The organism is Pseudonocardia sp. HH130629-09, from assembly GCF_001294645.1.
In the GTDB taxonomy this organism is placed as follows: Bacteria; Actinomycetota; Actinomycetes; order Mycobacteriales; family Pseudonocardiaceae; genus Pseudonocardia.
This window is the reverse complement of the sequence record NZ_CP011868.1, coordinates 2,401,083-3,321,701: the sequence shown is the minus strand read 5'-3', so window position 1 is coordinate 3,321,701 and position 920,619 is coordinate 2,401,083. Positions and strand designations below refer to the sequence as shown.

The 920,619-nt window shown below is 74.0% G+C and carries 814 protein-coding genes, 2 tRNA genes, 3 rRNA genes, 1 other RNA gene, 51 pseudogenes, 1 riboswitch and 1 other annotated feature (2 of these 873 running past the window's edge); of the genes and pseudogenes, 494 read left to right on the top strand and 377 right to left on the bottom strand.

What is annotated here, in order from left to right:
* The 8 genes from XF36_RS15245 to XF36_RS15215 all read right to left on the bottom strand — a co-directional run.
* Positions 1-219, bottom strand: the beginning of a protein-coding gene (locus XF36_RS15245; protein ID WP_060712495.1) for a hypothetical protein. It extends 471 nt beyond the left edge of the window; only the first 219 of its 690 coding nucleotides appear in the window; its start codon is at positions 217-219; its stop codon lies beyond the left edge, outside the window.
* Positions 219-767: a DUF6286 domain-containing protein gene (locus XF36_RS15240; protein ID WP_060712494.1), complete on the bottom strand. Its 549-nt coding sequence runs from the start codon at positions 765-767 to the stop codon at positions 219-221. The genes XF36_RS15245 and XF36_RS15240 overlap by 1 nt, the downstream gene beginning before the upstream one ends.
* 56 nt (positions 768-823) lie before the next feature.
* Complete coding sequence (locus tag XF36_RS15235) at positions 824-1,252, bottom strand: hypothetical protein (RefSeq protein ID WP_060712493.1); 429 nt, start codon at positions 1,250-1,252, stop codon at positions 824-826.
* The gene (locus XF36_RS31615; RefSeq protein ID WP_020622970.1) at positions 1,249-1,425 is read right to left on the bottom strand and encodes a hypothetical protein; all 177 of its coding nucleotides are present in this window, start codon (positions 1,423-1,425) and stop codon (positions 1,249-1,251) included. Before XF36_RS31615 ends, XF36_RS15235 begins: the two co-directional genes overlap by 4 nt.
* A complete protein-coding gene (locus XF36_RS15230) occupies positions 1,422-1,769 on the bottom strand; it encodes a hypothetical protein (protein ID WP_060712492.1) in 348 nt (115 codons plus the stop codon). The genes XF36_RS31615 and XF36_RS15230 overlap by 4 nt, the downstream gene beginning before the upstream one ends.
* Before the next feature lie 18 nt (positions 1,770-1,787).
* Positions 1,788-2,081: a hypothetical protein gene (locus tag XF36_RS15225; protein ID WP_064485611.1), complete on the bottom strand. Its 294-nt coding sequence runs from the start codon at positions 2,079-2,081 to the stop codon at positions 1,788-1,790.
* Between the two features lie 2 nt (positions 2,082-2,083).
* Positions 2,084-2,566, bottom strand: coding sequence for an Asp23/Gls24 family envelope stress response protein (locus XF36_RS15220; protein ID WP_060712491.1), 483 nt, complete (start codon positions 2,564-2,566; stop codon positions 2,084-2,086).
* Positions 2,567-2,664: 98 nt separating this feature from the next.
* Positions 2,665-3,387, bottom strand: coding sequence for a dihydrofolate reductase family protein (locus tag XF36_RS15215; protein WP_238588895.1), 723 nt, complete (start codon positions 3,385-3,387; stop codon positions 2,665-2,667).
* A 130-nt stretch (positions 3,388-3,517) separates the two neighbouring features.
* Between XF36_RS15215 and XF36_RS15210 the strand changes: the two genes are divergently transcribed.
* The 4 genes from XF36_RS15210 to XF36_RS15195 are packed head-to-tail and all read left to right on the top strand — an operon-like array spanning position 3,518 to position 7,804.
* Complete coding sequence (locus XF36_RS15210) at positions 3,518-4,573, top strand: FecCD family ABC transporter permease (RefSeq protein ID WP_082375845.1); 1,056 nt, start codon at positions 3,518-3,520, stop codon at positions 4,571-4,573.
* Positions 4,570-5,676, top strand: a complete 1,107-nt coding sequence (locus XF36_RS15205) for a FecCD family ABC transporter permease (protein WP_238588894.1) — start codon at positions 4,570-4,572, stop codon at positions 5,674-5,676. Before XF36_RS15210 ends, XF36_RS15205 begins: the two co-directional genes overlap by 4 nt.
* On the top strand, positions 5,673-6,569 hold the full coding sequence (locus XF36_RS15200; protein WP_082375440.1) for an ABC transporter ATP-binding protein: 897 nt from the start codon (positions 5,673-5,675) through the stop codon (positions 6,567-6,569). The genes XF36_RS15205 and XF36_RS15200 overlap by 4 nt, the downstream gene beginning before the upstream one ends.
* An 8-nt stretch (positions 6,570-6,577) precedes the next feature.
* Positions 6,578-7,804 carry a trans-sulfuration enzyme family protein gene (locus XF36_RS15195; RefSeq protein ID WP_238588893.1) on the top strand — a complete coding sequence of 409 codons (1,227 nt, stop codon included), beginning with the start codon at positions 6,578-6,580 and terminating at the stop codon, positions 7,802-7,804.
* Here the strand turns inward: XF36_RS15195 and XF36_RS15190 are convergent.
* Positions 7,794-8,939 (bottom strand): acyl-CoA dehydrogenase family protein, encoded by a 1,146-nt coding sequence (locus XF36_RS15190; protein ID WP_060712489.1) that lies wholly within the window; start codon positions 8,937-8,939, stop codon positions 7,794-7,796. The two genes, XF36_RS15195 and XF36_RS15190, sit on opposite strands and share 11 nt — an antisense overlap.
* An 84-nt stretch (positions 8,940-9,023) precedes the next feature.
* Between XF36_RS15190 and XF36_RS15185 the strand changes: the two genes are divergently transcribed.
* The 6 genes from XF36_RS15185 (at position 9,024) to XF36_RS15160 (ending at position 15,725) form a co-directional block, all read left to right on the top strand.
* Positions 9,024-10,124: an alpha/beta fold hydrolase gene (locus tag XF36_RS15185; protein WP_064485437.1), complete on the top strand. Its 1,101-nt coding sequence runs from the start codon at positions 9,024-9,026 to the stop codon at positions 10,122-10,124.
* Positions 10,125-10,463: 339 nt separating this feature from the next.
* A complete protein-coding gene (locus XF36_RS15180) occupies positions 10,464-11,126 on the top strand; it encodes a FadR/GntR family transcriptional regulator (RefSeq protein WP_060712488.1) in 663 nt (220 codons plus the stop codon).
* Complete coding sequence (locus tag XF36_RS15175; RefSeq protein ID WP_060712487.1) at positions 11,123-11,887, top strand: creatininase family protein; 765 nt, start codon at positions 11,123-11,125, stop codon at positions 11,885-11,887. Before XF36_RS15180 ends, XF36_RS15175 begins: the two co-directional genes overlap by 4 nt.
* 257 nt (positions 11,888-12,144) lie before the next feature.
* Positions 12,145-13,164 (top strand): alpha/beta hydrolase family esterase, encoded by a 1,020-nt coding sequence (locus tag XF36_RS15170; protein WP_238588892.1) that lies wholly within the window; start codon positions 12,145-12,147, stop codon positions 13,162-13,164.
* A gap of 50 nt (positions 13,165-13,214) precedes the next feature.
* Positions 13,215-14,696, top strand: coding sequence for an AbgT family transporter (locus tag XF36_RS15165; RefSeq protein WP_082375844.1), 1,482 nt, complete (start codon positions 13,215-13,217; stop codon positions 14,694-14,696).
* Between the two features lie 24 nt (positions 14,697-14,720).
* Positions 14,721-15,725: an aldo/keto reductase gene (locus XF36_RS15160; protein WP_238588891.1), complete on the top strand. Its 1,005-nt coding sequence runs from the start codon at positions 14,721-14,723 to the stop codon at positions 15,723-15,725.
* A gap of 6 nt (positions 15,726-15,731) precedes the next feature.
* Here the strand turns inward: XF36_RS15160 and XF36_RS15155 are convergent, their stop codons facing one another.
* Positions 15,732-16,436 carry a dienelactone hydrolase family protein gene (locus XF36_RS15155; protein ID WP_060712483.1) on the bottom strand — a complete coding sequence of 235 codons (705 nt, stop codon included), beginning with the start codon at positions 16,434-16,436 and terminating at the stop codon, positions 15,732-15,734.
* 121 nt (positions 16,437-16,557) lie between these two features.
* On the opposite strand from XF36_RS15155, the gene XF36_RS15150 reads away from it, so the two are divergent.
* Positions 16,558-17,922, top strand: coding sequence for an FAD-binding oxidoreductase (locus XF36_RS15150; protein ID WP_060712482.1), 1,365 nt, complete (start codon positions 16,558-16,560; stop codon positions 17,920-17,922).
* Positions 17,923-17,959: 37 nt separating this feature from the next.
* Positions 17,960-19,237, top strand: coding sequence for an SAM-dependent methyltransferase (locus XF36_RS15145; RefSeq protein ID WP_060712481.1), 1,278 nt, complete (start codon positions 17,960-17,962; stop codon positions 19,235-19,237).
* Positions 19,238-19,246: 9 nt separating this feature from the next.
* Here XF36_RS15145 and XF36_RS15140 read toward each other — a convergent pair whose 3' ends face one another.
* Together XF36_RS15140 and XF36_RS15135 are read right to left on the bottom strand one after the other, a co-directional pair.
* Complete coding sequence (locus XF36_RS15140; protein ID WP_060712480.1) at positions 19,247-20,104, bottom strand: fructosamine kinase family protein; 858 nt, start codon at positions 20,102-20,104, stop codon at positions 19,247-19,249.
* Positions 20,101-20,559 carry a low molecular weight protein-tyrosine-phosphatase gene (locus XF36_RS15135; RefSeq protein WP_020622580.1) on the bottom strand — a complete coding sequence of 153 codons (459 nt, stop codon included), beginning with the start codon at positions 20,557-20,559 and terminating at the stop codon, positions 20,101-20,103. The genes XF36_RS15140 and XF36_RS15135 overlap by 4 nt, the downstream gene beginning before the upstream one ends.
* A gap of 109 nt (positions 20,560-20,668) precedes the next feature.
* Between XF36_RS15135 and cobC the strand changes: the two genes are divergently transcribed.
* The 5 genes from cobC to XF36_RS32470 all read left to right on the top strand — a co-directional run bounded on the left by cobC (position 20,669) and on the right by XF36_RS32470 (position 25,177).
* Positions 20,669-21,760, top strand: a complete 1,092-nt coding sequence (cobC, locus tag XF36_RS15130; RefSeq protein ID WP_060712479.1) for an Rv2231c family pyridoxal phosphate-dependent protein CobC — start codon at positions 20,669-20,671, stop codon at positions 21,758-21,760.
* Positions 21,761-21,816: 56 nt separating this feature from the next.
* A complete protein-coding gene (locus XF36_RS15125) occupies positions 21,817-22,944 on the top strand; it encodes a Nif3-like dinuclear metal center hexameric protein (RefSeq protein ID WP_238589336.1) in 1,128 nt (375 codons plus the stop codon).
* Entirely contained in the window at positions 22,941-23,666 is a 726-nt protein-coding gene (locus XF36_RS15120; RefSeq protein ID WP_060712477.1) for a zinc ribbon domain-containing protein, read from the top strand. Before XF36_RS15125 ends, XF36_RS15120 begins: the two co-directional genes overlap by 4 nt.
* Positions 23,667-23,668: 2 nt before the next feature.
* Positions 23,669-24,811: a bifunctional RNase H/acid phosphatase gene (locus XF36_RS15115; protein ID WP_202968577.1), complete on the top strand. Its 1,143-nt coding sequence runs from the start codon at positions 23,669-23,671 to the stop codon at positions 24,809-24,811.
* A 198-nt stretch (positions 24,812-25,009) separates the two neighbouring features.
* Positions 25,010-25,177, top strand: a complete 168-nt coding sequence (locus XF36_RS32470; RefSeq protein WP_020622575.1) for a hypothetical protein — start codon at positions 25,010-25,012, stop codon at positions 25,175-25,177.
* Positions 25,178-25,239: 62 nt separating this feature from the next.
* Here the strand turns inward: XF36_RS32470 and XF36_RS15110 are convergent.
* A pseudogene (locus XF36_RS15110) lies at positions 25,240-26,288 on the bottom strand (SLC13 family permease).
* 187 nt (positions 26,289-26,475) lie between these two features.
* On the opposite strand from XF36_RS15110, the gene XF36_RS15105 reads away from it, so the two are divergent.
* The 9 genes and pseudogenes from XF36_RS15105 (at position 26,476) to XF36_RS15075 (ending at position 32,159) form a co-directional block, all read left to right on the top strand.
* Positions 26,476-27,936, top strand: a complete 1,461-nt coding sequence (locus tag XF36_RS15105; protein ID WP_060712475.1) for a protein adenylyltransferase SelO — start codon at positions 26,476-26,478, stop codon at positions 27,934-27,936.
* A gap of 166 nt (positions 27,937-28,102) precedes the next feature.
* Positions 28,103-28,501: RNase P RNA component class A (gene rnpB, locus XF36_RS15100), an RNA gene on the top strand.
* 16 nt (positions 28,502-28,517) lie between these two features.
* Complete coding sequence (locus tag XF36_RS35645) at positions 28,518-29,267, top strand: DUF3291 domain-containing protein (protein WP_082375437.1); 750 nt, start codon at positions 28,518-28,520, stop codon at positions 29,265-29,267.
* Positions 29,264-29,632 carry an O-methyltransferase gene (locus XF36_RS15095; protein ID WP_060712474.1) on the top strand — a complete coding sequence of 123 codons (369 nt, stop codon included), beginning with the start codon at positions 29,264-29,266 and terminating at the stop codon, positions 29,630-29,632. Before XF36_RS35645 ends, XF36_RS15095 begins: the two co-directional genes overlap by 4 nt.
* Positions 29,629-30,027 (top strand): hypothetical protein, encoded by a 399-nt coding sequence (locus XF36_RS33330; protein WP_060712473.1) that lies wholly within the window; start codon positions 29,629-29,631, stop codon positions 30,025-30,027. The genes XF36_RS15095 and XF36_RS33330 overlap by 4 nt, the downstream gene beginning before the upstream one ends.
* A pseudogene (locus XF36_RS35640) lies at positions 30,024-30,254 on the top strand (SIP domain-containing protein); the annotation flags it as partial. The gene XF36_RS33330 and the pseudogene XF36_RS35640, both read left to right, overlap by 4 nt.
* 236 nt (positions 30,255-30,490) lie before the next feature.
* On the top strand, positions 30,491-31,084 hold the full coding sequence (locus XF36_RS15085) for a DinB family protein (RefSeq protein ID WP_060712472.1): 594 nt from the start codon (positions 30,491-30,493) through the stop codon (positions 31,082-31,084).
* A gap of 20 nt (positions 31,085-31,104) precedes the next feature.
* A complete protein-coding gene (locus XF36_RS15080) occupies positions 31,105-31,392 on the top strand; it encodes a DUF1905 domain-containing protein (RefSeq protein WP_060712471.1) in 288 nt (95 codons plus the stop codon).
* Between the two features lie 62 nt (positions 31,393-31,454).
* Positions 31,455-32,159 carry a hypothetical protein gene (locus XF36_RS15075; protein ID WP_145981374.1) on the top strand — a complete coding sequence of 235 codons (705 nt, stop codon included), beginning with the start codon at positions 31,455-31,457 and terminating at the stop codon, positions 32,157-32,159.
* 12 nt (positions 32,160-32,171) lie between these two features.
* Here the strand turns inward: XF36_RS15075 and XF36_RS15070 are convergent, their stop codons facing one another.
* On the bottom strand, positions 32,172-32,585 hold the full coding sequence (locus tag XF36_RS15070) for a VOC family protein (protein ID WP_060712469.1): 414 nt from the start codon (positions 32,583-32,585) through the stop codon (positions 32,172-32,174).
* Positions 32,586-32,671: 86 nt separating this feature from the next.
* On the opposite strand from XF36_RS15070, the gene XF36_RS15065 reads away from it, so the two are divergent.
* The 3 genes from XF36_RS15065 (at position 32,672) to XF36_RS15055 (ending at position 34,665) form a co-directional block, all read left to right on the top strand.
* Entirely contained in the window at positions 32,672-33,589 is a 918-nt protein-coding gene (locus tag XF36_RS15065; protein ID WP_060712468.1) for a LysR family transcriptional regulator, read from the top strand.
* 51 nt (positions 33,590-33,640) lie between these two features.
* Entirely contained in the window at positions 33,641-34,114 is a 474-nt protein-coding gene (locus XF36_RS15060) for a hypothetical protein (RefSeq protein ID WP_060712467.1), read from the top strand.
* 62 nt (positions 34,115-34,176) lie between these two features.
* Complete coding sequence (locus tag XF36_RS15055; protein ID WP_414706193.1) at positions 34,177-34,665, top strand: hypothetical protein; 489 nt, start codon at positions 34,177-34,179, stop codon at positions 34,663-34,665.
* On the opposite strand, the gene secD (XF36_RS15050) is transcribed toward XF36_RS15055, so the two are convergent.
* Together secD (XF36_RS15050) and XF36_RS15045 are read right to left on the bottom strand one after the other, a co-directional pair.
* Positions 34,596-36,980 (bottom strand): protein translocase subunit SecD, encoded by a 2,385-nt coding sequence (secD, locus tag XF36_RS15050; protein ID WP_238588890.1) that lies wholly within the window; start codon positions 36,978-36,980, stop codon positions 34,596-34,598. The two genes, XF36_RS15055 and secD (XF36_RS15050), sit on opposite strands and share 70 nt — an antisense overlap.
* Positions 36,981-37,073: 93 nt before the next feature.
* On the bottom strand, positions 37,074-37,442 hold the full coding sequence (locus tag XF36_RS15045) for a hypothetical protein (protein ID WP_145981373.1): 369 nt from the start codon (positions 37,440-37,442) through the stop codon (positions 37,074-37,076).
* Positions 37,443-37,714: 272 nt separating this feature from the next.
* On the opposite strand from XF36_RS15045, the gene htpG reads away from it, so the two are divergent.
* From htpG to XF36_RS33320, 3 genes are all read left to right on the top strand, one after another.
* The gene (gene htpG, locus XF36_RS15040; protein WP_060714719.1) at positions 37,715-39,544 is read left to right on the top strand and encodes a molecular chaperone HtpG; all 1,830 of its coding nucleotides are present in this window, start codon (positions 37,715-37,717) and stop codon (positions 39,542-39,544) included.
* An 81-nt stretch (positions 39,545-39,625) separates the two neighbouring features.
* The gene (locus XF36_RS33325; protein ID WP_060712465.1) at positions 39,626-39,934 is read left to right on the top strand and encodes a hypothetical protein; all 309 of its coding nucleotides are present in this window, start codon (positions 39,626-39,628) and stop codon (positions 39,932-39,934) included.
* Positions 39,912-40,922: an ABC transporter substrate-binding protein gene (locus XF36_RS33320; RefSeq protein ID WP_060712464.1), complete on the top strand. Its 1,011-nt coding sequence runs from the start codon at positions 39,912-39,914 to the stop codon at positions 40,920-40,922. The genes XF36_RS33325 and XF36_RS33320 overlap by 23 nt, the downstream gene beginning before the upstream one ends.
* Here XF36_RS33320 and XF36_RS15025 read toward each other — a convergent pair.
* Both XF36_RS15025 and XF36_RS15020 read right to left on the bottom strand, forming a co-directional pair.
* On the bottom strand, positions 40,919-41,539 hold the full coding sequence (locus tag XF36_RS15025; protein WP_060712463.1) for a TetR/AcrR family transcriptional regulator: 621 nt from the start codon (positions 41,537-41,539) through the stop codon (positions 40,919-40,921). The two genes, XF36_RS33320 and XF36_RS15025, sit on opposite strands and share 4 nt — an antisense overlap.
* Before the next feature lie 22 nt (positions 41,540-41,561).
* Positions 41,562-42,665: a cytochrome P450 gene (locus XF36_RS15020; protein ID WP_060712462.1), complete on the bottom strand. Its 1,104-nt coding sequence runs from the start codon at positions 42,663-42,665 to the stop codon at positions 41,562-41,564.
* Positions 42,666-42,845: 180 nt separating this feature from the next.
* On the opposite strand from XF36_RS15020, the gene XF36_RS15015 reads away from it, so the two are divergent.
* From XF36_RS15015 to XF36_RS15000, 4 genes are all read left to right on the top strand, one after another.
* Positions 42,846-44,546: an L-lactate permease gene (locus tag XF36_RS15015; RefSeq protein WP_060712461.1), complete on the top strand. Its 1,701-nt coding sequence runs from the start codon at positions 42,846-42,848 to the stop codon at positions 44,544-44,546.
* Between the two features lie 35 nt (positions 44,547-44,581).
* Positions 44,582-45,130, top strand: a complete 549-nt coding sequence (locus tag XF36_RS15010; RefSeq protein ID WP_060712460.1) for a GNAT family N-acetyltransferase — start codon at positions 44,582-44,584, stop codon at positions 45,128-45,130.
* Positions 45,131-45,237: 107 nt separating this feature from the next.
* A complete protein-coding gene (locus XF36_RS15005; protein ID WP_060712459.1) occupies positions 45,238-45,912 on the top strand; it encodes an HAD family hydrolase in 675 nt (224 codons plus the stop codon).
* Positions 45,913-45,974: 62 nt separating this feature from the next.
* Positions 45,975-47,318 (top strand): MFS transporter, encoded by a 1,344-nt coding sequence (locus tag XF36_RS15000; protein ID WP_060712458.1) that lies wholly within the window; start codon positions 45,975-45,977, stop codon positions 47,316-47,318.
* A 24-nt stretch (positions 47,319-47,342) separates the two neighbouring features.
* On the opposite strand, the gene XF36_RS14995 is transcribed toward XF36_RS15000, so the two are convergent.
* The 4 genes from XF36_RS14995 to XF36_RS14980 form a co-directional block, all read right to left on the bottom strand.
* Positions 47,343-47,900 (bottom strand): NAD(P)H-dependent oxidoreductase, encoded by a 558-nt coding sequence (locus tag XF36_RS14995; RefSeq protein ID WP_238588889.1) that lies wholly within the window; start codon positions 47,898-47,900, stop codon positions 47,343-47,345.
* Entirely contained in the window at positions 47,897-48,436 is a 540-nt protein-coding gene (locus tag XF36_RS14990) for a flavin reductase family protein (protein ID WP_060712457.1), read from the bottom strand. Before XF36_RS14990 ends, XF36_RS14995 begins: the two co-directional genes overlap by 4 nt.
* A gap of 254 nt (positions 48,437-48,690) precedes the next feature.
* Positions 48,691-49,839: a sigma-70 family RNA polymerase sigma factor gene (locus XF36_RS14985; RefSeq protein WP_238588888.1), complete on the bottom strand. Its 1,149-nt coding sequence runs from the start codon at positions 49,837-49,839 to the stop codon at positions 48,691-48,693.
* A gap of 203 nt (positions 49,840-50,042) precedes the next feature.
* Positions 50,043-51,401, bottom strand: a complete 1,359-nt coding sequence (locus tag XF36_RS14980; RefSeq protein ID WP_082375433.1) for an alpha/beta fold hydrolase — start codon at positions 51,399-51,401, stop codon at positions 50,043-50,045.
* 262 nt (positions 51,402-51,663) lie between these two features.
* On the opposite strand from XF36_RS14980, the gene XF36_RS14975 reads away from it, so the two are divergent.
* From XF36_RS14975 to XF36_RS14965, 3 genes are all read left to right on the top strand, one after another.
* Positions 51,664-53,454 carry a PHA/PHB synthase family protein gene (locus tag XF36_RS14975; protein ID WP_060712455.1) on the top strand — a complete coding sequence of 597 codons (1,791 nt, stop codon included), beginning with the start codon at positions 51,664-51,666 and terminating at the stop codon, positions 53,452-53,454.
* 218 nt (positions 53,455-53,672) lie between these two features.
* On the top strand, positions 53,673-54,164 hold the full coding sequence (locus XF36_RS14970; protein WP_238588887.1) for a helix-turn-helix domain-containing protein: 492 nt from the start codon (positions 53,673-53,675) through the stop codon (positions 54,162-54,164).
* Between the two features lie 111 nt (positions 54,165-54,275).
* Positions 54,276-54,635 (top strand): hypothetical protein, encoded by a 360-nt coding sequence (locus XF36_RS14965; RefSeq protein ID WP_060712454.1) that lies wholly within the window; start codon positions 54,276-54,278, stop codon positions 54,633-54,635.
* 141 nt (positions 54,636-54,776) lie between these two features.
* Here the strand turns inward: XF36_RS14965 and XF36_RS14960 are convergent, their stop codons facing one another.
* The 3 genes from XF36_RS14960 to XF36_RS14950 form a co-directional block, all read right to left on the bottom strand.
* The gene (locus tag XF36_RS14960) at positions 54,777-55,061 is read right to left on the bottom strand and encodes a YggT family protein (RefSeq protein WP_060712453.1); all 285 of its coding nucleotides are present in this window, start codon (positions 55,059-55,061) and stop codon (positions 54,777-54,779) included.
* A 100-nt stretch (positions 55,062-55,161) separates the two neighbouring features.
* Positions 55,162-55,635: a D-aminoacyl-tRNA deacylase gene (dtd, locus tag XF36_RS14955; protein ID WP_060712452.1), complete on the bottom strand. Its 474-nt coding sequence runs from the start codon at positions 55,633-55,635 to the stop codon at positions 55,162-55,164.
* Positions 55,632-57,221, bottom strand: a complete 1,590-nt coding sequence (locus XF36_RS14950; RefSeq protein WP_145981372.1) for a DUF7059 domain-containing protein — start codon at positions 57,219-57,221, stop codon at positions 55,632-55,634. The genes dtd and XF36_RS14950 overlap by 4 nt, the downstream gene beginning before the upstream one ends.
* A 10-nt stretch (positions 57,222-57,231) precedes the next feature.
* Between XF36_RS14950 and XF36_RS14945 the strand changes: the two genes are divergently transcribed.
* The 3 genes from XF36_RS14945 to XF36_RS14935 are packed head-to-tail and all read left to right on the top strand — an operon-like array spanning position 57,232 to position 59,459.
* Positions 57,232-57,837: an HhH-GPD-type base excision DNA repair protein gene (locus XF36_RS14945; protein WP_020622894.1), complete on the top strand. Its 606-nt coding sequence runs from the start codon at positions 57,232-57,234 to the stop codon at positions 57,835-57,837.
* A gap of 27 nt (positions 57,838-57,864) precedes the next feature.
* Positions 57,865-58,272, top strand: a complete 408-nt coding sequence (locus tag XF36_RS14940) for an ArsR/SmtB family transcription factor (protein WP_020622893.1) — start codon at positions 57,865-57,867, stop codon at positions 58,270-58,272.
* Positions 58,269-59,459: an AMP nucleosidase gene (locus tag XF36_RS14935; RefSeq protein ID WP_020622892.1), complete on the top strand. Its 1,191-nt coding sequence runs from the start codon at positions 58,269-58,271 to the stop codon at positions 59,457-59,459. The genes XF36_RS14940 and XF36_RS14935 overlap by 4 nt, the downstream gene beginning before the upstream one ends.
* Positions 59,460-59,498: 39 nt before the next feature.
* Here XF36_RS14935 and XF36_RS14930 read toward each other — a convergent pair whose 3' ends face one another.
* A complete protein-coding gene (locus tag XF36_RS14930; protein WP_060714716.1) occupies positions 59,499-61,250 on the bottom strand; it encodes a GNAT family N-acetyltransferase in 1,752 nt (583 codons plus the stop codon).
* Between the two features lie 40 nt (positions 61,251-61,290).
* On the opposite strand from XF36_RS14930, the gene XF36_RS14925 reads away from it, so the two are divergent.
* The 3 genes from XF36_RS14925 to XF36_RS14915 are packed head-to-tail and all read left to right on the top strand — an operon-like array spanning position 61,291 to position 62,859.
* Positions 61,291-62,187: an alpha/beta fold hydrolase gene (locus XF36_RS14925; protein ID WP_064485434.1), complete on the top strand. Its 897-nt coding sequence runs from the start codon at positions 61,291-61,293 to the stop codon at positions 62,185-62,187.
* Positions 62,188-62,227: 40 nt separating this feature from the next.
* The gene (locus XF36_RS14920; RefSeq protein ID WP_238588886.1) at positions 62,228-62,578 is read left to right on the top strand and encodes a DUF3099 domain-containing protein; all 351 of its coding nucleotides are present in this window, start codon (positions 62,228-62,230) and stop codon (positions 62,576-62,578) included.
* A 26-nt stretch (positions 62,579-62,604) separates the two neighbouring features.
* A complete protein-coding gene (locus tag XF36_RS14915; protein WP_043279309.1) occupies positions 62,605-62,859 on the top strand; it encodes a DUF3039 domain-containing protein in 255 nt (84 codons plus the stop codon).
* Between the two features lie 62 nt (positions 62,860-62,921).
* On the opposite strand, the gene XF36_RS14910 is transcribed toward XF36_RS14915, so the two are convergent.
* Together XF36_RS14910 and XF36_RS14905 are read right to left on the bottom strand one after the other, a co-directional pair.
* Positions 62,922-63,479 (bottom strand): GNAT family N-acetyltransferase, encoded by a 558-nt coding sequence (locus tag XF36_RS14910; RefSeq protein WP_145981371.1) that lies wholly within the window; start codon positions 63,477-63,479, stop codon positions 62,922-62,924.
* A 63-nt stretch (positions 63,480-63,542) separates the two neighbouring features.
* Entirely contained in the window at positions 63,543-64,388 is an 846-nt protein-coding gene (locus XF36_RS14905) for an alpha/beta fold hydrolase (protein ID WP_060712448.1), read from the bottom strand.
* Positions 64,389-64,524: 136 nt separating this feature from the next.
* On the opposite strand from XF36_RS14905, the pseudogene XF36_RS30470 reads away from it, so the two are divergent.
* Positions 64,525-65,034 (top strand): annotated as a pseudogene (locus XF36_RS30470) (leucine zipper domain-containing protein); the annotation flags it as partial.
* Positions 65,035-65,111: 77 nt separating this feature from the next.
* On the opposite strand, the gene XF36_RS14900 reads toward XF36_RS30470, so the two are convergent.
* Positions 65,112-66,323 carry an IS256 family transposase gene (locus XF36_RS14900; protein ID WP_238589343.1) on the bottom strand — a complete coding sequence of 404 codons (1,212 nt, stop codon included), beginning with the start codon at positions 66,321-66,323 and terminating at the stop codon, positions 65,112-65,114.
* Between the two features lie 196 nt (positions 66,324-66,519).
* Here XF36_RS14900 and istA (XF36_RS14895) point away from each other — a divergent pair.
* From istA (XF36_RS14895) to XF36_RS14885, 3 genes and pseudogenes are all read left to right on the top strand, one after another.
* Positions 66,520-67,779 (top strand): annotated as a pseudogene (istA, locus tag XF36_RS14895) (IS21 family transposase).
* The gene (gene istB / locus XF36_RS14890) at positions 67,776-68,627 is read left to right on the top strand and encodes an IS21-like element helper ATPase IstB (protein WP_060713594.1); all 852 of its coding nucleotides are present in this window, start codon (positions 67,776-67,778) and stop codon (positions 68,625-68,627) included. The pseudogene istA (XF36_RS14895) and the gene istB (XF36_RS14890) overlap by 4 nt, the downstream one beginning before the upstream one ends.
* 70 nt (positions 68,628-68,697) lie before the next feature.
* Positions 68,698-69,186: pseudogene (locus XF36_RS14885) on the top strand (DDE-type integrase/transposase/recombinase); the annotation flags it as partial.
* A 63-nt stretch (positions 69,187-69,249) separates the two neighbouring features.
* Here the strand turns inward: XF36_RS14885 and XF36_RS34870 are convergent.
* Positions 69,250-71,088, bottom strand: a complete 1,839-nt coding sequence (locus tag XF36_RS34870) for an alpha/beta hydrolase (protein ID WP_145981370.1) — start codon at positions 71,086-71,088, stop codon at positions 69,250-69,252.
* Between the two features lie 114 nt (positions 71,089-71,202).
* On the opposite strand from XF36_RS34870, the gene XF36_RS14875 reads away from it, so the two are divergent.
* Both XF36_RS14875 and XF36_RS14870 read left to right on the top strand, forming a co-directional pair.
* On the top strand, positions 71,203-71,868 hold the full coding sequence (locus XF36_RS14875) for a class I SAM-dependent methyltransferase (protein ID WP_238588885.1): 666 nt from the start codon (positions 71,203-71,205) through the stop codon (positions 71,866-71,868).
* Between the two features lie 168 nt (positions 71,869-72,036).
* A complete protein-coding gene (locus tag XF36_RS14870) occupies positions 72,037-73,764 on the top strand; it encodes a DEAD/DEAH box helicase (protein WP_060712445.1) in 1,728 nt (575 codons plus the stop codon).
* 362 nt (positions 73,765-74,126) lie between these two features.
* Here the strand turns inward: XF36_RS14870 and XF36_RS14865 are convergent, their stop codons facing one another.
* On the bottom strand, positions 74,127-74,990 hold the full coding sequence (locus XF36_RS14865; RefSeq protein WP_168169595.1) for an EamA family transporter: 864 nt from the start codon (positions 74,988-74,990) through the stop codon (positions 74,127-74,129).
* Between the two features lie 362 nt (positions 74,991-75,352).
* On the opposite strand from XF36_RS14865, the gene XF36_RS14860 reads away from it, so the two are divergent.
* On the top strand, positions 75,353-75,538 hold the full coding sequence (locus tag XF36_RS14860; protein ID WP_020623547.1) for a DUF7455 domain-containing protein: 186 nt from the start codon (positions 75,353-75,355) through the stop codon (positions 75,536-75,538).
* 107 nt (positions 75,539-75,645) lie between these two features.
* Here XF36_RS14860 and XF36_RS14855 read toward each other — a convergent pair whose 3' ends face one another.
* A complete protein-coding gene (locus tag XF36_RS14855; protein WP_082375430.1) occupies positions 75,646-77,352 on the bottom strand; it encodes a choline dehydrogenase in 1,707 nt (568 codons plus the stop codon).
* 118 nt (positions 77,353-77,470) lie between these two features.
* Here XF36_RS14855 and XF36_RS14850 point away from each other — a divergent pair, with 118 nt between their 5' ends.
* Complete coding sequence (locus XF36_RS14850; protein WP_060712443.1) at positions 77,471-77,854, top strand: hypothetical protein; 384 nt, start codon at positions 77,471-77,473, stop codon at positions 77,852-77,854.
* A gap of 52 nt (positions 77,855-77,906) precedes the next feature.
* Here XF36_RS14850 and XF36_RS14845 read toward each other — a convergent pair whose 3' ends face one another.
* The gene (locus XF36_RS14845; protein WP_060712442.1) at positions 77,907-78,629 is read right to left on the bottom strand and encodes a hypothetical protein; all 723 of its coding nucleotides are present in this window, start codon (positions 78,627-78,629) and stop codon (positions 77,907-77,909) included.
* A 333-nt stretch (positions 78,630-78,962) separates the two neighbouring features.
* Between XF36_RS14845 and XF36_RS14840 the strand changes: the two genes are divergently transcribed.
* From XF36_RS14840 to XF36_RS14810, 7 genes and pseudogenes are all read left to right on the top strand, one after another.
* Positions 78,963-79,988: an ABC transporter substrate-binding protein gene (locus tag XF36_RS14840; protein WP_060714713.1), complete on the top strand. Its 1,026-nt coding sequence runs from the start codon at positions 78,963-78,965 to the stop codon at positions 79,986-79,988.
* Positions 79,985-80,752, top strand: coding sequence for an ABC transporter permease (locus XF36_RS14835; RefSeq protein ID WP_082375429.1), 768 nt, complete (start codon positions 79,985-79,987; stop codon positions 80,750-80,752). The genes XF36_RS14840 and XF36_RS14835 overlap by 4 nt, the downstream gene beginning before the upstream one ends.
* The gene (locus XF36_RS14830; protein WP_060712441.1) at positions 80,749-81,477 is read left to right on the top strand and encodes an ABC transporter ATP-binding protein; all 729 of its coding nucleotides are present in this window, start codon (positions 80,749-80,751) and stop codon (positions 81,475-81,477) included. The genes XF36_RS14835 and XF36_RS14830 overlap by 4 nt, the downstream gene beginning before the upstream one ends.
* A 203-nt stretch (positions 81,478-81,680) precedes the next feature.
* Entirely contained in the window at positions 81,681-82,829 is a 1,149-nt protein-coding gene (locus XF36_RS14825) for a sugar ABC transporter substrate-binding protein (protein ID WP_060712440.1), read from the top strand.
* 74 nt (positions 82,830-82,903) lie between these two features.
* The gene (locus XF36_RS14820) at positions 82,904-83,677 is read left to right on the top strand and encodes an ATP-binding cassette domain-containing protein (protein ID WP_020626774.1); all 774 of its coding nucleotides are present in this window, start codon (positions 82,904-82,906) and stop codon (positions 83,675-83,677) included.
* Positions 83,677-85,180 (top strand): annotated as a pseudogene (locus tag XF36_RS14815) (sugar ABC transporter permease). The gene XF36_RS14820 and the pseudogene XF36_RS14815 overlap by 1 nt, the downstream one beginning before the upstream one ends.
* 1 nt (position 85,181) lies before the next feature.
* Positions 85,182-86,354, top strand: coding sequence for an ROK family protein (locus XF36_RS14810; RefSeq protein WP_060714712.1), 1,173 nt, complete (start codon positions 85,182-85,184; stop codon positions 86,352-86,354).
* Between the two features lie 43 nt (positions 86,355-86,397).
* On the opposite strand, the gene XF36_RS14805 is transcribed toward XF36_RS14810, so the two are convergent.
* Entirely contained in the window at positions 86,398-87,060 is a 663-nt protein-coding gene (locus XF36_RS14805) for a haloacid dehalogenase type II (RefSeq protein ID WP_060714711.1), read from the bottom strand.
* 18 nt (positions 87,061-87,078) lie between these two features.
* Between XF36_RS14805 and XF36_RS14800 the strand changes: the two genes are divergently transcribed.
* Entirely contained in the window at positions 87,079-87,834 is a 756-nt protein-coding gene (locus XF36_RS14800; protein WP_064485432.1) for a cobalt-precorrin-6A reductase, read from the top strand.
* Here the strand turns inward: XF36_RS14800 and XF36_RS14795 are convergent, their stop codons facing one another.
* Entirely contained in the window at positions 87,835-88,605 is a 771-nt protein-coding gene (locus XF36_RS14795) for an SDR family NAD(P)-dependent oxidoreductase (RefSeq protein WP_238588884.1), read from the bottom strand.
* Positions 88,606-88,657: 52 nt separating this feature from the next.
* Here XF36_RS14795 and XF36_RS14790 point away from each other — a divergent pair, with 52 nt between their 5' ends.
* Complete coding sequence (locus XF36_RS14790) at positions 88,658-89,287, top strand: TetR family transcriptional regulator (protein WP_060712439.1); 630 nt, start codon at positions 88,658-88,660, stop codon at positions 89,285-89,287.
* 129 nt (positions 89,288-89,416) lie between these two features.
* On the opposite strand, the gene XF36_RS14785 is transcribed toward XF36_RS14790, so the two are convergent.
* Complete coding sequence (locus tag XF36_RS14785) at positions 89,417-90,433, bottom strand: alcohol dehydrogenase catalytic domain-containing protein (protein ID WP_060712438.1); 1,017 nt, start codon at positions 90,431-90,433, stop codon at positions 89,417-89,419.
* A gap of 80 nt (positions 90,434-90,513) precedes the next feature.
* Between XF36_RS14785 and XF36_RS35635 the strand changes: the two are divergent.
* The 3 genes and pseudogenes from XF36_RS35635 to XF36_RS14775 all read left to right on the top strand — a co-directional run.
* Positions 90,514-90,732 (top strand): annotated as a pseudogene (locus tag XF36_RS35635) (haloacid dehalogenase); the annotation flags it as partial.
* Positions 90,733-90,799: 67 nt separating this feature from the next.
* Positions 90,800-91,165 (top strand): HAD-IA family hydrolase, encoded by a 366-nt coding sequence (locus XF36_RS34865; protein WP_202968402.1) that lies wholly within the window; start codon positions 90,800-90,802, stop codon positions 91,163-91,165.
* A 97-nt stretch (positions 91,166-91,262) separates the two neighbouring features.
* A complete protein-coding gene (locus tag XF36_RS14775; protein ID WP_060710862.1) occupies positions 91,263-92,696 on the top strand; it encodes an IS1380 family transposase in 1,434 nt (477 codons plus the stop codon).
* 147 nt (positions 92,697-92,843) lie between these two features.
* Here the strand turns inward: XF36_RS14775 and XF36_RS14770 are convergent, their stop codons facing one another.
* From XF36_RS14770 to XF36_RS14750, 5 genes are all read right to left on the bottom strand, one after another.
* Positions 92,844-93,299: a GNAT family N-acetyltransferase gene (locus XF36_RS14770; RefSeq protein WP_060712437.1), complete on the bottom strand. Its 456-nt coding sequence runs from the start codon at positions 93,297-93,299 to the stop codon at positions 92,844-92,846.
* A gap of 58 nt (positions 93,300-93,357) precedes the next feature.
* Positions 93,358-94,914, bottom strand: a complete 1,557-nt coding sequence (locus XF36_RS14765; protein ID WP_060712436.1) for a precorrin-2 C(20)-methyltransferase — start codon at positions 94,912-94,914, stop codon at positions 93,358-93,360.
* A gap of 89 nt (positions 94,915-95,003) precedes the next feature.
* The gene (locus XF36_RS14760; protein WP_060714708.1) at positions 95,004-95,645 is read right to left on the bottom strand and encodes a precorrin-8X methylmutase; all 642 of its coding nucleotides are present in this window, start codon (positions 95,643-95,645) and stop codon (positions 95,004-95,006) included.
* Entirely contained in the window at positions 95,642-96,841 is a 1,200-nt protein-coding gene (locus XF36_RS14755) for a hypothetical protein (protein WP_060714707.1), read from the bottom strand. Before XF36_RS14755 ends, XF36_RS14760 begins: the two co-directional genes overlap by 4 nt.
* A 75-nt stretch (positions 96,842-96,916) precedes the next feature.
* Positions 96,917-97,897 (bottom strand): C40 family peptidase, encoded by a 981-nt coding sequence (locus tag XF36_RS14750; RefSeq protein ID WP_060712435.1) that lies wholly within the window; start codon positions 97,895-97,897, stop codon positions 96,917-96,919.
* A gap of 193 nt (positions 97,898-98,090) precedes the next feature.
* Here XF36_RS14750 and hisD (XF36_RS14745) point away from each other — a divergent pair, with 193 nt between their 5' ends.
* The 6 genes from hisD (XF36_RS14745) to XF36_RS14725 are packed head-to-tail and all read left to right on the top strand — an operon-like array spanning position 98,091 to position 103,268.
* Positions 98,091-99,410 carry a histidinol dehydrogenase gene (gene hisD, locus XF36_RS14745; protein ID WP_060712434.1) on the top strand — a complete coding sequence of 440 codons (1,320 nt, stop codon included), beginning with the start codon at positions 98,091-98,093 and terminating at the stop codon, positions 99,408-99,410.
* A gap of 12 nt (positions 99,411-99,422) precedes the next feature.
* Complete coding sequence (locus XF36_RS34860) at positions 99,423-100,232, top strand: ABC transporter substrate-binding protein (protein ID WP_060712433.1); 810 nt, start codon at positions 99,423-99,425, stop codon at positions 100,230-100,232.
* The gene (locus tag XF36_RS34855) at positions 100,118-100,756 is read left to right on the top strand and encodes an extracellular solute-binding protein (RefSeq protein ID WP_145981369.1); all 639 of its coding nucleotides are present in this window, start codon (positions 100,118-100,120) and stop codon (positions 100,754-100,756) included. Before XF36_RS34860 ends, XF36_RS34855 begins: the two co-directional genes overlap by 115 nt.
* A 53-nt stretch (positions 100,757-100,809) precedes the next feature.
* The gene (locus tag XF36_RS14735; protein WP_060712432.1) at positions 100,810-101,676 is read left to right on the top strand and encodes a carbohydrate ABC transporter permease; all 867 of its coding nucleotides are present in this window, start codon (positions 100,810-100,812) and stop codon (positions 101,674-101,676) included.
* A complete protein-coding gene (locus XF36_RS14730) occupies positions 101,673-102,572 on the top strand; it encodes a carbohydrate ABC transporter permease (protein ID WP_060712431.1) in 900 nt (299 codons plus the stop codon). Before XF36_RS14735 ends, XF36_RS14730 begins: the two co-directional genes overlap by 4 nt.
* Before the next feature lie 3 nt (positions 102,573-102,575).
* On the top strand, positions 102,576-103,268 hold the full coding sequence (locus XF36_RS14725; protein ID WP_060712430.1) for an alpha/beta fold hydrolase: 693 nt from the start codon (positions 102,576-102,578) through the stop codon (positions 103,266-103,268).
* Between the two features lie 345 nt (positions 103,269-103,613).
* Here XF36_RS14725 and XF36_RS14720 read toward each other — a convergent pair whose 3' ends face one another.
* From XF36_RS14720 to hisD (XF36_RS14710), 3 genes are read right to left on the bottom strand one after another with little or no spacing between them, the layout of a single operon-like run.
* Positions 103,614-104,342: an HpcH/HpaI aldolase family protein gene (locus XF36_RS14720; RefSeq protein WP_060712429.1), complete on the bottom strand. Its 729-nt coding sequence runs from the start codon at positions 104,340-104,342 to the stop codon at positions 103,614-103,616.
* On the bottom strand, positions 104,339-105,100 hold the full coding sequence (locus XF36_RS14715) for an SDR family NAD(P)-dependent oxidoreductase (RefSeq protein ID WP_060712428.1): 762 nt from the start codon (positions 105,098-105,100) through the stop codon (positions 104,339-104,341). The genes XF36_RS14720 and XF36_RS14715 overlap by 4 nt, the downstream gene beginning before the upstream one ends.
* On the bottom strand, positions 105,097-106,422 hold the full coding sequence (hisD, locus tag XF36_RS14710; RefSeq protein WP_060712427.1) for a histidinol dehydrogenase: 1,326 nt from the start codon (positions 106,420-106,422) through the stop codon (positions 105,097-105,099). The genes XF36_RS14715 and hisD (XF36_RS14710) overlap by 4 nt, the downstream gene beginning before the upstream one ends.
* A 124-nt stretch (positions 106,423-106,546) precedes the next feature.
* Between hisD (XF36_RS14710) and XF36_RS14705 the strand changes: the two genes are divergently transcribed.
* The 5 genes from XF36_RS14705 (at position 106,547) to XF36_RS14685 (ending at position 111,826) form a co-directional block, all read left to right on the top strand.
* Positions 106,547-107,542 (top strand): LacI family DNA-binding transcriptional regulator, encoded by a 996-nt coding sequence (locus tag XF36_RS14705; protein ID WP_060712426.1) that lies wholly within the window; start codon positions 106,547-106,549, stop codon positions 107,540-107,542.
* A 95-nt stretch (positions 107,543-107,637) separates the two neighbouring features.
* Complete coding sequence (locus XF36_RS14700; protein WP_060712425.1) at positions 107,638-108,633, top strand: ester cyclase; 996 nt, start codon at positions 107,638-107,640, stop codon at positions 108,631-108,633.
* Between the two features lie 13 nt (positions 108,634-108,646).
* Complete coding sequence (locus tag XF36_RS14695; protein WP_060712424.1) at positions 108,647-109,813, top strand: cupin domain-containing protein; 1,167 nt, start codon at positions 108,647-108,649, stop codon at positions 109,811-109,813.
* 82 nt (positions 109,814-109,895) lie between these two features.
* The gene (locus tag XF36_RS14690) at positions 109,896-110,783 is read left to right on the top strand and encodes a nitrilase-related carbon-nitrogen hydrolase (RefSeq protein WP_202968401.1); all 888 of its coding nucleotides are present in this window, start codon (positions 109,896-109,898) and stop codon (positions 110,781-110,783) included.
* Positions 110,771-111,826, top strand: coding sequence for an ABC transporter ATP-binding protein (locus tag XF36_RS14685; protein ID WP_060712423.1), 1,056 nt, complete (start codon positions 110,771-110,773; stop codon positions 111,824-111,826). The genes XF36_RS14690 and XF36_RS14685 overlap by 13 nt, the downstream gene beginning before the upstream one ends.
* A 28-nt stretch (positions 111,827-111,854) precedes the next feature.
* Here the strand turns inward: XF36_RS14685 and XF36_RS14680 are convergent, their stop codons facing one another.
* Together XF36_RS14680 and speB are read right to left on the bottom strand one after the other, a co-directional pair.
* Entirely contained in the window at positions 111,855-113,306 is a 1,452-nt protein-coding gene (locus XF36_RS14680) for a sodium:solute symporter (protein ID WP_060712422.1), read from the bottom strand.
* Between the two features lie 6 nt (positions 113,307-113,312).
* Positions 113,313-114,254 carry an agmatinase gene (gene speB / locus XF36_RS14675; RefSeq protein WP_193393971.1) on the bottom strand — a complete coding sequence of 314 codons (942 nt, stop codon included), beginning with the start codon at positions 114,252-114,254 and terminating at the stop codon, positions 113,313-113,315.
* A 103-nt stretch (positions 114,255-114,357) separates the two neighbouring features.
* Between speB and XF36_RS14670 the strand changes: the two genes are divergently transcribed.
* Together XF36_RS14670 and cobN are read left to right on the top strand one after the other, a co-directional pair.
* On the top strand, positions 114,358-115,950 hold the full coding sequence (locus tag XF36_RS14670) for a PucR family transcriptional regulator (RefSeq protein WP_060712420.1): 1,593 nt from the start codon (positions 114,358-114,360) through the stop codon (positions 115,948-115,950).
* Positions 115,951-116,103: 153 nt separating this feature from the next.
* Positions 116,104-116,177: riboswitch (cobalamin riboswitch) on the top strand.
* Positions 116,178-116,267: 90 nt separating this feature from the next.
* Positions 116,268-119,912, top strand: a complete 3,645-nt coding sequence (gene cobN, locus XF36_RS14665) for a cobaltochelatase subunit CobN (RefSeq protein ID WP_060712419.1) — start codon at positions 116,268-116,270, stop codon at positions 119,910-119,912.
* Positions 119,913-119,980: 68 nt separating this feature from the next.
* Here cobN and XF36_RS14660 read toward each other — a convergent pair whose 3' ends face one another.
* The 3 genes from XF36_RS14660 to XF36_RS14650 all read right to left on the bottom strand — a co-directional run bounded on the left by XF36_RS14660 (position 119,981) and on the right by XF36_RS14650 (position 123,807).
* Positions 119,981-120,964: a DUF4073 domain-containing protein gene (locus XF36_RS14660; RefSeq protein ID WP_060712418.1), complete on the bottom strand. Its 984-nt coding sequence runs from the start codon at positions 120,962-120,964 to the stop codon at positions 119,981-119,983.
* Positions 120,965-121,070: 106 nt separating this feature from the next.
* Positions 121,071-121,793, bottom strand: coding sequence for a hypothetical protein (locus XF36_RS14655; protein ID WP_060712417.1), 723 nt, complete (start codon positions 121,791-121,793; stop codon positions 121,071-121,073).
* 457 nt (positions 121,794-122,250) lie between these two features.
* Positions 122,251-123,807, bottom strand: coding sequence for an acetolactate synthase large subunit (locus tag XF36_RS14650; RefSeq protein WP_060712416.1), 1,557 nt, complete (start codon positions 123,805-123,807; stop codon positions 122,251-122,253).
* A gap of 117 nt (positions 123,808-123,924) precedes the next feature.
* Between XF36_RS14650 and XF36_RS14645 the strand changes: the two genes are divergently transcribed.
* Genes XF36_RS14645 through XF36_RS14635 form a run of 3 tightly spaced genes read left to right on the top strand, consistent with a single transcriptional unit; the run spans position 123,925 to position 126,836 of the window.
* On the top strand, positions 123,925-125,097 hold the full coding sequence (locus XF36_RS14645) for an MFS transporter (protein ID WP_060712415.1): 1,173 nt from the start codon (positions 123,925-123,927) through the stop codon (positions 125,095-125,097).
* Positions 125,098-125,156: 59 nt separating this feature from the next.
* Positions 125,157-126,413, top strand: a complete 1,257-nt coding sequence (locus XF36_RS14640) for an IS256 family transposase (RefSeq protein ID WP_060711586.1) — start codon at positions 125,157-125,159, stop codon at positions 126,411-126,413.
* Between the two features lie 48 nt (positions 126,414-126,461).
* A complete protein-coding gene (locus XF36_RS14635) occupies positions 126,462-126,836 on the top strand; it encodes a hypothetical protein (protein ID WP_060712414.1) in 375 nt (124 codons plus the stop codon).
* Positions 126,837-126,847: 11 nt separating this feature from the next.
* On the opposite strand, the gene XF36_RS14630 is transcribed toward XF36_RS14635, so the two are convergent.
* The 3 genes from XF36_RS14630 to XF36_RS14620 form a co-directional block, all read right to left on the bottom strand.
* The gene (locus XF36_RS14630; protein ID WP_060712413.1) at positions 126,848-128,176 is read right to left on the bottom strand and encodes an MFS transporter; all 1,329 of its coding nucleotides are present in this window, start codon (positions 128,174-128,176) and stop codon (positions 126,848-126,850) included.
* An 87-nt stretch (positions 128,177-128,263) separates the two neighbouring features.
* Positions 128,264-129,478, bottom strand: a complete 1,215-nt coding sequence (locus XF36_RS14625; protein WP_060712412.1) for an MFS transporter — start codon at positions 129,476-129,478, stop codon at positions 128,264-128,266.
* A 78-nt stretch (positions 129,479-129,556) separates the two neighbouring features.
* A complete protein-coding gene (locus XF36_RS14620; RefSeq protein WP_060712411.1) occupies positions 129,557-130,567 on the bottom strand; it encodes a glycosyltransferase family 2 protein in 1,011 nt (336 codons plus the stop codon).
* A 248-nt stretch (positions 130,568-130,815) separates the two neighbouring features.
* Between XF36_RS14620 and XF36_RS14615 the strand changes: the two genes are divergently transcribed.
* On the top strand, positions 130,816-131,706 hold the full coding sequence (locus XF36_RS14615; RefSeq protein ID WP_060712410.1) for an ATP-grasp fold amidoligase family protein: 891 nt from the start codon (positions 130,816-130,818) through the stop codon (positions 131,704-131,706).
* Positions 131,707-131,991: 285 nt separating this feature from the next.
* Here the strand turns inward: XF36_RS14615 and XF36_RS14610 are convergent, their stop codons facing one another.
* Entirely contained in the window at positions 131,992-133,422 is a 1,431-nt protein-coding gene (locus XF36_RS14610) for a lipopolysaccharide biosynthesis protein (RefSeq protein ID WP_145981367.1), read from the bottom strand.
* A gap of 309 nt (positions 133,423-133,731) precedes the next feature.
* Here XF36_RS14610 and XF36_RS14605 point away from each other — a divergent pair, with 309 nt between their 5' ends.
* On the top strand, positions 133,732-134,877 hold the full coding sequence (locus XF36_RS14605) for an FAD-dependent monooxygenase (RefSeq protein WP_060712408.1): 1,146 nt from the start codon (positions 133,732-133,734) through the stop codon (positions 134,875-134,877).
* 134 nt (positions 134,878-135,011) lie between these two features.
* On the top strand, positions 135,012-136,265 hold the full coding sequence (locus XF36_RS14600) for an FAD-dependent monooxygenase (protein ID WP_060712407.1): 1,254 nt from the start codon (positions 135,012-135,014) through the stop codon (positions 136,263-136,265).
* Between the two features lie 22 nt (positions 136,266-136,287).
* Here the strand turns inward: XF36_RS14600 and XF36_RS14595 are convergent.
* A pseudogene (locus XF36_RS14595) lies at positions 136,288-137,717 on the bottom strand (APC family permease).
* Positions 137,718-137,977: 260 nt separating this feature from the next.
* Here XF36_RS14595 and XF36_RS14590 point away from each other — a divergent pair.
* From XF36_RS14590 to XF36_RS14580, 3 genes are all read left to right on the top strand, one after another.
* The gene (locus tag XF36_RS14590) at positions 137,978-138,889 is read left to right on the top strand and encodes a hypothetical protein (RefSeq protein ID WP_060712406.1); all 912 of its coding nucleotides are present in this window, start codon (positions 137,978-137,980) and stop codon (positions 138,887-138,889) included.
* A 51-nt stretch (positions 138,890-138,940) separates the two neighbouring features.
* The gene (locus XF36_RS14585; RefSeq protein ID WP_060714705.1) at positions 138,941-139,864 is read left to right on the top strand and encodes a cation diffusion facilitator family transporter; all 924 of its coding nucleotides are present in this window, start codon (positions 138,941-138,943) and stop codon (positions 139,862-139,864) included.
* 185 nt (positions 139,865-140,049) lie between these two features.
* Positions 140,050-141,222, top strand: a complete 1,173-nt coding sequence (locus XF36_RS14580) for an NADH:flavin oxidoreductase/NADH oxidase (protein ID WP_060714704.1) — start codon at positions 140,050-140,052, stop codon at positions 141,220-141,222.
* Between the two features lie 46 nt (positions 141,223-141,268).
* Here the strand turns inward: XF36_RS14580 and XF36_RS14575 are convergent, their stop codons facing one another.
* Entirely contained in the window at positions 141,269-144,715 is a 3,447-nt protein-coding gene (locus XF36_RS14575; RefSeq protein ID WP_202968400.1) for an ABC transporter ATP-binding protein, read from the bottom strand.
* A gap of 274 nt (positions 144,716-144,989) precedes the next feature.
* Here XF36_RS14575 and XF36_RS33310 point away from each other — a divergent pair, with 274 nt between their 5' ends.
* Positions 144,990-145,559, top strand: a complete 570-nt coding sequence (locus tag XF36_RS33310) for a CHRD domain-containing protein (protein ID WP_060712404.1) — start codon at positions 144,990-144,992, stop codon at positions 145,557-145,559.
* A gap of 8 nt (positions 145,560-145,567) precedes the next feature.
* On the opposite strand, the gene XF36_RS14565 is transcribed toward XF36_RS33310, so the two are convergent.
* On the bottom strand, positions 145,568-145,771 hold the full coding sequence (locus XF36_RS14565) for a hypothetical protein (RefSeq protein WP_145981366.1): 204 nt from the start codon (positions 145,769-145,771) through the stop codon (positions 145,568-145,570).
* 13 nt (positions 145,772-145,784) lie between these two features.
* Here XF36_RS14565 and XF36_RS14560 point away from each other — a divergent pair, with 13 nt between their 5' ends.
* On the top strand, positions 145,785-146,639 hold the full coding sequence (locus tag XF36_RS14560) for an alpha/beta fold hydrolase (protein ID WP_060712402.1): 855 nt from the start codon (positions 145,785-145,787) through the stop codon (positions 146,637-146,639).
* A 68-nt stretch (positions 146,640-146,707) separates the two neighbouring features.
* Here XF36_RS14560 and XF36_RS14555 read toward each other — a convergent pair whose 3' ends face one another.
* Positions 146,708-148,138 carry an RNA polymerase sigma factor gene (locus XF36_RS14555; RefSeq protein ID WP_060712401.1) on the bottom strand — a complete coding sequence of 477 codons (1,431 nt, stop codon included), beginning with the start codon at positions 148,136-148,138 and terminating at the stop codon, positions 146,708-146,710.
* 248 nt (positions 148,139-148,386) lie between these two features.
* Between XF36_RS14555 and XF36_RS14550 the strand changes: the two genes are divergently transcribed.
* Positions 148,387-149,217, top strand: coding sequence for an inositol monophosphatase family protein (locus tag XF36_RS14550; RefSeq protein ID WP_060714703.1), 831 nt, complete (start codon positions 148,387-148,389; stop codon positions 149,215-149,217).
* A gap of 18 nt (positions 149,218-149,235) precedes the next feature.
* On the opposite strand, the gene cei is transcribed toward XF36_RS14550, so the two are convergent.
* Together cei and XF36_RS14540 are read right to left on the bottom strand one after the other, a co-directional pair.
* Entirely contained in the window at positions 149,236-149,865 is a 630-nt protein-coding gene (gene cei, locus XF36_RS14545; RefSeq protein WP_060712400.1) for an envelope integrity protein Cei, read from the bottom strand.
* Entirely contained in the window at positions 149,865-150,950 is a 1,086-nt protein-coding gene (locus XF36_RS14540) for a phosphotransferase family protein (RefSeq protein WP_060712399.1), read from the bottom strand. The genes cei and XF36_RS14540 overlap by 1 nt, the downstream gene beginning before the upstream one ends.
* A 314-nt stretch (positions 150,951-151,264) precedes the next feature.
* Between XF36_RS14540 and XF36_RS14535 the strand changes: the two genes are divergently transcribed.
* Positions 151,265-151,567, top strand: a complete 303-nt coding sequence (locus tag XF36_RS14535) for a DUF4193 domain-containing protein (protein ID WP_020626973.1) — start codon at positions 151,265-151,267, stop codon at positions 151,565-151,567.
* A 115-nt stretch (positions 151,568-151,682) separates the two neighbouring features.
* Here XF36_RS14535 and XF36_RS14530 read toward each other — a convergent pair whose 3' ends face one another.
* Positions 151,683-152,195: a DUF3093 domain-containing protein gene (locus XF36_RS14530; RefSeq protein WP_193393970.1), complete on the bottom strand. Its 513-nt coding sequence runs from the start codon at positions 152,193-152,195 to the stop codon at positions 151,683-151,685.
* A gap of 25 nt (positions 152,196-152,220) precedes the next feature.
* Between XF36_RS14530 and dut the strand changes: the two genes are divergently transcribed.
* From dut to XF36_RS14510, 4 genes are all read left to right on the top strand, one after another.
* The gene (gene dut / locus XF36_RS14525; protein ID WP_020623551.1) at positions 152,221-152,736 is read left to right on the top strand and encodes a dUTP diphosphatase; all 516 of its coding nucleotides are present in this window, start codon (positions 152,221-152,223) and stop codon (positions 152,734-152,736) included.
* Positions 152,737-152,760: 24 nt separating this feature from the next.
* The gene (locus tag XF36_RS14520; protein WP_168169520.1) at positions 152,761-156,273 is read left to right on the top strand and encodes a DUF3710 domain-containing protein; all 3,513 of its coding nucleotides are present in this window, start codon (positions 152,761-152,763) and stop codon (positions 156,271-156,273) included.
* A 249-nt stretch (positions 156,274-156,522) separates the two neighbouring features.
* Positions 156,523-156,900 (top strand): OB-fold nucleic acid binding domain-containing protein, encoded by a 378-nt coding sequence (locus XF36_RS14515; RefSeq protein WP_060712396.1) that lies wholly within the window; start codon positions 156,523-156,525, stop codon positions 156,898-156,900.
* A gap of 48 nt (positions 156,901-156,948) precedes the next feature.
* The gene (locus XF36_RS14510) at positions 156,949-157,716 is read left to right on the top strand and encodes a DUF3159 domain-containing protein (protein ID WP_060712395.1); all 768 of its coding nucleotides are present in this window, start codon (positions 156,949-156,951) and stop codon (positions 157,714-157,716) included.
* Positions 157,717-157,778: 62 nt separating this feature from the next.
* Here XF36_RS14510 and XF36_RS14505 read toward each other — a convergent pair whose 3' ends face one another.
* Together XF36_RS14505 and XF36_RS14500 are read right to left on the bottom strand one after the other, a co-directional pair.
* Entirely contained in the window at positions 157,779-158,432 is a 654-nt protein-coding gene (locus XF36_RS14505) for a potassium channel family protein (RefSeq protein WP_020622834.1), read from the bottom strand.
* The gene (locus XF36_RS14500; RefSeq protein WP_020622835.1) at positions 158,432-159,094 is read right to left on the bottom strand and encodes a potassium channel family protein; all 663 of its coding nucleotides are present in this window, start codon (positions 159,092-159,094) and stop codon (positions 158,432-158,434) included. Before XF36_RS14500 ends, XF36_RS14505 begins: the two co-directional genes overlap by 1 nt.
* A 141-nt stretch (positions 159,095-159,235) precedes the next feature.
* On the opposite strand from XF36_RS14500, the gene XF36_RS14495 reads away from it, so the two are divergent.
* From XF36_RS14495 to XF36_RS14480, 4 genes are all read left to right on the top strand, one after another.
* Positions 159,236-161,317 (top strand): APC family permease, encoded by a 2,082-nt coding sequence (locus XF36_RS14495; RefSeq protein WP_060712394.1) that lies wholly within the window; start codon positions 159,236-159,238, stop codon positions 161,315-161,317.
* 32 nt (positions 161,318-161,349) lie between these two features.
* Positions 161,350-162,522, top strand: coding sequence for a class I SAM-dependent RNA methyltransferase (locus tag XF36_RS14490; RefSeq protein ID WP_060714702.1), 1,173 nt, complete (start codon positions 161,350-161,352; stop codon positions 162,520-162,522).
* Positions 162,519-163,229 carry a metallophosphoesterase gene (locus tag XF36_RS14485; RefSeq protein ID WP_060712393.1) on the top strand — a complete coding sequence of 237 codons (711 nt, stop codon included), beginning with the start codon at positions 162,519-162,521 and terminating at the stop codon, positions 163,227-163,229. The genes XF36_RS14490 and XF36_RS14485 overlap by 4 nt, the downstream gene beginning before the upstream one ends.
* A gap of 72 nt (positions 163,230-163,301) precedes the next feature.
* Positions 163,302-163,375: transfer RNA gene (locus XF36_RS14480), tRNA-Leu, on the top strand.
* A gap of 293 nt (positions 163,376-163,668) precedes the next feature.
* Here the strand turns inward: XF36_RS14480 and XF36_RS14470 are convergent.
* Positions 163,669-164,718 carry an aldo/keto reductase gene (locus XF36_RS14470; RefSeq protein WP_060712391.1) on the bottom strand — a complete coding sequence of 350 codons (1,050 nt, stop codon included), beginning with the start codon at positions 164,716-164,718 and terminating at the stop codon, positions 163,669-163,671.
* Positions 164,719-164,872: 154 nt separating this feature from the next.
* Between XF36_RS14470 and XF36_RS14465 the strand changes: the two genes are divergently transcribed.
* From XF36_RS14465 to XF36_RS14455, 3 genes are all read left to right on the top strand, one after another.
* Positions 164,873-165,412, top strand: coding sequence for a TetR/AcrR family transcriptional regulator (locus tag XF36_RS14465; RefSeq protein ID WP_238588883.1), 540 nt, complete (start codon positions 164,873-164,875; stop codon positions 165,410-165,412).
* 442 nt (positions 165,413-165,854) lie between these two features.
* Positions 165,855-166,487, top strand: a complete 633-nt coding sequence (locus XF36_RS14460; protein ID WP_060712389.1) for an ANTAR domain-containing response regulator — start codon at positions 165,855-165,857, stop codon at positions 166,485-166,487.
* A 355-nt stretch (positions 166,488-166,842) separates the two neighbouring features.
* On the top strand, positions 166,843-168,171 hold the full coding sequence (locus XF36_RS14455) for an ABC transporter substrate-binding protein (protein WP_060712388.1): 1,329 nt from the start codon (positions 166,843-166,845) through the stop codon (positions 168,169-168,171).
* A gap of 222 nt (positions 168,172-168,393) precedes the next feature.
* Here the strand turns inward: XF36_RS14455 and XF36_RS14450 are convergent, their stop codons facing one another.
* The 5 genes from XF36_RS14450 to XF36_RS14430 all read right to left on the bottom strand — a co-directional run bounded on the left by XF36_RS14450 (position 168,394) and on the right by XF36_RS14430 (position 173,185).
* The gene (locus tag XF36_RS14450) at positions 168,394-169,209 is read right to left on the bottom strand and encodes an ABC transporter ATP-binding protein (RefSeq protein ID WP_060712387.1); all 816 of its coding nucleotides are present in this window, start codon (positions 169,207-169,209) and stop codon (positions 168,394-168,396) included.
* Positions 169,206-170,201, bottom strand: a complete 996-nt coding sequence (locus XF36_RS14445) for an ABC transporter ATP-binding protein (RefSeq protein ID WP_060712386.1) — start codon at positions 170,199-170,201, stop codon at positions 169,206-169,208. The genes XF36_RS14450 and XF36_RS14445 overlap by 4 nt, the downstream gene beginning before the upstream one ends.
* Positions 170,191-171,186: a branched-chain amino acid ABC transporter permease gene (locus tag XF36_RS14440; RefSeq protein ID WP_060712385.1), complete on the bottom strand. Its 996-nt coding sequence runs from the start codon at positions 171,184-171,186 to the stop codon at positions 170,191-170,193. Before XF36_RS14440 ends, XF36_RS14445 begins: the two co-directional genes overlap by 11 nt.
* Positions 171,187-171,196: 10 nt before the next feature.
* Positions 171,197-172,546, bottom strand: coding sequence for a branched-chain amino acid ABC transporter permease (locus tag XF36_RS14435; protein ID WP_060714701.1), 1,350 nt, complete (start codon positions 172,544-172,546; stop codon positions 171,197-171,199).
* Between the two features lie 210 nt (positions 172,547-172,756).
* Positions 172,757-173,185 carry a PaaI family thioesterase gene (locus tag XF36_RS14430; RefSeq protein ID WP_060712384.1) on the bottom strand — a complete coding sequence of 143 codons (429 nt, stop codon included), beginning with the start codon at positions 173,183-173,185 and terminating at the stop codon, positions 172,757-172,759.
* 151 nt (positions 173,186-173,336) lie between these two features.
* Here XF36_RS14430 and XF36_RS14425 point away from each other — a divergent pair, with 151 nt between their 5' ends.
* Positions 173,337-173,942, top strand: a complete 606-nt coding sequence (locus tag XF36_RS14425; protein ID WP_060712383.1) for a carbonic anhydrase — start codon at positions 173,337-173,339, stop codon at positions 173,940-173,942.
* Positions 173,943-173,963: 21 nt separating this feature from the next.
* Here the strand turns inward: XF36_RS14425 and XF36_RS14420 are convergent, their stop codons facing one another.
* Complete coding sequence (locus tag XF36_RS14420; RefSeq protein WP_060714700.1) at positions 173,964-174,812, bottom strand: class I SAM-dependent methyltransferase; 849 nt, start codon at positions 174,810-174,812, stop codon at positions 173,964-173,966.
* Positions 174,813-175,112: 300 nt separating this feature from the next.
* Here XF36_RS14420 and rpsA point away from each other — a divergent pair, with 300 nt between their 5' ends.
* The 5 genes from rpsA to XF36_RS14395 all read left to right on the top strand — a co-directional run bounded on the left by rpsA (position 175,113) and on the right by XF36_RS14395 (position 180,638).
* The gene (rpsA, locus tag XF36_RS14415; RefSeq protein ID WP_020622849.1) at positions 175,113-176,609 is read left to right on the top strand and encodes a 30S ribosomal protein S1; all 1,497 of its coding nucleotides are present in this window, start codon (positions 175,113-175,115) and stop codon (positions 176,607-176,609) included.
* A gap of 238 nt (positions 176,610-176,847) precedes the next feature.
* Complete coding sequence (locus tag XF36_RS14410) at positions 176,848-177,651, top strand: hypothetical protein (protein WP_060712382.1); 804 nt, start codon at positions 176,848-176,850, stop codon at positions 177,649-177,651.
* Positions 177,652-177,693: 42 nt separating this feature from the next.
* Positions 177,694-178,821 (top strand): dephospho-CoA kinase, encoded by a 1,128-nt coding sequence (gene coaE / locus XF36_RS14405; protein WP_060712381.1) that lies wholly within the window; start codon positions 177,694-177,696, stop codon positions 178,819-178,821.
* A 222-nt stretch (positions 178,822-179,043) separates the two neighbouring features.
* Entirely contained in the window at positions 179,044-179,853 is an 810-nt protein-coding gene (locus XF36_RS14400; RefSeq protein WP_060712380.1) for an RNA polymerase sigma factor, read from the top strand.
* Positions 179,850-180,638: a hypothetical protein gene (locus tag XF36_RS14395; protein WP_060712379.1), complete on the top strand. Its 789-nt coding sequence runs from the start codon at positions 179,850-179,852 to the stop codon at positions 180,636-180,638. The genes XF36_RS14400 and XF36_RS14395 overlap by 4 nt, the downstream gene beginning before the upstream one ends.
* A 39-nt stretch (positions 180,639-180,677) precedes the next feature.
* Here the strand turns inward: XF36_RS14395 and XF36_RS14390 are convergent, their stop codons facing one another.
* Entirely contained in the window at positions 180,678-181,202 is a 525-nt protein-coding gene (locus XF36_RS14390) for a DUF402 domain-containing protein (RefSeq protein WP_060712378.1), read from the bottom strand.
* Between the two features lie 80 nt (positions 181,203-181,282).
* On the opposite strand from XF36_RS14390, the gene uvrB reads away from it, so the two are divergent.
* From uvrB to XF36_RS14370, 4 genes are all read left to right on the top strand, one after another.
* Entirely contained in the window at positions 181,283-183,523 is a 2,241-nt protein-coding gene (gene uvrB, locus XF36_RS14385; RefSeq protein ID WP_202968399.1) for an excinuclease ABC subunit UvrB, read from the top strand.
* Positions 183,524-183,662: 139 nt separating this feature from the next.
* Positions 183,663-184,952, top strand: coding sequence for a glycosyltransferase 87 family protein (locus XF36_RS14380; RefSeq protein ID WP_060714698.1), 1,290 nt, complete (start codon positions 183,663-183,665; stop codon positions 184,950-184,952).
* A 167-nt stretch (positions 184,953-185,119) separates the two neighbouring features.
* Positions 185,120-186,325, top strand: a complete 1,206-nt coding sequence (locus tag XF36_RS14375; RefSeq protein ID WP_060714697.1) for a GAF domain-containing protein — start codon at positions 185,120-185,122, stop codon at positions 186,323-186,325.
* Positions 186,326-186,471: 146 nt separating this feature from the next.
* On the top strand, positions 186,472-187,101 hold the full coding sequence (locus XF36_RS14370; protein WP_060712377.1) for an SDR family oxidoreductase: 630 nt from the start codon (positions 186,472-186,474) through the stop codon (positions 187,099-187,101).
* 41 nt (positions 187,102-187,142) lie between these two features.
* On the opposite strand, the gene XF36_RS14365 is transcribed toward XF36_RS14370, so the two are convergent.
* From XF36_RS14365 to XF36_RS34135, 4 genes are all read right to left on the bottom strand, one after another.
* Positions 187,143-188,039, bottom strand: coding sequence for an ABC transporter permease (locus XF36_RS14365; protein WP_060712376.1), 897 nt, complete (start codon positions 188,037-188,039; stop codon positions 187,143-187,145).
* A complete protein-coding gene (locus XF36_RS14360; RefSeq protein WP_060714696.1) occupies positions 188,036-191,086 on the bottom strand; it encodes an alpha/beta fold hydrolase in 3,051 nt (1,016 codons plus the stop codon). The genes XF36_RS14365 and XF36_RS14360 overlap by 4 nt, the downstream gene beginning before the upstream one ends.
* Positions 191,087-191,185: 99 nt before the next feature.
* On the bottom strand, positions 191,186-191,782 hold the full coding sequence (locus tag XF36_RS33305; protein WP_202968398.1) for a zinc-binding dehydrogenase: 597 nt from the start codon (positions 191,780-191,782) through the stop codon (positions 191,186-191,188).
* A 121-nt stretch (positions 191,783-191,903) separates the two neighbouring features.
* Positions 191,904-192,113, bottom strand: coding sequence for an alcohol dehydrogenase catalytic domain-containing protein (locus XF36_RS34135; RefSeq protein WP_238588881.1), 210 nt, complete (start codon positions 192,111-192,113; stop codon positions 191,904-191,906).
* A 117-nt stretch (positions 192,114-192,230) separates the two neighbouring features.
* Here XF36_RS34135 and XF36_RS34130 point away from each other — a divergent pair, with 117 nt between their 5' ends.
* The 7 genes and pseudogenes from XF36_RS34130 (at position 192,231) to XF36_RS14320 (ending at position 198,717) form a co-directional block, all read left to right on the top strand.
* Entirely contained in the window at positions 192,231-192,596 is a 366-nt protein-coding gene (locus XF36_RS34130) for a winged helix-turn-helix transcriptional regulator (protein ID WP_060712375.1), read from the top strand.
* 114 nt (positions 192,597-192,710) lie between these two features.
* On the top strand, positions 192,711-194,405 hold the full coding sequence (locus XF36_RS14345) for a metallophosphoesterase (protein ID WP_060712374.1): 1,695 nt from the start codon (positions 192,711-192,713) through the stop codon (positions 194,403-194,405).
* A 260-nt stretch (positions 194,406-194,665) separates the two neighbouring features.
* A complete protein-coding gene (locus tag XF36_RS32975) occupies positions 194,666-194,932 on the top strand; it encodes a hypothetical protein (protein WP_060712373.1) in 267 nt (88 codons plus the stop codon).
* Between the two features lie 49 nt (positions 194,933-194,981).
* On the top strand, positions 194,982-196,193 hold the full coding sequence (locus XF36_RS14335) for an IS256 family transposase (protein ID WP_238589343.1): 1,212 nt from the start codon (positions 194,982-194,984) through the stop codon (positions 196,191-196,193).
* A gap of 38 nt (positions 196,194-196,231) precedes the next feature.
* Positions 196,232-197,173 (top strand): annotated as a pseudogene (locus tag XF36_RS14330) (TerC/Alx family metal homeostasis membrane protein); the annotation flags it as partial.
* A 193-nt stretch (positions 197,174-197,366) separates the two neighbouring features.
* A complete protein-coding gene (locus tag XF36_RS14325; protein WP_060712372.1) occupies positions 197,367-198,467 on the top strand; it encodes a sodium:calcium antiporter in 1,101 nt (366 codons plus the stop codon).
* Positions 198,468-198,486: 19 nt separating this feature from the next.
* A complete protein-coding gene (locus tag XF36_RS14320) occupies positions 198,487-198,717 on the top strand; it encodes a hypothetical protein (protein ID WP_060712371.1) in 231 nt (76 codons plus the stop codon).
* 33 nt (positions 198,718-198,750) lie between these two features.
* On the opposite strand, the gene XF36_RS14315 is transcribed toward XF36_RS14320, so the two are convergent.
* Both XF36_RS14315 and XF36_RS14310 read right to left on the bottom strand, forming a co-directional pair.
* Positions 198,751-199,254 (bottom strand): metallophosphoesterase family protein, encoded by a 504-nt coding sequence (locus XF36_RS14315; protein ID WP_060712370.1) that lies wholly within the window; start codon positions 199,252-199,254, stop codon positions 198,751-198,753.
* The gene (locus XF36_RS14310) at positions 199,251-199,628 is read right to left on the bottom strand and encodes an FKBP-type peptidyl-prolyl cis-trans isomerase (RefSeq protein ID WP_020626759.1); all 378 of its coding nucleotides are present in this window, start codon (positions 199,626-199,628) and stop codon (positions 199,251-199,253) included. Before XF36_RS14310 ends, XF36_RS14315 begins: the two co-directional genes overlap by 4 nt.
* A gap of 119 nt (positions 199,629-199,747) precedes the next feature.
* On the opposite strand from XF36_RS14310, the gene XF36_RS14305 reads away from it, so the two are divergent.
* Complete coding sequence (locus tag XF36_RS14305; RefSeq protein ID WP_168169519.1) at positions 199,748-200,404, top strand: SMI1/KNR4 family protein; 657 nt, start codon at positions 199,748-199,750, stop codon at positions 200,402-200,404.
* An 11-nt stretch (positions 200,405-200,415) separates the two neighbouring features.
* On the opposite strand, the gene pqqE is transcribed toward XF36_RS14305, so the two are convergent.
* The 14 genes and pseudogenes from pqqE to XF36_RS14245 form a co-directional block, all read right to left on the bottom strand.
* Complete coding sequence (gene pqqE / locus XF36_RS14300) at positions 200,416-201,498, bottom strand: pyrroloquinoline quinone biosynthesis protein PqqE (RefSeq protein ID WP_060712368.1); 1,083 nt, start codon at positions 201,496-201,498, stop codon at positions 200,416-200,418.
* Positions 201,495-201,857 (bottom strand): pyrroloquinoline quinone biosynthesis peptide chaperone PqqD, encoded by a 363-nt coding sequence (gene pqqD / locus XF36_RS14295; protein ID WP_238588880.1) that lies wholly within the window; start codon positions 201,855-201,857, stop codon positions 201,495-201,497. Before pqqD ends, pqqE begins: the two co-directional genes overlap by 4 nt.
* Positions 201,844-202,311 (bottom strand): hypothetical protein, encoded by a 468-nt coding sequence (locus XF36_RS14290; RefSeq protein WP_414706192.1) that lies wholly within the window; start codon positions 202,309-202,311, stop codon positions 201,844-201,846. Before XF36_RS14290 ends, pqqD begins: the two co-directional genes overlap by 14 nt.
* A 55-nt stretch (positions 202,312-202,366) precedes the next feature.
* Positions 202,367-202,468, bottom strand: a pseudogene (locus XF36_RS35630) (pyrroloquinoline quinone biosynthesis protein C); the annotation flags it as partial.
* An 85-nt stretch (positions 202,469-202,553) separates the two neighbouring features.
* Positions 202,554-203,457: pseudogene (gene pqqB, locus XF36_RS14285) on the bottom strand (pyrroloquinoline quinone biosynthesis protein PqqB).
* A gap of 67 nt (positions 203,458-203,524) precedes the next feature.
* Complete coding sequence (pqqA, locus tag XF36_RS14280; protein WP_060712366.1) at positions 203,525-203,617, bottom strand: pyrroloquinoline quinone precursor peptide PqqA; 93 nt, start codon at positions 203,615-203,617, stop codon at positions 203,525-203,527.
* A gap of 49 nt (positions 203,618-203,666) precedes the next feature.
* A complete protein-coding gene (locus XF36_RS14275) occupies positions 203,667-205,346 on the bottom strand; it encodes a PQQ-dependent dehydrogenase, methanol/ethanol family (RefSeq protein ID WP_060712365.1) in 1,680 nt (559 codons plus the stop codon).
* A gap of 13 nt (positions 205,347-205,359) precedes the next feature.
* Positions 205,360-205,824 (bottom strand): MSMEG_3727 family PQQ-associated protein, encoded by a 465-nt coding sequence (locus XF36_RS14270; protein ID WP_060712364.1) that lies wholly within the window; start codon positions 205,822-205,824, stop codon positions 205,360-205,362.
* A 530-nt stretch (positions 205,825-206,354) separates the two neighbouring features.
* Entirely contained in the window at positions 206,355-207,122 is a 768-nt protein-coding gene (locus tag XF36_RS14265) for a ribonucleotide-diphosphate reductase subunit beta (protein ID WP_060712363.1), read from the bottom strand.
* A 13-nt stretch (positions 207,123-207,135) separates the two neighbouring features.
* Positions 207,136-207,369, bottom strand: a complete 234-nt coding sequence (locus XF36_RS14260) for a rubredoxin (RefSeq protein WP_238588879.1) — start codon at positions 207,367-207,369, stop codon at positions 207,136-207,138.
* A gap of 232 nt (positions 207,370-207,601) precedes the next feature.
* Entirely contained in the window at positions 207,602-209,698 is a 2,097-nt protein-coding gene (locus XF36_RS14255) for a DPP IV N-terminal domain-containing protein (RefSeq protein ID WP_060712362.1), read from the bottom strand.
* 24 nt (positions 209,699-209,722) lie between these two features.
* Positions 209,723-209,959, bottom strand: a pseudogene (locus tag XF36_RS29525) (RNase H family protein); the annotation flags it as partial.
* A gap of 165 nt (positions 209,960-210,124) precedes the next feature.
* Positions 210,125-210,382 (bottom strand): annotated as a pseudogene (locus XF36_RS29520) (RNase H family protein); the annotation flags it as partial.
* A 23-nt stretch (positions 210,383-210,405) separates the two neighbouring features.
* Entirely contained in the window at positions 210,406-211,566 is a 1,161-nt protein-coding gene (locus XF36_RS14245; RefSeq protein WP_060712361.1) for a hypothetical protein, read from the bottom strand.
* Positions 211,567-211,787: 221 nt separating this feature from the next.
* Here XF36_RS14245 and XF36_RS14240 point away from each other — a divergent pair, with 221 nt between their 5' ends.
* Together XF36_RS14240 and XF36_RS14235 are read left to right on the top strand one after the other, a co-directional pair.
* Positions 211,788-213,161, top strand: coding sequence for an MFS transporter (locus XF36_RS14240; protein ID WP_064485607.1), 1,374 nt, complete (start codon positions 211,788-211,790; stop codon positions 213,159-213,161).
* A 17-nt stretch (positions 213,162-213,178) separates the two neighbouring features.
* Complete coding sequence (locus XF36_RS14235) at positions 213,179-213,478, top strand: hypothetical protein (RefSeq protein ID WP_060712359.1); 300 nt, start codon at positions 213,179-213,181, stop codon at positions 213,476-213,478.
* Here XF36_RS14235 and XF36_RS14230 read toward each other — a convergent pair.
* A complete protein-coding gene (locus XF36_RS14230) occupies positions 213,453-213,896 on the bottom strand; it encodes a DUF2000 domain-containing protein (protein ID WP_082375418.1) in 444 nt (147 codons plus the stop codon). The genes XF36_RS14235 and XF36_RS14230 overlap by 26 nt on opposite strands.
* Positions 213,897-213,946: 50 nt before the next feature.
* On the opposite strand from XF36_RS14230, the pseudogene XF36_RS14225 reads away from it, so the two are divergent.
* Positions 213,947-214,783: pseudogene (locus tag XF36_RS14225) on the top strand (helix-turn-helix domain-containing protein).
* Positions 214,784-214,792: 9 nt separating this feature from the next.
* On the opposite strand, the gene XF36_RS14220 reads toward XF36_RS14225, so the two are convergent.
* Complete coding sequence (locus XF36_RS14220) at positions 214,793-215,467, bottom strand: MBL fold metallo-hydrolase (protein ID WP_060712357.1); 675 nt, start codon at positions 215,465-215,467, stop codon at positions 214,793-214,795.
* Between the two features lie 367 nt (positions 215,468-215,834).
* Between XF36_RS14220 and uvrA the strand changes: the two genes are divergently transcribed.
* From uvrA to pheT, 7 genes are all read left to right on the top strand, one after another.
* On the top strand, positions 215,835-218,849 hold the full coding sequence (gene uvrA, locus XF36_RS14215) for an excinuclease ABC subunit UvrA (protein WP_060714693.1): 3,015 nt from the start codon (positions 215,835-215,837) through the stop codon (positions 218,847-218,849).
* A 325-nt stretch (positions 218,850-219,174) separates the two neighbouring features.
* Positions 219,175-219,711, top strand: coding sequence for a translation initiation factor IF-3 (gene infC, locus XF36_RS14210; RefSeq protein WP_020623394.1), 537 nt, complete (start codon positions 219,175-219,177; stop codon positions 219,709-219,711).
* A 100-nt stretch (positions 219,712-219,811) separates the two neighbouring features.
* The gene (gene rpmI, locus XF36_RS14205; protein WP_020623393.1) at positions 219,812-220,006 is read left to right on the top strand and encodes a 50S ribosomal protein L35; all 195 of its coding nucleotides are present in this window, start codon (positions 219,812-219,814) and stop codon (positions 220,004-220,006) included.
* A 77-nt stretch (positions 220,007-220,083) separates the two neighbouring features.
* Positions 220,084-220,467, top strand: coding sequence for a 50S ribosomal protein L20 (gene rplT / locus XF36_RS14200; RefSeq protein ID WP_020623392.1), 384 nt, complete (start codon positions 220,084-220,086; stop codon positions 220,465-220,467).
* Position 220,468: 1 nt separating this feature from the next.
* Positions 220,469-221,350 (top strand): RNA methyltransferase, encoded by an 882-nt coding sequence (locus tag XF36_RS14195; protein WP_349675504.1) that lies wholly within the window; start codon positions 220,469-220,471, stop codon positions 221,348-221,350.
* Positions 221,351-221,387: 37 nt separating this feature from the next.
* On the top strand, positions 221,388-222,443 hold the full coding sequence (pheS, locus tag XF36_RS14190; RefSeq protein WP_060712356.1) for a phenylalanine--tRNA ligase subunit alpha: 1,056 nt from the start codon (positions 221,388-221,390) through the stop codon (positions 222,441-222,443).
* A gap of 38 nt (positions 222,444-222,481) precedes the next feature.
* Positions 222,482-224,998, top strand: a complete 2,517-nt coding sequence (gene pheT / locus XF36_RS14185; RefSeq protein ID WP_060712355.1) for a phenylalanine--tRNA ligase subunit beta — start codon at positions 222,482-222,484, stop codon at positions 224,996-224,998.
* Positions 224,999-225,035: 37 nt separating this feature from the next.
* Here the strand turns inward: pheT and XF36_RS14180 are convergent, their stop codons facing one another.
* On the bottom strand, positions 225,036-225,890 hold the full coding sequence (locus XF36_RS14180; RefSeq protein ID WP_060712354.1) for a hypothetical protein: 855 nt from the start codon (positions 225,888-225,890) through the stop codon (positions 225,036-225,038).
* Positions 225,891-226,030: 140 nt separating this feature from the next.
* Between XF36_RS14180 and argC the strand changes: the two genes are divergently transcribed.
* The 13 genes from argC to rrf all read left to right on the top strand — a co-directional run bounded on the left by argC (position 226,031) and on the right by rrf (position 242,113).
* Complete coding sequence (gene argC / locus XF36_RS14175) at positions 226,031-227,065, top strand: N-acetyl-gamma-glutamyl-phosphate reductase (protein ID WP_193394038.1); 1,035 nt, start codon at positions 226,031-226,033, stop codon at positions 227,063-227,065.
* Complete coding sequence (gene argJ / locus XF36_RS14170; RefSeq protein ID WP_060712352.1) at positions 227,062-228,234, top strand: bifunctional glutamate N-acetyltransferase/amino-acid acetyltransferase ArgJ; 1,173 nt, start codon at positions 227,062-227,064, stop codon at positions 228,232-228,234. The genes argC and argJ overlap by 4 nt, the downstream gene beginning before the upstream one ends.
* A gap of 34 nt (positions 228,235-228,268) precedes the next feature.
* A complete protein-coding gene (gene argB, locus XF36_RS14165; protein ID WP_060714691.1) occupies positions 228,269-229,198 on the top strand; it encodes an acetylglutamate kinase in 930 nt (309 codons plus the stop codon).
* A complete protein-coding gene (locus XF36_RS14160) occupies positions 229,195-230,388 on the top strand; it encodes an acetylornithine transaminase (protein WP_060712351.1) in 1,194 nt (397 codons plus the stop codon). The genes argB and XF36_RS14160 overlap by 4 nt, the downstream gene beginning before the upstream one ends.
* Positions 230,388-231,311 carry an ornithine carbamoyltransferase gene (gene argF, locus XF36_RS14155; protein WP_060712350.1) on the top strand — a complete coding sequence of 308 codons (924 nt, stop codon included), beginning with the start codon at positions 230,388-230,390 and terminating at the stop codon, positions 231,309-231,311. Before XF36_RS14160 ends, argF begins: the two co-directional genes overlap by 1 nt.
* Entirely contained in the window at positions 231,304-231,861 is a 558-nt protein-coding gene (locus XF36_RS14150) for an arginine repressor (protein WP_060712349.1), read from the top strand. The genes argF and XF36_RS14150 overlap by 8 nt, the downstream gene beginning before the upstream one ends.
* A complete protein-coding gene (argH, locus tag XF36_RS14145; RefSeq protein ID WP_060712348.1) occupies positions 231,858-233,303 on the top strand; it encodes an argininosuccinate lyase in 1,446 nt (481 codons plus the stop codon). The genes XF36_RS14150 and argH overlap by 4 nt, the downstream gene beginning before the upstream one ends.
* On the top strand, positions 233,300-234,523 hold the full coding sequence (locus tag XF36_RS14140) for an aminotransferase class I/II-fold pyridoxal phosphate-dependent enzyme (RefSeq protein ID WP_060712347.1): 1,224 nt from the start codon (positions 233,300-233,302) through the stop codon (positions 234,521-234,523). The genes argH and XF36_RS14140 overlap by 4 nt, the downstream gene beginning before the upstream one ends.
* Positions 234,523-235,194, top strand: a complete 672-nt coding sequence (locus XF36_RS14135) for a DNA-3-methyladenine glycosylase (RefSeq protein ID WP_082375416.1) — start codon at positions 234,523-234,525, stop codon at positions 235,192-235,194. The genes XF36_RS14140 and XF36_RS14135 overlap by 1 nt, the downstream gene beginning before the upstream one ends.
* Before the next feature lie 46 nt (positions 235,195-235,240).
* Positions 235,241-236,515, top strand: coding sequence for a tyrosine--tRNA ligase (gene tyrS / locus XF36_RS14130; RefSeq protein WP_168169518.1), 1,275 nt, complete (start codon positions 235,241-235,243; stop codon positions 236,513-236,515).
* A gap of 425 nt (positions 236,516-236,940) precedes the next feature.
* Positions 236,941-238,460: ribosomal RNA gene (locus XF36_RS14125) — 16S ribosomal RNA — on the top strand.
* Positions 238,461-238,799: 339 nt separating this feature from the next.
* Positions 238,800-241,889 (top strand): 23S ribosomal RNA (locus XF36_RS14120).
* Between the two features lie 107 nt (positions 241,890-241,996).
* Positions 241,997-242,113: ribosomal RNA gene (gene rrf, locus XF36_RS14115) — 5S ribosomal RNA — on the top strand.
* Together the 16S, 23S and 5S rRNA genes form the textbook arrangement of a ribosomal RNA operon.
* Before the next feature lies 1 nt (position 242,114).
* On the opposite strand, the gene XF36_RS31590 is transcribed toward rrf, so the two are convergent.
* A complete protein-coding gene (locus XF36_RS31590) occupies positions 242,115-243,617 on the bottom strand; it encodes a hypothetical protein (protein WP_145981363.1) in 1,503 nt (500 codons plus the stop codon).
* Positions 243,618-243,981: 364 nt separating this feature from the next.
* Between XF36_RS31590 and XF36_RS32465 the strand changes: the two genes are divergently transcribed.
* From XF36_RS32465 to XF36_RS14065, 11 genes are all read left to right on the top strand, one after another.
* The gene (locus XF36_RS32465) at positions 243,982-244,152 is read left to right on the top strand and encodes a hypothetical protein (protein ID WP_168169438.1); all 171 of its coding nucleotides are present in this window, start codon (positions 243,982-243,984) and stop codon (positions 244,150-244,152) included.
* Entirely contained in the window at positions 244,149-245,384 is a 1,236-nt protein-coding gene (locus tag XF36_RS30465; RefSeq protein ID WP_145981362.1) for a tetratricopeptide repeat protein, read from the top strand. Before XF36_RS32465 ends, XF36_RS30465 begins: the two co-directional genes overlap by 4 nt.
* On the top strand, positions 245,381-246,388 hold the full coding sequence (locus XF36_RS14105) for an HAD-IIA family hydrolase (protein WP_060712344.1): 1,008 nt from the start codon (positions 245,381-245,383) through the stop codon (positions 246,386-246,388). Before XF36_RS30465 ends, XF36_RS14105 begins: the two co-directional genes overlap by 4 nt.
* A 70-nt stretch (positions 246,389-246,458) precedes the next feature.
* Complete coding sequence (locus tag XF36_RS14100) at positions 246,459-246,665, top strand: hypothetical protein (RefSeq protein ID WP_060712343.1); 207 nt, start codon at positions 246,459-246,461, stop codon at positions 246,663-246,665.
* Between the two features lie 2 nt (positions 246,666-246,667).
* A complete protein-coding gene (locus XF36_RS14095) occupies positions 246,668-247,501 on the top strand; it encodes a TlyA family RNA methyltransferase (protein ID WP_060712342.1) in 834 nt (277 codons plus the stop codon).
* A complete protein-coding gene (locus tag XF36_RS14090) occupies positions 247,498-248,424 on the top strand; it encodes an NAD kinase (RefSeq protein ID WP_060712341.1) in 927 nt (308 codons plus the stop codon). The genes XF36_RS14095 and XF36_RS14090 overlap by 4 nt, the downstream gene beginning before the upstream one ends.
* A 90-nt stretch (positions 248,425-248,514) precedes the next feature.
* A complete protein-coding gene (gene recN / locus XF36_RS14085; protein ID WP_082375415.1) occupies positions 248,515-250,488 on the top strand; it encodes a DNA repair protein RecN in 1,974 nt (657 codons plus the stop codon).
* A gap of 284 nt (positions 250,489-250,772) precedes the next feature.
* Positions 250,773-251,960 carry a putative cytokinetic ring protein SteA gene (gene steA, locus XF36_RS14080; RefSeq protein WP_060714689.1) on the top strand — a complete coding sequence of 396 codons (1,188 nt, stop codon included), beginning with the start codon at positions 250,773-250,775 and terminating at the stop codon, positions 251,958-251,960.
* On the top strand, positions 251,957-252,880 hold the full coding sequence (locus XF36_RS14075; RefSeq protein ID WP_060712340.1) for a copper transporter: 924 nt from the start codon (positions 251,957-251,959) through the stop codon (positions 252,878-252,880). The genes steA and XF36_RS14075 overlap by 4 nt, the downstream gene beginning before the upstream one ends.
* A gap of 22 nt (positions 252,881-252,902) precedes the next feature.
* Positions 252,903-254,681 carry a CTP synthase gene (locus XF36_RS14070; protein ID WP_060712339.1) on the top strand — a complete coding sequence of 593 codons (1,779 nt, stop codon included), beginning with the start codon at positions 252,903-252,905 and terminating at the stop codon, positions 254,679-254,681.
* A 168-nt stretch (positions 254,682-254,849) separates the two neighbouring features.
* On the top strand, positions 254,850-255,482 hold the full coding sequence (locus XF36_RS14065) for an NUDIX domain-containing protein (RefSeq protein ID WP_060712338.1): 633 nt from the start codon (positions 254,850-254,852) through the stop codon (positions 255,480-255,482).
* 46 nt (positions 255,483-255,528) lie between these two features.
* Here XF36_RS14065 and XF36_RS14060 read toward each other — a convergent pair whose 3' ends face one another.
* The 6 genes from XF36_RS14060 to XF36_RS14035 all read right to left on the bottom strand — a co-directional run bounded on the left by XF36_RS14060 (position 255,529) and on the right by XF36_RS14035 (position 263,314).
* Positions 255,529-257,028, bottom strand: coding sequence for a PucR family transcriptional regulator (locus XF36_RS14060; RefSeq protein WP_064485606.1), 1,500 nt, complete (start codon positions 257,026-257,028; stop codon positions 255,529-255,531).
* Positions 257,022-258,098, bottom strand: a complete 1,077-nt coding sequence (locus tag XF36_RS14055) for a DUF917 domain-containing protein (RefSeq protein ID WP_060712336.1) — start codon at positions 258,096-258,098, stop codon at positions 257,022-257,024. Before XF36_RS14055 ends, XF36_RS14060 begins: the two co-directional genes overlap by 7 nt.
* A gap of 18 nt (positions 258,099-258,116) precedes the next feature.
* A complete protein-coding gene (locus tag XF36_RS14050; RefSeq protein ID WP_060712335.1) occupies positions 258,117-259,247 on the bottom strand; it encodes a DUF917 domain-containing protein in 1,131 nt (376 codons plus the stop codon).
* Positions 259,244-260,320, bottom strand: coding sequence for a DUF917 domain-containing protein (locus tag XF36_RS14045; RefSeq protein ID WP_060712334.1), 1,077 nt, complete (start codon positions 260,318-260,320; stop codon positions 259,244-259,246). Before XF36_RS14045 ends, XF36_RS14050 begins: the two co-directional genes overlap by 4 nt.
* Positions 260,317-261,909: a hydantoinase/oxoprolinase family protein gene (locus XF36_RS14040; protein ID WP_060712333.1), complete on the bottom strand. Its 1,593-nt coding sequence runs from the start codon at positions 261,907-261,909 to the stop codon at positions 260,317-260,319. Before XF36_RS14040 ends, XF36_RS14045 begins: the two co-directional genes overlap by 4 nt.
* Positions 261,910-261,976: 67 nt before the next feature.
* Positions 261,977-263,314, bottom strand: coding sequence for a purine-cytosine permease family protein (locus XF36_RS14035; protein WP_060712332.1), 1,338 nt, complete (start codon positions 263,312-263,314; stop codon positions 261,977-261,979).
* Between the two features lie 141 nt (positions 263,315-263,455).
* Between XF36_RS14035 and XF36_RS14030 the strand changes: the two genes are divergently transcribed.
* The 15 genes and pseudogenes from XF36_RS14030 (at position 263,456) to XF36_RS35620 (ending at position 277,664) form a co-directional block, all read left to right on the top strand.
* On the top strand, positions 263,456-264,448 hold the full coding sequence (locus XF36_RS14030) for an LLM class F420-dependent oxidoreductase (protein WP_060712331.1): 993 nt from the start codon (positions 263,456-263,458) through the stop codon (positions 264,446-264,448).
* 3 nt (positions 264,449-264,451) lie between these two features.
* Positions 264,452-265,375, top strand: coding sequence for a site-specific tyrosine recombinase XerD (locus XF36_RS14025; RefSeq protein ID WP_082375412.1), 924 nt, complete (start codon positions 264,452-264,454; stop codon positions 265,373-265,375).
* Between the two features lie 75 nt (positions 265,376-265,450).
* Positions 265,451-266,122: a DUF4097 family beta strand repeat-containing protein gene (locus XF36_RS14020; RefSeq protein WP_060712329.1), complete on the top strand. Its 672-nt coding sequence runs from the start codon at positions 265,451-265,453 to the stop codon at positions 266,120-266,122.
* A 189-nt stretch (positions 266,123-266,311) separates the two neighbouring features.
* Positions 266,312-267,205: a ParA family protein gene (locus tag XF36_RS14015; protein WP_060712328.1), complete on the top strand. Its 894-nt coding sequence runs from the start codon at positions 266,312-266,314 to the stop codon at positions 267,203-267,205.
* Positions 267,206-267,207: 2 nt separating this feature from the next.
* Positions 267,208-268,197 (top strand): segregation and condensation protein A, encoded by a 990-nt coding sequence (locus XF36_RS14010; RefSeq protein ID WP_414706246.1) that lies wholly within the window; start codon positions 267,208-267,210, stop codon positions 268,195-268,197.
* Between the two features lie 391 nt (positions 268,198-268,588).
* Complete coding sequence (gene scpB, locus XF36_RS14005; RefSeq protein ID WP_238589332.1) at positions 268,589-269,332, top strand: SMC-Scp complex subunit ScpB; 744 nt, start codon at positions 268,589-268,591, stop codon at positions 269,330-269,332.
* A 166-nt stretch (positions 269,333-269,498) separates the two neighbouring features.
* Positions 269,499-270,260, top strand: coding sequence for a pseudouridine synthase (locus tag XF36_RS14000; RefSeq protein WP_020622137.1), 762 nt, complete (start codon positions 269,499-269,501; stop codon positions 270,258-270,260).
* The gene (gene aroH / locus XF36_RS13995) at positions 270,260-270,622 is read left to right on the top strand and encodes a chorismate mutase (RefSeq protein WP_060712327.1); all 363 of its coding nucleotides are present in this window, start codon (positions 270,260-270,262) and stop codon (positions 270,620-270,622) included. Before XF36_RS14000 ends, aroH begins: the two co-directional genes overlap by 1 nt.
* Positions 270,623-270,725: 103 nt before the next feature.
* Positions 270,726-271,400, top strand: coding sequence for a (d)CMP kinase (cmk, locus tag XF36_RS13990; RefSeq protein ID WP_060714688.1), 675 nt, complete (start codon positions 270,726-270,728; stop codon positions 271,398-271,400).
* Positions 271,397-272,092, top strand: coding sequence for a lysophospholipid acyltransferase family protein (locus XF36_RS13985; RefSeq protein ID WP_060712326.1), 696 nt, complete (start codon positions 271,397-271,399; stop codon positions 272,090-272,092). Before cmk ends, XF36_RS13985 begins: the two co-directional genes overlap by 4 nt.
* A gap of 83 nt (positions 272,093-272,175) precedes the next feature.
* Positions 272,176-273,588 carry a ribosome biogenesis GTPase Der gene (gene der, locus XF36_RS13980; protein WP_060714687.1) on the top strand — a complete coding sequence of 471 codons (1,413 nt, stop codon included), beginning with the start codon at positions 272,176-272,178 and terminating at the stop codon, positions 273,586-273,588.
* Positions 273,588-273,863, top strand: a pseudogene (locus XF36_RS34125) (alcohol dehydrogenase catalytic domain-containing protein); the annotation flags it as partial. The gene der and the pseudogene XF36_RS34125, both read left to right, overlap by 1 nt.
* Positions 273,864-273,934: 71 nt before the next feature.
* Positions 273,935-274,561, top strand: coding sequence for a zinc-binding dehydrogenase (locus XF36_RS32460; RefSeq protein ID WP_082375410.1), 627 nt, complete (start codon positions 273,935-273,937; stop codon positions 274,559-274,561).
* Between the two features lie 162 nt (positions 274,562-274,723).
* A pseudogene (locus tag XF36_RS35625) lies at positions 274,724-275,191 on the top strand (ATP-binding protein); the annotation flags it as partial.
* Between the two features lie 1,954 nt (positions 275,192-277,145).
* Positions 277,146-277,664, top strand: coding sequence for a helix-turn-helix transcriptional regulator (locus XF36_RS35620; RefSeq protein ID WP_414706245.1), 519 nt, complete (start codon positions 277,146-277,148; stop codon positions 277,662-277,664).
* 125 nt (positions 277,665-277,789) lie between these two features.
* Here XF36_RS35620 and XF36_RS13965 read toward each other — a convergent pair whose 3' ends face one another.
* Positions 277,790-279,013 carry an IS701 family transposase gene (locus XF36_RS13965; RefSeq protein ID WP_082375830.1) on the bottom strand — a complete coding sequence of 408 codons (1,224 nt, stop codon included), beginning with the start codon at positions 279,011-279,013 and terminating at the stop codon, positions 277,790-277,792.
* 104 nt (positions 279,014-279,117) lie between these two features.
* Here XF36_RS13965 and XF36_RS35615 point away from each other — a divergent pair, with 104 nt between their 5' ends.
* The 5 genes from XF36_RS35615 (at position 279,118) to XF36_RS13940 (ending at position 281,715) form a co-directional block, all read left to right on the top strand.
* Positions 279,118-279,570, top strand: coding sequence for an IS5 family transposase (locus XF36_RS35615; RefSeq protein WP_060710991.1), 453 nt, complete (start codon positions 279,118-279,120; stop codon positions 279,568-279,570).
* Entirely contained in the window at positions 279,494-280,015 is a 522-nt protein-coding gene (locus tag XF36_RS35610) for an IS5 family transposase (protein ID WP_414706231.1), read from the top strand. Before XF36_RS35615 ends, XF36_RS35610 begins: the two co-directional genes overlap by 77 nt.
* Before the next feature lie 73 nt (positions 280,016-280,088).
* Complete coding sequence (locus XF36_RS13950) at positions 280,089-280,862, top strand: DUF5995 family protein (protein ID WP_145981361.1); 774 nt, start codon at positions 280,089-280,091, stop codon at positions 280,860-280,862.
* 68 nt (positions 280,863-280,930) lie between these two features.
* Complete coding sequence (locus XF36_RS13945) at positions 280,931-281,614, top strand: LuxR family transcriptional regulator (RefSeq protein WP_060712322.1); 684 nt, start codon at positions 280,931-280,933, stop codon at positions 281,612-281,614.
* Positions 281,615-281,641: 27 nt separating this feature from the next.
* Positions 281,642-281,715 (top strand) — tRNA-Pro (locus XF36_RS13940).
* Between the two features lie 83 nt (positions 281,716-281,798).
* Here XF36_RS13940 and XF36_RS13935 read toward each other — a convergent pair.
* The 11 genes and pseudogenes from XF36_RS13935 to XF36_RS13885 form a co-directional block, all read right to left on the bottom strand.
* Positions 281,799-283,010, bottom strand: a complete 1,212-nt coding sequence (locus tag XF36_RS13935; protein ID WP_060712321.1) for a tyrosine-type recombinase/integrase — start codon at positions 283,008-283,010, stop codon at positions 281,799-281,801.
* Positions 283,010-283,225, bottom strand: a complete 216-nt coding sequence (locus tag XF36_RS13930) for a helix-turn-helix transcriptional regulator (protein ID WP_060714686.1) — start codon at positions 283,223-283,225, stop codon at positions 283,010-283,012. The genes XF36_RS13935 and XF36_RS13930 overlap by 1 nt, the downstream gene beginning before the upstream one ends.
* A gap of 28 nt (positions 283,226-283,253) precedes the next feature.
* The gene (locus XF36_RS13925; protein ID WP_060712320.1) at positions 283,254-284,786 is read right to left on the bottom strand and encodes a replication initiator; all 1,533 of its coding nucleotides are present in this window, start codon (positions 284,784-284,786) and stop codon (positions 283,254-283,256) included.
* Positions 284,786-285,103 (bottom strand): hypothetical protein, encoded by a 318-nt coding sequence (locus tag XF36_RS13920; protein WP_060710821.1) that lies wholly within the window; start codon positions 285,101-285,103, stop codon positions 284,786-284,788. The genes XF36_RS13925 and XF36_RS13920 overlap by 1 nt, the downstream gene beginning before the upstream one ends.
* Complete coding sequence (locus XF36_RS13915) at positions 285,100-286,065, bottom strand: FtsK/SpoIIIE domain-containing protein (protein WP_064485428.1); 966 nt, start codon at positions 286,063-286,065, stop codon at positions 285,100-285,102. The genes XF36_RS13920 and XF36_RS13915 overlap by 4 nt, the downstream gene beginning before the upstream one ends.
* The gene (locus XF36_RS13910) at positions 286,058-286,867 is read right to left on the bottom strand and encodes a hypothetical protein (protein ID WP_168169515.1); all 810 of its coding nucleotides are present in this window, start codon (positions 286,865-286,867) and stop codon (positions 286,058-286,060) included. Before XF36_RS13910 ends, XF36_RS13915 begins: the two co-directional genes overlap by 8 nt.
* A gap of 106 nt (positions 286,868-286,973) precedes the next feature.
* Positions 286,974-287,297 carry a hypothetical protein gene (locus tag XF36_RS13905; protein ID WP_060712318.1) on the bottom strand — a complete coding sequence of 108 codons (324 nt, stop codon included), beginning with the start codon at positions 287,295-287,297 and terminating at the stop codon, positions 286,974-286,976.
* A gap of 134 nt (positions 287,298-287,431) precedes the next feature.
* The gene (locus XF36_RS35220; protein ID WP_349675503.1) at positions 287,432-287,710 is read right to left on the bottom strand and encodes a hypothetical protein; all 279 of its coding nucleotides are present in this window, start codon (positions 287,708-287,710) and stop codon (positions 287,432-287,434) included.
* A gap of 296 nt (positions 287,711-288,006) precedes the next feature.
* Positions 288,007-288,622, bottom strand: a pseudogene (locus XF36_RS13895) (transposase); the annotation flags it as partial.
* 61 nt (positions 288,623-288,683) lie between these two features.
* Entirely contained in the window at positions 288,684-289,589 is a 906-nt protein-coding gene (locus XF36_RS13890; RefSeq protein ID WP_060712316.1) for a shikimate dehydrogenase, read from the bottom strand.
* Positions 289,586-290,299 (bottom strand): LLM class flavin-dependent oxidoreductase, encoded by a 714-nt coding sequence (locus XF36_RS13885; RefSeq protein WP_060712315.1) that lies wholly within the window; start codon positions 290,297-290,299, stop codon positions 289,586-289,588. Before XF36_RS13885 ends, XF36_RS13890 begins: the two co-directional genes overlap by 4 nt.
* On the opposite strand from XF36_RS13885, the pseudogene XF36_RS35605 reads away from it, so the two are divergent.
* Together XF36_RS35605 and XF36_RS34845 are read left to right on the top strand one after the other, a co-directional pair.
* Positions 290,183-290,755, top strand: a pseudogene (locus XF36_RS35605) (hydroxyethylthiazole kinase); the annotation flags it as partial. The gene XF36_RS13885 and the pseudogene XF36_RS35605 overlap by 117 nt on opposite strands.
* Positions 290,756-290,834: 79 nt before the next feature.
* Positions 290,835-291,032, top strand: coding sequence for a hydroxyethylthiazole kinase (locus XF36_RS34845; RefSeq protein ID WP_202968573.1), 198 nt, complete (start codon positions 290,835-290,837; stop codon positions 291,030-291,032).
* A gap of 470 nt (positions 291,033-291,502) precedes the next feature.
* Here the strand turns inward: XF36_RS34845 and XF36_RS13870 are convergent, their stop codons facing one another.
* Together XF36_RS13870 and XF36_RS13865 are read right to left on the bottom strand one after the other, a co-directional pair.
* A complete protein-coding gene (locus XF36_RS13870) occupies positions 291,503-292,576 on the bottom strand; it encodes an MBL fold metallo-hydrolase (protein WP_082375405.1) in 1,074 nt (357 codons plus the stop codon).
* A gap of 41 nt (positions 292,577-292,617) precedes the next feature.
* Positions 292,618-293,733: an NAD(P)-dependent alcohol dehydrogenase gene (locus XF36_RS13865; RefSeq protein WP_060712313.1), complete on the bottom strand. Its 1,116-nt coding sequence runs from the start codon at positions 293,731-293,733 to the stop codon at positions 292,618-292,620.
* Positions 293,734-294,043: 310 nt separating this feature from the next.
* On the opposite strand from XF36_RS13865, the gene XF36_RS13860 reads away from it, so the two are divergent.
* From XF36_RS13860 to XF36_RS13845, 5 genes and pseudogenes are all read left to right on the top strand, one after another.
* Positions 294,044-296,239 carry an LLM class flavin-dependent oxidoreductase gene (locus tag XF36_RS13860; protein WP_202968530.1) on the top strand — a complete coding sequence of 732 codons (2,196 nt, stop codon included), beginning with the start codon at positions 294,044-294,046 and terminating at the stop codon, positions 296,237-296,239.
* The gene (locus tag XF36_RS13855; protein ID WP_060712312.1) at positions 296,236-297,135 is read left to right on the top strand and encodes an LLM class flavin-dependent oxidoreductase; all 900 of its coding nucleotides are present in this window, start codon (positions 296,236-296,238) and stop codon (positions 297,133-297,135) included. The genes XF36_RS13860 and XF36_RS13855 overlap by 4 nt, the downstream gene beginning before the upstream one ends.
* A gap of 57 nt (positions 297,136-297,192) precedes the next feature.
* Positions 297,193-297,909, top strand: a complete 717-nt coding sequence (locus tag XF36_RS13850) for a MerR family transcriptional regulator (protein WP_060712311.1) — start codon at positions 297,193-297,195, stop codon at positions 297,907-297,909.
* 38 nt (positions 297,910-297,947) lie between these two features.
* Positions 297,948-298,130: pseudogene (locus tag XF36_RS35920) on the top strand (hypothetical protein); the annotation flags it as partial.
* A gap of 121 nt (positions 298,131-298,251) precedes the next feature.
* On the top strand, positions 298,252-298,983 hold the full coding sequence (locus XF36_RS13845) for a methyltransferase (RefSeq protein ID WP_060712310.1): 732 nt from the start codon (positions 298,252-298,254) through the stop codon (positions 298,981-298,983).
* Positions 298,984-299,121: 138 nt separating this feature from the next.
* Here the strand turns inward: XF36_RS13845 and XF36_RS33275 are convergent, their stop codons facing one another.
* Positions 299,122-299,346, bottom strand: a complete 225-nt coding sequence (locus XF36_RS33275; RefSeq protein WP_060712309.1) for a hypothetical protein — start codon at positions 299,344-299,346, stop codon at positions 299,122-299,124.
* Positions 299,347-299,591: 245 nt separating this feature from the next.
* On the opposite strand from XF36_RS33275, the gene XF36_RS33270 reads away from it, so the two are divergent.
* A complete protein-coding gene (locus XF36_RS33270) occupies positions 299,592-300,887 on the top strand; it encodes a DUF3048 domain-containing protein (RefSeq protein WP_202968529.1) in 1,296 nt (431 codons plus the stop codon).
* Between the two features lie 30 nt (positions 300,888-300,917).
* Here XF36_RS33270 and XF36_RS13830 read toward each other — a convergent pair whose 3' ends face one another.
* The 3 genes from XF36_RS13830 to XF36_RS13820 are packed head-to-tail and all read right to left on the bottom strand — an operon-like array spanning position 300,918 to position 304,581.
* Positions 300,918-301,838 (bottom strand): MBL fold metallo-hydrolase, encoded by a 921-nt coding sequence (locus tag XF36_RS13830; protein ID WP_060712307.1) that lies wholly within the window; start codon positions 301,836-301,838, stop codon positions 300,918-300,920.
* Positions 301,835-303,046, bottom strand: coding sequence for an FAD-dependent monooxygenase (locus XF36_RS13825; protein WP_060712306.1), 1,212 nt, complete (start codon positions 303,044-303,046; stop codon positions 301,835-301,837). Before XF36_RS13825 ends, XF36_RS13830 begins: the two co-directional genes overlap by 4 nt.
* Positions 303,043-304,581 (bottom strand): MFS transporter, encoded by a 1,539-nt coding sequence (locus XF36_RS13820; protein WP_060712305.1) that lies wholly within the window; start codon positions 304,579-304,581, stop codon positions 303,043-303,045. The genes XF36_RS13825 and XF36_RS13820 overlap by 4 nt, the downstream gene beginning before the upstream one ends.
* Positions 304,582-304,694: 113 nt before the next feature.
* On the opposite strand from XF36_RS13820, the gene XF36_RS13815 reads away from it, so the two are divergent.
* Entirely contained in the window at positions 304,695-305,147 is a 453-nt protein-coding gene (locus tag XF36_RS13815) for a MarR family winged helix-turn-helix transcriptional regulator (protein WP_060712304.1), read from the top strand.
* Positions 305,148-305,205: 58 nt separating this feature from the next.
* Here XF36_RS13815 and XF36_RS13810 read toward each other — a convergent pair whose 3' ends face one another.
* Genes XF36_RS13810 through XF36_RS13790 form a run of 5 tightly spaced genes read right to left on the bottom strand, consistent with a single transcriptional unit; the run spans position 305,206 to position 310,728 of the window.
* Positions 305,206-306,510, bottom strand: coding sequence for an MFS transporter (locus XF36_RS13810; RefSeq protein WP_064485427.1), 1,305 nt, complete (start codon positions 306,508-306,510; stop codon positions 305,206-305,208).
* A gap of 15 nt (positions 306,511-306,525) precedes the next feature.
* Positions 306,526-307,743 carry a flavin reductase family protein gene (locus tag XF36_RS13805; RefSeq protein WP_064485602.1) on the bottom strand — a complete coding sequence of 406 codons (1,218 nt, stop codon included), beginning with the start codon at positions 307,741-307,743 and terminating at the stop codon, positions 306,526-306,528.
* Complete coding sequence (locus XF36_RS13800; protein WP_060712302.1) at positions 307,740-308,708, bottom strand: dipeptidase; 969 nt, start codon at positions 308,706-308,708, stop codon at positions 307,740-307,742. Before XF36_RS13800 ends, XF36_RS13805 begins: the two co-directional genes overlap by 4 nt.
* Positions 308,705-309,892: an LLM class flavin-dependent oxidoreductase gene (locus tag XF36_RS13795; RefSeq protein ID WP_060712301.1), complete on the bottom strand. Its 1,188-nt coding sequence runs from the start codon at positions 309,890-309,892 to the stop codon at positions 308,705-308,707. The genes XF36_RS13800 and XF36_RS13795 overlap by 4 nt, the downstream gene beginning before the upstream one ends.
* A 29-nt stretch (positions 309,893-309,921) precedes the next feature.
* Positions 309,922-310,728 (bottom strand): alpha/beta fold hydrolase, encoded by an 807-nt coding sequence (locus XF36_RS13790; protein ID WP_168169513.1) that lies wholly within the window; start codon positions 310,726-310,728, stop codon positions 309,922-309,924.
* Between the two features lie 208 nt (positions 310,729-310,936).
* On the opposite strand from XF36_RS13790, the pseudogene XF36_RS35600 reads away from it, so the two are divergent.
* The 3 genes and pseudogenes from XF36_RS35600 to XF36_RS30435 form a co-directional block, all read left to right on the top strand.
* Positions 310,937-311,251 (top strand): annotated as a pseudogene (locus XF36_RS35600) (PucR family transcriptional regulator ligand-binding domain-containing protein); the annotation flags it as partial.
* Between the two features lie 884 nt (positions 311,252-312,135).
* Positions 312,136-312,585 carry a helix-turn-helix domain-containing protein gene (locus tag XF36_RS35595; RefSeq protein ID WP_082375400.1) on the top strand — a complete coding sequence of 150 codons (450 nt, stop codon included), beginning with the start codon at positions 312,136-312,138 and terminating at the stop codon, positions 312,583-312,585.
* A 128-nt stretch (positions 312,586-312,713) separates the two neighbouring features.
* On the top strand, positions 312,714-312,863 hold the full coding sequence (locus XF36_RS30435; RefSeq protein WP_202968528.1) for a hypothetical protein: 150 nt from the start codon (positions 312,714-312,716) through the stop codon (positions 312,861-312,863).
* Between the two features lie 47 nt (positions 312,864-312,910).
* Here the strand turns inward: XF36_RS30435 and XF36_RS13780 are convergent, their stop codons facing one another.
* The 5 genes from XF36_RS13780 to XF36_RS13765 form a co-directional block, all read right to left on the bottom strand.
* Entirely contained in the window at positions 312,911-313,231 is a 321-nt protein-coding gene (locus tag XF36_RS13780; RefSeq protein WP_060712298.1) for an FCD domain-containing protein, read from the bottom strand.
* A 12-nt stretch (positions 313,232-313,243) separates the two neighbouring features.
* On the bottom strand, positions 313,244-313,372 hold the full coding sequence (locus tag XF36_RS34840) for a hypothetical protein (RefSeq protein WP_255357103.1): 129 nt from the start codon (positions 313,370-313,372) through the stop codon (positions 313,244-313,246).
* Positions 313,373-313,452: 80 nt separating this feature from the next.
* Positions 313,453-313,677: a PrpF domain-containing protein gene (locus XF36_RS13770; protein ID WP_060712296.1), complete on the bottom strand. Its 225-nt coding sequence runs from the start codon at positions 313,675-313,677 to the stop codon at positions 313,453-313,455.
* Entirely contained in the window at positions 313,641-314,198 is a 558-nt protein-coding gene (locus XF36_RS35590) for an amidohydrolase family protein (protein WP_414706244.1), read from the bottom strand. Before XF36_RS35590 ends, XF36_RS13770 begins: the two co-directional genes overlap by 37 nt.
* Positions 314,199-314,479: 281 nt before the next feature.
* Positions 314,480-315,355, bottom strand: coding sequence for an IS3 family transposase (locus tag XF36_RS13765; RefSeq protein ID WP_082375397.1), 876 nt, complete (start codon positions 315,353-315,355; stop codon positions 314,480-314,482).
* A 251-nt stretch (positions 315,356-315,606) separates the two neighbouring features.
* On the opposite strand from XF36_RS13765, the gene XF36_RS13760 reads away from it, so the two are divergent.
* The 3 genes from XF36_RS13760 (at position 315,607) to XF36_RS13750 (ending at position 319,602) form a co-directional block, all read left to right on the top strand.
* Positions 315,607-316,863, top strand: a complete 1,257-nt coding sequence (locus XF36_RS13760; protein ID WP_060711586.1) for an IS256 family transposase — start codon at positions 315,607-315,609, stop codon at positions 316,861-316,863.
* 59 nt (positions 316,864-316,922) lie between these two features.
* On the top strand, positions 316,923-318,050 hold the full coding sequence (locus XF36_RS13755; RefSeq protein WP_060712295.1) for an IS30 family transposase: 1,128 nt from the start codon (positions 316,923-316,925) through the stop codon (positions 318,048-318,050).
* A 340-nt stretch (positions 318,051-318,390) separates the two neighbouring features.
* Complete coding sequence (locus XF36_RS13750) at positions 318,391-319,602, top strand: IS256 family transposase (protein WP_238589329.1); 1,212 nt, start codon at positions 318,391-318,393, stop codon at positions 319,600-319,602.
* 311 nt (positions 319,603-319,913) lie between these two features.
* Here XF36_RS13750 and XF36_RS13745 read toward each other — a convergent pair whose 3' ends face one another.
* The 8 genes and pseudogenes from XF36_RS13745 to XF36_RS13705 all read right to left on the bottom strand — a co-directional run bounded on the left by XF36_RS13745 (position 319,914) and on the right by XF36_RS13705 (position 330,032).
* Positions 319,914-321,347, bottom strand: a complete 1,434-nt coding sequence (locus tag XF36_RS13745; protein ID WP_060710862.1) for an IS1380 family transposase — start codon at positions 321,345-321,347, stop codon at positions 319,914-319,916.
* A gap of 424 nt (positions 321,348-321,771) precedes the next feature.
* Complete coding sequence (locus XF36_RS34115) at positions 321,772-322,065, bottom strand: aldehyde dehydrogenase family protein (protein WP_060712294.1); 294 nt, start codon at positions 322,063-322,065, stop codon at positions 321,772-321,774.
* A gap of 81 nt (positions 322,066-322,146) precedes the next feature.
* A pseudogene (locus XF36_RS30425) lies at positions 322,147-323,020 on the bottom strand (aldehyde dehydrogenase family protein); the annotation flags it as partial.
* A 68-nt stretch (positions 323,021-323,088) separates the two neighbouring features.
* A complete protein-coding gene (locus XF36_RS13725) occupies positions 323,089-325,821 on the bottom strand; it encodes a helix-turn-helix transcriptional regulator (protein ID WP_060712291.1) in 2,733 nt (910 codons plus the stop codon).
* A gap of 47 nt (positions 325,822-325,868) precedes the next feature.
* Positions 325,869-326,735: a CPBP family intramembrane glutamic endopeptidase gene (locus XF36_RS13720; protein ID WP_064485426.1), complete on the bottom strand. Its 867-nt coding sequence runs from the start codon at positions 326,733-326,735 to the stop codon at positions 325,869-325,871.
* A 156-nt stretch (positions 326,736-326,891) separates the two neighbouring features.
* Positions 326,892-327,905 carry an NADP-dependent oxidoreductase gene (locus XF36_RS13715; protein WP_064485425.1) on the bottom strand — a complete coding sequence of 338 codons (1,014 nt, stop codon included), beginning with the start codon at positions 327,903-327,905 and terminating at the stop codon, positions 326,892-326,894.
* Positions 327,906-327,980: 75 nt separating this feature from the next.
* On the bottom strand, positions 327,981-328,832 hold the full coding sequence (locus XF36_RS13710) for a TIGR03619 family F420-dependent LLM class oxidoreductase (RefSeq protein WP_202968527.1): 852 nt from the start codon (positions 328,830-328,832) through the stop codon (positions 327,981-327,983).
* A 228-nt stretch (positions 328,833-329,060) separates the two neighbouring features.
* The gene (locus tag XF36_RS13705; protein WP_060712289.1) at positions 329,061-330,032 is read right to left on the bottom strand and encodes an aldo/keto reductase; all 972 of its coding nucleotides are present in this window, start codon (positions 330,030-330,032) and stop codon (positions 329,061-329,063) included.
* A gap of 86 nt (positions 330,033-330,118) precedes the next feature.
* Here XF36_RS13705 and XF36_RS13700 point away from each other — a divergent pair, with 86 nt between their 5' ends.
* Entirely contained in the window at positions 330,119-330,616 is a 498-nt protein-coding gene (locus XF36_RS13700; RefSeq protein WP_060712288.1) for a MarR family winged helix-turn-helix transcriptional regulator, read from the top strand.
* 73 nt (positions 330,617-330,689) lie between these two features.
* Here XF36_RS13700 and XF36_RS13695 read toward each other — a convergent pair whose 3' ends face one another.
* From XF36_RS13695 to XF36_RS35580, 9 genes and pseudogenes are all read right to left on the bottom strand, one after another.
* Positions 330,690-332,618 carry a S9 family peptidase gene (locus tag XF36_RS13695; RefSeq protein WP_060712287.1) on the bottom strand — a complete coding sequence of 643 codons (1,929 nt, stop codon included), beginning with the start codon at positions 332,616-332,618 and terminating at the stop codon, positions 330,690-330,692.
* A gap of 175 nt (positions 332,619-332,793) precedes the next feature.
* Complete coding sequence (locus tag XF36_RS13690) at positions 332,794-333,360, bottom strand: hypothetical protein (RefSeq protein ID WP_060712286.1); 567 nt, start codon at positions 333,358-333,360, stop codon at positions 332,794-332,796.
* 97 nt (positions 333,361-333,457) lie between these two features.
* The gene (locus XF36_RS13685) at positions 333,458-335,350 is read right to left on the bottom strand and encodes a S9 family peptidase (protein WP_060712285.1); all 1,893 of its coding nucleotides are present in this window, start codon (positions 335,348-335,350) and stop codon (positions 333,458-333,460) included.
* A 68-nt stretch (positions 335,351-335,418) separates the two neighbouring features.
* The gene (locus XF36_RS13680; RefSeq protein WP_238589262.1) at positions 335,419-336,864 is read right to left on the bottom strand and encodes a CocE/NonD family hydrolase; all 1,446 of its coding nucleotides are present in this window, start codon (positions 336,862-336,864) and stop codon (positions 335,419-335,421) included.
* Positions 336,813-337,094, bottom strand: a complete 282-nt coding sequence (locus tag XF36_RS34110) for a hypothetical protein (protein WP_238589261.1) — start codon at positions 337,092-337,094, stop codon at positions 336,813-336,815. Before XF36_RS34110 ends, XF36_RS13680 begins: the two co-directional genes overlap by 52 nt.
* A complete protein-coding gene (locus XF36_RS13675) occupies positions 337,091-337,822 on the bottom strand; it encodes a CPBP family intramembrane glutamic endopeptidase (RefSeq protein WP_060712284.1) in 732 nt (243 codons plus the stop codon). Before XF36_RS13675 ends, XF36_RS34110 begins: the two co-directional genes overlap by 4 nt.
* A 186-nt stretch (positions 337,823-338,008) precedes the next feature.
* Positions 338,009-338,563, bottom strand: coding sequence for a TetR/AcrR family transcriptional regulator (locus XF36_RS13670; protein ID WP_060712283.1), 555 nt, complete (start codon positions 338,561-338,563; stop codon positions 338,009-338,011).
* Positions 338,564-338,875: 312 nt separating this feature from the next.
* Positions 338,876-339,763 carry an MFS transporter gene (locus XF36_RS35585; RefSeq protein WP_414706243.1) on the bottom strand — a complete coding sequence of 296 codons (888 nt, stop codon included), beginning with the start codon at positions 339,761-339,763 and terminating at the stop codon, positions 338,876-338,878.
* Positions 339,661-340,224 (bottom strand): annotated as a pseudogene (locus XF36_RS35580) (MFS transporter); the annotation flags it as partial. The pseudogene XF36_RS35580 and the gene XF36_RS35585, both read right to left, overlap by 103 nt.
* A 188-nt stretch (positions 340,225-340,412) precedes the next feature.
* Between XF36_RS35580 and XF36_RS13660 the strand changes: the two are divergent.
* Positions 340,413-341,096 carry a TetR/AcrR family transcriptional regulator gene (locus XF36_RS13660; protein WP_064485424.1) on the top strand — a complete coding sequence of 228 codons (684 nt, stop codon included), beginning with the start codon at positions 340,413-340,415 and terminating at the stop codon, positions 341,094-341,096.
* A 136-nt stretch (positions 341,097-341,232) separates the two neighbouring features.
* Here XF36_RS13660 and XF36_RS13655 read toward each other — a convergent pair whose 3' ends face one another.
* Positions 341,233-341,703, bottom strand: a complete 471-nt coding sequence (locus tag XF36_RS13655) for a MarR family winged helix-turn-helix transcriptional regulator (protein ID WP_060712281.1) — start codon at positions 341,701-341,703, stop codon at positions 341,233-341,235.
* 106 nt (positions 341,704-341,809) lie between these two features.
* On the opposite strand from XF36_RS13655, the gene XF36_RS34835 reads away from it, so the two are divergent.
* The 11 genes and pseudogenes from XF36_RS34835 to XF36_RS13610 all read left to right on the top strand — a co-directional run bounded on the left by XF36_RS34835 (position 341,810) and on the right by XF36_RS13610 (position 369,922).
* Positions 341,810-342,133 carry an MFS transporter gene (locus XF36_RS34835; protein WP_168169512.1) on the top strand — a complete coding sequence of 108 codons (324 nt, stop codon included), beginning with the start codon at positions 341,810-341,812 and terminating at the stop codon, positions 342,131-342,133.
* Positions 342,127-342,357: pseudogene (locus XF36_RS35575) on the top strand (MFS transporter); the annotation flags it as partial. The gene XF36_RS34835 and the pseudogene XF36_RS35575, both read left to right, overlap by 7 nt.
* A gap of 154 nt (positions 342,358-342,511) precedes the next feature.
* A pseudogene (locus XF36_RS35570) lies at positions 342,512-342,796 on the top strand (PrpF domain-containing protein); the annotation flags it as partial.
* A 303-nt stretch (positions 342,797-343,099) separates the two neighbouring features.
* Positions 343,100-343,387 (top strand): PrpF domain-containing protein, encoded by a 288-nt coding sequence (locus XF36_RS32445; RefSeq protein ID WP_168169511.1) that lies wholly within the window; start codon positions 343,100-343,102, stop codon positions 343,385-343,387.
* A 184-nt stretch (positions 343,388-343,571) separates the two neighbouring features.
* Positions 343,572-345,443: a siderophore-interacting protein gene (locus XF36_RS13640; protein WP_060712278.1), complete on the top strand. Its 1,872-nt coding sequence runs from the start codon at positions 343,572-343,574 to the stop codon at positions 345,441-345,443.
* Between the two features lie 609 nt (positions 345,444-346,052).
* Positions 346,053-346,484 carry an aspartate 1-decarboxylase gene (gene panD / locus XF36_RS13635; RefSeq protein ID WP_020628196.1) on the top strand — a complete coding sequence of 144 codons (432 nt, stop codon included), beginning with the start codon at positions 346,053-346,055 and terminating at the stop codon, positions 346,482-346,484.
* Between the two features lie 113 nt (positions 346,485-346,597).
* Complete coding sequence (locus tag XF36_RS13630; RefSeq protein WP_060712277.1) at positions 346,598-354,526, top strand: non-ribosomal peptide synthetase; 7,929 nt, start codon at positions 346,598-346,600, stop codon at positions 354,524-354,526.
* Positions 354,523-366,843: a non-ribosomal peptide synthetase gene (locus XF36_RS13625; protein WP_060712276.1), complete on the top strand. Its 12,321-nt coding sequence runs from the start codon at positions 354,523-354,525 to the stop codon at positions 366,841-366,843. Before XF36_RS13630 ends, XF36_RS13625 begins: the two co-directional genes overlap by 4 nt.
* Complete coding sequence (locus XF36_RS13620) at positions 366,843-368,138, top strand: MFS transporter (protein ID WP_060712275.1); 1,296 nt, start codon at positions 366,843-366,845, stop codon at positions 368,136-368,138. Before XF36_RS13625 ends, XF36_RS13620 begins: the two co-directional genes overlap by 1 nt.
* Complete coding sequence (locus XF36_RS13615) at positions 368,135-368,833, top strand: formyltransferase family protein (RefSeq protein WP_060712274.1); 699 nt, start codon at positions 368,135-368,137, stop codon at positions 368,831-368,833. Before XF36_RS13620 ends, XF36_RS13615 begins: the two co-directional genes overlap by 4 nt.
* Before the next feature lie 90 nt (positions 368,834-368,923).
* Positions 368,924-369,922: an ABC transporter substrate-binding protein gene (locus XF36_RS13610; RefSeq protein ID WP_060712273.1), complete on the top strand. Its 999-nt coding sequence runs from the start codon at positions 368,924-368,926 to the stop codon at positions 369,920-369,922.
* 108 nt (positions 369,923-370,030) lie between these two features.
* Here XF36_RS13610 and XF36_RS13605 read toward each other — a convergent pair whose 3' ends face one another.
* From XF36_RS13605 to XF36_RS13595, 3 genes are all read right to left on the bottom strand, one after another.
* Entirely contained in the window at positions 370,031-370,534 is a 504-nt protein-coding gene (locus tag XF36_RS13605; RefSeq protein ID WP_060712272.1) for a MarR family winged helix-turn-helix transcriptional regulator, read from the bottom strand.
* Entirely contained in the window at positions 370,531-371,196 is a 666-nt protein-coding gene (locus XF36_RS13600; protein ID WP_060712271.1) for an NIPSNAP family protein, read from the bottom strand. Before XF36_RS13600 ends, XF36_RS13605 begins: the two co-directional genes overlap by 4 nt.
* Positions 371,197-371,297: 101 nt before the next feature.
* Positions 371,298-371,666 (bottom strand): hypothetical protein, encoded by a 369-nt coding sequence (locus XF36_RS13595; RefSeq protein WP_145981358.1) that lies wholly within the window; start codon positions 371,664-371,666, stop codon positions 371,298-371,300.
* Here XF36_RS13595 and XF36_RS34095 point away from each other — a divergent pair.
* On the top strand, positions 371,575-372,627 hold the full coding sequence (locus XF36_RS34095; RefSeq protein ID WP_238589327.1) for a response regulator transcription factor: 1,053 nt from the start codon (positions 371,575-371,577) through the stop codon (positions 372,625-372,627). The genes XF36_RS13595 and XF36_RS34095 overlap by 92 nt on opposite strands.
* On the opposite strand, the pseudogene XF36_RS30415 reads toward XF36_RS34095, so the two are convergent.
* Together XF36_RS30415 and XF36_RS13580 are read right to left on the bottom strand one after the other, a co-directional pair.
* Positions 372,537-373,193, bottom strand: a pseudogene (locus tag XF36_RS30415) (response regulator transcription factor); the annotation flags it as partial. The gene XF36_RS34095 and the pseudogene XF36_RS30415 overlap by 91 nt on opposite strands.
* Positions 373,194-373,305: 112 nt before the next feature.
* Positions 373,306-373,857, bottom strand: a pseudogene (locus XF36_RS13580) (sugar nucleotidyltransferase); the annotation flags it as partial.
* 45 nt (positions 373,858-373,902) lie between these two features.
* On the opposite strand from XF36_RS13580, the gene XF36_RS13575 reads away from it, so the two are divergent.
* From XF36_RS13575 to XF36_RS13510, 13 genes are all read left to right on the top strand, one after another.
* Positions 373,903-374,484, top strand: a complete 582-nt coding sequence (locus XF36_RS13575) for a TetR/AcrR family transcriptional regulator (RefSeq protein ID WP_060712267.1) — start codon at positions 373,903-373,905, stop codon at positions 374,482-374,484.
* A 716-nt stretch (positions 374,485-375,200) separates the two neighbouring features.
* Positions 375,201-375,404, top strand: coding sequence for a DUF1918 domain-containing protein (locus tag XF36_RS13570; RefSeq protein WP_238589260.1), 204 nt, complete (start codon positions 375,201-375,203; stop codon positions 375,402-375,404).
* Between the two features lie 570 nt (positions 375,405-375,974).
* Positions 375,975-376,364, top strand: coding sequence for a hypothetical protein (locus XF36_RS13565; RefSeq protein WP_145981357.1), 390 nt, complete (start codon positions 375,975-375,977; stop codon positions 376,362-376,364).
* A gap of 167 nt (positions 376,365-376,531) precedes the next feature.
* Positions 376,532-377,485 carry an ABC transporter substrate-binding protein gene (locus tag XF36_RS13560; protein WP_060712265.1) on the top strand — a complete coding sequence of 318 codons (954 nt, stop codon included), beginning with the start codon at positions 376,532-376,534 and terminating at the stop codon, positions 377,483-377,485.
* Between the two features lie 613 nt (positions 377,486-378,098).
* Positions 378,099-378,308, top strand: a complete 210-nt coding sequence (locus tag XF36_RS13550; RefSeq protein ID WP_020627831.1) for an MbtH family protein — start codon at positions 378,099-378,101, stop codon at positions 378,306-378,308.
* A 69-nt stretch (positions 378,309-378,377) separates the two neighbouring features.
* Positions 378,378-378,785, top strand: coding sequence for an aspartate 1-decarboxylase (gene panD / locus XF36_RS13545; protein WP_060714680.1), 408 nt, complete (start codon positions 378,378-378,380; stop codon positions 378,783-378,785).
* Between the two features lie 35 nt (positions 378,786-378,820).
* Positions 378,821-382,276: a non-ribosomal peptide synthetase gene (locus tag XF36_RS13540; protein WP_060712263.1), complete on the top strand. Its 3,456-nt coding sequence runs from the start codon at positions 378,821-378,823 to the stop codon at positions 382,274-382,276.
* A gap of 133 nt (positions 382,277-382,409) precedes the next feature.
* On the top strand, positions 382,410-382,904 hold the full coding sequence (locus XF36_RS13535) for a condensation domain-containing protein (RefSeq protein ID WP_060712262.1): 495 nt from the start codon (positions 382,410-382,412) through the stop codon (positions 382,902-382,904).
* On the top strand, positions 382,901-383,920 hold the full coding sequence (locus tag XF36_RS13530) for an MFS transporter (protein ID WP_060712261.1): 1,020 nt from the start codon (positions 382,901-382,903) through the stop codon (positions 383,918-383,920). The genes XF36_RS13535 and XF36_RS13530 overlap by 4 nt, the downstream gene beginning before the upstream one ends.
* Positions 383,917-384,378, top strand: a complete 462-nt coding sequence (locus XF36_RS13525; protein WP_060712260.1) for a formyltransferase family protein — start codon at positions 383,917-383,919, stop codon at positions 384,376-384,378. The genes XF36_RS13530 and XF36_RS13525 overlap by 4 nt, the downstream gene beginning before the upstream one ends.
* Before the next feature lie 105 nt (positions 384,379-384,483).
* Positions 384,484-385,902 carry a salicylate synthase gene (locus XF36_RS13520; RefSeq protein ID WP_082375390.1) on the top strand — a complete coding sequence of 473 codons (1,419 nt, stop codon included), beginning with the start codon at positions 384,484-384,486 and terminating at the stop codon, positions 385,900-385,902.
* Positions 385,899-387,539 carry a (2,3-dihydroxybenzoyl)adenylate synthase gene (locus XF36_RS13515; RefSeq protein ID WP_060712259.1) on the top strand — a complete coding sequence of 547 codons (1,641 nt, stop codon included), beginning with the start codon at positions 385,899-385,901 and terminating at the stop codon, positions 387,537-387,539. The genes XF36_RS13520 and XF36_RS13515 overlap by 4 nt, the downstream gene beginning before the upstream one ends.
* Complete coding sequence (locus tag XF36_RS13510; protein WP_060712258.1) at positions 387,536-388,348, top strand: alpha/beta fold hydrolase; 813 nt, start codon at positions 387,536-387,538, stop codon at positions 388,346-388,348. The genes XF36_RS13515 and XF36_RS13510 overlap by 4 nt, the downstream gene beginning before the upstream one ends.
* Here the strand turns inward: XF36_RS13510 and XF36_RS13505 are convergent.
* Complete coding sequence (locus XF36_RS13505; protein WP_145981355.1) at positions 388,335-389,147, bottom strand: ABC transporter substrate-binding protein; 813 nt, start codon at positions 389,145-389,147, stop codon at positions 388,335-388,337. The genes XF36_RS13510 and XF36_RS13505 overlap by 14 nt on opposite strands.
* A 130-nt stretch (positions 389,148-389,277) precedes the next feature.
* Positions 389,278-390,114 (bottom strand): TIGR03084 family metal-binding protein, encoded by an 837-nt coding sequence (locus XF36_RS13500; protein WP_060712256.1) that lies wholly within the window; start codon positions 390,112-390,114, stop codon positions 389,278-389,280.
* Positions 390,115-390,783: 669 nt separating this feature from the next.
* Between XF36_RS13500 and XF36_RS33265 the strand changes: the two genes are divergently transcribed.
* Positions 390,784-390,969, top strand: a complete 186-nt coding sequence (locus XF36_RS33265) for a hypothetical protein (protein WP_060712254.1) — start codon at positions 390,784-390,786, stop codon at positions 390,967-390,969.
* Positions 390,970-390,973: 4 nt separating this feature from the next.
* Here the strand turns inward: XF36_RS33265 and XF36_RS13485 are convergent, their stop codons facing one another.
* Together XF36_RS13485 and XF36_RS13480 are read right to left on the bottom strand one after the other, a co-directional pair.
* On the bottom strand, positions 390,974-391,897 hold the full coding sequence (locus XF36_RS13485; RefSeq protein ID WP_060712253.1) for a DUF5996 family protein: 924 nt from the start codon (positions 391,895-391,897) through the stop codon (positions 390,974-390,976).
* Between the two features lie 103 nt (positions 391,898-392,000).
* On the bottom strand, positions 392,001-392,300 hold the full coding sequence (locus tag XF36_RS13480) for a GNAT family N-acetyltransferase (RefSeq protein ID WP_060712252.1): 300 nt from the start codon (positions 392,298-392,300) through the stop codon (positions 392,001-392,003).
* A gap of 367 nt (positions 392,301-392,667) precedes the next feature.
* Here XF36_RS13480 and XF36_RS13470 point away from each other — a divergent pair, with 367 nt between their 5' ends.
* The gene (locus XF36_RS13470; RefSeq protein WP_064485422.1) at positions 392,668-395,409 is read left to right on the top strand and encodes an AAA family ATPase; all 2,742 of its coding nucleotides are present in this window, start codon (positions 392,668-392,670) and stop codon (positions 395,407-395,409) included.
* 37 nt (positions 395,410-395,446) lie between these two features.
* On the opposite strand, the gene araA is transcribed toward XF36_RS13470, so the two are convergent.
* Genes araA through araB form a run of 3 tightly spaced genes read right to left on the bottom strand, consistent with a single transcriptional unit; the run spans position 395,447 to position 399,376 of the window.
* Positions 395,447-396,958, bottom strand: coding sequence for an L-arabinose isomerase (gene araA / locus XF36_RS13465; RefSeq protein ID WP_060712250.1), 1,512 nt, complete (start codon positions 396,956-396,958; stop codon positions 395,447-395,449).
* A gap of 31 nt (positions 396,959-396,989) precedes the next feature.
* Positions 396,990-397,676, bottom strand: coding sequence for an L-ribulose-5-phosphate 4-epimerase (locus XF36_RS13460; protein WP_060712249.1), 687 nt, complete (start codon positions 397,674-397,676; stop codon positions 396,990-396,992).
* Positions 397,673-399,376, bottom strand: a complete 1,704-nt coding sequence (araB, locus tag XF36_RS13455; protein ID WP_060714677.1) for a ribulokinase — start codon at positions 399,374-399,376, stop codon at positions 397,673-397,675. Before araB ends, XF36_RS13460 begins: the two co-directional genes overlap by 4 nt.
* Before the next feature lie 310 nt (positions 399,377-399,686).
* Between araB and chvE the strand changes: the two genes are divergently transcribed.
* The 4 genes and pseudogenes from chvE (at position 399,687) to XF36_RS13435 (ending at position 404,818) form a co-directional block, all read left to right on the top strand.
* A complete protein-coding gene (gene chvE, locus XF36_RS13450; RefSeq protein ID WP_060712248.1) occupies positions 399,687-400,817 on the top strand; it encodes a multiple monosaccharide ABC transporter substrate-binding protein in 1,131 nt (376 codons plus the stop codon).
* 71 nt (positions 400,818-400,888) lie between these two features.
* Positions 400,889-402,427, top strand: a pseudogene (locus XF36_RS13445) (ATP-binding cassette domain-containing protein).
* Positions 402,424-403,674, top strand: coding sequence for a multiple monosaccharide ABC transporter permease (gene mmsB / locus XF36_RS13440; protein ID WP_060712247.1), 1,251 nt, complete (start codon positions 402,424-402,426; stop codon positions 403,672-403,674). Before XF36_RS13445 ends, mmsB begins: the two are co-directional and overlap by 4 nt.
* A gap of 154 nt (positions 403,675-403,828) precedes the next feature.
* Entirely contained in the window at positions 403,829-404,818 is a 990-nt protein-coding gene (locus XF36_RS13435) for a LacI family DNA-binding transcriptional regulator (protein ID WP_145981354.1), read from the top strand.
* A 9-nt stretch (positions 404,819-404,827) separates the two neighbouring features.
* On the opposite strand, the gene XF36_RS13430 is transcribed toward XF36_RS13435, so the two are convergent.
* Entirely contained in the window at positions 404,828-405,823 is a 996-nt protein-coding gene (locus tag XF36_RS13430) for an LLM class flavin-dependent oxidoreductase (protein WP_060712246.1), read from the bottom strand.
* Positions 405,824-405,859: 36 nt separating this feature from the next.
* Entirely contained in the window at positions 405,860-406,417 is a 558-nt protein-coding gene (locus tag XF36_RS13425) for a MarR family winged helix-turn-helix transcriptional regulator (RefSeq protein ID WP_082375389.1), read from the bottom strand.
* 68 nt (positions 406,418-406,485) lie between these two features.
* Here XF36_RS13425 and XF36_RS13420 point away from each other — a divergent pair, with 68 nt between their 5' ends.
* Positions 406,486-406,929, top strand: coding sequence for a Rid family hydrolase (locus tag XF36_RS13420; protein ID WP_060712245.1), 444 nt, complete (start codon positions 406,486-406,488; stop codon positions 406,927-406,929).
* A 7-nt stretch (positions 406,930-406,936) separates the two neighbouring features.
* On the opposite strand, the gene XF36_RS13415 is transcribed toward XF36_RS13420, so the two are convergent.
* Entirely contained in the window at positions 406,937-407,419 is a 483-nt protein-coding gene (locus XF36_RS13415; protein WP_060712244.1) for a CGNR zinc finger domain-containing protein, read from the bottom strand.
* 96 nt (positions 407,420-407,515) lie between these two features.
* On the opposite strand from XF36_RS13415, the gene XF36_RS13410 reads away from it, so the two are divergent.
* A complete protein-coding gene (locus XF36_RS13410; RefSeq protein WP_060712243.1) occupies positions 407,516-408,382 on the top strand; it encodes an alpha/beta fold hydrolase in 867 nt (288 codons plus the stop codon).
* 56 nt (positions 408,383-408,438) lie between these two features.
* Here XF36_RS13410 and XF36_RS13405 read toward each other — a convergent pair whose 3' ends face one another.
* Positions 408,439-410,487 (bottom strand): DEAD/DEAH box helicase, encoded by a 2,049-nt coding sequence (locus XF36_RS13405; protein WP_202968525.1) that lies wholly within the window; start codon positions 410,485-410,487, stop codon positions 408,439-408,441.
* 467 nt (positions 410,488-410,954) lie between these two features.
* Between XF36_RS13405 and XF36_RS13400 the strand changes: the two genes are divergently transcribed.
* A complete protein-coding gene (locus tag XF36_RS13400; protein WP_060712241.1) occupies positions 410,955-411,470 on the top strand; it encodes a hypothetical protein in 516 nt (171 codons plus the stop codon).
* Between the two features lie 5 nt (positions 411,471-411,475).
* Here the strand turns inward: XF36_RS13400 and XF36_RS13395 are convergent, their stop codons facing one another.
* Positions 411,476-411,961, bottom strand: coding sequence for an Lrp/AsnC family transcriptional regulator (locus XF36_RS13395; RefSeq protein ID WP_060712240.1), 486 nt, complete (start codon positions 411,959-411,961; stop codon positions 411,476-411,478).
* Between the two features lie 81 nt (positions 411,962-412,042).
* On the opposite strand from XF36_RS13395, the gene XF36_RS13390 reads away from it, so the two are divergent.
* From XF36_RS13390 to XF36_RS13375, 5 genes are all read left to right on the top strand, one after another.
* On the top strand, positions 412,043-412,663 hold the full coding sequence (locus XF36_RS13390; protein ID WP_060712239.1) for a LysE family translocator: 621 nt from the start codon (positions 412,043-412,045) through the stop codon (positions 412,661-412,663).
* 30 nt (positions 412,664-412,693) lie between these two features.
* Complete coding sequence (locus XF36_RS13385) at positions 412,694-413,257, top strand: hypothetical protein (protein ID WP_060712238.1); 564 nt, start codon at positions 412,694-412,696, stop codon at positions 413,255-413,257.
* Between the two features lie 107 nt (positions 413,258-413,364).
* Positions 413,365-413,526: a hypothetical protein gene (locus XF36_RS32440; protein ID WP_168169510.1), complete on the top strand. Its 162-nt coding sequence runs from the start codon at positions 413,365-413,367 to the stop codon at positions 413,524-413,526.
* A gap of 464 nt (positions 413,527-413,990) precedes the next feature.
* Positions 413,991-414,548 (top strand): hypothetical protein, encoded by a 558-nt coding sequence (locus tag XF36_RS13380; protein ID WP_060712237.1) that lies wholly within the window; start codon positions 413,991-413,993, stop codon positions 414,546-414,548.
* Entirely contained in the window at positions 414,545-415,408 is an 864-nt protein-coding gene (locus tag XF36_RS13375) for a hypothetical protein (protein WP_145981353.1), read from the top strand. Before XF36_RS13380 ends, XF36_RS13375 begins: the two co-directional genes overlap by 4 nt.
* An 81-nt stretch (positions 415,409-415,489) precedes the next feature.
* Here the strand turns inward: XF36_RS13375 and XF36_RS13370 are convergent, their stop codons facing one another.
* Both XF36_RS13370 and XF36_RS34090 read right to left on the bottom strand, forming a co-directional pair.
* A complete protein-coding gene (locus tag XF36_RS13370) occupies positions 415,490-416,029 on the bottom strand; it encodes a hypothetical protein (protein ID WP_060712235.1) in 540 nt (179 codons plus the stop codon).
* A gap of 212 nt (positions 416,030-416,241) precedes the next feature.
* Positions 416,242-416,586 carry a hypothetical protein gene (locus tag XF36_RS34090; RefSeq protein WP_060712234.1) on the bottom strand — a complete coding sequence of 115 codons (345 nt, stop codon included), beginning with the start codon at positions 416,584-416,586 and terminating at the stop codon, positions 416,242-416,244.
* Between the two features lie 606 nt (positions 416,587-417,192).
* Here XF36_RS34090 and XF36_RS32430 point away from each other — a divergent pair.
* The gene (locus XF36_RS32430) at positions 417,193-417,495 is read left to right on the top strand and encodes a hypothetical protein (RefSeq protein ID WP_168169509.1); all 303 of its coding nucleotides are present in this window, start codon (positions 417,193-417,195) and stop codon (positions 417,493-417,495) included.
* 422 nt (positions 417,496-417,917) lie between these two features.
* Here XF36_RS32430 and XF36_RS13355 read toward each other — a convergent pair whose 3' ends face one another.
* From XF36_RS13355 to XF36_RS13340, 5 genes are all read right to left on the bottom strand, one after another.
* Positions 417,918-418,442 carry a DUF222 domain-containing protein gene (locus XF36_RS13355; RefSeq protein WP_060712232.1) on the bottom strand — a complete coding sequence of 175 codons (525 nt, stop codon included), beginning with the start codon at positions 418,440-418,442 and terminating at the stop codon, positions 417,918-417,920.
* A gap of 194 nt (positions 418,443-418,636) precedes the next feature.
* Positions 418,637-419,602 (bottom strand): heme-dependent oxidative N-demethylase subunit alpha family protein, encoded by a 966-nt coding sequence (locus tag XF36_RS13350; protein WP_060712231.1) that lies wholly within the window; start codon positions 419,600-419,602, stop codon positions 418,637-418,639.
* On the bottom strand, positions 419,599-419,724 hold the full coding sequence (locus XF36_RS34830) for a hypothetical protein (protein WP_255357102.1): 126 nt from the start codon (positions 419,722-419,724) through the stop codon (positions 419,599-419,601). Before XF36_RS34830 ends, XF36_RS13350 begins: the two co-directional genes overlap by 4 nt.
* Entirely contained in the window at positions 419,721-420,536 is an 816-nt protein-coding gene (locus XF36_RS13345) for a ferredoxin reductase (protein ID WP_060712230.1), read from the bottom strand. The genes XF36_RS34830 and XF36_RS13345 overlap by 4 nt, the downstream gene beginning before the upstream one ends.
* Entirely contained in the window at positions 420,533-421,069 is a 537-nt protein-coding gene (locus tag XF36_RS13340; RefSeq protein WP_060712229.1) for a dimethylamine monooxygenase subunit DmmA family protein, read from the bottom strand. The genes XF36_RS13345 and XF36_RS13340 overlap by 4 nt, the downstream gene beginning before the upstream one ends.
* 158 nt (positions 421,070-421,227) lie before the next feature.
* On the opposite strand from XF36_RS13340, the gene XF36_RS32425 reads away from it, so the two are divergent.
* Positions 421,228-422,040, top strand: coding sequence for a hypothetical protein (locus tag XF36_RS32425; protein WP_168169508.1), 813 nt, complete (start codon positions 421,228-421,230; stop codon positions 422,038-422,040).
* Between the two features lie 237 nt (positions 422,041-422,277).
* The gene (locus XF36_RS13330; protein WP_060712227.1) at positions 422,278-423,744 is read left to right on the top strand and encodes an AI-2E family transporter; all 1,467 of its coding nucleotides are present in this window, start codon (positions 422,278-422,280) and stop codon (positions 423,742-423,744) included.
* On the opposite strand, the gene XF36_RS13325 is transcribed toward XF36_RS13330, so the two are convergent.
* Positions 423,729-426,260 carry an HAD-IC family P-type ATPase gene (locus XF36_RS13325; RefSeq protein ID WP_060714675.1) on the bottom strand — a complete coding sequence of 844 codons (2,532 nt, stop codon included), beginning with the start codon at positions 426,258-426,260 and terminating at the stop codon, positions 423,729-423,731. The genes XF36_RS13330 and XF36_RS13325 overlap by 16 nt on opposite strands.
* A gap of 108 nt (positions 426,261-426,368) precedes the next feature.
* Positions 426,369-427,553 (bottom strand): acyl-CoA dehydrogenase family protein, encoded by a 1,185-nt coding sequence (locus XF36_RS13320; RefSeq protein WP_060714674.1) that lies wholly within the window; start codon positions 427,551-427,553, stop codon positions 426,369-426,371.
* Positions 427,554-427,678: 125 nt separating this feature from the next.
* Between XF36_RS13320 and msrA the strand changes: the two genes are divergently transcribed.
* Complete coding sequence (gene msrA, locus XF36_RS13315; protein ID WP_020624599.1) at positions 427,679-428,191, top strand: peptide-methionine (S)-S-oxide reductase MsrA; 513 nt, start codon at positions 427,679-427,681, stop codon at positions 428,189-428,191.
* 201 nt (positions 428,192-428,392) lie between these two features.
* Here msrA and XF36_RS30400 read toward each other — a convergent pair.
* A pseudogene (locus tag XF36_RS30400) lies at positions 428,393-428,782 on the bottom strand (L,D-transpeptidase); the annotation flags it as partial.
* Between the two features lie 383 nt (positions 428,783-429,165).
* On the opposite strand from XF36_RS30400, the gene XF36_RS13310 reads away from it, so the two are divergent.
* A complete protein-coding gene (locus tag XF36_RS13310) occupies positions 429,166-429,744 on the top strand; it encodes a hypothetical protein (protein ID WP_060712226.1) in 579 nt (192 codons plus the stop codon).
* A gap of 13 nt (positions 429,745-429,757) precedes the next feature.
* Here the strand turns inward: XF36_RS13310 and XF36_RS13305 are convergent, their stop codons facing one another.
* Positions 429,758-430,192, bottom strand: coding sequence for a pyridoxamine 5'-phosphate oxidase family protein (locus tag XF36_RS13305; RefSeq protein WP_060714673.1), 435 nt, complete (start codon positions 430,190-430,192; stop codon positions 429,758-429,760).
* 82 nt (positions 430,193-430,274) lie between these two features.
* Here XF36_RS13305 and XF36_RS13300 point away from each other — a divergent pair.
* From XF36_RS13300 to XF36_RS34070, 7 genes and pseudogenes are all read left to right on the top strand, one after another.
* A pseudogene (locus tag XF36_RS13300) lies at positions 430,275-431,196 on the top strand (cupin domain-containing protein).
* Between the two features lie 918 nt (positions 431,197-432,114).
* On the top strand, positions 432,115-432,267 hold the full coding sequence (locus XF36_RS34080) for a hypothetical protein (protein WP_238589258.1): 153 nt from the start codon (positions 432,115-432,117) through the stop codon (positions 432,265-432,267).
* Entirely contained in the window at positions 432,264-433,367 is a 1,104-nt protein-coding gene (locus XF36_RS13290) for an amidohydrolase family protein (RefSeq protein WP_064485421.1), read from the top strand. Before XF36_RS34080 ends, XF36_RS13290 begins: the two co-directional genes overlap by 4 nt.
* A gap of 180 nt (positions 433,368-433,547) precedes the next feature.
* Positions 433,548-434,318 (top strand): annotated as a pseudogene (locus XF36_RS35215) (amidohydrolase family protein); the annotation flags it as partial.
* Between the two features lie 187 nt (positions 434,319-434,505).
* The gene (locus XF36_RS13275; RefSeq protein ID WP_060712223.1) at positions 434,506-435,045 is read left to right on the top strand and encodes an ABC transporter substrate-binding protein; all 540 of its coding nucleotides are present in this window, start codon (positions 434,506-434,508) and stop codon (positions 435,043-435,045) included.
* A gap of 161 nt (positions 435,046-435,206) precedes the next feature.
* Entirely contained in the window at positions 435,207-435,752 is a 546-nt protein-coding gene (locus XF36_RS34075; RefSeq protein WP_060712222.1) for an ATP-binding cassette domain-containing protein, read from the top strand.
* Positions 435,749-436,183 carry an ABC transporter permease gene (locus tag XF36_RS34070; protein WP_060712221.1) on the top strand — a complete coding sequence of 145 codons (435 nt, stop codon included), beginning with the start codon at positions 435,749-435,751 and terminating at the stop codon, positions 436,181-436,183. The genes XF36_RS34075 and XF36_RS34070 overlap by 4 nt, the downstream gene beginning before the upstream one ends.
* Positions 436,184-436,270: 87 nt before the next feature.
* On the opposite strand, the gene XF36_RS13260 is transcribed toward XF36_RS34070, so the two are convergent.
* The 4 genes from XF36_RS13260 to XF36_RS13245 form a co-directional block, all read right to left on the bottom strand.
* Positions 436,271-437,113: an alpha/beta fold hydrolase gene (locus XF36_RS13260; RefSeq protein WP_060712220.1), complete on the bottom strand. Its 843-nt coding sequence runs from the start codon at positions 437,111-437,113 to the stop codon at positions 436,271-436,273.
* A gap of 31 nt (positions 437,114-437,144) precedes the next feature.
* On the bottom strand, positions 437,145-437,771 hold the full coding sequence (locus XF36_RS13255) for a TetR/AcrR family transcriptional regulator (RefSeq protein ID WP_060712219.1): 627 nt from the start codon (positions 437,769-437,771) through the stop codon (positions 437,145-437,147).
* Complete coding sequence (locus tag XF36_RS13250) at positions 437,764-439,740, bottom strand: MFS transporter (RefSeq protein WP_238589257.1); 1,977 nt, start codon at positions 439,738-439,740, stop codon at positions 437,764-437,766. Before XF36_RS13250 ends, XF36_RS13255 begins: the two co-directional genes overlap by 8 nt.
* A 295-nt stretch (positions 439,741-440,035) precedes the next feature.
* Positions 440,036-440,983, bottom strand: coding sequence for an acyl-CoA desaturase (locus XF36_RS13245; RefSeq protein ID WP_060712217.1), 948 nt, complete (start codon positions 440,981-440,983; stop codon positions 440,036-440,038).
* A gap of 206 nt (positions 440,984-441,189) precedes the next feature.
* On the opposite strand from XF36_RS13245, the gene XF36_RS34825 reads away from it, so the two are divergent.
* From XF36_RS34825 to XF36_RS13225, 4 genes are all read left to right on the top strand, one after another.
* Positions 441,190-441,594 carry an isocitrate lyase/PEP mutase family protein gene (locus XF36_RS34825; protein WP_255357101.1) on the top strand — a complete coding sequence of 135 codons (405 nt, stop codon included), beginning with the start codon at positions 441,190-441,192 and terminating at the stop codon, positions 441,592-441,594.
* Positions 441,537-442,016, top strand: coding sequence for an isocitrate lyase/PEP mutase family protein (locus XF36_RS34820; protein ID WP_255357100.1), 480 nt, complete (start codon positions 441,537-441,539; stop codon positions 442,014-442,016). The genes XF36_RS34825 and XF36_RS34820 overlap by 58 nt, the downstream gene beginning before the upstream one ends.
* Positions 442,017-442,394: 378 nt before the next feature.
* Positions 442,395-442,913: a hypothetical protein gene (locus XF36_RS13230; protein ID WP_060712215.1), complete on the top strand. Its 519-nt coding sequence runs from the start codon at positions 442,395-442,397 to the stop codon at positions 442,911-442,913.
* Positions 442,914-443,253: 340 nt separating this feature from the next.
* Positions 443,254-443,790 (top strand): sodium-independent anion transporter, encoded by a 537-nt coding sequence (locus tag XF36_RS13225; protein ID WP_060712214.1) that lies wholly within the window; start codon positions 443,254-443,256, stop codon positions 443,788-443,790.
* Between the two features lie 20 nt (positions 443,791-443,810).
* Here XF36_RS13225 and alc read toward each other — a convergent pair whose 3' ends face one another.
* The 6 genes from alc to XF36_RS13195 are packed head-to-tail and all read right to left on the bottom strand — an operon-like array spanning position 443,811 to position 449,861.
* A complete protein-coding gene (gene alc, locus XF36_RS13220) occupies positions 443,811-444,803 on the bottom strand; it encodes an allantoicase (RefSeq protein WP_060712213.1) in 993 nt (330 codons plus the stop codon).
* Positions 444,800-445,966 (bottom strand): glycerate kinase, encoded by a 1,167-nt coding sequence (locus XF36_RS13215; RefSeq protein WP_060712212.1) that lies wholly within the window; start codon positions 445,964-445,966, stop codon positions 444,800-444,802. The genes alc and XF36_RS13215 overlap by 4 nt, the downstream gene beginning before the upstream one ends.
* On the bottom strand, positions 445,963-447,753 hold the full coding sequence (gene gcl, locus XF36_RS13210) for a glyoxylate carboligase (RefSeq protein WP_060712211.1): 1,791 nt from the start codon (positions 447,751-447,753) through the stop codon (positions 445,963-445,965). Before gcl ends, XF36_RS13215 begins: the two co-directional genes overlap by 4 nt.
* Positions 447,750-448,646, bottom strand: a complete 897-nt coding sequence (locus tag XF36_RS13205) for an NAD(P)-dependent oxidoreductase (protein ID WP_060712210.1) — start codon at positions 448,644-448,646, stop codon at positions 447,750-447,752. The genes gcl and XF36_RS13205 overlap by 4 nt, the downstream gene beginning before the upstream one ends.
* Positions 448,643-449,431, bottom strand: coding sequence for a hydroxypyruvate isomerase family protein (locus XF36_RS13200; RefSeq protein WP_060712209.1), 789 nt, complete (start codon positions 449,429-449,431; stop codon positions 448,643-448,645). Before XF36_RS13200 ends, XF36_RS13205 begins: the two co-directional genes overlap by 4 nt.
* A gap of 37 nt (positions 449,432-449,468) precedes the next feature.
* On the bottom strand, positions 449,469-449,861 hold the full coding sequence (locus XF36_RS13195) for an allophanate hydrolase-related protein (RefSeq protein ID WP_020623886.1): 393 nt from the start codon (positions 449,859-449,861) through the stop codon (positions 449,469-449,471).
* 279 nt (positions 449,862-450,140) lie between these two features.
* Here XF36_RS13195 and XF36_RS13190 point away from each other — a divergent pair, with 279 nt between their 5' ends.
* The 5 genes from XF36_RS13190 to XF36_RS13170 all read left to right on the top strand — a co-directional run bounded on the left by XF36_RS13190 (position 450,141) and on the right by XF36_RS13170 (position 455,725).
* A complete protein-coding gene (locus XF36_RS13190) occupies positions 450,141-451,640 on the top strand; it encodes an NCS1 family nucleobase:cation symporter-1 (protein ID WP_238589256.1) in 1,500 nt (499 codons plus the stop codon).
* Complete coding sequence (locus XF36_RS13185; RefSeq protein WP_060712208.1) at positions 451,640-452,374, top strand: aspartate/glutamate racemase family protein; 735 nt, start codon at positions 451,640-451,642, stop codon at positions 452,372-452,374. Before XF36_RS13190 ends, XF36_RS13185 begins: the two co-directional genes overlap by 1 nt.
* Complete coding sequence (gene allB / locus XF36_RS13180) at positions 452,371-453,798, top strand: allantoinase AllB (RefSeq protein WP_238589255.1); 1,428 nt, start codon at positions 452,371-452,373, stop codon at positions 453,796-453,798. Before XF36_RS13185 ends, allB begins: the two co-directional genes overlap by 4 nt.
* Before the next feature lie 9 nt (positions 453,799-453,807).
* Positions 453,808-454,629: an IclR family transcriptional regulator gene (locus XF36_RS13175; RefSeq protein ID WP_060712207.1), complete on the top strand. Its 822-nt coding sequence runs from the start codon at positions 453,808-453,810 to the stop codon at positions 454,627-454,629.
* A gap of 331 nt (positions 454,630-454,960) precedes the next feature.
* Positions 454,961-455,725, top strand: coding sequence for a hypothetical protein (locus XF36_RS13170; protein ID WP_060712206.1), 765 nt, complete (start codon positions 454,961-454,963; stop codon positions 455,723-455,725).
* Between the two features lie 58 nt (positions 455,726-455,783).
* Here the strand turns inward: XF36_RS13170 and XF36_RS13165 are convergent, their stop codons facing one another.
* From XF36_RS13165 to uraD, 4 genes are read right to left on the bottom strand one after another with little or no spacing between them, the layout of a single operon-like run.
* On the bottom strand, positions 455,784-457,307 hold the full coding sequence (locus tag XF36_RS13165) for a nucleobase:cation symporter-2 family protein (RefSeq protein WP_060712205.1): 1,524 nt from the start codon (positions 457,305-457,307) through the stop codon (positions 455,784-455,786).
* 34 nt (positions 457,308-457,341) lie between these two features.
* Entirely contained in the window at positions 457,342-458,256 is a 915-nt protein-coding gene (gene pucL / locus XF36_RS13160) for a factor-independent urate hydroxylase (RefSeq protein ID WP_060712204.1), read from the bottom strand.
* A gap of 1 nt (position 458,257) precedes the next feature.
* Positions 458,258-458,563, bottom strand: a complete 306-nt coding sequence (locus XF36_RS13155; protein WP_020623896.1) for a hydroxyisourate hydrolase — start codon at positions 458,561-458,563, stop codon at positions 458,258-458,260.
* A complete protein-coding gene (uraD, locus tag XF36_RS13150; RefSeq protein ID WP_060712203.1) occupies positions 458,560-459,066 on the bottom strand; it encodes a 2-oxo-4-hydroxy-4-carboxy-5-ureidoimidazoline decarboxylase in 507 nt (168 codons plus the stop codon). The genes XF36_RS13155 and uraD overlap by 4 nt, the downstream gene beginning before the upstream one ends.
* Before the next feature lie 1,616 nt (positions 459,067-460,682).
* Here uraD and XF36_RS13140 point away from each other — a divergent pair.
* Both XF36_RS13140 and XF36_RS13135 read left to right on the top strand, forming a co-directional pair.
* Complete coding sequence (locus XF36_RS13140) at positions 460,683-461,834, top strand: IS30 family transposase (protein ID WP_060710806.1); 1,152 nt, start codon at positions 460,683-460,685, stop codon at positions 461,832-461,834.
* Positions 461,835-461,888: 54 nt separating this feature from the next.
* A complete protein-coding gene (locus tag XF36_RS13135) occupies positions 461,889-462,347 on the top strand; it encodes a hypothetical protein (RefSeq protein WP_060712202.1) in 459 nt (152 codons plus the stop codon).
* A 45-nt stretch (positions 462,348-462,392) separates the two neighbouring features.
* Here XF36_RS13135 and XF36_RS13130 read toward each other — a convergent pair whose 3' ends face one another.
* The 4 genes and pseudogenes from XF36_RS13130 to ureC all read right to left on the bottom strand — a co-directional run.
* Positions 462,393-463,142 carry an urease accessory protein UreD gene (locus XF36_RS13130; protein ID WP_060712201.1) on the bottom strand — a complete coding sequence of 250 codons (750 nt, stop codon included), beginning with the start codon at positions 463,140-463,142 and terminating at the stop codon, positions 462,393-462,395.
* Between the two features lies 1 nt (position 463,143).
* The gene (gene ureG, locus XF36_RS13125; protein ID WP_060712200.1) at positions 463,144-463,860 is read right to left on the bottom strand and encodes an urease accessory protein UreG; all 717 of its coding nucleotides are present in this window, start codon (positions 463,858-463,860) and stop codon (positions 463,144-463,146) included.
* Positions 463,850-464,554 carry an urease accessory protein UreF gene (locus XF36_RS13120; protein WP_060714671.1) on the bottom strand — a complete coding sequence of 235 codons (705 nt, stop codon included), beginning with the start codon at positions 464,552-464,554 and terminating at the stop codon, positions 463,850-463,852. Before XF36_RS13120 ends, ureG begins: the two co-directional genes overlap by 11 nt.
* A pseudogene (ureC, locus tag XF36_RS30385) lies at positions 464,551-464,991 on the bottom strand (urease subunit alpha); the annotation flags it as partial. The gene XF36_RS13120 and the pseudogene ureC, both read right to left, overlap by 4 nt.
* A gap of 34 nt (positions 464,992-465,025) precedes the next feature.
* Here ureC and XF36_RS13115 point away from each other — a divergent pair.
* The 9 genes from XF36_RS13115 (at position 465,026) to XF36_RS13075 (ending at position 473,487) form a co-directional block, all read left to right on the top strand.
* On the top strand, positions 465,026-465,316 hold the full coding sequence (locus XF36_RS13115; RefSeq protein WP_060710840.1) for a transposase: 291 nt from the start codon (positions 465,026-465,028) through the stop codon (positions 465,314-465,316).
* Positions 465,313-466,221: an IS3 family transposase gene (locus XF36_RS13110; protein WP_060712199.1), complete on the top strand. Its 909-nt coding sequence runs from the start codon at positions 465,313-465,315 to the stop codon at positions 466,219-466,221. Before XF36_RS13115 ends, XF36_RS13110 begins: the two co-directional genes overlap by 4 nt.
* A gap of 117 nt (positions 466,222-466,338) precedes the next feature.
* Positions 466,339-466,827 carry a hypothetical protein gene (locus XF36_RS13105; RefSeq protein WP_060712198.1) on the top strand — a complete coding sequence of 163 codons (489 nt, stop codon included), beginning with the start codon at positions 466,339-466,341 and terminating at the stop codon, positions 466,825-466,827.
* Between the two features lie 33 nt (positions 466,828-466,860).
* On the top strand, positions 466,861-467,718 hold the full coding sequence (locus XF36_RS13100; RefSeq protein ID WP_060714670.1) for an amidohydrolase family protein: 858 nt from the start codon (positions 466,861-466,863) through the stop codon (positions 467,716-467,718).
* Positions 467,715-468,788 (top strand): ABC transporter substrate-binding protein, encoded by a 1,074-nt coding sequence (locus tag XF36_RS13095; RefSeq protein ID WP_202968524.1) that lies wholly within the window; start codon positions 467,715-467,717, stop codon positions 468,786-468,788. The genes XF36_RS13100 and XF36_RS13095 overlap by 4 nt, the downstream gene beginning before the upstream one ends.
* Before the next feature lie 43 nt (positions 468,789-468,831).
* Positions 468,832-469,758, top strand: coding sequence for an ABC transporter permease (locus tag XF36_RS13090; protein WP_202968523.1), 927 nt, complete (start codon positions 468,832-468,834; stop codon positions 469,756-469,758).
* A gap of 92 nt (positions 469,759-469,850) precedes the next feature.
* On the top strand, positions 469,851-471,275 hold the full coding sequence (locus tag XF36_RS13085) for an IS1380 family transposase (protein WP_060710764.1): 1,425 nt from the start codon (positions 469,851-469,853) through the stop codon (positions 471,273-471,275).
* A 154-nt stretch (positions 471,276-471,429) separates the two neighbouring features.
* Positions 471,430-472,311: an ABC transporter permease gene (locus tag XF36_RS13080; RefSeq protein WP_202968522.1), complete on the top strand. Its 882-nt coding sequence runs from the start codon at positions 471,430-471,432 to the stop codon at positions 472,309-472,311.
* Positions 472,312-472,323: 12 nt separating this feature from the next.
* On the top strand, positions 472,324-473,487 hold the full coding sequence (locus tag XF36_RS13075; protein WP_060712197.1) for an ABC transporter ATP-binding protein: 1,164 nt from the start codon (positions 472,324-472,326) through the stop codon (positions 473,485-473,487).
* On the opposite strand, the gene XF36_RS13070 is transcribed toward XF36_RS13075, so the two are convergent.
* Together XF36_RS13070 and XF36_RS31565 are read right to left on the bottom strand one after the other, a co-directional pair.
* A complete protein-coding gene (locus tag XF36_RS13070) occupies positions 473,484-474,206 on the bottom strand; it encodes a GntR family transcriptional regulator (RefSeq protein ID WP_060712196.1) in 723 nt (240 codons plus the stop codon). The two genes, XF36_RS13075 and XF36_RS13070, sit on opposite strands and share 4 nt — an antisense overlap.
* 349 nt (positions 474,207-474,555) lie before the next feature.
* Positions 474,556-474,747, bottom strand: a complete 192-nt coding sequence (locus XF36_RS31565; protein ID WP_145981350.1) for a hypothetical protein — start codon at positions 474,745-474,747, stop codon at positions 474,556-474,558.
* Between the two features lie 363 nt (positions 474,748-475,110).
* On the opposite strand from XF36_RS31565, the gene XF36_RS13060 reads away from it, so the two are divergent.
* Complete coding sequence (locus tag XF36_RS13060; protein ID WP_060712194.1) at positions 475,111-476,178, top strand: hypothetical protein; 1,068 nt, start codon at positions 475,111-475,113, stop codon at positions 476,176-476,178.
* Between the two features lie 79 nt (positions 476,179-476,257).
* Here the strand turns inward: XF36_RS13060 and XF36_RS35210 are convergent, their stop codons facing one another.
* A complete protein-coding gene (locus tag XF36_RS35210; RefSeq protein ID WP_349675558.1) occupies positions 476,258-476,692 on the bottom strand; it encodes a hypothetical protein in 435 nt (144 codons plus the stop codon).
* Positions 476,693-476,778: 86 nt separating this feature from the next.
* Here XF36_RS35210 and XF36_RS13050 point away from each other — a divergent pair, with 86 nt between their 5' ends.
* From XF36_RS13050 to XF36_RS13040, 3 genes are all read left to right on the top strand, one after another.
* Positions 476,779-478,002, top strand: a complete 1,224-nt coding sequence (locus XF36_RS13050) for an IS701 family transposase (RefSeq protein WP_082375830.1) — start codon at positions 476,779-476,781, stop codon at positions 478,000-478,002.
* 351 nt (positions 478,003-478,353) lie between these two features.
* Complete coding sequence (locus tag XF36_RS35565; protein WP_414706224.1) at positions 478,354-479,301, top strand: type 1 glutamine amidotransferase domain-containing protein; 948 nt, start codon at positions 478,354-478,356, stop codon at positions 479,299-479,301.
* A 184-nt stretch (positions 479,302-479,485) separates the two neighbouring features.
* Positions 479,486-480,019, top strand: coding sequence for a hypothetical protein (locus XF36_RS13040; RefSeq protein ID WP_060712191.1), 534 nt, complete (start codon positions 479,486-479,488; stop codon positions 480,017-480,019).
* Between the two features lie 38 nt (positions 480,020-480,057).
* Here XF36_RS13040 and XF36_RS13035 read toward each other — a convergent pair whose 3' ends face one another.
* Positions 480,058-481,257 carry an FAD-binding oxidoreductase gene (locus XF36_RS13035; protein WP_060712190.1) on the bottom strand — a complete coding sequence of 400 codons (1,200 nt, stop codon included), beginning with the start codon at positions 481,255-481,257 and terminating at the stop codon, positions 480,058-480,060.
* Between the two features lie 71 nt (positions 481,258-481,328).
* On the opposite strand from XF36_RS13035, the gene XF36_RS13030 reads away from it, so the two are divergent.
* Entirely contained in the window at positions 481,329-482,228 is a 900-nt protein-coding gene (locus tag XF36_RS13030) for a LysR family transcriptional regulator (RefSeq protein WP_060712189.1), read from the top strand.
* Between the two features lie 23 nt (positions 482,229-482,251).
* Here XF36_RS13030 and XF36_RS13025 read toward each other — a convergent pair whose 3' ends face one another.
* Positions 482,252-483,046, bottom strand: coding sequence for a hypothetical protein (locus XF36_RS13025; RefSeq protein WP_060712188.1), 795 nt, complete (start codon positions 483,044-483,046; stop codon positions 482,252-482,254).
* A gap of 145 nt (positions 483,047-483,191) precedes the next feature.
* Here XF36_RS13025 and XF36_RS13020 point away from each other — a divergent pair, with 145 nt between their 5' ends.
* The 5 genes and pseudogenes from XF36_RS13020 to istB (XF36_RS13000) all read left to right on the top strand — a co-directional run bounded on the left by XF36_RS13020 (position 483,192) and on the right by istB (XF36_RS13000) (position 488,441).
* Positions 483,192-484,031, top strand: a complete 840-nt coding sequence (locus XF36_RS13020; protein WP_060714668.1) for a DUF3097 domain-containing protein — start codon at positions 483,192-483,194, stop codon at positions 484,029-484,031.
* Between the two features lie 113 nt (positions 484,032-484,144).
* Positions 484,145-484,594: an NfeD family protein gene (locus tag XF36_RS13015; RefSeq protein ID WP_060712187.1), complete on the top strand. Its 450-nt coding sequence runs from the start codon at positions 484,145-484,147 to the stop codon at positions 484,592-484,594.
* Between the two features lie 90 nt (positions 484,595-484,684).
* On the top strand, positions 484,685-485,935 hold the full coding sequence (locus XF36_RS13010; RefSeq protein WP_060712186.1) for an SPFH domain-containing protein: 1,251 nt from the start codon (positions 484,685-484,687) through the stop codon (positions 485,933-485,935).
* Positions 485,936-486,333: 398 nt separating this feature from the next.
* Positions 486,334-487,593, top strand: a pseudogene (gene istA, locus XF36_RS13005) (IS21 family transposase).
* Entirely contained in the window at positions 487,590-488,441 is an 852-nt protein-coding gene (gene istB, locus XF36_RS13000; RefSeq protein WP_060713594.1) for an IS21-like element helper ATPase IstB, read from the top strand. The pseudogene istA (XF36_RS13005) and the gene istB (XF36_RS13000) overlap by 4 nt, the downstream one beginning before the upstream one ends.
* A 40-nt stretch (positions 488,442-488,481) precedes the next feature.
* On the opposite strand, the gene XF36_RS12995 is transcribed toward istB (XF36_RS13000), so the two are convergent.
* From XF36_RS12995 to XF36_RS12985, 3 genes are all read right to left on the bottom strand, one after another.
* Complete coding sequence (locus tag XF36_RS12995; RefSeq protein WP_060712185.1) at positions 488,482-488,964, bottom strand: IS3 family transposase; 483 nt, start codon at positions 488,962-488,964, stop codon at positions 488,482-488,484.
* Positions 488,872-489,003, bottom strand: a sequence feature (AL1L pseudoknot). It overlaps the preceding gene by 93 nt.
* Complete coding sequence (locus XF36_RS12990) at positions 488,961-489,287, bottom strand: transposase (RefSeq protein WP_060714667.1); 327 nt, start codon at positions 489,285-489,287, stop codon at positions 488,961-488,963. Its footprint overlaps the feature before it by 43 nt. Before XF36_RS12990 ends, XF36_RS12995 begins: the two co-directional genes overlap by 4 nt.
* 126 nt (positions 489,288-489,413) lie before the next feature.
* The gene (locus XF36_RS12985) at positions 489,414-489,644 is read right to left on the bottom strand and encodes a helix-turn-helix domain-containing protein (protein WP_060712184.1); all 231 of its coding nucleotides are present in this window, start codon (positions 489,642-489,644) and stop codon (positions 489,414-489,416) included.
* Between the two features lie 120 nt (positions 489,645-489,764).
* Between XF36_RS12985 and XF36_RS12975 the strand changes: the two genes are divergently transcribed.
* Positions 489,765-491,062 (top strand): IS3 family transposase gene (locus XF36_RS12975; protein WP_145981349.1). Its coding sequence is split into 2 segments (ribosomal slippage): positions 489,765-490,038 and positions 490,038-491,062, totalling 1,299 coding nucleotides; the frame shifts between segments, so codons are not numbered across the junction.
* Between the two features lie 194 nt (positions 491,063-491,256).
* Positions 491,257-492,468, top strand: a complete 1,212-nt coding sequence (locus tag XF36_RS12970) for an IS256 family transposase (RefSeq protein WP_238589343.1) — start codon at positions 491,257-491,259, stop codon at positions 492,466-492,468.
* A 68-nt stretch (positions 492,469-492,536) separates the two neighbouring features.
* Here the strand turns inward: XF36_RS12970 and XF36_RS12965 are convergent, their stop codons facing one another.
* The 4 genes from XF36_RS12965 to XF36_RS12955 form a co-directional block, all read right to left on the bottom strand.
* Complete coding sequence (locus XF36_RS12965) at positions 492,537-493,601, bottom strand: NAD(P)/FAD-dependent oxidoreductase (protein ID WP_202968521.1); 1,065 nt, start codon at positions 493,599-493,601, stop codon at positions 492,537-492,539.
* A gap of 78 nt (positions 493,602-493,679) precedes the next feature.
* Entirely contained in the window at positions 493,680-493,856 is a 177-nt protein-coding gene (locus tag XF36_RS33255) for an FAD/NAD(P)-binding protein (protein ID WP_202968520.1), read from the bottom strand.
* A gap of 321 nt (positions 493,857-494,177) precedes the next feature.
* The gene (locus tag XF36_RS12960) at positions 494,178-494,870 is read right to left on the bottom strand and encodes an Ltp family lipoprotein (protein ID WP_082375386.1); all 693 of its coding nucleotides are present in this window, start codon (positions 494,868-494,870) and stop codon (positions 494,178-494,180) included.
* Positions 494,871-494,975: 105 nt separating this feature from the next.
* Complete coding sequence (locus tag XF36_RS12955; RefSeq protein WP_238589252.1) at positions 494,976-495,557, bottom strand: AAA family ATPase; 582 nt, start codon at positions 495,555-495,557, stop codon at positions 494,976-494,978.
* A 186-nt stretch (positions 495,558-495,743) separates the two neighbouring features.
* On the opposite strand from XF36_RS12955, the gene XF36_RS12950 reads away from it, so the two are divergent.
* Positions 495,744-496,493 (top strand): hypothetical protein, encoded by a 750-nt coding sequence (locus XF36_RS12950; RefSeq protein WP_060712182.1) that lies wholly within the window; start codon positions 495,744-495,746, stop codon positions 496,491-496,493.
* Between the two features lie 39 nt (positions 496,494-496,532).
* On the opposite strand, the gene XF36_RS12945 is transcribed toward XF36_RS12950, so the two are convergent.
* Entirely contained in the window at positions 496,533-497,480 is a 948-nt protein-coding gene (locus tag XF36_RS12945; RefSeq protein ID WP_060714664.1) for a LysR family transcriptional regulator, read from the bottom strand.
* A gap of 87 nt (positions 497,481-497,567) precedes the next feature.
* Here XF36_RS12945 and XF36_RS12940 point away from each other — a divergent pair, with 87 nt between their 5' ends.
* The 3 genes from XF36_RS12940 to XF36_RS12930 are packed head-to-tail and all read left to right on the top strand — an operon-like array spanning position 497,568 to position 500,351.
* Positions 497,568-498,446 (top strand): alpha/beta hydrolase, encoded by an 879-nt coding sequence (locus XF36_RS12940; RefSeq protein WP_238589251.1) that lies wholly within the window; start codon positions 497,568-497,570, stop codon positions 498,444-498,446.
* Positions 498,443-499,813, top strand: a complete 1,371-nt coding sequence (locus XF36_RS12935; RefSeq protein ID WP_060712181.1) for an MFS transporter — start codon at positions 498,443-498,445, stop codon at positions 499,811-499,813. The genes XF36_RS12940 and XF36_RS12935 overlap by 4 nt, the downstream gene beginning before the upstream one ends.
* Entirely contained in the window at positions 499,806-500,351 is a 546-nt protein-coding gene (locus XF36_RS12930) for a nitroreductase family protein (protein WP_060712180.1), read from the top strand. The genes XF36_RS12935 and XF36_RS12930 overlap by 8 nt, the downstream gene beginning before the upstream one ends.
* Positions 500,352-500,371: 20 nt before the next feature.
* Here XF36_RS12930 and XF36_RS34055 read toward each other — a convergent pair whose 3' ends face one another.
* The 4 genes from XF36_RS34055 to XF36_RS35555 form a co-directional block, all read right to left on the bottom strand.
* The gene (locus tag XF36_RS34055) at positions 500,372-500,563 is read right to left on the bottom strand and encodes a helix-turn-helix domain-containing protein (RefSeq protein WP_238589326.1); all 192 of its coding nucleotides are present in this window, start codon (positions 500,561-500,563) and stop codon (positions 500,372-500,374) included.
* A gap of 5 nt (positions 500,564-500,568) precedes the next feature.
* A complete protein-coding gene (locus tag XF36_RS34050; protein WP_168169507.1) occupies positions 500,569-501,078 on the bottom strand; it encodes an AraC family ligand binding domain-containing protein in 510 nt (169 codons plus the stop codon).
* Positions 501,079-501,428: 350 nt separating this feature from the next.
* The gene (locus XF36_RS35560; RefSeq protein ID WP_060712177.1) at positions 501,429-501,647 is read right to left on the bottom strand and encodes a zinc-binding dehydrogenase; all 219 of its coding nucleotides are present in this window, start codon (positions 501,645-501,647) and stop codon (positions 501,429-501,431) included.
* Positions 501,614-501,871: a hypothetical protein gene (locus tag XF36_RS35555; RefSeq protein WP_414706242.1), complete on the bottom strand. Its 258-nt coding sequence runs from the start codon at positions 501,869-501,871 to the stop codon at positions 501,614-501,616. Before XF36_RS35555 ends, XF36_RS35560 begins: the two co-directional genes overlap by 34 nt.
* Before the next feature lie 635 nt (positions 501,872-502,506).
* Between XF36_RS35555 and XF36_RS32405 the strand changes: the two genes are divergently transcribed.
* Positions 502,507-502,707: a GyrI-like domain-containing protein gene (locus tag XF36_RS32405; RefSeq protein WP_060712175.1), complete on the top strand. Its 201-nt coding sequence runs from the start codon at positions 502,507-502,509 to the stop codon at positions 502,705-502,707.
* 158 nt (positions 502,708-502,865) lie between these two features.
* Here the strand turns inward: XF36_RS32405 and XF36_RS12900 are convergent, their stop codons facing one another.
* Entirely contained in the window at positions 502,866-503,789 is a 924-nt protein-coding gene (locus XF36_RS12900) for an alpha/beta fold hydrolase (RefSeq protein WP_060712174.1), read from the bottom strand.
* A 423-nt stretch (positions 503,790-504,212) separates the two neighbouring features.
* Between XF36_RS12900 and XF36_RS12895 the strand changes: the two genes are divergently transcribed.
* The 6 genes from XF36_RS12895 (at position 504,213) to XF36_RS12870 (ending at position 511,909) form a co-directional block, all read left to right on the top strand.
* Positions 504,213-505,523, top strand: a complete 1,311-nt coding sequence (locus tag XF36_RS12895; RefSeq protein WP_238589249.1) for a dienelactone hydrolase family protein — start codon at positions 504,213-504,215, stop codon at positions 505,521-505,523.
* A gap of 794 nt (positions 505,524-506,317) precedes the next feature.
* A complete protein-coding gene (locus XF36_RS12890) occupies positions 506,318-507,928 on the top strand; it encodes a peptide ABC transporter substrate-binding protein (RefSeq protein WP_060712172.1) in 1,611 nt (536 codons plus the stop codon).
* A gap of 100 nt (positions 507,929-508,028) precedes the next feature.
* The gene (locus XF36_RS12885) at positions 508,029-508,955 is read left to right on the top strand and encodes an ABC transporter permease (RefSeq protein WP_060712171.1); all 927 of its coding nucleotides are present in this window, start codon (positions 508,029-508,031) and stop codon (positions 508,953-508,955) included.
* On the top strand, positions 508,948-509,886 hold the full coding sequence (locus tag XF36_RS12880) for an ABC transporter permease (protein WP_060712170.1): 939 nt from the start codon (positions 508,948-508,950) through the stop codon (positions 509,884-509,886). Before XF36_RS12885 ends, XF36_RS12880 begins: the two co-directional genes overlap by 8 nt.
* Positions 509,883-510,908, top strand: a complete 1,026-nt coding sequence (locus XF36_RS12875; RefSeq protein WP_060712169.1) for an ABC transporter ATP-binding protein — start codon at positions 509,883-509,885, stop codon at positions 510,906-510,908. The genes XF36_RS12880 and XF36_RS12875 overlap by 4 nt, the downstream gene beginning before the upstream one ends.
* The gene (locus XF36_RS12870; protein ID WP_060712168.1) at positions 510,905-511,909 is read left to right on the top strand and encodes an ABC transporter ATP-binding protein; all 1,005 of its coding nucleotides are present in this window, start codon (positions 510,905-510,907) and stop codon (positions 511,907-511,909) included. Before XF36_RS12875 ends, XF36_RS12870 begins: the two co-directional genes overlap by 4 nt.
* A gap of 480 nt (positions 511,910-512,389) precedes the next feature.
* Here the strand turns inward: XF36_RS12870 and XF36_RS12865 are convergent, their stop codons facing one another.
* Positions 512,390-512,626 carry a hypothetical protein gene (locus XF36_RS12865; protein ID WP_060712167.1) on the bottom strand — a complete coding sequence of 79 codons (237 nt, stop codon included), beginning with the start codon at positions 512,624-512,626 and terminating at the stop codon, positions 512,390-512,392.
* 9 nt (positions 512,627-512,635) lie between these two features.
* Positions 512,636-513,580, bottom strand: a complete 945-nt coding sequence (locus tag XF36_RS12860; RefSeq protein ID WP_060712166.1) for an NAD(P)/FAD-dependent oxidoreductase — start codon at positions 513,578-513,580, stop codon at positions 512,636-512,638.
* A gap of 73 nt (positions 513,581-513,653) precedes the next feature.
* Here XF36_RS12860 and XF36_RS12855 point away from each other — a divergent pair, with 73 nt between their 5' ends.
* From XF36_RS12855 to XF36_RS12840, 4 genes and pseudogenes are all read left to right on the top strand, one after another.
* Positions 513,654-514,415 carry an alpha/beta fold hydrolase gene (locus XF36_RS12855; RefSeq protein WP_060712165.1) on the top strand — a complete coding sequence of 254 codons (762 nt, stop codon included), beginning with the start codon at positions 513,654-513,656 and terminating at the stop codon, positions 514,413-514,415.
* 38 nt (positions 514,416-514,453) lie between these two features.
* Positions 514,454-514,855: a helix-turn-helix transcriptional regulator gene (locus XF36_RS12850; protein ID WP_082375828.1), complete on the top strand. Its 402-nt coding sequence runs from the start codon at positions 514,454-514,456 to the stop codon at positions 514,853-514,855.
* Positions 514,856-514,860: 5 nt separating this feature from the next.
* Positions 514,861-515,280, top strand: a complete 420-nt coding sequence (locus tag XF36_RS12845; protein ID WP_043280718.1) for a VOC family protein — start codon at positions 514,861-514,863, stop codon at positions 515,278-515,280.
* 23 nt (positions 515,281-515,303) lie between these two features.
* A pseudogene (locus tag XF36_RS12840) lies at positions 515,304-517,655 on the top strand (ATP-binding cassette domain-containing protein).
* Between the two features lie 69 nt (positions 517,656-517,724).
* Here XF36_RS12840 and XF36_RS12835 read toward each other — a convergent pair.
* Positions 517,725-517,994: a hypothetical protein gene (locus tag XF36_RS12835; protein ID WP_060712163.1), complete on the bottom strand. Its 270-nt coding sequence runs from the start codon at positions 517,992-517,994 to the stop codon at positions 517,725-517,727.
* A 238-nt stretch (positions 517,995-518,232) separates the two neighbouring features.
* Here XF36_RS12835 and XF36_RS12830 point away from each other — a divergent pair, with 238 nt between their 5' ends.
* From XF36_RS12830 to XF36_RS12810, 6 genes are all read left to right on the top strand, one after another.
* Entirely contained in the window at positions 518,233-519,342 is a 1,110-nt protein-coding gene (locus XF36_RS12830) for a sensor histidine kinase (protein WP_145981348.1), read from the top strand.
* A complete protein-coding gene (locus XF36_RS35205) occupies positions 519,339-519,536 on the top strand; it encodes a hypothetical protein (RefSeq protein WP_349675557.1) in 198 nt (65 codons plus the stop codon). The genes XF36_RS12830 and XF36_RS35205 overlap by 4 nt, the downstream gene beginning before the upstream one ends.
* Entirely contained in the window at positions 519,536-520,033 is a 498-nt protein-coding gene (locus XF36_RS12825; RefSeq protein ID WP_349675556.1) for a response regulator transcription factor, read from the top strand. Before XF36_RS35205 ends, XF36_RS12825 begins: the two co-directional genes overlap by 1 nt.
* Positions 520,034-520,060: 27 nt before the next feature.
* Positions 520,061-521,149 carry a DUF3500 domain-containing protein gene (locus tag XF36_RS12820; RefSeq protein WP_238589248.1) on the top strand — a complete coding sequence of 363 codons (1,089 nt, stop codon included), beginning with the start codon at positions 520,061-520,063 and terminating at the stop codon, positions 521,147-521,149.
* Between the two features lie 52 nt (positions 521,150-521,201).
* Positions 521,202-523,100 carry an acetate--CoA ligase gene (gene acs / locus XF36_RS12815; protein ID WP_082375380.1) on the top strand — a complete coding sequence of 633 codons (1,899 nt, stop codon included), beginning with the start codon at positions 521,202-521,204 and terminating at the stop codon, positions 523,098-523,100.
* 68 nt (positions 523,101-523,168) lie between these two features.
* On the top strand, positions 523,169-524,341 hold the full coding sequence (locus XF36_RS12810) for a DUF3500 domain-containing protein (RefSeq protein ID WP_060712161.1): 1,173 nt from the start codon (positions 523,169-523,171) through the stop codon (positions 524,339-524,341).
* Here the strand turns inward: XF36_RS12810 and XF36_RS12805 are convergent.
* Positions 524,329-524,829, bottom strand: a complete 501-nt coding sequence (locus XF36_RS12805; protein ID WP_193394012.1) for an Lrp/AsnC family transcriptional regulator — start codon at positions 524,827-524,829, stop codon at positions 524,329-524,331. The two genes, XF36_RS12810 and XF36_RS12805, sit on opposite strands and share 13 nt — an antisense overlap.
* Positions 524,830-524,901: 72 nt before the next feature.
* On the opposite strand from XF36_RS12805, the gene XF36_RS12800 reads away from it, so the two are divergent.
* From XF36_RS12800 to XF36_RS33245, 7 genes are all read left to right on the top strand, one after another.
* On the top strand, positions 524,902-525,900 hold the full coding sequence (locus XF36_RS12800) for a LacI family DNA-binding transcriptional regulator (RefSeq protein ID WP_060712160.1): 999 nt from the start codon (positions 524,902-524,904) through the stop codon (positions 525,898-525,900).
* On the top strand, positions 525,897-526,904 hold the full coding sequence (locus XF36_RS12795) for a 2-hydroxyacid dehydrogenase (protein WP_060712159.1): 1,008 nt from the start codon (positions 525,897-525,899) through the stop codon (positions 526,902-526,904). The genes XF36_RS12800 and XF36_RS12795 overlap by 4 nt, the downstream gene beginning before the upstream one ends.
* Positions 526,901-528,115 (top strand): D-mannonate dehydratase ManD, encoded by a 1,215-nt coding sequence (manD, locus tag XF36_RS12790; RefSeq protein WP_020626336.1) that lies wholly within the window; start codon positions 526,901-526,903, stop codon positions 528,113-528,115. Before XF36_RS12795 ends, manD begins: the two co-directional genes overlap by 4 nt.
* Positions 528,112-529,554 carry a mannitol dehydrogenase family protein gene (locus XF36_RS12785; protein WP_202968519.1) on the top strand — a complete coding sequence of 481 codons (1,443 nt, stop codon included), beginning with the start codon at positions 528,112-528,114 and terminating at the stop codon, positions 529,552-529,554. The genes manD and XF36_RS12785 overlap by 4 nt, the downstream gene beginning before the upstream one ends.
* A complete protein-coding gene (locus XF36_RS12780) occupies positions 529,551-530,588 on the top strand; it encodes an NAD(P)-dependent alcohol dehydrogenase (RefSeq protein ID WP_060712158.1) in 1,038 nt (345 codons plus the stop codon). Before XF36_RS12785 ends, XF36_RS12780 begins: the two co-directional genes overlap by 4 nt.
* A 61-nt stretch (positions 530,589-530,649) precedes the next feature.
* Entirely contained in the window at positions 530,650-531,846 is a 1,197-nt protein-coding gene (locus XF36_RS12775; protein WP_202968518.1) for an MFS transporter, read from the top strand.
* On the top strand, positions 531,834-532,028 hold the full coding sequence (locus XF36_RS33245) for a hypothetical protein (RefSeq protein WP_202968517.1): 195 nt from the start codon (positions 531,834-531,836) through the stop codon (positions 532,026-532,028). Before XF36_RS12775 ends, XF36_RS33245 begins: the two co-directional genes overlap by 13 nt.
* Positions 532,029-532,067: 39 nt before the next feature.
* On the opposite strand, the gene XF36_RS12770 is transcribed toward XF36_RS33245, so the two are convergent.
* From XF36_RS12770 to XF36_RS12755, 4 genes are all read right to left on the bottom strand, one after another.
* Positions 532,068-533,330 (bottom strand): FAD-dependent oxidoreductase, encoded by a 1,263-nt coding sequence (locus tag XF36_RS12770; protein WP_060714658.1) that lies wholly within the window; start codon positions 533,328-533,330, stop codon positions 532,068-532,070.
* Positions 533,331-533,415: 85 nt separating this feature from the next.
* Entirely contained in the window at positions 533,416-533,844 is a 429-nt protein-coding gene (locus tag XF36_RS12765) for a VOC family protein (RefSeq protein ID WP_060712157.1), read from the bottom strand.
* A gap of 11 nt (positions 533,845-533,855) precedes the next feature.
* On the bottom strand, positions 533,856-534,983 hold the full coding sequence (locus XF36_RS12760; protein WP_060712156.1) for a serine hydrolase domain-containing protein: 1,128 nt from the start codon (positions 534,981-534,983) through the stop codon (positions 533,856-533,858).
* A gap of 56 nt (positions 534,984-535,039) precedes the next feature.
* Positions 535,040-535,864: an SAM-dependent methyltransferase gene (locus tag XF36_RS12755; protein WP_060712155.1), complete on the bottom strand. Its 825-nt coding sequence runs from the start codon at positions 535,862-535,864 to the stop codon at positions 535,040-535,042.
* Between the two features lie 237 nt (positions 535,865-536,101).
* Between XF36_RS12755 and XF36_RS12745 the strand changes: the two genes are divergently transcribed.
* The 3 genes from XF36_RS12745 to XF36_RS12735 all read left to right on the top strand — a co-directional run bounded on the left by XF36_RS12745 (position 536,102) and on the right by XF36_RS12735 (position 538,577).
* On the top strand, positions 536,102-536,995 hold the full coding sequence (locus tag XF36_RS12745; protein WP_060712153.1) for a helix-turn-helix domain-containing protein: 894 nt from the start codon (positions 536,102-536,104) through the stop codon (positions 536,993-536,995).
* A gap of 217 nt (positions 536,996-537,212) precedes the next feature.
* Positions 537,213-537,443, top strand: coding sequence for a DUF397 domain-containing protein (locus XF36_RS12740; RefSeq protein ID WP_060712152.1), 231 nt, complete (start codon positions 537,213-537,215; stop codon positions 537,441-537,443).
* Between the two features lie 87 nt (positions 537,444-537,530).
* The gene (locus XF36_RS12735) at positions 537,531-538,577 is read left to right on the top strand and encodes a class I SAM-dependent methyltransferase (RefSeq protein WP_060712151.1); all 1,047 of its coding nucleotides are present in this window, start codon (positions 537,531-537,533) and stop codon (positions 538,575-538,577) included.
* Positions 538,578-538,592: 15 nt separating this feature from the next.
* On the opposite strand, the gene ppk2 is transcribed toward XF36_RS12735, so the two are convergent.
* The 3 genes from ppk2 to XF36_RS12720 all read right to left on the bottom strand — a co-directional run bounded on the left by ppk2 (position 538,593) and on the right by XF36_RS12720 (position 541,364).
* Positions 538,593-539,561 (bottom strand): polyphosphate kinase 2, encoded by a 969-nt coding sequence (gene ppk2 / locus XF36_RS12730; protein ID WP_060712150.1) that lies wholly within the window; start codon positions 539,559-539,561, stop codon positions 538,593-538,595.
* A 61-nt stretch (positions 539,562-539,622) separates the two neighbouring features.
* The gene (locus XF36_RS12725) at positions 539,623-540,456 is read right to left on the bottom strand and encodes a siderophore-interacting protein (RefSeq protein WP_060712149.1); all 834 of its coding nucleotides are present in this window, start codon (positions 540,454-540,456) and stop codon (positions 539,623-539,625) included.
* Positions 540,453-541,364, bottom strand: coding sequence for an iron-siderophore ABC transporter substrate-binding protein (locus XF36_RS12720; protein WP_202968516.1), 912 nt, complete (start codon positions 541,362-541,364; stop codon positions 540,453-540,455). The genes XF36_RS12725 and XF36_RS12720 overlap by 4 nt, the downstream gene beginning before the upstream one ends.
* A gap of 118 nt (positions 541,365-541,482) precedes the next feature.
* Here XF36_RS12720 and XF36_RS12715 point away from each other — a divergent pair, with 118 nt between their 5' ends.
* Positions 541,483-542,145 (top strand): phytanoyl-CoA dioxygenase, encoded by a 663-nt coding sequence (locus XF36_RS12715; protein ID WP_238589247.1) that lies wholly within the window; start codon positions 541,483-541,485, stop codon positions 542,143-542,145.
* Between the two features lie 102 nt (positions 542,146-542,247).
* On the opposite strand, the gene XF36_RS12710 is transcribed toward XF36_RS12715, so the two are convergent.
* From XF36_RS12710 to XF36_RS29505, 3 genes are all read right to left on the bottom strand, one after another.
* Complete coding sequence (locus tag XF36_RS12710; RefSeq protein WP_060712148.1) at positions 542,248-543,012, bottom strand: SDR family NAD(P)-dependent oxidoreductase; 765 nt, start codon at positions 543,010-543,012, stop codon at positions 542,248-542,250.
* Between the two features lie 15 nt (positions 543,013-543,027).
* A complete protein-coding gene (locus XF36_RS29510) occupies positions 543,028-543,306 on the bottom strand; it encodes a hypothetical protein (protein WP_238589246.1) in 279 nt (92 codons plus the stop codon).
* 150 nt (positions 543,307-543,456) lie between these two features.
* Entirely contained in the window at positions 543,457-544,197 is a 741-nt protein-coding gene (locus XF36_RS29505; protein ID WP_238589245.1) for an acetamidase/formamidase family protein, read from the bottom strand.
* 112 nt (positions 544,198-544,309) lie between these two features.
* On the opposite strand from XF36_RS29505, the gene XF36_RS12700 reads away from it, so the two are divergent.
* Both XF36_RS12700 and XF36_RS12695 read left to right on the top strand, forming a co-directional pair.
* Positions 544,310-544,930 (top strand): L-threonylcarbamoyladenylate synthase, encoded by a 621-nt coding sequence (locus XF36_RS12700; protein WP_020623429.1) that lies wholly within the window; start codon positions 544,310-544,312, stop codon positions 544,928-544,930.
* Between the two features lie 230 nt (positions 544,931-545,160).
* Positions 545,161-546,945, top strand: coding sequence for a hypothetical protein (locus XF36_RS12695; RefSeq protein WP_060712147.1), 1,785 nt, complete (start codon positions 545,161-545,163; stop codon positions 546,943-546,945).
* On the opposite strand, the gene XF36_RS12690 is transcribed toward XF36_RS12695, so the two are convergent.
* The gene (locus tag XF36_RS12690) at positions 546,946-547,908 is read right to left on the bottom strand and encodes a pseudouridine synthase (RefSeq protein ID WP_060712146.1); all 963 of its coding nucleotides are present in this window, start codon (positions 547,906-547,908) and stop codon (positions 546,946-546,948) included. It lies immediately after the preceding gene.
* Between the two features lie 26 nt (positions 547,909-547,934).
* Between XF36_RS12690 and XF36_RS12685 the strand changes: the two genes are divergently transcribed.
* From XF36_RS12685 to XF36_RS12670, 4 genes are all read left to right on the top strand, one after another.
* A complete protein-coding gene (locus XF36_RS12685) occupies positions 547,935-548,555 on the top strand; it encodes a LysE family translocator (RefSeq protein WP_060712145.1) in 621 nt (206 codons plus the stop codon).
* 99 nt (positions 548,556-548,654) lie between these two features.
* Complete coding sequence (locus XF36_RS12680) at positions 548,655-550,178, top strand: GntP family permease (RefSeq protein WP_238589244.1); 1,524 nt, start codon at positions 548,655-548,657, stop codon at positions 550,176-550,178.
* An 8-nt stretch (positions 550,179-550,186) separates the two neighbouring features.
* Positions 550,187-551,404, top strand: coding sequence for a CaiB/BaiF CoA transferase family protein (locus XF36_RS12675; protein WP_060712143.1), 1,218 nt, complete (start codon positions 550,187-550,189; stop codon positions 551,402-551,404).
* Entirely contained in the window at positions 551,401-552,330 is a 930-nt protein-coding gene (locus XF36_RS12670) for a hydroxymethylglutaryl-CoA lyase (protein WP_170917051.1), read from the top strand. Before XF36_RS12675 ends, XF36_RS12670 begins: the two co-directional genes overlap by 4 nt.
* 19 nt (positions 552,331-552,349) lie before the next feature.
* Here the strand turns inward: XF36_RS12670 and XF36_RS12665 are convergent, their stop codons facing one another.
* The gene (locus XF36_RS12665; RefSeq protein WP_060712142.1) at positions 552,350-553,117 is read right to left on the bottom strand and encodes an IclR family transcriptional regulator; all 768 of its coding nucleotides are present in this window, start codon (positions 553,115-553,117) and stop codon (positions 552,350-552,352) included.
* Entirely contained in the window at positions 553,114-554,517 is a 1,404-nt protein-coding gene (xylB, locus tag XF36_RS12660) for a xylulokinase (protein WP_060712141.1), read from the bottom strand. The genes XF36_RS12665 and xylB overlap by 4 nt, the downstream gene beginning before the upstream one ends.
* A gap of 71 nt (positions 554,518-554,588) precedes the next feature.
* Here xylB and XF36_RS12655 point away from each other — a divergent pair, with 71 nt between their 5' ends.
* The 3 genes from XF36_RS12655 to XF36_RS12645 are packed head-to-tail and all read left to right on the top strand — an operon-like array spanning position 554,589 to position 556,604.
* Positions 554,589-554,786, top strand: a complete 198-nt coding sequence (locus XF36_RS12655; RefSeq protein ID WP_060712140.1) for a hypothetical protein — start codon at positions 554,589-554,591, stop codon at positions 554,784-554,786.
* 1 nt (position 554,787) lies between these two features.
* Positions 554,788-555,546, top strand: coding sequence for an SDR family NAD(P)-dependent oxidoreductase (locus XF36_RS12650; RefSeq protein WP_060712139.1), 759 nt, complete (start codon positions 554,788-554,790; stop codon positions 555,544-555,546).
* Positions 555,543-556,604: a phosphotransferase family protein gene (locus tag XF36_RS12645; RefSeq protein WP_238589243.1), complete on the top strand. Its 1,062-nt coding sequence runs from the start codon at positions 555,543-555,545 to the stop codon at positions 556,602-556,604. The genes XF36_RS12650 and XF36_RS12645 overlap by 4 nt, the downstream gene beginning before the upstream one ends.
* On the opposite strand, the gene XF36_RS12640 is transcribed toward XF36_RS12645, so the two are convergent.
* Positions 556,591-558,069, bottom strand: a complete 1,479-nt coding sequence (locus tag XF36_RS12640; protein ID WP_060712137.1) for a cytochrome P450 — start codon at positions 558,067-558,069, stop codon at positions 556,591-556,593. The genes XF36_RS12645 and XF36_RS12640 overlap by 14 nt on opposite strands.
* 100 nt (positions 558,070-558,169) lie before the next feature.
* Here XF36_RS12640 and XF36_RS12635 point away from each other — a divergent pair, with 100 nt between their 5' ends.
* Positions 558,170-558,751 (top strand): TetR family transcriptional regulator, encoded by a 582-nt coding sequence (locus XF36_RS12635; protein WP_060712136.1) that lies wholly within the window; start codon positions 558,170-558,172, stop codon positions 558,749-558,751.
* Between the two features lie 182 nt (positions 558,752-558,933).
* Here the strand turns inward: XF36_RS12635 and XF36_RS12630 are convergent, their stop codons facing one another.
* Positions 558,934-559,845 (bottom strand): LysR family transcriptional regulator, encoded by a 912-nt coding sequence (locus XF36_RS12630; RefSeq protein WP_060712135.1) that lies wholly within the window; start codon positions 559,843-559,845, stop codon positions 558,934-558,936.
* A gap of 89 nt (positions 559,846-559,934) precedes the next feature.
* Here XF36_RS12630 and XF36_RS12625 point away from each other — a divergent pair, with 89 nt between their 5' ends.
* Both XF36_RS12625 and XF36_RS12620 read left to right on the top strand, forming a co-directional pair.
* Positions 559,935-560,729 (top strand): alpha/beta fold hydrolase, encoded by a 795-nt coding sequence (locus tag XF36_RS12625; RefSeq protein WP_168169506.1) that lies wholly within the window; start codon positions 559,935-559,937, stop codon positions 560,727-560,729.
* Positions 560,730-560,739: 10 nt separating this feature from the next.
* Entirely contained in the window at positions 560,740-561,276 is a 537-nt protein-coding gene (locus tag XF36_RS12620; RefSeq protein WP_060712133.1) for a carboxymuconolactone decarboxylase family protein, read from the top strand.
* A gap of 107 nt (positions 561,277-561,383) precedes the next feature.
* Here XF36_RS12620 and XF36_RS12615 read toward each other — a convergent pair whose 3' ends face one another.
* The 7 genes from XF36_RS12615 to XF36_RS12585 all read right to left on the bottom strand — a co-directional run bounded on the left by XF36_RS12615 (position 561,384) and on the right by XF36_RS12585 (position 570,893).
* Positions 561,384-562,052 carry a GntR family transcriptional regulator gene (locus tag XF36_RS12615; RefSeq protein WP_060712132.1) on the bottom strand — a complete coding sequence of 223 codons (669 nt, stop codon included), beginning with the start codon at positions 562,050-562,052 and terminating at the stop codon, positions 561,384-561,386.
* A gap of 55 nt (positions 562,053-562,107) precedes the next feature.
* Positions 562,108-563,718 carry a dipeptide ABC transporter ATP-binding protein gene (locus XF36_RS12610; protein WP_060712131.1) on the bottom strand — a complete coding sequence of 537 codons (1,611 nt, stop codon included), beginning with the start codon at positions 563,716-563,718 and terminating at the stop codon, positions 562,108-562,110.
* On the bottom strand, positions 563,715-564,590 hold the full coding sequence (locus tag XF36_RS33240) for an ABC transporter permease (RefSeq protein ID WP_060712130.1): 876 nt from the start codon (positions 564,588-564,590) through the stop codon (positions 563,715-563,717). The genes XF36_RS12610 and XF36_RS33240 overlap by 4 nt, the downstream gene beginning before the upstream one ends.
* Positions 564,587-565,534, bottom strand: coding sequence for an ABC transporter permease (locus XF36_RS12600; RefSeq protein ID WP_060712129.1), 948 nt, complete (start codon positions 565,532-565,534; stop codon positions 564,587-564,589). The genes XF36_RS33240 and XF36_RS12600 overlap by 4 nt, the downstream gene beginning before the upstream one ends.
* Positions 565,534-567,165: an ABC transporter substrate-binding protein gene (locus tag XF36_RS12595; RefSeq protein WP_060712128.1), complete on the bottom strand. Its 1,632-nt coding sequence runs from the start codon at positions 567,163-567,165 to the stop codon at positions 565,534-565,536. Before XF36_RS12595 ends, XF36_RS12600 begins: the two co-directional genes overlap by 1 nt.
* A 198-nt stretch (positions 567,166-567,363) precedes the next feature.
* Complete coding sequence (locus XF36_RS12590) at positions 567,364-569,148, bottom strand: ABC transporter ATP-binding protein (RefSeq protein ID WP_060714655.1); 1,785 nt, start codon at positions 569,146-569,148, stop codon at positions 567,364-567,366.
* Positions 569,145-570,893: an ABC transporter transmembrane domain-containing protein gene (locus XF36_RS12585; RefSeq protein ID WP_202968515.1), complete on the bottom strand. Its 1,749-nt coding sequence runs from the start codon at positions 570,891-570,893 to the stop codon at positions 569,145-569,147. Before XF36_RS12585 ends, XF36_RS12590 begins: the two co-directional genes overlap by 4 nt.
* A gap of 449 nt (positions 570,894-571,342) precedes the next feature.
* On the opposite strand from XF36_RS12585, the gene panD (XF36_RS12580) reads away from it, so the two are divergent.
* From panD (XF36_RS12580) to XF36_RS12565, 5 genes and pseudogenes are all read left to right on the top strand, one after another.
* On the top strand, positions 571,343-571,750 hold the full coding sequence (gene panD, locus XF36_RS12580) for an aspartate 1-decarboxylase (RefSeq protein ID WP_060714653.1): 408 nt from the start codon (positions 571,343-571,345) through the stop codon (positions 571,748-571,750).
* Positions 571,747-573,393, top strand: coding sequence for a (2,3-dihydroxybenzoyl)adenylate synthase (locus XF36_RS12575; protein ID WP_238589242.1), 1,647 nt, complete (start codon positions 571,747-571,749; stop codon positions 573,391-573,393). Before panD (XF36_RS12580) ends, XF36_RS12575 begins: the two co-directional genes overlap by 4 nt.
* A gap of 1 nt (position 573,394) precedes the next feature.
* A pseudogene (locus tag XF36_RS34815) lies at positions 573,395-576,817 on the top strand (amino acid adenylation domain-containing protein); the annotation flags it as partial.
* Between the two features lie 101 nt (positions 576,818-576,918).
* Entirely contained in the window at positions 576,919-589,017 is a 12,099-nt protein-coding gene (locus XF36_RS34810) for a non-ribosomal peptide synthetase (RefSeq protein ID WP_082375374.1), read from the top strand.
* Positions 589,017-590,105 carry a TIM barrel protein gene (locus XF36_RS12565; protein WP_193394011.1) on the top strand — a complete coding sequence of 363 codons (1,089 nt, stop codon included), beginning with the start codon at positions 589,017-589,019 and terminating at the stop codon, positions 590,103-590,105. The genes XF36_RS34810 and XF36_RS12565 overlap by 1 nt, the downstream gene beginning before the upstream one ends.
* 42 nt (positions 590,106-590,147) lie before the next feature.
* Here the strand turns inward: XF36_RS12565 and XF36_RS12560 are convergent, their stop codons facing one another.
* The 8 genes from XF36_RS12560 to XF36_RS12525 form a co-directional block, all read right to left on the bottom strand.
* Entirely contained in the window at positions 590,148-590,981 is an 834-nt protein-coding gene (locus XF36_RS12560; RefSeq protein ID WP_060712126.1) for a siderophore-interacting protein, read from the bottom strand.
* Positions 590,978-591,841, bottom strand: a complete 864-nt coding sequence (locus tag XF36_RS12555; RefSeq protein WP_082375373.1) for an ABC transporter ATP-binding protein — start codon at positions 591,839-591,841, stop codon at positions 590,978-590,980. Before XF36_RS12555 ends, XF36_RS12560 begins: the two co-directional genes overlap by 4 nt.
* A gap of 19 nt (positions 591,842-591,860) precedes the next feature.
* Positions 591,861-593,003, bottom strand: coding sequence for a FecCD family ABC transporter permease (locus tag XF36_RS12550; RefSeq protein ID WP_145981347.1), 1,143 nt, complete (start codon positions 593,001-593,003; stop codon positions 591,861-591,863).
* A complete protein-coding gene (locus XF36_RS12545) occupies positions 593,000-594,058 on the bottom strand; it encodes a FecCD family ABC transporter permease (RefSeq protein ID WP_060712125.1) in 1,059 nt (352 codons plus the stop codon). The genes XF36_RS12550 and XF36_RS12545 overlap by 4 nt, the downstream gene beginning before the upstream one ends.
* Positions 594,059-594,063: 5 nt before the next feature.
* Positions 594,064-595,110, bottom strand: a complete 1,047-nt coding sequence (locus XF36_RS12540) for an ABC transporter substrate-binding protein (RefSeq protein WP_060712124.1) — start codon at positions 595,108-595,110, stop codon at positions 594,064-594,066.
* A 155-nt stretch (positions 595,111-595,265) separates the two neighbouring features.
* A complete protein-coding gene (locus XF36_RS12535; protein WP_060714647.1) occupies positions 595,266-595,913 on the bottom strand; it encodes a LutC/YkgG family protein in 648 nt (215 codons plus the stop codon).
* Positions 595,910-597,403: a lactate utilization protein B gene (locus tag XF36_RS12530; protein WP_060712123.1), complete on the bottom strand. Its 1,494-nt coding sequence runs from the start codon at positions 597,401-597,403 to the stop codon at positions 595,910-595,912. The genes XF36_RS12535 and XF36_RS12530 overlap by 4 nt, the downstream gene beginning before the upstream one ends.
* Positions 597,400-598,206, bottom strand: coding sequence for a (Fe-S)-binding protein (locus XF36_RS12525; RefSeq protein ID WP_168169505.1), 807 nt, complete (start codon positions 598,204-598,206; stop codon positions 597,400-597,402). Before XF36_RS12525 ends, XF36_RS12530 begins: the two co-directional genes overlap by 4 nt.
* Before the next feature lie 86 nt (positions 598,207-598,292).
* On the opposite strand from XF36_RS12525, the gene XF36_RS12520 reads away from it, so the two are divergent.
* From XF36_RS12520 to XF36_RS12505, 3 genes are all read left to right on the top strand, one after another.
* Positions 598,293-598,988: a FadR/GntR family transcriptional regulator gene (locus tag XF36_RS12520; protein WP_238589241.1), complete on the top strand. Its 696-nt coding sequence runs from the start codon at positions 598,293-598,295 to the stop codon at positions 598,986-598,988.
* A gap of 10 nt (positions 598,989-598,998) precedes the next feature.
* Positions 598,999-599,346, top strand: a complete 348-nt coding sequence (locus XF36_RS30365; RefSeq protein ID WP_060712121.1) for a maleylpyruvate isomerase N-terminal domain-containing protein — start codon at positions 598,999-599,001, stop codon at positions 599,344-599,346.
* Positions 599,347-599,692: 346 nt separating this feature from the next.
* Positions 599,693-600,349 (top strand): maleylpyruvate isomerase family mycothiol-dependent enzyme, encoded by a 657-nt coding sequence (locus XF36_RS12505; RefSeq protein ID WP_060712119.1) that lies wholly within the window; start codon positions 599,693-599,695, stop codon positions 600,347-600,349.
* A 66-nt stretch (positions 600,350-600,415) separates the two neighbouring features.
* On the opposite strand, the gene XF36_RS12500 is transcribed toward XF36_RS12505, so the two are convergent.
* From XF36_RS12500 to XF36_RS12475, 6 genes are read right to left on the bottom strand one after another with little or no spacing between them, the layout of a single operon-like run.
* Positions 600,416-600,925 (bottom strand): gamma carbonic anhydrase family protein, encoded by a 510-nt coding sequence (locus XF36_RS12500; RefSeq protein ID WP_060712118.1) that lies wholly within the window; start codon positions 600,923-600,925, stop codon positions 600,416-600,418.
* A gap of 4 nt (positions 600,926-600,929) precedes the next feature.
* Complete coding sequence (locus XF36_RS12495; RefSeq protein WP_060712117.1) at positions 600,930-601,445, bottom strand: O-acetyl-ADP-ribose deacetylase; 516 nt, start codon at positions 601,443-601,445, stop codon at positions 600,930-600,932.
* Positions 601,442-602,215 (bottom strand): 5-formyltetrahydrofolate cyclo-ligase, encoded by a 774-nt coding sequence (locus tag XF36_RS12490; RefSeq protein WP_082375371.1) that lies wholly within the window; start codon positions 602,213-602,215, stop codon positions 601,442-601,444. The genes XF36_RS12495 and XF36_RS12490 overlap by 4 nt, the downstream gene beginning before the upstream one ends.
* 12 nt (positions 602,216-602,227) lie before the next feature.
* On the bottom strand, positions 602,228-602,482 hold the full coding sequence (locus XF36_RS12485; protein WP_060712116.1) for a DUF7218 family protein: 255 nt from the start codon (positions 602,480-602,482) through the stop codon (positions 602,228-602,230).
* Positions 602,483-602,491: 9 nt separating this feature from the next.
* Complete coding sequence (locus XF36_RS12480) at positions 602,492-602,968, bottom strand: NUDIX domain-containing protein (protein ID WP_414706241.1); 477 nt, start codon at positions 602,966-602,968, stop codon at positions 602,492-602,494.
* A gap of 16 nt (positions 602,969-602,984) precedes the next feature.
* Entirely contained in the window at positions 602,985-603,575 is a 591-nt protein-coding gene (locus XF36_RS12475) for a GNAT family N-acetyltransferase (protein ID WP_060712114.1), read from the bottom strand.
* 165 nt (positions 603,576-603,740) lie between these two features.
* Here XF36_RS12475 and XF36_RS12470 point away from each other — a divergent pair, with 165 nt between their 5' ends.
* The gene (locus XF36_RS12470) at positions 603,741-604,739 is read left to right on the top strand and encodes a DedA family protein (RefSeq protein WP_145981345.1); all 999 of its coding nucleotides are present in this window, start codon (positions 603,741-603,743) and stop codon (positions 604,737-604,739) included.
* Between the two features lie 30 nt (positions 604,740-604,769).
* On the opposite strand, the gene recD is transcribed toward XF36_RS12470, so the two are convergent.
* The 8 genes and pseudogenes from recD to XF36_RS12430 all read right to left on the bottom strand — a co-directional run.
* A complete protein-coding gene (gene recD / locus XF36_RS12465) occupies positions 604,770-606,803 on the bottom strand; it encodes an exodeoxyribonuclease V subunit alpha (RefSeq protein ID WP_238589240.1) in 2,034 nt (677 codons plus the stop codon).
* Entirely contained in the window at positions 606,800-610,282 is a 3,483-nt protein-coding gene (locus XF36_RS12460) for a UvrD-helicase domain-containing protein (protein WP_202968514.1), read from the bottom strand. The genes recD and XF36_RS12460 overlap by 4 nt, the downstream gene beginning before the upstream one ends.
* Positions 610,279-613,656 (bottom strand): exodeoxyribonuclease V subunit gamma, encoded by a 3,378-nt coding sequence (gene recC / locus XF36_RS12455; protein WP_060714644.1) that lies wholly within the window; start codon positions 613,654-613,656, stop codon positions 610,279-610,281. Before recC ends, XF36_RS12460 begins: the two co-directional genes overlap by 4 nt.
* Before the next feature lie 46 nt (positions 613,657-613,702).
* Positions 613,703-615,124, bottom strand: a complete 1,422-nt coding sequence (locus XF36_RS12450; RefSeq protein ID WP_168169504.1) for an SDR family NAD(P)-dependent oxidoreductase — start codon at positions 615,122-615,124, stop codon at positions 613,703-613,705.
* 63 nt (positions 615,125-615,187) lie between these two features.
* Positions 615,188-615,847, bottom strand: coding sequence for a heme oxygenase (biliverdin-producing) (locus XF36_RS12445; RefSeq protein WP_060712112.1), 660 nt, complete (start codon positions 615,845-615,847; stop codon positions 615,188-615,190).
* Between the two features lie 100 nt (positions 615,848-615,947).
* On the bottom strand, positions 615,948-616,547 hold the full coding sequence (locus XF36_RS12440) for a TetR/AcrR family transcriptional regulator (RefSeq protein ID WP_060712111.1): 600 nt from the start codon (positions 616,545-616,547) through the stop codon (positions 615,948-615,950).
* 40 nt (positions 616,548-616,587) lie between these two features.
* Positions 616,588-617,073, bottom strand: coding sequence for a peroxiredoxin (locus XF36_RS12435; protein ID WP_060712110.1), 486 nt, complete (start codon positions 617,071-617,073; stop codon positions 616,588-616,590).
* Positions 617,074-617,276: 203 nt separating this feature from the next.
* Positions 617,277-618,538, bottom strand: a pseudogene (locus tag XF36_RS12430) (primary-amine oxidase); the annotation flags it as partial.
* Here XF36_RS12430 and XF36_RS30355 point away from each other — a divergent pair.
* Positions 618,485-619,261, top strand: a pseudogene (locus tag XF36_RS30355) (ketoacyl-synthetase C-terminal extension domain-containing protein); the annotation flags it as partial. The pseudogenes XF36_RS12430 and XF36_RS30355 sit on opposite strands and share 54 nt — an antisense overlap.
* Positions 619,262-619,607: 346 nt before the next feature.
* Here the strand turns inward: XF36_RS30355 and XF36_RS34030 are convergent.
* Positions 619,608-620,138, bottom strand: a pseudogene (locus tag XF36_RS34030) (DUF6319 family protein); the annotation flags it as partial.
* A gap of 7 nt (positions 620,139-620,145) precedes the next feature.
* On the opposite strand from XF36_RS34030, the gene XF36_RS12415 reads away from it, so the two are divergent.
* Positions 620,146-620,526 (top strand): VOC family protein, encoded by a 381-nt coding sequence (locus XF36_RS12415; RefSeq protein WP_060714642.1) that lies wholly within the window; start codon positions 620,146-620,148, stop codon positions 620,524-620,526.
* Between the two features lie 39 nt (positions 620,527-620,565).
* On the top strand, positions 620,566-621,582 hold the full coding sequence (locus XF36_RS12410) for an alcohol dehydrogenase catalytic domain-containing protein (protein ID WP_060712107.1): 1,017 nt from the start codon (positions 620,566-620,568) through the stop codon (positions 621,580-621,582).
* Here the strand turns inward: XF36_RS12410 and XF36_RS12405 are convergent.
* Positions 621,567-621,815, bottom strand: a complete 249-nt coding sequence (locus tag XF36_RS12405; RefSeq protein WP_060712106.1) for a hypothetical protein — start codon at positions 621,813-621,815, stop codon at positions 621,567-621,569. The two genes, XF36_RS12410 and XF36_RS12405, sit on opposite strands and share 16 nt — an antisense overlap.
* 156 nt (positions 621,816-621,971) lie before the next feature.
* Between XF36_RS12405 and XF36_RS12400 the strand changes: the two genes are divergently transcribed.
* Positions 621,972-623,279: an MFS transporter gene (locus XF36_RS12400; protein ID WP_060712105.1), complete on the top strand. Its 1,308-nt coding sequence runs from the start codon at positions 621,972-621,974 to the stop codon at positions 623,277-623,279.
* A 91-nt stretch (positions 623,280-623,370) separates the two neighbouring features.
* Here the strand turns inward: XF36_RS12400 and XF36_RS12395 are convergent, their stop codons facing one another.
* Complete coding sequence (locus XF36_RS12395) at positions 623,371-624,345, bottom strand: threo-3-hydroxy-L-aspartate ammonia-lyase (RefSeq protein ID WP_193394010.1); 975 nt, start codon at positions 624,343-624,345, stop codon at positions 623,371-623,373.
* Between the two features lie 135 nt (positions 624,346-624,480).
* Here XF36_RS12395 and XF36_RS12390 point away from each other — a divergent pair, with 135 nt between their 5' ends.
* A complete protein-coding gene (locus XF36_RS12390) occupies positions 624,481-624,861 on the top strand; it encodes an excalibur calcium-binding domain-containing protein (protein WP_060712104.1) in 381 nt (126 codons plus the stop codon).
* 282 nt (positions 624,862-625,143) lie between these two features.
* Positions 625,144-625,752, top strand: a complete 609-nt coding sequence (locus XF36_RS12380; protein WP_238589239.1) for a class F sortase — start codon at positions 625,144-625,146, stop codon at positions 625,750-625,752.
* 186 nt (positions 625,753-625,938) lie between these two features.
* On the opposite strand, the gene XF36_RS12375 is transcribed toward XF36_RS12380, so the two are convergent.
* Complete coding sequence (locus XF36_RS12375) at positions 625,939-628,584, bottom strand: ATP-dependent RNA helicase (RefSeq protein ID WP_060714640.1); 2,646 nt, start codon at positions 628,582-628,584, stop codon at positions 625,939-625,941.
* 15 nt (positions 628,585-628,599) lie between these two features.
* Positions 628,600-628,737, bottom strand: a complete 138-nt coding sequence (locus tag XF36_RS32365) for a hypothetical protein (protein WP_168169503.1) — start codon at positions 628,735-628,737, stop codon at positions 628,600-628,602.
* A gap of 149 nt (positions 628,738-628,886) precedes the next feature.
* Here XF36_RS32365 and XF36_RS12370 point away from each other — a divergent pair, with 149 nt between their 5' ends.
* From XF36_RS12370 to XF36_RS34020, 3 genes are read left to right on the top strand one after another with little or no spacing between them, the layout of a single operon-like run.
* Positions 628,887-630,098: an acyl-CoA dehydrogenase family protein gene (locus XF36_RS12370; protein WP_060712101.1), complete on the top strand. Its 1,212-nt coding sequence runs from the start codon at positions 628,887-628,889 to the stop codon at positions 630,096-630,098.
* Positions 630,091-630,852, top strand: coding sequence for an acyl-CoA dehydrogenase family protein (locus XF36_RS34025; protein WP_238589238.1), 762 nt, complete (start codon positions 630,091-630,093; stop codon positions 630,850-630,852). Before XF36_RS12370 ends, XF36_RS34025 begins: the two co-directional genes overlap by 8 nt.
* Positions 630,804-631,259 carry an acyl-CoA dehydrogenase family protein gene (locus XF36_RS34020; RefSeq protein ID WP_349675566.1) on the top strand — a complete coding sequence of 152 codons (456 nt, stop codon included), beginning with the start codon at positions 630,804-630,806 and terminating at the stop codon, positions 631,257-631,259. The genes XF36_RS34025 and XF36_RS34020 overlap by 49 nt, the downstream gene beginning before the upstream one ends.
* A gap of 14 nt (positions 631,260-631,273) precedes the next feature.
* Here the strand turns inward: XF36_RS34020 and XF36_RS12360 are convergent.
* A pseudogene (locus XF36_RS12360) lies at positions 631,274-632,756 on the bottom strand (alkaline phosphatase D family protein).
* A gap of 428 nt (positions 632,757-633,184) precedes the next feature.
* On the opposite strand from XF36_RS12360, the gene XF36_RS12355 reads away from it, so the two are divergent.
* The 14 genes from XF36_RS12355 to XF36_RS12290 all read left to right on the top strand — a co-directional run bounded on the left by XF36_RS12355 (position 633,185) and on the right by XF36_RS12290 (position 652,710).
* Positions 633,185-635,965 (top strand): Pls/PosA family non-ribosomal peptide synthetase, encoded by a 2,781-nt coding sequence (locus XF36_RS12355; protein WP_238589237.1) that lies wholly within the window; start codon positions 633,185-633,187, stop codon positions 635,963-635,965.
* Complete coding sequence (locus tag XF36_RS12350) at positions 635,962-638,514, top strand: non-ribosomal peptide synthetase (RefSeq protein ID WP_060712100.1); 2,553 nt, start codon at positions 635,962-635,964, stop codon at positions 638,512-638,514. Before XF36_RS12355 ends, XF36_RS12350 begins: the two co-directional genes overlap by 4 nt.
* Before the next feature lie 20 nt (positions 638,515-638,534).
* Positions 638,535-639,548 carry a TauD/TfdA family dioxygenase gene (locus tag XF36_RS12345; RefSeq protein ID WP_060712099.1) on the top strand — a complete coding sequence of 338 codons (1,014 nt, stop codon included), beginning with the start codon at positions 638,535-638,537 and terminating at the stop codon, positions 639,546-639,548.
* Complete coding sequence (gene sbnB, locus XF36_RS12340) at positions 639,509-640,549, top strand: 2,3-diaminopropionate biosynthesis protein SbnB (RefSeq protein ID WP_060712098.1); 1,041 nt, start codon at positions 639,509-639,511, stop codon at positions 640,547-640,549. Before XF36_RS12345 ends, sbnB begins: the two co-directional genes overlap by 40 nt.
* A gap of 31 nt (positions 640,550-640,580) precedes the next feature.
* Positions 640,581-641,621: a 2,3-diaminopropionate biosynthesis protein SbnA gene (gene sbnA, locus XF36_RS12335; RefSeq protein ID WP_060712097.1), complete on the top strand. Its 1,041-nt coding sequence runs from the start codon at positions 640,581-640,583 to the stop codon at positions 641,619-641,621.
* The gene (locus tag XF36_RS32360; protein WP_060712096.1) at positions 641,621-643,633 is read left to right on the top strand and encodes a hypothetical protein; all 2,013 of its coding nucleotides are present in this window, start codon (positions 641,621-641,623) and stop codon (positions 643,631-643,633) included. The genes sbnA and XF36_RS32360 overlap by 1 nt, the downstream gene beginning before the upstream one ends.
* Positions 643,630-644,730, top strand: coding sequence for an FAD-dependent oxidoreductase (locus XF36_RS32355; protein ID WP_060712095.1), 1,101 nt, complete (start codon positions 643,630-643,632; stop codon positions 644,728-644,730). The genes XF36_RS32360 and XF36_RS32355 overlap by 4 nt, the downstream gene beginning before the upstream one ends.
* Before the next feature lie 46 nt (positions 644,731-644,776).
* Positions 644,777-646,558: an acyl-CoA dehydrogenase gene (locus XF36_RS12320; RefSeq protein WP_060714638.1), complete on the top strand. Its 1,782-nt coding sequence runs from the start codon at positions 644,777-644,779 to the stop codon at positions 646,556-646,558.
* Between the two features lie 180 nt (positions 646,559-646,738).
* Positions 646,739-648,121, top strand: coding sequence for a dicarboxylate/amino acid:cation symporter (locus XF36_RS12315; protein ID WP_082375824.1), 1,383 nt, complete (start codon positions 646,739-646,741; stop codon positions 648,119-648,121).
* A gap of 64 nt (positions 648,122-648,185) precedes the next feature.
* Positions 648,186-648,797 (top strand): Pr6Pr family membrane protein, encoded by a 612-nt coding sequence (locus tag XF36_RS12310; RefSeq protein WP_168169502.1) that lies wholly within the window; start codon positions 648,186-648,188, stop codon positions 648,795-648,797.
* A 109-nt stretch (positions 648,798-648,906) separates the two neighbouring features.
* The gene (locus XF36_RS12305) at positions 648,907-650,064 is read left to right on the top strand and encodes a thiolase family protein (protein WP_060712094.1); all 1,158 of its coding nucleotides are present in this window, start codon (positions 648,907-648,909) and stop codon (positions 650,062-650,064) included.
* 35 nt (positions 650,065-650,099) lie between these two features.
* Positions 650,100-650,861 (top strand): 3-hydroxyacyl-CoA dehydrogenase, encoded by a 762-nt coding sequence (locus XF36_RS12300; RefSeq protein WP_060712093.1) that lies wholly within the window; start codon positions 650,100-650,102, stop codon positions 650,859-650,861.
* A 35-nt stretch (positions 650,862-650,896) separates the two neighbouring features.
* The gene (locus tag XF36_RS12295) at positions 650,897-652,048 is read left to right on the top strand and encodes an acyl-CoA dehydrogenase family protein (protein WP_060712092.1); all 1,152 of its coding nucleotides are present in this window, start codon (positions 650,897-650,899) and stop codon (positions 652,046-652,048) included.
* Positions 652,049-652,080: 32 nt separating this feature from the next.
* Positions 652,081-652,710 carry a TetR/AcrR family transcriptional regulator gene (locus tag XF36_RS12290; protein ID WP_060712091.1) on the top strand — a complete coding sequence of 210 codons (630 nt, stop codon included), beginning with the start codon at positions 652,081-652,083 and terminating at the stop codon, positions 652,708-652,710.
* A 25-nt stretch (positions 652,711-652,735) separates the two neighbouring features.
* On the opposite strand, the gene XF36_RS12285 is transcribed toward XF36_RS12290, so the two are convergent.
* Entirely contained in the window at positions 652,736-654,085 is a 1,350-nt protein-coding gene (locus tag XF36_RS12285) for a GGDEF domain-containing protein (RefSeq protein ID WP_082375366.1), read from the bottom strand.
* Positions 654,086-654,744: 659 nt separating this feature from the next.
* On the opposite strand from XF36_RS12285, the gene XF36_RS12280 reads away from it, so the two are divergent.
* Together XF36_RS12280 and XF36_RS12275 are read left to right on the top strand one after the other, a co-directional pair.
* Positions 654,745-656,139 carry a lysine N(6)-hydroxylase/L-ornithine N(5)-oxygenase family protein gene (locus XF36_RS12280; protein WP_060712089.1) on the top strand — a complete coding sequence of 465 codons (1,395 nt, stop codon included), beginning with the start codon at positions 654,745-654,747 and terminating at the stop codon, positions 656,137-656,139.
* Between the two features lie 34 nt (positions 656,140-656,173).
* The gene (locus tag XF36_RS12275; protein WP_060712088.1) at positions 656,174-656,386 is read left to right on the top strand and encodes an MbtH family protein; all 213 of its coding nucleotides are present in this window, start codon (positions 656,174-656,176) and stop codon (positions 656,384-656,386) included.
* 35 nt (positions 656,387-656,421) lie between these two features.
* Here the strand turns inward: XF36_RS12275 and XF36_RS35195 are convergent, their stop codons facing one another.
* From XF36_RS35195 to XF36_RS12250, 6 genes are all read right to left on the bottom strand, one after another.
* Entirely contained in the window at positions 656,422-657,111 is a 690-nt protein-coding gene (locus XF36_RS35195) for an ABC transporter ATP-binding protein (protein ID WP_349675553.1), read from the bottom strand.
* Positions 657,112-657,149: 38 nt separating this feature from the next.
* Positions 657,150-658,187 carry an ABC transporter ATP-binding protein gene (locus XF36_RS35190; RefSeq protein ID WP_349675552.1) on the bottom strand — a complete coding sequence of 346 codons (1,038 nt, stop codon included), beginning with the start codon at positions 658,185-658,187 and terminating at the stop codon, positions 657,150-657,152.
* Entirely contained in the window at positions 658,184-659,887 is a 1,704-nt protein-coding gene (locus XF36_RS12265) for an ABC transporter ATP-binding protein (protein WP_060712087.1), read from the bottom strand. Before XF36_RS12265 ends, XF36_RS35190 begins: the two co-directional genes overlap by 4 nt.
* Before the next feature lie 52 nt (positions 659,888-659,939).
* On the bottom strand, positions 659,940-660,926 hold the full coding sequence (locus tag XF36_RS12260; RefSeq protein WP_060712086.1) for an ABC transporter substrate-binding protein: 987 nt from the start codon (positions 660,924-660,926) through the stop codon (positions 659,940-659,942).
* A gap of 105 nt (positions 660,927-661,031) precedes the next feature.
* A complete protein-coding gene (locus XF36_RS12255) occupies positions 661,032-662,120 on the bottom strand; it encodes a pyridoxal phosphate-dependent decarboxylase family protein (protein ID WP_238589236.1) in 1,089 nt (362 codons plus the stop codon).
* Between the two features lie 358 nt (positions 662,121-662,478).
* Complete coding sequence (locus XF36_RS12250) at positions 662,479-663,627, bottom strand: GTP-binding protein (protein ID WP_060712085.1); 1,149 nt, start codon at positions 663,625-663,627, stop codon at positions 662,479-662,481.
* Positions 663,628-663,812: 185 nt separating this feature from the next.
* Between XF36_RS12250 and trpS the strand changes: the two genes are divergently transcribed.
* Complete coding sequence (gene trpS / locus XF36_RS12245) at positions 663,813-664,874, top strand: tryptophan--tRNA ligase (protein WP_060712084.1); 1,062 nt, start codon at positions 663,813-663,815, stop codon at positions 664,872-664,874.
* On the opposite strand, the gene XF36_RS12240 is transcribed toward trpS, so the two are convergent.
* Together XF36_RS12240 and XF36_RS12235 are read right to left on the bottom strand one after the other, a co-directional pair.
* The gene (locus XF36_RS12240; RefSeq protein ID WP_060712083.1) at positions 664,852-665,487 is read right to left on the bottom strand and encodes an MOSC domain-containing protein; all 636 of its coding nucleotides are present in this window, start codon (positions 665,485-665,487) and stop codon (positions 664,852-664,854) included. The genes trpS and XF36_RS12240 overlap by 23 nt on opposite strands.
* 53 nt (positions 665,488-665,540) lie before the next feature.
* Positions 665,541-667,076, bottom strand: a complete 1,536-nt coding sequence (locus XF36_RS12235; protein ID WP_060714636.1) for a long-chain-fatty-acid--CoA ligase — start codon at positions 667,074-667,076, stop codon at positions 665,541-665,543.
* 115 nt (positions 667,077-667,191) lie between these two features.
* Between XF36_RS12235 and XF36_RS12230 the strand changes: the two genes are divergently transcribed.
* Positions 667,192-668,448 carry an MFS transporter gene (locus XF36_RS12230; RefSeq protein ID WP_238589235.1) on the top strand — a complete coding sequence of 419 codons (1,257 nt, stop codon included), beginning with the start codon at positions 667,192-667,194 and terminating at the stop codon, positions 668,446-668,448.
* A 37-nt stretch (positions 668,449-668,485) separates the two neighbouring features.
* Here the strand turns inward: XF36_RS12230 and XF36_RS12225 are convergent, their stop codons facing one another.
* The 3 genes from XF36_RS12225 to XF36_RS12215 form a co-directional block, all read right to left on the bottom strand.
* Positions 668,486-670,021: an acyl-CoA synthetase gene (locus XF36_RS12225; RefSeq protein WP_060712082.1), complete on the bottom strand. Its 1,536-nt coding sequence runs from the start codon at positions 670,019-670,021 to the stop codon at positions 668,486-668,488.
* Between the two features lie 95 nt (positions 670,022-670,116).
* Positions 670,117-670,458, bottom strand: coding sequence for a histone-like nucleoid-structuring protein Lsr2 (locus tag XF36_RS12220; RefSeq protein ID WP_060712081.1), 342 nt, complete (start codon positions 670,456-670,458; stop codon positions 670,117-670,119).
* A gap of 220 nt (positions 670,459-670,678) precedes the next feature.
* Positions 670,679-671,818 (bottom strand): MBL fold metallo-hydrolase, encoded by a 1,140-nt coding sequence (locus XF36_RS12215; RefSeq protein WP_238589234.1) that lies wholly within the window; start codon positions 671,816-671,818, stop codon positions 670,679-670,681.
* Positions 671,819-671,870: 52 nt separating this feature from the next.
* On the opposite strand from XF36_RS12215, the gene XF36_RS12210 reads away from it, so the two are divergent.
* Both XF36_RS12210 and XF36_RS12205 read left to right on the top strand, forming a co-directional pair.
* A complete protein-coding gene (locus XF36_RS12210; protein WP_238589233.1) occupies positions 671,871-672,641 on the top strand; it encodes an enoyl-CoA hydratase-related protein in 771 nt (256 codons plus the stop codon).
* A gap of 46 nt (positions 672,642-672,687) precedes the next feature.
* The gene (locus XF36_RS12205; RefSeq protein ID WP_060712079.1) at positions 672,688-673,179 is read left to right on the top strand and encodes a MarR family winged helix-turn-helix transcriptional regulator; all 492 of its coding nucleotides are present in this window, start codon (positions 672,688-672,690) and stop codon (positions 673,177-673,179) included.
* Between the two features lie 5 nt (positions 673,180-673,184).
* Here the strand turns inward: XF36_RS12205 and XF36_RS12200 are convergent, their stop codons facing one another.
* Positions 673,185-674,471 (bottom strand): acyl-CoA dehydrogenase family protein, encoded by a 1,287-nt coding sequence (locus XF36_RS12200; RefSeq protein ID WP_060712078.1) that lies wholly within the window; start codon positions 674,469-674,471, stop codon positions 673,185-673,187.
* 473 nt (positions 674,472-674,944) lie between these two features.
* On the opposite strand from XF36_RS12200, the gene XF36_RS12195 reads away from it, so the two are divergent.
* Complete coding sequence (locus XF36_RS12195) at positions 674,945-676,549, top strand: AMP-binding protein (protein WP_193394009.1); 1,605 nt, start codon at positions 674,945-674,947, stop codon at positions 676,547-676,549.
* Positions 676,550-676,583: 34 nt separating this feature from the next.
* On the opposite strand, the gene XF36_RS12190 is transcribed toward XF36_RS12195, so the two are convergent.
* Both XF36_RS12190 and XF36_RS12185 read right to left on the bottom strand, forming a co-directional pair.
* A complete protein-coding gene (locus tag XF36_RS12190) occupies positions 676,584-676,859 on the bottom strand; it encodes a L,D-transpeptidase (protein ID WP_060712077.1) in 276 nt (91 codons plus the stop codon).
* Positions 676,860-676,865: 6 nt separating this feature from the next.
* Positions 676,866-677,756: an Ig-like domain-containing protein gene (locus tag XF36_RS12185; RefSeq protein WP_060712076.1), complete on the bottom strand. Its 891-nt coding sequence runs from the start codon at positions 677,754-677,756 to the stop codon at positions 676,866-676,868.
* 264 nt (positions 677,757-678,020) lie between these two features.
* Here XF36_RS12185 and XF36_RS12180 point away from each other — a divergent pair, with 264 nt between their 5' ends.
* From XF36_RS12180 to XF36_RS12145, 9 genes are all read left to right on the top strand, one after another.
* Positions 678,021-679,220 carry a cysteine desulfurase-like protein gene (locus XF36_RS12180; RefSeq protein ID WP_060712075.1) on the top strand — a complete coding sequence of 400 codons (1,200 nt, stop codon included), beginning with the start codon at positions 678,021-678,023 and terminating at the stop codon, positions 679,218-679,220.
* Positions 679,221-679,243: 23 nt separating this feature from the next.
* Complete coding sequence (locus XF36_RS12175; RefSeq protein ID WP_060712074.1) at positions 679,244-680,440, top strand: ABC transporter substrate-binding protein; 1,197 nt, start codon at positions 679,244-679,246, stop codon at positions 680,438-680,440.
* A complete protein-coding gene (locus XF36_RS12170) occupies positions 680,437-681,558 on the top strand; it encodes a FecCD family ABC transporter permease (protein WP_082375362.1) in 1,122 nt (373 codons plus the stop codon). Before XF36_RS12175 ends, XF36_RS12170 begins: the two co-directional genes overlap by 4 nt.
* The gene (locus XF36_RS12165) at positions 681,555-682,352 is read left to right on the top strand and encodes an ABC transporter ATP-binding protein (protein ID WP_060712073.1); all 798 of its coding nucleotides are present in this window, start codon (positions 681,555-681,557) and stop codon (positions 682,350-682,352) included. The genes XF36_RS12170 and XF36_RS12165 overlap by 4 nt, the downstream gene beginning before the upstream one ends.
* A 450-nt stretch (positions 682,353-682,802) precedes the next feature.
* Entirely contained in the window at positions 682,803-683,630 is an 828-nt protein-coding gene (locus XF36_RS12160) for a uridine kinase (protein WP_060712072.1), read from the top strand.
* Entirely contained in the window at positions 683,627-684,424 is a 798-nt protein-coding gene (locus XF36_RS12155; protein WP_060712071.1) for a molybdenum storage protein subunit alpha, read from the top strand. Before XF36_RS12160 ends, XF36_RS12155 begins: the two co-directional genes overlap by 4 nt.
* A gap of 391 nt (positions 684,425-684,815) precedes the next feature.
* Positions 684,816-684,959, top strand: a complete 144-nt coding sequence (locus XF36_RS32350) for a hypothetical protein (RefSeq protein ID WP_168169501.1) — start codon at positions 684,816-684,818, stop codon at positions 684,957-684,959.
* Positions 684,953-685,129, top strand: coding sequence for a hypothetical protein (locus tag XF36_RS32345; RefSeq protein ID WP_168169500.1), 177 nt, complete (start codon positions 684,953-684,955; stop codon positions 685,127-685,129). The genes XF36_RS32350 and XF36_RS32345 overlap by 7 nt, the downstream gene beginning before the upstream one ends.
* A gap of 113 nt (positions 685,130-685,242) precedes the next feature.
* Positions 685,243-686,592, top strand: a complete 1,350-nt coding sequence (locus XF36_RS12145; RefSeq protein WP_060712069.1) for a uracil-xanthine permease family protein — start codon at positions 685,243-685,245, stop codon at positions 686,590-686,592.
* 25 nt (positions 686,593-686,617) lie between these two features.
* Here the strand turns inward: XF36_RS12145 and XF36_RS12140 are convergent, their stop codons facing one another.
* Positions 686,618-687,280: a TVP38/TMEM64 family protein gene (locus XF36_RS12140; RefSeq protein WP_060712068.1), complete on the bottom strand. Its 663-nt coding sequence runs from the start codon at positions 687,278-687,280 to the stop codon at positions 686,618-686,620.
* Positions 687,281-687,447: 167 nt separating this feature from the next.
* Between XF36_RS12140 and XF36_RS12135 the strand changes: the two genes are divergently transcribed.
* On the top strand, positions 687,448-687,840 hold the full coding sequence (locus XF36_RS12135) for a hypothetical protein (RefSeq protein ID WP_145981342.1): 393 nt from the start codon (positions 687,448-687,450) through the stop codon (positions 687,838-687,840).
* Here XF36_RS12135 and XF36_RS12130 read toward each other — a convergent pair.
* From XF36_RS12130 to XF36_RS12115, 4 genes are all read right to left on the bottom strand, one after another.
* Positions 687,803-688,144, bottom strand: a complete 342-nt coding sequence (locus XF36_RS12130; protein ID WP_060712066.1) for a hypothetical protein — start codon at positions 688,142-688,144, stop codon at positions 687,803-687,805. The two genes, XF36_RS12135 and XF36_RS12130, sit on opposite strands and share 38 nt — an antisense overlap.
* A 61-nt stretch (positions 688,145-688,205) precedes the next feature.
* Entirely contained in the window at positions 688,206-689,252 is a 1,047-nt protein-coding gene (locus XF36_RS12125; protein ID WP_060712065.1) for a DUF4185 domain-containing protein, read from the bottom strand.
* A 10-nt stretch (positions 689,253-689,262) separates the two neighbouring features.
* Positions 689,263-690,006, bottom strand: coding sequence for an enoyl-CoA hydratase-related protein (locus XF36_RS12120; protein ID WP_060712064.1), 744 nt, complete (start codon positions 690,004-690,006; stop codon positions 689,263-689,265).
* Positions 690,006-690,881 carry an alpha/beta fold hydrolase gene (locus XF36_RS12115; protein WP_060712063.1) on the bottom strand — a complete coding sequence of 292 codons (876 nt, stop codon included), beginning with the start codon at positions 690,879-690,881 and terminating at the stop codon, positions 690,006-690,008. Before XF36_RS12115 ends, XF36_RS12120 begins: the two co-directional genes overlap by 1 nt.
* Positions 690,882-691,069: 188 nt before the next feature.
* Between XF36_RS12115 and XF36_RS12110 the strand changes: the two are divergent.
* Together XF36_RS12110 and XF36_RS12105 are read left to right on the top strand one after the other, a co-directional pair.
* Positions 691,070-692,361: pseudogene (locus XF36_RS12110) on the top strand (MFS transporter).
* Between the two features lie 92 nt (positions 692,362-692,453).
* Positions 692,454-692,999 carry a DUF4334 domain-containing protein gene (locus XF36_RS12105; RefSeq protein ID WP_060712062.1) on the top strand — a complete coding sequence of 182 codons (546 nt, stop codon included), beginning with the start codon at positions 692,454-692,456 and terminating at the stop codon, positions 692,997-692,999.
* A 27-nt stretch (positions 693,000-693,026) separates the two neighbouring features.
* Here the strand turns inward: XF36_RS12105 and XF36_RS32340 are convergent, their stop codons facing one another.
* Complete coding sequence (locus tag XF36_RS32340; protein WP_168169499.1) at positions 693,027-693,200, bottom strand: hypothetical protein; 174 nt, start codon at positions 693,198-693,200, stop codon at positions 693,027-693,029.
* 754 nt (positions 693,201-693,954) lie between these two features.
* Between XF36_RS32340 and XF36_RS12095 the strand changes: the two genes are divergently transcribed.
* Positions 693,955-694,929, top strand: coding sequence for an alpha/beta hydrolase (locus XF36_RS12095; protein ID WP_060712060.1), 975 nt, complete (start codon positions 693,955-693,957; stop codon positions 694,927-694,929).
* A gap of 87 nt (positions 694,930-695,016) precedes the next feature.
* On the opposite strand, the gene XF36_RS12090 is transcribed toward XF36_RS12095, so the two are convergent.
* Complete coding sequence (locus XF36_RS12090) at positions 695,017-696,144, bottom strand: YncE family protein (protein ID WP_060712059.1); 1,128 nt, start codon at positions 696,142-696,144, stop codon at positions 695,017-695,019.
* Positions 696,145-696,264: 120 nt separating this feature from the next.
* On the opposite strand from XF36_RS12090, the gene XF36_RS35185 reads away from it, so the two are divergent.
* Positions 696,265-696,516: a hypothetical protein gene (locus XF36_RS35185; RefSeq protein ID WP_060712058.1), complete on the top strand. Its 252-nt coding sequence runs from the start codon at positions 696,265-696,267 to the stop codon at positions 696,514-696,516.
* On the top strand, positions 696,471-697,070 hold the full coding sequence (locus XF36_RS12080) for a cytochrome P450 (RefSeq protein ID WP_060712057.1): 600 nt from the start codon (positions 696,471-696,473) through the stop codon (positions 697,068-697,070). The genes XF36_RS35185 and XF36_RS12080 overlap by 46 nt, the downstream gene beginning before the upstream one ends.
* A 103-nt stretch (positions 697,071-697,173) precedes the next feature.
* On the opposite strand, the gene XF36_RS12075 is transcribed toward XF36_RS12080, so the two are convergent.
* Complete coding sequence (locus XF36_RS12075; protein ID WP_168169498.1) at positions 697,174-698,832, bottom strand: GMC oxidoreductase; 1,659 nt, start codon at positions 698,830-698,832, stop codon at positions 697,174-697,176.
* A gap of 11 nt (positions 698,833-698,843) precedes the next feature.
* The gene (locus XF36_RS12070; RefSeq protein WP_202968513.1) at positions 698,844-699,281 is read right to left on the bottom strand and encodes a hypothetical protein; all 438 of its coding nucleotides are present in this window, start codon (positions 699,279-699,281) and stop codon (positions 698,844-698,846) included.
* Positions 699,282-699,551: 270 nt separating this feature from the next.
* On the opposite strand from XF36_RS12070, the gene XF36_RS12065 reads away from it, so the two are divergent.
* A complete protein-coding gene (locus XF36_RS12065) occupies positions 699,552-702,092 on the top strand; it encodes a Tex family protein (RefSeq protein WP_060712054.1) in 2,541 nt (846 codons plus the stop codon).
* Positions 702,093-702,174: 82 nt separating this feature from the next.
* On the opposite strand, the gene XF36_RS12060 is transcribed toward XF36_RS12065, so the two are convergent.
* Positions 702,175-702,924, bottom strand: coding sequence for a tyrosine-protein phosphatase (locus tag XF36_RS12060; protein ID WP_064485591.1), 750 nt, complete (start codon positions 702,922-702,924; stop codon positions 702,175-702,177).
* A 283-nt stretch (positions 702,925-703,207) separates the two neighbouring features.
* Here XF36_RS12060 and XF36_RS12055 point away from each other — a divergent pair, with 283 nt between their 5' ends.
* The 5 genes from XF36_RS12055 (at position 703,208) to XF36_RS12035 (ending at position 710,251) form a co-directional block, all read left to right on the top strand.
* Positions 703,208-705,142: a DEAD/DEAH box helicase gene (locus XF36_RS12055; RefSeq protein ID WP_238589232.1), complete on the top strand. Its 1,935-nt coding sequence runs from the start codon at positions 703,208-703,210 to the stop codon at positions 705,140-705,142.
* A 258-nt stretch (positions 705,143-705,400) separates the two neighbouring features.
* Positions 705,401-707,083 (top strand): dihydroxy-acid dehydratase, encoded by a 1,683-nt coding sequence (gene ilvD, locus XF36_RS12050; RefSeq protein WP_060712052.1) that lies wholly within the window; start codon positions 705,401-705,403, stop codon positions 707,081-707,083.
* 78 nt (positions 707,084-707,161) lie between these two features.
* The gene (locus XF36_RS12045; protein WP_060712051.1) at positions 707,162-707,713 is read left to right on the top strand and encodes an ACT domain-containing protein; all 552 of its coding nucleotides are present in this window, start codon (positions 707,162-707,164) and stop codon (positions 707,711-707,713) included.
* Positions 707,714-707,971: 258 nt separating this feature from the next.
* The gene (locus XF36_RS35180; protein WP_064485418.1) at positions 707,972-709,639 is read left to right on the top strand and encodes a hypothetical protein; all 1,668 of its coding nucleotides are present in this window, start codon (positions 707,972-707,974) and stop codon (positions 709,637-709,639) included.
* Between the two features lie 9 nt (positions 709,640-709,648).
* Entirely contained in the window at positions 709,649-710,251 is a 603-nt protein-coding gene (locus tag XF36_RS12035; protein ID WP_238589231.1) for a class I SAM-dependent methyltransferase, read from the top strand.
* A gap of 28 nt (positions 710,252-710,279) precedes the next feature.
* On the opposite strand, the gene XF36_RS12030 is transcribed toward XF36_RS12035, so the two are convergent.
* The 4 genes from XF36_RS12030 to XF36_RS12015 all read right to left on the bottom strand — a co-directional run bounded on the left by XF36_RS12030 (position 710,280) and on the right by XF36_RS12015 (position 713,103).
* A complete protein-coding gene (locus XF36_RS12030) occupies positions 710,280-711,083 on the bottom strand; it encodes a methyltransferase domain-containing protein (protein WP_064485417.1) in 804 nt (267 codons plus the stop codon).
* Positions 711,084-711,104: 21 nt separating this feature from the next.
* Positions 711,105-711,497, bottom strand: coding sequence for a DUF3253 domain-containing protein (locus XF36_RS12025; protein ID WP_238589230.1), 393 nt, complete (start codon positions 711,495-711,497; stop codon positions 711,105-711,107).
* A gap of 102 nt (positions 711,498-711,599) precedes the next feature.
* Entirely contained in the window at positions 711,600-712,442 is an 843-nt protein-coding gene (locus XF36_RS12020) for a shikimate dehydrogenase (RefSeq protein ID WP_060712049.1), read from the bottom strand.
* A gap of 22 nt (positions 712,443-712,464) precedes the next feature.
* Positions 712,465-713,103, bottom strand: coding sequence for a nicotinamide mononucleotide transporter family protein (locus XF36_RS12015; RefSeq protein ID WP_060714630.1), 639 nt, complete (start codon positions 713,101-713,103; stop codon positions 712,465-712,467).
* Between the two features lie 180 nt (positions 713,104-713,283).
* Between XF36_RS12015 and XF36_RS12010 the strand changes: the two genes are divergently transcribed.
* The 3 genes from XF36_RS12010 to XF36_RS12000 all read left to right on the top strand — a co-directional run bounded on the left by XF36_RS12010 (position 713,284) and on the right by XF36_RS12000 (position 716,371).
* Positions 713,284-714,039 carry an SDR family NAD(P)-dependent oxidoreductase gene (locus tag XF36_RS12010; RefSeq protein ID WP_060712048.1) on the top strand — a complete coding sequence of 252 codons (756 nt, stop codon included), beginning with the start codon at positions 713,284-713,286 and terminating at the stop codon, positions 714,037-714,039.
* Between the two features lie 120 nt (positions 714,040-714,159).
* A complete protein-coding gene (locus XF36_RS12005; RefSeq protein WP_060712047.1) occupies positions 714,160-715,284 on the top strand; it encodes an NDMA-dependent alcohol dehydrogenase in 1,125 nt (374 codons plus the stop codon).
* Between the two features lie 7 nt (positions 715,285-715,291).
* On the top strand, positions 715,292-716,371 hold the full coding sequence (locus tag XF36_RS12000; protein WP_060712046.1) for a dipeptidase: 1,080 nt from the start codon (positions 715,292-715,294) through the stop codon (positions 716,369-716,371).
* Positions 716,372-716,399: 28 nt separating this feature from the next.
* On the opposite strand, the gene XF36_RS11995 is transcribed toward XF36_RS12000, so the two are convergent.
* Together XF36_RS11995 and XF36_RS11990 are read right to left on the bottom strand one after the other, a co-directional pair.
* Positions 716,400-717,914 (bottom strand): GDSL-type esterase/lipase family protein, encoded by a 1,515-nt coding sequence (locus tag XF36_RS11995; RefSeq protein ID WP_060712045.1) that lies wholly within the window; start codon positions 717,912-717,914, stop codon positions 716,400-716,402.
* Between the two features lie 123 nt (positions 717,915-718,037).
* The gene (locus XF36_RS11990; protein ID WP_145981341.1) at positions 718,038-718,544 is read right to left on the bottom strand and encodes a DUF309 domain-containing protein; all 507 of its coding nucleotides are present in this window, start codon (positions 718,542-718,544) and stop codon (positions 718,038-718,040) included.
* On the opposite strand from XF36_RS11990, the pseudogene XF36_RS34010 reads away from it, so the two are divergent.
* Positions 718,543-718,689: pseudogene (locus XF36_RS34010) on the top strand (hypothetical protein); the annotation flags it as partial. The gene XF36_RS11990 and the pseudogene XF36_RS34010 overlap by 2 nt on opposite strands.
* 111 nt (positions 718,690-718,800) lie before the next feature.
* Here XF36_RS34010 and XF36_RS34005 read toward each other — a convergent pair.
* Both XF36_RS34005 and XF36_RS11980 read right to left on the bottom strand, forming a co-directional pair.
* A pseudogene (locus XF36_RS34005) lies at positions 718,801-719,496 on the bottom strand (LLM class flavin-dependent oxidoreductase); the annotation flags it as partial.
* A 65-nt stretch (positions 719,497-719,561) separates the two neighbouring features.
* Positions 719,562-720,140, bottom strand: coding sequence for a TIGR03086 family metal-binding protein (locus XF36_RS11980; RefSeq protein ID WP_193394008.1), 579 nt, complete (start codon positions 720,138-720,140; stop codon positions 719,562-719,564).
* Positions 720,141-720,315: 175 nt separating this feature from the next.
* On the opposite strand from XF36_RS11980, the gene XF36_RS11975 reads away from it, so the two are divergent.
* Positions 720,316-720,648, top strand: coding sequence for a DUF3817 domain-containing protein (locus XF36_RS11975; RefSeq protein ID WP_060712041.1), 333 nt, complete (start codon positions 720,316-720,318; stop codon positions 720,646-720,648).
* Between the two features lie 434 nt (positions 720,649-721,082).
* Here the strand turns inward: XF36_RS11975 and XF36_RS11970 are convergent, their stop codons facing one another.
* The 5 genes and pseudogenes from XF36_RS11970 to XF36_RS11955 all read right to left on the bottom strand — a co-directional run bounded on the left by XF36_RS11970 (position 721,083) and on the right by XF36_RS11955 (position 727,164).
* Positions 721,083-721,592, bottom strand: a complete 510-nt coding sequence (locus XF36_RS11970) for a hypothetical protein (RefSeq protein ID WP_145981340.1) — start codon at positions 721,590-721,592, stop codon at positions 721,083-721,085.
* 90 nt (positions 721,593-721,682) lie between these two features.
* Entirely contained in the window at positions 721,683-722,510 is an 828-nt protein-coding gene (locus XF36_RS11965; RefSeq protein ID WP_060712039.1) for an SWIM zinc finger family protein, read from the bottom strand.
* Positions 722,503-725,586, bottom strand: coding sequence for a DEAD/DEAH box helicase (locus XF36_RS11960; RefSeq protein WP_060712038.1), 3,084 nt, complete (start codon positions 725,584-725,586; stop codon positions 722,503-722,505). Before XF36_RS11960 ends, XF36_RS11965 begins: the two co-directional genes overlap by 8 nt.
* Before the next feature lie 127 nt (positions 725,587-725,713).
* Positions 725,714-726,163: pseudogene (locus XF36_RS30330) on the bottom strand (alpha/beta hydrolase); the annotation flags it as partial.
* 74 nt (positions 726,164-726,237) lie between these two features.
* On the bottom strand, positions 726,238-727,164 hold the full coding sequence (locus tag XF36_RS11955) for a VOC family protein (RefSeq protein WP_238589229.1): 927 nt from the start codon (positions 727,162-727,164) through the stop codon (positions 726,238-726,240).
* A 174-nt stretch (positions 727,165-727,338) separates the two neighbouring features.
* On the opposite strand from XF36_RS11955, the gene XF36_RS11950 reads away from it, so the two are divergent.
* Complete coding sequence (locus XF36_RS11950) at positions 727,339-728,154, top strand: helix-turn-helix domain-containing protein (RefSeq protein ID WP_145981339.1); 816 nt, start codon at positions 727,339-727,341, stop codon at positions 728,152-728,154.
* Here XF36_RS11950 and XF36_RS11945 read toward each other — a convergent pair.
* The 3 genes from XF36_RS11945 to XF36_RS11935 all read right to left on the bottom strand — a co-directional run bounded on the left by XF36_RS11945 (position 728,118) and on the right by XF36_RS11935 (position 729,997).
* The gene (locus XF36_RS11945; protein ID WP_060712035.1) at positions 728,118-728,603 is read right to left on the bottom strand and encodes an SRPBCC family protein; all 486 of its coding nucleotides are present in this window, start codon (positions 728,601-728,603) and stop codon (positions 728,118-728,120) included. The two genes, XF36_RS11950 and XF36_RS11945, sit on opposite strands and share 37 nt — an antisense overlap.
* Complete coding sequence (locus XF36_RS11940; protein WP_238589322.1) at positions 728,600-728,887, bottom strand: ArsR/SmtB family transcription factor; 288 nt, start codon at positions 728,885-728,887, stop codon at positions 728,600-728,602. The genes XF36_RS11945 and XF36_RS11940 overlap by 4 nt, the downstream gene beginning before the upstream one ends.
* A 123-nt stretch (positions 728,888-729,010) precedes the next feature.
* Complete coding sequence (locus XF36_RS11935) at positions 729,011-729,997, bottom strand: pirin family protein (protein ID WP_060714629.1); 987 nt, start codon at positions 729,995-729,997, stop codon at positions 729,011-729,013.
* A gap of 81 nt (positions 729,998-730,078) precedes the next feature.
* Here XF36_RS11935 and XF36_RS11930 point away from each other — a divergent pair, with 81 nt between their 5' ends.
* Both XF36_RS11930 and XF36_RS11925 read left to right on the top strand, forming a co-directional pair.
* On the top strand, positions 730,079-730,963 hold the full coding sequence (locus XF36_RS11930; RefSeq protein WP_060712033.1) for an SMP-30/gluconolactonase/LRE family protein: 885 nt from the start codon (positions 730,079-730,081) through the stop codon (positions 730,961-730,963).
* A gap of 5 nt (positions 730,964-730,968) precedes the next feature.
* Complete coding sequence (locus tag XF36_RS11925) at positions 730,969-731,403, top strand: TIGR03668 family PPOX class F420-dependent oxidoreductase (protein ID WP_060712032.1); 435 nt, start codon at positions 730,969-730,971, stop codon at positions 731,401-731,403.
* A gap of 80 nt (positions 731,404-731,483) precedes the next feature.
* On the opposite strand, the gene XF36_RS11920 is transcribed toward XF36_RS11925, so the two are convergent.
* Positions 731,484-732,248, bottom strand: coding sequence for an alpha/beta fold hydrolase (locus tag XF36_RS11920; protein ID WP_060712031.1), 765 nt, complete (start codon positions 732,246-732,248; stop codon positions 731,484-731,486).
* 235 nt (positions 732,249-732,483) lie between these two features.
* Between XF36_RS11920 and XF36_RS11915 the strand changes: the two genes are divergently transcribed.
* The 4 genes from XF36_RS11915 (at position 732,484) to XF36_RS11900 (ending at position 736,520) form a co-directional block, all read left to right on the top strand.
* Positions 732,484-733,407 carry a glycine betaine ABC transporter substrate-binding protein gene (locus XF36_RS11915; protein ID WP_060712030.1) on the top strand — a complete coding sequence of 308 codons (924 nt, stop codon included), beginning with the start codon at positions 732,484-732,486 and terminating at the stop codon, positions 733,405-733,407.
* Positions 733,404-734,612, top strand: coding sequence for a quaternary amine ABC transporter ATP-binding protein (locus XF36_RS11910; RefSeq protein WP_060712029.1), 1,209 nt, complete (start codon positions 733,404-733,406; stop codon positions 734,610-734,612). Before XF36_RS11915 ends, XF36_RS11910 begins: the two co-directional genes overlap by 4 nt.
* Positions 734,612-735,547: an ABC transporter permease gene (locus XF36_RS11905; protein ID WP_060712028.1), complete on the top strand. Its 936-nt coding sequence runs from the start codon at positions 734,612-734,614 to the stop codon at positions 735,545-735,547. Before XF36_RS11910 ends, XF36_RS11905 begins: the two co-directional genes overlap by 1 nt.
* Positions 735,548-736,331: 784 nt before the next feature.
* Positions 736,332-736,520 (top strand): hypothetical protein, encoded by a 189-nt coding sequence (locus XF36_RS11900; protein WP_060712027.1) that lies wholly within the window; start codon positions 736,332-736,334, stop codon positions 736,518-736,520.
* Between the two features lies 1 nt (position 736,521).
* Here XF36_RS11900 and XF36_RS11895 read toward each other — a convergent pair whose 3' ends face one another.
* The 4 genes from XF36_RS11895 to XF36_RS11880 are packed head-to-tail and all read right to left on the bottom strand — an operon-like array spanning position 736,522 to position 738,327.
* Positions 736,522-736,908: an MmcQ/YjbR family DNA-binding protein gene (locus tag XF36_RS11895; protein WP_060714628.1), complete on the bottom strand. Its 387-nt coding sequence runs from the start codon at positions 736,906-736,908 to the stop codon at positions 736,522-736,524.
* Positions 736,905-737,297 carry a VOC family protein gene (locus XF36_RS11890; protein ID WP_060712026.1) on the bottom strand — a complete coding sequence of 131 codons (393 nt, stop codon included), beginning with the start codon at positions 737,295-737,297 and terminating at the stop codon, positions 736,905-736,907. The genes XF36_RS11895 and XF36_RS11890 overlap by 4 nt, the downstream gene beginning before the upstream one ends.
* Positions 737,294-737,671, bottom strand: a complete 378-nt coding sequence (locus tag XF36_RS11885) for a helix-turn-helix domain-containing protein (RefSeq protein ID WP_060712025.1) — start codon at positions 737,669-737,671, stop codon at positions 737,294-737,296. The genes XF36_RS11890 and XF36_RS11885 overlap by 4 nt, the downstream gene beginning before the upstream one ends.
* A 59-nt stretch (positions 737,672-737,730) precedes the next feature.
* Positions 737,731-738,327, bottom strand: a complete 597-nt coding sequence (locus XF36_RS11880) for a LysE/ArgO family amino acid transporter (RefSeq protein ID WP_060712024.1) — start codon at positions 738,325-738,327, stop codon at positions 737,731-737,733.
* A 75-nt stretch (positions 738,328-738,402) separates the two neighbouring features.
* Here XF36_RS11880 and XF36_RS11875 point away from each other — a divergent pair, with 75 nt between their 5' ends.
* Positions 738,403-739,296, top strand: coding sequence for a LysR family transcriptional regulator ArgP (locus XF36_RS11875; protein WP_060712023.1), 894 nt, complete (start codon positions 738,403-738,405; stop codon positions 739,294-739,296).
* A gap of 54 nt (positions 739,297-739,350) precedes the next feature.
* Here the strand turns inward: XF36_RS11875 and XF36_RS11870 are convergent, their stop codons facing one another.
* From XF36_RS11870 to XF36_RS11860, 3 genes are all read right to left on the bottom strand, one after another.
* Complete coding sequence (locus tag XF36_RS11870) at positions 739,351-739,563, bottom strand: hypothetical protein (protein ID WP_020626576.1); 213 nt, start codon at positions 739,561-739,563, stop codon at positions 739,351-739,353.
* A gap of 39 nt (positions 739,564-739,602) precedes the next feature.
* The gene (locus XF36_RS30325; protein WP_238589228.1) at positions 739,603-742,215 is read right to left on the bottom strand and encodes a transglycosylase domain-containing protein; all 2,613 of its coding nucleotides are present in this window, start codon (positions 742,213-742,215) and stop codon (positions 739,603-739,605) included.
* 1,256 nt (positions 742,216-743,471) lie between these two features.
* On the bottom strand, positions 743,472-743,855 hold the full coding sequence (locus XF36_RS11860) for a nuclear transport factor 2 family protein (RefSeq protein ID WP_060712021.1): 384 nt from the start codon (positions 743,853-743,855) through the stop codon (positions 743,472-743,474).
* A gap of 119 nt (positions 743,856-743,974) precedes the next feature.
* Between XF36_RS11860 and thrS the strand changes: the two genes are divergently transcribed.
* The 8 genes from thrS to XF36_RS31540 all read left to right on the top strand — a co-directional run bounded on the left by thrS (position 743,975) and on the right by XF36_RS31540 (position 752,637).
* The gene (gene thrS / locus XF36_RS11855; RefSeq protein WP_060712020.1) at positions 743,975-746,032 is read left to right on the top strand and encodes a threonine--tRNA ligase; all 2,058 of its coding nucleotides are present in this window, start codon (positions 743,975-743,977) and stop codon (positions 746,030-746,032) included.
* A 9-nt stretch (positions 746,033-746,041) separates the two neighbouring features.
* Positions 746,042-746,599, top strand: a complete 558-nt coding sequence (locus XF36_RS11850; RefSeq protein ID WP_020626618.1) for an HIT family protein — start codon at positions 746,042-746,044, stop codon at positions 746,597-746,599.
* A gap of 95 nt (positions 746,600-746,694) precedes the next feature.
* The gene (gene pgsA, locus XF36_RS11845) at positions 746,695-747,309 is read left to right on the top strand and encodes a phosphatidylinositol phosphate synthase (protein ID WP_020626619.1); all 615 of its coding nucleotides are present in this window, start codon (positions 746,695-746,697) and stop codon (positions 747,307-747,309) included.
* Entirely contained in the window at positions 747,302-748,192 is an 891-nt protein-coding gene (locus XF36_RS11840) for a phosphatidylinositol mannoside acyltransferase (RefSeq protein ID WP_238589227.1), read from the top strand. Before pgsA ends, XF36_RS11840 begins: the two co-directional genes overlap by 8 nt.
* Positions 748,189-749,313 (top strand): glycosyltransferase family 4 protein, encoded by a 1,125-nt coding sequence (locus XF36_RS11835; protein WP_060712019.1) that lies wholly within the window; start codon positions 748,189-748,191, stop codon positions 749,311-749,313. Before XF36_RS11840 ends, XF36_RS11835 begins: the two co-directional genes overlap by 4 nt.
* Positions 749,310-749,897 (top strand): hypothetical protein, encoded by a 588-nt coding sequence (locus XF36_RS11830; protein ID WP_060712018.1) that lies wholly within the window; start codon positions 749,310-749,312, stop codon positions 749,895-749,897. Before XF36_RS11835 ends, XF36_RS11830 begins: the two co-directional genes overlap by 4 nt.
* 85 nt (positions 749,898-749,982) lie before the next feature.
* The gene (pdxS, locus tag XF36_RS11825; RefSeq protein WP_238589321.1) at positions 749,983-750,831 is read left to right on the top strand and encodes a pyridoxal 5'-phosphate synthase lyase subunit PdxS; all 849 of its coding nucleotides are present in this window, start codon (positions 749,983-749,985) and stop codon (positions 750,829-750,831) included.
* A gap of 897 nt (positions 750,832-751,728) precedes the next feature.
* The gene (locus tag XF36_RS31540) at positions 751,729-752,637 is read left to right on the top strand and encodes a glycoside hydrolase family 16 protein (protein WP_145981338.1); all 909 of its coding nucleotides are present in this window, start codon (positions 751,729-751,731) and stop codon (positions 752,635-752,637) included.
* Here the strand turns inward: XF36_RS31540 and XF36_RS11815 are convergent, their stop codons facing one another.
* Positions 752,638-753,198: a helix-turn-helix domain-containing protein gene (locus XF36_RS11815; RefSeq protein WP_060714626.1), complete on the bottom strand. Its 561-nt coding sequence runs from the start codon at positions 753,196-753,198 to the stop codon at positions 752,638-752,640.
* A gap of 54 nt (positions 753,199-753,252) precedes the next feature.
* Here XF36_RS11815 and XF36_RS11810 point away from each other — a divergent pair, with 54 nt between their 5' ends.
* The 3 genes from XF36_RS11810 to XF36_RS11800 are packed head-to-tail and all read left to right on the top strand — an operon-like array spanning position 753,253 to position 755,749.
* Complete coding sequence (locus XF36_RS11810) at positions 753,253-753,927, top strand: AzlC family ABC transporter permease (protein ID WP_060712015.1); 675 nt, start codon at positions 753,253-753,255, stop codon at positions 753,925-753,927.
* The gene (locus XF36_RS11805; protein ID WP_082375354.1) at positions 753,924-754,232 is read left to right on the top strand and encodes an AzlD domain-containing protein; all 309 of its coding nucleotides are present in this window, start codon (positions 753,924-753,926) and stop codon (positions 754,230-754,232) included. The genes XF36_RS11810 and XF36_RS11805 overlap by 4 nt, the downstream gene beginning before the upstream one ends.
* 53 nt (positions 754,233-754,285) lie before the next feature.
* Entirely contained in the window at positions 754,286-755,749 is a 1,464-nt protein-coding gene (locus XF36_RS11800) for a DUF2867 domain-containing protein (protein ID WP_060712014.1), read from the top strand.
* Positions 755,750-755,866: 117 nt separating this feature from the next.
* On the opposite strand, the gene XF36_RS11795 is transcribed toward XF36_RS11800, so the two are convergent.
* Genes XF36_RS11795 through XF36_RS11780 form a run of 4 tightly spaced genes read right to left on the bottom strand, consistent with a single transcriptional unit; the run spans position 755,867 to position 760,235 of the window.
* Positions 755,867-757,105 (bottom strand): ABC transporter ATP-binding protein, encoded by a 1,239-nt coding sequence (locus XF36_RS11795; RefSeq protein WP_060712013.1) that lies wholly within the window; start codon positions 757,103-757,105, stop codon positions 755,867-755,869.
* Between the two features lie 42 nt (positions 757,106-757,147).
* Positions 757,148-757,981: a carbohydrate ABC transporter permease gene (locus tag XF36_RS11790; protein WP_060714624.1), complete on the bottom strand. Its 834-nt coding sequence runs from the start codon at positions 757,979-757,981 to the stop codon at positions 757,148-757,150.
* On the bottom strand, positions 757,981-758,943 hold the full coding sequence (locus XF36_RS11785) for a carbohydrate ABC transporter permease (protein ID WP_060712012.1): 963 nt from the start codon (positions 758,941-758,943) through the stop codon (positions 757,981-757,983). The genes XF36_RS11790 and XF36_RS11785 overlap by 1 nt, the downstream gene beginning before the upstream one ends.
* Positions 758,940-760,235 (bottom strand): extracellular solute-binding protein, encoded by a 1,296-nt coding sequence (locus tag XF36_RS11780; protein ID WP_060712011.1) that lies wholly within the window; start codon positions 760,233-760,235, stop codon positions 758,940-758,942. Before XF36_RS11780 ends, XF36_RS11785 begins: the two co-directional genes overlap by 4 nt.
* A 225-nt stretch (positions 760,236-760,460) precedes the next feature.
* On the opposite strand from XF36_RS11780, the gene XF36_RS11775 reads away from it, so the two are divergent.
* From XF36_RS11775 to pdxT, 4 genes are all read left to right on the top strand, one after another.
* Positions 760,461-761,486: a LacI family DNA-binding transcriptional regulator gene (locus XF36_RS11775; protein WP_145981337.1), complete on the top strand. Its 1,026-nt coding sequence runs from the start codon at positions 760,461-760,463 to the stop codon at positions 761,484-761,486.
* The gene (locus tag XF36_RS11770) at positions 761,487-762,761 is read left to right on the top strand and encodes a DUF4032 domain-containing protein (RefSeq protein ID WP_060712010.1); all 1,275 of its coding nucleotides are present in this window, start codon (positions 761,487-761,489) and stop codon (positions 762,759-762,761) included.
* Positions 762,762-762,822: 61 nt separating this feature from the next.
* Positions 762,823-764,229: an NAD-dependent malic enzyme gene (locus tag XF36_RS11765; RefSeq protein ID WP_060714622.1), complete on the top strand. Its 1,407-nt coding sequence runs from the start codon at positions 762,823-762,825 to the stop codon at positions 764,227-764,229.
* 147 nt (positions 764,230-764,376) lie between these two features.
* Positions 764,377-765,006, top strand: coding sequence for a pyridoxal 5'-phosphate synthase glutaminase subunit PdxT (gene pdxT / locus XF36_RS11760; protein WP_060712009.1), 630 nt, complete (start codon positions 764,377-764,379; stop codon positions 765,004-765,006).
* Between the two features lie 51 nt (positions 765,007-765,057).
* Here the strand turns inward: pdxT and XF36_RS33230 are convergent, their stop codons facing one another.
* Positions 765,058-765,411 carry a hypothetical protein gene (locus tag XF36_RS33230; protein ID WP_060712008.1) on the bottom strand — a complete coding sequence of 118 codons (354 nt, stop codon included), beginning with the start codon at positions 765,409-765,411 and terminating at the stop codon, positions 765,058-765,060.
* Between the two features lie 180 nt (positions 765,412-765,591).
* On the bottom strand, positions 765,592-765,873 hold the full coding sequence (locus tag XF36_RS33225; protein WP_060712007.1) for a DUF2236 domain-containing protein: 282 nt from the start codon (positions 765,871-765,873) through the stop codon (positions 765,592-765,594).
* A gap of 233 nt (positions 765,874-766,106) precedes the next feature.
* On the opposite strand from XF36_RS33225, the gene XF36_RS31535 reads away from it, so the two are divergent.
* Positions 766,107-766,610: a hypothetical protein gene (locus XF36_RS31535; RefSeq protein WP_145981336.1), complete on the top strand. Its 504-nt coding sequence runs from the start codon at positions 766,107-766,109 to the stop codon at positions 766,608-766,610.
* On the opposite strand, the gene XF36_RS11745 is transcribed toward XF36_RS31535, so the two are convergent.
* Both XF36_RS11745 and XF36_RS11740 read right to left on the bottom strand, forming a co-directional pair.
* Positions 766,541-768,760 (bottom strand): heavy metal translocating P-type ATPase, encoded by a 2,220-nt coding sequence (locus XF36_RS11745; protein WP_145981335.1) that lies wholly within the window; start codon positions 768,758-768,760, stop codon positions 766,541-766,543. The genes XF36_RS31535 and XF36_RS11745 overlap by 70 nt on opposite strands.
* 40 nt (positions 768,761-768,800) lie before the next feature.
* Positions 768,801-769,079: a DUF1490 family protein gene (locus tag XF36_RS11740; protein WP_226362629.1), complete on the bottom strand. Its 279-nt coding sequence runs from the start codon at positions 769,077-769,079 to the stop codon at positions 768,801-768,803.
* 288 nt (positions 769,080-769,367) lie between these two features.
* Between XF36_RS11740 and XF36_RS11735 the strand changes: the two genes are divergently transcribed.
* Together XF36_RS11735 and polA are read left to right on the top strand one after the other, a co-directional pair.
* On the top strand, positions 769,368-770,117 hold the full coding sequence (locus XF36_RS11735; RefSeq protein ID WP_020621849.1) for a YebC/PmpR family DNA-binding transcriptional regulator: 750 nt from the start codon (positions 769,368-769,370) through the stop codon (positions 770,115-770,117).
* Between the two features lie 132 nt (positions 770,118-770,249).
* Positions 770,250-773,045: a DNA polymerase I gene (gene polA / locus XF36_RS11730; RefSeq protein WP_082375353.1), complete on the top strand. Its 2,796-nt coding sequence runs from the start codon at positions 770,250-770,252 to the stop codon at positions 773,043-773,045.
* A 13-nt stretch (positions 773,046-773,058) separates the two neighbouring features.
* On the opposite strand, the gene XF36_RS11725 is transcribed toward polA, so the two are convergent.
* The 3 genes from XF36_RS11725 to XF36_RS11715 form a co-directional block, all read right to left on the bottom strand.
* Positions 773,059-773,487: a hypothetical protein gene (locus XF36_RS11725; protein WP_060712006.1), complete on the bottom strand. Its 429-nt coding sequence runs from the start codon at positions 773,485-773,487 to the stop codon at positions 773,059-773,061.
* A 295-nt stretch (positions 773,488-773,782) separates the two neighbouring features.
* Positions 773,783-774,478: a hypothetical protein gene (locus tag XF36_RS11720; RefSeq protein ID WP_064485415.1), complete on the bottom strand. Its 696-nt coding sequence runs from the start codon at positions 774,476-774,478 to the stop codon at positions 773,783-773,785.
* On the bottom strand, positions 774,478-775,098 hold the full coding sequence (locus XF36_RS11715) for an alpha/beta hydrolase (RefSeq protein ID WP_060712005.1): 621 nt from the start codon (positions 775,096-775,098) through the stop codon (positions 774,478-774,480). The genes XF36_RS11720 and XF36_RS11715 overlap by 1 nt, the downstream gene beginning before the upstream one ends.
* A 263-nt stretch (positions 775,099-775,361) precedes the next feature.
* Here XF36_RS11715 and ruvC point away from each other — a divergent pair, with 263 nt between their 5' ends.
* The 8 genes from ruvC (at position 775,362) to XF36_RS11675 (ending at position 784,574) form a co-directional block, all read left to right on the top strand.
* Positions 775,362-776,012, top strand: a complete 651-nt coding sequence (gene ruvC / locus XF36_RS11710; RefSeq protein ID WP_060712004.1) for a crossover junction endodeoxyribonuclease RuvC — start codon at positions 775,362-775,364, stop codon at positions 776,010-776,012.
* 101 nt (positions 776,013-776,113) lie between these two features.
* On the top strand, positions 776,114-776,719 hold the full coding sequence (ruvA, locus tag XF36_RS11705; RefSeq protein ID WP_060712003.1) for a Holliday junction branch migration protein RuvA: 606 nt from the start codon (positions 776,114-776,116) through the stop codon (positions 776,717-776,719).
* Positions 776,720-776,769: 50 nt separating this feature from the next.
* On the top strand, positions 776,770-777,789 hold the full coding sequence (gene ruvB, locus XF36_RS11700) for a Holliday junction branch migration DNA helicase RuvB (RefSeq protein ID WP_193394037.1): 1,020 nt from the start codon (positions 776,770-776,772) through the stop codon (positions 777,787-777,789).
* A gap of 353 nt (positions 777,790-778,142) precedes the next feature.
* A complete protein-coding gene (gene yajC / locus XF36_RS11695) occupies positions 778,143-778,517 on the top strand; it encodes a preprotein translocase subunit YajC (protein WP_020623496.1) in 375 nt (124 codons plus the stop codon).
* Positions 778,518-778,669: 152 nt separating this feature from the next.
* On the top strand, positions 778,670-780,415 hold the full coding sequence (secD, locus tag XF36_RS11690; RefSeq protein ID WP_060712001.1) for a protein translocase subunit SecD: 1,746 nt from the start codon (positions 778,670-778,672) through the stop codon (positions 780,413-780,415).
* Complete coding sequence (secF, locus tag XF36_RS11685; RefSeq protein WP_060712000.1) at positions 780,412-781,590, top strand: protein translocase subunit SecF; 1,179 nt, start codon at positions 780,412-780,414, stop codon at positions 781,588-781,590. Before secD (XF36_RS11690) ends, secF begins: the two co-directional genes overlap by 4 nt.
* A 38-nt stretch (positions 781,591-781,628) precedes the next feature.
* On the top strand, positions 781,629-782,162 hold the full coding sequence (locus XF36_RS11680) for an adenine phosphoribosyltransferase (protein ID WP_060714620.1): 534 nt from the start codon (positions 781,629-781,631) through the stop codon (positions 782,160-782,162).
* A 123-nt stretch (positions 782,163-782,285) separates the two neighbouring features.
* Positions 782,286-784,574 (top strand): RelA/SpoT family protein, encoded by a 2,289-nt coding sequence (locus XF36_RS11675; protein WP_145981615.1) that lies wholly within the window; start codon positions 782,286-782,288, stop codon positions 784,572-784,574.
* Positions 784,575-784,613: 39 nt separating this feature from the next.
* Here XF36_RS11675 and XF36_RS11670 read toward each other — a convergent pair whose 3' ends face one another.
* Positions 784,614-785,462 carry a peptidylprolyl isomerase gene (locus tag XF36_RS11670; RefSeq protein WP_060711998.1) on the bottom strand — a complete coding sequence of 283 codons (849 nt, stop codon included), beginning with the start codon at positions 785,460-785,462 and terminating at the stop codon, positions 784,614-784,616.
* A gap of 133 nt (positions 785,463-785,595) precedes the next feature.
* On the opposite strand from XF36_RS11670, the gene hisS reads away from it, so the two are divergent.
* Positions 785,596-786,897: a histidine--tRNA ligase gene (hisS, locus tag XF36_RS11665; RefSeq protein WP_238589226.1), complete on the top strand. Its 1,302-nt coding sequence runs from the start codon at positions 785,596-785,598 to the stop codon at positions 786,895-786,897.
* An 8-nt stretch (positions 786,898-786,905) separates the two neighbouring features.
* The gene (locus XF36_RS11660) at positions 786,906-787,451 is read left to right on the top strand and encodes a class I SAM-dependent methyltransferase (RefSeq protein WP_060711997.1); all 546 of its coding nucleotides are present in this window, start codon (positions 786,906-786,908) and stop codon (positions 787,449-787,451) included.
* A 14-nt stretch (positions 787,452-787,465) separates the two neighbouring features.
* On the opposite strand, the pseudogene XF36_RS11655 reads toward XF36_RS11660, so the two are convergent.
* Positions 787,466-788,471: pseudogene (locus XF36_RS11655) on the bottom strand (amidohydrolase family protein); the annotation flags it as partial.
* 3 nt (positions 788,472-788,474) lie between these two features.
* On the opposite strand from XF36_RS11655, the gene XF36_RS33220 reads away from it, so the two are divergent.
* Positions 788,475-788,756, top strand: a complete 282-nt coding sequence (locus tag XF36_RS33220) for a hypothetical protein (protein WP_238589225.1) — start codon at positions 788,475-788,477, stop codon at positions 788,754-788,756.
* Positions 788,757-788,802: 46 nt separating this feature from the next.
* On the opposite strand, the gene XF36_RS11645 is transcribed toward XF36_RS33220, so the two are convergent.
* Positions 788,803-790,473 (bottom strand): YibE/F family protein, encoded by a 1,671-nt coding sequence (locus XF36_RS11645; protein WP_060711995.1) that lies wholly within the window; start codon positions 790,471-790,473, stop codon positions 788,803-788,805.
* A gap of 109 nt (positions 790,474-790,582) precedes the next feature.
* On the opposite strand from XF36_RS11645, the gene XF36_RS32335 reads away from it, so the two are divergent.
* From XF36_RS32335 to XF36_RS11620, 6 genes are all read left to right on the top strand, one after another.
* Positions 790,583-791,734 carry a hypothetical protein gene (locus XF36_RS32335; RefSeq protein WP_168169497.1) on the top strand — a complete coding sequence of 384 codons (1,152 nt, stop codon included), beginning with the start codon at positions 790,583-790,585 and terminating at the stop codon, positions 791,732-791,734.
* Complete coding sequence (locus XF36_RS29485) at positions 791,706-792,584, top strand: radical SAM protein (RefSeq protein ID WP_238589224.1); 879 nt, start codon at positions 791,706-791,708, stop codon at positions 792,582-792,584. The genes XF36_RS32335 and XF36_RS29485 overlap by 29 nt, the downstream gene beginning before the upstream one ends.
* A gap of 57 nt (positions 792,585-792,641) precedes the next feature.
* Positions 792,642-794,486, top strand: coding sequence for an aspartate--tRNA ligase (gene aspS / locus XF36_RS11635; protein WP_060714618.1), 1,845 nt, complete (start codon positions 792,642-792,644; stop codon positions 794,484-794,486).
* Positions 794,487-795,428 carry a DUF389 domain-containing protein gene (locus XF36_RS11630; RefSeq protein WP_060711994.1) on the top strand — a complete coding sequence of 314 codons (942 nt, stop codon included), beginning with the start codon at positions 794,487-794,489 and terminating at the stop codon, positions 795,426-795,428.
* Between the two features lie 11 nt (positions 795,429-795,439).
* Positions 795,440-796,645, top strand: coding sequence for a hypothetical protein (locus tag XF36_RS11625; protein ID WP_060711993.1), 1,206 nt, complete (start codon positions 795,440-795,442; stop codon positions 796,643-796,645).
* Positions 796,646-796,903: 258 nt separating this feature from the next.
* Entirely contained in the window at positions 796,904-797,629 is a 726-nt protein-coding gene (locus XF36_RS11620) for a GDSL-type esterase/lipase family protein (RefSeq protein ID WP_349675564.1), read from the top strand.
* 37 nt (positions 797,630-797,666) lie between these two features.
* On the opposite strand, the gene XF36_RS11615 is transcribed toward XF36_RS11620, so the two are convergent.
* The 3 genes from XF36_RS11615 to XF36_RS31525 all read right to left on the bottom strand — a co-directional run bounded on the left by XF36_RS11615 (position 797,667) and on the right by XF36_RS31525 (position 799,629).
* The gene (locus XF36_RS11615; protein ID WP_060711992.1) at positions 797,667-798,821 is read right to left on the bottom strand and encodes an aminotransferase class I/II-fold pyridoxal phosphate-dependent enzyme; all 1,155 of its coding nucleotides are present in this window, start codon (positions 798,819-798,821) and stop codon (positions 797,667-797,669) included.
* Positions 798,818-799,333, bottom strand: a complete 516-nt coding sequence (locus XF36_RS11610) for an Lrp/AsnC family transcriptional regulator (RefSeq protein WP_060711991.1) — start codon at positions 799,331-799,333, stop codon at positions 798,818-798,820. The genes XF36_RS11615 and XF36_RS11610 overlap by 4 nt, the downstream gene beginning before the upstream one ends.
* A 77-nt stretch (positions 799,334-799,410) precedes the next feature.
* Entirely contained in the window at positions 799,411-799,629 is a 219-nt protein-coding gene (locus tag XF36_RS31525; RefSeq protein WP_145981334.1) for a hypothetical protein, read from the bottom strand.
* Positions 799,630-799,808: 179 nt separating this feature from the next.
* Between XF36_RS31525 and XF36_RS32970 the strand changes: the two genes are divergently transcribed.
* The gene (locus XF36_RS32970) at positions 799,809-801,041 is read left to right on the top strand and encodes a hypothetical protein (protein ID WP_060711990.1); all 1,233 of its coding nucleotides are present in this window, start codon (positions 799,809-799,811) and stop codon (positions 801,039-801,041) included.
* Positions 801,042-801,084: 43 nt separating this feature from the next.
* Complete coding sequence (locus XF36_RS11600) at positions 801,085-802,461, top strand: replication-associated recombination protein A (RefSeq protein WP_060711989.1); 1,377 nt, start codon at positions 801,085-801,087, stop codon at positions 802,459-802,461.
* A 7-nt stretch (positions 802,462-802,468) separates the two neighbouring features.
* Here XF36_RS11600 and XF36_RS11595 read toward each other — a convergent pair whose 3' ends face one another.
* A complete protein-coding gene (locus XF36_RS11595) occupies positions 802,469-803,521 on the bottom strand; it encodes a S1 family peptidase (protein WP_060711988.1) in 1,053 nt (350 codons plus the stop codon).
* A 377-nt stretch (positions 803,522-803,898) separates the two neighbouring features.
* Here XF36_RS11595 and shbA point away from each other — a divergent pair, with 377 nt between their 5' ends.
* The 5 genes from shbA (at position 803,899) to XF36_RS11570 (ending at position 810,455) form a co-directional block, all read left to right on the top strand.
* On the top strand, positions 803,899-804,837 hold the full coding sequence (gene shbA, locus XF36_RS35175; protein WP_064485413.1) for an RNA polymerase sigma factor ShbA: 939 nt from the start codon (positions 803,899-803,901) through the stop codon (positions 804,835-804,837).
* A 122-nt stretch (positions 804,838-804,959) separates the two neighbouring features.
* Positions 804,960-807,617 (top strand): alanine--tRNA ligase, encoded by a 2,658-nt coding sequence (gene alaS, locus XF36_RS11585; protein WP_060714617.1) that lies wholly within the window; start codon positions 804,960-804,962, stop codon positions 807,615-807,617.
* Positions 807,614-808,063, top strand: a complete 450-nt coding sequence (gene ruvX / locus XF36_RS11580; RefSeq protein ID WP_060711987.1) for a Holliday junction resolvase RuvX — start codon at positions 807,614-807,616, stop codon at positions 808,061-808,063. Before alaS ends, ruvX begins: the two co-directional genes overlap by 4 nt.
* Positions 808,064-808,162: 99 nt before the next feature.
* Positions 808,163-809,299 carry an endolytic transglycosylase MltG gene (locus tag XF36_RS11575; RefSeq protein WP_060711986.1) on the top strand — a complete coding sequence of 379 codons (1,137 nt, stop codon included), beginning with the start codon at positions 808,163-808,165 and terminating at the stop codon, positions 809,297-809,299.
* 103 nt (positions 809,300-809,402) lie between these two features.
* Complete coding sequence (locus tag XF36_RS11570; protein WP_060711985.1) at positions 809,403-810,455, top strand: 2,3-butanediol dehydrogenase; 1,053 nt, start codon at positions 809,403-809,405, stop codon at positions 810,453-810,455.
* Between the two features lie 202 nt (positions 810,456-810,657).
* Here XF36_RS11570 and XF36_RS30315 read toward each other — a convergent pair.
* Positions 810,658-811,338: pseudogene (locus tag XF36_RS30315) on the bottom strand (spermidine synthase); the annotation flags it as partial.
* An 87-nt stretch (positions 811,339-811,425) separates the two neighbouring features.
* On the opposite strand from XF36_RS30315, the gene XF36_RS29475 reads away from it, so the two are divergent.
* From XF36_RS29475 to aroB, 4 genes are read left to right on the top strand one after another with little or no spacing between them, the layout of a single operon-like run.
* Complete coding sequence (locus tag XF36_RS29475; protein ID WP_082375349.1) at positions 811,426-812,082, top strand: prepilin peptidase; 657 nt, start codon at positions 811,426-811,428, stop codon at positions 812,080-812,082.
* A gap of 13 nt (positions 812,083-812,095) precedes the next feature.
* Complete coding sequence (aroC, locus tag XF36_RS11560) at positions 812,096-813,298, top strand: chorismate synthase (RefSeq protein ID WP_060714615.1); 1,203 nt, start codon at positions 812,096-812,098, stop codon at positions 813,296-813,298.
* Positions 813,295-813,975: a shikimate kinase gene (locus tag XF36_RS11555; protein WP_064485412.1), complete on the top strand. Its 681-nt coding sequence runs from the start codon at positions 813,295-813,297 to the stop codon at positions 813,973-813,975. The genes aroC and XF36_RS11555 overlap by 4 nt, the downstream gene beginning before the upstream one ends.
* Positions 813,972-815,099, top strand: coding sequence for a 3-dehydroquinate synthase (aroB, locus tag XF36_RS11550; protein ID WP_060711983.1), 1,128 nt, complete (start codon positions 813,972-813,974; stop codon positions 815,097-815,099). Before XF36_RS11555 ends, aroB begins: the two co-directional genes overlap by 4 nt.
* A gap of 56 nt (positions 815,100-815,155) precedes the next feature.
* On the opposite strand, the gene XF36_RS11545 is transcribed toward aroB, so the two are convergent.
* A complete protein-coding gene (locus XF36_RS11545) occupies positions 815,156-815,854 on the bottom strand; it encodes a hypothetical protein (RefSeq protein WP_145981333.1) in 699 nt (232 codons plus the stop codon).
* 306 nt (positions 815,855-816,160) lie between these two features.
* Positions 816,161-817,558, bottom strand: a complete 1,398-nt coding sequence (locus tag XF36_RS30310; protein ID WP_082375348.1) for a GGDEF domain-containing protein — start codon at positions 817,556-817,558, stop codon at positions 816,161-816,163.
* Between the two features lie 308 nt (positions 817,559-817,866).
* On the opposite strand from XF36_RS30310, the pseudogene XF36_RS11535 reads away from it, so the two are divergent.
* The 3 genes and pseudogenes from XF36_RS11535 to XF36_RS31515 form a co-directional block, all read left to right on the top strand.
* A pseudogene (locus tag XF36_RS11535) lies at positions 817,867-818,928 on the top strand (IS256 family transposase); the annotation flags it as partial.
* Between the two features lie 153 nt (positions 818,929-819,081).
* Positions 819,082-819,885, top strand: coding sequence for an HARBI1 family protein (locus XF36_RS11530; protein WP_193394036.1), 804 nt, complete (start codon positions 819,082-819,084; stop codon positions 819,883-819,885).
* A gap of 27 nt (positions 819,886-819,912) precedes the next feature.
* Positions 819,913-820,068 (top strand): annotated as a pseudogene (locus XF36_RS31515) (IS256 family transposase); the annotation flags it as partial.
* Positions 820,069-820,776: 708 nt separating this feature from the next.
* On the opposite strand, the gene XF36_RS11525 reads toward XF36_RS31515, so the two are convergent.
* The 6 genes from XF36_RS11525 to XF36_RS11505 all read right to left on the bottom strand — a co-directional run bounded on the left by XF36_RS11525 (position 820,777) and on the right by XF36_RS11505 (position 825,547).
* Complete coding sequence (locus XF36_RS11525) at positions 820,777-822,006, bottom strand: MFS transporter (RefSeq protein WP_082375346.1); 1,230 nt, start codon at positions 822,004-822,006, stop codon at positions 820,777-820,779.
* Between the two features lie 131 nt (positions 822,007-822,137).
* Positions 822,138-822,434 (bottom strand): Rid family hydrolase, encoded by a 297-nt coding sequence (locus tag XF36_RS11520; RefSeq protein WP_238589318.1) that lies wholly within the window; start codon positions 822,432-822,434, stop codon positions 822,138-822,140.
* Positions 822,356-822,544 (bottom strand): hypothetical protein, encoded by a 189-nt coding sequence (locus XF36_RS34000; protein ID WP_238589384.1) that lies wholly within the window; start codon positions 822,542-822,544, stop codon positions 822,356-822,358. The genes XF36_RS11520 and XF36_RS34000 overlap by 79 nt, the downstream gene beginning before the upstream one ends.
* Before the next feature lie 141 nt (positions 822,545-822,685).
* Positions 822,686-823,288, bottom strand: coding sequence for a TetR/AcrR family transcriptional regulator (locus XF36_RS11515; RefSeq protein WP_168169496.1), 603 nt, complete (start codon positions 823,286-823,288; stop codon positions 822,686-822,688).
* Between the two features lie 50 nt (positions 823,289-823,338).
* Positions 823,339-824,337, bottom strand: coding sequence for an alpha/beta hydrolase family esterase (locus tag XF36_RS11510; protein WP_060711977.1), 999 nt, complete (start codon positions 824,335-824,337; stop codon positions 823,339-823,341).
* A gap of 226 nt (positions 824,338-824,563) precedes the next feature.
* Entirely contained in the window at positions 824,564-825,547 is a 984-nt protein-coding gene (locus XF36_RS11505) for a DMT family transporter (RefSeq protein WP_060711976.1), read from the bottom strand.
* Between XF36_RS11505 and XF36_RS11500 the strand changes: the two genes are divergently transcribed.
* Entirely contained in the window at positions 825,546-826,955 is a 1,410-nt protein-coding gene (locus XF36_RS11500; RefSeq protein WP_060711975.1) for a PLP-dependent aminotransferase family protein, read from the top strand. The genes XF36_RS11505 and XF36_RS11500 overlap by 2 nt on opposite strands.
* A 117-nt stretch (positions 826,956-827,072) precedes the next feature.
* Here XF36_RS11500 and XF36_RS11495 read toward each other — a convergent pair whose 3' ends face one another.
* Entirely contained in the window at positions 827,073-827,690 is a 618-nt protein-coding gene (locus XF36_RS11495) for a DapH/DapD/GlmU-related protein (protein ID WP_238589223.1), read from the bottom strand.
* Between the two features lie 24 nt (positions 827,691-827,714).
* Between XF36_RS11495 and XF36_RS11490 the strand changes: the two genes are divergently transcribed.
* Complete coding sequence (locus XF36_RS11490) at positions 827,715-828,374, top strand: LysR family transcriptional regulator (RefSeq protein WP_082375342.1); 660 nt, start codon at positions 827,715-827,717, stop codon at positions 828,372-828,374.
* Here the strand turns inward: XF36_RS11490 and XF36_RS11485 are convergent.
* On the bottom strand, positions 828,327-829,235 hold the full coding sequence (locus tag XF36_RS11485) for an IS3 family transposase (protein WP_060710839.1): 909 nt from the start codon (positions 829,233-829,235) through the stop codon (positions 828,327-828,329). The genes XF36_RS11490 and XF36_RS11485 overlap by 48 nt on opposite strands.
* A complete protein-coding gene (locus XF36_RS11480; protein ID WP_060710840.1) occupies positions 829,232-829,522 on the bottom strand; it encodes a transposase in 291 nt (96 codons plus the stop codon). The genes XF36_RS11485 and XF36_RS11480 overlap by 4 nt, the downstream gene beginning before the upstream one ends.
* 152 nt (positions 829,523-829,674) lie before the next feature.
* On the opposite strand from XF36_RS11480, the gene XF36_RS11475 reads away from it, so the two are divergent.
* Positions 829,675-829,920 (top strand): hypothetical protein, encoded by a 246-nt coding sequence (locus XF36_RS11475; RefSeq protein ID WP_202968510.1) that lies wholly within the window; start codon positions 829,675-829,677, stop codon positions 829,918-829,920.
* Positions 829,921-830,002: 82 nt separating this feature from the next.
* Positions 830,003-830,428, top strand: a pseudogene (locus XF36_RS11470) (winged helix-turn-helix transcriptional regulator).
* Positions 830,429-830,491: 63 nt separating this feature from the next.
* Here XF36_RS11470 and XF36_RS11465 read toward each other — a convergent pair.
* Positions 830,492-831,208: an MBL fold metallo-hydrolase gene (locus tag XF36_RS11465; RefSeq protein WP_060711973.1), complete on the bottom strand. Its 717-nt coding sequence runs from the start codon at positions 831,206-831,208 to the stop codon at positions 830,492-830,494.
* A gap of 30 nt (positions 831,209-831,238) precedes the next feature.
* Here XF36_RS11465 and XF36_RS11460 point away from each other — a divergent pair, with 30 nt between their 5' ends.
* Positions 831,239-832,318 carry a M24 family metallopeptidase gene (locus tag XF36_RS11460; protein WP_060711972.1) on the top strand — a complete coding sequence of 360 codons (1,080 nt, stop codon included), beginning with the start codon at positions 831,239-831,241 and terminating at the stop codon, positions 832,316-832,318.
* Here XF36_RS11460 and XF36_RS11455 read toward each other — a convergent pair.
* From XF36_RS11455 to XF36_RS11440, 4 genes are read right to left on the bottom strand one after another with little or no spacing between them, the layout of a single operon-like run.
* Positions 832,305-833,510 carry an ABC transporter permease gene (locus tag XF36_RS11455; RefSeq protein WP_060711971.1) on the bottom strand — a complete coding sequence of 402 codons (1,206 nt, stop codon included), beginning with the start codon at positions 833,508-833,510 and terminating at the stop codon, positions 832,305-832,307. The genes XF36_RS11460 and XF36_RS11455 overlap by 14 nt on opposite strands.
* Positions 833,507-834,445, bottom strand: coding sequence for an ABC transporter ATP-binding protein (locus XF36_RS11450; RefSeq protein ID WP_060711970.1), 939 nt, complete (start codon positions 834,443-834,445; stop codon positions 833,507-833,509). Before XF36_RS11450 ends, XF36_RS11455 begins: the two co-directional genes overlap by 4 nt.
* A gap of 29 nt (positions 834,446-834,474) precedes the next feature.
* Positions 834,475-836,586, bottom strand: a complete 2,112-nt coding sequence (locus XF36_RS11445; protein ID WP_060711969.1) for a sensor histidine kinase — start codon at positions 836,584-836,586, stop codon at positions 834,475-834,477.
* On the bottom strand, positions 836,573-837,238 hold the full coding sequence (locus XF36_RS11440) for a response regulator (protein WP_060711968.1): 666 nt from the start codon (positions 837,236-837,238) through the stop codon (positions 836,573-836,575). Before XF36_RS11440 ends, XF36_RS11445 begins: the two co-directional genes overlap by 14 nt.
* Positions 837,239-837,343: 105 nt before the next feature.
* Here XF36_RS11440 and efp point away from each other — a divergent pair, with 105 nt between their 5' ends.
* Positions 837,344-837,904, top strand: coding sequence for an elongation factor P (gene efp, locus XF36_RS11435; RefSeq protein WP_020625794.1), 561 nt, complete (start codon positions 837,344-837,346; stop codon positions 837,902-837,904).
* Between the two features lies 1 nt (position 837,905).
* The gene (gene nusB / locus XF36_RS11430) at positions 837,906-838,325 is read left to right on the top strand and encodes a transcription antitermination factor NusB (protein ID WP_020625793.1); all 420 of its coding nucleotides are present in this window, start codon (positions 837,906-837,908) and stop codon (positions 838,323-838,325) included.
* A 773-nt stretch (positions 838,326-839,098) separates the two neighbouring features.
* On the opposite strand, the pseudogene XF36_RS33995 reads toward nusB, so the two are convergent.
* Positions 839,099-839,715, bottom strand: a pseudogene (locus XF36_RS33995) (gamma-glutamyl-gamma-aminobutyrate hydrolase family protein).
* Positions 839,716-839,828: 113 nt separating this feature from the next.
* The gene (locus tag XF36_RS11420) at positions 839,829-841,334 is read right to left on the bottom strand and encodes a CoA-acylating methylmalonate-semialdehyde dehydrogenase (protein ID WP_082375340.1); all 1,506 of its coding nucleotides are present in this window, start codon (positions 841,332-841,334) and stop codon (positions 839,829-839,831) included.
* Positions 841,335-841,532: 198 nt separating this feature from the next.
* Here XF36_RS11420 and XF36_RS11415 point away from each other — a divergent pair, with 198 nt between their 5' ends.
* A complete protein-coding gene (locus XF36_RS11415) occupies positions 841,533-842,681 on the top strand; it encodes a PucR family transcriptional regulator (protein WP_060711966.1) in 1,149 nt (382 codons plus the stop codon).
* A 144-nt stretch (positions 842,682-842,825) separates the two neighbouring features.
* Here XF36_RS11415 and XF36_RS11410 read toward each other — a convergent pair whose 3' ends face one another.
* Complete coding sequence (locus tag XF36_RS11410) at positions 842,826-843,317, bottom strand: transcriptional regulator (protein WP_020625790.1); 492 nt, start codon at positions 843,315-843,317, stop codon at positions 842,826-842,828.
* A 590-nt stretch (positions 843,318-843,907) separates the two neighbouring features.
* Between XF36_RS11410 and pyrR the strand changes: the two genes are divergently transcribed.
* From pyrR to coaBC, 10 genes and pseudogenes are all read left to right on the top strand, one after another.
* Positions 843,908-844,501 (top strand): bifunctional pyr operon transcriptional regulator/uracil phosphoribosyltransferase PyrR, encoded by a 594-nt coding sequence (pyrR, locus tag XF36_RS11405; protein ID WP_060711965.1) that lies wholly within the window; start codon positions 843,908-843,910, stop codon positions 844,499-844,501.
* The gene (locus tag XF36_RS11400; protein ID WP_020625788.1) at positions 844,498-845,442 is read left to right on the top strand and encodes an aspartate carbamoyltransferase catalytic subunit; all 945 of its coding nucleotides are present in this window, start codon (positions 844,498-844,500) and stop codon (positions 845,440-845,442) included. The genes pyrR and XF36_RS11400 overlap by 4 nt, the downstream gene beginning before the upstream one ends.
* Positions 845,439-846,731, top strand: coding sequence for a dihydroorotase (locus tag XF36_RS32950; RefSeq protein WP_060711964.1), 1,293 nt, complete (start codon positions 845,439-845,441; stop codon positions 846,729-846,731). The genes XF36_RS11400 and XF36_RS32950 overlap by 4 nt, the downstream gene beginning before the upstream one ends.
* A pseudogene (gene carA, locus XF36_RS33990) lies at positions 846,728-847,822 on the top strand (glutamine-hydrolyzing carbamoyl-phosphate synthase small subunit); the annotation flags it as partial. The gene XF36_RS32950 and the pseudogene carA, both read left to right, overlap by 4 nt.
* Before the next feature lie 710 nt (positions 847,823-848,532).
* Positions 848,533-851,844, top strand: coding sequence for a carbamoyl-phosphate synthase large subunit (gene carB, locus XF36_RS11385; protein WP_060711963.1), 3,312 nt, complete (start codon positions 848,533-848,535; stop codon positions 851,842-851,844).
* Positions 851,841-852,674: an orotidine-5'-phosphate decarboxylase gene (gene pyrF / locus XF36_RS11380; protein WP_060711962.1), complete on the top strand. Its 834-nt coding sequence runs from the start codon at positions 851,841-851,843 to the stop codon at positions 852,672-852,674. The genes carB and pyrF overlap by 4 nt, the downstream gene beginning before the upstream one ends.
* 486 nt (positions 852,675-853,160) lie before the next feature.
* Positions 853,161-853,475 carry an integration host factor, actinobacterial type gene (gene mihF / locus XF36_RS11375; protein WP_020627642.1) on the top strand — a complete coding sequence of 105 codons (315 nt, stop codon included), beginning with the start codon at positions 853,161-853,163 and terminating at the stop codon, positions 853,473-853,475.
* Positions 853,476-853,508: 33 nt separating this feature from the next.
* Positions 853,509-854,099: a guanylate kinase gene (gene gmk, locus XF36_RS11370; RefSeq protein WP_060714612.1), complete on the top strand. Its 591-nt coding sequence runs from the start codon at positions 853,509-853,511 to the stop codon at positions 854,097-854,099.
* Between the two features lie 38 nt (positions 854,100-854,137).
* Positions 854,138-854,407: a DNA-directed RNA polymerase subunit omega gene (gene rpoZ, locus XF36_RS11365; protein WP_020627644.1), complete on the top strand. Its 270-nt coding sequence runs from the start codon at positions 854,138-854,140 to the stop codon at positions 854,405-854,407.
* Between the two features lie 9 nt (positions 854,408-854,416).
* Entirely contained in the window at positions 854,417-855,634 is a 1,218-nt protein-coding gene (gene coaBC / locus XF36_RS11360; protein ID WP_060711961.1) for a bifunctional phosphopantothenoylcysteine decarboxylase/phosphopantothenate--cysteine ligase CoaBC, read from the top strand.
* Positions 855,635-855,701: 67 nt separating this feature from the next.
* Here the strand turns inward: coaBC and XF36_RS11355 are convergent, their stop codons facing one another.
* On the bottom strand, positions 855,702-856,220 hold the full coding sequence (locus XF36_RS11355; RefSeq protein ID WP_060711960.1) for an SH3 domain-containing protein: 519 nt from the start codon (positions 856,218-856,220) through the stop codon (positions 855,702-855,704).
* Positions 856,221-856,566: 346 nt separating this feature from the next.
* Here XF36_RS11355 and metK point away from each other — a divergent pair, with 346 nt between their 5' ends.
* The 11 genes from metK (at position 856,567) to XF36_RS11300 (ending at position 868,558) form a co-directional block, all read left to right on the top strand.
* Positions 856,567-857,769, top strand: coding sequence for a methionine adenosyltransferase (metK, locus tag XF36_RS11350; RefSeq protein WP_238589222.1), 1,203 nt, complete (start codon positions 856,567-856,569; stop codon positions 857,767-857,769).
* A gap of 97 nt (positions 857,770-857,866) precedes the next feature.
* The gene (locus tag XF36_RS11345) at positions 857,867-859,972 is read left to right on the top strand and encodes a primosomal protein N' (protein ID WP_060711958.1); all 2,106 of its coding nucleotides are present in this window, start codon (positions 857,867-857,869) and stop codon (positions 859,970-859,972) included.
* A gap of 104 nt (positions 859,973-860,076) precedes the next feature.
* On the top strand, positions 860,077-860,625 hold the full coding sequence (def, locus tag XF36_RS11340) for a peptide deformylase (RefSeq protein ID WP_060711957.1): 549 nt from the start codon (positions 860,077-860,079) through the stop codon (positions 860,623-860,625).
* Entirely contained in the window at positions 860,622-861,554 is a 933-nt protein-coding gene (gene fmt / locus XF36_RS11335; RefSeq protein WP_060711956.1) for a methionyl-tRNA formyltransferase, read from the top strand. Before def ends, fmt begins: the two co-directional genes overlap by 4 nt.
* A 674-nt stretch (positions 861,555-862,228) precedes the next feature.
* Positions 862,229-863,575 (top strand): RsmB/NOP family class I SAM-dependent RNA methyltransferase, encoded by a 1,347-nt coding sequence (locus tag XF36_RS11330; RefSeq protein ID WP_060714611.1) that lies wholly within the window; start codon positions 862,229-862,231, stop codon positions 863,573-863,575.
* Positions 863,576-863,650: 75 nt separating this feature from the next.
* Positions 863,651-864,337 (top strand): ribulose-phosphate 3-epimerase, encoded by a 687-nt coding sequence (gene rpe, locus XF36_RS11325; RefSeq protein ID WP_060714610.1) that lies wholly within the window; start codon positions 863,651-863,653, stop codon positions 864,335-864,337.
* Positions 864,338-864,408: 71 nt separating this feature from the next.
* Positions 864,409-865,440, top strand: coding sequence for a bifunctional diaminohydroxyphosphoribosylaminopyrimidine deaminase/5-amino-6-(5-phosphoribosylamino)uracil reductase RibD (gene ribD, locus XF36_RS11320; RefSeq protein WP_060714609.1), 1,032 nt, complete (start codon positions 864,409-864,411; stop codon positions 865,438-865,440).
* 12 nt (positions 865,441-865,452) lie between these two features.
* A complete protein-coding gene (locus tag XF36_RS11315; protein ID WP_060711955.1) occupies positions 865,453-866,085 on the top strand; it encodes a riboflavin synthase in 633 nt (210 codons plus the stop codon).
* Positions 866,086-866,159: 74 nt separating this feature from the next.
* Positions 866,160-867,428 carry a bifunctional 3,4-dihydroxy-2-butanone-4-phosphate synthase/GTP cyclohydrolase II gene (locus XF36_RS11310; protein ID WP_060714608.1) on the top strand — a complete coding sequence of 423 codons (1,269 nt, stop codon included), beginning with the start codon at positions 866,160-866,162 and terminating at the stop codon, positions 867,426-867,428.
* Positions 867,429-867,507: 79 nt separating this feature from the next.
* Positions 867,508-867,999, top strand: coding sequence for a 6,7-dimethyl-8-ribityllumazine synthase (ribH, locus tag XF36_RS11305; protein WP_060711954.1), 492 nt, complete (start codon positions 867,508-867,510; stop codon positions 867,997-867,999).
* A 31-nt stretch (positions 868,000-868,030) separates the two neighbouring features.
* Positions 868,031-868,558, top strand: a complete 528-nt coding sequence (locus XF36_RS11300; protein WP_238589221.1) for a PH domain-containing protein — start codon at positions 868,031-868,033, stop codon at positions 868,556-868,558.
* 4 nt (positions 868,559-868,562) lie between these two features.
* On the opposite strand, the gene XF36_RS11295 is transcribed toward XF36_RS11300, so the two are convergent.
* Positions 868,563-869,360: a DUF2786 domain-containing protein gene (locus XF36_RS11295; protein ID WP_349675551.1), complete on the bottom strand. Its 798-nt coding sequence runs from the start codon at positions 869,358-869,360 to the stop codon at positions 868,563-868,565.
* A 190-nt stretch (positions 869,361-869,550) separates the two neighbouring features.
* On the opposite strand from XF36_RS11295, the gene uvrC reads away from it, so the two are divergent.
* The 11 genes from uvrC to XF36_RS11240 all read left to right on the top strand — a co-directional run bounded on the left by uvrC (position 869,551) and on the right by XF36_RS11240 (position 880,649).
* The gene (uvrC, locus tag XF36_RS11290; protein WP_060711953.1) at positions 869,551-871,530 is read left to right on the top strand and encodes an excinuclease ABC subunit UvrC; all 1,980 of its coding nucleotides are present in this window, start codon (positions 869,551-869,553) and stop codon (positions 871,528-871,530) included.
* Complete coding sequence (rapZ, locus tag XF36_RS11285) at positions 871,527-872,426, top strand: RNase adapter RapZ (RefSeq protein WP_060711952.1); 900 nt, start codon at positions 871,527-871,529, stop codon at positions 872,424-872,426. The genes uvrC and rapZ overlap by 4 nt, the downstream gene beginning before the upstream one ends.
* Positions 872,427-872,455: 29 nt before the next feature.
* Entirely contained in the window at positions 872,456-873,487 is a 1,032-nt protein-coding gene (locus tag XF36_RS11280; RefSeq protein ID WP_043280574.1) for a gluconeogenesis factor YvcK family protein, read from the top strand.
* Positions 873,478-874,473 (top strand): DNA-binding protein WhiA, encoded by a 996-nt coding sequence (gene whiA / locus XF36_RS11275; RefSeq protein WP_060711951.1) that lies wholly within the window; start codon positions 873,478-873,480, stop codon positions 874,471-874,473. The genes XF36_RS11280 and whiA overlap by 10 nt, the downstream gene beginning before the upstream one ends.
* A 53-nt stretch (positions 874,474-874,526) precedes the next feature.
* Positions 874,527-875,315 carry a hypothetical protein gene (locus XF36_RS11270; RefSeq protein ID WP_060711950.1) on the top strand — a complete coding sequence of 263 codons (789 nt, stop codon included), beginning with the start codon at positions 874,527-874,529 and terminating at the stop codon, positions 875,313-875,315.
* Positions 875,316-875,626: 311 nt separating this feature from the next.
* Entirely contained in the window at positions 875,627-876,640 is a 1,014-nt protein-coding gene (gene gap / locus XF36_RS11265) for a type I glyceraldehyde-3-phosphate dehydrogenase (RefSeq protein WP_020627706.1), read from the top strand.
* A complete protein-coding gene (locus tag XF36_RS11260; RefSeq protein WP_060711949.1) occupies positions 876,637-877,833 on the top strand; it encodes a phosphoglycerate kinase in 1,197 nt (398 codons plus the stop codon). Before gap ends, XF36_RS11260 begins: the two co-directional genes overlap by 4 nt.
* On the top strand, positions 877,833-878,621 hold the full coding sequence (gene tpiA, locus XF36_RS11255) for a triose-phosphate isomerase (protein ID WP_060711948.1): 789 nt from the start codon (positions 877,833-877,835) through the stop codon (positions 878,619-878,621). The genes XF36_RS11260 and tpiA overlap by 1 nt, the downstream gene beginning before the upstream one ends.
* Positions 878,622-878,737: 116 nt before the next feature.
* Positions 878,738-878,971 (top strand): preprotein translocase subunit SecG, encoded by a 234-nt coding sequence (secG, locus tag XF36_RS11250; RefSeq protein ID WP_020627703.1) that lies wholly within the window; start codon positions 878,738-878,740, stop codon positions 878,969-878,971.
* Positions 878,972-878,999: 28 nt separating this feature from the next.
* Positions 879,000-879,341, top strand: a complete 342-nt coding sequence (locus tag XF36_RS11245) for an RNA polymerase-binding protein RbpA (protein ID WP_060711947.1) — start codon at positions 879,000-879,002, stop codon at positions 879,339-879,341.
* 51 nt (positions 879,342-879,392) lie between these two features.
* A complete protein-coding gene (locus XF36_RS11240) occupies positions 879,393-880,649 on the top strand; it encodes a TrpB-like pyridoxal phosphate-dependent enzyme (RefSeq protein WP_060714605.1) in 1,257 nt (418 codons plus the stop codon).
* Positions 880,650-880,718: 69 nt separating this feature from the next.
* Here the strand turns inward: XF36_RS11240 and XF36_RS11235 are convergent, their stop codons facing one another.
* The gene (locus XF36_RS11235; RefSeq protein WP_060711946.1) at positions 880,719-881,141 is read right to left on the bottom strand and encodes a DoxX family protein; all 423 of its coding nucleotides are present in this window, start codon (positions 881,139-881,141) and stop codon (positions 880,719-880,721) included.
* A 258-nt stretch (positions 881,142-881,399) separates the two neighbouring features.
* On the opposite strand from XF36_RS11235, the gene XF36_RS11230 reads away from it, so the two are divergent.
* Positions 881,400-882,767: an ammonium transporter gene (locus tag XF36_RS11230; protein WP_202968508.1), complete on the top strand. Its 1,368-nt coding sequence runs from the start codon at positions 881,400-881,402 to the stop codon at positions 882,765-882,767.
* The gene (locus XF36_RS11225; RefSeq protein ID WP_060711945.1) at positions 882,764-883,102 is read left to right on the top strand and encodes a P-II family nitrogen regulator; all 339 of its coding nucleotides are present in this window, start codon (positions 882,764-882,766) and stop codon (positions 883,100-883,102) included. The genes XF36_RS11230 and XF36_RS11225 overlap by 4 nt, the downstream gene beginning before the upstream one ends.
* A gap of 5 nt (positions 883,103-883,107) precedes the next feature.
* On the opposite strand, the pseudogene XF36_RS33985 reads toward XF36_RS11225, so the two are convergent.
* From XF36_RS33985 to tkt, 10 genes and pseudogenes are all read right to left on the bottom strand, one after another.
* Positions 883,108-884,226: pseudogene (locus XF36_RS33985) on the bottom strand (patatin-like phospholipase family protein); the annotation flags it as partial.
* Positions 884,227-884,289: 63 nt separating this feature from the next.
* Positions 884,290-885,276: pseudogene (locus XF36_RS33980) on the bottom strand (IS481 family transposase); the annotation flags it as partial.
* A gap of 226 nt (positions 885,277-885,502) precedes the next feature.
* On the bottom strand, positions 885,503-886,702 hold the full coding sequence (gene purT, locus XF36_RS11215) for a formate-dependent phosphoribosylglycinamide formyltransferase (protein WP_060711944.1): 1,200 nt from the start codon (positions 886,700-886,702) through the stop codon (positions 885,503-885,505).
* A 75-nt stretch (positions 886,703-886,777) separates the two neighbouring features.
* Complete coding sequence (gene pgl / locus XF36_RS11210) at positions 886,778-887,569, bottom strand: 6-phosphogluconolactonase (RefSeq protein ID WP_060711943.1); 792 nt, start codon at positions 887,567-887,569, stop codon at positions 886,778-886,780.
* Positions 887,566-888,516: a glucose-6-phosphate dehydrogenase assembly protein OpcA gene (gene opcA / locus XF36_RS11205; protein WP_060711942.1), complete on the bottom strand. Its 951-nt coding sequence runs from the start codon at positions 888,514-888,516 to the stop codon at positions 887,566-887,568. The genes pgl and opcA overlap by 4 nt, the downstream gene beginning before the upstream one ends.
* Positions 888,517-888,556: 40 nt before the next feature.
* A complete protein-coding gene (gene zwf / locus XF36_RS11200) occupies positions 888,557-890,101 on the bottom strand; it encodes a glucose-6-phosphate dehydrogenase (protein ID WP_060711941.1) in 1,545 nt (514 codons plus the stop codon).
* A gap of 42 nt (positions 890,102-890,143) precedes the next feature.
* A complete protein-coding gene (locus XF36_RS11195; protein ID WP_060711940.1) occupies positions 890,144-891,499 on the bottom strand; it encodes a hypothetical protein in 1,356 nt (451 codons plus the stop codon).
* An 84-nt stretch (positions 891,500-891,583) separates the two neighbouring features.
* Entirely contained in the window at positions 891,584-891,817 is a 234-nt protein-coding gene (locus tag XF36_RS11190; RefSeq protein ID WP_060711939.1) for a hypothetical protein, read from the bottom strand.
* Positions 891,818-892,927: a transaldolase gene (tal, locus tag XF36_RS11185; RefSeq protein WP_060714603.1), complete on the bottom strand. Its 1,110-nt coding sequence runs from the start codon at positions 892,925-892,927 to the stop codon at positions 891,818-891,820.
* A gap of 11 nt (positions 892,928-892,938) precedes the next feature.
* On the bottom strand, positions 892,939-895,059 hold the full coding sequence (tkt, locus tag XF36_RS11180) for a transketolase (protein ID WP_060714602.1): 2,121 nt from the start codon (positions 895,057-895,059) through the stop codon (positions 892,939-892,941).
* 485 nt (positions 895,060-895,544) lie between these two features.
* Between tkt and XF36_RS11175 the strand changes: the two genes are divergently transcribed.
* Positions 895,545-896,486 (top strand): heme o synthase, encoded by a 942-nt coding sequence (locus XF36_RS11175; RefSeq protein ID WP_082375815.1) that lies wholly within the window; start codon positions 895,545-895,547, stop codon positions 896,484-896,486.
* A gap of 34 nt (positions 896,487-896,520) precedes the next feature.
* Here the strand turns inward: XF36_RS11175 and XF36_RS11170 are convergent, their stop codons facing one another.
* Genes XF36_RS11170 through XF36_RS30295 form a run of 3 tightly spaced genes read right to left on the bottom strand, consistent with a single transcriptional unit; the run spans position 896,521 to position 900,516 of the window.
* Complete coding sequence (locus tag XF36_RS11170; RefSeq protein WP_060711938.1) at positions 896,521-898,545, bottom strand: S9 family peptidase; 2,025 nt, start codon at positions 898,543-898,545, stop codon at positions 896,521-896,523.
* A gap of 52 nt (positions 898,546-898,597) precedes the next feature.
* A complete protein-coding gene (locus XF36_RS11165) occupies positions 898,598-899,569 on the bottom strand; it encodes a quinone oxidoreductase family protein (protein ID WP_060711937.1) in 972 nt (323 codons plus the stop codon).
* A gap of 38 nt (positions 899,570-899,607) precedes the next feature.
* Complete coding sequence (locus tag XF36_RS30295) at positions 899,608-900,516, bottom strand: alpha/beta hydrolase fold domain-containing protein (RefSeq protein ID WP_202968507.1); 909 nt, start codon at positions 900,514-900,516, stop codon at positions 899,608-899,610.
* Positions 900,517-900,597: 81 nt separating this feature from the next.
* Here XF36_RS30295 and XF36_RS11160 point away from each other — a divergent pair, with 81 nt between their 5' ends.
* The gene (locus XF36_RS11160; RefSeq protein WP_238589220.1) at positions 900,598-901,074 is read left to right on the top strand and encodes a TetR-like C-terminal domain-containing protein; all 477 of its coding nucleotides are present in this window, start codon (positions 900,598-900,600) and stop codon (positions 901,072-901,074) included.
* A gap of 209 nt (positions 901,075-901,283) precedes the next feature.
* Here XF36_RS11160 and XF36_RS11155 read toward each other — a convergent pair whose 3' ends face one another.
* The 4 genes from XF36_RS11155 to mptB are packed head-to-tail and all read right to left on the bottom strand — an operon-like array spanning position 901,284 to position 905,673.
* Positions 901,284-902,267, bottom strand: a complete 984-nt coding sequence (locus XF36_RS11155; protein ID WP_414706219.1) for a COX15/CtaA family protein — start codon at positions 902,265-902,267, stop codon at positions 901,284-901,286.
* A gap of 15 nt (positions 902,268-902,282) precedes the next feature.
* The gene (locus XF36_RS11150) at positions 902,283-903,038 is read right to left on the bottom strand and encodes an ABC transporter permease (protein WP_051050365.1); all 756 of its coding nucleotides are present in this window, start codon (positions 903,036-903,038) and stop codon (positions 902,283-902,285) included.
* 35 nt (positions 903,039-903,073) lie between these two features.
* Positions 903,074-903,985, bottom strand: a complete 912-nt coding sequence (locus tag XF36_RS11145; RefSeq protein ID WP_060711936.1) for an ABC transporter ATP-binding protein — start codon at positions 903,983-903,985, stop codon at positions 903,074-903,076.
* Complete coding sequence (mptB, locus tag XF36_RS11140) at positions 903,982-905,673, bottom strand: polyprenol phosphomannose-dependent alpha 1,6 mannosyltransferase MptB (RefSeq protein WP_168169494.1); 1,692 nt, start codon at positions 905,671-905,673, stop codon at positions 903,982-903,984. The genes XF36_RS11145 and mptB overlap by 4 nt, the downstream gene beginning before the upstream one ends.
* Positions 905,674-905,874: 201 nt before the next feature.
* Between mptB and XF36_RS11135 the strand changes: the two genes are divergently transcribed.
* Genes XF36_RS11135 through XF36_RS11105 form a run of 7 tightly spaced genes read left to right on the top strand, consistent with a single transcriptional unit; the run spans position 905,875 to position 912,252 of the window.
* Positions 905,875-906,615, top strand: a complete 741-nt coding sequence (locus XF36_RS11135; RefSeq protein WP_202968506.1) for a helix-turn-helix transcriptional regulator — start codon at positions 905,875-905,877, stop codon at positions 906,613-906,615.
* A complete protein-coding gene (sufB, locus tag XF36_RS11130) occupies positions 906,612-908,048 on the top strand; it encodes a Fe-S cluster assembly protein SufB (RefSeq protein WP_043278714.1) in 1,437 nt (478 codons plus the stop codon). Before XF36_RS11135 ends, sufB begins: the two co-directional genes overlap by 4 nt.
* Positions 908,045-909,235: a Fe-S cluster assembly protein SufD gene (sufD, locus tag XF36_RS11125; protein WP_060711935.1), complete on the top strand. Its 1,191-nt coding sequence runs from the start codon at positions 908,045-908,047 to the stop codon at positions 909,233-909,235. The genes sufB and sufD overlap by 4 nt, the downstream gene beginning before the upstream one ends.
* Positions 909,236-909,272: 37 nt before the next feature.
* Positions 909,273-910,058: a Fe-S cluster assembly ATPase SufC gene (sufC, locus tag XF36_RS11120; RefSeq protein ID WP_060711934.1), complete on the top strand. Its 786-nt coding sequence runs from the start codon at positions 909,273-909,275 to the stop codon at positions 910,056-910,058.
* Between the two features lies 1 nt (position 910,059).
* Positions 910,060-911,364 carry a cysteine desulfurase gene (locus XF36_RS11115; RefSeq protein WP_060711933.1) on the top strand — a complete coding sequence of 435 codons (1,305 nt, stop codon included), beginning with the start codon at positions 910,060-910,062 and terminating at the stop codon, positions 911,362-911,364.
* 1 nt (position 911,365) lies between these two features.
* On the top strand, positions 911,366-911,842 hold the full coding sequence (gene sufU / locus XF36_RS11110; RefSeq protein WP_020624272.1) for a Fe-S cluster assembly sulfur transfer protein SufU: 477 nt from the start codon (positions 911,366-911,368) through the stop codon (positions 911,840-911,842).
* A complete protein-coding gene (locus XF36_RS11105) occupies positions 911,839-912,252 on the top strand; it encodes a metal-sulfur cluster assembly factor (RefSeq protein WP_020624271.1) in 414 nt (137 codons plus the stop codon). Before sufU ends, XF36_RS11105 begins: the two co-directional genes overlap by 4 nt.
* 61 nt (positions 912,253-912,313) lie before the next feature.
* Here the strand turns inward: XF36_RS11105 and XF36_RS11100 are convergent, their stop codons facing one another.
* The 5 genes from XF36_RS11100 to XF36_RS11080 form a co-directional block, all read right to left on the bottom strand.
* The gene (locus XF36_RS11100; RefSeq protein WP_064485588.1) at positions 912,314-913,165 is read right to left on the bottom strand and encodes an arylamine N-acetyltransferase family protein; all 852 of its coding nucleotides are present in this window, start codon (positions 913,163-913,165) and stop codon (positions 912,314-912,316) included.
* A gap of 62 nt (positions 913,166-913,227) precedes the next feature.
* Positions 913,228-914,268, bottom strand: coding sequence for an adenylate/guanylate cyclase domain-containing protein (locus XF36_RS11095; protein ID WP_145981329.1), 1,041 nt, complete (start codon positions 914,266-914,268; stop codon positions 913,228-913,230).
* Positions 914,269-914,272: 4 nt separating this feature from the next.
* Positions 914,273-914,722, bottom strand: coding sequence for a universal stress protein (locus tag XF36_RS11090; RefSeq protein ID WP_020624268.1), 450 nt, complete (start codon positions 914,720-914,722; stop codon positions 914,273-914,275).
* 109 nt (positions 914,723-914,831) lie between these two features.
* Complete coding sequence (locus XF36_RS11085) at positions 914,832-916,148, bottom strand: lycopene cyclase family protein (protein WP_082375334.1); 1,317 nt, start codon at positions 916,146-916,148, stop codon at positions 914,832-914,834.
* A complete protein-coding gene (locus tag XF36_RS11080) occupies positions 916,145-916,936 on the bottom strand; it encodes an SDR family oxidoreductase (protein WP_060711931.1) in 792 nt (263 codons plus the stop codon). Before XF36_RS11080 ends, XF36_RS11085 begins: the two co-directional genes overlap by 4 nt.
* Before the next feature lie 149 nt (positions 916,937-917,085).
* On the opposite strand from XF36_RS11080, the gene XF36_RS11075 reads away from it, so the two are divergent.
* From XF36_RS11075 to XF36_RS11065, 3 genes are all read left to right on the top strand, one after another.
* Complete coding sequence (locus XF36_RS11075; RefSeq protein ID WP_060711930.1) at positions 917,086-918,708, top strand: ABC-F family ATP-binding cassette domain-containing protein; 1,623 nt, start codon at positions 917,086-917,088, stop codon at positions 918,706-918,708.
* A gap of 331 nt (positions 918,709-919,039) precedes the next feature.
* Positions 919,040-919,249 carry a helix-turn-helix domain-containing protein gene (locus XF36_RS11070; protein WP_010240451.1) on the top strand — a complete coding sequence of 70 codons (210 nt, stop codon included), beginning with the start codon at positions 919,040-919,042 and terminating at the stop codon, positions 919,247-919,249.
* 177 nt (positions 919,250-919,426) lie between these two features.
* Positions 919,427-920,619 carry the 5' portion of an ABC transporter ATP-binding protein gene (locus XF36_RS11065; protein WP_060711929.1) on the top strand. Its footprint extends 697 nt past the window's final position, so 1,193 of the gene's 1,890 nt are visible here — the first part of the coding sequence; its start codon is at positions 919,427-919,429; its stop codon lies off the right edge, out of view.

Here is a 920,619-nt window from a genome sequence, read left to right as displayed (position 1 = left end):
CTGCGGGCGGCCCCGCCCGAAGACCCCGGTCACCACGAGCACGGTGAGCACGCCGACGGCGAGCAGCAGCCCGCCGAGGAGGACGAGGCCGGTGCGGGCACCGCCCGCGGAGCGGTACTGGGCGCGCCGCGCGGTCCGCGCCGCGCGGCGCGGGTTCGCGAGGGCGGGTGCCGGCGAGCCTCCTGCCGGGTTCATGGTCGAGCTCGCGTGGTCGGTCATCACCGCACTCCCTTCGAGCCCGGCTGGTCCGGGGTGGCGCGCACGGTCAGGCGCGGCCGCCGGGCCAGGGGAAGCGCGTCGAGGACGCCGGAGGCGGCGTCGCGGGCCGCCTCGCGCAGCACGTCGAGGTCCCCGCGGCCGCGGGCGTTCACCACGACCGAGCGGGCCGACGCGGTCACCGAGGCCGCGGTCACCGGGTCCGCGGCCCGGACCCGGGTGCCGACCAGGCGGGCCAGCACCCGCGGCGCGGTGGCGACGGTGAGCCCGGGCGACGGCGCGTCGAGTGCGACGTCGTGGCGCCGGGCGAGCAGCCCGACGAGCAGCAGCACGGCCCCGACGACGATCACCCCCACCGCGATCCAGAGCACCGGCTGCGCGGTCCACAGGGTGTTCTGGACGGTGGTGCGCCAGTCCCGCCAGGGCACGAGCAGCCCGGGGCCGGAGACCCGGCCGACCCAGGCCGCCACCACCTCGACGACGACGAGCGCGCCGATCGCGGCCACCACCAGGCTCAGCAGCGGCGCGAGAACGCGGAGCAGGACACGCACGGGGTCCGGCCTCCCTCTTCCGAATCGGTCACGGGTCCGACGGTTCTACTGCACGTCTACTGCACGCGGGGGGAGGCCGGGCGCGGCCCGGCGTCCCCCGATCGGAGGGCCTCGACCTCGACGGTCAGGCCGCGCAGCCGGTGCCCTGTGGTGCGACGCAGGTCGGCGTCGATCCGCTCCCGGACCTCGGCGACGGAGGCCCGCACCGACCCGGGGTGGGCCAGGGTGAGCCGCAGTCGGACGTCGACCTCGCCGGCGTCGCCGGTCGTGCCGCCGCTGGTGGCCCCGACCGTGCCCTGCGCCGGACCCGGCCGCCGGGTCACCCGGGCGGTCGGTCCGGACTCGCCGACGTCGAGCCCGGCGACCCGCCGGGCGCGGTGCCGGGTGGCCGGTGCGGTGTCCGCGGCGTACTCGACGATCTTGCGCAGCACCGCCGGGTCGATCTCCAGGACGCCGCGCTCGGCGGGGTCGGGGAGGGTGCTCACCGGTCGCGGCCGCGGCCGAGGCCGGACAGGTCCAGCTCGCCGTCGAGGACCCGGCCGACGACCAGGCCGATGATGCCGAGCACCAGGGTGATGACGAAGGCCAGGAAGCCGCCGGTGGCACCGGCGACGCCCAGCAGGAGGCCCGCGAGCAGGCCGGTCTGGGTGGCGTTCATGAGATGTCCTCTCCGGGACGGGTGGGGCGGGGTGAGTGCCGGCCGGGCCGGTCGACCCGGGGGTGCGTGCGACGTCGGACGGTGCGGATCAGGGCCACCAGGACCCGGGTCGGCAGCGGCAGGTCGCGCACGATCTCGATCGGTGCGTCGTAGCGGTGGTCGTCGAGGCCGGGTGTCGGGCCGCCGCGCGGGTCGGCCGCCATGGCGCGGAAGCGGGCCAGCCCGGCGCGGAAGACCTCCGGGTCACCCCCGCGGTCGGGGTGGTGGGTACGGACGAACGAGCGGTAGGCCGACCGCTGCTCGGGGGTCAGGCCCCCGTGCGCGCCGGGGTCCGGCTCGGCCATCCCGTTCCCACCTCCACCTCAGGTGACCTCCACGTCGGTCACCGTCACGTCGACCGGGACCCCGTCGACCAACGGCGCGACCGATGCCCGCAGCGCCGCGACGGTAGCTGGGATCGGCCGGTCCAGGCGCAGCACCACCCCGATCTCGACCGGATCGTCGGCACGGCCGATCCCGACGCCGACCAGCCGCCGTCCGGGCAGCCAGGTCGCGACGGTGCCGAACGCGCCGCCGTCGAGCCGCACCACCGACGGGTGCGCGGCGACCGTCTCGGCGACCAGCTCGGCCAGGACGGCCGGGCTCCGTTCCGGCACCGTCACTCCACGACGCGGCCGGTCGGGGCGGGAGCCGCAGGGGCCTCGTCCCGGTTGTCGTCCTCGCCTGCCAGGTGGATGTCGTTCACCGAGATGGTGACCTCGATGACCTCCAGCCCGGTCATCCGCTCGACGGCGCCGATGACGTTGCGGCGCACGGCCGCGGCCAGGTCGGCGATGGCGACGCCGTACTCGACGACGACGTCCAGGTCGATCGCGGCCTGCTTCTCGCCGACCTCGACCGCCACGCCCGCGACGGTCGAGGCGCTGCTGGTGCCGCCGCCGGGAATGCGCTCGCGCAGCGCACCGAAGGCACGCGACGCGCCGGACCCCATCGCGTACACCCCGGAGACCTCGCGGGCGGCGATGCCGGCGATCTTCTGCACGACGGACGGGGCGATGGTGGTGCCGCCCTGACCGGTGCCCTCGGCGAGGCGTCCCGCGGGTGTCGAGGCGGAGGTGGTGGTCGGGGTGCCGGAGGTCATCGGTGCTCCTCTCACGGGCCGGCCCCGGGTGGGGGCCCGCCACGGTGCGTGTGGTGTCCCCCGTGAGATGCCCGTCCCCGGACCTCCCTCACGGTGATTCACCCGTTCGGCTCAGCCGGGATGGCGGCGGTGGCGCGGACGTAGTGCAGGAGCAGGGTCCCGTCGGCCGCCGCCTCGTGGCCGGCCAGGCGCAGCGCACGCGGTACGGGGAGGGGGTCCGGCCCGGTCGCGATCCGCCTCTCGGGGCCCCCGACCAGCACCGGGACCAGGGTGAGGCGCAGCTCGTCGACGACGTCGGCCCCGACCAGCGCGCCGAGCAGGGTCGGCCCGCCCTCGCACAGCACGGAGGTGTGGCCGCGGCGGGCGAGGGCGGTGAGCAGCGTGGTGGGGGAGAGATCGTCGAGCAGGACGACGTCGGCGCCCGCGGCGGCGAGCGCGGCCCGCCGGTCGGCAGGGGCGGCGGCCGTGGTGAGCACGACCGGTGCGGTGACGGTGTCGGTGAACAGCCGCGCGCCGGGGTCCAGCCCGGCCGACCCGGTCACGATGACGACCGGCGGTGCCGGCGCGGGCTGCCGCCCGTCCGGCCCGGGACGGCGCGGCCGGACCCCGCGGTAGCCCTCGTCCCGTGCGGTGCCCGCCCCGACGAGCACGCAGTCGGCGGACCGGCGCAGGGCGCGGAACAGGTCCCGGTCGGCGGGGGTGGACAGGCCGCCGGAGCCGGACCCGCCCGCGCTCACGGCACCGTCGGCGGAGCTGACCATGACCGCGGTGACCCGCGGCCGGACGGGCGGGGGACCGGACGCGGAGGGCTCGGTGGACACCCGCCGAGCATCCCGCCGTGCGGGCGACGTGACGCACGGGGGTGTTCTGTCGTAGGGCAGCCTCACTTATGGTGAGCGGAGCCGCACCGGATGGGTGGGGCATCCGGTCGAGCAGGGGGCCACGAGCAAGGTGAACGCGATCCGGGTCCGACCACCGTCGGTGCAGCAGCCGGCCCCCCCACGGCGGTCGTTGCGCCGCCGGCGGCTGATCGGGCTCGCGGCGCTGGCCGCGGCGCTGCTGCTCGCGGTGCTGGCCAGCATCGCGATCGGGACCAAGGTCATCCCGGTGAACGAGGTGTTCTCCGCGCTGGTCGCCCCTACCGGCAGCGAGAACGACGTGGTCATCCGCTCCCTGCGGATCCCGCGCACCCTGCTCGGGCTGCTGGTCGGGATCGCGCTCGGCCTGGCGGGCGCGCTCGTGCAGGGCTTCACCCGCAACCCGCTCGGCGACCCGGGCCTGCTGGGTGTCAACGCGGGGGCGGCGTTCTTCGTCGTCATCGGCATCTACGTCTTCGGCGTCAGCACGCTGTTCGGCTACGTCTGGTTCGCCTTCGCCGGCGCGCTGGTCGCCAGCGTCGTGGTGTTCGCGATCGGCACCCGGGCACCCGGCGGCGCCACCCCGGTCTCGCTGGCGCTGGCCGGCGCGGCGGTCAGCTTCCTGCTGCAGGCGGGCACGTCCTCGATGGTGCTGCTCGACGAGACCAGCCTCGACGCCTACCGGTTCTGGGTGGTCGGCTCGCTCGCCGGGCGCGACGCCGCGGTCGGGGGCCAGGTGGTGTGGTTCATCCTCGTGGGCACGGTGCTCGCGCTGGCCAGCGCGCCCGCGCTCAACGCGCTCTCCCTCGGCGACGACGTCGCCACCTCGCTGGGGCACTCGGTCCGCCGGACCCGGGTCGTCGGCGTCGTCGCGATCACGCTGCTCGCCGGTGCGGCCACCGCGGCCTGTGGGCCGATCGCGTTCCTGGGGCTGATCGTGCCGCACGTGGTGCGGGTGTTCACCGGGCCCGACCACCGGTGGCTGCTGCCCGCCGCCGGTCTCGCGGGGGCGGTGGTGCTGCTGCTCGCCGACGTCGTCGGACGGGTGGTGGCCCGCCCCGGTGAGCTGCAGGTCGGCATCGTGATCGCGCTGATCGGCGGGCCGTTCTTCATCGCGCTGGTGCGCCGACGCAAGCTGGGGGCCGTGTGAGCACGCTGACCGACCCGGACACCGGGCCCCGCTCGACCGTGGTCGTCCCCGGCCGCCGCGCCGTCCGCGCGGGCCGCTTCTCCGGTGTGCTGCGCGTGCGCACCGCGGTGGTGCTGCTCGTCTGCGCCGTCGCGCTGGTGCTGGCCGCCGCGGTCAACATGGGCCGCGGCGACTACCCGATCGCGATCACCGACGTGCTGGCGACGCTGTTCGGCGGCGGCGACGCGGGCCAGCAGCTCGTCGTGCTGGAGCTGCGGCTGCCGCGCACCCTGGTCGGCGCCCTGGTCGGCGGCGCGCTCGCCGTGTCCGGGGCCATCCTGCAGGCGGTCGCCCGCAACCCGCTGGCGAGCCCGGACATCATCGGTGTCCAGTGGGGCGCCAGTGCCGCGGCGGTGTTCATCATCGTGCTCGGCGGTGGCGCGGCCGGGGTCGGCGGCGCGTTCGCCTCGCTCGGCATCCCGCTCGCCGCCCTGATCGGCGGGCTCGTGGCCTCGGTCGCGGTGTACGTACTGGCCTGGCGCAAGGGCATCCAGGGCTTCCGGCTGGTCCTGATCGGCATCGGCATCCAGGCCTTGCTCGTCGCGGCGGTGCAGTGGCTGCTGACCGTCGCGCAGATCTACCAGGCCGCGCAGGCCCAGGTCTGGCTGAACGGCAGCCTCAACGCGCGCAGCTGGAACGAGGTCGTCCCGCTGTCGATCGCGATGCTGGTGCTCGTGCCCGCGGCGCTGGTCCTGGTGCACCTGCTGGGCGCACTGCGCTTCGACGACGACACCGCCCGCGGCCTCGGCGTGCGGGTGAACGGTGCCCGCACCGCGCTGCTGCTCGTCTCCGTCGGCCTCGCCTCGGTCGCGACCGCGGCCGCGGGCCCGATCGCCTTCATCGCACTGGTCACCCCGCAGATCGCGCGCCGGCTCTGCCGGGTCGGGACCCCGCCGATCGGGGTCTCGCTCGTGCTGGGCGCCGCGCTGACCGTGCTGTCCGACCTGATCGCCCGCACCGCACTGGGGTCCGTCGAGCTCCCGGTCGGCATCGTGACCGCGGTGCTCGGCGCCCCGTTCCTGCTGTACCTGCTCGCCCGCACCCGCCAGGAGGCCCGTCGATGAGCACCGTCGAGGACAGCAGTGTCGCGGAGGCCACCGCCTCCCCGACGACGACCGCGGGCGAACCCGTCCGCCCCGGCGAGGTCCGGCTGTCGGCCGAGCAGGTCACGCTCGGTTATGGCGACCGCACCATCGTCGACGGGCTGGACCTGGAGGTGCTGCCCGGCGCGGTCACCACCGTGATCGGCCCCAACGGCTGCGGCAAGTCCACCGTGCTGCGCGCGCTGGGCAGGCTGCTGCCCGCCCGGGCCGGCCAGGTGCTGCTCGACGGCAAGCGGATCGACCGCACCCCGACCAAGGAGGTCGCGCGGGTGCTGGGGATCCTGCCGCAGTCGCCGCTGGCGCCCGAGGGGCTCACCGTCGGCGACCTCGTCGCCCGCGGTCGGCACCCGCACCAGGCCTGGTACCGGCAGTGGTCCTCGGACGACGAGCGCGCCGTCGCCGAGGCGCTGACCTGGACGGGCCTGTCCGACCTCGCCGAACGCCCGGTCGACGAGCTGTCCGGCGGCCAGCGCCAGCGGGCCTGGATCTCGATGGCCCTGGCCCAGGAGACCGACCTGCTGCTGCTCGACGAGCCGACCACCTTCCTCGACCTGGCCCACCAGGTCGACGTGCTGGAGCTGGTGCGGCGGCTGCAGTCCGAGGCCGGTCGCACCGTGGTCATGGTGCTGCACGACCTGAACCTGGCGGCCCGCTACGCCGACCGGCTCGTCGCGATGAAGGACGGCCGGATCGTCGCGGCGGGTCCGCCGGCCGAGGTCGTCACCGAGGAGCTGCTCGCCGACGTGTTCGGGCTGCGGGCCCGGGTGCTGCCCGACCCGGTCACCGGCACCCCGTTGGTCGTGCCGGACGCGGGCCCGTCGCTGCGCGCCCCGGAGCCGATCGCCGAGGCATGATCTCCGGTGTGACCCCCGGCGACGACCGACCACCCTTCCTCGCCACCCGCGCGGTGCACGCGGGCAACGACGTCGACGCCGGGACCGGCGCGATCCGCCGCCCGATCGTCGCGGGCAACTCCTACGCCCTGCCCGAGGACCCCTCGGAGCTGGACTGGTCGGGCACCGCTACCCCGCTCTACACCCGCAACGGCGGGGCGAACCAGGGCTGGCTGGAGGACAAGCTCGTCGCCCTGGAGGACCCGGCCGGGGTGTCGCCGGGCGGGTGCGCCGCGGTCGCACTGGCCTCGGGCGTCGCGGCGCTGCACGCGGTGTTCTTCACGTTCCTGCGGGCCGGCGACCACGTCGTCAGCTCCGACGTGACCTACGTCGCCACCCACCGGCTGCTCACCGAGCTGCTGCCGGGCCGGTGGGGGATCACCGCCACCCTGGTCGACTCCTCCGACCCGGAGGCGGTGCGCGCCGCGCTCCGCCCACGGACCCGGCTGGTGCACGTCGAGACCCCGGCCAACCCGACCACCCGGATCACCGACGTCGACGCCGTCGCCGCGATCGCGCACGAGGCGGGCGCCCTGCTCAGCGTCGACGCCACCTTCGCGACGCCGGTGCTGCAGCGTCCGCTGGAGCGGGGCGCGGACCTCGTCGTGCACTCGCTGACCAAGTACGTCAACGGCCACGGCGATGCGATGGGCGGTGCCGTGCTCGGTCGCCGTGAGCTCGTCGAGCGGATCCGGGCCGACGCCATGGTCGACGCCGGGGGAGTCATCAGCCCGTTCAACGCCTGGCTGATCGCCCGGGGCGCGGTGACCCTGCCGATGCGGATGCGCGCGCACTGCGCCGGCGCGCAGCAGGTCGCGGAGTACCTGGAGTCCCGCGCGGAGGTCGCCTACGTGGCCTACCCGGGTCTGGCGTCGCACCCGCAGCGCGCGCTGGCGGCCCGGACCCTCGACGGCGGGTACGGCGGCATGCTGGCCTTCGCCCTGGACGGGCCGCCGGAGCTGCAGAACCGGTTCGTCGCAGGCCTGCGCGTCATCACCTCGGCGGTGTCACTGGGCCACGACGAGTCGCTGATCGTGCACGTCGGGGCCGGTGGCGACGGCCGGGCGGCGCACTTCCCGCCGGAGTTCCGCCGCCTCGGGCACCTGCGCCTGTCGGTGGGGCTGGAGGACCCGCGCGATCTCGTCGCCGACATCGCGCGGGCCCTGGACGCCGTCGCGGGCGGCCTCAGCCGATGAGCGACCGGCCGACGATCTCCTTCATGATCTCGTTCGTGCCGCCGTAGATCGCCTGTACGCGGGAGTCGACGAACGCGCGGGCGATCGGGTACTCGAGCATGTAGCCGTAGCCGCCGTGCAGCTGCACGCAGCGGTCGACGACCCGGTTCTGCAGGTCCGAGCACCACCACTTGGCCCTGGCCGCGTCGGGCACCGACAACTCTCCCTCGCCGTTGTGCTCGGTGATGCAGCGGTCCACGAAGACCCGGGCGATGGACACCTCGGTGTCCATCTCGGCGAGCTCGAAGCGGGTGTTCTGGAAGTTCGCCACCGGGCGGCCGAAGGCCTTGCGCTCCTTGGTGTACTCCAGCGTCATCTTCACGGCGGCCTCGGCGCCCGCCACCGAGGCGACGGCGATCGAGAGCCGCTCCTGGGCGAGGTTCTGCATGAGGTAGACGAAGCCCTGGCCGACCTCGCCGAGCCGGTTCGCGTCGGGCACCCGGACGTCGGTGAAGCTCAGCTCCGCGGTGTCCTGGGCCTTCATGCCGACCTTCTTCAGGCGGCGGCCGCGTTCGAAGCCCTCCATCCCGCGCTCCACCACGAACAGGGTGAAGCCGAGGTGCTTGGCGTCCGGGTCGGTCTTGGCGACGACGATCACCAGGTCGGCCAGGATGCCGTTGGTGATGAAGGTCTTGGAGCCGTTGAGGATCCAGTCGTCGCCGTCGCGACGGGCGTTGGTCGCGATGCCCTGTAGGTCCGAGCCGGTCCCGGGCTCGGTCATGGCGATCGCGGTGATCAGCTCGCCGGAGCAGAAGCCGGGCAGCCAGCGCTTCTTCTGCTCGTCGGTGCACAGCCGCAGCAGGTAGGGCTGCACGACGTCGTTGTGCAGCGGGAAGCCGATGCCGCTCGCACCGGCCGCGACGATCTCCTCGGCCAGGATCGCGTTGTAGCGGAAGTCGTCGACCCCGCCCCCGCCGTGCTCCTCGGGGACCGCGGTCCCCAGCAGGCCGGCCGCGCCCGCCGCGGTCCATACCGCTCGGTCGACCTGGCCGTCCTCCTCCCACTGCTCGTGGTGAGGGGTGACCTCCTTCGCGATGAAGGTCCGGCACAGGTCACGGAACGCGTGGTGCTCGTCGTCGAAGATCTCGCGCTGCATGGTCGGCAGTCTCACATACCGACGGGTAACTCCGGTCGTCCTCGCGGGCCGTCGATGACCCACGCGTGCCGATAGGGTGCGCCCGTGGATCTCGTGGACGCCGTCGCCAACGTGTGGGACCGGGCCGTGGTCGGCCACCTCGCCGACCTGCGCCGGATGCCGCGGGACGCGGTGGTGGGCTCCCCGCAGGGGATCCTGTTCCGGTACCGCCCGTTGTCCGGCGTGGATCCCTCCGAGGGTGCGCCGGTGCTGCTCGTGCCGCCGCTGGGTGCCCCGGACTTCGCCTACGACCTGCGCCGCGGCTGCTCGCTGGTGGAGCACCTGCTGCAGCAGGGCCGGACCGTCTACCTGATCGACTACGGGCCCAAGTCGTTCTCCGACCGCACCCTGGGCATCGAGAGCTGGGTCGACGAGCTACTGCCCGACACGGTCCGCCGGGTCGCCGAGGAGACCGGCGACGAGGTGCACCTCGTCGCCTGGTCGCTCGGCGGGATCTTCGCGCTGCTCACCGTCGCCGCCGCGGTGCAGGCACGCGACCCGCTGCCGGTGCGCTCGGTCGCCGCGATCGGCACTCCGGTCGACATCTCCCGGGTGCCGCTGGTGGCGCCGTTCCGGCCGCTCGCGCAGATCAGCGGTGGCCGGCTGGTCTCGTCGATCTACCGGGCCGTCGGCAGCTTCCCGGCGCCGATGGTGAGCTGGGCGTTCCAGCTGACCGCGGTGGACCGGCTCGTCACCAAGCCGCTCGCGATCGCCTCGCGGATCGACGACCGGGACTGCCTGGCCCAGATCGAGGCCGTCGACCACCTGATGAGCAACATGCACGGCTACCCGGGCCGGGTGTTCGGGCAGCTGTTCCACCTGTTGCTCCGCAGCAACGATCTCGCGAGCGGCGGACTGCGCCTGGGCGGGCGCGACGTGGAGCTGGCCGACGTCGGGGTGCCGGTGCTCGTCGTCGCCGGGCGGGACGACGTCATCGCCCCGCTGCGTGCGGTCCGCGCCGGCGTGCCGCTGCTGACCGGCAGCCCCGAGGTCCGGTTCACGACCTCGCCGGGCGGGCACCTGGGCGTGCTGACCGGGCGCCGGGCCCGGGACACGACCTGGCCTGAGCTCGACCGGGCCCTGGCCGACTGGGACGCCGCCGCGGACGCCCCCGACGACGAGGCAGGCCCCGCGGTCGGCGCCTGACCGAGCGGCGCCGGAGTCGGGCCGGCCCTGCCTGCCCGGCCGTGCCGCCTGCCCGGCCGTGCCGCCTGCCCGGCCGTGCCGCCTGCCCGGCCGTGCCGCCTGACCGGCCTGGTCGCCTGACTGGTCTCGTCGGCGCTGCTGCCCGACCGGCCCCGCCGCCTGACCGGCCCCGCCGGTGCCGACGGACCGGCCCCGCTCGGGCCTCGGCCCGCGCGTCGGTCCGCGCCGCGTGCTGGCTCCGCGCTGCGTCGCGGTGATCCGCGGTCCGCGCACTGATCCCGAGCGCCGAACGGATCAGAGGGATTGACCGGTGAGGTGACTAAGTGATTTAGTCACTTTATGACGGCAGGGGAGACGTTGTCGGAGCGCCTGGCCGACGACATCATGGACATCATCCGGACCGGGAACCTCGGCCCGGGGGACCAGCTCGCGTCCTCCCGCGACCTGGCGCGACGGTTCGAGGTCACCACCCCGACCGTCCGCGAGGCGCTGCGACGCCTGGAGGCCACCGGTGCGGTGGAGTTTCGGCACGGCTCGGGCACCTACGTCGGCGACGGGGTCGGGCGGCGGCTGCTCGCGAACCCGCACCGTCCGTCGCGGACCTCCGACGGCGTGCACGAGCTGATCCGCGCCCGGCTCGTCCTGGAACCGTCGATCGCGGCCGCCGCGGCCCGGGAGCGTGACACCGCCGGGCTGGCGATGCTCGCCGAGAGCGTCACCAACGCCCTGCACCCGCCGGTCCGCGACCACCGCCCGGCCGTGCACTTCCACGTCGCACTGGCCGCGACCAGCGGCAACGCCCTGCTCCGCGAGACGGTGGAGGCGCTGCTGCACATCCGCGCCCGCGACCAGGTCGAGATCCGGCACCGCTACGACGACCGCGAGCGCGACCACGCCGAGCACGTCGCGCTGCTCGACGCCGTCCGCGGGGGCTACCCGGACCTGGCCGAGCGGCTCTGCCGCCAGCACCTCACCTCGATCGCCGAGGCGGTGGGCGCGTGAGCACGCGACGCCTGGGGGAGATGACGACGGTCGAGGCCGCGGCCGCCGTCGTCGACAGCCCGGTCGTGCTGCTGCCGGCGGGAGCCTTCGAGCAGCACGGGCCGGGGCTGCCGCTCGCGACGGACCTGATCCGCGCCGAGGCGGTTTGCGACCGGGTCGCCGTGGCACTGGGCGGCACCGCGGTGGTCGGGCCGTCGTTGCCGGTCGGGGTGTCGCCGCACCACCTGGCCTTCGCCGGGACGGTCAGCCTGACCACCACGACGTTCGCCACGCTCGTGCGCGAGTACGTCGAGGGCCTGTACCGGCACGGCTGGCGCAAGATCTGCGTGGTCACGGGGCACGGCGGGAACGACGCCACCCTCGCGACGGTCGCGCAGGATCTCCTCGCCGCACGCCCGGACCTGCAGTTCGCGTGGAGCCCGCTCACCCCGCTGGCCGCCGACGTCGTCGCCGCGGCCGGGCCGCCCGAGGTCAGCGGGCACAGCGGGCAGGCCGAGACGGCGCAGATGCTCGCCGTCGCACCGCACCTGGTGCACACCGACCGGCTCGCGGCCGGGACCACCCGGCTCACCGAGCTCGATGCCTTCGGCGCACTGGCCCGGCGGCGCGGTGGTCCGACGCTCACCGCGCCCTACGACCGCCTGTCGGAGAACGGGGTCCTCGGCGAACCCCGCCGGGCCGACCCGGAGCACGGCGAGGCGATCGTCGCCGCGATCGTCGACCGGATCACCGACTTCGTCACGGAGTGGCTCAGGGCCTGACGCCCTCCGACCCGTGCGGACCCACAGCACTCCCGCGGTGGCGCCACCGGTGCCCCCGTCGCACGACCTGCCCGTGACCGGGCGGGACCAGCACCGGCCGTCGACGACGCCGTCCGAAGGGAACCCCCATGTCCGCACCGAGCCCGTCAGCGCCGAGATCGTCAGCACCGAGGCCGACGGCAGCGCCACGACCCGCGACAACTCCGTCCGCTCCGGCGGCTGTGACCCGACGCCCGGGCAGAGCCCGCCTGCGTGCCGTGGCGACGGCCTGCCTCGTCGCGGCCGCCCTCACCACCGGCGCCGCCGTCGCCCCGACCGCCTCCGGCGCGCCCGCCTCGGGCGGGACGCCCGGCCCCGAGACGACGGCCGGACCCGCCGGCACCGGCACGGCCCCCGGGCGGCCCGGCCCCGGCGCGGCCCCCGGCCCGGTCGGAGCTCCGACCCCCGGCTGCGGCACCACACCGCCGCAGGCAGCGGGCACGACCGCCGTCCGCACCGTCGACAGCGGCGGCCGGGAACGCGGCGTGCGGGTCCACCTGCCCGACGGCTACCGCCCCGACCGGCCCATCCCGGTGGTCCTGGTCTTCCACGGCCGCGGCAACGACGGCGCCACCACCGAGAACTTCTCCGGCCTGTCCGGGCTGCCCGCCGTCGTCGCCTATCCCGACGGGGTCCCCGGGGGAGAGGGCAAGCGGTCCTGGCAGGGCGCTCCGTACTCGGCGCCGGGCGTCGACGACGTCGCCTTCACCGGGGACCTCCTCGACGACCTGGAGTCCACCCTCTGCGTCGACCCCGGCCGGGTCTTCGCCACCGGCAAGTCCAACGGCGGCGGTTTCACCGAGATCCTGGCCTGCCGGATGTCCGACCGGATCGCCGCGATTGCCCCGGTCGCGGGCGCCTACTACCGCGACGGCGAGCCGCCGTGCCGGCCCGGCCGCCCGGTCCCCGCGCTGTTCGTGCACGGCACCGGGGACGCCACGATCCCCTACACCGGCGACGCCGACCGCGGCCTGCCCGCGATCCCGGCTAAGGTCGCCGAGTGGGTCGCTCGCGACGGCTGCCGGGCCCGCCCGCAGACCCGCCGGATCGAGCCCGACGTCACCATCGCGACCTGGCGGGGCTGCCGCGACGGAGCCCGGGTGGCGCACGTCGCCGTCGACGGCGGCGGGCACACCTGGCCCGGCGCGACCGCCTACTCCGGCGGCGGCGTCACGACACGGACCGTGCGCGCCACCGCGCTGATCGGGGACTTCTTCGGGCTCGGGGGTCCGCGGTGAGCGCGCCCGCCGGCACGTCGGACCGGGAGCTGCCCCGGCTGGTGCGGGCGATGGCCGTCGTCGAACGCGTCGGGAACGCGCTGCCGCACCCGTTCTGGCTGTTCTGGGTGCTGTCGGCGATCCTCGCCGTGATCAGCGCGGGACTGGCGGCGGCGGGCGTCGCGGTGGTGGCACCCGACGGCGAGCCGGTCGCGGTGCGGAACCTGCTCTCCGGCGACGGCCTCGCCATGGCCGTCTCGTCGATGATCGACAACTTCGCCCAGTTCCCACCGATGGCCACCATCGTCACGGTGATCATGGGCGTCGCCGTCGCCGAGCGCAGCGGGCTGCTCGCCGCGGCCATGCGGGCCGGGGTCGCCCGGGTGCCGGCGTCGCTGGTGGTGTTCGCGGTCGCGTTCGCCGGGACCGTCGCGCACGTCGCGTCGGCCGCGGCGTACGTGATCCTGGTACCGCTGGGCGGGCTCGCGTTCCGCGCGGTGGGCCGCTCGCCGATCCTCGGGATCGTCGTCGCCTACACCGCCATCGCCTCGGGCTACGACGCCAGCCCGGTCCCCACCCCGAACGACGCGATCTTCGCCGGCATCACCACCGCCGCGGCCCGGATCGTGGACCCGGAGGTCGTGGTGAACCCGGTCGGCAACTGGTTCTTCAACATCGCCTCCTCGGTCGTGCTCGCGCTGGTGATCACACTGGTGACCCGGCTGGTCCTGGCCAAGCGCCCGGACCTGGACCCCGACCCGGACGCCCCCGACGACGACGTCGCCGGCCTGAGCCTGTCGGTGGCCGAACGGTCCGGCCTGCGCCGCGCCGGCTGGGTGCTGCTGGGCTTCGCGGTGCTGCTCGTCGCGGTCATGGCCCCGGAGTGGTCGCCGCTGCGCGGGGAGAACGGGTCGATCGTCGAGTCCCCGCTGGTGGAGGGGATCGGCGCGGTCATCGCGCTGCTGTTCGGCCTGCTCGGCACGGTCTTCGGGCGCGCGGTCGGCACGATCACCACCGCCGCGGACGTCCCGAAGCTGATGGCCGACGGGATCCGGCAGATGGCCCCGGTGCTGGCGCTGTTCTTCGCGATCGCCCAGTTCCTGGCCTACTTCGACTGGACCCATGTCGGGGACGTGCTCGCCGTCGTCGCCGCGGACGCGCTGCGCACCACCGGCGTCCCGATCCCGGTCGTGTTCCTGATGGTGCTGGCCGTGCTCACCGTGGTGAACGTGATGGTGACCAGCGGGACGGCGATGTGGTCGATCGCGGCGCCGGTGATCGTGCCGATGCTGATGCTGGTCGAGGTGCCGCCCGAGACCACCCAGGCGCTGTTCCGGATCGCCGACTCCGGCTCGACGGCGATCACCCCGATGAGCCCGTACTTCATCATGGCACTGGGGTTCCTGCAGCGGTACCGCAAGGACGCGGGCATCGGGACGCTCGCGTCGTACACGCTCCCGCTCGCGATCGCGATGACGGTCGTCTGGACCCTGCTGTTCTTCGCCTGGTGGGCACTGGGGATCCCGCTGGGACCGGGGGCTCCCGTGCGGTAGCGGGGTGCGGGCGGGCCCGGCGGCGTGGAGGACACTGCGCAGGTGCGCTACCTCGACGGCCTCGCTTCCGGACCACGACGCTGGTCGGTGATGGGGCTGGGCACCTGGCAGTTCGGCACGAGCGAGTGGGGCTACGGCGACGCGCTGGAGGCCGGGTGGATCGTCGCCCGTGCCCGCGAGCTGGGTGTCACCGTGTTCGACACCGCGGAGCTCTACGGCCCGCTGCGCAGCGAACGGATCCTGGGCGACGCGCTGCGTGCCTGCGGCGGCCCCGGGTGGCGCGACGAGGTCGTGATCGCGACGAAGTTCTTCCCGGTCCTGCCCCTGGGGCCGGTGCTGCGCCGGCGCGCGGTCGCCTCCGCCGCCCGGCTCGGGGTGACCGAGCTGGACCTCTACCAGGTGCACAAGCCGCACCCGCTGATCGGCGACGCGTCGGCGATGCGCGGCATGGCCGAGCTGCAGCGGACCGGCCTGGTGCGCGACGCAGGTGTCTCGTCGTACTCGCTGGAGCGCTGGCTGGCCGCGGAGGAGGCGCTGGGCGGACCGGTGCTGTCCAACCAGGTCGAGTTCAGCCTGCTGCGCCGCCTGCCCGCCGGGGCCCTCGTCCCGTACGCCGCCGCGCACGGACGCATCGTGATGGCCTACAGCCCGCTCGCCCAGGGACTGCTCACCGGCCGCTACGACGCCGACCACCGGCCCACCAACGCGGCGCGCCGCAGCAAGGCGGAGTGGCTGCCGGAGAACCTGGCCGCGCTGGCCCCGCTCACCGACGCCCTGCGCGACGTCGCGTCCGCGCACGACGCGACGCCGTCCCAGGTCGCGCTGGCGTGGGTGGTGCACCACCCGAACACCGTCGCCATCCCCGGTGCGTCGAGCGTGGCGCAGCTGGAGTCCAACGTGGCCGCGGCGGACATCGTGCTGACCTCCGACGAGTACGCCGGTCTCACCGCGGCCGCGCAGCGGGTCCGGCTGCGCACCGGACCCGCCACGCTGCCCGCCGTCGCGCGGGAGCTGTTCTCCCGGCGGTGACGGCGCCTACTTCACGTGCTCGCGCAGGAACTGCGTCGCGCGGGTCCAGGCGATCTCCGCCTGCTCGGCGTCGTAGGTCCCCATGTGGTTCTCGTCGTTGAAGAAGGCGTGCCCGGCCGGGTACTGCAGGAACTCCGGGCGGGTACCGGACTCGGACTCGATGCGGTCGGCGAGCGAGCTCACCGCGTCCGGCGTCGCCATGGTGTCCTCGGACCCGAAGTGGCCCTGCACGGCCGCGGTCAGGTTCGCGAACGACGGGTAGTCCTCCTTCAGGACGCCGTAGAACGGCACCGCGGCCGCGACGTTGTCGCCCTGCTGCGCGGCGAGGACCAGCACGAAGCCGCCGCCCATGCAGAAGCCGACGGCGCCGACGGCCGAGGAGGTCACGTCGTCGCGCCCGAGCAGGTACTCCACGGCTCCGGCCAGGTCGGTGGCCGCCTGCTGGACCGGCAGCTCGGCCATGAGCTTGCCGGCCTCGTCGGAGTCGTGGGTGGTGCGGCCGCCGTAGAGGTCGGGCGCCAGCGCGACGAACCCCTCGGCGGCGAACCGGTCGGTGACGTCCACGATGTGGTCGGTGAGGCCCCACCACTCTTGGATGACGATCAGGCCGGGCCCGGACCCCGAGTCGGGGCGGGCCAGGTAGCCGTGTGCGGTGCCGCCACCGGAGGGGAAGGTGACGTTCTGCGCGGGGTTCTCGTTGGTGTGTGCCACGCGGGCGATGACATCACGACGGTGCCGGTGCCGCCCGCCGGGAAGATCGTCGCGCCCCTGTGACGGAGGACCCTCCGTTAATCTTGAGCGTCGCAAACGATATGGGTCTATCGTCACCGCCATGCTCGCCGGGACCGCCACCCGCACCGCGCACGACGCCGCGGTGGAGAACCTGCGCCGGGCGCGCGCCGGAGCCGGCGCCGTCCAGCTGGGGAAACCGTCGTCGAACCTGTTCCGGTTCGGTGACCGTGACACCGGGGCCGCTGCGCGCCGACTCGACACTTCCGCGTTGAACGGTGTGCTCGGTGTGGACCCGGAGCGGCGTACCGCAGAGGTCCAGGGGATGGCGACCTACGAGACCATCGTGGACGCCACCCTCGCCCACGGGCTGATGCCGCTGGTCGTCCCGCAGCTCAAGACCATCACCCTCGGGGGAGCGGTCACCGGTCTCGGTGTCGAGTCGACGTCGTTCCACGCCGGGCTGCCGCACGAGTCGGTGCTGGAGATGGACGTGCTCACCCCGGCCGGGGAGCTGCTGCACGTCACCCCCGACGGCGAGCACGCCGACCTGTTCGCGGCGTTCCCCAACTCCTACGGCACCCTCGGCTACGCCCTGCGGCTGGTCGTCGAGCTGGCCCCGGTGAAGCCCTTCGTGAAGCTCACCCACCACCGCCACCCGACCGCGTCCGCAGCGTCGGCGGCGATCGAGCGGTTCGTCGCCGCGGGGGAGATCGACTTCCTCGACGGGGTCGTGTTCGGACCCGACGAGCAGTACCTGACCACCGGTGAGTTCGTCGACGCACCGATGCCGGGCGCCCGGATCTCCGACTACACCGGTCAGGAGGTGTTCTACCGGTCGCTCCAGCGCCGCCCGGTCGACCACCTCACCGTGCACGACTACCTGTGGCGCTGGGACACCGACTGGTTCTGGTGCTCGCGGGCGTTCGGCGTGCAGCACCCGGTGGTGCGCCGGTTCTGGCCGCGCCGCTGGCGCCGGTCGGACGTCTACCGCCGGCTCGTCGCCCTCGACCAGCGCTACGGCACGTCCAACCGGGTCCGCGAGGCCCTCGGCGGGACGGCCGAGGAGATGGTCGTGCAGGACGTCGAGATCCCCGTCGAGCGGCTCCCGGAGTTCCTGGACTTCTTCCACCGCGAGATCCCGGTGCTGCCGGTGTGGCTGTGCCCGCTGCAGCTGCGGGGCGAACGGACCTGGCCGCTCTACCCGATGGAGCCGGGCCGGCTCTACGTCAACGTCGGGTTCTGGTCGTCGGTGCCGGAGAAACCGGGTGACCGGTGGGCACACAACCGGCTGATCGAGGAGTGTGTCGCCGACCTGGGCGGGCACAAGTCGCTGTACTCGACCGTGCACTACGGCGAGGACGAGTTCTGGGCCCACTACAACGGTGCGGCCTACCGCGCGGTGAAGCAGCGGTACGACCCGGACGGTCGGGCACCCGACCTGTTCCGGAAGGTCACCGGCCGCTGAGGGGCACCGCGAGGATCGACACGGGAGGGGATCGGCGATGACAGGAGTGCTGGAACAGCGGACAGCGTCGCTCGAGCCGGTGGCGGGGATCCTGTCCCGCGTCCTGGGCTCGACGCGTGAGCTCCGGGTGGAGGCGTTCGACGGGTCGCGGACGGGACCCGACGACGCCCCGGTCACGTTGCGGGTGAACTCGCCCCGGGCGCTGGCCCGGCTGGTGAGCGCACCCGGCTCGCTCGGGCTGGCCCGGGCCTACGTCACCGAGGAGATCGACGTCGACGGGGACCTCTACACCGCGCTGCGCGCGATGTCGGAGGTGACGCTGCACTCGATCCCGCGCCGGGAGCAGCTGTGGCTCGCGCGTCGGCTGCTGCCCTACTGGCGCGAGCACCGGATGCCGCCGCCCGACCTGGAGGCCCGCCCCAAGGGGCTGCTGCACTCCAAGCGGCGCGACTCGCAGGCCATCTCGCACCACTACGACGTGTCCAACCGGTTCTACGAGTTCGTGCTCGGCCCGTCGATGACCTACACCTGCGCCGCCTACCCCGACGCCGACGCGTCGCTGGAGACCGCGCAGGCGGCCAAGTACGAGCTGGTCGCGACCAAGCTGGACCTGAAGCCGGGGATGCGGCTGCTCGACGTCGGCTGCGGCTGGGGCGGCATGGTCCGCCACGCCGCCCGCGAGCACGGTGTCCGCGCGCTCGGGGTGACCCTGTCGAAGGAGCAGGCCGCCTGGGCGCAGGAGGCGATCGCCCGCGAGGGGCTCTCCGACCTGGCCGAGGTCCGTCACCTCGACTACCGCGACGTCCCCGACGGCGTGTGCGACGCGGTGTCCTCCATCGGCCTCACCGAGCACATCGGCAGGTCCAACCTGGACTCCTACTTCGCGTCGATGTACGCCAAGCTGCGGCCGGGCGGGCGGATGCTGAACCACTGCATCACCCAGCCGTACCGGCCCGACCACCGCCACACCGACCCGTTCATCCACCGCTACGTGTTCCCCGACGGGGAGCTGGAGCCGGTCGCGGTGCTGGTGGACGCGATGAACGAGGCGGGGTTCGAGATCCGGCACGAGGAGAACCTGCGCGAGCACTACGCCATGACGCTGCGCGACTGGGGCACGAACCTGGAGCGCAACTGGACCGACGCCGTGGCCGAGGTGGGCGTCGGCCGGGCCCGGGTGTGGCGGCTCTACATGGCCGCGTGCCGGCTGGGCTTCGAGCTGAACAACATCCAGCTCCACCAGGTGCTGGGGGTCAAGCTCGAAGACGGCGGCCGGTCCGGGTTCCCGCTGCGCGGGGAGCACGGGGCGTACTGAGACCGGGGATCAGCGGAGACGGCGCGCGGCCGCGACGGCCTGCGCGCCGTATCCGCCCCCGAACAGCACCGCGTGCACCAGCAGCGGGAACAGCTGGTGCAGGTCGACCCGCTCGCGCCACCCGTCGGCGAGCGGGGCGGCCTCGTCGTAGGCGGCGAGGACGACGTCGAGGTACGGAAGCCCGAACAGGTGCAGCATCGCGAGATCGGACTCCCGGTGCCCGCCGTGCGCGGCCGGGTCGACCAGCCACGCAGCGCCGTCCCTGTTCCCGTCGTCGCGGGGACCCCAGAGCACATTGCCCGACCACAGGTCGCCGTGCAGCCGGGCCGGCGGCTCCTCCGGACCGGCCAGGGCGCCGATCCGTCCGCACACCGCGTCGACGACGGCTGCCCCGGCCGGGTCGAGGGAGCCGCGGTCCCGGGCGGCCCGCAGGTAGGACAGCACCCGGTCGGTGGCGAACCAGTCGCCCCAGGGGCCGTCGTGGGGACGGTTCGTCATCCGCGTGCGACCGATCCACGCCAGCTCCGGTCCGCCCGGCGGCGGGACACCGAACGCGTCGGCCCCGGCGTCGTGCAGCATAGCCAGCTCCCGGCCGAACCGCTCGGCGGCGATCAGCGTCGCCCGGCCCGGGGTGATGAGCCCGGTGACCAGGAGCGCGTCGTCGGCGCCGAACACGCGGGGGACCGGTGGCCCGCCCGGCACCGCGATCCAGCGCAGCCCCGCGGCCTCGGCGGTGGCCGCGCCCCGGTCGGCCGAGGAGTCCTTCACCACGACGACGGTGCCGTCGTCCAGCGTCGCGCGCGGCGGGTGGCCGGCCGGGCCCTCGCGCACCGCGCGGCCGGTCAGCCGGGCGACGCGGTCGGTCATGCGTTCCGGGTGACGTACTCGACCAGGCCGGGCATCGCCGCCTCGATCATGGCGTGGACCTCGGCGAATCCGTCCGGGCCGCCGTAGTAGGGGTCGGGCACCTCGGCGCCCGCGGGTGCCGCCGGGTCGAACGAGCGCAGCAGGCGGACCCGCTTGGGATCGGGCACGGACTGCTCGAGGGTCCGCAGGTGCCCCATGTCCAGCGCCACCAGAAGGTCCGCGGAGAGGATCTCCGAGTCGACCTGGCGGGCGCTGTGGGTGGTGTCGTAGCCGTGCTCGGCGAGCACCTCGGCGGCGCGGTCGTCCATCGGCTGCCCGATGTGCCAGTGACCGGTCCCGGCGCTGGTCACCCGCACCCGGTCGGCCAGCCCGGCGGCCTCGACCTCGGCGGCGAGGATCTTCTCGGCGATCGGGGACCGACAGATGTTGCCGGTACAGACGAAGACGACGTTCACTGCGACGTTCCTCCGGGGAGCGGGGGTGCCGACGTCGACCCTGACGCCTCGGGCGGGGTGGCGTGGACCATTGTCCACAGGGCATTGGTGCGCGCCGTAGGGTGGCCCGATGCCGTTCGATCACCATGCGGCCGGGACGGATCACGCTGGCGGCCACGACCTGCGGCACCACGGCGACGCCGAGGCCGCGGACGGGCTCGTCGACTTCGCCGTCAACGTGATCGGCGACGGCCCACCGCGCTGGCTGCGGGACCGGCTCGCCGCGACCCTGGACGGGCTCGGCCGCTACCCGCGCGCCGACCACGACGCCCGCGCCCGCGCCGCCGTCGCGGCGCGCCACGGCCGCGACGCGAGCGAGGTGCTGGTGCTCGCGGGCAGCGCGGAGGGCTTCGCGCTGCTCCCGATGCTGCGCCCCCGGCTCGCCGCCGTCGTGCACCCGGGGTTCACCGAGCCGGAGGCCGCGCTGCGCGGCGGCGGGGTGGAGGTGGTGCGGGTGCTGACCGACGCCGCGACCGGACACGCGCTCGACCCGGCCGCGGTGCCGGCGGAGGCCGACCTCGTCGTCGTCGGGAACCCGACGAACCCCACCGGGGTGCTGCACCCGGCCGACTCGCTGCGCGCGCTCGCCCGCCCGGGGCGGATCCTGCTCGTCGACGAGGCGTTCGCCGATGCCGTCCCCGGTGAGCCGGAGACCCTCGCCGGCGACGCGGGCCTGCCCGGCCTGCTGGTGTTCCGCTCGCTGACCAAGACCTGGGCACTGGCCGGGCTGCGCGCCGGCTACGCGCTCGGCGCCCCCGACCTGCTGGCCCGGCTCGCCGCACCCCGCCCACCGTGGCCGGTCTCCACCCCTGCCCTGGAGGCGGTCATCGCCTGTTGCGAGCCCGACGCGGTCTCCGCGGCGGACCGGAAGGCCCGCGAGCTGGCCGCGCACCGCGTCTCGATGGCCACGGCACTGTCGGGCGTCGCCGGCGTCGCCGTGTCGGCGGGACCCGCCCCGTACCTGCTGCTCCACCTGCCCGACGGCACCGGCGAGGAGGTGCGGCGGATGCTGCGCGAGGCCGGGATCGCGGTGCGCCGCGGCGACACCTTCCCCGGTCTCGGGCCCGACCACCTGCGGGTCGCGGTCCGCCCGCCGGAGACGGCCCGCCGCCTCGTCGACTCCCTCGACGAGGCACTGCGCCGGCTGGCGGTGTCGGCGTGAGCACGCTGCGCGACGTGATCGCCGCCCTCGACGCGGCCTACCCGCCCCGGCTCGCCATGGACTGGGACGCGGTCGGTCTGGTCTGCGGCGATCCCGACGACACCGTCTCCCGGGTGCTGGTCGCCGTCGACCCCACCCCGGAGACCGTCGACGAGGCGATCTCCTCCGGCGCCCAGCTGCTGGTCACCCACCATCCGCTGCTGCTTCGCGGGGTGCACGGCGTCGGCGCCGACACCCCGAAGGGCGCCCTGCTGCACCGGCTCATCCGGGCCGGGGTCGCGCTGTTCACCGCGCACACCAACGCCGACGTCGCCGACCCCGGTGTCTCCGACGCGCTCGCCGCCGCCCTCGGCCTGACCGCGTCCGGCCCGCTGGAACCGGTCCCCGGCCCGGCCCTGGACAAGATCGTCACCTTCGTGCCGGTCGGCCCGGCGATCGCCGCCGTGCACGCCGCGCTGTCCGACGCCGGAGCCGGCGCGATCGGCAACTACTCGCACTGCTCGTTCGCCACCGCCGGGACCGGCCAGTTCCTGCCCCTCGACGGCGCCGCCCCGGTCATCGGGTCGGTCGGCCGCCTGGAGCGCGTCGCGGAGACCCGGCTGGAGATGGTGCTGCCCCGGTCGCGACGCCGCGACGTCGTCGCCGCGCTGCGGGCCGCGCACCCCTACGAGGAACCGGCCTTCGACCTGATGGAGATGGCGCCGCTGCCGTCGTCGCTGGGGCTGGGCCGGATCGGCGAGCTCGACGACGCCGAGCCGTTCGCCGCGTTCACCCGCCGGGTCGCCGCGGCGCTGCCCGCCACCGCCTGGGGGGTGCGCGGCGCCGGGGACCCGGACCGTCCGATCCGCCGGGTCGCGGTCTGCGGCGGCGCCGGGGACTCGGCCCTGGACTCCGCGGCCCGGGCCGGCGTCGACGCGTTCGTCACCGCCGACCTGCGCCACCACCCCGCCTCCGAGCACGCGCTCGCCGGGACCGGCCCCGGCGGCCCGACCCCCGCGTTGGTCGACGTCGCCCACTGGGCCTCGGAGTGGCCGTGGTGCGGGCAGGCGGCCGGGGTCGTGGCCGAGGCCCTCGCAGGTAGCGTCTCGGTCGCGGTCTCGCAGGCCCGTACCGATCCCTGGACCACCGCCGCCCCGAGCAGCGGGTCCGACACGACAGCAGGACAACCGGAGGCGAGTGCATGAAGGCCGATCCCACCGCGCAGGCGAAGCTGGTGACGCTGGCCGAGGTGGACGCCGAGATCGGCCGGCTCACCCACCGGCGTTCGACGCTGCCCGAGCTCGCGCAGCTGGACGAGGCCGAGCAGCGCGTCCGGGCGGCGCGCGACGCCGTGGTCCGCGCCGAGACCCGTGCCGGCGACCTCGACCGCGACATCGCCCGGCTCGAACGCGACATCGACGGCGTGCGGGCCCGCACCGAGCGCGACCACACCCTGCTCGCCGGCTCGGGCATCTCCGCCAAGCAGGCCACCGAGCTGCAGCACGAGCTCGACACCCTCGCCCGCCGCCAGGGCATCCTGGAGGACGAGCAGCTCGGGATCATGGAGGAGCGCGAGGCGGTCGGCATCGAGCTCGACCACGCCCGTGGCGAGCTGGCCGAGGCCGAGACCGCGGTCGGCGAGGTGACCGCGAAGCGCGAGTCCGCGGAGGGAGACATCGACGCCACCCGCGCCGGGCGCGACCGTGCCCGCACCGAGCTCGTCGCCGCGCTGCCCGCGGACCTGCTCGCCGACTACGAGCGCATCCGCGCCGGCGGCCGGGTCGCGGCCGGGCAACTGCTCGAGTCCCGCTGCGGCGCCTGCCGGCTCGAGCTGGACCGGACCTTCCTCAGCCAGGTCCGCACGGCGCCCGCCGACGAGGTCGTCCACTGCGAGGAGTGCGGAGCGATCCTGGTGCGTGGCCGGTGAAGCTGGTCGTCGAGGCGGACGGCGGCTCCCGCGGCAACCCCGGGCCCGCCGGCTACGGCGCGGTCGTGCTCGACGCCGGAGCGCGCCAGGTGCTCGGTGAGGTCTACGACGGCCTCGGGATCACCACCAACAACGTCGCCGAGTACCGCGGCCTGATCGCCGGGCTGAGCGCCGCCCGTGACCTGGGGGCCACCGAGGTCGAGGCCCGGATGGACTCCAAGCTCGTCGTCGAGCAGATGAGCGGGCGCTGGAAGATCAAGCACCCGCCGCTGCAGGAGCTCGCCGACACCGCGCGCGAGCTGGCCTCGGACTTCGACGCGGTGACGTTCGTGTGGATCCCGCGCAAGGACAACGCCCGCGCCGACGCGCTCGCCAATCGCGCGATGGACGGCGAGTCCAGCCCGACTCTGGACCCGTCCGCCGCGGCAGGGCCCGCGCCGAAGGCACCCGCCGGGACGACCGCGTCGACGGACTCGGCGGCAGCGGCGGCCTGGACCGGGCAGACCGGGTCCCCGGTGCGGCTGATCCTGCTGCGTCACGGCCAGACCGACCTGTCGATCGAGCGCCGCTACTCCGGCCACGGGGATCTCGAGCTGACCGAGCTGGGGCAGCAGCAGGCCGCCGCCGCGGCCCTCGCGATCGCGAAGCGGCTCTCGCGGCAGGGCGTCGAGCCGGCGGCGGTGCTGTCCTCACCGCTGCGCCGGGCCCGCCAGACCGCCGCGGCCGTCGCCGAGTCGACCGGGACCGAGCTGGAGGTCCGCGAGGGGCTGATCGAGACCGACTTCGGCGGCTGGGAGGGCCTCACCTTCACCGAGGCCCGCGAGCGCGACCCCGAGCTGCACGGCCGCTGGCTGGGCTCCGCCGACGTCGAACCGCCGGGCGGGGAGAGCTTCCGCGCGGTGGGGGAGCGGGTCGAGGCCGAGCGGGCCCGGATCGTGGAGGAGTTCGCCGGGCGGACGGTGATCCTGGTCAGCCACGTCACGCCGATCAAGATGCTGCTGCGCACCGCGCTCGGCGCCGGCGACGAGGTGCTGTACCGCATGCACCTCGACTTGGCGTGTCTCAACATCGCCGACTTCTACCCCGACGGGGGCGCCTCGGTGAGTCTGGTCAACGAGACGTCCTACCTGGACGGCCTCCGGTAGCCAGCGGCGCGTCGGCGGCGCGCCACCACCTGCTGGATCGATACCGTCCTGACCCGTTCGGGCGGTGTCGACTCCGGACAGTTGTCCCCTTTCCTCGCCTGGGCGATGCTTCGCGTGCACCGTACGGGGCGGTCAACCTACGGAGCGTGAACGACGGTCTCGGTGGCGGCGGGGAACAGGGAGACGGTGAGGACAGCGATGTCGCAGATCCACGAGCACGACTACGGCTACGACCTGGCACACGAGATGAAGGTGATCGCCCGGCTGCCCCAGCAGCGGCGCGGCAGCTCGCGCCCGATGGGCGTCCCGGCCCGCGAGATGGACCCGGACACCGACCTCGGCCACGACATGGCCCACGAGTTCTGATCCCTGTCCACCGGCCGCGACGGCCCCGCCCTCTCCGGGCGGGGCCGTCGTGCGCTCGGGGGCTACTGCGGGAGGACCGCGAGCGCGGCCCACAGCGCGGTCGTCGCGGCGAGCAGGCCCAGCGGGACGGTGAGCGCTCCCAGCCGCAGGAACGTCCCGAGCTGCGGCGGGTCGCCGTAGCCGGTGGCGATGCGCCGCCACAGCAGCGTCGCGAGCGACCCGGCGTAGGTGAGGTTCGGCCCGATGTTGACGCCCAGCAGCATCGCGAGCACCAGCCCGGGGTGCGCGGCCGGGCCGAGCGCGGAGAGCAGCACCAGCGTCGCGGGCAGGTTGTTCACCAGGTTCGCCAGTACCGCCGCGACGGCCGCGGCGACCCAGCCCGGCGCGACGCCCAGCGGTGAGGCCACCGCGAACCCGGCCAGGGTCAGCCCGAGCACCACCAGCGCGACGACCGGCGCCGCCGGCACGGGCACCGCGGGGTCGGCGGGGGCCGGCGTCGGCGATGCGGCCAGGTCCCGCCGGAACACCCATCGCAGCACCAGGTACTCGACGGCGATCACCGCCACCCACGGCCCCGCCATCAGACCGGCGAAGGTCAGGAACCCCACCCCCGACGGCGAGAACGCGAGCAGGTTCGTCAGGTTCGACACCGGCAGCAGCCCCGACGCCGAGTTCGACAGGTGTGCGCAGGCGAACGAGTGCGGCCGCGACGCCACCCCCAGCCGGGCCGCCGTCGCGAGCACCACCGGGGTCAGCAGCACGACCGTCGCGTCCAGGCTCAGCACCGCCGTCGTCCCGGCCGCCGCGACGAACACCGCGGCCAGCAGCCGTCGCGGGACCCGGCCGACGCCGTCGCCAGCCGCGCGCCCAGCCAGCGGAACACGCCCTCGGCGTCGGCGAGGTGCCCGAGCAGCAGGATCGCGGCGAGGAACCCGACGGTCGGGGCGAGCTCGCCGATCTCGGTCCACGCCCCGGCCGGGGTCACCAGCCCGGCGACGACGGCGACCAGCGTCGCCGGGACCGCCACCACGGCCTCGGGGAGCCCGAACGGGCGCAGCGTCGCGGCGGCCAGGACCGCGGCCAGCAGCGCGACCGCCAGCAGGAGGCTCACGTCAACAGTGACGCGACGCCGACGGCCGGGGTCGTCGCGGCGTTCACCGAACCCGCGAGCAGGCCGGCCACCAGCAGGAACACCAGCGCCCGCGTAGGGGAGAGGTCGATCGCCACCGGACGGTATCCCGGTGCGACGTCGCAGTGCTCCCCGGCGGCCCATCGTTCGGGTCCGTAGCCTGGAACCCATGACCGCAGCCACCGAGATCGCGTTCGAGAACACCTTCGTCCGCGACCTGGAGGGGCTCTTCGTGCCCTGGCAGGCCGCCCCGACGCCGGACGCGCGGCTGGTGCTGCTCAACGAGTCCCTGGCCCGTGAGCTGGGCCTGGACCCGGCGCAGCTGCGCACCCCCGAGGGGGTCGCGCTGCTCACCGGCACGACCGTGCCCGACTCGGCGACGACCGTCGCCCAGGCCTATGCCGGCCACCAGTTCGGCAACTACTCGCCCCGGCTCGGCGACGGCAGGGCCCTGCTCGTCGGGGAGCTCGTCACCCCGGACGGCACTCGCCGCGACCTGCACCTGAAGGGATCGGGGCGGACCCCGTTCGCCCGCGGCGGCGACGGGAAGGCCCCGCTCGGGCCCATGCTGCGCGAGTACGTGATCTCCGAGGCGATGCACGCGCTCGGGGTGCCGTCGACGCGCTCGCTCGCCGTCGTCGCGACCGGTGAGCCCGTGCTGCGCGACCGCGGCCCGGAGCCGGGTGCGGTGCTCGCCCGCACCGCGGCCAGCCACCTGCGGGTGGGGACGTTCCAGTTCGCGGCAGCGAGTAGCGCAGGCGGATCGCGCAGCAACACCGCGACCGGCGAGGTCGACCTGCTGCGCCGGCTCACCGAGTACGCGATCGCCCGGCACCACCCGCAGGCGTCCACACCGCTGGAGTTCTACCGCGCGGTGATCGTCGCCCAGGCCGAGCTGATCGCGCGCTGGATGCAGATCGGGTTCGTGCACGGCGTCATGAACACCGACAACATGACGATCTCCGGGGAGACCATCGACTACGGCCCGTGCGCGTTCCTCGACGCCCACGACCCGTCGACCTGGTACTCCTCGATCGACTCCGGCGGCCGCTACGCCTACGGCAACCAGCCCGGCATCGCGCAGTGGAACCTCGCCCGCTTCGGGGAGTCGCTGCTGGGCCTGTTCGCCGACTCCCAGGAGGAGGCGGTCCGCCTCGCGACCGAGGAGCTGGCGGGCTTCGCCGACGCCTACCGCGGCGCCCACGACCGCGGCTACCTGGCCAAGATCGGCGTCGGGACCGCGGAGCTGCTCGCCGACCTGTTCGCGGTGATCGAGGACCAGAAGCCCGACCACACCCTGTTCTTCCGACGGCTGTCCGAGGCCGCCCGCGGTGACGCGGGGCCGGTCCGCGACCTGCTGTCCGACCCGGCCGCGCTGGACCCGTGGCTGGATTCCTGGCGGGCCGCCGGCCCGGACGCCGACGCGATGGACCGGGTCAACCCGGTCTACGTGCCGCGCAACCACCTCGTCGAGGAGGCGCTGGACGCCGCCGTCGAGGGGGACCTGGAACCGGTGCAGTGGCTGCTGCAGGTCCTCGCGGACCCGTTCACCGAGCGCGAGGGCTACGAGCGCTACGCCCTGCCCGCCGGGCCGGACGCGCCGCCGTTCAGCACGTTCTGCGGGACGTGAGAAGCGAGCACTCCGCGACCGTCACCAGCCAGTCCCGGTAGCGCGCGACCGGCCAGCCGCGCAGCACGACCAGTCGGCGCGCCGCTGTCCGCGGGCCCGAGCCGCGCCGAACTGGCGGAGGTCGTGCGGGCCGCCGTGGCGGCATGAGTATTCTCGTCGTTGCGGACGAGTCGGTCGGGCGGCCGCGGCGGGACCTCCGGGTCCTGCCGAGGAAAGTCCGGACTCCACAGGGCAGGGTGGTTGTCAACGGCAACCCGGGGCGACCCGCGGGACAGTGCCACAGAGAACAGACCGCCACCGGCCTCAGGGCCGGGGGTAAGGGTGAAACGGTGGTGTAAGAGACCACCAGCACCCCGGGTGACCGGGGTGGCTCGGTAAACCCCACCCGGAGCAAGGTCGAGAGGCCGTACGTGTACGGCTGCGCAGGCGTTCGAGGGCTGCCCGCCCGAGCCTGCGGGTGGACCGCTGGAGCCTGCCGGCGACGGCAGGCCGAGATGGATGGTCGCCGAACGGAGCACCGTGAGGTGCCCGGGAACAGGATCCGGCTTACAGACCGACTCGTCCGCCCCGCTCTCCCCGATATGCGACGGGGGAGCGGGGTTCGTGCGCTGAGCAGCGGAGATGCTCTCGCGACCTCTCGCCGTCTCTCCGCGACGTGCCACAGCCCGGCGAGGGCCCAGGACATGATCATGCGCGGCGCGCCGTGCGGAGGTCACCGGCCCTGCCGCACCTCCCTGATCTCCGAGCGGTGTCGGGTGCGGGCGGAGCCCGATGGGTGCGGTTCCTCGGGGGTGGCGTCGTGGGCCGTCTGCTCGCTAGCGTCCGGCTTCGTGAGCGACTGGGAGATCGCACAGGTCAACATCGCGCTACCGGTGGTTCCGCTGTCCGAGCCCCGAACTCGGGTGGTTCGTCGAGGCCCTCGCCCCGGTGAACGCTGTGGTCGACGGCGCGCCCGGGTTCCGGTGGGGCATGCAGACCGAGACGGCGACGCCGCCGCGGTCCGGGCGTTCGGGGACGACAGGCCCATCGTCAACATGTCCGTGTGGGCCTCTGTCGAGGCGTTGGCCGACTTCGTGTATCGCGACCCGGCCCATGTCGCGGTGCTCCGCCGAAAGCGGGAGAGCTTCGTGCCGCGGTCCGGGACAATGAGCCTTTTTCAACCTGACCAGCGAGCTTCTGCGTCAGGAGATCGCGAAGGTTGCAGCGCAACTGCTCTGACCACAGCTGCACAGGTCACCGGCTCGCCAGCTCGGCGTCTGCACCCACACAACCAGGCCCCTGAGCTGCCGGAACGGCAGGTTGAAAAGGGCTCAATGGCGGCGGAACGGTGATCAGCGCCGAGCGGGTGCCGCGCAAGGCGGAGCGGGCCCGCGCTCACATCGCCGAGGCGGGTCTGGAGCAGTACGTCGAGATCCGGGTCGGCGACGCCCGCGAGACCCTGCGCGCCCTCGACGGCCCGGTCGACATGTTTCTCAACGACGGCTTCCCGGACGTCGCACTCGAGGTCCACCGCCTGGTGACCCCGGCACTGAGGCCGGGCGCCCTGGTCATCACCGACGACGTCGGGCTGATGCCTGACCTCTACGCCGACTACCTCGCCTGGATCCGCGACCCGGCGCACGGGTTCGTCTCGGTCCGCATCCCGTTCCACGGCGGCACCGAGTTCTCGGTACTGACCGAGGCGGTGCCCGCGTGAAACGACTCATCGACACCCTGCTCCGGACGGCGACCGTCGAGCACGTCGAGCCCCTCGCGGGCCGTTTCCGGGCGATCACCCTCACCGGCGCCGGGATCCGCGACCTCGAGGTGAAGCCCGGTCAGCAGATCCGTGTGCAGGCCGGGGCGGCCAACCCGGTCGTCGACCTGCTCGTCGGCGCGCTGCGGACCTACTCGATCTGGGAGTACGACGGAACCCGCATGGAGCTGCGGATCTTCGATCACGGCGAGGGGCCGGGCGCGCAGTGGGCACGCGGGTCCGTCCGGGCGAGGAGGTCAGCGTGTTCGGACCGGAGGGCTCGTTCGTCACCCGCCCCAGCGCCTACCACCTCTTCGCCGGGGACGAGACCGCCGCGGTCGCGTTCGGCGCGATGATCCGCGGTCTGGACGACGGCGCCCCGGTGCACGCGGCGATCGAGGTCGACACCGAGCAGGAGCGGCTGCCGATACCCGGCGAGGTCACGTGGATCCACCGCAACGGTCGATCGGCCGTCAAGTCCGCCGATCTCGTCGCGGCCGTGGCGAAGCTGAACCTGCCGGAGACACCGGGGACGGCGTACCTGGCGGGCGAGGCCGGGACCATTCAGATGGTGCGCGAGCACCTGGTCCGCGACCGGGGCTGGCACCGGCGCAACGTCGTGACCAAGCCGTTCTGGGCGCCGGGGAGACCGGAATGGACTGACTCCTGCGGTCGGGGCGGGTCAGCTCGTCGCCGGGTCGGGGCGCAGTGGCCGGCCGCCCACCGGTTTCCCGGCCTCCTCCGCCGCCGAGGACCAGACCTGACCGCATCGGGCGGCAGGGTCGTCCTCGACCGCTCCCGAACACCCAGGAGGGCGCCATGTACGCACCCGCCCGCCACGACGAGACCACCGGACTCCTCCACTACATCGACCAGCAGCTCACGGCGATCCGTTCGGCCCTGTACGGCCTCACCGAGGAGCAGACCCGTGCGACCCCGTGCCGCAGCGCGCTGTCGATCGGCGGCCTGGTCAAGCACGCCGCCTACTGCATGCGCGGCGCGGTGCAGCGGCTGACCACCGAGGTCACCGCCCAGCCCCTCGACGCGGCCGCGGTCGCCGAGTTCACCGCCAGCTTCGCGATCGGCGACGACGAGACGGTCGCCGGCACCCTGGCCGAGTTCGACGACGCACGGGCCGAGCTGCTCGCCGTCGTCTCGCGGACCGATCCGGCGGCGGAGTCCACGGCGCCGCCCACCCCGTGGAACGGGATCCACGACGCGCGCCCGATCCACGCCCGCTACTACCTCGTCCACCTGGTCGAGGAGTTCGCCCGGCACGCGGGCCACGCCGACATCATCCGCGAGCAGATCGACGGTGCCGCCGTCCCGGCGCTGGAGCTCACCCTCGCCGGGGCCCCCGCGAACGACTTCTTCGCCCCGTACGAGGCCGCGCCGGGCACCGTGCTGGCCTGAGCAATGCCAGGATCGTCGCCATGCGGATCGCGGGGGAGATCGTGCACTGGCGGGGTCCGGCGCCGTACCGTTTCGTGCGGCTGCCGGACGATGTCGCGGCGGTCGTCGCCGACGTCGCGCGGGACGTCACCTACGGCTGGGACATGGTCCCCGTCGAGGCCGTGCTGGGTGCGACCCCGTTCAGCACCTCGCTCTTCCCGCGCGACGGCGGGTTCCTCCTACCCGTGAAGGATGCCGTACGCCGGGCCGAGGAGGTCGAGATCGGCGACGTCGTGCAGGTCGAGCTGGAGATCCGTACCCATCGGTGACGAGTGGGTATCCCCGCGCCGGTCCGGTCGTTGACCAGCACGGACCCGCTCGAGGAGGACGGATGCGTCGACGACGACGGAACGGAGCGGTCGCGGCCGCCCTGGCGGTGGCGGCCCTGGTCGGGCTCGCCTCACTGCAGCCCGCCCTGGCGATCGGCCCGTTCGGCCCCTCGGGGCGGGTGACCGTCACCCCGACGGCCTCCAACCAGTTCGCCGGGACCCTCGACGAGGGCTCCGGCAGCCGCGAGTACACCGCCCGCCACGGTGCCCCGCCCGACGGCGGTACCGGCGCGCTCGAGCTGCGCACCCCGGGCGACGGGGACAAGCGCCAGTACGTCACCGACGAGGTCGCCGGGCCGTTGTCCCGGTTCGCCGATGCCAGCTACTGGGCGTACCGCGACCCGGCCTCCTCGAGCGGGCAGATGCCGTCGTTCGCGATCGCCGTCGACGTCAACGGGGGCACCCTGGAAGACCGTGACCTGTACGTCCTCACCTACCCGCCCGACCGGGCGCCCGCCGGCACCTGGACCCGCTACGACGTCGGCGCCGGCACCTTCTGCCTGACCCACCAGATCGGCCGGGTGGACGCCTACCGGCAGTGCCGCGACGGCGGCGAGCAGCGCACCCTGGAACAGATCATGGCCGAGTACCCGCAGATGACCGCCTACGCCGCCGGGTTCAACCAGGGCGGGGGCGACGGCGGCCTGGTCGGCGCGGTCGACCTGATGCAGGTCGGCGGCCGGGTCTACGACTTCGAACCCGCCTGAGCCGGGCGGGTCTCAGCTCACACAGAACTCGTTGCCCTCGGGGTCGCAGAGCGTGGTGGTCACCGGGCCCCGGTCGCTCGTCGTCCACAGCACCCGCGCCCCGAGCGCGACCAGGCGCTCCACCTCCGCGGGCGCCCCGTCCGGCCCGACCTGCAGGTCCAGGTGCACCCGATTCTTGGCCGACTTCGACTCGGGGACACGCTGCACGAACACCCGCGGCCCCGGCCCGCGGGCGGTGGCGACGTCGCGGAACCCGCGGCGGTCGCCGTCGGCCAGCACGTCGGCCTCGCCGAGGTGGCCGGCGGCCAGCAGGCCGTCGATGACCGTCGTGTGGTCCTCTACCTCGTAACCGAGGGCAGCCGCCCAGAACCGTGCGAGGGCGTGCGGGTCCGCGGCGTCGAACGCGATCTGCAGGGTCGGGGTCATGGCCACGATCCTGGCCCACGACGAGGACAGCTCCTGTCCGCGTGACGAGCCACCCACTGGGTACGGCACTGCCATAGGCTCGACGGGTGCAGTACGACTTCACCGACCTACGACTGTTCCTGCACGTCGTCGCCGAGGGCTCCATCACCGGTGGCGCCGCGCGGGCCAACCTGAGCCTGCCGTCGGCGAGCGCGCGGGTCCGGGCCCTGGAGCGGCACGCCGGGGTCGAGCTGCTGGTCCGGGAGCGGCGCGGTGTGCGCACCACCCCGGCCGGGCGGGCACTGGCCCGGCACGCCCGCGACGTGCTCGACCGGGCGGCGCGCCTCGACGGCGCGATCGCCTCCTACTCCCGGCCGGCGAGCGCGCCCCTGTCGCTGCTCGCCGGGAGCTCCGCGATGCACGACCTCGTGCCGCGGGCGGTGACGGCGTTCCTGCTGGCCCGGCCGCACTCCGACGTCGACGTCACCCTGCGGCGCAGCGTCGAGACCGCCCGCACGCTCGCCGACGGTGGAGCGGACCTGGGGATCGTGCTCGACCAGGTGGCCGCCGGACAGGGACTGCGCGCGGAGCCGCTGTGCGACGACTCGCTGGTCGTCGTCGGCACCGGGCGCGGTGTGCTCGACGGGCGGGACACGATCGCGTTCGCCGAGGCGGCCGAGCACCCCATGGTGGGGCTGGCCGCGTCGGCACCGCTGCAGCTCTCGCTCGACGCGCAGGCGGCCGAGGCCGGGCTCGCGCCGCGGTACCGCACCCGAGCCGCGGACCTGGGCACGGTGGTCGCGCTGGCCGAGGCGGGGGCCGGACTCGCCGTCGTGCCCCGTCGAGCGGCCGCCGTCCCGGTCCGCGCCGGCCGCCTGCAGGTGGTCGCGTTGGACGAGTCGTGGGCCCGGCGCGGGCTGTCGCTGTGCTGGGGCGCGGCACTGGAGCCGAGCTCGCCGGGGTGGCCCGCGGTGCAGGCGCTCGCCGACCACATTCGTTCTGTCTCTGTCACAGCCGAAGGCTGACAGCGGAACTTCCGCATTGTCCGGTGGACCGGACGGGCCGACCCTCGACCCATGAACCTCTGCGACGAGCCCGACGGTGTCGAGCGGGCCCTGGCCGGACTCCTGCTGCTCGCGATCGCGGCCGGCGACGCCGCCGAGACCGCCGCCGCCGAGGCGACCGGAACCACACGGGTGGGCGCGACCGTGCTCGGGGCGACCGCGGGACGCTGGCCGGTCGCGGTCGCCTGGACCGACGACCGCGGCGTGGTGCGGACCGCCACTGTGACCGTCGCCGGGCGGGTCGACCCCGGCCGGACGGTCGGTCTGGGGCTCGGCCCGGACGGTGCCCCGGCGGCTCCGACCCACCCGACCGAGGTCCGGACGGCCGGCATCCTGTGGTCGGCGACGGTGCTGGTCGTCGGTGGGTTCCTGCTGGTCGCGCTGTACACGGCCGCCGGTGTCCTGGGCCGGGCGCGGGCGTCGGGACGGGTGGACCGCGAGTGGCGCGCGGTCGAGGCGCGCTGGCGGGAGCTGCCCAGCGGGTGAACGGAACTGTCGGGGGTCCGGTGCAGCATGCGTCCCGACCCGCCCCGAGCGCCGGAGGACCCGTGGACCAGCCCGCCACCACCGACCCCGTCATGGACCCCGTCATGGACGCCGTCGTCGTCGCCGTCGAGGCGGGCCGTGCCGGGGACCGGACCGGCGCACGTGCCCGGTTCGACGCCCTGTGGGAGCAGGTGGGTGCCGACGGCGACCCGTTCCACCGGTGCACGCTGGCCCACTACGCCGCCGACGTGCAGGACGACCCGCACACCGAGCTGGTGTGGGACGAGCGCGCCCTGGCCGCCGCCGACGAGCTGACCGACGAGCGGGTGCAGCGCCACCACGCGTCGCTGAGCGTCGGTGGGTTCCTGCCCTCGCTGCACCTCAACCTCGCCGACGTGTACCGCCGCCTCGGCGACGACGAGCGGGCGCGCCACCACCTGACCCGTGCCCGGGACCGGGTGGGGGCGCTGCCCGACGACGGCTACGGCGCGATGATCCGCGCCGGGATCGGCCGCTGCGGTGAACGCCTCGACCTCGGTGACCGCTCGTGACCCGCGCGCACTCTGACGACCGCGCCGTCGCCCGCGCGGCGCCGTGCCCGGTCGGCCTTCGACGGGTGGCGCCGTCCCGCCTTGCCGACCGGCTGCTTCGCTCCGGACGTCCGCGGCGCGGGCCCCGGCCAGCGCCGCTGCAACAGGATCGACACCGGCCCGGCGACGACGATCGTCGACACCGTCCCGACCACGATGCCCACGATCAGCGCCAGCGCGAAGTCGCCGAGGGTCGCCCCGCCGAGGAAGAGCAGAACGGTCAGGATCGTCAGCGTCGAGATGCCGGTGTTCACCGTCCGCGGCAGGGTCGAGAGCACGGCCGACCCCACGAACGTATGGAACGGCAGCGTCGCGTTGCGTGCCCAATGCTCGCGGACCCGGTCGAACACGACGACGGTGTCGTTGACCGAGTAGCCGATGACGGTGAGCAGCGCCGCGAGGAACACCCCGTCGGCGGTGCGGCCGGTCCAGGCGAACACCCCGACCACCACGAGGACGTTGGTCAGCAGCGCCGCGACCGCGCCGGCGCCGAGCGTCCAGCGGAACCGGAACGCCAGGTACAGGAACTGCGCGGCGAGCGCGACACCCAGCGCGATGATCCCGCCGCGAGCCAGTTCGGCACCGAGGCTGGGCCCGATGAGCTCGTCGCGGAGCAGCTCGGCGCCGCCACCCGCCGCGCCGACGGCCTCGCGCAGCTGCCCGACCTGGGCGTCGGTGAGCTCGCCGGAGCGCAGGGCCACCGCGCCGTCGCCGGTCTCGGTGACGGTGAGCCCGCCGATCCCGGTGGCGCCGACGGCGTCGCGGACCTGCTCCACGCTCACCGGGTTCGACGTCGTGAACTCGACCAGCCGGCCGCCGGTGAACTCGACACCGAGCTCCAGGCCGCGTACGAACAGCCCGGACACCATCACGACCACGACGACCCCGGCGACGGCGAGGTAGCGGGCCGGGCGTCGCAGGAACCCGGGGTCGCTCGCCTCCAGCCTGCGCCGGACGGGGCCGATCTCGGTGATGCCGGTGATCCTCGGCCTGCGCTTCACCGCGGGGATCCGCAGGATGGCGAGGGTGAGCAGCCTGGACAGCACCAACGCCGAGAACAGCGACACGACCACACCGATGACCAGCGTGACACCGAACCCGCGGACCGGCCCCGACGCGAGTCCGAACAGCAGCACGGCGGCGAGCAGCGAGGTCACCGCGACGTCGCCGACCGCGGACAGCGAGTTGGCGTAGCCCATCTCCGAGGCGCGTTCCAGGCGTGGCTTCGCCGCGTACTCCTCGCGGGAGCGTTCGGTGATCAGCACGTTCGCGTCGACGGCCATGCCGACCGCGAGGACGAAGGCGGCCAGGCCTGGCAGCGTGAGCGTCGCGCCGAGCCCGGTCTGCACCGCGTAGGCGACGAGCGCGTACCCGCCGAGCGCGACGACGGCGACGAACCCGACGAGCCGGTACACCACGATGAGGAAGGCCCCGGCCAGCGCGGAGCCGATGATCGCGGCCCAGGCGCTCGCGGAGATCGCGTCGGCGCCCAGGGTCGGGCCGACGGTCCGCTGCTCGATGATCTCCACGGGCAGCGGGAGGGCGCCGCCCTCGATCAGCACGGCCAGCTCGGAGGCCTGCTCGGGGGAGAAGTTGCCGGTGATCTGGGTCTGCCCGCCGAGCATGCCGACGTTGCACGGGATGTCCTCGACGACCTGCGGGGAGGAGATGACCTGCTGGTCGAGCACGATCGCGACCCGGCGCTGCGGGTCGCCGGACGGCGCGCAGGCGGCCTGGCCGGTGAGGGCCTGCCACCGGGCGGGGCCGTCGCCGTCGAAGGAGATGTTGACGATGTGCCCGACGCCCTGCGGGTTGGGTGAGGACATCGCCGAGCCGACCATGTCGCCGGTCAGGGCCGGCGGGCCGAGCTGCAGCGGTTGGCCCTGCTCGTCGAAGCCAGTACCCCCGGCGGCGGGGTCGCCGACCCCCAGCACCGGGTGCATCGTCAGCTGCGCGGTGCGCCCGAGCGTCTCCGCGGCCTCCGCGGGGTCGGTCAGCCCGGGGAGCTCGACGATGATCCGGTTCTCCCCGGACCGGGCCAGGCTGGGCTCGGCCACACCGAGCCCGTCGATGCGCCCGCGCAGCACCTCCAGTACGCGGTCGGTGGCCTCGCCGTCGGCGGCGACCTCGGGGGTGTCGCGGGTCTCCAGGACGATCTGGGTGCCGCCGCGCAGGTCCAGGCCCAGCGTGGGGGCGGTGGTGAGCGCGACGACGGAGGACAGGGCGAGCACGGCGAGCGCGATGAGCGCCCGCCAGAGCACGGGGCGTGGCTTCACAGGGATCCTCGGCGGCGGGCACCCCGGTCGGGACCGGGGCACGGCGGGGGTGCGGGGGAGTCGCGGTCGGTGACGACCGGTGGGGTCGTCCGGTCAGGCTCGCGGGGGTCCCCGCGACCCGATGTCCGCGCCGGTCCCGGGCTCCGGGGCGGCGGCCGTCGCGTGGTCGTCGACGGGGCCGGGCGCCTCGTGCGGGAGCCCGGCGGCGTCGAGGACCAGCAGGTCCAGGGCCGGGCCGGGATGGCCGGTCGCGTCGGGTGCGACCGGACCGTCGTGGGCGGAGCGCCCCAGCAGCGCGGGCCGGGGCGCCTCGGCGGGAGCGACGTCCTGCCCGACCGAGGCCGCCGCCGTGGCCGGGACGGCCTCGGCGGTCTGCGACCCGGCGACCGGGGCGAGCGCGGCCGCCAGCGACAGCAGCAGCACCGCGACGAGGCGGCGGGCCGGGCTGCGGGTCGTGCGCACGAGGGTGATCCGTCCGGTTCGGGGGTTTCCGCCCGCGACGGTACCGGTCACCGCGCCGCCGACGACGGAGCAGGGGTCGGACCGGGGGGCGCGCGACCGTCCCGGTTCGGCACAATCATGACCGCACCACCCCGTGAAGACCCGAGAGGACGACTGACGTGAGCACGGATCCGTCGACCAGCCAGAACGCCGACTCCGCGGAGACCGGCAGCGGGACGACCGGCGGCGAGACGATCGAGTTCCAGGCTGAGGCCCGGCAGCTGCTGCGGTTGATGATCCACTCGATCTACTCGAACAAGGACGTCTTCCTCCGCGAGCTGATCTCCAACGCCTCCGACGCGCTGGACAAGCTCCGTCTCGCCGCCTACCAGGACAAGGACATGGGCGCCGACACCGACGACCTGCACGTCGAGCTCGTGCCGGACGCCGAGGCGCGCACCCTCACCGTGCGCGACAACGGCATCGGCATGACCCGCGACGAGGTCGTCGACCTGATCGGCACGATCGCGCGGTCGGGCACCGCGGAGCTCCTCGCGAAGCTCCGGGAGGCGGGCGACGACGCCCGCCAGGAGCTGATCGGCCAGTTCGGCGTCGGCTTCTACTCGTCGTTCATGGTGGCCGACCGGGTCGAGCTCGTGACCCGCAAGGCCGGCACGTCCGAGGGCGTGCGCTGGAGCTCCGACGGCGAGGGCACCTACACGATCGAGCCGGTCGCCGACGCCCCGCAGGGCACCGCGGTCACCCTGCACCTCAAGGCGTCCGACGCCGAGGACCAGCTGCACGACTACGCCGACCCCTCGGTCCTGCGGCGCATCGTGAAGACCTACTCCGACTTCATCACCTGGCCGGTCCGCATGCCTGCCGGAATCGGCACGGCGGAGGACACCGACGATGCCGCGCCCGAGACGCTGAACTCGATGAAGGCGCTGTGGGCCCGCCCGCAGAAGGACGTGACCGAGGAGGAGTACGCCGAGTTCTACCGGCACGTCAGCCACGACTGGCAGGAGCCGCTGGAGACGATCCGGCTCGCCGCCGAGGGCACCTTCGAGTACCAGGCGCTGCTGTTCCTGCCGAAGGTCGCACCGATGGACCTCTACATGCGCGACGCCCGCCGCGGGGTGCAGCTCTACGTCCGGCGGGTGTTCATCATGGACGACTGCGAGGCGCTCGTCCCCGAGTACCTGCGGTTCGTCAAGGGCGTCGTCGACGCCGCGGACCTCTCGCTGAACGTGTCGCGGGAGATCCTGCAGCAGGACCGCCAGATCTCGGCGATCCGCAGGCGCCTGGTGAAGAAGGTGCTGTCGGTCCTCGGGTCGATGCGCGACAACGAGCCGGAGAAGTTCGCGACCTTCTGGGAGCAGTGCGGCCGGGCGCTCAAGGAGGGCCTGCTGTCCGACGCCGACAACCGCGACACCATCCTCGGGGTGTCGGTGTTCGAGAGCACCCACGACGCGGAGAAGCCGACCTCGCTCGCCGCCTACAAGGAGCGGATGTGCGAGGGTCAGGACGCGATCTACTACATGACCGGTGACTCGCGGACCGCGATCGAGGCCTCCCCGCACATGGAGGCGTTCCGGGACAAGGGCTACGAGGTCCTGCTGCTGACCGACCCCGTCGACGAGGTGTGGGTCGACGCCGTCGACAGCTTCGACGGCACCCCGCTGCGCTCGATCGCCAAGGGCCAGGTCGACCTGCAGACCGACGAGGAGAAGGAGGAGGCGGCGGCCAAGCAGGCGGAGTTCGCCGACCTCTGCACCTGGATGGCCGAGGTCCTGACCGAGGACGTCAAGGAGGTGCGGCTCTCCACCCGGCTCACCACCTCCCCGGCCGTCCTCGTCGGCGACGAGTTCGACATGACCCCGACCCTGGAGAAGATGTACCGGGCGATGGGACAGGAGCCGCCGAAGGTGAAGCGGATCCTCGAGCTCAACCCGTCGCACCCGCTGGTCACCGGGCTGCGGGACGCGCGCGCGGCCGGCAAGGACGAGAGCGGCACCGTCGAGCTGCTGCACGGCATGGCGCTGCTGGCCGAGGGCGGCGAGCTCGCCGACCCGTCCCGGTTCGTGGGGCTGCTCGCAGAGCGGCTGCAGCACACCCTCTGACGCCGCGCGGCGCGGGGACCGGCCCGTGACGAGAGCCGCACATCTGAAGAGTTAATCAGGTGTCGTGGCTATGCTGTCGCGGTGATCGGGAACCCGCGCCGCTGGGCGCCGCTGCTCGCCGGGCTGCTGCTCCTCGCGGGGTGCGGCGCGGGTGACCCGGCTCCGGCGCCCGGCGACCTCGGCGCCGCACCTGCCACGGCGTCGGTGGTGAACTGCGGCGTCGACGTCCCGGTGCAGCGCCCGGAGCGGGTCGTCGCGATGTTCCAGAACGGCATCGAGGCCGTCCTCGCGCTCGGGGCGGGGGACCGGCTCGTCGGAGCGGCCTACCTGGACAACCCGCTGCCGGCGCAGCTCGACGGTGACTTCCGTGCCGGCGCAGCTCGACGGTGACTTCCGCCCGCAGAGCTACTGGCCCGAGGAGTACCCGTCGCGCGAGGAGGTGCTGCGGGTCGATCCGGACCTCGTCGTCTCCGGTTTCACCGGCGCGTTCACCCGGGAGGGCCTCGGCACCCGCGCCGAGCTCGGCGTCACCGGCACGGAGACCTTCCTGTTCAGCGCCTACTGCCCGGCCGCCGACGGCGGCGGCCAGCAGAGCATCGGCGCCAACGACGTGTCCTTCGCCGGCGTCGAGCGCGACCTCACCGACCTCGGTCGGCTGCTCGGCGCCGAGGACCGGGCCGCGGAGGTCGTCGCCGGCATGCGCAGCACCCTCGGCGACGTGGCGGGCCGGCTCGCCGGGGTCGCCGACCGTCCGCGGGTGGCGATGCTGAACTCCCCGGGCAGCACCGGTGAGCTGCGGGTCTTCGGCACCGGCGACGTCGCGACGACGATCATCGAGGCCGCGGGCGGGCAGCAGGCGTTCGACACCATCGCCGGCCGGCAGCGCACCGTGTCGCTGGAGGGCATCGTCGCGGCCCGCCCGGACGTGATCGTGATCCCGGCCTGCTGCGGGCGCGATGTCGGGCCGGAGGGCGCGGAGCCGCTGGCCGAGCGGCTGCGGAACGACCCGGCCCTGGCCACGGTCCCGCGGTCCGCGACGGCACGGTGTTCACCACGACCTTCGCCGAGGTCAGCCCCGGCATCCGCAACGCCGACGCGGTCGCGACGCTCGCCCGCCGGCTGCACCCGGACCGGTTCGGCGGCTGAATCCGGCGTCGTCGGCCGCGGTCCGGTCGGGCGCCGGGCGGCGTCGCGCGGTCCGATTCGACGGCGTTCCCGGCCCGGCGCGGGGCCCGGCGGCTGCGGTCGGACCGCTGCAGCACCCGGTGCGACGAGGCGGAGGAGTGCGGATCCGCCCGGCGCCGTTGCCGAGCGGACGGCCAGAACCGTATCCGGTCCGCGCCGCCCGCGGGAGCCACCGTGCCCCGATCGTTGCTAGGTCTCCTCCGACCCCGCGGGCAGCGGCGGGTTCCCCGGGCGCAGCCCGTCGAGGAGCAGCGCCAGGTAGCGGGCGCGGTCCTCGCCCGACGCCGTCGCCGCCGCGTCCGATCCCTCGGCGACGGCGAGCGCCATGACCAGCACCGCCGACAGGTCCCGCGGGGTGAGCTCCGGGCGGACCGCGCCCGCCTCGCGCGCCCGCTCCAGCAGCCGGGTCAGCGTCCGGCCGTAGCGCTCGGCGGACTCGACGTCGAACGCACCGGCCTCCCGGGCCAGCTGCAGGAGCGTCCGGCGTCCGGCGATGGCCTCGACCGCCCGGCCCAGCGACCCGGCCAGGTCGGCCCACGGGTCGCCGTACCCGGCGGCCGCGGTCGGCTCGATCTCGGCGACGAACACCCGGTCCAGCACCGCCCGCACCAGCACGTCGCGGGTCCGGAACCGACGGTACAGCGTCGCGACGCCGACCCCGGCCCGGCGCGCGATCTCCTCCAGCGGGACGTCCGCTCCGTCCGACTCGAACGCCGCGGCCGCCGTGTCGATGATCCGGCGGTGGTTGCGGGCGGCGTCGGCGCGCAGCGGGCGGCCCGCCGGGGAGCCGTCGAGCGACGAAGCGGTCATCAGAGCACGGTATCGCCCTGGCTCACCAGGTCACCGGCAGCGTGTGCATGCCGTAGACGAAGTGGTAGGCGCGGAAGGCCTCGGGCGGGACCGGCCCGGCCGGGGCGAGCGTGGGGAAGCGGCGGAGCAGGGCGGGGTCGTCGAACCCGGACCCGGGGTCGCGGTTGGCCGCGGGGAGCGAGCACATCACCGGCGACTGCGCCGGGATCAGGGTGTCACGCAGGACGGTGTCGGTCGTCGTCACCCTGACCACCCCGGTGTGCACGATCGACAGCCAGCGCAGCAGCTCCTCCACGGCGGGGCGGGCGAGCTCGGGGTCGCTGCGCAGCAGCGCGGCCTGCTCCGGGTCCTCCAGCAGCGCGAGGGTGCCCAGCGACAGCATGTTCGACGTCGTCTCGTGCCCGGCGATCAGCAGCAGCGACGCGATCCCGACCAGCTCGTCGTGGCTGATCTCCTCGCCGTGCTCGCGGATCAGCATGCCCAGGATGTCCTCGCCCGGGTCGGCCAGCGCCCCGTCGACGAGCCGGCTCATGTAGGCCCGGTTCTCCCGGCCGACGGCGAGCCGCTCCTGCGCCGGAAGGGACACGTCGAGCAGACGGGTCGAGCGTGCGGTGAACTCGTCGCGGTCGGTGTAGGGCACCCCGAGCAGCTCGCAGATGACCATCGACGGCACCGGCAGGGCGAACAGGGTGACCAGGTCGGCACCCGGCCCGGCGGCCTCCAGCGCGTCGAGGTGCTCGTCGACGATCTCGGTGATCCGCGGCTCCAGGCGGGTCATCCGGCGCTGGGTGAACTCACGGGTGAGGAAGCGGCGCAGCCGGGTGTGCTCCGGCGGGTCCTGCGCCAGCAGCAGCCCCGCCCGCATCTGCTCCTGCTCCCGCTCCGAGAGCGGCGGGGCGTCCGGGCGGGTCAGCGCGGCGCTCCCGGCGTTGGAGTAGGTGGCGGCGTCGCCGAGCACCTGGCGGACGTCGTCGTAGCGGGTCACGAGGTAGGCGTCGGCGCCGAACGCGGTCCGTACCCGCGGGATCTCGCCGGAGTCCCGGATGCGCTCGAGGTCGGCGTCGGGCCGGAACCGGTCGCGGCGCATGTGCAGCGGGAGCGAGAAGTCCGTGGCGGTGTCGGTCATGGTGCTGGCCTCCAATGGGTGGGCGGCGCGTCGCGCTCCACGGTAGCCGCTCAAACGACAGTGCGCTCTCGTTTTGTGTGCCCTGTCCGGTACGCCCCGGACGGCCGTCGAACCGGTGAAACCGGGCGAAGCGTGACAGGCTGCGACCGTCAACGGCGACGGCACCCCGGGGGGCGACCTGTGTTCCAGCACGATCCCGAACCGCTCGGCAGCCTCTGGCTGTCCGCGCTCGTCGCACTGCTCCCACTGGTGGCGATCTTCGTGACGCTGGGCGCCCTGCGCTGGAAGGCGCACTGGGCCGGGCTGGCCGCGCTCGTCGTCGCGGTCGTGGTCGCGGTGGCGGCCTTCGGAATGCCCGTTCACCTGGCCCTGCTCTCGGCCACCGAGGGAGCGGTGTTCGGTCTCTTCCCGATCATGTGGATCGTCTTCACCGCGATCTGGCTCTACCAGCTCACCGTGGCCGCAGGCCGGTTCGAGGACCTGCGCGCCGCCTTCGGGCTGATCTCCGACGACCCCCGGGTGCAGGCGATCATCATCGCGTTCTGCTTCGGCGGGCTGCTCGAGGCGCTGGCCGGGTTCGGCGCCCCGGTGGCGATCACCGGCGTCATGCTGATGGCGCTCGGGTTCTCCCCGGTCCGGGCGGCGGTCGTCGTGCTGCTGGCCAACACCGCACCCGTCGCGTTCGGCGCGGTCGGTACCCCGATCATCACCGCGGGCACCCTCACCGGGATCCCGTACGACGAGATCGGTGCCGTCGTCGGCCACCAGACCCCGGTGCTCGCGGTCGTCGTGCCGACGCTGCTGGTGCTGCTCGTCGACGGCAGGCGCGGCGTGCGCCATGTCTGGCCGGTCGCGCTCGTCATCGGACTCGCGTTCGCCCTCGCCCAGTGGCTGGCCGCCACCTACCTGTCGGTCGAGCTCACCGACATCGTCGCCTCGCTGGCCGGGCTGGCCGCCGGCGTGCTCCTGCTGCGCTTCTGGCAGCCGCGCGGCGGCGCCGAGGCGAGGGAGACACTGCGCATCGAGCGCACCGCCGACGCGCCCGTCGAGGAGCCGGGCGGAGCCGACGGCGGCCGGTCCGTCGCGACCGAGCAGCGCACCCTCGCCGAGCGCTCGCAGGCACTCTCGGTCGGCCGACTGGTCATGGCCTTCGCCCCGTACCTGCTGATCATCGTGGTGTTCTCGGTGGCGAAGCTGGTCGGCCCGGTGACGTCCTTCCTGTCCGGGACCGACGTCAAGATCGGGTGGCCGGGCCTGGACGGGCAGATCCTCGGCGCGTCCGGGGACCCGGTGTCGACCACGGTCTACAGCCTCCAGTGGCTGTCCTCACCCGGCTCGCTGCTGCTGATCTGCGGCATCGGCGTCGCCGCGCTGTACCGGCTGTCGCCCGCGACGGCCGTCCGCGAGTTCACCGGGACCGCGTACCGGCTGCGGTTCGCCTGCCTGACCGTGGCCACCGTCCTCGCGCTCGCCTACGTGATGAACCTGTCCGGGCAGACGATCTCCATCGGCACCTGGATCGCCGGGACCGGCGCGGCCTTCGCCTTCCTGTCGCCGATCCTCGGCTGGCTCGGCACCGCGGTCACCGGCTCGGACACCTCGGCCAACGCCCTGTTCGCGACGCTGCAGCAGACCGCGGCCGAGCGGGCCGGGCTCGACCCGCACCTGATGGTCGCGGCGAACACCTCCGGCGGCGTCGTCGGGAAGATGATCAGCCCGCAGAACCTGACCATCGCGGCGACGGCCGTGGGCATCGCCGGCCGGGAGTCCGAGCTGTTCCGGCGGACCGTCCTGTGGAGCGTCGGGCTGCTCGTGGTGCTGTGCGTGCTGGTGTACCTGCAGTCGACCCCGGTGCTCGGATGGATGCTCCCGACCTTCTGAGGCACGGAGCCGGGCACTGCGGAAGGATCGGCCGGGTGCGCCTGACCGTCCTGCCCACCGCCGATCTCGGGCGCGACGGAATCCGGGGCCTGCGCGCCCTGCTCGACGCCGCGTTCCCCGCCGACGCCGACGGGACCGGCGGGTTCGACGACGCCTCGTTCGACCACGCACTCGGCGGGGTGCACGTGCTCGCCGGGCCGGTGCAGGACCCGGTCGGGCACGCGGCCGTCGTGGGGCGGCGGCTGCTGCACGACGGCGTCGCGCTGCGCACCGGCTACGTCGAGGCGGTCGCCGTGCGGCCCGGGCTCCAGGGCGGCGGGCTCGGCGGACTGCTGATGGCCGAGGTGGACCGGATCGTGCGCGGCGGGTACCGGCTCGGGGCCCTCGGCGCCGCCGCCCGTGCCGCGCGGCTCTACCGCAGGCTCGGGTGGGAACCGTGGCGCGGCCCGCTCGCGGCGCTCACCCCGGACGGCATCGTCGACACCCCCGACGAGCGCGGCAGCGTGCACGTCCTGCCCGTCGACGCGCCGCTCGACCCGACCCGCGCCCTCGTCTGCGACTGGCGCGACGGCGAGCTGTGGTGACCGCCGCGACGCCCCGGAGGCCGCCGGCCCCGGAGTGACGCGGCCGGTTCACCCGGAAGTCGACCAGGGGACGGGTGATCGTCATCCGGCGCCGGTGGAGTTCACCCGTGCAACTGGCGGTGCTCGACCTGGCGGGTACGACGATGGCCGACGACGGGCTCGTGCTCGCCGGTCTGCGTGCCGGCCTGCGCGCCGCCGGGGTCCGTGTCGACGGCCCGTGCTACCCGGCGCTGGACCGCCAGGCCCGCGCGACGATGGACCGCCCGGTCATGACGGTGCTCGGCGAACTGCTCGACGGCGACATGTATCGGGCCCGCCGCGCGCACTCCGCGTTCGCCGACCACCTGCACGCCGCGTTGGACGCGGGCCGCGTACGCCCGGTCCCCGGCGCCGCGCAGACCCTCGACGCACTCCGCGACGCCGGCCTGAGCGTGGCTCTGACCTGCGGGTTCGACCCCGAGCTGCGGGACCGCCTGGTGTCGGCGCTCGGGTTCACCGAGCGGGCGGACATGGTCCTGTCGCCCGCCGACGTCGACGGTCGCGGCCTGCCCGAGCCCGACCTGCTCCACGCCGCCGCCCGGCGGGCCGGGGCCGAGCCCGCGCAGGTCGCCGTGACCGGTGACGCGACCGCCGACATCGACGCCGCCGTCCGGGCGGGGGCGGGGCTCGCCGTCGGGGTTCGGGGCGGGGCGCACGGCGAGCCGCGGCTGCGCGCCGCGGGCGCCGACGCCGTCATCGACTCGGTCGTGGACCTGCCCGCGCTGCTCGGCCTGCCCAGCTGAGCCCCGCGGCGTAGCGTCCGTCCTGATCATGACCGGTCAGCGGTGACGACGGGGGTGGCGGCGTGGCCCGACGCACGGTGGCGGTGGCGTCGCTCGGAACGACGTTGGCCCTGGTCAGCTACACCGCGCCGCTGGCCACCCTGGCCCCGATCGCGGCCGACCTCGGCTCCTCGCCGTCGGGGCGCTCCTGGATCCTGAGCTCGATGAGCCTGGGGCTCACCGCGGTGCTGCTGACCGCGGGGACCCTGGCCGATCGGCTGGGGCGGCGCGCGGTGTTCACGACCGGCGCGGTGGTGCTGGCCCTGGCCTCGGCGGGCGGGGCGCTCGCCACCGGCACCGCCGGGTTCGTCGCCGGCCGGATCGGGCAGGGCGTCGGGGCGGCCGCGGTCGTCGCGTGCAGTCTCGCCCTGATCGGGCACGCGCTGCCGCCGGGCCCGCGCCGCTCGGCCGCGACCGGGCTGTGGGGCGCGGCGCTGGCCGCCGGGATCGCCGCCGGGCCGTTGCTCGCCGGGGTGCTGCCGTGGCGGTGGCTCTACCTGGCCGTCGGCGTCACCGGGCTGGTGCTGGCCGTGGCCGCGCGGGTGCTGCTGACCGAGTCCACCGCCGGCGCACCGCGGCCGGTCGACGTCAGCGGGATGGTGCTGCTCGCGGCCGGGCTGACGGTGCTGCTCGCGGGCCTCACCGAGGCGCGACGGCTGCCGGTCACCACCGCGACGGTCGTGCTGCTCGCGGTCGGGGCGGCGCTGCTGGCCGGGTTCGTCGTGGTCCAGTTCGTCGTGCCGCACCCGATGGCCGGTCCCCGGCTGTTCCGCCACCCCGGGCTGGTCGGGGCGACGGTCGCGAGCCTGGCCACCGGGCTCGGCATCATCTCGCTGAGCTCCTACCTGCCCGCCGTGCTCGCCCCGGTGCACGGCACCGCCCCCGCGACGGCGGCGCTGCTGCTGCTCGGCTGGTCGGCCACCAGCATCGTCACCGCGCTGCTGACCCGCCGGATCAGCGAGCGAGTCACCGGCGGGGTCCGTCTCGGTGTCGGCCTGCTGGTCATGACGGCCGGTCAGCTCGGACTGCTCGCCACCGGCTCCGGCACCGGGGTGGTCCTGGCCGCGCTGGTCGTCGTCGGTGTCGGCACCGGGGTCGTCAACGCGACGCTCGGCCGCGAGGCAGTGGCCTCGGTGCCGCCGGACCGCGCGGGCACCGGCAGCGGCATCAACAACACCGCCCGCTACCTTGGCGCCGCCGTCGGCGTCACGGTGACCTCGGTGCTGACCTCGCCGGCCGGGAACGAGCCGGTGGCCGAGCTGCTGGCGGGCTGGCAGGTGGCGGTGCTGGTCGCGACCGGGTTCACCCTGTTCGGCGCGCTCGTGGCGCTCGGCTGCGCCCGCGCCGCCGTCCCGGCCGGGCGGTGACGCGGGCACTGACGCGGGTGGCGCTCAGACGACCGGGGTGATCGCCCGCAGCGCCTCGGAGCCGCGCACCGCGGTGGTCAGGTCGGCCAGTGCCCGCCCGTGCGCCGCCGCGAGCTCTGCGGACTGCTCGGTGAGGGTGTTGCGGTCCAGGTATCCGGAGTGGTCGAGGTAGAGCCCGGGGGAGAGGACCTGCACGGCGAAGAACCCGGCCAGCACCGAGCGCAGCCCGTCGACGGCGAGGAAGTGGTGCCCGCTCGCCCCGGTCAGCACGACCGCGGCCGCCTTGCCCTGGAGCGGGGCGGTCTTCTCGCCCCACTTGCCGCGCTCGGTGGCCTCCAGCAATACCCGCAGCGACGCCGTGTGCCCGGCCCGGTAGACCGGGCTGCCGAACACGACGGCGTCGGCGTCGGCGAAGGCCGCGGTGACCTCGGCGACGGGGGTCTGCGACAGCTCGATCAGCGCGGTGTCGGTCCCGGTGCCGGCGAGGATCCCGGCGACGGCGGCCGCCGTGCGCCCGCCCGGCTCCGGCCCGGCGACGACCCCGATGATGCGGCCCGCACCACCGCTCACGACACCGCTCACGACGCGGCCCGCGGGGTCAGGGAGTAGGTGCCGCGGTGGAACAGCAGCGGCAGCCGCTCCGGGTCCGCGCCGAGCGCGTCGACCCGGGCGGCGACGATCGTGTGGTCGCCGCCGTCGTACTCGTTCCACAGGGTGCAGTCGACCCAGGCGCCGACGCCCTCCAGGACCGGCGAGCCGGACGGCGCCGCCGTCCAGGACACCCCGGCGAACTTGTCGATCCCGGAGCGGGCGAAGCCGGCGCTGTGGTGCTCGTGGTCGGCGGCCAGCACGTTCACGCAGAACCGGCCCACCTGGCGGATGCGCGGCCAGGTGGAGGACCCGCGCGAGGGCGCGAAGCTCACCAGCGGCGGGTCCAGCGACAGCGAGGCGAAGGACTGACAGGTGAACCCCACCGGCCCGTCCGGTCCGACCGCGGTGACGACGACGACGCCGGATGCGAACGCGCCCAGTGCGTCGCGCATGGTCTCCGGGGTCACCGAGGGGGTCACCGGGGCGGAGTGCGCGCCCACGGCCGGTCCGGTGGAGGGGCGGGACATGACTCGACTGTAGGCGCGCCGACCCGGCAGCGACAACGATCGCGGCCGGGGGTGGTACGCGCCACCCCCGGCCCGTCGTCGTGTCGCGCCACCCGCCGCGGAATCGATCCGGTAGAACTCCCCGTGCCGTGCATCCCGAACCCCGAACTCGTGGGGAGCCCCGGGGTGCCCGAGACGGCAACGGCCGGCGGAGCGATCGCTCCGCCGGCCGTCCTTCACCGGAGCCGGGTGGGGGGACGCCCGGCCGATCCGGCTCAGCTCGCGTAGGCGCGCAGCTTGTCGGCGCGCTCGCCGACCCGCAGCTTCGACATGACCTCGCGCTCGATCTGGCGCACGCGCTCGCGGGAGAGCTTGAAGGCGCGCCCGATCTGGTCGAGCGTGTGCGGCTGCCCGTCGTCGAGGCCGAACCGCATCCGGATGACCTTCTGCTCGCGGTCCTCCAGGGTGGCCAGCACCCGGCGGAGGTCGTCGTGCAGCAGGCTCGAGATCACGGTGTTCTCGGCGTCGGTCGCCTCGGCGTCCTCGATGAAGTCACCGAGCGGCGCCTCCTCCTCGGACCCGACCGGCATGTCCAGGCTCACCGGGTCGCGGGCGTGGTCGAGCAGGTCCTGGATCTTGTGCTCCGGGATGCCCGACTCGGCCGCCAGCTCGGCCTCGGTGGGCTCGCGGCCCTGGCGCTGGTGCATGTCGCGCTTGATCCGGGCCAGCTTGTTGACCTGCTCCACCAGGTGCACGGGCAGCCGGATGGTGCGGGCCTGGTCGGCCATGCCACGGGTGATGGCCTGCCGGATCCACCAGGTCGCGTAGGTCGAGAACTTGAAGCCCTTGGTGTAGTCGAACTTCTCCACCGCCCGGATCAGGCCGAGGTTGCCCTCCTGGATCAGGTCCAGCAGCGGCATCCCGCGCCCGGTGTAGCGCTTGGCCAGGCTCACCACGAGGCGCAGGTTCGCCTCCAGGAGGTGGTTCTTGGCCAGCAGCCCGTCGCGGACGACCGCGCGCAGGTCGCGGCGGTATTGCGGGTCCAGCTCGTCGAGCGTGCCGTCGGCGGCGGCGGTGTCCAGCCGGTGCTGGGCGAACACGCCGGCCTCGATGCGCCGGGCCAGCTCGACCTCCTGCTCCGCGGTCAGCAGCGCGGTCTTGCCGATCCCGTTCAGGTAGACGCGCACCAGGTCCGCGGCGGGGCTCTGGGCGTCGAGATCCTCCGCCACGGCGGCCGCGGCACCGGGTACGCTGGTCTCCAGCGCGGTGCCTCCGTCGCCGTCGGTGCGACGGCGGGAGCTGCTGGCGACCGGCGGGGCGGTCCGCTTCGTGTCGGACGACGACACGGTGGCGCGAGCGGGGGCCTCGGTCGTGAGGCGCGGGCCGGGTACGGCCGGAGCGGTCGTGGTCACCGTCATGTGCAATTCCTCCCCTGCGCGGGCTGCGGCGGACGATTGATGGGCCTCGCCGCTTGCCCTGTACGGAGTCAACGCATCCGTTCCGGGGATCGTTCCCACGACAAGGCCCCGCAGGCCGGGAAAAGTGGCTGCGGGGCCGTGTCGTCGGTCACATGCGGTTGCGATTCTCTCAGGATCCTCTTAGTGAGCGACCCGTCCGGGCGGGGCGGTCACGGTGCGGGCACCCGCGGGGTGTCCCGCGGGTCGGCCACCGCCCGGACACTGCTGCGCCGCCGCGACGCCTTGCCGGCGCCGGTGTTCTTCCGGCCCGGCACCGAGTGGCCGTACACGGTCTCCATCAGCACCGGCCAGTCGTGGCGCAGCGCGTCGCGGCCCATGAACAGGCCCAGGTGACCGGCGCTCGCCGTCCGGTAGGTCACGTCCGCGGCCGGGGTCCCGACCTTCTCCGCCGCGGCGAACAGCTGCGGCGCCGGGGTGATGTGGTCCGACGAGCCCGCCAGGAGCAGCAGCGGGCAGTCGATCGCCCCCATGTCGACGGTCCGGCCGTCGACGGTGAGCGTGCCCTTGATCAGCCGGTTCTTCCAGAACAGGTTCTCCACCAGCCACAGGTAGAACGCGCCGGGGATGTCCTGGGTGTACTTGAACCAGTCCTCGAACACCCGGTAGCGCTCGACGTGGGTGGGGTCGTCGATGTTCTCCAGCAGCTGCAGCTGGCGGGAGATCTCCGACTGCGGCTGGATCGAGATGAAGTTCGACAGTACCGCCGAACCCGGCATGTTGCCGCCGCCCGCGGCGACCAGTGCCTTGTACGGCGCCATCCCCATCGTGCCCGCCATCAGCCGGGTCGAGGCAGCGATGACCGACTCGCCGGCGTGGAAGTCGATCGGCGCCCCGGCCAGGGTCAGGGTGTTGACCCGGTCCGGGTGCAGCGCGGCGTAGATCGTCGCCAGCCAGCCGCCCTGGCAGTCGCCCACCAGGTTGGCCTTGCCGCCCATCCGCCGGATGGACCGGTCGATCACCGCGAGGTAGTCGGTGATCGTGACGTTCTTCGTCGCGGTCGTCGCGGGCCGCCAGTCCAGCGCGTAGACCTTCGTCAGGCCCGAGGCGCGGATCATGGCGATCTGGCTCTGCTGCGGCGAGTAGTCCACGACGGTCGAGGAGTGCCCGGCCTGGGGCGGCAGCACCAGGGTGGGGACCACGTCGTCGTCGCGGTGCTCGGCGGCGGTGAAGTCGCGCAACGACGCGAACGGCGTCGACAGCACCACCTCGTTGGCCAGGTGCCAGGTCGGCTCGCGCCGGTCGGCCATCGCCGAGATCCACAGCAGCCCGCGCCGGGCGGCGTCCCCGGGCCGGGCCATCCGCTGGACCGCGTCGATCCAGTAGGCGCCGGTGGCGCGACCGACCTCGGTCACGACCTTCGTCAGATTCCGGGTGTTGTACGACACGAGGTACCGGAGGGGGTCCGGCCGGTCGTCGCTCCCGGTGGCCGCGGCCACGGGGGTCTCGGGAAGGGCACGTGGTCCGTGCTCCCCGGAGGGTGCGGACCGTCGGGTGATCGCCGTGCTCATGGGCCTCTCCCATCAACTCTGATGACCGGGGGCTAACCGGGTTACCGAACGGTAATGCGCGTTCGGTATCTCAAGCAAGCGCTGACTACTCCGCAGTAGTGCTTGCTTCCCTTGGCGCAGGTGAGAGGCCTTACAAGTCTCAGGGGCTGCCTACCGGTGAGTACCCGGTCACCATGTGTCCATCCCGTTGCGTGTCCCGACACCCGTGGGAGCCCGGGAACCCAGGCACGGAGACCGAACCGGCCGTCAGGAGTGACGAACAGTGACCACGCAGCCCCTGTCCCAGCCCGAGTCCGAGAACGGCAGCGCCGCCGCGTCGAACCAGGCCGCGGAGGTGCTGCGGCGGCAGGCGGCCGGCCTCGTCCGGGACCTGCGCGAGCTCGCCAGCCCGGAGGGCGTCGCGGCGAAGGTGGACCCGGTGGGCTTCGCCGGGGCCCTCGGCGAGGCCGCCCGCTCGCTCGCCACCCGCCCCGGCGCGCTGCTGCGCACCGGGCTCGGCTTCGGCGTCGACTCGGCCAAGGCGGTGACCGCCGCCGCCGCGCGCGCCGTCGGCGGGACGACCCCCGGCCCGGCGTCGCTGCCCGAGAAGGACAAGCGCTACGCCGACCCGGCCTGGGAGGGCAACGCCTGGTACTACCTGGCCCGTCAGGAGCACGCCCTGCTCACCGACCGGCTGACCGAGCTGTCGCAGGCGGCCCGCGTCTCGCCGACGGCACGCCGCAAGCTGGACTGGCTGGTCGGTCAGATCATCGAGGCGCTGGCCCCGCCGAACGCGATCGTCACCAACCCGGCTTGGCCGAAGAAGATCGTCGAGACCGGCGGGCTGAACATCGTGCGGGGCGCGCGCAACATGCTGCGCGACGCCGTGCAGAACCAGGGGATGCCGCGTCAGGTCACCCCCGGTGCCTTCCAGGTGGGCAAGGACCTCGCGGTCACCCCGGGGCACGTCGTGTTCCGCAACCGGCTGATCGAGCTCATCCAGTACGAGCCGCAGACCGCCGAGGTCCACGAGATCCCGCTGCTCATGAGCCCGCCGTGGATCAACAAGTACTACATCATGGATCTCGCGCCGCAGAAGTCGCTGGTGGAGTGGGCGGTGCAGCACGGCCACACCGTCTTCATGATCAGCTACCGCAACCCGGACTCGTCGCTGGCCGACGTGACGATGAGCGACTACCTGCAGGAGGGCCCGGTCACGGCCATGGAGGTCGTCCGGGAGATCACCGGTCAGGACGAGGTCAACGTCGCCGGGCTCTGCCTGGGTGGCGCACTGTCCGCGGCGATGACGGCGTGGCTGGAGGCCAAGGGCGACCAGCACGTCAACTCGCTGACCCTGATGAACACGCTGCTCGACTACGCCGGCCCCGGCCAGCTGGGCGTGTTCACCGACGAGAAGACGGTGAACCGGCTCGAGCGCACCATGCGCAAGGACGGGTACCTGCCCGCCACCAGCATGAAGACGACCTTCGACCTGCTGCGGTCCACCGACCTGGTCTGGAACTACGTCGTCAACGACTGGATGCTCGGCGAGGATCCGAAGCCCTTCGACATGCTGACCTGGAACTCCGACTCCACCCGCATGCCGGCCGCGATGCAGACCGAGTACCTGCGGACGCTGTACCTGGAGAACCGCTTCGCCGAGGGCAAGCTGGAGCTGGCGGGGGAGCGGCTCGACGTGGCCGACATCCGGCCCGACAGCTACGTCGTCACCGCGGAGTCCGACCACATCGCGCCCTGGAAGTCGGTCTACACCGGGGCGTCGAAGATCGGGGGCACCGTGCGGTTCGTGCTGTCGAACTCCGGGCACATCGCCGGCGTGGTGAACCCGCCGTCGCCGAAGTCGCGGCACTGGTTCGGCGAGAGCGACGAGCTCCCGGCCCGCGCCGAGGACTGGCGCGACGACGCCACCGAGCACAAGGCCTCCTGGTGGGAGGACTGGACGCCGTGGATCGCCGAGCGTGCGGGCGCGGAGGTCGCGGCGCCGAAGAGGATCGGGTCCGACGCGCACCCGCCGCTGGAGCCCGCTCCCGGCCGTTACGTGCTGCGGGGTTGATCCGGCACCCCGGCCCGTCGCCGACCCGATGATCACCGCTGGTCAACCGGGCGGCGCGGTGTCCACGATGGCCGGCGGCCTGCACCGTCCATCATGGACACTGCATCGGATGCGTGCACAACCGCGGTCCGGCGGGGAGAATGCGTCGCCATGGACCGCGTACGTTCTGTGCCCGCGCGCCGGCGACTGTCGCGCGGGTCCTTCCGGGCGGGGACGCCGTGAGCCGCGCGGGGGAGACCCGCGCCCGCGGCGGCCGCCGGACACCGAACGCCGGGGGGACCGCCGCTGACGAGCTGCGCGAGAACGGCCGCAGGGCCGCCGAGGACGCCTGGAGTGCGCAGGTGAACGCCCTGGGCGGGTTCATCCGGGCGCAGCGGCAGATGGCGAAGCTGTCGCTGCGGGAGATGGCGGCGATGACCCAGGTGTCCAACGCCTACCTCAGCCAGGTCGAGCGGGGGCTGCACCAGCCGTCGCTGAAGGTGCTGCGCTCGATCGCCGACGCGCTGCACCTCAACACCGACCAGATGCTCAGCCGGGCCGGCTGGGCGGTCGGCGACCCGGACACCGCGGGCGACGCCGCCCCGCCCGAGGAGGCCGCGGCCACGTCCCCGCCGGGTGTCGAGGCGGCGATCGAGGCCGACGCACGGCTGTCCGACGAGCAGAAGGCGGCGCTGCTCGGGGTGTACCGGAGCTTCGTGCAGCGGGACTGAGCAGGTGTGCTTGACATACTTAACGGGCGTGCGTAGTTTTCTTGGCATGTCGGGGTGCTCGTCGTGCGCCCCGTCCGCATCCCAGACACGTCTCCCGGGAGGGAAGCACCGATGACCGCCTCCACCGAGCAGTTCGTCGACATCGCCAAGCGTGGCCAGGACCTGGTCACCGAGTCCGTCCGCGGGTGGACCGAGGCCGCGAGCGGCCTGGCCCGCCAGTTCGGCGCCGGGGACCGCCCGCAGCTGCCCGACGCGGGCGCCGCCGTCGAGCGCGTCTTCGACTTCTACGAGCAGGTGCTCGGCCACCAGCGCGAGTTCGCGCGGACCGTCGTCAGCGCCGGTACCTCGGTGTTCGACCAGGTCACCGAGCAGGCGACCAAGGCGGCCGAGGCCGTGACCGAGCACGCCGGGCGCAGCACCGAGGCCGTCGCGGAGAAGACCGCGCGCGCCACCCGCAGCACCACCAAGTGAGTCCCCGACCCGGGACTCCCTGAACGATCCCGACGGTCCCCGCCCGGTCACCCGGGCGGGGACCGTCGTCGTGTGACGGGACGGGGGTGTCCCTACCGGCGGGTGGGGGAGGGGCTGGGCCCGCCGTCACCCTGAGGGCGGTCAGAACGGGATCAGCGGCACCACGAGGACCCGGGCGAGCAGCACGACCACGAACACGATCAGGACCGACAGGTCCAGCCCGACCGCTCCCATCCGCACCGGCTGCACCCGGCGGCGGATCGGGGCGACGACCGGTTCGGTGAGCCCGTGGGTGATCCGCCGGGCGGTGTCGAGCACGGCGCCACCCCGCCCGGACCCGAGCACTTCGATCCAGTCCACGATGACCCGCGCGATCAGGACGAGCTGGAACAACCCCAGCAACGACGACAGCAGATACGCGACCATGCCCACATCGTCCCCTTTCCGGCTGAGAGTCCGGTGAGAGGACGCTGTGACGCTGCGACGAGAGCCGCGGCGACGAGAGCCGGGGTGACGAGCTCGGCGTTCAGACCTCGACGAGCACCGTGAACGGCCCGTCGTTGACCGACCCCACGGCCATCCGCGCCCCGAACTCGCCCGTCCGCACCGTCGCGCCGCGCCCGCGCAGCGCGGCCACCACGGCGTCGACGACCGGCTCGGCGTCCTGCGGGCGCGCGGCCGCCGACCAGGACGGCCGGCGGCCCTTCCGGGTCTCGCCGTACAGGGTGAACTGGCTGACGACCAGCAGCGGGGCGCCGGTGTCGGCGCAGGACAGCTCGCCGCCGTCCGCCCCGGTGAGGATCCGCAGCTCGTGCAGCTTGCGGGCCATCGTGTCGACCTTCCGTGCGGTCGCGGCGGGGTCGGTGCCGACGTCGTCGACGTGCACACCGAGCAGCACCAGCAGCCCGGGCCCGATCTCCCCGGACACCCGCAGCGGTGTGCCGTCGGGCGCCTCGACCGTCACCGACGCCCGCCGCACCCGCGCGACGACGGCCCTCACCCGACCGGCCCCGACGGCGACGCGGCCGCGGTCCGTGCGGGCACCGGGTGCGGCCAGCCGTCCACCGGCTGCAGGAGCCCGTGCCGCACGAACTCGCGCACCGCGGGCAGGGTCGCCGCGACCAGGACGTCGGTCGGCAGGTCGTGGGCGTAGGACAGCAGCGCCAGCAGCTCCGACAGCGGCAGCTCGCCGCGGCAGCCGGCCAGCAGCGCCGCGGCCGCGCCGTCGACGGGGTGCTCCCAGCCGGGGCCGCCCCAGCGGCGCACGGTGGTGGACAGCTCGGCCCAGCCGCCGTCGGGGTCGACCGACGACGCCGACTCCAGCACGGTCTCCGGGGCGAGCAGCAGCCGCGCGCCCAGCAGGTCCTCGTCGCGGGTGTGGGCGCGCAGCCAGTCGACCCGGTCCAGCCAGCCGGTCATCTCCCGGCCCAGTCCCTCGCCCAGCTCGCCGGGCAGGTCCTCGACCACGACGGTCGGCTCGGCCTCGGGGTCGGAGGTGCGGCGCAGCATCAGGAAGCCGAACCCGACCCCCTCCACCCGCTCGGCGGCCATCCAGTCCAGCCAGGCCCCGGCCTGCTCGCGCGCCGCCCGCGAGCTCGGGACCAGCCCGGCGTCGCGCTGCCAGGTGCCCACGTGCAGGCCCGGGTCGACGACCTCGCGCTGCAGCACCCAGGCGTCGACGCCGTCGGGCAGCCAGGAACGCACCCGGTCCGGCCAGTCCTCGCCGCGCACGTGCAGCCACGACCCCAGCAGCTGCGCGACCCCGCCCGGGTTGAGCAGGCCGGGCAGCTCGCCCAGCAGCGCGGCCAGCGCGGAGTCCCCGGCGGTGCCGGAGTCGCGGTAGACGTAGTCCACCCGTGGCGGGCCCGGCACGAACGGCGGGTTGGACACCACCTGGTCGAAGCGCTCCCCGGCCACCGGGGCGAACCACGGACCCTCCCGCAGGTCGACCTCCACCCCGGACAGCCCCAGCGACAGCCGGGCCAGCGCCAGCGCCCGGGGCAGCACGTCGGTGGCGGTGACCCGCATCGCGTGCCGGGAGCCGTGCAGCGCCTGCACCCCGCAGCCGGTGCCCAGGTCGAGCAGGGTGCCGACCGGGCGGCGGACGGTCGCCGCGGCCAGCGTCAGCGACGCCCCGCCGACGCCGGTTACGTGCTCGCGGTCCTGCCGCGCGGCGGGGGTGTCGATGTCGGACACCACCCACCAGTCGGTGCCCGGCTCGCCGTCGGCGCCGGTGCCCTCGCCGTAGGGGCGCACGTCCAGCGCGGCCCGGATGCCGTCGGGGGTGCGACGCAGGATCCTGCCCTCCAGCAGCGGGTCCAGGTCGCCCAGTGCCGCGGTCACCGCCGGCTCGGGTTCGGTGTCCTCGAGCAGGAACAGCCGCACCAGGGTGCCGAGCTCACCGCCGTCGCGGCTGGCACGGGCTGCGGGCTCCGGTTCGCCGCGGGTCAGCGCGTCGTGCGCGGAGCGGCCCAGCAGGGCGCGCACGCCGTCCGGGGTGTAGGCCGCGTCCAGCAGGCAGCCGCGGACGCGTTCGATGGCACCGGCGTCGAGATGGGGGAGCACCCCGCCATTGTCGCGTGCCATCCTGTGCGGCATGAGCGGGATATGCATCGCCCAGGAACCGGAGGCCGACGCGCTGCTGGAACGCGAGCCCCTCGCGTTGCTGATCGGCATGCTGCTCGACCAGCAGATCCAGATGGAGGTCGCGTTCCGTGGCCCGCTGAAGCTCTACGAACGCCTCGGTGGGCTCGACGTGCGCGTCATCGCCGACCACGACCCCGAGGCCTTCGCGACGCTCGCCACCACCCCGCCCGCCATCCACCGCTACGGCGGCTCGATGGCCAAGCGGGTGCAGGAGATGTGCCGCGCGATCGTGGAGGACTGGGACGGGGACCCGGCCGCGATCTGGACCCGGCCCGGGGCCGACGGCGCCGCGCCCGACGGACGTGAGGTGCTACGCAGGCTCAAGGCGCTGCCCGGCTACGGCGAGCAGAAGGCGAAGATCTTCCTCGCGATCCTCGGCAAGCAGTACGGGGTCACCCCGGACGGCTGGCGGGAGGCCGCCGGAGACTACGGCGCCGACGGCACCCGGCTCTCCGCGGCCGACGTCGTCGACGGGCAGACCCTCCTCGAGGTGCGCGACACGAAGAAGGCGATCAAGGCCGCGGCGCGCGAGAAGAAGGCCGCTGCGGCGAAGTGATCCGCCGACAGGGCTAGCATCACAGGCGTGCACAAGGTTCCGGAGGCGCTCGCCGGCGCACGCGTGATCGACCCGGACCAGGTCTGCGACGCCGTCGCGGTGCTCGCCGACTCGGAGAAGGTGGCCGAGGCCGCGACCGTCCTGGACGTCCTGGGCGAGGCCAACCGTCTGTCGCTGCTGCTCGCGCTGCAGCACGCCGGGGACCTCTGCGTCTCCGACCTCGCCGTCGCCGTCGGGATGAGCGACTCGGCCGTCTCGCACGCGCTGCGCCTGCTGCGCGCACACGGCATGGTCACCGCCCACCGCGAGGGACGGCTGGTCCGCTACCGGTTGACCGACGGGCTCGCCCGCCGCGTGCTGGAGATCGTGTCGGCGGTCGCCGTCGCCCCGGGCGCGCTGCACGCGCACGGCGCCGACGACGGGGAGGCGTCGTGACCCCCGCGATGATCGAGCAGGTCCGCCCGCCGGTGCCGGCCGAGAAGCTCGACCACGAGATCGCCCGGCTGCTCGACGCCCTCCAGTCGGTCTACGACGACGGCTGGTACCCCGAGCTCGAGGTCGTGCGCCCCTGGTCGACGCACAACCCGCGGATCTCCGGCGAGTTCGCCCGGCCGTGCGCGATCCGCCGCTACCTGCACCGGGAGCTGCGCGGCCTGCTCGCCGCCGGGGCCACCGTCACCGCCCGCGCCGCCCGACCGGCCCGGGCGTTCACCGACCCGGAGTTCTTCGCCGCGCTCGACGAGGACCGCTTCGACCTGCGCGTGAAGAAGCTGTTCCTGTTCGGCCCGGAACGCATGGCGCTCTCGCTCGACCGGCTCTCGCACTACACCGGCACCCCGGCCGAGTCCTTCCAGCGGCACGTGCTGTTCACCAACTACGCCATGCACGTCGAGTCGTTCCTGGAGCGCTTCCCCGACGCCGAGCGGCCCGACCGCGCCGGTGTCCAGATGCCCGCCTACCACCACCCGGGCGCCGACGGCGACGGCGTGACCCTGGTGAACATCGGCGTCGGCCCGGCCAACGCCAAGACCGTCACCGACCACCTCGCGGTGCTCCGCCCGGACACGATGATCATGATCGGGCACTGCGGTGGCCTGCGGAACCGCCAGGAGCTGGGCGACTTCGTGCTGGCCACGGCCTACCAGCGGGCCGACCACGTGCTGGACGAGGTGCTCCCGGCCGACGTGCCGGTCATCCCGAGCATCCGGCTCAACGGCTACCTGATGGACGCGCTCGGCGCGGCCGAGGCGACCTGGCGACCGGGGGTCGTGCACACCACCGACAACCGCAACTGGGAGTTCAACCAGGCCGCGACGCTGCACCGGATGCGGCTGGCCCGGGCCGTCGCGGTGGACATGGAGTCCGCGACGATCGCCGCCAACGGGTTCCGCTACCGGATCCCGAACGCGACCCTGCTGTGCGTGTCGGACAAGCCGCTGCACGCCGAGCCCAAGCTGGCCGGCGGCGCGCGGGCGTTCTACGAGACGAGCAAGCGCAAGCACCTCGGGATCGCGCTGGACGCGCTGGACCGGGTCCGCGCCGAGCACCCCGACGGGCTGCCCGGCTCCGAGGTCCGCTCCGCCGACGAGCCGCTGCTCGGCAACGGGCCCGACGGGGCCTGAGCCGCCCCACCGCCCCCGGCAGGGGTCGGAGCAGCAGGGTCAGAGCGGCCGGGTGTACCCGGCCCGGTCGGGCTGGTAGCCGAACCGCGCCAGGAACGGGTGCGGCCCGTCCCCGGCGGTGTCCCCGGCCCGGGCCAGGACGGCGCCGCGGGCGCGCCCGTGCTCGTGCGCCCACTCCAGCAGCGCCGACCCGACCCCGCGCCGCCGCCACCCGACGGCGACCCGCAGCCCCTCGACCTGCAACCGGGTCGTGCCACGCAGGACGGGCCCGGGCAGGATCGTGAGCTGCACGGTCGCGACCACCCGGCCGTCGCCGGCGCGGGCGACCGCGAGGAACCGGCCGGGGTCGCGGTCCAGGGCGTCGAAGGCCTCCTCGTAGGGCGCGAGGTCCGGGTCGTCCGGGTCGTCCGGGTCGGCGGTGTCCCCGGCGCCCGACAGCAGCGCGACGACCGCGGGGACGTCGGCCCGGGTGGCCCGGTCGACGACGAGCCGGCCCCCGGCCAGCACGACGTCCGCACCCGCCGGGTGGGCGGAGGCCCGGACGCCGTCGACGACCCGGTCCAGCCAGGCGCCGACGTTCTCCCTGGCCTCGTCGGTGTCGGGGTAGCGGCAGCGCAGGTGCAGGCCCGCCTCGTCGAGGATGAACCAGAGCATCACGCCGTCGGCGTCGCCCGCGGAGCTGACGTACTGCGCCTCCAACCCGGCGTGGTCGATGCGCACCGGCAGCCGTCGCAGGTCCAGCCAGGAGATCGCGAACATGCCGGGGGCCTCGGGCATCCCGCCCCAGGGGGCCAGCACGTCGTCGAGCGGCCAGGACCCGAGCCGCACGGCCTCGCGGACGGCGTCGGCGCAGGCCCGCGGGTCCGGGTCGCCCGCGTCGATCACCGCGTTGGTGATGAACCAGCCGACCGAGCCGTGCCAGCGGTCGTCGTAGCGGCTGTGCACCGGGAACACCGCGCGCAGCGGGGCGTGCGCCAGCTCCCGGGTGGTGCGGGTCATGACCGAGGTGACCAACGCCAGCGTCGACACCCCGGATGCGCGTGCCCGGCGTTCGAACAGCGCGCAGTCGTCGACGCCGAGCACGTCGCGCACCTCCACACGCTCCGGGGGAGCGGGGGTGAGCTCCCCGAGCGGCAGCGGGAAGCGGGGCATCACGTCGCCGCCCGCGGCCAGGATCTCCGCCCAGCGCTGCCGGACCTCGTCGGGCGCGGGCTCGCGCTCGGCCAGGGCGGCGGTGTGCTCGGCGAAGGGGCGCACGGTGCCGGCCGGCAGCGTCCCGCCCAGGCCCTGCACGAGGTCGCGCAGGATCACCAGCAGCGACCACATGTCCACGTGGGCGTGGTCGGCGGCCACGACGAGCGTCGGCCGGTCCGCGGTGAGGATCACACAGAGCCGGTGCGAGGGCGCCGCGTAGGGGGTGCAGCGCTCGTCGAGCATCCGCCGGACGGCGTCGTCGACGGCCTGGCCGGGCGCGATGGGGTGGGTGACCCAGCGGCCGGGACGCAGGTCCACCTCGTGCAGCCGGGGACCGGCCGGGCCGGGGGAGAACACCGTGCGCAGCGTCCCGTGCCGGCGCAGCACCGCCAGCCAGGCCTCGGCCAGCGCGTCGAGGTCGACTGCGGGCAGCCGGCAGGTGATCGCCATCCACGAGCCCGGCCGGTCCCCGCGGTCGACGTGGCGGCGCTGGTCGAACGAGACCGGGACCGGGTCGCCCCTGCGGCCGACGGTGACGTCGTAGCCGAGCAGCGTCCCGTAGGGAAGGCGCAGGTGCGTCACGCTCGTCAGCCGCATGGCCATAACCTAGGCCGACGATGATCAGGAGGCGTAGCGCATGGCCACGTTCGGGATCGCCGGGGCGACGCTGGACTTCGACGTACGCGACGAACCCGGCGCTCCGGCGGTGGTGGCGCTGCACGGCCTCACCTCCAGCCGCCGCCGCGAGACCTTGATGCGGCTCGACATCGCCTCCCGGGTCGAGGGCATCCGGCTGCTGCGCTACGACGCGCGCGGCCACGGCCGCTCCGGTGGCACCACCGACCCCGCCGACTACCGGTGGCCCGCGCTGGCCCGGGACCTGCTGGGGCTGCTCGACCACGTCCTGCCCGGCGAGCGGGTGCACGGGGTCGGACCGTCGATGGGCGCCGGGACGCTGCTGCACGCCGCACTGGCCGACCCGGGCCGGTTCGCCAGCCTCACCCTGATGCTGCCGCCGACGGCCTGGGAGACCCGGCGCGCCCGGGCCCGCGACTACGAGCGCTCCGCGCTGGCCGTGGAGGCCGCCGGCATCGGGGCGCTCGACGCCGGCGCCGACGACGCGGATCTCCCCCCGGCCGCCCGGGGCCGCCCGCGGACCGAGCCCGACGTGCGCGCCGACCTGCTCCCGGCCATCCTGCGCGGCGCGGCTGCCACCGACCTCCCCGCACCGGAGGAGCTGGAGCGGATCACGGTGCCGGTGCAGATCCTGGCCTGGACCGTGGACCCGGGGCATCCGGAGTCCACCGCACAGACCCTGCGGGAGCGGCTGCCCGCGGCCGGGCTGTCGATCGCTGCGACCCCGGACGACGTCGTGTGGTGGTCGCGGCTGCTCGCTGCGCGGCTGCGCCGCTGGGAGTCGTTGGATCCCACCGTCGACGGACCCGCGGATGTGCGCGAGGCGCCCCGCGGGCGCCCGCGCAGAGAACGCACAGGGGTGTCACCATGGAGAGGGAGGTGGTTCGACAGTGGCTGACCAGCGACGCGAGGACCCCGTTCTCATCACGGACGCGCAGATGTCCTACGAAGAGGAACTGGAGATCCGCAAGCGGCGCTACAAGTGGACGATGGGCATGCGGATCCCGTGCTTGGTCCTCGCCGGCGTCTTCTACACCTACCCGTGGGTCGCGGTGACCCTGCTCGTGATCTCCGTGCCGCTGCCGTGGATGGCGGTGCTGATCGCGAACGACCGGCTGCCACGCAAGGCCGAGAAGCCCAACCGGCACCGCCAGGGGCACCGGGCCATCGAGGCCCGCCCGCACCCGGTGATCGACCAGGCGGACGAGCCACCGCCCGGTGACGGGCCCACGACGGACGACGAGCAGCCCACGGGCACGGCGGGCGGCGGCACCACCTCCACGCGCTGAGGCCGTGTTCGGGCATCATGGGCGCCATGTCCACGACGACGCTGCCCGAGGTCGACACCCGGCCGGAGACCACCGACAAGACCGGTGACGACCGGCCGGACATGTTCCACTACGTCAAGAAGGACCGGATCGCCGAGAGCGCCGTCCTGGGGAACATGGTCGTGGCACTGTGCGGCGAGACCTTCCCGGTGACCAAGTCGCCCAAGCCGGGGTCGCCGGTGTGCCCGCAGTGCAAGGAGATCTTCGACGGGCTCCCCCCTGGCGGCGGCGACGGCGAGTGAGACCCGCCCGAGGCGGCGCCGAGAGGGCGCCGCGCCTGCGCTGACAGCACGCCGGGACCGGCTCAGCCCCGCGCGAGCAGCAGCCGCAGCGGGGTGGAGCACGGATCACCGGGCACGGCGCGCAGCACGGTCTCGGTGACCATCCCGGCCGACCGGTAGAGCGCCAGCGCCGCGGCGTTGTCCGCGGCCACCTCGAGCCACAGTCGCCCCGTCCCCGCCCACGGTGGCCGCTCGGGGGTCTCCCCGGTCGCACCGGGCACCCCGGCGACGGTGAGGGTGGCACCGAGCAGCGTCCGACCGGCGCCGGTGCCGCGCCGGTCGAGATGGACCACGAGCCGGTGCAGCTCGACGCCCGGTTCCGGGCCGCGTGGCGCGGCCAGCACGACGTAGCCCGCCGGGCCGGGCTCGCCGGCACGTTCCAGGACCAGGTGCATCCGTGCCGGGTCGGCCGCGGCGTCGTCGTGCCACTCCGGTCCGGTGGTGTCGCCGATGCCGGGGGCGCCGTCGTCGAGCGCGGCCAGTGCCGCCGAGTCCGCCGGGCCGCGCCACGGGCGCAGGACCGTGTCGCGGGCCGGGTAGGCGGGCGTCGTGCGTGCACCGGTCGTTCGTGCGGGGGTCACCACCCGGCCATCGTGCGTCCACCCGCGCGGACCCGCTCGGCCGGGGGCCGGGTGGGACCGGGATCAGGACCGCAGGAAGGCGTCGGTCTCCGCGGCGAACGGCTCCGGGTCGAGCAGCAGCTCCAGGTGCCCACCGGTGTAGCGGCTGATCCTGGAGCGGCGGATCCCGCGGTGCAGCATCGTGGCGTTGCCGCGCGGGACGATCGGGTCGTCGTCGCCGGCGATGATCAGGGTGTCCGCGGTGATCGCCGGCAGCAGCGGCAGGCTGGTCCAGCCCGAGAGCGCCATCAGCTGGTAGTAGTAGCCGCGCATCGGGCCGCGCCGGGCGCCCGCGCCGAGTGCCCCCGCGGCCCGTTCCGGGTGGTCGCGCAGCGAGCCGCCGTAGATGCGGGCGGCGACGGCGTCGATGTAGGACGGGTCCTGGTGGCGCTTCGGCGAGGTCATGACGGCCATCACCCGCGGCGAGGCGGGGATCATCAGCGCCCCCGGCCCGGTCGCGACGAGCACGAGCTTGCGGACCCGTCGTCGACGGCTGATCGCCAGCTGCTGGGCCAGCATCCCGCCCCAGGAGAACCCCAGGACGTCGGCCTCGCGCACGCCCAGCTTCGTGAGCACCTGGCCGAGCCGGTGCGCCATCCACGTCAGGTGGTACGGCATCCGCGGCACCGCCGACCCGCCGATGCCCGGCGGGTCGAACCGGATGACGTCGAGGTCCGCGGGCAGCGCCGCGACCAGCGGGTCGAGCACGTCGGTGGCGGCGCCGATGCCGTTGCACAGCAGCAGCGGGGTACGGCGGGGGCCCGGGCCGGAGGCGGGGCGACGTACGACGCGCAGGGCCCGGCCGCCGACGAGCACGTCGTGCTCCTCGAGGCCTGCCCCGCCCACGGGACGGGAGCTGGAAGTGGTCATCACCGCCGAGCCTAGGTGTGATGTCCATGGACGTTGTTCCAGGTTGAGCTGATGACGGCCTGTCGCTGAGACAGGCGAGGACCCCCGGTTGTGAAGTGGAGCTGTCTAGGAACCGCTTCACCAACCGGAGGCCCTTGTGACCCACGCTAACGCTGCGCTGACTCCGCGTGCCCGGCTACGGCTGGCCCGTCTGATCGTCGACCAGGACTGGACCTGCTCCACCGCGGCCAGAATGTTCATGGTCGCCCCTCGCACCGCCCGAAAGTGGGCTGACCGCTACCGCGCCGAGGGCCCGCCCGGGATGGTCGACCGCAGCTCCCGACCACGGTCGATGCCGGCCAAGACCCCGCCGAGGCTGGTGAAGCAGATCGTGCGACTGCGGTGGCACCACCGACTCGGACCAGTACAGATCGGCGGCCGACTCGCTCTCGCCGCCTCGACCGTGCACGCGGTCCTGCGCCGCTGCCGGATCAACCGGCTCTCCCACATCGACCGGGTCACCGGCGAGCCCCTACGCCGCTACGAACACCCACACCCCGGCTCGTTGATCCACGTCGACGTCACCAAGTTCGGCAACATCCCCGACGGAGGCGGACACCGCTTCGTCGGACGCCGACAAGGCGCCCTGAACAAGCGGTCCACTCCCTGTCGACGACGGGCTCAGACTGACCCCCTAGCGTCGGCTTGGGGCCTGTCTCGTGATCGGTGTTTCGGCGTCGTTGCTCAGTAGGTCTCGGCTCCCGGCCAGCGGTCACCGAACGTGATGGCGAACGCGTTGATCACGGGCTTCCAACGCATCGTCCACCTCGTGCGGCCCGTCCCGGTCGGGTCCAGGCTGCGAGTCACAAGATACAAGCATTTCATCGCAGCCTGCTCAGTGGGGAAATGACCACGCGCCCGCACCGCGCGCCGGTAGCGGGCGTTAAGCGATTCGATCGCATTCGTAGAGCAGATCACCCTTCGAATCTCGACGTCGTAGTCCAAGAACGGCACGAACTCTTCCCACGCGTTGCGCCATAGCCGGATCATCGCCGCGTACTTACGGCCCCATTTCTCGTCGAGCTCATCCATAGCGATAAGTGCTGCATTCGGGTTGGGCGCGGCATAGATTGGTTTGATGTCGCGCTTCACCGCGTCCCAGTCCTGTCGACCCACCAGCCGGAAAGTGTTTCGGATCAGGTGCACGACGCAGGTTTGGACAATGGTTTGCGGCCACACGTTGGCCACGACCTCCGGGAGTCCTTTGAGGCCGTCGCAGACCAGGAACAGCACGTCACGCACGCCGCGGTTCTTCAGGTCGACCAGCACGCTCATCCAGAACTTCGCGCCCTCACTGCCGACGCCCATCCACAGCCCCAGCACGTCCTTGCAGCCGTCCACGGTGACGCCGATGGCTGCGTAGACCGGCCGGTTGGCGACCTGCCCGTCCCGGACCTTGACGTGGACAGCGTCGATGAACACCGCGGCGTACACCGAATCCAACGGCCGACCAACCCAGTCATTCATCTCGGCGACGACCTTGTCGGTGATCCGCGAGACCGTCTCCTTCGATACTGACGCCCCATAGATGTCAGCGAAATGTGCGGAAACCTCCCCGGTCGTCATCCCTTTCGCATACAGCGACAGTACGACCTCGTCGACATCTGTGAGGCGCCGCTGACGCTTCTTCACGATCTGCGGCTCGAAAGTGCTGGCCCTGTCTCTCGGAACGTCGATCTCCACGTCACCCGCGGCATCCGAGAGAACCGTCTTCGAGCGGGACCCGTTCCGCACGTTGGTGGATTCCCGGCCGGGGTCGGCCCGGTTCTTGTCGTGCCCGAGGTGCTCGGTCATCTCCTCGTTCAGCGCCGTTTCCAGAACATTCTTGGTAAAGAGCTTCAACAGGCCGTCCGGGCCGGTCAACGCCAGCCCGCGCGCCTTCGCCTCGGCCACCATCGCCGCCGCAGCGGCCCGCTCCGCCGACGCCTGCCGAGCAGGCTTCGGGTCACCCTCGCTTGGATCCACAAGGTCCGATGTCATCACTGTCCGTGCCCATCTCGCCGGACCTCAGCCCGGCGTGTCGGGCCGAAAACACCGATCTTGAAACAGTCCCTCGGCTTGGGATTGACCCCCTCTGCACGACGCTGAGGGGGTGTTGTCGGTGGAGGACTGGGCCGAGATCCGTCGTCTGCATCGGGCCGAGGGTGTCCCGATCAAGGAGATCGCCCGCCGGCTGGGGGTGGCCCGCAACACGGTGCGCTCCGCGTTGCGGGCGCCGGGCCCGCCGAAGCGGGAACGGGGCCCGCGGGGATCGCTGGCGGATGCGGTCGAGCCGCAGGTGCGGGCATTGCTGGCGCAGTTCCCACGCATGCCGGCCACGGTGATCGCAGAGCGGATCGGGTGGGAGCACTCGCTGACCGTGCTCAAGGACCGGATCCGCCAGATCCGCCCCGAGTATGTCGGGATCGACCCGGTCGACCGGGTCGCCTACGCACCGGGCGAGATCACCCAGTGCGACCTGTGGTTCCCCGAGACCACGATCCCCGTCGGCCCAGGCTAGGAACGGGTCCTACCGGTGCTGGTGATGACGCTGGGCTACTCGCGGTTCTTGTCCGCGACGATGATCCCCTCGCGCCAGGCCGGGGACATCCTGTCCGGGATGTGGCAGCTGATCAGCGACGTCGGGCGGGTGACCCGCACGCTGGTCTGGGACCGGGAGTCTGCGATCGGCGGGACCGGGCGGGTCTCGGCACCGGCCGCTGCGTTCGCCGGCACTCTGGCCACCCGGATCCGGCTTGCCCCACCGCGGGATCCGGAGTTCAAGGGGCTGGTCGAACGCAACAACGGCTACTTCGAGACCTCGTTCCTGCCCGGACGTCGCTTCGCCTCCCCAGCCGACTTCAACCACCAGATCGACGACTGGCTGGCCCGGGCCAACACCCGCACCGTCCGAGCGATCGGCGGCCGCCCGGTGGACGTGCTCGCCCACGACTACGCGGCGATGACTCCGCTGCCGCCGCTGGACCCGCCGATCGGGCTGGCCCAGCGGATCCGGCTGGCACGGGACTACTACGTCCGCGTCGATGCCAACGACTACTCCGTGGATCCGCAGATGATCGGCCGGTTCGTCGATGTCGCCGCCTCACCGCGCGAGGTCGTCGTCTACTGCGCCGGCCAGGTCGTCGCCCGTCACGACCGCAGCTGGGCCCGCCACGCGGTGATCACCGACCCGGCGCACCAGCACACCGCCGCGGCGATGCGCCGCGCCCTGGCCCACGACCGCAACACCCGACAGGCCGCAGCACGCCGTCACCTCGACGGCCACCCGGTGACCCTGCGCGCACTGCCCGACTACGACGCCCTGTTCGGTGTCGACTTCGTCTCCACTGCCGAGGAAGCGAGCAGCTCATGACAACCACACCACCGAAGATCACCACCGACCCCGCTGGGAGCTCGGGGCCGGCCGGTCCGGTGCTGGCCGCGGTCCCCGACGGACTGCCGGCGATGATCGCCTACCTGACCCGGGTCCTGAAGACCCCGACCATCGCGGCCAGCTGGGAACAGCTTGCCGCCCAGGCCCGTGAGGAGAACTGGTCGCACGAGGAGTATCTGGGCGCGCTGCTGCAGCGCCAGGTCGCCGACCGCGAGTCCAAGGGCACGGTCATGCGGATCCGCACCGCGCACTTCCCCCAGGTCAAGACCTTGGAGGACTTCAACCTCGACCATCTGCCCTCGCTGCGCCGCGACATCCTGGCCCACCTGGCCACGAGCACGTTCGTCGCCAAGTGCGAGAACGTGATCCTGCTCGGCCCGCCCGGGATCGGGAAGACCCACCTCGCGATCGGGCTCGGCGTCAAAGCCGCCCACGCCGGCTACTCGGTCCTGTTCGACACCGCCAGCAACTGGATCACCAGACTCGCCGCCGCGCACCAGAGCGGCCGGCTCGAGGCCGAGCTGAAGAAGATCCGCCGCTACAAACTGATCATCATCGACGAGGTCGGCTACATCCCGTTCGACCAGGACGCAGCGAACCTGTTCTTCCAGCTCATCGCTTCCCGCTATGAACAAGGCAGCGTCATGGTCACCAGCAATCTGCCCTTCGGCCGCTGGGGCGAGACCTTCTCCGACGACGTCGTCGCCGCAGCCATGATCGACCGCCTCGTCCACCACGCCGAAGTCCTGACCCTGTCCGGGGACTCCTACCGCACCCGCGCCCGACGCGAGCTCCTGGCCAAACACAACCGCGCCAGCAACGACTGACCATCACCACACCACGCCGGGGGTCAGTTCCAATCCGTCGCTACGGGGTCACTCCCAACCCGCCGTTGACACTCCCGGACTGCCCAGGGGAACCGACTACAAGCCGCGCACCGGCAGAGCGTTCGTCCACACCGTCATCGACGACCACTCCCGCGTCGCCTACGCCGAGATCCACAGCGACGAGAAAGCCGACACCGCCACCGGTGTGCTACGCCGGGCCGTGGACTGGTTGAACGCCCGCGGCGTGACCGTCGAACGGGTCCTGTCCGACAACGGCAGCTGCTACCGCTCACACGCCTGGCGTGACACCTGCAGCGAACTGGGCATCACCCACAAGCGAACCCGGCCCTACCGGCCTCAGACCAACGGCAAGATCGAACGTTTCCACCGCACCCTCGCCGACGGGTGGGCATACGCCCGCTTCCACCCCTGCGAAACGGCTCGGCGAGACGCGCTCCCCGGCTGGCTGCACTTCTACAATCACCACCGGCCCCACAGCGCAACCAACGGCCTACCGCCGATCAGTCGCCTGACCAACCTGCCTGGACATCACACCTAGGCGCCGTGGCCGGGCGGTGGGGTGCCGGAAAGGCCGGGGTGTGACGATCCCGGGGGCCCGCCCTCAGACGGGGGCGGGCTCGCCCAGGTAGGTGCCCGGCGCGGGGAACAGCGGGCGCAGGCGGCGTCCGCCCAGCTCGGGGGGTGCGTCGCGCACCGTGCCGGACCGCTCGACCAGCCAGCGGGCCAGGTCGTCCCACCAGGAGCCCTCGACGGCCTCGGCCTCGGCCCGCCAGCGCTGCGCCAGGCCGTCGCCGGTGGAGCATGGGGCGGCCCGGAACCCGGTCGCCATCGACGGCGGTGCGATCAGCGCCCCCGCCTGGTCACCGGGGGCCAGCACGAGCCGGCAGCCGCCGCCGAGGCGCTGTGCAGTGCGGTACCCGCCCGTCCAGGGCTGTACCGGGTCGTCGTCGGCGGCCACGAGGTAGCTGTCGCGCCGCAGCTCGGCGAACCGGACGGGGGTGCCGAGGACCCGTACGTCGGGCCGGTCGGGGGCCGCGCCGTCACCGGTGGCCGCGGCGAGCGCGGCGAGGTCGGTGTGCAGCCCGGCGGGCAGCGGCAGCAGGTCGGCCACCCAGGCCCGCATCGCCCGCGCCGCGCGGCCGTCCAGGTCGGCGGTCCCGCCACCGTGCGGCACCGCCCACGGCAGCACCCGGTCCGGGCCGCGCCGCCACGCCCAGGCCCGCACCGCCGTCGCGCCGTCGAGGACGCCGTCGCGGGCGGCCAGGTCGGCGGTCTCCGCGACGGTCGCCGGGTCGGGCGCGAAGCCGGGCAGCGCGTCGGACTGGTCGAGGACGGTGGCGAGGTAGGCGACCGCGGCGACCCGGTCGTCGAGCCCGATCGCGGCCTGGTGGGCCTGCACCGCCGCGGTCAGCAGCCCGCCCGTGCGCACCCCGAGCAGCGATACCCGCGGGGCGCGGGTGATCCGCCCGCAGGCGTCGACGGCGTCGAGGACGGCGGCGGCGTGCGCGTCGAGGTCCCGGTCGGCGTCGGCGGGGCCGGCCGGGCGCCAGGACAGCGCGAACACCTGCAGACCCTTCTCGAGCAGGTGCTCGACCAGCGAGTACCCCGGCGCGAGGTCGGCCAGCCAGTAGCGGTGCACCAGCGGCGGGACGACCAGCACCGGGGTGTCGCGCACCTTCTCGGTCCGCGGCAGGTACTGCAGCAGCTCGAACATCGGGGTGCGCAGGACGACCGCGCCGGGGGTGGCGGCGACGTCGCGGCCGGGGACGGGGCCACCCCGGGCGTCGCGGGCGCCGGTGTCGAACGGGACCGAGGGGGTGTCGGCGCCGGGGGGTGTGAAGACCCGGTCGGCGGCCTCGGCCGCGGCCGGGTAGGCCTCGTCGGCGGTCACGATGTCGGCGGTCGTGGTGTCGGTGGCCACGGTGTCGGTGGCCACGGTGTCGGCCGCGGTGGCGGCGGTGGCGTCGGTCACAGTGGCGGCCCGCCCGCAGTCGTCCTGCCGGCCGGGACCGGTACCGGCCGTGGCAGCGGTGCGGTCCGGGGCACCGGCTCCCGCTGATCCGGTGATCACGAGCGGGCCGGCGCCCGGCAGCAGCAGGGACGTGAGGCCCGCGAGGGTCGCGCGCAGCCGCTCGGCGTCCGCGGCGGGTAGGGGCATGTCGGGGCTCGCGACGGCGTCGTCGAGCAGCCCGGACACCGCCCCGGTCGTCGCGAGCAGCACCTGGGCCACGCACCGCGCCACCGGTGCGACCGGGCCGGCCGGCACGTCCGGAGCCAGGTCGGAGCGGCCCAGGCCGACCCGGCCCAGCTCGGCGCCCCAGCCGCCGCCGCGGCGCAGGAGCAGCAGCGGCCGTGCGGACACGGCGGCCGCCAGCCGCAGCCCCGCCGCGGGCAGGGCGAGGGGGCCGGCGTCGGCTGGGGTGCGGTCGCGCTCGCTCATCGCCTCCATCATCCCCACCGCGACCGGTCGCGGCGCGTTCACCCCGTCGTCGGGCGGCGTTCGGACCGGACCGGCACGGTGGCCCGGTCGCGTCGCACGAGAACCCGGAGCCCGATGAGCACCGTCGCACCGTCCACCTCGTCCCCGGCAGCGCAGCCGTCACCGCAGACGGCAGCGCGGACCTCCACCGCCGGGGCGGGTGCGTTCCTGCGGGAGTTCCTGCGCGACCCGCTGCGCACGGCGTCGGCGCTGCCGAGCTCCCGGGCACTGGCCCTCGCCACGACGGCGCCGGTCCCCGCGACCGGGGACCCGGTCGTCGTCGAGCTCGGGCCGGGCACCGGGGCGTTCACCGACCTCATCGCCGAGCGGCTCGGCGGCCGCGGCCACCATCTGGCCGTCGAGCTGAACCCGCGCCTGGCCGCGCTGCTGCGGGCCCGCCACCCCGGCCTCGACGTCGCCGTCGCCGACGCGGCCGAGCTGCCCGCGCTGCTGGCCGCCCGCGGGCTCGCCCGTGCCGACGTCGTCGTGTCCGGGCTGCCGTGGGCGGCCTACCCGCGCGAGGAGCCGTGGCTGACCGACGTCGTCGCCGGCTGTCTGCCCCCCGACGGCGCCCTGACCCAGTTCGGCTACTCGGTGACCCGGGCCCTGCCGCCCGCCCGCCGGCTCCGCCGCCGGCTCGCCGCGGCCTTCGAGGAGGTCGTGCACGGCCGCGCGGTGCTCGCCAACCTCCCGCCCGCGTTCGTCCTCACCGCCCGCCGCCCGCGGCCGCCCCGGGGCTGACCTGGCCCGTCACCGCCGGGGAGGCTCCCGGCCCGCCCACCGGGCGGCGCCGCCACGACGCCCGGCTACCCTGATCCGCGCCCCGCAGCCGTGTCGGCGTCGACGCGCGGACGTGGCCGGGAATCGCCGGTTCCCACCCGGGAACGACCCACGGACCAGGGGAGACGTGTGTCGCAGACCCAGCTCGTTTCGCCCGACACCCGCCCGCTGCGCGCGTGGCAGCGCAGCGCACTCGCCCGCTACCTGGCGACCTCGCCGCGGGACTTCCTCGCGGTCGCGACCCCGGGCGCGGGCAAGACGACCTTCGCCCTGCGCGTCGCGTCGGAGCTGCTGCGCGACCGGGTGGTCGACGCGATCACCGTCGTCACCCCGACCGAGCACCTGAAGTACCAGTGGGCCGAGTCGGCCGCGGCCGCCGGGATCGCGCTCGACCCCGAGTTCCGCAACTCCGCGGGTGGCACCTCGCGGGACTACCAGGGCATCGCGATCACCTACGCCGGCGTCGCCGCGCACCCGATGCTGCACCGCAACCGCACCGAGAACCGCCGGATGCTGGTGATCCTCGACGAGATCCACCACGCCGGCGACGCCAAGAGCTGGGGCGAGGGCGTCGACGAGGCGTTCGAGCCCGCCACCCGCCGCCTGGCCCTGACCGGTACGCCGTTCCGCTCCGACGACAACCCGATCCCGTTCGTCGAGTACGTCCCCGACGCCGAGGGCGCCCCGCGCAGCCGCGCCGACCACCAGTACGGCTACGCCGAGGCGCTCGCCGACAACGTGGTCCGGCCGGTCGTCTTCCTGGCCTACTCCGGCACCTCCAACTGGCGCACCAGTGCCGGCGAGGAGATGTCGGCCCGGCTGGGGGAGCCGCTGACCCGCGAGCAGACCGCGATGGCCTGGCGGACCGCGCTCGACCCCTCGGGGGACTGGATGCCCGCGGTGCTCGCCGCGGCCGACCGCCGCCTGCAGAGCCACCGCGACGGGGGCATGCCCGACGCGGGCGGCCTGGTCATCGCCACCGACCAGACCGCGGCACGGGCCTACGCGGCGTTGCTGACCGGCATCACCGGGGTACGGCCCGCGGTCGTGCTGTCCGACGAGGCGGGCGGCTCGGAGCGGATCGCGGAGTTCTCCCGCTCCACCGAGCGGTGGATGGTCGCGGTCCGGATGGTGTCCGAGGGCGTCGACGTGCCGCGCCTCGCCGTCGGCGTCTACGCCACCAGCGCCTCGACCCCGCTCTACTTCGCCCAGGCCATCGGCCGCTTCGTGCGGTCGCGGCGGCAGGGCGAGACCGCGTCGGTGTTCGTCCCCAGCGTCCCGGTGCTGCTCGGCCTGGCCAGCGAGCTGGAGGCGCAGCGCGACCACGTCCTCGGCAAGCCGCAGCGGCCCGAGGAGGTCTGGAACGACGCCGAGCTGAACGAGGCCAACAAGGTCGAGGACGAGCCCGGTGAGCAGGAGCAGGCGTTCACCTCCCTCGGCGCCGACGCCGAGCTGGACCAGCTGATCTACGAGGGCGCCACCTACTCCGCCGACGAGGAGGACTACCTCGGGCTGCCCGGTCTGCTGGAGCCCGACCAGGTGCGCACCCTGCTGTCCCAGCGGCAGGCGGAGTGGATCGCGAAGGGCTCACCGCGCACCGGTGCCCAGGCCCACGCGACGCCGGCGACCGAACCGACCCCGCCGCCGGCCGCCGAACGCGGGCAGAGCGTCCGGGAGCGGCTGCAGACCCTGCGCAAGGAGCTCAACACCCTGGTCGCGCTGCACAACCACAAGACCCGCAAGCCGCACGGGAAGATCCACAACGAGCTGCGGGCGCACTGCGGCGGCCCGCCGGTGGCGATGGCGACCATCGAGCAGCTCGAGGAACGCATCGCGACCCTGCGTTCCTGGCGCTGAGAGCCGCCCTCGCGGGCCGCGACCGCGCAGGCGGGGCCCCCACACCGCGCGGGCGGGGCCCGCAGGCAGCGCCGTCGTGCCGGGACCACCGCGCAGGCCGGGCCGGGAGGACACGGCGGCCCGTGCGGGGCGACAGGGGCGGCGTGTCGCCGTCGCGCCACCGCAGCGCCACCGCAGCGCCACCGCAGCGCCACCGGGACGCCGGTGCGGCCGAGCACACGGTGATCCGTTCCGCGCGCGCTGATCCGCTCGACGCGCGCGTCCGGACACGCGCGGACCGCGGAGCAGCGCGCGGACCGCGGAGCAGCGCGGACTCCGGATCACCGCGGACGTCGCGTCGCCGGATCGGTCAGGCGGGTCGGTCAGGACGGGGCGGCCCGGTCCCGGGCGGACGTGGCGGGCAGGGGGACCGGTTCGTCGCCGTCGCGGGACCGCAGGGCGACGGCGAGGACCACCAGCCCGATCCCGACCGCCTCCAGCGTCCCCGGCAGCTGACCGAGCACCACGAGCCCGACCAGGGTCGCGGTGGCGGGCAGCAGCGCCAGCAGCACCGCGAACCGGGCCTGCCCGACCCGGCGCAGCACGACCTGGTCCAGCACGTAGGGGATCAGCGAGCTGAGCACACCCAGCCCGATGGACAGGGCGAGCACCGCCGGATCGGCGAGCGGTGCGAGGTTCGCGACGCCGAACCCCGTCACGGCGCCCGGACCCCCGACGAACAGCAGCGGGACCAGGACGACGGCGGCCACGGTGAACCCCGTCGCCAGGTCGTCGATGCCGGAACCGGCGCGTGCGACCCGTTTGCCCAGCACGATGTAGGCGGCCCACATCGTCGCCGCGCCCAAGGCCCACAGCACCCCGGCCGGGCTGCCGGACCAGCGGACGTCGGCGATCAGGAGCACGCCGACGGCGGCCAGGCCGACCGCCCCGATGTCGCGGAACCGGCGCGAGGCGAGCGCCGCGACCAGGACCGGTCCGGTGAACTCGACCGCCACCGCGGTGCCGAGCGGCAGCCGGGCGATCGCCTCGTAGTAGGCGACGTTCATCAGGGCCGTGGCCAGCCCGAACACCCCCGCGCGGACGAGGCGGACGCCGCGCCAGGCGTCGCGGCCGGGGCGGCGCCAGGCCAGCAGCAGCAGCGCGGCACCGATCAGCCGCAGCTCGGCGACCGCCGACGGCGCCAGCCGGTCGAACAGCCCGACGGCCAATGCGGCCCCCACGTACATCGAGATCCCACCGGCCAGGAACAGCAGCGGAGCGGGAACACGATCGGGCGACGGGCGGGGACTCACTCGCCCACCGTAGTCCGCGACACACCGTATTTACCGTGGCGCGCTTGCACGTCGGCCGAGTTCCCCGCATGATTCACACGCAGTCAACTTCATACCCAATCGGTCACCGCGGGTACATCGCGGCGCCACCGGACCGCGCGGCCCGCGCCACACGTGACGGACGTCGCGACGCATCCCGGGAACACGTACAGGGGCCTCGAGCGTCTGTACAGGTGTGGGCGAGCCGCTCGTGCGGTCGTCACAGTGATACGGCGGCGAGCGCCCGAAGCCCGCCGCCGCTACGGAGGGAGACCGCTATGCAGCCCGAAACGCTGACCCGGCCCGAACTGACCCTTGCCGACCGTTGCGACCGCTGCGGTGCGGCTGCCAAGGTGCGCGCGATCCTGCCCTCCGGTGGGGAACTCCTGTTCTGCAACCACCACGGTCGTGCCCACGCCGAGAAGCTGCGTGAGTCCGGGGTGCAGGTGCAGACCGGGGAGTGACGCCCGGGGCCGCCGCGGCCCCCACACACAGACCCGCGAACGGGGCGGGGATCCGATCGGATCCCCGCCCCGTTCGGCATGTCGGGGGTGTCAGGAGGTCGGGCGCCTCAGGATGCCGGTGCGAACGGCTCCTGCCCGGAGCCCGTCGCCTCGTGCGTCCCGGCCCGCCGCCGCGACGGCGCCGGGTCGGCGGGCAGCGGAGTCGCGCCGGTGACGATGTCGGCGGCACGCTCGGCCACCGCCACCACGGGGCCGTAGGTGTTGGCGTTGGGCACGTCCGGGAAGATCGACGCGTCGACGATCCGCAGGCCCTCGGTGCCGTGCACCTGCAGCGTCGACGGGTCCACGACGGCGTCGGCGTCGGTGCCCATCCGCGCGGTGCTGGTCGGGTGCAGCCCGTTCTGGGCGCGCCGGGACACCCAGTCGAGGATCTCGGCGTCGGAGCGGACGGCCTCCCCGGGGAAGGTCTCCCCGGCGTCGAGGTCGGCGAACGCAGGCTGGTTCAGGATCTCCCTGGCCAGTCCGACGGCCTCCACCCAGCGACGCCGGTCGCCGTCGGTGACCAGGTAGTTCTGCACCAGGCGCGGCGGGACCGCGGTGTCGCGGGACACCGCGCGCACCGTCCCCCGGACGTCGCCCGCCATCACCGAGACGTGCATCTCGTAGCCGTGCCCGACCGGCGGGACGTCCGGCGCGAAGCGCATCGCGACCGGCGCGAACAGCATCATCACGTCCGGGATGGCCCCGGCCATCGAGGTGGAGGCGAACCCGCCGATCTCGAAGTGGTTGCTCGCCCCGACCCCGGTGCCCGAGACCAGCCAGCGGGCCGCCGCGGCGGGCAGCCGGTGCGGTGCCCGCTGCGGCGCCAGCGAGATCGGCTGGGAGCAGGCGTGCTGCAGGTGCACCGCGAGGTGGTCCTGCAGGTTCGCGCCGACCCCCGGCAGCGCCACCCGGGTCTCGACGCCGATGCCCGCGAGGTGCTCCGGGTCGCCGAAACCGGACACCTGGAGCAGCTGCGGTGTCGCGATGGAACCGGCGGCCACGATCGTCTCGCCGGCGTCGACGTCGCGGATGGTGCCGTCGGAGGCGCGGTAGCGGACCCCGATGACCCGGGTGCCGCGGGCGTCGGTGCGCAGCGCGCGGACCACGGCGCCGGTGCGCACGGTCAGGTTGGGCCGGGAGCCGGCGACCGGGTGCAGCCACGCGTCGGTGGCCGAGAAGCGGCGTCCCCGCGAGATCGTGCGTTCGGTGCGGGAGAAGCCCTCCTGGACCGGACCGTTCGTCGAGTCGACCAGCGCGTGCCCGGCCTGCTGGGCCGCGGCCAGGAACGCCGCGTTCAGCGGGCCGGCCGCCGGCGCGCGCTCGAGGACCTGCGGGCCGTGGCCGCCGTCGGGCAGCGGGGTGCCGTGCTCGGACGTCCGACGCTCCAGGCGGCGGAAGTAGGGCAGCAGGTGGGCCGAGCTCCACTGTTCGCAGCCGGGCAGACGGGACCAGCGGTCGTAGTCGCCCGGGTGGGCCCGCTGGTAGACCATCCCGTTGATGCTGCTGCTGCCGCCCAGGACCTTCCCGCGCGGGACGGCGATCCGCCGCCCGGCCAGACCCGACTCGGGCTCGGTGACGTAGCACCAGTCGTAACGCGGGTTGCCCCACGCCTTGGACAGCGCGGCGGGCATCCGGATGATCGGGTCCCAGCGGTGGTCGGGGCGGCCCGCCTCGAGCATCAGCACCCGGCGTGTGGGATCCTCCGTGAGCCGGGAGGCCAGCACCGCCCCCGCGGATCCTCCGCCGACGATGACGACGTCGTACCGGCCCATTGCGCGTCCTCCACACGTACTGTCGGGATTGCCCTGTTCGAGGGAGCAACCCCCCTTGCGTGGATCACGGTACGCCGCGGCCACCGCCCGTCGTCGCCGCCCCCGTACGCTCGACGGCGTGACGACGACCGAGCGTGGTGCGAACGACGGAGCGGACCTCCGCGACCGGCCCGCGGACGACGCCGACACCGCGCTGGCCGCCCTCGCGGCCCAGCTGGACGCGTCGGTCGCCGCGCTGTCCTCGGCCCGCCGACGGGTGGCCGAGCTGCAGGAACTGCGGGCACAGGGGCTGAGCTGGCGGGAGATCGTCCCGCGCGAGGCACGGCCGCTGATCGTCGAGACCCTCACCCGCACCCTCGACGGCCTGGGCGCCGTGGGTGGCAGGTTCCGCCGTGAGGAGGCCGTCGCGCTGCACGGCGAGGGCGAGTCGATCGCCGGGATCGGCAGGCTGTTCGGGGTCAGCCGCCAGCGCGCGTCGGCCTACCTGCAGGAGCACCAGTAGTCCCTCGAACGGGGCGCGACCCGCGAGGGCCGGCCGGAGGTCTGACCCGGGGTCAGGTCTGGTCGCGCCGGTGGTGCCGGGCCTGCCGCTGGGCGGGCACCCGCGGCGCCACCGGTGCCGCGGGGGAGCGGCGGGCCGCCGGGATCAGCGCGGTGCGGTCGATCGCGTCGGACTGCTCGGGCACTGCGGAGGCCGCGGTGCGCAGCTGCAGCCGGGCCAGCTCGCGGACGTCGGTGAGCCGGGCCGCGAGTGCGGTGACCACCGGCGCCAGCGCGACGGCCAGCCGCTCGCCCAGCGGGTCGTCGGGCCCGCCCCGGGCGAACAGCTGCAAGGCGCCCGCGGTACACCCGGCGACCGGGACCGGCACCGACAGCGAGCGGACCAGGCCGCAGTCGGCCGCGGCCGCGGCCAGCTCGGGCGGCCCGGTCCGGGTCAGGTCCGGGGTGGTCAGCGTGCGGTCGCCGCGCTCGGCGGCGGGGCCCGGCCCGGCGTCGGCCCGGCGCTGCAGCTCGCCCAGGCGCACGGCCGCGGTGTCGGACCCGAAGACCCGCCGGGCCTCGGGGTCGCGGGGGTCGGCGGGCTCGCGCAGCAGCAGCGCCGCACCTCCGACCCGGGCGGCGGGCACCAGCGCGACGCAGATCCCGGACAGCATCGCGGCGACGTCCGCGTGCGCGACGGAGACGGAACCGGCCTGCAACGCGACCCGCACCAGGGCGGGTGCCGGGTCGGGCGTCGGCCGCCCGGTCGTGCCGGAGGTCCAGAGCGAGGCCGCCATCTCGTCCCTTCCGCGTCAGCTCCCGCGAGCGAGGTCCGTGACACAGCGTCGTGGGTGTGGTGGGTGATGATAACGATCGTGGTCACCGCCGGGGACGGCGGCTCGCCCGGCGCGCTCGGCCGATCACTGCTGGTGACCGAGGTCGCGGCTCCGGTGACGGGGGGTGTCCGAACGGCGCGGTGCGACCGACGTCGCCCCGGCGGGACCGGGCGGGCCGCGTAAGGTCTCCGGACGTACCGCGGGAGCCCGCGCACCGAGGCTGAGAGGGCGGCAGGACCGGCCGCCGACCGTTCGAACCTGATCCGGGTCACACCGGCGTAGGGAGGCCGCTCCGTGCTGTCACGTGCTCTCCGTCCACTGGCCGTCGTGCTGGCGCTCGCGCTCGCCCTGTCCGGCTGCGCCGCGGGCGACGGTTCCGGGGCCGCGGCCGGGGGCGGGCCGATCCGCGTCGCGCTGGACTGGACGCCGAACACCAACCACATCGGGCTGTTCGCCGCCCAGCAGGCGGGCTACTTCCGCGACGCGGGTCTCGACGTCGAGTTCCTGCCCTACAACCAGACCTCGCCGGACACCCTGGTCGGCTCGGGCGCCGCGGACTTCGGCGTCGGCTTCCAGGACTCGTTCACCTTCTCCAAGGCCGCGGGTGCCGACATCACCTCGGTGATGGCGATCCTGCAGCACTGGGCCACCGAGATCGCCGTGCGCGCCGACCGCTCCGACCTCACGCGGCCGCGCGACCTCGACGGGAAGGTCTACGCCGGGTTCGGCGGGCCCGGCGAGAACCAGAAGATGCAGGCCGTGATCCGGGCCGACGGCGGGCGCGGCGACTTCCGCACCGAGGTGCTGTCCACCGCCGCCTACGAGGCGCTCTACTCGGGGCAGGCCGACTTCACCGAGCCGTTCGTCAACGTCGAGGGGATCGAGGCGCAGCTGCGGGGCGAGCCGATTCGTACCTTCCGCTACACCGACTACGGCTTCCCGGACTCCTACAACGTGCTGCTGCTGGGCAACTCGACCTGGCTGCGGGACAACCCGGACACCGCCCGGAGGTTCGTGCAGGCCGTCCAGAAGGGCTACGTGCTGGCCGCGCAGGACCCGGCGACGGCGGCGCGGATGCTGAAGGAGGCCAACCCCGGCGCGTTCACCTCCGACGAGCTGGTCGACCGGGGCGCGCAGATGCTCAGCGAGCGCTTCCTGCGCGACGCGCAGGGCCGCGTCGGGTTCCAGACCCCGCAGCAGTGGGCCGGCTTCTCCGGGTTCCTCTACGACACCGGCACCGTCGCAGGGCCGGACGGGGCCCCGGTGCGGCAGAAGCCGGACTTCTCGACCTGGTTCACCAACGACTACCTGGCACCGTGACCCGCCGGCTGTGGCCGGCCGCCGCGCTGGTCACCGCGCTGCTGCTCACCTGGCAGGTCGCGGTCACCGTCGCCGGCACCCGGCCCCAGGTGCTGCCCTCGCCGCTGCGGGTGGTCGAGCAGGGCTGGGCGTTCCGGGCCGAGCTCTGGACGAACACCCTCCCGACGATCCAGGTGACGCTGATCGGGTTCACCGTCTCGATGGCGCTGGCCTGGGCCGCGGCGGTCGCGGTGGACTTCTCGCCCTGGCTGCGGCGGGCGCTGACCCCCCTCCTGGTGGCCTCGCAGACACTGCCGGTGGTCGCGATCGCCCCGCTGCTCATCATCTGGTTCGGCTTCGGCCTGCTGCCGAAGGTGCTGGTCATCGCGCTGGTGACGTTCTTCCCGGTGGCGGTCGGGCTGATCGAGGGCTTCGCCGAGACCGACCGCGCCGCGACCGCCCTGCTGCGGTCGATGGGTGCCTCGCGCTGGCAGCGGTTCCGCTACGTGCGGTTGCCGGGGGCGCTGCCGTCGTTCTTCACGGCGCTGCGGATCGCGATCACCTACGCGGTGACCGGGGCCATCTTCGCCGAGTACGTCGGCGCCCGGGCCGGCCTGGGGATCTTCATGCAGCTCCAGAAGAACCAGTTCCGCACCGACCTGGTGCTCGCCGCGGTCGGCGTCACCGCCGTGTTGTCGGTGACGTTGTTCGCACTGACCTTCCTGCTCCAGCGCCTGGTCACGCCCTGGTACGTGGCCGACCACGACGGAGGAGGTGCGCGGTGAAGGTCGTGGTGCGCGACCTGTCGGTGTCCTACGGCGACCTGCCGGTGCTGTCCGGGGTGAGCCTGGACGTCGCGCCGGGGGAGTTCGTGTCGCTCGTCGGGCCCTCGGGATGCGGCAAGTCGACGCTGTTCGGGGCGCTGGCGGGCATCCTCGACGGGGCGACGGTGACCGGCGACATCGAGGTCGACGGCGGCCCGGTGCGCGGTGCCCCGTTCGGTCTGATGCCCCAACAGGACCTGCTGTTCCCGTGGCGCACGGTCCTCGACAACACCGCCCTCGGCCTGGAGGTCGCCCGCGTGCCGCGCCGCGAGGCCCGCGAGCGCGCCCGCGCGCTGTTCGAGCCGTTCGGGCTGGCCGGCTTCGAGGATGCCCGCCCGGGCGAGCTCTCGGGCGGCATGCGCCAGCGCGCGGCGCTGCTGCGCACCGTCGTCGCAGGCCGGCAGGTGCTGCTGCTCGACGAGCCGTTCGGCGCGCTGGACGCGCTCACCCGGACCGCGATGCAGGACTGGCTGGAGTCGGTGCGCGCCCGCTACGGCTGGACGACGGTCCTGATCACCCACGACGTGCGGGAGGCGGCCCTGCTCTCGGACCGGGTGCTGGTGTTCTCGCCGCGCCCGGCGACGGTGGTGCGGGAGCTCGTCGTCGACTCCGGGCGCCCGCGCAGCCGTACCGACCCGGCGCTGGCCGCGGTCGAGGCGGACCTGCTGGACACCCTGCGCGGCTGAGGCAGGGCCGGCGTTCCGGCGCTCCGGATCGTGCCCGAGGGCAACAAAGTCGGCGTTCGTGACCGGATCGTGATGACGAAACGGGAACTGGCTCGATTCAGAAGGCTGTTGCGGAGCCGGTTCCGGCCAATACGTTGGCGCTCGCAACATTCACCCGTTCGTGATCATGCGAGCGGTCCACAACATCGTGGAGGGAGACCCCGATGGGGGCACGGAACACGGGGCGCGGTCCCCGGCTGCGTCGGGCGGTCGCGGCGGCGGGCCTCGGCCTGCTGCTGGCCGTCGCGGGCTGCGGACAGAACAGCGCGGGCGGCGGCGGGGACACCGCCGGCGGTGGCTCCGGCGGGTCCGGCGGCGGGGTGAAGGTCGGGGTGATCCTCCCCGAGACCGACTCCTCGGCCCGCTGGGAGGGGTTCGACAAGCCCATGCTGGACGCGGCGCTGCGCGCCGAGGGCATGGACCCCGACATCCAGAACGCCCAGGGCGACGAGCAGAAGTTCTCCACCCTGGCCGACGGCATGATCTCCAGCGGCGTCAAGGTCATGATCATCGCCTCGATCAGCAGCGACGGCGGCACCGCCGTCGCCCAGAAGGCGAAGGCCCAGGGCATCCCGGTCATCGACTACGACCGGCTCAACCTCGGCGGCGTCAGCGACTACTACGTCTCCTTCGACAACGAGAAGGTCGGCGCCCTGCAGGGCGAGGGCCTGGTCCAGGGCATCGGCAACAAGCCGGGCGCCCAGGTCATCGAGATCGAGGGCGCGCCGACCGACAACAACGCGACCCTGTTCTACAACGGCCAGCAGACCGTGCTGAAGCCCCAGTACGAGTCCGGGGCCCTGAAGCTGGTGCAGAGCCAGAAGATCGACAAGTGGGACAACCAGGTCGGCGGCACCACCTTCGAGCAGATCCTCACCGGCAACGGCGGCAAGGTCGACGGCGTCGTCGCCGCCAACGACGGCCTCGCCGGCGCCATCGTCACGGTGCTGGCCAAGTACGGCCTGAACGGCAAGGTCGTGGTCACCGGCCAGGACGCCACCGCCGACGGGCTCGCCGCGATCCTGCGCGGGGACCAGTACATGACGGTGTTCAAGCCGATCGAGCAGGAGGCGCAGGCCGCCGCGAAGCTCGCCGGCGCCCTGGCCAAGGGCGACACCGCGGCCGCCGACGGCGTCGCCACCCAGACGGTCAAGGACCCGAAGGGCAACCGTGACGTCAAGTCGCTGCTGCTCGAGCCGCAGCTGATCACCAAAGACTCGGTCAAGAAGGTCACCGACGCCGGCTACGTCAAGGCCTCGGAGATCTGCAACGCCGAGACCCAGGCCGCCTGCGGCCAGCTCGGCATCAAGTAGGACCCGCAGCCGGTCCGGGCCGCGGCGGTGATCCCGCCGCGGCCCGGCCGGCGCCCACGTGGAAGGTGCCCGAAGTGGCCGACCCCATCCTCTCCCTGCGCGGTGTGTCCAAGAGCTTCGGCGCCGTGCAGGTCCTGCACGACGTCGACCTGACCGTGCGCGCCGGCGAGGTCACCGCGCTCGTCGGCGACAACGGCGCGGGAAAGTCCACCCTGGTCAAGTGCGTCGCGGGGATCCACCCGATCGACTCCGGCGAGGTGCTGTTCGAGGGGGCGCCGGTGACCGTCGCCGGCCCGTCGGACGCCGCGAAGCTCGGCATCGAGGTCGTCTACCAGGACCTCGCGCTCGCCGACAACCTCGACATCGTCCAGAACATGTTCCTCGGCCGCGAGCGCGGCCGCTCCTGGATGCTCGACGAGGGCTCGATGGAGCAGGCCGCCCGCGACACCCTCGCGTCGCTCTCGGTCCGCACCGTCACCTCGGTCCGGACCCCGGTCGCGTCGCTGTCCGGCGGGCAGCGCCAGACCGTCGCGATCGCCAAGGCGGTGCTCTGGGACTCGCGCGTCGTGCTGCTCGACGAGCCGACCGCGGCGCTCGGCGTCGCCCAGACCCGCCAGGTGCTCGACCTCGTGCGACGGCTGGCCGAGCAGGGCCTCGGCGTCGTGCTCATCAGCCACAACATGGCCGACGTCTTCGAGGTGTCCGACCGGATCGCCTGCCTCTACCTCGGCCGGATGGTCGCGCAGGTCCCGACCCGCGAGGTCACCCACTCCGACGTCGTCCAGCTCATCACCGCGGGCCGCTCCGGCGAGCTCGGGCTGCCGCGGCCCGAGCAGGCGGTGTCCTGATGGCCCCCCACCCCGACCCGTCCGGCCCGGCCGGCCCGGGAGGAGACACCGTGACCGAACGGACACCCGCGCCCGAGCAGGAGCAGAGCGCGGCCCGCCGGGCGAACCCCGCCAACCGGGCCGCCGACTTCGGCATCGACACCACAGCCCGCACCACCCGCGAGGCGATCACGGCCTACCTGCGCGGGCTGCGCGGCGGCGACCTGGGCTCGCTGCCCGCGCTGCTCGGCCTGGCCGCGCTGTTCGTGCTGTTCAGCGTGCTCGACTCGGGCGGCACGTTCCCGAGTCTGCTCAACCTCGCCAACCTGCTCCAACAGGGCGCCGGTCCGACCATCATCGCGATGGGCCTGGTGTTCGTGCTGCTCACCGGGGAGATCGACCTGGCCGCCGGCACGGCGTCCGGGCTGGCCGCGGCGCTGATGGCGCTGCACCTGATGAGCGACGGCAACGTGCTCGGCGCCACCGGCACCACCGTGTTCGTCCTGCTGGTGGCGGTCATGCTGGCCGGTGCCGTGCTCGCGGCGCTGGTCCGGGTGTGGGCCGGGTCGGTGATCAGCCTGCTCACCGCGGTCGTGCTCGTGATCGGGGTCCCGGCGAACGCGTTCACCGTGATGGGGCTCGCCGTCGGCGTCGGGGTGGTGATCGGCTGCCTCACCGGGTTCCTCGTGGCCCGGATCGGGATGCCGTCGTTCGTCGTGACGCTGGCGTTGTTCATCACGTGGCAGGGGGTGATCCTGCAGCTCATCGGCGACGGCGGCACCATCGCGCTGCGTGACCCCTTGATCAACGCGGTGGCGAACGGCAATCTCTCGGTCACGGCGTCGTGGGTGCTGTTCGTGGTCGTCGCCGGTGGCTACGCGCTGGTCCAGACGGTCCGGCTGCGGACCCGGCTGCGCAGCGGGCTGGTCGCGCCGCCGACGGGCCTGGTCGCGTTGAAGATCGGAGCGGTGGTGGTGCTCGGCGGCCTGGTGACGTTCGCGCTGGTCCAGGACCGTTCGCCGGGCGTCATCGCGATCGCTGGAGTGCCCTACGTCGTCCCGATCGTGCTCGTCCTGCTGGTGCTCGGCACCTGGGTGCTCGACCGGACCCGGTTCGGCCGCCACGTCTACGCCGTCGGCGGCAACCGGGAGGCCGCGCGCCGGGGCCGGCATCGACGTCGCCCGCATCCGGGCGTCGGTGTTCGTCATCTCCACCGCCTTCGCCGCGATCGGCGCGATCGTCTACTCGTCGAAGATCGGGTCGGTGAACCCGGCGGCCGGTGGCGGCAACACCCTGCTGTTCGCGGTCGGCGCCGCGGTCATCGGCGGCACCTCGCTGTTCGGCGGACGCGGCCGGATCAGCAACGCCGTCATCGGCGGCACGGTGCTGGCCACGGTGCAGAACGGTCTCGGTCTGCTCAAGCAGCCCGCCGCCGTCGTGTTCGTGGTGACCGGCCTGGTGCTGCTGCTCGCGGCCGGTGTCGACGTGGCGTCCCGGCGCCGGGCGGCGGCCACCGGCCGGTGACATGACCCAGCCCGGATCGGGGACCCGACCCGACGACGCGCGCCGGCACAACCGGGCCGTCCTGTTGCGTCGGCTGCACGTCGAGGGACCCTGCACCCGCGCGACGCTGGCCGGTGAGCTCGGCCTCAACCGCAGCACGATCAAGGCGGTGGTGGACGGGCTCGCCGAGGCGGGCGTCGTCACCGAGGCCGTCCCGGCCCGGCGCTCGGGGGCCGGGCGGCCGTCGCTGCTGGTGCTGCCCGACCCGCAGGCGGCGGTGGTGCTCGCCGTCGACATACGGGTCGAGCAGGTGGCGCTGGCGATGGTCGGCATCGGCGGCCAGATCCTCGGGCGGCACAGCTGGAACCTGCACCGCACCACCCGGCTGCCCGGCGAGGTGATCACCCACCTCGCCGAGTCCGCCGCCCTGCTCCGCGACGAGCTGGGCGTCGCCGAGCAGGCGGTCGGGGTGTCGGTGCCCGGCGTCGTCCGGCGCTCCGACGGCTTCGTTCACGAGGCACCCAACCTCGGCTGGCGCGACGTCGACCTGGGCACCCGGCTCGCCGCCGTCCTGGCCCGGCCGGTGCAGGTTGCCAACGACGCCGAGGCCGGAGCACTCGCCGAGCACCTGCGCGGGATCGGCCGCGACGTCGCCGACATGGTCTACCTGTCCGCCGACGTCGGCGTGGGCGGCGGCGTCGTGTCCGGCGGGACGCCGCTGCGCGGCACCGGCGGCTATGTCGGCGAGCTCGGGCACCTCATGGTCCGACCGGACGGACGGGAGTGCTTCTGCGGCTCGCACGGATGCTGGGAGACCGAGGTCGGCGAGCCCGCGCTGTGCCGCGCACTGGGGCTGCCCGAGGACACCCCGCGCGGGGTGCTCGTCGCCGAGTTGCGCGACCTGGCCGCGGTACCGGGCCGGGCCGACCGGCCGCTGGCGGACTACGCCGGATGGATGACCGCCGGGCTCGTCACGGTGGTGAACATGCTGGCCCCGGAACTCGTCGTGCTGGGGGACCTGTTCGGGGCGCTGCCGCCGTCGGTCGTCGAACGGGTCGGCTCCGAGCTGCGCCGGCGCAGCCTGGTCAGCCGGGCCACGGGCGGGACCCGGCTCGCGGTGTCCCCGCTCGGCCGCGACGGCGCGCTGGTCGGCGCGGCCGAGATCGCGTTCGAGCCGGTGCTGGCGGCGGTCTGACGCCGTGCCGGGGCCGGTCCGGCACCACGGCCGGCCCGCGGGCTCAGGCCAGGTGGCCGGAGAGCTCCGGCAGCGCGCCGACGGTGAAGGTCGGCGGGGTGAGGTACCCGGGCCAGGTGTCGCCGTGGCGGTCCAGCCAGGCCGTCGCCATCCCGACCCGGGCGGCGCCGTGCAGGTCCCACGGGTGCACCGCGACCATCACCGCCTCGCCCGCGTCGACCTCGCAGGCCCGCAGCGCGTACCGGTAGGACTCCGGGGCCGGCTTCCAGATCCCGGCGTCCTCGACCGACAGCACGGCGTCGAACTGCTCGCGCAGCCCGTGGTCGCCGAGCAACCGCTCGGCCACCGATGCGGCGCCGTTCGACACCGTCACCAGCCGCAGCCCCGCGGCCCGCAGCGCCGCGACCCCGCCGTGCACGTCGTCGCGCACCGGCAGCTCCAGAAATCCGTCGACGACGTGCCGGGCGCCCCGGTCGGGGTCGGCGACCCCGTGCCGGCGCAGCAGCCCGGCCGCGGTCGCCGTCGCCAGCTCGGCGAAGGTCGTCAGCTCCCCGCCCGCGGCCTGCGCCATGCCCTCGCGCAGGGTCGCGGCGAACCACAGGGGCCCGAGCGACTCCGGTGCGCCCAGCGCGGCGAACCGGGCCCCCATCGGTGTCAGGTCCGACAGGGTCTCGTTGACGTCGAACACCACGGTCGTGATCGCCATCCCCCTACCCTGACGGGTGTGAGTGCTCCCCGCACGGTGCTGGTCCTCGGCGGTACGACCGAGGGCCGTGCCGCGGCCGCCGCGCTGGCCGTCCGTGACGACGTCCGGGTCGTGTCGTCGCTGGCCGGGGCCGTGCGCAGCCCGGCCCTGCCCGACGGCGAGGTCCGGATCGGCGGGTTCGGCGGCGCCGACGGGCTGGCCGCGCACCTGCGTGCCGAGCGGGTGGCGGCGGTGCTCGACGCCACCCATCCGTTCGCGTCGACGATGACCGCGAACGCTGCCGCCGCCTGCGCGGGCACCGGGGTGCCGCTGGTCGTGCTGCGCCGGCCGGGCTGGACGCCCGGGCCGGGGGACCGGTGGCACCGGGTCCCCTCGGTCGCCGCCGCGGCGGCCGCGCTGCCCGACCTGCTCCCCGGCCCCGCCGGGCGGGTCCTGCTCACGACCGGCCGCGGGGGACTGGCGCACTTCGCCGATGTCGACGCGGCGTTCTGGATCCGGGCGGTCGACCCGCCCGACGGCCCGCTGCCCGCCCGGCACGAGCTGCTGCTCGACCGGGGCCCGTTCGCCCTCGACGACGAGCGCGCTCTGTTCGACGCCGTCGTCCCGCACGTGCTGGTCACCAAGGACTCCGGCGGCGCGGCGACCGCACCGAAGCTCGCCGCGGCCCGGGAGCGCGGGGTGGCGGTCCTGCTCGTCGACCGGCCGTCGCTGCCCGGTGGGGTCGCGGTGGAGTCCACAGTGGAGGCGGCTCTGGCCCGGCTGCTCGGGGACTGATCACCAGGGGACCGGCTCGCCCGTCCAGTCGACGAAGGTGCCGGTCGGGCCGCCGTCGGGGGCCAGCAGGAGCCGCACCGCGCCGGCGGCGGCCTCGGCCGGGTCCCCGGCGGACGTGGCCGCGCGGGCGTTGAGGTTGGTCGCCCGCAGCCCCGGGGCCAGCGCGTTCACCGCGACCCCGGCGTCGGCGAGCGACTGGGCGTAGGACACGGTGAGCGCGTTCAGGGCCGTCTTCGACGACCGGTAGGCCGCCGCGCCCCCGCCCGAGCGGTGGTCGAACTGCCGGTTCGGGCCGGTGCTCCAGGTCAGCGACCCGGTCCCGCTGGAGACGTTGAGGATCCGTGGATGAGCCGAGCGCCGCAGCGCGGGCAGGAACGCGTTGGTCACCGTGACGACGCCGAACACGTTCACCTCGTAGACCCGGCGCAGGTCCTCGGCGGTCGACTCCGGGGCCGTCGCGAACGAGTCGCTCACCCCGGCGTTGTTCACCAGCAGGTCCACCCGTTCGACGGCGGCGGCCGCCGCCGCGACCGAGGCCGCATCGGTCACCTCCAGCGCGAGCGGCCGGGCGCCCGCACCGAGTGCGGCGACCGCGTCGGCACCGCGGGCGGCGTCGCGCGCTCCGATGTACACGGTGAGTCCCGCGGCCAGCAGTCCGCGGGCGATCTCGAACCCGATCCCGCTGTTCGCGCCGGTGACGACGGCGACGTCGCCCGCACCCGGTCCGGTCGGCTCGGTCATGACGGCCTCCATCTCGATCTCCAACTCCATCTCCAACGATGGCGTTGGAGATGAGTGTACGCCCCTCCGCTACCGTGCGGCCATGGCCTGGGACACCGAGGGGACGCGACGACGGCTGAAGGACGCGGCCACCGCCGAGTTCGCCGAGCGCGGCCGCGAGGGCACGACGATGAGCCGCATCGCCGCCCGGGCCGGGATCAACAAGGAGCGCCTCTACAGCTACTTCGGCGACAAGCAGGCACTCTGGGACCTCGTGCTGGCCGAGCAGCTCGAGCTGCTCGCCGTCGGCGTCCGCGCGACCGGGACAGGCCTCGACGACGTGGGTGAGTTCGCCGGGGCCACGTTCGACCACCACGCCGACCACCCGGTGCTCGCCCGGCTGCTGCAGTGGGAGGGGCTGGACGCCACCGGACACGTCGCCGGGCGCCCGGGGCGCAGCCGGCACTACCGGGAGAAGGTCGAGCGGTTCGCGGCCGCGCAGCACGCCGGGACGATCGACGACGGCCTCGACCCGGCCCATCTGGTGTTCGCGCTGATCGCGCTGGCCGCCTGGTGGCACACGGTGCCCCAGCTCGCCTCGATGGTGACCGGTGCCGAGCCCGGTGACCCGGCCGAGCGGGCCGCGCGCCGTGCCTTCGTCGTGGAGGCCGCCCGGCGCCTCGCCGCGCCGCGGCGGTCCCCGGCCGAGGTGCCCGGCCCGGATCGGGGGTAGCGGCCGGCCCATCGGTCGCGCGTCGTCCGTCGGGGCATCCCGAGCCCGGAGGCTGCCGGAACCCCGGGGAGGCCGGAAAGTGGGCACGCCGCACCCCGGGGCGCACCGGGTCCCGGGGCAGGCCGGGTCTCAGGGCAGGCCGACGAGGATCCCGCCCGGCTCCGGGGCCGCGGCCAGCGCCCCGGCGAGCGCCTCCAGCCCGGTCCGCCGGGTGACCAGCCGGCCCGGGTCGAGACGGCCCTCGGCGACGAGTGCCATCAACTCCGGGTAGTCCGCGGCGGCCATGCCGTGGCTCCCAGTGACCGTCAGCTCGTGCGCGATCATCAGCGGCACCGGCACCACCGGCTCCCGGGCGAGCAGGCCGACCTGCACCAGCGTCCCCTGCCTGCGCAGCGACCGGACGCCGAGGTCCAGGGCGTCCGCCCGGCCCGCGGCCTCCACCGCGAGGCGGGCGCCGCCGTCGCCGACGGCCTCGCGGACCGCGTCCGGGCCGTGGTTGGTGTCCACCGCCGCCACCGCGCCCAGCTCGACCGCCCGGGCCCGGGCCGCGGGCGAGGGGTCCGCGACGACCGACTCGGCGCCCAGCGCCGCCGCGATCAGCACCGCGGCCAGGCCGACCCCGCCCGCGCCGAGCACGAGGACCCGCTCCCCGGCGACCAGCCCGCCGCGCCCGACCAGCGCCCGGTGCGCGGTGGCGATCCGGCAGCCGAGCAGCGCGGCCCCGGCGGCATCGGCGTCGTCGGGGACCGGCACCAGGTTGTGGTCGGCATGGTGCAGCGCGACGAGCTCGGCGAAGGAGCCGTCGTGGGTGAAGCCGGGCTGCTGCTGGTGCGGGCAGACCTGTGCGCGGCCCGCCCGGCAGTCCGGGCACACACCGCAGCCGCAGACGAACGGCGCCGTGACCCGGTCACCGGCCCGGAACCGGGTGACCCCGGTGCCGGTCGCGACCACGCGCCCGACCAGCTCGTGGCCGGGGACGTGGGGGAGCATCACGTCGCCGTCGTGCCCGGCCCAGGCGAAGCGGTCGCTGGCACACAACCCGGTCGCCTCCACCCGCACGACCACCCCGCCCGCGGGCGGCGTGGGGTCCGGCAGGTCGACGACCTCGGGTGGCGCACCGAACGCGGTGATCCGTACTGCTCGCATGGAGGGAATCCTTCCAGGCTCGATATGCTCGCCGTCCGAGGGAAAGAGGTGGTGCGGTGTACGCCGCGATCCTGTTCGACATGGACGGCACCCTGGTGGAGTCCGACGAGGCGGTCGCCCGATCCTGGGCCGCCTGGGCCCGCGAGTACGGCGTCGCCGAGGCGGACCTGGTCCGCGTCGCGCACGGGGTGCCGAGCGACGGCACGATCCGGCTGCTGCGCCCGGACCTCACCGGTGCCGCGCTCGACACTGCCGCGGCCCGCCAGCTCGAGCTGCAGTACGACGACCTCGACGACGTCGTCGCGCTGCCCGGCGCGCACGCGCTGCTCGCCGCCCTCGACGCGGCGCGGATCCCGTGGGCCCGTCGTGACCAGCGCCGACCGGCGGCTCGCCGAGGCCCGCCTGGGCGCCGCCGGGGTCGTCGCACCGGTGCTCGTCGCCCGGGACGACGTGCGGCACGGCAAGCCGGACCCGGAGGGCTACCGTGCCGCGGCGGCCGAGCTCGGGTTGGATCCGGCCACCTGCCTCGTCGTCGAGGACGCACGGGCCGGGCTCGACGCGGGCCGGGCCGCCGGCGCGGCGACCGCGGCGCTGCGGGGACTCGACGGGGACCTGCGACCCTCCGGGCTGCCCGAGCTCACGGCCCTGCTGGGGCTCGCGGACGCGGTCAGACCCGAATCCGCGAGTAGCGCTGGTGTCCGGACTGGGGAGATGGCGATAGGTGCCCGCTGACCTGCGATGATCGTGTTTGCGACGACACGACATTGCGGGTTGAGAGGACACCTATCAGGTGCGAACAGTACGCAAGCGACGCCCGCGGTGTGCGCGGGTGCGTCTCGGCGCGCCGGACGCGGCGCTGACCAGGTTCTCCGGGCTGGCCGCGGTGACCGAACTGATCGACCGGCTCGGGATCATCGACAAGCTCGACGCCGCGGTCGGGCCCATCAAGGACCGCGACCGCGGGTGCAGCGCCGGGCAGATGCTGGTCGGCATGTCGGCGGCGCAGCTGTGCGGGGAGGACTTCCTGGTCGGGCTGGACCGGCACCGCGCCGACACCGCCGGGCAGGCACTCACGCCGGTGCCGGGGTTGGCGTCCACGACCGCCGCCGGGCTCGCGCGCAAGTTCATCGAGGGGCAGTGGGCGGCGGTGGAGACCGGGCTCGGTGACGTGCACACCACCGCGCTGGACCTGCTCGCCCAGGTCGACCCGGACCGGGCCGAGCAGCTGACGGCGGACGTGACGATCGATCTGGACACCACCGATGTCGAGGTTTACGGCCGGCTCAAGCAGGGCGTGGCGTTCAACCACCAAGGCCAGCGGGTCGCCCGCCCGCACGTCGCGACCTGGGCCGACACCGCGGTGGTGCTGGCCGCTGACCTCGGTTCGGGCCGGGATGACCCCCGCGCCACCAGCGCCGAGCTGTTCTACCGGGCGCTGGCCGCGCTCCCCGCGCAGGCGCGGGCGGGGCGAGTCCGCGTGCGTGCGGACGCGGGCTACTTCGCCGGGCAGCTCGCCCGCGCAGCCCTGTTCGTCGGCGTGGAGTTCGCCATCGGCGCCCGACGCATCGCGCCGCTGTGGCGCATCCTCGACGGCGTCGCGGCCGACGGGTGGACCGACGCGATCGACATGACCGGCGCGCAGGTCGCGGTGGCCGACTATTGCCCGAACTGGTGGCCCGCAGCGACCCAGCTGCTGATCCGTCGGGTCCGGCTCGACCTGGACCACGGCCAGGTCTCCGGTGACCCGCGAGCGCGGCGCCGACGCACCCTGCACCCCGCCCAGCGGGCGCTCCCGCTCGACGACCTCGCTACGGTGGCCAAGGTCGACGGGGTGTTCGCCTACTCGTTCATCGTGACCAACCTCGACGTCTCCACACCTGCCGCAGCCGCGCAGGCCGAGTACTGGTACCGCCACCGCACGAAGGTGGAGAACCTGTTCCGCGACACCAAGCACGGCGCCGCGCTGCGCCACCTCCCCTCCGGACACCTCGCGGTGAACCGAGCCTGGATGTGGGGCGCACTCCTGGCCGCCACCACCAGCGGGTGGCTGCACCACCTCACCGCCCGCACCCGCGACGGGCGCCTGGTCGGGCACGGCGTCCGCGGCGGCCAGGCCATGATCGCCACCCTGCGCCGGCGGCTGATCACCATCCCCGCCCGCCTCGTGCGCCACGCCCGCGGCCTCACCCTGCGCCTACCACCCGGCGAGCACCTACTCGCCGAGGTCCTCGCCCGCGTCCGCGCCCTGCCCGCTCCGTCCTGACCCGGCCGCACCGGCCCCGACCAGCACAGGAACCCGCCACCCGAGGCGACACTCGGGCCGCCCGCTTGCCCACCACCCAACTCCCGACCCAAGCAACATCAACTTTGGCCGACCAAGATCAGCTCATGACCTACTCGCGGATTCGGGTCAGACCGGGCGGCTCATGACGGTCAGCCCCGGACCGGGCACGCCGTCGGCGACGAACCCGGTCCGGAGGTAGAACGCGATCGCGCGGGCGTTGTCCGGCTCCACCTTCAGCGACAGCGTGCGCGACCCGTTCTCGCGAGCGACGGCGGTGACCGCGTCGACCAGCGCGTCGGCCACCCCGGTGCCGCGCAGGTCGGTGTGCACCCACATGCCGTACAGCAGGCCGTCGCCGTCGTCACCGGCCCGCCAGCACGCGGTGCCGACCGGGCGGTCGCCGTCGAAGGCGGCGAAGCGGACGTGCTCGGTCAGGACCACCCGCCAGGCGGCCGGTTCGAGGGCGGCCTGCTCGCGGTAGAAGTCGCTGTCCTCACCGAACCCGTCCCGCACCGACGCGAGGCGGGCCACGCGGGCCTGCTCCCAGTCGTCGGGCCCGAATCGCCACACCCGCAGTTGCACGGCGTGACGCTAGCGCGGAACCGGCATCCGTCAGGATGTCGTCAACGAGCCGATGTGATCAGTCGGTCGTCGTGCCGCCGGGGCCGTAGTGCCGGGGGGTGAACACGACGGTCGTGCCGCCGCGCTCGACCGCCCGGGTCGTCGACGAGCCGACGACCACCAGGGTCCGCATGTCCACCTGCTCCGGGTCCAGCTCGCCCAGCGTGGTGACGACGACCCGCTGCCCGGCGCCGCCGACGTCGCGGCCCAGCACCACCGGCGTGTCCGGGGCGCGGTGCTCCAGCAGCACGTCGCGGGCCGCGCCGACCTGCCACGGCCGGGCCTTCGAGCGCGGGTTGTAGATCGCGATCGCCAGGTCGGCCGCGGCCACGGCCCGCAGCCGGTCCGCGACGACGTCCCACGGCTTGAGCCGGTCCGACAGTGAGATCATGGCGTGGTCGTGCCCCAGCGGGGCGCCGACGGCAGCCGCCACGGCCTGCGCCGCGGACATGCCGGGCAGCACCCGGACCGGGACGTCGTGGTACTTCGGCTCCGCGGCCACCTCCAGCACCGCGGTCGCCATCGCGAACACCCCAGGGTCCCCGGCGGAGACGACGGCGACCCGCCTTCCCGAGGCGGCGAGGTCCAGCGCGTGCGCGGCCCGCTCGGACTCGACCTTGTTGTCCGAGGCGTGCCGGGCCTGACGCGGGTTCGGCGGCACCCGGTCCAGGTAGGGGCGGTAGCCGACGAGGTCGTCCACCTCGGACAGCGCGCGGGCGACCTGCGGGGTCAGCCAGTCCCGCCCGGCGGGCCCGGTCCCGACGACGACGACCTCGCCCGGCCCGCGCACCGACCGCTCCTCGGCCGCCGCGCCCCCGGGCTCCGCGACGGATGCGACGGCCTCCTCGGGCACCGATGCGGCGACCTCGCCGGGCACCAGGGTGATCGCGAAGTAGGGCACGTCGGAGGGATCCACGTCGGACAGCGCCCCGGTCCGCTGCCCCTCCATCGTCGCCCGCTCGACGTAGCGGGCCCGGTCGAGCACGCCGGCGTCGGCCATCGCCCCGCGGACCGCGGTGAAGGTGCGCCCGAGCTTCATCACCGCCGCCGAGTCGGTCCCCGCGAGCCGCCGGGCCAGCTCCTCACGGGGCAGCGTGCCCGGGAGCACGGTGAGCACCTCGTTGCGCTCCACCAGCGGCTGCCCGATCGCCGCGGCCGCACCGCTGATCGAGGTGACGCCCGGCACGACCTCGGTGGGATAGCGCCCCGCCAGGCGCTTGTGCATGTGCATGTAGGAGCCGTAGAACAGCGGGTCGCCCTCGGCGAGCAGCACGACGTCGCGGCCCGCGTCGAGGTGCGCGGCGAGCCGGGCGGCGGCCTCGGCGTAGAACGCGTCGATCGCGCCCTGGTAGCCGCCGGGGTGGTCGGTGGCCTCGGTGGTGACCGGGTAGACCAGGGCCTCCTCGATCGCGGTGCCCGACAGGTGCGGCTCGGCGATCCGGCGCGCGATGGAGCGGCCGTGCCGCGCGGAGTGGTAGGCGATGACGTCGGCGTCGCGGACGAGCCGGGCGGCCTTGATGGTCGTCAGCTCGGGGTCGCCCGGACCGAGGCCGACGCCGTAGAGGGTGCCCGTCACGCCGTGCTGCTGCGCGTCACTCGCAGGCTCGTTCACGCTGTGTTGCTGCGCGTCACTCGCAGGCTCGTTCACGCTGTGTTGCTGCGCGTTCACGCGATGATCTCCTGTTCGTGGGCCAGCGCGTTCAGCGCCGCCGCGGTGATCGCCGACCCGCCACGACGGCCGTGGACGACGAGGTGCTCCAGGTCGGTCCGCTCGGACAGGGCCACCTTGGACTCGGCGGCACCGATGAACCCCACCGGGATGCCGATGATCGCGGCCGGGCGGGGTGCGTCGCCCCGGTCGATGAGGTCCAGTACGTGGAACAGCGCGGTCGGGGCGTTCCCGATCGCGACCACCGCGCCCTCGAAGCGGTCGGCGAGCAGCTCCAGGGCGGCCGCGGACCGGGTGTTGCCGATCCGGCGCGCGTGGTCGGGGACCCGGGCGTCGCGCAGCAGGCAGAGCACCTCGTTGTCCGCGGGGAGCCGGGCGGCGGTCACCCCGGAGGCGACCATCATCGCGTCGCACAGGATCGGGGCACCGGCCCGCAGCGCGGAGCGGGCGGCCGCGACGACGCCGTCGGAGGCGGCGATGTCGTCGACGAGGTCGACCTGACCGCAGGCGTGGATCATGCGGACGGCGATGTCGTCGACACCGGGCGGGAGCCCGGAGAGATCGGTCTCCGCGCGGATCGTCGCGAACGAGCGGCGGTAGATCTCGTTGCCGTCGGTGATGTAGTCGTACCCGCTCAGCGGAGCTCCTCGGTCGTGATCGTGCGTCCGTCGATGACGTAGGTGTCCGGCCCGGTGGCGACCGCGTCGCGGTGCGCCGTGTGCGGGGCGCCGCAGCGCCGGCCACAGCCGACGACGTGCACCGCGTCGGGCACCGCGCCCGCTCGCGGCCCGCCCCGCGCGATCAGCACGAGCGCGTGGGCGCGGACGTCGGCCAGGGACTTCGCGCAGCCCGGAGCGCCCGCGCAGGCGCTGACCCGCACCGCCGGGTGGCCGGGGTCGACGACGAGCCCCGCCGCCGCCAGCCGGGCCTCGGCACCGGGTGCGGGGGTGGGCAGGACCAGGGTGCGCCACGGGGTGACCAGCAGCTGCGGGGCCGACTCGGCCAGCAGGTCCAGCTGCCCGGCCGACAGCTCCCCGAGCACCGGCGCGACCCCCAGCGCGCCGCCACCCAGCGCTCCGACGAGCACCGGGCCGGGACCCCCGGGCGTGCTGTCGTCGAGCCCCGGACCGGGGGAGGACACCGACCGGTGTCCGCGCAGCCGGGACGCCACCCCGGTCGCGGCGCCGGGCAGCTCCACGGCGCGCCAGGCCCGCGCGGCCGGGTCGGCGGCGTGCGCGGCCCGCAGGTCGAGGAACGCCGCGACCGCGTCGAGCAGCAGCGCGGGCGCCTCGGCGGGGGAGCAGCACAGGCCGGTCGGGACGCCCGCCACGAGGAGTTCGCCCTCCTCGGGACCCCGCGCCCGCCAGCACAGGTCGGCACGCTCGGCGGCGACGTCGCCGCGGCCGTCGTCGAGGGCGAACAGGAACCGGCCGGGCAGCGCCGACAGCGCGGGGCGCGCGCACAGGCCGCGGTCGAGCGCGGTGGCCAGACCCCGGACGTCGGCGAGACCCCCGGCGAGCCCCGAGAGCGGGGAGGCCAGCACGTTGCGGACCCGCTCGTGGGTGGTCGACGGCAGCATCCCGGCCATGGTCAGCCGCTCCACCGGGCGCGGGTCGGCCGGGTCGAGGCCGCGCAGCTGCAGGTTCCCGCGCGAGGTCAGGTGGACGGCGCCGTCCCCGGCCTCGCGGGCCAGGGCCGCGACCGCCCGCAGCGCCGCCGCGGTGACCGTCCCGCCCGGCAGCCGGATCCGCGCCAGCGACCCGTCCGCGGCCGCGTGCGGCGAGACGACGCCGGGACAGGCGTCGGTGCGGGTACGGGTGGTCGGCGACGGCACGCCGGACACTGTAGGCATCCGAGACCGCCGAAGGGACCTGCCGGGGCGGCGGTCACACCTCGTCAGGTGTTCAGATCACGGCAGGTACCGGCGAGCCCCGGAGTACGTCGCGTCGAACCGCACCGGGGTCACCCGGACCGGGGTGGCCGCGTCGAACGCCTCGATCATCGTCCCGCCGCCGGCGTACATCGCGACGTGCGTCGCGGGGGAGTTCCAGAACAGCAGGTCACCGGGCCGCAGGTCGGCGGGGTCGCCGACCTGCCGTCCACCGCGGGACTGGTCGGAGGCGTCGCGCCCGACGGTGATCCCGTGCAGCGCGTAGGCCAGCCCGGTGAGGCCCGAGCAGTCCGGGCCGAACCCGGAGCGCCCGCCCCAGAGGTACGGGCGGTCCAGGAACAGCCGCGCGGTCGCGACCAGCCCCTCCCCGGTCGGAGAGAGCGGCGCCCCCTGCCGGAGCGTCTCCGCCGCCGTCCATGCCTGGTCGCCGCCGGGCAGCGCGACCCGGACCGCGTCGCCCGCCTCGCCGACGACCGGCAGCCGGGTACCGACGCTGACCTCGCGCAGCCGCTCGGTGCCGGCCGGGTCGCGGTACAGCCAGGTCGTCGCGACGCCGTCGACGGTGCCGGCGGGCGCCCCCGCGGCCAGCGCGCCGAACGCGGGGTCGTCGACGAGCTGGGCCTCGGGGACCCAGCCGGGGTAGCCACGGTGGTCCTTGCCCGACGGCTGGCCGGGCACGACGACCTGCGCCCAGCCGTCGCGACGCGCGGTCACGGTGACCGGGGCGCCGAGCAGCACCTGGGTCTGGGTGCGCGAGGCGGTGGTGAGCTCGCGGCGGTCCTCGCTGCTCATCGACCCCAGCCACCCGGCCGGGTCGGCCGGGGTGGCGACGGCGGCCCGGTCCCGCGGGCGCGGACTGTCCGGTGAGGTCCACACCGTCGCGACCGACACGGCGACGAACGTCCGCCCCGGTCCCTCGGCGGCCGCGGGGACGGCGGCCGCGGGCAGGACGGCGCAACCGAGCACCGCGGCGAACAGGACGGACAGGACACGGGGCACGGCCGGGACTCTCGACGGCGGGAGGCGTCGGGGCAAGCACCCACACCGCCGGGTCACCACGACGAGTGGGGTGGCCCCGCCCACCGTTCACGACCCGCCTCGCAGGTCGTCGCCGGGTACCGGGAGGTGGAACGCGCGGCCCGAACGCCGTCAGCCTCTTGTCAGGTCCCCCCGCTGCTCTTAGTGTATGCGTATGCATCTCACTGAAGCGGACCTGCGGCGCATCGGGTCGCCCGTCACCGTGGCGAAGGCGCCGGCCGTCGTCGACAGCGCGGACCTGCGCGACCCGGCCGTGGTCGCCACCGTCTCGGAGATGCTGCGCACCATCTCCGCCGGCAGGATGGACGCGGTGCTGCGCTACGCCCGGGAGCTCGACGGGTTCACCGGCACCGACCTGCTCGTCGGCCCCGCCGAGCTGGCCCGTGCCGGGGACGAGCTGCCCGCGGACCTGCGCGAGGCGCTCGAGGCGGGCGCGGACCGGACCCGCCGGTTCGCGCGGATGCAGCGGGACCGGCTGCAGGACTTCGAGGCCGAGGTCCTGCCCGGGGTGGTGTGCGGTCAGCGTCTGATCCCGGTCGGGAACGTCGGCGCCTACCTCCCGGCGGGTCGGTTCCCGCTGCTGGCCGGCGCGTTCATGACGGTCGGGGTGGCCGGGGTGGCCGGCGTGCCGAACATCGTCGCGGCGACGCCGCCCTCGCGCGACGGACGCCCGCACCCGGCGGTGCTCTACGCGGCGCACGTCAGCGGTGCCGACGCGGTGTACGCCGTCGGCGGGGTGCAGGCACTCGCCGCCATGGCGTTCGGGCTGCTCGACGGGACGCCCTCGGACATGATCGTCGGCGCCGGCAACGCCTACGTGGCCGAGGCCAAGCGCCAGCTCTACGGACAGGTGGGCATCGACGTGCTCGCCGGGCCGTCGGAGGTCGCGGTGATCGCCGACGACACCGCCGACGCCGCGACCGTCGCCGCGGACCTGCTGGCCCAGGCCGAGCACGGGCCGACCTCGCCCGCGTCGCTGGCCACCACCTCCGAGCGGCTGGCCGAGGAGGTCCCGCGGGAGATCGAGAAGCAGCTCGCGGGCCTGGCCACCGCGGAGATCGCCGGCGCGGCCTGGCGCGACCACGGCACGGTCTACCTGGCACCCGACCGCGAGACCGTCGCCCGGGTCATGGACACCCTCGCTCCCGAGCACCTCGAGGTGATCGCCGAGGACCTCGACTGGTGGCTGGGGCGGCTGCGCAACTACGGCTCGTTGTTCCTCGGCCCGCACTCGACGGTGGCCTACGCCGACAAGGGCATGTCCGGCACCAATCACGTGCTGCCGACGACCCGGGGCGCGCGCTACACCGGCGGGCTGTCGGTGGCCGGTTTCCTCAAGCAGCTGACCTACCAGCGGGCCACGCGGGAGGCGACCCGGGCCCAGGCCGAGCCGACCGTGACCGTGTCCGACTTCGAGCAGCTCGTCGGACACCGTGACAGCGCCCGCATCCGACTCGACGCGCTCAGGAGCTGAACGCGCAGGCGTATGTATACACGGGGCGCGGTCGGCGGCCGCGGCGCACGCCTGCCGGTGGTCGCAGTGGGGCTCGCCGTCGTCCTGCTGCTCGCGGGGTGCGGCGCCGGGTCGCGGACCCCCGCCGCCACCGCCACGCTCGTCCCGTGTGACTTCCCGCCGCCACCGTCGTCGGTGGACGTCAACGTCCTGGCCTACAACTCCTCGGCCATCGACCCGTTCACCAACTCGATGGTGCGCAGCTGCTCCAAGGACGGGGTGACCCTGCACCACGAGCCGGTCGACTACGCGGGCCAGTCGCAGAAGACGACGGCCACCCTGGCCGGGCGCTACGGCACCTACGACATCCTCGAGACCTACGGATTCGTCGTCCCGCAGCAGGCCTCGACCGGCAAGCTGCACCCGCTCGACGACCTGATGGCCCGCTACGGCGCGGAGCTCGGTCTGGACCGGCTCAACCCCGAGATGCGCGAGGCGCTGTCCTACGACGGGAAGCTCTACGGCATCCCGATGCAGGCCCAGACCTTCGTCATGGCCTACCGCCGCGACGTGTTCGACCGCCTCGGCATCACCCCGCCGCGGACCTTCGCCGAGCTGCGCCAGGCCGCCGACCGCATCCAGCGCGAGGGCGGGATCCGCTACCCGCTGGCCCTGCCGCTGCTGGCGAGCTCGGCGTCGCGACCGCCTACGACGCGGCGCTGGGCTCGTTGGGCACCGACTACGTCGACCGTGACACCGGCCGCCCGAGCTTCGACACCCCGCAGGCCGCGCAGGCCTTCACCGAGCTTCGGTCGCTGCTGCCGTTCATGGACCCGCAGGTGACGACGTTCGCCCAGCCCGCGGTGCAGCAGCAGATGTACAACGGCTCGGCCGCGATCGCGATCATGTTCAGCGGCCGCATGCTGGATCTCACCGACCCCGCCAACATCCGGTTCGCGACCGACTTCGGGTTCGCCGCGCCGCCGTCGGTCGCCGGTGGGGACGTCCTCTACAACGCCCTGTCGGTGGACGGCTGGGCCATCCCGGAGAACACCGAGGTGGACAAGGACCTGCTGTTCCGGCTGGTCGCCGCCTCGGTGGGCGAGGAGGCGTCCCGGGCCGCGGTGCCGGCGGCCTTCCCGGCCCGCGAGGGCAGCGTGACGCCGGCGAGCAGCCCGTTCGCGCCGGCGCAGCTGACGGCGCTGGGGAAGGCCCCGCCGCCGGAGCCGTTCCCGTGGACCTCACGGATCAGCAACGAGACCCGCCCGGTCGTCGCGGACGTGCTGGCCGGCCGGACGACGATCCCCGACGGTCAGCGGCAGATGCAGGAGATCGCGACCGCGATCGTCGCCGAGTACCGACGCTGAAGTTCTGGCACCGCCCCCTTTCCCACCACCCACGAGAGCGAGGTGAGGCGATCATGCGCAGGCGCGAGTTCCTGGGGCTGGTCTCCCCGAGCCTGCTGGTGATGCTCGGCCTGCTGCTGTTCCCGCTCTACAAGACGGTGGAGTGGAGCCTGCAGCGGGTCAACTACGGCGAACCCGGCACCTTCCTCGGCCTGGACAACTACGCCCAGGCCCTGTCCGACCCCCGGCTCGGGCGGGCCGTGCTGTTCACCGTCGGCCTGACCGTCGCGGTCGTCGCCGTCCTGCTGGTCGGGGGCTACCTGCTCGCCGTCCTGGTCAACGGGCTCGGCCGGTCCCGCCCCTGGGTCCTCGGCGTGCTGCTGGTCTCCTACGTCGTGCCCAACGTCGTCGGCGCCACGATGTTCTCCTGGCTGTTCGACTCCAACTTCGGCGGCGTCGTCGACTACCTGATCACCGAACTCACCGGGGCCGAGATCCTCTGGTTCACCGAGCCGTGGGCGAACCGGGTCATGATCGGGCTCAACACGGTCTGGTTCATGCTGCCGTTCGCCATGCTGGTGATCCTCGCCGGGCTGCAGGGCGTGCCGGGGGAGATCGTCGAGGCCGCCCGGATCGACGGCGCGACCGGCTGGCGGGTGCACTGGCACGTGATCGTGCCGAGCATCCGGGGCGTCCTCACCTTCGTCTCGATCATCTCGATCATGGACGTCCTGCGGACGTTCGACCAGCTCGTCCCGCTCTCGCCGCAGGCACCGCAGATCGGCAACGAGTCGATCATGCTCTACATCTACAACATCGCCTTCCAGGACGGCGGCCAGCAGCTGGGGCTCGGCAGCGCGATCAACGTGCTGCTCATCGTCCTGATCGTGCTGCTGCTCTCCCCGTTCATCCGGGACATGGCCAAGGAGGCCCGCCAGTGACCAGCGTGCAGACCACCCCGCCGGCCACCACCGCCCCCGGCCCGTCCGACGATGCCGGCCCCGCCCGGGCCCGCCGCCGCCCGCGGGGGAGGACCGTGCTGGTCGGCGGCCTGCTGCTGGTGGTGTGCTGGGTGATGCTGAGCCCGGTGCTGTGGACGGCCATGTCGGTCACCAAACCCACCGACGTCGCCTTCCTCGACCCGCCGGTGTTCACCTGGACCCCGACGTTCACCGCGTTCGTCGACCTGTGGCAGACCACCGAGTTCTACCGGTACCTGCTCAACACCCTGGTCGTCGCGCTGATCAGCACGGTGATCGCGCTGCTCATCGGCATCCCCGCCGCCTACGCGCTGTCGCGCTACCCGGGCTGGGTGTCGGTGGCCCTGCTCATCACGGCGCTGATCTTCCGTGCGTTGCCCCGCTTCGCGGTCGTGCTGCCGATGTACGAGCTGTCGCGCTCGCTGGGGATCTACGACACGACCTTCGCCGTCGCCGCCGCGCTCGTGGCGATCAACCAGCCGTTCTCGATCTGGCTGCTGCGCAACTTCTTCGCCGAGATCCCCAAGGAGCTCGACGAGGCCGCGATGCTCGACGGCTGCAGCCGCTTCCAGATCCTCTGGCGGGTCATGGTGCCGCTGATGGGCCCCGGGATCCTGACCGCGGGGATCTTCATGTTCCTGTTCGCGTTCCAGGAGTACCTGACGGCGAACGTGCTCACCGACGTCGTCGCCCGCACCGTCCCGGTCTTCATCGCCACCCAGCTCGGGCAGACCCTGCCGATGCTCCAGCAGGCGGGCGCCGCCGCGATCCTGCTGACGCTGCCGGTGATCGGGTTCGCCTTCGTCGCCCAGCGCTACCTCGTCGCCGGTCTGGGCGCGGGCTCGGTCAAGGGCTGAGCGGTGCCCGCCGTCCCGTCGTCGCCGCCGCTGGTCCTGCTGCCGGGCATGAACTGCTCGGCCCGGCTGTGGGGCCCGGCGGGGGCCGGGGCGCTGCACCCGGTCCTCGACCGGCCGACCCTCGACGAGCAGGTCGAGGCGTTGCTCGACGCGCTGCCCGGCCGGTTCGCCCTCGGCGGGCTCAGCCTGGGCGGGATCGTCGCGATGGCACTGACCCGGCGGGCCCCCGAGCGGGTCGCCGGGCTGTGCCTGATGGCGACCAACGCCCGCCCGCCCACCCCCGAACAGCGCGCCGGCTGGGAGGTGGCGCTCACCCGGCTCGACGACGGCGCCCCCGCCCGGGCCCTGCAGCCGCTGGAGCTGCTGCTGCACGACCGGTCGCTCGACGCCACCGCCCTCCAGATGGCCGACGAGACGGGGGAGCGGCGCCTCGCGGCCCAGCTGCGGCTGCAGGGCACCCGCGTCGACGAGCGCCCGGCCCTGCCCGCCGTCGCGGTGCCGACCCTGGTGCTGGCCGGTGGGCAGGACCGGCTGTGTCCGGTCGAGCGGCACACCGAGATCGCAGAGCTGGTGCCGGACGCCCGGCTGCACGTGCTGCCGGGCGTCGGTCACCTGCTCCCGGTCGAGACCCAGGACGCGGTGGCGGCACTGCTGGGGGAGTGGCTGTCCGAGGTGCACGGGCGCTCCGCCCGCTGATCGCTCGCGTGTGTGATCCGGAGCCCGCGCGGTGATCCCGCGTTCGCGTGCTGATCAGACGCCCGCGCGGTGATCCGACGCTCGCGCGGTGATCGGCTTCTCGCGCATGTCGGTACGCGCGCGACGACCGGCTCTGCGCGCGTACCGCGGATCACCGAGCGGCCGTCGGCACGTGAGGGAGCCGACGCGCCCGGGGCAGGGGGACGCGCCGAGGCCCGGCTCGGGGGTGTTGCGCGCCGGGCCGGCCGCACGATCGCCGCGAGCGAGGGTTCCGGTGCCACGGACGGCACCGGAACCCTCACTCGCGGCGATCATGGTCGGAGCCGGTCCTGCCGGCGGCGACGCTCAGCCCATCGCCGCGGCCAGCTCCCGGAACGACGCCATCATCACCGCGGTCAGGTTGTAGACCACTAGCTGCGCCCCGCCGTCGAACGACGCCGCGGCCGCGTCCGCCGAACCCGCGAGGTCGGCCCGCGCGGCGCCGCGGAGCGCCGGGTCGGCGCGCACCGCCTCCAGCAGCTGCGCAACGGACGGGTCGGTGTCGGTGCGGGACGCGCCCAGGTCCGCGACGCCGACGAGCCAGCCGTCGATCCCGTCCACCCCGACGATGTCCCCGGCCCGGGCGAGGGCGCCGGGTGACTCGAGCATCGCCACGACCAGGACGTCCTGCGCCGCCGCCCGGTGCTGCGCCGCGGTGACCTCGCCGAACCGGCCCGCCCGCGGGTACGTCGCGAACCCGCGGGTCCCGTGCGGTGGGTACCGCAGCGCGCGCACCAGCGCCGCGGCCTGCTCCGCGTCCTCGACGTGCGGGGCGACGATCCCGCGGGCGCCCTGGTCGAGCGCGCGCTGGGCCAGGTGGTGCTCGCCCTCCCCGGGCCGGACCAGCACCGGGAGCCCGTGCGCGTCGGCGAACGCGATGTGGGTGCGCAGCGACGACACGTCGGCCGGGCCGTGCTCGCAGTCGATCAGGACGAAGTCCAGACCGGCGACGGCGAGCATCTCCACGATCTCCTCGCACGGCATCCGCACCAGGGCCCCGGCGAGCCGCTCCCCGGCGGCGACCCGCGCCCTCACGCGATCATCCCGGCCGACAGGTCGACGTCGGCGCCCGACAGCCCCGGCATGGCGAGCATCGCGACGACGGCCGCGCCCACCTCGTCGGTGGTGATCATGCGGCCGAGCGCGGCCCGCCCGACGAACGCCGCGCGCGCCGCGGCGACGTCGGTGCCGGTCCGCCGCGCCTCGAGGGCGAAGTTCCGGTCCATCCGGTCCCCCTCGACCGGTCCGGGCGACAGGGCGTTGACCCGCACTCCGGCCGGGCCGGCCTCGAACGCGAGCGTCGAGGTCAGTCCCAGCACCGCGGTCTTCGACGCGCAGTAGGACGTGCGCCGGGCGAGCGGCCGCTTCCCCGACACCGAGGCCACGTTGACCACGTCGCCGTCGCCGCGCTCCAGCATCGGCGGCAGGAACGCCCGGCACACCAGGTAGGTGCCGCGCACGTTGACCGCGAACACCTCGTCCCACTCCTGCGGGCTCACCTCGACCAGCGGGGCGACCGGACCGGCGATCCCGGCGTTGTTGACGACGATAGAGACCTCCTCGTCGGCGAGCCGGGCCGCCAGGTCCGCGACGGAGTCCGGGTCGGCGACGTCGCACGTCTCGGCCCGGGCGGCGGGCCCGATCCGGGCCGCGGTCGCGGCGAGGGCGTCGGCGCGCCGTCCGGCGAGCACGACCCGGGCGCCGGCGCGGGCCAGGTGCGACGCGATCGCCGCACCCAGCCCGCTGCCGCCGCCGGTCACCAGCGCGGTGCGCCCCGTGACCGCCGCGTTCACGACCCCGCCACCGTGCTCCCGGCCGGGGCGACCGCGTCCAGCCAGCCGAACCGGTCGCCACCGTGCCGCCAGGCCCGCAGGTCCCCGGAGCGGGCGTGCCCCTCGAACAGCTCCACCCGCGACGCCCGCCCGCACACCCGGCCCAGTTCCGCGCTCGCCGCCGGGTCGTGGACCTCCTGGTAGGTGCAGGTCTTGAGGTACTTCCCGACCCACAGCCCGCCGGTGTAGCGGGCCGCGCCCAGGGTGGGCAGGACGTGGTTGGTGCCGATGACCTTGTCGCCGTAGGAGACGCAGGTGTTCTCGCCGAGGAACAGCGCGCCGTAGTTCCGCATCCGGTCCAGCGCCTCGCGCGGCCGGGCGGTGAACACCTGGACGTGCTCGGCGGCGAGGTCGTCGGCGACGCGCCACATCTCGTCGGCGTCGTCGCAGACCACGATCCGGCCGTGGTCGCGCCACGCGGGCCCGGCCAGGTCGTTCGTGGGCAGCCCCGGCAGCAGCCGGTCGACCAGGTCGAGCACCGCCCGTCCCAGCGCGGCGGAGGTGGTGACGAGCACGGCGGGGGAGTCCGGGCCGTGCTCGGCCTGCGACAGCAGGTCGACGGCGACGGTGAGCGGGTCGGCGGTGTCGTCGGCGACGACCAGGATCTCGGTCGGCCCGGCGAACAGGTCGATGCCGACCTCGCCGAACAGCTGCCGCTTGGCCTCGGCGACGTAGGCGTTGCCCGGCCCGGCCAGCATGTCGACCGGGGAGACCGAGTCGGTGCCCAGCGCCATCGCCGCGACCGCCTGGACCCCGCCCAGGACGTGGATCTCGTCGGCGCCGGCCAGGTGCATCGCCGCGACCGTCGCCGCCGGGACCTCGCCACGGATCGGCGGCGTGCAGGCGACCACGTGCGGCACGCCCGCGGCCTTCGCGGTCACGATCGTCATGTGCGCCGACGCCGTCAGCGGGTACCGCCCGCCCGGCACGTACGCACCCGCCGAGCCGACCGGGACGTGCCGGTGCCCGAGGACCACCCCCGGCAGGGTCTCGACCTCGACGTCGTGCAGGGACTCCCGCTGGACCCGGGCGAAGTTCCGGACCTGGTCCTGCACGAACCGGATGTCGTCGACCACCTGCTGCGGCAGCGACGCGACCAGCTCGTCGACCCGCTCGGGGGTCAGGCGCTCCGGGGCGCGGCCGTCGAACCGGTCCGCGTACTCCCGTACTGCCGCGTCGCCGCGCGTGCGCACGTCGTCGACGATCGCCCGGACCCGCTCGGCGACGCCCGCGTCGCTGCGGCGCGGGGCCGTCCCCGTCGCACTCTTCAGTTCCTGCGCCATACCGCCCTCTCTTGGTAGCATACGTATGTGCTACGGCTCAGGAGTGAACGACGGCGACGCGCCGCTGTCAAGGGTGTGTCCGGCGGAGCACTAGGCTCGACGGCCGGTCGGGGGAAGGGCGGACATGGTCACCAGTCGCGACGTGGCGAGGCTCGCCGGGGTCTCGCAGCCGACGGTGTCGCGCGCGCTCACCGACCACCCCCGGGTGTCGGAGGCGACCAAGCGCAAGGTCCGCGAGGCGGCCCTGGCTCTGGGCTACTCGACCAACGCGATCGGGCGGGCGCTGTCGGTGGGCCGCTCGAACCGGATCGGGCTGGTCGTCGCCGACCTGGAGAACCAGTTCTACGCGAACATGATCGGCCCGCTGCACCACGAGCTGGAGGGGCTCGGCCACGAGCTCGTGCTGATCACCGAGTCGGCCGGGACCGCGCCGCTGCCCGAGCGGGTCGCCGCGCACGGCCTGGCCGGGGTGGTGCTGTCCACGACGACGGTGGACTCCATCCAGCCCGCCCGGCTGCGCGACCGCGGCGTGCCGTTCGTCTACCTGAACCGGACCGCACCCAGCGTGGTCGCCGACGCGGTGACCGTCGACCCCGAGCAGGGTGTGCGCGAGGTGCTCGACGAGGCCGTCCGGCTGGGCCACAGTCGGATCGGGGCGATCTTCGGGCCGCGCAACACCAGCACCGGTGAGGTGCGTGAGCAGGTCGTGCGCACGGTCCTCGACGAGCACGGCCTGACGCTCGCCCAGCGCGACGTGCTGCACGGCCCGTTCGACTTCGCCACCGGCCGCGAGGGGTTCCGCACCCTGTACGAGCGGGCCGGCGGACCGACCCTGCTGCTGTGCGGCAACGACGTCGTCGCGCTCGGGGTGCTCGACGCCGCCGCCGAGGCCGGCGTCCCGGTGCCCGGTCACACCTCGGTGGTCGGCTTCGACGACCTGCCGACCTCGCGCTGGGCCATGGTGCGCCTCAGCACCGTCGCCTACGACCTCGACGAGGTCGCCCGGGAGTCCGCCCGCCTGGTCGTCGCGCGGCTGACCGACCCCACGGCCGAGCCGCGGCACGTCGTGTACCCGACGCACTACGTCGACCGCGCGACCGTGGCCGCTCCTCGGGCGTAGCCGATCCGGCCGCCGGAAATCCCCGCGCGGCCCTTGCCCGGCAGGTGTGCATACGCATACAGTCGTGGTACGGATCCCGACGAGGAAGGACGACCATGGCGCTCGACCCGGTCGCGTATGAGCCCTACAACGACCCGGACGACTTCATCCGCGAGGTGACCGACCGGATCTGGGTCCAGCGGGACGTGTCCTACATCGTCGACAACTACGAGCCGGACTCGATCGTCCACGGCGGGCTCGGCACCGTGATCGGCCGTGACGGCGTGATCGAGGGCAGCCTGATGCGCATCGCGGGCACCCCGCAGCACGTGGGCCAGGCCGAGGACGTGGTGTGGGAGGCCCGCGGCGACGACGCGTTCCTCAGCTCGCACCTGGTGTTCTCCGCCGACGAGATCCTCGTCGACGGCGTGGTCAGGCGGATCCGCAAGCGCACAATCGCCAACTGCCTGTACCGGCGCGGACGCATGGTCGAGGATTGGGTGGTCCGCGACGAGCTGGCGAGCTGCCTGCAGCAGGGCATCGACCCCGCGGAGGCGGTGCGGGCGCAACGCTTCCGCGGCTACCAGGGCTCGATGACCGAGCAGACACCGAAGGACGTGCTGGCCGTCGGGGACAGCGGCACGCGGCCGGACGACTTCCGGCCCGAGTGCGAGATGGTGCTGGAGTTCCTCGAGGAGGTCTGGAACTCGCGTCGCTACCAGAAGGTCACCGACTACATGCACCGTGACCTGTTCCTGCACACCGTCGGGGACCAGACCGTCGTGCGCCCGGACGGCTACCAGCGCGACCTGCTCGCGCTCGTCGCGCCGTTCCCGGACGCGCGGTTCGAGGTCCGCGACGTCCAGACCAACCACGCCGAGCGCTATGCGGGCCTGCGGATCGCGGTGACCTGGGTGATGCGCGGGACCTACCGCGGGACGCCCGCGTTCGGTCCGCTCACCGGCGGCGAGGTGGAGCTGCTCGGCGTCTCGCAGTTCCTGGTCCAGGGCGGCCGCATCGTCAAGGAGGTCCGGGTGTTCGACGAGATCGCGCTGCGTGCGCAGATCGACGCCGGCCGGACCGAGGCGTTCACCGACACCAACATCTACTGACCGGAGCACCGACATGCACGACACGGTGGTCAGCGCGGGCGAGCTCGCCCGCCGCACCGTCCGGCACGCGGACTGGGTCCCGTGCAAGGCCGCGTTCATCGACTGCCGCACCCCGGGCTCGGACCGCAAGGACAACTACTCCTTCATCGGCCTCGGGGTCACGCAGAACGCGTCCCAGCACGTCAACCTGCGCGAGCCGCACGGCTTCAACCTCGGTGCGGCGGGCATGCCGCACGGCACCACGAACAGCCTGCACCTGCACTTCACCGCCGAGGTCTTCATCAACTTCGACGGCGACTACGAGCTGCGCTGGGGCCCGGACGGCACCCAGGGCACCTACCGCAGCGTCGACGGCGACGTCGTCTCGGTCCCGCCGTGGATCTTCCGCGGCTTCACCAACGTCGGCGGCGACGACGGCATCCTGCTCACCGTCCTGGGGCGCGACGACACCGGCGGCATCATCTGGGGCCCCACGGTCCTGGCCGAGGCGGCCGGTCACGGCCTGCACCTCACCGCGGACAACCGGCTCGTCGACACCGTCGCCGGGGACGCGCTGCCCGACGACGTCGCGCTGATCCGGCCGATGGAGCAGGCCGAGATCGACCGGCTCGACGTCTACACCCGCGAGCAGTTCCGTGGCCGCGTGGTGCACGCCGCCGACCGGCCGTGGGTCGCCGAGCCCTACCTGTGCTCGCGGCTGCCCGGCGGCGGCGCCGAGCTCGCCCCGGTCATCGGCTGGGGCAGTGTGGAGAGCCGGGCCGCCGTACCGCGGCTGCTCGACCCGCACGGGTTCGCGCTGGCGTGGCTGCGGGCCCTGCCCGGCGACGGTGTGCTCACCCACCGGCACGACGCGACCCAGGTGCTGACGGTGAAGGCCGGGCACTGGGCGGTCACCCTCAACACCGGCGACGACGCGCGCACCGTCGAGCTCGGCCCGCGGGACACCCTGTCGGTGCCGCCCGGCGTCTGGCGGTCGGTGACGGCGCTCGACGCCGAGGGCGGCCGGACCGCCACCCCCGGCACTGCGGAGCTGCTGGTGGTCACCGGCGGCGACGGCCGGGTCCGGCACGAGTGGGCGCGCGAGGTCGTGGCCGGTGCCCGTGACCGGGGCCGGGTACTCGACGCCGACGGCTACCTCGCACCGGCCGCGGTGCTGGCGTTCGCGGCCGAGGACGACTGAGGCGGCCGGGATGTCGGCGACGGACCCCACGGAGGCGGGGCCGGCGGCGGGCCCCACGGTGCCTGCACCGGAGGCGGGGCCCGTGGCCCCCGCACCGGCGGCGGCCACCGACGGCCGGGTGACGGTGGCGGCGTGCCGGATCCCGGCGCGGATCGACGCCCCGGACCCGGCGATCGCCGAGCGCGCGGTGCGCGAGGCGGTCGCCGGCGGCGCCCGGCTGGTCGTCCTGCCCGAGCTCGCCGTCTGCGGGTACGCCTTCGCCGACGCCGCCGAGGCGCGGGCCGCCGCCGAACCGGCCGACGGGCCCACCGTCGCCCGGTTCGCGGCCCTGTCGGCGGAGCTGCGCTGCGTCATCGTGGCCGGGTTCGCCGAGCGCGGCGCCGACGGCCGGGTCTACAACAGCGCCGTCGTCGTCGAGGACGGACTGCGGCGCGCGGTCTACCGCAAGGTCCACCTGTGGGACCGCGAGCACACGCTGTTCACCCCCGGCGACGCCGCACCCCCGGTGGTCGCGACCGCGGCCGGCCGGATCGCCCCGATGGTCTGCTACGACCTGGAGTTCCCCGAGTGGGTACGCCGGGCCGCGCAGGACGGCGCCGAGATCGTCGCCGCGCCGGTGAACTGGCCGTGGCGCCCGACCCCCGGCGAGCAGGACCCGCTGGAGGTCGCCAAGGTCCGCGCCGTCGCCGGGGCGTACCGGGTGCACGTGGTCGCCGCGGACCGCTGCGGCACCGAGCGCGGGGTCGCCTGGTTCGAGGCGCCGGTGATCGCCGACGCCGACGGGAACCTGCTCGCCGGGCCCGGCGGGCCGCCGCCGGGGGAGTCCGGCGTGCTGCTGGCCGCCCTCGACCCGGCCGCCGCCCGCGACAAGCACCTCACCCCGCACAACCACGTCCTGCGCGACCGCAGACCCGACCTGTACCGCGAGCCCGACCCCCCACCGGAAGGACCACCACCATGGCCGGCGTGACCTACGACGCGGTGACACGGCGCTACCCCGGGTCGACCCGGGCCGCCGTCGACGCCCTCGACCTCGAGATCGCCGACGGCGAGTTCCTCGTCCTGGTCGGGCCCTCGGGCTGCGGCAAGACCACCTCGCTGCGGATGCTCGCCGGGCTGGAGGACGTCGACGGCGGGCACATCCGGATCGGCGAGCGCGACGTCACCGGCGTCGCGCCCAAGGAACGCGACATCGCCATGGTGTTCCAGAACTACGCCCTCTACCCGCACATGTCGGTCGCCGAGAACATGGGCTTCGCGCTGCGGATGGCGGGCACCGCCAGGGCCGAGATCGCCCACCGGGTCGCCGAGGCCGCCCGCATCCTCGACCTGGAGGCCTACCTGGACCGCAAGCCCAAGGCGCTCTCGGGCGGGCAGCGTCAGCGCGTCGCGATGGGCCGCGCGATCGTTCGCCAGCCGCAGGTGTTCCTGATGGACGAGCCGCTGTCCAACCTCGACGCGAAGCTGCGCGTGCAGACCCGCACCCAGATCGCGTCGCTGCAGCGACGGTTGGGGGTCACCACCGTGTACGTCACCCACGACCAGGTCGAGGCGATGACGATGGGCGACCGGGTGGCCGTGCTCAAGGACGGTCTGCTGCAGCAGTGCGCCGCCCCCGGCGAGCTGTACGCCCGGCCGGCCAACGCGTTCGTCGCCGGGTTCATCGGCTCGCCGGCGATGAACCTGCTGAGCCTGCCGGTGACCCCCGACGGGGTCCGGCTGGGCGGCGTCGACGTCGCGGTGCCGCGCGGGGCGGGGGACACGGTCACCGTGGGCGTCCGCCCGGAGGACCTGCGCCTCGCCGAGGACGGGATCCCGCTGGAGATCGACCTCGTGGAGGAGCTCGGCGCGGACGCCTACGTCTACGGCCGCGCCCGTGTCGACGGCGTCGAGCACTCGATGGTGGCCCGGGTGGACGGACGCCGCCCACCGGCGCGGGGCACCGGGGTGCACCTCGCGCCGGACCCGGAGCGCACCCACCTGTTCGCCGCCGACGGCGCCCGTCTCGACTGACCGTGCGGGCGGACCCGCCGGGCGCCGCTCAGTCCCGTCCCGCGGCGGCGCCCACTCGCTCGTCCCACCCGGCCCGCACGTCGGCCTCGACCGGGCGGGTCGCGAGCGACACCACGACGAAGGCGACCAGGCCCGTCCCGAGCCCGGCGAACACCGGCTCGTTGGCGTAGAGGTCGCCCAGCGCGAGCATCGTCGCGAGCGTGACCACCGTCCCGGTGCCCATCGCGGCGAGCGCCCCGGCCCGGGTGGCGCGCCGCCACAGCAGCCCGCCCAGCACCGGCACCAGCAGCCCGCCGACCAGGATCCCGTAGGCCATGGTGAGCGCGGCGACGACGTCGCGCAGCAGACAGGCGATCCCGACCATGACCACGCCGAACGCGGCCACCGCCCAGCGGTTCCCGGACAGCTCGTCGTGCGCCGGGTCCTCGGTCCCCGTGTCCCTCGCGGCCGCGCCCCGCCGGCGGCGCAGCGCGCCGAGCAGGTCCTGGTCGAACACCGTCGCCGTCGCCAGCAGCGCGCCGCTGGAGGTCGACATGACCGCCGAGAGCGCGGCGGCGAGCACCAGCCCGGCCAACACCGGCGGCATCGCGGCCTCGACGATCGCGGCGAACGCGTCGTCGCGCGAGTCCAGACCGGGCACGACGACCTGCGCGGCGGTGCCGATCAGCGCGCCGACCACGCCGTAGGCCAGGCAGTACAGCCCGGCGCCGAACCCGGCCCAGCGCGCCACCCCGGGGGAGCGGGCGGTGAACACCCGCTGCCAGATGTCCTGGCCGATCAGCAGCCCGAAGCCGTAGGTCACGAAGTAGGTGAGGATCGTGCCGCCGCCGATCGAGGTGAGCGACAGCGCGTCGGCGGGGACCGCGGCGACCAGCCCGTCCCAGCCGCCCGCCCGCCACAGCGCGACCGGCAGCAGCACCAGGAAGATCCCGACGGTCTTGACCAGGAACTGGACGAAGTCGGTGAGCGTCACCGACCACATGCCGCCCAGCGTGGAGTACACGACCACGACCGCACCGCCGATCAGGATCGACGGCACCCGCGGCAGGTCCAGCAGCACCCCGAAGATCGTCGCGTAGGCGATCGTCGAGGTGACGGCCAGCATCAGCGTGTAGGCCCACATGACGATCCCGGACGGGGCGCCGAGCCCGGTGCCGTAGCGCAGCTCCAGCATCTGCCCGACGGTGAACACCCCGAGCCGCTGGATGCGCCCGGAGAACGCCAGCGACAGCACCAGGATCCCGGAGCCGATCGCGACGACCAGCCACATCCCGGACAGCCCGTACTGGTAGCCGAGCCCGACCCCGCCGATCGTGGAGGCGCCGCCGAGGACGACCGCGGCCATCGTCCCGGAGTAGAGCCACGGCCCGAGCCGGCGCCCGGCCACGAGGAAGTCGGTGCGGTCGGTGGTGCGGCGGCGCCCCCAGAACCCGAAGGCGATCATGGCGGCGAGGTAGAGCACGACGACGGCGACGTCCATGGCGGATCAGCCCTTCCGGTTGGCGGCGAGCACGGACACCAGCTCGTAGGCGACGTGGGCGGCGGCGATCCCGGTGATCTCCGCGTGGTCGTAGGCGGGGGAGACCTCGACGACGTCGGCGCCGACGACGTCGACCCCCACCAGCCCGCGCAGGCAGTGCAGCAGCTCACGGCTGGTCAGCCCGCCGGCCTCCGGGGTGCCGGTGCCGGGGGCGTGCGCGGGGTCGAGCACGTCGATGTCGACCGACACGTACACCGGTCCGGTGCCCAGCCGGCGCCGCATCCGCTCGACGACGGCGGCCACCCCGTCGGTCTGGACGTCGTCGGTGCCGATCACCTGGAAGCCGAGGACCTCGTCGTCGGCGAGGTCCTGCTCGCTGTAGAGCGGGCCGCGGATGCCGACGTGCACGCAGCGCCGCGGGTCGAGCAACCCCTCCTGCGCGGCGTTGCGGAACGGGGTGCCGTGGGTGATGTCGGCCCCGAAGTAGGTGTCCCAGGTGTCGAGGTGGGCGTCGAAGTGCACGACGCCGACCGGCCCGTGGGTGCGGGCCACCGACCGCAGCAGCGGCAGCGCCACGGTGTGGTCCCCGCCGAGCGCGAGCAGCGTGGTGCCACCGGCGCGCAGCCGGTCCGCGGCCTGTTCGACGGTGGCGATCGCCTCGTCGATCGAGAACGGGTTGATGCCGAGGTCACCGGCGTCGGCCACCTGCTGGGCGGCGAACGGGGAGACGCCCAGCGGCGGGTGGTAGGGCCGCAGCAGCTTCGACGCCGCCCGCACGTGCGCCGGGCCGAACCGGGCGCCGGGCCGGTAGGACACCCCGGCGTCGAACGGGAGCCCCAGGACCGCGACGTCGGCGTGCTCCACCTCGTCGAGGCGGGGGAGCCGGGCGAACGTGGTGGGTCCGGCGAAACGGGGGACGACGCTGGCGTCGACCGGGCCGACGGTCACGGTGGGCCTCCTCGGGGCGGCGGTCTCGGGTGCGCCCACGGTCGGGCACCGGGCGCGCAGGGGGAAGTGACGAAACGTCGAAGTCCGCGCGATCATCCTCTACGTGGCGTCCATCCCGTCGTCCGGTGTCACGCTCGCGACCCTGCTCGCCGACCCCGCGCTGCGGCTCGGGCGCGCCGCCGTCGACGACGCCGACCTCGACGTCGTGGTCGCGGCGGCCGCGGTGTCGGAGCTGACCGAGCCCGGCTCGTGGCTGGAGGGCGGGGAGCTGGTGCTCACCGTGGGGTTCCTGCTGCCGTCGGACGTCGAGGGGCTCACCGCCTACGCCCGGCACCTGCGCGCGCACGGCGTCGTCGCGCTCGGGCTCGGGCTGGGTGCGGACCTGCCGCACCGCCGGGTCCCGGCCGAGCTGGTCACCGCCGCCCGCCGGGCCGGGCTGCCGCTGCTGGGGGTCCCGGACGGGGTGCCGTTCGTCGCGGTGACCCGGGCCGTGTTCGCCCACCGCGACGCCGCCGAGCGGGCCCGGCTGCAGTGGGCGCTGCGCACCCAGCGGGCGCTCACCGCGGCCGCCGTCGTCCCGGGTGGACCGGCGGCAGTGCTCGCGGTGCACGCGCAGGCCACCGGGCGCACCGCGGTGGTCGTCGACCTGCTCGGACGGGTGCTGGCCGCCGCCCCGCCGGACGGCGCCGACGCCCTGGCCGCCGGCCTGGCGGGCACCGTCGCCGCCGTGCGTGCCCAGGGGCTGCTGGGTGCGGCGGTCGAGACCGGCGGCGGGCGCCGCCGCGAGGTGCACCCGCTGGGCTCGCACCGGATCCGGGCGCTGCTGCTGGTGGACGGGCCCGCCGCGGGACCGCACTCCAACCAGGTCACCGGGGACCTGGTGTCGCTGCTGTCGCTGGACCTGGAACGCCGTGCCGGTCTCGACGCCGCGGTGCGCCGTGGCCGGGCCCGGTTGCTCGCGTCCCTGGAACGCGGCGTGGTCGACGACGCCGTCGCCGGACGCAGGCTGGCCGCCGCCGGTCTGTCAGAACAGCCGCTGCGGGCCGCGGTCGTCGCCGCGCCGCGCCCGGACGAGCTGGCCGCCGACCTCGCCGCCGTGCTGCCCGACGCCCTGGTCCGGGTGGTGCGCGACGGCCCGGGGACCGAGCCCGCCGACCCCGCGGGCCGGGTCGAGCTGGCCGTGCCCGCGCCGGTCGACCTGGACACCGTGCTCACCACCCTGGCCGCGGGCCGCCCGGCCGGGATCGGGATCGCGGTGCGCCCCGGCGCGCTGGCGGTGTCGCTGCGCCAGGCCCGCTCGGCGCTGCCGGTGGCCCGGCTGACCGGACGGACCGCGCACGCCGAGGACGTGGCGTCGAGCCGGATGCTGCTCGCGCTGCTCGACCACGACCGCCTCGGCGGGTTCGCCGACGCCGTCCTCGGCCCGTTCGACGCCGACCCGCGCGGCGCGCAGCTGCTGCGCGCGGTGGCCGCGTTCGTCGAGCGCAACGGCCACTGGGAGGCCACCGCCGCCGCGCTGGGCGTGCACCGGCACACCGTGCGGAACCGGATCGCCGCGGCCGAGCGGCTCAGCGGTCGCCGGTTGTCCTCGGCCCAGGACCGCCACGAGCTGTGGCTGGCGCTGCAGGCCCGCGACCTCGGCCGGGCCGGTGACGACACCCCGCCCGCGGGCGGGGCGGGCGTCGATCGGTTCTGACGGCGGGGTGCCCCCGTTCCGCTCCGCCCCCGGACCGACCCGCCCGTCACGCCGTCGCACGTGCGGATCACCACCCTGGTCCGGCGCACCTTGACGGGACCCCGGGCCGCCACCGAAGGTGACTGACGACAACCGAAGACGGCGAGCGGGAACCAGGAAGCCGGTGCGAGTCCGGCGCGGTCCCGCCACTGTGACCCCCGGCCACGGCCGGGGGGAGCCAGACACTGCGCCCGTTCGCCGCGCCACCCCACCCGGGACGAGGATCCCGAGGAAGGTCCGTCGATGACGCGCGCCCATGCTGTGCCCGGAGCCCTCCGGTGATCCTCCTGCTGTCCACCTCGGACACCGACCTGCTCTCGGCCCGGTCCTCGGGCGCGGACTACCGCCTCGCCAACCCGAACCGGGTCACCCACGACGAGCTGGCCGAGATGGCCGACGCCGCTGACGTCGTCGTCGTCCGCGTCCTCGGCGGGTACCGCTACTTCGAGGAGGGACTGGACCTGCTGCGGGCCCGCGCGACGCCGCTGGTCTGCCTGGGCGGGGAGATGGCCCCGGACGCGGAGATGATGGAGCTGTCCTCGGTGCCCGCGGGCGTCGCGGCCCAGGCGCACACCTACCTGGCACAGGGCGGCACCGAGAACCTGGCGCAGCTGCACGCGTTCCTGTCCGACACGGTGCTGCTCACCGGTGAGGGCTTCGCGCCGCCGGTGGAGCTGCCAGAGTGGGGCGAGCTGTCCCTCCCGGCCACCGACGTCGACGGGCCGACGGTCGCGGTGCTGTTCTACCGCGCCCAGTTCCTCGCCGGGAACACCCGCTACATCGAGGCGCTCTGCGAGCAGATCGCGGCGAAGGGTGCCCGCGCGCTGCCGATCTGGTGTGCGTCGCTGCGTCAGGCCCCGGCCGCGCTGCTGGAGCGGCTGCGCGAGGCCGACGCCATGGTCGTCACCGTGCTCGCCGCGGGCGGCACCAAGCCCGCGGGCGCCCAGGCCGGTGGCGAGGACGAGGAGTGGGACGTCACCGAGCTGGCCGCGCTCGACGTCCCGATCCTGCAGGGCCTGTGCCTGACCAGCTCCCGGGCCACCTGGGAGGCCAACGACGACGGGATGTCCCCGCTCGACGTCGCCACCCAGGTCGCGGTGCCTGAGTTCGACGGCCGACTGATCACCGTCCCGTTCTCGTTCAAGGAGACCGACGCCGACGGCCTCTCGGTCTACGTCCCCGACGACGAGCGGGCCGCCCGGGTCGCCGGGATCGCGGTGAAGCACGCGACGCTGCGCCGGGTCCCGAACGCGGACAAGAAGATCGTGCTGATGCTGTCGGCGTACCCGACCAAGCACGCGCGGATCGGTAACGCGGTCGGGCTGGACACCCCGGCGTCGACGGTGGCGCTGCTGCGCACGATGGCCGCGGCGGGCTACGCGGTCGCCACCGAGGGCGAGGCGGCGTTCCCGGGCGTCGAGGCCGGCGACGGCGACGCGCTCATGCACGCCCTGATCGAGGCCGGCGGGCAGGACCCGGACTGGCTCACCGAGGACAAGCTGGCCGGCAACCCGGTCCGCATCTCCGCCGCGACCTATCGCAGCTGGTTCGACACGCTGCCCGAGGACTTCCGCGACGGCGTCGTCGAGCACTGGGGCGAGGCGCCGGGCGAGCACTACCTCGACCGCTCGCAGAACCCGGACGGCGACATCGTCGTCGCGGCGCTGCGCCGCGGGAACGTCGTGCTGATCGTGCAGCCGCCGCGCGGTTTCGGGGAGAACCCGGTCGCGATCTACCACGACCCGGACCTGCCGCCGTCGCACCACTACCTGGGCGCCTACCGCTGGCTGGCCGCGCCGGAGTCCGAGGGCGGGTTCGGTGCGCACGCGATCGTGCACATCGGCAAGCACGGCAACCTGGAGTGGCTGCCCGGCAAGACACTGGGGATGTCGGCCTCCTGCGGCACCGACGCCGTCCTCGGCGACCTGCCGCTGGTCTACCCCTTCCTGGTGAACGACCCCGGCGAGGGCACGCAGGCCAAGCGCCGGGCGCACGCCACCCTGGTCGACCACCTCATCCCGCCGATGGCGCGCGCCGAGTCCTACGGCGACATCGCCCGCCTGGAGCAGCTGCTCGACGAGCACGCCAACATCTCCGCGCTGGACCCGGCGAAGCTGCCCGCGATCCGCCAGCAGATCTGGACGCTGATGACCGCGGCCCAGATGCACCAGGACCTCGGGCTGGAACAGCGTCCCGACGAGGACGTCTTCGACGACATGCTCATGCACGTCGACGGCTGGCTCTGCGAGATCAAGGACGTGCAGATCCGCGACGGCCTGCACGTGCTCGCCCAGGCCCCGGCCGGCGAGCAGCGCGTCGACCTGGTGCTGGCGGTGCTCCGCGCCCGGCAGATGTGGGGCGGCGAACAGTCCGTCCCCGGCCTGCGTCAGGCGCTCGGGTTGGTCGAGGACGGCTCGGAGACCAACGCCCGCACCGACGCCGTCGAGCAGGTGGCCCGCGCCCTCGTCGCGGCGATGGAGTCCCGCGGCTGGGACCCGGCCGGAGTCGACGCCGTCGTCGACGAGCACCTGACCCCCGCCCCGGCCGGCTCCGAGGTGCTCCCCGCCGTGGACGCCGACGGGGTGCGTGCGGTGCTGCGCTTCGCCGCCGACGAGGTCGTGCCGCGGCTCGACGCCACCGCGCACGAGCTCGACCGGGTGCTGCACGCCCTCGACGGCGGCTTCATCCCGGCCGGCCCGTCCGGCTCCCCGTTGCGCGGGCTGGTCAACGTGCTCCCGACCGGGCGGAACTTCTACTCGGTCGACCCGAAGGCCGTCCCGTCGAAGCTGGCCTGGGAGACCGGGCAGGCGATGGCCGAGTCGCTGGTCGAGCGCTACCGGGCCGACCACGGCGAGTACCCGCGCAGCGTCGGCCTGTCGGTGTGGGGGACCAGCGCGATGCGGACCTCCGGCGACGACGTCGCCGAGGTGTTCGCCCTGCTCGGCGTCCGCCCGGTGTGGGACGACGCGAGCCGCCGCGTCCGCAGCCTGGAGGTGATCGACCTCGACGAGCTCGGCCGCCCGCGCGTCGACGTCACGGTCCGCATCTCCGGGTTCTTCCGCGACGCGTTCCCGCACGTGCTGGCCCTGCTCGACGACGCGGTGAAGCTGGTCGCCGAGCTGCACGAGACCCCGGAGCAGAACTACGTCCGCGCCCACGTCGAGGCCGACCGCGAGCGCACCGGCGACGACCGCCGCGCCCGCACCCGGATCTTCGGCTCCAAGCCGGGCACCTACGGCGCCGGGCTGCTCCAGCTCGTCGACTCCCGCGACTGGCGCGGCGACGCCGACCTCGCCGAGGTCTACTCCACCTGGGGCGGCTACGCCTACGGCCGCGGCCTCGACGGCGTCCCGGCCCGGGACGACATGGAGAACGCCTATCGGCGGATCGCGGTGGCGGCCAAGAACATCGACACCCGCGAGCACGACATCGCCGACTCCGACGACTACTACCAGTACCACGGCGGCATGGTCGCCACGGTGCGCGCGCTGACCGGCACCGCGCCGGCCGCCTACGTCGGGGACTCGACCCGTCCGGAGGCGGTGCGCACCCGCAGCCTGCACGAGGAGACCGCCCGGGTCTTCCGTGCCCGCGTGGTGAACCCGCGCTGGATCGCCGCGATGCGCCGGCACGGCTACAAGGGCGCGTTCGAGATGGCCGCGACCGTCGACTACCTGTTCGGCTGGGACGCCACCACCGGTGTGATCGCGGACTGGCAGTACGAGACGCTGACCGCCGAGTACGTGCTGGACCCGGACAACCGCAAGTTCCTGTCCGAGTCCAACCCGTGGGCGCTGCACGGCATGGCCGAACGACTGCTGGAGGCCGTCGACCGCGGGCTCTGGGAGAGCCCGGAGCAGGCGACGCTGGACGCGCTGCGCCAGGCCTACCTGGAGTCCGAGGGCGACATCGAGGGGGACTGATCCCGTCGTGCCCCGGCCCGGGCCACGCCCCCCGTCGAGCGGGTCGTGGCCCGGGTCGTCGGCGGTGGTCAGCCGCCCGTGGTGATCTCGATCCGGTTCACCACGGTGTCCGCGGCGAAGTCGTGCGCCTCGACCACGGTCCGCCCGCCGTCGACGACCAGCCGCAGCCCCTGGTTCATCGCCCTGGTCGGGGCGGCCACCTCGCTGCCGTCCGGCGCGGTCGACCACTGCGTCTGCAGCGAGCCGGTGTTGACGGCGGTGAACCCCTCGGGGTGGCCGCCCGGGACGGTGCGGCGGACCGCCCAGTCGTCGAGCCCTAGGTCGTAGTGGGTGTGCCCGGTCAGGAACACGACGTCGGGATGGTCGCCCATGATCTGCAGCAGCCGGTCGTGCTCGGGTCGCGGGTACTGGCAGCAGTAGTTGTCCGCGCCCGCGGCACCCCGGGTCCCCGACACGGTGTCGAGCAGCGGGTGGTGGGAGAACACGAGCACCGGACCCGGCCGGGCCGAGGCGCGGTCGAGCTCGCGGTCGAACCAGTCCAGCTGCTCGTCGCCGAGGACGGCGTAGGCGTCGTCGCCCGGCGCCGCCACGCTGCCGAGGAACAGCACCGGCACCCCGCGGACGTCGCTGCGGTGGTAGGGCGCCGGCATCCCGGTGTAGCGCAGGAACCGCTCGGTGAGCACGGCGTCCGGCTCGCCGGTGTAGTACTCGTGGTTGCCGATCGCGGCAAGCGTCCGGGCCCGCGGCGGACCGGCGGCCAGTGCGGCGGTGAACGCCTCGTACTCGGCGACCGTGCCGGAGGGGACCAGGTCGCCGTTGACGACGAGCGCGTCGGCGGGCCCGGTGCCGTCGGCGTCGCGGCCGAGGTCGTCCAGATCCGCGAGGGTGTGTGCGAGGTCGGGCAGATCACCCTGCACGTCGCTGACCACGTCGAGCACGGCCCGCGGCCCGGCCTGCGGCGGGGGAGCGGCGAGGGCGGCCGGGGCGACGGCGAGGGACAGGGCGAGCACCGCTGCGGCGACGAGGCGGATGCGGGGGGACGGGCGGGTCACGGGACCTCCGGGGGGTGGGGACGACGACGCCCACCCTCACCCGGCCGGGTGATCACCAGACCGACGGCAGGTGTCGATCCGGACACGGCGGCCCGAACCGGTCGCCTCAGGGGCGGAGGCGGGTCCGCCCCGCGGTCACCGCGCCGATCCCGGAGAGACAGGCCACGACCGCGACGAGCACCGGCAGCGCGACCGCGGGCGAACCCAGCGCCACCAGCAGCGCCCCGCCCAGACCGACGAACACCGCCGTCGCGAGCTGGTCGAGCAGCTGGGCCTCCGAGGAGTGCGCACCGACGTCACCGGCGTCGGAGTGGGCCAGGGTCAGGTAGGCGATCGCGGAGAACGCCACGCCCATCCCGAGCCCGGACACGCCCCAGAACCCCACGGCGAGCCAGCCCGGCAGCAGCCCGGCGGCGACCGGGACCAGCGCGACCTGGCCCGCGGCGATCATCGCGAACCCGGAGCGCAGCATCAGTGCGCGGTCGGCGTCGGGTCTGCGAGCCTGCCAGGCGGCGGCGCCCGACCAGCCCAGCGACGCGACGATCAGCGGCGTCCCGGCGGCGGTCAGCGACCAGCCGTGCGTCGCGGTGAGCACCAGGGGCAGGAACGACACGACCGGGAAGAACGCCCCGGCGACCAGGCCGCGGGCCGCGACGACCGCGGTGATGCCCGGGCGCGCGACGACGGTCCCGCGGGGCAGCAGCCTGCGCAGCGACGGCACCAGCACCGCGACGGCGACGACGCCGGCCACCGCCCCGCCGACGTCGAGGTTCTCCAGCGCCCAGCTCAGCCCGGCGACGCCGACCGCGGCACCGAGTGCCGCGGGCACCAGACCCGTCCCACGGTCGCCGGCCGCCGGACCGGTGGGCCCCGAACAGGACCGGCGCGGCGACGAGCGGCACCCGCGGGCCCCGGACGTCGCACCAGCGACCGCCGGCGACGGTGCCGAAGACCGCCGCGGCCAGGAACAGCACGAACGGCCAGGCGTACCGGGAGACCCCGCCCAGGTCGGCGACGACGGCGGGCATCGCGGTCCCCACACCCATCGCCTCGAACGCGGTCAGGCTGATCAGCAGCAGGATCCCGACGGTCGTCGGCGCGCGGCCCGGGGACCAGACCCCCGCACCGTCCGTCCGCGCCTCGACCACGGCACCACCCTGCTCCCTGAACCCGGGTGCTGGTCAAGCCGATTCAGGGAGCGCCTGGTCGGCGACCTGGCCGTGGTGGCGCAGGTCGCCGACCGGGTCGCGGTGCCGGCGCGGCCGTGCGGTCGGTGCCGGGAGCGCTCAGCCCAGCGCCGGGACGATCGCCTCGACCAGGTGCGGGCCCGGCTCTGCCTGCGCCCGCCGCAGCGCGTCGAGCAGGCCCTCGGTGGTGGTGACCCGCTCGGCGGGCACCCCGAGCCCGGTCGCCAGCGCGGTGAAGTCCGGCGTCGGGTCGGAGAGGTCGAGCATCCGCCCCGCCCGCCCCGAGTGGGCCGCCTCCCCGGCACCGGTGCGCGCGAGCTCGACCCGCAGGATTGAGTAGGCCGCGTTGTTGATCAGGACGACGGTGACGTCGAGCCGCTCGCGGGCCATCGTCCACAGTGCCTGCAGCGTGTAGAGCGCGCTGCCGTCGGCCTGCACGGCCACCACCGGACGGTCCGGGGCGGCGACGGCGGCGCCCACCGCGGCGGGCAGCCCCATCCCGATCGCGCCGCCGGTCAGCGCGAGCTGGGTGTGCCGCGGCGCGGTCTGCAACGACATCGCCAGCGACGCCGTCGCCGTCAGCGCCTCGTCGACCACGATCGCGTCCTGCGGCAGCGTCGCGGCGACGGCGGCACACAGCCCCCGCACGTCGAGCGGACCCGGCGCGGGCTCCGGCGCCTCGTGCGGGGCGAGCACGGCGGCCGCGTCCCCGGCGACGACGTCGGCGAGGGCCTCCAGCGCGGCCGTCGCGTCGGTCGTCGCGTCGGCCAGCCCCACCACGGCGGCACCCTCGGGCACCAGGTCCCCGGGCACGCCCGGGTAGCCGAAGAACGACACCGGCGACCGCGCCCCGGCCAGCACCAGCGACGACGTACCGTCCAGCTGCGCGACCGCCTGCTCGGCGAAGTAGGCCAGCTTGTCGACGCGGGTCCGGCCGGCGCCGGTCTCCCAGCGCCGGGGGAAGGTCTCCACCAGCAGCCGTGTCCCGGTCGCCGCGGCGATCCGCCCGGCGGCGTCGACGCCCGCCGCGCTGAGTGCGGGCCCGCCCAGCAGCAGCGTCGCGCCGGGCGCGCGGACGGCGTCGGCGGCCGCGGCGACCCGTGAGGGGTCCGGCGGGACCGGCCCGGTGACCGGCAGCGGCGGGGCGAGCGACGCGCCCTCGGACCAGGACACGTCGGCGGGCAGCACCAGCGTCGCGACCTGCCCGCCGCGCTCGCCGGTCGTGGCGAGGGCACGCATGGCGTCGGCGGCGACGTCGCGGACGTCGCCGCTGGTGTGCACCCACCCGGACACGGTCCGTGCGACCGCGGTGATGTCGGACTGCAGCGGCGCGTCGAACCGGACGTGGTCGGTCGCGTGCCCGCCGACGACGCACAGCAGCGGGATCCCGGCCCGGCGCGCGTTGTGCAGGTTCGCCAACCCGTTGCCCAGCCCCGGCCCCAGGTGCAGCAGCACCGCCGCGGGCTTCCCGGCGATGCGTGCGTAGGCGTCGGCGGCGCCGGTCGCGACGCCCTCGAACAGAGCCAGCACGCCACGCATCTCCGGCACCGCGTCGAGCGCCTGCACGAAGTGCATCTCCGAGGTGCCCGGGTTCATGAAGCACACGTCGACACCGGCCGCGGTGAGCGACCCGACCAGCGCCTCGGCGCCCCTCACGACCGGTTCCCGATCTGTACGGTCCACATGGTCGGTGAGTCCACACGATGTGACGCGTGCCCGCAGGACCCGGGTTCGAGTTGCGCCCCGCAGCGCCAGGGCGGGGAATGAGGGACTGTGAGCGACGACCGCACCGCCCCCGAGGTGTACACCCCCGACCCCCGACGCTGGCGGGCACTGTCGGTCTGCCTGGTCGCCGGGTTCATGAGCCTGCTCGACGTCAGCATCGTCAACGTCGCGCTGCCCGCCATGCAGACCGCGCTGCGGGCCTCGGCCGCGCAGCTGTCCTGGATCGTGTCCGGCTACGCGCTCACGTTCGGCCTGGTCCTGGTCGCGTCCGGACGGCTGGGCGACGACCGTGGCCGCCGTCGCATGTTCGTCACCGGGCTGGCGCTGTTCACCCTCACCAGCGCCGTCGCCGGGTTCGCGCCGAACCCGGAGGTGCTCGTCGCGGTCCGGCTGGTGCAGGGCGTCGCGGCCGGGCTGCTGTCCCCGCAGGTCGTCGGGTTCATCCAAGACCTGTTCCGCGGTCCGGAGCGGGGCACCGCGTTCGGCATGTTCGGCGCCGTCGTCGGGATCTCCACCGCGGTCGGCCCACTGCTCGGCGGGCTGTTGCTGGCCTGGGCCGGCGACGCCGACGGCTGGCGCTGGGTCTTCTTCGTCAACATCCCGATCGGCGTCGCGGCGCTGGTCGCCGCGTTCCGGCTGTTGCCGGCCGACACCGCGCCGGCGGGGGAGCGGCGCCCGCTGGACCTGGGCGGTTCGGCGCTGCTCGGTGTCGCCGTCGTCGCGCTGATGCTGCCGCTGGTGCTCGCCGAGCGGGACCCGGCGTCGGCGCCCTGGTGGCTGGTCGCGGTCTCGGTCGTGGCGCTGGTGGCATTCGTGGCGTGGGAGCGGCGGGCCAAGCGCGTCCACGGCCACCCGCTGGTCGACTTCGCGCTGCTGCGGACCCGCAGCTACGCCGTCGGCGCCTCGCTCGGCGCCGTCTACTTCGCCGGGTTCACCTCGATCTTCTTCGTGCTCACCCTCTACCTGCAGAACGGGCTGGGATACACCCCGTTGCAGACCGGTCTCACACTGACGGCGTTCGCGCTGGGCTCGGCCGTCACCTCCGCCCTGAGCGGACGCCTGGTGGCGCGCTTCGGGCAGCCGACGATCGTCGTCGGGCTGGCGACGGTGATGGTCGGGCTCGGTGTCACCGACCTCGTCCTCGCCGTGACCGCACACAGCCCAGTGGCGTCCACCAAGGTGGTGTGCGACCGGCCCGGTGACGAGCTGGTCGAGCTGTAGGGCGGCCACCGCGTGATCTTCTGAACGCCTCTCACAGCCCACAGAAGATGGATCACGCGATGACCGCACCCTCCAGTATCGACCCCACCGAGTTCCTGCACGAGCAGCTGTCCCAGGCGAGCCCGGATCTGCTGTGCCACATGTTGACCACGTTCATCAACACCCTGATGTCCGCCGACGCCGACTCGGTGTGCGGCGCGGCCTGGGGCGAGCGTTCCGAGGCTCGCACGAACACCCGCAACGGCTACCGCCACCGCGACTTCGACACCCGCGCTGGCACGATCGACGTGGCGATCCCCAAGCTGCGCAACGGCTCCTACTTCCCCGACTGGTTGCTGGAGCGTCGTCGCCGGGCGGAGCGGGCCCTGACCACGGTGGTCGCGACCTGCTACCTGCTCGGGGTCTCGACGCGGCGGATGGAGAAACTCGTCGACTCCCTGGGCATCACGAGGTTGTCGAAGTCGCAGGTCTCAGAGATGGCCCGGGACCTCGACGGCCAAGTCGAGCAGTTCCGGACGCGTCCGCTCGACCAGGGCCCCTACACCTTCGTCGCCGCCGACGCGCTCGTGCTCAAAGTCCGCGAGGGCGGCCGGGTCGTGGCAGTCCACGCCCTGCTCGCCACCGGGGTCAACGGCGACGGACACCGGGAGATCCTCGGCCTGCAGGTCAGCTCCGCCGAGGACGGCGCCGGCTGGCTGGGGTTCTTCCGCGACCTCACCGCCCGCGGTCTGACCGGCGTCGCGCTGGTCACCAGCGACGCCCACGCCGGCTTGGTGTCCGCGATCGGGGCGACCCTGCCCGGCGCCGCCTGGCAGAGGTGCAGGACGCACTACGCGGCGAACCTGATGGCTGCGACCCCGAAGCAGTCCTGGCCGTGGGTGCGGGCGTTGCTGCACTCGGTCTATGACCAGCCCGACGCCGCATCGGTGCACGCCCAGTTCGACCGGGTCCTCGACGCCTTGGCCGACAAGCTCCCGAAGGTCGCCGAGCACCTCGACGCCGCCCGAGCCGACGTCCTGGCCTTCACCGGCTTCCCGAAAGAACTGTGGCGCCAGATCTGGTCGAACAACCCCTCCGAGCGCCTGAACCGTGAGATCCGGCGCCGCACCGACGTCGTCGGGATCTTCCCCGACCGCGACTCCCTGATCCGCCTCGTCGGCGCGGTCCTGGCCGAGCAACACGACGAATGGGCCGAAGGACGCCGCTACCTCGGCCTCGACGTCCTCGCCCGCTCCCGCGTCACCACGATCCCCGACACCGCCACCAGCGCTGAGGAGGCGACCTCGACCACCACCATCCCGGCGCTCAGCGCCTGACCGAACAAGAAGATCACGCGGTCGTCGTCACACACCACGCCAGCGGACTTGACCCACAGCCCGTGGACCGGGCTCGCGATCGCCGGGCCGCTGCTGCTCGCCGGGGCGGGCGGAGGGCTGGTGATCGCCCCGAACCAGACCCTCGCGCTGTCGGAGATCCCGCACACCTCCGGCGGCACCGCGGGCGGGGTGCTGCAGACCGGGCAGCGGATCGGGACGGCGATCGGTTTGTCCGCGGTCGGCGCGGTGTTCTTCGGCAGGCTCACCGCGTCCGGCGGGGACTGGGCGGACGCCATCTCGCACGGCCTGCTCATCACCGTGGGGCTGGTGGCGCTGGCCCTGGTGCTCGGTGTCGCCGACCTGGTCGCGGCCCGGCGCGCCCGGGGCAGGGACACGCCGGCGACCGCGACCGGCCGACAGTAGGGGGTCAGGGGTCAGGTCCGGGCGACGGCGACGGCGTCGTCGCGCAGCCCCGACCGGAGCGTCTCGGTCATCAGCCAGGAACAGACCAGCGACACCAGCGCGATCCCGACGACGTAGCCGGCGACGGCGTAGAGCGACCCGGTCAGCGCGACGAGCGCGGTGCACAGCAGCGGTGCGAGGCCGCCCAGGATCGACGCGATCTGGTAGGCCAGCGACGCCCCCGAGTACCGCATGCTGGTGGAGAACTGCTCGGCGAAGAACGCCGACTGTGGCCCGTACACCGCCGAGCGCGCCACCTGGACGATCAGCCCACCCAGCAGGAACAGCCAGATGCTGCCGGTGGACACGAGCCAGAAGTACGGCACCGCGAACACGGCCAGCAACGCCATCCCGCCGACGAACATCGGGCGCCGACCGATCCGGTCCGACAGCAGGCCGAACGCCAGGATCAGCGGGATGTCCGACAGCGACAGCACCGAGTTCGCGGCGAGGATCGTGGTGCGGTCGTAGGACAGCTGCTGGGTGGCGTAGGTGACCAGCCAGACCGAGGAGACGTAGAACGTCGAGTTCGTCGCGAGGAACGAACCGGCCGCGAGCCCGATCTCCTTCGGGTAGGTGCGCAGCGCCTCCAGCACCGGCATCCGTTTCGCGGCCTTCTCGTCCATCGCCTGCTGGAACACCGGTGACTCGTGGACGCCGAGCCGGATCCACATCCCGACCGCGATCAGCGCGACGCTGGCGAGGAACGGCACCCGCCAGCCCCAGGCCAGGAACTGCTCGTCGGTCAGCGTCGCCGACAGCGCCGCGAACGTCGCCGTCCCCAGGACCAGGCCGAGCGGGACGCCGACCTGCGGCCAGCTGCCGTAGAACCCGCGACGGTGCGCCGGGGCGTGCTCGACGGCCATCAGCGCCGCCCCGCCCCACTCGCCGCCGACACCGAAGCCCTGCAGGAACCGCAGGACCACCAGCAGGACCGGTGCCCAGATGCCGAGGGTGTCGTAGCCGGGCAGCAGGCCCATCCCGACGGTCGCCGCGCCCATCAGGAGCAGCGAGTACACGAGCATCGGCTTGCGGCCGACCTTGTCGCCGAAGTGCGCGAACACCGCGCCGCCCAGCGGGCGGGCGATGAACCCGACGGCGAACGCGCCGAACGCGGACAGGGTTCCGGTGACGGGGTCGACCGACGGGAAGAACACCTGGTTGAAGACCAGTGCCGCGGCCGTGCCGAAGATGAAGAAGTCGTACCACTCGATGGTGGTGCCGACGAGACTGGCGGTGGCGACCTTGCGGGACGACCGGAGCGTGGGTCCCGGCGGCGCCGGCGGGACGATGGGTGACATGCGTCATGACGCTAGGGCCCCGACCGATTCGTGTCGAGACGTACGGATGATCCTGTCGGATCCGGTCGTGATCATGTCGACCGGTGCTCAGCCGGGCCGGCGCCGCCCGGCCAGCACCCCGGCGAGGAGCACCACCACCAGCCCCGCGAGGGGGACGACGAGCAGCCCCACCCGCAGCGACGTCGCGTCGGCGACCAGCCCGACCACCGGCGGTGAGACCAGGAACCCGACCCGCATCAGCCAGGTGACGATCGTCAGCCCGGAGCCCGGTGCCAGCCCCGGCAGGTGGTCGGCGGCGATCATCGCGGCCGGGACGAGGGTCGCCACCCCGAAACCGGCGAGACCGAACCCGGCGACGGTGCCGGGCGCCGTCGGGAACGCCAGCGCGAGGCCCATCCCGGCGAGCACGAGCCCGCCACCGGCGCGGGCCACCGCGCGCTGGCCGAACCGGTCGACCACCCGGTCACCGACCAGCCTGCCGACGAACTGGCAGCCCTGCAGCGCCACGAACCCGAGGCCGGCGACGGCCGCACCGGCCCCGAGCCCCTGCAGGTAGACCGCCGCCCAGGTGGCGCCGGAGTCCTCCACCAGGGTGCCGGAGATCGCGACCAGCCCGAACACGGCGAGCAGCGCCACGGTGCGGGTGCCGAGCCCGGTCCACGGCCTGCTCGGCGGTGCACCGTCGGCCGCATCGTCGGCCGCGCCGGGGGCCGGACGGTCGTCGCGGTCGTCGCCGCGCAGCAGCAGCGGGTGGACCGCGACCGCGATCACCACCGAGAGCAGCGACGACAGCCCCAGGTGCACCGGCAGCGCCAGCCCGGCCCCGGCTGCGGCCGAGCCCATCAGTCCGCCCGCGACCGCCCCGACCGACCAGAGCGCGTGGAACCCGTTGAGGATCGACCGGCCGTAGCGGCGCTGCACCCGCAGCCCGTGCGCGTTCTGCGCGACGTCCACGACGGCGTCGGACGCCCCGACCAGCAGCATCGCCGTGGCGAACAGCCTCCAGGACGGCGCGAACCCGACCAGTACGACGCCGAGGGCGATCACCGCCATCCCGAACGACGCCACCTTCGCCGAGGTGAACCGGGCGATGAGCGGGCCCGCGGTGAGTCCGGCCAGCAGCGCCGCGAACGGCATCGCGGCCACCGCGAGCCCGAGCTGGGTGTTGGACAGGCCGAGGTCGGCCTTGATCTGCGGGAAGCGGGGCAGCAGGTTGGCGTAGACCAGGCCGTTGGTGAGGAAGACCAGGGCCACCGCCAGCCGGGCGCGCCGTTCCGTCCGGCCCGCTCCGACTGCCACCACGGGCCCATCATGCGGGAACGGGCGGGCGCCTGCGGGTCGCGGGTCAGCCGTGGCGTTCCCGCCGGCGCAGTGCCGGGGTCATCCCCGCAGCGAGTTGAGCTTCACCGCGGTGCGCAGCGCCCCGGACATGCCCTTGTAGGCACTGTTGCGGGCGGTGTCGCGGACGTTGCGCAGCTGCGCGCGACGCTCGCGGCCCGCACTGTTCCACGCCAGCAGCGACCGGCCCCACGAGTCCTTCGCGAGCTCCTTCGTGCCGGCCTCGCGGGCCAGCAGCGCCCACCGGTCGCCGAAGTCGTCCAGCCCGTCGCGGTAGGCGAACACCGCCGGCCGGACGTAGGCCATCCCCGGGTGCTGGCGCCTCATCCGCGGTGCGTAGTCGGCGATGACCTTGTCCAGGCACTCGAACCGGCGCTGCCGGTTGGAGCTGATCGAGCCGGTGCGCATCAGCCGCATGTCGAGCAGCCAGCGGCGGGTGCCCCACATCAGCGGGTAGTTCGACCCGGCGGCGATCCGCAGCCACATCTCGAAGTCCACCGCGGAGGGCAGCGAGCAGTCGAAGCCGCCGACCTGGTCGAAGCAGGCCCGGCGGATCATGAGCGAGCTGCCGTTGTGCGGCGGGTTGTTCTCCACCAGCTGCTTGTCGATGTCGACCTTGCCCGACGGCTGCCAGCGCAGCGCCACGACCTGCCCGGACTCCATCATCACGCGGGTGTGGCAGTAGGCCATCCCGACCCCGGGCGGGGCGGTGTGCAGGGTCTCGAGCATGTGCGACAGGAACTCGGGGTGCCAGCGGTCGTCGCCGTCGAGGAACGCGACGAACGGGGCGGCGCTCTCGGCCAGCGCGCGGTTGCGCGCAGCGCCCGAGCCGCCGTTCTCCACCTGGATCAGCCGCACCCGCGGGTCGCGCTCGGCGCGCGAGCGCACGATGTCGGCGGTGTCGTCGGTCGACCCGTCGTCCACGACGAGGTACTCGAACCGGGACTCGGTCTGCGCGAGCACCGAGTCGATGGCCTCACCGATCCACGGGCCGACGTTGTAGGCCGGCGTGATCACGGTGACGAGAACGTGGGGGTTCCGCACGATCGGCACAGTCGGAGCTCCTTCCGGGGGTGCGCCGTCTTCGGCGCCGTCGGCCCCTCAATCACCGTAGGGGGTGACGCAGTGCGTTCGGCACGCCCTCGACCGAGGCCGTGCTGCGGACATTCCTCGCGAGTAGCAACGAGCGTGCCCACTGTTGGTGACGTCCGTGCGGCATCGGGGATCGCCCCGGGCGGTCGGGCCACCCGGTCCGGGGCCGGTGCGCCGGGCGGTGGGAGAGGGCCGCTATCGTCCGGAGAATGTCGTTCGACGCACGGGTGATGCTGTCCCGACGGCTCCGGTTCCTGCCGCACCGCGCCTTCGCGATGGCCCACCACGTCCTGTTCCAGGGAGAGTTGACGACGTTCCGGCGGCCGCGGACCTGGTCCCAGCTGCTCGCCAAGAAGAACCTCGACGACCAGCCCGAACTGGTGCACGTCACCGCGGACAAGTACACCGTCCGCGAGCACGTCGCCGAGCGCATCGGGGCGGAGCACCTCATCCCGCTCCTCCAGGTGGTCGATCGCGCCGAGGACCTCGACCTGGAGGCGCCCACCCGCCCGTACGTCGTCAAGGGCACCCACGGCTGCGACATGACGATCCTGGTGCGCCACCCGGCCGCCGCCGACCACGCGAAGATCCGCTCGACGGTCGCCCGCTGGCTGCGCACCGACTTCTTCACCCACGGCTGGCGCGAGCGCCCCTACGAGGGACTCACGCCGCGCGCCGTCGTCGAGGAGATGATCGGCGACGGCACCACGCCGCCCGCCGACTACAAGTTCTTCGTCTTCCACGGCGAGCCCGCGATGGTCGTCGTCGACCAGGACCGGTTCACCGCCCACACCTCGACGATGCTGCACCCGGACTGGGTGCGGTTCCGGATCTCCGGGCGGTTCTCCCAGGCCGACGCGCTGCCGGAGAAGCCCGCCTCCTACGAGCGGATGCTGGAGATCGCCCGCGCACTGGGCAAGGACTTCACCTTCTGCCGCATCGACCTCTACGACGTCGAGGGCCACGTCTACTTCGGCGAGATCACCCACAACCCGGGCGGCGGGCTCGTCCGGCTGCGGCCCCGTGCCTTCGACCGGGCCCTGGGGAACCTGTGGCGCAACGGGACACCGATCCCGGAGAAGTTCATCCAGCGTTCCTGACCGGGCTCGCGCACCCACCCGGCCCTCGCATCTCCCGCGGTCCCGCTGCCCCGCGGCGACCCGCCGACCGTCCTCGCGGGTCGCCGCACGTCCACACCCCTTCGCGGGCAGCCACACCCGCTGCAAGAGGTGTGGCTGCCGGCGAAGAGGTGTGGCCACGGCGCGGCGCCCGTCGATCAGTACCTGAGCGCTGTCGACGGCCGATCGGACAGCGCTCAGGTACTGATCGACGGGGCCTCGGGACGCTGCGTGGGCCGCTGGGCGCGGAGCCCTGATCGCCGAGGGTCAGTCGCGGACGCGGGGGAACTCGTGGGTCCGCGCCTCCGGCCCGCTGATGGGCCGGGTGTCGTCGTCGCGGTCGAGGAGGTCCTTGCCGTCCGGGGCGGCGGGACCGCCGTCGCCGGGCGGGTGCGGCGGGACCGGCCGGCGCAGCCAACGCACCACCGACGGCGCGAAGACGATCGCCAGCACCAGCTCGCCCGCGAGCCACGTCCAGCCGACGGCGGCGACCCCGAGCGTCGGGGCGAGCAGCGGGATCCCGCCGAGCACGATCGCGCAGTGCACGAGCTGCTGCGCGGCCAGGGGGAAGGTGCGGTTCGCGAGCCGCGACTTCGTCATCCACATCGTCACGATGACGCGCGGGAACATCGAGGCCATCAGCAGCTGCAGCAGCGTCGTGGAGTTCTCGACGTACTGCGGCCCGTAGAACCACAGCAGCAGCGGTGCGGCCAGCGCGATGACCAGCGAGGCGGGCCACACCAGCAGGCAGATCCGGCGCAGCACCGCGCGGGCGAACACGTGCGCGTGCTCCGGGTTCCGGGAGCCCTCCACGACCAGCGCCGAGGTGATCGCCATCGACAGCATGCTCATCGCGAGGAAGACGGTCTGGGCCGGCAGCAGGTAGGCGCTGGCCGCCTGGCTGATCGTCATGACCACCAGCACCGGCAGGAACGACGACATGGCCTGGTTGAACACCTGGCCCAGGTAGTCGCCGCCCATGTAGCGGGCCAGCGTGGCGCGGTCCGGGGCGCCCGCGTCGTCGCGGTCCACGGTCTCCGCGGTGTGCCGGGGGAGCAGCCGCCGCGAGATCAGCAGGGTGAACGGCACCAGCAGGGCGATGACCGGTGCGCTCCAGGAGGTGAACACGCCGTCGGACACCGAGGTGAACGCGACGACGACCAGCAGGCCGAGCTTCACGACGCCGTAGACGCCGTTCTCCAGCACCACCCACATCGCCGAGCGCAGCCCGGTGAGGACCTGGTCCTGCAGGTTGAAGATGGACCACGCGGCGGTCGAGACCACGAACCACGCGGCGAAGCCGGGGGAGACGTGCAGCGGGTCGCCGGGGGCGTAGGCGAAGTGGCAGTAGGTCATGACCGCGGCCGAGCCGACGACGGCCATTCCGGCACTGACCCCGTAGGCGAGCCGCACCAGCGACCGCGAGTCGCGCCCGGCCGTCGGGAGGAAGCGGATGAGGGCCTGACCGAAGTTCAGCGAGGTCAGGACCGAGATCAGCATCATCAGGTTGACCATGGCGTTGCCGCGGCCGACGTCCTCGGTGCTGAACACCCGCGCGGCGAAGACCCAGTAGAGCAACCCGAAGCCGGAGTTGACGACGGTGTTGAGCATCAGGGCGTACGCGTTGCGGTAGAGCGGATTGCCCATCTCCCGGCGGACCGAGCGGACCCGGCCGGCGACCATCTCGCCGACGCTCATCGCGCGCACCGCCGGACGGCGGCGTGGGAGGTCCCGCTGAGTGCGTGCACACCTCCACGCTAACCAGGGGCCGACCAGCCGGGTGCCGGGGGAGGGGCGCCGGACGGTCCGTCACCGGACGGGGTCGGACACTGCGGACATACACACCCCGTCGCGCTCCGCAACCCCTGCGCTACGGTTCATTTCTTCCGGTGACCTGATGAACCGAAGGGGGTCTGCGTGCGTATCGCCTGCGCAGGAGGTGGGCCGGCCGGTCTGTACCTGGCGGTTCTCGCCAGGCTCCGGTCCGGGGGACGCGACGAGGTCGTCGTGTACGACCGCAACGAGGCGGGGCGGACCCACGGGTTCGCCGTCACCTACGGCGAGGACATGCTCGACGACGCGTTCCGCAACGACCCCGAGGGCGGTGAGGCCCTGCGTCGCGCGTCCCGGCTGTGGAACGCCCAGGAGATCCGGGTCGCCGACCACCGGCCGGTGCACGTCGGCGGCAAGTACGGCTACGCGATCGCCCGCGTCGACCTGCTCGACGTGCTGGCGCGCCGGGCCGAGCAGCTGGGCGTGAAGATCGAGTACGGCTCCCCGGTCGAGCGCGAGGCCCTCGACGCCGACCTGGTCGTCGCGGCCGACGGCGTCGGCAGCCGGATCCGCACCGCGCGCGCCGAGCACTTCGGCACCACCGTCGACGAGGGCACGAACCCCTACATCTGGCTCGGCGCCGACAGCGACTCGGACACCTTCGTCTGGGACTTCCAGCCGACCGACGCGGGCTGGATGTGGATCCACCTCTACCCGTCGTCCAACGGGGTCAGCACCTGCATCGTGGAGTGCGAGCCCGACACCTGGGAGGGGCTGGGCCTGGACCACATGTCCGGGGCCGACGCCGTCCGGCTCGTCGAGTCGGTCTTCCACCGCACGCTGGCCGGGCGCCGGCTCATCGAGCCCCTCGGCGGGCTGGGGGAGAAGCCCTGGCTGCGCTTCCGCGAGGTCCGCAACCGGACCTGGCGCGACGGCGACCTCGTGCTGGCCGGCGACGCCGCGCACACCACGCACTTCGGGATAGGCTCGGGCACCGTGCTGGCGATGCAGGACTCGATGGGTCTGGTCGACGCCCTCTACGGCGTCGCGGGCCAGACTGCCGCGGCCGACCCGACCTGCCCGAACGGCCGCGGTGCCGCGCTCTCGGCCTACGACGCCCGGCGGCGCGCGGAGATCGGCCCGATCCAGGACGCCGCCCGGCGGAACATGCAGTGGTTCGAGCAGGCCGGGCGCCAGCTCGAACAGGTCACCGACCCCGTCGAGTTCGCCTGGTCGCTCACCGACCGCCGGGGCGACATGGGCAGCATCCACCGCACCCTGCACCGGGCCACCCAGGTTCCCGCGCTGCGTCAGGTGCGGCGCGGTCTGACCACCGCCCGCCGCGTCCGGCGGTCGGCCCTGCGCGGGCGGCAGAGCTAGAAGTTCCGGGGCGAAACCGCTCGCCGACGGCACGCGCAGCGTCACCGATCGTGGCGGACCCGGTGTCCACACGGGTCCGCAGCGTTCGTAGGGTCGTTGCGTCCCAGATCGATGACATCCGATGGAGGTCCGGTGTGAAGATCGTGGTCGTCGGTGGTGGGCCGGCCGGTCTGTACTTCTCGATCCTGGCCCGGCTCCGGTCGGGCGGGCAGGACGAGATCGTCCTCGCGGAGCGCAACCCGCCCGGCACCGCCTCCGGCTTCGCGGTCACGCTCGGTGAGGACATCCTCGACGAGCTCTTCCGCACCGACCCCCTCGGGGCCGAGAAGGTGCGGGCCGCGGCGCACGTGTGGGACTCCCAGGTCGTGGAGGTCTCCGGGCGCCCGGTGCACCTCGGCGGTCGCTACGGCTACTCCATCGGCCGCGCGCGGCTGCTGGAGGTGCTGGCCGAGCGGGCCCGCCAGGTCGGCGTGAAGCTCATGTTCGACACGGCCGTCGCCGTGGACGGTGACATCGCGCGTGACCCGCTGACCGCCGACGCGGACGTCGTCGTCGCCGCCGACGGGGTCGGGTCCGCGATCCGCGCCGCGCGGGCCGAGACCTTCGGGACCCGGATCTCCCACGGTTCCAACCGCTACGTCTGGTTCGGCACCAGCAAGCCGTTCCGGCCGTTCACCTTCGCGTTCGAGAAGACCCACGCCGGCTGGATCTGGTTCCACGCCTACCCGGCCGCGGACTGCGTCAGCACCTGCATCGTCGAGTGCACGCCGCAGACCTGGGCGGGGCTGGGGCTCGACGCGATGGCGCCCGACGAGGCCATGCGGATGCTCGAGGGCGTCTTCTCCCGCTCGCTCGACGGGCACTCGCTGATCGCCCCGCCCGGCATGGGCTCCTCGCCGTGGCTGCAGTTCCGCGAGGTCCGGAACATGTCCTGGCGCGACGGCAACGTCGTCCTCGCCGGCGACGCGGCCCACACCACCCACTTCGCCATCGGCTCGGGCACGGTCCTCGCCGTCGCCGACTCGATCGCGCTGGCCGAGGAACTGTACCCGCGCGGGACCCGCGGCACCGACGACGTCGAGGCCGCCCTCGCCGGGTACGATGCCCGCCGCCGCGCCGCGATGGCACCGGTCCAGCGGATGGCCCGGGCGAGCATGGAGTGGTTCGAGACCGTCCCCGAGCGTCTCGAGGGCGCCGAGGACGCGCTGGCCTTCTCCTGGTCGCTGCTCGACCGCCGGCACGACCAGGGCCGGCTCAACGAGCGTCTGCACCGTGCGACCCAGGTCGAGCCGGTCCGTCAGGTCCGGCGCAGGCTGACCGCGGCCCGCCGGGTCCGCCGGGCGCTGGCCCGCGGGGAGATCACCCCCCGCGAGGCCCTGCACCGCTGATCCGCGGCCCGGCGGGGCCGGCTCAGTCCCGGTCCCGCCCGGCCCCGGAGCCCTCCTGCTCCTCGCGTGCGAGGAAGGAGTGCCTGCGGCCGTAGACGGCGTAGACCACCAGGCCGAGCGCCAGCCAGAAGGCGAACCGGATCCACGTGTCCAGGTTCAGGTTCAGCATCAGGTAGAGGCACGCGATCGCGGTGATCACCGGCACCACCGGCGAGAACGGCACCGTGAACGGCCGGTCGAGGTCGGGGCGGGTCCGGCGCAGCACCGGCACCGCGACGGCGACGATGATCATCGCCGAGAGCGCGCCGATCGACACCATGTCGGCCAGCGCGGTGATCGGGGTGAACGCCGCGATCACCGCGCAGACGACACCGCCGATGATCGTCATGCGGTGCGGGGTGCCCCACCGGGGGTGCGCGGTGCCGATGGCCTTCGGCAGCAGGCCGTCGCGGCCCATCGCGAAGCCGATCCGGCCGATCGTCACGAGCTCCACCATCATCACCGAGGTCAGACCGGTGACCGCGCCGAGCGCGCCCACCCACGGCAGTCCGACGCCGGCGAACGCCGACGCGAGCGGCGTGCCGGTGTCGATCTCGGTGTAGGGCACCATCCCGGTGAGCACGAGCGAGACGCCGACGTAGAGCACCGCGCAGATGGTGAGCGCGCCGAGCAGCCCGACCTTCAGGTCGCGGTTGGGGCGCTCGGCCTCCTCCCCGAGGTTGGCCAGCGCCTCGAACCCGGTGTAGGCGAAGAAGACCACCGCGGCCGCGGTGAGCATGCCGCCGACGCCGAACACGGTCGGGGCGAGCCCGAGCACCCCGGAGATGATCGGCTGTGTGAAGACCGAGCCGCCGTCCTCCGGTGCCTGGGTCGGCGGGATGAACGGCTGCAGGTCGGCCGGGTCGATGTAGAACACGCCGACGGCCAGGATCAGCACGCAGACCGCGAGCTTCACCAGGACCAGCAGGTTCGTCAGCCGCGACGACTGCTGGATGCCCGCGACCGCGACGACGGTCAGCACCGCGATGATCAGCACCGCGCCGACGTTGATCGTCGCGTCCTCCCCGAACCACTCCGTCGGCAGCCCGAACAGCGACGCCAGGTAGCCCGACCAGCTGCGGGAGACGACGGCGAGGCCGAGGCCGAACTCCAGCAGCAGGTCCCAGCCGATGACTCAGGCGAAGACCTGGCCGAGGGTGGCGAAGGCGTAGGTGTAGGCCGAGCCCGCAGTCGGGACGGAGGAGGCCAGCTCGGCGTAGCAGACGGCGGCGAGCCCGGCGACGACCGCGCCGATCAGGAACGACGACGTGACCGCGGGGCCCGCGTGCTGAAGATCCCGGTACCGATGACGATGCCGACGCCGAAACCGACCAGGTCACGGGCCTTCAGCGTGCGCTTGAGCGGCGTGCCGTCGCCGGCTCTGCACCTGGCCAGGATCCGTTCCACCGGCATCGTGCGCGTCCAGCCCACGCCGCCACCCCCACTCGTCGTCGCTCGGTCGATCGTTGCGGCACGGTATGCCGGTACGGGGTGCGGTGCCGGGGCGGAGCGCAGGGCACATCCTGAAAACCCTGTGTGAACCCTCCGTCCTCCGTGTCCGGATCGCCGTTCGGCGGTGCACCATCGACGACGGGACGGCCGTCCGGTCGTCCGCGACCGGAGGGGTCGTGTCCGGACCTGAGCGACGCCGTGGACGGGGTTCCCGTGCCCGTGTGTCGGTGGCCGTGGTCGTCGCGGTGGTGGTGGCGGTGTCCGCGCTGTGGGGCGCCGGTGTTGCCTCGGACGATCCGGTCCCGCGCCCCGGGGGCGGCGCCGTCGTGCCGGCGCAGCACCAGAGCTCGACGACCGGCCCCGACGACGACGCGGCACCCGGCCCGGACACCCTGCGCGAGCTGCTCGCGGCGATGACCGGATCCGCCACCGCCGACCCGCTCGACCTCGCACCTGGATCGCTGCTCGTCGACCGCGAGGGCGAGGACGACCTCACCCTGTCCTGGGCGCTGCTCGACACCGACGACGGCCGGTGGACCGGCTCGGCGGACGCCGCGACCACGCGTTTCGAGGCCGAGTCCACGATCAAGGCATGGCTGGCGGCGGACACCCTGCGCGCCGCCGCGCAGGCGGGCCGCCCGGTGACGGCCGCCCAGCGGGCCGACATCTCCGCCGCCGTGCGCGCCTCCGACGACGACGCCGCCGAACGGCTCTACCGCGCCCTCGGGCGGGACGCGAGCACCGCGCGGCTGGACGAGGAGTGCGGGGTGGAGGTGTCGACGTCGCGGCCGGGGTGGTGGTCCTACACCCAGATCACCGCGCTCGACGCGGCCCGGATCCTGGCCTGCGTCCGCGACCGCGCACCGGAGTGGCCGGGCGGGGACGCCCTGCTGGCCGACCTCGACGCCGTCACCCCGGACGGCCGCTCGGGTGTCCGTCCGGCGCTGCCCGGGGTGGTGGTGGAGAAGAACGGCTGGACGCTGCACGGCGCCGCGGGGTGGAACGTGCACTGCGTCCTGGTCTGGGCGGACCGGACCCTCGCGGTGCTCACCACCTACCCTGCCGAGCGGGGCGTGGAGTACGGCTGGACGGTGTGCCGCGACGTCGCCGGGGACGTGCTCTCCGCCTCCTGAACGGCTCCGTCGGAGTTTCACATGCGAATACGTGCATGTATGGTGGCGGTCATGGGGCGCGGACACGGTGGTGAGGCGGGGCACGGGCACGCCGGGGCGGGTACCGATCGCCGCCGGCTGGCGACGGCGCTGGGCGTCACGCTGGTCACGGCGGTCCTCGGTGCGGCGGGCGCGGTGTACACCGGCTCGCTCGCACTGCTGGCCGACCTCGGTCACCTGCTGACCGACGCGGGCGCGCTGGTCGCCGCCCTGATCGCCAGCGTGCTCGCCGCCCGCCCCGCGACGACGTCCCGGACCTACGGGATGGGTCGGGCCGAGGTGCTCGTCGCCGCCCTCAACGCGCTCACCCTCGTCGCGGTCGTGGTGTGGGTCGGGGTGGAGGCGGTGCAGCGGCTGTTCGTCCCGGCCGAGATCCCCGGCCTGCCGCTGCTGGTCATCGGTGTGCTCGGCCTGATCGGGAACCTGGTCTCGCTCGCGGTGCTGGCCGGCGGCGACCGCGGCAACATGAACATGCGCGGGGCCATGCTGCACGTCCTCGGCGACGCGCTCGGCTCGGTCGGTGTGCTCGCCGCCGCCGTGGTGCTGCTGACGACCGGCTGGCCCTGGGCCGACACCATCGCCTCGCTGTTCATCGTCGCGCTGATCCTCCCGCGCGCGGTGTCGCTGCTGCGCGAGGCCGCGCACGTCCTGCTGGAGGGTGCGCCCAAGGGGGTCGACGCCCAGGAGGTCAAGGCGGCGCTGCTGGCCGTCGAGGGGGTCGCCGACGTCCACGACCTGCACGTGTGGGCGATCAACGACCGCACCCCCGCGATGTCGGCGCACGTCGTCGTCGACGAGGAGGTCTCCGGGCACTGCGGGGACGCCTCGGTGCTCGACCGTGCCGGGCACGTGCTGCGGGAGCGGTTCGGTCTCGACCACTCCACCCTGCAGGTCGAGCACGCCGCGCACACCGGGCACGAGAACCACTGCGGCTGAGCCGTCGTGGCCCGCCGCCGCCCGGGCCGTTGCGCCCGGCCGAACCGGGTGCGCCGTCCGGGCGCCTCACGGCTGGGCTCACCCACGATGTGAGGGGCCCGTTACCGGACGGGAACCGGCAGTCACCCGATGGTGACGAGCCGGGAGCATGGTTGTGCACGACCGAATCTCCCCGAGGAGTGCCCGTGCCGGACCTGTTCAGCCCCTACACGCTCAAGGGCGTGACCCTGCGCAACCGCATCGCGATGTCGCCGATGACGATGTACCGCTCGGTCGACGGCAAGATGAACGACTTCCACCTCATGTACCTCGGCGCGCGCGCCGCCGGCGGGTTCGGGCTGATCTTCCCCGAGCAGGTCGCGATCGCCCCCGAGGGTCGCACCACCCCGCACTGCGCCGGGATCTACGACGACGACCAGATCGAGGGCCACGGCCGGGTCACCGCGATGATCAGTGACATGGGCGCGGTGCCGGCGATCCAGCTCGGCCACACCGGGCGCAACGGCAGCGAGCTCAAGCCGTGGGTGGCGAACGAGCTCGGCCGCCAGCTGCCGCCCGACCACCCCGAAGGCTGGCAGGTGGTCGGACCGTCGGACGTGCCCTATGGCTTCGGCAAGCGCCCGTACCCGGTGCACGCCCTCACCGTCGAGGAGATCGCGGCGGTGCACCGGCAGTACGCCGACGCCGCCCGGCGCGCTCTCGACGCCGGCTACCGGTGGCTGGAGATGCACTTCGCGCACGGCTACCTCGGCGCCAGCTTCTACTCGCCGCTGGCCAACCGGCGCACCGACGCCTACGGCGGCAGCAAGGCCAACCGGGCCCGGTTCCTGCTGGAGGCGATGGACGCCGTCCGCGAGGTCTGGCCGGAGGAGTACCCGCTGACCTTCCGCCTCGGAGCCGACGACTACCACCCCGACGGCGTGCAGTGGGAGGACTCGATCGAGGTCGTCGGGTGGCTCAAGGAGCACGGCGCCGACATGGCCGACCTGTCGATGGGCGGCAACACCGACGACATGCGCGACCCGCACTTCCCGCACGTCTCGGCCTGGGTCGAACGTGGCGCCCGGGTTCGCCGGGAGATCGGCATCCCGGTCACGGTGAGCTGGAACCTCGGCATCCCGGCCAATGCCGACCGCGCGATCCGGGAGGAGAAGCTCGACCTGGTGATGCTGGGCCGCCCGGCCCTGGCCAACGCGCACTGGCCGGTGTGGGCGGCCCGCGAGCTCGGCCACGGTGACCCGTTCTCGCTGGTCCCCGAGGACTGGGGCTGGTGGCTGTCGAACTTCCGCGGCCACGACCCGAGCATCGGCTGGCCGGCTCCGTCGCCCGCGACCGAGCAGCACCTGCGCTCGGCCTGAGCGGTCACCGGCCGCGGCGACGCCCGCCGCGGCCGGGTGACCCGGCTCAGCCCGCCAGGTGCGACCAGCGTGCGGCCAGCTCGTCCCAGGGGCCCTCGTCGGCGACCCGCCCGCGGTCCAGCACGACGACCCGGTCCGCCCGGGCCAGCGCCGCCCGCTTCGTGCTCGCGCCGACCACGGTGCTGCCGCGCCGGCGCAGCGCCGCCCACAGCTCGATCTCGGTGCGGACGTCCAGCGCGGACGACACGTCGTCGGCGACGATGAGCTCGGCGCCGGTCGCCAGCGCCCTGGCCATCGCCACCCGCTGCACCTGTCCGCCGGACAGCCGGATGCCCCGGTGCCCGACGACGGCGTCCGGCCCGCCCGCCGCGGCGACGTCCCGGTCGAGGCGGGCGTCGCCGACGGCGTCCTGCACCGGGCGGTCGTGCCCGAGGGCGATGTTGTCACCGAAGGTGCCCGACAGCACCCGGGGGACCTGCCCGACGTAGGCGACCTGCCCGGGACGCAGGAAGGTCTGCGGGTCGGAGACCGCGCGCCCGTTCCACCGGATGACGCCCTCGTGCCCGACCAGCCCGGCCAGACCGGCGAGCAGGCTGGACTTGCCCGATCCGACCTGGCCGGTGACCAGCACCAGCGAGCCCGCGTCGATGTCGAGGTCCACACCCTCGACGCCGACGGTGCCGTCGTCGTGCACGGCGGCGACCTTCTCCAGGCTCAGCCGCTGCAGCGGCTCGCGCTCCACCGGCGCCGGTGCCGGCGCGGCGCCGGTGACCAGGTCGACGCCCGGCGGCTGCCGGGTCAGGTCCGCGGGGCCCGCGAACGGGGCGACGGCACGCAGCCAGCGCCGCGCGATCGGGGCCTCGGTGACCGCGGCCGCGCACACCTGCCCGAGGAACCCGGCCCCGTTCAGCGTGGTCGACACCAGCAGCGCCGTCGCCAGCGGCCAGGTCCCGACCAGGTACAGCGACCAGGTGAGCACCACCGCGCCCTGCAGCAGCACCCCGGGGACACCGTCGAGCAGGGTGCGCACCCGGTACTCCCGGACCGTGGCCCGCACCCGGTCGCCGTCGACGTCGGCGAGGTGGGCCCGCAGCGCACCGGTCGCGGCGGCGAGCTTCACCGTGCGCACCGACTCCAGGACCGAGCCCAGCACCGTGCCGAACCGGGCCCTGGCGTCGGCCGCGATCCGCCCGGAGCGCCCCGCGAACGGCGCCCCGATCGCCGCGACCCCCGCGCAGACCAGCAGGAACCCGCCGATGACGGCGGCCGCGCGCACGTCGGCCGCCACCAGCCCGGCCACCACGACGACGATCACCGAGTTGGTGACGTCGACCCAGCGGTCCACGTAGAGGATCATCCGGTCCGAGTCCAACGCGCGCGCCACGACCTCGCCCGCGGGGGAGCGCGGGCCGCGCCGCTGCATGGTCTGCCCGCGCAGCACCCCCAGCCGCAGCCGCAGCGTCGCCGCGGACCACCAGCGCGGGTAGGTGCGGAACGCGACGGCGATCCACACCGGGAACAGCATCAGCACCACCGTCAGCGCGACGGCGGGCCCCCACGGTGTGCGGCCGCCCTCCAGCCCCGCGACGACGAGGCCCCACAGCCAGCCGGTCAGCACACCGGTGGCCGAGCCCAGGGTGGCGAGGGTGAACATCGCCCCGCCGGTCAGACCCCACCGCGGGTGGGCGAGCGCCAGCCGCAGCACGACCCGCCACAGCGGGGGAGCGGGCACCGGGTCCGGGGCCGGCACCGCACGACGGGCGGCCCGGTGCAGCAGCGGCGACCCCGGGTCGGTGACGGCACCGCCGTGCCGCTCCGCGCCCGCCGGGGCCGTCGCTGTGGCGCCCGCGGTCCCGGGCAGGGACCGGTCCGCGGCGAGCAGGTCGGCGTAGCGGCCCGGCTCGGCGGCCAGCTGCTCCCGCGCGCCGTGCTGGACCAGACGGCCGTCGGACAGCACCGCGACGGCGTCGGCACGGCGGATCGTCGACAACCGGTGCGCCACGACGATCCCGGTGCGGCCCGCGAGCAGCGCCCGCGACGCGCGGGTCACCCGCTCCTCGGTGCGCGGGTCCATCCGCGCGGTGGCCTCGTCCAGCACGACGACGGCGACGTCGCGCACCAGCAGCCGGGCGAACGCCACCAGCTGTTCCTCACCGGAGGACAGCGCGATCCCGCCGGTGCCGAGACGGGTGTCCAGGCCGTCGGGCAGGGCGTCGACCCACTCGTCGAGCCCCAGCGCGGCGGTCGCGGCCTCGACCGCCGAGCGCGGGACCGCCGGGTCGAACAGCGTGATGTTCTCCGCGAGGGTCGCGGCCAGGATCTCGGTGCGCTGGGTGACCACACCGACCCGGCGGCGCAGCCCCTCCAGGTCCAGGTCGCGCACGTCGACCCCGGCCAGGAGCACCTGCCCGCGCGGCGGCTCCACGGCGCGCGAGAGCACCTTGGTGACCGTCGACTTCCCCGAGCCGGTACGGCCGAGCAGCGCACACGTCGTCCCCGCCGGGACGGTCAGGTCGATCCCGCCCAGGCGGAACCCGTCGTCGTACCCGGCGGTCAGCCCGCGCAGCTCCACCGACGCCGGACCCGGTGTCAGGGGACGGCCGCCCTCGGACTCCCGCTCGGTCTCCAGCAGCGACGACACCCGGGTGAGCGCGCCCAGACCGGCCTGGATGTCGGGCATCCGGTCGACGATGGCGTCGACCTGGCCGACGAACGCGGTGACCAGGAGCCACAACGTGACCAGTGCGGCGATGCCGCCCGGGTCCCCGGCGACCAGCCACACCCCGCCGAGCGCGAGCGCCCCGAGCAGCGCGTGCGCGACGGTGCCCGTCCGCAGACCGAGCCGGGTCGCGATCCGGGACACCTCGTGGGTGCGCGCGACGACCGTCGCGGCCCGGCGGGCGAACCCGGCGACCACGTGCGGCTGGCCCAGCGAGGTGCGCACGTCGTCCTGGCCGGCGACCGACTCCTCCAGCTGCGCCGCGTGGTCCGACCAGGCCGTCTCCTCGGCGACCTTGGCCCGCGCGATCTGCGGTGTCAACGGCCGCGCCACCAGCACGATTCCGGCGGCGACCAGCGGGAACACGACGAACGCCGGCCAGAACACCAGCCCGGCGACGATCCATGCGACGACCGAGCGCAGCAGCGACCGGCCGGTCTCCCAGCCGATCCGCCGGATGAGCTGGGCGAGCTGGCGACAGTCGTCGTCGACCCGGTCGAGGAGCTCCCCGACCGCCTGGTCCTCCAGTGCGGGCAGCGGCTGCGCCAGCGCGGACCCCACGAGGTCCGCACGCAACCTGCCCTCCGCGCGCCCGACCACCCCGGAGAACAGGACCCGGCCCAGGGTGTCCAGCAGCGCGGCGCCCAGCAGCAGTGCGGCCAGCACGGCGATCAGGGTGGCCGTCGGCCCGCTCACCACCGCCCCGACCACGGTCGCCGCCGTCGCCTCCGCGACCGCGGCCACCACCGCGGCGCCCACGGACACGAACGACACCGGTCCACCCAGCCGACGCCATGACAGCGCGCGCACCCTCGACACCCCCGACGAGACCGCGCTCCGGGATCTCCGGCGCGATCGGTGATCGACGGTAACCGTGACCCCCGACGGAATCGCGCGGTTTTCCGGGCCGTGCCCCGGATCGCCCGGTCGAAACCGGATCAGCCCGTGCCCCACCCGAAGCGGTCGACAACACCCCGAAGGGGCGCGGACGGGCCGGTGGTGTCCGCATGCTTGCCCTTCGGCGACACGCGAGCACGAGGGGGAACCGATGGGACTGCGGTCGATCAGGTGGGTCGGGGGCGCGCTCTGCGCGGTGGCGGGACTGGCGCTCACCGCGTCACCCGCGCTGGCCGAGGACGCACCCGTCCCGGAGCCGCCCACGTTCACCAGCACGCTCACCGCGACCCTCACCCCGGACGCGGTCCGCGCCGACGACGGCGCACCGGTACCCGGCCAGCAGGGCGCGACCGGCACCTTCACCCTCCGCCTGAACAGCCAGCAGAACATCGTCTGCTACGACATCCAGGTGACCGGGGTGACCCCGCCGTTCAGCAGCCCCGCACGGACCGCCACGCACCTGCAGGAGGGGCGGCCGAACGAGTCCGGCAACCCGCGGATGGCCTTCCCGGACCCGCAGGGACCGCCCGGTGGCCCGATGACCAGCACGGGCTGCCTGCAGGGACCGTTCACCACCGGTGTGATCGTCGGCGGCGTCGACACCGGCACCGGGTTCGCGGTCACGGACCTGGAGGCCAACCCGGCCGCCTGGTTCGTCGACGTCCACACCGAGCAGTACCGGACCGGTGCGCTGCGCGGGCAGCTGTCCAAGACCGGCTGACGGCCCGCTCACCGGCCCGGCGCCGGGTCGCCCTGCGGCCCGGTGAGTCCGGTGGGCCCGGTGTCGGCGCGGCCGGCCGCCGCGCCGGGGACCCGGGTCCCGCGGTCGGACCACCGGTGCCGGTCCGGGGCGTCGCACCGGACGACGTCGCCGGGGGCGATGAGTCCGGTGCCGCGACGCGGTCGGTAGGGGGACCGATCCCATCGTCGCACCGCGGGAGACACCATGACCGAACCAGCACCCGCCCTGTCGCCGTCCTCGGCCGGACACCTGCCGGTCAACGGCCTGGATCTGTACCACGAGGTGTACGGCGAGCTCGGGACCTCGCCCCCGCTGCTCCTGCTGCCGGGCGCGTTCATGGCCACCGGCTCGATGGCGGCGTGGGTGGCCGGGTTCGCCGCCGACCGCACCGTCGTCGTCGCCGACATGCAGGGCCAGGGCCGGACCCCGGACACGCCCCGTGCGCTGTCCTACGAGCAGTTCGCCGACGACGCCGCGGCACTGCTCCGCGGCCTGGGTGTCGACCGGGCGGACGTGCTGGGCTACTCCCAGGGCGGCGGCGTGGCGCTGCAGCTCGCGCTCCGGCACCCGGACCTCGTCGGCAAGCTCGTCGTGATGGCCGCGACGTTCCGCCGCGACGGCTGGTACCCCGCCGTGCACTCCGCCGTCACGGGGATGGACGTGACGGTGCTGTCCGGCACGCCCGTCGAGACGGCGTTCCTGGAGCACACGCCGGACCCTGCCGCGTTCGCGGCGTGGGTGGAGAAGGTGAAGGTGCTCAACGCCGAGGACCAGCAGATCGACGACGCCCGGATGCGCGGCATCACCGCCCGCTCCATGGTGATCGTCGGGGACGCCGACGGCGTGCGACCCGAGCACGCGGTGAAGATGTTCCGGCTGCTCGGCGGCGGCAACGAACGCGCCGCCGCGACCGGGATGCTGCAGGAGGTCCCCCGGGCACGCCTGGTGGTGCTCCCCGCGACGTCGCACATCGGGCTGGTGGGGGAGACGGCGACCCTCGTACCGGCGATCAGCGCGTTCCTCGACGACGCCGTGGCCCCCACCCCGACCCTGTTCTGACCGGATGACGAGGGCCCCGCCGGATGCGGCTGCTCCGGCGGGGCCCTCGTCGTGGAACGGTGGTGCTCTCAGTCCAGGTAGTCGCGCAGCACCTGGGACCGCGACGGGTGCCGCAGCTTCGACATCGTCTTCGACTCGATCTGGCGGATCCGTTCGCGGGTCACGCCGTAGACCTGGCCGATCTCGTCGAGGGTGCGCGGCTGGCCGTCGGTGAGACCGAAGCGCAGCCGGACGACGCCCGCCTCGCGCTCGGACAGTGTCGCCAGCACCGACTGCAGCTGGTCCTGCAGGAGGGTGAAGCTCACCGCGTCGACCGCGACGACCGCCTCGGAGTCCTCGATGAAGTCACCGAGCTGCGAGTCGCCCTCGTCGCCGATGGTCTGGTCCAGGGAGATGGGTTCCCGGGCGTACTGCTGGATCTCCAGCACCTTCTCCGGGGTGATGTCCATCTCCTTGGCGAGCTCCTCGGGAGTGGGCTCGCGCCCGAGATCCTGGAGCAGCTCACGCTGTATGCGGCCGAGCTTGTTGATGACCTCCACCATGTGCACCGGGATGCGGATGGTGCGGGCCTGGTCGGCCATCGCGCGGGTGATGGCCTGCCGGATCCACCACGTCGCGTAGGTCGAGAACTTGTAGCCCTTGGTGTAGTCGAACTTCTCGACCGCACGGATGAGGCCGAGGTTGCCCTCCTGGATCAGGTCCAGGAACGCCATGCCGCGGCCGGTGTAGCGCTTGGCCAGCGAGACCACGAGCCGGAGGTTCGCCTCGAGCAGGTGGTTCTTGGCGCGCTCGCCGTCCCGCACGATCCAGCGCAGGTCGCGCCGCATCTGGGGGGACAGCTTCTCGTTCGACTCGAAGACCTTGCGGATGCGCTCGGCGCCGTAGAGGCCGGCCTCGATGCGCTTCGCGAGCTCGACCTCCTCCTCGGCGTTGAGGAGCGCGACCTTGCCGATCTGCTTCAGGTACGCGCGGACCGAGTCGGCCGAGGCGGTGAGCTCGGCGTCCTTGCGCGCCTGGCGCAGGGCCTCGGACTCCTCCTCGTCCCAGACGAAGTCGGCCGACTTCTGCTGCGACGCCCGGGTGGTCGGCGCCACCCGGTTCTTGCCGGTGTTGGTCTCGTCCTCGGAGTCGTCGTCATCGTCGTCGTCGGCGGTCTCCTCCTTCGCCGCCGCCTCGATGTCGGCCTCGACGTCCGAGGCGTCGATCTCGCCGTCCTCGAGGACGACCTCCTCGCCGTCGGCGTCCGGCTCGTCGCCGTCGGCCTTCGTGGTGGAGGCCTTCTTCGTGGCGGGCTTGCGCGGGCCGGTCTTCGGCGCGGCCTTGGTCGCCGTGCCACCCGCCGCGGCGGGCTTGCGGGTGCGTGCGGCCGGCTTCTTCACCGTGCCGGTCGTCGCCGACGCGGTGCTCGTGGTGCCGGAAGTACGGCGGCTGCGGGATGCGGTACCCGACGTCGGTTCGACGGTCGAGTCGCTGCGTGCTGCGGAGTCTGCGGCTGCCACTTGGGCCCTCTCGCTACGTGCGCTGGAGTCGTTACGCGGCCCGGTCGCGGCGCGCTCGTCGGGGGAGACGAGGCCACGACGGCCGGGATGTCCTGTCCTGCCACCGTCTCGGTCGCCGGCGTCGATGGTGGTCGCCGCGCGTCCCGGAGACGGGGTACGCGTTCCATTGTAACTGCGTACCGGCCGAGGGGACGCACCTCACGCCGCCCCGCGCGTCCCGGCGGCTCCGCACGTGGTCGGATGGGGTGGTGAGCCCGCACGAGAGCAGCGATCCCGCCACCCTGCGCGCCGTCGCCGAGCAGGTCGCGGCCGAGGCCGCGGAGCACCTGCGCGGCCTGCCCGCGCCGCACGACGACGGCGTCACGACGAAGTCCTCGCCGACCGACGTCGTCACCGCCTCCGACGCCTCGGTGGAGCGGTTCGTCCGCGACCGGCTCGCGCAGCTGCGCCCCGGTGAGCCGGTGTACGGCGAGGAGGGCGCCGGCGACCCCGTCGTCGCACGCTGGGTGGTCGACCCGATCGACGGCACCGTCAACTACCTCTACGGCCTGCCCTGGTACGGGATCTCGATCGCCGCCGTCGTCGACGGGGAGGGCGTGGCCGGTGCGGTGTCCGAGCCCGCCTCCGGCCGGCTCTGGTCGGCCGGGCGCGGTCTCGGCGCGACCCTCGACGGGCGTCCGCTGCGCGCCGCGGCGACCACCGAGCTCGGCCAGTCGCTGGTCGGCACCGGGTTCGCCTACCGCGCCGAGCGGCGCGCCCGGCAGGCCAGGATGGTCGCGGCGATGCTCCCCGAGGTCCGCGACGTCCGCCGGGCCGGCGCGGCGTCGCTGGACCTGTGCGCGGTCGCGGCCGGCTGGCTCGACGGCTACCTCGAGCACGGCTGCAACTGGTGGGACTGGGCGGCCGGTGCGCTCATCGCGACCGAGGCCGGTGCCGTGGTGCACGTCTCGGGCAGCCCGGGCGTCCACGGCCTCGACGACGGCGACGCCCTGGGCGCCGACGTCACGCTCGCCGCCGCGCCCGGAGTCGCCGCCGCCCTCGCGGAACTGGCCCGCCGCAGCGGCGCCGACACCGTCTGAGCCGCCGGGGCGCTCCGCTCAGCAGGTCGCCGCGCGGGCCTGGGCCAGCAGGCCCGGGTCGGCCCGTGGACCGCCCTCGGTACCCGGCGCGGACAGCTGGTCCAGCACGTCGCGGGCCGCACGGCCCGGTGCGACGTCGGTGAACGCCGACCCGACCACGACGTCGACCACCGCCCCCTGACGGTCGTCGCGGATCAGCTCGACGCAGGGCAGCGCCAGCGCGAGCGTCGACGCGGACGCCGCACCCTCCGGGCCGAACCGCATCTGCCCGATGCAGTCCAGGTCGCCCTGCGGGAACGTGGGGTCGTTGCCCGGCGTCCCGGCCTCGCCGAACTGCAGGTCCTTGAGCTCGGCGGACACCAGGTTCGCCTGCCCGCGCTGACCGCCGGCGTTGAGGACGTGGAAGCGGACGTCGTCCGGGGCGGCCGGGGCGACCGAGGCCAGCTCGGCCCGGTCGATCTCGGTTCCGGCCAGGGCCCCCGACGACGGGGCCGGGCAGTTCGTCGACGCCGAGCCGTCCGAGGCGGTGCCGAGCACGACCGCCCACGTCGCGACGGCCAGCACGGCCAGCAACGCGGTGGTCACCAGGATCGGACGGGGCCGGCGCCGCTCGTAGGGGCGGTCGGTGCGGGTGCGGCCGGCCGGCATCAGATCGACCCTCCGTCCAGGACGTGGTGGCCCAGCCCGACGAGCGGGCCGACCGACCCGTCGAGGCCGTCGGCCATCTCCGCCGGCACCGACCCGGCCCGGGCCCGCGCCAGGATCCCCGCGAGCACGACGGCCAGCTTGAACGCGCCGAACCCGACGTACCAGGGCAGCGGTCCGGCGTCGAGGCCGGTGCGCGCGGTGTAGCCCTCGACGAGCTCGCGCCGCGTCGGGAAGCCGGGCAGGCCGGTCGGGCTCGCCAGCGGCTGGGCGGAGGACCAGACGGTGGCGTCGCCGTCCTGCTTCCAGTAGACGAGCAGCAGCCCGAGGTCGGCCAGCGGGTCGCCGAGGGTGGACATCTCCCAGTCCAGGACCGCGCGGATGCGGCCGGGGTCCCCGGCGTCGAAGACGCAGTTGTCGAGCCGGTAGTCGCCGTGCACCACGGTGTGGCGCTGCGCGGCCGGCACGTCGGCGGCCAGCCGGTCGGAGAGCCGGGTGAGCTCGGACTCGACCTCCGCGTCCACCGGGACGGGGTCGTCGCCGTCGCGGGCGGCGGCCCACTGCGTGCCCCAGCGCCGGATCTGGCGCTCCATGAAGCCCTCCGGACGACCGAAGTCGCCCAGGCCCGCCGCGGCCGGGTCGACGGCGTGCAGCGCGGCCAGCACGTCCACCAGCTCCTCGCCCGCGGCGCGGCGCTGCTGCTCCGTGGCCGCCCAGTCCTCGGGCAGGCCGTCGAGCGGCACGACGCCGTCGACGAGCTCCATCACGAAGCAGGGGGCGCCGAGCACGTCACCGTCGTCGGCGGCCAGCACCGCGGGGACGGGCACGGCGCTCGGCCCCAGCGCGGAGATCACCCGCTGCTCGCGGCCCATGTCGTGGGCGGTCGCGGCGACCGCGCCGACCGGCGGGCGACGCAGCACGACCGCACCGGCGGGGGAGGAGACCCGGTAGGTCAGGTTGGACCGCCCGGCGCCGATCGGGGTGAGCCGCGCCTCGCGCCACCGTTCGTCGCGGAGGGCCGTGGACAGCCACGCGCCGACGGTGGCGGGGTCGGCACCGGGCGTGGGGGTGCGGGCGCTCGTCGTCACACCGGGCGACACTAGTGCGCCCGGCGGCGGTGGCGTCGGGGCGACACCCGGCATCATCGGGGGACTCGCTGCGACGCTCCGCGGACGCTGGGCTACCCTCCCCGCCGCCGGTGACGGACCGGCCGCGACAAGGACTCACGACGGACGAGCCACCCGGTCCACGGGCCAGGTGAGACCGGCCTCACTCATGGGGCCGGGCACAAACCCGCTCCCCGCGACGTTCTCCAGCGGCACGCGACGACCAACCGATGCGAAGTACCGCTGCTCGTGGGCCGGAATCGAGCAGCTCGGACGTAAGGCAAGGGTGAGACCTGATGGCGACCGACTACGACGCCCCGCGTCGCAATGAGGCCGACGAGATGGCCGAGGACTCGCTCGACGAGCTCAAGCAGCGCCGCAACGAGGCGCAGTCCGCGGTCGTCGACGTCGAGGAGACCGACACCGCGGAGAGCTACGAGCTCCCGGGCGCGGACCTGTCGGGCGAGGAACTGACGGTGAACGTCCTGCCGAAGCAGGCGGACGAGTTCACCTGTGCGAGCTGCTTCCTGGTGCACCACCGGAGCCGGCTCGCCAGCTCCTCGGGCGGACAGTTCCTCTGCCGCGACTGTGCCGCTTGATCGGGCAGGCCTGATCGGGCAGGCCTGACCGGGCGGGCCCGACAGGACCCGTCCGACGGGAGGACCACGACGGGGCCCCGGCGATCTCGCCGGGGCCCCGTCGTTTCTCCGCGTGTCAGCGCTGTCGGCGTTGCTGTTGCTGGGGGTGCGGCGCCTGGGCGGCGATCGCCGCCCGCAGCTCGTCGGGACGGCGCGTGCTGAGCACCCAGTAGGGCTCGTCGCGGCCGATCACCTGGACCCGCACCAGCGGCCCGACCCATGCCCGGTGCAGGACGTAGGCCTGCGGGTCGAGATCGGGGCCCATCGCCTGCTGCTTGTCGGCCCGCGCGACGGTGTCGGTGACGCCCGCCGCGGACAGCGGCAGCTCGCGGCCGTTCGAGACGAGCACGCCGTCGCGGGCGGTGGTGCGGCTGCGGCCCATCCACCACAGGACACCGACGCACAGCGGCACCATCGTCAGGTAGCCCAGCCACGCCCGCAGGCCGGGATAGCCCATGTGGATCTGCGCGCCCATCAGGACACCGAGCCCGACGGCGAGCAGGTACCACCACACCGGGACGGACAACCGCTCGTCGAACGCAGCAGGGCCAGCCGTCGCAGAGTCGGTCTCCGGATCCCGTTCGCTCACGAGGCCCAGGGTAGCGTCGCCCGCCGTGCCCGGTTCCGTGCCCGCTCCCCCGGACCAGCCGCCGGCAGCAGCGTCCGTCGACGTCCTGCTGACGCGGCTCGACCCCGACGTCCCCCCGCCCGCGTACGCGCGGCCCGGCGACGCCGGGGCCGACCTCGTGACGACCACCGACGTGGTCCTCCAGCCGGGGCGCCGGGCGCTCGTCGGGACCGGGGTGGCGATCGCGCTGCCCGAGGGCTACGCCGGGTTCGTGCATCCCCGGTCCGGCCTCGCGGCCCGGTGCGGTCTCTCGATCGTCAACGCACCCGGCACGATCGACGCCGGGTACCGCGGCGAGATCAAGGTCTGCCTGGTCAACACCGACCCGGACACGCCGGTGGAGCTGCACCGGGGGGACCGCATCGCGCAGCTGGTGGTGCAACGGGTCGAGACGGCCCGGTTCGTGGAGGTCACCGCGCTGCCCGCGTCGGTACGCGGCGCCGCCGGTCACGGCTCGACCGGCGGGAACGCCGCGCTCGTCGCCGGGGGAGGGGACCAGTAGATGCCCGGACGCACACGCGGTCGGATGTTCGACATCCGTCCGGAGGACGGGATCGAGGACACCGGGACAGGTGCCTACCCGGGCTATCCCGGCTACGGCGACTCCGACGTCGACGACTTCGACGACTACGCCGACCACTACGCCCGCCGCGGGGCGCCGCCGGCGAACGGCGTGGCCCCGCGCAACGGCTCCGGACCCGGTGCGCCGAACGGCAGGCCACCCGCGCCGGGGCGCAACGGCTCCGCACCCGCCACCGGCTCCCGCCCGGTGCCACCCGGCCCGAGGACCGGCGCCGTCCCCGCACCCGCCGGCCCCGCCGCGGCGACGACGGCGGTACGCGCGGTCGGCCGGGACACCACCGGCCGTGCCCCGGCCTCCGGGCGCCTGCCGGCACCCGCACCCGCGGGGTACGACGAGCGGGTCGCACCCGACGGCCGCTGGGACGACGAGGAACCCCCGCTGCTGTCGCACCGCGTCGAGGACGACGAGCTCGCCTACGCCCGCGACCGCACCCCGCAGGGCTTCGACGGCGGCGACCCCGACGGCCCGTCCTGGGGCCGGCGCCCGTCCAGGCCCGCCGACGACGACCACGACGCCGAGTACGACGGTGACCACGACGCCGAGTACGACGAGGACGAGTACGGCGTCGGTGACGCCCCGCTGTCGGTCCCGCCGCCCGGCAGCGGAGGCCGCCCGCTGGGGCCGGCCGACGTCGAGGAGCTCGACCCGTCGATGACCGACGCGCTCGCCCGCGTCGACCTCGGTGCCCTGCAGGTCCCGGTGCCCTACGGCGCCGAGCTGAAGCTGGAGCCCGCCGGCGCCGAGCGTCCCCAGGCGGTGCACCTGCTGCTGGCCGAGGGCCGGATCGCGGTGAGTGCGCTCGCCGCGCCGCGGTCGTCGGGGCTGTGGGCGGACCTGTCCGCGGAGATCGAGCAGTCCCTGCGCACCGGCGGTGCCCGGGTCCGCAACGCCCGCGGCGACTGGGGCCGCGAGCTCCACGCCCGCACCGAGAACGCCGCATCGGTGTTCGTCGGCTGCGACGGCCCGCGCTGGATGGTCTACGGCGTGGCGACGGCGTCGCTGGAGACCGTCGAGGCCCTCGACGTGGAGCTCCGGCGCGTGCTGCGGGGGATCATCGTCGTCCGCGGGAAGTCGCCGTACCCGCCGCGGACCGTCCTGCCCCTGGAGCTGCCCGAGCACCTGCGCGAGCGGCAGCCCGAGGTCGCGCCGCAGAAGCCCAGCATCACCGTGTCCGTCCCGGCCCCCGCCGGGGAGACGGGCGCGACCCCGGCGCCGACCGGTCCCACGACCGGCGCCCGCCCGGTGCCGGCCGCCGCCTCCGCGGAACCGGCGACGCCGGTCGAGCCCGCCCGCCCGGCCCGCCCGCGCCGTACCGCGCCCGCCGCGGCGTCGGCGTCCGGGGTGCCGGCCGCGCGGCCGCCCGCGGGGCCGGTGGGCCCCCGCCCGTCCACCGACGACGCCGACTCGCGCACCCGCGCGCTGCCGCAGGTCCGCCGCCCCGCCGCGGCGGCCCCGGCCGATCCGGCCGCGGCGCGCACGCCGCTCGCCCCGGACGTGCGCACCGACGAGTCGCCCGCCGAGCGCACCGCGCTGACCGACGGCCCGCTGGTCGCCCCCGGGCCCGAGGCGCGGTCCGGTCGTCGACGCGGGCGCCCGGCCAGGCCCGACCGGACCGGCGCGAACCGGCTCGGCGGCGCCCCGGCCGCTGCCACATCACCTGCTGCCACATCACCTGCTGCCACATCACCCGCTGCCACGCCCCCCGCCGCCTCACAGCCCGGGGGCACACCGCCCGGGGGCATCCCCGGCAGTGCGACCCCGACCGGCGCGATCCCGACCGCGGGCGGCGTCGCCCCCGCGGCCGGGCCGGGCCCCGACACCGGCGTGGGCCCGCTGCCCGGGCGCGGGTCGATCCACGCCCCGGCTCCGCTGCACGCCCCGGCGTCGATGCACGCGCCGGACCCGGCGCCGAGCGCGGCCGCCCCGCTCCGGGCCCCGGAGCCCGAACCGGCGGAACCCCCGGCCCGCCGGGACCCGGCAGTGACCGCGCTGTCGGCCGCCGACCTGCTCGCCGGCGTCGAGGACGACCGGTCCGCGACCCCGCTCACCGGCTTCGGCCGGGGCGCGTCGGCCGGCGACATCCTGGACCGCAGCACCACCGTCCCGGCCTCGGCCCTCGACCCCGGCACCGTGCTCGACGGCCCCGCGCTCGGTGACACCGTGCTCGACGGCTCGGCGTTCGACGGCCGTACCGCCCTGGATCCCGGCACCGCTCCCGACGGCTCTGCCGACGCCGCTGCCGACGGCACTGTCGACGCTGCTGCCGATGGCGCCGCCCACGGCCGGGACCCGTTCGGCACCACGACCGCCTCCGGTGCCGCCGCGGGGTCGACCCGGCCCGGCACCGGTGGGTCGGCGCGCCGCTTCCGGCGCGACCGCGCCGCCGACGCCGCCCGCATCGACGCCGCGGACCTGCTCGCCGCGCGCACCCGGGACACCCCGGCCGGCCCGCCGGAGCCTGCGTCGCCGCCGACCTGGGCCATCGAGGACATCCCGTTGTCGGACGTGCCGCTCATGGAGGCCACGCTCGACCGGCTGCCGGCCCCGACCGAGCCCGCCGCACCGGCGCCCACCCGTCGTCGGCGGGGCGCCCGGCCCACCGCGGACGCGCCCGGCCACACGGCACCCACCGACCCCACCCCGGACGACGACGGCTGGCTGTCCGCCGAGATCGCCGCCAGCCGCCGGTCCGGCCGGCACGGCGCCGGTGCGGGCACCTCGGTGGCGGACCTGCTCGCCGCCGTCGCCCTCGACGCCCCCGCAGGCGGTGGACGCCGCCGCGAACCCGGCGACGCGCCCTCCACGGGGAGAAGCACCGCCGGTCCCGCGCCCACCGGCTCCACGTCGCGCGGCCCGGACCACGACCCGGAACCGGCCGCGTACCCGGCGGCGCCGGGCCCGTACGGCAGCGGGGACGGCGACCGGGCGGCGGACCGGTCGGCGACGGAGGGCCCGGCGACCGGCGACCGGACCCGACCGGGCGCGCCGGAACCGGGCGGTGCCGAGCCGGGCACCGACGGCCGCGCCGCGCCGGGCCCGGGCGGGGACGATCTGTTCCGGGCCGCGGCCGATGCGGACCGCCCCTGGCACGGAGGCGGTCCCACCTCGGCCGACGAGGCACGCAGTGCCCTGCAGGACCTGCTGCGCAGCGCGTCGGCCGACCGCGGGCCGCACGCCGACGGACCGGGTGCCGACCGCACCAACGGGCACGGCGGTGTCACGGGGCTGGCCGACTACCGCGCGAGTCGGGCCGCCGCCGGACGGGCCGCGGCCCGCACCGACGACCCCGCGCCCGCGGACCCGGCCCGCACCGCGGGCCAGCGCGCCGACGGCACCTCCGATGGGCTCGACGCCGGGCGGGCCGCGGGCGGGTCCGGGCTCACCGGCCAGTGGCCGTCCGGTCGGCGCGCGGGCGGCACCGGTCCCCGCGACCTCGGACGGCACCGGCGGGACTGAGCGGCAGCGGGATGGGCGCGGGTGTCCGGTACGCCCGGCCCGCACCCGCCCGTCGACCACCGGGCGCGGCCCGCGAGCCGGTCGCCGGGGCGGTGACCGGGAGGTCGGGGCCGCCGCGGGCACAAACCGGGGCATCCGCGCGTTACGCTCTCGACGCCACCACGACACCCTGTCGTGTTGCCGCGCGAGTGCGGGTCACCGGAGGGTCCGGTGACCCCGGGCCGGTACCGGACACGGCCGAGGAGAGACATGGGCAGCACGGATGGCGGAGCGTTCCGCCGGATGCTCCGCAAACTCACCAGCGACGTCGACGAACTCGACGCGCGCGACCTCGCCGAGGACGTCGAGGAGACCGGTGCACGACCGGCCCGCGACTGTGCCTGCGGCGAAGAGGTCACGATGCTCGGCCGGATCCGCAGCGTCGACCTCTCTCCGCAGAGTGCCGACGCCACCCTGAAGGCCGAGCTGTTCGACGGGACCGACGGCGTCACCCTGGTCTGGATGGGCCGGCGCAGCATCCCCGGTATCGAGGCCGGACGCACCATGCGGGTCCGTGGCCGGATCTCGGTCCGCGACGGCCGCAAGGTGCTCTACAACCCGTACTACGAGATCTGCCAGGCGCAGTGACCCGCGGGACCCTCGCGGCCTGCTCCTGAGCCGACGGATCGGACCGGCTTGAACGACCACCACCACGACGCCCCGACCACCCGGATCCCGCATGTCACCGACGTCGACCCGCAGGACCGGACCGCGCCCCTCGGCCGGCCGGTGACGGCACCGGCGCACGCCGCCGCACCGGAACCGGACCGGACCGGGGGACCGGCGGAGTCCACCCCGGAGGCGCCGACCCCGACCCTGCTGGAACAGATGGGCGGGGTGACCGGGATCGTCGCCTCGACCATCCCGGTCGTGGTGTTCGTCCTCGCGAACGTGCTCTCCGACCTGCGGACCGCGATCGTCGCGGCGCTCGGCGCCGGAGTGCTCGTACTGCTGTGGCGCCTCGTCCGCCGTGACCCGGTGATGCCGGCGATCTCCGGCCTGTTCGGGGTCGGCATCTGCGCGCTGGTCGCGAGCCGGACCGGGGAGGCCCGCGGGTTCTACCTGCCGGGCCTGCTCTACAGCGGCGCCCTCGGTGTCGTCGCGCTGGTCTCGATCATCGCCCGCTGGCCGCTGGCCGGGGTGATCTGGCACGGCATCAACGGACACGGCACCGAGTGGCGCGCAGACCCCCACCTGGTCCGCGCCTACGGCTGGGCCACCGCGGTGTGGGCGGGGACCTTCCTCGCGAAGGTCGTGGTGCAGGGCGGGCTGTACCACGCCGACTCCGAGACCTGGCTGGGCGTCGCGCGGCTCGCGATGGGCTACCCGCTCACCGGGGTCGCGATCCTGGCCACGATCCTCATCGTGCGCCGCGCCGAGCGCGCCCGCCCCGCGACCGCCTGAGCGGCACTGGCACGCGGGGCGCCCCGGGTGCCGGTCCCCCCGGCGGGGTGGGAGAGGCAGGGTCACAGGAGAGCGGCGCGGATGTCCTCCTCGACCGCCGTCGTCGCCACGAACAGCAGCTCGTCGCCGCCCTCCAGGGCGTCGTCGGGCTGCGGCACGATGACCCGGCCGCCGCGCAGGATCGTCACCAGCGCTGAGTCCGTCGGGAGCTCCAGCACCCGCACCGGCCGCCCGGCCAGCGGGGTGTCCTCGGGCAGCGTCACCTCGACGAGGTTCGCCTGCCCCTGACGCAGCGTCAGCAGCCGCACCAGGTCGCCGACGGCGACGGCCTCCTCGACCAGCGCCGCCAGCAGCCGCGGCGTCGACACCGCGACGTCGACGCCCCAGTTCTCCCCGAACAGCCACTCGTTGCGCGGGTCGTTCACCCTGGCGACCACCCGGCGGACCCCGAACTCGGTCTTCGCCAGCAGCGACACCACCAGGTTGACCTTGTCGTCGCCGGTCGCGGCGATCACGACGTCGCAGCCCTCGATGCCGGCGTCCTCCAGCGACGAAAGCTCGCAGGCGTCGGCGTGCACCCACTCGGCCTCGGGGACCGAGTTCGGGTCGATGTGGGTCAGCTCGCGCTCGATCAGCATGACCCGGTGGTCGGACTCGACCAGCTCCAGCGCGATGGACCGCCCGACGGCGCCCGCACCCGCGATCGCGACCCGCATCAGTCCTCCTCGGGCGGCGCCGCGGCGGCCGCCGTCACATCGCTGACCGTGCCCGAGACCGCCGCCACGTAGACGGTGTCCTCGTGCTGCACGGTGGTGTCCTTGGTCGGCAGCACCCCGGTGCCGAACCGCACGATGAACGCGACCCGCGAGCTCGTCGCCCGCTCCAGGTCGCGGATCGGGCGCCCCACCCAGTTCTCGTGCAGCGGCAGCGGCAGGACGGCCACGGTGCCGGTGGGCTCGCGCCAGGCGGTGGCGACGCCGTCGGGCAGCAGCATGCGCAGCAGCCGGTCGGTCGTCCACGGGACGGTCGCGACCGTCGGGATGCCGAGGCGCTCGTACACCGCGGCGCGCTTGGCGTCGTAGATCCGGGCGACGACCTTGCCGACGCCGTAGCTCTCGCGCGCCACCCGGGCGGCGATGATGTTGGAGTTGTCCCCGGAGGAGACGGCGGCGAACGCGTCGGCGGACTCCAGCCCCGCCTCGTCGAGCACGCTGCGGTGGAAGCCGAAGCCGACCACCTGGCGCCCGCGGAAGTCCGGGCCGAGCCGGCGGAAGGCCTGCGGGTCGCGGTCGATCACCGCGACCTCGTGGCCGAGCCGTTCCAGGCCCGAGGCCAGGGACGCGCCGACGCGGCCACATCCCATGATCACGACGTGCATGGCGTCTGGGGTCCTTCCGCCGGGTCGGGAGGCCCGGGATGTACGGATCGTTCCTTCTGTACCGACGGCGACGGGGACGCCGACGACGCGCGGTGAACGCTATCGCGAAGCGGATCGGACCGGGGGCATAGGCTGCGCCCCGTGTCCAAGCTCGCCGTCGCTCTCAAGCGGCTCGTGGTCGGACGACCGCAGCGCAGCGACCGCCTGACCAGCACCCTGCTCCCGAAGCGGATCGCCCTCCCCGTGTTCGCCTCCGACGCCATGTCGTCGGTCGCCTACGCGCCGGAGGAGATCTTCCTGACCCTGTCGGTCGCCGGCGTCGCCTCCTACGCGATGTCGCCGTGGATCGGCCTCGCCGTCGTCGTCGTGCTGCTCACGGTCATCGCCAGCTACCGGCAGAACGTCCACGCCTACCCCTCCGGCGGAGGTGACTACGAGGTCGCGACGGTCAACCTCGGCAAGAACGCCGGACTGACCGTCGCCAGCGCGCTGCTCGTCGACTACACCCTCACCGTCGCCGTCTCGCTCTCCGCGGCCGCGGCCAACATCGGCGCGCTGGTGCCGTTCGTCGCCGAGCACAAGGTGCTGTTCGCCGTCTCGGCCATCGCCGTGCTCACCGCGATCAACCTGCGCGGCATCCGCGAGTCCGGCGCCGCCTTCGCGGTCCCGGTCTACGCCTTCGTCCTCGGCGTCGCGACGATGATCCTCTGGGGGCTGACTAGGGTGCTGATCCTCGGCGACCCCGTGCGCGCCGAGAGCGCCGACCTGCACCTGGTCGCGGAGGGCGACGCGTTCACCGGCCTCGCCCTGGTGCTGCTCGTGCTGCGCAGCTTCACCCAGGGCGCGGCCGCGCTGACCGGCGTCGAGGCGATCTCGAACGGCGTGCCGGCCTTCCGCAAGCCGAAGTCGAAGAACGCGGCCACCACGCTGCTGCTGCTCGGGGCGATGTCGGTGTCGCTGTTCATGGGGCTGATCGCGCTGGCGCAGCTCACCGGCGTCCAGATCGCCGAGGACCCGGCGCGCCAGTTCCCCGACGCCCCGCCCGGCTACGAGCAGCACACCATGATCGCCCAGCTCGCCGACGCGGTCTTCGACAACTTCCCGCCGGGCTACTTCTTCGTCATCGTGATGACGGCGCTGATCCTGGTCCTGGCCGCGAACACCGCGTTCAACGGCTTCCCGGTGCTCGGCTCGATCCTGTCCCAGGACCGCTACCTGCCCCGCCAGCTGCACACCCGCGGCGACCGGCTCGCGTTCTCCAACGGCATCGTCGCGCTCGCGCTGTTCGCGATCCTGCTGGTCGTCGGCTTCCAGGCCGAGGTCACCCGGCTCATCCCGCTCTACACCGTCGGCGTGTTCGTGTCGTTCACGCTGTCCCAGGCCGGCATGGTCCGGCACTGGAACCGGGAGCTCGCGCTGGGGCCGCCGGTGTCCGAGCGCCGCCGGATCCGCCGCGCGCAGTCGATCAACGGGTTCGGCGCCTGCATGACCGGCGTCGTGCTGATCACGGTGCTGATCACCAAGTTCACCCTCGGCGCCTGGATCGCGATCGTCGCGATGGGCGGGTTCTTCGTTCTCATGCGGCTGATCCAGCTGCACTACGACCGGGTCGCGGCCGCACTCGTCGCCGACGAGACCGACGACGTGCTGCCCTCGCGCAACCACGCCGTCGTGCTCGTCTCCACGTTGCACAAGCCGACGCTGCGGGCGCTGGCCTACGCCCGCGTGACCCGCCCGGACATCCTCGAGGCGGTCACGGTCAACGTCGACGACTCCGAGACCAAGAAGCTCGTCGAGCAGTGGCACAAGCGGAACCTCCCGGTCCCGCTCAAGGTCGTCGAGTCGCCCTACCGGGAGATCACCCGGCCCGTGCTGGACTACGTCAAGCGGATCCGCAGCGACTCCCCACGCAACGTCGTGACCGTCTACATCCCGGAGTACGTCGTCGGGCACTGGTGGGAGCAGGTGCTGCACAACCAGAGCGCACTGCGGCTCAAGACGAGGCTGCTGTTCCAGCCGGGGGTGATGGTGACCAGCGTGCCGTGGCAGCTGCCGTCGTCCTCGCGCACGCGGGCGCTGTCGCCGCTGCAGGCGCCGGGGGCGTCCCGTCGCGGCTACCCGGGCACGGAGCAGCTGCCCGGCGAACTCCGCGACGGCGCGGGCGTCCGGACCGGTGGCGGCACCTCGTCCGCACCCCGTGTCCCGAAGGAGGAGGACCGGTGAACGCCGACACGGCGACCGACTGGACCGACCGGATGCTGGAGCTGCGGGTCGGCCCCGTCGCGCACGGCGGACACTGCGTGGCCCGCGACGGTGACGGTGGCCGGGTCGTGTTCGTCCGGCACGCACTGCCCGGTGAGCTGGTCCGTGCCGTGGTCACTGACGACCCGGGTGGGGCGTTCTGCCGCGCCGACGCCGTCGCCGTGCTGGAGGCGTCCCCGGACCGGGTCGAGCCCGCGTGCCCGTGGGCGGGGCCCGGCGGCTGCGGTGGCTGCGACTTCCAGCACACCGACCACGCCAGCCAGCGCTTCCTGAAGACGACCGTCCTGCGCGAGCAGCTGGAGCGTCTCGGCGCCGGGGCCGCGGTCGTCGCCACCGCCGACCTCGCCGCGGTCGAGGTCGAGGAACTCCCCGGCGGTCCGTTCGGCTGGCGCACCCGGGTGCGGCTGGCCGTCGACGACGCCGGTGTCCCCGGCCTGCGTGCCCACCGCAGCCACGACGTGTGCGAGATCGGCGACTGCCCCCTGGTGCCGGCCGGCGCACTGCCGCCGGTGCTCGGACGCCGGTTCCGGCCGGACACCGAGCTGGACGTCACCGTCGTCGGCGGCGGCGCGGACGGGCCGTCGGCCCGGGTCGGCTCCGGTGCCACCGTGCACGCCGCGGGCCGCACCTGGGAGCTGTCGGCCGGCACGTTCTGGCAGGTCCACCCGGCGCTGCCGGACACCCTCGCCGGCGTCGTCCGCGACTGGGCCGACGCTCCGGAGGGTGGTGTCGCCTGGGACCTCTACGGCGGCGTCGGGCTGCTCGGCTCGGTCCTGGCCGGCCAGGTGGGGGAGTCCGGGACGGTGCTGGTCGTCGAGTCCGCCGCGTCCGCGGTCGCCGACGGTGCCGCCGCGCTGGCCGACCTGCCGCAGGTCCAGTTCGTGCGGGGCCGCGCCGAGCGCGAGATCGCCCGGCTCCGGCCCGACCCCGACGTCGTGGTCACCGACCCGCCGCGGGTCGGGCTCGGGAAGGCCGCCGTGCGTGACCTGGCCGCCCGCGGCCCGCGGCGGATCGTGCACATCGCCTGCGACCCGGCCGCGCTGGCCCGGGACCTGTCCCTGTTCGCCGCCGTCGGGTACCGCACTGCCGCGCTGCGCGCGTTCGACGCGTTCCCCATGACCCACCACATGGAGGCGGCCGCACTGCTGGAGCGGAACCCGCGGTGACCACCGTCCTGCAGCTGTCCGACCTGCACCTCGGCCGCCCGGACGCGTCCGGGCGCGCGGCCCGCGCCGTCGCGGCGGTCCGGGCGCTGGCCCCGGCACCCGACGTCGTGGTCGTGACCGGGGACCTCGCCGACGACGGCGCCCCCGCCGCCTACGCCGAGGCCGCCACCCTGCTCGACGGTCTCGACGCGTTGCACGTGCCCGGCAACCACGACGACCGCACCGCCATGGCCGCCGCCGTCGGGCCGGTGACCGACCGGCTGCACCGCGCCGGCGGGACCACCCTCGTGCTGCTGGACACCCAGGTCCCGGGCGCGCCGCACGGCGCGCTGTCCGACACCGCGCTGCACCTGCTCGCCGGGGCCGTGCGGGACCCCGCCCCGTTGCTGGTCGCGCTGCACCACCCGCCGCTCGCCGTCGGTCACCCGGTGCTCGACGGGATGCGGCTGAACGACACCGGTCCGTTCGAGGCGCTGCTGGCGGCCCGCAGCGATCCGACGCTGGTGGTGTGCGGGCACGTGCACACACCGCTGGCGACGACGTTCGCCGGGCACCCGCTCGTCGTCGCCCCGTCGGTGGCGCCCGCCCTGCGCTGGCCGGACGTGCCCGGTCCCGCAGGTGCCGACCCCGGTCCGGCGCCCGGCGGGGCGCTGCACGTGCTCGGGGACGGGCCGCCGCGGAGCCGGTTCCTGAACTGGCCGGTGTGAGGCGGGCCGGATGTCGCGGGCGATCCGGAATCCGCTAAGCTCAACGGGAATCAAATACGCCGAAAGCACCAGGCCCTCGTAGTCCAATCGGCAGAGACGGTGCACTCAAAATGCATACAGTGTGGGTTCGAATCCCACCGAGGGCACGCTACGCACACGGCTCGAACCTTGGCCCGGAGAATCAAGAGCCGGGTGTCGGGCCTTGTTCGCGTCCGCGGCCCCCGTGAGGGAGTCGGCGTCGATCGCGGGCTCCAGCAGCATCGCGAACGTGCGAGCGTTCTCGACCCGCAGCGCGCCGACCTCATCGACGTGGACCTCGGTGGTGGGCGTCGAGGCGACGGCTCACCAGGTCGAGTTCGGCGGCTTCGGCGGACACGAGCCGGTCGAACCGTGGTGCGACATCCGGCCAGCGCCTCGCGCCGGGTGGGTTCGACCGTGATCAGGCGGCGGTGGTGAAGCCGGGCAGGCGCGCCATGATGGCCTGCAGTTCGGCGTCGTCGGAGATGCCCTGGAAGTCGTAGCGGGGCGTGTACGGGTTCTCGAGGGTGCGGATCTCGTCGTCGGTGAGGGTGATGTCGAGCGAGGCGACGGCGTCGTCGATCTGCCGGGTGCTGCTGGCGCCGACCAGCGGTGCGGTGACGACGGGGTTGTTGCGTAGCCAGGCCAGGGCGATCTGAGCGCGAGTGACCCCGCGAGATTTGGCGACCTGGCCGACGGCGTCGATGATCGCTCGGTCGGACTGCTCGGTGAGCGACGTGTAGAGCATGTCGGCGAAGCCGTCGTTCCGGCTGCGGGCGGTGGCTTTCGCGTCGTCGGATCCGCGGGCGAGGCGCCCTCGTGCGAGCGGCGACCAGATGATGGTGCCGACGCCTTCGTCGAGGGCGAGGGGGATCGTCTCGCGCTCCTCCTCGCGGGCGAGCAGGTTGTAGTGGTGCTGCATCGACACGAACCGTGCCCAGCCGTTGGCCTTCTGCAGGTGCAGTGCCTTGGCGAACTCCCAGGCGTGCATCGAGGACGCGCCGAGGTAGCGGACCTTTCCGGCCTTCACGAGATCGTGGAGGGCTTCGAGGGTCTCCTCCAGCGGGGTCGTGTGGTCGTTGCGGTGGACCTGGTACAGGTCGATGTAGTCGGTGCCGAGACGGGTGAGCGAGTGGTCGACCTCGGTCATGATCGCCTTGCGGGACAGACCCTTCCCGTTCGGGCCGGAGCGCATGGGGTGACGTAGCTTGGTTGCGATCACCACGTCGTCGCGATCGGCGAAGTCGCGCAGGGCGCGGCCGAGGATCTCCTCGCTGGAGCCTTGCGAGTACATGTTCGCGGTGTCGAAGAAGTTGATGCCCGCCTCCACGGCGTGCTTGATGAGGGGGCGGCTGGCCTCCTCGCCGAGGGACCAGACCGGATGTCCGCGGTCCGGCTCGCCGTAGGTCATTGCGCCGACAGCGATGGGTGAGACGTCGAGGCCCGTGGTGCCGAGCTTGATGTACTGCATGGGTTCTCCTAGACTCGAGTCCGGAAACGGAGAACTCTCCGCTACTCGGACCGACCATAACGGAGAGTTCTCCGTTTGGCAAGTGGGTGTACACGACGCCCTGCAGACGCCGTGTTGGAAGGCATCGACCGTGACTGAGACTCGGAACGAACCCGTGCGCGCCGATGCGCTGCGCAATCGCGAACACATCCTGCAAGTCGCCCACGACGCCTTCGCCGAGGATGGCGCGACCTCGCTGAACGTGATCGCCAAGCGCGCCGGCGTCGGAGCCGGCACGCTGTACCGGCACTTCCCGACTCGCGAGGATCTGATCCTCGCCGTGTACCAGCACGACGTGCAGCGACTCGTCGATCAGGTCGGAGACGTGCTCGCCGAGCATGCGCCGCTGGATGCGTTCCGGGTCTGGTTCGAGAAGCTGGCCGACTACGTACGCCTCAAGCACGGTCTGGGCGAGGCGCTGCACACGGTCGCCGCGCAGAACATCATCAACGACACCTACGCGCCGGTCACCGCTGCCGTGGGCGTGCTCCTCGAAGCCTGCGTGGAGGACGGCAGCGTGCGGCCCGGTCTGGACCCGGCGGACGTGCTGCTGCTGATGGGATTCCTCTGGCGTGTCGGAACCGATCAGACCGGACGGGCCCAAGCCGCTCGCGTCATGGAACTCTCCATCGACGGACTCCACGCGCACACCTGAGCTCGGCCTGCTCGCCGAGCACGCCATCCCGGTGCTGCGTCCCCGTCGATGTGCCGGGTGGCGGCTTCCCCTGCCAAGACGTCTCGTGTGATGAGGGGCCAGAACACTGCTTCGACCGCTCTGGGCGGCGAGCGGCCGCATCCGCCAGTTCCTGCGGCGCCGCATGCCCACCGGCATCCCGGCCGGGACCGCCCACCGGCGCTCGCCCCACCCGTCTGCCGGTGGCCCGGGCCGACGCCGACGCCGACGCCGCCGCCGTGGTCGACAGCGGCGACGGTGTCGGGACCCGTGGCGGTGGCACGCGCGCCCCCCGTCGGACGGGTATCGCGGTTGCCCGGGCGTGTTTCCGCACACGAAAGGCCGAAGTGGCTCGGTCGCGGTCCGGTACCGCCGGTAGCCTGACCCTTCCGGACGCCCCACCGACCGATGAAGGAGTTCTCCGGTGACCGACAACGTTCCCGCAGAGACGCCGGCCGAGGACGGCCCGCAGCCCGGGTGGCGGGTGCTGGTCGTCGAGGACGAGGCGCTGATCCGCATGGACCTGGCCGAGATGCTCTCCGAGGAGGGCTACCGTGTCGCCGGCGAGGCCGGCGACGGGGAGGCCGCCATCACCCAGGCCCGCGAGCTGAAGCCCGACCTGGTGATCATGGACGTCAAGATGCCCAAGAAGGACGGCATCGAGGCGGCGTCGACGATCGTCGACGAGAAGATCGCTCCGGTCGTGATGCTGACCGCGTTCAGCCAGCGCGATCTCATCGAGCGCGCGCGGGACGCCGGCGCCATGGCCTACCTGGTCAAGCCGTTCGCCCGGCACGAGCTGGTCCCGGCCATCGAGCTCGCCGTGTCCCGGTTCGCGGAGAAGCGGGCGCTCGAGGACGAGGTGGCCTCGCTCAACGACCGGTTCGAGACCCGCAAGATCGTCGACCGGGCCAAGGGTCTGCTGATGACCGCGCAGAAGATGTCCGAGCCGGAGGCCTTCCGGTGGATCCAGCGCACCGCGATGGACCGCCGGACGACCATGAAGGCCGTCGCCGAGGCGGTCGTCGAGGGGCTGGCCCCGGCCAAGTCCTCCTGAGCCCCGGCGACGGTGCGCGTCCACCGCCGCACCGGACCCGCCGGCACGGCCCCGTCGCGCAGTCCGCGACGGGGCCGTTCTCGTTCCGCGGTGCCTCGTCGCGCGCCGGGGCGGAGCCACCGCCGGACGGCTTCCGGAACCGTTCCGATTCGTGTTCCCTTGCGCTGCGACACGATTCCGGTGACGCGGTGTGGTGGGTCCGCCACCGAAAAGATCGACTTGTGACGCCGCGGTGTCGTCGGATCACATTCCTGTCACGAGTGGTCACCGGGTCCCATTTCCTGGTTCGGTCGTACTACTTTTCCGCCATCGTCCCGTGCCGCTTCGGGCGGGGGGAGAACCGAAGGGGACTCGAATGACGAGAACGACGTGGCGACTCGCCGCCCTTGCCGGGGCGGCGTCGCTGGTACTGGCCGGATGCGGCGGTGGCGGGGACACCGGCTCCGGCGGGGCCACCGGCGGCTCGGAGGAGCCCGCCGCCGCGGGGCAGGCATGCACCCCGCCGCAGGCCCAGGCCACCGGCAACCCCAGCACCGCGCCGCTGAAGATCGGCTCCCTGCTGCCGGAGACCGGCAGCCTGGCGTTCCTCGGCCCGCCCGAGTTCGCAGGGGTCGACGTCGCGGTCGAGGAGATCAACGGCGCCGGGGGAGTCCTCGGCAACCCGGTCCAGCACCTGCGCGGTGACTCGGGCGACGACACCACCGACATCGCGAACCAGACCGTGGACCGGCAGCTCAGCGCCGGCACGCAGGTCATCGTCGGCGCGGCCGCGTCGGGTGTCTCCAAGCTGGTGATCGACAAGATCACCGGTGCGGGTGTCGTGCAGCTCTCGCCGGCCAACACCTCCGACGAGTTCACCTGCTGGCAGGACCGCGGCCTGTACTTCCGGACCGCGCCGCCGGACGTCCTGCAGGGTCAGGCGCTCGCGCAGCTGATCACCTCCGACGGTGGCCAGCGGGTGGCGCTGCTCGCCCGCAACGACCCGTACGGCTCGGGCCTGGCGGACAGCGCCGAGCGCAACCTGGTCTCCGCCGGCATCCCGCAGGACCAGATCACCAAGATCATCTACGACCCGAACGCCACGTCGTTCAACCCGGAGATCGACCAGGTCGCGCAGTTCAACCCGGACTCGGTCGCGGTCATCGGCTTCGACGAGTCCAAGCGGATCCTGTCCCGAATGAGCGAGGTGCAGATCGGACCGGCCCAGAAGGCCGTCTACGGCACCGACGGCAACATGGGCAACGCACTGGGCGAGGGCCTGCCGCCGGGCCTGCTGAACGGGATGAAGGGCACCCTGCCGCTCACCGAGCTGTCGGGTGACTTCCGGCAGCGGCTCTCCGCGCAGGACCCGAGCCTGACCGACTTCAACTACGCGGCGGAGTCCTACGACGCCGTCGTGGTCTCGGCGCTGGCCGCCGAGGCCGCGCAGTCGACCAACGGCGCCGACATCGCGACCCAGATCAACGGGATCACCAAGGACGGCGAGAAGTGCACCGACTTCGCCGGCTGCAAGGCGATCCTGGACCGGGGCGGTGACGTCGACTTCGACGGCGCCACCGGCACGCTCGACTTCACCGATGCCGGTGAGCCGGGCTCCGGGTCCTACGGCGTCCAGACCTTCAACGCCGAGAACCAGATCGACGAGGCGGCGACCACCTACGTCCGGGTGGGTGCCCAGAGCTGACACGCCGCACCACACGCAACCACGACGAGGGGGCGGGCCGCCACGGCCCGCCCCCTCGTCGTGCGCCGCCGGCCGGGCCCGCGGACGGCAGTGGCGACGCGGGCGGGCACCGACGGCGGTGGGTCGGCACCGGCGCGCGGCACCGGGTGACCGGCGTCGGCGACGCGACGGCCCCGCCCCCGTGGCTGGGGGGCGGGGCCGTCGCGGGTCCGGCGCGTCAGGTCACTTCTTCTCGCTGCTCCCGGCCAGTGTCCCCAGGTACAGCTCGATGACCTTCGGGTCGTTCAGCAGGTCGCGGCCGCCGGCAGTGTAGGCCGCCCGGCCCTGGTCGAGCACGTAGCCGCGGTCGCAGATCTGCAGGCAGCGCCGCGCGTTCTGCTCCACCATGATGACCGAGACCCCGGCCGCGTTGATCCGCTTGCAGCGGACGAACACCTCGTCCTGGAGCATCGGGGACAGGCCCGCCGACGGCTCGTCGAGCAGCAGCACCGACGGCTCCATCATCAGGGCCCGGCCCATCGCGACCATCTGGCGCTCGCCACCGGACAGCGACCCCGCCTTGATCCTCCGGCGCTGCCCCAGCATCGGGAACAGGTCCGCGACGACGTCGAAGCGGGCCGCGAACGTCTTCGGACGCAGGAACACACCCATCTGCATGTTCTCCTCGATCGAGAGCGAAGGGAACACGTTGTCGCGCTGCGGGACGTAGCCGAGCCCCTTGGTGACCAGGGCGTGCGCCTTGGCCCCGGTGATCTCGGCGTCGCGCAGCCGGACCGTGCCGCTGCGCACGGGGATGAGCCCGAACATGGCCTTGAGCAGCGTCGACTTGCCGGCGCCGTTGGGCCCGATGATGCCGACGATCTCGCCGTCGCGGAGGAAGAAGTCGCTGCCGGTCAGGATGTCGACGCCGGGCACGTAGCCGGCGACGAGCGAGTCGACCCGCAGCACGGCGCCCTCGGCGAGCTCGCGGTGGACCTCCGGCGTGGCCGCCTGCTCCGGCGTCATGACCCGGTCGGCGCCGGGTGCCTGCTCGCTCATGTGCGCTTCCCCTCCTGGTCCGGACGGGCCGGACCGGTGCCGTCGTCGGCGAGGCTGCCCTCGATCTCGGCGGCCTCCATCTCGGCGACGATATCCGCGGTCTGCCCGACCGGGTTGCCGTGCTCGTCGAACTCGAGCACCTGGTCGTGGTGCGAGCCGAGGTAGGCGTCGACGACGGCCTGGTTCGACGACAGCGCCGAGGGCGGCCCCTCCGCGATCACCTGCCCCTGGGCCATGACGACGACCCAGTCGGAGATGTCCCGGATGACGTCCATGTCGTGCTCGACGAACACGACGCTCATGCCCTCGTCGCGCAGCGACTTCACGTGCCCCAGCAGGCTCTGGGTGAGCGCCGGGTTCACCCCGGCCATCGGCTCGTCGAGCATGACGACCTTGGGGTCCATCATCAGGGCCCGTGCCATCTCGAGGAGCTTGCGCTGCCCGCCGGACAGCGAGCCCGCCAGGTCCTCGGCCTTGGTGTCGAGCTTGAAGCGGGCCAGCAGCTCGTGGGCCTGCTCGGTGATCCGCCGCTCCTGGGCGCCCCAGCCGGTGAACAGCGCGCCGAGGAAGCTCTCGCCGCGCTGCCCGACCGCGCCGAGCTTCATGTTCTCCAGCACCGTCATGCCCGCAAGGGCCTTGGTGAGCTGGAACGTGCGGACGACGCCCTTGCGGGCCACCCGGTGCGGCGGCAGCTTCTGCAGCGGGCCGCCCTCGTAGATCCAGGAGCCCGTGTCTGCCCGGTCGAACCCGGTCAGCAGGTTGAACAGGGTCGTCTTGCCCGCGCCGTTGGGGCCGATCAGGCCGGTGATGGCGCCGCGCTGGAACTCCAGGTGGGTGACGTCGACGGCCTTCAGCCCGCCGAACGTGCGGGTCACGCCGTCCACGGTGAGCACCGGGTCCGGCTTGGCGACGCCCGGCTCCGGGGCGACGCCGGCCAGCGTGCGCCCCGGGTCGGTCCCGGTCGGGTCGTGGGTCGTGTCCTCAGCGGCCATCGCCCAGCACCTCCCTGCGGCGTCCGAAGATGCCCTGTGGTCGGAACACCATCATGAGGCCCAGGAACAGGCCGACGAGCACGAAGCGGATCGCGCCGACGTCCTGGGAGGAGATGAACGGCAGCAGCGGCGACTCCCCGGCCGTCGCCTGGCGCAGGAAGGCGTCGGCGACCGAGAGCAGGAACCAGAACGCCATCGCGCCGACGACCGGGCCGAAGACCCGTCCCGCCCCGCCCAGGATGAGCGCGGCGTAGGCGAAGAAGGTCTGCGGCGGCGAGTAGAAGTCCGGCGTCAGCGACTGGGTCGCCAGGGCGAACACGATGCCGCCCAGCGCGCCGAACACCCCGCCGAGGGCGAGCGCCTGCATCTTGTAGGCGAAGACGTTCTTGCCCAGCGCGCGGGCGGCGTCCTCGTCCTCGCGGATCGCCTTGAGCACACGGCCCCACGGGCTGCGCACGAGCAGCCAGGTGAGGAGCACGCACAGCCCGACGACCGTCCAGCCGACGAGGATCGCCCAGAGGTCCGGCCCGCGCAGCGACAGCACCCCGAAGTCGTAGGTGCCGGTGCCGAACGGGTTGGCACGGGCGAAGGAGTCGGCGAACCCGGTGAGTCCCTGGGTGCCGCCGGTGAACCCGGTCTGCGAGGTCGACCGGGTGATCAGGCGCAGGATCTCCGACGCCGCGATCGTGACGATCGCCAGGTAGTCCGCACGCAGCCGCAGCGTCGGGATGCCGAGCACCAGGGCGAGGGCGACCCCGCAGGCCATGCCGATGAGCACGCCCAGCCAGAGCGGGGCACCGTAGTTCGCGACCGAGATGCCCATGCCGTAGGCGCCGACCAGGGCGAAGCCGATCTGGCCGAAGTTGAGCAGCCCGGTGTAGCCGAAGTGGATGTTGAGGCCGAGTGCCAGCAGCGCGAAGAAGATGGCCGAGGGGCCGATCAGCTGCGAGAGCCCGACCGTGAGGAGCTGTCCGAAGTCGATCATGTCCGCCCCCTCAGCCGATCCGTGCCCGGGACCCGAGCAGGCCCTGCGGCCGGAACACGAGGATCACGATCAGCACGGCCAGCCCGCCCAGGTACTTGAGGTCCAGCGGCAGCACCAGCGTCGACAGCTGCACGAGGATGCCGACGATGAGGCAGCCGAGCAGTGCGCCGTAGGCGGTGCCGAGGCCGCCGAGGATGACGCCGGCGAACATCAGCAGCAGCAGGCGGAAGCCCATCTCGTACTGGACGGTCGAGGACAGCTCGGACAGCGCGAAGAGCACGCCGCCGAGGGTGGCCAGCGCCCCGCCCAGCATCCACACGAACAGCACCACGCGGTCGACGTCGATGCCCGACGACGCGGCGAGGTCCCGGTTGTCGGACACCGCGCGCATGGCCTTGCCGATCCGGGTCTTCTGCAGGAGCAGCGCGACCGCGACGAGGACGACGATCGCGATCACGATCGCCGACAGGTCCTTGTCGGTCAGCGCGACCGGGCCGTAGTTCCGGACGGTCTGCCCGGTGTAGTCGGCGAAGGACTCCGACCGGCCACCGAAGATGATCAGCACGAGGTAGCGCAGTGCGATCGACAGTCCGATGGAGACGACGAGCTGGGCGATCAGCCCGGCGCCCCGCCGGCGCAGCCGCCGCCAGATGCCGAGCTCGTTCGCGGCGCCCAGCAGGGCGCCGATGAGCATCGCGATGATCGTCGCGGGGATCAGCTGCACGCCGCCGCCGACGTTGATGAACCAGGCGATGACGGCGCCGATGGTGACCATCTCGCCGTGCGCGAAGTTCGTCAGGCCGGTGGTGCCGAAGATCAGCGACAGGCCGACCGCGGAGATACCGATGACCAGGCCGAACCGGATGCCGTCGACGAGCAGGCGCAGGAAGGTCTCGAACCCGCCGGTGGCGGCGCCGGAGACCTCCTCGCCGAAGCGGAACACCACGGTGTTGAGCGACCCGGCGGTCACCTCGCGGGTGGTCTCGCCCTGGAGGACCTGGGTGCCGGGCGGCAGCGAGGCGGCGTCGAGCCGGAACAGGTAGGAGCCGGGGCCGGGGACCGAGAGGGTCCAGCGGCCGTTCGCCCCGGAACGGGCCTCACCGACCGGCGCGCCGTCGCGCTCGGCGGTGATGCGGACGTTCGGCAGGGGCTGGCCGTTCTGGTCGCGCAGCGTGCCGCTGACGTCGATGCCGTCCTGCTGCTGGGCGGGGACGGCGGTGTGGCCGGTCGGGGCGGGTGGCGGACCGGTGGGTGCGGTCGCGGCGGCGGCGGTCCCGGACAGGGCCAGCGCGCCCAGCAGGGCGATCAGTAGGCCCACCAGCCACCGCGCGGCGGTGGGGATCGGGGAGGACCGGGGCACGCCGGCGCGGAGGGTGACCGCGCGGTCGGCGCGCGGTCGGCGCGGGATCGGGGGTGGTGACAACGTTCGTCCTCGTGGGGTCGACGGACACGACACTGTGCGACACCCGGATGGGTGGTCGGGGCGAACGTAGCCGAGGGACGAACTGGTACGGACGTCTCGGACCAGGACGTAGCCGAGACGTAACGCGACGGTTTCGCAGGGCGAGTGTCAGGTCACCGGCGGTCGTGTGTCGCGGTGCAGGCAGGTCAGCCGCGCGGTGCACACGCGGCGGCCGTCGTCGTCGACGACGACGATCTCCGAGGTCGAGGTGGACCGGCCCACGTGGATCGGGCGGGCCGTCCCGGTGACCCATCGGCTCGTCGCGGAGCGGTGGTGGGTGCAGGCGAGCTCGAGCCCGACCGGGAACCGCTCGGGCAGTGCGTGCAGTGCCGACAGGGTCGAGCCGAGGGTCTCGGCGAGCACGCCGCTGGCACCGCCGTGCAGCAGGCCGTAGGGCTGCCGGTTGCCGGCGACCGGCATGCGGCCGACGACCTCGTCGAGGTCGGCCTTGAGGATCTCGATGCCCATCCGGTCGGTGAGCTGTTCGGCGGCGTGTTCGGAGCTCGGCTCCGGCAGCTGGTCGGGGGTGATCGGCACCGGACGACCCTACGTCGGTCCGGGGCGGTGGGGAGCGGCCCGGGACGCTCTGAGTGCGGATCTCGTCACATCGGCGGGGGATGCGACGGCGTGCATGCTTGCCCGTCCCGTCCCTTTCGTCGATCTTGGGCGGTGACGAGGACCTGGACCGATGGGAGACCCGATGACGAACGACGGCAGGCCGACCGCGGCCGAGGCGTGGCGGATGATGATCGAGGGCAACGGGCGGTGGCAGCGCGACGAGCGCGAGGACCCGCGCCGCTCGGCCGAGGAGCGCGCCGCCGCCGTCGCCGGCCAGGCGCCGGCCGCGATGATCCTGTCCTGCTCGGACTCGCGCGTCCCCGCCGAGCTGGTGTTCGACCTGGGCCTGGGTGACCTGTTCGTGGTCCGCACCGCGGGCCAGGTCGTCGACGACGCGGTGCGCGGCACACTCGCGTTCGGCGCGGGCGCGCTGGGCATCCCGCTGCTCGTCGTGCTGGGACACTCCCAGTGCGGTGCGGTCAAGGCGGCGGTGTCGGTGGCCGGCGGAGCGCCCGCACCGGCTCCGTCCACGCTGGGCGGGCTGGTCGGCGACATCGTTCCGGTGTGCGAGGGCGAGGGGGACGGCGCCGTCGCCTCGGCGGTGGACGCGAACGTCCGTCGTGTGGTGGCGCAGCTGACGGCCGACCCGTCGCTGTCCGGCGCGGTCTGCAACAACCGCCTGTCGATCATCGGCGCCCGCTACGACCTCGAGACCGGCGCGGTCCTCGAGGTCTGACCGGCCGCCCGGGGAGCGGGCTCAGCCCGGCCGGTGGGTCACGACGATCGCGGTGCCCGGGAACAGTGCGCCGCGCAGCGGCGACCACTGCCCCCACACCCGCTCGTGGCCCTCCGGCCACTCCGGCTCGACCAGGTCGTCGAGCACCAGCCCGGCGGCGACGACGTCGCGCACCCGGTCGCCGAGGGTGCGGTGGTGCTCGACGTAGGTGGCCCGGCCGTCGCCGTCGACCTCCAGGTACGGGGTCCGGTCGAAGTAGGACTGGACGACGGTGAGCCCCTGCTCGCCGGGGTCGTCGGGGAAGACCCAGCGCATCGGGTGGTTCACCGCGAACACCCAGCGCCCGCCGGGTCGCAGCACCCGGGCCACCTCCCGCATGACTCGACCCGGGTCCGCGACGAAGGGGATCGCCCCGAACGCCGAGCAGGCGTGGTCGAAGGTGGCGTCGGCGAACGGCAGGTGCTCGGCGCCGGCCTGCACGAGCGGCACGGGCAGTCCGAGCGCGGCGTTGAGCCGGGCCGCGTGCCGCAGCATCCCGCCGGAGACGTCGAGCGCCACCGGGTGCGCTCCGCGGCGGGCGAGCCACCGGCTGCACGGGGCCGAGCCGGCACCGACCTCCAGCACCCGCTTCCCGACGAGGTCGGCGGGCGGGCCCAGCAGGCCTGCCTCGTCCTCGTGCAGGTTCTCCGGGCACCAGACGAACGCCTCGTCGCCGATGTCGGAACCGTGCTCGGCCAGGTAGTCGTCGGCGTCGGCGTCCCACCAGCGGCGCCCGGCCGCCTCGGACTCGGCGCTGCCGACGCGGCGCCGGGCGACGCCCGTGGTGCCCACGGCGTCCTCGGCGGAGAAGTACTCGTCGCGGCTGCTCATGACCACCCGATCGTCGCAAGCGCGGGAGGTCCCGCAGATGGCGGACCCGCATTGCCGGGGGGTTCACGGGCCGCGTAGCATTCTTTCCGCACCGTGGTCAACGTGTCGGCCGACCGCGCGGCGCCACTCCAGCGCCGGTCTCGCGGACGTCCGTGCACCGATGTTCCCGACCACGGGAATCGACGCCAGAGGGTGACTGTTACAACGTCACAGCTACACGTACCAGAACCGGGGCGCACTGCTGCAGCAGAGCCGACCGGGCCGACCATGCCAGAGAAATCCATCGGAGCACCTCACTACATGTCCACCGACACCACCGCCGCCCCGACCACGCCGCAGGTCGCTATCAACGACATCGGGTCGGAGGAGGACTTCCTCGCCGCCATCGACCAGACGATCAAGTACTTCAACGATGGCGACATCGTCGAGGGCACCATCGTCAAGGTCGACCGCGACGAGGTCCTGCTCGACATCGGCTACAAGACCGAGGGCGTCATCCCCTCGCGCGAGCTGTCGATCAAGCACGACGTCGATCCCGCCGAGGTCGTCGAGGTCGGCGAGTTCGTCGAGGCCCTCGTCCTCCAGAAGGAGGACAAGGAGGGCCGGCTGATCCTGTCCAAGAAGCGCGCGCAGTACGAGCGCGCCTGGGGCACGATCGAGGCGCTCAAGGAGGCCGACGAGCCGGTCGAGGGCACCGTCATCGAGGTCGTCAAGGGCGGCCTGATCCTGGACATCGGCCTCCGCGGCTTCCTCCCGGCCTCGCTGGTCGAGATGCGCCGCGTGCGCGACCTGCAGCCGTACGTCGGCCGCAAGATCGAGGCCAAGATCATCGAGCTGGACAAGAACCGCAACAACGTGGTCCTGTCCCGCCGCGCCTGGCTCGAGCAGACCCAGTCCGAGGTCCGCAGCGAGTTCCTCAACCAGCTGCAGCGCGGTCAGGTCCGCAAGGGCGTCGTCTCCTCGGTGGTCAACTTCGGTGCGTTCGTCGACCTGGGCGGGGTCGACGGTCTGGTGCACGTCTCCGAGCTGTCCTGGAAGCACATCGACCACCCGAGCGAGGTCGTCGAGGTCGGCCAGGAGGTCACCGTCGAGGTTCTCGACGTCGACCTGGACCGCGAGCGCGTCTCCCTGTCGCTGAAGGCGACCCAGGAGGACCCGTGGCGGCTCTACGCCCGGACCCACGCGATCGGCCAGATCGTGCCGGGCAAGGTCACCAAGCTCGTCCCGTTCGGCGCGTTCGTCCGCGTCGAGGAGGGCATCGAGGGCCTGGTCCACATCTCCGAGCTGGCCGAGCGCCACGTCGAGATCCCCGAGCAGGTCGTCCAGGTCGGCGACGACGCGATGGTCAAGGTCATCGACATCGACCTCGACCGCCGTCGCATCTCGCTGTCGCTGAAGCAGGCCAACGAGGGCATGACGGTCGACACCGAGTTCGACCCGACCCGCTACGGCATGGCCGCCGAGTACGACGACCAGGGGAACTACATCTACCCCGAGGGCTTCGACGTCGACTCCGGCGACTGGAAGGAAGGCTTCGACGAGGCCCGCGCGGCCTGGGAGAAGCAGTACGCCGAGGCGCAGGCCCGCTACGAGCAGCACATGGCGCAGATCCGCAAGGCCGCCGAGGCCGAGGCGGAGGGCGGCAACGACATCGCGCCGGCGAACTACTCGTCCGGCGGCGACGACGACCGTCCGGCCGCCGGCAGCAGTGGCGGTGGCCAGGCCGAGTCGGGTGGCTCGCTCGCCAGCGACGAGCAGCTCGCCGCACTGCGCGAGAAGCTCTCCGGCGGGGCCTGACAGCCCCGTGCCGGTCCACCCCGGACCGGCGCCAGCACCACACCGGGCCCCGGTGACCGTCACGGTCACCGGGGCCCGGCCCGTTCCACGGCGGCCCTACGGCGCGTGGTGGACACCGGTTCATCTCGCTCGGCGTGTCAGGGTGGACACGCGCGGTGGAGATCACGGTTCGGCTGCGGTTGGTCACGGCGCGCGCACCCGCTCTGAGTCGATCTTCGGGTCGGCCTAGATTGGATGCATGGTCGGCCGTACCGTCCGCCGGACGCGTTCCGGCGAGCTCCTGTCCCACACCCGCCCGTCCCGGCGTCGCGGACGGTCCGCGCTCGCGGGGATCCTGCTGACCGCGGTGCTCGCCGGGTGCGGCACGGCGTCCGGGGACACCGGGATCGCGGTCCCGACGTTCCCGGCCGAGCAGTCCGGCGCCGCCCAGGCCGGGCGGGGTCCGGTCCCGATCGCGCTGCCCACCGACTGTGCGCAGCTGATGGACCCCGAGCAGGCCGGCGCGCTGTTCGGCCAGGTCCTGGGGTCGGTGTCGGTCCAGTCGGTCCGCGGCGTCCCCGAGGCGGCGGTCAACCGCACCGAGCGCACCGCCTGCACCTACCGGGCGGGTGGCCAGGCCCAGGCCTTCGGCGGGGCGCGCAACTCGGGCCCGGTGCTGTTCCAGCTCAACATCGGCCGCTACACCGACGCCGCGTCCGCGGCGCGGCAGTGGCAGCTCAACACCAACGCCGAGCGGGGCTCGGCCACCGCGTCGCGCGACATCACCGTCGGCTCGGTCCCCGGCGTCCTCGTCGAGCGGCCGGACGAGACCACCCTCGCGCTGGTCTACGGCGTCGACACGCTGACGTTCATCCTGCCGGTGGCGGCTCCGGGGCAGACCCGGTCCGCGGCCGAGACCCTGCCCGACCTGGCCCAGCGCATCATCCCGGCGTTGACGCCGACCCAGCCGCCGTCCGCTCGTCCGACCCCCACCACGCCGCCGGCGGCGCCCGCCCCGCAGGCCGGCGACGGCGCCGCGGGCAGCGCCCGCGGCACCACCTGAGCGCCGCCCGGGGTACCCGGTGCGGCCCGCTACGGTGATCACGTGCTGCGGACAGGGCTGACCGGCGGAATCGGTGCGGGCAAGTCGACGGTCGCGACGCGGCTGGTCGAACGCGGGGCGGTGTTGGTCGACTCCGACGTCATCGCCCGCGAGGTCGTCGAACCGGGCACCGAGGGACTGGCGGCGATCGTCGAGGCGTTCGGGCGGGACGTCCTCGACGCCCACGGCCGCCTCGACCGGCCCGCCCTCGCCGCGGTCGTCTTCGCCGACGCCGGGGCCCGGCGCACCCTCGACGGCATCGTGCACCCGCTCGTGCGGGCCCGGTCCGACGAGATCGTCGCCGCCGCCGCGCCGGACGCGATCGTCGTGCAGGACATCCCGCTTCTCGTCGAGGGCGGGATGGCCCCGGCCTTCCCGCTGGTCGTCGTGGTGGGGGTGGACGCGGAGGAGCGGGTCCGGCGGCTGGTGTCCGCGCGGGGGATGGTCGAGCAGGACGCCCGGGCCCGGATCGCCGCCCAGGCCACCGACGAGCAGCGTCGCGCCGTCGCTGACGTCTGGCTGGACAACTCGGGCGACCCGGAGGACACCCGCCGCCGGGTGGACGCGCTGTGGGACGGGCGCCTGACCGGGTTCGAGGAGAACCTGCGGACCGGCCGCCCGGCCGTGGACGGGCCGCCCCTGCTCGTCGAGCACGACCCGGACTGGGCGGTCCAGGCCCGCCGGCTGGCCGAGCGGGTCGCGGTCGCCGCGGGCGGCCCCGGCCGCGGGGTGGAGCACATCGGGTCGACGGCCGTCCCGGGGCTCCCGGCCCGCGACGTCCTCGACCTGCAGCTCGCGGTCGAGTCCCCGGCCGATGCCGACCGGATCACCGACGCCCTGGTCACGGCCGGGTTCCCGGTCGACGCCGCCGCCCCGGGCGGCGACGCGGGCACGGTGCGGGTGCACCGCTCGGCCGACCCGGGACGGGCCGCGGTGCTGGCCGTGCGGGTGCACGGCTCGCCGGCGTGGCAGCACGCGGTCGAGCTGCGGGACCGGCTGCGCGCCGACGCGACCGCCCGTACCGACTACGCCGCGCACAAGCGCGCCGCGGCGGACCGGCACGCCGACGACGCGGACCCACGTCATTACCGTGCGTGCACGGCGGAGTGGCGCTCTGACCCGGACGAGTGACCGAATCGGGATGCAGATCACGCGGAACGTGACGATCGGATCGCGCCGGGCCGTTTCTGTAACGCCGCACGCTCGTTGGTCGATCAGGCGGGGCAGAGGGTGCTCCTGCCCGGATCGGCGGCGGTACCTGCGGGTACCCGTCGATCGGACAGGTCACCGCGGTGATCGGCATCGGGCCGCAGGGTCCGGTGACGGCGACGAGAGGACACGGGGTTGAGCACAGTGGCCCAGCGTTTCGGGGCGGACGGCGAGTTCGCCGAGCCCGAGCGCGCGCCCGCGTTCCCCCACACGGACCAGTACGGCGGTGCGCCGGAACCCGCCGAGCCGGGCGCGCCCGACCGCGACGCGTGGACCGGCGCCGACCACGGAGCCGAGTACGGTGCCGACTACGAGGCCCCGCCGATCAGCGGCGCCGTCGTCCAGCAGCACCGCACGCTCCCGCACGGCGAGCTCCGCGCGGACTTCGGCGCGCACCTGGAGACCCACTACCCGCGCCTGGTCGCGCAGCTCTACGCCATCACGCTCAACCCGTACGACGCACACGACGCGGTGCAGGACGCCTACTCGCGTGCCTGGCGCCGCTGGGCCGCGTTGCGTGCCGAACCCGCGGGCCCGGACCACGAGGACGCCGCCGTCGGCTGGGTCCGGCGGGTCGCGATCCGCACGTCGATGCGGCCTCGCATCCTGCGTCGCCGTCGCAGGCCGGCCCCGGAGGAGACCGACCCGCGCACCGGGGCGCTCCTGGAGGCGCTCGGGCGGCTCGCGCCCGTCGACCGTAGGGCCGTGGTGCTGCACCACATGGCGGGCCTGTCGACCGGCGCGGTCGCCGAGCTCGAGCGGGTCACCGTGCACGAGGTGCGGCGCCGGCTCGTCCGCGGTCGCGAGGTCGTGACCGAGGGCATGGCCGAGGTGCTGGAGGAGATCATCGGACCGGCGGGTGGCGCGGTCGGGGGACCGCCGCCGGGTCACCGGACGCCGCAGTACGACCTGCGTGGCGGATACCCACCCGCCACCGAGGGGGGACGGGCATGAACGGGTTCGCCGACATCGACCGGGAGTTCCACCGGCTCGACGACGTCCTGGCGGCGGCCGTGCCGCTGCCGGCCGTCGACGACGTGATCTCCCGCGCCGCCGGTGCGCGCCGGGCCACGTCGGCCGCGGCCGCGGCGGTGCTCACCGTCGGGTCGCTGGGCGGGATCACCGCCGTCGCGACCGCGGCCGCGCCCGACGGCAGCTTCGTCGGCCCGCCCTTCGCCATCGCAGCACCGCAGGCGACCGGCCCGAGCCCGGACCCCGTCGAGACCGGTGCCCCGGGTGGCGCGGCCGCCGGCGGGGACGGCCTCCCGCCGGCGTTCGACCCGACCGTCGCGGCGCCCCAGGGTGGCGCGCTGCCCGGTGGTGGCGGCTCGCCCGTCGCCCCCGCGCCCGGTTCGGCGCCTACGCCAGGAACCCCCGGTGCGCCCGTGGTCCCGCCGCCGTTCACCGGTGGCCAGCCGACCCCGCCGCAGCCCACCACCCCGCCGGAACCGACCGACGAGGGCTCGCCCGAGCCGACGACGCCTCCGCCGGCCACGACGAAGCCGCCGGTGACGACCACACCTCCGCCGGTCACCACCACGCCGCCGACCTCGACGCCGGAGCCGACCGACGAGGGCACCCCGGAGCCGACGACGACCGCCCCGGCCCCGACGACGTCCAACTCGGCCGCGCCGACCACCACCGCGTCGTCCGACCCGACCACGACCACCGGGACGACGACGCCGGAGACCTCGACCAGCGCCGTCGGCCTCGCCCCGGCGCAGTCCTCCGCGCTCTGACACACCCCGGGACACACCCCGGCCGGCCCTCGCGGCCGGTCAGTCCGGAGCGTCCTCCGGCCGGTCCCGCGGCCCCAGGTCGATCCCGAGCGACGCCAGCCAGGCCACGTGGTCGTGGTCGTGGCGGACCAGCCCGTCGAGCACCGCATGCGACCGTTCCAGGGCGTACTCGGCCAGGTTGGTCCCGACCAGCCCCTGCGCCACGGCGGCGACGAACTCGTCAACGTCGATGACGTCGGTCCCGCGGCCGCGGCGCACGACGAGGTCCAAGTAGAGGTCCGTCATGTGCAGCCGCCTGCCCTCGCGGGAGATCGCGGCGACGTCGACGTACACGTCCTGGTCTCGCTCGTGCCCGGGCCGCCACCGCCAGTCCGACAGGCACACCCCCAGCTCCGGCAGCACCCAGGTCTCGATCCACCAGGCGTTCGGCCGGGCGACGACGGGCCGGGACAGGTACAGCCCCCAGTCCTCCTCGTGCAGCGTGGCGATCTCGCGGTGGATCCCCTTGGTGTCGACCTGGACGCCCCGCTCGGGGTCGAAGGTCTGTGTCTTGGGCGGGTGCACGGTCGACCATCCTGCCCCTCCGACGGCCCTGGCGGGGCGTGCGACGGGAAAGTGTCGGGGGTCGCTCGTACCCTGGTGTCATGGCATTCGCGACCGAGGTCCCGGGCAGCGCGGCGGACTCCCGTGCCCGGGAGGACGCTGCGCACCCGGACGCGGGCACCACCCCGGCGGACACCCCGCGCGCGCACTCCGAGCACCGCCCGGTGGGCGCGGTCGAGCGCAGCACGGCCCCGTTCCGCGTGGTCAGCGACCACGTCCCGGCAGGTGACCAGCCGGCCGCGATCGCCGAGCTGGACCGGCGGCTGCGCGTCGGCGAGCAGGACGTCGTGCTGCTGGGCGCCACCGGTACCGGCAAGTCGGCCACCACCGCCTGGCTGATCGAGCAGCAGCAGCGGCCCACGCTGGTGATGGCGCCGAACAAGACCCTGGCGGCCCAGCTGGCGAACGAGCTGCGGGAGATGCTCCCGAACAACGCGGTCGAGTACTTCGTCTCGTACTACGACTACTACCAGCCCGAGGCCTACATCGCGCAGACCGACACCTACATCGAGAAGGACAGCTCGATCAACGACGACGTCGAGCGGCTGCGGCACTCGGCGACGATGAACCTGCTGTCCCGGCGCGACGTCGTCGTGGTCGCCTCGGTGTCGTGCATCTACGGCCTGGGCACCCCGCAGTCCTACCTCGACCGGTCGGTCTCGCTGCGGGTCGGCGAGGAGGTCGAGCGGGACCGGCTGCTGCGGCTGCTGGTCGACGTGCAGTACACCCGCAACGACATGTCCTTCACCCGCGGCACGTTCCGCGTCCGGGGCGACACCGTCGAGATCATCCCCGCCTACCAGGAGCTGGCGCTGCGGATCGAGTTCTTCGGCGACGAGATCGAGGCGCTGTACTACCTGAACCCGCTGACGGGGGAGGAGGTCGAGCAGGTCGAAGAGATCAAGGTCTTCCCGGCGACGCACTACGTCGCGGGCCCGGAGGCGATGGAGCGCGCCGTGCGCGCCGTCGAGGCGGAGCTGGAGGAGCGTCTCGCGCAGCTGGAGAACCAGGGCAAGCTGCTGGAGGCCCAGCGGCTGCGGATGCGGACCCAGTACGACATCGAGATGATCCGCCAGGTCGGGTTCTGCTCGGGCATCGAGAACTACTCCCGGCACATCGACGGCCGCGGTCCCGGCACCGCGCCGGCCACCCTGATCGACTACTTCCCGGACGACTTCCTGCTGGTCATCGACGAGTCGCACGTGACGGTGCCGCAGATCGGCGGCATGTACGAGGGCGACATGTCCCGCAAGCGCAACCTCGTCGAGTACGGCTTCCGCCTCCCCTCCGCGGTGGACAACCGGCCGCTGACCTGGGAGGAGTTCGCCGACCGGATCGGCCAGACCGTCTACCTGTCCGCGACCCCGGGCCCCTACGAGCTCAACCGCACCGGCGGCGAGTTCGTCGAGCAGGTCATCCGCCCCACCGGCCTGGTCGACCCCGAGGTCGTCGTGAAGCCGACCAAGGGACAGATCGACGACCTGGTCGCCGAGATCCGGGACCGGACCGCCAAGGACGAACGGGTCCTGGTCACCACCCTGACCAAGAAGATGGCCGAGGACCTCACCGACTACCTGCTCGAGCTCGGGATCAAGGTCCGGTACCTGCACTCCGAGGTCGACACCCTGCGCCGGGTGGAGCTGCTGCGGCAGCTGAGGTCGGGCGAGTACGACGTGCTGGTCGGCATCAACCTGCTCCGCGAGGGTCTCGACCTGCCCGAGGTGTCGCTGGTGGCGATCCTCGACGCGGACAAGGAGGGCTTCCTCCGTTCCGGCACCTCGCTGATCCAGACCATCGGCCGCGCGGCGCGCAACGTCTCCGGTCAGGTGCACATGTACGCCGACAAGATCACCGACTCGATGCGGTACGCGATCGACGAGACCGACCGGCGCCGCGCCAAGCAGATCGCCTACAACACCGAGCACGGGATCGACCCGCAGCCCCTGCGCAAGAAGATCGCCGATATCCTCGACCAGGTCTACCGGGAGGCCGAGGACACCGAGACCGTCCCGGTGGGCGGGTCGGGTCGCAACGCCTCGCGCGGCAAGCGCGCGGCGGGGGAGAAGGGCCGCGCCCCGGCCGCGGCCGGGAGCTCCGGGGTGGCGGCGAAGGACACGGCGGGCATGCCGCGCGCCGAGCTGGCCGACCTCATCCAGCAGATGAACGACCAGATGCTCACCGCGGCACGGGACCTCCAGTTCGAGCTGGCGGCCCGGCTGCGCGACGAGATCGCCGACCTGAAGAAGGAGCTGCGAGGGATGGACGCGGCCGGGGTGTCGTAGGCGGGTCCGCGGCGGGGCGGCCGGGCCTCCCCGCTACCGTGGACCACCGTCATCTCCCGTCCGGCCGCCGGGTCCGCCCGTCACGCGGCCGCATCCCCGTCCGGCCCGGGTGGCCCGGTCGTTCTCGGAGGAGCCCCGCGTGACCGTCATCCGCACCACGCCCGACCCGGACGTGCCCGCAGCCCCCGGCCGCGGCGGCGCCGCGCTGGTCGGCAGGCTGCGCGCGGCGGCGCTGACCCGGTGGACGCTGGTGGTCACCGTCCCGCTGTTGGTGGCCGCGCTGTACTGGTCCTGGTACCGGCTGCGGAACTACGCGCTCGACCTCGACGTGTACCGGATCGGCGTGCAGGCCTGGCTGGACGGCAGCGACATGTACGGCCGGCTCCCGCTGCCCCTGCACGGGCCCGAGCTGCCGTTCATCTACCCGCCGTTCGCCGCCATCACGATGGTGCCGCTGACCGTCGTGCCCTATGCCGTGGCGTTCACCGCGCAGTTCGTCGCCTCGGTGCTGTCGTTGGCGATCTGCATCGCGCTCACGATCCGCGTCGCCTGGCCCGCGGGCGGGTGGCGGGCGCCGTTCCTGCTGGGCGTGCCGGTGCTGGCCGCGGTCCTGCTGATGGAGCCGGTCGCGCAGACCTTCGCCTTCGGGCAGATCAACCTCGTGCTGATGCTGCTGGTGCTGGTCGACCTCCTCGCCCCGCGTACCTGGTGGCCGCGCGGGCTGCTGCTCGGCCTGGCCGCGGCGATCAAGCTGACCCCGGGCGGGTTCGTCCTGTACTTCCTGGTCCGGCGGGACTGGAAGGCCGCGGGCGTCGCCGTCGTCACCGGCATACTCGCCACCGGGCTCGGGTTCGTCGTCGACCTCGACTCCTCGGTGCGGTACTGGTTCGTCGGCGGGCCGGCCGCCGGGGTGAGCGGCTCGACGTTCTTCTCCAACGAGACCGTGCAGGCCGTGCTCGCCCGCCAGGAGGTCCCCGAGCCCTGGTTCCACATCCTGTGGCTGGGCGTCGTCGCGGTCCTGCTGGCGTTGGCCGTGCCGATCATCCGGCGCTCCGAGCCGGTGATCGCGATGTCGGCGACGGCCGCCGTCGTGCTGATGGCGACCCCGACCGCCTGGTCGCACCACTGGGTGTGGGTCGTGCCCGCGCTGATCGGGATCGGTGCGCACGCCCTGCGGTACCGCGGTGCCGGGTGGGCCGTGGTCGGCGTGGTCATCGCCGCGATCTTCTACGTCGCGCCGTTCCGCTGGATGCCCAACGTGTGGGGCGTCGAGATGAAGTGGAGCCTCTGGGAGCAGGTACTGGGGGCCAGCTACGTCATCCCCGCCGCGCTGACCCTCGGGCTCGGCTGCTGGTACGTCACCCGGGGCCCGGGGCGTCCCGGCGGTCCGCGGGCGCCGCGTCCGCAAGGGCTGCGCGTCGGCTCCTGACCCTCCGGCGGGGCCCCGGGGCACGACCGTCCGCGACTATGGCGCGGGTCACGGGCGCCCGCCTACTGTGGGGGCCGGAGGTGCCGGTGGAGCCAGTCGACGACGACCGGAGCCGGGCAGGCGTGTGCGCCGTCCGCCCGGGGACCGACCTCGGTCGGCACGCCCGGATGCTGTCCCGGCTGCACGACGCGGTGCTGTCCGGCGACGCCCGCCCCGGCGACACGGCCCGCGGCCGCCGGCTGGTCACCCGGTCCTGGGACCGGGTCCGGGCCCAGGGCGTGGACCCCGACGCCGGTGAGCCGCCCGGCCCGCTGGACGCCGCCGTCGTCGAGCAGCGCCGCGCGGTGTCACCGCTGGTGCCGGTGCTGCCCGCGCTGCGTGCCGCGCTGACCTCGGTCGCCGAGGACGCCCGGCACGTGATGGTCGTCTGCGACGCCGACGGGGTTCTGCTGTGGCGGGAGGGCTCGACCGCGGTCCGCCGCCGTGCCGACGCGCTCGGGTTCACCGAGGGCGCCGAGTGGTCCGAGCGGTCGGTCGGCACCAACGCGATCGGGACCGCGCTCGCCGAGGGCGGGCCGGTGCAGATCTTCTCCGCCGAGCACTTCGTGCGCAGCCACCACGGCTGGACCTGCACCGCGGCCCCCGTGCACGACCCGCGCAGCGGGGAGCTGCTCGGCGTCGTCGACCTGTCCGGGCCCGCCGAGACCGTTCACCCGACGACCGTGGCGCTCGTCGACACCGCGGTGCGGCTCGCCGAGGCCGGGCTATGGCAGCGTCACGAGGCCCGCCTCGACGCGCTGCGCACCATCGGCGCCCCGATGCTCGCCGGCGACACCGGGCCGGGCCTGGTCGTCGACGACCACGGCTGGGTCGCCGCCGCGTCCGGGCTGCCCGGCGTCGAACGGGTCGCCGCACCGGTTCCGGAGCGCCTGATCGGCGTGCACGGGCTGGGGCCGTGCCTGCCCGAGCCTGTGCCCGGCGGCTGGCTGCTGCGCCCGGCGTCCGGCGGGAGCAGGCGGATGCGGCTGCTCCTCGACCTGGACGGCCGCCCGCCGCAGGCCGTCATCGAGGGCACGACCCGCTGGGTGCACCCGTTGTCGACCCGGCACGCCGAGGTCCTGGTGCTGCTGGCCCGGGCCGGAGCGAACGGACTGGACGCGGCCACGCTGTCCCAGGGGCTCTACGGCGACCGGGCACACCTGGTCACCGTCCGCGCCGAGATGTCGCGCCTGCGCCGGAACCTGGGCGGGATCCTGCTGGCCCGCCCCTACCGGATCGCCCCCGAGGTCGAGCTGGACCTGACGGGGCTGGCGGGCAGCCGGGTCGTGCGCGAGTCGACCGCGCCGGGCGTGGCCGCCCTGCGCGGCGACTGAGCGACCCACCGCTGCAACCCGCCTGCAACACTGTCCGTGACCCGCGTCACCGGCTGGACTGGAGCCCGCGGGAACGTCCCGCCGCGGCAGGGACCCCGCCCCGGCGGCCCGCGCGAGCGAACCGGGAGGCCGACACGGGTGTCGCCGTGGTCACGGGAGCCGGACGCGGGATCGGGCGGGGCATCGCCCTGCGCCTGTCACGCGACGGGCACTCCGTCGCCGTCAACGACCGGGACGCCCACGGCGCCACCGCCGTCGCCGAGGAGATCCGCGCGGCGGGCGGGACCGCGGTGGCCTACCCGGCCGACGTCACCGACCCCGACGCGGTCACCGCGATGGTCGGCCAGGTCGCCGAGGAGCCCGGCGGTGTGGACGTGATGATCGACCGGCGGACCGGCGGCAAGATCGTCAGCGCCGCGTCGATCGCCGGACACCAGGGCTTCGACCTCCTCGGGCACTACTCGGCGACCAAGTTCGCCGTCCGCGCCCTCCCCCAGGCCGCGGCCAAGGAGCTGGCACCGCACCGGATCACCGTGAACGCGTACCGCCCGGGGATCGTCGGCACCGACATGTGGGACCTGATCGACGAGCAGATGGGCGCCCGCAGCGGCGCGGGGAGGGGCGAGACGCTGAAGCAGTACGCGGCCGGGATCCCGCTGGGCCGGGTGCAGACCGCCGACGACGTCGCCGCCTTCGTCTCCGACCTCGCCGGCCCGGACTCCGACTACATGACCGGCCAGGCCGTCATGATCGACGGCGGGGTGGTCATGGTCTGAGCGCCCACGGCTGCCGGGCCGCTCGGGGCCCGGCACCGCGGTCAGCTGGTGATGTCCTTGGTGCGGAACCGCCACGCCGCGAGCCCCAGGAACCCGGTGGCGTAGCAGATCGCGGAGAACGTTCCGTAGGTCATGTCCGACCAGTCGACGTCGGTCGCCAGCAGCGCCGACCAGGCGTCGCCGTAGTGGGTCGGGAGGAAGTCCCGGATGATCCCCAGGTCCTCGATCTGGTCGATGATCTGGGAGACGATAGAGGCCATCACCGCGCCACCGACCGCGCCCAGCGGGGCGTCGGTGCTCACCGACAGCAGCAGCGCCAGCCCGGCCACCCAGCTCAGCTGCACGGTCACGTACAGTGCGCCGAGCATCACCCGCCCGGCCGCGCTCCAGAACGGCAGCGACTCCCCGATCGGCGAGACCAGGTCCCCGGTGCCGTAGGCGATCGCCCCCACCACCAGCGACGCGACCGGGAGCAGCAGCAGCGCCGCCACCGACAGCACCCCCGCGACGACGGCCTTCTGCCGCAGCAGCCGCGCCCGCGGCACCGGGACGGCCAGCAGGTAGCGCAGCGACGACCACGACGCCTCCGAGGCCACCGTGTCGCCGAAGAACAGCGCGACCAGCACCACCAGCAGGAAGCTCGCCGAGGCGAACAGCGTGAACACCGCGAAGTTCGCGGCGCTGCCCGATGCCAGGTCGACCAGGCTCGGGCCACGGGCGCCGGGCTCGTCGTCGCCGAGGGAGAACGCCGCCCACAGGATGATCGGCATCGCCACGACCAGCGCGAACGCGACCTGGGTGCGACGGCGCTGGAGCTGGCGGACCAGCTCGGTGCGCAGCGGCATCGTCCGTCCCGGGACGGCGGGCGGCGCGGCCCGGCCGGTCACGAGGTCGCCGACGTGCCCGCGGCGGGTCGAGAGCTGACGGTCGTCACTCACGAGGTACCTCCGACGTCGCGCCCCTCGGGGCCCACCAGTTCCAGGAACGCGTCCTCCAGCCGCCCGCGCGGCCCGGCCGCGCTGACCGCGACCCCCCGGGACACCAGCGCGGCGACGGCGTCGGCGCGGGCGGTGCCGTCGAGATGGGCGTGCACGACGCCCGGCTGGTCCCCGGTGACGACGTCGGTGACGCCGTCGAGGGCGGCCAGCACGGCCGCGGCCCGGCCGGGGTCGTCCACGGTGAACGACGAGCCGCCCCCGGCCGCCATCAGCTCGGCGACCGTCCCCGCGGCGACGACCGTGCCGCGGTGCATGACCACGACCTCCGAGCAGGTCTGCTCCACCTCCGACAGCAGGTGGCTGGACACGAGCACGGTCCGGCCGCCCGCGGCGTAGCGGCGCAGCAGCTCGCGCATCGCGTGGATCTGGGGCGGGTCGAGCCCGTTGGTGGGCTCGTCGAGGATGAGCAGCTCGGGCAGGCCCAGCATCGCCTGCGCGATCGCGAGGCGCTGCCGCATGCCCTGGGAGTAGGTGCCGACGCGGCGGTGCACCGAGTCGCCGAGCCCGGCAATCTCCAGCGTCTCCTCCATCCGGGCCTGCTCCGGCGGGCGGCCGGTGGCCTCCCAGTAGAGCCGCAGGTTCTCCGCGCCCGACAGGTGTGGCAGGAACCCGGGGCCCTCGACGAACGCGCCGATCCGGGACAGCACCGCCGCGCCGGGTCGGATGGGGCGGCCGAACGCCGTCATCGTCCCGGCGGTGGGCGCGATCAGGCCCATGAGCATGCGCAGGACGGTCGTCTTGCCGGCGCCGTTCGGGCCGAGCAGGCCGAGCACCGCGCCGCGCGGCACGGTGAACGACACGTCGGACACCGCGGCGAACCCGTTGCGGTAGGTCTTCGCCAGCCCGCCGACGACCAGCGGCGCCGCGTCGTCGGGCACGTCGTCGTCGGAGGGGTTGGCCCGGCGCGACCGCCGCCGCGCCACCAGCCACGCCACGAGCGCCGCGGCCAGCACGGCGGCGATCCCGAGCACCGGCCACAGGGGGACCGTCCCCGCCGACTCTGTGCGGCCGGGCACCTGGGGCACCGACAGCGTGGTGTCCCCGGCGAGCCCGACCCGCCACACGGCCGGGTCGACGCCGGAGTCGTAGCCCTGGTCGGTCGTCGACAGCTGCACCAGCAGGCGGCTGCCGGCCTGCACCGGTGCGACGACGCCGGGCAGCGTCACCGTCGCCTCGGCGGGGGACCCGTCGGCGGGGACGGCGATCCGCAGGGGTGCGACGGCGTTGCCCAGCAGCGTGCTGCGCCCGTCCGGGCCGAGCGCGGTGAGCGAGGCGAACAGCACCGCGGTGTCCGGGGCGGGCTGTCCGGGGACCCGCGCGACGCGCACCGTCACCCGCGGTGCCCCCGACGGCTGCAGCGCGTCGGCGACGGGCGCGGTGCGGAACCGGGCGGACTGGCCCGGTGTCGTCAGGCCGGACAGGCCACCCAGCGAGCCCAGCGACCCGAGCGCCGAGCCGAGCCCCGGCAGCGAGGTGATCGCCGAGGGGTTCCCGCCCGGCGGGTGGACGACGGTCTGCTCGCCACCCTCCAGCGGCAGCGCGGTGGTCGGTGCGGGAGCGGAGCCCGCCGTCAGGCCGGGGTAGGCGTCGGCCAGGACGGTCCGGCCGGTGGGGGTGTCGTCACGGGTGCGGACGGTGCTGCGGACCTGGTAGGCGAAGGGGGCGTCGGCGAGGCCGCCGGTGGTGCCCTCGGCGGCGGGCAGGCCCCGCAGGTGCTGGTCGAACCAGTCGGCGATGCGGGCGCGGACCTCGGAGTCGGGTCCGCCGCCGTCGTGGCCGCCCGCGAACCACAGCACCGACACCGGGGTGCCGTTCGCGGCGATCTGGCGGGCGTTCGCGTCGGCCTGGTCGAGACCGAACAGGGTGTCCTGCTCGCCCTGGACCAGCAGCGTCGGCGCGGTGATCCGGTCGGTGACGGTCGCGGGGGAGGAGCGGCGCAGCAGCTGGGCCAGCTCCGGGGAGACGCGGCCGGTGCGGGCGGCCTCGCCGTAGGCGGCGCAGACGTCGCGGGCGAAGCGGCCGCAGACCGGGTCCGAGGGGGCGCCGGGCGCCGCACCGGGGCTGCCCGCGGACGTGCCGGGGCCGGCCGGGCCGGGGCTCCCCGTCCCGCCTGCCGAGGTCCCGGCGTCGACGGCCCCGTCCCCGGCGACACCGCCGGCCCCGCCGCCGGTCGACCCGCCGGCCGTGCCCGACCCGCCGAAGCCGCCGCCGGTTCCGGCACCGGAGCCCGACCCGGCCCCGGACGCGATGTCGCCGCCCGTGGGGACCCGGCCTCCGGAGCCGAAGAACACCCCGGCCCAGCCACTCTTGAACACCCCGTCACCGGCGCCCGCTCCGGCGGCGGGCGTGCCGGGCGCGCTCGCGCCGGTGGGGACGGCGTTGTTCGGGAACAGCGCCTGCCCGAGGTCGTTCCAGGTGATCACCGGGACGATCGCGTCGATCCGCCGGTCGTAGCCGGCCAGCAGCAGGGCGAGGCCGCCGCCGTAGGAGCCGCCGGTCACCCCGACGCGGGGGTCACCGGGGCCGTCCTGCTGCACGTCCGCGCGCCGGGACAACCGGTCGACCAGCCGGGAGGCGTCGGCCACCTCGCGGTCCGGGTCGTCGAGCCCGATGCCGCCGCCGGAGGCGCCGAAACCGCGCGCGGTCCACGTCTGCACGACGTACCCGCGGGCGGCGAGCTCGCGGGCGTCGGAGTCGACCGAGTCCTTGCTGCCGCCGAAGCCGTGCGCGACCAGCACCGCGGGGGCGGGGGAGGCCGCGGTCGCCGAGGCGGGGACGTAGAGCGAGGTGTCCAGGTCGATCGTGCCCGGCTGTCCGGGGCCGGCCGGGACGGCGACCCGCTCGGCGGTGACGGCGACCGACCCGCCGTCGTCGGCGGGTGCCGCCGTCGCGCCCGGGACACCGGGGGCGGCGGACGCGGCGGGCGCGAACGCCAGCACCAGGCCCGCCGCCAGGGCCACCGCGATCGGGGAACGGACCCGGCGCATCCGGGGGAGCACGTGCACGTCCTCGAAACTACGCAGGTCGGCGTCCGCGCGTCGGCGGCCGGTGTGTGCGCCCGGCCACGCCGTCGCAGCATCGTGACCTCACATCGTCACAACGATCTTCCTCCCACGGTTCAGGCCCGCTTCGAGGCGCCGGTGCGCGTCGACGACGTGGTCCAGATCGATCGGTGCGTCGACCGCGGGCCTCAGGGATCCGTGACGAATGCCCTCGTCCAGGAATGCGCTCATCCGGCCGATCACCGCCGGGTCCCCGAGGTGGTCGAACCCGCGGTAGCCGGCCACGACGACCCGCTCGTCCGGCGGTTCCGGAGTCGGCCTCGCGTCGAGGAACCCGGCAGCCACGAGTGTCCCGCCCGTCCGTGTCGCCGCGAGGAGCGCGCGCTGCCCGGGGCCACGGACCAGGTCGAGGGTGACGTCGGCACCGGCATCCCCGGTGAGCCGGAGAACCGTGCGGACCAGGTCCTCACCGTCGGTGACCACGGCCGCGGCCCCGGCCGCGAGCAGCTCCTCCTGGCCCGCCGCACTGCGGGACACGGCGATCGGGATGGCGCCGATCTGCGTGGCGACCTGGATCGCCACGCGCCCCACGCTGCTGGACGCCCCGGAGATGAGCACCCTGTCCCCGTCCCGCGTCCGCGCGGTCTCCAGCAGCGCGCCGTGGGCGGTGGAGAAGCCCACCCAGACCGCTGCGGCCTCCCGTGCCCCCGGCCCCCGGGACGCGCGACGACGTCACGCGCCGGGACGGTCGTGTACTCCCCGTAGGTCCCCCGCGCCGTCGGATCCGGAACCTGCGTGAGGATCACCGGCTCGCCCACCCGCCGCCCGGCCCGAGCGCGTCCACGACGCCGGCCGCCTCCAGACCCAGCCGGGCATGCGGCAGTGGCACCGGCGCGGGCGAGACGCCCGACCGCATCATCACGTCGAGCCGGTTCACGGCGAAGGCCTCGATCCGCACGCGGACCTCGTCCCGCCCCGGATCGGGCACCGGCTCCTCCACGGTGCGCAGCACCTCGGCCCGCCGAACTCCTCGAACACCACAACTCTCGGCACAGTGCCTCCGTCCGTCGTCCTGTATCGGGGTTCCAGGCTGGGAAGGGGTCCGTCACACGGAGGCACCTTCGACGACGTGAACAGCCGCACCGGTCGAGTGTTCCTCTCCGACTGCCCGACACGACTGGCGACCGAGATCCTCGGTGACACGTGGACGCCCCTCGTCGTCCACGCGCTCGGCGGGGAGCCACGCCGCCACGGGGAGATCCAGACCGCCGTCGGTGGCATCTCGCGCAAGGTCCTCACCGAGACCCTGCGCCGCCTGGAGGGCCACGGCCTCGTCGAACGGCGGCACGACCCGTCTGGCCACCCCGAGTACCGGCTCACCGAACTCGGCCGCACCCTGCTCGCCCCCATCGAGGCACTCACGGACTGGGCCCGGGAGCACGCGGACGAGATCACCACCTTCCACGAGACCCGCCGGGCCACGGACGGTGCGTGAACGGAGGAGGAACCCGACCTGGCTGCGCCCGGTCCGGTGGTGTCGCCCGCCGTTCACCGAACGTTCCATCAAGAAACGCTGATCGGTCTTCGTCGCCCGGCACCGTCACCGGGTGTGAGCGTCAACCCCACCGGAGAGACCCCCGGCGTCGGTGTCCCGCGGGCACTCGCCGTCGACATGACGATCGCCGACCAGCAGGACTGGCTGGCCGCGTTCCTGCGTCGGCACCCCGTCAGCCGGCGCACCGCGCTGCGCGGCGGCGCCGGCGTGCTGGCCACGCTCGCCGCGTCCGGGTCACCGTGGGCACGCGGGGTCGCCGCGGCCGCCGGGCCCGCGCCGGTCACCGTCGTCGGACGGCACCTGGCCTACGGGCCGGACCCGGCCCGGTCGATGTCGTTCTCCGGGGAGCTGACCGCGGCACCGCCGCCCGGCCGGATGGTCGTCGACGTCGGTACCGACTCCGGGTTCGGCCTCACCCTCCCGGTGCAGGTCCGCCCGCTCGAGAGCCTGGTCCCGCAGGCCGACGGCGGCATCCGGGGCGCCCGGCAGTGGTTCGTCCATGCCCGCGCCGACGGCCTGACCCCCGGCAGCCGCTACGTCTACCGGTTCCGTCTGGAGGGCGCGGACGGCACAGCGACGACCACCGCCACCAGCACGTTCCGCACGGCCGCGCCGCGCGGCACCCGGCACCGGTTCACCTTCACCGCGTTCGCCGACCAGGGTGTCAGCACCGGCGCCGAGCCGAATCTCTACAAGGCCGACGACACCCACCGCAGCCCGATGCCGTCGGAGGCGCTGACCGCACTCGTCGCGGCCGAGCAGCCCGCGTTCCACCTGCTCGCCGGCGACATCTGCTACGCCGACCCCTCCGGTGCCGGGAAGCCCGCCCTCAACGGCGCGGGACACGACGACGAGGCCCACGACAGCTTCGACCCCACGGTCTGGAGCACCTACTTCGCCGCGATCGAACGCTCGGCCGCGTCGACCCCGTGGATGTTCGCCACCGGCAACCACGACATGGAGGCGCTCTACGACCTGAACCGGGCCGACGGCCCCGCACACGGCTACGCCGGGCACGCCGCCCGGCTGTCGCTGCCCGGGACCGGCCCCCGCGGCTGCCCCTCGGTGTACGCGTTCACCCACGGCACCGTCGGTGTCGCCGGTGTCGACGCCAACGACCTGTCCACCGAGATCCCGACCAACGCCGGCTACTCCGGCGGCACCCAGCTGGCCTGGCTGGAGCGGACCCTGGCCGGCTGGCGCGCCGACCCGGACATCGAGTGGATCGTGTTGTTCTTCCACCACTGCGCCTTCGCCACCTCCGGCGCGCACGCCTCCGACGCCGGGGTGCGACGGGCGTTGGCGCCGCTGTGCGACCGCTACCGGGTCGACCTGTGCGTGCAGGGCCACAACCACCAGTACGAGCGCACCGACCCCATCCGTGACGGCCGCCCCACCCGCCCGGCCCCGGACCGCTCGACCGTCCACCCGGAGACCGACGGCACCACCTACGTCTGCGTCGGCTCCGGCGGACGGCCCCGCTACCGCTGGCAGCCCGGCGAGACCGACAGCCACCGTGGCCAGGAGACCGAGCAGGCGCCGGTCACGAGCTTCGTGGCGGGACCCGACGACCAGAAGCAGGCCGAGACCGTCACCTGGTCGCGGACCCGGTACCTCGGCTACGCCCATCTGCGCTGCTCGGTGGTGCCAGGCTCCCACGGCGCCGACTCCGAGCTCGTCGTGCACGCGATCACCGACCTCGGCGAGGAGATCGACAAGGTCCGGCTCAGCCGTCCCGCGCGTCACTGAACCGGACACTACGGACGAAGTGGGTCACCGACCGGGTGCACTGGGTCACCCCGACTCGCCACGCAACGATGCACGGAGGACACTTCACCTACCGCAGGGGAGTATCCCTACCGCGGTGGTGTCGTCAGCACGGTGTCGTCGTGGGCGTGGCTCGCGCGCGGACCCGGCACCACCGGCCACGCTCGGCAGTCGCAGGACCGGGGTGCCGTGGCGGGAGAGACCTCGGGCTGTCTGATGCCGCCCTGGTCTGGAGGAAGTCCGTGAACGTATCCCTGTGGGTCTGGTTGATCACCATCGTCGGGTTCGTGCTGGTGATCGGCGCGGACCTGTGGCTCAACGACCACAAGCCGCACGCCGTGACCCTGGGCGAGGTCACCCGCTGGGTCGTCTTCTACGTGGCGCTGGCCGTCGCGTTCGGCGGGACTGTTTCAAGATCGGTGTTTTCGGCCCGACACGCCGGGCTGAGGTCCGGCGAGATGGGCACGGACAGTGATGACATCGGACCTTGTGGATCCAAGCGAGGGTGACCCGAAGCCTGCTCGGCAGGCGTCGGCGGAGCGGGCCGCTGCGGCGGCGATGGTGGCCGAGGCGAAGGCGCGCGGGCTGGCGTTGACCGGCCCGGACGGCCTGTTGAAGCTCTTTACCAAGAATGTTCTGGAAACGGCGCTGAACGAGGAGATGACCGAGCACCTCGGGCACGACAAGAACCGGGCCGACCCCGGCCGGGAATCCACCAACGTGCGGAACGGGTCCCGCTCGAAGACGGTTCTCTCGGATGCCGCGGGTGACGTGGAGATCGACGTTCCGAGAGACAGGGCCAGCACTTTCGAGCCGCAGATCGTGAAGAAGCGTCAGCGGCGCCTCACAGATGTCGACGAGGTCGTACTGTCGCTGTATGCGAAAGGGATGACGACCGGGGAGGTTTCCGCACATTTCGCTGACATCTATGGGGCGTCAGTATCGAAGGAGACGGTCTCGCGGATCACCGACAAGGTCGTCGCCGAGATGAATGACTGGGTTGGTCGGCCGTTGGATTCGGTGTACGCCGCGGTGTTCATCGACGCTGTCCACGTCAAGGTCCGGGACGGGCAGGTCGCCAACCGGCCGGTCTACGCAGCCATCGGCGTCACCGTGGACGGCTGCAAGGACGTGCTGGGGCTGTGGATGGGCGTCGGCAGTGAGGGCGCGAAGTTCTGGATGAGCGTGCTGGTCGACCTGAAGAACCGCGGCGTGCGTGACGTGCTGTTCCTGGTCTGCGACGGCCTCAAAGGACTCCCGGAGGTCGTGGCCAACGTGTGGCCGCAAACCATTGTCCAAACCTGCGTCGTGCACCTGATCCGAAACACTTTCCGGCTGGTGGGTCGACAGGACTGGGACGCGGTGAAGCGCGACATCAAACCAATCTATGCCGCGCCCAACCCGAATGCAGCACTTATCGCTATGGATGAGCTCGACGAGAAATGGGGCCGTAAGTACGCGGCGATGATCCGGCTATGGCGCAACGCGTGGGAAGAGTTCGTGCCGTTCTTGGACTACGACGTCGAGATTCGAAGGGTGATCTGCTCTACGAATGCGATCGAATCGCTTAACGCCCGCTACCGGCGCGCGGTGCGGGCGCGTGGTCATTTCCCCACTGAGCAGGCTGCGATGAAATGCTTGTATCTTGTGACTCGCAGCCTGGACCCGACCGGGACGGGCCGCACGAGGTGGACGATGCGTTGGAAGCCCGTGATCAACGCGTTCGCCATCACGTTCGGTGACCGCTGGCCGGGAGCCGAGACCTACTGAGCAACGACGCCGAAACACCGATCACGAGACAGGCCCCGTTCGGCTGCGGGGTCTGGTTCTTCTCCGGCGGCACCTACGCCGGCGAGTTCTTCGCCGGCTACCTGACCGAGTACTCGTTGTCGGTCGACAACCTGTTCGTCTTCCTCATCATCATGTCCGCGTTCAAGGTCCCGGTCCTCCACCAGCACCGGGTGCTGCTGGTCGGCATCGTGATCGCGCTGATGATGCGCAGCATCTTCATCGCCGCGGGCGCGGCGGTCATCGACCGCTTCAGCTGGGTGTTCTTCCTCTTCGCCGCGTTCCTCATCTACACCGCGGTCTCGCTGGTCAAGCAGGCCGCCGGCGGCGACGACGAGGAGTGGAAGGAGGGCCGGGTCCTGAAGTGGGTCCGCAAGGCCTTCCCGGTCACCGACGACTACCACGGCGCCAAGACCACGGTGAAGATCGACGGCAAGCGCTGGCTGACCCCGATGCTGATCGTGATGATCGCCATCGGCGTCACCGACATCATGTTCGCCCTGGACTCGATCCCGGCGATCTTCGGGCTCACCCAGGAGCCCTACCTCGTCTTCACCGCGAACGCGTTCGCGCTGATGGGGCTGCGTCAGCTCTACTTCCTGCTCGGCGGGCTGCTCAACAAGCTGGTCTTCCTGTCCTACGGCCTGGCGGTCCTGCTCGCCTTCATCGGCGTCAAGCTCGCCCTGCACGCCCTGCACGAGAACGAGCTGTCGTTCATCAACGGTGGGCAGCCGGTCCCGGTCCCCGAGGTCGGGATCGGGCTCTCGCTCGGCGTCATCGTCGGCGTCCTCGCGATCACCACGATCGCCAGCCTCGTCGCGGTCCGGATGAAGCCCGAGCTGGCCGAGCAGGGCAGCGGGATCACCGCGCCGCCGCTGGCCCGCACCAAGGAGGAGGCCGCGCAGATCGTGGCCCGTGACGAGCAGGCCGACCACCGCGTGAGTGCGCCCCCGCGCGACTGAGACCCACCGTCCCCGACGGCCTCCCTCCGCCCCGGCGTCCGCATCGGACACCGGGGCGGCTCCGTGTCCGCCCCCTTCGCCGGCGCCGCCCCTGACCTGCCGAGACGTTCGCGCTCGCGGTGTCAAGTGTTGCATCGCCACGTGGCCCAGGTCACTATCGAGTGATCCTGGCAGTGTAGCGAGGGGCTGACGCATGATCCCGGTGATCGAGTTCGTCCTGGGCGTCGCCGTGCTGGTCTACAGCGCGGAGAAGCTCATCGGCTACCTGGTCGGGGTGGCGAGCCGATGGGCGATCTCGCTGTTCCTGATCGCCGTCGTCTTCACCGGCATCGAGTTCGACGACCTCGCGTTCGGCGTCGTCCTCAACATGGAGGACCTCAGCGACGTCGCGCTCGGCACCGTCATCGGCACCACGATCGCGCTGACCGGCATCGTGCTGGCGCTCGCCGCGATCATCGCGCCGACCCGGGTCGAGGTCCCGCGCGACTACCTCGCGCTCTACGTCGCCGCTCCGGTGGTGATGTTCCTGCTGGCGCTCGGCGGCCTGCTCACCGCCGGGACCGGCGTCGTGCTGATCCTGCTGTTCGTCGCCTTCGTCGGCTGGATCGCCTACCGCGAGTACTCCGCCCGACGGCCCGTCTGGCGCAACGCCGAGGTCTACGAGCAGCTGGAGCGGGCCGGGGTCGGCGCAGGCGGGAGCACGACGGCGACGGTCGCGACGAGCGGCTCGACCCGGACCCGGACGGCGGACGGCAGCGGCCCCGGGTTCCGGCTGCCCGAGGACCTGCGCGTCGACGACGGGTTCCTGAAGGCACGGTCCCAGCCGCCCGGGCGGACCGTCCTGTTCGCGGTCATCGCGCTGATCGGGCTCGTCGTCGGCGCACTCGTCGCCGGGCAGGGCACCGAGGGCATCCTCGAGACCTGGGCGATCAGCGGGACGGTCTTCGGGGTCACCATCGCGACGCTCGCACTGTCGCTCGAGGACATCCTCATCACCGTCGAGCCGGCCCGGCGTGGCGCGCCCGAGATCGCCGTCGCGAACGTGCTCGGCAGCGTCGTGTTCTCGGTCACCGGCAAGCTCGGCGTGATCCTGCTGGTCGGCGGGTCGATCGTGGTCGACCCGACGGCCCTGGTCTGGCACCTGCCGGTGCTGCTCGGGCTGACGGTGCTCTCCGCGGTGTTCCTCGGCACCGGGCGGATCCGTCGCTGGCACGGCGTGGTGCTGCTCGTGCTCTACGCCGCCTACTTCGTCGTCAGCCTCACCGTCTTCGGCGGCGTCCCCGTCGACGACTGAGCACCCGCAGGGAGACCCGATGCCCACGAAGGACCGGCTCACGAAGGACCGGATGGCCGCGGCGCTCGCGGTCGTGGCCGCGCTGATCGGCCTGGTGCTGGTGTTCGGCACGGGCGAGGGCGCCCGCGACGACGACTCCCCGGCCGGCGGCCCGTCGTCGGCGACCCGGGTGGACGACGACCGGCAGGCCACGGCGGCTCCGGTCCCGCAGGACCAGGGCCCGCAGCCCGACGACGATGACGACGGCTGACGACGACGGTTGACGATGACGGCTGACGGGACGTCAGAGGTGGTGCAGCACGACGTCGTCGATCCGGCCGTCGTGCAGGGTCAGCGTCATCCAGGTGTGGGTCGGCATCCGGCGCCGGTCGGTCGGCGACCCCGGGTTCAGCAGGCGCAGCCCGTCGGCGACGGAGTCCCACGGGATGTGCGAGTGCCCGAACACCAGCAGGTCGGTGTCGGGGTGCGCGGCGAGTGCCCGGCGTTCGCGGCCCTGCTTCGGGCCGGTCTCGTGGGTCACCGCGACCCGGACCCCGTCGATCCTCTCCCGGGCCGTCTCCGGCAGCCGGGCGCGCACGTCGTCGCCGTCGTTGTTGCCCCAGCAGGCGAGCAGCCGGGCCGCGCGGCCCGCGACCCGGTCGAGCAGCTCCACCGAGCACCAGTCACCGGCGTGCACCACGACGTCGGCGGCGTCGACGGCGTCCCACACCGGCCCGGGGAGCCCACCGGAGTGGGCGGCCCCGCGGCTCGGGTGGTGGGTGTCGGAGATCAGCAGGAGTGCGGTCAGCGCACGCCCACCAGGTCGCAGACGAAGATCAGGGTCTCGTTCGGGGCGATGACGCCGCCCGCGCCCTGGGCGCCGTAGCCCAGGTGCGGCGGGATCACGAGCCGGCGGCGGCCGCCGACCTTCATCCCGGCGACGCCGTTGTCCCAGCCGGAGATGACCTGCCCGGCGCCGAGCCCGAACTGCAGCGGCTGGCCGCGGTCGTAGGAGTTGTCGAACTCGCGGCCGGTGGACTGCGAGACCCCGACGTAGTGCACGGCGACAGTGTCACCGGGCTTGGCCTCCTGGCCGTCGCCGACGGAGAGGTCCTCGGTCACGAGGTCGGTGGGCAGCGGGCCGTCGACGATCTCGACGGCGGGCTTCTGCGGTGCGGACACGGACGTGCTCCTCACGGACGGGGACGGCCCACGGGGGCGGGCCTGGGGTGTGCGACGACCCTGCCAGAACCCGTCGGCGGGTGCGTCCCGGGCCCGCCCCGTCGTGGCAGGGTGCACACGTGACCGGTGACCGTGACCTCTCCGGCGGAGCTCCCGACGACGGCGTCGTGACCGACTGGCCCCGCTGGCTCGACGTGCTGGAACGGGCCGGGATCCCGGCCTCGTCCAACCTCCGCGCGCCCGCGGAGCCGGGCGCGGTCGCCGACGCCGAGGCCGTGTTCGGCCGGGAGTTCCCGGCCGCGCTGCGGGCGCTCTACGCGCTCGCCGACGGCCAGCTGGCCGACCACCCGTGCGCCCCCGGCCCGCACCCGGAGGTCGCGACGAGCCTGTTCCCCGCGACCTACCGCTTCGTCCCGCTGGCCGAGGCGACCCGGGAGTACCGCGTCTGGGTCGACGCCGTCGCGACCGTGGGGAGCGACTTCGTGACCGTGCGCGCGGGCGACCCCGTGCGCGCCCGCTACTGGGACGCGGGCTGGTGGCCGCTGGCCGTCCACGGCGGCGGGAACGCCCTGGTCGTCGACACCGTCCCGGAGCCAGGCGGCACCGTGGGGCAGATCGTCGTCGCCGGGCCGGACGAGGACGAGCGCCGCGTGGTCGGGACGGGGGTGGGGGACAACCTGCGTCGGCTGATCGCCGCCGGACCGCAGGTCGACGACGCGGTCGTCGACCCCGCGGACCGGTCGTACCGCTTCTGGGACGCCGCGCACCTGCGCTGACCCGGTCGGGCTCAGCGGTGCGGGCGGGGGGCGAGCTCCAGGTCGACCCGCCCCGGCCGGTTGGCCTTGCCCACCACGCCCTCGACGAGCCCGTGCTCGGGCGACAGGTGGCACACCGGGTCGGTGGCCGCGGCGTCGCCGGTGAGCTGGAACGCCTGGCAGCGGCACCCGCCCAGGTCGATCTCGCGCCGGTCGCAGGTCCGGCACGGCTCCTGCATCCAGTCCTCGCCGCGGTAGGCGGTGAACAGCGGCGCGGAGGTCCAGATCTCGGCCAGGGCCGTGTCGTGGACCGAGGCCCGCGGCAGCGGCAGGGTCTGCGCCGCCGGGCAGGGCAGCGCGTCGCCGTTCGGGGCGACGGTGAGCTGGCGCTGCGCCCAGCCCCCCATGCACGGCTTGGGATGGCGGGCGTAGTAGTCGGGCAGCACGTGCACGACCTCCATCGACCCGGCCAGCCGCGCCCGGGCGGCGGAGACGACCTCCTCGGCCCGGTCGAGCTGCGCAGCCGTCGGCAGCAGCGACGACCGGTTGCGCCACGCCCAGCCGTAGTACTGGGTGTTGGCGAGCTCCACCCGGTCGGCGCCGAGGCGCTCCACGAGGTCGACGATCGCGCCGACCCGGTCGATGTTGCCGCGGTGCAGGACCACGTTGACCGTGAGCGGCCAGCCCAGCTCGCGCACCAGCGCGCAGGCCTCCAGCTTCCGCTCGAACGACCGGATCCCGGCGATCCGGTCGGAGGTGGCGGGCTCGTCGGCCTGCACGCTGACCTGCACGTGGTCCAGGCCCGCCGCGCGCAGCGCCTCGGCCCGCGAGCGGGACAGGCCCATCGCGCTGGTCACCAGGTTGGTGTACATGCCCAGCTCGGCGGCGGTGCGGACCAGCTCGGGCAGGTCCCGGCGCAGCAGCGGCTCCCCGCCGGACAGGTGGCACTGCAGCACGCCCATGGCCGCGGCCTCACCGAACACGCGCTGCCAGTCGGCGGTGGACAGCTCGTCGTCGTAGCGGGACAGCTCGATCGGGTTCGAGCAGTAGGCGCACGCCAGCGGGCAGCGGTAGGTGAGCTCGGCGAGCAGCCCGAACGGGCGCGGGGCGCTCATCCGAGCGCCACCAGGTTCCGGTCGACGAGCCGGGCCAGGTAGTCCCGCACCTGCTCCCCGACGACCAGCTCGTCGGCCTCGTCGAAGTCCGCGACCAGCGCGGCGACGATGTCGTCGACGGTGCGCTCGCCGTCGCACAGGCGCAGCACCGCGTGCCCGGTCCGGTTCAGCACGACGACGGTCTCCGGCCCGAGCAGCACCCAGCCGTCGGTCGGGCGGTCCGGGCGCATCCGCACGTGCCGGCCCAGCCGGGGCCGGGAGCCCCCGGTCACCGTGGCCGCGCGGGCGGCCCGCTCGCCGCGCCGCGGTGCCGGCATCCGCGCCGCACCGGCGGCCGTCGACCCGTCACGCGTAGGCATGGTCGATCGCATCCATGATCGCCCACAGCACGTCGCACTTGAACGACAGCGCGGCCTCGGCGGCGTCCTGCTCGGCGGGCGTGCGGCAGTGCGCGACGACGACCTCCAGCGCGTGCTCGGAGTCCCGCGGGGCCTGGACCAGGCGGTTGCGGAAGTACTGCAGCCCGTCCGGGTCGATCCAGGTGTAGTACTTCTCGAACGCCGCCAGCCGCTCGGCCATCAGGTCCGGGGCGAACAGCTCGGTCAGCGACGACGCGACCGCCTCGACCCACGGCCTCGTGCGGGCGAAGCCGACGTAGGCGTCGACGGCGAACCGCACCCCGGGCCGGACGTGCCGGTGGTCGAGGATCTCCGACCGGCTCAGCCCGCACGCCTCGCCGAGCCGCAGCCACGCCTCGATCCCCCCCCTGTCCGGAGTCCCCGCTGCCCGGTTCCCGGCCGTCGTGGACTCCATCATGATCAGTGATCCGGCGGATCCACCGCCGACGGACCCCGACGTCGGGGCAGTTCGACAGGATCGCCGCGTCCTTGACCGGGATGGCCTCCTGGTAGGCGAACCGGTTCGCGACCCATCCGCGGATCTGGTCGGGGGTCAGGGTGCCGTCGTTCATGCGGACGTGGAACGGGTGCGCCGAGTGGTACTGCGCGGCGTGCGCCCGCAGGCGTCGCACCAGCGCGGTGTCCGGAGTGGTCATGTCAGACCTCCAGTTCCAGTCCGTCGAACCCGACGACGACCCCGGCGGCGGTGACCGCGGCGCGTTCGGCGGAGTCCTCCAGCAGGACGGGGTTGGTGTTGTTGACGTGCACGTAGACGATCCGGGGCACACCGAGGGCGGTGAGCACCTCCAGGCTGCCACCACGGCCGCCGATGTGCAGGTGTCCCATGTCGTGCGCGGTCTTCGCGGCCAGCCCGAGCCGCACCAGCTCGTCGTCTTGCCAGGTCGTGCCGTCGACGAGCAGCAGGTCCGCGCCGTCGATCTCGTCCTGCACCGCGGGGGTCAGCTCCTGGACGCCGGGCAGGTACACGGCGTACCGGCCGGACGCGGTGTCGGTGAACCGGTACCCGACGACGCGCCCGGTCAGGCCCTCGGCGGTACCGATGCCCGCTTCGCCTGCGCTGCGCGGGGACGCGAACCGGTCGTGCTTGCCCGTCGGTGCCTCGAACGCGCGGTAGGCCAGGCCGCCGAGGTCGTGGTCCGCGCCGGGGACGACCTCGGTCCAGGTCACCGGGCAGAACCGCTCCAGGGTGGACAGCAGCCCGGAGCCCGCACGCAGGGTGCGCTCGGTCGCCGCGGCCCTCGCGCAGCAGCACCAGCCCGAGGGTGTGGTCGATCTCGGCGTCGGTGAGCAGCACCCCCTGCAGCGGCGTCGTCCGGTCGCCGGTGGGGTGCAGCGCGGGCGCGTCGGCGAGCTGGGTGCGGATGTCGGGGGAGGCGTTGACCAGCCACCACCGCCTGCCGTCGGGGGAGACGGCGATCGAGGACTGGGTGCGCGAAGTCGCCGGCCGCGAGCCGTCGCGCACCGCCCGGCAGCCCGGACAGCCGCAGTTCCACTGCGGGAACCCGCCACCCGCCGCCGAGCCGAGGACCCGGATCCTCATGGCACCCCCTTGTTCCACGGCGACGGCCGGGGGCGCGCCGTTCGCGCACCCCCGGCCGTCGGCCACCTCACGCCTCGGTACGGGCGATGTACATCGTCACCTCGGGCGCGCAGCCGATCTCCTCGAACTCCGGCGCCTCCCACTCGGTGGTCGACTCCATGCGATCACCTCCCTCCTCACGACAGCCGGGTTCCCGGGAACGGCGGATCCTACTGCTCGGGCAGCGCGAAGCAGAACAACGCGTCACCCGCGGCCGCACCGAGCAGACCCGGCAGGAACCCCTCGACCCAGCCGCCCCACCCGGTCGGCACGGCGACGAACTGCCTGCCGTCGACCTCGAAGGTGGTCGGGCTGGAGTGGTGTCCGCTCCCGCACTGGAACGACCAGAGCTTCTCCCCGGCCGAGGCATCGAGCGCGACGAACTCACCGGTCGGGGTGCCCTGGAAGACCAGGCCGCCCGCGGTGGTCAGCGTCGAGGCGCACATCGGGTACTCGTTGTTCCAGCGCCACTTCTCCTCGCCGGTGAGCGGGTCGATGGCGGCGACGAACCCGTAGAAGTCCTCGATGTCGACGGCGACGCCGGCGCCCCAGTAGGGGATGGACTCCTTGAACTCGCGGCGGCGCCGGGTGGCGGTCGCCCCGACCTCTTGGACGGGCACGTACATCAACCCGGTCTGCCGGTTGTAGGACATGTGCGTCCATTCCTTGCCGCCCGCCGGGCCCGGCCAGAAGTGCACCGGGACGCCCTCCTCGTCGGGGTAGATCTTCGGCGTCACCGCGCCGTCCGGCGTGATCTCGCCCCAGGTGATCCGGTCGACGAACGGGAACACGCGCACGAGCTCGCCGTTGGTCCGGTCGAGCACGAAGAAGTAGCCGTTCTCGTCCGCGTGGGCGAGCAGCTTGCGCCCGTCCGGTGCGTCGAACAGGACGTTCTCCATCGTGGAGTCGTAGTCCCACAGGTCGTGCGGGGTGAACTGGTGGTGCCACCGGATCTCGCCGGTGTTGACGTCCACCGCGATCGTCGAGTCGGTGTAGAGGTTGTCGCCCGGCCGGACGCCGCCGTCGAAGTCCGGCGCGGGGTCCTGGAACAGCAGCTCCAGCTCCGGGTCGTAGGTGGGTGTCACCCAGCAGTTCCCGCCGCCGCGCTGCCAGGCCTCGCCGTCGTCGGGCCAGGTCTCCGAGCCGGGCTCGCCCGGCTTCGGGACGGTGTAGCAGCGCCAGCGCCGCTCACCGGTGTGCGCGTCGAACGCGTCGAGGTGTCCGCGGACCCCGAACTCCCCGCCGGCGCTCCCGACGATGACCAGATCCTTGACGACCAGCGGCGCGACCGAGCCGCTCTCGCCGGCGCGGACGTCACCGTTGACGGTGTCCCACACGACCTTCCCGATCGTCGCGTCGAGCGCGACGATGTGCGCGTTGAGGGTGTACAGGTAGACCTTGTCGTGCCCGACGGCGAGACCGCGGTTGACGTTGCCGCAGCACAGGGACACGTCGTAGGGCGAGGCGTGCTTGTACCGCCACAGCTCCTCGCCGGTCCTCGCGTCGATCGCCCAGGCGCGGCCGTCCGGGCCGGAGACGTACATGACGCCCTCGACGACGATCGGTGACGCCTCGAACGAGTAGGTCGACGCACCGGACTGCATGCCGACGGCCCCGGCCTGGAAGACCCAGGCGGGGGACAACCGGCGGACGGAGTCCTTGTCGATCTGGTCGAGCTCGCTGTAGCGCTGGCCGTCGTAGGTGCCGTAGTAGGTCAGCCAGTTCTGCGGCTCGGAGCGCGCGCCGCGGATGCGGTCGTAGTCCACGGTGGAAGTGGCCGGGGCCTCGCCCCGGACGTTGGTGAGCTGCACGTGCGGGATCGCTTCGCCCGCGTCGACGTAGTCGGTCATCTCGGGATCCTTCCTACGGTCGCGGCTGCGGGGGACGGTCGAGCTTGGCGTGGTCGGGTACCTCGCCCCCGATGACGATCGAGCCGGTGAGACCGCGGCCCTCGTCGTTGCCGCTCGCGGAGCCGTAGTAGTACGTTCCCGGCCCGTCGAGGTTGATCTTCGCGGTGCCCTTGGAGTGGTTCACCAGCCAGATGAACTTCGGGTCACCGTTGCTGGGCAGCACCGCGCAGTGGGTGTTCTTGTCGTCGTTGATCAGGGTCAGCTCGATGTCACCGCCGTGCGGGAGGATGAGGATCCCGGGCTCGTAGCAGATCTCGTCCTCGGGGATCCGGATCGTCGCCCGGAGGACGCCGTCGGGTCCCTCCTCGGCGTACCCGATGGTCCCGCTGCCGAGCAGCCGGCCGAGCGCCAGCCGGTTCTGCCCGCCGAGACCCGCGGCCTCCAGCTGTTCGGCGCGTTCGTTGTCGGTGGTCGTCATTGACACTTTCCTCCCGAGCGCAATTCGTCGGTGGGTACGTGATCACTTTCACACTGTGCGGTGGTAAGCGTCAACCCTGCGCGCGCACCCGATTCCGCGCCGACGATCATGAATGCTCGGGTCGATGTGCGAAACGATCTCCCGCAACGGCCGGTGCTCGGAGCGGACGATCTTCCAGCAGGTCAGATCCGCCTGCGTGGTGTCGAACCCACGACTAGACGACGATTCTCCCGGGCCTCCGGAGTATTTGCCCGAGCCGTGCGAGGGGAATTCCGAGAACAGTGGTGAATCGCGGGCGGCGGCTCCGGGAATCGCGGTCGCCAGAGGTCGGCGACATCGGTGCAGTGCACGCACCCTCGCGGGGGCGAGGTGTCCGTCCCCGTCGTGACGTGCGACGTCGCACCCCGGGCGGCGCCACGGGCTCCGGTGTGGACACCTGCGCGCCTCGCCCGCGGAACCGTCAGCGTCCATTCCGCGCAGGTCGGGCCGCAGGCCCGGATATATGAAACACATGTTTCTCGAAGGGGGTGTCACCAGAACTTGATGCCCGCCGCCTTGAGGCGACGGCGGTGCTGCTTCACCGCGAGCGCGATCGCGTCGGGTGTGATGAGCACGCCCCAGACCTTCGCCGCGGTCTCGCCCTGCTCGAGCAGCGCGTCGGCCTCCTCGCCGCCCAGCTCGGCGCTCTGCACGACCCGCGAGCCGAAGCCGATGTGCCAGCGCTCGTCGCGCAGGACCAGCTCGGTCCCGCGGCGCACGCCCGGCAGCGGGACGGACAGCCGGTCCAGGGCCTGGAGCATCGCGTGCTGGCCGGCCAGCAGCACCACGCCCTCGATGACCATGTGGTAGAGCCCGACCGCCCCGGTCAGCCCGGTGTGGTCGTCGGCGAGCCGGCGGGCGGTCGACGGCAGCCGGTGCTCGAACAGGTCGACGAGCTCCGAGCTCACCTCGGGTCGCAGCAGGTCCAGCCGGTCGGCCGGGGTGCCGCCGGGGACCCCCAGCACCTGCGCGGCGACCAGGTCGAAGAACCGGGCGTGCCGCGCCTCGTCACGGGCCTGGGCGCGGAACGCGGCCTGCATGGTGTCGTCGAGCGCCGCGGCCTGGTACGAGCCGAGCTGCCCGGCCACCGAGGCCTCGGCGACGGCGAACCCGGCGACCAGCCGGCGCACGGTCGCCGCCTCGTCCGGCGCGAGCCGGGTCCACGCGTCGCGGTCCGGGCCCAGGTCGAGGTCGGTCTCGTCCCACTGCAGCGACTCGGCCAGCTGGACGAAGTGGTCGTATCCGGCGATCATGACCATGGTCTCGGTGTCCTCACCCCGGGAACCGTTCTCCCGGCTCCAACGGGCGGAAGTCCGACTTGACGGCGCCGCAGATCGGGCACATCCAGTCGTCGGGGATGTCCTCGAAGGGGGTGCCCGGCTCGACGCCGCCGTCCGGGTCGCCCTCCTCCGGGTCGTAGACGAAGCCGCACGGCTCGCAGATCCACAGGGACCGCGTGGCCCGGCCGGACATCGTCATGCTGCTCCCCACGGCGTCGTCGCTCACGCCCGCCAGCCGCCCGTGACCGCGCCCGGCGGAGGTGATCCCTGAGGCCCAGGGAGCCACAGTGTGAGCGGGGTCGCAAGCGGGCCCGGGGCCCTCCCGTGGGGACCGGCGACGGCCGCGCATCCGGTCGTGGCCGGACACGCAGCGCTCTCACCTGCGACGACGCGGTGCCCGGAGATCAGGTCCGGCCGGCGCCGGAGATCGTCGGAATCGGTGAAACACGTGTTCGCGCTCAGGCGCCGAGCGCGTCCCGGAGGAACTCGACCTGCAGGAGCAGCAGGTTCTCGGCGACGACCTCCTGCGGCGTCATGTGGGTGACCCCGGACAGCGGCAGCACCTGGTGCGCGCGGCCGGCCGCGAGCAGCGCCGATGACAGCCGCAGGGTGTGTGCGGCGACGACGTTGTCGTCGGCGAGACCGTGCACGACCATCAGCGGGCGGTGCGGCCGCTCCGGGGTCGGCGGCGTCGCGGCGTCGTCGATGATCGACGAGCGGGTGTACGGCTCGCCGCCCGGCATCCCGAGGTAGCGCTCGGTGTAGTGGGTGTCGTAGAGCGTCCAGTCGGTGACCGGGGCGCCGGCGATGCCGGCGTGGAAGACGTCGGGCCGCCGCAGCACCGCGAGTGCGGACAGGTACCCGCCGAACGACCAGCCGCGGATCCCGACCCGGCCCAGGTCGAGGTCGGGGTAGGCCGCCGCGGCGGCGTGCAGCGCCGCGACCTGGTCCTCCAGCACCGGGCCCGCCAGGTCGCCGTGGATCGCGCGCTCGAACTCGGGGCCGCGCCCGGGGGAGCCACGACCGTCGGTGACCAGCACGGCGAAGCCCTGCTCGGCGAACCAACGGCTGGTCAGGTGCGCGTTGCGGGCCTGCAGTACCCGCTGGGAGTGCGGGCCGCCGTAGGGGTCGAGCAGCACCGGCAGCGGAGTGCCCGGCACGTGGCCCGACGGCAGGAACACCGCGGTGCGCAGCTCCCGCTCACCGAAGGAGTGCAGCACCGGGGCCGGGTCGAACCCGGGGTCGACGGCGTGCCCGGCGACCGGGTGCCCCGCCCCGCCGGCGGTGACGAGCACCGCGTGCGGCGCCGTCGCGAGGTCCTGGGAGACGCGGACGGTGGTGCCCCCCGCTGCGGCGACGGCGTGCACCCCGGTCGTCGGCGTCACCGCGACCGGCTCGGACCCCGGGGTCACCGAGTAGACGGCCACCGAGGTCGGCTCCGTCGAGGCCCGGAACAGGACGGTCTCGCCGTCGATGCCGACGACCCCACGCACCTGCAGCTCCGGGCCGGTCAGGTACGTGTCGCCGACGACGAGCCGACGCGCCCCGCCGGAGTCCTCGGTCCGCACCAGCGCCCCGGACGCGGTGCGCGCCGGGACACCCGGAACGTTCTCCACCCACACCGGGTCGGTCTGGGAGTGCAGCGTCGTGGTCCGACCGGTCGCGGGGTCGACGGCCAGGGTGCGGACCTCCCGCTGGTCGCGCGGCTGGACCGACAGCAGCGGCCCGTGGGTGTCCCATTCCGCGGTGGCGAGGTACTCGTAGGTCTCGTCGTCCCAGGTCACGGTGGTGCGGGTGCCGTCCAGCGCGACGACGACCAGCCCCACGCGGGCGTTCGGGGTGCCGGCGGCGGGGTAGCGGACCGTGGTCGGGACGCGGTCGGGGTGCGCCGGGTCGGCGATGTGCCAGCGGGCGACCGGGGACTCGTCCACCCGGGCGACGAGCAGCGCGTCGCCGTCGGGGGACCACCAGAACCCGCGGTGGCGGTCCATCTCCTCGGCCGCGGCGAAGTCGGGCAGACCCCAGGAGACGTCGTCGCCGTCGGGGGTGAGCAGGGCGGTCGTCGTGCCGGTCGTGAGGTCGTGCAGGTGCATCGCGCGGTCGGCGACGAAGGCGACCCGGGCGCCGTTCGGGTCGATCCGCGGGTCCACCACGGCCTCGATCCCGCCGACGTCGAGTGGCCGCACGTCCGGCTCCCCGGTCAGGGCGACGGTGAACGGCCGCCCGGACAGCGCGAACACGGCCCGGGTGACCGCGGCGTCGGTGGTGTACCCGACGACGCCGCCCGCCTGCTCACGGACCCGCTCGCGGCGGGCCCGCTCGGCGGCGGGCAGGTCCTCCTCGCCCGGCAGCCCGGGCACCGACGCCGGGTCCACGAGGAGCCGCTCGGCACCCGTCGCGGCGTCGGCCGACCACAGGCAGGTGACCGGGTCGGTGCCGGACCGGCTGCGCAGGAACACCGCCCGCGACCCGTCCGGGGCGACCGTGAACCCGCGGGGGACCCCGAGGGTGAAGCGGCGGGTGCGGGCGTGCAGGCGGGGGAACGAGTCGGCCACGGAGCCGACGCTATCTCCCCGGCGTCACCGCGTGCTGGACGGCCGCTTCCCGGACACGCGCCCGCCGGCCTCCTCGCAGCCGCGTGCGGCGAGCCGGTCGGCACGCTCGTTCTCCGGGTGCCCCGCGTGCCCCTTCACCCAGAACCAGGTGACGTCGTGGCGGCGGACGGCGGCGTCGAGCTCGCGCCACAGGTCGTCGTTCTTGACCGGCTCGCCGGCCACGGTCCGCCAGCCGCGGGCCTGCCAGCGCGGCAGCCACTGAGCCTTTTTCAACCTGACCAGCGAGCTTCTGCGTCAGGAGATCGCGAAGGTTGCAGCGCAACTGCTCTGACCACAGCTGCACAGGTCACCGGCTCGCTAGCTCGGCGTCTGCACCCACACAACCAGGCCCCTGAGCTGCCGGAACGGCAGGTTGAAAAAGGCTCACTGGGTGATGCCGTTGCGCACGTAGGTGCTGTCGGTGTGCAGGTGGACGACGCTGCGCCGGGTCAGCACGTCCAGCGCGCGGATCGGGGCCGTGAGCTCCATCCGGTTGTTCGTCGTGCGCTCCGGCTCGCCGCCGTACAGATCACGCTCGTGGCTGCCGTACCGCAGCACCGCGCCCCACCCGCCCGGCCCCGGGTTCGGGACACAGGCACCGTCGGTGAAGATCTCGACGACAACGGGCGGGTCGGCGGCGCTCACGGCCGGTGACGGTAGCGGGCGGGTCAGTAGAGCCGGTACGCCGCCCGGGCCGCGACGAACCCGGCGCCGGTGCGGGCGTCGCGGCACTCGACGCCGGTCCGCGAGCTGACGCAGGTGACGTCGCCCTCGGTGAGGTGGGTGCCGTAGTCGAGCACCGCCGCGGCGGACGTGACGGGTGCCCCTCCACACTCGGTGCGGGCACCCGCCGGTCCGCCGGTGACCAGCGCGGCGTCCGGACAGTCACCCGCCGACCAGGTGCGGGCGGTGACGTCGCAGCGGACGGCGCCGTCCCCGGCGCCGCCGGTGATCCGGCAGGAGATGTTGCCGGTCGGGGAGGTGAACGACGCCGGCGACCCGAACGCGGCCGGGTCGGCCGCGGTGGTGCCCGCGACCAGCTCCGCCGGGGCCGCCACCGGTGCGGGACCGGAGCCGGCGCCCTGCGGCGCGCCGGGATCGCCGGTGCGCCCGGAGCCGACGTAGGCGGCGACGACCACGGCCGCTGCCAGCACGAGCGTCGCGGCCACCGCGATCGCCGCGGTCCGGTGCCCGACGGCGGCGCGCAGCCCGCCGTCGGGCAGCCGGGCCGCGGACAGCCGGTCGCGCAGGGCGTCCCACCGTCCGGCCGGGGTCCCGGACGCAGCGTGGCCGGGCGGGTACACGACCGGCACGGGCGCGGCGGCGCGCGACCCGGCCTGGACCGGGCCGCTCTGAACTGGGCCGCTCTGGACCGGGCCGCCCTGGAGCGGCACCGCCCAGGGCGCGGTCGGGAACGGGGCGCGGCCGGGCCCCGGAACCGGACCTGCGGTCCACGGAGCCTGCGCGCCCACGGCCGGCCCGGTCCGCTGCGCCGGGACCCCGCCCACCGGCCGCTCCTCGGCCGGGACGGCGGGCCAGGGCAGCGGCGGGGTCCGCGGGCCCGGCCGGTTCCGGGCGTCGACCGGTCCGGTCAGCTCGGTCGGCTCCGGCGCGGGTTCCCGCTGCGTCCCGGCACGGTCCCCGGTCCAGCCCCCGGCGCGCGGGGCGGGGACGGGACCGGGTGTGCCCGGCCCGGTCGTGGGTGCGGCGGTACCGGGGGCCGGGAGGCCGTCGGCGGGCGCGGCGCCGGTCAGCAGCGTCGTCGGATGCCCGTTGCGGCGGCCGTCCGGGCGCGCGGGGGTGCGGTCGTCGGCGTGGGGAGCGCTCATCGGTCCGGGACGCTAAGCGGGCCGACCATCCCCGGACAGCGGCCGTTCGGGGCAGTCACGGCGGCCGGTCGCCTCGTCTCGGTGACCGTCCGTGCACGGCCACCGTGGGTCGTGCTGCTCCCGGCGGTCCTGCCGGACGCCGCCCGTCCTGTACCGGTCACCGCACGACGGCGTTGCAATGTGCAATGGTGAGCAAGGCCAACGACGGTGAGGGGGCAGCGATGACGGAGGCCCGGCCCGGGACGGCCACGAGCGGACCCGCGGCGGTGCTGGAGTCGCTGCCGCTGTCGGGATGGCACCGACGGCTCGTCGTCCTGGTGGGGATCGGGTCGTTCTTCGACCTGTACGAGGTGTTCCTCGGTGGCGTGCTGGCCCCGATCCTGGCCCGCGAGTGGGCACTCGGCTCGGCCGGCAAGGCGGCGGTGGTGTCGTCGGGCTTCCTCGGGATGTTCGTCGGCGCGGTCCTGCTGTCGATCGCGGCCGACCGGTTCGGCAGGCGCACCGTGTTCCTGCTGAACCTGCTCACCTACTCGCTGTTCTCCGTGGCGGCGGCGTTCTCGCCGAACCTGGAGACCTTCCTCGTCCTGCGCTTCCTCGCGGGCCTCGGGCTGGGCGCCGAGCTGGTGCTCGTCGACACCTACCTGGCCGAGTTCCTGCCCCGGCGGGTACGCGGCCGCTGGACGGCGTGGGCGTACACCGTCGGCTTCCTCGGGGTGCCGGTGGCCGCGCTGCTCGGCGGCCGGCTCGTCGCGGCGCAGTCCATCGCGGGCGTCGACGGCTGGCGCTGGCTGCTCGTCGCCGGGGGGCTGGGCGCGTTCTTCGTACTGGTGCTGCGCCGCGTGCTGCCCGAGTCCCCGCGCTGGCTGGTCGCCCACGGGCGGCGCGAGGAGGCCGCCGCCGTCGCGGCGGACGTGGCCCGGCGGGCCGGCGCCCCGGTCGAGGGGGAGGTGTCCACGGCCGACTCGGGGGAGCCGCGGGCCGGCTCGACCGTCGCGGTGCTGCGGATCGCGTTCAGCGGGGTCTACCGCACCCGCACGGTGATGCTCCTGATCTTCCAGGTGCTCCAGACCGTCGCCTACTACGGTTTCGGCACGCTCGCGCCACTGGTCCTGGTGGCCAAGGGCTTCGACATCACCGAGTCCCTCGGCTACGCCGCGCTGAGCTTCGCCGGGTACCCGCTGGGCTCGCTCGCCTCCGTCCCGCTGGTCGAACGGTTCGAACGGAAGTGGCTGATCATCGCCTCGGCGCTGGCGATCGGAGTGCTCGGCATCGTGTTCGCGGCCGGGGCGACCCCCCTGGTGATCGTCGGCTCCGGGTTCGCGCTGACCGGGGTGAGCAACGTGTTCTCCAACGCGTTCCACATCTACCAGGCCGAGATCTTCCCGACGACGATCCGCTCCACCGCGGGCGGGATCGCCTACTCGCTGTCCCGCGCGACGTCGGCGTTCCTCCCGTTCGTCGCCGTCCCGCTGCTGGCCACGGCCGGTCCGGTCGCGGTGTTCGGCGGCGCCGCGGGGCTCATCGTGCTGCTCTGCCTCGACGTCGGCCTGCTCGGCCCGCGCTCCACCGGGCTCGCGCTGGAGGAGCTGGGCTGAGGGGGCATCCTGGCGGCGTGAGCCAGGCCCTGTACGAGATCACCGTCAACGCGCTGCTCGACCGCGACCGCCCGCTCACCCGCGCCGACTGGGACGCCGCCGTCGCCCGGGTGGGCGGGCACCGCGTGCCGCAGCTGCTCGCCGAGCTCACCGATGCCGGGCTGGTCGGCGCGGACCTGCTGCCCGACGCGGTCGCCGCGGCGTGGGCGTCGGCCGACCGGCCTCTGGACCGGCTCCCGGCGGCGCGCTGGCGGGAGCTGTTCGACGACGCCGGGCTGGCCGCACCGGCCGTCACGGATGGGCCGTCGTCCCCTTGAGGATCGTGTCGACGGCGTTGCGCGGCCCGTGCAGCGCCAGCCCGACCAGGTCGAGCTCCTCGGCCCGGGCCGCCGCGACCTCCGCACGGTCGTCGTGGTCGTTGCCGGTGCCGAACATCGCGGAGGTGAACACCGCCACCGGCAGTCCGCGGCCGACCGCCCGGGCCCGGCAGGTCGCGAGCGTCGTCGCGTCCCCGGCGCGCACGAGCTCCGGCAGACCGAGGGTCGGCAGGTAGGCGGTGCCGTCGGCGTCGGTGTAGGGCTCGCCGATCAGCTCGGGGACACCCGCGGCGACCCCGGCGGCGAGGAAGGCGGTCACGTTCGCGACCTGCCAGCCGAGCAGGTCGTCACGCAGCACGACGGCGATCTTGGTGGCGGGGCGATCGGAGGAGGCGGGGAGCAGGGCGGTGTCGGTCACGCCGTCGATCCTCGGGCGGCAGGACCCCTGCACTCTCGTACGTTCCGCACATGTCCGGAACCGGTTCGCGGGCGGCGGGCGAGGCCGTAACCGCCTGGCGGCCGCAGCGCGTGCCGGGAATCACGGAGGTGCTGCACGCGCGCTTCGTCCGGCACCGGTACCCGCTGCACGCGCACTCCACGTGGACGGTCCTGATCGTCGACGACGGCGCCGTGCGCTACGACCTGGACCGGCGACCGCACGGGACCGAGGAGGCCCCGGTGACGCTGCTGCCGCCGCTGGTCGCGCACGACGGACGCGCGGCGGGCGGCTCCGGTTTCCGCAAACGGGTCCTCTACCTCGACCCCGCCGCCCCCGACCCGGGCGTGTCCGGGACGGACGGGCTGGTCGGCCCCGCGGTCGACCGGCCGGGGGGTGGCCGACCCCCTCCTGCGCCGCGGGCTCGACGAGATGCACCGCGCGCTGGCGGTGCCGGGGAGGAGCTGCACGCCGAGAGCCGCCTCGCGCTCGTCGCCGAACGTCTCGCCCGGCACCTGGACCCGACCGCCGGGCCCGCCTCGGCGCCGCCGACGGACCTGGCCGGCCGGCTGCGGGACCTGCTCGACTCCCGGCTCGTCGACGGTGTGACCCTCGCCGAGGCCGGGCGCCTGCTGCACTCCCACCCCGGCCACCTGGTCCGCACCTTCTCGCGCCGCTTCGGGCTTCCGCCGCACCGCTACCTCGACGCCCGCCGCGTCGAGCGGGCGCGGTCACTGCTGCTGGACGGGACGCCGCCGGCCGCGGCCGCCGCGGCGGTGGGGTTCCACGACCAGGCCCACCTGCACCGCCGGTTCGTGCGGCTGGTCGGCGTCACGCCCGGCCGCTACGCCCGCAGCGGCCCGGCGTGACGCCGAGGGTCACCAGCCCCGTGACCGCCACTCGGGGATGCTCGGCCGCTCCGCCCCGAGCGTCGAGTCGTCACCGTGGCCCGGGTAGAACCAGGTGTCGTCGTCGAGCCGGTCGAACACCCGCTCCTCGAGGTCACTGATCAGCTGCGCGTTGTCCTCCGCCGACCAGGTCTTGCCCGGACCGCCAGGGAACAGGCTGTCCCCGGTGAACAGGTGCGGCCGGTCCTCCCCGCGGTAGAGCAGCGCCACCGAGCCCGGCGTGTGCCCGCGCAGGTGGATGACCTCCAGCTCGATCTCACCGAAGGCGATCGTGTCGCCGTGCTCGACGAACTCGTCCATCGGGGCGGGGAGCTCCGGGGCGTCCAGCGGGTGGGCGATCAGCCGCGGCTCGAACATGCCCGCGATCGCGCCCAGCGCCTGCCAGTGGTCGGCGTGGCGGTGGGTGGTGACCAGGTGGCGCAGGTCCGGGCGCTCGTCCGCGGCGCCGATGAGGTCGGCAATGCGGGTCGGCTCGGCCGCCGCGTCGATCAGCAGCGCCTCGTTGCTCTGCTTGCACACGAGCAGGTAGGCGTTGTTGTCCATCTCGCCGACCGAGATCTTGCTGATGCTCAGCCGCTCCAGGTCGCGGCGGATGGCCGCGCCGCCCGGCTCGGTGTGACCGGTGTAGTTCTCCAGGACGTCCACGAGCGGGAGGGTAGCGGCCCGTCCCGACATCCCGCGGTGGGGAGAACCCGCCGGTCGCACGCACGGGGCCGCTGACGGATCGAACAGGCGTGCGAGTACCGTGCGCGGTGGACCGACCGGCGCGTACCGAGGTGCATCCACCGCGCCGGACCACCGCCGGGCCCCGCTCACCGGGTTCTTGTCGGGGGTCGCACCTAGCATCGACGGCGGACGAGGGGACGAACCTCACCGGCCACGGGCGCCCGGTCCGGGAATGTCCGTCAGCCCGCGGGCGTCACAACCGGGTCCGACCCGGACGGCACCGCCACCCCAGGAGGCGCGCAACGTGAGCGACCACAGCACCGACCGCCGCGACGCCGGCACCGCCCTGTCCCCGGGCGCGTCGCCGGTTCCGGAGGGGCCGAAGCTGGTCGTGCGCGGCGCGCGCGAGCACAACCTGCAGGGCATCGACATCGACCTGCCCCGCGACAGCATGATCGTCTTCACCGGGCTGTCCGGGTCCGGCAAGTCCAGCCTCGCGTTCGACACCATCTTCGCCGAGGGGCAGCGGCGCTACGTCGAGTCCCTCTCGGCGTACGCGCGCCAGTTCCTCGGGCAGATGGACAAGCCCGACGTGGACTTCATCGAGGGACTGTCCCCGGCGGTCTCGATCGACCAGAAGTCGACCAACCGCAACCCGCGCTCGACGGTCGGCACGATCACCGAGATCCACGACTACCTACGGCTGCTCTACGCGCGCGCCGGCATCCCGCACTGCCCGACCTGCGGCGAGCGGATCGAGAAGCAGACCCCGCAGCAGATCGTCGACCAGGTGCTGGAGATGGAGCAGGGCAGCCGCTTCCAGGTGCTCGCGCCGGTCGTGCGGACCCGCAAGGGCGAGTTCGTCGACCTGTTCGGGAACCTGCAGGCCCAGGGCTACTCGCGCGTCCTCGTCGACGGCACGGTCCACCCGCTGTCGGACCCGCCGAAGCTGAAGAAGCAGGAGAAGCACGACATCGCCGTCGTCGTCGACCGGCTCTCGGTGAAGGCGACGGCCAAGCAGCGCCTCACCGACTCGGTGGAGACCGCGCTGCGGCTGGCCGACGGCCTGGTCGTGCTGGACTTCGTGGACCTGCCCGACGACGACCCGCAGCGCGAGCGCCGCTTCTCCGAGAAGATGGCCTGCCCGAACGGGCACACCCTCGCCGTCGACGACCTCGAGCCCCGCACCTTCTCCTTCAACTCGCCCTACGGCGCCTGCCCGGCCTGCTCCGGCATCGGCATCAAGAAGGAGGTCGACCCGGAGCTGGTCGTCCCCGACCCGGACCTGTCCCTCGGCGACGGCGCCATCGCGCCATGGTCGTCCGGGCACAACGCGGAGTACTTCGGCCGGCTGCTGTCCGGTCTGGCCACCGCGGTCGGGTTCCGGATGGACACCCCCTGGCGCAAGCTCCCTGCGGCCGCGCAGAAGGCGGTCCTGCACGGCAGCGACGACCAGGTCCACGTGCGCTACCGCAACTGCTACGGTCGCGAGCGCTCGTACTACGCCAACTTCGAGGGCGTGATGCCGTTCCTCGAGCGTCGCCTGGAGCAGACCGAGTCCGAGTCGCAGCGGGAGCGCTACGAGGGCTACATGCGCGACATCCCCTGCCCGGCGTGCAACGGCGCCCGGCTGCGTCCCGAGGTGCTGTCGGTGACCCTGCCGCACCGCGACCTGGGGGAGCGGTCGATCGCGCAGGTGTCGAACATGTCGGTGGCCGAGTGCTCACAGTTCCTGAACGGCATGGTGCTCGACGACCGGCAGGCGATGATCGCCGGTGCGGTGCTCAAGGAGGTGCAGGCCCGGCTGGGCTTCCTGCTCGACGTCGGGCTGGACTACCTGTCGCTGGACCGTGCCGCGGGCACGCTGTCCGGTGGCGAGGCGCAGCGCATCCGGCTGGCCACCCAGATCGGCTCCGGTCTGGTCGGGGTCCTCTACGTGCTCGACGAGCCGTCGATCGGGCTGCACCAGCGCGACAACCGGCGGCTGATCGACACGTTGACCCGGCTCAAGGAGCTGGGGAACACGCTGATCGTCGTCGAGCACGACGAGGACACCATCCGCGCCTCGGACTGGGCGGTGGACATCGGCCCCGGCGCAGGCGAGCACGGCGGCCGCGTCGTGCACTCGGGCACCATCGCCGACCTGGAGTCGCACGACACCTCGCTGACCGGCGCCTACCTGTCCGGGCGCAAGTCGATCCCGCTGCCCGAGCGGCGGGTGCTCGACCACGACCGCAGGCTGACCATCGTCGGCGCGCGGGAGCACAACCTGCGCGGCATCGACGTCGACATCCCGCTCGGCGGCCTGGTGTCGATCACCGGGGTCTCCGGGTCCGGCAAGTCGACGCTGATCAACGACATCCTCGCCACGGTGCTGGCGAACCGGCTCAACGGCGCCCGCCAGGTCCCCGGCAGACACACCCGGATCAACGGCGTCGACGAGCTCGACAAGCTCGTCCGGGTCGACCAGTCGCCGATCGGGCGGACCCCGCGGTCCAACCCGGCGACCTACACCGGCGTGTGGGACAAGGTCCGCAAGCTGTTCGCCGCGACCACCGAGGCGAAGGTCCGCGGCTATGCCGAGGGCCGCTTCTCCTTCAACGTCAAGGGTGGCCGCTGCGAGGCGTGCACCGGCGACGGCACGATCAAGATCGAGATGAACTTCCTGCCGGACGTCTACGTGCCGTGCGAGGTCTGCAAGGGCGCCCGGTACAACCGGGAGACCCTGGAGGTCCACTACAAGGGCAAGACCGTCGCCGACGTCCTCGACATGCCGATCGAGGAGGCCGCCGAGTTCTTCGAGCCGATCACCTCGATCGCCCGCTACCTGCGGACCCTGGTCGACGTCGGCCTCGGCTACGTCCGGCTCGGGCAGCCTGCGCCGACGCTGTCCGGCGGTGAGGCCCAGCGGGTCAAGCTCGCCAGCGAGCTGCAGAAGCGCAGCAACGGCCGCACCGTCTACATCCTCGACGAGCCGACCACCGGCCTACACTTCGAGGACATCCGCAAGCTCCTCGCCGTCATCCAGGGGCTGGCGGACAAGGGCAACACGGTGATCGTGATCGAGCACAACCTCGACGTCATCAAGACCTCGGACTGGGTCATCGACATGGGCCCGGAGGGCGGCTCGGGCGGTGGCACCGTGGTGGCGCAGGGGACACCGGAGCAGATCGCGGCGCACCCCGACAGCCACACCGGCCGGTTCCTGCGTGACCTGGTCACCCCGGACCACACCCCGGTCACACCGGCCCGGCGGCGGGCCGCGTCGTCGAAGGGCAACGGAAGCGGCACGGGGACCGCGGGCGCGGGCCGGTCGACGACCGCACGGCGCAGTCGGGCCAAGGCGGCCAGCGCAGGCTGAGCCCCGTCCCGCCCCGGGTCGGATCCGCGCAGGTCCCGGCCCGACCCCGCGTTCCCGGCGCACCGGCGGCCTGTTACCCTCGGGAATGCGACCACCCGGGATCGCGTTGTCACGTGTGTTCCGGGCGTCAAGTGGAGCCCCACTCCCACCCGCGCCGTGATTGTGACGGTGTCCGGGTCCATGGTCCGGCTTCACGGCAGAATTCCGCCGCGGGCCGATCAACGGGTCTTCGCTTGTCGTCGCCGGCGCAGCAGGTAGTAGCGACACAGCGAGTCACTCAGGAGACCCCATCAGCACAGAGCCCCGCATCAACGACCGCATCCGCGTGCCCGAGGTCCGCCTCGTGGGCCCGAACGGCGAGCAGGTCGGGATCGTGCGCATCGAGGACGCCCTCAAGCTGGCCCAGGACGCCGACCTCGACCTCGTCGAGGTCGCCGGCCAGGCCCGCCCGCCGGTCTGCAAGCTCATGGACTACGGAAAGTTCAAGTACGAGAGCGCGCAGAAGGCCCGGGAGTCCCGGCGCAACCAGCAGCTCACCGTGATCAAGGAGCAGAAGCTCCGGCCGAAGATCGACAAGCACGACTACGAGACGAAGCGCGGTCACGTCATCCGCTTCCTCGAAGGCGGCAACAAGGTCAAGGTCACGATCATGTTCCGTGGTCGCGAGCAGTCGCGTCCCGAGCTGGGCTACCGCCTGCTCCAGCGCCTGGCCGAGGACATCGGTGACATGGCCGTCGTCGAGGCCGCTCCGAAACAGGACGGCCGCAACATGACGATGGTGCTGGCGCCGACGAAGAAGCCGGTCTCGCGCAAGACGACGGCCGCAGCCAGCTCCGACGCCCCGGCAGACGCCGAGGCGTGAGGTCCCACTCCCGTGTCCGGCCGCCGCCGGGCACGGGAGGGACACGCAGTACCCGCACCGACCCCCGGAACCTCGGGGGCCGACATCGAACGGATACGTCATGCCGAAGAACAAGACGCACAAGGGGACCGCGAAGCGCGTCCGCATCACCGGTGGCGGCAAGCTCATGCGCCAGCAGGCCGGGCTGCGGCACCGTCTCGAGGTCAAGTCGCGCAAGGAGAAGCGTGACCTGTCGGGCACCGTCGAGCTCGCCAAGGCCGATGTGAAGCGCGTCAAGAAGCTGCTCGGTCACTGACCTTCCGCCCCTTTCACGAACCCCGGCACGCCGCACCCCCACCGCGGTAGTGCCGGAGAAGCCCCAGGAGATACCCCATGGCACGCGTGAAGCGCTCCGTGAACGCCCAGAAGAAGCGCCGCACCACGCTCGAGTCGGCCGCCGGCTACCGCGGGCAGCGCTCGCGGCTGTACCGCAAGGCCAAGGAGCAGATGCTCCACTCGATGAACTACGCCTACCGGGACCGTCGCGCGCGCAAGGGCGACTTCCGGCAGCTGTGGATCACCCGCATCAACGCCGCGGCCCGCGCGAACGACATGACCTACAACCGGTTCATCCAGGGCCTCAAGGCCGCCGGTGTCGAGGTCGACCGCAAGAACCTCGCCGAGATCGCCGTGAGCGACCCGGCCGCCTTCGCCGCGCTCGTCGCGGTGGCGAAGGAGAACCTGCCGGTCGGCACCGAGCAGGGCTCCGCGGCCTGAGGTGACCCGAGGCGACATCGAGTCGCGCAGCGCCGGCGAGCGCTCCGCGGACTCCGCGCCCGGTACCGAACGCACTCCCCGCGTCGCAGCGGCACGCAAGCTGCTGCGACGCGTGGGGCGCGATCGGGCCGGGCGTTTCCTCGTGGAGGGGGCCCAGGCCGTCCGCGAGGCACTCGCCGCCGTGACGGTGCACGAGCTGTTCGTCACCGCCGACGCCGCCGAGCGCCAACCCGATCTGGTCGAGGCCGCGGAGCGTTCCGGCGCCCGGGTGTCCCCGGTGACGGACAAGGCCGCCGCTGGTCTGTCCGAGACGGTCACCCCGCAGGGGCTCGTCGCCGTCTGCGACCTGCTCGACGTGCCGGTCTCCGCCGCGCTGGCCGGGGTCCCCGGCTTCGTCACCGTCTGCGACGGCATCTCCGACCCCGGCAACGTCGGCACCGTGATCCGGGTCGCCGACGCAGCCGGCTGCGACGCGGTCCTCCTCGCCGGGGACACCGTCGACCCGCACAACGGGAAGGCCGTCCGGGCCTCCACCGGCAGCGTGTTCCACCTGCCGCTGGCCCGCGACCGGGACGCCCCCGCCGTCGTCGAGATGTGCCGGGCGGCCGGGCTGACCACACTCGTCGCCGACGGGCGCGGCGAGGTCGACCTGCACGACCCCGCCGTCACCCCGACCCTCGCCGGGCCGGTCGCCTGGATCCTCGGCAGCGAGGCACACGGCCCGTCGGCCGAGGTGCACGACGCCGCCGACCACCGGGTCCGCGTCCCGATCCACGGCCGGGCCGAGTCGCTGAACCTCGCCACCGCCGCGGCGATCTGCCTGTACGCGACGGTCGCGGCCCGTGCGGGCGTCGCCCCGCAGCTGCCCCCGGCGCGCGGCTGAAACCCGCTCGCGGCCGCCCTCTACGATCGTGGGCACCATGAGTGAGAACGACACGGCGAGCCCTCTCGACCCGGATGTACTGAAGGCCGCGGTGGAGGCCGCCCGCACGGCGTTCGACGAGGCGGGCGACCTCGACGCGCTGGCCGCGGCGAAGCCCGCGCACCTCGGCGACCGCGCCCCGATCCCGATGGCCCGCCGGTCGCTGGGGCAGCTGCCCGGCCCCGAGCGCGCCGACGCCGGCAAGCGGGTCAACGCCGCCCGCGTCCAGGCCCAGGCCGCGTTCGACGCACGCCGCGAGGTCCTGCTCGTCGAGCGCGACGCCCGGGTGCTGGCCGAGGAGGCCGTCGACGTCACGCTGCCCTGGGACCGTTGCCCGCGCGGCGCGCGCCACCCCATCACACAGCTGTCCGAGCGGATCGCCGACATCTTCGTCGGGATGGGCTGGGAGGTCGCCGAGGGCCCCGAGGTCGAGGCGTCGTGGCTGAACTTCGACGCGCTCAACTTCGGCAAGGACCACCCGGCCCGCACCATGCAGGACACCTTCTACCTCGCGGGTCCGGACGGCCGGCCCGACGAGGGGACAGTGCTGCGCACCCACACCTCCCCGGTGCAGGTCCGGTCGCTGCTGGACCGGGACCTTCCGGTCTACGTCGTCTGCCCGGGGCGGACCTTCCGCACCGACGAGCTCGACGCCACCCACACCCCGGTGTTCCACCAGGTCGAGGGCCTCGCAATCGACAAGGGCCTCACGATGGCCCACCTCAAGGGCACCCTCGACGCGTTCGCCCGCGCGATGTTCGGGGCGGACTCGCAGATTCGGCTGCGGCCGTCGTACTTCCCGTTCACCGAACCCTCGGCCGAGCCCGACGTGTGGTTCCCGCAGAAGAAGGGCGGGGCGGGCTGGGTCGAGTGGGGCGGCTGCGGCATGGTCAACCCCAACGTCCTGCGCGCCTGCGGCGTCGACACCGACGTCTACTCCGGTTTCGCGTTCGGCATGGGCATCGAGCGGACCCTGATGTTCCGCAACGGCATCCCGGACATGCGGGACATGGTCGAGGGCGACGTGCGCTTCTCGACCGCGTTCGGCGTCTGACCCGGCCCACCCCGCTTCCACACGAGGAGTTCTGAGCAGTGCGAGTGTCCGCCTCCTGGCTCGCCCGGCACATCGACCCGGCGGCGCTGCCCGCCGGTCCCGAGGCGATCGGCGACGCCTTCGTCCGCGTCGGGCTGGAGGTCGAGGAGATCCACCCGGCCCCCGCGGTCACCGGGCCGGTCACGGTCGCCCGGGTCGAGGAGATCGAGGAGCTCACCGAGTTCAAGAAGCCGATCCGGTACTGCCGGGTGGGCTTCGAGGGGCAGCGCCACCGCTACGTGGTGTGCGGCGCCCGCAACTTCGCCGTCGGCGACCTCGTCGTCGTCACCGAGCCGGGTGCGGTGCTGCCCGGTGACTTCGCGATCGCCCAGCGCACGACCTACGGCAAGGTCTCCGACGGCATGATCGCCTCGGCGAAGGAGCTCGGCCTCGGCGCCGAGACCGGCGGCATCCTCGTGCTGCCGCCCGGCACCGCCGAGCCCGGCGACGACGCCCTCGAGACCCTCGGCCTGACCGAGCCCGTCGTCGAGCTCGCGGTCACCCCGGACCGGGGCTACTGCTTCGCCGTCCGCGGCCTCGCCCGCGAGCTCGCGACCTCGCTCGACGCCGACTACACCGACCCGGTCACCCGGGTCACCGTCCCGGACACCACCGGCGACGCCTGGCCGGTGCGGCTCGCCGACACCGTGGCCTGCCCGCGGTTCGTCGCCCGCCGGGTGGACGGCGTCGACCCGGCCGCGCCCAGCCCGTGGTGGATGCAGCGCGCGCTGCTCTCGGCCGGGATGCGGCCGATCTCGCTGATCGTCGACGTCACCAACTTCGTGATGCTCGACCTCGGCCAGCCGCTGCACGCCTACGACGCGACCCGGCTGACCGGTGCCATCGAGGTCCGCCGCGCGACGACGGGGGAGAAGCTGCAGACCCTCGACGGCCACACCCGCGCGCTGGACACCGACGACCTGCTCATCACCGACGACTCCGGCCCGATCGGGCTCGCCGGTGTCATGGGCGGCGCGTCCACCGAGATCCCCGCGCCGGAGGAACTCGCCGACGGCGCCCGGGTCGACGTGCTGCTGGAGGCCGCGCACTTCTCCCCGCCGGTGATCGCGCGCGCCGCGCGCCGGCACAAGCTGCCCAGCGAGGCGTCCAAGCGGTTCGAGCGGGTCGTGGACCCGGCGCTGCCGCCGGTCGCGGCCGAGCGTGCCGCGCAGCTGCTCGTCGAGCTCGGCGGCGGGACCCTCGCCGACGGCCGCACCGACGCCGGCGGGGTCCCCGCCGGCGCGGGCGTGCGGATGCCGCTGTCGATGCCCGACCGCGTCGCCGGCGTCGACTACCCGCGCGGGGCCACCGTGCGTCGTCTGACCCAGGTCGGCTGCGCCGTCGCGCTGGACACCGGTGCCGGTGGCGAGGGGGTCGTCGTCGCGACCCCGCCGACCTGGCGCCCGGACCTCACCATGGCCGCCGACCTGGTGGAGGAGGTGCTGCGCCTGGAGGGCTACGACGCCATCCCCTCGGTGCTGCCCACCGCACCGGCCGGCCGCGGCCTGACCGCCGCCCAGCGGCGCCGCCGTGCGGTGTCCCGGGCCCTGGCCGAGGCCGGCCACGTCGAGGTGCTGCCGTTCCCGTTCGTCTCCGACACCGTCTGGGACGACCTGGGCCTGGCCGCCGACGACGAGCGCCGCCGCACCGTCGCCGTCACCAACCCGCTCGACGCCGAGCGGTCCCGGCTCACGACGACCCTGCTCCCCGGCCTGCTGGACATGCTGGTGCGCAACCGTTCCCGTGGCGCCGAGGACCTCGCGCTGTACGCGATCGCGCAGGTCGTGCAGCCGGGGGAGACCACCCCCGCGATGCCCGACCCGGCCGTCACCGGCCGCCCGTCGGACGAGGAGTACGCCGCCCTGCGCGCCGCGCTGCCCGACCAGCCCGTGCACGTCGGGGTGGTCCTCGCCGGGAACCGCGAGCCGCGCGGCTGGTGGGGCCGCGGCCGTCCCGCGTCCTGGTCCGACGCCGTCGAGGCGGCCCGGCTGACCGGTGCCGCCGCCGGGGTGGAGCTGCGGCCGCGCCGCGCCGAGCGGGCGCCGTGGCACCCGGGCCGGTGCGCCGAGCTCGTCCTGGTCGATGCAGCGGGCGCCGACACCGTCGTCGGGTACGCCGGTGAGCTGCACCCCCAGGTCGTCGAGGCGCTTGGGCTGCCGGCCCGCACCGCCGCGGCCGAGATCGACCTCGACGCGGTCCCGCTGCGGGAGAACCTGCCCGTGCCGCGGGTGTCGGCGTTCCCGCCGGTCGCGGTGGACGTCGCGCTGGTCGCCGACGAGGCGGTCCCGGCCGCGGACCTCGCCGACGCGCTCACCGCGGGTGCGGGGGAGCTGCTGGAGTCGGTGCGGCTGTTCGACGTCTACACCGGCGACCAGGTCGGACCGGGGCGCCGCTCGCTGGCGTTCTCGCTGCGCCTGCGCGCCGCGGACCGCACGCTGACCAGCGAGGAGGCGAACGCCGCCCGCGACGCGGCGGTCGCCGAGGCCACGGTCCGGCACGGGGCCGCGCTGCGCTGAGCCCGCAACGGTCCGTGCCGAGCCGGCCCCGGCCGGCTCAGCGCGGGACCGCCGCGGCCACCGCCGCGGTCCGCCACTGGTCGCGGGACGGGGTCCGCCCCGCGACCGCCACCGTCACGAGGTACCGGTCGGTGGCCAGCTGCAGGGTCGGTCCGGCGACGGTGTCGAGCACCGTCGCGGAGGTCCCCGCCGGGAGGCCGGTCACCGTGCTGCCGTGCCGCGCGCCGGCGACGTAGCCGGCGGGCGTGCCCCGGTTCGTCGTGTACACGTTCACCGACACCGTCACGCCGTCGGCGAGCGCGAAGCAGGCCCGGGTGCGGGTGCCGTCGGTGCGGGTGACCACGGCGTTCGTCGCGGGCGCGACCGGCGGGCCGCCCAGCAGCCCGGTCAGCGCGGCGCGGTCGAGCAGGCACTCGTCGGCCACCACGTCGGAGGTCAGCGGGGCCGGTGCGGCGGCCCGCGTGGGAGCGGCGCGCGCGGCGTCCGGTGCGGGCCGGGCCCGGCCGTCCGGGACGCGGGACGCACCGTCCCCGACCGGCACCGGCGGCACCGTGCGGGCCGTGCCGTCCCCGCCGTCCCTCCCGTCGGGGAGACCGGACGAGGGCGGAACCGGGACGGGCGGGACCGTCGTCGTCGGACGCCCGTCGGTGGTCGGGGCGGCGAGCGGCCCGTTCGACAGCGGCCCCGGCACCGTGAACGACGTCGGCGGCCGCCGCGTGGGCTCCACCGGAGCCGCCGCGGTCGAGGGCAGCGCCGGCCCCTGTCCGGTGGGCCACGGCGTCCCGGCCACGGTCGAGGCGCACCCGCCGAGCAGCCCCGCGAGCACCGCCGTGACCACCGCGGTGACCGCCGCCGTCGGGGTCGCCGACCGTTCCCGGGCAGGCGTGCCCACGCCCGGTCCCACCCCGCGTGTCACCCGTCGCCGCACCCGCGGGAAACTAGGCGCCGGACGTGCCCGCCGGGCCCGGTTCCGCCCCGCCCGGTCGCGATCGCGAATCCCGATTGCATGGCTTTGCGTGGCCGTGCATACTCATCCACGTGGTACGCATCGCAGTGGCGGGAGCCAGTGGCTACGCCGGGGGAGAGCTCCTCCGGCTGCTGCTCGCACATCCCGAGGTGGAGATCGGCGCCCTCACGGCCGGCGGGAACGCGGGCACGCGTCTGGGCGAGCACCAGCCGCACCTGACCCCGCTCGCGGACCGCGTCCTGGGCGAGAGCACGGCGGAGAACCTCGCCGGACACGACGCGGTGTTCCTGGCCCTGCCGCACGGCAAGTCCGCCGAGCTGGCGGCGCAGCTGGGGCCGGACACCCTCGTCGTGGACTGCGGGGCGGACCACCGCCTGACCGACCCGGCTGCCTGGGACCGGTGGTACGGCGGCGAGCACGCCGGGCACTGGCCCTACGGGCTGCCCGAGCTGCCCGGCGCCCGGGCGTCGCTGACCGGCACCAGGCGCGTCGCGGTGCCCGGCTGCTACCCGACCGGGACCAGCCTCGCGCTGGTCCCCGCGCTGGTCGCCGGCCTGGTCGCCCCCGAGGTCGTGATCACCGCGGTCACCGGCACCTCCGGTGCGGGCAAGTCGCTCAAGCCGCACCTGCTGGGCGCGGAGGTCATGGGGTCGCTGTCGGCGTACGGCGTCGGCGGCGTGCACCGGCACACCCCCGAGATCGCGCAGAACCTGTCCGCCGCGCTCGGCTCGCCCGTCTCGGTCAGCTTCACCCCGGTGCTCGCGCCGCTGTCGCGCGGCATCCTCGCCTCCTGCTCGGCCCTGCTGGCCGACCCGGCGACCGATGCGGCCGCGGTCCGGTCGGTCTACGAGAAGGCCTACGCCGACGAGCCGTTCGTGCACCTGCTGCCGGAGGGCCAGTGGCCCACCACGGCGCAGACCCTGGGCTCCAACAACGTCGCGCTGCAGGTCACCGTCGACGCCGACGCGGGCCGCCTCGTCGTCGTCTCGGCGATCGACAACCTGACCAAGGGCACCGCGGGCGGCGCCGTCCAGTGCATGAACCTGGCCCTCGGTCTGCCCGAGACCACCGGCCTGCCGACGACGGGAGTGGCGCCGTGAGCGTGACCGCAGCGAAGGGCTTCCGGGCCGCCGGGATCGCCGCCGGGATCAAGAAGTCCGGGCGGGCCGATCTGGCGCTCGTGGTGAACGACGGCCCTCGCACCGAGGCCGCCGGGGTCTTCACCCGCAACAAGGTCAAGGCCGCCCCCGTCCTGTGGTCGCAGCAGGTGCTGACCACCGGCTCGCTGCGCGCGGTCGTCCTCAACTCCGGCGGGGCGAACGCCTGCACCGGGGCCGCGGGCTTCCAGACGGCGCACGCCACCGCGGAGCAGGCCGCCGAGGTGCTCGGCTGCGGCGCGATCGACGTCGCCGTGTGCTCCACCGGCCTGATCGGCGAGCAGCTCCCGCGGGAGACCCTGCTCGCCGGGGTCCGGACGGCCGCCGGGGAGCTGGCGTCGGGGCCCGAAGCCGGGTCCGCCGTCGCCGGCGCGATCATGACGACCGACACCGTCCCGAAGGAGTCCGTCGTCACCGACCCGGCCGGCTGGACCGTCGGGGGCACGACCAAGGGCGCCGGGATGATCGCGCCGTCGATGGCGACGATGCTCAGCGTGCTCACCACCGACGCGGTGCTCGACCGGGCGACACTCGACGCCGCGCTGCGCGAGGCCGTCCGCCACAGCTTCGACCGGCTCGACGTCGACGGCTCGATGTCCACCAACGACACCGTGCTGGTGCTGGCCTCCGGCGCGTCCGGCGTCGAGGCCGACCCTGCGGTGTTCACCGCCGCGCTCACCCGCGTGTGCCGCGACCTCGCCGAGCAGATGCAGGCCGACGCCGAGGGCGTCACCAAGCGCATCACCGTGCGGGTCACCGGCGCCGCCTCCGAGGATGACGCGGTGACCGTCGCCCGCACGATCGCCCGCGACTCCCTGGTGAAGACCGCGATGTTCGGATCCGACCCAAACTGGGGCCGGGTCGCGGCCGCCGCCGGGTACGCCGACGCCGAGCTCGACCCCGAGCACCTCGACGTCACGATCAACGGCGTGCTGCTGTGCAAGGGCGCGGCGGTGGCCGGGGACCGGGCCGACTGCGACCTGTCCGGGAAGGACGTCCTGATCGAGGTCGGGCTGGGCCTGTCCGGCGGGGCCGATGGGCACACCGCGGAGATCAGGACCACCGACCTGTCACACGCCTACGTGGAGGAGAACAGTGCCTACTCCTCCTGAACCGGTCGCCCCGGACGCGCTGCCCCAGCCGCAGATCGCGCCGTCCCCGGAGACCCCGGCCCGACTGCAGCGGGCGGGGGAGAAGGCGGGCGTGCTCGCCGAAGCGCTGCCCTGGCTGCAGCGGTTCCACGGCCGGATCGTCGTCGTCAAGTACGGCGGGAACGCCATGATCGACGAGGAGCTGAAGCAGGCCTTCGCCCGGGACATGGTGTTCCTGCGGCTCGCCGGCATCCACCCGGTCGTCGTGCACGGCGGCGGGCCGCAGATCTCGGCCATGCTGAAGCGGCTCGGCATGCCCGGCGAGTTCCGCGGAGGCCTGCGCGTCACCACCCCGGAGACGATGGAGATCGTCCGGATGGTGCTGTTCGGCCAGGTCGGGCGCGAGCTCGTCGGGCTGATCAACGTCCACGGCCCGTTCGCGGTCGGCCTGTCCGGGGAGGACGCAGGACTGTTCACCGCCGAGAAGCGCACCGCGCTGGTCGGCGGCGAACCCGTCGACATCGGCCTGGTCGGCGACGTCACGAAGGTCAATCCGGACGCGGTGCTGGACATCATCGCCGCGGGCCGCATCCCGGTCGTCGCGGGGGTCGCGCCGGATGCCGACGGCCAGGTCCACAACATCAACGCCGACAGCGCCGCCGCGGCGCTGGCCGGTGCGCTGGACGCCGCGAAGCTCGTGGTGCTCACCGACGTCGAGGGTCTCTACGCGAACTACCCCGACCCGGAGTCGATCATCACCTCGCTGACGGCGGACCAGCTGGAGCCGATGCTGCCCCGCCTGGAGAGCGGCATGGCCCCGAAGATGGAGGCCTGCCTGCGCGCCGTGCGCTCGGGCGTCGGACAGGCCCATGTGATCGACGGGCGGGTGCCGCACTCGGTCCTGCTCGAGGTGTTCACGCACGAGGGCGTCGGCACGATGGTGCTGCCGGACGCTCCCGGTGCCACGGCTGGGGGAACGACATGAGCACGCACGCGCAGCGGTGGCAGGCCGCCCTGATGAACAACTACGGGATCCCGCCGCTGACCCTGGTCCGTGGCGAGGGCGCCCGGGTGTGGGACGCCGAGGGTCGCGCCTACCTGGACCTGTATGCCGGGCTCGCGGTCAACGCGCTCGGGCATGCGCACCCGGCCGTCGTCGAGGCGGTGTCCGAGCAGGTGCGCACCCTCGGCCACACCGCGAACTTCTTCATCACCGAACCCGCGCTGCAGCTCGCCGAGCGGCTGCAGGCCCTGCTCGGTCGCGACGACGCCCGCACCCTGCTCTGCAACTCCGGCACCGAGGCGAACGAGGCCGCCTTCAAGATCGCCCGCCGGACGGGCAGGCCGGAGATCATCGCCTGTGAGGGCGCGTTCCACGGCCGCACGATGGGCGCGCTCGCGCTGACCGGGCAGGCCGCCAAGCGGGCCCCGTTCGAGCCGATGCCCGCCGGGGTGAGGCACATCCCGTTCGGTGACGTCGCCGCACTCGACGCCGCCGTCACCGAGCGGACCGCCGCGGTGGTCCTGGAGCCGATCCTCGGCGAGGCCGGCGTGATCGTGCCGCCGGAGGGGTACCTGGCGCAGGCCCGGCGGATCACCGCCGAGCGCGGCGCGCTGCTCGTCCTCGACGAGGTGCAGACCGGCGTCGGCCGTACCGGGTACTGGTTCGCCCACCAGGCGCACGGCGTCCTCCCGGACGTGGTCACCCTGGCCAAGGGCCTCGGTGGCGGCCTCCCGATCGGTGCCTGCATCGGGCTCGGCGACGCCGCAGCCCTGCTCGAGCCCGGTCAGCACGGCACGACCTTCGGCGGCAACCCGGTGACCTGCGCCGCGGCGCTCGCCGTGCTCGACACGGTCGCGGCCGAGGGTCTGCTCGGCCACGTCGACCGGCTCGGCAAGGAGATCCGCAGCCGGATCGACGGTCTCGGCCACCCCCTCGTCGGCGACGTCTCCGGCGCCGGCCTGCACATCGGCATCGGCCTCACCGCGCCGGTCGCCGCGCAGGCCGCCGCGGCCGCTCGCGACGCCGGGATCCTGATCAACAACGCCACCCCGGACCGGCTGCGGCTGGCCCCGGCCCTGACCCTGACCGACGACGAGGCCGAGGAGTTCCTGACGGCCTTCCCGGCGTTCCTCGACGCCGCCGCGGCCCAGCACGAGGGGCAGGGGAGCTGATGGTCCGCCACCTGCTGCGGGACGACGACCTGACCCCGGCCGAGCAGGCCGAGGTCCTCGATCTCGCCGACCGGCTCAAGGCCGACCCCTTCGCCGCGCGCCCGCTGGCCGGCCCGCGTGCGGTGGGGGTCGTGTTCGACAAGTCCTCCACCCGCACCCGGGTGTCGTTCGAGGCCGGGATCACCCAGCTCGGTGGCACCGCGATCATCCTCGACGGCACGACCAGCCAGCTCGGGCGCGGCGAGACGATCTCCGACACCGCCCGGGTGCTGTCGCGCTACCTCGACGCGATCGTGTGGCGCACCAGCGGCCAGGAACGGATCGAGGAGATGGCCGCCGCGGCGACCGTGCCGGTGGTCAACGCGCTGACCGACACGTTCCACCCGTGCCAGATCCTGGCGGACCTGCAGACCGTGCGGGAGCGCTTCGGCCGCCTCGCCGGGCTCACCCTGACCTACCTCGGAGACGGAGCGAACAACATCGCCCACTCGCTGCTGCTCGGCGGGGCCACGGCCGGGCTGCACGTGCGGATCGCCGCGCCCGCCGGGTTCACCCCCGACGACGACGTGCTCCGCGACGCGAAGGCCCGGGCCGAGCAGACCGGCGGTTCGGTCGCACTCGTCGCCGAGCCGGTGGCCGCCGTGGCGGGGGTCCAAGTCGTCGTCACCGACACCTGGACCTCGATGGGCCAGGAGGACGACGGCCTGGACCGGGTCGCGCCGTTCCGGCCGTACCAGGTCAACGCCGCTCTGCTGGCGCACGCCGCACCGGACGCGATCGTGCTGCACTGCCTGCCGGCCCACCGCGGCGACGAGATCACCGACGAGATCCTCGACGGCCCGGCCAGCGCCGTCTGGGACGAGGCCGAGAACCGGCTGCACGCGCAGAAGGCGCTGCTCGCCTGGCTCCTGCGGCATGGGTGAGACCGACCGCGACCGGAGGAACCCGGTCAACCGGGCCCGACGGCAGGCCGCCGTCATCGACGTGATCTGGAACCACCAGCTGAGCAGCCAGGTCGAGATCATCGGGCTGCTCCACGAGCGGCACGGCATCGAGACGACCCAGGCCACGCTGTCGCGGGACCTCGACGAGCTCGGTGCGGTGAAGCTGCGTGGCGCCGACGGCGGGCAGCCGGTCTACCGCATCCCCGAGGACGGCAGCCCCGTGCGCGGGGTCGAGGGCGGCACCGGCCGGGTGGCCCGGTTGCTGGGGGAGTTGCTCGTGTCCGCCGACGCGAGTGGGAACCTGGCCGTCCTGCGTACCCCGCCGGGCGCGGCGCACTACCTCGCGAGTGCACTCGACCGGGCCGCACTGCACGACGTCGTCGGCACCATCGCCGGGGACGACACGGTCATCGTCGTCGCCCGTGAGCCCCTCACCGGGGCGGAGCTGGCCGAGCGGCTGCAGGACCTGTCCCGGAGGGCCCACGCGGCCACCGGGGCGCACGACGAACGAGAAGGAGACCCGATATGACCGACGCGGACCCCCGACGGGGCGCGGTCGCCGGTGGCGGAGCGCTGTGGGGTGGCCGGTTCGCGTCCGGTCCGGCCGATGCGCTCGCGGCGCTGTCGAAGTCCACGCACTTCGACTGGGCACTGGCCCCCTACGACATCCGCGGCTCGAAGGCGCACGCCCGGGTCCTGCACCGCGCCGGTCTGCTGACCGACGAGGAACTGTCGGGGATGCACAAGGCACTCGACGAGCTCGCCGCCGACGTCGCCTCCGGGGCGTTCGGCCCCGACCCGGGCGACGAGGACGTGCACACCGCGCTGGAGCGCGGACTGATCGAGCGGGCGGGTGCCGACCTGGGCGGGAAGCTGCGGGCCGGTCGCTCGCGCAACGACCAGGTCGCCACCCAGTTCCGGATGTGGCTGCGCGACGCCGTGCGCCGGGTCGGCTCCGGTGTGCTCGACGTCGTCGACGCACTCGTCGACCAGGCGCAGGCGCACCCCGACGCACCGATGCCCGGCCGCACGCACCTGCAGCACGCGCAGCCGGTGCTGCTCGGCCACCAGCTCGCCGCGCACGCCCAGGCCCTGCTGCGCGACGTCGACCGGCTGGCCGACTGGGACCGGCGCAGCGCCTGGTCGCCGTACGGCTCGGGGGCGCTCGCCGGCTCCTCGCTCGGGCTCGACCCGGAGGCCGTCGCCGCCGAGCTCGGCTTCACCGGGTCCTCGGCCAACTCGATCGACGGGACCGCCGCGCGCGACTTCGCGGCCGAGGCCGCGTTCGTCCTCGCGATGATCGGCGTCGACCTGTCGCGGTTGTCGGAGGAGGTCATCCTCTGGGCGACGGCCGAGTTCGGCTACGTCACCCTCGACGACGCGTTCTCCACCGGCAGCTCGATCATGCCGCAGAAGAAGAACCCCGACGTGGCCGAGCTGGCCCGCGGGAAGTCCGGCCGGCTGGTCGGCAACCTCGCCGGGCTCATGACCACCCTCAAGGGGCTCCCGCTGGCCTACAACCGGGACCTGCAGGAGGACAAGGAGCCGCTGTTCGACTCGGCCGCGCAGCTGGAGCTCCTGCTCCCCGCGGTCGCCGGGATGGTGGCCACCCTGACCTTCCACACCGAGCGGCTCGCCGAGCTGGCCCCGGCCGGGTTCACCCTGGCCACCGACGTCGCCGAGTGGCTCGTCCGGAAGGGCGTGCCGTTCCGGGTGGCCCACGAGGCCGCGGGCGGCTGCGTCCGCGCCGCCGAGGCCCGCGGCGTCGGACTGGAGGACCTGACCGACGCCGAGCTGGCCGCCGTGCACCCGGCACTGGACCCGAGTGTGCGCGAGGTACTGACCGTGGAAGGCTCCATCGCGTCGCGGAACGCCCGCGGTGGGACGGCCGGCGACCGGGTCGCCGAGCAGCTCACCGACCTGCGTACCGCGGTCGGAGCAGCGCGAGAGTTCATCGGAGGAACCGCATGACCGACCCTGCCGTAGCCTACGAGGAGCTCAAGGCCGCCGGCCTGAAGCTCGACCTGACGCGGGGCAAGCCGTCCGCGCAGCAGCTGGACCTGTCCCAGGAGCTGCTCGGCCTGCCGGGCGCGGGACGGTTCCGCGCGGCCGACGGCACCGACACCCGCAACTACGGCGGCGGCCAGGGTCTGCCCGAGCTGCGCGAGATCTTCGCGCCGTCGCTCCAGGTCCCGGTCGGGCAGCTGGTGGCGGCCAACAACTCCAGCCTCGAGCTCATGCACGACACGCTCGTGCACGCGCTGCTGACCGCGCTGCCCGGTGCCCCGACCCGCTGGGTCGACGCCGGCCGCGTGGCGTTCATCGCCCCGGTCCCCGGCTACGACCGCCACTACGGCGTGTGCGAGCGCCTGGGGATCGACCTGGTCACCGTCGGCATGACCGCCGACGGCCCCGACATGGACGAGGTCGAGCGGCTCGTCGCCGAGGACCCGTCGATCAAGGGCATCTGGTGCGTGCCGAAGTACTCGAACCCCGACGGCGTCGTCTACTCCGACGAGGTCGTGCGCCGGTTGGCCACGATGCCGACCGCCGCCCCGGACTTCCGGATCATGTGGGACAACGCCTACGCGGTGCACCACCTGACCACCGAGGAGATCGAGATCGCCGACGTCCTCGCGCTCGCGGCCGAGGCGGGCAACCCGGACCGGCCGTTCGTCTTCGGGTCCACCTCGAAGATCACCCTCGCCGGTGCGGGCGTCGCGTTCTTCGGTGCCTCGCAGGCGAACGTCGACTGGTGGCTGAAGCTGGCGTCGAAGAAGACGATCGGCCCGGACAAGGTCAACCACCTCCGTCATGCGCTGTTCCTGAAGGACGCCGCCGGGCTGCGTGCGCACATGGCCGCGCACCGCGAGCTGATCGCCCCGAAGTTCGCCGCGGTCGACCGTCTGCTGACCGAGGCGTTCGCCGACGTCGACGGCGTGACCTGGACGAAGCCGAAGGGCGGCTACTTCGTGAGCTTGACCGTCCCGGACGGCCTCGCCTCGGAGGTCGTGCGCCTGGCCAAGGAGGCGGGCATCGTCCTGACCCCGGCCGGTGCGACGCACCCCTACGGCAAGGACCCGCAGGACGCGACCATCCGTCTCGCCCCGACCCTGCCCCCGCTCGACGAGGTCGAGAAGGCCATGGCCGGTGTCGTGACCTGCGTGCAGCTGGCGCTCGCGCGCCGCTGATGGCGGACGACGACCACACGGCGGGGCCCGGCCGGGACGACCGGCCGGGCCCCGCCGGTCTGCTGGACCGTTCGGCGCTGGCCGTCGACGTCCTGCCCGCCGCGCGACGCCTGCTCGGCTGCGTCCTCGAGGCCGACACCCCCGACGGCACGGTCGCGGTGCGGCTGGTCGAGGTGGAGGCCTACCGGGGCCGCGACGACCCCGCGTCGCACTGCTACCGCGGCCGGACCCCGCGCAACGCGGTGATGTTCGGCCCGCCCGGCCACCTGTACGTCTACTTCGTCTACGGCATGCACTTCTGCGCGAACGTGTCCTGCCTGCCCGACGGCGAGCCGGGCGCTGTCCTGCTGCGCGCCGGCGAGCTGCTCACCGACCCGGGGGTGGCCCGGGAACGCCGGCCCACCGCCCGCCGCGACGCCGACCTGGCCCGCGGACCCGCACGGCTGGCCGCGCTCCTCGGGCTGCGTCGTGAGGACGACGGGACCGACGTCACCGACCCGGGCTCCCGGGTACGGCTGCGAGTGGGGACCCCGCTCGGTCCGGATCTCGTCCGGTCCGGACCCCGGGTGGGCGTCGCCGCGGCGGCCGAGCTGCCGTGGCGGTACTGGGTCGACGGCTCGCCCGCGGTCAGCCCGTACCGGGCCGGGACGCGCCGTCGTCGCAGCGCGTGAGGAACCCGCGTGCACGCGCCGCGGCGGCCCGACCAAGATGGGCACCGTGGGTACCGACATCCTCGACGACCTGGAGTGGCGCGGCCTGATCGCGCAGAGCACCGACCGCGACGCGCTCGCGAAGGAGCTCGCCGCCGGCGACCCGGTGTCGATCTATGCCGGGTTCGACCCGACGGCGTCCAGCCTGCACGCCGGGCACCTGATCCCGATGCTGACGCTGCGCCGGTTCCAGGAGGCCGGCCACCGTCCGGTGATCCTCGCGGGCGGCGCGACGGGCATGATCGGCGATCCGCGTGACGTGGGAGAGCGAACGCTCAACGACGCCGCGACCGTGGCCGACTGGACGAACCTGATCCGCGGCCAGCTGGAGCGCTTCGTCTCTTTCGACGACGGGCCGACCGGCGCCACCGCCGTCAACAACCTGGACTGGACCGGGCAGCAGACGGTCCTGGAGTTCCTGCGCGACCTCGGCAAGCACTTCCCGGTCAGCACGATGATCTCGCGGGACACGGTGAAGCGTCGCCTCGCCGGCGACGGGATGTCCTACACCGAGTTCAGCTACCTGCTCCTGCAGGCCCAGGACTACCTGCACCTCTACCGCGAGCTCGGGGTGCGGCTGCAGATCGGCGGGTCCGACCAGTGGGGCAACATCGTCGGAGGTGTCGACCTCGTCCGTCGGGTGACCGGTGACCACGTCCACGCGCTGACCCTGCGGCTGGTCACCGACTCCGAGGGCCGCAAGTTCGGCAAGTCCACCGGGGGCGGCAACGTCTGGCTCGACCCGGACCGCACCTCGCCGTACGCCTGGTACCAGTACTTCGTGAACGTCGCCGACGCCGACGCGATCACCTATCTGAAGCTCTTCACCTTCCTCGACCGCGCCGAGATCGAGGCGCTGGAGACCGAGCTGGCCGAGAAGCCGCACCTGCGTGGCGCGCAACGGCGTCTCGCCGCCGAGCTGACGACGTTGGTGCACGGCGAGGAGCAGACGAGGCAGGTGACGACCGCGAGCCAGGCCCTGTTCGGCCGGGCGGAGCTCACCGACCTGGACGCGGCCACCCTCGGCGCCGCGCTCGCCGAGGTGCCGACGGCCGGCGCCGGCCCGGCCGACACGATCGTCGACCTGCTCGTCGCCACCGGCCTGACCGACAGCAAGGGCGCCGCGCGTCGGGCGGTGAAGGAGGGCGGCGCGTACGTCAACAACGTCAAGATCGTCGACGAGGAGTGGGTACCGGGCGCCGGTGATGTCCTCGACGGCGGCTGGCTGGTGGTGCGCCGGGGGAAGCGCAACCTGGCCGGTGTGCGGGTCCGAGCGGCCTGATCGGCCGTTGACCTGCAGGAACATCGGAAGGCCCCCCCTGTGAAACGCCTCCAGAGCATCCTGTAACTTTCTCGGTGCCGCCAGGACGGGACGGACGAGAGCGAGACCGGCCGACAGGCCAGGGACGCGGATCCGGACCGGAGGCGACGGCCCAGGAACTCCACTTAGGTGGAGATCCGGCCGCCCGGAGTGAGGCTTGACGCCGCTCTTCGGTACACGTAGCATAAGAGAGTTGCCTCCTTGAGGGGCCGACTCTGACGCCCCGGGGCGACGGCCATCAGGCCTGGTCCCCGAGCGCGGGTGTCTTTTGAGAACTCAACAGTGTGTCGAGCTATATGATCGGTTTGGCGTTTTGTGCCAAGTTTTGTTTGGTTGCAGCATTCGGCTTCGTCGGGTGTTGTGGCCAGTGTTTGTTTGTCGGGGTTTTGTTGGAGAGTTTGATCCTGGCTCAGGACGAACGCTGGCGGCGTGCTTAACACATGCAAGTCGAGCGGTAAGGCCCTTTCGGGGGTACACGAGCGGCGAACGGGTGAGTAACACGTGGGTGACCTGCCCTCCACTCTGGGATAAGCCTGGGAAACTGGGTCTAATACCGGATAGGACCATTGATCGCATGGTTGGTGGTGGAAAGTTTTTTCGGTGGGGGATGGGCCCGCGGCCTATCAGCTTGTTGGTGGGGTGATGGCCTACCAAGGCGGTGACGGGTAGCCGGCCTGAGAGGGTGACCGGCCACACTGGGACTGAGACACGGCCCAGACTCCTACGGGAGGCAGCAGTGGGGAATATTGCGCAATGGGCGGAAGCCTGACGCAGCGACGCCGCGTGGGGGATGACGGCCTTCGGGTTGTAAACCTCTTTCGCCAGGGACGAAGAGTGATTGACGGTACCTGGAGAAGAAGCACCGGCCAACTACGTGCCAGCAGCCGCGGTAACACGTAGGGTGCGAGCGTTGTCCGGAATTATTGGGCGTAAAGAGCTCGTAGGCGGTGTGTCGCGTCGGCCGTGAAAACTTGGGGCTTAACTCTGAGCGTGCGGTCGATACGGGCATCACTTGAGTTCGGCAGGGGAGACTGGAATTCCTGGTGTAGCGGTGAAATGCGCAGATATCAGGAGGAACACCGGTGGCGAAGGCGGGTCTCTGGGCCGATACTGACGCTGAGGAGCGAAAGCGTGGGGAGCGAACAGGATTAGATACCCTGGTAGTCCACGCCGTAAACGTTGGGCGCTAGGTGTGGGGACCATTCCACGGTTTCTGTGCCGCAGCTAACGCATTAAGCGCCCCGCCTGGGGAGTACGGCCGCAAGGCTAAAACTCAAAGGAATTGACGGGGGCCCGCACAAGCGGCGGAGCATGTGGATTAATTCGATGCAACGCGAAGAACCTTACCTGGGTTTGACATGCACCAGACATCCCTAGAGATAGGGCTTCCCTTGTGGTTGGTGTGCAGGTGGTGCATGGCTGTCGTCAGCTCGTGTCGTGAGATGTTGGGTTAAGTCCCGCAACGAGCGCAACCCTTGTTCCATGTTGCCAGCACGTTATGGTGGGGACTCATGGGAGACTGCCGGGGTCAACTCGGAGGAAGGTGGGGATGACGTCAAGTCATCATGCCCCTTATGTCCAGGGCTTCACACATGCTACAATGGCTCATACAGAGGGCTGCGAGACCGTGAGGTGGAGCGAATCCCTTAAAGTGAGTCTCAGTTCGGATCGGGGTCTGCAACTCGACCCCGTGAAGTTGGAGTCGCTAGTAATCGCAGATCAGCAACGCTGCGGTGAATACGTTCCCGGGCCTTGTACACACCGCCCGTCACGTCACGAAAGTTGGTAACACCCGAAGCCGGCGGCCCAACCCTTGTGGAGGGAGCTGTCGAAGGTGGGACTGGCGATTGGGACGAAGTCGTAACAAGGTAGCCGTACCGGAAGGTGCGGCTGGATCACCTCCTTTCTAAGGAGTCCCATCATGTGATGGGGCACCACATGGCTTCACAGGGTTCTTGTTGTGCAAGGTGTGCTCTGTGGGTTTCTGTGGTTCCTTCATTGATTCGCATCATTAATTCCGTTCGTGGGTTGGGTGCGTTGGGTGGAACGCAGTTCGTTGGACCGGTTGTGGCTTGGCATACTGTTGGGTCCTGAGGAGACACCTGGTTCCTGTGGATCGGTGGGTCTTTTCTGGTCGCTCTGGTCGAGGGCTTCCTAACGCCTGCTTGTTGTGGGTGGTGGTTGTTTCTTGGTTGGGTGTGGTTGTGGGTTGAGTGTTGCATAGTGGATGCGAGCATCTTGTTGTGGTCAAGTTGTTAAGAGCACATGGTGGATGCCTGGGCATCAGGAGCCGATGAAGGACGTGGGAGGCCGCGATAGGCCTCGGGGAGCTGTCAACCGAGCTGTGATCCGAGGGTGTCCGAATGGGGAAACCCAGCGCCCGTCATGGGGTGTTACCCGTACCTGAATTCATAGGGTGCGTGGAGGGAACGTGGGGAAGTGAAACATCTCAGTACCCACAGGAAGAGAAAACAATAGTGATTCCGTGAGTAGTGGCGAGCGAAAGCGGAAGAGGCTAAACCGTGTCCGTGTCAAGCCGGCAGGCGTTGCGGGTGCGGGGTTGTGAGGCGTGTCGTTCATCTTCTGCCGAGGATGGGGCAACGAGAACCGGTGTTAGCGGAACGATTCTGGGATGGTCGGCCGTAGTGGGTGATAGCCCCGTACGCGAAAATGTTTGGTTCTGTTGTGGGCATTGTTCTCGAGTAGCAGCGAGCCCGTGGAATTCGCTGTGAATCTGGCGGGACCACCCGTCAAGCCTAAATACTACCTGGTGACCGATAGCGGACAAGTACCGTGAGGGAAAGGTGAAAAGTACCCCGGGAGGGGAGTGAAATAGTACCTGAAACCGTGTGCTTACAAGCCGTCAGAGCCTTTCGGGGTGATGGCGTGCCTTTTGAAGAATGAGCCTGCGAGTTATGCTTCGTGGCGAGGTTAACCTGTGTGGGGTAGCCGTAGCGAAAGCGAGTCCGAATAGGGCGGTTGAGTCGCGGGGTGTAGACCCGAAGCGGAGTGATCTACCCATGGCCAGGGTGAAGCGTCGGTAAGACGTCGTGGAGGCCCGAACCCACCAGGGTTGAAAACCTGGGGGATGAGCTGTGGGTAGGGGTGAAAGGCCAATCAAACTTCGTGATAGCTGGTTCTCCCCGAAATGCATTTAGGTGCAGCGTCGTGTGTTTCTCGCCGGAGGTAGAGCACTGGATGGCCTAGGGGGCCGACAAGCTTACCGAAGTCAGCCAAACTCCGAATGCGGGTGAGTGAGAGCGCGGCAGTGAGACTGCGGGGGATAAGCTTCGTGGTCGAGAGGGAAACAGCCCAGATCACCGGCTAAGGCCCCTAAGCGTGCGCTAAGTGGGAAAGGATGTGGGATCGCCCGGACAACCAGGAGGTTGGCTTAGAAGCAGCCACCCTTGAAAGAGTGCGTAATAGCTCACTGGTCAAGTGGTCCTGCGCCGACAATGTAGCGGGGCTCAAGCGCACCGCCGAAGCCGTGGCAATGACATCTTTGGTGTTGTTGGGTAGGGGAGCGTCCTGCGTCTGGTGAAGCCCGGGAGTGATTTACGGGTGGAGGGTGTGGGAGTGAGAATGCAGGCATGAGTAGCGAATGCAGAGTGAGAATCTCTGCCGCCGGATGACCAAGGGTTCCTGGGCCAGGTTGTTCCGCCCAGGGTGAGCCGGGACCTAAGGCGAGGCCGTCAGGCGTAGTCGATGGACAACGGGTTGATATTCCCGTGCTCGTGATAGTGCGTCCATGCCGAGGCTGGTGATGCTAACCATCCGAACCCACCTTCGTTCCTTCGGGAGTGTTGTTTGTGGGGGAGCGTGGGATCCGATCTGGTAGTAGGCAAGTGATGGGGTGACGCAGGAGGGTAGCTCCGCCACGCGGTGGTTGTCGTGGTGTAAGCCTGTAGCCTGATCTCCTAGGTAAATCCGGGGGGTTGTGAAGGGTGAGAGGTGATGCGTAGCCGATTGAGGCGAAGAGGGTGATCCCATGCTGTCGAGAAAAGCCTCTAGCGAGTGCTGTTGCGGCCCGTACCCCAAACCGACACAGGTGGTCAGGTAGAAAATACCGAGGCGATCGAGCGAACTGTGGTTAAGGAATTCGGCAAAATACCTCCGTAACTTCGGGAGAAGGAGGGCCGGTTGTCTTGATGCCCCGTGCGGGCTAGGGATGGCCGGTCGCAGAGACCAGGCCCAAGCGACTGTTTACTAAAAACACAGGTCCGTGCGAAGTCGCAAGACGATGTATACGGACTGACGCCTGCCCGGTGCTGGAACGTTAAGAGGACCTGTTAGTCCCTTTCGGGGGGCGAAGCGGAGAATTTAAGCGCCAGTAAACGGCGGTGGTAACTATAACCATCCTAAGGTAGCGAAATTCCTTGTCGGGTAAGTTCCGACCTGCACGAATGGCGTAACGACTTGGGCGCTGTCTCGACCACAGACTCGGCGAAATTGCACTACGAGTAAAGATGCTCGTTACGCGCGGCAGGACGGAAAGACCCCGGGACCTTTACTATAGCTTGGTATTGGTGCTCGGTTCGGCTTGTGTAGGATAGGTGGGAGACTGTGAAGCTATCACGCCAGTGGTGGTGGAGTCGTTGTTGAAATACCACTCTGGTCGAATTGGGTGTCTTAACCTCGGGCCATGATCTGGTTCAGGGACAGTGCCTGGTGGGTAGTTTAACTGGGGCGGTTGCCTCCCAAAGAGTAACGGAGGCGCCCAAAGGTTCCCTCAGCCTGGTTGGCAATCAGGTGTTGAGTGTAAGTGCACAAGGGAGCTTGACTGTGAGACTGACGGGTCGAGCAGGGACGAAAGTCGGGACTAGTGATCCGGCACCACCTTGTGGAAGGGGTGTCGCTCAACGGCTAAAAGGTACCCCGGGGATAACAGGCTGATCTTGCCCAAGAGTCCATATCGACGGCATGGTTTGGCACCTCGATGTCGGCTCGTCGCATCCTGGGGCTGGAGTAGGTCCCAAGGGTTGGGCTGTTCGCCCATTAAAGCGGTACGCGAGCTGGGTTTAGAACGTCGTGAGACAGTTCGGTCCCTATCCGCCGCGCGCGTTGGAGACTTGAGGAAGGCTGTCCCTAGTACGAGAGGACCGGGACGGACGAACCTCTGGTGTGCCAGTTGTCCCGCCAGGGGCACGGCTGGTTGGCTATGTTCGGGAGGGATAACCGCTGAAGGCATCTAAGCGGGAAGCCTGTTCCAAGATGAGGTCTCCCACCACCTTTGAGTGGGTAAGGCTCCCAGGAGATGACTGGGTTGATAGGCCGGAGATGGAAGCCCTGTGAGGGGTGGAGTTGACCGGTACTAATAGGCCGAGGGCTTGCCACAACGAGTTGTTCGCATCCACTGTGTGACCCTGAGCCCATAACCCCTGTGCGGGTTGTGTGTTCGTAGGTCCCCCTATGCTGTTGTGTGGGGGTTTGTTGAATAGTGTTGTCGGTGGTCATTGCGGTAGGGGAACGCCCGGTCCCATTCCGAACCCGGTAGCTAAGCCTTCCAGCGCCGATGGTACTGCACTCGCCAGGGTGTGGGAGAGTAGGTCGCCGCCGACATTCAACCTCTGAAAGGGGAGCCCGCAACGGTGTAGAAGCCGCTGTGGGCTCCCCTTTTTCGTATGTCTGCAGCCGTGTCCGCCTCGCTGCGCGGAGCGGTTCGCCCAGTGCGGTCGCTGACCGCGGAAGTGACGGTGTTCGTTTGTACCCTGACCACGTGACGGACGGGGAACGTCCCGGCAACGGCCGGGCAGGCGAGGGGCGCGGCTCGCGCAGCGGGTCGGGATGGTCGCGCGGCGATGACCAGCGGGGACGGCGCCGTGACGGCGACGACCGCCCGCGTCGCGACGACCGGGCTGGCCGCGGCAGCGGCGACCGTGTGCGGGACGACCGAGGGCGTCCAGGCGACCGTCGTACCGAGGGCCGCTCCTGGTCCGACCGGGGCGGACGTGACACCGATCGGGGCGGACGTGAGACCGGCCGGCGTGACAGCGGCTTCCGCGGCGACAACCGGGACCGGCCGCGGCGCGACGACGATCGTCGGTCCGGTGGCGGTGACCGCCGTGACTCGTTCCGGGGCGGACGCGACGACCGCGGCAGCCGCCCGTTCCGCGACGACCGCGGTGGCCCGCCCACCTCGGGCCGGGACGACCGCCGTCCCCACCGGGACCGCGACGACCGTGGACCCCGTCCGCAGCGTGACGACGACCGCGGCGGTCGGTCCTTCCGGGAGCGCGACGACCGCGCCGGTCGTCCGGGCTCCGGCCGCGACGATCGTGGTGGCCGCTCGTTCTCGGGCGGCGACGACCGTGGCAGCCGCTCGTTCCGCGGCGACCGCGGAGGACGACCCACGGGCGACCGCGACGAACGCGGTGGCCGCTCGTACCAGGGACGTGACGACCGACGGCCCGCCCGCGACCGTGACGACCGTGGCGGCCGCCCGTACCGCGACGACCGCGGTGGTCGCCCGGCCGGAGACCGTGACGACCGTGGTGGCCGCTCCTTCGGCGGGCGGGACGACCGCGCTACGCGCCCCTTCCGGGACCGCGACGACCGTGGGCCTCGTCCGCAGCGGGACGACGCCCGCGGCGGCCGTTCGTTCCGCGACCGCGAGGACCGGCCCACCCGCCCGTCCCGGGACCGTGACGACCGTGGCGGCCGCGCCTTCGGCGGGCGCGACGACCGTGACCCCCGTGGCCGTGACGGCCGCGGCGGGGACCGGCGCAGCACCTTCCGCGACCGCGACGAGCGTGGCGGCCGTTCCGCAGGCGGCCGTGACGACCGCGGTGTCCGCCCCTACCGGGAGCGCGAGGACCGCGCCCCTCGCGGTCGTGACGACCGCGGTGAGGGCCGGCGCAGCACTTTCCGCGACCGCGACGACCGCGGGTCCCGGGAGGAGCGCCCGTACCGCGCCCGCGAGGAACGACCGTCGCAGGGCCGCCAGGTCGAGGGGGCCACGGCCCTGGAGCCCCAGGACGTCGTGCAGACCGACCCGGCTCCGTCGTCGGCCCCGGCCGGTGACACCCCTGTCGTGACCCCGTCGTCGGCCGGTACACCGATCCACGACGGTCGCGAGCCTGCCTCGTCGACCGGCGCCACCTCCGACGCCGTCACCTCCGACGCCACCGCAGCGGGTACCGGCACCCCGGGACCGGACACCTCGTCCGCAGCGGCGGACGGCGCCCCGGCCGGCCGCGACGAGCGCACCGACGACGTGGGCGGCACGGGCACCGTCGCACCCGACAGCCCCCGGACCGACAGTGACCGGGCGACGGACACCCGCGGGACCGACTCCCGCGATGCGGGGGCCGACGCCGTCGACCGTGCCGGGACCGACCCGGTCGCAGCGGGCACGGCAGGGATCGCCGACGCCCCCCGCGCGGACCGTGCGGAGCGTCCCGCCGGGCGCGACGAGCGTCGTCCGCTTCGTGACCGTGACGACCGTGGCCCGCGCCGGGAACGTGACGACCGCGGCCCGCGTGGTGGCCGGGACGACCGTGGACCGCGGTCCGGCCGGGACGACCGCAGGCGCGACGACCGGGGTCGGAACGACCGCGGCCGCAATGAGCGTGGCCGTGACGACCGTCCGCGCCGGGTGATCCCGGAGTCGGCCGAGCGGACCTTCGTCGCCGAGCCGGACCTGCCGGACTCGGTGTCGGCCGCCGAGCTCGACCCGAGTGTGCGGCGGGACCTGCGCGGGCTCCAGAAGGAGACCGCCGAGGTCGTGGCGCGGCACCTCGTCGCCGCGGGTCTGCTCGTCGACGAGGACCCCGTGCGGGCCCTCGAGCACGTGCGCTACGCACGCCGCCGGGCGTCGCGGATCGCCGTCGTCCGCGAGGCCGCCGGCATCGTCGCCTACCACGCGGGGGAGTGGAACGAGGCTCTCGGCGAGTTCCGCGCGGCCCGCCGGATGGGCGGCGGACCGGGGCACGTGCACGTCATGGCCGACATCGAGCGCGCCCTCGGACGTCCCGAGCGCGCCCTCGACCTGGCCCGCAGCCCCGAGGCCCGCGACCTCGGCCACGAGGAGCGCATCGAGCTGCTCATCGTCGCCGCGGGGGCCCGGCGCGACCTCGGTGAGGCCGACGCCGCCGTCGTCGGTCTCCAGGTCCCCGAACTCCACGCGGCGCGCCGCGACCCGTGGAGCGCCCGGCTGTTCTACGCCTACGCCGACAACCTGCTCGCCGCCGGCCGTGAGTCGGAGGCCGTGCAGTGGTTCGTGCACGCCCACGACGCTGACGCACACCGGGAGACCGACGCGGCCGCGCGGATCGCCGAGCTGACCGGCGACGAGCTCGAGGGCGCCGACGACGAGCTCACCGTCGGCTGGGAGGACGTGCCCCCGGCCGCCGACGACCACGACACCGACCACGGCACCGACCACGACACCGAGAGCAGCACCGACGCAGGCGGTGCCACGAGCACCGATGCCGACAGTGCACGCGCCGATGCCGCGTCCGCCGACAGCGCCGAGACCGAGGCCCCGGTGGTCGGCGGAACCGACGAGGACGGGACCGACGAGAACGGGACCGTCGGGGACGGCACCCGCGAGGAGCGGACCGGCCAGGACGGGACGGACGACATCCGCGGGGACGCCGAGGCCGACACCGTCGCCGGTCAGGTGACGGCAGGCGGGACCACGTCGGGCGCCGTGGACGGGGACGGCCCGTCCGACCCCGCGAGCCCGTCGGGCGCCGGCAGCGCGGCCCCGGAGGGCGGGGCCGGACGGGACGACACCGCGCCGGGCCCGACCGCACCCGTCACCGACCAGGACACGGTTCAGGTTCAGGGCCAGGACCAGCGCCGGGACCCCGGGGCCGGCGACCGGTGACCGACGACCTGCTGTCCCGCCACGACGTCCTCCTGGCCGATCTCGACGGCACCCTGTACCGGGGCCCCGTGGTCGTCCCGGGGGCCGTCGAGGCGGTGCTCGGGGCGGCCGACCGCGGCGTTCCCACGGTCTACGTCACCAACAACGCCTCCCGCAGCCCCGCCGACGTCGCCGCGCACCTCGCCGAGCTCGGGTTCCGGGCGCGCGTCGAGGACGTCCGCACCAGCTCGCAGGCCGCGGCCGCGATGCTGGCCGAGCAGCTCCCGCCGGGCGCGCGGGTCCTGGTCGTCGGCACCTCGGCGCTGGCCGACGAGGTCCGCGCCCGCGGACTCGCCGTCGTCGACGCCGCTGACGGCACGGACGCCGTCGTCCAGGGGCACTCGCCCGACACCGGATGGCGGATCCTGGCCGAGGCGGTCGTCGCCGTCCGGGCCGGGGCGCTGTGGATCGCCTCCAACGTCGACCCCACCCTGCCCACCGAGCGGGGTGCACTGCCGGGCAACGGCTCGATGGTGCAGGTCGTGCGGACGGCGACCGGCGCGCAGCCGCAGGTGGCGGGCAAGCCCGCCGCCCGGCTGCTCCGCGAGGGGGCCGGCGACGCGCGGGCCCCGCTCGTCATCGGGGACCGGCTCGACACCGACATCGAGGGCGCCAACGCCATGGGCGCCCCGTCGCTGATGGTCCTGACCGGGGTCAGCGGCGCCGCGGACCTGCTCGCCGCCGCCGCGGAGCTGCGCCCCACCCACATCGGGGCCGACCTCGCCGCGCTCACCCGTGCACCGGACGAGCTGGCCCCCGGACCGCGACCCGGGTGGCACATCGCCGTCGACGGCGGCACGCTCGTGCTCTCCGGCGACGGGGACGGTCCCGAACCCGCGGTGGACGCGCTGCGTGCGCTCTGCGCTGTGGCCTGGGAGCATGGCGTCCAGGACGTCCGCCCCGACGGTGCGGCCGCCGCCGCGGCGCTGGCCGACCTCGGTCTGGCGGAGCCGCCAGGGCGGTGACGCCGCGTCCCCGCCGCTGTCGGGACCGTCGGCTACGGTGGCGTCAGAACCCCGTCCCCGGAGACCATCCATGAGCGTTCCCGCACCCGGACCCCGTCCGGGCGACCCGCGGCCCGAGCAGGACCGCCCGGTCGCTGTCCTGCGTGCCGAGGTCGACGCGGCCGTCGCGGCGCTCGACGCGCTGGACGACCGTCCGGTCGCCGAGCACCCGGCCGCGTTCGAGCGGGTGCACGCCGCGCTCGGCCGCGCGCTGAGCGCCGGCTCGGAACGGGAGTGACGATGGGCCCCACCCGTTCCCGGCTGGACGCCGAGCTCGTCCGCCGCAAGCTCGCCCGTTCCCGCGGCCAGGCCGCCGAGCTGATCGCCGCCGGCCGGGTCGTCGTCAACGGCATGCCTGCGGCGAAGCCCGCCACCGTGGTGGACCGGGACGCACCCGTCCTCGTCCGCCCGGACGACGCCGGCGAGCCCGACTGGGCCTCCCGCGGGGCCAAGAAGCTGCTCGGGGCGCTCGACGCGTTCACCGGCGTCGATCCAGCCGGGCGGCGCTGCCTCGACGCGGGCGCCTCCACCGGCGGCTTCACCGACGTGCTGCTCACCCGCGGGGCGGCGGAGGTCGTCGCCGTCGACGTCGGATACGGCCAGCTGGTGTGGCGGCTCCAGTCCGACGAGCGCGTCCACGTGCACGACCGCACCAACGTCCGGGCCCTCGAACCGGCGCAGATCGGCGGACCGGTCGAGCTGACCGTCGCCGACCTGTCGTTCATCTCGCTGCGCACCGTGCTGCCGGCACTCGCCGCCTGCACCGCGCCCGGAGGCGACCTGCTGCCCATGGTGAAACCCCAGTTCGAGGTCGGGAAGGACCGGCTCGGGTCCGGCGGGGTCGTGCGCGCCCCGGGTCTGCGCACCGAGGCGCTGCACGGGGTCGCGACCGCCGCCGCCGCGGTCGGGCTGCAGGTCCTCGGAGCGACCGCGAGCCCGCTGCCCGGCCCGTCGGGCAACGTCGAGTACTTCCTGCACCTGCGCCGGCCCGCCGACGGACCGGCCGGCGTCGCCCCCGCGCAGCCCGAGCTCGCACCGATGCTGGCAGCCGCGGTCGCGGACGGCCCCGCATGAGGGACGTCCTGCTGGTCCTGCACACCGGGCGGCCCACCAACCGCAAGACCGCGCTGCACGTGATGAGCGAACTCGGGCGGCTCGGCCTGCGCACCCGGGTACTCGCCGACGAGTGGGCCGAGCTCGCCGCGGACCCCGACGTCCCCGCGGGCTACGAACCCGTCCCGGTCCCCGGGAGCCCCGAGTGCGCCCGCGGCGCCGAGGCGGTCCTGGTCCTCGGCGGCGACGGCACCCTGCTGCGCGCCGCAGACCTCGCCCGCCACGCCGGCGTGCCACTGCTGGGCGTCAACCTCGGCCACGTCGGTTTCCTCGCCGAGGCCGAGGAGGACACCCTGCCCGAGGCGCTGCAGAAGCTGGCCGACGGCGACTACGAGGTCGAGGAACGCACCACCCTCGAGGCCGTCGTCACCGCCGCCGGGCAGGTCCTCGGCCGGGCCTGGGCGCTGAACGAGGCCGTCGTCGAGAAGACCACCCGCGGCCGCATCCTCGAGGTCGTCCTCGAGGTCGACGGCCGCCCGGTGTCCTCCTTCGGCTGCGACGGGGTGCTCTGCTCCACCCCGACCGGCTCCACCGCCTACGCCTTCTCCGCGGGCGGCCCGCTCATCTGGCCGCAGGTGCAGGCACTGCTGGTGGTCCCCAGCAACGCACACGCCCTGTTCGCCCGGCCGATGGTGATCGCGCCGGAGAGCACCGTCGCCATCGAGGTGTCCGCCGACGGCCCGTCCGCCGTGCTGGACTGCGACGGCCGCCGCACCGTCGCCGTGCCGCCCGGGGCCCGGGTGGAGCTGCGCCGCGCGTCGGAGCCGGTGCGCATGGTGCGCCTGGCCGCGCAGCCCTTCGCCGACCGGCTCGTCCGCAAGTTCGACCTGCCCGTCCGGGGCTGGCGCGGGGTCCGGAACCCACCGCCGGATTCGAACGCCTGATCGACCGTTCGGCGCACGGGAACATCCGTTCGGTGCTGGCTGCGTGTCGAGGCTCGAACGCTGTCGGTGTTCGAACGTATGGTCCCACGCATGTTGTCCGAGATGCGGATCCAGGGCCTCGGCGTGATCGACGACGCGACCCTGGAGCTCGACCCGGGCCTGACCGTACTGACCGGCGAGACCGGCGCCGGGAAGACCATGGTCGTGACCGGGCTGAACCTCCTCGGCGGTGGCCGCGCGGAGTCCTCGCGGGTGTCGGCCGGGGCGAAGCGGGCCGTCGTCGAGGGCCGGTTCGCGGCCTCGCCGGGTGCCCTGGAGCTGGCCGAGGAGGTGGGAGCCGAGGCCGACGACGACGGGTCGCTGATCGCCGCCCGCACCGTGTCGGCCGACGGGCGCTCCCGTGCCCACCTGGGCGGGCGGTCGGTGCCCAACGGGGTGCTGGGCAGGCTCGCCGAGACCCAGCTCGCCGTGCACGGGCAGAACGACCAGCTGCGGCTGCTGCGCGGCTCCGACCAGCGTGCCCTGCTCGACCGCTTCGCCGGGGATCCGGTCGCGGTCCCGCTGGCCGCCTACCGGGCGGTCCGCACCGAGTGGCTCCAGGTGGTCACCGAGCTCGCGGAGCGGCGGGACAACGCGCGCCGGCTCGCGCAGGAGGCGGACCTGCTGCGGCACGGGCTCGCCGAGATCGAGGCCGTCGACCCACAGCCCGGGGAGGACCGCGAGCTCGTCGGACAGGCCCGCCGGATGGCCGAGGCCGACGACCTGCGGGCCGCCGCCGAGAGCGCACACCTCGCACTGTCCGGGACGGACGACGGCGAGGCCCCCGGTGCCGTCGGGCTCGCCGGGCACGCCAAGGGGCTCGTCGAGGGCAGTGGTGACCCCGCGCTCGAGGAGCTCGGGCCGCGTCTGACCGAGGCCGTCGCGGTGCTCGCCGACGTCGCGGCCGAGCTGTCCGGCTACCTCGACCGGCTCGACGCCGACCCTGAGCTGCTGTCCCGCGTCCTGACCCGCCAGGCGGAGCTCAAGGCGCTCACCCGCAAGTACGCCGCGGACACCGACGGCGTGCTCGCCTGGGCGGCCACCGCCCGCGAACGGCTGTCCGGGCTCGACACCTCCGACGAGGCGCTGGCCGAGCTGTCGGCCCGCCGTGACGCACTCGCCGGTGAGCTGGCCGGGCACGCCGCCGCGGTCACCGCGGCGCGCACCGCCGCGGCGTCCCGGCTGGCCGAGGCCACCACGGCAGAGCTCGCCGGTCTCGCCATGAAGGACGCGACGCTGCAGGTTGGCGTGCAGCCGCGGCCCGCCGCCGACACCGGGCCGGTGCTCGAGGTCGGCGGGCGGCGCTGCCAGGCCGGGGCGAGCGGTGTCGACGAGGTCGAGATCCGGCTCGTCCCGCACGCCGGCGCGGTGGCCCAGCCCCTGCACAAGGGGGCCTCCGGCGGTGAGCTGTCCCGCGTCATGCTGGCCCTGGAGGTCGCGCTCGCCGGAGCCGACCCGGTGCCGACCATGGTGTTCGACGAGGTCGATGCCGGCGTCGGCGGCCGGGCAGCGGTGGAGATCGGCCGCCGGCTCGCGCAGCTGGCCTCGCGGCACCAGGTCATCGTCGTCACGCACCTGCCGCAGGTCGCGGCGTACGCCGACCGGCACCTCGTGGTGCAGAAGGCGTCGGGGGCGGGGGTCACCCGCTCCAGCGTGCGGCGGCTCACCGAACAGGAGCGCACCGGGGAGCTGGCACGGATGCTGGCCGGGATGGACGACACCGACACCGGCCGCGCGCACGCCGAGGAGCTGCTCAGCGCCGCGACCGCGCACCGTGAGGCCGACCGCGCGGCGGCACGCCCCGCGGATCTCGCCGAGGTCCGGTCGCGGCGCGCGCAGTCCCGGCGCGGCCGGCCCCCGCGGGACGCGGAGACCGAGTTCGCCACCGCGCAGGCGGAGGGGACGGTCCCCGGGCCGCGCGGCAGCGATTCCTGCGGCACCGACACCCGGGGAACCGGCTCGGACGGCGCGGCGACCCGTCCTGCGGCGTCGCCGCGGCGTCGCCGGGTCGCCCGGGCTGGCTGACTGGCCGGGCGAGCGATCGGGCTGAGCGGCCGGGGCGAACGGCCGAGCTGATCAACAGTGCCGGACGGCCGAGCAGATCGACAAGGCCGGACGGCCAGGGTGAGCGGCCGGGCCGGGTGGCCAGTGTGAGATACCCGGCCAGCGTGCCGTCGCTGCGGGTGAGCAGGCCGTTGCTCCGATTGCCGCCGGCCGGCGGCGCGGGGGATGGTCCGGGCCAGTGACGTCACAGTCTCACGCGGCGTGCCTCCGTGGTCACGGGCGCCCCACCTGTCACAGTGCGCGACATGAAGCTGTCCGGCCTGCTGCACCGTTCCCGACCGGAGCTGCCGGGCCTGACCGGCCCGGCACGCGCCGACCGCCGCATCGAGTCGCTGCTCCGGCGCCTGCGGCCCGGCGACATCGCCGTGATCGACCAGGTCGACCTGGACCGGGCGACCGCGGACGCGCTCGTCGCCGCCCGGGTCGCCGCCGTCGTCAACGCCGCGCCGTCGATCTCCGGCCGGTTCCCGAACCTCGGCCCGCAGGTGCTCGTCGAGGCGGGTGTCCCGCTCGTCGACGACTGCGGTCCCGACACCCTCCGCGCCGTCAAGGACGGCATCCGGGTGCGGCTGCACGACGGCGTCCTCTACTCCGGTGAGCAGCCGCTGTGCGAGGGCCGCGAGCAGACCGAGGACACCGTCGCCGACGCCCTGGACGAGGCCAAACAGGGTCTGACCCACCAGCTCGAGGCGTTCGCCGCGAACACCATCGAGTTCATGCGCCGGGAGCGTTCGCTGCTGCTCGACGGGCACGGCGTCCCGGAGGTCGACGTCGCCCTCGACGGACGGCCGGTGCTCGTCGTCGCCGCCGGGTTCGAGCACCTCGCCGTGCTCAAGCAGCTCAAGGCCTACATCAAGGAGTACCGGCCGGTGCTCATCGGCGTCGGGGCCGGGGCGGACGCGCTGCTGGGCGCGCGCCACCGCCCCGACCTCATCGTCGCCGACCCCTCCGAGGTGTCGAACCAGGCACTGACCAGCGGCGCCGACGTCGTCGTCCCGGCCTTCCCCGACGGGCACGCCCCGGGGCTGCACCGCGTGCAGGACCTGGGCGCCAGCGCCGTCACCTTCCCGTCGATGGCCAACCCCGAGGACCTGGCGCTGCTGCTGGCCCACCACCGCGGCGCCTCGACGATCGTCACGGTCGGGCTGTCCGCGTCGATGGGGGAGTTCCTCGACCGCGGACGCTCCGGCAGCAACGCCTCCACCTTCCTGACCCGGCTCCAGGCGGGGGGCAGTGTCGTCGACGGCGCGATGATCGCGCAGATGTACCGGAGCCGGACCTCGTTCGCGCCGCTGCTGCTGCTCGTCGCGGCCGCCGTGGTCGCGGTCGTCGTCGCGGTGCTCGTGTCCGGCGGCGGTCCGGCGGTGCTGGAGTGGCTGCGCGGGGTGCTGGAGAGCGTGCGGGCCCTGGTCGCCGGATGGTTCCCGGCGTGATCTCGCGGCGCCACCACCGCATCGCCCTGGTCGCGGTGTTCGTGCTGGCCCTCGCGGCCGGGTTCGCCCTCGCCGTCGTCGGGCTGCCGCAGCGCATCGCCGACGTCGCGGCCTCGGGGGCGGACACGGGAGAGACCGCCCGGCTGAGCGCCGAACGCGACGCCCTGGCCGCGCAGCTGCACGCCAGCGACGAGTTCGCCGGCCGCGTCGGACCGGACCTGGTGCGCGGGAAGCTCACCGGGGTGCCGGTGACCGTCGTCTCGCTCGGTGCCGACCCGGCCGACACGCGCGCGGTCGCCGAGCTCGTCGTCACCGCGGGGGGCAGCGTCGCGGGGGAGGTCGTGCTCACCCCGGCCGTCACCGACCCGGCCCGCGCCGACCAGCTGCGCGACCTGTCCGCGCGGCTGCTGCCGTCGGGGGCGCAGCTCCCCACCGCCACCGACGCCGGTGCGCTCGCCGGGGGCCTGCTCGGCTCCGCGCTGCTGACCCCGCCCGACGGCCCCGCACCCGCCCCGGACGCGGCCGGCACGGTCCTCGCCGGGCTCGCCGGCGGCGGCTTCGCCGAGGCCCCGCAGGGCAGCCCCGCGGCCGGGAGACTCGCCGTCGTCGTGACCGGGGCGGCGTACTCCGGGGTGGACGCCGACGCCTCGGCCGGCACCGCCGCGGCACTGGCCGCCGAGCTCGACCGTCGGGGTGCGGGAGCCGTGCTGGCCGGGCGGGACGCCGCGGAGGGGTCAGCCGTCGCCGCCGCCCGGGCGGCCGGGGCAGGGCCGGTGGGCCGGCTCGCCACCGTCGACGGCGTCGGCACCGGGGCCGGGCGGGTCGCGACCGTGCTCGCACTCGCCGAACGACAGGCAGGGGGCACCGGCCGCTACGGTTCCGGGGCCGGAACGGCGGGGCCGGTTCCCGCCGCCCCTTGACCGATCGGTAGGCTGAAGCTCCGTGCAGACTCGCGCCACCCGTCATCTCTTCGTCACCGGTGGGGTCGCGTCCTCGCTGGGTAAGGGCCTGACCGCCTCCAGTCTCGGTCAGTTGCTCACCGCGCGCGGGCTTCGCGTCACCATGCAGAAGCTCGATCCGTACCTCAACGTCGATCCCGGGACGATGAACCCGTTCCAGCACGGCGAGGTGTTCGTCACCGAGGACGGCGCCGAGACCGACCTCGACGTCGGCCACTACGAGCGGTTCCTGGACCGCGACCTCGCCGGGCGGGCCAACGTGACCACCGGCCAGGTCTACTCCGAGGTCATCGCCAAGGAGCGCCGCGGCGAGTACCTCGGCGACACCGTCCAGGTCATCCCGCACATCACCAACGAGATCAAGGACCGCGTCCTCGCGATGGCCGAGCCCGACGCCGAGGGCGTGGCCCCCGACGTGGTCATCACCGAGGTCGGCGGCACCATCGGCGACATCGAGTCGCTGCCGTTCGTCGAGGCCGCCCGGCAGGTCCGCCACGAGGTCGGCCGGGACAACTGCTTCTTCCTGCACGTGTCGCTGGTGCCGTACCTGGCGCCGTCGGGCGAGCTGAAGACCAAGCCGACCCAGCACTCCGTCGCGGCGCTGCGCAACATCGGCATCCAGCCCGACGCGGTGGTCCTGCGCGCCGACCGGGACATCCCCGAGGGCATGAAGCGCAAGATCTCGCTGATGTGCGACATCGAGCTCGACGGCGTCGCCGCGTGCCCGGACGCCCCGTCGATCTACGACATCCCGAAGGTGCTGCACGGTGAGGGCCTCGACGCCTACGTTGTGCGCCGGCTCGGGCTGCCCTTCCGCGACGTGGACTGGACCGTGTGGGGCGACCTGCTCGACCGCGTCCACCACCCGCGGGAGACTGCGACGATCGCGCTGGTCGGCAAGTACGTGGACCTGCCCGACGCCTACCTCTCGGTCACCGAGGCGCTGCGGGCCGGGGGCTTCGCCCACCATGCCAAGGTCGCGGTCCGCTGGGTGCCGTCGGACTCGTGCGAGACCCCGGCCGGCGCGGCCGAGGCGCTCGACGGCGTCGACGGGGTGCTCATCCCCGGCGGCTTCGGCATCCGCGGCATCGAGGGCAAGCTCGGCGCGATCACCCACGCCCGCACCCGGCGCATCCCCACCCTGGGGCTGTGCCTGGGCCTGCAGTGCATGGTCATCGAGACCGCGCGCACCGTCGCCGGCCTGGAGGGTGCCAGCTCGACCGAGTTCGACCCGGAGACCGCACACCCGGTCATCTCGACGATGGCGACCCAGCGCGACGTCGTCGCGGGTGAGCGGGACATGGGCGGCACCATGCGCCTGGGCGCCTACCCGGCGGTGCTGCAGCCCGGCTCGGTCGCGGCGAAGGCCTACGGGACGCGCGAGATCTCCGAGCGGCACCGGCACCGCTTCGAGGTCAACAACGCCTACCGGCAGCAGCTCACCGAGGCGGGCCTGGTGTTCGGGACCTCCCCGGACGGCACGTTGGTGGAGTTCGTGGAGCTGCCGTCGTCGCAGCACCCGTTCTTCGTCGGGACCCAGGCGCACCCGGAGCTCAAGAGCCGGCCGACCCGGCCGCATCCGCTGTTCGCGGCGTTCGTGAAGGCGGCGCTGCGCTACCGGGCCGAGGACCGGCTGCCGGTGCACCTGCCCGGCCGGGACAACGCCGACGCCGACGACGCCGAGACGGTCGAGGGCGACGACGTCGCCGTCGGCGCGGGCGGCAACGGCGTGGCCCCGGCCGAGAGCACCCCCGTCCGCTGACCCCGACCGGACCGGGCCGCCCTCGGTGCTGCGGTCCGGTCTGCTGGTCGGGTGCCCTGCCGCCGGGCGCGGGGCGCGGCCCGTACGGCCCGCTCGCCCGCTCGGGCGGGGCCCGGCGACTACTGTCCGACGGGTGATCGAACTGCGCACCCGCCGGGCGGTGGCCCGGTGACCCGCCCCGGTGAGCACGACTTCCCGGTCCGCTCGGCCACCGACATCTACTCCGGCCGTGTCATGGCGCTGCGGTCCGACCGCGTCGGCATGCCCGGCGGCCGGGTCGCGACCCGCGAGATCCTGGAGCACCCGGGCGCGGTCGCCGTCGTCGCGGTCGACGGGTCCGGGCGGGTCCGGATGCTGCACCAGTACCGCCACGCCGTCCGGCGACGGCTGTGGGAGCTCCCCGCGGGCCTGCTCGACGTGGCGGGGGAGGACCCCGCGGTCACCGCCGACCGGGAGCTGACCGAGGAGGCCGGGCTGTCGGCGCGCGACTGGTCGGTGCTGCTCGACGTCGTGCCCTCGCCCGGGTTCTCCGACGAGTCGGTCCGCATCTTCCTGGCGCGCGACCTCGTCGAGAAGCCCCGCCCCGACCTGGGCGACGACGAGGAGGCCGACCTGGAGCTGCGCTGGATCCCGATCGCCGAGGCGCTCGGGATGGTGTTCTCCGGGGAGATCGTGAACGCGGTGTCCTGCGCCGGGCTGCTCGCGGCCCGCGCGGTCCTGGCCGGGGAGTTCGACCCGCGGCCGGTCGACGCCGAGTGGGTTGACCGGCCGTTCCGCTTCGCCCGCCGCGCCGACGAGTGACCGCCCCCCCGCCGCGGGGTGCCGCATCCTCCGGCCGTAGCCGCGTTCAGCTGTGGAACAGCACGCTGCGGCACGCCAGGTGCAGGGCGAGGCGCTCGTCCGGGTCGGCGAGGTCGACGCCGAGCACGTGGCGCACCCGTTCGATCCGGGTCGCGACGGTGTTGCGGTGCACCCCGAGCACCGCCGCGGTCTCGGTCAGCGACGACTCCGCGTCCAGGTAGGCGGTCAGCGTCGTCAGCAGGTCCCCGGGCCTGCCCTGCAGGGGTTCCAGCATCGACCTGGCGGCGGGCAGGAAGGTGTCGGTGCGGGTCCAGGCCAGCAGCAGCGCCCCCAGGCCGAGCCGGTCGACGTGGACGAACCGGCCGCTGGTCGTGCGTTCGGCCGCGAGCCGGGCCGCGTCCCCGGCCTCGCCGAGGGTCCGGGCCAGCCCGCCCGCCCCGCGGTGCACCCGTCCCACCCCGGTCGAGGTCGGCAGGGACTCCCGCAGCAGCCACTGGGTGCGCCGCGCGGCCGTTGCGTGCTGCTGCAGCTCGCCGGCGACGGGCTCGTGGTCGAACGTCGTCCAGGCGTTCCACCCCGGCCCCTGTTCGACGACGACCGCCCGCAGCCGCGCCGTCTCCACCGCCCGCAGCACCTGCTCCCGGGCCGCGACTACGTCCACCGAGGACGGCACGTCGATCCGCAGGCCCGCGTGCCAGCCGTCGAGCGACCAGCCCGCGTCGAGCGCCCGGCGCCGCAGCCCGGCGGGGAGCGGGTCCCCGGCCTGCAGGATCTCGGCGAGCAGCGCCGTCCGCAGCCGCGCGTCGCGCTCCACGGTGAGCCGCTGCTCGGCGAGCCGCTGACGGACCGAGTTCGCGGCGACGGCCAGCGCCGCCCGCAGCGCCGCGGTCTCGGCGGGCACCCCCTCCGGCTCGGTGACGGCCAGGCGGCCGTCCGGCTGGCCCGGACCGAACGCCACCTCCAGCAGTGCCGACCCGACGGCGGGCGGCGGGGGCGCGGGGCCCGCCGGGTCCGCCGGGTCCGCGCCCGCGACGACCGAGCCGCCCGGGTCGAGCAGCCACACCGGCCGCCGCCAGGTCCGGGCCAGGTCCGCGACGAGGTCGTCGACGCCGCCGTGCGGGACCCCGCACACCGCCGCCGTCCGACCGACGAGTGCCGCGACCACCTGGTCGGGTTCCTGCAGCAGCCGGGTCGCGGTCAGCGCGGCGGCCAGCGCGTCCGGTGCGCCGAGCACCGGCAGCCCCATCCGCGCGGCGAGCAGCCGGCACGCCGGGTGCAACGGGGCGTCCCCGGCGAGCAGTACCGCAACGGCCCCGGCCGCGACGGCGCGGCGCAGCAGCACGTCCAGGTGCCAGTCCTCGCGGGGCGCGGACACCGCGACCGTCAGCAACGCCGCCCGCACCTCACCCGGGTCGGCGTGCAGGTCGGCGACGGTGACCACCCGCTCGACCGTGGCACCGTCCGGGACGGGACCGCCCAGCGAGCGCACCGCGGCCCAGTCGGGGTGCGCGAGCAGCCCGGACAGACCCAGCCCGCCGGTCACCATCCCGCCCCCGTCCCGGACGGCGCCGCCCCGCCGCGGGCCGTGGGCGGCCCGAGCCCGAACGCCTGCGGACCGACGTGGACCGCGGCGTGCGGGCGGGCCGCCCACCACGGCGGCGCGGGCAGCACCACGACCAGCACGTCGTCGCCGGAGCGGACGGCGTCGGCGGCGATCGGCGCGGCCGAGCGACGGTCCAGCAGCACGATCACCTCCGGCGACGCGGCCACCGTCTCGCCGTCGGCGAGCACCAGCAGGTACTCGTTCTCCGCCTCGATCCGCAGGACGCCCGTGCCGGGCGCGTCGACGGTGACCGCGGCCCGGCCGAACCGGCCGACGGGGGAGCGGCGCACGTCCACCACCCGGCCGTCGCCGAGCGGGTACCCGCCGAGCGCGTCCGCGACGCGGGCGGGTGCCGGGGTGTCACCCAGCCCGGCGTGCGCGTGACCCAGCCCCAGTGCGCGGCCCAGCGTGCCCAGGCAGGCGTCGTCGAGCGCGGCCGAGGCCGGTGCGGGCGCCATCACCGTCCCGGCCCAGCCGCCCGCCTGGGCGACGAACGCCCGCACGGTCAGCTCGGTCGACACCGCGTCCCCGCCGTCGACGACGACGGTCTGCCCGGCCGGCTCGGCCAGCGCCATCGGCGTCACCGCGCCCCCGGCGACGACCCGGGTCAGCTGGTCGACCCGGGGCAGCGCGCGCCCCATCAGGTCGGCGTCGACCAGCGGCAGCCCCAGCTGGTGGGCCAGCGGCAGCGGCAGCACGCCGTTCAGCCCGGCCGCCTCGAACGGCATGACCGCGGCCGGCTCGACCCCGGTCCAGCGGACCAGAGCGCGCACGGCCGCGGGCAGCTCGTCGCCGGAGGGCAGCTTCTCGCCCAGCACCCGGGTGCCGCCGAGCATCCCGACCGGCACGACCGGGGCGTCGCCGAGCTCCGCCGGGGAGTGCAGCCGGACCGGGCCCGCCGCCAGCACCGACCGCAGCACGTGGGCGTACACCCGGGCGTCGCCGCCCCCGCCGGAGCCCAGCAGCAGCACCCCGGTGACGAGGGCGTCGACGTCGCCTGCGGTCACCTCCACGCCGGGGATGCTGCTAGGTCAGACCCGGTCCGTGGCGCCCGCTCCCCGGGGGACCGCCGCCTCCAGCGGTACGAACTCCACGTCCAGACCGAAACAGGCCGGCCCGAACACGGCGAGGGCCTCCGGCGTGCGCATCATGTCCGGGGTGGAGATCCCCACCACGACGACGCGCTGGCCGTAGCGCAGTGCCTCGGTGGTGATCGGCTCCCCGGACTCGGCCTCGAGCACGCAGATGAGGTCCGGGACGACCGCGACGGTGGTGTCGTCGACGGTGGCGACCAGGGTCTCGTTCTGGAAGACCGTGCGGAGCTCCGAGCCGCCGTCGAACGCGGTGAACCGGGCGGTGCCGCGGGCGAACCCGTCGACGGTGCGCCGCTCGACGTCGGTGACCTTGCCGGCGAACAGCACCCGCAGGTGCCGGTAGAGCGTCGGCGCCAGCGTGTCGGCGATCGCCGCGACCGGGTCACCGAGCTGCTCGCGCGCCTCCCGGATCGCACGGCCCAGCCGCAGCGCCAGGGTGAGGGTGTGCGGGATCGCGGTGCGGCGCACCTCGGCGCCGGACATCGGGTACTCCGCGATCAGCGCGGACCCGCCCATCCGGATGGCGGCGCCCCGCGCGAGGTGCTCCATGCGGTGGTTGTCGGTGCCGGTGTCGATGAGCACCGACTCGCCGTGGTCCCCGGCGACGACCATCGGGGACCCGGGCACGCCGTACACCCCGAAGGTCTCCATCTGCAGCTCCGGGAACGCCCGGCCCATGCCGTCGCCGTCGATCACCGGCAGCCCGGTCCGGGCCGCGACCAGCAGCGGGATCGTCGAGTTGATGCCGCCGCACTCCATCGGGATGGTCGCGTCCGCGGTGCGCCCGAGGTGCTGCTCCAGCCGGCGCAGGGCGAGCACCGGCTCGTCGCCGCGCGGGATCTTCTCGATCATCACCGTGGGCGCGCCCATCATCGCCGTCGCGATGACGAACATCTCCTCCGGCAGGTCGGCCGGATCGGCCGGATCGAGCACGGTGACCGGCCCGTGCTCGCGCATCGCCTGCTCCACCATGAGCCGTCCGATGTAGGGGTCCCCGCCGCCGGTCCCGAGCAGCGCGGCACCGCGGGCGAGGTCGGGCAGGTCGTCGGGGGTCAGGGTCCAGCTCATACCGGCGCTCCGTCCGTGGCGGTGTCGCCGACCCGTACCGGGTCGGTGTCGTAGCCGAAGTACCGCGGTCCGACGACGGTGATCGCCTCCGGGGTGTGCCAGCGCGGGTCCGCGGGGGCGGCGAGCACGCTGACCCGGTGCCCGAAGCGCAGCGCCTCGGTGGTCACCGGCTCCCCGGTCGCGGTGTCCAGCACCATGATCAGGTCCGGGGTGGTGACGACCGTCGCGCCGCCGACCTCGGCGATCAGGTGCTCGTTCTGGAAGTGCAGCACGCACCCGCCGGACAGCGTCGCCGTCCCGCGGGCGAACCCGGTGGTGGTGCGCCGCTCGACGTCGACGACCTTCCCGGTGTGCACCACGCGTCCGCCGATCTCGGCGGCGGCCGCGGCGACCGGGTCGGTGAACCCGGCCCGGGCCCCGGCGATGGCACGCCCGATACGCACGCAGAGCCCGAGGGTGCCGCGGATCATCGTCTCCCGCGCCCGGGCCCCGGTCATCGGGTAGTTCGAGATGATCGCGGTGCAGCCCATGGTGATCGTCATGGAGCGGGCGAGGTCCTCGGCCCACTTCGCGGTTGGGCAGTGCAGGACGCCGGTGTTGCCCTGCTCGTCGGTGATCGACATCGGGGTGGCGGGGACGCCGGCGATGCCGGGCAGCACCATCTGCAGCTCGGGGAACGCCCGGCCCATGCCGTCGCCGTCGACCAGCGGCAGCCCGAGCATCGCCGCACCGGCCACCGGGATCGTGGAGTTGATGCCGCCGGCCTCGATGCACGCGACGTGGGTGGGCGTGACCCCCAGGTGCCCGGCGAGCGCGGTGACCGCGCGGCCGATCTCGTCGTAGGCGGGCAGCTTCTCCACGCTCACCGTCGGCGCCCCCATCTGCGCGACGACGAACACGGCGGCGTCGTCGGGCAGGTCGGCGGGGTCGACGAGCGGCACCGGCCCGTGCTCGCGCAGCGCCCGCTGGGCCAGCAGCCGTCCCAGGTAGGGGTCACCACCGCCGCCGGTCCCCAGCAGCGCGGCACCCCGGGCGAGCGCGGGCAGGTCCTCGACGGTCAGCACGCCGGTCACCGGGTCACCCTCCGCTCCAGACGCAGGTCGCCGACCGCCTTGGCGCGGATGCGGGTCGCGTTGCCGGGCAGGTAGGGGATGGGGACCTCGTCGAAGTCGACGAGCGCGACGGAGCCGGGGTCGGCGCCGGAGGCGACCGCACGGTCGACCGCCTCCTGCTTGGCGGCGTCGACGACGGCGTCGCGGCGTCCCGGCTCGATCGCGTACACCCGGTCGACCTCCCCACCGACCTGCGCGATCGCCGCGCCGATCGCATTGGCGACGGCGAAGTTCTCCGGGCGGTGCACCGCGCCCAGCCCGGGGAAGGCGTCGGGCAGCAGCACCGAGCCGCCGCCGACGGCGACCACCGGCAGCGGGTCGGCGGAGATCCGCATGCGGTCCACGACGTCGGCGACGTCGGAGGCGATCCGGTCCAGCGCCGCGGTCACCAGCTCCCGGGACAGCCCGGCGACCAGGGAGCGGTCGCCGATGTCGGCCCGGCCCGCCGCGACGGCGATGTCGGTCGCGGTCAGGGTGTCGCCGCCGAACACCAGCGCCCGCTCGGTGAGCCGGTAGCCGACCGAGTCCGGGCCGACGGTGGGCCCCTCGGACCGTCCGGGGTCGCCGGTGCGGACCAGGGAGCCGCCGCCGATGCCGACGCTGAGCACGTCGGGCATCCGGAAGTTGGTGCGTACCCCGGCCACGCTGACCTCGACGGCGGCCTCGCGCGGGAAGCCGGCGGTCAGCACACCGACGTCGGAGGTGGTGCCGCCGACGTCGACGACCGCGCAGGTGCCCAGCCCGGACAGCACGGCGGCTCCGCGCATCGAGTTGGTCGGACCCGAGGCGAACGTCGCCACCGGGTAGCGACGGGTGTAGCCGACGTCCATCAGGGTGCCGTCGTTCTGCGACAGGTACAGCGGCGCGGTGATGCCCTGGCCCTGCACCGCCCCGGCGAGCGCGTCGACGATGTGCGCGGCGAGCTCGCGCAGCGCGGCGTTGACGATCGTCGCGTTCTCCCGCTCCAGCAGCCCGACCCGGCCGATCTCGTGGGACAGCGAGATCGGGACGTCCTGGCCCAGCTCCTCGGCGAGGATCTCCGCTGCGGCCAGCTCGCACTCGCTGGTCACCGGGGAGAACACCGAGGAGATCGCGACCGAGCGGACGCCGTGCGCGGCCATGTCCGCGGCGTGGCGGCGCAGCTCGTCCGGGTCGAGCGGGGAGATCCGGCGGCCGTCGAACTCGTGGCCGCCGTGGGCGAGGTAGCCGCGCCCGGCGATCGCGTCGACCAGCCGCTGCGGCCAGTCGACCATCGGCGGCAGCGCCGCGGTGGCGGGCAGGCCCAGGCGCAGCGCGGCGGTGGGGGCGAGGCGTCGGGCCTCGACCAGGGCGTTGACGAAGTGCGTCGTCCCGATCATCACGGCGTCGACGTCGGTGGGGGAGAACGGGTGGTCGGCCTGCAGGCCGGTGAGCGCGCCGACGATGCCGGAGGTGACGTCGTCGGTGGTCGCGGACTTGACGGCGGCCAGTACCCGGACTCCGCCGGCCGGGGCGTCGTCGAGCAGGACGGCGTCGGTGTTGGTGCCGCCGACGTCGATGCCGATGCGCATGGAGTGCTCCTTCGGTGGTGCCCGCCGCCCTCCCGCGGGATCGCGGACGGGCGGCGCGGAGTGCGGGTCAGGACGTGACGGCGGGGGCCGGGACCACGTCCGGCCGTTCGGTGCGGCTGACGCCGATCCCGCGGAGCAGCCCGAGCCGCCCGGCGACGACGTAGAGCACGAAGGCCGCCACGATCGAGTTCACGCTGGGCAGCCCGGCGTCGACGAGACCGCCGAGCAGGGCCGACGCGGCCCAGATCACCAGTGTCGCCGGCACCCAGGTCGGTGAGGTGGCGGGCAGCGCACCGGTGGTCCGCGCGGCCTCCAGGTCACCGCGCCAGCGCTTCACCACGAAGTACTCGGCGACCATGATCCCGGCGATCGGCGGGAACACCACGCCCAGCACCGACAGGAACCCGGTGAACAGGTCGAGGATGCCGCCCGCGGCCAGCAGCGAGCCGACGACGCCGAGCGCGAGGGTGACCATCGGGCGGCTGACGGTGCGCCCCAGGACGCTGCCGGCGAAGTTCACCACGCCCAGCCCGGCCGAGTAGAGGTTCCAGTCGTTGATCTTGAGGGTGCCGAGGATGATGATCAGCGTGCCGACCCAGCCGACCGACGACGTGACGATGGTGATGATGTCGTCGGACCGGATGGCGTGTGCGAGCAGCACACCGGACATGCCGATCACGTACTCGCCGAGGGTGAACCCGACGACGGTCTGCTTGACCACGTCGGCGGAGGTCCGGTTGAACCGGGTCATGTCCGGGGTGATGATCGCCCCGACGATGAAGCCGCCCGCGACCAGCGTCGTGCCCTCGACCAGCGAGATCGACGGCCCCGGCGGCGGGCTCACCATGAGCGCGCCGACGTCCTGGCCGAGCAGGGCGCTGCCGATCGACCAGCCGACCAGCACCAGGAAGGCCGGCACCGTCACGTAGGCGACCCACTGCATCGAGCCGAAGCCCCACAGCACGATCATGGTGACGACCAGGCCGAACACCAGCGACCACGCCCAGACCGGCAGCACGCCGACCAGCGAGACCAGTCCCTCGGCCGAGACCCCGGACTGGACGCCGAACCAGCCGACGAGGCTCACCCCGATCGCGACACCGATCAGTGCGCTGCCGCCGTGACCGAAGCCGGTCCAGCGGGCCAGCAGTGAGGTGTTCAGGCCCTCCTTGCAGCCGATGATCCCGACGCCGATCGAGACCAGCTCCAGGATCACCGCGCCGAGGGTGAAGGCGAGGAAGGCGTCCCAGAACCCCATCCCGAACCCGAGTGTCGAGCCGAGCAGGAACTGGCTCAGGGCCGACACCTGCCCGAACCGCTGTACCGCCACGCTCCACCACGAGTACCGGGCGTGCTCCGGAACCGTGCTCAGGGCGTAGTCGTCCGTACCGACCCCACCGCTCATCTCGGTCTCCTCTCGGCTGGTCGGGAGAACGGTAGGTGCAGGTCAGGGCCGGGTCACGGGGCGATGTGCCCGGTCCGGAGTCACCGACTGTGCAGATCGCCCTTCCCGGCCGCGGAGCGGCGGGCGTCCTAGGCTCGGTGCATGCGTTTCGGACTCTTCGTGCCCCAGGGCTGGCGCCTCGACCTCGTCGGCATCGACCCCACCGCGCAGTGGGACGTGATGCGCGGCCTCGCCGAGCACGCCGACCGCGGCGACGTCTGGGAGTCGGTCTGGGTCTACGACCACTTCCACACCGTCCCCGCGCCCACCGACGAGGCCTGCCACGAGGCGTGGAGCCTGATGGCCGCCTTCGCCGCGACGACCGAGCGGGTGCGGCTCGGCCAGATGTGCACCTGCATGGCCTACCGCAACCCCGCCTACCTGGCGAAGGTCGCCGCCACCACCGACGTCATCTCGAAGGGCCGCGTCGAGATGGGCATCGGCGCCGGATGGTACGAGCACGAGTGGCGCGCCTACGGCTACGGCTTCCCGCGACCCGGTGAGCGGCTCGGCATGCTCGAGGAGGGAGTGCAGATCTTCACCCAGGCCTGGCGCGAGGGCCGGGCCACCCTCAACGGCACGCACTACACCGTCGACGACGCCATCGTCGCGCCCCGGCCGCTCCAGGACGGCGGCATCCCGCTCTGGATCGCCGGCGGCGGCGAGAAGGTCACCCTGAGGATCGCCGCGCAGTACGCGCAGTACACCAACTTCGACGGCACCTTCGACGGCTTCCGGCACAAGTCGGCGCTGCTCGCCGACCACTGCCGCGACGTCGGCACCGACTACGACGCCATCGTCCGCTCGGCCAACTACAACGTCGCGATCGGGCACACCGAGGCCGAGGTGGAGGAGCGGCTCGCCCGACTCGTCGCCCGGCTGGAGCCGGTCGTCGGCGCGGAGAAGGCCCAGGGCGCGCTGGGTGCGTTCCGCGGGATGCCGGGCGTCGGGACCCCGGAGCAGATCGTGGAGAAGCTCTCCGCGCTGGCGGCCGTCGGCATGAGCTACGGCATCTTCTACTTCCCCGAGGCCGCCTACGACCGGTCGGGCATCGAGCTGTTCGAGCTCGAGGTCGTCCCGGCCCTGCGGGACTGACCGGTGCCGACCGCACGACGGGTGGCCGAGGACTACCTCGACCACCTGGCCGTCGAACGGGGTCGGGCGCAGAACACCCTGCGCTCCTACCGGCTCGACCTGGGGCGCTACCTCGACCACCTCGACCACCTGGGACGCACGGAGCTGACCCAGGTGGCCGAGGCCGACGTCGCCGCGTTCGTCGCGGCCCTGCGCACGGGGGAGCGTCCGCTGGCCGCGTCGTCGGCGGCGCGGGCGCTGGCCGCGGTCCGCGGGCTGCACCGGTTCGCGCTGCACGAGGGGCTGACCCCGACCGACGTCGCGGCCGGGGTGACGCCGCCCGCCCTGGGCTCGCGGCTGCCGTCCGCGCTGTCGGTCGACCAGGTCGACCAGCTGCTCGCCGGCTGCGTCTCCGACGGCCCGGTCGGACTGCGCGACCGCGCCCTGCTGGAGCTGCTGTACTCCACCGGCGCCCGGATCTCCGAGGTCGTCGGCGCCGACCTCGACGACCTGGACCCGGACGCGCGGACGATCCTGCTGCACGGCAAGGGGAACAAACAGCGGATCGTGCCGGTCGGGCGCCCCGCGCTCGCCGCCGTCGACGCCTACCGGGTCCGCGCCCGCCCCGCCCTCGCGGCACGGGGCACGGGCAGCCCGGTGCTGCTGCTCAACGCCCGCGGCAACCGGCTGTCGCGCCAGAGCGCCTGGCATGTCCTGCGGGCCGCCGCCGAGGCGTCCGGGCTGCCCGGCGACGTCGTCGCCACCGTCTCCCCGCACACGCTGCGGCACTGCTTCGCCACCCATCTGCTCTCCGGAGGCGCCGACGTGCGGGTGGTGCAGGAGCTGCTCGGGCACGCGAGCGTCGCGACGACGCAGATCTACACCCACGTCACCGTCGACACGCTGCGCGAGGTCTACGCCACCGCGCACCCCCGCGCCCGGGGGTGACCACGGACCCCGGGGCGGCGGGCCGCGGGGGAGGACGAACGACTACGTTCCGGGCCCATGCGGTACGGAGCGTGGGTGACGGCGGTCGTGGCGGGACTCCTCCTGGCCGGGTGCGGTGGTGTCGCCGCCGGGCCGGAGCAGCAGCAGACGGTGAACGAGCCCGTCGACGGACCGGTCACCCGCGTCGAGGTCGACTCCGACGCCGGGGACGTGCGCCTCGTCGCGGGGGAGAAGGCTGCGGTCGAGCAGGACCTGCGGTGGACCGGCGGCGCCCGGCCGCAGGTCGAGCAGAAGGTCGATGGCGGCGTCCTGCGCATCACCGCCCGCTGCCCGGACCAGGTCGGCGACCGCTGCCAGGCGGGGCTCGTGGTGACCGCGCCTGCCGCGTCGTCGGCGCTGGTCGACCTGCGCGCTGGCGGCATCGAGGTCCGGGGGCTGACCGGGGCGCTGGACCTGACCTCGTCGGCGGGCGGGGTCGAAGCCACCGGCGTCGGACCGGGCGACGTGCGGGCGAAGTCCAGCGCCGGCTCGGTCGAGCTGACCTTCGCCGCGGCGGCCGCGGACGTGACCGCGGAGTCCAGCGCCGGCGGCGTCGAGGTCCGGGTCCCGGTCGGTCCGGCCTATGAGGTGTCCGCCGAGACCTCCGCCGGGTCGACCGAGGTCGGTGTCCCCGACCAGCCCGGTGCCGACCACCGGATCACCGCGAAGAGCAGCGCGGGAGGCGTGTCGGTCCTGCCCGCGGGCTGAGGCGCGACACGCCGGGGCGCACCGTCGGCCGGACGGCGCCCGCCCGCGGGTAGGGTGACCGGAAATCCATACCGCGACGTGGCCCGACAGGGACGTCGCCGCACGTGGGGGCATCTCCTGCAGTGCGGTCTCAGGCCCTGACCGGGACCCGAGACCCGGCACGGTACCCGCGACGAGACCGGAGACCGCATGAACCCGACGCGGCCGGAGGCCCAGGGCAGGTTCGACGACCCGAGCGACGAGCCGGCGCCGGATCACGGGCGAGGCACCCAGACCACCAGCGAGCGCGCTCCCGAGCCCGCACCGCTGTCGGTGCACGGGCCGGCCCGCGTGATCGCGGTGGCGAACCAGAAGGGCGGCGTCGGGAAGACGACGTCGACCATCAACCTCGGGGCCGCGCTCGCCGAGTACGGCCGCAAGGTCCTGCTCGTCGACTTCGACCCGCAGGGCGCGCTGTCGGTGGGCCTCGGCGTGCAGCCCCACCAGCTCGAGTCCACCGTCTACAACCTGCTGATGGAACGCGGCGTCGAGGCCGACGAGGTGCTCCAGGACACCGGCGTGGAGAACCTCGACCTGCTGCCGTCGAACATCGACCTGTCGGCGGCCGAGGTCCAGCTCGTCACCGAGGTCGGCCGGGAGCAGGCCCTCGGCCGCGCCCTCAAGCGGTTCCTGCCCGACTACGACATCGTCCTCATCGACTGCCAGCCGTCGCTGGGCCTGCTCACGATCAACGCGCTCGCCTGCGCCGACGAGGTCCTCATCCCGCTGGCCTGCGAGTTCTTCTCGCTGCGCGGCGTCGCGCTGTTGATGGACACCATCGACAAGGTGACCGAGCGGCTCAACCCGGACCTGCGCCTGCTCGGCGTGCTCCCGACGATGTTCGACACCCGCACGCTGCACACCCGGGAGGTCCACGACCGCGTGGTGGAGGCGTTCGGGGAGAAGGTGTTCGACGCCGTCATCAACCGGACGATCAAGTTCCCGGAGACCACGGTCGCCGGGGAGCCGATCACGACGTGGGCGCCCACGTCGTACGCCGCGGAGGCCTACCGGATGCTCGCGCGCGAGGTCATCGCCCGGTGACGCTGCTCGCCGACGGCGCCCCCGAGGGGCTCGACGACGGGGACGTGGCGGCGCCGCGGACCCGGCGCTTCACCGTCCGGCTGTACAACTTCGAGGGCCCGTTCGACCTGCTGCTGCAGCTGATCGGCAAGCACGAGCTCGACCTCACCGAGATGGCGCTGCACAAGGTCACCGACGACTTCATCGCCCATCTCACCGACCTCGGCGACGACGCCGACCTCGACGAGATCACCGAGTTCCTGGTCGTCGCGGCGACCCTGCTCGACCTCAAGGCCGCGCGGCTCGTGCCCGGCGCCGAGGTCGACGACGAGGACGACCTCGCCCTGCTCGAGGCCCGTGACCTGCTGTTCGCCCGGCTGCTGCAGTACCGCGCCTACAAGGAGGCCGCGGCGCTGTTCGTCGAGCTGGAGAACGGCGCGATGCGCCGCTTCCCGCGCTCGGTCGCGATCGAGGACCGCTACGCCGACCTGCTGCCCGAGGTGCTGCTCGGCGTCGACGCGCAGGCCTTCGCCGAGCTCGCCGCCGCGGTGTTCCGGCCCCGCCCGCCGGACGAGGTCGGCGTCGACCACCTGCACGCGGTGCACGTGTCGGTGCCCGAGCACGCGGCGATCCTGCGTGAACGCCTCGCGCTCGTCGGCACGGCCACCTTCGCCGACCTGACCGCCGACTGCGTCGCGACGCTGGAGGTCATCGCCCGGTTCATGGCGCTGCTGGAGCTGTACCGGGAGCGCTCGGTCGCCCTGGAGCAGCCGGAGGCGTTCGCCGACCTGACGGTCACCTGGACCGCGGACCGCGACGACGACCCGGTCGCCTACGCCGCCGCGCTGGAGGACGAGGCCGCCGCCGCCGAGGAGGCGGTGCGGGCCCGCGACCGGCGCCGTAGGAAGAAGAACCGCGCCGAGCCGGACGCGGACCCGGCCGACCCTGACGCCGCCTCGGACGTGCCCCACCCCGAACCCGACGACGAGAGGACCGGAACCATCGGTGACTGAGCCGGACGACCGGCCGGGCTCCGACGACCCGGAGGACCCGTCCGAGCTGCTGCGCCTGATCGGCCGCACGGTGCCGCGCAGCCCGCACGCCAGTGCGTCGCCGCAGGTGGCTCCGGGCGCGGAGGGGCGAGCCGCCCCGGAGGCCGAGGGCCCGCCCGCCGCGGCCGACGACGGCGCGACCGCCGGCGCCGAGTTCGCCCGCACCGCGGGGACCGCTGACGACGTGGATCCGTCGGCGGATGCCGGGCATGGGGCGGCCGACCCAGCCGGCACCGAGCCACACACCTCGGAGAAGCCCGAGCCCTCCACCGCCACCCCCGACACGTCGGCAGACCATCGAGCGTCGCGGACCGGTGCTCGCGACGACGGATTCGTAACGCTCGACGCCGGGCTGAGCAACGTGGCCGGACCGGGGAACGACGCCCGGCCGGACGACGCAGCAGGGCCGGAGAACGCAGCATGGCCGGACGACGCGGCAGGGCCGGAGGGGACAGACGGCCTGAAGGCCCACGGAACCGAGGACTCCCGAGCGGAGGAACCCGGAACCCAGGACGAGCCGGAACCCGAGGACCCCGAGTTCCACGAGCTCGCCGACGACACCGAGCTCGAGCACGCCCTGGAGGCCCTGCTGCTCGTCGTCGACGCCCCCGTCGACGAGGCGTCCCTGGCCACGGCGCTGCACCAGACGCCGTCGCGGATCCGGCAGACGCTGCATCGGATGTCGCTGGCCTACACCGCCGACCGGCGCGGCATCGACCTGCGACGGGCGGGGGAGGGGTGGCGGTTCTACACCCGCGACCGCTACGCCCCCTACGTCGAGAAGATGCTGATGGACGGCCAGCGCGCCCGGCTGACCCGGGCCGCGCTGGAGACCCTCGCCGTCGTCGCGTACCGCCAGCCGGTCACCCGTGCCCGGGTCTCCGCGGTCCGGGGCGTCAACTGCGACGGCGTGCTCCGCACGCTCCTCACCCGGGGGCTGGTGGAAGAGGCGGGCACCGAGGAGCACACCGGGGGGACGCTGTTCCGGACCACCGAGCTGTTCCTCGAACGGCTCGGGATATCCTCGGTGGCCGAGCTGCCCCCGCTGGCACCGCTGCTCCCCGACATCGACGCGATCGACGACCTGGACAGCTGACCCCGGCCCGGGAACGTCGACACCGGACCCGGCGCGCGCCGCCTGTCGGCGCCGCAGCCGAGCACGCCGGGTACCGTCGGTACCCGGCCGGTCCGGCGCCCTGCCGACGACCACCCGGCCCCACCGATTCCGGCCCTGACATTCCTGGACGAGGCAACAAGTCATCATGAGCAACACACACGACCCCGACGGCGTCCGGCTCCAGAAGGTGCTGGCCCGCGCGGGCGTCGCCTCCCGGCGCGCGGCGGAGGACCTCATCGCGCAGGGACGCGTGCAGGTCGACGGCGAGACCGTCCGCGAGCAGGGCCGCCGGATCGACCCGGAGACCGCGGTCGTCCACGTCGACGGCGCCCGGGTCACCCTGCGTGACGACCAGGTCTACCTGGCGCTGAACAAGCCGTACGGGCTGCACTCCACGATGTCCGACGACCTGGGCCGGCCGTGCATCGGTGACCTGCTCGCCGACCGCGTCGAGATCATGAACACCGCGCAGCGGCTGTTCCACGTCGGCCGGCTCGACGCCGAGACCGAAGGCCTGCTGCTGCTCACCAACGACGGCGAGCTCGGCCACCGGCTGATGCACCCGTCCTACGAGGTGCCCAAGACCTACCTCGCCGAGATCGAGGGCAAGATCGCCAGGGACCTCGGGCGACGGCTGCGCGACGGCATCGAGCTGGAGGACGGCATCGCCCGCGTCGACGCGTTCAAGCTCGTCGACGCCGTCCCCGGCCGCGCCACCGTGCAGCTGGTCCTGCACGAGGGCCGCAAGCACATCGTGCGGCGGATGCTCGCCGAGGTCGGTCACCCGGTGCTCCGGCTGGTGCGGACTCACGTCGGCACGGTCGCGCTGGGCAACCAGCGGCCCGGCAAGCTCCGCCCCCTCGACCGTGTCGAGGTGGGTTCCCTGTACAAGGCGGTCGGTCTCTGATGGCCGTGCGGGCCCTGCGGGGCGCGACCCAGGTCGACGCCGACGACCGGCAGCAGATCCTCGACCGGTCCGCCGAGCTGGTCACCGCGGTGCTGGAGCGCAACGAGCTGGTTTCCGACGACATCATCTCGATCTGGTTCACCGCCACGCCGGACCTCACCGCCGAGTTCCCGGCGTACGCGGCACGGCTGCTCGGGCTCACCGACGTGCCGCTGATGTGCGCCACCGAGATGTCGGTGCCCGGCGCGCTGCCGCGGGTGCTGCGGCTGCTCGCCCACGTCGACACCCCGAAGCCGCACTCGGCGATGCGTCACGTCTACCTGCACGGGGCCCGGGCGCTGCGCACCGATCTACCGCAGTAGGACACCCCGCCCCGTCGTGGCGGGGGCCGACCGGCGACAATGCCGGACGCAGCACACTCGAACACGGTGGGGGAACAAGGTGGCCTTGCGGGGCGTCGTCGCGATGGACGGTCCGTCCGGGACGGGCAAGTCGACCGTCTCCCGGCGGCTGGCGCAGGCCTGCTCTGCGGCCTATCTGGACACCGGGGCGATGTACCGCGCCGCGACCCTGGCCGCGCTGCGCGCCGGGCTGCGGGAGGGCGCGGCGGAGGACGAGATCGCCCGCGCCGCCGTCGGGGCCCGCCTGGAGTCGGGCACCGACCCGGACGGGCCGACGATCACCCTGGACGGCGAGGACGTCTCCGTCCCGATCCGCGGCCCGGAGGTGACCGGGTTCGTCTCGGCCGTCTCGGCGGTGCCGCAGGTCCGCGCCGAGATGGTCGCCCGTCAGCACGCCCTGATCCGCGCGGCCGTCGAGAGCGGGGGCGGGATGGTCGTCGAGGGCCGCGACATCGGTACCGTGGTGGTGCCGGACGCGCCGCTCAAGGTCTACCTGACGGCGTCGCCGGAGGTCCGCGCGGCGCGGCGCGGGCGGCAGGACGAGAAGGCGGGCCGCAAGGCCGACCTGCACGTCACCCTCGCCGACGTCGAACGCCGGGACCGGCTCGACTCGTCGCGGCGGGTGTCCCCGCTCTACGCGGCGGCGGACGCACTGGTGCTCGACACCGACCACCTGTCGGCGGACGCGGTGCTGGCGAAGCTGCGCGAGCTCGTCGCCGCGCGGGGGCTGGACGGGTGAGCCGGGCGCGTGCGCTGCCGGAGCACGCTCTCGGGTGGCTGCACGACCTCGGCCGCTGGATCGGCACGTGGGTGTGGGTGCCGTTCTTCCGGGTGCGGATCCGGCACCGGGAGCGGATCCCGGCGACCGGTCCGGTGGTGCTCGTCGCGAACCACACCGCGTTCGTCGACGGACCGCTGCTGTTCGGCATGTTCGGGCGCCGCGTGGTGTTCCTGGTGAAGGCGGAGATGTTCGCCGGGATCGTGGGGACGTCGCTGCGGTGGCTGGGGCAGGTGCCGGTGCGGCGTGACGTCGTCGACCGGAGGCCACTGACGACCCTGCTGGAGGTCCTGCGCGACGGCGGCATGGTGGCCGTCTTCCCGGAGGGGACCCGCGGCACCGGCGAGCTCGGCGGCGAGATCGGCAGGGCCCGGCAGGGCGCGGCCTGGCTGGCCCGTTCGGCTTCGGCGCCGCTGCTCCCGGTGGCGGTGCGCGGCACGCACCGCCCGGCGGGCGCGGCCCGCCGCTTCCGCCCCCGGGTGGACGTGCTGGTCGGTGACCCGCTGCCGGCGCCGACGGCGCCGGGACGGGACGGCCTGGCCGCCGCGACCGCCCAGGTCACGGAGGCCCTGCGGACACTGGTCCGCGAACTGGACAACGAACACAGGCAAGTGACACGGCCGGACGCGGCCGGGGACGTGAGAGAGCAGTGAGCGAGAACAGCGAACGCGGAACGAGCCTCGGCGCGGCGCACGACGCCGGCGTCGGGATCGGTGACGCGGCCGACCGGGCCGAGATGGACCGGCTCGGGCTGGACCCGGCCGAGTTCGTCGCGGTCGACTCCGACGGTGTGGTCACCGCCGGGATCGACCCCGACGAGGTCCTGGCGACCCCCACCCTGGCCGTCGTCGGCCGTCCGAACGTCGGCAAGTCCACCCTGGTCAACCGGATGCTGGGCCGTCGCGAGGCGGTCGTGCAGGACGTGCCGGGGGTGACCCGTGACCGCGTCGTCTACGACGCGCTGTGGAACGGCCGCCGGTTCAAGCTGATGGACACCGGGGGCTGGGAGCCCGACGCCGACGGCCTGCAGGGCTTCGTCGCCCGCCAGGCCGAGACCGCGATGCGGATCGCCGACGCGGTACTGCTCGTCGTCGACGCCACGGTCGGTGCGACCGCGACCGACCAGGCCGTGGCGCGCGTCCTGCGGCGCGCCGACGTCCCGGTGATGCTGTGCGCCACCAAGGTCGACGACGACCGGCTCACCTCCGACACCGCCGACCTGTGGCGGCTCGGGCTCGGCGAGCCGCACCCGGTGTCGGGCCTGCACGGCCGCGGCTCCGGTGACCTCCTCGACGCGGTCCTGGAGATCCTCCCCGAGACCCCGCGCGACGACTTCGGCGCGTCCGGGGGCGGTCCGCGCCGGGTGGCGCTGGTCGGCAAGCCGAACGTCGGCAAGTCCAGCCTGCTGAACAAGCTGGCGGGCGAGGAGCGGTCGGTCGTCCACGACGTCGCGGGCACCACCGTCGACCCGGTCGACTCCCTGGTCGAGCTCGACGGCCAGGTGTTCCGCTTCGTCGACACCGCCGGCCTACGCAAGCGGGTCAAGATGGCCTCGGGCATGGAGTACTACGCCTCGCTGCGGACGAGCTCCGCGATCGAGTCGGCCGAGGTCGCCCTGGTGCTGATCGACGCCTCCGAGCCGATCGCCGAGCAGGACCAGCGAGTCCTGACGATGGTGGTGGAGTCCGGGCGCGCCCTGGTCATCCTGTTCAACAAGTGGGACAAGGTCGACGAGGAGCGCCGCCACCAGCTCACCCGCGAGCTGGAGCGCGACCTGATCAGCGTGCGCTGGGCGGAGCGGGTCAACGTGTCCGCGCTGACCGGCCGGTCGACCCAGCGGATCGCGCCCGCGCTGAACCGCGCGCTGGCGTCCTGGGACACCCGGGTGCCGACCGGGCGGCTCAACCAGTGGCTCAACGACCTCGTCGCCGCGACCCCGCCGCCGGTCCGCGGCGGCAAGCAGCCGAAGATCATGTTCGCGACGCAGGCGCAGACCCGTCCGCCGACGTTCGTGCTGTTCACCAGCGGGTTCCTCGAGGCGGGCTACCGGCGCTTCATCGAGCGGCGGCTGCGCGAGGAGTTCGGGTTCGGCGGCACGCCGATCCGCGTCTCGGTCCGGGTCCGCGAGAAGCGCGCCCGGAAGAAGTGATGCGGGCCCTGCGCGGCCGTCCCGGCGCGCGGACCTGGGAGCTCGGCCGGATCGACACCCCGGTCCCCGGTCCGGGGGAGCTGCTCGTGCGGGTCCGGGCGGCCGGGGTGAACCGGGCCGACCTGCTCGCGCTGGGCGGTGGCTACCCCGTCCCGCACGCCGACGACGACGGCTCCTTCACCGCAGGCATGGAGCTCGCGGGTGAGGTCGTCGCCGCCGGTCCGGGCGTCACCGGCGCCCCGGGCCGCGGGCCGGGGGACCGGGTGTTCGCGTCCGCCCCGGCCGCGTTCGCCGAGTACGCCGTCGTCGACGCCCGCCGCGCCCTCCCCGTCCCGTCCGGGCTGACCTGGACCGAGGCCGCCGCGCTGCCGGTCGCGCTGGAGACCGCGCACGACGCGCTGGTCACCCAGGCCGGGTTCGTCGCCGACGGCGGCGCCGTCCTGGTGCTCGGGGCAGCACCGGGGTCGGGCAGGTCGCGATCCGGCTGGCCGCTGCGCTGGGGGCGTCGCCGGTCCTCGCGACGACGACCTCGCCCGCCAAGCGCTCCGCGCTCGTCGACGCGGGGGCGATCCCGCTCGTCGGGATCGATGCGCTGGGTGATCTCGACGGGCCCGTCGACGTCGTGCTGGACCTCGTCGGCGGCGACCACCTGGCGGCCGCCCTGTCCGCCGTGCGGATCGGCGGGACGATCGTGCAGATCGGCCGGCTCGCCGGGCCGTCGGCGACGCTGGACCTGAACACCCTGTCCTTCCGCAGGCTGCGCCTGATCGGCACCACCTTCAGCGTCCGTGGCACCGACGAGCGTGCCGCCGTCGCCGCCGCCCTGACGCCGGTCCTCGGCCTCGTCGGTGACGGGCGGGTGCGTGCCACCGTCGACCGCGTCGTGGCTCTCGACGACGCCCCGGACGTCGTCGCGCACCTGCGGTCCGGCAGTGCCGTCGGCAAGGTCGTGATCGAGATGTCCGGCTCGTGACGCCACGCCCGCCCCCACCGGCGCCGCCCCGATGTGACGGTGTCGAGTGACGGCGCAGAGGTGACGGTGCCGGAGTGACGGCCGTCTCCGGCGGCCGGGTGCTGCCTGCGAGCCCTCGATCCTGCTCGCTCGGCGCACCGTCACCACGGGCCCCCTGGAACGGTGACGACACGGTCACTATCGTGGCCGGACGTGAGGGAGACACCGGCCGAGGTCTTCCACAGCCGGGTCGCGGAGCTGCACCTGCTCGCCGAGGCGCTGCGCGACGCCGTCGCCGTCGGCGCCTCGGCCGTGCTCCTCGGCGGCGACGCCGGGGTGGGCAAGACCCGGCTGGTGTCGGAGTTCGGCCGGACCGCGACGAGCGGTGGCGCGGTCGTGCTGTCCGGCCGCGCGCTGGACATCGCCGACGCCCCGCCGTTCTGGCCGGTCGTGTCCGCCCTGCGCGAGCAGTCCCGCAGCCGCGGCGCGCTGGGCCGGGAGTGTGCCGCCGCACTGTCCCGGCTGGACCGCGCCGATGGTCCGGCCGGGCGGGTCGAGATGCTGGGAGAGCTGGCCGCCGTCGTCGAGCGGGCGGCCCGCCGGGCGCCGGTGGTGCTCGTCGTCGACGACCTGCACCGCGCCGACCGCTCCACCCGCGACCTGTTCGCCTACCTGCTGGCGGCGCTGTCGTCGTCGCCGGTGCTGCTGGTCGGCACCTACCGCGACGACCCGGCGGGCGGTGTCCCGGTCGACCTCCTCGGGCTCACCGGGGAGCTGCGCCGGCACCGTGGGGTGCGTTTCGCCCGGGTGGAGCCGCTGCCCCGGCACGAGCTGGCCGAGCTGGTCGCGCGGTGGGCACCCGAGCGGCACGACGTCGAGGACCTGGTGTGGCGGCACTCCGGTGGGAACGTGTTCCTGGCCCGCGAGACCGTCCGCGCCGTGCTCGACGGGGACCCGCACGGCGTGCCGCAGACCGTCCGCGAGCTGGTGCGGGCCGGCGCCGCCGGGCTGTCGGCGGCGGCGATGACGGTCGTGCGGGCCGTCGCGGCCGGGGTCGGGGAGGTCGAGCACGCGTTGCTGGCCGCCGTCGTCGACGTCGACGGGGCGGAGCTGGCCGCCGCCGTGCGGGAGGCTGCCGACGCCGGGTTCGTCGTCGTCGCCGGTGCCGACGGCTACACGCTGCGGCACGGTCTGATGACCGAGGTCGTCTCCGCGGACCTGCTCCCCGCCGAGCGGGTCGAGCTGCACGGCCGCTACGCCACCGCGCTGCACGGCGGCCACTGCGTCCCCGGGTCGGCGGCCCGTCTCGCGCACCACTGGCAGCTCGCCGGGCGCCCGGACGAGGCGCTGGAGGCGACCCTCGACGCCGCGCAGGAGGCGGAACGGCTGCGCGGCTACGCCGAGGCGCACCGGCACTGGCTGCGCGCGGCCACGTTGCCGGTCCCCGCCGCCGTCCGCGACCGCAGCCGCTACCTGGAACGGGCGGCGGCCGCCGCGGCCCTGGCGGGCGACCACGGCTCGGCCGTGGCGCTGCTGGCCGAACGGCTCGGCGAACCCGACGCGCCCAGCGGCACCGGGCAGGCGGTGCTGCGGTCCCGGCTCGGCCGCTACCTCGGTGCGGCGGGTCAGCTGACCGAGGCCGAGGGGGCCCACCGGCGCGCCGTCGCCACCCTGCCCGCCGACGACGACCCGGACGACACCGCCGTCGCCGCCCGCGCCGAGGTCCTCGCCGGGTACGCGGCCGCGCTCCTCGACCGGGCCGACTACGCCGGTGCCCGCACCGTCGCCGAGGAGGCGCTGGTCGCGGCGCGCCGGGTGGGGGAGCCGCGGGCACTGGCGTCGGTGCTGGCGACGCTCGGGTTCGGTGCCGCGCACTCCCGCGACGGCACCGCCGGGCTCGACGCGCTGACCGAGGCGGTCGCCGTCGCCGAGGCCGGCGGCGACCCGGAGACGCTGGGGGAATGCCTGGCCCGGCGCGCGGAGCTGCTGACCGGCCCGCTCAACGCCCTCGACGACGGCGTCGCCGCGGCCCGGGCGGGCGCCGAACGGATGGCCGGGCTGGGGCTGGGGCGGACCGCGTCGGTGTCGCTGCGGGTGGTGGCGGCGAACGGGCTGTTCCGCGCCGGAGCCTGGGACGAGGCCGAGCGGGAGGTGGCGACGGCGTGGGCGGCCGCCCCGTCCGGTGCGCAGATGCTGGAGCTGCGTCTCGCCCGCGCCCGGCTCCGGATGGGTCGTGGCGACCTCGACGGCGCCGACGTCGACCTCACCGCGGCCGAGCTCGTCGCCGGGTCGACGGGCCTGCCCAAGCAGCGGCTGCCGCTGCTGATCCTGCGCGCCGGGCTGGAGATGTGGCGGGGCAACCCGGAGCTGGCGTTCGCCCACGTCGGGAAGGGGCTCGACGTCGTCGAGTCCGGCATCGACGACGTCTTCGCGGTGGCGCCGCTGCTCTGGCACGGCGCCCGCGCGCACGCCCAGGCCGTCCTCGCCGGACGCCCCCCCCGACGCCAGCGGGCTCCGGCGGCTGCGGCGCCACCGCCGCGACCTCGTCGAGCGCGGGGAGCGCTCCGCCCCGGCGCTACGTGGGGTGATCGCGAGCTACGAGGCCATGTGCTCCGCCGAGGACGCCCGGACCACCCCGGGCGCCGACCCGGACATCTGGCGGGGTGTCGCCGACCTGCTCGACGGCCTCGGCCAGCCCTACCCGGGTTCCTACGCCCGGCTGCGCAGCGCCGAGGCGCTGCTGTCGGGCCGACGCACCGAGGACGGCGCCGCGGATCTGCGCCGTGCCGCCGAGCTCGCCGCGGGACTGCGGGCCGGTCCGCTGCTGACCGAGATCGCCGAGGTCGCCCACCGGGCCCGGATCGAGGTGCCCACACTCGCCGCGGTCGGCGCGGTCGGTCATGCCCCGGCCGCCGTGGACGGCCCGCTGGCCCGGCTCACCGATCGGGAACGGGAGGTGCTGGAGGTTCTCGCCGACGGCGCCACCAACAAGCAGATCGCGGCCCGGCTGTTCATCACGCCGAAGACGGTCGGTGCCCACCTCGCCTCGGTCTTCGCCAAGCTCGACGTCACCAACCGCACCAGCGCCGCGGCCGTCCTGCGTGAGCACCGCGCCGACATCTAGTACTCCAGCCGCACTTCGTTAGCTGGGCTGTCTTCGTCGTCGGTAGTGGCTTTCGCGGGCTCGGTGTTGGTGACGGCGACGCCAGGTCGACCAGGCCCAGCCCACGGTGCGGGCGGGGATGTGGATCAGAGATGCCAGGAGACGTCGGATCTCGGCGAGGGTGAGCGGGATGAGCCCGCTGCCAGGTCTTTTGGGGCGATCGCCGCGGTGACCGAGAGGTAGGCGTGGGCGAGCATGGCCAGGGTGATGTGGCGGTACCAGGCGTCGTAACGCCGCACCTGGTACTGGTCGAGCCCGACCTCGTTCTTCGCGGTCTGGAAGCACTCCTCGATCGCCCACCGGGCGCCGGCGACCCGGATGAGGTCGTCGTCACTGGTGCCGGGCGGGCCTGCGCACAGGTAGTAGGCCAACTCCGGCTCGTCACCGGCGGCGATCTGGGTGTCGGTGAGGATCTGACGGCGCACCAGCAGCCAGCGCCCCCACCCGGCGGGCGCCTCCGGTGGCGGAGACAGGCTGGCCACGGCCCAGTCGTAGAGCCGCTCACCCTTCGCCCCGTCCCCCGCCGAGCGGCGCTTCCACGCCTGCTCCGGCGCGCGAGCGACCAGGTCGTCGGCGCGTCGTGACCCGGCCAGCCCGGCGATGTCAGCCTCGAGCGAGAGCGGGATCGACTGACTGCGGGGCACGGCGACGACGTAGCCGATCCGGCGCTTCTCGCACCAGGAGCGGAACTTGTAGTCCTGACCGTAGGCCTCGTCCGCAGCCACCCACGACGCCGGGACACCAGCGTCGAGGGCCCGGCCGAGCATCTGCTTGGCCAGCACGGTCTTGGTGGCGAACTCGACCTCGTCGGGCACCGCCGCAGCCCGGCAACGTTCCCGATCACCGGTCCACGACCTGGGCAGGTAAAGCTCACGATCGATCAACGTGCGGCCCCTGCCGCTGGCATAGGCGCAGAACACCCCGAGCTGGCAGTTCTCCACCCGGCCCGCAGTGCCGGAGTACTGGCGCTGCACCCCGGCCGACTTGGCCCCCTTCTTCAGGAACCCGGTCTCGTCGACGATCAGCACCCCGCCGGGCTCGCCGAGGTGTTCTGTGACGTAGTCCCGCAGGTCATCGCGCATCCCGTCGGCGTCCCAAGCCGCCGAGTTGAGCAGCCGCTGCATCCCGTCCGGCGTCGTGTCACCGGCGACCTCGGCCAGCGTCCACCCGTTCTTCCCGGCCAACGGCGCCAACAATCCACGCACATACGCCCGCGCCCGACGCCGCGGCTCCGTCCGGAAGAACCGCCCCGCCACCAGCCCGAACAACCCGTCCAGGCCGCCGGCCCACGCCTCTAGGTCCTCCTCCACCTGCACAAGATCAAAGCCTAGCGCAGACCCACATCACGAAGTGCGGCTGGAGTACTAGGGTGTGTCTCCCAAATAGGCGGACCGGGGTGCGCGATGCTTGATCGGTGCCGCGCACCGCTGTCCTGACTGATGCCCAGTGGGCCCGTCTGGCGCCGCTGTTGCCCTCCTCCGAGGGTCGTCGCGGGCGCCCGTTCCGCGATGACCGCCGGGTGCTCGAGGGGATCATCTACCGGTATCGGTGCGGGCTTCCCTGGCGCGACGTCCCAGCCGAGTTCGGGCCGTGGCAGACGTTGTGGAAGCGGCACCGCCGCTACAGCGGCGACGGCACCTGGGACCACATCCTGGCTGCTCTTCTGGTCGAGGCCGACGCCGCCGAGGTGCTCGGGTGGGCGGTCAGCGTGGACTCCACGATCATCCGTGCCCACCAGCACGCCGCGACCCTCAAGCGCGACACAGGGGGCCGGATCGAACTACACGAATCTGCTCGCCGAACCAGCAGATCACGCGCTGGGACGGTCCCGCGGAGGGCTGTCGACGAAGATCCACCAGCTCGTTGACGGGCACGGCCGCCCGCTGGTGGTCCTCCTCGGCCCCGGCCAGGGCGGCGACTCGCCAATGTTTCCGCACCTGATGGCGCACCTGAGCATCGCCCGACCGGGCCCGGGACGACCCCGGACCCGGCCCGAACGCGTGCGCGCGGACAAGGCCTACTCCTCACGCGCGATCCGCCGGCACCTGCGCGAGCGCCGGATCATCGCTGTCATTCCGGAGCCCTCTGACCAGCAGGGACACCGCAAACGACGCGGCTCACGCGGCGGCCGACCGCCCGCATTCGATCCGGTCGACTACCGAAACCGCAACGTCGTCGAGCGCGGATTCTGCCACGTCAAGCAGTGGCGCGGGCTGGCCACCCGTTACGACAAGCTCGCCCTGACCTTCCGCGGCGGCGCCGTCCTGAAGGCAATCGTCACCTGGCTCCGCGCATTGGGAGACACACCCTAGGTCATTCGCCCTATACCGTCGCCACGTCCGCTCGACCAAGGTGATCACCGGACCGAGCGACGCGGAGGAACCGATGACGGCCACCATCGACACGCCCTCCGACGAGGGCGCGGCCGCGGCGGGCCGGGCGCGCGTCGCGGAACTCCTCGCCACCCCACCCGAGACGATCGACGGCGTCATCGCGCACCAGGAACGCCTCCAGGAGATCATCGAGTGCGAGTACGGCCCCGGCGACGGCGTCGCCTCGTTCAACCGGCTGTACCTGCGCATCACCCGCGGGATCCGCGACCAGCTCGACGACGACCTGTTCGCCGACCGGGACTTCCTGGTCCGGCTCGACGTGGAGTTCGCCCGCCGCTACTTCCGGGCGCTGCACGCCGAGGCGACCGGCGGGACCCCACCACGGTCCTGGGGGGTGCTGCTGGAGCGCCGTCGGCACGAGCGGATCTCCCCGGTGGAGTACGCGGTCGTCGGGGTGAACGCGCACGTCAACTTCGACCTGGCGCCCGCGGTCGTGCGGATCTGCACCGTCCTCGGGCGCAGCGCCCCCGGCCCGGCCGAGCGGGCCGACTACCGGGCCGTGAACGACGTGTTCTCCCTGCACATGGTCCGCCTGCTCGACGGCTTCGACCAGACGGCCCCCGGTGAGATTTCGCTGACCGAGCAGCTGCTGGGCTGCGTCGCCGACGTGCCGGTGGTACTGGCCCGCGACGTCGCCTGGCGGCAGGCGCTCGAGCTGTGGGAGCTCCGCTCCCGGCCGATGGAGTACGAGAACGAGGTCGCGGCGCTCGACCGCCGGACCGCGCTCCTGGGGCGTGGCCTGCTCACGCTGGGAGCCCTGACGTGACACCCGCCCGAGTGGGGGGCGGGCGGGTGTCACACCCTCGGTCGGCGTCGGCCCCGCCGCTCGACAGCGTGCTGATCATCGACGACCACGAGCTCGTCGGGTCGTCGCTGGCGGTGGCGCTGCGCGCGGAGGGAGAACCGGCGTCGTTCCGGCCCGCGCACTCCCACGTCGACGTGCACCGCGCCGTCGCGGGGATCGAGCCCGGGTTGCTGGTCCTCGACCTGGACCTCGGGCGCGACGCCGACGGCCGCCGGATCGACACCGTCCCGCTCGTCCCGGGGCTGCGTGCCCAGGGCTGGCGGGTCCTCGTGCTCTCGGGGAGCTCCAACCCCATCCGGATCGGCGCCGCCCTGCACCACGGCGGCTTCACCTGGGTGTCGAAGACGGCCTCGATGCCGGCGCTGGTCGTCGCGATCCGCGAGGCCCGCGCCGGCCGTTCGCTGCTGCACGCCACCCACCGCGACGAGCTCGTGCAGCGCTACGTCGAGTGGGACCGCCGCCAGCGGGCCATCCGCGGACGCATCGCGACTCTGACCCGCCGCGAGCGGGAGGTCCTCGAACTGCTCGCCGCCGGCATGCGGGCGCACGCCATCGCCGAGCACTTCGTCGTGTCGCTCCCGACGGTCCGCACGCAGGTCAGGGCCGTGCTCGCGAAGCTCGACGTCGGCTCGCAGCTGGAGGCGGTCGCGCTCGTGCGCAGCGTCGACGCCACGGACGACACCCCTGGTGGGGTCCTGCCGTGGATGCGGTAAAGTTCCACACGCCCCGCGAGGGGTGGCCGGGACGTGGCGCAGCTTGGTAGCGCACTTGACTGGGGGTCAAGGGGTCGCAGGTTCAAATCCTGTCGTCCCGACAGGTCGAACAACAGCCCGTTGATCTGGGAAACCACCAGGTCGGCGGGCTGTTTCCCTGTCCGGGTGTCGATCACCGTGATGGTCATCCCACAGCCTCCTGGGGACCATGTGGGGACCGCGGGGCTCGTAGGAAGGCCGTTAGCGAGTCCCCGGCGGCCGACACTGCGGCCTGATCCGGGTGCAGGTAGCGCTGCGTCGTGGTCAACGACCCGTGCCCGGCGATCTTGCGGAGCACGTGCACCGGGACACCAGCGTCGGCCATCCACGTCAGGCCGGTGTGGCGGAGTCCGTGGCGGCGCAGGTGCTCGAACCCGAGGGACGCGACGACCTCGTCCCAGTGGGTGGCGTCCCGGAACACCGCGGTGGTGATCCGGCCACCGCGGGGCCCGGTGAACAGCCGGGCGTCGGGCCGGCCCTCGACGTCGTCGATCCGGTGCTGGACCAGGTCGCGTACCTCCGCGATCAGCGGGACGAACCGCGCTCGCTTGCCCTTGGTGCCCTTGTCGACGAGGCCGCCGGGGGAGGGGGTGGTCTGCCGGCGGACCGTCCAGAGCCACCGGCCGGTGTCGATGTCGGCGACCCGTACTCCGGACACCTCACCGATCCGGGCCGCGGTGCACGCAGCGAAGATCGTGACGTCACCCCAGCCGCGGAAGTGCCCGGACGATCGGGCGACCAGCGCGTCGGCCAGGGCGCTCAGCGCCTCCCAGTTCGGCAGCGCCAGCGCACGGGGGTTGTCGAGCTCGTCCTCCGCCTGGCGGAACGCGTACTGCCAACCGGTGACCCGAGCGGGGTTGCGGTCGACGATCCCGTCCCGGACGGCTTGTTCGAGCACACGCACCAGGACGGCGAGGCTGTTCTTCACCGTGGAACGGCTGCACTCGTCGGCGATCCACTGCTGTACCGCGCGGTCGACGGCACCGTTCGTGACCATGCGCACCGACAGGTGGCCGAGCGTCGGCACCACCCGGTACTTCCAGCCCGCGAGGTACGGGTCGTGGGTCTTGGCCTCCAGCCCGCGCAGGGCAATCGGCATGACGGTGTCGCCGTAGTCGGCGAGCGTGCGGGTAGCGGTGAGCGGGTCGACCCCGGACGTGGCGAGCCGCTGGACCTGCTCGATCCAGCTCTGGGCCGCGGCGGCGGTGTCGAACGCCTCCGACTTGGATCGCCGCTGCCGCGTGGCCGGGTCCATCCACCGGACGCGCGCCCGATACGGCTGCGGGCGGTCCGGCCGGTGCTCGACGTCCCCGCGGATCGTCACGCCCAGGGGGAGCCCCTGGCCCGGGGAGGCCATCACGCGGCCCTCCCGGGATCGATGCGGCGGCTCCGCAACCAGGTCTCGACGTCAGCGGCCGAGTACATGGTCACCCGCGACGAGACCCGGACGAACGGCGGACCCTGGGGCGGCCGCGCGGTCCGCCAACGACGCACGGACGACGGGTCGACGTTCAGCAGCTCAGCCAGTTCCTCCGTGGAGTACCAGCGTCCGAGCAGTAGATCAGCAGTCATGGTCATCACCTCCGGTTGCGGGGCTTGGTCAGGCTGTCGTGCTGGTCAGTTCCTCGCGCGCGGCACGCCTCCTGGCTCTGGCCTGTGCGGCGGCGGTGTTGGCGAGCAGGGCGTCGGCGGTGGTGTGCCAGCCGACTCCGGCGAAGTGCAGCGCGGAGATGACGACCTCGGTGGTGTCCTCGGCCTCGTCGAGGCGTTCGACGTCGTCGGCGGCGGGGCGGGGGTTGGCGTGGTCGCGTTGCCAGTCCCGACGCGCCTGCCGCAACGCCGTGAGCGTGGTCGAGTAGCGGCGGGAGCGGGTGGAGAAGTGTCCGGCGAAGCCGAGCATGTGGGCCCACCGCCACAGCCGTCCCCAGGACGTCGACCAGTCGTCGGGGTCCCAGCCGACGGGGCGTTGTCCGAGGCGCCAGCAGGCGTCGATCTGGCGGCCGGTGTGGGTGGTGTGGTCGGTGTAGGAGCGCACGGTGTCCGGCCGCAGCCGGGTCGAGAGGTGCCCGGCGGTCTCGGTGGCCTTGGTGGCGTACTTGGCGAGGTAGGCGGCGACGGCGGTCGTGGTGATCTCCGCGGCGTCGTCGAGGTCGCGGGCGGCGAGCTGGACTGGGCGGGGGTCGACCTGCTCACCCCACGCGATCGGCCAGCCCTGCGGCCGGTAGGGGTGCGGGGCCGTGGTGAACGAGGTCTCGGTGACCGCGGACCGCAGCAGCAGCGCGACCTGCGCGGCAGAGATCCCGGGCGGCGGCGACAGAATCAGGTGCGACAGGGCCAGGTCGGGGTCGCGTCCGTCGAGCCGGACCAGGGCGTGCAGGTGCACGGCGCCGCGGGCCTGGAACTCCGCGACCTTCGTGTAGCTCAGCCGGAGCTTGGCGTCGGTGAGCTTCTCGAGCTGGCGCAGGTTGCGGGTGGCGGCGATCATCGTGCGGCGCCAGAGTTCGCCGACGTGCAGGTTCCACACCGCCTGGTGCGGGTGGTCGTAGCAGTCCAGGCACAGCGGCCGGCCCACGCGCGGGTCGTCGGCGGTGTGGCGTTCCCAGCAGGCGTGCTCGGTCCCGTGCTCGCAGCTCGTCTCGTCGCGGCGGGGGCGGCACGGAAGAGGCCGGCCTTTCCGATCGGTGCGGTGGGCGTGGACCGGGCCGAACGAGGGCGCGGTGACGGTCAGGAACACGCACGGGTGCGCGGCGACGCTGGCCGGGGTGCCTTTGCCGCCGACCAGTCCGGCGGTGACGAGCTGGAAGGTGTCGGCGCGGTAGGTCTCGGCGCACGAGGGGCAGACGCTCGCGCGGCGGTTGCCGCAGGCGGTGTAGATCAGCCCGTCGGGCATCTCCGCGGTGTGGCGCTCGCCGGTGATGCGGCCGGTGGCTTCCTCGACCCGGAACACCGTCCCGGACAGGCGGATCGGGTGGGCACATCCGGCGGCAGGGGTGACGTGGAGCAGCCACCCAGCGAAGTCCTCCCGGCGACCTGCGGCAGCGACCAGGTCGGCGGCGGGGGTGGTTCCGGCCAGGCGGGACAGACGTCGGGCCGCGAGGCTGTCGACGGTCGCCGAGCCGTGGCCGGTGCTCATCACGCCACCCGAGCCACAGCGGTGCCGGTGTACTCGCGGGCGGTCCGGGCCCAGTCGGCGGCGGAGCGCAGGGCGCCGGCCTCGGCGTCGGACACGGCCGCGATGTAGACGAGTGGGATCGTGTGGTCGGCGACAGCGCTGCGGGCGAGCACAGACCACCAGCGGGCGTCGCGGGCGTGCAACGCGGCGAGAGCGTCGGCCCACTCAGCGGCGGTGACGGCTCCGCGCTCGTAGCGGGCGCTGGCCTGACGGCGAGCAGCCGCGCACCGACGCAGCCCGGCGTAGACCAGCTCGGCCGTCCTCAGGCGGGCGGTCATGCGGCACCACCGGTGGTGTCGTCGAGGTCCTGGCCGTGGGCGATCCCGGCGGCGAGCCGTCGCAGCGCGGCACGGTCGGCCAGGGCGTAGACCTGCTCGTCGGACAGATGCGCAGCCTTGATCCGGCGCGGGACACCGCCCTCGGCGAGCAGGAACCCGATGCCCTTGGTCTCCGGAGCCACGCTCGCCGCGGAGTGGCCGCGGGAAGCCCAGCCGTGACCGAGCACGATGTCCGAGCTGGCGTCGGTAGTGCAGCGGAAGGCCCACCGATACCCGAACAGGTCCCGCAACGAGGTGGGGATGATGTCCGAGCTGGGCCGCTGCGTCGCCGCCACGACGATGATCCCGGCCGCACGCCCTCGGGCCACCAGGTCACGCACGAGCACGGAGAAGGCTTCCTGCTCGCGCTTGGTCCCGACGGTGGCGGAGAAGTAGGCCAGCTCGTCGAGGACGACCACGATCGGCGGGACTTCGTCGGCGGGGGCGATCTTGCGGCGCCGCTCGTCGTCAAGGACGGCGTAGCGCTGATCCATCTCCGACTGCAGATCCAGCAGAGCCGCGATGGCGTCGTCGAGGCTGTTGGCGACGAACCGGTCCGCGCACGACCGCCACAGGCCGAGTTCGACGATCTTGCCGTCGAACAGCCACAGGCGGCAGTCCGTGGCGAGGGCGGCGTGGGCGACGATGTTGTTCAGCCCCACCGACTTGCCCGCTCCGGGCTCCCCTGCCAGCAGCATGTTGCGGTAGATCAGCGGGACTCGGACCGGGCGTCCGTTCTCGTCGGTACCGAGGTGGATCGGCTCCCAGATCGACGGCCCGGCGTCGGTGCGACGGGCCCGGCGGCGGGCGGTGAACTCGTCGGTCCAGCGGGCCAGGACCAGCAGCGGCCGGACGAGGCGGTCAGGCGCCTCGATCTCGGCCAGCGGCAGCGGCAGGGTCGGCGGGTTGCTCGGCTCAGACATAGTCCGACCAGTCCCCACCGCGCCCGTTGTCGGACGGGCCGTCGAACGCGGGCTGTGGGGCCGCGGGCAGCGGCGGGCGGGATGGCTCACGGCGCGGGGCCGGGACCGGCGAGTCGGGGCCGTCGTGGGTGGGCCAGCCCGGGTCGTGGATGTCGCCGGAGGCGTAGCGGAACAGGTCCGAGCGGATCAGGTTCGGCGCCAGCGGGTCCCGGCGGATGATCTCGACCCGCACCACTGTGGTGAACCGCGGCCACGGGACGACGCGGGCCTCGCGGGCGAAGCACGCCGATGCCAGTTCCTCGGTCTGCTCGGCGACCGCGGTCGGGGAGATCCCGGCGCGCAGGACCACCCACACGGCTTCCCCGACCCGGGTCGGGCGGGCCCACACGGTGAGGGGGCAGGCTCGGGAGCGGGAGTTGAGGACCCGGCATTCCAGGAGCGTCTGGCGGACCCGGTGGCGGGTCAGGACGGCCTGAGCGCGGTGGAACAGGTAGCGCCGTGTGAAGGGCAGCCCAGCCAGCACCAGCGCGACGGCGACGAACACAGCGATGCGGGTCGTGGTGTCCCAGCCGGTGTCGGGTGCAGCGACCCAGCTGCCGGCGGCGTCGCGGACGTGGTCGGGGCCCAGCCACACCCATACGGTCAGCAGGACTGCGACGACGGCCAGCTCGGCCCGCAGCCGCAGCATGAGCGCCAGGACGCGGACAGCGGGGTTCCGGGGTGGGGCGGAGATGATCTCGAAGGAGTCCACACGGGACTTCCCGAGGCCGAACGAGCGGGACGGAGCAGCGGCGCGAGCCATGATCGGGGCCTTCCGAGCGCAGACGGGCTAGAACGGCGGGCGCCGGGGTGCGGGGCGGGACTCCGGGGAAGACAGCCCCGACCCGCACCACCGACCAGACGGGCGGTCAGGAGGCCTTGGACGCCTGCGCGTGCGCGGGCTCGATCCGGTCGGCCTTGAACGCCACACCGGCCCGCTGACCCTGCTGCCACGGGATCGCGATCAGCCCCACCGGGCGGACCTCGGCGCCCTGCTCCACCTGCGGAGCGCCCGGGGTGGTGATGGTCAGGATCTCGGCGCCCTCGGCGTCGACCTTGACCAGCTGCGTGGTGAACAGCGGCGTCCCGGTCTGGCGGTCGGTGCGCTGACGGCCGTCCATGTCGTTCTTCGGGCGCGGAGCCGCGCCCACGGTGTAGCGGGTGCCGGTGATGTCGACCTTGATCGTGGCCATGACGGTCCTCCTGGGACTCGCGCTCTGTCGTCCCGACTCTCGGGGAGCGCCCACCTAGGAAACCGCCAGGTCAGAGGCTCAACCCGCACAAAAATGCGACCCGCACAGGAGTGCGGGTCGCGTGGGGTCCGGCGTCAGGAGTCGCGGTCGGGAAGAGCAGCCACGGCATCGACGATCCATCGCGGATCGAAGTTCTTGACTACCTCTCCACCTGTACCAGAGGGCACAGGCGCCGGCCTCGTGACGTAGCCGACACGGGGGTCCAGGAACCGGACCCCGGCGGCGGTGAGCCGGTCCAGTGTGGCGGTCCAGGCCGGGTGCCCCCACAGCCGGTCGTTGACCATCACCGTCGCCAGCACAGGAGAGCCTGTCCCGAGTGCGTCGCAGAGCATGCCGGTGACATCGTTGTCCATCACCCCGGTGGCGATCTTGTTCGCCGTGTTGAACGTCAGGGGGAATGCGAGGACCCGGTTCGGCCGTGGCGTTCGCCGCTGCTCGCTACCCGATCCACGAGTCGAAGAACGGCTAGCGGCGGCAAGCTTGTCCGGATCGGCCCACTCGGTGCCGGCATCTGTGATCCCGACGGCGAGTTCCCAGCCATGCGCGACAAGTGCCGCGGCAACCTCGGGTGCGCGGGCGGCCAGCGGAGCGCCACGGTCAAGTCCGCTGGCGTGGTGTGTGACGACGACCGCGTGATCTTCTTGTTCGGTCAGGCGCTGAGCGCCGGGATGGTGGTGGTCGAGGTCACCTCCTCACTGCTGGATGTGGTGTCGGGGACGGCGGTGACGCGGGCGCGGGCCAGGACGTCGAGGCCGAGGTAGCGCCGTCCCCTCGGCCCATTCGTCGTGCTGTTCGGCCAGAACGGCGCCGACCAGGCGGGTCAGGGAGTCGCGGTCGGGGAAGATCCCGACGACGTCGGTGCGGCGGCGGATCTCGCGGTTGAGTCGCTCGCTCGGGTTGTTCGACCAGATCTGGCGCCAGACCTCCTTCGGGAACGGGGTGAAGGCCAGGACGTCGACCCGGGCGGCGTCGAGGTGCTCGGACACCTTCGGCAGCTTGTCGGCCACGCCGTCGAGGACCAGGTCGAACTGGGCGTGAACGCTCGCGGCGTCGGGCTGGTCGTGGACCGAGTGCACCAGCGCCCGCACTCACGGCCAGCTGGCTTTCGGTGTCGCGGTCATCAGGTTCGCCGCGTAGTGCGTCCTGCACCTGTGCCAGGCCGTGCCGGGCAGGGTCGCCCCGATCGCCGACACCAAGCCGGCGTGGGCGTCGGAGGTCACCAGCCGGACCCCGGACAGGCCACGGGCGGTGAGGTCGCGGAAGAACCCCAGCCGGCCCGGTCGCACGTCCAGGTGTCCCGGCTCGACTACGACGGGGCCTGACCTCTCACGGGTGAGTCGCCTCGAACCGGCTCAGCATGCGGTCGGCGTCGGCCCGACGCCCGGTGAGGACCTCGAACCCGTCCGCCGCCTGCAGCACGACCATCGGCCCGCCCCCCAGCACGCGGCAGCCTGCCCGCTCGGCCCCGATCAGCAGGGCGGTGCGGCGTGGCCGGTAGACGATGTCGCTGACCCACAGACCTGGGTGGAGGGCAGAAGCGGGTACCGGATGTCCCTCGTGGCCGGTCATGCCGACCGGCGAGGCGTTCGCAACCCCGGTGGCGCCGGTGAGCAGAGCCGGGAGGTCGTCGGGCCGACCCGTGCGTACGGTCCGGTCCTGGTGTCGTCGTCGGAGCGTCGCTGCGGGCGCCGACGCCCGGTCGTGGTCGATGTCGACCACCCAGAGGTGTGCGACGCCGATCGAGAGCAGCGCGTGGGCGACCGCCGAGCCCGCCCCACCGGCACCGACCAGCACGACGGAACGCAGGTCGTCGTCGGCCAGGCCTCCTGGCAGGCAGGTCCGGAGGCTTCGCGCGTACCCGGACCAGTCCGTGTTGTGTCCGATCGCGTGTCCCTGGTCGAAGACGACGGTGTTGACCGCGCCGATGGCGGCCGCGTCGGGGGTGATCGCGTCGAGGAGGGGGATGATCGTCTGCTTGGCCGGGTGGGTGACGGTCACCCCCTGCCAGCCCGCGGCCCGGACCTCCCGCAGGACACCGCCCAGGACCTCGACACCGTGACCGAGTTCGTCGAGATCGAGGAGGGCGAACGCCGCCCGTATGCCGTGGGCGGCGGCCTCGGTCTCGTGCAGCAGGGGTGAGGCGGACGTCGTGATGCCGGACCCGATCAGTCCGGCCCGGTAGGTGGTCGACGGGCTCCCCAGGAGCTCGGGGTCGAGCACGGTCGTGGTCATCGCGGCGGACCGGTCGCGGCGGAGCGGATGCGGTCGCCCTCGCCGAGCGCGGCGGCGATGCGGCTGAGACTGCCCAGCTTGTCCTCGCCGTCGGTCAGGTTGGAGGTGAGCATGAGCTCGTCCGCCTCGGTGGTCTCGGCCAGTGCGTGCAGGCGTCGGCGCACCGTCGCCGGCGAACCGACGGCCTGCTCGTCGAGCAGTCGGGTGGCGTCGTCGAGCTGGTCGGTCGTCCAGGGCAGGGTGGCCGCCACGTCGGGAGCGGGGAACGGGCTCCGGGGGCCGAGCCCGGTGACACCGAGCGCGGGTGCGAGCGCAGGGGCGACGAGCCACCGGGCGTGTGCGTCGTCCTCGCCGCAGACGGTGTGGACGGTGAGCATGGCGTGCGGGACGGAGCGGGTGGGCCCCGGACGGAAGTTGCTCCGGTAGGTCTCCAGCGCCCGGACGGCGTCGGTGGGGCCGAAGAAGTGGTGTGCGAAGGCGTACGGGAGACCCCGCTCGGCGGCGACGAGTGCGCTGGCGACGCTCGAGCCCACGAGCCAGACCTCGGCTGGGGCGCTCGCGTGCGGCAGGGCCGATCCGAGCGGGTCGGTCAGATGGCCGCCGAGCTGGTCGAGCTGCGCGTCGAGGGAGACCGTGGTGCCGCCGCCCCGCCCGACACCGAGATCGATCCTGCCGGGGAGAGAGCCGAGCAGGACGGTGGGACACAGCACAGGCGTGGGACACGCCCGCGACGCGACGGCAGACTGGGAGTCGCCGATCTGTATGCAGATCGTGGTCCCTGTTGCGGAACTATCGCGGTGCACGATCTGACCTGGGCCGATCCGGTCGTCCCCGACGGCGTCCGGGCGATCGGTGCGACCGCACCGTTCTGCTACGGCCTGACCAACTACGTCGCGGCGAACCTGAGCGCCAACGTACTGCTGGCGGTCGGGGCGAGCCCGGCCATCGGTGCGCTGCCCGGGGCCCCGGTCGCCTTCGGCGCCGGGGCGGGCGAGTACGACGAGATCGTGCGCTCGCTGCTCGCACACCGGCCGACCGCGATCCGGGGCAACGCCTCGGAGCTCATCGCGCTGAACGGCGGCGCGGGCGGCCGCGGTGTGGACACCACCGCCGACTCGACCGAGGCGATACCGGTGATCGCGGAGCTCGCGTCGCGGACCGGCGCCGTCGTCGCCGTCTCCGGGCCGACCGACTACGTCACCGACCGTAACGCGACCGTCGCCGTCACCTGGCGGCGATCCGCGGCTGACCCAGGTCACCGGTGCCGGCTGCGCGCTGGGCGCGCTGACGGCGGCCGCGCTGGCCGCGGTCGACGACCGGTCGACCGCTGTCGCCGTCGCTCACGCGGTGTACGCGGAGGCCGCCCGGCGGGCCCGGCCGGCCCGGGGGACCGGCTCGTTCGCCGTCGCCTTCCTCGACGAGCTGTCCCTGCTGGCGGACTGATGCACCTCGCGGCCTTCCTCAACGCCGGCCCGCAGGGCACCGCCGGATGGCGCCACCCGGACAGCACCTCGTCGTTCCTGCGGGCGGAGCACTACTTGCGCGTCGCCCGGCTGCTCGAGGACGCCCGGTTCGACCTTGTTTCATCCCCGACTCGCTCGCCGTCCCACGCAGTCTGGGCGGGTCGTTCGACCCGGCGGTGCGCTACGGGACCGGCACAGATCTCCCGGACGAGCTCGATCCCGAGGTGGCGCAGCGCCTGGAGATCGGCCCGCAGGGTGCTGTCGTCGTGCGCCTCGACGCTCACGTGGTGTGGCGGACCGCCCGAGGACCGCACGACGCCTGGCGGGAGCTGGCCGCCTTCCTCGCCGCGTCGTGGGGGCCGCTGTGGCGCCGAATCATGGTCGAAGGCTCGTGCGAGGAGTCTCCGCGGCAGCATCGAGGAAGCACGTCTCGGGGCCGGTCGCGCGGGCTCAGGTGAGGAAGACCGGTGGGTTCTCCCCGCGGAGCCGGTAGCCGGGCCGGGGCCGCTCGAGACGGATCGACTCGAGCACGGTGTAGGCGTGGTACTTGGTCTGGCTTGTCGCGCCGGCCAGACGCTCCCACCACAGCTGCCCGGTGCTCGTCTCCTTCTCCAGGACGTACTTCGTGGCGTGGTTGGCCATCGAGTTGATCCAGTTCTCGGTGCCGACGAAGACCCGGTCCCATCCGGCACCGTCGAGAATGGTCAGCAGCTCGTCGGAGCGACTGAACCGCTCGACCGCAGCCGTGGCCCCGTCGAGGACGTCGGCGAAGTACTCCACGCAGGTCCGGACATCGTCGTAGGTGCCGAAGTGCATGTGGTGACCACCGACGAAGTAGTCGAAGTCGTAGGCCAGGATCTGCTCATGGGCCTGGTACCACCCCATGATGTTCTGGGAGGCGTCGCAGTGCATGAAGGTGACGCTGCCCGGGCTGACGATGTCGACGACGGTCAGTACCTTCTCGGCCGGGGCGTAGACGAAGATGTTGCCGGGGCAGTGGTTCTCCCCCTTGTAGGACAGCTCGAGCGTCGTTCCGCCGACGACGAGGGTCAGGTCGTCGTCGAAGACCGTCGTCGGCGGTGGGCGCAGCGGGTCGGGGAAGCGTTCGAGGAGCTCCCCGGTGATCCGGTGCGCGACGATCTCGACGTCGGGCCCGTACACGGCGGCGGCGCCGATGTGGTCGGCGTGCCAGTGGCTGTAGACGACGTGGGTGACCGGCTTGTCGGTGACGTCGGCGATCGCGGCCAGCATGTTCTCCCCGATCGTCGGCGGAGCGTCGATGGCGACGACGCCGTCGTCGGTCACGACGAACGCGGCGTCGTAGCCGCCGCTGGTGACCCAGTGGAATCCTCCGCGCAGCTGCTGGACGTGGTAGCCGAGCCGCTGGAATCGCTCGCTGCGGAAGTACGGGGGGTAGTACGTCGCAGGGTCGGCCGGGTCGTCCTGCCCGGCGCGCGGGAAACCGTAGGGGTCGATGGCGAAGAACGCCGGCTCGTCGGTCGCGACGATGGGCTTCTGGGACATGGTGTGGTCCTCCAGGTCGTTTCTCGGTTCGCCGCCGGGGATCAGGCCGGTGGGGGGAAGCGCAGGACCGCCTTGAGCACCGCTCCGGAGGCCACGTCGTCGAACGCCGTGCCGATGTCGGCGAAGTCGTAGTGGGTGGTGAGCCGGTCGACGGGAAAGCGCCCGTCGCGGTGCAGCGAGATCAGCTCGTTGATCAGCAGGGCCGACACCGCGTCGCCCTGGATGATCCCGTGCAGGCTCTGTCCGACGGCGAGCCTCGACGCGTCCACCATCGCCTCGGCACCGTCGTGGAAGGCGACGAAGCCGAAACGGCCCATCGGGGCGAGCGCGTCGACCCCGGCGGTGAGGTTCCGGCTGCGGCCGCTGGTGTCGAGGGCGAAGCCCGTCCCACGGGGGACGATCGCGCGCAGTGCCGCCGCCAGGTCGTCGACCCGGCTCGCGTCGACGACGTGGGTGGCGCCGAGTTCCCGTGCCAGGTCCAGCCGGGTCTTCTCGACATCCACGGCGACGATGGTCGCGGCGCCCGCGATCCGGGCGGCCATGACCGCTGCCAGCCCGACCGCACCGGTCCCGAACACCGCGAAGGAGGAACCGCGCGCCACGCCGAGTGCCGTGAGCACGGCTCCCGCCCCGGTCTGGAACCCGCATCCGAGCGGCGCCAGCACGTCCAGCGCCACGTCGGTGGGAACCTTGACCGTGTTGCGCCGGTGCGCCAGCGCATACGTCGCGAACGACGACTGCCCGAAGAAGTGCCCGCGGGGCTCGACCCCGTCCACCGCGTGCAGACCGTTGGTCCCGTCGAGCCGGGCACCGGCGAAGTTGGCGTCCCAGACCCGGTCGCAGTAGGCCGGGTGCGCGGACACGCACGGCGGGCACACCCCACACGAGTGGTAGGACAGGACCACGTGGTCTCCGGGCTGGACGCTGGTCACGGCCGTCCCCACCCGTTCCACGACGCCTGCGCCCTCGTGGCCCAGCACCGCCGGCAGCGGGGTCGCGATCCGCTGGGCGCGGACGTGGGCGTCGGTCGCGCAGATGCCGGTGGCGACCATGCGCACGAGCACCTCGTCGGCGCGGGGTTCGTCGACGGTGATGTCGCGCATCTCGAAGGCGCCGTCCCTCGTCTCCAGGACGGCCGCCCGCGCGGCCATGCTCATCCGGTGGTCCCCGGGCGACGGGCGGCGGGGCGATCGATCAGGTGAGTCATGGCCTGCTTCCGGTGAGGGTGACGGTGACGTGAGCTGGGTGCTGCGTACTCCCTGCACGCTAGGAGCGATTCGGACAATCCGGATCAGCCGTCCTATCCGCTGTCGGGGCGCGTGCCCGGGCAGTGCACGGCCCGCGGATCGCGTCGGGCCGTCCCGGCGCGGGCGGCGACGGATCGACCAGCCGATCCGCCGGGACGGCAACGCCCCTAACGTCTGCCGACGACAGGTGGACCGCCGGGCCGGGGGAGTGTGGCCGTTCGTGATCGAGTCCGACTACGGACAGCGTCTGGAGTTCGGTGTCCGGCTGCCCAGCGACCCGGCGGTGTCGGTCCGGCTCGCCCGGGCGGCCGAGGAGCTGGGGCTGGACCTCGTCGTCGTCCCCGACCGGCCGGACCTCCCGGGTGCCGAGGCGTGGACGGTGCTGTCCTGGGTCGCCGCCGTCACCGACACGGTCCGGCTCGGTACCGACGGGCACGACGGCACCGCGCGGAACCCGGCGGTGCTCGCCAGGACCGCCGCCGGTCTCGACCATCTCAGCGGGGGCCGGGTCGAGCTCGGGATCACGGTGGGGGAGCCCGGGCACGACGGCGGGGAGACGATCGACGTGGTCACCGGACTGTGGGACGTCCTCGACGGTGGGCTCGCCCGCGTGGACGGGCGGCGGCACCGGCTCGCCGGGGCGCAGAAGGCGGCACCGGCCCACGACGTGCCGATCACGGTGAGCGGCCCGGACCCGCGCGCCCCGGACCTGGCGCGGCTGGCGGGGACCCGCGCCGACGGCTGGTCGGTGCCCCTGACCGGTGCCGACGACCTCGCCGTCGGCCGGCGCCTCGTCGACGCCGCCGCCCGGGAGGTCGGTCGTGACCCGCGCGAGATCCGCCGGTGGGTGACCGTTCCCGCCACGGGCACCGACGGCGGGGCGGCCGTGTTGTTGGAACTCGTCGTCGAGCACGGGGTGGGGACGATCGTGCTCGATCTCGGTTCCGCCCGCGACGCCCCGGCGGAGCTGCGCCGGTTCGCCCGTGAGGTCGTCCCCGCGGTCCGGGCGGGCGCCGATGCGGCTCTCCCACACGGTGCGGCCGGGCTGCGCGTGCGCCGGTCCTCGGCGCTCGCCCGGCGCCGGCCCGGTATCGACTACGACGGCGTCCCGGCCGGGCCGGTCGCCGTCGAACCCGGGGACCTCGCCTACGCCCGGCTGCGCGGGGGTTACCTGCGTGGCGGCTCGCCGGGCATCATCCTGCGGGCCGGGACCGTCGAGCAGGTCGTGGACGCCCTGGGGTTCGCCCGCCGGCACCCCGACCTGCCACTGTCCCGGCGCAGCGCCGGGCACGGGCTGTCCGGGCGCTCCACCAACGACGGCGGCATCGTCATCGACGTGTCGCCGATGAACACCGTCGCGGTGCTCGACGAGGCGGCACGCCGGGTCCGGATCGGACCGGGAGCCCGCTGGACCGACGTGGCGAACGCGCTCGCCCCGTACGGCTGGGCGATCAGCTCGGGCGACTACGGCGGCGTCGGCGTCGGCGGGCTCGCCACCGCCGGCGGGATCGGTTACCTGGCCCGCGGGCACGGGCTGACGATCGACCGCCTCCGCGCCGTCGAGATGGTGCTGGCCGACGGCTCAGTGGTGCGGGCGAGCGAGACGGAGAATCCGGACTTGTTCTGGGCGGTCCGCGGTGCCGGAGCCAACTTCGGGATCGTCACCGCGTTCGAGTTCGTCGCCGACGAGGTCGGCCCGGTGGCCTTCGCCGCGCTCACCCAGGTGGTGCCCGACGTCGCGGGCTACCTGGTCGGGTGGGGCCGGGTGGTCGAGGAGTCCCCGCGCGACCTCACCAGCTTCCTGATCATGCCCCCGCCGAGCGGCCGACGACCCGCGGTGGCACTCACCCGTACCGTCGTCGACTCACCGGACCCGGACACCGTGCTCGCCCGGCTGCGGCCGCTGGCCGGGCTCGCCCCGATGTACGAGCAGCAGGTGGCCATCACCTCCTACGCCGACATCATGGCGAACGCGAGCGACGACGCACCGGTCTCGCGCGGCGAACCGGTCTCCCGAAGCGGGCTCGTCCACCACCTGACGCCGGAGTTCGCGACCGTCGCCGCCCGGGTGCTCCGCAGCGGCGTCGTGCACTGGTTCCAGCTGCGCTCGGTCGGCGGCGCGGTCGCCGACGTCGCCCCGGACGCGACGGCCTACCCTCATCGGTCGGCGAACTTCTCACTCGTCGTCATGGGCAGCGATCCCGACGCCGTCGACGCGCAGTGGGCGTCGCTGGTGCCGTTCCTCGACGGGCTGTACCTCAGCTTCGAGACGAGTCTGCGAGCCGAGCGGATCGACCAGGCATGGCCTGTCCGGACCCTCACCCGGCTCCGGGGGCTCAAGGCGACCTACGACCCCGACGGCGTCTTCGACGACAACTTCGCCCTGACCCCGACCCCGGAAGCGAGTCCCCGATGAGCGACTACGGCCATGAGCTGACCTTCGGCTGCTTCCTCACCCCGGTCGCCGCGCCGCCGATGCGCCCGGTCGAACTCGCGCTCGTCGCCGAACGGGCCGGGCTGGATCTGGTCTCCTTCCAGGACCACCCGTACCAGGCGGCGTTCACCGACACCTGGACGCTCATGTCGTTCGTCGCCGCACGCACCGAGTGGGTCCGGATCTGCGGCAACGTGCTCAACCTGCCGTTGCGTCCGGCCCCGCTGCTGGCCCGCGCCGCCGCGAGCCTGGACCTGCTCAGCGGCGGCCGGGTCGAGATGGGGCTCGGTGCCGGAGCGTTCTGGGACGCCGTCGTCGCCATGGGTGGCCGGCGTCTCGCACCCGGTGAGGCCGTGCGGGCGACCGAGGAGGCGATCGCGGTGATGCGCGGGATCTGGGCGGTCGACGAGCCCGGCCCGCTGCGCGTGGCCGGCGGGTTCCATCACGTCGACGGTGCGAAGCGCGGCCCGGCCCCGGCCCATCCGATCCCGATCCGGATCGGGGCGCTGGGGCCCCGGATGCTGCGGCTGACCGGGCGGCTCGCCGACGGGTGGCTGCCGTCGCTGATGTTTCTGCCGGACGGTCCGGCGTCGCTGGCGGAGATGAACTCCCACATCGACGAGGGCGCAGCCGCGGCGGGCCGCGACCCGCGCGAGGTGACCCGCTACCTCAACATCGCCGGGACGTTCACCGGCACCGGGAAGGGGCTCCTCGACGGGCCACCGGCGCAGTGGGCCGAGCAGGTCGCCGAGATCGCGCTGACCCACGGGACGTCCGGGTTCATTCTCGCCTCCGACGAGCCCGGCGCACTCGAGCTGTTCGGCCGGGAGGTCGCACCACGCGCCCGCGAGATCGTCGCCGCAGAGCGGACCCGGTGAGCCGATGCGGCCGGGCCGGACGATGAGGCGCCGCAACGCGCGGAACGGGATCCTCCGATGACGTGGAGCACCCGCGAGATCGCGGAGATCACGGGCACCAGCGTGAAGGCGGTGCGCTACTACCACGAGATCGGTTTGCTCCCCGAACCCGACCGGGCGCCCAACGGCTACAAGAAGTACGAGATCGGCCACCTGACCCGGCTGCTGCACATCAAGCGCCTCTCTGATCTGGGGGTCCCGCTGGCGCAGGTGGACGAGGTGACGCGGGACGGGAGCCATGCCTCGGTGTTCCGAGCCGTCGACGCCGAGCTGGCGAGGACCGTCGAACGCCTGCAGGCCGTGCAGAGCGAGCTGTCGGCTCTGTCGCTGCCCGGCGCGACACCGGAGGTCCCCACCGAGTTCGGAGCCGTCGCGCCACGGCTGCGGGAGAACGATCGCGCGTTGCTGTCGATCTGTGCCCAGCTCTACTCCGTGGAGTCGATGACCGCGGTCCGGGAGCTTCTCGAAGCCGCCCCGAACGACGAGCTCGACGAGGCGTTCCGGGACCTGCCCGAGGACGCCGACGAACAGCGGAGGCAGGCGCTCGCAGAACGGATCGCGCTGGCGCTCGTGACCGGGCCCGAGCGCTCCGTGGTGTGGCAACCCAAGGCCACCACACCGCGGCAGGCCGCCGCGGCACGCAGGGTCGTCGGCCACGCCGTGGAGGCGCTGTTCAACCGTGCCCAGATCGACGTGCTGCGGCGCGCCCGGGAGATCGACGCAGCAGGGCCCTGAAGCACACGACATCACCACGACCGAGGTGCACGAGAACCATGGACAGTCGTCCGGCCGCCGAGCTCGGCGCGCTCATGACCGAGAAGCTCGCCGGGTTCCAGATCGCCCAGGCGCTCTACGCGGTGGCGAGGCTGGGAATCCCGCAGGCCCTGCTGGACGGGCCCCGTACCGTGGCCGACCTGGCGGCGGAAGCGGAGGTGGACGAGCACCTGCTCGGCCGGGTGCTGCACTCCCTGACCGGGCAGGGGGTGTTCACCCACGAGCCGGACGGGACCGTCGCGGTCACCGAGCTGGGGGCCACGCTCGCCCCGGGGACCCGGGGACCCGGGGACCCGGGGGTCGGTGTACGGCACCGCCTTGTTCTGGATGGAGACGCACTATGCGCCCTTCGCTGCGCTGACCGAGGTCCTGCGTACCGGGCGCACCGCGTCGGACCTGGTCAACGGGATGCCGTTCGTCGAGTTCCTGCAGGCCCACCCCGAGCACGTGCCGGCGTTGGCCGCTGCCATGGCCGACGTGACCCACGGGGCGCAGTCGGAGGTGCTGGAGGGCTACCGGCTCCCGCCCGGCACGGTCGTCGACGTCGGTGGCGCCGACGGGTCGGTGTTGGCTGCGTTGGTCGCTGACGAACCCGACCGGCGCGGGTGGCTGCTCGATCTCCCGCCTGTCGCCGCGACCGCGCACGATCAGCTCGCGAGGGCAGGCCTGGCCGACCGGATCGAGGTGCTGGGCGGCGACTTCTTCGAGTCGGTGCCGTCGGCGCAGGTGTACCTGCTATCGACCGTGCTCCACGATTGGACCGACGAGGACGCACTCCGCATCCTCGGCCGGATCCGGGCGGCTGCGGCTCCCGGTGCGCGTCTGGTGGTGGCTGAGGTCGTCCTGCCGGACGGAGACGAGCCCCATCTGGGCAAGATCTCCGATCTCACCATGCTCGCGATGGTGGGCGGGCGGGAACGCACCCGCTCGGACTTCGCCGGGTTGCTCGCCCGGTCGGGATTCGTGCTGGACGGTGTTGCGCGGTCGAGCGTGTCGGGGTATTCGGTCCTCGAGGCGACCGTGCGGGAGGTCTGAGTCCGCAGGACGGCTGAGCACCCGCGAACGCCGTCTCCTGCAGCGTCGTGCCGTTCTCCCCGGACAGCAGGCCGACGACCTCGTCGCCGCGGGCGTCGAGCCGGTCGGCGGTCTCCGACGGCGCGGCGGTGCCATCCGTCATCTCCGTGCCGTCTCCGCCCCGGTGAGCCCGGCGGACAGCGCGACGATCGGATGCGCCGCGTCGTGTCCGCGCTCGTCCAGGCGGGCGAGCAGGCCGAGCGCGGTGTCGGCGCGACCGGCCGCCAGCGCGGCCATCCCGCGGTTCCACTCGGCCGCGGCGCTGACCGCACGATCGCGACGCGGCCCGGCGAGGCGCAGGGTGCGGGTGGCCAGCCGGTCCACGCCGGCGTGGTCACCGCGGACGGCGGCGAGCCACCCGAGACAGTTGCGGCACTCCGAGGCGATGTGCTCGGCGCCGATCCGCTCGGCAGCGGAGAGCCCCTCGGCCGCAGCGTCCCGGGCGGCGTCCCACCGCCCCGCGGCGATGTCGAGTCGCGCGCTGCGGGCAAGCGCAGCGGCGAGCGAGGTGCGGTCGGCGTGCCTGCGGTGAATCCGATCTGACGTTCTTCGAGTACATGGTGCTGTCGGTGCTGTCGGAGGAGCCCGGGCGCACCCTGCAGATGAGCGAGCTGGCCGCGCGGACCGCGGCGTCGCTGTCGGCGGCCGACCTGCTCGGGTTCGCCGCCCGGCTCCCCCCTGGCTGCCGCCCGGTCGCCGTCGTCCGCAGCGGGGGCGCCCGGCGTGGTCGCCTCCCGTCCGTCGGTGGGTCCTGCTCGTCGGGCACGTCCCGCCACGGTGGCCCGAGCGTCGGGACCCATCGTGGGCCCGCCCGCCGCCCCGCGGACGTCCGTGTCGAGCGGCCGCGGCGCGGGGTGGCCGAGTACGGTGCGCCGGTGCGTGGGAGCCGGGCGGTGGTGGCCCTTGTCGGGACGGTGCTGGCCGGGATCCTGCTGGCCGCGACGGTCGGCTGCACCGCGCCGCCGTCACCCGTCCCGCGGCCGTCGACCGCGCCGGACGCACCGGCGCCGCTCCGGTCGCCGCTGACCGGGTTGCCCTCCGAGCCGGGCGCACAGGTGTTCGCCGTGAAGATCGACAACACCGCGAAGGCCCGTCCGTGGGACGGTGTCGAGGCCGCCGACGTCGTCTACGTCGAGCCGGTCGAGGGTGGTCTCACCCGGCTGCTCGCGGTGTTCGCCTCGCGACTGCCGAGGTCGGTCGGGCCGGTGCGCAGTGCCCGGGAGACCGACATCGGCCTCCTCGGTGCCTACGGCATGCCCGCTCTCGTCTTCTCCGGTGCCGCCCCGCCGGTCCTGGAGCAGCTCGTGCCCGCGCCGATGGTCCCGATCGCGCCCCGCGACGTCCCGGGCGCGTTCCGGCGCGACGACCGCCGGCCGGCACCGCTGAACCTCTACGTTGATCTGGCGGCCCTGCGTGGATCGGTTCCGCAGGCGGGGCCGGCCCGCGACATCGGTCTGCGCTTCGGGCCGGCGCCTGCCGGGGGCGCCCCGGTCCCGGAGCGCACCGTGCGGGTGGGCTCGACCGCGGTCACCGTCACGTGGAGCGCGCAGGACGCCGCGTGGACGGTCGCGACCGGCGGTGAGACCGCCGTCGCCGGTCCCGACCGGCGGCCGGTGCTGGCGGACACGGTGCTCGTGCAGCGGGTCGGTGTCGGGGAGTCCACGGTTCGTGACGGCGCCGGCTCGGTGTCCCCGATCGCGGTCACCGTCGGTACGGGTGACGCCGAGGTCCTGCGCGAGGGACGCTCCTTCCCCGTGCGGTGGTCCCGCCCCGCTGCAGCCGCCCCGACCCGCCTGACCGGGCCCGACGGCCGTGAGGTCCCGCTGAGACCGGGTCGTACCTGGGTGCTGCTCGTAGCGCGCTGACGCGTCGGCGGCGGCACTCGGTGTCCCGCCTCATCGTTCCTCGCCGAGGCCGTCCCCCTCCGCCACCCCGTCGGAGGCGACGCGCAGTGCTGAGGCGGCGGACCCGGTGGCGGGTGGACCGTGGCCGAACCCGGCGACCACCGGGTCCGGCGCGGCGAGCTCGCGGAGCGCCGCCGCCGTCCGCGCCCGGTCGACGTGGAACAGCCCGAACGCGACGCCCCCGTCGTCCGTGCCGCGGGCCAGGTCCCCGGTCAACACCGCACGCCGGGCGGCCATCCAGACCGCGACGCTCCCCTCGGTGTGCCCGCCGACGAGCCGGGCGACGGCGCCACCGCCGGGCCCCAGGCGGTCCCGGTCGTGCAGGTCCCGCGCCGCCGCGATGCGGGGCGCGTCCATCACCGTCCCGGCCGCACGGGCGATCGCCTCGTGCACGGGCCGCTCGTCCTCGGTCAGGTCGGGCGGAGTCCCGCGGGACTCGCCGCGCAGCACGGCGGCGTCGGCGGCGCCGGCGAGCACCTCGGCCCCGGTCAACGTGGCCAGGGCCGCCGCGGCTCCGCTGTGGTCGGAATGCCAGTGGGTCAGCACGATGCGGGCGATGTCCTGCGGTCGTCCACCGAGCCGGGCGAGGGCGTCGAGCACCACGTCCTCCTCGCCGGGCAGCCCCGGGTCCAGCACCACGACACCGTCCGGGTCGCGCCACAGGTAGGCGTTGGCGGCCCCGGTCGGTACCCACCACAGGTCGGCGGCCAGCGGTACCGGCGCCCCCTGGCGCGGCAGGGTCACCGTCGTCCCCCCCTCGTCGTGGCCGGTGGGACCGCAGACGGTCCCCGGCCATCCGGTGGGCACCTCTGCCGCGGGTGCCGGTGCGGCGTGCACGCCGGAGACGACCGGGATCCCGATCGTCTCCGGCGTGCCCGGCGTCGGTCCCGCCGTGGTCGGGGTGGCGGTCACCGGGTGCGCGCGACCGGCTGGGCCGGGTAGTCGGGCAGCTCGAAGGCCTCGATGGGTGCCGGGGTCTCGCGGCCGAACATCCCGGCGATCCGCCGGGCCGGCCGGCTCGCCCCCACCCGAGCCATCGCCCGCAGCCCGCGGATCCCGCGAGCGGTGCGGGGGTTGGCGAGCTCGACGGGTGGCCGGTTGTCCTGAACCTCGCGCACCAGCGGTCGCAGGATCCGTTCGTAGCGCGTCAGCGCGGCGCGGTGGTCGGTGTCGCCGGCGAGCTCACCGGCCAGCACCTCGGCGCCGATCAGCGCGAGGCTGGTGCTGCCGCCCCCGATCGGCGACGCGCAGAAGGCGCTGTCGCCGAGCAGGGCCACGCGTCCGCTGCTCCACCGGGCGGCGACGCCCTGCCCGACGGCGTCGAAGTAGAGGGGCGCATCGTCGATCGCGTCGAGGATGCGCGGGGTGATCCACCCGGCGTCGGCGAAGGTCGCGCGCAGCACCGCGACCTGGTCGGCGCGTCGCAGCGAGTCCAGGCCGCGCACGTCGGAGAGGAAGGTCAACAGGGCCCTGGAGGTGCCGAGGTTGTCCGGGCGCAGGTGCACGCCGCGCGCGCCGGGGACGTGGTGCCAGTTCCACCAGCCGTCGTCGGCCGGGTCCCGCGGGATCGTCAGGTAGGCCATGTACATGCCGAGCTCGCGGACGTTGACGCCGGGGAAGACCAGGTCACGGGTGCGCGAGCGCAGCCCCTCCGCGATGACGACGAGGTCGGCGTCGACGGTCGAGCCGTCGGACAGGGTGGCCGTCACCCGGTCGCCGCGGTCGTCGAGTCCGGTGATCTGCGTGTCGAAGCGGTAGTCGGTGCTCCCGCGGGTGTGCTCGTAGAGGACCCGGGACAGCTCGCCGCGCAGGATCTCCAGCTCGGCGGTGGGTCCGTCGAGCCGGGAGGTCGTGTCGACGGGGAACGACGCGACGGCACGGCCGTCGTCGTCGACGAAGCGCAGGCCGCGCTCGTGCGTCCCGGCCGCCCGGATGTCGTCCTCGACGCCCATCCGCCGCGCGACCTCGCGGCCCGCGCCGCGGACGTCGATGTTGTGGCCCTCGTCCCGCAGGCGGGGGGCCCGCTCGACGACGGTGGTGTCCCAGCCGGTCGCGGCGAGGCGGTGGGCGAGTGCGGGGCCGGCGACGCTGGCGCCGGAGATGAGAGCGTGACGGGTCACGAGGTCCTCCTGGTGTGGTCGGTGGTACCGGTCCGGTGGGCCGGTTCGGGTTCGAGCTCGGGGCTGATGTCGCGGGCGGTGCGGATCCCGCGGGGGGCGAAGACCGCGCAGAGCAGGGCGGCGGCGAAGGCGAGCGCCGCGGCGGCGGTCGCCCCGGCCTGGAAGCCGGCCAGGAACGCCTGGCGGGCGGCGTCGAGGACACCGTCAGCGGCGGGGCCGAGGTCACCGGCCGCCCCGGCGGCCGAGGTGATCCCGCTGCCCACCTGCTCGGCCGACGGCGGTGGCAGGCCGGCGAGGGTGGGCGCGACGCGGCTCTGGTAGACCGCGAGCAGGACCGCGCCGACGAGCGCGACACCGACGGCGCCGCCGATGTCCCGCCCGACGTTGTTGACGGCCGACGCCACGCCGAGGCGTGCGGGTGGCAGACCGCTCACGACCAGGGTCGATGCGGGTGTGCTGCTGAGCGCGAACCCGACGCCGAGCAGCGCCAGCCCGGCCGCGAACGGCCAGAACGCGCTCAGCCCGGCGCTCGCCGCCAGCGCCAGGAAGGCGACGCCCACCAGGGTCGCCCCGACCGAGCCGAGCAGACGCACCCCGAACCGTCGCACGAGCCACGGCACGAACACCGCACCCGACACGACGCCCGCCTCGGTGACGAGGAAGGTCAGCGCCGTCTCCAGGGGGGTCAGGCCGCGCACGTTCTGCAGGTACTGCACCCCGATGAAGGTGTAGGCGGAGAAGGCGCCGGTGATCAGGAGCAACAGCACCGTGCCGACCGGCAGGGCCCGGCCGGTGAACAGGCGCACCGGCAGCATCGGCGACGACGTGCGCAGCTCCCACAGCACGAACCCGACGATGCCGACCAGGCCGACGAGCAGCGGTACCAGCACCGCCGGAGCGGTGGCCGGGCCCTGGCCGGCCTGCCCGATGCCCAGTACCAGGGCGCCGATCCCGATCAGGATCAGGAGCCCGCCGAGCGGATCCGACGTGGCGGCGGCGTCGCGTCTCTCGGGCAGGGTCAGGCGCAGCGGCACCACCAGGAGCAGCGCCGCGGCGCCGAGGACGATCGGCATGACACGCCAGGAGACCTCCGTCGTCAGCTGTCCGCTGGCGAGGCCGGCGACGGAGGCGGAGACGCTCACGGTGGTGGCCCACACCGCGACCGCCCGTGCTCGCTGTTCACGCGGGAAGGCCGCCACGAGCACGGCCAGGGTCACCGGCAGGACGACGGCGGAGGCGAGCCCGACCAGTGCACGCAGGGCGATCACGAGCTCCGGCTGCGACACCGACGCCGTCGCCACCTCGGCCAGCCCGAACAGCAGCAGGCCGGCCATCAGGAACCGACGCCGTCCCCACCGGTCGGCCGCGGCACCGGCGGGAAGCAGGACCGCGGCCGACACGACGGAGCCGACCGTGCTGATCCAGGTGGTCTCGGCCTGGCTCGCCCCGATGTCCCCGGCCAGCTCCGGCAACGCGATCCCGAGCGACGGCGACGATGCGCTGACCACGACCAACGCCGCCCCCACGGCCGCCACGACGGGCAGCGGGGCGCCACGGGTGATGGGCCGTAGACTCCGGGGACGTACTCTGATGGGCACGATCTTACGATAACAATAATATTCGTTCGTCGTAGTGTGGGAGGAGCGACGTGGAGGAACCTCCGTCCTGGCTCGCCGAGCTGAGCTCGCCGATGATCTCGCTGCGCGAGATGAGCGAGGCGCAGGCGGCGCTGGCGGCACGACAGGCCCGCCGCATGAACATGAACACCTCGGACATGAGGGCACTCCGGCTGCTCGACATGCACGGCTCGCTCGGCCTGACCGACCTCGCGCGCCATCTCGACCTGCGCCCGGCCTCGGTCACCAGCCTGATCGACCGGCTCGAGTCCGCGGGGCTCATCGAGCGCGTGCGCGAGGGCGACGACCGCCGCCGGATCTCCGTGCGGGCCCTCCCGGCTGCGCAGCGCCTGAGCTACGGCGTGTGGGAACCCGTCCTGCGCGCCATGGACGAACTCAGTCACACGATGTCCGAGCGGGACCGGCAGGTCGTCTGTTCCTACCTCGACCGGGTCGCCGCGGTCATGCGAGCCGCTTCGGACTGAGGTGCGTGCGCGGGGGCGCCCGCGCCGGCCGGGAGCGTCCGATCGACGCCGGTGCCGGTCACGGCAGGGGACTGTGGGCGGTCTCGCGCATCCGCAGGACCACGACGAGGGCCAGCAGCGCGCAGAACAGCGAGATAAACCCGGCCGACCAGTTCAGCCCGGTGCCCGCGATGAGGGCGGTCGCGAGGACCGGGGCGAGCCCACCGAACAGGGTGTTGGAGATGTTCCAGCCCAGCGACATGGCCGAGTACCGGACGTCGGTGGGGAACAGCTCGGCGAGTGCGGCGGGGCCGGGACCCGCGATGCCGGCGAGCAGCGCGGCGACGACGAGCTGGCTCGCATAGACCAGCGGCAGCGATCCGGTCGACAGGGCCATCATGAGCGGCACCGAGCCGACGACGAATCCGCCCACCGCGGTCAGCAGCACCGGGCGGCGCCCGAACCGGTCCGAGAGCCGGCCGAAGACCGGCACGAGCAGGACGAACACCACGATGCACAGCAGGTTCGACAGCTGTGCCGGTGCGCGCTCGACACCGGCGACCTGCTGCAGGAACGTGGGGATGTAGGTGAGGAACAGGTAGTAGCCGATCGACCAGATCCCGACGAATCCGATGGCGGTCGCGGTGGCGGCCTTGGACCGGCGGGCGACCCCGCGCAGCGGGTTCTCCATCACCTCGTCGTTCTCGCGCAGGGCGGTGAACTCGGGGGTCTCGGGGACGCTGCGGCGGATCCACAGCGCGGCCAGGCCGGTCACGGCGCCGAGGAGGAACGGCAGGCGCCAGGCCCAGTCCAGGATCTGCTGCTCGGTGAAGGCCAGCGAGAGCGCGATGCTGACGAGACTCGCGAGCAGGAAGCCCAGACCGGAGCTGACCTGCTGGAAGCTCCCGAGCAGGCCGCGGCGTCCGGTCGGCGCGTGCTCCACGATGAAGGTGGCCGAGCCCGCGGTCTCGCCGGCGGTCGACGCGCCCTGCAGCAGCCGCAGGACGACGAGCATCAGCGGTGCCGCGATGCCGACGGTGGCGTAGGTCGGGAGCAGCCCGATGAGAACGGTGCAGACGGTCATCAGCATGATCGACAGGATCAGCGTGCGCCGCCGGCCGACCCGGTCACCCATGTAGCCGAACACCAGCGCGCCGATCGGTCGCGCGGCGAAACCGACGGCGAAGACGCCGAAGGTCAGGAGCAGGCCGGTCGCGCCGTCGCCGGGGAAGAACAACTGGGCCATCACGGTCGCGGAGAAGGCGTAGATGACCGCGTCGTACTGCTCGAGCAGGTTGCCGACGGCTCCTGCGAGGGTGGCCCGCCCGGCGGCGGGCCGGGAGTCGGGGGCGACGGGGGTGGCCTGTGCATCGGAGAGGGACATGGTCGTTCCTCGTCTCTAGAGGGTCGGGAAGGCGGGGCGTACGGTGGCCGAGCAGGGCGCCCCGGCGCTCATCGCCGCGGCCGCGTCGGCGAGGACCGGGCCGCACCGTTCGATGTCGGCGCCGACGAGCGGTCCGGACAGCGAGTGGACGCCGAGTGTCGCGACCGGTTCGGCCCCGCCGTGCCACACGGGGACGCTGATCTGGCGGATCGGGCGGGCCGCGGTGAGCTCCTCGTCGGCGACCTCGTAGGTCCGCGCCAGCGCCGCGATGGCGACGCGTACCTGGTCGGTGAGTGCGGGGGTGTGCGGGCCCCGGGTGTAGGCCTCGATCAGCCGGTCCGCCGCGGCCTGGGCCGGGTCGGCCACGGCCACCGACCAGCCGCGTTCGCGGACCCGGGTCAGCGCGGCCGCCGCCCGGTCCCGGTCGTGGCGGCCCGGCGCCACCGGCAGCCGGCTCAGCCAGTCGTCGAGGCCGGCGCCGTGCGCGGCGAACAGCGCGCCGTAGGGCGGGACGAAGGGGAAGCGTCGTCCGACCACGGACGCGGTCGTGCTGTGGTCGGACCCGGCGCTGGCGACCAGGCTCATCCGGTCCTCGTCGCGGGCGAGCACGACGACCTCGCGGTCGAGCCGCTGAGCCGCCGTCTCCAGGTGGTGACGGCGGTCCTCGACGGTCGCGCGGGCACGGGCCAGGTCGTCGTCGGCCTGATCGCCGTCGGACGGGGGCAGGATCGACGAGCGGGGCGCGAAGCTGCCGTAGCCGCCTCGGAAGAACTGCAGCGGCAGCCCCGGGTTGGCGGCCTCGAGCTCGATCACGCGCCCGACGACCAGGTCGTGGTCCCCGAGCCGGTGGACCTGGTCGGTGACGCAGTCGATCCACGCCACGCATTCGCTGATCACCGGCGACCCGCCGACCGACGGCAGCCAGTCCACGGTGCGGAACCGGTAGTCGTCGCGCTCGGAGAACACCCGGCACAGCTCGCCCTGGTGGGCTCCGAGGATGTTGACGCAGAACCTCGGCCGGTCACGGAGCCGGGCATAGCTCCACGAGCTCCGGGCTGCGAGGAAGCCGACCAGCGGCGGGTCCAGCGAGATGGAGGTGAACGAACCCACCACCATGCCGATCGGGCGACCGGTCTCGTCCATCGAGGTGACGACCGCGACGCCGGTCGGATAGTGACCGAGCACCTCCCGATGGCGGCGGGCGTCGGCCGACGGGCCGGGTCCGTCGCTCATCGCCACACCTCGCCGTAGAGGCGCAGCCAGTTCCCGCCGACGATCTTCGCGACCTCGGTGGCGGAGTAGCCTCGCCCGGCGAGCCCCTCGGCGACGCGGGGCATGTGCGCGGCGTTCCCCAGCCCGGCCAGCGACGGGTCCGGGCGGGGGACCTGGGGCTCGGCGCCGGGGATCTTGCCGTGCAGGGCACGCAGGTAGTGCCAGTAGGCCATGTCCTGGCCCTCGCAGAAGTCGGTCGCGATACCCACGTGGTCGACACCGGCCAGCTCGACCATGTTCTCGATCGCGTCCAGGAAGTCGTCCACGGTGGAGTCGAACCCGTGCGGGAGGAACCGGGGGAAGGCGTTCGCCCCGATCACACCGCCGCCGTCGACGACGGCCCGGATGAGGTCGTCGGGCTTGTTGCGGGGGGTGTCGTGGAACGCCCGCCGGTTCGCATGGGTGATCGCGACCGGGGCGGTGGAGTGCGCCACGGCCTCCATCGAGCTGCGGTCGCCGACGTGCGAGAGGTCGATCAGGATGCCCAGGTCGTTGAGCTTGCGCACGGCCTGCATCCCGTAGCCGGACAGCCCGTCGTCGACCCGCTCGTAGCAGCCGTTGGCGACCAGGTTGCGGATGTTGTAGGCGAGCTGTGCGATGCGCACCCCGAGCGCGGCGAACACCTCCAGCCGCTCGAAGTCGTTCTCGATCGGGGCGAGGTTCTGCCAGCCGAGGATGATGCCGGCCCGGCCGGAGCGCTGGGCCTCTGCGATGTCGGCGACGGAGCGGACCTGCAGGATCTCGGTCTCGCGCTCGCGGAAGCGCCGTAGCCACCGGCCGATCTCGTCGGCGGCATCGGTGTAGCCCTCCCAGATCGCGACGGTGGCGTTGGTGGCGGTGACACCGCCCTTGACGAGGTTGGCGTAGACCTGCGGGTCGTCCCAGTTGCTGGGGTTGCACCCGTCGACGACGACCGGCGTGCTCATGCCGTCACCTCGACCGCGCCGGACAGGACGTGCGGGAGCACGTCGCGGCCGAGCCGTTCGACCTGCTCCCGGTTCTGCGCGTGCGAGGCCGGGATGTGGAGGTTGACCAGCAGGTGGCGCAGGCCCGGCAGCTCGCGCTGCAGCCCGTCGAGCCGCTCGAGGAACTGCTCGGCGGTGCCGGCGAACCAGGCTCCGGAGTCGAGCACCTGCTCGAAGCTCATGTGCCGGGCGCCGTCGGGGACGGGCAGTCCGCGTGCCCGGTGCAGGGCCACGAGCTCGTCGTTGAAGGGGTTGACGCCCAGGGGCGCGCCGAACTTGCTGTACTCGTCGTAGATCGGGCGCAGCTCGCGACGGGCCTGATCCTCGGAGTCGGCGAGGTAGGCGCGGAAGCCGACGGCGAGGTTCTCGCCGAGCTCCAGCTCGCGCCCGGCCGCTGCGTTCGCCTGCTGGTAGATGGTGGCGAACTTGCCGGTGAACGAGCTCGGCATCCCGGCGATCATGCCCTTGATGCCGTGGCGGGCCATGAACTCGACGCCCTGCGGGTTGCCGCTGGTCGTCGGCTGCCAGATCTCGACGGGGTGGTCCGGGCGCGGTACCAGCGTGAGGTCGGTGACCGGCAGCCCGCGGTGCACCGCGCCGGCCGGGGGCAGCTCGTAGAACCGGCCCTTGTGATTCCAGCGCTCCTCACCGAACGCCGTGATCAGCAGCTCGACCTGCTCCTGGAACAGCGCGCGACGGTCGTCGTCGTCCAGGCCAGCCGTCATCGGGTTCATCCCGACGAGCTCGCGCTCGTGGTAGCCGCGCCCGACACCGAAACGCAGCCGGCCGCCGGTCAGGTGGTCGACGACGGCGAAGTCCTCCGCGAGCCGGATCGGGTTCCACGTCGGGAGGATGTTGAAGCCGCAGCCGAACCGGATCCGCTCGGTGTGCTGGGCGAGCCACAGGCTCAGCAGCGGGATGTTCGGGATGACCTCGAAACCCTCGTGCTGGTAGTGGTGCTCGGCCATCCAGAAGGTGGTGAAGCCCTGCGCCTCACCGAGCCGGGCCAGCGTCCGCGCCTCGTCGAAGGCGGAGAACATCCGCGCGCTGTCGTAGCGGCGTTCCGACGGCAGCGGGCCGTCGAAGCCGATGTCGTCTCCGTCGATCACGTTGCCGACGTAGAGCAGGCCGAAGTCGTCGATCATCTGTACTCCTGGGGGTCGGGGCCGGTCGGTCAGCCGGCGAGGAAGTCGGACAGCGCCGCGGAGAACTCGTCCGGGCGCTCCAGGTGCGGGAAGTGCCCGGCGCCGCGCAGCTCGACGAGGCGACCGTCGCGGACGGTCTCCGCCAGCGCGCGCATGGAGGCGGGGGGAGTGCGGGTGTCGTACTCCGCGGCGAGCACCAGCGTCGGCACCTCGACGGCGGCGAGCTCCGCGGTGAGGCGGGTCTGGTAGAGGACGCCCATGAGCTGGAAGAACGCGTACTCGCCCAGGTCGACGAATGCGTCGACCAGCGCGCGGCGCTCGGCGGGGGGCGGGCTCACGTGCAGCATGCCGTCGACGACGGCACCGGCCAGTCCGGCCATGCCGTGGCTCGCGAGGAGCCGCCGCATGCCGGCCATCCGCTCGTGGGCGACCTCCGGCGCGAGCGCGACGAAGGTGTCGGCCAGCACGAGACGGCGCACCCGGTCCGGGCGCGCGGCCGCCAGGCCGACGGCCTCGGTCCCGCCCATCGACAGCCCGCAGACGTCCACCGGTCCGAGATCGAGGTGGTCGAGTGCCGCGACGACGTCGTCCACCAGCTCGGTGAACCGCGACACCGGACGGTACGGTGACCGACCGTGACCACGACGGTCCACGGCGACGACACGACGCCCCTGCCCGACGAGCGCGGCGATCTGGTGTGCCCAGGTTTCCGCCGCGAGCCCGAGACCGTTGAGCAGCAGTACGGGGTCGCCGGTCACCGGACCGCGGTCCACGCCGGCCACGTGGCCGACGACGAACCGGTCGGCCGCCGTTGTTCGACTGAAAGTGCTGGTCACTGCTTCCTCCGTGCCCGTCGCTGTGATGTGTGACGAGTGAAGGGCACGGGCGGGACGAGACCAATGGTCTATATGGCGATTCCGGGCGATATACAGTGTCACTCTGGCGAAGAACTGTCGGCGTCAAGGCTGTGAGCTGCGACGGCGCGCCGGGCTGGCGGTGCCATCCGGGCATCGGTTTCATCAGGCCGTTACGTGAGAGGTGACGATGGACCCACCGTCGCTGCAGTCGTTGCTGGCTCGGGAGCCGCTGGGTCTGCGCCTGCTGACACCGGACTCCGTCGGGTTCCCGCGGTTACGGTGGGTCGCCTTCACGGAGCTCGCCGATCCGACCCCCTATCTCCAGGGAGGGGAGCTCGTCCTCACCTCCGGCAAGGTGCTGCCCGCGTCGGGACCGGAGCTGTCGGACTACGTGCTGCGCCTGACCCGCCGCCGGGTCGCGGGGCTCGGTTTCGGTGTCGACCGGGTGCACGCGGGCGTCCCCGCCGACCTCGTCGCCCAGGCCGCTGCGGTCGGCCTCCCCGTGCTCGAGGTCCCGTCCCGCACCCCCTTCGCCATGATCAGCCGTGAGGTGACGGAGCTGGTCGCCGCCGCCGAGCGGGACGCCGTGGAGAAGCCACTGCGCATGCACCGCCGTCTGCTCGCGGCGGCCGAGCGGCGGGATGCCACGACGGCCGTCGCCGACGAGCTGGCCGCGCTGGTCGGCGGGCACGTGGTCCTGCTCGGACCGCAGGGCGAGATCGTGCACCGCACGGGCGGCGCATCGGACGGGCTGGTTGCCACCATCGGGTCCGAGGTCCGGGATCTGCGACCTCGCGGGTACGGGGCGTCGGCCGCCCTGAACTGGGGTTCGGCGTCCGTCACGATCCAGCCCCTTGGCCGCCGCAGCCGACCCGGCGGGCACATCGGGGTCGTGATCGGACACGACGAGCCCGACCACGGGCGGTCCGCGGTGCTGGTCGCGGTGACGCTGCTGACGCTGATCACCGAGCAGGAGATCGGCCGCCGGGACCAGCGCCGCCGGGTCCGCCGCCAGGTCGCCGACCTCGTGCTCGCCGAGGACCTCGCCGCGGCCCGGGCGGTCGCCGCCACCGAGAAGCTCCTGACCGGTACGCCCGCCGCCCCGGTACCCGGCCGGGTGCGAGCGCTCGTCATGGCCGACGCCCCGCGAGCTCCGCACGACGTCGCCGAGCACGACCTCGAGACCGGCTACGTGACCGAGCTCGACGGGAACCTGGTGGCCGTGCTGCCGGTGGAGGTCGTCGACGGCGTCCTGGCGGGGTTGACCGATCACACGGTACGGGTGGGAGTGAGCCGGACGGTGGCGCTGGCACAGGCGCACACCGCGGTCGAGCAGGCCCGCCGGGCGGTGCCGGGGGCCCCGGTGTCCGCAGCTACGACCAGCAGATGCGGCGCGACGTCGTGTCGCTGCTGGACGACGATCTCCTGGCGGCGTGGGCGTACGAGCTGCTGCGCCCACTGCTCACTGAGCCGGGTGTGGACGATCTCCTCACGACGCTGGAGGCATTCCTCCGGCATCACGGGGTGCTCCTGGCGGCCTCGCGGGACCTCGGCGTGCATCGGCAGACCGTCCGGACGCGGATCGCACGCGTGCAGCACCTGCTCGGCCTGGATCTGGCGGATCCGGTCCAGCGAGCGAACGTCGTCATCGCCGTGAGCCGGCACCGGCGCGGCCGGGGGGCGGCGTCCGGCGGGACCGGCCTCCCGTCGCCCGGTGCGACCCACGGTGATCGACCCGACCCCGCCCAGTTTGGCTCCATTCTTGTTAACAATCGCGATGGCCTCCGTCGAGACGCACGTCGCGGCGACGTCGCTCGGCGATCCGGAGGGCACTGAACGATCATCGACCGCCACGGCCACTACACGACCGCACCGGCAGCGCACACGGTGTGGCGCGCGGATCAGCTCCAGGCATTCGCCGAGGGCCAGCGGCGGGCGGTGGATCGCGCCCCCGCTGACCGGCGGTGCGCGGCATCGACCCGCGGACCGGGCACCATTTCGACGACACGGGGCGCTACGTCGACGCCGCGGCGCTGAGCGACGGGCAGCGGGCGGCGGTGTACTCGCAGAACGCACTGCGGGTGTACCCGCGGCGGGCGGCCCGGGTGTCGTGACCCGGGGCGGGGCCGACGCGCCGGGATCGGACGGGGCGGGTGGCGTCTCAGGCCCCCGGCCCCCGAGCGGTCCCGGCCGTGGGCAACGCCTCGACGACGCTGCCGAGATGGAACCGCATGGCGTGCTCGGCCGCGTCCGGATCCCCTGCCCGCAGTGCCTCGATGATCGCCAGGTGCTGCGGCAGCGACACCGACGGCCGCCCCGGCTGCATGACCAGCCGGAACTGGTGACGCACGTTCTGTCCGCGCAGCCGTTCGAGGATGGTTCCGGCGGTGCGCTGGCCGGCGGTGTCGCGGATGAAGGCGTGCAGCTCGCTGTTCAGTGCGGAGCAGCCCAGCAGGTCACCGGTGGCGACGGCCTCCTGCATGCTGGCGCCGAACTACTCGGAGAGGTCCGCCTCGATGAGCCGCTGGTCGGGAACGACTTCACCGGCGGCGATGGCGTCACGCAGGGCGTCGACGACGGTCTCGGCCGTGCCCTCGGTCGTACGGGGGCGTGCTGAGCTCATCGTCGACATCCTCCACGCCGGGATCGGAACCCTCTCCGGGGCACGATAGTCGTGACCGTCGAGTGGACCGGCGGCCACGCTCAGGCCCGCGGGACGGCGATGCCGTCGAACAGCGTGCGCGCGGTGCGGACGACCGTCGAGCGTTCGACCCGGGGCGGGCTGCTCGCGTCGAGATCGACCTGGACCTCGAAGGTGCCGGTCGGGTGCTCGACGGCGAGCGGCCCGCCGGCCCCGCGTACCAGCACGTCGTGAGCGACGCTGCCCTCGATCAGCCCGGCGGTGACGACGCTGACCGCGCCGAGCACGCCGATGGCCGGGTGCGGGCGGACCGGGGTGAAGGTCCGGGTGCCGATCGCTTGACGAAGTTGAACCGCACCCCGCGTACCCCTGCCTCGTGCAGCACACCCAGCTCGGTGTCGGTCACGTCCGACCGCACGGTCGCAACCCGCGGGCCCGGACCGCCCGCCGAGCGCACGGCGTCGACCATCGCGCTGTTGCCCGCGCCGTGACAGGTCGCCTGGACCACGACCCGCCGGGCGATCCCGAGGCGCTCGTGCAGGGCCTCGAGGTCCTCACGGCCGGCGTCGCAGGGGGTACTTGCGTTCCGGTGCGAACGGGAACTCCGCGGCGGGTCCGAAGACGTGGCAGTGGGCGTCCACCGTTCCGGCCGGCAGCGCGGGCTCGGGGACCGCCGGGGCGGGGTGGGGCGCCAGCCAGCCGGGGGCGATCTCGGGCTTCCCCTGCCGGGCGGTGGTCGGGCGGTCGGTGGGGGGTGGACATCGTCGCCTCCTTCTGCGGACGCGGCGTCGCGTCCGGGCGGCCGGATGGCGGGACGGCAACCACGCGGAGCTGCAGGCGACGAGATGCGCGACGAAATGTTGACAATCGTCGCGGAAGTGGCATCCGGAGGTGCGGGCGTGCGCCGGGTGTGCGGAGGGCACGCTGTGGGGCGGCGTGACGAGCGGCATCAAGGATGTCCGCATCGGTTGTTATGCAATCGGCGAGTGGCTCGACCGCTGAAGACCTCGCAATGGCGCTCACCGCAGACACCGAGGCCAGCCCGGACAGGAGCCTGACCCGGTTCTCCGGACACGGGTGGTGTGCTGATCATGCCGCGGTAGCGGCGGTGGTGTGAAGTCGTTCGTGGTCGGCTGGGGTGAGGTGGCCGATGCTGGTGTGGCGTCGGCGGGGGTTGTACCAGGCCTCGATCCACTCGAAGATCGCCGATCCGAGCTGTTCAGGGGTGTCCCAGTCACGGGTGTCGAGCAACTCGCGCTGCATGGTCGACCAGAACGACTCGACCAGGGTGTTGTCCACGCTGGAGGCGACTCTGCCCATCGATCCGAGCAGCCCGGCCTCACGCAGCCGGTGCCCGAAGATCCACGACGTGTGCTGGGATCCGCGGTCGGCGTGGACGATCGCGCCGGGTGCGGGCCGGCGCCGCCAGGTCGCCATCTGCAATGCGTCGACGACCAGCTCGGTGCGCATGTGCTCGGCGATCGACCAGCCCACGATCATGCGGGAGTAGGCGTCGATGACCGCGCAGCAGTAGACCTTCCCGGTGGCGATGGGGTGCTCGGTGATGTCGGTGGCCCACAGCCGGTCCGGGGCGTCAGCCACGAACCGGCGTTGCACCAGGTCGTCGTGTGGGGCGGGTGCAGGGCGCCGGCCGGAGGGTTTGCGCCGGTGGGAGATCCCCGCGATCCCCGCTGTGCGCATCAGCCGGGCGACCCGTTTGCGTCCGCAGCGGATCTCACGGGCCATCCGCAGCTCGCTGTGCACCCGTGGTGCGCCGTAGCTGCGCCGGGACATGGTGTGGATCTCGACGATCGTGACGTTCAGCGCGGCGTCTGCGACCGATCGCGCTGATGGTGAGCGGGTCGTCCAGTCGTAGTAGCCCGAGCGGGACACGCCCAGAACCCTGCAGGTCACCGCGACGGCGAACCCGTCAGCGGCCAGTTCACGGACCAGCGGGAAGATCATTTTGGGAGGATGTTCTCCCGCGCGAAGTATGCCGACTTGGACTCAACCGGTCAGCGCAACACCCGGGTAGTTGATCATGATAGGGGTGTGGGATGGCGCGACTGGGACGACCTGGGATGAGTGGCGTCGGGATGAGTGGCGTCCACCAAGGTGGTGTGCGACCGGCCCGGTGACGAGCTGGTCGAGCTGTAGGGCGGCCACCGCGTGATCTTCTGAACGCCTCTCACAGCCCACAGAAGATGGATCACGCGATGACCGCACCCTCCAGTATCGACCCCACCGAGTTCCTGCACGAGCAGCTGTCCCAGGCGAGCCCGGATCTGCTGTGCCACATGTTGACCACGTTCATCAACACCCTGATGTCCGCCGACGCCGACTCGGTGTGCGGCGCGGCCTGGGGCGAGCGTTCCGAGGCTCGCACGAACACCCGCAACGGCTACCGCCACCGCGACTTCGACACCCGCGCCGGCACGATCGACGTGGCGATCCCCAAGCTGCGCAACGGCTCCTACTTCCCCGACTGGTTGCTGGAGCGTCGTCGCCGGGCGGAGCGGGCCCTGACCACGGTGGTCGCGACCTGCTACCTGCTCGGGGTCTCGACGCGGCGGATGGAGAAACTCGTCGACTCCCTGGGCATCACGAGGTTGTCGAAGTCGCAGGTCTCAGAGATGGCCCGGGACCTCGACGGCCAAGTCGAGCAGTTCCGGACGCGTCCGCTCGACCAGGGCCCCTACACCTTCGTCGCCGCCGACGCGCTCGTGCTCAAAGTCCGCGAGGGCGGCCGGGTCGTGGCAGTCCACGCCCTGCTCGCCACCGGGGTCAACGGCGACGGACACCGGGAGATCCTCGGCCTGCAGGTCAGCTCCGCCGAGGACGGCGCCGGCTGGCTGGGGTTCTTCCGCGACCTCACCGCCCGCGGTCTGACCGGCGTCGCGCTGGTCACCAGCGACGCCCACGCCGGCTTGGTGTCCGCGATCGGGGCGACCCTGCCCGGCGCCGCCTGGCAGAGGTGCAGGACGCACTACGCGGCGAACCTGATGGCTGCGACCCCGAAGCAGTCCTGGCCGTGGGTGCGGGCGTTGCTGCACTCGGTCTATGACCAGCCCGACGCCGCATCGGTGCACGCCCAGTTCGACCGGGTCCTCGACGCCTTGGCCGACAAGCTCCCGAAGGTCGCCGAGCACCTCGACGCCGCCCGAGCCGACGTCCTGGCCTTCACCGGCTTCCCGAAAGAACTGTGGCGCCAGATCTGGTCGAACAACCCCTCCGAGCGCCTGAACCGTGAGATCCGGCGCCGCACCGACGTCGTCGGGATCTTCCCCGACCGCGACTCCCTGATCCGCCTCGTCGGCGCGGTCCTGGCCGAGCAACACGACGAATGGGCCGAAGGACGCCGCTACCTCGGCCTCGACGTCCTCGCCCGCTCCCGCGTCACCACGATCCCCGACACCGCCACCAGCGCTGAGGAGGCGACCTCGACCACCACCATCCCGGCGCTCAGCGCCTGACCGAACAAGAAGATCACGCGGTCGTCGTCACACACCACGCCAGCGGACTTGACCCTGGGATGTCCGATGCCGACCGCGCGGATCTGTGGGTCCGGTGGGGGCGTGGGGAGTCGATCAGTGACATCGCTCGGGCGATCGGACGCCCGCCGGGGTCGGTGTTCACGGTGCTCAAGTCCACCGGTGGCTACGTGCCGCCATCACGTCGTCGCCGACCGGGGACGCTGACCGCGGCCGAGCGGGAGGAGATCTCTCGTGGTCTGGCCCAGTATCGTTCGATCCGGGCCATCGCGGCTGGGCTCGGTCGTCCGGCCTCGACGGTGAGCCGGGAGGTCGCCCGCAACAAGGGTCGGCGTGCCTACCGTGCTGTGGACGCCGAGGACCGCGCCTGGCGCCGGGCCCAGCGCCCCAAGACGTGTCTGCTCGCCCGTCGTCCGCTGCTGTGTGGGTTCGTCGCTGCCAGACTGGGTGAGGACTGGTCGCCCGAGCAGATCGCCGGGCACCTGGCCAAGCACTACGCTCCGGGATCGGGGATGCGGGTGTCACACGAGACGATCTACAAGTCGCTGTTCGTGCAGACCCGCGGTGTGCTGGCCAAAGACCTGCAGAAACACCTGCGGTCGGGCCGTCCGATCCGGCGTAACGTGCACAACACCACCGGTGGGCAGTGGCGCTCGCAGATCCCCGGCGCGGTCTCCATCCACGACCGGCCCGCCGAGGTGACTGATCGGGCGGTGCCCGGGCACTGGGAAGGTGATCTGCTGCTCGGGCGTGGCACCACCCAGATCGCGACCGTGGTCGAGCGCGCGACCCGGTTCACCGTGCTGGTCGCGCTCGGAGGGCGCGACATGCACACCGTCGCCCACCAACTGTCCCGGCAGATGGCCCGACTGCCCGAACACGTCCGCAAGTCGCTGACCTGGGACCGCGGGATGGAACTGGCCCGCCACACCATCGTCACCGCCCGGACCGGGTTGGACGTCTACTTCGCCGACCCGGCCAGCCCCTGGCAGCGTGGCACGAACGAGAACACCAACCGGCTACTACGCCAGTACTTCCCGAAGGGCACCCGGCTCGACCACATCACCCAGGCCCAACTCGACCGCGTCGCGGAACGCCTCAACACCCGACCGCGCAAAACGCTTGATTTCGACACCCCGGCTGATAGATTCGGAGCACTGTTGCGCTGACCGGTTGAGTCCAAGGATGCCCGCTTGAGGATCTCGACCTCGGCTTCCAGCACACGGTTGCGGCGGCGCAGCTCGGCCGACTCGACTTTCTCGCCGCTGGTCAGGCCTTCGGCGCGGCCGGTGTCGACGTCGTCGACGGCCATCCAACGCCGCAGGCACGACTCGCTGATCCCCAGGTCTTTCGGGCCTGTGCAAGGAACGGTGGTTCCGGCCCGACACGCCGGGCTCGGGTCCGGTGGGATGGGCACTGTGAGTGATGACATCGGACCTTGTGGGTTCAGCCAAGGATGAGACGGGTTCAGGGCGTCAGCTCTCGCCCGAGCAGGCCGCCGCGGCGGCGATGGTGGCCGACGCGCGAGCACGCGGCCTGGAGCTGACCGGCCCGGATGGGCTGTTGAAGCTGTTCACCAAGAACGTTCTGGAGACTGCGCTCGGGGAGGAGATGACCGAGCACCTCGGGCATGCAAAGAACCGGGCCGACCCGGACCGGGAATCGACGAACAACCGGAACGGTCACCGGTCGAAGACGGTCATCTCCGATGCTGTCGGCGAGGTCGAGATCGAGGTCCCGAGAGACCGCGACCCGACGTTCGAACCCCAGATCGTTCGGAAACGACAGCGGCGCCTCGGCGATGTCGATGAGATCGTGTTGTCGCTGTACGCGAAGGGTGTGACGACCGGGGAGATCTCGGCGCATGTCTCGGAGATCTACGGGGCGTCGGTGTCGAAGGAGACCGTCTCACGGATCACCGACTCGGTGATCACCGAGATGCAGGACTGGGTGTCGCGGCCACTCGATGCGGTATACGTCGCGGTCTTCGTGGACGCCATCATGGTCAAGGTTCGCGACGGGCAGGTCGCCAACCGGCCCGTCTACGCGGCGATCGGGGTCACCGTCGACGGCCGCAAGGACGTGCTGGGCCTGTGGGCCGGCTCCGGTGGTGAGGGCGCGAAGTTCTGGCTGGGGGTGCTGACCGACCTGCGTAACCGCGGCATGCGGGACGTGTTCTTCCTGGTCTGCGACGGGTTGAAAGGCCTGCCCGAGGTGGTGGAGAACGTGTGGCCACAGACCATCGTGCAGACATGCATCGTGCACTTGATCAGGAACTCGTTCCGGTTGACGTCGCGGCGTGACACCGATGCGATCAAGCGAGGGATTCGGGCGATCTACACGGCCCCCACCGCCGACGCCGCTCTCGCTGCTCTCGATGACCTCGACGAAAAATGGGGTCGCACTTATCCGGCGATGATCCGGTTGTGGCGCAACGCCTGGACCGAGTTCGTTCCGTTCCTCGACTACGATGCCGAGATCCGTGCCGTGTTGTGTTCGACGAACGCGATCGAATCACTCAACGCCCGCTACCGCCGAGCGGTACGGGCGCGAGGGCATTTCCCCAGCGAGGCGGCCGCGTTGAAATGCCTGTACCTTGTGACCCGCAGCCTCGACCCGACCGGGCGAGGCCGCGCACGGTGGACGATCCGATGGAAGCCGGTGATCAACGCCTTCGCGATCACGTTCGGTGACCGCTGGCCGTCCGCCGAGCACTACTGACCAACAACGCCGGAACCACCGTTCCTGTTACAGACCCGGTCTTTCGGGATCTGGGCGATCGGCTGTTCACCGGCACGGGCGAGCTCGACTGCGCGGCGGCGGGACTCCGGAGGGCGTGGTGCAGGCATTCGACGGGCTCCCTTCCCGAGCGATCATCGCTCAGACCCGAATCCGCGAGTAGGTCATGAGCTGATCTTGGTCGGCCAAAGTTGATGTTGCTTGGGTCGGGAGTTGGGTGGTGGGCAAGCGGGCGGCCCGAGTGTCGCCTCGGGTGGCGGGTTCCTGTGCTGGTCGGGGCCGGTGCGGCCGGGTCAGGACGGAGCGGGCAGGGCGCGGACGCGGGCGAGGACCTCGGCGAGTAGGTGCTCGCCGGGTGGTAGGCGCAGGGTGAGGCCGCGGGCGTGGCGCACGAGGCGGGCGGGGATGGTGATCAGCCGCCGGCGCAGGGTGGCGATCATGGCCTGGCCGCCGCGGACGCCGTGCCCGACCAGGCGCCCGTCGCGGGTGCGGGCGGTGAGGTGGTGCAGCCACCCGCTGGTGGTGGCGGCCAGGAGTGCGCCCCACATCCAGGCTCGGTTCACCGCGAGGTGTCCGGAGGGGAGGTGGCGCAGCGCGGCGCCGTGCTTGGTGTCGCGGAACAGGTTCTCCACCTTCGTGCGGTGGCGGTACCAGTACTCGGCCTGCGCGGCTGCGGCAGGTGTGGAGACGTCGAGGTTGGTCACGATGAACGAGTAGGCGAACACCCCGTCGACCTTGGCCACCGTAGCGAGGTCGTCGAGCGGGAGCGCCCGCTGGGCGGGGTGCAGGGTGCGTCGGCGCCGCGCTCGCGGGTCACCGGAGACCTGGCCGTGGTCCAGGTCGAGCCGGACCCGACGGATCAGCAGCTGGGTCGCTGCGGGCCACCAGTTCGGGCAATAGTCGGCCACCGCGACCTGCGCGCCGGTCATGTCGATCGCGTCGGTCCACCCGTCGGCCGCGACGCCGTCGAGGATGCGCCACAGCGGCGCGATGCGTCGGGCGCCGATGGCGAACTCCACGCCGACGAACAGGGCTGCGCGGGCGAGCTGCCCGGCGAAGTAGCCCGCGTCCGCACGCACGCGGACTCGCCCCGCCCGCGCCTGCGCGGGGAGCGCGGCCAGCGCCCGGTAGAACAGCTCGGCGCTGGTGGCGCGGGGGTCATCCCGGCCCGAACCGAGGTCAGCGGCCAGCACCACCGCGGTGTCGGCCCAGGTCGCGACGTGCGGGCGGGCGACCCGCTGGCCTTGGTGGTTGAACGCCACGCCCTGCTTGAGCCGGCCGTAAACCTCGACATCGGTGGTGTCCAGATCGATCGTCACGTCCGCCGTCAGCTGCTCGGCCCGGTCCGGGTCGACCTGGGCGAGCAGGTCCAGCGCGGTGGTGTGCACGTCACCGAGCCCGGTCTCCACCGCCGCCCACTGCCCCTCGATGAACTTGCGCGCGAGCCCGGCGGCGGTCGTGGACGCCAACCCCGGCACCGGCGTGAGTGCCTGCCCGGCGGTGTCGGCGCGGTGCCGGTCCAGCCCGACCAGGAAGTCCTCCCCGCACAGCTGCGCCGCCGACATGCCGACCAGCATCTGCCCGGCGCTGCACCCGCGGTCGCGGTCCTTGATGGGCCCGACCGCGGCGTCGAGCTTGTCGATGATCCCGAGCCGGTCGATCAGTTCGGTCACCGCGGCCAGCCCGGAGAACCTGGTCAGCGCCGCGTCCGGCGCGCCGAGACGCACCCGCGCACACCGCGGGCGTCGCTTGCGTACTGTTCGCACCTGATAGGTGTCCTCTCAACCCGCAATGTCGTGTCGTCGCAAACACGATCATCGCAGGTCAGCGGGCACCTATCGCCATCTCCCCAGTCCGGACACCAGCGCTACTCGCGGATTCGGGTCAGAACAGGTGTCCGAGGAAGCGGGTCAGGCTCCCCTGTTCTTTTCGGGTGAGGGGTTCGCGCAGTCGATCGTGGTCAGGCTGTGGGAGCGCGGACGGCTCGTACGCTACGTACGGGTGGGGCAGGTCCGGGCCTGAGAGCGTGTTCGGGAAGAGCAATGGGCCGGTGCGAAGGTGCGTCGTTGTTGCTGAGTGGTGGGGCACGACAGTGCTGCCAGCGGTCCTGGCCGTCCGCACCGGCGCGGTGCTCCGATCCGTCGGCCGGGGTCACGGCGCGGTGTGCACGAGGTGTTTGGTCTCCTGGAACTCCTCCAGGCCGCGCAGCCCGTTGAGGCGGCCCACGCCGGACTGCTTGTAGCCGCCCTCCTCGAACTGGTCGTGGACGACCGCCCAGGTGTTGGTCCAGACCGTCCCCACCCGGAGGCTGCGTCCGACCCGCAGCGGCCGGTCCACGTCCGGGGTCCAGATCCCGGCCGCCAGGCCGAAGTCGGTGGCGTTGGCGCGCTCGACCGCGTCGAGCTCGTCGTCGAACACCTCGAAGGTCGCGACCGGACCGAACACCTCGCGTTGGACGATCGGTGCCGGGGCCGACGCGGACCGCGCGCAACGCGTCGACGAGCCTCTCACGCAGCTCGTCGGCGATGCCGCGCTGGGCGAGGACCCGGCTACCGGCCATGCAGAACTGCCCGGCGAACGTGGTGACCGCCCTGGCCAGCACCGGCACGGCGGCGTCGAGGTCGGCGTCGTCGAACACGATCATGGGTGTCTTGCCGCCCAGCTCCAGGGACAGGCCCTTCAGCGTGGGGGCGGCGGCTGCCATGATCTGCCGCCCGACCGCGGTCGACCCCGTGTAGCTCACGACGTCGACATCGGGGGAGGAGACCAGCAGGCGTGCACCGTCGGACCCGCTCTCGGTGAAGACAGTGACGACTCCGGTGGGCAGGCTCGGCGCCGAGGTGATGATCTCGGCGAGCAGCTCGTTGACCAGGCCGGTCTGCGCCGGCATCTTCATCGCGACGGTGCATCCGGCGGCCAGAGCGGGCGCGAACGAGCGCGTGGACAGGATCACGGGCGAGTTCCAGGGCACGATGATCCCGGCGACGCCCGCCGGCTCCTTGAGGCTCATCGAGTACATCCCCGGGCGGATCTCGGCCGCCCGGCCGTGGTCGCTCAACGCCAGCGCGGCGTAGTAGCGCAGCTTGGCCGCGGAGGGGCCGACCTCGAGCGCGGCCTCACCCAGCGTCTTGCCGTTCTCGCGGGACAGCAGGTCGATGACCTGGTCGCTGCGGGCGTCGAGCCGATCGGCGATCTCCGAGAGCGCAGCGGCACGCCGATGCCGGTCCCGCGCCCACGGCGTGGCGGCGAACGCGCGCCGCGCGGCAGCGATCGCGGTCCGGGCCCGTCCTGCGCCACCGTCGACGAACGTGCCCAGGAGCTCCCCGGTGGCCGGGTCACGGGACTCCAGCCGGGGCGCCCCGTCGTACCCGGCACCAGGTGCTGCCGCGGGCTTCGACATCTGCTGGCCTCGTCTCGTCGGTGTCGAGGCCACGGTAGGAACATCCGTCGGGGCAGGCATCGGCCGTGCTATCCGTCGCCACCGAGGGGGGTCACGTCCGTCCGTCGTCTCGGGCCGGTGAGACCGGCAGCCGCGAGCTCCCGACGGGAGCGGACCCCGAGCTTGGCGAACACGTGCGACAGATGGTGCCCGACGGTGCGGTCGCTGATCCGTAGCCGGGCCCCGATCTCGCGGTTGGTCAGGTCCTCCGCGGCGAGCTGGCCCACTCGGAGTTCCTGCGCGGTCAGCGTCGCCAGCCCGGTGCCGGCGACGCTGCCACGGCGTGCGGGCGTCGTCGTGAGGCGCTGCTCGCGCCGGGCTCGCTCCAGCATCGGGTGGGCTCTCAGCGCATGGAACGTCTGCGCCGCGGCGTCGAGCTGCTGTGCGGCGTCGCGGCGCCGCCGCTGTCGCCGCAACCACTCGCCGTAGAGCAGGTGGGCCCGTGCGTGTTCGTACGGGCGCCGGGACGCGCCGGGCACGTCCAGCGCCGCGCGGTAGGACCGTTCGGCGACGGGCTCGTCCAGCAGCGCGCGCGTCAGGTGCGTGGTGGCTCTCGCCCACGGTGCGCCGCTCCGCCGTGTCCAGGCGTCGAGCGCCTCGACGCGCCGCTCGCCGATGTCCGGTCGTCGTGCCTGCACGGCGGCCTCGACGGTGTCCAGGCAGGCCAGCAGCGCGACGATCGGATGCGCTGCCTCGTGTCCGGGTTCGTCCAGGCGGGCGAGCAGGTCGAGCGCGGCATCGGCGTGACCACCTGCCAGCGCGACCATGCCACGGCTCCACTGGGCCGAGGCGTTGACCGCGCGATCGCGGCGCGGCCCGGCGAGCTGCAGGATGTGCGCGGCCAGACGATCGACCCCGGGGCGGTCGCCGCGGGCGGCGGCGAGCCAGCCGAGACAGCCACGGCACTCCGCGGCGATGTGCTCGGCGCCGATCCGCTCGGCCGAGGCGAGCCCCTCGGTCGCGGCGTCCTCCGCTGCACCCCACCGGCCTGCGGCGAGATCGAGTCGCGCGCTCCGCGCCAGTGCCGCGGCGAGCGAGGTGTGGTCGGCGTTCCTGCGGTGCCTCCCGAGCAGGGTGTGCGTGGCGTCGGCGAGCGGTTCGTCGACGCCCCACACCAGTCCGAGCGCCGACGGCGGCAGGAGCTGGGACTCCACCCCGGAGATCTGCGCCATGACGTCGCCGAGGTCGGCCGACGGCACCGGCTCGACGGGGTTCGTCGTCGGTGCCCACCACCTCCGGACGTGGGGGAGGACATCGGGTAGCCCGGGTGTCGTCAGTCGCGCGAGACCGGCGAGGGTCTCGCGGACGAGGTCGTCACGGCCCGCGGACCACCCGGCGTGCAGGGCGGCGGCGCCGAGCTCGACGCCGGTGCGTGGATCGTCGAGTTCGGCGATGTCGCGGGTGAGCGATCGGTGTGCTCGTTCCAGGGATCCCTCGGCGAGTTCGAGTACCCCGCGCAGGCCGCGGCTGGCGCGGGTGGCCTGGGCCTCGTCGGTCAGACTGCGGGCATCGGCCAGCAACCGGCGCGCCGTCGTCGCGTCCCCGCCGTGCCAGGCGGCGACGGCCGCACCGGCGAGCCTGCGGGTCGCGGCGGCCGGGTCGGGGGAGAGCTCGGCGGCGCGCCGCAGGATCGGGACGGCTCCGGAGCCCGAGGGCGCCGTCCGTTCGAGCTGCCCGGCGATCTCCTCGTCGACGTCCGGCGCGGTCGCGGCCCGGTGCCAGAGATGGCCGCGGCTTTCCGGCGGGAACGCGGCGGCCAGGGTGCCGTGGGCGTTCCGGCGCTCGGACGGGGAGGCGCCGGCATAGACGGCGGCCCGGACGACCGGGTGCCGTAGCGCGGGCTGGTCGGGCGTCCCGGCGAGCAGCCCCGACCGGTTCGCCTCATCCCAGACCGGCTGGTCGGCGCCGGGGGACTGGGCCGCCCGGACGAGTGCGAGCTGGTCACCGTCGGTACGAGCGGCCGCCAGCAGCACGACCAGCTCGCGGGCCGGGACCCGCATGGTCTGCAGGCGCTCGGCAAAGGACTTCCGCAGCCGGGGCCCGACGGGCACGGCGCCGGTGAGGTCGTCGACCGGTGTCGGCAGCTCGTGCAGCGCCAGCGGGTTGCCGCCACCCGCGTCGACCGCGCGGGTGACCGCGGCCTCGTCGATGCCGGGGTGGGCGCCGGCGACCAGCCGGGCGGCGTCCTGGTCGGGGAGGGCGCCGACCGCGAGCGTATCGAGCCCCTCCCACGGACCTCCGGCCGGTGCGTCGTGGTCGGCGATCAGGATGGCGACCGGGTCGGTTCGCACCCGTCGGGCGACGAATCCGAGCACGAACGCGGTCTCCGCGTCGAGCCGGTGCGCGTCGTCGACGACGACCACGACCGGACGGTCGAGGGCCGGCGACGACAGCAGGGACAGGACCGCGACGGCGGTGAGCAGGCGTCCCGGTCCGGAAGGCTCCCCTGCGAGCACGCCGCGGAGCGCGGTCGCCGAGGACACCGGGAGTGCCCCGATGAGGTGCTCGACCGGCCGGAGCAGCGTGTACAGCCCGGCGAAGGGGACCGCGGACTCGCACCGTGCGGGCCGGACCACCCACGGCGTGATGTCGGAGGACGCCGCGGTGACGTGGTCGAGCAGCGCGGTCTTGCCGATCCCCGGCTCGCCCCAGAGCACCAGGGCTCCCCCGGCGCCGCGGCGGGCCCGGTCGAGCACCTCGGCCACGACGCCGACCTCCGCCTGCCGTCCGGCGAACGTGGCCGGGAGACCGGGCGCCGTCATCGCCTGCCGGGGAGGAGGTGGGCGGTCGGCCGCGCCGGGGCGTTCCCTCATGACGACCGGCTGGGGTCGAGCCGGGTGATCCCCGCCCGGCCGACAGCGGATCCTCGCTGCTTCTCGTGCAGCCAGACCGCCAGCACCATGGCGATGTTGACCGCGGCGAGGATGAGCAACGGCGGGCCGCCGGTCTCGGTGGAACGGTCGACGGCCGACGTACCGCCCCCGGACATGACGTTGTTGCCGATACCGGCGAGCACGTTGTTGACGACGTGGAAGGCGATCGGCGCCTCCACACCTCCGCTGATCACGGCCATCAGACCGGTGCACAGGCCGATCAACGTGATGTAGCCGGCCAGCCAGGGATCGGCCGAACCGTGCAGGGCTGCGAACGCCAGCGTGGACACCGCAAGGCCGACGACCAGCGCGGGCCGGGCGGCGCGTGCCCAGCTCGCCGCGGCGGGAAGCAGGACACTGCGGTACATCAGCTCCTCCCCGACCGCCTGGATCGGGGTGGTGAGCAGGGTGACGGCCAGCAGGGCGAGGGTGGTGTCGGTGATCGCGAAACCGGTCCATCCGGTGGCCTCGGGCCCGACGACGGCCACGGTCACCAGGCCGGCGGTGACCAGCACGGCGGCGACGGCCGAGTAGCGGCCGAGCCGCTGTCCGTCGAACCTCCGCAGCGGGCTCAGGAGCAGCCGCCAGGGGACCCGGGTCATCCACGCGAGCAGCAGCAGCGCCACGACGCCCGTCGCCCCGATCGACAGGTTGGCGGCCAGGGACTTCAGCGGGGTGAACTCGGCGGAGAACGGGTCGTCGGAGCCCTCGACCGCCCCGACGACCGACCACGCCAGTACCTGGGAGCCGAGCAGGACCACCGGCAGGACCGCGATCAGCAGGAGCGGTTTCCACCAGCTCATCCGGAGGTGCGCGCCGAACGGACGTCGTCCGTCGAGCGCGGTGCTGAGGCGCTGCGTCGGCGCAGAGGACGACTCGGGCGGAGCAGCGGGACGGCGACGACCGGGGACTGGCCTGTTCATGAGAACCTTCCTGGGTGCTTCGGTCGATGGGACGACCTATGGGCACCAGCACACAGCGTGCCCCTGGGGCAGGGTCAAGGAACGGATCGCCGGTTCGGTCGCCTCGCCCCGATCGTGTCCGCGGGTCCTCCGGTCGTCGGTCCTCACGGGATCAGCAGCAGCTTTCCCCCGGGTGTGCCCGGCCTCCAGCGTCCGGTGTGCCTCGGCCGCCCGGTGCAGCGGGAAGGTGCGGGCGATCCGGGTGCGCCATTCGCCAGCGGCGATGTGCTCCAGCGCTTCCCGCACGGGGCGGTGGTCCCGGTTGCCGGGGTGCCCCGCGCTGAAGGTGACGCCCTGGGCGGCCGCGGCGGGGTCCGCGAGGGTGACGACGCGTTCGGTTCCGCCGCGCAGGTCGACCAGCGTCGCCACGAGTCCCTTGCCCGCGGTGTCGAGGGCCGCGTCGATCGGGCCGGGCGCGACCGCACGCACGCGGTCTGCGAGGTGGTCGCCGTGTTCGACGGCGATCGCCCCGAGGCTCTGCACGTGCTTCAGGCTGGACCGTCCCGAGATCCCGATGACGGTAAGTCCCTGTAGGCGGGCGAACTGCACGGCGGCGCCGCCGAGGGCCCCGCTCGCCCCGGAGACCACGATCGTCTCTCCCGGGCGCGGCCGCAGGAGTGCGAGTCCTCGCGCGGCGTTGTCCGCGGCGATGACCGTCGCGGCCGCGTCCTCGAAGGTCACCCCGTCGGGGATGGTCGTGTAGTTGCTGCTGAGGGTGAACTCGGCATAGGAGCCTCGCGCGAAGCCGTCCGGCCAGCCCGCGATGCGCGTACCGACCTCGATCCCGGTGACGTCGTCGCCGAGCGCCGCGACGGTGCCGGCGAACTCGAACCCGATGATCGCCGGGGCCGGTAGGTCGAAGGCACCGGACCGTGCGAGCAGTTCGGCGGGGTTCACCCCCGCCGCGCGGACCTCGACCAGCACCTGGCCGCGTCCGGGTACGGGGGTGTCCACCCGGGACTCGTGGAGCACGTCCGGCGTGCCGAACGAGGTGATGACCGCTGCTCTCATGACTGCTGTGCTCCCTGGTAGTGCTGCGATGCCCGGGCACGAACGTGCCGAAGCGCAGCGGGTGGCCGTGGTCGGTCAGCGTCGGCCGTGACGGGACCCGTCACGGGCGGCGTCGAGGACCCGCGCGGCGAGATCCACGGCCTCGTCGCCCACCGGGTCCTTCTCCATGAAGTCGACGAAGACGTCCGCGACGTCGGTCTCGGCGGTCACCCGGCGCAGCACCCCGCCGATGTGGGCGGGGTCGTCGTCGGCCGCCACGTTGTAGCGCAGCGCAGCGCCGATGGCGTCGGCCGGGCGGCCCGCGGCCACCGCGGCATCCCGCAGCCGCTGCCACGGCCGGTTGACCACCGCATCGAGCTGATCGACCGTGTCCGGCAGCAGGACCGGCAGGAAGCCGTCGGCACGCTCGGCCGCCCGCTGCATCGGACGCCGTCCCCACCCGCCCAGGTAGATCGGGATGCCGTGCGGTTTGACCTGCACGTACGACGGCATGATGGTCCCGGTGCGCCCCGCGTGTTCCACCGGGTCGTCGTGCCACCAGGCGGCCAGGACGTCGAGGCACTCGTCCAGCCGTGCCCCACGCTCCTCCCAGGGGACACCCACCGCGGCGTACTCGTCGGGACTCCACCCGACGCCCAGCCCGAGCACGAGCCGCCCGCCGCTGACCTGGTCGAGGGTCAACGCCTGCCGGGCCAGCAGGGGCGGCGGGTACCACGGTGCGTTGATGGTGCTGGTGCCCAGCAGGACGCGCGTGGTGACCGCGGCCGCCACGCCCAGGAGGGTCAGCGGGTCGTGGCTCGCGCGCATGATGGCCGGTATGTGGTCGAGGTTGCCGAGGTTGACCGTGGGACTCACGGGGGCGAGCAGCCGGTCACCGACCCACAGGCTCTCCGCCCCGTGCTCCTCGGCGCTCGCCGCGAACCTCATGACCTGGTCGATCTGCGCTGCCCCTCGTCCGAACTGGGGAAGAACGAATCCGATCCGCACTGCGCCGCTCCTCGGCTGTCGTAGTGGCGAGGACCGAGTCGTCGACGCCTCGGTCCTCGCGTCGCGCACAGCCCCGTTTCCTTCCTAGCGGCGTCGCGTCCCGAGCGGATCGGGGAGCGTATCCGTTGTCCTCCGGACCGACGGTCGGCCACGTGGGTGGCCGGCCGCTCAGCGGTCGATGGTCACCATGTCCGGTTCGATGTGGCGCTCACCGACGGCGGGGCGCAGTGCGTCCAGCCGCGCGGTCTGCACCGCGGAGAGCCGGACGTCGACGGCGGCAGCGTTCTCCGTGACGCGCTCGATGCGGGTGGTGCCCGGGATGGGGGCGATGTCGTCGCCCCGGCCCAGCAGCCAGGCCAGCGCGACCTGGGCGGGCGTGGCGCCGAGCTCGTCGGCGATGTCGCGCACCTCGTCTGCGATGTGCAGGTTGCGGACGAGGTTCCCGCCCGCGAAGCGAGGGTTGCTCCTGCGCCAGTCGCCGGCGTCGAGACCGTCGAGCGAGCGGACGGTCCCGGTCAGGAAGCCGTGCCCGAGCGGGGCGTAGGGGACCAGTCCGATCCCGAGCGCCCGCAGGGTGGGCAGGACATCGGTCTCGACGTCGCGGGTCCACAGCGAGTACTCGGTCTGGACCGCCGCCAGCGGGTGTACGGCGTGCGCCCGGCGGATCGTCGCCGCGCTCGCCTCCGAGAGCCCGATGTGGCGCACCGTGCCCGCCTCGACCAGCTCGGCCAGTGCGCCGACGGTGTCCTCGATGGGGACTCGGGGGTCGACCCGGTGCTGGTAGTAGAGGTCGATGTGGTCGGTACCCAGCCGCCGCAACGACCCCTCGACGGCGGCGGCGACTCCGGCCGGGCTGCCGTCCGGAACGGGGCGTCCGGTGTGCGGCACCAGGCCGAACTTGGTCGCCAGCACGACCTCGTCCCGGCGGCCGCGCACGGCCCGCCCCAGCAGCTCCTCGTTGACGAACGGCCCGTAGGCCTCGGCCGTGTCCAGGTGGGTGACCCCGAGGTCGAGCGCGTGGTGGACGGTGCGGACCGCTGCCGCGTCGTCGCGGCCCGCCCCCGTGTAGAACGCCGACATCCCCATCACCCCGAGGCCGATGAGGGAGACCTCGAGTCCTCCCAGCAGTGCGCGTGGCATGCGCGGATCCTTCCGACGAGTGAACTTGATGCTTCAACATGTACTCGCCTGGACTTGAAGCGTCAACAAGAATCTAGAATGGGGACATGGCTGACCGGGAGGGACGGGACGGCGACCCGAGATGGCTGGCTCCCGACGAGATGCAGGCCTGGCTGGCCAACTCGGCGATCATGATCAGCTTGCCTGCGGCGTTGGACGCCCGGATGCGACGTGAGTCCGACCTGACGTTCTTCGAGTACATGGTGCTCTCGGTGCTGTCCGAGCAGCCCGAGCGCACCTTGCAGATGAGCGAGCTGGCCACACGGACCGCGGCGTCGCTGTCGCGGCTGTCCCATGTCGTCGGGCGGCTGGAGAAGCGGGGCCTGCTCACCCGGGCCCGACTCCCCGGGGCCGGGCGGCGCACCACCGCCGCGCTGACCGACGCGGGGCACCGGGCGGTGGTGGCGGCCGCGCCGGGGCACGTCGCCGCGGTCCGTGAGTACCTGCTCGACCGTATCGACTCCCACGACCTGGCGGCGTTGTCCCGGATCGGGTCGGCGGTGGAGGCGGCCGTGCGTGACGACAGCTCCCTCCGCGCGCGGTGAGATCGTCGGCCGTCCGCCGAGGGAGGCGGTCGGCACCGTGAGGTCGAGCCGGTGTGAGATGTGGCGAGCCCGATCAGCCCTCGTCCGGGACCCGTCCGCCGAGGTGGCGGGCCAGGAATCGCTCCAGGGTGCGGTAGAGCTCGATGTTGCTGTCGGGGTTGACGAACCAGTGGCCCTCGCGCTCGTTGAGCAGGTACTCGACCTCGGCGCCGCGGGCGCGCAACGCCTCGGCGATGCGGTCGGAGTTGCTGCGGTGCACCCGGACGTCGTTGGCGCCGTGGATCAGCAGAACCGGCGCGGTGATGTCGTCGACCCGGCTGATGGGGGAGCGGGCTAGCATGTCGGCGGCCTGGGCCGGGTCGCCGGGGTCTCCGATGTAGCGGCCGTAGCTGTTCACGACGGCCTTGCGTGCGACCGGCACGACCCGCTGGGTGAGATCGACGAGATCGGACATGCCGGTGTAGCTGATCGCGGCGGCGAAGCGGCCCGGGGTGAACGCTGCCCCGACGAGGGCGGCGTAGCCGCCGTAGGAGCTGCCGAAGATCGCGACCCGGTCGCGGTCGGTGTACCCCTGCGCGATCGCCCAGTCCAGGGCGTCGATGACGTCGTCGTGCATGCGGCCGGCGAACTCGCCGATCGCGGCCTGGGTGAAGGCCTTGCCGTAGCCGGTGGAGCCGCGGAAGTTCACCTGCAGCACGGCGTAGCCGCGGTTGGCCAGCAGCTGGACCTCGGGGTCGTAACCCCAGCTGTCCCGGTACCAGGGGCCGCCGTGCAACAGGACCACGGTCGGCAGGTCACGGGGCTCGACCCCGACCGGCAGGGTCAGATGACAGGGGAGGTCCAGGCCGTCGCGGGACCGGACGGTGACCGGGATGACCGGGGCCAGGCGGTCGGGGTCGAGATGTGCGTGTGGGCGGAACAACCTCCGCGCGGTGCCGGTGTCGTGGTCGTAGGACCAGGTGACGCGGTGGTCGCGGTCGTGGGTGAAGTCCACCACCCAGCGCCGGGCGGTGTCGTCGCAGGACGCGTGGGCGAGATCGCCGTCCGACAGCTCGGCCAGCCGGGGGAGTACCTCGGCGAAGTGCGGGTCGAGGGCGTGGATCACCTGGCGTTCACCGAGGTAACGGGCGCCGAGGAGCGCCCCGGTCACCGGGTGCACGATCAGCGGCGGCGCGAACCGGGGGTCGACGGCGGGGCGCTGGGCGTCGAGGTCGAACACCGGATGGCTGTCCACCCCGATCTCCTCCCCGGTGTCGAGGTCGAGCCGCACCAGCCGGGTGCGGTCGGAGCCGCGGGGCGAGCCGATCCACAGCCCCGAGCCGTCCGGGGTCGGCACGCACGGCAGGAGGCCGAAGGGGTGGTCGAGGCCGGAGAACCGGCCGATCGCCCGGATCCCGTCCTCGGCGTGTTCCGAGAGCAGCTGGGTGCCGTCCTCGGCGATGCCGATGCCGAGAACGCGCCCGCTCGGTGTGCGCAGCCAGGCGATGGTGTCGCCGGTGCTCTCGGCGACCGGGGTCGACAGGCCGGTCACCAGGTCGATCTCGATCAGGTCGATCAGGTCCGGGCGGCGGGGATTGAGCTGGACGAAGACCGAGGTGGGCCGGTCGGCGCAGAACTGGCTGCCCAGCACGCGCGCACCGGGGGCGGGGGTGAGGTCCACCGCGGGCTCGTCCGGCCGGGCAGGGTCGACGCGCATCAGGTGGTGGTTCTCGTCGCCGTCGGCGTCCTGGAGATGGAGCAGATAGCGCGAGTCGGGGCTCCAGAAGAACGTGTCGATGCTGCGGTGGTCGTCGGAGGTGAGCCGGCGGGTGGCCAGGTCGTCCGGGGAGTCGGCGTCGGGCCAGTCGCTGTCCAGGTCGCGGACGAACACGTTGAGGCGGTCCCGCCACGGGCCGAGATAGGCGACGGTCGTGCCGTCGGGTGAGATCCGGGCGTCGATGCGGGTGGGCGGGGCGAAGAACGCCTCGACGGTGATCGGGTCGGGTGGTGCGATAGCGGTCATGGCGATCTCCGGTGTCGTGATACGGACGTCCTGGATTCGAATCTGTGCCGCCGCGTCCGAGTCAAGAGGCCCGAGGGCCGCACGACGCCTGGAGGCAACCGGCCGCCTTCCTCGCCACGTCGCGCGGGCCGCTGTGGCGCCGCACCGCGACGGCAGTCGGGGTGTGAACCCCGCGTCAGACGGTGCGGGTCACCACCCAGCGGTGTGGGGAGATCGGCCGGGTGCGGGTGAATCCGTGCTTCTCGAACACGGCCATCGGTCCGGTGTGCAGATACGAGCCCGACACCGTGCGGTCGTCCGTCTCCTCCGGGTACCCCTCCACGATCCCGCCGCCGAGGCGGTCGATCTCGGCCAGCGCACCGCCGAGCGCGGTGTCGGCGACTCCGCCCTTGCGCAGCCCCTTCCCGGTGAAGAAGCAGGTGATGCGCCAGTCGGGCAGTCGCGTCAGCTCCTTGTCGTACCGCCGCCGGCTCTTGATCTCGGGCAACTCGGCCGGGCTGCCGAACTGGCACCAGCCCCGACACGCGTCGCCGTCGAGGACCAGCACGTTGTGAGTGGTGCCCGAACGCACGAGCTCGCGCTTCTCGTCCCGATTCTGCTGGGGACCACGACCCTTTCCGAGCTTGACGTGGAAGCCCATGCACCAGCAGCCGCCCCAGACACCGTTGTTCGCCTCGACCAGCGCGGCGAACGAGGGCCAGGTGTCCTCGTCGAGCATCGCGACCGTGACAGCGTTCGCCATGGCGGCCACCTTGCCAGCCCCGGTCGCTCCTGTGGGCCGGATCCGTGGCCGATCGACGGTGCGATCGTCGTGGCCCTGTTGTCGCACCGCCGAGGATTCAGGCGTCGGGCCGGCCGAGGTGCTCGGCGAAGTGGCGCTCGATGGCCCGGTAGAGCCGCAGCTGGTTCTCCGGGTTCGCGAAGCCGTGACCCTCGTCCTCGGCGAGCAGGTACTCGACCGGGACCCTGCGCTCGCGCAGGGAGGCGACGATGTTGTCGGACTCGGACTGCTTCACCCGGGCGTCGTTGGCGCCCTGTGCGACCAGCAGCGGCGTCCGGATCCGGTCGACCATCGTGATGGGCGAGCGGGCCAGCAGGTCCGCGTGCTGCTCGGGGACGTCCGGGTCGCCTCCGTAGCGGTACCAGTTGTTGACCAGGCCGAACCGCGCGAACTCCGGGACCGACCGCAGGAACTCGACGAGGTCGGAGATCCCCACGTAGTCGACCGAGGCCGCGAAGTAGTCCGGCGTGACGGTCACGGCGACCAGCGCCGAGTAGCCGCCGTAGGACCCGCCGTAGATGCCGATCCGCTCGGGGTCGGCGATGCCCTCGGCCACCGCCCAGTCGGCGGCGTCGATCAGGTCGGTGTGCATCGCCCTCGCGAGCTCGCCGACGGCCGCGGTGAGGTGGCGCCGTCCGTAGCCGGTGGAGCCGCGGAACTCGACGTGCAGCACGGCGTACCCGCGGTTGGCGAGGAACTGGGCCTGCGGGTCGTAGCCCCAGGTGTCGTGCGCCCCCGGGCCGCCGTGGACCAGCACCACCAGCGGCAGCGCCTCGGGTTGCCTGCCGACCGGCAGGGTGAGGAAGCCGTGCAGCGGCAGGCCGTCGCGGGCCGGGAAGTGGACCGCCCGCATCGGGGCGAGGTCGGCCGGGTCGAGGTGCGGGTAGGGCCGGAACAGCTCCCGGCTCTCGCCCGTCTCGTGGTCGTAGAGCCAGGTCACGGCCGGTTCGCGGTCGTGGACGAAGGTGGCGATCCAGCGGCGCCCGGCCTCGTCGGAGGACAGTGTGCCCAGCACGCCGTCGGACAGCTTCTGCAGCTCCGCGTAGACCCCGGCGAACTCCGGGTCCAGCACCTCGATCCGGCCGCGGTCGCCCACGAAGCGGGCGGCGAGCACCTCGCCGCTGCCGCGCCGGGTGAACAGGATCGGGGGCAGCCGCGGGTCGAGCGCCCCGAGGGTGTCCAGGTCGTGCCCCTCGACGGCGGCGACGACGGTCCGCTCGCCGGTCGCGTGGTCGAGCCGGATCAGCTGCAGGTCGTCACCGTCGCCGTAGGACCCCAGGAGAAGACCCTGCCCGTCCGGCGTGACGTACTGCGGGACCACGGCCAACGGGTGCTCGACGCCGCCCGCGGTGTGGATCGGCCGCCGCCTCCCGTCCGGGTCGATGGCGGAGAAGTGCCACTCGCCGTCGGTCAGCCGGGAGAGGAACGCCGGGGTGCCCGCCCGGTCCAGCAGGACCGTCTCCTCGGGAGCCGCCTGCTCCAGGTGCAGTGTGGTCTCGCCGGTCGCGACGTCGATCCGGAAGTGGTCGAAGTACAGCGGGCGCCGGTTCATCACCACGAGGATGCTGCCGGGCACGCCCTCCAGGGGATCGACGCCCGCCACTCGGGACCCGGGTGGCAGCGGGGTGAGGTCGACGGCGGGCTCGTCGGGCGCCTCGAGGTCGACGCGGTGGAGGTGCCAGTCCTCGTTGCCGTCGGTGTCCTGCTCGTACAGCAGCCAGCGCGGGTCGTCGGTCCAGTGGTACCTGCCGACGCCGCGGCGGGTGTCGTGGGTGACGCACACCGCGTCGGCGTGTTCCTCGTCGATCCCGCGGACCCAGACGTTGCGCCTGCCGCCCGCCGGGGCGAGGTAGGCGATCCGGGTGCCGTCGGGGGAGAGACTCGCGCCGGAGAACTCCGGGTCGGAGAAGAACTCCTCGAGCGGGATCAGGCGGGGCTCGGTGGTGGTCACCGGGTGTGCTCCTCTCTTCGGGCGGTGTCTCCAGTAGAACCTGTGCCGTCGCGGCACGGTCAAGGACCTCAGGGGAGTCGGAAGGTCGGGGCGCCGGCCGCGGGGGTGGACGTCTGGGTGAGCCGGTGGAGCTCCGTCCAGGGCGCGGGCGTCCCGGGTTGCGGGGTGTCGCGGGAGGGGTCGTCGAGCGCCAGGTCCAGCCGCCCGCCCAGCACCGTGACCCGCTGGTTCGACACGGTCGGCAGCCAGTCGTTGATCATCGGCGCGCCGGGCTGCACCGTCCCGATCTCGACGGCGAGGGCGTGCCCGGCGGGCAGCGTCCAGTCCGTCGACCGCAGCGCCAGCGTCGTCTCGCCGGGCTGGAGCAGGGAGACCTGCTGGTTGATCATGACGGCCTTGCCGTCGGGGGCGAGGTCGTGCAGGCGGACCATGACGTTCCCGGTGCCCCGGGTGGTCAGCGACACCCGCGGGATGCTGGTGAGCCGGGTGGGCCGGGCCACCGGCTCGGACCGCTGGACGTAGGACGACGTCGCACCGTCGTCGGTGTACGACCCGCCCTTCACGGGCACGGATCCGGTGCGGTCGGCCCGCGGCCAGCTCGTCTCGGCCCGCCAGGCGCCGGTGCTGTCCTCGACCAGCACGTTCGGGTACGCGGTCGTCGGTGCGACGCCCTTGAGGTACTGGTCGTAGAAGGAGAACACCTCGTCGAACCAGCCCTCGCGGCCCAGCTCCAGTCGGCCGTCGGCGGTGCGCTCGCCCCCGCGCTTGTGGTCCCACTGCCCGAGCCACGCGCGCTGTGGACCCTGGTGGTTCGCGAGGAACTCCTGCATGCCCTCGGCGTCGGTGTTCCACTCCAGGAAGCCCTGGGTCACGAACAGCGGTGTGTCGGTGCCCTTCGCGTGCTCGGCCAGGTTCCGGATGCGCCAGGTCTCGGACGTCGGGTTCGGGTCCATGTAGGACGCCGTGTTGAGGATCGTGCACTCCGGGTGCGGCCCCGCGGGCGAGTCCCAGGCTGCGTTGCCGAGGTAGCGGGGGTCGTCGTCGGGCATCTGGGGCTGGGTGGCGAGCTGGTTGTAGATGCCGGGTACGGAGACCGTCGTGGAGCGCGGGACGCCGCCGGAGCGCATGTTGCGCTGGATGTCCCAGATGGGCTCCTGTGCGATCACGGCCTTGAGCGCCGGATGGTCCAGGTTGTTCCCGACGAGCGCGGTGATGCCGTCCATCGACTTGCCGTACATGCCCACCGAGCCCGTGGAGAAGGGCTGCGCGGCGGCCCAGTCGAGTGCCGCCCGGACGTCGGTGCGGTCGGTGTTCCCGCCGATCGCCTCGGTGCAGCCGGTGGAGCCGCCGAAGCCGCGCAGGTCCACCATCCCCAGGCCGTATCCGCGCTCGAGCAGGCGGCCCTCGGTGATCAGGTCGTCGAACCGGGCGGACGGGCCGGTGTGCGCGAAGCCCTCGACGCTCAGCTGGCCGGAGTGACCGAAGTAGGTCCCCGCGGACAGGACGAGGGGCACCTTCCCGTCCGGGGGAGGTCCTCGGGCAGCAGGACGTCCGCGTGGAGCTCGACGCCGTCGGAGGTCGGGAAGTAGTGCTGGGTCCAGCGGGCCCCCTCGGGGACGCGGTCGTTCTCCGCGTGCGTGACGGACCGGGTGTCGGTGGCGACCGCGGCGGTGGGGGTGGCCCCGGCACCGCACGCCGCGAGCAGCACCAGGGACAGGACACCGGCGGTGAGGAGCCGCTTCACGACAGCACCACCAGACCGAGCGCGAGCGAGTGGCACACCACGTGGGCGACGACGCCGGGCCACACGGACCCGGTGCGCCGCAGCAGGACCGCGGCGATCAGGCCGACGAAGACCGCGGACACGACCCCGACCGAGGCCGTCGGGAGGAAGTAGTGGACCAGCAGCGCCGCGGCGGCGGAGAACACCGCGCTGCCCGGCACGCCGACGACCGCGCCGTGTCGCAGCAGGGCCGTGGTCACCACCCCGCGGAACAGCAGCTCCCAGGTCAGTGGCAGCACCAGGCCCAGGATCACCAGGCCCAGGACCGTCGTGTTCGGCGTGGCGGTCCCCGTCGGCACCCCCAGGCGTTCCAGGCCGAGGGTCGCGGCCGCGGTCACCCCGAGGGCGACGACCCCCAGCCCGGCCCCGGCCAGCAGCGCGGGTCCCGAGGCCCGGCGGATCCCGACGGCGCCGAGGTCGCGGAGCCGGGTCCGGGCTGCCGCGAAGAAGCCGCTCAGCGCGGCGAGGGCGGGCAGCGCCAGCAGGATCGGGTCGTACCACGGTCCCAGCGCGGCGGCCTGCGGCTCCAGCGCGATCGGGATGCGGTAGACCGCGATCCCCATGAGCACCAGGCCCGCGACGATCTCGCCCCAACCGACGAGCCCGCGCTGGTCCCCCTCCGTTCTCCGGAGGAAGGAGCCGTCGGTGGGGGGCTTCGAGGTGGGCGTGACGACGGTCGAATGCTTCATGGCACCAGCACAGCGCGGCCAGGCGCATCTCGGCAGTCACGAGGTGTCAGTCAAGGATGTGACACGGCGTCACTGGTCGGGACGCCCTTCCGCCGCGAGGATCAGCTGGTGCTGCGCCCTTCTTCGGCGAGGCGTTCACCTCCGACCACACTTCCGGCGCCGCCGTCCGAGCGAGAACAGCCGGTGTCAGCCGGCTGCCGGCGTCGTGAGCGCGTCCATGACCAACTCGGACAATCGCTCGGCGCGGGGGGCGAACTCGGGCTGGTCACCGAGCCAGGCCAGTGCCGAGACGAGGGCGAACAGATCGGCGCCGTCGATGTCGGTACGTGCGGCGCCGACCTCCTGGGCCCGAGCGAGCAGCTCCGCGCCTGCCGCCCGGAGTGCGACGCAGGACGTGTGCAGTGCCGAGTCGTTGTCCTCGATGGCGGTGACCATGGCGGACAGCAGGCCGCGGTAGCGCGTCGTGAACGCGACGAACTCCCGCAGCCACCGCCGCAGTGCCTCGTACGGCGAGTGTCGCTCCGTGAGCTCGTCGGCCCGGCCGGTGCGCGCGTCGAAGCTCGTCCCGAGCAGCGCCTCCAGCAGCGCTTCGCGGGTGGGGAAGTGTCGCAGGAGGGTCGCCAGCCCGACGTCGGCACGCCGGGCGATGTCACGCATCGAGGTGCCGACGCCCTCCGTGGTGAGTACCGGACCCGCGACGGCGAGCAGCCGCTCACGGTTGGCTCGGGCATCGGCGCGCATGGGGTTCCTCGACTCATGTGGTTCACTGGTCCACATAAGCGGATCGGTGAACCAGAAAAACGGATCGGTGGTTCGCCTCAACGGTATCCAGTTGACGGAGAACGCGCACATGACCAGCCCGACGACGATGAAGGCAGTCCGGCTGCACCGGTTCGGCGGACCGGCACGGGGTGAGGTGTGGGCCGGCCTGCCTGCCGGACCGAGTGGGAGCACGAGGCTATGACCACATTGCGAGTCCTGGCCACCTGTCCCGCCCACCACTCGGAAGCGCAACCGGGAGAATGAGTGAGCACGGTCTGAGGACGTCCGCGCTCACGCCGCGGGCCCCGCAGCGGTCTCAGTGGACCCCTCACTGACCGAGATGGGCCGGCCAGGAAGACGTGGGCTGCAGATCAGGATGATCACAATGGCGGCGGAGGCGAACCAGTACAGCGTGTGCAGGCCGGTGAGCGGGTCGTTCGCCCCCGCCGTCGAGACGAGTACTGCGACGGTTGCGATCCCGATCCCGGCGCCCAGCTGGTTGAGGGTGTAGAGCACCGAGCTTCCGTGGGGCACCTGCTGGGGCGGGAGGATCCGGTAGAGCGACCCGATCGTCGGTGCACCGACGAACCCGAGACCCACGCCCACGGCGAACGCGGCGACTCCTGCGGCGATCGCGGTACCGATGCCCGGCCCTCCGCCGATCTGGGTGAGCGCCAGTGTGGCCAGCAGCGCGAGCGTGCCACCACCCTGCACCAGGCGCTTCGCGCCGAGTCGGTCGCTGAGCCGGCCGGCGATCGGCATGGCCAGCGCGGCCCCGGCGCCCAGCGGCGCGACCAGCAGCCCTGCCGTGGAGGGCGAGAATCCGTGGAGGAGCTGGTAGTACAGCGGCAGCGCGAACAGAACGCTGAACGTCCCGGTCCCGACCAGCCCCTGGACGAGGACGCTGGAGAGAACCCCGTCGTCGCGAACATCCGCAGGTCGATCAGCGGCATCACCCGCCGGGCGTGCACCGCGTGCAGGACGTACCCACCCATCAGTGCCGCTCCAAGCACGAGGGGAACGAGGACCTGCCAGGTCACGACGTTGGTGGTCTCTCCGATCTGGGTGAAGCCGAGCATCATCCCGGCCAGGCCCGGAACCAGCAGGAGGACGCCGACGAGGTCGAGGCGCCCGGCCGAGCCGAGGTCGGCCGGGGCGTCCCGTTGGATCAGGCGCCACGACAGCACGGCGGCGACGGCCCCGATCGGGATGTTGATGAAGAACAGGGCCCGCCAGCCGGCGCTGTCCAGAACCAGACCGCCCAGTACCGGGCCGAGGACCGGACCGAGGGACAGGACGACACCCATCAGACCCATGACGCGTCCGGCGCGGGCGGGTCCGGCAGCGCGGGCCAGCAGGATCAGCACCAGTGGATCGACGATGCCCGCACCGACACCCTGCAGAACCCGGAAGATCACAAGGCTCGGGAAGTCCCAGGCCAGCGCAGAGGCGAGCGACGCCAGCAGGAACACGGCCAGTCCGACGAACCACATCCGGCGGGCCCCGAATCGACTCACCGCCCATGCGGTGACCGGGATCGTCACGACGAGGGCCAGGAGGTAACCGGTCGAGACCCACCCGACGGTGGTCAGGCCCGTCTGGAACGCACGGCCGAGCGTCTCCACGGCGACGGCGATCATCGTGCTGTCGAGGATGGCCATGATGCCGCCCAGCAGGACGGCCACGATCACCATGCGGAGTTCCGGGTCGAGGGCTGTGTCGGACCGAGTCATCGCGGTGCACCTCCGAGTAGGTTTATCTGAACCAATGGGTACAGTAAGCCTGTCCAGTAGGACTAGTAGAGTCGCTCGCTGGGTATGGTCGAGGTATGACCACAGGCGAACCGGGCGTCCGGACTGCACGGCCGATGTCAGGCCGGATCGACAAGCGGAACGCGATCCTGGTCTCGGCGTTCTCCGTGTTCGCGCGACTCGGGTATGCCAGCGCGTGCGTGAAGGAGATCGCGAGCGAGGCCGGCGTCGCGAAGCCGACCGTCTACAACCACATGAACGACAAGGCCACCCTGTTCCGCGAGTCGGTCGAGGCGGCGGCGGAGAGGATCGGGGCGCGGTCGGTGTCGGCCGTACGGGTGCGGCTGGATTCTTCCGTCGGGGATGTCGAGACGACGCTGCTCGGTGTCGGCGAGGATCTTTCTGCTGCGATGCGCGACTCTGAGCTGTGGGCGTTGCGGCGGCTGGCCTGCGCCGAAAGTTCGCAGTTCCCCGAGCTGCACCATGTCGTCACGGCTGCCACTGAGGCGCCGATCAGGCGTGCGCTGGGTGACAAGATTGCGCGCTGGACGCTGCGCGGTGAGCTACGCGCTCAGGACCCGGATGTCGCCGCCGAGCAGTTCCTTGCGCTGGTCGCAGGCCCACTCGAGTTCGACTTCGCCCAGGGCGCTCGGATCCCGGCCGACGGCCGATCGTTGGCCGTCGTGCGGGCCGCCGTCACCACGTTCCTTCGCGCCTTCGGCCCGGCTTCCACCGACCGCGAGCCGACAGGGTCCTCCTGACTGCCGTTCATCGTGCGTGGGTGCGGTGGCTCCAGTCATGCGCTGTCCCTCCGGTCGGGGCCCCGACCGCTTGAACCGCGGCGCACCGGCACGGACCCGGATGGGTCGGCCCATCGCCCGTCGCACCCGCCCGCGCCTACTCGGATGGACGCGCGTGGTGGTCGAGGATGCTCTGGAGGGTCCCCACCAGTTGGGTGCGGTGCTCCTCGGGCAGGTCTCCGAGCAGCGAGGTCTGCGCCGCGTCGACGGCCTGGGTGATCTGCCGTAGCCGTGCTCGCCCCGCGCGGGTGAGGGTGATGAGGTTCTGCCGTCTGTCGGCCGGGTCCTGCGTGCGGTCGACGTGGCCGTGGCCGGCGAGCTCGTTGAGGGTGGCGACGACGTCGCTGCGGTCGATGTGGCACCGCCTCCCGATCTCTGCCTGGCTGATCGGTCCGAACTCCTCGACGGCGGTGAGGGCCGCGTACTGGTAGCGCGTCGCGCCGATGTCCGTGAGGGCTGCGCCGACGAGCCGGTGGGTCAGGGTCGCGGTCTGGGTGATGAGCCAACTCGGGGTCTGGCGCAATCTGTCCGGCTGCGACCTGCTCCCACCCTCGAAGACCTCCGGCATGTCGTCAACCTATCACGACTGTTGGCGCCACCAATGATGTGTATCGTTGGCATAATCAACATTGGTTCAGCCAACGAAAGTGTCGACGCAGATGCCGGATCAGGCGATGTCGAGGAGGAGCGCACCGACCGCACGCTGGTGGGCGCTGGGATGGGCGTCGGCCATGCAGCTGATGATGGTCGTCGACGGCACGGTCATGAACATCGCTGTGCCCTCGGCCCAGACCGACCTCGGACTGTCCGATGTGCAGCGTCAGTGGGTTCTCCCCGTCTACGTGCTCGCCTTCGGTTCGATGCTGCTCCTCGGCGGGCGCGTCTCGGACGCGATCGGCAGGCGCCGCGCCCTGCTGATCGGACTGGCAGGGTTCACCCTCGCCTCCATCGTGGGTGGGCTTGCCCTCTCGGGGGAGATCTCTCGGGGAAGATGTTGATCGCCGCCCGCGCGGTGCAGGGACTGTTCGGTGCCCTCGTCACCCCGTCGGCGCTGGCTCTGCTGTCGGTGACCTTCCCCGACGGACAGGACCGGGTCAGGGCGTTCGGCGTCTTCGGGACGATCATGGGCGCAGGTTCTGGGATCGGTGTGCTCCTCGGTGGCATCCTCACCGATTCGTGGGAGTGGCGCTGGGCGCTGCTCATCAACGTTCCCATCGCCGTCGTCGCCGGTCTCGGTCTGCTTCTCTCACTGACTGCCGACGCCCGAGGCGAGGACGCATCGACGTGGTCGGTGGCGTGCTCAGCATCGCCGGGCTCACAGCGCTCACTCTCGGGCTCACCGGCTCTGCCAGCAGGTCGACATCGAGACCGGTCTGGTGAGCTACAACGGCAACTGCGGCAACATCTCCTCCGGCGTCGGACCGTTCGCCGTGGACGAGAAGCTCGTCCCGGTCGAGGAGGGAACGACCGTCGTCCGGATCCGCAACACCAACACCGACAAAGTCCTCGTGGCGCACGTCCCGGTCCGCGACGGTGCCGCCCGGGTGGACGGTGACTTCGCGATCCCCGGGGTGCCGGGCACGGGCGCCGAGATCGTCATGGACTGGTCGGGAACGGTCGGAGCCGTCACCGGCCGGCTTCTCCCCACCGGGAACCCACTCGACACCGTCGAGCTCGAGGACGGGCGAACGGTCCGGCTGTCGGTCGTCGATGCCGGAATCCGATCGCCTGGGTCGCCGCGGCGGATCTGGGTCTCACCGGGAGCGAGGGTCTCGAGCTCAACGGCCGATCGGAGCTCGTGTCCGCCATCCGGGAGATCCGGGGCAAGGTCTGCGTCCGACTCGGCCTGTGCCAGGAGTGGAGGCAGGTGGACACCGAGGTTCCGGCGATCCCGATGGTCGGGGCCGTGGCTCTGCCGGGGGGGCTACAGCACACTCAACGGACAGGCCGTCGACTCCGACGACATGGACCTGCGGGCCCGACTGATGTTCATGAACCGTCTGCACGAGAGCATGGCCGGGACCGCGTCCATCAGCTTCGCCGCGGCGTCGCGGCTGCCAGGGATCACCGTGCACCAGGTCGCGACGGAACGCAGGCCCGACACCGTCCTGATCGGACACCCCTCCGGCGTCATGCCGATCCGGGTGCAGGCCGGGGCCGGGGCCGAGTCCGTCGAGTTCCGCATGCTGGGCATCAGTCGGACGGCCCGACGGCTTGCCAAGGGGTGGGCGTACTACCCGCGTCCCACCTGAGATCGTGGAGGTGGGTACGGCCGTGTGACGACGCCGTGTCGGCAGCTCACGGCCGCCCGGACACCGGTGGTTAGAGTCGCAGGCGGAGCCGCGCGGCCGATAGGGTGGGTTCGTCGGAAACGCCCGGGCCGGACGCCACGGATCGCCGTGCTCCGTCCCTGTGCCCGTGCGAGGAGAAGCCCCCATGCCCAACCAGGACCGTGCCGTCTCGGTCTACCCCATCGCCGTGCGTGAGCTCAGCGTCTCGCGGATCGTGGACGTCACGCCCGCGCTGCGACGCGTGACCCTCACCGGGGAGCAGCTCGGGGCGTTCACCGACGACGAGGGGCGTGCCTGGCCCGCGTTCACCAGCACGGGCTTCGACGACGACTTCCGGTTGATCTTCCCCTACCCGGGGGAGACCGAGCCCGTCCTGCCGATCCTGCGCGACGGCGGCATCAAGCTGCCCGAGGGACGCCGGCCGGTCTGGCGGGTCTACACGGTCCGCCGCCACGACCCCGTCGCCGGTGAGCTCGACGTGGAGTTCGTGCGACACGGCGTCGGCATCGCGACCACCTGGGCCTACCGCGCGACGCCGGGGGACCGGGTCCACGTGGCGGGACCGGCGGCGTCGCTCGCGCTGCCGGCCACGGCCGAACGGCTGCTGGTCGCCGGGGACGACACCGCGCTGCCCGCCGTCTCGCGGCTGCTGGAGACCGCGCCGGCAGACCTGCGGGCGGACGTGTTCATCGAGGTCGCGGAGACGGCACACCGGGTCCCGCTCGGCGAGCACCCGGGCGTCGAGGTCACCTGGCTGGTCCGGGACGGCGCCGGGCCGGGTACGTCGACCCAGCTGGCCGAGTGCCTGCGCACGGTGACCGAGGGGCCGGGTTGGGACGCCGCGGCCACCGCCGGCTGGCTGGCGGGGGAGCAGTCCGTCGTGCGGGACCTGCGGCGGCTGCTCGTCGCGGCGGGGGTGGACCGGCGCCGGATCGACTTCACCGGCTACTGGAGGCTCGGCGAGGTGGTCACCCTCGAGTCCGACCCCCGGGTGACCGACGAGGAACGCAACGCCGAGGCGTTCGAGACCTTCCACGAGCAGGCCGAGCTGCTGCCCCCACTGGCGATCCGGGTGGCCGCAAACCTCGGCCTCGGCGAGCTCGTCGCCGGAGGGACCCGCGATCCGAAGTCACTCGCCGAACGGGCCTGTGCGGACCCGCGGGCGCTGGAGAAGCTGCTGCGGTACCTCGTGGCGATCAAGATCCTCGACCGTGACGAGCAGGGCGGGTACACGCTGACCGACACCGGCTTCTACCTGACCGAGGACCACGTGCTCGACGTGGTGCGCCGCGACGGCGTCGGCGCCCGCCGCGAGCAGGGGTTCCTGGGGCTCGAGCAGGCGGTGCGCACCGGCCGGGAGTCCTTCGCGGCGGTCACCGGTCGCGACTACCCGAGCCTGCGCGGGGACGAGGAGTTCGCCCGCAGGCTCCTGGACAACACCGCGCAGTTCGCCGACTACATCGCCGCCCCGGTGGCGGACTCCGCAACCCTGGAGGGTGTCGACCACCTGGTCGTCCACGCCGACGCCGCGGTGTCCGCCGCGGCCGCCGTCGTCGCCCGCCGCCCCGGGACGCGGGTCACGATCGTCGCCGGCCCCTCCGACGCCGACTGGACCCGGTCCGAGCTGCTGCGCACCGTCCCCGACGATGGTGCCCGCTCCCGCGTGGAGGTCGTCGTGCAGACCATCGCCGAGCCGGTCCCGGCCGCCGACGCGATCCTGTTCGGCAAGGTGCTCGGCCAGTACCCCGACCCGGAGGCCGTGCACATCCTCCGCCGCGCGGGGGAGTGCCTGGCCCCCGGCGGGCGGATCCTGCTGCTGGAGGACGTGCTCGACGAGCAGGACCTCGACGAGCACGAGGCCGAGGACGACCTGCTGGCCCTCGTCCTGCACGGCTCCGGCCGCCGGACGGCCGGGGAGCTCTCGGCCGTCGTCGCCGACGCCGGACTGCGGACCGTCACCACCGAGACCGTCGGCTGGGGCGACACGCTCCGGTCGCTCCAGCCGGTCGCACTCTGACCCTCCTCCCGCGCCCGGCGCGACCGTCCCCCGGGGGCGTCGCGCCGGGCCCGGTACCCGGTACGGTGCCGACTCGTGCCCGCGATCGTGGGTCACCCGCCGCCGGTCGGCCGGAGACGGCCCCTTGTCGTCCCTCGGGCGCGGGCGGGGCCATGCCGGTGCTCACACCCGTTCGGACCATCAGGGCTCCGCAGACGCCGTGTGTGGAGCGTCCCTCCCGTCGGCGCGGGTCGCTGACGTGCGGAGATCCCGACCCGTGACGGCGACCGGAATGCGTCATCCATTCGGCGGAACCCTCGCATCCACTCGCCTGCTTAGCCTTGCCTAAGTGCAGGTGTGGCGAGGCAAGCAAGGGGTGGCGCGACGGTGACAGGCGACGGAGGCCGCCCGGGCCGCGTGCCGTTCGACGTCGTCGCGGCGGTCGGGGTCCTCGACCCTGCCACGTGCCCGTGTCCGCCGCCCGGCGGCGGCACCTGCCGAGCACCCGGCCGCGTCGCGCGCACCTGGACCGATCTGCTCCCCGGGAGCCTGGTCGGACGTCCCGGCGCCTGACCCGCTCCGCAACCCCCACGCCCGCGCCGGAGGTGATCCGGTGAGGAAGGTTCCGTCATGCCCGGCTCCACCGAGACCGTCCGCTACCGCACCCTGCTCAGCGGGAAGATCCACCGCGCCACGGTGACCCAGGCCGACCTGCACTACGTCGGCTCGCTGACCGTCGACGAGGACCTGATGGACGCCGCGGGCCTCGTCGAGGGCGAGAAGGTCCAGGTCCTCGACATCGACAACGGCAACCGCCTCGAGACCTACGTGATCACCGGGGAACGCGGCAGCGGCGTCATCGGCGTGAACGGCGCCGCCGCGCACCTCGTGCACCCGGGTGACCTGACGATCATCGTCGCCTACCAGCAGGTGCCCGAGCCCGCCGTCGCCGACCACGTCGCCCGGGTGGTGCACGTCGACGCCGACAACCGGGTCGTCGCGCTCGGAGTGGACCCGGCCGAGCCGGTGCCCGGTGCGCTCGCGCAGACCGCCGGCCGCTGACCGCCGCAACGCAGGAGGCGCGGGCCGAGGGCGTCCACGGTGACCCCTGACCCGGCCCGCGCCGACGACACCGTGTCCACCAGCACCGCCGCCGTACCGGAGGACCGCATCTCATGACCACACTCGACGACCGTCGACGCGAGCTCATCGCCCGTCGCCTGGCTGAGGCCGGCCTGCAGCGCGACCGCGACGAGCCCGCCGCCGACGACGGCCGGACCGAGTTCGGCCTCACCCCCGGCCAGCGACGGGCCTGGCTGCGTCAGCAGGTCCACCCGGACGGCGTGGCGGACAACCTCGGTGTGCGGCTCACCGTCGAGGGCGAGGTGTCGGAGCCGGCGCTGGTGGCGGCGCTGCGTCACCTGGTGGCACGGCACCCGGTGCTGCGCTCCACCTTCCACGGCGGGACCGGGGACGACACGGCACCGACGCAGCGGGTGCACCCGGCGCCGGAGGAACCCGTCGTCGTCACCGACCTGACCCGGCTCGACGACGACGCCCGTGCCGCCAGGATCGAGGAGGTCGCGCGCGAGCGGGTCCGGCGGCCGTTCGACCTGGCCGTCGAGCCGCCGCTGCGCCTCGATCTGCTCCGCGAGTCCGCCTCCCGGCTCACCGTCCTGCTCACGACCCATCACGTCGCCTGGGACGGGCCGACGTTCGCCGTCGTCGCCCGGGACCTGGAGCGGTCCTACGCCGCCGCCCGTGCCGGGACACCGCTCGACGGGCCGCCCGCACCGGGCCCCGGCCGGTTCGCCCCCGACGGCGCGTCGGACGCCCCGGACCTCACCCCGTGGCGCGAGGCGCTGGCCGAGGAGGTGCCGGGGCCGTTCGTCCACCAGCCGCCCGCCGACCCCGGCGCGCCGGCCGAGGCGGCCCGCCGCACCGACCGCGACCTGTCCGCCGATGCCGCAGCCGGGGCCCGCCGGCTCGCGCGCGAGCTCGGCGTGACCCCCTACACCGTGCTGCTCGCCGCGACGGCCGCCGCGCTCGCCCCGATCGGGCCCGACCCGCGGATCCGTATCGGGACCGTGGTCTCCGAGCGGGACGCCGAGCGCGCCGACGAGGTGGTGGGGAACCTCGCCGACCTCGTCGTCGTACCCACGACGGTGCACGCCGGGGACACGGTCTCCGACCTCGTCGCCCGGGTCGCCGCCGACGCCGGGTGGGCGCGCCGACACGCCGTGCCCTACGACGCGCTGGTCGCCGCCCTCGGATCCCGCTCGGGCGGCGGTCCGGCCGACCTGGCCGACGTCACCGTCGACCTCGTCCCACGGGGCGGGACGGGGCCGCACCTGCCCGGTGCCGGGACGACGGTGACCCGCACCGACCCGGGCGCCGCCGCGCAGCCGCTCGTGCTGGAGTTCTTCGCCGACGACGACGCCCTGCGGGTCGAGGCCGTGCACACGGTCGCGCGTCTGGACGATGCGGTCGTTGCGGCGGTGCTCGACCGCATCGAGCGGGTGCTCTCCACCGCCCGCCCGGCCACGCCGATCACGACGCTCCTGGCCGGCCCGGCGGCAGCCCCCGGCACGGTGCCGACCCCGCTGCCGACCCCGCTGCCGACCCCGCTGGCGAGCCCGGCGCCGACCTCGGTGCCCGGCGGGTCCCCCGCGGAGCTGCTGCGCCGCCGCGCGGACGCGGCGCCCGGCGCCCCCGCGCTCGTCCACGACGGCCGGGAGCTGGACTACGCGGGCCTGGACGCCGCGGTCGACGCGTTCGCCGACCGGCTCCGCACGGCCGGCGTCGCGGCCGAGACCCCGGTGGCAGTGCTGCTGCCCCGCTCGGCGGAGCTCGTCGTCGCGCTGCTCGCCGTGCTGCGGGCCGGTGGCCTGCTCGTCCCGCTCGACCCGACCTACCCGGCGCCGCGCCTGCGCCTGGTCCTCGACGACGCCGCTCCGGCCGTCGTGGTGACCGGCGACGCCCCGCCGGTCGAGCTCCCGGACGGGGCCGTGGTCCTCGGTCCGCCGTCGCTGCACGGCGCCGCCGCTCCGATCGCGCCGTTCCCCGAGCCCGACCCCGCAGCGGCCGCCTACCTGATCCACACCTCCGGGTCGACCGGGAGGCCGAAGGGCGTGCTCGGCACCCACGGGGCGCTGGCCCACCGCCTCGGCTGGGCCGCCGCGGAGTGGCCGGTGCGGCCGGGCGACACCCGGCTCGTGAAGAGCTCGGTGTCGTTCATCGACGGGCTCACCGAGCTCCTCGCCGCGGTCGCCGGCGGCGCTCGCGTCGTACCGGCCGACGACGCCACCGCGGGGGACCCCGCGGCGCTCGCCGAGCACGTCGCCGGGTCCGGCACGGCCCAGCTCACCGCGGTGCCGTCCCTGGTGGCGGCCCTGGCGGCGACCGGTGCGCCCGGCCCGGACCTGCTGAGCAGGCTGGTCTGCTCCGGTGAGCCGCTGACCGCGCAGGTCGTGGCCGCGGCCCGCCGCTGGGCCCCCAGCGCCGAGATCGTCAACTCCTACGGCTCCTCCGAGGTCGCCGGCGACGTCCTGGCCGGCCCCGTCGACCCCGCCGACGACGGGCGGTTCACCGCGGGACGACCCGTCCCGGCCACGACCGTCCGGCTGCTGGACCGGTTCCTCGGGCCGGTGCCCGACGGCGTCGCCGGTGAGGTCTACGTCGGCGGGATCCAGCTGGCGCGCGGCTACGCCCGGCGCCCGGGGGAGACCGCGGCGCGGTTCGTCGCCGACCCCCACGGGTCCGGTGCGCGGCTCTACCGCACCGGTGACCTGGCGGTGCGGCTGCCCGACGGCCGGTTCCGGCTCCTCGGCCGGGTCGACGACCAGGTCACCGTGCGCGGGGTGCGGGTCGAGCCGGGTGAGGTCGAGGCCGCGATCCGCGAGCTGCCCGGCGTCGCCGACGCCGCGGTCGTCGCGCGGTCCACACCGGATGGTCCCGCGCTGGTCGGGTACCTGGTGCCCGCCGCGGACGGGGACACCGACCCGGACACTGACCCGGACACCGATGCGCTCCGGGCGCTGCTGGCGCAGCGGCTGCCGGCGGCGTTCCTGCCGTCGGTGCTCGTCGCGCTGCCCGAGCTGCCGCACACCCCCGGCGGGAAGCTCGACCGGCGGGCCCTGCCCGTACCGGTGGTCACCGCCGGGCGGGCACCCCGCGACGACCGGGAGCGCGAGCTGTGCGGCCTGTTCGCCGAGGTGCTCGGGCTCGACGACGGCGCTGTCGGCGTCGACGACGACTTCTTCGCCCGCGGCGGCCACTCGCTGTCCGCCCTGCGCCTGGTCAACCGGATCCGGGAGCGCTGCGGCGCCGCCCTCGCCGTGCCCGAGGTGTTCGCCGCGCCCACGGTGGCGCGGCTGCGGGTCGTGGTGGACCGCGCGACGCCGGCCGGGACCGCTGCCGCGGTCACGGCCGTGGGGGCGCCCGTGCGCCGCCCGGACGGCGCACCCACCGCCGTCGCGCCCGCGCAGCGTCAGATGTGGACGCTGTACCGGCTGGAGGGGCCGGCCGCGACCTACAACGTGCCCCGGGCCTGGACGGTCACCGGCCCGTTCGACGTCGGGGCACTGCGCGCCGCGCTGGCCGACGTCGTTGCCCGGCACGAGATCCTGCGCACGACCTACCGCGACGGCGGCACCGCCGGTGAACCCGGGAACGACACCGAGGGCGGCGCCGGGATCGACATCGGGAGCGACACTGTGGGCGGCACCGACGTGCAGGCGGTCGTCCATCCCCCCGGTGCACTCCGTGCGCCGGTCGGCTGGTGCGACCTCGCCGGCCGCGACCCCGACGAGCTCCTGACCCGGCTCGTGCGCCACCGCTTCGACCTGGAGCGGGAGGCCCCGATCCGGGCCGACGTCGTCCGCGTCGACGACGACCGGCACCTGCTCACCGTGGTGTGCCACCACATCGCCGTCGACGAGTGGTCCTACCGCACCCTGCTCGCCGACCTGGGGACGGCCTACGCGGCGCGGGCCGCCGGGCGCGACCCGGGGTTCACCGAGCCGGAGCCGCGGTACTCCGACGTCGCGGCCTGGCAGGCGGACACCGTCGGGAGCCCGACGGAGCCCACCCCGCTCGCCCGCGAGCAGCTCGACTTCTGGGAGCGGACGCTCGCCGGTGCCCCCGCCGAGACCACGTTGCCCGGCGACCGTCCGCGGCCGGAGCGCCCCTCGGGGCGCGGGGCGGAACTGGTCGGCGAGCTCGACCCGGACCTCGTCGCGGCGCTGGGCGCGGCCGCCGACCGGCACCGGGTCAGCATGTTCATGCTGCTGCACGCCGCGCTCGCGGTGCTGCTGGACGCCTCGGTCGACGCCGACCGCGGCCCGGGTGACGGCGCCGGGAACGCGGTGGTGATCGGCAGCCCGGTGTCCGGGCGTCGCGACGCCGGCACCGAGGACGTCGTCGGGTTCCTGCTCAGCACCCTGGCCCTGCGGGTCGACCTCGATGGCGACCCGACCCCGGCCGAGGTGCTGGACCGGGTCCGCACCGCCGACCTGGCCGCGATGGGCCGCTCGGACGTCGCGTTCCCCCAGGTCGTCGAGCGTCTGGCACCGGAGCGCTCCGGACGCCACCCGCTGTTCCAGGTCGAGCTGGTGTACCTGCGCACCGACACCGCGGTCAGCGAGCTGGAGCTGGCCGGCGCGGGCACCGCGACCCGGTGGGTCGGGACCGGGACCGCGAAGTTCGACCTGACGTTCGCCTTCTTCGAGACCGCCGCCGACGACCGCCGGATGCGGGTCGTCGTCGAGTACGCCCTCGACCTCTACGACCCGGCCACCGTGCAGGCGGCGCTGGACCGGCTGGTGGCCGTGCTGCGCCGCTTCGTCGACAAGCCCGACGTGCCGCTGTCCGCGCTGCGCGGGTTCGGCGCCCCCGCCGTCGCCCGGCCCCCGGCCGTGGCCCTCGGCCCGGCCGCGACCCTCGGCGAGCTGCTCGCCGCGACCGCGGAACGGCACCCGACGGCGACCGCACTGGTCGCGGGAGAGGAACGCATCGACTACGCCGCGCTGGAGGAGCGGGTGGCCCGGCTCGCCGGGGCGCTCGTCGCCCGCGGGACCGGACCCGGCGACCGCGTCGCGGTGGGTCTGCCGCGCGGTGCGGACATGGTCGTGGCGGTGCTGGCCGTGCTGCGGGCCGGGGCGGCCTACGTCCCGCTCGACGTCGACGCCTCCTCGGCGCGGACCACGACGATCCTCGACGACGCCCGGCCACGCCTGGTCCTCGCCGGAGCGGACTCGCCGTCCACGGTCACCGACGCGGGCGTCGAGGTGCTCCACGTCGACACCGCCGACACGCCCGACACCGCCGGTGCCGGGCGACTCGAACGGCCCGTCGCGGTCGACCCGTCGACCCCGGCCTACGTCATCTACACCTCCGGCTCCACCGGCCGCCCCAAGGGCGTGGAGGTCTCCCACACGGCGGTCCTGGCCATGCTGGCCGCGACCGTCGGGCCGCAGGGGGAGATGACGGTCGGCCCGGACGACACCTGGACGCTGTTCCACTCGGTGGCGTTCGACTTCTCCGTCTTCGAGCTGTGGGGTGCGCTGGCCACCGGCGGCGCCGTCGTGGTCGTCGACCCCGCGACCGCACGCTCGCCCGAGCACCTGTGGAGTCTCGTCGCCGAGCAGGAGGTGTCGGTGCTGAGCCTGACGCCGTCGGCGTTCCACCCGTTCGCCGCGGCCGAGCCCCCGGCGCGGGGCGGCGCCCGCCCGCCGGCGCGGAGCCTGCGCTACGTCGTCTTCGGCGGGGAGGCGCTCGATCCGCGCCTGCTGCGCGGCTGGTTCGACCGCCACCCGGCCGGGAGCCCGGTGCTCGCGAACCTCTACGGAATCACCGAGACCTGCGTGCACACCACCTACCGGGAGATCGGGCCGGAGGACTGCGCCCGTCCGGTCAGCCCGGTCGGTGGGCCGCTCGCCGGCCTGGAGGTGCGGCTGCTGGACCACCGGCTGCGCCCGGCCCCGTCCGGCACCGTCGCCGAGATCTACGTCGCCGGTCCGCAGCTCGCCCAGGGCTACGCCGGCCTGCCCGGGCTGACCGCGACCCGCTTCGTCGCCGACCCCGACGGCCCCCCGGGCACCCGGCTGTACCGGTCCGGTGACCTGGCCCGACGGCGCCCCGACGGCACGCTGGAGTTCACCGGCCGGGCCGACGAGCAGGTCAAGATCCGCGGCTACCGGATCGAGCTCGGCGAGGTCGAGGCCGCCCTGCGCGAGCTGCCCGGGGTCGCCTCGGCGGTGGTCACCGTCCGTACCGTCGAGTCCGACGGAACCCCGCACCGCAGCCTCGCCGGCTACGTCGTCCCCGGCCCGGGGGCGCGGCCCGACCCGGTCGCGCTGCGGTCGCGGCTGGCTGAACGGCTCCCCGCGTACATGGTCCCCTCCGCGCTGGTCGTGCTCGACCGGCTGCCGCTGACGGTCAACGGCAAGCTCGATCGTGCGGCACTGCCCGCCCCCGGCGACGCCGCGCCGGCCCCCGGCGCCCGGGCCGCCGCCGGACCGGAGGAGGCCACCGTCCTGGAGGCGTTCGCCGCCGTCCTGGGGACGGCGGCGGGCCCGGACGACGACTTCTTCGCCGTCGGCGGGGACAGCATCCTGGCCATCCGGCTGGTGAACCGGATCCGCCGGTCCGGGCTGGTGCTCGGTCCTCAGGACGTGTTCCGCGAGCGGACACCGGCTGCCCTGGCCGAGGTGGCCCGCCCGGCGGGGGACACCCGGGCGACCGACGGCGCCGCCGAGGTGCCGCCGTTCCCGATCGTGCAGCGGCTCGCCGAGCTGTCAGGGTCGCACCGCAGGCACAACCAGTCCGTGCTGGTCGAGGTCGGCCCGGGCCGGTCGGTCGCGGCGCTGCGGACCGCGGTGGCCGCACTCGTCGCGACCCACGAGGCGCTGCGGCTGCGGGTCACCGAGGGACTGCGGGAGATGCACGTGCGCCCCGCCGCCGAGGTCGCGGTGGACGGGTGCGTGCACGAGGTGGCGCTGCCCGACCCGCACGGCCCGGACGGGCGACGGGTGCTGGCCGAGGAGTCGGCCGCCGCGACCGCCCGGCTGGACCCGGAGGCCGGGTCGGTGCTGCAGGCCGTGCTGTTCACCGTCGACGGCGACGAGCCGGACCTGCTCCTGCTGGTCGCGCACCACGTGGCTGTCGACGGGGTGTCCTGGCACATCCTGCTCGACGACCTCGACGAGGCGTGGACGGCCGCCGCCGCGGGCCGCGCGGTGCGGCTCGCCCCGCCGGTCACCTCGCTCGCCGAGTACGGCCGGCTGCTCGGCGAGCGCGCGGCCGACCGCGCGACGCTGGCCGAGTACCGGCACTGGCAGCAGGTGCTCGCCGCGGCCACCCCGGTCGTTCCCGACGCCGGCACCGACGCCGACACCGGCGCCCGGCGGGCGACCCGCAGCGCGACCCGGACGGCGACCCGGGTGCTCCCCGCCGACGTGACGGACCGCCTGCTGCGGTCGCCCTGGAACGGCACCGAGCTGAGCCTCGCGGCGACGGTCGAGGCGTGGCACCGCTGGTCCCCGCAGGGCCGCGACGACCTCGTCGTCGACCTGGAGCGGCACGGGCGTGAGGAGCTGGCGCCGGGCGTCGACCTGTCGCGGACCGTCGGCTGGTTCACCGCGCTGTTCCCGGTGCACCTGGTCCGCCGGGAGGGCGCCGCGGCCCTGTTGCAGGACGTCCGCGACCGGCTCGGTGGCCCGGCCGCGACCGGGATCGGGTTCGGGCTGCTGCGCTACCTACACCCGCAGACCGGCCCCCGCCTGGCCGCGCTCGGCACCCCGCCGGTCCTGGTCAACTACCTCGGCCGGATGGACGGCGTGTCCGCGGTCGTGGGGCCGGACGACCCGCGGCGCATCGCCGCGCGCACCGAGCAGGGCCCCGACCTGGAGGTGCCGCACACCTGCGAGATCGAGGCGATGGTGTGCCGCGGGCCCCGTGGCCCGCAGCTGCACGTCGCACTCACCGCCCCGGGCGCCGTGCTGGACGCCGACGACCTGGACCTCCTGGCCCGGCACTGGGCCGAAGCACTGATCGACATCGTGAACGACCCCGCAGCCGCGGACACGTCCGGAGGATCGGCATGACCCGCCCGCCCGAGACCGCACACACTCACGCCGAGGCCGGTGCCGAGCTGCGGGAGCTGGCGCTGCTGCCGTCGGTGGCCCGCCTGGCCGAGGAGTCGCCCGAGGGCGGGCCCGGCCGGGTCCGCGGTCTGCTGCTGCGCCACCGCGGCGCCGTCGACCCCGACCGGCTCCGTGCGGCCTGGGAGCAGGTGCGGGACCGCCACCCGTGGCTCAGCGCGCGGGTCGAGGAGCTGGCGCCCTCGGTCTGGGTCCTGGAGACCGGCGGCCCGCGCCGGGCCGGGCTCGCCGCGGCCCCGGCCGACGACCCGGGTGCGGCGCTCGCCGCCCTGGCGGAGGAGCTGGACCCGTTCGCCGGTGACCTCATCCGCATCGCGCTGCTGCGCGGTGGCAGAGAGGACAGCACAGCGGGCGACACACAGGGCAGCGGCGACGCGGTCCTGCTCGTGGTCCACGAGATCGCCGCGGACGACCGGGGCGTCGTGCTGCTGGCCGAGGACCTGGCCGCTGCCTACTCCGACCCGGCGGGCTCTCGACCCCCGACCGGCACCGGGCCCGACGACTGCGCCGAGGCCCTCGCGGCCCGCCCCGCACCGTCGGCGGAGGTCGTCCGCTCCTGGACCGGGATCCTCGCCCCGGGCGGGGCCCCGTCCGCCGGGGGCGCCCCCGGCCGCGCGGTCGCCACGGCCCGCCCGGGCAGCCCCGCCGCGGACGGCGCCACCGTCGTCGACGTCGCGGTCGTCGCGCTGGCCGCCGCCCTGCGCGACACCGGGCACGCCGCCGACGAGCTCGTCGTCGACGTCCAGGACGGCACCCGGCCCGACCTGGGCGCCGACCTCGACCGCGCCGTCGTCCCGCTCGCCGGCACCGAGCCGGTGCGCGTCACCCCGGCCGGAGTGACCCGCGCCCCGGCCGGACCACACCCCGGGTTCGACCACCACCGCTTCCTCGACGCCCGCGGCGCCCGGGAGCTGGCCCCGCTGGGTGGGGCCACGGTGCTGCTGCGGCGCCACCCCGAGCCCGACGCGGTCCTGCCGATCGACTGGGCCGACGCCGTGCGGGTCCACGGGGACACCGCACTCCCCGACGAGCTCGGACAGGTGGGGCTCGTCGTCGACCTGGTGGAGCACGTCGACGCCACGACCGTGGTCGTCCGCGGCGGGATCGGCGAGGACGCCGGCCGGGTGGCCGAGGCCGTCGCCGCCGCGCTCGCCGGGGCCGCGCACGAGCTGGTCGCCACCGCCGTGGCACCGGACCCGGCCGAGTTCGCCGCGCTGGCCGCGTCGGCGCCCGCCCCGGTGCGGGCGGTGCTGCCGCTGTCCCCACTGCAGGCCGGGATGTACGTGCAGAGCGTCATGGACGCCGAGCGCGACGTCTACTACGCGCAGAACACCTTCCGGGTCGCCGACCGGATCGACCTGGACCGGATGCGGGCCGCCGCAGCCCGGCTCGGCGCCGTGCACCCCGCGGTCCGTGCCGGCTTCACCGGGGACACCGCCGCCGGGCCCGTGCAGTTCTGGTGCGCCGAGCACCCGGTGGAGGTCACCGAGGTCGACCTGCGTGCGGACGAGGACCCGGAGGCCGCGCTCGCCGCCGTCCTGGCCCGCGACGCCGAGGTCCGGTTCTCCCTCACCGACCCGCCGCTGCTGCGCCTGACCGTCGTCCGGACCCCCGACGACGACGTGCTGGTGCTGACCTACCACCTGCTGCTGTGGGACGGCTGGTCACGCTCCCGGGTCCTCGGCGACCTGTTCACCCTGTACCGGGGCGGCGTGCCGCAGCGGCCGCGCCGGTCGTTCGCCGAGCACCTCGCCGCGCTCGCCGCCGCCGACCGCGACGCGGACCTCGCCGCCTGGCGCACCTACCTCGACGGGGTCGAGCCCACCCTGGTCACCGACGGCGCGCGCGGACGCGAGCTCGTCGTCCCCGAGGTGCTGCACGCCGAGCTCCCCGCCGCCCTGACCGGCCGGCTGGAGGCGGCCGCCCGTCGCGGCGGCGTCACCCTCAACGCACTCGCGCAGACCGCGCTCGCCCTCGTCCTGGGCGCCGAGACCGGCCGGACCGACGTCGTGTTCGGCGCGACCGTCTCCGGCCGCCCGGCCGACGGCGACGGCCTGGAGGACACCGTCGGCGTCTTCCTCAACACCGTCGCGGTACGCCTGGGCCTGGATCCCCGGCGCGACCTGCTCGACCACGCCCGCCGGCTGCAGGACGACCGGGCCGGCCTGATGCCGCACGACCACGCCGGCCTCGGTGACGTCCTCGCCGGCCGCGACGGGGACCTGTTCGACAGCCTCTACGTGCTCCAGAACTTCCTCGACGCCGACACCTTCACCGGCTTCGCCCGCGACAACGCCGTCACGGCGATGGACTACTCCGACCACACCCACTTCCCGCTCACCTGGGTGCTCACCCCCGGACCGCGGATCGTCGTCCGGCTCGAGCACCGCCCCGATCTCGTCGACACCGCGACCGCGCAGCGACTGCTCGACCGCTTCGTGCAGGCCCTGCGCGCGGTCACCACCGCCGGCACACCGGCCGGCGCGGTCGACCTGCAGACCCCCGCCGAGCAGGAGGCCCGCGCCGCGCGGGCCGCCGCCAGCGCGGTCGACGTGCCGGACGTGACGATCGCCGAGCTGCTCGCGGAGCGAGCGGCGACCTGTCCGGAGCGGACCGCCCTGGTCGCGGCGGGGGAGCGGGTGAGCTTCGCCGAGCTGGACGCGCGGGTCAACGCGCTCGCCCGCGTGCTGCGGGCCCGCGGCTCCACCGCCGAGACCGTCGTCGCACTCGGGCTGCCCCGCTCGGTCGGCAACGTCGTCGCGCTGTTCGCGGTGCTGCGCGCCGGAGCCGCCTACGTGCCGCTGGAGCTCGACCACCCCGACGACCGGCTCGCCGCGATCCTCCCGGAGTCCGGGGCACGGCTGCTGGTGACGACCACCTCGGTCGCCGATCGCTTCGACGGCGACGTGCCGCAGGTCCGGCTCGACGAACCCGGTCTGTTCGACGGGATCGCCACCGCGCCACTCACCGACGACGAGCTCGGGACCTCCGCACCCGGCACCCCCGGCCGGCTGGACCACCCCGCGTACGTGATCTTCACGTCGGGGTCGACCGGGCGCCCCAAGGGGGTCGTGACCCCCTACCGCGGGTTGACGAACATGCAGGTCAACCACCGTCGGGAGATCTTCGCTCCGACGATCGAGGCGGCGGGTGGTCGGGTGTTGCGGGTCGCGCACACGGTGTCGTTCGCGTTCGACATGTCGTGGGAGGAGCTGCTCTGGCTGGTCGAGGGGCATGAGGTGCACGTGTGTGACGAGGAGCTGCGTCGTGATGCGGAGCGGCTCGTGGAGTACTGCGGTGAGCACCGGGTCGACGTGGTGAACGTGACCCCGACCTATGCCCACCACCTGTTCGCGGCTGGTCTGCTCGACGGCCCGCACGTGCCGCCGTTGGTGTTGCTGGGTGGTGAGGCGGTGCCGGAGTCGGTGTGGTCGCGGTTGCGTGACACCGAGGGCACCTGGGGTTACAACCTCTACGGCCCGACCGAGTACACGATCAACACCCTCGGCGCGGGCACCACCGACAGCCCGACGTCCACCGTCGGCACCCCCATCACCAACACCACCGCCCACGTCCTCGACGGCTGGCTGCGCCCCGTGCCCGACGGCGTCGTCGGCGAGCTGTACATCGCCGGCGCCGGCCTGGCCCGCGGCTACCTCGGCCGTCCTGCCCTGACCGCGGAGCGGTTCGTCGCGGACCCCAGGATCCCGGGCGGCCGGATGTACCGCACCGGTGACCTGGTCCGGCGCCGCCCGGACGGCAACCTCGACTTCCTCGGCCGCAGCGACGACCAGCTCAAGATCCGGGGCTACCGGGTGGAGCCGGGGGAGATCGAGACGGTGCTGGCCGCCGCCGACGGCGTCGACCAGGTCGCGGTCGTCGCCCGCGAGCACGCCGAGGTCCCCGGACAGCGCCGCCTCGCCGCCTACCTCGTCGGCCCGGCGGCCGACCCGCGGACCGCCCGCGACGCCGCCGCCCGCGCCCTGCCCGACTACATGGTCCCCACCGTGTGGTCGGTCGTCGCCGCCCTGCCGCTGACCGTGAACGGCAAGCTCGACACCGGCGCGCTGCCCGAACCGGCGCCGCTCGCCACCGCCCGCAGCCGCGGACCGGCCACCCCGACCGAGCACACCCTCTGCCGGATCGTCGCCGAGGTCCTGGGGGTGGACTCGGTCGGCGTCGACGAGGACTTCTTCACCCTCGGCGGCGACAGCATCTCCGCGCTGACCACCGCGAACCGCGCCCGCAAGGCCGGGCTGCGGATCCGCCCTCGACACGTCTTCGAGGCCCGCACCGTCGCCCGCCTCGCCGAGCACCTCGGCGACGGTGCCCCCGCGGCCGCGGCCGATGGCACCGCAGATCCCGAACCGGCAGACCCCGCCCCGGCGAGCGAGACCGAGACCACCGGCGACGCCGGGCACACCCTGGCCGAGGTCGCCGCCCGGCCCCGCCAGGACGTCGACGGCACCACCGAGGCACCCGCCTCGTCCGGCCAGGTCCGGATGTGGGCGCACGAGCAGCTCGCCGGACCGTCCGCCACCTACCTCATCCCACGCACCTGGCAGGTCGAGGGCCCGCTCGACGTCGCCGCGCTGCGCACGGCCGTCGACGACCTCGCGACCCGGCACGACATCCTGCGCACCACCTACCACGACGTCGACGGCCGGCTCGTCCAGCGCGTACTTCCCGGCACCGCGCCGCGCACCGAGGTCCACGACCGCACCGGAGCAGGCGACGACCAGGTGCCGGACCTCCTGGTCGACCTCGTCCGGACCCCGTTCGCGCTCGACGCCGAGTCCCCGCTGCGGCTGCACGTGGTGCGCACCGCCGCCGACCGCCACCTCGTCGTGCTCGTGGTGCACCACATCGCCGTCGACGACTGGTCGTTCCGCGCGCTGGTGCGCGACCTCGGCACCGCCTACGCCGCCCGCGCCGCCGGACACGCCCCCGGGTTCGCGCCGCTGCCGGTCCGCTACGCCGACTTCACCGGGTGGCAGGCCGAACGCCTCGGCGACGCCCGCGACGCCGGTTCGCTCGCGGCGACCGAACTCGACCACTGGGCCCGCGTCCTCGACGGCGTGCCCACCGAGTGCACCCTCCCGCTGCGGCACGGCCGCCCCGAGACGCGCACCGGGGCCGGCGCGGAGGTGCGGTTCACCCTCGACACCGAGCTCACCGCAGGCCTCCAGCGCCTCGCCGCGGCGCACCGGGTCTCGATGTTCATGCTGTTCCACGCCGCCGTCGCGACCCTGCTCGACCTGCACGGCGCCGGCCCGGACACCGTCGTCGGCGCCCCGGTCTCCGAACGCGACGACGACGCGCTCGCCGACGTCCTCGGCTTCTTCGTCAACACCGTCGCGCTGCGCCTGGACCTCACCGGCGACCCGTCGTTCACCGAGCTGCTCGGCCGGGCCCGCGACACCGCCCTCGACGCGATGGCCCACCAGACCGTGCCGTTCGACCAGGTCGTCGAGCGCGTCAACCCCGAGCGCTCCTCCGCCCGGCACCCCCTGTTCCAGGTCGAGATGGTGTACCTGCGGGTCGAGGACGACGCGGGCGATCTGGTGCTCGACGGCCTCGACGTCGAGCCCCGGTGGGTCGGGACCGGCACCGCCAAGTTCGACGCCACCCTCCAGTTCTTCGAGCGCGCCGGCGACGGGCCGGTGATCCACGGCGCCGTCGAGTACGCCACCGACCTGTTCACCGAGCAGGAGGTCGGCGCCGTCGTCGAGCGGCTCCGCGCGGTGCTGGCCACCGTCGTCGCCGACCCGGACCGGCGCCTCGCGGCGCTGCCGAGCGGGGACCGCGGAGCGCGGGCGCTGCCGGTCCCGCCCCGGGCGGGCAGCGGCACCCTCGCCTCACTGTTCGACGAGGTCGCCACCGCGCGCGGCGGCGCGACCGCCGTCGTCGCCGACGAGCGCCTGCGCTACGACGAGCTCGCCGACCGCGCCGCCCGCCTGGCCGGACTGCTCGCCGCACGCGGGGTCCGCCCCGGGGACCGGGTCGCGATCGCCGTCCCCCGTTCCGCCGCGATGGTCGTCGCGGTGCTCGGGGTCCTGCGTGCCGGCGCCACCTACGTGCCGCTCGACGTCAGCGCCCCCGCCGAGCGCACCGCGCTGATCGTGTCCGACGCGCGGCCACGCTGCGCCGTCGTCACCGACGCCACCCGGGCCCTGCCCGGCGACGTCGACCTGGTCGTGCTGGACGACCCGGACACCACCCGGGACGCGGCGCCGCTCGCACCCGTCGCGGTCCCGCCCGCCCAGCCGGCCTACGTCATCTACACCTCCGGCTCGACCGGCCGCCCGAAGGGCGTCGAGGTGCCGCACACCGCGGTCCTCGACCTCGTCGCCGCCGCCGACCGGCACTACGACCTGTCCGCCGACGACGCCTGGTCGCTGTTCCACTCGATCGCCTTCGACGTGTCGGTGTTCGAGATGTGGGGCGCGCTCGCCCACGGCGCCCGCCTCGTCGTGCCCGACCAGGAGACCGTCCGCTCCCCGGAGGCGTTCTGGGCGCTGCTGCACACCGAACGGGTCACGGTGCTGAGCCAGACCCCCTCGGCGTTCGACCAGCTCGCCGAGGCCGAGCCCGCCGGCGCGGGCGACGCGCTGCGCTACGTCGTGTTCGCCGGGGAGGCGCTGGAGACCCGGCGGCTGCGCCGCTGGTACGCGCGCCATCCCGAGGACGCGCCCCGGCTGGTCAACATGTACGGGATCACCGAGACCTGCGTGCACACCACGTTCCGCGCGCTGCGCCGCGCCGACGCCGACGCGGGGGTCAGCCCGGTCGGCGTCCCGCTCGACGGTCTCGACGTCGAGCTGCTCGACCACCGCCTGCGCCCGGTGCCCGACGGCGTCGTCGGTGAGGTCTACGTCCGCGGCGGCCAGCTCGCCCAGGGCTACCTGGACCGGCCCGGCCTGACCGCGTCCCGGTTCGTCGCCGACGCCGGGGGCGGACGTCTCTACCGCTCCGGTGACCTGGCCCGCCGCGGCCCCGGCGGCGAGCTCGAGTTCGCCGGCCGCGCCGACGACCAGGTCAAGATCCGTGGGTTCCGGGTGGAGCCCGGCGAGGTCGAGGCCGCCCTGCTCGGCCTGCCCGGTGTCGGCCGCGCGGTCGTCCTGCCCTGGGACGGCCCCGGCGGCACCCAGCTCGTCGCCTACGTCGTCGCCCCCGCCGGCACGGCCGCCCCGCGCACCGACGGTGCCCGGCTGCGCGAGGAGCTCGCCGGTCTGCTGCCCGGCTACATGGTCCCCGCCGTCGTCACCGTGCTCGACACCGTTCCGCTCACCCTGAACGGCAAGCTCGACCGCCGTGCGCTGCCCGCCCCGCAGCTGTCCTCGGCCGGGGGCCGCGCCCCCGCCGGACCGGCGGAGGAGGCGGTCGCCGCCGCGTTCCGCACCGTGCTCGGTGTGGACAGGGTCGGTGCCGACGACGACTTCTTCGCCCTCGGCGGCCACTCGCTGCTCGCCCTGCGGCTGGTCCACGAGCTCGGCGGCGACGTCAGCGTCCGCGACGTGTTCGACCACTCCACGGTCGCCGGGCTCGCCGAGCTGACCGGGCGTGGTGGCCCGGCGGGCCGCCCGGCGCTGCGCCCGGCCGCCCGCACGGGCCGCGCACGGTCGCTGTCCGCCGGGCAGCGCCAGATGTGGGCCCTGCACCGGGTGTCCGGCCCGGATGCCGTCTACGACGTGCCGAACGTGCTCCGCCTGCGCGGCCCGCTCGACACCGCAGCCCTCGCCGACGCCGTCGCCGACCTGGCGGTGCGGCACGAGGTGCTGCGCACCGTCTACACCGACGGCAACACCGATGGCGACGGCGGCCCGGCCGGCGTCGTCGTCGACCGCGACCGGGTGCGCGCGGCCGTGCTGCACGAGCGGGTCACTCCGGAGACCCTCGACGAGCGGATCGCCGCCGCCGCTACCCACCCGTTCGACCTCACCGCGCAGCCGCCGCTGCGGGCGGTCCTGCTGGAGCTGGACCCGGCCGACCACGTCCTCGTCCTGACCCTGCACCACATCGCCACCGACGAGTGGTCGTGGCGCCCGCTGGTCCGCGACCTCGAACGCGCCTACGCCGACCGCCGCGCGGGCCGCGGCGCACCCGAGCCGGCGCCGGTGCAGTACGCCGACTTCGTCGACTGGCAGGCCGCGTGCCTGGCCGACGGCGCCGCCACCTCGGCCGCGACCCAGCTCGACCACTGGCGCCGCGTCCTGGACGGCGCCCCACCGGAGTGCACGCTGCCCGCGGACCGCCCGCGGCCGGCCACACCGACCGGGGCCGGTGGCGTCGCGCGGGTCGAGATCGGCCCCGAGCTCACCCGCGCGGTGCACCGGGTCGCCCGCGAGCGCGGCGTCACCACCTTCATGGTGCTGCACGCCGCCCTCGCCGTGCTGCTGGCCCGGCACCGCTCCGGCGGCGACGGCTCGGACACCGTGGTGGGCACCCCCATCTCCACCCGGTTCGACCCGTCGCTCACCGACGCCGTCGGCTACTTCCTCAACACCCTCGCGCTGCGTCTGGACGCCCGCGGCGACCTCGCCGTCGGCGAGCTGCTCGACGCGGCCAGGGCCGCGGACCTGACCGCCTACGACCACGCCGACGTCCCGTTCGCCGACGTCGTCGGCGCCGTCGGGCCGCCGCGGGCACCGGGACGGAGCCCGCTGTTCCAGGTGATGCTGGTCTGCCTGTCCGGTGAGACCGACGTCGTGCACCCGAGGCTCGACGGCGTCGAGGTGAGCACGCACCACGTCGACACCGGCACCGCGAAGTTCGACGCGTCGTTCAACTTCCACGATGCACCGGACCTGCTGACCGGGGTCGTCGAGTACGCCGTCGACCTGTTCGACGCCGACACCGTCGCCCGCATCGCCGACCGGTTCGTCACGGTGCTGCGCGGCCTCGTCGGGGACCCGGCCACCCGGGTCGGCACGCTCGACGTGCTCGCCCCCGCCGACCGCGCGCTCGCCGCCGAGCGGGCCCGCACCGCCGCGACGGAGGTGCCGGACGTGACGATCGCGGAGCTGCTCGCGGAGCGGGCGGCGGCCTGTCCGGGGCGGACGGCGCTGGTCGCGGCGGGGGAGCGGGTGAGCTTCGCCGAGCTGGACACGCGGGTCACCGCGCTGGCCCGGGTCCTGCTGCGCCGGGGGGTCGGCCCGGAGTCGGTCGTGGCGTTGGGTCTGCCGCGTTCGGTGGGCAACGTGGTGGCGTTGTTCGCGGTGCTGCGTGCGGGTGCGGCCTATGTGCCGTTGGAGCTGGACCATCCCGACGAGCGGCTGGCGGAGATTCTCGCCGCGTCGGGTGCGGCGTTGCTGGTGACCGATTCCACTGTCGCGGCGCGCTTCGACCCGGGTGCGCCGCAGGTGCGTCTGGACGAGGCGGGTCTGTTCGACGGTGTCCCGGACACTCCGCTGACCGACGAGGAGCTGGGGTCGTTCGTCCCCGGCGCCCCCGGCCGGCTGGACCACCCCGCGTACGTGATCTTCACGTCGGGGTCGACCGGGCGCCCCAAGGGGGTCGTGACCCCCTACCGCGGGTTGACGAACATGCAGGTCAACCACCGTCGGGAGATCTTCGCTCCGACGATCGAGGCGGCGGGTGGTCGGGTGTTGCGGGTCGCGCACACGGTGTCGTTCGCGTTCGACATGTCGTGGGAGGAGCTGCTCTGGCTGGTCGAGGGGCATGAGGTGCACGTGTGTGACGAGGAGCTGCGTCGTGATGCGGAGCGGCTCGTGGAGTACTGCGGTGAGCACCGGGTCGACGTGGTGAACGTGACCCCGACCTATGCCCACCACCTGTTCGCGGCTGGTCTGCTCGACGGCCCGCACGTGCCGCCGTTGGTGTTGCTGGGTGGTGAGGCGGTGCCGGAGTCGGTGTGGTCGCGGTTGCGTGACACCGAGGGCACCTGGGGTTACAACCTCTACGGCCCGACCGAGTACACGATCAACACCCTCGGCGCGGGCACCGACGACAGCGCGACCTCGACGGTCGGGCGGCCCATTACCAACACCCGCGCGGTCGTGCTCGACCCGTGGCTGCGGCCGGTGCCCGACGGTGTCGCCGGCGAGCTGTACGTCGCCGGGATCGGCCTGGCCCGCGGCTACCTCGGCCGGCCGGACCTCACCGCCGAACGGTTCGTGGCCGACCCGTGGACCTCGGGGGAGCGGATGTACCGCACGGGTGACCTGGTGCGGCGCCGCGGCGACGGGAACCTGGACTTCCTGGGGCGCAGCGACGACCAGCTCAAGATCCGGGGCTACCGGGTGGAGCCGGGGGAGATCGAGACGGTGCTGGCCGCCGTCGACGGCGTCGGGCAGGTCGCCGTCGTCGCGCACGACACCGCGACCGGCCCGAAGCGGCTGGCCGCCCACCTCGTCCCGGCCTCCGGGGACACCCCGCTCGACCCCGTCGCCGTGCGCGACACCGCGGCCCGGCTGCTGCCCGACTACCTCGTGCCCACGCTGTGGTCGGTCGTCGCGGCCCTGCCGCTGACGGTCAACGGCAAGCTCGACACCGCCGCGCTGCCCGAACCGGCGCCGCTCGCCACCGCCCGCAGCCGCGCCCCGCACACCCCGGTCGAACGGACCCTCTGTCGCATCCTCGCCGAGGTCCTCGGGGTGCACACGGTCGGCGTCGACGACGACTTCTTCGGCCTCGGCGGCGACAGCCTGTCCGCGATCGGGATCGCCGACCGCGCCCGCGCCGCCGGACTGTCCCTGCGGGTCCGCGACGTGCTGGCGCACCCCACCGTGTCCGGCCTCGCCGCGGCACTCGGCGACGTCCCCGACCTTCCCGACCACACCGGGACGAACGACGGACCGGGCTCCGGACCGGACAGGAGGGCACCGGCGGCCGCCGACGCCGCGCCGGCCGACACCGTTCCCGCGGACACCGTCTCGGCCGACCGGATCGAGCTCACGCCGGTCATGCGCCGGCTCGGGGAGCTCGGCGGGCCGATCACCGGCTACCACCAGGCCACCCTGGTGCGGACCCCGGTCTGGTTCACCGCCGACGACCTCACCGGTCTGGCCGGGCGGCTGCTCGACACCCACCCGACCTTCCGGGCCGCCCTCGTGACCGGTGACGACGGCCGCTGGGAGCACCTCGTCGTCGCCCCGGCAGGGACCCTCGACCCCGCGTCCCACACCCGTCGGGTCGACGCGACCGCTCTCGGCGACGACGAGCTGGCGGCAGCGCTGACCGCCGCGACCGTCGCCGCCCGCGACCAGCTCGACGCCGCTCCCGGTGGGATGCTGCGCCTGGTGTGGCTCGACCGCGGACCCCGGACACCCGGGCGCCTCGTCGTCGCCGCGCACCACCTGGCCGTCGACGGCGTGTCCTGGCGGCTGCTCGTCGCGGACATCGCCGCCTGGGGCCCCGGCGGCACCGGCACCCCCGCGCCCCCGGAACGCACCACCTTCGCCCGGTGGTCGCGGCGGCTCGCCGAACACGCCGCGTCCCCCGAGGTCCGCTCTGAACGCGACGGGTGGGCCCGCCGCGTCGCCGAGGCGGCACCGCTGCCGCTGCGCCGCCCCCGCGCCGCGCACGACGTCGTCGCGGGGGAGCGCCGGACGAACGTCACCCTCCCTGCCCGGCTCGGCGCGGCGCTGCTCGTCGACCTGCCGCGCCGCAGCGGCGCCGGACCGGACGGCGTGCTGCTCGCCGCACTCGGCGAGGCCCTGCAGGAGCTCCGTCCCGGCGGGCCCGTGCTGGTCGACACAGAGAGCCACGGGCGCCTCGACGACCTGGCCGACCCCGAGGCCCCCGACGGCCGGTGCGACCCCGCACGCACCGTCGGCTGGTTCACCGTCGTCGCCCCGGTCCCGGTCGGCCCCGCCGGCCCCGACCCGGTCGACGCCGTCCGGCGGGTCGCCGGCCCCCAAGGCGAGTTCGGCGACGGCGGCGTGGGCCACGGCCTGCTCCGCTTCGCCGCCGGGAGCGGGCAGGCCCTGCCGCCGTCCGGTGCCGAGGTCGAGCTGAACTACCTCGGCCGGATCGCCGCAGGCCCACCGCCGCGCGACGACGCCTTCTCCGCCGCACCCGAGACCGCGGCGGTCCAGGTCGGTGCGCCCGGCGGCGTCCGGTCCGGGCACGCACTCGTGGTCGACGTGCTCGCCCGCGAGACCCCGGACGGGCCCGAACTGGAGGCCGGCTTCACCCACGCCCGCGGGGTGCTCGACGACGACGCCGTCGACCGGGTCGCGCACCGCTGGACCGAGACCCTCGAGAGCTGGGCGCGCACCACCCGGGAGGAGATCTGATGGCCGCCGGGATCCTGCTCGACCTCAGCCCGCTGCGCGAGGACCGGACCTTCCGGAACCTGTTCGTCGGGCGCACGATCCTGCTGTTCGGGGTCGGCGTCGTCGCGGTGACCGTGCCGCTGGAGGTCTACACCCGCACCGGGTCCACACCGACCGTCGGGCTCGTGTCCGCCGCTGAGTCGGTCGCGTTCCTGATCGGGTTCCTCGGCGGCGGGGTGCTCGCCGACCGCACCGACCGCTGGCGGCTCATCCGCATCACCTGGGCGCTGAGCGGGATCTCGTTCGCGCTGCTCGCCGTCAACGCCGCCGTGTGGGAGTCGACCGCGCTGACCGCGCTGTTCGTCGCCACGAACGGGCTGTCCGGATCGGTCTGCATCACCGCGATGCTCGCCGTGATGCCGTCCATCGTGGACCGTTCCAAGCTGCATGCGGTCGGCGCGCTCAACACCGTGTCGCTGCGGCTGGGGTCGGTGCTGGCCCCGGTCCTCGGCGGCCTCGCCTTCGCCGTCGGCTCCGCCGCCTGGAACTACGCCGCGGGTGCGGCGGCCGCCGCGCTCACCTGGGTGCTGCTCGCCGTCACCCCGCCGCCGGGCCACGGCCGGGTCGCGGGAACCGCGGACACCGCGGAGGAGCACCTCGCGGACGGGACGGCCCCGGACGCCGTGGAGGGACCGCTGCGCGCGCTGCGCACCGGTGGCCGGTTCGTCCTGGGCGAGCCCGTGGTGCTCGGGGTGATGGCCGCCGGGGTGGTGGGCATGCTCGGCGGCGGCTCGATCGTGCTGGTCCCGGCGCTGGTCGCGGCCCGCTTCGACGGTCTCCCGGTCGCCGTCGGCGCGATCTACGCCGCGCTCGCGTTCGGGGTCGTGGTGGGCTCGCTGGCCAGCGGCTGGGTCCGGCGCCACCCACGGCCCGGGCTGCTGCTGCTCGTGCTGATGGTCGGGTGCTTCGCCCTCTACGCGCTGGCCGGTGCCGCCCCCGCGCTGTGGCTGACGCTCGTGGCGCTCGTCGCGGCCGGCGCGGTCAACGCGGTCGAGGAGGTGCTGCGCTACGCCCTGCTGCAGCTGCGCACCCCCGACGGGCTGCTCGGGCGGGTCAACAGCCTGTTCTCCGCCCAGGCGATGGGTGGTGCCGCGATCGGCGCCGTCGTCGCCGGGACGGTCGGGGGGATCGTCGGCGACGCCGACGCCCTGTGGGTCTACAACGCCGTGATGACGGTGGTCGCGCTCCTGGCGGGGGTCCTGCTGCGCCCGCTGCGCCGCGCCACCCGGGAGTCGGTCGAGGAGCGAGTCGCATGATCTTCGTCGGGGACGGGGCACTGCTGTGGCGGGCCGTCCGGTACGCGCTGGACCGCGGGCACACCGTCGACGCGGTCTGCCACGGTCCGCGCAGCGCCGCTACCGTCGGGGTGCCGCCCCAGGTCGTCGTGCACGAGGTCGCTGACGGCGCCGCGCTCGACGCGCTGGCCGGTGACCTCACGGCCCGGTGTTCCGACGGGCTCCTGTGGTCGCTCGACAACCCGTTCCTGCTGCGCGACGGCCTGCTCGGCTCGGGTCTGCGGCTGCTGAACGTGCACGGCGGGCCGCTCCCCGGTTACCGGGGGCTGCCGCTCGCGACGGTGGCGTACGCGATCCTGCACGGCGAGCAGGAGTTCGCGGCGACCCTGCACGAGATCGAGGCCGGGATCGACACCGGGCCGGTGCTCGCCGAGTCCCGGTTCCCGGTCGACGACGACGCCGTCTTCGAGGACGTGATGATCGACCTCGTCGACGCCGCGCACGAGGTGTTCACCGAGCACCTCGACGCGGTGGTTGCCGGCTCCGGACCGACGCCGTACCGGCCCGACGGGGTGCCCGGCTACTACGGCCTCGCCGAGGCCCGCGCGATCGCCGATATGCGCGACCACCCGCGGTACGACCGGGCGACCGAGCTCGGGTTCTTCGCCGACGTCTGGCCCGAGGCCGCGCAGGCCTGGGGCGCGGACGGGACGTGACGAACGTGATGAATCCGGGACATGGCGATGCTCGTTCACAGTCCGCTCCTGACTTAGGTTGCCCTAAACACTGAACGGGAGAGGACGGACATGCACGGAACCAGGAGGATCGTCGGCGGCGCGCTGCTCGCGATCTTGGCAGTGCTCGCGCTCACCGCCTGTGGCGGCGCCTCGGAGCAGGGCGGCGACCAGCCTCCCGCCGGTCAGTCCTCCGGGACGTTCCCGGTCACCATCACCCACGCGCTGGGCGAGGCCACGATCTCGGCGGCACCCACCCGGATCGTGGCGCTCAGCTACGAGCAGGACCTGCTGAGCCAGATCGGGATCACCACCGTCGGGCACAACGAGAATGCCGTCACCCCCGGCAGGCCGTACCCCTGGGAGGAGGGCAAGGTCGACTTCGCGGGCAGCGAGGTGGTGGTCGAGCCGTCCCAGGAGGTCAACCTTGAGAAGATCGCTGCGCTGCAGCCGGACCTCATCCTGGCGACGAACCTGAGCACGATCGACAAGTTCTACCCGCAGCTCAGCCAGATCGCGCCGACCGTCGTGTACCAGAAGGGGTGGAACAAGGACACCTGGCAGGACAACGCGGCGCTGATCGGGAAGGCCGTCGGCAAGGAGGCCGACGTCGCCCGTGTGGTCCAGGGCGTCGAGAAGAAGATCTCCGACACGTCCGCGGCCATCCCCGGCCTGCAGGGGAAGACCTACGCCACCGCCTACTACTACGAGCGTGGCACGTTCGTCGTCCCCACCGACTCCACGACCACCATGCCCCAGGTCTACGCCGCGCTCGGGCTGCGGATCGACCCGGAGATCGCCGCGAACGTGATGAACCGGTCGCTGTCGGCCGAACAGATCGGCCTGCTCGACGTCGACTACCTGTCGCTGTCGTTCGCCAACGCCGACCTGCGCTCCCAGCTCTTCGCCGACCCGCTGTTCGCCAACCTCGACGTCGTGAAGCAGCAGCGCTACTTCGAGTCCGACGAGGCCGGTGGTGTCGCCGAGAACTACCCGACGGTCCTCAACATCCCCTGGACCATCGACCGTCAGCTCGACGTCCTCAAGAAGGTCGGCGCCGCGACGGGCTGACCGGAACCGGCCCGCAGCCGCCCGGCGTCCGAGCCGCGCTGCTGCGGGCCGGCGTGCTCGCGGCCGGTACGGAGGTCACCACGGCGGGGAGCACCGGAAATCCGTGAATCAGGGAGGTGGGCTCGAACGCCGCCCATACCCAGGCGGTGGGGGCGGTGGATCCAGCCGGCCGAGCAGCTCGGTGAGCCTGCGCATGGTGTCGACGGTCTCGCGGCGCTCGGTCGGGCTCAGGCGGTCGAAGGTCTGGCGTTGACGCGCGCTCAGTCGATGCTGCTGCTCCCGGACGATCGAGCGGCCCCGGTCGGTGAGCGTGACCTCGACCCGCCGTTGGTCGTGGGGGCTGCGTCGACGGTCGACGATGCCGTTGCGTTCCAACGTCGTGAGCATCCCGGTGACGGTGGGGGAGGACACGGCGGCGCGGGCGGCGAGCTCGCCGACCGACAGTGCGCCACTGGAGTCGAGCTCTTCGACGAGGTGCAGCTGGGCCAGGGTCAGCGACGGGTCGCAGCTCCGGGCCAGGGCAGCGCGGACCTGCCGCATGCGGGCGAACAGCTCGCCGGAGGCCGTGCGGAACTCGCCGAACCCGGCGGGCTCGGGAGCACTGCCGCTCACGCGAGCGGCGAGAACGCAGCGGGCCAGGCCATGATCGAGTCGGCCTCGATGATGTGCTCCGGACCTCCCGGCGGGGGCCAGCGGTGGGTCGCGACGAGGTCGCGGCGGACCTCGACCCGCTGGTCGAGGCTGTCGAACGGCCAGATGTGCACGATGCGGGCGGGCCCGTCGAGTGCGTACATCACCACCGTGATCGGGTCCACGAGGTGGCGGCCGGGGAGCCGCTGGCGCCAGCCGTCGATGGTGGCGGGCAGGCCACCGGGTACGAGGTGGTAGTCGCGGATCTCGTAGATGCGACCGAACCGGCCGGGTCGGACGCGGGGCACGAACGGGAACGGGGCGAAGCCGGCCATCGAGAGGTCGGTGAGGTGGTCGCCGGCGCCGAAGGGGTGGCGGGACGCGGCGGCGCGTGCGCGCTCGGCGGCCAGCTCGGCATCGTCGTCGAAGGACCGGAGGACATAGGCCCGGCCGACCGGTCCGTGTTCGGCGTACCAGCAGCCGAGGAACTCGCCGTGGGCGTCGGATGCGGTGACCCACGGCTCGACCCCGGCGAGCGCGGCGTCGGCGTCGGTCAGCCTGAAGCGCAGCGTCGTGTACTCGTAGCGGACTGCGCGGGACGCAGGATCGAGGTCCTCGCCCGTGATCGGAACCGGCTCGGTCATGGGGTGGCCCTTCCGGTTGCCGAGACAGAACAGTAGGAACCTACATGTTAGGAGCCTATGTTGTCGCCGTCGACGAGGCCGGGCGGTGTCGACCCGCTGGGTCAGGGGAGCCGGAGAAGCCGGCCCACGGCGGTCCCGACGACGGCCGCCGGTACGGCGAAGACGAGTACCAGCAGCGTCCACTTCTCCCAGGAGTCTGTCTGCAGGTACTGCCAGAAGTCGCGGTGGCGCGAGGAGACCCCGATCATCCAGTGCGCTTTCAGGAGGTAGTAGGTGCTGACGGCCACGATGCCGCAGACGAGCACCGACATCAGGTTGGTGCTGAACCTGCGGGACACCATCGCCGAGAGCCCGAGGACCGCGGCCCATGACCACCAGGTGTCGGTCACCGCGACGATCGAGCCGAACTCGGCGAGCCGGGCGCTGGCCGACAGTGCACCCCAACCACATCCGAGCACGGCCGTCAGCACGGGTAGCACCATCATCGACGCGCCCCTGGAGTGCGCGGGACGATGGGTCGGGACGGTCGGTGCGTGTGCGGTCGTCGGAGTCACGTCCACCACCCTCGGCTCCGCGGCGTTGCGAGACCGTAAGCGACGCCGGACGGTGCTGGTTCCTAGTCTGGACGGTCCAGCGAGCCGGGGGAGGGATCGTGCGGGTACTCGTCGTCGAGGACGACCAGGACATCCGGGAGGCCATGCGGTCGGGCTGAGTTCCGACTCCGCCGTCGTCGACGTCGCCGCGGACGGCTACGAGGCGCTCGACCTGCTGGGGCTCAACGACTACGATGTCGCGGTCCTCGACCGTGACGTGCCCGGCCCGGACGGGGACGAGATCGCCCGCCGGATCGGGCACCGCGGCCCCGGCCCGCGAATCATCATGGTGACCGCCGCAGGAGGCCTGGCGGAGAAGGAGGACGGCGCCGGCGCCGACGACTACCTCACCGAGCCGTTCGTCCTGAGAGAGCTGCAGCTGCGCGTGCGCGCCCTGGCCCGACGGTCGACGCGTGCCCTGCCCGTGGTGCACGAGTACGGCGGCCTGCGGGTGGACACCCACCGGCACGAGGTCCACCGCGACGGCGGACTCGTGCCGCTCACACCCAAGCAGTTCGCCGTGCTCGAGGTACTGGCGGGCGAGGCCGGCGGTGTGGTCAGCGCCGAAGACCTGTTGGCCCGTGCGGCCGGCCGGGTCGGCGATGACCTGGACGTTGACGAGCTCGGGCGGCTCGCCGACACCTTCGACGACATGCTCGCCCAGCTGCAGCGCCACGACGACCAGCAGCGCCGTTTCGCCGCGAACGCCTCGCACGAGCTGCGGACCCGCTGTCGGCGACCAGGGTGCTGCACGACAGCGGGGCACGAGGGGGCGTCCTCGATCTTCGCGCGCAGCCGCTGCACGCAGGAGTCGACGAGCCGGGAGTCGCCGAGGTAGCTGTGGTCCCAGACCGCCGACAGCAGCTGCTGGCGGCTCAGCACCCGGCCCGGCGCGTCCGCGAGCTCGAGCAGCAGCTTCAGCTCCGTCGGGGTGAGCGTCACGACGCGATCATGAGAGGTGACGACCAGGGCCTGCCGGTCGATCGTGAGCGAACCCTGTCGCACGATCTCCGGTGGGCCGTCGCTCATCACGGCTGGTCTCTCGGCCGTCCGTCGCAGAACGGCCCGGATGCGGGCGTCCAGCACACGACCGGCGACCGGCTTGACGACGTAGTCGTCGGCACCGGCCTCCAGACCGGCCACGACGTCGATGTCGTCGTCACGAGCGGTCAGCATCACGATCGGGATCGACCCCGCGGCACGCAACCGCCGGCACACCTCGAACCCGTCGATGTCGGGCAGCATCAGGTCGAGCACCACGACGTCGTGGTCACCCCCGGCGACCCGGGCCAGGCCCTCGGAGCCGGTCACGGCGCAGTCGACGACGTGTCCCACGTGGGTCAAGGCGATCCGCAGACCCTCGGCGACCGATGTGTCGTCCTCGATGAGCAGGGCCCGCGCCATGTCGACATCATGACGCACGAGCGGGCACGCCACTGCCGGGCCGCCACTGCGGCCCGAGGTCGGGTGGTCGCTGACGCTGTTCATGGACGGTGTGCGGTCGCCGGGGCGTCGCTCAGAAGGTGGCCGCGACCTCCATGACGTAGGAGCCGTAGCCGGAGGCGCCGTAGCGTTCCCCCAGCTTGTGGCAGGCGTCGGCGTCGATGAAGCCCATGCGCAGCGCCACCTCCTCGACGCACGCGATGCGCACCCCCTGCCGGTTCTCCAGCACGCGCACGTAGTCCGCGGCCTCGAGCAGGGACTCGTGGGTGCCGGTGTCGAGCCACGCGAAGCCGCGGCCCAGATCGACCAGCCGCGCCGACCCCTGCTGCATGTAGACCCGGTTCACGTCGGTGATCTCCAGCTCGCCGCGGGCCGACGGGCGCACCGACCGCGGGATGTCGACGACCTGCTGGTCGTAGAGGTACAGCCCGGTGATGGCTCGGTCCGAGCGCGGGGCTGCGGGCTTCTCATCGATGGAGATCAGCCTGCCCTGCGGGTCGGCTTCGCCCACTCCGTAGCGCTGTGGGTCGCGCACGGGGTACCCGAACAGCACGCAGCCGTCGCCGGAGTTCAGGCCCTCGATTCTGCGGTGGAGCATCCCGGAGAAGCCGGGTCCGTGGAAGATGTAGCACGTTCACATACCGTCGGTACATGAAATCGGGGAGGGTTGATGACCGGAGTGCGGGTCCGGCAGCGGGAGCAGACGCGCCAGGCGCTGATCCAGGAGGCGCGGACGTTGTTCGCCCAGCGTGGCTACGGCGCGGTCGGGCTGGCCGAGATCGTGGCCGCCGCCGGTGTCACCAAGGGGGCCCTCTACCACAGCTTCGACGGCAAGATCGGCCTGTTCCGCGAGGTCCTCGCGCAGGTCCAGTCGGAGGTCGCCGACCGGGTGGCCACATCGGTGTCCGACGACGCGGACTCCTGGGTCTCCTTCGTCGAAGGGTGCCGGGCGTTCCTGTCGGTGTCGAACGACCCCGAGCTGTCCCGGATCATGCTGATCGACGGGCCCGCGGTCCTGGGGTGGGCGGAGTGGCGGCGGCTGGACGAGCAGACCTCCGCGCGGCATCTGGCGGAGTCGCTGCAGCAGCTCGTCGACGACGGGGTGATCGCAGCGCAGCCGGTCGAGCCGCTGACCAGGCTGTTGTCCGGTGCGATGAACGAGGCTGCCCTGTGGCTGGCCGAGGCGCGGGGGACGGTGGACAGCGAGGCCGTCTGGACCGCGTTCCACGGCCTGCTCTGCTCGCTCCGCTGACGTCGGCCCGCCGACCGGGGTGTCGGCCGGGTCGTCTGCTCCGGGCAGCAGAGGTCTCCCCGCCGGCATGCCCTCGGCGCAGCCGGGTAGTCCGCTCGTCATGACCCACGACCGTCGCAGCCCCGGGTCCGGCTCCGTGCTCGGTCCCTCCGGTACGGGTGTCGGCCCTCCCGGCGCGGCCGGACGGGATCCGGTGGGCCACGTGATCGCGCGTCGAGCCGTCGTCCGCCGACCGTGTCGAGGAACAGGGCCGCGTGCGGTGCGCGGATTCCGGTTCCCGGCAGATGGTCAGCGCGATGGTCTGTTCCCTTCGATATCGACCTCCGATGGTGCGTCGCCAGGAACAGGGCCGTTGTCGGAATCGGTTCGTCTGTGTCGAGAACGCGATGTGACAGCGCCGCGCGATCGGTTCCGCGAGGACCGGGGTGCCGCGCGGACATCGCCGGAACAGGGGTGCGAGAAGGAGGGGTTCTGTGATGGGAGTTGATCGGATCAGAGTGGACTCCCCGCATCCGGATGTGTATCGGATCCGGGTGTGGGGCTTCCTGGACACCCTGAGAGCGTGTTTGAGAAGGGTCCGCGTGTCTGCGCTGGATGCGTCCGGGTGTGGTCCATCGTGGAGGAGTGGCTCGGCGTAGGCGGTGGTACCCCTCGGACACATCGTCGTCGAGTCCGCCACGCTGGGGCGAACCGCCCGACTCGGTGAGGTGCTCGGCGTGCTGGGACAGAACGGGGAGCCGCCGTACCGGGTCCGGTGGGCCGATGGGGCGCAGTCGCTCTACAGCCCCGGCGCCGACGCCCGGGTGCGGCTCGTCGCGCCCGAGCCCGACCCGGAGGGAACCGTGATCGGGGAGGGCGACGTCGAGTGGGTGGAACCGGTTCGCGACGACGGTTCTCCGTTGTCGGATCCGCGTCCTTGACAACCGCCGTGGAGTGTCTTATTAGTGGAGGTGTCCGAGAGATCGGACATCGCACGACAACCGACCGAGTGTGAGCGACGGTTCCTCCGAGCAGGCCGGGAATGGCAGGTCGAAGTGAGCCCGGGCGACAGATATGGTGACGTCGTCCGTGCCGTGCCCCGTTTCCCGGTGTGCGTGGAACAGGTCGGAAAGGGAGGTGAGAACCTGGTGATGCGGGCCAATCCGTTCCGTGCGCTGGACCGGTTCCTCGACCCGGACGCCAGACCGTTCGTCCCGGCGGCCCCGGGTTGGCCGACGCACGTCGCGCGGGTCGACGATCGCGGACCACAGCTCCTGGCCCGGTCCTCCCTGACGCGGCGGTCCGCCGAGGCCACGGCCACCGAACGGCCACCCAACGGCCACGGAACGGCCACGACGAGAGGTTCGGAAGGGGGTGGCAGCCACCTCGAGACTTCTGATCATCGACCGACCATCACTCGAACCGCACGGTGGAGTCGCCCAGGGGTCGGACACCGTCCCCGGTGCTCCGACCGGGCGACTCCGCTCCTCGACCCTCGTGAGGTGATGACGATGCTGGACGCCCCGTGTGCAGCGCCCTCGGGTGTTCCGGCCCGAGCCGACACCGCGGGCAGCACCGTCGTGCCGGTCCCCGTCGTCGAGATGCCGCTCGACGGCCGTACCTCACTCGACTGCGGGGTCACCGCCCACGTCGAGACCGTGCCCGACACCGACGCCGCGTTCTTCGCCGTCGTCGCCGCGTCCGGTCCGTGGCCCGAAGCCCGCGCCCGGACCGCCCGTCGTCGCACGATCCGGCGTCTTCGCACCGACACCGCCACCGCCCGCGAGGACACGCCCGACCGCGCCGGCCCGGGACGCGCCGGACCGGGATCGCGACCAACGCGGCACGACGCCGGGCGCCGAAGAGTGCGCCCCGACCAGCGCTCGCCTCCGACCGCATGAGCAGGGGCCCCGGGCCGTCACGGCCCGGGGCCCTGCTCGTGCGCGTCGGTCCTCATCGGACCATCGTGACCGTGCGATACCGCGACCGATCTTCCGCGGACGAGTACCTCCTGCGTAACTTACGAAGTCTGCCTAAGTTGAGTCGCCGAGGACTCCTCGGTGCAGCCGTGTGCGGCGCGCTGCTGTTCGGAACCGTCGCCTGCGGCAGTGAGTCCTCCGGTGCCCCCGACACCGCCCAGGGCTCGGTCACGGTCATCCACGCACTGGGCACCACGACCGTGCCGCCCGGTGTCTCACGGATCGTGGCGCTCGGGCCCACCGGGTTCGACGTAGCACTGGCGCTGCAGGCGCCCGTCGTCGGAGCGTCCTCCAGCGGCAGCGAGTCCGGTCTCTCCCCGTGGACGTCGCAGGCCCCGGGGGCCAAGGACGTCGAGGTGCTCCCCGTGACCGGCGAGGCCACCGAGGTGAACATCGAGCAGGTCGCCGCCCTGAAGCCGGACGTGATCTTCGCCCCGGGCTACTTCGCGCTGCAGAAGTCCTACCAGCAGCTCAGTGCGATCGCGCCGACGATCGGCTACCAGAAGGGCCCGGCCCCGGATACCTGGCAGGAGATGACGACGCAGCTCGCGACGGCGCTCGGCCGGCCGGCCGACGCCGAGCGGGTCTCCGGCCAGGTGCAGACGAAGCTCGACGAGACGCGGGCCGCGCACCCGGCGCTGCAGGGCGCCACCTACACCTTCGGCTTCGTGCAGCCCGGCGCGGTGACCGCTCTGCGCGACCCGGACGACGCGATGAACTCGGTGCCCGCGGCGCTGGGGCTCTCGCTGTCGCCGCAGATCCTCGCGCTGCCGAAGGGGGAGTCGTTCGGGGTGCAGCTCTCCTCCGAGCAGATCGCCTCGCTCGACGCGGACGCCCTCGTCCTGTTCGACGGCGGTGACGCGGAGGCACTCAGGACCCTCCAGCAGAACCCGCTGTACGAGCGGCTGCCGGTGGTGCAGCGCGGCGCGGTCGTGACCTACGACTACGACGAGTTCATCGGGCTGCGCAACCCGTCCCCGCTGTCGATCCCGTGGATCGTCGACCGGATCGCCCCGCGTCTGTCGGACGCCGTGTCCACGTAGTCCCTCGTCCTCCACTGCGGCCGGCTCCGGCATCCCCGGTGCCGGCCGCAGTCGTGTGCGGAGGGTTGATCCCCGGGGTCGGTGCCTCCGTCGAACGGGCCGAGGAGGCCCGGCGCGTCACACCAGGACGCAGTAACGCCAACACGCGACGAGACCAGCCAAATGAGTGATGCCAGCCTACTCACGCTACTCCGACCTGGCGTTCCGGGGCGGTGTGGGAGTTCTGCGTGATGTCACTCTCTAGGCGGGATGTTGATCGATGTGATGAAGTTAGGCTCGCCTTAGAGAAGTGCAGCCGACCATGGGCAAGGGACAGTGATGGCCGACCCCGCGAGGGTGCGAAGCGGTGGCGGTCGGACGACCGGCTGCGTCGCCGAGTGTCGGGACGCGGTCGGGCGGCACCACGGCAGCCTCACCGAGGACACCACGACGGGGAGCGCGAGCCCCAGGAGCCCGGTCGCTCTCCGTGGGACCCGCAGCCCCCGACCGTCGACCCGGGACGGCCACGACCAGCTCGAGCGGGCGGTGTCCGCCGGCACCGAGCGGTCCGGCCCGTGTCCCGCCGGTCGCGCCGCGCGCTGACCCTACCCGACCGACGACAGAGGAGACAGCCATGTCCGTCAACCCGTTCGACGACGAGACCGGGACGTTCTACGCCCTGGTCAACGACGAGGGTCAGTACTCCCTGTGGCCCGGGTTCGCCGCCGTCCCCGCGGGCTGGCAGGTCGCGCACGGTCCGGCCGACCGCGCGTCCTGCCTCGCGCACGTCGAGCAGCACTGGACCGACCTGCGACCGCGCAGCCTGGCCGACCGCACCGGCTGACCCGCTCCACCCCTCACCCCCGAAACGGAAGGAACCCCCATGTCCGGCGTCGCCGATGTCGTCCCGCAGGTGTACCGCACGCTGCTCAGCGGCAAGATCCACCGCGCCACGGTGACCCAGGCCGACCTGCACTACGTCGGTTCGCTCACCGTCGACGAGGACCTCATGGACGCGGCCGGGCTGGTCGAGGGCGAGAAGGTCCAGGTCCTCGACATCGACAACGGCAACCGCCTCGAGACCTACGTCATCACCGGTGAGCGCGGTACCGGCGTGATCGGTGTCAACGGGGCCGCGGCACACCTCGTGCACCCCGGCGACCTCACGATCATCGTCGCCTACCAGCAGGTCCCGCAGTCCGCTGTCGCCGACCACGTGCCGCGGGTCGTCCACGTCGACGCCCACAACCGGATCGTCGAGCTCGACACCGCCCCCGCCGCTCCGGTGCCCGGAGCCCTCGACCAGTTCGCCGGTCGCTGAGCGTCCGCAACCACCGCGCAGGAGGAACCACCCCGATGAGCCCCGTGTCCACCGACGAGCTCCGTGAGCTGATCGCCGACCTGGTCGACGAGGAGCCCGCGGACGTCGGCGACGACGACGACCTGTTCGAGCTCGGCCTGCAGTCCATCGCGCTCATGCGCCTGGTCTCGCGCTGGCGCGACGAGGGGCTCGACGTGGGGTTCGGCGACCTCGCCGCCCGCCCGACCGTCGCGGCGTGGGCCGCGCTCCTGGCCCGCCGTCCCGACGCCGCCCCGGCGACGGACGGCACCGACGAGCAGCCCACCGGCGAGGGGCAGCCCGCCGCGGCCGACGAGTCCGCCGAGTTCGGGCTGGCCCTGCTCCAGCACGCGTACTGGGCCGGCCGCGACCCGGCCCAGCCCCTGGGCGGGGTGGCCCCGCACCTGTACCTGGAGTTCGACGGGCCCGGTCTCGACCCCGACCGGCTGGCCGCGGCCGTGCGCCGGCTCGTCGACCGGCATCCGATGCTGCGCGCCCGCATCACCGACAACGGCCGCCAGGAGATCCTGCCTGTCGACGGTCAGGGCACGCCCGTCGTGCACGACCTGCGCGCGGTGTCCGACGCCGAGCGCGAGCAGCGGCTGGCCGCGACCCGGGACGCGATGTCGCACGAGATGCTCGCGATCGAGCGCGGCGAGGTGTTCCGGGTCGCGGTGAGCCTGCTGCCCGACGGAGCCCGGCTGCACGTCGACGTCGACATGGTCGCCGCGGACGCCGTCAGCTTCCGGGTGCTGCTCGCCGACCTGGCCCACTGCTACGCCCACCGCCTCGACGCGCCCGAGACCGAACCGATCGGCGTCACCTACCGGGAGTACCTGCAGGCCAGGCCGGGTGCACGCCGGGCGGTGTCCGACGCCGCCCGCGCCTACTGGGAGAGCCGGGCCGCCGACCTGCCCGGGGCGCCCGAGCTGCCCGCGGTGGAACACGGCACCGGCCGGCCGCGCGCCCAGCGGCTCGCGTTCACCCTGGCCGGCGACGAGCGGGACGCGGTCTTCGCCGCGTGCCGCCGCCACGGTCTGACCGCGGCCGCCGTCATCGCCACCGCCTACGCCGAGGTGGTCGGCGCGTGGAGCGCGCAGCCACGGTTCGTGGTGAACGTCCCGCTGTTCGACCGCGACCCGGTGCACCCCGAGATCGACCGGGTCGTCGGTGACTTCACCGGCTCGGTCCTGCTCGAGGTCGACCTGACCACGCCCGCGACGTTCCTGGAACGGGCACGGGCCGTCCAGCACCGGCTGCACTCCGACGCCGAGCACGCCGGCTTCTCCGGTGTGGAGGTGCTGCGCGAGCTCGGCCGCCGCGCGGGCGAGCAGGTACTGGCGCCGGTGGTCTTCACCAGCGGACTGAACCTCGGCGAGCTGTTCGACGAGCAGGCGCGGGCGCTGTTCGGCGACCCTGTGTGGATGATCTCGCAGGGGCCGCAGGTCCTGCTCGACGCGCAGATCACCGAGGTCGGCGGGCAGATCCTGGTCAACTGGGACGTCCGCGCCGACCTGCTGCCCGACGGCGTCGGCGAGGCCATGTTCGCCGCGTTCAGCCGGCTCGTGCGCGGCCTGGGCGAGAAGCGGACCTGGTCCGTGCCCGTCCCGGCGCTGCTGCCCGCCGACCAGCTCGCCGTGCGGGAGCGCGTCAACACCACCGCCGAGCTGCCGCCGGCGCGACCGCTGCACCACGACTTCTTCGCCGGCGCCGTCGCCCGCGGGGACGCCCCCGCCGTCGTCGCCGACTCCGGGGTGCTGGGCCACGCCGAGCTGGCCGACCGGGCACTGCGGGTCGCGGCCGGGCTGCGCGAGCGCGGGGTCGCGCCGGGCGAGCCGGTCGCGGTGACGCTGCCGCGCGGACCGGAGCAGGTCGTAGCGGTGCTCGGGGTGCTCGCCGCGGGCGGCACCTACGTGCCGCTGGGCGTGGAGCAGCCCCCCGCCAGGGTCGAGCGGATCCGGGCGGTGTCCGGGCACCGGTGGGCGATCACCGCCGAGCCGGGGGAGGACCGGGTGACGGTCACCGAGCTCCTGGCCCACGCGCCGCTGCCCGAGGCGGCCGGCCCGGACCCGGAACAGGTCGCCTACCTGCTGTTCACCTCCGGCTCCACCGGCGAGCCCAAGGGAGTCGAGGTCCCGCACCGCGCCGCCGTCGCCACCCTCGACGACCTGGTCCGCCGCTACCGGATCGGGAGCGGCGACCGGACGCTCACGGTCTCCGCACTCGACTTCGACCTGTCGGTGTTCGACCTGTTCGCGGTGCTCGGCACCGGCGGTGCCGCCGTCGTCGTGCCCGAGGGCGCCCAGCGCGACCCCGACCACTGGGGACGCGCGATCCGCGAGCACGGCGTCACGATCCTCAACTGCGTGCCGGCGCTGCTCGACGCGCTGCTGGCCACCGGGCACGACCTCGGCGACACCCTGCGCCAGGTCCTGCTCGGCGGCGACCGGGTGGGCACCGACCTGCCGGGCCGGCTGCGCGAGCGGGTGCCCGGCTGCGGCTTCGCCGGGCTCGGCGGCACGACCGAGACCGCGATCCACTCCACCGTCACCGAGGTCGGCGACGGCCCCGGTGCCGTCGACCCGGACTGGCGGTGCGTTCCCTACGGCACCCCGCTCGACGGGGTCGCGCTGCGCGTCGTCGACCACCTCGGCCGCGACGCACCCGACCACGTTCCCGGCGAACTGTGGATCGGCGGCGCCGGGGTGGCGCACGGCTACCGCGGCGGCCCGGACCGCACCGCGGACCGCTTCCTGGCGCTCGACGGGCGCCGCTGGTACCGCACCGGGGACCTCGCCCGCTACCGATCCGACGGCAGCGTCGAGTTCCTCGGCCGTCGCGACGACCAGGTCAAGCTCAACGGTTTCCGGGTCGAGCTGGGGGAGGTCGAGGCCGCCACCGCCGCCGTCGACGGGGTCGCCCGCGCGGTCGCCGTCGTCGTCGGCGACGCGGTGCTCGCGGTCGCCGTGCACGGCACCGCCGACCCCGACACCGTCGCGGCCGCGCTCCCGGACGCGCTGCCGCCGCACATGGTCCCGCGGGCGGTCGTCGCGCTGGACCGGATGCCGCTGACCGCGAACGGCAAGATCGACCGCCGGGCCGTGCGGGCCGCCGTCGCCGAGCGGGTGGCCGACGGCGGCGATCGGGTCGAGCCCGACTCCGCCCTGGAACGGGTGGTGGCCCGGGTGTGGGCGCAGGTGCTCGAGCACGACGGCCCGGTGGGCGTCGAGACCCCGCTGTTCGCCCTCGGCGGGGACTCGGTCCTGGTCACGGTGATCGTCTCCCAGCTGCGGGAGCTGCTCGACACCGACGCCGTCTCCGCACGCACGGTCTTCGCCCACCCGACGGTCCGCGAGCTGTGCCGGGCCCTGCGCGCGCAGGAGCCCGAACGTCTCGACGCCGTCGCCGAGGTCGTCGACGAGATCGAGTCGCTCGCCGAGGACGAGGTCGACCGGGCGCTGGCCGACCGGTGAGCGGTCCTCCGCACGGCTGAGCCCCGCCGCCGCGCCGCGCCCGGACCGTGGCACCCCAACTGCGGCACCCGGACCGACCGCACCCGAACGACCGCACCCATCCGTCCCGCCCGGGGCACCGGAGGCCACCACCATGACCAGTCTCGATGAGCGCGAGCGCGCCCTGATCGCCCGGCGCCTGGCCGAACCCGGCCTGCGCCGCAGCGACCCCGGCGCCGCGCCGCGCCGCGCCGGTCGGACCGAGTTCCCGCTGTCGTTCGCGCAGCGACGGATGTGGCTGCACCACCAGATCGTGCCGGGCAGCACCGCGTTCAACCTGTGCATCGAGCTGACCGTCGACGGCGACCTCGACGTGGCGGCCCTGCGGGCGGCCTTCGACGCGCTGGTGGCCCGGCACGAGGTGTTGCGCACCACCTATCACACGGGCGACGACGGCGACCCGTTCCAGCGGGTGCACGACTCGCTCGGCTACCCCTGGGAGGTCCTCGACGCGCCAGGGGCCGACGCCGACGCGCGTCGTGCCCGGGTCCGCGAGCTGGCCCGCGAGCGGGCGTCGCGGCCCTACGACCTCGCCGCGGACTCCGCCGGGCTCGCGGTGAACGCCGCCTGGATCGGGTCACCCCGTTGACCGCCGCACTGGTCGCCGCGAACGGGCTGTCCGGCGCCACCTGCGTCACCGCGATGCTCGCCGTGCCCCCGTCCATCGTGGACCGGGCCAAGCTGCACGCGGTCGGGGCGTTGAACACCGTGTCGCTGCGCCTCGGCGCGGTGGTCGCCCCGGCCGTCGGCGGCATCGTGTTCGCGGTCGCCTCCGCCGCCTGGAACTACACCGCCGGCGCACTCGCCGCGGCCGTGACGTGGGTGCTGCTCATGGTCGCGCCGCCACCGGGCCGGGGACGGACGACCGCGGCCGCCTCGGCCGGTCCGGACGGCGACGGTCCCGACGGCGACCAGCCCGGCGCGGCGGCCGGCGCGGGCGGCGGGGCCGGCGAGGACGGCGCACCGCAGGAACCGGCGGAGAGCCCGCTGGCCGCCCTGCGCTCCGGTGCCCGGTTCGCGGTCCGCGAGCCGGTGGTGTTCGGCGTGATGGTCGCCGGCCTCGTCGGAATGGTCGGCGGAGGCTCGTTCGTGCTGGTCCCGGCCTTCGTCGAGGCCCGCTTCGGCGGCTCGCCCACCGTCGTCGGCCTCATGTACTCGGCACTCGCGGCCGGGGTGGTGTTCGGCTCGCTGGGCAGCGGCTGGGTCCGGCGCAGCCCGCGTCCCGGCCGGCTCCTGTTGGCCCTGATGGTCCTCTGCTACGCCTGCTACGCGCTGGCCGGCGCCGCACCGACCGTCGCGCTGGTCCTCGCTGCCCTGGTCGCCGCCGGCGCGACGAACGCGATCGAGGAGGTGCTGCGCTACACCCTGCTGCAGCTCCGCACCCCCGACGCCCTGCTGGGCCGGGTGAACAGCCTGTTCGCCGCCCAGGCCATGACCGGCGCCGCGATCGGCGCCGTCGTCGCCGGGTTCGTCGGCGACGTCGTCGGCGACGGCGACGCGCTCTGGGTCTACAACACCGTCACCGGTCTGGTCGCCGCCGCGACCGGACTGCTGCTCGGACCGCTGCGCCGGGTCACCCGCGCATCCATCGAGGAGGAACGATGATCTTCGTCGGCGACGGCGCCCTGCTGTGGCGCGCCGTGCGGCACGCCCGGGCCGACGGCCATCCCGTCGACCTCGTCTGCCACGGGCCGCGCACCACCCCACCGCCGGGGTTCGACCCGGGCGCCGCCCGTGAGGTCCGCAGCGGCGCCGAGCTCGACGCGCTTGCCGGCGAGCTCGCCGAGCGGTGCACCGACGGCCTGCTGTGGTCGATCGACAACCCGTTCCTGCTCCGGGAGAAGGTGCTGGCCTCGGGGCTGCGGCTGCTCAACGTGCACGGGGGCCCGCTGCCGTCCTACCGCGGCCTCCCGCCGGTGACGGCCGCCTACGCCGTGCTGCACGGCGAGACCAGCCTCGCCGCGACCCTGCACGAGATCGACGCCGGCATCGACACCGGCCCGGTGCTGGCCGAGGCGCGGTTCCCCATCGACCCCGACGCGGCGACGGCCTGGGGCCGCTGAGCCCGCCGTCCCACCTGCCCGTCGACGCCCGGCCCACCACGCCCCGGCACCCCACGACGACCTCCACCCCGGTGGCACGAGCGCCGGCCCGAAGGAGAACCGACCATGTCCACGACCACCGAGGCGGCCGGCCCGCCGCGCACCCAGCCGGCCCCCACCGAGCGGACCCGCAGCACGACCGACCGCAGCACGACCGACCGCACCGCCACCGACCGCACCGCCACCGACCGCACCGCCACCGACCGCATCGCCGGCGCCACCGCCGTCGCCCGCACGGTGCCCGACTCGGACCCCTACGTGCTCTACGAGCGCGGCGACGACGTGTTCCTGGCCGCGGGCACCGCCGCCGAGATCGTGCTGGGTCCCGACGGCCTGACCGTCACCGCGCCCACCGGCACCCGGCACGAACCGCTCGGCGCGGACCCGCTCGGCCAGGTCTCCGCCGCCCTCGCCGAGGTCGGCGGCACCGGGTGGCAGGCGTTCGGCTGGGCGTCGTTCGAGCTGGCCCACCTCCTGCACGGCGGGGAGCTCCCCGCGGACACCGGCACCCTGCTGCACCTGCTGCTTCCCCGCCACACCGCGCACCTGCACCCCGGCGGCGTGGACGTCGACACCGCCGACGCCGCCGTCGCACGGGCCTGGCGCGACACGATCCTCGGCGCCGGGCACGCAGCACCCCGCACCGGGCCGGCGGTGACCGTCGACGAGTCCGCCTGCGCCGAGGCCTACCGCGGCTCGGTGGCCGCCGCCGTCGCCGAGATCGGCGAGGACCGCTTCCGCAAGGTCATCCTGTCCCGCACCGTCCCGGTCACCGAGCCGGTCGACCTGCCCGCCACCTACCGGCACGGCCGGGCGCACAACACCCCGGCCCGCTCGTTCCTGCTGCGCCTCGGTGGTCTGGAGGCGGCCGGGTTCAGCCCGGAGACCGTCGTCGAGGTCGCCGCGGACGGGACCTTCTCCACCCAGCCGCTCGCCGGGACCCGGGCCCGGTCCGGCGAGCCGGAACGCGACTCCGAGCTGTCCGACGAGCTGCGGCGCGACCCCAAGGAGATCTACGAGCACGCGGTGTCGGTCCAGGTCGCCCAGGACGAGGTGTGCGAGGTGAGCGACCCGGACGCCGTCGTCGTGGAGGAGTTCATGCGGGTGGTCGAGCGCGGCAGCGTGCAGCACCTCGCGTCCCGCGTCCGCGGCAGGCTCCGGCCCGGCGCCACCGCCTGGGACGCGCTGGGACGGCTGTTCCCCGCGGTCACCGCGTCCGGGCTGCCGAAGGCCCCGGCCTGCGCGGCGATCAGCCGCCACGAGGGAGCACGCGGCCTCTACAGCGGCGCGGTGCTGACCGTCGACCACACCGGTGCGCTCGACGCCGCGCTCGTGCTGCGCGCCATCTACCGCGCGCAGGACCGGACCTGGCTCCGGGCCGGGGCCGGCATCGTCGGCGCGTCCACCCCGGAACGGGAGCTGGAGGAGACCCGGGAGAAGCTGCGCAGCGTCAGCCGGTTCCTGGTCGGAGAGGAGACGACGTGACCGTGCTCATCGACGGGGCGCTCGGCTGGCCCGACGCGGACGTGGAGCGCTACCGGCGGGAGGGCTACTGGGGCGAGGACACCCTCGGCGACCTGCTGGGACAGTGGGCCGGCCGGTACGGCGACGCCGTCGCCGTCGTCGCGGGGCCCAGGCGGCGGACCTACGCCGAGCTCGACCGGGCCGCGGACGCCCGCGCCCGCTCGCTGCGGGCACTCGGCGTCGCCGAGGGCGACCGCGTCGTGGTGCACCTGCCCAACACCGCCGAGTTCCCGGTGACCCTGTTCGGGCTGCTGCGGGCCGGGGCGGTGCCGGTGCTGACCCTGCCCGCGCACCGGCAGGCCGAGATCGAGCACCTCGCCGCGCTCTCCGGGGCCGCCGCCTACGTCGGACCCGACGTCGTCGAGGGCTTCGACCACCGCGAGCTCGCACTGCAGGTGGCGAAGGCGGTGCCCTCGCTGCGGCACCTCCTCGTCGACGGCGAGCCGCTGCCGGGGACGACCGCGATCGCCGACCTGCCCGCCGGCACCGCCGAGCCGCTCCCGCGGCCCGACCCCGGACAGGTCGCGGTCCTGCTCGTCTCCGGCGGCACCACGGGCAAGCCGAAGCTGATCCCGCGCACCCACCGCGACTACGCCTACAACGCCCGGGCCAGCGCCGAGGTCTGCGCGCTGACCGCCGACGACGTCTACCTCGCCTGCCTGCCGCTGGCGCACAACTTCCCGCTGGCCTGCCCGGGCCTGCTCGGCGCACTCGGGGTCGGGGCCACGGTCGTCCTCGCGCCGGTCCCGAGCCCCGACGTCACCCTCGGGCTGGTCGCGGCCGAGGGCGTCACGGTCACCGCGATGGTGCCGCCGCTGCTGCGGCTCTGGGCCGACCTCGCCGGCGACGGCCGCGGGTCCTGGGACCTGTCGACCCTGCGCCTGGTCCAGGTCGGCGGGGCCAAGTGCGACGCGACGCTCGCCCGCCGGGTCCGCCCCGAGCTCTGCGCCGCCGTGCAGCAGGTCTTCGGGATGGCCGAGGGGCTGCTGAACTACACCCGGCTCGATGACCCCGACGACCTCGTCGCGGTCAGCCAGGGGCGCCCGCTCAGCCCGGCCGACGAGGTCCGGGTCGTCGACCGCGACGGCACCGACGTCGCGGAGGGGACGGCGGGGGAGCTGTGGACCCGCGGCCCGTACACGCTGCGGGGCTACTACCGGGCCCGCGAGCACGACGCGACGTCGTTCACCCCGGACGGCTACTACCGCACCGGCGACCTGGTGCGCCGCCTCCCGACCGGACACCTCGTCGTCGAGGGCCGGATCAAGGACGTCGTGAACCGCGGCGGTGAGAACGTCGCGGCCACCGAGCTGGAGGAGCACCTGCTGGCGCACCCGGACATCGCCGGCGCGGCCGTCGTCGGCATCCCGGACGACGACCTGGGCGAGGCGGTGTGCGCGGTGATCGTCCCGGCACCCGGTGCGACCCCGCCGAAGCGGCGTCACCTGCGCACCTTCCTGACCGAGCGCGGGCTGGCCCGCTTCATGTCCCCGGACCGGGTCGTCGTCCGGGACGACCTGCCGCTCACCGCCGTCGGTAAGATCGACAAGCGGGCACTGGGTGCGCTGCTCGCCGCCGAGAGCGGGGTGCGCGGATGACGGTCACGACCCTCAACGGCATCCGGCTGTCCTGGACCGACCACGGAGGCGACGGCCCGCCCGTCGTCCTGGTGATGGGCACCGGCAGCCCGGGTCGGGTCTGGCAGACCCACCAGGTGCCTGCACTCCGCGAGGCCGGCCACCGCGTCGTGACCCTCGACAACCGGGGCATCCCGCCGACCGACGAGTGCGCGCACGGGTTCACCGTCGACGACATGGCTGCCGACGTGCTCGCCCTGGTCACCCACCTCGACGCGGGACCGGCCGCGCTCGTCGGCACCTCGCTCGGCTCCCGCGTCGTGATCGAGGCGGCACTGGCCCGGCCGGACCTGGTCACCCGGGTCGTCGCGATGGCCGCGCACGCCCGGCTCGGCCCCGTGCAGCGGGCGATCACCGCGGGCGAGATCGCACTCGCCGACGCCGGGGTCGAGCTGCCCGAGGAGTACCACGCCGCGGTGTCCGCGTTGCAGTACCTGTCGCCGTCGACCCTGCGTGCCGACCGGGAGGCCCAGGACTGGCTCGACGTCCTGGCGTTCGCCGGGGCGGGGGTGTCCAAGGGGCACCGGGCCCAGCTGCAGGTGTCGATGGCGCTGGGGGACCGGACCGAGGCCTACCGGGCGCTCGCCGTGCCGCTGCTGGTGCTCGCCTTCGCCGACGACGCCGCGATCCCACCGCACCTGAGCCGCGAGGTCGCCGACGCCGTGCCCGGCGCCCGGTACGTCGAGATCGCCGACGCCGGGCACTACGGCTACCTCGAGCGGCCCGCCGAGGTGAACCGGGCGACGGTCGCGTTCCTCAGCGGCCGGTAGCGGGCGCGGCGGCCACCCGCTCCAGCGCCGGGCGCAGCCGGTCGAGGAGCCAGCCGGTGGACACCACGTTCGGTGCCTGCAGCGCGATCGCCTCGTCGAGACCGATCGGGACGTAGGTCGTGCGGGCCAGCGCCCGCGCGACCACCGGGTTGCCCTCGAACCGCCGTCGGTCGGCCGGGGTCGGGAAGCTCATGACGACCAGGTCGGCCTCGGCCAGGCGACCCGCCTCCTCGTAGGACAGCGCGACCGTGCCGGGGGCGACCTCGTCACCGGCGGGCGGGTCGGTGGCGAAGGTCGGCGGCAGGCACAGCCCGAACAGCACGTCGCGGTAGACGACGGTCGGGGCGATCGCGCTCAGGCGCTCGTAGGCGTCGCGGTCGGTCACCAGGTAGGACGACACGGCCAGGATGACGTCCGGGCGGTACGCCGCGATCCGCTCCAGCGGCAGCGGCTCCAGCTCACTGATCGTCAGCACCCCGTCCGGGAACGGCGTGAGGTAGGGCGCCTGCGGCTGCGACTCCCCGGCGTTGCGCAGGCTACCGACGACGTCCGCCCCGAGCACCCTGGCGACCGCGACGTCGGCCGACCCCAGCGCGACGACCCGCTGCGGACGGGCCGGGATCGTCGTCGTCCCGAAGGCGTGGTCCAGCGTCAGCGGGAACGCGGCGTCCGCTCCCTGCGGACCGGCCGCCTGCGGTGCAGCGGAGCATCCGGCGACGAGCAGCATGGCCGCGACGACGAGTGCGACGACGGTGGCGACGACGGACGAGCGGGCCGGGCCGAGCGGTGCGGTGTGCACGTTCCGACAGTCGTCCGCGGGCCGCTCCCGGTTCCGGCGAGCGGCGTTCCCCACACCCGCGGCGCCCGTCCGCGCGCGATGTCCCCCGGCGGAGCGGGGCCGCCGCTGCCGACGCGCCCCGGCGCTCGGGTCACGCGGGTCCTCCCGTGGGCGTCCGGGTCGGTGCCGGGAAGGCGGCCGCGACGGCGCCGGGGGCGCGGCCGGGGCCGGGCGTGTTGGCGAAGGTCTGGGCGATCGAGACCCACTCCGCGGCCACCGGGCCGGTCGTGGTCACGTCGGTGTCGTCGACGTGCCGGCGCTGGGTGGCGACCAGGCAGAAGCCGAGCGCGGAACCGGTGACCCGGTCCGCGGCGTCCTCCGGGCCCCAGGTCCACGAGGCGCCGGAGGGGGCGAGCAGCTCGACCCGCACGGGCACCTGTGGGACCTCGCGGCCGTTGTTGCGGAAGGTGAAGCCGAAGGTCTGCACGCCGAGGTGGGCGACGTGGCGCAGCCGGTCCGTCGGCTCCCGGAGCACCCCGAGCGCGTCGGCGACGTCCTGGCCGTGCGCCCAGGTCTCCATCAGCCGGGCGGTGATCGAGGACAGGGCGCTCATGTCGGGCCCGTACCAGGGCAGCCGGGTCTTCGGCTCGATGCCGCGGAACGTGCCGACGAGGGCGTCGCGGGCCCCGGCGAACCACGCTCGGACCTCCTCCGCCCCGAGGCCGGCGTGGTCCGCGGCGACCCGGTCGGGGAAGCCGGGACCCAGCTCCCGCAGCGCGGCCGCCCGCGACCGGAAGGTCGCCGGGTCCGTCGTGGCGAGGGTGGCGGCCTCGTCGAAGTAGGCGAGATGGGTGAGCTGGTCGCGGATGCTCCAGCCCTCGGCCGGGGTCGGCGCGCCGACCCCGGCGTCGTCGAGGTCGGCGACCATCGCCCGGACGACCGCGCTCTCGGCCGCCAGGTCGTCGAGGACCGCGTCCATGGACACCATGGTCAGATGATCTCCTGCCGGACGGGGGCACCGTAGGTCACGTCGCTCATGTCGGGCCTCCACCTCGTCGCCACGGCCTGCGGATCATGGTGGACCGTGTCGAGGACATCGGGAAGTACAGAGGACATCGTGAAGTACGGACGACCGATTGCGTGACCGATCCCCGGGGACCGCGCCCTTCGTAACGTCACCGCCGGGTCGCCCGTCCCGCACCTCGGCACGCGACAGCCCGACGGGAGCCCCCGCGGCGACCGATCGCCCGGCTGGTGCACCGGGCCCGCCACGGTCCCGGTGGGAGAGGGGTAGACGTGAGGATCACGATCCTGGGCCGCGGCGCCGTCGGCGGCGGCCTGGCCGCGCTCTGGTCGGCCGCCGGGCACACCGTCAGCGGTCTGGGCCGCGACGGTGGTGACGCGACCGGGGCCGACGCGCTCGTCGTCGCCGTCCCCGGGGACCAGGTCGCCGACGCGCTGGGCCGGACGACCGGGATCGCCGGCGTCCCCGCGATCGACGCCACCAACGTCTACGGACCGCGCGACCCGGAGCACGAGTCGAACGCTCACCTCGTCCGCTCCCGGACGGGCGGGCCCGTCGCGAAGTCCTTCTGCGCGGACTTCGCGTCCGAGTACCCGCGCCTGGCGACACAGACCACGCCCCCCGGGCAACCTGGTGGCGGCCGACCCCGCGATCCGCACGCTCGTCGACCGGCTCAACCGGGACGCGGGGTTCGACCCGATCCACGTCGGTGGCCTGGAGGCGGCCCGGGCGATCGAGGACGCCGGCCCGTTGCTGATCGCGATCGCCCGCAACGGGACCGGCCCGTTCTTCTACCGGATCACCCCGACCGCCGGTTAGGCGGTCACGCCCAGCGGAGCGGGTCGTCCTCCAGCGCGGAGCGGTCCCAGCGCCCGAGGTCCGCGGCCGCCTCGTAGGTCGTGCGGAGGAACTCGACGACCGCGCGGTCCGGGTCGGGTGCGGCGCGGGCGACCTCGTAGGGCAGCAGGAACTGCTGGAAGTCCGGGCTGTAGAAGGCACCGTCGGGGCCGACCGGGGCCTCGGCGAAGCCGTCGGGCGCGGGGTAGGCATAGGAGTAGAAGGCGCCCTCCTCACCGCCACCGGGCCAGAACCCGCAGCTGGACAGCTCCCGCGAGTAGCCCTCGACCATGACCCAGTCGCCGCAGTTGGGCACCCCGCCCGGGTGCGCCGGCGCCGGCCTCCCGGAGAATCGGGTGCAGGCCATGTCCATGCTGCCCCAGAAGAAGTGCACCGGGCTGACCTTGCCGACGAAGTGCGCCCGGAACTCGCCGAGCACGCGGTTCACCTGCAGCAGCTGCCGCCAGAACAGGGTGGCCGCCTCGGCGTCGTAGGAGGCGTGGGTGAGGTCCTCGGCGAACGGGATCGCCGGGTCGACCTCGTTGGGGTGCGGCCGGATCGGCGCGGAGATGCCGAGCCGGCCGAGCACGTCCAGGACGGCGCCGTAGAACTCGGCCACCGACATCGGCGCCAGGCCGAAGCCGAGCGCGCCGCCGTCGCTGCTGCGGACCTCGAGCCGGTGGCCGAGCAGGTCGAGCTCGATCTCGAAGGCCCCGGTGCCGTACGGGACGGCCGACGTCGTCAGGCCCCGCGCGCTCGGGTACAGGGTCACCTGCCACCAGTGGTTGATCAGCGGGGCGTGTGCCATCCGGATCTTGCCCACGATCTGGGTCCACATGTGCAGGGTCTCGCGGGTGGCGGTCCAGTTCGCCACGCGCAGGCTCGGCCAGCTCGTCGTCGTGCTGCTCATCGGTCTCCTCGTGGATCGGCCGGACCGGGGTCGCGTTCCCGGTCCCGGCGGTGACGCGGCCCGTGGTGTCCACCGGGGCCGCGGATGTGACGCCGGCGACCGGTCAGTCGGTGACCCTGCTGGTCGCCCGGTACTCGAGGTGGGCGAGCTCGGGATGGCGCGCCAGCCAGGCGGCGACGAACGGGCAGATCGCGAGTACCCGCAGCCCGTCGGCCTGCACCGACGCGATGCCCTCGCGGGCCAGCGCCGATCCCACCCCGCGTCCCTCGAAGGCCGGGTCGACCTCGGTGTGCACGAAGGCGACGAGCTCCGGTGTGCGTACGTACGCGGCGACGCCGGCGAGCGTCGTGCCGTCGTGGGCCTCGAAACGGTTCGCGGAGCGGTTGTCGGTGACGACGATCATGTGGGGCCTCTCTCCGTGGGCGCCCGTCGACCGGGCCGGCGGTACTCGGGGGTGGTCCGGGGCCGGGACCCCGCCCGCGCCCCGGATCATCGAGGCGAGGTGGGTCAGGCTATCGGTCACGTTCGCGCTGCCGCGGTCGACGACCGGGTTCGACGCCGGTCGCGCGGAACACCGGTGACGTCGGGACCCCCGCACGTCCCGGACGCATCGGTGGGGGCGGGTCGGATCACCCGGCGAGTGTCGGGTCCGGCCGGTCCCGGCGGATCGGTCGCCGGATCGGTCACCGGATGATCCGGACGACGCGGCTACGGTGGTCCGACGGATCCGCCGTGCCACGGGGGCAGGCGGGACGAGGCTGCGGGGGGTCATGGAGCTGTTCGGACGGCGTTCCGAGACCGCGGCACTGGAGCGGCTGCTGGCACGCGCGGCCGACGGCGCGGGTGCGGCGCTCGTGCTGTGGGGGGAGCCGGGGATCGGCAAGACCGCACTGGTCGACCACGTCGTCGACGCCGCGTCCGGGGCCACGGTGCTGCGGACCAGGGGCACCCGGATGGAGACGGGGCTCGCCTTCGGCGCACTGCACGCGCTGCTCTGGCCGGTCCTCGACCGGCTCGACGCGCTCCCGGACCCGCAGGCCGCCGCACTGCACGGCGCGCTCGGGATCAGCCGGGACCCGGCCAACCGCTTCCTCATCGGCGCGGCCGTGGTGTCGCTGCTCTCCGGCCTGGCCCGGGACCGGCCGGTGCTCGTCGTCGTCGACGACGCGCAGTGGGTCGACGAGGCGACCGCGCACTGTCTGGGCTTCCTCGCGCGTCGGGTGCGGACCGAGCCGGTCGTGGTGATCCTGACCGACCACGCCGACCCGGCCCAGGGGCCCTGGGAGGGGGTGCCGGCTCTGGAGGTCGTGGGACTCGCCGACGACGACGCCCGCCGGCTGGTCGGGGCCGCCGTCCCCGACGCCGACGAGGCCCTCGTCGACGACACGGTCGCGATGGCGGCGGGCAACCCGCTCGCGCTGCAGGAGCTGCCCACCGTCGGGCGCGAGGCCGACGACGAGGCGTCCGGGGGGCCGATGCCGGTGGGGCCCCGGCTGCGGCGGGCGTTCTGCGCCCGCGCCGAGGCCCTGAAGCCGGCCACCCGGGCGTTGCTGCTGCTGGCGGCCGCGGAGGGGCGGGGCGACCGGCACGTCGTCGACCGGGCCGGGGCCGGGTGGGGTGTCGACGCCTCCACCTGGGACGAGGCGTTGCGCTCCGGCCTGCTGCACGCCTCGGGCACCCGTCTCCGGTTCCGCCACCCGCTGGTCCCTGCTGCCCTCTACGACGGCGCACCCGTCACCGACCGCCGGGCCGCGCACCGTGCGCTGGCCGCGGCGCTGCCGGCCGAGGACGTCGAGCACCGCGCCTGGCACCTGGCGGCCGCCGCGGACGGCCCCGACGAGGACGTCGCGGCGCTGCTGGAGCAGGCGGCCGCCAGGTGCCTGGAGCGCAGCGCCGGTCCACTGGCGGCACGCACGCTGCGGCGGGCGGCCGACCTGTCGCCGGACCCCGCGGACGCCGCGCGCCGGCTGGCGGTCGCCGCCCGCGCCGCCTGGGGCGCGGGCGACGCCGAGGGAGCCCGGCGGCTGCTCGACGACGCCGAGCGCCGGGGCGGGGCGGAGCCCGTCGTGCGGTACGGCGGCGGGCTGCGCGGGATCCTCGAGTTCACCACGGGTCTCTCCGAACGCGCCCATCACTACCTGGTGGGGGACATGGCCGTCGTCGCGGGGACCCGCACTGCGATGGAGCTGGGCACGGTGGCGGCCCGCGCGGCGTGGTCGGCGGGCCGCCCGGACCTGCAGCAGGCGGCGCTTCAGCGGCTGCTCGCCCTCGACCCCGGCGGCGTCCCGGAGCTGGCACCGGTCATGCCGACACTGCGGGCCTGGTGGGCCTGCTACGACGGGACCGGCCGGGCGGCCGGGTCGCTCCCGGCCCCGGACGCGGCCACCGTCGGCCTGCTCGGGACCGTGCCGTGGGAGCTGCTGCCGCCCGTGCCGCTGGTCCAGGCCTGCGGGGTCGAGGGGCCGCTGCACGACGTGCTGCGGGTACAGGCCGCGCAGCTGCGGCGGCGGCACGAGCTCGCCGCGCTCGCGATGGTGCTCGCACAGAGTGCGGTCCTCGATGCCGCGGCGGGCCGGTGGGAGACCGCCGAGGCCGGCGCCACCGAGGGCCTGCGGCTGGCCGAGGAGGTCGGGGCGGACCACGTGGCGAGCCAGTGCCGGCTCTGTCTGGCGAACCTGGCCGCAGCCCGCGGCGACGCCCCCGGCCTGGAGGAGCACACCACCCGGGCGCTGGCGGTCTCGGTCCGGCAGGAGGTGCGCGCGCTCGCCGCGTCGGTGTACTGGGTGCGCGGCCGGGCGGCGCTGTTCGACGGCAGGCCCCGCGACGCACTGCACCACCTGATGCCGCTCGACGAGCCCGGCCACGAGGCCGCACACCCCACCTTCGCACTGCTCGCGGCCCCGGACACCGCCGAGGCCGCGATGCAGGAGGGGCGCACGGAGACGGCCTCGGCCCGGCTGGCGGCCGTCGAGACGTGGGCCCGGCGGACCGGCGCCCACTGGGCCCGCGCCGCTGCGCACCGTCTGCGCGCCCTCGCCGCCGGCGGGCCGGACACGGAGGCCGTGTACCGGGCCGCGCTCGACGGCGCAGGTGCCGCTCCGGATCCGTTCGAGCGGGCCCGTACCCGGCTGCTGTACGGCGAATGGCTCCGTCGGGTCCGCCGTCGCGCCGACGCCCGGCACGAACTCACGGGGGCGGCGGAGACCTTCGCCCGCCTCGGCGCGGCGCCGCTGCGGGCGCGGGCGCTGCGGGAGCTGGGGCTGGCCGCGCAGTCCGGGGTGCGGCACGAGCCGGCCGCCGCCGGGCTCACCGCCCAGGAGCTGCGGGTCGCCCAGCTGGCCGCCGAGGGGCTCACCAACCGGGAGATCGCGGCCCGGCTGCTGATCAGCCACCGCACGGTCGGGCACCACCTCGGCAGCGTCTACCCCAAGCTCGGCGTGACCTCCCGGGCCGAGCTCGCACGGATCGACATGGCGGGCGACCTGAGGTTCCGCACCCCCGGGCACGAGTGACCCGGACCGCCGCCGGCCCGTCGCCTGGCGGCGTAGCTCAGAAGCCCCGCGCGAGCCGGTGGTAGGCGTTGTTCCAGCGCAGCTCGTGCAGGAACGTCCGCGGCCGCGTGGTGTCGCCGATGTGCACCAGCTCGGTGCCGACGATCTCGGCGAGGTCGTCGAAGGCCTCGACCCCGACGGCGGTCGACAGCACCGTGTGGTGTGGGCCGCCCGCCATCAGCCAGCACTCGGCCGAGGTCGCGAGCGAGGGCTCCGGGACCCACGTCGCCGTCGCCACCGGGAGCCTCGGCATGGGCTCGTCCGGGTCGACGACCTCGATGTCGTTGCTGACCAGGCGGAACCGCTCCCCGAGGTCGCAGATGCCGAGCACGATGCCCGGGCCGGGGTCGGCGGTGAACCGCAGCCGGACCGGGTCCTCCCGCCCGCCGATGCCCAGCGGGTGGATCTCCAGCGACGGCCGGGACCCGGTGATGCTCGGGCAGACCTCCAGCATGTGCGCCCCGAGGATGCGCTCGTGGCCGGGACGCAGGTGGTAAGTGTAGTCCTCCATGAACGACGTGCCGCCGGGCAGCCCGGTGGCGACGACCTTCACCGCGCGCAGCATGGCCGCGGTCTTCCAGTCGCCCTCGGCGCCGAAGCCGTAGCCGTCGGCCATCAGGCGCTGCACCGCGAGCCCGGGGAGCTGACGCAGACCGCCGAGGTCCTCGAAGTTCGTGGTGAACGCCTGCGCCCCGGTGGACTCCAGGAACGAGCGCAGCCCGATCTCGACCCGCGCGCCGTAGCGGAGCGCGTCGTGCCGGGCGCCGTCGGGGAGCAGCTCGGGGGCGACGTCGTAGACCTCGGCGTACTCGCCGACGAGCTTGTCGACGTCGGCGTCGGCGACCTGGTCCAGCACGGCGACCAGGTCGTTGACGCCGTAGGTCTGCACCGACATCCCGAAGACCCGGGTGGCCTCGACGCGGGCGCCGTCGGTCACGGCGACGTCGCGCATGGTGTCACCGAACCGGACGAGCGTGAGCGCGCGCAGCTCCGCGGCGCCGGCGGCCGCACGCGTCCAGGTCCCGATGCGGTCGCGGAGCACCGGGTCGGACACGTGCCCGGCGACGGTCTTGCGGGCCAGGCCGAGCCGGGTCTGGACGTAGCCGAACTCGCGGTCGCCGTGCGCGGCCTGGTTGAGGTTCATGAAGTCCATGTCGATCTCCGACCAGGGGAGGTCGACGTCGGCCTGGGTGTGCAGGTGCAGCAGCGGCCGGGTCAGGGTCTCGAGCCCGGGGATCCACATCTTCGCCGGGGAGAAGGTGTGCATCCAGGTGATGACGCCGAGGCACCGGTCGTCGGCGTTGGCCTCCAGGCAGATCCGTCGGATCGCGTCGGCGTCGGTGAGCACGGGCTTCCACACCACCCGCACCGGGATCTCGTCGGCGGCGTCGAGCCGGGCGGCGACGGCCGCGGACTGGTCGGCGACCTGGGCGAGGGTCCCCTCGCCGTAGAGGCCCTGGCTCCCGGTCAGGAACCAGACCTCGTAGCTGTCGAGCAGCGAGCCGCTCATCAGACATCCCTCCTTCGGGGTCGGGCGGAGCTCAGCGCTGCCCGTAGACGTTCTGGTAGCGGTCCCAGAGGCTGTCGATCTGGTCCTGGGGGATGGGCACGGTGTCGCCGAGCTGGCGGGCGAGGTGCACGGTGCGGGCGACGTCCTCGCACATCACCGCGGCCTTGACCGCGGAGCGGGCATCGGCGCCGACGGCGAACACGCCGTGGTTCTGCATGATCACGGCGGGGGAGCGGCTGCCGGTCAGGGTCTCCACGACGCCGCGGCCGATCGACTCGTCGCCGATCAGCGAGAACGGGCCGATCGGGATGTCCCCGCCGAACTCGTCGCTCATCGCGGTGAGCACGCAGGGGATCGGCTCGGCGCGCGCCGCCCACGCGCTGGCGTAGGTGGAGTGGGTGTGCACCACCCCGCCGACCTCGGGCATGGCCCGGTAGACGTGGGCGTGCGCCGCGGTGTCCGACGACGGCGTCAGGTCGCCCTCCACCGGGGTGCCGTGCAGGTCGCACAGCACCATGTTCTGCGGGGTCAGGTCGTCGTAGGAGATCCCGCTGGGCTTGATGACCATCAGGTCGTGGCCGGGCACGCGGGCCGAGACGTTCCCCGCGGTCCAGACGACGAGCTCGTAGCGCACCAGCTCGGCGTGCAGTGCGCACACCTGCTCGCGCAGCCGCGCCACGGTGGCGGCGAGCTCGGGGGAGGCCAGGGTGTCGGTCATGCGTCGAGGTCTCCTTCTCGCTGGGCGCGGGCCTCGCGGCGGATCGCGCGCAGGCGGTGCATCACGTCGTCGCCGCCCCGGCCGAAGTGGTCGTGCAGGCGGGTGTACTCGGCGAACAGGGCGTCGTAGGACTTCGCCGACTCCTCGTCGGGCAGGTGTGCGCCCTCGCGGACGCGACCCGTCGCGGCGGCCGCGGTGGGAACGTCGGGGTGGACGCCCGCTGCCACGGCCGCGTGGATCGCCGAGCCCAGGGCCGGGCCCTGCCCGGCCTCGACGACGGAGAGCGGCAGTCGGGTCACGTCGGCGTAGATCTGCATGAGCAGCGCGTTGCGGGTGAGCCCGCCGGAGACGATCAGCTCGGTCACCGGGACGCCGGAGGCCGCGAAGGTCTCCACGATCATCCGGGTACCGAACGCGATGGCCTCCAGCAGCGCCCGGTAGGTGTCCTCGGGCCGGGTCGCGAGGGTCTGTCCGAGGACGACGCCGGACAGCTCGTGGTCCACCAGCACCGAGCGGTTGCCCGAGTGCCAGTCCAGCGCGACGAGCCCGTGCTCACCGACCGCCTGCCCGGCGGCCAGCTCGGTCAGGTACTCGTGCAGGTCGAGCCCCCGCGCGCGGGCCGCCTCGTGGTACGCGGGCGGCACGCCGTGCTCGACGAACCACCCGAAGATGTCGCCGACGCCGCTCTGCCCGGCCTCGTAGCCCCAGAGCCCGGAGACGATGCCGCCGTCGACGACGCCGCACATGCCCGGCACCTCGCGCAGCACGTCGGAGCTCATGACGTGGCAGGTGCTGGTGCCCATGATCGCGACCATCTGGCCCGGCCGGACGGCGTTCGCCGCCGCGGCGGTGACGTGCGCGTCGACGTTGCCGACGGCGACCGCGATCCCCTCGGGCAGCCCGGTCCAGCCTGCCGCCTCGGCGGTCAGCGTCCCGGCGACGGTGCCCAGCTCGCCGATCTCGTGGGCGACCTTGGTCTCGGCGAACCCGGCGAAGGCCGGGTTCAGCGCGCCGAGGAAGTCACGGTCGGGGTAGGCGCCGTCCTGCAGGATCCCCTTGTAGCCGGCCGAGCAGGCGTTGCGGACGTAGCGGCCGCACAGCTGCCAGACGATCCAGTCCGCGGCCTCGACCCAGCGCTCGGTCCGGGCGTAGACCGCGGGGGCCTCCTCCAGGATCTGCAGGCCCTTCGCGAACTCCCACTCCGAGGAGATGAACCCGCCGTAGCGAGGCAGCCAGCTCTCGCCCCGCTCGGCGGCGAGGGCGTTGATCCGGTTGGCCTGCGGCTGGGCGGCGTGGTGGCGCCAGAGCTTGGTGTAGGCGTGCGGCTCGTCGGCCAGGTCGGGCACCTCGTTGAGCGGGGTGCCGTCGCGCAGGGTCGGGACCATGGTGCAGGCGGTGAAGTCGGTGGCGATGCCGACCACCCGCGCGGGGTCCACTCCGGCGGCGGCGACCGCACCGGGGACGGCGTGGCGCAGGACGTCGACGTAGTCCGACGGCACCTGCAGCGCCCAGTCCGGCGGCAGCCGGAGGTCCGGCCGCCCCGGCAGGGCGTCGGTGACGACGGCGTGGGTGTAGGCGTGGACGGCGGAGCCCAGGTCGGCCCCGTCGGCCGCACGGACGACGACCGCCCGTCCGGACAGCGTCCCGAAGTCGACGCCCACCACGAGGGCGTCGGCGAGGTCGATCGGTGGTCGGATCATGAGCACTTCCTCGGGTCACGAACACGGCCGGCCGAGCGATCGGCCGGCGAGCGAATGTTATCGCTAACAGAAAGTGAACTCAACGGTCCGGCGCAGATGCTCCGTTGGCGACGGATGGTCGTACGACACGTTCACGTCGATCATGAGGTCGCTGACCAAGACTGACCGGCCGACCGGATAACGGACCGGTAACGGCGCCTTCCGTGTCGGTGCGTCTGTGGTTAGCGTTCACATTCCTGGGTGCGCCGGTCCGGTCGGGCGGGACCCACCCGCCGCCGTCTCGACGAGGAGATCGCCTGTGTTCACGAGGATGCGCACCGTCGCCGTCGGTGCCCTGCTGGTGCTGGGGCTGGCCGCCTGTGGTGGCCAGGGAGCCGGGGGAGGAGGCGGGGCCGGGGCCGGTGCGGCACCCGGCGACCTGACGGTCGGCGTCTCGATGCCGACCCAGACCTCCGAGCGGTGGATCGCCGACGGCAACGCCGTCCGCGACCAGCTCACCGCCGCCGGCTACAAGGTCGACCTGCAGTACGGGGGCGACGACATCCCCACCCAGTCCCAGCAGATCGACCAGATGGTCACCAGCGGTGCGGACCTGCTGATCGTCGCTGCCATCGACGGGACCGCCCTGTCCGGGCAGCTGCAGGCCGCCAAGGACGCCGGCATCCCCGTGATCGCCTACGACCGGCTGATCCGGCAGAGCCCGAACGTCGACTTCTACGTCACCTTCGACAACTTCCAGGTCGGCGTCGCCCAGGCGAAGGCGCTGCTGCGCGGCATCGGCCTGCAGAACGCCGACGGGTCACCCGGTCCGAAGAAGGGCCCGGTCGTCGTCGAGCTGTTCGCGGGCTCCCTCGACGACAACAACGCCTTCTACTTCTTCGACGGCGCCATGTCGGTGCTGAAGCCGCTGATCGACAACGGCACGATCCGGGTCAAGAGCGGCCAGACGACCATCGAGCAGACCGCCACGCTGCGCTGGGGCCAGGAGACCGCCCAGAAGCGGATGGAGGACCTGCTCACCTCCACCTACAACGACGGCAGCCGGCCCGACGGCATCCTGTCGCCCTTCGACGGCATCTCCCGCGGCGTCATCACCGCCCTGCAGAACGCGGGCTTCGGCACCCCGGCCAAGCCGATGCCGACCGTCACCGGGCAGGACGCCGAGATCGCCTCGGTCAAGCTGATCGACGACGGGGTGCAGAGCTCCACGATCTTCAAGGACACCCGCACGCTCGCCGAGCAGGCCGTCGTCGCCGCGAAGGCGTTCCTCTCCGGCGGCACCCCGCAGGCCAACGACACCACCACCTACGACAACGGGGTGAAGGTCGTGCCGTCCTACCTGCTGCCGGTCCGGACGGTGTTCAAGGCCGACATCCGGCCCGTCCTCGTCGACTCCGGCTACTACACGGCGCAGGACGTCGCCCGCGGCCGCCAGGGCTGAGCCCCGCGACCGGCCGCACCCCACCTTCCGTGACGGAGGACGACGTGACCGACCACGACCCCGGCGGCGACCTGCCGGACACCATCCTCGAGATGCGCGCCATCACCAAGACCTTCCCGGGCGTGACCGCGCTGTCGGAGGTCTCGCTCGCCGTGCGCCGGGGCGAGATCCACGCGATCTGCGGCGAGAACGGCGCCGGCAAGTCGACGCTGATGAAGGTGCTCTCCGGGGTGCACCCGGCGGGCACCTACGACGGCGAGATCGTCCTCGACGGGCGACCGGCCCGGTTCGCCGGGATCCGCGACTCCGAGGCGGACGGCGTCGTGATCATCCACCAGGAGCTCGCGCTGGTGCCGCACCTGTCGGTCGCGGAGAACGTGTTCCTCGGCAACGAGCGGCGCGGCAGGCTGGGGCTGGTCGACTGGCGGCGGACCCACGCCGAGGCCGCCCGCCTGCTCGCCGAGGTGGGTCTCACCGAGAACCCCGCGACGCCGGTCGGGCGGCTCGGCGTCGGCAAGCAGCAGCTCGTCGAGATCGTCAAGGCGATGACCAAGGACGTCCGGCTGCTCATCCTCGACGAGCCCACCGCCGCGCTCAACGACACCGACTCCGCGCACCTGCTGGAGCTGATCCGGCGCTTCCGCGACAACGGCATCACCTCGATCATCATCTCGCACAAGCTCGACGAGATCGTCTCGATCGCCGACCGCACGACCGTCATCCGCGACGGCCGCACGGTCGAGACCTTCACCGTCGCCGACGAGCCCGCCCCGCGGGACCGGATCATCCGCGGAATGGTCGGCCGCGACCTCACCTCCTTCTACCCGGAGCGGGTGAGCAGCCCGGGGGAGGAGCTGCTGCAGATCAGCGACTGGACGGTCTGGCACCCGACCCAGGACCGCAAGGTCGTCGACGCCGCGTCGCTGTCGGTGCGGGCCGGGGAGGTCGTCGGCATCGCCGGGCTGATGGGCGCGGGCCGCACCGAGCTCGCGATGAGCGTGTTCGGGCGGTCCTGGGGCCGCGACGTCAGCGGCACCCTGCGGATCGGGGGCCGTGAGGTCCGCGCCCGCTCGGTGTCCGACGCGATCGAGGCCGGGCTCGCCTACGTCACCGAGGACCGCAAGCACCTCGGCCTGAACCTGGTCGACGACATCCGGCGCAACGTCTCCGGCGCGGGCCTGCACCGGCTCGCCCGCCACGGCTGGGTCGACGCCGACGCCGAGCTGCGCGTCGCCGAGTCCTACCGGCGGGATCTCGGCATCCGGGCGGCGAGCACGAGTGTCGGGGTCGGCACCCTGTCCGGTGGCAACCAGCAGAAGGTCGTCCTCGCCAAGTGGCTGTTCACCGAGCCGGACGTGCTGATCCTCGACGAGCCGACCCGCGGGATCGACGTCGGCGCCCGCTACGAGATCTACGTGATCATCAACCGGCTCGTGGAGGCCGGCAAGGCGGTCCTGGTCATCTCCTCCGAGCTGCCCGAGCTCCTGGGGATCTGCGACCGCGTCTAAACCCTGTCGGCCGGACGGATCACCGGTGAGGTGCCGGTCGCCGAGGCCACCCAGGAGGGCCTGATGGCCCTCATGACCCAGGAGGCGGAGAGCTCCGCATGACCAGCATCCTCCCGAAGAAGGACCCCTCGTCCGACGAGCGCCCCGGCGCCGGCGCGGCGGCCCTGCACTCCGGCACGAGCGACCTGCGACGGCTGCTGGCCGGCAACGTCCGCCAGAGCGGAATCGTGATCGCGTTCGTGGCGATCGTCGCCCTGTTCGCGGTCCTCACCGGCGGAGTCTCGCTGAGCCCGGGCAACATCACCAACATCGTCCTGCAGTACTCCTACATCCTGGTCCTCGCGATCGGGATGGTGATCGTCATCGTCGGCGGGCACATCGACCTGTCGGTGGGGTCGGTGGTCGCGCTGACCGGCGCGGTCGCCGCGGTCCTCGTGATCGGCGGCGGCCTGCCCTGGTGGGTCGGTGTCGTCGCGGCCGTCGGCGTCGGCGTGCTGGTCGGCGTCTGGCACGGCTTCTGGGTCGCCTACGTCGGCATCCCCGCCTTCATCGTGACCCTCGCCGGGATGCTGCTGTTCCGCGGGCTGACCCTGCAGGTGCTGGGCAACATCTCGCTCTCGCCGTTCCCTGCGGAGTACCAGCAGATCGCGGGCGGCTTCCTCAACGGGCTCATCGGCGGCCAGGGCTACGACGCGTTCACCGTCCTGATCGCCGCGCTCGGCGTCGCCGGGTACGCGGTGCTCGCCTACCGGAGCCGGGTCGCGAAGGTCCTCGACCTGCAGCAGGTCGAGTCGTTCCCGCTGTTCGCCTGCCGGATCGCACTCGTCGGGCTGGTCGTCATGGCGTTCGCCTGGCAGCTGGCGTCCTCCCGTGGGCTGCCCGTGGTGCTGGTCGTCCTGTCGGTGTTGGTGCTCGCCTACGGCCTGCTCACCCGGCGCACCGTGTTCGGCCGCCACGTCTACGCCCTCGGCGGCAACGCGGCCGCGGCCCGGCTGTCCGGGGTGCGGGTCCGTGCCGTCACGTTCTGGATCTTCGTGAACATGGGCTTCCTGGCCGGCGTGGCCGGGGTCATCTACTCGGCACGGTCCAACGGTGCCCAGCCCGCGGCGGGGAACATGTTCGAGCTCGACGCGATCGCCGCCGCGTTCATCGGCGGCGCCGCGGTGACCGGCGGCGTCGGAACCGTGGTCGGCGCGCTGGTCGGCGGCCTGATCATGGCCGTGATGAGCAACGGCATGCAGCTCATGGGCGTCGACCAGTCCGTGCAGTCGGTGGTGAAGGGACTCGTGCTGCTGTTCGCCGTCGCGTTCGACGTGTGGAACAAGCGCCGCGCCCGCGGCGACGGCTGAGCACGAGCCGCCCGCCCGGCGTCGGGGCTGGGTGCCGTCACGGCGAACGCCCTCGGCAGGGGGACGGTCACGGACGGCTACGCTGCACGGATCGGAGGGGGTGGGCGTGGGGATCGCGATGGAGCCTGGGCCGAGGCCGGGGCGAGCACCGTCCATGTTCGACGTGGCCCGCCGTGCCGGGGTCTCCCACCAGACGGTGTCCCGGGTGCTGAACGCGCACCCCAACGTCCGGGAGAGCACCCGGGTGCGGGTCCGGACCGCGATCGAGGAGCTCGGCTACCGGCCGAACCGTGCCGCCCGCACCCTGGTGACCGGCCGTGACCGGGTGCTCGGGATCGTCGCTCCCCGGTCCACCCTGTTCGGCCCGGTCTCGCTGCTCGCCGCGTTCGAGGAGCAGGCGGTCGGTGCCGGGTTCGGGGTCAGCGTCGTCCGGGTCCGCGAGATCGACGGCGGGTCGGTGCGCGAGGCCGTCCAGCGTCACCTCGACGGGCAGGTCGCCGGGATCGTCGTGATCGCGCCGGTCGCGTCGGTGGCCGAGGCGCTCGACTCCGTACCGGGTGACGTCCCGCTCGTGACCGTCGACGGCGACCCCGAGCAGCAGCTGCCGATGGCGACGGTCGACCAGGTCGAGGGCGGTCGGATCGCCACCGAGCACCTGCTGGCCGCGGGGCACGCGACCGTCTGGCACGTCGCCGGCCCCACCTACTGGTTCGACGCGGCGGGCCGCGCGGCCGGCTGGGCCGCGGCACTGCGTGCGGCCGGGGCCGAGGTGCCCCCGGTGATGGCCGCGGACTGGAGCGCGGACGCCGGGTACCGGGCGGGGGAGCTGATGGCCCGGATGCCCGAGGTGACCGCGGTGTTCGCCGCGAACGACGCGCTGGCCACCGGCCTGCTGCACGCCTTCCACGACCGCGGCCGGCGGGTCCCGGGCGATGTCAGCGTCGTCGGGTTCGACGACGTGCCCGTCTCGGCGCACCTGATCCCGCCGCTCACCAGTCTGCGCGCGGACTTCGAGGCCGTCGCCCGGGAGGCGCTCGACCTGCTGCTGAACCACGGCGACGGTCCGGACGCGCCGCAGGCGGTGCACCGGAGGATCGCCCCGGTGCTGGTGTCCCGCGACAGTGTCGGCCCGCCGCCCCGCTGACGGCCGCCGTCAGTCGGTGGTCTGCACCTTCGTCGCGAGCAGCTCCCAGCTGCGCCACCAGCTCTCCCGGCGCGGCGCCGGACCGGTGACGATCAGCTCGTCGGCGTCGGCGCGGGCTGCGAACTCCTCCAGGTACGCGGTGACGGTCTCCGGTGTCCCGACCGCGGTGTAGCGGGTCATCGACCGGATCTGCTCGCCCGAGGCGCTGTCGAGGACCGCGTCGGCCTCGGCGTCGGTCAGCGAGGCTCCCCGTCGGCCGGTGAACAGCCGCACCCGGGACCGCTGCACCTCGCGCTGGATCTGCTGCGCCTCGTCCTCGGAGTCCGCGGCGATCACGTTCACCCCGGCCAGGACGTGCGGGGCGGACAGCTGCTCCGAGGGCCGGAACTCGCGGCGGTAGAGCGCCACGGCCTGCTCCAGGGCGTCCGGCGCGAAGTGCGAGGCGAAGCCGTAGGGCAGCCCCAGCGCGGCCGCGACCTGCGCGCCGTAGAGCGAGGACCCGAGGATCGTCAGGGGGACCCCGGTGCCGCGGCCCGGGTGGGCCTCGACTCCCGGGACCAAGCTGGTCGTCCCGAGGAAGGCCTGCAGCTCCTGCACGTCCTGCGGGAAGGTCTCCGACGCGCGCGGATCCCGCCGCAGGGCCGCGACGGTCGCCTGGTCGGTGCCGGGCGCGCGGCCGAGCCCCAGCTCGATGCGGCCGGGGTGGAGCTCGGCGAGGGTGCCGAACTGCTCGGCGATCTGCAGCGGCGAGTGGTTCGGCAGCATCACCCCGCCGGAGCCGAGCGTGATGCGCTCGGTGTGCGCGGCGACGTGGGCGATGAGCACGCTCGTCGCAGCCGACGCGATCGAGCCCATGTTGTGGTGCTCGGCGTACCAGATCCGCCGGAACCCCCAGTCCTCGGCGCGCTGCGCCAGCCTGGTGCTGGCCTCCAGGCCCTGGGCGACGGTCTCACCCCGGGCGACGGTGGCCAGGTCCAGGATCGACAACGGTAGCGGTAGCGGCATGACAGCACCTCACGGATCGACACGGTGACCTCTCCGTCAACGAACCGGAGGCCCGTCCTCTTCCGTCCCGCGGGTTCCGGATCGGAAATGTGGCGACCCCGTGCGTGGCGGGAAGTCCTGCACCCCGAGCGCGACGCCGATCCGGCCCAGCGCCGCCCGGTCCTGCGCGCCGAGCCGGTCGAGGACGACGTCCCGGACCGCACGCAGGTGGGTCGGTGCCGCGGCGTGCACGACGTCGAACCCGGCGTCGGTGAGGGCGGCGAGGGTGTAGCGGCCGTCGTCGGGATCGGGGGAGCGGTGCATCCAGCCGCGGCCCTCCAACCGCTTCACCACGTTGGACAGCCGCGACAGCGAGCCGTTCGTCAGGAAGGCGAGCTCGCTCATCCGCAGCCTGCGTCCCGGCGCCTCGGACAGATGGCTGAGCGTGAGGTACTCGAACAGCGTGATGCCGTGCGCCTGCTGCAGTGGGGCCTCCAGCCGGCCGGGCAGCAGCATGATCAGCGAGATCACACTCGTCCACGCCGCCTTCTCCTCGCCGTCCAGCCACGTCGGCTCGTCACCACCGGCCTCCGGCGTCGCCCGGTCCGTCGTCACCCGTCGCCCCCGTCCCTGGTCCCGAGCTCGCACTTTACAGGTGAAGCTATGAGTTGTAGGTTGAATTCATGAGTGAAGTTATCGACCACGCGACCCCCACGTTCCACGTCACGCCGGGCTACGGCGTCACGGCCCGCGACCTGCTCGGCTACAGCCAGGCGGTCCGGATCGGCGACCGGGTGGAGACCTCGGGTCAGGGTGGCTGGAACGACGACCTGGTCGTCGCCGAGGACCTCGAACAGGAGATCGTGCAGGCGTTCGACAACGTCGGGCGCACGCTCGCCGAGGCGGGCGCGACCTGGGCCGACGTCGTCCACGTGAACTCCTACCACAAGGTCGCCCCCGGGGCCGAGGCCATCGGCGACGAGCACAACCGGGTCATGGTCCGGGAGTTCCGCCACCGGCTCGGCGGGCGCGCGCCGGTCTGGACCCAGACCGGGGTCACCGTGCTCGGGCTCGCCACCATGCGGATCGAGATCCGGGTGACCGCCCTGGTGGGGTCGGCCGGCTGAGGCCGTCTCAGCGGGTCCGCTCGTAGTGTCGGCGCGCCTTGGCGCGGTTCCCGCAGGCCGCCATCGAGCACCACCGGGCGCGGTTCGCGCGGCTCCGGTCGAGCAGGAACAGCCGGCACGCGTCGTTCGCGCAGGGGCGCAGCCGCCCGGGCAGCTGCTCCTCGACGGCGGCCCAGGCGAGTACGGCCTCGACGGCGAGCCGGGCGTGCGGGGGCGTGGCGGTCCGCCAGGTCAGCCGGCCGTCGGTGAACTCCGGTGTCCGGTGCGCGCCGTCGAGGAGCGGGGTCAGTGCGACACCCGGGTCGGTGTCCCCCCGTGCGACCCGGGTGAGTGCGTCCCGCGCGCGGCGCAGTGCCGCCAGCTCCTCCGGGTCGCCGTCGCCGCCGTGCGCCCGTGCCCAGCGGCGTCCCGAGATGGGGTCGCGGAGGGCGTCGCGCTCCGTGCCGTCGACCAGGGGTCTGCTGTTGAGCAGGTCCAGTAGCAGGTCCACGTCGCCTCCTAACCACATCGACTTCATTGACAGGTTACATGCGAGCGTGCTTCCGTGACGGTGTCTAACCACATCGAGCACGTGAAGGAGTTAGTCATGCCGCTCGTCCACCATCGGACCGCGACCGTCGACGGACACGAGGTCTTCTACCGGGAGGCCGGTCCCGCGGACGCACCCACGATCGTCCTCCTGCACGGCTACCCGACCAGCTCGTCGATGTTCCGGCACCTGATCCCGCTGCTGGCCGGCGACCACCACGTGATCGCACCGGACCACCTCGGCTTCGGGCACTCCGCCGCCCCGCCGGCGGCCGAGTTCGACTACACCTTCGACGCGCTCGCGGACGTCACCGACGGGCTGCTCGAGCTGCTGGGGGTCGACCGCTACGCGCTCTACGTCCAGGACTACGGCGCACCGATCGGCTGGCGGCTCGCCCTCGCCCACCCGGAGCGGATCACCGCGATCGTCACCCAGAACGGCAACGGCTACGAGGACGGGTTCGTCGAGTCGTTCTGGACCGACGTCTGGGCCTACGGGGACGCGCCCGGCCCGGAGACCGAGCCCGCCGTCCGCGCTGCCCTCGGCCTCGACGCGATCCGATGGCAGTACCTGCACGGGGTGCCCGACCAGGGCACGGTGGACCCGGACACCTGGCACCACGACCACGCGCTCGTCTCGCGCGAGGGCAACGACGCGGTCCAGCTCGCGCTGTTCCGCGACTACCGCACCAACCGCCCGTTGTACCCGCGTCTGCACGAGTTCCTGCGGACCTCGGGGGTCCCGGTGCTCGCCGTGTGGGGGCGCAACGACGAGATCTTCGGACCGGACGGGGCACGGGCGTCCGCCCGCGACGCCCGCGACGTCGAGGTGCACCTGCTCGACGGCGGCCACTTCCTGCTCGAGAGCCACCTCGACGTCGTCGCGGGGCACCTGCGGCGCTTCCTGGAGCGGGTCCCGCGGTGAGGCGTGCGCCCGGCGGCGGACGCGCGGTCGGTCCCGGCCGCGACGACGACCGCCGCTCACGCGGCCGCCAGATCGGCCTCCAGCGCCTCGGTGAGCAGCGCGACCAGCGCCTCGCGCTGCACGTCGGCCGACGAGCCGGACACGTCGTCGGCGCCGTCGAGCGCCGCCGCCGCGAGACCGGCCTTGGCGTCGATCAGGTCCGCGATCCGGGCGTCGATCGTCTGCGCGGCGAGGATCCGCCACGCGGTCACCGGTTCGGACTGACCGATCCGGTGGCTGCGGTCGATCGCCTGGGTCTGCTCGGCCGCGGTCCAGGACAGCTCCGCGAGCACGATGTTCGACGCGACCTGCAGGTTCAGCCCGACCCCCGCCGCGGTCAGCGAGCATACCGCCACCGCGACGCCCGGGTCGTTCACGAACGCGTCGATGTTGCGCTGGCGCACCGAGGGTGTCTGGTCACCCCGGATCGAGGAGTACCGCACGCCCTGCTTGGCGAAGGTCTGCTCGGCGGCGTCCATGACGTCGACGTGCTTGGCGAAGAACACGACCTTGCCCGCGCTGCGCGCGATCTGCACCGCGTAGTCCGCCGCCAGCCCGGCCTTGGCCCGGCCGAGGCGGCGCATCATCGTGAACACGTTGTCCCCGGAGCCCGCCTCCGCCGCGTCCTTCTGCTCCCAGCCCGCGACGTCGCGGACCAGGCCGTGGTCGATGCCCTCGACGCCCGGGCCGGACCGGCGGGCCGCCAGCGCCGCGGTGTAGCGGGCCACCATCCGCCGGGCCAGCGCCTTCTCCGCCGCCCGGATGGACCGGCCGGTCGGGCCGTCGATCTCGACGGGCAGGTCGGCGATGCGCCGGGCCGGGATGTCCGCGGCGACGTCGATCTTGCGACGACGCACGATGCCCATGTCGACGACGCACTGGCGGGCGGCGCGCTCGAACAGCCCGTCGGCCGGGGTCATCCCGGTCGCGGTGAGCGCGTCGAGCAGCTCGGCGCGCGGCTTGGTCGCGTCGATCCAGCCGAGGAACTGCCAGATGGCGAGGAAGTCCTCGACGTCGTTGATCAGGGGGGTGCCGGTCAGCGCCATGAGCAGCGGTCGCGGGATGAACGTCCGGATCTTCTCGGCGATCTCCAGGACGTGCTTGGACCGCTGCGAGGTGCGGTTCTTGATGAAGTGCGCCTCGTCGACGACCATGCCGCGGAACCCGAAGTCGCCCAGCCAGCCGATGTGCCGGTCGAGCACCTCGTAGTTGACGACGACGATGTCGGCGAAGCCGTCGACGGAGTCGCCGTTGCCCTGGATCGCGGTCGCGGCCCGGCGCGGCGCCCACAGCGCGGCCTCGCGCACCCAGTTGGTCTTCACCACGTTCGGCACGACCACCAGCAGCGGGTAGGCGTTCGCCGCCTCCGCCGCGCGCAGCGCCTGCGCGGTCTTGCCCAGGCCGGGCTCGTCGGCGAGCAGGAAGGTGCGGTGCCCGTTCTCGGCGGCGGCGACGAGCTTCGCCTGGTGCGGCATCAGCTCCCGGCCACCCGGGATCGGGCGGGTCGACGGCTCGGGCAGCTCCATGCAGGCCGGTGCACCGGCCCCGGCGCGCTCGAAGGAACGCAGCAGCGGGCCGAGCAGCTCCCAGCCGGTCAGCGGGGTCGGGCGCGGGCCGCTCGGCGGGGCGGCGGAGAAGTCGGGCGCCAGGAACGGGTTGGCCATCTGCCGGGCCACCACGGACTGCGGCACGACCTGCGGCTTCGCCGGGACCTGCGGGACGTCGACGGGCTCCGGTTCCGGCTCCGGCTCGTCGACCTCGATACCGGCCGAACGCAGCATCTCCCGCTTCAGCGCGCGCGCCGAGTCGGAGACGACGGCGTCGTCGGCGAGCAGGGCCAGCAGGCCGGCGTCGCGCACCGCGTCCATCGCCAGCGCCTTCGCGATCTCGTCGAGGCGCTGCAGGGTCTCGGCGCGCTTCGCGTCGTCGTGCCGGTCGCGGACCCGGGCCCGTTCGTCACGCAGTAGCAGCGCCACCGTCTGGAACTTGGTGCGGGTGGCCGGGGTGACCCGGCCGCTCCGCAGAGCCGTCCGCACCTCGCGTGCGGCCCCGGTCAGCACCGACATCACGTCGTTGCCGCGCGGGCGGCGACGTCGCTGGGGGGTGCCCTGGCGAGCCCCGGTCCGGGGCCTGCCTCCTCGCGCCACGTACTGCTCCTGTCGACGTCCTGCGGCGCCGGTCCGTGGCCGCGTCCCGTCGGGCCGCGGCCGGACGTGCTCGACGTGACGAAGGGCCTGAGGCCCCTCCGCACCACGAACCGGCCGGTGGGGGATCGCAGTCACGGAGGTCGGCGGTCCGGCTGCGGGAAGCGCCACAGGCCGTCGACGGTGTCCGGGACCCGCTCTCCGTCCCGGCCGTGGAACGCCCGGGACGGGCGGCAGATCTGATCCGGGTCCCACCCTACCCCGCGCGGGCCCGGTCGGCGCGTGACACACCGGTGGCGGGCGACACCTCTGTCGACATCACCTGGGGTCCGGCGGGTGGTCGGCGTGGACGTCGTGCCGGAGCGCCTGGCCCGGGTCGAGGCGCGCTGGTGACCGCGCTGGACCTGGGCCACGGCGACGACGAGGTGCTCGGGGCGATCCGGTCGATGACCCGGGGCCGTGGTGCCGACGCCGTCATCGACGCGGTCGGCATGGAGGCGCACGGGTCCCCGGTCGCGGCCGCGGCGCAGAAGCTCGTGGCCGGGATGCCCTTCGGGCTGGGCCGCACGGTCATGGAGACGGCCGGTAGCGACCGGACCGCGGCGCTGGAGCTGGCGATCGGCGCGGTGCGCTGGGGCGGCACGATCTCACTGTCGGGCGTCTACGGCGGCAGCGCCACCCCGCTGCCGCTGCTCACCCTGTTCGACAAGCAGGTGCAGATGCGGATGGGCCAGGCCAACGTGTGGCGCTGGATCCCGGACCTGCTGCCGCTGCTCGGCGACGACGACCCGCACGGCGTCGACCACTTCGCCACCCACCGGGTCCCGCTGGAGGAGGCGGCCCAGGCCTACTCGATGCTCCAGGACAAGAGCGACGGCGCGGTGAAGGTGCTGTTCACCCCCTGAGCTCGTCATGATCCTCTGCTTCCGGTGCCGAGCCCGTGCTCCAGCGGCAGCCCCCGGTCGGCGACGACGTCCTTCATCACCAGGGTCGAGGACAGCCGCTGCACGCCGGGCAGCGTGGTGAGGCGCTCGTCGTAGAGCCGCTGGAACGCGGGCAGGTCCGGGGTGATGATCCGAAGCAGGTAGTCCGGATCGCCGAACAGCCGCTGCGCCGCGACGACCTGCTCGATGTCGTCGACGGCCGACTCGAACGCCTGCACCGTGTCCTGCACGGCCTCGTGCATGGTCACGAACACCAGCGCGTCGAACCCCAGGCCGAGCCGGTGCGCGTCGAGGTGGGCGCGGTAGCCCGCGATCGCCCCGGAGGACTCCAGGGCACGCAGCCGGCGGTGGCACGGCGACACCGACAGCCGCACCCGCTCGGCCAGCTCGGTGATGGTCAGGCGGCCGTCGGCCTGCAGCACGGCAAGAATCTTCCGATCGATCGTGTCCATGGAGAAGAATCTTGCACCAGACCGAGTGCGCGGTGGGAACGACGGGAACACCTGTCGGCTTCTCGTGCCTAGCGTCGGGGCATGCCGATCGGAAGTGTGCTGGGGTTCTCCGGCCTGTCGTTGCTGCTGGTCCTGACGCCCGGCGCGGACTGGGCGTACATGATCCGCGCGGGGCTGCGCGGACGGACCGTGCTGCCGTCGCTGGCGGGGCTGCTCGGCGGGCACCTGGCGCTCACCGGGCTGGTCGCGGCCGGGATCGCCGCGGTCGTCGCGCGCCGGCCGGAGGTCCTCACCGTGCTCACCGCCGTCGGCGCGGTCTACCTGCTGGTGCTCGGTGCGACGACACTGCTCCGCCCGGCCGGTCCCGCCGTGGCGGCCGTCGACGGCGGGGGGTCCGGGCTCGGCGACCTGGTCCGTGGCGCCGGGGTCAGTGGGCTCAACCCGAAGGCGCTGCTGCTGTTCCTGGCGCTGCTGCCGCAGTTCGCCGACCCGGCCGCGCCGGTCCCCGTCGGCGGTCAGATCCTCCTGCTCGGCCTCGTGCACGTCCTCGGCTGCGCGCTCGTCTACACCGGCGTGGGTGTCGGCGCCCGCGCCGTCCTGGCCGCCCGGCCTGCCGCGGCGCGCATGGTGTCCCGGGTCGCGGGTGCCGCGATGGTGACCCTCGGCGCCCTGCTGCTGGCTTCCCAGCTCGCAACGGTGTAATCATGTAAGCATCGATGCGGGAGGTGCGCGATGACAGGACGAGGACGCGGGCGGGGCGGCTGGCAGCAGGCCGACCTCCCCCCGGCCGACGACGCCGCGGCGTGGTTCTCCGGACGGCTGCCCGACGGGTGGTTCATTCGGGCGCCGGAGGTGACGGTCGACCGGGACGAGATCGTCGTGGTGGGGGAGCTGCCCTCGCTCGATGCCGACCACCCCGACACCGAAGAGGGGCGCGCCGACGCCGCGGCCGCCGATGCCGGGCGGATCTCGCGGTTCCGGGAGGAGACCCGGGACCGGCGGATCGAGATCGCCCGCCAGGCCGAGAGCCGCTACCGGCGCAAGGTCGCCTGGGGTGCGCGGATCGGCGGGACCCGCGAGCTGTTCACGACGATCTCGGTGCCGGTGATGACCCGGCTGCGCCAGCCGGAGCGGGCGGTGCTCGACACCCTCGTCGACGCCGGGGTGGCCCGGTCCCGGTCGGACGCGCTGGCCTGGTCGGTGCGCCTGGTCGGCCGGCACGCCGACGAGTGGCTGACCGAGCTGCGCGAGGCGATCGGACGGGTGGAGGAGCTGCGCTCGCAGGGCCCGGAGTGAGACCGCGCTGAGACGGACGGCGGCAGCCGCTCGACCGGACGTCGCGCCGGCCGGGGCCGTCCGTCGCAGCCGCGCCGCCGTCCGTCCCATATCCGGACCGGTGGCGGGTGAACGCGGTGTCGCCGGGAAAGATCCTGGTCATGTCGATCCTCGCGTTCGCACACCGGGCCCTGGCCCGCCGTGCGCGGCCGGGCCGGGCGTCGGACCTGTGCTACTCGTGCATGCGGCCGGTGCAGTTCTGCGCCTGCCCGCCCCGCACCGCCTGCTGAGCCCCGGCCGGTCTCATCCGACCCGCAGCACGTCGCGCCGCGGGTCGAACCCCACTGCGCCCGCCGCGTGCAGCTCGCGCAGCCAGCCCGCCATCGGCCACCAACCCCACCGGGCCTGGAACAGCCGGGCGTTGCCGACGATCTCGGCGATCCGGGCCGGGTCGGTACGGGCCGGCGGATGATGCTGGTGGTAGGCGTGCGCCCCCGCCCACCCACACCAGGTCCAGCCCGCAGGACAACGCGAAGTCGGTGTCCTCGCCGCCGTAGCCGGCGTAGCACCAGGGCGAGCGGTCCCGGCGGCCGGGCCTCGAGGCCGTAGAGGACGCCGTAGTGGCGGCGGCGCGGATCGGTCACCCGGTCATCGTGGCCCGCGCGGTTGATCCGCGCCCGGACGGGCATCCCGGTGGATCCGAGGAAGGCACGACGGCCCCGACCGGGGTGGCCGCCCGGCGGACCACGACACGGTGGGTGGCGGCAAGGACGGTGAGCGGATCCGGATCGCCGCGCTCGTCCCCGCCCCCGACGTCCTCGCCACCGTCGACGCCGATGCGCGCGGGTGGGAGCTGGTGGAGATCGTCGACGCGGTGCTCAACCAGACCCACCGGGATGTGCGGGTGCGGCTGCCCGGCGGCGACCCCCGGCTCGACGAGCTCTACCGCGGGGTCGCCGATCCCGGCCCGTGGAGCCCCGACCGGCTCCGCCGCGCCCGGGCCCGGCTGCACGTCCACGCGCCGCTCCCGCCCGATGCGCTGGCCCGCGCGATGGACCTGCTCACCGGCCACGACCTCGGCCGCGTCGAGATCGCCGGACCGGACCGACGGACCCTCGCCGCACTCGTCTCCACCCGGGCGGCGGGCCGGGCGCGGCGCGGGCGGGTCGACGACGCCGTCGTCCAGCACCGGGAGGCGTCGCCACCCTGCTGCCCGGGACTCTGCTCGGGATGCCGTCGGGGACGCTGCCCGGGATGCCGTAGCCCTACGGAGGCTCGACCGCCCCGCAGGGCCCTAGCCTCGCCGGCATGACCGCACCAGCTGCCTCCCCGGTCCGCGGGGCCCGCCGCACGATGATCGTCGCGGTGGTCGCCTCGCTGCTCGTCGCGTCGCTCTGCGGGATCGGCGCCCTGCTCGGCGGCGGCTTCGGTGACCTGCAGGCGCGGATCGTCGCCACCACCCTGATCGTCGCCGCGTTCGGCACCTCGGCGCTCTGCCATCTCGCCGTCGTCCCCCGTGCCGTGCGGCTCCTCGGGTTCGCCGGCCTGGCGGCGAGCGTCGTCGCCGCGGGGGCGGCCCTGTGGCTGGTCTGGAGCGGCGACGAACTCTTCGAGGGCGACAACGACGGCTCGGTGCTGAAGACGCTGCTGGTGGCGACGATCGTCGCGATCAGCCTCGCGCACGCGAACCTGCTCCTGCTGCTCGCCGAGCGACGGCGGACCGTGATCCGCACGGGCCTCGGGCTGGCCCTGGCCGCGATCGCCGTCGTCGCGACGATGCTGGCGCTGCCGGTGATCACCGACGGCGCGGTCGGCGGCCGCGAGTGGTACTGGCGCTGGTTCGGTGTCGCCGGGATCGTCGACGCGCTCGGCACCATCGCACTGCCGGTGCTGGCCCTGGTCCTGCGCGGCCGACGGGAGCACTGGCCCGCCTCCGCCGGAACCACCTCCACCGGGTCGGCCACCGGGACCGCCTCCTCCGGGACCGCCGCCGAGGACGACGGCACCGGCACCCCGGACGCTGCGCCGGAGGTGGCAGCGGACGCGGCACCGGTCCGGGTCGTGCTCGACCTGCCGGCCGACCTGGTCGCCCGGCTCGACGCCGCCGCGGACGGACAGCCGAGGGACGCCGCGGCGCTGCGCGTTCTGCGGAACGCACTCGTCCGGGGCTGACCCGCCCGGGTCCTGGCCGTCGGCGCTGTCCGTTGCCGGATCCAGGGCGGTCGGCGGAGCCGGGGACGCGACCGGTGCAGGTCAGGCCCAGGTGTCGCCGCCACGGTCGCGGTCGTCGGCCCGGTCCAGCCGTGCCCGCCGTTCCTGCTCCCGGCGGCTGTACGCGGCCTGACGGACCGCGCCGTCGTCGGCGAACCCGGAACCCAGCGCCCCGGCGACGGTCCCCATGGACGTCGACAGCCAGGCGATCATGATCCAGTCGTCCGGCCCGGACTCGCGCATGAGATTCGAGGAGAGGTAGTCCGGCGGGATCACGAGGAACGCCGCCACCAGCGCGAGCACGAACAGCAGGGCGAACATCGCGAGCACCCCGCAGGCCACCGTGATCACCGTGGACAGTTTCGACAGGATCATCTCCTCGCGCAGCGAACGGTGTCGCCGCGACTCCCAGAGCCGGTTGTCCAGGATCAGCCACACGGTCATCCCGACCAGGGCGATCAGCATGACCGTCACCTGCCGGGCGGTCCGGAGCGCCGTCGCCAGCTCCCAGATGTTGTAGTAGAAGATCCCGAACGCGGCCCCGGCCGCCGCCGCGGCGATGGCGGGGGACAGGCTCGGCACCAGCGGCCACGGACGGTTCGCGCGGACCAGCCCGGCCAGCAGCCGGACCCGGCCGCGGAGCCCGGTGAGGGCCAGCCGGACGTCGACGTCGTCCTCGACCCCGCCGCTGCCGGCGCCGGAGTCGTCCCCGTCCGCGCCTGCCTGCCCCCGGTCCTGGTCCCGGCCCCGGCGGTCGTCGACGGACCTGGCTCCCGACCCCGGGTCGATCGGGGTCAGGGGGCCCGCATGGCCGGCGCCCGGCGCTCCTGCCTCCCCGGCGTGCGCGGGTCGGCGGGCATCAGGTGCCCGGTCCCGCCGTCGGCCACGACAGGGTCCGCCCCGGAGCGGCGCGGCAGGTCGGTGAGCAGCACGACGGCGTCGTTACCGTCCCGCTCGCGCACCCGGTCGCCGATGTCGAGAGCGGGCAGCGCGCCGCGCTCGTCCAGCACGATCGGCTCGTCGGAGACGCGGACCTCCCAGCGGGCGTCGTCGTGCGCGCCGAGCGCGGCCGGCAGGTCGCGGACGAGCCGGTGGGCGAGCTCGGTCGGCAACCCGGGTTCGGCGACGAGGTCGAGCACGCCCCGGTCCTCGCGCTCCCGCCCGGCGCACGGTGGTGCGGGTCGCGTCGGTCACGGGGCGTGAGACTAGTGCCCACAGACCGTGGCGGCACGACGTCGGAGGCAGTCCCGCCGGCCGACCCGGTGGGCCGCGAGCCCGTGGACAGCGGGGCGGATGGCGGGTGAGCGTTCGGTCGGGTGTCGGAACGTCGGTGCGGCCGTGCGGTCGCACGTTGTGCGGCCGTGTGGCCGTGTGGCGGACCGAGATGGGTGGCGGTGGCAGGAGCGTGCCGGAGCCCGGGGCGGGCCCAGCCGCGCAGGAGACCCGCGCAGGAGACCAGCGCAGGAGACCAGGGACGCCTGCCGTGGGCCGGGGCGGGCGGAGGATGGCGTAGCCGTGGTCGTGCACGAGCCGGTGGCGGAAGCTGCACAGCAGCACCAGGTTGTCGATGTCGGTGGTGCCGCCGTGCAGCCAGTGCCGGACGTGGTGGGCATGCAGGTGCCGGGTGTGTGCGCAGCCGGGGAACCGGCACCCGGCCGTCCCTCGGCAGCGCCCGCGGCGCTCAGCGCGGCGATCTGGGAGGGCCCGGCGAGCCGCCGGGACCGGCCCAGGTAGAGGTGGTTCGCGTGGCGGTCGGTGAGCAGGACGCGGGCCCGCGCGTCGCAGGCGAGCCGCTCGGCCGTCGGCGCGGGGATCTCGGGTCCGCCGTCGAGGCGGGCGGAACCGGTGGCGGCGTCGACGACCACCGTGACCCGCGTCCCGGGACGGGACACGACCGGCCCGCCGTCGCCGTCACCCGCACACGTGACGAGGTCCAGCAGGGCGTCGGCGCGCCGGGCGGCCAGGGTGTCGACGACGGCGCCCGGGGCGTGCTCGGCGGCCTCGCGGGCCCGTTCGTGAGGGCCGACCCGCGGATCGGGCTCGGTTGACGGCGCCGCGGTCGAGGGGGCGACGGCGACGACGTGTGACTCGATCGCAGCGACCAGGGCCGCGCCGTCGTCGGGGGTGAGACGGGCGCGCAGGACGAGCGAGCCGTCGCTGTCGTGGTACCAGCTCACGCCAGGCAGAGCTGCGGTGGTCGCGGGCGGTGCGAGGCGGCGGCCCGCGGCGCGGACCACGCTCTCGACGTGGCTCGCGGTGCCGGTCAGTGCGAGGTCGAGCAGGACCTGATCCGCGGGCGGAGGTGCGGATGCCGGCGACGGGCCGTGCGCACCGGGGGCGGGTGCGCCGGTCGGGCGTCCGGGCGCGGGTGCGGTGTCGTCGGTGCCGTGCACGGCCGGGTCGGTGCCGTCGGCGCGACCGGCTGCTGACGAGGACACGAGGCCCTGGTGCGGGCCGGTCACCGGGTCGGTCACCGGGCTGGTCCCGGGTCGTCGCCGGCGTCGCAGGTGATGCTGTCGTCGCCGGGTCGAGGGTCGGTGGTGGGGTCGGCGCCGAGGTGGGGCGACGCCGTTGTGGTGCAGGGTGCAGGAGTGTGCGGCGTGGCGGCCGGTGTGGGAGTGAGGCGGGCGAGGACGGAGTCCTCGGCGCCGGCGAGGCGGGTGATCGCCCGGATCTTGGAGTAGGAGATCCGGCCGGCCGCGAACGCCTCGGTGATACGGGGCAGCCGGGTCAGCGCGTGCGCGACGCGCAGGTGTTCGGTCGCGGTGCGCAGGCTCATCCCTGCTCGCCAGGTCAGCCAGTGGGCGCAGGACCGGACGCCGACCCCGCACCAGCCGCCGCGGTCGTCGAACTCGGCGAGCAGGCGCAGGAAGCCGCACTCGGCGGCGGTGATGTGGCCGGCGAGACCGAGGAGCTCGGATTCGAGCTCGTGCAGGCTGAGTGGCGGCGGTCCCGGGTCCGCTGCGGGGGTGGTCGGCTCGGCGGACGGTTCCACGACGGCTCCTTCAGCGGACGTGTGTTCGCACGAGTGTGGCCGAGGGGTCCGACAGTTCGGATCGACCCGTGGCGGGGCCGGGTCTGCGGGGTGCGTTCCGCGGAACGCGCGCAGATGGCCCTCGCGACCACCGCAGGCGCCCCCGATGAGGAGGCGATCTCGGGCGGGGCGATCCGGGGCGTGGGCGGCCCTGGTCAGGGCTGGGCGCGCAGCCATCCCGCGGCGTTCGAGGCCAGCGGCTCGAGCTCCTTGTACTCCGTGACCTCCGGCGGCAGCGTCTCCAGGACCGACGCGAGACGGGTGCGCCAGGCCGGGACCTGCGCGACCCCGTCGAGCGGCAGCAGGCGGATCCCGATCAGGAACAGCACCGCCCCGGTCAGGGGCAGCCGAACCAGGTGCTGCACCTCGGTGCGCAGGTGGATCTGTCGGCCGGGGTCGGTGAGATCGAGCCGGGTCCGGGCGGGCTGCCACTGCGGGGCGGCGTCGAGGGACAGGTCGCGGCGGTCGTCGGGCTGCAGACCCCAGTTCAGCCGGCGGTAGGCCTCGCCGGGGTGCAGCCGCAGCAGGAAGCACTCGGCGCGCTCGAACACCCCGCCGGGTCCGTTCCCGGGGACCGGGCCGTGTAGCTCCCGGAAGCTCATGCCGGCGTCGAACCCGATCGACCACACGGAGGCGAAGGCGACGGCACCGGCGTCGAGCCACAGTGCCTCGCCGCGGGCGCCGAGCACGACCACGTCCTCCGCGACGAGCCGGGACACCCAGCGCAACGGGTGTTCGGGGAGGGTGGCGTCGTCGCCGAACACGAACTCCCGGTCGGTGCCGGTCGCCGTGTCACGGAACCGCCACCCACCGGCCCGGCCAGGGACGCGGGTCAGGGTGCAGGTGCCGGGTTGCTCGGTGGCGAGCCGACCGAGCAGGTACAGACAGGCGTCCCAGCAGGACGCGCGGGCGTGCGGCGCGGCGACGAACCGGGCGGACTCGCGGTCCAGGATCGACGCGCGCTCGGCGGCGACGGCGGGCCGGTCCGGGCCGTCGTGCAGGATCCGCGCGCCCCAGGAGCCCGCCTCGGTGCGGCGCTCGACCCCGGCCGGTTCGACGTTCGCGCTGATCCGGTAGGTCGGGTGCGGCAGCGGGAACGGGTAGTCGTCGACACCGGTCACAGGTCCAGCTCCAGTGTCGCCCCGGCGGCGCGGGACACGCAGAGCGCCATCCGGTCGGCGCGCTCGTCGGCGGTCAGGACCGTGTCGCGGTGCTCGACCCCGCCGTCGACGACGGGGGTCACGCACTCCCCACAGACCCCGCGCCGACACATCGCGGCGCGGTGACCCCGGCTCGGTGCACGGCGTCGAGCAGGGTCTCGTGGGCACCGACCTCGACCGTGCGGCCGCTGCTGCGCAGCACCGCGCGGAACGGGGTGCCGCGCTCGGGCTCCCCGACGAACGCCTCGGCGTGGATGCGGGCGTCGACCCAGTGCGCGGCGCGGGCGGTCCGGGCCGTCGCGGCGATCAGGCCGGGAGGGCCGCAGGTGTAGACGTGGCTGCCGAACGGTGCCGTGCCCAGCAGCCGCTCCAGCGCGGCCCGGGCCTCGGCGCGGCCGGTTGCCTCGACGAGCCGGTCCCCGCAGAGTGCGCGCAGCGCGTCGCGGTGCGGGGCGGGACCGGGGCGGTGCACCGTGAGCACGGTGTACGGGTTCCCCCAGAACGCGTGCCAGCGGGCGTGGGACAGGACCGCGGTCACCCCGATCCCGCCCGCGACGAGCAGGTGGTGGCGCGCGGTGTCGACCGGCGGGAACGAGCTGCGCGGCGTCGTCGCCACGACCGCGTCACCCGGGACGAGACCGTGCGCCCACACCGAGCCGCCACGGGAGTCCGGGCGCCGCGCGACCGAGACGTGCCACCGGTCGGGTGCGGGGGACGGCGCGGTCAGCGAGTAGGAGTTCCAGCGGCCCGGCGCCCACTCGATGCCGATGTGGCCGCCGGGCGGCGCCGCGGGCAGTGACCCGGTCCCCGGCGCGGCGGCGAACTCCAGCGAACGGACGTCGGGCGCGGCGTCGGTGACCGCGACGACCCGCAGGTCCACCCCGGCCCGGGTCACGGCGCCCGCTGCGGGGTGGGCGCGCCGAGGAACGCCCCGAGCCGGCGCGAGTGGTGGCCGGCGACGTGCAGCACGACCCGGCAGCCGGGACAGGCCACGGCGTCCCCGACGGCCGCGTGCACGACGACGTGCTGGTGGCAGTGTCCGCAGTGCACCGTCCGGTCCCGGGTGGCGTGAGCGACGTCGGTCGGGACCAGGACGAGCTCCTCGTCGAGGGCGCCACGCTGCAGCGCTGCGGCGCGCACGGCCTGCACGAGCGTCTCGGGCCCGGTGACCAGGATCCGGGTGCCGGTGACCAGCGTCGCGAGCTCCCGGTCCAGCAGCGTCGCGGCGTCCGCGCCGGCAGGGAGCCGGACCAGGCGGTCGGCGGGCCCGAGGTCGGGAGCGGGCGCGGAGCCGCAGACGACGACCAGGTGCGGTGATCCGCCGCGTTCGGCCGGACCGGGGTAACGCGGCACCGTGGTCCAGTCCGGTGCGACGTGCACGGACAGTGCGGCCGCGCCGGTGCGCAGCGGGCGGACGGGGTCGGGCATGACGGAGAGTGATCATACGGGCTTCGCGTGAACACCACGTGGCGCCCAGCGAATGCGCAGGTCGCCATTTCTGGTGAAACTGTCGCCGAGTCGGTCACGATCTCGGCGCCGGCGCGATGAACTGCGTGAAGCGCCCGCACGTCGGAGAGGGGGACGTCATGGACGGTACGCCGTACCGCCCGCGGCACGCCCTGCGTGAGACCCCGCCCACGATCGCCGTCCCGGCGCAGCGGGGCGCCCCGCGGGCCGAGGCCGTGACCCGGCCGGACTCCGAGACCCGGCCGGACACCGACGAGCAGCACAGCGCGGGTCCGTGGTGGACGACGGTCCCGACGCCCCGGGACGGCACCGCGCACCCTGCGCCACCCGCCCCGGCGCCCGAGCGGCCCTGGTTCACCCCGGTCCCGGTCGTCGTCGAGCCCGCGGCCGGGCCCGGCGCCGACGGGAGACTGCCCGGGTTCCCGACCGCGCTGCTGCCGCGCCGCCGTCGTCCGCTGGCGGTCGGTGCGGGCCTGGCCGGCGCGATCGCGGGGATGCTCGTCGTGTTCGCGGTGGTCGTCGGTGCCGCGGGGGCGGCGGGCCGCGGGATCGAGGACGCCGCCACCGCGACGGCCGCGGTCGGCGACTGGCGCGCCGCGGGCGGCCAGGTGCACGTCACCGCGATCACCGGGGCCCTGCGCGACATCGCCCAGGCAGGGTCGGAGGGCGGGATCCCGGCACTGGTCGAGGCCTGCCGCGGCCTGCGCGACGAGGTCGCCTCCGCCCAGGCGTACCCGGCGATCCCCGACGCCGTCGCCCAGACGTACTGGCGCGACGGGCTCGCCGCGGGCGCCGACGCCGCCCGGCACTGCATCGCGGGGGCGTCACTGGGCGACCCCGGACTGCTCGGCGACGCGGCCCGGGAGCTGAACGGGATGAGCTCGCAGCTGGGCGCGGTCGCCGACCGGCTCACGCTGCTGTCCGGCGGCTGACCGGCGGGCACTCCGCACCCGGTTCGTCTGCGCCGCCGCGACCCTCCATCGGCTTCGCGGGCCCCTGTGGACAGTGCTCCACGACCGGCCCGCCGAGGCCCGTCACCTCGCCGACGTCCTCGGAGGGCCCCTCGGTCCGCGACGCACACGGGCGTGGCGTGTCGTTGCGGCGGGCATCGGAGCCCCTGCGCCGCTAGGGTTCCCGCCGCAGGTCAACCGGGACGAACGGAGTGGGTCATGGATTCGGGGGCGCAACTGGCCGCGCGTGCCGAGGACGGTGGGGCGCGGCGGGACCCGGCGGAGGGCGGGCTGCTGAACCCGTCGCCGACGGCCAGGGCCGCGAGCCGCGGCACCGTCATCGGCAACGGGCTCACCTGGGTGGCGGCGTGGAGCCTGCGGGTCGCGCTGATCTCCCTGGGGCTGGTCATCCTCGGCTACGTCACCGGCATGCTGTGGGTCGTCGTCTGGCCGGTGGTGCTCGCGATCCTGCTGGCCACCGTCCTGCGGCCGCCCGCGGCGCTGCTCATCCGGTGGCGGTTCCCACCCGCGGCCGCCTCGGCGGTGGTGCTGCTCGTCGGCATCGCCGCGGTGACCGGCCTGTTCGTGGGCATCGCGCCGTCGATCGCCGGGCAGACCCAGCAGATCACCTCCGGCGTGATCGCGGCGCTCGGCCAGATCCAGCAGTGGATCTCCGGTCCGCCGCTGAACCTCGGTGAGAGCCAGATCGGCGACATCATCACCCAGGTCACCCAGCAGCTGCAGCAGAGCGCGACCTCGATCGCCGGCGGCGTCCTGACCGGGGTGTCCACCGTCGCGTCCGGACTGGTCTCGCTGGTGCTGGCCCTGGTGCTGACGTTCTTCTTCGTCAAGGACGGGCCGCGGTTCCTGCCGTGGCTGACCTCGATCACCGGGCGTAGCGCGGGCGGGCACATCGCCGAGGTGCTGCGCCGGATGTGGGACGTCCTCGGCGGGTTCATCCGCGTCCAGGCGCTGGTGAGCCTGATCGACGCCGTGTTCATCGGCATCGGCCTGGTGCTGCTGGGGATCCCGCTGGCGCTCCCGCTGGCCGTGCTGACCTTCATCGGTGGGTTCATCCCGATCGTCGGTGCGGTCGTCGCGGGCTCGCTGGCGGTCCTCATCGCGCTGGTCACGCAGGGTTTAGGCACCGCGGTCGCGGTGGTGGTGCTGGTCGTGGCGGTGCAGCAGATCGAGGGCAACGTGCTGCAGCCCTTCCTGCAGGGCCAGAGCCTCAAGCTGCACGGCGCGGTCGTGCTGCTGGCGGTGACGGCGGGCGGGTCGCTCGCCGGGATCGCCGGTGCGTTCCTGGCCGTGCCGGTCGCCGCGGTCCTCGCGGTGCTGCTGCGCTACCTCGGTGAGCAGATCGATCTGCGGGACCGGCGCTTCTCGGGCGTCGACGACACCGACGACGGCGATACCGACGACGGCGACACCGACGACGGCGACACCGACGACGGCGACACCGACGACGGCGACACCGACGACGGCGACACCGACGACGGCGACACCCCCGCCCCGGACCGCCGCGCACCCGGCCCCGACCCGGCCGGCTCCGACCCGGCCTCCTCCGACACGGCCCGTTCCGACGCAGCCCGCTCCGGCGCCGCCACGGACCGGGCCGGCGCGGTCGGCGAGCGCGACACCGTGCCCGTCCCGCCGGACTCCGCCCGTCAGGAGGGCGCCTGACCGCCCCGTCCGTGCAGCCGGTCGGTCCCCAGCAGCCGGTCCATCACGCGGAACCGGAGCACCACCCACATCAGGACGAACCAGCAGGCCAGCGCCGGGAGGACCACGAGGAACACCGGCCCGGCCGCGCCGGTGAGCCCGAAGTAGGACGACAGCGCCGGGACCCCGATCACCACGGCGAACGCCGCGCTCAGCCCCAGCACCAGCCAGGCCGGGCGGCGGTCGGGGACCGGCGCCGTCCAGGCGGCCAGCACGCGGTGCGGCGGCAGCAGGAACAGGATCAGCACGAACGACGCGAACCCGACGAAGGTCGACAGCCCGGTCTGCGCCCCGATCGTCGCGGCCGCCTCGGCGAAGTCGGCGTCGGCGCCGTAGGTGAGCCCGGTGTAGCTCTGGAACTGCGCGATCACCTGCGTCGGTGTCCGCCCGCTCGTGAAGCCCTGCAGGATGCCCTGGTAGAGCAGGGTGTAGGCGACGGTTCCGACGCCCGCGGTCACCACCGAGGCGGGTACCACGAACCGCGCCAGGTTGCCGAGGAGGTCCGGGTCCGGCTCGGCGGGCGTGGCCCACAGCGTCAGGAACAGCGTCGGCACGCCGACCGTCAGCAGGGTCAGTCCGACCTGAGTGGGGGAGTAGGGGAATCCGAGCCCCAGCATCGTCACGGCCAGGATGACCAGGGCCTGGGTGGCGACCCGGGTGAGGAACACGTACATCGACACCGCGATGCCGTCGATGATCCGGCGGCCCTCGGCGCGCGCCGGCAGCAGCGCGGCGAACGAGTCGTCGACCAGCACGATGTCGGCCACGTCGCGGGTCACCGCCGACCCGCTGCGCATCGCCACGCCGACGTGGGCGTGCTTGAGCGCCCGGGCGTCGTTCACGCCGTCGCCGAGCATCGCGACGTGCGCGCCGCCGCGACGCAGGCTCGCGACGACCAGCTCCTTCTGCTCCGGGGCGACCCGTCCGAACACGGTGGTCCGGGCGACGAGGGCGTCGAACGCGGCACGTCCCGCGGGGGTGTCGTCGAAACGGTCCAGGGAGGGCCCGGCCACCGGTTCCCCGACCGCGAGACCGGCCCGCGCGGCGAGCGCGGCGACGGTGCGCGGGTCGTCGCCGGACAGCACCTTGACGGCGACGCCGTCGGCGGCGAGCCGCTCCAGCGCGTCGGCGACGCCGGGACGCAGCTCGTCGGACAGCACCACCAGCGCCACCGGGTCCAGCGTGGGCAGGGTGGGGCGACCCTCGCCGTCACGCAGGGAGCCGCCGGCCCCGGCACGGGCCAGCAGGAGCACCCGCAGCCCGTCCGCGGTGCGCGCGGCCACGCGGTCCGCGACCGCGGCCGCGGACGGGCCGGTCAGGTGCGGGGCGAGCGCGTCCGGGGCGCCGAGCACGACGACGTCGCCGCCGGCGGTGACCTGACCGGACCAGCGCAGCGACGAGGTGAAGGCGACCTCGTCGCGCAGCTCCCACCGCTCGCCCGGCAGCGCCGTCGCGAGCGCCGCCGAGGTGAGGTTCGGGTCGGTCACCGACGCGGCGAACCGGGCGAGCACCGGGCCGGGGTCGGTCCCGTCGAGCCGGTCGAGGTCGTGCAGGCGCAGTGCGCCGGTCGTGAGGGTCCCGGTCTTGTCGGTGCAGACGACGTCGACGTGGGTCACCGCTTCCACCGCGTTGACCTGCTGCACGAGAGCGCCGCGCCCGGCGATCCGGGCCGCGCCGCGGGTGTAGGCGACGGCGATGAGGAAGAACAGGCCGTAGGGCACCAGCCCGGACAGCACCGCGGTGATCTGCACGACCCGCAGGAGGGAGAAGCCCTCCAGGAACGCCTGGGCGAGGATCGCGCCGCTCATGAGCACGACCAGCACCATCGTCAGCCGCACGACGAAGTCGATGCGCCGCTGCAGCGGGGTGGCCTCGGTGGTGTCGGCCCTGGCCGCGAGCGTCAGCCGGCCCGCGTAGCTCTCCGCGCCGACGCCCGTGGCGCGCTGGCGGGCGGTCCCGGCGACGCAGTGGCTGCCCGAGCGCAGCTCGTCCCCGGGGCCCTTCACCACGGGGTCGGGCTCGCCGGTGAGCAGTGACTCGTCGGCCTCGACCCGGCCGGTCAGCACCGGCCCGTCGACGACGACCTGCCCGCCGGCGCGCACCACCACGACGTCCCCGGCGACGACGTCGGCCGCGGGCACCTGCTGCTCGGCTCCGTCCCGCACCACGGTGACCTCGGCGGCGTCGAGCAGCTGCAGCCGGTCCAGCTTGGCCTTGGCGCGCATTTCCTGCACGGCCCCGACCACGGCGTTGACCAGGCCGAGCCCGACGCTGGTGAGGGCGTCGCCGTAGCGGCCGAGAACCAGCAGGACCAGGCCGATCGCGAACAGGATCGTGTTGTAGGAGGAGAACACGTTGGTGCGCAGGATCCGGGCGTAGCCGCGCGTCCCCGCCCTCACCGGCGCGTTCGTCCGGCCCGCACGCCGCGCCGCCGTGACCTGCGCGGTGCTCAGCCCGAGCTCCGGTGGTTCTTCCACGATCCCAGCCGTCACGCCCGCCCCCTCGGTCGCCCGCGCGGTGGTCGCCGCAGGTGCGCTGATCGTCGCAGGTGCGGCTGTGGGCCGGCTGTGCGGCCGGTGAGCGCCTCACCAGCGCTGCAGACCACCGCGCTTGACCAGCTGGGCGGCGATCACGTTGCGCTGGATCTCGTTGGTGCCCTCGCCGACGATCATCAGCGGGGCGTCGCGGAAGTAGCGCTCGACGTCGAACTCGGTCGAGTAGCCGTACCCGCCGTGCACGCGGACCGCGTCCAGCGCGACCTCCATCGCGGTCTCGGAGGCGAACAGCTTCGCCATCCCGGCCTCCATGTCGCAGCGCTCGCCGCTCTCGTAGCGCCGAGCGGCGTGCAGGACGAGGGTGCGCGCGGCGGTCACCTTCGTGGCCATGTCGGCGAGGTGGTTGCCGACCGACTGGTGCTGCCAGATCGGCTTGCCGAACGACTCGCGCTCCTGGGAGTAGGCCAGCGCGTCGGCGAGCGCGGCGTCGGCGACGCCGAGTGCGCGCGCGGCGACCTGGATCCGGCCGGTCTCCAGGCCCTTCATCATCTGGGCGAAGCCGTGTCCCGGCTCGCCGCCGAGCACCGCGTCGGCGGGGACGGCCATGTCGGTGAAGGCCAGCTCGCAGGACTCGACCCCCTTGTAGCCGAGCTTGGGCAGGTCCCGGGACACGGTCAGGCCGGGACCGTGCTCGACGAGCAGCACCGAGATGCCGCGGTGCCGCGGTTCGGCGGCCGGGTCGGTCTTGCACAGCAGCGCGATCAGTCCCGAGCGCCGTGAGTTGGTGATCCAGGTCTTGGCGCCGTTCACCACCCACCCGTCGTCGGTGCGACGGGCGTGGGTCGTCATCGCCTGCAGGTCCGAGCCGCCGCCGGGCTCGGTCAGCGCCATCGTCGCGCGCAGCTCGCCGGTGGCCATCCGCGGCAGGTACCGGTCCTGCTGCGCCCGGGTGCCGAAGGCGACCAGCAGCTTCGCGACGACGGTGTGCCCGCCCATCGCGCCGGCCAGGCTCATCCAGCCGCGGGCCAGCTCGGCCGTGACCAGGGCGTAGCAGGGCATCGAGACCGGCGCCTCGCCCCACGGCTCGGGGACCGCGAGCCCGAAGATCCCGAGCTCCTTCATCTGCTCGATGAGCCCCTCGGGATAGGCGTTCGCGTGCTCCAGCTCCCGCACCACCGGGCGGACGTCCAGGTCGACGAAGTCGCGCACCGTCTCCACGACCGCCCGCTCCTCGGTGCTCAACCCGGTGTCCGACCCGGCGCTCTGCCCGTCCATGCGACCGAGCATCGGTCATCGACCGGGGACCCCGCGAGTCGGGGTGACCGGTCGTGTGCGACGGAACATCCGGGGCGGTGGGACCGTTGTAGGTTCCGAGACCTGACACAGGGAGGTTCATCCCCATGACCGAGACCGCGATCCTCGCCGGTGGCTGCTTCTGGGGCGTCCAGGAGCTGCTGCGCGCGCGTCCGGGCGTCGTCTCCACCCGGGTCGGCTACTCCGGCGATCCGAACACCCCGAACGCCACCTACCGGCGTCACGGTGACCACGCCGAGGCCGTCGAGATCGTCTTCGACCCGGAGCGGATCTCCTACCGCGAGATCCTGGAGTTCTTCTTCCAGATCCACGACCCGTCGACGAAGGACCGCCAGGGCAACGACATCGGCCGCAGCTACCGCTCCGCGATCTTCTACACCACCGAGGAGCAGCGGGCCGTCGCCCTGGACACGATCGCCGACGTCGACGCGTCCGGGCTCTGGCCGGGCCGCGCGACCACCGACGTGGAGCCGGCCGGCGACTTCTGGGAGGCCGAACCGGAGCACCAGGACTACCTGCAGAAGTTCCCCTACGGCTACACCTGCCACTTCCCGCGCCCGAACTGGGTGCTGCCGCGGCGGACGGCCAGCACGGGCTGAGGCCCTCCGTCCCCACCACGTACGGACCGGCCCGCGACCACGCGTCGCGGGCCGGTCCCGTGTGCGAGGGTGGCCTCGCTCGGTCGCACAGAGGTGGCCGCGGGCCTCGGCGCGGTGCCGGCGCTCCACCGACCCGTTCACGACCTGCACCTTGTCCCCGACCTGCAGGGTCTCGAAGAACCGCCGGGCGTCGCGGGTGCGGAGCTTGACGCAGCCCGCCGACTCCCGGCTGAGGTCCCCGCCGTGGAAGGCAATCCCGCCGTCGGCGAAGAACACCGACCACGGCATCCGCGCCGGACGGCCGTCCGGGCCCGGGTACTCGCCGCTGCGGTGCTCGGCCTCCTTGCGGTACACCCGGAACGAGTGCCCGACCGGGGTGGCCTTCCCCTCGCCGCCGGTGGTGACCGGGAACGGGCCGCCGGTGACCCTGCCCTCGCGGACCAGCCACGCCTGCCGCGTCTCGCGGTCCACGCAGGCGCACACCGACGCCGAGCACCGTGTCCCCGGGGCCGCGGGTTCGGCGTGCGCCTTCTTGGCGACCCGGCTCTGCTCCGGGTCGGCGGTGGCGATCGCGGTCCCACCCAGCCCCATCCCGGCCACGAGCACGAGACCGGTCACCAGCACACCGCGACGGCGACGGAGGCGCTCGCTCTGGGACCTGTCCACCTCCCACGCCACAGATCACCCAGCCGGGTGATGACAGGGCAGACGTCCGTCCGGTTATCGCGGTTGCGCGGGAGCGTCCCGTGGCGGCGAGTGGCCAGCGGTGCGCGGCGAACGGGTGGGCGGCGGGCCCGGCGGCGGACCGATGGCCGGTCAACCGCCCGGGTACGGGAGCGGACCGTACGGCGTCCGGGGGCGTGATCTCCGTCCCGACGGGATGTCACGGCGCGATAACGGGGGTAGGTCTCGGTGATCGCCTCCTCACTCGCGGTGGTGGGGACGCCCCGTCGTGACCGACCCCAGGAGGAACGATGCGCGCAGCCGACCGTCCGGGCTCCGAGCCGGGACCTGCCGACCGGCTCCGTCGTCGGGCGTCCCGTCGTGAGGACCTGCTCGCGGTGCTGTGCGGGCTGCTCGCCGCCTGCGGGCTCGTCGTGGCGTGGCTCGCCGGAGCCGCGGCCCACGGGACGGTGCTCGAGCGCGGCGCGGTCGAGGCCCGGCAGCGCGTGCCGGTCGAGGCGACGGTCACCGCGCGGGCGAACGCGGTCGGGGACCTGCAGACCGGGCAGCAGTCGCTCACGCTGAGCTGGACCGGGCCGGACGGCGTGGCGCACTCCGGGGGCAGCTCGCTGCCCGGCATCTACGACGTGGGCGACCGGGTGTCGGCCTGGGTCGGTACCGACGGCAGGCTGGCGCCGCCACCGTCGACCCCGGCCGACGCCGTCACGGTCGCCGTCGCGGCCGGGTTCCTCACCGCCGCCGGGTGGGCCGGCGGAGTACTGGTCGTCGGGCGGCTGGCCTTCGCCTGGAACGGGCGCGCGTTCGCCCGTGCCTGGTCGGAGGACTGGGCGGCCGTCGAGCCCGAGTGGTCGGGCCGCCGCACCCCCTGAGCCGGGCGACGCGTCAGAACGTCAGCCGCCGCACCCGCTCGGGGTGGATCACCAGCCGCACCTGGTCCTCGGCCAGGATCGCCGCGAGGTCCGCGGCCCGCGTGGGGTCGTCGAGGTCCCAGTAGCGCTGCGCCAGACGCTGCGCCAGCGCGTGCGCCCCGTCGGTCTCGACGGTCGTGCCGCCCTCGAGCGCGATCCAACGCTCCCGTTCCCCGACCGGAGCGGCGACGACGAGCGAGGCCCGCGGGTCCTTCCGCCTGCGCCGGATGTGCAGCGACTCCGGTCCGGTGAACAGCTGCACCGTGCCGTCGTCGGTCGCCTCGAACCAGACCGGGCGGGGCTGCGGTGGCACCGGGCCGCCCGCGACACTGAGGAAGCCGTGCAGCGGGCGGGCGAGGAAGGCGCGGTCGTCGTCGGTCAGTGCCGTGCGGATGTCGGTGGTGGGCATGGCGTCCACGACACCAGCACGAGGCGGACGACGACATGGGTCAGACGCCGGATCTCCTGTCCGATCGTCTAACCTCGGTGCGGTGGACCCCTTCGGTGACCTCGTCCGCGGGTTGCGCTCGCACGGCTCGCTGTTCGGCAGCACCACCCTGACCCCGCCCTGGTCGCTGCACTTCGTCGACGGCGCACCGCTGACCCTGTGCGCGATGCTCACCGGCGCGGGGTGGATCGTCGTGCCCGGCGTCGACCCGGTGCGGCTGACCGCGGGGGAGACCGCCGTCGTGCGCGGGCCCGCCGGGTTCCACGTGGTCGACGAGGTCGGCACCCCGGCCGAGCCGATCGTCTGCGGTGTGGACTGCGCGACGCCCGAGCAGGGCGGCACCCGCCACCGGCTCGGCTGGCACGACCCGGCGCCGGGACCGGACAGCGACGCGAGCACCCTGATCACCGCGGCCTCCGTGGCCGGGGGCGAGGTCGGCGCCCGGCTGCTCGACGCGCTCCCGCCGGTCCTGCGGGTCGGCGCCGGGGGCAGCGGGGACACGGTGCTCGACCACGTGGCCGCCGAGGTCGCCGTCGACGCACCGGGGCAGCAGGTCGTGCTCGACCGGCTCCTGGACTGGCTGCTGGTCTGCACCCTGCGCGAGTGGTTCGACCGGACCGACGGCAGCCGCCCGCGCTGGTGGGCCGCCCAGCACGACCCGGTGGTCGGGCGGGCGCTGCGGCTGCTGCACGCCGACCCAGCCGCGGCCTGGACCGTCGCCGGGCTCGCCGCCGCTCACCTACCTCACCGGCTGGCGGATGACCCTGGCCGCGGACCTGCTGCTCGCCGAGCCCGACGCGACGCTGGCCGGCATCGCGCGCCGGGTCGGGTACGCCGACCCGTTCGGCTTCAGCGCAGCGTTCACCCGGGTCCGCGGCGTCACCCCCAGCGCGTTCCGCCGGGGCGGGTCGCGAGGCGGGCGGCCCGGTGAGCGGGCGGATGCTCCGGACGGGGTGAGCGGCTAGCCTGCAGCGCCGTGACCACCGTCGCCGTCCTGCACCGCGCCCTCGGCCGCACCTCCGGTGTGACCGCCTTCGTCGTCGCCGTCAGCGGCCGGTCGTGACGGTCCCGCCGCACCCACCGTCGGTCCGGCTGGCGAACCTCGACCTCAACCTGCTCGTCTCGCTGCGCGAGCTGTTGCGTGAACGCAACGTCACCCGGGCCGCCGCCCGGATCGGCATTCTCCCAGCCGGCCGCCAGCGCGGCCCTGTCCCGGCTGCGCCGCCACTTCGAGGACGAGCTGCTGTCCCGCCATCCCGGCGGCTACGTGCTCACCCCGCTCGCCGCCCAGCTCGTCGACCAGGTGGAGGGCGTCTGCTCGGCCGCCGGGCGGCTGTCGGCACCGGCCACGGCTTCGACCCGTCGACGGCCCGCCGCGGGTTCACCCTGCTCGTCGCCGACTGGACCGTCGCCGTCCTCGGGCCCGCGCTGTCCGCGGGAGCGGCCCGGCGCGCCCCCGGCGTCGAGCTGCGGCTACGGCTGTTCCTCGAGTCGTTCTCCGCCGACATCGGCGAGACCATCCGGCTCATCGACGGGCTCATCGCCCCGCCCGCCGCCCGCTTCGAGCGCCCCGAGCTGCGCTCCACCGCCCTGTTCGACGACCGCTGGGTCTGCGTCGTCGACGCCGCCAACCCGGTCGCCGCCGGGCCGGACCCGACCCTGGACCTCGACGAGCTCGCCGCGATGCCCTGGGTGGTCCCGTTCGCCCCGGACCGTGGCATGTCGGCGGCGGCGCCGATGACACGCCAGCTCCCCCGCCTCGGCGTCGAGCCCGACATCCGGGTGCGGGTCGAGAGCTACCTGTCGGTGCCGTACACGGTCGTCGGCACCAACCGCGTCGCGCTGCTGCAGGAGCGGCTCGCCCGCCAGGTCGCCGACGGGTCGTGCTGCCCTGCCCCGGGGACCCCGGACCGATCCGCGAGCGCCTCTGGTGGCACACCGACCTCGACCCGGACCCGGCTCACGAGGTCACCGTCGAGGACCGCTGGGTGGTCGTCGACACCGGCCGTCGCCCCGCCGCCGAGGAGACGTCATGACCACCACCGACTCCGCAACGGCCACCACCCGGGCCCCGGCCCGGCGCCGCGCCCGGACCCCGATCGTCGACGCCGACATCCACCCGGTCGTCACCGCCGACCGGCTCGCGGCCGCGCTGCCCGAGCCCTGGCGGCGCCGGTTCCTGCGCTTCGGGCTGCGCGGCGCGCCGCCGCCCGCGGTCTACCCCCGGGTCCGGCACGGCGGCATGCGCCGCGACTCCCACCCCGAGGCCGGGCCGCCCGGCAGCGCCTTCCGGCCCCCGGGCAGTGACCTGGACCTGATGCGCAGCCAGCTCCTCGACCCCTACGACGTCGTCGCCGGGGTGCTCATCCCGATGCAGGGCCACACCGCGGGTGCCGAGGAGCCCGCGTTCGCGGCCGCGCTGTGCCGCGCGTACAACGACGTGCTGGTCACCGACTGGCTCGACCCCGAGCCGCGGCTGCGGGCCAGCATCTGCATCCCGCACGAGTCGCCGGCGGAGGCGGTCGCCGAGATCGAGCGCCGCGCCGCGGACCCGCGGTTCGTGCAGGTCCTGTTCCACAGCGGCACGTTCCTGCCCTGGTCGGACGCCAAGTACCGGCCGATCTACGCCGCGGCCGCCGCGCACGGGCTGCCGGTGGCGATCCACCTCGGCGGCACCGAGGGCCACCGCGGCGACGGCTGGCCGTCGTTCTACCTGGAGCAGCACGCCTGGTACGGCAACGCGGTCGCGGTCGCGCTGACCGGGCTGGTCGCCGGCGGCGTCCTCGATGTGGTGCCGGACCTGCAGTTCGTGCTCGTCGAGGGCGGGGTGTCCTGGCCGCCGTCGCTGCTCTGGGGCCTCGACGACGCCTGGGAGCTCTGCCGCGACGACGTGCCGTGGCTGACCCGTCCCCCGTCGGAGATCGTGCGCGAGCGGGTCTGGTTCACCACCCAGCCGATCGACGAGCCGCCGATGCCCGCGCACCTGGCGACGACCTGGGAGCAGACCGGGATGACCGACCGGATCCTGTTCTCCTCCGACTACCCGCACTGCGACTTCGACGACCCGATCACCGCGCTGCGGGTGCTGCCCGCGGCGCTGCGCCGGCCGCCAACGCCGCCCGCCTCTACGGCCTGAGCCTGCCCGGGAGCGAGGAATGAGCGCCGAGCCGGCCGAGGAGTTCTTCGACGCCGACACCCACCTCGCACCGGCCTCGTTCACCGACCTCTCGCCGCTGCTGAGCCCCTACTGGCGCGACTACGCCCTGGGGGCCGCGCTGCGCGTGGACCCGTCCAGGCCGGTGCCTACCCGCCCGCGATGGTCGAGGGCCCCGCCCCGCACGACGTGGCGCCCCTGCGCGCCGCCGTCCTCGACCCCCCCGGCCCCCGGTGGCGGACGGGTCACCACGGCGGTCCTGACCTGCACCACCGCGTTCGACGTCAGCCGCAACCACGCGTTCGAGGCCGCCCTGTGCCGGGCGGTGAACACCTGGGTCGCGCAGCGGTTCCTCGACCACGAGTCCCGCGCCCGCAGTCGGTCGCCGTGCCGCTCGGTGACCCGGCGGCGGCCGACGCCGAGATCGAGCACTGGGCGGACGACCCGCGCTTCGTGCAGGTGCTGCTCCCGGTGCGTGGCCACGATCTGCGCTGGGGTGACCCGGTGTTCCGGCCGGTCCTCGCCGCGGCCGCCGCGGCCGGGCTGGTCGTCACCCTGCACGCCGGGGGCCGGGTCGGCAGCGCCCCGACCACGACCGGGTTGACCCACACTCACCTGCAGGGCTACCTGTCCCACGGGCAGGTCGCGCAGTCCCAGCTGGTGTCGCTGGTCGCCGAGGACGCCCTCGGGGCGCTGCCCGAACTGCGGGTGACCGTCGCCGAGTGCGGGTCGTCCTGGCTGCCGCCGCTGCTGTGGCGGCTGGACAAGGAGTGGCGCGGCATCCGCCGCGAGGTGCCGTGGGTGGACCGGATGCCGTCGCAGTACGTCCGCGAGCAGGTCCGGTTCACCACCGCGCCGGTCCATCTGCCGCGCGACCCCGGCGAGCTGCGCGACGCCCTGGAGGTCCTCGGCGCCGCCGAGATCCTACTCCACGCCGGTGACCACCCGCACCGCCACGGCGACGGGGCGGCCCGGCTGCTCGCCGCCCTCGACCCGGCCGCCCGGGCCGCGGTCCGCGGTCCGCGGTCCGCAACGCCACCGCGTGGTACCGCGGCCCGGACACCGCCGCCACACCGTCGCAGTCCTTCGCGTCGACCCACCACGTACCGGAGGTCCCCCGATGACCCGCACGACGACCCGGCTCGCCGCGGTCCTGCTCGCCGCCTGCCTCGTCCTCGCCGGATGCGGGTCGGGGGGCGGCCAGGACGGCCGCGACCGGATCACCTTCCTCAACATCCTGCCGATGGAGTCGCTCGGCTACGCCGCCGAGATGGTCGCCGACACCAAGGGCTTCTTCGCCGCCAACGGTCTCGACGTGACCTTCGAGGCCACGCAGGGCTCCGCGCCGGCCATCCAGACCCTGCTCGCCGGGTCCGCGGAGATCTCCCGGATCGGCGACATCGAGACGATGGTCGCCGCGGGGGAGCGCGGCGCACCGCTGGTCGCGATCGGCGGGGTGGTGCACGACGGGGCGCTGCGCCTGGTCTCCTCCCGGCGGGCGCCGATCACCGACGCCGCGGGACGGGGCCCGACCGGCATCGACCCGCAGCGCTGGCAGGCCACCTACGACGAGGTCTCCTCGGTCGGTCAGGCCCCCGCCGGCCAGGACCCGGCGCAGTGGCTCGACGCCGGCCTCGACGGCACGGAGGGCAGCCGATGAGCACCCGACGACACGACGACGGTCCCCGGCACCGGAGCAGGAGACGAGCATGACCCAGGAGACGGCGATCCGCTCCGCCGCGCAGGCGGCCCCGACCGGGGGCGCGGTCGGCCTGCGGGCGTCCGGTGTGGACAAGGTGTACCCGACCCGGGCGCGGCGAGGTGCGCGCGCTGTCGGGGATCGACCTGGAGGTCGGCCGCGGCGAGTTCGTCTCGCTGGTCGGGCGCTCGGGCTGCGGCAAGACGACGTTGCTGCGGATCCTGTCCGGTCTGCTCGCCCCGTCCGCGGGGCTGGTCGAGGCCGGCGGCCTGCCCGCCTGGGCCGCCGGCCGTCGCGACGACGCGGTCTTCGCCGAGTTCGGGCTGGTGTTCCAGGAGGCGAACCCGCCGCTCGGCGTGCGGCACGCCACGCAGCTGCTGCTCGTGGGGGTCTGGCAGTTCACGGTCTCGGTGGTCGGGGTCTCGGAGTTCATCCTGCCGGCGCCGACCGCCGTCGTCCAGGCGCTGGGGGAGCTGCTCGCCGGAGACCTGGGGCCACATCGGCGTGACGCTGCTGGAGGTCCTCGTCGGGTCCGGCGCCGCGCTCGTCGCGGGCGTCTGCGTCGGCGCGGTGCTCGGGCGCATCGAGTGGCTGCGCCGCGCGGTGCAGCCCGCCCTGGTCGCGCTGCAGGTCGTGCTCAAGGTGGCGTTCGTGCCGATCTTTCGTGATCTGGTTCGGCTTCGGTCCCACCTCGAAGATCATCATGGCCGGGCTGCTCGCGTTCTTCCCGATCATGCTCAACGTGATGCTGGGGGTGCGCTCGGTCGAGCGCGGGCACCGCGACGTCATGACCGGGCTGGGCGCCTCGCGCTGGGCGACGTTACGGAACCTGGAGCTGCCCGCGACCCTGCCGTACGTGTTCGCCGGCGCCGAGGTCGCGATCGTGTTCTCGGTGATCGGCGCGATCGTCGGTGAGTACCTCGGCGGCAGCGCCGGGCTCGGCTACCTCGTGGTGTCGAGCCTCAACGCCCTCGACGCGCCACGGCTGTTCGCGGTGATCGTGCTGCTCGCGGTGCTGGGGTCGCTGCTCTACATGATGGTGACGACCGCGAAGCGCCTGGTCATCCCGTGGCACGAGTCGGTGAACACCGGGGTCTGACCGGCCGCGGCGGCACGGCGACCCGAGCACGGCTGCCCGAGCACGGCGACCTTCAGCACGGCCTTCAGCATGTCGGCGCCGCCGGGGTCACGCCCCGGCGGCGTCCCGGGCCCAGCCGGTCAGCACCGGCACGACGACGGCGAGTGCCTGCGGCTCGCGTGCCCACCCGATGTGCGGGCGCGCTCCGGGGACGTCGAGGTGGTGGCGGCTCCGGGTCGCCGCGCCGAACATGGTCAGCAGCGCGTCGACCGAGGCGGGCGGGGCGAACCCGTCGCGGTCGAACCCGATCCCGAGGACCGGCAGGTGCACCGCGGCGATCGACGGGGTGTGGTCGACCCGCGGCGTGCCGAACGCGAGCCGCCCGGTGCGGGCCCACCGGCCCCAGCCGCACATCTGCCCGCGGGCCTCCCGCCCGGCGAAGCCGATCCGGTCGCCGGGGAAGTGCCCGATCAGCGTCGACGCGGCCACGACGGCCTGGGTACGCAGCAGGTGCGCGAGCCCCCAGACCCGCCAGTCGACGCTGCCCGACGCGACCAGGGCGACACCGTCGATGCGGTCGGGGTGCCGTGCGGCATGGGCGGCGGCGAGGTGCCCGCCGAGGCTGTGCCCGACGACGAACACCGGCGCGCCCGGCCGCGCGGTCCGCACCGCCTCCACGGCGGCGGCGAGGTCACCGACGAGGTCCTCGTAGCCGAAGTCGTTGCGGCGTCCCGGCGGGGGAGCGGGGCGGGCCTGGTGCCCGCGCAGCTCGGTGACCGCGGCGGCGACGCCGGCGTCGTTCAGCGCGGTCAGCAGCGGGGCGTAGAACGACGCCCGCAGCCCCATCGCGGGCACGACCAGCAGCACGGGAGCACCGGTGTCGGGCACCGGGTGCAGGGTCAGCTCGAGCGGCGCCGGGGCCGGGCGGTCCAGGACGGTGGTGACGGGCACGCCGGTGATCCTCTCCCGGCCGCCCGCGGGGTCAGGCCGGGGCCCCCGCCAGTGCGCGCAGGCCGGCGTCGAACACGGCCATGACCTCGTCCACGAGCTGGGTCAGCGTCGGCGAGCGCGGGTCCACGCCGTGGTCGCCCAGCCAGTGCTGCACCGCTACGCGCAGCCCGGTCACCGCGGCGGCCGCGGCCAGGGTCGGGTAGAGGTCGCGGGCCGGGTCGGACCCGGTCCGGGTGACGACGGCCTCGGCCAGCGCCCGCTCCTGGGTGGCGAACACGGCCAGCTGGTGCGCGAGGATCGTCGGGTGCCCGCGCAGCGCCCGCAGCGCCTGCACCCGGTCGAGGTAGCCGGGGTCGGTCACCACGGCGCGCAGTGCGTGCCGCAGCGACTCGGTGACCGGCTCGTCGTCGGGGCGGGCGGTGAACGCGGTCAGCAGGGTGTCGGCCGCCGACTCGTTGGCCGCCACGACCGCCTCCTCCTTGGAGGTGAAGTAGTTGAAGAAGGTGCGGGGCGCGACGTCGGCGGCGTCGGCGATCTGCTCGACGGTCACCGCGTCCAGCCCGCGGGCGCTGCACAGCCGCAGCGCGGCACCGGCGAGCGCGACGCGGGTGGCGGCCTTCTTGCGCTCGCGACGCCCGGGGGCGGCCTGCTCAGCCACGGTCGGCTCCGGTCCGCTCGCGCTCGGGCGCCTCGATGACCGAGACGAGCTCGTGGCGGCCCGGTTGCCCGTCGGTCCGTGCCGTGCCGTCGACGGCGCCGTCGACGGGTGTGCCGGTCGGCAGGTCGACGTCGAGGCGGAGCCCGTCCGAACCGACGGTGACCCGGCGCGCGGCGGGGCGGCCCTCCCAGCGGTACACGGTGGACACGATCCCGGTGGCGACGCAGATGCGGTAGTGCCCGTCGGCGTCGGCGCGGGTCCGGCCGAGCTCGTCGCCGGTGGGGTCGAGGACGGTCAGCACGGCACCGCCCGCGGGGGCACCGTCGGCCCGCACGAACCCGTGCAGCACCGGACCGGACGGACCGGTCGGCGGGACCGGGGTGACGGTGGCCCCGGCAGCGGGGTCGGCCGGCTTCTCGATGTCGAGGGTGTCGCGCAGCGGCACCTCGCGCAGGGCCAGGATCGCCAGCAGTGCCAGTGCTGCGAGCGGCGCCGCCACGAGGAAGATCATCGAGGTGGCGTGCCCGTAGGCCTCCATGACGATCGAGCGCACCGGCTCGGGCAGGTCGGCCAGGTGCGGCACCTGGCCGCCGCCGACCGCCGCCCCGCCGTCGACGCCGGCCTCGGCCAGCCCGGCCGCGGTCCGGGAGCCGACCACGGAGGCGAGCAGCGCGCCCAGCCCGGCGACACCGGCCGAACCGCCCAGCGAGCGGAAGAAGGTCACCGTGGAGCTCGCGGCGCCCATGTGACGCAGCGCGACGGTGTTCTGCACGGCGAGCACGAGGTTCTGCTGGGTGGTGCCCACGCCGATGCCGACCAGAGCCATCGCGACCGCGACCAGCCAGTACGGCGCGGTCGAGGAGATCACCGCGGCGCCGAGCGACAGGCCCGCGGTCAGTGAGATCGCACCGCCGACGAGGTAGCGCTTCCAGACGCCGGTGCGGCTGATGAGCTGGCCCGCGATGTTCGACGCGCCGAACATGCCGACGATCATCGGCAGCGTGAGCAGCCCGGCCTCGGTGGCCGTGGCGCCCCGGGCGAGCTGGAAGTACTGCGACAGGAAGATCGTGGAGCCGAACATCGCGACGCCGACGAACAGGCTCGCGACGGTGGCGAGCACGACGGTGCGGTCGCGGAACAGGAACGGCGGCACGACCGGGTCCTTCGCCCGTCGCTCGACGACGACCGCGGCCACCAGCAGCACCAGGCCGGCGCCGATCAGGCCGAACGAGGTGGGCGAGGCCCACGCGAACTGCTTGCCGGCCAACGAGGTCCACAGCAGCAGCGCCGACACCGCGGCGGCGATGAGGGTGGCACCGAGGTAGTCGATGCTGACGCGCTCGCCGTCGGCACGGACGGGGGTGGGCACGTTCAGGGTGCGTTGCAGCACGAGCAGCGAGAGCGCGGCCAGCGGGACGCCGACGAAGAAGCACCAGCGCCAGCCCAGCGGCGAGTCGACGATGATGCCGCCGAGCAGCGGCCCGCCGACGACGGCGATCGACATGATGCCGGAGAGGTAGCCCATGTAGCGGCCGCGCTCGCGCGGGGTGATGATCGCTGCGATCACGACCTGGGTCAGGGCCTGTAGACCGCCCATGCCGAGGCCCTGCAGGACCCGGAAGCCGATGAGCTGTCCGGTGGAGACCGCCAGCCCGCAGAGCAGCGAGCCGACCAGGAAGATCCCGATCGCGGCCTGGACCAGCAGCTTCTTGGAGTAGAGGTCGGCGAGCTTGCCCCAGATCGGGGTCGAGGCCGTCATCGCCAGCAGTGACGCCGAGACCACCCACGTGTACTCGGCCTGCGTCCCGCCGAGGTCGCCCAGGATCCGGGGCAGCGCGTTCGACACGATCGTGCTGGACAGCACGCCGACGAACAGCGCCATCAGGAGGCCGGTCAGGGGGAGCAGTACGTCGCGGCGGTGGGCCGCGGCCTCCTCGGGGGTGCGCGCGGGGCGGGTAGTTGACGTCACCCAATGATTCTGGCGCAAAGGTGCAGACTGTGCAAGTTTGCCGATCGTGCGTCGGCGCACACTCTGCACCGATGCGGCCCGGCCGGCCCGAGCCGCCCGTGCCGCCGCGTGAGCTCCACGCCGGCTGCGCCGCCGGGACGCTCCGCCCCGCTCGGAGGGCAGCACTCCGGGGACCGGTACCGCGTCGGGTCGCGGGGCGCCGGGCACGTCCTTCCCGCGCCGACCCGGGCCCCCCGCCGGGAGCTTCCGCGGCGGAGTGGACCCAGGCGGTGACGGGACCCAGGCGGTGACGGACTCAGGAGGTGGCGGGCTCGTCAGGCCGGACGGCCAACTTGGCCAGGCGCTTCTCGGTCGGCCAGCGGACGTTCCACGCCCAGCCCAGCTTCTCGAACAGCCGGATCGTGCCGGCCGAGATGTCGATCTCGCCGCGACCGACACCGTGCCGGGCCGAGGTGGGATCGGCGTGGTGCAGGTTGTGCCAGGACTCGCCCATGCTGGGGATGGCGAGCAGCCAGACGTTGGTGGACCGGTCCCGTGCCTTGTACGGCCGCTCGCCGACGAGGTGACAGATCGAGTTGGTCGACCACGCGACGTGGTGCGACACCGCGACCCGGACCAGCCCGGCCCAGAAGAACGCGGTGAACGCTCCCCACCACGACCAGGTCACCAGGCCGCCGACGACGCCGGGCCCGAACACGGACAGGATCGTCAGGACCGTGAAGCCGCGGTGCACCCGGTCGATGTCGGGATCGGCGAGCAGGTCCGGGGCGAAGCGGCGCTGGTCGGTCAGCGACCGGTCGAAGATCCAGCCCATGTGGGCGTGCCAGAAGCCGCGGACCAGTGCGGCGGGGGAGGTGCCGTAGCGCCACGGCGAGTGCGGGTCGCCCTCGGCGTCGGCGTAGGCGTGGTGACGGCGGTGGTCGGCCACCCAGTGCCGGACCGGCCCCTGCACGGCGAGGCTGCCGGCGACGGCGAGCGCGATCCGCAGGGGCCGGTTCGCGGTGAACGAGCCGTGGGTGAAGTAGCGGTGGAAACCGACGGTCACCCCCAGCATCGACACGACGTACAGGCCGAGCGCGAGGCCGGCGTCGAGCCAGGTCAGCCCCCAGCCCCAGGCGAGCGGGACGGCGGCGACGAGCGCGACCGCCGGGACGATCGCGAACGCGTAGACGAACAGGTGCGGTACGGGATGGCGGAGCCGGTCGGAGAAGTCCGAGCGCGGCGCGGGCCGGGTGTCGGTCACGCCCACGATGGTTCCGGCTCGCACCAGAACGGACAGTGGGGACAACCCCCCTCACGTAACCTGAGTGAGGACTTCTCAGGTCGTGCCGGGGGACCGGTGCAGGACACCATCGGAGTTCGACGAAGGGACCTCGCCGTGGCGGACCTCCTCGGCCGACCCGGGAACCGGCGCGCCCGGCTGCGTGCCCTTCTCGACGCCGGCCCCCGGTGCTCGCCCCCGGCGCCTACGACGCACTGTCCGCGCGGCTGGTCGAGCAGGCCGGGTTCGACGTCGTCTACATGACCGGGTTCGGGACGACGGCCGGGCTGCTCGGCCGCCCCGACGTCGGGTTGCTCGGAGGCGCGGAGATGGCCGCGCACGCGGGCAGGCTGGCCGACGCCGTCGACCTCCCGCTGATCGCCGACGCGGACACCGGCTACGGCAACCCGCTCAACGTCATCCGGACCGTCCGCGACTACGAACGGGCCGGGGTCGCCGCGCTGCACCTGGAGGACCAGGTCATGCCCAAGCGGTGCGGGCACCTCGCGGCAAGCAGGTGGTGCCCGCCGCGGAGATGGCTGCCAAGGTGCGGGCCGCCGTCGACGCCCGGACCGACCCGGACCTGCTGGTGATCGCCCGGACCGACGCCGCCGCCGTCGACGGGCTGGACGCGGCGATCGACCGGGCCCGCCGGTACGCCGACGCCGGCGCCGACCTGCTCTTCGTGGAGGCGCCGACCTCCGAACGGGACGTCGAGACCGTCGCGACCGCGCTGGCCGGGCACCGGCTGGTGTTCAACTGGGCCGAGGGCGGCCGCACCCCGCCGCTGTCGCGCGACCGGCTCGCCGAGCTCGGCTTCGCCCTGGTCCTGTTCCCGGTGGGCACCCTGCTCGCGGCGACGGCCGGGATGCGGGAGCTACTGGAGCGGCTGCGTGCGGAGGGCACACCGGCGTCGCTGATCGACCGGCTCGGCGGTCTCGATGCGTTCGCCGAGCTCGCCGGGCTCGGGGAGGTCCGCGAGCTCGAGCAGCGCTACCGCGCCGACGGCGGCTGACCGGTTCCCGGCCGCCGCCCGCCGTACACATTCCTCCGCGGGGAGGTTGGCTATACACGGTCACGAGTGGCGGGTCGATATGTCGTCCATCACACTTGGTGCAGATGACCTTGCCGACCTGCGGACGTCGACCGGAACGGGTCGGGCCGGCAGGGTCCGGAATCGCCCCAGGCGGTGGATCGTGCAGCAGAACACTCCCCGGCTCCGCATCTGCGAACGATGCTGGTCGTCGGTCGCGGACGGCTCGGTCTGTCGGATCTTCCGGCACTCCGACCCCACCGCTCCGCTGGAGAGGCCCACCTTCTCCTACCGTCACCTCGACGGTGACCCGGCGTGCAGCGGGGCCCAGCAGCCCGAGCTGGAGACGAGGGGGGTCGCATGAGCGCGCTCCCCGTGCCGGGACGCACGCTGCGCCCGGTCCCCACGCCGGTCGCGCGCGCCCGGACCGTGCCGCCCGGCCGGCCCGCACCGCCAGCCCGAACCGCGCCGCCCGCCCGGACCGTGCTGCCGCCGGCCGACCCGCGGCCGGTGTCGTCGGCCGACCTGGAACGGCTGCGCGAGAACCTCCGACGCGTGCTGGCCGGTCTGCGCTGGCCCGCCCATCGCTGGCAGGTCCTCGCCGAGGCCGAGGCGTGGGGGGTGAGCGGCCTGGTCCGCGAGCAGCTCGTCCCGCTGCCGGACGGGCGGTACCCGTCGTTCGAGGCCGTCGTCGAGGTGCTCACGGCGGCGGCGCACGACCGGCTGCGCCCGACGTCGGTCCGGCCCGCGGTCGGCGCGGACCGGCTGCACCCCGGGGAGTCGGTCAGGAGGTCGGCCCTGGGGTCGGCCGGTGTCCCGCGGCACCTGCCGCGCGCCGTGGGCGGGCCCGTGCCCGGCACCGGGCACCGCCCGGCCTGAGCCCGACGGGGCGGTGCGCTCGCCCCGTCCGTGCGGCCGTGTCGGCCGGGGTCGGCGGTCCCGAATCCGCCGGCCCCGGCCGGGGCGACCACCCGTCCGCTCCCCAGCGACGGGTGGTGGGTCCTCGGGCTGCGTGGCTCGCGACGGAGCTGAGGCTGCAGGTGCCGACCGACCGGCCACGCGAGGTGATGTATATCACGTGGGGCGGCCGGTTGGCCTGCTTTCCCCGGACCGGGCGACGGTATCGATCCAGCCGGTGGTGCGCGTGTAGCCCGTGGATCACCGGGAAGGTCGCTGGTGCCGGTCCCACGGTGGGCCCGGCACGAGCGAGGAGGCGGACGTGGCGGGGCAGACGGCGATCGGTCTGGCGGTCGAGACGGCGGGGCCGGGGGTGCGGCTGGTCCGGGTGTCCGGGTGGCTGGACCGTCCGGGCGTGGAGGCACTGGCCCGGATGCTCGACGCCCAGACCCGGTGCGGCCGGATCCCGGGCCACCTCGTCGTCGACCTCTCCGGGGTCAACGCCTTCGACGGGCCCGCCACCGAGCTGCTCGGCGCGGTCGTCGCCCGCTCGCGCGCCGACGGCGTACGTCTGCACCTGGCCGGGTGCGGCGGCCGGGCGGAGCTGCTGCCGCTGCGTGCCCGCCAGGTCCTGCAGCGGTGCAGCGCCTTCCCCTCCGCCGAGGTCGCCGTCCGGACACTGACCGCGGCCCGCCCCGGCGCCGCCGGCGGGGGCGGGACCGTGCCCGGACCGCGCCGGGCCGGCGACGACCGCACGGACGACCGCACGGAGGACCGCACGGAGGACCGCACGGAGGACCGCACGGAGGACCGCACGGAGGACCGCACGGACGACCGGCAGGTCTCCTCCGCCACCTGACCGCGACCGGCCCGGGGTCCTCAGCCCGCCGCGTCGTGGGCGCGGCGCACGGCGGCGGCGCCGTCGTCGTCGAGCTCGCCCCAGCAGCGCAGCCGGGACAGCCCGCCGTCGGGGAACACGTCCAGGCGCAGGTGGGTGGCCGCGGCGGCGCCGGGCAGCAGGAACCGGTGCCGGGTGTCGGGCTGCACCCGCTCGCGGTCCCGCAGCACCGTCCACGACCCGCCGGTGCGCTCGTCGCGGGTGCCGATCGAGACCCAGCCCGGCGCGTTCCCGACGAACCAGGTCGTGTCGACCTCCACGTGCCGCGGCACCCCGCCCGCGGCGAGGGCGAACTCGACCCAGTCGTTGCCGCCGTCGCGGCGCCGGGCGTTCTCCCAGCCCTCGCCCATGTGCCGGGCCCGGCCGGGCAGCAGCAGGTTGCCGGGGGAGGAGTAGAACGCGTCGGAGCAGCCCGTGACGTGCCCGCCGTTCTCCGCCGCGAGCAGGTCCACGGTGCCCTCCAGGAACCGCGGGTCGGGCAGCACCCGGCCGAGCACCCGGAACCGGGCGATCCCGCCGTCGGGATGCATGATCAGGCGCAGGTGGGTGGCCCGGCGGGTGTCGGTCACCGGGTAGACGTTCGCGGTGTGCCCCGCGCAGGCCGAGCGCGGCACGATCTCGTGCCAGGGCGCCTTCTCCAGCTCGTCGGGCGAGGGGTGCCCGTCGACGGCGGTCGCCTCCACCGCGATCTCCGGCGGGTAGTTGCCCTTGAACCAGGACGTGTCGACGACGACGTGGTCCACCACACCCGGCGCGCCCAGGCGGATCAGCGCCCAGTCGTGGCCGGGCTCGCGGCGACGGCGGGTCTCCCAGCCGTCGTAGACCTTGCCCTTGAGGCCGAACTCGTCGGGGTCGAAGCGGGGCGGCGCGGCGGTGATGAGGTTCTCGCGCTGGGCGAAGAACTCGTCGTTCGCGGCGACGACGGAGCCGCCGAGCGCGCGGGAGGCCAGGTCGATGAGCGAGGGGTCGGTCACGGTCTGCTCCTGATCATCGGACGGGTGGGGGACGGGTGGTCGGCGGCGATCCGGGCCCCGAGCAGGCGCAGGAGTTCGGCGGCACGGTCGACGGCGTCGTGGTGGTCGCGTGCGGTGTCGGTCAGGGCGTAGGCCCCGGCGAACCCCGCGGTGTGCAGCGCGGCCGCGTCCAGCGTGACCTGCCCGGCGACGGCGACGACCGGGACCCCGGCCGCCCGGGCTGCCGCGGCGACCCCGGCCGGGGCCTTGCCGTGCAGGGTCTGGGTGTCCAGCCTGCCCTCCCCGGTGACGACGAGACCGGCGCCGGCCAGCTCGTCGTCGAAGCCGGTCAGCTCCAGGACGGTACCGACGCCGGGGACGAACCGCGCACCGCAGACCGCGGTCAGCGCGAGCCCGGCGCCCCCGGCGGCACCCGCCCCCGGCGCGGCGGCCAGGGTGGCCGGGTCCCCGCCGGTGGCCGCGGCGAGCACCCGCACCCAGCGGGCCAGCGCGGCGTCGAGCGCGGCGACCCCGCCGGCGTCGGCGCCCTTCTGCGGGCCGTAGACGGCCGCGGCGCCGTGCGGGCCGAGCAGCGGGTTGTCGACGTCGGCGGCGAGCCGGACCCGGACGGCCGGGTCCCGCAGTCGCGGGTGCAGCCCGGACAGGTCGAGCCGGTCGGCCCGGGCCAGCGCCGCGCCGCCCCGCCCGACCTCGGCGCCGTCGGCGTCGAGCACGCGGGCGCCGAGCCCGCGCAGCAGCCCGGCGCCGCCGTCGGTGGTGGCGCTGCCCCCGAGCCCGACGACGACATCGGTGCACCCGGCGTCGAGCACCGCGGCCAGCACGGTCCCCAGCCCCTCGGTGCCCGCGCCGCCCGGGTCGCGCACCCCGCCGGGCAGGACCGCCAGCCCGGCCGTCGACGCCAGCTCCACCAGCGCGGACGCCCCGGCCCGGGCCCAGACGGCCGTCAGCGGAGCCCCGGTGGGTCCGGTCGCGACGGTCGTGACCGGCTCCCAGCCGGCCGCCAGTGCCGCGGCGACCGTGCCCTCCCCGCCGTCGGCGACCGGGCAGCGACGCACCGGGCGGCCCGGGTCGGCGTCGGAGATCCCGGCCGCCAGCGCGTCGGCGACGGCGGCGGCGTCCAGCGACCCCTTGAACTTGTCCGGGGCCAGCAGGATCGCGCTCACCTGAGGTGGGCCAGCGCGGTCGGGGCGTCGGCGGGGGTCTGCGCGAGGTCCTCGAACTCGGTGACGGCGTCGATCTCGGTGCCCATCGCGATGTTCGTGACCCGCTCCAGCACCACCTCGACGACGACCGGCACCTTGTGCTCACGGGCCAGCTGCGACGCCCGGCGCAGGGTCGTGGCGATCTCGTCGGGGTCGGTGACCCGCAGCCCCACACAGCCCAGACCCTCCGCGACGCGGACGTGGTCGACGCCGTAGCCCTTCGGCAGTCCGGTGAGCTCCTCGTCGGCGTGCATGTTGTCGAAGGCCAGCGAGACCTCGAAGTCCATGTCGAACGCGCGCTGTGCCTGTCGGATCAGCCTCAGGTAGGAGTTGTTGACCACGACGTGCACGTAGGGCAGCCCGAACTGGGCGCCGACGGCGAGCTCCTCCAGCATGAACTGGAAGTCGTAGTCGTCCGAGAGCGCGACGACCGGGGTCGACGGGTCGGCGACGACGGCGCCCAGCGCCGCCGGGATGGTCCAGCCCAGCGGTCCGGCCTGGCCGCAGTTGACCCAGTGCCGGGGCCGGTAGACGTGCAGGAACTGGCCGGCTGCGATCTGGGACAGCCCGATCGTCGTCACGTAGCGGGTCTCCGGGCCGAACGCCCGGTTCATCTCCTGGTAGACCCGCTGGGGCTTGATCGGCACGTGTGGGAAGTCGGTGCGCCGCAGCAGCGTCGCCTTCCGCTCGCGGCAGGACTCGGCCCAGGCGCTGCGGTCCGGCAGCGTGCGCGCGTCGCGACGGCGACGGGCCTCGGTCAGCAGGGCGCGCAGCGCGGCCCTGGCGTCGGAGACCACGCCGTAGTCGGGGGCGAAGACCCGCCCGATCTGCGTCGGCTCGATGTCGACGTGCACGAACCGGCGCCCGCGCCGGTAGGTGTCGAGCCCGCCGGTGTGCCGGTTGGCCCACCGGTTCCCGATCCCGACGACGACGTCGGAGTCCAGGAACGTGGCGTTGCCGTAGCGGTGCGCGGTCTGCAGGCCGACCATCCCGGCGGCGAGCGGGTGGTCGTCGGGGATCGTGCCCCAGCCCATCAGGGTCGGGACCACCGGGACGCCGAGGATCTCGGCCAGCTCGACGAGTTCGGCCGAGGCGTCGGCGTTGACGATCCCGCCGCCCGCGACGATCAGCGGCCGCTCGCCCTCGGCGAGCAGGTCCAGCACCCGCGACGCCTGCGGGCCGGTCATCGCCGGACGGTGCACCGGCAGCGGGGCGTAGGTGTCGGGGTCGAAGTCGATGACGGTCTGCTGCACGTCGATCGGCAGGTCGATCAGCACCGGGCCCGGCCGGCCGGACCGCATGAGGTGGAACGCCTGGGCGAACGCGCCCGGCACCTGGGCGGCCTCGCGCACGGTCATCGCCATCTTGGTGACCGGTGCGGCGATGGCCGCGATGTCGACGGCCTGGAAGTCCTCCTTGTGCAGCCGCGCGACCGGCGCCTGTCCGGTGATCGCCAGGATCGGGATCGAGTCCGCCGAGGCCGAGTACAGCCCGGTGACCATGTCGGTGCCCGCCGGGCCGGACGTGCCGATGCAGACGCCGATGTTGCCCGGACCGGACCGGGTGAAGCCCTCGGCCATGTGCGAGGCGCCCTCGACGTGGCGGGCCAGGACGTGGCCGATCGTGCCGCGGGCGCGCATCGCCGCGTAGAAGGGGTTGATCGCCGCGCCCGGGACGCCGAACGCCTGCGTGGCGCCCTCGGCCTCCAGGATGCGGACGGCGGCCTCGGCCGTGGTCATCCGGGTCATGACAGGTCCCCGTTCAGGCGGCGGACGGTGCGGTGCAGGGCGGAGTGGTCGAGCCCGCCGTCGCCGGCGGCACGGGTCGCGGCGACGAGCTGGGCGACGAGCGCGGCCACCGGGGCGACCACACCGGCCTCCCGGGCGGAGTCGGCGACGATGCCCATGTCCTTGTGGTGCAGGTCGATCCGGAAGCCGGGGGTGTAGTCCCCGGCGAGCATCGTCGGCGCCTTCTGGTCGAGGACCTTCGACCCGGCGAGGCCCCCGCCGAGGACCTCGACGGCCGCGTCGAGGTCGGCGCCGTGCGCCTGCAGGAACACCAGGGCCTCGGCGAGCAGGGCGATGTTCCCGGCGACGATCAGCTGGTTGGCGGCCTTGACCGTCTGCCCGGCCCCGGACGGGCCGACGTGCACGACGGTCTTCCCGACGACGTCGAGCAGCGGTCGGGCCGCGGCCACGTCCGCCCCGTCGCCGCCGACCATGATGGACAGTGCGGCGTTCTCGGCGCCCGCCTGGCCGCCGGAGACCGGGGCGTCGAGCATCCGCAGGCCGCGCTCGGCGGCACGGGCGGCCAGGTCCCGGGCGACGTCGGGGCGGATCGTCGAGAAGTCGACGACCAGGGTGCCGGGCTCGGCGGTGTCGAACACCCCGCCGTCGCGGGCGCAGACGTCGACGACGTCGGGGGAGTCGGGCAGCATCAGCGCCACGACCTCGGCCTTGGCCACCGCCTCGGCGACCGTTGCCGCGGCGCGGCCGCCGTCCGCGGCCAGCGCCTCGGCCTTGCCCGGGCTGCGGTTGTGGCCGACGACGTCGTGCCCGGCGCGCACGAGGTGGCGGGCCATCGGGCCACCCATGATGCCGAGACCGATGAACGCGACGTTGCGGGTGTCGGTGCTGCTCATGCGGACGCTCCCTCTCCGACCAGCCAGCCGAACGGGTCGGCGGTGACGGGCTTGTACTCGAGGCTGACCGGCCCGTCGTAGCCGGCGGCGACGACCCGGGCGAGCAGGTCGGTGATCGGCAGGTCCCCGGTGCCGGGCTCGCCGCGGCCGGGGGAGTCGGCGATCTGGACGTGGCCGATCCGGTCGGCGTGGCGGTCGATCGCGGCCGCGGGGTCGTCGCCGTTCACGGCCAGGTGGTAGACGTCGAGCAGCAGCCGCAGGTGAGGCGACCCGACCCGGTCGAGCACGGCGACGGCGTCGTCGGCGGTCCGCAGCGGGTAGGCGTCTATGCCGCTGACCGGCTCGAGCAGCGCGACCGCGCCGATCCGGGCGGCCGCGTCGGCGGCGAGCGCGAGGTTGCCCCGCGCCGTCTCGTCCTGGACGCGCGGGTCCAGGTCGTCGCGACGGTTGCCGTAGAGGGCGTTGAAGCCCAGCGTGCCGAGCCGCTCGCCGATGCCGACGGCGACGGCGACGTTGTCGGCGAACTCCCCCGCGCGGGCGGGGTCGGACAGGATGCCGCGCTCCCCGGCGGGCATGTCGCCCGCGGAGAAGTTGAGCCCGGTGAGGGTGACGCCGGCGTCGGCGACGGCGGTGACGAAGGCGTCGACCTCGCGGTCGCCGGGCACGGAGGCGGCGAAGGGCCACCAGAACTCGACGGCGTCGAAGCCTGCCGCCGCGGCGGCCGCGGGACGCTGCAACAGCGGCAGGTCACCGAGGACGATGGAGCAGTTGACGGTGTAGCGCACGAAGGGGCCTCCTCGTTGAGGACGGGCGGTGCGGTTCTCAGGCGGGCTCGGGCAGTCCCTTGTAGGCACGCCAGCCGCCGTGGGTGGTGATGTCGGTGAGCTCGTCGCGCTGGCGCTCCAGCACGCCGGGGCGCAGCCCGACGGCGAGGACGTCGCGTCCGTCGTCGAGCTCGATCACGGTGAGCTCGAGCTCCGGTGGCTCGTCGGGCAGGAAGTCGGTGCGGATCGCCCGGAGCGGGACGTCGTAGATCTCCCCGGCCAGCGGTACGCCGCCGGCGGGGTCCTCCAGCAGGGCCGGGAACTCGTCGCGCACCGAGTACATGCGGTAGTGCGGAGCGGTCCGGACCTGGCCGAGGAACGGGTGGGCGGACACGTTGTGGTGGAGCCGGCCGCCGCGCATCGCGTCACCGGAACAGAAGAGGGCAGTCACCGGAGCCTCCGATCCTTCCGCAATGCGGAATAGTGATTCCGTTGTGCGGCATGAATCGGACCACGGCATCCGGGGGGTGTCAAGCATCGCTGTCGTCGGTGACCCCTTGACGCTTGCGTGACAGGCGCCATAGCGTGATTCCGCACCGCAAGAGGTGCGTTTCACATTGCGGAAACCAGCGCGTCACATCCGACGCGTTACGACGTGGGAACCGAGGTGGCCCCGATGACGGGACCCGGAACGAGTGACCGGTCCGCAGCAGCCCCGACCGACGACCAGGTGACCGCCGTGCCCGTCGCGCCGGGCGGCGCGGACGCACCGAGCCCACGGCTCTACAACCGCGACCTCGCGCCGACCGCCGTCGAGGGGCGGTCGTGGAAGGCCTACAACATCTTCACCCTGTGGGCCGTCGACGTGCACAGCCTGGGCAACTACGGTTTCGCCCTCGGCCTGTTCGCCCTCGGCCTGTTCGCCCTCGGTCTCGGCGCCTGGCAGATCCTGGTCTCGCTCGGCATCGGTGCGCTGGTGCTGTTCGTGCTGCTCACCGTCGCCGGATACATGGGCTACCGGACCGGCCTGCCGTTCCCGGTCATGAGCCGGATCTCCTTCGGCGTCCGTGGCGCGCAGCTCCCGGCCCTGGTCCGGGGTGCGGTCGCGATCGCGTGGTTCGGCATCCAGACCTACCTGGCCACCCAGGTGCTCGTCGTGATGGTCCTGGCCGTGGCGCCGTCGGCCGGTGGGCTGGAGCAGGTGTCGTTCCTCGGTCTGTCGGTGCTGGGCTGGATCTGCTTCCTCGTGCTGTGGGTCGTGCAGGTGGCGATCCTGCTGCGCGGTATGGACGGCATCCGCCGCTACGAGGCGGTCGCCGGGCCGATCGTGCTGGTGACCCTCGCCGTGCTCTCCGGATGGGTGCTGTGGCAGACCGGCGGGGAGATCGCCTGGTCGGTGCCCGACCCGCTGACCGGCGGCGCGATGTGGGTGCAGATCCTGGCCGGTGCGTCGTTGTGGACGGCGATCTACGGCACCTTCGTCCTCAACTTCTGCGACTTCACCCGCGGCGCGGTGTCCACCGGCGCGGTCCGGCGCGGCAGCTTCTGGGGGATCCTGCCGAACACCCTGTTCTTCGGCGTCGTCGTCGTGGTGCTCGCGGGCGGGCAGCTGCGGATCGGCGGGCAGGTGATCTCCAGCCCGGCCGACGTCGTCAACACCATCCCCAACACCCCGCTGCTGCTGCTCGCCTCGGCGGCACTGCTGATCCTGACGATCGCGGTCAACCTGATGGCGAACTTCGTGGCCCCCTGCTATGCCCTGTCCAACCTGTTCCCGAAGGTCCTCGACTTCCGCCGGGCCGGGGTGGTCAGCGCGCTGATCGGACTCGTCATCCTGCCCTGGAACCTCTACGACTCCCCGCTGGTGATCACCTACTTCCTGGGTGTGCTCGGCGCGCTGCTCGGACCGCTGTTCGGGATCGTGATGGCCGACTACTGGCTGGTGCGGCGCGGCCGGATCGACGTCCCCGCGCTGTACTCCGAGGCGAGCGGGGCCGCCTACCACTACCGGGGCGGGGTCAACCGGCGCGCGGTCGCGGTGTTCGTGCCGTCCGCGCTGGTCGCCGTCGCCGTCGGGTTCGTGCCCGCGCTGGAGCCGGTCGCCCCGTTCAGCTGGTTCCTCGGCGCCGGGCTCGCCGCGCTGCTGACCGTGCTCGTCGCCCCGCGCGGACAGACCTACCGCGCGGTGTCCGGGGAGCCCCTGGCCGTCGCACCCACCGGGGGGCACTAGTGCGCATCGTCGTCGTCAACGTCAACACCACGGCCTCGGTGACCGAGGCCATCGCCGCCTCGGCGCGCTCGGTCGCCGCGCCCGGCACCGGGATCGTCGGGCTCACCCCGCGGTTCGGCGCCGAGTCGGTCGAGGGCAACCTGGAGAGCTACCTGGCCGCGGTCGGGGTCGCCGACGCCGTCGCGCGGTACGCCGCCGCCGGCGAGCCGTTCGACGCGGTGATCCAGGCCGGCTACGGCGAGCACGGCCGGGAGGGCCTGCAGGAGATGCTCGACGTGCCCGTCGTCGACATCACCGAGGCCGCCGCGACGACCGCGATGTACCTCGGCCACCGCTACTCGGTGGTGACCACGCTGGACCGCACCGTGCCGCTGATCTCCGACCGGCTGCTGCTGGCCGGGCTGGAGCGACGCTGCGCCTCGGTGCGCGCCTCCGGGCTCGCGGTGCTGGAGCTGGAGCCGGACCCGGACCGGGCGGTCGCCGCGATCGTCGAGCAGGCCCGGCTGGCCGTCGAGCACGACCACGCCGAGGTGATCTGCCTGGGCTGCGGCGGCATGGCGGGCCTGGAGGAGAAGGTGCGCGCGGAGACCGGGGTGCCCGTCGTCGACGGGGTGCAGGCCGCGGTGACCGTCGCCGAGTCGCTGGTGCGCCTGCGCCTGAGCACCTCGAAGGCCCGCACCTACGCGGCCCCCCGAACCAAGAAGATCACCGGATTCCCCCTGGAGATGCCATGACCAGCTACGACCTGGTGGTCCGCGGGCAGCGGATCATGACCACGGCGGGCGAGCAGCCCCGCGAGATCGGTGTGACCGGCGGGCGGATCGTCGCCATCGAGCCGCTCGGCAACGGCCTCGACGGTGCCCGGGTGATCGACCTCGCCGAGGACGAGGTGCTGCTCCCCGGCCTCGTCGACACCCACGTCCACGTCAACGAGCCCGGCCGCACCGAGTGGGAGGGCTTCGCCTCGGCGACCCGGGCCGCCGCGGCGGGCGGGGTCACCACGATCGTCGACATGCCGCTCAACTCGATCCCGCCGACCGTCGACGTCGCCGCACTCGAGGTGAAGCGCAAGGTCGCCGAGCACCAGGCGTTCGTCGACGTCGGGTTCTGGGGCGGGGCGGTGCCGGGCAACCTGGGCGACCTGCGCGGCCTGCACGACGAGGGCGTCTTCGGCTTCAAGTGCTTCCTGCTGCACTCCGGGGTCGACGAGTTCCCGCCGCTCGACGCCGACGAGATGGAGCGCGACATGGCCGAGCTGGCCACGTTCGACGCCGTCATGATCGTGCACGCCGAGGACTCCCGGGCCATCGAGAAGGCCCCGACCCCGCACGGCGCGAAGTACGACACCTTCCTGCGCTCGCGCCCGCGCGGCGCGGAGAACCTGGCGATCGCCGAGGTCATCGAGCGGGCCCGCTGGACCGGGGCGCGTGCGCACGTGCTGCACGTGTCGTCCTCCGACGCGCTGCCGATGATCGCCACCGCGCGCCGCGACGGCGTCCGGATCACCGCCGAGACTTGCCCGCACTACCTGACGCTGTTCGCCGAGGAGATCGCCGACGGCGCCACCACCCACAAGTGCTGCCCGCCGATCCGCGAGGCGTCCAACCGGGAGCTGCTCTGGGAGGGACTGCTCGACGGGACGATCGACTGCATCGTCAGCGACCACTCGCCGAGCACCGCCGAGCTGAAGCTGCTCGACTCCGGGGACTTCGGGCTCGCCTGGGGCGGGGTGTCGTCGCTGCAGCTGGGGCTGTCGCTGGTCTGGAGCGAGGCCCGCCGGCGCGGCATCGGGCTGGCGCAGGTCGTGCAGTGGATGGCCTCGAAGCCGGCCGACCTGGTCGGGCTGCGCTCCAAGGGGCGGATCGCGCTGGGGTACGACGCCGACCTCGCCGTCTTCGCCCCCGACGCGGCCTACGTCGTCGACCCGGAGCGGCTGCACCACAAGAACAAGGTCAGCGCCTACGCCGGCCGGTCGCTGTCCGGCGTGGTCCGGCGCACCCTCCTGGGCGGACGCGACGTCGACGTGGCCGGCGAGCCGCACGGGCGGCTGCTGCGCCGTGGCTCGGTTGAGCGGGTGACCGGTGCCCCCGGCGCCCCGGAGACCCCCGGCGCCCCGGAGGCCTCCGAGGTCCCGGCCGCACCGCCCGAGCAGGGCTAGACTTCCGTCATGCGGAAGAACGATCCCGACAGTCGCGTCGGTGCCGCCGCGGACGTCGCCGCGGCCGCACCGGCCCGCTCGGGGAGCGTGCAGTCCGTGGAGCGGGCCGTGGACCTGCTGGAGGCGATGGCCGACGCGGGTGGGACGGTCAGCCTGTCCCACCTCGCGGCCACCTCCGGGCTGCCCCTGCCGACCATCCACCGGCTGGTCAGGACCCTGGCCGGGCGCGGCTACGTCCGCCAGCAGTCCTCGCGCGAGTACGCCCTCGGCCCCCGCCTGGTGCGCCTCGGCGACACCGCGGGACGCCTGGTGGGGATGTGGGCCCGGCCCCGGCTCGCCGCCCTGGTCGACGACCTGGGGGAGAGCGCGAACCTGGCGCTGTTGGAGGGCAACCAGGTCGTCTACGTGGCCCAGGAGCCCGGCCGGCACTCGATGCGGATGTTCACCGAGGTCGGACGACGGGTGTCGCCGCACTGCACCGCCGTCGGGAAGGCGCTGCTGTCCCGGATGCCGGTCGAGCGGGCGCGGGAGATCCTGCGGCAGACCGAGTTCGTGCGGCACACCGACAACACCATCACCTCGCCCGAGGAGTACTTCGCCGAGCTCGACAAGGTCCGCGCCGCCGGGTACGCCGTCGACGAGGGCGAACAGGAGCTCGGGGTGCGGTGCGTGGCCGTCGCGCTCGACGGGCCGCTGCCCGCCGCGGTGTCCATCTCCGGGCCGACGACCCGGATGACCGATGCGCTGCTCGACTCCGCGGTGCCGAAGCTGCAGGCCGTCGCCGACGCGCTGGTGGCCGAGCTGGCCCGGCAGGACGCGGCCGGGGTCTGACACGGTCCCCGTGTGAGGAGAGGCCGGGCCGCCGGCCCTGGATGCCGGCGGCGATGCGCCGTGATCGTGACCGATGAGGGGGCCGGTGCCGGATCCGGCACGTGATGCCTCGCCGGTGACGACCACCGACCGCTCGGTGGACCTCGCGCCCCCGGGTCCCACCGTTCGCGGGCGCGAACCGGGGCCGGCGTTCGCATCCGGGAGCCGGCCCGGCTGCACGATCCTGTCCTGATGACCGATCTGGAACGGCTACTGGTCAGGCAGGGGCGGCCTGGTCACCCGGACCCAGGCGATCGCCCACGGTGTTCCGGCCCGCACCGTCGCGCGCCGGGTGTCCTCCGGTGCCTGGCGGGCGCGGCACCCCGGGGTCTCCCTGGTCGCCGGTCACCGGGTCACCGACGAGACCCGGGTCCGGGCGGCGTGGCTGTGGGGCGGGGCGCGCAGCATCGTGACAGGGCCCGCGGCCGCGTACTGGCTGGGACTGCGCCCCGGCGCCCCGGCCGAGGTGCTGCTCGCCGTCCCACCGACGGTGCAGCGGGCCCGGCGGCCGGGGGTGCGTCTGCGTCGCCGCAGCCTGGACCCGGCCGACCGGGTCGTCCACCGGGGCATCGTCGTGACCGCGACGCCGCTGACCGTGCTGGAGACGGCCGCGGCGCTCGGTGGCACCGACGGGCCCGCGTTCCTGGACCGGGCGCAGCAACGGTGGGTGTCCCACGACGAGCTGTACGCGGCGTACTGCCGGGTGGCCGGCACCCCGGGCATCGCGGCGGCCGTGCGGTTGCTCGTCGCGGCGGGGGACCGGGCCGACTCCGCCCTGGAACGACGGCTGCTGCGGCTGCTGCGCGAGGCCCGGCTCCCCGGACTCGTGCGGGCGATGCCGTTCGGGCCCTGGACGGTCGACCTCGCCTTCCCGGCGGCACGTGTGGCCGTCGAGGTGGACGGATGGGCCTGGCACAGCGCCCCGGAGCGGTTCCGCACCGACCGGCGCAAGCAGAACGCCCTGGTCGCAGCCGGTGGACGGTGCTGCGGTCACCTGGTCGGACGTACACGACCGGCCCGGCGAGACCGTCGCCCGCATCCGCCGGGCCGTGCATGATCGCGCTGCCTGAGGGGCCCGATGCCGGATCCGGCACCGGACCCCTCGGAGGAGACGATCACTCGTCGCGGACCTGGGTCCCCGGCTTGGCGGTGACCGGCTCGTAGGAGTCCGGGCCCAGCACCTCACCGGAGGACAGGATCCGGATCTCCCCGGTCTGCACGAGTACCGGCGGCCCCGCGGCGACGATCGACGGTGCCGACGGCCGCCCGGGGGCGAGCACGTTGAAGAACAGGTTGAGCAGCACCGCGACGATCGCCGCCGAGCTGATTCCGGAGTGGAAGATCGTCGCGAACCACTCCGGGAAGTTCGCCCAGAAGTCCGGCGACACCACCGGGATCAGGCCGAACGCCACCGCCGCCGCGACGATCACCATGTTGTTGGTGTTGCGGTACTCGACCGAGGCGAGCGTCCGGATGCCGCTGGCGGCGACCGTGCCGAACAGCACGATCCCGGCCCCGCCGAGCACCGGTTGCGGAATCGCCGAGAACACCGCCGACGCCATCGGCGAGAGCCCCAGCACCAGCAGGAGCAGCCCGCCCGCGGCGACGGCGAACCGGCTCCGGATCCCGGTCAACGCGACCAGGCCGACGTTCTGGGCGAACGCCGTCGCGGGGAAGGAGTTGAACACCGGCGCGAGCACCGAGGCCGCCATGTCCGCGCGCAGGCCGTCCCCGACCCGGCGGGAGTCCACCTCGGCCCCGACGACCTCGCCGACCGCGAGGATGTCCGCGGTCGTCTCCACCATGACCACCAGGATGACGATGACCATCGACACGATCGCGCCGATCTCGAACAGCGGCCCGCCGAACGCGAACGGCGTCGGGACGGCGGCCACGCTCGCCTCGCCCACCTTCGCGAAGCTGCTCAGCCCCAGCCCCAGAGCGACGACGGTGCCCACCAGCAGGCCGAGCAGCACCGAGAGCCGGGAGACGACCCGGATCTTGCTGGCGACGATCACGACCAGGAAGGTGAACGCGGCCAGCGCGATGTTCGGCAGCGAGGCGAACGCGGGGTTGGGCACCGTCGCGCCGGCGACCGTGACCGTCTCCCGGCCGGTGATCCACCCGGTCGCCACCGGCATCAGCGACAGCCCGATGACGGTGATGATCGACCCGGTGACCACCGGCGGGAACAGCCGTACCACCTTCGCAAAGAACGGCGAGATGAGCAGCCCGATCAGCGCCGCGACGATCACCGCGCCGAAGACGACGCGCAGGCCGTCTGTGCCGTCGTCGCCGACGATCGCGATCATCGTCGACACCGAGGCGAACGAGGTGCCCTGCACCAGCGGCAGCTGGGAGCCGAAGAACGGCAGCCCGAGCGTCTGCAGGAGCGTCGCGAGCCCGCTCACGAACAGCCCGCTGGCCACCAGGACGGCGCTCTGCGCGGGGTCGAGCCCGGCCGCGCCGCCGATGATGATCGGGACGGCGATGACGCCGCCGAACATCGCGAGAACGTGCTGCACGCCGTAGCCCACCGTGGGTCCGAGGCCGAGCCGGTCGTCCTCGGGGCGGGGGCCTGTCGTGGCGGTCGTGCGTCGGCCGGTCGTCGCCGGCGCGTCCGCGTCGTCGGTGCTCATGGGCGTCCCCTCGGTGCGGAGGTGGTGGGATGGGTCAGACCGACGACGGGACGTCGGTCCACGCCTCCGGCGCCGGGGTCACGCCGTCGCGGACGACGGTGCCCTCGATCAGGCCGTAGGGGCGGTCCGCGGCGTAGAACACCTCGTTCGGGTTCTTGAGGCCGAACGAGGAGAGGTCGGACAGGAAGTGGTGCTTGTTGGGCATCGCGAACCGGATCTCGGCGACGCCGTCGCACGCCTCGATGCCGGCGCGGCCCATCTCGTAGAGCGACTGCTGCAGTGCGAGCGAGTGGGTGGTGGCGAACGCGGACAGCATCGCCGCGCCGATCGTGTCGTACGCGGCGTTGTAGTCGATCCCGGCGGCGACGGCCTCGGGCAGGTAGCGCCAGCGCGCGGTGACCGAGGTGGCCAGGATGCGGTCGTCGGTCTCGACCAGGGTCGTGTAGCGGTCCCGGGGGAAGCCGTGGAACTCGCTGCCAGTGGACTTCAGCACGGTGAGGTCCTTCAGCCCCGCGGTGACGTGGGTGGCCCCACCGACCTTCTGTACGGTGGCGAGCCGGGTGGCGCGACCCTTGCGGACGAAGGAGTGGTCGTGCCCCGCGCCGTCGACGACGATCCGCTCCCACTCGTAGAGCTCGGCCTGCCACAGCCCGCCGGTGATCCACTCGAACTCGCCGGTGAAGTGGTTCCCGAGCAGCATCAGGAACTCCTCGGGGGAGGTGATCCCGTGCTCGGCGGCGAAGGCGTAGACGACGTTCTTCTGAGTGTCGGTGGCGACGACCTTCGAGTTGTCCCCGGTCAGGTAGCTGCTCTCCAGGGCAGCGCCGCGCAGCTGGCTGGTGACGTTGAGACCGGTGATCTCGTGCCGGGCGGTGTCGCGCACGACCCGCACCACGCGGACCTCCGCCTTGCCGTACTTGTTGTCGCCGAGGTGGACCGAGACGGACATGTCAGCTCCCGAGGTAGGTGGAGTAGGAGTAGGGCGACAGCAGCAGCGGGACGTGGTGGTGGCGGTCGGTGCGCTCCGGGCGGAAAGCGATCGACACCTCCGGGAAGAACGGGCTCGGCGTCGTGAACGTGATCCGGTGCAGCACCCCCGCGGTGAGCGCGGCGGAGTCCGGGGCGCGCCAGCGCCCGTCGTCGTCGGTGGTGCCCGAGGCCAGCACGGTCCCGTCGGCGCCGGTCAGGGTCACCGGGACACCGGTGGCCGGGCGGCCCGCCGCGGCGTCGAGGACGTGGGTGGAGAAGCTGCTCATGCCAGCACCTGCCGCATCCGCAGCGCGGTGATCTCGGCCAGCTGCCCGGCGGCCTCGGCACGCTCGGTGGCCGGGTCGTTGCCCAGCCTGCGCTCCAGCTCGGCGAGGATCTGTTCCGCGTCGCGGCCCGCGGCGCGGATCAGGAAGACGTGGCCGAACCGCTGCTCGTAGGCGGCGTTGCCCGCGGCGAGCCGGGCCGCGGTGTCCGCCCCGGAGTCCACGCCGGACTGCTCGGATCGGGAGAAGGCGGCACCGTCGGCGTGCGCGCCACCCGGACGCTCGCCGATCCGGGGGTGCCCGGCCAGCGCGGCGTCGATCTCGGCGGCGTCCAGGGTGCGGACGGCCTTCTCCGCCGCGGCGACGGCGTCGTCCACCCCGGCGTACGGGCGTCCGGCCAGCAGCCGGTCCGCCCACGCGGGCGAGGTGGCGCAGGCCCGCAGCACCGGCCGCAGGTCGTCCGGTGAGGCGTTGTTGAGGTGGTCGAGGGTCAGGGCGTCCGGCATGGGTCCTGCTTCCGTGCTCGTTCCGCGACTTCCATGATGCGGAATCGCTGTTCCGAAGTGTCAACAGTGTTGGTTTCACGGCGGGTACGTGTCAAGGGTCACCCGGTCGAACGGCCCCGCTCCCGGACGGCGACGACCGCGGACCGTCACCGGCCGCGGGGCCCGGAGCGCCACGACCGGCCGGACCCGATGACCGACCACCCTGGTCCCTCCGGCGCGGGGGCGCACCCGTCGCGTCCGGATCGTCACGCAGTCGTCCCGGCCGGGGCGCCGCCCGTCACACCAGGCCCGGTGCGGCCGGGTCGGGCGTCACGCATTCGTCATCCGACGGCAACCGGCGCTGCCGTTGCCGAACGCACCATCCTCACCGGTGGTCACCGATCCGGCCACCGTGGAGGCAACGGGATGACTCAGGAGATGAACCGGCCGGCCCGGTCGACGGCCGTCGGTGCCGCGCGGGAGACGCTGGAGGACTACACGCTGCGGTTCGCGCCGCGCAGCTACCGGCGCTGGTCGCCGGGCGTGGTCGGGGTGACCGCGCTGGGTGGCATCGCCTACCTGGCGGACTTCGCGATCGGTGCCAACATCGGCATCGCCTACGGCACGACGAACGCGCTGTGGGGGATCGCGGTGTTCGCCCTCGTCGTCATCGTGACCGGGCTGCCGGTGGCGTACTACGCCGCCCGCTACAACCTCGACCTGGACCTGATCACCCGCGGCAGTGGCTTCGGCTACTACGGCTCGGTCCTCACCAACGTCATCTTCGCGACGTTCACCTTCATCTTCTTCGCCCTCGAGGGCGCGATCATGGCCCAGGGGCTGGAGCTCGGGCTCGGGATCCCGTTGTGGATCGGCTACGCGCTGTCCACCGTGGTCATCTTCCCGTTGGTCGTGTACGGGATGTCGCTGCTGTCGACGCTGCAGGTCTGGACGACGCCGTTGTGGCTGGTCCTCATGGTGCTGCCGTTCGGCTACCTGCTCGTCGCGCACCCGGACTCGGTCTCGACGTTCCTGGCCTACCAGGGCGAGGACGGCCTGGGCACCCCGAGCTTGGGCTCGGTCATGCTCGCCGCCGGGGTCTGCCTGTCGCTGATCGCGCAGATCGCCGATCAGATCGACTACCTGCGGTTCATGCCGCCGAAGACCCCGGAGAACGCCCGACGCTGGTGGACCGCGACGCTGCTCGCCGGCCCGGGCTGGGTGCTCTTCGGTGCGGCGAAGCAGGTCGTGGGGCTCTTCCTGGCCGTGTACTTCATCGCCAACGTCGCCAACGTCGCCGGCGGGGCCGAGGTCGCCAACGAGCCGGTGCAGCAGTTCCTGCTGATCTACCAGGACCTGGTGCCGGGCTGGCTGGCGATCACGCTGGCCGTGGTGCTCGTCGTCATCAGCCAGGTCAAGATCAACGTCACGAACGCCTACTCCGGCTCGCTGGCCTGGACGAACTCGTTCACCCGGGTCACCGGCACCTACCCCGGCCGGCTTGTGTTCCTCGGCGTCAACCTGCTGATCGCGCTGGTGCTGATGGAGGCGAACATGTTCGACTTCCTGAACACCATCCTCTTGGACTCAACCGGTCAGCGCAACACCCGGGTAGTTGATCATGATAGGGGTGTGGGATGGCGCGACTGGGACGACCTGGGATGTCCGATGCCGACCGCGCGGATCTGTGGGTCCGGTGGGGGCGTGGGGAGTCGATCAGTGACATCGCTCGGGCGATCGGACGCCCGCCGGGGTCGGTGTTCACGGTGCTCAAGTCCACCGGTGGCTACGTGCCGCCATCACGTCGTCGCCGACCGGGGACGCTGACCGCGGCCGAGCGGGAGGAGATCTCTCGTGGTCTGGCCCAGTATCGTTCGATCCGGGCCATCGCGGCTGGGCTCGGTCGTCCGGCCTCGACGGTGAGCCGGGAGGTCGCCCGCAACAAGGGTCGGCGTGCCTACCGTGCTGTGGACGCCGAGGACCGCGCCTGGCGCCGGGCCCAGCGCCCCAAGACGTGTCTGCTCGCCCGTCGTCCGCTGCTGTGTGGGTTCGTCGCTGCCAGACTGGGTGAGGACTGGTCGCCCGAGCAGATCGCCGGGCACCTGGCCAAGCACTACGCTCCGGGATCGGGGATGCGGGTGTCACACGAGACGATCTACAAGTCGCTGTTCGTGCAGACCCGCGGTGTGCTGGCCAAAGACCTGCAGAAACACCTGCGGTCGGGCCGTCCGATCCGGCGTAACGTGCACAACACCACCGGTGGGCAGTGGCGCTCGCAGATCCCCGGCGCGGTCTCCATCCACGACCGGCCCGCCGAGGTGACTGATCGGGCGGTGCCCGGGCACTGGGAAGGTGATCTGCTGCTCGGGCGTGGCACCACCCAGATCGCGACCGTGGTCGAGCGCGCGACCCGGTTCACCGTGCTGGTCGCGCTCGGAGGGCGCGACATGCACACCGTCGCCCACCAACTGTCCCGGCAGATGGCCCGACTGCCCGAACACGTCCGCAAGTCGCTGACCTGGGACCGCGGGATGGAACTGGCCCGCCACACCATCGTCACCGCCCGGACCGGGTTGGACGTCTACTTCGCCGACCCGGCCAGCCCCTGGCAGCGTGGCACGAACGAGAACACCAACCGGCTACTACGCCAGTACTTCCCGAAGGGCACCCGGCTCGACCACATCACCCAGGCCCAACTCGACCGCGTCGCGGAACGCCTCAACACCCGACCGCGCAAAACGCTTGATTTCGACACCCCGGCTGATAGATTCGGAGCACTGTTGCGCTGACCGGTTGAGTCCAAGCTCGGCTTCTACGCGAACCTGGCGATCGCGTGGATCGTCGTGGTCGCCACCGACATCGCGGTGAACAAGTACCTGCTCAAGGTCTCGCCGAAGGTCCCCGAGTTCCGCCGCGGCATGCTGTACGCGGTCAACCCGGTAGGGTTCGGATCGGTCGTCGTCGCGGGCGGGGTGTCGATCGCGGTGTTCTTCGGGCTCCTGGGGACGGCGATCCAGCCGTTCTCACCGGTGGTCGCGATCGTGCTCGGGCTGGTGCTGCCGCCGGTGATCGCCCTCGCCACCCGTGGCCGGTACTACCTGCGCCGGACCGACGACGGCATCGACCTGCCGATGTTCGACGAGCACGGCAACCCGTCGGACGCGGTGCTGCCCTGCCACGTGTGCGGGCAGGACCTGGAGCGCCCGGACATGGCGGCCTGCCCCGCCCACGACGCCTACGTCTGCTCGCTGTGTCTGAGCACCGACCGCGGGAAGGAGCACCTGCTCCCGGCCCAGCCGTGACCTCGGCCGGTGCGGGGTCCGGTGCCGTCTCCGGCACCGGACCCCTCACCGGCGCCGAGCACGGTCCGCCGCGGCGACCGCCTCGGCCAGCCGGTTGGCCGCGGTGACCACGTCGTGCCCGACGGCGGTCGCGAGCGCTCCCCGCAGCGCGAGCGGTGACAGGCTCCAGCCCGGCCCGGAGGCCGCCGCCAGCGGCTCGCGGCCCGGGTCCACGAGCACCTCGGTGCCCAGCACCCGGTGCCCGGCCAGGTGCGCGGGGGAGGAGTCGAGCAGCGGGTCGCCCAGCTCCTGGGTCTGGACCAGCAGCGGGAGGCCGTCCTCGGTGACGTGGACGGTGCCCCGGTAGCGGCCCGCCCGCTCCCCGGTGCGCCCGGCGACGAGCACGTCACGGGTGTGCAGCGACGCCGTCGGCGCCAGCGTCACGTCCAGCACGGTCTCGTGGTCGGCACGGGCGGTCACCACCGTGGGCTCGGGCCGGTAGGTCAGCGAGGCGCCGTCGGCGACGGTGCAGCGCAGCACGGTACGGCTCGGCCGGCCCGCGCCCGGGAGCGCGACGGCGGCCGCGACGCCGATCAGCACCAGGTGGGCACCCGGTCCGACGGCGACGTCGAGCTCGACGTCGTCGCCGGCCAGCGGGGTGGACGCCGACCCCACCAGGTGCACGACGGCGTCGGGTCGAGCGGCGCCCGCCACCCCGCGGCGCGGGACCAGGGCGAGCGGGGCCTGCGCCCGCAGCGTCGTGACGACCGAGCGGCCGTCGCGGTCCCGGACCGCCAGCCGGGCGCAGGCCCGCACCTCAGAACGTCGTCCGGACGGCGGTGACCTGCTCCCGCACCCAGGCGCCGACCGCGGCCGCACCGGGGTCCTCGACCAGCGACTGGGCGATCACCGGCAGCTCACCGCGGATCCGCGCCGCGTCCCCGGTCATCACGCCCAGGTCGGCGCCGACCAGTGGTGCCAGGTCGGTCTTGTTGATCACGAGCAGGTCGGCGGTGGTGACCCCCGGGCCGCCCTTGCGGGGCACCTTGTCCCCGCCCGCGACGTCGACGACGAAGATCTGCCGGTCCACCAGCCCGCGTGAGAACACCGCCGTGAGGTTGTCCCCGCCCGACTCGACGAGGACCAGTTCGAGGTCCCCGAACCGCTCCTCCAGGAGCTCGATCGCGTCGAGGTTGGCGGTGATGTCGTCGCGGATCGCGGTGTGCGGGCAGCAGCCGGTCTGCACCGCCTCGACCCGCTCCGTGGGGAGGACCGCGTTGCGGCGCAGGAAGTCGGCGTCCTCGGTGGTGTAGATGTCGTTGGTGACCACGGCGAGGCGGACCCGCCCCGCGAGGCTGCGGGCCAGCGCCGCGACCAGTGCGGTCTTGCCGGAGCCGACCGGGCCGCCGATGCCGATGCGCACCGCGCGGCCGCCGGCGGGGGCCGGGGTGTGGTGGTCGTGGTCGGTGACGGTCGGGTCGAAGCTGATCACGTGGCCGTGACCGTGGCCGGTCGTTGCGGACTCAGGAGGCAAAGAGACGCACCCTCTCGCGGTGGTGGTGGATGTGGGACTCGGCCATGAGGTCGAGCAGCGGCGCCCCGGGCGCCGGGAGATCGGCGGGGTCGCCCCCGGCCAGGGCTGCGGCCTCGGCGGCCACGGCCTCCAGCTCGTCGCCGAGGGCGACGACGGCGGTGTTGACGGCGAACGGGTCCAGTCCGAGCAGCCGCACCGCCGCCGATGCGGGCCCGGACACGGCGAGGTAGCCGACGCAGCGGGCAGCCGCGGTCGGCGGCTCCCCGGCCGCGCCGACGACGACCCCGACGAGCAGCGGTTGGTGCGGCCGCCGGTGGACCGCGACCAGGGCGTCGAGGGCGGCCGACGGCCACGCCGACCGGACCGCGCGCAGCGACGCCCGGCCCTGGGACCGGGACGCCTCCCGCTGGGCCGCCGAGGGGGTCCGCGCGTCGAGTGCGGCGTCGAGCTCCGCCCACCCGGCGCCGCTCCCCGCAGCGAGGTCGGCAGCGGGGCCGGCGGCGAGGTCGGCGGCGGCCGCGGCGGCGCAGGCGGCGACCCGGCCCGCGGTGCGCAGCCGCCCCTGGAGGAAGGCGTGCAGCGACGCGACATCGGTGACCAGGCCGCGGCCGGCGGCCTCCTCCAGCCCGCCGGAGTGCACGTGGCCGCCGCCGGGGAACCGGGCGTCGGACAGGACGAGCGAGGCGAGCATCAGAACAGGAAGTACCGCTGCGCCATCGGCAGCTCGGCGACCGGGGCGGGCTCGACGACGTCGCCGTCGATCGTCACGGTGAACGAGTCCGGGTCGACCCGTACGTCCGGGGTCGCGTCGTTGAGCAGCATCCCGGCCTTGCGCACCGAGCGCGTGTCGGCCACCGGCACCGCGGGGGTCGCCAGGCCGAGCCGGTCGGGGATGCCCTCGTCGAGGGCCGCGGGGGCCATGAACGTCAGCGAGCCCAGCGCCGCGGGGGTGTGGGCGTAGCCGAACATCGGCCGGCCGTACACCGGGCCCGGGGTCGGGATGGAGGCGTTCGCGTCGCCCATCTGCGCCCACACGGCGAACCCGCCCTTGAGCACGACCTCCGGGCGCACCCCGAAGAACTTCGGCTCCCACAGCACCAGGTCGGCGAGCTTGCCGACTGCGGTTCCCCCATGATCGGGGAGGCATCAGCTATAAGGGGTAGCGATGCCAGAGGTACGGAAGCGCTACGACCGGGAGTTCCGTGACGGAGCGGTCCGGGTCGTGGAGGAGACGGGCAAGCCGATCGCCCAGGTCGCCCGTGACCTGGGGGTCAACGAGGGCACGCTGGGCAACTGGGTGGCCCGTGCACGAGAGGCCCGCGAGGACACCGAGGGCCTGTCTCGCGGCGGCGTCGAGGAGCTCAAGCGGCTGCGCGCGGAGAACGCCGAGCTGCGGATGGAGCGTGATGTCCTCAAGCGATCCGTGGTCCTGTGGGTCAAGGAGGCGACGAAGTGAGCGTGGCCCGTTTCATCGCCGACCAGAGGACCTTCCACCGGGTGCCGCACACGCTGGCCTGCGCCCTGTTGGGGGTGTCGATCTCCTGGCTGTACAAGTGGCTCGACCGCGCCGCGCGTTCCGACGGTGGTGCCACCGCGACCGAGAAGCGCCGCTGCGCGTTGGACGCCGCCGTGGCCGTGGCGTTCGACGACGCCCAGCGGCTACACGGCTCACCCCGTCTGCACGCCGACCTGTGTGAGGCCGGATGGCGGGTGTCGGAGAAGACCGTGGCGGACTCGATGCGCCGCCAGGGCCTGGTCGCCCGCCGGATCAAGCGGCACAACGGGCTGACCCGCCAGGACCGCACGGCGCCGAAGTTCCCGGACCTGCTTCGTCGGGGTTTCACTGCGGCCGAGCCGAACCGCAGATGGGTCGGGGACATGACCGAGATCCCCACCGCGGCCGGGAAGTTGTATCTGGCCACGGTGATCGACCTGTACTCGCGGCGGCTGCTCGGCGCGGCCACGGGGCTGCACCCGAACGCCGAGCTGGCGTGTGCGGCGATCCGGATGGCGGTGGCGGCCCGCGGCGGGGCGGACCGAATCGCCGGGGTGATCTTCCACACCGACCGCGGGTCGACCTACACCGCGGGCGCGTTCACCGCTCTGTGTCGGCGGCTCGACATCCGTCAGTCGATGGGCCGGGTCGGGTCGTGTTTCGACAATGCCGCGGAGGAGGCGTTCTTCTCCAGCCTGGAGTGGGAAGTGCTGTCCCGCAACGACTTCGACACCATCAGTAGGGCGCGGGCGGCGGTCATCGACTGGTGTTACGGCTTCTACAACCACCGGCGGCGACACAGTGCCGCCGCCGGGCTCTCACCGATCAACTACGAGAACGCCGCCCTCACCCGAGACGCGGCATAAGAACCCTCCACGATCTCGGGGGAACCGCAGGACGGTTCATACAGCCAGACGACCGGTCTGTGGGTACGCGGAATCCTGGCCGAGGAGTTCGGCGTCGACGCCCGCGACGTGACGTGGGTGACGACCGAGGAACCGCACGTCGCGAGCTACGTCGAGCCGCCGAACGTCGAGCGGACCAGCGGCAAGGTCCTCGAGCTGATGCGCCACGACAACGTGGCGGCCGCAGTCCTGGGCCCGCCCGCCCTCGACGGCGCCGAGGGGCCCTTGGTCCCGATCATCCCGGACTGGCGCGAGGCCGAGGAGGCCTGGGGCGCCCGGCACCGGACGGTGCCGATCAACCATATGCTTACCGTGCGCCGGGACCTGCTTGAAGCCGAGTCCGAGACTGTCGCGGAGCTCTATCAGGCGTTCCGCGCCCCGATCGAGGCCCGGAAGGACTCCGACACCGGTACCCGGGCGCGCGCCCTGCGCTTCGGCGTGAGCGACGAGCTCGTCGCAGGCCTGCAGGTCGCGATCGACTACGCCCTCGCCCAAGAGGTCATCCGCACACCGGTGACGGTCGACGAGCTGCTCCCGGACTTCACCCGCCTTCTCGGCGAGCGCTGAGCGCCGCCTCCTACCCGACCACCCGAGGTGCACATGTTCAACGTCGACACCCACACTCACATCATCTCGTCCGACACCGCGACCTACCCGGCCGCGCCGCTGGGCGGGCACCGCTCGACCTGGTCGCAGGAACGCCCTGCCGACATCGACGGTCTCCTGCGCGAGGCGGACGCCGCCGGCGTCGAGCACCTCGTGCTCGTGCAGGCCTCGACGGTCTACGGGTTCGACAACAGCTACGTCGCCGACCAGCTGGACGTGCGATCCGACCGGCTCAGCGGGGTCTGCTCGGTGGACTTCCTCTCCCCGAACGCCGCCGACGACCTGCACCACTGGATCAGTGAACGCGGCTTCTCCGGCGTCCGGATCCGCGCCGCGGACGGGACTACCACCGTCCCCACCCCGGGCCGCGGGCTCGACGACGAGCGGATGACGCCGGTGTGGGAGTACGTCTCGACCCACCGGGTGCCGGTGTGTATCCAGATGCACGCTCAGCACGCTCCGACTCTCGCCGACCTGCTCGAGCGCTACCCGGGGCTGACCGTGCTGCTCGACCACGGCGGACGGCCGCAGCTCGAGGCGACTACTCCGTACCCGGTCCCGCTCGGTGCGACCGGGCGAGTGCACGCCAAGATCACCCCGCCTGCCGTGCTCCGCGCCCAGCGCGAGGTGGGGTCCGCCGCGCCGCTGGTGACCGCCCTGGTCGCGGAGTTCGGTGCGTCGAACGTGCTGTGGGGCTCCAACTTTCCGGCTTCGGTCGGGAGCCTGGCCGAGCTGTACGACCTCATCACCGCGCAGTTGCCCACACTCGACGACGGAGACCTGGCGGCGGTCCTGGGCGGCAACGCAGCGCGGATCTACGGGCTCGCGGCCGAAGCCGCGGCGACGGGGTGACCGTCGTGCGTACACCTGCTGTCCGCCGGCTTCTGGCCGCCGTCACATTGACCGCCGGCCTGCTCCTTGCCGGCTGCGCGAGCCCGCCGCCCGTCGAGGTGGCCTCCGACCTGGACGGGCTCTACGAGCAAGCCAGGGCCGAGGGTGAGGTCATCTGGTACTCGCCGAAGCCCGCGGCACAGATGCAGCCCGCCATCGACGCGTTCCAAGCGAAGTACCCGGGCATCGCGGTCAAGTACACGAACAAGAAGGCCCCCGATCTGGTCACCCAGCTCAACGTCGAGCAGGCCGCGGACCGGGTGAGCTTCGATGTCTCCAACGCCGGCGGCCTGACGGTCCTGCCTTCCCTCGACATGGCCGCGCCGGTGAACTGGGCCGACCTGCAGGTGCCTGCCGACCAGATCTTCGCCGACAACCTCGTCTACGTCTGGGCTGTCCCGAAGGTATGGGCCTACAACACCGCGGCTGTCCCCCAGGAGGAGGTCCCCACCAGTTGGGACGCCCTCCTGAACCCACGATGGGCAGCCGGCAGGCTCACCGTCGAGTCCCGGGGGTCCTTCATGACGGTGTGGGCCCAGGACCCCTCGCTGGGCACCGGCGCCGGGATCGACTACGCCACTCGTCTGGCGAGCCTGCGACCTCACTACACCGAGAACACCACCCAGGCGCACACGAACATCATCTCCGGTCAGACGCCGATCGGGACCGACCTGATCAATCTGGTGCTGGAAGACCAGCGGAAAGGCGCGCCGATCGCGGTCGCGCCGGTCGGACCCACAAACGCCAACAAGGCCTACCTGTTCGTAGCCAACGGTGCCCCGCACCCGGCGGCAGGACGCCTGCTGACCGCGTTCCTGGCCTCCGAAGAAGGCCAGGCAGCCCTGGTCGACAGCTACAACTCGGTCATCCCGCCGGCCACCGACTGCTCCACCGCCACCACCAACAAGGTCATCGGCGCTCTGTGCGCGGCCGGAGTCTCCTGGTTCAGCGAGACCGACGTAGCCCAGTACCAGCACTTCACCGACTTCTTCCCGGAGGTCGAGAAGGCCCTGGGCACCGACATCTACTGACGGGCTCCCGTTCGAACCACCCACCCGCTTGGAGACTTCAGCGATGCAGTCCGGCACTCAGCTATCCACTCGAGTACCTCCTGCTTCCAGGGCCGACAGCAACGGCGACGACCTCGGGTCCGATCGCCCGCGCAAGCCCCGCAGAGACCGAGTCCTGGTCGCGGTCAACATCGCGATCGGCGCCCTACTCACCTACCTCGTCGTCTTCCCGCTCGGCATGCTGGTCTACAGCAGCCTCAAGGACGCCGAGCTCAAGCTCCCGTTCCAGGTCCCCGGTTACACGCTCGACAACTTCGCGCGGATCCTCACCGGGCAGCGCCTGTTCGAGGTCGCGCTCAACACTCTGATCTTCGTCGTCGGGACCGTGGTCTTCGCGCTGGTCGTCAGCGTGATCCTGGCCTACCTGTTCGAGCGGACCGACCTGCCAGGCCGCCGGATCCTCGCGCCGTCGACGCTCGCGCCGATGGCCGTGCCCGCCACCGTCATGGCCGTGGCATGGGTACTGGCGGCGAACCCGACCAACGGACCGATCGCACTACTCGTGCAGAGTGTTCTCGGCTTTCCGGTCGACATCTACTCGCTGCCCGGAATGATCCTCGTGGCCGGCATCTTCGGGGTGCCGGGCATGTACATCATGATCGCTCCGACGTTCGCCCGGCTGAATCTGGAGTTCGAGGAGGCCGCCGCCACCGCCGGCGCCGGCTGGTGGACCCGCACCCGCAAGGTCGTGCTGCCGCTGACCGTGCCCAGCATCTCCGCCGCGAGCATGCTGCTGATCGTCATCGCGCTCGAGGAGTTCTCGATCCCGGCCATCCTCGGCCTGCCGGACCAGATCTTCGTGTTCAGCAGCCTGATCCAGAACGCGCTCCAGCCGCCGTCCGGGATCGCCAACTACGGCCAGGCCAGCGCATACGGCGTTCTACTAGTCTTGTTGTCACTAGCCCGGACTCTTCACGGGCTGTGCCGGTGATCTCCGACCCCAACTGAAGAAAGTGCCTCGTGACCAGGTAAGACAGCGGGTGTCGAAGCCCTGTCCGCCATGGTCGAGGAGGCACTTTCCGAGTGCAGACTACAAGCACGCGCCCACCGGTCATCGTGACCGCCGACGGCGCTGGGGTGGTGTCGCACGTCGGGTCGCGTCTGCTGGCCGATGTCGCCGACCGGACCACGTTGACCAGTGAACTCTCGACCGCGCTCGCACCGCTGCGACGAGCTCGGGCGCGTCATGATCCGGGGCGGGTGCTGGTCGATCTGGCCGTCGCGGTCGCCGACGGGGCCACGAGGATCTGCGAGATCGCGGTCCTGGCCGATCAGGGCGCGGTGTTCGGGTCGGTGGCATCGGACTCGACCTGCTGGCGACTGCTCGACAAGCTCGACGAGCGCCGGTTGTCCTCGATCGCGGCGGGGCGGGCGCGGGCCCGGGAGGTGGTCTGGGCCCAGCACGCCGACGTCGATGGTCGCGCGTTTCCCGCGGCTCGGGTCGCCGGCCGCGACCTGCGCCGGCACGGCCGGGACGTGCTGGTGATCGATCTCGACGCCACGATCGTCATCGCCCACAGCGAGAAGGAACAGGCCACGCCCACGTTCAAGAAGACGTTCGGGTATCACCCGATGCTGGCGTTCTGCGACAACACCGGCGAGTTCCTCGCCGCCCGCTTGCGCCGCGGGAACGCCGGTGCGAACACCGCCGCGGATCACATCAACGTGCTCGACGACGCGCTCGCCCAGATCCCTGACGCGTTCCGTCACGGGCACCCGATCCTGGTCCGCACCGACACCGCGGGCGCCACGAAAGCCTTCCTCGCCCACATCCGAGCGCAACAAGACACAGCGGTGAGCTGTGAGTTCTCCGTCGGCTGGGCCGTCACCGACCGCGAACGCACCGTGATCAGCCTGGTCCCGAAGACGGTGTGGGCCGAGGCGGTCGACGCTGACGGCGGGCACCGTGACGGCGCCGGGCTGGCCGAGATCACCGGCTTGCTCCCCGCCTCCGCGTTGGTCGACTACCCGGCCGGGACCCGCGTTGTCGTCCGTCGCGAACGGCCGCATCCCGGCGCGCAGCTCGATGCGTTCGAGGAGCGTGACGGCTGGCGCTACACCGCGTTCGCCACCGACACCCGCGTCGGGCAGCTCGCCTTCCTCGACGCCCGCCACCGCGCCCACGCCCGGGTCGAGGACCGGATCCGCTGCGGCAAGGACACCGGCCTCAACCACTTCCCGTCCCGGTCCTTCGCCGTCAACGCGGCGTGGTTGACCGTGGTCATGCTCGCGGTCGACCTGATCACCTGGACCCAGCGCCTGCTTCTCGACGGCGACCTGGCGAAGGTCGAGCCGAAGGCGTTGCGCTACCGGTTGTTGCACACCGCCGCGCGGATCACCCGCGGGCAACGCCGAGTCTGGGTCCGTATCCAACGGTCCTGGCCCTGGGCGGTCGATCTCGCCCGCGCGTTCGCGCGGCTGTGCGCGTTGCCTGTTCCTGCTGGTTGATCTCCGAAGCCCGACACGACGAGCGGCGGGAGCTCCCGGCAGAACGCGCAGGCCGGCCCCTTCGCCATGCCCACCCATCGAACGAACCGGACCGGATCCGCCGCCAGCCGATCACGCGGTCAATCCGCAGCTCCGTGAATCACCAGGGCTAGTGATGATCGCTGTCTACCGTCGACAGACCCGCGAGTCGCACCGATTCCAGGTCGTCAGCGGGAAGGGCTACCGCGCCACCCCGGTCCGCCTCGGCCGCTGGAAGATCCCCGCGACAGCTGGCGTCACACTCTATGTCCTGCTCGCCATCGTCGTTCCGATCCTGACCCTGGTATGGACGAGCCTGACACCGTTCCTGCAACCCGTCAGCCTCTCCAGCATCGGCGACCTCAGCTTCACCAACTACGGTGCGATCTTCACGAACCCGGCCCTGAGCCAGGCCGTGCTCAACACGCTCGTGATCAGCGTCGTGACCGCGACCGCGACCGCCGTGCTCGCGCTCTGGCTGGCGCTCGCCGCAACCCGGGGTGGCCGCTTCGGGCGATGGCTTTTCGACCTGTCCTTCCTCGTCTTCGCCATCCCCAGCGTCGTCCTGGGCGTCTCGGTCCTGTTCCTCTATCTGTTCGTACCGATCCCGGTCTACGGAACGATCTGGATCATCATCATCGCCCTGACCACCCGCTACATCCCGCGTGGATCGCGCATGATCCAGACCGCGCTGCTCCAGCTCGACAACGGGCTCGAGGAGGTCGGCCGGGTCTCCGGCGCTTCGTCGGCAACCGTGGTGCGCCGCGTCGTCCTGCCCCTCGTCGCACCGACAGTGTCCCGGACCTGGCTGTGGGTGTTCGCCAACGCCCTCGGAGAACTTCCGATCGCGCTGCTGCTGTCCAGCTCCGACAACCGCACCATCGTCGTGTTGTTGTGGGACATGATCGGTGAGAGCGCGAACTACCCCGAGGCCAGCGCCCTCGCCGTCCTACTGCTCGCCCTCACCGCCGTCTCCGTCTGGTGGGTCAACCGCCGTGGCGCCCAACCGACACACTGAGGTGTTCCGACCATGTCCAACGCCCTCGCGACCCCCGCCGCCACCGACGTCTGCGTGGAGATCTCCGGCCTGAAGAAGGAGTTCTTCCGTCACAACAACGCCCGAACCCACCGCGCCATCGACGACGTCAGCTTCGCCGTCACCAAGGGCGACTTCTTCACCCTGCTCGGCCCCAGCGGCTGTGGAAAGACCACCACCCTGCGTTGCCTCGCCGGTCTAGAGACCGCCGACGGCGGCGAGATCACCATGGACGGCACGACAGTCTTCTCCGCCGACACCAAGCGCGACGTCGCCCCCAACGACCGGCCTATCGCGATGGTGCCCCAGTCCTACGGGATCTGGCCGCACATGACGGTGTTCGACAATGCGGCCTTCCCGCTGCGCTACGGCCGCCGGACGTTCCCGAATCACGAGACCAAGAGGCGTGTGTCAGCCATGCTCGCGCAGGTCGGGCTATCGGACTACGCCGACCGATGGTCGACTCAGCTAAGTGGCGGTCAGCAACAGCGCCTCGCCCTGGCCCGCGCCCTGCTGTGCGAGCCTGAGGTCCTCCTGCTCGATGAACCACTCTCCAACCTCGACGCCAAACTCCGCGCACAGCTGCGCGCCGAGCTGCGATCGTTCCAACAGCGGTTCGGCGTCACCACCATCTATGTCACCCACGATCAGACCGAGGCTCTGGCCATGTCGGACACCATCGTGGTGATGAACCGCGGGCGCATCGAACAGATCGGCTCGCCCGATGAGATCTACGAGGCCCCGGCCTCGCGCTTCGTGGCCGACTTCGTAGGCAGCGCCAATCTCATCCCTGGAGTGCTGGACGGTCCGACACCGTCTGCCGGGGGCGCCGTAGACGCCAAGACCGAAGTCGGCACCATCCAGTGCGGACGATCAGCCCCAGCGGCCGGCCCCCTCTCCCCAGGCCAGGAACTGACCGTATGTGTACGACCGGAGAACATCCGCGTCCTCGCGGAACCAGCAATCCAGGACGTCGGTCCCAACTGTTTCCAGGCCCGGGTGGAAACGACCGAGTACCTGGGAGACCGGCAGGAGATGAACATCGTCATCGGCGATGTCGCGCTCCGGGCCCATGGTCCCGCCCACCCGCGAGTCCAGCCCGGCGACGACGTGACCGTCGTCCTGGAGCCGGCTCGAACCATCGCGCTGTGGGCCTAGTACACGGATGAACCGGTCGGGAGCTCCGGATCTGTCGAGGAGCCCCCGGCCGGGGTCCCGGGCTGAAGTTGAAGCGCACGCCGTGCCGACGACAAGTGGTGTCGCATCGCTGCCGCGGCGGCCTCAGGGTTGCGCGTGGCGATCGCTGCCAGGATGGCCTCGTGTTCGCGGACAGATTGCGGCCGCGGGTGCGGGCGATCGACGTCCCGATACTGCCTAACGACCAGCGGGTACAGCAGGCTCTCGACGAACTTCGTCAACATCGCCTGACGCGCCGCAGCCTGTACCTGCTTGTGGAACTCTCGGTTCAGCTTGTTGTACTCCTCGCGGCCGCCAGGAATCTGTTGTGCCCACATACCCTCGCAGGTGGCAGTCATCGCTGCGATATCATCGTCGGTAGCCCGCTCGGCCGCCTTCGCGGCCAACGCCGACTCCAGCACCTCACGGGACTCGAGAATCTCTGCCGCTTCCTCGATGGAGAAAGAGCGTGTACGGGCGCCACGATTGATCTCTGCGGTGACGTACCCATCCTGTGCCAGGCGGGCCAGCACCGACCGGATTGTTCCCCGCGAAACCCCCAGTTGTGATGTCAAGTCCGACTCGGTGAGACGAGAGTCCGGCGGGTAGTGCCCGGAAATGATCATAGAGCGAAGCTCCGAGTACGCCTGGGTCGTCCGGTTGAGGGCTACGTCCTGGCCAGCTTCAGCGGTCAGCGCCATGTTGTCCTCCAGTCCGGGGCGGAGCCGTCAACTCTACCGGATTGTACAACAACCGAGAGCCTGGCCGAGGCGGTCACCTGACCGGGCGGTGCGCGACCCGGTGGAGGCGTCGGTTTGCTCCACCCGGGCCGCCTGGATCGCTTCCAGCACCCGCGAATCCGTTCGCCCGGTCGGGCTCGAACCGCGTGTCCTGCGGTGATCCACCAACCCCACAGGCCCTTGGAGGCATAGGCTTGGCGTCGGCGGCGGATCGTGCGCGCGCTCACCGCGACCCCGAGTGCGGCGAGCTCAGCAGCCTTGGCTTCCTCCCGCTCCTGCAGAGTCGTGGAGCTGGGATCGTACTCGGGCATTACCGGTTCGTCCCGTCCGTCGCGCTCGCACTCCCGACGCCGGTCTCGACCTCCACGACGTGGACCTGCCACCACAGGGCCCGCTCCCGCGCCTCGGCCGACACACCGTCGAGCAGCCCCAGCCCGGCCACCGAGAAGGATGAGCCAGCGCGGGGCGCCTCGAACTTGGCCACGGCCAGCAGGTGGGTCATGGATATGACAGACGTCGCGCCGGTGGGGCCGAGCAGCCGCACCGACGTACCCGACAGCCCGACCACGCTGTGACCCTCGCCGTCCAGGCGCACCCGATCCCCCGACACGCCGTGGTGTCGCGAGACCGGCTACAAGACCGGAACCGTTTGGCGTGCTGTTGATGTTGGCCAACCAGGGAGGACGAATGGCCAACATCGTGAAGACTTGGCCAGGTTCACCGAGACTCGACAGCTCCCGTTCCCGCGGTGGAGCCGGTCGCCATAACCGGGGATTCCCTGGATTATCCAATGTTGGATGTGTTAGTAGTAACGAACCACGAACTGGTTTCTAGTTTGAAGAACACGAAGCTGTAGGGTGGGTGCATGGTGGACACGATGGTGCGGTGCGGATACAGCCGATGCCGGGCGGAGCTGCCCCCGCCCGGGCCGCAGGGCGGCCGTCCGCGGTCGTTCTGCCGGGACACCCGGTGGGAGCAGGGTCGGACCTGCGCGCAGATGGCCCGCGCCGAGCGGGAGGCCCTCGGCGCCCTCGGCCTCGACACCGGGACCGGGGCGTTCGCGCTCGACGCGGACCGGCTCCGCGAGCACGTCGGTGCGCTCGCCGGACCGGTGGCCGAGCTGTCCGGGGCACTGACCGCCGTGCTGGACCGTCTCGACGAGATCGAGCGCGACGCCCTGGCCGCCACCGAGGCCGCCCGCGCCGCCGCCACCGAGTCCGACGCGGCCCGTCAGCAGGCCGACGCCGCCCGGCAGGCGGCCGAGCGCCGGGCCCGTGACGCAGACCGGGCCGCCGCCGACGCCCGGCAGGAGCGGACCGACGCGGTGGCCCGGGCCGAGGAGGCCGCCGCCACCGCCCTCGCGGCGACCGAGGCCCTCGGCGCCGCGCGCCAGCAGGCCGCCGACGCCGTCGCCGCCCGGGACGCCGCCGTCGTCGCGCGCGACGCCGCTGTCGCCGACGCCCGCGCGGAGCGGGAGGCCGCCGCGTCCGCCGGCCGGGGCCGGGAGACCGCGGTGCTCGCGGCCCGGACCGCGGAGCACGAACGCGACACCGCGCTCGCCCGCGCCGACGACCTCGCCCGCGACCGCGACCGCGTGGCCGGGGAGCTGGCGGCGCTGCGCGCCGAGCTCGTCTCAGTGGCCGGCGAGCGGGCCGGGCTGGCCGAGACCGTCGCCGAGCAGCGCAGCCGTCTCGCCGGGCAGCAGGACACGCTGGCCGAGGCCCGTGCCGTCGCCGACGGGCTGCATGAGGAGCACGACGCGGCGCGAGCGGAGATCCGGGAGCTCTCCGACCGGATCGAACGCGTCCGCGCCGAGCGCGACGGCCACGCCGCCGAGCTCGAACGGCTGCGGACCGCGGCCGTGGAACCCGCTCCTGTGCCCCGGATGCACCCCGACGACCTCGCCGCCCTGGCCGCAGCCCTGAAGGACTGACCCACCGGGCGGGGCCGGCGTCGGGGCGGTGCGGCTCGCGCGGACGCGACCTGACCGTCGAGATCGCGACCGTCCGGCGTCAGGAGCCGTCCTGAGCCGCCCGGTCACCGGTCGTCCGGTCGGACAGGGCCCAGCTGGCCAGGACGTCCATCGCCTCGCGCGACGGTGACCCGGCCGCGGTCGAGTAGAGGAACAACGTGGTGTCCGGATCACCGGGCGGGGTGAGGGTCTCGTACTCCACGCTCAGGTGCCCGACGACCGGGTGACGCAGCCGCTTGGTCCCGTAGGTCCGCTGGTAGACGCGGTGCTCCCCCCACCAGCGGTCGACATCGGGGCTCTCCCGGCGCAGCTCGGCCACGAGCTCGACGGTCGCCCGGTCCCCGGGGGCGCTGCCTGCTTCCAGCCGCAGGGTCCGAGGACACCCCGGCGAGCAGCGCCACCTCCTCCCGGCGCAGCCCCGGCACGCGGCGGACGCGCCCGTCGGCCGGGCAGGCCCGCCCGCGCCGGGTCGCACTGACCGCGGGCGCGGCGCAGGAAGTCGGCTAGTACTCCAGCCGCACTTCGTGATGTGGGTCTGCGCTAGGCTTTGATCTTGTGCAGGTGGAGGAGGACCTAGAGGCGTGGGCCGGCGGCCTGGACGGGTTGTTCGGGCTGGTGGCGGGGCGGTTCTTCCGGACGGAGCCGCGGCGTCGGGCGCGGGCGTATGTGCGTGGATTGTTGGCGCCGTTGGCCGGGAAGAACGGGTGGACGCTGGCCGAGGTCGCCGGTGACACGACGCCGGACGGGATGCAGCGGCTGCTCAACTCGGCGGCTTGGGACGCCGACGGGATGCGCGATGACCTGCGGGACTACGTCACAGAACACCTCGGCGAGCCCGGCGGGGTGCTGATCGTCGACGAGACCGGGTTCCTGAAGAAGGGGGCCAAGTCGGCCGGGGTGCAGCGCCAGTACTCCGGCACTGCGGGCCGGGTGGAGAACTGCCAGCTCGGGGTGTTCTGCGCCTATGCCAGCGGCAGGGGCCGCACGTTGATCGATCGTGAGCTTTACCTGCCCAGGTCGTGGACCGGTGATCGGGAACGTTGCCGGGCTGCGGCGGTGCCCGACGAGGTCGAGTTCGCCACCAAGACCGTGCTGGCCAAGCAGATGCTCGGCCGGGCCCTCGACGCTGGTGTCCCGGCGTCGTGGGTGGCTGCGGACGAGGCCTACGGTCAGGACTACAAGTTCCGCTCCTGGTGCGAGAAGCGCCGGATCGGCTACGTCGTCGCCGTGCCCCGCAGTCAGTCGATCCCGCTCTCGCTCGAGGCTGACATCGCCGGGCTGGCCGGGTCACGACGCGCCGACGACCTGGTCGCTCGCGCGCCGGAGCAGGCGTGGAAGCGCCGCTCGGCGGGGGACGGGGCGAAGGGTGAGCGGCTCTACGACTGGGCCGTGGCCAGCCTGTCTCCGCCACCGGAGGCGCCCGCCGGGTGGGGGCGCTGGCTGCTGGTGCGCCGTCAGATCCTCACCGACACCCAGATCGCCGCCGGTGACGAGCCGGAGTTGGCCTACTACCTGTGCGCAGGCCCGCCCGGCACCAGTGACGACGACCTCATCCGGGTCGCCGGCGCCCGGTGGGCGATCGAGGAGTGCTTCCAGACCGCGAAGAACGAGGTCGGGCTCGACCAGTACCAGGTGCGGCGTTACGACGCCTGGTACCGCCACATCACCCTGGCCATGCTCGCCCACGCCTACCTCTCGGTCACCGCGGCGATCGCCCCAAAAGACCTGGCAGCGGGCTCATCCCGCTCACCCTCGCCGAGATCCGACGTCTCCTGGCATCTCTGATCCACATCCCCGCCCGCACCGTGGGCTGGGCCTGGTCGACCTGGCGTCGCCGTCACCAACACCGAGCCCGCGAAAGCCACTACCGACGACGAAGACAGCCCAGCTAACGAAGTGCGGCTGGAGTACTAGCTCGCGGTTGTTCCCGGCTGGCACGACAGTGCTGCCTGCGCTATGCCCGCCAGTATCGCCCGACCCGGTCCGTCCCACCTGGCCCTGTGCGTCCTGGTCAGCGGAGTCCGCGGTCGGGCAGGGCCCGGTATCGGCCCCCGCGGCGCCCATGCCGCCACGAGGCTGGGGACACGCTCCGATCGCCGGGAGCGCACCACGGTCGACCATCGAGGGAGAACCACCATGAGCCGGATCCTGATCGTCATGTCCGCCGCCGACACCTGGGAGCGCACGGACGGCACCTCCTACCCGACGGGCTACTGGGCCGAGGAGCTGGCGGCGCCGTACGAGACGTTCGTCGGCGGCGGGCACACCGTCGAGTTCGCCTCCCCGGCCGGCGTTCTGCAGCCCCTGGACCAACACAGCGCCGACCCCGAGGTCGCCGGCCCCGACAGCGCGCGTTACGTCGAGGTCGCGGAGACCGCCCTGCGGGAGTTCGGGGCGCCGCTGGTGCTGGCCGAGGTCGACCCGGAGCGCTACGACGCGATCGTGCTCCCCGGCGGCCACGGACCGGTGGTCGACCTGCACGAGGACGCCGACCTGGGTGCCCTGCTGGCGCGGGCCGATGCCGACGGCCGGATCGTCGGCGCGGTGTGCCACGGCCCCACGGGTCTGCTGAGCGCGACCGGCCCGGACGGCGGCTGGCTGTTCGCCGGGCGCCGGATGGCCGCCTTCACCGACGAGGAGGAGCAGATCTTCGGCACTGCGGAGGGCGCTCCATGGCTGCTGGCGAGCCGGCTGCGCGAGCGCGGTGCCGCCCACCAGAGCGGGCCTGCCTACGAGGCGTTCACCGTCGTCGACGGCAACCTGGTCACCGGTCAGAACCCGGCGTCCAGCGCGCCGATGGCCGAGCAGGTCAACGAGCCCTGCGTGCCCGCGGCTAGGTGTTGCCGGTCCGGCCGAGGAGGAGGGTCTCCCGGGCGAGCTTCTGGCCGACCTGGTGGGCGAGGTGGGCCGAGCCGTCGCCGCCGTCGAAGGAGCCGAGGTCGGCGTCGGTCGGTGTGGCGCGGGCGTGCTCGCGGGGACGATCGTCAGGCCGGCGCCGGCGTGCATCGTGTGATGGCAGTGCTCATCCGTCGGTGGGGGCAGGCCGCGATTACGCCGTCCGGACCTTCCGACGGTCACGCGTGACTGTAAGTTCTCCTCGGGGTAGGAGGTGTCACCGTCGATGCCGACCACGGTCACGGGGTCCACATGAGATGGATGCTGGGCAGGCTCCGTCGCGGGAGGCACCGTGCCCGGGGCCGGTGGCGCCGCCGGGGCTGCACGTGGCCGTGGTGACCCGTCGTCGACGCGGCCTGGCACGCTCGGCGTCATGACCTCCCGTGTTCCCTCCCGTCGTCGCCCCGACGGCGAGGTCCCCGCCCCGGTCGTGGTGACGGTGCTGCGCGAGCGGCTCTACGGCACCCTGTCCTGCCTCTCGACCCTGCTGGTCCTGCTCGGCCACGGCGGCGAGGGATCCTCGGCCGGGTCCGCGATCGTGGACGTCGTCGTGGCCGCGGGCGCCCTGTGGGCGGCGAGCCTGCTCTCCGACGTCGTCGCCCACCTCACCGTGCACGGTCACGGCCCCCGCGGCCACGAGCTCGTCGCCGCGCTGCGCAGCTCGGGGCAGATCCTGCAGGCCTCCGCCGCGCCCGTCGTGCTGCTCGCCGCCGCCGCGGTCGGGCTGCTGGAGCTCACCACCGCGCTGGAGCTCGCGACCGGGGTGACGGTGCTGGTGCTGGCCCTGTTCGCAGTGCTCGCGGCCCGGCGGACCCCGCTGTCCTGGTGGGGACGGGCGCTGCTGGTCGTCGCCCTGGTCGGGCTGGGCGCACTGGTCATCGTGGTCAAGCTGCTCGCGCACGGCTGACCTCGCACACGGCCGACCCCGGCCGGTCCGGTACGGACTCAGGCGGTGCCCGGGCGGGGCGGCCCGTACCGGAACGACGGGAGCGATCCCTCGGCGGTCGCGCGGGGCGAGAACCCGTCGAGGAGGCGGTCGACCCCGGACCAGGCACACGCGGCGGGGACGTCGTCGTCGAACGGGGCGAGGACGTTCACGCAGTAGGCGGCGTCGCGGCCGCGGACGGTGTCGGCGACGGCCGGGGCCCGCCCGGCGGCGCCGCCCAGGTGCCGGATCCCGGTCACGACCATCGGCCCGGTGCGGGAGACGACCCGGTCGAGGGCGGCGCGGTCGAGCCCGTCGACCAGCACGTCGTCGCCGAGGTAGGCGTGCGGGACCTCGGGCTCGGCGTACACCCGCGACGACGTGCGCGGGTCCAGCGGGGCGACGGTGTCGTCGTCCCAGGCGACGGCGGCGCGCAGCGGCGCGAGCAGCGCGTCGGTACGGCCGGTACCGCCGGTGCCGACGACCCCGACCCGCAGGACGCGACGTCCGCGCAGGTGCGGGGGGAGGAGGGGCAGGTCAGGGTAGGGGACCACGGACACCCCGGAGGTGACGTCGTCGGGCAGGGGCGCGGTCCAGTCCGCCCAGGCGTGCAGCGCGGCTGGTTCGCCGGGGGCGTCCGCGGCGCCGAGGACGCGGACCAGGCCGCCGCCGACCAGACCGTCGGAGCCGAGCAGTCCGACGACGACCGCGGTGACGACGTCGCCGTCGTCGGGGCCGGTGCCGCGCACCCGGGCGAAGTACGTCGGGTCGGACTCCGCGGTCACCGTGACGGTGCCCCCGGCGCGGGTGATCTCGACGGCGCGGACGTGGTCGGCGGCCCAGCCGTCGGCGCGGACGGCGAGGCCGAGCCCTCCACCGAACAGGTACCCGGCGACGCCGACCGACGGTGCGCTGCCGTGCGGCGGGCGGAGGCCGTGCGGCGCGGCCGCGGCGACGACGTCGCCCCAGGTTGCGCCCGCCCCGGCGCGGGCGGTGCGGGTGCCCGGGTCGACCGTCACCCCGGCCATCGCCGCGGTGTCGATCAGCAGGCCGCCGTCGCACGGGCGGCGCAGGCCGTGCCCGGTGGAGTGCACGGCGACGGCGAGGCCCTCGCGGCCGGCCCGTGCCAACGCGGCGACGACGTCGTGCGCGCCGGTGGCGGCCACGACGGCCGACGGACGGTGGGTGATCCCGGTCTGGAAGCTGCGTGTGCTGGTCATGGCACCGAGCCTGGGCCCGGCCGCGCCAGAAATCGAAGAGATGGATCATCTATCAGCTAGCATCTTCAGTTATGGAACTGCGGCACCTGCGCTACCTGGTCGCGGTCGTCGACTGCGGGACCGTCACCGCGGCCGCCGCGGCGCTGCACGTCGCGCAGCCGGGGGTGAGCGCGCAGCTGCGGCAGCTGGAACGCGAGCTCGGCGCACCGCTGGTCGAACGCGGCCCGCGCGCGGTCACCCCGACCGAGGCCGGCCGGGCGGTCCTGCCGTACGCCCGCGCCGCGCTCGCCGCCGTGGAGGACGCGCGCGACGCCGTCGCCGCGCTGCACGGGCTGCTGCGCGGCCGGGTCGCGGTCGGCATGGCCACGTCGCTGCCGGACACCGTGCTCGCCGACCCGGTCGGGGACTTCGCCGCCGCGCACCCGCAGCTGGAGGTGACCCTGCGGGAGGGGACGACCGACGAGCTGGTCGACGAGCTGCGGGCCGGGCGGCTCGACGTCGCCGTGCTGGGGTTCCCGCACACCCCGCCCGAGGGCCTCGACGGACGGGTCCTGGTCGAGTCCCCGCTGGTCGCCGCGGTCGCGGCGGACGACCCGTTCGCCGGCCGGGCCGCGATCACGTGCGAGGAGCTCGCGGCCCGGCCGCTGATCTGCCTGCCCCGCGGGCACGGCCTGCGCGCCGCACTGGACGCGGCGCTGGCGGCCCGGTCGCTCACCGCGCGGGTCGGCTTCGAGTCCGGCGCCATGACCCTGCTGCTGCGTCTGGCCGCCCGCGGCGCGGGCGTGGCGGTCGTCCCGGAACCCGCGCTCGGCGCGGCCGGGGTGGCCGCACTGGCGCGGCCGCCGGTCGCGGTGCCGATCACCCCGCAGATCCGGACGCGGCTGCACCTGGTGTGGCGCCGGGGCGGGCCCGGCGGACCGGCGGCGCGTGCGCTGCTGGAGTCCCTGCCCCGGCAGCACCCGGCGCGGTGATGCCAGCTGAGATCAGCCGGGCATCAGCGGGGGACCGACACCAGCACCCGGACGGCCTCGGCGACGGCGGCGCGGCGCGCCACCCGGACCGCGGTGGCGATCGGGCGCAGTGCGTCGGACCGGGCGACCGCCGCCGACGCCGACAGCGCGCCTCCGGGCTCGTCGCCGGACGCGGCGGACAGGATCGCGTCGACCTCGTCGGCCTGCTGCAGCACCCGCAGCGCCTGCGGGGGCATCCCGCCGGGCCACAACGCCTGCGGGCGCCGGCGCAGCCAGGCCGCGATCTCCTCGCGCACGCCCGGCCGGTGCCGGGCCACGCCCAGGTCGGTCAACGCCGCGGCGGCGGCCCGCACCTGGCCGCGCAGCTCCCGCTCGGCCTCGTTCAGCGCGACGTACTCGGGGACCGGGCCGGCGTCGGTGACCGAGTGCACGGTCCAGCGGACCACCCCGTCGGCGATCGGCGACGGTACGATACCGAACCCGGCGTCGGGGAACAGCACGCCCTCGCCCGCGGTGATCGCGGCGTCGGAGAACGGGCCAGGGCCGGGCAGGCCACGCACGTCCCCCGGGGCGGGCAGCACCAGGCGGGCCTGTCCGCGCGGAGCGGCCCGGCGGACGGCGGCGAGCAGCATCGCCGTCGACGTCGGCGCCGCCCCGGGGCCGGGCAGGCCGGTCGTGGCGGCGGTGACGTCGTCGGCGGCGAGCACGTCGTGCGCCTCCGACCACGGCGCGAGCGCGTCGAGGACGTCGTCGGGTGCGGCGGACCCGGCCAGCCAGGCCGAGGCCCACACGGCGAAGGTCGTGGAGGCACAGGACACGGCGGTCAGGCTAACGGCCCATCCCGCGTCGCACACCCGGCACGTGGGTGACGCAGCGCTACGAGATTCACGCTCAGCGTCACCACCGGAGTGTGGGCGTGTCGTGCACCGGTCACCGACCGACGTCGACCGATACTGGCTCACCATGAGCCGGACCCACGACTACCGGGGCATCTTCGACACCGCGGGCACCCGTGCTCCGCGGGAGAGCCGGGTGACCGAGGTCGCCGCCGAACCGGGCCTGGTCGTCGAGGACCCGGCCAGCGGGTTCTGCGGTGCCGTCGTGACAGTCACCAGCTCGGAGGTGACGCTGGAGGACCGCTTCGGCCGCCGGCGGATCTTCCCGCTGCGCCCCGCCGGGTTCCTCCACGAGGGTCGTCCCGCGACGCTCGTCCGGCCGCAGGCCGCCCCCGCCGGTCGCACGCTGTCCGCCTCCGGGTCGGTGCACGTCGCGAACCTGAAGGCCCGCGCCGCGCGCGCCGCCCGGATCTGGGTCGAGGGGCTGCACGACGCCGCGCTCGTCGAACAGGTGTGGGGCCACGACCTGCGCGTCGAGGGTGTCGTCGTCGAGCCGCTGCACGGCGTCGACGACCTAGCCGCGGCCGTCCGCGACTTCGACCCCGGACCGCACCGGCGCCTGGGCATCCTCGTCGACCACCTCGTCGAGGGCACCAAGGAGACCCGGCAGGCCCGTGAGGCCTTCCGGGCCACCCCCGCCGCCCAGCACCACGTGCTGGTGACCGGTCACCCCTACGTCGACGTGTGGCAGGCGGTGAAGCCCTCGGTCGTCGGGATCCGCGAGTGGCCGGTGATCCCGCGCGGCACCGACTGGAAGACCGGGGTCTGCGCGGCGCTGCGGTGGGGCGAGCCCGCCGACGGTGCCCGGCGGGTGCTCGGCGCGGTCCGCAGCTACCGCGACCTGGAGACCCCGATGATCGGCGCGGTCGAGCGGCTCATCGACTTCGTCACCGCCGAGGGGACCTGACCCCGACACCGGGGTCGAACTCCGGCAGCGACCGGTAACGATCGGGCCAAGCAGTGCGGAGCATCCCGACGAAACGCCGACGGTGAATCGGACATTCTGGCAGGCTGGGAGCCATGGAACCGGCACTGATCTGGCTGCTCGTCGGTCTCGTACTGATCGGCAGCGAGCTCGTGTCCGGGGAGCTGTTCCTCGTCATGCTCGGCGGTGGGGCACTCGCCGCGGCGGCCGGGGCCGCCCTCGGGCTGACGCTCCTCCCGGCCGCCGGGCTGGGTGGCGCCGTGGCGGTCCTGCTGCTGCTGGCCGTGCGGCCGGCGGCGAAACGCAGGCTGGACGCGCACCTGGGCACCCTCGATCGCCACCAGGACCGGTTCGTCGGCGCCGCCGCCGAGGTCGTGCAGCGCGTCGACGGCGAGCGGGGGCAGGTCCGGATCGGACGCGAGCTGTGGTCGGCGCGGTCGATGGACGGGGTGGAGGTCCTCGAGGCCGGCAGCACCGTCACGATCCTGCAGGTGACCGGGGCGGCGGTGCTCGTCACCGGTCGGGGGGAACTACCGCCGTCCTGAGCCGCCACCGCGGTAGGACGGCCACGACGCCCCGGGGACGCCGGGGCGACACCGGCGCCGGTTCTCCGGCGCGCAGGGAGGGGAGAGCACATGGGCGCCGAGTTCATCATCGGCATCATCCTGCTCGTGCTGGTCGTGACGATCGTCGTGAAGTCGGTCGTGATCGTCCCGCAGGAGTGGGCGTACATCATCGAACGGCTGGGTCGCTACCACAGCATCCGTGAGGGCGGCCCGGCGATCCTGGTGCCGTTCGTCGACCGCACGCGCGAGCGGGTCGACCTGCGCGAGCAGGTCGTGTCGTTCCCGCCGCAGCCGGTCATCACGCAGGACAACCTGACCGTCAACATCGACACCGTCGTGTACTTCAAGGTCAACGACGCCAAGGCGGCGGTCTACGAGATCGCCAACTACATCGCCGGTGTCGAGCAGATCACCACCACGACGCTGCGCAACGTGGTCGGTGGCATGACGCTGGAACAGACGCTGACCTCGCGGGACCGGATCAACACCGCGCTGCGCGGCGAGCTGGACGAGGCCACCGAGCGCTGGGGCATCCGGGTCGCCCGGGTCGAGATCAAGGCGATCGACCCGCCGCCCTCGATCCAGAACTCGATGGAACAGCAGATGAAGGCCGACCGCGAGAAGCGGGCGATGATCCTCACCGCCGAGGGCCAGCGGGAGTCGGCCATCCGCAGCGCCGAGGGCAACAAGCAGTCCCAGATCCTCACCGCGGAGGGCGCCAAGCAGGCCGCCATCCTCGCCGCCGAGGCCGAGCGGCAGTCGGAGATCCTGCGGGCGCAGGGCCGCCGGGCCGCCCTGTACCTCGAGGCGCAGGGTGAGGCGAAGGCGATCGAGAAGAAGTTCGCCGCGATCAAGGCCGGAAAGCCCACCCCGGAGCTGCTCGCCTACGAGTACCTGCAGACGCTGCCGCAGATGGCCGAGGGCGAGGCCAGCAAGCTGTGGGTCGTCCCGTCCGACTTCGGGAAGGCACTGGAGGGCTTCACCCGGATGCTGGGTGCGCCCGGCGAGGACGGCGTCTTCCGCTACGAGCCCAGCCCGGACGACGGCACCGTCTCCAAGCCCGCCGAGGACGACGGCGTCGAGGACTGGTTCGACACCTCCTCCGACCCGGAGATCGCCAAGCAGGTCGCGGCGGCCACCGCGGCGGCCCAGCAGGAGGTCCCGCCGGTGGGCTCGGACGTCCCGCCGGTCCCCGGCACCGAGGTCGGCACCGGCGGCTCTGCGACCCCGGCCCAGCTGGAGGCCTCCCGTGAGGCGCCCGGCATCGGCCTGCCGGACGCGGCGCAGGGCCATCCGAACGGCCAGGAGCAGCGCGGCTGACCCACCCCGCCGCACCGCACTGCACCGCACGACACCGCCCCGCCCGGTTCGCCGGGTGGGGCGGTGTCGCGTCGGGACGGGCGCCGTCGCCGTACTAGGCGAGGACGAAGCCGTAGGTGTGATGTCCATGGACGTTGTTCCAGGTTGAGCTGATGACGGCCTGTCGCTGAGACAGGCGAGGACCCCCGGTTGTGAAGTGGAGCTGTCTAGGAACCGCTTCACCAACCGGAGGCCCTTGTGACCCACGCTAACGCTGCGCTGACTCCGCGTGCCCGGCTACGGCTGGCCCGTCTGATCGTCGACCAGGACTGGACCTGCTCCACCGCTGTCGACGACGGGCTCAGACTGACCCCCTAGCGTCGGCTTGGGATTGACCCCCTCTGCACGACGCTGAGGGGGTGTTGTCGGTGGAGGACTGGGCCGAGATCCGTCGTCTGCATCGGGCCGAGGGTGTCCCGATCAAGGAGATCGCCCGCCGGCTGGGGGTGGCCCGCAACACGGTGCGCTCCGCGTTGCGGGCGCCGGGCCCGCCGAAGCGGGAACGGGGCCCGCGGGGATCGCTGGCGGATGCGGTCGAGCCGCAGGTGCGGGCATTGCTGGCGCAGTTCCCACGCATGCCGGCCACGGTGATCGCAGAGCGGATCGGGTGGGAGCACTCGCTGACCGTGCTCAAGGACCGGATCCGCCAGATCCGCCCCGAGTATGTCGGGATCGACCCGGTCGACCGGGTCGCCTACGCACCGGGCGAGATCACCCAGTGCGACCTGTGGTTCCCCGAGACCACGATCCCCGTCGGCCCAGGCTAGGAACGGGTCCTACCGGTGCTGGTGATGACGCTGGGCTACTCGCGGTTCTTGTCCGCGACGATGATCCCCTCGCGCCAGGCCGGGGACATCCTGTCCGGGATGTGGCAGCTGATCAGCGACGTCGGGCGGGTGACCCGCACGCTGGTCTGGGACCGGGAGTCTGCGATCGGCGGGACCGGGCGGGTCTCGGCACCGGCCGCTGCGTTCGCCGGCACTCTGGCCACCCGGATCCGGCTTGCCCCACCGCGGGATCCGGAGTTCAAGGGGCTGGTCGAACGCAACAACGGCTACTTCGAGACCTCGTTCCTGCCCGGACGTCGCTTCGCCTCCCCAGCCGACTTCAACCACCAGATCGACGACTGGCTGGCCCGGGCCAACACCCGCACCGTCCGAGCGATCGGCGGCCGCCCGGTGGACGTGCTCGCCCACGACTACGCGGCGATGACTCCGCTGCCGCCGCTGGACCCGCCGATCGGGCTGGCCCAGCGGATCCGGCTGGCACGGGACTACTACGTCCGCGTCGATGCCAACGACTACTCCGTGGATCCGCAGATGATCGGCCGGTTCGTCGATGTCGCCGCCTCACCGCGCGAGGTCGTCGTCTACTGCGCCGGCCAGGTCGTCGCCCGTCACGACCGCAGCTGGGCCCGCCACGCGGTGATCACCGACCCGGCGCACCAGCACACCGCCGCGGCGATGCGCCGCGCCCTGGCCCACGACCGCAACACCCGACAGGCCGCAGCACGCCGTCACCTCGACGGCCACCCGGTGACCCTGCGCGCACTGCCCGACTACGACGCCCTGTTCGGTGTCGACTTCGTCTCCACTGCCGAGGAAGCGAGCAGCTCATGACAACCACACCACCGAAGATCACCACCGACCCCGCTGGGAGCTCGGGGCCGGCCGGTCCGGTGCTGGCCGCGGTCCCCGACGGACTGCCGGCGATGATCGCCTACCTGACCCGGGTCCTGAAGACCCCGACCATCGCGGCCAGCTGGGAACAGCTTGCCGCCCAGGCCCGTGAGGAGAACTGGTCGCACGAGGAGTATCTGGGCGCGCTGCTGCAGCGCCAGGTCGCCGACCGCGAGTCCAAGGGCACGGTCATGCGGATCCGCACCGCGCACTTCCCCCAGGTCAAGACCTTGGAGGACTTCAACCTCGACCATCTGCCCTCGCTGCGCCGCGACATCCTGGCCCACCTGGCCACGAGCACGTTCGTCGCCAAGTGCGAGAACGTGATCCTGCTCGGCCCGCCCGGGATCGGGAAGACCCACCTCGCGATCGGGCTCGGCGTCAAAGCCGCCCACGCCGGCTACTCGGTCCTGTTCGACACCGCCAGCAACTGGATCACCAGACTCGCCGCCGCGCACCAGAGCGGCCGGCTCGAGGCCGAGCTGAAGAAGATCCGCCGCTACAAACTGATCATCATCGACGAGGTCGGCTACATCCCGTTCGACCAGGACGCAGCGAACCTGTTCTTCCAGCTCATCGCTTCCCGCTATGAACAAGGCAGCGTCATGGTCACCAGCAATCTGCCCTTCGGCCGCTGGGGCGAGACCTTCTCCGACGACGTCGTCGCCGCAGCCATGATCGACCGCCTCGTCCACCACGCCGAAGTCCTGACCCTGTCCGGGGACTCCTACCGCACCCGCGCCCGACGCGAGCTCCTGGCCAAACACAACCGCGCCAGCAACGACTGACCATCACCACACCACGCCGGGGGTCAGTTCCAATCCGTCGCTACGGGGTCACTCCCAACCCGCCGTTGACAACGTAGGTCAGATCCACTACCCAGAGCCGGTTGGGTGCGGCGGCGGTGAAGTCCCGATCGACCAGATCCGGCGCCCGGGTGGCCTGTCGGTCGGGTCGGGTGGTCAGCACTGGCGCTCCGCGGCGGGCGCCGCGTAGGCCCAGGTAGCGCATCAGCCGCTCGACGGTGCAGCGGGCGACCGGAGCGCCGTCGGCGCCCGGGACGCCGTCTCGGCGCAGCTGGTGCCACATCTTGCGGGCTCCGTAGACCCCGCGGCCCTTGGCTCGGTCCCAGAACGTGGCCTCGATCGTCTCGGCCAGCCCGGTGTCGGAGCGCGCTCGCCGCGACGGCGGGCGGGTCTTGGCTGCGTAGTAGCCGCTCGGGGCGATCGTGGCGCCGTGCTGGGTCAGCACAGCACAGATCGGCTCGACCCCGAACCGGCCCTTGTGGGCGTCGATGTAGTCGACGATCACCGCAGTCGGCGGTCGAGCTCCGCCGAGGCGAAAAACGCCGAGGCAGTCTTGAGGATCTCATTCGCCCGCCGCAGCTCGGCGTTCTCCCGCCGCAGCCGGGTCAACTCGTCGCGGTCCTCGGTCGTGACCCCGGGTGTCAGACCGTCGTCGATATCGGCCTGCTTGCACCAGCCCCGCAGCGTGTCGGGAAGGATCCCCAGCTGCGGTCCGATCCGCTTACACGCGGCGTTGACCGACAAGCCGGGCTCCTGCTGGCGTGCTTCCCGGACCATGCGCTTGGCCCGCTCACGCATCTCGTCGCTGAACTTCCTCGGTGCCGGCACGAAGACCACCTTCCCGTGGCTTCAGTGCCTCCACCAGACCCGGGGCGCTTCAGGGTGTAGCCGACCGTCACGGCACCAATCCATCGTTGGCGTGCCTCGCTCCAGCTGAGTCCGCCGTCCCCGCGACTACGCCGACTGGCCATAGTCGGCCTCCTTCGCCTCGGTGGTGAGCAGATCGACGTAGCGGCTGATCGCAGTGGCCGGGATGAGGCGGGTCCGGCCCTCGGTCACCGAGCCGAGCCGCCCGGACCGGATCAACTCGTAGATCACCGACCGGCTGAGCGAGAGCAGCAGCATCGCCTCGGACACGCGGTAGAGCTGACGGGCGGGCAGCGTCTCGGCAGTGAACTCGGGCATGGCTCAGGCACCCACACAACCAGGCCCCTGAGCTGCCGGAACGGCAGGTTGAAAAAGGCTCACTGAACCGTCCCGGCTTCTCTGCCGCTCCGTTGTGAGCAGGCTGAGAGGATGGGTGTCGTGCCCAAGAAGATCGACCCAGCGGTTCGGAGCCAGGCTGTGCGTCTGGTGACCGAGCATCGTTCGGCGTACTCGACCGAGCGTGCCGTGCATGTCCAGGTCGCTGAGTCACTCGGGGTGTCGCGTGAGTCCGTGCGTCGCTGGGTGTCCCAGCACGACGTCGACACCGGCGTCGTAGCGGGCGTGACCAGCGATGACCGCGAGGAGCTGCGGCGGTTGCGGGCGGAGAACAAGCGCCTGCGCGAGGTCAACGAGGTCCTCAAGTCGGCGACGATTTTCTTCGTGGGGGAGCTCGACCCCCGAAACCGCTGATCGTCGCGTTCGTCGATCAGATGCGGGCTGCTGGTCATGCCGTCGAGTCGATCCTTGCTGCCCTCAACACCCTGGGGCTCACGATCGCGGCACGAACCTTGCGGGCCTGGTGCGCTCGGACCGGCACCAGGAACGGCGCCGCCGGCCGGGTCGCGGCCCGGACCGTCACCGACGCCCTGGTCGAAGACGCCGTCCGTGCGGCGGCGTTCACCACCAACCGCGCCGGCGAACCGGTGCTGGCCCCAGAGGGACTTTATGGGCGTCGCAAGATGCTGGCCCTGATCCGTCGAACGGTGCTGCCCGAGGCTGGGTTCGGAGCGGTCGACCGGGCGATGCGCTCGGTGGGGCTGGCCGGAGTGGTCCGCGGGAAACGGCCGCGCACGACCATCCCGGACTCGACCGCCCAGCGGGCCGCTGATCTGCTCGACCGCAACTTCACCGCCTCAGCACCCGACAGCAAGTGGGTCACCGACTTCACCTACGTGCGCACGTATCAGTCGTTCACCTACGTGGCGTTCATCGTGGACTGCTTCTCGCAGAAGATCGTGGGCTGGCACGCCGCGCTCACTCGTGACGTCGAGCTGGTGGACGTGCCGTTACGGATGGCGCTGTGGCGACGTGCCCACGAGGGCAAAGCCGTGGCCCGGGACCAGCTGATCTGCCATTCCGATGCCGGGTCGCAATATACGAGTCTGCGGTTCACCGAGCACCTGCACCTCGAGGGCATACGGCCCTCGGTCGGCAGCGTCGGCGACGCCTACGACAACGCCCTGATGGAGACCATCAACGGCCTCTACAAGGCCGAATGCATCCGCACCCGAGTCTTCCACGACGGCCCCTACCGCACGATCGCCGACGTCGAGTACGCCACCGCCAGCTGGGTCGAGTGGTACAACAACCGCCGACTGCACTCAAGTCTGGGCATGATCAGCCCCACCGAGTTCGAGGCAGCCCACTACGCTGACACAGAACCATCGGCCAGATGATCACTGGCCACCAAACCACCGGCAGTAAAGCCGGGACGGGACTGTTTCAAGATCGGTGTTTTCGGCCCGACACGCCGGGCTGAGGTCCGGCGAGATGGGCACGGACAGTGATGACATCGGACCTTGTGGATCCAAGCGAGGGTGACCCGAAGCCTGCTCGGCAGGCGTCGGCGGAGCGGGCCGCTGCGGCGGCGATGGTGGCCGAGGCGAAGGCGCGCGGGCTGGCGTTGACCGGCCCGGACGGCCTGTTGAAGCTCTTTACCAAGAATGTTCTGGAAACGGCGCTGAACGAGGAGATGACCGAGCACCTCGGGCACGACAAGAACCGGGCCGACCCCGGCCGGGAATCCACCAACGTGCGGAACGGGTCCCGCTCGAAGACGGTTCTCTCGGATGCCGCGGGTGACGTGGAGATCGACGTTCCGAGAGACAGGGCCAGCACTTTCGAGCCGCAGATCGTGAAGAAGCGTCAGCGGCGCCTCACAGATGTCGACGAGGTCGTACTGTCGCTGTATGCGAAAGGGATGACGACCGGGGAGGTTTCCGCACATTTCGCTGACATCTATGGGGCGTCAGTATCGAAGGAGACGGTCTCGCGGATCACCGACAAGGTCGTCGCCGAGATGAATGACTGGGTTGGTCGGCCGTTGGATTCGGTGTACGCCGCGGTGTTCATCGACGCTGTCCACGTCAAGGTCCGGGACGGGCAGGTCGCCAACCGGCCGGTCTACGCAGCCATCGGCGTCACCGTGGACGGCTGCAAGGACGTGCTGGGGCTGTGGATGGGCGTCGGCAGTGAGGGCGCGAAGTTCTGGATGAGCGTGCTGGTCGACCTGAAGAACCGCGGCGTGCGTGACGTGCTGTTCCTGGTCTGCGACGGCCTCAAAGGACTCCCGGAGGTCGTGGCCAACGTGTGGCCGCAAACCATTGTCCAAACCTGCGTCGTGCACCTGATCCGAAACACTTTCCGGCTGGTGGGTCGACAGGACTGGGACGCGGTGAAGCGCGACATCAAACCAATCTATGCCGCGCCCAACCCGAATGCAGCACTTATCGCTATGGATGAGCTCGACGAGAAATGGGGCCGTAAGTACGCGGCGATGATCCGGCTATGGCGCAACGCGTGGGAAGAGTTCGTGCCGTTCTTGGACTACGACGTCGAGATTCGAAGGGTGATCTGCTCTACGAATGCGATCGAATCGCTTAACGCCCGCTACCGGCGCGCGGTGCGGGCGCGTGGTCATTTCCCCACTGAGCAGGCTGCGATGAAATGCTTGTATCTTGTGACTCGCAGCCTGGACCCGACCGGGACGGGCCGCACGAGGTGGACGATGCGTTGGAAGCCCGTGATCAACGCGTTCGCCATCACGTTCGGTGACCGCTGGCCGGGAGCCGAGACCTACTGAGCAACGACGCCGAAACACCGATCACGAGACAGGCCCCGGCCCGTGGCGGCGGCCCCGGTGCAGGGGGCTCAGTCGACCGGCCTCCCGCGCCCGCCCCGCAGCACCCGCGTCACCGTGCCGGGGCGGGCGAGCACGCTGGGGTGCTCGTGCATCATCGTGACCGCGGACAGGCGCCGGTTCAGTTCGGGATCGGTGAACGAAGCGGCCTGCAGCCGCCGTCCGAACCAGGACGCGACCGGGTACCCGCGCGGGTAGGGACCGTCGACGTGTGGCAGCCGCAGGTCGGCCAGGGTCGAGATGCTCCAGGCGGCGTCGACGACGACCTGCACGTCGTCGAGGTAGCCACGGGCAGGCTCCGCCAATGACGGAGCGGAGCGGAGATAGGCCGACAGGCAAGAGGCGTGCAGCGCGGCGGAGGTCATGCCCTGCCCGTAGACGGGGTTGAACGAGGCGATCGCGTCACCGACCGGGATGATGCCGGCGGGCAGTCGCAGGGACGCGGTGTCGCGGCGACGGCTGTCGGCCTGGTGGTAGGTGACGACGTCGCCGATCATCCGGGCGCCGGTGGCGATGTCGCCGAAGGCAGCCGGGAAGTCCCGGCTGCAGCGCTCGCGGAAGTCTGAGGGGTCGCGAGTGGGCCGGTCGTCGCCGTAGCCGGCGACCAGGACGATCCACCGGTTGTTCTCGACCGCCTGGATCCCGGCCTGACGGGCGACCCGGCCGTGGTCGGCGTCGGAGGTCGCGATCACGACGCCGGCATCGCTGATCGCAGAGTCACGCTCGAACAGGGCGCTGGCGTAGTTCAGCCTGATCGGCATCCGCTGCCAGGTGGGACGCGGATGACCACCCTGGTCCAGCCACTCGGCGAGCCTGCTCGACCGGCCGGTGGCGTCGACGACCAGATCCGCGGGCTCGGTCACGACCTCGTCCCCGACCCGCACCCGGGCCCCGGACACCCGCGCGCCGTCGAACGCCAGCCCCTCGGCACGACCTGCGACCACACGGATCCCGGGGACGGCGGTGGTGGCCCGCCGGACCAGGTTCTCGAGGAAGGGGCGGGTCGTCACCAGGGTCGGCTCGTCCTGCGGCGTGGCGGGGAGCGGGCGGAGGCGGCCGTTGACCCAGAGCTCCACCGTTGCGGGGTCGGGCGGCACTGCGCCCTCGCAGATCGCGGTCGCGGTGATGCCGGGGAACCAGCGTTCGAGCTGGACCTACCCGGCGGGCAGCAGCGCGTGCACCTGCCCGCCCTGCGGCACGCCGGGGCGGGGCTCCGGGCCGGTCGGGTCACCGTCGGGGTCGATGAGCAGGACCTCCTCGGCGTGGTCGGCGAGCACGCGCGCGGCAAGCATCCCGGCGATGCTCGCCCCGAGTACCACGGCGCGGCCCATGACGGTCCGTGGTCCCCGTGGTGGGTCTGCGGTGGCGATCTCGGCGAACACGCGGGCCGGGGGGGGGGCGGGGCACGGACGGCCTCCAGGGGATCGGTGGGTCCGGTCTGAGGACCGAGCCTACGTCGCCCCGTCCGTTCCCCGGTGTGACGACGGGGCAGGGTCGGTTCCCCCGGTGTCACAGATCGATGTGCAGGAGCGGGCAGCCCGAACGGCACGGACGGGACGACACCGGAGAGGGTGTTCGAGAAGGTCCGTCGTGGACGTCGTCCATTGCCCCTCCCCGTGCGTCCGACGACGAGGACTGCTCGACGTCGAAGGTCAGAGCCCGACCGCGTCCGCGCCGTGCTTGGCCTGCGCAGCGGTGAAGCCCTCGAACTTCAGCTGGTCGATCAGACCCTGCCGGGAGAACGAGCTGAACTCCATGTAGCTCTTCGCGGACCGTGCCGCCTGCTCGTCCCAGTCGACGGTCACGTGGTCGACGGCATACGTCGCGTCGGCGGTGGAGAAGTGCTCGAACTCGAGCTGCTTGATGAGACCCGTGCGCGAGAACGAGCTGAAGTCGAGGTAGCCCTCGGCCGACTCGACGGCGTTCTGTCGGCTCACCGACAGTGCGGGCACGGCCGGGGCGGCGTAGGTCTCGGGAGCGGACGCCGCGCTGCTCGGTGCCGGGGCGATCACCGCCGGCGGCGCGGCGGCCACGGTGGACGGCACGACGGCGGGTGCGGAGGACGGGGCCGCAGCGATGGGGGACGCCGCGTCTCCGTCGCCCGAGCCTCCGGCAGCTGCGGCGGCGACGATCACCACGGCGAGCCCGCCGACGACGAACGGCCACTTCCGTCGTCGAGCCGGAGCCGGAGCCGGGTGAAGGGGCGGTTGCTGCGCCCAGGGTGCGGTCGGGAGGTTCCGCTGCTGCGGGATCCGGCCCGGCGGCGGGTACTGGCCGGGCGGCACGCCGTGGCCGGCCGGGGTGGTGCTCCAGGAGGGGCCCTGTGGGGTCTGCGGGGTCGTCATGGCCCCTATGTCGCTCGAGACGACCGAGTGTTGCCGGGTGCGGCGGCGGATCCCCAGAATTAGGGAAGGGGTACCGTGAATTCGGTGGCTTCCCTGGCGCCCCTGTCAGGAGAGCCCGGTCCCGCGCAGCGAGTGCTGGAGCGGCCCGGCGACCCAGTCGTCGACCTCGCGCGGTGACCGCAGCCGTACCACTGTCAGCGCCGGGTGCTCCCGGGCGACCGCGGGTACCAGCTCCCGGTAGTTGTGCCGGGTCGCGACGGCCCAGCGCACGATGTTCTCCCGGTCGACGAGCAGCCGGTGCAGTGGAGGCTCGACGTTGCCGTTCCACAGCACCTCACGGTGGCGGCTGCGCCGCCACGTCCGCCGCAGCACACGGGGGAACGTGACGGTCCAGAACGGCAGGTCGAGCCAGACGAGCAGGTCCGCGCGGGCCGCCAGGCGCGGGCGTGCCGTGCCGTACTGCCACTCGGTGACCCACGTGGCGGCGGCGGTGAACCGGTCGACGTCGTCGAGGAAGGACGGGCGCGGCACCCACCCGGGGCCGTGGAACAACGCGTCGATCTCGGTGTGCGGACCGCCCGTCACCGTGGCGAGGCGGGCGGCGAGCGTCGTCTTCCCGGATCCGGAGACCCCTGCGACGAGGATGCGGCGCGGTCGGGTGGGCAACAGGTCGTCCCAGCACAGCACCCCCACACCGTACGGCCGGAATGCGATGGGAAATCCGTGCGACGGGGGCGCGATCGCGGCTAGCGTGCGACCGACCGTGCACCGACCCGAGGAGGTGAGCCCCGTGACCGCGGTACCGATACGGGCGCTCCCACCCGGACGGCAGGCCGTCCCGGAGCGCCGCGAGCACTCCCGGAAGGCACGACCATGCATGTCACCAGCACAGAGCATCTCGACGACCACCTGACCGAGCACCGGTTCACCCTCGACGGCGTCCCCGGCGTTCTCTGGTCACCCCGCACGACCAGCGGCCCGACCCCGCTGGTCCTGCTGGGCCACCCCGGCGACCTGGCACGCATGCACCCGAGGCTGCTCGGGCGGGCCCGCTCCTGTGTCGCCGACGGGTACGCCGCCGCGACCCTGGAGCTGCCCGGTGCCGGCGGACGACCCCGCATGCCCGACGTCGAGGCCGCCCGCGCCGAGCTGCGCCGGGTGGTCCGGGCGGGCGAACCCGTTCCCGACGCCGTCGTCGAACGGCTGGTCACGCCGCTGGTCGAGGCGTCGGTCCCGGAGTGGCGGACGCTGCTCGACGCGCTGCCCGAGCACGACCCGGTCGCCTGGTCGGGCGGGATCGCCGCGATCGGTGTCCGGATGGCGCTGGAGCCGCGGATCGCGGCGGCGCTGCTGTTCGCCGGTAGCCGGATGCCGCGCGCGACCCTGGACGAGGCCCGGCGGGTCACCGTCCCGCTGCTGATGCTGCTGCAGTGGGACGACGAGGGCAACGACCGCCGGCAGGCCCTCGACCTGTTCGACGCGCTCGGCAGTGACGCGCTCGGCAGGACGGAGAAGACGTTGCACGCCAACACCGGCGGGCACACCGGCGTTCCTGCGTTCGAGGGCGGCGACGCGGCCCGGTTCCTCGCCCGGCACCTGCGGTGCCGGGGCCGGTCCGGATGATCCGGTGCCCGCGGCCGGCCGAATCGGACGAGCCCGTCGTCAGAGGACCCCGATGCCGGGGTGGTGGGCGAGGATCCGGTCCAGCCGCGACCCGACCTCGTCGCAGTTGAGCCGCACGACGTCCAGGAAGGCCGCGAGGACGGGCGAGTCGTCCGACGCCCGGAACGACAGCTGCAGGTCGGGAAGGCGGACGGCCGGCGTGACGTCGCAGAACCGGACGTCGTCGCGGGCCAGCAGTCGCATCCGCGACGGCCCCAGTCCCACGCCGACGCCGCACGCGGCGAGGCCGACGATCGTGTGGATGTCACGGGCGGTCGCGGCGCCGTCCAGTGCCGTCGGCGCGTCCGCGAAGACGGTCTGCAGCCAGGCCCCGACCCCCGGCTCGTCGGCACTGCCGGACACGACGAGCCGCTCGCCCGCGAGCTGTTCGATGGTGACCGACCTCGTCCCCGCGAAGGGGTGCGTCACGGCGACGGCGGCGATGAGGTCGTCGGTGCCGATGGGCACCGTGACGAGATCCTCGGCCCCCGGGCCCCGGGGAGCCCCGCGGCCGACGGCGACGTCGAGCTCGCCCGCGAGCAGACCCGCGACGCCCGCCGGGGTTCCCGTCTCGAGTGCCTCGAGCCGGACGTCCGGCCGGGCGCGCTGGAACCGGCCGAGCACCCCGGGCAGCGGTGCGAGCAGCGCCGACCCGATGAAACCCAGCCGGAGCCGCCCGGTCTCCCCACGTGCCGCTCGTCCGGCGTCGACGACGGCTCCGCCCATCTCGTCGAGCGCGCTCCGGGCGCGCGCGAGGAACGCCGTGCCGGCCGCCGTCGGGAACACCCCCTTCGGCGTGCGGTCGAACAGCCGCTCGCCGACCTCGCGTTCGAGGGCGGCGATCTGGGAGGACAGCGGCGGCTGTGCGATCCCCAGCGACGCGGCCGCCCGGCCGAAGTGCCGGTGCTCGGCGAGCGCCTGCGCGTACCGCAGATGACGTGCTTCCACCCGCACTACGATAGCTCGGAGATATCGCGCTGCTGTACGTGAGATATGAAGGTGGATGACGCCGGCCGGTGCTGGTGTGGTGGGGGCGTGTCCGCAGAACCGAAGACCTCCCTGAACCATCCCGCCACCGGCACCTCCGTCGTGCTCCTGCACGGCGCCTGGCACTCCTCGCTGCACTGGGGCCCGGTGCGGACGGCGCTGGCTCGGCACGGGCTGACGAGCCACGCCCTCGACATGCCCGGGCACGGCCTCGACGCCCCGTACCCGTCGGGCTACCTCCTCCCTGGGCAGCCGGGGCTCACGACGGAGCGTTCCGGGCTGGCCGACCTCACCTCCGACGTCGTCGTGAAGGACCTGCTGGGGCAGCTCGCGGACATTCGGCGGCGCACCGCCCGGCTGGTGCTGGTCGCCCACAGTGCCGGTGGCGGGCCCGCGTCCGCCGTCCTCGAACAGGAGCCGGGCCTCGCCGACCACGTCGTGTACCTGTCGGCGTTCGTCCCCGCGGGCCGTCCCCGGTTCGCCGACTACATCGGCGCGCCGGAGAACGCCCACGCCACGCACGCACCCCGGATCGGTGACCCGGACCGGATCGGCGCGATGCGGATCAACCCCCTGTCCGACGACCCCGCCGAGGTCGAGGCGATCCGCACCTCGTTCCTGCACGACTGGCCGGCCGGGCGGCCCGCCTGGCGGTCGCTGCTGCAGCCCGACGAGACGACGGCGATCCTCTCCGACCCGTTCGCCGTCACCGCCGGCCGGTGGGGCACCGTGCCCCGCAGCTACGTCCGGCTCACCGACGACCGCGCCCTCCCCGTGGCGACCCAGGACCTGATGATCGCCGAGGCCGACCGGGCCGCTCCCGGCCGCGGGTTCGAGGTGCACTCGTTGCCCGGCGGCCACTCGCCCTTCCTGACCCGTCCCGACGAGCTCGGCAGGCTGCTCGCCGACCTCGCCACCCGGCGATGAGGCGCCTCGCGCTGCCCGTCCTGCTCTCGGGCACGTTCGTGCAGCTCATGAGCGTCACGGTGATGCAGATCGTCGTGCCCGACGTCCGCGCGGACCTGGCTGCGGGCGCGGGCGCCGGTCAGCTGGTCGTCGCCGGTTACACCCTGACCTTCGCCTGCACCCTGATCACCGCCGCGCGCCTGGGCGACCGCTGGGGGCACCGTCGCCTGTTCGTCGTCGGGACCGCGATCTTCACCGCGGCCGCCGCCACCGGCGCGCTCGCCCCCGCCCCCGACGTCCTCGTCGCCGCACGGCTGGTGCAGGGCATCGGCAGCGGGTTGGTCGCACCGCAGGTTCTGTCGATCATCCAGCGGTCGGTGGACCCCGGGCGGCGGGCCCGGGCCCTGTCCTGGTTCGGCGCGACGATGGCCGTCGCCTCGTTGGCCGGCCCGGTGCTCGGTGGGGTGCTGCTCGAGCTCGACCCGTTCGGCGCCGGATGGCGTGCGGCCCTGGCCGTGACCGTCCCGGTGGGGGTGGCCGCGCTGTTCCTGTGGCCCGTGCTCCCGCGGACCGGGGGAGGAGCCGCCGACCGGGTCCCGCTCGACGTGGCCGGGGCCCTGCTCAGCGTGACGGGTCTGTCCGCCGTCGTGCTCCCCCTGGCGCTCGGCGGGGAACAGGGGTGGCCGATGTGGACCTGGGTGTCCTTCGCGGCGGCGATGGTGCTGCTGTCGGCCCTGGTCGTCCAGCAGCGTCGCGCCGCGTATCCGCTGGTCCAGCCGGCAGCGCTGGGCACCGCCACAGCCCGCCTCGGCATCGGGGTCGTGCTGGTGTTCAACGCGGGGGTGCCGTCCTTCGTCCTGCTGCTGTCGCTGCACCTGCAGGGGCCCGTCGGGTTCGGTCCGCTGCGCACGGCCGGGACGATCGCGACCTACGCCGTCGGGACGCTCGCCGGGAGCGCGCTCGCCGAGCCGCTCGCGCGACGGTGGGACGTGTCGATGCTCGCCGGCGCATCGCTCGTGCTCGCCGCGGTGTGCGGTGCGACCGTCGTCGTGGTCGACCACCCCGGCCCCGTGCTCTGGGCCGTGCTGGCCCTGGGCGGGATCGCGTTCGGGGCGTTCACCGCCTCGGCCTTCACCCTCGTCCTGGCCGAGGTGCCGGCCGGAGCGGTGGGCACGGTGTCCGGGCTGCTGCCCACGGCACAGCAGCTGGGCGGGACGATCGGGGTGGCGCTCTGCGGCGCCGCCTACACCGCCGGGGCCGTGCCCTCGTTCGGGCGTGCCGGCGCCTACCAGGTCACGGTGTTCCTGCTCGCCGCGGCCGTCGCCGTGGCCCTCGCCCGCGCGACCCGTTCGCGCACCGCCCCCGAGTCCGCGGCCCGTCATGGATGAGGACACGGCCGGTACGACGGCGGCCGACCACCAGGTCCTGGACCTGTCGGCCGAGGAGCTGCTCACCACGACGCGGTCGGTGCGGCGGCGGCTGGATCTGGACAGGCCGGTCGATCCCGCCCTGCTGCGGCGCTGCATCGAGATCGCCACCCAGGCGCCCACCGGTCGGCACGAGCAGGGCTGGCACTTCGTGGTCGTCACCGACCCGTCGGTGCGCACCTGGCTCGCCGACCTCTGGCGGGCGGGCATCGGCCGCGGCGACAGCCCGATGTCGACCGAGGAGCTGCGCCGCGCCCACGTCCGCCCGGGTGCGATGGAGAAGGTGTGGGACGGGCTCGGCCACCTGTCCCAGAACCTGGACCGGGTCCTGACCACCGGCACCATGGCCGTCGAGCGCGACGTGGCCGCCCTGCTCGGCATCCCCTACGAGTCGGTGATGCAGGCGGCGTTGATCCCGGTCGCGCACACCGTCGGCACGGAGTTCCGTCCGGCGACGCGCATCCCGGTGGACGAGGTCGTGCACTGGGACCGGTGGTAGAGCGGGTCCCGCGCTGCGTGTCAACCGAGGTCGCTCGGGGCCCGGCCGGTCACGCGTCGGAACGCCTCGGCGAACGCACCGGGCTTGCGGTAGCCGACCGCCCGGGCCGTCGCCCCGACCGACGTGCCGCGTGCGAGCAGGACCAGCGCCGCACGGACGCGGGCGTGGGTGCGCCACTGGGCGAAGGTCATGCCCGTCTCGGCTCGGAACAGCCGGGTCAGCGTGCGGACGCCGGCGGCGACGTGGTCGGCCCAGGCGGCCAGGTCGCGGTCGTCCGCGGGGTCGGCGACCAGGGCGTCGGTGATGGTCCGCAGCCGTGGGTCGTCGGGACGGGCAGGGTGAAGGTGGTGCTCGGGACGGGTTCGAGCAACGTGACGAGCAGCTGCTCGGCCCGGTCCCGCGCGGCGGTTCCGGGGGTGCCCAGGTGCACGATGAGCTCCCGGACCAAGGGGGTGACCAGCACTCCGGTCGGTTCGGTCCACGGTGTGGTCCCGGTGAGGATCACGCCGTAGCCGAGTCCGCCGCGGACCACCTCGATCGCGTGCGGCACCCCGGCGGGCATCCACAACGCGTGCGTGGGGGGCACGAGCCAGTCGCGTTCGGACGTGTGGTGGGTGACCGTCGCGGACACCGACCAGCTGAGCAGATGGAAGTCGTGCGTGTGCAGGTCGAAGGAGAACCCGTCGTCGAACCGAGTCCGTGCGGTCGCGAGCACGGTCCCGGACACGCGCACCTCCGGTTGGCCGTCTCACGGCCATGATCGGCTACCTACCGCACGAGCGCCATCCTAGCGTCGACGACATGCAGACCCTCAGGACGACCGACGAGATCGACGCCCTCATCGGCACCCCGCCGAGACCGGTGGTGCTCAAGTCGACAGCGGTGCTCGACGAGGGCTGCCGCGAGATCTTCGCCGCCGCCCCGGTCGTCGCCGTCGGCACCCGGGCCGGCACCGTGCTCGCCGGCGGGTGGCCCGGTGTCGTCCGCGCCGAGTCCGACACGCTGCTGTCGGTGCCGCTGGACGACGTGCCCGCGCCCGGGACGGGGTGTCGATTCGGAGGTCACGCCGTCGCGCCATCAGGGGGTGAGCACCACCTTGCCGAACACCGAGCCCTCCGTGAGGGAACGGAGAGCCTCCGGTGCCGCCGTGAGGGGGTAGCGGGCCCCGACGGGGCCGCGCAGGTCTCCGCGGCGGGCGAGAGCCGAAACCCGTTCCCAGGAGGTCCGCAGCTCGGGCGCGCCGGCCGTGTTGAGACTGACCGTCAGCCGGGTGGGGGAGCGGTGGTAGATCTCCATGATCGCCTGGAGGTCGGAGCCGGACGGAATCCCCCTGCGGCCCCGCAGAGGAGGTAGCGGCCGTACGGACCGAGCAGCCGGAGGTGCGCGCCGAGGTCAGGGCCGCCGACGGTGTCGACGACCAGGTCGAGGTCGGCGGGCCGCACGGTCGCCTCGTCCCGCCGCACGACCTCCGTGGCGCCGAGAGTCAGCAGGCGCTGCGCCCGCGACGTCGACGAGGTCACTGCGACGACGTGTGCTCCGTGGGACGCGGCGATCTGGGTGGCGTGCACCCCGATGCACCCATCGGATCACGACCTGCCCCGGGCCCGCGACGGGTTCGGGTCGGTCCTGGACCGCCACCTGCCCGGGATCACCGAAAGACTCCACCACGACGGACCGCACAGCCCCTCGCACATTTCGTTCCTATGCAGAACGATATCAGCCGAGCCGACATCCGGCTGTCGACGACGATCGGACATCCCGCAGCGGGTGAGCGCGCTGGTCCTGCTCGTGGGCCCTGACCGGGACGGCGGTGGTCGTCCACCACGGTGACGGTGCGGATCCGCCGGCTGCGGCCGGGTGCCCGAAGGGGAACCTCGGCGGCCGTCGGACCGGCGTCGCCACCCGCCACCGAGATCGATCGGGAGGCCGGACAGGGCGACCTGACGTCGGTCACATCGGGCCGACCCCGCTCGCCCCGTCGCCGCCACCCCGGGCCACGTTCTCCAGCCATTCCCAGAGCACCCCCTCCCTGCCCGCGTCGTAGGACTCCTTCGAGGACGAGGTGGCGTGGGTGCGAGTACTACATCGGAGCAGCGACCGACCGGCCTCCGACCGCCGGATACGACGTCCTCGACGGCGGCCGCACTCCTGGGCGGTGTTCAGCGGCTCCGGCGTGTTCCCGCGGTCCCTGGAGTCCCTGTGGCGGGCGGTCGGAGGTGAGTGGCTGCCTGCCAACCCGTACGAGCTGGTGCCCGCGCCGTCGCTCGTGCGCGCGACCTACCACGACGAGGACGGCGAGCGCGCCGACATCGAGCTGTGGCTCGCCGTCCGGCCCACGACCGCCACCGGTCCGTGAGAGTCTACCGCCCGCGGACCTCCAGGGTGGACGAACGCGGCCCACCTCGCTCCGCTCGTCACGAAGGGCCCGGATGCCGAGGCCCCGGCGGCGACGGTGCCGACCGGGCAGCGGGTCGTCCCGGGGCAGCCGCGGCGGACGGGGAGCCGCACCGCGGGTCAGCCGACCCGGGGGAGCCCCAGGATCCGGCGGCGCAGCGCGTCGCGGTCGCCCTCGGCCGGCCTCGTCCCGTGGACGAAGTCCCGCACCAGCGCCACGAACCGTTCGGGCTGCTCGGCGTGCGGGAAGTGGCCCGCGTCGCCGAACACCTCCAGCCGGCTGTCGGGCAGCCGGTCGTGCGCGGCGAGGGTGTGGGCGAGCGGGATGACCCTGTCGCGGTTCCCGCCGACGAGCAGCACCGGGACCTCCAGGAGCAGGTGCAGCCGCTGCGCGCCGTCGAGCCGTTGGCCCGACGGTTCCAGCGCACCCCGCGCGGTCTGTACGAACGCGCCGCGGGTGCCGCGGTCGGTGAACGCCTCCAGCGCGGTGTGCACGCCGTCGATGTCCGAACGCGGGACGCGCCCGACGCGGTGGGCGAGGCGGTGCGCCGCGCGCCGCATCCACTGCGGGGTCAGCGAGGCCGCCGACCGCAGCACCAGCTCGGTGCCCGGCAGGCTCGCCGCGCGCAGCGCGAGGGTCAGGTCGTGGCCGAGGCCACCGCTGGAGACGAGCACGACGCGCTCGGTGAACTCGGGGAACTGGTGGGCGAACTGCATCGCGACACCGCCGCCGAACGAGTGGCCGACGATCGTCGCCCCGTCGACGTCGAGCGCGGCCAGCAGGTCCCGCAGCCCGGTCGCGTAGCCGCCGAGGGAGTAGTCACCGCTGCGCGGTGCCTCGCTGGCCCCGTGGCCGAGCAGGTCCGGGGCGATCACGTGCAGCCCGCCGTCGAGAGCGTCGAACACTGGTGCCCAGGTGCGCGAGCTGGCGGCCAGGCCGTGCACGAGCAGGACCGTCGGGCCCTCGCCACGGCCGGTCTCGCGGTACCTCAGGCGCTGTCCGTGCAGCAGGATCTCGCGCTCCTGGGGGGACCGGTCCGCCACTGGGCACCTCCGTACGTCCACGTCTCCCATGATCCCTTCCGGGCGGGTCTGCCGCGGTGGGGTCCGCCGGTGTCCCGGGGCGTCGACGAGGGGGGCTGTCAGGGGGTCGACCGGTCGCGCGTGCCGCTCGTCCATCTCGCCGGCCCCGGCTGCGGGCGCCACGGGAAGCCGCGGTCGCCGCCCGTCGGCGGAGACCCGCACGGCACCGCGGCGCGGGACCGACCGCGGTGAGCGGGTTCGCGACCGCGAACGCCATCGGGCACCCCTCCGTGCGGCCGGATGGCCGCCTCCTACTCCTTCGTCACCTGCGGCGACACCGTCACGGCCCGAGGTCATCCGATCGGTGCGCCAGATCGTCGCCCGATCGACGTGATAGTCGCGACTCTGGTTGCAGAGGGTCCCGGCGTCGGTAGCGTCCGAGCCGTGTCCACATCGATCAGCCCGCGCAGCCGGCGCCGTGTCCCGCACCCCGTCGCGCGGACCGTGACGTCGCTGGTCGTCGTCGGCGCGGTCGCCGCGACCGGGCTCGTGGGCGCGGCGGGTGGCACGGCCGCCCCGGTCGCGCCCGTCTCCTACGCGACGGCTCCGGCCGCGGGTCTCGCCGTCGCCGCGACGGTGACGATCGACGGCACGCAGTACCCCAACCCGCTGCGCCTGCTCGACGGCACCGGGGTCACCACCGCCGCCCAGTGGGAGGGCACCCGCCGCGCGGAGCTGCTGGCGGCGTTCCGCGAGAACGTCTACGGCCAGCCGCTGCCCAAGCCGACCAAGCAGACCTTCGACGTCCGGACCAGCGACGACGGCGACGTCGTCCTCAAGAAGGTCACCATCGGCATCACCGGCCCGGAGGGCACCGGGTCCTTCACGCTGCGGCTGTTCGTGCCGAAGGGGCAGACCCCGCGCGGCACCTTCCTGATGATCGACCACCGGGGTTCGGTGTCCGACGACCCGGGTCAGTCCTCGGACTACGCACCGGTCTCGACGATCGCCAAGGCGGGTTACGCCTTCGCCCAGATCGACGCCGACCAGATCGCCCCGGACGACAGCGGCAGCTACCGCAGCAAGATGATCGACCTGTTCTACCCGTCGGGCAGCGACCTGCCCGACGACGCGGGCCGCGCCATCGCCGCCTGGGCCTGGGGTGCGAGCCGGGCCATGGACTACCTGCAGACCGACGCGGACATCGATCCGACGAAGATCGCGGTCATCGGGCACTCCCGCAGCGGCAAGGCCGCTCTCTGGGCCGGAGCCCAGGACCCGCGCTTCGCCGCCGTCATCTCCAACAACTCCGGCTCGACCGGCGCGAAGCTCGCCCGCCGCGGTGACGGGGGAGTGGGCGCCGAGACGGTGTCGCGGGTCAACAGCTCCTTCCCGCACTGGTTCCCGCAGACCTACAAGGCCTACGGCGACAAGGTCGACGAGCTGCCGGTCGACCAGCACGAGCTGATGGGGCTCGTCGCTCCGCGACGGTTGGTCGTCGCCAGCGCGAGCGGCGACTCCAACGCCGACCCGGAAGGCGAGTTCCTCGCCTACGAGGCCGCGACCGGGATCTACGACCTCTACGGCCTCGGCGACAACGGTCTGGGCACGACGGGCTGGAAGCCGGCCAGCGACACGGCGTTCAGCGGGCCCGCCATGAGCTACCACCTCCGCTCCGGCGGGCACGGCCTCAAGGCGGCCGACTGGAACATCTATCTCGAGGGCGATCTGTTCGCCCGGCCGGCGCAGGGGTGAGTACGGCCCTTTTGGTACGGTCGTACTCGAATGACCGTTCCGGTGTCCCTTCCTGAAAGGCGTGCGTCGAGCGTTTGACGCTCCGGGAAACGCGGTGACACCCGGTCCGGCGGCGCCCGCCGGCCGGTGAACCGCCGGTACTGCAGGTGAAGAGCCCACCGGGGGTGGGCTCGCGGAGGTCCGGGCGACGACCGGCCGCACCGTTCACGCAGTTCATCCACGAACGCCGGCAGGGGCGCCCGGGCGTTCGGAAAGACGGCGCGCGGCGGCGGCGGAAACTGCTCTCCGAATTTTGGAGCGGTTTCTCCGGGCGTGCTCGGTGAATTCCGGAGAATGCGAAGGAACCGTGCGGCGGCGGCGGTGTGCCGACGGCCGTGCCGTCCCGATGGGTGGAGGATCGTTCCCGAGGAGCGGGACGGGTGATGACTCCGCGTCGGGTCGTGCACTGCCGAGTGGGGCGCCCTCGCTGCTCAGGGGCTCGCGGACTCCCATGCAGTGATACTGGTCACAGTCGAGTACACACCGTGCGATGCGCAACGCAATGTTGCAATGTGCAACATTCGCCCCCACCTGCGCTGATGTGTTCTGCGTGAGGATGCGGGCGGACGCGATGTCGCGATCCGGTCACCGACGGTCGCACGCAATTCCGCGTTGCTTCCCGCAAGGACAGTGGACGCAATGGATTCGTAACCGGAGAACCGCGATGCTGTGGTTACCGTGCGAGCCATCACCGAACCACACCGGCCGCCCTCCCACCCGCCGAAGCGCGGCCGTCCCGGACAGACAGGACTCTGATGCGATCAACTCGAGTCGCGGCGCTGCTCGCGCTCTCCCTCTCCTCCGCGCTGGTGCTCAGCGCCTGTGGTGGCGGGGGAGGTGGCACCACGGGCGACGCCCAGGGCGCCCCCACGATCTCGGTCTACGGCACCGAGCCCGAGAACGCGCTGCTTCCGGGCAACACCCGCGAGGTCGGCGGCAGCAAGATCCTCGATGCGCTGTGGTCCGGGCTGGTCGACTACAACCAGCAGGGCGAGCCCGAGAACGCGGTCGCCGAGTCGATCGAGTCGCCCGACTCGCAGAACTGGACGATCCGCATCGAGGAGGGCTGGACGTTCCACGACGGCACGCCCGTCACGGCGACGAGCTTCGTCGACGCGTGGAACTTCGTCGCGCTGAAGACCAACGCCCAGTCCAGCTCGGACTTCTTCTCCAACATCGCCGGTTTCGACCAGGTCAACCCGGCGGAGGGCGAGCCGACCGCGCAGGCCATGTCCGGCCTGCGGGTCGTCGACGACCGCACCTTCACCGTCGCGCTGACCGCGCCGTCGCCGATCTTCGTGAGCACCCTGGGCGACGTGGCGTTCTACCCGATGCCCGAGTCGTTCTTCGCCGACCCGGCCGCGTTCGAGGCGAACCCGATCGGCAACGGTCCGTTCCGCTACGAGGCCCGGGTGCCCGACCAGAACGTCACCGTGACCCGCTTCGAGGAGTGGGGTGGCGAGCAGCCGGTGTCGGTCGGTGGTGTCGAGTTCCGCTTCTACGCCGACAGCGAGGCCGCCTACCAGGACGTCGTCAGCGGCAACCTCGACTTCCTCGAGTCCATCCCCGGCTCGTTCCTGATCGACAACCTGTACCAGCAGGACCTCGCGGACCGGAACGGCAACCAGCCCTACGCCGGCATCAACACGATGACCTTCCCGATCTACGACCAGCGCTACGCCGACCCGCAGCTGCGGCAGGCGATCTCGATGGCCGTCGACCGCGAGGCGATCATCAACAACGTCTACAACGGACTCGTGCAGCCGGCCACCGGCTTCGTCCCCGAGGGCGTCCCCGGCAAGGTCGACGACCAGTGCGGCGAGCTGTGCACCTTCTCCCCGGAGCGGGCCAAGCAGCAGTTCGACGCGTCCGGCTTCACCGGCCCGATCGAGCTGATCTCCAACGTCGACTCGGCGATCAACCGCGAGTGGATGCAGGCCGCCTGCGTCAGCATCAGCAACACCCTGGGCGTGCCGTGCAACTTCGTGCCGGTCCCGACCTTCTCGGAGTTCCTCGACCAGCGCCGTGCCGAGACCCTGACCGGCATCTACCGCACCGGCTGGGTCGTCTCGACCCCGACCATGGACTACGTCCTGCGTCCGCAGTACACGACGGGCGCGGCGAACAACAACAGCGGCTACACCAACCCGCGTTTCGACGACCTGGTCGACCAGGGTTCGACCGCCGCCACCGCCGAGGAGGCCAACGCGCTGTGGGCCGAGGCCGAGCGCGTCCTGATCCAGGACATGCCGTCCGTCGTGATCAACGACCAGTCCGCGCAGTTCGGCTGGTCGCCGCGCCTTCAGAACGTCGAGCTGACCTACGGCCGTGAGCTCGACCTGGAGTCCGTGACCGTCCAGGAGTGACCCCGTCCCACCACCACACACCGGCGGCCGGGTGACCACCCGGCCGCCGGTACAGGTGCCCGGCGCGAACCGCCGGGCACCCCGAACCCGGAGGTGACCCGTGGGGCGCTATGTCCTGCGACGACTCCTGCAGCTCGTGCCGGTCTTCCTCGGCACCACGTTCCTCATCTACTTCATGGTCTGGGCGCTGCCCGGCGACCCGCTCGCCGGCAAGTGCGGTGACCAGGCATGCCCGCCCGCGTTCATCGAGCGCATGCGCGAGGAGTACGGGCTCGACCAGTCGATCTTCGTCCAGTACGCCACGTACCTCGGCAACCTGCTGCAGGGCGACTTCGGCGAGAACTTCCGCGGCCAGGAGGTCGCGACGCTGATCGCGAACGCCTACCCGGTCACGATCAAGCTCGCGGTCGTCGCGCTGGTCATCCAGGCGGTCATCGGCCTGGCCGCGGGCGTGCTCACCGGGCTGCGGCCCGGCGGTTTCCTCGACAACGTCGTGCTCACCGCGACGCTGTTCCTGGTCGCCGTGCCGGTGTTCGTGACCGGCTACGTGCTGCAGTCGGTCCTCGGCCTGCGGCTGGGCCTGATCCCGCCGACGGTCCCGGCGGACCCGGGTCTCCTGGACCTGATCGTGCCCGGCTACGTGCTCGGCAGCCTGTCGCTCGCCTACGTCGCCCGCCTGACCCGCACGTCGATCGCGGAGAACCTGCGGGCCGACTACGTCCGCACGGCGACGGCGAAGGGCCTGACCCGGCGCCGCGTCGTCGGCGTCCACCTGACCCGCAACTCGGCGATCCCGGTGATCACCTTCCTCGGTGCGGACTTCGGCACGCTCATGGGCGGAGCCATCGTCACCGAGGGCATCTTCAACATCCGGGGGATCGGCGGGCTGATCTTCGGGTCCATCCAGCGGCTCGACGGCGTGGTCGTCACCGGCGTCGTCGTCCTGCTGGTGATCGTCTACCTGCTCGCGAACCTGGTCGTGGACGTCACCTACGCGCTGCTCGACCCGAGGATCCGTCTTGACTGACCCCACCACCGCCACCGCGGACAAGCCCGTCGCCACCGGCGGCGCCGCCGAGGTGTCGGCCCGCACCCGCAGCCTCAGCGGGGACGCCTGGCACGACCTGCGTCGCCGCCCCCTGTTCCTCGTCGCGGCGGGCCTCATCACGTTCCTGCTGGTGATGGCCGCGTTCCCGCAGCTGTTCACCTCGGTCGACCCGACCCTGGGCGACCTGTCGCGAGCGAGGCAGGACCCGTCTGCCCAGGCATGGTTCGGCTACGACCACCTCGGCCGCGACGTCTTCGCCCGGACCGTCTACGGCACCCGCGTCTCGATCGTGGTCGGGGTGCTGGCGACGGCGGCGGTCGTGCTCGTCGGCGCCGTCATGGGCCTCATCGCCGGTTTCGCCGGCGGCTGGGTCGACTCGCTGCTCGCCCGCGTCGCCGACGTGTTCTTCGGCGTGCCGTTCGTCCTCGGCGCCATCGTCGTGCTCTCCACCTTCCGCGCGTCGGTGGGGCAGAGTGTGATCGGCATCAGCGGCCTGGTGATCGGCACGATCGGGCTGCTGTCCTGGCCGATCGTCATGCGGATCATGCGGTCCGCCGCGATCGCCGCCCGCAACCAGGACTACGTCAAGGCCGCCCGGGCGCTCGGCGCGAGCCCGTGGCGGATCATCTGGCGCCACATGCTGCCCAACACCGTCGCGCCGGTGATGGTGTACGCGACGATCGCGCTCGGCGCGTTCATCGGCGCGGAGGCGACCCTGTCGTTCCTCGGCGTCGGCCTGCGCGACCCCGTCGTGTCCTGGGGCGTGATGATCAGCGAGGCGCAGAGCTACCTGCGGACCTCGCCGCACCTGCTGCTGTTCCCCGGCGCGTTCCTCGTCGTCACCGTGCTGGCCTTCGTGCTGCTCGGCGACGCCGTGCGCGACGCGTTCGACCCGAAGGGCCGGTCATGAGCCCCGACAGCCAGACGAGTCCTGCCCCGGCCGGGCCCGGGCAGGCCGGTGCGCCGCTGCTCGAGGTGGAGGACCTGCACGTCGAGTTCCACACCCGCGACGGCCTCGCCCGGGTGCTGAACGGCGTGAGCTACCACGTGCGCGCGGGGGAGACCCTCGCCGTGCTGGGCGAGTCCGGCTCCGGGAAGTCGGTCACCGCGAACACGGTGATGGGCATCCTCCCGATGCCGCCCGCCCGGATCGCCGGTGGCGCCGTCCGCTACCGCGGTGAGGATCTGCTCACCGCGACCGAGGAACGGCGCCGGGAGCTGCGCGGCGAGAACGTCGCGATGATCTTCCAGGACGCGCTGTCCGCGCTGAACCCGGTCTTCACCGTCGGGTTCCAGATCGGTGAGCAGCTCCGCACCCGGCGGGGCATGAGCAGGCGCGACGCGCGCACCCGCGCCGTCGAGCTGCTCGACCTGGTCGGGATCCCCGGAGCGAAGCAGCGGGTCACGAACTTCCCGCACGAGTTCTCCGGCGGCATGCGCCAGCGCGTCATGATCGCGATGTCGCTGGCGCTGGACCCGGATGTGCTCATCGCCGACGAGCCGACGACCGCCCTCGACGTCACCGTGCAGGCCCAGATCATGGACCTGCTGGCCGACATCCAGCGGGAGCGGGAGATGGGGCTGGTCCTCATCACCCACGACCTCGGTGTCGTGGCGGAGGTCGCCGACCGGATCGCGGTGATGTACGCGGGCCGGATCGTCGAGCAGGGCGACGTCCACCAGCTCTTCGCCGATCCGCGCCACCCCTACACCGAGGCGCTGCTCGCCTCGATCCCGCGCCTGGACAGCAGGGGCACCGAGCTGCGGGCGATCACCGGGCTCCCGCCGACGCTCACCGCCATCCCCGACGGCTGCCCGTTCCACCCGCGCTGCCCGCGCGCCGTGGACCGCTGCCGGGAGACCGACCCGCCGCTGATCCCGCTCCCCGGTGGGCGGGCGTCGGCGTGCCTGTTCGCGGAGGACCTCGTATGAGCGAGCCCGTTCTGGAGGTCACCGACCTCGTCAAGCACTTCCCGGTGAAGATCGGTGCGGTCGTCAAACGCACCGTCGGCCACGTGCGCGCCGTCGACGGCGTCTCGTTCTCGCTGAACAAGGGCGAGACGCTGGGCATCGTCGGCGAGTCCGGCTGCGGCAAGTCGACGCTCGCGCAGGTGCTGATGCGCCTGGAGCCGCCGACGTCGGGCTCGGTCCGGTTCCACGGCGAGGACATCTTCGCCCGCCGGGGCGCGGAGCTGCGGGCGCTGCGCCGGCAGATGCAGATCGTGCTGCAGGACCCGTACACGTCGCTGAACCCGCGGATGACGGTCGCCGACATCGTCGGGGAGCCGTTCGAGATCCACCCGGAGGTCGCGCCGAAGGGGGAGCGGCGCGCGAAGGTGCAGGAGCTGCTCGACGTCGTCGGGCTCAACCCGGACTTCATCAACCGCTACCCGCACCAGTTCTCCGGCGGGCAGCGGCAGCGCATCGGCATCGCCCGTGCGCTCGCCCTGCGCCCGGAGATCATCGTGTGCGACGAGCCGGTGTCCGCGCTCGACGTGTCGATCCAGGCGCAGGTGATGAACCTGCTCGGCACCCTGCAGCGCGAGTTCGGGCTGTCCTACATCTTCATCGCCCACGACCTGTCGGTGGTGCGGCACCTGTCGGACCGGGTCGGCGTGATGTACCTGGGCAAGATGGTGGAGCTCGGCACCGAGGACGAGATCTACACCCGGGCCTCGCACCCCTACACCCAGGCGCTGCTGTCCGCGGTGCCGGTGCCCGACCCGTCGGTCCGGGAGGGGCGCACGCGGATCCGGCTGACCGGTGACGTCCCGAGCCCGGTGGACCCGCCGAGCGGCTGCCGCTTCCGGACGCGCTGCTGGAAGGCCACCGACATCTGCGCCACCGAGGAACCGCCGCTGGTGACGCGGCCGGGTGGGCACCACCCGAGCGCCTGCCACCACGCCAGTGAGGAGTACCTGCTGCCGACCTGAGGGTGCCCGTGCCCCGGGCCCACCGCGGTCGGTCCGGTCCGCGGTAGGTGTGTCCGGTGGGTGTGGTCGTGACGACGGTCCCGTCGGGTGCACGGGCCACGTGCCGTCCGGGTTGTTCGCGGATGTGGTTGTGGAACTCGCACAGAGCGTCTCGATCTGCTGGATCTGGTCGATCAGGTCTGTCTCTGTCAGCGCAGAGGTGTCGACGGTGTGGGCGTGGTCGACGAGGAACCGGAACAGATCGAGCTCACCGGCCGGGGACCCACCCGGGCCCACGCCGGTGGCATGGTCGGGTGGCTCCTGGGTCGCGGTCACACCGTCGACGACAGTCGAACTTGTGTTCGATCACTAGTTTCGTTCGCGATCGCGAACTCCCTATCTGCGGGAGTGGTACCGCAGCGAGCTGTCGCCTCGGTGGCGCCCGGCCGATCCGTCAGGTGGCAGGAGCCGGGGAGACCCCGTGCCGGACGAGCGCGTCGCTCAGACCCGTGCGCCGTACCGGCGGGCATCGTCGCGGGACAGCGTCCGCCCCGCCCCGCACACGGGGCAGCGCATCTCGTAGCGGCTGCGCAGCGGCAGGACCGGGACGAAGAACAGCGTGAACCGGGTCCGCCGGTGCACCGCGGGCTGCGGACCCGGGTGACCGCAGGTGCCGCAGCCCAGCGCGACCAGGCCCAGTGGGCGCTCCTTGACCGACAGCCCGAAGATGACCAGCACGTCCCCAGGCTAGGGGCGTGCGAGCTCTCGCAGCGCGGCGAGCGCCCCGGCCTCGACGAGGTCGGCGTTGATCGCGGCCCCCGCGAACGCTCCCGCGGCCGCCGCGGCCCCCACCTGCGCGCTCAACTCGGTGACATTGCCCGCGAGCCACACGCCCTCGACCGTGCTGCGGCCCGTCGGGTCGGCGACGAGGTGCTGCCCCGCCCCGCTCGGGTGCTCGACCGGGACCAGGCCCAGCTCGGCGAGGAAGCCGGCGCGGGCCTCCAGTCGGGGTGCCACGACGACGACCTCGCGCGCCAGTACACCGGACGGCGTGACCAGCCCGGTGATCGCGCCGTCCTCCCGCAGCACCTCGCTCACCGGCCCGTCGACGACGGCGATGCCGAGCGCGGCGAAGCGTTCCCGCTGCTCCGTGGCCGGCCCCACCGTGTGCGACACGTAGACCACGTCCGCGCTGAGCTGCCGGAACAGCAGCGCGTGGTGCGCGGAGCCGGGGGCGGTCCCGAGAACGGCGATCGGGCGGCCACGCACCTCGTAGCCGTGGCAGTACGGGCAGTGGACGACGTCGGCGCCCCACCCCTGCGCGAGTCCCGGAATCTCCGGCAGCACGTCGACCAGTCCGGTGGTGACGAGAAGCCGCCGGGCGTCGAGGGTGGTGTCGTCGGCGAGGGTCACCGTGAAACCGTCGTCGGTGCGCCGGGCACCGACGACCTCGCCGTCGACGACCGTCCCGCCGTAGCGGCGGACCTCCTCCCGGCCGGTGGCGAGCAGCTCGGCCGGGGCGACGCCGTCGCGGGCGAACAGGCCGTGTGCGGCGGTGGCCGGTGCGTTGCGGGGCAGGCCGGAGTCGACGACGACCACCGACCGCAGGGAGCGGGCGAGCATCATGGCCCCGTTGAGTCCGGCCGGGCCGCCGCCGATCACGACGACGTCGTGGCGCTGTGCTGTGTCCATGTGCCCAGCCTGACGACTGGCCGGACAGCGCGGCAAACCTCGTTGCCGGAACGGCAAAGTGCAGAATGGACGCATGCCCCTGCACGTCCACCACGCCGGTGACCCGGCAGGCCCGCCGGTGCTCGCGGTGCACGGTGTCACCGGCCACGGCCTGCGGTTCGCGCCGCTGTTCGCCGCCCTGCCCACCCTGCGATGGATCTCCGTCGACCTGCGCGGGCACGCCCGTTCGCCGTGGGTCCCGCCGTGGAACCTCGAGCAGCACGTCGAGGACGTTCTCGAGGTCCTCGACGCCGAGCACGTCGAGCGGGTCGCCGTGGTCGGACACTCCTTCGGTGGAGCGGTCGCGGCCCGGCTGGCGCGGACCGCACCCGAGCGCGTCACCCGCCTCGCGCTGCTCGACCCGGCGCACGGGCTGGACCCGCAGGACATGCTGGCCTCCGCCGAGGCCGGCCGTGCCGACGAGGGGTTCGCGACCCGTGACGACGCCCGCGCCGCCAAGGCCGCGTCCTGGACCGGCGTGCCCGCACCGCTCGTCGAGGCCGAGGTCGCCGAGCACCTGGAACAGCGCGACGGCGCCTGGCGCTGGCGCTACAGCCGGGCGGCCGTCGTCGCCGCCTGGTCGGAGATGGCCCGCCCCGCCGCCGTCCCGCGGGCCGACCTCCCGACACTGGTCGTGCCCGCCCTGCGGGCCGACTTCGTCACCGACGACTGGCTGGCCGCCTGCCGCAGCGCGCTCGGCGACGACCTCACCGTCGCCCCCGTCGACACCGGTCACATGGTCTACCTCGAACGCCCCGACGAGGTCGCGGCGCTGCTGGCGGAGCACCTGCGGTGAGCGACCGCGGGGACGGGCGCCTGCGCGAGCTCGTCCGGATGCGCCGGGTGCGCGACCGCATCGACCGGGAGTACGCCCGCCCGCTGGACGTCACCGAGCTCGCCCGGGCCGAGCACGTCTCTGCGGGGCACCTGTCGCGGGCGTTCCGGGCGGCCTACGGCGAGTCGCCCTACAGCTACCTGATGACCCGGCGCATCGAGCGCGCCATGGCCCTGCTGCGCCGCGGCGACCTCAGCGTCACCGAGGTGTGCTTCGCGGTCGGTGGCTCCTCGCTCGGCACGTTCAGCACCCGGTTCACCGAGCTCGTCGGTATGCCGCCGAGCGCGTACCGCGACGCCGTGCGCGACGGGACCGCGGGGCTCCCGGCCTGCGTGGCGAAGCAGGTCAGCCGACCGGTCAGGAATCGAGAAGCCACGGTGGCGCCGACCTCCCTAGCGTGAACGCCATGACCGCACCCGCCATCACGATCCACGCCGGCTTCCTCCCGCACACCGACCCGGAGGCGTCGCTGGCCTTCTACCGCGACGCGCTCGGCTTCGAGGTCCGCCTCGACGTCGGCCAGGGCACGATGCGCTGGCTCACCGTCGGCCCACCCGGGCAGCCCGACGTCTCGCTCGTCCTCGCCCCGCCCGCCGCCGACCCCGGCATCACCGACGAGGAACGCCGCACCGTCACCGAGATGATGGCCAAGGGCACCTACACCGCCGTGCTGCTCGCCAGTAACGACCTGGACGCGGCGTTCGACAGGCTCCAGGCGAGCGGGGCCGAGGTCGTCCAGGAGCCGGTCGACCAGCCGTACGGGGTGCGCGACTGTGCCTTCCGCGACCCCGCGGGCACGATGGTCCGCATCCAGCAGCGGCCCTGAACGGGCCGGACGGGGGATCCACCATGCACGCAGCCGACAGTCACGACCTCATCCGCGTGCACGGTGCGCGCGAGAACAACCTGCGCGACATCTCCGTCGAGCTGCCCAAGCGCCGGCTCACGGTGTTCACCGGGGTGTCCGGCTCGGGCAAGAGCTCCCTGGTGTTCTCGACCATCGCCGCCGAGTCCCAGCGGATGATCAACGAGACCTACAGCGCGTTCGTCCAGGGCTTCATGCCGAACCTGGGCCGCCCCGACGTCGACGTCCTCGACGGCCTCACCACCGCGATCATCGTCGACCAGGAGCGGATGGGCGGCGACGTGCGCTCCACCGTCGGCACCGCCACCGACGTCGGGGCGCTGCTGCGGATCCTGTTCAGCCGCCTCGGCAAGCCCTACGCCGGCCCGGCCAAGGCGTTCTCCTTCAACGTCTCGACGATCAGCGGCTCGGGTGCGGTGACCGTCCGGAAGAACGGCCAGCAGGTCAAACAGCGCCGCGAGTTCGAGATCGTCGGCGGCGCCTGCCCGCGCTGCGAGGGCCGCGGCTCGGTGTCCGACTTCGACCTCACCGCCCTGTTCGACGAGTCGAAGTCGATCGTCGAGGGCGCCCTGACGATCCCGAACTACTCCGTCGACGGCTGGTACGGCCGGATCTTCGCCAACTCCGGCTTCTTCCCCGGCGACAAGCCGATCAGCAGCTTCACCAAGCCCCAGCGCGACGCCCTGCTCTACAAGGAGGCCACCCGGATCAAGGTCGACGGCGTCAACGTCACCTTCGAGGGGCTGATCCCGCGGATCCAGAAGTCGTTCCTGGCCAAGGAACGCGAGGCGATGCAGCCGCACATCAGGGCGTTCGTCGACCGGGCCATCGTGTTCCGCACCTGCCCGGACTGCGACGGCACCCGGCTCTCCGAGCCCGCCCGGTCGTCGAAGATCCGGGGGATCTCCATCGCGGATGCCTGCGCCATGCAGATCTCCGACCTCGCCGACTGGGTCGGTGGCCTCGACGAGCCCTCGCTGGCCCCGCTGCTGTCCTCGCTGCGCGCGACCCTGGACTCGTTCGTCGAGATCGGGCTCGGCTACCTGTCGCTGGACCGGCCGTCCGGGTCGTTGTCCGGCGGCGAGGCCCAGCGCACCAAGATGATCAAGCATCTCGGGTCGTCGCTGACCGACGTCACCTACGTCTTCGACGAGCCCACCATCGGGCTGCACCCGCACGACATCGCCCGGATGAACGACCTGCTGCTGCGGCTGCGCGACAAGGGCAACACCGTGCTCGTCGTCGAGCACAAGCCGGAGACGATCGCGATCGCCGACCACGTCGTCGATCTCGGGCCGCGGGCCGGCTCCGACGGCGGCCACGTCGTCTACACCGGCGACCTCGACGGGCTCCGCCGCTCCGGCACGCTCACCGGGCGCCACCTGGAGTACCGGGCGACGCTCAAGCCGACCGTCCGGACCCCGTCGGGCTACCTGGAGATCCGCCGGGCGAACCGGCACAACCTGCGGGACGTCGACGTCGACGTGCCGCTGGGAGTGCTCACCGTCGTCACCGGGGTGGCCGGGTCGGGCAAGAGCTCGCTGATCCACGGGTCGGTCGCCGGGCGCGACGGGGTGGTCGTCGTCGACCAAGGCGCGATCAAGGGATCGCGGCGCAGCAACCCGGCCACCTACACCGGGCTGCTGGAGCCGATCCGCAAGGCGTTCGCGAAGGCCAACGGCGTCAAGCCCGCGCTGTTCAGCGCCAACTCCGAGGGCGCCTGCCCGAACTGCAACGGCGCCGGCGTCGTCTACACCGACCTCGCGATGATGGCCGGGGTCGCCACCACCTGCGACGTCTGCGACGGCCGCCGCTTCGACGCCTCGGTGCTCGGCTACACGTTCGGCGGGCGCGACATCAGCGAGGTCCTCGCCATGCCGGTCGCCGAGGCGGAGAAGTTCTTCGGGACCGGCGAGGCCCGCATGCCGGCCGCGCACAGGATCCTGGAGCGCCTCGCCGACGTCGGGCTCGGCTAACTCACCCTGGGCCAGCCGCTGACGACGCTGTCCGGCGGGGAGCGCCAGAGACTCAAGCTGGCGGTGCACCTGGGGGAGTCCGGGGGGACCTTCGTGCTCGACGAGCCGACGACCGGGCTGCACCTGGCCGACGTCGAGCAGCTGCTCGCGCTGCTCGACCGGATCGTCGACGGCGGCCGCTCGGTGATCGTCATCGAGCACCACCAGGCCGTGATGGCACACGCCGACCGGATCATCGACCTGGGCCCCGGCGCCGGGCACGACGGCGGCACCGTAGTGTTCGAGGGGACCCCGGCCGAGCTGGTCGCGGACCGGTCGACGCTGACGGGGGAGCACCTGGCGGCCTACGTCGGCGCCTGAGGACGCCCCGCGGCACGAGGTCGCGGCGCCCGGCCGGACCGGATCGCGGGCGGGGCCGTCGCTCTCCGGTCACTCTCCGGTGCGGCTCCCGTCCCGCAACGAGTCCCGGATCTCGCGCAGCACCGCGGTCTGCTCCTGCACCGCGGAGATGAGCACCGCGAGCTGGTCGTCGCCGTGGCGCATCTCCTGGTAGAGCGCGCTCACCGCGTAGGCGGTGGCGGCGGTGTGGCCGTCGGTCGCCTGGGGGTAGTCCTGCGCCTTGTCACCCGCCTCGAGGAGGTCGAGCGCGTGCTCGATGACGTGCTGCCCGCTCTCGCGGTGGCTGTGCGGTTCCGGCATGTCCGAATCGTACTCATTCCGGGTGACCCCGTTCCGGGTGACGCGGCCCGGCGACTTCGGTCGCGGTGGGCACGACCTTCGGCGGGTGCGCCGCCGGCGCGCAGCTCGGCAGGCTGAGCGCCGATCCCGGGGGGGGGCGGGAGACAGGAGTGGACCGGTGGCCGTCCCGTTCGAGCGGAAACCTGCTGGACGGCGCCGGTCCGCCGCCTATGGTCGACGGGTGCCGGTCCGTCCCGCCGTGATTTCCGCCGTGCTGATGGTCGCGGTGCTCGCCGGGGGTCTCACCGTCGTCGGGACGTACGCCATCGCCGGGGTCCTGCAGTGGTCGCTGCTCGTCGTCGGCCTGCTGATGATCGGCTCGATCGCGGTGCGCTACCGCCTGCCGCGGGTGTTCGCGGTGGTGGCCGTGCTCGGGCCGCTGGTGTCGCCGGTCGCCACCTACCTGCCGCTGGTCGGGGTCTTCGTGATCGCGACCCGGCGCCGTGCGGTGGAGACACTGCTGGTGCTGGCCCTGGCGGTCGGGACGGCCGCGATCACGCTGTACCGCGACGCTCCCGACGGTGCCACGGCGCTCGTGCTGCTCGGCGGGGCCGTCGCGTTCCAGGGCATCTCGGCGACCGCGGGCCTGCTGACCGGGATCCGCCGTGCGATGGTCGACGACCTACGCGAGCGGCTCGCCCGTGCCGAGGCCGATCGGGCGGTGCGCGAGGAGCAGGCCCGCGCCGACGAGCGTCGCCGGATCGCCGGGGAGATGCACGACCGGCTGGGGCACCGGCTGTCGCTGCTGTCGGTGCACGCCGGGGCACTGGCACTGCGCGGGGACCTGCCCGCCAGCACCGTGCGCGAGACCGCGCGGGTGCTGCGCGACACCACGCACCGCGCGATGGAGGACCTCCGCACGATCGTGCAGGTGCTGCACGAGCCGACCGGCGACGTACCCGACGAGATCGAGGACCTCGGTGCGGTCGAGGAGCTCGTCGCCGAGGCCCGCGCGGTCGGTGCGGACGTCCGTCTCCGGTCGACGGCGCTGCTGACGGTGTGCCCGCCAGGGCGCCCGCTGGCCGGGGTCGTGCACCGGGTGGTCCGCGAGGGCCTGACCAACGCCGCCCGGCACGCGCCCGGGACCCGGGTCGAGGTCGCCCTCGACGGGCGGCCCGGCCGGGACCTCACCGTCACCGTCACCTCCGGGGAGTCCGCGGCGGGGACGACACCCGAGGGCGCCGGGACCGGCCTGGTCGGGCTGCGCGAGCGGGTCGAGACCCTCGCCGGCGGGACGCTGACCCACGGCCCGACGCCGTCGGGCCACCAGCTGCGCGCGGTGCTGCCGTGGCGGGAGGAGACACGATGACCGCGACCGCGATCCGGGTGCTGCTCGTCGACGACGACCCGCTCGTCCGCTCCGGCCTGCGGGTGATGCTCGACGGGCACGCGCTGCCCGGCGACGGCACCGGCCCGGTGCGGCGCATCCAGGTGGTCGGCGACGCCGGCGACGGCGACGAGGTGCCCGCCGCCGTCGCCGCGGGCGGCCGCACGTGGTGCTGATGGACCTGCGGATGCGTCGCGTCGACGGCGTCGCGGCGACCCGGGAGGTGACGTCGCGGCCCGACGCCCCGACCGTCGTCGTGCTGACCACCTTCGACGCCGACGAGCACGTCGTACGGGCGTTGCGCGCCGGGGCGAGCGGGTTCCTGCTCAAGGACGCCGCGCCCGAGGGGATCGTCGACGCCGTCCGCGCCGCCGCCGACGGCGACGCCGTGCTGTCCCCGGCTATCACCCGGCGGCTGATCGGCATCGTCCGCGGCGGCGGCGCCGGGTCGGTCGACCGCCGGCGCGCCGCCCGGGCCCGGCTCGACCGGCTCGCCGACCGGGAGCGCGACGTCGCCGAGGCCGTCGCCCGGGGTGGCTCCAACGCCGACATCGCCGCCGAGCTGCACATGTCGGTGGCGACGGTGAAGTCCTACGTCTCCCGGTTGCTGCGCGAGCTGGGCCTGGACAACCGGGTGCAGATCGCGCTGCTCGTCCGCGACGCGACGGACTGATCCGCCCGGCCCACTAGCGTGGCCGGGGTGACGACGAGCGAGACGGTCGCCGGGGCGATGGCGGACGCGGCCGCGGCCTGGCTGGACACCCTGGACGACGACCGGCTCCGCCCCGCCCGGGGCGCCGGCCCGACCGGTGACGCGGGGCCCGACGCCGAGCGCCGTCGCTGGTTCTACACCCCCACCGACCACGGCGGACTGCCCCTCGCGGCCCAGACCGCGGTCCAGCAGCAGCGCGCGATGCGGCTGGTCGCGTCGGGACTGTCCGAGGCCGGCTACGCCACCGTGGCGACGGTCATGGGGCTGGAGAACGTCCTGGACCGGGCACAGGACTGGCCGACCCGCCCGTACCGGGAGCGGTTCCGGGACCCGGCGCTCTACTACCTGCGGGTGTTCGGCGACCCGGGCGGACGCACCTGGGGCTGGCGCTTCGGCGGCCACCACGTGTCGGTGAACGCACTCGTCGTGGACGGGCGGGTGGCCGCTGCCACGCCGTGCTTCCTCGGCGCGAACCCGGCGACGACGCCGCTGCTCGGCGGAGGGGTGGCGCGCCCGCTCGGACCGACCGAGGACCTGGCGCGGGAGATCGTCCGCGGCCTGCCACCCGAGCTCCTGGAGACCGTGGTCCTGCCCGGCGGGGCCCCACCGGACCTGGTGACGGCGAACCGGCCGCTGGTCGCGCCGGGCGACCGGCCGCTGCCGACCTCGGCGATCCGGCGGGAGAGCCCGCCCGGCCCGGTGGACCCGGTCGAGGGGACCGAGGCCGTCGCGCTGACCGGTGTGCCGCGCGGGCTCCCGGCGAGCGTGCTCGACGACCGCGGCCGTGCCCTGCTGCGCCGACTGCTCTCGGCCTACCTCGACCGGGCGCCGGCCGGGGTCTCACCCGCCGCCCGCTACGACGACGACGCCGCCCTCGACGAGGTCCACGTGGCCTGGGCGGGCTCGCTGGAGGCGGGGGAGCCGCACTACCACCGGCTGCAGGGGCCGCGGCTGCTGCTGGAGTGGGACAACACCCAGGGCGGCGCGGACCACGCCCACTCGGTGTGGCGCGACCCGGAGAACGACTTCGGCGTGGACCTGCTCGACGACCACCACCGGGCGTTCGCCCACCGGTGAGTCCCCTCACGACGGCCTGCGCCTCGGGGGACCCGGCAGTGAGGATCGGGGCATGTACCCGCCGCCCCCGGACCTCGCCGCGCACGCCAACGTCACCGCCGCCGCCTACGACCAGGCGGCCGCCGACCCCGAGGCGTTCTGGTGTGCGCAGACCCGCCGGCTGGAGTGGGACCGCGTGCCCGAGCAGGGCTACGACGGCAGCAGGTGGCCCGAGGTCACCTGGTTCACCGACGGCACCCTGAACGTCGCGCGCAACTGCGTCGACCGGCACGTCGAGGCCGGTGCGGGGGACAAGGTCGCGCTGTACTGGGAGGGCGAGCCGGGGGACCGGCGCACCGTCACCTACGCCGACCTGCAGTGCGAGGTCGCCCGCTGTGCGCACGCGCTCACCGCGCTCGGGGTCGGGCGCGGCGACGTGGTCGTCGTGTACCTGCCGGTGCTGGTCGAGACCGTCGTCGTGATGCTGGCCTGCGCACGGATCGGGGCGGTCCACTCGTTGGTCTTCGGCGGGTTCTCCCCGTCCGCGCTGCGGTTCCGGATCACCGACGGCGCCGCGAAGCTGCTGGTCACCACCGACGGCCAGTACCGCCGCGGGAAGGCCGTCCCGGTCAAGGTCAACGCCGACGAGGCCGCGTCCGGGGTGGACTCGCTGGAGCACGTGCTGGTCATCCGGCGGACCGGCTCGGAGGTCGACTGGACCCCCGGCCGCGACGTGTGGTGGCACGACGTCGTCCACACCGCACCCGAGGTCCACGAGGCGCAGGCGCACCCGGCCGAGAGCCCGCTGATGCTCGTCTACACCTCGGGCACCACCGGCACCCCCAAGGGCCTGCTGCACACCATGGGCGGCTACCTCACCCAGGCGTCCTGGACGGCGTGGGCCTGCTTCGACCACAAGCCCGACGACGTCTACTGGTGCACCGCCGACCTCGCCTGGGTCACCGCGCACACCTACGAGGTCTACGGACCGCTGTCCAACGGTGTCACGCAGGTGATCTACGAGGGCACCCCGGACACCCCGGAGCCGGGCCGGCACTTCGAGATCATCGCCCGGTACGGCGTCACCGTGTACTACACCGCGCCGACCCTGGTCCGGACGTACATGAAGTGGGGTCCGGAGGTGCCCGCGCGCCACGACCTGTCCTCGCTACGCCTGCTCGGCAGCGTCGGCGAGGCGATCAACCCCGAGGCCTGGCGTTGGTTCCACGAGGTGATCGGCGGCGGCCGCTGCCCGATCGTCGACACCTGGTGGCAGTCCGAGACCGGCGCGGCGATCTGCGCGCCACTGCCCGGGGTGACGCCGCTGGTGCCGGGCTCGGCGACCCGGCCGCTGCCGGGCCTGTCGGTGCGGGTGGTCGACCGCGACGGGCGCACCTGCGCCCCCGGCGAGGGCGGCATCCTGGTGATCGACCGTCCGTGGCCGTCGATGGCGCGCACGGTGTGGGGCGACCCCGAGCGGTTCCGCGCGTCCTACTTCGCCGACTACGCCGAGCAGGGCTGGTACAAGGCGGGCGACGGCGCGGTGATCGACGAGCACGGCTACGTGACGCTGCAGGGCCGCATCGACGACGTCATGAACGTCTCGGGCCACCGGCTCGGCTCGATCGAGCTGGAGTCCGCGCTGGTGAGCCACCCACGGGTCGCCGAGGCAGGCGTGGTCGGGGCGCCGGACCCGACGACCGGGCAGGCCGTGGTCGCGTTCGTGACCGTCACCGACGGCCCCACCGACGGGCTGACCGAACAGCTGCGGGCGCACGTGGCCCGGGAGCTGGGGCCGGTCGCCCGGCCCCGCGAGGTCGTCCTCGTCGCGGAGCTGCCGAAGACCCGGTCGGGCAAGATCATGCGACGGCTGCTGCTCGACGTGACCGCCGGGCGCGAGCCCGGCGACACGACGTCGCTGGTGGACCCGGCCGCCTTCGTGGAGCTGGCTGCCGGGTACCGCCGGACCTGAGTCGGGCCGTGGTCGACGTAGCCGTCCTCCCCGGTGGAGTCTGCCCGGAGTCGCTAGCGTCCTGCGGCATGATCGGTGCTGCGGACACCCGCGAGACGGCGACCACGATGGCCGAGGCCGCGCGTGCCTGGCTCGACACCCTCGACCCGGGCCGGCGGGAGACGGCCGTCGGGCACGCCCCGACCGGTGACGACGACGCCGACGCCGAGCGCCGCCGCTGGTTCTACACCCCCACCGACCACGGTGGACTGACCTTCCACGACCAGCTCCCGCCGCAGCAGCGGGCCGCGATGAAGCTCGTCGGCTCGGGGCTGTCGCGGGCGGCGTACGTGACCGTCGCGACGGTGATGGGGCTGGAGAACGTCCTCGACCACACCGAGGGCTTCGTGACGCTGTTCGACCGCACCCGCGGCCGCGACCCGCAGATGTACTACCTGCGGGTGTTCGGCGAGCCGGGGGACACCGGGACCTGGGGCTGGCGCTTCGGCGGGCACCACGTGTCGATCAACATGCTGGTCGTCGACGGGGTGGTGGTCGCCTCCACACCGTGCTTCCTGGGTGCCGACCCGGCGACCTCCGAGCTCCTCGGCGACGCCGTGCTCCGCCCGCTGGGCCGGGTCGAGGACCTCGCCCGCAACCTGGTCCGCGCGCTGCCGGCCGAGCTACGCGAGCGGGCGGTGCTGCTCGACAAGGCACCGCCCGACCTCGTCGCGGCCAACCGCACCGACCCGCAGGAGGGCGACAGCTGGATCCCGCTCGCCGGGATCTGGCGCACCCGGTCGTTCGCCGACCCCGAGCAGCAGCGCGCGCTCGACGACATGAGCGAGGCCATCGAGGAGCGGTCCGCGTTCACCGACGCCCAGAAGGAGGCCGTCGCGCTGTCGCGGACCCCGGCCGGCGTGTCGGCGTCCGACCTGGATGCCGAGGGCCGCGAGATGCTGCGCGCGCTGCTGGGCACCTACCTGGAGCGGGTCGCCGGGCCGCTGCAGCCGATCTCCCGCTACGACGACGACACCGCGCTCGACGCCGTGCACCTCGCCTGGGCGGGACCGCTGGAGGACGGTGCCCCGAACTACTACCGCGTCCAGGGCCCACAGCTGCTCATCGAGTGGGACAACACCCAGCGCGACGCCAACCACGCCCACTCCGTGTGGCGCGACCCGTCGGCGGACTTCGGGCTCGACGTGCTCGGCGCGCACCGGGCGGCGCACCACCTCGGCCGAGGCGGTCAGTCCCGGTAGGCGGGTGCCCGGCTCGGGCCCTCCCGGTGGTCACGCTCCAGCAGCGGCCGCCAGCGCGGCGCGACCAGGGTGGACAGCACCACCACGCTGGTGGAGCGGGCCACCAGGGTGGATCGGCCGAGCGCGAGCAGGGTGTCCTGCAGGTCCTCGTGTGACGACGCCGCGAGCCGGCACATCACGTCCGACGAGCCGGTGGTCGCGTACGCCTCGGTGACCGCGGGCAGCGCGGCGAGCTCGGCGGCGACGTCGCCCAACTCGCCCTGCGCGATCTCCAGCGTCACGAACGCCTGCACGCCGTACCCGGCGGCCGGGAGGTCGACGTCCGGGCCGTACCCGGTGACGACCCCGGCACGTTCCAGCCGGTCCAGCCGCGCCTGCACCGTCCCACGGGCGACCCGCAGCGTGCGCGAGAGCTCCAGCACCCCGGCCCGCGGCCGGTCGCGCAGCGCGGCGAGCAGGTCGACGTCGAGGGCGTCCAGGGACAGCACCTGGCGAGCCTATCGTTGGCAAGATCCTGGCAAGTGTTGACAAGCTTGCGCAACGAACGGCACGCTTCCTCCGTGGCACCCACCCTGACCGATGTCGCCCGGGCGGCGGGCGTCGCCCTGTCCACGGCTTCGCGGGCCTTCTCCGACCCGGACCGGCTCGGCGCCGACACCCGCCGGAAGATCCTCGCCGCGGCCCAGGAGCTGGGCTACGCACCGCGGGCCGTCGAGACGCCGCCGGCGCCCGCCACCTCGACCGTCGCCGCGATCGTCCCGGACATCGCCAACCCGGTCTTCTCCCGTTTCGTGAAGGCGGCGCAGGCCCGGGGCCGGCAGAGCCGGACGACGGTGGTCGTCGCCGACACCGACTACGACCCCGAGCGCGAGCGCGAGACCATCGCCGACCTGCGCGGCCGGGTCGACGGCGTCGTCGTCCACTCGTCGCGTCTCGACGGGGGCGAGGTACTCGACCTGGTCGGGGCGACGCCGTCGGTGCTGGTCAACCGGGAGGTGGCGGGCGGGCACTGCGTCACCGCCGACTCCGAACAGGGGCTGCGCCAGACCGTCGACCACCTCGACGCGCTCGGGCACCGCCGGATCGCCTACGTCCAGGGCCGCCGGGACTCCTGGTCCAATCAGCACCGCACCGGGCTGCTCCGCGCGCTGGTGGCCGAGTACGGCCTGGAGCTGGACCTGCTCGGCTGGCACACCGAGACCGTCGACGGCGGTACCGCGGCCGCCGCCCGGGTGCTCGCCAGCGGCGCGACCGCGGTCGTGGCCCACAACGACCTCGTCGCCCTCGGCCTGCTCACCGGCGCCCGCGCGCTCGGCGTGCGGGTGCCCGACGACCTGTCGGTCGTCGGCTTCGACGACATCCCCTTCGCCGCGTTGTCCGATCCGGGCCTGTCCAGCGTCGCCACCCCGATGGACCGCGCCGGGACGCTCGCCCTGGAGATCCTCGGCCGGGCTGCCGCCGGCGAGCGGACCGCGCTGCGTGCCATCCGTCTGCCCACCCATCTCGTCGTCCGCGGCACCACCGCCCCGGTGCGCGTCGCCCTGGAGGTCACCCCGTGAAGATCGTCGTCGCCGACCAGAACCTGCTCGGGGTCCGTGCCGAGCTGGAGGCCGGGCTCCCTGTGGGCAGCGAGATCGTCTGGCCCCCGGCGCGCGACACCGCCGCCGTCGCCGAGGCGGTGGCCGGCGCCGAGGTCCTGATCGGCGGGCGGTGCCCGAAGGAGGTCGGTGTGGCCGGGCCGGACCTGCGGCTGGTGCACGCGGCCGGTGCCGGGACCGACGGGATCGTGGTCGACGCGCTGCCCGTCGGGTGCGTCGTCGCGAACACCTTCCACCACGAGGACTCGATCGCCGAGTACGTCCTCGCGTCCACGATCCTGCTGCGCCGCGGGTTCCTCGCCCAGGACCGCGCACTGCGGGCGGGGGAGTGGCCCACCCCGGCCTACGACCCGTCCGCGCCATGGGTGGACTCGCTGTCCGGTGCCGTCGTGGGCCTCGTCGGTCTCGGGCACATCGGGGCCCGCGTCTGGGACCGGTTGCGTGCACTCGGCGCCCGCGGTGTCGCGGTGACCCGGCGCGGCGCGGTCGATGCGACCGCCACCGGCCTGGACTGGGCGGGCAGCACCGCCGACCGGCTGGGTGAGCTGCTCGCCGTCGCCGTCGCCGTCGCCGTCGCCGACGTCGTCGTGGTCAGTGCGCCGCTGACCCCGGAGACCGAGGGGTTGCTGGGCGCATCCGAGCTCGCCGCGATGCGCCCCGGAGCCGTACTGGTCAACGTCGGCCGTGGCCCGCTCGTCGACGAGCACGCGCTCTACGCGGCCCTGCGCGACGGCGCGATCGGCGGTGCCGCGATCGATGTCTGGTACGGCTACCCGCCCGCCGGGAGCACCCACGCCGCGCCGTCGTCGCTGCCCTTCGCCGAGCTGGGCAACGTGCTGATGACCCCGCACTCGTCGGGACTGACCCGCCAGACCTTCCTCGGCCGGGCCGCCGACATCGGCGCGAACGTGCACCGGCTCGTCGCCGGCGAGGAGCTGCGCGACGTGGTGGCGGTGGCCCGGTGAGCGACCGCATCGTCGCGGCCGAGGTCCTCCTGACCTCACCCGGGCGCAACTACGTCACGCTGAAGCTCACCACCGCCGACGGCGTCGTCGGCTGGGGCGACGCGACCCTCAACGGCCGCGAGCTCGCCGTCGCCGCCTACCTGCGCGAACACCTGTGCCCGCAGCTCGTCGGCCGGGACCCCGGGCGCATCGAGGACACCTGGCAGTACCTCTACCGGGGCGCCTACTGGCGGCGCGGCCCGGTCACCATGACCGCGATCGGCGCCGTCGACCTCGCACTGTGGGACATCCTCGGCAAGACCGCGGGGCTGCCGGTGTACCGGTTGCTCGGCGGCGCGGTGCGGGACCGGGTGCGCGCCTACACCCACGCCACCGGCTGGGAGACCGCGCAGCTGTGCGACGCCGTCGACGCGGCCGTCGAGCGCGGGTTCACCGCGGTCCGCGTCCAGACCGGGGTGCCCGGCCTCGACACCGTCTACGGCGTCGGTCGTGGCCCGGGCTACGAGCCCGCCGGCCGGGGCACCGTGCCCGCCGAGGAGACCTGGGACACCGCGGCCTACCTGCGCCACGCACCGGCCGCGCTCGCCGAGGTCCGGGCGCACACCGGGCCGGAGCTGGCGCTCCTGCACGACGCCCACCACCGGCTCACCCCGATCGAGGCGGCCCGGCTCGGCCGCGCGCTGGAGCCGGTCGACCTGTACTGGCTCGAGGACGTCACACCGTGCGAGAACCAGGAGGTCCTGCGCCGGGTCCGCGCCCACACCACGACCCCGCTCGCGATCGGCGAGGTGTTCTCCACGATCTGGGAGTTCCAGCAGCTGATCACCGAGCAGCTCATCGACCACGCCCGGGCCGCCGTCACCCACGCCGGCGGGATCAGCTCCCTGCGCCGGCTCGCGGCACTGGCCGACCCGTGGCAGGTCCGGATCAGCCCGCACGGCCCGTCGGACGTGTCGCCGGTCGCGATGGCCGCGGCCCTGCACGTCGCGCTCGCGACGCCCAACCACGGGATCCAGGAGTACATGGGTCACCCCGGACCGGCACACGAGGTGTTCCGGCACGCCTGGAGCTGCGTCGACGGCCACCTGCACCCCGGCGACGCCCCCGGGCTCGGTGTCGACGTGGACGAGGCGCTCGCCGCCCGGTTCCCCTACGAGCCCGCCCTGCTGCCGGTCGCGCGCCGTCGCGACGGCTCGATGACGGACTGGTGAGGGCCGTGCCGGCCCGACAGCACCCCGGAATCGTCCACCTCGGACTGTCCAACTTCCACCGCGCCCACCAGGCCGTGCACACCGCCGCCGCGCTCGATGCGGCCGACGGGCCCTGGGGGGTCCTGGGCGTGGCGCCGCGCAGCACCGCCGTCGCCGACGCCATGGCCGCCCAGGACCTGCGCTACACCGTCGTCGAGATCTCCCCGGCGGGGGAGCGCGCCGTCGTCCCGGCCGTGCACACCGGGGTGCGGGTCGCCGCCCGGGAGCCGGACGCGGTGCTGACCGCGCTGTCCGCCCCCGGCACCCGGATCGTCTCGCTCACGGTGACCGAGCACGGCTACACGCTCGACCCGGTCACCGGCGGGCTCGACCTCGACCACCCCGGTGTCCGCGCCGACCTGCGCGGTGACGCCGCTCCGGGCACCGCGATCGGCCTGGTGGCCCGTGGGCTGCTGCACCGGGCCCGCGCCGGCGCGGCTCCCGTCACCGTGCTGAGCTGCGACAACCTGCTCGGCAACGGTGACACCACCGCCCGGCTGGTGCACGGGTTCGCCCACGCCATGGCCCCGGCCGAGCGCGAGGAGCTCACCGCCTATCTGGCCGGGGTGACCTTCCCGAACAGCATGGTGGACCGGATCGTCCCCGCGACGACGGACGCCACCCGGGCCGCCGCCCACCTCACCGGTGTCGACGACGCCGTCCCGGTCCCCGCCGAGCCGTTCAGCATGTGGGTGCTGGAGGACCGGTTCGCCGCGGGCCGCCCGGCCTGGGAGTCGGCCGGTCGCGGTGTCCCGGGCGCGGTGTTCACCGACGACGTCGCCGGCTACGAGCTGCTCAAGCTGCGGCTGCTCAACGGCACCCACTCGATGCTGGCCTACCTCGGGGCACTGGCGGGGCAGGACCTCATACCCGGTGCCGTGGCGCACCTGGCCGTCCGCGCCGCTGCCGAGCGGGTCCTGCACGACGAGTACCGGCCCACCGTCCCGGTGCCCGCGGGCGTCGACATCGACGCCTACGCCGCCCGGCTGGTGGAGCGCTGGTCGAACACCGCGCTCGGCCACCGCACCCGCCAGGTCGGCTCGGACGGCTCGCTGAAACTCGCCCAGCGCGTCCCGGGCCCGGCGGCCGAGCACTTGGCCGCCGGACGCATGCCCCATCACCTGGCGCTCACCGTCGCCGCGTGGCTGGCCTGCGTCGCGCCGCCGCCGGGGTCCGACCCCGGCCCACATGCCGCCGCGATGCACGAGCCGGCCCGCGAGCGGCTCGCCGCCACGGCGACCGGCCCGGCCGCGGACCACGTCCGTGCGGCCTGCGCACTGCTCGGTGGCGAGCCCGGACCCGGGTTCGCCGACCGCGTCACCGACCTGTTCATCGTCCTGACCCGGCACAGCGTCGACGCCGCCGTCGCCGAGGCCGCTGGTGGGAGGACCGCCGCATGACCGCTCCCGTGATCCCGGATCGCACCCGCGCGGCCGTGCTGCACGCCCCCTTCGACCTCCGGGTGGAGGACATCCCGGTCGTCCGGCCCGCACCCGGGGAGGTGCTCGTCGCCGTGGAGGCGGTCGGGGTCTGCGGTTCCGACGTCCACTACTTCACCGACGGGCGCAACGGCCGCAACGTGCTGCGCGCCCCGATGGTGCTCGGGCACGAGGCGGCCGGTGTGGTCGTCGAGCTGGGCGACGACGTCGACGGTCCCGCCGTCGGGACCCGGGTCGCGGTGGAGCCCGCCGTCGGGTGCGGGACGTGCCCGACCTGCCGCTCGGGTGCCTACCACCTGTGCCCCGCAGGCACCTGCCTCGGCTCGCCGCCCACGCACGGGGCGATGTCGGGCTACCGGGTGGTCCCTGCCCGCGCGGTGCACCCGCTGCCCGACACCCTCGACACCGAGACCGCGGCCCTGGTCGAGCCGCTCGCCGTGGCCGTGCACGCGGTGCGCCGCGCCGGGGTCGTGACCGGGCACCGGGTGCTGGTCACCGGGGCGGGGCCGATCGGTGTGCTGGTCGCGCAGGTCGCGCGGGCCGCCGGGGCGCACGACGTCGTCGTCACCGATGTGCACGACGCCCGGCTCGACCGTGCAGCCGCGCTCGGCGCGACCGCCGTCGTCAACACCGCCCGCGACGACCTGCCGGCCGCCGCCTTCGACCGCCTGCTGGAGTGCTCCGCGGTGCCCGCCGCGCTGTGGCAGGGCATGCACGCGCTCGCCCCGGCGGGCCGGGCGACCGTCGTCGGGCAGGCGCCGCCGTCCGTCGACGGCCTGCCGCTGGCACTCATGCAGCGCTGGGAGATCGACCTGAACGCCTCCTTCCGCTCGGCGCACGCGTTCCCGACCGCCGTCGGGCTCGCCGCGGCCGGCCGGGTGGACCTCGCCGGTGTGCTCACCGGCCGGTTCGCCCTCGACGAGGCACCCGCCGCGCTCCGTGCCCCGGGTGCCGATCCGCGCCACCTGAAGGTCGTCGTCCGTCCGGGCGGATGAAGCGACCTACCCCACCCGTCGACCACCGCCCCGTAGCGGGGCCCGATCCATCCGAGGACGTATGGACACGAGCGGAACCACACCGGACAACACGGTCAGGGCCGACGACCGCCCTGCCGACCCGCGGGCGACCCGCAGGGCCGCGTGGGCAGGCCTGGTAGGCACCACCCTGGAGCAGTACGACTTCGTCATCTACGGCACCGCGTCCGCGCTGGTGTTCTCCACCCTGTTCTTTCCCAACATCTCCCCGGCGGCCGGCATCCTGGCCAGCTTCTCCGCCTACGCCGTCGGGTTCCTCGCCCGGCCACTGGGCGGGCTGTTCTTCTCCCGCTACGGCGACCGGCTCGGCCGCAAGTGGATCCTCGTCGTCACCCTGATGCTGATGGGCGGCTCGACGTTGCTGATCGGGTTGCTCCCGACCTACGGGACGATCGGGGTGCTCGCGCCGGTGCTGCTGGTGCTCTGCCGGTTCCTGCAGGGGTTCGGGGCCGGCGCCGAGCAGGCCGGCGCCGCGACGCTGCTCACCGAGACGGTCGGTCGTGGCCGCCGGGGCCGCTACGCCTCGCTGGTCATGGTGGGTGCGGCGCTGGGTACCGCGCTGGGCGCGGTGGTCTGGGTCGCGGTCCAGCAGCTCGGCCAGGAGGCGCTGCTCGCGTGGGGCTGGCGGCTGGTGTTCGCGTCCAGCCTGGTCGTCACCGTCGTCGCCATGATCATCCGGCGCAGGCTCGACGAGAGCCCGGTCTTCACCGAGCTGAAGGAGACCCACGTCGCGCCGCGCCGACCGGCGGCCGAGGTGTTCCGGCACGGGCGGCGGCCGATGCTGCTGGTCCTGTTCATGAACGTCGGCGCCAGCGCGCAGTCCTACACCTTCCAGGTGTTCGTCGCGTCCTACCTGGTGTCCTCGATCGGTGTGGACGCGTCGTTCGTGCCGCAGGTGCTCCTGGTCGGGGCGATCTGCGGGGGCATCGCGGCCTTCGGGTTCGGGGCGCTGTCGGACCGGTTCGGGCGCCGTCCGGTCTACTCGACGATCCTCGCCGCCATGGTCCTCCTGCCGGGACCCGCGTTCATCGCGTTCGGCACCGGGAACCTGGCCGCGATCGTCGTGACCATGATCGTGAGTTTCGTCCTGGCGGTGAACGGCGCCGTCGGGGTCCAGATGAGCTGGTTCCCCGAGCTGTTCGGCAACCGCTACCGCTACGCCGGTGTCACTCTGGGCCGGGAGTTCTCCTCCGCGCTCGGGGTGGGGTGGCGCCGCTGATCTGCGCCGCCCTGATCGGGGCGTTCGCCGGGTCGTGGATCCCGGTGGCGGTCTACATGTCGGGCATGGCGGTCATCAGCCTGGTCGCGGCCCGGATGGCGCCGGAGACGGTCGACCGGGACCTGACCGTGCCGCAGGATGCGGGCGCGGTCGTCCCGGCCGACGGCGCGCCGGTCCGCTGAGACCCGGTGCCCGCCCGTCGCTGCGGGCGGGCACCGGTCTCAGGCCGCCGGCACCGGGCCGCGGCGGGCGAAGTCCGGGGCCCGCTCCGGACGGAACCCCACACCGACGAGGTAGGCGGGCACGATCTGCAGCGCCGGGACGCGATGCATCAGCCGCAGCAGCGGAACCGGGGGACCGTCGCGCCGCCCCGTCAGGGCCGGGCCGGCCATGGTGCGGTGCATGATCCGCTGGAGGCCCTGGACCAGCACCGTCGGGAGCAACCTGCGGTCGCGGACCCGGCCGAGGTCCCGCTCGGTCAGGGCACCCCGCTGCAACGGGGCGGCGAGCAGGGTCGCGGTGGCCACCGCGTCCTGGATCGCGAGGTTGATCCCGACGCCGCCGATCGGGGACATCGCGTGCGCGGCGTCGCCGATGCAGAGCAGCCCGTCGACGTGCCAGCGGCGCAGTCGGTTGAGCTTCACGTCGAGGTGCTTCACCTCGTCCATCGAGGCGATGTCGTCGACCCGGTCGGCGTACTCCGGCATCAGCTCGGCGAGGTCGGCCCTGAGCGCCTCGATCCCCGCGGCACGCAGCCGCGCGTCGGCGCCCTTGGGTGCCATGTAGCCGATCTGGTAGTAGCCCTCGCGCGGGATGACGACCGCGAAGCGCCCGTTCCCGATCCGCGGGCGGAGGGAGGCGTGCATCTCCTCGGGGCGGCGCGGCAGCCGGAACCACCAGGTGTCGAACGGGACGTCGTACTCGGTCACGGGCAGGCCGGAACCGTCCCGCAGGATCGAGTGCCTGCCGTCGCAGGCGACCGTGAGGTCGGCCCGGATCTCGCCGGTGGTCTCCTCGCCGGGCGCGGTCGTCTTCGCGTACCGGACGCCGGCGACCCGCCCGTTCTCCCGGACCAGCGAGGTGGCGCGGGTGTCGAGCCGGAGATCGAAGGTGGGTTCGTCGGCGGCGGCGTCGGCGAGCAGGTTCAGCAGGTCCCACTGCGGGACGAGCGCGATGTAGGGGTGGCGGACCCCGATCCGGCGCAGCAGCGACAGGTTCCCGATCCGCTGCGCGCCGCCCCGCCCCTCGGGGATCACGACCTCCTCGACCCGGCTCTGCGGCAGCGCGGCGAACCGCTCGCCCAGCCCCAGGTCGTCGAGCAGGTCCAGGGTGGTGGGGTGCACGGTGTCCCCGCGGAAGTCCCGCAGGAAGTCGCCGTGCTTCTCCAGCACGGTCACCTCGACCCCGGCCCGGGCCAGCAGCAGGCCCAGCATCATCCCGGCCGGGCCGCCCCCGACCACACAGCACGTCGTCCGCTCCGACATCATGCCCCCTAATTTCAACTGGCGTTGAATTAAGGCGAGTATGCGCCTGCGGGGACCGTCGCGCAATCGGTGTGACCTGCCGTGCTCAGCCGCCGAAGCGGCCCCGGGCCGACTCCGGGATCAGCGGCCGCTCGCCCCGGACCCGCAGCTCCTGCACTGCCCAGGTGTTGCCGTCGGGGTCCGCGAAGCCGAAGAAGGTGCCGCCGTCGCGCTCGTCGAGCACCGTCACCTCGCTGCACTCCACCCCGCGTCCGACGAGCTCGTCGCGCGCGGCCCGGGCGTCGGCGACACAGAGCTGCAGCCCGCGCATCGAGCCCGGCGCCATCTCGTTCTGTGCCGGCAGCGAGCCGACGACGATCGAGCAACCCGAGCCCCGCGGCGTCAGCTGGGCGATGTGCATGTGCTCGGTGCGGGTGTCGTGGTCCAGGTCGAAGCCGACCCGGTCGCGGTAGAAGGCGACCGCCGCGTCGAGGTCCGACACCGGCAGCACGACGACCTCGAGTGTCCAGTCCATGGTGGGTCCTCTCAGGAGTGCGCCGCGGCGCGGAAGGAGTGCAGGAGCGCGGGGCCCTCGGGCCCGTCCCACATCACCTGGGTCAGCAGCAGGGAGATCACACCGCTCGACGGGTCGGAGCGCCAGCCGGTGCCCAGGCCGCCGTCCCAGCCGTAGCGTCCGCCGTCCTCGACGGCCAGGCCCAGGCCCCAGCCGCAGCCGTCGTCGAGGAACGGGGCGGCACCGGCCCGCTGCGCGGTGCTCAGCCGGTCGGAGGTCAGCTCGGCCACCGCGCCGGGGGACAGGACCGGGCTGCCGCCCGCGCGCAGGGCCCGGGTGAACGCGAGCAGGTCGTCCAGGGTGGAGACCAGGCCGCCGCCTCCGGAGGGGAACACCGGCGGGGCCGACCACGCGCCGTCGACCGGGTCGGTCACGGTGAAGCCGCCGCCGGGTGCGGCGGCCAGCAGCGGGACGAACCGGTCCCGGTCGGCGACGGGCACCGAGAAGCCGGTGTCGCGCATGCCGAGCGGGGCGAACACCCGCTCGGCGAGAACCGTCGATAGGTCGGTGCCGCAGCGGCGGGCCAGCAGGACACCGAGCAGGTCGCCGGAGGTGTGGTACAGCCAGCGCGACCCGGGCTGTGCGACGAGCGGCACCGCGGCGAGCCGCGCGGTCCAGGTGTCGGGGTCGGGGAGCGGGTAGGACCCGGGTGGTCCGTCGCTGCCGAGCCCTGCGGTCGCGCGCTGCACCGGCAGCTCGGCCGGGGGCCGGGGGAGCATCCCCATCCCGCAGCGGTAGGTCAGCAGGTCGTACAGGGTGATCGGCCGGCGCGCGGGGACGGTGTCGTCGAGCCCGGCGGCCTCGTGGCGCAGCACCCGCGGCGCGGCGAACTCCGGCAGCCACGCCGCGACCGGCTCGTCGAGGTCGAGCATCCCGTCCTCGACGAGTGCGAGCGCGGCGACCGCGACGACCGGCTTGGTGACCGAGGCGATCCGCACGATCGTGTCGCGGCGCAGCGGGTGTCCGGCGCCGTCGTCGCCGAGGACGTGCACCCCGGTGCCGTGCCGGGGATGGTCGACGGCCGCGACGATTCCGGGGACGCGCTCGGTGGCGACGGCGTCGCCCAGGATCTGGGCGGTGGGGTCCGGGGTGACGGGCACGGGGCCTCCCGGGGTCGGTGGGTCTCACCCCTCTCGACCGCGGTGGCCCCGCGAACTCATAGTTTGATGCCGACCCCGCCCACGATGCACCGCTGCACCGGGTCCTCGCCGCGCAGCTGCGGACCGTCGGGCCACCACCGGTAGCAGGGGACGATGCCCGGGTCGACCAGCTCGAGGCCGGGGAACAGCCCGGTGATCTCGGCGAGGGTGCGGAACCGGCCGCTGCCCATCGGGCTGTGCACGAAGACCTGCTCCATCCGCCGGGCCAGCTCGCTGTCGGCGTTCTCCGGGTCGAAGAAGTGCGCGATCGCGACGACGCTGCCCGGAGCGAGCCGCTCGACGTAGCGGGCCATGATCGCCTGCGGGTCCACGGCGTCGTCGAAGTGGTGGATGGTGCCGATCTGGAACAGCGCGACCGGCTGGTCGAGGTCCAGGAAGCCCTGCACCGACGGGTCCGCCAGCACCGACTCCGGCTCGCGGATGTCGGCGGCGGAGAAGCGGGTGAACTCGTTGTCCTCCAGCAGCGCCCGGCCGTGCGCGATGACGGTCGGGTCGTTGTCGACGTAGGCGACCCGGGCCTCGGGCTGGAGCCGCTGGACCACCTGGTGGGTGTTCTCCGCGGTCGGCAGGCCGGAGCCGCAGTCCAGGTACTGGGTGATGGAGGTCTGGGTGGCGACGAAGCGCGCCGCCCGGATCAGGAACGCCCGGTTGTCGACGGCGAGCAGGTTGACCTCGGGGGCGATCTTGCGGACCCACTCGATGGTCTCCCGGTCGACCTCGTAGTTGTCCTTGCCGCCGAGGGCGTAGTCGTAGACCCGGGCGATGCTGGCCTTGGTCGTGTCGATGTACGCGGGAGCGCGACCCTCGGTCGGCTGGGCCATCGGCGGAGTCCTCACTGCGTCGTCGGCGGCGTCGCGCCGGTGCGTCGGTCGGTGCCCGGACGACGCCCGTCGTGGCGCCGATCACCGGTGCGGTCACCGTAGCGGACCGACCCGATCGGGCACGCACCGTCACCGTCCGGACGTGTCCCGTGATCGAGACCGCTGATGAACTGCGGAACCGTTGTGTAGTCTCGGTCACCCGATCGGCAGTCCCCGCAACCGCAGGAGCCCGTACCGGTGGTCCCCAGCCCGAACAGCCCCACCCCGCCCGGTGCCGACCGCGGCCCGACCGCGCGGCGCATCGTGCTCGGATCACACCTGCGCCGGCTGCGGGAGCGCGCGGGCATCTCCCGGACCGACGCGGCGTACGCGATCCGCGGCTCGGACTCGAAGATGAGCAGGCTGGAGTCGGGCAAGGTCGGGTTCAAGCAGCGCGACGTCGCCGACCTGCTGACGATGTACGGCGTCGCCGAGGGTCCCGAGCGCGACCAGGTCCTGTCGATGGCCGAGGAGAGCAACTCCAGCGGCTGGTGGGCCCGCTACAACGACGTCGTCCCCGGCTGGTTCGAGGACTTCGTGGGTCTGGAGGCCTCGGCGTCGCGCATCTCGTCCTACGAGCTGCTGTTCGTCCCGGGGCTGCTGCAGACCGAGGAGTACGCCCGCGCGGTCGTCAGCGGCGGACACGCCGACCTGCCGCCCGTCGAGCGGGCCGACGTCGAGAAGCGCCTGGAGGTGCGGCTGCGACGCCAGCGCGTGCTGCACCGCAAGGACGCACCGACCTTCTGGACCGTGCTCGACGAGGCCGTGCTGCACCGACCGGTCGGCGGGGAGGGAGTCTTCCGTGCCCAGCTCGACCATCTCATCGAGCTGTCGTCGCTGCCGAACGTCGTCGTCCAGCTGCTGCCCTGGGACCTGTCCGGCTACGGCGCCGAGCACGCCTTCACCATGCTGCGCTTCGCCGAGCCCGAGCTGCCCGACCTGGTCTACCTCGAGGAGATGACCGGGGCCTCCTATCTGGACAAGCGGGCCGACGTCGAGCGCTACGGCCGTTCGATGGACCGGCTCACCATCGACGCGCTCAGCCCGGCCGAGACCAAGCAGGCACTGAGCAAGCTGCGCGCCGAGCTCTGACCTGCACCGACGTCGCTCCCGGGCGACGAGCGGCGCCCGTTCCCGGGCCTCGGGCGCCACGCTCCGACGTCGACCGCCCACGGCCCGTGCACCGCAGTCGGGCGCGGACGGGCGACCGCCGGGCGCGTTCCGTCCTGTTTTGCACGACCGAGCCGCTTGCCCACTGCTAGGGTTTGACGCAACGGAGAATGCATATGCAGATGAGGTGAGCATTCGCATGGACCAGATGCACCTGAGCGGCCCCGCGGCGATCGATTCGCTGACGTGGCGCAAGAGCGTGCGCAGCGGCTACCAGGGCAACTGCGTCGAGCTCGCCGTCGTGACCGGGGGGACCGTGGCAGTCCGCAACTCGCGGGACCCGCACGGCACCGTGCTCGCCTTCCCGGCCAGCGAGATGGCCGCCTTCCTGACCTCGATCAGGAACGGCGAGCTGGACGACCTCGCCTGAGCGTCCGCCGACCTCCCGCGGGCGGCCGGCCCGACCCCGGCCGCTCGCGGTGAGCCGAGAATGATCTTCTCGGTGTAGGAAGGAACGGTGAGCCGTTCCGATCAGGCCCCGTCCTACCGCGGGGCCAGCGCCCACTACCTGTCCCCGGCGCGACGGGACCCGGTCAAGGTCGGCTCCGAGGAGCCGGTCACCCGGCGGGTCATCGCGAACGCGCTGGCCGCGTTGCACCTGCGGCCCGGCGCCCCCGTCGCCGTGCTCGACGTCGGGTCCGGCACCGCCGACGGGTTCGCCCTCCTCACCCGCCCGGAACCGGGCGCCGCGCCGATCGTCGCGGAGGACCGGCTGCGCTACGTCGGCCTCGACGTCGACCCGGAGATGGTCGCCACCGCACGGGTCACCGTCGGCTCGCCGTCGGCGTCGTTCGTGCTCGGCGACGTGCGCGATGCGCTGCCCGACGGCGCGTTCGACCTGTACCTGTCCTGCGGCGTCCCCTACTCCCACCTCACCCGTGACGAGCTCGTCGCCGCGCTGGGGTCGGTGCTGGCCGCCGTGGCGGCCCGGGGCCGACGGGCTGCGGTCGTCGTCGACGTCCTCGGCCGGTACTCGGTGGAGTGGCAGCCCCGCTGGGGCACCGAGCGCTGGGACTACGCGATGAGCTTCTTCGCCGGCGGCGGCGAGGCGATCTCCGAGCCGATGACGTTCTACGGCCGTGCCGAGCTGGACGCCACCGTCGACGCCGCGCTGGCCGGCAGCGGCGCGCGGCTGGTGTCGCGCACCGCCGTCGACCGGTCGGTCCTGGTCGGGCGGCACACCGCCACCGGCACCTTCCACCCGTCGGTGCCGCGGTTCCGGACCCTGGTGAACGACCTGGTCCGCGACCCGTCCCGGGTCGACCCCGACGACCTCCGGTTCACCCCGGCGACCGGGGGAGCACCGGAGGAGGCGCTGGCCTGGCTGCGCGGGTTCGCCGACCGGTGGAACGGCGCCCTGGAGCCGTACCGGGGGGCGGGGCCTCTCGCCGGGGCCGAGGCCGCCCGGCTCGCCGGGACCCTGCTCGGACTCGAACGGGCCGCGGGCCCCGGCCTGGGCGTGGGTCACTCGTTGACCATGACGCTGGTGGCCGAGCCCGCCTGAGCACGGCCCCGCCGCTCAGTGGTGCCGGTCTGTGAGGGGCGGGAAGCGGTTCGGGCCCTCGTCCTGCTCGAACATCTCCGCGGCGGGCCCGACGATCAGCCGGTCCGGCGCGGAGGCCACCCCGGTGTCCTTGCCGGGGTAGTCGAACAGGCCCAGGACGTGGCGCATCGCCTCGAGCCGCGCGCGCTTCTTGTCGTTGCTCTTGATCACCGTCCACGGGGCGTCCTTGGTGTCGGTGTAGAAGAACATCGCCTCCTTCGCCTCGGTGTAGGCCTCCCACTTGTCCAGCGAGGCCAGGTCCATCGGGGACAGCTTCCACTGGCGCACCGGGTCGACCTGACGGATGAGGAAGCGGGTGCGCTGCTCGTCGCGCGAGACCGAGAACCACAGCTTGACCAGGTGGATCCCGGACCGGACGAGCATCCGCTCCAGCTCCGGGGTGGCCCGCAGGAACTCCATGTAGGAGCGGGGGTCGGTGAAGCCCATGACCCGCTCGACGCCGGCCCGGTTGTACCAGGACCGGTCGAACAGCACGATCTCCCCGGCCGAGGGCAGGTGCGCCACGTAGCGCTGGAAGTACCACTGGCCGGCCTCGCGCTCGGTCGGCTTCTCCAGCGCCACCACCCGGCAGCCGCGGGGGTTGAGGTGCTCGGTGAACCGCTTGATCGTGCCACCCTTGCCGGCGGCGTCGCGCCCCTCGAAGAGGACGACGATCCGGTCGCCGGTGTCCTTGACCCAGTTCTGCAGCTTCAGCAGCTCGATCTGCAGCAGCCGCTTCTGGTACTCGTACTCCTGGCGCGACAGGCGGTCGTCGTAGGGGTAGCCCTGGCGCCAGGTGTCGACCGGGCTACCCTCGGGGTCGACGAGGGTCGGGTCGTCGTCGTCGGAGTCGTCGACCCGGAAGTGCCCGGGATCGACCGCACCGGGGTACGGGATGAGGGGAGCGGGGGCGTCGGCCTGAGGCTCGACCGGGGTCTCGTCCACGTCCGGCAACGCTGCGCGCCGGGTATGGCCACCGGGCCACACCCGGATGACGTCCGGGTGATCAGCGGGCAGCGGGACGGGGCCGGTCGTGCCAGTAGCCCTGCGCGTGGACCCGGTCCGGGGCGACGCCCGCCTCGTGCAGCAGGCTGCGCACCCGCGCCACCCGGGTGCTCTCGGTGGCGTTCCAGGCGTAGAAGCGGTCGCCCAGGCGGGCGGCCGCGGCACCGTGGGTCTCGACCCAGTCGGTGACGGCGTCGAGCAGCGATCGCCCCGGCCGCCGGCAGACCTGCACGGTCACGCCCGGATGGACGCCGGCGAGCCCGACGGCGTCGGCCGGGTCGCCGACCTCGACCAGCACCCGGCCCCGGTGGTGCGGCGGGAGTGCGGCGAGGATGCCGCGCACGGCGGGCAGCGCCGTCTCGTCGCCGGTGATCAGCACCTCGGTGGCGGTGCCCGGGGCCCACTGCACGCCGTGGTCCGGGTTTCCGCGCCGCACGTCCGGCCCGGAGAGCAGGACGGCGTCGCCGGGCCGGGCGGCCGCCGCCCACGCGCTCGCCGGACCCGGCCGGGCGTGGCAGAACACGTCGAGCTCGACCTCGCCGCGCCCCGGCCGGACCGCCACTGGGGTGTAGCTGCGCGGCACCGGCCGCGTGTCGGCGGGCAGCTCCCGCAGCCGGGCCCGCCACTCGCGTTCGGGCAGGCCCGACGCGAGCGAGGCGGGATAGCCGACCTCCGTCGGTACCAGCAGCTTGATCCGCTGGTCCCGGCCGTGCGGGGCGAACCGCGACAGCTCCGGCCCGCCCAGGACCAGCCGCCGGAACCCGGGGGAGGGCACGCCCACGGCGAGTACCCGGGCGGCGAACAGGACGTTCGGCGACCCCGCCAGCGGGCTCACCGGCCCAGCGTCCGCTCGATGTCGTCGAGCACCTTCTGCCCGCCGAGCGGACCGACCCCGGTGATCCAGACCGACTGGTCGACCGGGTGCAGCCGCGGGAAGACCTGCGCGCGCACCGCCTCGACCGCGGGCGGCACCGCCGACGGTGACGCCGGGTCGGTCGCGGTCAGGAACACCTCGTCGGCGCGGGCCTGCTGGACCAGCTCGGGGGACAGGTCCACCGAGATCGAGTTCTCCCAGTCCCGGGGCGGGATGGTGAACCCGGCGCACTCCAGGGTGCCGCCCGCGAACGACGTCGGCCCGTAGAGGGTGAGGAGGCCGTCGCGGGGGCGGATCATCTGCGCGGTGCGCCCGGCCGTGTCGTGCGTGCGCGCGACCTCGGCGCACCGGTCCCGGTAGCGGGTGAGCAGCTCCTCGGTGTCGGCCTCCCGGCCGAGCACCCGGCCGACGAAGCGGACGTTGTCCTGCCACGGGTCGGCCTGCGAGGCCATGAACGCCGTCGGCGCGATCGCGGCGAGCCGGTCGTACAGCGCGGCGTGCCGGGACTCGGTGCCCAGGATCAGGTCGGGCCGCTGGGCCGCGATCCGTTCCAGGTCGGGCTCGGTGACGGTCCCGACGACCGTCACCCGCGCGCCGGCGTCGCCGAGGTAGGCGGGCACCCCGGTGCCCTCGGACAGGACCGCGGCCCCGACCGGCGGGGCGTCGAGGGCGACGGTGGTGTCGAGCTGCACCGGCTCCAGCACGACGACCCGCCGCGGCGCGGCCGGGACCGTGACCTCGCCCCGTGCGGTGGCGACCGTGCGGGTGCCCTCGTCGTCGGTGGGGTCGGCGCCGGGCGTGGAGGAGCACGCGGCGAGGAGCAGGGTGAGCAGGGCGGCGAGGGCCACCGCGGCCCGGGACGGCGTCACGGACGGTCTCCTTCGGTCAGGTGAGGCGACCCTAACCCGAGACCGGTGGGGGATGGGCTGTCCGGTCCGACGGAAGTCCGGTCGCCCACGAGCGCACGACCGGGGACCCTGTCGGGCGATGATCGACCAGTTCCTCCGCGACGGCTGGGTGCACCTCCCGGGCGCGTTCACGACGGCGACGGCGGCCCGGTGCCGGGCCCTGCTGCGCGCCGAGCTGCTGCGCACCGAGGGGGTCGACCTCGACGACCCGGCCGGCTGGAGGGCCCCGGTGCTGCGGGTGGCCGGCACGGGCGACCCCGCGTTCACCGCGTCGGCCACCACCCCCGCCCTGCACACCGCGTTCGACGCGCTGGTCGGTCCCGGCCGCTGGCGGCCCCGGACCGGGATGGGCACCTTCCCGATCCGCTTCCCGGTGCCCGGCGCGCCCGGCGACGACGGATGGCACGTCGAGTCGTCCTTCTCCGGTCCCGACGGCGGACCGCGGCTGTCGGTGGACTCACGGGGCCGGTTCCTGCTGATGCTGTTCCTCTACACCGACGTCGGCCCCGACGACGCCCCGACGCTGCTGCGGTCCGGCTCGCACCACGAGGTCGCCCGGCTGCTCGCACCGCACGGATCCGCCGGCGCTGACTGGATGCCGTTCTGCGGCGAGGCGGTCCGCGCGACCGCGGGATGCCGGGAGGTCGCCGCGACCGGCCGCGCCGGCGACGTTTACCTGGTGCACCCGTTCGTCGTGCACGCGCCCAGGCGATGTCCCCGGCCGCCCGATGGCCACGGGTGATCGCCCAGCCTCCGCTGGAACCCGCGCGCGAGCCGGCGTTCGACCTGATGGCCGGGACGGCCCCGGTCGAGCGGGTGGTGCGCGAGGCGCTGGGGTGAGGGGTCAGAGCTGCACCCCGCGGGTCAGCGCCCCGTCGACCACGAGGCTGGTGCCGCTGATCCGGCTCGCCCGCGGGCTGACCAGCGAGACGACCGCGTAGGCGGTCTCCTCCGGGGTGCCCATCCGGCCCGTCGGGTTGAGCCCCATCGCGTGCGCGTACAGCGCGGGGTCGTTCTGCTCGACGTTCGCCCACACCCCGCCGGGGAAGTAGACGTTGCCGGGGGAGACGGCGTTGGCGCGGATGCCCTTCGGGGCGAGGTCGAAGGCCAGGCCGGAGACGTGGTGCACCAGCGCGGCCTTCATGACGCCGTAGGAGCCGTCGGCGAAGTCGATCTCGCGACCGGAGACGCTGGACACCGCGGTGACCGAGGCGGCGTCGCTGCGCTCCAGGTGCGGCATCGCGGCGTCCACCAGGCGCACCGTGTGCAGCAGGTCGATCTCGAAGCTCGAGCGCCAGTTCTGCTCGCCAGGGCCGATCGCGAGCGCCGAGACGTTCGCGACGACGGCGTCGACGGCACCGAATCGGTCGGCGGCGGCGGCGACCCAGCCGGCCAGCGCGTCGCCGTCGGCGACGTCCACCGCGGTCCCGGCCACCTCACCGGCGCCGGAGGCGCGCAGCTCCTGCTCGGCGGCGGCGACCCCGTCGGCGTCGCGGGCGCAGAACGCGACCCGCGCGCCCTCCGCCGCCAGCCCGGCGACGACAGCGCGCCCGATCCCGCGCGACCCTCCGGTCACGAGCACGACGCGGCCGTTCAACAGCATGTCCATGACAGGGGCCTTCCTCTACAGGAAGCGGGCCTGCTCGCGCAGGTGACGGTGGACGCCGCCGTAGGCCGCGGCCGTGGGCAGCAGCGCCTTCGCGATCTTGGTGACGGCGCTGTAGTTGGTGTCGACGACGTTGGCCAGCGGCGACTCGGCGGCCTGGGTGAGCAGCTGGTAGGCGTCCAGCCGGTCCAGCCCGTAGAGCTCGCCCAGCCAGGCGATCATCCCGACCTGGCTGGCCCGCCAGGCGTCCTCCAGCGGGCGGGCGGACCCGACGACGACGTAGTGAGCCTTTTTCAACCTGACCAGCGAGCTTCTGCGTCAGGAGATCGCGAAGGTTGCAGCGCAACTGCTCTGACCACAGCTGCACAGGTCACCGGCTCGCCAGCTCGGCGTCTGCACCCACACAACCAGGCCCCTGAGCTGCCGGAACGGCAGGTTGAAAAGGGCTCAGTGGGTGTCGGTCTCGATCCGCGGCCAGGCCGGGGCCGGGGAGTTCTTGATCAGCTCGACGATCAGCACGACGTCCATCGCGCCCTCGACCGCCGTGCCGCAGCTCTCGCCCTCGCCCTGACGGTAGTGGCCGTCACCGACCGAGAAGAGTGCGCCGGGCACGTTGACCTGCAGGTAGCAGGTGGCCCCGGCGCGCATCTCCGGGGTGTCCATGTTCCCGCCGAACACGTCGGGGACCAGCGAGCTGCGCACCTCCCGCCCGGGCGGGGCGACGCCGACGGTGCCGAGCATCGGGTTGCACGGCAGCTCCAGACGCAGGTCCGCGCTCGTCGCCTCGAACAGCACCGTCCCCGCGGCCCGGTCGAGCTGGTAGATCCAGGTCCGCTCGGGCAGCGGCCCGTGCAGCAGCGCGGTGCGCTCGGTCGTCGACAGCGCCCCGAACAGCGGGATCAGCGTGGAGGCGCCCCAGTCCCGGGCCGGGGTCAGCTCCACGAGGTGGACGGCCAGGGTGTCGCCGGGCTCGGCGCCCTCCACGTGGAACGGTCCGGTCTGCGGGTTCACCTCGGTCATGTCGAGCACCGCGCTCGGACGGTCCGAGGTGGACGTGAGCCGCCCGGAGAACGCGTCCTCGGTCCACAGCCGCAGGCAGGTCCCGGGCGCGACCCGGCGCACCGGCGGCACGCCCCCGAAGGTCCAGGCGAACTCGTGCCGTTCCGGCCGGTATTCCACGACGTGCATGGATCGCATCCTGGCCCCCTCCGCGCGTCGCGGGCAACGGTTTCCCGGCCGCACCGCGACCGCCCGGTCGTCGAGGTCCCCGGGTGGGCCGCCGAGCCGGTACGTTCGCGCGATGGCCCGGTACTTCGACGTGCACCCGCAGAACCCGCAGCCGCGCAGCATCGGACAGGTCGTGGACCTCGTGCGCTCCGGCGGCCTGATCGCCTATCCGACCGACTCGTGCTTCGCGCTGGGCTGCTCGCTGGGCAACCGCGACGGCCTGGACCGGATCCGGCAGATCCGCAAGCTCGACGACCGACACCACTTCACCCTCGTGTGCGCGGAGTTCGCGCAGCTCGGGCAGTTCGTCCAGATCTCCAACGCCGTGTTCCGCGCGGTGAAGGCGTCCACCCCGGGCAGCTACACCTTCATCCTCCCGGCCACCAAGGAGGTGCCCAAGCAGCTGCTGCACCCGAAGAAGAAGACCGTCGGCGTGCGCATCCCCGACCACGCCACCACCCAGGCGCTGCTGGCCGAGCTGGGGGAGCCGCTGCTGTCCTCGACGCTGCTGCTGCCGGGCCACGACGAGCCGATGACGCAGGGCTGGGAGATCAAGGAGGAGCTGGAGAACCAGGTCGACGCGGTCATCGACTCCGGGGACTGCGGCACCGAGCCGACCACCGTCGTCGACCTGTCCGGCGACGAGCCGGAGATCGTGCGGCACGGTGCGGGGGACCCGTCGCGGTTCGAGTGAGCCCCCTCCGGCGCGGCCGCCCGGCCGCCCGTCGTGCCCGTCCGGGCACTCCCGGTGACCCGTCGGCGGAGTTGCGCCGCCCGCCCGTCCACGATCCACCGCCCACCGCATCAGAACGAGCGCTGGGCGGACCGACGAGTAGGCTTCGCAACCGTCCCGCCCCCTACCCGAGCGGGTACTGACGTGGCGTCCGACCCGGGCGCCGTCCGAACGGTTCGGAGGACGATCGCGTGGCGCGAGACGACCCGCCGCCCCACCCGTCCGGCCCGACGGGGGCCTCGGCCGGGGACGCCGTGCTGGCCGCGATCGCGCACCGGCTGCGGGCCCGTTCGGAGCGTCAGCAGCTGCTGACCGAGCGGCTGCGTGCCGGCGAGCTGCGCCCGGGTGCGCTGGCCGACCTCGCCGAGCTGGCCGCGGCCGCCCGCCGCGGCGCCCGCGACGGCGACCACATCCTCGTCCTCGCCGGCGCCCCCCGCGGTCCCCGGCTCGCCGCCCCGCCGACCCCGCTCGGGCAGGCGCTCAACACCGTCGTCTCGGCGAGCGAGGCGGCCTCGCGCACGATCGTCCCGCCGACGCCGAGCGTCTCGGTCGACGCGGCCGCCGAGCCCGTGCTGGGCCAGATCCTGGCGGAGCTGCTCGCCCACGCCGCGAGCGTCACGCCGGCGGGGGAGCGCATCGAGCTGCTGACCCGGTGGGGTCCCGAGGGCGGGATCGTCGTCGAGCTGCAGGGGACCCAGCCGCCGCGGCACCGCACCCCGGTCGAGGAGCTGGACCGGGCGCTGGGCTCGGCGACGCCCGGCGGCCCGGTCGCCCCGCAGGAGATCGGCCTGCACGTGGCCGCTCGGCTGGCCCGAGCCATCGGCGCCCGGCTCGGCGTCCGTGGCCCCGCCGGGAACTCCGCGGTCGCCCCGATCGCCGTGCTGCACCTGCCGTCGTCGGTCATCGGCGGTGGCCGCTCCGAGGCGGCCGCGCCCGCCGGCCCCACCGCCGAGCCACAGCAGGACGAGCAGGCCGGCACCGGGACGACGGCATCGCTGCGTCGCCCGGCGCCGGACGGTGCCCCCGCCGCGGCCGGCACCCCGGCCCCCGCTGCGGCGGCGGACGTGCCCTGGCCGCCGCGGGACGCCCCGACGGCGGAGCCCGAGCGGAGCTGGCCGCCGGTCGCGCCCGAGCGGGACGAGCCGGCGGCATGCGCCGGGCTGCCCCGCCGTGCGCCCCGTCCGGCCGGCGGCATCGCGGCCGCGGCCCCCTTCGCCGGCTCCGGCCCGAACGGCTCCGGCCCGAACGGCGTCGGTCCGAACGGATTCGGCTCGACCGGGCCTGGTCCGGCCGGCTCCGGCCCCGGTGGGCCCGGACCAGGGCCCCGTCCGCCGTACGGCCCGCCGTCGCCGGGCACGGGGCCGTCGCGCAACGGGGGCCCGCTGCCGCCCGCGCCGCAGGAGGCCCTGGCCACCGAGGCACTGCCCGTCACCGGCGCCCCGGGGACGACCCCGCCGGTGGAGCTGTTCGGACCGTTCGACTCGGAGGTTCCGGTGCCCGTGGACGACGCGGATGACACGCCGATCTTCGCGGCGGTCGCCTCGGCCTGGTTCCGTGAGCCGGGATCGACCGAGACGACGGCGCTCCCGGTCACCGGGAACGACTGGCGCACCGCGGGTGACGCCGAGTTCGACGCCGCCCGCATCCGGGCCGACCGGGTCGTCGACCTGCCGACCACGGCGCAGGGTCTGCCGCAGCGGCTGCCCGGGCAGGCGATGGTGCCGCCGTCGTGGCGGGACACCCCGAACGGCGTCGCGCCGGCCGGGTCCCGCGAGCGCCAGCCCGACCGCGTGCGCAACCGGCTGTCCAGCTACCAGCGGGGGCTGCGCGAGGGCCGCCACCGCGCAGCGGAGGACCACGGCCCGCACGGACCGGTCGACGGCGCGGTCAACGGCGCCGCCAACGGGGTGCCGGTCCCCGGCGGCCACCACAACGGCCACCACCTCGACGACGGCGGCGACCGCAGCGTCGGCTGATCACCACTCGTGCGGCGTCCCGGCGGCCCAACCGTCCGGGTCGTCCCACGCCTGCAGGGTGCGGCCGCTCACGAAGCGCCGCCGCACCCCGGTCAGCGGGTCGTCGAACTCCAGCGCGCGGGAGAGGAGCTGGAGCGGGCGGGTGAAGTCCTCGGGCGCCCGCCGGCGCAGCTCGGGATAGACGTCGTCGCCGAGGATCGGCACGCCCAGCCCGTTCAGGTGCACCCGCAGCTGGTGGGTCCGCCCGGTGCGCGGGGTCAGCCGGTAGCGGGCCAGGTCCCCGCGCCGACCGTCGAGCTCGATGCGGGTCTCGGCGTTCGGCTCGCCCTCCTCGGTGACGGCGGCGAACACCCCAGGGCGTTTCACGATCCGCGACACCTCGGTGCGCGGCAGCTCCAGGTCCGGGTCGAACCGGGCGAGGGCCTCGTAGGTCTTGGTGACGCGGCCGCGGGCGAACAACGTCTGGTAGGCGCCGCGCAGCTCGGGCCGCACCACCAGTAGCAGCACCCCCGCGGTGGCGCGGTCGAGCCGGTGCGCCGGGCTGAGCGCGGGCAGCCCGAGCTCGTGACGCAGCCGCACCAGCACGGTCTGGCGGACGTGGCTGCCGCGTGGGATCGTCGCGAGCAGGTGCGGCTTGTCGACGACGACCACGTCGTCGTCGGCGTGCAGCACCGGCAGGCCGAACGGCACCGGCACCTCGTCGGGCTCGTCGCGGTAGAGCCACAGCGTCGTCGAGGGCGTGTACGGCGTGACCGGGGTGACCGGACCGGCCGCGGTCACGATCTCCCCGGCGGCCAGGCGCGCGTCGATCCGGTCCGCGACGTGCGGGAACCGGTCGACGAGGTGGTCGCGCATCGTCGCCCACCCCTGGGTCGCCGGGGTCCGGACGCGGGCCGGCGCGAGGCCGTCGACCGTCGGGAGCGGGGACGCCCCCCGGGAGGTGCGGCGCCGGCGGGATCTCACGGGGCAGCAGCCTACGATGGCCCCTCGTGAGCTGGACGTCCTACGGTGCCTACCTGTTGATCGTCGTCGGGCTGGTGCTGATGCCCGGCCCGGACACCTTCGTGATGCTGCGCGCCTCGCTGGTCGGCGGGCGCGCGGGCGGGCTGTCGACGCTGGCCGGGGTGTTCACCGGCAACGTCCTGCAGGGCTGCGCCGCGGCGTTCGGGCTCGGCGTGCTCGTCGCCGGCTCGCACACCGCGTTCACCGTGATCCGCTGGGCCGGCGTGGTCTACCTCTGTGTGCTCGGCGTGCAGGCGCTGCGGGCCGCCCGCCGCGGGGACTACCCCGCCGTCGACGACGGCGGTCCGCGGGTGCCGGTGCGGCGGTCGTTCCTGGTCGGTTTCGGCTCGAACATCACCAACCCGAAGGTGCTGGTCATGTACCTGTCGGTGCTGCCGCAGTTCCTCGTCCCCGGCGTGACGACCATCGCCGACGCGCTGCTGCTGGCGCTGTCGGTGGCGGTGCTCGGCGGCGTCTACGGGGTCGGCCTGGTCCTCGCCGTGCACCGGGCGCGGGGCTTCTTCACCCGGCGACGCGTGCGGCGCGCCGGTGACGTCGTCGCCGGCGGCGCGTTGATCGGGTTCGGCGGGGCGCTGGCCGTGACCTGACCGCCAGGCTTGCTCGCATGGTGGGACTGTGTTCATGATGTGGGTACGACATCGTCGTCGACGCCCAGGGGGACCATCGTGTCGGACACCGTCATCGTGGTGAACACGGCTGTCGCCGTGCTCGCCGTCGTCGTGCTGATCGTGAGGTTCCGGCTCAACCCGGTGATCTCGCTCGTGATCGGCGCCGTCTACCTGGGGCTGACCGCCGGCCTGGGGGTGACGGGGACGGTCGACGCGGTCACCGGCGGGTTCGGCGACATCCTGGCCGACGTCGGGCTGCTCATCGCCTTCGGCGTCCTGACCGGGTCGATGCTGCACCACGCGGGCGCCATCGAACGGCTGGTCTCGGCGCTGCTGACGGCCTGCGGCCCGCGCGGGATGCCCTACGCCACCGCCGTCACCGTCTCCACCGCACTCCAGTCGATCTTCGTCGACGTGCTGCTGGTCATCTCCGCGCCGCTGGCCCGCCGGATCGCCCCGCGCATCGGGGACCGGGGACTGCCGCGGATGGCGACCGCGCTCGCGATCGGCCTGGAGTGCGGGATCGTGTTCATGGTCCCCGGGGTCGGCGCGGTCGCGCTCGCCGGTGTGCTCGGGGTGCCGCTGGGCCAGATGCTGATCCTGGGCCTGGTCGTCGTCGTGCCGACGGTGCTCATCGCCACCGCGATCATGTCCGCGCTGCTGCGTCGCGGCTGGTGGGACCCGGCGCGCGACGAGCAGGAGCCGGTCGCAGCGGGCGTACCCGGCGGACCGGGGGCCGGCGCCCCGCACGCCGCCGCGACCGACGCCGCCGCGACCGTCCCCTCCCCGGCCGACGCCGCCCCACCCGGTGACAGTCCCAGCGGGGACCTCCCGCCGTCGGGCGGAGCTGTTCCGGGCCCCGGGGCCGGGCAGGGGGCCCCGGGCGCTGGTGCCGGCGGCGCCGGTCGGGCGGACGGGGCGGCCGCCGACACCGCGGTGTCCGGCACCGCGCGTCGCGAGCTCCCGCTGGCCCTGCTGTTCGGGCCGCTGCTGGTGGGCCTGCTGCTCATCGCCGCGGGCGCCGTCCTCGACGCCGCCGGGGTGACCCACCCGGTGCTCGCGTTCCTGGGTGAGCCGGTGATCGCGCTGCTGCTGGCACTGATCGGGACCACCGCCGTCGTCGGGGTCGCCCACGGGCGCGACATGGTGGAGTCCGCCGTGACCGACGGGTTCCGCGAGAGCGGGCAGATCCTGATCCTCACGGGGGTCGGCGGCTCGCTCGCCACCACGATCGGCGACGCCGGGCTGGGCGAGATCCTCGGCCGCTTCTTCTCCGCGAGCACCGCCGCCCCGCTGCTGATGGTGTGGCTGATCGCCGCCGTGCTGCACGTCGCGATCGGGTCGGTCACGATCTCGGCGATCACCGCGGCCGGCGTGCTCGCCCCGGTCGCCCCGGTGATCGGCCTGGCCCCCGTGTTGATCGCGCTGGCGGCCGGAGCCGGGGCGCTGTTCGCGGTGCACGTCACGTCGAACACGTTCTGGCTGCTGCAGTCGCTGCTCGGGCAGTCCGTGCGGGGGACGCTCAAGACCTGCTCGGTCGGGGTCTCGATCGCCTCGGTCGTGGCGATCATCGTGATCCTGCCGCTGTCGCTCGTCGTCTAGGGAGAGTCGTGTCGCAACTTCCGCTGTCCGGGGTCCGGGTGCTCGAGCTCGGCAACTACATCGCCGCCCCCACCGCCGGACGCCTGCTCGCCGACTTCGGCGCCGAGGTGATCAAGGTCGAGCGCCCCGGGACGGGCGACGAGATCCGCAACTGGCGGCTCTACGCCGGGGACACCTCGATGCTGTACCGGACGCTGAACCGCAACAAGCGCTCGGTCACCCTCGACATGCGCTCGGCCGCGGGGAAGCAGGCGGTACTGGACCTGGCCACCCGCTCCGACGTGGTGCTGGAGAACTTCCGGCCCGGCACGCTGGAGCGCTGGGGACTGGGCCCGGCCGAGCTCGACGCCGTCAACCCCGACGTCGTGCTCGTGCGGATCTCCGCGTTCGGGCAGACCGGACCGCTGTCGTCGCGGCCGGGGTTCGCCGCCGTCGCCGAGGCGATGGGCGGGCTGCGCGCGCTGGTCGGGGAGGCCGACCGGCCGCCGTCGCGGACGGGGGTGTCGATCGGGGACTCGATCGCCGGGCTCTACGGTGCGTTCTCCGCGATGATGGGCCTCTACCAGCGCGAGAGCCGCGCCGACCGGCCCGGCCTGGACCGGCGCTGCATGGACGTCGCGCTCAACGAGGCCGTGTTCTCGATGATGGAGTCGCTCGTCCCCGACCACCTCGCCTACGGCGTCGAGCGGCGTCGGGTCGGCGGGCGGATGGAGGGCATCGCCCCGTCCAACGCCTACGTCTGCGCCTGCGGCGGCAGCGTCGTCGTCGCCGGCAACGGCGACTCCATCTTCGGCCGGCTCATGACCGTCATCGGCCGCGCCGACCTCGGGGCGGACCCGGAGCTGGCCACCAACGCCGGCCGCTGGGCGCGCCGCGACGAGCTCGACGGCGCTATCGAGGCCTGGACCCGCTCGCTGCCCCGCGACGAGGTCCTCGCGAAGCTGGAGGAGACGGGCGTCCCGGCAGGGCCGATCCACTCCGCCGCCGACATCGTCGCCGACGAGCAGTTCCGCGCCCGCGACATGGTCCAGTACTTCGACGTCGACACCGGCGGCGACGAGCCCGCCCGCGTCGGGTTCCCCGGCATCGTGCCGGTGCTGGGCGACCGCTCGGTGCCGGTCCGCTCGGTCGGGCCGGACCTGGGTGCCGACACGCACGACGTGCTCGGGGGTCTGCTCGGGTACACCCCGGACAGGATCCGGGCCGCATCGGGGGAGGACGCATGAGCACCGACGGGATCGTCCTGCGGGACGTCACGCTGCGCGACGGACTGCAGCTCACCGGCAAGCCGCTGCCCACCGACCGCAAGGTCGAGCTGGTCCGTGCGCTGCTCGGGGCGGGCGTGCCGGAGCTGGAGATCGGGTCGCTGGCTCGCGGTGACCTGGTGCCGCCGCTGGCCGACACCCTCGACGTCGTCGCCGCGCTCACGCCGGAGGAGCTGGAGCGCTGCTGGGTGTGGGTGGCGACGCCGCGGCACGTGCAGAAGGCGGTGGCGGCCGGCGCGCGCAACGTCCAGTACTGCTTCTCCGTGTCCGACGCGCACAACAACGCCAACGTCGGCCGTGACACCGCCGTCTCCCTCGACGCGATGCCGCAGGCCGTCGAGTACGCGCGCGCCGCGGGCGGACGCATCCAGCTGTGCCTGGCGACGGCGTTCACCTGCCCGTTCGACGGGCCCGTCGACCCGGACCGGGTGCTCGGGATCGTCGCCGACCCGCGCACTGCGGGCTCCTGCGACGTCGTCGTCTGCGACACGCTCGGACAGGCGAACCCGGCCGAGGTCGGGTCGCTGGTCGGGCGCGTCGCGGCGGTCGCCGACGGCCGCCGCGTCGCCTTCCACGGCCACGACACCTGGGGCCAGGGCGTCGCGAACGCGCTCGCCGCTGTGCAGAACGGCGCGACCGTCCTCGACGGTGCGCTGGGCGGCCTCGGTGGCTGCCCGTTCGCGCCCGGGGCCAGCGGCAACACCGCCAGCGAGGACCTGCTGTTCGCGCTGCGCCCGGACTGGCTGACCCCCGCCGTGCTGGCCGGGCTCGTGACGTGGTCGGAGGACCTGCTCGCCGAGCTGGGGGAGCCGATGCGCTCGGCGACCGCGCGCGGCGTCCGCTCGAACGCCCTGGCGTTCCCGTGGACGGCGGGGCCCCGCGGCTGAGCCCCCGGCGCGCGCCGGGTCAGCCCGGCGGGCGCCCCCCGAGGGTCCGGGTGAGCCGCTCCGCGGCGCCGACGAGCAGGTCCACGCACTTCTCGCACTCCGAGCGGCCGAACCGGATGGTCGGTCCGCTGATCGTGAGCGCTGCCGCGACCTCGCCTGCGTGGTCGAAGACGGGGGCGGAGAGCCCGGAGCCGCCGTCGTCGCGCTCGGCGACGGTGATCGCGAACCCGTCGCGACGGGTGTCGGCGAGCAGCTCGCGCAGCCGCTGCGAGCTGGTCACCGTGTGGTCGGTGAGGGGCTCCAGGGGACCGGCGAGCACCTGCTCGGCCAGCTCGGGGGCCCAGGCCAGCAGCACCCGCCCGGCCGAGCCGGTGTGCAGCGGCACGATCCGCCCGACGTGCATCTCCCGGCGCAGCGCGTGCCGAGTCTCGGCGACGGCGACGCACACCCGGTGCCCGCCCTCGTCCCGGAACAGTGCCGCCGTCTCCCCGGTGGTGTCGCGCAGCTCGCGCAGCAGCGGCCCGGCGAGCTCGAGCAGGTCGACCCCGCGGGCCGCGGCTCCGGCCCAGTAGGCCATCCGGATCCCGATCCGGACCCGGTCCCCGACCCGGTCCAGCAGCCCCTCGGCGACCATGTTGGACACCAGGCGCTGCACCGTCGAGGTCGGGATGCCGGTCGCCTGCTGGATCTCGCCCAGCCCGAGCACCGGGCGCTGCAGCGTGAACGCGTCCAGGATGTCGGTGATCTTGCCGAGGACCAGGAGCCGCTTCGGGCCCTCGGTGGTCATTCGACCCGGTCCAGGAACGCCCCCGCCGCCTCGCGGTAGCGCTCCCACGCCGCCGGAGCGGGCTCGGCCTCGTAGCGCGCCGGTTCCGCACCGGCGCTCCACGACGGCGGGGTCGCCCCGCCGCGCAGCGCCCACGCGGCCTGCCGGGCGGCGCCGTCGGCCACGTACTCGCCGGGCTCGGGCACCCGGACCGGCACCTCGAACACCTGCGCGGCGATCCGGCAGACCGCCTCGGAGCGGGCCGCCCCGCCGACCAGCGTCACCCCGGACACGGTGACGCCCTGCTCGCGCAGCGCCTCCAGCCCGACCCGCTGCGCGGACAGCATGCCCTCGACCGCGGCCCGGGCCAGGTTCTCCCGGGTCCCCGACGCCAGCGTCCAGCCGTGCAGCGCGCCGGTCGCGTCGGGCAGGTTCGGGGTCCGCTCGCCCTCCAGGTAGGGCACCACGACCAGCCCGCCCGCGCCCGGCTCGGCGGCGAGCGCGAGGCGGCCCAGCTCGTCGTGGTCCACCCCGAGGAGCCGCCGGGTCGCGTCCAGCACCCGGGAGGCGTTGAGCGTGCACACCAGCGGGAGGTAGGCGCCGGTGGCATCGGAGAACCCGGCCACGATCCCGGACGGGTCCTGGGCGCGGCGCTCCGAGCGGGCGAACACCGTGCCGGAGGTGCCCAGCGAGACGACGACGTCCCCGCCGGCGTCGACCCCCAGTCCGGCGGCCGCGTTGTCGCCCGCCCCGGCGGCGACCCGGATCCCGCCCGGCCCGTCGACGGACTCGGCCGGGCCGAGCAGCCGCGGCAGCGTCGGTGTCGACCCGAAGAACCGTTCGAGCAGCTCGGGGCGGTAGTCGACGCCGTCGAACCAGCCGGTGCCCGAGGCGTCGGACCGGTCGGTGACCAGCTCGTCGAGCCCAGCGCCGCCGGGGACGCCGCCCCCGCGGAGCCGCCAGGTCAGCCAGTCGTGGGGCAGGCACACCGCCGCGGTCCGGGCGGCGTTCTCGGGCTCGTGGCCGGCGAGCCAGCGCAGCTTGGCCAGGGTGATCGAGGCGACCGGGACGACGCCGGTCGTCTCCGCCCACTGCTGCGCGCCGAACTCCTCGACGAGCTCGCGGGCGGCCGCCGCCGAGCGGGTGTCGTTCCACAGCAGCGCGTCGCGCACGACCTCGCCGCGCTCGTCGAGGCAGACCATGCCGTGCTGCTGGCCCGCGACCGACACCGCGGCGACGCCGTCGAGGCCACCCGCGTCGTCGATCGCGGCCTGCAGCGCCTCCCACCAGAGCCGGGGCGCGATCTCCGTGCCGTCCGGGTGCGCGGCGCGTCCGGACCGGACGAGCTCGCCGGTGTCGGCGTCGCGGACGACGACCTTGCAGGACTGGGTGGACGAGTCCACCCCGAGCACCAGTGCCATGGGCCCCAGCCTGCCATCGTCGGCGCGGCGCGGCGGGAGACAGGCGGGCGGATCGGTGCCAGGGTGGTCCCATGAGCGACGAGCAATGGTTCTACTGCCTCAAGCACGGCACCGTGGAGACCGCCGACGGCTGCCGGTCCGCCGACCGGCTCGGCCCGTACCCGGACCGGGCCACCGCGGCCCGCGCGCTGGAGATCGCCAGGGAGCGCACCGAGTCCGAGGACCGCAAGGACCGGGAGTGGAACGCCGGGAACTCCGGGGCGTCCTGACATGAGCGGCACGACGGAGGGCGGCCGGGTCGTCGTCGTCACCGGCGGGAGCCGGGGGATCGGACGGGCGGCCTGCGAGGCGTACGCGGCCCGCGGGGACACGGTCGTCGTCGCCAGCCGACGGGCCGAGGCGTGCACCGCACTGGCCGCGGAGCTGACCGCGCGGCACGGTGTGCCGGCGCTCGGCGTCGGCTGCCACGTGGGCCGCTGGGCGGACTGCGACGACCTGGTGGACCGGGTGCTCGCCGAGTACGGCCGGGTCGACGTGCTGGTGAACAACGCCGGCATGTCCCCGCTCTACGGGTCGCTCACCGAGGTCACCGAGGAGCTGTTCGACAAGGTCCTCGCGGTGAACCTGCGCGGCGCCTACCGGCTCGGAGCCCGCTGCGGGGAGCTCATGGCCGCGGCGGGCGGCGGCGCGATCGTGAACGTCTCCTCGGTCGCGGCGGTGATGCCCGGCCCCGGGGAGCTGCCCTACGCGCTGGCCAAGGCTGGGCTCAACGCGCTGACCGTCGGGTTGGCCCGCGCGTACGCGCCGTCGGTGCGGGTCAACACGGTGATGCCCGGTCCGGTCCGGACCGACATCGCCGAGCACTGGACCGAGGAGTTCCGTGCCCACGTCGCCGGCACCGTGCCCGCCGGACGGGTCGGGGAGGCGGCCGAGGTCGTCGGCGCGATTCTGTACCTGACCGGCCCGGACGCCGGGTACACCACCGGCGCCACGATCAAGGTCGACGGCGGAATGGCGTGGTCGACGTGAGCCCTGCGGACCCGTCGGGTGTGGTCGACCGGACCGCGCTCGCGGCGTGGCTGCGCGGACAGGGGTTCGGCGACTGGTCCGGCGAGCTGGAACCGGTCGGCGGCGGCACCCAGAACGTGGTGCTGCGCACCGTGGTCGACGGCAGACCGCTGGTCCTGCGCTCGTCGCCGGTGCACCCGCGGCCGGGGTCGGCCCGCACCATCGCCCGCGAGATCACCGTGCTCGGCGCGCTGCGCGGCACCGACGTGCCGCACCCGGAGCTCGTCGCCGCCTGCACCGACACCGACGTGCTCGGCAGGCCGTTCTACCTGATGACCGACGTGGACGGCGTCAACCCCGGCGAGCGGGTCTCGCCCGAGCAGGCCGCGGCCCCGGCGCTGCGGCACGGCGCGGTGCTCGACGTGGCCCGGGCCGCGGCCAGGCTCGGCCGCCTCGACCCGGCCGCGGTCGGGCTGGACGGGCTGCGCCGCCCCGGTCCGTTCCTGGAGCGGCAGGTGCCGCGCTGGACCGCGCAGCTCGCGTCCTACTCCGAGGTGCCCGGCTACGACCCCGGCGACCTGCCCGACGTGGCCGTCGCCGCGGACTGGCTGACCCGGCACCGGCCGCCCGAGCCGGAACCGGGCGTCGCACACGGGGACCTGCACCTGAACAACGTGCTGCTGGACCGCACCCGGCCGCGGGTGGCCGCACTCGTCGACTGGGAGATGTGCACCGTCGGCGACCCGCTGCTCGACCTCGGCTGGCTGCTGGTCACCTGGCCGGTCGACCCGGTCGGTTTCGGCGCGGGGAACGAGCTCGCCGGGCACGGCGGTCTCCCCACCCGGGCCGAGCTCGTCGCCGCCTACACCGATGCGGGTGGCCGCGACACCACCGACATCACCTGGTACGCGGGGCTGGCCGCGTTCAAGCTGGGCGTCGTGCTGGAGGGCACCTGGGCACGGGTCGCCGCGGGCGAGGCGGACCGCGCGGTGGGGGAGCGGCTGCACGCCGCGGCCGTCGCGCTGCTGGAGCTGGCCGTGCGGATCGCCCACGACGAGTGGGCCCTCAGCGCGGGGTGAGACGCACCGGGATCCCGCCCACCGGCACCGGCAGCGATGTGTTGTCCCAGCGCAACCGGTAGGACGGCTCGACGGTCCACCGGTACCGGCGCAGCATCTCGTGCAGGATGGCGGTGACCTCGAGGGTCCCGAAGTGCAGCCCGATGCACTTGTGCACGCCGCCGCCGAACGGGATCCACGCGTCGCGGTCGGAGCGGTCCTCGCGCCGGCCGGACCCGAACCGCTCGGGGTCGAAGCGCTCCGGGTCGGTCCAGCAGGAGCGGTCGTAGTGGTTCACCGCCTGCGCGACGACGACCCGCGTCCCGGCCGGGACGTGGTGCCCGGCCACCGCGGTGTCCGTCACCGCCGTCCGCATGACCACCGGGACCGGTGCGTCGAGCCGCAGCGCCTCCCGGATCACCAGGTCCAGCGACGTCAGCTCGCGCAGCTCGGCCACGGTCGGGACGCGGTCCCCGATCCGCTCGGCGAGCGCGTCGGACTCGGCGCGGCAGCGTTCCTGCCAGACCGGGTTGCGGGCGAGGTGGTGCGCCGCCGAGGCCGTGGTGGTGGTGGAGGTGTCGTGGGCGGCCATCATCAGGAAGATCATGTGGTTGACGACGTCGTCGTCGGAGAACACCTCGCCGTCGTCGGTGCGGGCGTGGCACAGCGCCGAGAACAGGTCGGTGCCCTCACCCGCGCGCTTGGCCGCCAGGTTCTCCCGGAACCAGTTCTCCAGCACGACCCGTCCGCGCAGCCCGCGCCGCCAGCGGGTCCCGGGCAGGTCCTTGCGGACGAAGGAGTTCGCCGCCCGGACGCAGTCGACGAACGCCCGGTTCACCGCCTCGGCAGTGTGCATGCTCGTTCCGCCTGCGCTGCTCTCGGCGGCTCCGGAGCCGGCGTCCATGAACACCGCCTGCGCCACGTCCAGGGTGAGCCGCTTGAGCGCCGGGTAGAGCCGCAGCCGCTCCGGCCAGGTCGGCAGTACCTCGCGCACGACGGGGGTGGTCGCGGCGACGTAGCGGGAGATCCGGTCCGCGGTGAACGCCTCCTGCATGATCCGCCGGTGCGCGCGGTGCTCGTCGAAGTCCAGCAGCATCAGGCCGCGGTGGAAGAACGCGTCGACCGTCGCGCGCCACCCCTCCTGGGAGAACGCCTTGTCCCGGTTGGTGAGCACCTCCCGGGTCGCGGCTGGGCCGGTCACGACGATCGCCCGGCCGTTGGGGGTGCGCATCCACCAGACCGGGCCGAGCGCCTCGGAGCGGGCCCGGGTGAACCGGTGCCCGAACCGGACGTAGGCCAGAGCGTGGCCGAGGACGGGCAGCCCGTCGTCGCCGGGCACCTCGCGCAGCCCCTCGGGCGCCGGGCCGAACGCCGCGGGGCGCCGGCCCCGCACCGCGCCGGTCAGCAGCGACCGGTCGACCGCCTCGGGTGCGGGCAGGGTGAGGACGGACGACCAGCGCTCACGCGCCTGCTGCACCAGCTTCACGGGCTTGCTCCTCGGACGTCGACGGCGGTGTCCCGGCCGAAGTTAGACACTTCTGACAGAACTGTCCAGGCAATGGACGGGTCGTGCCATGATGTTGGCCATGAGCGAGCGGCGGACGATGGCCCGGCGGGCCCGCGACGAGCTGCGCGGCGAGGTGCTCGACGTCGCCGAACGCCTCGCGGTCGCGGGGGAACGCCCGTCGATGCCCGAGCTCGCCCGCCGGGTCGGGGTCAGCCGGCAGACCCTCTACAGCGAGTTCGGCGACCGCGACGGGCTCGCCGCCGCCCTGGTGCTGCGGGCCACCGACCGGTTCCTCGACCGGATCGAGGCCGCCCTCGACGGCGAGACCGACCTGCACGCGGCCTGGGTCGCCGCCGTCGGCGCCGCGCTCACCGAGGGTGCCGAGAACCCGCTGCTCAAGGCCCTGCTCAGCGGCGACGCGGCGGTCCCGTCTGCGTTCGGCACCGACTCCGGCCCGATCATCGCGGCCGCGGCCGAGCGGTCCGCCGGATACCTGCGCCGGGTCCGGCCCGGGGCCCGCGAGCGCGACGTGCGGCTCGCCGCGGAGACCGCCGCCCGGCTCACGGTCAGCCACCTGGTGCTCCCCGCGGGCCCGGCGTCGCGCTCGGCGGAGGACATCGCGACGGTGGTGGTGCGGACGCTCGGCGCCGACGGGGTGTGAGCTCGTGGGAGGTCGTCCCACCCCGGACCGGTGGGCCCGGCTGACGGCGGACGTCCCCGATCGTGGAGCCGCGCTGCCGGGGAACCGGTGTCGCTGCCGGGGAACCGGTGCCGTTGTCGGGGAAGAGCTGCCGAGCGCCGTCGGCGCCCGGGCCCCGAGCCGGCCCGGCGGGTCCGACCCGGTCACGGCGTGGCAGGCGGGCCGCCGGCCTCCCCGGCGGCGTGCCGGACCAGACGGATCAGACGGCCGGCGGCGACGGACGGGGTCCGGTCGCGTGCGGTGATGAGGGAGACGACGAACTCGGGATGCGGTGAGAGGTCGACGAGCCGACGGCGGACCGGCTCGGGCGCCGAGGACGGCGCGATCAGCGCCAGCCCGAGCCCCGCGCGGACCAGTTCGGCGACGGTGGCGACGTCTCCCACCTCGATGACCACCTCGCGCGCGACACCGTGGGTGGCGAGGACCCGGTCGACGCTCTCCCGGCTGCCCCAGCCGGGAGGGACGTCGATGAACGACTCGCCGCGGAGCTCGGTGAGGGACACACGCTCACGACCGGAGAGCCGGTGCCCGGGCGGGCAGGCGAGCCGGATCGGTTCCCGGAACAGCTCGTGCGCCTCGATCGCCGGTGGGCACGCCGTGGGATCGACCGCGGCGAGGGCGAGGTCGAGGCGGTGCTCGAGCACACCACGCACGAGCCCGGCGGTCCCGTCGGGTGCGGTGCCGGGGCGGATCGTCACCCGGGGCCACTGCTGGTGGAACCGCTGGAGCAGCGCCGCCAGGTCGACACCGGGCAGGGCGTGCATGATCCCGACGGTGACAGTGCCGCGGATCCCCCCGGTCACCTCCTCGACGGCGTCGCGGGCGGAGGCGGCCGCGGCCAGTGTGGTGCGGGCGGGCGCGACCAGGGCCGCGCCCGCGTCGGTGAGCGCGACCCGGCGGGTGGTCCGCTCGAACAGCGCCGCACCCAGGTCACGTTCGAGCGCCCGGACCGCGACCGAGACCGCCGACTGCACGAGGTGCACGGACTCGGCGGCGGCGGTGAAGCTCCCGGTGTCGGCGACCGCAAGGAAGATCTCGAGCTGGCGCAGCTCCACGGCGCTCCCCGATCCATGAATCCGATGAATAGGTCTCAGGAGAACCTATCGTTGGACGTGATCGGTGTCCGCAGGTGACAGTCGTCGTCGTGGACGACAGCACCTTCTCGACGCGGACCGTCAACCTGGTCCGCACCGGCCCCCGCGGCGGCACCCCGGTGGTTCTCCTGCACTCGGCCGGGCTGGACCTGACCTACTGGGATCGTCAGATCGCGGCCCTGGCGCTCGACCGGGACGTCGTCGCGGTCGACCTGCCCGGCCACGGGCGGACCACCGGCGACCCCGGCGACTGGCAGCTCGATCGCGCGGTCGGGTTCGTGCGCCGAGTGCTGGCGAGTCTGGAGGCCGACCGGGTCCACCTGGTCGGGCTGTCACTGGGCGGGATGCTCGCCCAGACCACCGCCGTCGCGGACCCGGGCATCACGGCCTCGCTGACGTTGATCGACACGGCGGCCTCGTTCTCCGACGCCGGCCGCGTGGCGATGCGGGCCCGGGCCGCGCAGGCGCGGACGGAGGGCATGGTGGCGGTGCTGGAGGGACTGTTCGGGCACTGGTTCACCGCCGACACCCGCGCCCGGCGCCCGGACCTGGTCGAGCGCGCCACCCGCACGCTGCTCGCCCAGGACCCGCAGGTGCACGCCGCGATGTGGGAGATGATCGCCGGCTTCGAGCTCGCGGCCGACCTCCCCCGGATCGGGTGCCGGACGATGGTCGTGGTCGGGGAGCACGACTCCAGCTCGCCGGTCTCCGCGGCCCGGCAGCTGCGCGACACCATCCCGGATGCCCGGCTGCGCGTGGTGCCCGCCGCCGCCCACCTCGCACCGTTGGAGAAGCCCGCCACCGTCACCCGCCACCTGGTCGGGTTCCTCGACCAGGTCGCCTGAGGAACCCGGGATGGCCCGCATCCCGCTGCCCGAGCCCGCCGACATGGACCCCCGTCACCGCGCCCAGTACGAACGGTTCCCCTCGAACCTCACCCGGACCCTGACCGTGATGGACTCCCGGCTGTCCGAAGCCCTGCCGGAGACGGCCAACGCGCTGCGCGCCTCGGCGCTGGCGCCCTCCTGGCGCGAAGGAGTCATCCTGCGCGTCGCCGCTCTTACCGGCAGTGCCTACGAACGGTGGCAGCACCTGGACCAGGCGCGTCAGCACTGGTCGGACGAGCAGATCGCCGTCATCGAGACCACCGCGGGGGCCGACCGGTCGGTGCTGCCCACCGGGTTCGCCCGCCTGCTCGACCTGGTCGACCTGCTCGTCCCCGGCCTCCCGGTCCCCGACGACGTCCTCGCCGCCGTACGCCGGACCCTCGACGACCGCGACCTGGTCACCGTCATCGTCCTGGTCGGGCACTACCTCACCGTCGCCCGGCTCACCACCGTCCTCGGCGTCGACCTGGACCCTGCCCTGGACACCTGGACCCACGAACACTGACCCTCAGCCCGGCCCGACGGCCCGCGGCAGGTCCGCACGCTGGCCCAGGCCGGCGAGACCGATCGGCACTGTCCGGTGCCGGGGAGGCCGACGGCTCGACGACGCGCTCAGCCCACCCCGCGGTGATGGCGCTCGGCGCGTTCGACGTGTGCCCGGGCCAGGGCCCCCGCCGACGCCGGATCACCCGCCGCGACCGCCGCGAGGATGGCCCGGTGCTCGGCCCACGACCGCGGACCGGCCACGGACACCCCCATCGCGTAGATCCATTCGATCCGGTCGGAGACGTGCCGCAGCAGCGACGGGAGCGACGCCGACCCGCTGTGCTCGGCGATGGCGAGGTGGAAGCGCGTGTTGAGCTCCGGCAGCCGTTCCGTCCGGCCGGACGCCAGCTCGGCCTCGCCCTCGGCGACGAGCAGCCCCAGCAGGTCCACCACCGCGTCCTCGCCCCCGGCCACCCGCGCCGCGCAGCGGGCCGCGGCGATCTCCTCGATGGTGCCGCGCACGGCGAACAGGTCCTCGGCGTCGGCGTCGTCGATCGTGGCGACGGTGGCACCCTGGTTCGGACGGACCTCGACGAAACCCTGGACGGCGAGCGTGCGCAGCGCCTCGCGGACCGGGACGCGCGAGACCCGATAGCGCTCGCACAGCCGGGCCTCGGTCAGCCGCTCGCCCTGGGCGAGCACCCCGGTCACGATGTCCGCCCGCAGCGCCGCGAGCACCCGCCGCGCCTTGCCGTCGGCCGAGCCGTACCGGTTACCGCCGTCCTGCCCGTCCACCCGGACCCTCCTCCTCGCCGCCGGTGCAGTGTGGACGCACGTCCCCGTCCGGTCGTCAGGGGGTGGCGCCGACGTCGCGCCCGGGGATCGCGGCGAGCAACTCGCGGGTGTAGTCCTGCGCGGGGGTGTCGACCACGCGTGCGGTCGGGCCCTGCTCGACCACGGCGCCCGCGCGCAGCACCACGACGCGGTGGGCGACCTGGCGCACGACCGCGAGGTCGTGGGTGATGAACAGCAACGAGACCCCCAGGTCGCGTTGCAGGCCGGTCAGCAGCTCCAGGATCTGCTCCTGCACCAGCACGTCCAGGGCGGAGACGGCCTCGTCGCACACGACCAGCTGCGGCCGGGCGGCCAGCGCCCTGGCGATCGCGACCCGCTGCCGCTGGCCGCCGGACAGCTCGTCCGGGCGACGTGGTGCCACCCCCGACGGCAGAGCCACCTGGTCCAGGAGCTCGGCGACCCGGTCGCGCCGCGACGCGGTGTCCCCGATCCGCAGCACCTGCAACGGCTCGTCGACGATCCGGGCGACCGTGGACGTGGGGTCCAGCGAGCCGTAGGGGTCCTGGAACACCGGCTGCATGGTGCGGCGCACCATCGCCCGTTCCCGTCGTGATGAGCGGAACGGATCGGTCCCCGCCACGGTCACGGTGCCCGCCGTCGGCCGGTCCAGCCCGAGGACGATCCGCGCGGTCGTCGTCTTGCCCGACCCGGACTCCCCGACGAGGGCGGTGGTGGTGCCGGCGTCGACGGTGAACGACACGTCGTCGACGGCGCGGACCCGTTCACGTGAGCCGCGCACCCGGAACTCGCGGACCAGGCCGGTCACCTCGAGCACCGGTCGCGGCGGCGCGGGCGGCTCGGCGGCGCGGGTCCCGCCGCCGATCGCGGGTGCGGCGGCGACCAGACGGCGGGTGTAGTCGTCGTCGGGCCGGGTCAGGATGCGCTCGGCCGGCCCGGTCTCGACGACGTGGCCCTCGTGCATGACCACCACCCGGTCGGCGCGCTCGGCGGCCAGCGCGAGGTCGTGGGTGATGAGCAGCATCGCCGTGCCGCGGGCGTCGGTCAGCCCGGCGAGGTGGTCGAGGATCCGGCGCTGCACCGTGACGTCGAGGGCCGAGGTCGGCTCGTCGGCCAGCAGCAGGTCCGGCTCCGCGGCGAGCGCCATCGCGATCAGCACCCGCTGCCGCATGCCTCCGGAGAACTCGTGCGGGTACTGCCGCGCCCGGCGCGCGGGGTCCGGGATCCCGGCCTCGGCCATCAGCTCCACGGCCCGGTCCCGCGCCGCCCGGCCGCGCGCCAGCCGGTGGGTGGTCAGGGCCTCGGCGATCTGCGCCCCGACCCGGTGCACCGGGTTCAGGTTGGACATGGGGTCCTGTGGGACGAGACCGATCCGCGCCCCGCGCAGTGCCCGCAGCCGGGCCTCCCCGGCGGTGGTGAGGTCCTCGCCGTCGAAGAGGATCCGCCCGCCGGTCACCCGCCCGGTCCCCGGCAGCAGGCCGAGCGCGGCCGCCGCGGCCGTCGACTTCCCGGACCCGGACCCGCCGACCACGGCGACCTTCTCCCCGCGGCCGACCGCGAGGTCGACCCCGTGAAGGACGTCGGTGACGGTGCCGCGGGAGTCGGCGTACCCCACCCGTAGCCCGCACAGCTCCAGCAGCGCGCTCACTGTCGTGCCCCCGGGGACAGGGCGTCGCGCAGCGCGTCGCCGACGAGGTTGAACGCCAGGCAGATCAGCAGGATCGCGAGGCCGGGGAACACCGCCGACCACGGAGCCCGGTAGAGGTACTGCTGGGCGTCGGACAGCATGATGCCCAGGCTCGGGTCCGGTGGCTGGATCCCGAGGCCGAGGAACGACAGCAGCGCCTCGCCGATCACCGCCACCGGCATGATCACGGTCGCCTGCACGATCACCGAGGACGCCGCGTTGGGCAGGACGTGGGTCAGCAGCACCCGCGGGCCCGAGGCGTTCATCGTCCTCGCCGCCAGCACGAACTCCCGTTCCCGCAGCCGCAGCGTCTCCGCGCGCACGACGCGGATCATCGTCGGCACCTGAGCCACACCGAGCGCGATCGCCGCGCCGCTCAGGCTCGCGCCGTGGATCGCGGCCAGTCCCACTGCGACGATCAGGAACGGGAACGCCAGGGTCAGGTCGGTCAGCCGCGACACCACGACGTCGGCCGCCCGCCACCATCCGGCGGCGAGCCCCAGCGGCGTGCCCACCAGCACGGCCAGCGCGACGGCGAGCAGTCCCACCTGCAACGACGCCCGGGTGCCGTACAGGATCCGGGACAGCACGTCGCGGCCCAGGTCGTCGGTGCCCAGCGGGAACCCGACGGTGCGCGGCAGCTGGAACGGGGTCTCGAAGTGCACCGCGCCGGGGGAGTGGGGCGCGAGGACCGGGGCGAGCAGCGCGGCCAGCACGACCAGGACGAGCAGCGCCCCGCCGACGAGCCCGGAGCGGCTCCGCAGGAACGCGGCGAGCACCCGGCCGCCGGGCGGCGCGGTCGGCTGGGGCCCGACGGGTTCGACGGCGGTCATCGCGACCTCCCCTCGACCCGGACCCGCGGGTCCACGACCGAGTAGAGGACGTCGACCGCCAGGTTGATGACGATGTAGGCGAGCGTCACGACGAGCACCACTCCCTGGATCACCGGGTAGTCCCGGGTGAAGACCGAGTCGAGTGTGAGCTTCCCGAAGCCGGGCAGCCCGAAGATCCGCTCGGTGACGACGGCGCCGGACACGAGCCCGCCCAGCTGCAGGCCGACGATCGTCAGGACCACGAGCAGGCTGTTGCGCAGGGCGTGCCGCAGCACCACGGCGCCACGGGAGACCCCCTTCGCCCGCGCGGTGCGCACGAAGTCGGCGGTCAGGGTGTCCACCATGGACGCACGGGTCTGGCGCATCACGATGGCGGCGAGCCCCGTCCCGAGGATCAGCGCGGGCAGGGTGAGGTGCCACAGCGCGCGCAGCGGGTCCTCGGTGACGGCGACGTAGCCCGAGGCGGGGAACAGCCCGAGCCCGACCGCGAGGTAGAGGATCGCCAGCAGCCCGAGCCAGAAGTTCGGCACCGACAGCGAGACCAGCGACAGCCCGCTGACGGCCGCGTCCACCCCGCGTCCGCGGTACACCGCGGCCAGCGTCCCGGCGGCCATCCCGGCGACGACGCTCGCGTACAGCGACAGCCACGCCGTGACCGGCAGTGTCGCGGCGATCAGCTCGGTCACCGGGGTCCCGGTCCGGGTCGACTCGCCCAGGTCCCCGGTCAGCGCGCTGCCCAGGAACCGCAGGTACTGCTCGACCAGCGACCCGTCCAGGCCGAGCCGGTCGCGGATCGCGGCGACGGTCTCCGGTGTCGCCTCCTCCCCGGCCAGCGCCAGCGCCGGGTCGCCGGGCAGCGCCCGGACGCCGGCGAACACGACCACCGAGGCCAGCAGCAGGGTGACCAGGCCCTGCCCGGCCCGCACCGCCAGGTAGCGCAGCATCAGCCCACCTCGCCGTCGACGAACGCGGCCCGGCTCAGCCGCACGACGCCGTCGGCGAAGGTCTGCACGCCGACGACGTCCGCGGAGTGCGCCGTGAGGTTCCGCTGGCGGTACAGGTAGATGATCGGGTTGTCGCGCTGCACCCGTTCCACCCCCTGTCCGTAGAGGGCCGCCCGGGCGGCAGGGTCGATCGTCGCGGCGGCCCGGCCGATCAGCTCGTCGACGTCTGCGTCGGAGTAGCCGGAGTAGTTGCTGCCCGCCCCGGTGGTGAGGAACGAGGCGATGTTGCCGTGCGGGTCCACCCGGCCCGACCAGCCCAGCTGCAGCAGGTCGAAGTCGCCACGGTCCTGGACGTCGAGCAGCGTGGAGTACTCGACCGGCTCCACGGTGATCGCGAACCCGCCCTGGGCGACCGCGGCCTGCAACGCCTGGGCCAGCCGCAGCGTGTCCGGGGAGTTGGAGACCTTCATCGTCACCGGGTACGGCACAGGGGCCCCGGCACTGGCCAACAGCCTGCGGGACTCGTCCGGGTCGTAGGGCGGGCAGGCGTCGCTCGCCGGGCTCGCGTAGGTGCTCCCCGGCGGGATCGGCGAGCAGGCGGGCTCGTACCAGTTGTTGAACACCGCGTTGACCAGCACGGTCCGGTCCACCGACAGGGCGAGCGCCCGTCGCACGCGCGGGTCGCTCGCCAGCGGGGTGTCGATGCGCCCCGGCGGGTTCCCGGTGCCGGCGGTGTTGCCGATGTTGACCGTCATCGCCTGGTACCCGAGCGAGGGGATCTGCAGGACACGAACGTCGGTCTCGCGGGACAGCGCGTCGACGTCCTGCGGGGAGATCGTGTCGGCCACGTCGACGTCCCCGCTGCGCAGGTTCGCCGCCCGGATGTTGGCGTCGTTCATGATCCGGTAGGTGACCGAGTCCAGGTGGACCTCGTCGGCGGCGTAGTAGAGCGGGTCCCGCACGACGGTGATCGAGGTCTGCGGGATGCGCTCGGCGAAGCGGAACGGTCCGACGCAGACCGGGTCGGCGGAGAACTCGACGCCGGGCCGGGCCAGCGCCGCCGGGGACATGATCATGCCCGCACGGTCGGCCAACGACGCCGTCAGCGGCGCGAACGGTCGCTCGTAGCGGATCCGCACCGTGCGCGGGCCGGTCGCCTCGACGCCCGCGACGGGGCCGAGCTCGGACCGGCGGCTCGAGTCCGGCAGCGTGAGGTGACGGCGCAGCGTGGTGACGACCGCGGCGGCGTCGAGCGGGGTGCCGTCGGCGAACCGGACCCCGTCCCGCACGGTGATCTCCACCGAGCGGCCGTCGGCGCCGACCGTCGGCAGCGCGGCCGCCAGCTGGGGGAGCACCGTGCCCTCGGCGTCGATGTCGTAGAGCTTCTCGCAGATCGAGCTCATGACGTAGCGCGTGTAGAGCGACGACGAGGTGGTCGGGTCCAGGCGGTCGGGTTCGCTGGACAGCCCCATGACCAGGTCACCGCCGTCGCGGACCGGGGTGCCGGGGGCGACCGCCGCGCCGGGGACCACCGGACGCGGGGGTGCCGGCAGCACCGGCTGCACGGCGATGCACCCGGTCAGCAGCAGGGCACCGAGCAGCACCACCGCGAGTCGAACCTTTGTATACATTGCCGGCGACCGTACGGCCGTCCGGACGGCCGCGATAGCCCTTCGGGTGTCACGATCACGTTTCCGGATCCGGTAGCCGGTCGCGGCCGTCGAACGTGACTGCCCGCAGCTCGCTCGCGCGGCGAATGCATCGGATGCGGCGGCCAGGGCGGCGGCGCCGGGCACGTGCGCCGGTGGGTGGCGGTCCGGCCGCCGCGGTCAGCGGGCGTCGAGCGTCCGGACCCGGTCGCCGTCGGTGTCGCTGTCGTTGTCGCCTGCGGCCCAGGAGCGCCACATCCGGGCGTAGAGACCGTCCGCCGAGAGGAGCTTCTCGTGCCGCCCGACCTCCACGACGCGGCCGTCGGCCATGGTCACGATCCGGTCGCAGGACGCGGCCTGGGAGAGCCGGTGGGCGATGACCAGCCCGGCGCGGCCCCGCAGCACCGCGTCCGAGGCCCGGTCCAGCAGTTCGGCGTAGCTCGACCCGGCCTCCGCCGTGGCCTCGTCGAGGATCGCGAGGTCGGGGTCGGCGAGGACGACCCGGGCGAGTGCGACCTGCTGGGCCTGTGCCGAGGACAGCGACCGCCCGGTCGCACCGAGCACCGTGTCGAGCCCGTCGGGCAGGAGGTCCGGCAGGGACCCGGCCCCCGTGGTCCGGAGCGCGCGCAGCACGTCGTCGTCGGTGGCGTGCGGGGCGGCGAGCACCAGGTTGTCGCGCAGGGTCCCGGCGAAGACGTGGGTCTCCTGTGTGATGAGGACGGTCCTGGCCGGTCGGGTCACGGACCCGTCGTCGGGGGTGTGGATGCCGGCGAGCAGCGAGGCCAGGGTGGTCTTGCCCGCCCCGGAGGCCCCCACGACGGCGACGCGCTCGCCCGGCCCGATGACCAGGTCGACGTCGTGCAGGACGCGGGGCCCGCCGGGGTAGCCGAACCCCACCCCGTCGAGCCGGGCGACGGGAGCGCCCGGCGCCGGCGCCGGGCCGGAGGCCGCGGCCGGCTCGTCGGCGGGCAGGGTGATCACACCGACCATGCGGTTGAGCGAGGCGAGCGCGGACTGCAGGACGTCGATCACCAGCAGCAGCTGGGCGATCGGCCCGAACAGCCGCAGGAAGAACAGCATCGCCGTGGTGGCGGCGCCCACCGTCGAGTCCCCGGCACCGATCAGCAGGCCACCGGTCACCAGGATCGCGGCCAGCCCCAGGTACTCGGCGAGGTTCAGCCGGCCGACGAACATGTTCTGCACGGTCCGCGCCCGCAGGGTGTGCCGCACGACCTCCCAGGAGGCCGCGATGACCCGGTCGTGGCGGCGCCCGCCCAGGCCGAACGCCTGCACGGTGGGGAATCCGCGCAGCGACTCCAGGATCTGCTGGGCCCGACCGCCCGCCGCGGCCCGCTGTGCGCGGTACACCGGCGGTGCGGTGGCCAGGTACCAGCGCAGGGCGACCAGGTACACGGGCAGCGTGGCGAGCAGCGCCAGCCCGTAGCGCCAGTCGAGGGCCGCCATGCCGGCGACGGTCACGAGGATCGTGAACGCCGAGGAGGTCAGCGCCGGCACGATGCGGTGCGCCGCGTCGGCGATCTGGGCGACGTCGTCGCTGGCCCGGGCCACGAGGTCGCCGGTCCCGGCGCCCTCCACGACCCGCTGGGGCAGCTGCATCGCCCGGTCGACCAGGCGTTCGCGCAGGTCGGCCAGGACCGCCTGGTAGAGACGTCCGGCCAGCACGGCGGTCAGCGCCGCGCCCACGGCACCGGCCGCCGTCGCGGCGACCATGACCGCCACGATCCACGCCACGGTGCCGCCGTCGGCGGTGCCGGAGTCGACGGCGTCGACCAGGCGGCCGAGTGCGACGGGGACGGCGAGCCCGAGCGCGGCGCTGCCCAGCCCGGTCGTCGCGACGGCGGTGATCCGGCCGCGCCGGCCGCGCGCCGACCGGACCAGCTCGCGGGCCGTCGTGCGCCACGCCGCGACCGGCAGGCCGGGCGGGCCGAGCCCGGTCGCGGTCACGGCGCGACCCGCGCCGCGTCGACGGTGACCGGGCCCGGCGTCACGACGCGGTCGCACACCGCGAGCAGGACGGGGGACGCGGTGATCACCAGCGTCGACCGGTCCGTGCGGACGCGGCGGAGCCGGTCGGCGACGGCCGCGCCGGTCACCGCGTCCACCGCGGTCGTCGGCTCGTGCAGGACCAGTACGGGTGCGTCGCGGGCGTAGGCCCTGGCCAGGGCCAGGCGTTGACGCTGCCCGCCGGACAGGCGGTTGCCGTTCTCCCCGACCTCGGTGTCGAGGCCGTGCGTCGCGGGGGACGCGAAGTCCTCGCAGGCCGCGGCCCACAGCGCCGTCGCGCGGTGCTCCGGCGCGGCGCCGGTGAGGTCGAGGTTGTCCGCGACGGTGCCGCTGAACAGAGCGGCCTCGTGCGGGGCGACGAGGACTGCCGCGCGGTAGCGGGCGGGGTCGAGTCGGCTGGCCGGTACGCCGTCCACGAGGACCTCGACGGCTCGCGAGGTGTCCCGCGGACCGAGCAGCGCCGCGACCAGGGCGTCCGCGGTGCGGTCGTCGGCGCGCAGGCCCACCAGCTCGCCGGGCGCGATGCGAACGCGTTCGTCGCCGAGGACCACCTCGAGCATCGGGGGTGCATCGGGGGCGGGGGGAGCGGCGGTGTCGGGCCGCGGGGCGGCACCGCCCGCCCGCAGCAGCTCGAGCACGCGTCCGCCGGAGCCGACCGCGGCCGCCCACACGGCGCCGGCGTTCGCGGTCAGGAGGTTGAGCGGGGGCAGCAGCGCCTGGGTCAGCCCAGCGACGGCGATCAGCTCCCCGATGGTGATCGCCCCGGTCACGGCGTGGTAGCCGGCGAGGCCCGCGACGGCCGCGACGAACACGCCGCCGACCGTGTTGCTGCCGGCGAGGTATCGGCCCAGGGCGCCGACGTTCACGTACGCGCCGTCGAGGGCCGCCCGGCTCTCGTGCCGGTACCGGCGGACGGCCTCGTCCTCGGCGCGCACCCCCTTGACCACGCGGTAGCCGGTGACCAGGTCCGTGGCGCGACCGACGGCCTCGGCGAGCAGTCCCTGGGCGTGCCGCGCCGTGCGGGCGAACGGCCCGCTGAGCGCCGCCATCAGCCACACCACCACCGGTGCACCGAGCAGCACGGCCAGCCCGAGCGGCCAGTGGATCACGAGCAGGGAGATCGCGACGACGGTGATGCCGGCGAGCTCCCCGACCGGGTAGACGCCCAGGTTCACCGCCGTCGACAGCCGCGTGAGGTCGTTCGTCGCGGTGGACAGCAGGACCCCGTCGGCCCGCCCGACCCGCCCGTCGGAGGGGTGGAGCACCGATCCGGACAGGGTGACCCGCAGCCGGTGCTCGACGAGCTGGACCGCCCGCGCGGCGAGGAGCGCGCTGAAGCGGAACGCCAGCGCCAGGCACAGGAAGGTGACCCCCAGCAGCGCGAGCCACCCGGCCAGCCGGACCGGGTCGCCGGTCTGCAGGGCGCGGTCGATGGCGAGCCCCATGATCACCGGGACCAGCGCCGTGGCGGTGTTGTGCACGACCGCGAGCAGTGCGGCGGGAACGGTCAGGCGCGGGGCGGCCGCCGCCACGCGGGCGGTGAACCGGCGCGGGCCCTCTCGGTCGTCGACGGTGAACGGCTCGGCCGGGACGGGGTCGGGTCCGGCCTGGCCGAGCACCGGGAGACCGCGCGTGAGCCGGCCCCGGCCGAGCCCCGCCGGGTCCGCCCGGCGGGATGCGCTCACGGGGCGGCCCCCGGACGGCGGGGGCGGCGGCGGTCTCCGCGCGGCACTGATCGTGTCCTTCCGGGGGTCGGCGGCGGGCGGGCGGCCACGCCGCGCCGAGGCGACGAAGAGAGGTGAGGCTAACCGAATATATCGGGGCTTCGGGACGAACCGGGCGGTGATGGTGAGCACACATAGTAAAGGTAGCCTAAACTAATGGTCACGGTTAGGTTCGCCTCACCACGTCGATGAGACGTCGCCGCGGCCACCCGCCGACGACGGCCCGCACCACGGGCCGCACGGACGGCGCCGACCGTGGAACGGGCCCGGGCGGGCCCGCACGGCGGACGACCGCGGTCGACCGCCCCTGCGCCGTCGACGCCATCCCGTCGTCGACGGCGCGACCACCCGGCGCGTCCGCGTGGCACCTCCGTCCACCCGCACCGATCCGCGACCCCGGGAGGAACCCGATGCTCCGCACCGTCCTCGGTGGAAAGATCCACCGCGCGACCGTGACCCAGGCCGACCTGCACTACGTCGGTTCGCTGACGCTCGACTCGACGCTGGCGGAGGTCGCCGGACTCGTCGAGGGCGAGAAGGTCCAGGTCGTCGACATCACCAACGGTGCCCGGCTCGAGACCTACGTGATCCTGGGCGAGGCCGGTTCCGGCGTCGTCTGCATCAACGGTGCGGCGGCGCACCTGGTCCATCCGGGCGACCTGGTGATCATCATCTCCTATCTGCTGGCCGAGGACGCCGAGCTGGTCACGCACCGGCCCCGGGTCGTGCACGTCGACGGCGACAACCGGATCGTCGACCTGGGGACCGACCCGGCCGAGCCGGTCCCCGGCGCCACCGACCAGCTCGCCTCCCGGTGAGCGTCGTGCAGGACGGCCAGCTCCGGCCGCTGGTGCTGGACGGCGTGGTCGCGCACCCGGAGGAGTTCGCCGCCCGGTACCGCAGGGACGGGCACTGGGTGGACCTGACCTTCCCCGAGATCCTCTTCGCGTCGGTCGAGCGGGTGCCCGACGCCGTCGCCGTGATCGCGGGCGACGACCGCCTCACCTATGCCGAGCTCGGCGACCGTGTGCTGCGGGCGGCCGCCGGGTTCCGCGCGCGGGGGATCGGCCGCGGTGACCGGGTCGTCGTACAGCTGCCCAACGTCGCCGCCCACATCCCGGTGGTGTTCGGGCTGTTCGAGCTCGGCGCGATCCCCGTACTGGCGCTGCCCGCCCACGAGCGCAACGAGATCGCCCACTTCGTCGACCTCGCCGGGGCGCGCGCCTACGTCACCGTCGCCTCCTACGACGGCAGCGACCTCGCCGGGCTCGCCGCCGGCATCGCCGCGTCGTCGGCCACGGTGGAGCACACCGTCGTCCTGGGCCGCGACGGCGGCGGCCCGGAGCTGGACGCGCTGCTCGCGCACGCACCGCTGCGCCACGAGCGCCGCTCGCTGCCGTCGGACGTCGCGTTCCTGCAGCTGTCCGGGGGCACGACGGGCACCTCCAAGCTCATCCCGCACACCCACGAGGGCTACCTGGGCTCGATGCTCCACGCTGCGCGGGTCGGCGGGGTCACTGCGGACACCGTCCAGCTGGTCGTCCTGCCGATGCCGCACAGCTTCGCGATGCGTTCACCCGGGTACCTGGGTGCCCTGCACGCCGGGGCGACGGTCGTACTCGCCACCGACGGCAGCCCCGACACGGTGTTCCCCCTGATCGAGCGGCACCGGGTCACCGAGACCGCCCTGGTCCCGCCGCTGGCGCTGGCCTGGCTCAACTCCTCGCTGCGCCCGGACCACGACCTCTCCAGCCTGCGCACGGTCCGCGTCGGCGGCGCGAAGTTCGGGGTGGAGGCCGCCCGCCGGATCGGCCGCGAGCTCGGCGCCACGCTGCAGCAGAGCTACGGCATGGCCGAGGGCCTGCACACCTTCACCGATCTCGACGCGGACGAGGAGACGATCACCACCCGGCAGGGCAGACCGACCTCGGACGCGGACGAGATCCTGATCGTCGACGACGAGGGCCGCCCCGTGCGTCCCGGCAGCCCGGGGCACCTGCTGACCCGGGGCCCGGCGACCGTCCGCGGGTACTACCGCGCCCCGGAGCACGACCGGACCGTGTTCACCGACGGCGGGTTCTACCGGGTCGGCGACCTCGTCCAGCAGGACGACCGCGGCTACCTGACGGTCGTCGGGCGGGCCAAGGACCAGATCAACCGGGGCGGGACCAAGATCGCGCCCGAAGAGGTCGAGAACCACCTGCTCGCGCACCCGGCGGTGCACGACGCCTCGGTCGTCGGCGTCCCCGACGACGTGCTCGGCGAGCGCACCAAGGCCTACCTCGTGCCCCGGGAGGGCGCCGACACCGGGGCGCTGACGCTGGCCGGTGCCCGTGCGTTCCTGCGGGAACGCGGCCTGGCCGCCTACAAGCTCCCGGACCTCGTCGAGGTCGTCCCGGCGTTCCCGAGCACGGTCGCCGGGAAGGTCAGCAAGCGCGCCCAGCGAGTGGAGAAGGACTGACGTGAGCTCTCCTGTACGCCTGCCGTTGTCCGTGGCGCAGCGCGGGGTGTGGTCCGCGCAGCAGCTGTTCCCGACCTCGACCGTCTACCGGGTCGGTCAGGTCGTCTGGCTCGCCGGCCCGATCGACCCGGCGGCGTTCGTGGCCGCGGTCGACGACGCCGTCGCCGAGACCGAGGCGCTGCGGGTGCGGTTCGGTGAGGTCGACGGCAGCCCGGTGCAGTGGGTCGACGACACCGCCACGGTGCGTACCGAGGTCGTCGACGACCCGCTCGACGACGACGCGATCGTCGAGCGGGCCCGCGTCGACTACCGCGGGAGCGCGCACGGCGACGCGCTGTACGCGCCGTGGTCGTCGCTGGTCCGGCGTGCCGCGGGCGGCTGGGCGTGGGCGTTCACCCACCACCACCTGGTGCTCGACGCCTACGGAGTGTCGTTGTTCGTCCGGCGGACCGCCGAGCTCTACACGGCGCGGGTCACGGGCGCACCGGCCCCCGAGCGCTGGTTCGCCGGGCTGGCCGACGCCGTCGCCGCCGGTGGCGCCGACGGCCCAGTCGGCCCGGACGCGGCACCCACCGAGGACCACTGGCGGGCGGTCCTCGACGTCGACGCCGGCACCCCCGACGACGTCGGCGACCTCGCCGACGCGTTCGGCTTCCGCCCGCACACGGTGCGGGTACCGCTCGGCGCGGACGTGCGGGACCGGATCGCCGCATTCGCCCGGCCCGCCAGGCTGACCTGGCCGGACGCCCTCGTCGCGCTGTGGGGCCTGTACACCGCGCGGGACCGGCACCTGGACCGCGTCGCGGTCCGCATGCCGTTCATGCTCCGCGACGGCGCGGCCCTGCTGCGCACCCCCTCGATGGCCTCGCGCATCTTCCCGGTGGTCGTCGGGATCGGAGCGCGCACCACGGCCGGCGAGCTGCTGGCGGCCGTCTCGGCGCAGATCCGCGGGGTCGCGTCGCACACCGCGATCGAGGACGCCCGGCTCGCCCGGTTGTGGCCCGGCGGTGAGGCCGCCTACCTGGAGCTGCCGGTCGTCAACATCAAGGCCCTGGACTACGCGGCGGACTTCGCCGGGACCCCGGGCGTCGAGCAGACGGTCAACCCGGGTCCGATCGGCCGGCTGGACCTCTCGGTCTACAACGACTCCGTCCACGGCTTCCGGCTGGAGCTGCGCGGGCGCGACCGGTCGCATGCGGGCCGGACGCTGGCCGAGCACGCGCAGCGGTTCGCCGCCCACCTCGACGCGGTGCTGGACCTGCCGGTCGGCTCGACCCTGGCCGAGCTCGACCGGGCCGCCCCCGCAGACCGGGTCACCGCGCTCCCGGCCGGTGTGGACGGTGTCGTCCTGCCGCCGCCGGCGTCCACGGTCGACGAGCTGGTCCGCCGCCAGGTGGCCCGCACCCCGGACCGGACCGCGGTGGTCGACGACGTGACCGGCGCGCGCTGGACATTCGCCGAGCTCGACGCCCGGGTGAACGCCCTGGCGGAGCTGCTGGTCCGGCGCGGGGTCGAGCCGGGGGACCGGGTCGGCGTGCTGCTGGGCCGCAGCCCCGACCTCGTCGTCGTCCTGGCCGCCGTCCTGCGGGCGGGCGCCGGCTACCTGCCGATCGACCCGGCCCTCCCGGCCGGGCGGGTCTCCGCGATCCTCGAGGACGGCGCCCCGCGCCTGGTCGTCACCGACCGCACCGTCACCGACCGCACCGTCACCGACCGCGAGATCCCCACCGCCACGGGCACCGGGCCGGGGCTGCTGCACCTCGACGAGCACCGTGCCGAGCTGGACCGCGGCCGGGCGACCGCGCCCGCGCTGTCGCGGGACCCGGACGCCGAGGACCCGGTCTACGTCATCTTCACCTCGGGGACGACCGGACGGCCCAAGGGCGTCGAGGTCCCGCACCGGGCCCTGGTCAACCGCCTGACCTGGGGGCGGAAGCACTACCCGCTCGCCGCGGGCGAGACCGTCCTGATGAAGACCCCCGTGTCGTTCGACGTGTCCGCCCCCGAGGTGTTCACACCGCTCACCGAGGGCGGCACCCTGGTCGTGGCCGCAGACGGGCGGCACGGCGACCCCGACTACCTGCACGAGGTGATCCGGCGGCACGCGGTGAACCGGATCAACTTCGTGCCCTCGATGGGCGAGGAGTTCGTCCGCACGGACGACACGGCGCTGCCGTCGCCGACGGTGACGATGGTGGCGGGCGAGGCGTTCCCCACCGCCCTGGCGACCGCGCTGTGCACGCTCACCGGCGGCACCGTGCTCAACGTCTACGGGCCCACCGAGACCGGCGAGATCACCCACCACGAGGTCGATCCGGCGGCTCCGGGCCGGGGCGCGGTGGTGCCGATCGGGACCCCGATGGCCAACACCCGGGCCCGGGTGCTCGACGCCTGGCTGCGCCCGGTGCCCGTCGGGACGCCCGGCGAGCTCTACCTCGGCGGCGCCCAGGTCGCCACCGGCTACGTCGGACGCCCCGCTCGCACCGCCGAGCGGTTCGTCGCCGACCCCGAGGGCCACGGGCGGCGCCTCTACCGCACCGGTGACCTGGTGCGGCGCACCGCCGACGGTGTGCTGGAGTACCTCGGCCGGGCCGACGACCAGGTCAAGATCCGCGGCCACCGGGTCGAGCCAGGCGAGGTCGCGGCCGCTCTGGAAGGACACCCGTCGGTGACCCGAGCGCTCGTCGTCGCGCACGAGCACCCGGCGGCCGGGACGCAGCTGGTCGGCTACGTGACCGTCGACGCCGCGTCCGCCGAGACACCGGACCACGACGTCCCGGCGGTGTTGCGCGAGCACCTCGCGGCGCTGCTGCCCGACCACATGGTGCCCGCCGCCGTCGTCGAGCTCGACCGCTTCCCGGTCACCCCCAACGGCAAGATCGACCGCCGCGCACTGCCCGATCCCGGACCACTCGCCGCGCAGGCCACCACCGGCCGTCCGCCGCGCACCCCCACCGAGCGCGCGCTGGCCGGCCTCTTCCGCGACGTCCTTGGCCTGCCCGGTGACGCCGGGCCGGGCATCGACGACGACTTCTTCGCCCTGGGCGGACACTCGCTGCTCGCGACCCGACTGGTCGCGCGCCTCAACGCGACGGCGGGTGCCCGGGTCACGCTGCGCGACGTCTTCGACCGGCCCACGATCGCCGGGCTCACCACCCTGCTCGGCGAGCTGCCCACCGCAGCCGGCTCCGACGCCGGACCCGGCACCGCACCCGCCCCCCGGCCCGACCGGATCCCCGCGTCACCGGGCCAGCAGGCGCTGTGGTTCGCCGAGCAGCTCGGGGGGCCGGGCGGCCGCTACGTCGTCCCGACCGTCGCCCGCCTGTCCGGCGACGTCGACGGCGACGCGCTCGCCGGTGCGGTGCACGACGTCGTGGCGCGGCACGAGGCGCTGCGCACCCTGCTGCGCGAGGACGACCGCGGGTTGCTGCAGGAGATCGTGCCCGTGGCCGAGGTCGAGGTGCCCGTGGCGGTCGAGGACCTGACGGGTGCCCGTCCGGAGGTGGTCGGGGGCGTGTCGACGCCGTGGTGCGGGCGCGGTTCGATCTGGCCGCCGATCTGCCGGTGCGTGCGGCGTTGTTGCGGACGGCGGCCGACGGGTGGCGGTTCGTGTTGGCGGTGCATCACCATGCGGTGGACGAGTGGTCGTTGCCGGTGCTGTTGCGGGACGTGTCGACGGCGTACCGGGCGCGGTTGGCCGGTGGTGAGCCGGACTGGGCGCCGCTGCCGGTGCAGTACGCCGACCACGCGCTCTGGCAGCGCGAGCACCTCGGCCGCCCGGACGACCCGAGCTCGGAGCTGGCCCGGCACCTGGCCTACTGGCGGGGCGCGCTGGCTGGGGCGCCCGAGGAGTCGACGATCTGCGCCGACCGGCCGCGGCCGGTCGAGCCCACCCACCGCGGCACGGACGTCGCCTTCACCCTCGGTGACGACGTCGTGGCCGGCCTGCGCGCCGTCGCGTCCCGCCACGGGGTCACCTCGTTCATGATCGCCCAGGCCGCGGTGGCCCTCGCGGTGACCGCGCTCGACGGGACCGGCGCCGCCACCCGCGACGTGGTCCTGGGGTCGCCGGTCGGCGGCCGCACCGAGGGCGGCGTCGACGACGTGGTCGGCTACTTCGCGGGCGTCCTCCCGATCCGCCACCGCATCGCGGCCGGCGACCGCCCGGCCGACGTTCTGGCCCGGGTCCGGGAGACCGTGCTCGACGCCTTCGCCCACCAGGACGCACCGCTGGACCGCATCGTCGCCGCCACCGGTGCGGCGGGCGACTCCGCCCGCAACCCCCTCTACCAGGTCATGCTCACCCACCAGCAGCACACCGGGGAGCCCTACCCGCTGACGCTGCCGGGCACCGACGCCCGCCCGGACACCACCGGCATCGGCGCGGCGAAGACCGACCTCGACGTGTACCTGACCGACGCCCCCGGTCGCGTCGACGGCTTCGTCACGGCCGCGACCGACCTGTTCGACCGGGGCACCGCGGAGCGGTTCGTCGTGGTGCTCACCCGGGCGCTGGCCGCGATCGCCGCCGACCCGGACCTGCCGGTCGCCGGGCTGGACCTGCTGCCCGACGACGACGCCGCCCGCCTCGCGGACTGGGCCCACGGCCCGACCGGGACCGGAAACACCGACGGCGCCGTTCCTCCCACGGTGGACGCCCTGCTGCGCCGTCGGGCCGCCGCCGACCCGTCGGGCACCGCGGTGGTGGACGGGGCGAACGGACGCCGGTGGACCGCCGCCGAGCTCGATGCCCGGATCGACGCCGTCGCCACGACCCTGGCAGCCCGCGGCGTGAACCCGGGCGACCGGGTCGGGGTGCTGCTGCCCCGCAGCACCGAGCTGGTGGGCGTCCTGGCGGGCGTGCTGCGGGCCGGTGCGGCCTGCGTGCCGCTCGACCCGGCGCACCCCGCCGCGCACCTGGCACGGCTGGTCGAGGTGGCCGGGCCCCGGCTCGTCGTCACCGGGGCCGGGGGACCTGACCTGCCGGTCGGCGCGGAGCGGCTGCTCGCGGTCTCCGACATCCCCGACCGCGTCGAGGTCCCCGCCCCGCCGCTGCCCGCGCCGTCGCCGGGTGACACCGCCCAGATCGTCTTCACCTCCGGCACCACCGGGGAGCCGAAGGGCGTGCAGCTGAGTCATGCGGCCCTGGCCCACCGGCTGGACTGGGGCAACGCGCTGCTCGACCTCGACGCCGGCGCGACCGCGCTGGTCAAGAGCGGGGTCGGGTTCGTCGACGCGGTCACCGAGCTGTTCGGGCCGCTCACGGCCGGTGCCACCGTCGTCGTGGCCCCGGAGGCGACCGCGCGCGATGCCGCGGCGCTCGCCGCCGCCGTCGAGGAGCACGCGGTCACCCACCTGCTCACCGTGCCCGCCCTCGCCGACGGTCTCGCCGGGACCGACGTCGCCGGCTCCGGGGGGCCGGTCCTGCACACGCTGCGGCACTGGGTGTCCTCGGGGGAGCCGTTGACGCCCGGTACCCGGGACGCCATGCGCCGGACCGCGCCGGCCGCGGCGCTGCACAACTTCTACGGCTCGACCGAGGTCACCGGCGACGCCACGGTCGCCGACGTCGACGGGCTCGTCCCGGCCGGCACCCGGGTGCCGATCGGGCGCCCGCAGCCTGGCGTCACCGCCCGGGTCCTCGACGGTTGGCTGCGCCCGGTCGCCCCGGGCGTCACCGGGGAGCTGTACCTGGGCGGCCCCCAGCTCGCCGACGGCTACCGGGGACGGCCGGGTCCCACGGCCGAGCGGTTCGTCGCCGACCCGTTCGGCCGCCCCGGCACCCGGCTCTACCGCACCGGTGACCTGGCCCGGTGGACCGCCGACGGGCAGCTCGAACACCTCGGTCGTGCCGACGACCAGGTGAAGATCCGCGGACACCGGGTCGAGCCCGGGCAGGCGCGGGCAGCGCTGCGCGCACACCCGGACGTCGCGTCGGCCGTCGTCGTCGCCGGGGAGCACCCGGCGGGCGGCACCCGGCTCGTCGGGTACGTGACCGCCCGTCCCGGCCGGACCCGGCCGGACCTGCCCGGTGAGCTGCGGACCTTCCTCACCGAGCGCCTCCCCGAGCACCTGGTGCCCTCGGCGCTGGTGGAGCTCGACGCGCTGCCGCTCACCCCGAACGGGAAGGTGGACCGCCGCGCGCTGCCCGCACCCGGACCGGCCACCGACGCCGGCGGGCGGGCCCCGGCCACCGACACCGAACGGCTGCTCGCGGAGGCCTTCCGCGAGGTGCTGTCGCTCGGCCCGGACGCGGAACTCTCCGCCGATGACGACTTCTTCCGTCTCGGCGGGCACTCGCTGCTCGCGACCCGGCTCGTCGCCCGGATCAACGCCGCCACCGGCGCCGCGACGACCCTGCGCGACGTGTTCGACCGCCCCACGGTCGCCGCGCTCGCGACACTGGTCGACGCCGCCGGCTCGGCACGCCCGGCCGTCCGTCCGGGCGACATCCCCCGCCCGGACCCGGTGCCCGCCTCCTACGGGCAGCTGGCACTGTGGTTCGCCGACCGGCTCGGCGGGCCCGGTGGCCGCTACGTGGTCCCGATCGTCATGACGCTGACCGGTGACGTCGTCGTCGATGCGCTGGTCGGTGCCGTGCGTGACGTGGTCGTGCGGCACGAGGCGCTGCGGACGTTGCTGCGCGAGGGCGACGGCCGGTTGCTGCAGGAGATCGTGCCCGTGGCCGAGGTCGAGGTGCCCGTGGCGGTTGAGGACCTGACGGGTGCCCGTCCGGAGGTGGTCGGGGGGCGTGTCGACGCCGTGGTGCGGGCGCGGTTCGATCTGGCCGCCGATCTGCCGGTGCGTGCGGCGTTGTTGCGGACGGCGGCCGACGGGTGGCGGTTCGTGTTGGCGGTGCATCACCATGCGGTGGACGAGTGGTCGTTGCCGGTGCTGTTGCGGGACGTGTCGACGGCGTACCGGGCGCGGTTGGCCGGTGGTGAGCCGGACTGGGCGCCGCTGCCGGTGCAGTACGCCGACCACGCGCTCTGGCAGCGCGAGCACCTCGGCCGCCCGGACGACCCGAGCTCGGAGCTGGCCCGGCACCTGGCCTACTGGCGGGGCGCGCTGGCCGGGGCGCCCGAGGAGTCGACGATCTGCGCCGACCGGCCGCGGCCGGTCGAGCCCACCCACCGGGGCGAGGACGTCGCGTTCACCCTGGATCCCAAGGTGAGCTCCGATCTTCGCACCGTGGCCGAGGACCTCGGCGTCACCTCGTTCATGGTCGCCCATGCCGCGGTCGCCCTCGCCGTGGCGATGCTCGGCGACACCGGGAGCGGCGACACTGGGACCAGTGACACGGGACCCGGCCCGGGCGCCGACGTCGTCGTCGGGTCACCGGTCGGTGGCCGCACCGAGGAGGGCGTCGCCGACGCGGTCGGCTACTTCGCCGGCGTGCTGCCCCTGCGGCACCGGATCGCGCCCGGGGACCGGCTCGCCGACGTGCTCGACCGCACCCGGGAGACCGTGCTCTCCGGGTTCGCCCACCAGGCCGCACCGTTCGACCAGATCGTCACCGCGCTGGGGACGCCGCGCTCGGCCCGGCGCAACCCCGTGCACCAGGTGCTGCTCACCCACCTGCGGCTCGTCGAGGAGTCCGAGCCGCTCGACCTGCCCGGCGTGCGGTCCCGCCGTGACCCCGCCGAGCTCGGAGCGGTCAAGACCGACCTCGACGTCTACCTCGTCGACGCCCCCGCAGGGGTTGGCGGCTACGTCAGCGCCGCGACCGACCTGTTCGACCGGGCCACGGCCGAGCGGTTCGTCGCCGTCCTCACCGGGGTGCTCGGCGCGATCGCCGCCGACCCGCGGCAGCGCGTCGCGGACCTCGACGTGCTGCCCGTCGACGACGCCGAGCGGATCGAGCGGTGGTCCCACGGGCCCGCCGCGGAACCGGTCGGGCCGTCCACGGTGGACGACATGCTGCGCGGGCGCGCCCGGACCGACCCGGACGCCACCGCCGTGGTCGACGCCGCCCGCGGGACCCGCTGGTCCGCCGCCGAGCTCGACGCCCGGGTCGACGCCCTGGCCGCGCTGTTGCGCGGGCACGGCGCGGCCGCGGGGGGTCGGGTGGCGGTGCTGCTGCCGCGCGGCACCGACCTCGTCGTCGTGCTCGCCGGGGTGCTGCGGGCCGGCGCGGCCTGCGTTCCCGTGGACCCGGCGCACCCGGCGGCACACGTCGCCCGGATCGTCGCCGCCTGTGCGCCGGCCGTGGTCGTGACCGACCGGGCCACCGCGGCAGCCCACCCCGCTGGCCCCGGCACCCCGGTGCGGCTCCTGATGGACGACGACGCGACCCGCACCGTTCTCGACCGCGGGACCGCGGAACCCGGGGCCGGGCCCGGCCCGCAGGACCCGGCACAGATCCTCTTCACCTCCGGGACCACCGGCGAGCCGAAGGGCGTGCAGCTCTCCCACGCCGCCCTCGCGCACCGGCTGGCCCGGGGCAACGCCCGGCTCGGGCTGGACGGCACCGCGACCGCGCTGGCCAAGAGCGGGGTCGGGTTCGTCGACGCGGTGACCGAGCTGTTCGGGCCGCTGACCGCGGGCGCGACGGTCGTCGTCGTGCCGGACGGGACCGCCCGCGACGCCGTCGCGCTGCGCCGGGCGGTCCGCGACCACGCCGTCACCCACCTGCTCACCGTCCCGGCCCTGGCCGACGGCATGACCGCAGACGACCCGGCCGGGCACCTGGACTCGTTGCGGCACTGGGTGTCCTCGGGGGAGCCGCTGCCGGCCGCGACCCGGGACGCCATGCGTCGGGCCGCGCCGGACGCGACACTGCACAACTTCTACGGCTCCACCGAGGTCACCGGCGACGCCACCGCGGCGGTCCTCGACGGTCGCTGCCCCGACGACGCCGGAACCGGTGGGCGGGTGCCGATCGGGCGCCCGCTGCCGGGGTTGCGGGCCCGGGTCCTGGACGGGCGGCTGCGCCCGGTCGCCCCCGGGGTCACCGGGGAGCTGTACGTGGGCGGGGCCCAGCTGGCCGACGGCTACCTCGGTCGCCCGGGGCTGTCCGCGGCGCGCTTCGTCGCCGACCCGTTCGACGCCGAGGGCGGTCGTCTCTACCGCACCGGGGACCTCGCCCGGTGGACCGCCGACGGCCAGCTGGAGCACCTCGGCCGGGCCGACCACCAGATCAAGATCCGCGGGCACCGGGTGGAACCGGAGCACACGCGCGCGGTGCTGCGCGAGCACCCGGCGGTCGCCTCGGCCGTCGTCGTCGCGGTGCCCCGCCCGGCGGGCGGCCTGCAGCTCGTCGGCTACGTGACCGTCCACCCCGGACACCCGGAGGACACCCGGCCCGAGGCGCTGCGGTCGTTCGCGGCGCAGCGGCTGCCGGACCATCAGGTGCCGTCGGCCGTCGTGGTACTGGACGAGCTGCCGCTCACCCCGAACGGCAAGGTCGACCGGCGCGCCCTGCCCGCCCCCGCCCCGGCGGCGTCGGCCCCGGGCGGTCGGCCGCCCCGCACCCCGACCGAGATCGCCCTCGCCGACCACGTCCGGGAGGTCCTGAGACTCGGCGACGGCCACCCGCTCGGCGTCGACGACGACTTCTTCCGACTCGGCGGCGACTCGCTGCTCGCCGCGCGGCTGCTGACCCGGATCAACACCACGCTCGCCTCCGCACTGCGGATGCGGCACGTGTTCGCCCGTCCGACGATCGCCGGGCTCGCCGACGCCGTGTCCGGCGCCGCCCGCCACGACACCTCACCGCTGCCGCCGATCACCGAGGTCGTCCGGCCCGACCGGGTCCCGGCCTCGTACGGCCAGCAGGCGCTGTGGGTGGTCGACGAGCTCGGCACGGGCCCGGCCTACCAGGTCGGTGTCGTGCTGCGAGTCCCCGGCGGCGCCGACACCGCGGCGCTGCGCCGTGCCGTGCACCGCTTCACCGAGCGTCACGAGATCCTGCGCACCACCTTCGTCGCCGACGACGACGGCCAGCTCACCCAGGTCGTCCGGCCTCTGGAGCAGGCCCCCGTCCCGGCGGTCGAGACCGTCGCCGCCGACGCCGTTCCCCGGCGGGTCGGCGAGCTGCTCGCGCAGCGGCGCGACCTCGCCACCGACGGCGGGGTCGGGTTCACCCTGCTCCGGGTCACCGGCCCCGGCTCGGCCGGCGGCGGCGGCGACCTGCTCGTCGTGCACGGCCACCACATCGTGATCGACGAGGGATCGGTGCGCCCACTGGTCCGCGACCTCGACGCGCTCTATGACGCCGAGGTGACCGGGACACCCGCCGCGCTGCCCCGGCTGCTCGCCCAGTCCGCCGAGTTCGCGGTGTGGCAGCGGCGCACCCTCGGCGACCGCGACGCCCCCGGCTCGCGGTTCCGGGCCGAGGTGGACCACTGGCAGACGGTCCTGGCCGATCTCCCGGCCGAGACTCGGCTGCCGCTGGACCGGCCGCGCTCGGAGCGCACGGTCCGCACCGTCCGGACCGTGCGCTCCGGGCTGGACCGTGACGAGTCCGCCGCCGTCGACCGGCTCCTCGCCGACCGGCGGGCCACCCCTCTGCAGGCGCTGGTCACTGCGCTGGCACTGACCCTGTGGACCGAGGGGGCGGGGACCACCGTGCCCATCGGCACCCCGGTCGAGCTGCGCGACCAGCCCGAGCTCGCCGATGCCATCGGCTATCTCGTCAACACCGTGGTCGTCCGCGCGGACATCGACGACACCGCCGGGTTCGGCGCGCTGCTGACCGGCATCCGCGACCGGATCGTCGACGCGGGCGAGCACAAGCACGTCCCGTTCTCCGCCGTCGTCGAGGCACTCGCACCCCCGCGGCTCCCTGGCGTCAGCCCACTGTTCCAGGTGATGGCCGCCTTCCTCGACGATTCCCGACGGGACGATTCCCGACGGGACGATTCCCGACGGGACGACTCCCGCCCGGGGGGCCGGCTCGTCCCGGACCCCGCCGTCGTCGCCGCCGCGGGTGAGGACCGGGCCAGGTCCGCGCTGTTCGACCTGGTCGGTGCCGTCGTGCGGCAGCCCGACGGGGAGCTGGAGCTGCGGCTCGACGCCACCCGGGAGCTGTTCTCGGCCGGGACGGCGGAGCGGCTGCTGGCGGAGGTCCGCCGGTTCCTGACCTACGGCGCGCGCCACCCGCAGCTGCCGGTGCGCCACCTCCTGCAGCTGGTCCGGGCCGCCGCCGACCCCGCCGACGACGGGGGCGCCGCCGCCACCGGGCCCCGGGTCCGGCGCGTGCTCACCGACGTCGGGCCCGAGGACACCGCGTCCTGGCGGGCCGCGCTGGAGTACCTGGGCCTCGCCGTCCCCGGCGCGGGACCGCTCACCCTCCTGCGGCGCGACGACGGCACCGCCGAGCTGACCGGGCACCCGGATGGTCCCGCACTGGCCGGGCCCACCGGCACCCCGGAGGACGCACTGGAGGTCGTCGCCGGCCTCGCCACGCAGCTCGTCGACTCCTACCGGACCCGGGCCGCGCTGACCCTGGACCCGGCGGCCGACCCGCAGGACGACGCCGCGGGCACCCGCCGCCCGAGCCGACCCCGGCTCCGGCCCGCCGACCGGGTCCGCGTCGCGCCGGCCGACGCCGCCGCCATCCGGGCCCGCCACGGCGAGGACCTCCTGCTGCTGCCGCTGTCCGCGCTGCAGAGCGGCCTGCTCTACCACATGGTCCGGGCCCGGGAGGCCGGCGACCACAACGCCTACGTCTCCCAGGTGCTGCGCGAGCTCGCCGGCGATGTCGACGTCGAGCACCTGCGCCGCACGGTCGAGCGGGTCGTCGGCCGCTACCCGAACCTGTCCGCGGGCTTCGTCCCGCTGCGCGACACCGAGGTGGCGGTGGTCCCGGCCAGGACCGCGGTGCCGTTCCGTGTCGTCGGTCCGGACGACCTCGCCGGCGAGACCGTCGCGTCCTACCTGGAGCGCGAGCGGCACGAGCCGTTCGACATCGACGACCCGCCGCTGATCCGGTTCACCCTGGTCCGGCACGTCGAGCGGGCGGCCACCCTCGCGATGACGTTCGAGCACGTCCTCCTGGACGGATGGTCGATCAACGCGCTGCTGGCCGAGATCGTCGACGCCTACGCGGATCCGGGAGTGCTCGGACGGACCCCACCCGCGTCGTTCACCGACTACCTCGACTGGCTCGAGGGCCGCGACACCGCGGCCGCGTACCGGGCATGGGACGACCACCTGGCCGGGATCACCGGACCGACCCTGCTGTGGCCCGCCGGCGGTGACCTGGGCCTGGCCCGCGTCGAGACCGGTGACGTGCACCGCGACCTCACCCCGGACGCAGCGACCGCCGTGTACGCCGCGGCACGCCGGGCCGGGGTCACCGTCGGCACGCTGCTGCAGACGGCGTGGGCGCTCACGCTCGCCCGGGTCACCGGCACCGCCGACGTCGTGTTCGGCAACACCGTCTCCGGACGCCCACCGGAGCTCCCCGACTCCGACCGGATGGTCGGGCTGCTGTTCAACACGCTGCCGATGCGGGTGACGACCCGGCCCGCCGAGACCGTCGGCGAGCTCCTCACCCGGGTCCGGACCGAGCAGGCACCGGTGCTCGACCACCCCTATGCGGAGCTCACCCGGATCCAGGACGCGGCCGGGCTGGGAGCCCTGTTCGACACCCTGTTCGTGGTGCAGAACCTGCCGTTCGACCCGTTCGGCACCGGGGATACGCGGCCCGGTGGGCTGCGGGTCACCGGCGGGACGGTCAACGACGCGACCCACTACCCGGTCACCGTCGCGGTGAACCCGTGGGAGCAGGACGACGGCGTCGCCGTGCACGTGCGCCTGTCCTACCGGCGTGACGCCCTCGACGCCGCCGACGCGGACCGGCTGACCGAGCGCTACCTGCACGTCCTCGGTGAGCTCACCGGCGACCCCGACCTGCCGGTCGGCCGCATCGGCGTCCACCTTCCCGGCGAGCAACCGCCGCCACCCGCCGGGACCACCCGGGCGGTGCCCGCGGTGACCGTCGGCGACCTGCTGCGCGAGCAGGTGGGCCGCTCCCCGGAGGAGACGGCGATCGTCGCCGGCGACCGCCGCCTCACCTTCGCCGGGTTCGCCGCCGAGGTGAACCGGTACGCGCGGCTGCTGCTCGCGCACGGCGTGCGCCCCGAGCACCGGGTCGCGCTGCTGCTCCCACGGGACGAACGAATGATCGTCGCGATGTTCGCGGTGTTCACCGTCGGAGCGGCCTACGTCCCGGTCGACGCCGAGCACCCCGACGAACGGATCGCGACGATGCTCGACATCGCCCGCCCGACGGTCACCCTGGTGACGGCGCGGGACGCGGCCCGCCTGCTGGGGCCCGCCGACGGCACCGGGGAGGCGCTCGACCTCGACGACCCGACGGTCCTGGCCGAGATCGCCGCGGGCGACCCGGGCCCGGTGACCGATGCCGAGCGCGGCGGCCCGGTCGACCAGGACAACCTGGCCTACATCATCTTCACCTCCGGCTCGACGGGGGTGCCCAAGGGCGTCGCCGTCGGGTACCGCGGCCTGACCAACATGTACGCCAACCACGTCACGGAGATCTTCGACCGGGTCGCGGCCCACCAGGGCGGACGCCGGATGCGAATCGCGCACACGACGTCGTTCTCCTTCGACGCGTCGTGGGAGCAGCTGTTCTGGCTGCTCAACGGGCACGAGGTGCACGTGATCGACGAGGAGCTGCGACGGGAGCCGCAGCGGCTGCTCGCCCACTACGACGACGCCCGGATCGACGGGTTCGACGTCACCCCGTCCTACGGGCAGCTGCTGGTCGACTCCGGCCTGCTCGACCGGGACCGGCCCGCCGGCCGGTCGGTCGCGGGGGACGCACCCGGGGTGGTGTTCGTGTCCCTGGGCGGCGAGGCCGTCCCGGACACGCTGTGGCAACAACTACGCGCGGCTCCGGGCGTCGAGTCCTACAACCTGTACGGGCCGACCGAGTACACGGTCAACGCGCTCGGCGCCGACCTCGCGCGGTCCGAGACCCCCAGCGTCGGGCGGCCGATCATCAACACCCGCGCCTACATCCTCGACCAGGCCCTGCAGCCCGCGCTGCACGGTGTGCCGGGCGAGCTCTACCTGGCTGGGGCGGGGATCGCGCGTGGGTACTGGTCGGCCCCTGGCCGGACCGCCGAGCGGTTCGTCGCCTGTCCGTGGGAGCCGGGCACCCGGATGTACCGGACCGGTGACCTGGCCCGCTGGAGACCCGAGGGGACCATCGAGTACCTGGGCCGGGCCGACGACCAGGTCAAGATCCGGGGCTACCGGATCGAGCCGAGCGAGGTCGCCGACGTGCTGGCCGGGGACCCACAGGTCGCCCGCGCCGCCGTGATCGCCCGCGCCGACCCCCGGGGCGCGACCGCGCTCCACGGCTACGTCGTCCCGGCGACCGGGGGGACCGGGACGGTGGACCTCGACGCGGTGCGCGCCCGGGTCCGCAGCCTGCTGCCGGACTACATGGTCCCGGCAGGGCTGGCCGTGGTCGCGGAGATCCCGCTGACGGTCAACGGCAAGATCGACGCCAGGGCGCTGCCGGACATCACGGCCACGGCCGTCGAGTACGTGGCGCCGCGGACTCCGACCGAGGCCGCGGTCGCCGGGACCGTCGCCGAGCTGCTCGGGGTGCCGGAGGTCTCGGCGACCGCCGGGTTCTTCGACATCGGCGGCAACTCGCTGCTCGCGATGCGGCTGGTGGCGCGGCTGAACGAGCGGCTCGGCTCGTCGCTGCTGGTGCGCGACGTGTTCGCCGCCCAGCAGGTCGCCGCGCTCGCCGCGCTGGTCGACGGGACGTACCCGGCCGACGGCCCCGCTGCGTCCGCCACCGGGGGGGACGGGGCCGCCGACGTCGCCGGCGCCGTGCTCGTCCCGCTCGTCCCGTCGACGACCGGCCGGCACCTGTTCTGCGCGCACGCCCGCTACGGGCACGCCTCGCTGTACGCGGGACTGGCCGGTCACGTCCCCGACGGCGTCGGCGTCGTCGGGCTGCAGGACCCGGCCCATACCGGGCTCGACACCGAGTTCGGCTCGATGGCCGAGCTCGCGTCGGTGTACGCCGACGCCGTCCAACGGGCCCAGCTCGAGGGCCCCTACGACCTGCTGGGCTGGTCCTTCGGCGGGCACATCGTGTTCGCCGTCGGCCGGGAGCTGGTCGCCCGCGGCAGCACGGTCGCGACCCTCACGATCGTCGACACCACGCCGACCGGTCCCGACCACGTCCCCGACCCCTGTGACGTGCAGCCCCGCGACGGCGTCCCGGTGGCGGCCGACGAGCTCCGGCAGCGCGAGTTCCTGGCGGCGACGGCGGCGGAGCTGCGCGAGGTGCTCGGTGCGGAGGCGAGCGCCGAGGTGTTCGCCGACCGCACCCAGCTGACCGCGTTCGCCGTGTCCGGGCTGCGCTGCGAGCGGCACATGGCCGAACCCACCACCGGCGAGCTCGGCTGCGCGGCACTGCTCGTCGCGGCCGGCCCGCCGGTCCCGGCCGACGGCACCGGGATCTCCGCGTGGACCGCGCACCTCCCGGCGGCCCGCACCGTGCACGTCACCGGCACCGACCACAACTCGATCGTCCGCCCGGACGGCGGCCTTCCGCGCTGGGCGCATCACCTGACCGGCCTGCTCGACCGCATCGACCCGGGGACCGACCCCCAGGAGGACCACTGATGAGCCTGACCGCCGACGAAGCGACCGCGGACGTCGCGGAGCTGCTGTTCCTCGAGCCCGGCGAGCTGGACCGCCGGCTCGACCTGCGCGAGCAGGGCCTGGACTCGGTGCGCACGATGGAGCTCGTGGACCGCTGGCGCCGCGCCGGGGTGTCCGACATCAGCTTCGTGCTGCTCGCCGAGGACCGCAGGCTGGAGCGCTGGCTGGACCTGCTGCGCGAGATGCAGGGCGGCGGCGCGGCGGGTGCCGCCCCGGCGGGCGACGCCCGACTGCGCACCTGCATCGCGACGGTGTCGCTCGGCGGCACCCTCGCCGAGAAGCTCGACGCCGCCGCGGCGGCCGGGTTCGACGGCGTCGAGCTCCTCGACGCCGACCTGCAGGGCTCGCCGCTCCCGGCCGCCGACGTCGCCGCCCGCTGCGCCGAGCTCGGCCTGTCCATCGACCTCTACCAGCCGTTCCGGCGGGCCGAGGGCCTGGGCGCCGCGGAGTTCGACGACGCCCTGACCCGCTTCCGGGGAGAGCTGGACGTGATGGCCGAGCTCGGCACGTCGTCGATCCTGGTCGTGTCCAACACCGAGGCCGACGCCGATCCCGACCCCGACGTGTCCGCCCGCCAGCTCGCGACACTGGCCGACACCGCCGCCGCGCGCGGGATGACGGTGACCTTCGAGGCGCTCGCCTGGGGCACCCACATCGGCCGGCTCTCCGAGGCGTGGGACGTCGCGCGCCGCGCCGACCACCCGGCGCTGACCGTCGCCGTCGACACGTTCCACCTCATCTGCCGGGGTGAGGGCGCCGGGACCGTCGCCGAGGTGCCCACCGAGAAGATCTCGCTGGTCCAGGTGTCGGACGCGCCCTGGCGGACCGGGGACCTCGCGCAGTGGAGCCGCAACCACCGCTGCCTGCCCGGCGACGGCGAGTTCGACCTCGCCGGGCCGCTCGCGGCGGTGCTGGCGGGCGGGTACCGGGGGCCGCTCTCCCTGGAGCTGTTCGACCCCGACCTGCGCCGGCGGGACCCGGCCGAGGTCGCCGCCCGCGGCGCGGCCGCGTTGAAGAAGCTGGTGGACCGGGCCGGGGCGGGCGTCTGACGCGCGGGCACCTGCGGCGGCCCGCCGCAGGTGCCCGCCGGCTCAGATCCGGCCGACCGGCTCGCGCTTCTCGGCCTGGAAGACGTCCTCGCCGCGGCCGTGCGCCCAGTACGCCGACAGCGACATCCGGGACCGGTCGGCCCCGAGCTCGTCGGTCAGGTACGGGCGCAGCGCCTTCATCGCCCCGCGCTCGCCGTGCGCGAAGACCTGCACGTCCCCGGCCGGCCACTCCAGCGCGCGGACCGCGTCGACCAGCACGGTGCTCGTCCCCGCCTCGGCGTCGCCGCGGTGCAGCCATCGCAGCTCGACGCCGTCGGGGTGGACGAGGTCCAGCTCGTCGGCCGTCGAGCCGACCTCGACCAGCGCCACTCCGCGGGCGTCGGGGCGCATGGCCTCCAGCGCGGACGCGATCGCCGGAAGGGCGGACTCGTCGCCGGCGAGCACGTGCCGGTCCGCGGCCGGGTCGGGGGAGTAGCCACCGCCCACACCGCCGAGGACGACCGGGTCGCCCGGCTGCGCGCCCGCCGCCCACGGTCCCGCGACACCGGCGTCGCCGTGCACGACGAAGTCGATCCACACCCGCTCGGCGGCGAGGTCGAAGCGGCGGATCGTGTAGGTGCGGGTCGAGGGGAGCTGCTCGACGGGGAGCTCCTCGCGCAGCGCCGCCAGGTCGTAGGGCGGGACCAGGTCCGACCCGGCCGGGCGGAACAGCATCTTGGCGTAGGTGTCGGTGTGGCCCGCGGCTGCGTTGTCGGCGGCGTCGGCCAGCGCCGGCCCGCCCGCGACGATGCGCACGAGGTGCGGTGAGAGCGGGATGCGCTCGAGCACCTCGAGCACGATCTGGGGCCGCCGGGTACGGGTTCCGGGAGCGGTCATCGGGTTCCTTCCGTGGTCGAACGGGGGTCGAGCGGCACCACCGTGGGGGTGCCGGTGACGGGGTCGGGGACGACGAGGCACCGCAGGCCGAACACCTCCTCGATCAGCTCGGGGGTGATCACCGCCTCCGGGGCGCCGGCGGTGACGACCCGGCCGTCGCGCAGGACGACCAGGTGGTCGGCGTAGCGGGCGGCCTGGTTCAGGTCGTGCAGCACCGCGACGATCGTCCGCCCGTCGGCGTGCAGGGTGCGGAACAGCTCCATCAGCTCGTACTGGTGGGCGATGTCGAGGAACGTGGTCGGCTCGTCCAGCAGCATGATCGGGGTGTCCTGGGCGAGCAGCATCGCGACCCGGACCCGCTGGCGCTGGCCGCCGGACAGCTCGGCGACCGGCCGCCCGGACAGCTCGGTGAGCCGGGTCGCCTCCAGCGCGCCGCGCACCGCCGCCTCGTCGGAGGGGCGCCACTGGTGGAACAGGTTCTGGTACGGCGCGCGGCCGCGGGCGACCAGGTCGGCGACCCGGATGCCGTCGGGGGCGGGGGAGCTCTGCGGCAGCAGACCCAGCTCCCTGGCGGCCTCCTTGGCCGGGAGGCCGGCGAGCGCGCGTCCGTCGAGGAGCACCTCACCGTGGGCCGGCGCCAGGATCCGGGACAACGCGCGCAGCACCGTCGACTTCCCGCAGCCGTTCGGCCCGATGATCGCGGTGAACGACCGGTCGGGGATCTCGACCGACAGGCCTTCGGCCACGACCCGGTGCCGGTAGCCGATGGTGGCGTCCCGGGTGACGATCCGCGGTGCACCGCGCCCGCTCGCCGCGTCGTCACCGGTGAGGTGCGTCTGCCCGGAGGTCGTGCTGGTCATCGGGGGCTCCCGTTCCCGGTCATGGGTGTGTGCCGTACTGCCGGCGGGCCTCGTGCACCAGCAGCCAGATCAGGTAGATGCCGCCCAGACAGACCGTGATGAGGCCGACCGGGACCGCCCGGTACACCTCGGCGATCAGCAGGGACAGCAGGTGGGCGCAGGCCAGCAGGGCTGCGCCCGTGCAGGCGGCGGAGAGCGTACTCACCCCCGCCGAACGGCTCAGGCGGCGCCCGATCTGCGGGGCGACCAGCGCGACGAACGCGATCGGGCCCGCCGCCGCGGTCACCAGCGCCGTCGTCGCCACCCCGACGAGCAGCAGCGACAGCCGCGCAGTGCCGACCCGGGTGCCCTGGGTGACGGCGGCGTCGTCGCCGAGCTCCAACCGGCGCAACGACGGCGACCCGACGACCGTCGCGATCACCAGCACCGCGGCGACGGCCAACGACGGCAGCATCGACGACCACGTGACGTCGGCGACCGAACCGGCGGCCCAGAAACCGACGCTCAGCGCCTCGTCGATGTCGGCCCGGGTGATCAGGTAGGCGTTGACGGAGCCGAGCATCGCCGCGACCGCGATGCCGACGATGATGAGCCGGAACCCGGCGACCCCCCCGCGGTAGGCCAGCAGGTAGACCGCCACCGCGGTGAGCAGGCCACCGGTCAGCGCGGCGGCCGCGATGTCCCAGTAGCCGCCCGCGCCGAACACCAGGATGGTCAGCACCACCCCGGTGTAGGAGCCCGCGTCGAACCCGATGACGTCCGGCGAGCCGAGCGGGTTGCGGGTCAGCGACTGGAAGATCGCCCCGCCGATCCCGAGCAGCGCCCCGAACACCAGGGCCGCTGCGATGACCGGCAGCCGCCACTCGACAACGATGGTGCGCTGGAACCGCTGCCCGGCGCCGACCAGTGCGCGGGCGACCTCGTCGACACCGAGCCGGTAGTCGCCCAGCCCGAGCGCGAGGACCGAGACGCCCAGCGCGACGGCGAGCGCCGCCGCCGAGACGCCGACGAGCCGCAGCCCGATCCGGCCGGAGAACAGCGGGGTGCGGACGGTCCGCTGCGCGTAGCCGAAGTCCACCCCGGCCGCGTCGCCGGCGCCGGGGGACCGTCCGTCGGCTGAGGTGTGCCCGGCAGCCCGGTCAGCACTGTCGGTTCGGGTCACAGGCCGCTCGCCTCCCGCCGCCGGACCAGGGCGATCAGCACGGGCGCCCCGATGATCGCGGTGACGATGCCGACCTCGATCTCCCCGGGGCGGGCGACGACCCGGCCCAGCACATCGGCGACGAGCACGAGCACCGGCGCGGCCGCGGCCGAGAAGGCGATGATCCACCGCTGGTCGGGTCCGACGAACCAGCGCACCACGTGCGGCACCATCAGCCCGACGAAGGCGATCCCGCCGGTCAGCGCCGTCGCCCCACCGGCCAGCAGGGTGACCACGACGATGCCGAGCATCCGGGCCCGGGCGACCTTCGTCCCGAGCGAGGTGGCCAGGTCGTCGCCGAGCGCGATCGAGTTCAGGGGGCCGGCCAGCGCGAGAGCGCCGATCAGCCCGGCGACGAGGAACGGGGCGACGAGCAGCGTGTCGGGCAGCCCGGTGCGCGCGATCGAGCCCAGCCCCCAGTTCCGGAACGCCCGGAAGGTCTCCGGGTCGATCAAAGTGAGGAAGGTGGAGAACCCGTTGAGCACCGCGCCGAGCGCCACGCCGGCGAGCACCAGGGTGACCGGCGACGTCGTGCCGCCGCCCGCCGCGCCGATGACGAACACGACGACGGTGGTCACCGCCGCGCCCAGGAACGCGAACCACACGTACTGGCTGATGCCCGAGAGCCCGAGCATCCCGGCGCCGAGCGTGACGGCGAACCCGGCGCCGGCGTTGACGCCGAGGATGCCGGGCTCGGCCAGCGGGTTGCGGGTGAGCGCCTGGATCACCGCACCGGCGACGCCGAGGGCGGCACCGACCAGCAGCGCGACGACCGTGCGCGGCCACCGCTCGGTCCAGACGAGGATCGAGGCCTGCGAGCCGTCCCGGGACCACAGCGCGGACCACACCTGGTCGTAGCCGATGGGGTTGGCCCCGTGCGCCAGACTCAGCAGCATCGCCACCGCGAGCGCGACGACGACTCCGCCTAGCCCCAGTGCGCGACGACGGTGCAGCGACGACCGGGCGGGCGGGGCCGCCCGCCCGGTGCGTCGCCGGGAGAGGTGTCCGGTCGTCACCGGCGTCAGCCGAGGTCGAGCCCGTCGACCCGCCTCGCCAGCTCGCCGACCGCCCACGGCAGGCTCGTCACGCTGGCGCCGCGGCGCAGTACCCAGGTCAGCTCGCTGCCCGGCTCGTCGATCGTGATGCCGACGTAGCGGCCCTCGGCGACCGGCGGCACGGTTCGGAACAGCGGTGCGGCCTCCCGGGCCGTCCGGCCCGCGGCGTCGTTGTAGAACATCACCAGCACGTCGCCGTCGAGCTGGCCGACCTGCTCGTCGGCGACGCTCGGGTCGGAGACGAACTGCCGGCCCAGCGGGTTGGGTGCGAAGCCCATCCGGGTCACGATGCGCTCCGCGGTGCCGCCGGTCACGGTGTAGTAGTCGATGCCCGACTGGGTGTAGTCCGTCGCGATCGTGATCGTCCGGCCCGCGTACTGCGGGTGCTCCCGGGCGACCGCGTCGATGGCCTGCTCGGCCTCGGCGATCGCGGTCTCGGAGGCCGCCGGCAGGTCGAGCGCGCGGCCGACCATGCGCTGGGTCTCCTGCCAGGAGATCTGGTCGCCTGCCACCTTCTCCGGGTTCTCCAGCACCGGGGCGATCGAGCTCAGGCGCTCGAACGTGACGTCGTCCTGGACGAAGTTGGTGGCGACGATCAGGTCGGGGTCGGTCGAGGCGATGCCCTCGAAGTTGATCGGGTCGCGCCGGGTGACGGTGTCGCGCATCTCGATCCCGGACAGCCACTCCTGGCTGCGCCACGGCCACTCGCTCTCCTCGGCCATCGTGTAGACCGGGGTGACGCCGAGCGCCTCGAGCGCGTCGAGGTTGGGCGAGAAGCCGATCACGGCGATGCGCTCCGGGCGCTCCTCCAGCACGGTCTCGCCGGCCCACGTCGTCAGCGTGAGCGGGTACTGCGTGGTGCCCTCGGCCGCGGGGAGCGCTGGTCCGCCGGCGGGGCCGACGCCGGAGTCCCCACCACCGGAGCCGGCGCAGGCGGTCAGCGTCAGCAGCAGCGCGAGCGCGAGAGCGGGCACGGCGTTCCGCCGGCCTCTGCGGACCATGGAGAGAGCCATGACCGTCCTTCCCTGGGGAGCGGCGGCCGCCCGGGAAAGGGGCGTTCCGGACCGAGCCGACAAATTGACGAAGTTAGGCGAGCCTATGCTGCCGTCCATGCGTCGGCCAAGGGGGTGTCGTCCACAGCACCCCCGGCTTGTCGGCTCGGCCCGGATCAGCCGACGATCACCACGTGCAGGGTCCGCGGCCCGTGCACGCCCTCCACCCGGTCCAGCTCGATGTCGCTGGTCGCACTCGGCCCGCTGATCCAGGTGTGCGGTCGTACCGGGTCCAGCGCCGCCACCGCCTCCGGTACCCCGGCCACGATCTGGTCGGCGCGGATCACGCAGACGTGCAGGTCGGGGACCAGGGTCGCGGCACGACGGCCCTGGCCCGGCCCGTGGTCGAGGACGATCGTGCCGGTCTCGGCGATGCCGATGGCGGCCGTCGACAGCACGCCGTCGCACCGGTCCAACTCGGACACCACGACGCCGGGCCCGTCGGCGACGACCTCGACATCGGCGGGTACCAGCCCGGCCGGGAAGCCCGGTGGCACCAGGATCCGCAGCGGCCCGGAACCCGCGAGCGGGGTCCGGCCCGCCAGCGCTCCGGCGACCCGCGCGGTCGCCGTGTCCGGAGCCGCCCGCTCGACGACGGCGCGGTAGTCCGCGACCCGCTCGACGAACAGATCCACGACCTGCGCGTGTGACGGCGACCGGTCGGGAACCGGGCGGACCACCTCCACGTCGAGTACCGGCTCGACGTCGGGCACGTCGGACAGGGCCCGCCGGGCCTTCGCCAGGATCGCCTCACGCGCGCTCATGCCCAGCTCCCGTCCCGGCCGCCGTTCGTCCGCTTCCACCACTCCCGGAACGACTCCTCCGCCGGCACCGGGACGTCGCGCGAGTCCGCCCACGGGCTCGCCGGACCGGGGATCGCGCCCAGCACGGTCCGCCCGCCGGGGACGGTGCGTCCCAGCCGCGCGACCAGCCGACCACCGAGCCCGGCCGCCTTCTCCGCGGCACCGGTCCGCGCCGCCGAGGACAGTGTCCACGACGCCGCCCGCATCGCGACGTCCTGAACCGACGGCACCCGGCTCGCCCGCTGGTGCGCGTCGACGACCTCGGCGCGCAGGTGCACCAGCACCTCGGGGATGTCGATGCGGACCGGGCAGACCTCGAAGCACGCCCCGCACAGGCTGGAGGCGTATGGCAGCGAGTCGGTCTGCGGGTCGGTGCCCACCCCGCGCAGCTGCGGCGTGAGGATCGCGCCGATCGGACCCGGGTAGACCGAGCCGTAGGCGTGTCCGCCGGTGCGCTCGTAGACCGGGCACACGTTCAGGCAGGCCGAGCAACGGATGCAGCGCAGCGCCTGGCGTCCGGTCGGGTCGGCCAGCACGTCGGTGCGCCCGTTGTCCAGCAGCACCACGTGCACCTCCTGCGGCCCGTCGCCGGGGGTGACCCCGGTCCAGGTGGAGGTGTAGGGGTTCATCCGCTCCCCGGTCGAGGACCGGGGGAGCAGCTGCAGCATCACGTCCAGGTCCTGGAAGGTCGGCAGGACCTTCTCGATGCCGACCACCGACACCAGGACCTCCGGCAGGGTCAGGCACATCCGGCCGTTGCCCTCGGACTCCACGACGGTCAGTGTCCCGGTCTCGGCGACGGCGAAGTTCGCCCCCGACACCGCGACCCTGGCCCGCAGGAACTTCTCCCGCAGGTGCTCCCGGGCGGCCGCGGCGAGACGCTTCGGCTCGTCGGTCAGGTCGGCCGGGGCGGCGCGCCCGGCGCTGCCCATCTCGCGCAGGAAGATCTCCCGGATCTCCGCGCGGTTGCGGTGGATCGCCGGGACCAGGATGTGGCTGGGCAGGTCGTCGCCGAGCTGCACGATCAGCTCGGCGAGGTCGGTCTCCCAGGCGTGGATGCCCGCGGCCTCCAGCGCCGAGTTGAGGTCGATCTCCTGGGTGGCCATGGACTTGACCTTGACGACCTCGTCGGTGCCGTGCCGGCGCGCGATGTCGACGACGATCGCGTTCGCCTCGGCCGCGTCGCGCGCCCAGTGCACGGTGGCCCCGGCCGCGGTCAGCGAGCGTTCGAGCTGCTCCAGGTAGTCGGGGAGGTGCCGCAGCACCCGGTTCTTGATCGCCTCACCGGCCAGGCGCAGCTGCTCCCACTCGTCCACCTCGCCGACGACGCCTGCCCGCTTGGTGCGGATGACGCCCGTCGCGTGCGCGAGGTTGCGGCGCAGCTGGGAGTCCTCCAGCGCGTGCCTCGCCGCGGTCGGGAACGACGGGGTGCCGAGGAAGGTGCCGCTCACCGGGCCACCCCCGCACTGCCGACGGAACGTCCGTCGCCGGCCCGGCCCTCGCCGGCGACCACCGGCTCGGTCTGTGCCAGCACCTCGGCCAGGTGCATCACCCGCATCCCCGACCGCTGCCGCGACAGCAGCCCGCCGACGTGCATCAGGCACGAGTTGTCCCCGGCGACGAGGACCTCCGCGCCCGTCGAGCGGACGTGGCGGGCCTTGTCGTTGCCCATTGCGATCGAGGTCTCGGCGTTCTTCACCGCGAACGTCCCGCCGAACCCGCAGCATTCGGCCGCGCCCGGCAGGTCGAGCAGGGTCAGCCCGCGCACCGCGCGCAGCAGTCGGGTCGGCCGGTCGCCGACCCCCAGCATCCGCAGCGAGTGGCAGGTCGGGTGGTAGGTGACGCGGTGCGGGAAGTAGGCACCGACGTCGACGACGCCGAGCACGTCGACCAGGTACTCGCTCAGCTCGTAGACCGGCGGTGCCACCTCCACGCCGCGGACCAGGCCGGGGTCGCCGGAGCGGCGCGCGACCAGCCCGTGCTGGTGGCGCACCGAGCCCGCGCAGGAGCCGGACGGCGCGAGGACGGCGTCGTAGCCGGCGAAGGCGTCGAGGTGGTTGCGCACGAGCGGGACGGCCTCGTCGAGGTAGCCGGTGTTGACCATCGGCTGGCCGCAGCAGGTCTGGGCGGCGGGGAACTCGACGTCGACGCGGAGCCGGCGCAGCAGGGACACGACGGCCGCGCCGGTGTCCGGGAACAGGGCGTCGTTCAGGCACGTGACCATGAGGCCGACGCGGGGCGGTGGGTTCGACATGGCGCCTCCGGTGACGTGGTGGGACGGAGGGTGTGGTCCGACCAAGGTAGCGGTATGGTCGGACCACACACAAGCAGGAGGACGACGTGCGTGTTCCCGCCGCCCACGAGATGGTGCTCGCCCACGTCGAGGAGCGCCTGACGAGCGGCGAGTGGCGCCCGGGGGACCGGCTGCCGCCGGAGCGCGAGCTCGCCGCCCGGCTCGGTGCGTCCCGCCAGGCGGTCCGCGAGGCGCTGCGGGTGCTGCAGGCCCAGGGCGTGATCCGCTCGCAGGTGGGCACCGGCGTCGACTCCGGGACGGTCGTCGTACCGGCCCCGGCGCGGGCGCTCGGGCGGGTACTGGCCCTGCACCTGGCGGTCGACTCGTTCCCGGTCGACGACGTGACCGAGGCCCGGGTCATGCTCGAGCGGTTCTCCGCCGGGCTCGCCGCGCGCTGGCGCTCGGCGTCGGACCTCCTGGAGTGGACGACCGCGCTGGACGCCATGGACGCCGACCTCGACCCGGCCGCCTTCAGTGACGCCGACATCGCCTTCCACGTCGCGATCGCCGCGGCGGCGGGCAATCGCCTGGTGGGGGAGCTGACCCGGGCGATCCGGGAGTCGGTGCGCGGGGTGCTGCTCGACGCGATGCAGGCCCAGGGGGACTGGCCCGCACTGCGCGATCGGCTGCGGGCCGAGCACCGCGACATCCACGCCGCCCTCGCCGACGGTGACCCGGCGCTGGCCGCGGACCGGATCGAGGCGCACATCCGCGCCTTCCACGGCCGGGTCCGACCTGCCTAGGCTCACCGCCGTGACCACCTCCGACCTGCCCGACGCTGCCGTCGTCGCGGTGTCCGCCCGGTACCGGCGCGGGTTCGCCGACCTCGTCTTCTCACTCGACGCGGCGCAGCTCGCGGCGCCGAGCCTGTGCGCCGGGTGGGACGTGCGGACCGACGCCGGGCACCTGGTGTCCGCGCTGACCACGACGGTGCCGTCGTTCCTGGTCCAGGTGCTGCCGGGCGCGCGGGAACGTGGACCGGGCGGTCGACCGGGCCGCGCGGCGGGAGGCGACCCGACCGATCGGGGAGCTGGTCGCGGTCCTGCGCGAGCGGGCCGAAAGCTCCGTCGCCCCGCCCGGCATCGGGGCGCGGCCCGATGACCGCCGCGCTCGTGCACACCGTCGACGTCACGGTCCCGCTCGGGCTGCCGTTCGACCCCGACCCCGCCGACGTGCGCGTCGCGCTCGACTTCGTCGTCGGTAGGGTCCCGCCGGGTTCACCACGAAGCACCGGGTGGCCGGCCTGCGGTTCGTCGCCGACGACGCCGGGTTCGCGCAAGGCGAGGGCGCGGAGGTCCGGGGACACGGCGTCGACGTGCTGCTGGCCGCCTGCGGACGACCGGCCGTGCTGGACCGGCTCACGGGGCGGCGTCGCGACGCTCGCCGGTCGGCTCACACTCTAGGCTTGGCGCCGTCGCGGGCCGGGCGGCCCGCCGGAGGGGGTCCCGTGTCCGCGTCCGCCGTTCCCACAGAGGTCGTGCTCGCGGTCTCCGCACGCCACCGCCGCGGCTTCGCCGACCTGGTCGAGTCGCTCGACGCCGGGCAGCTCGCGAGCCCCAGCCTGTGCTCGGAGTGGGACGTGCGCACCGTCGCCGGGCACACCGCGTCGGTGGTCACCATGAACCTCGGCACGGTGCTCGCCGACATGGTCGCGGCCCGCGGCGACATCGACCGTGCCATCGACCGGGGGGCGGCTCGCCTCGCGGCGCGGCCGGTGCCGGAGATCGTCGCGACCCTCCGCGAGCACGCGGACAGCCGGTTCGCCATCCCCGGGGTCGGTCTGCGGGGCCCGATGACCGACATCCTGGTGCACACCGCCGACGTCACCGTCCCGCTCGGGCTGCCCCGCGAGTCCGACCCCGAGGGCCTGCGGATCGCGCTGGAGTTCGTGGTCGGACAGCACCCGAGCGCGTTCACGAGCCGAGACCGGCTGGCGGGGCTGCGGTTCGTCGCCGACGACGTCGGGTTCGCCGGGGGCGACGGCGCGACGGTGCAGGGCGACGGGATCGACGTGCTGCTCGCGGCCTGCGGGCGGCCCGCGGTCCTGGAGCGGCTGGCCGGTGACGGCGTCGCGACGTTCGCCGGGCGCCTGACCGGCTGCTGACCCCCGGCCCTCCGGCTCCGCTCCGTCGCTCGGTTCGTACGCCGTTCCGGTGCCGGCGGCGGTGGGTCAGGCGGTCGCGTCGCGGTGCAGGCCCAGCAGGTGCACGTAGGCGGCGGCGGAGAGCGGGATCGAGTCGCGCTCGGCCTGGCTCAGCTCCCGGCGCACCTTCCCCGGCACCCCGGCGACCAGCGACCCGGGGGGCACGACCGTGCCCTGGGTGAGGACCGCCCCTGCGGCGATCAGCGACCCGGCTCCGACGTGCACCCCGTTCATCAGCACCGCGCCCATGCCGATCAGCACGTCGTCGGAGACCGTGCAGCCGTGTACGACCGCGCGGTGGCCGATGGTCACGCCGTCGCCGATGACCATGGGGAAGCCGGGGTCGGCGTGCAGCACCGAGCCGTCCTGCACGTTGGTGCGCGCGCCCACGGTGATCGGGGCCAGATCGGCCCGCAGGACGCAGGTGTACCAGATCCCGGTCTCCGCGCCGACGCTCACCTCGCCGGCGAGGACGGCGCCGGGCGCCACCCAGGCCTGGTCGTGGACCTGCGGGGTGTGGCCGTTCACGGTGATCATGGGGTCAGCCTAGGGCGGTCTCGAACGCGGCGAGGACGTCGTCACTGAAGAGCACGAACCGCACCTCCTCGACACCGGTGCCCGCGCCGGCGACCTCCCGGACGGTGCCGACGGCGATCCGGGCGGCGTCGTCGATCGGCCATCCGTAGATCCCGGCCGAGACGGCGGGGAAGGCGACGGTGCGGGCGCCGAGGGAGTCCGCGACGCGCATCGGCTCCCGGTAGGCGCTCGCCAGCAGGGCGGAGCGGTCCTCGCCCTTCGCGTGCACCGGCCCGACGGTGTGGATCACCCAGCGGGCGGGCAGGTTCCCGGCGGTCGTCGCGACGGCGTGGCCGGTGGGCAGCCCGTCGGGCAGGTCCGTGGCGCGCAGCCGCTCGCACTCGGCGAGGATCGCGGGGCCGCCGCACCGGTGGATGGCACCGTCCACACCGCCCCCGCCACGCAGGCCGGAGTTGGCGGCGTTGACGACGGCGTCGACCCGGGCCTCGGTGATGTCGCCGCGCTCGCAGAAGATCCTCATGCGCGTGCCTCCTCCCGCAGCCGCCCCAGCAGCGGGATGGCCGCGATCTTCTCCTCGGTGAGCGAGTCCCACACGATGCCGCCCTCGGGGCGCCTGCGCCGGTGCTCCCGGCAGTCGACGACCCGGTCCGGGGTGACGATCAGGTCGACCGGTGCGTCGTGACCGGCCCACGGGACGACACCGGCGTCGCGCACCTGCAATTCGTGCACGGTCGTGACGACCAGCGTGTCGTCGGAGATCAGACCGGCCGCGCGGGCCAGCGCGAACTCCAGGTCGGCGAACCCGCCGCCCTTGCCCAGCCGCGCGCCGTCGACGCCGACCGCGACGCAGCCGGTGACGACGAGGTCGACCGGCTCCAGGTCCGCGACGGCGACCCGGCGGGCCGAGCGGGTGGCGTTCGCGATCGAGACCGCCCGGCGCGGCGGATCGGCGAGGTGGTCGGGGTCGAGCAGGAAGAACGGGTCGGCCTCGGCCAGCCTCGGGACGGCCATGTAGACCGTCTTGCCGTCCTCGAGCGCGTACTGCCGCACCGGGAGCTGCGCCGAGTCCGGGTTCGACTTGACGGTGCCCGCGGCCCGCCAGACCTCCAGCTCGCGCAGCCGGCGGGCCGCGGCCTCGGCACCGACGAAGTTCGAGATCCGGTTCCGCGCGCCGGGGAAACGGGAGGCCTTCTGCTCGGTGAGTGCGCTCCAGACCTCGTCACGCAGCTCGGCCTTGCGGGCGAGGGTCCCGGGGTCGCCCCCGGCGTCGTGGTCGTGACGGCGGCTCATGCCCCGATGATGTCAGTGCTCGCGCAGGGCCCGGATCAGCTCGTCCTTGGTCATGTCCGAGCGACCGGGGATGCCGACCTTCTGCGCCTGGGCGTAGAGCTCGTCCTTGGTCTGGTCCTCGTAGTCGCCGTGCTCGCCGCCGCGCCTGCCGACGGTGTCGCGCCCTTCGGCGGCCGCGGCGTTCGCGATCCGCGCGGACTTCTCCTTGGAGTTGCCCTCCTCGCGGAGGCGCTCGTACATCTCGTCGTCCTTGATGCTGCTCGCCATGGTGGCCGACTACCCGCCGAGCAGCTCCGCCAACCTGTCCAGCAGCGGCACCTGCCCCTTCACGATCTTCTGCCGCGCGGTCGCGAGGTCGAACCACGCGGCCCGGTCCAGCTCGGGGAAACGCACGGTGCGCCCGGAACGGGGTGGCCACTCCATCTGGACCCAGGTGCCGTCGTCGGGACGATCGGCGACGGCGTCGGCGCCGGTGAAGGCGGAGCCGTCCAGCGCGAAGGCGGTGACGGTCTTGCGGGACTGGCGGACCGTGCCGAGCGGAACGGGCTCGCCGCCGGGGGGCGGGGCGCCGACCTCCTCGGTGAACTCGCGGCGGGCGGCGTCGAGGGGGGTCTCGTCGGGGCCGTGCTCGCCCTTGGGCAGCGACCAGGCGTGGTCGTCCTTGCGGGCCCAGAAGGGTCCGCCCATGTGGCCGAGCAGCACCTCCGGGCCGCCCGGCCCGGCCCGGTGCAGCAGGAGCCCGGCGCTGGTCACGGGAGGCACGCGGGGATCATCCCAGACGGGCGGGCCGGTCGAGCCGGTGCACGTGGGACAGCGGGGGGTCGGCCGGGTTGTCCGGGGGCAGCTCCCCGGTCGCGACCCGCCGGAACCCGGCCTTCTCCAGCGCCCGGCACGACGCCCGGTTGCCCGCCGCGACCGGGACGACCACCGCCGTCGCCTCCGGGTAGCGCTCCCAGCCCTCGGCGACGGCGGCGGCGATGATCCGCGGGCCCAGCCCGCGCCCGGTCAGCTCCACCGGCCCGATGAGGTAGTCGACGGTCAGCGCACCGTCCGGGAGCGTCAGGATCGGCGTGATCGCGGCGACCTCGTCGGGGTAGTCGTGCCAGCGGGCGCGCTGGACCAGCCCGACCGGGACACCGCCGAGCTCGGCGACGAGGTCCTCGCCCGGTTCCTCCCCGCGCAGCCCCGCCCCGAAGTCGCGTTCGAGCGCCTCGTCGGTGGTCTCGTGGAACCACCACCGGTGCACGTGCGGCGCAGCCAGCCAGCGCCGCAGCAGGGGTAGGTCGGCCCGTACCAGCGGGCGCAGGGTGACGGGGGCGTCGAGCGACGGCCCGTCGGACGGTGTGACGGACGGCGGCATGGCGCGGGAGCCTAGCCGCGCCGCGGGCCGACGCCGAGCGGATTCCTCCTCCGCCCGGACGAGGAGCGGGACGGCGGGCATCTCGTCCTCACTGTGGATCCGGGCCCGACCCCGGCCCGCCTACGGTCGTGTTCGGATGGAACGCCATCGGACGAGGGGACGACGATGACGAGCGACCACACCCGGCCGGCCGCACGGGCGGGAGGCGGCGGGTTCGACGCTGTCCGCGGGGACGGCACGGTCCGCGGGGACGGCACGGTCCGCGGGGACGGCACGGACGCCGTCGCGACCGTGGCGCCGGACGCACCCGCCCCGGAGCGGCCCGCAGCCGCCGCGGGTGGGGCGGCGCCGGCCGGGACCGGTTCGGCTCCGGCGGGGAGCGTGTCCACCGCGGCCGGCGACGGAGCCGTCCCGGACGACACCGGCACGGCCCCCGCGCGGACGCGGTGGTGGCGGCGCGACCACAGCCCGGAGGAGATCGAGGCGGGCGGCAAGCAGGCGTGGCGCGACGCGATGCCGTGGGACCACCAAATGTCGCGGGGCGACAAGGTGCTCGTCTTCTCCACGCTCGGCCTGCTCGCGTTCATGCTCCTGACGATGCCGCTGCGGCCGTTCCTGCTGGCGTCGCACCCGGTGCTGCTGGCCGCTGTGACCGGCAGCCTGTCGGCCGTCGGTGCGGGCGCGGCGTTCGCCAGGATCGGCGAGGCGGACCTGTGGGTCGTGATCGCCGCCGGCGTGTTCGGGATGATCAAGTTCGACTGGTTGTTCTGGCTGGCCGGGCGCCGGTGGGGCGAGAAGATCGTCGCGCTGTGGGCGCCCGGTGACCTCGCGAAGCGGTTCGTCGGCCGGATCCGCAGCTGGCCGCGCTGGGCGATGCCGATCGCCGTCGTCGCGTCCGCGCTGCCCGGCATCCCGGCCGCGGCGGTGTTCGCCGTCGCCGGCCTGGGGAAGATGCGGCTCTGGACCTTTCTGCTGTTCGACGCGATCGGTGCCGCGCTGATCACGGGACTCGTCGCCGGGCTCGGGTTCGGGCTCGGGCAGCACGCCGTCGACGTGGTGCTCGCCATCGACAAGTACGCACTGTGGATCAGCCTGGCACTGGTGGTGCTCGTCTCGGTGCAGGCGGGCCGCAAGCAGAAGCAGCAGGCCCCGCCGGCCGCGTGAGCCGTGCCCGCGCCGGCGTGACCCGGGACCTCAGGTCCCGAGCCGCTGCCGCAGGCCGCTCGCACGCCCGGCCGGGCGTGCGAGCGCGGCACGTACCGCCTCCTCGGTGCCGATGATCCGCACGGACTCCTTCGCCCGGGTGACGGCGGTGTAGAGCAGCTCGCGGGTCATCAGCGGCGAGTCCGCGGGCGGCAGCACCACGGTGATCCGCTTGAACTGGCTGCCCTGGCTGCGGTGCACCGTCATCGCGTGGACGGTGCCGACACCACCGAGCCGGGCCGGCTCGAACGCGACCGAGGAGTCGTCCCGGGCGAACACCGCGCGCCGCCCGGACACGGTCCGGACCACGACCCCGGTGTCGCCGTTGAACAGCCCGAGGTCGTAGTCGTTCGTGGTGACCAGCAACGGACGACCCGGGTACCAGGGGGCCTCGGCGGCGAATCCGGGACGCTCGGTCTCGATCCACCGCTCGATCTCCGCGGTCCAGCGGGCCACCCCGTGCGGGCCGCGGCGGTGCGCGCAGAGGACGCGGTGGTCGTCGAGCACCCGCAGCGCCCGTGCGGAGTCCCCGGCATCGGCCGCACCGATCACGTCCACCGCGGCGCGGACCACGTCCTGGCGGAAGGTGTCCAGCCGGCGCGGTTCGATCTCGGCGGCGTCACCGTCGACGAAGGAGAGATCGGCCGCGCCACCGCGGAGCAGCGCGACGGCGGCGTCGGCGTCGGCGCCCTGGACGGCGGCGGCGAACTCCGCGATCGCGCCGCCGAACCGCCAGTTGCGGTGCAGCCGCACCACCCCGTTGCGCACGACGACGGGCGGTCCGGGCTCGGCGGGTGCCGGGGCGGCCCCGGCACCGGAGGCCGGCACGGACCGGTCCACGCGGAACGCGCCGCAGGCGGTCAGCGCCTCCTGCAGGGCGGGCTCGGCCGGGCCACGGGCGGCGGCGAGGTCGCCGAGCACCGCGCCGGCCTCCACCGAGGCGAGCTGGTCCGGGTCGCCGACCAGCACCAGCCGGGCGTCGGGGCGGACGGCCTCCAGCAGCCGCGCCATCATCGTCAGCGACACCATCGACGTCTCGTCGACGACCACGACGTCGTGCGGCAGCCGGTTGCCGCGGTGGTGGCGGAACCGGCCCGAGGTGCCGCGCGAGCCCAGCAACCGGTGCAGCGTCGACGCCGTGGCCCCCGCGACGGCGGCCCGGTCGGCGTCGGGCAGCCTCCGGTGGGCCTCGGCGACGGACTGGGTCAGCCGGGCCGCGGCCTTCCCGGTCGGCGCGGCGAGCGCCACCCGCAGGTCCGGTGCCCCGGGCGGGGAGGTGGCGCGGTGCAGGTCGTGCAGGACGGCGAGCAGCGCCGTGACCGTCGTCGTCTTGCCCGTGCCGGGGCCGCCGGCGATGACGGTGACCGGCCGCAGCGCCGCCACCGCGGCCGCGAGGCGCTGCCGTTCGGCACCCGGGTCACCGAGCAGCCGGTCCAGCGCCGCGCACAACCGGCCGGGGTCGACGGCCGCGACCGGTCCGGCACGCGTGGTGAACCCGCGGCGGACCAGCTCCTCCTCCTGCCAGTAGCGCTCCAGGTAGAGCAGGTCCCCGAGCAGGCGCAGCGGTCGCCCGGCGGGACCGTCCTCGCCGAGCGCGACCAGGGGACTGGCCGCGCACTCCGCGCGCCAGGCGGCGGGCTCCGGCCACGGCAGCCCGGACACGTCGACGGCGACCTCGCCCTCGCCGGCGGTCGTGTCCGCAGCGCTCGCCAGGTCCACGCACACCGACCCGTTGCGGATCGCGCGGACGGCGAGCGCGGCGGCCAGCACCACGGGGTCGGGTTCGGCAGTGGCCGGATCGTCGGCGGCGGTCGGGTCGCCGCGCCCGCCGAGGGCGGCGAGCCGCCGGGCGACGTGGATGTCTCCCGGTGCGAGGATCTCGGCCTCGTTGAACGCGGCGAGCACCCCCGTCGCGGTGCGGGCGGCCCGCGGGCCGAACGGGTCCCGTTCGGGGGCCGGTGGCACCGTCGGTGCTGCCGTCGCTGCCGTCGCTGCCGGGGTGGAGGGTGCGGTCGTCGTCCTCACGGGGTGCCTCCGTCCAGCAGGTCCGACAGCTCCTCGACCAGGGCGGCGGGTGGCCGCCAGGCGAAGACCCCGCAGGGCGCGGCCAGCGGCCCGGACCCGGTGACCGGGGTGTCCGGCCCGCACATGCCACGCAGGAACAGGTAGCCGACCCCGCCGAGGTGAGTGTCCGGGTCGTAGCCGGGCAGCCGCCACCGGAGGTAGCGGTGCAGTGCGACGGCGTAGAGCAGTGCCTGCAGCGGGTAGTGCGCGTCGGCCATCGCCGTGGCCAGCCGGTCGGCGGTGTAGTGCGCCGCGGTCAGCGGGTCGCGCCCGGACGGGCCGGTCGGGCCCAGCCAGTTCGTCTTGTAGTCCACGACGAGGAACCGCTCCCCGGCCCCGTCGCGGATCCGCAGCACCGAGTCGATGCTGCCGGTGAGGTAGCCGCGCAGCGGCTGTCCGGCGAGGTCGGGGGAGTCGAGGAGGTCGGCGTAGCCGTGCAGCGGGTCGCCGGGGCCCAGGTGCCTGCGCACGGCGGCGGCGAGCCCGGACAGGGTGAGCCGCCCCGAGGGCGTGTCCCCGCCGCACAGCGGCAGCTCGAAGTCGAGTTCGGACAGCCGGTCCTGCGGTGCGACGTCGGCCAGCGCCAGCCCGGACGCGATCGGCCCGAGCGGGGTCCGCAGCACCGGGACGAGTGCGTCGGCGAGCTCGTCGGGGTCGAGGTCGGCGGGCTGGTGGCGCAGCTCCTCGGTGACGTGCGCGACCACCTCCGCGCGCAGCGCGGGGTCGCCGTCGGCGGCCGTGGTGGTGTCGAGGTGCTCCAGCACGGCGTGCACCAGGGTGCCGAACCCGGTGCCCGAGGGGAGATCGGCCATGGGGGAGGGGAACGCCGCCGGGTCGGCCCCGTCCGGCGCCGCGGACGCGGCCGGCCCCGCACCGGGTGGCGGGGCGGAGGGCTCGTCGACGATGCCCTCGTCCTCGGGCTCGGTCAGCACCCCCGGCGCGGTCGCGGCCGGCTCCGGCTCGGTGTCGGGGGCCGGGTGCGGATGGTGCGCGGCGTGGGCGGCCGCGGTCAGCGCGGTGTAGGACGTGCGTCGCCACGCGGTGTCGAGGGCGCGGGCGAACGTCGCAACGGCCAGCCCGTCGCGGGGCGGCTCCGGGACGCGCTCGGCGGGGTCGCGGTCGTGCAGGGTCTCCACCGACGCGCCGGCCGGGGTGAGCCGGTCGCGCAGGAACGCCAGTGCGTTCGCGTCGCCCGGGACCTTCGCGGTCGCCGCGGGCTCCACGCCGGGGCCGGCGTGCCCGAACATCACCCGGTGCAGCGACGACGCCGCCGTCGTGGTCCCGGGGACCCACCAGGCGACGACCTGGCTGCAGGCGCGGGTGAGCGCCACGTACAGCAGGCGGAGGTCCTCGCCGGCCTCCTCGGCCTGGTGCAGCGCGGTGCGTCGGGTGCGGTCCGGGCCGGTGGACCCGCCGACGTCGAGCAGTCGTCGCGGACCGTCGGAGCCGGGCGGGGTGTCGTGGTAGAGCAGCGTCTCGGGCCGGTCGTTGACCCAGCGGTCCCACGCGAACGGCAGGTACACCACCGGGAACTCGAGCCCCTTGGACCGGTGCACCGTCACGATCTGGACGGCGTCGGCGTCGGACTCCAGCCGCCGGCTCCGCTCGGCCGAGGTGTCGCGGGCGGCCTCGCCGATCCGGTGCCGCAGCCACTCGGTGAGGGCCGTCGGGCCCAGGTGTCGTTCCAGCGCCGCGGAGTGCAGCACCTGGCCGACGTGGCGCACGTCGGTGAGGTCGCGCTCGCCGTCGGGGCTGCGCAGCAGACGTTCGGCGGGGGCGTAGCGGGCGAACACCGCCTCCTGCAACGCCGCGACCCCGCGCTCGGCGAGGACCTGGTGCCAGGCCCGCAGGTCCGCGCTGAGCTGGTCGACCAGTCCCTCGGCGTCGGGCCCGCACAGGTCGGCGACGGTGTGCCCGACGAACCGGGTCAGCGCGGCGGCACGCAGTCGCATCGAGCGTTGCGGCTGCTCGACGGCCTCCAACAGCGTCAGCCACTCCGCGGCGACCGGCGTGGTGAACACGCTGCTGGTGCCGGTGAGCACGGCGGGCACCCCGGCCTCGGCGCAGGCGTCCCGCACCAGCAGGCCCTGGGCGTTGGTCCGCACCAGCACCGCGACCTGGCCGGGGCGCAGCCGGTCCCCCGCGAAGCGGGCGGTGCCGTCGAGCAGCTGCGACAGGTCGACGGCGACGTCGCGGGCCACGACCGCGCGGGCGCCCTTGGCCCGGGCCAGGCCGCGCCCGGTCAGGTCGAGCCGGTCCCGGTTGACCAGCCGCAGCCGCAGCGGGGCGTCGTGCCGGGCGGTCAGCCGCCGCCCGGTGTGGTGGGCCCGGACCGGGTGGACGATGATCCCGGGGTCGCCGAGGGTGGCCTCGCCGAACACCCCGTCCAGCGCGGTGAGCAGCGCCGCGTCGCTGCGGCGGTTCGTCGACAAGGTGCGCTTCGTCGCCGCCGCGTCGGCGGCCCGCAGGTAGCTGTGCACGTCGGCGCCGCGGAAGGCGTAGATCGCCTGCTTCGGGTCGCCGATCAGCACCAGGGTGGTCCCCGGGGCGGAGTGGAAGGCGAGGGAGAGGATCTCCCACTGCAGCGGGTCGGTGTCCTGGAACTCGTCGACGAGCACCACCGAGAACCGCGACCGGAGCCGTTCCCGGGCGGCGGGGCCGCGGACCGGGTCGCGCAGCGCCGTCGCGAGGCGGGTGAGCATGTCGTCGTAGCTGTAGATGCGGGCGCGCCGCTTGCGGGCGTCGACCTCGCGGCGCACCGCGGAGGCGAAGCCGTAGCGGGTGGCGGCCGGGGTGGTCGGGTCGGCGTCGCGGGGCTCCAGCTCGGCCTGCGGGTCGCCGACGGCGCGGCGGGCCAGCGCCAGCGCCGCGGCCCGGTCGAACGCCGGGCGTCCCGCGTTCGGCGCGGCGTACTTGCGCACGTAGAAGTCGTCGACGACCTCGGTGACGACGTCGTCGACGTGGTCGACGAACTCCGCGTCCGGGTCGTTGTCCCCGGCCACGCCCAGCCCGGCGAGCATCTGCATGCAGAACTGGTGGGTGGTGGCGATGGCCGCCGCGTCGAACGACGCCGACGCCGCCGCCAGCCGGTCCCGGCGCCGCTCCAGCTCGGCCGGGTCGGTCGCGGCCAGGTGCGCGACGACCGGGTCGGCGTCGCGGGCGGGCGGGGTGGAGCCGGCGAGCACGGCGGCCAGCGCCCGTTCGGTGCCGACCAGGCGTTCCCGGACCCGTTCGCGCAGCTCCTGGGTGGCGTCGCGGCCGAAGGTGACCAGCATCAGCCGGTCCAGGTCGGCGACGCCTTCGGCGACGTAGCGGGTCGCGAGCGCGGCGATCGTGTAGGTCTTGCCCGTCCCCGCGCTCGCCTCCAGCACGATGGTGCCGGTCGGCAGCGGGCCGTTGACGTCGAAGGTCGGTGCCGACAGCAGGCTCGTGGTGCTCACGGCGCGTCCTGCCTCTCGTGGTCGAGCAGCGGTGCCCACAACCGGACGGCGAGCTCCCCGAACCGGGTGGGCTCGTCGCCGGAGCCGGGCTCGGGACGGACGACCAGCGGGCCGCCCGCGCCGCCCCGGACGAAGACGTGCGGGGCTTCGGCGTGCTCGAAGCGCGACCACTCGCTCTCCGCCGCGGCGAAGGCGTTGGCGGGGACCACTCCGCGGGCGCGGTTGCGGGCGTAGACGGCGGCGGCGTCGGTCGGCAGCGGCAGCGCCGCCCGCAGTCCCTCGCGGCGCAGCGCGACCAGGTCGGCCAGGGTGCGACGGGCCAGGCCGGGGTCGACCGGGCCGAGCACCGATCGGGCCGCGCCGCCGGGGCCGCGGCCGACGGTCACCGCCGTCCAGGTCCGGCCGGGGTGTGCGGCGGTGAGCGCGAGCAGCTGCACCCAGGCCCGCAGCCGGTGCTTGGCCTTGAGCCGTGAGTACTCGACACGCACCACGACGTCGCCGTGCAGGCCCGGCACCGTCCCGGCGACGGCGCGGCCGTCCTCGGGTGTGCCGGTGAGCTGCGCGACGAGGTCCTGCGAGCCCGCCTCGCTGGTCGCGACCGTCGCGGCGACGGCGACCAGCGGCTCGACCTGACCGCCGACCTCGATGAGCACCCGGTGGCCGATCCCGCCGGGCGGGAGGTCCCCGCGCAGTGTCTCGGCCCGCGCCACGGCCCGCGGCGCGGCCCCGGCGAGCCGGTCGGTCAGCAGCCGGTCACCGATCTTCCAGGTGGCCAGCCCGTCGAGCTCGACCGGCAGCGCGTCGTCGGGCTCGACGTTCTCCTCCGGCGGCAGCACCCGCACCCGCTGGCGCAGGAACGCCCGCACCGGGTGCTCGACGAACGCGACCAGCTCGTCGAGCTCGACCACCCCGTCCGGCGGGTCCTCCGGCGGGGGGAGCGGGTCCGCACCGAACAGCGGGGTCACGGTGCGCGGCCCGGCAGCGGCCTCGGCGCCGCGCCGCGCGGTCCGGTCGAAGCTGAACGGCCCGTCGGCCAGCAGCGCGCCGGGGGTGAAGTTGCGCCGGTCGAAGGGCTGCAGCGGGTGCCGGGCCCGCAGCGCCCGTGAGGCGGGGGTGCCGGAGGTGGTCCGCGCGCACGCGTCGATCGCGTCGCACAGCTCCCCGACCGGTACCGACGGCGGTCGGTCGGCCCCGGTGCGCTCGTCGGCGCCGGAGGAGACCACGACCAGGTGGCGGGTGGCCGAGCAGATCGCGTCGAGCAGCAGCTGGCGGTCCTCCCCGCGCGGGTCGCGCTCGCCGACGACGGGATCCCGGGCCAGCACGTCGTCCCCGTCGGGGGCGCCGGCGCGGGGGAACACCCCGTCGTCGCAGCCCAGCAGGCACACCACCTTGTGCGGGACGGCCCGCATCGGGACCAGCGTCGCGACGGTCAGCGTGCCGGTCCGGAAGTTCGCCCGGCTGGGCCGACCGCGCAGCCGCTCGGCGAGCAGACCGCGCACGTCGGGCAGGTCGAGATCGACGGTGGCGGCCTGCGGCCCCGCGGAGGCGACGACGTCGGCCAGCTCCGCGCGCGCCTGCCCGGCCTGCCAGGCGTCGGTCGGGGTGGTGTCGGTCAGCGCCGACAGCCCCTCGACCAGCGCGTCCACCCACGCCGACAGCGGCTGCGGCCCGCGCAGCGCACCGAGCACGGTCGCGAGCCGGTCGACGAACTCGGCGAGCCGCCCGACGAGGTCCACGTCGGAGGAGTCGACCTCGTCCAGCGGCAGCGCGGTGCCCAGCCAGGCCGGGGCGCCCGGTGTCTCGGCCATCGCGACGCCGACGAGCATCCGGTCCAGACCGGCCCGCCAGGTGTTCTGCCCGATCCCCTCGAGCCGGTAGGGCCAGCGGTGCGCTGCGTCGAGCCCCCACCGCACCCCGGCCGCGGTGACCAGCTCGGACAGCCGCTCCAGCGCGTCGTCGTCGAAGCGGAAGCGGCGCCGCACCGGGGCGGAGGCGACCAGGTCGAGCACCTGGGAGGCACTGACCCGGGACCCGGCGAGCTCCAGCAGCGACGACACGGTGCCCAGCAGGGGGTTCGCCTGGCGCAGCGCCCGGTCGGCCAGGCGCACCCGCAGCCGGTGCCCGGGGTGCAGCTCCTCGCGGGACGGGCCCGCGCCGTCCGGGGTGTCCGCGTCCGGGGCGAGACCGAAGGAGGCGGTGATCAGCGGCGCGAACACCTCGATGTCCGGGCACATGACGATGATGTCGCGCGGCTCCAGGTCCGGGTCCGCGGCGAGCAGCCCGAGCAGCACCTCGCGCAGCACCTCCACCTGCCGGTCCGGGCCGTGGCAGGAGTGCAGCGCGACGCTGCGGTCGTCCGGGTCGAGCAGCGGACGGTCGGCGGGGGCGGGCGGCACGGCGTCGTCGCGCAGCATGGCCTGCAGGCGGCGCAGCAGCGTCGGCGGGCCGGTGTCGGCGGGGGCCGGGTGGTGGGTGTCGGCCACCGTGGGCCCGGCCGGGGGCAGCCGCAGCGCCAGCTCCCGGGTGTCGCGGCCGAGCGAGCGCAGCAGCGGGTGCCGGACCGCCTCGGCGCTGGTGTCGGTGGCGCGCGACGGCACCCCCGGCGTACGCCCGGCGCGCACCGCGTCCCACATCACCGGCGACGGGTGCGGCAGCCACAGGTGGACCTCCCGGTGCGCCGCGAGGGACTCCAGGACGGCCAGGTGCTCGGCGGCCAGCCGGGTCGGGCCGAACAACGACAGCCGCGGCCCCACCTCGGGCCCCGGGTCGGCGCCCCCGCGCAGCAGGGCCACCGCCTCGTCGAGCCGCTCGGCGGGACCGGGGACCCCGAGTGCCGCGCGCAGGCGCCGCCACAGCTCGGGCTGCCACCGCAGGTCGGCGGGCACCGCCTCCTCCCCGGCGCGCCAGCGGCGCAGCAGCTCGGGGCGGTGGGTGGCGTAGGAACCGAACAGCCCGGCCAGCGTGCGGGCGAGCGCGTAGCGGCGGCCGTGCCCACCACGCTCCAGGTGCGCGGCCAGGGCGGTGAACCGGTCGTCCCCGGAGGTGGCGACGGCCTCGTCGATCAGCTCCAGCAGCGGCCACACCGACCGGCCGGGCGACCACGGGTCGGTCGCCTGGTCGGTGCCGGTGACGTGCGCGACGGCCCCGCCGAGCAGCGCGGCCGGGGCCGGGAACCGGACGTTCGCGCAGACCCCGCCGCTGCCCGGCCCCGCGCCGAGCCGGTGTGCCAGCCGCTGGGCGAGCCAGCGCTCCACCCCGCGCTCGGGGACCGCGACGGTCTCGGCCGCGAACGGGTCACCCGAGCCGACCGCCAGCACGCCGGCGAGCGCCTCCACGAGGGTGTCGGCGCGTTCGGCCCGATGGATCTCCAGCACGGACCGCACGGTAGCGGCGACCCCCGACAGGGACGGCCGGACCCCTCTACCAGGACGACACGCGGTAGTTTTTCAGGAACACTCCGTGCAGGTCCTCGCCGGCCTCCCCGGCGACGATCGGGTGGTAGACCCGGGCGGCGCCGTCGGCGAGGTCGAGCGGGGCGTGGAACCCCTCCTCGGCCAGGCGCAGCTTCATCGGGTGCGGGCGCTCGTCGGTGATCCAGCCGGTGTCCACCGCGGTCATCAGGATCCGGTCGGTCGCGAACATCTCCCCGGCACTGGTGCGGGTCAGCATGTTCAGCGCGGCCTTGGCCATGTTGGTGTGCGGGTGCCCGGGCCCCTTGTAGCCGCGGCCGAACACCCCCTCCATCGCCGAGACGTTCACGACGTACTTGTTGCGTGCGCTCGACGCCGCCATCGCCGGGCGCAGCCGCGAGACCAGCACGAACGGTGCCGTCTGGTTGCACAGCTGCACCTCGAGCAGCTCGAGCGGGTCCACGTGCTGGACGTGGTCGACCCAGCTGTTGACCGCCGCGGTGTCGGGGAGCAGCCCGCCCGCGTCGACCGCGGTGCCGTCGGCGATCCGCTCCGGCGAGGCCGAACGGGCCGTCGTCGCCAGCGCGGCCAGGTCGCGCCCGCCCGGGACCGCCCCGGCGAGCAGGACCGGGTGCTCGCGCGAGGCGCTGGTGAACGACACGATCTCCGGCAGCTCGCCCGCGGGCAGCTCCTCCTGCTCGGCCGCCTCCAGCGCGGAGTACGAGCCGGGGGAGCGGCGCACCGTCTGCGCGGCGTTGTTGACCAGGATGTCGAGCGGGCCGGCGGCGGCGACCTCGTCGGCGACCGCGACGACCTGGGCCGGGTCGCGCAGGTCCACCCCGATCACCCGCAGCCGGTGCAGCCACTGCCCGGAGTCGGGCAGCGCGGCGAAGCGCCGGGCGGCGTCACGCGGGAAGCGGGTGGTGATCGTGAGGTGCGCACCGTCGCGCAGCAGCCGCAGCGCGATGTACATCCCGATCTTGGCGCGGCCGCCGGTGAGCAGTGCGCGGCGCCCGGTCAGGTCGGTGCGGGCCTCGCGGTGGGCGCGGTGCGCGGCGGCGCAGTCCTGGCACAGCTGGTGGTAGAAGGCGTCGACGACGGTGTAGCGCGTCTTGCACACGTAGCAGCCGCGGGCGCGGTGCAGCGTCCCCGCGGTCGCGCCGGGAGTGTTGGACACCAGCGGGATGCCGGCGGTCTCGTCGTCGATGCGCCCGGCCGCACCGGTCGCCGTGGCGGCGGTGACGGCCTCGTCGGAGGACTTCTCGGCCTGCCGCTTCTCGGTGCGGCGCCGCAGCCGCACCGACTTCCAGATCCCCGCGGTCGCCCGCCGGACGACCACGGCGTCGGGGTGTTCGGGTGGCAGCTCGTCGACCTGCGCCAGAACCTTCAGCGCGGTCGCGAGCTCGTCCGGGTCGATGCCGGGGCTGGACACCGGGACACTCCTGGGATCGGTGGTCGGGGGACGACCCTCGATCCTAGTTCCCCGGTCTTCCGCTCAGGACGCCAGCGGCTGCGCCAGCCCGACCTCCTCGGCCATCTGCTCGAACATGGCGTGGTTGAGCTCGAAGGCGCGAACGGCCTCGGCCAGCAGTCGCTCACGCTCGACCAGGGTCCACGGGGTGTCGTCGAGCAGCGCGCGGTAGTGCGTCCGGAAGCGCGGGGGGCTGCCGAGCTCGGAGAAGTCGTAGAACAACCGTCCCGGCCCCTCGATGCCGTAGGTGCGCCCCAGGACCTTCCCGATGACCTGGCCACCGGCGAGATCGCCCAGGTAGCGGGTGTAGTGATGAGCGACGAACAGCGCCGGGTCCGCGGCGACCTCGCGCAGGCGCTGCACGTAGGCGGTGGTCGCGGGGAGGACCCGCGGGACCCCGCCGCCGAGCGCGTCGAGGTCGGCATGCAGGGCCGGCACCCTGCGCAGCCCGTCGATGACGAAGGGACCTGCCAGTGGGTCGCCGGCCAGCGCGTCCCCGGCTGCCTCCAGTGCGGTGTAGATCGCGACATACTGCTCGGCGAGCAGGGTGTAGCCGTCCAGCGGCAGCACCCCGTCGAGCAGCGCCGCTACGTAGGACGACCGGTTGAGCTGGTCGTGCACCGGCTGAGTGACCTGGCGGAGATCAGCGGACAGCGTGCCCGTGATGGGGCTCGTGGCGGCCATCGGCCCTCCCGTGACGTGACGTCTGGTGCGACGGCACGGCGCCGGATCTGACACCGTGTCAGATCACGATGCTAGGGCGCGAACACGAGTAAGGCTAGCCTCAGTCGCGCGCAACCGTCGAGACCGCTCGCAGCACGGCCGCGACGGCGGTCTCCACCGTGGCGTCGAGTTCGGCCGGGTCGACGTCGACGATCCGCCTGCTCGACAGCCCCCCGGCGACGACGGCGGCGAGCACCCGGGGGTCGTCGTCGACCATGCAGCCCGCGGCCGCGCCCTCGCGCAACACCGCCATCAGCCGGTCCCCGATGGGGTCGGCGTGCGCGGCGATCCGGCGGTAGGCGGCCGGGTCGAGCGCGCCGGCCAGTGCCTGGCCGGGCGGGAGGTGGAACTCGGCGAGGCGGCGCAGCTGGAGCCGGGCGAAGGTGGCGAGTCGTTCACGCGGGCCCGGCGCATCGGCCAGCGCGGCGTCGAGATCGGCGACGTAGCGCTGCGCCTCGTGCTCGACGAAGGCGACGAGCAGGGCCTGGCGGTCGGGGAAGTGGTTGTAGAGCGCCGAACGCCCCACACCGGCGGCCGAGGCGACCCCGGACAGGGTCACCGTGTCGAAGCCGCGCTCGTAGAGCTGCACACGCAGCGCGTCGAACACGCGCTCACGGACCTGCTCGCGGTGCGTGGCGAGCGAGCCCAGGACCTTCGGCACGCGGGCCAGTGTAGGCCCGCGTGCCGGTCGGCCCGGAACCTCAGAGCTGCGCGAGCACCGACTCGACGCCGGAGACGTCCACCGAGGACGGGACGTCCTCGACACCGATCCAGCGCACGACGCCGTCGGTGACGATCGCGGCGTAGCGCTTCGAGCGGGTGCCGAGCCCGAACGACGAGCCGTCCATGTCCAGGCCGGCGGTCTTCGCGAAGTCGCCGTTGCCGTCGGCGAGCATGAGCACCGCGTCGCCGGCGCCGCGGGACTCGGCCCAGGCCTCCAGGACGAACGCGTCGTTGACCGAGGTGCAGGCCACGGTGTCGACGCCCTTGGCCTTGAGCTCGTCGCGGCGCAGGACGAAGCCGGGCAGGTGGGTGTCGGAGCAGGCCGGGGTGAACGCGCCGGGCACACCGAACAGCACGACGGTGCCGGTGCCGAGCACCGAGGCACTCTGCACGGGCTTCGGGCCCTCGGCGGACGGGGTCATCAGGGTGACGTCGGGGATCTGGTCACCGGCGGCGAGAGCCACGGGGTTCCTCCTGGTGCGACGGGGTGGAGTGGTCGGGACCGACCCTAGTCCGCCACCGCCGCGCCCCGCCCGGCCCGGCGCCGTCGTCACACCTCGCGCTGTCGTCGGGCGCCCGCGGGCGCCGCACGGGTGCCGTGGCCGCCGCACGGGACGGAACCCGTGCGGCGGCGGGACGACCTGGGCGGCGCCGGACGGAGGGGCGGTCAGTGGCATCTCGTCGGTGCCGGCGGGACGTCGAGGGTGGGGTTGCGGTCGAAGAACCCGGCCGGCTCGAGCACGAAGCCGGTGTGGTCGACCGGCATGACCGGCCAGTCCTCCGGGCGCGGGAAGTGGGTCAGCCCGAAGGCGTGCCACAGCACGACGTCCTGGCCGTCGAGGTCGCGGTCCGCGGCGCCCCAGGACGGCAGCCCGTCCCCACCCGGGTTCTGGTTGACGAAGTCACCGGCCGGGTAGCGCTGCGCCGGGTCGTAGCGGGTCACCCACAGCGCCTTCGAGGCGAACGTCGCCCGCGCGTGGATCGACGACGCCGGGTCCGCCAGCAGGGTGGGCTGTCCGTGCGGGTGCAGGACGTAGCCGACCGGGCGTCCCAGCGCGTTGGTCTTCTCGGTGTTGAGGACGTGCCAGACCCGCCCCGACCCCGGGTCGGCGTCCCGCTGGGCGTGGGACTCCGAGGTCAGCCGGGTCGCCGACCGGGCGAAGGCGTTGCCGTGGGGGTTGCCCTCGCCCATCGGCACACGGACCGCCTCGACCTCCTCGACGGCGTTCGCGGTGCCGTCGACGGTCATGTCCAGCCGCGCCGAGAACAGATGCTGGTGGAACGGCGCACCCAGGCCCGGGGCGACCTCGGTGGCGTACTCGCCCGGCGTGCCCGAGGTGAACACGATGCCGGTCGCCTTGCACTCCAGCTCGGTCGTGCCGTCGAGGTAGAGGTACCAGTAGAAGCCGTAGTCGTAGTCGCCGATCGGGGTGAAGAACGAGATCACCAGGCGGCGCTGGCGGCGCACCTCGCGGGCCCCGGTGAAGATGTCGGTGTGCTACCAGAGGACGCCGTGGTCCTCCTCGTGCAGGCAGATGGCGTTGGTGATCGTGCGCGGGTTGCCGAGGTCGTCGGCGACCACCGCGTCGAGGTAGTGGATGTCGCCGAGGCAGTCGCAGCCCAGCAGCAGGGAGACGGCGTAGCGGGCGAACACGTACTCGCCGCAGTCGAAGTAGTTCTGCCAGAACCGCACCGGCGCCGGGTCGGCGTAGGGCACGACCATCTCCGCGACCGAGGCGCGGTAGCAGATCGGGCGGTCGTCGAAGGCGATCTGGTGCAGGGTCAGGCCCTCGCGCTCGTTGAACCCGACGCGCAGGTCCCACTTGCCCAGCGGACGCGACCGTCCTGCACGGTGAACGTGCGGCCCTCGGGCTGGGTGATCTCGATCGGCTCACCGCCCCGAACGGGCCGTCGCAGCAGCGGGTCATCTGGGCCGCGCTGGCCGCGGCCGGGCTCGCCGCCGACGAGATCGACGCGGTCGACGCGCACGGCACCGGCACCGCGCTCGGCGACCCGGTGGAGGCCCAGGCGCTGCTCGCCACCTACGGTCGCGACCGGGACGCGGAGCGGCCGCTCTGGCTGGGCTCGGTGAAGTCCAACATCGGGCACACCCAGTCCGCGGCGGGCGTCGCGAGCGTGTTGAAGATGGTGCTCGCGCTGCGGGCCGGCCTGCTGCCGCGCACCCTGCACGCCGGCACGCCCTCGTCGCACATCGACTGGGACGCCGGTGCCGTGGAGCTGCTCGCCACGGCGCGTCCCTGGCCGCGCGGCGAGCGCCCCCGCCGCTGCGCGGTCTCGGCGTTCGGCATCGGCGGCACCAACGCTCACCTGGTCCTGGAGGAGGCTCCCGAGGAGCCGGCCACCGAGCCCACCGCGACCGAGCCCACCGCGACCGAGCCGCCGGCCACCGACGGCCCCGTCGTCGCCCGGCCCCCTCGGCGCGGACCGCGGAGGCGCTCGCCGACCAGATGGCGCGGCTGCGTGCCCACCTCGAGGCCGTCCCCGCGCCCGCAGCGGACGTCGCGTTCTCGCTGGCCACCACACGAACGGCCTTCGAGCACCGCGCCGTGGTGGGTCGGTCGCGACACCGCCGCGATGGCCGCGGCCCTGGCGGACCCTGCGGCCGCGGACGTCGTGACCGGGGTCGCCGACCGAGGCTGGCGTGACGGAGGTGAGCACCGTCCTGCCCGGCCGCACCGGTCAGCAGCCCGGCGGCGTCGCGGCTCGCGCTCGCCCTCGCGGTCACCGGCCGCCGGACCGCGGCGCCGCCGCCGGCGACCGGTGGACATGGGTTCTCCCTCGGGTGGACCGGGCGCGCTGGCCGGGCGCCGGGCCAGACCGGAGCCCATGCCCGCAGCAGCGGCTGGTCCTGGAGACCTCCTGGGAGGCACTGGAGCGGGCCGACGGCACCGGCTGGTCCGAGGGCGCCGGCCCGCTCCAGCGCGGCCAGGTCCTTGCGGGCCCGCTCCAGCTCGGCCTCCAGCTCCGCGACCCGCGCGGCCTTCGCCGACCGGGCCCCCTCGATGAGCTCGTCGACCGGACCGGACAGGTCGGCGTGCAGCGCCGCGGCGGCCGCGGACACCGCCGACGCGGTCACCGGCAGCCCCCGCGCCACCCAGGTGCTGCCCTGCTTCAGCTCCGCCTGCCAGTCGCCGTCGGCGGAACCGCTGACGGTCAGGGTCATGGTCACGACCCGGGTGGTGCGGGCCGTCGAGCCAGGTGGCCGCCCCCGCCTCCGTTTCGGCGGCTCGGGCGTCGCGGCCCCCGCGGCCCCCGTGGTGTCCGTGGTGTCCGTGGTGTCCGCGGACTGGTCTCCCCGCCGGTCGTCAGCTCGTCGTCCACGTGCGTCCTCGTCCCTCTCCACTCGGCTGCACGGCCAGCTACAAGGGTGATTCACGAACGCCCGTTCGCCGGTAGCGTCCCGCCGGATTGTTCCGTGTGGGTGTCGACGTCCGGCGTTCGGTGACGGTCCGGTGCGGCGGAGGTCCCCACAGGAGGTTCCGCGTGCGTGCGGTCCGGCTGCCAGCATCGTGAGCATGCGCATCGACCATCTCGACCACCTCGTGCTGACCGTCGCCGACGTCGACGCCACCGTCGCCTTCTACACCCGCGTGCTCGGCATGGGGGCCGTCGAGTTCGGCGGTGGGCGCCGCGCACTCGCCTTCGGCCCCAGCAAGATCAACCTGCACCGGGCGGGGCACGAGTTCGAGCCGAGGGCCGACCGGCCCACCCCGGGCAGCGCCGACCTGTGCCTGATCACCCTCGACCCGATCGAGCAGGTCGGGCGTGAGCTGGCCGAGGCCGGCGTCGCCGTCGAGGAGGGGCCGGTCGAGCGGACCGGGGCACGGGGCCCGCTGCTCGGCGTCTACCTGCGGGACCCCGACGGGAACCTGGTCGAGATCAGCAACGAGCTCTGAGCTGCCGCACGCCTCCGCCCGGCCCTAACCTGGACCGCTGTGACGTCCCGGCTCGTGCGCACCGTCCGCTTCCACGCCACGGGCGGCCCGGAGGTGCTGCGGATCGAGCACCTGCCGCTGCGCGACCCGGGACCGGGGGAGGTGCGGATCCGGGTGCACGCGGTCGGGCTCAACCGCTCCGAGGTGAACTTCCGCCGCGGCACCTACCTCGACGCCCCGGTGCTCCCCGCGGGACTGGGGAGCGAGTGCTCGGGCACCGTGCTCGACACCGGCCCGGGGGTGACGGGCTGGGCACCCGGCGACGAGGTGTGCGTGATCCCGGCGTCGTCGCAGAACGAGCACCCGGTCTACGCCGACGAGGCCGTCGTGCCGGTCCGGTCGCTGCTGGCCCGCCCACCCGGTCTCGACGACGACGGCGCCGCCGCCCTGTGGATGCCGCTGCTGACCGTGTGGGGCATGACCCGCCACGTCACCCGGCTGCGGGAGGGCGACCGGCTCGTCGTCACGGCCGCGGCGAACAGCGTCGGGGCCGCGGCGCTGCAGGTCGCGCGGCACCTCGGGGTGCACGCCGTCGCCGTCGTGCCCGACGACCGGCACGCCGACGTCCTGCGCACCGCCGGTGCCGCGGAGGTGCTGACCGGCACGCCCGGCCCCGACGACCTGCGGGCGGCGCTGGGCGGAGGCGCCGACCTGGTCCTCGACGCCGAGGGCGGCCCCGGCGTCGCGCGGCTGGTGCGGGCCTGCGCGCCGGGCGGTGCGGTGATCGTGCACGGCGGGTTGTCCGGGGAGCCGACACCGCTGCCCGCGGCCGGGTACGCGCCGGTCTGGCTGCGCCGCTTCCACGTCCGCGAGGTCACCGGTGACGCGGAGACGCTGGCCCGCGCCGAGGCGTTCGCCCGCGCCGGGCTGGCCGCGGGCACGCTCGTCCCGCTGGTCGAGCGGGTCTTCGACCTCGACGACGGCGTCGCGGCCGTCGCCGCCGCGCACGAGCACCTGGAGTCACCGGACCGTGCCCCCGGCAAGCCGGTCCTGCGGACCGGTCAGCGGGACAGGTAGGCGCCCAGCAGGGCGTTCCCGAGGCCGGCGACCAGGCCGAGCGCGCCGAGGGTGATCGCGACGACGGCGGTGCGCCCCGCCCCGCGCCGGCGGGCCGCGACGCCCATCCACATCGCGACCGCCCCACCGGCCCAGCCGAGCACGGCCAGCAGCAGGGCGCCGATCGCGGCGAGCACGCCCAGGAACGCGGCCTGCCGGGCGAGGCGGTCGGCCTCGGCGGCGATGTGCGGCACGGGGCCTCCTCGACGTCGGGACCCCGACCGTAGCGGGACATGGGCACGGTCACGGTCGTTCGCATTGCTCATGAGGTGGATTGCGTGATGCAATGTTCAACAGGTCCGAAACGTCCATGATCTCTCCGGGGTCCGTTCCCGGGGAAAGGCGATGACATGTCCCGAACATCCGGTGCGGAGCACGCCTCCAGCCCGTTCCGCCAGCCCAAGGCCGTCTGGGCGGTGGCCTTCGCCTGTGTCATCTCGTTCATGGGGATCGGGCTGGTCGCCCCGATCCTGCCGTCGCTGTCCGGGCAGCTGAACGCCTCGCACGCCGAGGTCGAGCTGCTGTTCACCAGCTACCTCGTCGTGACGGCGATCGCGATGCTGGTGACCGGCTGGGTGTCGTCCCGGATCGGCGCGAAGAAGACCCTGATCACCGGCCTGGCGCTGATCGTGGTGTTCGCCGCGCTGGCCGGGGCGTCGTCGGGGATCTGGGGCATCGTCGGCTTCCGCGCCGGCTGGGGCCTGGGCAACGCGCTGTTCATCGCGACCTCGCTCGCGGTGATCGTCGGCTCGGCCTCGGGCGGCTTCGCCGGCGCGATCGTGCTCTACGAGACCGCGCTCGGCGTCGGCATCGCCACGGGTCCGTTGCTCGGCGGGCTGCTCGGCACCGTGTCCTGGCGGGGCCCGTTCTTCGGTGTCTCGGTGCTGATGCTGATCGCGCTCGTCGCGACCGTCGTGCTGCTGGAGCCGACGCCGGTCCCGACCCGCAAGGCGACGCTCTCCGAGCCGCTGACCGCGCTGCGCCACCGCGCGCTCGCCACGACCAGCGGGGTCGGGCTGCTCTACAACTGGGGCTTCTTCACCCTGCTCGGCTACGCACCGTTCCTGATGGGCGGGCTCGACCCGATCTCGCTCGGCGCGGTGTTCTTCGGCTGGGGCCTGCTCGTCGCGGTCTTCGCGGTCTTCGGCGCGCCCTGGCTGAAGGACCGCTTCGGCACCGCGCGCACCCTCTACGGCGCGCTCGTCGGCATCGCGGTCCTGCTCGCGGCGATCGGGCTGTTCGACACCGTGCCCGCCGTGGTGATCGTCGCGGTGGTCCTGTCCGGCATCGTGGTCGGTGTCAACAACACCCTGGTCACGACGGCGGTCATGTCGATCTCCCCGGTGCCCCGCCCGACCGCGTCGGCCACCTACGGGTTCGTCCGGTTCATCGGTGGCGGCCTCGCCCCGTTCGCCGCGGGTCTGATGGCCGCGGCCGTCGGTGCCTCGGTGCCGTTCCTGATCGCCGCGGTCGTCGTGCTGGTGGGCGTGGTGCTGCTGGCGACGATCCGCCGCGATCTCGACGCCGCCGACGCCGAGGCCGAGCAGCCCGGCCCGTCGCACGAGCGGGCCGACGCCGAGGCCGCCGTCCGGGAGGTGCCCGGCCTGCCGACCGAGGCCGTGATCGCCGAGGACGCACTGCAGCACGACCGGCGCTGAGCGGGCTCCGCCCCGCGCTGCCCCCGCCCGGACCGTCCGGACGGGGGCCGCCGCGATGGGTGCGCCTCGGTGGCTGCGCCCGGCCGGTGGCTCAGCCGGCGACGAGGGCGGCGAAGCGGTCCAGATCGACGTTGCCGCCGGAGATCGTGACGCCGATCCGCGCCCCCGCCCACCGCTGCGGGTCCGCGGCGACGGCCGCCCGGACCCCCGCGAACGCCAGCGCCCCGGTCGGCTCGACGAGCACCTTGTAGCGCGACGCGAACAGCGCCATCGACTCGACCAGTGCGGCGTCGGGCACCGTCACGATGTCGGTGACGAGCCGCGATATCACCGGGAACGTGTGGTCGCCGAGGTTGGTGGTGGCGGCGCCGTCGGCGAGGGTGCGGGGCTGGGGGATGCGCACGACGTGCCCGGCGCGCAGGGACTGCAGGCCGTCGTCGCCGGCCTCGGGCTCGACGCCGTACACCCTGGCGTCGGGGGACAGGGCCTGGGCCGCGAGCAGCGACCCGGACAGCAGCCCGCCCCCGCCGAGGCAGACGAACAGCGCGTCGAGCGGACCGTGGTCGGTCAGCAGCTCGAGCACCGCGGTGCCCTGACCGGCGATGACGTGCGGGTGGTCGTAGGGCGGGACGAGGGTGAGCCCGCGCTCCTCGGACAGCGCGGTCGCGATGGCGTCGCGGTCCTCGGTCCAGCGGTCGTAGCCGATCACCTCGGCGCCGTAGCCGCGGGTGGCGGCGAGCTTCGTGGCGGGGGCGTCGTGCGGCATCACGATGGTCGCGGGCACCTCCAGCAGCTGCGCGGCCAGCGCGACGGCCTGGGCATGGTTGCCCGAGGAGAACGCGACCACCCCGGCTCGCCGCTCGGCCGCCGTCAGCCGGGACAGCGTGTGGAACGCCCCGCGGAACTTGAAGCTCCCGGTGCGCTGCAGGTTCTCCGCCTTCACGAACAGCTGCGCGCCGAGCTCGGCGTCGGTGAGCCGGGAGGTCAGGACGGGGGTGTGGTGGGCGTGCCCGCGCAGGATCGCCGCGGCGGCACCGACGTCGTCGGGGGTGGGGAGAGCAATCACCGGACCACCTTCCGCCGCCCGGCGGAGCAGGTTCAAGCCCGTTCGGGTTCATTCCCGTTCGGGTGTAACGACCGACACGTCCGGATCGCTGCTACCTGCGTGGCTCCCCCCACGTCCCCCGGAAGGACACCCCCGATGCGCCTCCGTTCCCTGTCCGCTGCCGCGCTCCTCGCGACCGTGGCCGCCCTCCCGCTCGCCGGCACGGCCTTCGCCCAGGACCGCGACTGCAAGGACTTCGCGAGCCAGGCCGAGGCCCAGGCGGCCCTGACCCCGGGCGACCCCGAGAACCTCGACGCGAACGACAACGGCGTGGCCTGCGAGGACTACGACTACGGCGCCGCGTCCCCGGCCACGGCCGCGTCCGACGACTCCACCCAGGTCACCGCGACGCCGGTCGGTGGCGTCGAGGCCGGTGGCGGCTCGGCCGACGTGCTGCCGCTGGCGCTCGGCGCGGTCGCCGCCGGTGGTATCGGCGCGGTCGCGGTGCGCCGCGTCGCCGTCGGTCGCCGCGGCTGATCCCGGCACGTGCCCGGCCCCGCCCTCCCGGTGCCCGGCCCCGCCGCACCGTCCGGTGCGCGGGCCGGGCACGGCGCCGTGGCCGGGGACCGGTCCGGACGCGGAACGGCCGCGGACCGGTCCGGAGGCGGAACGGTGGCCGGGGACCGGCCCGGAGGCGGAACGGCGGCCGCAGACCGGTCCGGACGTGGGCCGGTGGCCGGTGCGCGGGCCGGGACGGTGCGGCGCGGGAGCCCGGACCGGCGGCGCCGGGCGCGGCGCCGGTGCGGTGCGGTGCGCCGGGTGACACGGGTGCTGGCGCCGCTCGGTGTCCTCACCGCCACGCTGCTGCTCGCCGACCCCGCGGGCGCACCCGAGCCCGGGGCGACGGCCGTCGCGTCGGCCCCGGTGACCGCTCCGGGGCCAGCACCGGGCGCGTTGCTGCCGCCGGGGCCCGCGCCGCTGGTGCGCTCGGAGCCGGTCCGGCTCCGGGTCGACCGGCTCGGGCTCGACACCGTGCCCCGGCCGATGGGGCTGACCGAGGACCGGTCGATGGAGGTCCCCGCGGACGCGGGCACCGTCGGCTGGTACACCGGAGCGCCGACCCCCGGCGAGGTCGGACCCGCCGTGCTCACCGCGCACGTCGACTGGAAGGGGCTCGCCGGGGCCTTCGCCGACCTGGACACCCTGGAGCCCGGCGACGAGATCCGCGTCGACCGCGCCGACGGGACGTCGGTGGTGTTCGCGGTGCGCCGGGTCGGACGTTCCCCCAAGTCGGAGTTCCCGACCGCCGAGGTCTACGGCGACCTGGACCACGCTGGCCTGCGGCTGATCACCTGCGGTGGGGTGTTCGACCGGTCGGCCCGCAGCTACCTCGACAACGTCGTGGTGTTCGCCGACCAGGTCCGCTGAGCGGCCCGACCGTCCGCGCTCTGCGCCCCCCGAGTGCGCTCCGGACTCGCCGCGCCGTCGCGGTCCGTCGCCCCTCGCTCGTCGAGATGCAGCTCAGCGGGCTGTGGAGATCGACGACTCCCGCTGAGCTGCATCTCGGCGACAGGGCCGGCCGGGGCAGGGCCGGCCGGAACCGGTGCGCCGCGTTCACCTGCGGCGTCCGGTGCCCCGTCCCGGTGTCGCGGTGCGCGGGTCCTCCGGCCAGGCGTGCTTCGGGTAGCGCCCGCGGAGCTCGGCCCGGACCTGCGGGTAGGCGTTGTCCCAGAACGAGTCCAGGTCCGCGGTGACCGCGGTCGGGCGCCCGGCGGGGGAGAGCAAATGCAGCACCACCGGCACCCGCCCGTCGGCGACGGCGGGGGAGCCGGTCCACCCGAACACCTCCTGCACCTTCACCGGCAGCGCCGGGGCGGCGCTGGAGTAGTCCAGCGCGATCCGGGACCCGGTGGGGACGGTGAGTCGCTCCGGGGCCAGCTCGTCGATCTGCCCGGCGAGCCCGCCCACGGCCGCGGCGACGTACCGGCGCAGCGCGGGCCCGGCGTCGACCCGTGCCAGGTCGGAGCGTCGCCGGGCGGTGGCGAGCGGACCCGCCAGCCACCCGGCGGGATCGGCGGCGGAGTCGAGGAGCGCCTCCTCGGACACGTCCGGCCACGGTGCGCCCAGCACCCGGTGCAGGAAGCCCAGCCGCTCGCGCAGCGACACCGCGCCCGCCGTCCAGCGCAGCAGCCCGGTGCCCTCGGCGCGCAGCCCGGCGACGAGCGCGTCGCGGACGGCACCCGGGTCGGGGGAGCGGTCGGGCTTCTCCGACAGCACGATCGCGCCGAGCCGGTCGACGGTGCGGGCACGGACGTCGCCGTCGCTCCAGACGACCTCCGATCCGGTGACCCGCAGCGGTGCGGCTGCCCGCAGCGCGGTCGCGGCATCGGTGGCCGCGGCGAGGCGGACCCGGCCGTGAGTCCGCCCGGGGCGCCGGTCGGCGACGGCGACGACGAGCCACTCGGCGTCACGCAGGGGACCGGGCGGGACCTCGACGGCGGTGCCACCGGCCATCAGGAACACTCCGGCCGCGGTGTCGCGGCGCCGGGCGAGCCGTTCCGGGTGGGCGAGCCCGGTGACCAGCGCGACGAGCTCGGCGCCCGCAGCCCCCTCGGCGCGATCGGTCCGTCCCCGGGCCCGCGCCGGTGTCCCGGCGGCAGCGCCGGAGCGGGACCCGGCGCCCGGCGACCCCGTGTCCGGCGACCCTGTGCCCGGCGGCGACGCGGCAGCCGCGGGGGACGAGGTGGCCGCGGGTGTGGCAGCGCGGGCGCGGCGCAGTGCGCCGGTCAGGCGGTCCCGGTCCCCGCGCCACCGCCCGGCGCCGGGGGCGTCGCCGGAGCGCAGCCGGGCCAGCGCGGCGGTCAGGTCGTCGGCGGGGCCGGCGAGGGTGTCGTCGTCGAGGACCGCGACGATCCCGGCGACCTCCCGTGGGTCCCCTCCGGCGGCGACGCCGTCGAGCAGCGCCCTGGCGAGGCGCGGGTGCAGGCCCAGTGCGGAGATCCGCCGTCCCCGGTCGGTGACCGCGCCGTCGGGGCCGATCGCGCCGAGCGCGGTCAGCACCCCGCGTCCGGCGGCCAGCGGACCGGGCGGCGGGGCGTCCCACCAGCGCAGACCGCTGCCGTCGGGGGTGCCCCAGACGGCGAGGTCCAGCGCGAGCGCGGTGAGGTCGGCGGTGCGGATCTCGGGGTCCGGGGCGTCGGCGAGCACTTCGCCCTCGGGCCAGCAGCGGTAGGCGAAGCCGGGTGCCTCCCGCCCGGCGCGGCCCGCGCGCTGGGTCGCGACCGCGCGCGAGACCCGGCGGGTCACGAGGCCGGACAACCCGCGCCGGTGGTCGGTGTGCGGGACCCGGACCAGCCCGGAGTCGACGACGGCCCGCACCCCGGGCACGGTCAGGCTGGACTCGGCGACGGCGGTGGCGAGCACGATCCGCCGCCGTGGCCCGTCGCGCAGCGCCGCGTCCTGCTCGGCGGCGGGCAGCCTGCCGTGCAGCGCGAGGACGTCGGCGTCGGGTCCGAGCTCGCGCAGCGCGGACGCGGTCCGGCCGATCTCCGCGACGCCCGGCAGGAACGCCAGCACACTGCCGTGCTCGAGCGCCCGCACGCACGTCCGGGCCACGGTGTTCTCGATCCGCTCGGTCCCGCCGCGGCCGGCCCGGGCGGGCGGGACGTGGGTGACGGCGACGTCGTGGCTGCGTGCGGCGACCTCCAGCACCGGCGCGGGCCGGTCGTCGCCGCCCAGGAGTACGGCCGGACGGGTCGCGTCGAGGGTCGCGGAGGTGGCCAGCAGCCGCAGGTCGGGCCGGAGCCCGTCGCGGGCGTCGAGCAGCAGGGTGAGCAGCAGGTCGGCGTCGAGGTGGCGTTCGTGCACCTCGTCGAGGACGACGGTGGACACCCCGGCCAGCTCCGGGTCCCCGGCCAGCCGGCGCAGCAGCAGCCCGGAGGTGACGACCTCGACCCGGGTGCCGGGTCCGGTGCGGGCGTCGCCGCGGACGCGGTAGCCGACCGGGCCGCCGACCTCGGTCCCCAGCAGCGACGACATCCGGGCCGCGGCGGCACGGGCGGCGACCCGGCGCGGCTCGGCCACCAGCACCGTGCCCTCCGGCGCCGGGGCGGACCCGTCGAGCCCGGCCAGCGCGAGCGGCACGAGGGTGGTCTTGCCGGTGCCGGGCGGGGCGACGAGCACGGCGCCGCCGCGGTCGTCCAGCGCCGCGCGCAGTTCGTCGAGGACGGCGCGGACCGGCAGGTCGGGGAGTGGGGACATCACCCCGAGTATGGGTCAGGCCAGCCCGCTGTAGGACAGCACCATGATCACGACGACCGCGGCGGCGAGCCCGGTGGTGATCAGCAGCAGCGCCCAGCCCGGCAGCACGGTCCGGTCGAGCACCGGGGCCGCGGGACGGTGGGTGGCGGGCATCGTTGCTCCTGGGGCTCGGGCTGCGTCATACGGACGAACCTGATGTCGCACCCGGACCACGAATCGTTAACCGTGGTCCCCGAAACTGATGACGGCTACCGTCGGGATCGACATCGACGACGATGTCAGGCCCAGCTCCCGGAGGTGCGATGAGCTCGCCCACCACGACCCGACCGGCATCCGACGCGGCCCGCGTGGCACAGGCCGCCCGGGAGGTGGTCGAGGCCCACGACCCGCGGTCGGTGCCGCGCGAGGAGCTGTTCGGCGCCCTCTACGACGCCGGCCTCGCCTGGGTGCACCACCCCGAGGGGCTCGGCGGGCTCGGTCTGTCCCGCGGGCTGCAGCCGGTGGTCGACCAGATCGTCACCGACGCCGGCGGCGAGCAGATGTTCGCGGTCAACCCGATCGGCTACGGCATGGGCGCGCCGACCGTCGTCGAGTACGGCGCGGACCGCGAGCAGGTCGCGGCCTGGCTCCGGCCGATGGCCACCGGCGAGGAGATCTGGTGCCAGCTGTTCAGCGAGCCCGGCGCCGGCTCCGACGTCGCGGGTCTGGCCACCTCCGCGGTCCGCGACGGCGACGAGTGGGTCGTCAACGGGCAGAAGGTCTGGACGACCCTGGCCCACGTCGCACGGTGGGGGATGCTCGTCGCCCGCACCGATCCCGAGCAGCCCAAGCACCGCGGACTGACCTACTTCGTGATCGACATGGCCCAGCCGGGTGTCGACGTGCGCCCGCTGCGCCAAATGACCGGGCAGGCCGAGTTCAACGAGGTCCACCTGCACGACGCGCGGGTCCTCGACGCGCACCGGCTCGGTGAGGTCGGCGCCGGCTGGAAGGTCGCGATCACCACCCTGATGAACGAGCGCACCGCCATCGGCGGGGTCACCGGGCGGCGCGGCAGCGGAGTCATCGGCGAGGCGCTCGGCCTGTGGCGGGCCCACCCCGACCGGCACACCCCGGTGCTGCGCGACCGGCTCGCGGCCCTGTGGACCCGCGCCGAGACCCACCGCCTCACCCTCGCCCGCGCGCGGCGCACCGCGAGCGCCGGACAGCCCGGCCCGGAGGGCTCGGTGTCCAAGCTGGTCGGCGCCGAGCTGAACCAGGACGTCTACGAGTTCTGCATGGACCTGCTCGGTCCGGACGCGCTGCTCTACGACGACTGGTCGATGGACCGCCACCGGGTGCACACCGACCCGAACTCCACGGTGCAGCAGCGCTTCCTGCGCTCGCGCGCGAACACCATCGAGGGCGGCACCTCGGAGGTCATGCGCAACATCCTCGGCGAGCGCGTCCTCGGCCTGCCCGGCGAGCCCCGGTCGGACTCCGACCGCCCCTGGAAGGAGGTCCCCCGTGGCTGAGCAGGAACTCCGCGAGTTCGACGTCACCGACGAGCAGCGCGCGCTGCGCGCGGCGCTGCGCCGCTTCGCCGAGCGCCAGCACGACGAGGCCACCCTGCGCCGGCTCGTCGACACCGCCGACGGGTTCGACCGGGCACTCTGGAGCCGCCTGGGCACCGAGCTCGGCGCGCTGTCGCTGGCGGTCCCCGAGGCCCTCGGTGGCGCCGGCGGGACCTGTGTGGACCAGGCCGTCGCGGCCGAGGAGCTCGGTGCGGCACTGGTGACCGGACCGCTGCTCGGCACCGTCGCACTCGCGGTCCCGGCGCTGGTCACGGCCCCGGCCGGCACCGAGCGCGACGCGCTGCTCGCCGCACTGGCCGACGGCTCACGCACCGCGGCCCTGGTCGCCGTGCTCACCGCGCCCTACGACGGCGCGTCCGCGGCCGGCGTCACCGCCGACGGCGACCGGCTCACCGGCACGGTCTCCCACGTCCCGGACGCGGGCGCCGCGGACGTGCTGGTCGTCGCGGCAGCGGGGGTCGACGGCCCGGTGCTGGCCGTCGTCGACGCGAGCGCGGCCGGGGTGCGGGTGCAGCGTCGCGGCTCGTTCGACGTGACCCGCCCGGTCGCCGGGGTCGTCCTCGACGGCGCGACCGGCACCGTGCTCGCCACCGGTGCGGACGCCGACGGCGCCCTGCGTCACGCCTTCCGCACCGGGGGGGGGCGCTGCTCGCCGCCGAACAGGCGGGCATCGCCCGCCGGCTGCTCGACCTGACCGTCGCCTACGCGAAGGAACGGCTGCAGTTCGGCAGGCCCATCGGGTCGTTCCAGGCGGTCAAGCACCGATGCGCGGACATGCTCGTCGCCGTCGAGCAAGCCCGGACCGCGGCGCTGCACGCGGCCTGGGCGGTCGACGACCCGCGCATCGACGCCGCCGACCTCGCGGTGTCGATCGCGCAGGCGACCTGCTCGGAGACGGCCTACCGGGTGGCTGCGGACGCGGTGCAGCTCCACGGCGGGATCGGGTTCACCTGGGAGCACGTCGCGCACCTGTACTACAAGCGCGCCGTCGCCGACGCGGCCCTGCTCGGGTCCGCCGAAGCCCACCGCGAGCGCATCGCCGCGCTGGTGCTCGACACCCTCGGCGACGACGTCCGCGAGCCCCGGGTGGCGACCGGCTGAACGCCGGGGCCGGGTCAGACCTTGTTCAGACCCGGCTCCCGGTCCTGCACCACGAACGACGCCGCCGTGCGCACCGTGGCGCTCGGCTCGCTGACCCGGGACACGGTGCGGAAGTCCGCACGCATCTGCGCGGGGGTGAAGGTCGCCAGCACATAGCCGCGCCGGTCGAGCGACCACACCGAGCTGCCGCTGCCACCGGACCTCGCGTCGCCGTCGCCGTCGCCGCCGGAGGTCACCGAGGTGGTGACCAGCTCGGTGCCGGCGACCCTGTCGTCGTCGCCGGGGATCTCATTGGCGTGGTGCACGTGCTCGTCCCCGGTGAGGACGACGGCGTTGCGCACGCCCGCCTCGGTCCAGCCGCGGACCACCCGTTCCCGGGAGCCGGTGAACTCCCCCCCAGGTGCCGGACTTGCCGCCCCGGCGCGGGGCGAAGAACACCTGCTGGGCCAGCACGTCCCAGCCGGCCGCGGAGTCCCGCAGGCCGCGCAGCAGCCAGCGTTCCTGGTCGGCGCCGAGCATCGAGCCGCGCATCCGGTACTGGCGGGTGTCCAGGACGTGGAAGGTGGCGAGCGAGCCCCAGGACAGCCGCCGGTAGAGCTGGATGTCCGGGCCGTCGGGCACCGAGGCCCGGCGCAGCGGCATGTGCTCGTAGTACGCCTGCGCGGCGGCCCGGCGCCGATCGGGGGTGGCGCCCTCCCAGTCGTTGACGACCTCGTGGTCGTCCCACACGACGACCCAGGGTGCGACGGCGTGGGCGGCGCGCAGGTCGTCGTCGGAGCGCTGGTGGGCGTGCGTGCGCCGGTAGCCGGCGAGGGTCGTGGGCTCCGGCGGGCCCGGGTCGCGCACCTCACCGCGGTCGGACTCGTAGAAGTAGTCGCCCAGGTGCAGGACCAGGTCGGGAGCGTCGGCGGCCAGCCCGCGGTAGGCGGTGAAGTGGCCCGCGCCGAACCTCGCGCAGGACGCCGTCGCGATGGTCAGCGAGGCCGCGGCGGTCCCGGCCGCGGGGGCGGTCCGTGTGCGGGCGGCGGGGGAGAGGTGTCCGCCGGTGCGGAAGCGGTAGAAGTACTCGCGTCCGGGGGCGAGTCCGGCGGGCTCGGCGTGCACGCTGTGCGCGAGGTCGCGGGTGGCGGTCTCGGTGCCGCGGGCCACGACGCGGGTGAAGCCCTCGTCCTCGGCGACCTCCCACCCGACCTCGACCGCCCGGTCGGGCATGCCGCCGCGGCCGTCCTCGGCGTCGGGCTCGGGGGCCAGGCGGGTCCACAGCACCATGCCGTCGGGCGACGGGTCGCCCGAGGCCACGCCGAGGGTGAACGGGTCCGGCGTCGTCGCCTGTCGCAGCGCGCCGGCGAACCAGCGGGGCACGGCGGCGGGCTCGCCACCGGGTGTGGCCGGCACCAGACCGGCGGCCGCGGCCCCGAGGGTGCCGAGCAGCACGCTGCGGCGTGGGAGTGCGGTCACTCGTCCTCCTGTGCGTGGTGGTCCGGCGGAACCGTCCATGTTCCGGGCCGGCCTCCCGGACGGCGGTGTGCACGCGCTGGGGCCGGTGTCGCCGGACGAGTGAATCACCGCGCGTGTCCGGCCACGGGTGTTCGTCCGGAACCGGCCGGGTGCGTCCGCGGGCCCGGCGACGCGCCCGCCCCGACGGGTGACGGATGGTGATATGAATCACATCTCGACTCGTGTCGAACCTTCCGGTGGTGGGAGACGAAAACAGAGCATCGGGGTCTGCGCCACGCCGCCCCCGCGACCGCGACGCCCTCGACGTCGCGGCCGGAATCGTGGCCCGATAATCCGACGAACAGTCGGATCGCGGTGCTCGCTACGACCACAGAAAATGAGTACGTAACGGGTCGGAAATGCCCGACGACTCTGCCCGTACACGTTGGTGCTGCCGGGGGATGACGATGTTGTCGAAAGACGGTGTGGTGGCAACCCGGATTGTGCGCGACCACGAATCGCGGACGGTGTCCGAGTCGGAACGCACTGTCGCGGTCACGTTCACCGCGATCCTCACGGAGCTGCTCGATGCGCCCGTCCGGCCGGACGACCACTTCTTCGTCGACGCCGGCGCCGACTCCATGGTCCTGGCCCGGTTCTGCGCGCGGGTCCGGCAGCGGGTCGACCTGCCGCACGTCGCGATGACCGACGTCTACGCCCACCCCACCGTCGCCGGGTTGGCCCGGGCGCTCGCCCCGACGGGCGCGCGGCCGGGCCACACCGTCGACGAGGTGCGCGAGGGCTACCGGGCGATCCTGGCCGATCTGGTCGGGACCGACGTCGGGACCGACGTCGGGGCCGACGCCGACGTGTTCGCCGACCTGGGCGCCGACTCCATGACGATGACCCGGTTCTGCGCCCGGGTGCGCCGCCGCGACGACCTGCCCGACGTCGCGATGACCGACGTCTACGCCCACCCCACCGCCGCGGGCCTGGCCGACGCGCTCGCCGGGAGCGCCGGCCCCGAGGTCACCGGGGCCGCGCCCGCGCTGCCGGTCCCGACCGGCTCCACCCGCGCCTACGTGCTGTGCGGAGCGGCCCAGCTCGCGACGTTCGTCGTGTTCACCCTCGCCTACGGCACCCTGCTCGGGGCCGTCTACCAGTGGATCGCGCTGGGTTCGGGGCTGCTGAGCTTCTACCTGCGGTCGCTGGCCGCGGTCGCAGTGGCCTTCGCCGTCTTCGCGGTGCTGCCGATCGCGGCGAAGTGGCTGCTCGTCGGCCGGTGGACCGAGCGCGAGATCCCGCTGTGGAGCGCCGCCTACTACCGGTTCTGGCTGGCCAGGACCCTGGTCCGGACCAATCCGCTGCTGCTGGTCGCCTCCGGTTCCCCGTTGCTCCCGCTCTACCTGCGGCTGCTCGGTGCCCGGATCGGGCCCGGCGTGGTCATGCTCGCGCGCACGATCCCGGCCTGCCCCGACCTGCTCACCGTCGGTGCGAACACCGTGCTGCGCAAGGACGCGATCCTGTCCTGCTACCGCGCCGAGCCGGGCATCATCCGGACCGGCCGGGTCACGATCGGCGCCCGCGTCGTCGTCGGCGAGGCGTCGGTCGTCGACATCGGTTCCGAGATCGGCGACGGCGGACGGCTCGCGCACGCCTCCTCGCTGCACACCGGGCAGACCGTCCCGGCCGGAGCGACCTGGTGGGGCACGCCGGCCCGCCCGGGCGGCGGTGATCCGGGGTCCGGGGTCTCGGCGACGGTCGGCCGGGCGCGCCGCGCCGGCTACGCGACCGGCCAGCTCGGCTGGCTGCTGCTGGTCTGGCTGCCGCTCGGCACCGGTGTGGCCGACGCCGTGCTGATGTCCGTGCCGACGCTGGCGACGGTGATCGGCAGCGGGGCCGCCGGGGTGTTCTCCTCGCAGCTCTGGCTCGATGCCCTCGTCAGCTCGACCGGCCTGCTCCTCACGGGCATGGTCGTCGGGCTGTTCGGGGCAGCGGTGGTCGCACGGGTGCTGTCGCTCGGGCTCACCGAAGGTCGTCCGTATCCCCTCTACGGGCTGCGATACACGTTGCAGCGCACCGTGTTGCGGATCACGAACATCAGGTTCTTCACCTATCTGCTCGGCGACAGCTCCTACGTCGTCGGTTACCTCCGGATCATCGGACACGATCTGCGGCGGACCCCGCAGACGGGGACGAACTTCGGGACGGCGGTGAAGCAGGAGACGCCGTACGCGAGCTCGATCGGAACCGGCACGATGGTCGCCGACGGTTTGTCCATCGTCAATGTCGACTATTCGGACACGGCATTCGTCGTGAATCGGACACGGATCGCGTCGAACTCGTTCCTGGGTAACAGGATCGTGTGGACGGCCGGCGCCCGGGTCGGTGACGACTGCCTGATCGCGACCAAGACGCTCGTTCCCACCGACGGCCGGGTGCGGACCGGGGTCGGGCTCCTCGGCTCGCCGCCGTTCGAGATCCCCCGCACCGTCGCCCGGGACTCGACGTTCGGCCACCTGCACACCGGGCTCGACCTGCACGACCGGCTGCGCGCCAAGAACCGCTACAACCGCCGCACGATCGCGCTCGCCGTGGCGTTCCGCTGGGGTGCCCTGTTCGGGGTCACCCTGCTCGCCCTGGTCGTCGCGGCGCTGCTGGCGCCGCTGGGCCCGATCGCGGTCGGGGTGCAGCTGCTGCTGTCGCTGCTGTTCACGATGGCGTACACGATCGCGGTCGAACGGCTCGCCACCGTCGGGCGCCGCCGGCTGCGGCCCCGCTTCTGCTCGGTCTACGACCCGTACTTCTGGTGGCACGAGCGCTACTGGAAGCTCGTGGTGCAGGGCTGGGACCGGATGCTCGCCGGGACCCCGTTCAAGAACCTCGTCACCCGCGTCCTCGGCGTGCGGATCGGACGCCGCGTGTTCGACGACGGCTGTGGCATGACCGACCGCACGCTCGTGCGCATCGGCGACGACGCCGTCCTCAACGCCGGGTCGGTGCTGCAGTGCCACTCGCAGGAGGACGGCACCTTCAAGTCCGACTTCATCACCGTCGGCGCCGGCGCCTGTCTCGACGTCGGGGCCTTCGTCCACTACGGCGCCGTCGTCGGCGACGCGGCCCGCATCGGCTGCGACGCCTTCCTCATGAAGGGCGAGGACGTCCCCGCCGGCGCCGTCTGGGAGGGCAACCCGGCCGCCGCGCCGCGCCCCCGTCCCGCCCCCACCCCGACCCCGACCCCGCTGCTGAACGGAGAGTCCGCACGATGACCGGCACGCTCGCCGACCTCACCACCACGACCGCCCGCGAGCACTGGACCCGGGTGCTGCTCACCGGCGGTGCCACCCCGGCGCCGGCCTGGACCGGTTCGCCCCGGCCCGGTACCGCCGTGCACACCGAGCCCCTCCCACGCGAGGCCGTCACCGCGGTCGCCGAGGTGACCGGCGCCGAGCCCGGCGCGGTGCTGCTCGCCGCACACGCCGCCGTCCTCGCCGCCCTGTCCGGGGACGCCGAGGTCACCGCCGGGGTCCGGGGCGACTCCGGGGCGGCCCCGCTGCCGGTGTCCCTCGACACCGCCCGCAGCTGGTCCGCGTTGGTCACCGCCGCCGCCGAGGCCCTGGCCGGGTTGCGGGCCCACCCCGCCCCCGACCTCGAGGCGCTCGCGGCCGGCCTCGGGACGGCGGTGCCGTCGTTCGGCACCGTGCTCGACCCGGGCGCCGACCTGCGCGGCATCGAGATCGCCCCCGGGGCACTCGGCCGGACCGGGGGCCGCGGCGACGGCGCCGCGGCCCGCGCGGTGTGGTCCGGCGCCCTGCCGTCCGGCGCCGGGATGCACGTGTCGGCGACCGGGGCGACGCTGACCCTGGCCTACCGCCTCGACCTGCTCGACGTGACCGCCGCTGCCCGGATCGCGGGCTACCACACCGCGGCCCTGGAGCTCGCCGCCGCCGACCCCCTGGCGCACGTGCGCCCGTCGGCGCTGGTCGGTCGGGCCGAGCGCGAGGCCCAGCTCGGCGGCCTCGCCGGCCGGGCCCGGGACCTGCCCGACCGGCGGCCGCACGAGCTGCTCGCCGACCGCGCCGTCGCAGCCCCCGACGAGGTCGTCGCCGAGCACGCGGGAGTCACCCTCACCCGCGCCGAGCTGGAGGGCCGCGCCGCCCGCGCCGCGGCGACCCTGCTCGAGGCGGGTCTGCAGCGCGAGGACGTCGTCGCCGTGGTGTGCGACCGCGACCTCGCCTGGATGGTCGCGGTGCTCGCCGTGCTGCGCGCCGGCGGTGCCTACCTGCCGGTCGAGCCGCACTTCCCGGCCGGTCGGATCGCCCGCACGCTGTCGCGCGCCGGCTGCCGGATCGCGCTGACCACCGACGCCACCCGCGCCCACCTCGACGAGGCCGGCGTCGCGGGGACGGTGCTGACCGTCCCGGACGCGGTCGCCGCCGCGGCCGGCCCCGCGCCGACCGCCGACGTCCCGGCCGACGGGCTCGCCTACCTGTACTTCACCTCGGGCTCCACCGGCGAGCCGAAGGGTGCGATGTGCGAGCACGCCGGGATGCTCAACCACCTGCTCGCCAAGATCGAGGATCTGGAGCTGGAGCCCGGCTGCGTCGTCGCCCAGACCGCACCGCAGTGCTTCGACATCTCGCTGTGGCAGCTCGTCGCGGGCCCACTGGCCGGCGGACGCACGCTGCTCGTCGAGCAGGACGTCGTCCTCGACGTCCGCCGCTTCGTCGAGACCCTGGTGCGGTCCCGGGTCTCCGTCGCCCAGCTCGTGCCCAGCTACCTCGAGGTCGTGCTGACCTACCTGGAGGAGCATCCCACCGAGCTGCCGGACCTGCGGGCGGTCTCGGCGACCGGGGAGGCGCTCAAGCCCGAGCTGGTGCAGCGCTGGTTCCGGGTCCTGCCCGGCGTCCCGCTGGTCAACGCCTACGGGCTGACCGAGACCTCCGACGACACCAACCACGCCGTGCTGCGCTCCGCGCCCGCCGACGGCCGGGTCCCGCTCGGCGCGCCGGTGCCCGGGGTCAAGGTCTACGTCGTCGACGCCGACCTGCAGCCCGTACCGCTCGGCGCGCCGGGCGAGATCGTGTTCTCCGGGGTGTGCGTCGGCCGCGGCTACGTCAACGACCCCGACCGCACCGCGGCCGCGTTCGGGCGGGACCCGTACCGACCCGGCGAGCGGCTCTACCGCAGCGGCGACCACGGCCGGTGGCGCCCCGACGGGCAGCTCGAGTTCCTCGGCCGCCGCGACAACCAGGTCAAGATCCGGGGCTTCCGGATCGAGATCGGCGAGATCGAGAACGCGCTGCTGGAGGTCCCCGGCGTCCGCGACGCCTGCGTCGTCGTCGCGACGACGGCAGGAGGTCCGCAGCTGGTGGCCTACCACGCCGGTGACGGCCCGGACGCCGCGCAGGTGCGGGCCGCGCTGAGCGGCAGCCTGCCCGCCTACATGGTCCCGTCGACGGTGTTCCGGCTCGACCCGCTGCCGGTCACCGCCAACGGCAAGATCGACCGCAAGACCCTCGCCGCCCGCGCCACCGAGACCGCCGCCCGGGCCGCCGGGGCACCGGCGGAGACCGCCGCCCGGGCCGCCGGCGAGCCCACCGCGGCCCAGCGCCGCGTCGTCGACGCCGTGACCCGCGTGCTCGACCTGCCCGCCGGCTCGGTGGGCCCCGACGACGACTTCGCCGACCTGGGGGGCAGCTCGCTGTCCGCGGTGAAGCTCGTGATCGCCCTCGACCGGGCCGTCACGGTCCGGCAGGTGATCGACCACCCCGCCCTGACCGACCTCGCCGGGCTGCTCCCGGCCGAGCAGCACTGACCACCGCACAGGGGGAGAACATGACCGGATCACTGCTGGGGGTGCGCCCGCACCCCGGACGGCCGCCCGTCCTCGACGCGGGCCCGGGCGGCGACGCCACGGGCTGGACCGAGCAGCACGGCGACGCGCTGCGCGACCTGCTCGACGACCACGGCGTCGTCCTGGTGCGTGGGCTGGGCCTGCGCACCGTCGCCGACGTGTCCGGTGTGGCCGCCCGGCTGGGGACCGGTGGCTACGTCGAGCGGGAGGCCTTCGCCGCCCGGACGCTGCTGGCCGACGGCGTCCACTCGGCCACCCCGTGGCCGGTACGCCAGCCGATGTGCGCCCACCACGAGCTGTCCTACGTCCTCGACACGCCGGCGACGCTGCTGTTCGCCTGCCTGCGTGCACCCGAGACCGGCGGCGCGACGCCGGTGGTCGACACCACCCGGGTCACCGCGGACCTGCCGCCCGCCCTGGTCGATCGGGTCGAGCGCGACGGTTGGATCCTCACCCGCTCCTACGGCGACGACGTCGGCGCCTCGTGGGAGCAGGCGTTCGGCACCGCCGACCGCGCCGCCGTCGAGCACTACTGCCGGGACAACGGGATCGACGCCGACTGGACGCCCGACGGCGGTCTGCGCACCCGTCAGCGCCGCCACGGCGTCCTGATGCACCCGGTCACCGGGCGCCGGGTCTGGTTCAACCAGATCGCCTTCCTGTCGGAGTTCGCGATGGATCCCGAGGTCCGGGAGTTCCTGCTGGAGGTGCACGGGCCGGACGGGCTGCCGTTCACCACCCGCTTCGGCGACGGCTCGCCGGTGCCCGAGTCGGTCGTCGACGAGATCAACGCCGTGCACGACCGGCACGCCGTGCGTGAGCCCTGGCAGGACGGCGACCTGCTCGTCGTCGACAACCTGCGGTTCGCCCACGGCCGCGACCCCTACACCGGCGACCGCCACGTCGTCGTCGCCATGACCGACGGCGTCGCCGTCCCCGCCTTCGAGGGAGCCCGATGCCCCCCCCGCCCGCGTCCGTTCCCGCCTTCTCCGTGATCCCGGGCGCCCAGGTGGCGCGGGCGCTCGGCGGGCGGGAGAAACAGCTCGTCGAGCTCGTCGAGGACACCTACCGGGCGCACGGTGCCGGCGCGACGGTGAACCCGCCGTCGTACTTCCTCCGGTTCCCGGACCGGCCGTCGTCGCGGATCATCGCGCTGCCAGCCTCGCTGGGATCCGGCGACGGGACCGGCGTCGACGGCATCAAGTGGATCTCCAGCTTCCCGGAGAACGTCGCCCGCGGCGTCCCGCGGGCCTCGGCGGTGCTGATCCTCAACGACCCGGTCACCGGCTACCCGTACGCCTGCCTGGAGAGCTCGATCATCTCCGCGACCCGCACCGCGGCGTCGGCGGCGTCGGCGGCCGAGCGGCTGTCCCGCGACCGGGACCGGCCGCGCCGCGTCGGGTTCGTCGGCACCGGGCTGATCGCCCGCTACATCCACCAGTTCCTGGTCGGCACCGGCTGGACGTTCGACGAGGTCGGTGTGTTCGACCTGTCCGCCGACTCCGCCGAGGGCTTCCGCGGACACGTGCAGCGCACCGCACCGGGCGAGGTCCGGGTCCACGACTCGGTCGAGTCGCTGGTGCGCGGCAGCGACCTGGTGGTCTTCGCGACCGTTGCGGGGACGCCGCACGTCCACGACCCCGCCTGGTTCGACCACCACCCGCTGGTGCTGAACGTGTCGCTGCGCGACCTCTCGGCCGAGATCGTGCTCAGCTCGTTCAACGTCCTCGACGACGTCGAGCACTGCCTCAAGGCCGACACGTCCCCGCACCTGGCCGAGCAGGCCACCGGGAACCGCGACTTCGTCGACGGGACCCTGGACCAGGTGCTCGACGGCACGCTGGCCGTCCCCACCGACCGCACGGTCGTGTTCTCCCCGTTCGGCCTCGGGGTCCTCGACCTCGCCGTCGGCCGGTTCGTCCACGCCGAGGTCGCCCGCGCCGGCGAGCTGCACACCGTCGACGACTTCTTCCACGAGCTGAGCCGGCACGGCTGAGCCGCCACCACTGGTACACGAGGGGTCGACGATGACCGTCATCTCCGCACCCGAAGACTTCAACACCGACGACCTGTACGTCGACCTGACCCGGGTCCTCGGACTGTCGCTCTACCTCAAGTGCGAGGGCTTCAACTTCGCCGGCTCGGTGAAGCTCAAGGCCGCGCTCGGCATGGTCACCGACGCGGAGCGGCGTGGTCTGCTGCGTCCCGGTTCGGTGCTCGTCGAGTCCTCCTCGGGCAACCTCGGCGTCGCACTCGCCATGATCGCGGCGAGCCGGGGCTACCGGTTCGTCTGCATCACCGACCCGCGCTGCAACCCGGCGACGTACCGGCTGATGGAGGCGCTCGGCGCCGACGTCCGCGTCGTCGACACCCCGGACGCCGCCGGCGGGTTCCTCGCCACCCGGATCGCGCTGGTCCGCTCGCTGGTCGCCGGCGACGACCGCTACGTCTGGCTGAACCAGTACGCCAACCCCGAGAACCAGGGCTCGCACCTGGTCACCACCGGGCCGGAGATCGAGGCGGCGTTCCCGCAGCTCGACGTGGTCTTCGTCGGGGCGGGGACCACCGGCACGCTGATGGGCTGCGCGCGGTACTTCCGGTCCCGGCCGCGGCCGGTCCGGGTGGTCGCGGTCGACGCGGCCGGCTCGGTCACCTTCGGCGACCGGCCCACCCCCCGGATGATCCCGGGGCTGGGCACCAGCGTCCGGCCCGAGCTGCTCGACAAGTCCTACATCGACGACGTCGTGCACGTCGCCGAGCCCGACACGCTCGAGGCGTGCCACGCGCTGGCCAGCCGCGGGTTCCTGTTCGGCGGGTCGACGGGCACCGTCGTCGCCGGTGCGGCGGCCTGGCTGCGTCGGCACGGCGACGCGACGACCACGGCCGTCGCGCTGTCGCCGGACCTGGGGGAGCGCTACCTCGACACGGTCTACCGGCCGTCGTGGCTGGCCGAGCACTTCGGGCCGGTGACGGCGGCGGGGCTGCCGTCCCCGCGGGAGGGCGGCGGCACCGGGGTCGTGACCGAGATCGTGCCCGGCGGGCCCGCCCTGGTCGCGGGGTCCCGCTGATGGCCCGCACCAGGACCCCGCGGGCACCGCTGGTCGTGCCGCGGCGCGAGGCACCGGAGGCCGGGACCCCACCGCGGCTGACGCCCTACCGCCGCGGGGAGCCGCAGGAGCGCACGGGCGGGATCCCGGGCGTCGCGGACGACGCCTCGACCACGGCGGCGCTGCCGCGCACCGGAGCCCCGGACCCGGAGCGGTCCGAGGACCGGACCGGGTCACCGGGCGGAGCCGCGTCCCCCGCCGCCACCGGCACCGCCGACGCCGAGCCGGCCCGCCCCGGCGCGCCGGAGCGGCCCCGGTCGCGGCGGCGCGGTCTGCTCCCGCCCCCCGGGGCGGTGACACCGGCGGCGTCGGGTGCGCCGGGCCCCGCCCGCGCCGCGGACGGCGCGGAGCCGCCGACCGGTACCGAATCGACCGGTACCGAATCGACCGGTACCGAATCGACCGGTACCGAATCGACCGGTACCGAATCGACCGGTACCGAATCGACCGGTACCGACACCCGTGGCGGCACCGAGCCGCGGGCCGGTGCCCATCGGACCGTGACCCCGACATGGCTCCCGCCCCGGGTCGACGGTGCCGGCGCGGTCCCGGCGCCGGCAGCGGCCGGGACGGCGTCGCCCACGACGGCCGTCGGGCCGGTCGTCCCCTCACCGCTGCCGTCGACCACCGGACCTGCCCCGACCGCCCCGGCCGGGGTACGGGCGGCGGCTCCCGCGGCGCCCGCGCGGGCGCCGCTGTGGCCCCCGGCCGCGGCTCCCGCGCCGGCCCCGCGGTCCGTCCTGCCCGGGGTGGACCGCAACGGTCCCCTGCGGGAGATCGGTGCGTCCCTGCGCCGGCGCCGCGCGCCCGTCGCGGGCGTCGTGCTGCTCGCCGCCGCGGGGGCTGCCGGCCTCGCCGTGCTGTTCCCGCCCCCGACCATCGCGACGACGTCGGTGCAGGTCGGCTCGGTCGGCACGGCCGACCCCGGGCCGGCGACCGGTCGCGCCCTGGCCGCGGCCGGCAGCGCGGCCTTCGCCGACCGGGTCGCTGAGCTGACCGGCGGCACCGTCGCCGACGTCGCCGGGCGGCTGGTGCTCACCGCGCCCGGACCGGGCGTGGTCGCCGTGCGCGCCACCGGCACCGACGAGGCCACCGCCACCGCCCTGGCGGCCGACGCGGTCACCGCCCTGCGGGAACGCCTCGGGGCCCTCGACGCGGCCGTCACGAGCGGCGGCACCCAGCCGCTGCGCGCCGAGATCGACCGGCGCGCAGCGGAGGCCCAGGCCGGCGGCACCGGAGGCACCGATCCGGTCGCCGAGCAGCTCGGACGGACCCTGGCCGACCGCACGGGGCAGGTCACCGTCGTCGTCGACGGGCCGGATCCGGTCGCGGCGCCCGAGTTCCCCACCGCGCGGTGGGCCGGCGGCGCCGCGGGGATCGCCGCCGGCGCCGCGCTGCTGCTGGCCGGGCTCGGGGTGCCCGCGGTGCGTCGCGGCCGCGGGCTGCTGCCCGAGGCCCACCCCGAGGACCGGCTCCGCGCCCGGCTCGACGTGCCGGTGTTCGCGCCGGGCACCGCGCCGGACGCGGTCCCGCGCCTGGCGGGCGCCTACCGGGACCTGCTGCGCGGCACCGGGTGCCTCACCGTCGTGCAGCTGACCCCCGAACCGGCCTGCGACGTCGCGTCCGAGCTGGTCAAGGCGGCCGCGCTGGTGGGGGACCGGCGCGAGTACCGCGACCTCACCCCGGGCGCCAGGGCGACGACCGCCGCCGCCGGTACGCCGGTCGTGCGGGCGCTGCGCGTCCCGCGGCTGGCCCACGAGGACCTGGGCACCGTGCGCGACGGCGGGCCGACCGTGCTCGCGGTCGAGACCGCCGCGACGACCGTCGAGGACGTCGTGACGGCCGTCGCCGCTCTGCGGGCGGTCGGCGCCCCGCCGCTGCTCTGCCTGGTCTGGTCCGGACGCCTGCCCCACGACCTGGCCCGCGTGCCGCTGCCCGCGGACGCCCGGATCCGGTCGCAGCAGCACCCGTGAGGCGGGCGGGGTCGGTCGAGTGCGCCGTCGTCGGGCTGGGTGTGCTCGGCGCCGCGTCGCTGCTCGCACTGGCCCGGGCCGGGGTGTCGTGCGTCGGGCTGGAGTCCGGGCGGGTCGGGCACCCCGACGGCGGGTCCGGCGGCGAGACGCGGATCTTCCGCACCGCCGTCGGGACCGGGCCCGACCACGTCCGGCTGCTCGACCGCAGCCGGGAGCTGTGGACCGGCCTGCCCGGCGGGCCGTTCACCGCCTGCGGCGCACTCACCGTCGGCCCCGCGGACGACCAGCGGGTGCGCGCGGTCGCGCTGCCGGGCCGGACCACGGTCCTCGCTCCCGCCGTGGCGCGCGCACGCTGGCCCGCCCACCTGCTGGGGCCGGACGAGGTGGCCGTCCTCGACCCCGGCGGCGGCCTGCTCGACGCCGCCGCCGCGACCCGCGGGCTCGTCGCGGAGGCCCGCCGGGCGGGCGCAGCGGTCCGCGAGGGTGTCACCGTGCTGGGGATCGGCATGCGGCGGAGCCGCGTCGTGCTGCACACCGTCGACGGCGAGACCGTCGCCGACACCGTCGTGCTCGCCACCGGCCACGGCGCCGGGCTGGTCCCGGGCGTCCCCGGGATCGAGCAGCGCCGGGTCGTGCTGAGCTGGTTCCCGGTGGCCGACCCCGCCCTGTTCGCGTCCGCCGCGTTCCCGCCCGGGGTGTGCACCGGGGCGCCACTGCACTCGTTCTTCCCGGCCGTCGACGGCGCCACCGTGAAGATCAACCACCAGCAGCCGCAGCCCCGCGTGACCTCACCCGCCGACCACCACCCGTCGGTCGAGGCCGGCTACACCCGGGCCTGGGCCGGCGCGGTGGCGGCCCGGCTCGCCGGGATGTCCGAGCTGCCGGCCCGGCTCGAGTCCTACGTGGAGGGCTACACGCCGCAGCGCCGCGGTGTCGTCGCGGTCGCCCACTGGCCTCCGCGGGCCGTCACCGTCGGAGGGTTCTCCGGGCAGGGGTTCAAGTACGCACCGGCGGTCGGCGAGCTCGTCGCCGACCTGGTCCGGACCGGCCGCACCCGCTCGCCCGCGTTCGCCCCGGCCGTCGCCGTCGGGGGCTGAGCGGTCCGCTTCCCCGGACCGGGTCCGGGGTGCGATCGTGGCCGTCGTGCGCTCGCAGCTGATCTCCTGTGCCGACCTCGACTTCCTGCTCCACGAGTGGCTGCGGGTGGTCGAGCTGTGCGACCGCGAGCGCTACGCCGAGCACGACCGCGACACCATCGACGCCGTCGTCGACCTCGCCGCCCGGGTCGCGGCCGAGCACTTCGCGCCGCACCGCACGATCTCCGACACCCGCGAGCCCGTGTTCGACGGGGAGCGGGTCACCCTCCCCGACGAGGTCCGGGCGGCGCTGACGGTGCTGGGCGGCACCGGGATCGTCGGCGCCGGTCTCGACGCCCGGGTCGGCGGGATGCAGCTGCCCGCCGTCGTCGTCCAGGCGTGCTTCGTCTGGCTGCACGCCGGCAACGTCGCCACCGCCGCCTACCCGATGCTCACCGTCGCCGCGGCGAACCTGCTGCTCGCCCACGGCAGCCCCGAGCAGGTGCAGACCTGGGTGCGTCCCATGGTGGAGGGCCGCTACTTCGGCACGATGTGCCTGTCGGAGCCGCAGGCCGGGTCGTCGCTGGCCGACGTGACCACCCGCGCCGAGCCCCGCGACGACGGCACCCACCGCCTCACCGGGACCAAGATGTGGATCTCCGGTGGCGAGCACGAGCTGGGGGAGAACATCGTCCACCTCGTGCTCGCGAAGATCCCCGGCGGCCCGGCGGGTGTGAGGGGCATCTCGCTGTTCGTCGTGCCCAGGGTGCTGGAGAACGGGGAGCGCAACGACATCGCACTCGCCGGTCTGAAGCACAAGATGGGCTACCGCGGCACCGTCAACACCGTGCTGAACTTCGGCGAGGGCCGGTCCACCCCGGGCGGCGAGGCGGGTGCCGTCGGCTACCTGGTCGGCGACCCGCACACCGGTCTGGCCCAGATGTTCCACATGATGAACGAGGCCCGGGTCGGCGTCGGTGCGGGCGCCACGGCACTCGGCTACGCCGGCTACCTGCTGGCCCTGCAGCACGCCCGCATCCGGACCCAGGGCCGCCCGGCCGGGGCGAAGGACCCGGCGAGCCCGCAGGTCCCGCTCGTCGAGCACACCGACGTGCGCCGGATGCTGCTCGCGAGCAAGTCCTACGTGGAGGGTGCGCTGGCGCTGAACCTCTACTGCGGACGCCTGCTCGACGAGGAGCGCACCGCAGGGAGCGAGGAGGCGCGGCGCCGGGCGCACCTGCTGCTGGAGGTGCTCACCCCGGTCGCGAAGAGCTGGCCGTCACAGTGGTGCCTGCGGGCCAACGACCTCGCCATCCAGATCCACGGCGGCTACGGCTACACCCGCGACCACGACGTCGAGCAGCTCTACCGCGACAACCGGCTCAACCCGATCCACGAGGGCACCCACGGCATCCAGGGCCTGGACCTGCTGGGCCGCAAGGTCGTGATGCAGGGCGGCGCCGGGCTGACCCTGTTGCGGGCCACGATCGGGGCGACCGTGGCCCGCGGGCGCACGGCCGGAGGGGACCTCGCCGAGCACGCCGACGCCGTCGCCGCGGCCGCCGACCGGGTCGTCGAGGTGACCGGCGTCGTGCACGGCCAGGACGACGCGGCGCTCGCCGTCGCCCACTCCTCGGTGTACCTGGAGGCGGTCGGGCACGTCGTGCTCGCCTGGATCTGGCTGGAGCAGGCGCTCGCTGCCGAGGGCCGCGCCGGCGACCTGTACGACGGCAAGCGCGCCGCCGCCCGCTACTTCGTGCGCCACGAGCTGCCCCGCACCGGACCGCAGCTGGACCTGCTGGCGTCGCTGGACCGGACCACGCTCGATGTCCGCGACGCCTGGCTCTGAACCGGGTCACCCCCGTCCGGGAAGACGGGAGCGGACGGCGGCGTTGGAACCACCTGTGCGGGGGCGAGGGGTGCGGCTGGTGCGCCGGCTGGTGATCGACCTGTGCCGGCGTCCGGCCACGGACTGTCCGGGGGTGACCGCCGTCCGCACCCGTACCGCGTCACCTCCTGGGGGATCCCCGTGTCACTCGTCGTCCGTGCCGCGCGCGCCTGGCAGCGCCCGCGCGTGTTCGCACTGCTCACCGTCGCCGGGCTCGTCCTCGGCGCACTGCTCGGGCTGGCCGTCCGGATCACCGGTTCCGACGGTCTCGCGACCACGCTGGACACCGTCGGCGGCCTGTTCACCGGTCTGCTGCAGTTCACCGTCACACCGCTGGTGTTCCTGGCGATCGTCGTCGGCATCGTCAGCCTGCGGGACCTCGGCGGCGGGCGCACCGCCGCCCGGCTCGGCGGGCGCACCATCGCCTGGTTCGCCGGGACGTCCCTGGTCGCGGTGCTGATCGCCATCGCGATCGGTCTGGTCGGACGGCCCGGTGAGGGCGTCACGATCGCCGCCGACCCGGCCGACGTCGAGGCAGTCGGCGAGCGCAGCGCGGGCTCCTGGCAGGCGCTGCTGTCGAACCTGGTCCCGGACAACCCGGTCGCCGCCTTCGCCGAGGGCGACGTCCTGCAGGTCGTCGTCGCCGCCCTGCTGATCGGTGCCGCCGCCTACGCGCTGGGGGAGAGGGCCGAGCCGTTCGTCGCGTTCTCCCGCTCGGCGTTCGAGGTCGTCCTGACCGTCATCCGCTGGATCGTCGTGCTCGCCCCGATCGGCGTGCTCGGTCTCATCGGCAACGCGTTCGCCACCTACGGCACCGGCGTCGTCGCGTCGCTGGCCGGGCTGATCGTGACCGTCTACCTCGGCTGCGCGGTCGTACTGTTCGGCGTGTACCCGCTGCTGCTGAAGGTCGTGGCCGGCATCGGCCCGCGTCGCTTCTTCGGCGCCACCTGGCCGGCGCTGCAGTTCGCGTTCGTGTCCCGCTCGTCGGGCGCGACGCTGCCGCTGTCCCGGCAGGCCGCGATCGACCTCGGCGTGGACCGCAACTACGCCGGCTTCGCCGTCCCGCTGGCCACCACCACCAAGATGGACGGCTGCGCCGCCGTCTACCCGGCACTGGCGACGATCTTCATCGCCCACGTCTCCGGGGTGCCGCTGGCGGCCTGGCAGTACCTGGTGATCGTCGTGGTCGCCGTGTTCGGCGCGCTCGCCACCGCCGGGACCACCGGCTGGTTCACCATGCTGACGTTGACCCTGGCGGCGGTCGGGATGCCGCCCGCGGTCATCGCGGCCGGGATCGCCGTGGTGATCGGCATCGATCCGATCCTCGACATGATGCGCACCGCGACCAACGTGGCCGGCCAGATCACCGTGCCGACGCTCGTCGCCGCGCAGGAGGGGATCCTCGGACGCGAGGACCCCGAGACCGCCGAGGGTCCCGGCGCCGGGGGCACCGGTCCCGGCCCGCGGCCCGGTGCCACCGCGGAGGACGCGCCGGCCGGGCGCGCACCGGCCTCGTCGACCTGAGTCCCGCCCGGACCGCGGGCGGGCACGGGGGAACCCCGCGGCGGTGCGTGCACGTTGATCACGGGTGCACGCACCGCCCGCGCCCTCGCGCGTCGTTCCCGCCTCCGCCGTCCTGCGCGTCGCGATCGTGGCCTGCGTGCTCGTCGCGCTGCTGGTCGTCGAGCTGACCTCGCGCTCGGGGGTCCTGTGGCGGCTGACCACCTTCACCTACCAGGTCAACGTGCTCGCTGCGCTGTTCTACGCGCTCACCGCCCGCCGGCCCGGTGCCCGCCCGGCCCTGCGCGGTGCGGTCGTGGTGTACCTGCTCGTGGCCGGGGCGGTGTGGCTGGCCTTCCTCACCGACCGCTCGGCCGGGTTCACCGTGCCCAACCTGCTGCTGCACGTCGTGGTCCCGGTGCTGGCGCTGGCCGACTGGGTCGTGCACCGTCCCGGCCGCGGACCGCTGCGCTGGTGGCACCCGCCGCTGTGGCTGGTGTTCCCCGCGGTGTACCTGGCGCTCGCCCTGGCCGTGCTGAACGGGGCCGGGCGACGGGCGCCCTACTACTTCCTCGACCTGGACGCCGTCGGTGCCGGCGGGCTGGCCTGGAACGTCGCCCGCCTGGCGGGCGGGTTCCTGGTGCTCGGCTACGCCGTCCTGCTGGTCGGTCGGTCCGGTGGCCGCCCGGCCGGTCCGTGAGCCGCGTCGCACCGGACCGCGGCAGTCAACGCTGACTGTTTTCTGTTACGGTCGCTCCGAGCAGACGGCGCCGGCCCGGGCGCCGCCCCGTCGCGAAGGAGCGAAGGACGTGCGAGACGCAGTCATCGTGGAGGCCGTACGCAGCCCCGTCGGGAAGCGCAAGGGTGGCCTTGCGGCCATCCACCCGACCGACCTGTCCGCGCACGTCCTGCGGAGCCTGGTCGAGCGGTCCGGAGTCGACCCCGCCGAGATCGAGGACGTCGTCTGGGGCTGCGTGTCCCAGAGCGGTGAGCAGACCTTCGACATCGGACGCAACGCCGCGCTGGCCGCCGGGTTCCCCGAGACCGTCACCGGTGTGACCGTCGACCGCCAGTGCGGGTCCAGCCAGCAGTCGGTGCACTTCGCGGCCGCCGGCCTGATCGCCGGGCAGTACGACGTGGCCGTCGCCGGCGGCGTCGAGTCCATGACCCGGGTCCCGATGGGCTCGTCGAAGGGCGATGCCGACCCGCTCGGCGAGGACTTCCGCGCCCGCTACGGCGTGTCGCCGAACCAGGGCGTCGGCGCGGAGATGATCGCCGAGAAGTGGGGCTTCTCCCGCACCCAGCTCGACGAGTTCGCGCTGCTGTCCCACGAGCGCGCCGCCGCCGCCCAGGACGACGGCCGGTTCGCCGGCCAGATCGCCCCGCTCGCCGGCGTCACCGCCGACGAGGGCGTCCGCCGCGGCGGGACCCTGGAGGGTCTCGCCCAGCTCAAGACGGTGTTCAAGGACGCCGACCAGGGCGGCGTCATCCACGCGGGCAACTCCTCGCAGATCTCCGACGGCTCCGCCGCGCTGCTCATGACCACCAGCGAGAAGGCCCGCGAGCTCGGCCTGACCCCGATCGCCCGCGTGCACACCGCGGTCCTCGCCGGCGCCGACCCGGTCATCATGCTGACCGCCCCGATCCCCGCGACGGAGAAGGCGCTGAAGCGTTCCGGTCTGTCGCTGGACGAGATCGGCGCGTTCGAGGTCAACGAGGCGTTCGCGCCGGTGCCGCTGGCCTGGCTGGCCGACATCGCGGGCACCACCGACACCGCGTCCGGTGTCGGCGAGCGGCTCAACCCCAACGGCGGCGCCATCGCGCTGGGCCACCCCCTCGGCGGCTCCGGCGCGCGGATCATGACCACCCTGGTCCACCACATGCGCGACAACGGCATCCGCTACGGCCTGCAGACCATGTGCGAGGGCGGCGGCCAGGCCAACGCCACCATCCTCGAACTCCTCTGACACCCGCTCCCCACCCGGAAGGAAACAGACAGAACATGGACATCAACGGTTCCGTCGCCGTCGTCACCGGCGGTGCGTCCGGCCTGGGCCTGGCCACCACGGAGAAGTTCGTGGAGCTCGGCGCCAAGGTCCTGATCATCGACCTGCCGTCGTCGCAGGGCGAGGCCGTCGCCGACAAGCTGGGGGACGACGTCCGCTTCGTCGCCGCCGACGTCACGAACGAGGAGCAGGTCTCGGCCGCCCTCGACGCCGCCGAGGAGCTCGGCACCGTCCGCGTCGCGGTCAACTGCGCCGGCATCGGCAACGGCATCAAGACCTTCGGCAAGACCGGCCCGTTCCCGCTGGCCGACTTCACCAAGGTCATCAACGTCAACCTGATCGGCACGTTCAACGTGATCCGGCTGGCGGCCGAGCGCATCGCCAAGTCCGACCACGTCGACGGCGACCGTGGCGTCATCATCAACACCGCCTCGGTGGCGGCCTTCGAGGGCCAGATCGGTCAGGCCGCCTACTCGGCGTCCAAGGGCGGCATCGTCGGCATGACCCTGCCGATCGCCCGTGACCTGGCGAACATCGGCATCCGGGTCAACACCATCGCCCCCGGCCTGTTCGAGACGCCGCTGCTCGCCGGCCTGCCCGAGGACGTCAAGACCTCGCTGGGCAAGCAGGTGCCGCACCCGTCGCGGCTGGGGCAGCCCGCGGAGTACGGCAAGCTCGCCGCCCACATCGTGGAGAACCCGATGCTCAACGGCGAGACGATCCGTCTCGACGGCGCGATCCGCATGCAGCCCCGCTAGTCCCCTGCCGGTACCCCCAGAGAGGAGGCGGCGCCGTGAAGCGCACGCTCTACGAGTCCGACCACGAGGACTTCCGCGAGGCCTTCCGGGCCTTCGTCGAGAAGGAGATCGCCCCGCACGAGGCGCAGTGGGAGCGCGACGGCGTCGTCTCCAGGGAGCTGTTCACCACCGCCGGCGCCAACGGGTTCCTGGGCATGGACGCGCCCGAGGAGTTCAGCGGCGGCGGTGTGCGCGACTTCCGGTTCAACGCCATCGTCTCCGAGGAGGTGCTGCGCGTCGGTGCGGCCGGTTCGGGGCTGGGCCTGACCCTGCACAACGACATCGTGCTGCCCTACCTGCTCGCCTACACCACCGACGAGCAGAAGCAGCGGTGGCTGCCGGGCGTCGTGGCGGGGGAGAAGATCCTCGCCATCGCGATGACCGAGCCGGGCATCGGCTCGGACCTGGCGTCGATGTCGACGACCGCCATCCGCGACGGCGACCACTACGTGGTCAACGGCGCGAAGACCTTCATCACCAACGGGATCAACGCCGACCTCGTCGTCGTCGCGGTGAAGACCGACCCGTCGCAGAAGCACAAGGGCATGAGCCTGCTGGTGCTCGAGCGCGGGATGGAGGGCTTCGAGCGCGGCCGCAACCTCGACAAGCTGGGCATGCACGCTCAGGACACCGCCGAGCTGTCCTTCACCGACGTGAAGGTGCCGGTGGAGAACCTGCTCGGGCCCGAGGAGGGCAAGGGCTTCGTCCAGCTGGTCGAGAAGCTGCCCCAGGAGCGCCTGTCGATCGCCGTCGCCGGGGTGGCCGCGGCCCGGACGGTGCTGACGAACACCCTGGAGTACGTCAAGGAGCGCAAGGCGTTCGGGTCCCCGGTCGGCTCGTTCCAGAACTCGAAGTTCGCGCTGGCCGAGATGGACACCGAGATCGACCTCGCCGAGCACTACGTCGACGACTGCGTGCGGGCGCTGAACGCGGGCGAGCTGACCGCCGTCGACGCGTCGAAGGCGAAGTACTGGTGCACCGAGCTGCAGGGCCGGGTCGCCGATCGCTGTCTGCAGCTGCACGGCGGCTACGGCTACATGAGCGAGTACCCGGTCTCCAAGGCCTACGCCGACGCCCGCATCACCCGGATCTACGGCGGCACCACCGAGATCATGAAGGAGGTGATCGGCCGGGGTCTGGGACTCTGAGCCGATGACCGACAGGCGATCATGAGCACATCATGAACACCGAACATCCTCCGGCGGTCAGGAGCCGGGCGCAGCGGTCGGAGGACAGCCGCGCCCGGATCCTGGACGCCGCCGTGGCCTGCCTCATCGACGGCGGCTACTCGGGCTCCACGACCCTGACCATCCAGTCGGCCGCCGACGTGTCGCGCGGCCGGCTGCTGCACCACTTCCCCAGCCGGGACCGGTTGCTGGTCGCGGCTGCGCAGCATCTGGCGGTGAAGCGCGTCGCCGACACCGAGGAACGCGTGCGACGGGTGGTCGAGACCGACCCGGTCGGCTCGTTCGAGCGGGCCGACCGGGTCATCGAGCTGTTGTGGGAGAGCTTCTCCGAGCCCCACTTCTGGGCGGCGGTGGAGCTCTGGACCGCGGCCCGGTCCAACGCCGAGATCGCCGAGGCGCTACGACCCGAGGAGAAGCGCCTCGGCGCGGCGATCCGGGCGTCGATGGCCCGCATGTTCGGCGACGAGCTCGCCGGCCGCCCGCGGTTCAAGCAGCTGCGCGACCTGCTGCTCACCTCGATGCGCGGCACCTCGTTGACCTACACCTTCGACCCGCGCGACCCGGGCAGCGACCCGATGCTGCCCCAGTGGAAGGACCTGGCGCGGGTGCTGCTCGGGCCGTGACCCGGCGCCTCGGGCGCCGTAGTCCTCAGGTGCCGTAGCTCAGCCCGAACGGCGGCGTCGCACCCTCGGGAACGACGGGCGGCGCCGGCGGCCGCACCGCGACCCGGTCGCGGCCCGCGTGCTTGGCCTCGTAGAGCGCGGCGTCCGCGGCGGCCAGCAGCCCGTCGAGGTCCGTGCCGTGGTCCGGTGTCGTCGCGACGCCGACCGACACCGACAGCCCGGTGACCCGGCCCGCGGTGGCCGTGTCGACCTCCAGCGCGCGCACGCCCCGGCGGATCCGCTCGGCGACCTCACGGGCCCGGTCGTCCAGGGTGTCGTCGGCGCGCATCCCGCCGAGCGTGACCACGAACTCCTCGCCGCCGAACCGGCCGGCCAGGTCCTCGTCGCGCACCTCGGTGGTGAGGACGTCGGCGACGGCCTGGAGCACATCGTCGCCCGCCAGGTGGCCGTGCCGGTCGTTGACCGCCTTGAAGTGGTCGAGGTCGAGGATCAGCACCGCGCCGGCGCGGTCGGTTCGCGTGTCGCGCTCCAGCATCTGGCGGCTGCGCCAGCGCCACGCCGCCGGGTTGAGGAGCCCGGTCTTGGCGTCGGTGTCGACCTGTGCCTCGAGCTGACGCACCAGGGTCGTCTGCTCGACGACGAGCAGCGGCAGCATCGCGAGCAGCGCGAACCAGGGGGAGGTGTTGGCGAGCACGACGGCGACCAGCCCGCCGATCGACAGCGTCGCCAGCTCCAGCCCGATGTCACCGCCCCACAGGATCGCGAGGAACCGCGACCCCGGTGCGGTCAGCCGCAGCACCGACACGACCAGCAGCGTGTTCACCGTGGTGTAGGCGATCAGCGCGCCCAGCACCAGCGCCGCGTTCTGCGGGGTCGCCGGCGCCCCGCCCCAGCCGCCTACCAGCGCGAGCAGTCCCACGACGGTGTGCACGGCGAGCAGGACGGTGGCGGCGCTGTAGACCTGGCGGTGCGGCGGCGTGCCGCTCGGGCGCACCACCCGCAGGTACAGGTGGACGTAGATGACGGCGACGACGGCCGTCGCGAGCACCGGCGGCAGCAGCAGCGCCGCCGCGAAGGTCCAGACCGAGGTCATATTGATGTAGCGGGTCTCGGCGATCCGGCGGCGCAGGCGCTCGGCGTTGACCGACAGCTCGGTGTGCACCGCAGCCACCAGCATCAGCAGCCCGCAGAGCAGCGCGTCGGTCCGCGTCGGCGCGGCCCCGGTCAGCGCGCCCGCGACGACGGCGGCCACCGCCGCGGACTCCACGGCCAGGACCAGCAGCAGTGGGCGCACCGGCAGGCCGAGCAGCGACCGGGCGTCCGGCACACGACGGCGACGCCGTGCCGGGCGCGGTGCCACCGGGCCAGAGGTCACGTCGCCTGCCTGTTCGTCGGGTGCGTTCAGGGGTATCGGATCGAGGCTACGCGGGAGTAAGGCAAGCGGTTGCCGTTCGTGTCGCAGCGGCCCGAGTCCGCGCCGAGCGGCCCGGAACCAACGACGAACGCCTCAGGATTGCGTTAAACCGTGACGGAGCGTTGTCCATCGCTTACGCTGAACCTGTCATCACTCGATCGTGGAGCGTGCCGTGCGTCCTGACGTGCGGACCGCAACGGCGTCCGTTCCGGGACGGTGAGAAGTACTCCGGTCGAGGGGAGAGTGCTCGTGCGCAACTGGGACTGGTGAACCGTCATCGGCACCGCGCGGGACGCTCGGTCGTCCCGCGCGGCGCCGCCGTTCGTGGTCGCCGGCCGTGTCGGGCCGGGTCCCGCGCACGTACCTGTCCCTGCCCGTGTCCCTGTCGTCAGAACCGGTGACGCTCGGACGGGGCATGTGACACCCTCGTCCGGCGATGTGTGCGTGCCGGCACTCCATACTCTGAACGGGTGACACGTTCGTCACTCCACTGCTCCGACCAGCGCAGACGAGCCGTTGCGGCCGGGTTCCGACGATCCCCCCCTAGGCGGGACGTCCACCTTCGTGTTGCAGTTAGCCTCGCCTTATCTGAGGCGTGCCGAAGCAACGGAAGGACCGTGATGGCGAACCCCGCGAACGCGAACCCCCACTCCGCCCCGGAGGTACTCGACGTAGTGGGGGTCGGGTTCGGGCCGTCGAATCTCGGCATCGCGATCGCCCTGCTGGAGCACAACGGGGCGGCCCCGGCCGACGCGCGGGTGACCGCCCGGTTCGTCGAGCGCCAGGAGCGGTTCGGCTGGCACCGCGGGATGCTGCTCGAGGACGCGACCATGCAGGTGTCCTACCTCAAGGACCTCGTGACGTTGCGGAACCCGAACAGCGGCTTCTCCTTCCTGTCCTACCTGCATGACCGCGACCGGCTCGCCGACTTCATCAACTACGGCTCGTCGTTCCCCACCCGCCGCGAGTTCCACGACTACCTGGAGTGGGCCGCCGCACGGGTCGGCGAGGTCAGCGACGTCGCGGGCTCCCCGGTGACCGTCGACTACGGCAGCGAGGTCGTCGAGATCGAGCCCGTGCCCGGCGACGGGGTGGTCGACCTCCTCGACGTCGTGGTGCGCACCGGCGAACGGGTGGAGCGGCTGCGGACCCGCAACGTCGTGCTCGCCTGCGGGCTCACCCCGGTCCTCCCGCGCGGGATCACCACCGGCGGACGCATCTGGCACAATCGCGACCTGCTCTTCCGCACCCGCGAGCTCGCCGGCGCCTCGCCCGCGCGGTTCGCCGTCGTCGGGGCCGGGCAGAGCGCGGCGGAGACCGTGGAGCATCTGCACCGCACCTTCCCGACCGCCGAGGTGCACGCGGTGTTCGCCCGCTACGGCTACAGCCCCGCCGACGACACGTCCTTCGCCAACCGGATCTTCGACCCGGCCGCCGTCGACGACTTCTACACCGCCCCGGACGAGGTCAAGGACCGCATCCTCGGCTACCACGCCAACACCAACTACTCCGTGGTCGACCCCGAGCTGATCGAGGGCCTGTACCGCACGCACTACCACGAGCGGGTCGCCGGCCGGGAGCGGCTGCGCTTCCGCAACGTCTCCCGGGTGGCCGACGTCGTTGACGTCGGGGACCGGGTGGAACTGGCCATCGAGTCGCTCATCGACGGCGAGCGCGAGGTCATCACCGCCGACGCCGTGGTCTACGCGACCGGGTACCGGTCGGCCGACCCGCTGTGGCTGCTCGACGCCGGCCTGCAGCAGGCCTGCGGGCGCGACGGACAGGGCCGGCTCGACGTGCAGCGCGACTACCGCGTACGCACCGATGCGCTCCCCGGCGGCGGAGCGGTCCGGGCCGGCGTCTACCTGCAGGGTCCGACCGAGCACACGCACGGCATCACCTCGACCCTGCTGTCCAACATCGCCGTGCGGTCCGGAGAGATCGTCGCCTCGCTCGTCCGGGGAACGGCGGTCGCCTCCCCGGAGGCGAGCGGACGCGACACCGCCACCGTCTGAGCGCCCCACCACGTCCCCGCACCGGAGGAGAACCATGTCCACCAACCCCTTCGACGACGACAACGGCACCTTCCGGGTCCTCGTGAACGACGAGGGTCAGCACTCGTTGTGGCCGGACTTCGCCGATGTCCCGGCGGGCTGGACCTCGGTCCACGGGCCTGCCGACCGGACCTCGTGCCTGGACTACGTCGAACGGATCTGGACCGACCTGCGACCGCGCAGCCTGCGCGAACGCACCAACGCCTGATCCGCGGCGCCGCCTGATCCGGGGCGCCGCGCCACTCAGCCGAGATCGGGTGCCTGGTCGGGCCGCAGACCCGACCAGGCACCCCACAGCCGGGCGTAGGTGCCCCCGGCGGCCACCAGCTCGTCGTGACGGCCCTGCTCGATGACCCGGCCGTCCTCGAGGACGACGACCCGGTCGGCGGTGGCCGCCTGGGTCAGGCGGTGCGCGACGACCACCGTCGTGCGCCCGCGAGCCGCGGCGAGCGCCGCGTCCTCCAGCGCCCGGGCCCCGGAGCTGCCCGCCTCCGCGGTGGCCTCGTCCAGGATCACGACCGGCCGGTCGGCGAGCACGAGCCGGGCCAGCGCGAGCTGCTGGGACTGCACGACGTCCAGCTCGTGCGCGCCGTTCCCGACCGGGGTCGCCAGGCTCTCGGGAAGCGCCTCGGCCCAGGCCAGCGCCCCGACGGTGTCGAGCGCGGCGCGCAGCTGCGCGTCGTCGGCGTCCGGGGCCGCCAGGCGCAGGTCCTCGGCCAGCGTCCCGGCGAACACGTGCACCTCCTGGGTGACCAGCGCGACGGTGTCCCGGCGGACGGTCGGGCCCTGCTCGTCGAGCCCGGCGCCGCCGATCTCGATCCGGCCGGACGACGGCCGGTGCAGCCCCACCACCAGCTTCGCCAGGGTGGACTTGCCCGCGCCACTCGCGCCCACCAGGGCGACCCGCGTGCCCGGCTCGACGTCGAGGTCCACCCCGCGCAGCGACGGGTGTCCGTCGACGTAGGCGTGGGTCAGGCCGCGGGCGCGGACGTGGGAGCCGTCCGGCCGGGCGGGCTCGGCGGGATCGGGCTCGGGGCGAGGTCGGCGACCCCGACGATCCGGCGCAGCCCGGCGATCGCGGACTGGGCGACGTCGAGCTGGAACAGCACCACGTTGACCGGGCCGAACAGGTTGATGAAGTAGAGCGCCGCCGCGCTGGCCGTGCCGATCGTGGCCTCACCGGAGGTCACCAGCCAGAAGCCGGCGACCAGGACACCGGTCACGCCCAGGTACTCCGCCGCGTTGAGCCGGCCGAAGAACCGGGTCTGCAGCCGGATCACCCGCATCGCGAGCCCGACGACGGCGTCGGCGCGTTCGGCGACCCGGTCCCGGTGCTGGTCGTGCAGGCGGAACGCTCGCACGGTCGACACCCCCGCGGCGGTGTCGAGCAGCTGCTGCTGGTCGCCGTAGGCGATCCGCTGTGCCGCGTAGATCGGGCCGGACCGGGTGAGGAACCAGCGCGCGGTCCAGGCCTGGATCGGGACGGCGAGCAGCGCGCCGAGGAGCAGCCGCCAGTCCAGCGCGAGCAGCGCCACGAGGGTCAGGCCGATCAGCAGCGCGGAGCGGGCGAACTCGGGCAGCGCCTCGCGCACGGCCTCGGCGACGACGCTGACGTCGTCGGTGACCCGCGAGGTCAGGTCCCCGGATCCGGCCCGTTCCAGCTGCTCCAGGTCCAGGTGCAGCGCCCGGTCGACGAACCGTTCGCGCAGCCCGGCCAGCATCGTCTCTCCGGCGCGGGCGACCAGGGCGACGCCGAGCATCGCGAGCACGCCCTGCCCGACCGCGACCCCGACCAGGCCGAGCACCGGGGCGGTGACGGCGTCGGCGCCGCGGCCGTCGGCGACCAGGTCGACGATCCGGCCGAGCAGTGGTGCGGTGAGCAGGCTGACCGCGGCGGCCCCGACGAGCGTCACGAGCCCGAGCAGCGCGGTGCCGCGCTGGGGCCGCAGCAGCTCGCCGAGGACGGCCCGCATTCGTGCCCCGTCGGCGACGGGCAGGCGGGTGGTCATCCGGTCACCAGCTTCCGGTAGTCGGGGTCGGCCATGAGCTCGCTGTGCGTCCCGTCCGCGGCGATCCGGCCGCCGCGCAGGACGACGGTCCGGTCGGCGGCGGCCAGCAGCGCCGGGCTGGTGGTGACGACGACGGTGGTCCGGCCGCGGCGCAGCGCGCGCAGCCCGTCGGCGATCGCGGCCTCGGTGACGGCGTCGACCGCGGTGGTCGGGTCGTGCAGCACGAGCACCGGGGGGTCGGAGGCGAGGGCCCGGGCGAGGGCGATCCGCTGCCGCTGACCCCCGGACAGCGAGCTGCCCCGGGCGGCGACCGCGGTGTCCGCCCCGTCGGGGAGGACCACCGCGGCCTGGTCGGCGCGAGCCGCGGCCATCGCCGGGGCCGGGTCGGTCCCGGGCGCACACCCGGCGAGAACGTTGTCGCGCACGGTGCCGGCGAACAGGTGTGCGTCGTGCGCGGCGACGAGCACTCCGGCCCGGGCGTCGGTGCACTCCAGCGCGGTGAGGTCGGTCCCGCCGACCTCGACCCGGCCGTCGACGGGGTCGGTCTCGCGGCCCAGCAGCCGGACCAGCCCGAGTGCGGTCGCCGCGTCGTCGGTGACCACACCCAGCATGGTTCCCGGTGGGACGTCGAGATCCACGCCGGACATGCCCACGCTGCTGACCCCGCGCAGGGTCAGCCCGCCGTCCCCGGCCGCAGCGGCGCTCCCGGAGCCGGACCCGGGCCGGGCGGTGACGGCGTGCTCGCTGTCGAGCAGCGTCGCGATCCGGCCGGCGGACGCGCGGCCCTGGGCGAGCTGGCGGCTCACCGCGCCGAACACCTCGAGCGGGCCCACCAGGAACTGGGCGAGACCGACGGCGGCGACGAGGCCGCCGATGCTGAGCTGGCCGTCGGCGGCGAGTCGCCCGCCGACCAGCGCGATGAGGGCGAGGAAGAGCCCGTTGACCAGCTGGACCGAGCCGAGGAACCCGGCCTCGGCCCGGGTGGCGAACAGGGTCGCGCCCAGCGCCTCCCGGCTGACCCGACGGTAGCGACGCTGGGCCGCCGGCTCGACCCCGAGCCCCTTCAGCACCCGGACGCCGTCGATCAGGTCGGCCGCGACCCCGGAGGCCGCGGCCGTCCGCTCCTGTTCGGCGTGGCTGCGCCGCTCCAGCGGGGTGCCGATCCGCTGGATCGCCCACAGCAGCGGCGGGGAGCCCAGCAGGATGAGCAGCCCCAGCGGCAGCGAGATGGTGAGCAGCGCGATCGCCGCGACGACCACCGCGGCCAGCCCGAGCGGGAGCATGAAGCTGACCACGGCGACACGTTTCGCGTCGGACACCGCGATCGAGGCCAGCTCACCGGGCAGCCGTCCGGCCTCGGCGCCGCCGCGGGGGTCGAGCAGTCGCCCGGCCACCTGCAGCCGCAGCCGGGCGTCGCCGCGTACGTCGGCCGACCAGGCGTGCCGGGCGCCGAAGCGGTAGCAGGTGGAGAGGAACAGGAAGTCCAGTCCGAGGACCAGCAACCAGCCGGTGAGGGCGACGGGGTCGCCTGCCGCGATCCCGCGGTCGATCACCACCCCGACGAGGACGGGGACGAGTGCCTCACCCGCCTGGTGGCCGCAGAACAGCGCCGACGCCGCGGCGAGCCGTCCACGGAAGGCCCCCAGCGACCCCCGCAACACGGACCGGCCGGACTCCGCATGGCGGGTGGGAACGTCCATTGTGTCAGGATAGCCTTGCCAACATCGAGGCCCGACGCGGTCGGCGGCGGGCTCAGTCCCCCGGTGCCTGCCCCTTCAGCGCCTCGTCGAGCTGCGGCACCACGGTGTCGAGCGCGTAGGGGAGCGACAGCGGGCTGGAGTAGCCCAGTGCGGCGGCGAACTCGGTCTCGAACGGCCCGAGGTAGGCCACCCGGCCCTGCTGCACCGCCGGGATCGCCCGGAACACCGGGTCGGCCTCGGACTCGGCGCGCGAGCGGCCCAGCACCACGAGCAGATCGCTGTCGAGGTCGCCCTGGCGCTCCAGCGAGAGGGTCTGCGAGTCCGGCCGGACGGCGAAACCGAGGCCGGCGAAGATCTGGGCGCGCAGGTCGTCGGTGCCCATGTCGTAGGGGACACCCTCGATGAAGAAGTCCATCTTCAGGTTCTTGCCCGCGAAGTCGGGGTGGGCCGCCGTGGCCTCGTCGAACCTCGCGCGGGTCGCGGCGATGACCTGCTCGGCCTGCTCGGTGCGGCCGGTGGCCTGCCCGGTGATGCGGGTCTGCTCCTCCCAGCCTGCGGGGTTCGTGCCGTCGGGGGTGCCCTGGGCGACGGTCGGCGCGATCTGCGACAGCGCGGTGTAGGCCGCCTGGTCCATGAAGGAGTAGACGCCGAGGATCAGGTCGGGCTTCAGCGCGGCGACCTCCTCGATCGGGATCTCGGCTCCGGTCAGCAGCTGCGGCTGGGTCCCGCCGAGCGCCTCCTGCGCCCAGGGGCGCCGCGCGTAGTCGTAGTCGCCGATGTTCTCGCGGACCCCGACCGGCTTCACCCCCACGGCCAGTGCGAAGTCGGCGTCGTTGAAGCCGACGGTGACCACCCGCTGCGGTGCGGCCGGGATCGTCGTCTCGCCGAAGGCGTGCTTCAGCGTGACCGGGAAGGCTCCGGCGGCCTCGCCGGTGGGGGCGGGCTGCGCGGTGTCGCCGGTGCCCCCCGACGCACAGCCGGCCAGCGCCAGCAGCAGGACCACGTACGCGGCGAGCGCACGGAGCAGGGATCGGGGCATGGGGGCGGTCCTTTCGACGGGACCCGTGCGGGCGGGTGCACCGGGCGCCGGGGGATCAGGTCAGTACACCCTTCCGGGTGGACAGGCGAACCTTACCCATGGCGGTCACGATCGGGCGGACAGGACATCCCAGACGACGTCGAGGTGCGCGCGGCCGGTGGTGATCCCGCCGAACGCGACCCGCACCACCGGGTGCCCGTCGACCTCGGTGCCGGTGAGCAGCACCCGTCCGTCGGCGTTGGCCCGCTCCAGTAGCGCGGTGGTCGCGGCGTCGCCGGAGCGCGAGCGCAGGCAGACCAGCGACAGCACCGGTGCGCACGCCAGTTCCAGGTCGTCGTGCCCGCGGACCCGCTCGGCCAGCTCGGCGGCGAGGTCCACGTGCCCGCGCAGGTGCGCCCGCAGCCCGGACAGCCCCTGCCCGTGCAGCACCGCCCACAGCTTCAGCGCCCGGAACCGCCGCCCGAGCGGGACCTGCCAGTCCCGGAAGTCCACGACGGCGCCGGAGTCGGAGTGCGCCTCGCGCAGGTAGGCCGGGGTGATCGACAGCGCGGCCGGCAGCGCGCGGGCGTCGCGCACCCACAGCAGCGAGGCGTCGAACGCGGTGAGCAGCCACTTGTGGGCGTCGGTGCAGAAGGAGTCGACACCGTGGCCCGGCCCGGGATTGACGCCGTCGAGCACCCAGCGGTGCTCCGGGCAGAGCGCCGCGACGCCCGCCCACGCGGCGTCGACGTGCACCCAGGCCCGGTGCGGCCGCGCCGCCGTGACCAGGGCCGCGACCGGGTCGCCGGACCCGGTCGAGGTCGTCCCGACCGTCGCGCGCACCAGCACCGGGACCAGCCCGGTGGCGACGTCCGCGGCGAGGGTGTCGGCCAGCGCGGCCGGGTCCCTCGCCCGGGAGCCCGGGGTGCACGGGACCGTCCGCAGCCCGTCGGAGCCGAGCCCGGCCCACCGCACCGCCTTGGCCGGCGACGAGTGCGTCTCGGCGGTGACGTAGACGCGCTCCCGCCCGGTCACCCCGCGCGCCCGCCAGCCGGAGCCCGGGTCCGGCGCGGCCCGGTGCAACGCGGCGGTGAGCGCGACCAGCGCCGCCGAGGACGCCGAGTCCTGGATCGAGCCGCCTCCGCCGCCGTCGTGGGTGAACGACTCGTCCAGCCCGAGCGCCCCGGCCAGCTGGTCGGTGACCGCCTGCTCCACCTCGGTGCAGGCGGGCGAGGTGGACCAGAGCATCCCTGCGCCCCGGCGCCGCCGGAGAGCAGCTCACCGAGCAGCGAGGTCAGCGAGGCGTTCGCCGGGAAGAACGCGTGGAAGCCGGGGTGCTGCCAGCGGGTGTCGGCGTCGCCGGTGACGGCCTCGACCAGCGACGGGAACGCGGCGAGCGGCTCGGAGTCCTCGTTCGCCTCGCGGGGGAAGCGGGCCCGCACGGTGCCCGGCTCCACGACGTCGCGGACCGGGTGACGCTCGATCCCGGCACGGGCGTCGGCGTCGGCGTCGACGAACAGGTGGCCGAGGGCGCGGAACTCGTCCGGGGTGAGGTCGGGCACGCGGCCCGACGCTACCCGGCCATCGAGGCGTGCTCGTGGTCGTGCAGGTCGTCGAGGTCCCAGCCGGGCAGCGGGTCGTCCAGGTCGCGCCAGGAGGCGGGCCCGGCGAGCAACTCGTCGTCGGTGAGCAGGGCGGGGTCGAGCCGGGCGGTCACGGCGTCGCGGGTCAGGCCGAGCCCGATGAACACGATCTCCTGCCCGCGCGGCCCGTCGAACGACGACCACGGCGCGGCCGGGTCCAGCGCCATGTTCGGCCCGGCCTGCGACCACAGGCCCGCGACGTCGGGCCGGGTCGCCAGCCAGCAGAAGCCCTTGCTGCGCAGCAGGCCCGGCCAGTCGCCGAGCGCGTCGAGCAGCCGTGCCGGGTGGAACGGACGCGCCGCCCGCCAGGTGACGCTCGCGATCCCGTACTCCTCGGTCTCGGGGGTGTGCGAGCCGTTGAGCTCCTGGGCCCAGCCCGGTGTCGCCGAGGCCGCCGCCGGGTCGTAGCGACGGGTGTCGAGCAGGTCGGTGATGGGCAGGTCCCCGCGCACGGCGCGCACGATCCGGGCGCCCGGGTTCATCCGCGACAGCAGCGCCTCGATCCGGCCCAGCGCGTGCGGCGCGACGAGGTCGGTCTTGTTCAGCACCAGCAGGTCGGCGAACTCGACCTGGTCGGCGAGCAGGTCCGACAGCGTCCGCTCGTCGCCCTCGGCGGCCTGCAGCTCCCGGTCGGCGAGCGAGTCCTCGCTGATCAGCAGGTGCTCGAAGGTGGAGGCGTCGACGACGGTGACCATGGTGTCCAGCCGCGCCACGTCGGAGAGCGCGGTGCCGTCGTCGAAGGTCCACTCGAACGTCGCCGCCACCGGCATCGGCTCGGAGATCCCGGTCGACTCGACGACGACGTGCTCGTAGCGCCCCTCGGCCGCCAGCTCGCCGACCGTGGTCAGCAGGTCCTCGCGCAGCGTGCAGCAGATGCAGCCGTTGGTGAGCTCGACCAGCTTCTCCTGGCTGCGGTGCAGGTCGACGAGCGCGCCGTCGATGTTCACCTCGCTCATGTCGTTGACGACGACGGCGATCCGCCTGCCCTCCCGGTTCGCGAGCAGGTGCTCCAGCAGCGTCGTCTTTCCCGCGCCGAGGAAGCCGGACAGGATCGTGACGGGAACGCGACGGTCGGCCATACCGATGATGATAACGATAGTCGATTAGGTGGGTGTAGGCTGCCTCCGTGCGTTCCTCCCGTCCCGTCTGGTGGCGGCTGCTCCCCGCAGCCACGTAGACGCACGTCACCGTCACCCCGGGCTGCCCGAGCAGCCCGGCGGAACCCGGTGTGTCTCGTGCAGCTCCCCGTTCCCAGGAGCTGATCATGGATTCCCTCGCTGTCACCGTCGCCCGGATGCCCGCGCTGCGTTCCGCCGTCGCCGCCGACCCGTCGTCGCACCGGGTGCTGACCGGGGAGCGGCCGACCGGCCCGCTGCACCTGGGGCACCTGGTGGGCACGATCTCCGAACGGGTACGGCTGCAACGGTCCGGTGTGGACGTGCTGGTGATCCTGGCCGACTACCAGGTGATCACCGACCGCGCCGTCGCGGACCGGCTGGCCGACCACGTGCGCGGCGCGGTGCTCGACCAGCTCGCCGCCGGGCTCGACCCGGACCGCACCACGGTGTTCGCCCACTCCGCGGTGCCTGCGCTGAACCAGCTGATGCTGCCGTTCCTGTCGCTGGTCACCGAGGCCGAGCTGCACCGCAACCCGACGGTGAAGGCCGAGCACGCGGCGTCCGGGCGAGCGTTGTCGGGGCTGCTGCTGACCTACCCGGTGCACCAGGCCGCGGACATCCTGTCCTGCCGTGCCGACCTCGTGCCGGTGGGGAAGGACCAGCTCCCGCACATCGAGCTGACCCGGGTACTGGCGCGGCGCTTCGCCGAGCGCTACGGCCCGGTGTTCACCCCGCCCGAGCCGATGCTGACCGACACCCCGGAGCTGCCCGGCCTCGACGGGCACAAGATGTCGAAGTCCCGCGGCAACGCCGTCCCGCTCGGTGCGACCGCCGACGAGACGGCGGCGATCGTGCGCCGCGCCCGCACGGATTCCGAGCGGCGGATCACCGTGGACCCCGAGGGGCGGCCCGGGGTGTACGGGCTGCTGACGACCGCGGCGCTGTGTCTGGGTCGCGACCCGCACGAGCTGGCCGCGACCCTCGACGGGGCCGCCGCGCTCAAGCGCCTCACCACGGACGCGGTCAACGACCATCTCGCCGGTCACCGCGCGCGGCGCGCCGAGCTGGCCCGCGACCCCGGGCTGGTCGACGACGTGCTGGCCCGCGGCAACGCGCGTGCGAACGAGCTGGCCGAACAGACCCTCGACGCGGTCCGCGCGGCGATGGGGATGCGCTACGACCGGGTCAGGACGCGGACCGCCGGGTGAGGGTGTCCCGGATCTGCGGCAGCAGGTGCTCGCCCGCGGCCAGCAGGTCCGGGAGCCGGTCGGGCTCGCCGAGCAGCGCCCGGAAGGCGTCGGCGACGGTGACGCCGTGCCCGGGCCGGTGCTCGGCGGTCACGGTGTCCCCGGCGCTGATCTCGCCGGGGGACAGGACCCGCAGATAGGCGCCCGGGCGGGCGGCCGCAGTGAACCGCTTCACCCAGCCCGCCCGCTCCAGGTGCGCGGCGGAGGTCCGGCACGGCACGCGGGGCGCGGTCACCTGCAGCACCACCCCGCCGACCCGCCAGCACTCGCCGAGCTCGGCCCCGGACACGTCGATCCCGCGGGTCGTCAGGTTCTCCCCGAACGTCCCCGCCCGCAGCGGCCCGAGCTCGGCGGCGAAGAACTCCAGATCCTCCCGGGCGTAGGCGTAGACGGCCTGGTCCGGGCCGCCGTGGTGGTCGGCGTCGCAGATCGTGTCGCCGGCCAGCCCGCTCGCCGCCGCCGGGACGGCCACCCGGACCGGGCCGGTCACCGGCAGCTCGTCGATCCCCGAGGTCCCCGCCTCGGCGAGGATCGGGCTGGACACCCCGGTGCTCACCGATTCCACGACGCTCACGGTCGCGACGGTAGGCGAGCCCCGCCGCCGTCGCGACCGGGTCGGCGACCGGGTTACTGCGCGGGCGCGGAGACCGAGTCCAGCGCGCCGTGGTCGCGGCGCAGCTCGGTCTTGAGCACCTTGCCCGTCGGGTTGCGCGGCAGGGCGTCGACGACGGCGACCCTCGTCGGGTGCTTGTAGCGGGCCAGCCGGTCGGCGCACCATGCGACGACGGCGTCGAGGTCCGGCGGCGCGGTGGGGTCGGCGGGTACGACCACCGCCAGCGGTGTCTCGCCCCAGCGCGGGTCGGGCACCCCGATGACCGCGACGTCGGCGATGCCCGGGTGCGCCGCCAGCACGTCCTCCACCTCGGCGCTGTAGACGTTCTCGCCACCCGAGATGATCATGTCCTTGGCCCGGTCCACGACGTAGAGGTAGCCGTCGGGGTCCTCGCGGACCAGGTCTCCGGAGTGGAACCAGCCGCCGCGGAACGCCTCGGCTGTCGCGTCCGGACGCCCCCAGTACTCCCGCATCACCGTCGGTCCGCGGTAGACGATCTCGCCGACCTCGCCGCGCGGCACGTCGTTCATCTCCGGGTCGACCACGCGCACCTCGACGCCGGTCATCGGCGTCCCCACCGAGCCGATCTTGCGGACCGAGTCCTCGCCGCGCAGCACGCACGTGATCGGGCTGCACTCGGTCTGGCCGAACGCGGTCACCACGGTGGCCTGCGGGAACGCATCGATCATCGTGCGGATCAGCGTCGTCGACGCCGGTGCCGCGCCCCAGCTGATCCGGCGCAGCGCCGACAGGTCCCGCTCCGCGAGGCCGGGCACCGCGCAGATCGCCTGCCACTGCGCCGGGACGAAGAAGCACGACGACACCTTCTCCCGTTCCAGGGTGTCGACCGTTGCGACCGGGTCGAAGCCGCCCGACGGCGGGATGATCACCCGGCCGCCCGCGATCAGGGTGGGCAGCATCCCGGAGAGCCCGGCGATGTGGAACAGCGGCGCCCCGGAGAGCGAGACCCGGTCGTCGCCGGCAGTGCCCATGTGCGTGATCGACAGGAACGCGTGCAGCAGCAGGTTGCGGTGGGTCAGCACGGCGCCCTTGGGACGGCCGGTCGTCCCCGAGGTGTACATGATGTAGGCGGGCTCCTCGTCGGCGACGTCGTCGCCCCAGGACCCGGGCCCGGCCTCGGCGAGCAGCGCGTCGAGGCCCTCGCCGAGCCCCAGCACCGTCCGCACCGACGGCGCGTCGGCCCGGGCGGTCTCCGCCGTCGCGGCGAACCGGTCGTCGCAGACGACCGCGGTGGGGTCGCAGTCGGTTAGCTGGAAGGCGATCTCGCCGGCGGTCAGCCGGAAGTTCAGCGGGACGCAGATCGCGCCGATCCGCAGCACCGCCAGGTAGCTCTCGACGAGCTCGACGGAGTTGAGCCCGAGCACCGCGACCCGGTCCCCGCGGTCGACCCCGCGTCCGGCGAGGACGGTCGCCAGCCGGGACACCCGGTCGTCGAGCTGCGCCCAGGTCCGCAACGTCCGTGGGTCGGCCAGCGCCGGAGCGTCCGGTGTGGTCCGTGCGTGCCGCGCGACGATGTCCGCCGCCGTCATCCCGTGTCCTGTGATCGTGCCCACCGGTGGCCTCCCGAGCCTCGACTGCCCTGCCACTGTGGTCCCGGCCACCCCGGTGGGGCAACAGCTCGTCCCGCCGTGCAGGGTGACGCCGGTGAGCACGACCCCCGCCGGCAGCGGTCCCGACGGCAGCGGTCCCGACGGCAGCGGTCCCGGCGGGCCCGGCTCCGGGGGAGCCGTCCCCGACGGCACCCGGCGGCTCCGGCTGCTGCAGCTGGCGTCGCTGACGAGCACCGTCGACCGGTTCGCGATCGCGCCGCTGCTCGTGCCGATCGCCGCGTCGTTCGACGCGCCGCTGGCGGCGGCGGCCGGCGCGGCCGGGGGCTACTTCCTCGCCTACGGCCTCATGCAGGTCGTGTGGGGCGTGCTGTCCGACCGGATCGGTCGGGTCCGGGTGATGCGCCTGGCCCTGGTCGGAGCGGTGCTGGGCGGGGTCGCCTCGGTGCTGGCCCCGACGCTGGCCGTGCTGGTCGTCGCGCGGGTCCTCACCGGCGCGTGCACGGCGGCACTGATCCCGGCGGCGCTGGTCTACGTCGGCGACACCTGGCCCGCCGCGGTCCGGCAGCGGCCGCTGTCGGACCTGCTCGCCGCGACCGCGCTCGGCACCGCCGTCGCCACGGCCGGGGCGGGGCTGCTCGCCGACCTGGCCGGGTGGCGCGTCGTCCTCGGGGCGACGGCGGCGGGCTGCGCGGTGCTGTTCGTCGCGCTGCGGGCGCTGCCCGAACCCGACGGCGCCCGCACGCCGTCGCGCGGGATCACCGACGCGGTGCTCCGCCCGCTGGCCGCCGTCGCCGGGAACGGCTGGGCCCGGCTGGTGCTGGCGCTCGCCTTCGTCGAGGGTGCGGTCGTGCTCGGGGTGCTGACCTACCTCGCGCCGTCGCTGCAGGCCGGGGGCAGCTCCGCCGCGCTGGCCGGGCTCGCCGCCGGCGGCTACGGCGTCGGTGCGGTGCTGTTCTCCCGGGTCGTGCGACGCCTGGTCGGCCGACTCGGACCGGCCGCGCTGGCCGGCGTCGGCGGCGGGTTCCTCGTGGTCGCCTGGATGTTCCCGCTGGTGACGGTGCACCCGGTGACGGTCGCCGCGGCCGGGCTCTGCCTGGGCGGGGCGTGGGCGTTCCTGCACTCGACCCTGCAGACCTGGGCGACCGAGGTCGTCCCGCAGGCCCGCGCGACCGCCGTCGCACTGTTCGCGACGCTGCTGTTCCTGGGCAGCTCGGCCGGGACCGCGCTCGGCGCCCCGTTCGCCGACGCCGGGCGCTTCGCCCCGCTGTTCGCCGCCGCCCTGGTCGCCTCGGTGCCGCTGGCGCTGGTCGCGGCCCTGGCCCGTGCCCGCTACTCCCGCCGCGCCGCCTGACCCTCCGCACCGGTCACGCCCCGGGCTCGCGGCGAGGTCACACGTAGCGGTCGCGCAGCTCCCGCTTGACCAGCTTGCCCGTGGGGGTACGCGGCAGGAAGTCGGTGAAGTCCACCGACGACGGCGCCTTGTAGCGCGCGATCCGCTCCCGCACGAACTCGATCAGCTCGCGTTCCAGCTCCGGGCCGGCGTCGACGCCCTCCGGGGGCTGGACGACGGCCTTGACCTTCTCGCCCATCTCGTCGTCGGGCACCCCGATGACGGCGACGTCGAGCACCTTGGGGTGCAGCGCGAGGGCGTCCTCCACCTCCTGCGGGTAGATGTTCACCCCACCGGAGATGATCATGAACGCCTTGCGGTCGGTGAGGAAGAGGTAGCCGTCCTCGTCGAGGTAGCCCAGGTCCCCGGTGGTGGTCCAGTTCTCGTGCTTGGGGTGGGTCGCGGCGAGGGTCTTGCCCGGGTCGTTGTGGTACTCGAACGGGCGCTCGTCGCGTTCGAAGTAGACGGTCCCGATCTCGCCCGGCCCCAGCACGGTGCCGTCGTCGGCGGCGATCCGGATGGTGCCCAGCCCGGCCCGGCCGACCGACCCGGGACGCTCGCTCCACTGCGCCGAGTCGATGAAGGTGACCCCGTTGGACTCGGTCGCGGCGTAGTACTCGTGCAGGACGGGGCCCCACCAGTCGATCATGGCCTGCTTGACGTCCACCGGGCACGGGGCGGCCGCGTGGATCGCGACCCGCATCGAGGACACGTCGTAGGCGGAGCGGACGGACTCGGGGAGCTTGAGCATCCGCACGAACATCGTCGGCACCCACTGCGAGTGGGTGACCGAGTGCCGCTGGACGAGCTCCAGCGCCTTCTCCGGGTCGAAGCGCTCCATCACCACGACGGTGCCGCCGAGCGCCTGCACGGTGGCGGTGAACCGCAGCGGCGCGGCGTGGTAGAGCGGGGCCGGGTTCAGGTAGACGGTGTCGGTGCCGAAGCCGTACATCGGGCCGAACAGGGCCTGGTAGGTGTCGCCCGGCTCGTCGATCCGCCGGTCGGGCAGCGTCGGCTTGATGCCCTTGGGGCGCCCGGTGGTGCCCGAGGAGTAGAGCATGTCCGCCCCGCGGGGCTGGTCGGCCGGGGGCTCGGCGGAGACCGACGCGAGGGTCTTGTCGTAGTCGGCGTAGCGGGACGCGCCGGGGATCTCGCCGCCGAAGGCCAGCCGCACCGTGGTGTCGACGTGGTCCTCGATCGCCGCGGCCAGACCGGCGACACCGGCCGAGACCACGAGTGCCTTCGCACCGCAGTCGCGGACGATGTAGGCGGCCTCGGGCGCGGAGAGGTGGTGGTTCACCGCGGTGATGTAGAGCCCCGAGCGCTGGGCCGCCCAGTAGACCTCGTAGACCCGCGCGCAGTTCTCCGCGACGAGCGCCACGACGTCGCCCGGCCGGAGTCCGGCGGCGCGCAGGTGGTTCGCGAGCCGTGCGGACCCCTCCTCCAGCTCACGGAAGGACAGGCTCGCGCCCGAGCCCCCCATGATCACGGCCGGCTTGTCGGGGGTCGTCGCGGCATGCGTGCCTGGGTACATCGGGCCCTCTCCGTCGGTGTGCGCCGCGGATCGCCCGGCGCACGTCTCGTCGGCCCTGATCCTGCCGTCCGGGGCGACCCCGGCGGCGGCAGCGGTCAGGAGTGCGCGTTCCGATAGGCCTCGAGAACCGAGGACGGGATACGCCCGCGCTCGGAGATCTTCATGCCCTGGGCCGTCGCCCATTCCCGTACGGCGCGGTTCGCGGCGCGTTCCGAGGCGCTGGAACCGTTCGACGAGGTGCTGGAAGAGGTGCTGCGCCGACCGGACCCGAGACGGGCGGCCGCGACGTAGGGCGCCAACGATTCGCGCAGCTTCTCGGCATTCTTGGTGGACAGGTCGATCTCGTAGGCGCGGCCGTCGACGGAGAACTCCACCTGCTCGTCGGCCTCGGTGCCGTCCAGGTCCTCGACCAGGGTGATCGTCGTCTGCTGCGCCACGTCGTCGTTCCTTCCGCGGGGAATCGCCGGACCCGGCCGGAGACGGGAATCGCCCCGGTCGGTGCCGGAACCGATTCTTCGGGCAGAACGATAAGGGATGCCGAACCGACCTGTCGAACCCCTCCCCGGAAATGGTCCGGCGCCGGCGTTTCCGGGGAGGGGATACGGCGTCCGGGTGACGGGAATGGGCGGAAAGGGCCAGCGGTGACGGTGACGCGAATCAGCGTGTGGTCGGCCACCACGGTTCGGTGGGAACCGCGGCGCGGGCGTCGTCGACGGTGGTGACGCCGGTCAGGTCGATGCGCCGGCCCGGGCGCGGCAGGGCCAGGACCACGTCCTGGTCGGCGGCGGCCTTGCGGGCCCGCTCGGCGGGCTCGTCCCAGGGGTGGAAGCCGAGCGTGAACGTCGCCCAGTGGATCGGCAGCAGGACCCGGCCGCCGAGCTCGCGGTGCGCGGCGACCGCCTGCTCCGGGTCGGCGTGGATGTCGGGCCACAGGTCGGAGTAGGCGCCGATCGGCAGCACCGTCAGGTCGAACGGGCCGTGCGCGGCCCCGGTGCGCGCGTGCGCCCGGGTGGCGCCGGTGTCCCCGCCCAGGTAGGCGGTGTGCCGCGGTCCGGCGACCTTCCAGGCCGCCCACAGCGTCGTGTTGCGGCGCAGCCCGCGCCCGGAGAAGTGCCGGGTCTCCAGACAGGTCAGCTCCAGCCCGGCCACGGTCACCACGCCCTCCCAGTCGCGCTCGAGGACCCGGTGCCCGGGGATGCCCCAGGAGCGCAGGTGCGCGCCCACCCCGAGCGGGCCGACGAACACCGTGGAGGTGTCGCGGGCCAGCGCGGTGACGGTCGGACGGTCGAGGTGGTCGTAGTGGTCGTGGGTGATCACGACGACGTCCGGGGAGCCGAGCTCGGACAGCGGCGCGACCGGCGGGTGCAGGCGGCGCGGCCCGAAGCGCGGCACGGGGGAGGCGTACTCCGACCAGACCGGGTCGACCAGCACCCGGCGGCCGTCGATCTCCAGCAGCACCCCGGCGTGGCCCAGCCAGGTCACCGCCAGCCCGGCGGGCTCGGCGGGGGTCCGCAGCGGCGCGAGCGGCACCGTCGCCGGCGCGCCGCCCGCGGAGCGGCGGCCGACCAGCATGTTCAGGATCATCCGTGCCGAGGCCTTGGCCCGCGGCAGCCCGGGCTCGGTGTTGGCGAACAGCCCGTCGACGGCGTTCGGGGAGGCGGAGGCGATCCGGCGCAGCTCGCCCGGGCGGGCCCCCATGTTCCGGCGCACGTGCAGCCCGAGCGCGGCCAGGGCGCCGGTCAGGGCGAGCGGGACGGACAGGATGGCCGCGGTGGGGAGGCGCTTGCTGCGGGACACGATCACCAGACTACGAACGCCCCGGGCGCGGTTCCCACCTACAGTCACGATCGTGACCGACGGCATGGCGGGGACCAGGGTGAGCACCGAGCGGCACGGACACGTGCTCCTGATCCGGATGACGCGGCCCGACAAGCGCAACGCCGTCGACGCGGCGATGACGGCCGGCCTCGACGAGGCGCTCAACACCCTCGACGACGACCCGGACCTGTGGTGCGGCGTGCTCGCCGGGGACACGACGGCGTTCAGCGCGGGCACCGACCTGGCCGCCGGGGCCGGCGGCCCCACCCCGCGCGGCGGCAACTACGGCGTCGTCCGGCGGGACCGGCGGCGCCCCCTGATCGCCGCGGTCGAGGGCGTCGCCTACGGCGGCGGGTTCGAGATCGTGCTGGCCTGCGACATGGTCGTCGCCGCGACGACGGCGCGGTTCGGCCTGCCCGAGGTCGCCCGGGGCCTGGTCGCGAACTGCGGTGCGCTGTTCCGCGCGCCGCGGCCGCTGCCGCTCAACGTCGCCAAGCAGCTGCTGGTGACCGGGCGCCCGCTGGACGCCGACCGTGCGTACGCCCTGGGCCTGGTCAACGAGCTCGTCGAGCCGGGGCGGGCCGAGACCGCGGCGCTCGAGCTCGCCGCGACGGTCTGCGAGAACTCGCCGCTCGCGGTGTCGGTGTCGCTGCGCGCCCTGGAACGCGTGGTGTCCGAACCGGACGAGCGCGGCTGGAGCGCCACCGAGGTCGCCACCGCGGCGATCCTGCGCTCGGTCGACAGGACGGAGGGGATCGCGGCGTTCCTGGACAAGCGCCCGCCGCGGTGGACGGGGCGCTGACCCTGCGCCCGGCACGGGCCCCCGGACGGCGACTAGGCTCGTCGGCATGCCTGCCCGGACGCGACGCGAGCACCTGGTCGCGCTGCTGCAGGACTACGCGGGCGAGTCCGAGCTGCTCGGCCAGGAGTTCGCCGGGCGGCACGGGCTGCACCCCACGGACCTCCACGCGCTGCTCGCGGTGATGCGTGCGGACTCCGCGGGTGAACCGCTCACGCCGGGTCTCCTCGGTGCCCGGCTCGGTCTGTCCACCGGTGCGACGACCGCGCTCGTCGACCGCCTGGAACGCGCGGGCCACGTGCGCCGCAGCCGCGAGTCCGCCGACCGGCGGCGGGTGACCCTGCGCCAGGCCGAGAACGCCGCGGAGGTCGGCGGGGCGTTCTTCGGCCCGCTCGGCGCCCGGATGGACGCCCTGCTCGCCGGCTTCGACGACGACGAGCTCGACGCGGCGGCCCGCTTCCTCAGCGCGATGAACGCGCTGGTCGCGGACTACCGCGCCGACCTCGCCGCATCGCCGGAGCCGAGGTCCGCACCGGCCTGACGCGGTCAGGCGTTCGCCGTCGCCGTGCCCAGGTACTCGGCGAACTTGCGTCGCGCGGCCTCGGTGCGGGTCGGGACGTGCTCGGTGGGGACCTCGACCGGGGTGTAGCCGCGCAGGATGCGCCGCGCGACGGACTCCTTGTGGACCTCGTCGGGACCGTCGTAGATCCGCGCGGCGCGGGCCGCGCGGTACATCTGCTCCAGCGGCAGGTCCCCGGAGAAGCCGAGCGAACCGTGTACCTGGATCGCGCGGTCGATCACGTCGTGCAGCACCTTCGCGCCCCAGTACTTGATCATCCCGATCTCGATCCGGGCGTTCGAGGCCCCGACCTGGTCCATCGTCCAGGCCGCGTGCAGGGTCAGCAGCCGTGCCGCGGCCATGTCCGCCGCCGACTGCGCGACCATGTCCTGCACCATCTGCTTGTCGGCCAGCCGCGTGCCGCTCGCCGTCCGTGACACCGTGCGCTCGCACATCATGTCGAACGCCCGCCGGGACTGGCCGAGCCAGCGCATGGCGTGGTGGATGCGGCCCGGGCCGAGCCGCTGCTGGGCGAGCCTGAACCCGTCACCGGGGTTGCCGACGAGGTTCGTCGCCGGCACCCGGACGTCGCGGTAGAAGACCTCGGCGTGGCCGCCGTAGATCTCGCCGCCGACCTCGGGGTGGTCCATCACCGGGATGTCGCGGGCCACGTCGAGCCCGGGGGTGTCGGTCGGGACGATGATCATCGAGGCCCGCTGGTACGGCGGTGCGTCCGGGTCGGTCACCACCATCGCGATCAGGAAGTCCGCGCCGGTGGCGTTCGAGGAGAACCACTTGTGACCGTTGATGACGTAGTCGTCGCCGTCGCGCACGGCCCGGGTGGACAGCATCGTCGGGTCCGCGCCGGCGCCGGGCTCGGTCATCGAGAAGCAGGACCGCAGCTCACCACGCAGCAACGGGTGCATCCAGCGTTCCTTCTGCTCCGGCGATCCGCCGATCGCGAGCAGCTCGGCGTTGCCCGAGTCGGGCGCCTGGTTGCCGAACACCCCCGGTGCGTAGCGGCACTGGCCGAGGATCTCGTGCATCAGCCCGAGGGAGACCTGACCGAACCCGCCGCCGCCGAGCTCCGGGGGCAGGTGCGCCGCCCACAGACCCTGCTCGCGGACCTGCTCCTTGAGCGGCGCGGTGATCCGGGCGAAGGTCTCCCGGTCCAGGTCGAGGGTCTCCAGCGGGATGATCTCGTCGCGGACGAAGCCGCGCATCCACTTCAGCTTCTCCTCGAACTCCGGGTCGGTGCTGAAGTCCCACGCCATCGCGTCCGCCTCCCGACGAGCCTGGTTGCCACGGCGAACGTAGTACAGCCCGCGACGACGGGGGGAGTTCCGGCGGCACAGGACGCCGGGGCCGGGGAGTCCCGGCGGCACCCCGGTGATCGACAGTCCGCGCGGTGATCCGCTCCGCGCGTGTGTTCGGACACGCGCGGACGACGGATCACCGCGCGTCCGGCGGATCGCCGTGCGCCCGGTAGATCGGGCACGCCCGGCGGATCGGCGTCTGCCCGGTGGAGTGGCGCGCGTCCGGCGGATCATCGCGCGCTCCGGTGAAGCAGTGCGCGCCCGGTGGGTACCACGTGCGGCGGGCCGGGCGAACGGTGACCGTGCAGGTGGGGCTGCCGGGCCGCGGGGGATCGGGCTATCACCGACGCGGCGGCGGAGGGGCTCGCGCGGCGGAGGGTCGCGGGGCGGCGACATTGCGCGCGTCCGCGTCGCCGGGGGAGGCTCGGGGGATGACCGACGAGGCTCCCGTCCCCACGCACCCGGCGGGTGTCCCGGCCGATCTGGTGGACCTGTCGTTCGAGCCGCTGACCCCCACGGCGTTCCTCGACCGGGCCGCGGCGGCGCACGGTGACCGGGTCGCGGTCGTCGACGGCGACCTGCGGTTCACCTACACCGAGTTCCGCGACCGCTGCCGGCGCCTGGCGGGCTCGCTCGCCGCGCTGCACGACGAGCGTCCGGTCGCGGTCCTCGTGCCGAACACCCACGTCGGGCTGGAGGCGGCGCACGCGGTGCCGTGGTCGGGGACGGCGCTGGTCGCGGTCAACACCCGGCTGTCGGCGGGCGAGGTCGCCTACATCCTGGAGCACTCGCGCGCCTCGGTGCTGGTGGCCGACCCGGTGTTCGACGAGCTCGTCGCGGAGGTGCTCGCCCGCCTCGACACCCCGCCGCACACCGTGCGGGTCGGCCCGGACTACGAGCGCCTCGTCGCCGACGGCGAGCCCACCGCGGTGCGTCCCGCCGACGAGCGCGGCCTGCTGTCGATCAACTACACGTCCGGGACGACCGGGAACCCGAAGGGCGTGATGTACCACCACCGGGGCGCCTACCTGCAGGCGCTGGCCATGGTCGGGCACACCGGGCTGACCGCGTCGTCGGTTCACCTGTGGACGCTCCCGATGTTCCACTGCAACGGATGGTGCTTCCCGTGGGCGGTCACCGCGGCCGCCGCCACCCACGTCTGCCTGCCGAAGGTCGAGCCGTCCCGGATCTGGGAGCTCGTTCGCGAGCAGGGCGTCACCCACCTCAACGGCGCTCCCACCGTGCTGTCGATGATCGCCTACGCGCCGGAGGCCCGGCCGGTGGAGACGCCGGTGGCCGTCGCGACCGGGGGAGCGCCGCCGAGCCCGGCGATCCTGCGCCGGATGGCCGAGCTCGGGTTCGAGGTGACCCACCTCTACGGGCTCACCGAGACCTTCGGCCCCGCGATGATCTGCGACTGGCGTCCGGAGTGGAGCGACCTCGACGCCGACGCGCAGGCCCGGATGAAGGCCCGCCAGGGCGTCGGGAACATGATCGCCTGTGCCGTCCGGGTGATCGACGACGACGGTGCCGACGTCCTGCGCGACGGGGCGACGACGGGCCAGATCGCGTTGCGCGGCAACAACGTCATGCTCGGTTACCTCGACGACGACCAGGCCACCCGCGACGCCGCACCGGACGGCTGGTTCCGGACCGGCGACATCGGAGTCGTGCACCCCGACGGCTACGTCGAACTCCGGGACCGCTCCAAGGACGTGATCATCTCCGGTGGGGAGAACATCGCCAGCATCGAGGTGGAGCAGGCCATCGCCGACCACCCGGCCGTGCTGGAGGTCGCGGTGATCGCCGTCCCCGACGAGCGGTGGGGCGAGGTCCCGGCCGCCTGGGTGACGCTGCGCGAGGGCGAGAGCGCCACCGAGGACGAGATCGTCGAGCACGTGCGGGGGCGGCTGGCGCGGTTCAAGGCACCGAAGCGGGTCACCTTCGGCGAGCTGCCGAAGACCTCGACCGGGAAGATCCAGAAGTTCGTGCTGCGCGACGAGGCGTGGGCCGGGCAGGAACGCCGGATCCGGTAGCGGGCCGGGATCGTGCAGGGGCGGAACAGCGGGGTCAGGACAGGGCGCTGAGCGAGCGCCACTCGTCCCAGGGGATCGTCCAGTCGTACAGGTCGCCGTCGCGGGCGGTCAGCGGCTGCGAGCTGCCGGTCACCTCGACCGGGTCGCCGAAGGTCGCGCTCGCGAAGAACTCCTTGGCGTCGCGGCTGGACAGGTTGATGCAACCGTGGCTGACGTTGCGGCTGCCCTGCGCCCACGACGAGGCGGGGTTGGCGTGGATGAACTCGCCGTTGTTGGAGATCCGGACCGCCCAGAACTGGGGCTCGTCCACGTAGCCTTAGTCGGGGTTGCTCATCAGCACCTTCTCCGACTTGGCCATGACGACGTGGATCCCGGAGCGGGTCACCCGGCGGGGGTCGGACTCCAGGCCGTAGGAGGCGTCGTAGCGGGCGATCTCCTTCCCGTCGCGGACGACGACGATCGCGTGGCTGCGGGTGTCGGCCTTCACGACCTGGCTGCGCCCGACGGTGAAGGTCCGGTCGAGGTCCTCGGTCATGAAGGTGCCGTCGCCGAGGTCGAGGCCACGCAGCGCGCCCCGCACCTGGACCCGGGTGTGCGCGGGCCAGTAGGACTTCGGCCGGTAGTGCACCCGCGAGCCCTCGGCGGTGTCGGGCAGCCACGCCCAGGCGCCCTCGACCGGCCGCGACGTGGTGACGCTCAGCGCCCGCTCGACGGTGGCCTTCGCGGCGTCGGGGAGCTTCTCGCCGAAGGTGAGCACGACCGGGGCACCGATGCCGACCTCGCCGCCGTCGCGGATGTTCATGGTGGCGTCGACGGTGTCGTCCGGGTCGACGGTGGTGAACGGGGCCGCGGGCACGGGGCGACGGTCCTGCGGACCCAGCACCCAGCTGCCCGACCAGTGGTAGGTGGTCGCGAAGTCCAGCGGCTCCGTGGCGGTCCAGCTGCGGCCGTCGGGGGACAGGGTGCCCCCGACGGTGACCGGTCCGTCGTCGGAGTCGGCGGTGAGCGCGACGCCCTCGAGGGTGCCGGTGCTGACCTCGGTGCGGACCGGGGCGCGCGGGGCGACCGGCGCGCCACCGGCCGGGACGCTGGTGAGGACCTCGGGGACCGGGGGAGCGGGGGGGCACGGTCGGGGCGGGCCGGAGGCGGTCGACGGCGCCGGCGAGGTTGCGGGCCAGCGAGTCGACGCCGCCGCCGACGGCGTCACCGATCCGCCCGCCCGCCATCGCGGCGGTCCCGCCCGCGACGAGGACCACCAGTGCGACCAGCGAGGTCGCGAGCACCGCCCAGGCGCGACGGTGCACCGAGCGTCGCCGCCGACGTGGGGCGTGGCGCCCGCGCGAGTGCTCCCAGGACCTCGACATGGGAGGAATCATGGCCCGCGTGTCAGCCACACGGGCGGTACGACACCCCGATGACATGTGTTCGTTGTCCGGGCGTGGGCCGGGCGCCGGCGTGACAGGGTGCGGTCATGAGCTACGACGTCGCCGCCGTCCGCAGCCGTTTCCCCGCCCTGCGCGCCGGGATCGCCCACTTCGACGGGCCGGGCGGCTCCCAGGTCCCGGACTCGGTCGCGGGGGCGGTCGCGGCCGCCATGACCTCCCCGCTGGCCAACCGCGGCACGGTCACCAGCGGTGAACGCGCCGCCGACGCGATCGTGCTCGGCACCCGCGCCGCGATGGCCGACCTGCTCGGCGCCGACCCGCGCGGGATCGTGTTCGGGCGCAGCATGACCGCGCTGACCTTCGACCTCGCCCGGACGCTGGCCGCGACCTGGTCGCCGGGTGACGAGATCGTCGTGACCCGCCTCGACCACGACGCGAACATCCGCCCTTGGGCGATCGCCGCGCAGGCCGCCGGGGCGACGGTGCGGTGGCTGGACTTCGACCCCGACACCACCGAGCTCGACGACGTGACGCCGCTGCTGTCCGACCGCACCCGGCTCGTCGCGGTGACGGGTGCGTCGAACCTGGTCGGGACCCGCCCCGACCTGCCCGCGATCGCCGCCGCCGTGCACGCCGCCGGGGCGCTGTTCATGGTCGACGGCGTGCACCTGACCGCGCACGTCCCGATCGACCTCGCCGCGATCGGCGCCGACCTCTACGCCTGCTCGCCCTACAAGTTCCTGGGCCCGCACTGCGGGGTGCTCGCCGCCGACCCGGCGTTGCTGGAGACGCTGCGCCCGGCGAAGCTGGCGCCGTCGAGCGACGCGGTGCCCGAGCGGTTCGAGCTCGGCACCCTGCCCTACGAGCTGCTCGCCGGCACCACCGCGGCCGTCGAGTTCCTCGCCGCGCTGGACCCGTCGGCGACCGGGGACCGCCGGGCGCGCCTGCTGGCGTCGATGGCGGCGGTCGAGGAGCACGAGCGCCCGCTGCGCGAGCGCATCGAGACCCACCTGGCCGCGCTGCCCGGGGTCACGGTGCGGTCCCGGGCGGCCCGGCGGACCCCGACCCTGCTGGTGACCTTCGACGACCGCGACCCCGTCGACGCCTACCGGTACCTGGCGCAGCGGCGGATCGCGGCGCCCGCGTCGTCGTTCTACGCGCTGGAGTGCTCGCGGCGGCTCGGCCTGGGGGACACCGGGTCCCTGCGGATCGGGCTGGCCTGCTACACCGCCGACGACGACGTCGACCGGCTCCTGGACGGGCTCTCCGCCTTCGTCGGGGCCTGATCCACATATGTGAGACTGTTCAGGTGACGCGTCATCGTCGGGTCCTCGCGGCCCTGCTCGCACTGGCCGTCGTCGCAGGGTGCTCCGCGCCCGCCACGGCACCGCCCGCCCCCGGTGGGACCGGCGCCGCGGCGCAGGACTGCGTGCCGGGCGCCGCGTCCACCCCGGACGACACGGTCGCCTTCGCCCACGCCACCAACGTCACGATCACCGGCGGCGACGGCTACCGGGTCCTGACCGTCCGCACACCTTTCCCGGGCGGGCAGCCGCAGTCGGTGGTGCTCGTCGGCTGCGGGCAGGGCGACCCGGCGCTGCCCGCGGCACTCGCCGGGGCCCCGGTCGTGCACACCCCGGTGAGCGGGATCTTCGCCGGCTCGACCACCCAGCTCCCGATGATCACCGAGCTGGGCGGGCTCGACCGGATCACCGGCGTCGGCGGGGCCGCGCTGGTCACCGACCCGGCCGTGCGTGCCCGCGTCGCCTCCGGCGCCGCCGTCGACTTCGCGCCGAACTCGACGATCGACGCCGAGGCGGTCGTCGCCGCCGCGCCGCCGGTCGTGCTCTCGGCCGGGACCGACGACGCGGCGTTCCCGGCACTGTCCGCGGCCGGGATCCCGGTGGTCGGCTGGGCGGACTACCTCGAGACCGGCCCGCTCGGCCAGGCTGAGTGGATCAAGGTCGCGGGGGCGCTGACCGGTCAGGACGCCCGCGCCGCGGAGATCTTCGACGGCATCGCGGGCCGCTACGCCGACCTCGCCGGTCGCGTGCGCGGCCTGCCCCCGACCCCGATCGTCGCCGGTCAGCCCTACCAGGGCGGCTGGAACGTCCCGGCCGCCGAGTCGACCGCCGGCATTCTCTTCCGCGACGCCGGTGCCACCTGGCTGGGTGCCGGGATGCCGGGCACCGGCACCCGGGCGCAGTCGCTGGAGCGGGTGCTGGCCGACGACGGCGACGCCCGCATCTGGCTCGCCGACGGCCCGTTCGCCCCGACCGCCGACGTCGCCGCGGTCGACCCGCGGCTGTCCTCGCTCGCCGCGGTCCGCCCCGGCGGGCAGCTGTGGACCCGCGACAGGGCCACCACCCCCGACGGCGGCAACCCCCTCTACGAGCGTGGCGCACTGCACCAGGACGAGATCCTCGCCGACCTCGTCGCGATCCTGCACCCACAGGTCTTGCCCGGCCACGCCTTCACCTACTACCGGCAGGTGCCCGCCGGATGAGGCCGGCCGCACCGGCGTCGCCCGCCGCGGCGAGCCGGGTCCTGGACCGGGCAGGGCAGCGCTCGGGACGCCGCGCACCGCTGGCCCTGGTGCTGCTCGCGGCCGGGGTGGTCGTGCTGTTCGCCCTCGCCGTGTCGACCGGTTCGGTGGTGATCGGGCTCGATCGGACGCTGTCGGCGCTGTTCGGCATCGGCGCCCCCGACGCCCGGCTCGACCTGCTCGTCACCGACCTGCGGGTGCCGCGGGCGGTGACCGCGACGGCCGTCGGTGTCGGGCTGGGCACCGCGGGGCTGCTCACCCAGACCCTGTTCCGCAACCCGCTGGCCGAGCCCTACGTGCTCGGGGTCAGCGCGGGCGCCGGGCTCGGCGTCGCGCTGGTGACCACCTTCGGGGCGGCTGCGGGGGCCGCGGCGTTCGCCACCGGTGGGCTCGGGGCCACACCGGTCGTCGGGGGACGGTTCACCACCGTCGCGGCCGCGGCGGTCGGTGCCGCCGCCGTGCTCGCGCTGGTGCTGGCGCTGTCGCGGTTCGCCCGGTCGGTGACCGCGCTGCTGGTGATCGGCGTGATGCTGGGGTCGGGGGTCACCTCCGTGGTCAGCCTGCTGCTGGTCTGGACCGACCCGCGCACCGCGCAGCAGTACCTGATGTGGGGCCTCGGCTCGGTGTCCGGCGTCGGCCGCGGCGAACTACCGATCCTCGGCGGGATCGTCGTGGCCGGGCTGGCGGGGGTCCTCGTGCTGGCCAAGCCACTGGACGGACTACTGCTGGGCGACGACTACGCCCGCACCGCGGGCGTCGACGTCGCCCGGGTGCGGCTGGCAGTGCTGGGGGTCGCCGCGGTGCTCGCCGGGACGGTCACCGCGTTCTGCGGGCCGATCGGGTTCCTCGGCATCGCCGTGCCGCACCTGGCCCGGTTGGCGGTCGGCACCTCCCGGCACCGGGTGCTCGTCCCGGCCACCGCGCTGACCGGTGCGCTGGTCGGGCTGGCGTGTGCGGTCGTCGCGAACCCGCCCGGGGTCGGCACGGTGATCCCGCTGAACGTGGTGACCTCGCTGGTCGGGGCACCGGTGGTGATCGCGGTGCTGCTGCGCTCCCGACGCCTGGGCGCGGCCTGGTGAACGCCGGGCTGGTGCTGACCGGGCTCGTCGCCGGGTACGCGCAGGGCAGGGCGCTGCGCCGGGCCCGGGTGTGCCCGGTGCTGTCCGGGGTGGACGCCGTCGCCGCGCGGGGCGAGCTGACCGTGCTGCTCGGGGCGAACGGCACGGGCAAGTCGACGCTGCTGCGGACCCTCGCCGGCCTGCAGCCCGCGCTGGGCGGCGCGGTGACCCTCGACGGCACCGACCTGCTGGCGCTGCGGCCGCCCGAACGGGCCCGCCGGGTCGGTGTGGTGCTGACCGACCGGCCGGACCCCGGGCAGCTGACCGGCCGCGACGTCGTCGAGCTGGGGCGGTTGCCGCACACCGGTGCCGTCGGTGTGCTCACCGCGGGCGACGAGGCCGCCGTCGACGCCGCGATCGACGCGGTCCGCGCCGGCCCCCTGGCCGGACGTCCGTTGGCCCGGATGTCCGACGGCGAGCGGCAGCGGATGATGGTCGCCCGCGCACTGGCCCAGCAGCCGTCGCTGCTGCTGCTCGACGAGCCGAGCGCGTTCCTCGACGTCTCCTCCCGGGTCGCGCTGCTCGGGACGCTGCGCCGGCTCGCGGGGGAGCAGGACCTCGCGGTGCTGCTGTCCACCCACGACCTGGAACCGGCGCTGCGCCTGGCGGACCGCGCCTGGCTGCTCGACGGTGCCGGCGCGCTGTGCACGGGGACGCCCGGCGAGCTGGCCGCCTCCGGTGCGGTGGGGGCGGCGTTCGACACCGACGAGCTGGCCTTCGACGCGCCCACCGGCACCTTCCGGCTACGCGTCTGAGGCGCCCGCCGCCGTGCCGCCGTGCCGTCGTGCCGCCGTGCCGTCGCGCCGCCGTGCCGGCGCGCTGCCCGCCGCGGCCCTGCACCCGTCCGGCCGTATCGCCCCCGCCCGCTCGTACCCGGCGTCGACATACGAGCGGCGGGGCCGGAACCCGTGCGACAACGCGCGTAGCGGGGGTGTGCCGTGGGTGCGGGGGCGGAGCGCGGAGTGGGCCGGAGCTGCGGAGCGGGCTCCGGCCAGTGGCAGGGATCACCCGGACGGCGTCGTGACCAGCGGATGCGGGCCGGTCGAGCGCGACCGGCCGCGCCGACGGAGCGCCGCCCGGGTCCGGTACCGCAGCCCGGCCGATGGCGCCCGTGGCGTCGGCGGCACGACGCTGCCCGGAGTCGCTAGGTTCGCCTCGACCGCGTGGCCCGTCCGGGTGCGCGCACCCGAACACGAGGAGATGCGATGACGCACGCCGCGAGCGCGGCCGAGCTCGAGTCGCTGCTGCTGACCCGGTCGCTCGATGACCCGGAGCTCGCCGCGGCCACCGAGCGGACGCCCGACACCCGGGTCCTGCCCGACGTGTCGGTGGTCAAGGTCGGTGGACAGAGCTTCATCGACCGTGGCCGTGAGGCGGTGTTCCCGCTGGTCGAGGAGCTGCTGGAGGCCCGGTCGACGCACCGGCTGCTGATCGGCACCGGCGGCGGCACCCGCGCCCGGCACGAGTACTCCCTGGCCGCCGAGCTCGGCCTGCCCACCGGTGTGCTCAGCTCGGTCGGCAGCGCCGTCGCCGGGCAGAACGCCACCATGCTCGGCTACCTGATGGCCCGGCACGGGGTGCCGGTCGTCGCCGGGGGCGGGTTCGACGCGCTGCCCCTGTCGTTGTCTGAGGTCCGGGCGGCGATCTTCGCGGGCATGCCGCCGTACGCGATGTGGCAGCCACTGCCCGACGAGGGCGTGATCCCGCCCTACCGCACCGACGCGGGCTGCTACCTGGTCGCCGAGACCTACGGCTGCAAGAACATGATCTTCGTCAAGGACGAGGACGGCCTCTACACCGCGAACCCGAAGAACGACCCGTCGGCGACGCTGATCCCGGAGATCACCGTCGACGAGCTGATCGAGCGGGACCTGCCCGACCTGATCGTCGAGCGCCCGGTGCTGGAGCTCATGCGGCACGCGACGCACGTCCGCTCGATCCAGATCGTCAACGGTCTCAAGCCCGGCAACCTCACCCGCGCGCTCGCCGGCGAGCACGTGGGCACGATCATCACCGCGGGAGACGCCCGATGAGCATCACCCACCCCAAGGACGTCGAGTCCCCGCTGGCCCGCCAGACCCTGCTCGACCGCGACCGGGTCCGCCCCGTCGACCAGCAGCAGCCGGTCATCCGGATGCTGCCCCGACTGCGCGTCGTCGTGCTCGGCGGCCGCTCGATCGTCGACCGCGGCCGCGACGTGCTGCTGCCGATCGTCGAGGAGCTGCGCGCCGCGATCTCCGGGGACCCGCTGCTGATCGCCACCGGCGCCGGGATCCGCGCCCGGCACGCGCTCGGCGTCGGCCTCGACCTGGGCCTGCCGACCGGCGCGCTCGCCGAGATCGCCGGTCGTGAGGCCGAGCAGAACGGTCATCTCGTCGCCGCGCTGCTCGCCGAGCGGGGCGTCGCCTACCTCGGGCACGACTCCGTCGCCCACCAGCTTCCGGTGCACCTCGCCGCGTCCAACGCCGCCGTCACCAACGGCTACCCGCCCTACGGCGTGCACGAGCTGCCCGCGGCGGCGGGGAAGATCCCGCCGCACCGCACCGACACCGGCGCGCTGCTGCTGGCCGACGCCTGGGGTGCCGCGTCGCTGACCTACGTCCGCGACGTCGACGGTGTGCTCGACGGGGGCACCGTGCTACGCACGGCGACCGCGGCCGACCTGCTCGCCGACCCCGCCCGGCCCCTGCCGATCGACCGGGAGGCACTGCGCACCCTGCAGCGCGCCCGGCACGTCCGGTCGGTGCAGATCGTCAACGGCACCGTCGCCGGGACCGTGACGAAGGCCCTCGCCGGGGAGCACGTCGGGACCGTCGTCTCTGCCTGACCGCGGCACGCTGACCGGACCCGTCCGGGTTCGGTGCCACGGTCGACGCCATGAAACCTGTGGCACCGACGGCACCGCTGGCACCGAACCCGTTCCCCGTCCCGCAGGCGGAGATCGACCCCGGCCGGGTACTCGGGGTGCACCTCAACGCGCTGGTCGGCGCGTCCCCCGACCCGTCAGCGGCCGACCCGCTCGCCGGCCTGACCGACGCCGAGCGGGCCCGCGTCGCCGAGCTCGGCGAGACCTGGCCCGGGCGCAGCGGGTACGCCGCGATCCAGAGCACCCGCCCGTCCACGCTCGGCTACGCGACGACCGACTCCCCGGTCGGTCTGCTGGCCTGGCACCTCGAGTGGTTCGTCGACTACGACGCGGAGACGACCCGACAGACACTGTGGACCCGGACGCCTACCTCGCCGTCGTCGCGAGCTTCTGGTTCACCCGCACCGCCGGGTCCGCGATGCGCCTGTACCGGGAGATCGCGCCCACGGCGTTCCGGGAGACCCGCCCGCCGTCCGGGTGCCGACCGCGGTGCTGAACCTGCTCGGCGACCACGCGGTGCGGCCGTTCGCGGAGCGCTCGCACCGGGTGGTGCGCTGGACCGAGCACGACCGCGGCGGGCACTTCGCCGCGTTGCAGGCCCCGGACCTGCTGCTCGACGACGTCCGGGCCCTCGCCGCGACCCTGTCCGGGGCGATCGGGACCTGAGCGCCGCCGGGCGATGCCGGCGTCCCCCGAACCGGACGAAACAGCTGTAACGGCGCGTCACACGGGTGTCATCCGGACGGGGCACCGTCGTCGCATCCGACCGAGGAGGAGCGATGGCGACCACCGCACCCCGACCCGCGCCCACGCCGGACCGCAGTGACATCGAGACGATGCCGCCGCTGCGCGAGGCCGTCCCGCTCGGGCTGCAGCACGTGCTGGCCATGTTCGCCAGCAACCTGACCCCGGCGTTCCTGCTGGCCACCGCGGTGGAGGCGACACCGGCCCAGCGGACCCTGCTCATCCAGGGGGCGCTGCTGTGCGCCGGCCTCGCGACGCTGCTGCAGACCATCGGGTTCTCCATCGTCGGCGGCCGGCTGCCGATCATGATGGGCTCGGGGTTCGTGTTCATCTCGGTCGCGGTGCCGCTGGCCGCCGAGCGCGGGCTCGCCGCGGTGTGGGGCGCGGTGCTGTTCACCGCGGTCGTCCAGGTGGTGATCGCGCTGAACATCCACCGGATCGCCTGGCTGTTCCCGCCCCTGGTCACCGGCACGATCATCCTGGTGATCGGACTCGGTCTGCTGCCGTCGGCGTTCACCCTCGCCGTGGGCGGGGCGGGCTCGCCGACCTTCGGCGCCGCGGCGAACCTGGGGCTGGCCGCGTTCGTGCTCGTGCTCGCCGTAGTGCTCAACCGGTGGGGGCGCGGGCTGCTCGGCACGGCGGCGGTGCTGATCTCGCTGGTCGTGGGCTACCTCGTCGCGCTGGCGCTGGGCATGGTGGACCTGGCCGGGGTCGGGCCCGCGGGCTGGGTGGCGTTCCCGACGCCGTTCGCGTTCGGGCTGAGCTTCGACGTGGTCGCGATCCTGACCGTGGCCGTCGTCGGCGTGGTCAACATGGTCGACTCCGTGGGGACCGTCAACGCGGTGACCCAGGCCGGGGCCCGGCGCCCCGCCACCAGCCAGGAGCTGCGCGGCGGGATCCTCGCCGAGGGCGGCAGCGCGCTGCTCGGCGCGGTCTTCTCCGCGCTGCCCACCACCATGTTCAGCCAGAACATCGGGCTGATCGCGCTCACCCGCCAGATGAGCAGGCACGTGGTGACGATCGCGGCCGGGGTACTCGTCGCGATGGCGCTGCTGCCCAAGGCCGCGGCGGTGATCGGGGCGACGCCGCCCGCTGTGCTCGGCGGCGGGGTCGTGCTGCTGTTCGGAATGGTGTGCGCCATCGGGATCCAGATGCTCACCGAGCGCGGCCTCGACCAGCGTGCCCTGGTGGTCGTCGCGCTGTCGGTCGGGCTCGGGCGCGGCCTGGCGTCGGTGCCGAACCTGCTGGCGCTGGTGCCCGGGCAGTGGCGCCCGCTGCTGGAGTCCGGCGTCGTCGTGACGGCGGTGGTGGCGGTGCTGCTGAACCTGGTGCTGCCGGGCCGTCCCGAGCGGGACGCCGCGACGGCGGGCGCACCGCCCGCGTGAGGACCGGCCGGCCGGCCGTGGCGGGTCAGGCCACCGGACCCGACGGCACCGGTGCCGTCTCCGTCCGCCCGGCCGTCCGCCCGGCCCGCCGCCGTGACCGGGACGCCACCAGCGCCGCGACGGTCAGCACCACCAGCCCGGCGACCGCGACGAGGAACGGCACCGAGCCCGGGTCCCCGCCGTAGGCGCCGATGGTCACGAACGCCACGGCCGAGGGCAGCACGCCCAGCACGGACCCGGCGAGGTAGTCACGCAGCCGGATCGCGGTCAGCCCGCAGGCGTAGCTGAGCACCGGGAACGGGATCACCGGCAGCAGCCTGCCCCCGGCGACGGCCCACAGCCCGCCCCGGCGCAGCCGAGCGTCGAGACGGCGGATGCGGGCGCTGCCGATCCCGGCGACGACCTCGCGGCCCAGCGTCCGCGACAGCACGAAGCCGATCAGCGAGCCGACGGCGACCGCGGTCATCGTCGTCGCCAGGCCGACGGGCAGGCCGAACAGGACGCCGGCGGCGATGCCCATCACTGTCGCAGGCGCCGGGACCAGGGTGAACCCGACGAACAGCAGCGTGAACAGGACCGGCGCCGCCCAGCCCGCGGCCGCCGTCGTCGCACGGACGCCGTCGACCGTCGGCCAGCCGGTGACCAGCAGGACCGCGGAGCCCGCGATCACCAGCGTCACCAGCAGCACGGGTCGCCACCATCGGGCCACCGTCGACCACCTCCACCCGGATCTACGAGCGGGGGGACCCGCGGGGTTCGGGTGAGCATCGGCACGGCCCGGTGAACGGCGACCGGTGTGCGGCGGCCGACGGTGTCCGGTGTGCGGGTGTCCGGTATGACACAGTTGTTGCCCTGATGAGAAGTCCTGCGCGCACTCGCACTCTGCTGGGGTGGATCGCCGTCGCGTTCGTCGGGGTGTGGATCGTCGGGACGGTCGCGTTGATCGCGGCGGCGGGCGAGCGCGGCGCCGACGACCCCGCTGCGCTCCACGACCGGGCCGCCGCCGCGCTGCGGAGCCCCGACGGCGGTGCCCGGCTGCACGAGCTGCTGCTCGACGCCCCGGACCGGGGTTTCGCCGACGACTACGTCGAACGCCTGCAGGCGGCCGGGTCACCCGTCGTGCTGCCCACCGGAGCGGACCGGGTCGAGATCCGCTCGGGTCCGGTTCTGGTGACGCTGTCGGTCACCGAGGAGGCGGGCCGCTGGTACCTCAGCCTCCTGCCGCCCGGCGGGCAGGACCCCGGCTGACCCCGGGGCATCGCCACGGCCTCCTCGGCCGGAGTGCGGGCCCGGGGGTGGCCGCGACGACGACACCGGGGAACCCGGTCAGCAGCCGCGGCACCACGCGGCGCAGCCGCCGGACGGCGGCGGGAGCGTCGACGTCGTCGAGGCGGGCCTGCAGGACCAGCTCCCCGTCGCGGTGCGCGGTCCGCACCCGGGACAGCTCGGGCAGCGTGCGCGCCAGCACGCCCAGCTCGCCCGCGGTGAGGGGACAGCCACCGAGGACCACCGTCGCGGTGAAGGGCTGCGTCCCGTCGTGCTCCGAGCTCATGGAGTGCCCTACGAGCGGACGTCCCGCCCGGATGCGGTCCCGGCCGGAACGTACCCACTTCTCATGACGCCCGGACCTCGGACTGCTCCGTCCGCAGTAGCTCCGTGACGTCCGTCCGGAACTGCATCGCGCGGTACGGCCAGTGGGTGGTGGTGTTCCACTGGCTGACGACGAGGTGCAGGTCGTCGAGCGTCGAGCCGGGGACGACGTAGCCGCCGTAGAGCTGCGCGACTCGGCCGGTGGCGTGGTCCTCGTCGTCCCAGCCGCAGCCGGTGAGCACGGTGGTCCGCGGGGCACGGTGCAGGTCGGCGTTCGGCCGGTCGAGCAGCAGCGTGTCGATCCGGTAGTTCCCGGCGTCGAAGGCGGTGAGCAGCAGGTGCTCGCGTCCGTCCGGGCCCGGGACCCGGCGCAGGTTGAGCTCGCCGAAGGCACCCGGCAGCGTCAGCGTCGGCGGGTTGCCCCAGTCCCAGCGCTCCCCGGCGAAGCCCCACGGCTCCCACGCGTCGCGGTCGGTGATCCGGTCGGCGGGCACCCGGTGCAGCAGCAGACCGTCGCGGCGCTGGAAGCCGGTGGTGTAGGCGTAGACGTACCCGTCGCCGCCGTCGCACCAGGTCAGCTGCTGGAACAGGCCGTCGTGGTGGTCGCCGGGCCAGTCGCAGCCGGTGCGCTCCCAGGTGACGCCGTTGTCGCGGGAGGCGATGATCTCGCTCCACAGCACGTTGCCGAGGCCCTTGTTGGCCATGACGTGCAGGTACATCGTGTCGCCGACGGTGATGACGTCGGCGGGCAGGATCGTGGTGACGCGGCGGTGCAGCCGGAACCAGTTCGTCGCCGGCTTGCTGACGAGCCGGCAGGCGTAGTCCGCGGTGTCGCCACCGGAGCCGGTCCAGCGCAGGCCGGTCCGGAACCCGTCCGGGTCGGCGAACAGCACGACCGGGGAGCGCCAGCCGGGCCCGCCGACGCCGGCCCGCTCGAAGGTGTCGCCGAAGACGGCGACCAGGCGCCCGTCCGGCGCGGTGGCGAGTATGCCGAGGTCGGTGCCGCCGATCCCGAACCGGTCGGTGTGCCCGGGCCCGGTCAGGTCGGCGATCTTGGTCGTGACGGCCATGGCGGCGACCCTACGGCCGGTACCGCGCGATCGCGGCGCGGGTCGCGGGCAGCGCGAACACCTCGGCGAAGGTGTCGACGCTGGCCTCCACCGATCCGGTGATGCCCTGCTCGCGCCAGGTCTCGAGCAGCTCCTTCTGCGCCGCCAGGACCTCGCGGGTCGGGGCGAGCAGGGCCGCGACGAGCTCGTCGACGGCGGCGTCGAGCCCGGCGGGGGAGTCGACGAGCCGGTTCACCAGCGGGGCCGTCCCCGGCTCGTCGACCCGGTGCACGCTGCCGGTCAGGACCATCTCCTGGGCGAGCGCGGCGCCGACGTAGCGGGGCAGCAGTGCCGCGTCGAGCACCGAGGGGATCCCGAGGCGCACCTCGGGCAGCCCCACCCGCACCCCGGTGTGGGCGACGCGCAGGTCGCAGGCCATGGCCAGCTCGAACGCGGCACCCAGGCAGGCGCCGTTCAGCCGGGCGATGGTCGGGACCGGCGCGGTGCGCACCGCACGCAGGCAGGCCGCGAGCCGGGTGATGATCGCGCGACCGTCGCCGGGGTCGGCGTCGCGGAAGACGTCGAGGTGCATCCCGGCGCCGAAGGCCCGGTCCCCGGCCCCGGTGACCACGACGACCCGCACCCGGTCCGGGAGGTCGGTGACGGCCGCGGCGACGGCGTCGACGTCGACGAGGTGCAGGGCGTTCGCGGCGTCGGGGCGGTCCAGGGTGACGGTCCGGACGGGGCCGTCGTCGCGCACCCGCGGGGTCCCCATCAGCTCACCGTCCGCGGCGGCGCGGCCACCGCGTCGGCGAACACCTGCGGTGCCTCGACCGGGACGAAGTGCCCGACGCCGTCGACGGGGGTGACGGTCACCTCGGTGAAGAACTCCGGGAGCCGGTCGGACCAGTCGCGCGGGAACAGCGGGTCGTGCTCGGGCCACAGGAACGTCGTCGGGACGGTGACCCGATCGGCCGGGTCGGGCGCGGTCTCGGCCAGCGAGCGGGCCACCGCGCCACCGCCGGAGCGGTACCAGTTGATCGACGCGACGAACGCGCCCGGCGCCCCGTAGACGGCGGTGAGGTGGTCGAGGCGCTCGTCGTCGGGGGTGAACCCGGGCCCGGACCAGTGCGACCAGAAGTGGCGCAGGTACGCGCGGGCGGCACGGGTGTCGCCGTCGACGAGCTCGCGGGCCAGGTCGAGCTGGTGGAATGACTGGTACCAGAACTCGCGCACCGGGACCTCGCCCAGGATCCGCCTGCCGACACCGGGCGCCGGCGGGGTGACGACGAGCGCGCGCAGCAGGTCGGGCCGGTCCGCGGCGATCTGCTGGCCGACGCGGCTGCCGACGTCGTAGCCCGCGACGACCACACCGGACAGGTCCGGCTCGTCCAGCAGCGCGGTCAGCGAGCGTGCCTGCGCGGCCGCCGAGTACTGCTCGGCCGGGTCGCGGTCGTGCTTCTCGGACGCGCCGAACCCGCGAAGGTCGGGGACGACCACGTCGTGCGCCGGGGCCAGCCGTGCAGCGACGGCGGCCATGTCCGTCCGGTCGCCCGGCCAGCCGTGCAGCAGCAGGACCGGCGGTGCACCGGGCTCGCCGTGACGGTCGTAGGCCAGCCGGAAGCCGTCGGTGGCGGTGGACAGTGGCATCGCGGGGATCCTCCGGGGTCGTGGGGCGGCGCCGGGCCGCCCGGCCCGGTCTACCGAGAAGTGATGATGGGGTGCACGGCGCGTGGCGGCGATACCCGGTCCGGTCCTCTCCTGATCGGTCCGGTCGATTTGTCGGGCCGCACCGGATACGGTTCGCCGACCGTTCGGCCGACACGTCAGGGGGAACCGTGTCCCAGCCAGCCAGCCCCGCAACGACGGAGCGTCATCGTCTTCCGGTCCGGACGCTCGTCGCGGCGTCCATCGGCAACGCGGTCGAGTGGTACGACTGGACGATCTACGCGACGTTCTCGATCTACTTCGCGACGCAGATCTTCCCGCCCGAGAACGCGGCGCTGGCCCTCATCTCGACGCTGGCGACCTACGCGCTCGCCTTCTTCTTCCGGCCGCTGGGCGGTCTGCTGCTGGGCCGGTTCGCCGACCTCAAGGGCCGCCGGACCGCGATGCTGGTGACGATCCTGCTGATGGCGGGCGGCTCGTTCGTGATCGGCCTGCTGCCGACGTTCTCGATGATCGGCTGGTTCGCCCCGGTCCTGCTGCTGCTGGCCCGCATCGCGCAGGGCATGTCGCTGGGCGGGGAGGTCTCCAACGCCTCGGCCTACCTCGCCGAGATCCCCCCCGTGAGCGGCGCGGGCGCTACTCGTCGTTCTTCTACATCTCCTCCGGCACCGCGGTGCTGTTCGCCTCGCTCACCGGTTTCGTGCTGGCGGCGACGCTGACCGACGACCAGCTCGCCGCCTGGGGCTGGCGGATCCCGTTCCTGCTCGGCGGGGTGCTCGGCATCATCGGGCTCTGGATGCGCCGTCAGATGAGCGAGACCGAGCAGTTCGAGGACAACAAGGAGTCGGCGGCCCGGATCCGCAACCCGCTCCTGCTGACCCTGCGCGAGCACCCGAAGGCGGTGGCGCAGCTCGTCGGCTTCACAATCCTGCACACCCTCTGCTACTACACGTTCTTCTCCGCGCTGACGCCGTTCGCCACCCGCTCCCGCGGCGCGGACGCGACCGAGGTGTTCCTCGCGCTCTCGATCGCCACGGCGATCTTCGTCCTCCTGCAGTACCCGATGGGGGCCGCCGCCGACCGCTGGGGCCGCCGACCCCAGATGCTCGTCTGGTCCGCGGCCACCGCGCTGCTCGTCGTCCCGCTGTCGTTCCTCATCGGGCCCGGCTTCTGGAACATGTTCGTCGTGTTCACCGTCGGGCTGGGGCTCTACACGGCGATGACCTCGGTCGCGCCGGCGATCATGAGCGAGCTGTTCCCGACGACGGTCCGCGCCCTGGGGATCGGCGCCTGGTACAACCTGACCGTCGCCGTGTTCGGCGGGACCGCGCCGCTGGTCATCGCCTCGCTGCAGGAGGCGGACCTGGCGATCCTGTTCTTCGTCTACGTCGCCGTCGGGGCGGTGATCTCCTTCGTCGCGGTGCTGACCCTGCCGGAGACGAAGGGCTCCGCCCTGAGCTGACCCCGGTAGCCCGGTACCCCGCGAGCAGGGGCGGAGCGGGGTGCGGGTTGTACCGTTGATCGACACGCCGACGTTTCGATGGAGAGCTCGCGATGACCAGCACCGCACCGGCCGACACGCTCCGCCACCTCGCGCACGGCGCCACCCTGGAGGAGGGCCTCGGCTTCTTCGACGCGCTGCCCGCCGTCGGGGTCGAGGAGATGCTGGGTGACTGGTCGGGCGGTGAGATCCCCACCGGCAACCCGATGGACGGGCTGTTGGGCCGCTTCGGCTGGCACGGCAAGCGGTTCGACGGCGTCGACGACGTCCACCCGCTCGTCATGGACCACCCCCGCGGCGGCCGGTTCTCCCTCAATCCCGCCCTGGTCCCGCTGCCCGCGCTGCTGCGCTACCCGGCCGCGCTGCGCAACGCCACCCTCGCGCGGATCGCCCGCACCGCGGGCCCCGCGCTCGCCACCCGGGCCCCGAAGGCGCGGTTGCGCACCACCGAGTACCGCGGGGTCGCCAGCGCCACCATGTGCTACGACGACCTCCCGATCCACGACGTCTTCCGCCGCGTCGACGACGACACCGTGCTCGGCGCCATGGACATGCGCGGCCTGCCCCAGCCGTTCCTGTTCTTCCTGCGTCGCGAGTGACCGGCCGTTCCCCGCCGCGCCGCGGTCTCAGGACCGGTAGGAACGGACGAGGGCGCGCAGCCCCGGCACCGCCGCGACCATGAGGAGCAGGTAGCCGAGCAGGCCGTTGAGCGCGAGCCCGGGGCCGATCTCGGGACCGGTCGGCGCGGTCAGCAGCCCTGCCGCCATCAGCCCGGTCGCGGCGGCGAGTGCGCTGGTCACGAGCTGGCCGACGACACCGGCCGCCGGACGGGCGAGGTGCCCCGCCCAGGGGGGCCACGCGGACGGTGAGGGTGCCGGCCTCCCGCGCGCCGACGATCCGGTCGACGCGGTGCGGGAGCCGCCGCAGCATCGGCAGGAGCAGGACGGCTTCGGTGGTCAGCCGGGTGGTGGCGTACCGGCGGGCTTCGGTGACCAGGCCGAACCCCGGGTCGGGTGCGGTCAGCGTGCCGTCGAGGGTGCCGATCGCGCGGAACACCGCGGCCAGCTCGGGCGGGGCGGTCACGCCGTGGTCGGCACGGCCGGGCCCCGGTGGCGGCTGGTGGTCCCCGTCCTCCCGGTCGTCGTGGGACGGCTCTCTCGTTCGTCGTGGGTGCCGCGACCGGCCTGACGGGGGTGGGGCGCGGCCCTGTACGTGACGTGGCTGCTGCCGATGACCACCGTGCTCGCGGTGGCCCTGGTGGTGGCCGGGACGGCCGTGCTGCTCGCCCGTGTCTCCCACCTCCGGTGGCGCCGGCCCGCCGACGCGTGACGACGGCGCGGGACCGGTCGTCACCCGGCCGTTCCGGTACCGGAGGCCGCCCGCGGTTTCGCCCTTCGCGGCTCCGCGGCTCCGTGCGCGGCCGGGGCCAGGACCGCGGGTGCGTGTCACCGTCGGCGGTGCACCTCAGCGGCTAAACGGGGGGCCCCACTGCTTATGGTGGGGTCGCGGTCTCACGACGAGAGCCACGCGACCGACCCCACGAGGAGGGCCGCTATGCCCGTACACCCTTCGCAGATCGACCCGGAGCTGCGGCGCCGCGGAACGCTGATCCGCCGGATCCGGTCCGCGCGGACCGAGGAGCAGCTGCGCCGATCGAGCGCCCTCCCCGGGCCCGTCGACCGGCTGCTGCGCAGGCGGGTGCCCGCCGGTCTGGTCCGAAGCGAGGAGTGGATCCGGCGGCCCGACGGGTCGCGGCTGCGCATCCTGGTCTACCGGGCGCGGGACGCCCGGCCCGATGCTCCCGGACTGCTCTGGCTCCACGGCGGCGGGTACGTTACGGGAGCCCCCGAGCTCGAGGCGTCCTCCTTCCGGCCCCTGATCGCGGGGAGCGGCGCCGTCGTCGTCTCACCGGACTACCGCCTCAGCCCGGAGGCGCCGTACCCGGCTGCGCTCGACGACTCGTACGCGGCGCTGGTCTGGCTGAGGGACAACGCCGTCCGACTCGGCGTGCGGCCCGACCAGATCGCGGTCGCGGGCGGCAGCGCGGGCGGCGGGCTGACGGCGGCGACGACGCTCTACGCGCGCGACAAGGGCGAGGTCGCCGTCGCCTTCCAGATGCCGCTGTACCCCATGATCGACGATCGCGGAGAGACCGAGTCCGGGCGGGACAACGACGCTCCGGTCTGGGACTCCGTGACCAACCGGTCGGCGTGGCGGCTGTACCTCGGCGACCTGTACGGCTCCGCCGACGTTCCGGCGTACGCGGCTCCGGCACGGGCGACGGACCACGCCGGGCTCCCTCCGACGATGACCTTCGTGGGCAGTCTCGACCCGTTCCGGGACGAGACCGTCCACTACGTGGAGAACCTGCGTGCGGCCGGCGTCCCGGTGGAGTTCCGTGAGTTCGCCGGCGCCTACCACGGCTTCGACGTGCTCGTTCCGAAGGCGTCGGCGAGCCGGGCTGCCGCCGCGTTCCGCGACCAGTGGTTCGGGCACGCGGTGCGGACCCACTTCGCCCCGCAGTCCTGATCGCGACCGGGCGAGCGGCACCGACAGACCGTCGATGATCGAGGGGAGCGGGTTCCACCCGTGCCGTCCGGCGCTCGTCGCGTCGGGCTACGAGGCGGGCCCGTCGACGACCTGGACGACGCCGTCGGCGGTGCCGGTGACGAACAGCCGCCCGGTGTCCGGGTCGACGGCGACCGTGTTCGGCTGGCGCACGGTGGGGATCCGGGCGACCTCCCGCGGCGTCGGCTCGGTCATGTCGTAGCCGACGAGCAGGTTCGCCCCGGTGGCGGTGACCCACACGCGGTCGCGGACCGGGTCGTAGGCGATGCCGTAGGGCTCCCCGGGCAGGTCCACCCGTCCGACCTCGGCCGGGGTGCCCGCCGGGTCGACGACGATCAGGTGCCCGCCCCGGGTGTCTGTCGCGATCAGGCGGCCGTGCCGGTCGGCGACCAGGTGGGTCGGGCCGTCCCCGGCCGGGAGCTCGCGAATCCCGTCGCCGGTCGCGGCGTCGTAGACGGTGAGGGTGTTCTCGCGGACGTCGACGAGTCCCACCCGGTCCCCGGCCGGGGCGAGCCCGGCGGGCTGGGTGACGTCGGTCAGCTGTCGCACCACCCGGTCCCCGCGGACCACGGACACGCTGCCACCCGCCTCGTTGGCGACGAACACGGTCCCGGCCGCGGTCTCGGTCGCGTCGTGGGCCATCGGGCCGGTCATGACCTCGGAGGACAGCCGGCCGTCCGGGAGCGAGACGCGCAGCAGGCCGTTCGCGCTCTCGCTCGGGACCAGCACCGGCCCGCCCGGCCCGGCGAGCTGCAGGTGACGCAGCACGCCCGGCAGCGGCACCCGCCCGGCGACGGCGGCGGTGTCGGCGTCGAGCAGCACGAGCCGGTCGGGCCGGCGCACCCCGACCGCGACGCGCCGCGTCGGCCCGTCGGCGACGATGCCCTCCGGGACCGCCCCGACCGCGACGATCCGCCCGGGCGGGGTGCCGGTCACCGGGGGCGCGACGCCCGGCTCGGCCGGCGGCGGCAGCGGCTCGGCGAAACGCACCGGGGTGCCCGCCCGCCCCGGCGCCGCCGGTGTGTCGGCAGGCGGGGCCGCACAGCTCACCGCCAGGAGCGCCGTGGTCAGGAGCGCCAGGGTCAGGAGCGCCAGGGTCAGGAGCGCCGGGGTCAGGAGCGCCGGGGGCGCCGGGACGGCCGGCGCCCCACGGGTCGTGCGTCCGACTGTCGCCATCTCCCCAGCATCGTCGGCCGGGCCGGGGGCCGCGCGTCGGCCGGAGATCGTCTTGCGCAGTGAAACGATAGTCGGCTACCGTTACATGCTCGCAGGCCGTGCGCACGAAGGAGTGTCACCGTGACGACCACCGAGCCCCCGCAGCTGCCCTTCGACCGTCCGAACATCATCGACGTCGCCCCGCTCTACGCCGTGCTGCGCCGCGAGGGCCCGGTCGTCCCGGTGCGCACCCCGGTCGGTGACCCGGCCTGGCTGGTAACCCGGCACGCCGAGGCACGTGCCCTGTTCGCCGACCCGTCGAGACACCCGTCGACGAGCTCGCCGACGTGGTCGCCGACCTGCACGCCCACCTCGCGTTCCCGCTGCCGGTGATGGTCATCTGCGAGCTGCTCGGGGTGCCGTTCGCCGACCGCGGCTACTTCCACGGGCTGTCCGAGCGGGTCGCCACGATCCGCTCCGGTGGCGACGCCGACGTCGCGATGGGGGAGTTCCGCGCCTACCTGGGCCGCCTGGCGGATGCCAAGCGTGCGCTGCCGGGGGAGGACGTCGTCACCGACCTCGTCCGTGCCCGCGAGCAGGACGCGGACTTCGGCGAGGAGGAGATGACCCGGCTCGCCGCCGCGCTGCTGTTCGCCGGGCACGAGACGACCGTCGGACGGATCGACCTCGGCGTCCTCCTGCTCCTGACCGACCCCGCCCGCCGCGACGCCTTCGACCCGACCCGCCGGCCCAACCCGCACGTGTCCTTCGGCTACGGCGGCCACTTCTGCATCGGCGCGAGCCTGGCGCGCACCGAGCTCGCGACGGTGTTCGCGCGGCTGTTCCGGCGGCTGCCCGCGCTGCGCCTCGCCGTCGACCAGGAGGAGCTGGAGGTGCGGACCGAGCAGGTCACCGGGGGAGTGCGGTCGCTGCCGGTGACCTGGTGACCTGGTGACCTCGTGACCGGAGATCGCGGCACCCGCTGACCTCGCGTGGCGCCCGGTGCCACGGCCGGCGGCGGGGTGCCGCGACCGGCGGCGGGCGCGGCGGTCAGAGGCCGTCGCGGAGGATCCCGTCCATCGCCCGCTCCACGATCGCGGCGATCGTCCAGGACGGGTTGGTGCTGCCGGTCGACCCCGGCACCAGCGCCCCGTCGACGACGTGCAGCCCCGGGCGCCCGGTGACACGCCCGCGGTCGTCGGTGACCCGGCCCAGGACCGCGCCGCCCAGGGGGTGCCACGTCACCGGGTCCAGGGTGCCCAGGTCGAGCACCCCGGTCGGGGCGTCCGCGGCGCGGGCGACCAGCCCGGACAGGCCCGCCGGCAGCTGCGCGGCCAGGCCGGACACGGTCCGGCCCAGCCCGACGCCGAGCGGGGCGTCGGGCGCGATCAACCGCTGGGTGAGGTCGCGGACGGTGCGCTGGGCGTCGGCGTCGCCGTCGGTGGGCCAGTGCAGGACGGCCTGGCCGGTGGCGGTGTCGAAACGGAACTCGCCCACCGGGTCGCAGGCCCCGAACCCGGGCAGCGACATCGCCCGGATGTCGAACGGCAGCGGCGCGGGACCGAAGGTGAGCGTGACCGCCTCGGCGCGGTCGTCGGTGGGCGGGCGGATGCTGGCCGCCATCGGTCCGGCCTGCGGTCCGCCCGCGGGCTCGGGGACACCGACGCGCAGCTGGATGCGGTCGCCGTTGTTGCCCCAGAACCGGCCGGCGTCGGCGGTGAGGTCGGGCAGCGTCCCGGTCTCGCGGGCCCGTACGAGCAGCCGGGAGGTGCCGGTCGACCCAGCGGCGAGGAACACCGCGCCGGTGGTGAGCGCGATCCGCTCCTGCACGACGCCGTCGGTGTCGATCCGCTCGACGTCGAGCCGGTAGCGGCCGCCGCCGAGCGCGTGCAGGTCGGTGACCCGGTGCAGCGGGGCGACGGTGACCAGACCGGAGGCCTCGGCGTCGCGCAGGTAGTTCTTGTCCGACGACAGCCGCGCCCCGGAGTTGACCCCGGAGAAGTACTCGCCGACCGACATCGACGGGGTCGCACGCCCGGCGAACTCGGCGCGCACGACGTCCCAGTCGGTGGCGTTGGGCAGCAGCTGCGCCGTCAGTCCCGCGCGGCGGGCCTGTTCCAGGAACAGTCGGGTGCCGACGTGCGCGGGGTGGGTCAGGACGTCGTCGGGGATCGGGGAGACCCCGACCCGGGCGGCCGCGCGCGGGTAGTGGACCGCGGCGAGCTCGTCGTGGTCGATGCCCGGGATCGCCGCGGAGAACACCGCCGCGTCCGGCCGGATCCAGACTCCGGCGTAGACCAGGGTCGATCCGCCCACCCCGGCCCCGCAGAGCACGCTCATCCCACGCCCGGACACCTTCTCGAACAGCCCGGTGTAGGGCTTGTACAGCGTCGGTGGCTGGCCGGGGAACACCGGCGCGGGCGTCAGCCACGACGAGCGACGGTCCGGGCGCAGGAACGGTGGGAACGTGTCGGCGGCCGGGGTGGTCCAGCGGCGGCCGCGTTCGAGGACCAGGGTGCGCACGCCCGCCTCGGCGAGCCGGGCCGCGGCGATCGACCCGCCGAGCCCGCTCCCGACGACGACGGCCGGAGCGGACATCGCGGTCACGTCCCGGCGCAGCAGGGCTGGCGCGGCGTTCGCGGTCCCGGCGGCGCCCAGCGCGGCGGCGCCGAGCGCGGCACCGGTCAGGAAACCCCGGCGGCTGGTCACCCGCATGCCGGTCAGCCCCCGATCCGGATGTCGGCGACGATCTCGCGGATCAGGCCGCTCTCGTAGCGGAAGGTCTCGTGCACCCGCGCGGTCGTCAGGCCGACGGGCCCCACCCCGACGGACAGGGTGAAGTCCGCGACCACGACGCCGTCCTCGCGCACGCGGTAGGTCTCGTCGGAGACGCCGCGGATGATCCGGTACTGCGGGCCGTACCGCAGGTCGGCGCGCAGCTGGTCGCCGGAGAACCCGGTCGGCAGCCCCGCCTCGACCCGGGTCGCGGCCGGGTGGAACGGCACCGCGGAGGGGTCGTGGTCGACGAGCGCGGCCACGTAGGCGCGGGCCCCGTCGACCCGGCAGGCGTCGTCACAGGTGGACGCGGACGCGACCCCCGCACCCGCCCCGGCTGCGACCACGCCGATGACCACTGCGACGACCACTCCGACGAGCACGGACTGCACTGGACCGAGCAATCTCACGGGAACCTCCGGGACCTGGGGAGCGGTCGGGGACGACGTGGCGGGACCCGGGCCCGCGGGCGGGCCATGATCCACAGCGGGTCACGACGGAAGTCTGGCACGGGTGAGCGGGCGCTCACCGACCGGGTTCTCCATCGCATGTCGGACACTTGTCCGTGGTTCCGGAGGCGCCCGTCCGGACGGGCGCGGGCCCGACCCCCACCCGGCGATGGCGCCCGCGACACCGTTCGCGACGATGGGGCGGTGACAGGAACGGCACCCCCGGACGTCCAGCAGCACCGCTCGATCAACCAGCGCATCGCCGACGAACTCGGCGCCCGGCCGGACCAGGTCGGGGCCGCGGTGGCCCTGCTGGACGAGGGCTCGACGGTCCCGTTCGTCGCGCGGTACCGCAAGGAGGCGACCGGCGGACTCGACGACGCCCAGCTCCGTACCCTGGAGGAGCGGCTGCGCTACCTGCGGGAGCTGGAGGAGCGGCGCACCGTCGTCCTCGACTCCATCCGCTCGCAGGGCAAGCTCGACGAGGCCCTCGAGGTCACCATCCTCGCCGCCGAGTCCAAGGCCCGGCTCGAGGACATCTACCTGCCCTACAAGCCCAAGCGCCGCACCAAGGCGATGATCGCCCGAGAGCAGGGCCTGGAGCCGCTGGCCGACGCGCTGCTCGCCGACCCGACGCTCGACCCGCACGAGACCGCCTCGGGCTACGTGACCGGCGAGGTCGCCGACGCCGGCGCCGCGCTGGAGGGCGCCCGGTCGATCCTGGTCGAGCGGATCGGTGAGAACGCCGACCTCGTCGGCGGCCTGCGCGAGCGGATGTGGACCCACGGCAGGCTGGTCACCACGGTCCGCGAGGGCAAGGAGAACGACCCGGCCGCGGCGAAGTTCTCGGACTACTTCGCCTTCGCCGAGAAGTTCACGACGTTGCCGTCGCACCGGATCCTCGCGGCCTTCCGCGGCGAGTCCGAGGAGGCGCTCGACGTCACCCTCGACGCCGGCGTCGCCGACGACGAGCCGAACCCTTACGAGGCGCTGATCGCCGCCGAGTACGGCATCGCCGACCGTGGCCGTCCCGGCGACGTGTGGCTGCTCGGCGTCGTCCGTTGGGCCTGGCGGACCCGGCTGCTCACCGCGCTCGGCATCGACATCCGGGTCCGGCTGCGCATCGCCGCCGAGGAGGGTGCGATCGGGGTGTTCGCGGCGAACCTGCGCGACCTCCTGCTCGCCGCCCCCGCGGGCACCCGCGCGACCCTGGGCCTCGACCCGGGCCTGCGCACCGGGGTCAAGGTCGCCGTCGTCGACGCGACCGGCAAGGTCGTCGACACCGCGGTGGTCTACCCGCACGAGCCCCGCAGGGACCGCGCCGGGTCGCTGAGGACCCTGGCGGCGCTGTGCACGAAGCACGCGGTCGAGCTGATCGCGATCGGCAACGGCACCGCCTCGCGCGAGACCGACGCGCTGGCCGGTGAGCTGATCGCGGCCAACCCGGGCCTGAAGCTGACCAAGGTGACGGTGTCCGAGGCCGGCGCGTCGGTGTACTCGGCGTCGGCCTACGCCTCGGCCGAGCTGCCCGAGATGGACGTCTCGCTGCGCGGCGCGGTGTCGATCGCCCGGCGGCTGCAGGACCCGCTCGCGGAGCTGGTCAAGATCGACCCGAAGTCGATCGGGGTCGGGCAGTACCAGCACGACCTGCCCGAGTCGTCGCTGTCGCGGTCGCTCGACGCGGTCGTCGAGGACTGTGTGAACGCCGTCGGGGTGGACGTGAACTCCGCGTCCGCGCCGCTGCTGCGCCGGGTCTCGGGCATCTCCGAGTCCCTCGCCGCCGCGATCGTCGCCCACCGCGACGAGAACGGCCCGTTCCGGAACCGGACCGCACTGACCGGCGTCGCGAGGCTCGGGCCCAAGGCGTTCGAGCAGTGCGCTGGCTTCCTGCGCATCCGCGGCGGCGACGAGCCGCTGGACGTGACCGGTGTGCACCCCGAATCCTACCCGGTCGTGCGCAGGATGGTGGAGCGCACGACGCTGGACGTGTCCGCGCTGATGGGCAACGCCGCGCGGCTGCACCAGATCAAGCCCAAGGACTACGTCGACGACACCGTCGGGCTCCCGACCGTCACCGACATCCTGGCCGAGCTGGAGAAGCCCGGCCGCGACCCGCGTCCGGCGTTCCGGACCGCGACCTTCGCCGAGGGCGTTCACAAGATCTCCGACCTGCGACCGGGGATGCTGCTGGAGGGCGTCGTCACCAACGTGGCCGCGTTCGGCGCGTTCGTCGACGTCGGGGTGCACCAGGACGGCCTCGTGCACGTGAGCGCGATGAGCAAGGACTTCGTGTCCGACCCGCGCGACGTCGCGAAGTCCGGTGACGTGGTCAAGGTGAAGGTCCTGGAGGTCGACGAGGCCCGCAAGCGGATCTCGCTGACCCTGCGGCTGGACGACGAGCCCGGCGCCGGGGAACGCGGCGGCCGGTCCCGCGGGCCCGGCCAGGGCCAGGGCGGTGGCCAGGGATCCGGCCAGGGTGGCCGTGGCCGCGACGGCGGCGAGCACGGCGGGCGCGGTCCGGGCGGTGGCCAGGGCGGCGGACGCGGCCAGGGTGTCGGACGCGGTCAGGGCGGCGGTGACCGTGGCCGGGGCGGACGCGACGGCGGGCGTGGTGGCGAGGGCGCCGGCCGTGGTGGCTCCGCCGGGCAGGGCGGTCGCGGCGGCTCCGGCGGTCGCCAGGACCGCGGTCCCGTCAACGACGCGATGGCCGAGGCACTGCGCAAGGCGGGCTTCGGGAAGTCCTGACCCCGCGCCCTCGCACGAACAGACCCCTCGTACGCGCGGTGCGTACGAGGGGTCTGTTCGTAGGAGAGGGGTGTGGGCGGGGTCAGCGGGGGAGGTCCGGTTCCAGCAGCCGCTCGGCGAGGCGGCGCAGGTCGTCGTCGGTCACGCCCCAGCTGCGCAGCCGGCCCGCTGGTCCGCCGGGGTGGGCGTCGAGGTCGTCGAGCACGGCCTCCAGGGCGGCGGCGTCCACCCCGAGCAACGCCTCGTGGTCGGGCTCGGGCTGTCCCCAGCCGCGCAGCCGGTCCCACAGGGTCGGCAGGACCTCGTTGGTGCGCAGGTAGTCCGCGACGATCGTTGCGCGCGGCACGTCCAGCACGGCCAGCAGCACCCCGACCACGATCCCGGTGCGGTCCTTGCCCGTGGCGCAGTGCACGAGGACGGGGGCGGGCGCGTCGGCGACGGTCCGCACGATCCCGGCCAGCTCGGCGCCGGCCTCCGACGCCAGCAGCCGGTAGGCCCACTCGAGCCCGTCCTGGCCGGCGGCGGCCGTCGCGACCCGCGCCGGGGTCGGCGACGAGCCGAGCGGGACCGGCCGGACGTCGGCGATGTCGGCGAGCGGGTGCGGCTCGCCTGTCTCCGCCGCCGAGCGCAGGTCGACGACGGTCCGCGGCGGCCACGGGGAGCCGTCGGGCAGGTCGAGGGCCCGGGCGTCGTGGGGGTCGCCGGGGCGGGGGGCGTCGGACCGGTAGAGCACCCCGCGCCGTACCCGGTAGCCGTCCGTCGTGCGGAGACCGCCGAGATCACGCAGGTTCGCCGGGCGCCGGGTCGCCGCGCCGGAGAGGAATGCCGTCACCCGACCAGGGTGGGTGATCTCGCCGTGGCCGCGCCGGGGGGCGTGACCAGGGGCATCGGTGGCGTCGGTCACCCGGACCCGGCGCACGCGTCGCGCCGGGACATGGCACACTGGTCGATCGACGGCCGTAGGCGATGACGCACGGCCGCGAGCCCCGGAGGTCTGGGTTCACCGGCACATCATCTGGATCGAGATGCCGCACGCGGGCCTGGCGGGCTGGGAGAGCGGGCGAGAGCCGCCCGACGACACAGCGCACCCCCTGCGCACGCCATTTGAGGACCGAGTGACCATTCTGCTGGACCAGCACCCCGACCTGAACGACTCCGGAGACGAGATCACCACTTCCGCCGCCATGACGGACACCGACACCGCCGAGCTCGACACCGAGGTCGCCGCCACCCCCGATGCGACCGCCGTCGAGGAGCACACCTCCTCGGACGAGGTCGCCGAGGACGAGCGCACCGAGGACCGTACCGACGAGCCCGTCGACGACACCCCCGCCGGCCCGACCTTCGCCGGCCTGGGCCTCGCGCCCCAGCTGCTCGACACCCTCGAGAAGCTGGGCTACGCCTCGCCGAGCCCGATCCAGGCCGCCGCGATCGGCCCGCTGATCGCCGGGCGCGACCTGCTGGGCCAGGCCGCCACCGGTACCGGCAAGACCGCCGCGTTCTCGCTGCCGATGCTGCAGCGCCTCGCCGACGGCCGCACCTCCCGCTCCCGCGGCGCCAAGCCCTTCGGCCTGGTGCTCGCCCCGACCCGTGAGCTGGCCATGCAGGTCGGCGACGCGGTCTCCAAGTACGGCGCCGCGCTCGGTGCCTCGGTCGCCTGCGTCTACGGCGGCGCGCCCATCGGCCCCCAGCTGGGCCAGCTCCGTCGCGGTGTCGACATCGTCGTCGCCACCCCGGGCCGGGCGATCGACCTGGTCAACCGCGGTGCCCTCGCGCTGGACGCGATCGAGGTCGCCGTCCTGGACGAGGCCGACGAGATGCTCGACATGGGCTTCGTCGAGGACATCGAGACGATCCTCGGCGCCACGCCGCGGGGCCGCCAGACCGTGCTGTTCTCCGCGACCATGCCGGGCCGCATCCAGAGCCTCGCGCGGACCCACCTGAGCGACCCGGCCGACATCCGGATCAAGAAGGAGGCCACGCCCGAGGGCGAGGCCCCGCGGGTCCGCCAGACCGCCTACCACGTGCCGCGCAGCCACGTCACCGTCGCGCTGGGCCGGGTGCTCGAGATGGAGCAGCCGACCGCGGCGATCGTGTTCTGCCGCACCCGCGCCGACGTCGACGCCGTCACCGAGACGCTGACCGCGCGCGGGCTGCGCGCCGAGGCGCTACACGGCGGCATGGACCAGGAGCACCGCACCCGGGTCGTCGAGCGCCTGCGCGCCGGCCGCACCGAGCTGCTGGTCGCCACCGACGTCGCGGCCCGTGGTCTCGACATCGACTCGCTCACCCACGTGGTCAACCACGACGTCCCGTCGTCGCCGGAGTCCTACGTGCACCGCATCGGCCGGGTCGGCCGCGCGGGCCGCGAGGGCGTCGCGATCACCCTGGTCACCCCGGGGTCGGTGCGGCACCTGCGCAACATCGAGCGCCTCATCGGTGCGTCGGTGCCCAGCGCGCCGGTGCCCTCGCCGGAGGACCTGCGCACCGTGCGGCTCGCCCGCACCGCGCTGGCCCTGCGCGAGCAGGCCGGTCAGGACGCCGACACCCCGCCGCAGGACGGCGTGGAGCAGCTCGTCGTCGAGCTGGCCCGCGACCACGACCTCGCCTCGATCGCCGCCGCGGCGATCCGGATCGCCCGCGCCGGCAACTCGGTGCCGGACGACGAGATCGAGATCCCGCAGGTCCGCTCGCGCGGTGGCCGCGACAGCGGCCCCGGTGACCGTGGCCCGCGCCGCGACCGCGACGGTCGTCCGACCGGTGCCCGCGGTCAGGGTGCCCGTCCGCCGAAGGCCGGTGCGACACGCCTGTTCGTCTCGGCGGGCCGTGCCTCCGGTGTGCGCCCGCAGGACATCGTGGGTGCGCTGGCGAACGAGTCCCGGCTGTCCGGCCGCGACATCGGCGCCATCCAGATCCACGAGCGCCACTCGCTGGTCGAGGTGCCCGAGCACGCCGCGGACGACGTGCTGCGCTCGCTGCGCGGTGCGACGACGCTGAAGGGCCGCAAGGCCAACGTGCGTCGCGACCGGGACAACGCCGGCGCCCGCTAGACCCGGCACACACGACAGGGGCCCCGCGCGATCCGCGCGGGGCCCCTGTCGTCGGTGGGGGGCCGGCCGCCTCACCCCGGTCACCGTGGCGGAGCGTGCCGAGGAAGACCGTCGCGTCCTGGTCCCGCATCGTCAGGCAGCCCGCGGAGCCGGGGTCCCGGTGGCCCCCCGTGGGAGGTGATGCCGCCGGGCCTGCACCGGCGATCTGCGGCAGGATCGGCCCCGTCCCGACCACCGGAGTCCGGCCGAGGAGCGCGCATGACCACCACCAGTTCCCGCAAGCCCCGCAGTCACCAGGTCACCGACGGCATCGGTGCCACCGCCGCCCGCAGCATGCTGCGCGCGGTCGGCATGCGCGACGACGACTTCGCCAAGCCCCAGATCGGCATCGCCTCGTCCTGGAACGAGATCACCCCGTGCAACCTGTCGCTGCAACGGCTCGCGACCGCGGCGAAGGAGGGCGTGCACACCGCGGGCGGCTACCCGCTGGAGTTCGGCACGATCTCGGTCTCCGACGCCATCTCCATGGGGCACCGGGGCATGCACTACTCGCTGGTGAGCCGGGAGATCATCGCCGACTCGGTGGAGACCGTCGTCGAGGCCGAGCGGCTCGACGGGACGGTGCTCCTGGCGGGCTGCGACAAGTCGCTGCCCGGGATGCTGATGGCCGCGGCCCGGCTCGACCTCGCCGGGGTGTTCGTCTACGCCGGATCGATCATGCCGGGCCGGGTCGGCGACCGGGAGGTCAACATCGGTGACGCCTTCGAGGGCATCGGCGCCTGCGCCCGCGGCCTGATCACCCCCGACGAGCTCGACACCCTGGAACGCGCGATGTGCCCGGGGGAGGGGGCGTGCGGCGGCTTCTACACCGCGAACACGATGGCCGCGGCGGCCGAGGCGCTCGGGATGGCGCTGCCCGGCTCGGCCAGCCCGCCCGCGGTGGACCGGCGCCGCGACGGTGTCGCCAGGGCCTCCGGCGAGGCCGCGGTCGGGATGATCGCGAAGGGGCTCACCGCACGGTCGATCCTGACCCGCGAGGCCTTCGAGAACGCGATCGCCGTCGTCATGGCCTTCGGCGGGTCCACCAACGCGGTGCTGCACCTGCTCGCCATCGCCCGCGAGGCCGAGGTGCCGCTGACCCTGGACGACTTCAACACCGTCGGCGACCGGATCCCGCACCTGGCCGACGTCAAGCCGTTCGGGCGGCACCTGATGTACGCCGTCGACCAGGTCGGAGGCGTGCCGGTGGTGATGAAGGCCCTGCTCGACGCCGGCCTGATCCACGGCGACGCCCGCACCGTCACCGGCGCCACGGTCGCGGAGAACCTCGCCGAGCTCGACCCGCCCGGCCTCGACGGCTCGGTCATCCACGACCTCGCGAACCCGATCCACCCCACCGGCGGGCTCACGATCCTGCGCGGCTCGCTCGCACCCGACGGCGCGGTGGTCAAGTCCGCGGGGTTCGACGCCACCACCTTCACCGGCACCGCCCGCGTCTTCGACGGCGAGCAGGGCGCGCTCGACGCCGTCGACGCCGGCGAGATCGGGCCCGGCACGATCGTCCTGATCCGCTACGAGGGCCCCCGCGGCGGACCCGGGATGCGGGAGATGCTGGCCGTCACCGGGCGGATCAAGGGCGCGGGCCTCGGCAAGGAGGTCCTGCTGGTCACCGACGGCCGCTTCTCCGGGGCGACGACCGGGCTGTGCGTCGGGCACGTCGCGCCCGAGGCCGCCGACGGCGGACCGATCGCGCTCGTCCACGACGGGGACACGATCACCCTGGACATGAAGGCCCGCACGATCGACATCGGCGTCGAGCCCGCCGAGCTGGAGCGGCGTCGCGCGGGGTGGACGTGCCCCGAGCCGACGAACCGGCGCGGGGTGCTCGGCAAGTACGCGAAGCTCGTCTCCTCGGCGGCCGACGGGGCGGTCTGCGGCTGACCCGCGCGAGCGCCGTCGCGACCCGGCCGACATCGCGCCGACACGGATTCGCAACATCGGTGACGGACGCTGGTGGGGATGAGCACCGATGCCGGGACCGTGAACGGCCTCTACCGGGTACGGGTGCGGCTGCCCGACGAACCGGGCGCCCTGGCCCGCCTCACCGCGGCCCTGGCCGCGGTGGACTGCAACATCCTCGCCCTGTCGGTGCACGGCCAGGACGCCCGCTCGGTCGTCGACGAGCTGCTGGTGTCGGGGCCGTGCAGTGTCGGGGAGCTGTCGGTCGCGATCTGCGACGCGGTCACCGGCGGCGGGGTCATGGTGCTGCCGGCCGACCCGCACGACCTGGTCGACCCGCCGACCCGGGCGCTCGACCTGGTCGCGGCGGGCCGGACGGCGGCCGACGGCGTCGCGGCGCTGCTCGGCGCCGCGTCGGTCCGCACCCCGGGCCCGGACGACCCCGGGGCCCGCGACGAGCACGACATCGAGCTGTGCGCTGCCGACGGCACCCGGATCGTCGCCCGCCGGGCGGCGCCGTTCACCGTGACCGAGGTCGCCAGGGCCGAGGCGTTCCTGCGGGCGGTCGCCACGCGCCCCGAGTCCGACCCGCCCGGCCGGCCGACGGCCTGACGGCACGACAGCACCGCGCACGCTCCCGGTCGGGCACCGCGCTCGGCGACGTGCCGACACCGGTCGGCGCCGACGGCCGTCGCGCACGCTTGTGACCGCGTCCGCGGCGCTGCATCCTGCGCGCAGGACATCCGAGAACTGGGCACGACCTCCACACCGCCCACGGCGGGACGGAACGCACGGCCTCCGGCGGCGTCCTCATCATCGTGAAACACAGGTGACCCGCCGCCGCAACCCACGACGGCGATCGTCATCGGCGTGGAGGCCGGCATGGACGAGCAGCAGCAGGGGACGTCGCGGTGCGGCGTCGGGGTGGTCGTGCCCTACGACTTCGCGCTGGACCACGAGATGTGGCGCTGGGTCCCCGAGGGGGCGACGCTGCACCTCACGCGCACCCCGTTCGTCGAGACCCCGGCCGACGCCGGACAGGCCCGGCTGATCTCGGACCCGGCCATGGTGCGGACCGCGGTGCGCGAGGTCCTGACACCCGGGCCCGGCGTCGTCGCGTACTCGTGCACCTCTGGCAGCTTCGTCGACGGCGCCGCGGGGGAGCGGGCACTGCGTGCCGCGGTCCTCGACGCGGGCGCCCCGGCGGCGGTCACCACGGCCGGAGCGCTCGTCACGGCCTGCGCCGAGCTGGGCGTGACCCGGCTCGCCGTCGCCACGCCCTACGTCGACGACCTCACCGACCTGCTCGCCGGTTTCCTCGCCGAGCACGGCGTCGCCACCGTCGCCCGGCACGGCCTGGGCCTGCTCGGTGGGATCTGGCAGGTCCGCGCCGACGACGTCGCCGCCGCCGTGCGTGCCGCCGATCACCCCGACGCGCAGGCGGTGTTCGTCTCCTGCACCAACCTCGCCACCTACGACGCCGTCGCCGGCCTCGAACGCGAGCTCGGCAAGCCCGTCCTCACCGCGAACCAGGTGACGGTGTGGGCTGCGCTGCGCGCGGTCGGTCGTGACGCCGTCGGGCCGGGTCAGACGCTCGTCGAGGGGCGCCCCGCCGTGGCGGCGCCATCGGAGACCCCGGTGCCGTCGGAGGCGGCCCCGGCGCTGCCGGAGCCGACGGTGCTGCGGGTGGTCGGGGCACCGGAGCTGCACAAGGTCCGGGTCCGGCTGCCCGACGAGTCCGGAGCGCTGGCGCGGCTCACCGCAGCCGTCGCCGAGGTCGGCGGCAACATCCTGTCCCTGTCGGTGCACGCCCAGGACGCGGGGTGGGTGGTCGACGAGATGCTGGTCGGCGGCCCGGTCACCGCCGAGCGGCTCTCCCGGGTGATCCGGCGACGGCTGCGCGGCTCCGCCCCGGACACCGTGCGGGTCACCCCGGCCGATCCGCACGAGCTCGTCGACACCCCCACCCGGGCGCTCGACCTCGTCGCGGCGTCCCGCACCCCGGACGGGCTGCGCGAGGCCCTCGCCGCGCTGCTGCACGCCGACGACGTCGTCGCCGGTCCGGCGACCGGAACCCACGTGCTGGAGCTGACCGGCCCGGACGGCACCCCGCTCGTCGCGCGCCGGGGCTGGGCGCCGTTCACCGTCACCGAGCGGGCCCGGGCCGAGGCGTTCCTGCGCGCGGGCGCGGCAGGCCCGGTCGGTGAGCTGCTCCTCGACGACGGTGACGCGCTCACCGCGACCCCGGCGACCGGCGCCGAGACCGCCGAGCTCGCGACGCTGCTGCGCACCTGCGTCGCGGGGTCGCCGGAGGCCACGACCACCTGGACCGACGCCGACCTGCGCTCGGTGCTGCTCCCACCCGGCGGGCGCTGCCTGCTGCTGCGCTCGCGGGCGGGGGACCTCGTCGCCGTCGCGGCGCGGCTCACCGCGCCGGACACCGGTGCGGAGACCGTCGTGGTGGTGCACCCGCTGCACCGCCGCCGCGGGCTGGGCCGGTGGCTGCGGCGGCGGCTCGCCGCCGGAGTCCCCGTCTAGCCTGTCGGAGTGTCCGACGACCGCACGCTCGACCCCGGGAACCTGCCCGACGACTGGGCCTCCTGGAAGGACCGCGTCGACCTCACCGACTACGACCGCAAGTGGGCGGCGATGGCCGCGGCGGGGGAGGACCCGCACGGCGAGGCCGACCTGGTCACCGCCCTGTGCGGCGGCGGTCCCGTGCTCGACGGCGGCTGCGGCACCGGCCGCGTCGCGATCGAGCTGGACCGGCGCGGGATCGCCGTCACCGGCGTCGACCCCGACCCGGACATGATCGCCGCGGCCCGGGCCAAGGCGCCCGCGCTGCGCTGGGTCGCCACCGGCCTGGAGCACCTCGACCTGCCTGACCGGTTCGCGCTGGTGGTGCTCGCGGGCAACGTGATCCCGTACGCGACCGACCGTGCCGGGGTGGTCGCCGGGTGCGCGGCGCACCTGCGCGCCGGCGGGCTGCTGCTCGCCGGGTTCGCGACGCAGCCGGGCTGGCCGACCCCCGACGACCACGACGCGTGGTGCGCCGCCGCCGGACTCGTGCCGGTCGCGCGCTGGGCCACCTGGGACCGCGTGCCGTGGTCGGGGGGCGACTACGTCGTCGCGCTGCACCGCCGCGACTGAACCCCGTCGGCCGCCCGGCCGGCCCCGCTCAGCCGGGCACCCGGGCGAGGATCTCGCCGTGCGGGATCACCAGCCAGCCGTCCGGGTGCGCGGCCCACGCCCGCCACGCCGCCGAGATGTCCGCCAGCTCGGACTCCTCGGCCAGCCCGCGGTCGACGGCCATCCGGCCGACCCCGGTGTGGATGCGGTCGGCCCACATCCCGCCCCAGGCGGCGCGGGCCTGCGGGGTCGCGTGGCACCAGACCGACGCCGACGGTGTCACCTCGGTGAACCCGGCCGCGTGCGCCCAGCCGAGCAGCCGCCGTCCGGCGTCGGGCTCGGCGTCGTTGCCGCGGGCGACGGCCCGGTACAGCTCCAGCCAGCGGTCCAGGCGCGGGTCGTGCGGCCACCAGTGGAACCCGGCGTAGTCGGCGTCGCGGGCGGCGACCAGTCCGCCGGGGCGGGCGACCCGGCCCATCTCCCGCAGCACCGCGACCGGGTCGGACACGTGCTGGAGCACCTGGTGGGCGTGCACGATGTCCCAGGTGTCGTCCGGGTCGGACAGGGCGTAGCCGTCGTCGACGACGAACTCCACGTCCAGGCCGCGGGCGGCGGCACCGGCGCGGGCCTGCTCCAGGGGGCCGGGCACCACCTCGACGCCGCGCACCCGGCCGGGCGCGACCCGCTCGGCGAGGTCGGCGGTGATGCTGCCGGGGCCGCAGCCGACGTCGAGCAGGCTGGTGCCGGACGCGAGCCGGTCCAGCAGGTAGGCGCACGAGTCCTGCGCGGTGCGGGCCGCGTGCGACCGGACGACGACGCCCGGATGACCGTGGGTGTAGGTGTCGCGGGGCACGGGGGTCAGCCTGGCACGCCGTCAGCCGGCCCTGCTCTCGACCGGCGTTCTGCTCGGTCCGGCACGCCGCTCGGCCGGGCGGGCCGCTCGGTCCGGCACCCGGCGGATCCGGATCGGCCCCTTCGCCGTCGACGGGTCCACCACCCGGCCGGACTGCACGATCTCCACCCGCCCGGCGTCGACGAGACGGCGCGCGGCCGTCCGCGCCGGTTCCATGAGGTCGCGCCAGCCGTCGGGGTCGACGGCGCGGGCCGCCTCGGACGGGCAGATCGTCGCCCCGCCCCGGCGCCGGTAGAGGAGCCCGGTGATCGCCGACTCCAGCTCGGTGTCGACCGGACGGACCTTCCCCCGGTGCCAGCCCCACGAGCGGCCGCGGTCCTGGTCCCCGTCGTCGGCCTCCGTCGTCTCCTCCACGACCCCCATGGTCGTCGCGCCCGCGGCGCTCCGCTCGCCGAGCGTCGTCGGGCGCCCGGTTCGCGGAGCGGGGTGCGGGTGCGGCCGTCGCGGACCGGGGCCTCAGCTGCGGGCGAGCACGGCCGCGTCGAGGGCCTCGCGCATGGCGGCTTCCGGGCCGGTGCGCCCGGTCATGAGCTCGACCTGCGCGATCGCCTGCTGCAGCAGCATCTCCAGACCGGAGACGATCCGCGCGCCGGCCGCCGCCGCGCCGCCCGCGACGACCGTCGGCCACGGCGCGTAGACCGCGTCGAGCAGCACGGTCCCCGGCCGCCAGCGGGCGCCGGCCAGGGCGTCGGCCGCCCCCGCGGGGAGCGTGGAGACGACCGCGTCGGCGCCCTCGAGCAGCCGCGCCGCGGCGGGCGGGTCGGTCAGCACCGCGTGCACCGTCACCTCGGTGCCGAGCCGCTCGGCGGTCCCGCGCAGCGCGGAGGCCCGCCCGGCGTCGCGGACCAGCACGTCGACGGCGTCGACCTCCATGTCGTGCAGCGCGGCGACGGCGGCCTGGGCGGTCCCGCCCGCCCCGAGCACGACGGCGCGCCCGCCGCCGGCACCCGCGGCGCGCAGCGAGCGCGCGATCCCGGTGACGTCGGTGTTGTGCGCCGTCGCGCCGGTGCCCTCGAACACCAGGGTGTTGCCGGCGCCGATCGCGGCCGCCCCCGGCGCGACGTGGTCGGCGACGTCGAGCAGGACCCGCTTGAGCGGCATCGTCAGCGACAGTCCCGCCCACTCCGGGCCGAGCCCGGCGACGAACCCGGCCAGGCCCGCCTCGTCGACCTCGTACCGGTCGTAGTGCCAGCCGGCCAGCCCGAGTGCGGTGTAGGCGGCGTTGTGCAGCGCCGGGGACAGCGAATGGGCGATCGGGGAACCCAGGACGGCGGCGCGGCGGACGGGGGACGTGCTCATCCGGCCAGTATCCCGCGGCGGCTCAGACCGCCCGCGACCGCTCCCGCTGCGCTGCCGCCACGGTTCGCCGGGTCCGCGCCCAGCTCCACCAGCCGTGCACGACCAGCCCGGCGAACACGACGTAGACCGCGGCGGAGAACCACAGCCCCGAGGCCAGCTGCAACGGCACGCCGACGGCGTCGACCAGCAGCCAGATCACCCAGAACTCGACGAACCGCAGAGCCTGGGCGAGGAACGCGACCGCGGTGCCGACGAAGATCGCGGCGTCCGGCCAGGGCGCCCAGCTGGCGTCGAGCGCGTCGAGGACCAGCGCCATGACGACGGTGCCGCCGACGAGCAGCCCGGCCAGCCCGAGCCGCTGGGCGGTGCTCGCCTGGCGCACCGCGAGCCCGTAGACCGGGTCGCGCCTGCGCAGCCACGCGACGAGCCCGAACACCGAGATGGCCAGCACGATGACCTGCCGGAACGCGAGCCCGCCCAGGTGTGCCGAGGCGTAGACGGTGAACAGCAGCACGCAGGCCGCCATCTGCACCGGCCAGGTCGCGAGACTGCGCCGGCGCGCCAGGAAGACCACGGCGATGGCGCCGATCTGCCCGACGAGCTCGGCCCACGACACGAACTGCCCGAACGCGGTCAGCCCGTGGTGCAGCAGGAGGTCCACGACGGTCCCCTTCCCGGAGCGCGGCGGGCACGCCCCGTGACAGCACACAACGACGGCGCCGTCCCCGCCCATCCCCACCCGGGCCGGTGTGAGCGGACCCACACCGCCCTCGGTCGAGCGGGTCTCCCCGTCCGACCCCACGGCGACGACGCTCCCCCACCGGGTGGGAGGCTGCACCGTGTGGGTGGTTCGGAACGTACGGTCCTGGTCCTCGGTGGTCGCAGCGAGATCGGGCTGGAGGTCGCCGAACGGCTCGCCGCCGGCGACACCGACACGGTCGTACTGGCCGCGCGCCGCCCCGACGAGCTGACCACGGAGGCGGCCCGGGTGCGGGCCGCGGGCGCCGCGGTGGACACCGTCGCCTTCGACGCCGACGACCTCGCCCGCCACCGCCCGCTGCTCGACGAGGTGACCGCCCGGCACGGGCGGATCGACGTCGCCGTCGTCGCGTTCGGGATCCTCGGCGACCAGGCCCGCGCCGAGACCGACGCCGCGCACGCCGCCGCGATCGTGCACACCGACTACCTCGCCCAGGTCCACCTGCTCATCGAGCTGGCTCAGGTGCTGCGCGCGCAGGGGAGCGGGACGCTGGTCGTCTACTCCTCGGTCGCCGGGGTCCGGGTGCGGCGCGCCAACTACGTCTACGGCAGCGCCAAGGCCGGGCTCGACGGGTTCGCCTCCGGCCTGGCCGACGCGTTGCACGGCACCGGGGTGCGGCTGGTGCTGATCCGCCCGGGGTTCGTCGTCGGCCGGATGACCGAGGGCATGAGCCCGGCGCCGCTGTCGTCGACGCCCGCGCAGGTCGCCGACGCCACGGTGCGCGCGGTCCGGCGCGGTCGGGGCAACGCCGACGTCTGGGTGCCCGGCACGCTGCGGCTGCTGTTCCTCGGGCTGCGGCTGCTGCCCCGCGCCGTCTGGCGGCGGATGCCCCGTTAGCAACACGATCTACAGGTGAATGGTGTCCCGCGATCTGCGTGTGGCACTTCCCCTGGAGTGGCCTGGCTCATATCGTCGCGTGCGCATCCCGTTGGACGACGACGTCTGAGGAGAACCACCGTGGAACACACCCGTGGAGCAATCGTCCGGAGCGCTCCGGGCAAGTACGAGGTCGTCGACCTCGAACTCGACGAGCCGCGCGCCGGCGAGATCGAGGTGAAGATGGTCGCGTCGGGCCTGTGCCACTCCGACGACCACATCGCCACCGGCGACATCCCGGTCGGCACCTACCCGTTCGCCGGCGGCCACGAGGGCTCCGGCATCGTGACCCGCGCCGGGGCGAACAAGAAGGGCCTCAAGGAGGGCGACCACGTCGTCTTCTCGTTCCTGCCGTCCTGCGGGCACTGTCGCTGGTGCGCCAGCGGCATGCAGAACCTGTGCGACCTCGGCGCGGGGCTGCTCGCCGGCACCCGCTGGGAGGAGAACACCACCCGCCTGCGGCTCGCCGACGACGGCACCCCGGTCGGCCAGATGTGCGGCATCTCGACCTTCTGCGAGACCACGCTGGTCTCGGAGGACTCCTGCGTGAACGTCCCCGACGACATCCCGCTGGAGGTCGCCTGCCTGGTCGGCTGCGGCGTCGGCACCGGCTGGGGCTCCGCGGTCAACGCCGGCGGCGTGCAGCCGGGGCACACCACGATCGTCATGGGCATCGGCGGCATCGGCATCAACGCGGTCCAGGGCGCCTCGCACGCCGGCGCGGCGAACATCATCGCCGTCGACCCGGTCGCGCTGAAGCGGGAGAAGGCCCAGGAGCTCGGCGCCACGCACGCGGTGGAGACGATGGAGGAGGCCACCGAGATCGCGAAGCAGTTCACCAACGGTCAGGGCGCCGACCAGACCGTCGTGACCGTCGGCGTCGTGAAGCCCGACCACATCGGGCAGGCGATGGCGTCGATCCGCAAGGCGGGCACCGTCGTCGTCACCGCGCTGGGGGACATCAACTCGACCGAGCCGCTGCCGGTGTCGCTGGCCGACGTCACCCTGTTCCAGAAGCGCATCCAGGGTGCGATGTTCGGCATGTCCAACCCGAACTGGGACATCCTGCGGCAGCTGGAGCTCTACCGGGCCGGCGCGCTGAAGCTCGACGAGCTGGTCACCACCACCTACACCCTGGACCAGGTCGCCACCGCCTACGAGGACATGCACGCCGGTAAGAACGTCCGCGGCGTCATCCGCTACTGATGGGGGCATGACGTTCGTCCTCGACGGCCACAACGACCTCCCCTGGGCCCTGCGCGAGTTGTCCGGGGGTGACCCGACCGCCGAGCCGGACGTCGCCGCCGGCGACCGACGGCTGCACACCGACCTGCCCCGGCTGCGTGCCGGGCGGGTCGGTGCGCAGTTCTGGTCGGTGTACGTGCCGGGCGAGCTGGGCCACGACGAGGCGGTGACCGCCGTCCTCGACCAGGTCGACCGGGTGCGACGGCTGCTCGCCGCCCACCCGGACGCCCTGGTGTTCGCCGACACCGCCGACGACGTCGACGCCGTCGTCGGATCCGGGCGGGTCGCCTCCCTGATGGGGGCCGAGGGCGGGCACTGCATCGCCGACTCGCTCGCCGTGCTGCGGGTCCTGCGCGGGCTCGGGGTCCGCTACCTCACCCTGACCCACAACCTGAACAACAACTGGGCCGACTCGGCCACCGACACGCCCCGCCACGACGGGCTCTCGCCGTTCGGTCGCGATGTCGTCGCCGAGATGAACCGCATCGGCATGATCGTCGACCTGTCGCACGTCGCACCGTCGACGATGCGCCAGGCCCTCGCCGTCAGCACCCGGCCGGTGCTGTTCACCCACTCCGGTGCCCGCGCGGTCACCGACCACCCGCGCAACGTGCCCGCGGACGTGCTGGAGGCGCTGCCCGGCAACGGCGGCGTGGTCATGGCGACGTTCGTGCCCCGCTTCGTCTCCGCCGCGGTCACCGGCTGGGACACCCGGCTGCGCGAGGCCATGGCGGCGGCCGGTGTCGACCACCGCGACCTCGGCGCCCGCGACCGGTTCGTCGCGACCTGGGACGGGCCGCCCGCGCCGCGCGCGACCCTCGCCGACGTCGTCGCCCACGTCGAGCACCTCCGCGAGGCCGCCGGGATCGACCACGTCGGCATCGGCGGCGACTTCGACGGGACCTCCGAGCTCCCCGACGAGCTCTCCGACGTCTCGACCTACCCGCGGCTGCTCGACGCGCTCGCCGACCGCGGGTGGAGCGCCGACGACCTGGCCAAGCTCGCGCACCGCAACGCCCTGCGGGTGCTGCGCGACGCCGACGCCTGACCACCGCCCCGGCGGCGGCAGGCCTGGGTCAGGGCGTGCCGCCGCCGGGGCGCGCCGACGCGAGCGCCGCGGCGGCGGAGGCGGCGATGCGCAGCGACCCGATCGCGGTGGGGTGGAACGGGTCCGGGGTGGCGAGCCCCATGATGTCCGGCGGCATCCGGTCGCGGTCCGGGGCGCACAGCGGCGCCAGGGCCGGCGCGGCGGTGGCGAACCCGAAGCGGACGGCGCCGTCGGTCAGCACGTCGTTGAGACGGCGGTTCCGCTCGGCGAGCAGGTCGAGCTTGGCCTGGTCCAGGCCCGGGGTGCCGGCCGGTCCGCGCATGTCGGCACAGGCCGGGTCGAACCGGGCCGGGAACGGGTCGTAGGACAGGGTGACCACCACCCGCGGGCGGCCCGGCAGCGTGTCGAGGTCGGTGAACAGGGCGCCGACGTCGCGGGCGAACCCGGCCAGCCGGGACTCGAACTCGCCGTCGGAGAGCCGGTCGTCGCAGGTGGCGAGGCCGTAGCAGTACAGCAGGAAGTCCGACCAGGCCAGGTCGTTCGGGCCGACCGCGACGACCACCCACTGCAGGTTCCGGACCTGCTTGAGCCGCCCGACCTGCGGGGCGACGGTGACGCCCTCGCGCAGCTGCGGCCCCCGCAGCCCGGCCGCGACGCCCGCCCCGGCGCAGGCCAGGTTGAGGACGTCCTCGCCACGCAGCCGGGCGAGCTCGGCGGCGAGGGAGTCGGTGCTGCGCCCGCAGGCGCGTTCCTCCGGGGTGACGGTGCCGTCCTCGCCGCGCAGCGCAGGACCGCCGATCCGGGCCGCGCGGGAGTCCCCGATCACCGCGCCCGCGACCCCGGTCACCGCGGGCCCGACCGGTGACGGGGTGACCGTCGCCGCCCCGACGAGGTCGGTCAGCGAGGTGACCCGGCCCAGGCCGGTCAGGGTGCCGTGCAGCGCGGCGACCCCGGCACCCGCCCACAGCAGCACCGAGGCCGTCACCGCGACGACGGTCATCCGCCCGATCGGCCCGGCCAGGTCGTCCCAGTGCACCGGCCGGTACCGGCGGGCGCGGGTCCGGTGCAGCGCCACCAGCAGCCGCGCGGTCGCCATCAGCCCGCTGCCCAGCAGGGCGACGAGCACGATGCCCGTGGCGCCCCACAGGTACCAGGTCACGAACCCCTCGCCGAGGTCGCGGACCGCGTCACCGGCGCCGTCGACGGTGTGCGGGCCCAGGACCGGGCCGTTGTCGGCGGGCCGCTTCAACGGCCCGATCGACAGCCGCGGCCGGATCGGCCCCCACACCTGCACGGTCGTGAGGTCGAACTCGGCGTTGCCGAGCTGGGCGATCTGCGCGGGCCCGGACAGCGTCAGCGGCGGCACCCTGGCGCCCACGCCGACGTCCTGGCCGAACACCTCGACGTGGTTCTCCGGGGTCAGCATGATCACCAGCGGCACGCCGACGACGGCGATCAGCGCGAGCAGCAGCACCGTGGGCAGCGACCGGGCCTCGCGCAGCAGCGCACGCGGCCAGGAGCGGGACGTGGCACGGGTCGGCACCGTCAGCGGGCTCCGTACGGCGCGGTCGGGACGGGCGCGGTCGGGATGGGCACGGCGCCATGGTGGCCCCGCGGCCGTACCGGAGTCACGGACGTCGTGGGGTGGCGTCGGACTCCCCGGCGCTCAGACCCCCGGCCGGGTGACCCGCAGCCGCGGGGCGAGCCGTGCCGAGGTGACGGCGGCGGTGCCGTCCCGCTCGACGTCGTCGGCGAGGGCGTCCGCGTGCGCGACCAGACCGTCGAGGTCCAGCCCGGCCGGGACGGCGACGTCGAGCACCCGCCACAGCCGGACGCCCTCCGCACCGCGGCGCAGGAGCGCGACGGCGCCGCGGGCGTTGCCGCGCTGGGCGTGGGTCAGCCCGACCGCGAGCTGGGCCAGCGCCCGCCACAGGTCGCGGGTGTCGTCGTCGGCGTCCTTCCAGGCGCCCTCCAGGACCTCGTGGGCGTGGAACGGCCGGCCCGAGTCGAGCAGGCGCTGGGCCTCGGTGACGGTCTCGGCGGGGGAGAGCGCCAGGTCCTCGGGCACCCGCTCGACGCCGGGGGCGCCGTGCGGGAGCGGACGCCCGGCGGCGTCGCGGGGGCGGGCGTTGCGGGCACGGCCCCGGCCGTCGCGGTCGCGGGAACGGGTCATGGCTGCGAGCGTGCCAGCTTCCCGGTTAGCGTGCGTCATGATCACCGAACTGTTCGACGTCCGCGGCAGGGTGGCCGTGGTCACCGGCGGCACCAGCGGTATCGGCCGCATGATCGCGGGCGGTCTCGCCGAGGCCGGGGCGCGGGTCTACGTGTCCAGCCGCAAGGCCGACGCCTGCGCGGGGACCGCCGCGGAGATCGGCGGCACCGTCCCACCCGCGGGCGACCAGCTGCTCGGGGTCGGCGTCGGGCCGCTGCTGGGCGGCCCGGTGCAGCGCCTGCTCGGCGGCGGCGTCGGACCCGTCGCCGGGCAGCACGACGGTGACGTTCGTGCCGTAGTGGTCGTCGTCGATCGCCCGGCCCGCGTCGCGGGCGGCGGCCTCGATCACGGTGCGGGCGCGGGCGGACTCGTCGGGAGTGAGGAAGCTGCCCAGCCAGCCGTCGGCGAGCCGGCCGACCCGGCGCAGCCCGACCTCGGCACGTCCGCCGAGCCACAGGTCGGGCGGGCGGGTCGGGCGTGGTGCGACCGACGCGTCGTCGAGGGTGAAGAACTCACCGTGGTGGGTCACCGTCTCCTCGGACACCAGCCGGCGCAGCACCACCAGGGACTCCTCGAGCACTGCGGCCCGGGTGCCGGGGACGGGGAACAGCTGGCGTTCCGACGGCGTCGCCGCGCGCAGGCCGAACGCCGGCAGGATCCGCTTCGGCGCCAGCACCGCCAGCGACGCGAGCTCGGCCGCGAGCAGCATCGGGTTGCGGCCGGGCAGGATCGTGACGCCGGTGCCGACCTTGAGCGTCCGGGTCCGGGCGGCCGCCCACGTGGTGCCGACCAGCGCGTCGACGCCGGGGGCGGAGACCAGGTCGGGCAGCCACAGCGAGTCGACGCCCGCGTGGTCGAGGGCGTCGACGAACTCGTCGAACTCTGAGCCCGGCTCGGTGGTGCGCAGCCCCACCGAGCCGACGCCGATGCGGACCTTGCCGTGCGGGGAGGCGACCACACCGGCCGACGGTACCCGCGTCAGCGGCCCCGGCGCGGGTCCCGACCACTGTTGCCCAGCGCCCGGTCGAACGGCGGCGCGTCGGCCGGCACCGCGACGACCGGTCCGAACAACCCCTCCCGCGACGCCTCCTGACCGGGTGCGGACATGGCGTCGGTGAACTCCAGGACGGCGGCGACGGCGTCGTCGTCCGGGGTGAACGGGCGCCCGGTCGCGACGGCGAGGTCCCAGCCGTGCAGGACCAGCTCGTCGAGGGCGATGACCCCGGCGACGTCGGCCGGCAGGTCCAGCCCACCCGCCGCGGTGAACCCCTCCCAGGCTGCTGGCTCGCGCCAGGCCTGCGCCAGCGCGTCGAGCCGGGCCGGGATCGCGGTACGCCAGTCCGCGACGAGGTGCGCGGCGTCGGCGCTCGGCGCGGTACCCGCGGCCTCGGGGGACTTCTGCGCCGCCACCCGGAACGCCCACGCCAGACCGTGCAGGTGGTCGAGCAGGGCCGCGACGGACATGCCGTCGCACGGGGTCGGGTCGTGGAGCTGGTCGTCGCGGACACCCGTGACGACGTCGGCCACGGCGCGGGCGGTCGGGGCGAGATCGAGCACGGATGCCACCTCCGGTCGGGTCGGCGCCCCACGGACGGGGGCCCTGCCCACTCCGACCGGCCACGGCGTCGGATCTCATCGCACGGCGTGTATTTCGACACCCGGTAGAAGGTGGGGCGGGGAATACGGCAGAGTGGACGCCAGACGTCCCGTCCGACTGGAGGAAGCCCCCGTCATGAACGACCCGTCCCTCGTCGCCAAGGTCTTCCGCGCCGTGGCGATCGCCGAGGCGCTGTCCTGGACCGGTCTGCTGATCGGCATGTTCGTCAAGTGGGTGCTGGCCACCACCGAGGTCGGGGTGCAGGTCATGGGGCCGATCCACGGTGCGCTGTTCATCGCCTACGTGCTCGTCACGCTGTGGACCGCGCGGCTGTTCCGCTGGGACCTGCGCACCACGGTGATCGGGCTGCTCGCCAGCATCCCGCCGCTGACGACGATCTGGTTCGAGCGCCACGCCGGGTCCACCGGCCGCCTCGACCCGGCCCGTGCCCGGGCCGTCGCCGGCTGAGGTCGTCCCGGATCCGCGCGCCGCTCTTGACTCTTGAGGTAAGCCTAGGCTAACTTCAGGAGGTCGCTTCGTGGTGGGAGCGGCGCGTCAGTTCGGGAACACGGCCCGGCCGCATCGACCACAGCGGCCGGGCCGTCCCGCGTTCCGGGGTCCGTGCGGGTGCCGTTTCGCCGGTGCTGCGGCCTCGGTGTCCACGCCCCCGGTGTCACGGCGCCCCCGGCGGGTACGGCGAGGTCACGAGCGTCGGCTGGGGTCTGCTCGCGCGCCACGGCACGGACGGCTCGTCGGTCGTTCGGGAACGCTGCTGGGGAATCCGGTGGAGGCCGTTGACAACGTAGGTAAGCCTTGGCTAAGTTTCACGTGTCGCTTCGTGGTGGGAGCGGCGCGTCAGTTCGGGACGAGGGCCCGGTCGCTCGACCACGGCGACCGGGCCCTCACATTTCTCCGGCTCGGTCTTCGCCCGGGGCGGGCTTCCGGATCAACCACAGACGCGGCCCCAGTCCTGCACTCATGGCGATGGCGAGCACTCCGACGTAGAACCCCGTGTCGGCGAGGTCGCCACCCACCCACCCGCCCACCGACCAGTGGGCGGCCCCGGCGACGACCACGAACAGCGGCAGCAGCAGTGCGCGAAGGGTCTCCGCACGATCCCGCTCGGGCGTCACGTGCGTCCCGTACCGCCGTCGGCCGATCGCCCGCGCGACCAGCCACACGGCGAGCAGGGCCACCACCAGTACGAGCGCGGCACCGGACCAGGTCGCCCCGGATGCGTCCCGCAGTCCGAGCGGGTGGCCCAGCAGGGTGACCATGCCGAGCCCCCCGGCGACCACCACCGCCTGCAGCTCCAGGCAGCGCCGTCGCAGCTGCACCAGCTCCGCGCGCTCGTCGGTCTCGTTCCTGATCTGCTCCTGCGACGTGCGCAGGGCCGTCCACGGGCTACGCATCCCGGCCTCCCGTCTGTGGTGCGTCACGTCGGGCACGGATCCCGTCGGCCTCCACGCTGGGCAGCGCGAACAGCTGCTCCGCCCGGCTCCTCATGCGTCCGGGTGGGCCAGCGCCTCGTACACCGGCCGCAACGCGTCGGTCAGCCGCCCACCGCCGGCCCGCAGCGGCGGCTCGGGAACCTGGTCCAGCACCGCGCCCGGCCCGGTGTCCGGCGGACGCGGGGGAGCGGACCCGGCCGCGCCCTCCCAGAAGCGGTCCAGCAGGTCCGCCAGCGGCACCGGCCCGGCCGGTGCGGCCGGGCCGTCGGTGCTGTCGCGTTCGGCCCGCAACCGCTCCAGCAGCGCGTCCCGGTCTCGTCCGCGCAGCGTCAGCAGGGTGAACGGGTCGGTGTCGCAGCGCTCGGCCAGCACGTAGAACACCGCGGCCAGGTGCTTGCACGGCACCGTGTGGTCCGGGCACGAGCAGTCCTGCGAGAGGTCGGCGCCCTCGGCCGGGAACAGCGACAGCTCCAGGCCGTCGAGCAGCTCCTCGATCTCCGGGGGCACGGTCCCCGCCAGCAGGGCCGCGGTGTACCAGGCGTCGGCGGCCAGGGCCTCCTCCACGCGCCGCCACTCGGTCTTGTCCCAGACCCGCAGCCCGATCCGGACCCGGTAGGGCTGCGGTCGGGTGCCCTGGACCAGCGCGACCACCGCGCCCGCGTCGACGTCGAGCGACACGATCTGCCCCGACCGGGCGTAGCTGCGGCCACGCGAGAGCCGCCCGCCGACGCCGAGCCGCTCCAGCACGGCCAGGAACCGCCCCGACCACCAGGTCCGGGCGACCGCGCCCCTCGTCGCATGGATCCGGATCCCGCCCTCGACGCGGCGCGGCGGCCCACCGGTGAAGTCCTCCTGCGCCCAGAACGGCCGGTCACTCATCGCCGTCCCCGGTGTCATCGTCGGGTTCGGCCACCGCGTCGGAGCCGAGCGCGAACACCTCGCGCAGCTCGGCGGTCGACAGCGACGTCAGCCAGTCCTCCCCGCCGGTCACCACCATGTCCGACAGCGACCGCTTCGACGTGACCAGCTCCTCGATCCGCTCCTCGACCGTGCCCGGGCACACGAACCGGCGCACCTGCACCGCGCGCCGCTGCCCGATCCGGAACGCCCGGTCGGTGGCCTGGTCCTCCACCGCCGGGTTCCACCACCGGTCCAGGTGGATCACGTGGTTCGCCGCGGTGAGCGTGAGCCCGGTGCCGCCCGCGCGCAGCGACAGCAGGAACAGCTGCGGCCCCTCCCCGGACTGGAACCGGGCGACCATCTCGTCGCGCCGCTTCTTCGGGATGCCGCCGTGCAGGTAGAGCACCTCGGTGTCGAACCGCGCCGACAGGTGCGGGCGCAGCATGGCGGCGAACTCGGTGTACTGGGTGAACAGCAGCGCCCGGTCCCCGGCGGCGAGCACCGGCTCCAGGATCTCCTCCAGCCGGGCGACCTTGCCCGAGCGGTGCCGCCCGCCGGCCCGGTGGATCGGGGACCCGTCGTGCAGCAGCTGGGCGGGGTGGTTGCAGACCTGTTTGAGCTTGGTCATCGCGGCCAGCACGTTGCCGCGGCGCTCGATGCCGTCGCTGTCCTCGATCTTCTCCATCATGTCGTCGACGACGGTCCGGTACAGCGACGCCTGCTCCCGGGTGAGCCGGTGGTCGGCCACGATCTCGATCTTCTCCGGCAGGTCGTCGATCACCGTGGGATCGGTCTTGACCCGCCGGAGCAGGTAGGGCCGGGTGATCCGGCGCAGCGTGCGGGCGGTCCCGGCGTCGCGGTGACGCTCGATCGGCACCGCGAACCGCTGCCGGAACACCTCCGGGACCCCGAGCACGCCCGGGTTGAGGAAGTCCATCACCGACCACAGCTCGGCCAGCCGGTTCTCCATCGGGGTGCCGGTCAGCGCGACCCGGTGGCCCGCGTCGAACGAGCGCATCGTGCGCGACGCCGCCGCGTGCGCGTTCTTGATCATCTGGGCCTCGTCGAGGACGAGCCGGTGGAACCGCCACGCCCGCAGGTCCTCCGCGTCGCGGGTCGCGGTCGCGTAGGTGGTGACGACGAGGTCCGCCGCGCCGAGCCGGGCGTGCAGCGCGTCGCCGCGCGGACGGGCGGCACCGTGGTGGGCGTGGACCCGCAGGCCGGGGGCGAACGTCGCGGCCTCCCGCTGCCAGGTGCCGACCATCGACATCGGGCACACGATCAGGGTCGGGGCGCCGGTCGGCCCACCGGCGCGGTCGTGGGCCTCCAGGGCCAGCAGCTGCACGGTCTTGCCGAGCCCCATGTCGTCGGCCAGGCAGGCCCCCAGCCCCAGCGACGACAGGAACGCCAGCCACGCCACCCCGCGCTCCTGGTAGGGACGCAGCGTCGCGGTGAACCCCGGCGGGGACGGCACCGGCGTCAGCGCCCGGTCGGCGGTGCCCTCCAGCAGCGCCCCGAGGTGCCCGCGGGCGGACACGTCGGTCACCGGCAGCGGGGCGTCCGCGTCGCCACGGGCCGCGGCCAGCACCTCCCCGACGGTGGGCTGCCGGTCCCGGTGGCGGCGCAGGAAGTCCAGCCCCTGCGCCAGTGCCTCGGCGTCGACGGCGACCCAGCGTCCGCGCAGGCGGACCAGCGGTGCCTTCGCCGCCACCAGCGCGGCGATCTCGGACTCGCCCAGCTCCTCGTCACCGACGGCGAGCGACCACCGGAACTCCGCCAGCTCGTCACGCCCCAGCCCGCCGCGGGTGATCACCCCCGGGGCGGGGGCCGACGACGCCGAGAGCCGCAGCCCCAGTGGGCGGCGCCCGTCCCAGCCGCGCGGCAGCGCCACCCCGAACCCGGCCGCCAGCAGCGCCGGTGCGTCCCGGGTGAGGAACCGGTGCGCGCCGGCGACGTCGAGCGGGAGGCCGGTCGGCCGGGCCCGGCGCAGCGCGGGCACCAGCCCGGGCAGCACCTGGGCGGCCCGCCCCAGCTCGGCCAGCAGCACGTCCTGCGCGCCGGTGACCAGGGCGTCGGCCTCGCCGGCCCACACCCCGGCCGCGTCGAACACCAGGCTCGGGTCCTCGGTGGAGCGCAGCGCGAAGTGCAGCTCCCACCGGGTGCCGTCACCGGTCTGGTCGTCGAGGTCCGGACCGGGGTCCGCCGGGTCGTGCAGCGTGGACACCTCGGCGAGCCGGAACAGGGCGGTGGCGGCGCCGGGCTGCTCGCGACCGACGTCCTCCCACACCGACAGCGCCTCGCGCAGCGCCTGCAGCCCGGCCCCGGTCGCGGGCAGGTCGGCCGACGGCCCGGTCAGCGCGTGCAGCAACGCCGCCGGGGCGTCCGCGCGGGCGGGCAGCGGGAGCGGCATCGCGGCGCTGCGCCCCAGCCGCTCGCGGACCGCGGCGTCGGTGAACCGGGCCAGCGCGGCGTCGACCAGGGCGTCCGGGTCCTGCCCGGCGACATCGCCCGGGCGCCGCTGCTCGGCCCGCGCGACCGGCGGCAGCCGCCGCACCAGGTCCGCCCGGGCCACCGCGTCGACACCCTGGACGACCGGGCGCCAGCGTGCCGCGGGTCGCCCGGACTCGGTCAGCAGCACCGGCAGCACCCGGCCGCGCGCCGCGAGCTCCCCGGCGAGCCGGGCGAGGTCGGCGAGATGGGCGAACCCGGCGCCGTAGCGGACCTCGTCGGAGGGGTCGGTCAGCTCGGAGGGGTCGACGACCACCGCCGGCACCGTCCACGGCGCCAGCGTCGGCGTGGCCCGGCTCCGGGTACGTGGCCGGGAGCGGACCAGCCCGGGGGAGTCCTGCGGGCCCGACGGCTGCGAGGGCAGCAGCACCGTCACCGACGACGGCTTGCCCGGATGGATCGCGGCCAGCTCGTCCGACGGCACCGCGAAAGGGTGCGGCCGCGCCGTGCGCAGCGACCGCCGGTCGGTGCGCGGGGTGCGCTCGCCGTCCTCCGCCCACAGCAGGACGCCGCGGGCGGGGGAGTGCAGGGCGTGGACGACGAACACACCCCCACGCTAGAGGCGACCCCCCGACAGCGGCCGCGTGCGGGAGTCCCGCTGCTGCCGCGCACGCCTCGTCGGTGATCACGTGCTCGTCGCCGTCGTCGATCCGCAGGTCCACCCGCGCACCCCCGGCGACCAGCAGCGACGCCGTCTCCTCCACCCGGTGCGCCGGTACCCACGGGGCGCGCGAGATCGACCGCAGCACCGCGGGCGTCGGGGCCAGCGAGCCGCCCGGCGGCGCCGGGACCGGGTCTGGTCCGACGAAGCCGCCGGTGAACAGCACCAGCCGAGCGCACGGGCGCGGGTCGCGCACCAGCAGGTGGTGCGCGGCCAAGCAGGCGCCCTGGGAGAACCCCCACAGCACGACCCGGTCCCGGCCGACACCGGCGTCCGCCAGCCGGGCCAGCCGGTCGTCGACGACGTCGAGCGCGCGCAGCAGCGCGTCCCGGTTCTCGTCGAACGGCTCCAGGAACGGCTTCGGGTACCAGCTGCCGCCCCGCAGGCAGCACTGTCGTGCCGGTGCCGCCGGCGCGACGAACCGGGCGGGCACGTCCCCGAGCCGGGCCGCGGTGGCCCGCATGTCGTCGGGGTCGCGGCCCCGCCCGTGCAGGGCGAGCACGACCAGCGGCGCGTCCGGGTCCCCCCAGGTGGTCATCAGCCCTCGATCGGTTCCAGCTTGGCGAAGATCTCCTCGCGCCGGTCCTCGAACTGCTCGGGCAGCTGGAACCGGGTGCCGAGCTCGTGCGGCGACTCGTCGCAGGTCCAGCCGCCCTCCTCGTGGGTGACGGCCAGCTCGAACAGCGCCCCGCTCGGCGTGCGGACGTAGACGCTCTTGAAGTACTTGCGGTCCTTGAGCTCGGAGATGTCGGTGTAGCCGGCGCCCTCGATGTCGAACTTCACCGCGTCCTGGTTCGCCAGGTCGGACACGTTCCAGGCGAAGTGGTGGTAGGTGCCCGCGCCGTAGCGCCAGGTGCCCTGGTCGTCGCGGCGGTTGACGGTGATCTCCAGGTGGTTGCCGACCTTCGCGTCGCCGATCCGCAGCCCGACCACGTCGCCGTCCTCGGCGGGGGCGCCCTGGGCGAAGAACGAGGTGTCGGCGAACTCGACCATCCGGTCCGGGGTGGTCATGTGCACCCCGACGCCGTGGATGCCGTGGATCGCGTGCTCGGCCGAGACCCCGTTGCCCTCGTAGCCGCGGCGCGGGTCGGCGGCGTTCGCGACGAACTGGTACTCGATGCCCGACGGGTGGGCGAACGCGAGCCGCCGCTGGTCGAACCGCTCGACGTCGGCGACCTCGACGTCGTGGGAGCGCAGCCGTTGCGCCCAGAAGTCCAGGGAGGCCTCCGGCACCGACAGCAGCACCTCGCGGGCCTGGTTGGTGCCGCGGGTGCCGAACTGGCCAGCCTGCGCCCACGGGAACGTGGTGACGACGCTGGACGGGTCGCCGTCGGCGTTGGAGTAGTAGAGGTGGTAGATCGGCAGCGAGCCGTCGAACAGCACGGTGCGCTTGATGAAGCGCATGCCGAGGATCTTCGTGTGGAAGTCGACGTCCTCCTGGGCGCCGGCGACGGACAGGGTCACATGGTGGGAGCCTTCGACATGAGCCACGTTCGGAGACGCTAGGAACGCCGCGGCCGCGGCACATCGCCGACGGGCGCAGACCGCTGTCGTCGGAATGCACGCCCGCCGCGGCCCGCCGGGCGGCTGCTGCGTGACTAGGCTGTGGGCGGCCACCAGCACGACCAGGAGCCGCCGATGACGACCGTCGCCGACCGTCCCACCCACTCCGGCTCAGCTCCCGGACCGGACGGCGTCGAGTTCGCCACCGTCACCGGCGACCTGCCCGCCCCCGGCGACGACCGTCTCGTCCTGGTCGTGGCACTCGCGGGCAGTGCCCTGCTCGGCGACGGCGAGCCGCTGGTCCCCGGGCGGTGGGCGCTGCTGGACCCGGCCCGTCCGGGCACGCCCACCGCGGACGGGGCGTTCCGCGCGCTGTGCGTGCGGTTCCCCCGCGACCGCGTCGAGCCCCGCGGTGAGCCGCTCCCCGGGGTGGCGGGCACGGCGTTCGAGGCGGGTCCCGGCCTGGCCGGCTACGTGTGCGACACCCTGTGCCACCTCGACACCCACCGGCTCGCCATGGGTCCGCACGCCGCCGTCGCGGTGCGGCACGCGGTGGACCTGGTCGGGGTGCTGCTGCGGAGCGTGGCCGGGGTCGAACCCGCCCCGCACTGCGACCTGCTGGACCGGATCAACGCCCACATCGAGGCGAACCTCGGCGACCCGGACCTCGCCCTCGCCGGGATCGCCGCCGCGCACTTCGTCTCGGCCCGCCACCTGCACAACCTGTTCGCCGGGACCGGGACGAGCGCCGCGGCCTGGATCCGTGCGCGGCGGGTCGAGATGTGCCGGCGCGACCTGGCCGACCCCGCGCTGGCCGACGTGCCCGCCGCGGCGATCGGGTCGCGGTGGGGGTTCCGCGGTCCGTCGCACTTCGGGCAGGTGTTCAAGCGCGCGACCGGGCTGACCCCGGCGGCCTACCGCGAGGCCAGCAGCTCGTCGAGTCGCTCGTAGCCCTCGTTCACCCCGACCTCCATGCCCGAGGCCAGCATCGCGTCCCGGGCCGCCCAGGAGTCGAACAGCGACTCCGCGACCAGCCGGGTCCGGTCACCGGGCAGCGGGGTCAGTGTCATCGTCTCCAGACAGACGCTGTCGCCGAAGCCCTCGAAGGTGAAGGTCTGCACGATCCGCTCCGGGGCCCGGACCTCGTGGAACGAGCCGAAGAAGCGGTACTCCCCGTCGTCGTCGGCGTGGGTGTAGCGGTAGCCGCCGCCGGTCACCGCGTCCCAGCGGTCCACGGTCATCCGCAGCCTGCGCGGGCCGAGCCAGCGTCGCACCTCGTCCACCTCGACGTGGGCGCGGAAGACCCGCTCGGGCGGTGCGTCGAACTCCCGCGTGACGCGGATGGCGGGCAGGTCCTCGACGGTGTCGATGGCGGTGCCGCGGGTGCCGGTGGTGCTCATGCCGTCTCCTCGTGCTCGGTGGGCGCGGTCTCCTCGGCGAGCAGGGCGTCGAGGCGCGCGTAGCGCTCTTCCACCTGCCGCCGGTACCGCTCGATCCAGGCCGTCATCAGGTCGAAGACCTCCGCCTCCAGGTGCACCGGACGGCGCTGGGCCTGCCGGCTGCGCCGGACCAGCCCGGCGTCCTCCAGCACCCGGACGTGCTTGGAGACGGCCTGCACGGTGACGTCGTAGGGCGCGGCCAGCTCGTTCACGGTCGCGTCGGCCGTCGCCAGCCGGGCCACCATGTCGCGCCGGATCGGGTCCGCCAGCGCGGCGAAGACCCGGTTCAGCCGGTCCTCCACGTCTCCTCCTCGTTCAACCTCGAGGTTGAACAGACCGTAGCGCGGGGAGGGCTCGTATTCAATCCATCAGTTGAACGAGCCGGGGAGCGACCCGTGCGGCACGTAGTCCGACGGCACCACGCCGAGACGGCCGCTCTGGTAGTCCTCGAACGCCTGCTGGACCTCCTCGCGGGTGTTCATCACGAACGGCCCTGCCCAGGCGACGGGCTCACGGATCGGCTGCCCGCCCAGCACCACGACGTCCAGCGACGGGTGGCGGGCCTCCTGCGCGGTGTCGCCCTCGACGGTGACCAGGTCCCCGGGCCCGAAGACCGCGAGCTGACCGGTCCGGACCGGGCGCCGGTCGGCACCGACCGTGCCCGCCCCGGACAGCACGTAGACCAGCGCGTTGTACGGCCACGGCCAGGGCAGCCGCAGCTGCGCGCCGGGGGAGAGGGTGGCGTGCACCATCGCCATCGGGGTGTGCGTCGAGCCCGGCCCGGACACGCCGGCGACGTCGCCGGCGATCACCCGCAGCAGTGCGCCGCCGTCGGGCGTGGTGACCAGCGCGGACTCGCCGCCGCGCAGGTCCTGGTACTTCGGCGGCAGCCACTTGTCCGCGCGCGGCAGGTTCACCCACAGCTGCAGGCCGTGGAACAGGCCGCCGCTGCGCACCAGCGACTCCGGCGGGCGCTCGATGTGCAGCAGGCCCGAGCCCGCGGTCATCCACTGGGTGTCGCCGTCGGTGATCGTCCCGCCGCCGCCGTGGCTGTCACCGTGCTCAAAGGTCCCGTCGATGATGTAGGTGACGGTCTCGAACCCGCGGTGCGGGTGCCAGGAAGTGCCCTTCGGCTCGCCCGGGGCGTACTCGACCTCGCCCATCTGGTCCATGTGCAGGAACGGGTCGAGGTCGCGCAGGTCCACACCCTGGAAGGCGCGGCGGACCGGGAAGCCCTCGCCCTCGTAGCCGCGCGGGGCGGTGGTGACGCTGCGGACGCCCCGGTTCAGGTCGGTCGGGCCCGGAACGGGCACGCGGGGCAGGGCGCTGACGTCGGCGACGGAGACGGCGGGCATCGGGACCTCCACGGTCGGTGGTTGTTGCACGGTCAACGACTGCGCTGGCGTCCCGATTCCCGGCGGGCCAGACTGATCACCATGGCGGAGCTGTCGACGGTGCTGTCGGACATGTCGTTCCTCGAGGGCCCACGCTGGCACGACGGGAGGATCTGGCTCAGCGACTTCTACACCCACCGGGTGCTCTCGGCCCGCGCCGACGGGTCGGACCTGCGCACCGAGGCCGAGGTGCCGCAGCAGCCGTCGGGGCTGGGCTGGCTGCCCGACGGACGGCTGGCCGTGGTGTCCATGCGCGACCGGCGGATCCTGCGCCGCGAGTCCGACGGCACCCTGGTCACCCACGCCGACCTGTCCGGCCACACCGAGCACCTGCTCAACGACATGATCGTCGACGACGGCGGCGGGCTCTGGGTGGGCACTTTCGGCTTCGACCTGATGAACGGTGCCCCGCGCGCCGCGGCCCCGCTGCTGCGCGTGGCGCCCGACGGCACCGTGTCGGTCGCGAGCGAGCCGTTGCACTTCGCGAACGGGCCCGCACTGACCGGCGGGGACCTCGTCGTCGCCGAGACCTTCGGCAACCGGCTGTCCGCCTTCGCGATCGGCGACGACGGCACGCTCGGCCCGCGCCGGGACTGGGCCCTGTTCGGCCCGCCGTCGGCCGCGGAGGACCCGTCCGACGCCATCGCCGAGCTGACCGTCGCCCCGGACGGGATCTCCGTCCCCGACGCCGAGGGGGCGATCTGGGTCGCCGACGCCGTCGGCAACCGCGCGATCCGGGTCCGGCCCGGCGGTCTCGTCGACGGCGAGGTGTCCACCGGGCAGGTCGGCACGTACGCCTGCGCCCTCGGTGGCGACGACGGCCGCACCCTGTTCCTCTGCACGGCCCCCGGGTTCGCCGAGCACGAGCGCCGCGACACACGCCTGGCGCAGCTGCTCGCCGTGCGTGTGGCCGTCCCCGCGGCCTGACCGCTGTGCCCTCCCCCGACGAGACCGCCGCCCGCGCGCTGCTGACCGGCGCGCGGGTGGCGCGGCTCGCGACGATCCGTGCGACCGACGGCACCCCGCGCCTGGTGCCGATCACCTTCGCCCTGGCCGACGGACTGGTGGTGTCGGCCGTCGACGACGTCAAGCCCAAGCGGCACCGCAGGCTCGCGCGGCTGCGCGACATCGAGGCCGACCCGCGGGTGGCGTTGCTGGCCGACCACTACGACGAGGACTGGACCCGGCTGTGGTGGGTCCGTCTCGACGCCACCGCCGCGATCCACGACGACGGCGACCTGCACTCCCGCGCCGTCGCGGCACTGGCCGACCGGTACGCCCCCTACGCCGCCCGTCCCCCTGAGGGCCCGGTCGTCGCCCTGACCCCGACCCGCTGGACCGCCTGGACCGCCACCCCGCCCCCGTGATCACGCGTCCGCGCGCGGAACCGGCCCCCGCGCGCGCCGCGTCGCGCGCGCACCGCGAGATCCGCACGGGAGCGCGGGGGTCAGGGGAGGGGGTGGAGGAACGCTGTGATCGCGGCGGTGGTCTCGTCGGGGAGCTCCAGGTGGGGTGCGTGCCCGCAGGGCAGCTCGGTCACCGTGACGGGCCCGGACGCCCGTTCCTCCACCGCGCGCACGTGCACGATGCTGCCGTAGGGGTCGTCGTCGCCCTGCAGACCCAGCACCGGCGCGGTGATCCCGGCCAGCGCGTCGCGGACGTCCCAGGAGGTGAACTCCTCGGCCAGCCACATGTCGTTCCACCCGTGGAACGTGGTGTCGGGGTCGTCGTGGTGGCGGGCCATCCGGGTGCGCAGGTCGCCCTCGGTGAACGCGGTGCGGGCCGCCCGGATGGCGGTGAGGGCGAACGGCTCGGTCAGCACGTGCGGGGCGAGCACGACCACCCCGCTCACCGGCATCGCCGCGGCCGCGAGCAGCGCGATCGTGCCGCCGTCGGAGTGTCCGACCAGGATCGGACGCTCCAGGCCGAGAGCCGCGCACAGGGCCGGGACGGTCGTCGTCGCCTCGGTCGCCATGAACGCCGTGGTCCGCGGGCGGCGGGGCAGGTCGGAGCGGCCGTGCCCGAGCCGGGAGTACGCGACCGACCGGCGCCCGGACGCCGCCGCGATCCGCTCGGGGAACCCCCGCCACAGCCCGACCGAGCCGAGCCCCTCGTGCAGGAACAGCAGGGGCGCACGGCCGTCGCCGGGGTCGCCGGTGTCGGAGTACTCGTGGCGCAGACCGTCCAGCTCGAGCAGCGGCGTCGCAGGCACATCACGATCGTAGTGCTCGCTGTTGCGCCGTCCGGAACGGTCGGGAAGGCTCGTTTGCGTGATTCCCGACCTCCGGCTGACGTCGCGTCTGCACGTCGACCTGTGCCGGATGTGGTCGTCCGCCTGTCGTTGACGCCTGCCCGCGTGTCCTGAAGCCGACCGGGACGCGGAGAGCCGACGACCCCCGAGAGGACGTGCCCCCGTGGCCGATCCGCCCGTTGTCGTACCCCGGACCATGACCGTCCGCCTGGTCACCGCCCTGCTCGCGGTACTGCTGGCCGCATCCGGCTGCGCGTCCGCCGGTACCGACGGCCCGACCGTCCGGCTCGCCCAGTTCCCGTGGAGCGCGGCGAAGCTGTCCAACGCGATCCTCGGTGAGGTCGTCGCGACCCACCCGGAACTCGGCGTCGGCCGGCTCAAGACCATCCAGGTCGGACCCGCGACCGCCTGGGCCGGTGCCCAGCGCGGCGACGTCGACGCCCTCACCGAGGTCGCGATGCCCAACCAGTCCGAGCTGGCCGCGAAGGCGCAGGACCGGATCGAGCTGGTGCACCCGACGTACCAGGGAGCCGAGCAGGGCTGGTACGTCCCCAGCTTCGCGGTCGAGCCGGGCGGGCCGATGGCCGGGCTGACCAGCGTGACCCAGCTGAACGACTACGCCGACGTCCTCGGCAACCGGCTCGTCGACTCCGACCCCAGCTTCCTCACCACCGAGTACAACGCGAAGCGCCTCGCCGGCTACCGGCTGGACCTGGAGCAGGTGACCTCCAGCGAGGCCGCGCAGATCGCCGAGCTGCGCCGCGCCTACGAGCGCCGCCAGCCGATCCTGGTCTACCTGTACCGCCCGCACTACATCTTCGAGGAGCTCGCGCTGACCAAGCTGACCGAGCCGACCCCGGCCCGGGAGGACTGCTACACCACCGGCGACGGCGCCTGCGCCATGCCGGCGTACTCGGCGTGGACCGCGGCCAGCCCGGACCTGGCGCGCACCAGCCCCGGCTTCGCGGCGATGCTGCGCCGGTTCGAGCTGCCGCTGGCCGATGTCGAGCAGATGCTCCAGCGGGTCGACGTGGACAACGAGGACGTGGAGGCGGTGGCGCGGGACTACGTGGCCGCGCACCCGGACCGCGTCCGCCAGTGGGTGGGAGCGGGAGCATGATCGAGGTACGGAACCTGACCAAGGTCTTCGGCGAGGGCCGCGCCGCCGACGAGGCCGTCCGCCTGGCCGGCGAGGGTATCGGCCGGTCGGAGATCCAGCGCCGCACCGGCGCGACGCTCGCCGTGCACGACGTGTCCTTCGACATCGCCGACGGCGAGCTGTTCGTGATCATGGGTCTGTCCGGATCGGGCAAATCGACCCTGGTCCGGCTGCTGAACCGGCTCATCGAGCCGACCTCGGGCAGCATCACCGTCGACGGCCGCGACCTCGGCTCCCTCGGCGCCGCCGACCTGCGGACCCTGCGCAACGAGCGGATCGCGATGGTGTTCCAGCACTTCGCGCTGCTGCCGCACCGCACCGTCGCGCAGAACGCCGAGTACGGGCTGCAGATCCGCGGCGTCGACGCCCGCGCCCGTCGGGAGAAGGCGGAGTGGGCGCTGGAGCAGGTCGGGCTCGGTGACCGCGCCGATGCGCTGCCCGGTCAGCTCTCGGGCGGCATGCAGCAGCGCGTCGGGCTGGCCCGGGCGCTGGCCAGCGACACCGACGTGCTCCTGATGGACGAGCCCTACTCCGCGTTGGACCCGCTGATCCGGCGCGACATGCAGCAGCTGCTCGTCCGCCTGCAACGCGACCTCAAGAAGACGATCGTGTTCATCACCCACGACCTCAACGAGGCCATGCTCCTCGGCGACCGCATCCTGCTGCTCAAGGACGGCCGCCTGGTCCAGGTCGGTACCGGACCGCAGATCCTGGAGTCCCCGGCCGACGACTACGTCGCCGAGTTCGTCTCCGACGTCGACCGCAGCCGGGTGCTCACCGCCGCCGACGTGATCCGCGAGGCCCGCATCACCGTGACCCTCGACGAGCGTCCCGCCGACGTGCTCGTCCGGCTGGGGAAGGCCGAGGCGACCGGCGCCTACGTCGTCGACCACGACCACCGCATCCTCGGCGTCGTCCGCGACGACTGGCTCGGCCACGCCGCGGGACGGGGCGCCACCGGCATCGACCGGTCCGCCCTGGTCGAGGAGTACCGCACCACCGAACCGGACCGGCCGCTCATCGACCTGCTGCACCAGGTCGGACGCAACCCGGTCCCGCTCGCGGTGGTCGACGACGGCCGCCTCACCGGCGTCGTCCCGCGCGGCGCCGTGCTCGCGGCCCTGTCGACTCACGACGAGGCCACCGCCGACGGGAGGAACGCCTGATGCCCAGGTTCGAGTTCGGGAGCTACGTCGAGGCGTTCATCCTCTGGCTGCTGCAGAACGCCGGGGTCGTGCTCGACGCCGTCGGGGTGGTGATCACCGCGGTCGTCGAGGCCGTGACCTCGATCTTCACCGCCCCGGTGTGGTGGGTCTGGCTGGTACTGCTCGTGGCGCTCGCGCTGCTCGTGCGCGGGGTCGGGTTCGCGGTGTTCACCCTGGTCGGCTTCCTCCTCGTGTCCTCGTTCGACCTGTGGACCGAGACGATGGAGACCTTCGGTCTGGTGCTCGTCGCGGCGCTGATCGCGGTGGTCATCGAGGTACCGCTGGGGATCTGGGCCGCGCGCAGCCGCGCGGCGAGCCGGACCCTGCGGCCGGTGCTCGACCTGGCGCAGACGGTCCCGGCGTTCGTCTACCTGATCCCCGTGGTGCTGCTGTTCGGCATCGGCGTGGTACCGGGCGTCATCGCGACGATCGTGTTCTCGATCGCGCCGGCGGTGCGGCTCACCGAGCTGGGCATCCGGGGCGTCGACGGCGAGGTCGTCGAGGCGGCGCACGCCTTCGGTGCCCACCCCCGCCAGATCCTGCGCGAGGTGCAGCTGCCGATGGCGCTGCCGTCGATCATGGCCGGCGTCAACCAGGTGATCATGCTGGCGTTGTCGATGGTGGTCGTCGCGGGTCTCGCCGGTGCCGACGGGCTGGGCACGACGGTGGTCAGCGCGGTCACCCAGCTCGACATCGCGACCGGCGTCGAGGGCGGGCTCGCCGTCGTCATCGTGGCGATCTTCCTCGACCGGTTCACCTCGGCACTGGCCGAACGCCCGGAGGGCAGCCTGCTGGCCAAGCTGCGTGCCCGGCGCCCGCAGAAGGCGGTCGACCCGGCCGGGCTGCGCAACCCGTCGAACCTCGCCGGTCTGGCGGGGAACAACGCGACCGTGTGACGCGGCGGGCGGCGTCCGGACCCCGGCCCGCCTCGCATGAGCACCGGTTGTGGAGCGGACCGCCCGTGCCGCCCGTGACACGGACACCGCCCTCCACGACCGGTGATCACGACCCGTCCACACCGCCGACGGGACGGGCGGGCAGGCCGCGGACCAGCACGTCGAGGACGACCGGGAAGTCCGGCACCCCGGCCCCGGGATGCTGCGCGTTCTCCACCGCGCATCGCCCGTTCTGGCGTCCCGGCACCTCGTCCGTCGGGCCACCACGCCCTGGTCGAGTCGGCCCTCACCGGCGAGGTGGTCCGCCGGGCCACCTCGTCGGACGTGGGTGTGCTCGTCCGGGAGCTGCTGACCGGGCCGCTGGGCCTGGACCTGCACCTCGGGCTGCCTGCGGAGGCCGAGCGCCGGTTCCTCGCCCCGCAGCCCATGATCGCCACACCCGAGCGGCTGCGGGAGCTCGCCGCGGGCGCGGGCGCAGCGGACGGTCGCCCGGGATCGCGTTCAACCGGCAGCAGCACCCCGAGGGCTGCGAGGTCTGGGAGCTGCCGGTCCCACCCGGTGGTCCGCTCCCGGGGACCCGCCTCGCTCGGCGGGATCGGGACCGCGCACGCCCTCGCGGCGCTCTACGCGGCCGCGACCGGCCCGGTCGACGGGCCGCCCCGCGCTGCTCCGGCCGGACACGCTCGCGGCGTTCGCCCAGATCCAGACCGCTGGCTTCGACCTGGTCCTGCGGCAGCACAAGGCCTGGGCGGTCGGGTTCCACGCCTCCTCGGAGGTCTCCCCGATGCTGGCCGCCGGGTCGTTCGGCCACAGCGGGGCCGGCGGTCAGCAGGCGCTCGCCGACCCGCGCGACGAGCTGTCCTACGCCGTCCTGCGCCGCCGCTTCCTCGTCCCGAGCCAGGCCGACTCCGACCACGCCCGGCTGCTCACGGCACTGCTCCGGTCGGTCCGGGAGTCGGGCGCCGCGGCCTGAGTCAGCCGTCGAGCCGGGCGGTCAGCAGGGCCGGGGCGACGCAACGCCACGCGTCGGTCACGATCTCGGTGATCTCGTCGCGGTCGGCGGCGTCGGGCCCGGTGCCGTCCAGCACCACCCCGAGCCAGCCGCGGTGGCCGACGTAGGCGGGCCGGAAGAACCGGGCCGGGTCCTCGGCGACCAGCTCGGACTGGACGCCCGGGGGAGCGGCGCACCAGAACGCCCGGTGCGGGTGGCCGTGGTGGTGGTCGGCATAGGACACGAACATCCTCCGCACGAACCACGACGGCGACCCGTGGCTGAGCTTCTCGGTCACCTCGGGCAGCGACAGGCAGATCTCCCGCAGCCACGGCAGCGGGTCGGCGGGGTCCGGGTTGCGCGCGGTCACGGTCGCCCCGGGGACGGCCGGTAGGTCCCCACGCTCCACGTGGTGCCCTCCGGGTCGGTGACGGCGCACTCGCGTGAACCGTAGTCCTGGTCGGTCGGCGCCATGGCGATCTGCGCCCCGTCGGCGACCGCACAGGCGTGCACCGCGTCCGGGTCGTCGCACGTCAGGTAGATCAAGGCCGGGCCGGTGTCGAAGCGGTCGCCCCCGCGTCGGCGCGGTCCGATCAGGACGAGGCCGGTGTCGTCGCCGTCGTCCCAGGCGCGCTCGGCGTGGGCGACGGTGCCGTCGTCGTCGGTGTGCACGGCGGCCTCCCGGAAGCCGAGCGCGGTGGCGAGGAACGCGATCGCGGCGCGCGGGTCGTCGTAGCGGAGGGTGGGGTGGATGCTCATGACGCCCGATCCTGGTCGGGGCCGGGCGGGAGGTCTTGAACGGATGCGAACACCTCGGCCCGGAACGCGGCGGGTGGAAGCCCGGCCAGCGCGCGGAACTCGCGCGTGAGATGGGCCTGGTCGGCGTAGCCGCAGGTGGCGGCGATCGCGGCGAGCGGGGCACCGCCACGCCCGACCAGGCCCGCGGCCCGCCCGAAGTGCAGCACGCGGCGCGCGGTGCCCGGGGTCAGACCGACCTGGTCGCGGAAGCGGGACTGCAGGTGCCGTGTGCTCCACCCGGTCCCCGCGGAGGCGTGTTCGCGGTGACCGAGCAGGCGCAGCACCCGGCCGCGCAGCGCGGCGGGCGGCTGCACCGACACGTACTCGGCGGACACGGGTCACGTTCTACTCCGGGCGGCCGGGTCGCGCACCGCCAGGACGGTCCGGGCGGGACTCAGGAGACGGCGAGGCCGGCGGCGAGCCCGAGCATCACCGCCGCGACGACACCGTCGAGCACTCGCCACGCGGTCGGCCGCGCGAACAGCCCGGCGAGCCGCGCCGCGCCGAAGCCCAGCCCGGAGAACCAGGTCAGGCTGGCCACGACCACCCCGGCGCCGAACGCCCACCGGCCGTCGTCGCCGTGCGCGGCGGCCAGCGACCCGAGGACGAGCAGGTCCAGCATCATGTGCGGATTGAGGAAGGTCAGCGCGGCCGCGCTCCCCAGGACGGGTACGAGCGGCCGGGCCGAGCCGTGCGCGTCGGCGTCGAGCGAGCCGGGACGGACGGCGCGCCGCAGCGCCACCAGTCCGTAGCCGGTCAGCCAGACGACGCCGCCCCACCGCACCACCTCGACCAGGCCCGGTACGCGGTCGACGACCAGCCCGACGCCCGCGACCGCCGCGGTCACCAGTACCAGGTCGGCCAGCACGCAGAACAGCACCACCGCCGGGACGTGCTCGCGTCGCAGCCCCTGCCGCAGCACGAACGCGTTCTGCGCCCCGATCGCCGCGATCAGCGACAGTCCCGTCCCGAATCCCGCCAGCACACTCACGTCGCCGACGCTAGGCCGACCGCGTCAGGAGGACGTCGAGAACTGAAAGAACTTCATGAACTGTAGGTTTGCTTCATGTACGACCGGGATCAGCTCGCCACCCTGAGCGCCGTGGTCGAGGAGGGTGGTTTCGACGCCGCCGCCGCGCGGCTGTCGATCACGCCGTCTGCGGTGTCCCAGCGGATCAAGGCCCTGGAACGGCAGGCGCGCCGGATCCTGGTGCGCCGCACGCGTCCGTGCGTCGCGACCGAGGAGGGGGCTGCGCTGCTGCGGCTGGCCCGCCAGATCGCGGTGCTCGAGGGGGAGGTGGAGGCCGACTTCGGCAGTGCCGACACCGCGGGCACGCACCTGCCGATCGCGGTGAACGCGGACTCGGTGACCCACTGGTTCCTGTCCGCGGTGGTGCCCCTGGCCGCCCGGCACGGGGTTCGGCTGGACCTGCACGTCGACGACGAGCAGTACACCGCGGCCCTGCTCCGCGAGGGGTCGGTGGTCGGGGCGGTCACGACGTCGTCGGCGCCGGTGCAGGGCTGCGCGGTCCGGCCGCTGGGCGCGACCCGTTACCGGCCCGTCGCGGCCCGACCGGTGTACGACCGGTGGTTCGCCGGGCGGGATCCGGCCGAGGCGTTCCCGCTCGCGCCGCGGGTCGACTTCGGGTCGAAGGACGTGTTGCAGACACGGTTCGTCCGCGGGCTCACCCACCGGCCGTGCACCGGTCCGGCCCACCGGGTGCCCGCCGCCGACGGCTACCACGAGGCGATCCGTGCCGGTCTGGGCTGGGGGATGTTCACCGACGGCCCGGCGCGGGAGGCGGCGGCCGCCGGGCGGCTCGTGCTGCTCGACGCCGATCGCCACCTCGACGTCCCGCTCTACTGGCAGCACTGGAAGCTCAGCACCACCGTGCTCGACGCGCTCACCGAGTCGGTCTGTGCGGCGGCGGCCACGATCCTGGTGCCGCCGTCTCCCTGACCGGGAGGTCGCGGATCACACCGACCGGTTGCGGATCCCGGGGCCCGGGAGGTCTCAGATCCCGGAGCGCCAGGGTCGTCCGAGCCGGATGTCGCAGGTGATGACGCCGCGGTCGACGCCGGTGAGGTCCGCGATCAGGTCGCGGACCGCGTCCTCGGCCGCCCGGGGGTCGTCGACAGTGGTCGACGCCTCGATGCCCGGCACGTAGAGGGTGAGCCTGCGGTCCGCCCGCCAGGCCACCACCTCGAAGTGATGGTCACCGGTCACCCGTCCACGGTAGCCCGGCCGTGGACCGAACGGGGCGGATCAGCCGACGGTCGGGTCCGCGGCACGGCCCGCGTCGCCACCCGGCTGGGTGTCGTCCTGCTGGGCGGGCAGCGGGTCGCCGGTGGCCTCCGGGGAGCCGGTCGGGTCCACGGGGGCCGGGGCAGGCGGCTCGGCGGGGGCGGCCGGTTCCGCGGTCGGCTCCGGGGTGGGCTCGGCGGAGGGCGTGCTGGTCGGCGTCGCCGGGGTGGTCGGCTCGTTGGGCGCCAGGGTGGCGGGTGCCTCGCCGATCGGCCTGAACGCCGGGAAATCGGTCGTGCCGGTGGCGCGCACGGTGTCGGACATGAACTCCTTCCACACCGATCCGGGCAGGTCGGAGCCGTTGATCGGGCGGCCGGAGGAGTCCTGGATCGGGTCGTTGCGGTCGGTGCCGACCCACACGGCCGTCGCGATCTGGGGGGTGAAGCCGGCGAACCAGGCGTCGTTGTTCTGGCCCTCGAAGCGCGACTGCACGGTGCCGGTCTTGCCGGCGGCCTCCTGCCCGTCGGGCAGCTGCAGCCCGTCGTTGTCGACGACGTTCATCATCGCCTCGATGACGTTGCGTGCCACCTGCTCGGGGAAACGCTGCTCGCCCTCGCCGGGCTGGTACTCGTAGAGCACGCGCCCGTCGGAGTCGACGACCTTGGACACCATGTGCGGGGGGTGCCAGACGCCGCCCGCGGCGATGGTGGCGTAGGCCGACGCCAGCTGGACCGGCGTGACCTCCTTGTTGCCCAGCGGGAGTCGCGCGTCCGGGTTGTCCAGTGGCGCGGTGATCCCGGCGAGCCGGGCGGCGTCGGCGACCTTCTGCGGTCCGACCTGCGCGGCGAGCTTGGTGAAGACGACGTTGTTGGAGATCGTCATCGCCTGCTTGAGGTCGCAGCGCGGGCAGTTGGCGCCCTCGGCGTTGCGCAGCCCAGGCCGCTCGGACCCGTCGAAGGTGGTTCCCAGGCCGATCGGTGGGTCGTTCAGGAGCCCGGCGAGCACGGCGAACGGCTTGAACGTCGACCCGGGCTGCTTCATGACCTGGGCGTAGTCGAGGCCGGTGCCGTTCGATCCGCCGTAGTAGCCGACGATCCCGCCGGTGCCCGGGTCGATCGCGACGGCGCCGGTGCGCAGCAGCTCGGGCTCGCCGCGCAGCTTCTGCTCGACCGAGTCGGTGAGCTGCTGCTGGCGCTGCGGGTCGATCGTCGTCGTGACCTGGAGGCCGCCCTGGGCGAAGGCCTGCTCGGAGATGCCCAGCGAGCCCAGTTCGGAGCGGACGGCGTTGAGGATGTGGCCGCGTGCGTCGGTCAGCGACGACGACCGGGAGGTGTTCTGAGGCGGGATCGTCTGCGGGAACACCGCGGCCTGCCGGTCGGCCGTGGAGATCCAGCCCTGGGCGTTCATGCCGTCGAGGACGAAGTTCCAGCGCTGCTTCGCCCGGTCCGGGGAGTTCGCCGGGTCCCAGTTGGACGGCGACTGGATGATCCCGGCGAGCAGCGCGCCCTCGCTGGGGGTCAGCTGGGCCGCGGGCTTGCCGAAGTAGGCGAGGCTGGCGGACTCGATGCCGTAGGCGCCGCGGCCGAAGTAGATGGCGTTGAGGTAGTCGTTGAGGATCTCGTCCTTGGACTTCTGCCCGGAGACCTTCAGCGAGACGATCAGTTCCTTGTACTTGCGCCAGTAGGTCGCGTCGTTGCCGACCAGGGTGTTCTTGACGTACTGCTGGGTGATCGTCGATCCGCCGCCGACGCCGCCGGTCAGCTGGTTGACCATCGCGCGCAGGATGCCGGTGAAGTCGAAGCCCGGGTTCGAGTAGAACGACCGGTCCTCGGCGGCGAGCACGGCCTCGCGCACGTGGATCGGGATGGCGTCCATCCCGACCTTGATCCGGTTGCCCTGCTCGGGCACCAGCCGGGCGAGCTGCCCGCCGTCGGCGTAGGAGACGGTGGCGATCTGGTTCTGCACGGCGTCGTCGGTGCTGGGGATCGGGAACAGCAGCCAGCCGATCCCGAGCAGCAGCAGCGGCAGCAGCACGATCGACGCGGCCGTCCCGACCAGCGAGTACACGATCTGTCGGCGGCGCCGGGTCCGGCGCTCCTCGGGGGTGAGGGCTGCCTTCTGGTCGGCGTCGAGGATGCCGAGGCGGCGACGCACGACACCCACTCCGGGCCCGAGGAGTGCGATGACCCGGTCGAACGGTCCGTCGGGCTCGGCGCGGCGCCGGCGGCGCGGGCCGGGTGCCGCGGCGTCGACGAGTTCGGTTCCCGGGTCGTCGCCGGGGGCGGGGACCAGCGCAGTGGATGCTCCGCCGTCGCTGCGGGGGCGGGCGGCGGGCACGAGCCCGGTGCGGGCCGCGGCGGCGGGGGCGAGCGCGGTCGCGGCGTCGTCGGGTCCGGGACGGCGGCGGCCGCCGGTGTGCGCGGTCAGGGCGTCCGTGGCGCTCCCGGCGCTCTCGCCCGGTTCGGGACGACGACGGCGTCCGGTGCGGAGGGTGCCGCTCGTGCCGTCCGGAGCCGCGGGGCCCGGGCTCGGTGCCGGAGGCGCCGCGAGGGCCCCTGTGGTCGCCGGTGTCGCTGTGGTCGCCGGCGTGGCTGCCGACGCCGGGGCGGTCCGTGCGGATCGGGTCGGGGGCACGGCGGGCCGTGGGACCGGCGGCAGCGACGGGTGCTCCACAGGGCGGGGCGCGGCGGCCCGGGGTGCGGCGGCGGGCGGTCCGGCGGCGGGGCTCCGGCGGGGCCCGGTGTCCCGGCGCCCCGGGGTGGCGGCGGGCGGGGTGGGCCGGCCTGCCGGCGGGGACGTCCCGGCCGGGCGGGACGGCGCGCGGCCTGCTGACACGCCGGACGACGCGGGGCCGGAGGTCGCGGAGCCGGAGGGCGTCGCGCCGGTGGTGCCGGGCTGCGGGCCGCGGCCGGGTTCGCGGGGCACGGTGCCGCCGCGCACACGCAGCCCGACCTTCGTCCTGCCCCCGGAGCCGTGGGCCCCGGAGCCCGTCGCGGCGCCGTGCGCGGACGACCCGTTCGCGGCAGCACCGTTCGCAGCGGATCCGTTGGTGCGAGCGCCGTGCGCAGGGGCGCCGTTCGTCGGTGTCCCGGCGCCGGCGGAGACGGCCTCGTCGGCCCGCCGGGAGCGTCGACGGCGGCCGTCCGCACCAGCATCGGGCGACCCGTCCGCGCCGGAACCTCGTGACCCGTCCGCGCCGGCGCCTCGCGGTCCGTCCGGGCCGGGGCGCGCGGTGGACCCGGTGGCCCGCACGACGTCGGTGAAGGACCGCGCCTCCGGCTCACCGGACCGCACACGCCCGCCTGCGGCGGGGGCGCCGTGCCGTGCCGGGGTACCGGAGTCGGCGCGGGCGACCTGGTCGCTGCTGTGCCGCCCGGTCGGGCGCTCCTCGGTGTCGACCGCACGACCGGGAGCGGAGGCACCGTGGGAGCCGGACACACCGTAGGAATCGGACTCGGGAGAGCGGCGCGACCGCGGCGGTGGGGGCGGGCCTGCGGGCAACCGGCTCTCCCTTCTGGTCGTCTGCCGGCGCAGCCGGACGGTGGCGTGGTCTCACCCGGTCAACGAGTTCCCTGCCTCAACGAGGGACCGGAGGGCGGCGTTGTGCCCACCTGATCGACGTCACTCGAATGTCGGCACGTCAGCGGGGTGATGGCGCGCTCCGTGACCGGATCGCCCGATCATGGTGCGGCATGTGGACCATCGTGCCCGCGGCCGAAGGGCTGCACAGGCGAGGCGATCACCGCATCGAGCAACGGCCGGTTGTGTGCGACGACGCGCGAGCGAGCCGGGCCTGGACGGCCGGACGGCTGCATCCGGCGGGACGACCGGCCGTCGTCGGTCGCCGGGCGGCGGCAACCCCGCCCCCGACCTGCGGCGACGGGTCCGGGTCAGGAGAGCAGCGGGCCCATGCGGTCGCGCAGTGCGACCGCCGCCGACAGCGGCCGCACGAGCACGGTCAGCTCGCGGATGCGGCCCTCGTCGTCGGTGCGCAGCACGTCGACCCCCTGCACCTTGCGCTCCCCGACGGTCGCGGTGAACTCGAGCACCTGGCCGTCGTCGCCGGAGTACTCGGCGACGTAGCGGAACCCGCCGAAGACGGTGAACACCGCACCGAGGATGGGGCGCAACGCCTCCCGGCCCCGGTAGGGGCGGTGCACGACGGGCGAGCGGAACTCGACGTCGTCGCGGCAGAGGGCGACGGCAGCGTCGAGGTCCCCGGCCTCGATCGCGGCCCGGAAGCGGGCGGCGACGTCGTTCACGTCCGCGATCATCCCCGGGCACCCCGGTCCGGGGCCACCCGGTGCCCGTGTTCCCCGCGGTCGAAACCGGTTCGCGCCCCCCGACTAGCATCGGAGGTCCATCCGTTCGCACCACCGCAGGAGGCACCCCCGTGTCCGCACTGTCCGCCCCGCCAGCGTCCGCCCCGATCCGGGTGCCGGCCGGGACGACGGCCGGTGCGCGCGTCCGGGAGGGCGGGCTGCCGACCAGCGGTCCCGAGGCGATCGTCGTCGTGCGCGACGCCGAGGGCGTCCTGCGCGACCTGGCCTGGGCCCCCGAGGCCGACGCCGAGGTCGTGCCGGTCCCGGCGAACACCGAGGAGGGGCGCAGCGTCATCCGGCACTCGGCGGCGCACGTGCTCGCCCAGGCCGTCCAGCAGCTGTTCCCGAAGGCCAAGCTGGGCATCGGCCCGCCGGTCACCGACGGCTTCTACTACGACTTCGACGTCGACACCCCCTTCACCCCCGAGGATCTGAAGAAGATCGAGTCGGCGATGAAGAAGATCGTCAAGTCCGGCCAGCGCTTCGAGCGCCGCCGCTACGCCTCCCGCGACGAGGCCCGCGCCGAGCTGGCCGACCAGCCGTACAAGCTGGAGCTGATCGACCTCAAGGGCGGTGCCGACTCCGACGGCGAGGTCATGGAGGTCGACTCCTCCGGCGAGCTCACCGTCTACGACAACGTGCACGCCCACACCGGCGCGACCGTCTGGTCGGACCTCTGCCGCGGCCCGCACCTGCCGACCACCAAGTACATCCCGGCGTTCTCGCTGACCCGTTCGGCCGCCGCGTACTGGCGGGGCGACCAGGCCAACGCCCAGCTCCAGCGGATCTACGGCACCGCGTGGGAGTCCCAGGAGGCGCACGACGCCTACCTGGAGCGCATCGCCGAGGCCGAGCGCCGCGACCACCGCCGCCTGGGCAGCGAGCTGGACCTGTTCAGCTTCCCCGACGAGATCGGGTCGGGCCTGCCCGTCTTCCACCCCAAGGGCGGGGTCGTCCGCAAGGAGCTGGAGGACCTCTCGCGCGAGCGGCACGCCGAGGCGGGCTACGAGTTCGTCTACACCCCGCACGCGACCAAGGGCGCGCTGTTCCAGAAGTCCGGGCACCTGGAGTGGTACGCCGAGGGCATGTACCCGCCCATGCAGCTCGACGCGGAGTACACCGCCGACGGCGAGCTCAAGCGGCCCGCGGTGGACTACTACCTCAAGCCGATGAACTGCCCGATGCACAACCTGATCTTCGCCTCGCGCGGGCGGTCCTACCGCGAGCTGCCGCTGCGGCTGTTCGAGTTCGGCACCGTCTACCGCTACGAGAAGTCCGGTGTCGTGCACGGCCTGACCCGGGCCCGCGGCTTCACCCAGGACGACGCGCACATCTACTGCACCCGCGAGCAGATGCAGGGCGAGATCCGCAGCCTGCTGCAGTTCGTGCTCGACCTGCTGCGCGACTACGGCCTCGACGACTTCTACCTGGAGCTGTCCACCCGCAACCCGGAGAAGTCCATCGGGTCCGACGAGTCGTGGGCCGAGGCCACCCGGGCGCTGCGCGACGCCGCCGAGAGCTTCGGTCTGGAGCTGCGCGACGACCCGGGCGGCGCCGCCTTCTACGCCCCGAAGATCTCGGTGCAGGCCCGTGACGCGATCGGCCGCTACTGGCAGATGTCGACCATCCAGGTCGACCTGATGCTGCCGGACCGCTTCGAGCTGGAGTACACCGCCTCCGACGGCTCCCGGCAGCGCCCGGTCATGATCCATCGCGCGTTGTTCGGGTCGATCGAGCGCTTCTTCGGCGTGCTCACCGAGCACTACGCCGGCGCCTTCCCGGCGTGGCTGGCGCCCGTCCAGGTCGTGGGGATCCCGGTCACCGAGGCCCAGGACGACTACGTCCGCGACGTCGCCGCCCGGCTGCGCGCCGCCGGCATCCGGGTCGACGTCGACTCCGGTGACGACCGCATGCAGAAGAAGATCCGCACCCACACCCTGGCGAAGGTGCCGTTCCTGCTGCTCGTCGGCGGACGCGACGTCGAGGCCGGTGCGGTCAGCTTCCGGTTCCGCGACGGCTCGCAGACCAACGCGGTGCCGGTCGAGCAGGCGGTCGCCTCCATCATCGAGTGGGTGCGCTCGCGCACGAACACCTCGCCGACCGCGGAGAGCTTCCCGGCCGGCGCCTAGGATCGGCGCATGGAGCAGGAGTGGGTCCCGCAGGAGGGGACCGGGACGCCCGACGGCTTCGCCCGGCTGTGGACCCCGCACCGGCTCGCCTACATCCAGGGTGCCGGTGACACCGGCTGCCCGTTCTGCCGGATCGCCCGGGGGGAGACCCTGGGCGACTCGGCGGACCCGGACGCGGACAACCTCGTCGTCGCCCGCGGCGACGAGGTTTTCGCGCTGCTCAACCTGCACCCGTACAACCCGGGGCACCTGATGGTGCTGCCCTACCGGCATGTCGCGGACCTGGAGGACCTCACCGACTCCGAGGCCGGTGAGCTGATGGCGTTCACCCGGCAGGCCGTCGTGACCATGAAGAAGGTCGCGGCGCCGCACGCGTTCAACGTGGGGCTGAACCTGGGCCACGTCGCAGGCGGGTCGCTGGCCGAGCACCTGCACCAGCACGTCGTCCCGCGGTGGGGCGGGGACGCGAACTTCATCGCCGTCGTCGGGCAGACCAAGGTCATCCCGCAGCTGCTCGCCGAGACCCGCGACCAGCTGGCCCAGGCGTGGGAACCGCCACGCCGCTGACTCCGGCCGCACCTGCGGCGGGCGGATCCGGTGTCGGACTAGGCTGGCAGGGTCCCCCCACCGTCGCCGTCCTGCACGGGAGCACGCAGCCGCCGATGCTGAACCTGTTCGCCCGCGCGCACGTCAACCGGCTCACCGACCCCGTCGGACGAGCCCTGATCGACCGCGGAGTAAGCCCGGACACCGTCACGGTGCTCGGCACGGTCGGGGCCGTGGTCTGCTCGCTGGCGTTCCTGCCCACCGGGTGGCTGGCGCTCGGCGCGGTGCTGGTCACCCTGTTCGTGCTCACCGACCTGATCGACGGCGCGATGGCCCGTGCGCGGGGGCACGGCACCCCGTTCGGAGCGGTGCTCGACTCCACCTGCGACCGGATCGTCGACGGCGCCCTGTTCGCCGGGCTCGCATGGTGGGCGCTGACCGGCGGGGCCGAGCCCCTCGCCGGTGCCGCCGCGCTGGTGGCGCTGGTCGGCGGCCAGATCGTGTCCTACGTCAAGGCCCGCGCCGAGTCCGTCGGGCTCACCGCCGAGGGCGGTCTCGTCGAACGCGCCGAACGGCTCATCCTCGGCCTGGTCGGGGCGTTCCTGTCCGGCGTCGGGGTGCCGTGGGCGCTGACCGTCACCCTCGTCGTGCTGGCGCTCGGGACGGCGGTGACCCTCGGCCAGCGGATCCTGGCGGTACGGCGGAGCTCCCGCGAGGCTCCCCGTGCCTGACCTGCGGGAACGCACGGCCGCCGCGCTCGGCGCCGCCGGGTACGCGGCGGGCTGGACGGTCGCGGGGCGGCTGCCCGCGGGCGTCGTGGAGCGGGTGTTCGACGCGGGCGCCGCGCTCGCGGTGCGCCGCGACGGCCCGGGGGTGCGGCGGCTGCGGCACAACCTGCGCCGGGTCCGCCCCGCCGCGACCCCCGCCGAGCTCGACGCGCTGGTCGCCGCGGGGATGCGCAGCTACGCCCGCTACTGGCGGGAGGCGTTCGCACTGCCCGGGCTCGACCCCGCCGCGGTGCACGCCGCGATGGCGCCGCACACCCACGGCGTCGCCGAAGCACTCGCGGCCGTCCGGTCCGGGCGCGGGGTCGTGTTCGCCCTTCCGCACGCCGGCAACTGGGACCTGGCCGGGCTCTATCTGCTGCGCGAGCTCGACCGGCTCGGGCTCGAACCGGCGCTGACCACCGTCGTGCAGCGGCTGCGCCCGGAGCCGTTGTTCCGCCGGTTCCTCGCCTACCGGTCCGGGCTCGGGTTCGAGGTCGTGACCGCCGACGACCCCCGCACGGCGCACCGGGCGCTGACCGGGCGGCTGCGCCGCGGCGGCGTGGTCTGCCTGGTCGCCGACCGCGACCTGTCCGGCACCGGCACCGAGGTGACCTTCCTCGGCGGGCCCGCCCGGCTGCCGTCCGGCCCGGCCCGGCTCGCCCGGCTCACCGGTGCCGCGCTGCACCCGGCCTACCCCTACTTCACCGACGACGCCTGGGGCGTGGAGGTCGGCGCGCCCCTCCCGCCCGGTCCCGACGCCGTCCAGCGCCTCGCCGACGCCTTCGGCGACATGATCGCCCGCCGCCCGTGGGACTGGCACATGCTCCAACCGGTCGGTGCGGGATGAGGATCGGGATCGTCTGCCCGTACTCCCTCGACGTCGCCGGGGGAGTGCAGCGCCACGTGCTGGACCTGGCCGCCGCGCTGCGTGGGCTCGGGCACACGGTCGAGGTCCTGGCCCCGGCGACCGGCACGGCGCCGGAGTTCGTCACCCCGGCCGGGCGGGCCGTCGGCGTCCCCTACAACGGCTCCGTCGCCCGCGTCGCGTTCGGCCCGATGACCCGACACCGCACCCGGCGCTGGCTCGCCACACACGACCTCGACGTGCTGCACGTGCACGAGCCGACGACCCCGTCGGTGTCGGCGCTGGCGCTGCTCGACGCCCGCGGGCCGGTCGTCGCGACCTTCCACACCTCCACCGAGCGGTCCCGGGCGCTCGCGGCGTTCGGACCCATGGCGCGGCCCCTGCTGGAACGGGTGACGGCGCGGATCGCGGTGTCGGCGACCGCGCGCCGGGTGCAGGTCGAGCACCTGGGCGGGGACGCCACCGAGATCCCCAACGGCGTCGACGTCGCCCGGTTCGCCCGCGGACCGGTGCTGGACCTGCCGCCCGCGGTGCGGATCGGCTACGTCGGCCGCTTCGACGAGCGCCGCAAGGGCATGACGGTGCTGCTGGACGCGCTGCGCCGGGTCGTCGCCGACCGGCCGGACGTGCGGCTGCTCGTCGTCGGCCGCGGCGACGGCGACCGGCTGCTGCGCACCGCGGGGCCCGGGCTGGCCGAGCGGATCGACCTGCTCGGTCCGGTCGGCGAGGAGACCAAGGCCGCCGCGCTGCGCTCGGTCGCGGTGTTCTGCGCACCGCACCGCGGCGGGGAGAGCTTCGGGATGGTGCTGACCGAGGCGATGGCCGCGGGCACCCCGGTGCTGGCCGCGGACCTCGAGTCCTTCCGCGCCGTCCTCGACGACGGCCGCGCCGGCGCCCTGTTCCGGCCCGGCGACGACGCCGCCCTGGCCGCCGCGCTGTCCGGCCTGCTCGACGACGACACCGCCCGGGCCCGGCTCGCCGCCGCCGGTCGGGACCGGGTGCAGCGCTACGACTGGCCGGTCGTCGCCGGGGACGTGCTGCGCGTGTACCGGGCCGCGATCGCCGCCGCACCGCGACCGCTGGTGCGCGGGGGCGCACGGTGAGCACCGCCGTCGTCGCCGGGACGGCGGTCCTCGCGGCACTGCTGGTGGCGGCTCTCACCCTGTGGTGCGTGACACGGGTCCGGCGCCTGCACCGGTTGCACGTGCGGGTCGACGCCGCCCGCGCCGGGCTGGCCGCGGCGCTGGACGCCCGGGCCCGGGTCGCGCTCGCCGTCGCCGAGGTGCTCGGTCCCGCCGCGCCGCCGGACCTGCGCCGGGCCGCCGTCGCCGCGCGTGCGCTGCCCGCCCCGGCGCCGGACGGCCGCGACCCGGCCGGGAGCCGCGCCGCCCGCGAGGCCGCGGAGAACGCCCTGACCAGGCAGCTCGCCGCCGTCCGGCGGGGGCCGGGGGAGCCCGCGCCCTGCGGCGACCTCGCCGAGGCGGAGGCGCTGGTCGTGCTGGCCCGCCGGGTGCACAACGACGCCGTCCGCGACACCCGTGCGTTGCGGTCCCGGCGGCTGGTCCGGATGCTGCGGTTGTACGGGACCGCACCGGAGCCGGTGTACTTCGAGATCGCCGATCCGGAACCGCCGCGTTCACCTGCGCGACCTCACGTAGAATCGCGACGCAGTCCGACCGTCATGTGAGGAGCTCCGATCACCCGTGTCCGCAGCTGAGAACACCCCCGACACCGCCGGTCCGCAGCACGGCACCGCGCGGGTGAAGCGCGGGATGGCCGAGATGCTGAAGGGCGGCGTGATCATGGACGTCGTCACCCCGGATCAGGCCAAGATCGCCGAGGACGCCGGGGCCGTCGCCGTCATGGCCCTCGAGCGCGTCCCGGCCGACATCCGTGCCAACGGCGGCGTGGCCCGCATGTCGGACCCGGACATGATCACCGGCATCGTCGAGGCCGTGTCCATCCCGGTCATGGCGAAGGCCCGCATCGGCCACTTCGTCGAGGCCCAGGTCCTGCAGTCCCTGGGCGTGGACTACATCGACGAGTCCGAGGTGCTGACCCCGGCCGACGAGGCGCACCACATCGACAAATGGAGCTTCACCGCCCCGTTCGTCTGCGGCGCCACCAACCTCGGTGAGGCACTGCGCCGCATCTCCGAGGGCGCGGCGATGATCCGCTCGAAGGGTGAGGCCGGCACCGGCAACGTCGTCGAGGCCACCCGGCACATGCGCTCGATCCGCGCCGAGATCGGCCGGCTCGCCTCGCTCGACGCCGCCGAGCTCTACATCGCGGCCAAGGAGCTGCGCGCCCCGGTCGAGCTGGTCGCCGAGGTGGCCCGCACCGGAAAGCTGCCGGTCGTGCTGTTCACCGCCGGTGGCATCGCGACCCCGGCCGACGCCGCGATGATGATGCAGCTCGGCGCCGAGGGTGTGTTCGTCGGTTCCGGCATTTTCAAGTCCGGGGACCCGGCGCAGCGCGCGTCGGCGATCGTGAAGGCCACGACCTTCCACGACGACCCCGACATGATCGCGAAGGTCTCCCGCGGTCTCGGTGAGGCGATGGTGGGCATCAACATCGCCGACATCCCCGACGAGCAGCGTTACGCCGCTCGCGGCTGGTAAGCGCCCCCCGCTCGGCCCCGAGAGCCCCGTCCGGCACGCCGCCGGACGGGGCTCTCGTCGTTCCGGTGACCACGGTCCGGTGACCCGATCGGTCCCCCGGACGCGTGGGTCGTCCGTTCCGGACACGTTCCGCGGTCGCTCGGTGGAGGGGTTGCCTACTCGATGTGGTGACAGAGGGAATCGTGGTGACACTGTGGCATCTAGCGTGCGATGTGGATCAGGAGACCACTGTTACGGAGGAGCCTGATGGGACGCTCTGTGAGGGTCGTGGCGATCGCCGCCGCGATGTTGATCAGTTTTCCGGCCGCGGCGTTCGCGGACACCGGAGACGGTCGAGCGGGTGCGACGACGACCGCGGACTGCCCCACGACGGGCGCCACCCCGGGCGGGGGAGCCGGTTCGGGTGGTCCGGCCACCGGCGGTGACGGAGGTGCCGGGTCGGGGAAGCCCGGCGCCTCCGCCGCCCCCGGGACGGCCGGGCCCGGGGGAGACGGTGCATCCGGGAGCGGCTCCGGTGGCGACGGGGGATCGTCGGGGTCGGGTGGCTCGGGGAGCGATGCGGGGTCCGGCTCGGGTGGTGACCGTGGCTCGGGCTCGGGCTCGGGCTCGGGCTCCGGCTCGGGTTCGGTCTCCGGCGGAGACCAGGGGTCGGGCGCGGACCACGGTTCCGGCGGCGGCTCCGGCGGCGGCCAGGGTTCCGGCAGCGACAAGGGCGCCGGAGACCAGAAGGGCGCCGGAGACGACGAGGGCTCCGACCCGACCTCGGGCCACGACACGACCTCGGGCGCCGGCCAGGGCGGTTCGGCCGGCGACCAGGGCGATCAGAGTGACCAGGCCGGATCCGGCGGCGACCAGGGCGGAGAGCAGGGCTCACCCTCGGACACGACCTCGGCGACCGTGAACCCGGGCGCGGCGCCCGGCGCCCCGACCACCCCGACCGACACCTCGGCCCCCGGCGCGACCCCGGCCCCCGCGGACTGCACCGCAGGCGCGGCCCCGGCGGTCCCGTCCTATCCGGGTGCGGCGACCAGCGCTGCCGTCGAGCACGGCTGGGGCGAGCCCACCAAGGTCGACGACTTCGACGGCGACGCCCTCACGGGCTGGAGCCCCTACGACGGCCCCGGCCACGCCGGCAAGGGGACCCGTTCCCCGTCGGCGATCTCGGTGAAGGACGGTCTGCTCACCATCGACGGCGACGCCGACGGCACCACCGGCGGCATGGCCTGGTCCGACAGCAGCCAGAAGTACGGCCGCTGGGAGGGCCGGGTGCGGGCGCCCGCGTCGGACCCGTCGTACAACGCGTTGCTGCTGCTCTGGCCGACCGCTGAGAACTTCCCGGTCGGCGGCGAGATCGACTTCATGGAGATGACCGACCACACCCGGCAGAAGACCAACCTGTTCCAGCACTACGGCGAGGACAACTCCCAGGTCCAGGGTTCGGTCGACATCGACGCGACCCAGTGGCACAACTGGGCGGTCGAGTGGACGCCGGAGGGCGTGACCGCCTTCGTCGACGGCAAGCAGTGGTGGCACACCGACGACACCTCGGTCCTGCCTCCCGGGCCGATGCACCTGACGATCCAGCTCGACTGGTTCCCCGAGGGCGTCGGCGACGTGAAGCCCTCGGAGATGCAGGTCGACTGGGTCCGCCAGTACGCCCTGCCCGAGTCCGAGAAGGGCGGGGACGACTCCGGCGACGCGGGCGGCAACGACGAGGGGCTCCTCGACGGACTGCTGCACCGCATCACCGAGGGCGGCCCGGACCGCGAGCCCGGCTCGGCGACCCGCGGCGCCAGCAGCGCCTGATCAGCGGTACTCCATCACCAGCACCGCGGTGGCACCCGGCGTGAGCGCCCGGTAGCTGTGCGGCCGGTCGGCGGGGAAGGTGACGTGGTCCCCCGGGTCGAGCTCGACCTGCTCGTCGTCCGGTCCGACGCTCCACCGGCCCGTGGACACCACCATGTGCTCGACGGTGCCGGGGGAGTGGGCGTGCGCTGTCCGCGCCGGCCCGGGCTCACAGGTGATGAGGTGCAGGTCGCGGCGTGCGCCCGGCGGGCACGGCGAGAGCAGCGCGCCGGTGTACGCGGCCTCCTCGGACCGGATCGCGGGGCGGTCGGCGAAGCGCACCACCCGCACCGGCGACGACGGCGGCTCCACCAGGGCGCTGAACGGCACCCCCGCGACCACGGCGATCGCCCACAGCGTCTCGACGCTCGGGTTCCCGGTGCCCGCCTCCAGCTGAGACAGCGTCGACTTCGCGATCCCCGCGCGCCGGGCCAACTCGGCCGAGGAGATCCCGAGGCGTTCGCGCTCCCGGCGGATGGCCGCCGCGATCGTCGCGAGCGGCGGCTCAGGTGTTCGGTTCATCATTCTCCTCGTTCGACTTGACGAACACCGGCGGGGTTGTTCACTGTACCGGGCATGCGTTCGATACGGCGAACGACCCGCGGGGACGTCCGCGATGCGCTCACCATCTCGGTGGCCGTCGCCGTCGTCGGGGTGTCCTTCGGCGCGCTCGCGCCGGCCGCCGGGCTGTCCCCGGCCATGACGATGGCGATGTCGCTGCTGGTGTTCGCGGGCGGCGCCCAGCTCCTCGTCACCGGGGTGCTCGCCGCCGGCGGAGGCATGTGGGCCGCCGTCGCCGCGGGGCTGGTGCTCAACCTGCGGCACCTGCCGTTCGGCCTGGCACTGGCCCGCCACCTGGGTGGGGGCTGGGCGCGGCTGCCCGCGGCCCACGTCGTCACCGACGAGTCGACGGCGTTCGTGCTGGCCCGCACCGACGTCCCCGGGCGGGGGTGGCGTGCGTTCCGGATCCTCGGCGTCGTGAAGTACCTGTGCTGGCAGCTCGGCACCGCGGCCGGTCTCGTGCTCGGCGCGAGCGTGCCGGACCCGGGCGCGTTCGGCCTGGACGCGGCCTTCCCCGCCGCGATGCTGGCGATGCTCGTCCCGATGCTGCGCCGGGTCGACGCCCGCCGGGTCGGTGCCGCCGCGGCAGCGGTCTCGCTGGCCTGCGCACCGTTCCTGCCGGCGGGGCTGCCCGTGCTGGCCGGCCTGCTCGGCGTCACCGCCGCCGGACGGACGGAGGAGCAGTCGTGACCGTCGCCGCCCTGCTCGTCCTCGCCGGCGGGACCTACCTCATGCGGCTGCTGCCGCTCGTCCTGCACGACCGGGTCGCCCTGTCACCGCGCACCGTCCGCCTCGTCGAGCTGGGGGCGGTCGGGCTGCTCGTCGCGCTCGTCGCCACCGGCACCTGGTTCGAGGGGGCCGGGTTCGCCGGCTGGGCCCGCCCGGCCGGGGTGGCCGTGGCCGCGGGTGCGCTGCTGCTGCGGATGCCGTTCGTGCTGGTCGTCGTCCTCGCCGCGGCGACGACGGCCGGGCTGCGCCTGGCCGGGATCGGCTGAGCCGGTCGTCACCCCGGCGCGCGCCCCGCGCCGGGGACCGCGAGGATCACCCCATGCTCGTGCTCGTCCTCGGTGCCACCGGCTACGTCGGGTCCCGGCTCGTCCCGCGCCTGCTCGACGCCGGCCACGACGTGCGGGTGCTCGCCCGCACCCCGGCCAAGTTCGCCGCGCACCCGTGGGGCGACCGGGTCGACGTCGCCCGCGGCGACGCCCAGGACGCGGCCGACGTGCGCCGTGCCTGCGAGGGCGTCGACGCCGTCGTCCACCTGGTGCACGCGATGGACGGCCCCGGCTACGCCGCACGGGACCGCGCCGCCGCGCACGCCCTGGCCGACGGGGCCGCCGCGGCCGGCGTGCGTCGCATCGTCTACCTGGGCGGACTGCAGCCCGCGGCCGGCACCCGGCGGGTGTCGCAGCACCTGTCCTCGCGCCGCGAGGTCGGCGACATCCTGCTCGCCGGCCCGGTGCCGACCGCGGTGCTGCGCGCCGGGATCGTCGTCGGGACCGGCTCGGCCAGCTTCGAGATGATCCGCCACCTCACCGAGACGGCGATGGGCGGTCCCCTGCTCCTGCCGCTGCCCGACCGGGCGTGGAACCGGATCCAGCCGATCGCCATCGACGACGTGCTGTACGACATCGTCGGCTGCCTCGACCTGCCCGCCGAGGTGGACCGGGCGTTCGACGTCGGCGGTCCCGACGTGCACACCTACCGCTCCCTGATGAGCGAGTTCGCCGCCGAGGCCGGGCTGCTGCGGCCGTTCCCGGTGCCCGTCCCGCTGTCCGCGCCGCGGCTCACCGCCCGCGCCGTCGCCGCGCTCACCCCGGTCGGCCGGGGCCTGGCCGAGCCGCTGGTCGAGTCGATGCGCCACGAGCTGGTGGCCGACCCCGACGACCTCGCGGCCCTCGACGTGCTCATCGGCACCCCGCCCGGCGGACGGACCCCGTACCGCACCGCGGTCCGCCGTGCCCTCGACGGCGTCGGCGCGGCCGGACCGGGGCCGTCCGACCCGCCCGGCACCGGTCCGCTGGAGTGGTCGACGACCGACACCCGCGACGTGGCCGCCCCCGCCCACGCCGTCTGGTCGGTGATCGAGACGCTCGGCGGCCCGCACGGCTGGTACACCGTCCCGGGCGTCGCGACGCTGACCGGCCACCTCGACGTCCTGGCCGGCGGGCCCGGCGTGGTCCCGCGACGGCAGGGCGACGGCCCGGCCTGGCTCGTCCCGGGGGAGCCCCTGGACCGCTGGATCGTCGAGGCGGTCGAGCCGGGGCACCGGCTGGTGCTGCGGGCCGCCGACCGGCTGCCCGGCGACGCCCGGCTGGAGCTGGCCGTCACCCCGACCGACCGGCTGACCAGCCGCTACACCCAGACCCTGCGGTTCGCCCCGCGCGGGATGGCCGGGCGGCTGGGGTGGCTGGCGGCCTACCCCTCGCAGCGCTTCGTGTTCGCGGTGATGGCCCGGACCCTGGCCGGGGTCGCCGAAACCCGCTACCGGCGCGAGGTCCGCGCCCTCTGACGCCCACGCACCACCCCGCTGGTCCGCCGCATGGGGTGCTGCTGCGCCCGGGGCGCGGGAGGCGGGTGCCGGGACGCGTGGTGCCGCACCCGCACGGGGGCGGCACCACGCGGCGCGTCAGCCCTGGCCGCGGGCCTGCGCCACCTGCTCGGCGCGGTCCTCGGCCGCGAGCCGGGTCAGCTCGGCGCCGGCCTCGGGGTCGCGGGTGAGGTTCTCGCCCGACTCCGGGTCGAACACGTGGATCTTCCGCGCGTCCAGCCAGAACTCGGCGTCGCGGCCCTCCCGGATCCGGCTGGTCGAGTCGATCGACACGATCGCCTGGGTGCGCAGCTGGTCGGCATCGAGCTCGCGCGACACCTCCTTGAGCTTGGTCTCCACCTCGGCCGGGGCCTCGTAGGGGATGTAGGCGTACTGCGAGTCGCCCAGCCACTCGGTCACGTCGACCTTGGCGGTGAAGGTGGACCCGACGTGCTTCTTCGCCTCGTCGACCAGGGAGGCGTCCTCGAAGTACTCCGGGCGGATGCCGACCAGCACCAGGTCGCGTCCGGTGATCTTCTCGGCGCGCGCGGCGTCGAGCTCGATCGGACCGAACGGCGTCTCCAGCGTGCTCCCGGAGACCGTCGCGGGCAGGAAGTTCATCGGCGGCGACCCGATGAACCCGGCGACGAACAGGTTGACCGGCTGCTCGTAGAGCTCGCGCGGCGAGGCGACCTGCTGGATGACGCCCTTGCGCAGCACGCAGACCCGGTCGCCGAGGGTCATCGCCTCGGTCTGGTCGTGGGTGACGTAGACCGTGGTGATGCCGAGGCGGCGCTGCAGCCGGGCGATCTCGGTGCGCATCTGCCCGCGCAGCTTCGCGTCCAGGTTGGACAGCGGCTCGTCGAACAGGAACGCGTCGGCGTCGCGGACGATGGCGCGACCCATCGCGACCCGCTGGCGCTGACCGCCGGACAGGTTCGCGGGCTTGCGTTGGAGGTGCTCCTGCAGCTCCAGGACCTTCGCCGCGGCGTCGACCTTCTGCCTGACCTCGTCCTCGGGTGCCTTGGCCAGGCGCAGCGGGAACGCGATGTTCTCGAAGACCGACAGGTGCGGGTAGAGCGCGTAGTTCTGGAACACCATCGACAGGTTGCGGTCCCGCGGGGCATTGTCGTTGACCCGGTTGCCGGCGATGATCATGTCGCCGGAGGTGATGTCCTCCAGGCCGACGATCATCCGCAGCAGCGTCGACTTCCCGCAGCCGGACGGGCCGACGAGGATCATGAACTCGCCGTCGGCGATGTCCATGCTCACGTCGTTCACGGCCGGGAAGCCGTCCCCGTACTTCTTGACGATGTTCTTCATCTCGATCGACGCCATGGCCGGTCGGTTCCTTTCCGTGTTGCGGAGCGGCAGGGCGTGTCAGCCCTTGACGGCGCCGTTGGTCAGACCGGCGACGATGCGCCGCTGGAAGATCAGGACGAGCACGACGACGGGGATGGTCACGATCACCGCGGCGGCGGCGATCGGGCCGTAGGGCGACTCGAACTGCGACGCTCCGGAGAACAGGCCCAGCGCGGCCGGGACCGGGCGGGACGCGCCGGTCGAGGTCAGCGAGATGCCGTACGCGAAGTCGTTCCAGGCGATGAAGAACGCCAGGATCGCGGTGGTGAACACCCCGGGCGTCGCCAGCGGGACGATCACCTTGCGGAACGCCTGCCAGGTGGTGGCACCGTCCACCTGGGCGGCCTGCTCCATCTCCCACGGGATCTCGCGGAAGAACGCCGACATGGTCCAGATCGACAGCGGCAGGGTCAGTGACAGGTAGGGGATGATCAGGCCGGGCCAGGTGTCGTAGAGCCCGATCTGGCGCCACAGGTTGAACAGCGGCGTCACGATCGAGATGACCGGGAAGATCGCCACCGCCAGCGCGGTGGACAGGATCAGCTTCTTGCCCCGGAAATCGAGCCGGGCGATCGCGTAGGCGGCGAACATCGACAGCACGCACGCCAGGAACGTCGCGATGATGCAGATGCCGAAGGAGTTGCGCAGCGCGGGCAGGAACAGCTCGGCCGCGTCGCCGACGAGGATCTGTTCGTAGTTGCTCCACGACACCGACGTCGGCAGGAACTGCTTGTTGGCGATGTCGTCGCTCGACTTCAGCGACAGCGACACGATCCAGCCCACCGGGAACAGGGCGTAGACGACGATCGCGATGCCGGCCACGATCCAGAGGACTCGCTCGCGGGTGGACATCACTTCTCCCCTCGGACCTGGGACAGGTCGACCTTGAACCCCTTGATGAACCCGATGCAGATGATCACGACGGACAGGAACAACAGGACCGACACCGCGGAGCCGAGCCCGATCTCGACCCGGGCGATGGTCTGGCGGTAGGCCAGGAACGACACCGTCTCGGTGTTGTTCGCCCCCGCCGTCATGACGAACACCGAGTCGAACACGCGGAAGGCGTCCAGGGTCCGGAACAGCAGGGCGACCATGATCGCCGCCTTCATGTTCGGCAGCGTCACCTTCCACATCCGCTGCCACCAGGTCGCGCCGTCGACGCGGGCGGCCTCCTGCAGCACGTCGGGCACCTGGGCCAGACCCGCGAGCAGCAGCAGCGAGACGAACGGGGTGGTCTTCCAGATCTCGGCCAGGCAGATCACGAACAGCGACGAGCCGGTCGAGCCGAACCAGTCGGTGTCCGCCGAGACCCCGGGCAGCCAGTCGAACCAGGAGTTGACGAAGCCCGAGTCCAGGGAGAACGCGTACTGCCAGGAGAACGCCGACACGACCGTGATGACCGCGTACGGGATCAGGATCGCCGCGCGCAGGACCGGCCGGATCGCCTTGAGCGCGTTCATCATCACCAGCGCCAGCAGGAAGCCGAGCACCAGCTCGACCGCGACGGTGACCACGGTGATGAACACCGTGACGCCGAACGAGGTCCACCAGATCGAGTCGGTGAGGATGACCGCGTAGTTCTTCAGGCCGACGAACGAGATGTTCTCCGGGTCGGTCAGCCGGTAGTCGAACAGCGAGTAGTAGAAGGCCTGGACGATCGGGTAGGCCGTCACCAGCAACATCACAGCGAACGCCGGCCCGGCCAGGTACCAGCCGAGCTTCTGCTCGGCGCGGGCCCGGTCGCTGCCACCGCGCGGGGCGGGCGCCGCCCCCGCGGCGGGGCGCGCCGTCGTCGACTCCGTCGTCGTCACAGGAGCTCCTCCTTGGCCAGGACCGCCTTGATCAGTGCGGCGGTCGCGGGACCGACGGTCGGCGGGTCGATGCCCGCGGTCGGGTGGTAGGTGCGCTGGATCGACTCGGAGACCTCGCTGTAGTACGGGGTCTGCGGGCGCGGCTTGGCCTGCTGCAGCGACTGGGCGATCACCGGGGCCATCGGGAACTTCTCCACCACGTCCGGGTCGGTGAACACCGAGATCCGGGCGGCCGGGTTGCCGTTGGTGAGGAAGTACTGCCTCTGGTTCTCGGTCGAGACGATGCACTCGGTGGCCTTGTAGGCCAGGTCGACGTGGTTGCTGAACGCGCCCACGCCGAGGTTGATGCCGCCGTAGGGCGGCGACGAGGGCCTGCCGGTCTCGGTCTGCGGGTAGAGCGCCGCGCCGAAGTCGTCCGGTGTGGACTGCGGGACGGTACCCGCCTCGACCGCGCTGTTGACCTTGCCCCAGACGAACGGCCAGTTCACCTGGAACATCGCCTCACCGGCCTGGAAGGCGTTGGAGTTCTCGTCCTCGGAGTTGGTCGAGAACCCGGGACCGCCGACGGCGGAGACGGCCTTCATGATCTCCGCGGCCTTCGTCGCGGCGGGGGAGTCCAGCCCGAGCTGCACACCCTCCGGGTCCTGCGGCGAGGCGTCGGTGATGATCTGGCCGCCGCCGCCCTCCACCAGCGCGTTCAGCCAGACGGTCAGCGACTCTGCCCGGATGCCCTGCGCGGCGATGATCGAGTTCTTCGACCGTGCGGCCGCCACGACCTGGTCCCACGTGACCGGCTTCGACATGTCCAGCCCGGTGCCGGTGACCTGGGACTTGCGGTACCAGAGCAGCTGGGTGTTGGCCCAGAACGGCACCGTGACCAGCCTGCCGTTCCAGCTCGCGCCCTCCTTCGCGGAGTTCACGATCCCCGCGGTGGTCCGCCGGGCGACGTCCTCGGGCACCGGGGCGAGGAACTTCGCCTCGGCGAACTCGGGGATGTAGGGCGGGTCGATGGACATGATGTCGATCGAGCTGTCGTTCGCCGCGAGACGGCGGATCAGCTGTTGGCGCTGCTCCGCGGACCGGCGCGGCAGCACCGACACCGCGATCGAGTACTCGCCGTTCGACGCCGCCGAACAACGCTGGGCGATCTCGGCCTGCCCGCCGTCGTCGGGGTTGATGTACCAGTTGAGGACCGGCGGGCCCGCGGGTGCGCCTCCGCAGCCCGCCGGCAGGGCGAGGGCGACGGCGGCCGCACCGGCGGCCAGCGTCCTCCTCCACCGTGTGCGACGCATGGTCAACTCGGAACTCCCGTGCTCGATACCGCTGCTGTCCCGACGCACGTCGGCGTCTCTGGAAGCGTTTCCAGCCGAGACTGTGAGCTCTTCACTCGGGAGTGTCAAGGCTCACAGCGCGCGTGCTGGTCGGCGACGATCCTTACTGATCAACAGGTGCTGGTCCAGCGCGGACGGATAACATCCGCTCTTGCAATCGCTTCCAGCTTTCGGCATACATGTGTCGTGCCCGAGCCGGTCAACCTGGCGGACGTGGCCCGGCTGGCCAAGGTCTCACCGGCCACCGCGTCACGTGCGCTCAGTGATCACCCCCACGTCGCCGCCGCCACCCGTGCCCGGGTGTGGGAGGCCGCACGCGCCCTGGAGTACGTGGTCAGCCCGGACGCCGCCGGGCTCGCGCGGGGCACCACGGGGCGGATCGCCGTCGTCGTCCCGCACCTGTCCCGGTGGTGGTTCGGGGCCGCACTGGAGGGCCTGTCCGAGGTGTTGCGCGAGGCCGGGCGCGACCTGCTGCTGTACCACCTCGGCGACGCCGCGGCCCGTCGCGCGTTCTTCGCCGAGCTGCCCGCCCGGCGCCGCGCCGACGCCGTCGTGCTGCTCGGGTTCGGCGTCGACGACGCCGAGCGTGCCCGGCTGGAGCGAATCGGTGTCGGGATCGTGTCGGCGGGGACCCGGATCGGGCACCACCCGTCGGTGTCGATCGACGAGTGCGTCGCCGGCCGCCAGGCCGTCGACCACCTGCTCCACCTCGGACACCGGAGGATCGGGATGATCGTCACCACCGACCCGGAGCTGGACCCGGGCCAGCCCGCGGGACGGGCCGCCGCCTACCGGGCAGCGCTCGCCGACGCAGGCGTCGGGTACGACCCCGCGCTGACGGTCCGCGTGCCGTGGAGCCCGGAGGGCGGGGCGCGCGCGATGGGCGAGCTGCTCGGACTGTCCGACCCCCCGACCGCGGTCTACGCCCACACCGACGAGGTCGCCCTCGGCGCCGTCGGGACGTTGCGTCGGGCCGGGCTCGCCGTGCCCGGCGACGTGTCGGTCATCGGCATCGACGACCACCCCCTGGCCGCGCTGACCGATCTGTCCACCGTGGCCCAGCCGGCGGCCGAGCAGGGCGCCGTCGCGGCCCGGATGGCGCTGGCGACGCTGGCCGGCGAGCCGGTCGACCCGCTCGCCACCCTGCCGACCCGGCTGGTCATCCGCGGCTCCACCGCCCCACCGGCCCGCGGCGCCCGGGGGGTGTCCTGAATGGACACCTCACCGGAGCTCGTGCTGCGGGCACCCGGCCCGGAGCTGATCGCCCTGCCGTGGAACGAGCCGCTGGAGGACTGGGACGAGACGCGGGTCCCGTTGCGCGACATGGAGGTCGGTCCCAGCCGGCACCTCGTCCGGTTCGTCGAGGCCGACGGTGCACTGTGGGCGCTCAAGGACATGCCCGAGCGGATCGCCCGTCGCGAGTACGACGTGCTGCGCCGGCTCGAGCACCAGTGTCTGCCCGCGGTCCGCCCGGCCGGGCTGGTGAACCAGCCGGCGCACGAGACCGCGATCCTGGTGACCCGGTACCTGAGCGGGTCCTGGCAGTACCGCAGGCTGTTCCTGCGGCTCCCTCCGAACCGGCCGCGGCACCGTGCCCGGCTGTTCGACGCGATGATCTCGCTGCTGGTCGAGCTGCACCGGCACGGCGTGTTCTGGGGCGACTGCTCGCTGAACAACACCCTGTTCACCCGCGACGGGCAGACCCTGCAGGCCTTCCTCGTCGACGCCGAGACCGGCGAGGTGCACCCGGACGGCCTGTCCGACGGTCAGCGCGAGCACGACGTGACGATCCTGGTCGAGAACGTCGCCGCCGGGATGATCGACCTCGCGACCTCGCTGGAGCGGCCGCCGGGGATGATCCCGCAGCTGATCGACGAGGCCACCGCGCTGCCCGAGCGCTACCGGGAGCTGTGGGACGCCCTGCACGCCTCGCCGGTCTTCGCCTTCGGCGACCGCTACCGCGTCGAGGGTGCCATCCGTGAGCTCAACGACCTGGGCTTCGCCGTGGACGAGGTCTCCCTGCTGCCGGTCGGCGACGGCCGGTCCCGGCTGCACATCGCCGTCGGTGACCGGAACTACCACTCCGCGACGCTGCGCAGGCTGACCGGCGTCGAGGTGGGGGAGGGCCAGGCCCGGATCCTGCTCGGCGACCTCAACGCGCACCGCGACTGGATGCAGCGGCGCACCGGTCAGCCGGTCTCGGACCGCGCGGCCGCACGCAGCTGGATCGACCACTGCCTCGAGCCCGGCTCGGCCCGCGCGCACGCTGCGCTCGGCGGTGCCGGGGATCCGGTGCAGGCCTACTGCGACCTGCTGGAGGTGCGCTGGCTGCTGTCCGAACGGGCCGGTGCCGACGTCGGCAACGAGGCGGCGCTGGCGGCGCTCGGGACCCGCGCCCCGACCGACTCGGCAGCGAAGATGGCCGTCGCCGACGCGCCCACCGGGCCGCTGCCGCGGATCCCCGCGGAGGAGTCCGACGACCGGTGACGTGCGTCGTCACATCGTTGACGCCCCGGTAACCACACGCCTGGCGGTACTGTTCGGGGCCGTGTCCATTCCCGGTCCCGGTTACGCCATCACCGCACGCGTCGACGCCCCCGCCCACCCGACCTCGGCCGGTGACCTCACCGCCGCCGTCGGCCAGGTCGGCGGCGTCGTCACCGCCTTCGACGTCGTCGAGGCGCGCACCGAGAGTCTCGTCGTCGACATCTCGGTCAACGCCCGCAACACCGAGCACGTCGAGGAGATCAAGGCCGCCATCGAGCAGCTCGAGGGCTTCTCGGTCCGCAAGGTCTCGGACCGGACCTTCCTGCTCCACCTCGGCGGCAAGATCGAGGTCCGCTCCAAGGTGAACCTCCGTACCCGTGACGACCTGTCGCGCGCCTACACCCCGGGCGTCGCGCGGGTGTCGATGGCGATCGCGGAGAACCCGTCCGACGCCCGCCGTCTGACGATCAAGCGCAACACCGTCGCCGTCGTCACCGACGGGTCCGCGGTGCTCGGCCTGGGCAACATCGGCGCCGCCGCGGCGATGCCGGTCATGGAGGGCAAGGCGGCGCTGTTCAAGCAGTTCGCCAACGTCGACGCGTGGCCGGTCTGCCTCGACACCCAGGACACCGAGGAGATCATCCGCACCGTCCAGCTGATCGCGCCGGGCTACGGCGGCATCAACCTGGAGGACATCGCGGCCCCGCGCTGCTTCGAGATCGAGCGCCGGCTGCGCGAGCTGCTGGACATCCCGGTCTTCCACGACGACCAGCACGGCACCGCCGTCGTCGTCCTCGGCGCGCTGCGCAACGCGCTGCGCGTGGTCGGCAAGAAGTTCTCCGACGTCAGCGTGGTCGTCTGCGGGGTCGGTGCGGCCGGCTCGGCGATCATCCGGCTGCTCGGGTCGGAGGAGACCGCCGACGTCGTCGCCGTCGACGTGGACGGCATCGTCCACACCGGACGCGAGGGGATGGACGACAACCTCGCCTCGATCGCCGCGCAGACCAACAAGGACGGCAAGCAGGGCACGCTGGCCGACGCGCTCGTCGGGGCCGACGTCTTCATCGGGGTCAGCGCGCCGAACCTGTTCGGCGAGACCGAGCTGCGGTCGATGAACGACGACGCGATCGTGTTCGCGCTGGCCAACCCGGACCCCGAGGTCGACCCGACGCTGGCGATGCGCCACGCCGCCGTCGTCGCGACCGGGCGGTCGGACTACCCGAACCAGATCAACAACGTGCTCGCCTTCCCCGGCGTGTTCCGCGGCCTGCTCGACGCGCAGGCCCACGACATCACCGACGAGATGATGCTCGCCGCCTCCGCGGCGATCGCCGACGTCGTCGCCGAGCCGAACCCGTCGTTCATCGTGCCGAGCGTGTTCGACCAGAGCGTGGCCCCGGCCGTCGCCGAGGCGCTCCGCAACGCCGCTACGAAGCAGGCCAAGCGCGGCGAGGTCGAGGCGGGCTGACCCGGCCCACCGGCGGGCGCCCACCCCGGACGGCGCGGGCACCGGCGCGGACGCCGGGCCGCGTTCGACGGGGAGGTCGCCGTGCGGTGCCGCGGCTCACCCCGGACGGGCGGTTGCCGCAGGTCGGGCGGGTCTACGCTGGTCGGCATGGCGGTGAGGATCGGTGTGCTGGCCCTGCAGGGCAACGTCCGCGAGCACGTGGCGGCGCTGACCGGGACGGGTGCCGAGGCCGTGCCGGTCCGCCGTGCGTCCGAGCTGGCCGCGGTGGACGGCATCGTCCTGCCCGGTGGCGAGTCGACGACCATGTCGAAGCTGCTCGACACCTTCGAGCTGCTGGCGCCGCTGCGTGCCCGGCTGCGCGAGGGACTGCCCGCCTACGGCTCGTGCGCCGGCATGATCCTGCTGGCCGAGGAGATCCTGGACGGGCGGCCCGACCAGCACCAGCTCGGCGGGCTCGACGTCGTCGTGCGGCGCAACGCGTTCGGCCGGCAGGTCGACTCCTTCGAGACCGACCTGGAGTTCACCGGGCTCACCGGTGATCCGGTGCACGCGGTGTTCATCCGGGCCCCGTGGGTGGAGAAGACCGGCGGCGAGGTCGAGGTGCTCGCCACCGTCCCCGCCGTCACCAGCACCGGTGCCGACGCCGGCGAGGCCTCGGGGCGCGCGGTCGCGGTGCGGCAGGGTCCGGTGCTCGCCACCTCGTTCCACCCGGAGCTGACCGGGGACCGGCGGGTGCACGCACTGTTCGTCGACATGGTGCGGGCCGCCACCGGGTGATTCGCCGCGGGGTGATTCGGCGCGGCCACCACCGGGTGGCGCCGCGGCGGGTCAGTCGGTCGAGCCGGTGGCGCCGCGCTGGTAGGCGGTGGGCTCGTCGGGTTCGGCGGTCCGCCGGCGTTCCGCGGCCACGGCGGAGTCGATGCCCGCGTGCCACCGCTCGGGGGAGCGTCGGCGCACGGTCCGGGCACGGCGGAACCCGGCGACGGCGGGGGTCAGCAGGGCGTCGGCGACCGGAGCGTGCCGGATCTGCAGGTCCTGGCTCATCGCCGGGCCGTGGATGCGGCGGGTGATCGCGTCGAGGGCGGGCCGGGACAGCCGCGGCGGGACTCCGAGCAGGCCCCGGAGCAGCACCGAGATCGAGTCGAGGGTCGAGGCGGCGAGACGCGCGGAGTCGTCGGACACGGGCCCGGTGACGGTCTGCAGGACGTCGTCGATCCGGCGGGCCGCGTCGTGGCCGGTGATCCCCTCGACGAGCCGGGCATCGATCCCGAGCAGGTGTCCGATGTACCACCAGTAGGCAGAGGCCGTCGAGCTCGCGTCCGGTGAGGTCGAACCCGAACCGTTCCTCCGTGACGAAGGAGGTCAGGGTGAAGTCCATCCAGGTCCGCCCGAGGTCCACCTGGTCGATGGGGACGCCGTCGGCGGTGCTGTGTCGTACCCGCGGTCGAGTGCGAGCCGGCGCATGTGGGCGTGCAGCATGCGGACGTTCAGGGTCGCGACGTAGCCGGGCCGCCCGCGGCGCAGGTTGCCGGGCAGCATCGCCTGGGTCAGCCAGGCCCCGGTCTCGGTGAGCCGCTTGTCGGCGCGGTCGACGAGGCGGCCGGTGGTGGACAGGACCTTCGCGATCGACGGTGACTCGTACACCCGGACGAGCGCTCCCGCGCTGAGCGAGAGGATGTGGACCGGGGTGGGCGAGCTGAACCAGGGGCGCGGGAACTCGTCGAGCAGCTCGTCGTCGACGTGGCCGGGCGGGGTCTCGGTCCCGCCGACATCACCGAACAGGTTCTGTCACCAGGCACCCGGGGTGGGGGTTGCCCCCGGTGCACCCGGGGGAGCGCCGTGTGGGCCGATCGGCCCGCTGCGGGGAGCATGGGGTCATGACCAGCACCGTCGCGCCCACCGGGTCGCGCCCGGCCCTGCCGTCCGCGGTGGGGCTGAGCGTGGCGCTGTGGCTCGGCGCGATCCTGGCCGGGTTCGCCGAGACCCTGGTCCGGCTGGCGGGCCCGGTGCCGCCCTCGGTCGTGGAGATCCTCGCGCGCGGCGGGATCTACCTGGTGCTGGGCGTGCTGGTCGTGCAGCTGCTCTCCGGGCACGACGTGCACCGCTGGACCGTCGTGGGCGTCCTGGGGGTGCTCGGCACGGCGTCACTGGTGGTGGGGCCGCTGCGGGCGCTGGCGGGCGGGGGATCGGTCGGGCTGTTCCTGGCGACCGCGACCGGCCCCGAGCTGGCCGCCGCCGCGCTGCGCGCGCTGCACGTGGCGGAGCTGCTCGCCGCCGTCGTACTGCTGTTCCACCCGGCCGCGCGGACCTTCTACCGCGCGTCCGCCCGCACGACCTCGCCGTCGACGACCGTGGCCGGTGCGGCGGCCGGGAGCCGGTAGCGGATCAGTCGGGAGCTGTTCGCGACGACCGCGACGCTGGAGGCGTTGTGCAGGATCGCCGCGACCACGGGTGACATCGCGCCGCCCGCGGAGACCAGCAGCCCCGCCGCGTTCACCGCGATCGACATGCCGTAGTTCTGCCGGATCAGGGTGATCGAGCGCCGTCCCAGGTCACGCAGGTCCAGCAGCGCGCCGAGGTCGTCCGCGGCGAGGGCCACGTCGGCGGTCTCCACCGCGACGTCGGTCCCGGCCACGCCCATCGCGATCCCGATGTCGGCCAGCGCGAGTGCCGGGGCGTCGTTCGTGCCGTCGCCGATCATCGCGACGGTGTGGCCCTGCTCCTGCAGCGCCCGCACGACGTCCTGCTTCTGCTCGGGCATGACCTCGGACCGGTACTCGGTGATGCCGAGCTCCTCGGCGACGGCCTTTGCGGTCTGCGGGTGGTCGCCGGTGAGCATGACGATCCGGGTGACGCCGTCGGCGCGCAGCCGCTCCAGCACGTCGCGGGCCTCGGCACGCACGGTGTCGCGCAGCGAGACCAGCCCGACCAGCGTGCCGTCGACGGCCAGCAGCAGCGGGGTCTCCGAGGCCTTCTGCAGCCGTCGCACCCAGTCCGCGGCCTTGCGCGGCACCGTGACGCCCTGCGCGCGGAGCAGGTCGCGCGACCCGATGAGCAGCACCCGGCCGTCGGCCTGGACCCGCATGCCCTGGCCGAGCAGGACCTCGCACTCCTCGTGCGGCGGGATCTCGATCCGCCGCTCCTCGGTGGAGCGGATGACCGCCTGGGCCAGGGGGTGCCGGGAGTGGATCTCCGACGACGCGGCGTGGGCGAGGACCTGCTCGGGCGACCAGTCGTCGTGGAAGGAGATGACGTTGGTGACGATCGGGCGGCCCTGGGTCAGGGTGCCGGTCTTGTCGAACACGACCGCGTCGACCCGCCCGGCCGCCTCGAGGTGCGCGCCGCCCTTGATGAGGATGCCGCGCCGCGCGCCGTTGCCGATCGCCGCGGAGATCGCGGTCGGGGTGGACAGGCCGACCGCGCACGGGCAGGCGATGAGCAGCATCGTCATCGCGCGCCGCACGTCGCGGGTGGCGATCAGGGTCAGTGCCGAGAGCAGGAACGACGCCGGCACGAACCGGCGGGAGAAGTTCTCGCCGACGGTCTGGATCGGGGCCCGGTCGCCCTGGTCCTGCTCGACCCGGTCGATGATCCGGCCGATCGCGGTGTCCTGGCCGACGGCCGTCGCCCGGACCACGATCCGTCCGCGCAGCAGCACCGACCCGGCGTGCAGGGTGTCGCCGGGGGCGACGGAGACCGGCAGCTGCTCGCCGGTGATCGCGGCCTGGTCGGCGACGCCCTCGCCCTCGACGACCTCGCCGTCGACGGGCAGCACGATCCGCTCGTGCACCACGACCTCGTCGCCCACGGACAGGTCCTCGATGTCGACCTCGACCTCGACGGTGCTGCCGTCGGGGGCGAGCGTGCGGGTCCAGGTGCGGGTGGTGGCACCGGTGAGCAGCTCGGAGATGGCGCGCCGGGAGCGGCGCAGCGTCAGGTCCTGGAGGTACTCGCCGATGTTGAGCAGCCACAGCACGGTCAGCGCGACGACGTTCTCGCGCAGCACCAGGCTCGCGACGGTCGCCGCGGACACCAGCGCGTCGGTGCCCGCGCCCTTCCCGCCGGCGAGCGCGCGCAGCGCACCGCGCAGGAACGGGTAGCCGGTGAAGATCGTGACGCCGGTGGCGACGGTGCGGCTGGCGGGGCCCAGCAGCGGCGGGCGGCGGAGCGCGTAGCGGCGGAATCCCAGTGCGGCGAGCGCGACGCCACCGACGACCAGCCGGGCCAGCTCGCCGCTGTGCTGGTCGGCCGAGCGCGGTGTGCGCGCCGCGGTGGCCTCCGGCTCGGCGCCCAGGCCCTTGCCGATGGCCTCGACGAGCTCGACACGGTGGCAGCCGGGGCGGTACCAGACCACGACGTTGCCGGTGCGCGGGTAGGCGTGCACCTGGCGCACCCCGCCGACGTGGTCCAGCTCGTCCTCGACGGCCACGGCCAGCGCCGTCCGCCCGCGCAGCGCGGGGACGGCGAAGCGGACGCGGCCCGCGGCGTCGCTGAGGACGGTGGCCTCCGGGCCGGCGGTGTCGGTGCTCACGGTCTCGCTCGTCTCGCTCGTCGTGCCCGGAGGACCGGGATCAGTGCTCGTGGCCGTGCCCGTGCCCGTTGCCCGGCGCGGGGGCCTCCTCGCCGATGCGGCCGCGGGCCTCGGAGACGATGTCGGCGGTCGCCAGGCGGGCCTTCTCGGCGCCGGTCTCCGCGGCGCGGGCGCCCTTGAGGCCCCAGGTGGTCACCGAGACGGCGGCCTCGCGGACGGCGCCGGAGCGCGCGACCTTCTTGACGCCGTCGTAGGCGACCGCGCCGGCCAGCCCGCTCACGACGAGCCCCACGGCCTTGCCTGCCACTGCTCCGAACACGTGCGCTCCTCTCGCGACCGGCGCCCGGTGCAGGTGCCGACAACGGTTGTCAGAGTAGTCCTCGCCGGGTTCCCGACGGGACGCGGTGGCGAACCATAGCGGATCATGCATGTGTCCTCGTGGGGCGGGGTCTGCTCGGGCCCGACCCGGCGCGGAGCCGCGTCGTCGGTAGCATTGACGGGTTCCCGCAGGTCGGCCCGACCGCAGCTCGCGCTGCGGGGCGTCGGACCTGCCCCTCACCGCGCGTCGTGTGCGTGGTGCGAGCACGAGAGGTGGGCAGACGAGCCGATGAGCGGTCACTCCAAGTGGGCGACGACCAAGCACAAGAAGGCCGTGATCGACGCCCGCCGCGGCAAGATGTTCGCCAAGCTGATCAAGAACATCGAGGTCGCGGCCCGGACCGGCGGCGGTGACCCCGACGGCAACCCGACGCTCTACGACGCCATCCAGAAGGCGAAGAAGAGCTCGGTCCCGAACGACAACATCGACCGTGCGGTCAAGCGTGGTTCGGGTGCCGACGCCGGTGGCGCCGACTACCAGACGATCACCTACGAGGGCTACGGCCCGAACGGGGTCGCCGTGCTGGTCGAGTGCCTGTCCGACAACCGGAACCGGGCGGCGACCGAGGTCCGGACCGCGATGACCCGCAACGGCGGCACCATGGCCGACCCGGGGTCGGTGGCGTACCTGTTCAACCGCAAGGGCGTCGTGGTGCTGCCGAAGGCCGACCTGTCCGAGGACGACGTGCTGATGGCCGTCCTCGACGCCGGCGCCGAGGAGGTGAACGACCTCGGCGACAGCTGGGAGGTCGTGTCGGAGCCGACCGACGTCGTCGCGGTGCGCACCGCGCTCCAGCGCAGCGGGATCGACTACGACTCCGCCGAGGCGGTCTTCGTCCCGTCGATGCAGGTCGAGTTGGACGCAGAGGGCGCGAAGAAGGTCTTCAAGCTGATCGAGGCCCTCGAGGACTCCGACGAGGTCCAGAACGTCTACGCCAACTTCGACGTCTCCGACGAGGTCATGGCCGAGGTCGGCTGAGCGGCGCGGTCCCGTCCCGGTGCGGTCGTCCCCCTCGTGGGGCGGCCGCACCGTCGTCTCCGGGGCCGGCCCGTCCGGGAGCCGACCCGCGGCCGCGTTCACTGTCGGGGGTCGGTTCTAGACTCGCCGCCGATGAGCACAGCGACGCAGGGCACCCAGAAGTCGGCCTCGGCGAAGAAGAAGGCACCGGCGAAGCCGCGCCTGTTGCTGCTCGACGGCCACTCCCTGGCCTACCGGGCGTTCTTCGCGCTGCCCGCGGAGAACTTCCGCACCGGGACCGGGCAGACCACGAACGCGGTCTACGGCTTCACCTCGATGCTGATCAACCTGCTGCGCGACGAGGAGCCGACCCACCTCGCGGTGGCCTTCGACGTGTCCCGCACGACCTTCCGCTCCGAGCGCTACGCCGAGTACAAGGCGAACCGCTCGTCGACGCCGGACGACTTCCGCGGCCAGATCGACCTCATCAAGGAGGTCCTGGGCGCGCTGAACATCCCGGTCTTCGCCGTCGACGGCTACGAGGCCGACGACCTCATCGCCACCCTCGCCACCCGGGCCGAGGCGCGCGGCTTCCAGGTGCTCATCACCACCGGGGACCGTGACGCGTTCCAGCTGGTCACCGACGACGTCACCGTCCTGTACCCCAAGCGCGGCGTGTCCGACCTCGGTCGGATCGACCCGGCCGAGGTCGACAAGCGCTACGGGCTCACCCCGACCCAGTACCCGGACTTCGCGGCGCTGCGCGGCGACCCCTCGGACAACCTGCCGTCCATCCCCGGGGTGGGGGAGAAGACCGCGGCCAAGTGGGTCCGGGAGTTCGGTTCGCTCGCGGAGCTGACCGACCGGGTCGACGAGGTGAAGGGCAAGGCCGGGGACAACCTGCGGGCCAACCTGGCGAACGTGCTGCTCAACCGCCAGCTCACCGAGCTGGTGCGCGACGTCGACCTCGGCGCCGACCCCGAGGAGCTCGAGCTGCGCCCCTGGGACCGGGACGCGGTGCACCGCCTGTTCGACGAGCTGGAGTTCCGGGTGCTGCGCGAGCGGCTGTTCTCCACGCTGTCCTCCGCCGAGCCCGAGGCCGAGTCCGTCTTCGAGGTCGCCGGCGAGGTCGTCGCCCCCGGCGCGGTGCGGGCCTGGCTGGACACCCACGCCCGCGACGGCCGTCGCGTCGCGGTGAGCTTCGCCGGGGTCACCGGCCCGATCGCCGGGCGCGACCTCGACGGGATCGCGCTCGCCGCGGGCGAGCCGACCGTCGAGCAGCGGGCCGCCGGCGCCACCGCGGGCGTCCCGGCCGCCGGCTACCTCGCGCTGACCGGCCTCACCCCGGACGACGAGGCGGCGCTGGGCGACTGGCTCGCCGACCCGTCCGTGCCCAAGGCGGCGCACGACGTGAAGCCGGTGCTGCACGCGCTGCGTGCGCGGGGCTGGACCCTGGGCGGGCTGACCAGCGACACCGCGCTCGCCGCGTACCTGGCCAAGCCCGGGCAGCGGACCTTCGACCTGGCCGACCTCGCGCTGCGTTACCTGCGTCGTGAGCTGCGCACCGAAGAGCCCGCCGACGGTCAGCTGTCGTTGCTGGGCGGCGAGGAGGAGGCCGACGCCCGGGCCGCCGAGCAGGAGATGCTCGCGGCCTCGGCGATCGCCGAGCTCGCCGACGCCCTCGACGCCGACCTCGCCGAGCGGGGCGGCAGCGAGCTGCTGGCCGACCTCGAGCTGCCGCTGGCGTTCGTACTGGCCGACTGCGAGGCCGCCGGGATCGCCGTCGACGGCGAGACCCTGTCCGACCTGGAGTCCGACTTCGGCACCCAGGTCCGGGAGGCCGCGCGGCAGGCCTACGAGGTGATCGGCAAGGAGATCAACCTCGGCTCGCCCAAGCAGCTGCAGGTCGTGCTGTTCGACGAGCTGGAGATGCCCAAGACCAAGCGCACCAAGACCGGCTACACCACCGACGCGGACGCGCTGGCGAGCCTCTACGCGCAGACCGAGCACCCGTTCCTGCAGTTCCTGCTGCAGCACCGCGACGCGACCCGGCTGAAGGTGACCGTCGACGGGCTGATGAAGTCCGTCGCCGAGGACGGCCGGATCCACACCACGTACTCGCAGACGATCGCCGCGACCGGCCGGCTGTCCTCCACCGACCCGAACCTGCAGAACGTGCCGATCCGCACCGCCGCCGGGCGCCGGATCCGGGACGCCTTCGTGGTCGGGTCCGCGCCGGACGGCACGCCGTACGCCGAGCTGCTTACCGCGGACTACAGCCAGATCGAGATGCGGATCATGGCGCACCTGTCCGAGGACGCCGCGCTGATCGAGGCCTTCCGCTCACGGCACGACTTCCACGCCGAGACCGCCGCCCGGGTCTTCGGCGTCGCGGCCACCGAGGTGACGCCCGAGCAGCGCGCCAAGATCAAGGCGATGAACTACGGCCTGGCCTACGGGCTGTCGGCCTACGGCCTGTCCGGGCAGCTGCGGATCTCCACCGAGGAGGCGAAGGGGCTGATGGACGGCTACTTCGCCGGGTTCGGCGGAGTGCGCGACTATCTCGCGGGAGTCGTCGACCAGGCCCGCAAGGACGGCTACACCGCCACCATCCTGGGGCGGCGGCGGTACCTGCCCGACCTGACCAGCGACAACCGTCAGCGTCGGGAGATGGCCGAGCGGATGGCGCTCAACGCCCCGATCCAGGGCAGCGCCGCGGACATCATCAAGGTCGCGATGCTCGGGGTGTACCGGGCGTTGCAGGCCGAGCGGCTGCGCAGCCGGATGCTGCTGCAGGTCCACGACGAGCTGGTCCTCGAGGTCGCCGAGGGTGAGCGCGAGGCCCTGGAGGCACTCGTGCGTCGGGAGATGGCGGCCGCGGCGGACCTGTCGGTGCCGCTGGAGGTGTCGGTCGGGTCCGGCCGCAGCTGGGACGCAGCGGCGCACTGACCTCGCGCCCGGGTCAGCCGGCGACCGCTCCCCGGGTGGGCGCGGTGCCGGCTCCGGTGCCGTGTGCGGCTGCGGAGCGGTGGCGCAGATGTCCAGGCGCGAGGATGCGGCCGGCGCGGCCCAGCTCCGCGACGAGCTGCTCGACCGCGACGTCCTGACGGCGGGCCGCGGCGTGCAGGATCGCGCAGAGCCGCGCGACCGTGTCGGTGCCCGCGGTGCCGGCCGTGCCCGCCGTGTCTGTGGTGCCGGCCGTGACGCCGGTGGTGGTGTCGGTCGTGCCACCGGCCGCGAGGCCGATCGGGGTGGCACGGGGGCCGGTGCGGCGTCGGGTGTCGCGCTCATGGCGCAGCACCGCGGCCAGGTCGCGCCCGGCGGCGGCGATGACGTCGGCGTCGTCGGTGTGGACCGCGACGACCGCGTCGGCGTCCCCGGCCGCGGCCACCGCGCGTTCCGCGGAACGCGACCATGCCGCAGCGCGCGCCGCCCGGCCAAGGACGCCGGAAGCTCCAGCCCGCCGACCTCGGCATCGGCCAGGGCGACCAGCAGATCCCCGATCAGGACGGCCCGGCGGGCCCAGGTCGCCCGATCCCCGGGCAGACCCCGGTGCACGACGACGCCGCCTGCGCGGGTTCGGCCGGCGGCACGTCGGGGCGGCGGGGATGCGGGACCGGGCACGACATCGGCGTCACCTCCTGCGGTGCCGACGTCGGTAGGGTCGCAAACCGACCCACCTGCTGTTACAGCGCGGCGGCTGACGGTGCGGGCCCCCCGCCGGACGGTCCGTGCCCGGCGTCCGGCGGTGCGGCTCCCGGCGTCGCGGATCTCCGCGGTGCGGCTGTCAGCGGTGCGGCCGTCTGCGGTGCGGCTGTCGGCGGTAGGGCCGTCTGCGGTGCGGCTGCCGCCGGTTCCAGGATCGTCAGCTCGGCGGGGCCGAGGCGGAGCACGCCGTCGTCGAGGGGCTCGCAGCGCACCCCGCCCCGGCCACCCAGCGCGGCGCACGCGCCGTCGCCGATCTCGGTGTCCATCCAGCGGCACGGCGCGGCGGCGCGGTGCGCGCGGAAGCGGACCGCGCCGCCGCCGGAGTCCAGGGCGAACAGCGCGCCGGTGCCGCCCCGGCCCGGTGCGGCGAGCGCGTCGACCGGTGCGCCCCGCAGCACGATGTTGCACCGCGCCGGCCGCGGGGTCGCCGTGGCCTCGACGACGTCGCCGAGGACCGTGCGCAGGTGGTCCAGCGACTCCGCGGCCAGCAGCGTCACCGCGGCCCGGGCGTGCGCCGGTCGGCCGGCGTAGCGGTCGCCGACGATCCCGTGGCCGGCGCGCACCCGGACCTCGTCGCGCAGCGGCGGCTCCGGGGCGGGACGCGGCCCGTCGGCGGGCCTGCCCTCGTAGGCGTGCTGGGACGCGACCACCAGTGCGGTGATCTCGACCCGCATCAGTTCAGCCCGGTCAGGAAGCGGATCACGGCCTCCCGGGTCAGCTGCGCACCGGGACTGCCGAAGGGGCGGTCGAAGACGTGGTCGGCGTAGGGGACGGTGACCAGCCTGCCGTCGACCCCCGCGGAGCGGAGCTGCCGGTCGTAGGCGGCGACCCGGTCGGGCAGGACGTAGTGGTCCGCGGAGCCGAGCAGCAGGGTCGGTGGGAGCCCGGGGCGCACCTGCTCGGCGGGGGAGAGCAGCCGCAGCAGGCCCGGAGCCTGGTCGGCGCTGCCGCCGAACAGGGTGCGTGCCACGTCGGGGTCGACCAGCGTCAGGTCGACGGGCGGGTAGTAGGCGACCACGCCGACCGGCGGCGGGCCGGGCGTCGGCGGTGGGGCGTCGGCCGGGCCGGTGCCGCCGTAGGCGGCGGGTGCCTCGGAGCACGCCAGTGTCCCGTCGAGCAGTCCGGAGGTGACCGACAGCGCCAGCGTCGCCCCGGCGGACTGCCCGCCCAGGACCAGCCGCGCGGGGTCCAGACCCGCCTCGCCCGCGTGCGCGCGGACCCAGTCGACGGCGCACGCGACGTCGCGCTGCTGGTCGCGGCCGACGGGCTCGGGTGGCGGCAGCCGGTAGTCCACCGCGGCGACCGCCCAGCCGCGCTCGGCGAGCCACCGGGGTCTCGTGGCGGAACGTCCCCACCAGCACGACCAGCAGCAGCGCGGCCCACACCCACGCGAGGACCCGGAGGAACGACGTCACCTGCGCACCCTGTCATCCCGGGCGTCACCCCGGTCCGCCCGGCCGGCCCGGGCCCGCCGGTCCGGCGTGCCCGCCCGGATGGGACCGTCCCGACCGGTACGGTTCTCGAACGGCTGTGCGGTCCGAGGCGAGGGGGACACCGGTGCGGGTGCTCGGGGTCGACCCCGGACTGACGCGGTGCGGCATCGGCGTCGTCGAGGCCGGTGCGGGCCGGACCGTCGGGTTCGTCGACGTCGGCGTCGCCCGCAGTGAGCCGGCCCTGCCGCTGGAACGGCGGCTGCTCGCCGTCGCCGACGAGGTGGAGCGCTGGGTGGCCCGGCACCGGCCCGACGTGATCGCCGTCGAGCGGGTGTTCAGCCAGAACAACGTCCGCACCGTGATGGGCACCGCCCAGGTCAGCGGCGTCGTCGTGCTCGTCGCGGCCCGGGCGGGGCTGCCGGTCGCCTTCCACACCCCCAGCGAGGTGAAGGCCGCCGTCACCGGTGAGGGCCGCGCGGGCAAGGCACAGGTCACCGCGATGGTCACCCGGCTCCTCGGCCTGGACGCACCCCCGAAGCCCGCCGACGCCGCCGACGCACTCGCGCTCGCCATCTGCCACTGCTGGCGCTCACCGATGATCGACCGGATGGCGCAGGCCCAGGCCCGCGCCGAGGAGCTGGCCGCGGTGCACCGTGCCCGGCTCGCCGAGGCCCAGCGCGAGCGCGGCGGCGCCCGGCCCGGTGCCGCCGAGCAGTGGGCCGCGGCCCGCGCGGCCGCCGACGCCCGCTCGGCCGGCGGGTGGCGCGCGCGCTGACCCCTCTCGCCCGGTGGTGGCGTGGTGTCGCGTGCGGTCCGGTCGGTGCGGCCCGGTAGCGTCGGTGCTCGAACGGTCGTTCGTCGGAAGGGGACCTGTCAGTGATCCACTCGGTGCGCGGTCCGGTGCTGGATATCGGGCTGGACCACGCGGTCATCGAGGTGGGTGGGGTCGGGCTCGCGGTGTACGCCACCCCCGCCACGCTGGGCGGGCTGCGTCGCGGGGACGAGGCCCGGCTGTCGACCACGCTGGTGGTGCGCGAGGACTCACTGACCCTCTACGGGTTCGCCGACGCCGAGGAACGCGAGCTGTTCCTGCTGCTGCAGACGGTGTCCGGGATCGGGACGCGGCTCGCGCTCGCGACGATCGCGGTGCTGGAGCCGGACACACTGCGCCGCGCGCTGGCCGACGGCGACCTGGCCGTGCTCACCCGCATCCCCGGCGTCGGGCGCAAGAGCGCCGAGCGCCTGGTCGTGGAGCTGCGCGACAAGGTGACCGCGCCGGCCGCGGTGCCCGCGGGCGCCGTCGCGGCCGCACCGGCCCCGATGCTCGGGGTGCGCGACCAGGTCGTCGAGGCGCTGCTCGGGCTCGGCTTCACCCAGCGCCCGGCCGAGCAGGCCGTCGACGCGGTCCTGGCCCACGCCCCCGACACCGACGCCCGGGACCTGCTGCGCACCGCGCTGTCGAGCCTGAGCAGGTCGCGGTGACCGACCCCGACCCCTACGCCGGGGTCGACGGCCGGCTCGACGAGCGCGCCGTGGACGCCGGGGTCCAGCCGGGGGACACCGACGTCGAGGCGTCGCTGCGGCCCCGCTCGCTGGCCGAGTTCGTCGGCCAGCCCCGGGTCCGCGAGCAGCTGCATCTGGTGCTGGAGGGCGCCCGTCGCCGCGGCGACCCGCCGGACCACATCCTGCTCTCCGGCCCGCCCGGGCTCGGCAAGACCAGCCTCGCCATGATCATCGCCCAGGAGATGGGGGCCGCGATCCGGCTGACCTCCGGCCCGGCGCTGGAGCGTGCCGGGGACCTCGCGGCGATGCTGTCCAACCTCGTGCCCGGCGACGTGCTGTTCATCGACGAGATCCACCGCACCGCCCGGCCCGCCGAGGAGATGCTCTACCTCGCGATGGAGGACTTCCGGGTCGACGTCGTCGTCGGCAAGGGCCCGGGTGCCACCTCGATCCCGCTCGAGGTCGCGCCGTTCACCCTGGTCGGGGCCACGACGCGGGCTGGCTCGCTGACCGGTCCGCTGCGCGACCGGTTCGGTTTCACCGGGCAGATGGAGTTCTACGACGTCCCCGAGCTGGAGCTCGTGCTCCGCCGTGCCGCCGGGATCCTCGGCATCGACCTGCGCCCCGACGGCGGGGCCGAGATCGCCGGTCGCTGCCGCGGCACCCCCCGGGTGGCGAACCGGCTGCTTCGCCGGGTCCGCGACTACGCCGAGGTCCGCGCGGACGGGGTGGTCACCCGGGAGGTCGCCCGCGACGCGCTGGCCGTGTACGACGTCGACGAGCTCGGCCTCGACCGCCTCGACCGCGCGGTGCTCGGCGCGCTGGTCCGCTCCTTCCACGGCGGCCCGGTCGGGGTGTCGACCCTCGCCGTCGCGGTGGGGGAGGAGCCCGGGACCGTCGAGGAGGTCTGCGAGCCCTACCTGGTGCGGGCCGGGATGATCGCCCGCACCCCGCGCGGGCGGGTCGCGACCCCGCTGGCCTGGACCCACCTCGGGCTGACCCCGCCCGCGGACGCGCCGGCCGGGCACCGGATCGACCCGCTGTTCTGACCCGGGCACGCCGCCGGGGCACCGGAGCGCACGGCCGGTCGCACATGGGAGGATCCGGACGGACCGAACGGATCGGGCAGCGCCCGGCCGGGACGACGGGCACCCTGGTGCCCGCACACCGCGCGGGGCCCTCCGGACACCGCGTGCCCCGACCGGTGACCCGGACCGGGACGTCGGAACGATCCGGGCGTTCGACTCGTTCCGGGGCAGGTCGGACAGTCGACAGCTCCCGGACGACGCCGTTCGGCCCGCCGCACTGCGACGAGCGGTCCGCCACCGGGAGGGGGCAGGCCGTCGGTGTCGGTCCCGGCTGGCACACTCACGATTACGAGACGAGACGGAGACCCCGCACGATGACATCAATTCTCGCCCAGCAGGCCGGTGGCGGCTCGAGCATCTTCTCACTGCTGCCGTTCCTCATCATCCTGCTGCTGTTCGTGCCGTTGTTCCTCAACGGCCGCAAGCAGCGCAGGCAGATGGCGGAGACGCAGGCGATGCAGCAGGCGCTGGAGGACGGCGACGTCGTCGTCACCACGTCCGGGCTGCGGGGCACCATCGTCGACGCCTCGTACGAGGACACGATCGACCTCGAGATCGCCGACGGCGTGGTCACCACCTGGCTGCGTGCGGCGATCCGGGAGAAGGTCACGACCGACGAGGCGACGGAGGAGACCGTCGCCGAGCCGGCCGACAAGGACGCGTCGGAGAACAAGCCGACCATCCACTGAGCACGTCGGGAACGGGCCGGACGGCCCGTTCCGGCGGCCTCGGCGTCCGTACCGGGCCCGGCCGCGGCTCTGCCGCACCGGCCCGGTGGGACGGCGACCGACCGTGAGGCCGGCCGCGGCCGCCGCACGAGTCGGATCAGGAGAACGATCACGTGGCAACGTCGTCGGGGCAGCAGCACGTGCGCCCCTGGCGCTACCTGACGGCCTTCGCAGGCATCGTCGTGGTGCTGTACGCACTGGTGTTCCTCACCGGGGGCGGCAACCTCACACCGAAGCTGGGCATCGACCTGCAGGGTGGCACCCGCGTCACGCTCACCGCGCGCACCACCGACGGGCAGCCACCGCCGCGTGACCAGCTGGTCCAGGCGCAGGACATCATCGAGCAGCGCGTCAACGGGCTCGGTGTCAGCGGCGCCGAGGTCCAGCTGGACGGCAACAACATCGTCATCACCGTCCCCGGTGACGCCGGCGAGCAGGCCCGCTCCCTGGGGCAGACCGCGCAGCTGCGTTTCCGGGAGGTGCTGCAGGGCCCGGTCCCGGTGAACCAGGCCGCAGGCGGGCAGCCCGCACCGGGCCAGGGCGCGCAGACCGGTCAGGCCCCGGCGAGCCCGGACCCCGCGAGCCCTGCCCCTGCGCAGCCGCAGGGGATGGGCGAGCAGAGCCACCCCGTCGCCCCGGTCGCGCAGGTCTCGCCGCTGCAGGACCCGCCGCCGACACCCGCGCCGTCCCCCGCTCCGGGCCCTGGCGGGCTCGCCCCGGACGACCCGCGGGTCGCCGCCGAGGTCACGAAGCTCCGTGAGACCCGGCAGAGCACCGACCAGGCCACCCAGCTGCAGGCGCTGCTGCCCCTGGACTGCAACGCCCCCGACCCGCTGCAGGGCTACGACGACCCGACGAAGCCGCTGGTCGCGTGCAGCGAGGACAAGCAGAACAAGTACCTGCTCGGCCCCTCCTTCCTGGAGGGCACCGAGATCGCCTCGGCCCAGGCCCAGCAGAACCCGCAGGGCGCAGGCTGGGTGGTCTCGCTGACCTTCAAGCCGCAGGGCGCCGACACCTGGGGGCAGTACACGACGAACAACGTCGGCAAGAACGTGGCGTTCGTGCTCGACGGCGACGTCGTCTCGGCCCCCACGATCAACCAGCCGATCTACGGGCAGACCCAGATCTCCGGGCAGTTCAACCAGGAGCGGGCCCAGCAGCTCGCCCAGGTACTGCGCTACGGCTCGCTGCCGCTGTCGTTCGACTCCGGCAACGCCCAGACCGTCTCGGCCACCCTGGGGCTCGCCTCGCTGGAGGCCGGGCTGCTCGCCGGCGCCGTCGGACTGGCCCTGGTGTTCGTCTACTGCCTGTTCTACTACCGGCTGCTCGGCATCCTGACGATCCTGTCGCTGGTCCTGTCCGGCCTGGTCGTCTACGCGGTGCTGATCCTGCTCGGGCTCTGGATCGGATTCACCCTCGACCTCGCCGGGGTCGCCGGGTCCATCATCGCCATCGGCATCACCGCCGACTCGTTCGTCATCTTCTTCGAGCGGCTCAAGGACGAGATGCGGGAGGGCCGCACGTTCCGCTCGGCCGTCCCGCGGTCCTGGGAGCGGGCGCGGCGCACGATCCTCACCGCCGACGCCGTCAGCTTCCTCGCCGCCGCGGTGCTCTACATCCTGGCCGTCGGCGAGGTCCGCGGCTTCGCGTTCACCCTGGGCATGTCCACGGTCCTCGACCTCGTCGTCGTGTTCCTCGTGACGTTCCCGCTGGTCGTGCTCATCTCCCGGTCGAAGTCGCTGGGCAGGCCCGGGCTGTCCGGGCTCGCGGCCGTCGACCGGATCGGGCAGCGGCACCGCCGTGAGAAGCCGGCCGTCGGCAGGCGCGCGGCCACCACCGGGAAGGGAACGGGCGGATGACGAACCCCGAGTCGATGTCGGGCTGGACCCGGCTCACCACCGGCACCGCGAACGTCGACATCATCGGCCGCCGGAAGACCTGGTACATCGGGTTCGGCGTGCTCATCGCGATCTGCCTGCTGTCGCTGGTCTTCCGGGGCTTCAACCTCGGGATCGACTTCACCGGCGGCTCCCAGATCCAGATGCCCGCCACCGGGGCGAACGGCGCGATCAGCACCCAGCAGGTCGACCGGGTCTACGAGAGTGTGATCGGCTCCGCGCCCGAGGTCACCCAGTCCGTCGGGTCCGGCGACGCCGCGTCGATCGTGCTGCAGTCCGCGCCGCTGACCTCCGAGCAGCTCGTGCCGCTGCGCGAGGCGCTGTTCACCCAGCTGCAGCCGCTCGGCGCGGACGGCACCCCCAGCGCCGCCTCGATCAGCGACTCGCAGGTCTCGGGCACCTGGGGCGGCGAGGTCACCACACAGGCGCTGATCGCGCTCGCCGTGTTCATCGTGCTGGTCACGCTGTTCCTGGCGTTCTACTTCGAGCGGGCGATGGCGGCCGCCGCGCTGGTGGCCCTGATCAACGACATCGTCGTCACCGCGGGCGTGTACTCGATCATCGGTCTGGAGGTCACCCCGGCCACGGTGATCGGGCTGCTCACCATCCTCGGGTTCTCCCTCTACGACACCGTCGTGGTGTTCGACAAGGTCCGGGAGAACTCCCGCGGACTGCTCAAGCTGACCCGGCGCACCTACGCCGAGGCCGCGAACCTGGCGCTGAACCAGACGCTCATGCGGTCGATGAACACCTCGCTGATCGCGATCCTGCCGGTGCTCGGCCTGCTCGTGATCGGCGTCGGGCTGCTCGGCGTCGGCACCCTGGCCGACCTGGCCCTGGTCCAGCTGGTCGGCATGATCTCCGGTGTCGTCTCCTCGTTGCTGCTGGCCACCCCCGTGCTGGTGGACATCAAGCTGCGCGACAAGCGGGTCCGGGACCAGGCCGCCCGGGTCGAGGCCCGGCGTGCCCGCGCGGCCGGCCGCGGCGGGACGGACTCCGGGCCCGACACCGGGACCGGCTCCGACGTCGACGGCGGCCCGGCCACCGATACCCTCGCCGCCGTGAGCTCCTCCGCACCCGCCGCCCCGCGGCCCGGCGCCCGCCCGACCGGCAAGACCGGACGGCGTCGCGGGTGACCGGGGCACAGGTCGACGGCATCCGGGTCGGGCCCGGGATCAGCGGCGACTCCGCCGAGGACCTGCTCAGGGTCGCCGAGCTGGTCCGCTCGGTGCCCGACTACCCGCAGCCCGGTGTGCTGTTCCGGGACATCACCCCGGTGCTGGCGGATGGGGAGTCCTTCGCGACCGTCACCACCGAGCTGGCCGCGGGCGCCGGCCAGGCGGACCTCGTCGTCGGGGTGGAGGCGCGCGGGTTCCTGCTCGGCGCCGCCGTCGCGCTCGTCGCCGGGGTCGGGACCGTACCGGTCCGCAAGGCGGGCAAGCTGCCCGCGGTCGCCGCGTCGCGCAGCTACGACCTGGAGTACGGCAGCGCCACTCTGGAGCTGCCGGCCGGCGTCGTCGAGCCGGGGGCCCGGGTCTACGTGGTCGACGACGTGCTCGCCACCGGTGGCACCGCCACGGCGGCCTGCGCGCTGCTCGCCGACGTCGGGGCGGAGGTCGTCGGGTTCGGCACGCTGCTGGAGCTGACCGCGCTGAACGGCCGGGCGAAGCTCGGTGACCTGCGGATCGACGCCCTGCTGAACGCCTGACGACGACGTGGGCCCGAACGCGGACTATCCTCGGGTGGCGGGGACCTGCCCGCCACCCGAGCACGAGCAGGAGGTGCGGTGACCGAGGTCGACCGGACGAGCACCCACCCGGCCACGCGGCCCCTGTCGCCTGCCGACGACGAGCCGCCACGCCCGTCCGCGACCCGCCGGGTCCGCGCCCGGATCGCCCGGCGGATGACCCCGCAGCGCGTCGCCATCGTGACCCCGGTGCTGGAGCCGCTCGCCGCGGTCCACCGGTCGCTGCACCCCAAGGCCGACCTGGTGCTGCTGCAGCGCGCCTACGACGTCGCCGAGGACAAGCACGACGGGCAGACCCGCAAGTCCGGGGACCCCTACATCACCCACCCGCTCGCCGTCGCCACGATCCTGGCCGAGCTGGGCATGGACACCACGACTCTGGTCGCGGCGCTGCTGCACGACACCGTCGAGGACACCGACTACTCCCTGGAACGGCTGCGCGCCGACTTCGGCGACGAGGTCGCGCACCTCGTCGACGGGGTCACCAAGCTCGACAAGGTCGAGTTCGGCACCGCCGCCGAGGCCGAGACGATCCGCAAGATGGTCGTCGCGATGGCGCGGGACCCGCGGGTGCTGGTCATCAAGCTGTCCGACCGGCTGCACAACATGCGCACGATGCGCTTCCTGCGCCCGGAGAAGCAGGTCAAGAAGGCGAACGAGACCCTCGAGGTGTTCGCCCCGCTCGCGCACCGGCTCGGCATGGCCACGGTGAAGCTGGAGCTGGAGGACCTGTCCTTCGCGATCCTGCAGCCGAAGAAGTACCAGGAGATCGTGCGGCTGGTCGCCGACCGGGCGCCCTCGCGCGACACCTACCTGCGCCAGGTCATCGACGAGGTCTCGGCACAGCTGGACTCGGCGCGGATCCCGGCCACGGTCGAGGGCCGTCCGAAGCACTACTACTCGATCTACCGCAAGATGATCGTCAAGGGCCGCGACTTCGACGACATCCACGACCTCGTGGGCGTGCGCGTGCTCGTCGACGAGGTGCGCGACTGCTACGCCGCGATCGGCATGGTGCACGCGCTGTGGCAGCCGATGCCCGGCCGGTTCAAGGACTACATCGCCCAGCCCCGGTTCGGGGTCTACCAGTCGCTGCACACCACCGTGATCGGGCCCGACGGCAAGCCTCTCGAGGTGCAGATCCGCACGCGCGCCATGCACCGCACCGCCGAGTACGGCATCGCGGCGCACTGGCGCTACAAGGAGGTCAAGGGCGGCGGCAACAAGGAGGTCGAGGTCGAGGAGATGGCGTGGATGCGCCAGCTGCTCGACTGGCAGCGCGAGGCCGCCGACCCCGGCGAGTTCCTCGACTCGCTGCGCTTCGACCTCGCCGCGCGGGAGATCTTCGTCTTCACCCCGAAGGGCGACGTCGTCACCCTGCCGACCGGCTCCACCCCGATCGACCTGGCCTACGCCGTGCACACCGAGGTCGGCCACCGCTGCATCGGGTCGCGGGTCAACGGCAAGCTCGTCGCGCTGGAGCGCCAGCTGTCCTCCGGCGACGTCGTCGAGATCTTCACCTCGAAGGCCGAGGCCGCCGGGCCGAGCCGGGACTGGCTGCAGATCGCGAAGTCCCCGCGGGCCAAGGCCAAGATCAAGCAGTGGTTCGCGAAGGAACGTCGCGAGGAGGCCGTCGAGGAGGGCAAGGAGGCGATCACCCGGGAGGCACGCCGCACCGGGATGCCGCTGCAGCGGCTCATCTCCGCCGACGCGATGTCCGCGCTCGCCCGGGAGATGCACTACTCCGACGTCTCCGCGCTCTACGCCGCCGTCGGCGAGCACCAGGCCAGTGCCCAGCACGTCGTGCAGCGTCTCGTGGCCTGGTTCGGCGGCGAGGAGGAGGCCGAGGAGGAGCTCGCCGAGCGGGCGACGCCCTCGACGGTCCGCCACCGGCGCCCGTCGGGCAACGCGGGTGTCGTCGTCACCGGCGAGGACGGCCTGGCCGTCGGTGACCTCTACGTCAAGCTCGCCCGCTGCTGCACCCCGGTGCCGGGCGACGCGATCCTCGGGTTCGTCACCCGTGGCGGCGGCATCAGCGTGCACCGCACCGACTGCACCAACGCCGGGGACCTGACCGCGCGGGAGGAGCGCCTGGTCGACGTGACCTGGTCGGTCTCGCCGGAGTCGGTGTTCCTGGTCGCCATCCAGGTCGAGGCACTGGACCGGCACCGGCTGCTGTCCGACGTCACCAAGGTGCTGGCCGACGAGAAGGTCAACATCCTCTCGGCGACGACGACGACCTCCCGCGACCGTGTCGCGATCTCCCGGTTCTCCTTCGAGATGGGGGACCCGAAGCACCTCGGGCACCTGCTGCAGGCGGTGCGCAACATCGAGGGCGTCTACGACGTCTACCGGGTCACCAGCGCCGCCTGACCCCCGGCCCGCCCCGGAGGGGACGGGCCGGGAGCCAGGTCAGCCGACGGTGGTGCGCTGGATGTCGACCGGGATGCTCGGCAGGCCGTCTCCGGAGCCGACGGACTCGCCGCCCGCGGCGACCTCGTCCAGGGTCGCGAGACCCTCGGTGCCGATCGTGCCGAACACGGTGTAGCTCGGCGGGAGCTGGGCGTCGCCGTAGATCATGAAGAACTGGCTGCCGTTGGTGTCCGGCCCGGCGTTGGCCATCGCCAGCAGGCCGCGGCCGTAGGTGAGGCCGGGGAACACCTCGTCGGCGAAGGAGTAGCCGGGGCCGCCGCGGCCGGAGCCGGACGGGTCGCCGCACTGCAGCACCTGCAGGCCGGGACTGGTGGTGAGCCGGTGGCAGGAGGTCCCGTCGAAGTAGCCCTGCTGCGCGAGGCTCGCGAAGCTCTTGACCGTGCACGGCGCGAGGGCGCGGTCCAGCGTCAGGTCGATCGGGCCGGCGCTGGTCTGCAGGTCCGCGGTCACCGTCCCCTGTGCCGGGGTGGCGCCGGCGGCCGGCGGGTTCACCGGCTTCGCGGCGGGCTCGGGGGCCCGGGGATAGGTGCAGTCGACCGAGGCCGGCAGGGCCGTCGGGCGCTTCGGCAGGGCGACGGTCGGCAGCCCGGAGGTGTCCGGGCCGTCACCGGCGGGCGGGGCGGCGGCGGGCGGGGTGGCGGCGTCGGGGCCGCCCCAGGCCGAGGTCAGCGCGTAGATCCCGACCGCGGCCAGCACGACGACCAGCACGGTCACCACGGCCGCGATCGTCGTGTTCCGCTTGCGCTTCTGCTCGCGCTCGGCCCGGCGGGCCTGCTGCGCCTCCAGCTTGCGCTTGGCCGCCTCCCGGCGCTGCTCGTTCGTCGCCACGTCCCGCCAACTCCCTGACTTGATCATCCGTACGCGCGGTGAGGGTATCGGGGCGACCTGGGGAGAAAGCTGAGAGACACCGGTTCTAGGCTGGGAGGACCGATCTGATCCCCGGAGAGGACGTGCAACCACCGTGACCGCCACCGAGCCGCAGGTGAGCCGGGCCCGCAGGCCCGAGCCGTTCGCCGCGCCGAAGGGCATCCCCGAGTACCTCCCGCCGTCCTCGGCCGGGTTCGTGCACGTGCGGGACACCCTCGCCGCCGCCGCCGAGCGCGCCGGGTACGGCCACATCGAGCTGCCGGTGTTCGAGGACACCGGCCTCTACGCCCGCGGGGTGGGGGAGTCCACCGACGTCGTCTCCAAGGAGATGTACACCTTCGCCGACCGCGGCGACCGTTCGGTGACGCTGCGCCCCGAGGGCACCGCGGGCGTCGTCCGCTCGGTGATCGAGCACAACCTCGACAAGCAGGGACTGCCGGTCAAGCTGCGCTACGCCGGACCCTTCTTCCGCTACGAGCGCCCCCAGGCCGGCCGCTACCGGCAGCTCCAGCAGGTCGGCGTCGAGGCGATCGGGGTGGACGACGCAAGCCTGGACGCCGAGGTCATCGCGATCGCCGACGAGGGGTTCAAGGCCCTCGGCCTGACCGGCTACCGGCTGGAGATCACCTCCCTCGGCGACGCCGAGTGCCGTCCCGCCTACCGCGCGCTGCTGCAGGAGTTCCTCGCCGGGCTCGACCTCGACGAGGCGACCCGGGCCCGGGCGGAGATCAACCCGCTGCGGGTGCTCGACGACAAGCGCCCCGAGATCCGCGCCGCGATGGCCGACGCGCCGCTGCTGATGGACCACCTGTCCGACGCCGCCGCCGACCACCACGCCCGCGTGCTGGCCCACCTCGACGACCTCGGCGTCGCCTACACGCCGAACCCGCGCATGGTCCGGGGCCTGGACTACTACACCAAGACGACCTTCGAGTTCGTCCACGACGGCCTCGGCGCGCAGTCCGGTATCGGCGGTGGCGGCCGCTACGACGGTCTCATGGCGACCCTCGGCGGACCGGAGCTGTCCGGCGTCGGGTTCGGCATCGGCGTCGACCGCACGCTGCTCGCCTGCCGCGCCGAGGGCGTCGCGCCCTGGTCGGACGCGCGGGTCGAGGTGTTCGGGGTGTCCCTCGGCGACGCCGCGCAGCGCCGCCTGGTCGTGATCGCCGCGCAGCTGCGGGCCCGGGGCCTGCGGGTCGACCTGGCCTACGGTGGCCGGGGAATCAAGGGCGCGATGAAGTCCGCCGACCGGTCCGGGGCGCGGTTCGCGCTGGTCCTGGGAGACCGGGACCTGGAGAACGGCACCGTCGGGCTCAAGGACCTCGTCTCCGGTGAGCAGCAGGACGTCCCGCTGGACGCGGTCACCGACGCCGTCGTGACCGCCCTGGCGGGCTGAGGCCCGCCGTGGCCCGGACCGACCGGGACCGGTGGGACGCGAAGCACCGCGCCCTCGGCACCGGCACCTCCGCCCCGCCGGATGCCCTGCGCGGGCACCTCGACCTGCTCCCGTCGTCCGGCCGGGCGCTGGACGTGGCCTGCGGGCGGGGGAGCGTCGCGGTGTGGCTCGCCGGGCGCGGGCTCGACGTCGTCGCCGTCGACGTGTCGCCGGCCGCGCTCGCCGCGGGGGCCGAGCTCGTGACCCGCGAGCAGCCGCCCGGTCGCGTGCGCTGGGTGGAGGCGGATCTCGACGCCGGGTTCCCGGCCGAGGACGACCGCTACGACCTCGTCGTGTGCCAGCGCTTCCGCGACCCGGCGCTCTACCCGGCGATGGCCGCGGCGCTCGCCCCGGGCGGGCTGCTGGTGGTCACGGTCCTGTCCGAGGTCGGCGACACGGGCGGGGCGTTCCGGGCGGCGCCGGGGGAGCTCACCGCGGCGTTCGCCTGCCTCGAGGTCCTCGCCCACCGCGAGGGCGACGGCGAGGCGCACCTCGTCGCCCGCGCCCCCGCCTGAACGGGCGCCGCCGCTCAGCCGCCGTGCGTCGCCGCGCTGCGGTCGTCGGTGTGGGTGTAGGGGTTGTCGAGGACCTTGGTCTGCGGGATCTCCGGGTTCATCCCCGCCTGCCACGCCTGCTCGCCCATCGTCGCGCGCAGGTGCTCCACGGTCGCGGTGACCGCTGCGCGGGCGGCGGGCAGGTCGATGTCGACGAGACGCCCGTCGCGCTTCACCACGCGCCCGTCCACCAGGACCGTGTGCACGTCCCCGCGCCGGGCCTGGAACGCGACGTGGCCGTGCGGGTGCAGCACCGGGAACGACACCGGTGAGTGGTCGTTGCGCAGCAGCACCAGGTCGGCCTTCTTCCCGACCTCGACGGAGCCCAGGTCCGACTCGCGCCCGATCGCGCGGGCCCCGCCGCGGGTGGCCCACTCGACGACCTGCTCGGCCCGGAGCGACGAGTGGGTGACGGTGTCCCCGCGCCCGTGCGCCTCCAGGTGCTCGCGGGACCGGTCGGCGCCCAGCGTGGTGCGCATCGCCGAGAACAGGTCCGCGCTCCACCACATCGACGAGTCCATCGACAGCGACACCGGGATGCCGTGCTCGCGCAGCGCCCAGGTGGGCGGGTAGCCCTGACCGGCGCTCTGCCCGCTCTCGGTGGACACCGACACCGAGCCGCCGGTCGCGGCGATCCGGTGGTAGGAGTCCGCGGACAGCGACGCGGCGTGCACGTAGACGGTGTCCGGGCCGGCGAACCCGTGCTCGTGCATGAGCCGGACGCCGTCGTCGTTGGTGGCGTCCCGCACCCCGGCGTGGGTGGTGACGTCGACGCCGAGCTCGCGGGCCACCTCGAACGCGGGACGCTCGGGGAACGCCGGGTCGCCGGTGACGTCGAAGGCCAGCTGGAAGCCCAGCATGTCGTCGCCGGGGGTGATGCGCCGCGACACGAACTCCGCGAACCCGGGGTCGGCGGTCCAGTTCGCGGGGGGCGTCGTGGATGTTGCCGTAGGCGAGCACGAACCGGCCCGCTACGCCATCCCGATGGACGGCCCGGTCGGCGACCTGATCTCGCGCACCGATATCAGCCCGATGCGGCCCGCGCACATCCACTTCCTGCTCGCCGTGCCCGGCTACGCACCGCTCATCACCCACCTGTTCCGGGAGGACACCGAGTACCTCGACTCCGACGTCGTGTTCGGCGTGAAGCGCGAGCTCGTCGTGGCGTTCGACCGCCACGAGCCCGGCCCCACGCCGGACGGCGGGCACAGCGACGCCCCCTGGTACGAGGCCCGCTACGACTTCGTGCTCCAGCCCGCCGGATAGGCCGACAGCGTGTCGGGCAGGGTCTCGGGCAGGGCGTCGGCCGGACTCAGCGCCGCCCGACGACCAGCGCGGCCAGCCCGGTCGTCACCGGGACTGCGGCGACCAGACCGATGCTGCCCACCAGCGTCCGCACGATCTCGGTCGCCACGTCCTGGCTGGTCAGCACCTGCGTCACCCCGCCGGCGGCGACGGTGAACAACAGCAGCAGCGGCAGCGCTGCCCCGGCGTAGGCCAGCACGAGGGTGTTCACCGCGGACGCGACGTGGTCGCGGCCGATCCGCATCCCGGCGGCGAACAGCTCGCCCACGCTCATCCCCGGATTCGCCGCGCCCAGCTCCCACACCGCGGACGCCTGGGTGACGGTGACGTCGTCCAGCGCCCCGAGCGCCCCGATCACCAGCCCGGCCAGCACCAGGCCGCGGGGGTCGATCGGCACGCCCGGGCCGAGCGTGCCGATCAGGGTGGCGGTGGTGTCGTCGAGCCCGGTGAGCCGGGAGGTGACGGTGAACAGGTAGCCGAGCAGCCCGATCAGGGCGAGCGAGGCGAGTGTGCCGAGCACCGCGCAGGACGTCCGCGCGGTGAACCCGTGGGTCAGGTACAGCACCACGAACATGATCAGGCAGGCGCCGGTGACCGCGACCGCGAGCGGGGAGCCACCGGACAGGATCGCGGGCAGCACGAACCACAGCAGGATGACGAAGCTCAGCGCCAGGCTGACCAGCGCCGCGAACCCGCGCAGCCGTCCCAGCACGACGACGGCCAGGGCGAACGCCGCCGCCAGCCACCCCAGCGGGGCGCCGCGCTGGAAGTCGACGAGCTGGTAGGAGCCCGCGTCGTCGGGGTTGGCGCCCGACCACGACAGGGTGACCGGGTCGCCCACCGCGAACCGCGGCGTCGACGGCTCGTTCGGCACCAGCTGCACCAGGTCCCGTCCGGCACGGGGCCCGTCGGACAGCGCGACCGTCACCCCGGTGCAGCGACGGTCGCCGGCGCCGGGGGAGCAGTCCGCGACCTGCACCGAGGTGACGGTGCCGTGCACCTGCTGGGTGGGCGGGATCTCCGGGACCGGGGTCGCCCCCGGCCACAGCAGGGCCACCCCGGCGAGCGTCGCGAGCACGCACGGCACGAGCAGCGCGACGAGCAGCCTCCGCACCCGTCGTCCGGCCGGGGCCGCGGCGCCGTGCCCGTGGCCGTGTCCCTGCTCGTGTCCCTGGCCGTGTGCCGCGCTGTGTCCCTCTCGGTGTCCGTCTCCTTGTCCGTCTCGGTGTCCTTCGCCGAGTCCCGCGCCGTGGTCGTGCCCGGTGGCGGGCGGTGCCGGCGCGCCGGTCGTGGTGCCGGGCCCCGCCGCGCCGGGACAGTCGCCCCAGCCGCCCGGGTGCCCGGCGCGGGGGATCGGACCGGTCTCGGCGCTGTCGTCGTCCCTGCCGTCGGTGCTGCTGTCGGTGCTGCCGCCGGCGGGGCCCGGCGCGGCTCGGCCTGCCGGTGCGGGGGAGGCGCCGGCGCCGTTCTCCTCGCGGGACGGGCGGCGCGGGGCGGGTGTCCGGGTGTCCTGTGTCCGCCGGGCCCGGTGCCGCGCCGGTTCAGCCGGGAGCCGGTGCCCGCCCGAGGCGCCCGGTGCCCGGTCCTCGGCGCGCCGCCGTCCCCCCGTCCGCGGAGCGCTGGGCGGGCCGCCGTCGGGGGCGGACGGGTCGCGCGGGACGGGCGGGGGCGGGGGCACCTCTGCATCCTTGCAAACGATCTTCGGCCTGCGGGGTGCCGTTCGCCCGGACGCGACCGCCCGGCGACGACCGGTTGTCCGGCGTTCGAACTTGTGTTCGACTAGGGTGGTGCGATGGGACGGACAGCAGGTCGGGGCGGACGGGGTCGGACACGCGACGGCGCTGCCGGGGATGCGGGGGTTGCTGCGCTCGGTGCGCACCCCCGGGTTCGCGGACACGGTGTTCCACGAGGTCGAGGCGCGCTCGGTGCTCAACCGGGTGCCGTCGTCGTCGCCGGTGCCGTTCGGGTGGACGGTCAACCCCTACCGCGGCTGCTCGCACGCCTGCACCTACTGCCTCGTCCCGGACACCCCGGTGCTCACCGCCGACGGCCGGTCCCGGCCCATCGGGGAGCTGCGCCCGGGTGACGAGGTGGTCGGCACCCTCGCGGACGGCGGCGGGCGGCGCCGGTTCGTCCGCACCCCGGTGCTCGCGCGCTGGTCGACCCGGCGCCGGGCGCAGGAGGTGATCCTCGACGACGGCACGGTGCTCGTCACCTCCGCCGAACACCGTTTCCTCACCACCTCCGGCTGGGCACACGTGCGCCCGGGGCGCTGCCGTTCCTCGGCGGACCGGCCGCACCTGGCACCGGGGACGGCACTGGTCGGGCCCGGTGCGGCCGCGGTCCCGGGCGGGCCACGGCCCGACGGGTACGCCGAGGGCTGGCTCTGCGGGCTGGTCCGGGCCGACGCGGTGCGCGGGCGGGTGCGGGCCGAGCCGTTCCCGACCGGCTGGGTCGAGCTGGAGGCGCTCGCCCGCGCCCACCACCTGCTGACCGCGCGGCCGGTGCCCGTGGCCGCCGGGATGCTCGCGGCGCCCGCACCGTCGCCGACGGCCTGGCCGCACCGGCCCGCCCGTGGCTGGTCGGCCGGGTTCGTCGGCGGGATCGTCGACGCCTGCGGTGAGGTCTCCGCCGGGGTGCTGCGGATCGTGCCCGGCGAGGAGACGCTCGCCCGCGCCTGCGTCGACGCGCTGCGGCGGCTCGGGTTCCGGGTGGCCTCGGAGCCCTCGGCCCGGCCCGGGGTGCGGGCGCTGCGGGTGCTGGGCGGGGTCGCCGAGCAGCTGCGGCTGGTCGCGGTGACCGACCCGGCCGTGGCCCGGATGCGTGACGTCGGCGGCGCCCGCGTCGAGGAGCCGCCCGGGGGGAGCGCCGCGGGTGGTGTCGGTCCGCGACACCGGCACCCTCCGTCCGATGGTCGACATCACCACCGGCACCGGTGACTTCGTCGCCGCCGGGGTGGTCAGCCACAACTGCTTCGCCCGCAACACCCACACCTACCTGGACCTGGACGCGGGCGCGGACTTCGACTCCCAGATCGTGGTCAAGGTGAACGTCGCCCGGGTGCTGGAGCGGGAGCTGGCCCGGCCGTCGTGGCGGCGCGAGCACGTCGCGATGGGCACCAACACCGACCCCTACCAACGGGCGGAGGGCCGCTACCGGCTGATGCCGGGGGTGATCGGCGCGCTGGCCCGCTCCGGCACGCCGTTCTCCGTCCTGACCAAGGGCACCGTGCTGGGCCGGGACCTGCCGCAGCTCGCGGCCGCGAACGCCGACGTGCGCGTCGGCACCGGGGTATCGATCGCGCTGCTGGACCGGGAGCTGCAGTCGCACCTGGAGCCGGGCACGCCGAGCCCGCGGGCCCGGCTCGACCTGGTCCGCCGGATCACCGATGCGGGCCTGCCCTGCGGGGTCATGGTGGCCCCGGTGCTGCCGTGGCTGACCGACTCCACCGAGGCCCTCGACGCACTGCTGGGCGAGATCGCCGCCGCCGGGGCGAGCCGGGCCACGGTCCTCGCGCTGCACCTGCGCCCCGGGACCCGGGAGTGGTTCCTGGCCTGGCTGGGGCGGACCCACCCCGCGCTGCTGCCGCGCTACGAGCGGCTCTACCGCGGCGGGGCCTACGCCACACCGGACTACCGCAGGGCCCTGGCCCGGCGGGTCTCCCCGCTGCTGGCCCGGCACGGCCTGGACCGGCCCGAAGCGAACCCGCGGGCCCCGGGGTGGACCCGGCAGCGGGTCGCGCCGGTGCGGCCCCCGGACCCGGACGCGGGGCAGCTGAGCCTGCTGTGAGGCGGCGCCGAAACCTGGTGGCAGGCGGCCTGGGTGGTGCCGATAGCCTTGACCGCCGTGATGCGAACCCACCCCGTCGGAACCCTGCGTGCCGAGAACGCCGGCCAGACCGTGACCCTCGCCGGATGGGTGGCCCGCCGCCGCGATCACGGTGGCGTGATCTTCATCGACCTGCGGGACCGCTCCGGATCGGCCCAGGTGGTGTTCCGTGAGGGCGAGATGGCCGAGCGGGCGCACCGGCTGCGCTCCGAGTTCTGCATCCAGGTCGTCGGCGAGGTCGTCCGCCGGCCCGCGGGCAACGAGAACGCCGATCTGCCGACCGGCGACATCGAGGTCACGGTCACCGGGCTGACCGTGCTGTCGGAGTCCGCGCCGCTGCCGTTCCCGATCGACGAGCACACCGGCGTCGGCGAGGAGATCCGGCTCTCCCACCGCTACCTCGACCTGCGCCGTCCCGGGCCGGCCGCGGCCATGAAGCTGCGCAGCGACGTGAACAAGGCCGCCCGCGACGTGCTCGCCGCCGAGGACTTCATCGAGGTCGAGACGCCGACCCTGACCCGGTCGACCCCGGAGGGCGCGCGCGACTTCGTCGTCCCGGCCCGGCTGCGCCCCGGCTCCTGGTACGCGCTGCCGCAGAGCCCGCAGCTGTTCAAGCAGCTGCTGATGGTCGGCGGGCTGGAGCGGTACTACCAGATCGCGCGCTGCTACCGCGACGAGGACTTCCGCGCCGACCGGCAGCCGGAGTTCACCCAGCTCGACATCGAGATGAGCTTCGTCGAGCAGGACGACGTCATCGCGCTGGCCGAGAAGGTGCTGGTCGCGCTGTGGAAGCTCGTCGGCTACGACGTGCCCACCCCGATCCGCCGGATGCCCTACGCCGAGGCGATGGCCCGCTACGGCTCGGACAAGCCCGACCTGCGGTTCGACATCGAGCTCACCGAACTCACGTCGTACTTCGCGGGCACCGGGTTCCGGGTCTTCCAGAACCCCTACGTCGGCGCCGTCGTCATGCCGGGCGGGGCGTCGCAGCCCCGCAAGGTGCTCGACGGCTGGCAGGAGTGGGCCAAGCAGCGTGGCGCCCGCGGCCTGGCCTACGTGCTGATCGGCGAGGACGGGCAGGTCGACGAGCGCGGCCCCGTCGTCAAGAACCTGTCCGAGGCCGAGCGGTCCGGGCTGGCCGAGGCCGTCGGCGCGAACCCCGGTGACTGCATCTTCTTCGCCGCGGGCACGCCGAGTGAGGCCCGCGCACTGCTCGGTGCCGCCCGGGGCGAGATCGCGCGGCGCATCGGTGCGATCGACGAGTCGGCCTGGTCGTTCGTCTGGATCGTCGACGCCCCGCTGTTCGAGTCGGCCGCCGACACCGACGACGTCGCCGTCGGCGGCGGTGCGTGGACCGCGCTGCACCACGCGTTCACCTCGCCGACCCCGGAGTGGATCGACAGCTTCGAGAAGGACCCGGGCAACGCCCTGGCCTACGCCTACGACATCGTCTGCAACGGCAACGAGATCGGTGGCGGCTCGATCCGTATCCACTCGGCCGAGGTGCAGAAGCGGGTCTTCGAGGTCATGGGTCTGTCCGCGGAGGAGGCGCAGGAGAAGTTCGGCTTCCTGCTCGACGCCTTCGCCTACGGTCCGCCGCCGCACGGCGGGATCGCGTTCGGCTGGGACCGGATCACCGCGCTGCTCGCCGGCGTCGACTCGATCCGCGAGGTCATCGCCTTCCCGAAGACCGGCGGCGGGTTCGACCCGCTGACCCAGGCACCCGCTCCGATCACCGCCGCCCAGCGCAAGGAGGCCGGCGTCGACGCGAAGCCCGCCGCGGCCGCGCCCGGGGGTTCCGTGCCCGGCCCGTCGTCCGAGACCGGCGGCGGCGCCCCGGAGAAGCCCGGCCCGGCCGCGTAGGTGCTGCACCTGCGGGTGGTCTGTCCAGCCGGACGGACCGCCGACGTCCGCACCGTCCTCGACGCCGAACCCGGGGTGGCCCACCTGGTGGTCCACCCCGGGGTGGCGGTGCATCCGGCCGGTGACCTGATCGAGGCCGACGTCGCCCGGGAGTGCGCCGACGACCTGCTGGGCAGGCTGTCCGATCTCGGCGTAGACCACGACGGCGGCATCACCCTCGAACAGCTCGACACGGTGCTGTCCGACCGGGCCGACGCCGCCGAGGAGGCCGCCCCGGGGGACGGCGCCGACGCCGTCGTCTGGGACGAGCTGATCCAGCGCACCGGCGAGGAGTCGCGGCTGTCGGGGACGTTCCTGACCTTCCTCACCGTCGCCTGCCTGCTCGCCGCCGTCGGCGCGGTCACCGACTCGCCGGTCACCGTGGTCGGGGCGATGGTGCTGGGCCCGGAGTTCGGCCCGATGGCCGCGATGGCGGTCGGATTGGTGCTGCGCCGTCGCGACCTGGTCTCGCGCGGCGCGCTCGCGGTCGCCGTGGGGTTCCCGCTGGCGATGGCCGTCACCGCCGTCGCGACCCTGGTGTTCGACCTGCTCGGCTGGTTGTCCTCGGCCGGGCTCGACAGCCTCGAGCAGATGGACTTCATCTACGAGGTGGGGCCGTTCTCGCTGGTCGTCGCCGTGCTCGCCGGGGCGGCCGGGATGCTGTCGTTGACCTCGGCGCGGTCGTCGGCGATGGTCGGCGTGGTCATCTCGGTGACGACCGTCCCCGCCGCCGCCTACGCCTCGGTCGCGGTGATCGAGGGACGCTGGAACGAGGCGGCACTGTCGGCGCTGCAGCTGGGGGTCAACCTGGTGGGCGCGATCGGCGCCGCGGCAGCGGTGCTGGCGTTCGCCCGGCGCGGGTCGCGACGTCGGGGCGCGGACCGCGCGCTCTCCGAAGGGTAGGGTCGCCTTCGATGACCGATCCGCAGTCGACTCCGGGCGCGGTCGCGGCGGTGGCCGGGGCCGCGCGCCTGCTGTCGCGGCGGGCCGGCTCGGAGGTCGAGCTGTACGAGCCCGAGGACCTCGGCGGCAGCGGCCGCTCGGTCGTCGCCCGGGCGCGGATGGCGAAGAACCCGTTCTCCGACCGGCGCAGCGTCGTCGTGAAGCACTACGCGCCGCCCGAGGACGGCTCGGCCGGCGCGGACCTGGTGTCGGACCCGTTCCGCTACGAGGTCGCGTCCTGCCAGCTGTTCACCGCGCTGCCCAGCGACGTCCGGCCCAGCCCCGTGATCATCGCGCACGACCCCGAGCAGCGGCTGCTCGTCCTGGAGGATCTCGGCCGCAGCCTGACCCTGGCCGACAAGCTCTTCGGCCCGGACGCCCACGCCGCCCGCACCTGCCTGCTCGGCTGGGCCCGCGGCCTGGGCCGGATGCAGGCCGCGACCGCCGGGCGGGAGGGTGACTTCAGCGCGCTGCTGCGCCGGCTGGGGGAGAAGGCACGCCGGGACCCGGTCGCCGACCAGGCCCGCGCCGCGCTGGCCGGCCTGCCGGAGCTGCTGGCCGGGATCCTGGGTGTCGAGGTGCCGGAGCTGGCGTCAAGGGAGGCCCAGGGCGGGGTGCGCCTGCTCGGCGGTACCGGGTTCCGCGCGTTCAGCCCGTCCGACACGTGCCCGGACAACAACCTGGTCACCAGCCGCGGGGTGCGGTTCGTCGACTTCGAGTGGGGCTGCTTCCGCGACGTCGTCCTCGACGCGGCCTACGTGCGGGTGCCCTTCCCCGGGTGCTCGTCGAGCTTCGCCCTGCCCGACGCCGTCGCCGACGCCATGCTCGACGCCTGGCGGGCCGAGGTCGCGCCGGTGTGGCCCGAGCTGGACGACCCCGAGCTGCTGGAGTCGCGCCTCGCCGACGCCCAGGTGCTGTGGGTGTGGTGGTCGACCTGGCGGCTGCTGCCGCGGGTGCCCGAGCGCGACGGGCCGATCGGCCCCGACGCCGGCCGGTCCCCCCGGATCTCGACGGCACTGCGGCACTACTGGCGACGCCTCGGTGTCACCGCGGAGGCGACGGCCCGGCCCGGCACGGCCGCGCTGGCCGACGCCGTGGTGACCGCACTGGACACCCGCTTCCCGGACGCTTCGTCGACGCTGCCGCTGTTCCCGGCCTTCCGTGGTGGCGACTGGTAGGGGTCTGCACGACAGCGTTGCCCCGAGAGTTCCCACGGCGGTACGAGACGCGTCACCGGTTGCACACGGAAACGGTGGCTGCGGCGGTGAGGGTGTCGGCGTGTCCCCGATGACCGCGCGCCCGTCCGTCGTCGATCCGGTCCTGCGCTCCGTCCGTCCCGTCGCCGCACCGCGTGCGACCGGGCGGCCCGTCCGGCACCTCGTGCTGCTGGGCGACTCCACCGCCGTCGGGCTGGGGGATCCCCTGCCGGGCGGTGGCTGGCGGGTGTCGGCCCACTGCTGCGCGACGCCCTCGACGATCCCGCCCGCCCCGGCTCGGTCCGGCTGGACAACCACGCCCGGACCGGGGCGCGGATGGCCGACGCCCGGCACGGGCAGGTTCCCGTGGCCGCGGCGTCGGGGCCCGACGTGGTCGTGCTGTGCGTCGGGATGAACGACACCCTCCGCTCGGACTTCGCCCCGGCCGGGATCCGGCGGGACTGCGCGGAGTCGCTGGAGCTGCTGCTGGGAGCCGGTGCGACCGTGCTGCTGCTCCGCTTCCACGACCACACCCGCGTCTGGCCGCTGCCGGGCCTGTTGCAGCGGGCGCTCGCCGCCCGGATCTCCGCTCTGAACGGGGCCGTCGACGGAGCGGTGGCCGACGCCGTCGCCGCGACGGGACGGTCCGCCGTCGGGATCCTCGACCTCGACACCGCCGGCAGCTACGACCCGGCGGCGTGGAGCGTGGACCGGTTGCACCCGTCCGAGCTGGGCCACCGGCTGCTGGCGCGTGGTTTCGCCGGGCTGCTCGGCGCCGCGGGGTTCGCGGTACCGGGGGAGGTCGGGCTCGACGCCGCCGGTGGCCGGGAGGTGACGGCCTGGCAGCGGGGGGCGTGGCTGGTGGTGCAGGGCGTGCCGTGGCTCGTGCGGCGGGGCCGGGACCTCGGGCCGGTGATGGTGCGCGGCCTGGTGGAGGGGGCGCGGGTGCGCAGGCTCTCGGCCTGACCCGTGCCCCGTCCAGCGTCGGAGCCGGGGAGCCCCGCTACAGGCGTCGCAGGAAGTTCCCGATCCGCTCCACGGCCTGCTCCAGCTGTGGCAGCGCCGTCGCGTACGAGCAGCGGATGTGCCCCTCCCCGGGCGACCCGAACACGCTGCCCGGGACGACGGCGACCGACTCCTCCCGCAGCAGCCGCTCGGCGAAGGTCTCCGAGTCGAGGCCGGAGGCGCGGATCGAGGGGAACGCGTAGAACGCGCCCGCGGGCTCCGGGCAGTCCAGCCCGGCCTCGCGCAGGCCCTTCACGAACACCCGTCGGCGACGGTCGTAGTCGGCCACCATCTCCGCGACGTCGCCCTCCGCGCTGGTCAGCGCCTCCACCGCGGCGATCTGCGAGACGTGCGGCGCACACAGCATCGTGTACTGGTGCACCCGCAGGCACAGCTCGGCGATCGGCTCCGGCGCGGCGAGCCAGCCGACCCGCCACCCCGTCATCGCCTGGGCCTTGGAGAACCCGCCCAGGACCACCGTCCGCTCCCGCGCACCGGGGACCGCACCCAGGCAGGTGTGGGTGCCGACGTAGGTGAGGCGGTCGTAGATCTCGTCGGAGAGCAGGTACAGGTCGTGCCGCTCGGCCAGCGCGACGAGCTCGCGCAGCACCTCGGGCGGCTGCACCGCGCCGGTCGGGTTGGCCGGCGAGCCGATCAGGATCGCCTTCGTCCGCGGGGTGACCGCGGCCTCGACCGCGGCGATGTCGATGGCGAACCCGTCCTCGGCGTGGGTCGGCACCCCGACCGGGACACCCCCCGCGAACGCGACGCAGGGCTGGTAGGCGACGTAGCAGGGCTCCGGGACGATGACCTCCTCGCCCAGGTTCAGCAGCACCCGGAACGCCAGGTCGAGCCCCTCGGACACCCCGGTCGTCACGAGGCACTCGGTGGCGGGGTCGTAGTGGGCGTCGTAGCGCGACGCCAGGTCCGCACACACCAGCTCACGCAGTTTCGGCAGGCCCGCGTTGCCGGTGTAGGTGGTGTAGCCGCGCTCCAGGGCGTAGATGCCGGCCTCGCGGATCCGCCACGGCGTCACGAAGTCGGGTTCACCGACACCGAGGGAGATGACGTCGTCCATCTCGGCGGCGATGTCGAAGAACCGCCGGATCCCCGACGGCGGGATCGCCGAGATCGTCGTGTTGAGCGGCCTCACGGGGTCACCGGCAGCCGGTGGTCGGGCTCCGGCTCGGCGAAGGAGTCGCCGTCGCGCTTGTGCGTGGCCAGCACGAAGTGCGTGGCGGTCGAGCGGACCCGGTCGATCGTGGACAGCTTCTGGGACACGAAGTCGCTGACCGCGCGGATGTCCGGGCCGACGACCGTGCAGCGCAGGTCGTGCCCACCGGAGACGAGGTAGCAGTCGCGGACCTCGTCGAACCGGGAGATGCGAGCGGCGACGTCGTCGAACCCGACCCCACGGGCCGGGGCCACCGAGACGTCGATGAACGCCGTCACCTGCGCACCGGCGCGGCCCGCGCCGGAGTGGCCGTCGCCGCCGTCCTCGTAGCGGGCCCAGTCCACGACGGCCTTGTGCCTGCGGATCACCCCGGAGCGTTCCCACTCCGCGATCCGGGCGTCGACCTCGTCCCGGGTCAGCCCCAGCATGGTGGCGACGGTGTCGTGGCTCAACGACGCGTCACGTTCGAGCAACTCGAGGATCTCGCGCACGGCGTGACCCTACGACGACCGCCCGTCGTCGCGCCGCGGGCCGGGCGGGTCGGTCGTGGCCCGCCCCGTCCGACCGGTCAGGCCGCGCGCGGCAGCGGGGCCGCGACGCCCGGTGCGACGGCGCCGCGGGCCGGGTCGAGCAGCCCGCACTCCAGGTCGACGAGGTGCAGCCGCGTGCACGGACCGCACACGTACACCGTGCCGGCCGGGCCGTGGTGGCTGCTCCACGCGACTCCGCGGACGTCGGCGGGGGTGCGCGGACGAGAACAGAGCGGGCAACTCGGGATCGTGTCCATGCCCTGTGAGCGTGCACGGGATCTGTTGCGAGGCGGTGACACCGCGCGTCCGCGGCGTTGCGATCCGGCGACGATCCGGGGTCGGAGACGATCACGGTGCGTACGCGACGGTCACGAATCGGGGGTGAGCCGGTGAGTTCGGCGCCGCCGCACCCGGTCCCCAACTAGGGTCCGCGCGCATGAGCAGCAACGAACCGCCGCGGGGCGAGGACCCCCAGGCCGGTCCCGGGGGCGCCGCGACGCCCGGTGGCGCCCAGGAGCCCGGCCACGCGGCCGGGAGCGGCGACCGGCCGGCCACGCCGGAGGGTGGGCAGTACGGCCAGGCTCCCCACGGGCAGGACCCCGGCACGCGGCACGGGCAGCCGGGCCAGCAGTACGGGCAGGACCCGGGGCAGCAGTACGGCCAGTACGGCCAGCCCGGGCAGCCGGGGCAGCCCGGCCAGCCGGGGTCGCAGTACGGTCAGCAGCCGTACCCCGGTCAGTACCCCGGCGCGGGCCAGCCCTACGGCGGCCAGCAGCCCGGGACCCCGTACCCCGGCCAGTACCCCGGGGCCGGGCAGTACCCCGCCCAGTACCCGACCGGCCAGCAGTACGGCGGTCCGTACCCCCAGGGGGGCTACGGCCAGCCGGCCTACCCCGCCGGCGGCGCCCCGCCCAGCGGCACCTCCCCGGATCCGCTGGTGCCGTTCTCCTTCGGCGACTGGTTCTCCAAGATCGTCGGCGTGCTGCAGCGGAGCTTGAAGCCGCTGCTGGTCATCAACCTGATCGTGCTGATCCCGACCGCGATCCTCAGCGCGCTCGGCTACGTCCTCGACCTGAGCGCCGGCGTCGTGGCGGGCCTCGGCCTGACCACCCTGCTCCTGGCCGTGGTCACCCTCGTGCTGTCGGCTCTCGGCTATGCGGCGTCGGTCTTCGTCGTCGTGCGCGACGCGGCCCAGCGCCCGTGGAACCAGGACCAGGTCATCGCGTTCGCGAAGAACCGCGCACTCCCGGTGATCGGCTGGTCGTTGCTGGCCGGGCTGCTGTTCGTCATCGGGTTCTTCCTGCTCGTCATCCCGGCCATCTACCTGGGCGTGGTGTTCACGGGCGCGCTGATGGGGGTCGTGGTGATCGAGCGGGCCGGGATCGGCCGGGCGTTTACACTGGTCAACCCGCGGTTCTTCCCCGTACTCGGCCGGCTGGTGGTCTTCTTCCTGATCGCGGTCGTGTACTCGATGATCATCTCGCTGGTCATCGCCACGCCGCTGATGTTCCTCAGCCCCGTCCTGGGCGAGCTCGTGGCGGTCCTGCTGCAGCTGCCGCTGCAGATGGCCGGTGTCGCCGCCATGATCGTCACCTACGCGGAGTGCCGCTTCCACGAGCACAACCCGGTGCACACCCCCGTCCTCGCCGACGAGATCGACCGGGCCTGAGGCGCTCGTCCCCCGGGGCCGGTGTCCTGGCAGGCTGGATGCGATGAGCACCGACGGCCTGTTCGACATCGACCCGGGGGGCGACGAGCGCGACACCGGTGACGGCGACGCCGTCCGCCCCGACGCGCCGCTCGCCGCCCGGATGCGTCCGCGCACCCTCGACGAGGTCGTCGGCCAGGCCGACCTGCTGAAGCCCGGCGCCCCGCTGCGCCGGCTCCTCGACGGCGGTGTCGCGGCGTCGGTGCTGCTCTACGGCCCGCCCGGCACGGGCAAGACCACTCTCGCCCGGCTGATGGCCGGCGCCGGGGGAGCGGAGCGGCACTTCGTCGCCCTGTCGGCGCTGTCGGCCGGGGTGAAGGAGCTGCGGGCGGTCATCGAGGAGGCGCGCCGGCGTCGCGACCGCAGCGGCACGACCACGGTGCTGTTCATCGACGAGGTCCACCGTTTCTCCCGCACCCAGCAGGACGCCCTGCTCGGCGCGGTCGAGGACCGGCTCGTCCTGCTCGTCGCCGCGACCACCGAGAACCCGTCGTTCTCCGTCGTGTCCCCGCTGTTGTCCCGCTCCCTCGTGCTGCAGCTGCAGTCCCTCGGGGAGGAGGACGTGCGCACCCTGCTCCGTCGCGCCGTCACCTCCGAGCGCGGCCTGAACGCGACCGTCGAGCTCGCCGAGGACGGCGAGGAGGCACTGGTCCGGCTGTCCGCGGGCGACGGGCGCCGCGCGCTCACCGCGCTGGAGGTGGCCGCCGACGGCGTCCTCGGCGCGCTCGACGGCGGCGACCCGGTGATCGATCTCGCCGCCGTCGAGCGCGCCGTCACCGAGGTCGCCGTGCGCTACGACCGCGCCGGCGACCAGCACTACGACGTCATCAGCGCGTTCATCAAGTCCATCCGCGGCTCCGACCCCGACGCCGCCCTGCACTACCTGGCCCGGATGCTCGTCGCGGGGGAGGACTCCCGCTTCATCGCACGCCGGCTGATGATCCACGCCTCGGAGGACGTCGGGCTGGCCGACCCGACCGCGCTGCCCGCCGCCACCGCGGCCGCCCAGGTCGTGCAGCTCGTCGGGATGCCCGAGGCGCGGATCGCGCTCGCCCAGGTCACCGTGCACCTGGCGACCGCGCCCAAGTCGAACGCCGTGATCACCGCGATCGACGCCGCGATGGCCGACGTCCGCTCCGGCAAGGTCGGCGGGGTGCCCCCGCACCTGCGCGACGGCCACTACGCCGGCGCGCAGAAGCTCGGCAACGCCGCCGGCTACCGGTACCCGCACGACGACCCCGACGGCGTCCTGCGCCAGCAGTACCCGCCCGACGACGTCGTCGGCGTCGACTACTACGCGCCGTCCGGGCGCGGGCACGAACGCGTCCTGGCCGAGCGCCTGCCGAAGCTGCGGCGCGTCGTGCGCGGTACCGGGGACTGAGCCCGGATCAGCCGGTGCGCAGGGTCAGCCCGAGCGCTCCGGTCGCGGTGCGGATCGGGGTGAAGTAGCTGGTGCAGTTGCCGTCGCCGCCGGCACCGGTGTGCACGCCCTGGGCCTGCCCGGACGAGGTGATGTAGGGGGCGCCGGAGTCGCCCTCCTGGGCGCACGCCGCCACCGAGGTCAGGCCGGACTGGCTCTGGCCCTCGAAGTTCACCGTCATGTCGGTGCGCTGGATCGTGCCGCAGGACCGCCCGCTGGTGGAGCCGTGGAGACAGACCGAGGAGCCGACGGGCGCCGGACGGCTGCCGGCGACCCGGATGCCCGACACCGTCGGCGACACGCTGCCCGGATCGACCGCGATCGCCCCGACGTCGACCCCGCCGCCCGCGGTCTCGACCTCCGAGCCGATCGTCGAGCCGTCGACGGCGTACCAGGACGACGAGTTCCGGGTGCAGTGCCCGGCGGTGATCAGCCAGTCGCTGTTGCCGTCCGAGGCGGCGAACCCGGCCGTGCAGCGGCGGGTCCCGTCGGTGATGGTGTCGCCCCCACCGACCGCGGCCTGCCGGTGCGCCGGCGCCGCGACCCGTTCCACCCGTACCTCGGACGGGTCGAGCCCACCGGTCAGGCGCGCGGCCAGCGCGTCGGCACCCGGCCCGTCGACCACGCTCAGCACGACCTGCTCGGTGCGGGGGTCGACGCCGTAGGAGTCCAGGCCGGCGGGCATCCCGGTCGCGGTGCGGGCGGCCAGCGCCGACAGCACCGCGGCCGGGTCGCGGCGAGGCTCGTCGCGCACCACCGGCGTCGCACCGAGCGCGGTGATCAGCGGGGCGGTCCCGGCGTCCCAGGTGCCCACCATCAGCCGGTCGCCGGCCAGCCACGTCCCGGCCAGTGCGGGGCCGAGTGCCTCGGTCACCGTCGGCACCAGCGCCGCGGCCGCGTCGTCGCCGACCGTGACCGGGGGCGGCTCGGGCGCCGCGGTCGCCGGCACGGCCACCGCCACACCGATCGCGACGGTGCCGAGAGCGGCGAGCAGGAGACGGTGCGGGCGACGCAGAGGCACGAGCGTTCCTTCGGGCGGGCGGAGCGTGACACCCGGCCCAACGACGCTGCTCCGCGTGGGTCACGCCCCGCAGACGGACGGCACCCCACTGTGAGACGGAGACGTCCATCCGTGGCCTGGGTCACCCCCGTCAGGGTCCGAGGCTCCTACTGTCCGTTGTTACGTACCGCAAATTGTGCATAGTGATTGACCCCGAAAGGGTGCACCGCGAGGGTTGAACGCAGGCCGGGGCGCGGCCGGGCGGACCTGCCGGCAGCGCCGACCACCACCGGCGGAGGACAGCGCGACAGTCGCACCGCCCGACCTCTCCCGGGGTCGGACGGGCGGTGCCGGCGCCTGACGCGCCCCCCGGGGCGCGACCGAGGAGAGCTGGGTAGATGCACGACGGACCCGTGGCCATCGCGACCGCACCCGATGACACCGCACCCGACGACACCGTCGAGGAGACCGACCCCGGGCAGGCGCCGGACCTGCTCCCGCCGGAGATGCTGGCCGCCGCCGTCGCCGGCGACGAGCGCGCCGTCGCACTGCTCCTGGCCAAGGTGCATCCGCAGGTGGCGCGCTTCTGCCGCGCCCGGCTGGGCCGGCGCGAGACCATCCTCGGCTGCGCCGACGACGTCGCACAGGACGTCTGCATGGCCGTGCTCTCCGTACTGCCGGACTACCGGCCCTCGGGGATGTCGTTCCGCGCGTTCGTGTTCGGCATCGCCCGGCACAAGGTCGCCGACGCGTTCCGGGCGATGGCCCGCAACCGCTGCGACGCCGTGGAGGAGGTCCCCGAGCGGTTCAGCCGCGAGGAGGACCCGGAGCAGTTCGTGCTCCACGCCGAGCGCGACGACCGGCTGTCCGACCTCATGGGCCTGCTCGGCCCGCGCCAGGTCGAGATCCTCACGTTGCGCGTCGCGGTCGGGCTGAGCGCCGAGGAGACCGCCGACGTGCTCGGCTCCACCCCGGGTGCGGTCCGCGTCGCCCAGCACCGCGCGCTGCAGCGGCTGCGCCGCGAGCTGGAGGACCGCGCGTCCCGCCGGGCGGGTGCCCGGGTCGTCGCCGTCCCCGCCCCGCGGGCCCCGTCCGCGCCCCCGCGGCCCTCGTCCCCGCGGCCCTCGTCCCCGCGGCCCTCGTCCCCGCGGTCCCCGCGCCGCGGCCCCCACTCGACGCCCCGCTGCCGGTCGCGGTGTGACCGCGGCGTGACGGCGGGCCCGCCCGCTCCCCGGTCGACCCCCCGGACCGGGAGCACGGCGCGGCCCGCAGGCGGCCGGTGCCGGTGCGCTCGGGCGCGCACCGGCGCCGGCCGTCGCTGCTGCGGGTGCCGGTAACCTGGCACGACCGGCCTCCCGCGGCGTCCCCACGCCGCGCGGCCTACGGTGTGGCGCGGGCGCAGGGCGCCCGCCCCGTCGCCGACCCGTCGCCAGCCGTACCCGTCACGAGAGACCCACCGGTGCAGACCCACGAGATCGTCCGTCGTTTCACCGCCCACTTCGAGAGCAACGGGCACACGTCCGTCCCCAGCGCCTCGCTGATCCTCGAGGACCCGCAGCTGCTGTTCGTCAACGCGGGCATGGTGCAGTTCAAGCCGTACTTCCTCGGAGACGTCCCCGCGCCCTACCCGCGCGCCACGTCGATCCAGAAGTGCGTCCGCACGCCGGACATCGACGAGGTCGGCAAGACCACCCGGCACACCACGTTCTTCCAGATGGCCGGGAACTTCTCCTTCGGCGACTACTTCAAGCGCGGCGCCATCGAGTTCGCCTGGTCGCTGATCACCCGCAGCCAGGACGAGGGCGGCTACGGCTTCGACCCGGAGATCATCTGGGTCACCGTCTACCACGACGACGAGGCCATCGCGCTCTGGAAGGAGATCGCGGGCCTGCCCGAGGAACGCATCCAGCGCCGCGGCGGCGACGACAACTACTGGGACATGGGCGTCCCCGGCCCCGGCGGACCCTGCTCGGAGATCTACGTCGACCGCGGCCCGGAGTTCGGCGCCGAGGGCGGCCCCGAGGCCGACGAGGACCGCTACCTCGAGATCTGGAGCCTCGTCTTCATGCAGGACGAGCGCGGCGAGCTGTCCCCGAAGAAGGGGCATCCGCCGATCGGCACGCTGCCGCACAAGAACATCGACACCGGGATGGGCGTCGAGCGGGTCGCCTTCCTGCTGCAGGGCGTCAACAACGTCTACGAGACCGACCTCGTCCGACCGGTGATCGCCAAGGCCGAGCAGCTCTCGGGCCGCCGCTACGGCGAGAACGAGGCCGACGACGTCCGCTTCCGCGTCATCGCCGACCACGCCCGGTCCTCGATGATGATCGTCGGTGACGGCGTCACCCCGGGCAACGAGGGCCGCGGCTACGTGCTGCGCCGGCTGCTGCGCCGCATCGTGCGCTCCGCCCGGCTGCTCGGCGTCACCGGTCCCTGCCTGGGCGAGTTCGCCGAGGTCGTGCGCGAGACCATGTCGCCCACCTACCCCGAGCTCACCACCGACTTCGAGCGCATCTCCGCGGTCATCCGGGCCGAGGAGGACACCTTCCGCGCCACGTTGACCGCCGGGGAGCGGATCTTCGAGGGCGCGGTGTCGAAGGCTCGATCCGCCGGGAGCGACACCCTGCCCGGTGACCAGGCGTTCGCGCTGCACGACACCTACGGCTTCCCGATCGACCTGACGCTGGAGATGGCCGCCGAGGCCGGACTCACCGTCGACCGGGAGCGGTTCACCGCGCTGATGGACGAGCAGCGATCGCGGGCCAAGGCCGACGCCGCCGGGCGCAAGGTCGGCTTCGTCGATGCCTCGGTGTACCGCGCCGTCCTCGACACCCACGGCGCCACCGACTTCACCGGGTACCAGACGCTGCAGTCCGAGGCCCGGGTCGTCGGGCTGCTGCGCGACGGCGACACCGTGCCCGCGGCCGAGGAGGGCGAGCAGGTCGAGGTGCTGCTCGACCGCACCCCGTTCTACGCCGAGGCCGGCGGCCAGCAGGCCGACACCGGTGTGCTGCGCGGTGTGTCGTTCGAGGTCCGGGTGGACGACGTCCAGTCGCCGGTGGCCGGGCTGCGGGTGCACCGCGGCGTCGTCACCGCCGGCACCGTGACCCTCGACGCCGAGGTCGTCGCCGACGTCGACCGCACCCGCCGGTCCGCGATCTCGCGCGCCCACACCGCCACCCACCTCGTGCACGCCGGGGTCCGCGGTGCGCTGGGCAGCGCCGCCGCGCAGGCCGGGTCGCTCAACGCCCCGGGCCGGCTGCGGTTCGACTTCACCTCCCCGACCGGGGCCGTGCCGCCCGCGGCGCTGGTCGAGATCGAGGAGGAGGTGAACTCGGTCCTGCAGGAGGACCGGGAGATCCAGACCTACGAGACCTCCATCGACGAGGCCCGCTCGCTCGGCGCGATGATGCTGTTCGGCGAGAAGTACGGCGACCGCGTGCGCGTGGTCGACATGGGCGACTACTCGCGTGAGCTGTGCGGTGGCACCCACGTGGGGCGCACCGGCGAGCTCGGCCTGGTCCGGGTGCTGTCCGAGGCCTCCATCGGCTCCGGGGTGCGTCGGGTCGAGGCGCTGGTGGGCCTGGACGCCTTCAATCACGCCACGACCGAGCACCTGCTGGTCAACCAGCTCGCCGACCAGCTCAAGGCCCGCCCGGAGGAGCTGCCGGAACGGATCAACGGGATCGTCGAGCGGCTGCGGACCGCCGAGCGGGACCTGGAGAAGCACCGCGCCGACGCCGTCCTGGCCTCGGCCGGGGCGCTGGCCGAGAGGGCCGAGGACCTCGACGGCACCGCGCTCGTCGCCGTCACCGCCCCGGAAGGAGTGACCGGCAACGACCTGCGGACCCTCGCCGCCGACGTGCGCGGCAAGCTGGGCGACCGGCCCGGCGTGGTCGTGCTGTTCGGCGTCGACGGGGAGAAGGTGTCGTTCGTCGTCGCCACCACGAAGGCGGCCCGGGACAACGGGGTCGCCGCCGGGAAGCTGATCGGCGAGTTCGCCCCGGCGGTCGGCGGGCGCGGCGGCGGCAAGCCCGACCTCGCCCAGGGCGGCGGCACCGACCCGGCCGGGATCGACGCCGCGGTGCGGAAGCTGCGCACCGCGCTGCGTCCGTGACGCCGGTCCGCGGGCGGCGCCTGGGCATCGACGTCGGCGCCGTCCGCGTCGGCATCGCGATGTGCGACCCGGACGGGATCCTCGCGACCCCGGTCGAGACCGTCGCGCGCGACGCCGAGGGCGGCGCCGACGTGCGCCGGATCGCCGAGCTGGTGGCCGAGCACGACGTCGTCGGGATCGTGCTCGGGCTGCCCCGGAACCTGCGCGGCGAGGACGGCCCGGCCGCCGTCGCCGCGCGGGAGTTCGCGGCCGCGCTGGAGGCGGGTCTCGCCACCGCCGGCTGCGCGGTGCCGGTCGAGCTCACCGACGAGCGGATGACCACCGTCGTCGCGACCCGGCAGCTCGCCGGGCGCGGCGTGCGCGGCCGCAAGCAACGCTCCGTGATCGACCAGCAGGCCGCCGTCGCCATCCTGCAGGGCTGGCTGGATACCACCCGCGGCGGCTGATCACCGCCACCGGGGGTGACCACCGGGCGGGCGCCGGGCCGTTACCCTCGTGCCCGTGACCGGCGCCGGCGAGTACGACGTGACGTCCCGGGGCCCGGTGTGAGCACGACCGCGGGCCCCGTGCGGCACCGTCCGACCCCGGTGCACTTCCGGCGGCGGCGGCTCGCCCTGCTGGGCTCGGCGCTGCTGGCCGGCGCGGTGCTCGTCGCGGTGGGTCTGTACCTGCGCGGCGCCGACGACTACACCGGTTCCGGCAGCGGCTCGGTGGTGGTGCGGGTCGAGTCCGGCGACTCCACCAGCGCGATCGGGGACACCCTGGTCGGGTTGGACGTGGTGAGGTCCCGGGCGGCCTTCGTCGAGGCCGCCGCCGAGGAGCCCGGCATCCAGCGGGTCCAGCCCGGCTACTACGAGCTCCGCTCGCAGATGTCCGGCGACTCCGCGGTGGAAGCGCTGCTCGACCCGGAGCGGCGCGTCGGGTTCTTCGACGTCAAGGGCGGCGTCCAGCTCGACGACACCCGTGCGCCGGACGGCACCGTCTCCCCGGGTGTGCTGTCCCAGATCTCCCGCGCCACCTGCCTCGGCGCCGCCGACGGCGACCCCACCTGCACGAGCGTCGACGCCCTGCGCACCGCGATGGCCGACGCGGACCCGGCCGCGATCGCCGTCCCCGACTGGGCCCGCGCCGGCTACCGGGCCGCGGCGCCCGAGCGCCGGATGGAGGGCCTGGTCGCCCCCGGCCCCTACGACCTGGATCCGCGTGGCACCCCCGAGCAGGTGCTGCGCCAGGTCCTCACCGCCTCGGCGAAGCGGCTCGACGCGGCCGGGCTGGGCGGCGCGAACTCCTACCGCTCCCTCGTGCTCGCCTCGGTCGTGGAGAAGGAGGCGCTCGTCCCCGACATGCCCAAGGTGGCACGGGTGATCGAGAACCGGCTCGCGGCGAACCAGCGCCTGGAGATGGACTCCACCGTCAACTACCCGCTCGACGTGCAGGCGCTGCGTACCACCGCGGAGGCCCGCGACACCCCGGGCCCGTACAACACCTACCTCAACACCGGGCTGCCACCGACGCCCGTCGCCTCGGTGTCCACCGCCGCGCTGGCGGCCGCGGAGAAGCCGGCCGCGGGGCCCTGGCTGTTCTTCGTGCGGTGCACCACCGAGGGCGCCTCCTGCTTCGCCACGACCTACCCCGAGCACCTCGGCAACGTCGACCGCGCCCGCGCCGCCGGAGCGTTCTGACCCATCACCGGGCGCGCATGCAACCCCGCCCCAACCCGTGACGGCGCTCACCCTCCACCGGTAGACCGGTCCCGACAACGACGTCAGGCGAGAGGAGCCAACGATGCGTGCGGTCGTCTACCGGGGACGCGGGGACCTCGACATCACCGACGTGCCCGAGGGCGAGGTGGGCCCCGGCGAGGTCCGGCTCATGGTCGGGTTCAACGGCATCTGCGGCTCGGACCTGCACGAGTACTACGCGGGGCCGATCTTCATCCCGAACGGGCACAAGCACCCGCTGACCGGCCGCGAGCTGCCGTTGACCCTCGGCCACGAGTTCTCCGGCACCGTCGTCGAGATCGGGTCGGGGGTCCAGGGCGTCACCGAGGGCGACCGGGTCGCGGTGATGCCGCTCTACAGCTGCGGGGCGTGCTCGCGCTGCGCCGAGGGCCGCGAGAACGTGTGCGCGCAGATCGGCTTCCACGGGCTGATGGCCGACGGCGGCATGGCCGAGTCGACGGTCGTCCCGGCACACATGCTGCACCCGCTGCCGGAGAACGTGTCGCTGGAGATGGGCGCGCTCGTCGAGCCCATGTCGGTGGCCTACCACGCGGCGAAGCTCGGCGCGGTGGACCCGGGCGACACCGCCCTGGTGTTCGGCGCCGGGCCGATCGGGATCGGGCTGTGGTTCGCGCTGCGCGGCATGGGCGTGGAGAACGTCCGCGTCGTCGAGCCGTCGGCGACCCGGCGCGGCGCGATCGAGCGGCTCGGCGCCCAGACCCTCGACCCGACCTCCCAGGACGTGCCGGCGATCGTGGCCGACCTGACGAACGGCCGCGGCGCCGACGCCTGCTACGACGCCGCGGGCGTCGCCCCGGCCGTCGCGACGGCGCTGGACACCCTCGATGCCGGCCGTCCGATGGTCAGCGTCGCGATCTACGAGACGCCCCTGGTGACCCCGCTGCTCAGCCTGGTCCTCGGGGAGTCCCGCATCCAGGGCTCGCTCTGCTACACCCACGACGACTACCGGGCGGTGATCGAACTGATGGCGGGCGGCCACTACGACACCACCGGATGGACGGAGAAGATCGCGATGCGCGACGTCGTCGAGGAGGGCTTCGAGGCGCTGCACGCGGGCCGGAAGATGAAGGTCCTGGTCGACCCGTCCCTGGCCTGACCGGGGTCCCCGACCGGGGATCACTGCCCCCAGAAGCCCTCCGGCGGCCGACCGCGCACGCATCGGTGACGACGCCCGCGCCGCGGCCGAGGGCGCGGGTGTCGGCGTCGTCGAGGACCCGGGCCGGGAACGGGTCCCCGGCCGCGCGGCGGGTCACGCCGGGCGCCGGGAGCTCCCGGTCCGACGCGGCGAGCACGAGGTTCCCGAACCGGCGACCGTGCAGCACGTCCGGCGCGGCGACGAGTGCCAGCTCGGCGAACGCCGCGCCGGCCGTCGCGATCTGGCCGGGCAGGAACGGCCACGGGGCGCCGTCGCCGAGGTTCGCCACGTGCATCCCGGTCGGCGCGAGCACCCGGCGGACGGCGGTGAGGAACTCCGCCGTCGTCACCTGGGCCGGGGTGCGGGCGCCGGCGAACACGTCGACGACGACGACGTCGAACGACCCGGGCGCGAACCGGCCCAGGGTGGCGCGTGCCTCCCCGGTGACCACGGCCAGCCCGTCCGCGACGCCGGGGCCCGGCAGCCGGTGCGCGACGAGGGCTGCCAGCTCGGCGTCGAGCTCGACGACGGTCTGAGCCGACCCGGGGCGGGTCGCGGCGACGTAGCGGGCCAGCGTCCAGGCCCCGCCGCCCAGGTGCAGCACCCGCAGCGGCACGGCGGGCGGCGCGGCGAGGTCCACGAGGTGGCCGATCCGGCGGACGTACTCGAACTCGAGGTGCTCGGGGGCGTCGAGGTCGACGTGGGACTGGGCGGTCCCGTCGAGCAGCAACGTCCACGACGACGGCCGCGCCGCGTCCTGCACCAGCTCGGCGACGCCGTGGTCGACCTCGGCGCGGACCACCGCGCCGGCCCGACGGTCGTCCTGCGGCGCACGGGATCCCATTCCGGTCATCCTGCCCCGGCCCGACGAGTTGTCCACAGGCGGGCGGTCGGTCGGTCCGGGCGGCGCTCCGGGCCCCAGGATCGGGGTATGAGCCTCGTCGTCCTCGCCGCCGCCCTGGGTCTCGTCGCCGGTGCGGGTACCCGGTACCTGCTGGCCCGGGCGCCCCGCGGGGCGCCGGTACCGGAGCGGTGGTGCGGGCCGGGGACGGCGTCGGGGACGGCACTGTGCTGGGCGGCGGTCGCGCTGGCGGTGCAGACCGGACGGCTCGATCCGCGGTGGGCGGCGCTGCTCGCGGTGCTGTCCTGGCTGGCCGTGGCCGGTTCGGCGACCGACCTGCTGGTCCGCCGGCTGCCGAACGCGCTCACGGTGCCCGGGCTCGTGCTGGTGCTGGCCGCGCTCGTCCCGGCCGGGGGCGGCGCCGTGCTGCGCGGCCTGGCCGGCGCGGTGCTGCTCGGCGGCGCCTACCTGGTGGTGCACCTGGTCTCGCCGCACGCGATGGGCGGCGGCGACGTGAAGCTGGCCGCCCCGGTGGGAGCCGCGGCCGCCGGGACGGGGTGGGCGCTGCTGCCGGTGGTGGCGGTGGGCGCCGCGGTCGCCTCGGCGGTGGTGGCGCTCGTCGTGGTCGCGGCCGGCCGGGCCGGGTGGGGGAGCAGGCTCCCGCACGGGCCGGTGCTGCTCGGTGCCGCCCTGGTGGCCGTCGCCGCGACGGTCGTGGTGCCGTCGGGTGCCGTCGGGGCCGGGTGAGAGGATGGTCGCCGTGCTGCGATGGATCACCGCCGGGGAGTCCCACGGTCCGGCCCTGGTGGGCGTGCTGGAGGGCATGGTCGCCGGTGTCTCGGTCACCACGAAGGAGCTGCAGGCCGAGCTGGCCCGCCGCAAGCTCGGTTACGGCCGCAGCCCACGGATGGCGTTCGAGGCCGACGAGCTGGAGGTCCTCGGCGGCCTGAGGCACGGGGTCACCCAGGGCGGCCCGGTCGCGGTCCGGATCGGCAACACCGAGTGGCCCAAGTGGGAGACGGTGATGGCCGCCGACCCGGTGGACCCGGAGCTGATCGCGCACCGCGCCCGCAACGCACCGCTGACCCGGCCCCGCCCCGGGCACGCCGACCTCGCCGGCATGACCAAGTACGGCTTCGACGAGGCCCGTCCGGTCCTGGAGCGGGCCAGCGCCCGTGAGACCGCGGCGCGCGTCGTGCTCGGCACCGTCGCGAAGGCGTTCCTGCAGCAGGCGCTCGGCGTGACGATCGTGTCCCACGTCGTGGGCATCGGTGCCGTCGACGCCCCGGACGACGAGCCGCTGCCCGGCCCCGCCGACCTCGACCGGATCGACGCCAACCCGGTGCGCGCGTTCACCGACGCCACGGGTGCCGCGATGGCCGCCGAGATCGACGCCGCCCACGACGCGGGCGACACCCTCGGTGGGGTCATCGAGGTCATCGCCTACGGGATGCCGGTCGGCGTCGGCACCTACGTGCAGGCCGACCGCCGCCTCGACGCCCGGCTCGCCGCCGCGCTGATGGGCATCCAGGCGATGAAGGGCGTCGAGATCGGTGACGGCTTCCGCACCGCGCACCGCCGCGGCTCCGTCGCCCACGACGAGATGGTCCCCGCTGGCTCGCCCGGGCAGGGCCCGGCGGGCACCGTCCCGGTCACCCGGCTCACCAACCGGGCCGGTGGCATCGAGGGCGGGATGACCAACGGCGAGCCGGTCCGGGTCCGGGTCGCGATGAAGCCGATCTCCACCGTGCCGCGGGCGTTGCGCACCATCGACACCACCACTGGTGAGGAGGCCACCGCCATCCACCAGCGTTCCGACGCCTGCGCCGTGCCGCGTGCCGGGGTCGTCGTCGAGACGATGGTGGCGCTGGTGCTGGCGCAGGCCGCGTTGGAGAAGTTCGGCGGGGACTCGCTCGGCGAGACCCGCCGCAACGTCGCCTCCTACCTCGCGGGGCAGCGGTGACCGCGCCGGGCCCCGATGCGCAGGGCAGCCCCTGGCTGGTGCTCGTCGGCCCGCCCGGGTGCGGCAAGAGCACCATCGGGACCCTGCTCGCCCAGCGGCTCGGGCTGAGCTTCGCCGACACCGACGTGGTGATCGTCGAGCGCATCGGCAGGCCGATCGCGGAGATGTTCGTGCAGGAGGGCGAGCCCGCGTTCCGCGCGCTGGAGCGGGAGGTCGTCGCCGAGCAGCTGCACGCCGGGCACGGCGTGCTCGCCCTCGGCGGCGGCTCGGTGCTCGCCGCCGAGACCCGGGCGCTGCTCGCCGGGCACCGCGTCGTCGCTCTGGAGGTGGACCTCGCCGACGGGATGCGCCGCACCGGGATGTCCACCGCGCGCCCGCTGCTGGCCGGGGTGAACCCGCGTGCCACGTTCCGCGCCCTGCTCGCCGAGCGCGCCCCGCTCTACGCGGAGGTCGCGACCGTGCAGGTGAGCACGGTGCGGCGCAGCCCCAACCAGGTCGTCGCCGCGGTGCTGGCCGCGTTCGGCCAGGGCCCGGACACCCTGCCCGAGGCCTCGCCCGACGCGGCCGACCCGTTCGACCGTCCCACCCCGCGCCAGGACTCGACGCTCCCGGCGCCCGGCTTCGGCTCACCACAGGACGCCACCGGGACCGGCACCGAGCGAGCGGAGGCCCGATGACCGACACCACCACGCTGCCCGACACCTCCGGCACCCTCGAGTCCGACGGTGCGGTCCGCATCGACGTGCGCACCGAGCAGCCCTACCCGGTGCTCGTCGGCGCAGGGATCGCCGCCCGCCTCGCCGAGGTCATCACCGGGACCGGCGCCGGCCGGGTGCTCGTGCTGCACCCGCCGACCCTCGCCGACCGCGCTGCCGCCGCCCGCGACGAACTCGCCGCCGCTGGGCTGGCCGCCTCGCTGCACGAGGTCCCCGACGCCGAGGGCGGCAAGTCGCTGACCTCGCTGGCCGACTGCTGGGACGCCTGCGCCGACGCCGGGCTGACCCGTGCCGACGTCGTCGTCGGGTTCGGCGGGGGAGCGGTCACCGACCTCGCCGGGTTCGTCGCCGCCACCTGGATGCGCGGGGTGAAGGTCGTGCACCTCCCGACCACGCTGCTCGCCATGGTCGACGCAGCCGTCGGCGGGAAGACCGGCATCAACACCGCCGCCGGGAAGAACCTGGTCGGCGCGTTCCACGAGCCGTCCGCGGTGCTGGTCGACCTCGACACGCTGCGCACGCTGCCGCGCGCGGAGCTCGTCGCCGGGTCCGCGGAGGTGTGGAAGGCCGGGTTCATCGCCGACCCGGTCATCCTCGACCGCGTCCGCGCCGACCCGGCCGCCGCACTGGACCCGGCCGGGCCGGTGCTGGCCGAGCTGGTGCGCCGTGCGATCCGGGTGAAGGCCGACGTCGTCGGGGCGGATCTGCGCGAGTCGCACCTGCGGGAGATCCTCAACTACGGTCACACCCTCGGCCACGCCGTGGAGCGCCGCGAGCGCTACCGCTGGCGGCACGGGAACGCCGTCGCCGTCGGCCTGGTGTTCGCCGCTGAGCTCGCTCGTGCCGCCGGGCGGCTCGACGACGCCACCGCCGACCTGCACCGCGAGGTGCTGGAGCTGGTCGGGTTGCCGACGAGCTACGAGCCCGGCGTGCTCGACGAGCTGACGGAGACCATGCGCGGTGACAAGAAGTCCCGCGCCGGGACGCTGCGGTTCGTGGTCCTCGACGGGCTCGCCGAGCCCGGCCGCCTGGAGGGCCCGGACCCGGAGCTGCTGGCGACCGCGTACGCCGCGATCTCCCGCTGAGACCGTGCCCGTGCCGCGGGCCGATGTCCTCGCTCCGCTCGCCGTGGTCGCCGGGGTCAGCGGGTCGCGTGGGACTCGTAGCGGTACAGGACGGCCAGCTGGGGCACCGAACGGCGCACGTCACGCGGGGAGGCGACGGCCAGGGCCGTCAGGTCGTCCGCCGCGGCCCACAGCTGCTCGGCCGAGGACAACTCGCCGTCGCGAGCGCGTGCGGTGAGACGGGCGATGGCGGCGTCGTCGCGCGGGTTCAGGTGCGCGACCCGCCACAGCAGATGACGGGCCGCGGCGAGGTAGGCGTCGTCCGACCTGGAGGCCTGTTGGTCGTCGAGATGGGCGAGCAGGTCCCAGGTCGGCTCGCCGGCGGCCGGACGTACCGCGAACAGCGGCCGTGCCCCCTCGCGCTCCCGGACCGCTCGCTCGCGGCTGCGCATGCGGCACGCCCAGGCGACGAAGCCGGTCGCAACAGTGAGCAGAAGGAGCACCAGCAGCGCTTCTGACGCCTGCAGGACTGCTGCGCCGAGCCCGCCACCGACCAGCAGCGAGACCACGATCAGGCGCGCCCGGCGGGGCCCCGGCTCGGTCGCGGTGTCGGCGGCGTCGGACAACAACGCCATCATCAACGGCCGGGGCAACAGCGGATCGGCCACGATCAGCTGACCTGCGTGCGGCAGCGCCGCACCCCACCAGGTCAGCTCGGCGCCGACCCGTGACGGGGCAGCAGCTCCACCGAGCTGCCAGCTGTCGCGCGCGGTCACCTGCGCAGCCTCCGTGAACACGTCGCTTGGCCGCCCGAGCCCGTTGGCGCTCATCCGGCGGGATGGAGCAGCGGATACAACACATTGCGGCCTGTAGTGCCACACGATCGAGCACTCCGTCACCTGGTGAGACCAACCGCCTGCACGAAGCGCAACGGATCTTGTGACGCCAGGTAGTTGAAGGCGGCACGGGCAGCATGGCGGGAGTGGTCGACCCGACCGTCGAGCTCGCCGAGGGCGTGACCCCGAACAGAGGCCGACACCGGTCGAGATCAGGTGGCGCCTGCGTCGTCGGTGCGTACGTCCTCATGTTCCCGGGCGTGGCGACGGCACCGACGGGTCGGACGGAGGAGCGGCCGGGCCGTGGCTGACCAGGACCTGGTTACGGCCGGCGTTCTTCGCGGCGTAGAGGGCCTCATCGGCGGCCGCGAGCAGGACGTCGAGCTCGCGACCGGCCTGCGGGTAGACCGCGGCCCCGATCGAGGCGGTGAGGTCGGTGACCGCGACCGGGGGGACCTCGTCGTCGACGTGGACCGCCAGGCGCTCGATCCTGCGTCGGATCCGCTCCCCCACCTCCAGGACCGCTTCTGCGTTGCGGCTGGCCGAGGTGAACATCCCGGCCAGCGCGATGACGAACTCCTCCCCGCCGAAGCGACCCGCGGCGTCGTCGTCGCGGATCTCGGCGACGATCGCCTCGCCGACCGCGCGGAGCACCGCGTCACCGACCAGGTGCCCGTAGCGGTCGTTGACCTCCTTGAAGAAGTCCAGGTCGAGGATGAGCACGCCGGCGCAGGTGCAGTCGCGCTTCGCCGCGCCGAGCAGCTGCAGCGCGCGGGAACGCCAGCCCTCGGAGTTCAGCAGACCGGTCTTCGCGTCCGTCGCTGCCCGTGTCTCCAGCTGCCTGATGAGGGTCGTCTGCTCCATCAACACGAGCGCCGGGATCAGCAGCCAGACGAGCAGGACGTGGTCGGGGACGATGACAGTCGCCACGATTCCGCCGAGGCTCAGTGTGGCGGTCTCCAGCGCGATCTCCCCTCCGGCGAGGATCGCGAGGAATGTGCTGCCCGGCTGCGCGAGCCGGATGACGCTCACGACCAGCAACATGTTCGTCCCGGTGTAGACCACCAGACACGCAGCGATCTCGACGATCGCCCACCAGGAGTCGAATCCGCCGGATCCGGGAAAGATCAGTGTGACCGCGGAAACCAGGTAGACGGCCAGGACGACCGTCGACGTCGAATAGAGCTGTCGATGCGTTGGAGTTCCTGCGGGTCGGAACACGCGGAAGTACAGATGTGTGTAACTGGCGATCACCGTGGCCGCTGCCAGCATCGGCGGTAGCAACAACGCGCCCGCGAACGTCCACACCGAACTCAGGTCGACGTATCTGGTCTCGGCGATGCGCCGCCGTAGTCGTTCGGCACGCAGTGAGATCTCGGCGTGGAACCCGCTCAAGATCACCAGCGTGCCTGCGATCAGCCATGCCGACAGATCGCGCGGGACGCCGCCGAGGAGGATATCGACGGTGAGTAGGCACACAGCGGCGAGCTCTACCGCGAGGAGTAGCGCTCGGACGCCGATCGGAAGTGACCACAGCTGCCACGCCGCCAGCCACGACCGGAGCGCACTCCGGTCGGTGTCTCGCGCGGTGGATGAGGTCACCGAAATCCCCGAATCGTAGATCGTTATCTCTCGTGTCAGCATAGACGTCGTCCAGCGGTTTCATCCCTGCTCAGTCGTGTCGCTCTCACCGATCTGCTGGGCGCCACCCGGGCTCGAATGACCCGCCAAGATCAACTAAGGCGCTGACGTGGTGATGCTTCTCGCCTACCCTGTCGAGGTCGCCGCGAGGCAGGGGACTGTTTCAAGATCGGTGTTTTCGGCCCGACACGCCGGGCTGAGGTCCGGCGAGATGGGCACGGACAGTGATGACATCGGACCTTGTGGATCCAAGCGAGGGTGACCCGAAGCCTGCTCGGCAGGCGTCGGCGGAGCGGGCCGCTGCGGCGGCGATGGTGGCCGAGGCGAAGGCGCGCGGGCTGGCGTTGACCGGCCCGGACGGCCTGTTGAAGCTCTTTACCAAGAATGTTCTGGAAACGGCGCTGAACGAGGAGATGACCGAGCACCTCGGGCACGACAAGAACCGGGCCGACCCCGGCCGGGAATCCACCAACGTGCGGAACGGGTCCCGCTCGAAGACGGTTCTCTCGGATGCCGCGGGTGACGTGGAGATCGACGTTCCGAGAGACAGGGCCAGCACTTTCGAGCCGCAGATCGTGAAGAAGCGTCAGCGGCGCCTCACAGATGTCGACGAGGTCGTACTGTCGCTGTATGCGAAAGGGATGACGACCGGGGAGGTTTCCGCACATTTCGCTGACATCTATGGGGCGTCAGTATCGAAGGAGACGGTCTCGCGGATCACCGACAAGGTCGTCGCCGAGATGAATGACTGGGTTGGTCGGCCGTTGGATTCGGTGTACGCCGCGGTGTTCATCGACGCTGTCCACGTCAAGGTCCGGGACGGGCAGGTCGCCAACCGGCCGGTCTACGCAGCCATCGGCGTCACCGTGGACGGCTGCAAGGACGTGCTGGGGCTGTGGATGGGCGTCGGCAGTGAGGGCGCGAAGTTCTGGATGAGCGTGCTGGTCGACCTGAAGAACCGCGGCGTGCGTGACGTGCTGTTCCTGGTCTGCGACGGCCTCAAAGGACTCCCGGAGGTCGTGGCCAACGTGTGGCCGCAAACCATTGTCCAAACCTGCGTCGTGCACCTGATCCGAAACACTTTCCGGCTGGTGGGTCGACAGGACTGGGACGCGGTGAAGCGCGACATCAAACCAATCTATGCCGCGCCCAACCCGAATGCAGCACTTATCGCTATGGATGAGCTCGACGAGAAATGGGGCCGTAAGTACGCGGCGATGATCCGGCTATGGCGCAACGCGTGGGAAGAGTTCGTGCCGTTCTTGGACTACGACGTCGAGATTCGAAGGGTGATCTGCTCTACGAATGCGATCGAATCGCTTAACGCCCGCTACCGGCGCGCGGTGCGGGCGCGTGGTCATTTCCCCACTGAGCCTTTCCCAGTAGTGGGGAGCGGCTGGCGGCGACACGCCGGGGGCGTGGAGGTGCTCAACGAGGGTGCGGGACCCCGGTAGAAGAGGTCGGTCCGCTCAAAGATCGACTCACCACCGAGGTCCCGCGTGCCCGATCCTGTCACCTACACCGCCGTGCTCCCGATCGGGGAGCCCACCGCGTCGTTGCTGTCGCGGCTGTTGGCCGAGGAACGCCTCCGGCGCGGGACCCGGCGCGGGCGTCGGGCGCTGGACTGTGACCGCCACGCGGTGCTGGTGCTGCGCTGGTTCCTCGACGCGACCCGGGTCGCCCAGCTCGCCGCCGACAACCGGCTGAGCCTGTCGAGTACCTACCGCTACCTGCACGAAGGTATCGACGTTCTGGCCGCCGCCGCGCCTGGACTGCCCGGCGCGCTGCTCGCGGCCCGCACCGCCGGGCACACCCACGTTCACCTCGACGGCACCGTGATCCACACTGACCGCTCCCGCACTCCCGGACCGACCCCGGGAGTGGATCTGTGGTGGTCGGGTAAGCACCACGTCCACGGCGGGAACGTTCAGGTCCTCACCGCGCCTGACGGGTGGCCGTTGTGGACCTCCCCGGTGCGCCCGGGCCGCGAGCACGACACCACCTGCGCCCGCGGTCACCCCGGCCTGCTCGACGCGATCGAGGGCTGGACCGACGACACCCACGTCGTGCTCGCCGACCTCGGCTACGAGGGTGAGAACACCCGCCTGACCTGCCCGTTCAAGACCCCCACCGGCGGCGGACTGTCGGTGGACAAACGCACCGTCAACACGCTGCACTCCGCCACCCGAGCCCTGGCCGAACGCGGGAACTCCCTGCTCAAGACCACCTTCAAGGCGCTACGCCGGGTCAGCTTCTGCCCCTGGCGGATCGGCGCGATCACCGCCGCCGCGCTCGTCCTGCTCCACGTCGAGCACGACCGAACCACATGATCAACCAGCACCTACTGGGAAAGGCTCACTGAGCAGGCTGCGATGAAATGCTTGTATCTTGTGACTCGCAGCCTGGACCCGACCGGGACGGGCCGCACGAGGTGGACGATGCGTTGGAAGCCCGTGATCAACGCGTTCGCCATCACGTTCGGTGACCGCTGGCCGGGAGCCGAGACCTACTGAGCAACGACGCCGAAACACCGATCACGAGACAGGCCCCGAGGCAGAGCTCGGTGCCTCGGCGGCTCGCCGTCGGCGGACGGTCGGCGACTGGGCCGTTCGCAGTAACCCGATAGAAGGGGCTGCCCGGAGAGGGGGAGTCGTGCGTAACTGGAACTGGTGACGGAGCGCGGTTCGGTGTAAAGATTCTCCACTCCATCGGAAAGGGGGCGTAATGCGCAACTGGAACTGGTGACTGCAGTGATCGAGCGGAACGGTGTCTGAGATGAGGGGTGGGTGGCGAGGCGAGACAGGCCCGGCGAGCGTGCGCAACTGGAACTGGTGAGGCGTGGATGCAACGACGTGTCGAGAAGTAGGCGGGGAGGTGTGGGCGATGCGCAACTGGAACTGGTGACGGTGACCGAGTCGGGGCGGGTGTCGAGCCATCCGGCTGTCGGCGCCGGCGGGGATCGTCGGAAAGGGGAATGCGGGATGCGCAACTGGAACTGGTGAGCGCTGTGATCGACGGGCACGAGCGGAGAGGGGAGATGGCTGTGCGCAACTGGAACTGGTGACGTGGTAGTGCTGTCCGAGATCTGGAAGAGGCAACTCGTGACATGTAGCCGTGTACGGATCTGAAGCACGCGCCGGCGACGTCCGGCCGGGGAAGGCGCGACGCGCGACGTCGATGAGGTGGCGGGGAGTCGTGAGGCGTCCGGGGCGACCCGCCCCTCAGAGTCCTCGCGCGGGCCGTGACGTGGCCACGGCTGCGAGCCCCGCCGCGGCCACCGCGGCGGTCACCGCCACCGCCACGCCGGGGGAGGACCACTCGGCGAGCAGACCGGCAGTGAGGAGACCGAGCCCCTGCGCGCCGATCAGCCCGGCGGCCGCGAGGCCGGTCGCGCGCCCCCGCGCCTCGGCCGGGGTCCGGCGTACGAAACCGGCCTGCGCCTGGATCAGCGCGGCGGCCACGGCCGCGCCGCTGAGTGCCCACAACACGGTGATCGCCGCGACGGACGGCGCGAGCGCGCTCACCATCAACGGAACGCCGGCAGCCACGGCGAGCGGGAGCATCCACCGTTCCCGGGTCCGCTGGGGGACCCAGCGCGTGAACACGATCGCCCCCACGACACTGCCGGCCGGGATGGCGGCCAGGAGCAGCCCGACGGCGACCGGCCCGGCGCCGAGCTGCGCGGCATAGGGAACGGCGACTCCCTCCGGGGCGATGTAGGTCCCGGCCAGCCAGACCACGACGGCCAGCGTGCGACGCGAGGGGTCCGCGAAGACCGTGCGCGCTCCGGCAGCGATGTCGCCCGACCAGGAACGGACCGCACCGGCGGCAGGGGCAGGCGCGGGACGAGGCGCGACCCCGCAGGCCAACACCGCCGCGGACAGCACGAAGGTCACCGCGTTCATGACCAGCGCGGCGTGCGGACTCAGCAGGGCCAGCAGCGCTCCGCCGGTCGCGAACCCGGCAACCTGCGCTAGCTGGCCCGTCACCTGACGGACGGCATAGCCGCGTTCGAGCAGGTCACCGCGCAGGATCTCCGGCAACAACGCCCCCTGCGCGGCGGAGTGCGGTGAACCCGCCAGCACCAGGACCACGATCAGGGCGCACAGCACGGGCAGCGGGAGGCCGGGCCACGCCATCGGCATGACGAGCGCCGCTCTGGTGAGGTGACTGCCGATCATGACCCGCCGACGCGGATACCGGTCGGCGACCCAGCCCAACAGTGCGCCGCCCAGCAGCGCAGGGAGGAATGTCAACGCGTACACCGCCGCCGACAGCGCCGCTGAGCTGGTGCGCTCGTAGACCAGCACCGAGAACGCCACCCGAGCGAGCTGGTCGCCCAGGATCGAGACGACCTCGGCAGACCAGAGCGCACGGAACTCGCGAAGCGTGAAGACCTCGGTCAGGCGCCGGGGCCTCGGCACGGCGGCTGCGGAGTCGGCATCGTTCATAGTCGGCCCGCTGACCATGTCACGAACAGCAACGCGTCGGACACTCAGGGTTCGAGCCAGTACACTACTGGGCGATCAACGACCGCGAACAGTCGACCACCGACCCCCGGACGTCGACGTCGGAGGAGGAACTAGTCGCGGACCGCGGCGACCGCCTCGATCTCGACGAGCTGATCGTCATAACCGAGCACGGTCACCCCCATGAGGGTGCTGGGCGGGTCGTGGTCACCGAAGGCGTTACGGACCACCTCCCAAGCGTCCACGAGATCGGCCTGCTCGCTGGACGCGACGAGCACCCGGGTGCTGATGACGTCACTCAGCGACGCGCCGCTCTCGGCCAACGCGGTTCTCATGTTCTCGACGCCGTGCGCTGCTTGGCCTGCGACGTCCCCGACCGCGCGGTCGAGCCGTCGGCGTGGAGGGGGCAGCTGCCCGCCAGGAAGATCAGTCGTGCATCCGCGGGCGCGGTCGCGGCATAGGCGTACTCCGCCACGTCGGACAAGCGGGCAGAACGGATCAACCTCACGATCGTGGTCATCGGCGACGACCCTAGCCACGTCCGCCGATCCGCGCGGTCCGATTTCAGGCTCCGCCGAGCTGGTCAACCGGTGTGCAACGAGCGTGGGGACGGCGTTGGTCGTCGCCGGTCCGGAACCGGGCCTCTGTGGCCGCGGTGCGCTCATCGAAGGTCCAGGCCGGGGGTGATGAAGTCGCGGTAGTAGGCGACGACCGTCGAGCGGGGGATGTCGGGCCGGGTGAGCCACCATCGTCCGAGCTGTTCGCCGACCCCGCTGATGGCGTAGGCGAAGGCGAGGCTGCGCTCGTCGTCGAAGGACCCGAGGTTCCGGACCATTCCCGCGATCCGCGTGATGGTCTGCTCACGCAGCTCCGTGAGCCGTGCGTTCAGTTCCGGGGACAGGGCGGTGCTGGGGTTGAACAGCACCATCCAGCGGTGCGGGTCGCGTTCGAGAATGCCGAAGAACACCTCGCCCGCCCGCGTGATGACGGTGCGGGCGTCGGCGCCGGCCTCGATGAGGATCTCCGGCTCGCGGACCCGGTCCTCGAGTTCGGCGCGGGCCTGTCGGACACATGCGACGAAGATGTCGTCCTTGGTGGCGTAGTGGGCGTAGACGATCGTGCGGCTGACCCCGGCCTCCCGGGCGATGTCCTCGATGCTCGTGCCCTCGAAGCCCCGCTCGGCGAAGAGGCGCTCGGCGACGGCGACCAGCTGCGCCTGCCTGGCCTCGCGGGACAGGCGCCGTCGCGGGGGTCGCTCGGTCATGTACGAGACGGTACGTCGCCGCGCGGTGTCGACCTGCGCCCACTCGACGGTCACCCCGAGAGCCGACGCTCCGACACGAAATCCCACATCACGGCGGCAAGGTCGGGGCCATGCCGGTCGACGAAGAGCCCTGTGCTGCGGGGACCTGACCATGCGTGGCCCTGTCCGTGGATCAGTAACCGCTGGATGACGAGACCGGGGGTGGTGGGGCGGCGGTAGGTGTCGGTCTCGAAGGCGTGTCCGTCCGGCGGCGTGGAGTGCACCGTCGTGTCGGGGCGGACCGGAGTCGACGCGTCCGGGGTGCGGCCCTCGATGAGCTCGCCGAGCGCGACCCACTGCTGCACGAGTCGCTCCGCCATGACGGGCGGAACGGTCGTGTCCTGGTCGCCCTGGACGACCAGGAGCGGGACCTGGCGAGCCCGTGGCCCCATCTCGGCGCGAGCCGGCACCGCCGTCTCGGCCGGTGACGGCGGGACGGGCTGCTCGGCGAACTCGCGCCGGAATCCGTACTCGCCTCCGGCCACGGACGTGACCGTCGCGAACAGGTCGGGATAGGTCACGCCGAGGATGACGGCCGTGCCCGCTCCGGAGGACACGCCGAGGGCGTGGACGCGGTCACCGTCGGCGTGGTGCGTGGCCACGACCTGCCGCACGGCTCCGGCGATCAGTTCCGGCTCACCACGACCGCGGTGCTGGTGCTCGGGCGACAGCGAGTTCCAGCACAGCTGTGGGTTCCGCAGCACGGACTGGGTCGGGTAGACGACGATGAAGCCCTCGCGGTCGGCCAGATCGTTGAGCCGCGTGGTGTCCTTCATCGAGTTGAGCCCGAAGCCGGTCATCGCGCACCCGTGGATCGCGACGACGACCGCCGGCGGCGCGCCCGTCGAGCCTCCGGGCCGCGGCGGCGGGAGATGTACCTGGTAGCGCAGAACCCCCTCAGCGCTGGTGTAGGACTCGTCCCGGTCTTCGCCCCGTGGGCCTGACGGCCCGGGCGCCGCCGCCGCGAAGCCCGGCGCGACCGTCATCAGGACGAGCGCGACCGCCAGCATGATCGCGTGTCCCCTGAACCGACGTCCCGACATCCACCGACCTCCAGTAGCGCCATTGCCGTAGTTGGCACAGCGTAACTTATGGTGGACACTGTGTTCAGTTGAGTTGCTCGGTACTTCCTGTGCGGCAGTGAGCCGCTGTGCTCGGGGGCCCCGCGACTTGACGCTGACGCCCCTTCCGCCAGTGAGCAGTGCGTTCCGACGATGGACCGGCCGGACGCCCGCCTCACTGCCCGACCCTGTCGCCCGAGTGTGCGTGCCTGCGCAACGTCGACGATGGCCGGGTGCGTGATCGGACGGCGACGAGCGCACACGCGACGACCGCGACGCCGCCGAGGAGTGTTGGCCAGGTGATGCTCTCGTGGAGGATCAGCGCCGCCCAGCCGATGCTCATCACGGGCTGGGCGAGCTGGATCTGGCTGACCTGCGCGAGTGGGCCGATCGCGAGGCCGCGGTACCAGGCGACGAAGCCCAGGAACATGCTCACGACGCCCAGGTAGGCGAAGGCGAGCCACTCAGCCGGCGTTCCGGCCGGTGGCTGGTCGACGACTGCCCATCCGGTGAGGAGGACGGTCACCGGCGCGGTAGCGAGCAGCGCCCACGAGATCGTCTGCCAGGCTCCGAGGCGGCGGGACAGGATCCCGCCCTCGGCGTAGGCAAGGGCGCAGACGATCACGGCTGCGAACAGCAGGACGTCGGCGGCCTGCAGCTGTCCGAATGTATGTCCCTGTACCGCGGCGAACAGCACGGCGGCGACCGCCCCGCCTGCCGAGGTGACCCAGAACATGCGACCGGGTCGTTCGCCCGTGCGAACGACGGAGACGATCGCAGTGGTGGCGGGCAGGAGTGCAATGACCACTGCCCCGTGGCTCGCGGGCGTCTGCGTCAGCGCGATCGAGGTGAGTAGCGGGAAGCCGAGCACGGCACCAGCTGCCACGACCCCGACGCCGATCCACTCCCGTCCGCGTGGACGTGGGGACTGCGAGAACCAGAGCGCCAGACCTGCAAGCAACGCGGCAACCACCGCGCGGGCGCTGCCGACGAACAGCGGCGACAGGTGCCCGGACCCGAGGGCGAGCCGAGTCAGCGGGACGGTGAACGAGAAGGCGAGGACGCCGAGGAAGCCCCAGCTCAGGCCTGGACGAGACGGTAGAACGAACAGCGATAGCGGACGGCCGGGAGAGACAGTAGCGCTACTATCCTCACTCATGAATCAGCGTAGCAGTGGGCTGGTCGAGGCGGCTCTGGAGACATGGATCTCCTCCGCCGCGCCCGGTGCGCGCCTGCCGTCGACGCGCGAACTGACGGCGCACCACGGCGTCAGTCCGGTCACGGTTCAGGCGGCTCTGCGATCGCTGGTGTGTCGTGGGCTCATCGAGACCCGCCCCGGCGCGGGGACGTTCGTCAGTGCCACCCGTGAGCTGCGCCCGGTGGACCTCTCCTGGCAGACCGCCACCCTCGGGGCGGCAGGAGCAGTCCCCGCCGCCGCGTCGAGTGCTCTCCGCACGGTCCGCAGCGATGCGATCTCCCTGCACTCGGGTTACCCCGACCGCGGCCTGCTCCCCGAACGCCTCCTGCGGCCGGCAATTGCCCGGGCGGGCCGCGGCGACGCGGCACTCGAACGCACCGGGTCGGCAGGGCTCGCGGGGCTCCGAGCCTGGTTCGCCGCCGAGATCGCCGCCCAGACGCCCGCAGACGTCACCGGCCCCTCGGCGCGGGACGTGATCATCGTGCCCGGCAGCCAGCTCGGCCTCGCCGTCCTGTTCCGTAGCATCGCGGGACCGGGCGGCGCGATCCTCATCGAATCGCCGACGTACTGGGGAGCGATCCTCGCCGCTGGTCAGGTCGGCACCGCCCTCGTGCCCGTTCCCGCGAGCACCGAGGGCCCCGACGTCAGCGCTCTCGAGCGCGCCTTCACCGAGACCGGCGCGCGCGGCTTCTACGCGCAGCCGAACTTCGCCAACCCCACTGGTGCGCGATGGTCCGCCGCACGCGCCGCCCACGTCCTCGAAATCGTCCGCGCGCACGGCGCGTTCCTCATCGAGGACGATTGGGCCCACGACTTCGGCATCACTGCTGACCCCGTACCGGTCGTCACGAGGGACGACTCCGGGCACGTTGTCTACCTGCGCTCCCTGACCAAGAGCGTCTCGCCGGCCATCCGCGTGGCCGCGCTCGTCGCCCGCGGCCCGCTCCACCATCGTCTCCTCACGGAGCTGCAGCCCCAGTCGATGTACGTGAGCGGACTGCTTCAGGCCGCCGCCCTCGACGTTGTGACGCAGCCCGCATGGCGATCACACCGCCGTGCCCTCCGCAAGCAGCTCCGCGCCCGACGGGATCTCCTCGTCGCCGCGCTCACAACGCACACCTCCGACGCGACGATCGAGGGAATCCCTGCGGGCGGCCTCAGCCTCTGGGTCCGTCTCCCGTACGGGACCGACCTCGCCCGCTTGACACAGGAAGCGGAGCTGCGCGGCCTCGCCGTCGCTGCGGGGAACGAGTGGTTCCCCGCCGAGCCCACGGCTCCGTACGTACGCCTCAGCTTCGCAGGCCCGAACCCTGACGCGTTCGACCAAGCGGCGATCATCCTCGGGGAGGTCCTCGCGCAGCAGCGCTGAGGGATCAAGAACTTCCTGACCAGCGGCAGCTAGCACCGGTTGTCGGGTCGTGGCGGCGTAGTCGCAGGACGGCGCGGGCGGTCCGCGCGTGGGCAGGGCCCAGGGGGCTGCCCGTGATCAGCCGATGGTCTTGACCACCCGTGCGGGCACCCCGGCCACCACGGTCCCGGCGGGAACGTCCCGGGTCACGACCGCTCCGGCCGCCACGACCGCGCCGGGGCCGATGGTCACGCCCTGCGTGATGGTGGCAGCCGCCCCGACCCACACGTCGTCCTCGATCACGATCGGGGCGCTGGCGGTGTACTCACGTCGCTCTGCCAGAGGTAGGGGGTGCCCACCGGTGATCAGGTTGACCTTCGGGCCGATCATGACGTCGTCACCGATGGTGATGCCGCCACCGTCCATGAAGGTGCAGCCCTGGTTGACGAAGACGTTCGTCCCGAACCGTGTACGCAGGCCGTGCTCGGTGAAGAACGGCGGGTAGATCGTCACCGTCTCCGGCAGCGGCCTGCCGAAGACAACTGCCAGGAGTTCAGCGCGGGTCTCGGTGTCGCTGAACGCAAGCACGTTCAGTCGGGACGTCGCATCGGTCACCTCCGCGATCCGCGCCGCGAAACGCGCGAAGTTGCGAGTTCGGACATGCATGACCTGGTCTGTGCGGGTGCTCATGAGGCCTGATCCCAGCAGCGCACCCGGACACGGATCAAACAACCGCGCGCCCCTGGCCACAACCACCGGTTGTGCTCCTACAGTCAGGGCGTGGACTTCCAGGCGCTCCGCACATTCGTGGCCGTGGCGGAGACCGGGCAGTTCCAGGCCGCCGCCGACGACCTGAGGATCAGCCAGCAGGCCGTCTCCAAACGGGTGGCCGCCCTGGAGAAACACCTGGGGGTCACGCTCCTGGTACGCAGCTCCCGCGGGTCGCGGGCGAGCCTGGACGGGCAGGCGTTCCTCCCCCACGCGAAGAAGATCCTCGCCGCGGTCGAGCAGGCTCAGCAGGCGGTCCACCCGCAGCGCAGGCCGTTGCGGGTGGACGTCCTCAACCGGCGCATCGCCCCGGCCCAGGCCGTCTACGCCTTCTACCGCGCCAACCCGGGCACCGCTCTGGACACGGTCACCCTGGCCGCACAGGGAGCCCTCGACGCAGTCCGCACCGTCCTGGACGGGAGTGTGGACGTCTCCTTCCGCGCCATCCGGGCTGACCAGATCCCGCCCGGGGTCCGGGCCGAGCGGCTCCTGGACAACCCGCTGCAGGCCCTGCTCGGCCCTGCCCACCCCCTGGCCGGCGCAGACCAGCTCCGCCCGGAGGATCTCGCCGGGCACAGGGTCTGGATCCCCGGGATGCGGTTCCCCCGAGATCGTGGAGGGTTCTTATGCCGCGTCTCGGGTGAGGGCGGCGTTCTCGTAGTTGATCGGTGAGAGCCCGGCGGCGGCACTGTGTCGCCGCCGGTGGTTGTAGAAGCCGTAACACCAGTCGATGACCGCCGCCCGCGCCCTACTGATGGTGTCGAAGTCGTTGCGGGACAGCACTTCCCACTCCAGGCTGGAGAAGAACGCCTCCGCCGCGGCATTGTCGAAACACGACCCGACCCGGCCCATCGACTGACGGATGTCGAGCCGCCGACACAGAGCGGTGAACGCGCCCGCGGTGTAGGTCGACCCGCGGTCGGTGTGGAAGATCACCCCGGCGATTCGGTCCGCCCCGCCGCGGGCCGCCACCGCCATCCGGATCGCCGCACACGCCAGCTCGGCGTTCGGGTGCAGCCCCGTGGCCGCGCCGAGCAGCCGCCGCGAGTACAGGTCGATCACCGTGGCCAGATACAACTTCCCGGCCGCGGTGGGGATCTCGGTCATGTCCCCGACCCATCTGCGGTTCGGCTCGGCCGCAGTGAAACCCCGACGAAGCAGGTCCGGGAACTTCGGCGCCGTGCGGTCCTGGCGGGTCAGCCCGTTGTGCCGCTTGATCCGGCGGGCGACCAGGCCCTGGCGGCGCATCGAGTCCGCCACGGTCTTCTCCGACACCCGCCATCCGGCCTCACACAGGTCGGCGTGCAGACGGGGTGAGCCGTGTAGCCGCTGGGCGTCGTCGAACGCCACGGCCACGGCGGCGTCCAACGCGCAGCGGCGCTTCTCGGTCGCGGTGGCACCACCGTCGGAACGCGCGGCGCGGTCGAGCCACTTGTACAGCCAGGAGATCGACACCCCCAACAGGGCGCAGGCCAGCGTGTGCGGCACCCGGTGGAAGGTCCTCTGGTCGGCGATGAAACGGGCCACGCTCACTTCGTCGCCTCCTTGACCCACAGGACCACGGATCGCTTGAGGACATCACGCTCCATCCGCAGCTCGGCGTTCTCCGCGCGCAGCCGCTTGAGCTCCTCGACGCCGCCGCGAGACAGGCCCTCGGTGTCCTCGCGGGCCTCTCGTGCACGGGCCACCCAGTTGCCCAGCGTGCCCTCGTTGACCCCCAGGTCACGGGCGACCTGGGCGATCGGCTTGCCCGTCTCCTCCACGACCCGGACCGCTCCGTCACGGAACTCCCGGTCGTAGCGCTTCCGTACCTCTGGCATCGCTACCCCTTATAGCTGATGCCTCCCCGATCATGGGGGAACCGCAGGGATCCGGCCGGGTACCGAGTGGGCAGACTTCTACCGGTCACTCTCGCAGCAGTTCGGGCTCACCATGCGACGCGCTGGGCCCCCACTTCGGCGACGAGGCACTCATGGACGCTCTGGCCGACTCCGCGGATCAGGCGACCCTGGTCGGTGCCGGTGACCGCTACCTGTGGCCCGAGAGCTACCGGCTGCGCCGCATCCCACTACGGGACCCGACGCCGCTCTACCCGCACGTGCTGCTCACCCGCTCCGGCCACCAGCACCCCGTCCTCGACAGACTGCGCGACCACCTCCGAGCACACCGCACCGCCACGGCAGACCAGGTCTGGTCCCCGGACTGGGTTGCCGCATGATCCAGCAGCTTCACGAGCGCGGAGGCAGCCGTGCGATCGGCGACGGAGATCCTCCTCGGCCACGGCGCCTTGGCCACCTACGATGACGGAGGTGTCGAACAGTGACCAGGCCTCGGCGTTCGACGAGGCCGCTCGACCCCGTCCCTCCGGCGGGCACGACGCCGTCCACCACGTCTGTCCGTTGAACGAGGTGCTGGACCGGGTCAGTGGGAAGTGGGCGATCGGTGTGCTCACGCTCATCGGTGCGGAGGAGGTCGCGCGGTTCACCGAGCTCTAGCGGGGCATCCCGGGCATCAGTAGACGGATGCTGACCTTGACGCTGCGGAACCTGGAGCGGGACGGGTTGCTGACTCGCACGGTGTACGCGACGGTGCCGCCCAGGGCGGAGTATCGGTTGACCGAGGCGGCCCGGGAGCTCGCGCGGACCCTGTCGCTGCTCACCGACTGGGCCGAGCGGCACCAGACGCACGTCCAGGTGTCCCGGCTCGACTACGACGAGACCCACTGAGGCAGCGTGAGCAGGCGGTCGCCGTCCGGGCCGTGATCACCACCCACACGACGCCGGGTCGGCTCAGGAGCCGAACGCCGCCACGAACTGCTGCACCGACGTCGCCCGGTAGACGGTGTTCGTCCGCTGCACCTCGGCCAGCGGGGCGTGCGACGCCGGGGAGTAGCGGTGCCCCGGGTACACCGTCGGGTTGCCCTTCAGCGCCGCCAGCTGCTGCAGTGAGTGGTACATCTGCGCGGTGTCGCCGCCCGGGAAGTCGGTGCGCCCGCAACCCTGAAGGAACAGGGTGTCCCCGGCGACGAGCCGGTCGCCGTCCGGGTCCGGCACCAGGAAGCACTGCGAGCCCGGGGTGTGGCCGGGGGTGTGCAGCAGCCGGATCGCGACGTTCCCGACCTCGACGACGTCGTCGTGGTCGTGCGGGGTCAGGTCGGTCGCCGACAGTCCGGTCACCCGGGTCACGTAGTCGGCCTCGGCGCGCTGCACGTGGATCGGCACCGGGTGCGACCCGATCAGCTGCGCGACGCCGACGAGGTCGAAGCCCATCATCGTGCCGCCGACGTGGTCGGGGTGATGGTGGGTGGCGAGCACCCCGGTCAGGCGCATGCCGTCCGCGTCGAGGGTCGCGACCAGCTCGTCGGGGGAGTAGGCCGGGTCGACGACGACGGCCTCGCGGGTCTCGTCGTCGCCGATCAGGTACGAGAAGTTGACCATCTGGGTGGCCACCTGGTCGCCCACGGCGTAGTCCTGGCCCGACAGCAGCTGGCGGAAGTAGAGACCCATGGCCGCGACCCTAGACATAGGGTTCGGGGCATGTCCCACCCCGCCCGGCGCGACACCCTGCGCGCCCTGCTCCCCGCCGCCGGACTGGACGCGCTGCTGGTCACCGACCTGCTCGACGTCCGTTACCTCACCGGGTTCACCGGTTCCAACGCCGCCGCGGTGATCGCCGTCGACCCGGGGGAGGACCTGCTCTGCACCGACGGGCGCTACCGCGTCCAGGCCGCCGAGCAGTGCCCCGGCCTGGAGATCCTCGTCGAGCGGCCGAGTGCCCCGGCCGCCGCGGCCCGCGTCCGGGCCGGGCGGACCCTCGGCTACGACTCCGCGACGCTCACCGTCGACGGCCTGGCGGCCGTGCGCGACGCCGTCCCCGGCCGCCGGCTGCGCCGGGCACCCGGCCTGGTCGGGCGGCTGCGCGCGGTGAAGGACGCCGACGAGGTCGAGCGGATCGCCGCCGCCTGCGCGCTGGCCGACACCGCGCTGCGCGGCCTGCTCGACGACGGCGGCCTGCGCCCGGGACGCACCGAGGCCGACGTCGCGCGTGAGCTCGACGACCGGATGCGCCGCCTGGGTGCCGACGGCCCCGCCTTCGACACCATCCTCGCCGCGGGCCCGCACTCCGCGGTGCCGCACCACCGCCCCACCGGCACCGAGCTGCGTCGCGGCGACCTCGTCAAGATCGACTTCGGGGCGGCGCTCGACGGCTACCACTCCGACACCACCCGGACGTTCTGCCTGGGCCCGGCCGCGGACTGGCAGCGTGAGCTGCACGCCCTGGTCGACGCCGCGGCGGCGGCCGGGCGGGCCGCGCTCGTCGACGGGGCCTCGGTGACCGCCGTCGACGCGGCGGCCCGGGACCTCGTCACCGCCGCCGGGCACGGCGAACGGTTCCTGCACGGGCTCGGGCACGGGGTCGGGCTCGCGGTGCACGAGCCGCCGTGGCTCGCGACCACCGCCACCGGCCGGATCGACGCCGGCACCGTCGTGACCGTCGAGCCGGGCATCTACCTCGACGGGCGGGGCGGGGTGCGGATCGAGGACACCCTGCACGTGGCCGCGGGCGGCCCGGCCAGGGCACTGACCGGGCTGCCCCGCGAGCTCATCGAGATCTGAGCGCCTCCCGCCACGGCACCGTGGCACCGATCCGCAGCACGGACCGTTCGTACACGCGGGCCCCGGCGCGGGCCAGCAGCGCCACGGCGACGATCATGACCAGCGCCGAGCCGGCCACGTGCCAGGCCGAGACGGTGCCCTGGGCGACCATCAGCGGCATGAGCATCGCCGGGAACGGCGGGATCCACGACAGGACCTGCAGCGCCATCGCGTCCGGCGAGCCGAGGTACCAGAACGAGGCGCCGTACATCGCGAACAGCAGCATCATCAGCGGCCCGGTCGTCGAGTTGACGTCCTCCTGGCGCGACACCAGCGACCCGGCTGCGGCGTAGAGGACGGCGAAGAAGGCGTAGCCGAGCACGAACCAGGCCAGCGCCGCGCCGAACACCCCGACCGCGGTGCCGGTGATCGTCAGCAGCCCGGTGGCGAGCCCGGTCGCGATCCCGACGACGCCGTAGAGCAGCAGCTGGACCAGCCCGGCCGCGCCGATTCCCACCACCTTGCCCCAGAGCAGGTCCAGCGGGCGGATCGTGGACAGCAGCAGCTCCACCACCCGGCTGGACTTCTCCTCGACCACGCCCATCGCGACGGTCAGCCCGAAACCGACGATCTGCAGGAACATCACGATCAGCACCGCGAAGGACAGCGCCGACCGCTGCCCGGCCTCCGGCTCGGCGGGGTCGAGTGCGTCCACGGTCAGCCCGGCGGGCGGGGTCGCGGCCGCCAGCTGGGACGGGGTCACGCCCACCACGGCGAGCCCGACGCCGGTGGCCCGGTCGGCCAGTGCTGCGTCGAGGACGGCCCGGGTCGCCGGGGCGAGCTCGGAGTCGACGACGGCCGTCGCGCCCGGCCCCGAGTGGTCGCCGAGCAGGGCGACGTCGAGGTCCCCCGAGGCGACGGCGGCCCGGCCGTCGCCGGCGGAGGCGATCTCCCGGACGTCGACGGGTGACCCGAGCCGCTCCGCGGCGGAGGTGACGGCGGCGGCCAGTGCCGGGTCACCGGCGACGCCGACCGAGGGCCGGTCGTCGCCCGTGCCGAACAGCGAGAAGGCGATCATGCTGCCCGCGATGAGCAGGAGCATGATCGCGTTGCTGACCCAGAAGCTGCGTTTGTGCACCTGCACGCGGAACTCGCGACGGGCGACCAGCGCGACCGCGCGCCGCGCGGGCAGGGTGGTGGACGGGGCGCTCATGCGACGACCTCCCGGTACAGATCGGTCAGCGACGGGGTGGTGACCGTGAAGCCGTGCACCGGTCCGGTGGCGAGCGCGGCGGCGAGGACCCGCTGGTCGTCGACGCCGTCGCCGAGCGCCAGCACGGTGCGGCCGCGCTCCTCGGCGAGCACGGTGACCCCGGCCAGCCCGTGTGCCCAGCCGGGGCGGGCGGCGGGGGCGCGCACCTCCAGCCGGGTGCCGCCACCGCGCCGGACCTCGCCGACGGTGCCGACGGTCCGCATCCGGCCGGCCACGAGGATCCCGACCCGGTCGCAGAGCCGCTGCACCAGGTCGAGCTGGTGGCTGGAGAACAGCACCGGCACCCCGGCGCGGGCCTTCTGTCGCAGCACCTCGCTCATCACGTCGACGGCCACCGGGTCCAGCCCGGAGAACGGTTCGTCGAGCACCAGCACGGCCGGGTCGTGCACGAGTGCCGCGGCGAGCTGGACGCGCTGCTGGTTGCCCAGGCTGAGCGCGTCGACGGTGTCGTCGAGCCGGTGGTCGACGCCGAGCTGCTCGGCCCAGCGCAGCACCGCCCGGCGCGCAGCGACCCGGTCGACGCCGTGCAGCTCGGCCAGGTAGGCGAGCTGCTCACCGACCTTCATCTTCGGGTACAGCCCGCGCTCCTCGGGCATGTAGCCGATCGTGCGGCGGACGTCGAGGTCGACCGGGCGCCCACCGAGACGGACCTGTCCGGAGTCCGCCGCCAGCACGCCCAGGGCGATCCGCATCGTCGTCGTCTTCCCGGCGCCGTTGGAGCCGACGAAGCCGAAGATCTCGCCCGGGCGGACGTCGAAGCTCACTCCGTCCAGGGCGACGGTGCCGCCGTAGCGCTTGGTCAACGCGTCGATCTCGAGTGTGGCGCCGGTGTCCGCCACCGGCCCGGCCCGGAGCTGTTGCTGCTGTGTGGTCATCGGTCCCTCCCCCGCTGTGGGCACCGACGCTAGGAGCCGGGGGTGCCCTCGCGGATCGGCGCGAAGGACGAGATCGGTGCCGCGGCGGGGTCGTCCTCGCGGACGAGCGGGCTGCGGGGCAGCACCGCGCGGACCGTCCAGCCCCGACCGTCGCCGGGGCCGGTGTACAGCTCGCCGCCGAGCAGCGCGACCCGTTCCCGCATCCCGAGCAGGCCCAGGCGGGAGCCGGTGTCGTCGGGCCGGTGGCCGGTCACCGGGCCGTCGTCGTCGACCTCCACGACGAGGGGTTCGGCGGCGCCGCCGTGGACGACCCGCACCCGGGTGGGGGTGGGCCCGGCGTGGCGCAGGGTGTTGGTCAGTGCCTCGGTGACGATGCGCCGCGCGAACAGCTCGGCCTCGCCGGGCGTCGGCGTCGGGGAGCCCTCGACCGTCACCGTGACCGGCAGCCCTGCTGCGCGTGACGGTGCGACCAGGGCCTCCAGCGCGGCGGGGGACAGGTCCGCGCCGTCCGGGTCCGGCCCCAGGTCGGCGAGGGCGGGCAGCGCCTCGGCGACCCGGCGGGCCGAGTCCGCGATGTGCCCGAGCGCCTCGGCGCGGGCCGCCGGGTCGGCGGCGAGCCGCGCCGCCCCGGCCTGTACCGCCACCGCAGAGACGTGGTGGGCGACGACGTCGTGCAGGTCGCGGGCCACCCGCAGGCGTTCGCAGGTGAGTGCGTCGCGCACCCCGGCCTCGGTGAGCGCGCGTCGCCGGGTCGCGGTGTCGAGCCGGTGGTGGCGGACCGCGACCCCGGCCGCCCACAGCGGCACCACGGCCAGGAAGCTGAGCACGACCACCGACGCCGGGGTCCCGAGCCGGTGCCACACCCCCGTCAGGACGCCCCCGGTGAGGACGATCAGCGTCGACACCGACACCGCCACCGCGGACGTCACGACCGGCGCCGTCGACGCCGCGCCCCACACCAGAAGTATCCAGGTGGCCTCGGCGAACGTGTTGGATCCGTCGAGCATGGTCGCGACGAACGACGCCACTCCGGCGAGCAGCAGCGCCGGCACCGGCGCGGTCCGCCACCACGTGACGAGTGCGAACTGCACCGCCACGACCAGCGCCGCGGCCGGGTTCCCCCACGGCAGCTGCAGCAGGCGCAGGAGCCCGTCGACGACCACCAGCCCGGTGTCCACGTCGCCCGCCGAGGAGACGAGCGCACCGACCAGCAGAGCCGGGACGACGAACGCGACGAGCGCCCACAGCCCGGCCCGGTCGGGCAGCGGCATCCGGCGACGCTGCGCGGACGCTGCCGGGACCGGGGCCGGCACCGGGACGACGAGGTGTCCCGGCTCGGCGGCGGCGGTGGCGGCGGGGGCGCGGAGCACGCCCAGGACCCGGCGCATCGCGGCCAGCACGGACCGGGCCCGTTCCCGCGCGGCCCGCAGGTCGGCCTCGGTCGCGTCGGGGCCCAGTGCCCCGGCCTGGGCGACCAGGCTGCGCAGACCGCTGAGCACGCCACCGCCGATCTCCTCGGCGATCCGGGACCGCTCGGCGTCCAGCGCGGTGCCGTGCTGCAGCCGGTCGGTCTCGGCCCGTTCGCGCTCGGCGCGCAGCGCCGCGGACCGGCTCCAGCGCCCCGCCACGGTGGCGATCACCAGCATCGGCATCACGACCGTCGCGCCGCCGACGATCAGCCCGGTGTCGGTCGCCACGTCCGCCGAGACCGGCAGGCGCAGGAGCCCGGCCAGTCCGAGCGAACCGAGCCAGGGCAGGGCCACCCACGCCGCAGCACCGACCGGGCCGCGCTGCGGCGCCCGTGCGACGGAGAACGCGAGCAGCGGCCACACCAGCGCCGCGGCCCCGCCGAGGAACGCGATCCCCGGGGCGGAGATCACGGCCAGGACCAGGTAGGCACACCGCGGCCGCCGGCGGCGCAGCAGCATCGCCGCGGCCGCCGCCAGGCTCAAACCCACCGCCAGTGCCACCTCCAGCGGCAACGGCAGCCGGTGGACGTAGCCGTAGGTGTTGACGACCAGGGTCGTCACCATCTCCTGGGCGGCGAGGAGCAGCGCCAGGACCGCGAGCGCGATGTCCCCGGCGCGGCTGCCGGGCAGCGGTGCAGGGGGAGCGTCCGCGCCGGGCTCAGCCGTTGGCACCGGCCGCTCCCACCAGCCCGTGCTCGTAGGCGAACACCACCAGCTGGACCCGGTCGCGCAGCCCCAGCTTGGTGAGCAGGTTCGACACGTGGGTCTTGACCGTCGTCCCGCCCAGCACCAGCCGGTCGGCGATCTCGGCGTTGGACAGCCCGGCGGCGACCAGCCCGAGCACCTCCCGCTCCCGCTCCGTCAGCGCGGCGGCCGGCCCGGCCTGCGCGGGCGGGTCGGTCGGGACGAACGAGCCGACGAGCCGCCGCGTGACCGACGGCGCGAACAGCTCGTGCCCTGCGTGCACGGTGCGTACCGCGACCTGCAGGTCCTCCGGCTCGACGTCCTTCAGCACGAAGCCGGACGCGCCGGCCCGCAGCGCGTCGTACACGTGGCGGTCCAGGTCGAAGGTCGTCACCACCAGCACGCGGATGCCGGGGTCGCGCAACGCGCGGATCCGCCGGGTCCCCTCGATGCCGTCGGTGCCGGGCATCCGCACGTCCATCAGGACGACCTCCGGACGCAGCGTCTCGGCCAGCTCGGCGGCCTCGGCGCCGTCCCCTGCCTCCCCGACGACGTCGATGTCCGGTGCCGCCGCCAGCACCGTCCGCAGCCCCGCCCGCACCACGGCCTGGTCGTCGGCCACCACCACCCGCACCGTCATGGCGCCCATCCTGGCAGGTCGCCCGCCCCTCGGGCTGGCCGGTGAACCCGGTGGCGGTACCCTGACCGACGCACGAATCCGAGATCCGAGCAGGAGAGCGCGCACGTGGCGACCACGAACGACCTGAAGAACGGCCTGGTCCTGAACATTGAGGGCCAGCTGTGGACCGTGACGGCGTTCCAGCACGTCAAGCCCGGCAAGGGCGGTGCGTTCGTTCGCACCACGCTGAAGAACGTGATGTCCGGGAAGGTCGTGGACCGGACCTTCAACGCGGGCACCAAGGTCGACACCGCGACGGTGGACCGCCGCGACATGACCTACCTGTACCGCGAGGGCACCGACTTCGTCTTCATGGACGCCGACACCTTCGACCAGATCCCGATCCCGGAGAAGGCGGTCGGCGACGCCGCGCGCTACCTGCTGGAGAACGCCACCGCCCAGGTGTCGCTGCACGAGGGGGAGCCGCTGTTCGTCGAGCTCCCGACCTCGGTCGAGCTGGTCATCTCCCACACCGACCCGGGCCTGCAGGGTGACCGCTCCACCGGCGGCACCAAGCCCGCGACCCTGGAGACCGGCGCCGAGATCCAGGTGCCGCTGTTCCTGGAGAGCGGCACCAAGGTCAAGGTCGACACCCGGGACGGCCGTTACCTCGGCCGCGTGAGCTGAGGTGCGCGCACGCACCAAGGCCCGTAAGCGGGCACTGGACATCCTGTTCGAGGCCGAGGCCCGCGGTGAGGACGCGCTGTCCGTGCTCACCGCGCGCCGCGAGACCGACGACGCGCCGCCCGTCCAGGACTACGCGGCGCGGCTCGTCGAGGGTGTCGCCACCCACCAGGAGCGGATCGACCAGCTGATCGCCGAGCACGCCGAGGGCTGGGACGTCGACCGGATGCCCGCGGTCGACCGCGGCCTGCTGCGGCTCGGGATCTACGAGCTGCTGTGGGTCGACGACGTCGACGACCCGGTCGCGATCACCGAGGCCGTCGAGCTGGCCCGGACGCTGTCGACCGACGACTCCCCGCGCTACGTCAACGGGGTGCTGGGCCAGATCTCCGACATCGCCGAGCACCTGCGCGCCACCCTGTAGGCCCCGGCCGCTCGGTGCCGGTGCCCGAGCGGTCCCGGGCGGACGGTGGCCGCGTCCCCGCCGCCCCGGGGCCCGGGCCTGACCCCGGTCCGTCCTCGGAGCCGACCGCGCCGCCCCCGACGAGCACCGTCGCTGCGACCGGCGCGGTCGGCCCTGCACGTGTGCGCCCGACCCCGTCCCTGGATTGCAGCCGACGCGGATGGTGACGTCGCGGTAGAGCGCGCCGGTCGTCGCCGACGTCCGACTCCGCGGCGCTGTTCGGTCGCGGCCCTCACCTGCTGGTCGCCCCCAGGACACGATCCCCGGCCCCGGCGGTGTCCGCCGCCGGCCTGCCGATGCCCCCGCGCAGCCTTGCCCCGCAGCTGCCGTTCGACGGCGCGCCGCATCGACCCCGCCACCTGGCGGCTATCCCCGCGTCGGCGGGCGGACGAGCCTCGGCGACGAGTACACCCGGCCGCTGCCCGCCGCCGGTCCTCCTCGGATCCGCCGTACCCGGACGTCCTGACCGGGGCCCCGAACCCGATCGAGAACGGCGGCAGGCGCGCGCTCATCTGATCGATCGTTCACAACGGAGAGCGCGGTCGGGAGACCACCGACGCCGACGGCGGGACCGCACCCCGTCCACGCCTGCGCCGCCTCGGCCACCCAGGCCGCAGCCCGCGTCTCCTCGAAGGCGAGCTCCGGGCGGGAGTGGATGCGTCGGCTCAGCCCGACGACGTCCCGCTCGATCTCGCCGATGCGCCGGGTGGCCGCCTCCTTCGCCCGCGCGGCGGTCACGCCGCCACCGCCGTCGCTCGCCGTGTGACGGCAGCGGCGAACCAGCGCACCGGTGCGGCCTGCCCCTCGTCCTCACGACCGGTCGCCTCCGGATGCCACTGCACGGCGAGCACGTCGTGCTCGGCGTCGGAGAACGCCTCGACGACCCCGTCGTCGGCCACCGCATCCACGGTGAGTCCCGCGCCGAGCCGGTCGACCGCCTGTGGTGCCCGGAGGCGATCAGCAACCGGGGCGCACCGACCTCCTCGGCCAGCAGCGACCCCGCGCGGAGCGCGACCTCGTGCCACGCCCACCGGGGGCCGGCCGCGGTCGAGTCGCGGTGCAGCACCGTTCCCGGGGGCAGGTCGGGCACCAGCGTCCCGCCGCGGACGACGTTGAGCACCTGCAGCCCGCGGCAGATCCCGAGCACTGGAACGCCGGCGGACAGCGCGGCCTCGGCGAGCCCGCAGTCGAGTGCGTCCTGGTCGGGCTGCACGCCGTAGACCTCGGCGCACGGCTGTGCGCCGTAGCGCACGGGGTCGATGTCGTTCCCGCCGGGCAGCACCGGGCCGTCGAACCCGTCGAGGTGGGTCTCCCGGACGAGCACCGCCCCGAGCCCCCGGGCGGCGATCATCGCCACGACGTCGTGCAGCAGCCGGCGTGCGGAGGCCTCGCGGGGGTCGGTCGTCGACGAGTCGAGCCGGTCGGGGACGGCGATACGCAGGGGCCTTCGCATGGTGGGGCCTCTCAGGTGTTGGTGGGGAAGCCGAGGTTCAGCCCCGCGTGGCTGGGGTCGAGCCAGCGGGTGGTGACGACCTTGGCGCGGGTGAAGAAGTGCACGCCTTCGGTGCCGTGGGCGTGGGTGTCGCCGAACAGGGAGTTCTTCCAGCCGCCGAAGCTGTAGTAGGCCATCGGGACGGGGACCGGGACGTTGACGCCGATCATGCCGACCTCGACCTCGTTCTGGAAGCGGCGGGCGGCGCCGCCGTCGTTGGTGAAGATCGCGGTGCCGTTGCCGTAGGGGTTGGCGTTGATCAGCTCCACGGCGTCGGTGTAGGTCGCGACGCGCACCACCGACAGGACCGGGCCGAAGATCTCGTCGGTGTAGACGCTCATGTCGGGGGTGACGTGGTCGAGCAGGGTGGGGGCGATGAAGAAGCCGGCCCCGTCGGCGTCGAACTCGCCCTGTCTGCCGTCGACGACGACGGTGGCGCCCTCGGACTCGCCGGCGTCGATGTAGCCCGACACCCGTTCCTGGGCCGCCCGCGTCACGAGCGGTCCCATGTCGCAGGAGCGGCGGCCGTCGCCGGTGCGCAGGTCGCGGGCGCGGTCGGCGATCTTCGCGACGAGGGTGTCGGCGATGTCGCCGACGGCCACCAGCGCGGACACGGCCATGCAGCGTTCACCCGCGGAGCCGAACCCGGCGTTGACGGCCTGGTCGGCGGCGAGGTCGAGGTCGGCGTCGGGGAGGACGACCATGTGGTTCTTCGCCCCGCCGAGTGCCTGGACGCGCTTGCCGTGGGCGGTACCGGTCTCGTAGACGTGGCGGGCGACCGGGGTGGAGCCGACGAAGCTGATCGACTTGACGTCCGGGCTGGTCAGCAGGGTGTCGACGGCGGTCCTGTCGCCGTGTAGGACGTTGAACACGCCGTCGGGCAAGCCGGCTTGCGACCAGAGTTCGGCGATCCAGAGGGCGGCGGAGGGGACCTTCTCCGACGGCTTGAGCACCACGGTGTTGCCGGTGGCGATCGCGATGGGGAAGAACCACATCGGGACCATCGCCGGGAAGTTGAACGGGCTGATGATCCCGACGACGCCGAGTGGCTGGCGGATCGAGTGGACGTCGACGCCGGTGGAGGCGTTCTCGGTCGCCGAGCCCTTGAGCAGGTGCGGCATGCCGCAGGCGAACTCGACGACCTCCTGGCCGCGGGCGACCTCGCCGGCGGCGTCGGAGAGGACCTTGCCGTGTTCGGCGGTGATGAGTGCGGCCAGCTCCGGGGCGCGGGCATCGAGCAGCTCGCGGAAGCGGAACATGATCTGGGTGCGCTTGGCGAGGCTGGTGTCGCGCCAGGCGGGGAACACGGCCTTCGCCGCGGCGATCACCGTGGCGGCCTCGTCGGCGCTCGCGAGGGGCAGGTGCGCGGTGACCTCGCCGGTGGCGGGGTCGGTGACCTCGCAGGTCCGCCCGGAGGTGCCCTCGACCCGCGTGCCCGCGACCCAGTGGTGGAGCGTCTTCTGCAGCGTGCTCGTCATGATCCTCTTCCGTGTCGGGGCCGTGGTCGGACGGCGGACGCGGCGTCGCCGGTCGTCCGCCGTCGGATCCGCTCCATCTCGTCGGACCCGGTCTACCCGCAGACGAGCCGGAGAGCGACCTGCACGACGTCACCGCGGTCGTCGGGGCGAGTCGCTCGACCCCGTTCGCTGTTGCCTACCGCGCGCCGGGCTCACCGGGTGCTCGGACCGCTGGGGGTCGAGGGCGCCCCCGTCGACGTGATCCTGGCTCGCTGCGCGGAGCTGGTCGACCGGGCGGTCGTGCTGGAGGACCTCTCCCACCGGGTCATCGGGTTCGCGGGCGCATCCGCACCGGAGGACATCCTGCGCGACTGGACGGCGCGCTCACGGCAGGTCCCGCCGGCGGCGGACACGATCCGGGGCGGGCCGGAGCGGTGGATGGCCATCCCGGTGGGGCTCCGCCGCGCCCGGTGGGGGCGGCTGGTGGTGCCCACCCGGGTCGACCGGTTCGAGGCCGAGGACGTGGCACTGGTCCTCGAACGGGCGGCCGAGGCGGTGACGATCACCCGTCTGGTGGGCGGGCCTGCCGAGGAGCTCGAGGTGATGGCCGTCGAGCGGCTGATCCGGGACGTCCTCGGCGGACACGGCGGCGACGAGGCGGCCGTCGGGGCCAGGGCACAGGCCCTCGGCTTCAGCCCGGCCGGGGAGATCGCGGTGCTGATGGCCCGCGGGCGTGGCGGGGACGGCGGGCCCGATGCCGAGCTCGTCGAGCAGTCCGGCGCGGCGGTGCACCGCATCCAACGAACGGCCCTGGTCGGACGGGTCCGCCGCAACCTGGTCCTGGCTCTGCTCGACGGGGTCGACGACCGCTCGGCGAGCGAGCTCGGGGCGGGGGCGGTGGCCGTCCTGGCTCTCGGGCCCCCGGTGCGACGATGGCGGGAGCTGGCCGAGGCCCTCACCGAGGCCGAACAGATCGCCGGCATCGCCCGGCCCACGCGGCCCGGTGAGGCGGTCCGGGTGTCGCGCGGGCGGCACCTCGGTGTCCGCAGGCTGCTGTGGCAGCTGCGCGGCGAGGTACGACTGCACGCCTTCGTCGACGAACAGCTCGGACGGGTTCTCGCGCTTCCCCACGGACGACGTGAGGACACGCTGCGCATGCTCGAGTCCTACCTGGACTGCAACGGGGTGATGGCGGTGTTCGCCCGCTCGCTGCACCTGAGCCGGGCCGGGGCCTTCGCGCGGCTCGACACGCTGCGACGTGTGCTCGGCGCGGACCTCGGCGACGCGGAGGTCCGGACCGGACTGCACCTGGCGATGCTGGCGCACCGGGCCGCGACCGGTGACCAGCCGGCGCCGACCCCACCGTGAGGTGCGCCGCGCGGCACACCGGCCCCGCGCGCGGTGGCCGGGCACCGCGGGACGAGGACGGCGGCCGGGGGACTGTGCGAATACCCCGGCCGCCGTCGTGCCGGTCGCGTCACCCTTCCCCTGGGACGCGGCCGGCGGGGCAGATCATCCCACGTGCTGTCCGGGGCGTGCCTCGGGAGGCAGGACACCCCAGTCGATCAGCTGGTCGGTCAGCTCGCCGGGGGACATGTCGTAGATGATCGCGAGCGACCGCAGGTCCTCGGCGCGGATCGAGAGCACCTTGCCGTTGTAGTCGCCGCGCTGGCTCTGGATGGCCGCGGCGTAGCGGGCCAGCGGGCCCACCTTGTCCGCGGGCAGCTGCTGCAGCCGCTCCAGGTTGATCACGATCTTCGTGGCGGGCTCGCTGCCGGACGGGATGCGGCCCTCGGGGAGCAGCTCGGCCACCGGGACGCCGTAGAAGTCGGCCAGCTCGGCCAGCTTCTGCACGGTGACCGCACGGTCCCCGCGCTCGTAGGAGCCCACGACGACCGCCTTCCAGCGTCCGCCCGACTTCTGCTCGACGCCGTGCAGGGAGAGCCCCTGTTGCTGCCTGATCGCCCGGAGCTTGCCCCCGAGCGCCTTGGCGTAGTCGCCCATCGATCTCCTCGTTCCTGACGGTCCGTACCGGTGAGGACGGACCGGCGGTCACCGGTGGCATGGTCGCGCCTGCCGCGTCATCGCCCCTGTGGATGGTCCCGTTCGGGGCGGCAGCTCCGGCGGGGGGCCGGCCTCCCGGCCGTCCCGTGTGTTGCGGCGCTGCTGCACGCGTGCTGATTGATGCTGAGTGATTGCTGATTGATACGGAGAGTAATCCTCCGGGTCCGGTCCGGCGTGGTCAAGCTCGACCCCCTGCTCGGGGGGTTGACGAGCGGTTTCCCACACGAACGGGGCAGTCCGTGTCCCTCGACAGCGGTAGCGCAGGGTACGGGTGCCGACTCCGCCACCCGCCCCTGTGGGTGCGCCTGGGCGGAATCGGGTATCGCAAGTCCCGTCCGGCCCGGCCGTCGATCATCGCGCATCGTGACGGGAACGTGACCTCGAACGAGTGATGCCGTTGTGGTGCGGCTCGCGGTGTGACGCGCTGCGGCCGACCCGCGCGGCACCTGCCGGGTTGATAGGTTGACGCACAGCTCTTGCACGACCGTCCTTTAAGACCCGTCCGGTGAGGCGGGGAAGGAGACCACCTCGTGGCGCAGAACCGCCGCGGGGACGCCGACGCGCAGCAGCCCGCACGGGAACTGCTGTCCGCCGCCGACGTCACCCGCACCGTCGCGCGCATCGCGCACCAGATCATCGAGAAGACCGCGTTCAGCGCCGAGGACCCCGACGGGCTCGTGCTGATGGGCGTCCCCACCCGCGGCGTGCACCTGGCCCACCGGCTCGCGGCCGCGATCACCGACTTCGCCGGCGCCGCGCCGGCGGTCGGCTCGGTCGACGCCACCCTCTACCGTGACGACCTGCGCCGCGGCCCGGCCCGCGCGCTGGAGTCCACCGCGGTGCCCGAGGGCGGTGTCGACGACCGGCTCGTCGTACTCGTCGACGACGTCCTCATGTCCGGGCGCACCACCCGCGCCGCGCTCGACGCCCTGCGCGACGAGGGCCGCCCGCGCGCGGTGCAGCTCGCCGTGCTGATCGACCGCGGCCACCGGGAGCTCCCGATCCGCGCCGACTACGTCGGCAAGAACGTCCCGACGTCGCGCTCGGAGCAGATCCTGGTCTCGCTGACCGAGATCGACGGCGGCGACGGCGTCTGGATCACCCAGGGAGAGGGGGACAGGTGAGGCACCTGCTCTCGGTCGCCGACCTCGACGCCGCCGAGGCCACCGCGCTGCTCGACACCTCCGACCGGCTGCGTCAGGCGCTGCTCGGCCGTGAGGTGCGCAAGCTGCCGACGCTGCGCGGCCGCACGGTCATCACGATGTTCTACGAGAACTCCACCCGCACCCGGGTGTCGTTCGAGATCGCCGGCAAGTGGATGAGCGCCGACACCGTGAACGTGTCGGCGTCGGGCTCGTCGGTGTCGAAGGGCGAGTCGCTGCGCGACACCGCACTGACGCTGTCGTCGATGGGGGCGGACTGCGTGATCGTGCGCCACCCCGCGTCGGGGTCGGCGCACCGGCTGGCGCACTGGGTCGATGCCGACCGCGAGGTCACCGGCACGCCCACCGCGATCGTGAACGCCGGCGACGGCACCCACGAGCACCCCACCCAGGCGCTGCTCGACGCCGCGACCCTGCGCGACCGGCTCGGCGGCATCGCCGGGCGTCGGATCGGGATCGTCGGCGACGTCCTGCACTCGCGGGTGGCGCGGTCCAACGTGCTGCTGCTCGCGACCCTCGGCGCCGAGGTCGTGCTCGTCGCGCCGCCGACGCTGCTGCCCACCGGCGTCGAGTCCTGGCCGTGCCGGGTGGCGCACTCCCTCGACGCCGAGCTGCCCGCGCTCGACGCGGTCATGATGCTGCGCGTGCAGTCCGAGCGGATGCACGGCGGCTTCTTCCCCTCCGCGCGCGAGTACGCGGTGCGCTTCGGGCTGTCCGAGGACCGCGCGAAGCTCCTGCCCGACCACGCGGTGGTCCTGCACCCCGGCCCGATGATCCGCGGCATGGAGATCGCCCCCGCGGTCGCCGACGCCCCCAACGCCGCCGTCCTGGCCCAGGTCCGCAACGGCGTGCACGTGCGGATGGCCGTCCTCTACCACCTTCTCGCCGGAGCTCCCGAATGACCGACCTGCTGATCCGCAACACCCGGCCCTACGGCGGGGACCCGGTCGACGTGCTCGTCACCGACGGCGTCGTCGCCACCATCGGCACCGGGCTGACCACGCCCGAGGGCGCCGAGGTCCTCGACGCCGACGACGCCGTGCTGCTGCCCGGCTTCGTCGACCTGCACGTGCACCTGCGCGAGCCCGGCGGCGAGGAGTCCGAGACCATCGAGACCGGCAGCCGGGCCGCCGCCCTCGGCGGGTTCACCGCGGTGTTCGCGATGCCGAACACCACCCCGGTCGCCGACTCCGACGTCGTCGTCGAGCACGTGCGCCGGCGCGGCGAGGAGATCGGGCTGGTCGACGTGCACCCGGTCGGCGCGGTCACCGTCGGCCTCGGCGGCGAGAAGCTCGCCGAGCTCGGCACGATGGCCGCCTCCCGCGCCGCGGTGCGGATGTTCTCCGACGACGGCCGCTGCGTGAACGACCCGCTGATCATGCGCCGGGCACTGGAGTACGCCTCCGCGATCGACGTCGTCATCGCCCAGCACGCCGAGGACCACCGCCTCACCGGCGGCGCCCAGGCGCACGAGGGCGCCGTCGCGGCCCGGCTCGGGCTCGCCGGATGGCCCGCGACGGCGGAGGAGACGATCGTCGCCCGGGACTGCGCGCTGGCCCGCGAGGCCGGGGCGCGGCTGCACGTCTGCCACATCTCCACCGCCCGCACGATCGACGTGCTGCGCGCGGCCAAGGCCCAGGGCGTGCGGGTGTCGGCCGAGGTCACCCCGCACCACCTGCTGCTCACCGACTCCCGGCTGACCGGCTACGACCCGGTGAACAAGGTCAACCCGCCGCTGCGCACCGCCGACGACACCCGCGCGATGCGCGAGGCGCTGGCCGAGGGGGTGATCGACGTCGTCGCGACCGACCACGCCCCGCACGCCGCGCAGTACAAGGACACCGAGTGGCAGGCGGCGAAACCGGGCATGCTCGGCCTGCAGACCGCGCTGTCGGTGTTGGTCGAGACGATGGTGGAGCCGGGCCTGCTGGACTGGCACGGCGTCGCGCGGGTGCTCTCGGAGCGCCCCGCGGAGATCGGGAACCTGCCCGACCAGGGCCGTCCGATCGCGGAGGGGGAGCCGGCGACGTTCGCGCTGGTCGACCCGGACGGGGTCTGGACGGTCCGTGGAGCGGAGCTGGCGAGCAAGGCGGCGAACACGCCGTACGAGGGAATGCGGCTGCCCGGAACGGTGGTCGCGACGGTGCTGCGGGGACGCATCACCGCGCAGGACGGGAAGGTTGTGCAGTGACCGCGCTTTTGGTTCTCGAGGACGGACGGATCTTCCGCGGTGAGGCCTACGGCGCCACCGGGCAGACCCTGGGTGAGGCCGTGTTCACCACGGCCATGACCGGCTACCAGGAGACCCTCACCGACCCGTCGTACCACCGACAGATCGTGCTGCAGACCGCACCGCAGATCGGCAACACCGGCTGGAACGACGAGGACGACGAGTCCTCCGGCATCCAGGTCGCCGGCTACGTCGTGCGCGACCCCGCCCGGCGGCCGTCGAACTGGCGGGCCACCGGCACCCTGGAGGACGCGCTGCGCACCCAGGGGGTCGTCGGCGTCGCCGGGATCGACACCCGCGCCGCGGTGCGCCACCTGCGTGAGCGCGGCGCCATGCGGGCCGGCATATTCACCGGCGACGCGATCGCCCCGGACGACGAGCTCGTCGAGCGGGTGCGGCAGTCCCCGCCGATGGAGGGCGCCGACCTCTACGGCGCCGTGACCACCGCCGAGACCTACGTGGTGCCCGCGGTGGGGGAGCGGCGCTTCGTCGTCGCCGCCCTCGACGTCGGCATCAAGTTCAACACCCCGCGGATGATGGCCGCCCGTGGCATCGAGGTGCACGTGCTGCCAGCCTCGAGCACCATCGAGACGGTCGAGTCGCTGCGCCCGGACGGCTTCTTCCTGGCCAACGGCCCCGGTGACCCGGCCACCGCCGACGGTCCGGTCGCGCTGGCCCGGCAGGTGCTGGAGCGCCGGATCCCGCTGTTCGGCATCTGCTTCGGCAACCAGATCCTGGGTCGCGCGCTGGGGCGCGAGACCTACAAGCTCCGCTACGGCCACCGCGGCGTGAACATCCCCGTCGTCGAGCACGCCACCGGGCGGATCGCGATCACCTCGCAGAACCACGGGTTCGCGGTCGCCGGGTCGCCGGGGGAGGAGTTCGACACCCCCTACGGCCGGGCGCAGATCAGCCACTACTGCCCCAACGACGACACCGTCGAGGGCATGACCGGGCTGGACTTCCCCGCCTTCTCCGTGCAGTACCACCCCGAGGCAGCCGCGGGCCCGCACGACGCCGCGGACCTGTTCGACCGGTTCGTCGCGCTCATGACCGAGCACCCGGTCGGCTACGCCGGCGTCGCCGGGCAGCGGCCCGAGGGCACCGCGCCCGCGTCGTACCCGCAGCTCGAGTCCGACCCCGTGTCCGAGTCCGAGCCGGAGCCCGCGCCTGCGCCGGGGATGACCGCCCAGCCCGACCCGGCCACGCCGCCGTCGGCGACCGCGGCCCCGTCGGTCGACCTGCGGCCCACCCCGCCCGCTCCGTCACCGGGCCCGGCCCCGGCCGCGGGCGGGTTCGAGCCGGGCAGCCCGGAGGTCCCGCATGCCGGGACCCGGCCCGGCCCGGCGGCCGTCGAGCACACCGCCGATGAGCGCCCTGTCGACGAGCACGCCGCCGACGAGCACACCACTCGGCTGCCCGTCACCCCGCCGGCCGGGACCCCGGTCTCCGGCCGCGACGAGGTGGAGCCGCCCACCAGCCGGATGCCTGCCCTCGGTCGTCCCGCCACCCCGGACCCGCTGACGGCGCCGTTCTCCGACATCGAGGACGCGCTGCGCCGCGACGGCGGCACACCCGCCCACCCGGGCGCCACCGCGGACCCGGACGCGACGGACGTCCCGGCCGACCCGGGACCGGGCGCCGACCCGGTGTCCGGCCGCGCCCGGCCCGTCGACGACCGCCCGTGGCCGCCGCCCCACGCAGCCCCATCCACCCCGCAGCACCCGGACCGGCACGACCAGGCCCGGCAGGAGGACCACTGATGCCCCGCCGCGACGACATCGACCACGTCATGGTGATCGGCTCCGGGCCGATCGTGATCGGCCAGGCCTGCGAGTTCGACTACTCCGGCACCCAGGCGTGCCGGGTGCTGCAGGCCGAGGGCATCCGGGTCTCGCTGGTCAACTCCAACCCGGCGACGATCATGACCGACCCGGAGTTCGCCGACGCCACCTACGTCGAGCCGATCACCCCGGAGTTCGTCGAGAAGGTCATCGCCGCCGAGCGCGACAACGGCACCCCGGTCACCGCGATGCTCGCGACCCTGGGCGGGCAGACCGCGCTCAACACCGCGATCGCGCTGCACGAGAACGGCGCCCTGGAGCGGCACGGCGTCGAGCTGATCGGCGCCGACGTCGACGCCATCGAGCGCGGCGAGGACCGGCTCAAGTTCAAGGACATCGTCATCGGGGTCGGCGGCGACGTCCCCCGATCGCGGGTCTGCCACTCGATGGAGGAGGTCCGCTCCGCCGCCGACGAGCTGGGCCTGCCCGTGGTCATCCGGCCGTCGTTCACCATGGGCGGTCTCGGCTCGGGCATGGCGCACTCGGCGCAGGACCTGGAGCGCCTCGCCGGCGCCGGGCTCGATGCCTCCCCGGTCACCGAGGTCCTCATCGAGGAGTCGGTGCTCGGCTGGAAGGAGTACGAGCTCGAGCTCATGCGCGACCACCACGACAACGTGGTCGTCATCTGCTCGATCGAGAACATCGACCCGATGGGCGTGCACACCGGTGACTCGATCACCGTCGCCCCGGCGATGACGCTGACCGACCGCGAGTACCAGCACATGCGCGACGTCGGCATCGCCGTGCTGCGGGCCGTCGGTGTCGACACCGGTGGCTGCAACATCCAGTTCGCGATCCACCCCGAGACCGGGCGCCTGGTCGTGATCGAGATGAACCCGCGCGTCTCGCGGTCGTCCGCGCTGGCGTCGAAGGCCACCGGCTTCCCGATCGCCAAGATCGCCGCGAAGCTCGCCGTCGGCTACACCCTCGACGAGATCCGCAACGACATCACCGGCGAGACCATCGCCGCGTTCGAGCCGTCGCTGGACTACGTCGCGGTCAAGATCCCGCGGTTCGCCTTCGAGAAGTTCCCCAGCGCCGACCCCGAGCTGACCACGACCATGAAGTCGGTCGGCGAGGCGATGGCGCTGGGCCGCTCGTTCCCCGAGGCCCTGGGCAAGGCGCTGCGCTCGATGGAGCGGGACCGGGCCGGGTTCTGGACCGCCCCCGACCCGGAGGGCGAGCCGGAGTACGCCGTCCCGGTCGACGGCCGCATCTACGAGGTCGAGCGCGCACTGCGCAGCGGCCAGTCGGTCGACGACGTCGCCAAGGCCTCCGGCATCGACCCCTGGTTCGTCGACCAGATCGCGCTGCTGGGGGAGATCCGCGCAGAGCTCGAGGCCGCACCCGTCCTCGACGCCGACCTGCTGCGCCGGGCCAAGCGCCACGGCCTGTCCGACCGTCAGCTCGCCGCGGTGCGCCCCGAGTTCGCCGGCGAGGACGGCGTGCGCACCCTGCGCCACCGCCTCGGCATCCGGCCGGTCTACAAGACCGTCGACACCTGCGCCGCCGAGTTCGCGGCGAAGACGCCCTACCACTACTCGGCCTACGAGACCGACCCCGCGGCCGAGTCGGAGATCGCCCCGCAGACCGAGAAGCCGAAGGTGCTGATCCTCGGCTCCGGCCCGAACCGCATCGGGCAGGGCATCGAGTTCGACTACTCCTGCGTGCACGCGGTCATGGCGCTGCGCGCCGCCGGGTTCGAGACCGTCATGGTCAACTGCAACCCGGAGACGGTGTCCACCGACTACGACACCGCCGACCGCCTCTACTTCGAGCCGCTGACCTTCGAGGACGTCCTGGAGGTCGTGCACGCCGAGCAGGCCTCCGGCACCGTCGCCGGGGTCATCGTGCAGCTCGGCGGGCAGACCCCGCTGGGGCTCGCCCAGCGCCTCACCGACGCCGGGGTGCCGGTCGTCGGGACCTCCGCGGCCGCGATCGACCTGGCCGAGGACCGCGGCGCGTTCGGCGAGGTCCTGCACAAGGCCGGCCTGCCCGCCCCGGAGTTCGGCATGGCCACCTCCTTCGAGCAGGCCAGGGGGATCGCCTCGCGGATCGGCTACCCGGTGCTCGTGCGGCCGTCCTACGTGCTCGGTGGACGCGGCATGGAGATCGTCTACGACGAGGCGACCCTGGCCGGCTACATCGCCCGCGCCACCACTATCTCCCCGGACCGCCCGGTGCTGGTCGACAAGTTCCTCGACGACGCCATCGAGATCGACGTCGACGCCCTGTGCGACGGCGAGGAGATCTACCTCGGCGGGGTCATGGAGCACATCGAGGAGGCCGGGGTCCACTCCGGTGACTCCTCCTGCACGCTGCCGCCGATCACGCTGGGCTCCTCGGTCCTGGCGAAGGTCCGCGAGGCCACCGCCGCCATCGCGCACGGCGTCGGCGTGCGCGGTCTGCTCAACGTCCAGTACGCCCTGCACGGCGACGTGCTCTACGTGCTGGAGGCCAACCCGCGGGCGTCGCGGACGGTGCCGTTCGTGTCCAAGGCGACGTCGGTGCCGCTGGCCAAGGCCGCCGCCCGGATCATGCTCGGCGCCACCATCGCCGAGCTGCGCGCCGAGGGCCTGCTCCCGGCCACCGGCGACGGCGGAGCGCTGCCCGCCGACTCCCCGGTCGCGGTCAAGGAGGCGGTGCTGCCGTTCAACCGGTTCCGCAACACCGCGGGCCAGGGCGTCGACCCGCTGCTCGGCCCGGAGATGAAGTCCACCGGCGAGGTCATGGGCTTCGACTCCGCCTTCGGCCCGGCCTTCGCCAAGTCCCAGGCCGCCGCCTACGGCTCGCTGCCCACCTCGGGCACGGTGTTCGTGTCCATCGCCGACCGCGACAAGCGGGCGATGGTCTTCCCGATCCGCCGCCTGGCCGACATGGGCTTCCAGGTCCTGGCCACCGATGGCACCGCGGAGATGCTGCGCCGCAACGGGATCGACGTCACCGTGGTGCGCAAGCACAGCGAGGGATCCGGCCCGGACACCCCCACGATCGTCGACACTATCCTCGCCGGTGACGTCGACCTGATCGTCAACACCCCGGTCGGGAACCCCGGCCCGCGGGTGGACGGCTACGAGATCCGCGCCGCCGCGGTGTCCCGCGGTGTCCCGTGCATCACCACGGTGCAGGGGACCGCGGCCGCGGTACAGGGAATCGAGGCGCTCGCCTCGGGCGGGCTCGGTGTGCGGTCGCTGCAGCAGGCGCACGCGGCGCTGAAGGCCAAGGCGTGAGCGTTGCCGCCCGGCTCGGCGAGGCCGTCGCCGCCCACGGGCCGCTGTGCGTCGGGATCGACCCGCACCCGGCCCTGCTGGCGGCCTGGGACCTCACCGACGACGCCGACGGCCTCGCCGCGTTCGCCGACCGCTGCCACACCGCGTTCGCCGGGGCGGTGTCGGTGGTGAAGCCGCAGTCGGCGTTCTTCGAGCGGCACGGCTCGGCGGGCGTCGCGGTGCTGGAGCAGCTGCTCGCCGGGTACGCGGGCACGGGCACCCTGACCCTGCTCGACGCCAAGCGCGGCGACATCGGCTCCACCATGGACGGCTACGCCGACGCCTATCTGCGCGTCGGCGCGCCGCTCGGGGCGGACGCGCTCACCCTGTCGCCCTACCTGGGGTTCGGGTCGCTGGAACCGGCACTGACCGCGGCCGACGAGTCCGGGCGCGGGGTGTTCGTGCTGGCCCGGACGTCCAACCCGGACGGTGCCGCGGTGCAGTGCGCTACGACGCCGGGCGGGCTGTCCGTCGCCCAGCAGATGGTCGACGATGCCGCCGCGCGCAACGCCGGCGCACGGCCCGGCGGGGCGGTGGGGGTCGTCGTCGGCGGCACCCACGACCACGGCCTGGACCTGAGCGCGCTGAACGGTCCGGTGCTGGTGCCCGGGCTCGGCGCCCAGGGCGCGAGCCCGGCCGACGTGGTGGCGCGGTTCGCGGGCACCACGGGCCCGGTGCTGCCGGTGTCGGCCCGCGGGGTGCTCCGGGCGGGCCCCGACCCGTCCGCGCTGCGTGACGCCGCGCACGCCCTGAGCGAGGATCTGGCCTCGGCGACCGCCGGATCGCACTGAACCGGACCGGCCGACGTCGGTGTGCGGGGGACCGGTGCCACGTCCGGCACCGGTCCCCCGCACACCGACGGCGACCGTGGCTGTCGGCGACGCCGGACGCGCCGGGAGGGCGGCCGGCGGTCCGTCGTGCCGGTCGGGAGCCCCCCGGCGCACCGGGACGTCGATCGGGCGCGCCCGACCGTGTCGGTGGGGTGCACCCCGGCACGCCCACTGCGCCGACCCGCCGTCCGGCGGAGCCGGGTGGCAGTGGTGTGGCGGGACCGCCGGCGTGCCGTTGATCACCTCCGTACGGCCGAAACCGGAGGTGGGACCCCCATTGACGCTTCCGTGGAGGTCGTGGGTACGTTCGATCGCACCAGCCGGGACGTCCCCCGGACGGGTAGGTGCGACCCGCCGCCCGATCGCTGACGCGACACCCCGGCGCGAGCCGGGATCACGGCGGCGAGAACGACGAGAACGACACAGGAAAGTACGGAGGAACCAACCGTGGCCCTTCCCCAGCTGACCGAGGAACAGCGCGCCGCCGCGCTGGAGAAGGCTGCGGCCGCGCGCCGGGCCCGGGCCGAGCTGAAGGACCGCCTCAAGCGCGGCGGCACCACCCTCGAGGAGGTGCTGAAGAAGGCCGAGACCGACGAGGTGCTCGGCAAGATGAAGGTCTCGGCGCTGCTCGAGGCGCTGCCGAACGTCGGCAAGGTCCGTGCCCAGCAGATCATGGAGGAGCTGGAGATCGCGACCAGCCGCCGCCTGCGTGGCCTGGGCGACCGTCAGCGCAAGGCGCTGCTCGAGCGCTACCCGAGCTGATCCGGGCGTCCCGTGACCGACACCTCCTCCGTCATGTCCTCCGGCCGGACCGGCCCCGCCCGCGGACGGCTGCTCGTGCTGGCCGGGCCGTCCGGGGTGGGCAAGAGCAGCGTGGTCGCGGGACTGCGCGAGGCGCTGCCGGAGCTGCTGTTCAGCGTGTCCGCCACGACCCGGCCCCCGCGGCCGGGTGAGGTGGACGGCCGTGACTACCACTTCGCGTCCCGCGAGGAGTTCGACGCGCTCATCGAGCGCGGCGAACTCCTCGAGTGGGCCGAGGTGCACGGCGGGCTGCAGCGCTCCGGCACGCCACGGGTACCCGTCCAGCAGGCCCTCGACCAGGGCCGTCCGGTCCTGGTCGAGGTCGACCTGCAGGGCGCCCGGTCCGTCAAACGGGTCGTGCCCGAGGCCGTCACCGTCTTCGTCGCGCCGCCGTCGATGGAGGAGCTGACCCGTCGGCTCACCGACCGCAACACCGACACCCCCGAGCAGCGCGAGCGCCGGCTGCGGACCGCCATCGAGGAGATGGACGCCCAGGGGGAGTTCGACGAGGTGGTCGTCAACGACGACCTGCAGGCCGTGATCGGCCGGTTGGTAGCATTGGCGGTCGACCGCGGCGCCGTCTGAGTGCCCCAGGTCCCCCTCGTTCTTCAGGAGTCCACCACGTGAGCACGCCCACCGGCACCTCCACCGCCCCCGAGGGCATCACCTACCCGCCGATCGACGACCTGCTCGGCCAGGTCAGCTCGAAGTACGCGCTGGTCATCTACGCGGCCAAGCGCGCCCGGCAGATCAACGACTACTACTCCCAGCTCGGTGAGGGACTGCTCGAGTACGTCGGCCCGCTCGTCGAGCCGGGCCCGCGCGAGAAGCCGCTGTCGATCGCGATGCGCGAGATCCAGGCGGGGATGCTCGAGCACACCGAGGGCGAGTAAGACCTCTCGATGGCTCCTCCCGAGGTGCTCCTCGGCGTCTCCGGCGGCATCGCCGCCTACAAGAGCGCCGAGGTGCTGCGCCGTCTGACCGAGTCCGGCCATGCGGTGCGGGTGATCCCCACCGAGTCCGCGCTGCGGTTCGTCGGCGCCGCGACGTTCGAGGCTCTGTCCGGGCGGCCGGTGGCCACCGGGGTGTTCTCCGACGTCCACGAGGTGCCGCACGTGGCCCTGGGCAAGGGTGCGGACCTCGTCGTCGTCGCCCCGGCGACCGCGGACCTCATGGCCCGCCTGGCACACGGCCGCTCCGACGACCTGCTCACCGCCGCGCTGCTGACCGCCCGTTGCCCGGTGATGCTGGCGCCCGCGATGCACACCGAGATGTGGGAGCACCCCGCGACGGTCGACAACGTCGCGCTGCTGCGCGCCCGTGGCACCGTGGTGATCGAACCCGCAGCGGGCCGGCTGACCGGCGCGGACACCGGCAAGGGCCGGCTGCCCGACCCGGCCGAGATCGTCGATCTGGCCCGGCTGCTGCTGGAGCGCCCGGACGCGCTGCCGCGCGACCTGGAGGGCCGCCACGTGGTGGTCAGTGCCGGTGGGACCCGGGAGAACCTCGACCCGGTCCGGTTCCTCGGCAACCGCTCCTCCGGCCGGCAGGGCTGGGCGCTGGCCCGGGTCGCCGCCCAGCGCGGCGCGCGGGTGACGCTCGTCGCCGGACACACCGCGGACCTCGGCGCCCCGGCCGGGGTGGACGTGGTCGCGGCGGGGACCGCCGTCGCGATGGAGGCCGCCGTCCGCGGCGCCGCCGCCGACGCCGACGCGGTGGTCATGGCGGCCGCCGTCGCGGACTTCCGGCCGGTCGACACGGCTGTCGACAAGATCAAGCGCGGTGACGCCGAGCCGGCGCCGCTGCGGCTGACCCAGAACCCCGACATCCTCGCCGGGCTCGTGGCCGACCCGCCACGGCCGGGTCAGGTGGTGGTCGGGTTCGCGGCCGAGACCGGCGACGCCGACGGCGACGTGCTCCACCACGGCCGCGCCAAGCTCGCCCGCAAGGGCTGCGACCTGCTCGTGGTGAACGCGGTCGGCGACGGCAAGGCCTTCGAGACCGCGGACAACGCCGGCTGGCTGCTCGCCCGCGACGGCGGCGAGGAGGAGCTGCCGTTCGGCTCCAAGGCGCTGCTCGCCTCCCGCATCTGGGATGCGGTCACCCCGCGCCTGCGCTGAGCCCCCGCACACGACGACCTGCCCGTACCGGAGCTTCCGGTGCGGGCACGTCGTCGTGCGCCCCGGCTCAGTCCTCGTCGAAGAACGAGCTGCGGGTGGGCGTCGCCTCGCCGGAGGAGGAGTCGGAGCCCTCGCCCGACCCCTCGTCCGACGACGGCGTGGCCGACGAGGTCGACCGCGGCGTGGAGGTGGACGGCGTCGCCGAGGAGGTCGACCGCGGGCTCGTGGTCGACGGCGACGAGGTCGACGGGGTCGACCGCTCGCTGCTGCTCGGGGTCAGCGAGTCCTCCGAGGACCCGGAGCGCTCGGTGCCGGAGGTCGAGACGTACCGGGACATCGCCCAGCCGCCGTACTCGGGGAGCTCGACGAACCCGTCCTGGGTGTCCCCGGTCGAGGTGGTCTCCCCGCGCTCGCACACACCGACGATCGGGGCGTCGGTCTCGGGCTCGGAGCGGACGTTGACGCTCTGGGTGCAGGTGCCGGTACCGGCGGCCGACGCGGTGCCGGCAACGATCCCGATGGTGGTGACGCCGGCCACGGCCAGGGCGCCGAGGACGGCAGCGACGCGTCGCGAGTTCGGCTTCATCGTGGAACAACCTCCGTGCCGCCGGGGCCGGGGAGGCCACCGTGCGGATCCGTTCGTGGGCGACCCCGCGGGGCGTGCGAGGTGTTGTCCGGCCCAACGAGCCGACCCCCGTTCGATTCGTGCGCGCAGGGTCAATCACCCCATCCGGCGACACTGAGTAGCATCATTACCACGGCGCGTCACGCTCCGTGTGTGAGTTCGTCGCAGGTGGTCCCGTCCGGGCGGCCGGTCTGCACTACCCTGCATGGCGAGGGGCGCCCGCGATCATGGGCGTGCGTCCGAGCGAGCGCGACGGCGCCGTCGCGCCGGTGCGGAGAACATTGCCAACGGGATGGAGAATCTGCGCGTGTCAACCACGAGCCGTCGCCTGTTCACCAGTGAGTCGGTCACCGAGGGCCACCCCGACAAGATCTGTGACGCGGTCAGCGACACCATCCTCGACGCGATGCTCGCGCAGGACCCGAGCAGCCGGGTGGCCGTCGAGACCCTGGTGACCACCGGCCAGGTCCACGTCGCCGGCGAGGTCACCACGGGCGCCTACGTCGAGATCCCGCAGCTGGTCCGGGACAAGATCCTCGAGATCGGCTACGACTCCTCCGCCAAGGGCTTCGACGGTGCCTCCTGCGGCGTCAACGTCGCGATCGGCGCGCAGTCGCCCGACATCGCGCAGGGCGTCGACACCGCCTACGAGAAGCGCGTCGAGTCCGCCGAGGACGAGATCGCCAAGCAGGGCGCCGGCGACCAGGGCCTGATGTTCGGCTACGCCTGCGAGGACACCCCCGAGCTCATGCCGCTGCCGATCGCGCTGGCCCACCGCCTGTCGCGCCGGCTGACCGAGGTCCGCAAGAACGGGACGCTGCCCTACCTGCGCCCGGACGGGAAGACCCAGGTCACGATCGAGTACGACGGCGACAAGCCGGTCCGGCTCGACACCGTGGTCCTGTCGTCGCAGCACGCCGCGGACGTCGACCTCGACGGCATGCTGGCCCCCGACATCCTCAAGCACGTCGTCACCCCCGAGGTGGAGGCGCTCGGCTGGGCCCCGTCGGAGCCGCGGCTGCTGGTCAACCCGACCGGCCGGTTCGTGCTCGGTGGCCCGATGGGTGACGCGGGCCTCACCGGCCGGAAGATCATCGTCGACACCTACGGCGGTATGGCCCGCCACGGCGGCGGCGCCTTCTCCGGCAAGGACCCGTCGAAGGTCGACCGCTCCGCCGCGTACGCCATGCGGTGGGTCGCCAAGAACGCCGTCGCCGCCGGGCTCGCCGGGCGGATCGAGGTCCAGGTCGCCTACGCGATCGGCAAGGCCGCCCCGGTCGGGCTGTTCGTGGAGACCTTCGGCACGGAGAACGTCGACCCGGCGCGGATCCAGGCCGCCATCGAGGAGGTCTTCGACCTGCGCCCGGCCGCGATCATCCGCGACCTGAAGCTGCTGCGCCCGATCTACGGCCCGACCGCCGCCTACGGCCACTTCGGCCGTACCGACGTCGAGCTGCCGTGGGAGGACACCTCCCGCGCCGAGGCCCTGAAGTCGGTCGCCGGCGCCTGACCGCCGAGCACGTGCCCCGTGGCCGTCGACCGCACCGTGCGGTCGGCGGCCACGGGCGTGTCCGGGGGACGTCGGTGCCTCGTGGTAGACCCTCGGCGTGAGCTCTCCGCGTCCGGCCCCGGCGACCCGCACCCGCCGCCCGGGGCGCAACCGAGGGGAGTGGCAGCCCGCCGCGGTCCGTCCGGTCGCGCGGGTGCTGGTCGACGTCGCGCTCCCGCACCTGGACCGGACCTTCGACTACCGCGTCCCGACCCATCTCGACGACGCCGCCGTCCCCGGCGTGCGGGTGCGGGTGCGGTTCGCCGGCCGGCTGGTCGACGGCTTCCTGCTGGAACGCTCCGACGACACGGCCCACGCCGGGTGGCTCGCCTGGGTCGACAAGGTCGTCTCGCCCGAACCGGTGCTCACCGCCGAGGTGGCGGGCCTGGCCCGCGCCGTCGCCGACCGCTACGCCGGGGTGATGGCCGACGTCCTGCGCCTCGCGGTGCCGGCCCGGCACGCCCGCGTCGAGTCCGAGACCCCGCGCGAGCGCGACACGACCGACCCCGCCCCGGTGGACCGGGCGGGCTGGGAGGCCTACCCGCGCGGCGGCGCCTTCCTCGACGCGCTGGCGGGCGGACGTGCCGCGCACGCCGTCTGGCAGGCGCTGCCGGGGGAGGAGTGGGCGGCCCGGCTGGCCGAGGCCGCCGTCGCCACCCGGTCGGCCGGGCGCTCAGCGCTGCTCGTCGTCCCCGACCAGCGCGACGTCGCCCGGCTGCACGCGGCGTGCGCCGCACTGCTCGGCGAGGCCGGCGTGGTGGCCCTGACCGCGGAGCTCGGGCCGGCCGAGCGCTACCGGCGCTGGCTGGCGGTGCGGCGGGGGAGTGTGCGGGTCGTCGTCGGCACCCGGTCCGCGGCGTTCGCCCCGCTCGGCGAGCTGGGCCTGCTGGCCGTGTGGGACGACGGCGACGACTCCCAGTCCGAGCCCCGCGCCCCCTACCCTCAGGTCCGCGACGTGCTGGTGCTGCGCGCGCACCGCGAGGGCGCCGCGCTGCTGCTCGCCGGGTTCGCCCGCACCGCCGAGGCCCAGGTGCTCGTCGAGACCCGCTGGGCGAGTTCGGTCGCGGCCGACCGCGCCACCGTGCGGGCCCGGATGCCGCGGGTCACCGCGATCGGCGAGACCGACACCCAGCTCGTGCGCGACCCGGCCGCCCGCGCCGCCCGGGTCCCCGGCGTCGCGTTCGAGGCCGCCCGCGCCGCGTTGAGCGCCGGCCGCCCGGTGCTGGTGCAGGTGCCGCGGTCGGGGTACCTGCCGTTCCTGGCGTGCGCGTCCTGCCGCGACGCCGCCCGCTGCCGGCACTGCGCGGGCCCGCTGGGCCTGCCGCGCTCCGGCGCCGGCTCCGAGGGCGCGCTGCCCGCCTGCCGCTGGTGCGGCCGCGCGGAGCCGGCCTTCCGCTGCGGGCACTGCGGGTCGCGGCGGCTGCGGGCCGGGGTCGTCGGTGCCGGGCGCACCGCCGAGGAGCTGGGCCGCGCGTTCCCCGGCGTCACCGTGCGCACCTCCGGCGGCGGCGCCGAGGTCCTCGACACCGTCCCGGCCGGGCCCGCGCTGGTCGTCGCCACCCCGGGTGCGGAGCCCGTCGTCGAGGGCGGCGGCGGAGCGGGGTACGGCGCAGCGTTGCTGCTCGACGGCTGGGCGATGCTCGCCCGGCCCGATCTGCGCGTCGCCGAGGAGACGCTGCGCCGCTGGTTCGCCGCGGCCGCCGGGGTCGTCCCGCACACCGACGGCGGACGGGTGGTGGTCGTCGCCGAGGCGTCCCTGCCGACGGTGCAGGCACTGGTGCGCTGGGACCCGGCCGGGCACGCCGAGGCCGAGCTCGCCGAACGCGCCGAGGTGGGCTTCCCGCCTGCCGTCCGGATGGCCTCGGTGGAGGGGCCGCCCGCCACCGTCGCCGAGATCTGCGACGCGGTGCTCGGCACCGGGCGCGTCGACCCGTCCCCGCCCGAGGGGGTGGAGGTGCTCGGACCGGTCGAGATCGACCCGCCGGACCGCCCCGGGGCCGGCCACGGCGCCGCCGACGAGGTCCGGGAGCGCGCACTGCTGCGGGTCCCCCGGCGGGCCGGCCGCGACCTGGCCCGGGCCCTGCACGACGCGCAGGCCCTGCGCACCGCCCGCAAGGCCCCCGAGACCGTGCGGGTCCGGCTCGACCCCGACGAGATCGACTGAGCCGCGCGCACCGGGTCACCGCCGCGACACCGGACGGGACCGGCGGTGCCGCAGTGGCACAATGGAGCGCTGATCACCGCAGTCGTCCGCCCGAGGGAGAGCCCGTGCCCATCCAGCCCGTCCGGCTGTTCGGCGACCCGGTCCTGCGCACCCGCGCCACCGAGGTCACCGACTTCGACGCGGAGCTGCGCAAGCTCGTCAGCGACCTGACCGACACCATGCACGACGAGGGCGGCGCCGGCCTGGCCGCGCCGCAGATCGGCGTCGGCAAGCGGGTGTTCGTCTACGACTGCGACGGCTTCTCCGGGCACCTGGTCAACCCGACCTGGGAGGCCGTCGGCGACGAGGAGCAGGTCGGCATGGAGGGCTGCCTGTCCATCCCCGGGCTCGGCTGGGACTGCCGGCGCAAGCTGCACGTCGTCGCACGGGGCTGGGACATGCACGGCGAGCCCCAGGTGATCGAGGGTTCCGAGCTGCTGGCGCGGGCGATCCAGCACGAGACCGACCACCTCGACGGCGTGCTGTTCGTCGACCGGCTCGACGCCGAGACCCGCAAGCTGGCGATGCGCGAGATCCGCGAGGCCGCCTGGTTCGGCGAGCCCGAGCCGGTCGTCAAGGCGAGCCCGCACCCCATGTTCGGCAAGGCTCGATGAGGCTGCTGTTCGCCGGCACCCCCGACCCGGCTGTGCCGTCGCTGCGGACGCTGCTCGAGCACCCCGGCCACGAGGTCGTCGCGGTGCTGACCCGCCCCGACGCCCCCGCCGGGCGCGGTCGTAGGCTCACCCGCTCCCCGGTCGGCGAGCTCGCCGACGCCGCCGGGATCCCGGTGCTGACGCCCGCGAAGCCCTCGGACCCGGGGTTCCTCGACACGCTGCGCGCGCTCGCCCCGGACTGCGCACCGGTCGTCGCCTACGGCGCGCTGCTGCCCCGCCCGGTGCTCGACATCCCCGTCTACGGCTGGGTCAACCTGCACTTCTCGCTGCTGCCCTCCTGGCGCGGCGCGGCCCCGGTGCAGGCCGCGATCCGGCACGGCGACGACGTGACCGGCGCCACCACGTTCCGGCTCGAGGAGGGCATGGACACCGGGCCCACCTACGGCCTGGTCACCGAGACCGTCGGTGCCACCGACACCGCGGGGGACCTGCTGGGCCGGCTCGCCGAGTCCGGCGCCCGGCTGCTCGCCGCGACCCTGGACGGCATCGCCGACGGCTCGCTGACCGCCGTCCCGCAGCCTGCCGAGGGCGTCTCGCTCGCGCCGAAGGTCACGACCGCCGACGCCCGCGCCGACTTCACCACCCCGGCCGCGGCGTTGGACCGGCTGATCCGCTCGGTCACCCCCGAGCCCGGCGCGTGGTGCGGGTTCCGCGGGGACCGCCTCGGACTCGGCCCGGTCCGCCCGCTGCGCACCGGTGAGGTCGAGCTTGCCCCCGGGGAGCTGCGGGTCGAACGCCGCCGGGTGCTGGCCGGGACCGCGACCGTCCCGGTCGAGCTGGGCGAGGTGAAGCCGAAGGGCAAGCGGTCCATGCCCGCGCCGGACTGGGCCCGCGGCGCCCGGATCGACGGCGTCGAGTACCTCAGCTGACCGCCGACGCCCAGCCCGGTCCGGCGCACCGACCTCCCGACACCCACCGACTTCCCGACATCCCGGACGACGGCCGGACCCCGGCCACGGCGGACCACCGCCGAGGAGACCACGTGAGCGAGCAGGACCCCCGACCCGACCGCGACCGGCCGGACCGCTCCGAGCGGCGCTCCGGCGACGACCGGCACCGTGGCGGTGACCGAACGGGCGGTGACCGGACCGGCGGAGACCGGCAGCGCGGCGACCGCGGCCCGCGCGCCGGGTCCGGCTGGGGCGGCGGACCGGGCTCCGGATCGGGGTCCGGTGACCGGCGCGGCGGGCCCGGTTCCGGTGGATCCGGGGAGCGTCGTGGTGGGCGCGACTCCGACCGGCCCGATCGGTCCCGCTCCGGCCGGGACGCGGCGCGCCCGCGCGATGGCGGTGACCGTCCGCGCGACGACCGACCCCGCGTCGACCGGCCGGTCCGGGGTCGCGGCGACCGCCCGCGGGATGCGGACCGCCCCCATGGCGACCGTTCCGACCGCCGTGACGACCGCCCGCGCGACGGCCGGGGTGGCGACCGCGGCCCCCGCCGCGAACGCACCTCCGGCCCCCGCAACTCCGGCCCGTCCCGCGGCCGCGGCGGCCCCACCAGGCCCCCGGCCGTCGACCCGGCCCGGCAGGCGGCCTACGAGCTGCTGACCGCCGTCCGCGAGCGCGACGCCTACGCCAACCTCGCCCTGCCCGGCATCCTGCGTCGCCACCGGCTGCGCGACCGCGACGCCGCACTCGCCACCGAGCTCGGCTACGGCACCCTGCGCGCCCAGGGCCTGCTCGACACGATCATCGACACCTGCACCGACCGCCCGCTGGCCAAGATCGAGCACGCGCTGCTCGACGCGCTGCGCCTGGGCGCCTACCAGCTGCTGCGCACCCGGGTGCCCGACCACGCGGCCGTCACCACCTGCGTCGAGCTGGTCCGCTCCGACCACGGGTCGCAGTCGGCCGGGTTCGTCAACGCGGTGCTGCGCCGCATCGGCGAGCACACCGAGGCCGAGTGGCTCGACCGCCTCGCGCCCGACCCCGCCGAGGACCCGGTCGGCGACGCCGCGCTGCGCCACGCCCACCCGCGCTGGATCGCACAGGCCTTCGCCGACGCGCTCGGCAGCACCGGCGAGGAGCTGACCGCCGCCCTCGCCGCCGACGACACCCGGCCCCGGGTGCACCTGCTCGCCCGCCCCGGCGAGATCACCGCCGAGGAGCTGGCCCTGGCCACCGGCGGTGAGCAGGCGCCGTACTCGCCCTACGGGGTGCACCTGGAACCCGGCAGCGGAGACGTCGGCGAGCTCGACGCCGTCGCCGAGGGGCTCGCGATCGTCCAGGACGAGGGCAGCCAGCTCGTCGCCGCGGCGCTCGCCCGCGCCGAGCTGCTCGGCGAGGACACCGGGCGCTGGCTCGACCTGTGCGCCGGACCGGGCGGCAAGGCGTCGCTGCTGGGCGGGCTCGTCGCCGCCCTGGGCGGGACGCTGGACGCGGTCGAGTCCAGCGAGCACCGCGCCGACCTCGTCCGCCGGTCCGTGGCGGAGCTGCCGGTCACCGTGCACGTCGCCGACGGCCGGGAGGCCCCGCTGCCTGACGGCGGCTACGACCGGGTGCTCGTCGACGCGTCCTGCACCGGGCTGGGCGCGCTCCGCCGCCGCCCCGAGGCCCGCTGGCGGCGCCGCCCCGAGGACATCGCGACGCTGACCCGGCTGCAGCGCGAGCTGCTCACCGCCGCGTTGCGCCACGTCCGCCCCGGCGGCGTCGTCGCCTACGTCACCTGCTCGCCGCACGTGTCCGAGACCCTGGGCGTCGTCGGCCGGATCGTCGGCCGCGAGGGACGGCCCGGCCCGGCCGGTGCCGTCGAACAGCTCGACGCGCGCGCCTGCCTGCCCGGTGGGATGCCCGGCCTCGGCGACGGCCCGACCGTGCAGCTCTGGCCGCACGTGCACGGCACCGACGCGATGTTCCTGGCGCTGCTGCGCCGCCCGCTCACCGAGTGAGCCGTGTGACGGCGGCCTCGCCCACGGGTGCGAGGCCGCCGGGACACGGCCAGTAGCCTGCTCCGCGTGCACCCGATGATCGCGCCCAGCATCCTCTCGGCCGACTTCGCCCGACTCGGCGAGGAGGCCGCCGCCGTGCGCGGCGACGGGGCCGGCGACGGCGCGGACTGGCTGCACGTCGACGTCATGGACGCGCACTTCGTGCCGAACCTGACACTCGGTCTGCCGGTCGTGCAGAGCCTGCGCGCCGCCACCGACATCCCGCTCGACTGCCACCTGATGATCGAGGACCCGGACCGCTGGGCCCCGGGCTACGCCGAGGCGGGCGCCCGCAACGTCACCGTGCACGCCGAGGCCGCCCACGACCCGGTCATGCTCGCGAAGAACCTGCGTGCCGCCGGGTCCCTCGCCGGTCTGTCGCTCAAGCCCGGCACCCCGCTCGACCCGTGGGTCGAGGTGCTCCGCCACTACGACACGCTGCTCGTGATGAGCGTCGAGCCCGGCTTCGGCGGACAGAGCTTCATGCCCGAGGTGCTCGACAAGGTCCGCACCGTCCGCAACCTGGTCGACACCGGGCACCTCACGGTGCTCGTCGAGATCGACGGCGGCATCAACGCCGACACCATCGACGCGGCCGCCGAGGCCGGTGTCGACTGCTTCGTCGCCGGGTCCGCCGTCTACGGCGCCGAGGACCCGGGCCGCGCCGTCGCCGCGCTGCGCGACAGCGTCCGCCGGGCGACCCCGCACCGCTGGGCCGACTGAGCCCGCCGCGGACGACCGAGCACACCGCAGTGGACCGCCCGACCGGCACCGACGAGCGCACGGCCGCGGCCATGCGTCGCGCCCTCGCCGCGTCCGTCGAGGTCCACGGCAGCACCAGCCCCAACCCGGCGGTCGGCTGCGTGGTCCTGGACCGCGACGGCGTCGTCGTCGGCACCGGCGCCACCGCACCGCCCGGCGGTCCGCACGCCGAACGGGTCGCGCTCGCGGAGGCGGGGACCCGCGCCGCGGGCGGGACCGCCGTGGTGACCCTGGAGCCGTGCAACCACATCGGTCGCACCCCGCCGTGCGTGGACGGCCTCCTCGAGGCCGGCGTCGCCCGGGTGCACGCCGCCGTCGCCGACCCCAACCCGGTCGCCGCGGGCGGCCTCGACCGGCTCCGCGCCGCCGGCGTCGCTGTGACACTCGGCACCCTCGCCGACGAGGTGGCCCGGGGTCCGCTGCGCGGCTGGCTGCACCGCCAGCGCACCGGTCGCCCCCACGTGACCTGGAAGGTCGCCACCACCCTCGACGGCCGGGTCGCCGCCGCGGACGGCACCAGCCGCTGGATCACCGGGCCGGCCGCCCGGGCCACGGTCCATGACCTGAGACGCAGGATGGACGCGATCGTCGCGGGGACGGGTACCGTCCTGAGCGACGACCCGGCGCTGACCGCCCGCCGGCCCGACTGCACCCTGTTCGACCACCAGCCCCTGCGGGTGGTGGTGGGACACCGCGACGTCCCGCCCGGCGCCCGGCTGGCCCGGACCGACGAGGACGGCGCCGCCGACGTGCTCCACCTCCGCACCCGCGATCCGGGGGAGGTGCTCACCGAGCTCGACCACCGGACCGTGGTGGACGTGCTCCTCGAGGGCGGACCGACCCTCGCCGGTGCCTTCGTCGCCGCAGGACTCGTCGACCGGGTGCTCGTGCACCTGGCGCCGGCCCTGCTCGGCGCGGGACCGCACGCCCTCGGCGACGCGGGGGTGGTAACGATCGCCGACATCGTGCGGTTGCACGTGGACGAGATCCACCGCGCCGGCGACGACGTGGTCATCGACGCACGACCGGCACCCGGCCCGACCGGGCCGGACGTGCCGCAGTAGGAGGGACGGGCGATGTTCACCGGGATCGTGGAGGAGGTCGGCGAGGTCGTCGACGTCCGCACCGACGACGACGTCGTCGTGCTGACCGTGCGCGCGGCCCTGGCCGCCGAGGTCGGGCACGGGGAGTCGGTCGCGGTGAACGGCTGTTGCCTCACCGCCGTCGTCACCGGGCCGGGCGCGGCCACGCTGACCCTCGAGCTGGTGCCCGAGACGCTCAAGCGCACGTCGCTCGGCGCCGTCGGCCCCGGTTCCGAGGTCAACCTGGAGCGCGCGGTGCCCGCCGGCGGCCGGCTCGACGGCCACATCGTGCAGGGCCACGTCGACGGCGTCGGCACCGTGGTCTCCCGCACCCCCGGCGAGCGCAGCGACGAGGTCCGCTTCTCACTGCCCGCCGAGCTCGCCCGCTACGTCGTCGAGAAGGGCTCCGTCGCCGTCGACGGGGTCTCCCTGACCGTCGCCTCGGTGTACCCGGACGGGTTCGGGGTGGCGCTGATCCCGACGACCCTGGCCGAGACCACCCTGGGGTCGCGCGCCCCGGGGGACCCGGTCAACCTGGAGGTCGACGTGATCGCCAAGTACGTGGAACGCATGACCGCGGGGTACCTGCAGGGGCCCGGGTCCGGACAGGAAGGGGTCACCCGGTGAGCGAGCCGTCGGAGTCGCCGGTCAACCCGGCAGACCAGGGGGCTGGCAAGCTGCCGGACGCCCCGCACACCGCGATGTCGCCCTCGGAACGGGCCGAGCGCTTCGCCCTGATCGAGAAGGCCATCGCCGACATCGCCGAGGGCAAGCCGGTCGTCGTGATGGACGACGAGGACCGCGAGAACGAGGGCGACCTCATCTTCGCGGCGTCGAAGGCGACCGCGGAGCTGCTGGCGTTCACCGTCCGCTACACCTCCGGCTACGTCTGCGTGGCCATCACCGGTGAGGCCTGCGACCGGCTCGACCTGCCGCCGATGCACCACACCAACCGGGACTCCTTCCGCACCGCGTACACGGTCACCGTGGACGCGAAGAAGGGCATCACCACCGGCATCTCCGCCCAGGACCGCGCGCACACGATCCGCACGCTGGCCGACCCGGAGTCCGACCGGCACGACCTGGTTCGGCCCGGGCACGTGGTGCCGCTGCAGGCCCGCGAGGGCGGCGTGCTGCGCCGCCCCGGGCACACCGAGGCCGCGGTCGACCTCGCCCGGATGGCGGGCCTGCCCGCCGCGGGGGCGCTCTGCGAGATCGTCTCGGAGAAGAACACCGGCGAGATGGCCCGTGGCGAGGAGCTCGGCGTCTTCGCCGCCGACCACGACCTCACCCTGATCACCATCGCCGACCTCATCGCCTACCGGCGCCGCTACGAGAAGCACGTCGAACGGGTCGCGACCGCGCGGATCCCCACCGGCCACGGTGACTTCCTCGCCTACGGCTACGACTGCACCCTCGACGGCACCGAGCACATCGCCATGGTGATGGGCGACGTCGCCACCCCCGCCGACGACGGCGAGGACGTGCTCGTCCGGGTGCACTCCGAGTGCCTCACCGGTGACGTCCTCGGCTCGCTGCGCTGCGACTGCGGCCCCCAGCTCGACGCGGCCCTGGAGTCCGTCGCCAAGGAGGGCCGCGGTGTCGTGCTCTACATGCGCGGGCACGAGGGCCGGGGGATCGGCCTGCTGCACAAGCTGCAGGCCTACCAGCTCCAGGAGGCCGGCGCCGACACCGTCGACGCCAACCTCGCGATGGGGCTGCCCGCCGACGCCCGCGACTACGGCATCGGCGCCCAGATCCTCGCCGACCTCGGCGTGAAGTCGATGCGGCTGCTCACCAACAACCCGGACAAGCGCGCCGGGCTGGAGGGCTACGGCCTGCGCGTCGTCGGCCGCGAGCCGATGCCGGTGCGCGCCACCCCGCAGAACCTGCGGTACCTGCGGACCAAGCGGGACCGGATGGGCCACGACCTGCCCGACCTCGGTGAGGTCGCCGACCCGGCGCTCTGACCGGCGCCGCGCACCGCGGGCGAGCGCGGTCGGCGGACCCCCTGCTGCGCCCCACGGACCCGGAGGCGAGAATCGGCCCATGAGCGGTGAGGGCCGGCCCTCCGGGGCCACGCAGCTGGACGCGAGCGGACTGCGGGTCGGGGTGGTGGCGACCCGCTGGCACGCCGAGATCGTGGACCGGCTGCTGGACCGGGCCGTCGCCACGGCCCGCGAGGCCGGCGTCGAACCGACCGTGGTCCGGGTGCCCGGCACCATCGAGCTCCCGGTGATCGCCCAGGAGCTCGCCCGCGGCCACGACGCCGTCGTCGCGCTCGGTGTTGTCGTCCGCGGCGGCACACCGCACTTCGAGTACGTCTGCGACGCCGTCACCGCGGGCCTCACCCGCGTCGCCCTCGACGAGTCGACCCCGGTCGGCAACGGCGTGCTCACCACCGACACGGTGGACCAGGCGGTCGACCGCTCCGGCGCGCCGGGCGCGGCCGAGGACAAGGGCGCCGAGGCCTGCACCGCCGCACTCGAATCGGCGCTGGCGCTGCGCGACCTGCGCGCCAGCGCCCCGACCAGCCCGTGACCCCGACCCGGGTCAGCACAGGGAGACCCCAGTGACCGAGCAGCCGACCGACTCCACCACACCCGACGCCACCACCGCCGGCACCGCGGCGCCCCACGCCCGGCCCCGCACCGGACCCGGCCCGGACGCGGTGACCCTGCGCCCGCGGGTCATCCGCTGGACGGCCTGGCTCAGCGCACTCGGCGTGATGGTGTTCTTCCTCATCGCGGCCTACTACATGCCCGCCGAGGACACCGGGGTGATCTTCCAGCCGGCCGACCAGGTCGCGATGATGGTCGTCGGGGCGTTCGTCGCCGGCGGGCTGTTGCTCATGGCCCGCCCCCGGGTGCGCGCCGACTCCCACGGCATCGAGGTCCGCAACGTCATCACCGCCCGGTGGTACGACTGGGCCGACGTGCACGGCGTCTCGTTCCTCGACGGCGCCGCCTCGGCCCGTCTGGAGCTGCCCGACGACGAGTACCAGTCGGTGCTCGCCGTGCAGGCCGTCGACCGTGGTCTGGCCGTGCGCCACGTCCGCACGCTGCGCACCCTGCACCGCGCCGCCGTCCTGGGCGAGTGACGGCTCAGGCGCCGATGCCCGGCGCTCCGGCCCGGTGGTCCAGGACCGGGCCGCCCAGGTCGGCCCGGTCGGCCGCGGCGGCCCCGTGCCGGAACCCGCTGCCCGACACCTGCGGGCGGCGGGCGCGACGCAGCCTGCCGAACTCGGCGTCGTAGGCGCGGTCCACCTCGGCGCCCCGGTCGGCCAGCACCAGCTCGGTCGAGGCCGCCGCCCGCCCGGTCTCCGCCTCGGTCTCGCCCAGTGCCGAGCGCTCGGCCGCGCACAGCCGCTCGTACACCCGGCCCGCGAAGCCGTAGATCCAGGACCGCCGGTAGGCCGCCACCGACTCGCCGGGGTCCGGCGGGCGGACCGCGGCCAGTGCGGCCGTGGCCTGCAGCAGCAGCGACGTGTAGAGCAGCTCCACCCGCTCGCGGTCCGCGGCGAACCCGAACACGGTGACCGCGGCGACCGAGCCGCCCCGCTGGTCGTGCATCACCCAGCGGCAGCGCAGCGCCGACGCCGTCCACCCCAGCAGCCGGGCCTTCGCCCCGCTGTAGGGGTTGTCGACGGTGATCCGGCTCCGGCCGATCGGATCGGCCCGCGCCCCGGCACCGGGTGCCGCGGCCAGCAGAGCCTCGTCGATCCCGTGCCGCGCCATGAGCGCGAACGCCTTGTCGGTGTAGATCTCGGCCTCGTCCGGCGTGCCGGCCCGCTCCGCCTTCGCCAGCAGCTTCCGGATCCGGTCCAGCCGGGCCCCGGGCACCTGCTCTCCCGGAGCGGTGCCGATGTCGGTGCGGGGGCCGGTCTCCTGCGCGGTGGCCACGGCGGTCTCCTCGGGCTCGGTAGGGTCGAACTCGTGTTCGAGGGCGAGGTGTACCGGACCCTACCGACAGTTCCGGCGGCGCCGTGCGAGGTCCCCGGTCGACACGCGTCCCTACACCTCGTCCGGGGCCCGCGCCGAGACCGGGGCCGGACCGGGACTGTCGGTGCCCGCAACTACCCTGGGAGTCATCATGGCCGACCCCAGCACCTACCGTCCGGCGACCGGGACGATCCCGGAGTCGCCCGGGGTGTACCGCTTCTCCGACCCGCGCGGCCGGGTGATCTACGTCGGCAAGGCCAAGAGCCTGCGGCAGCGGCTGAACTCCTACTTCGCCGACCTGTCCGGCCTGCACCCGCGCACCCGGCAGATGGTCACCACCGCGTCGAAGGTGGAGTGGACGGTCGTCGGGACCGAGGTCGAGGCCCTCCAGCTCGAGTACAACTGGATCAAGGAGTACGACCCGCGGTTCAACGTCCGCTACCGCGACGACAAGAGCTATCCCGTGCTCGCCGTGACGATGCACGAGGAGTACCCGCGGCTGCACGTCTACCGCGGCCCGCGTCGCAAGGGCGTGCGCTACTTCGGCCCGTACGCCCACGCCTGGGCCATCCGCGAGACCCTCGACCTGCTGCTGCGGGTCTTCCCCGCGCGCACCTGCTCGACGGGGGTGTTCAAGCGGCACGGCCAGATCGGGCGGCCCTGCCTGCTCGGCTACATCGACAAGTGCTCCGCCCCGTGCGTGGGCAAGGTCAGCGCGGACGAGCACCGTGAGATCGTCGAGAACTTCTCCGAGTTCCTGTCCGGGCGCACCGACCGGATGGTGCGCCGGCTCGAACGCGACATGGCCGAGGCCTCGGAGAACCTCGAGTTCGAGCGTGCCGCCCGGCTGCGCGACGACCTCGGCGCCCTGCGCCGCGCCCTGGAGAAGCAGGCCGTCGTGCTGGGTGACGGCACCGACGCCGACGTCGTCGCCTTCGCCGAGGACGAGCTGGAGGCCGCGGTCCAGGTCTTCCACGTCCGCGGCGGTCGGGTCCGCGGCCAGCGCGGCTGGGTCGTCGACAAGGTCGAGCCCACCGACACCGAGCAGCTCGTGGAGCGGTTCGTCTCCCAGTTCTACGGCGAGCAGCACGCACTCGCCGGCGCCGCCGACGACGCCGCCCAGCCGGTGCCCAAGGAGATCCTGGTTCCGGTGCTGCCCGCCGAGACGCCCGCGCTGGAGCGCTGGCTGACCGGGCTGCGCGGGTCCAGGGTGCAGATCCGGGTGCCGCAGCGCGGCGACAAGCGGGACCTCGCCGCGACCGTCGCGCGCAACGCGAAGGAGGCGTTCGCCCAGCACAAGCTGCGCCGTGCGGGGGACCTCACCGCCCGCTCGGCCGCCCTGCAGGAGATCCAGGAGAACCTGGAGCTCGACCAGGCCCCGCTGCGCATCGAGTGCATCGACATCAGCCACGTGCAGGGCACGAACGTCGTCGCCTCGCTGGTCGTCTTCGAGGACGGGCTTCCCCGCAAGTCCGAGTACCGCCGCTTCGAGATCCGCGACGCCGCTCAGCTGGGCGACGTCGCCTCGATCGCCGAGGTGGTGCGGCGCCGGTTCCGCCGCTACCTGGCCGAGACGGCCGACGAGCCTGCGCCCACCGAGGGCTCCGGCGAGGTCGCACCGGGCGACACCGTCCGCACCTGGATCGACCCCGAGACCGGGCGGCCCAAGAAGTTCGCCTACCCGCCGAACCTGCTCGTCGTCGACGGGGCGAAGCCGCAGGTCGACGCGGCCGCGGCGGAGCTCGCCGCGCTCGGCATCACCGACGTCGCGGTGTGCGGGCTCGCCAAGCGCCTCGAGGAGGTCTGGCTGCCCGACGACACCGACCCGGTGATCCTGTCCCGGACCAGCGAGGGGCTCTACCTGCTGCAGCGCATCCGGGACGAGGCGCACCGGTTCGCCATCACCTATCACCGCCAGCGTCGTTCGCAGGGCATGACGGCGTCCGCGCTCGACGGGGTCCCCGGGCTCGGCCCGGCCCGCAGACAGGCGCTGCTCAAGCACTTCGGGTCGGTGCGCAAGCTGCGCGCCGCCGACGTCGACGAGATCGCCGGCGTGCCCGGCTTCGGTCGCCGGACCGCCGAGTCCGTGGTCGCGGCCCTGCACGCCGGAACCGAGGGGGAGAAGGCATGACCGAGGACAACGGCGAGGCGCCCGCGGGCCCGGGGATCGAGGTCGCGGTGGTCAGCGGCCTGTCGGGGGCCGGGCGCAGCACCGCGGCGAAGGTCCTGGAGGACCTGGGCTGGTTCGTGGTGGACAACCTGCCGCCCGAGCTGATCGCCACGATGGTCGAGCTCGGGTCGCGGGCCCGGGGCGAGGTGGCCCGGATCGCGGTGGTGATGGACGTGCGCTCGCGTGCGTTCACCGACGATCTCGGCGCCGTGATCAAGGACCTCGACGGCCGCGGCTACCGGCCGAAGCTGCTGTTCCTGGAGGCCTCCGACGCGGTGCTCGTGCGCCGCTTCGAGCAGAACCGCCGCTCGCATCCCCTGCAGGGCGCCGGGCGCATCACCGACGGGCTCAACGCCGAGCGCGAGGTGCTGCGCCCGCTGCGCGAGGACGCCGACCTCGTCGTCGACACCTCGAACCTGTCGGTGCACGACCTGCGCAGCCGGATCGAGGGCTCGTTCGCCCAGGAGAGCGCGCACGCCGCGACCCGGGTGACGGTGCTGTCGTTCGGCTACAAGTACGGCCTGCCGCTGGACTCCGACCTCGTCGTCGACGTGCGGTTCCTGCCCAACCCGCACTGGATCCCCGAGCTGCGCCCGTTCACCGGCCGCGACCGGGAGGTCAGCGACTACGTGCTGTCCCAGGAGGGCGCGGAGGAGTTCGTCGACCGCTACCTGGAGCTGCTCGACCTGGTCGGGGCCGGGTACCGGCGCGAGGGCAAGCGCTACCTGACCGTGGCCGTCGGCTGCACCGGCGGCAAGCACCGCTCGGTCGCGATCTCGGAGGAGATCGGGCGCCGGCTCGCCGACCGCGAGGGCATCCAGGTCAACGTCGAGCACCGCGACATGGGGCGCGAGTGAGCCCACGCCCGCCCGAGCACAGCGGGGGACTGCGGGTGGTCGCGCTCGGCGGCGGGCACGGCCTGCACGCCACGCTGACCGCGCTGCGCCGGTGCCCGCCGGTCACCGACATCACCGCCGTGGTCACCGTCGCCGACGACGGCGGTTCCTCCGGGCGGCTGCGCCGCGAGCTCGGTCTGCTCCCGCCCGGCGACCTGCGGATGGCGCTGGCCGCCCTCGCCGGTGACGACGAGCGGGGCCGCTTCTGGTCCGGGCTGGTCCAGCACCGCTTCGGCGGGACCGGCGCCCTGGCCGGGCACGCGGTGGGTAACCTGCTGCTCGCCGGGCTGCTGGAGCGCGACGGCGACCCGGTGCGGGCGCTGGCGACCGTCGGCGAGCTGATGGGCTGCGCCGGACGGGTGCTGCCGATGGCCCGGGTGCCGCTGGACATCGAGGCGGAGGTCGCGCTGGACGGCGTGGACGGGGCCCACCTGATCCGCGGCCAGGTCGCCGTCGCCGCCACCCCCGGCCGGGTGCGCCGGGTCTGGCTGCGGCCCGAGAGCCCGCCGGCCTGCGACGAGGCCGTGCGTGCGGTGCGCGACGCCGACGTCGTGCTGCTCGGACCCGGCTCGTGGTTCACCAGCGTGCTCCCGCACCTGCTGGTGCCGGGGCTGCGTGCGGCACTGCTGGAGACCGCGGCGGCCCGGGTCGTGCTGCTCAACCTGGCCCCCGAGCCGGGGGAGACCGCCGGCTTCTCCCCCGAACAGCACCTTGAAGTACTGTCCGGGCACGCTCCCGGGCTGCGGGTGCACGCCGTCCTGGCCGACGCCGGGTCGGTGAGCCTGCCGGACCGGCTGGACGCGGCCGCCGCCGACCTGCTGGTCCCCGGCGGGCGGGTGTGGTCGGCCGCCGTCGCCGACGCCCGGGCGTCGACCCCACGTCACGACCCGGACGCACTGGCCGGGGCACTCGTCGACGTGTTCGGTGCTCTGGCCCCCGGCCGGATCCCGGCGGAGAACGGCACCCACGACAGCCCGCAGCACGACAGCCCGCAGCGTGGAAGGAGCTCCCGATGGCCATGACCGCCACGGTGAAGGACGAGCTGAGCCGGCTCACCGTCACCAAGCAGTCGTCGCGGCGTGCGGAGGTCGCCTCGTTGCTCCGCTTCGCGGGCGGCCTGCACATCGTGGGCGGCCGGGTGGTGATCGAGGCCGAGGTCGACACCGGCTCGGTCGCCCGCCGGCTGCGCCGCGAGATCCACGAGCTCTACGGTCACACCGCCGACGCGCACGTGATCACCGCGGGCGGGCTGCGCCGCAGCGCCCGCTACGTGATCCGGGTGATCCGCGACGGCGAGGGGCTCGCCCGCCAGACCGGGCTGCTCGACAACCGGGGCCGCCCCGTGCGCGGGCTGCCGCCGCCCGTGGTGTCCGGTGACCTGTCCGACGCCGAGGCGGCCTGGCGCGGCGCGTTCCTCGCGCACGGCTCGCTGACCGAGCCGGGCCGCAGCTCCGCCCTGGAGGTGACCTGCCCCGGCCCGGAGGCCGCGCTGGCGCTGGTCGGCGCGGCACGCAGGCTGGGCGTCACGGCGAAGGCCCGCGAGGTCCGCGGCGCCGACCGGGTCGTCGTCCGCGACGGCGACGCGATCGGCGCGCTGCTGACCAGGATGGGCGCCCACCAGAGCGTGCTGTCCTGGGAGGAGCGGCGGATGCGCCGCGAGGTCCGGGCGACGGCGAACCGGCTGGCGAACTTCGACGACGCCAACCTGCGCCGTTCGGCGCGGGCCGCGGTCGCCGCGGCGGCCCGGGTCAGCCGTGCCCTGGAGATCCTCGGCGACGAGGTGCCCGAGCACCTGCAGGCCGCCGGCCGGCTGCGGGCCGAGCACACCCAGGCGTCGCTGGAGGAGCTGGGCCAGCTGGCCGACCCGCCGATGACCAAGGACGCGGTGGCCGGCCGGATCCGGCGGCTGCTGCAGACCGCGGACAAGAAGGCCGCCGAGCTCGGCATCCCCGACACCGAGTCCGCCGTGACCGCCGAGATGCTCGAGGAGGACGGCGGCGGGCGCTGACCCCGGTCACACCCCGTCACGAGAGGTTGCGCAGCGTCGGGCATGATGCTGTCGTGACGATCCCGGGCTCCACCCTCCTCGCCGTCCATCTCGATCGATCCAGCACGCTGCGGCCGCTCCTGCCCGCACTGCGCTCCGGCCTCGCCGACCTGCTCGCCGAGCAGGACGCCCACGACGGTGACCTGCAGGTCGTCGTCGCCACCGGGGACGACCTCACCGGCTCGCTGCCCGACGGCACGCACCCGCCCGCGGTCCCGGTCGGTGCCGGCGAGGCCCGGACCGCGCTGCCCGCGAAGCTCCGCCCGCTGGGCGGCCCGGACCTGCGCGGCGGCGCGGCCCGGCTGCTCGGCGCCGTCGGCGACGAGCTCGCCGCCCGCGACGAGGCCGACCGCCCCGAGCGGGTCGTCGTCCTGCTCGTCGGGGAGGGCACCGTGGGCGACACCTCCGCGGTCCGCGAGCGCATCGTCCACCAGCAGAACACCTACGCCTGGGAGTTCGTGCTGGTCGACGTGACCACCGGCACGATCCCGGCCACCGCCGGTGCCCGGGCGGCCGCGTCCGAGGAGAACCGGGGCGAGGGCGGGGACGTCGCCGTCGCCGTCGCCGAGCGCCCCGTGGGAGACGGCGCCGAGCGGTTCGGCGTGCCGGCCACCGCGACCATCACCGCAGGCCCGGGGGCCGCCGGCGTGACCGCCGCACTGTCCGCGGCGTCGGCGTTCGTGACCCGGGCCCGTGCCGGGCGACCGCACGAGCCGGTCGAGGGCTTCTCCGACGACGAGCGCGCCGCCGCCGACGTCCCCGACACCCGTCCGGGCTGGCGCCGCCTGCTCCGCCTGGCCTGAGCACGCACCCGACGGCCCCGTGACCCGCCCGGGCACGGGGCCGCCGGGTGTCCGGATTCCGGCCGGTACCGGTCCGTCCCCACACCGGGGACCGTCCGGAGCGCTCCGACCGTGCCCGACCGCGGAGCGCGGCGCAGGTCACGGGCCCTACGGGCGTCGCGACGGCCGATGCGCCGATAGGGTGGCTGCCGAGCACGGCACGCGCCGGCGCCCGCACGGGTGCCGACCCGCGTTCGACCTGCCACACCCCGCCGCCGGGACCCGGCGGGCCGGGGAGAAGACGACAGGCACGACGAGCCCTGGAGGCATCTGTGACGGTCCGCGTAGGAGTCAACGGCTTCGGCCGCATCGGCCGGAACTTCTGGCGGGCGGTGGACGCCCAGCGCGCCGCCGGCACCACGGACATCGAGATCGTCGCGGTGAACGACATCACCGACAACGCGACCCTCGCGCACCTGCTGAAGTACGACTCGATCCTCGGGCGCCTGCCCTACGAGGTCAGCACCTCCGGCGACGAGATCGTCGTCGACGGCAAGGGCTTCAAGGGCCTGGCCGTCCGCGACCCCGCCGAGCTGCCCTGGAAGGACCTGGGCGTCGACGTCGTCGTCGAGTCGACCGGCATCTTCACCAAGCGCGAGGCCGCGGCCAAGCACCTCGACGGCGGCGCCAAGAAGGTCGTCATCTCCGCCCCGGCGACCGACGAGGACATCACCATCGTCAAGGGCGTCAACGACGGCGACTACGACGGCTCGCAGACGATCATCTCCAACGCGTCCTGCACCACGAACTGCCTCGCCCCGCTGGCGAAGGTCCTCGACGACCTGCTCGGGATCGAGAAGGGTCTGATGACCACGATCCACGCCTACACCCAGGACCAGAACCTGCAGGACGGCCCGCACAAGGACCTGCGCCGCGCCCGCGCCGCCGCCCTCAACGTCGTCCCCACCTCCACCGGTGCGGCGAAGGCGATCTCACTGGTCATGCCGCACCTCAAGGGCAAGCTCGACGGCTACGCGCTGCGGGTGCCGATCCCCACCGGCTCGGCCACCGACCTGACCGTCGACGTCCGCAAGGAGGCCTCGGTCGAGGAGATCAACGCGGCGTTCAAGGCGGCCGCCGAGGGCCCGCTCAAGGGCATCCTCAAGTACACCGAGGACCCGATCGTCTCCTCCGACATCGTGACCGACCCGCACTCGACGATCTTCGACGCCGGTCTGACCAAGGTCATCGGCAACCAGGTCAAGGTCGTCGGCTGGTACGACAACGAGTGGGGCTACTCCAACCGGCTCGTCGACATCACCGGTCTGGTGGCGTCGAAGCTGTGAGGACCCTCGACGACCTCGTCGCCGAGGGCGTGCAGGGCCGGACCGTCCTGGTCCGCAGCGATCTGAACGTTCCCCTCGACGAGGACCGGAACATCACCGACGACGGCCGCATCCGCGCGTCCGTGCCGACGATCAACGCCCTCTACGAGGGCGGCGCCCGGGTCGTCGTCACCGCGCACCTCGGCCGTCCGAAGAACGGGCCGGACGAGAAGCTCTCGCTGGCCCCGGTCGCGCAGCGGCTCGGCGAGCTGCTCGGCGCCCCGGTGCGCCTGGTCGAGCTGGGTGGGGCGGGGGGGCTGCCGACTCTGCCCAGCATGGCCGCCGGTGACGTCGTGCTGCTGGAGAACATCCGGTTCGACGCCCGCGAGACCAGCAAGGACGACGCCGAGCGCGGCGCGTTCGCCGACGAGCTCGTCGCCCTGGTCGGCGAGGACGCGGCGTTCGTGTCCGACGGGTTCGGCGTGGTGCACCGCAAGCAGGCGTCGGTCTACGACGTCGCCCAGCGGCTCGACCCCTACGCCGGCGGGCTCGTCCTGTCCGAGGTCGAGGTGCTCCGCACCCTGACCGGGAACCCGGAGCGGCCGTACGCGGTCGTGCTCGGCGGCTCGAAGGTCTCGGACAAGCTGGCCGTGATCGAGGCGCTGCTGCCGAAGGTCGACACCCTGCTCGTGGGCGGCGGGATGTGCTTCACGTTCCTGGCCGCCCGGGGCCACGGCGTCGGGTCCTCGCTGCTGGAGGCCGACCAGGTCGAGGTCTGCCGGACGCTGCTGGAGTCCGGCAAGATCGTCCTGCCGACCGACGTCGTCGTCGCCGACGCGTTCTCCGCGGACGCGAACACGAAGACGGTGTCGGTCGAGGAGATCGCCGACGGCTGGATGGGCCTGGACATCGGGCCCGACTCGGTGCGGGAGTTCGCGGCCCGCATCGCCGACGCTAAGACGATCTTCTGGAACGGCCCGATGGGCGTGTTCGAGCTGGCGCCGTTCGCCGAGGGCACCCGCGGTGTGGCGCAGGCGATCGCGGACGGCGACGCCTTCTCCGTCGTCGGTGGCGGGGACTCCGCCGCCGCGGTCCGGGCGCTCGGCATCGCCGAGGACGCCTTCTCCCACATCTCCACCGGGGGCGGCGCGTCCCTGGAGTTCCTGGAGGGCGCGACCCTGCCGGGCGTCGCCGTGCTGGAGGAGAACGCCTGATGGCCACCCGCAAGCCGCTGATCGCCGGCAACTGGAAGATGAACCTCCACCACCTCGAGGCCATCGCGGTGGTGCAGAAGCTCGCCTTCGCCCTGCCCGACTGGTACCTCGACAAGGTCGAGGTCGCCGTCATCCCGCCGTTCACCGACATCCGCAGCGTGCAGACGCTGATCGACGGGGACAAGCTGCGCCTCGTGCACGGGGCCCAGGACCTGTCCCCTCACGACTCCGGTGCCTACACCGGTGACGTGTCGGGGGTCATGCTGGCCAAGCTGGGCTGCACCTACGTCGTCGTCGGGCACTCCGAGCGCCGCGAGATCCACGGCGAGGACGACGCCGTCGTCAACGCCAAGGTGCACGCCGCGCTCAAGCACGGGCTCACCCCGATCCTGTGCGTCGGCGAGGGCCTGGACGTCCGCGAGGCCGGCACCCACGTGCAGCACTGCACCGAGCAGCTGCGCGCGGCGCTGAAGGGCGTCACCGCGGAGCAGACCGCCGGGATCGTGCTCGCCTACGAGCCGGTCTGGGCGATCGGCACCGGCAAGGTGGCGGGTCCGGCCGACGCGCAGGAGGTCTGCGCCGCGCTGCGCGCGACGCTGGCCGAGCTGTACTCCGACGAGGTGGCCGGTGGCGTCCGCATCCTCTACGGCGGCTCGGTGAAGTCGTCGAACGTGGGCGAGATCGTGGCCCGGCCCGACGTCGACGGCGCGCTCGTCGGCGGCGCCAGCCTGGACGCCGAGGAGTTCGCGAAGCTCTCGGCGATCGCCGCCGGCGGCCCGCTCCCGTGACCGGCAACCACTAGCACCGGCACGACCACCGCGGCCCCGGTCCCCTCGTGAGGGGGCCGGGGCCGCTGGAGTATTCTCGGCCACTCCGGCGAGCGACCACTGATGGGGAAGCGCACGTGATCCTGACCCTCCAGATCATCCTGATCGTGACCAGCCTCCTGCTGATCGCGATGGTCCTGCTGCAGCGCAGCAAGGGTGGTGGTCTGACCAGCCTCTTCGGTGGCGGCGTGCAGTCGAGCCTGTCCGGCTCGGCGGCAGCGGACCGCAACATCGCTCGCTACACGGTCTTCGTCGGCCTCATCTGGCTCATCGCGGTGGTCGGCAACGGCCTGCTGCTGGCCACCGGCTGACGGTCGGACGGACGAGAGGGAGCGGGACATGGCAGGCGGCAACGCGATCCGCGGTACCCGGGTCGGTGCGGGTCCGATGGGCGAGAACGAGCGGGGCGAGACCGCCCCGCGCGAGCGCATCCCCTTCTACTGCGCGAACGGGCACGTCAACAACACCTGGTTCGCCGCGGAGGCCGAGGTCCCCGAGACCTGGGACTGCCCGCGCTGCGGGCTGCCGGGCGGGCGCGACGCGGAGAACCCGCCCGCCGCGCCCCGCACCGAGCCGTACAAGACGCACCTGGCGTACGTGAAGGAGCGGCGCAGCGACGCCGACGGGGAGGCCATCCTCGAGGAGGCCCTCGGGCGGCTGCGGGCGTCCCGGGAGTTCTGACCCCGGCCCCGGGTCGTGACCGGGCACACGTTCCGGTTAGATTCGGTGGTCATGAGCCGCTGGACGCTGCCCCCGGACCGGATCCCCTCGGCATGGTTCAACGTCGTGCCGCACCTGCCGACGCCGCCGCAGCCGCCCCTGCATCCCGGGACCCGTGAGCCGGTGGTGCCGGATGACCTGGCGCCGCTGTTCCCGGCCGCCCTGATCGAGCAGGAGGTCAGCGCGGAGCCGTGGATCGACGTCCCCGGTGAGGTCCTCGACATCCTGAGGCTCTGGCGGCCCACGCCGCTGGTCCGCGCGATCCGGCTGGAGAAGGCGCTGGGCACCCCGGCGCGCATCTACTTCAAGGACGAGTCGCTCTCGCCCTCAGGCAGCCACAAGACGAACACGGCGGTGGCCCAGGCGTTCTACAACGCCCGGGAGGGCACCACCCGGCTCACCACCGAGACCGGCGCCGGCCAGTGGGGGACCGCGCTGGCGTTCGCGTCCGCCCAGTTCGACCTGGACCTGAAGGTCTACATGGTGCGGGCGTCCTACGGGCAGAAGCCCTACCGGCGGATCGCGATCGAGACCTGGGGCGGGGAGGTCGTGCCGTCCCCGGTCGACGAGCCCGACCAGCCCGGCTCACTGGGCTCGGCCATCTCCGACGCGGTCCGCGACTGCGTCGGCCGCTCCGACACCCACTACGCGCTCGGCTCGGTGCTCAACCACGTGCTGCTCCACCAGACCGTGATCGGTCTGGAGGCCAAGGAGCAACTGGCGCTGGCGGGGGAGCGGCTGCCCGACGTCGTCATCGCGCCCTGCGGCGGCGGGTCCAACCTGGGCGGCATCACCTTCCCGTTCGTGCCGGACCCCGGCGTGCGGCTGCGCGCCGTCGAGCCGCTGTCCTGCCCGACCCTCACCCAGGGCCGCTACGACTACGACTTCGGCGACACCGCGGGTCTCACCCCGCTCATGCCGATGTACACCCTGGGCCACGACTTCGTGCCGCCGTCGATCCACGCCGGCGGGCTGCGCTACCACGGTGACTCGCCGCTGGTGTCGTCGCTGGTCAAGGACGAGCGGATGGAGGCCGTCGCCTACCCGCAGGGCAAGGTGTTCGAAGCCGCCATCCAGTTCGCGCGCGCCGAGGGCAAGGTCCCGGCGCCGGAGTGCGGGCACGCCATCGCCGCCACCATCGACGAGGCGCTCGCCGCGAAGGAGACCGGGGAGGAGAAGGTGATCCTCTTCAACTACTGCGGCCACGGCTTCCTCGACCTCGCCGCCTACGACGACTACACCCACGGCCGGCTCGACGAGATGGGCTGAGCCCCCGGGCACGTGACGACGGCCCGGCACCCCCGTGGCGGGAGTGCCGGGCCGTCGCCGTGCGGGCGGTCAGCGGCGCAGGCCGCGGACCAGGGCCGCGGTGTCGTGGCGGCGGGCCCACGCGACCACGCACACCGCCACCAGGGTCAGCGCCGGGAAGGCGACCATCGCGGGCATCAGCACCACGGTGACCGCGGTGGCCCCCACCATCAGCACCACCTGGCAGGCCGCGGCGAGCCCGCACAGCCGCGGGACGAGCAGCGCCACCGCGCCCGCCAGCTCCAGCCACCCGACGACGACCATCCCGGCGGTCCCCAGCCCCAGCAGGTCGAAGCCGGAGACCGCGACCGGGTCGGCGCCGATCTTCGGCACGGCGGCCATCACGAAGATCCCGGCGAGCAGCACCTGCAGCACCCACAGGCCCACGGTGGCGGCGCGCGGCCGGCGGGGACGGGCGGTGGTGGACGCGGACTCGGTGCGGATGGTGGTCATGGCGGTCTCCCTCGGTGGTGCGGCCCTGCCTCGTAAGGGGGAGACCGCACCCCGCGCCGGAACTCATCGGTCCGGTCCTGCCCCCGGTCCGGTCCGTGCCGTCGGTGCCGTATGTCGCATGGGCGGCGTCTGCGTGCCCCGCGCCGGGTGCCCGGACCCGACACCCATCGGAAACCACGCATGGTTGCGCTACGAAACACCGCGGGCGAACGATCCCTGCCGGGGTCGGGGAACTGCGACGACGGAGGACGCGTGGGCGTGAATGCGGGAGACACCGCGTGGGTGCTGGTCAGCGCCGCGCTGGTGATGTTGATGACGCCGGGACTGGCGTTCTTCTACGGCGGGATGACCCGCAGCAAGTCCGTGCTCAACATGCTGATGATGAGCACCATCTGTCTGGCCGTGGTCAGCGTCCTGTGGGCGCTGTACGGCTACAGCTGGGCCTTCGGCAACGACGTGGGCGGCGGCCTCCTCGGCGGCGGCGAGTTCGCCGGGCTGGCGAACACCGTCGGCGCGATGGTCGGCGTCGGCAGCGACTCGGCCCCGTGGCCGGGGCCCGACGCCCTGCCCGCGCTGGCGTTCGTGATGTTCCAGCTCATGTTCGCGGTCATCACCCCGGCCCTGATCTCCGGCGCCGTCGCGGACCGCACGAAGTTCTGGGGCTGGACCGCCTTCGTCGTGCTCTGGGTGACCATCGTGTACTACCCGGTCGCACACTGGGTTTTCGCCTTCGACGGGTTCACCGGCCCGGACAACGTCGGCGGCTGGATCGCCAACACCCTCAAGGCCGAGGACTTCGCCGGCGGCACCGCGGTGCACATCAACGCCGGTGCCGCGGCGCTCGCGCTGGCGATCGTGCTCGGCAAGCGGCGCGGCTGGCCGCGCGAGCCGATGCGCCCGCACAACCTGCCCTTCGTGCTGCTGGGCATGGCGCTGCTGTGGTTCGGGTGGTTCGGCTTCAACGCCGGTTCCGCGCTCGCCGCCGGTGACCTCGCCGCGACGGTGTTCACCAACACCATGCTCGCCACCGCGACCGCGCTGATCGGGTGGCTGCTCGTGGAGCAGTTCCGTGACGGGCGTCCCACCACCCTCGGTGCGGCCTCGGGTGCCGTCGCCGGGCTGGTCGCGATCACCCCGGCCTGCGGGTTCGTGCGGCCGGTCGGGGCGCTGGCCATCGGGCTCATCGCCGGTGCGGTGTGCGCGCTGGCCGTCGGGCTGAAGTTCCGGTTCGGCCTCGACGACTCCCTCGACGTCGTCGGCGTCCACCTCGTCGGCGGCATCGTGGGCACCCTGCTCATCGGCTTCTTCGGCGACAACAGCGTCAACTCCGCCGCCGCCGGCGACAACGGCCTGTTCTACGGCGGTGGATTGGTCCAGTTGGGCCGTCAGGCACTCGCCGCGGGCGCGGTGCTGCTGTACTCCTTCGTCGTCGCGCTGGTCCTCGGTTACCTGATCAAGGTGACCATCGGGTTCCGCATCGACGAGGAGAACGAGGCCACCGGCATCGACGAGACCGAGCACGCCGAGACCGCCTACGACTTCTCGTCGCTGGGCACCCGCGCGCTCGCCGGGGCCTCGCGCCCCGCGACGCCGGCCACCCGCGAGCCCGTGGGGGAGACCCGATGAAGCTCGTGACCGCCATCGTCAAGCCGTTCGCGCTGGAGGACGTCCGCGCCGCGCTCGAACGCCTCGGCGTGCTCGGGCTGACCGTCGGGGAGGTCCGCGGCCACGGCAGACAGAAGGGGCACACCGAGATCTACCGCGGCGCGGAGTACTCGGTGGACTACGTGCCCAAGGTGCGCATCGAGACCGTCGTCGACGACGACCTCGTCGACAAGGTCGTCGACGCCGTCGCCGAGGCGGCGCGCACGGGCAAGATCGGCGACGGGAAGATCTGGGTGCAGCCGGTCGAGACCATCGTGCGGGTCCGCACGGGCGAACGCGGCAGCGACGCCGTCTGAGCCGGTCAGCGCGTCGCCGGGCGGGCCGTCCGGCGACGCGCGACCCTGCCCTCGGGTGCGGTGCCCGCCGCGTGCGCCGCACCCAGCTCCGCCGCCGCGGCGGCGAACGCCGGGTCGAAGAACAGGAAGCTCAGCAGCTCCGCGCCGTGGGTGGTGTCGGCGTCCGGCACCGCGCCGCCCACCAGCCGTTCCAGTACGGCCAGCGACGGGTTCCGCAGCGCGCGCAGCCCGCCGTACTCGCGGCGGCGCACCGCGTCGGCCAGCTCCGCCAGCTCGGTGGCCCGGTCGGCGGGCGGCCCGGCGAACCAGGTCGCGATCCGGCGGTGCCGCCGGTCCTCGCCGCGCTCGACCAGCGCGTTGACCGCGCGCAGGGTCCGCAGGTCCTCGGTCACCCCGGCGCCCAGCACGATGCGCAGCGCCAGCGCGGCGACCGCGTACACGTCGGGCACCCGGTCGGCGGGGGACAGCGCTGCGGCGGACGCGCCGAACGGGACGTCCGGTGTCGTCGCGACGACCCCGACCCGGTCGGCACCCAGGCGCAGCGCGGGCTTCAGCGGGGTGTTGAGCCGGACCCCGCCGTCGAGGTACCAGCCGGCCGCCTCCCTCTCGATGCGGCGCGGGGCGAACAGCACCGGCACCGCGGCCGAGGCGAGCAGGTGGTCGGGACCCAGCCGGGCGTCGACGTAGCGGATGTCGCGCCCCGGGTCGTACGGCGGCAGCGCCACGTCCGGCCCGCGCTCGACGAACACCGTGGTCCCGCCGGTCCCGGCCGCGGTGCACGCCACGCCGACGGCGTCGACCCGACCGCGGGCGACGGCGTCGTGCAACCGGTCCCAGTCGACGACCCGGTCCACCACCGGGCGCAGCCGGTCGGCGTCCAGGAGCCGGGTCACCCGGTCCGGCACCAGCAGCAGCCTGCGCAGCCACGACGGGACCCCGGCGAGGTCACCGAGGTAGGCTGCGGTCGCCTCCACCGCCGACGACGGCAGCGCCACGACCTCGTCGGTGCGCACCGAGGACCACCGGGCGACGAGCTCGGCCGCCGCGGCGTCGGGAGCGACATCGGCCAGCCCGGCCAGCGCGGCCACGTTGAGCGCGCCCGCGCTCGTGCCGACCAGGACCGACGGCGCCGACCACGTCCTCGCCATCCGCGGCAGGAGCTCGGTCAGCGCACCCGCCTCGTAGGTGTGATGTCCAGGCAGGTTGGTCAGGCGACTGATCGGCGGTAGGCCGTTGGTTGCGCTGTGGGGCCGGTGGTGATTGTAGAAGTGCAGCCAGCCGGGGAGCGCGTCTCGCCGAGCCGTTTCGCAGGGGTGGAAGCGGGCGTATGCCCACCCGTCGGCGAGGGTGCGGTGGAAACGTTCGATCTTGCCGTTGGTCTGAGGCCGGTAGGGCCGGGTTCGCTTGTGGGTGATGCCCAGTTCGCTGCAGGTGTCACGCCAGGCGTGTGAGCGGTAGCAGCTGCCGTTGTCGGACAGGACCCGTTCGACGGTCACGCCGCGGGCGTTCAACCAGTCCACGGCCCGGCGTAGCACACCGGTGGCGGTGTCGGCTTTCTCGTCGCTGTGGATCTCGGCGTAGGCGACGCGGGAGTGGTCGTCGATGACGGTGTGGACGAACGCTCTGCCGGTGCGCGGCTTGTAGTCGGTTCCCCTGGGCAGTCCGGGAGTGGACCGCTTGTTCAGGGCGCCTTGTCGGCGTCCGACGAAGCGGTGTCCGCCTCCGTCGGGGATGTTGCCGAACTTGGTGACGTCGACGTGGATCAACGAGCCGGGGTGTGGGTGTTCGTAGCGGCGTAGGGGCTCGCCGGTGACCCGGTCGATGTGGGAGAGCCGGTTGATCCGGCAGCGGCGCAGGACCGCGTGCACGGTCGAGGCGGCGAGAGCGAGTCGGCCGCCGATCTGTACTGGTCCGAGTCGGTGGTGCCACCGCAGTCGCACGATCTGCTTCACCAGCCTCGGCGGGGTCTTGGCCGGCATCGACCGTGGTCGGGAGCTGCGGTCGACCATCCCGGGCGGGCCCTCGGCGCGGTAGCGGTCAGCCCACTTTCGGGCGGTGCGAGGGGCGACCATGAACATTCTGGCCGCGGTGGAGCAGGTCCAGTCCTGGTCGACGATCAGACGGGCCAGCCGTAGCCGGGCACGCGGAGTCAGCGCAGCGTTAGCGTGGGTCACAAGGGCCTCCGGTTGGTGAAGCGGTTCCTAGACAGCTCCACTTCACAACCGGGGGTCCTCGCCTGTCTCAGCGACAGGCCGTCATCAGCTCAACCTGGAACAACGTCCATGGACATCACACGTAGGCCCCGCGCGCCCCGGCGCCTGCCACGACGAGTCCGGTCCGAGCCACCCCGCCAGGCTACCCGCGGTGGGCGCGCTCCACGGCGACGGCGGGGACCCGCCGTCAGGCCCGGGGCACCGGCCGGACGTGACCGGCGGCGCGGGTCGCGCGCTCCCGGGCGGTGTCGACGTCGTCGGCGTGGGCGACCGCGACGCCCATCCGGCGCCGCTCGGTCGCGGTGGGCTTGCCGAACAGCCGCAGGTCCGCGCCCTCGACCGCGAGCGCCTCGGCGACGCCCTCGTAGGCAGGGGCGTCCATGTCCTTGCCGCCGTAGACCACCGCCGACGCACCGGGGGAGCGCAGCGCGGTGTCCACCGGCAGGCCCAGTACGGAGCGGGCGTGCAGCTCGAACTCGGAGAGCCGCTGGGTCGCCAGTGTGACCAGGCCGGTGTCGTGCGGGCGCGGGCTGACCTCGGAGAACAGCACGGTGTCCCCGCTCCCGTCCCGGCCCTCCCGGACGAACAGCTCCACCCCGAACAGCCCCCACCCACCGAGCGCCTCGGTGATCCGGGCGGAGACGTCGCGGGCGGCGGCCAGCGCGGCGTCGGACATGGGCTGGGGCTGCCAGGACTCGACGTAGTCGCCGGACTCCTGACGGTGCCCGATCGGCTCGCAGAACGCGGTGCCGCCGGCGTGCCGGACGGTGAGCTGGGTGATCTCGTAGTCGAACTCGACGAAGCCCTCGACGATCACCCGCGGGTTCGAGACCCGGGCGTCGGTGCGGGCGTGCTCCCAGGCGGCCTCGGCGTCGTCGGCGCTCTGCAGGACCGACTGCCCCTTGCCCGACGACGACATCACCGGCTTGAGTACGCACGGCAGCCCGACCGTGGCGACGGCGTCGCGGACCTCGTCGAGGGTGTCGGCGAAGACGTAGGGGGAGGTGGGCAGACTCAGCTCCTCGGCGGCGAGGCGCCGGATGCCCTCGCGGTCCATGGTCAGCTTCGCGGCCCGTGCCGTCGGCACCACGGTCGTCCCGGCCGCCTCGATCTCCAGCAGCGCGCCGGTGGCGATGGCCTCGATCTCGGGGATGACGAGATCGGGCGCCTCCTGCTCGATGAGCGTCGCCAGCGTCACCGGGTCGGTCATGTCGATCGCGTGCCAGCGGTGCGCCACCTGGTGCGCGGGTGCGTGCGGGTAGCGGTCGACGGCGACGACCTCCACGCCCAGGCGTTGGAACGCGATCGCGACCTCCTTGCCCAGCTCACCCGAGCCGAGCAGCAGCACGCGGGTGGGATCCGGGCCGAGCGGGGTGCCGATACGCATGACGGGGACCCTAACCGCAGGTCCACCTGCGGCACCCCGCCCGGGCGGCATCTCACATCCGCGCCCGGGCGGTGGTCAGGACACCCGGGCGACGAACCCGTCGGGCAGCTCCGCGGCCGCCTCGGTGTCGAGCAGCCAGCGGGTCGTGACGGTGCCGCGGGCCCCGCCGACCGGCAGCTCGGTCTCCGGTGTGCCGGTGAGCGCACCCGCGACGGCCGGTGCCTTGCCCGACCCGGCGGCGACCACCCACACCTCGCGGGAGCGGCGCGCCGCGGCCAGGGTCAGCGAGATCCGGGTCGGCGGCGGCTTCGGGCAGTCGAACACCGCGACGACCGTCGCCGCCTGCTCGTGCACGGCGGGGGAGTCGGGGAACACCGACAGGGTGTGGCCCTCCTCGCCCATCCCGACCAGGGTCACGTCGAACGCCGGGATGCCGTCGTCGTCGGGGCCCGCCAGGTCGTCGAGCAGCCGCGCGTAGTCGGCCGCGGCGGCCAGCGCGTCGTCGCGGGTGCCGCCGCCGGGCGCGGCCGCGGGCATCGGGTGCACCCGGGCCGGGTCCAGCGGGAGCGCGTCGAGCAGCGCCTCGCGGGCCTGGCGGTCGTTTCGCTCGGCGTCGTCGGCGGGGACGAAGCGCTCGTCGCCCCAGAACAGCTCCACCCGGGCCCAGTCGACGGCGTCGCGCGCCGGGGAGGCGGCGACGTCGCGCAGCAGCTGGATCCCGACCCCGCCGCCGGTGAGCACCAGCCGCGGCACGGTGCCCGCGGCCTGCAGGTCCACCAGCGCGGTGACCAGCCGGGCCGCGGTAGCCGCGGCGAGGGTGTCCTTGTCCGGGTGCACCACGACCCGGACCTGCGACGCGGCGCTCACGCGCGCACCTTCACCGGGGTGCGGCCGCGGGTCACCTTCGACACCCCGGCGAGGGCATCGGCGTACACCTCGTCCGGATCGAGCCTGCGCAGCTCCTCGGCGAGGCAGTCCGACACCTGCCGACGCGCCAGCGCGATGAGGCGCTCCGGCTGCCCGGGCTGGCTCAGCCGGGCGGTCTTGCCGTCCGGTCGGGCCAGCTCGACGTCACCGGAGGGGCGCGTCAGCCGGACCAGGGCGAGCCCGTTGTCCTTCTCCGACGGCGAGCGCTTCACCTTCACGCCCAGGCTCGCGGCGAGCCAGCCCGCGATCAGCTCGGTGGACGGCGACACCGCCTCCCCGGCGACGAGCGCCGACGTGATGCCCTCGAACGGCGGCACGTCCAGCGCCGCGGCCAGTTGGGCCCGCCACTGGGTGAGGCGGGTCCAGGTCAGGTCGGTGTCGCCGGGCGCGTAGTCCTTGCGGCGTGCCTCGAAGGCCTTCACCGGGTTCTTCGCCGACAGCGCGTCGGTGATGCGGCGCTGCGCGAGGCGGCCCACCGCGTCCTCCGACGGCGAGGCCGGCGCCTCGTTCGGCCACCACGCGACGACCGGGGCGTCGGGCAGCAGCAGCGGCATGACCATCCCGGCGCCCGCGTCCACGTCGGCCAGGGCGCCGTAGCCGCGGAGCAGGATGACCTCGCTGGCGCCGGCGTCGCCGCCGACCCGGATCTGGGCGTCGAGCCGCGGCGAGGCCCGGCGCTGCCCGCGGGCCAGCACGATCACCCGGCAGGGGTGCTCGCGGCTGGCCGTGTTCGCGGCGTCCACGGCCCGCTCGAGCTCCGGGCCGTCCTCGGTCAGCACGACCAGGGTCAGCACCCGGCCCAGCGCGAACACGCCGCCGGACTCACGGAGCTCGACGAGCTTGCGGTTGACCGCCGAGGTGGTGCTCGACGGGAGATCGATGATCACGATGGGGTCTCCGTCTTCTCCGCGACTGCCGTCGGTCCGCTCACGGCCGCCTCCAGTGGCGTCCGGTGCGGGCGAGCATCTCCTCGGCCGACACCGGACCCCAGGACCCCGCGGGGTAGGAGTCCGGGCCGCGCTCGTCGGCGGCCCAGTGCTCCAGCACCGGGTCCAGGATCTCCCACGACCGCTCGACCTCCTCGTTCACCGGGAACAGCGACGGCTCGCCCAGCAGCACGTCGAGGATGAGGCGCTCGTAGGCCTCCGGGGACGCCTCGGTGAACGCGTTGCCGTAGCCGAAGTCCATCGTGACGTCGCGGACCTCCATCTGGCTGCCCGGCACCTTCGACCCGAACCGCATGGTGACGCCCTCGTCCGGCTGCACCCGGATGACCAGGGCGTTCTGCCCCAGCTCCTCGGTCATCGTCGCGTCGAACGGCAGGTGCGGCGCACGCTTGAACACCACCGCGATCTCGGTGACGCGCCGGCCCAGGCGCTTGCCGGTGCGCAGGTAGAACGGCACCCCTGCCCAGCGGCGGTTCTCGACCTCGCAGGTGATCGCGGCGAAGGTCTCCGTGGTGGACTCCGGGTTGAAGCCCTCCTCCTCCTTCAGTCCCGGCACCTGCTCGCCGCCCTGCCAGCCGCCCTCGTACTGGCCGCGGGCGGTGGTGGCGTCGAGCGGGTGCGCGAGCTTGACCGCCTTGAGGACCTTGATCTTCTCCGCGCGCAGCTCGTCGGAGGAGAACGACGTCGGCTCCTCCATCGCGGTGAACGCGAGCAGCTGCAGCAGGTGGTTCTGGATGACGTCGCGGGCCGCGCCGATGCCGTCGTAGTAGCCGGCGCGACCGCCCAGGCCGATGTCCTCGGCCATGGTGATCTGGACGTGGTCGACGTAGTTGGCGTTCCAGATCGGCTCGAACAGCTGGTTGGCGAACCGCAGCGCCAGCACGTTCTGGACGGTCTCCTTGCCGAGGTAGTGGTCGATGCGGAACACCGAGTCCTCGGGGAAGACGTCGTTGACGATGGCGTTGAGCTCGATGGCCGAGGTCAGGTCGTGGCCGAACGGCTTCTCGATGACGACCCGCCGCCAGACGTCCGGGTCCTCCTGGGCGGACAGTCCGGAGCGGGCGAGCTGCTTGCAGACCACCGGGAACGCGCCTGGCGGGATCGACAGGTAGAACGCGTGGTTGCCGCCGGTGCCGCGCTTCTCGTCGAGCTCGCGCACCGTGCGCTCCAGCTCGTCGAAGGCGGCGTCGTCGTCGAAGGAGCCCTGGACGAACCGCAGGCCCTCGGCGAGGTGGTCCCACACCTCCTGCCGGAACGGGGTGCGGGCGTGCTCGCGCACGGCCTCGTAGACGACCTGGCCGAAGTCCTCGTTGTCCCAGTCGCGCCGGGCGAAACCGGTCAGGGCGAAGCCCGGCGGCAGCAGTCCTCGGTTGGCGAGGTCGTAGATCGCGGGCATGAGCTTCTTGCGTGACAGGTCCCCCGTCACTCCGAAGATCACCAGTCCGCAGGGGCCGGCGATCCGGGGGAGCCGCTTGTCACGGGGGTCGCGCAGCGGGTTGGTCCGTCCGCCGTTCGCGGTGGGCATCGCCCCTCCTAGTACTGGTGTTCTCGTGATCGGGACACCGGGTCACGGCTCTGTCGACGACTGTGCCGATGTCACGGCCCTGGCCAGGGTGACCAGCCCGGCGAGCCGGTCGGTCAGGTGCAGCCGCAGCACCGGACGTCCCCGGCGTCGCTGGTCGTCGATGACCGCCCGGGCCTGTGCCGCGTGCAGGCTATCCAGTCCCGGGCCGGGCGGCGAGGCGCCCGCGCCGACGGATCCCGGAAGATCACCGCCGGGTCCGTCCCCGGTCAGGTGACAGTGCACCGCGACGTCCGGTGCACCGGTGTCGCCGCTGCGGCAGGCCGGGGCCCAGCCGAACGCGACGGGCAGCCCGAGCCGGGCCACCAGTGGCCCGCGCAGCACCGAGACCGAGGCGTCGGACTCCGGGTCCAGCCAGGCCGAGACGACCGCCGGGGCCCCGTCGGCGACGGCGGCCAGCGCGTCGAGCGCACCGGCGACGGTGCGGGTGCCGGCCGGCAGCCAGTCCCCGGCGTGCACCGCGATCCCACCGTCGACGAACGACGGCGCGGGGTCGGTGCCGTCGGCGGGCGCGGGTGGGGCGGGCGCGAACGGGTCGGTGTCGAGCACCCGCCCGGCCAGCGCCGCGGCGGCCTGCCACAGCACGACCGCGGCCCCCGGTCCGGCGTCGAGCCGCACCGCGCCGTGGCCCGGCCCGGGCCGCGGCCCGGTGCCGTCGGCGTGCACGTCCACGACGCCCGCGGGAGCGGTGGGCTCGCGGGGGCCGGGGCCCGCGCCGACCGGCTCGTCGGGCGGCACCGGCACGACGGTGAGCCCGGCGGCGGTGAGCAGCGGGGCCAGCCAGCCGGTCAGGGCGGGGGAGCGCTCGACGTCGCGCAGGGCGAGCAGCGAGCCGCGGCCCGCGACGAGCGCACCGGCCAGCAGCAGCGCCGGGTTGTCCGGGTCGTCGGCGGCCAGTGCCCGCTCGGCGGCGACGGCGTCGCCCAGGACGGCGGGCACGTCCGCTCCGGCGAGCCCCGCGGGGACCAGCCCGAGCGGTCCCAGCACGCCGAAACGGCCGGGAACGTCGGCATCGAGGCTGACCACGACCGGACCGGGGTCGGCGGGGACGTCCAGCGGCGAGCCGGGCTCGGTCACGTACACGGTGCGCGCGGCGAGTGCCTGCGCGCCGACCTCCTCGGCGATCGCGGCGGCGACCACCCGGGTGACGGCCGCGACGACCGGGTCGGTGCCCGCCGCGTCGGCGACGACGAGGACGGTCTCGGCGAGCTCCCCGGACAGCGCCTCCGCGACCTGCACGGGGTCCGCGGAGTCCAGTGCGGTCAGCCGGGTCCCGTCCGGGGCGGTCCCGGCGACCACCCGGGCCGCGGCGACCGCGTCGGGCGTGCCGACGAGCAGCACGCGGTGCGCACCGGCGACGGCGAACCGCTCGCGCAGCGCGGCGACCTGGCCGACGAGTGGCCGGCTGCGGGTGGCGAGCCCGGCCTAGCCGGTGCGGGGCGGGGCGCCCGCCGCGCGGGGCCCCCAGACGCTGGGGTCGCCGTCGGCGAGGCGGGAGGCGACGGTCTCGCCTGCCAGCTCGGCGGCGATCCGCCGGGCGGCCCCGGCGAACGGCTCACCGGCGAGCCGCACCCGCACCGGGGAGGGTGCGGGTGCGGCCGGGCCGCCGGCGGCGGAGCCGAGGTCGGCCCCGTCGCCGCCGGGAGTGACCTCGTCCAACTACTTCGCGGAGTCGAGCTGGCCGCGGACGGTGTCCTGCAGCTCGGTCCAGGACTTCGCGAACTTCTCGACGCCCTCGTTCTCCAGGGTGAGGAACACGTCGTCGAGGTCGATGCCCTGGCCCTCCAGGTCGGTGAAGACCTGCTGGGACGCCCCGGCGGTGTCGGTGACCTTGTCCCCGTTCACCTCGCCGTGGTCGGCGAAGGCCAGCAGGGTCTTCTCGGGCATCGTGTTGACGGTGTTGTCCACGACCAGCTCGGACACGTACAGCGTGTCCGGGTAGTCGGGGTTCTTCACCCCGGTCGAGGCCCACAGCGGGCGCTGGGCGTGCGCACCCTTCGCGGCGAGGGCGTCCCAGCGGGCGCCGGAGAACGCGTCGCGGTAGGCGGCGTAGGCCAGCCGCGAGTTCGCGACGGCCGCCTTCCCGCGCAGACCGAGCGCCTGCTCGCCGCCGATCGCCTCGAGCCGCTTGTCGATCTCGGAGTCCACACGGGACACGAAGAACGAGCCGACCGAGTGGATCCGGGACAGGTCCTGTCCGTTCTCCAGGGCCTGCTCCAGGCCGGTCAGGTAGGCGTCCATCACGAGCTTGTAACGCTCGACGGAGAAGATCAGCGTCACGTTCACGCTGATGCCCTCGGCGGTCGCCCGGGTGATGGCCGGCAGGCCCTCCTCGGTCGCCGGGATCTTCACCAGCAGGTTCGGCCGGTCGACGGCCTTGGACAGCTCGCTCGCCTGGGCGGCGGTGCCCTCGGTGTCGTGCGCCAGCCGCGGGTCCACCTCCAGGGAGACCCGGCCGTCGACGCCGCCGGTGCGCTCGAAGACGCCGGAGAACACGTCGCAGGCCTGCTGCACGTCGGCGACGGTGATCTCGCGGATCGCGGTGTCGACGTCGGCGCCGCGGGCGGCGAGCTCGCGGACCTGGGCGTCGTAGGCGGCGCCGTCGGACAGCGCGCCCGCGAAGATCGTCGGGTTGGTGGTGACCCCGACTACGTGCTTGTCCTCGATGAGCTCGGCCAGGCTGCCCGAGGTCAGCCGTTCGCGGGACAGGTCGTCGAGCCAGATGGAGACTCCGGCCGCGGAGAGTGCGGCCAGTCGGTCGTTGCTCACGTTCGCTCCCTTCACGCCGTCGTCGCGGCGAGGGTCTCCCGCGCGGCGTCGGCGACGGTGTCGGCGGTGAAGCCGAACTTCTCGAACAGGGTGGCGGCGTCGGCGCTGGCACCGAAGTGCTCGATGGACACCGAGCGCCCGGCGTCACCCACGACGGCGCGCCACGGCATCGCGATCCCGGCCTCGACCGAGACCCTGGCCCGCACCGCGGACGGCAGGACCGACTCGCGGTAGGCCTCGTCCTGGGCGTCGAACCACTCGACGCACGGCATGGACACCACACGGGTACCGACGCCGTCGGCCTCCAGCTTCTTCCGCGCCTCGACCGCGAGGTGCAGCTCGGAGCCGGTGGCGACGATCACGACCTGCGGGACGCCGGTCGAGGCGTCGGACAGCACGTAGCCGCCGCGCGCGACGCCCTCGGCGGAGGTGCCCGGCAGTGTCGGCACGTTCTGGCGGGTCAGCGCGAACCCGATCGGCCCGTCCGACGGGCGCTCCAGCGCCGCCTTCCAGGCGTACACGGTCTCGTTGGCGTCACCGGGGCGGACCACCGACAGGCCCGGGATCGCGCGCAGCGCGGCCAGTTGCTCGATCGGCTGGTGGGTCGGGCCGTCCTCGCCCAGACCGATCGAGTCGTGCGTCCACACGTAGATCGGGTTGGTCTTCATCAGGGCGGCGAGGCGGACCGCCGGGCGCATGTAGTCGGAGAACACCAGGAAGGTGCCGCCGTAGGCGCGGGTCGGGCCGTGCAGGGCGATGCCGTTGAGGACCGCGCCCATCGCGTGCTCGCGGACACCGAAGTGCAGCGTGCGGCCGTAGGGGGAGGTCGTCCACATGCCGGTCGAGGCCGACTTCGGGCCGAACGAGTCGACGCCCTTCATCGTGGTGTTGTTCGACTCCGCCAGGTCGGCCGAGCCGCCCCACAGCTCCGGCAGCACCTCGGCCAGCGCGCCGAGCACGGTGCCGGAGGCCTTGCGGGTCGCGAGGCCCTTCTCGTCGGTGTCGAAGTGCGGCAGCGCGTCCGCCCAGCCCTCGGGGAGCTCCTTGGCGAGCAGCCGGTCGAGCAGCTGCTTGCGCTGCGGCTCGCGCTGCGCCCACTCGTCGAAGGTGCCCTGCCAGGTGTCCTGCGCGGCGCGGGAGCGCGCGCCGACGGCCCGGGTGTGGGCGAGGACGTCGGCGTCGACCTCGAAGTCCTGGTCCGGGTCGAACCCGAGGACCTTCTTGACCTCGCGGACCTCGTCGTCACCGAGCGCCGAGCCGTGCGCGGCACCGGTGTTCATCTTGTTCGGCGACGGGTAGCCGATCACGGTCTTGAGCACGATGATCGACGGACGGCCGGTCTCGGCCTTCGCGGCCTCGAGCGCGGCGAGGATGCCGGTGACGTTCTCGCCGCCCTCGACGACCTGCACGTGCCAGCCGTAGGCCTCGTACCGCTTCGCGGTGTCCTCGTTGAACGCGATGTTGGTGTCGTCCTCGATGGAGATCTCGTTCGCGTCGTAGATCACCGTGAGGTTGCCGAGCTCCTGGCGGCCGGCCAGCGACGACGCCTCGGAGGTGACGCCCTCCTCGATGTCGCCGTCGGAGGCGATCACGTAGATCTGGTGGTCGAACGGCGAGGACCCCTCGGGGGCGTCCGGGTCGAACAGGCCGCGCTCGCGACGGGCGGCGATCGCCATCCCGACGGCCGAGGACAGCCCCTGGCCCAGCGGGCCGGTGGTCATCTCGACGCCGCGGGTGTGGCCCCACTCCGGGTGGCCCGGGGTGAGCGAGCCCCACGTGCGGAGGCTCTCGAGGTCCTCGCGCTCCAGGCCGTAGCCGGCCAGGTAGAGCTGGATGTAGAGGGTGAGGCTGGAGTGGCCCGCGGAGAGCACGAACCGGTCGCGGCCCATCCAGTCCGGGTCGGCCGGGTCGTGGCGCATGACGCGCTGGAACAGCGTGTACGCCAGCGGGGCCAGGCTCATCGCGGTGCCGGGGTGTCCGCTGCCGCACTTCTGGACCGCGTCCGCGGCCAGCACACGGATGGTGTCCACGGCCCTGCGGTCGAGGTCGGTCCAGTCGTCGGGGACGTGCGCGCGGGTGAGCGCGGCGACGGCGCTGTCCCCGGCGTGGGGGGACGTAGCGGTCTCGGACAAGGCGATGGCTCCTGTACTCGCGTCGACGGTCGTCGGTCTGCCGGTGGTGGATCCGGAGGTCCGCCCGGTGGTCGCGGCCACTGCGGTGGCGGCGACGTCGGCGGGTGTCGTGGTGACCCGGACCACCTGGCGGCATCCTCGCCGCCCCGACCCGGAACACCCTACTGCTCACGCCCGCGGCCTGCGGCTTTGCGCCTCGTGGCGTTCGGCGGACCGGGGCGCCGAGGTCGGTGTACCCGGCGGGCCCGCCACGCATGCCACCGGTTAGCATCGACGCGCTGTAGAACTAGGGAGGTCGCCACCGCGGCTACCCAACCGGTGTCCACGGCACCGAGCCGGTGCGGCCCCTCGGGCGGCGCGGGATCACTACGTCGAACCGAGCGAGGTACGAACAGGTGAGCGCACCCGCGTCAGGGCGGAGCCGGGCCGACGAGGCCGGAGCGCCGGCCGAGCACGTCCCGGCCGGACCGGACGCCGCGCCGGCGGTGACGCCCCCCGCCACGACCGTGGTGGTCCCGGCGGCACCGACCGGGCGCCTCGCCCGCGTCCGCGCCACGGTGACGGCCTATCTGGGCCTCACCAAGACGCGGATCATCGAGCAGCTGCTCGTCGTCACCGTGCCCGCCATGTTCCTGGCCCAGCGCGGCGTGCCGTCGCTGCTGCTGATCGCGGCCACCCTGGTCGGCGGCGCGATGGCCGCCGCTGCGGCGCACGCGCTGAACTGCGTCGTCGACGCCGACATCGACCAGAAGATGGCGCGCACCGCCCGCCGTCCGCTGGCGCGGGGACAGGTCCCCACCCGCAACGCGCTGGTGTTCGGCCTGGTGCTGGCCGCTCTGAGCTCGGTGTGGCTCGGCCTGAGCACGAACTGGCTCGCCGCCGTGCTGTCGCTGGCCGCGATCGCGTTCTACGTGCTCGTCTACACGATGCTGCTCAAGCGGCGGACCTCGCAGAACATCGTGTGGGGCGGTGCCGCGGGCTGCATGCCGGTCGTGATCGGCTGGGCCGCGGTGACCGGCACCGTCGAGTGGCCCGCGCTGGTCATGTTCGGTGTGATCTTCTTCTGGACGCCGCCGCACTTCTGGGCACTGGCGATGCGCTACCGCGAGGACTACGCCGCCGCCGGGGTGCCGATGCTCCCGGTCGTCGCGCCCGCGCCCGCGGTGTCGGTGCGGATCGTGGTCTACAGCTGGGTGATGGTGGCCTGGAGCCTGCTCCTGCTGCCGGTGACGTCGTGGGTGTACCTCGCGGTGGCGCTGCTCGGCGGGGCCTACTTCGTGTTCCGTGCGCACCGGCTGCACCACCAGGTGAAGGAGGGCCGCGAGATCTCCCCGATGCCGCTGTTCCACCTGTCGAACATCTACCTGTGCGTGCTGTTCGCGGCGATCGCCGTCGACGCCGCGCTGGGGCTGCCGGTCCTGTTCTGAGCCCGGACCGGCAGCCCGCCGGGGCGGTGGCCGGTCAGCGCAACAGGTCCGGGGTCTCCCACTCCGTGCCCAGCACGTGGTGGTCCAGGAACGCCCACACCGTGCGGTACCAGACCTTCGCGTGGTTCGGGGCGAGGACCCAGTGGTTCTCGTCGGGGAAGTACAGGAACCGGTGCGGGTTGGCCTCCGGGTCGGCCTGCCGGGACACCAGGTCCCACCACAGCCGCAGCCCCTCGCCGATCGGCACCCGGTAGTCGCGGTCGCCGTGGATCACCAGCATCGGGGTGACGATCGCGTCGGCGTGCCGGTGGGGGCTGTTGGCCTGCGCCATCGCCGGGGTCATCTCGGTCAGCCAGTACTCGGCGTGGTCGGTCGTCGGTCCGAACTGGTCGAGCGCCCACAGGCTGGCGTGGGTGACGATCGCGGCGAACCGGTCGGTGTGCCCGGCGACCCAGTTGGCCATGTAGCCGCCGAAGGAGCCGCCCATCGCCGCGGTGCGGGTGTCGTCGACGTCGGGCCGGGCGGTCGCGGCGTCGGTGGCGGCCATCAGGTCGGTGAACGGCGCGCCGCCCCAGGCGCCCCAGCCGCGCTGGACGAAGTCCTGGCCGTAGCCGGTCGACAGAGCCGGGTCGGGCAGCAGCACGGCCCAGCCGCGTGCGGCCATCAGCCACGGGTTCCACCGCCACGACCAGGCGTTCCAGCTGGCCAGCGGGCCGCCGTGGATCCACAGCAGCAGCGGGGCCGGGTGCTCGGCGTCGGCGCCCTCGGGCAGGACCAGCCAGGCGCGGACCCGGGTGCCGTCGGCGGCGGTGGTCTCCAGCTCGGTGAGCGAACCGGGCAGTGCGGGCGCCGCGGCGGGTGCGGGCAGGTGCTCCGGGTCGGCGTCGTGGCCGTCGGCGGGGATCCGGACCGGGACGGGGGGCGCGTCGTAGGCGTGGCGCAGTGCGTAGACCCACCGCCCGTCCGGCGACGGGCACGGGTCGGAGTAGGTGCCGTGGTCGCCGGTCAGCCGGGTGACGGTGTCGTCCTCCCCGGTCGTGCCCAGGTCGATCCGGAACAGCGGGCCGCGGCCGTTCTCGTCGGCGGTGACCACCAGCGCGGACCCGTCGCGGGTCCAGCGCGCCGCGGTGGGCCACCGGTCCCAGCCCGGTGCCACCGGGCGCGGTGCGCCACCGGCGAGCGGGACCAGGACCAGCTCGGTCCGCGGCGCGACCTCCGGGGTGGAGACGTGTTCGCGCAGCGCGACGACGGTCCGCCCGTCCGGGCTGACCCGGGGCGCGGAGTACTCGTGGCCGTCGTCGTCGGTGAGGTCGCGGTGCTCCCCGGACGCGGTGTCGACCACGACCAGGCCCGGCCGCCAGGTGCCGTGGCCGTGCGCGCGGTTCCAGCCGGTCACCACCGAGCCGCCGTCGGGGGAGACGTCGAACGCGGTCTCGTCCAGCGCGCGGCCCGGCGCCGGGGTGAGGTCCTGCCAGGGGTCGGTGTCACCGGGCGTGGACAGGAGCAGCCGCTCCTCGGCCGGGCCGAGGTCGTGGTCCCAGTGCCGCACCGGGTAGCCGGTGTGCAGGATCGCGGTGACCTTGCCCTCGGTGCGCGCGGTGCGGCGCTGCTCGTCCTCGTCGGTCGTGGTGGCACCGGGCAGCGTGGGGGAGGACACGACGACCGTCCCCGCGTCGGCGGCGACGGCGACCGCGGAGATCCCGCCGGGCCGCGTCCCGGCGGGCTCGGCCTCGCCCCCGGCCTCCGGGAGGCGCCACAGCGAGGTCGGCGGCTCGGCCTCCCCGGTGGCGTCGGGGTCGGGGCGGGCGGACCGGAACAGCAGGTCGCCGTCGGGGGTGAAGACCGGCCCGGACTCGCCGGCCGCGCCCCGGGTCAGCCGCCGCGCCGGGGCGTCCCCCGCGGGGTCGATCTCCCACAGGGCGGCCCGGTAGCGGGTGCCGTCGGCGTCGAGCTCGGCGACGCTGGTGACCAGGCGCTCCCCGTCGGGGGACAGGGTGAGCCCGCCGAGGCGGGGGAGCGCGACGTAAGCGTCGAGGTCGTGGAACGGGGTGTCGGTCACGCCGTCGGTTCTACCGCACGCCGCGCGGCGGACCGACCCCCGTGGCACCACGTCAGGGGACGAGCAGCACCTTGCCTGTGGTGCGGCGGCCCTGCAGGTCGTCGTGGGCGGTGCGGGCGTCCGCCAGGCCGTAGCGGTGCCCGATCCGCACGTCGAGGCGGCCCGCGGCGACCTCGCCGTAGACGGCCGCCGCGCGGGCGCGCAGCTCGTCGGTGGTGGCGATGTAGTCGAACAGCTTCGGGCGGGTCAGGTACAGCGACCCCGCCGCGTTGAGCCGCTGCGGGTCGAACGGCTCGACCGGGCCGGACGCGGCGCCGTAGATCACCAGCGTGCCGCGACGGCGCACCGAGGCCAGGCTCGCGTCGAACGTGCTGCGCCCGACCGAGTCGAACGCCGCGTGCACGCCCTCGCCGCCGGTGAGGTCGCGGACGGCGGCGGCCAGGTCGTCGACGGCGGTGTAGTCGATCACCTCGTCGGCGCCGGCCCCGCGGGCCAGCTCGGCCTTCTCCGGCGTCGACGTCGTGGCGATCACCCGGGCGCCCTTCGCGACGGCCAGCTGGGTGAGCAGCAGCCCGACGCCCCCGGCCGCGGCGTGCAGCAGGATCGTCTCCCCGCCGCGCAGCGTGAAGCAGTCGGTGACCAGGAAGTGCGCGGTCATGCCCTGCAGCGCCGCGCCGACCGCGACGTCGTCGGCGACGCCGTCGGGCACCGGGACGGCCTTCGCCCACGGCACGGCGACCTGCTCGGCGTAGCTGCCCAGGGTGTTGGCCCAGGCGATCCGGTCCCCGACCGCGACGCCGTCGACGTCCGGGCCCAGCGCGGTGACCCGGCCCGCGCCCTCCAGCCCCGCGACGTAGGGCGTCGGCATCGGGTAGATGCCCTCGCGCTGGTAGGTGTCGATGAAGTTCACGCCGGCCGCGGCGACCTCCACCAGCACCTCGCCCGGACCCGGGACCGGGGCGTCGGTGTCGACGACCTCCAGCACCTCGGACCCGCCGGGCTCCCGCACCTGTACCGCACGCATGTGTCCTCCTCGTCGCTCGCCGCTGCTGCCGGGCCCGATCATGCCCGCACGCGTCGCGGCGCAGCATCCGGGAGACGAGCACGACCGCGACGACGGCGGTCGCCGCAGCCGCCGCCCGCTGGGCCCAGCGGGCGGCGGAGTGCAGGTCCGCCAGTGCGCCGATGGTGCCCCCGCTGCGGATCCGGTCCCCGAATGCCGAGCGGTGCACGCCGTCGATGCCGACCGCCGGCGGCCAGGGAGGGGGTCGTGCCGGTGCCGGCGATGTGGACGATCGACATCGTCGGTTCCGCCACCCCGTCTACTTCATGTACTCCGTCGCCGTCGTGGTCCGGGTGTGCCGGGCCATGAACGCGGCAGCCGAACGCAGAGCCCGATCGCCTTCGTCGAGCTCGGAGGCGAAGCCGTGAGGAACTCGCGGGGTGATCTCCAGGGTGACCTCGACGTGCGCGGCCGCGGCGGCGGCCGCGACACGTACGGCATCGTCCAGGACGAGCTCGTGCGTGCCGGCGCACGAGCAGCGGCGGCAGCCCGGTGAAGCGACCGAAGAGCGGGCTCAACACCGCGTGCGCGGGATCGGTGCCGCCCGCGTAGTCCGCTGCGCGGGTACGCAGGCCCGACGGCGTGAGGGCGGGGTCCACCGTCGCGTGCGTGGTCGCCGACCGGCCGGAGACGGTGAGGTCGGCCCACGGCGGGAACAGCACGGCGGCGGCGGGCCGCGGCAGTCCCCGTCCGCTCAGCCCCATCAGGAGGGCGAGCGCCAGCCCGCCGCCCGCCGATTCGCCGGCGACGACGACATCCATCGGATCGATCCCCGTGGCGAGCAGTCCTCGGTAGGCCTCGGAGGCGTCGTCGAAGGCCGACGGACGCTGCTCGCGTAGGTCACCGCCGAGGTCCAGCGGTCCGGAACGCAGCAGCTGCTCGATCGCCGCCGCCTGGGCCCGGCTCATGCGGCGCCTCCGTCGACGAACAGCACCTGGGCGTCGATCCACCGCGCTCGTCCCCGTCGAGTCCGCCGTCCGGCCGCCGAAGTGCGGGCCGAGGTGCTGGCCGCCACCCGTGACCTGCTGTTCGTCGACGGTCTGCCCGCGGTCACCTTCGAGCGCGTTGCCACGACGGCCGGGGCGAGCCGCACCACGCTGCACACGTGGTGGCCCACCCCGGGCGCGCTGGCGGCGGAGGCCTACTTCGCTGCCGTCGCGGAAGCACTCGACTTTCCCGACACCGGTGACGTCCAGGCTGACGTTCGCACCCAGCTGCGTGCATTCGTCCGACTGATGACCACCCAGCCAGCCGGACGCGCGGCGCGCCAGCTCATCGGAGCCGCCCAGACGGACTCCGCCCTGCGCGAGGCGTTCATCGCCCAGCATGCCCGACCTCGCCGGGACGAGGCGTTCGTCCTCTTCCGGCGAGCCCAGGAACGCGGGCAGATCCGTGAGGACCTCCCGCTCGGCGTCCTGGTGGACCAACTATGGGGCCCGTTACCACCGGTTGCCCGTCCTCGGTGACCCGCTCGACGACGAGTTCGTCGATCAGCTGATCCGCAACGCCTTCCACGGCGCGGCCTGATCTCGGGTTCGGAGCCACGACCTGCTCGACCAGGGGTGCTGGTGTGCGTGCTGCGGCTCCGACCCGGTCGGCGATCGAGGTCGTGGCTCCCGCAGTGCCCGAACCTCACCTGACCGTGCAGTGGCCGTTCAGGCCGACCCGTGCCGGCTCAGGCCGACGCGGCGGCGGGTTCCGGGGCGGTGTCCGCCGGGTCACCGGTCGGGGTGGCGCGGGGGTCGACGGCGGCCGGCCGGGTCGCGGTCCCGGCCCACACCCAGGCGGCCGCGGCGGCGGTCAGCCCGGCGCCGAGCACGTGCAGTGACACCAGCAGCTCCGGGACCCCGAGGGCGTACTGGATCCCGCCGAGCGCGCCCTGGGCGAGGACGACCACGACGAGCACCCGGAAGCGGCGCAGCAGCGCCTGCGGGGCGGACACCGCGCGCAGCAGGAACCCGAGCCCGACCAGGGTCCCGAGGTAGAGGAACAGGGTGTCGACGTGCAGCTGCGCGAGCGCGGGGATCGGCACGTCCAGGCGCGGGGTCTCCGGGTCGCCGCCGTGCGGACCCGCCGCGGTGACCAGCGTCCCGGCGACGAGCAGCACCGCGAGCACCGCGGTGGAGAACAGCACCAGGCCGCGCCCGGCGGCGGGCACGGTGCGGGTCGCCGGGCCGTCGGCCTCGGTGGCCGCGCCGACGAACAGCACCGAGAACCAGACCAGCACCATCGAGGCGAGGAAGTGCAGCATCACCGTCCACCAGGCCAGCCCGAGGAGCACCGTGATGCCGCCGATGACAGCCTGCGCGACGACGCCGAGCGGCATGGCCAGTGCGAGCGCGGTGAGGCGGCGCCTGCGGGGCCGGGTGAACAGGGCCCCGAGCAGAGCGGCTCCGGCGAACAGCACGACCAGGATGCCGAGCAGCCGGTTGGAGAACTCGATCCACATGTGCAGCGGCGCGATCTCGGCGTGGTCGACCGGGATCATGCTGCCCGGCTCGCACTGCGGCCAGGTCGAGCAGCCGAGCCCCGAGCCGGTGACCCGCACGACCGATCCGGTCACCCCGATCCCGATCTGGGCGACGAGGTTCGCGATCGTGAGCCGGCGCATCAGCACCGGCGGGGTGGAGGGCACGCGCGACGACAGCACACTACGCATCGTAGAAGATGCGGCTCAGGTCCAGCGCACCAGCCGCGAGGCCGCCACCCCGGCGACGACGGCCCACCCGGTGAGCACCAGCAGCGGCCCGGCCGACGGGAACTCGCCCGCGCCGAGCGCCGACCGCAGCGCCTCGGCCAGCGCCCCGGACGGGAGCCACGGGGCGATCGCCGCCAGCGGTCCCGGCAGGTCCGCGACCGGCACCACGATCCCGCCCGCCAGCAGCAGCGCGAACCACACCAGGTTGGCGACGGCGAGCACGATCTCCGCCCGCAGCGTCCCGCCCAGCAGGATGCCCAGCGCCCCGAACGCGGCCGCGCCGAGCAGCACGGCCAGCGCGGCGCCGTCGAGCCGGGCCCCGGCCGGGGACCAGCCCAGCAGTGCGGCGAGCACGCCGAGCAGCACCACCTGGATCACGACGACGGCGGCGACCGCGGTCAGCCGCCCGCACACCAGCAGCCAGCGGGGCAGCGCCGTCGCGGCGAGCCTGCGCAGCGCGCCGTAGCGGCGGTCGAAGCCGAGCGCGATGGCCTGGCTGGTGAACGCCGAGCTCATCACGGCCAGCGCCAGCATGGCGGCGAACAGCCACGCCACCCGCGGCTCCGGGGCGGGCACCGCCGGGACGAGCGTGAGCCCGGCCAGCAGGGCCGCCGGGATGAGCAGGGTCAGCAGCACCTGTTCGGCGTTGCGCAATGCGAGCCGGGTCTCCAGGCCGCCCTGGGCCCGCAGCATCGTCAGCGCACGTCCGCGGCCGGGCGCGGGGGTGAACATGCCGTCGGGGAACGGCGGGGCCGTCGGCGGGGTCCTCACGAGCGCAGCTCCCGTCCGGTGAGGTCGAGGAAGACGTCCTCCAGGCTGCGGCGCACGACCTGGACGTCGTCGGCGAGTACGCCCTGGTCGGCACACCACGAGGTGATGGCGGCGAGCGCGGCCGGGTCGATCCGGCCGCGGACCCGGTAGCGGCCGGGGGAGGTCTCGCAGCTGGCGTAGCCGGCGGGCAGCCGGGCGTCGAGACCGTCGACGTCCATCCCCGGCCGGGCCCGGAAGCGCAGCTCGGTCTGGTCGCCCGCGGTCAGCTGCGCCGGCGAGCCGTGCGCGACGACCCGGCCGTGGTCGATGATCACGACGTCGTCGGCGAGCTGTTCGGCCTCGTCCATCAGATGGGTGGTGAGCAGCACCCCGACGCCGTCGCGGCGCAGCGCCCGCACCAGGTCCCACACCAGGTGGCGGGCCTGCGGGTCGAGACCGGCGGTCGGTTCGTCGAGGAACACCAGCTCCGGGCGCCCGACGACGGCGCAGGCCAGCGCCAGGCGTTGCTGCTCCCCACCGGAGAGCCGCTTGTACGGCGTGCCCGCCCGCGGTCGCAGCCCGAGCACGTCGAGGAGCATGTCCACGTCGAGCGGGTGCGCGGCGCAGTCGGCGACCAGATGCAGCATCTCCCCGGTCCGCACGGCGGGGTAGGCGCCGCCGCCCTGCGGCATGACGCCCACGCGGGGGCGGACAGCCTCGTCGGCGGGGTCGTGGCCGAGTATCCGCACCCGCCCGGCCGAGGGCGCCCGGAAGCCGGTGCACACCTCGACGGTCGAGGACTTGCCGGCGCCGTTCGGGCCGAGCAGGGCGAGGACCTCGCCGCGGGCCAGGTCGAGGTCGATGCCGTCGACGGCGGTCGTGGTGCCGTAGCGCACGACGAGGCCGCGGATCTCCAGGGCGGCGTTCACCGGGCGGGCTCCGTGTCCGAGGCCGCGCGGGTCCCGGCGGGGGCGTCGCCCGGGGTGGCTGCGCGGTCGGCGCCGTCGGGGTGGTCAGGGCCGTCGGCGGCCGCGTCGCCGGGGGCGCGGATCAGCCGCGCGACCACGTACAGCGCGAGGGCGTACATGACCGCGCCCGCGGTGATCGCCAGCGGCAGCTGGAAGCCGCGGAAGAAGAAGTCGGCGCCGGTGGGCGGCACGACCAGGGCCAGCACCACCGACAGCAGCAGCAGGCCGCGGCGGTAGAACGGCATGGCCCGGGTGACGACCAGCGGCAGCAGGGCCCAGAACAGGTACCAGGGGTGCACGACCGGGCCGAGCAGCACGACCGCGCCGAGCCCGAGGCCGGTGCCGGTGACCGGGTCGACCGTGCCGCGCAGGCAGCCCAGCAGCAGGGCGACCACGATGACCACGATCGGCAGCACGAACAGGCTGCGCATCAGGCCCATCGTGGTGTCGAGGTGGTCGCCGAGCCCGGCGAGCCTGCCGACCTGCCCGGCGAGCAGGCCGAGGTTGGTGCTGATCGACATGGGGGAGATGAGCGCGCTGGGCGCCGACAGCCCGCGCACCCAGTTGAAGCCCAGCCCGGTGGCGAGGCTGACGACGGTCAGCACCGCGGCGGCGATCGCGGACAGCCACGCGGTCGTCACGGCCCAGTCGACGAGCCTGCCGCCGCGCCTGCGGACCAGGTACACGCCGACGAACCCGAGCGCGAGCAGGGCGGGGAGCTTCACCGAGGCGGCGGCGACGATCAGCGCGGCGCCGGCGGTGATCCGCCACCAGGGCTGCACGGTGTCGTCGCGGCCGAGCATCACCCAGAGCCCGAGCAGCATCAGCGGCAGCATGATCGACTCGTTGTGGATGCCGCTGACCATGTGGAACAGCACCAGCGGGTTCGCCGCGCCGAGCCACAGGACCAGCCCGGCGTCGAGGTCGAAGCGCGACGCGAGCCGCGGCAGCACCCACACCAGCAGGGCGACCCCGGCGAGTGCCAGCAGCCGGTGCTCCAGGATCCCGAGGACGACGTTCTCCCCGGACAGCGCGGTGATCCCGCGGCCCAGGCCGAGGAACAGCGGGCCGTAGGGCGCCGGTGTGTCGCGCCAGACCGTGGGGATGCCGCGGACCAGCGGGTCGTCGATGCCGAGCGCCTGCGCCGGGCCGATCGAGTACGGGTCGATCCCGCGGGCGAGTGTCGCGCTCTGGGCGAGGTAGCTGTAGATGTCCTTGGAGAACATCGGCGGCGCCAGGGCCAGCGGCACCCCCCACAGGATCGCGGTGCGGCCGAGCTCGCGACGCTCGGGCGCGGGATGCCGCGCCCCGCGGGTCGTGAGCATCCGGGCGATCCACAGCCAGGCCGTGACCACCATCAGCAGGCCCGCGTAGGTGACGGCGATGGCCAGGGTGACGTTGCGCGCGGGCAGCCCGATCACGCGCAGCCCGTTCAGCGGGTTCGGCACCGGGAACGCCCCGGAACCCAGTGCGCTGATCCCCATCAGGAGCGCGCCGGTCAGGCCGAGGATCCGCGCGATCCGGGCCTGCTCGCGCAGGCCGCGCCGGGCCCGGTGGCCGGTCGACGGCGGTGCGGCGGGGGGATCGGACGGCGCCGCACGCGTCGGGGTGTCGTCGCGCCCGGGCGGGGCGACCTCGGGCGTCACCATGGGAGAAGAGGCTAGTGGTGCCGCCGCGGAGGGTCCGGTACCGGCCCTCACCTGCGGGTGGAGTGAGCCCGGTCACCGCGGTGGGGGGCCTGTTTTGCCGTGCCGACCGATATACGCAACACTGGTGTTGTGAAAACGGACCGGACAGCGCCGCGGCGCCTCGACGACCCTGCCTGCGGGCACGGCGTCGCAGGCGAGGCCGTGGTACCCGCCGGATCCGGGACGGGTACCCGCGCCCTCGTGGCGCGGGTACTCATGGAGCAGGGTCCGGTCACGGCCGCCGTCGTGGCGGCCGAGCTGGAGCTCACCGAGGCCGCCGTGCGCCGGCACCTCGACGCGCTGATCGTCGACGGCGAGGCGGAGGCCCGGGCCCCGGCCCGGTCCGCCCGGCCGCGGGGCCGGGGTCGTCCGGCCCGGGAGTACCTGCTCACCGACACGGGCCGGGTCCGGTTCGGGCACGGGTACGACGACCTGGCCACCCAGGCTCTGCGCTTCCTCGCCGACACGGCGGGGGGGGAGGCGGTCGACGCCTTCGCCCGGCACCGGGTGCGCGAGCTGCTCGGGTCCGACCTCGACGCGGTGACCGCTCCGGCGGAACCCGCGGAGCGGGTCGAGGTGCTCGCCCGGGTGCTCAGCGCCCGCGGCTACGCCGCACAGACCCGGCGCGGCGGGTTCGGGGTGCAGCTGTGCCAGCACCACTGCCCGGTCGCCCACGTGGCCACCGAGTTCCCGGAGCTCTGCGAGGCCGAGACGCGTGCCTTCGCCGATCTGCTGGGCACGCACGTGCAGCGGTTGGCCACGATCGCCCGCGGTGACGCCGCGTGCACCACACACGTGCCGCTCGAGGATCCCGAACTCCTCGCGCGGGCACGGAACAGGGGAGCCGCGGGTACCGCGCAGCTCCCACCACCACGGTCCCCGAAAGGGAGGCAGTCCTTATGACGACCACTCCTGATGTGCGCACCGAGCTCACGCAGGAGGAGACGATCGCGGCGCTCGGCCGGTACGACTTCGGCTGGGCCGACTCCGACGAGGCGGGCTCCATCGCGAAGCGTGGCCTGTCCTCCGACGTCGTCGCCGACATCTCCCGCCTGAAGAACGAGCCCGAGTGGATGCTGGAGTTCCGGCAGAAGGCGCTCGACATCTTCGGCAAGAAGCCGATGCCGCGCTGGGGCTCCGACCTGTCCGGGATCGACTTCGACAACATCAAGTACTTCGTGCGCTCCTCGGAGAAGCAGGCCGCCACCTGGGAGGACCTGCCCGAGGACATCAAGAACACCTACGACAAGCTGGGGATCCCGGAGGCCGAGAAGGCCCGCCTGGTCTCCGGTGTCGCCGCGCAGTACGAGTCCGAGGTCGTCTACCACTCGATCCGCGAGGACCTCGAGCAGCAGGGCGTCATCTTCCTGGACACCGACACCGCGCTGAAGGAGCACCCGGAGCTGTTCCGGGAGTACTTCGGCTCGGTCATCCCGTCCGGTGACAATAAGTTCTCCGCCCTGAACTCCGCGGTCTGGTCCGGCGGCTCGTTCATCTACGTCCCGCCGGGTGTGCACGTCGACATCCCGCTGCAGGCCTACTTCCGGATCAACACCGAGAACATGGGCCAGTTCGAGCGGACGCTGATCATCGTCGACGAGGGTGCCTACGTGCACTACGTCGAGGGCTGTACCGCGCCGATCTACAAGACCGACTCGCTGCACTCGGCCGTCGTCGAGATCGTGGTCAAGAAGGGCGGCCGCTGCCGCTACACCACGATCCAGAACTGGTCGAACAACGTCTACAACCTGGTCACCAAGCGCGCCAAGGCCGAGGAGGGCGCGACCATGGAGTGGGTCGACGGCAACCTCGGCTCCAAGGTGACCATGAAGTACCCGGCCGTGTGGCTGATGGGCGAGCATGCCAAGGGCGAGGTCCTCTCGATCGCGTTCGCGGGCGAGGGCCAGCACCAGGACGCCGGCGCCAAGATGGTCCACCTCGCGCCCAACACCTCCTCGACGATCGTGTCGAAGTCGGTGGCGCGTGGCGGCGGCCGTACGTCCTACCGCGGCCTGATCCAGGTCAACCCGCGCGCACGCAACTCCCGGTCCACGGTGAAGTGCGACGCGCTGCTGGTCGACACGATCTCCCGCTCGGACACCTACCCCTACGTCGACATCCGCAACGACGACGTGTCGATGGGGCACGAGGCCACCGTCTCCAAGGTCTCCGACGACCAGCTCTTCTACCTGATGAGCCGCGGTCTGACCGAGGACGAGGCCATGGCCATGGTCGTGCGCGGGTTCGTCGAGCCCATCGCGCGCGAGCTGCCGATGGAGTACGCGCTGGAGCTGAACCGGCTGATCGAGCTGCAGATGGAGGGTTCCGTCGGATGACGACGAGTGACGTTGCCGGCCTCGCGCCCGAGCTGGAGGGCGCCAAGGAGGGGCAGGGCGAGGTCCCGATCGCCTCGGCCGGCGAGCGCTTCCAGTCCTTCGACGTGGAGGCGTTCGAGGTCCCCGGGGGCCGCGAGGAGAACTGGCGGTTCACCCCGCTGCGGCGCCTCAAGGGCCTGCACGACGGGTCGGCCGACCTGCAGGGATCGCCCGTGGTCACGGTCACCGAGGCCGCGGGGGTCACGGTGGAGACCGTCGGCCGCGACGACGCCCGTCTCGGTGAGGGCGGGACGCCCTTCGACCGGGTCGCCGCAGCCGCGTGGTCCGGCTTCGCCGAGGCCACCGTGGTGACCCTGGACGGCGAGAAGGTGGAGCCGGTCACTATCACCGTGGAGGGCCCCGGCGAGGGCGTCTCCGCGGCCGGCCACCTGCACATCCGCACCACCTCGCACACACAGGCGACGGTTGTCGTCGTGCACCGGGGCTCGGGCGTGCTGGCCGACAACACCGAGGTCGTGCTCGCCGACGGCTCGCACCTGACCCTGGTCGTCACCGAGGAGTGGGCCGACGACGCCGTGCACGTGGGCGCCGAGCACTACTCGGTCGGCCGCGACGCCACGCTGCGCGGGACGACCGTGCAGCTCGGCGGCGACCTGGTCCGGGTCTCCTCGACCGTGCGCTACGCCGGCCCCGGCGGCGACGCGGAGCTCCTCGGCCTCGGGTTCACCGACGCCGGTCAGCATCTCGAACAGCGCCTGCTGGTGGACCACGCAGTGCCGAACTGCAAGAGCAACGTGCTCTACAAGAACGCGCTGCAGAGCCTCACGAAGGACTCCTCGCACGTGGTGTGGATCGGCGACGTGCTGATCCGGGCCGCCGCCGAGAACACCGAGACCTTCGAGTTCAACCGGAACCTGGTGCTCACCGAGCACTGCCGCGCCGACTCCGTGCCCAACCTGGAGATCGAGACCGGCGAGATCGTGAGCGCCGGCCACGCCAGCGCGACCGGCCGGTTCGACGACGAGCAGCTGTTCTACCTGCGCAGCCGCGGCATTCCCGAGGACCAGGCCCGCCGCCTCGTCGTCCGCGGGTTCTTCGGCGAGGTCCTCAACAAGATCACGCTGCCGGAGCTCAAGGAGCGACTGGAAGCGGCCGTCGAGGCCGAGCTCGCCCTGACCGGCGTCTGATCCCACACCCTTCCCGAATACGGAGCGACCACCACAGATGTCCACTCTGGAGATCAAGGACCTGCACGCCTCGGTCGAGACGGCCGAGGACGGTCCCAAGGAGATCCTGCGCGGCGTGAATCTCACTGTCCGCGCGGGCGAGACGCACGCGATCATGGGGCCGAACGGCTCCGGCAAGTCCACACTGGCCTACGCCATCGCCGGGCACCCGAAGTACACCGTCACCGGCGGCGAGGTGCTCCTCGACGGCGAGAACGTCCTGGAGATGTCGGTCGACGAGCGGGCGCGCGCCGGGCTGTTCCTGGCCATGCAGTACCCGGTCGAGGTCCCGGGCGTGTCGATGGCGAACTTCCTGCGCTCGGCGGCCACCGCCACCCGCGGCGAGGCGCCGAAGCTGCGGACCTGGGTCAAGGAGGTCAAGGAGGCCATGGCCGGCCTCGACATCTCCCCGGAGTTCGCCGACCGCTCGGTCAACGAGGGCTTCTCCGGCGGTGAGAAGAAGCGCCACGAGGTGCTCCAGCTCGAGCTGCTGAAGCCGAAGTTCGCCGTGCTCGACGAGACCGACTCCGGCCTCGACGTCGACGCCCTGCGCGTCGTGTCCGAGGGCGTGAACCGGTACCGCTCCGGCGGCGAGACCGGCGTCCTGCTGATCACGCACTACACCCGGATCCTGAACCACATCAAGCCGGACCGCGTGCACGTGTTCGCCGGCGGCCGCGTCGTCGAGTCCGGCGGCCCGGAGCTGGCCGACGAGCTCGAGAAGAACGGCTACGTCCGGTTCACCCAGGCCGACAAGGCAGCCGATCAGAAGGCACTGGCCTGACATGACCCTCACCCACGGAACCGGGACCACGGCCGGCCTGGAGGCCGACGCCGTGGCCCGGATCCGGGCGGACTTCCCGATCCTCGCGCGCACCGTGCGCGAGGAGAAGCCGCTGGTCTACCTCGACTCCGGTGCGACCTCCCAGCGGCCGCGCCAGGTGCTCGACGCCGAGCGCACGTTCCTGGAGCGGCACAACGCTGCCGTCCACCGGGGCGCGCACCAGCTCGCCGAGGAGGCCACCGACGCCTACGAGTCCGCCCGGGCACGCATCGCGGCGTTCGTCGGTGCGAACGACGACGAGGTCGTGTTCGTCAAGAACGCGACCGAGGGCGTCAACCTGGTCGCCTACGGCCTCGGCAACGCCTCGGTCCGGACCGGGCTCGACGCCGCCTCCGAGCGGTTCGCGCTCGGCCCCGGTGACGAGATCGTGGTCACCGAGCTGGAGCACCACGCGAACCTCATCCCGTGGCAGGAGCTGTGTCGGCGGACCGGCGCGACCCTGCGCTGGTACTCCGTCACCGACGACGGCCGGATCGACCTCGATTCGCTCGAGCTCACCGACCGGACGCGGGTCGTGGCCTTCACCCACCAGTCGAACGTGACCGGTGCCGTCGCGCCGGTCGCACAGCTGGTGGCCCGGGCCGCCGCGGTCGGGGCACTCACCGTGCTCGACGCCTGCCAGTCGGTGCCGCACATGCCGGTCGACCTGCACCGGCTCGGGGTGGACTTCGCGGTCTTCTCCGGGCACAAGATGCTCGGGCCGTCCGGGGTCGGCGTCCTCTACGGCCGCCGGGAGCTCCTGGAGGCGCTCCCGCCGTTCCTCACGGGTGGCTCGATGATCGAGACCGTCCGGATGGAGGGCGCGACCTACGCCCCGCCCCCGCAGCGGTTCGAGGCCGGGGTGCCGATGACGTCGCAGGCCGTCGGTCTCGGCGCCGCGGTCGACTACCTCGAGGCGATCGGGATGGACGCCGTCGCCGCGCACGAGGCGTCGCTGACCGCGGCCGCCCTCGAGCAGCTGTCGGCGATCGACGGGCTGCGCATCGTCGGTCCGGCCACGCCCGGAGAGCGCGGGGGAGCGGTGTCGTTCGTCGTGGACGGTATCCACGCCCACGACCTGTCCCAGGTGCTCGACGACGCCGGCGTCGCCATCCGCGTGGGCCACCACTGCGCGTGGCCGCTGCACCGGCGTTTCGGCATCGTGGCCAGCGCCCGCGCGTCGTTCGCGGTGTACAATACGCTCGACGAGGTCACCGCGCTGGCCGACGGGGTGCGCGCCGCCCAGACGTTCTTCGGGACGGTGTGACGTGCAGCTGCAGCAGATGTACCAGGAGATCATCCTGGACCACTACCGCGACCCGCACGGGTCCGGGCTGCGCGAGCCCTACGACGCCGAGACCCACCACGTGAACCCCACCTGCGGGGACGAGGTCACGCTGCGGGTCAAGGTCGACGACGGTCCCGAGGGTGCCGTGGTCACCGACGTCTCCTACGAGACGCTGGGCTGCTCGATCAGCCAGGCCTCGGTGTCCGTGCTGCACGACCTGGTCGCCGGGAAGTCGGTCGGCGAGGCGTGGAAGATCATGGCCTCGTTCCAGGAGATGGCCCAGGGACGCGGCAAGGTCGAGCCCGACGAGGACGTCATCGGCGACGGCGTGGCCTTCGCCGGCGTCGCCAAGTACCCGGCGCGGGTCAAGTGTGCTCTCCTGGGCTGGATGGCATTCAAGGACGCGGTGAGCCGCACCGACGCCAGCATCGAGAACTCCGAGGGGAGTCCGGCATGAGCGAGACCACCGAACAGAGCACCTCCGAGGACGTGGTGCGCGGGGCGGCGGGCATGCCCGAGCCGCCCGCCCGGGCCGACGCCGGTGACGGCGCGACCCTGGAGGCCCTGGAGGAGGCGATGAAGGACGTCGTCGACCCCGAGCTGGGCATCAACGTCGTCGACCTCGGCCTCGTCTACGGCATCGACCGGGACGGCGGTACCGCGGTCATCGACATGACGCTGACCTCGGCGGCCTGCCCGCTGACCGACGTGATCGAGGAGCAGACCCGCTCCGCGCTCACCGCCGGTCCCGACGGCGGCCTTGTCGACGACGTCCGGATCAACTGGGTCTGGATGCCGCCGTGGGGCCCGGAGAAGATCACCGAGGACGGCCGCGAGCAGCTGCGCGCCCTCGGCTTCCGGGTCTGAGGACCCGTACCGACCCGACGGGCCGGATCCCCGACATCCGGGGGTCCGGCCCGTCGTCGTCTCACGGGAAGTAGACCTCCCGCAGCCGGTCCTCGAGCCCGGCGACGCCGCCGGTGTCGATGCCGAAGTGCATCTCCAGTGCGTCCCGGACCCGGTCGGGGGAGGTGAGGTCGTGCCGCTGCGCGGCGCGGTCGGCGGTGCGCACGGTGAGCCGGGTCCCGTCCAGGGTGGTCCGGCGTTCCGGGGTGGTGCGTGCGGCGACGAGCCCGGTCCGGAAGTGCGACCGCGGGTGGTGGGTCAGGTACCAGGAGTCCATCGCGAAGTCGATGTCCGGTGCGGGGGCCAGGTCGAAGGCGTACTGGTCGGCCCAGCCACCGTCGCCGCCGCGCCGCTGCAGGACCCAGCTGCCGTGGTCGCCGCGGGCGTAGCGGTAGGTCGCCTGTGGGGTCGGCTGCTCCAGCCCGGCGACGAGCCGCAGCGCGGTGGTCGGCACCGTCGAGCCGAACCCGGCGTCGACGGTGAAGCGGCCCTCCACGGTGTCGACGAGGGTCAGCCGGTGGGTGCGCTCGGTCGGCGGGTCCTCGGCGGCCAGGCCCAGCCGGACCCGCCCGACCAGCGGGGTCACCCGGAGGCCGAGGCCGGCGAGGGCGTCGTGCAGCAGCCGGTTGTGCTCGAAGCACCAGCCTCCGCGCCGCCCGTGCACCAGCTTGGCCGCGACACCGTCGGCTGTGGTCGGCGGTTCGACCCCGGTGAACGGGTCGAGGTTCTCGAACGGGATGGTCGCGACGTGCGCGGTCACGAGCCGGTCGAGCAGCGCCCGGTCCGGTGTCGCCCGGTCGACCCCGACGAGGTCGAGGTAGGCGGCGACCGAGGTGGTCACCGTGCTCGTCGTGCTGCCCGTCGTGCTCGTCATGGTGATCGAGGCTGTCACCTCGACCCGGGTTCAGGTCAACCAGGTCGAACGGGCCGACACGGTCAGCGTTCGCGGGCCCCGCGCAGCGCCCAGGCCCGCAGGTGGGAGTAGCCGCGCGTGTGCAAGGTCGCGATCCGCCGCAGATCGAAGCGCGGGTCGTCGCGCAGCGCGTCGTACATCTCCTTGTCGACGAGCACCGTGTCCGGGCGCGCCTCGGAGGTGAGCCGGGCCGCGACGTTGACGACCTCGCCGTAGACGTCGCCGTAACGGGCGAGCACCATGCCGTGCGCGAGACCGATCCGCAGCAGGGGCAGCGACGGCTCGGTCCGGACCCGGTCCCGCAGGCCGAGCGCGATGGCCGCCGCGTCGGCGGGGTGCTCGGTCACGAAGAGCACCTCGTCGCCGACGGTCTTGATCACCCGGCCCCGGCCGTTCGCGATGACCTCGTTGGTCACGGCCCCGAAACGCTCGATCATCTCGCCGAGCTCGTCCATGCTGCGACGGCGGGTGGTTCGGGTGAACCCGACCATGTCGGCGAACCCGACCGACAGCGGCCAGGTGTCGGCGACGATGTCGGCGACGTCGCGGCGTTGCACCCCGGCGACCCAGCGCGACGCCGTCGCCGCGAGGTGGCGCCGCCACACGTAGGACTGCAGCGCCTCCAGGTCGGGGATCACCTCGGCGGCGAGCCGCGCCGCGTCGCGCGGGGTCAGCTCCCCGATGTGCGCGGCGGCGACCTGGGCGAGCATCCCGATCTGCCACTCGGCGAGCCGGGACAGCGACTGTGCGATCGCCCGGGCGACGGCCTCGCGGGCGACCGTCTCGGGCAGCCACTCCTGGCTCAGCCGGGTGACCATCCGGGCGGCCTCGAGGTCGGCCCGGGTGTAGACGCGGTCACCCGGCTCGGAGTCGGTGAACCCCAGCGCCCGCCAGAGCCGCCCCGACTCCTCCGGGTCGAGCCCCGCGGCCTCCACCAGCTCGTCGCGGGTGAACTCGCGGGGCACGCCCAGGATGAGCTCGTCCAGCGCCCCGTCGTCGACCTCGCTCCAGTCGATCGAGGCGGGATCGGGCAGGGGGCGGGACGACCCGGGCTCGGACCTCACGCGATCACGTGGTGTGCACGACGAGCACGTCCACGCCGGCACGGCGGGTCGCGTCGGCGGGCACCGAGCCGAGCAGCCGCCCGGAGAAGGTGTTCAGACCGCGGTTGCCGACCACGAGGAGGTCGGCGCGGTGCTCCTTGACGGCCTTGCGGAGCACGTCCACCGGGGCGCCGTCCTCGGCGAAGGTCGAGACGTCCTTCGCGCCGACGGCGGCGGCCCGGTCGGCGGCCTCGCGCAGCGCCTCCTCGGCGGGGGTCCAGCCGGTGACGAGGAAGGCCTCGTCCTTCAGCGCGTCCTCCGCTGCCGAGGTGTCCTCGCGGCTGGCCGGGGTGTAGGCGGAGACGATGACCAGCTTCGCGCCGCTGTCGGCGGCCACCCCGGCGGCGCGCTCGACGGCCAGGAACGACGTCGCCGAGCCGTCGGTGCCGACGACGATGGTCTGGTATGCGGACACAGGTGCCTCCCGGGGGAACGGTCGCGCGTCGCCGGGCATGCGGCCGGCGTCACCGCGTGCGACGACGTTACTACGTTGTATCCGATCAACTTGTCCCGACTCCCTCCCGTCATCGCCCGTTCGGGTGGAATGCGGCAGCTGATCGCAGCATGCGCGTACGCACGGCCGGCGGAGCGGCCCGGAACACCCCGGCCATTCCGGCGAGGGTGCCGGTCAGGTCGTCGCGGCCGGTGAGGAACGCGCGTCCGCTGCGCCCGGCGAAGAACGCGTCGAAGAAGTCCGGCACGAGGTGCGGCGGCATCTCCAGTACGGTGCGCAGCCCGTGCCGGCGCAGCCGGTGCACCGCGCGGGCCGACCGGGGCCAGAGCAGCCGCCGGGCCGCCGTCGTCGCGGCGGCGGGATCGTGCGGCAGGTAGCGGGCCAGCTCCGCGGCCAGCCGGGGGGCCAGCCCGAGCGCGGGGGCGACGCTGAACCCGGTGGCCGGGTGCACCAGCGGGGTCGCCGCCCCGAACCCGACGGGGTGCCGCGGACCGCGCGGGGTGTCGACCGGGAAGCGCACCCGCTCGACGGGGGCGCCGTCGGGCACGGTGACGCCCGCCCCGGCGAGCCGGGCCGTGAGCCGGTCGCGCAGCTCGGGCAGCGGCAGCCCCGGCCGTCGCGCGAGGGAGGTCTCCTCCAGGAGCACGGTGCCGTCGCCGTAGGGGACGGCGTAGAGGAACGTCGGCCAGTCCGTCCACCCGGGCCGGTGCGGGCCGGGGGAGCGCCAGTCCATGAAGACGGCCTCGCCGGGCCGCACCACGGGTGCGGCCGCCCGCTCGTCGACGACGACCCCCCAGGCGGTCTGCTCGGTCCCGCCCGCCAGGCCGGGCCGTAGGCGCGACGGCGCCCCCGTCGCGTCGACGACCAGTGCCGCGTCGACGACCTGCGTCGCGTCGTTCCGCGGGGCCGTGTCGCTGCTGCCACCGCTGCTCCCGCCGTCACCGCCCCGGTCGCCCGGGACGCGCAGCCGCACCCGGTACCGGTGGCCGTCGGGCCGGACGTCGTCGCCGGCGGCGCGGCCGGGCAGCACCGTGACCCCGGCGAGCCGGGCGTCGAGGTGGGCGCGCAGCCCGGCGGTGTCCAGCACCGCGTACGGGCCCAGCGCGCGGGTGCCGCCGCCGGGCAGCACGGCCACCGCCTCCGGCCGGGCCGCGACCGTCGTGGCCGGCAGGTGCGGCGGCAGCTCCTCGGGCCACGCGCAGTAGGTCGCGGTCCACGCCCGCTCCGGGGCGGGGTCGGCGAGTAAGGTGCGCAGCCCGGCCTCCGCGCACGCCGCGGCGAGTGCACGCCCGGCCGGCCCGCCGCCGAGCACCAGCACGTCGGCGACCGTCGGCCCGGGGGCACCCGAGGGCTGCGGCGCCGCGGCCCCACCGGCCGTCCCGGTCACCGCGGGTCCTCCCGGTGCCGCCCGGCGGACAGGCTGCCGCCGTCGATCCGCAGGGTGGCCCCGGTGACCCAGGACGTGGCGTCGGAGACGAGGAACGCGACCGCCTCGGCGACGTCCGCCGGCTCCCCGATGCGCCCCAGCGGGTAGCCCGCCACGACCGACGCCTCGTCCCGGGCGTAGAGCGCCTCGGCGAACCGCGTCCGCACCACGGCGGGGGCGACGGCGTTGACCCGGATGTCGGGGCCGAGCTGGCCCGCCAGCTCCTCGGTCAGGGTGAGCAGCGCCGCCTTCGACGCCCCGTAGGCACCGATGACGCCGGTGGCGCGCAGCGCCGCGACCGAGGCGACGTTGACGACCGCGCCGCCGTGCGCGCCCATCCAGACCCGGTGCGCCTGCTGGACGAACCCGAGCGCGGCGACGACGTTGACGTCGAGGATCTTGCGGACGGCGTCGAGGTCGGCCTCGACCATCGGCCCGTGCTGGGGGTTGATCCCGGCGTTGTTGACCAGCACGTCCAGCGAGCCGAATGCCGCCACCGTCGCCTCCGCCGCGGCGGCCCGGTGCGCCGCGTCCCCGGCGTTGCCGGCGACGGTCAGCACCCGGCCACCGTCGACACCCGCGGCGGCCGCGAGACCGGCGGCCGCCGCGTCGAGCTCGGGGGCGTGCCGCCCGGTGATCGTCACCGACGCGCCGCGCGCCAGCAGCGCGGCCGCGACGCCGTGGCCGATGCCCCGTGAGGCGCCGGTGACCAGTGCCGCCCGACCGGCCAGGGAGGTGAGATCGGTCATGGGGAACGACCCTACGTGGGAAACACCGTGGACCCGGCCGGTAGTCTGGCCGCGTGATCCTGATCGAGTAGACCGGCTCCCGGGCACAGGTGTGCCCGCGTCCGGTCCTCTCAGCGTCACTCCTCGTCCTCCGTCTGGAGCTCTTTCACGTGATCACCACGACCGACCTCGAACTGCGTGCCGGGTCCCGCATCCTGCTCTCCGGTGCGACCCTGCGGGTGCAGCCCGGCGACCGGATCGGTCTGGTCGGGCGCAACGGCGCGGGCAAGACCGCCTCGATGCGGGTGCTGGCCGGCGAGGGAGAGCCGTACTCCGGGCAGCGGACCGCGAACTCCCCGGTCGGCTACCTGCCGCAGGACCCGCGCGAGGGCGACCTGTCGGTGACGGCGAAGGACCGGGTGCTCTCGGCCCGCGGCCTGGACGTGCTGCTCGCGAAGATGGAGAAGGCGCAGACGGCGATGGCCGAGCTGGCCGACCCGGCCGCGAACGACAAGGCGATCCGCGAGTACGGCCGGCTCGAGGAGCGGTTCTCCGCCCTCGGCGGCTACGCCGCGGAGTCCGAGGCCGCGCGGATCTGCACCCATCTGGGGCTGCCCGAGCGGGTGCTCGCCCAGCCGATGCGGACGCTGTCGGGCGGTCAGCGTCGGCGTGTGGAGCTGGCCCGGATCCTGTTCGCGGCCTCCGACGGCGGGTCGCAGTCGGCGACCACGCTGCTGCTCGACGAGCCCACCAACCACCTCGACGCCGACTCGATCACCTGGCTGCGCGGGTTCCTGCAGTCGCACGAGGGCGGGCTCGTCGTGATCAGCCACGACACCGAGCTGCTGGCCGCGGTGGTGAACAAGGTCTGGTTCCTCGACGCGACCCGCGGCGAGGCCGACCAGTACAACATGGACTGGAAGCGGTACCTGGAGGCGCGCGCCACCGACGAGAAGCGTCGTCGCCGCGAGCGGGCCAACGCCGAGAAGAAGGCGTCCGCGCTGCACGTGCAGGCCGCGAAGATGGGCGCGAAGGCCACCAAGGCCGTCGCGGCGAAGAACATGGCCCGCCGCGCCGACGCACTGCTCGCCGGCCTGGACGACGAGCGTCAGGCCGACCGCGTCGCGCACATCCGGTTCCCGACCCCGGCGCCCTGCGGGCGGACCCCGCTCACCGCGGAGAACCTGTCCAAGGCCTACGGGTCGCTGGAGGTCTTCACCGGGGTGGATCTCGCGGTGGACCGCGGGTCGAAGGTCGTGGTGCTGGGCTTCAACGGTGCCGGGAAGACGACGCTGCTGCGGATCCTGGCCGGCACCGAGGAGTCCGACTCGGGCGGTGTCGTCCCTGGTCACGGGCTGCGCCGGGGCTACTTCGCCCAGGAGCACGACACGCTCGACATGGACGCCTCGGTCTGGGACAACATCCGCCACGCCAGCCCGGACGCCCCCGAGCAGCAGCTGCGGACCCTGCTCGGGTCGTTCATGTTCTCCGGGGAGCAGCTCGAGCAGCCCGCCGGGACGCTGTCCGGCGGTGAGCGGACCCGGCTCGCCCTGGCCGGGCTGGTGTCCTCGGCGGCGAACGTGTTGCTGCTCGACGAGCCGACCAACAACCTGGATCCGGCCAGCCGCGAGCAGGTGCTCGACGCGCTGCGCCGCTTCGAGGGGGCCGTCGTGCTCGTGACCCACGACCCGGGCGCGGTCGAGGCGCTGGAGCCGGACCGGGTGATCGTGCTGCCCGACGGCACCGAGGACCACTGGTCGGCCGACTACCTGGAACTGGTTCAGCTCGCCTGACCGGTCACCGCACGCCGCGGTGATCACCCGACCGGACCACCACGATCATCGGACGTGTCCGGCACGTGTCGCGGGCGGCCGCGGCGACCTCCTCGGCCGGTCCCGACGGGTGGTTCGTTGCGCCACCCGACGGACGGCGCCGTCGAACGGTGCTCGCGGTGCTGGACCGTTCGGGGTAACCGTTCGCCGATCGCGTTTTCCGCGATCTGGTCATCAATCGTCAACTGGATCATCATGACCTGATCGTCGCGGCTGATGCGGCGATCCGCGGGGGCATCCGCGGAGGGGATGAGGAGGGCCGATGGCCGAGCTGAGGGGATGAGGAGGGCCGATGGCCGAGCTGAAGAAGGGCGCCCGGATCACCGGGACGCAGCGGGGCAAACTCGCCGCCGACCTGAAGAAGAAGTACGAGAAGGGCGCCAGCATCCGTTCGCTGGCCGAGCAGACCGGGCGGTCGTACGGATTCGTCCACCGGGTCCTGTCCGAGACGGGTGTGACGCTGCGCGGGCGCGGCGGCGCCACCCGCACCAAGAAGAAGTAGCTCTCTCGTCGGCGCCGCCGACCGGGTCGAGAAACGGGCCCGGGGCGGCGTCGTCGTGTGTCCCGGTCGGTCGTGTGCCCTGGCCCCGGGCCGCCGGGCGCGTGATCGCCGCGCCCGCCCGCCGCGCGCGCCGTAACGTGAATCCTCGCCGTCCACCACCGGCGAAGGGGAACACCGTTGGATCGCCCGCTCACCCTGATGCGCGGGGTCATCCGGGGGGCGGACTCGACGTCCATCCGCCGTGGCTCCGTCGCGCGGGGCACCTGGCCCCGGATCTGGGGCTTCGTCCGGCCCTACCGCCGCTGGCTGCTGTCCTACCTGGCCCTGACCACCGTCACCGCGGTGATCGGGGTCGCCACGCCGGTGCTGGCCGGCCGCGTGGTCAACACGATCGTCGCGGCGAACGACCTGCCCGACGCCGCCCGGGTCGTGATGGTGATCGCCGGGGCGATCGCCGGGATGGCCGTCCTCGAGGCGGTGGTCGGGCTCACCGGGCGCTGGTTCTCCGCGCGGCTCGGTGAGGGTCTGATCGAGGACCTGCGGGTGGCGGTGTTCCGCCACGTCCAGTCGATGCCGTTGGCGTTCTTCTCCCGCACCCGGACCGGGGCGCTGGTCAGCAGGCTCAACAACGACGTGATCGGCGCCCAGACCGCCATCACCGGCACCCTGTCCACCGTGCTGTCCAACAGCATCCAGCTCGTGCTGGCCGTCGCGGTGATGATCGGGCTGGCCTGGCAGGTCACCGTGCTGGCGATGCTGCTGCTGCCGGTGTTCGTGCTCCCGGCCCGGCGGATGGGGACCTGGCTCGCCGAGCTGCGCCGCGAGGCCGCCGAGCTCAACGCCACCATGGGCAACCAGATGACCGAGCGGTTCTCCGCACCCGGCGCCACGCTGGTGAAGCTGTTCGGCGACCCCGACTCCGAGGCCGTCGTCTTCCGCGGCCAGGTGTCGCGGGTGCGCGACATCGGTGTCCGGTCGGCGATGGTGTCGCGGCTGTTCGTCACCGCGCTGCAGCTGGTGTCGGCGCTGGCCCAGGCCATGATCTACGGTCTCGGCGGCTACCTCGCGGTGACCGGATCGATTCCGGCGGGCACCGTCGTCGCGCTCGGGCTGCTGCTGAGCAGGCTCTACACCCCGATGACGGCGCTGGCCAACGCCCGCGTCGACGTCATGACCGCGTTGGTCGCCTTCGAGCGGGTCTTCGAGGTGCTGGACCTGCGTCCGATGCTGACCGAGCGGCCCGATCCGGCCCCGCTGCCCGACGGTCCCGTCGACGTGGCCCTGCGCGGGGTCCGGTTCACCTACCCCAGGGCCACCGACGTCTCCCTGGCCTCGCTGGAGGAGGTCGCGGTGCTCGACCAGCGGGTCAA

Excerpts from the sequence above, each read along its gene's own strand:
- XF36_RS31615 (WP_020622970.1), bottom strand. The coding sequence starts at position 1,425 with ATGAACGCCACCCAGACCGGCCTGCTCGCGGGCCTCCTGCTGGGCGTC.
- XF36_RS15230 (WP_060712492.1), bottom strand. The coding sequence starts at position 1,769 with ATGGCCGAGCCGGACCCCGGCGCGCACGGGGGCCTGACCCCCGAGCAG.
- XF36_RS15220 (WP_060712491.1), bottom strand. The coding sequence starts at position 2,566 with ATGACCTCCGGCACCCCGACCACCACCTCCGCCTCGACACCCGCGGGA.
- XF36_RS15200 (WP_082375440.1), top strand. The coding sequence starts at position 5,673 with ATGAGCACCGTCGAGGACAGCAGTGTCGCGGAGGCCACCGCCTCCCCG.
- XF36_RS15190 (WP_060712489.1), bottom strand. The coding sequence starts at position 8,939 with ATGCAGCGCGAGATCTTCGACGACGAGCACCACGCGTTCCGTGACCTG.
- XF36_RS15180 (WP_060712488.1), top strand. The coding sequence starts at position 10,464 with ATGACGGCAGGGGAGACGTTGTCGGAGCGCCTGGCCGACGACATCATG.
- XF36_RS15165 (WP_082375844.1), top strand. The coding sequence starts at position 13,215 with ATGGCCGTCGTCGAACGCGTCGGGAACGCGCTGCCGCACCCGTTCTGG.
- XF36_RS15150 (WP_060712482.1), top strand. The coding sequence starts at position 16,558 with ATGCTCGCCGGGACCGCCACCCGCACCGCGCACGACGCCGCGGTGGAG.
- XF36_RS15145 (WP_060712481.1), top strand. The coding sequence starts at position 17,960 with ATGACAGGAGTGCTGGAACAGCGGACAGCGTCGCTCGAGCCGGTGGCG.
- XF36_RS15140 (WP_060712480.1), bottom strand. The coding sequence starts at position 20,104 with ATGACCGACCGCGTCGCCCGGCTGACCGGCCGCGCGGTGCGCGAGGGC.
- cobC (WP_060712479.1), top strand. The coding sequence starts at position 20,669 with ATGCCGTTCGATCACCATGCGGCCGGGACGGATCACGCTGGCGGCCAC.
- XF36_RS15125 (WP_238589336.1), top strand. The coding sequence starts at position 21,817 with ATGGACTGGGACGCGGTCGGTCTGGTCTGCGGCGATCCCGACGACACC.
- XF36_RS15120 (WP_060712477.1), top strand. The coding sequence starts at position 22,941 with ATGAAGGCCGATCCCACCGCGCAGGCGAAGCTGGTGACGCTGGCCGAG.
- XF36_RS32470 (WP_020622575.1), top strand. The coding sequence starts at position 25,010 with ATGTCGCAGATCCACGAGCACGACTACGGCTACGACCTGGCACACGAG.
- XF36_RS15105 (WP_060712475.1), top strand. The coding sequence starts at position 26,476 with ATGACCGCAGCCACCGAGATCGCGTTCGAGAACACCTTCGTCCGCGAC.
- XF36_RS35645 (WP_082375437.1), top strand. The coding sequence starts at position 28,518 with ATGCGACGGGGGAGCGGGGTTCGTGCGCTGAGCAGCGGAGATGCTCTC.
- XF36_RS15085 (WP_060712472.1), top strand. The coding sequence starts at position 30,491 with ATGTACGCACCCGCCCGCCACGACGAGACCACCGGACTCCTCCACTAC.
- XF36_RS15080 (WP_060712471.1), top strand. The coding sequence starts at position 31,105 with ATGCGGATCGCGGGGGAGATCGTGCACTGGCGGGGTCCGGCGCCGTAC.
- XF36_RS15075 (WP_145981374.1), top strand. The coding sequence starts at position 31,455 with ATGCGTCGACGACGACGGAACGGAGCGGTCGCGGCCGCCCTGGCGGTG.
- XF36_RS15070 (WP_060712469.1), bottom strand. The coding sequence starts at position 32,585 with ATGACCCCGACCCTGCAGATCGCGTTCGACGCCGCGGACCCGCACGCC.
- XF36_RS15060 (WP_060712467.1), top strand. The coding sequence starts at position 33,641 with ATGAACCTCTGCGACGAGCCCGACGGTGTCGAGCGGGCCCTGGCCGGA.
- htpG (WP_060714719.1), top strand. The coding sequence starts at position 37,715 with ATGATCCACTCGATCTACTCGAACAAGGACGTCTTCCTCCGCGAGCTG.
- XF36_RS15025 (WP_060712463.1), bottom strand. The coding sequence starts at position 41,539 with ATGACCGCTTCGTCGCTCGACGGCTCCCCGGCGGGCCGCCCGCTGCGC.
- XF36_RS15020 (WP_060712462.1), bottom strand. The coding sequence starts at position 42,665 with ATGACCGACACCGCCACGGACTTCTCGCTCCCGCTGCACATGCGCCGC.
- XF36_RS14990 (WP_060712457.1), bottom strand. The coding sequence starts at position 48,436 with ATGTCCCGCCCCTCCACCGGACCGGCCGTGGGCGCGCACTCCGCCCCG.
- XF36_RS14980 (WP_082375433.1), bottom strand. The coding sequence starts at position 51,401 with ATGAGCACGGCGATCACCCGACGGTCCGCACCCTCCGGGGAGCACGGA.
- XF36_RS14965 (WP_060712454.1), top strand. The coding sequence starts at position 54,276 with ATGACCGCCTCCACCGAGCAGTTCGTCGACATCGCCAAGCGTGGCCAG.
- XF36_RS14960 (WP_060712453.1), bottom strand. The coding sequence starts at position 55,061 with ATGGTCGCGTATCTGCTGTCGTCGTTGCTGGGGTTGTTCCAGCTCGTC.
- XF36_RS14950 (WP_145981372.1), bottom strand. The coding sequence starts at position 57,221 with ATGGCACGCGACAATGGCGGGGTGCTCCCCCATCTCGACGCCGGTGCC.
- XF36_RS14945 (WP_020622894.1), top strand. The coding sequence starts at position 57,232 with ATGAGCGGGATATGCATCGCCCAGGAACCGGAGGCCGACGCGCTGCTG.
- XF36_RS14930 (WP_060714716.1), bottom strand. The coding sequence starts at position 61,250 with ATGCGGCTGACGAGCGTGACGCACCTGCGCCTTCCCTACGGGACGCTG.
- XF36_RS14925 (WP_064485434.1), top strand. The coding sequence starts at position 61,291 with ATGGCCACGTTCGGGATCGCCGGGGCGACGCTGGACTTCGACGTACGC.
- XF36_RS14920 (WP_238588886.1), top strand. The coding sequence starts at position 62,228 with ATGTCCTACGAAGAGGAACTGGAGATCCGCAAGCGGCGCTACAAGTGG.
- XF36_RS14915 (WP_043279309.1), top strand. The coding sequence starts at position 62,605 with ATGTCCACGACGACGCTGCCCGAGGTCGACACCCGGCCGGAGACCACC.
- XF36_RS14905 (WP_060712448.1), bottom strand. The coding sequence starts at position 64,388 with ATGACCACTTCCAGCTCCCGTCCCGTGGGCGGGGCAGGCCTCGAGGAG.
- XF36_RS14900 (WP_238589343.1), bottom strand. The coding sequence starts at position 66,323 with ATGGTGGCCGAGGCGAAGGCGCGCGGGCTGGCGTTGACCGGCCCGGAC.
- istB (WP_060713594.1), top strand. The coding sequence starts at position 67,776 with ATGACAACCACACCACCGAAGATCACCACCGACCCCGCTGGGAGCTCG.
- XF36_RS34870 (WP_145981370.1), bottom strand. The coding sequence starts at position 71,088 with ATGAGCGAGCGCGACCGCACCCCAGCCGACGCCGGCCCCCTCGCCCTG.
- XF36_RS14875 (WP_238588885.1), top strand. The coding sequence starts at position 71,203 with ATGAGCACCGTCGCACCGTCCACCTCGTCCCCGGCAGCGCAGCCGTCA.
- XF36_RS14865 (WP_168169595.1), bottom strand. The coding sequence starts at position 74,990 with ATGTACGTGGGGGCCGCATTGGCCGTCGGGCTGTTCGACCGGCTGGCG.
- XF36_RS14860 (WP_020623547.1), top strand. The coding sequence starts at position 75,353 with ATGCAGCCCGAAACGCTGACCCGGCCCGAACTGACCCTTGCCGACCGT.
- XF36_RS14855 (WP_082375430.1), bottom strand. The coding sequence starts at position 77,352 with ATGGGCCGGTACGACGTCGTCATCGTCGGCGGAGGATCCGCGGGGGCG.
- XF36_RS14845 (WP_060712442.1), bottom strand. The coding sequence starts at position 78,629 with ATGGCGGCCTCGCTCTGGACCTCCGGCACGACCGGGCGGCCGACGCCC.
- XF36_RS14825 (WP_060712440.1), top strand. The coding sequence starts at position 81,681 with ATGGGGGCACGGAACACGGGGCGCGGTCCCCGGCTGCGTCGGGCGGTC.
- XF36_RS14810 (WP_060714712.1), top strand. The coding sequence starts at position 85,182 with ATGACCCAGCCCGGATCGGGGACCCGACCCGACGACGCGCGCCGGCAC.
- XF36_RS14805 (WP_060714711.1), bottom strand. The coding sequence starts at position 87,060 with ATGGCGATCACGACCGTGGTGTTCGACGTCAACGAGACCCTGTCGGAC.
- XF36_RS14795 (WP_238588884.1), bottom strand. The coding sequence starts at position 88,605 with ATGGAGTTGGAGATCGAGATGGAGGCCGTCATGACCGAGCCGACCGGA.
- XF36_RS14790 (WP_060712439.1), top strand. The coding sequence starts at position 88,658 with ATGGCCTGGGACACCGAGGGGACGCGACGACGGCTGAAGGACGCGGCC.
- XF36_RS14785 (WP_060712438.1), bottom strand. The coding sequence starts at position 90,433 with ATGCGAGCAGTACGGATCACCGCGTTCGGTGCGCCACCCGAGGTCGTC.
- hisD (WP_060712434.1), top strand. The coding sequence starts at position 98,091 with ATGCATCTCACTGAAGCGGACCTGCGGCGCATCGGGTCGCCCGTCACC.
- XF36_RS34860 (WP_060712433.1), top strand. The coding sequence starts at position 99,423 with ATGTATACACGGGGCGCGGTCGGCGGCCGCGGCGCACGCCTGCCGGTG.
- XF36_RS14735 (WP_060712432.1), top strand. The coding sequence starts at position 100,810 with ATGCGCAGGCGCGAGTTCCTGGGGCTGGTCTCCCCGAGCCTGCTGGTG.
- hisD (WP_060712427.1), bottom strand. The coding sequence starts at position 106,422 with ATGGCGCAGGAACTGAAGAGTGCGACGGGGACGGCCCCGCGCCGCAGC.
- XF36_RS14705 (WP_060712426.1), top strand. The coding sequence starts at position 106,547 with ATGGTCACCAGTCGCGACGTGGCGAGGCTCGCCGGGGTCTCGCAGCCG.
- XF36_RS14700 (WP_060712425.1), top strand. The coding sequence starts at position 107,638 with ATGGCGCTCGACCCGGTCGCGTATGAGCCCTACAACGACCCGGACGAC.
- XF36_RS14695 (WP_060712424.1), top strand. The coding sequence starts at position 108,647 with ATGCACGACACGGTGGTCAGCGCGGGCGAGCTCGCCCGCCGCACCGTC.
- XF36_RS14685 (WP_060712423.1), top strand. The coding sequence starts at position 110,771 with ATGGCCGGCGTGACCTACGACGCGGTGACACGGCGCTACCCCGGGTCG.
- XF36_RS14680 (WP_060712422.1), bottom strand. The coding sequence starts at position 113,306 with ATGGACGTCGCCGTCGTCGTGCTCTACCTCGCCGCCATGATCGCCTTC.
- XF36_RS14640 (WP_060711586.1), top strand. The coding sequence starts at position 125,157 with ATGACCGCACCCTCCAGTATCGACCCCACCGAGTTCCTGCACGAGCAG.
- XF36_RS14630 (WP_060712413.1), bottom strand. The coding sequence starts at position 128,176 with ATGTCACCCATCGTCCCGCCGGCGCCGCCGGGACCCACGCTCCGGTCG.
- XF36_RS14615 (WP_060712410.1), top strand. The coding sequence starts at position 130,816 with ATGTCGTTCGACGCACGGGTGATGCTGTCCCGACGGCTCCGGTTCCTG.
- XF36_RS14610 (WP_145981367.1), bottom strand. The coding sequence starts at position 133,422 with ATGAGCGTCGGCGAGATGGTCGCCGGCCGGGTCCGCTCGGTCCGCCGG.
- XF36_RS14585 (WP_060714705.1), top strand. The coding sequence starts at position 138,941 with ATGGGGCGCGGACACGGTGGTGAGGCGGGGCACGGGCACGCCGGGGCG.
- XF36_RS33310 (WP_060712404.1), top strand. The coding sequence starts at position 144,990 with ATGGGACTGCGGTCGATCAGGTGGGTCGGGGGCGCGCTCTGCGCGGTG.
- XF36_RS14560 (WP_060712402.1), top strand. The coding sequence starts at position 145,785 with ATGACCGAACCAGCACCCGCCCTGTCGCCGTCCTCGGCCGGACACCTG.
- cei (WP_060712400.1), bottom strand. The coding sequence starts at position 149,865 with ATGCCGGCCGGCCGCACCCGCACCGACCGCCCCTACGAGCGGCGCCGG.
- XF36_RS14535 (WP_020626973.1), top strand. The coding sequence starts at position 151,265 with ATGGCGACCGACTACGACGCCCCGCGTCGCAATGAGGCCGACGAGATG.
- XF36_RS14520 (WP_168169520.1), top strand. The coding sequence starts at position 152,761 with ATGTTCGACATCCGTCCGGAGGACGGGATCGAGGACACCGGGACAGGT.
- XF36_RS14515 (WP_060712396.1), top strand. The coding sequence starts at position 156,523 with ATGGGCAGCACGGATGGCGGAGCGTTCCGCCGGATGCTCCGCAAACTC.
- XF36_RS14505 (WP_020622834.1), bottom strand. The coding sequence starts at position 158,432 with ATGCGGGTCGCGATCGCGGGTGCGGGCGCCGTCGGGCGGTCCATCGCG.
- XF36_RS14500 (WP_020622835.1), bottom strand. The coding sequence starts at position 159,094 with ATGCACGTCGTGATCATGGGATGTGGCCGCGTCGGCGCGTCCCTGGCC.
- XF36_RS14490 (WP_060714702.1), top strand. The coding sequence starts at position 161,350 with ATGCTGGAGCTGCGGGTCGGCCCCGTCGCGCACGGCGGACACTGCGTG.
- XF36_RS14470 (WP_060712391.1), bottom strand. The coding sequence starts at position 164,718 with ATGCAGTACATCAAGCTCGGCACCACGGGCCTCGACGTCTCACCCATC.
- XF36_RS14455 (WP_060712388.1), top strand. The coding sequence starts at position 166,843 with ATGACGAGAACGACGTGGCGACTCGCCGCCCTTGCCGGGGCGGCGTCG.
- XF36_RS14450 (WP_060712387.1), bottom strand. The coding sequence starts at position 169,209 with ATGAGCGAGCAGGCACCCGGCGCCGACCGGGTCATGACGCCGGAGCAG.
- XF36_RS14445 (WP_060712386.1), bottom strand. The coding sequence starts at position 170,201 with ATGGCCGCTGAGGACACGACCCACGACCCGACCGGGACCGACCCGGGG.
- XF36_RS14440 (WP_060712385.1), bottom strand. The coding sequence starts at position 171,186 with ATGATCGACTTCGGACAGCTCCTCACGGTCGGGCTCTCGCAGCTGATC.
- XF36_RS14425 (WP_060712383.1), top strand. The coding sequence starts at position 173,337 with ATGGGAGACCCGATGACGAACGACGGCAGGCCGACCGCGGCCGAGGCG.
- XF36_RS14420 (WP_060714700.1), bottom strand. The coding sequence starts at position 174,812 with ATGAGCAGCCGCGACGAGTACTTCTCCGCCGAGGACGCCGTGGGCACC.
- rpsA (WP_020622849.1), top strand. The coding sequence starts at position 175,113 with ATGTCCACCGACACCACCGCCGCCCCGACCACGCCGCAGGTCGCTATC.
- XF36_RS14410 (WP_060712382.1), top strand. The coding sequence starts at position 176,848 with ATGGTCGGCCGTACCGTCCGCCGGACGCGTTCCGGCGAGCTCCTGTCC.
- XF36_RS14395 (WP_060712379.1), top strand. The coding sequence starts at position 179,850 with ATGAACGGGTTCGCCGACATCGACCGGGAGTTCCACCGGCTCGACGAC.
- uvrB (WP_202968399.1), top strand. The coding sequence starts at position 181,283 with ATGGCATTCGCGACCGAGGTCCCGGGCAGCGCGGCGGACTCCCGTGCC.
- XF36_RS14375 (WP_060714697.1), top strand. The coding sequence starts at position 185,120 with ATGCTGTCCCGGCTGCACGACGCGGTGCTGTCCGGCGACGCCCGCCCC.
- XF36_RS14360 (WP_060714696.1), bottom strand. The coding sequence starts at position 191,086 with ATGCGCCGGGTCCGTTCCCCGATCGCGGTGGCCCTGGCGGCGGGCCTG.
- XF36_RS14335 (WP_238589343.1), top strand. The coding sequence starts at position 194,982 with ATGGTGGCCGAGGCGAAGGCGCGCGGGCTGGCGTTGACCGGCCCGGAC.
- XF36_RS14325 (WP_060712372.1), top strand. The coding sequence starts at position 197,367 with ATGATCCCGGTGATCGAGTTCGTCCTGGGCGTCGCCGTGCTGGTCTAC.
- XF36_RS14320 (WP_060712371.1), top strand. The coding sequence starts at position 198,487 with ATGCCCACGAAGGACCGGCTCACGAAGGACCGGATGGCCGCGGCGCTC.
- pqqE (WP_060712368.1), bottom strand. The coding sequence starts at position 201,498 with ATGAGCGCCCCGCGCCCGTTCGGGCTGCTCGCCGAGCTCACCTACCGC.
- pqqD (WP_238588880.1), bottom strand. The coding sequence starts at position 201,857 with ATGCCTACGCGTGACGGGTCGACGGCCGCCGGTGCGGCGCGGATGCCG.
- XF36_RS14290 (WP_414706192.1), bottom strand. The coding sequence starts at position 202,311 with ATGGAGTCCACGACGGCCGGGAACCGGGCAGCGGGGACTCCGGACAGG.
- pqqA (WP_060712366.1), bottom strand. The coding sequence starts at position 203,617 with ATGGAGTCGACCACCGAGTGGGAGGCGCCGGAGTTCGAGGAGATCGGC.
- XF36_RS14275 (WP_060712365.1), bottom strand. The coding sequence starts at position 205,346 with ATGACCGACTACGTCGACGCGGGCGAAGCGATCCCGCACGTGCAGCTC.
- XF36_RS14270 (WP_060712364.1), bottom strand. The coding sequence starts at position 205,824 with ATGACGACCACCGACAACGAACGCGCCGAACAGCTGGAGGCCGCGGGT.
- XF36_RS14265 (WP_060712363.1), bottom strand. The coding sequence starts at position 207,122 with ATGGTCATGATCGCCGGATACGACCACTTCGTCCAGCTGGCCGAGTCG.
- XF36_RS14245 (WP_060712361.1), bottom strand. The coding sequence starts at position 211,566 with ATGAGCGCTCCCCACGCCGACGACCGCACCCCCGCGCGCCCGGACGGC.
- XF36_RS14240 (WP_064485607.1), top strand. The coding sequence starts at position 211,788 with ATGACGGAGGCCCGGCCCGGGACGGCCACGAGCGGACCCGCGGCGGTG.
- rpmI (WP_020623393.1), top strand. The coding sequence starts at position 219,812 with ATGCCGAAGAACAAGACGCACAAGGGGACCGCGAAGCGCGTCCGCATC.
- rplT (WP_020623392.1), top strand. The coding sequence starts at position 220,084 with ATGGCACGCGTGAAGCGCTCCGTGAACGCCCAGAAGAAGCGCCGCACC.
- pheS (WP_060712356.1), top strand. The coding sequence starts at position 221,388 with ATGAGTGAGAACGACACGGCGAGCCCTCTCGACCCGGATGTACTGAAG.
- XF36_RS14160 (WP_060712351.1), top strand. The coding sequence starts at position 229,195 with ATGAGCACGCACGCGCAGCGGTGGCAGGCCGCCCTGATGAACAACTAC.
- argF (WP_060712350.1), top strand. The coding sequence starts at position 230,388 with ATGGTCCGCCACCTGCTGCGGGACGACGACCTGACCCCGGCCGAGCAG.
- XF36_RS14150 (WP_060712349.1), top strand. The coding sequence starts at position 231,304 with ATGGGTGAGACCGACCGCGACCGGAGGAACCCGGTCAACCGGGCCCGA.
- argH (WP_060712348.1), top strand. The coding sequence starts at position 231,858 with ATGACCGACGCGGACCCCCGACGGGGCGCGGTCGCCGGTGGCGGAGCG.
- XF36_RS14140 (WP_060712347.1), top strand. The coding sequence starts at position 233,300 with ATGACCGACCCTGCCGTAGCCTACGAGGAGCTCAAGGCCGCCGGCCTG.
- XF36_RS14135 (WP_082375416.1), top strand. The coding sequence starts at position 234,523 with ATGGCGGACGACGACCACACGGCGGGGCCCGGCCGGGACGACCGGCCG.
- XF36_RS14100 (WP_060712343.1), top strand. The coding sequence starts at position 246,459 with ATGAGCGTTCCCGCACCCGGACCCCGTCCGGGCGACCCGCGGCCCGAG.
- XF36_RS14095 (WP_060712342.1), top strand. The coding sequence starts at position 246,668 with ATGGGCCCCACCCGTTCCCGGCTGGACGCCGAGCTCGTCCGCCGCAAG.
- XF36_RS14090 (WP_060712341.1), top strand. The coding sequence starts at position 247,498 with ATGAGGGACGTCCTGCTGGTCCTGCACACCGGGCGGCCCACCAACCGC.
- recN (WP_082375415.1), top strand. The coding sequence starts at position 248,515 with ATGTTGTCCGAGATGCGGATCCAGGGCCTCGGCGTGATCGACGACGCG.
- steA (WP_060714689.1), top strand. The coding sequence starts at position 250,773 with ATGAAGCTGTCCGGCCTGCTGCACCGTTCCCGACCGGAGCTGCCGGGC.
- XF36_RS14060 (WP_064485606.1), bottom strand. The coding sequence starts at position 257,028 with ATGGTGACCGGCGGGCTGGGTCTGTCCGGGCTGCTCGCGCACCCCGAC.
- XF36_RS14050 (WP_060712335.1), bottom strand. The coding sequence starts at position 259,247 with ATGAGCTGGACCCTGACCCCCGACGACCTGCCCGACCTCGCCCGCGGT.
- XF36_RS14040 (WP_060712333.1), bottom strand. The coding sequence starts at position 261,909 with ATGCGCATCGGCATCGACGTCGGCGGCACCAACACCGACGCCGTCCTG.
- XF36_RS14035 (WP_060712332.1), bottom strand. The coding sequence starts at position 263,314 with ATGAGCGGTGGGGTCGGTACGGACGACTACGCCCTGAGCACGGTTCCG.
- XF36_RS14030 (WP_060712331.1), top strand. The coding sequence starts at position 263,456 with ATGCGTTTCGGACTCTTCGTGCCCCAGGGCTGGCGCCTCGACCTCGTC.
- XF36_RS14015 (WP_060712328.1), top strand. The coding sequence starts at position 266,312 with ATGAACCCGACGCGGCCGGAGGCCCAGGGCAGGTTCGACGACCCGAGC.
- XF36_RS14000 (WP_020622137.1), top strand. The coding sequence starts at position 269,499 with ATGAGCAACACACACGACCCCGACGGCGTCCGGCTCCAGAAGGTGCTG.
- aroH (WP_060712327.1), top strand. The coding sequence starts at position 270,260 with ATGGCCGTGCGGGCCCTGCGGGGCGCGACCCAGGTCGACGCCGACGAC.
- cmk (WP_060714688.1), top strand. The coding sequence starts at position 270,726 with ATGGACGGTCCGTCCGGGACGGGCAAGTCGACCGTCTCCCGGCGGCTG.
- der (WP_060714687.1), top strand. The coding sequence starts at position 272,176 with ATGGACCGGCTCGGGCTGGACCCGGCCGAGTTCGTCGCGGTCGACTCC.
- XF36_RS35620 (WP_414706245.1), top strand. The coding sequence starts at position 277,146 with ATGTGCTCCGCCGAGGACGCCCGGACCACCCCGGGCGCCGACCCGGAC.
- XF36_RS13950 (WP_145981361.1), top strand. The coding sequence starts at position 280,089 with ATGACGGCCACCATCGACACGCCCTCCGACGAGGGCGCGGCCGCGGCG.
- XF36_RS13935 (WP_060712321.1), bottom strand. The coding sequence starts at position 283,010 with ATGGCCTCCCCGGGCCAGGGGCTCCCCCTGGGCGTGACGATCCGCGGG.
- XF36_RS13930 (WP_060714686.1), bottom strand. The coding sequence starts at position 283,225 with ATGACTGCTGATCTACTGCTCGGACGCTGGTACTCCACGGAGGAACTG.
- XF36_RS13925 (WP_060712320.1), bottom strand. The coding sequence starts at position 284,786 with ATGAGCACCGGCCACGGCTCGGCGACCGTCGACAGCCTCGCGGCCCGA.
- XF36_RS13920 (WP_060710821.1), bottom strand. The coding sequence starts at position 285,103 with ATGACCGCCCGCCTGAGGACGGCCGAGCTGGTCTACGCCGGGCTGCGT.
- XF36_RS13915 (WP_064485428.1), bottom strand. The coding sequence starts at position 286,065 with ATGTCTGAGCCGAGCAACCCGCCGACCCTGCCGCTGCCGCTGGCCGAG.
- XF36_RS13910 (WP_168169515.1), bottom strand. The coding sequence starts at position 286,867 with ATGGCTCGCGCCGCTGCTCCGTCCCGCTCGTTCGGCCTCGGGAAGTCC.
- XF36_RS13905 (WP_060712318.1), bottom strand. The coding sequence starts at position 287,297 with ATGGCCACGATCAAGGTCGACATCACCGGCACCCGCTACACCGTGGGC.
- XF36_RS35220 (WP_349675503.1), bottom strand. The coding sequence starts at position 287,710 with ATGGACAACGATGTCACCGGCATGCTCTGCGACGCACTCGGGACAGGC.
- XF36_RS13890 (WP_060712316.1), bottom strand. The coding sequence starts at position 289,589 with ATGACCACGACCGTGCTCGACCCCGAGCTCCTGGGGAGCCCGTCGACC.
- XF36_RS13870 (WP_082375405.1), bottom strand. The coding sequence starts at position 292,576 with ATGTCCCAGAAGCCCATCGTCGCGACCGACGAGCCGGCGTTCTTCGCC.
- XF36_RS13865 (WP_060712313.1), bottom strand. The coding sequence starts at position 293,733 with ATGAGCATGGCCGCGCGGGCGGCCGTCCTGGAGACGAGGGACGGCGCC.
- XF36_RS13855 (WP_060712312.1), top strand. The coding sequence starts at position 296,236 with ATGAGCGACTACGGCCATGAGCTGACCTTCGGCTGCTTCCTCACCCCG.
- XF36_RS13850 (WP_060712311.1), top strand. The coding sequence starts at position 297,193 with ATGACGTGGAGCACCCGCGAGATCGCGGAGATCACGGGCACCAGCGTG.
- XF36_RS13810 (WP_064485427.1), bottom strand. The coding sequence starts at position 306,510 with ATGTCCCTCTCCGATGCACAGGCCACCCCCGTCGCCCCCGACTCCCGG.
- XF36_RS13805 (WP_064485602.1), bottom strand. The coding sequence starts at position 307,743 with ATGAGCGACGGACCCGGCCCGTCGGCCGACGCCCGCCGCCATCGGGAG.
- XF36_RS13800 (WP_060712302.1), bottom strand. The coding sequence starts at position 308,708 with ATGAGCACGCCGGTCGTCGTCGACGGGTGCAACCCCAGCAACTGGGAC.
- XF36_RS13795 (WP_060712301.1), bottom strand. The coding sequence starts at position 309,892 with ATGATCGACGACTTCGGCCTGCTCTACGTCGGCAACGTGATCGACGGA.
- XF36_RS35595 (WP_082375400.1), top strand. The coding sequence starts at position 312,136 with ATGCGGCGCGACGTCGTGTCGCTGCTGGACGACGATCTCCTGGCGGCG.
- XF36_RS13780 (WP_060712298.1), bottom strand. The coding sequence starts at position 313,231 with ATGCAGGAGGCCGTCGCCACCGGTGACCTGCTGGGCTGCTCCGCACTG.
- XF36_RS34840 (WP_255357103.1), bottom strand. The coding sequence starts at position 313,372 with ATGAGCTCAGCACGCCCCCGTACGACCGAGGGCACGGCCGAGACCGTC.
- XF36_RS13765 (WP_082375397.1), bottom strand. The coding sequence starts at position 315,355 with ATGATCTTCCCGCTGGTCCGTGAACTGGCCGCTGACGGGTTCGCCGTC.
- XF36_RS13760 (WP_060711586.1), top strand. The coding sequence starts at position 315,607 with ATGACCGCACCCTCCAGTATCGACCCCACCGAGTTCCTGCACGAGCAG.
- XF36_RS13755 (WP_060712295.1), top strand. The coding sequence starts at position 316,923 with ATGTCCGATGCCGACCGCGCGGATCTGTGGGTCCGGTGGGGGCGTGGG.
- XF36_RS13750 (WP_238589329.1), top strand. The coding sequence starts at position 318,391 with ATGGTGGCCGACGCGCGAGCACGCGGCCTGGAGCTGACCGGCCCGGAT.
- XF36_RS13725 (WP_060712291.1), bottom strand. The coding sequence starts at position 325,821 with ATGACGGCGCCCGGTCTCCCGGCCACGTTCGCCGGACGGCAGGCGGAG.
- XF36_RS13720 (WP_064485426.1), bottom strand. The coding sequence starts at position 326,735 with ATGAGCTGGTGGAAACCGCTCCTGCTGATCGCGGTCCTGCCGGTGGTC.
- XF36_RS13715 (WP_064485425.1), bottom strand. The coding sequence starts at position 327,905 with ATGAGAGCAGCGGTCATCACCTCGTTCGGCACGCCGGACGTGCTCCAC.
- XF36_RS13710 (WP_202968527.1), bottom strand. The coding sequence starts at position 328,832 with ATGAGGTTCGCGGCGAGCGCCGAGGAGCACGGGGCGGAGAGCCTGTGG.
- XF36_RS13705 (WP_060712289.1), bottom strand. The coding sequence starts at position 330,032 with ATGCCACGCGCACTGCTGGGAGGACTCGAGGTCTCCCTCATCGGCCTC.
- XF36_RS13700 (WP_060712288.1), top strand. The coding sequence starts at position 330,119 with ATGGCTGACCGGGAGGGACGGGACGGCGACCCGAGATGGCTGGCTCCC.
- XF36_RS13695 (WP_060712287.1), bottom strand. The coding sequence starts at position 332,618 with ATGACCGCTATCGCACCACCCGACCCGATCACCGTCGAGGCGTTCTTC.
- XF36_RS13690 (WP_060712286.1), bottom strand. The coding sequence starts at position 333,360 with ATGGCGAACGCTGTCACGGTCGCGATGCTCGACGAGGACACCTGGCCC.
- XF36_RS13675 (WP_060712284.1), bottom strand. The coding sequence starts at position 337,822 with ATGAAGCATTCGACCGTCGTCACGCCCACCTCGAAGCCCCCCACCGAC.
- XF36_RS13670 (WP_060712283.1), bottom strand. The coding sequence starts at position 338,563 with ATGCGCGCCGATGCCCGAGCCAACCGTGAGCGGCTGCTCGCCGTCGCG.
- XF36_RS13660 (WP_064485424.1), top strand. The coding sequence starts at position 340,413 with ATGACCACAGGCGAACCGGGCGTCCGGACTGCACGGCCGATGTCAGGC.
- XF36_RS13655 (WP_060712281.1), bottom strand. The coding sequence starts at position 341,703 with ATGCCGGAGGTCTTCGAGGGTGGGAGCAGGTCGCAGCCGGACAGATTG.
- XF36_RS34835 (WP_168169512.1), top strand. The coding sequence starts at position 341,810 with ATGTCGAGGAGGAGCGCACCGACCGCACGCTGGTGGGCGCTGGGATGG.
- XF36_RS32445 (WP_168169511.1), top strand. The coding sequence starts at position 343,100 with ATGGACCTGCGGGCCCGACTGATGTTCATGAACCGTCTGCACGAGAGC.
- XF36_RS13640 (WP_060712278.1), top strand. The coding sequence starts at position 343,572 with ATGCCCAACCAGGACCGTGCCGTCTCGGTCTACCCCATCGCCGTGCGT.
- panD (WP_020628196.1), top strand. The coding sequence starts at position 346,053 with ATGCCCGGCTCCACCGAGACCGTCCGCTACCGCACCCTGCTCAGCGGG.
- XF36_RS13630 (WP_060712277.1), top strand. The coding sequence starts at position 346,598 with ATGACCACACTCGACGACCGTCGACGCGAGCTCATCGCCCGTCGCCTG.
- XF36_RS13625 (WP_060712276.1), top strand. The coding sequence starts at position 354,523 with ATGACCCGCCCGCCCGAGACCGCACACACTCACGCCGAGGCCGGTGCC.
- XF36_RS13620 (WP_060712275.1), top strand. The coding sequence starts at position 366,843 with ATGGCCGCCGGGATCCTGCTCGACCTCAGCCCGCTGCGCGAGGACCGG.
- XF36_RS13615 (WP_060712274.1), top strand. The coding sequence starts at position 368,135 with ATGATCTTCGTCGGGGACGGGGCACTGCTGTGGCGGGCCGTCCGGTAC.
- XF36_RS13610 (WP_060712273.1), top strand. The coding sequence starts at position 368,924 with ATGCACGGAACCAGGAGGATCGTCGGCGGCGCGCTGCTCGCGATCTTG.
- XF36_RS13600 (WP_060712271.1), bottom strand. The coding sequence starts at position 371,196 with ATGACCGAGCCGGTTCCGATCACGGGCGAGGACCTCGATCCTGCGTCC.
- XF36_RS13575 (WP_060712267.1), top strand. The coding sequence starts at position 373,903 with ATGACCGGAGTGCGGGTCCGGCAGCGGGAGCAGACGCGCCAGGCGCTG.
- XF36_RS13565 (WP_145981357.1), top strand. The coding sequence starts at position 375,975 with ATGCTGGACGCCCCGTGTGCAGCGCCCTCGGGTGTTCCGGCCCGAGCC.
- XF36_RS13550 (WP_020627831.1), top strand. The coding sequence starts at position 378,099 with ATGTCCGTCAACCCGTTCGACGACGAGACCGGGACGTTCTACGCCCTG.
- XF36_RS13540 (WP_060712263.1), top strand. The coding sequence starts at position 378,821 with ATGAGCCCCGTGTCCACCGACGAGCTCCGTGAGCTGATCGCCGACCTG.
- XF36_RS13535 (WP_060712262.1), top strand. The coding sequence starts at position 382,410 with ATGACCAGTCTCGATGAGCGCGAGCGCGCCCTGATCGCCCGGCGCCTG.
- XF36_RS13525 (WP_060712260.1), top strand. The coding sequence starts at position 383,917 with ATGATCTTCGTCGGCGACGGCGCCCTGCTGTGGCGCGCCGTGCGGCAC.
- XF36_RS13520 (WP_082375390.1), top strand. The coding sequence starts at position 384,484 with ATGTCCACGACCACCGAGGCGGCCGGCCCGCCGCGCACCCAGCCGGCC.
- XF36_RS13510 (WP_060712258.1), top strand. The coding sequence starts at position 387,536 with ATGACGGTCACGACCCTCAACGGCATCCGGCTGTCCTGGACCGACCAC.
- XF36_RS13500 (WP_060712256.1), bottom strand. The coding sequence starts at position 390,114 with ATGGTGTCCATGGACGCGGTCCTCGACGACCTGGCGGCCGAGAGCGCG.
- XF36_RS13485 (WP_060712253.1), bottom strand. The coding sequence starts at position 391,897 with ATGAGCAGCACGACGACGAGCTGGCCGAGCCTGCGCGTGGCGAACTGG.
- XF36_RS13480 (WP_060712252.1), bottom strand. The coding sequence starts at position 392,300 with ATGATCGTCGTCACCGACAACCGCTCCGCGAACCGTTTCGAGGCCCAC.
- XF36_RS13470 (WP_064485422.1), top strand. The coding sequence starts at position 392,668 with ATGGAGCTGTTCGGACGGCGTTCCGAGACCGCGGCACTGGAGCGGCTG.
- araA (WP_060712250.1), bottom strand. The coding sequence starts at position 396,958 with ATGAGCGGCTCGCTGCTCGACAGCTACGAGGTCTGGTTCCTGACCGGG.
- XF36_RS13460 (WP_060712249.1), bottom strand. The coding sequence starts at position 397,676 with ATGACCGACACCCTGGCCTCCCCCGAGCTCGCCGCCACCGTGGCGCGG.
- araB (WP_060714677.1), bottom strand. The coding sequence starts at position 399,376 with ATGATCCGACCACCGATCGACCTCGCCGACGCCCTCGTGGTGGGCGTC.
- chvE (WP_060712248.1), top strand. The coding sequence starts at position 399,687 with ATGCGCACCGTCGCCGTCGGTGCCCTGCTGGTGCTGGGGCTGGCCGCC.
- mmsB (WP_060712247.1), top strand. The coding sequence starts at position 402,424 with ATGACCAGCATCCTCCCGAAGAAGGACCCCTCGTCCGACGAGCGCCCC.
- XF36_RS13435 (WP_145981354.1), top strand. The coding sequence starts at position 403,829 with ATGTTCGACGTGGCCCGCCGTGCCGGGGTCTCCCACCAGACGGTGTCC.
- XF36_RS13430 (WP_060712246.1), bottom strand. The coding sequence starts at position 405,823 with ATGCCGCTACCGCTACCGTTGTCGATCCTGGACCTGGCCACCGTCGCC.
- XF36_RS13420 (WP_060712245.1), top strand. The coding sequence starts at position 406,486 with ATGAGTGAAGTTATCGACCACGCGACCCCCACGTTCCACGTCACGCCG.
- XF36_RS13410 (WP_060712243.1), top strand. The coding sequence starts at position 407,516 with ATGCCGCTCGTCCACCATCGGACCGCGACCGTCGACGGACACGAGGTC.
- XF36_RS13405 (WP_202968525.1), bottom strand. The coding sequence starts at position 410,487 with ATGTCGGTGCTGACCGGGGCCGCACGCGAGGTGCGGACGGCTCTGCGG.
- XF36_RS13395 (WP_060712240.1), bottom strand. The coding sequence starts at position 411,961 with ATGGACACGATCGATCGGAAGATTCTTGCCGTGCTGCAGGCCGACGGC.
- XF36_RS13390 (WP_060712239.1), top strand. The coding sequence starts at position 412,043 with ATGCCGATCGGAAGTGTGCTGGGGTTCTCCGGCCTGTCGTTGCTGCTG.
- XF36_RS13385 (WP_060712238.1), top strand. The coding sequence starts at position 412,694 with ATGACAGGACGAGGACGCGGGCGGGGCGGCTGGCAGCAGGCCGACCTC.
- XF36_RS13375 (WP_145981353.1), top strand. The coding sequence starts at position 414,545 with ATGACCGCACCAGCTGCCTCCCCGGTCCGCGGGGCCCGCCGCACGATG.
- XF36_RS13340 (WP_060712229.1), bottom strand. The coding sequence starts at position 421,069 with ATGCCCGACCCCGTCCGCCCGCTGCGCACCGGCGCGGCCGCACTGTCC.
- XF36_RS32425 (WP_168169508.1), top strand. The coding sequence starts at position 421,228 with ATGGACGGTACGCCGTACCGCCCGCGGCACGCCCTGCGTGAGACCCCG.
- XF36_RS13330 (WP_060712227.1), top strand. The coding sequence starts at position 422,278 with ATGGATTCGGGGGCGCAACTGGCCGCGCGTGCCGAGGACGGTGGGGCG.
- XF36_RS13320 (WP_060714674.1), bottom strand. The coding sequence starts at position 427,553 with ATGGACGGGCAGAGCGCCGGGTCGGACACCGGGTTGAGCACCGAGGAG.
- msrA (WP_020624599.1), top strand. The coding sequence starts at position 427,679 with ATGACCGAGACCGCGATCCTCGCCGGTGGCTGCTTCTGGGGCGTCCAG.
- XF36_RS13310 (WP_060712226.1), top strand. The coding sequence starts at position 429,166 with ATGCGCGCAGCCGACCGTCCGGGCTCCGAGCCGGGACCTGCCGACCGG.
- XF36_RS13305 (WP_060714673.1), bottom strand. The coding sequence starts at position 430,192 with ATGCCCACCACCGACATCCGCACGGCACTGACCGACGACGACCGCGCC.
- XF36_RS13290 (WP_064485421.1), top strand. The coding sequence starts at position 432,264 with ATGACCACCACCGACTCCGCAACGGCCACCACCCGGGCCCCGGCCCGG.
- XF36_RS13275 (WP_060712223.1), top strand. The coding sequence starts at position 434,506 with ATGACCCGCACGACGACCCGGCTCGCCGCGGTCCTGCTCGCCGCCTGC.
- XF36_RS34820 (WP_255357100.1), top strand. The coding sequence starts at position 441,537 with ATGGCTGCCAAGGTGCGGGCCGCCGTCGACGCCCGGACCGACCCGGAC.
- XF36_RS13230 (WP_060712215.1), top strand. The coding sequence starts at position 442,395 with ATGAGCGCGCTCCCCGTGCCGGGACGCACGCTGCGCCCGGTCCCCACG.
- gcl (WP_060712211.1), bottom strand. The coding sequence starts at position 447,753 with ATGACCCGGATGACCACGGCCGAGGCCGCCGTCCGCATCCTGGAGGCC.
- XF36_RS13205 (WP_060712210.1), bottom strand. The coding sequence starts at position 448,646 with ATGAGCAGCACCGACACCCGCAACGTCGCGTTCATCGGTCTCGGCATC.
- allB (WP_238589255.1), top strand. The coding sequence starts at position 452,371 with ATGACCAGCTACGACCTGGTGGTCCGCGGGCAGCGGATCATGACCACG.
- XF36_RS13175 (WP_060712207.1), top strand. The coding sequence starts at position 453,808 with ATGCGGAAGAACGATCCCGACAGTCGCGTCGGTGCCGCCGCGGACGTC.
- XF36_RS13165 (WP_060712205.1), bottom strand. The coding sequence starts at position 457,307 with ATGAGCACCGACGACGCGGACGCGCCGGCGACGACCGGCCGACGCACG.
- pucL (WP_060712204.1), bottom strand. The coding sequence starts at position 458,256 with ATGTCCGTCTCGGTCCACCTCGGCGACAACAAGTACGGCAAGGCGGAG.
- XF36_RS13155 (WP_020623896.1), bottom strand. The coding sequence starts at position 458,563 with ATGAGCAGCTTCTCCACCCACGTCCTCGACGCCGCGGCGGGCCGCCCG.
- uraD (WP_060712203.1), bottom strand. The coding sequence starts at position 459,066 with ATGCCGGACGCCCTGACCCTCGACCACCTCAACAACGCCTCACCGGAC.
- XF36_RS13140 (WP_060710806.1), top strand. The coding sequence starts at position 460,683 with ATGGCGCGACTGGGACGACCTGGGATGTCCGATGCCGACCGCGCGGAT.
- XF36_RS13115 (WP_060710840.1), top strand. The coding sequence starts at position 465,026 with ATGCCAGAGGTACGGAAGCGCTACGACCGGGAGTTCCGTGACGGAGCG.
- XF36_RS13100 (WP_060714670.1), top strand. The coding sequence starts at position 466,861 with ATGTTCAACGTCGACACCCACACTCACATCATCTCGTCCGACACCGCG.
- XF36_RS13090 (WP_202968523.1), top strand. The coding sequence starts at position 468,832 with ATGCAGTCCGGCACTCAGCTATCCACTCGAGTACCTCCTGCTTCCAGG.
- XF36_RS13080 (WP_202968522.1), top strand. The coding sequence starts at position 471,430 with ATGATCGCTGTCTACCGTCGACAGACCCGCGAGTCGCACCGATTCCAG.
- XF36_RS13075 (WP_060712197.1), top strand. The coding sequence starts at position 472,324 with ATGTCCAACGCCCTCGCGACCCCCGCCGCCACCGACGTCTGCGTGGAG.
- XF36_RS13070 (WP_060712196.1), bottom strand. The coding sequence starts at position 474,206 with ATGGCGCTGACCGCTGAAGCTGGCCAGGACGTAGCCCTCAACCGGACG.
- XF36_RS31565 (WP_145981350.1), bottom strand. The coding sequence starts at position 474,747 with ATGACCCACCTGCTGGCCGTGGCCAAGTTCGAGGCGCCCCGCGCTGGC.
- XF36_RS13060 (WP_060712194.1), top strand. The coding sequence starts at position 475,111 with ATGGTGGACACGATGGTGCGGTGCGGATACAGCCGATGCCGGGCGGAG.
- XF36_RS35565 (WP_414706224.1), top strand. The coding sequence starts at position 478,354 with ATGAGCCGGATCCTGATCGTCATGTCCGCCGCCGACACCTGGGAGCGC.
- XF36_RS13040 (WP_060712191.1), top strand. The coding sequence starts at position 479,486 with ATGACCTCCCGTGTTCCCTCCCGTCGTCGCCCCGACGGCGAGGTCCCC.
- XF36_RS13035 (WP_060712190.1), bottom strand. The coding sequence starts at position 481,257 with ATGACCAGCACACGCAGCTTCCAGACCGGGATCACCCACCGTCCGTCG.
- XF36_RS13030 (WP_060712189.1), top strand. The coding sequence starts at position 481,329 with ATGGAACTGCGGCACCTGCGCTACCTGGTCGCGGTCGTCGACTGCGGG.
- XF36_RS13020 (WP_060714668.1), top strand. The coding sequence starts at position 483,192 with ATGAGCCGGACCCACGACTACCGGGGCATCTTCGACACCGCGGGCACC.
- XF36_RS13015 (WP_060712187.1), top strand. The coding sequence starts at position 484,145 with ATGGAACCGGCACTGATCTGGCTGCTCGTCGGTCTCGTACTGATCGGC.
- XF36_RS13010 (WP_060712186.1), top strand. The coding sequence starts at position 484,685 with ATGGGCGCCGAGTTCATCATCGGCATCATCCTGCTCGTGCTGGTCGTG.
- istB (WP_060713594.1), top strand. The coding sequence starts at position 487,590 with ATGACAACCACACCACCGAAGATCACCACCGACCCCGCTGGGAGCTCG.
- XF36_RS12985 (WP_060712184.1), bottom strand. The coding sequence starts at position 489,644 with ATGCCCGAGTTCACTGCCGAGACGCTGCCCGCCCGTCAGCTCTACCGC.
- XF36_RS12970 (WP_238589343.1), top strand. The coding sequence starts at position 491,257 with ATGGTGGCCGAGGCGAAGGCGCGCGGGCTGGCGTTGACCGGCCCGGAC.
- XF36_RS33255 (WP_202968520.1), bottom strand. The coding sequence starts at position 493,856 with ATGGGCCGCGCCGTGGTACTCGGGGCGAGCATCGCCGGGATGCTTGCC.
- XF36_RS12960 (WP_082375386.1), bottom strand. The coding sequence starts at position 494,870 with ATGACGACCCCGCAGACCCCACAGGGCCCCTCCTGGAGCACCACCCCG.
- XF36_RS12950 (WP_060712182.1), top strand. The coding sequence starts at position 495,744 with ATGCATGTCACCAGCACAGAGCATCTCGACGACCACCTGACCGAGCAC.
- XF36_RS12935 (WP_060712181.1), top strand. The coding sequence starts at position 498,443 with ATGAGGCGCCTCGCGCTGCCCGTCCTGCTCTCGGGCACGTTCGTGCAG.
- XF36_RS12930 (WP_060712180.1), top strand. The coding sequence starts at position 499,806 with ATGGATGAGGACACGGCCGGTACGACGGCGGCCGACCACCAGGTCCTG.
- XF36_RS35560 (WP_060712177.1), bottom strand. The coding sequence starts at position 501,647 with ATGGAGATCTACCACCGCTCCCCCACCCGGCTGACGGTCAGTCTCAAC.
- XF36_RS12890 (WP_060712172.1), top strand. The coding sequence starts at position 506,318 with ATGCGATCAACTCGAGTCGCGGCGCTGCTCGCGCTCTCCCTCTCCTCC.
- XF36_RS12875 (WP_060712169.1), top strand. The coding sequence starts at position 509,883 with ATGAGCCCCGACAGCCAGACGAGTCCTGCCCCGGCCGGGCCCGGGCAG.
- XF36_RS12870 (WP_060712168.1), top strand. The coding sequence starts at position 510,905 with ATGAGCGAGCCCGTTCTGGAGGTCACCGACCTCGTCAAGCACTTCCCG.
- XF36_RS12860 (WP_060712166.1), bottom strand. The coding sequence starts at position 513,580 with ATGGACACAGCACAGCGCCACGACGTCGTCGTGATCGGCGGCGGCCCG.
- XF36_RS12855 (WP_060712165.1), top strand. The coding sequence starts at position 513,654 with ATGCCCCTGCACGTCCACCACGCCGGTGACCCGGCAGGCCCGCCGGTG.
- XF36_RS12850 (WP_082375828.1), top strand. The coding sequence starts at position 514,454 with ATGCGCCGGGTGCGCGACCGCATCGACCGGGAGTACGCCCGCCCGCTG.
- XF36_RS12845 (WP_043280718.1), top strand. The coding sequence starts at position 514,861 with ATGACCGCACCCGCCATCACGATCCACGCCGGCTTCCTCCCGCACACC.
- XF36_RS12835 (WP_060712163.1), bottom strand. The coding sequence starts at position 517,994 with ATGCCGGAACCGCACAGCCACCGCGAGAGCGGGCAGCACGTCATCGAG.
- XF36_RS35205 (WP_349675557.1), top strand. The coding sequence starts at position 519,339 with ATGACCGCGACCGCGATCCGGGTGCTGCTCGTCGACGACGACCCGCTC.
- XF36_RS12825 (WP_349675556.1), top strand. The coding sequence starts at position 519,536 with ATGGACCTGCGGATGCGTCGCGTCGACGGCGTCGCGGCGACCCGGGAG.
- acs (WP_082375380.1), top strand. The coding sequence starts at position 521,202 with ATGTACCCGCCGCCCCCGGACCTCGCCGCGCACGCCAACGTCACCGCC.
- XF36_RS12810 (WP_060712161.1), top strand. The coding sequence starts at position 523,169 with ATGATCGGTGCTGCGGACACCCGCGAGACGGCGACCACGATGGCCGAG.
- XF36_RS12780 (WP_060712158.1), top strand. The coding sequence starts at position 529,551 with ATGACCGCTCCCGTGATCCCGGATCGCACCCGCGCGGCCGTGCTGCAC.
- XF36_RS12775 (WP_202968518.1), top strand. The coding sequence starts at position 530,650 with ATGGACACGAGCGGAACCACACCGGACAACACGGTCAGGGCCGACGAC.
- XF36_RS12770 (WP_060714658.1), bottom strand. The coding sequence starts at position 533,330 with ATGTCGGAGCGGACGACGTGCTGTGTGGTCGGGGGCGGCCCGGCCGGG.
- XF36_RS12765 (WP_060712157.1), bottom strand. The coding sequence starts at position 533,844 with ATGGACTGGACACTCGAGGTCGTCGTGCTGCCGGTGTCGGACCTCGAC.
- XF36_RS12755 (WP_060712155.1), bottom strand. The coding sequence starts at position 535,864 with ATGGCCCAGCCGACCGAGGGTCGCGCTCCCGCGTACATCGACACGACC.
- XF36_RS12740 (WP_060712152.1), top strand. The coding sequence starts at position 537,213 with ATGGACCAGATGCACCTGAGCGGCCCCGCGGCGATCGATTCGCTGACG.
- XF36_RS12715 (WP_238589247.1), top strand. The coding sequence starts at position 541,483 with ATGATCGACCAGTTCCTCCGCGACGGCTGGGTGCACCTCCCGGGCGCG.
- XF36_RS12710 (WP_060712148.1), bottom strand. The coding sequence starts at position 543,012 with ATGGACATGCTGTTGAACGGCCGCGTCGTGCTCGTGACCGGAGGGTCG.
- XF36_RS29505 (WP_238589245.1), bottom strand. The coding sequence starts at position 544,197 with ATGCACGTCGTGGAATACCGGCCGGAACGGCACGAGTTCGCCTGGACC.
- XF36_RS12700 (WP_020623429.1), top strand. The coding sequence starts at position 544,310 with ATGGCCCGGTACTTCGACGTGCACCCGCAGAACCCGCAGCCGCGCAGC.
- XF36_RS12670 (WP_170917051.1), top strand. The coding sequence starts at position 551,401 with ATGAGCACCGACGGGATCGTCCTGCGGGACGTCACGCTGCGCGACGGA.
- XF36_RS12665 (WP_060712142.1), bottom strand. The coding sequence starts at position 553,117 with ATGACCACCGAGGGCCCGAAGCGGCTCCTGGTCCTCGGCAAGATCACC.
- xylB (WP_060712141.1), bottom strand. The coding sequence starts at position 554,517 with ATGGCACTGGTGCTCGGGGTGGACTCGTCCACCCAGTCCTGCAAGGTC.
- XF36_RS12655 (WP_060712140.1), top strand. The coding sequence starts at position 554,589 with ATGAGCGACGAGCAATGGTTCTACTGCCTCAAGCACGGCACCGTGGAG.
- XF36_RS12650 (WP_060712139.1), top strand. The coding sequence starts at position 554,788 with ATGAGCGGCACGACGGAGGGCGGCCGGGTCGTCGTCGTCACCGGCGGG.
- XF36_RS12635 (WP_060712136.1), top strand. The coding sequence starts at position 558,170 with ATGAGCGAGCGGCGGACGATGGCCCGGCGGGCCCGCGACGAGCTGCGC.
- XF36_RS12620 (WP_060712133.1), top strand. The coding sequence starts at position 560,740 with ATGGCCCGCATCCCGCTGCCCGAGCCCGCCGACATGGACCCCCGTCAC.
- XF36_RS33240 (WP_060712130.1), bottom strand. The coding sequence starts at position 564,590 with ATGACCGCCGTCGAACCCGTCGGGCCCCAGCCGACCGCGCCGCCCGGC.
- XF36_RS12600 (WP_060712129.1), bottom strand. The coding sequence starts at position 565,534 with ATGCTGCGCTACCTGGCGGTGCGGGCCGGGCAGGGCCTGGTCACCCTG.
- XF36_RS12595 (WP_060712128.1), bottom strand. The coding sequence starts at position 567,165 with ATGTATACAAAGGTTCGACTCGCGGTGGTGCTGCTCGGTGCCCTGCTG.
- panD (WP_060714653.1), top strand. The coding sequence starts at position 571,343 with ATGCTCCGCACCGTCCTCGGTGGAAAGATCCACCGCGCGACCGTGACC.
- XF36_RS12565 (WP_193394011.1), top strand. The coding sequence starts at position 589,017 with ATGAGCCTGACCGCCGACGAAGCGACCGCGGACGTCGCGGAGCTGCTG.
- XF36_RS12560 (WP_060712126.1), bottom strand. The coding sequence starts at position 590,981 with ATGACCGCTCCCGGAACCCGTACCCGGCGGCCCCAGATCGTGCTCGAG.
- XF36_RS12555 (WP_082375373.1), bottom strand. The coding sequence starts at position 591,841 with ATGACCAGCACGACCTCCGGGCAGACGCACCTCACCGGTGACGACGCG.
- XF36_RS12540 (WP_060712124.1), bottom strand. The coding sequence starts at position 595,110 with ATGGCTCTCTCCATGGTCCGCAGAGGCCGGCGGAACGCCGTGCCCGCT.
- XF36_RS12535 (WP_060714647.1), bottom strand. The coding sequence starts at position 595,913 with ATGAGCGCGCGTGAGGCGATCCTGGCGAAGGCCCGGCGGGCCCTGTCC.
- XF36_RS12525 (WP_168169505.1), bottom strand. The coding sequence starts at position 598,206 with ATGTCGAACCCACCGCCCCGCGTCGGCCTCATGGTCACGTGCCTGAAC.
- XF36_RS12500 (WP_060712118.1), bottom strand. The coding sequence starts at position 600,925 with ATGATCACCGTGAACGGCCACACCCCGCAGGTCCACGACCAGGCCTGG.
- XF36_RS12495 (WP_060712117.1), bottom strand. The coding sequence starts at position 601,445 with ATGAGGATCTTCTGCGAGCGCGGCGACATCACCGAGGCCCGGGTCGAC.
- XF36_RS12490 (WP_082375371.1), bottom strand. The coding sequence starts at position 602,215 with ATGAGCCGCCGTCACGACCACGACGCCGGGGGCGACCCCGGGACCCTC.
- XF36_RS12485 (WP_060712116.1), bottom strand. The coding sequence starts at position 602,482 with ATGGCGAGCAGCATCAAGGACGACGAGATGTACGAGCGCCTCCGCGAG.
- XF36_RS12475 (WP_060712114.1), bottom strand. The coding sequence starts at position 603,575 with ATGCCGCCGTCCGTCACACCGTCCGACGGGCCGTCGCTCGACGCCCCC.
- XF36_RS12470 (WP_145981345.1), top strand. The coding sequence starts at position 603,741 with ATGACGAGCGACCACACCCGGCCGGCCGCACGGGCGGGAGGCGGCGGG.
- XF36_RS12445 (WP_060712112.1), bottom strand. The coding sequence starts at position 615,847 with ATGGCCGCCACGAGCCCCATCACGGGCACGCTGTCCGCTGATCTCCGC.
- XF36_RS12415 (WP_060714642.1), top strand. The coding sequence starts at position 620,146 with ATGCGCATCGACCATCTCGACCACCTCGTGCTGACCGTCGCCGACGTC.
- XF36_RS12400 (WP_060712105.1), top strand. The coding sequence starts at position 621,972 with ATGTCCCGAACATCCGGTGCGGAGCACGCCTCCAGCCCGTTCCGCCAG.
- XF36_RS12390 (WP_060712104.1), top strand. The coding sequence starts at position 624,481 with ATGCGCCTCCGTTCCCTGTCCGCTGCCGCGCTCCTCGCGACCGTGGCC.
- XF36_RS12375 (WP_060714640.1), bottom strand. The coding sequence starts at position 628,584 with ATGTCCCCACTCCCCGACCTGCCGGTCCGCGCCGTCCTCGACGAACTG.
- XF36_RS32365 (WP_168169503.1), bottom strand. The coding sequence starts at position 628,737 with ATGCCCGCCACCCACCGTCCCGCGGCCCCGGTGCTCGACCGGACCGTG.
- XF36_RS12370 (WP_060712101.1), top strand. The coding sequence starts at position 628,887 with ATGAGCTCGCCCACCACGACCCGACCGGCATCCGACGCGGCCCGCGTG.
- XF36_RS12350 (WP_060712100.1), top strand. The coding sequence starts at position 635,962 with ATGACCGGCACGCTCGCCGACCTCACCACCACGACCGCCCGCGAGCAC.
- XF36_RS12345 (WP_060712099.1), top strand. The coding sequence starts at position 638,535 with ATGACCGGATCACTGCTGGGGGTGCGCCCGCACCCCGGACGGCCGCCC.
- sbnB (WP_060712098.1), top strand. The coding sequence starts at position 639,509 with ATGCCCCCCCCGCCCGCGTCCGTTCCCGCCTTCTCCGTGATCCCGGGC.
- sbnA (WP_060712097.1), top strand. The coding sequence starts at position 640,581 with ATGACCGTCATCTCCGCACCCGAAGACTTCAACACCGACGACCTGTAC.
- XF36_RS32360 (WP_060712096.1), top strand. The coding sequence starts at position 641,621 with ATGGCCCGCACCAGGACCCCGCGGGCACCGCTGGTCGTGCCGCGGCGC.
- XF36_RS12300 (WP_060712093.1), top strand. The coding sequence starts at position 650,100 with ATGGACATCAACGGTTCCGTCGCCGTCGTCACCGGCGGTGCGTCCGGC.
- XF36_RS12290 (WP_060712091.1), top strand. The coding sequence starts at position 652,081 with ATGAACACCGAACATCCTCCGGCGGTCAGGAGCCGGGCGCAGCGGTCG.
- XF36_RS12280 (WP_060712089.1), top strand. The coding sequence starts at position 654,745 with ATGGCGAACCCCGCGAACGCGAACCCCCACTCCGCCCCGGAGGTACTC.
- XF36_RS12275 (WP_060712088.1), top strand. The coding sequence starts at position 656,174 with ATGTCCACCAACCCCTTCGACGACGACAACGGCACCTTCCGGGTCCTC.
- XF36_RS35190 (WP_349675552.1), bottom strand. The coding sequence starts at position 658,187 with ATGACCACCCGCCTGCCCGTCGCCGACGGGGCACGAATGCGGGCCGTC.
- XF36_RS12265 (WP_060712087.1), bottom strand. The coding sequence starts at position 659,887 with ATGGACGTTCCCACCCGCCATGCGGAGTCCGGCCGGTCCGTGTTGCGG.
- XF36_RS12260 (WP_060712086.1), bottom strand. The coding sequence starts at position 660,926 with ATGCCCCGATCCCTGCTCCGTGCGCTCGCCGCGTACGTGGTCCTGCTG.
- XF36_RS12250 (WP_060712085.1), bottom strand. The coding sequence starts at position 663,627 with ATGGCCGACCGTCGCGTTCCCGTCACGATCCTGTCCGGCTTCCTCGGC.
- trpS (WP_060712084.1), top strand. The coding sequence starts at position 663,813 with ATGGATTCCCTCGCTGTCACCGTCGCCCGGATGCCCGCGCTGCGTTCC.
- XF36_RS12235 (WP_060714636.1), bottom strand. The coding sequence starts at position 667,076 with ATGACGGCGGCGGACATCGTCGCGCGGCACGCACGGACCACACCGGAC.
- XF36_RS12225 (WP_060712082.1), bottom strand. The coding sequence starts at position 670,021 with ATGTACCCAGGCACGCATGCCGCGACGACCCCCGACAAGCCGGCCGTG.
- XF36_RS12205 (WP_060712079.1), top strand. The coding sequence starts at position 672,688 with ATGCCTGCCCGGACGCGACGCGAGCACCTGGTCGCGCTGCTGCAGGAC.
- XF36_RS12200 (WP_060712078.1), bottom strand. The coding sequence starts at position 674,471 with ATGGCGTGGGACTTCAGCACCGACCCGGAGTTCGAGGAGAAGCTGAAG.
- XF36_RS12195 (WP_193394009.1), top strand. The coding sequence starts at position 674,945 with ATGACCGACGAGGCTCCCGTCCCCACGCACCCGGCGGGTGTCCCGGCC.
- XF36_RS12180 (WP_060712075.1), top strand. The coding sequence starts at position 678,021 with ATGAGCTACGACGTCGCCGCCGTCCGCAGCCGTTTCCCCGCCCTGCGC.
- XF36_RS12170 (WP_082375362.1), top strand. The coding sequence starts at position 680,437 with ATGAGGCCGGCCGCACCGGCGTCGCCCGCCGCGGCGAGCCGGGTCCTG.
- XF36_RS12160 (WP_060712072.1), top strand. The coding sequence starts at position 682,803 with ATGACGCACGCCGCGAGCGCGGCCGAGCTCGAGTCGCTGCTGCTGACC.
- XF36_RS12155 (WP_060712071.1), top strand. The coding sequence starts at position 683,627 with ATGAGCATCACCCACCCCAAGGACGTCGAGTCCCCGCTGGCCCGCCAG.
- XF36_RS12145 (WP_060712069.1), top strand. The coding sequence starts at position 685,243 with ATGGCGACCACCGCACCCCGACCCGCGCCCACGCCGGACCGCAGTGAC.
- XF36_RS12135 (WP_145981342.1), top strand. The coding sequence starts at position 687,448 with ATGAGAAGTCCTGCGCGCACTCGCACTCTGCTGGGGTGGATCGCCGTC.
- XF36_RS12130 (WP_060712066.1), bottom strand. The coding sequence starts at position 688,144 with ATGAGCTCGGAGCACGACGGGACGCAGCCCTTCACCGCGACGGTGGTC.
- XF36_RS12125 (WP_060712065.1), bottom strand. The coding sequence starts at position 689,252 with ATGGCCGTCACGACCAAGATCGCCGACCTGACCGGGCCCGGGCACACC.
- XF36_RS12120 (WP_060712064.1), bottom strand. The coding sequence starts at position 690,006 with ATGGGGACCCCGCGGGTGCGCGACGACGGCCCCGTCCGGACCGTCACC.
- XF36_RS12115 (WP_060712063.1), bottom strand. The coding sequence starts at position 690,881 with ATGCCACTGTCCACCGCCACCGACGGCTTCCGGCTGGCCTACGACCGT.
- XF36_RS12105 (WP_060712062.1), top strand. The coding sequence starts at position 692,454 with ATGACCAGCACCGCACCGGCCGACACGCTCCGCCACCTCGCGCACGGC.
- XF36_RS12095 (WP_060712060.1), top strand. The coding sequence starts at position 693,955 with ATGCCCGTACACCCTTCGCAGATCGACCCGGAGCTGCGGCGCCGCGGA.
- XF36_RS12090 (WP_060712059.1), bottom strand. The coding sequence starts at position 696,144 with ATGGCGACAGTCGGACGCACGACCCGTGGGGCGCCGGCCGTCCCGGCG.
- ilvD (WP_060712052.1), top strand. The coding sequence starts at position 705,401 with ATGACCACCACCAGTTCCCGCAAGCCCCGCAGTCACCAGGTCACCGAC.
- XF36_RS12045 (WP_060712051.1), top strand. The coding sequence starts at position 707,162 with ATGAGCACCGATGCCGGGACCGTGAACGGCCTCTACCGGGTACGGGTG.
- XF36_RS12020 (WP_060712049.1), bottom strand. The coding sequence starts at position 712,442 with ATGAGCACGTCCCCCGTCCGCCGCGCCGCCGTCCTGGGTTCCCCGATC.
- XF36_RS12000 (WP_060712046.1), top strand. The coding sequence starts at position 715,292 with ATGACGTTCGTCCTCGACGGCCACAACGACCTCCCCTGGGCCCTGCGC.
- XF36_RS11990 (WP_145981341.1), bottom strand. The coding sequence starts at position 718,544 with ATGACCCGTTCCCGCGACCGCGACGGCCGGGGCCGTGCCCGCAACGCC.
- XF36_RS11975 (WP_060712041.1), top strand. The coding sequence starts at position 720,316 with ATGAACGACCCGTCCCTCGTCGCCAAGGTCTTCCGCGCCGTGGCGATC.
- XF36_RS11970 (WP_145981340.1), bottom strand. The coding sequence starts at position 721,592 with ATGCGTAGCCCGTGGACGGCCCTGCGCACGTCGCAGGAGCAGATCAGG.
- XF36_RS11965 (WP_060712039.1), bottom strand. The coding sequence starts at position 722,510 with ATGAGTGACCGGCCGTTCTGGGCGCAGGAGGACTTCACCGGTGGGCCG.
- XF36_RS11950 (WP_145981339.1), top strand. The coding sequence starts at position 727,339 with ATGACGACCGTCGCCGACCGTCCCACCCACTCCGGCTCAGCTCCCGGA.
- XF36_RS11945 (WP_060712035.1), bottom strand. The coding sequence starts at position 728,603 with ATGAGCACCACCGGCACCCGCGGCACCGCCATCGACACCGTCGAGGAC.
- XF36_RS11940 (WP_238589322.1), bottom strand. The coding sequence starts at position 728,887 with ATGGTGGCCCGGCTGGCGACGGCCGACGCGACCGTGAACGAGCTGGCC.
- XF36_RS11935 (WP_060714629.1), bottom strand. The coding sequence starts at position 729,997 with ATGCCCGCCGTCTCCGTCGCCGACGTCAGCGCCCTGCCCCGCGTGCCC.
- XF36_RS11930 (WP_060712033.1), top strand. The coding sequence starts at position 730,079 with ATGGCGGAGCTGTCGACGGTGCTGTCGGACATGTCGTTCCTCGAGGGC.
- XF36_RS11915 (WP_060712030.1), top strand. The coding sequence starts at position 732,484 with ATGACCGTCCGCCTGGTCACCGCCCTGCTCGCGGTACTGCTGGCCGCA.
- XF36_RS11910 (WP_060712029.1), top strand. The coding sequence starts at position 733,404 with ATGATCGAGGTACGGAACCTGACCAAGGTCTTCGGCGAGGGCCGCGCC.
- XF36_RS11905 (WP_060712028.1), top strand. The coding sequence starts at position 734,612 with ATGCCCAGGTTCGAGTTCGGGAGCTACGTCGAGGCGTTCATCCTCTGG.
- XF36_RS11900 (WP_060712027.1), top strand. The coding sequence starts at position 736,332 with ATGCTGGCCGCCGGGTCGTTCGGCCACAGCGGGGCCGGCGGTCAGCAG.
- XF36_RS11890 (WP_060712026.1), bottom strand. The coding sequence starts at position 737,297 with ATGAGCATCCACCCCACCCTCCGCTACGACGACCCGCGCGCCGCGATC.
- XF36_RS11875 (WP_060712023.1), top strand. The coding sequence starts at position 738,403 with ATGTACGACCGGGATCAGCTCGCCACCCTGAGCGCCGTGGTCGAGGAG.
- XF36_RS11860 (WP_060712021.1), bottom strand. The coding sequence starts at position 743,855 with ATGATCGCGGACGTGAACGACGTCGCCGCCCGCTTCCGGGCCGCGATC.
- XF36_RS11850 (WP_020626618.1), top strand. The coding sequence starts at position 746,042 with ATGGAGCAGGAGTGGGTCCCGCAGGAGGGGACCGGGACGCCCGACGGC.
- pgsA (WP_020626619.1), top strand. The coding sequence starts at position 746,695 with ATGCTGAACCTGTTCGCCCGCGCGCACGTCAACCGGCTCACCGACCCC.
- XF36_RS11835 (WP_060712019.1), top strand. The coding sequence starts at position 748,189 with ATGAGGATCGGGATCGTCTGCCCGTACTCCCTCGACGTCGCCGGGGGA.
- pdxS (WP_238589321.1), top strand. The coding sequence starts at position 749,983 with ATGGCCGAGATGCTGAAGGGCGGCGTGATCATGGACGTCGTCACCCCG.
- XF36_RS11815 (WP_060714626.1), bottom strand. The coding sequence starts at position 753,198 with ATGAACCGAACACCTGAGCCGCCGCTCGCGACGATCGCGGCGGCCATC.
- XF36_RS11810 (WP_060712015.1), top strand. The coding sequence starts at position 753,253 with ATGCGTTCGATACGGCGAACGACCCGCGGGGACGTCCGCGATGCGCTC.
- XF36_RS11800 (WP_060712014.1), top strand. The coding sequence starts at position 754,286 with ATGCTCGTGCTCGTCCTCGGTGCCACCGGCTACGTCGGGTCCCGGCTC.
- XF36_RS11795 (WP_060712013.1), bottom strand. The coding sequence starts at position 757,105 with ATGGCGTCGATCGAGATGAAGAACATCGTCAAGAAGTACGGGGACGGC.
- XF36_RS11790 (WP_060714624.1), bottom strand. The coding sequence starts at position 757,981 with ATGTCCACCCGCGAGCGAGTCCTCTGGATCGTGGCCGGCATCGCGATC.
- XF36_RS11780 (WP_060712011.1), bottom strand. The coding sequence starts at position 760,235 with ATGCGTCGCACACGGTGGAGGAGGACGCTGGCCGCCGGTGCGGCCGCC.
- XF36_RS11770 (WP_060712010.1), top strand. The coding sequence starts at position 761,487 with ATGGACACCTCACCGGAGCTCGTGCTGCGGGCACCCGGCCCGGAGCTG.
- pdxT (WP_060712009.1), top strand. The coding sequence starts at position 764,377 with ATGGCGGTGAGGATCGGTGTGCTGGCCCTGCAGGGCAACGTCCGCGAG.
- XF36_RS31535 (WP_145981336.1), top strand. The coding sequence starts at position 766,107 with ATGACCAGCACCGTCGCGCCCACCGGGTCGCGCCCGGCCCTGCCGTCC.
- XF36_RS11735 (WP_020621849.1), top strand. The coding sequence starts at position 769,368 with ATGAGCGGTCACTCCAAGTGGGCGACGACCAAGCACAAGAAGGCCGTG.
- polA (WP_082375353.1), top strand. The coding sequence starts at position 770,250 with ATGAGCACAGCGACGCAGGGCACCCAGAAGTCGGCCTCGGCGAAGAAG.
- XF36_RS11720 (WP_064485415.1), bottom strand. The coding sequence starts at position 774,478 with ATGCGGGTCGAGATCACCGCACTGGTGGTCGCGTCCCAGCACGCCTAC.
- yajC (WP_020623496.1), top strand. The coding sequence starts at position 778,143 with ATGACATCAATTCTCGCCCAGCAGGCCGGTGGCGGCTCGAGCATCTTC.
- secF (WP_060712000.1), top strand. The coding sequence starts at position 780,412 with ATGACGAACCCCGAGTCGATGTCGGGCTGGACCCGGCTCACCACCGGC.
- XF36_RS33220 (WP_238589225.1), top strand. The coding sequence starts at position 788,475 with ATGGACGGCCCGGTCGGCGACCTGATCTCGCGCACCGATATCAGCCCG.
- XF36_RS29485 (WP_238589224.1), top strand. The coding sequence starts at position 791,706 with ATGGTCGACATCACCACCGGCACCGGTGACTTCGTCGCCGCCGGGGTG.
- XF36_RS11625 (WP_060711993.1), top strand. The coding sequence starts at position 795,440 with ATGACCGATCCGCAGTCGACTCCGGGCGCGGTCGCGGCGGTGGCCGGG.
- XF36_RS31525 (WP_145981334.1), bottom strand. The coding sequence starts at position 799,629 with ATGGACACGATCCCGAGTTGCCCGCTCTGTTCTCGTCCGCGCACCCCC.
- XF36_RS32970 (WP_060711990.1), top strand. The coding sequence starts at position 799,809 with ATGAGCAGCAACGAACCGCCGCGGGGCGAGGACCCCCAGGCCGGTCCC.
- XF36_RS11600 (WP_060711989.1), top strand. The coding sequence starts at position 801,085 with ATGAGCACCGACGGCCTGTTCGACATCGACCCGGGGGGCGACGAGCGC.
- shbA (WP_064485413.1), top strand. The coding sequence starts at position 803,899 with ATGCACGACGGACCCGTGGCCATCGCGACCGCACCCGATGACACCGCA.
- XF36_RS11570 (WP_060711985.1), top strand. The coding sequence starts at position 809,403 with ATGCGTGCGGTCGTCTACCGGGGACGCGGGGACCTCGACATCACCGAC.
- XF36_RS29475 (WP_082375349.1), top strand. The coding sequence starts at position 811,426 with ATGAGCCTCGTCGTCCTCGCCGCCGCCCTGGGTCTCGTCGCCGGTGCG.
- aroB (WP_060711983.1), top strand. The coding sequence starts at position 813,972 with ATGACCGACACCACCACGCTGCCCGACACCTCCGGCACCCTCGAGTCC.
- XF36_RS30310 (WP_082375348.1), bottom strand. The coding sequence starts at position 817,558 with ATGCTGACACGAGAGATAACGATCTACGATTCGGGGATTTCGGTGACC.
- XF36_RS11525 (WP_082375346.1), bottom strand. The coding sequence starts at position 822,006 with ATGAACGATGCCGACTCCGCAGCCGCCGTGCCGAGGCCCCGGCGCCTG.
- XF36_RS34000 (WP_238589384.1), bottom strand. The coding sequence starts at position 822,544 with ATGACCACGATCGTGAGGTTGATCCGTTCTGCCCGCTTGTCCGACGTG.
- XF36_RS11515 (WP_168169496.1), bottom strand. The coding sequence starts at position 823,288 with ATGACCGAGCGACCCCCGCGACGGCGCCTGTCCCGCGAGGCCAGGCAG.
- XF36_RS11510 (WP_060711977.1), bottom strand. The coding sequence starts at position 824,337 with ATGCTGGCGGTCGCGCTCGTCCTGATGACGGTCGCGCCGGGCTTCGCG.
- XF36_RS11500 (WP_060711975.1), top strand. The coding sequence starts at position 825,546 with ATGAATCAGCGTAGCAGTGGGCTGGTCGAGGCGGCTCTGGAGACATGG.
- XF36_RS11505 (WP_060711976.1), bottom strand. The coding sequence starts at position 825,547 with ATGAGTGAGGATAGTAGCGCTACTGTCTCTCCCGGCCGTCCGCTATCG.
- XF36_RS11480 (WP_060710840.1), bottom strand. The coding sequence starts at position 829,522 with ATGCCAGAGGTACGGAAGCGCTACGACCGGGAGTTCCGTGACGGAGCG.
- XF36_RS11475 (WP_202968510.1), top strand. The coding sequence starts at position 829,675 with ATGGACGCTCTGGCCGACTCCGCGGATCAGGCGACCCTGGTCGGTGCC.
- XF36_RS11465 (WP_060711973.1), bottom strand. The coding sequence starts at position 831,208 with ATGGGTCTCTACTTCCGCCAGCTGCTGTCGGGCCAGGACTACGCCGTG.
- XF36_RS11460 (WP_060711972.1), top strand. The coding sequence starts at position 831,239 with ATGTCCCACCCCGCCCGGCGCGACACCCTGCGCGCCCTGCTCCCCGCC.
- XF36_RS11455 (WP_060711971.1), bottom strand. The coding sequence starts at position 833,510 with ATGAGCGCCCCGTCCACCACCCTGCCCGCGCGGCGCGCGGTCGCGCTG.
- XF36_RS11450 (WP_060711970.1), bottom strand. The coding sequence starts at position 834,445 with ATGACCACACAGCAGCAACAGCTCCGGGCCGGGCCGGTGGCGGACACC.
- XF36_RS11440 (WP_060711968.1), bottom strand. The coding sequence starts at position 837,238 with ATGACGGTGCGGGTGGTGGTGGCCGACGACCAGGCCGTGGTGCGGGCG.
- XF36_RS11420 (WP_082375340.1), bottom strand. The coding sequence starts at position 841,334 with ATGACGAGCACGCTGCAGAAGACGCTCCACCACTGGGTCGCGGGCACG.
- XF36_RS11410 (WP_020625790.1), bottom strand. The coding sequence starts at position 843,317 with ATGGGCGACTACGCCAAGGCGCTCGGGGGCAAGCTCCGGGCGATCAGG.
- XF36_RS32950 (WP_060711964.1), top strand. The coding sequence starts at position 845,439 with ATGACCGACCTGCTGATCCGCAACACCCGGCCCTACGGCGGGGACCCG.
- carB (WP_060711963.1), top strand. The coding sequence starts at position 848,533 with ATGCCCCGCCGCGACGACATCGACCACGTCATGGTGATCGGCTCCGGG.
- gmk (WP_060714612.1), top strand. The coding sequence starts at position 853,509 with ATGTCCTCCGGCCGGACCGGCCCCGCCCGCGGACGGCTGCTCGTGCTG.
- coaBC (WP_060711961.1), top strand. The coding sequence starts at position 854,417 with ATGGCTCCTCCCGAGGTGCTCCTCGGCGTCTCCGGCGGCATCGCCGCC.
- XF36_RS11355 (WP_060711960.1), bottom strand. The coding sequence starts at position 856,220 with ATGAAGCCGAACTCGCGACGCGTCGCTGCCGTCCTCGGCGCCCTGGCC.
- fmt (WP_060711956.1), top strand. The coding sequence starts at position 860,622 with ATGAGGCTGCTGTTCGCCGGCACCCCCGACCCGGCTGTGCCGTCGCTG.
- rpe (WP_060714610.1), top strand. The coding sequence starts at position 863,651 with ATGATCGCGCCCAGCATCCTCTCGGCCGACTTCGCCCGACTCGGCGAG.
- ribD (WP_060714609.1), top strand. The coding sequence starts at position 864,409 with ATGCGTCGCGCCCTCGCCGCGTCCGTCGAGGTCCACGGCAGCACCAGC.
- XF36_RS11315 (WP_060711955.1), top strand. The coding sequence starts at position 865,453 with ATGTTCACCGGGATCGTGGAGGAGGTCGGCGAGGTCGTCGACGTCCGC.
- XF36_RS11310 (WP_060714608.1), top strand. The coding sequence starts at position 866,160 with ATGTCGCCCTCGGAACGGGCCGAGCGCTTCGCCCTGATCGAGAAGGCC.
- ribH (WP_060711954.1), top strand. The coding sequence starts at position 867,508 with ATGAGCGGTGAGGGCCGGCCCTCCGGGGCCACGCAGCTGGACGCGAGC.
- uvrC (WP_060711953.1), top strand. The coding sequence starts at position 869,551 with ATGGCCGACCCCAGCACCTACCGTCCGGCGACCGGGACGATCCCGGAG.
- rapZ (WP_060711952.1), top strand. The coding sequence starts at position 871,527 with ATGACCGAGGACAACGGCGAGGCGCCCGCGGGCCCGGGGATCGAGGTC.
- whiA (WP_060711951.1), top strand. The coding sequence starts at position 873,478 with ATGGCCATGACCGCCACGGTGAAGGACGAGCTGAGCCGGCTCACCGTC.
- tpiA (WP_060711948.1), top strand. The coding sequence starts at position 877,833 with ATGGCCACCCGCAAGCCGCTGATCGCCGGCAACTGGAAGATGAACCTC.
- XF36_RS11245 (WP_060711947.1), top strand. The coding sequence starts at position 879,000 with ATGGCAGGCGGCAACGCGATCCGCGGTACCCGGGTCGGTGCGGGTCCG.
- XF36_RS11240 (WP_060714605.1), top strand. The coding sequence starts at position 879,393 with ATGAGCCGCTGGACGCTGCCCCCGGACCGGATCCCCTCGGCATGGTTC.
- XF36_RS11235 (WP_060711946.1), bottom strand. The coding sequence starts at position 881,141 with ATGACCACCATCCGCACCGAGTCCGCGTCCACCACCGCCCGTCCCCGC.
- XF36_RS11225 (WP_060711945.1), top strand. The coding sequence starts at position 882,764 with ATGAAGCTCGTGACCGCCATCGTCAAGCCGTTCGCGCTGGAGGACGTC.
- purT (WP_060711944.1), bottom strand. The coding sequence starts at position 886,702 with ATGCGTATCGGCACCCCGCTCGGCCCGGATCCCACCCGCGTGCTGCTG.
- zwf (WP_060711941.1), bottom strand. The coding sequence starts at position 890,101 with ATGCCCACCGCGAACGGCGGACGGACCAACCCGCTGCGCGACCCCCGT.
- XF36_RS11165 (WP_060711937.1), bottom strand. The coding sequence starts at position 899,569 with ATGCGTGCGGTACAGGTGCGGGAGCCCGGCGGGTCCGAGGTGCTGGAG.
- XF36_RS30295 (WP_202968507.1), bottom strand. The coding sequence starts at position 900,516 with ATGAGCCGGGCCCAGGCGGCGGCGATCGAGCAGCTGCTGCGTTCCGGA.
- XF36_RS11155 (WP_414706219.1), bottom strand. The coding sequence starts at position 902,267 with ATGCGTAGTGTGCTGTCGTCGCGCGTGCCCTCCACCCCGCCGGTGCTG.
- XF36_RS11150 (WP_051050365.1), bottom strand. The coding sequence starts at position 903,038 with ATGTTCACCCCCGCGCCCGGCCGCGGACGTGCGCTGACGATGCTGCGG.
- mptB (WP_168169494.1), bottom strand. The coding sequence starts at position 905,673 with ATGGTGACGCCCGAGGTCGCCCCGCCCGGGCGCGACGACACCCCGACG.
- sufB (WP_043278714.1), top strand. The coding sequence starts at position 906,612 with ATGACGACCACTCCTGATGTGCGCACCGAGCTCACGCAGGAGGAGACG.
- sufD (WP_060711935.1), top strand. The coding sequence starts at position 908,045 with ATGACGACGAGTGACGTTGCCGGCCTCGCGCCCGAGCTGGAGGGCGCC.
- sufC (WP_060711934.1), top strand. The coding sequence starts at position 909,273 with ATGTCCACTCTGGAGATCAAGGACCTGCACGCCTCGGTCGAGACGGCC.
- XF36_RS11115 (WP_060711933.1), top strand. The coding sequence starts at position 910,060 with ATGACCCTCACCCACGGAACCGGGACCACGGCCGGCCTGGAGGCCGAC.
- XF36_RS11105 (WP_020624271.1), top strand. The coding sequence starts at position 911,839 with ATGAGCGAGACCACCGAACAGAGCACCTCCGAGGACGTGGTGCGCGGG.
- XF36_RS11100 (WP_064485588.1), bottom strand. The coding sequence starts at position 913,165 with ATGACGAGCACGACGGGCAGCACGACGAGCACGGTGACCACCTCGGTC.
- XF36_RS11080 (WP_060711931.1), bottom strand. The coding sequence starts at position 916,936 with ATGACCGATCTCACCTCCCTGGCCGGTCGGGCGGCACTGGTCACCGGC.
- XF36_RS11070 (WP_010240451.1), top strand. The coding sequence starts at position 919,040 with ATGGCCGAGCTGAAGAAGGGCGCCCGGATCACCGGGACGCAGCGGGGC.